This window comes from Dorea sp. Marseille-P4042 (genome assembly GCF_900290215.1).
In the GTDB taxonomy this organism is placed as follows: Bacteria; Bacillota; Clostridia; order Lachnospirales; family Lachnospiraceae; genus Dorea; species Dorea formicigenerans.
Window position 1 is genome coordinate 230,687 of record NZ_OLMI01000001.1, and the last position, 866,223, is coordinate 1,096,909.

The 866,223-nt window shown below is 40.4% G+C and carries 862 protein-coding genes, 9 tRNA genes, 3 other RNA genes, 17 pseudogenes, 5 riboswitches and 1 other annotated feature (1 of these 897 running past the window's edge); of the genes and pseudogenes, 149 read left to right on the forward strand and 742 right to left on the reverse strand.

Features of this window, described 5'->3' with window-relative positions; all coding sequences use genetic code 11:
• The 17 genes and pseudogenes from ruvB to C7E02_RS01195 all read left to right on the forward strand — a co-directional run.
• On the forward strand, window positions 1-58 hold the 3' portion of the coding sequence (gene ruvB, locus C7E02_RS01120) for a Holliday junction branch migration DNA helicase RuvB (RefSeq protein WP_105308581.1). It extends 950 nt beyond the left edge of the window; only the last 58 of its 1,008 coding nucleotides appear in the window; its start codon lies beyond the left edge, outside the window; its stop codon occupies window positions 56-58.
• Between the two features lie 72 nt (window positions 59-130).
• A complete protein-coding gene (zapA, locus tag C7E02_RS01125; RefSeq protein WP_005332876.1) occupies window positions 131-544 on the forward strand; it encodes a cell division protein ZapA in 414 nt (137 codons plus the stop codon).
• A 146-nt stretch (window positions 545-690) separates the two neighbouring features.
• Complete coding sequence (locus C7E02_RS01130) at window positions 691-2,853, forward strand: peptidase U32 family protein (protein ID WP_105308582.1); 2,163 nt, start codon at window positions 691-693, stop codon at window positions 2,851-2,853.
• A gap of 8 nt (window positions 2,854-2,861) precedes the next feature.
• Window positions 2,862-4,334 (forward strand): FtsW/RodA/SpoVE family cell cycle protein, encoded by a 1,473-nt coding sequence (locus C7E02_RS01135; RefSeq protein ID WP_005336261.1) that lies wholly within the window; start codon window positions 2,862-2,864, stop codon window positions 4,332-4,334.
• A 37-nt stretch (window positions 4,335-4,371) separates the two neighbouring features.
• The gene (locus C7E02_RS01140) at window positions 4,372-5,703 is read left to right on the forward strand and encodes a peptidoglycan D,D-transpeptidase FtsI family protein (RefSeq protein ID WP_242978752.1); all 1,332 of its coding nucleotides are present in this window, start codon (window positions 4,372-4,374) and stop codon (window positions 5,701-5,703) included.
• Between the two features lie 62 nt (window positions 5,704-5,765).
• Entirely contained in the window at window positions 5,766-6,089 is a 324-nt protein-coding gene (locus C7E02_RS01145) for a hypothetical protein (protein ID WP_005332872.1), read from the forward strand.
• A gap of 6 nt (window positions 6,090-6,095) precedes the next feature.
• Entirely contained in the window at window positions 6,096-7,157 is a 1,062-nt protein-coding gene (locus C7E02_RS01150) for a DUF2953 domain-containing protein (protein ID WP_105308583.1), read from the forward strand.
• Window positions 7,158-7,172: 15 nt separating this feature from the next.
• On the forward strand, window positions 7,173-7,565 hold the full coding sequence (locus C7E02_RS01155; RefSeq protein ID WP_005332870.1) for a GerW family sporulation protein: 393 nt from the start codon (window positions 7,173-7,175) through the stop codon (window positions 7,563-7,565).
• Window positions 7,566-7,639: 74 nt separating this feature from the next.
• On the forward strand, window positions 7,640-7,780 hold the full coding sequence (locus tag C7E02_RS19350; protein ID WP_005332869.1) for a hypothetical protein: 141 nt from the start codon (window positions 7,640-7,642) through the stop codon (window positions 7,778-7,780).
• A gap of 142 nt (window positions 7,781-7,922) precedes the next feature.
• The gene (gene rpmB / locus C7E02_RS01160; protein ID WP_005332867.1) at window positions 7,923-8,111 is read left to right on the forward strand and encodes a 50S ribosomal protein L28; all 189 of its coding nucleotides are present in this window, start codon (window positions 7,923-7,925) and stop codon (window positions 8,109-8,111) included.
• A 205-nt stretch (window positions 8,112-8,316) separates the two neighbouring features.
• Window positions 8,317-8,676: an Asp23/Gls24 family envelope stress response protein gene (locus C7E02_RS01165; protein WP_005336264.1), complete on the forward strand. Its 360-nt coding sequence runs from the start codon at window positions 8,317-8,319 to the stop codon at window positions 8,674-8,676.
• Window positions 8,677-8,694: 18 nt separating this feature from the next.
• On the forward strand, window positions 8,695-10,371 hold the full coding sequence (locus C7E02_RS01170) for a DAK2 domain-containing protein (protein WP_105308584.1): 1,677 nt from the start codon (window positions 8,695-8,697) through the stop codon (window positions 10,369-10,371).
• A 5-nt stretch (window positions 10,372-10,376) separates the two neighbouring features.
• A complete protein-coding gene (gene recG / locus C7E02_RS01175; protein ID WP_022278400.1) occupies window positions 10,377-12,407 on the forward strand; it encodes an ATP-dependent DNA helicase RecG in 2,031 nt (676 codons plus the stop codon).
• A 56-nt stretch (window positions 12,408-12,463) separates the two neighbouring features.
• Window positions 12,464-12,670, forward strand: a complete 207-nt coding sequence (locus C7E02_RS01180; protein WP_005332859.1) for an alpha/beta-type small acid-soluble spore protein — start codon at window positions 12,464-12,466, stop codon at window positions 12,668-12,670.
• Between the two features lie 231 nt (window positions 12,671-12,901).
• A pseudogene (rsmD, locus tag C7E02_RS01185) lies at window positions 12,902-13,456 on the forward strand (16S rRNA (guanine(966)-N(2))-methyltransferase RsmD); the annotation flags it as partial.
• 9 nt (window positions 13,457-13,465) lie between these two features.
• Window positions 13,466-13,960 (forward strand): pantetheine-phosphate adenylyltransferase, encoded by a 495-nt coding sequence (gene coaD, locus C7E02_RS01190; protein WP_005336268.1) that lies wholly within the window; start codon window positions 13,466-13,468, stop codon window positions 13,958-13,960.
• Window positions 13,960-14,598 carry a hypothetical protein gene (locus tag C7E02_RS01195; protein ID WP_005336269.1) on the forward strand — a complete coding sequence of 213 codons (639 nt, stop codon included), beginning with the start codon at window positions 13,960-13,962 and terminating at the stop codon, window positions 14,596-14,598. Before coaD ends, C7E02_RS01195 begins: the two co-directional genes overlap by 1 nt.
• Window positions 14,599-14,682: 84 nt before the next feature.
• Here C7E02_RS01195 and C7E02_RS01200 read toward each other — a convergent pair whose 3' ends face one another.
• Window positions 14,683-15,630, reverse strand: coding sequence for a nucleoside recognition domain-containing protein (locus C7E02_RS01200; protein WP_105308585.1), 948 nt, complete (start codon window positions 15,628-15,630; stop codon window positions 14,683-14,685).
• A 156-nt stretch (window positions 15,631-15,786) separates the two neighbouring features.
• Between C7E02_RS01200 and C7E02_RS01205 the strand changes: the two genes are divergently transcribed.
• The 28 genes from C7E02_RS01205 to obgE all read left to right on the forward strand — a co-directional run bounded on the left by C7E02_RS01205 (window position 15,787) and on the right by obgE (window position 45,687).
• Window positions 15,787-17,232, forward strand: coding sequence for an aminoacyl-histidine dipeptidase (locus C7E02_RS01205; RefSeq protein ID WP_005336271.1), 1,446 nt, complete (start codon window positions 15,787-15,789; stop codon window positions 17,230-17,232).
• 158 nt (window positions 17,233-17,390) lie between these two features.
• Window positions 17,391-18,137, forward strand: a complete 747-nt coding sequence (locus tag C7E02_RS01210; protein WP_105308586.1) for a M23 family metallopeptidase — start codon at window positions 17,391-17,393, stop codon at window positions 18,135-18,137.
• A gap of 63 nt (window positions 18,138-18,200) precedes the next feature.
• Window positions 18,201-19,586 (forward strand): RsmF rRNA methyltransferase first C-terminal domain-containing protein, encoded by a 1,386-nt coding sequence (locus C7E02_RS01215; RefSeq protein WP_105308587.1) that lies wholly within the window; start codon window positions 18,201-18,203, stop codon window positions 19,584-19,586.
• Complete coding sequence (locus tag C7E02_RS01220; RefSeq protein ID WP_005336274.1) at window positions 19,583-20,299, forward strand: pseudouridine synthase; 717 nt, start codon at window positions 19,583-19,585, stop codon at window positions 20,297-20,299. The genes C7E02_RS01215 and C7E02_RS01220 overlap by 4 nt, the downstream gene beginning before the upstream one ends.
• Window positions 20,300-20,322: 23 nt before the next feature.
• Window positions 20,323-22,224, forward strand: coding sequence for a YgiQ family radical SAM protein (locus C7E02_RS01225; protein ID WP_105308588.1), 1,902 nt, complete (start codon window positions 20,323-20,325; stop codon window positions 22,222-22,224).
• 47 nt (window positions 22,225-22,271) lie between these two features.
• Complete coding sequence (locus C7E02_RS01230) at window positions 22,272-23,033, forward strand: SDR family NAD(P)-dependent oxidoreductase (RefSeq protein WP_005336281.1); 762 nt, start codon at window positions 22,272-22,274, stop codon at window positions 23,031-23,033.
• Window positions 23,034-23,042: 9 nt separating this feature from the next.
• Complete coding sequence (locus C7E02_RS01235; RefSeq protein ID WP_005336283.1) at window positions 23,043-23,621, forward strand: hypothetical protein; 579 nt, start codon at window positions 23,043-23,045, stop codon at window positions 23,619-23,621.
• 4 nt (window positions 23,622-23,625) lie between these two features.
• A complete protein-coding gene (locus C7E02_RS01240; RefSeq protein WP_005336285.1) occupies window positions 23,626-24,633 on the forward strand; it encodes an RluA family pseudouridine synthase in 1,008 nt (335 codons plus the stop codon).
• Window positions 24,591-25,130: a Holliday junction resolvase RecU gene (locus C7E02_RS01245; protein ID WP_005336287.1), complete on the forward strand. Its 540-nt coding sequence runs from the start codon at window positions 24,591-24,593 to the stop codon at window positions 25,128-25,130. The genes C7E02_RS01240 and C7E02_RS01245 overlap by 43 nt, the downstream gene beginning before the upstream one ends.
• Before the next feature lie 75 nt (window positions 25,131-25,205).
• The gene (gene hisZ / locus C7E02_RS01250; protein WP_022278395.1) at window positions 25,206-26,453 is read left to right on the forward strand and encodes an ATP phosphoribosyltransferase regulatory subunit; all 1,248 of its coding nucleotides are present in this window, start codon (window positions 25,206-25,208) and stop codon (window positions 26,451-26,453) included.
• A 75-nt stretch (window positions 26,454-26,528) separates the two neighbouring features.
• Entirely contained in the window at window positions 26,529-27,164 is a 636-nt protein-coding gene (hisG, locus tag C7E02_RS01255) for an ATP phosphoribosyltransferase (protein ID WP_105308589.1), read from the forward strand.
• 84 nt (window positions 27,165-27,248) lie between these two features.
• A complete protein-coding gene (gene hisD, locus C7E02_RS01260; RefSeq protein WP_105308590.1) occupies window positions 27,249-28,541 on the forward strand; it encodes a histidinol dehydrogenase in 1,293 nt (430 codons plus the stop codon).
• Window positions 28,542-28,556: 15 nt separating this feature from the next.
• Window positions 28,557-29,144 (forward strand): imidazoleglycerol-phosphate dehydratase HisB, encoded by a 588-nt coding sequence (gene hisB, locus C7E02_RS01265; protein WP_005336294.1) that lies wholly within the window; start codon window positions 28,557-28,559, stop codon window positions 29,142-29,144.
• A 22-nt stretch (window positions 29,145-29,166) separates the two neighbouring features.
• Window positions 29,167-30,453, forward strand: coding sequence for a bifunctional phosphoribosyl-AMP cyclohydrolase/phosphoribosyl-ATP diphosphatase HisIE (hisIE, locus tag C7E02_RS01270; RefSeq protein WP_029731404.1), 1,287 nt, complete (start codon window positions 29,167-29,169; stop codon window positions 30,451-30,453).
• Window positions 30,454-30,538: 85 nt separating this feature from the next.
• Window positions 30,539-30,856 (forward strand): hypothetical protein, encoded by a 318-nt coding sequence (locus tag C7E02_RS01275; RefSeq protein WP_005336299.1) that lies wholly within the window; start codon window positions 30,539-30,541, stop codon window positions 30,854-30,856.
• A 123-nt stretch (window positions 30,857-30,979) separates the two neighbouring features.
• On the forward strand, window positions 30,980-32,923 hold the full coding sequence (locus tag C7E02_RS01280) for a polysaccharide deacetylase family protein (RefSeq protein ID WP_105308591.1): 1,944 nt from the start codon (window positions 30,980-30,982) through the stop codon (window positions 32,921-32,923).
• A 150-nt stretch (window positions 32,924-33,073) separates the two neighbouring features.
• Complete coding sequence (locus C7E02_RS01285; RefSeq protein WP_022278391.1) at window positions 33,074-35,320, forward strand: NlpC/P60 family protein; 2,247 nt, start codon at window positions 33,074-33,076, stop codon at window positions 35,318-35,320.
• A 138-nt stretch (window positions 35,321-35,458) separates the two neighbouring features.
• A complete protein-coding gene (locus C7E02_RS01290) occupies window positions 35,459-36,805 on the forward strand; it encodes an MATE family efflux transporter (protein ID WP_105308592.1) in 1,347 nt (448 codons plus the stop codon).
• Window positions 36,806-37,118: 313 nt separating this feature from the next.
• Window positions 37,119-38,984, forward strand: coding sequence for a TIGR03960 family B12-binding radical SAM protein (locus C7E02_RS01295; protein ID WP_022278389.1), 1,866 nt, complete (start codon window positions 37,119-37,121; stop codon window positions 38,982-38,984).
• Window positions 38,968-39,687, forward strand: coding sequence for a TIGR03936 family radical SAM-associated protein (locus C7E02_RS01300; protein WP_105308593.1), 720 nt, complete (start codon window positions 38,968-38,970; stop codon window positions 39,685-39,687). Before C7E02_RS01295 ends, C7E02_RS01300 begins: the two co-directional genes overlap by 17 nt.
• 84 nt (window positions 39,688-39,771) lie before the next feature.
• The gene (gene ybaK / locus C7E02_RS01305) at window positions 39,772-40,257 is read left to right on the forward strand and encodes a Cys-tRNA(Pro) deacylase (RefSeq protein WP_022278387.1); all 486 of its coding nucleotides are present in this window, start codon (window positions 39,772-39,774) and stop codon (window positions 40,255-40,257) included.
• A gap of 54 nt (window positions 40,258-40,311) precedes the next feature.
• On the forward strand, window positions 40,312-40,920 hold the full coding sequence (locus C7E02_RS01310; RefSeq protein WP_005336312.1) for an HAD family hydrolase: 609 nt from the start codon (window positions 40,312-40,314) through the stop codon (window positions 40,918-40,920).
• An 86-nt stretch (window positions 40,921-41,006) separates the two neighbouring features.
• Window positions 41,007-42,338, forward strand: a complete 1,332-nt coding sequence (locus C7E02_RS01315) for an aspartate kinase (protein ID WP_022278385.1) — start codon at window positions 41,007-41,009, stop codon at window positions 42,336-42,338.
• A gap of 10 nt (window positions 42,339-42,348) precedes the next feature.
• Window positions 42,349-43,140, forward strand: coding sequence for an amidohydrolase family protein (locus C7E02_RS01320; RefSeq protein ID WP_005336319.1), 792 nt, complete (start codon window positions 42,349-42,351; stop codon window positions 43,138-43,140).
• A gap of 196 nt (window positions 43,141-43,336) precedes the next feature.
• Window positions 43,337-43,645, forward strand: coding sequence for a 50S ribosomal protein L21 (gene rplU / locus C7E02_RS01325; protein ID WP_005332804.1), 309 nt, complete (start codon window positions 43,337-43,339; stop codon window positions 43,643-43,645).
• Window positions 43,646-43,665: 20 nt separating this feature from the next.
• Window positions 43,666-43,998: a ribosomal-processing cysteine protease Prp gene (locus tag C7E02_RS01330; protein WP_005332802.1), complete on the forward strand. Its 333-nt coding sequence runs from the start codon at window positions 43,666-43,668 to the stop codon at window positions 43,996-43,998.
• 5 nt (window positions 43,999-44,003) lie between these two features.
• Window positions 44,004-44,285, forward strand: coding sequence for a 50S ribosomal protein L27 (rpmA, locus tag C7E02_RS01335; RefSeq protein ID WP_005332800.1), 282 nt, complete (start codon window positions 44,004-44,006; stop codon window positions 44,283-44,285).
• Between the two features lie 112 nt (window positions 44,286-44,397).
• The gene (gene obgE / locus C7E02_RS01340; protein ID WP_005336321.1) at window positions 44,398-45,687 is read left to right on the forward strand and encodes a GTPase ObgE; all 1,290 of its coding nucleotides are present in this window, start codon (window positions 44,398-44,400) and stop codon (window positions 45,685-45,687) included.
• Window positions 45,688-45,811: 124 nt separating this feature from the next.
• Here obgE and C7E02_RS01345 read toward each other — a convergent pair whose 3' ends face one another.
• Window positions 45,812-47,158: an IS110 family transposase gene (locus C7E02_RS01345; protein WP_105308594.1), complete on the reverse strand. Its 1,347-nt coding sequence runs from the start codon at window positions 47,156-47,158 to the stop codon at window positions 45,812-45,814.
• Window positions 47,159-47,457: 299 nt separating this feature from the next.
• On the opposite strand from C7E02_RS01345, the gene yhbY reads away from it, so the two are divergent.
• From yhbY to rsfS, 4 genes are all read left to right on the forward strand, one after another.
• Window positions 47,458-47,748 (forward strand): ribosome assembly RNA-binding protein YhbY, encoded by a 291-nt coding sequence (gene yhbY, locus C7E02_RS01355; protein ID WP_005332792.1) that lies wholly within the window; start codon window positions 47,458-47,460, stop codon window positions 47,746-47,748.
• A gap of 56 nt (window positions 47,749-47,804) precedes the next feature.
• A complete protein-coding gene (gene nadD / locus C7E02_RS01360) occupies window positions 47,805-48,431 on the forward strand; it encodes a nicotinate-nucleotide adenylyltransferase (protein WP_005336326.1) in 627 nt (208 codons plus the stop codon).
• Window positions 48,403-48,984 (forward strand): bis(5'-nucleosyl)-tetraphosphatase (symmetrical) YqeK, encoded by a 582-nt coding sequence (gene yqeK, locus C7E02_RS01365; RefSeq protein WP_005332788.1) that lies wholly within the window; start codon window positions 48,403-48,405, stop codon window positions 48,982-48,984. The genes nadD and yqeK overlap by 29 nt, the downstream gene beginning before the upstream one ends.
• Window positions 48,985-49,086: 102 nt before the next feature.
• Complete coding sequence (rsfS, locus tag C7E02_RS01370) at window positions 49,087-49,440, forward strand: ribosome silencing factor (protein WP_005336327.1); 354 nt, start codon at window positions 49,087-49,089, stop codon at window positions 49,438-49,440.
• Between the two features lie 263 nt (window positions 49,441-49,703).
• Here rsfS and lexA read toward each other — a convergent pair whose 3' ends face one another.
• Complete coding sequence (gene lexA / locus C7E02_RS01375; RefSeq protein ID WP_005336329.1) at window positions 49,704-50,321, reverse strand: transcriptional repressor LexA; 618 nt, start codon at window positions 50,319-50,321, stop codon at window positions 49,704-49,706.
• 293 nt (window positions 50,322-50,614) lie between these two features.
• On the opposite strand from lexA, the gene C7E02_RS01380 reads away from it, so the two are divergent.
• From C7E02_RS01380 to C7E02_RS01395, 4 genes are all read left to right on the forward strand, one after another.
• Complete coding sequence (locus C7E02_RS01380) at window positions 50,615-51,004, forward strand: LysM peptidoglycan-binding domain-containing protein (protein WP_005336330.1); 390 nt, start codon at window positions 50,615-50,617, stop codon at window positions 51,002-51,004.
• Window positions 51,005-51,300: 296 nt separating this feature from the next.
• Window positions 51,301-52,299, forward strand: coding sequence for a DUF5688 family protein (locus tag C7E02_RS01385; RefSeq protein ID WP_105308595.1), 999 nt, complete (start codon window positions 51,301-51,303; stop codon window positions 52,297-52,299).
• Window positions 52,300-52,577: 278 nt separating this feature from the next.
• The gene (locus C7E02_RS01390) at window positions 52,578-53,123 is read left to right on the forward strand and encodes a Uma2 family endonuclease (protein ID WP_105308596.1); all 546 of its coding nucleotides are present in this window, start codon (window positions 52,578-52,580) and stop codon (window positions 53,121-53,123) included.
• 217 nt (window positions 53,124-53,340) lie between these two features.
• Entirely contained in the window at window positions 53,341-54,426 is a 1,086-nt protein-coding gene (locus tag C7E02_RS01395; RefSeq protein ID WP_105308597.1) for a tyrosine-type recombinase/integrase, read from the forward strand.
• A 193-nt stretch (window positions 54,427-54,619) separates the two neighbouring features.
• On the opposite strand, the gene C7E02_RS01400 is transcribed toward C7E02_RS01395, so the two are convergent.
• The 8 genes from C7E02_RS01400 to C7E02_RS01435 all read right to left on the reverse strand — a co-directional run bounded on the left by C7E02_RS01400 (window position 54,620) and on the right by C7E02_RS01435 (window position 61,258).
• The gene (locus C7E02_RS01400) at window positions 54,620-55,264 is read right to left on the reverse strand and encodes a cytidylate kinase-like family protein (RefSeq protein WP_005336339.1); all 645 of its coding nucleotides are present in this window, start codon (window positions 55,262-55,264) and stop codon (window positions 54,620-54,622) included.
• 64 nt (window positions 55,265-55,328) lie between these two features.
• Window positions 55,329-56,237, reverse strand: a complete 909-nt coding sequence (locus C7E02_RS01405) for an RluA family pseudouridine synthase (protein ID WP_105308598.1) — start codon at window positions 56,235-56,237, stop codon at window positions 55,329-55,331.
• Window positions 56,215-56,724, reverse strand: coding sequence for a signal peptidase II (gene lspA / locus C7E02_RS01410; protein ID WP_105308599.1), 510 nt, complete (start codon window positions 56,722-56,724; stop codon window positions 56,215-56,217). Before lspA ends, C7E02_RS01405 begins: the two co-directional genes overlap by 23 nt.
• A gap of 59 nt (window positions 56,725-56,783) precedes the next feature.
• Window positions 56,784-57,539, reverse strand: coding sequence for a YlmH family RNA-binding protein (locus tag C7E02_RS01415; protein ID WP_022278481.1), 756 nt, complete (start codon window positions 57,537-57,539; stop codon window positions 56,784-56,786).
• A 38-nt stretch (window positions 57,540-57,577) separates the two neighbouring features.
• Complete coding sequence (locus tag C7E02_RS01420; RefSeq protein ID WP_005332757.1) at window positions 57,578-58,126, reverse strand: cell division protein SepF; 549 nt, start codon at window positions 58,124-58,126, stop codon at window positions 57,578-57,580.
• Window positions 58,127-58,139: 13 nt separating this feature from the next.
• Window positions 58,140-58,844 carry a YggS family pyridoxal phosphate-dependent enzyme gene (locus C7E02_RS01425; RefSeq protein ID WP_005336373.1) on the reverse strand — a complete coding sequence of 235 codons (705 nt, stop codon included), beginning with the start codon at window positions 58,842-58,844 and terminating at the stop codon, window positions 58,140-58,142.
• 13 nt (window positions 58,845-58,857) lie between these two features.
• Complete coding sequence (locus tag C7E02_RS01430) at window positions 58,858-60,234, reverse strand: HlyD family efflux transporter periplasmic adaptor subunit (RefSeq protein ID WP_105308600.1); 1,377 nt, start codon at window positions 60,232-60,234, stop codon at window positions 58,858-58,860.
• 73 nt (window positions 60,235-60,307) lie between these two features.
• Window positions 60,308-61,258, reverse strand: a complete 951-nt coding sequence (locus C7E02_RS01435; RefSeq protein ID WP_029730488.1) for a TIGR01212 family radical SAM protein — start codon at window positions 61,256-61,258, stop codon at window positions 60,308-60,310.
• A gap of 72 nt (window positions 61,259-61,330) precedes the next feature.
• Here C7E02_RS01435 and C7E02_RS01440 point away from each other — a divergent pair, with 72 nt between their 5' ends.
• Window positions 61,331-61,543: a DUF378 domain-containing protein gene (locus C7E02_RS01440; protein WP_005332750.1), complete on the forward strand. Its 213-nt coding sequence runs from the start codon at window positions 61,331-61,333 to the stop codon at window positions 61,541-61,543.
• 69 nt (window positions 61,544-61,612) lie between these two features.
• Here the strand turns inward: C7E02_RS01440 and C7E02_RS01445 are convergent, their stop codons facing one another.
• The 80 genes and pseudogenes from C7E02_RS01445 to C7E02_RS01800 form a co-directional block, all read right to left on the reverse strand.
• A complete protein-coding gene (locus C7E02_RS01445; protein WP_022278484.1) occupies window positions 61,613-62,716 on the reverse strand; it encodes a D-alanyl-D-alanine carboxypeptidase family protein in 1,104 nt (367 codons plus the stop codon).
• On the reverse strand, window positions 62,700-63,095 hold the full coding sequence (locus tag C7E02_RS01450) for a methylglyoxal synthase (protein ID WP_005336385.1): 396 nt from the start codon (window positions 63,093-63,095) through the stop codon (window positions 62,700-62,702). Before C7E02_RS01450 ends, C7E02_RS01445 begins: the two co-directional genes overlap by 17 nt.
• A 13-nt stretch (window positions 63,096-63,108) precedes the next feature.
• Window positions 63,109-64,233 (reverse strand): FtsW/RodA/SpoVE family cell cycle protein, encoded by a 1,125-nt coding sequence (locus tag C7E02_RS01455; protein WP_029730486.1) that lies wholly within the window; start codon window positions 64,231-64,233, stop codon window positions 63,109-63,111.
• A complete protein-coding gene (locus C7E02_RS01460; protein WP_005336389.1) occupies window positions 64,230-64,442 on the reverse strand; it encodes a cell division topological specificity factor MinE in 213 nt (70 codons plus the stop codon). Before C7E02_RS01460 ends, C7E02_RS01455 begins: the two co-directional genes overlap by 4 nt.
• Window positions 64,443-64,457: 15 nt before the next feature.
• Window positions 64,458-65,249, reverse strand: coding sequence for a septum site-determining protein MinD (minD, locus tag C7E02_RS01465; RefSeq protein WP_029730485.1), 792 nt, complete (start codon window positions 65,247-65,249; stop codon window positions 64,458-64,460).
• A 100-nt stretch (window positions 65,250-65,349) separates the two neighbouring features.
• Window positions 65,350-68,292 (reverse strand): penicillin-binding transpeptidase domain-containing protein, encoded by a 2,943-nt coding sequence (locus C7E02_RS01470; protein WP_022278486.1) that lies wholly within the window; start codon window positions 68,290-68,292, stop codon window positions 65,350-65,352.
• Entirely contained in the window at window positions 68,285-68,803 is a 519-nt protein-coding gene (gene mreD / locus C7E02_RS01475; protein ID WP_005336394.1) for a rod shape-determining protein MreD, read from the reverse strand. Before mreD ends, C7E02_RS01470 begins: the two co-directional genes overlap by 8 nt.
• 6 nt (window positions 68,804-68,809) lie before the next feature.
• Window positions 68,810-69,703 (reverse strand): rod shape-determining protein MreC, encoded by an 894-nt coding sequence (gene mreC, locus C7E02_RS01480; protein WP_005336395.1) that lies wholly within the window; start codon window positions 69,701-69,703, stop codon window positions 68,810-68,812.
• Between the two features lies 1 nt (window position 69,704).
• Entirely contained in the window at window positions 69,705-70,727 is a 1,023-nt protein-coding gene (locus tag C7E02_RS01485; RefSeq protein ID WP_022278487.1) for a rod shape-determining protein, read from the reverse strand.
• 16 nt (window positions 70,728-70,743) lie between these two features.
• A complete protein-coding gene (radC, locus tag C7E02_RS01490; RefSeq protein ID WP_005332734.1) occupies window positions 70,744-71,436 on the reverse strand; it encodes a RadC family protein in 693 nt (230 codons plus the stop codon).
• A gap of 35 nt (window positions 71,437-71,471) precedes the next feature.
• The gene (locus tag C7E02_RS01495) at window positions 71,472-71,732 is read right to left on the reverse strand and encodes a DUF4321 domain-containing protein (RefSeq protein ID WP_005332732.1); all 261 of its coding nucleotides are present in this window, start codon (window positions 71,730-71,732) and stop codon (window positions 71,472-71,474) included.
• A gap of 93 nt (window positions 71,733-71,825) precedes the next feature.
• Window positions 71,826-73,472 (reverse strand): NAD(P)/FAD-dependent oxidoreductase, encoded by a 1,647-nt coding sequence (locus tag C7E02_RS01500; protein WP_105308601.1) that lies wholly within the window; start codon window positions 73,470-73,472, stop codon window positions 71,826-71,828.
• Between the two features lie 155 nt (window positions 73,473-73,627).
• On the reverse strand, window positions 73,628-75,880 hold the full coding sequence (locus C7E02_RS01505) for a glycogen/starch/alpha-glucan phosphorylase (protein WP_105308602.1): 2,253 nt from the start codon (window positions 75,878-75,880) through the stop codon (window positions 73,628-73,630).
• A gap of 2 nt (window positions 75,881-75,882) precedes the next feature.
• The gene (malQ, locus tag C7E02_RS01510) at window positions 75,883-77,391 is read right to left on the reverse strand and encodes a 4-alpha-glucanotransferase (protein WP_105308603.1); all 1,509 of its coding nucleotides are present in this window, start codon (window positions 77,389-77,391) and stop codon (window positions 75,883-75,885) included.
• Between the two features lie 29 nt (window positions 77,392-77,420).
• On the reverse strand, window positions 77,421-78,260 hold the full coding sequence (locus C7E02_RS01515) for a carbohydrate ABC transporter permease (RefSeq protein WP_005336400.1): 840 nt from the start codon (window positions 78,258-78,260) through the stop codon (window positions 77,421-77,423).
• A complete protein-coding gene (locus C7E02_RS01520) occupies window positions 78,261-79,103 on the reverse strand; it encodes a carbohydrate ABC transporter permease (protein WP_105308604.1) in 843 nt (280 codons plus the stop codon).
• 86 nt (window positions 79,104-79,189) lie between these two features.
• The gene (locus C7E02_RS01525) at window positions 79,190-80,488 is read right to left on the reverse strand and encodes an ABC transporter substrate-binding protein (RefSeq protein ID WP_105308605.1); all 1,299 of its coding nucleotides are present in this window, start codon (window positions 80,486-80,488) and stop codon (window positions 79,190-79,192) included.
• 122 nt (window positions 80,489-80,610) lie between these two features.
• On the reverse strand, window positions 80,611-81,906 hold the full coding sequence (locus tag C7E02_RS01530) for an ABC transporter substrate-binding protein (protein WP_105308606.1): 1,296 nt from the start codon (window positions 81,904-81,906) through the stop codon (window positions 80,611-80,613).
• Window positions 81,903-83,681, reverse strand: coding sequence for a sensor histidine kinase (locus tag C7E02_RS01535; RefSeq protein ID WP_105308607.1), 1,779 nt, complete (start codon window positions 83,679-83,681; stop codon window positions 81,903-81,905). Before C7E02_RS01535 ends, C7E02_RS01530 begins: the two co-directional genes overlap by 4 nt.
• Window positions 83,678-85,276 carry a response regulator gene (locus tag C7E02_RS01540; RefSeq protein ID WP_105308608.1) on the reverse strand — a complete coding sequence of 533 codons (1,599 nt, stop codon included), beginning with the start codon at window positions 85,274-85,276 and terminating at the stop codon, window positions 83,678-83,680. Before C7E02_RS01540 ends, C7E02_RS01535 begins: the two co-directional genes overlap by 4 nt.
• Before the next feature lie 222 nt (window positions 85,277-85,498).
• Window positions 85,499-86,737 carry an NAD(P)/FAD-dependent oxidoreductase gene (locus C7E02_RS01545; protein ID WP_022278495.1) on the reverse strand — a complete coding sequence of 413 codons (1,239 nt, stop codon included), beginning with the start codon at window positions 86,735-86,737 and terminating at the stop codon, window positions 85,499-85,501.
• 22 nt (window positions 86,738-86,759) lie between these two features.
• A complete protein-coding gene (locus tag C7E02_RS01550; protein WP_022278496.1) occupies window positions 86,760-88,046 on the reverse strand; it encodes a methionine gamma-lyase family protein in 1,287 nt (428 codons plus the stop codon).
• Window positions 88,040-88,999, reverse strand: coding sequence for a tRNA (adenosine(37)-N6)-dimethylallyltransferase MiaA (miaA, locus tag C7E02_RS01555; protein ID WP_105308609.1), 960 nt, complete (start codon window positions 88,997-88,999; stop codon window positions 88,040-88,042). Before miaA ends, C7E02_RS01550 begins: the two co-directional genes overlap by 7 nt.
• A gap of 34 nt (window positions 89,000-89,033) precedes the next feature.
• Window positions 89,034-91,133, reverse strand: a complete 2,100-nt coding sequence (mutL, locus tag C7E02_RS01560; RefSeq protein ID WP_105308610.1) for a DNA mismatch repair endonuclease MutL — start codon at window positions 91,131-91,133, stop codon at window positions 89,034-89,036.
• 3 nt (window positions 91,134-91,136) lie between these two features.
• Complete coding sequence (mutS, locus tag C7E02_RS01565) at window positions 91,137-93,779, reverse strand: DNA mismatch repair protein MutS (protein ID WP_330406715.1); 2,643 nt, start codon at window positions 93,777-93,779, stop codon at window positions 91,137-91,139.
• Window positions 93,780-93,966: 187 nt separating this feature from the next.
• Entirely contained in the window at window positions 93,967-94,416 is a 450-nt protein-coding gene (locus C7E02_RS01570) for a putative ABC transporter permease (protein WP_022278500.1), read from the reverse strand.
• Window positions 94,417-94,501: 85 nt separating this feature from the next.
• Window positions 94,502-95,947 (reverse strand): tRNA (N6-isopentenyl adenosine(37)-C2)-methylthiotransferase MiaB, encoded by a 1,446-nt coding sequence (gene miaB, locus C7E02_RS01575; protein ID WP_105308611.1) that lies wholly within the window; start codon window positions 95,945-95,947, stop codon window positions 94,502-94,504.
• An 89-nt stretch (window positions 95,948-96,036) separates the two neighbouring features.
• Window positions 96,037-96,246 (reverse strand): helix-turn-helix domain-containing protein, encoded by a 210-nt coding sequence (locus C7E02_RS01580; RefSeq protein WP_105308612.1) that lies wholly within the window; start codon window positions 96,244-96,246, stop codon window positions 96,037-96,039.
• Window positions 96,247-96,360: 114 nt separating this feature from the next.
• Window positions 96,361-96,702 carry a peptidoglycan-binding domain-containing protein gene (locus C7E02_RS20615; RefSeq protein WP_442873148.1) on the reverse strand — a complete coding sequence of 114 codons (342 nt, stop codon included), beginning with the start codon at window positions 96,700-96,702 and terminating at the stop codon, window positions 96,361-96,363.
• 54 nt (window positions 96,703-96,756) lie between these two features.
• Window positions 96,757-97,212, reverse strand: a pseudogene (locus C7E02_RS20620) (N-acetylmuramoyl-L-alanine amidase); the annotation flags it as partial.
• Window positions 97,213-97,359: 147 nt separating this feature from the next.
• Complete coding sequence (locus C7E02_RS19090; RefSeq protein ID WP_158682955.1) at window positions 97,360-97,524, reverse strand: hypothetical protein; 165 nt, start codon at window positions 97,522-97,524, stop codon at window positions 97,360-97,362.
• Between the two features lies 1 nt (window position 97,525).
• Window positions 97,526-97,795 carry a hypothetical protein gene (locus C7E02_RS01590; RefSeq protein WP_105308614.1) on the reverse strand — a complete coding sequence of 90 codons (270 nt, stop codon included), beginning with the start codon at window positions 97,793-97,795 and terminating at the stop codon, window positions 97,526-97,528.
• Window positions 97,796-97,811: 16 nt separating this feature from the next.
• The gene (locus tag C7E02_RS01595; RefSeq protein ID WP_105308615.1) at window positions 97,812-98,075 is read right to left on the reverse strand and encodes a PF13754 domain-containing protein; all 264 of its coding nucleotides are present in this window, start codon (window positions 98,073-98,075) and stop codon (window positions 97,812-97,814) included.
• Window positions 98,076-98,081: 6 nt separating this feature from the next.
• The gene (locus tag C7E02_RS01600) at window positions 98,082-98,972 is read right to left on the reverse strand and encodes an Ig-like domain-containing protein (RefSeq protein ID WP_105308616.1); all 891 of its coding nucleotides are present in this window, start codon (window positions 98,970-98,972) and stop codon (window positions 98,082-98,084) included.
• A 19-nt stretch (window positions 98,973-98,991) separates the two neighbouring features.
• Window positions 98,992-99,285 carry a phage holin family protein gene (locus C7E02_RS01605; protein ID WP_105308617.1) on the reverse strand — a complete coding sequence of 98 codons (294 nt, stop codon included), beginning with the start codon at window positions 99,283-99,285 and terminating at the stop codon, window positions 98,992-98,994.
• Window positions 99,286-99,648 carry a hypothetical protein gene (locus C7E02_RS01610; RefSeq protein ID WP_105308618.1) on the reverse strand — a complete coding sequence of 121 codons (363 nt, stop codon included), beginning with the start codon at window positions 99,646-99,648 and terminating at the stop codon, window positions 99,286-99,288.
• Between the two features lie 76 nt (window positions 99,649-99,724).
• The gene (locus C7E02_RS01615; RefSeq protein ID WP_105308619.1) at window positions 99,725-100,135 is read right to left on the reverse strand and encodes a putative ABC transporter permease; all 411 of its coding nucleotides are present in this window, start codon (window positions 100,133-100,135) and stop codon (window positions 99,725-99,727) included.
• Complete coding sequence (locus tag C7E02_RS01620; RefSeq protein ID WP_203226941.1) at window positions 100,132-100,812, reverse strand: DUF4376 domain-containing protein; 681 nt, start codon at window positions 100,810-100,812, stop codon at window positions 100,132-100,134. The genes C7E02_RS01615 and C7E02_RS01620 overlap by 4 nt, the downstream gene beginning before the upstream one ends.
• 435 nt (window positions 100,813-101,247) lie before the next feature.
• Window positions 101,248-101,877: a hypothetical protein gene (locus C7E02_RS19530; protein ID WP_242978715.1), complete on the reverse strand. Its 630-nt coding sequence runs from the start codon at window positions 101,875-101,877 to the stop codon at window positions 101,248-101,250.
• A gap of 12 nt (window positions 101,878-101,889) precedes the next feature.
• Window positions 101,890-102,297 (reverse strand): hypothetical protein, encoded by a 408-nt coding sequence (locus C7E02_RS01630; RefSeq protein WP_105308620.1) that lies wholly within the window; start codon window positions 102,295-102,297, stop codon window positions 101,890-101,892.
• Window positions 102,281-104,506 carry a hypothetical protein gene (locus C7E02_RS01635; RefSeq protein ID WP_105308621.1) on the reverse strand — a complete coding sequence of 742 codons (2,226 nt, stop codon included), beginning with the start codon at window positions 104,504-104,506 and terminating at the stop codon, window positions 102,281-102,283. Before C7E02_RS01635 ends, C7E02_RS01630 begins: the two co-directional genes overlap by 17 nt.
• A 2-nt stretch (window positions 104,507-104,508) precedes the next feature.
• Window positions 104,509-104,826 carry a hypothetical protein gene (locus tag C7E02_RS01640; RefSeq protein ID WP_242978716.1) on the reverse strand — a complete coding sequence of 106 codons (318 nt, stop codon included), beginning with the start codon at window positions 104,824-104,826 and terminating at the stop codon, window positions 104,509-104,511.
• An 87-nt stretch (window positions 104,827-104,913) separates the two neighbouring features.
• Window positions 104,914-109,176 (reverse strand): transglycosylase SLT domain-containing protein, encoded by a 4,263-nt coding sequence (locus C7E02_RS01645; RefSeq protein WP_158682956.1) that lies wholly within the window; start codon window positions 109,174-109,176, stop codon window positions 104,914-104,916.
• A gap of 29 nt (window positions 109,177-109,205) precedes the next feature.
• Entirely contained in the window at window positions 109,206-109,532 is a 327-nt protein-coding gene (locus C7E02_RS01650; protein WP_105308624.1) for a hypothetical protein, read from the reverse strand.
• Window positions 109,533-109,579: 47 nt separating this feature from the next.
• Window positions 109,580-109,936 carry a hypothetical protein gene (locus C7E02_RS01655; RefSeq protein WP_105308625.1) on the reverse strand — a complete coding sequence of 119 codons (357 nt, stop codon included), beginning with the start codon at window positions 109,934-109,936 and terminating at the stop codon, window positions 109,580-109,582.
• Between the two features lie 74 nt (window positions 109,937-110,010).
• Complete coding sequence (locus C7E02_RS19535; protein ID WP_242978717.1) at window positions 110,011-110,448, reverse strand: zinc ribbon domain-containing protein; 438 nt, start codon at window positions 110,446-110,448, stop codon at window positions 110,011-110,013.
• Window positions 110,449-110,540: 92 nt separating this feature from the next.
• Window positions 110,541-110,963 (reverse strand): phage tail protein, encoded by a 423-nt coding sequence (locus C7E02_RS01665; protein ID WP_105308626.1) that lies wholly within the window; start codon window positions 110,961-110,963, stop codon window positions 110,541-110,543.
• Window positions 110,964-111,042: 79 nt separating this feature from the next.
• Window positions 111,043-111,450, reverse strand: coding sequence for a hypothetical protein (locus C7E02_RS01670; RefSeq protein ID WP_105308627.1), 408 nt, complete (start codon window positions 111,448-111,450; stop codon window positions 111,043-111,045).
• Window positions 111,437-111,943 (reverse strand): hypothetical protein, encoded by a 507-nt coding sequence (locus C7E02_RS01675; protein ID WP_105308628.1) that lies wholly within the window; start codon window positions 111,941-111,943, stop codon window positions 111,437-111,439. The genes C7E02_RS01670 and C7E02_RS01675 overlap by 14 nt, the downstream gene beginning before the upstream one ends.
• Window positions 111,936-112,319, reverse strand: coding sequence for a hypothetical protein (locus C7E02_RS01680; RefSeq protein ID WP_105308629.1), 384 nt, complete (start codon window positions 112,317-112,319; stop codon window positions 111,936-111,938). The genes C7E02_RS01675 and C7E02_RS01680 overlap by 8 nt, the downstream gene beginning before the upstream one ends.
• Window positions 112,320-112,448: 129 nt before the next feature.
• Entirely contained in the window at window positions 112,449-112,703 is a 255-nt protein-coding gene (locus tag C7E02_RS01685) for a hypothetical protein (protein WP_105308630.1), read from the reverse strand.
• Between the two features lie 81 nt (window positions 112,704-112,784).
• Window positions 112,785-112,940, reverse strand: coding sequence for a hypothetical protein (locus C7E02_RS19095; RefSeq protein WP_158682957.1), 156 nt, complete (start codon window positions 112,938-112,940; stop codon window positions 112,785-112,787).
• A 12-nt stretch (window positions 112,941-112,952) separates the two neighbouring features.
• A complete protein-coding gene (locus tag C7E02_RS01690; protein ID WP_105308631.1) occupies window positions 112,953-113,786 on the reverse strand; it encodes a N4-gp56 family major capsid protein in 834 nt (277 codons plus the stop codon).
• Between the two features lie 76 nt (window positions 113,787-113,862).
• Window positions 113,863-114,387 (reverse strand): hypothetical protein, encoded by a 525-nt coding sequence (locus tag C7E02_RS01695; protein ID WP_105308632.1) that lies wholly within the window; start codon window positions 114,385-114,387, stop codon window positions 113,863-113,865.
• Between the two features lie 140 nt (window positions 114,388-114,527).
• Window positions 114,528-115,169 carry a phage minor head protein gene (locus C7E02_RS01700; protein ID WP_105308633.1) on the reverse strand — a complete coding sequence of 214 codons (642 nt, stop codon included), beginning with the start codon at window positions 115,167-115,169 and terminating at the stop codon, window positions 114,528-114,530.
• A complete protein-coding gene (locus C7E02_RS01705) occupies window positions 115,147-116,736 on the reverse strand; it encodes a phage portal protein (protein ID WP_105308634.1) in 1,590 nt (529 codons plus the stop codon). The genes C7E02_RS01700 and C7E02_RS01705 overlap by 23 nt, the downstream gene beginning before the upstream one ends.
• 138 nt (window positions 116,737-116,874) lie before the next feature.
• Window positions 116,875-117,309, reverse strand: a complete 435-nt coding sequence (locus C7E02_RS01710) for a sigma-70 family RNA polymerase sigma factor (protein ID WP_105308635.1) — start codon at window positions 117,307-117,309, stop codon at window positions 116,875-116,877.
• Between the two features lie 11 nt (window positions 117,310-117,320).
• Window positions 117,321-118,928 (reverse strand): hypothetical protein, encoded by a 1,608-nt coding sequence (locus C7E02_RS01715; RefSeq protein ID WP_105308636.1) that lies wholly within the window; start codon window positions 118,926-118,928, stop codon window positions 117,321-117,323.
• A 125-nt stretch (window positions 118,929-119,053) separates the two neighbouring features.
• Entirely contained in the window at window positions 119,054-119,239 is a 186-nt protein-coding gene (locus C7E02_RS01720; protein ID WP_105308637.1) for a hypothetical protein, read from the reverse strand.
• Window positions 119,211-119,387, reverse strand: coding sequence for a cysteine-rich KTR domain-containing protein (locus C7E02_RS19100; protein ID WP_158682958.1), 177 nt, complete (start codon window positions 119,385-119,387; stop codon window positions 119,211-119,213). The genes C7E02_RS01720 and C7E02_RS19100 overlap by 29 nt, the downstream gene beginning before the upstream one ends.
• Window positions 119,388-119,392: 5 nt before the next feature.
• A complete protein-coding gene (locus C7E02_RS01725; protein WP_105308638.1) occupies window positions 119,393-119,716 on the reverse strand; it encodes a DUF4406 domain-containing protein in 324 nt (107 codons plus the stop codon).
• Complete coding sequence (locus tag C7E02_RS01730) at window positions 119,670-119,957, reverse strand: hypothetical protein (protein WP_105308639.1); 288 nt, start codon at window positions 119,955-119,957, stop codon at window positions 119,670-119,672. The genes C7E02_RS01725 and C7E02_RS01730 overlap by 47 nt, the downstream gene beginning before the upstream one ends.
• 2 nt (window positions 119,958-119,959) lie before the next feature.
• Window positions 119,960-120,475, reverse strand: coding sequence for a DUF2829 domain-containing protein (locus tag C7E02_RS01735; protein ID WP_105308640.1), 516 nt, complete (start codon window positions 120,473-120,475; stop codon window positions 119,960-119,962).
• Between the two features lie 28 nt (window positions 120,476-120,503).
• Window positions 120,504-120,575: transfer RNA gene (locus tag C7E02_RS01740), tRNA-Asn, on the reverse strand.
• 4 nt (window positions 120,576-120,579) lie between these two features.
• Window positions 120,580-120,653 (reverse strand) — tRNA-Arg (locus tag C7E02_RS01745).
• 80 nt (window positions 120,654-120,733) lie between these two features.
• Window positions 120,734-120,805, reverse strand: a tRNA-Arg gene (locus tag C7E02_RS01750).
• Between the two features lie 339 nt (window positions 120,806-121,144).
• Window positions 121,145-121,227, reverse strand: a tRNA-Ser gene (locus C7E02_RS19105).
• A gap of 82 nt (window positions 121,228-121,309) precedes the next feature.
• Window positions 121,310-121,390: transfer RNA gene (locus C7E02_RS19110), tRNA-Tyr, on the reverse strand.
• Between the two features lie 229 nt (window positions 121,391-121,619).
• On the reverse strand, window positions 121,620-121,868 hold the full coding sequence (locus C7E02_RS01755; protein ID WP_105308641.1) for a hypothetical protein: 249 nt from the start codon (window positions 121,866-121,868) through the stop codon (window positions 121,620-121,622).
• Entirely contained in the window at window positions 121,855-122,007 is a 153-nt protein-coding gene (locus C7E02_RS19115) for a hypothetical protein (protein ID WP_158682959.1), read from the reverse strand. The genes C7E02_RS01755 and C7E02_RS19115 overlap by 14 nt, the downstream gene beginning before the upstream one ends.
• A complete protein-coding gene (locus C7E02_RS01760; RefSeq protein ID WP_105308642.1) occupies window positions 121,992-122,294 on the reverse strand; it encodes a hypothetical protein in 303 nt (100 codons plus the stop codon). The genes C7E02_RS19115 and C7E02_RS01760 overlap by 16 nt, the downstream gene beginning before the upstream one ends.
• A gap of 11 nt (window positions 122,295-122,305) precedes the next feature.
• Window positions 122,306-122,629 (reverse strand): hypothetical protein, encoded by a 324-nt coding sequence (locus C7E02_RS01765; protein ID WP_105308643.1) that lies wholly within the window; start codon window positions 122,627-122,629, stop codon window positions 122,306-122,308.
• Entirely contained in the window at window positions 122,622-122,852 is a 231-nt protein-coding gene (locus C7E02_RS01770) for a hypothetical protein (RefSeq protein WP_105308644.1), read from the reverse strand. Before C7E02_RS01770 ends, C7E02_RS01765 begins: the two co-directional genes overlap by 8 nt.
• Window positions 122,853-122,857: 5 nt before the next feature.
• The gene (locus C7E02_RS01775) at window positions 122,858-123,172 is read right to left on the reverse strand and encodes a hypothetical protein (RefSeq protein WP_105308645.1); all 315 of its coding nucleotides are present in this window, start codon (window positions 123,170-123,172) and stop codon (window positions 122,858-122,860) included.
• Between the two features lie 30 nt (window positions 123,173-123,202).
• Window positions 123,203-123,391 (reverse strand): hypothetical protein, encoded by a 189-nt coding sequence (locus tag C7E02_RS01780; RefSeq protein WP_105308646.1) that lies wholly within the window; start codon window positions 123,389-123,391, stop codon window positions 123,203-123,205.
• A gap of 237 nt (window positions 123,392-123,628) precedes the next feature.
• The gene (locus C7E02_RS01785; RefSeq protein ID WP_105308647.1) at window positions 123,629-124,234 is read right to left on the reverse strand and encodes a hypothetical protein; all 606 of its coding nucleotides are present in this window, start codon (window positions 124,232-124,234) and stop codon (window positions 123,629-123,631) included.
• 391 nt (window positions 124,235-124,625) lie between these two features.
• Entirely contained in the window at window positions 124,626-124,856 is a 231-nt protein-coding gene (locus tag C7E02_RS01790; RefSeq protein WP_105308648.1) for a type II toxin-antitoxin system MqsA family antitoxin, read from the reverse strand.
• 2 nt (window positions 124,857-124,858) lie between these two features.
• The gene (locus tag C7E02_RS01795) at window positions 124,859-125,173 is read right to left on the reverse strand and encodes a DUF4258 domain-containing protein (RefSeq protein WP_242978718.1); all 315 of its coding nucleotides are present in this window, start codon (window positions 125,171-125,173) and stop codon (window positions 124,859-124,861) included.
• Between the two features lie 111 nt (window positions 125,174-125,284).
• Window positions 125,285-125,431 carry a hypothetical protein gene (locus tag C7E02_RS19315; RefSeq protein ID WP_162496216.1) on the reverse strand — a complete coding sequence of 49 codons (147 nt, stop codon included), beginning with the start codon at window positions 125,429-125,431 and terminating at the stop codon, window positions 125,285-125,287.
• Between the two features lie 111 nt (window positions 125,432-125,542).
• Window positions 125,543-125,746, reverse strand: coding sequence for a hypothetical protein (locus tag C7E02_RS01800; RefSeq protein ID WP_105308649.1), 204 nt, complete (start codon window positions 125,744-125,746; stop codon window positions 125,543-125,545).
• Between the two features lie 202 nt (window positions 125,747-125,948).
• Between C7E02_RS01800 and C7E02_RS19120 the strand changes: the two genes are divergently transcribed.
• From C7E02_RS19120 to C7E02_RS01820, 6 genes are all read left to right on the forward strand, one after another.
• On the forward strand, window positions 125,949-126,116 hold the full coding sequence (locus tag C7E02_RS19120) for a hypothetical protein (RefSeq protein ID WP_158682960.1): 168 nt from the start codon (window positions 125,949-125,951) through the stop codon (window positions 126,114-126,116).
• Between the two features lie 13 nt (window positions 126,117-126,129).
• Window positions 126,130-126,267: a hypothetical protein gene (locus C7E02_RS19125; protein ID WP_158682961.1), complete on the forward strand. Its 138-nt coding sequence runs from the start codon at window positions 126,130-126,132 to the stop codon at window positions 126,265-126,267.
• Window positions 126,266-126,334: hammerhead ribozyme type II (locus tag C7E02_RS01805), an RNA gene on the forward strand. Before C7E02_RS19125 ends, C7E02_RS01805 begins: the two co-directional genes overlap by 2 nt.
• A 12-nt stretch (window positions 126,335-126,346) precedes the next feature.
• Window positions 126,347-126,592, forward strand: a complete 246-nt coding sequence (locus tag C7E02_RS01810) for a hypothetical protein (RefSeq protein ID WP_105308650.1) — start codon at window positions 126,347-126,349, stop codon at window positions 126,590-126,592.
• Window positions 126,593-126,676: 84 nt separating this feature from the next.
• Entirely contained in the window at window positions 126,677-126,997 is a 321-nt protein-coding gene (locus tag C7E02_RS01815; RefSeq protein ID WP_105308651.1) for a hypothetical protein, read from the forward strand.
• A gap of 92 nt (window positions 126,998-127,089) precedes the next feature.
• Complete coding sequence (locus C7E02_RS01820) at window positions 127,090-127,368, forward strand: hypothetical protein (RefSeq protein WP_105308652.1); 279 nt, start codon at window positions 127,090-127,092, stop codon at window positions 127,366-127,368.
• Window positions 127,369-127,738: 370 nt separating this feature from the next.
• Here C7E02_RS01820 and C7E02_RS01825 read toward each other — a convergent pair whose 3' ends face one another.
• From C7E02_RS01825 to C7E02_RS02050, 51 genes are all read right to left on the reverse strand, one after another.
• Window positions 127,739-128,812, reverse strand: coding sequence for a tyrosine-type recombinase/integrase (locus tag C7E02_RS01825; RefSeq protein WP_105308653.1), 1,074 nt, complete (start codon window positions 128,810-128,812; stop codon window positions 127,739-127,741).
• 315 nt (window positions 128,813-129,127) lie between these two features.
• The gene (locus tag C7E02_RS19130) at window positions 129,128-129,289 is read right to left on the reverse strand and encodes a hypothetical protein (RefSeq protein WP_158682962.1); all 162 of its coding nucleotides are present in this window, start codon (window positions 129,287-129,289) and stop codon (window positions 129,128-129,130) included.
• A complete protein-coding gene (locus C7E02_RS01830) occupies window positions 129,276-129,524 on the reverse strand; it encodes a hypothetical protein (RefSeq protein ID WP_105308654.1) in 249 nt (82 codons plus the stop codon). The genes C7E02_RS19130 and C7E02_RS01830 overlap by 14 nt, the downstream gene beginning before the upstream one ends.
• The gene (locus tag C7E02_RS01835) at window positions 129,514-129,744 is read right to left on the reverse strand and encodes a hypothetical protein (protein WP_105308655.1); all 231 of its coding nucleotides are present in this window, start codon (window positions 129,742-129,744) and stop codon (window positions 129,514-129,516) included. The genes C7E02_RS01830 and C7E02_RS01835 overlap by 11 nt, the downstream gene beginning before the upstream one ends.
• A complete protein-coding gene (locus C7E02_RS20145) occupies window positions 129,737-130,207 on the reverse strand; it encodes a DUF1653 domain-containing protein (protein ID WP_105308656.1) in 471 nt (156 codons plus the stop codon). The genes C7E02_RS01835 and C7E02_RS20145 overlap by 8 nt, the downstream gene beginning before the upstream one ends.
• A gap of 1 nt (window position 130,208) precedes the next feature.
• Window positions 130,209-130,640 (reverse strand): YopX family protein, encoded by a 432-nt coding sequence (locus C7E02_RS01845; protein WP_105308657.1) that lies wholly within the window; start codon window positions 130,638-130,640, stop codon window positions 130,209-130,211.
• Window positions 130,633-131,085 carry a hypothetical protein gene (locus C7E02_RS01850; RefSeq protein WP_105308658.1) on the reverse strand — a complete coding sequence of 151 codons (453 nt, stop codon included), beginning with the start codon at window positions 131,083-131,085 and terminating at the stop codon, window positions 130,633-130,635. The genes C7E02_RS01845 and C7E02_RS01850 overlap by 8 nt, the downstream gene beginning before the upstream one ends.
• Window positions 131,075-131,221 carry a hypothetical protein gene (locus C7E02_RS19135; RefSeq protein WP_158682963.1) on the reverse strand — a complete coding sequence of 49 codons (147 nt, stop codon included), beginning with the start codon at window positions 131,219-131,221 and terminating at the stop codon, window positions 131,075-131,077. The genes C7E02_RS01850 and C7E02_RS19135 overlap by 11 nt, the downstream gene beginning before the upstream one ends.
• Window positions 131,211-131,525 carry a hypothetical protein gene (locus C7E02_RS01855; RefSeq protein WP_105308659.1) on the reverse strand — a complete coding sequence of 105 codons (315 nt, stop codon included), beginning with the start codon at window positions 131,523-131,525 and terminating at the stop codon, window positions 131,211-131,213. Before C7E02_RS01855 ends, C7E02_RS19135 begins: the two co-directional genes overlap by 11 nt.
• A gap of 4 nt (window positions 131,526-131,529) precedes the next feature.
• A complete protein-coding gene (locus C7E02_RS01860; RefSeq protein ID WP_105308660.1) occupies window positions 131,530-131,805 on the reverse strand; it encodes a hypothetical protein in 276 nt (91 codons plus the stop codon).
• Window positions 131,806-131,807: 2 nt separating this feature from the next.
• On the reverse strand, window positions 131,808-132,164 hold the full coding sequence (locus C7E02_RS01865; RefSeq protein WP_105308661.1) for a DUF551 domain-containing protein: 357 nt from the start codon (window positions 132,162-132,164) through the stop codon (window positions 131,808-131,810).
• A 9-nt stretch (window positions 132,165-132,173) separates the two neighbouring features.
• Window positions 132,174-132,623 (reverse strand): hypothetical protein, encoded by a 450-nt coding sequence (locus C7E02_RS01870; protein WP_158682964.1) that lies wholly within the window; start codon window positions 132,621-132,623, stop codon window positions 132,174-132,176.
• Entirely contained in the window at window positions 132,604-132,924 is a 321-nt protein-coding gene (locus C7E02_RS01875; RefSeq protein WP_105308663.1) for a hypothetical protein, read from the reverse strand. The genes C7E02_RS01870 and C7E02_RS01875 overlap by 20 nt, the downstream gene beginning before the upstream one ends.
• A complete protein-coding gene (locus C7E02_RS01880; RefSeq protein ID WP_105308664.1) occupies window positions 132,911-133,093 on the reverse strand; it encodes a hypothetical protein in 183 nt (60 codons plus the stop codon). The genes C7E02_RS01875 and C7E02_RS01880 overlap by 14 nt, the downstream gene beginning before the upstream one ends.
• Complete coding sequence (locus tag C7E02_RS01885) at window positions 133,090-133,350, reverse strand: hypothetical protein (RefSeq protein ID WP_105308665.1); 261 nt, start codon at window positions 133,348-133,350, stop codon at window positions 133,090-133,092. Before C7E02_RS01885 ends, C7E02_RS01880 begins: the two co-directional genes overlap by 4 nt.
• Window positions 133,351-133,500: 150 nt before the next feature.
• Window positions 133,501-134,028, reverse strand: a complete 528-nt coding sequence (locus C7E02_RS01890) for a hypothetical protein (protein ID WP_105308666.1) — start codon at window positions 134,026-134,028, stop codon at window positions 133,501-133,503.
• A complete protein-coding gene (locus C7E02_RS01895; protein WP_105308667.1) occupies window positions 134,029-134,727 on the reverse strand; it encodes a hypothetical protein in 699 nt (232 codons plus the stop codon).
• A complete protein-coding gene (locus C7E02_RS01900; RefSeq protein ID WP_105308668.1) occupies window positions 134,724-135,293 on the reverse strand; it encodes a hypothetical protein in 570 nt (189 codons plus the stop codon). Before C7E02_RS01900 ends, C7E02_RS01895 begins: the two co-directional genes overlap by 4 nt.
• Before the next feature lie 17 nt (window positions 135,294-135,310).
• Window positions 135,311-135,664 carry a hypothetical protein gene (locus C7E02_RS01905; RefSeq protein ID WP_105308669.1) on the reverse strand — a complete coding sequence of 118 codons (354 nt, stop codon included), beginning with the start codon at window positions 135,662-135,664 and terminating at the stop codon, window positions 135,311-135,313.
• A gap of 7 nt (window positions 135,665-135,671) precedes the next feature.
• Complete coding sequence (locus C7E02_RS01910) at window positions 135,672-136,124, reverse strand: SAM-dependent methyltransferase (RefSeq protein ID WP_330406716.1); 453 nt, start codon at window positions 136,122-136,124, stop codon at window positions 135,672-135,674.
• A gap of 71 nt (window positions 136,125-136,195) precedes the next feature.
• A complete protein-coding gene (locus C7E02_RS01915) occupies window positions 136,196-136,417 on the reverse strand; it encodes a hypothetical protein (protein ID WP_105308670.1) in 222 nt (73 codons plus the stop codon).
• Between the two features lie 85 nt (window positions 136,418-136,502).
• Window positions 136,503-136,970, reverse strand: coding sequence for an XF1762 family protein (locus C7E02_RS01920; protein WP_242978719.1), 468 nt, complete (start codon window positions 136,968-136,970; stop codon window positions 136,503-136,505).
• A gap of 24 nt (window positions 136,971-136,994) precedes the next feature.
• Window positions 136,995-137,390 (reverse strand): hypothetical protein, encoded by a 396-nt coding sequence (locus C7E02_RS01925; protein ID WP_105308672.1) that lies wholly within the window; start codon window positions 137,388-137,390, stop codon window positions 136,995-136,997.
• Complete coding sequence (locus tag C7E02_RS01930; protein WP_105308673.1) at window positions 137,380-138,282, reverse strand: phosphoadenosine phosphosulfate reductase family protein; 903 nt, start codon at window positions 138,280-138,282, stop codon at window positions 137,380-137,382. Before C7E02_RS01930 ends, C7E02_RS01925 begins: the two co-directional genes overlap by 11 nt.
• A 10-nt stretch (window positions 138,283-138,292) precedes the next feature.
• Complete coding sequence (locus C7E02_RS01935; protein WP_105308674.1) at window positions 138,293-139,660, reverse strand: DNA cytosine methyltransferase; 1,368 nt, start codon at window positions 139,658-139,660, stop codon at window positions 138,293-138,295.
• Between the two features lie 59 nt (window positions 139,661-139,719).
• The gene (locus C7E02_RS01940; RefSeq protein WP_158682965.1) at window positions 139,720-139,992 is read right to left on the reverse strand and encodes a hypothetical protein; all 273 of its coding nucleotides are present in this window, start codon (window positions 139,990-139,992) and stop codon (window positions 139,720-139,722) included.
• Window positions 139,989-140,198 carry a hypothetical protein gene (locus tag C7E02_RS01945; RefSeq protein WP_105308676.1) on the reverse strand — a complete coding sequence of 70 codons (210 nt, stop codon included), beginning with the start codon at window positions 140,196-140,198 and terminating at the stop codon, window positions 139,989-139,991. The genes C7E02_RS01940 and C7E02_RS01945 overlap by 4 nt, the downstream gene beginning before the upstream one ends.
• A gap of 2 nt (window positions 140,199-140,200) precedes the next feature.
• Window positions 140,201-140,782, reverse strand: coding sequence for a hypothetical protein (locus C7E02_RS01950; protein ID WP_105308677.1), 582 nt, complete (start codon window positions 140,780-140,782; stop codon window positions 140,201-140,203).
• Entirely contained in the window at window positions 140,779-140,901 is a 123-nt protein-coding gene (locus tag C7E02_RS20025; protein WP_278336537.1) for a hypothetical protein, read from the reverse strand. Before C7E02_RS20025 ends, C7E02_RS01950 begins: the two co-directional genes overlap by 4 nt.
• Window positions 140,898-141,929: an RNA-directed DNA polymerase gene (locus C7E02_RS01955; RefSeq protein WP_105308678.1), complete on the reverse strand. Its 1,032-nt coding sequence runs from the start codon at window positions 141,927-141,929 to the stop codon at window positions 140,898-140,900. Before C7E02_RS01955 ends, C7E02_RS20025 begins: the two co-directional genes overlap by 4 nt.
• Window positions 141,930-142,126: 197 nt before the next feature.
• Window positions 142,127-142,498 carry a four helix bundle protein gene (locus C7E02_RS01960; protein WP_105308679.1) on the reverse strand — a complete coding sequence of 124 codons (372 nt, stop codon included), beginning with the start codon at window positions 142,496-142,498 and terminating at the stop codon, window positions 142,127-142,129.
• Between the two features lie 5 nt (window positions 142,499-142,503).
• The gene (locus tag C7E02_RS01965) at window positions 142,504-143,088 is read right to left on the reverse strand and encodes a hypothetical protein (protein ID WP_105308680.1); all 585 of its coding nucleotides are present in this window, start codon (window positions 143,086-143,088) and stop codon (window positions 142,504-142,506) included.
• A 4-nt stretch (window positions 143,089-143,092) separates the two neighbouring features.
• Complete coding sequence (locus C7E02_RS01970; protein WP_105308681.1) at window positions 143,093-143,698, reverse strand: hypothetical protein; 606 nt, start codon at window positions 143,696-143,698, stop codon at window positions 143,093-143,095.
• Window positions 143,691-143,924 (reverse strand): hypothetical protein, encoded by a 234-nt coding sequence (locus tag C7E02_RS01975; RefSeq protein WP_105308682.1) that lies wholly within the window; start codon window positions 143,922-143,924, stop codon window positions 143,691-143,693. The genes C7E02_RS01970 and C7E02_RS01975 overlap by 8 nt, the downstream gene beginning before the upstream one ends.
• Window positions 143,925-143,933: 9 nt before the next feature.
• Window positions 143,934-145,214 carry a replicative DNA helicase gene (locus C7E02_RS01980; protein ID WP_105308683.1) on the reverse strand — a complete coding sequence of 427 codons (1,281 nt, stop codon included), beginning with the start codon at window positions 145,212-145,214 and terminating at the stop codon, window positions 143,934-143,936.
• Complete coding sequence (locus C7E02_RS01985) at window positions 145,207-146,001, reverse strand: phage replisome organizer N-terminal domain-containing protein (RefSeq protein ID WP_105308684.1); 795 nt, start codon at window positions 145,999-146,001, stop codon at window positions 145,207-145,209. The genes C7E02_RS01980 and C7E02_RS01985 overlap by 8 nt, the downstream gene beginning before the upstream one ends.
• A complete protein-coding gene (locus C7E02_RS01990) occupies window positions 146,002-146,646 on the reverse strand; it encodes an ERCC4 domain-containing protein (protein WP_242978720.1) in 645 nt (214 codons plus the stop codon). It lies immediately after the preceding gene.
• Window positions 146,647-146,668: 22 nt separating this feature from the next.
• A complete protein-coding gene (locus C7E02_RS01995; protein WP_105308685.1) occupies window positions 146,669-147,094 on the reverse strand; it encodes a single-stranded DNA-binding protein in 426 nt (141 codons plus the stop codon).
• A gap of 166 nt (window positions 147,095-147,260) precedes the next feature.
• Window positions 147,261-147,998, reverse strand: a complete 738-nt coding sequence (locus C7E02_RS02000) for an MBL fold metallo-hydrolase (RefSeq protein ID WP_105308686.1) — start codon at window positions 147,996-147,998, stop codon at window positions 147,261-147,263.
• A gap of 29 nt (window positions 147,999-148,027) precedes the next feature.
• Complete coding sequence (locus C7E02_RS02005; RefSeq protein WP_105308687.1) at window positions 148,028-148,483, reverse strand: hypothetical protein; 456 nt, start codon at window positions 148,481-148,483, stop codon at window positions 148,028-148,030.
• A gap of 15 nt (window positions 148,484-148,498) precedes the next feature.
• On the reverse strand, window positions 148,499-148,888 hold the full coding sequence (locus C7E02_RS02010) for a YkgJ family cysteine cluster protein (protein ID WP_105308688.1): 390 nt from the start codon (window positions 148,886-148,888) through the stop codon (window positions 148,499-148,501).
• Between the two features lie 2 nt (window positions 148,889-148,890).
• Entirely contained in the window at window positions 148,891-149,922 is a 1,032-nt protein-coding gene (locus C7E02_RS02015; RefSeq protein ID WP_105308689.1) for a hypothetical protein, read from the reverse strand.
• Window positions 149,923-150,129 (reverse strand): hypothetical protein, encoded by a 207-nt coding sequence (locus tag C7E02_RS02020; protein WP_105308690.1) that lies wholly within the window; start codon window positions 150,127-150,129, stop codon window positions 149,923-149,925.
• A gap of 11 nt (window positions 150,130-150,140) precedes the next feature.
• Window positions 150,141-150,518 (reverse strand): hypothetical protein, encoded by a 378-nt coding sequence (locus tag C7E02_RS02025; RefSeq protein WP_105308691.1) that lies wholly within the window; start codon window positions 150,516-150,518, stop codon window positions 150,141-150,143.
• Between the two features lies 1 nt (window position 150,519).
• Window positions 150,520-152,535, reverse strand: a complete 2,016-nt coding sequence (locus tag C7E02_RS02030) for an AAA family ATPase (RefSeq protein WP_158682966.1) — start codon at window positions 152,533-152,535, stop codon at window positions 150,520-150,522.
• Window positions 152,522-152,707, reverse strand: coding sequence for a DUF6906 family protein (locus tag C7E02_RS19140; RefSeq protein WP_158682967.1), 186 nt, complete (start codon window positions 152,705-152,707; stop codon window positions 152,522-152,524). The genes C7E02_RS02030 and C7E02_RS19140 overlap by 14 nt, the downstream gene beginning before the upstream one ends.
• An 81-nt stretch (window positions 152,708-152,788) precedes the next feature.
• A complete protein-coding gene (locus C7E02_RS02035) occupies window positions 152,789-152,998 on the reverse strand; it encodes a hypothetical protein (RefSeq protein ID WP_105308693.1) in 210 nt (69 codons plus the stop codon).
• A gap of 15 nt (window positions 152,999-153,013) precedes the next feature.
• On the reverse strand, window positions 153,014-153,181 hold the full coding sequence (locus C7E02_RS19145; RefSeq protein ID WP_158682968.1) for a hypothetical protein: 168 nt from the start codon (window positions 153,179-153,181) through the stop codon (window positions 153,014-153,016).
• Window positions 153,182-153,298: 117 nt separating this feature from the next.
• A complete protein-coding gene (locus C7E02_RS19150; RefSeq protein ID WP_158682969.1) occupies window positions 153,299-153,451 on the reverse strand; it encodes a hypothetical protein in 153 nt (50 codons plus the stop codon).
• Between the two features lie 109 nt (window positions 153,452-153,560).
• Window positions 153,561-153,788: a hypothetical protein gene (locus C7E02_RS02045; protein ID WP_105308695.1), complete on the reverse strand. Its 228-nt coding sequence runs from the start codon at window positions 153,786-153,788 to the stop codon at window positions 153,561-153,563.
• The gene (locus tag C7E02_RS02050) at window positions 153,772-154,245 is read right to left on the reverse strand and encodes a helix-turn-helix domain-containing protein (RefSeq protein ID WP_105308696.1); all 474 of its coding nucleotides are present in this window, start codon (window positions 154,243-154,245) and stop codon (window positions 153,772-153,774) included. Before C7E02_RS02050 ends, C7E02_RS02045 begins: the two co-directional genes overlap by 17 nt.
• Window positions 154,246-154,334: 89 nt before the next feature.
• On the opposite strand from C7E02_RS02050, the gene C7E02_RS02055 reads away from it, so the two are divergent.
• Window positions 154,335-154,685, forward strand: a complete 351-nt coding sequence (locus C7E02_RS02055; RefSeq protein ID WP_105308697.1) for a DUF6173 family protein — start codon at window positions 154,335-154,337, stop codon at window positions 154,683-154,685.
• Between the two features lie 179 nt (window positions 154,686-154,864).
• On the opposite strand, the gene C7E02_RS02060 is transcribed toward C7E02_RS02055, so the two are convergent.
• From C7E02_RS02060 to C7E02_RS02075, 4 genes are read right to left on the reverse strand one after another with little or no spacing between them, the layout of a single operon-like run.
• Window positions 154,865-155,623 (reverse strand): phage antirepressor KilAC domain-containing protein, encoded by a 759-nt coding sequence (locus tag C7E02_RS02060; protein WP_105308698.1) that lies wholly within the window; start codon window positions 155,621-155,623, stop codon window positions 154,865-154,867.
• An 18-nt stretch (window positions 155,624-155,641) separates the two neighbouring features.
• Complete coding sequence (locus tag C7E02_RS02065) at window positions 155,642-156,298, reverse strand: Rha family transcriptional regulator (protein WP_105308699.1); 657 nt, start codon at window positions 156,296-156,298, stop codon at window positions 155,642-155,644.
• A 12-nt stretch (window positions 156,299-156,310) separates the two neighbouring features.
• Window positions 156,311-157,108: an antA/AntB antirepressor family protein gene (locus C7E02_RS02070; RefSeq protein ID WP_105308700.1), complete on the reverse strand. Its 798-nt coding sequence runs from the start codon at window positions 157,106-157,108 to the stop codon at window positions 156,311-156,313.
• A 24-nt stretch (window positions 157,109-157,132) separates the two neighbouring features.
• Window positions 157,133-157,351 carry a phage repressor protein gene (locus C7E02_RS02075; protein WP_105308701.1) on the reverse strand — a complete coding sequence of 73 codons (219 nt, stop codon included), beginning with the start codon at window positions 157,349-157,351 and terminating at the stop codon, window positions 157,133-157,135.
• A gap of 173 nt (window positions 157,352-157,524) precedes the next feature.
• Here C7E02_RS02075 and C7E02_RS02080 point away from each other — a divergent pair, with 173 nt between their 5' ends.
• From C7E02_RS02080 to C7E02_RS02095, 4 genes are all read left to right on the forward strand, one after another.
• Window positions 157,525-158,013 carry a helix-turn-helix domain-containing protein gene (locus C7E02_RS02080; RefSeq protein ID WP_105308702.1) on the forward strand — a complete coding sequence of 163 codons (489 nt, stop codon included), beginning with the start codon at window positions 157,525-157,527 and terminating at the stop codon, window positions 158,011-158,013.
• A gap of 21 nt (window positions 158,014-158,034) precedes the next feature.
• Complete coding sequence (locus C7E02_RS02085) at window positions 158,035-158,571, forward strand: hypothetical protein (protein ID WP_330406717.1); 537 nt, start codon at window positions 158,035-158,037, stop codon at window positions 158,569-158,571.
• A gap of 62 nt (window positions 158,572-158,633) precedes the next feature.
• Window positions 158,634-159,251: a DUF5067 domain-containing protein gene (locus C7E02_RS02090; RefSeq protein WP_105308703.1), complete on the forward strand. Its 618-nt coding sequence runs from the start codon at window positions 158,634-158,636 to the stop codon at window positions 159,249-159,251.
• A 167-nt stretch (window positions 159,252-159,418) separates the two neighbouring features.
• Window positions 159,419-161,128, forward strand: a complete 1,710-nt coding sequence (locus C7E02_RS02095; protein ID WP_158682970.1) for a recombinase family protein — start codon at window positions 159,419-159,421, stop codon at window positions 161,126-161,128.
• Window positions 161,129-161,338: 210 nt separating this feature from the next.
• Here C7E02_RS02095 and C7E02_RS02105 read toward each other — a convergent pair whose 3' ends face one another.
• The 22 genes from C7E02_RS02105 to nadA all read right to left on the reverse strand — a co-directional run bounded on the left by C7E02_RS02105 (window position 161,339) and on the right by nadA (window position 183,832).
• On the reverse strand, window positions 161,339-161,515 hold the full coding sequence (locus C7E02_RS02105) for a DUF4250 domain-containing protein (RefSeq protein WP_005332682.1): 177 nt from the start codon (window positions 161,513-161,515) through the stop codon (window positions 161,339-161,341).
• A gap of 8 nt (window positions 161,516-161,523) precedes the next feature.
• On the reverse strand, window positions 161,524-162,078 hold the full coding sequence (locus tag C7E02_RS02110; RefSeq protein ID WP_005336416.1) for a 5-formyltetrahydrofolate cyclo-ligase: 555 nt from the start codon (window positions 162,076-162,078) through the stop codon (window positions 161,524-161,526).
• Window positions 162,056-162,277: a DUF896 domain-containing protein gene (locus C7E02_RS02115; protein WP_005336417.1), complete on the reverse strand. Its 222-nt coding sequence runs from the start codon at window positions 162,275-162,277 to the stop codon at window positions 162,056-162,058. Before C7E02_RS02115 ends, C7E02_RS02110 begins: the two co-directional genes overlap by 23 nt.
• Window positions 162,278-162,407: 130 nt before the next feature.
• Complete coding sequence (locus tag C7E02_RS02120) at window positions 162,408-162,785, reverse strand: hypothetical protein (protein WP_005332679.1); 378 nt, start codon at window positions 162,783-162,785, stop codon at window positions 162,408-162,410.
• Window positions 162,786-162,868: 83 nt separating this feature from the next.
• Window positions 162,869-164,530 carry a putative polysaccharide biosynthesis protein gene (locus tag C7E02_RS02125; RefSeq protein ID WP_105308706.1) on the reverse strand — a complete coding sequence of 554 codons (1,662 nt, stop codon included), beginning with the start codon at window positions 164,528-164,530 and terminating at the stop codon, window positions 162,869-162,871.
• Window positions 164,531-164,543: 13 nt separating this feature from the next.
• Window positions 164,544-165,038: an rRNA maturation RNase YbeY gene (gene ybeY, locus C7E02_RS02130; RefSeq protein ID WP_005332677.1), complete on the reverse strand. Its 495-nt coding sequence runs from the start codon at window positions 165,036-165,038 to the stop codon at window positions 164,544-164,546.
• Entirely contained in the window at window positions 165,035-166,039 is a 1,005-nt protein-coding gene (locus C7E02_RS02135; RefSeq protein WP_105308707.1) for a PhoH family protein, read from the reverse strand. The genes ybeY and C7E02_RS02135 overlap by 4 nt, the downstream gene beginning before the upstream one ends.
• Window positions 166,040-166,044: 5 nt before the next feature.
• Window positions 166,045-167,319, reverse strand: a complete 1,275-nt coding sequence (locus C7E02_RS02140; RefSeq protein WP_105308708.1) for a sporulation protein YqfD — start codon at window positions 167,317-167,319, stop codon at window positions 166,045-166,047.
• A gap of 17 nt (window positions 167,320-167,336) precedes the next feature.
• Window positions 167,337-167,615, reverse strand: a complete 279-nt coding sequence (locus C7E02_RS02145; protein ID WP_005336429.1) for a YabP/YqfC family sporulation protein — start codon at window positions 167,613-167,615, stop codon at window positions 167,337-167,339.
• A gap of 149 nt (window positions 167,616-167,764) precedes the next feature.
• On the reverse strand, window positions 167,765-168,490 hold the full coding sequence (gene pflA / locus C7E02_RS02150; protein ID WP_005336431.1) for a pyruvate formate-lyase-activating protein: 726 nt from the start codon (window positions 168,488-168,490) through the stop codon (window positions 167,765-167,767).
• A 133-nt stretch (window positions 168,491-168,623) separates the two neighbouring features.
• The gene (gene pflB / locus C7E02_RS02155) at window positions 168,624-170,876 is read right to left on the reverse strand and encodes a formate C-acetyltransferase (protein ID WP_105308709.1); all 2,253 of its coding nucleotides are present in this window, start codon (window positions 170,874-170,876) and stop codon (window positions 168,624-168,626) included.
• Window positions 170,877-171,289: 413 nt separating this feature from the next.
• Window positions 171,290-171,502 carry a FeoA domain-containing protein gene (locus tag C7E02_RS02160; RefSeq protein ID WP_005332670.1) on the reverse strand — a complete coding sequence of 71 codons (213 nt, stop codon included), beginning with the start codon at window positions 171,500-171,502 and terminating at the stop codon, window positions 171,290-171,292.
• Window positions 171,503-171,575: 73 nt separating this feature from the next.
• Window positions 171,576-175,382, reverse strand: a complete 3,807-nt coding sequence (locus C7E02_RS02165; RefSeq protein WP_105308710.1) for a penicillin-binding Tp47 domain C-containing protein — start codon at window positions 175,380-175,382, stop codon at window positions 171,576-171,578.
• A 60-nt stretch (window positions 175,383-175,442) separates the two neighbouring features.
• Window positions 175,443-175,943, reverse strand: a complete 501-nt coding sequence (locus C7E02_RS02170; RefSeq protein WP_203226942.1) for a Gx transporter family protein — start codon at window positions 175,941-175,943, stop codon at window positions 175,443-175,445.
• Window positions 175,944-175,971: 28 nt separating this feature from the next.
• Window positions 175,972-176,361 (reverse strand): NusG domain II-containing protein, encoded by a 390-nt coding sequence (locus C7E02_RS02175; protein WP_105308712.1) that lies wholly within the window; start codon window positions 176,359-176,361, stop codon window positions 175,972-175,974.
• 55 nt (window positions 176,362-176,416) lie between these two features.
• The gene (locus tag C7E02_RS02180; protein WP_242978721.1) at window positions 176,417-177,343 is read right to left on the reverse strand and encodes a 4Fe-4S binding protein; all 927 of its coding nucleotides are present in this window, start codon (window positions 177,341-177,343) and stop codon (window positions 176,417-176,419) included.
• Window positions 177,318-177,746, reverse strand: coding sequence for an FMN-binding protein (locus C7E02_RS02185; protein WP_005336444.1), 429 nt, complete (start codon window positions 177,744-177,746; stop codon window positions 177,318-177,320). Before C7E02_RS02185 ends, C7E02_RS02180 begins: the two co-directional genes overlap by 26 nt.
• Window positions 177,746-179,470 carry an FMN-binding protein gene (locus C7E02_RS02190; protein WP_105308713.1) on the reverse strand — a complete coding sequence of 575 codons (1,725 nt, stop codon included), beginning with the start codon at window positions 179,468-179,470 and terminating at the stop codon, window positions 177,746-177,748. The genes C7E02_RS02185 and C7E02_RS02190 overlap by 1 nt, the downstream gene beginning before the upstream one ends.
• Before the next feature lie 11 nt (window positions 179,471-179,481).
• The gene (locus C7E02_RS02195) at window positions 179,482-180,576 is read right to left on the reverse strand and encodes an FAD:protein FMN transferase (protein WP_105308997.1); all 1,095 of its coding nucleotides are present in this window, start codon (window positions 180,574-180,576) and stop codon (window positions 179,482-179,484) included.
• Window positions 180,577-180,791: 215 nt separating this feature from the next.
• On the reverse strand, window positions 180,792-181,643 hold the full coding sequence (gene nadC / locus C7E02_RS02200) for a carboxylating nicotinate-nucleotide diphosphorylase (RefSeq protein WP_105308714.1): 852 nt from the start codon (window positions 181,641-181,643) through the stop codon (window positions 180,792-180,794).
• Between the two features lie 43 nt (window positions 181,644-181,686).
• Complete coding sequence (locus tag C7E02_RS02205; protein ID WP_005336452.1) at window positions 181,687-182,916, reverse strand: L-aspartate oxidase; 1,230 nt, start codon at window positions 182,914-182,916, stop codon at window positions 181,687-181,689.
• A 10-nt stretch (window positions 182,917-182,926) separates the two neighbouring features.
• Window positions 182,927-183,832 carry a quinolinate synthase NadA gene (nadA, locus tag C7E02_RS02210; protein ID WP_029730468.1) on the reverse strand — a complete coding sequence of 302 codons (906 nt, stop codon included), beginning with the start codon at window positions 183,830-183,832 and terminating at the stop codon, window positions 182,927-182,929.
• 207 nt (window positions 183,833-184,039) lie between these two features.
• On the opposite strand from nadA, the gene C7E02_RS02215 reads away from it, so the two are divergent.
• A complete protein-coding gene (locus tag C7E02_RS02215; protein ID WP_005336456.1) occupies window positions 184,040-185,395 on the forward strand; it encodes a threonine/serine ThrE exporter family protein in 1,356 nt (451 codons plus the stop codon).
• A gap of 134 nt (window positions 185,396-185,529) precedes the next feature.
• On the opposite strand, the gene C7E02_RS02220 is transcribed toward C7E02_RS02215, so the two are convergent.
• A complete protein-coding gene (locus tag C7E02_RS02220; protein WP_029730466.1) occupies window positions 185,530-186,288 on the reverse strand; it encodes a DUF4866 domain-containing protein in 759 nt (252 codons plus the stop codon).
• Between the two features lie 121 nt (window positions 186,289-186,409).
• On the opposite strand from C7E02_RS02220, the gene C7E02_RS02225 reads away from it, so the two are divergent.
• Complete coding sequence (locus tag C7E02_RS02225) at window positions 186,410-187,291, forward strand: LysR family transcriptional regulator (RefSeq protein ID WP_005336460.1); 882 nt, start codon at window positions 186,410-186,412, stop codon at window positions 187,289-187,291.
• Between the two features lie 3 nt (window positions 187,292-187,294).
• Here the strand turns inward: C7E02_RS02225 and C7E02_RS02230 are convergent, their stop codons facing one another.
• The 4 genes from C7E02_RS02230 to C7E02_RS02245 form a co-directional block, all read right to left on the reverse strand.
• Window positions 187,295-188,440: a glycerate kinase family protein gene (locus tag C7E02_RS02230; RefSeq protein WP_005336462.1), complete on the reverse strand. Its 1,146-nt coding sequence runs from the start codon at window positions 188,438-188,440 to the stop codon at window positions 187,295-187,297.
• A 50-nt stretch (window positions 188,441-188,490) separates the two neighbouring features.
• On the reverse strand, window positions 188,491-189,882 hold the full coding sequence (locus C7E02_RS02235; RefSeq protein WP_005336469.1) for a GntP family permease: 1,392 nt from the start codon (window positions 189,880-189,882) through the stop codon (window positions 188,491-188,493).
• A gap of 191 nt (window positions 189,883-190,073) precedes the next feature.
• Window positions 190,074-191,201: a CdaR family transcriptional regulator gene (locus C7E02_RS02240; RefSeq protein WP_022278916.1), complete on the reverse strand. Its 1,128-nt coding sequence runs from the start codon at window positions 191,199-191,201 to the stop codon at window positions 190,074-190,076.
• A gap of 28 nt (window positions 191,202-191,229) precedes the next feature.
• Complete coding sequence (locus tag C7E02_RS02245; protein ID WP_022278917.1) at window positions 191,230-191,574, reverse strand: cupin domain-containing protein; 345 nt, start codon at window positions 191,572-191,574, stop codon at window positions 191,230-191,232.
• Between the two features lie 109 nt (window positions 191,575-191,683).
• Here C7E02_RS02245 and C7E02_RS02250 point away from each other — a divergent pair, with 109 nt between their 5' ends.
• Complete coding sequence (locus C7E02_RS02250) at window positions 191,684-191,962, forward strand: type II toxin-antitoxin system HicB family antitoxin (RefSeq protein ID WP_022278918.1); 279 nt, start codon at window positions 191,684-191,686, stop codon at window positions 191,960-191,962.
• A gap of 112 nt (window positions 191,963-192,074) precedes the next feature.
• On the opposite strand, the gene rlmH is transcribed toward C7E02_RS02250, so the two are convergent.
• The 15 genes from rlmH to C7E02_RS02325 form a co-directional block, all read right to left on the reverse strand.
• The gene (gene rlmH / locus C7E02_RS02255; protein WP_105308715.1) at window positions 192,075-192,554 is read right to left on the reverse strand and encodes a 23S rRNA (pseudouridine(1915)-N(3))-methyltransferase RlmH; all 480 of its coding nucleotides are present in this window, start codon (window positions 192,552-192,554) and stop codon (window positions 192,075-192,077) included.
• A 14-nt stretch (window positions 192,555-192,568) separates the two neighbouring features.
• Entirely contained in the window at window positions 192,569-193,342 is a 774-nt protein-coding gene (locus C7E02_RS02260; RefSeq protein ID WP_022278919.1) for a ZIP family metal transporter, read from the reverse strand.
• 481 nt (window positions 193,343-193,823) lie between these two features.
• On the reverse strand, window positions 193,824-195,212 hold the full coding sequence (gene gltA, locus C7E02_RS02265; RefSeq protein WP_022278972.1) for an NADPH-dependent glutamate synthase: 1,389 nt from the start codon (window positions 195,210-195,212) through the stop codon (window positions 193,824-193,826).
• Window positions 195,212-196,099 carry a sulfide/dihydroorotate dehydrogenase-like FAD/NAD-binding protein gene (locus tag C7E02_RS02270; RefSeq protein WP_005336477.1) on the reverse strand — a complete coding sequence of 296 codons (888 nt, stop codon included), beginning with the start codon at window positions 196,097-196,099 and terminating at the stop codon, window positions 195,212-195,214. The genes gltA and C7E02_RS02270 overlap by 1 nt, the downstream gene beginning before the upstream one ends.
• Before the next feature lie 218 nt (window positions 196,100-196,317).
• Window positions 196,318-197,499, reverse strand: coding sequence for an iron-containing alcohol dehydrogenase (locus C7E02_RS02275; RefSeq protein WP_005336479.1), 1,182 nt, complete (start codon window positions 197,497-197,499; stop codon window positions 196,318-196,320).
• Window positions 197,500-197,622: 123 nt separating this feature from the next.
• On the reverse strand, window positions 197,623-198,918 hold the full coding sequence (locus tag C7E02_RS02280; RefSeq protein WP_029730462.1) for a chitobiase/beta-hexosaminidase C-terminal domain-containing protein: 1,296 nt from the start codon (window positions 198,916-198,918) through the stop codon (window positions 197,623-197,625).
• Window positions 198,919-198,940: 22 nt separating this feature from the next.
• Window positions 198,941-201,400, reverse strand: coding sequence for an FtsK/SpoIIIE family DNA translocase (locus tag C7E02_RS02285; protein WP_105308716.1), 2,460 nt, complete (start codon window positions 201,398-201,400; stop codon window positions 198,941-198,943).
• Between the two features lie 55 nt (window positions 201,401-201,455).
• Window positions 201,456-202,127 carry a ClpP family protease gene (locus C7E02_RS02290; protein ID WP_005336485.1) on the reverse strand — a complete coding sequence of 224 codons (672 nt, stop codon included), beginning with the start codon at window positions 202,125-202,127 and terminating at the stop codon, window positions 201,456-201,458.
• A gap of 49 nt (window positions 202,128-202,176) precedes the next feature.
• Complete coding sequence (locus tag C7E02_RS02295) at window positions 202,177-203,457, reverse strand: O-acetylhomoserine aminocarboxypropyltransferase/cysteine synthase family protein (protein ID WP_105308718.1); 1,281 nt, start codon at window positions 203,455-203,457, stop codon at window positions 202,177-202,179.
• Window positions 203,458-203,479: 22 nt separating this feature from the next.
• Window positions 203,480-204,211, reverse strand: coding sequence for a YebC/PmpR family DNA-binding transcriptional regulator (locus C7E02_RS02300; RefSeq protein ID WP_022278968.1), 732 nt, complete (start codon window positions 204,209-204,211; stop codon window positions 203,480-203,482).
• A 44-nt stretch (window positions 204,212-204,255) separates the two neighbouring features.
• Window positions 204,256-204,993, reverse strand: a complete 738-nt coding sequence (locus tag C7E02_RS02305) for a hemolysin family protein (protein WP_005336489.1) — start codon at window positions 204,991-204,993, stop codon at window positions 204,256-204,258.
• Window positions 204,994-205,019: 26 nt separating this feature from the next.
• Window positions 205,020-205,367: a type II toxin-antitoxin system PemK/MazF family toxin gene (locus C7E02_RS02310; protein ID WP_005336494.1), complete on the reverse strand. Its 348-nt coding sequence runs from the start codon at window positions 205,365-205,367 to the stop codon at window positions 205,020-205,022.
• Between the two features lie 151 nt (window positions 205,368-205,518).
• Window positions 205,519-206,688, reverse strand: a complete 1,170-nt coding sequence (alr, locus tag C7E02_RS02315) for an alanine racemase (protein WP_022278966.1) — start codon at window positions 206,686-206,688, stop codon at window positions 205,519-205,521.
• Window positions 206,689-206,691: 3 nt separating this feature from the next.
• On the reverse strand, window positions 206,692-208,206 hold the full coding sequence (locus C7E02_RS02320; RefSeq protein WP_105308719.1) for an NAD(P)H-hydrate dehydratase: 1,515 nt from the start codon (window positions 208,204-208,206) through the stop codon (window positions 206,692-206,694).
• An 80-nt stretch (window positions 208,207-208,286) separates the two neighbouring features.
• Entirely contained in the window at window positions 208,287-208,928 is a 642-nt protein-coding gene (locus C7E02_RS02325) for a redox-sensing transcriptional repressor Rex (protein ID WP_005336497.1), read from the reverse strand.
• Window positions 208,929-209,131: 203 nt separating this feature from the next.
• On the opposite strand from C7E02_RS02325, the gene C7E02_RS02330 reads away from it, so the two are divergent.
• A complete protein-coding gene (locus C7E02_RS02330; protein WP_105308720.1) occupies window positions 209,132-211,057 on the forward strand; it encodes an ABC-F family ATP-binding cassette domain-containing protein in 1,926 nt (641 codons plus the stop codon).
• 14 nt (window positions 211,058-211,071) lie between these two features.
• Here the strand turns inward: C7E02_RS02330 and C7E02_RS02335 are convergent, their stop codons facing one another.
• From C7E02_RS02335 to mgtE, 15 genes are all read right to left on the reverse strand, one after another.
• The gene (locus tag C7E02_RS02335; protein WP_105308721.1) at window positions 211,072-211,575 is read right to left on the reverse strand and encodes an NUDIX hydrolase; all 504 of its coding nucleotides are present in this window, start codon (window positions 211,573-211,575) and stop codon (window positions 211,072-211,074) included.
• A gap of 15 nt (window positions 211,576-211,590) precedes the next feature.
• A complete protein-coding gene (locus C7E02_RS02340; RefSeq protein ID WP_005336500.1) occupies window positions 211,591-212,790 on the reverse strand; it encodes an NADP-dependent isocitrate dehydrogenase in 1,200 nt (399 codons plus the stop codon).
• A gap of 59 nt (window positions 212,791-212,849) precedes the next feature.
• Window positions 212,850-213,506: a GntR family transcriptional regulator gene (locus tag C7E02_RS02345; protein ID WP_005336501.1), complete on the reverse strand. Its 657-nt coding sequence runs from the start codon at window positions 213,504-213,506 to the stop codon at window positions 212,850-212,852.
• A gap of 336 nt (window positions 213,507-213,842) precedes the next feature.
• Window positions 213,843-215,057, reverse strand: a complete 1,215-nt coding sequence (gene ilvA, locus C7E02_RS02355) for a threonine ammonia-lyase (RefSeq protein ID WP_105308723.1) — start codon at window positions 215,055-215,057, stop codon at window positions 213,843-213,845.
• The gene (gene ftsY, locus C7E02_RS02360) at window positions 215,051-215,998 is read right to left on the reverse strand and encodes a signal recognition particle-docking protein FtsY (protein ID WP_022278961.1); all 948 of its coding nucleotides are present in this window, start codon (window positions 215,996-215,998) and stop codon (window positions 215,051-215,053) included. Before ftsY ends, ilvA begins: the two co-directional genes overlap by 7 nt.
• Before the next feature lie 121 nt (window positions 215,999-216,119).
• Window positions 216,120-219,680 (reverse strand): chromosome segregation protein SMC, encoded by a 3,561-nt coding sequence (smc, locus tag C7E02_RS02365; RefSeq protein WP_105308724.1) that lies wholly within the window; start codon window positions 219,678-219,680, stop codon window positions 216,120-216,122.
• 7 nt (window positions 219,681-219,687) lie between these two features.
• Window positions 219,688-220,383 (reverse strand): ribonuclease III, encoded by a 696-nt coding sequence (gene rnc, locus C7E02_RS02370; RefSeq protein WP_005336505.1) that lies wholly within the window; start codon window positions 220,381-220,383, stop codon window positions 219,688-219,690.
• A 64-nt stretch (window positions 220,384-220,447) separates the two neighbouring features.
• A complete protein-coding gene (gene acpP / locus C7E02_RS02375) occupies window positions 220,448-220,684 on the reverse strand; it encodes an acyl carrier protein (protein ID WP_005336507.1) in 237 nt (78 codons plus the stop codon).
• Between the two features lie 34 nt (window positions 220,685-220,718).
• Window positions 220,719-221,741, reverse strand: a complete 1,023-nt coding sequence (gene plsX, locus C7E02_RS02380; RefSeq protein ID WP_029730455.1) for a phosphate acyltransferase PlsX — start codon at window positions 221,739-221,741, stop codon at window positions 220,719-220,721.
• A 66-nt stretch (window positions 221,742-221,807) separates the two neighbouring features.
• Entirely contained in the window at window positions 221,808-222,761 is a 954-nt protein-coding gene (locus tag C7E02_RS02385) for an AEC family transporter (RefSeq protein WP_105308725.1), read from the reverse strand.
• 488 nt (window positions 222,762-223,249) lie between these two features.
• A complete protein-coding gene (rpmF, locus tag C7E02_RS02390) occupies window positions 223,250-223,429 on the reverse strand; it encodes a 50S ribosomal protein L32 (protein WP_005332600.1) in 180 nt (59 codons plus the stop codon).
• Window positions 223,430-223,432: 3 nt separating this feature from the next.
• Entirely contained in the window at window positions 223,433-223,966 is a 534-nt protein-coding gene (locus tag C7E02_RS02395; RefSeq protein WP_005336517.1) for a YceD family protein, read from the reverse strand.
• A gap of 246 nt (window positions 223,967-224,212) precedes the next feature.
• On the reverse strand, window positions 224,213-225,403 hold the full coding sequence (locus tag C7E02_RS02400) for an acetate/propionate family kinase (protein WP_005332597.1): 1,191 nt from the start codon (window positions 225,401-225,403) through the stop codon (window positions 224,213-224,215).
• Between the two features lie 147 nt (window positions 225,404-225,550).
• Window positions 225,551-226,555 (reverse strand): phosphate acetyltransferase, encoded by a 1,005-nt coding sequence (pta, locus tag C7E02_RS02405; protein ID WP_105308726.1) that lies wholly within the window; start codon window positions 226,553-226,555, stop codon window positions 225,551-225,553.
• Between the two features lie 135 nt (window positions 226,556-226,690).
• The gene (gene mgtE, locus C7E02_RS02410; RefSeq protein ID WP_105308727.1) at window positions 226,691-228,043 is read right to left on the reverse strand and encodes a magnesium transporter; all 1,353 of its coding nucleotides are present in this window, start codon (window positions 228,041-228,043) and stop codon (window positions 226,691-226,693) included.
• Between the two features lie 89 nt (window positions 228,044-228,132).
• Between mgtE and C7E02_RS02415 the strand changes: the two genes are divergently transcribed.
• Window positions 228,133-229,410 carry a nucleotidyltransferase gene (locus tag C7E02_RS02415; protein ID WP_105308728.1) on the forward strand — a complete coding sequence of 426 codons (1,278 nt, stop codon included), beginning with the start codon at window positions 228,133-228,135 and terminating at the stop codon, window positions 229,408-229,410.
• Between the two features lie 12 nt (window positions 229,411-229,422).
• On the opposite strand, the gene C7E02_RS02420 is transcribed toward C7E02_RS02415, so the two are convergent.
• The 32 genes from C7E02_RS02420 to C7E02_RS02565 form a co-directional block, all read right to left on the reverse strand.
• Window positions 229,423-230,280, reverse strand: a complete 858-nt coding sequence (locus C7E02_RS02420) for a TPM domain-containing protein (RefSeq protein ID WP_105308729.1) — start codon at window positions 230,278-230,280, stop codon at window positions 229,423-229,425.
• 12 nt (window positions 230,281-230,292) lie between these two features.
• Window positions 230,293-231,405 (reverse strand): hypothetical protein, encoded by a 1,113-nt coding sequence (locus C7E02_RS02425; RefSeq protein WP_105308730.1) that lies wholly within the window; start codon window positions 231,403-231,405, stop codon window positions 230,293-230,295.
• 46 nt (window positions 231,406-231,451) lie between these two features.
• On the reverse strand, window positions 231,452-232,849 hold the full coding sequence (locus C7E02_RS02430; protein WP_105308731.1) for an SPFH domain-containing protein: 1,398 nt from the start codon (window positions 232,847-232,849) through the stop codon (window positions 231,452-231,454).
• A 146-nt stretch (window positions 232,850-232,995) separates the two neighbouring features.
• On the reverse strand, window positions 232,996-233,292 hold the full coding sequence (locus tag C7E02_RS19550; RefSeq protein WP_242978722.1) for a hypothetical protein: 297 nt from the start codon (window positions 233,290-233,292) through the stop codon (window positions 232,996-232,998).
• A complete protein-coding gene (locus tag C7E02_RS19555) occupies window positions 233,289-233,648 on the reverse strand; it encodes a hypothetical protein (RefSeq protein WP_242978723.1) in 360 nt (119 codons plus the stop codon). The genes C7E02_RS19550 and C7E02_RS19555 overlap by 4 nt, the downstream gene beginning before the upstream one ends.
• A complete protein-coding gene (locus tag C7E02_RS19560) occupies window positions 233,645-233,899 on the reverse strand; it encodes a hypothetical protein (RefSeq protein WP_005336530.1) in 255 nt (84 codons plus the stop codon). The genes C7E02_RS19555 and C7E02_RS19560 overlap by 4 nt, the downstream gene beginning before the upstream one ends.
• Window positions 233,900-233,951: 52 nt before the next feature.
• Complete coding sequence (locus tag C7E02_RS02440; protein WP_105308732.1) at window positions 233,952-234,701, reverse strand: YibE/F family protein; 750 nt, start codon at window positions 234,699-234,701, stop codon at window positions 233,952-233,954.
• Entirely contained in the window at window positions 234,695-235,831 is a 1,137-nt protein-coding gene (locus C7E02_RS02445) for a YibE/F family protein (protein ID WP_005336533.1), read from the reverse strand. Before C7E02_RS02445 ends, C7E02_RS02440 begins: the two co-directional genes overlap by 7 nt.
• A gap of 18 nt (window positions 235,832-235,849) precedes the next feature.
• Window positions 235,850-236,449, reverse strand: coding sequence for a hypothetical protein (locus tag C7E02_RS02450; RefSeq protein WP_022279055.1), 600 nt, complete (start codon window positions 236,447-236,449; stop codon window positions 235,850-235,852).
• A gap of 1 nt (window position 236,450) precedes the next feature.
• Window positions 236,451-237,290 (reverse strand): metal ABC transporter permease, encoded by an 840-nt coding sequence (locus tag C7E02_RS02455; RefSeq protein WP_022279054.1) that lies wholly within the window; start codon window positions 237,288-237,290, stop codon window positions 236,451-236,453.
• The gene (locus C7E02_RS02460; protein ID WP_005336537.1) at window positions 237,280-237,966 is read right to left on the reverse strand and encodes a metal ABC transporter ATP-binding protein; all 687 of its coding nucleotides are present in this window, start codon (window positions 237,964-237,966) and stop codon (window positions 237,280-237,282) included. Before C7E02_RS02460 ends, C7E02_RS02455 begins: the two co-directional genes overlap by 11 nt.
• Window positions 237,967-237,974: 8 nt before the next feature.
• Window positions 237,975-238,982: a metal ABC transporter substrate-binding protein gene (locus C7E02_RS02465; RefSeq protein ID WP_105308733.1), complete on the reverse strand. Its 1,008-nt coding sequence runs from the start codon at window positions 238,980-238,982 to the stop codon at window positions 237,975-237,977.
• A 106-nt stretch (window positions 238,983-239,088) separates the two neighbouring features.
• Window positions 239,089-239,388 carry a hypothetical protein gene (locus C7E02_RS02470; RefSeq protein WP_105308734.1) on the reverse strand — a complete coding sequence of 100 codons (300 nt, stop codon included), beginning with the start codon at window positions 239,386-239,388 and terminating at the stop codon, window positions 239,089-239,091.
• 24 nt (window positions 239,389-239,412) lie between these two features.
• Complete coding sequence (locus tag C7E02_RS02475) at window positions 239,413-239,832, reverse strand: Fur family transcriptional regulator (RefSeq protein WP_005336540.1); 420 nt, start codon at window positions 239,830-239,832, stop codon at window positions 239,413-239,415.
• An 81-nt stretch (window positions 239,833-239,913) separates the two neighbouring features.
• Window positions 239,914-240,609 carry a DNA alkylation repair protein gene (locus tag C7E02_RS02480; RefSeq protein ID WP_105308735.1) on the reverse strand — a complete coding sequence of 232 codons (696 nt, stop codon included), beginning with the start codon at window positions 240,607-240,609 and terminating at the stop codon, window positions 239,914-239,916.
• Window positions 240,610-240,776: 167 nt separating this feature from the next.
• Window positions 240,777-241,265, reverse strand: coding sequence for a GNAT family N-acetyltransferase (locus C7E02_RS02485; RefSeq protein WP_105308736.1), 489 nt, complete (start codon window positions 241,263-241,265; stop codon window positions 240,777-240,779).
• Window positions 241,266-241,314: 49 nt separating this feature from the next.
• The gene (locus tag C7E02_RS02490; protein WP_005336546.1) at window positions 241,315-242,172 is read right to left on the reverse strand and encodes a DegV family protein; all 858 of its coding nucleotides are present in this window, start codon (window positions 242,170-242,172) and stop codon (window positions 241,315-241,317) included.
• A 16-nt stretch (window positions 242,173-242,188) separates the two neighbouring features.
• Entirely contained in the window at window positions 242,189-243,553 is a 1,365-nt protein-coding gene (locus C7E02_RS02495) for a PFL family protein (RefSeq protein ID WP_005336547.1), read from the reverse strand.
• 25 nt (window positions 243,554-243,578) lie between these two features.
• Window positions 243,579-243,851, reverse strand: coding sequence for an ACT domain-containing protein (locus tag C7E02_RS02500; RefSeq protein WP_029730441.1), 273 nt, complete (start codon window positions 243,849-243,851; stop codon window positions 243,579-243,581).
• 107 nt (window positions 243,852-243,958) lie between these two features.
• The gene (locus tag C7E02_RS02505; RefSeq protein ID WP_005336549.1) at window positions 243,959-244,756 is read right to left on the reverse strand and encodes an MBL fold metallo-hydrolase; all 798 of its coding nucleotides are present in this window, start codon (window positions 244,754-244,756) and stop codon (window positions 243,959-243,961) included.
• A gap of 43 nt (window positions 244,757-244,799) precedes the next feature.
• Window positions 244,800-245,390: a dephospho-CoA kinase gene (gene coaE, locus C7E02_RS02510; protein WP_005332574.1), complete on the reverse strand. Its 591-nt coding sequence runs from the start codon at window positions 245,388-245,390 to the stop codon at window positions 244,800-244,802.
• A gap of 12 nt (window positions 245,391-245,402) precedes the next feature.
• On the reverse strand, window positions 245,403-248,030 hold the full coding sequence (polA, locus tag C7E02_RS02515) for a DNA polymerase I (RefSeq protein ID WP_105308737.1): 2,628 nt from the start codon (window positions 248,028-248,030) through the stop codon (window positions 245,403-245,405).
• Between the two features lie 240 nt (window positions 248,031-248,270).
• Window positions 248,271-249,254 carry an electron transfer flavoprotein subunit alpha/FixB family protein gene (locus C7E02_RS02520; protein WP_105308738.1) on the reverse strand — a complete coding sequence of 328 codons (984 nt, stop codon included), beginning with the start codon at window positions 249,252-249,254 and terminating at the stop codon, window positions 248,271-248,273.
• A 4-nt stretch (window positions 249,255-249,258) separates the two neighbouring features.
• Window positions 249,259-250,050, reverse strand: a complete 792-nt coding sequence (locus C7E02_RS02525) for an electron transfer flavoprotein subunit beta/FixA family protein (protein WP_022279049.1) — start codon at window positions 250,048-250,050, stop codon at window positions 249,259-249,261.
• 61 nt (window positions 250,051-250,111) lie between these two features.
• Complete coding sequence (locus C7E02_RS02530) at window positions 250,112-251,278, reverse strand: NAD(P)/FAD-dependent oxidoreductase (protein ID WP_005336552.1); 1,167 nt, start codon at window positions 251,276-251,278, stop codon at window positions 250,112-250,114.
• A gap of 61 nt (window positions 251,279-251,339) precedes the next feature.
• A complete protein-coding gene (locus C7E02_RS02535) occupies window positions 251,340-252,575 on the reverse strand; it encodes a Zn-dependent hydrolase (RefSeq protein ID WP_005336553.1) in 1,236 nt (411 codons plus the stop codon).
• Window positions 252,576-252,723: 148 nt separating this feature from the next.
• Complete coding sequence (locus C7E02_RS02540) at window positions 252,724-254,406, reverse strand: PucR family transcriptional regulator (RefSeq protein ID WP_005336554.1); 1,683 nt, start codon at window positions 254,404-254,406, stop codon at window positions 252,724-252,726.
• A 143-nt stretch (window positions 254,407-254,549) separates the two neighbouring features.
• A tRNA-Leu gene (locus C7E02_RS02545) sits at window positions 254,550-254,632 on the reverse strand.
• A gap of 60 nt (window positions 254,633-254,692) precedes the next feature.
• Window positions 254,693-255,964: a diaminopimelate decarboxylase gene (locus C7E02_RS02550; protein WP_005336555.1), complete on the reverse strand. Its 1,272-nt coding sequence runs from the start codon at window positions 255,962-255,964 to the stop codon at window positions 254,693-254,695.
• A complete protein-coding gene (locus C7E02_RS02555; protein WP_005336556.1) occupies window positions 255,961-256,692 on the reverse strand; it encodes a TrmB family transcriptional regulator in 732 nt (243 codons plus the stop codon). Before C7E02_RS02555 ends, C7E02_RS02550 begins: the two co-directional genes overlap by 4 nt.
• A gap of 142 nt (window positions 256,693-256,834) precedes the next feature.
• A complete protein-coding gene (gene pyk, locus C7E02_RS02560; protein WP_105308739.1) occupies window positions 256,835-258,271 on the reverse strand; it encodes a pyruvate kinase in 1,437 nt (478 codons plus the stop codon).
• A 27-nt stretch (window positions 258,272-258,298) separates the two neighbouring features.
• Window positions 258,299-259,165 carry a rhomboid family intramembrane serine protease gene (locus C7E02_RS02565; protein ID WP_005336558.1) on the reverse strand — a complete coding sequence of 289 codons (867 nt, stop codon included), beginning with the start codon at window positions 259,163-259,165 and terminating at the stop codon, window positions 258,299-258,301.
• A gap of 310 nt (window positions 259,166-259,475) precedes the next feature.
• On the opposite strand from C7E02_RS02565, the gene C7E02_RS02570 reads away from it, so the two are divergent.
• Window positions 259,476-263,720, forward strand: coding sequence for a 2-hydroxyacyl-CoA dehydratase (locus C7E02_RS02570; RefSeq protein ID WP_105308740.1), 4,245 nt, complete (start codon window positions 259,476-259,478; stop codon window positions 263,718-263,720).
• A 445-nt stretch (window positions 263,721-264,165) separates the two neighbouring features.
• Here the strand turns inward: C7E02_RS02570 and C7E02_RS02575 are convergent, their stop codons facing one another.
• The 12 genes from C7E02_RS02575 to C7E02_RS02630 form a co-directional block, all read right to left on the reverse strand.
• Entirely contained in the window at window positions 264,166-264,816 is a 651-nt protein-coding gene (locus C7E02_RS02575) for an HAD hydrolase-like protein (RefSeq protein WP_105308741.1), read from the reverse strand.
• A 29-nt stretch (window positions 264,817-264,845) separates the two neighbouring features.
• The gene (locus C7E02_RS02580; RefSeq protein ID WP_105308742.1) at window positions 264,846-265,550 is read right to left on the reverse strand and encodes a TraX family protein; all 705 of its coding nucleotides are present in this window, start codon (window positions 265,548-265,550) and stop codon (window positions 264,846-264,848) included.
• 27 nt (window positions 265,551-265,577) lie between these two features.
• On the reverse strand, window positions 265,578-267,116 hold the full coding sequence (gene gpmI / locus C7E02_RS02585) for a 2,3-bisphosphoglycerate-independent phosphoglycerate mutase (RefSeq protein WP_005336562.1): 1,539 nt from the start codon (window positions 267,114-267,116) through the stop codon (window positions 265,578-265,580).
• The gene (locus C7E02_RS02590; protein WP_029730431.1) at window positions 267,116-267,955 is read right to left on the reverse strand and encodes an alpha/beta hydrolase; all 840 of its coding nucleotides are present in this window, start codon (window positions 267,953-267,955) and stop codon (window positions 267,116-267,118) included. The genes gpmI and C7E02_RS02590 overlap by 1 nt, the downstream gene beginning before the upstream one ends.
• Window positions 267,956-268,068: 113 nt before the next feature.
• A complete protein-coding gene (gene tpiA, locus C7E02_RS02595; protein ID WP_005332546.1) occupies window positions 268,069-268,818 on the reverse strand; it encodes a triose-phosphate isomerase in 750 nt (249 codons plus the stop codon).
• A gap of 96 nt (window positions 268,819-268,914) precedes the next feature.
• Window positions 268,915-270,108 carry a phosphoglycerate kinase gene (locus C7E02_RS02600; protein WP_105308743.1) on the reverse strand — a complete coding sequence of 398 codons (1,194 nt, stop codon included), beginning with the start codon at window positions 270,106-270,108 and terminating at the stop codon, window positions 268,915-268,917.
• A 148-nt stretch (window positions 270,109-270,256) separates the two neighbouring features.
• The gene (gap, locus tag C7E02_RS02605; RefSeq protein WP_005332543.1) at window positions 270,257-271,270 is read right to left on the reverse strand and encodes a type I glyceraldehyde-3-phosphate dehydrogenase; all 1,014 of its coding nucleotides are present in this window, start codon (window positions 271,268-271,270) and stop codon (window positions 270,257-270,259) included.
• 136 nt (window positions 271,271-271,406) lie between these two features.
• On the reverse strand, window positions 271,407-272,213 hold the full coding sequence (locus tag C7E02_RS02610; RefSeq protein WP_105308744.1) for a histidinol-phosphatase HisJ family protein: 807 nt from the start codon (window positions 272,211-272,213) through the stop codon (window positions 271,407-271,409).
• Window positions 272,210-273,289 carry a tRNA 2-thiouridine(34) synthase MnmA gene (gene mnmA / locus C7E02_RS02615; protein WP_005332539.1) on the reverse strand — a complete coding sequence of 360 codons (1,080 nt, stop codon included), beginning with the start codon at window positions 273,287-273,289 and terminating at the stop codon, window positions 272,210-272,212. The genes C7E02_RS02610 and mnmA overlap by 4 nt, the downstream gene beginning before the upstream one ends.
• An 18-nt stretch (window positions 273,290-273,307) precedes the next feature.
• Window positions 273,308-273,751 (reverse strand): Fe-S cluster assembly scaffold protein NifU, encoded by a 444-nt coding sequence (nifU, locus tag C7E02_RS02620; RefSeq protein WP_005332537.1) that lies wholly within the window; start codon window positions 273,749-273,751, stop codon window positions 273,308-273,310.
• Window positions 273,752-273,784: 33 nt separating this feature from the next.
• Window positions 273,785-274,966, reverse strand: a complete 1,182-nt coding sequence (gene nifS, locus C7E02_RS02625; protein ID WP_105308745.1) for a cysteine desulfurase NifS — start codon at window positions 274,964-274,966, stop codon at window positions 273,785-273,787.
• A 20-nt stretch (window positions 274,967-274,986) separates the two neighbouring features.
• Complete coding sequence (locus C7E02_RS02630; protein ID WP_022279039.1) at window positions 274,987-275,445, reverse strand: RrF2 family transcriptional regulator; 459 nt, start codon at window positions 275,443-275,445, stop codon at window positions 274,987-274,989.
• Window positions 275,446-275,580: 135 nt separating this feature from the next.
• Between C7E02_RS02630 and C7E02_RS02635 the strand changes: the two genes are divergently transcribed.
• Complete coding sequence (locus tag C7E02_RS02635) at window positions 275,581-276,933, forward strand: polysaccharide biosynthesis protein (protein ID WP_105308746.1); 1,353 nt, start codon at window positions 275,581-275,583, stop codon at window positions 276,931-276,933.
• 14 nt (window positions 276,934-276,947) lie between these two features.
• Here the strand turns inward: C7E02_RS02635 and C7E02_RS02640 are convergent, their stop codons facing one another.
• The 11 genes from C7E02_RS02640 to C7E02_RS02690 all read right to left on the reverse strand — a co-directional run bounded on the left by C7E02_RS02640 (window position 276,948) and on the right by C7E02_RS02690 (window position 287,099).
• Entirely contained in the window at window positions 276,948-277,487 is a 540-nt protein-coding gene (locus tag C7E02_RS02640) for a hypothetical protein (RefSeq protein ID WP_005336570.1), read from the reverse strand.
• 151 nt (window positions 277,488-277,638) lie between these two features.
• Entirely contained in the window at window positions 277,639-278,178 is a 540-nt protein-coding gene (locus C7E02_RS02645; protein WP_005336571.1) for an NUDIX hydrolase, read from the reverse strand.
• Window positions 278,179-278,194: 16 nt separating this feature from the next.
• Window positions 278,195-278,494, reverse strand: a complete 300-nt coding sequence (locus C7E02_RS02650; protein WP_005336572.1) for a hypothetical protein — start codon at window positions 278,492-278,494, stop codon at window positions 278,195-278,197.
• A gap of 141 nt (window positions 278,495-278,635) precedes the next feature.
• On the reverse strand, window positions 278,636-280,189 hold the full coding sequence (rny, locus tag C7E02_RS02655; protein ID WP_005336573.1) for a ribonuclease Y: 1,554 nt from the start codon (window positions 280,187-280,189) through the stop codon (window positions 278,636-278,638).
• 122 nt (window positions 280,190-280,311) lie between these two features.
• Window positions 280,312-280,932 carry a regulatory protein RecX gene (locus C7E02_RS02660; protein ID WP_005332503.1) on the reverse strand — a complete coding sequence of 207 codons (621 nt, stop codon included), beginning with the start codon at window positions 280,930-280,932 and terminating at the stop codon, window positions 280,312-280,314.
• Between the two features lie 3 nt (window positions 280,933-280,935).
• The gene (gene recA / locus C7E02_RS02665) at window positions 280,936-282,027 is read right to left on the reverse strand and encodes a recombinase RecA (RefSeq protein ID WP_005332501.1); all 1,092 of its coding nucleotides are present in this window, start codon (window positions 282,025-282,027) and stop codon (window positions 280,936-280,938) included.
• A 154-nt stretch (window positions 282,028-282,181) separates the two neighbouring features.
• Window positions 282,182-283,474, reverse strand: coding sequence for a D-alanyl-D-alanine carboxypeptidase family protein (locus tag C7E02_RS02670; protein WP_105308747.1), 1,293 nt, complete (start codon window positions 283,472-283,474; stop codon window positions 282,182-282,184).
• Window positions 283,475-283,574: 100 nt separating this feature from the next.
• Window positions 283,575-284,156 (reverse strand): SMC-Scp complex subunit ScpB, encoded by a 582-nt coding sequence (gene scpB / locus C7E02_RS02675; protein WP_005332498.1) that lies wholly within the window; start codon window positions 284,154-284,156, stop codon window positions 283,575-283,577.
• Window positions 284,157-284,495: 339 nt separating this feature from the next.
• Window positions 284,496-285,239 carry a segregation and condensation protein A gene (locus C7E02_RS02680; protein WP_005330340.1) on the reverse strand — a complete coding sequence of 248 codons (744 nt, stop codon included), beginning with the start codon at window positions 285,237-285,239 and terminating at the stop codon, window positions 284,496-284,498.
• Between the two features lie 73 nt (window positions 285,240-285,312).
• Complete coding sequence (locus C7E02_RS02685; RefSeq protein ID WP_105308748.1) at window positions 285,313-286,176, reverse strand: metallophosphoesterase; 864 nt, start codon at window positions 286,174-286,176, stop codon at window positions 285,313-285,315.
• A 56-nt stretch (window positions 286,177-286,232) separates the two neighbouring features.
• Complete coding sequence (locus C7E02_RS02690; protein WP_105308749.1) at window positions 286,233-287,099, reverse strand: HAD-IIA family hydrolase; 867 nt, start codon at window positions 287,097-287,099, stop codon at window positions 286,233-286,235.
• 145 nt (window positions 287,100-287,244) lie between these two features.
• Here C7E02_RS02690 and C7E02_RS02695 point away from each other — a divergent pair, with 145 nt between their 5' ends.
• Window positions 287,245-289,050 carry an aminopeptidase P family protein gene (locus C7E02_RS02695; protein ID WP_105308750.1) on the forward strand — a complete coding sequence of 602 codons (1,806 nt, stop codon included), beginning with the start codon at window positions 287,245-287,247 and terminating at the stop codon, window positions 289,048-289,050.
• A gap of 134 nt (window positions 289,051-289,184) precedes the next feature.
• Here C7E02_RS02695 and C7E02_RS02700 read toward each other — a convergent pair whose 3' ends face one another.
• The 8 genes from C7E02_RS02700 to C7E02_RS02735 form a co-directional block, all read right to left on the reverse strand.
• Window positions 289,185-289,598 carry a DUF3592 domain-containing protein gene (locus C7E02_RS02700; RefSeq protein WP_022278360.1) on the reverse strand — a complete coding sequence of 138 codons (414 nt, stop codon included), beginning with the start codon at window positions 289,596-289,598 and terminating at the stop codon, window positions 289,185-289,187.
• Between the two features lie 126 nt (window positions 289,599-289,724).
• Entirely contained in the window at window positions 289,725-291,005 is a 1,281-nt protein-coding gene (locus tag C7E02_RS02705) for a D-alanyl-D-alanine carboxypeptidase family protein (RefSeq protein WP_022278361.1), read from the reverse strand.
• Window positions 291,006-291,072: 67 nt separating this feature from the next.
• Window positions 291,073-291,630 (reverse strand): Uma2 family endonuclease, encoded by a 558-nt coding sequence (locus tag C7E02_RS02710; RefSeq protein ID WP_105308751.1) that lies wholly within the window; start codon window positions 291,628-291,630, stop codon window positions 291,073-291,075.
• 57 nt (window positions 291,631-291,687) lie between these two features.
• Complete coding sequence (locus C7E02_RS02715; RefSeq protein WP_105308998.1) at window positions 291,688-294,234, reverse strand: heavy metal translocating P-type ATPase; 2,547 nt, start codon at window positions 294,232-294,234, stop codon at window positions 291,688-291,690.
• 22 nt (window positions 294,235-294,256) lie between these two features.
• On the reverse strand, window positions 294,257-294,562 hold the full coding sequence (locus tag C7E02_RS02720; RefSeq protein ID WP_005336590.1) for a metal-sensing transcriptional repressor: 306 nt from the start codon (window positions 294,560-294,562) through the stop codon (window positions 294,257-294,259).
• 182 nt (window positions 294,563-294,744) lie between these two features.
• The gene (tsaA, locus tag C7E02_RS02725) at window positions 294,745-295,515 is read right to left on the reverse strand and encodes a tRNA (N6-threonylcarbamoyladenosine(37)-N6)-methyltransferase TrmO (RefSeq protein WP_105308752.1); all 771 of its coding nucleotides are present in this window, start codon (window positions 295,513-295,515) and stop codon (window positions 294,745-294,747) included.
• Window positions 295,482-297,185 carry an ABC-ATPase domain-containing protein gene (locus C7E02_RS02730; RefSeq protein WP_105308753.1) on the reverse strand — a complete coding sequence of 568 codons (1,704 nt, stop codon included), beginning with the start codon at window positions 297,183-297,185 and terminating at the stop codon, window positions 295,482-295,484. The genes tsaA and C7E02_RS02730 overlap by 34 nt, the downstream gene beginning before the upstream one ends.
• Before the next feature lie 20 nt (window positions 297,186-297,205).
• Window positions 297,206-297,742: a prolyl-tRNA synthetase associated domain-containing protein gene (locus tag C7E02_RS02735; protein ID WP_105308754.1), complete on the reverse strand. Its 537-nt coding sequence runs from the start codon at window positions 297,740-297,742 to the stop codon at window positions 297,206-297,208.
• A 179-nt stretch (window positions 297,743-297,921) separates the two neighbouring features.
• Between C7E02_RS02735 and C7E02_RS02740 the strand changes: the two genes are divergently transcribed.
• Window positions 297,922-298,494, forward strand: coding sequence for a Maf family protein (locus C7E02_RS02740; RefSeq protein WP_195657762.1), 573 nt, complete (start codon window positions 297,922-297,924; stop codon window positions 298,492-298,494).
• Between the two features lie 123 nt (window positions 298,495-298,617).
• Here the strand turns inward: C7E02_RS02740 and rpsU are convergent, their stop codons facing one another.
• The 42 genes from rpsU to uraA all read right to left on the reverse strand — a co-directional run bounded on the left by rpsU (window position 298,618) and on the right by uraA (window position 340,848).
• Window positions 298,618-298,794, reverse strand: coding sequence for a 30S ribosomal protein S21 (rpsU, locus tag C7E02_RS02745; RefSeq protein WP_004054229.1), 177 nt, complete (start codon window positions 298,792-298,794; stop codon window positions 298,618-298,620).
• Between the two features lie 97 nt (window positions 298,795-298,891).
• A complete protein-coding gene (locus tag C7E02_RS02750) occupies window positions 298,892-300,241 on the reverse strand; it encodes an APC family permease (RefSeq protein ID WP_005336597.1) in 1,350 nt (449 codons plus the stop codon).
• Between the two features lie 30 nt (window positions 300,242-300,271).
• Entirely contained in the window at window positions 300,272-302,908 is a 2,637-nt protein-coding gene (alaS, locus tag C7E02_RS02755; RefSeq protein WP_005336602.1) for an alanine--tRNA ligase, read from the reverse strand.
• Between the two features lie 159 nt (window positions 302,909-303,067).
• Window positions 303,068-304,075, reverse strand: a complete 1,008-nt coding sequence (asnA, locus tag C7E02_RS02760; RefSeq protein ID WP_005336604.1) for an aspartate--ammonia ligase — start codon at window positions 304,073-304,075, stop codon at window positions 303,068-303,070.
• A gap of 2 nt (window positions 304,076-304,077) precedes the next feature.
• On the reverse strand, window positions 304,078-306,483 hold the full coding sequence (locus C7E02_RS02765) for a homocysteine S-methyltransferase family protein (protein WP_105308755.1): 2,406 nt from the start codon (window positions 306,481-306,483) through the stop codon (window positions 304,078-304,080).
• Window positions 306,484-306,486: 3 nt separating this feature from the next.
• A complete protein-coding gene (locus tag C7E02_RS02770) occupies window positions 306,487-307,131 on the reverse strand; it encodes a vitamin B12 dependent-methionine synthase activation domain-containing protein (RefSeq protein WP_005330265.1) in 645 nt (214 codons plus the stop codon).
• A gap of 15 nt (window positions 307,132-307,146) precedes the next feature.
• Window positions 307,147-308,028 (reverse strand): methylenetetrahydrofolate reductase [NAD(P)H], encoded by an 882-nt coding sequence (metF, locus tag C7E02_RS02775; RefSeq protein WP_022279359.1) that lies wholly within the window; start codon window positions 308,026-308,028, stop codon window positions 307,147-307,149.
• Window positions 308,018-309,454: a glycogen synthase GlgA gene (gene glgA / locus C7E02_RS02780; RefSeq protein WP_105308756.1), complete on the reverse strand. Its 1,437-nt coding sequence runs from the start codon at window positions 309,452-309,454 to the stop codon at window positions 308,018-308,020. Before glgA ends, metF begins: the two co-directional genes overlap by 11 nt.
• Window positions 309,455-309,522: 68 nt before the next feature.
• Window positions 309,523-310,314: a sporulation transcription factor Spo0A gene (gene spo0A, locus C7E02_RS02785; RefSeq protein ID WP_005330257.1), complete on the reverse strand. Its 792-nt coding sequence runs from the start codon at window positions 310,312-310,314 to the stop codon at window positions 309,523-309,525.
• A gap of 114 nt (window positions 310,315-310,428) precedes the next feature.
• Window positions 310,429-311,493: a SpoIVB peptidase gene (spoIVB, locus tag C7E02_RS02790; RefSeq protein ID WP_005336615.1), complete on the reverse strand. Its 1,065-nt coding sequence runs from the start codon at window positions 311,491-311,493 to the stop codon at window positions 310,429-310,431.
• Window positions 311,494-311,709: 216 nt separating this feature from the next.
• Window positions 311,710-313,386, reverse strand: coding sequence for a DNA repair protein RecN (gene recN, locus C7E02_RS02795; RefSeq protein ID WP_105308757.1), 1,677 nt, complete (start codon window positions 313,384-313,386; stop codon window positions 311,710-311,712).
• On the reverse strand, window positions 313,387-313,845 hold the full coding sequence (argR, locus tag C7E02_RS02800; RefSeq protein WP_005336619.1) for an arginine repressor: 459 nt from the start codon (window positions 313,843-313,845) through the stop codon (window positions 313,387-313,389).
• A gap of 4 nt (window positions 313,846-313,849) precedes the next feature.
• Entirely contained in the window at window positions 313,850-314,686 is an 837-nt protein-coding gene (locus tag C7E02_RS02805; protein ID WP_005336621.1) for an NAD(+)/NADH kinase, read from the reverse strand.
• Between the two features lie 4 nt (window positions 314,687-314,690).
• Window positions 314,691-315,503: a TlyA family RNA methyltransferase gene (locus tag C7E02_RS02810; protein WP_105308759.1), complete on the reverse strand. Its 813-nt coding sequence runs from the start codon at window positions 315,501-315,503 to the stop codon at window positions 314,691-314,693.
• A gap of 3 nt (window positions 315,504-315,506) precedes the next feature.
• On the reverse strand, window positions 315,507-317,369 hold the full coding sequence (gene dxs / locus C7E02_RS02815) for a 1-deoxy-D-xylulose-5-phosphate synthase (protein ID WP_105308760.1): 1,863 nt from the start codon (window positions 317,367-317,369) through the stop codon (window positions 315,507-315,509).
• A gap of 12 nt (window positions 317,370-317,381) precedes the next feature.
• Window positions 317,382-318,284 (reverse strand): polyprenyl synthetase family protein, encoded by a 903-nt coding sequence (locus tag C7E02_RS02820; protein WP_105308761.1) that lies wholly within the window; start codon window positions 318,282-318,284, stop codon window positions 317,382-317,384.
• Window positions 318,268-318,483 carry an exodeoxyribonuclease VII small subunit gene (gene xseB, locus C7E02_RS02825; protein WP_005330243.1) on the reverse strand — a complete coding sequence of 72 codons (216 nt, stop codon included), beginning with the start codon at window positions 318,481-318,483 and terminating at the stop codon, window positions 318,268-318,270. Before xseB ends, C7E02_RS02820 begins: the two co-directional genes overlap by 17 nt.
• Complete coding sequence (gene xseA, locus C7E02_RS02830) at window positions 318,476-319,687, reverse strand: exodeoxyribonuclease VII large subunit (protein ID WP_005336628.1); 1,212 nt, start codon at window positions 319,685-319,687, stop codon at window positions 318,476-318,478. Before xseA ends, xseB begins: the two co-directional genes overlap by 8 nt.
• A gap of 86 nt (window positions 319,688-319,773) precedes the next feature.
• Complete coding sequence (gene nusB, locus C7E02_RS02835) at window positions 319,774-320,172, reverse strand: transcription antitermination factor NusB (RefSeq protein WP_005336629.1); 399 nt, start codon at window positions 320,170-320,172, stop codon at window positions 319,774-319,776.
• Window positions 320,173-320,556 (reverse strand): Asp23/Gls24 family envelope stress response protein, encoded by a 384-nt coding sequence (locus tag C7E02_RS02840; protein WP_005330237.1) that lies wholly within the window; start codon window positions 320,554-320,556, stop codon window positions 320,173-320,175. It lies immediately after the preceding gene.
• 96 nt (window positions 320,557-320,652) lie between these two features.
• The gene (locus C7E02_RS02845; RefSeq protein ID WP_029730398.1) at window positions 320,653-322,257 is read right to left on the reverse strand and encodes a peptide chain release factor 3; all 1,605 of its coding nucleotides are present in this window, start codon (window positions 322,255-322,257) and stop codon (window positions 320,653-320,655) included.
• Between the two features lie 212 nt (window positions 322,258-322,469).
• Window positions 322,470-323,096: a SpoIIIAH-like family protein gene (locus C7E02_RS02850; RefSeq protein ID WP_105308762.1), complete on the reverse strand. Its 627-nt coding sequence runs from the start codon at window positions 323,094-323,096 to the stop codon at window positions 322,470-322,472.
• Window positions 323,097-323,741: a hypothetical protein gene (locus C7E02_RS02855; protein ID WP_005336638.1), complete on the reverse strand. Its 645-nt coding sequence runs from the start codon at window positions 323,739-323,741 to the stop codon at window positions 323,097-323,099.
• Window positions 323,689-324,072, reverse strand: a complete 384-nt coding sequence (locus C7E02_RS02860; RefSeq protein ID WP_105308763.1) for a stage III sporulation protein AF — start codon at window positions 324,070-324,072, stop codon at window positions 323,689-323,691. Before C7E02_RS02860 ends, C7E02_RS02855 begins: the two co-directional genes overlap by 53 nt.
• Window positions 324,073-324,133: 61 nt before the next feature.
• Window positions 324,134-325,267, reverse strand: coding sequence for a stage III sporulation protein AE (locus C7E02_RS02865; protein ID WP_044911667.1), 1,134 nt, complete (start codon window positions 325,265-325,267; stop codon window positions 324,134-324,136).
• A 110-nt stretch (window positions 325,268-325,377) separates the two neighbouring features.
• Entirely contained in the window at window positions 325,378-325,764 is a 387-nt protein-coding gene (locus C7E02_RS02870; protein ID WP_005336643.1) for a SpoIIIAC/SpoIIIAD family protein, read from the reverse strand.
• A 38-nt stretch (window positions 325,765-325,802) separates the two neighbouring features.
• Window positions 325,803-325,997 carry a stage III sporulation protein AC gene (spoIIIAC, locus tag C7E02_RS02875; protein WP_005336645.1) on the reverse strand — a complete coding sequence of 65 codons (195 nt, stop codon included), beginning with the start codon at window positions 325,995-325,997 and terminating at the stop codon, window positions 325,803-325,805.
• A gap of 62 nt (window positions 325,998-326,059) precedes the next feature.
• Window positions 326,060-326,578: a stage III sporulation protein AB gene (locus tag C7E02_RS02880; RefSeq protein ID WP_022279350.1), complete on the reverse strand. Its 519-nt coding sequence runs from the start codon at window positions 326,576-326,578 to the stop codon at window positions 326,060-326,062.
• Window positions 326,572-327,522: a stage III sporulation protein AA gene (gene spoIIIAA, locus C7E02_RS02885; protein ID WP_029730395.1), complete on the reverse strand. Its 951-nt coding sequence runs from the start codon at window positions 327,520-327,522 to the stop codon at window positions 326,572-326,574. The genes C7E02_RS02880 and spoIIIAA overlap by 7 nt, the downstream gene beginning before the upstream one ends.
• A 166-nt stretch (window positions 327,523-327,688) precedes the next feature.
• Window positions 327,689-328,042 (reverse strand): hypothetical protein, encoded by a 354-nt coding sequence (locus C7E02_RS02890; RefSeq protein ID WP_105308764.1) that lies wholly within the window; start codon window positions 328,040-328,042, stop codon window positions 327,689-327,691.
• Between the two features lie 141 nt (window positions 328,043-328,183).
• Window positions 328,184-330,271, reverse strand: a complete 2,088-nt coding sequence (locus tag C7E02_RS02895) for a polyribonucleotide nucleotidyltransferase (RefSeq protein ID WP_029730394.1) — start codon at window positions 330,269-330,271, stop codon at window positions 328,184-328,186.
• Window positions 330,272-330,627: 356 nt separating this feature from the next.
• A complete protein-coding gene (gene rpsO, locus C7E02_RS02900) occupies window positions 330,628-330,894 on the reverse strand; it encodes a 30S ribosomal protein S15 (RefSeq protein ID WP_005331040.1) in 267 nt (88 codons plus the stop codon).
• A 136-nt stretch (window positions 330,895-331,030) separates the two neighbouring features.
• The gene (locus tag C7E02_RS02905) at window positions 331,031-331,927 is read right to left on the reverse strand and encodes a bifunctional riboflavin kinase/FAD synthetase (protein ID WP_029730393.1); all 897 of its coding nucleotides are present in this window, start codon (window positions 331,925-331,927) and stop codon (window positions 331,031-331,033) included.
• Entirely contained in the window at window positions 331,928-332,842 is a 915-nt protein-coding gene (gene truB / locus C7E02_RS02910) for a tRNA pseudouridine(55) synthase TruB (protein ID WP_029730392.1), read from the reverse strand.
• Window positions 332,839-333,798 carry a DHH family phosphoesterase gene (locus tag C7E02_RS02915; RefSeq protein WP_005336655.1) on the reverse strand — a complete coding sequence of 320 codons (960 nt, stop codon included), beginning with the start codon at window positions 333,796-333,798 and terminating at the stop codon, window positions 332,839-332,841. The genes truB and C7E02_RS02915 overlap by 4 nt, the downstream gene beginning before the upstream one ends.
• A complete protein-coding gene (gene rbfA / locus C7E02_RS02920; RefSeq protein WP_105308765.1) occupies window positions 333,782-334,171 on the reverse strand; it encodes a 30S ribosome-binding factor RbfA in 390 nt (129 codons plus the stop codon). Before rbfA ends, C7E02_RS02915 begins: the two co-directional genes overlap by 17 nt.
• Window positions 334,172-334,212: 41 nt before the next feature.
• A complete protein-coding gene (gene infB / locus C7E02_RS02925; protein ID WP_105308766.1) occupies window positions 334,213-337,065 on the reverse strand; it encodes a translation initiation factor IF-2 in 2,853 nt (950 codons plus the stop codon).
• A 14-nt stretch (window positions 337,066-337,079) separates the two neighbouring features.
• Window positions 337,080-337,403 carry a L7Ae/L30e/S12e/Gadd45 family ribosomal protein gene (locus tag C7E02_RS02930; protein ID WP_005336658.1) on the reverse strand — a complete coding sequence of 108 codons (324 nt, stop codon included), beginning with the start codon at window positions 337,401-337,403 and terminating at the stop codon, window positions 337,080-337,082.
• Entirely contained in the window at window positions 337,390-337,644 is a 255-nt protein-coding gene (gene rnpM, locus C7E02_RS02935; RefSeq protein ID WP_005331053.1) for an RNase P modulator RnpM, read from the reverse strand. The genes C7E02_RS02930 and rnpM overlap by 14 nt, the downstream gene beginning before the upstream one ends.
• 32 nt (window positions 337,645-337,676) lie before the next feature.
• Entirely contained in the window at window positions 337,677-338,882 is a 1,206-nt protein-coding gene (nusA, locus tag C7E02_RS02940; protein WP_005336660.1) for a transcription termination factor NusA, read from the reverse strand.
• Between the two features lie 18 nt (window positions 338,883-338,900).
• Window positions 338,901-339,374 (reverse strand): ribosome maturation factor RimP, encoded by a 474-nt coding sequence (gene rimP / locus C7E02_RS02945; protein ID WP_005336661.1) that lies wholly within the window; start codon window positions 339,372-339,374, stop codon window positions 338,901-338,903.
• A 217-nt stretch (window positions 339,375-339,591) separates the two neighbouring features.
• Complete coding sequence (uraA, locus tag C7E02_RS02950) at window positions 339,592-340,848, reverse strand: uracil permease (protein ID WP_005331067.1); 1,257 nt, start codon at window positions 340,846-340,848, stop codon at window positions 339,592-339,594.
• A 91-nt stretch (window positions 340,849-340,939) separates the two neighbouring features.
• Between uraA and C7E02_RS02955 the strand changes: the two genes are divergently transcribed.
• On the forward strand, window positions 340,940-341,182 hold the full coding sequence (locus C7E02_RS02955) for a hypothetical protein (RefSeq protein ID WP_005336664.1): 243 nt from the start codon (window positions 340,940-340,942) through the stop codon (window positions 341,180-341,182).
• A gap of 19 nt (window positions 341,183-341,201) precedes the next feature.
• On the opposite strand, the gene nudC is transcribed toward C7E02_RS02955, so the two are convergent.
• The 5 genes from nudC to gpr form a co-directional block, all read right to left on the reverse strand.
• Window positions 341,202-342,074: an NAD(+) diphosphatase gene (gene nudC, locus C7E02_RS02960; RefSeq protein ID WP_105308767.1), complete on the reverse strand. Its 873-nt coding sequence runs from the start codon at window positions 342,072-342,074 to the stop codon at window positions 341,202-341,204.
• Window positions 342,075-342,149: 75 nt separating this feature from the next.
• Entirely contained in the window at window positions 342,150-344,390 is a 2,241-nt protein-coding gene (locus tag C7E02_RS02965) for a DNA gyrase/topoisomerase IV subunit A (protein WP_105308768.1), read from the reverse strand.
• A 17-nt stretch (window positions 344,391-344,407) separates the two neighbouring features.
• On the reverse strand, window positions 344,408-346,330 hold the full coding sequence (locus tag C7E02_RS02970; protein WP_022279339.1) for a DNA gyrase/topoisomerase IV subunit B: 1,923 nt from the start codon (window positions 346,328-346,330) through the stop codon (window positions 344,408-344,410).
• Between the two features lie 117 nt (window positions 346,331-346,447).
• Window positions 346,448-347,668 (reverse strand): stage II sporulation protein P, encoded by a 1,221-nt coding sequence (gene spoIIP, locus C7E02_RS02975; protein WP_029730386.1) that lies wholly within the window; start codon window positions 347,666-347,668, stop codon window positions 346,448-346,450.
• A 90-nt stretch (window positions 347,669-347,758) separates the two neighbouring features.
• Window positions 347,759-348,739, reverse strand: a complete 981-nt coding sequence (gene gpr / locus C7E02_RS02980) for a GPR endopeptidase (protein WP_029730385.1) — start codon at window positions 348,737-348,739, stop codon at window positions 347,759-347,761.
• Between the two features lie 186 nt (window positions 348,740-348,925).
• On the opposite strand from gpr, the gene rpsT reads away from it, so the two are divergent.
• The gene (gene rpsT, locus C7E02_RS02985; RefSeq protein WP_005336673.1) at window positions 348,926-349,189 is read left to right on the forward strand and encodes a 30S ribosomal protein S20; all 264 of its coding nucleotides are present in this window, start codon (window positions 348,926-348,928) and stop codon (window positions 349,187-349,189) included.
• Between the two features lie 188 nt (window positions 349,190-349,377).
• Here the strand turns inward: rpsT and C7E02_RS02990 are convergent, their stop codons facing one another.
• The 18 genes from C7E02_RS02990 to C7E02_RS03070 all read right to left on the reverse strand — a co-directional run bounded on the left by C7E02_RS02990 (window position 349,378) and on the right by C7E02_RS03070 (window position 363,126).
• Entirely contained in the window at window positions 349,378-350,019 is a 642-nt protein-coding gene (locus C7E02_RS02990) for a phosphoribosyltransferase (RefSeq protein WP_005336675.1), read from the reverse strand.
• Window positions 350,020-350,383: 364 nt separating this feature from the next.
• Window positions 350,384-351,403 (reverse strand): ketol-acid reductoisomerase, encoded by a 1,020-nt coding sequence (gene ilvC / locus C7E02_RS02995; protein WP_005336677.1) that lies wholly within the window; start codon window positions 351,401-351,403, stop codon window positions 350,384-350,386.
• A gap of 42 nt (window positions 351,404-351,445) precedes the next feature.
• Window positions 351,446-351,943, reverse strand: coding sequence for an acetolactate synthase small subunit (gene ilvN, locus C7E02_RS03000; RefSeq protein WP_005331079.1), 498 nt, complete (start codon window positions 351,941-351,943; stop codon window positions 351,446-351,448).
• A gap of 128 nt (window positions 351,944-352,071) precedes the next feature.
• Window positions 352,072-352,992, reverse strand: coding sequence for a ComEC/Rec2 family competence protein (locus C7E02_RS03005; protein WP_005336685.1), 921 nt, complete (start codon window positions 352,990-352,992; stop codon window positions 352,072-352,074).
• 74 nt (window positions 352,993-353,066) lie between these two features.
• On the reverse strand, window positions 353,067-353,336 hold the full coding sequence (locus C7E02_RS19565; protein WP_242978724.1) for a DUF1847 domain-containing protein: 270 nt from the start codon (window positions 353,334-353,336) through the stop codon (window positions 353,067-353,069).
• A gap of 25 nt (window positions 353,337-353,361) precedes the next feature.
• Window positions 353,362-353,499, reverse strand: a complete 138-nt coding sequence (locus C7E02_RS19570; protein WP_242978725.1) for a hypothetical protein — start codon at window positions 353,497-353,499, stop codon at window positions 353,362-353,364.
• 63 nt (window positions 353,500-353,562) lie between these two features.
• Complete coding sequence (locus tag C7E02_RS03015) at window positions 353,563-354,126, reverse strand: chromate transporter (protein WP_005336696.1); 564 nt, start codon at window positions 354,124-354,126, stop codon at window positions 353,563-353,565.
• Complete coding sequence (locus C7E02_RS03020; RefSeq protein ID WP_105308769.1) at window positions 354,123-354,701, reverse strand: chromate transporter; 579 nt, start codon at window positions 354,699-354,701, stop codon at window positions 354,123-354,125. Before C7E02_RS03020 ends, C7E02_RS03015 begins: the two co-directional genes overlap by 4 nt.
• A gap of 18 nt (window positions 354,702-354,719) precedes the next feature.
• Entirely contained in the window at window positions 354,720-355,655 is a 936-nt protein-coding gene (locus C7E02_RS03025) for an aldo/keto reductase (RefSeq protein WP_105308770.1), read from the reverse strand.
• A gap of 130 nt (window positions 355,656-355,785) precedes the next feature.
• On the reverse strand, window positions 355,786-356,742 hold the full coding sequence (locus C7E02_RS03030; protein ID WP_029730382.1) for a 3-hydroxyacyl-CoA dehydrogenase: 957 nt from the start codon (window positions 356,740-356,742) through the stop codon (window positions 355,786-355,788).
• 218 nt (window positions 356,743-356,960) lie between these two features.
• On the reverse strand, window positions 356,961-357,971 hold the full coding sequence (locus C7E02_RS03035; protein ID WP_005331087.1) for a GGGtGRT protein: 1,011 nt from the start codon (window positions 357,969-357,971) through the stop codon (window positions 356,961-356,963).
• Between the two features lie 14 nt (window positions 357,972-357,985).
• Window positions 357,986-358,678 (reverse strand): iron-sulfur cluster assembly scaffold protein, encoded by a 693-nt coding sequence (locus C7E02_RS03040; protein WP_005331089.1) that lies wholly within the window; start codon window positions 358,676-358,678, stop codon window positions 357,986-357,988.
• 152 nt (window positions 358,679-358,830) lie between these two features.
• Window positions 358,831-359,295, reverse strand: coding sequence for a GNAT family N-acetyltransferase (locus C7E02_RS03045; RefSeq protein ID WP_022279332.1), 465 nt, complete (start codon window positions 359,293-359,295; stop codon window positions 358,831-358,833).
• Window positions 359,295-359,837: a CDP-diacylglycerol--glycerol-3-phosphate 3-phosphatidyltransferase gene (gene pgsA / locus C7E02_RS03050; RefSeq protein ID WP_005336706.1), complete on the reverse strand. Its 543-nt coding sequence runs from the start codon at window positions 359,835-359,837 to the stop codon at window positions 359,295-359,297. Before pgsA ends, C7E02_RS03045 begins: the two co-directional genes overlap by 1 nt.
• Window positions 359,837-361,159, reverse strand: a complete 1,323-nt coding sequence (rimO, locus tag C7E02_RS03055; RefSeq protein WP_022279331.1) for a 30S ribosomal protein S12 methylthiotransferase RimO — start codon at window positions 361,157-361,159, stop codon at window positions 359,837-359,839. Before rimO ends, pgsA begins: the two co-directional genes overlap by 1 nt.
• 85 nt (window positions 361,160-361,244) lie before the next feature.
• Window positions 361,245-361,607 (reverse strand): DNA-directed RNA polymerase subunit omega, encoded by a 363-nt coding sequence (gene rpoZ, locus C7E02_RS03060; protein WP_005336709.1) that lies wholly within the window; start codon window positions 361,605-361,607, stop codon window positions 361,245-361,247.
• A gap of 5 nt (window positions 361,608-361,612) precedes the next feature.
• Window positions 361,613-362,233 (reverse strand): guanylate kinase, encoded by a 621-nt coding sequence (gmk, locus tag C7E02_RS03065; RefSeq protein WP_005336711.1) that lies wholly within the window; start codon window positions 362,231-362,233, stop codon window positions 361,613-361,615.
• Window positions 362,234-362,244: 11 nt separating this feature from the next.
• The gene (locus C7E02_RS03070; protein WP_005331095.1) at window positions 362,245-363,126 is read right to left on the reverse strand and encodes a YicC/YloC family endoribonuclease; all 882 of its coding nucleotides are present in this window, start codon (window positions 363,124-363,126) and stop codon (window positions 362,245-362,247) included.
• A 150-nt stretch (window positions 363,127-363,276) separates the two neighbouring features.
• Between C7E02_RS03070 and C7E02_RS03075 the strand changes: the two genes are divergently transcribed.
• Window positions 363,277-365,016: an Rqc2 family fibronectin-binding protein gene (locus C7E02_RS03075; protein WP_105308771.1), complete on the forward strand. Its 1,740-nt coding sequence runs from the start codon at window positions 363,277-363,279 to the stop codon at window positions 365,014-365,016.
• Window positions 365,017-365,072: 56 nt separating this feature from the next.
• Here C7E02_RS03075 and C7E02_RS03080 read toward each other — a convergent pair whose 3' ends face one another.
• The 4 genes from C7E02_RS03080 to pheA all read right to left on the reverse strand — a co-directional run bounded on the left by C7E02_RS03080 (window position 365,073) and on the right by pheA (window position 369,790).
• Window positions 365,073-366,008, reverse strand: a complete 936-nt coding sequence (locus C7E02_RS03080; protein ID WP_005331098.1) for a nucleotidyltransferase family protein — start codon at window positions 366,006-366,008, stop codon at window positions 365,073-365,075.
• A gap of 47 nt (window positions 366,009-366,055) precedes the next feature.
• On the reverse strand, window positions 366,056-367,270 hold the full coding sequence (locus C7E02_RS03085; RefSeq protein WP_105308772.1) for a DUF1015 domain-containing protein: 1,215 nt from the start codon (window positions 367,268-367,270) through the stop codon (window positions 366,056-366,058).
• A 2-nt stretch (window positions 367,271-367,272) separates the two neighbouring features.
• Window positions 367,273-368,565 (reverse strand): ATP-binding protein, encoded by a 1,293-nt coding sequence (locus tag C7E02_RS03090; RefSeq protein WP_105308773.1) that lies wholly within the window; start codon window positions 368,563-368,565, stop codon window positions 367,273-367,275.
• Between the two features lie 94 nt (window positions 368,566-368,659).
• Window positions 368,660-369,790, reverse strand: coding sequence for a prephenate dehydratase (gene pheA, locus C7E02_RS03095; protein ID WP_044911670.1), 1,131 nt, complete (start codon window positions 369,788-369,790; stop codon window positions 368,660-368,662).
• Window positions 369,791-370,032: 242 nt separating this feature from the next.
• On the opposite strand from pheA, the gene pyrB reads away from it, so the two are divergent.
• Entirely contained in the window at window positions 370,033-370,950 is a 918-nt protein-coding gene (pyrB, locus tag C7E02_RS03100) for an aspartate carbamoyltransferase (RefSeq protein ID WP_005336723.1), read from the forward strand.
• A 13-nt stretch (window positions 370,951-370,963) separates the two neighbouring features.
• A complete protein-coding gene (locus tag C7E02_RS03105) occupies window positions 370,964-371,419 on the forward strand; it encodes an aspartate carbamoyltransferase regulatory subunit (RefSeq protein ID WP_005331128.1) in 456 nt (151 codons plus the stop codon).
• A 141-nt stretch (window positions 371,420-371,560) separates the two neighbouring features.
• Here the strand turns inward: C7E02_RS03105 and rnpB are convergent.
• The 8 genes from rnpB to der form a co-directional block, all read right to left on the reverse strand.
• An RNA gene (rnpB, locus tag C7E02_RS03110) (RNase P RNA component class A) lies at window positions 371,561-371,924 on the reverse strand.
• Between the two features lie 45 nt (window positions 371,925-371,969).
• On the reverse strand, window positions 371,970-372,422 hold the full coding sequence (rnhA, locus tag C7E02_RS03115) for a ribonuclease HI (RefSeq protein ID WP_005331130.1): 453 nt from the start codon (window positions 372,420-372,422) through the stop codon (window positions 371,970-371,972).
• Window positions 372,423-373,121: an MBL fold metallo-hydrolase gene (locus C7E02_RS03120; RefSeq protein WP_005336724.1), complete on the reverse strand. Its 699-nt coding sequence runs from the start codon at window positions 373,119-373,121 to the stop codon at window positions 372,423-372,425.
• The gene (locus C7E02_RS03125) at window positions 373,121-373,591 is read right to left on the reverse strand and encodes a MogA/MoaB family molybdenum cofactor biosynthesis protein (RefSeq protein WP_005336726.1); all 471 of its coding nucleotides are present in this window, start codon (window positions 373,589-373,591) and stop codon (window positions 373,121-373,123) included. Before C7E02_RS03125 ends, C7E02_RS03120 begins: the two co-directional genes overlap by 1 nt.
• 117 nt (window positions 373,592-373,708) lie before the next feature.
• Window positions 373,709-375,181, reverse strand: a complete 1,473-nt coding sequence (gene spoIVA, locus C7E02_RS03130) for a stage IV sporulation protein A (RefSeq protein ID WP_022279328.1) — start codon at window positions 375,179-375,181, stop codon at window positions 373,709-373,711.
• Between the two features lie 368 nt (window positions 375,182-375,549).
• Window positions 375,550-376,563 carry an NAD(P)H-dependent glycerol-3-phosphate dehydrogenase gene (locus C7E02_RS03135; protein ID WP_105308774.1) on the reverse strand — a complete coding sequence of 338 codons (1,014 nt, stop codon included), beginning with the start codon at window positions 376,561-376,563 and terminating at the stop codon, window positions 375,550-375,552.
• 14 nt (window positions 376,564-376,577) lie between these two features.
• Entirely contained in the window at window positions 376,578-377,219 is a 642-nt protein-coding gene (gene plsY, locus C7E02_RS03140; protein WP_105308775.1) for a glycerol-3-phosphate 1-O-acyltransferase PlsY, read from the reverse strand.
• Between the two features lie 3 nt (window positions 377,220-377,222).
• The gene (gene der / locus C7E02_RS03145) at window positions 377,223-378,551 is read right to left on the reverse strand and encodes a ribosome biogenesis GTPase Der (RefSeq protein WP_105308776.1); all 1,329 of its coding nucleotides are present in this window, start codon (window positions 378,549-378,551) and stop codon (window positions 377,223-377,225) included.
• A 206-nt stretch (window positions 378,552-378,757) separates the two neighbouring features.
• Here der and C7E02_RS03150 point away from each other — a divergent pair, with 206 nt between their 5' ends.
• Window positions 378,758-379,975 carry a ribose-phosphate pyrophosphokinase gene (locus C7E02_RS03150; RefSeq protein WP_005336735.1) on the forward strand — a complete coding sequence of 406 codons (1,218 nt, stop codon included), beginning with the start codon at window positions 378,758-378,760 and terminating at the stop codon, window positions 379,973-379,975.
• Between the two features lie 191 nt (window positions 379,976-380,166).
• Here C7E02_RS03150 and C7E02_RS03155 read toward each other — a convergent pair whose 3' ends face one another.
• From C7E02_RS03155 to C7E02_RS03210, 12 genes are all read right to left on the reverse strand, one after another.
• The gene (locus tag C7E02_RS03155) at window positions 380,167-381,330 is read right to left on the reverse strand and encodes a phosphoglycerate dehydrogenase (RefSeq protein WP_022279325.1); all 1,164 of its coding nucleotides are present in this window, start codon (window positions 381,328-381,330) and stop codon (window positions 380,167-380,169) included.
• A gap of 1 nt (window position 381,331) precedes the next feature.
• Window positions 381,332-382,414 (reverse strand): 3-phosphoserine/phosphohydroxythreonine transaminase, encoded by a 1,083-nt coding sequence (gene serC / locus C7E02_RS03160; RefSeq protein ID WP_005331142.1) that lies wholly within the window; start codon window positions 382,412-382,414, stop codon window positions 381,332-381,334.
• A gap of 48 nt (window positions 382,415-382,462) precedes the next feature.
• A complete protein-coding gene (gene ilvB, locus C7E02_RS03165; protein ID WP_005336742.1) occupies window positions 382,463-384,139 on the reverse strand; it encodes a biosynthetic-type acetolactate synthase large subunit in 1,677 nt (558 codons plus the stop codon).
• A gap of 23 nt (window positions 384,140-384,162) precedes the next feature.
• Complete coding sequence (gene ilvD, locus C7E02_RS03170) at window positions 384,163-385,836, reverse strand: dihydroxy-acid dehydratase (RefSeq protein ID WP_005336746.1); 1,674 nt, start codon at window positions 385,834-385,836, stop codon at window positions 384,163-384,165.
• A gap of 116 nt (window positions 385,837-385,952) precedes the next feature.
• Window positions 385,953-387,035 carry a 3-isopropylmalate dehydrogenase gene (gene leuB, locus C7E02_RS03175; protein WP_105308777.1) on the reverse strand — a complete coding sequence of 361 codons (1,083 nt, stop codon included), beginning with the start codon at window positions 387,033-387,035 and terminating at the stop codon, window positions 385,953-385,955.
• Window positions 387,036-387,183: 148 nt separating this feature from the next.
• On the reverse strand, window positions 387,184-387,882 hold the full coding sequence (deoD, locus tag C7E02_RS03180) for a purine-nucleoside phosphorylase (RefSeq protein ID WP_105308778.1): 699 nt from the start codon (window positions 387,880-387,882) through the stop codon (window positions 387,184-387,186).
• 4 nt (window positions 387,883-387,886) lie between these two features.
• Window positions 387,887-388,663, reverse strand: coding sequence for a uridine phosphorylase (gene udp, locus C7E02_RS03185; protein WP_105308779.1), 777 nt, complete (start codon window positions 388,661-388,663; stop codon window positions 387,887-387,889).
• A 22-nt stretch (window positions 388,664-388,685) separates the two neighbouring features.
• The gene (locus C7E02_RS03190; protein ID WP_005336754.1) at window positions 388,686-390,506 is read right to left on the reverse strand and encodes a DUF6320 domain-containing protein; all 1,821 of its coding nucleotides are present in this window, start codon (window positions 390,504-390,506) and stop codon (window positions 388,686-388,688) included.
• Window positions 390,507-390,508: 2 nt separating this feature from the next.
• Window positions 390,509-391,429: an alpha/beta hydrolase gene (locus tag C7E02_RS03195; RefSeq protein ID WP_005336756.1), complete on the reverse strand. Its 921-nt coding sequence runs from the start codon at window positions 391,427-391,429 to the stop codon at window positions 390,509-390,511.
• A gap of 51 nt (window positions 391,430-391,480) precedes the next feature.
• Window positions 391,481-391,786, reverse strand: a complete 306-nt coding sequence (yajC, locus tag C7E02_RS03200; RefSeq protein ID WP_005336758.1) for a preprotein translocase subunit YajC — start codon at window positions 391,784-391,786, stop codon at window positions 391,481-391,483.
• Between the two features lie 185 nt (window positions 391,787-391,971).
• Complete coding sequence (gene tgt, locus C7E02_RS03205) at window positions 391,972-393,102, reverse strand: tRNA guanosine(34) transglycosylase Tgt (protein WP_005336760.1); 1,131 nt, start codon at window positions 393,100-393,102, stop codon at window positions 391,972-391,974.
• A gap of 15 nt (window positions 393,103-393,117) precedes the next feature.
• On the reverse strand, window positions 393,118-394,659 hold the full coding sequence (locus C7E02_RS03210) for a L,D-transpeptidase family protein (RefSeq protein WP_186279111.1): 1,542 nt from the start codon (window positions 394,657-394,659) through the stop codon (window positions 393,118-393,120).
• Between the two features lie 167 nt (window positions 394,660-394,826).
• On the opposite strand from C7E02_RS03210, the gene aroC reads away from it, so the two are divergent.
• Window positions 394,827-395,930, forward strand: coding sequence for a chorismate synthase (gene aroC, locus C7E02_RS03215; protein WP_022279319.1), 1,104 nt, complete (start codon window positions 394,827-394,829; stop codon window positions 395,928-395,930).
• A 77-nt stretch (window positions 395,931-396,007) separates the two neighbouring features.
• Here aroC and C7E02_RS03220 read toward each other — a convergent pair whose 3' ends face one another.
• The 5 genes from C7E02_RS03220 to C7E02_RS03240 form a co-directional block, all read right to left on the reverse strand.
• Window positions 396,008-398,314, reverse strand: a complete 2,307-nt coding sequence (locus C7E02_RS03220; RefSeq protein WP_022279318.1) for a xanthine dehydrogenase family protein molybdopterin-binding subunit — start codon at window positions 398,312-398,314, stop codon at window positions 396,008-396,010.
• The gene (locus C7E02_RS03225) at window positions 398,302-398,787 is read right to left on the reverse strand and encodes a (2Fe-2S)-binding protein (protein ID WP_005336782.1); all 486 of its coding nucleotides are present in this window, start codon (window positions 398,785-398,787) and stop codon (window positions 398,302-398,304) included. Before C7E02_RS03225 ends, C7E02_RS03220 begins: the two co-directional genes overlap by 13 nt.
• Window positions 398,777-399,589, reverse strand: a complete 813-nt coding sequence (locus tag C7E02_RS03230; RefSeq protein ID WP_105308781.1) for an FAD binding domain-containing protein — start codon at window positions 399,587-399,589, stop codon at window positions 398,777-398,779. Before C7E02_RS03230 ends, C7E02_RS03225 begins: the two co-directional genes overlap by 11 nt.
• A 115-nt stretch (window positions 399,590-399,704) precedes the next feature.
• Window positions 399,705-402,692 carry a response regulator gene (locus C7E02_RS03235; protein WP_105308782.1) on the reverse strand — a complete coding sequence of 996 codons (2,988 nt, stop codon included), beginning with the start codon at window positions 402,690-402,692 and terminating at the stop codon, window positions 399,705-399,707.
• Window positions 402,689-403,603 (reverse strand): substrate-binding periplasmic protein, encoded by a 915-nt coding sequence (locus tag C7E02_RS03240; protein ID WP_242978726.1) that lies wholly within the window; start codon window positions 403,601-403,603, stop codon window positions 402,689-402,691. The genes C7E02_RS03235 and C7E02_RS03240 overlap by 4 nt, the downstream gene beginning before the upstream one ends.
• A gap of 262 nt (window positions 403,604-403,865) precedes the next feature.
• Between C7E02_RS03240 and C7E02_RS03245 the strand changes: the two genes are divergently transcribed.
• The 4 genes from C7E02_RS03245 to C7E02_RS03260 all read left to right on the forward strand — a co-directional run bounded on the left by C7E02_RS03245 (window position 403,866) and on the right by C7E02_RS03260 (window position 408,278).
• The gene (locus C7E02_RS03245) at window positions 403,866-404,405 is read left to right on the forward strand and encodes a helix-turn-helix domain-containing protein (protein ID WP_005331176.1); all 540 of its coding nucleotides are present in this window, start codon (window positions 403,866-403,868) and stop codon (window positions 404,403-404,405) included.
• An 87-nt stretch (window positions 404,406-404,492) separates the two neighbouring features.
• A complete protein-coding gene (locus tag C7E02_RS03250) occupies window positions 404,493-405,566 on the forward strand; it encodes an ABC transporter ATP-binding protein (protein WP_105308783.1) in 1,074 nt (357 codons plus the stop codon).
• Window positions 405,538-406,383 (forward strand): ABC transporter permease, encoded by an 846-nt coding sequence (locus C7E02_RS03255; RefSeq protein WP_044911649.1) that lies wholly within the window; start codon window positions 405,538-405,540, stop codon window positions 406,381-406,383. Before C7E02_RS03250 ends, C7E02_RS03255 begins: the two co-directional genes overlap by 29 nt.
• Window positions 406,380-408,278 (forward strand): extracellular solute-binding protein, encoded by a 1,899-nt coding sequence (locus C7E02_RS03260; RefSeq protein WP_105308784.1) that lies wholly within the window; start codon window positions 406,380-406,382, stop codon window positions 408,276-408,278. The genes C7E02_RS03255 and C7E02_RS03260 overlap by 4 nt, the downstream gene beginning before the upstream one ends.
• A gap of 226 nt (window positions 408,279-408,504) precedes the next feature.
• Here C7E02_RS03260 and C7E02_RS03265 read toward each other — a convergent pair whose 3' ends face one another.
• The 8 genes from C7E02_RS03265 to C7E02_RS03300 form a co-directional block, all read right to left on the reverse strand.
• On the reverse strand, window positions 408,505-410,175 hold the full coding sequence (locus C7E02_RS03265) for a nucleoside kinase (protein WP_005336797.1): 1,671 nt from the start codon (window positions 410,173-410,175) through the stop codon (window positions 408,505-408,507).
• Between the two features lie 44 nt (window positions 410,176-410,219).
• Complete coding sequence (locus C7E02_RS03270) at window positions 410,220-411,032, reverse strand: Nif3-like dinuclear metal center hexameric protein (protein WP_005336799.1); 813 nt, start codon at window positions 411,030-411,032, stop codon at window positions 410,220-410,222.
• Window positions 411,033-411,093: 61 nt separating this feature from the next.
• Window positions 411,094-411,822 (reverse strand): tRNA (adenine(22)-N(1))-methyltransferase, encoded by a 729-nt coding sequence (locus C7E02_RS03275; protein WP_022279313.1) that lies wholly within the window; start codon window positions 411,820-411,822, stop codon window positions 411,094-411,096.
• Window positions 411,823-411,835: 13 nt separating this feature from the next.
• Window positions 411,836-412,966 carry an RNA polymerase sigma factor RpoD gene (gene rpoD, locus C7E02_RS03280; protein WP_005336805.1) on the reverse strand — a complete coding sequence of 377 codons (1,131 nt, stop codon included), beginning with the start codon at window positions 412,964-412,966 and terminating at the stop codon, window positions 411,836-411,838.
• Between the two features lie 38 nt (window positions 412,967-413,004).
• The gene (gene dnaG, locus C7E02_RS03285; protein WP_005336807.1) at window positions 413,005-414,780 is read right to left on the reverse strand and encodes a DNA primase; all 1,776 of its coding nucleotides are present in this window, start codon (window positions 414,778-414,780) and stop codon (window positions 413,005-413,007) included.
• Between the two features lie 93 nt (window positions 414,781-414,873).
• Window positions 414,874-415,878 (reverse strand): deoxyguanosinetriphosphate triphosphohydrolase, encoded by a 1,005-nt coding sequence (locus C7E02_RS03290; protein WP_105308785.1) that lies wholly within the window; start codon window positions 415,876-415,878, stop codon window positions 414,874-414,876.
• A 126-nt stretch (window positions 415,879-416,004) separates the two neighbouring features.
• Window positions 416,005-417,336, reverse strand: coding sequence for an MATE family efflux transporter (locus C7E02_RS03295; RefSeq protein WP_005336810.1), 1,332 nt, complete (start codon window positions 417,334-417,336; stop codon window positions 416,005-416,007).
• 155 nt (window positions 417,337-417,491) lie between these two features.
• Window positions 417,492-417,959 carry a MarR family winged helix-turn-helix transcriptional regulator gene (locus C7E02_RS03300; RefSeq protein WP_005336812.1) on the reverse strand — a complete coding sequence of 156 codons (468 nt, stop codon included), beginning with the start codon at window positions 417,957-417,959 and terminating at the stop codon, window positions 417,492-417,494.
• Window positions 417,960-418,185: 226 nt separating this feature from the next.
• Between C7E02_RS03300 and C7E02_RS03305 the strand changes: the two genes are divergently transcribed.
• The 3 genes from C7E02_RS03305 (at window position 418,186) to C7E02_RS03315 (ending at window position 418,542) form a co-directional block, all read left to right on the forward strand.
• Window positions 418,186-418,270 (forward strand) — tRNA-Leu (locus C7E02_RS03305).
• A 49-nt stretch (window positions 418,271-418,319) separates the two neighbouring features.
• Window positions 418,320-418,404: transfer RNA gene (locus tag C7E02_RS03310), tRNA-Leu, on the forward strand.
• A gap of 53 nt (window positions 418,405-418,457) precedes the next feature.
• Window positions 418,458-418,542: transfer RNA gene (locus tag C7E02_RS03315), tRNA-Leu, on the forward strand.
• Between the two features lie 98 nt (window positions 418,543-418,640).
• Here C7E02_RS03315 and C7E02_RS03320 read toward each other — a convergent pair.
• Genes C7E02_RS03320 through C7E02_RS03340 form a run of 5 tightly spaced genes read right to left on the reverse strand, consistent with a single transcriptional unit; the run spans window position 418,641 to window position 423,934 of the window.
• On the reverse strand, window positions 418,641-419,057 hold the full coding sequence (locus C7E02_RS03320) for a hypothetical protein (RefSeq protein WP_242978727.1): 417 nt from the start codon (window positions 419,055-419,057) through the stop codon (window positions 418,641-418,643).
• A 34-nt stretch (window positions 419,058-419,091) separates the two neighbouring features.
• Window positions 419,092-420,618, reverse strand: a complete 1,527-nt coding sequence (locus C7E02_RS03325; RefSeq protein ID WP_029730350.1) for a Y-family DNA polymerase — start codon at window positions 420,616-420,618, stop codon at window positions 419,092-419,094.
• 32 nt (window positions 420,619-420,650) lie between these two features.
• The gene (locus C7E02_RS03330; RefSeq protein WP_005331219.1) at window positions 420,651-421,193 is read right to left on the reverse strand and encodes a DUF5662 family protein; all 543 of its coding nucleotides are present in this window, start codon (window positions 421,191-421,193) and stop codon (window positions 420,651-420,653) included.
• Entirely contained in the window at window positions 421,190-422,905 is a 1,716-nt protein-coding gene (locus tag C7E02_RS03335; RefSeq protein WP_105308787.1) for an alpha-amylase family glycosyl hydrolase, read from the reverse strand. Before C7E02_RS03335 ends, C7E02_RS03330 begins: the two co-directional genes overlap by 4 nt.
• An 18-nt stretch (window positions 422,906-422,923) precedes the next feature.
• Entirely contained in the window at window positions 422,924-423,934 is a 1,011-nt protein-coding gene (locus C7E02_RS03340) for a sugar ABC transporter substrate-binding protein (protein WP_005336820.1), read from the reverse strand.
• 181 nt (window positions 423,935-424,115) lie between these two features.
• On the opposite strand from C7E02_RS03340, the gene C7E02_RS03345 reads away from it, so the two are divergent.
• Entirely contained in the window at window positions 424,116-424,412 is a 297-nt protein-coding gene (locus C7E02_RS03345) for a DUF1292 domain-containing protein (protein ID WP_005331225.1), read from the forward strand.
• Here the strand turns inward: C7E02_RS03345 and C7E02_RS03350 are convergent.
• The 24 genes from C7E02_RS03350 to C7E02_RS03465 form a co-directional block, all read right to left on the reverse strand.
• Window positions 424,395-426,245 (reverse strand): ATP-dependent helicase, encoded by a 1,851-nt coding sequence (locus C7E02_RS03350; RefSeq protein ID WP_105308788.1) that lies wholly within the window; start codon window positions 426,243-426,245, stop codon window positions 424,395-424,397. The genes C7E02_RS03345 and C7E02_RS03350 overlap by 18 nt on opposite strands.
• Window positions 426,246-426,254: 9 nt before the next feature.
• Complete coding sequence (gltX, locus tag C7E02_RS03355) at window positions 426,255-427,712, reverse strand: glutamate--tRNA ligase (protein WP_005336823.1); 1,458 nt, start codon at window positions 427,710-427,712, stop codon at window positions 426,255-426,257.
• A 4-nt stretch (window positions 427,713-427,716) separates the two neighbouring features.
• On the reverse strand, window positions 427,717-428,460 hold the full coding sequence (locus tag C7E02_RS03360) for an SIR2 family NAD-dependent protein deacylase (protein ID WP_105308789.1): 744 nt from the start codon (window positions 428,458-428,460) through the stop codon (window positions 427,717-427,719).
• Between the two features lie 38 nt (window positions 428,461-428,498).
• Window positions 428,499-428,981 carry a threonine/serine exporter family protein gene (locus tag C7E02_RS03365; protein WP_022279306.1) on the reverse strand — a complete coding sequence of 161 codons (483 nt, stop codon included), beginning with the start codon at window positions 428,979-428,981 and terminating at the stop codon, window positions 428,499-428,501.
• On the reverse strand, window positions 428,978-430,210 hold the full coding sequence (locus tag C7E02_RS03370; RefSeq protein WP_022279305.1) for a GNAT family N-acetyltransferase: 1,233 nt from the start codon (window positions 430,208-430,210) through the stop codon (window positions 428,978-428,980). Before C7E02_RS03370 ends, C7E02_RS03365 begins: the two co-directional genes overlap by 4 nt.
• A 253-nt stretch (window positions 430,211-430,463) precedes the next feature.
• Entirely contained in the window at window positions 430,464-431,327 is an 864-nt protein-coding gene (locus C7E02_RS03375; protein WP_105308790.1) for a hypothetical protein, read from the reverse strand.
• Between the two features lie 184 nt (window positions 431,328-431,511).
• On the reverse strand, window positions 431,512-432,663 hold the full coding sequence (grdD, locus tag C7E02_RS03380) for a glycine/sarcosine/betaine reductase complex component C subunit alpha (RefSeq protein ID WP_005331233.1): 1,152 nt from the start codon (window positions 432,661-432,663) through the stop codon (window positions 431,512-431,514).
• A 12-nt stretch (window positions 432,664-432,675) separates the two neighbouring features.
• Entirely contained in the window at window positions 432,676-434,214 is a 1,539-nt protein-coding gene (gene grdC, locus C7E02_RS03385) for a glycine/sarcosine/betaine reductase complex component C subunit beta (protein ID WP_105308791.1), read from the reverse strand.
• Between the two features lie 113 nt (window positions 434,215-434,327).
• A complete protein-coding gene (gene grdA / locus C7E02_RS03390) occupies window positions 434,328-434,801 on the reverse strand; it encodes a glycine/sarcosine/betaine reductase complex selenoprotein A (protein WP_081445653.1) in 474 nt (157 codons plus the stop codon).
• 74 nt (window positions 434,802-434,875) lie between these two features.
• Entirely contained in the window at window positions 434,876-435,193 is a 318-nt protein-coding gene (trxA, locus tag C7E02_RS03395) for a thioredoxin TrxA (RefSeq protein ID WP_005331244.1), read from the reverse strand.
• A gap of 48 nt (window positions 435,194-435,241) precedes the next feature.
• Window positions 435,242-436,180, reverse strand: coding sequence for a thioredoxin-disulfide reductase (trxB, locus tag C7E02_RS03400; RefSeq protein WP_005331246.1), 939 nt, complete (start codon window positions 436,178-436,180; stop codon window positions 435,242-435,244).
• Window positions 436,181-436,281: 101 nt separating this feature from the next.
• Window positions 436,282-437,592 carry a glycine reductase complex selenoprotein B gene (grdB, locus tag C7E02_RS03405; protein WP_081445654.1) on the reverse strand — a complete coding sequence of 437 codons (1,311 nt, stop codon included), beginning with the start codon at window positions 437,590-437,592 and terminating at the stop codon, window positions 436,282-436,284.
• A gap of 19 nt (window positions 437,593-437,611) precedes the next feature.
• Window positions 437,612-438,880, reverse strand: coding sequence for a glycine/sarcosine/betaine reductase component B subunit (locus C7E02_RS03410; RefSeq protein ID WP_105309002.1), 1,269 nt, complete (start codon window positions 438,878-438,880; stop codon window positions 437,612-437,614).
• An 89-nt stretch (window positions 438,881-438,969) separates the two neighbouring features.
• On the reverse strand, window positions 438,970-439,362 hold the full coding sequence (locus C7E02_RS03415) for a GrdX family protein (protein WP_005331254.1): 393 nt from the start codon (window positions 439,360-439,362) through the stop codon (window positions 438,970-438,972).
• A 188-nt stretch (window positions 439,363-439,550) separates the two neighbouring features.
• Window positions 439,551-439,665: riboswitch (glycine riboswitch) on the reverse strand.
• Between the two features lie 369 nt (window positions 439,666-440,034).
• Entirely contained in the window at window positions 440,035-441,405 is a 1,371-nt protein-coding gene (locus C7E02_RS03420) for an alanine/glycine:cation symporter family protein (RefSeq protein WP_105308792.1), read from the reverse strand.
• A 312-nt stretch (window positions 441,406-441,717) separates the two neighbouring features.
• The gene (locus C7E02_RS03425) at window positions 441,718-443,082 is read right to left on the reverse strand and encodes an alanine/glycine:cation symporter family protein (RefSeq protein ID WP_005342122.1); all 1,365 of its coding nucleotides are present in this window, start codon (window positions 443,080-443,082) and stop codon (window positions 441,718-441,720) included.
• 222 nt (window positions 443,083-443,304) lie between these two features.
• Window positions 443,305-444,738, reverse strand: a complete 1,434-nt coding sequence (gene purB / locus C7E02_RS03430) for an adenylosuccinate lyase (protein ID WP_105308793.1) — start codon at window positions 444,736-444,738, stop codon at window positions 443,305-443,307.
• Between the two features lie 121 nt (window positions 444,739-444,859).
• Window positions 444,860-446,287 carry an amidophosphoribosyltransferase gene (gene purF, locus C7E02_RS03435; protein WP_005342124.1) on the reverse strand — a complete coding sequence of 476 codons (1,428 nt, stop codon included), beginning with the start codon at window positions 446,285-446,287 and terminating at the stop codon, window positions 444,860-444,862.
• 156 nt (window positions 446,288-446,443) lie between these two features.
• Window positions 446,444-447,130: an amino acid ABC transporter ATP-binding protein gene (locus tag C7E02_RS03440; RefSeq protein ID WP_022279695.1), complete on the reverse strand. Its 687-nt coding sequence runs from the start codon at window positions 447,128-447,130 to the stop codon at window positions 446,444-446,446.
• Between the two features lie 11 nt (window positions 447,131-447,141).
• Window positions 447,142-447,792: an amino acid ABC transporter permease gene (locus C7E02_RS03445; RefSeq protein ID WP_005342126.1), complete on the reverse strand. Its 651-nt coding sequence runs from the start codon at window positions 447,790-447,792 to the stop codon at window positions 447,142-447,144.
• A gap of 97 nt (window positions 447,793-447,889) precedes the next feature.
• Window positions 447,890-448,717, reverse strand: a complete 828-nt coding sequence (locus C7E02_RS03450) for an amino acid ABC transporter substrate-binding protein (protein WP_005342127.1) — start codon at window positions 448,715-448,717, stop codon at window positions 447,890-447,892.
• Between the two features lie 175 nt (window positions 448,718-448,892).
• Complete coding sequence (locus C7E02_RS03455) at window positions 448,893-449,666, reverse strand: hypothetical protein (RefSeq protein ID WP_029732236.1); 774 nt, start codon at window positions 449,664-449,666, stop codon at window positions 448,893-448,895.
• The gene (locus C7E02_RS03460) at window positions 449,641-450,918 is read right to left on the reverse strand and encodes a DUF5716 family protein (protein WP_105308794.1); all 1,278 of its coding nucleotides are present in this window, start codon (window positions 450,916-450,918) and stop codon (window positions 449,641-449,643) included. Before C7E02_RS03460 ends, C7E02_RS03455 begins: the two co-directional genes overlap by 26 nt.
• 30 nt (window positions 450,919-450,948) lie before the next feature.
• The gene (locus C7E02_RS03465; protein ID WP_005342133.1) at window positions 450,949-454,239 is read right to left on the reverse strand and encodes a DUF5717 family protein; all 3,291 of its coding nucleotides are present in this window, start codon (window positions 454,237-454,239) and stop codon (window positions 450,949-450,951) included.
• 109 nt (window positions 454,240-454,348) lie between these two features.
• On the opposite strand from C7E02_RS03465, the gene C7E02_RS03470 reads away from it, so the two are divergent.
• On the forward strand, window positions 454,349-455,455 hold the full coding sequence (locus C7E02_RS03470) for a pyridoxal phosphate-dependent aminotransferase (RefSeq protein WP_022279698.1): 1,107 nt from the start codon (window positions 454,349-454,351) through the stop codon (window positions 455,453-455,455).
• Window positions 455,456-455,547: 92 nt separating this feature from the next.
• On the opposite strand, the gene C7E02_RS03475 is transcribed toward C7E02_RS03470, so the two are convergent.
• The 8 genes from C7E02_RS03475 to C7E02_RS03510 all read right to left on the reverse strand — a co-directional run bounded on the left by C7E02_RS03475 (window position 455,548) and on the right by C7E02_RS03510 (window position 467,253).
• Window positions 455,548-457,542 carry an ABC transporter permease gene (locus tag C7E02_RS03475; protein ID WP_105308795.1) on the reverse strand — a complete coding sequence of 665 codons (1,995 nt, stop codon included), beginning with the start codon at window positions 457,540-457,542 and terminating at the stop codon, window positions 455,548-455,550.
• On the reverse strand, window positions 457,535-458,302 hold the full coding sequence (locus C7E02_RS03480; protein WP_005331274.1) for an ABC transporter ATP-binding protein: 768 nt from the start codon (window positions 458,300-458,302) through the stop codon (window positions 457,535-457,537). The genes C7E02_RS03475 and C7E02_RS03480 overlap by 8 nt, the downstream gene beginning before the upstream one ends.
• 174 nt (window positions 458,303-458,476) lie before the next feature.
• Entirely contained in the window at window positions 458,477-459,463 is a 987-nt protein-coding gene (locus C7E02_RS03485; RefSeq protein ID WP_242827112.1) for a sensor histidine kinase, read from the reverse strand.
• A gap of 20 nt (window positions 459,464-459,483) precedes the next feature.
• Complete coding sequence (locus C7E02_RS03490) at window positions 459,484-460,155, reverse strand: response regulator transcription factor (protein ID WP_022279701.1); 672 nt, start codon at window positions 460,153-460,155, stop codon at window positions 459,484-459,486.
• A 141-nt stretch (window positions 460,156-460,296) separates the two neighbouring features.
• Window positions 460,297-461,172 carry a shikimate dehydrogenase gene (locus C7E02_RS03495; protein ID WP_105308796.1) on the reverse strand — a complete coding sequence of 292 codons (876 nt, stop codon included), beginning with the start codon at window positions 461,170-461,172 and terminating at the stop codon, window positions 460,297-460,299.
• 230 nt (window positions 461,173-461,402) lie between these two features.
• Window positions 461,403-464,636, reverse strand: a complete 3,234-nt coding sequence (gene carB / locus C7E02_RS03500; RefSeq protein WP_105308797.1) for a carbamoyl-phosphate synthase large subunit — start codon at window positions 464,634-464,636, stop codon at window positions 461,403-461,405.
• Window position 464,637: 1 nt separating this feature from the next.
• Entirely contained in the window at window positions 464,638-465,708 is a 1,071-nt protein-coding gene (locus tag C7E02_RS03505; RefSeq protein WP_022279704.1) for a carbamoyl phosphate synthase small subunit, read from the reverse strand.
• 297 nt (window positions 465,709-466,005) lie between these two features.
• Entirely contained in the window at window positions 466,006-467,253 is a 1,248-nt protein-coding gene (locus tag C7E02_RS03510) for a transglutaminase domain-containing protein (protein ID WP_105308798.1), read from the reverse strand.
• Between the two features lie 85 nt (window positions 467,254-467,338).
• Here C7E02_RS03510 and C7E02_RS03515 point away from each other — a divergent pair, with 85 nt between their 5' ends.
• The gene (locus C7E02_RS03515; RefSeq protein ID WP_242978729.1) at window positions 467,339-468,436 is read left to right on the forward strand and encodes a carboxypeptidase-like regulatory domain-containing protein; all 1,098 of its coding nucleotides are present in this window, start codon (window positions 467,339-467,341) and stop codon (window positions 468,434-468,436) included.
• Window positions 468,437-468,574: 138 nt separating this feature from the next.
• On the opposite strand, the pseudogene C7E02_RS20625 reads toward C7E02_RS03515, so the two are convergent.
• From C7E02_RS20625 to C7E02_RS03555, 9 genes and pseudogenes are all read right to left on the reverse strand, one after another.
• Window positions 468,575-469,072: pseudogene (locus C7E02_RS20625) on the reverse strand (hypothetical protein); the annotation flags it as partial.
• Window positions 469,073-469,100: 28 nt separating this feature from the next.
• Window positions 469,101-469,328, reverse strand: a complete 228-nt coding sequence (locus C7E02_RS03525) for a holin (protein ID WP_105309003.1) — start codon at window positions 469,326-469,328, stop codon at window positions 469,101-469,103.
• Window positions 469,329-469,330: 2 nt separating this feature from the next.
• Complete coding sequence (locus C7E02_RS03530; RefSeq protein WP_177970116.1) at window positions 469,331-469,630, reverse strand: hypothetical protein; 300 nt, start codon at window positions 469,628-469,630, stop codon at window positions 469,331-469,333.
• Between the two features lie 71 nt (window positions 469,631-469,701).
• Window positions 469,702-469,860, reverse strand: coding sequence for a hypothetical protein (locus tag C7E02_RS19355; protein ID WP_005331384.1), 159 nt, complete (start codon window positions 469,858-469,860; stop codon window positions 469,702-469,704).
• Window positions 469,860-470,126, reverse strand: coding sequence for a hypothetical protein (locus C7E02_RS03535; protein ID WP_005342159.1), 267 nt, complete (start codon window positions 470,124-470,126; stop codon window positions 469,860-469,862). The genes C7E02_RS19355 and C7E02_RS03535 overlap by 1 nt, the downstream gene beginning before the upstream one ends.
• Window positions 470,119-470,445 (reverse strand): PF13754 domain-containing protein, encoded by a 327-nt coding sequence (locus tag C7E02_RS03540; RefSeq protein ID WP_105308801.1) that lies wholly within the window; start codon window positions 470,443-470,445, stop codon window positions 470,119-470,121. Before C7E02_RS03540 ends, C7E02_RS03535 begins: the two co-directional genes overlap by 8 nt.
• Window positions 470,446-470,456: 11 nt before the next feature.
• On the reverse strand, window positions 470,457-471,347 hold the full coding sequence (locus C7E02_RS03545; protein WP_105308802.1) for an Ig-like domain-containing protein: 891 nt from the start codon (window positions 471,345-471,347) through the stop codon (window positions 470,457-470,459).
• 13 nt (window positions 471,348-471,360) lie between these two features.
• Window positions 471,361-471,501: a CD1375 family protein gene (locus C7E02_RS03550; protein ID WP_233420457.1), complete on the reverse strand. Its 141-nt coding sequence runs from the start codon at window positions 471,499-471,501 to the stop codon at window positions 471,361-471,363.
• Window positions 471,502-471,557: 56 nt separating this feature from the next.
• Entirely contained in the window at window positions 471,558-471,929 is a 372-nt protein-coding gene (locus C7E02_RS03555) for a hypothetical protein (RefSeq protein WP_105308803.1), read from the reverse strand.
• 42 nt (window positions 471,930-471,971) lie between these two features.
• Between C7E02_RS03555 and C7E02_RS03560 the strand changes: the two genes are divergently transcribed.
• The gene (locus C7E02_RS03560; RefSeq protein ID WP_105308804.1) at window positions 471,972-472,244 is read left to right on the forward strand and encodes a hypothetical protein; all 273 of its coding nucleotides are present in this window, start codon (window positions 471,972-471,974) and stop codon (window positions 472,242-472,244) included.
• A 1-nt stretch (window position 472,245) separates the two neighbouring features.
• On the opposite strand, the gene C7E02_RS03565 is transcribed toward C7E02_RS03560, so the two are convergent.
• The 39 genes from C7E02_RS03565 to C7E02_RS03750 all read right to left on the reverse strand — a co-directional run bounded on the left by C7E02_RS03565 (window position 472,246) and on the right by C7E02_RS03750 (window position 495,582).
• Complete coding sequence (locus tag C7E02_RS03565) at window positions 472,246-472,545, reverse strand: hypothetical protein (RefSeq protein WP_330406735.1); 300 nt, start codon at window positions 472,543-472,545, stop codon at window positions 472,246-472,248.
• Between the two features lie 157 nt (window positions 472,546-472,702).
• Window positions 472,703-473,692, reverse strand: coding sequence for a tyrosine-type recombinase/integrase (locus tag C7E02_RS03570; RefSeq protein WP_105308806.1), 990 nt, complete (start codon window positions 473,690-473,692; stop codon window positions 472,703-472,705).
• A gap of 1,435 nt (window positions 473,693-475,127) precedes the next feature.
• Window positions 475,128-476,135 carry a Gp37-like protein gene (locus C7E02_RS03580; protein ID WP_105308807.1) on the reverse strand — a complete coding sequence of 336 codons (1,008 nt, stop codon included), beginning with the start codon at window positions 476,133-476,135 and terminating at the stop codon, window positions 475,128-475,130.
• Window positions 476,072-476,965: a hypothetical protein gene (locus C7E02_RS03585; RefSeq protein WP_105308808.1), complete on the reverse strand. Its 894-nt coding sequence runs from the start codon at window positions 476,963-476,965 to the stop codon at window positions 476,072-476,074. Before C7E02_RS03585 ends, C7E02_RS03580 begins: the two co-directional genes overlap by 64 nt.
• The gene (locus tag C7E02_RS03590; protein ID WP_105308809.1) at window positions 476,962-478,842 is read right to left on the reverse strand and encodes a phage tail protein; all 1,881 of its coding nucleotides are present in this window, start codon (window positions 478,840-478,842) and stop codon (window positions 476,962-476,964) included. Before C7E02_RS03590 ends, C7E02_RS03585 begins: the two co-directional genes overlap by 4 nt.
• Window positions 478,842-479,213 (reverse strand): DUF5361 domain-containing protein, encoded by a 372-nt coding sequence (locus tag C7E02_RS03595; RefSeq protein ID WP_105308810.1) that lies wholly within the window; start codon window positions 479,211-479,213, stop codon window positions 478,842-478,844. Before C7E02_RS03595 ends, C7E02_RS03590 begins: the two co-directional genes overlap by 1 nt.
• 11 nt (window positions 479,214-479,224) lie before the next feature.
• Window positions 479,225-479,515, reverse strand: coding sequence for a hypothetical protein (locus C7E02_RS03600; RefSeq protein ID WP_105308811.1), 291 nt, complete (start codon window positions 479,513-479,515; stop codon window positions 479,225-479,227).
• Between the two features lies 1 nt (window position 479,516).
• Window positions 479,517-480,068, reverse strand: a complete 552-nt coding sequence (locus C7E02_RS03605) for a phage tail tube protein (RefSeq protein WP_105308812.1) — start codon at window positions 480,066-480,068, stop codon at window positions 479,517-479,519.
• Between the two features lie 10 nt (window positions 480,069-480,078).
• Window positions 480,079-480,414 carry a hypothetical protein gene (locus tag C7E02_RS03610; protein ID WP_105308813.1) on the reverse strand — a complete coding sequence of 112 codons (336 nt, stop codon included), beginning with the start codon at window positions 480,412-480,414 and terminating at the stop codon, window positions 480,079-480,081.
• Window positions 480,395-480,616 (reverse strand): hypothetical protein, encoded by a 222-nt coding sequence (locus tag C7E02_RS03615; RefSeq protein ID WP_105308814.1) that lies wholly within the window; start codon window positions 480,614-480,616, stop codon window positions 480,395-480,397. Before C7E02_RS03615 ends, C7E02_RS03610 begins: the two co-directional genes overlap by 20 nt.
• Window positions 480,609-480,950, reverse strand: a complete 342-nt coding sequence (locus C7E02_RS03620) for a hypothetical protein (protein ID WP_105308815.1) — start codon at window positions 480,948-480,950, stop codon at window positions 480,609-480,611. The genes C7E02_RS03615 and C7E02_RS03620 overlap by 8 nt, the downstream gene beginning before the upstream one ends.
• Window positions 480,910-481,332, reverse strand: a complete 423-nt coding sequence (locus C7E02_RS03625; protein WP_105308816.1) for a phage Gp19/Gp15/Gp42 family protein — start codon at window positions 481,330-481,332, stop codon at window positions 480,910-480,912. Before C7E02_RS03625 ends, C7E02_RS03620 begins: the two co-directional genes overlap by 41 nt.
• A complete protein-coding gene (locus C7E02_RS03630; protein WP_105308817.1) occupies window positions 481,332-481,511 on the reverse strand; it encodes a hypothetical protein in 180 nt (59 codons plus the stop codon). Before C7E02_RS03630 ends, C7E02_RS03625 begins: the two co-directional genes overlap by 1 nt.
• Window position 481,512: 1 nt before the next feature.
• A complete protein-coding gene (locus tag C7E02_RS03635) occupies window positions 481,513-482,391 on the reverse strand; it encodes a phage major capsid protein (protein WP_105308818.1) in 879 nt (292 codons plus the stop codon).
• A 5-nt stretch (window positions 482,392-482,396) separates the two neighbouring features.
• A complete protein-coding gene (locus tag C7E02_RS03640; protein WP_105308819.1) occupies window positions 482,397-482,882 on the reverse strand; it encodes a DUF4355 domain-containing protein in 486 nt (161 codons plus the stop codon).
• Window positions 482,883-482,949: 67 nt separating this feature from the next.
• Window positions 482,950-484,344 carry a terminase large subunit gene (locus C7E02_RS03645; RefSeq protein WP_105308820.1) on the reverse strand — a complete coding sequence of 465 codons (1,395 nt, stop codon included), beginning with the start codon at window positions 484,342-484,344 and terminating at the stop codon, window positions 482,950-482,952.
• 44 nt (window positions 484,345-484,388) lie between these two features.
• Complete coding sequence (locus C7E02_RS03650; protein ID WP_021840573.1) at window positions 484,389-484,592, reverse strand: hypothetical protein; 204 nt, start codon at window positions 484,590-484,592, stop codon at window positions 484,389-484,391.
• Window positions 484,593-484,619: 27 nt separating this feature from the next.
• Complete coding sequence (locus tag C7E02_RS03655; RefSeq protein ID WP_021840572.1) at window positions 484,620-484,898, reverse strand: hypothetical protein; 279 nt, start codon at window positions 484,896-484,898, stop codon at window positions 484,620-484,622.
• Window positions 484,891-485,931: a VG15 protein gene (locus tag C7E02_RS19575; protein WP_242978730.1), complete on the reverse strand. Its 1,041-nt coding sequence runs from the start codon at window positions 485,929-485,931 to the stop codon at window positions 484,891-484,893. The genes C7E02_RS03655 and C7E02_RS19575 overlap by 8 nt, the downstream gene beginning before the upstream one ends.
• A gap of 3 nt (window positions 485,932-485,934) precedes the next feature.
• Entirely contained in the window at window positions 485,935-487,182 is a 1,248-nt protein-coding gene (locus tag C7E02_RS03665) for a phage portal protein (RefSeq protein ID WP_105308821.1), read from the reverse strand.
• A 111-nt stretch (window positions 487,183-487,293) separates the two neighbouring features.
• Window positions 487,294-487,638 carry an HNH endonuclease gene (locus C7E02_RS03670; RefSeq protein WP_021840569.1) on the reverse strand — a complete coding sequence of 115 codons (345 nt, stop codon included), beginning with the start codon at window positions 487,636-487,638 and terminating at the stop codon, window positions 487,294-487,296.
• Window positions 487,639-487,874: 236 nt separating this feature from the next.
• The gene (locus C7E02_RS03675; RefSeq protein WP_105308822.1) at window positions 487,875-488,294 is read right to left on the reverse strand and encodes a sigma factor-like helix-turn-helix DNA-binding protein; all 420 of its coding nucleotides are present in this window, start codon (window positions 488,292-488,294) and stop codon (window positions 487,875-487,877) included.
• On the reverse strand, window positions 488,287-488,520 hold the full coding sequence (locus C7E02_RS03680) for a hypothetical protein (protein WP_158682971.1): 234 nt from the start codon (window positions 488,518-488,520) through the stop codon (window positions 488,287-488,289). The genes C7E02_RS03675 and C7E02_RS03680 overlap by 8 nt, the downstream gene beginning before the upstream one ends.
• A 20-nt stretch (window positions 488,521-488,540) precedes the next feature.
• Entirely contained in the window at window positions 488,541-488,789 is a 249-nt protein-coding gene (locus C7E02_RS03685; protein WP_021840565.1) for a hypothetical protein, read from the reverse strand.
• Window positions 488,786-489,064: a hypothetical protein gene (locus C7E02_RS03690; protein ID WP_105308824.1), complete on the reverse strand. Its 279-nt coding sequence runs from the start codon at window positions 489,062-489,064 to the stop codon at window positions 488,786-488,788. The genes C7E02_RS03685 and C7E02_RS03690 overlap by 4 nt, the downstream gene beginning before the upstream one ends.
• Complete coding sequence (locus C7E02_RS19155) at window positions 489,004-489,183, reverse strand: hypothetical protein (protein WP_158682972.1); 180 nt, start codon at window positions 489,181-489,183, stop codon at window positions 489,004-489,006. The genes C7E02_RS03690 and C7E02_RS19155 overlap by 61 nt, the downstream gene beginning before the upstream one ends.
• Window positions 489,184-489,208: 25 nt before the next feature.
• Window positions 489,209-489,457 carry a hypothetical protein gene (locus C7E02_RS03695; RefSeq protein ID WP_105308825.1) on the reverse strand — a complete coding sequence of 83 codons (249 nt, stop codon included), beginning with the start codon at window positions 489,455-489,457 and terminating at the stop codon, window positions 489,209-489,211.
• Entirely contained in the window at window positions 489,447-489,830 is a 384-nt protein-coding gene (locus C7E02_RS03700; protein ID WP_105308826.1) for a DUF551 domain-containing protein, read from the reverse strand. The genes C7E02_RS03695 and C7E02_RS03700 overlap by 11 nt, the downstream gene beginning before the upstream one ends.
• A 15-nt stretch (window positions 489,831-489,845) precedes the next feature.
• Window positions 489,846-490,151: an RNA polymerase sigma factor gene (locus C7E02_RS03705; protein ID WP_021840563.1), complete on the reverse strand. Its 306-nt coding sequence runs from the start codon at window positions 490,149-490,151 to the stop codon at window positions 489,846-489,848.
• Entirely contained in the window at window positions 490,152-491,888 is a 1,737-nt protein-coding gene (locus C7E02_RS03710) for a hypothetical protein (RefSeq protein ID WP_105308827.1), read from the reverse strand.
• Window positions 491,881-492,711, reverse strand: a complete 831-nt coding sequence (locus C7E02_RS03715) for a DUF4373 domain-containing protein (RefSeq protein WP_105308828.1) — start codon at window positions 492,709-492,711, stop codon at window positions 491,881-491,883. Before C7E02_RS03715 ends, C7E02_RS03710 begins: the two co-directional genes overlap by 8 nt.
• Before the next feature lie 78 nt (window positions 492,712-492,789).
• Entirely contained in the window at window positions 492,790-493,530 is a 741-nt protein-coding gene (locus tag C7E02_RS03720) for a hypothetical protein (protein ID WP_105308829.1), read from the reverse strand.
• 12 nt (window positions 493,531-493,542) lie between these two features.
• Window positions 493,543-493,938, reverse strand: a complete 396-nt coding sequence (locus C7E02_RS03725; RefSeq protein ID WP_105308830.1) for a hypothetical protein — start codon at window positions 493,936-493,938, stop codon at window positions 493,543-493,545.
• Between the two features lie 58 nt (window positions 493,939-493,996).
• Complete coding sequence (locus C7E02_RS03730) at window positions 493,997-494,293, reverse strand: phosphoenolpyruvate carboxykinase (RefSeq protein WP_105308831.1); 297 nt, start codon at window positions 494,291-494,293, stop codon at window positions 493,997-493,999.
• 135 nt (window positions 494,294-494,428) lie between these two features.
• Window positions 494,429-494,821: a hypothetical protein gene (locus C7E02_RS03735; protein ID WP_105308832.1), complete on the reverse strand. Its 393-nt coding sequence runs from the start codon at window positions 494,819-494,821 to the stop codon at window positions 494,429-494,431.
• A gap of 14 nt (window positions 494,822-494,835) precedes the next feature.
• A complete protein-coding gene (locus C7E02_RS03740) occupies window positions 494,836-495,018 on the reverse strand; it encodes a hypothetical protein (protein WP_105308833.1) in 183 nt (60 codons plus the stop codon).
• Window positions 495,019-495,039: 21 nt separating this feature from the next.
• On the reverse strand, window positions 495,040-495,183 hold the full coding sequence (locus C7E02_RS19160; protein ID WP_158682973.1) for a hypothetical protein: 144 nt from the start codon (window positions 495,181-495,183) through the stop codon (window positions 495,040-495,042).
• Between the two features lie 21 nt (window positions 495,184-495,204).
• Window positions 495,205-495,390, reverse strand: coding sequence for a hypothetical protein (locus C7E02_RS03745; protein ID WP_105308834.1), 186 nt, complete (start codon window positions 495,388-495,390; stop codon window positions 495,205-495,207).
• 12 nt (window positions 495,391-495,402) lie between these two features.
• Window positions 495,403-495,582 (reverse strand): hypothetical protein, encoded by a 180-nt coding sequence (locus tag C7E02_RS03750; protein WP_105308835.1) that lies wholly within the window; start codon window positions 495,580-495,582, stop codon window positions 495,403-495,405.
• Between the two features lie 97 nt (window positions 495,583-495,679).
• Between C7E02_RS03750 and C7E02_RS03755 the strand changes: the two genes are divergently transcribed.
• Window positions 495,680-496,108 (forward strand): hypothetical protein, encoded by a 429-nt coding sequence (locus tag C7E02_RS03755; RefSeq protein WP_105308836.1) that lies wholly within the window; start codon window positions 495,680-495,682, stop codon window positions 496,106-496,108.
• 312 nt (window positions 496,109-496,420) lie between these two features.
• Here the strand turns inward: C7E02_RS03755 and C7E02_RS03760 are convergent, their stop codons facing one another.
• Entirely contained in the window at window positions 496,421-496,624 is a 204-nt protein-coding gene (locus tag C7E02_RS03760; protein ID WP_021840551.1) for a helix-turn-helix domain-containing protein, read from the reverse strand.
• Window positions 496,625-496,766: 142 nt separating this feature from the next.
• Between C7E02_RS03760 and C7E02_RS03765 the strand changes: the two genes are divergently transcribed.
• The 4 genes and pseudogenes from C7E02_RS03765 to C7E02_RS03780 form a co-directional block, all read left to right on the forward strand.
• Window positions 496,767-497,393 (forward strand): helix-turn-helix domain-containing protein, encoded by a 627-nt coding sequence (locus tag C7E02_RS03765; protein WP_105308837.1) that lies wholly within the window; start codon window positions 496,767-496,769, stop codon window positions 497,391-497,393.
• 80 nt (window positions 497,394-497,473) lie between these two features.
• Window positions 497,474-498,808 carry a DUF4041 domain-containing protein gene (locus C7E02_RS03770; RefSeq protein WP_105308838.1) on the forward strand — a complete coding sequence of 445 codons (1,335 nt, stop codon included), beginning with the start codon at window positions 497,474-497,476 and terminating at the stop codon, window positions 498,806-498,808.
• A 187-nt stretch (window positions 498,809-498,995) separates the two neighbouring features.
• The gene (locus C7E02_RS03775; RefSeq protein WP_105308839.1) at window positions 498,996-500,483 is read left to right on the forward strand and encodes a recombinase family protein; all 1,488 of its coding nucleotides are present in this window, start codon (window positions 498,996-498,998) and stop codon (window positions 500,481-500,483) included.
• Window positions 500,484-500,545: 62 nt separating this feature from the next.
• Window positions 500,546-500,932: pseudogene (locus C7E02_RS03780) on the forward strand (peptidoglycan-binding protein); the annotation flags it as partial.
• Between the two features lie 130 nt (window positions 500,933-501,062).
• Here C7E02_RS03780 and C7E02_RS03785 read toward each other — a convergent pair.
• The 14 genes from C7E02_RS03785 to C7E02_RS03850 form a co-directional block, all read right to left on the reverse strand.
• Window positions 501,063-502,235 carry an ATP-binding protein gene (locus C7E02_RS03785; protein ID WP_105308840.1) on the reverse strand — a complete coding sequence of 391 codons (1,173 nt, stop codon included), beginning with the start codon at window positions 502,233-502,235 and terminating at the stop codon, window positions 501,063-501,065.
• Window positions 502,236-502,251: 16 nt separating this feature from the next.
• Window positions 502,252-502,713 (reverse strand): GNAT family N-acetyltransferase, encoded by a 462-nt coding sequence (locus C7E02_RS03790; protein WP_005331292.1) that lies wholly within the window; start codon window positions 502,711-502,713, stop codon window positions 502,252-502,254.
• 91 nt (window positions 502,714-502,804) lie between these two features.
• A complete protein-coding gene (rseP, locus tag C7E02_RS03795; RefSeq protein WP_005339776.1) occupies window positions 502,805-503,836 on the reverse strand; it encodes an RIP metalloprotease RseP in 1,032 nt (343 codons plus the stop codon).
• A 9-nt stretch (window positions 503,837-503,845) separates the two neighbouring features.
• Window positions 503,846-504,988 carry a 1-deoxy-D-xylulose-5-phosphate reductoisomerase gene (locus tag C7E02_RS03800; protein ID WP_005339775.1) on the reverse strand — a complete coding sequence of 381 codons (1,143 nt, stop codon included), beginning with the start codon at window positions 504,986-504,988 and terminating at the stop codon, window positions 503,846-503,848.
• A gap of 34 nt (window positions 504,989-505,022) precedes the next feature.
• On the reverse strand, window positions 505,023-505,829 hold the full coding sequence (locus tag C7E02_RS03805) for a phosphatidate cytidylyltransferase (RefSeq protein WP_005339774.1): 807 nt from the start codon (window positions 505,827-505,829) through the stop codon (window positions 505,023-505,025).
• A 1-nt stretch (window position 505,830) separates the two neighbouring features.
• Window positions 505,831-506,541, reverse strand: a complete 711-nt coding sequence (locus C7E02_RS03810) for an isoprenyl transferase (RefSeq protein ID WP_288165522.1) — start codon at window positions 506,539-506,541, stop codon at window positions 505,831-505,833.
• Window positions 506,542-506,731: 190 nt separating this feature from the next.
• Window positions 506,732-507,283: a ribosome recycling factor gene (gene frr, locus C7E02_RS03815; protein WP_005339772.1), complete on the reverse strand. Its 552-nt coding sequence runs from the start codon at window positions 507,281-507,283 to the stop codon at window positions 506,732-506,734.
• 18 nt (window positions 507,284-507,301) lie between these two features.
• Window positions 507,302-507,997, reverse strand: a complete 696-nt coding sequence (gene pyrH, locus C7E02_RS03820) for a UMP kinase (protein WP_005331308.1) — start codon at window positions 507,995-507,997, stop codon at window positions 507,302-507,304.
• Window positions 507,998-508,325: 328 nt separating this feature from the next.
• Window positions 508,326-508,916, reverse strand: coding sequence for a ribosome biogenesis GTP-binding protein YihA/YsxC (yihA, locus tag C7E02_RS03825; RefSeq protein WP_005339770.1), 591 nt, complete (start codon window positions 508,914-508,916; stop codon window positions 508,326-508,328).
• Between the two features lies 1 nt (window position 508,917).
• Window positions 508,918-511,263: an endopeptidase La gene (gene lon / locus C7E02_RS03830; protein ID WP_105308841.1), complete on the reverse strand. Its 2,346-nt coding sequence runs from the start codon at window positions 511,261-511,263 to the stop codon at window positions 508,918-508,920.
• Window positions 511,264-511,326: 63 nt separating this feature from the next.
• Window positions 511,327-512,598 carry an ATP-dependent Clp protease ATP-binding subunit ClpX gene (gene clpX / locus C7E02_RS03835; RefSeq protein ID WP_005331326.1) on the reverse strand — a complete coding sequence of 424 codons (1,272 nt, stop codon included), beginning with the start codon at window positions 512,596-512,598 and terminating at the stop codon, window positions 511,327-511,329.
• Between the two features lie 26 nt (window positions 512,599-512,624).
• Window positions 512,625-513,206 carry an ATP-dependent Clp endopeptidase proteolytic subunit ClpP gene (gene clpP / locus C7E02_RS03840; RefSeq protein WP_005331327.1) on the reverse strand — a complete coding sequence of 194 codons (582 nt, stop codon included), beginning with the start codon at window positions 513,204-513,206 and terminating at the stop codon, window positions 512,625-512,627.
• A gap of 33 nt (window positions 513,207-513,239) precedes the next feature.
• Entirely contained in the window at window positions 513,240-514,526 is a 1,287-nt protein-coding gene (tig, locus tag C7E02_RS03845; protein WP_105308842.1) for a trigger factor, read from the reverse strand.
• A gap of 152 nt (window positions 514,527-514,678) precedes the next feature.
• On the reverse strand, window positions 514,679-515,242 hold the full coding sequence (locus C7E02_RS03850; protein ID WP_005339760.1) for a DJ-1 family glyoxalase III: 564 nt from the start codon (window positions 515,240-515,242) through the stop codon (window positions 514,679-514,681).
• 106 nt (window positions 515,243-515,348) lie between these two features.
• Between C7E02_RS03850 and C7E02_RS03855 the strand changes: the two genes are divergently transcribed.
• A complete protein-coding gene (locus C7E02_RS03855; protein WP_005339758.1) occupies window positions 515,349-515,792 on the forward strand; it encodes a CYTH domain-containing protein in 444 nt (147 codons plus the stop codon).
• Window positions 515,793-515,933: 141 nt separating this feature from the next.
• Window positions 515,934-516,341, forward strand: a complete 408-nt coding sequence (locus tag C7E02_RS03860; protein WP_005339756.1) for a helix-turn-helix domain-containing protein — start codon at window positions 515,934-515,936, stop codon at window positions 516,339-516,341.
• Between the two features lie 24 nt (window positions 516,342-516,365).
• On the opposite strand, the gene C7E02_RS03865 is transcribed toward C7E02_RS03860, so the two are convergent.
• The 10 genes from C7E02_RS03865 to C7E02_RS03910 all read right to left on the reverse strand — a co-directional run bounded on the left by C7E02_RS03865 (window position 516,366) and on the right by C7E02_RS03910 (window position 528,669).
• Entirely contained in the window at window positions 516,366-517,574 is a 1,209-nt protein-coding gene (locus C7E02_RS03865; protein ID WP_005339755.1) for an aspartate kinase, read from the reverse strand.
• A 15-nt stretch (window positions 517,575-517,589) separates the two neighbouring features.
• Complete coding sequence (locus C7E02_RS03870) at window positions 517,590-518,810, reverse strand: homoserine dehydrogenase (RefSeq protein ID WP_022279713.1); 1,221 nt, start codon at window positions 518,808-518,810, stop codon at window positions 517,590-517,592.
• Window positions 518,807-519,932 (reverse strand): peptide chain release factor 2 gene (gene prfB, locus C7E02_RS03875; RefSeq protein WP_105308843.1). Its coding sequence is split into 2 segments (ribosomal slippage): window positions 518,807-519,856 and window positions 519,858-519,932, totalling 1,125 coding nucleotides; the frame shifts between segments, so codons are not numbered across the junction. Before prfB ends, C7E02_RS03870 begins: the two co-directional genes overlap by 4 nt.
• Before the next feature lie 103 nt (window positions 519,933-520,035).
• The gene (secA, locus tag C7E02_RS03880) at window positions 520,036-522,603 is read right to left on the reverse strand and encodes a preprotein translocase subunit SecA (protein ID WP_005339750.1); all 2,568 of its coding nucleotides are present in this window, start codon (window positions 522,601-522,603) and stop codon (window positions 520,036-520,038) included.
• A 174-nt stretch (window positions 522,604-522,777) separates the two neighbouring features.
• Window positions 522,778-523,545: a phosphoribosylformimino-5-aminoimidazole carboxamide ribotide isomerase gene (hisA, locus tag C7E02_RS03885; protein WP_022279715.1), complete on the reverse strand. Its 768-nt coding sequence runs from the start codon at window positions 523,543-523,545 to the stop codon at window positions 522,778-522,780.
• 106 nt (window positions 523,546-523,651) lie between these two features.
• Complete coding sequence (locus C7E02_RS03890; RefSeq protein WP_005339748.1) at window positions 523,652-523,978, reverse strand: hypothetical protein; 327 nt, start codon at window positions 523,976-523,978, stop codon at window positions 523,652-523,654.
• A 109-nt stretch (window positions 523,979-524,087) separates the two neighbouring features.
• Complete coding sequence (locus tag C7E02_RS03895; protein WP_005339747.1) at window positions 524,088-526,040, reverse strand: fructose-bisphosphatase class III; 1,953 nt, start codon at window positions 526,038-526,040, stop codon at window positions 524,088-524,090.
• A 102-nt stretch (window positions 526,041-526,142) separates the two neighbouring features.
• A complete protein-coding gene (gene dapB, locus C7E02_RS03900) occupies window positions 526,143-526,901 on the reverse strand; it encodes a 4-hydroxy-tetrahydrodipicolinate reductase (RefSeq protein WP_029731770.1) in 759 nt (252 codons plus the stop codon).
• A gap of 100 nt (window positions 526,902-527,001) precedes the next feature.
• A complete protein-coding gene (gene dapA, locus C7E02_RS03905; RefSeq protein WP_022279717.1) occupies window positions 527,002-527,898 on the reverse strand; it encodes a 4-hydroxy-tetrahydrodipicolinate synthase in 897 nt (298 codons plus the stop codon).
• A 141-nt stretch (window positions 527,899-528,039) separates the two neighbouring features.
• On the reverse strand, window positions 528,040-528,669 hold the full coding sequence (locus C7E02_RS03910) for a single-stranded DNA-binding protein (protein ID WP_005339739.1): 630 nt from the start codon (window positions 528,667-528,669) through the stop codon (window positions 528,040-528,042).
• A gap of 188 nt (window positions 528,670-528,857) precedes the next feature.
• On the opposite strand from C7E02_RS03910, the gene typA reads away from it, so the two are divergent.
• The 3 genes from typA to hpf all read left to right on the forward strand — a co-directional run bounded on the left by typA (window position 528,858) and on the right by hpf (window position 532,130).
• The gene (typA, locus tag C7E02_RS03915) at window positions 528,858-530,684 is read left to right on the forward strand and encodes a translational GTPase TypA (RefSeq protein ID WP_005331348.1); all 1,827 of its coding nucleotides are present in this window, start codon (window positions 528,858-528,860) and stop codon (window positions 530,682-530,684) included.
• Between the two features lie 198 nt (window positions 530,685-530,882).
• A complete protein-coding gene (locus C7E02_RS03920; RefSeq protein ID WP_005339738.1) occupies window positions 530,883-531,494 on the forward strand; it encodes a transporter associated domain-containing protein in 612 nt (203 codons plus the stop codon).
• Between the two features lie 102 nt (window positions 531,495-531,596).
• Entirely contained in the window at window positions 531,597-532,130 is a 534-nt protein-coding gene (gene hpf / locus C7E02_RS03925) for a ribosome hibernation-promoting factor, HPF/YfiA family (protein WP_005339737.1), read from the forward strand.
• 259 nt (window positions 532,131-532,389) lie between these two features.
• Here hpf and C7E02_RS03930 read toward each other — a convergent pair whose 3' ends face one another.
• Window positions 532,390-533,043 carry a YigZ family protein gene (locus tag C7E02_RS03930; RefSeq protein ID WP_005339736.1) on the reverse strand — a complete coding sequence of 218 codons (654 nt, stop codon included), beginning with the start codon at window positions 533,041-533,043 and terminating at the stop codon, window positions 532,390-532,392.
• A gap of 187 nt (window positions 533,044-533,230) precedes the next feature.
• Between C7E02_RS03930 and C7E02_RS03935 the strand changes: the two genes are divergently transcribed.
• Window positions 533,231-535,810, forward strand: coding sequence for a transglycosylase domain-containing protein (locus tag C7E02_RS03935; RefSeq protein WP_029731773.1), 2,580 nt, complete (start codon window positions 533,231-533,233; stop codon window positions 535,808-535,810).
• 101 nt (window positions 535,811-535,911) lie between these two features.
• Here C7E02_RS03935 and C7E02_RS03940 read toward each other — a convergent pair whose 3' ends face one another.
• The 4 genes from C7E02_RS03940 to ftsH form a co-directional block, all read right to left on the reverse strand.
• A complete protein-coding gene (locus tag C7E02_RS03940) occupies window positions 535,912-536,862 on the reverse strand; it encodes an ROK family glucokinase (RefSeq protein WP_005339733.1) in 951 nt (316 codons plus the stop codon).
• A 26-nt stretch (window positions 536,863-536,888) separates the two neighbouring features.
• Entirely contained in the window at window positions 536,889-537,821 is a 933-nt protein-coding gene (gene hprK, locus C7E02_RS03945) for an HPr(Ser) kinase/phosphatase (protein WP_005339731.1), read from the reverse strand.
• Between the two features lie 51 nt (window positions 537,822-537,872).
• Window positions 537,873-539,711, reverse strand: a complete 1,839-nt coding sequence (gene uvrC / locus C7E02_RS03950) for an excinuclease ABC subunit UvrC (RefSeq protein WP_029731774.1) — start codon at window positions 539,709-539,711, stop codon at window positions 537,873-537,875.
• Window positions 539,712-539,816: 105 nt separating this feature from the next.
• Window positions 539,817-541,667, reverse strand: coding sequence for an ATP-dependent zinc metalloprotease FtsH (ftsH, locus tag C7E02_RS03955; RefSeq protein WP_105308845.1), 1,851 nt, complete (start codon window positions 541,665-541,667; stop codon window positions 539,817-539,819).
• A gap of 213 nt (window positions 541,668-541,880) precedes the next feature.
• Here ftsH and C7E02_RS03960 point away from each other — a divergent pair, with 213 nt between their 5' ends.
• Together C7E02_RS03960 and C7E02_RS03965 are read left to right on the forward strand one after the other, a co-directional pair.
• Entirely contained in the window at window positions 541,881-543,350 is a 1,470-nt protein-coding gene (locus C7E02_RS03960) for a DUF1846 domain-containing protein (RefSeq protein WP_005339724.1), read from the forward strand.
• Window positions 543,351-543,458: 108 nt separating this feature from the next.
• Complete coding sequence (locus C7E02_RS03965; RefSeq protein ID WP_005342383.1) at window positions 543,459-545,072, forward strand: CTP synthase; 1,614 nt, start codon at window positions 543,459-543,461, stop codon at window positions 545,070-545,072.
• A 114-nt stretch (window positions 545,073-545,186) separates the two neighbouring features.
• Here C7E02_RS03965 and C7E02_RS03970 read toward each other — a convergent pair whose 3' ends face one another.
• Together C7E02_RS03970 and C7E02_RS03975 are read right to left on the reverse strand one after the other, a co-directional pair.
• On the reverse strand, window positions 545,187-546,830 hold the full coding sequence (locus C7E02_RS03970; RefSeq protein ID WP_005331377.1) for a class I adenylate-forming enzyme family protein: 1,644 nt from the start codon (window positions 546,828-546,830) through the stop codon (window positions 545,187-545,189).
• A 211-nt stretch (window positions 546,831-547,041) separates the two neighbouring features.
• A complete protein-coding gene (locus C7E02_RS03975) occupies window positions 547,042-547,932 on the reverse strand; it encodes an NAD(P)-dependent oxidoreductase (protein WP_105308846.1) in 891 nt (296 codons plus the stop codon).
• 293 nt (window positions 547,933-548,225) lie between these two features.
• Between C7E02_RS03975 and C7E02_RS03980 the strand changes: the two genes are divergently transcribed.
• Both C7E02_RS03980 and C7E02_RS03985 read left to right on the forward strand, forming a co-directional pair.
• Window positions 548,226-549,272 carry an ABC transporter substrate-binding protein gene (locus tag C7E02_RS03980; RefSeq protein WP_005342385.1) on the forward strand — a complete coding sequence of 349 codons (1,047 nt, stop codon included), beginning with the start codon at window positions 548,226-548,228 and terminating at the stop codon, window positions 549,270-549,272.
• Between the two features lie 234 nt (window positions 549,273-549,506).
• Window positions 549,507-550,190: a TetR/AcrR family transcriptional regulator gene (locus C7E02_RS03985; protein WP_005342386.1), complete on the forward strand. Its 684-nt coding sequence runs from the start codon at window positions 549,507-549,509 to the stop codon at window positions 550,188-550,190.
• Between the two features lie 172 nt (window positions 550,191-550,362).
• Here the strand turns inward: C7E02_RS03985 and C7E02_RS03990 are convergent, their stop codons facing one another.
• The 13 genes from C7E02_RS03990 to trxB (C7E02_RS04050) form a co-directional block, all read right to left on the reverse strand.
• A complete protein-coding gene (locus C7E02_RS03990) occupies window positions 550,363-551,859 on the reverse strand; it encodes a BCCT family transporter (protein ID WP_021840546.1) in 1,497 nt (498 codons plus the stop codon).
• Window positions 551,860-551,949: 90 nt separating this feature from the next.
• Window positions 551,950-553,254, reverse strand: a complete 1,305-nt coding sequence (gene grdH, locus C7E02_RS03995) for a betaine reductase selenoprotein B (protein ID WP_105308847.1) — start codon at window positions 553,252-553,254, stop codon at window positions 551,950-551,952.
• 14 nt (window positions 553,255-553,268) lie between these two features.
• Window positions 553,269-554,594, reverse strand: a complete 1,326-nt coding sequence (locus C7E02_RS04000; RefSeq protein ID WP_005342390.1) for a glycine/sarcosine/betaine reductase component B subunit — start codon at window positions 554,592-554,594, stop codon at window positions 553,269-553,271.
• Window positions 554,595-554,877: 283 nt separating this feature from the next.
• A complete protein-coding gene (locus tag C7E02_RS04005; protein ID WP_005342391.1) occupies window positions 554,878-556,023 on the reverse strand; it encodes a YkvI family membrane protein in 1,146 nt (381 codons plus the stop codon).
• A 91-nt stretch (window positions 556,024-556,114) separates the two neighbouring features.
• The gene (gene grdF, locus C7E02_RS04010; RefSeq protein ID WP_081646585.1) at window positions 556,115-557,434 is read right to left on the reverse strand and encodes a sarcosine reductase complex component B subunit beta; all 1,320 of its coding nucleotides are present in this window, start codon (window positions 557,432-557,434) and stop codon (window positions 556,115-556,117) included.
• A gap of 18 nt (window positions 557,435-557,452) precedes the next feature.
• Entirely contained in the window at window positions 557,453-558,739 is a 1,287-nt protein-coding gene (gene grdG, locus C7E02_RS04015) for a sarcosine reductase complex component B subunit alpha (RefSeq protein ID WP_005342393.1), read from the reverse strand.
• Window positions 558,740-559,059: 320 nt separating this feature from the next.
• Window positions 559,060-559,788 (reverse strand): TetR/AcrR family transcriptional regulator, encoded by a 729-nt coding sequence (locus C7E02_RS04020; RefSeq protein WP_021840542.1) that lies wholly within the window; start codon window positions 559,786-559,788, stop codon window positions 559,060-559,062.
• 36 nt (window positions 559,789-559,824) lie between these two features.
• The gene (locus C7E02_RS04025; RefSeq protein WP_105308848.1) at window positions 559,825-560,214 is read right to left on the reverse strand and encodes a GrdX family protein; all 390 of its coding nucleotides are present in this window, start codon (window positions 560,212-560,214) and stop codon (window positions 559,825-559,827) included.
• A 227-nt stretch (window positions 560,215-560,441) separates the two neighbouring features.
• Window positions 560,442-561,593, reverse strand: a complete 1,152-nt coding sequence (gene grdD, locus C7E02_RS04030) for a glycine/sarcosine/betaine reductase complex component C subunit alpha (RefSeq protein ID WP_105308849.1) — start codon at window positions 561,591-561,593, stop codon at window positions 560,442-560,444.
• 12 nt (window positions 561,594-561,605) lie between these two features.
• On the reverse strand, window positions 561,606-563,144 hold the full coding sequence (grdC, locus tag C7E02_RS04035; RefSeq protein ID WP_005343072.1) for a glycine/sarcosine/betaine reductase complex component C subunit beta: 1,539 nt from the start codon (window positions 563,142-563,144) through the stop codon (window positions 561,606-561,608).
• A gap of 128 nt (window positions 563,145-563,272) precedes the next feature.
• Window positions 563,273-563,746: a glycine/sarcosine/betaine reductase complex selenoprotein A gene (gene grdA, locus C7E02_RS04040; protein ID WP_081445653.1), complete on the reverse strand. Its 474-nt coding sequence runs from the start codon at window positions 563,744-563,746 to the stop codon at window positions 563,273-563,275.
• 71 nt (window positions 563,747-563,817) lie between these two features.
• On the reverse strand, window positions 563,818-564,135 hold the full coding sequence (gene trxA / locus C7E02_RS04045; RefSeq protein WP_005343166.1) for a thioredoxin TrxA: 318 nt from the start codon (window positions 564,133-564,135) through the stop codon (window positions 563,818-563,820).
• A 102-nt stretch (window positions 564,136-564,237) separates the two neighbouring features.
• Window positions 564,238-565,176 carry a thioredoxin-disulfide reductase gene (gene trxB, locus C7E02_RS04050; protein ID WP_005333855.1) on the reverse strand — a complete coding sequence of 313 codons (939 nt, stop codon included), beginning with the start codon at window positions 565,174-565,176 and terminating at the stop codon, window positions 564,238-564,240.
• Between the two features lie 255 nt (window positions 565,177-565,431).
• Between trxB (C7E02_RS04050) and C7E02_RS04055 the strand changes: the two genes are divergently transcribed.
• Window positions 565,432-566,082, forward strand: coding sequence for a TetR/AcrR family transcriptional regulator (locus C7E02_RS04055; RefSeq protein ID WP_005342690.1), 651 nt, complete (start codon window positions 565,432-565,434; stop codon window positions 566,080-566,082).
• Between the two features lie 130 nt (window positions 566,083-566,212).
• Here C7E02_RS04055 and C7E02_RS04060 read toward each other — a convergent pair whose 3' ends face one another.
• The 8 genes from C7E02_RS04060 to ptsP (C7E02_RS04095) form a co-directional block, all read right to left on the reverse strand.
• Window positions 566,213-566,944 carry a DUF975 family protein gene (locus C7E02_RS04060; protein ID WP_105308851.1) on the reverse strand — a complete coding sequence of 244 codons (732 nt, stop codon included), beginning with the start codon at window positions 566,942-566,944 and terminating at the stop codon, window positions 566,213-566,215.
• 13 nt (window positions 566,945-566,957) lie between these two features.
• Entirely contained in the window at window positions 566,958-568,814 is a 1,857-nt protein-coding gene (locus C7E02_RS04065; RefSeq protein WP_105308852.1) for an ABC-F family ATP-binding cassette domain-containing protein, read from the reverse strand.
• Window positions 568,815-568,986: 172 nt separating this feature from the next.
• Window positions 568,987-570,609, reverse strand: coding sequence for a phosphoenolpyruvate--protein phosphotransferase (ptsP, locus tag C7E02_RS04070; RefSeq protein WP_105309005.1), 1,623 nt, complete (start codon window positions 570,607-570,609; stop codon window positions 568,987-568,989).
• A 74-nt stretch (window positions 570,610-570,683) separates the two neighbouring features.
• Window positions 570,684-570,941 (reverse strand): HPr family phosphocarrier protein, encoded by a 258-nt coding sequence (locus tag C7E02_RS04075; RefSeq protein ID WP_105308853.1) that lies wholly within the window; start codon window positions 570,939-570,941, stop codon window positions 570,684-570,686.
• A 70-nt stretch (window positions 570,942-571,011) separates the two neighbouring features.
• Window positions 571,012-572,976 (reverse strand): PTS fructose transporter subunit IIABC, encoded by a 1,965-nt coding sequence (locus C7E02_RS04080; protein ID WP_105308854.1) that lies wholly within the window; start codon window positions 572,974-572,976, stop codon window positions 571,012-571,014.
• Between the two features lie 11 nt (window positions 572,977-572,987).
• Complete coding sequence (gene pfkB, locus C7E02_RS04085) at window positions 572,988-573,908, reverse strand: 1-phosphofructokinase (RefSeq protein WP_105308855.1); 921 nt, start codon at window positions 573,906-573,908, stop codon at window positions 572,988-572,990.
• Window positions 573,909-574,655 (reverse strand): DeoR/GlpR family DNA-binding transcription regulator, encoded by a 747-nt coding sequence (locus C7E02_RS04090; protein WP_005333863.1) that lies wholly within the window; start codon window positions 574,653-574,655, stop codon window positions 573,909-573,911.
• 331 nt (window positions 574,656-574,986) lie between these two features.
• Entirely contained in the window at window positions 574,987-576,612 is a 1,626-nt protein-coding gene (gene ptsP / locus C7E02_RS04095; RefSeq protein WP_105308856.1) for a phosphoenolpyruvate--protein phosphotransferase, read from the reverse strand.
• Between the two features lie 245 nt (window positions 576,613-576,857).
• Between ptsP (C7E02_RS04095) and C7E02_RS04100 the strand changes: the two genes are divergently transcribed.
• Window positions 576,858-577,055 carry a cold-shock protein gene (locus tag C7E02_RS04100; RefSeq protein ID WP_005333869.1) on the forward strand — a complete coding sequence of 66 codons (198 nt, stop codon included), beginning with the start codon at window positions 576,858-576,860 and terminating at the stop codon, window positions 577,053-577,055.
• A gap of 174 nt (window positions 577,056-577,229) precedes the next feature.
• On the opposite strand, the gene C7E02_RS04105 is transcribed toward C7E02_RS04100, so the two are convergent.
• From C7E02_RS04105 to C7E02_RS04195, 18 genes and pseudogenes are all read right to left on the reverse strand, one after another.
• Window positions 577,230-577,673 (reverse strand): ACT domain protein, encoded by a 444-nt coding sequence (locus C7E02_RS04105; protein WP_022279028.1) that lies wholly within the window; start codon window positions 577,671-577,673, stop codon window positions 577,230-577,232.
• Window positions 577,674-577,689: 16 nt separating this feature from the next.
• Entirely contained in the window at window positions 577,690-579,021 is a 1,332-nt protein-coding gene (locus tag C7E02_RS04110; RefSeq protein ID WP_105308857.1) for a phenylacetate--CoA ligase family protein, read from the reverse strand.
• Between the two features lie 32 nt (window positions 579,022-579,053).
• Window positions 579,054-579,623 carry an indolepyruvate oxidoreductase subunit beta gene (locus C7E02_RS04115; RefSeq protein WP_105308858.1) on the reverse strand — a complete coding sequence of 190 codons (570 nt, stop codon included), beginning with the start codon at window positions 579,621-579,623 and terminating at the stop codon, window positions 579,054-579,056.
• A complete protein-coding gene (iorA, locus tag C7E02_RS04120; RefSeq protein ID WP_105308859.1) occupies window positions 579,623-581,377 on the reverse strand; it encodes an indolepyruvate ferredoxin oxidoreductase subunit alpha in 1,755 nt (584 codons plus the stop codon). Before iorA (C7E02_RS04120) ends, C7E02_RS04115 begins: the two co-directional genes overlap by 1 nt.
• Before the next feature lie 116 nt (window positions 581,378-581,493).
• On the reverse strand, window positions 581,494-582,741 hold the full coding sequence (locus C7E02_RS04125; protein ID WP_105308860.1) for a DNA polymerase Y family protein: 1,248 nt from the start codon (window positions 582,739-582,741) through the stop codon (window positions 581,494-581,496).
• Window positions 582,742-582,744: 3 nt separating this feature from the next.
• Window positions 582,745-585,330 (reverse strand): ATP-dependent chaperone ClpB, encoded by a 2,586-nt coding sequence (clpB, locus tag C7E02_RS04130; RefSeq protein WP_105308861.1) that lies wholly within the window; start codon window positions 585,328-585,330, stop codon window positions 582,745-582,747.
• 205 nt (window positions 585,331-585,535) lie between these two features.
• Window positions 585,536-586,117, reverse strand: a pseudogene (locus tag C7E02_RS04135) (site-specific integrase); the annotation flags it as partial.
• A gap of 52 nt (window positions 586,118-586,169) precedes the next feature.
• Window positions 586,170-587,402 (reverse strand): acyl-CoA thioesterase/bile acid-CoA:amino acid N-acyltransferase family protein, encoded by a 1,233-nt coding sequence (locus C7E02_RS04140; RefSeq protein ID WP_105308863.1) that lies wholly within the window; start codon window positions 587,400-587,402, stop codon window positions 586,170-586,172.
• Window positions 587,392-587,826, reverse strand: a complete 435-nt coding sequence (locus C7E02_RS04145) for a MarR family transcriptional regulator (protein ID WP_105308864.1) — start codon at window positions 587,824-587,826, stop codon at window positions 587,392-587,394. Before C7E02_RS04145 ends, C7E02_RS04140 begins: the two co-directional genes overlap by 11 nt.
• Window positions 587,827-588,104: 278 nt before the next feature.
• Entirely contained in the window at window positions 588,105-589,388 is a 1,284-nt protein-coding gene (gene ltrA, locus C7E02_RS04150) for a group II intron reverse transcriptase/maturase (protein ID WP_105308865.1), read from the reverse strand.
• Between the two features lie 638 nt (window positions 589,389-590,026).
• Window positions 590,027-592,492, reverse strand: coding sequence for an ABC transporter permease (locus tag C7E02_RS04160; protein WP_105308866.1), 2,466 nt, complete (start codon window positions 592,490-592,492; stop codon window positions 590,027-590,029).
• Window positions 592,489-593,160 carry an ABC transporter ATP-binding protein gene (locus C7E02_RS04165; protein WP_005341592.1) on the reverse strand — a complete coding sequence of 224 codons (672 nt, stop codon included), beginning with the start codon at window positions 593,158-593,160 and terminating at the stop codon, window positions 592,489-592,491. Before C7E02_RS04165 ends, C7E02_RS04160 begins: the two co-directional genes overlap by 4 nt.
• Before the next feature lie 108 nt (window positions 593,161-593,268).
• A complete protein-coding gene (locus tag C7E02_RS04170) occupies window positions 593,269-594,405 on the reverse strand; it encodes a sensor histidine kinase (protein ID WP_105308867.1) in 1,137 nt (378 codons plus the stop codon).
• Window positions 594,378-595,067: a response regulator transcription factor gene (locus C7E02_RS04175; RefSeq protein WP_028088187.1), complete on the reverse strand. Its 690-nt coding sequence runs from the start codon at window positions 595,065-595,067 to the stop codon at window positions 594,378-594,380. The genes C7E02_RS04170 and C7E02_RS04175 overlap by 28 nt, the downstream gene beginning before the upstream one ends.
• Before the next feature lie 534 nt (window positions 595,068-595,601).
• Entirely contained in the window at window positions 595,602-595,781 is a 180-nt protein-coding gene (locus tag C7E02_RS04180; protein WP_242978731.1) for a hypothetical protein, read from the reverse strand.
• Window positions 595,782-595,891: 110 nt separating this feature from the next.
• Entirely contained in the window at window positions 595,892-596,656 is a 765-nt protein-coding gene (locus C7E02_RS04185) for an ABC transporter permease (RefSeq protein WP_105308869.1), read from the reverse strand.
• Window positions 596,657-596,669: 13 nt separating this feature from the next.
• The gene (locus tag C7E02_RS04190) at window positions 596,670-597,395 is read right to left on the reverse strand and encodes an ABC transporter permease (protein ID WP_105308870.1); all 726 of its coding nucleotides are present in this window, start codon (window positions 597,393-597,395) and stop codon (window positions 596,670-596,672) included.
• The gene (locus C7E02_RS04195) at window positions 597,392-598,156 is read right to left on the reverse strand and encodes an ABC transporter ATP-binding protein (RefSeq protein ID WP_105309006.1); all 765 of its coding nucleotides are present in this window, start codon (window positions 598,154-598,156) and stop codon (window positions 597,392-597,394) included. Before C7E02_RS04195 ends, C7E02_RS04190 begins: the two co-directional genes overlap by 4 nt.
• 160 nt (window positions 598,157-598,316) lie before the next feature.
• On the opposite strand from C7E02_RS04195, the gene C7E02_RS04200 reads away from it, so the two are divergent.
• Together C7E02_RS04200 and C7E02_RS04205 are read left to right on the forward strand one after the other, a co-directional pair.
• Window positions 598,317-599,024: a response regulator transcription factor gene (locus C7E02_RS04200; RefSeq protein ID WP_105308871.1), complete on the forward strand. Its 708-nt coding sequence runs from the start codon at window positions 598,317-598,319 to the stop codon at window positions 599,022-599,024.
• Between the two features lie 2 nt (window positions 599,025-599,026).
• Window positions 599,027-600,403, forward strand: a complete 1,377-nt coding sequence (locus C7E02_RS04205) for a sensor histidine kinase (RefSeq protein ID WP_105308872.1) — start codon at window positions 599,027-599,029, stop codon at window positions 600,401-600,403.
• A 66-nt stretch (window positions 600,404-600,469) separates the two neighbouring features.
• On the opposite strand, the pseudogene C7E02_RS04210 reads toward C7E02_RS04205, so the two are convergent.
• The 4 genes and pseudogenes from C7E02_RS04210 to C7E02_RS04225 all read right to left on the reverse strand — a co-directional run.
• Window positions 600,470-600,781, reverse strand: a pseudogene (locus C7E02_RS04210) (conjugal transfer protein); the annotation flags it as partial.
• Window positions 600,782-600,791: 10 nt separating this feature from the next.
• Window positions 600,792-601,079: pseudogene (locus C7E02_RS04215) on the reverse strand (type II toxin-antitoxin system RelE/ParE family toxin).
• 38 nt (window positions 601,080-601,117) lie between these two features.
• The gene (locus C7E02_RS04220) at window positions 601,118-601,426 is read right to left on the reverse strand and encodes a type II toxin-antitoxin system RelB/DinJ family antitoxin (RefSeq protein WP_028087852.1); all 309 of its coding nucleotides are present in this window, start codon (window positions 601,424-601,426) and stop codon (window positions 601,118-601,120) included.
• Window positions 601,427-601,505: 79 nt separating this feature from the next.
• Window positions 601,506-601,667, reverse strand: coding sequence for a hypothetical protein (locus C7E02_RS04225; protein ID WP_055158628.1), 162 nt, complete (start codon window positions 601,665-601,667; stop codon window positions 601,506-601,508).
• A 112-nt stretch (window positions 601,668-601,779) separates the two neighbouring features.
• Between C7E02_RS04225 and C7E02_RS20630 the strand changes: the two are divergent.
• Window positions 601,780-602,277, forward strand: a pseudogene (locus C7E02_RS20630) (transposase); the annotation flags it as partial.
• A 145-nt stretch (window positions 602,278-602,422) separates the two neighbouring features.
• Here C7E02_RS20630 and C7E02_RS04235 read toward each other — a convergent pair.
• Both C7E02_RS04235 and C7E02_RS04240 read right to left on the reverse strand, forming a co-directional pair.
• A complete protein-coding gene (locus C7E02_RS04235) occupies window positions 602,423-603,022 on the reverse strand; it encodes a hypothetical protein (RefSeq protein ID WP_105308873.1) in 600 nt (199 codons plus the stop codon).
• A 185-nt stretch (window positions 603,023-603,207) separates the two neighbouring features.
• Window positions 603,208-603,603 carry a hypothetical protein gene (locus tag C7E02_RS04240; RefSeq protein ID WP_105308874.1) on the reverse strand — a complete coding sequence of 132 codons (396 nt, stop codon included), beginning with the start codon at window positions 603,601-603,603 and terminating at the stop codon, window positions 603,208-603,210.
• Between the two features lie 465 nt (window positions 603,604-604,068).
• Between C7E02_RS04240 and C7E02_RS04245 the strand changes: the two genes are divergently transcribed.
• The 3 genes from C7E02_RS04245 to C7E02_RS04255 are packed head-to-tail and all read left to right on the forward strand — an operon-like array spanning window position 604,069 to window position 605,940.
• Window positions 604,069-604,443, forward strand: a complete 375-nt coding sequence (locus C7E02_RS04245; RefSeq protein ID WP_021908000.1) for a GntR family transcriptional regulator — start codon at window positions 604,069-604,071, stop codon at window positions 604,441-604,443.
• Between the two features lies 1 nt (window position 604,444).
• The gene (locus tag C7E02_RS04250) at window positions 604,445-605,302 is read left to right on the forward strand and encodes an ABC transporter ATP-binding protein (RefSeq protein WP_105308875.1); all 858 of its coding nucleotides are present in this window, start codon (window positions 604,445-604,447) and stop codon (window positions 605,300-605,302) included.
• A complete protein-coding gene (locus C7E02_RS04255; protein WP_105308876.1) occupies window positions 605,299-605,940 on the forward strand; it encodes an ABC-2 transporter permease in 642 nt (213 codons plus the stop codon). Before C7E02_RS04250 ends, C7E02_RS04255 begins: the two co-directional genes overlap by 4 nt.
• A 198-nt stretch (window positions 605,941-606,138) precedes the next feature.
• On the opposite strand, the gene tnpB (C7E02_RS04260) is transcribed toward C7E02_RS04255, so the two are convergent.
• The 3 genes and pseudogenes from tnpB (C7E02_RS04260) to C7E02_RS04275 all read right to left on the reverse strand — a co-directional run bounded on the left by tnpB (C7E02_RS04260) (window position 606,139) and on the right by C7E02_RS04275 (window position 608,845).
• Entirely contained in the window at window positions 606,139-607,242 is a 1,104-nt protein-coding gene (tnpB, locus tag C7E02_RS04260; protein ID WP_055282764.1) for an IS200/IS605 family element RNA-guided endonuclease TnpB, read from the reverse strand.
• Window positions 607,243-607,260: 18 nt separating this feature from the next.
• Window positions 607,261-607,561: pseudogene (locus C7E02_RS04265) on the reverse strand (transposase).
• A 417-nt stretch (window positions 607,562-607,978) separates the two neighbouring features.
• On the reverse strand, window positions 607,979-608,845 hold the full coding sequence (locus C7E02_RS04275) for a DUF4300 family protein (RefSeq protein WP_203226943.1): 867 nt from the start codon (window positions 608,843-608,845) through the stop codon (window positions 607,979-607,981).
• A gap of 362 nt (window positions 608,846-609,207) precedes the next feature.
• On the opposite strand from C7E02_RS04275, the gene C7E02_RS04285 reads away from it, so the two are divergent.
• Complete coding sequence (locus C7E02_RS04285; RefSeq protein WP_005341537.1) at window positions 609,208-610,416, forward strand: IS110 family transposase; 1,209 nt, start codon at window positions 609,208-609,210, stop codon at window positions 610,414-610,416.
• A gap of 415 nt (window positions 610,417-610,831) precedes the next feature.
• Here C7E02_RS04285 and C7E02_RS04290 read toward each other — a convergent pair whose 3' ends face one another.
• From C7E02_RS04290 to C7E02_RS04355, 14 genes and pseudogenes are all read right to left on the reverse strand, one after another.
• Window positions 610,832-611,146, reverse strand: coding sequence for a helix-turn-helix domain-containing protein (locus C7E02_RS04290; protein WP_005341535.1), 315 nt, complete (start codon window positions 611,144-611,146; stop codon window positions 610,832-610,834).
• Window positions 611,147-611,225: 79 nt separating this feature from the next.
• Window positions 611,226-612,182 carry an ORF6N domain-containing protein gene (locus C7E02_RS04295; RefSeq protein ID WP_005341533.1) on the reverse strand — a complete coding sequence of 319 codons (957 nt, stop codon included), beginning with the start codon at window positions 612,180-612,182 and terminating at the stop codon, window positions 611,226-611,228.
• Between the two features lie 176 nt (window positions 612,183-612,358).
• A pseudogene (locus C7E02_RS20400) lies at window positions 612,359-612,472 on the reverse strand (TnpV protein); the annotation flags it as partial.
• 89 nt (window positions 612,473-612,561) lie between these two features.
• A complete protein-coding gene (locus C7E02_RS04305) occupies window positions 612,562-613,710 on the reverse strand; it encodes a hypothetical protein (RefSeq protein WP_105308877.1) in 1,149 nt (382 codons plus the stop codon).
• The gene (gene wecB / locus C7E02_RS04310) at window positions 613,703-614,803 is read right to left on the reverse strand and encodes a non-hydrolyzing UDP-N-acetylglucosamine 2-epimerase (RefSeq protein ID WP_105308878.1); all 1,101 of its coding nucleotides are present in this window, start codon (window positions 614,801-614,803) and stop codon (window positions 613,703-613,705) included. Before wecB ends, C7E02_RS04305 begins: the two co-directional genes overlap by 8 nt.
• A gap of 2 nt (window positions 614,804-614,805) precedes the next feature.
• Window positions 614,806-616,224 (reverse strand): CotH kinase family protein, encoded by a 1,419-nt coding sequence (locus C7E02_RS04315; protein ID WP_105308879.1) that lies wholly within the window; start codon window positions 616,222-616,224, stop codon window positions 614,806-614,808.
• A 28-nt stretch (window positions 616,225-616,252) separates the two neighbouring features.
• Window positions 616,253-616,969 carry a DUF4956 domain-containing protein gene (locus C7E02_RS04320; protein WP_105308880.1) on the reverse strand — a complete coding sequence of 239 codons (717 nt, stop codon included), beginning with the start codon at window positions 616,967-616,969 and terminating at the stop codon, window positions 616,253-616,255.
• Window positions 616,970-616,993: 24 nt separating this feature from the next.
• The gene (locus tag C7E02_RS04325; protein WP_105308881.1) at window positions 616,994-617,674 is read right to left on the reverse strand and encodes a polyphosphate polymerase domain-containing protein; all 681 of its coding nucleotides are present in this window, start codon (window positions 617,672-617,674) and stop codon (window positions 616,994-616,996) included.
• Window positions 617,638-618,231: a hypothetical protein gene (locus tag C7E02_RS04330; RefSeq protein WP_105308882.1), complete on the reverse strand. Its 594-nt coding sequence runs from the start codon at window positions 618,229-618,231 to the stop codon at window positions 617,638-617,640. The genes C7E02_RS04325 and C7E02_RS04330 overlap by 37 nt, the downstream gene beginning before the upstream one ends.
• A complete protein-coding gene (locus C7E02_RS04335; protein WP_105308883.1) occupies window positions 618,212-619,351 on the reverse strand; it encodes a DHHW family protein in 1,140 nt (379 codons plus the stop codon). Before C7E02_RS04335 ends, C7E02_RS04330 begins: the two co-directional genes overlap by 20 nt.
• A complete protein-coding gene (locus C7E02_RS04340) occupies window positions 619,338-621,035 on the reverse strand; it encodes a leucine-rich repeat protein (protein ID WP_105308884.1) in 1,698 nt (565 codons plus the stop codon). The genes C7E02_RS04335 and C7E02_RS04340 overlap by 14 nt, the downstream gene beginning before the upstream one ends.
• Entirely contained in the window at window positions 621,032-622,306 is a 1,275-nt protein-coding gene (locus C7E02_RS04345; RefSeq protein WP_005341504.1) for a glycosyltransferase, read from the reverse strand. The genes C7E02_RS04340 and C7E02_RS04345 overlap by 4 nt, the downstream gene beginning before the upstream one ends.
• Window positions 622,297-623,082, reverse strand: a complete 786-nt coding sequence (locus tag C7E02_RS04350; protein ID WP_105308885.1) for a hypothetical protein — start codon at window positions 623,080-623,082, stop codon at window positions 622,297-622,299. The genes C7E02_RS04345 and C7E02_RS04350 overlap by 10 nt, the downstream gene beginning before the upstream one ends.
• Window positions 623,060-623,482, reverse strand: coding sequence for a response regulator (locus C7E02_RS04355; protein WP_242978732.1), 423 nt, complete (start codon window positions 623,480-623,482; stop codon window positions 623,060-623,062). Before C7E02_RS04355 ends, C7E02_RS04350 begins: the two co-directional genes overlap by 23 nt.
• 414 nt (window positions 623,483-623,896) lie before the next feature.
• On the opposite strand from C7E02_RS04355, the gene C7E02_RS04360 reads away from it, so the two are divergent.
• Window positions 623,897-624,613 (forward strand): LytR/AlgR family response regulator transcription factor, encoded by a 717-nt coding sequence (locus C7E02_RS04360; protein ID WP_105308887.1) that lies wholly within the window; start codon window positions 623,897-623,899, stop codon window positions 624,611-624,613.
• A 547-nt stretch (window positions 624,614-625,160) separates the two neighbouring features.
• On the forward strand, window positions 625,161-625,934 hold the full coding sequence (locus C7E02_RS19585) for an ATP-binding protein (RefSeq protein ID WP_242978733.1): 774 nt from the start codon (window positions 625,161-625,163) through the stop codon (window positions 625,932-625,934).
• Here the strand turns inward: C7E02_RS19585 and C7E02_RS04370 are convergent, their stop codons facing one another.
• The 5 genes from C7E02_RS04370 to C7E02_RS04390 are packed head-to-tail and all read right to left on the reverse strand — an operon-like array spanning window position 625,935 to window position 628,150.
• A complete protein-coding gene (locus C7E02_RS04370) occupies window positions 625,935-626,903 on the reverse strand; it encodes a carbohydrate kinase family protein (RefSeq protein ID WP_022279740.1) in 969 nt (322 codons plus the stop codon).
• Window positions 626,904-626,956: 53 nt separating this feature from the next.
• A complete protein-coding gene (locus C7E02_RS04375) occupies window positions 626,957-627,331 on the reverse strand; it encodes an ATP-binding cassette domain-containing protein (protein WP_242978734.1) in 375 nt (124 codons plus the stop codon).
• 26 nt (window positions 627,332-627,357) lie between these two features.
• Complete coding sequence (locus tag C7E02_RS04380; protein WP_105308889.1) at window positions 627,358-627,651, reverse strand: hypothetical protein; 294 nt, start codon at window positions 627,649-627,651, stop codon at window positions 627,358-627,360.
• A gap of 12 nt (window positions 627,652-627,663) precedes the next feature.
• Window positions 627,664-627,852, reverse strand: coding sequence for an AMP-binding protein (locus C7E02_RS20635; RefSeq protein WP_105308890.1), 189 nt, complete (start codon window positions 627,850-627,852; stop codon window positions 627,664-627,666).
• Complete coding sequence (locus C7E02_RS04390; protein WP_005341475.1) at window positions 627,833-628,150, reverse strand: PBECR4 domain-containing protein; 318 nt, start codon at window positions 628,148-628,150, stop codon at window positions 627,833-627,835. The genes C7E02_RS20635 and C7E02_RS04390 overlap by 20 nt, the downstream gene beginning before the upstream one ends.
• A 177-nt stretch (window positions 628,151-628,327) precedes the next feature.
• Here C7E02_RS04390 and C7E02_RS04395 point away from each other — a divergent pair, with 177 nt between their 5' ends.
• Window positions 628,328-628,612, forward strand: coding sequence for a transposase (locus tag C7E02_RS04395; RefSeq protein ID WP_181984745.1), 285 nt, complete (start codon window positions 628,328-628,330; stop codon window positions 628,610-628,612).
• On the forward strand, window positions 628,609-629,523 hold the full coding sequence (locus C7E02_RS04400; protein WP_105308891.1) for an IS3 family transposase: 915 nt from the start codon (window positions 628,609-628,611) through the stop codon (window positions 629,521-629,523). The genes C7E02_RS04395 and C7E02_RS04400 overlap by 4 nt, the downstream gene beginning before the upstream one ends.
• 273 nt (window positions 629,524-629,796) lie before the next feature.
• Here C7E02_RS04400 and C7E02_RS04405 read toward each other — a convergent pair.
• From C7E02_RS04405 to C7E02_RS04520, 22 genes and pseudogenes are all read right to left on the reverse strand, one after another.
• Window positions 629,797-630,220, reverse strand: a pseudogene (locus tag C7E02_RS04405) (ATP-binding response regulator); the annotation flags it as partial.
• A gap of 626 nt (window positions 630,221-630,846) precedes the next feature.
• Window positions 630,847-631,440: a hypothetical protein gene (locus tag C7E02_RS04410; protein WP_330406724.1), complete on the reverse strand. Its 594-nt coding sequence runs from the start codon at window positions 631,438-631,440 to the stop codon at window positions 630,847-630,849.
• Window positions 631,441-631,449: 9 nt separating this feature from the next.
• Entirely contained in the window at window positions 631,450-633,876 is a 2,427-nt protein-coding gene (locus C7E02_RS04415; RefSeq protein WP_105308892.1) for a glycoside hydrolase family 3 C-terminal domain-containing protein, read from the reverse strand.
• Window positions 633,877-633,959: 83 nt separating this feature from the next.
• On the reverse strand, window positions 633,960-636,764 hold the full coding sequence (locus C7E02_RS04420) for a glycoside hydrolase family 3 protein (protein ID WP_105308893.1): 2,805 nt from the start codon (window positions 636,762-636,764) through the stop codon (window positions 633,960-633,962).
• 106 nt (window positions 636,765-636,870) lie between these two features.
• Window positions 636,871-638,181 carry a sensor histidine kinase gene (locus C7E02_RS04425; protein WP_105308894.1) on the reverse strand — a complete coding sequence of 437 codons (1,311 nt, stop codon included), beginning with the start codon at window positions 638,179-638,181 and terminating at the stop codon, window positions 636,871-636,873.
• Window positions 638,181-638,888 (reverse strand): LytR/AlgR family response regulator transcription factor, encoded by a 708-nt coding sequence (locus C7E02_RS04430; protein WP_105308895.1) that lies wholly within the window; start codon window positions 638,886-638,888, stop codon window positions 638,181-638,183. The genes C7E02_RS04425 and C7E02_RS04430 overlap by 1 nt, the downstream gene beginning before the upstream one ends.
• 116 nt (window positions 638,889-639,004) lie before the next feature.
• A complete protein-coding gene (locus C7E02_RS04435) occupies window positions 639,005-641,998 on the reverse strand; it encodes a glycoside hydrolase family 3 protein (protein WP_105308896.1) in 2,994 nt (997 codons plus the stop codon).
• A 374-nt stretch (window positions 641,999-642,372) separates the two neighbouring features.
• Window positions 642,373-642,498, reverse strand: coding sequence for a hypothetical protein (locus tag C7E02_RS20035; RefSeq protein ID WP_278336538.1), 126 nt, complete (start codon window positions 642,496-642,498; stop codon window positions 642,373-642,375).
• Between the two features lie 245 nt (window positions 642,499-642,743).
• A pseudogene (locus C7E02_RS20405) lies at window positions 642,744-643,717 on the reverse strand (response regulator).
• Window positions 643,717-645,879 carry an ATP-binding response regulator gene (locus C7E02_RS04455; protein ID WP_105308897.1) on the reverse strand — a complete coding sequence of 721 codons (2,163 nt, stop codon included), beginning with the start codon at window positions 645,877-645,879 and terminating at the stop codon, window positions 643,717-643,719. Before C7E02_RS04455 ends, C7E02_RS20405 begins: the two are co-directional and overlap by 1 nt.
• Window positions 645,863-646,678 (reverse strand): substrate-binding periplasmic protein, encoded by an 816-nt coding sequence (locus C7E02_RS04460; RefSeq protein WP_105308898.1) that lies wholly within the window; start codon window positions 646,676-646,678, stop codon window positions 645,863-645,865. The genes C7E02_RS04455 and C7E02_RS04460 overlap by 17 nt, the downstream gene beginning before the upstream one ends.
• Window positions 646,679-646,691: 13 nt before the next feature.
• Window positions 646,692-649,017 (reverse strand): annotated as a pseudogene (locus C7E02_RS04465) (ATP-binding protein).
• Complete coding sequence (locus tag C7E02_RS04470) at window positions 649,014-650,756, reverse strand: extracellular solute-binding protein (protein WP_105308900.1); 1,743 nt, start codon at window positions 650,754-650,756, stop codon at window positions 649,014-649,016. Before C7E02_RS04470 ends, C7E02_RS04465 begins: the two are co-directional and overlap by 4 nt.
• Window positions 650,757-650,834: 78 nt before the next feature.
• Window positions 650,835-650,910, reverse strand: a riboswitch (cyclic di-GMP riboswitch).
• A 235-nt stretch (window positions 650,911-651,145) separates the two neighbouring features.
• Entirely contained in the window at window positions 651,146-651,430 is a 285-nt protein-coding gene (locus C7E02_RS04475) for a substrate-binding domain-containing protein (RefSeq protein ID WP_242978735.1), read from the reverse strand.
• Window positions 651,340-651,705: a hypothetical protein gene (locus tag C7E02_RS19590; protein ID WP_242978758.1), complete on the reverse strand. Its 366-nt coding sequence runs from the start codon at window positions 651,703-651,705 to the stop codon at window positions 651,340-651,342. Before C7E02_RS19590 ends, C7E02_RS04475 begins: the two co-directional genes overlap by 91 nt.
• A gap of 159 nt (window positions 651,706-651,864) precedes the next feature.
• Window positions 651,865-652,140 (reverse strand): hypothetical protein, encoded by a 276-nt coding sequence (locus C7E02_RS04485; RefSeq protein WP_242978736.1) that lies wholly within the window; start codon window positions 652,138-652,140, stop codon window positions 651,865-651,867.
• A gap of 175 nt (window positions 652,141-652,315) precedes the next feature.
• Window positions 652,316-653,419, reverse strand: a pseudogene (gene tnpB, locus C7E02_RS04490) (IS200/IS605 family element RNA-guided endonuclease TnpB).
• Between the two features lie 18 nt (window positions 653,420-653,437).
• The gene (tnpA, locus tag C7E02_RS04495) at window positions 653,438-653,842 is read right to left on the reverse strand and encodes an IS200/IS605 family transposase (protein ID WP_105308902.1); all 405 of its coding nucleotides are present in this window, start codon (window positions 653,840-653,842) and stop codon (window positions 653,438-653,440) included.
• A 75-nt stretch (window positions 653,843-653,917) separates the two neighbouring features.
• Window positions 653,918-654,199 carry a recombinase family protein gene (locus C7E02_RS04500; RefSeq protein WP_022278603.1) on the reverse strand — a complete coding sequence of 94 codons (282 nt, stop codon included), beginning with the start codon at window positions 654,197-654,199 and terminating at the stop codon, window positions 653,918-653,920.
• Between the two features lie 240 nt (window positions 654,200-654,439).
• Window positions 654,440-655,633, reverse strand: coding sequence for a tyrosine-type recombinase/integrase (locus C7E02_RS04510; RefSeq protein WP_002322217.1), 1,194 nt, complete (start codon window positions 655,631-655,633; stop codon window positions 654,440-654,442).
• A gap of 78 nt (window positions 655,634-655,711) precedes the next feature.
• Window positions 655,712-655,915 (reverse strand): excisionase, encoded by a 204-nt coding sequence (locus C7E02_RS04515; protein WP_002322216.1) that lies wholly within the window; start codon window positions 655,913-655,915, stop codon window positions 655,712-655,714.
• Window positions 655,915-656,976 (reverse strand): replication initiation factor domain-containing protein, encoded by a 1,062-nt coding sequence (locus C7E02_RS04520; protein ID WP_278279315.1) that lies wholly within the window; start codon window positions 656,974-656,976, stop codon window positions 655,915-655,917. The genes C7E02_RS04515 and C7E02_RS04520 overlap by 1 nt, the downstream gene beginning before the upstream one ends.
• 496 nt (window positions 656,977-657,472) lie before the next feature.
• Between C7E02_RS04520 and C7E02_RS04525 the strand changes: the two genes are divergently transcribed.
• From C7E02_RS04525 to C7E02_RS04545, 4 genes are all read left to right on the forward strand, one after another.
• Entirely contained in the window at window positions 657,473-658,144 is a 672-nt protein-coding gene (locus tag C7E02_RS04525; protein ID WP_008393244.1) for a helix-turn-helix domain-containing protein, read from the forward strand.
• 371 nt (window positions 658,145-658,515) lie between these two features.
• The gene (locus C7E02_RS19595; RefSeq protein WP_242978737.1) at window positions 658,516-658,914 is read left to right on the forward strand and encodes a helix-turn-helix domain-containing protein; all 399 of its coding nucleotides are present in this window, start codon (window positions 658,516-658,518) and stop codon (window positions 658,912-658,914) included.
• Window positions 658,915-659,570: 656 nt separating this feature from the next.
• Window positions 659,571-660,431: a trypsin-like serine peptidase gene (locus C7E02_RS04540; RefSeq protein ID WP_022278602.1), complete on the forward strand. Its 861-nt coding sequence runs from the start codon at window positions 659,571-659,573 to the stop codon at window positions 660,429-660,431.
• Window positions 660,432-660,438: 7 nt separating this feature from the next.
• A complete protein-coding gene (locus C7E02_RS04545; RefSeq protein WP_105308904.1) occupies window positions 660,439-660,777 on the forward strand; it encodes a hypothetical protein in 339 nt (112 codons plus the stop codon).
• Between the two features lie 682 nt (window positions 660,778-661,459).
• On the opposite strand, the gene C7E02_RS04555 is transcribed toward C7E02_RS04545, so the two are convergent.
• On the reverse strand, window positions 661,460-661,930 hold the full coding sequence (locus C7E02_RS04555) for a hypothetical protein (RefSeq protein WP_105308905.1): 471 nt from the start codon (window positions 661,928-661,930) through the stop codon (window positions 661,460-661,462).
• Window positions 661,931-662,100: 170 nt separating this feature from the next.
• On the opposite strand from C7E02_RS04555, the gene C7E02_RS04560 reads away from it, so the two are divergent.
• Window positions 662,101-662,385 (forward strand): transposase, encoded by a 285-nt coding sequence (locus C7E02_RS04560; RefSeq protein WP_181984745.1) that lies wholly within the window; start codon window positions 662,101-662,103, stop codon window positions 662,383-662,385.
• Window positions 662,382-663,296, forward strand: coding sequence for an IS3 family transposase (locus tag C7E02_RS04565; RefSeq protein ID WP_105308906.1), 915 nt, complete (start codon window positions 662,382-662,384; stop codon window positions 663,294-663,296). The genes C7E02_RS04560 and C7E02_RS04565 overlap by 4 nt, the downstream gene beginning before the upstream one ends.
• Before the next feature lie 73 nt (window positions 663,297-663,369).
• Here the strand turns inward: C7E02_RS04565 and C7E02_RS04570 are convergent, their stop codons facing one another.
• From C7E02_RS04570 to C7E02_RS04630, 13 genes are all read right to left on the reverse strand, one after another.
• Window positions 663,370-664,101: a hypothetical protein gene (locus C7E02_RS04570; RefSeq protein WP_105308907.1), complete on the reverse strand. Its 732-nt coding sequence runs from the start codon at window positions 664,099-664,101 to the stop codon at window positions 663,370-663,372.
• A 21-nt stretch (window positions 664,102-664,122) separates the two neighbouring features.
• Window positions 664,123-665,346, reverse strand: a complete 1,224-nt coding sequence (locus tag C7E02_RS04575) for a M56 family metallopeptidase (protein WP_105308908.1) — start codon at window positions 665,344-665,346, stop codon at window positions 664,123-664,125.
• Between the two features lie 13 nt (window positions 665,347-665,359).
• Entirely contained in the window at window positions 665,360-665,719 is a 360-nt protein-coding gene (locus C7E02_RS04580; RefSeq protein WP_105308909.1) for a BlaI/MecI/CopY family transcriptional regulator, read from the reverse strand.
• Between the two features lie 152 nt (window positions 665,720-665,871).
• Window positions 665,872-666,384, reverse strand: coding sequence for a hypothetical protein (locus C7E02_RS04585; protein ID WP_105308910.1), 513 nt, complete (start codon window positions 666,382-666,384; stop codon window positions 665,872-665,874).
• A gap of 140 nt (window positions 666,385-666,524) precedes the next feature.
• Entirely contained in the window at window positions 666,525-666,929 is a 405-nt protein-coding gene (locus C7E02_RS04590; RefSeq protein WP_105308911.1) for a hypothetical protein, read from the reverse strand.
• Between the two features lie 38 nt (window positions 666,930-666,967).
• Window positions 666,968-667,741, reverse strand: coding sequence for a hypothetical protein (locus C7E02_RS04595; protein ID WP_105308912.1), 774 nt, complete (start codon window positions 667,739-667,741; stop codon window positions 666,968-666,970).
• A 645-nt stretch (window positions 667,742-668,386) separates the two neighbouring features.
• Complete coding sequence (locus C7E02_RS04600) at window positions 668,387-668,962, reverse strand: SprT-like domain-containing protein (protein ID WP_105308913.1); 576 nt, start codon at window positions 668,960-668,962, stop codon at window positions 668,387-668,389.
• A 45-nt stretch (window positions 668,963-669,007) separates the two neighbouring features.
• Window positions 669,008-669,772: a hypothetical protein gene (locus C7E02_RS20040; protein ID WP_278336539.1), complete on the reverse strand. Its 765-nt coding sequence runs from the start codon at window positions 669,770-669,772 to the stop codon at window positions 669,008-669,010.
• Window positions 669,773-670,210: 438 nt separating this feature from the next.
• Window positions 670,211-670,831: a methylated-DNA--[protein]-cysteine S-methyltransferase gene (locus C7E02_RS04610; protein ID WP_005341445.1), complete on the reverse strand. Its 621-nt coding sequence runs from the start codon at window positions 670,829-670,831 to the stop codon at window positions 670,211-670,213.
• Window positions 670,832-670,896: 65 nt separating this feature from the next.
• The gene (gene thiH / locus C7E02_RS04615; RefSeq protein WP_105308914.1) at window positions 670,897-672,138 is read right to left on the reverse strand and encodes a 2-iminoacetate synthase ThiH; all 1,242 of its coding nucleotides are present in this window, start codon (window positions 672,136-672,138) and stop codon (window positions 670,897-670,899) included.
• 72 nt (window positions 672,139-672,210) lie between these two features.
• Complete coding sequence (locus C7E02_RS04620) at window positions 672,211-672,996, reverse strand: thiazole synthase (RefSeq protein WP_029732037.1); 786 nt, start codon at window positions 672,994-672,996, stop codon at window positions 672,211-672,213.
• A 65-nt stretch (window positions 672,997-673,061) separates the two neighbouring features.
• Entirely contained in the window at window positions 673,062-673,265 is a 204-nt protein-coding gene (thiS, locus tag C7E02_RS04625; RefSeq protein WP_005341442.1) for a sulfur carrier protein ThiS, read from the reverse strand.
• Between the two features lie 238 nt (window positions 673,266-673,503).
• Window positions 673,504-673,610, reverse strand: a riboswitch (TPP riboswitch).
• A gap of 69 nt (window positions 673,611-673,679) precedes the next feature.
• On the reverse strand, window positions 673,680-674,795 hold the full coding sequence (locus C7E02_RS04630; RefSeq protein ID WP_105308915.1) for a hypothetical protein: 1,116 nt from the start codon (window positions 674,793-674,795) through the stop codon (window positions 673,680-673,682).
• Window positions 674,796-675,143: 348 nt separating this feature from the next.
• Here C7E02_RS04630 and C7E02_RS04635 point away from each other — a divergent pair, with 348 nt between their 5' ends.
• Window positions 675,144-675,998, forward strand: coding sequence for a YitT family protein (locus tag C7E02_RS04635; protein WP_105308916.1), 855 nt, complete (start codon window positions 675,144-675,146; stop codon window positions 675,996-675,998).
• A gap of 86 nt (window positions 675,999-676,084) precedes the next feature.
• Here the strand turns inward: C7E02_RS04635 and C7E02_RS04640 are convergent, their stop codons facing one another.
• The 21 genes from C7E02_RS04640 to C7E02_RS04730 all read right to left on the reverse strand — a co-directional run bounded on the left by C7E02_RS04640 (window position 676,085) and on the right by C7E02_RS04730 (window position 696,170).
• Window positions 676,085-677,152, reverse strand: coding sequence for a coiled-coil domain-containing protein (locus C7E02_RS04640; protein ID WP_005341433.1), 1,068 nt, complete (start codon window positions 677,150-677,152; stop codon window positions 676,085-676,087).
• Between the two features lie 167 nt (window positions 677,153-677,319).
• Window positions 677,320-678,183, reverse strand: a complete 864-nt coding sequence (locus C7E02_RS04645) for a bifunctional 5,10-methylenetetrahydrofolate dehydrogenase/5,10-methenyltetrahydrofolate cyclohydrolase (RefSeq protein WP_022279743.1) — start codon at window positions 678,181-678,183, stop codon at window positions 677,320-677,322.
• A 30-nt stretch (window positions 678,184-678,213) separates the two neighbouring features.
• A complete protein-coding gene (locus C7E02_RS04650; protein ID WP_105308917.1) occupies window positions 678,214-678,864 on the reverse strand; it encodes a cyclodeaminase/cyclohydrolase family protein in 651 nt (216 codons plus the stop codon).
• Window positions 678,865-678,992: 128 nt separating this feature from the next.
• Window positions 678,993-680,717, reverse strand: a complete 1,725-nt coding sequence (locus tag C7E02_RS04655; RefSeq protein WP_005341429.1) for an ABC transporter ATP-binding protein — start codon at window positions 680,715-680,717, stop codon at window positions 678,993-678,995.
• Between the two features lie 148 nt (window positions 680,718-680,865).
• Window positions 680,866-681,927, reverse strand: coding sequence for a tryptophan--tRNA ligase (trpS, locus tag C7E02_RS04660; protein ID WP_005333967.1), 1,062 nt, complete (start codon window positions 681,925-681,927; stop codon window positions 680,866-680,868).
• A 476-nt stretch (window positions 681,928-682,403) separates the two neighbouring features.
• A complete protein-coding gene (locus C7E02_RS04665; protein ID WP_029731319.1) occupies window positions 682,404-683,489 on the reverse strand; it encodes a DnaJ C-terminal domain-containing protein in 1,086 nt (361 codons plus the stop codon).
• Window positions 683,490-683,720: 231 nt separating this feature from the next.
• Window positions 683,721-684,596 (reverse strand): phosphatidylserine decarboxylase, encoded by an 876-nt coding sequence (locus tag C7E02_RS04670; protein ID WP_105308918.1) that lies wholly within the window; start codon window positions 684,594-684,596, stop codon window positions 683,721-683,723.
• 72 nt (window positions 684,597-684,668) lie between these two features.
• Window positions 684,669-685,289, reverse strand: coding sequence for a CDP-alcohol phosphatidyltransferase family protein (locus C7E02_RS04675; protein WP_005341426.1), 621 nt, complete (start codon window positions 685,287-685,289; stop codon window positions 684,669-684,671).
• Between the two features lie 9 nt (window positions 685,290-685,298).
• Window positions 685,299-686,339 carry a lysylphosphatidylglycerol synthase transmembrane domain-containing protein gene (locus C7E02_RS04680; RefSeq protein WP_005341425.1) on the reverse strand — a complete coding sequence of 347 codons (1,041 nt, stop codon included), beginning with the start codon at window positions 686,337-686,339 and terminating at the stop codon, window positions 685,299-685,301.
• Window positions 686,329-687,084: a phosphatase PAP2 family protein gene (locus tag C7E02_RS04685; RefSeq protein ID WP_022279276.1), complete on the reverse strand. Its 756-nt coding sequence runs from the start codon at window positions 687,082-687,084 to the stop codon at window positions 686,329-686,331. Before C7E02_RS04685 ends, C7E02_RS04680 begins: the two co-directional genes overlap by 11 nt.
• A 275-nt stretch (window positions 687,085-687,359) precedes the next feature.
• Window positions 687,360-688,463: a 5-methyltetrahydropteroyltriglutamate--homocysteine S-methyltransferase gene (locus tag C7E02_RS04690; protein ID WP_105309010.1), complete on the reverse strand. Its 1,104-nt coding sequence runs from the start codon at window positions 688,461-688,463 to the stop codon at window positions 687,360-687,362.
• Window positions 688,464-688,562: 99 nt separating this feature from the next.
• Window positions 688,563-688,910, reverse strand: coding sequence for a hypothetical protein (locus C7E02_RS04695; protein WP_105308919.1), 348 nt, complete (start codon window positions 688,908-688,910; stop codon window positions 688,563-688,565).
• Window positions 688,911-689,147: 237 nt separating this feature from the next.
• The gene (locus tag C7E02_RS19605) at window positions 689,148-689,453 is read right to left on the reverse strand and encodes a hypothetical protein (RefSeq protein WP_242978738.1); all 306 of its coding nucleotides are present in this window, start codon (window positions 689,451-689,453) and stop codon (window positions 689,148-689,150) included.
• Window positions 689,447-689,773 carry an MATE family efflux transporter gene (locus tag C7E02_RS19610; protein WP_242978739.1) on the reverse strand — a complete coding sequence of 109 codons (327 nt, stop codon included), beginning with the start codon at window positions 689,771-689,773 and terminating at the stop codon, window positions 689,447-689,449. Before C7E02_RS19610 ends, C7E02_RS19605 begins: the two co-directional genes overlap by 7 nt.
• Window positions 689,764-690,054 (reverse strand): MATE family efflux transporter, encoded by a 291-nt coding sequence (locus C7E02_RS19615; RefSeq protein ID WP_242978740.1) that lies wholly within the window; start codon window positions 690,052-690,054, stop codon window positions 689,764-689,766. The genes C7E02_RS19610 and C7E02_RS19615 overlap by 10 nt, the downstream gene beginning before the upstream one ends.
• A gap of 93 nt (window positions 690,055-690,147) precedes the next feature.
• On the reverse strand, window positions 690,148-690,663 hold the full coding sequence (locus C7E02_RS04705; RefSeq protein WP_022279281.1) for a YcxB family protein: 516 nt from the start codon (window positions 690,661-690,663) through the stop codon (window positions 690,148-690,150).
• Window positions 690,664-690,754: 91 nt separating this feature from the next.
• Window positions 690,755-692,341 (reverse strand): ABC1 kinase family protein, encoded by a 1,587-nt coding sequence (locus C7E02_RS04710; protein ID WP_022279282.1) that lies wholly within the window; start codon window positions 692,339-692,341, stop codon window positions 690,755-690,757.
• A 1-nt stretch (window position 692,342) separates the two neighbouring features.
• Entirely contained in the window at window positions 692,343-692,729 is a 387-nt protein-coding gene (locus C7E02_RS04715; RefSeq protein ID WP_022279283.1) for a hypothetical protein, read from the reverse strand.
• 65 nt (window positions 692,730-692,794) lie between these two features.
• Window positions 692,795-693,169 (reverse strand): diacylglycerol kinase family protein, encoded by a 375-nt coding sequence (locus C7E02_RS04720; RefSeq protein ID WP_005341410.1) that lies wholly within the window; start codon window positions 693,167-693,169, stop codon window positions 692,795-692,797.
• A 192-nt stretch (window positions 693,170-693,361) separates the two neighbouring features.
• Entirely contained in the window at window positions 693,362-695,491 is a 2,130-nt protein-coding gene (locus C7E02_RS04725; protein WP_105308920.1) for a sensor histidine kinase, read from the reverse strand.
• Window positions 695,463-696,170 carry a response regulator transcription factor gene (locus C7E02_RS04730; protein ID WP_105308921.1) on the reverse strand — a complete coding sequence of 236 codons (708 nt, stop codon included), beginning with the start codon at window positions 696,168-696,170 and terminating at the stop codon, window positions 695,463-695,465. The genes C7E02_RS04725 and C7E02_RS04730 overlap by 29 nt, the downstream gene beginning before the upstream one ends.
• A 296-nt stretch (window positions 696,171-696,466) precedes the next feature.
• Between C7E02_RS04730 and iorA (C7E02_RS04735) the strand changes: the two genes are divergently transcribed.
• Genes iorA (C7E02_RS04735) through C7E02_RS04745 form a run of 3 tightly spaced genes read left to right on the forward strand, consistent with a single transcriptional unit; the run spans window position 696,467 to window position 700,177 of the window.
• The gene (gene iorA, locus C7E02_RS04735) at window positions 696,467-698,290 is read left to right on the forward strand and encodes an indolepyruvate ferredoxin oxidoreductase subunit alpha (protein WP_105308922.1); all 1,824 of its coding nucleotides are present in this window, start codon (window positions 696,467-696,469) and stop codon (window positions 698,288-698,290) included.
• Window positions 698,283-698,912 (forward strand): indolepyruvate oxidoreductase subunit beta, encoded by a 630-nt coding sequence (locus C7E02_RS04740; RefSeq protein ID WP_105308923.1) that lies wholly within the window; start codon window positions 698,283-698,285, stop codon window positions 698,910-698,912. The genes iorA (C7E02_RS04735) and C7E02_RS04740 overlap by 8 nt, the downstream gene beginning before the upstream one ends.
• Window positions 698,913-698,941: 29 nt before the next feature.
• On the forward strand, window positions 698,942-700,177 hold the full coding sequence (locus tag C7E02_RS04745; RefSeq protein ID WP_005334005.1) for a phenylacetate--CoA ligase family protein: 1,236 nt from the start codon (window positions 698,942-698,944) through the stop codon (window positions 700,175-700,177).
• Between the two features lie 267 nt (window positions 700,178-700,444).
• On the opposite strand, the gene cdd is transcribed toward C7E02_RS04745, so the two are convergent.
• The 3 genes from cdd to C7E02_RS04760 form a co-directional block, all read right to left on the reverse strand.
• Window positions 700,445-701,308: a cytidine deaminase gene (gene cdd / locus C7E02_RS20045; RefSeq protein WP_105308924.1), complete on the reverse strand. Its 864-nt coding sequence runs from the start codon at window positions 701,306-701,308 to the stop codon at window positions 700,445-700,447.
• 284 nt (window positions 701,309-701,592) lie between these two features.
• Complete coding sequence (locus C7E02_RS04755; protein ID WP_105308925.1) at window positions 701,593-703,026, reverse strand: MFS transporter; 1,434 nt, start codon at window positions 703,024-703,026, stop codon at window positions 701,593-701,595.
• 39 nt (window positions 703,027-703,065) lie between these two features.
• Window positions 703,066-704,241 carry a M20 family metallopeptidase gene (locus tag C7E02_RS04760; RefSeq protein ID WP_105308926.1) on the reverse strand — a complete coding sequence of 392 codons (1,176 nt, stop codon included), beginning with the start codon at window positions 704,239-704,241 and terminating at the stop codon, window positions 703,066-703,068.
• Between the two features lie 440 nt (window positions 704,242-704,681).
• On the opposite strand from C7E02_RS04760, the gene C7E02_RS04765 reads away from it, so the two are divergent.
• Entirely contained in the window at window positions 704,682-706,010 is a 1,329-nt protein-coding gene (locus C7E02_RS04765; RefSeq protein WP_242978741.1) for a hypothetical protein, read from the forward strand.
• 416 nt (window positions 706,011-706,426) lie between these two features.
• Here C7E02_RS04765 and C7E02_RS04770 read toward each other — a convergent pair whose 3' ends face one another.
• The 12 genes from C7E02_RS04770 to C7E02_RS04820 all read right to left on the reverse strand — a co-directional run bounded on the left by C7E02_RS04770 (window position 706,427) and on the right by C7E02_RS04820 (window position 714,794).
• Window positions 706,427-706,789: a VOC family protein gene (locus tag C7E02_RS04770; protein ID WP_105308928.1), complete on the reverse strand. Its 363-nt coding sequence runs from the start codon at window positions 706,787-706,789 to the stop codon at window positions 706,427-706,429.
• Between the two features lie 99 nt (window positions 706,790-706,888).
• The gene (locus C7E02_RS04775) at window positions 706,889-707,299 is read right to left on the reverse strand and encodes an SseB family protein (RefSeq protein WP_029731333.1); all 411 of its coding nucleotides are present in this window, start codon (window positions 707,297-707,299) and stop codon (window positions 706,889-706,891) included.
• Between the two features lie 157 nt (window positions 707,300-707,456).
• Window positions 707,457-708,386 carry a hypothetical protein gene (locus C7E02_RS04780; RefSeq protein WP_105308929.1) on the reverse strand — a complete coding sequence of 310 codons (930 nt, stop codon included), beginning with the start codon at window positions 708,384-708,386 and terminating at the stop codon, window positions 707,457-707,459.
• The gene (locus C7E02_RS04785; RefSeq protein ID WP_105308930.1) at window positions 708,379-708,903 is read right to left on the reverse strand and encodes a flavodoxin family protein; all 525 of its coding nucleotides are present in this window, start codon (window positions 708,901-708,903) and stop codon (window positions 708,379-708,381) included. The genes C7E02_RS04780 and C7E02_RS04785 overlap by 8 nt, the downstream gene beginning before the upstream one ends.
• 59 nt (window positions 708,904-708,962) lie before the next feature.
• A complete protein-coding gene (locus C7E02_RS04790; RefSeq protein WP_029731337.1) occupies window positions 708,963-709,712 on the reverse strand; it encodes an EFR1 family ferrodoxin in 750 nt (249 codons plus the stop codon).
• A gap of 50 nt (window positions 709,713-709,762) precedes the next feature.
• The gene (locus C7E02_RS04795; RefSeq protein ID WP_105308931.1) at window positions 709,763-710,341 is read right to left on the reverse strand and encodes a nitroreductase family protein; all 579 of its coding nucleotides are present in this window, start codon (window positions 710,339-710,341) and stop codon (window positions 709,763-709,765) included.
• Between the two features lie 45 nt (window positions 710,342-710,386).
• Entirely contained in the window at window positions 710,387-710,800 is a 414-nt protein-coding gene (locus C7E02_RS19630) for a topoisomerase DNA-binding C4 zinc finger domain-containing protein (protein WP_242978742.1), read from the reverse strand.
• The gene (locus C7E02_RS04800) at window positions 710,743-711,483 is read right to left on the reverse strand and encodes a nuclease-related domain-containing protein (RefSeq protein ID WP_242978743.1); all 741 of its coding nucleotides are present in this window, start codon (window positions 711,481-711,483) and stop codon (window positions 710,743-710,745) included. Before C7E02_RS04800 ends, C7E02_RS19630 begins: the two co-directional genes overlap by 58 nt.
• A gap of 344 nt (window positions 711,484-711,827) precedes the next feature.
• Entirely contained in the window at window positions 711,828-713,030 is a 1,203-nt protein-coding gene (locus C7E02_RS04805) for a tyrosine-type recombinase/integrase (protein ID WP_105308932.1), read from the reverse strand.
• An 82-nt stretch (window positions 713,031-713,112) separates the two neighbouring features.
• Window positions 713,113-713,292, reverse strand: coding sequence for an excisionase (locus tag C7E02_RS20410; protein ID WP_081445676.1), 180 nt, complete (start codon window positions 713,290-713,292; stop codon window positions 713,113-713,115).
• 4 nt (window positions 713,293-713,296) lie between these two features.
• Window positions 713,297-714,406 carry a replication initiation factor domain-containing protein gene (locus C7E02_RS04815; protein WP_203226944.1) on the reverse strand — a complete coding sequence of 370 codons (1,110 nt, stop codon included), beginning with the start codon at window positions 714,404-714,406 and terminating at the stop codon, window positions 713,297-713,299.
• Window positions 714,407-714,464: 58 nt separating this feature from the next.
• Window positions 714,465-714,794: a hypothetical protein gene (locus C7E02_RS04820; RefSeq protein ID WP_004613680.1), complete on the reverse strand. Its 330-nt coding sequence runs from the start codon at window positions 714,792-714,794 to the stop codon at window positions 714,465-714,467.
• A gap of 250 nt (window positions 714,795-715,044) precedes the next feature.
• Here C7E02_RS04820 and C7E02_RS04825 point away from each other — a divergent pair, with 250 nt between their 5' ends.
• Window positions 715,045-715,728, forward strand: a complete 684-nt coding sequence (locus C7E02_RS04825) for a helix-turn-helix domain-containing protein (protein ID WP_025482937.1) — start codon at window positions 715,045-715,047, stop codon at window positions 715,726-715,728.
• A 124-nt stretch (window positions 715,729-715,852) separates the two neighbouring features.
• Here C7E02_RS04825 and C7E02_RS04830 read toward each other — a convergent pair whose 3' ends face one another.
• From C7E02_RS04830 to leuS, 3 genes are all read right to left on the reverse strand, one after another.
• Window positions 715,853-716,308 carry a helix-turn-helix transcriptional regulator gene (locus C7E02_RS04830; RefSeq protein ID WP_105309012.1) on the reverse strand — a complete coding sequence of 152 codons (456 nt, stop codon included), beginning with the start codon at window positions 716,306-716,308 and terminating at the stop codon, window positions 715,853-715,855.
• Window positions 716,309-716,405: 97 nt separating this feature from the next.
• A complete protein-coding gene (locus C7E02_RS04835; protein ID WP_025482934.1) occupies window positions 716,406-716,609 on the reverse strand; it encodes a hypothetical protein in 204 nt (67 codons plus the stop codon).
• Between the two features lie 339 nt (window positions 716,610-716,948).
• Entirely contained in the window at window positions 716,949-719,378 is a 2,430-nt protein-coding gene (gene leuS, locus C7E02_RS04840) for a leucine--tRNA ligase (protein ID WP_105309013.1), read from the reverse strand.
• Window positions 719,379-719,437: 59 nt separating this feature from the next.
• Window positions 719,438-719,675: a binding site (T-box leader), on the reverse strand.
• Window positions 719,676-719,985: 310 nt separating this feature from the next.
• On the opposite strand from leuS, the gene C7E02_RS04845 reads away from it, so the two are divergent.
• Window positions 719,986-720,291, forward strand: a complete 306-nt coding sequence (locus C7E02_RS04845; RefSeq protein ID WP_242978744.1) for a DUF3343 domain-containing protein — start codon at window positions 719,986-719,988, stop codon at window positions 720,289-720,291.
• On the opposite strand, the gene saoD is transcribed toward C7E02_RS04845, so the two are convergent.
• From saoD to saoT, 6 genes are all read right to left on the reverse strand, one after another.
• Complete coding sequence (gene saoD, locus C7E02_RS04850) at window positions 720,292-720,624, reverse strand: DsrE-related protein SaoD (RefSeq protein ID WP_005334052.1); 333 nt, start codon at window positions 720,622-720,624, stop codon at window positions 720,292-720,294.
• Window positions 720,625-720,653: 29 nt separating this feature from the next.
• Window positions 720,654-721,337 (reverse strand): MerB-like organometallic lyase SaoL, encoded by a 684-nt coding sequence (gene saoL / locus C7E02_RS04855; RefSeq protein WP_242978745.1) that lies wholly within the window; start codon window positions 721,335-721,337, stop codon window positions 720,654-720,656.
• 141 nt (window positions 721,338-721,478) lie between these two features.
• The gene (gene saoA, locus C7E02_RS04860) at window positions 721,479-722,336 is read right to left on the reverse strand and encodes an ABC transporter ATP-binding protein SaoA (RefSeq protein WP_105308934.1); all 858 of its coding nucleotides are present in this window, start codon (window positions 722,334-722,336) and stop codon (window positions 721,479-721,481) included.
• An 18-nt stretch (window positions 722,337-722,354) separates the two neighbouring features.
• Window positions 722,355-723,143: an ABC transporter substrate-binding (seleno)protein SaoB gene (gene saoB, locus C7E02_RS04865; RefSeq protein ID WP_105308935.1), complete on the reverse strand. Its 789-nt coding sequence runs from the start codon at window positions 723,141-723,143 to the stop codon at window positions 722,355-722,357.
• A 13-nt stretch (window positions 723,144-723,156) separates the two neighbouring features.
• Window positions 723,157-724,299: an efflux transporter SaoE gene (gene saoE, locus C7E02_RS04870; protein ID WP_105308936.1), complete on the reverse strand. Its 1,143-nt coding sequence runs from the start codon at window positions 724,297-724,299 to the stop codon at window positions 723,157-723,159.
• On the reverse strand, window positions 724,293-724,550 hold the full coding sequence (gene saoT / locus C7E02_RS04875; RefSeq protein WP_278336540.1) for a thioredoxin-like (seleno)protein SaoT: 258 nt from the start codon (window positions 724,548-724,550) through the stop codon (window positions 724,293-724,295). The genes saoE and saoT overlap by 7 nt, the downstream gene beginning before the upstream one ends.
• Window positions 724,551-724,805: 255 nt before the next feature.
• Between saoT and saoP the strand changes: the two genes are divergently transcribed.
• Window positions 724,806-725,603: an ABC transporter permease subunit SaoP gene (gene saoP, locus C7E02_RS04880; RefSeq protein WP_242978756.1), complete on the forward strand. Its 798-nt coding sequence runs from the start codon at window positions 724,806-724,808 to the stop codon at window positions 725,601-725,603.
• A 235-nt stretch (window positions 725,604-725,838) separates the two neighbouring features.
• Here the strand turns inward: saoP and C7E02_RS04890 are convergent, their stop codons facing one another.
• Window positions 725,839-726,747 (reverse strand): selenium metabolism-associated LysR family transcriptional regulator, encoded by a 909-nt coding sequence (locus tag C7E02_RS04890; RefSeq protein ID WP_105309016.1) that lies wholly within the window; start codon window positions 726,745-726,747, stop codon window positions 725,839-725,841.
• 242 nt (window positions 726,748-726,989) lie between these two features.
• Here C7E02_RS04890 and saoX point away from each other — a divergent pair, with 242 nt between their 5' ends.
• Complete coding sequence (saoX, locus tag C7E02_RS04895; protein ID WP_105308938.1) at window positions 726,990-728,270, forward strand: ABC transporter substrate-binding subunit SaoX; 1,281 nt, start codon at window positions 726,990-726,992, stop codon at window positions 728,268-728,270.
• A 145-nt stretch (window positions 728,271-728,415) separates the two neighbouring features.
• Here saoX and C7E02_RS04900 read toward each other — a convergent pair whose 3' ends face one another.
• Complete coding sequence (locus C7E02_RS04900) at window positions 728,416-730,050, reverse strand: sensor histidine kinase (protein WP_105308939.1); 1,635 nt, start codon at window positions 730,048-730,050, stop codon at window positions 728,416-728,418.
• Between the two features lie 114 nt (window positions 730,051-730,164).
• On the opposite strand from C7E02_RS04900, the gene C7E02_RS04905 reads away from it, so the two are divergent.
• Window positions 730,165-730,860 carry a response regulator transcription factor gene (locus C7E02_RS04905; protein ID WP_105308940.1) on the forward strand — a complete coding sequence of 232 codons (696 nt, stop codon included), beginning with the start codon at window positions 730,165-730,167 and terminating at the stop codon, window positions 730,858-730,860.
• Here C7E02_RS04905 and saoC read toward each other — a convergent pair.
• The 3 genes from saoC to C7E02_RS04920 are packed head-to-tail and all read right to left on the reverse strand — an operon-like array spanning window position 730,857 to window position 733,986.
• The gene (saoC, locus tag C7E02_RS04910; RefSeq protein WP_105308941.1) at window positions 730,857-731,399 is read right to left on the reverse strand and encodes a Cys-Cys-COOH (seleno)protein SaoC; all 543 of its coding nucleotides are present in this window, start codon (window positions 731,397-731,399) and stop codon (window positions 730,857-730,859) included. The genes C7E02_RS04905 and saoC overlap by 4 nt on opposite strands.
• A 32-nt stretch (window positions 731,400-731,431) precedes the next feature.
• Complete coding sequence (locus C7E02_RS04915; RefSeq protein ID WP_105308942.1) at window positions 731,432-731,860, reverse strand: 4Fe-4S dicluster domain-containing protein; 429 nt, start codon at window positions 731,858-731,860, stop codon at window positions 731,432-731,434.
• 2 nt (window positions 731,861-731,862) lie between these two features.
• Window positions 731,863-733,986 carry a molybdopterin-containing oxidoreductase family protein gene (locus C7E02_RS04920; protein ID WP_105308943.1) on the reverse strand — a complete coding sequence of 708 codons (2,124 nt, stop codon included), beginning with the start codon at window positions 733,984-733,986 and terminating at the stop codon, window positions 731,863-731,865.
• A gap of 310 nt (window positions 733,987-734,296) precedes the next feature.
• Here C7E02_RS04920 and C7E02_RS04925 point away from each other — a divergent pair, with 310 nt between their 5' ends.
• Together C7E02_RS04925 and C7E02_RS04930 are read left to right on the forward strand one after the other, a co-directional pair.
• Window positions 734,297-734,719: a hypothetical protein gene (locus tag C7E02_RS04925; RefSeq protein WP_105308944.1), complete on the forward strand. Its 423-nt coding sequence runs from the start codon at window positions 734,297-734,299 to the stop codon at window positions 734,717-734,719.
• A gap of 98 nt (window positions 734,720-734,817) precedes the next feature.
• Window positions 734,818-736,071, forward strand: coding sequence for a CapA family protein (locus tag C7E02_RS04930; RefSeq protein WP_105308945.1), 1,254 nt, complete (start codon window positions 734,818-734,820; stop codon window positions 736,069-736,071).
• A 35-nt stretch (window positions 736,072-736,106) separates the two neighbouring features.
• On the opposite strand, the gene C7E02_RS04935 is transcribed toward C7E02_RS04930, so the two are convergent.
• The 4 genes from C7E02_RS04935 to C7E02_RS04950 form a co-directional block, all read right to left on the reverse strand.
• Entirely contained in the window at window positions 736,107-737,726 is a 1,620-nt protein-coding gene (locus C7E02_RS04935; protein ID WP_022279845.1) for a hypothetical protein, read from the reverse strand.
• 12 nt (window positions 737,727-737,738) lie between these two features.
• Window positions 737,739-739,187 carry a TrkH family potassium uptake protein gene (locus tag C7E02_RS04940; RefSeq protein WP_105308946.1) on the reverse strand — a complete coding sequence of 483 codons (1,449 nt, stop codon included), beginning with the start codon at window positions 739,185-739,187 and terminating at the stop codon, window positions 737,739-737,741.
• Between the two features lie 13 nt (window positions 739,188-739,200).
• Window positions 739,201-740,559 carry a Trk system potassium transporter TrkA gene (gene trkA, locus C7E02_RS04945; RefSeq protein ID WP_105308947.1) on the reverse strand — a complete coding sequence of 453 codons (1,359 nt, stop codon included), beginning with the start codon at window positions 740,557-740,559 and terminating at the stop codon, window positions 739,201-739,203.
• A gap of 171 nt (window positions 740,560-740,730) precedes the next feature.
• A complete protein-coding gene (locus C7E02_RS04950) occupies window positions 740,731-742,806 on the reverse strand; it encodes an elongation factor G (protein WP_105308948.1) in 2,076 nt (691 codons plus the stop codon).
• A gap of 297 nt (window positions 742,807-743,103) precedes the next feature.
• Between C7E02_RS04950 and C7E02_RS04955 the strand changes: the two genes are divergently transcribed.
• Both C7E02_RS04955 and aroA read left to right on the forward strand, forming a co-directional pair.
• Window positions 743,104-744,198: a prephenate dehydrogenase gene (locus C7E02_RS04955; RefSeq protein WP_022279849.1), complete on the forward strand. Its 1,095-nt coding sequence runs from the start codon at window positions 743,104-743,106 to the stop codon at window positions 744,196-744,198.
• On the forward strand, window positions 744,188-745,486 hold the full coding sequence (aroA, locus tag C7E02_RS04960) for a 3-phosphoshikimate 1-carboxyvinyltransferase (RefSeq protein ID WP_105308949.1): 1,299 nt from the start codon (window positions 744,188-744,190) through the stop codon (window positions 745,484-745,486). The genes C7E02_RS04955 and aroA overlap by 11 nt, the downstream gene beginning before the upstream one ends.
• Window positions 745,487-745,560: 74 nt before the next feature.
• Here the strand turns inward: aroA and C7E02_RS04965 are convergent, their stop codons facing one another.
• The 19 genes from C7E02_RS04965 to cbiD all read right to left on the reverse strand — a co-directional run bounded on the left by C7E02_RS04965 (window position 745,561) and on the right by cbiD (window position 766,079).
• Window positions 745,561-746,307 carry a LytR/AlgR family response regulator transcription factor gene (locus C7E02_RS04965; protein WP_105308950.1) on the reverse strand — a complete coding sequence of 249 codons (747 nt, stop codon included), beginning with the start codon at window positions 746,305-746,307 and terminating at the stop codon, window positions 745,561-745,563.
• Window positions 746,304-748,016 (reverse strand): histidine kinase, encoded by a 1,713-nt coding sequence (locus C7E02_RS04970; RefSeq protein WP_242978746.1) that lies wholly within the window; start codon window positions 748,014-748,016, stop codon window positions 746,304-746,306. The genes C7E02_RS04965 and C7E02_RS04970 overlap by 4 nt, the downstream gene beginning before the upstream one ends.
• A 277-nt stretch (window positions 748,017-748,293) precedes the next feature.
• Window positions 748,294-749,541 carry a dicarboxylate/amino acid:cation symporter gene (locus C7E02_RS04975; RefSeq protein WP_029731356.1) on the reverse strand — a complete coding sequence of 416 codons (1,248 nt, stop codon included), beginning with the start codon at window positions 749,539-749,541 and terminating at the stop codon, window positions 748,294-748,296.
• Between the two features lie 232 nt (window positions 749,542-749,773).
• Window positions 749,774-750,691 carry a ketopantoate reductase family protein gene (locus tag C7E02_RS04980; protein WP_022279853.1) on the reverse strand — a complete coding sequence of 306 codons (918 nt, stop codon included), beginning with the start codon at window positions 750,689-750,691 and terminating at the stop codon, window positions 749,774-749,776.
• A 231-nt stretch (window positions 750,692-750,922) separates the two neighbouring features.
• A complete protein-coding gene (locus tag C7E02_RS04985; RefSeq protein WP_105308952.1) occupies window positions 750,923-751,558 on the reverse strand; it encodes a precorrin-8X methylmutase in 636 nt (211 codons plus the stop codon).
• Entirely contained in the window at window positions 751,558-753,084 is a 1,527-nt protein-coding gene (locus C7E02_RS04990; protein ID WP_105308953.1) for a cobyric acid synthase, read from the reverse strand. The genes C7E02_RS04985 and C7E02_RS04990 overlap by 1 nt, the downstream gene beginning before the upstream one ends.
• Entirely contained in the window at window positions 753,066-754,112 is a 1,047-nt protein-coding gene (locus C7E02_RS04995; protein WP_105308954.1) for a pyridoxal phosphate-dependent aminotransferase, read from the reverse strand. The genes C7E02_RS04990 and C7E02_RS04995 overlap by 19 nt, the downstream gene beginning before the upstream one ends.
• An 87-nt stretch (window positions 754,113-754,199) precedes the next feature.
• Entirely contained in the window at window positions 754,200-755,135 is a 936-nt protein-coding gene (gene cbiB / locus C7E02_RS05000; protein WP_242978757.1) for an adenosylcobinamide-phosphate synthase CbiB, read from the reverse strand.
• A complete protein-coding gene (locus C7E02_RS05005; protein WP_227143053.1) occupies window positions 755,041-755,736 on the reverse strand; it encodes a histidine phosphatase family protein in 696 nt (231 codons plus the stop codon). The genes cbiB and C7E02_RS05005 overlap by 95 nt, the downstream gene beginning before the upstream one ends.
• 91 nt (window positions 755,737-755,827) lie before the next feature.
• Complete coding sequence (locus C7E02_RS05010; protein WP_105308956.1) at window positions 755,828-756,214, reverse strand: bifunctional adenosylcobinamide kinase/adenosylcobinamide-phosphate guanylyltransferase; 387 nt, start codon at window positions 756,212-756,214, stop codon at window positions 755,828-755,830.
• A 51-nt stretch (window positions 756,215-756,265) separates the two neighbouring features.
• Window positions 756,266-757,084 (reverse strand): adenosylcobinamide-GDP ribazoletransferase, encoded by an 819-nt coding sequence (locus tag C7E02_RS05015; RefSeq protein ID WP_105308957.1) that lies wholly within the window; start codon window positions 757,082-757,084, stop codon window positions 756,266-756,268.
• 76 nt (window positions 757,085-757,160) lie between these two features.
• Window positions 757,161-757,787: a bifunctional adenosylcobinamide kinase/adenosylcobinamide-phosphate guanylyltransferase gene (locus tag C7E02_RS05020; protein ID WP_049942197.1), complete on the reverse strand. Its 627-nt coding sequence runs from the start codon at window positions 757,785-757,787 to the stop codon at window positions 757,161-757,163.
• Between the two features lie 27 nt (window positions 757,788-757,814).
• Complete coding sequence (gene cobT, locus C7E02_RS05025; protein WP_105308958.1) at window positions 757,815-758,882, reverse strand: nicotinate-nucleotide--dimethylbenzimidazole phosphoribosyltransferase; 1,068 nt, start codon at window positions 758,880-758,882, stop codon at window positions 757,815-757,817.
• A gap of 62 nt (window positions 758,883-758,944) precedes the next feature.
• Window positions 758,945-760,363 carry a cobyrinate a,c-diamide synthase gene (locus C7E02_RS05030; RefSeq protein ID WP_105308959.1) on the reverse strand — a complete coding sequence of 473 codons (1,419 nt, stop codon included), beginning with the start codon at window positions 760,361-760,363 and terminating at the stop codon, window positions 758,945-758,947.
• Window positions 760,364-760,405: 42 nt separating this feature from the next.
• The gene (cobK, locus tag C7E02_RS05035; protein ID WP_105308960.1) at window positions 760,406-762,406 is read right to left on the reverse strand and encodes a precorrin-6A reductase; all 2,001 of its coding nucleotides are present in this window, start codon (window positions 762,404-762,406) and stop codon (window positions 760,406-760,408) included.
• Window positions 762,393-763,130: a precorrin-3B C(17)-methyltransferase gene (gene cobJ, locus C7E02_RS05040; protein ID WP_105309017.1), complete on the reverse strand. Its 738-nt coding sequence runs from the start codon at window positions 763,128-763,130 to the stop codon at window positions 762,393-762,395. The genes cobK and cobJ overlap by 14 nt, the downstream gene beginning before the upstream one ends.
• Complete coding sequence (locus tag C7E02_RS05045; RefSeq protein ID WP_029731369.1) at window positions 763,123-764,181, reverse strand: cobalt-precorrin 5A hydrolase; 1,059 nt, start codon at window positions 764,179-764,181, stop codon at window positions 763,123-763,125. The genes cobJ and C7E02_RS05045 overlap by 8 nt, the downstream gene beginning before the upstream one ends.
• Window positions 764,182-764,943 (reverse strand): precorrin-4 C(11)-methyltransferase, encoded by a 762-nt coding sequence (gene cobM / locus C7E02_RS05050; RefSeq protein WP_029731370.1) that lies wholly within the window; start codon window positions 764,941-764,943, stop codon window positions 764,182-764,184.
• Window positions 764,940-766,079 (reverse strand): cobalt-precorrin-5B (C(1))-methyltransferase CbiD, encoded by a 1,140-nt coding sequence (gene cbiD / locus C7E02_RS05055; RefSeq protein ID WP_105308961.1) that lies wholly within the window; start codon window positions 766,077-766,079, stop codon window positions 764,940-764,942. The genes cobM and cbiD overlap by 4 nt, the downstream gene beginning before the upstream one ends.
• Window positions 766,080-766,291: 212 nt before the next feature.
• Between cbiD and C7E02_RS05060 the strand changes: the two genes are divergently transcribed.
• Entirely contained in the window at window positions 766,292-766,783 is a 492-nt protein-coding gene (locus tag C7E02_RS05060; RefSeq protein ID WP_005338736.1) for a prolyl-tRNA synthetase associated domain-containing protein, read from the forward strand.
• Window positions 766,784-766,897: 114 nt separating this feature from the next.
• Here the strand turns inward: C7E02_RS05060 and queA are convergent, their stop codons facing one another.
• From queA to C7E02_RS05210, 31 genes are all read right to left on the reverse strand, one after another.
• Window positions 766,898-767,923 carry a tRNA preQ1(34) S-adenosylmethionine ribosyltransferase-isomerase QueA gene (gene queA / locus C7E02_RS05065; protein WP_005338735.1) on the reverse strand — a complete coding sequence of 342 codons (1,026 nt, stop codon included), beginning with the start codon at window positions 767,921-767,923 and terminating at the stop codon, window positions 766,898-766,900.
• A gap of 2 nt (window positions 767,924-767,925) precedes the next feature.
• Window positions 767,926-768,699: an RDD family protein gene (locus C7E02_RS05070; protein ID WP_022279867.1), complete on the reverse strand. Its 774-nt coding sequence runs from the start codon at window positions 768,697-768,699 to the stop codon at window positions 767,926-767,928.
• Window positions 768,680-769,657 carry a signal peptide peptidase SppA gene (gene sppA, locus C7E02_RS05075; RefSeq protein WP_022279868.1) on the reverse strand — a complete coding sequence of 326 codons (978 nt, stop codon included), beginning with the start codon at window positions 769,655-769,657 and terminating at the stop codon, window positions 768,680-768,682. The genes C7E02_RS05070 and sppA overlap by 20 nt, the downstream gene beginning before the upstream one ends.
• A 119-nt stretch (window positions 769,658-769,776) precedes the next feature.
• Window positions 769,777-770,853: an ABC transporter ATP-binding protein gene (locus C7E02_RS05080; protein WP_105308962.1), complete on the reverse strand. Its 1,077-nt coding sequence runs from the start codon at window positions 770,851-770,853 to the stop codon at window positions 769,777-769,779.
• Window position 770,854: 1 nt separating this feature from the next.
• Window positions 770,855-771,919: a FecCD family ABC transporter permease gene (locus tag C7E02_RS05085; protein ID WP_005338727.1), complete on the reverse strand. Its 1,065-nt coding sequence runs from the start codon at window positions 771,917-771,919 to the stop codon at window positions 770,855-770,857.
• A 33-nt stretch (window positions 771,920-771,952) separates the two neighbouring features.
• Window positions 771,953-773,155, reverse strand: a complete 1,203-nt coding sequence (locus C7E02_RS05090) for an ABC transporter substrate-binding protein (protein ID WP_105308963.1) — start codon at window positions 773,153-773,155, stop codon at window positions 771,953-771,955.
• A gap of 44 nt (window positions 773,156-773,199) precedes the next feature.
• Window positions 773,200-779,121: an immunoglobulin domain-containing protein gene (locus C7E02_RS05095; protein ID WP_105308964.1), complete on the reverse strand. Its 5,922-nt coding sequence runs from the start codon at window positions 779,119-779,121 to the stop codon at window positions 773,200-773,202.
• A gap of 162 nt (window positions 779,122-779,283) precedes the next feature.
• Window positions 779,284-779,494, reverse strand: a riboswitch (cobalamin riboswitch).
• A 192-nt stretch (window positions 779,495-779,686) separates the two neighbouring features.
• Window positions 779,687-780,454: an Rpn family recombination-promoting nuclease/putative transposase gene (locus tag C7E02_RS05100; RefSeq protein WP_105308965.1), complete on the reverse strand. Its 768-nt coding sequence runs from the start codon at window positions 780,452-780,454 to the stop codon at window positions 779,687-779,689.
• 253 nt (window positions 780,455-780,707) lie between these two features.
• Window positions 780,708-781,577, reverse strand: coding sequence for a uroporphyrinogen decarboxylase family protein (locus C7E02_RS05105; RefSeq protein WP_022278441.1), 870 nt, complete (start codon window positions 781,575-781,577; stop codon window positions 780,708-780,710).
• 86 nt (window positions 781,578-781,663) lie between these two features.
• Complete coding sequence (locus tag C7E02_RS05110) at window positions 781,664-783,469, reverse strand: ASKHA domain-containing protein (RefSeq protein ID WP_105308966.1); 1,806 nt, start codon at window positions 783,467-783,469, stop codon at window positions 781,664-781,666.
• Window positions 783,462-784,484, reverse strand: coding sequence for a uroporphyrinogen decarboxylase family protein (locus C7E02_RS05115; RefSeq protein WP_105308967.1), 1,023 nt, complete (start codon window positions 784,482-784,484; stop codon window positions 783,462-783,464). Before C7E02_RS05115 ends, C7E02_RS05110 begins: the two co-directional genes overlap by 8 nt.
• 102 nt (window positions 784,485-784,586) lie before the next feature.
• On the reverse strand, window positions 784,587-785,237 hold the full coding sequence (locus C7E02_RS05120) for a corrinoid protein (protein ID WP_022278438.1): 651 nt from the start codon (window positions 785,235-785,237) through the stop codon (window positions 784,587-784,589).
• 170 nt (window positions 785,238-785,407) lie between these two features.
• Entirely contained in the window at window positions 785,408-786,748 is a 1,341-nt protein-coding gene (locus tag C7E02_RS05125) for a vWA domain-containing protein (RefSeq protein ID WP_105308968.1), read from the reverse strand.
• A 5-nt stretch (window positions 786,749-786,753) separates the two neighbouring features.
• Complete coding sequence (locus C7E02_RS05130; RefSeq protein WP_105308969.1) at window positions 786,754-788,265, reverse strand: ATP-binding protein; 1,512 nt, start codon at window positions 788,263-788,265, stop codon at window positions 786,754-786,756.
• A gap of 5 nt (window positions 788,266-788,270) precedes the next feature.
• Window positions 788,271-790,007: a leucine-rich repeat protein gene (locus C7E02_RS05135; RefSeq protein WP_105308970.1), complete on the reverse strand. Its 1,737-nt coding sequence runs from the start codon at window positions 790,005-790,007 to the stop codon at window positions 788,271-788,273.
• Window positions 790,008-790,071: 64 nt separating this feature from the next.
• Window positions 790,072-790,551, reverse strand: a complete 480-nt coding sequence (locus C7E02_RS20170) for a uroporphyrinogen decarboxylase family protein (protein WP_330406729.1) — start codon at window positions 790,549-790,551, stop codon at window positions 790,072-790,074.
• Window positions 790,548-790,943, reverse strand: coding sequence for a uroporphyrinogen decarboxylase family protein (locus C7E02_RS20175; protein WP_330406730.1), 396 nt, complete (start codon window positions 790,941-790,943; stop codon window positions 790,548-790,550). Before C7E02_RS20175 ends, C7E02_RS20170 begins: the two co-directional genes overlap by 4 nt.
• Before the next feature lie 167 nt (window positions 790,944-791,110).
• A riboswitch (cobalamin riboswitch) is annotated at window positions 791,111-791,320 on the reverse strand.
• A gap of 178 nt (window positions 791,321-791,498) precedes the next feature.
• Window positions 791,499-792,722, reverse strand: coding sequence for a dicarboxylate/amino acid:cation symporter (locus tag C7E02_RS05145; RefSeq protein WP_029731385.1), 1,224 nt, complete (start codon window positions 792,720-792,722; stop codon window positions 791,499-791,501).
• A 281-nt stretch (window positions 792,723-793,003) separates the two neighbouring features.
• Window positions 793,004-793,216 carry a uroporphyrinogen decarboxylase family protein gene (locus C7E02_RS05150; RefSeq protein WP_005338706.1) on the reverse strand — a complete coding sequence of 71 codons (213 nt, stop codon included), beginning with the start codon at window positions 793,214-793,216 and terminating at the stop codon, window positions 793,004-793,006.
• Between the two features lie 210 nt (window positions 793,217-793,426).
• On the reverse strand, window positions 793,427-794,512 hold the full coding sequence (locus C7E02_RS05155; protein ID WP_105308971.1) for a uroporphyrinogen decarboxylase family protein: 1,086 nt from the start codon (window positions 794,510-794,512) through the stop codon (window positions 793,427-793,429).
• Window positions 794,503-794,814 (reverse strand): AEC family transporter, encoded by a 312-nt coding sequence (locus C7E02_RS19635; RefSeq protein WP_154104384.1) that lies wholly within the window; start codon window positions 794,812-794,814, stop codon window positions 794,503-794,505. Before C7E02_RS19635 ends, C7E02_RS05155 begins: the two co-directional genes overlap by 10 nt.
• A gap of 17 nt (window positions 794,815-794,831) precedes the next feature.
• The gene (locus tag C7E02_RS05165; RefSeq protein ID WP_005338703.1) at window positions 794,832-795,665 is read right to left on the reverse strand and encodes a MetQ/NlpA family ABC transporter substrate-binding protein; all 834 of its coding nucleotides are present in this window, start codon (window positions 795,663-795,665) and stop codon (window positions 794,832-794,834) included.
• Window positions 795,666-795,735: 70 nt separating this feature from the next.
• On the reverse strand, window positions 795,736-796,404 hold the full coding sequence (locus C7E02_RS05170) for a methionine ABC transporter permease (RefSeq protein WP_105308972.1): 669 nt from the start codon (window positions 796,402-796,404) through the stop codon (window positions 795,736-795,738).
• On the reverse strand, window positions 796,404-797,405 hold the full coding sequence (locus C7E02_RS05175) for a methionine ABC transporter ATP-binding protein (RefSeq protein ID WP_005338700.1): 1,002 nt from the start codon (window positions 797,403-797,405) through the stop codon (window positions 796,404-796,406). The genes C7E02_RS05170 and C7E02_RS05175 overlap by 1 nt, the downstream gene beginning before the upstream one ends.
• A gap of 264 nt (window positions 797,406-797,669) precedes the next feature.
• Complete coding sequence (locus C7E02_RS05180; protein ID WP_005338698.1) at window positions 797,670-798,827, reverse strand: double-cubane-cluster-containing anaerobic reductase; 1,158 nt, start codon at window positions 798,825-798,827, stop codon at window positions 797,670-797,672.
• Window positions 798,828-798,830: 3 nt separating this feature from the next.
• Window positions 798,831-800,054, reverse strand: a complete 1,224-nt coding sequence (locus C7E02_RS05185) for a helix-turn-helix domain-containing protein (RefSeq protein ID WP_022278473.1) — start codon at window positions 800,052-800,054, stop codon at window positions 798,831-798,833.
• A 137-nt stretch (window positions 800,055-800,191) separates the two neighbouring features.
• Window positions 800,192-801,028 (reverse strand): YihY/virulence factor BrkB family protein, encoded by an 837-nt coding sequence (locus C7E02_RS05190; protein WP_022278472.1) that lies wholly within the window; start codon window positions 801,026-801,028, stop codon window positions 800,192-800,194.
• A gap of 119 nt (window positions 801,029-801,147) precedes the next feature.
• Window positions 801,148-802,443, reverse strand: a complete 1,296-nt coding sequence (locus tag C7E02_RS05195) for a SpoIID/LytB domain-containing protein (RefSeq protein ID WP_105309018.1) — start codon at window positions 802,441-802,443, stop codon at window positions 801,148-801,150.
• A 173-nt stretch (window positions 802,444-802,616) separates the two neighbouring features.
• Window positions 802,617-802,798: non-coding RNA, 6S RNA (gene ssrS / locus C7E02_RS05200), on the reverse strand.
• Between the two features lie 97 nt (window positions 802,799-802,895).
• A complete protein-coding gene (locus C7E02_RS05205) occupies window positions 802,896-803,282 on the reverse strand; it encodes a hypothetical protein (protein WP_005334192.1) in 387 nt (128 codons plus the stop codon).
• Window positions 803,283-803,299: 17 nt separating this feature from the next.
• Complete coding sequence (locus C7E02_RS05210) at window positions 803,300-805,747, reverse strand: InlB B-repeat-containing protein (RefSeq protein ID WP_105308973.1); 2,448 nt, start codon at window positions 805,745-805,747, stop codon at window positions 803,300-803,302.
• Between the two features lie 184 nt (window positions 805,748-805,931).
• On the opposite strand from C7E02_RS05210, the gene C7E02_RS05215 reads away from it, so the two are divergent.
• On the forward strand, window positions 805,932-806,267 hold the full coding sequence (locus C7E02_RS05215) for a helix-turn-helix domain-containing protein (RefSeq protein ID WP_005338688.1): 336 nt from the start codon (window positions 805,932-805,934) through the stop codon (window positions 806,265-806,267).
• A gap of 43 nt (window positions 806,268-806,310) precedes the next feature.
• Here the strand turns inward: C7E02_RS05215 and C7E02_RS05220 are convergent, their stop codons facing one another.
• The 18 genes and pseudogenes from C7E02_RS05220 to cysK form a co-directional block, all read right to left on the reverse strand.
• Window positions 806,311-809,922, reverse strand: coding sequence for an ABC transporter ATP-binding protein/permease (locus C7E02_RS05220; RefSeq protein ID WP_105308974.1), 3,612 nt, complete (start codon window positions 809,920-809,922; stop codon window positions 806,311-806,313).
• Between the two features lie 159 nt (window positions 809,923-810,081).
• Window positions 810,082-810,273 carry a DUF6472 family protein gene (locus tag C7E02_RS05225; RefSeq protein ID WP_005334199.1) on the reverse strand — a complete coding sequence of 64 codons (192 nt, stop codon included), beginning with the start codon at window positions 810,271-810,273 and terminating at the stop codon, window positions 810,082-810,084.
• 240 nt (window positions 810,274-810,513) lie between these two features.
• Entirely contained in the window at window positions 810,514-811,809 is a 1,296-nt protein-coding gene (gene eno, locus C7E02_RS05230; RefSeq protein WP_022278463.1) for a phosphopyruvate hydratase, read from the reverse strand.
• Window positions 811,810-812,019: 210 nt separating this feature from the next.
• On the reverse strand, window positions 812,020-812,550 hold the full coding sequence (locus C7E02_RS19640) for a PH domain-containing protein (RefSeq protein ID WP_242978748.1): 531 nt from the start codon (window positions 812,548-812,550) through the stop codon (window positions 812,020-812,022).
• A gap of 13 nt (window positions 812,551-812,563) precedes the next feature.
• Window positions 812,564-813,448: a hypothetical protein gene (locus tag C7E02_RS19645; protein WP_242978749.1), complete on the reverse strand. Its 885-nt coding sequence runs from the start codon at window positions 813,446-813,448 to the stop codon at window positions 812,564-812,566.
• Entirely contained in the window at window positions 813,445-813,840 is a 396-nt protein-coding gene (locus C7E02_RS05240) for a GntR family transcriptional regulator (RefSeq protein WP_022278461.1), read from the reverse strand. Before C7E02_RS05240 ends, C7E02_RS19645 begins: the two co-directional genes overlap by 4 nt.
• Window positions 813,841-814,143: 303 nt before the next feature.
• Window positions 814,144-814,377: pseudogene (locus C7E02_RS05245) on the reverse strand (molecular chaperone Hsp90); the annotation flags it as partial.
• A complete protein-coding gene (locus C7E02_RS05250; protein WP_242978750.1) occupies window positions 814,317-815,384 on the reverse strand; it encodes a glycosyltransferase in 1,068 nt (355 codons plus the stop codon). The pseudogene C7E02_RS05245 and the gene C7E02_RS05250, both read right to left, overlap by 61 nt.
• Window positions 815,385-815,448: 64 nt before the next feature.
• Entirely contained in the window at window positions 815,449-816,048 is a 600-nt protein-coding gene (locus C7E02_RS05255) for a TVP38/TMEM64 family protein (protein WP_005338675.1), read from the reverse strand.
• Window positions 816,038-817,213, reverse strand: coding sequence for a glycosyltransferase family 4 protein (locus C7E02_RS05260; RefSeq protein WP_105308976.1), 1,176 nt, complete (start codon window positions 817,211-817,213; stop codon window positions 816,038-816,040). The genes C7E02_RS05255 and C7E02_RS05260 overlap by 11 nt, the downstream gene beginning before the upstream one ends.
• A gap of 267 nt (window positions 817,214-817,480) precedes the next feature.
• The gene (locus C7E02_RS05265; protein ID WP_022278458.1) at window positions 817,481-817,738 is read right to left on the reverse strand and encodes a heavy-metal-associated domain-containing protein; all 258 of its coding nucleotides are present in this window, start codon (window positions 817,736-817,738) and stop codon (window positions 817,481-817,483) included.
• Between the two features lie 595 nt (window positions 817,739-818,333).
• The gene (gene thrC / locus C7E02_RS05275; RefSeq protein ID WP_022278457.1) at window positions 818,334-819,821 is read right to left on the reverse strand and encodes a threonine synthase; all 1,488 of its coding nucleotides are present in this window, start codon (window positions 819,819-819,821) and stop codon (window positions 818,334-818,336) included.
• Between the two features lie 47 nt (window positions 819,822-819,868).
• A complete protein-coding gene (leuD, locus tag C7E02_RS05280; protein ID WP_005334218.1) occupies window positions 819,869-820,363 on the reverse strand; it encodes a 3-isopropylmalate dehydratase small subunit in 495 nt (164 codons plus the stop codon).
• Window positions 820,363-821,640, reverse strand: a complete 1,278-nt coding sequence (gene leuC / locus C7E02_RS05285) for a 3-isopropylmalate dehydratase large subunit (RefSeq protein ID WP_005338665.1) — start codon at window positions 821,638-821,640, stop codon at window positions 820,363-820,365. Before leuC ends, leuD begins: the two co-directional genes overlap by 1 nt.
• Window positions 821,641-821,664: 24 nt before the next feature.
• Window positions 821,665-823,236, reverse strand: a complete 1,572-nt coding sequence (locus C7E02_RS05290; protein WP_105308977.1) for an isopeptide-forming domain-containing fimbrial protein — start codon at window positions 823,234-823,236, stop codon at window positions 821,665-821,667.
• Window positions 823,237-823,444: 208 nt separating this feature from the next.
• Window positions 823,445-824,065, reverse strand: a complete 621-nt coding sequence (locus tag C7E02_RS05295; RefSeq protein WP_105308978.1) for a peptidase C39 — start codon at window positions 824,063-824,065, stop codon at window positions 823,445-823,447.
• Between the two features lie 86 nt (window positions 824,066-824,151).
• Window positions 824,152-824,598, reverse strand: coding sequence for an RrF2 family transcriptional regulator (locus tag C7E02_RS05300; RefSeq protein WP_005338662.1), 447 nt, complete (start codon window positions 824,596-824,598; stop codon window positions 824,152-824,154).
• Window positions 824,599-824,683: 85 nt separating this feature from the next.
• Window positions 824,684-825,616 carry a cysteine synthase A gene (gene cysK / locus C7E02_RS05305; protein WP_005338661.1) on the reverse strand — a complete coding sequence of 311 codons (933 nt, stop codon included), beginning with the start codon at window positions 825,614-825,616 and terminating at the stop codon, window positions 824,684-824,686.
• A gap of 370 nt (window positions 825,617-825,986) precedes the next feature.
• Between cysK and C7E02_RS19360 the strand changes: the two genes are divergently transcribed.
• Both C7E02_RS19360 and C7E02_RS19365 read left to right on the forward strand, forming a co-directional pair.
• Window positions 825,987-826,286 (forward strand): hypothetical protein, encoded by a 300-nt coding sequence (locus C7E02_RS19360; protein WP_203226945.1) that lies wholly within the window; start codon window positions 825,987-825,989, stop codon window positions 826,284-826,286.
• Window positions 826,287-826,330: 44 nt separating this feature from the next.
• Window positions 826,331-826,588, forward strand: a complete 258-nt coding sequence (locus tag C7E02_RS19365; RefSeq protein ID WP_186279142.1) for a hypothetical protein — start codon at window positions 826,331-826,333, stop codon at window positions 826,586-826,588.
• A gap of 274 nt (window positions 826,589-826,862) precedes the next feature.
• On the opposite strand, the gene pdxT is transcribed toward C7E02_RS19365, so the two are convergent.
• The 4 genes from pdxT to C7E02_RS05335 all read right to left on the reverse strand — a co-directional run bounded on the left by pdxT (window position 826,863) and on the right by C7E02_RS05335 (window position 829,845).
• On the reverse strand, window positions 826,863-827,417 hold the full coding sequence (pdxT, locus tag C7E02_RS05320) for a pyridoxal 5'-phosphate synthase glutaminase subunit PdxT (RefSeq protein ID WP_005338658.1): 555 nt from the start codon (window positions 827,415-827,417) through the stop codon (window positions 826,863-826,865).
• Between the two features lies 1 nt (window position 827,418).
• Window positions 827,419-828,294, reverse strand: a complete 876-nt coding sequence (pdxS, locus tag C7E02_RS05325) for a pyridoxal 5'-phosphate synthase lyase subunit PdxS (RefSeq protein WP_005338657.1) — start codon at window positions 828,292-828,294, stop codon at window positions 827,419-827,421.
• Between the two features lie 289 nt (window positions 828,295-828,583).
• Window positions 828,584-828,847 carry a RidA family protein gene (locus C7E02_RS05330; RefSeq protein WP_306418652.1) on the reverse strand — a complete coding sequence of 88 codons (264 nt, stop codon included), beginning with the start codon at window positions 828,845-828,847 and terminating at the stop codon, window positions 828,584-828,586.
• Window positions 828,817-829,845: a putative ABC transporter permease gene (locus C7E02_RS05335; protein WP_105308980.1), complete on the reverse strand. Its 1,029-nt coding sequence runs from the start codon at window positions 829,843-829,845 to the stop codon at window positions 828,817-828,819. Before C7E02_RS05335 ends, C7E02_RS05330 begins: the two co-directional genes overlap by 31 nt.
• A 125-nt stretch (window positions 829,846-829,970) precedes the next feature.
• On the opposite strand from C7E02_RS05335, the gene C7E02_RS05340 reads away from it, so the two are divergent.
• Both C7E02_RS05340 and feoB read left to right on the forward strand, forming a co-directional pair.
• Window positions 829,971-830,198, forward strand: coding sequence for a FeoA family protein (locus C7E02_RS05340; RefSeq protein ID WP_005334231.1), 228 nt, complete (start codon window positions 829,971-829,973; stop codon window positions 830,196-830,198).
• Entirely contained in the window at window positions 830,198-832,243 is a 2,046-nt protein-coding gene (gene feoB, locus C7E02_RS05345; protein WP_022278599.1) for a ferrous iron transport protein B, read from the forward strand. The genes C7E02_RS05340 and feoB overlap by 1 nt, the downstream gene beginning before the upstream one ends.
• A gap of 81 nt (window positions 832,244-832,324) precedes the next feature.
• Here the strand turns inward: feoB and C7E02_RS05350 are convergent, their stop codons facing one another.
• The 14 genes and pseudogenes from C7E02_RS05350 to allE form a co-directional block, all read right to left on the reverse strand.
• Window positions 832,325-833,140, reverse strand: a complete 816-nt coding sequence (locus tag C7E02_RS05350; protein ID WP_005338652.1) for a PHP domain-containing protein — start codon at window positions 833,138-833,140, stop codon at window positions 832,325-832,327.
• 4 nt (window positions 833,141-833,144) lie between these two features.
• On the reverse strand, window positions 833,145-834,020 hold the full coding sequence (locus tag C7E02_RS05355; RefSeq protein ID WP_105308981.1) for a hypothetical protein: 876 nt from the start codon (window positions 834,018-834,020) through the stop codon (window positions 833,145-833,147).
• A 98-nt stretch (window positions 834,021-834,118) separates the two neighbouring features.
• Window positions 834,119-834,862, reverse strand: a complete 744-nt coding sequence (locus tag C7E02_RS05360; protein ID WP_105308982.1) for a cytidylate kinase-like family protein — start codon at window positions 834,860-834,862, stop codon at window positions 834,119-834,121.
• Window positions 834,863-834,874: 12 nt separating this feature from the next.
• Window positions 834,875-835,754, reverse strand: a pseudogene (locus C7E02_RS20415) (sodium:proton antiporter).
• A 70-nt stretch (window positions 835,755-835,824) separates the two neighbouring features.
• Window positions 835,825-836,361, reverse strand: coding sequence for a DUF6465 family protein (locus tag C7E02_RS05370; RefSeq protein ID WP_105308983.1), 537 nt, complete (start codon window positions 836,359-836,361; stop codon window positions 835,825-835,827).
• 142 nt (window positions 836,362-836,503) lie between these two features.
• Window positions 836,504-837,355, reverse strand: coding sequence for a putative manganese transporter (locus C7E02_RS05375; RefSeq protein WP_005338647.1), 852 nt, complete (start codon window positions 837,353-837,355; stop codon window positions 836,504-836,506).
• Between the two features lie 272 nt (window positions 837,356-837,627).
• Window positions 837,628-838,626, reverse strand: a complete 999-nt coding sequence (locus tag C7E02_RS05380) for a FadR/GntR family transcriptional regulator (RefSeq protein WP_005338646.1) — start codon at window positions 838,624-838,626, stop codon at window positions 837,628-837,630.
• Between the two features lie 91 nt (window positions 838,627-838,717).
• Window positions 838,718-839,968: a M20 family metallo-hydrolase gene (locus C7E02_RS05385; protein WP_005338633.1), complete on the reverse strand. Its 1,251-nt coding sequence runs from the start codon at window positions 839,966-839,968 to the stop codon at window positions 838,718-838,720.
• A gap of 29 nt (window positions 839,969-839,997) precedes the next feature.
• Window positions 839,998-840,198 (reverse strand): hypothetical protein, encoded by a 201-nt coding sequence (locus C7E02_RS05390; protein WP_005338630.1) that lies wholly within the window; start codon window positions 840,196-840,198, stop codon window positions 839,998-840,000.
• A 34-nt stretch (window positions 840,199-840,232) separates the two neighbouring features.
• The gene (locus C7E02_RS05395; protein WP_005338628.1) at window positions 840,233-841,843 is read right to left on the reverse strand and encodes an L-lactate permease; all 1,611 of its coding nucleotides are present in this window, start codon (window positions 841,841-841,843) and stop codon (window positions 840,233-840,235) included.
• A gap of 69 nt (window positions 841,844-841,912) precedes the next feature.
• Window positions 841,913-842,848 (reverse strand): carbamate kinase, encoded by a 936-nt coding sequence (gene arcC / locus C7E02_RS05400; RefSeq protein ID WP_005338626.1) that lies wholly within the window; start codon window positions 842,846-842,848, stop codon window positions 841,913-841,915.
• Window positions 842,849-842,870: 22 nt separating this feature from the next.
• Window positions 842,871-845,882 carry a DUF1116 domain-containing protein gene (fdrA, locus tag C7E02_RS05405; protein WP_005338624.1) on the reverse strand — a complete coding sequence of 1,004 codons (3,012 nt, stop codon included), beginning with the start codon at window positions 845,880-845,882 and terminating at the stop codon, window positions 842,871-842,873.
• Between the two features lie 128 nt (window positions 845,883-846,010).
• Window positions 846,011-847,063 (reverse strand): ureidoglycolate dehydrogenase, encoded by a 1,053-nt coding sequence (allD, locus tag C7E02_RS05410; protein WP_005338623.1) that lies wholly within the window; start codon window positions 847,061-847,063, stop codon window positions 846,011-846,013.
• 344 nt (window positions 847,064-847,407) lie between these two features.
• Window positions 847,408-848,199 (reverse strand): (S)-ureidoglycine aminohydrolase, encoded by a 792-nt coding sequence (gene allE / locus C7E02_RS05415; RefSeq protein WP_005338621.1) that lies wholly within the window; start codon window positions 848,197-848,199, stop codon window positions 847,408-847,410.
• A gap of 337 nt (window positions 848,200-848,536) precedes the next feature.
• On the opposite strand from allE, the gene C7E02_RS05420 reads away from it, so the two are divergent.
• Entirely contained in the window at window positions 848,537-849,409 is an 873-nt protein-coding gene (locus tag C7E02_RS05420; protein ID WP_105308985.1) for an alpha/beta hydrolase, read from the forward strand.
• 81 nt (window positions 849,410-849,490) lie between these two features.
• Here C7E02_RS05420 and C7E02_RS05425 read toward each other — a convergent pair whose 3' ends face one another.
• From C7E02_RS05425 to allB (C7E02_RS05440), 4 genes are all read right to left on the reverse strand, one after another.
• The gene (locus C7E02_RS05425; protein WP_005338616.1) at window positions 849,491-850,852 is read right to left on the reverse strand and encodes an NCS1 family transporter; all 1,362 of its coding nucleotides are present in this window, start codon (window positions 850,850-850,852) and stop codon (window positions 849,491-849,493) included.
• 90 nt (window positions 850,853-850,942) lie between these two features.
• Window positions 850,943-852,316: an allantoinase AllB gene (gene allB, locus C7E02_RS05430; RefSeq protein ID WP_005338614.1), complete on the reverse strand. Its 1,374-nt coding sequence runs from the start codon at window positions 852,314-852,316 to the stop codon at window positions 850,943-850,945.
• A 323-nt stretch (window positions 852,317-852,639) separates the two neighbouring features.
• On the reverse strand, window positions 852,640-854,004 hold the full coding sequence (locus C7E02_RS05435; RefSeq protein ID WP_005342807.1) for an NCS1 family transporter: 1,365 nt from the start codon (window positions 854,002-854,004) through the stop codon (window positions 852,640-852,642).
• 36 nt (window positions 854,005-854,040) lie between these two features.
• Entirely contained in the window at window positions 854,041-855,444 is a 1,404-nt protein-coding gene (allB, locus tag C7E02_RS05440; RefSeq protein WP_005342809.1) for an allantoinase AllB, read from the reverse strand.
• Between the two features lie 635 nt (window positions 855,445-856,079).
• On the opposite strand from allB (C7E02_RS05440), the gene C7E02_RS05445 reads away from it, so the two are divergent.
• Window positions 856,080-857,084: a DUF2877 domain-containing protein gene (locus C7E02_RS05445; protein WP_005342810.1), complete on the forward strand. Its 1,005-nt coding sequence runs from the start codon at window positions 856,080-856,082 to the stop codon at window positions 857,082-857,084.
• 116 nt (window positions 857,085-857,200) lie between these two features.
• On the opposite strand, the gene C7E02_RS05450 is transcribed toward C7E02_RS05445, so the two are convergent.
• The 5 genes and pseudogenes from C7E02_RS05450 to C7E02_RS05480 form a co-directional block, all read right to left on the reverse strand.
• Complete coding sequence (locus tag C7E02_RS05450; protein WP_022278354.1) at window positions 857,201-857,710, reverse strand: transcription repressor NadR; 510 nt, start codon at window positions 857,708-857,710, stop codon at window positions 857,201-857,203.
• A gap of 198 nt (window positions 857,711-857,908) precedes the next feature.
• Window positions 857,909-858,250, reverse strand: coding sequence for a nucleotidyltransferase domain-containing protein (locus C7E02_RS05460; RefSeq protein ID WP_005342812.1), 342 nt, complete (start codon window positions 858,248-858,250; stop codon window positions 857,909-857,911).
• A gap of 233 nt (window positions 858,251-858,483) precedes the next feature.
• On the reverse strand, window positions 858,484-860,094 hold the full coding sequence (locus C7E02_RS05465; protein WP_005342813.1) for an amidohydrolase: 1,611 nt from the start codon (window positions 860,092-860,094) through the stop codon (window positions 858,484-858,486).
• Window positions 860,095-860,097: 3 nt separating this feature from the next.
• Window positions 860,098-861,549 (reverse strand): alanine/glycine:cation symporter family protein, encoded by a 1,452-nt coding sequence (locus tag C7E02_RS05470; protein WP_005342814.1) that lies wholly within the window; start codon window positions 861,547-861,549, stop codon window positions 860,098-860,100.
• 349 nt (window positions 861,550-861,898) lie between these two features.
• Window positions 861,899-862,267: pseudogene (locus C7E02_RS05480) on the reverse strand (EutP/PduV family microcompartment system protein); the annotation flags it as partial.
• 115 nt (window positions 862,268-862,382) lie between these two features.
• Here C7E02_RS05480 and C7E02_RS05485 point away from each other — a divergent pair.
• The gene (locus tag C7E02_RS05485; RefSeq protein WP_158682975.1) at window positions 862,383-863,357 is read left to right on the forward strand and encodes a GNAT family N-acetyltransferase; all 975 of its coding nucleotides are present in this window, start codon (window positions 862,383-862,385) and stop codon (window positions 863,355-863,357) included.
• A 140-nt stretch (window positions 863,358-863,497) separates the two neighbouring features.
• On the opposite strand, the gene C7E02_RS05490 is transcribed toward C7E02_RS05485, so the two are convergent.
• The 5 genes from C7E02_RS05490 to C7E02_RS05510 all read right to left on the reverse strand — a co-directional run bounded on the left by C7E02_RS05490 (window position 863,498) and on the right by C7E02_RS05510 (window position 866,046).
• A complete protein-coding gene (locus tag C7E02_RS05490; RefSeq protein WP_003864540.1) occupies window positions 863,498-863,875 on the reverse strand; it encodes an SdpI family protein in 378 nt (125 codons plus the stop codon).
• A gap of 174 nt (window positions 863,876-864,049) precedes the next feature.
• Window positions 864,050-864,247 (reverse strand): hypothetical protein, encoded by a 198-nt coding sequence (locus C7E02_RS05495; RefSeq protein ID WP_005342823.1) that lies wholly within the window; start codon window positions 864,245-864,247, stop codon window positions 864,050-864,052.
• 27 nt (window positions 864,248-864,274) lie between these two features.
• The gene (locus C7E02_RS05500; RefSeq protein WP_005342825.1) at window positions 864,275-864,607 is read right to left on the reverse strand and encodes a DUF3784 domain-containing protein; all 333 of its coding nucleotides are present in this window, start codon (window positions 864,605-864,607) and stop codon (window positions 864,275-864,277) included.
• A 90-nt stretch (window positions 864,608-864,697) separates the two neighbouring features.
• Window positions 864,698-865,708 carry a helix-turn-helix domain-containing protein gene (locus C7E02_RS05505; protein ID WP_005342826.1) on the reverse strand — a complete coding sequence of 337 codons (1,011 nt, stop codon included), beginning with the start codon at window positions 865,706-865,708 and terminating at the stop codon, window positions 864,698-864,700.
• Window positions 865,709-865,857: 149 nt separating this feature from the next.
• Window positions 865,858-866,046: a hypothetical protein gene (locus C7E02_RS05510; protein ID WP_005342828.1), complete on the reverse strand. Its 189-nt coding sequence runs from the start codon at window positions 866,044-866,046 to the stop codon at window positions 865,858-865,860.
• Between the last annotated feature and the right edge of the window lie 177 nt (window positions 866,047-866,223).

Sequence of the window (866,223 nt, forward strand, 5' to 3'; positions counted from 1 at the left end):
CGTGACAGATCTTGCGTATGCACATTTAGGGATTTTGAAGCAAAATCATGAAAAATAGTTGGTTTTTATGACAGTTTAGTTTATAATAAATTATATTCATAAGAAATAGCAGAGTTTGTGGGAGGCTTTTATGGCATCATCAAAGAATTTTACAGAAGTTTTAATTGGAGGAAAAGTATTCACTTTAAGTGGATTTGAAAGTGAAGAATATCTACAAAAGGTATCTACATATTTGAATCATAAGATTGACGAATGCAGCAGTAGTGAGGGATATCGTAAGCAGAGTGCAGAGACAAGAAGTGTTCTGCTGGCACTTAATATTGCGGATGATTATTTTAAAGCACGAAAACAGGGCGGTACACTGGAAAGTGATATTGAAGCGAAAGATAAAGAGATGTATGATCTGAAGCATGAACTGATATCTGTACAGATCAAATTAGAGAATGCGGATAAAGCATTGGACAAGTTAAAGGAAGAGAACAAGGAACTTCAGATGAAGATTGTTCAACTGGAGACAGAGATTAAGAATAATAAAGAGAATTAGAATATGAGAGGGGGCTGTCGGATTGACGGCCCTTTTTAAAGATAAAGATACCGGAATGACGGAAAAATCATAGAAAATGACAGAGAATTAAAAACTCCTGAATCCTGGTATTCTTGAATAATAATTAATTTAAGGACGAAATCAGAATGAAAAGAGAAGTTGAGATACTTGCGCCGGCGGGTTCATGGGAATGCCTGGAAGCAGCGGTCTGTGCCGGAGCAGATGCGATCTATATAGGGGGGAGCCGTTTCGGGGCAAGGGCGCATGCAGATAATCTGAATGAGGAACGCATGTTGGAAGCAATTGACTATGTGCATCTGCACGGACGTAAATTATATATGACAGTCAATACGTTATTGAAAGAGCAGGAACTGGGAGAACTCGTAGATTATCTCCGTCCATATTACGAACAAGGGCTGGATGCAGTGATTGTGCAGGATATCGGGGCTATGCGCCTGATTCGGGAAGCATTTCCGGATCTTCCGCTTCATGTAAGTACTCAGGCAACTGTGACACAAACACTGAGCGCACAACTTTTTCAGAGAATGGGAGCAGAGAGAATTGTGCCGGCAAGAGAGTTGTCTCTGGAAGAAATTAAGAATATGAAAAATGCAACTGGTCTGGAGATAGAATGTTTTGTGCATGGTGCTTTGTGTTACTGTTATTCCGGACAGTGCTTAATGAGCAGTATGATTGGCGGGCGGAGTGGAAACCGCGGGGAATGTGCGCAGCCATGCAGACTTCCATATCGAGTTGAAAATCAAAAATCTGCAGATCTAATGAGCCTGAAAGATCTTTGTACGATCGATATGATACCCGAACTTGTTGAGGCCGGAATTGATTCTTTTAAGATTGAAGGGCGCATGAAACAGCCGGATTATGTATATACGGTGGCGCAGATGTATCGGAAATATACAGATATTTATCTGCAAAAAGGGAAAAAAGGGTTTCATGTCACAAAGGAGGACAAAGAAAAGCTGGAAAATTGTTACCGCCGAAGAGGGTACTGTGATGGGTACTACAGAAAGCAGAACGGAAAGGAGATGCTTTCTTTGAAGCGTCCCGGAAAAGAGACGGAACCGAAGAAAGAAAAAATGGATTACATATTACAGGAAAGAATTGACGGAAGCCTAAATCTTGCAGAAGGCACTGTCTCAGAACTGACTGTATGGCTGCATGACAGACCGAAAATGACGGTAACTGTGACAGGAGATATGGTCCAGACTGCAAAAAATCAACCCCTTGCGGCAGAACGAATCGAAAAGCAGATACGGAAAACCGGAAATACTCCGTTTGCATTTGAAGAGGTGTATATCGATGTGTCTGGAAATCTGTTTCTGCCGATGCAGAGTCTGAATGAACTACGTAGAGCAGCGCTCTCGGATCTGGAAGTGCAGATTACAGGAGAATATCGCCGGCATATGATCTGGTCGGAGATTCGGGCAGAAGACATGTCTGATAATAAGTTTGAAAATAGCAGAAGAAATTATGAGTTTCAGATTTCAGTAGAGACAGTGGAACAGTTAAAGCTGGCTTTAGCCAGGGAATATGTTGATCGCATCTTTATATCTGATGCAATCGCATTTGATGAAACAGTTATCGCCATGTTAGAAGAATACCGCTTAAACATGAGAGATAAAAAGCATGAATCAAAGATCTGTCTGGCGATGCCATACATTTTCAGGGAAAGAGCAATGAATATCTACAAGGTATATTTTGAGAAGATCAGCCAGTATTATGAAGGCGTTCTTGTTCGGAACTGGGAAGCTTTAGAATGGATGAAATCAAAAGGATATAAAGGGGAGATTCTGTCAGATTATAATTTGTACGGATGGAATAACAGGGCAATAAAAGAATTGTCAGAACTTGGAATTGATCAGTATACGTCTTCCGTTGAATTGAATTTCCGGGAGCTTAGTGAACTGTCTACGGGAGGTAATCTGATTGTCTACGGGTATCAGCCTGTAATGATTACAGCAAACTGTATCAGAAGGACGACGGAGGGCTGTCTTGGAAAAGATAGTATGTTATATATTACAGATCGCCTTGGAAATAAATTTCCTGTTAAAAATTACTGTAAATACTGTTATAATATAATATATAATTCAGCTCCGATTGTTCTTTTGGATCAGAAAAATGAAATCAGGAGCCTGGAACCATCTGGAATCCGTCTGAATTTTACATTAGAAAAAGAACGGGAGATGGAACAAATCTTAGAAAGTTATAAAAATGTTTTTCTGGAGGATAAAGAGATACCGATGCCAGATATCAGTTTTACCAGAGGACATTTTAAGCGGGGAGTAAAGTAGGTGAAAAATTGGTAAACATTATTGTTGAATTGTCAAAATATCTGATGATCATATTGATGACCTCGTACACATTCTTGTGTTTCAGTATTTTTGGATATCAAGATCCGGATAAAAAGAAGAGTCTTTTAAGGCAGCAGAATGTGTTGATGTTCATGATACATATTATTGCATATCTGGTCATGTATTTGGAAAAGGAGGATATCAAGCTTCTTGCATTTTATCTGATGCAGGTAGTGCTGTTTGGAGCTACTATATTACTATATACGAATATTTATCCGAGAGTATCCAGGCTGGTCGTAAATAATATGTGTATGTTGTTGTGTATCGGTATGATCATGTTGACGAGACTAAGTTATTCCAATGCAGTAAAACAATTCGTTATTGCAGCAGGCGGTGTGGCAATCAGTCTGGTAGTACCAGTCGTGATCCGAAAGGTGAAAAAGCTTTCGGAATGGAGAAAGGTTTATGCAATTATTGGTATTGTATCTCTGGCTCTTGTCATTGTAATTGGTTCTGTGTCTTATGGAGCAAAGCTTGGTTTTCAGGTGGCAGGAATTAACGTTCAGCCGTCTGAGCTCGTGAAAATTGTATTTGTATTTTTTGTGGCTTCCAGTTTTAAACAGTCCATGGCATTTAAAGATATCGTTGTGACGACAGCACTAGCAGCGTTTCATGTATTGATTTTGGTTGCGTCAAAGGATCTTGGAGCTGCACTGATTATATTTGTAGTGTACTTGGTTATGCTGTATGTGGCAACCAGACAGCCCTTATATGTATTGGCAGGACTAGGAGCCGGAAGTGTAGCTTCAGTGGGGGCTTATTACTTGTTTAATCACGTTAGGAACCGCGTGGTCGCCTGGAAAGATCCGATTGCTTCATATAGCGGAAGCGGATATCAGGTAGCACAGTCTTTATTTGCAATTGGAACAGGAAGCTGGTTCGGTATGGGACTGTTTCAGGGACAGCCAGATACGATTCCTGTTGCATCGTCAGATTTTATCTTTTCTGCAATCTGCGAGGAGATGGGGCTGATTTTCGGATTATGCATGACGTTGGTATGTGTTAGTTGTTATGTAATGTTTTTAAACATTGCGATGCAGCTTCGCAATATGTTTTATAAACTGGTAGCACTGGGGCTTGGAACTTGTTACATTTTTCAGGTGTTCTTGAATATTGGAGGAGTAACAAAATTCATTCCATCTACTGGAGTGACACTTCCGCTTGTCAGTTACGGAGGAAGTTCTATACTCAGTACATTGATCATGTTTGCAATTATTCAGGGACTTTATATTTTAAGAGAAGACGAGGAAGAGAATCTTGAAAGAAAAAAGAAGGAAAGGTTACGAGCAGAGAGAGGCAGAGGAGAGGTTAAAAAGAGAGCGCGAAAAACGGCAGATGTCCCGCAGAGAGCGAAAAGAAGCAGACCGGCAGGACAAGCGCCGAGAAAAGAAAAAGCGCGCCCGCAACAAAGAGTTCGCTAGAGTCACATATATTTTTGTAGCACTGTTTATTGCTATGATGGGTTATATCTCTTATTTTAATGTTGTGAAAAGCAGAGATATCATCAGCAGCCCTTATAATAAGAGGCAGGATTCTTATGCGGACCGTGTGATCCGCGGAAAGATTCTGGACAGAAATGGAAATGTGCTGGCTCAGACAAATGTGGCAGAAGATGGGACAGAGACAAGAGAATATCCGTACAATAATATATTTGCTCATGTGGTCGGTTATACTGCTCAGGGAAAATCTGGTCTGGAGTCTGTTTCTAACTTTGAACTTCTGACTTCCAATGCATTTTTTGCAGACAAATTAAAAAATGAATTCCAGGATAAGAAAAACCAGGGAGATAATGTAGTAACGACACTGGATACAAATCTCCAGGAAGCAGCTTATGATGCACTTGGTTCTAATAAAGGTGCAGTAGTTGTTATGGATCCAAGTACAGGAAAGATTTTAGCTATGGTTTCAAAACCTGATTTTGATCCGAATACAGTCAGCCAAAACTGGAATGAACTCAGCACAAGTGAGGATAGTGTGCTTCTGAATCGTGCAACGCAGGGGCAGTACGCACCTGGTTCTACGTTTAAACTTGTAACAACACTGGAGTTCATGCGTGAAAATGCAGATTTTGATTCCTATTCCTATAACTGTACAGGTTCTATTGAAAGTGGTGATGTTACAATTCATTGCTATGGTGGACACGTACACGGACAGGTGACTTTGAGGGATAGTCTTGCGTATTCATGTAATACTTCATTTTCCAATATCGGAAGATCATTGAATGCAGACACTTACAAGGATACTGCGCAAGAGCTTCTGTTTAATAAGAAACTTCCGTCTGTCCTGCCGTACAGCAAGAGTCAGTTTACGTTGACTTCATCGGACACGGAGGCAGAGCGGATGATGACTGCCATGGGACAGGGAAAAACACAGGTAAGCCCATATCATATGGCTTTGATCACGTCAGCAATTGCCAATGGCGGAACATTGATGAAACCATATCTGGTAGATTCTGTTACCAACAATGCAGGAAATGTGATCGAGAAGACAAAACCGGAGAAATATAAAGATCTGATGACTTCCAAAGAGGCGGCGCAGCTCAAAGATTATATGACGGCTGTTACCGATTATGGAACGGCATCTGTACTTGGTGGACAAAACTACACGGCTGCAGGAAAGACCGGAACGGCAGAATATAGCTCAGATAAGGAAAAAGATCATTCCTGGTTCGTTGGAATTGCTAATGTTGACAACCCGGAACTTGTGATCAGTGTGATTATTGAGCAGGCTGACGGTTCTGCAAAAGCAGTTAATATTGCAAAAAAAGTGTTTGATGCATATTATCAATAAAGAAGATTCTGTGATATGTGCAGGTAATAATTGGTAAATAGTTGAGAAAATGGAAAGGTAACATGAGATATTATCGCAGACTTTACTGGGGTGAAGACCTGAAAAAGAAAAAAGAAAAGATTATAAGAAGACTGAATACGGGAAAACTTCAAAGAGATATCTATGTACTGGTATTGCCGGAACATGGGTCGAATCAGCTTGAAATTTATAATGCAGCGCTTTTTCTCCAGCCGGATTTTCCAAATGATGATTTCTTTGTTGTAGGAATTGTAAGAGGTTACGAGGCGGCTCTGGAGCTGGTAGAAGAGATCGCCGGGAAAGTGTATGAACAAACAGGAGCGGCGGATATCCGCACATATCTGTTAGAAAGAGAACAGGAAGGCTAAGATGCGATGCTACATATTTTGATTTTGATATTAAAAATAATCGGCATAATAATCGCTGTAATACTGGGAATCCTATTGCTATTGATTGCTATTTTTCTTTTTGTGCCGGTTCATTACGAGGTACAGGGAAGGTGTGATGGTGACCTGGATTCTCTGAAGGGAAAAGTGCAAGTTACCTGGCTTTTGCAGCTTGTTCGGGCGGACATCTTGTATAAGAATGGAAAAATGAAGTGGCGGCTTAGATTTGCATGGATAAAAAGAGGAAATACAGGAGCCGGAAAGAAACAAAAAGAGGTACAGACGCTGCAGAAACAAGCTGAGATTTCAGAAATAGAAGAAGAGGAGAAAACTGAGATTTCAGAAATAGAAGAAGAGGAGAAAACTGAGATTTCAGAAATAGAAGAAGAGGAGAAATCGAATCATGAGAAGAGTATTACAGAAACAGACAAGATTGAAAAGAATGAGCCTGAAAAATTTACAGAAAAATCTGAAGAGAATCTGGCGACGCCGCAGACGATACGCCAAAAGAGTGCGCATGCTCCGGAATCTGAAAAATGGAAAACTGAAAAAGAAATTCCTGAAAAAGAAAAATCCGTGGACCGTGAAAAGAATGGAAGCTTCTATCAGAGGATTCTTTCGTGGATTCAGAAGATAAAATGTACTTTTGGAAAATTGTGTGATAAAATAAAAGCATTGTCAGGAAAGAAAGAAAAGCTGGAAGAATTTCTTCGAGATGAGGTGCATAAAGGGGCATATCACAAATGTAAAAAAGAACTTTTCAGGCTTATGAAACATTTAAAGCCAAAAAAGGCAGATGTGAGGATTATTTATGGATTTGATGATCCGTATCATACCGGACAGGCTTTGGCAGTGTTTGGCGTGCTATATCCATTTGTTGGAGGATGTATAAGTGTGACACCTGATTTTGGACATCAGGTGCTGAAAGGTTCAGCATATTTAAAAGGAAAGATTTATCTGTGGCATTTTGTTCAGAGCGGCTGGAAACTGATCTGGAATAGAAATGTGCGTCAGACTTATCGAGATATTCGTAATTTTAAAATAAAATAACAGGAGGATTTTTATATGGCAGATAATAATTTTAAAGGGACTGTGGAGGCATTGTTCACAGGAATTGATGGAGTTGTTTCATCGAAGACAGTAGTAGGAGATGCAATCCATATCGGGGACACGATCATTCTTCCACTGGTGGATGTATCTTTTGCAATTGGAGCCGGAGCGTTTAATGCGGACAAGAAGGAAAAAGGAGCCGGAGGTGTTGGCGGCAAGATGACACCTTGCGCAGTTCTTGTGATCCAGAATGGACACACAAGACTGGTAAATATTAAGAACCAGGATACGATCACAAAGATTCTTGATATGGTGCCTGACATGGTCGACAAATTTACAGGAGGTAAAGATTCAAAACTTGACGAGAATGATGTGAAGGATATTCTTGATAGCGTAGATGTACAGTAGTTATCTGTAATGCCCGGTCTGTGTGAAGCATAGAATAGAGTAAGATACGTTATAAGAGAAGGGTTGATAAAAAAATGAAACGGGTAGTGGGATTTGCGCTGTTTGGAATAGCAATCGGACTTGTGATTGCCATGCTTTTGCCCAATACATTTGTAACTGTTCTGTGTGTCATACTATGCCTGCTGGCTGGATATAATTTGTTTTGCTGTAAATAACAAAAAAAGGCAAATATAAATCTTGATTGAAAAATGTCGGAAAAATCTTGAAAATAATACTTGCTTTTGTGAGAATTATCTGCTAGTATATTATTGTTGCGAGTCTGAAAAAGACTTATTATGAGCGTTAGGAGGTGCAGTCATGGCAAAATGTGCTATTTGTGAAAAGGGTGCTCACTTTGGAAACAACGTAAGCCACTCTCATAGAAAATCCCCAAAAATGTGGAAATCTAATGTAAAATCTGTTCGTGTTAAGACAGAGAACGGAGCTACAAAGAGAATGTATGTTTGTACTTCTTGTTTGAAATCTGGCAAAGTTGAGCGAGCATAATAGTATAAAAGCTCAGATTCCAGAAATGGAATCTGGGCTTTTTTTCGTTGCCAAGCATACGACAAAAAGGTCCGGTGGACCTTTTTTAGTTATGTGAAAATGATAATCAGGCAGAACAGTCGGGACATGCCTGTTTTGCCTTGTAATATATAATGAAACAGAGTATAATACATATGTTAAATATACGGATATGGAGGTATCGGATATGAAAGGTTGTATGAGCACGGATCTCGGAATTATTACGATTGATCCTGAAGTGATAGCAAAATATGCAGGAACTGTAGCGGTAGAGTGTTTTGGAATCGTTGGAATGGCTGCAGTGAATATGAAGGATGGTCTGGTTCATCTGTTAAAAAAAGAGAGCCTGACCCGTGGAATTAGGGTACGTATCTCTGAGGATAACCATGTAAGCTTGAGCTTTCATATCATTGTTGCGTATGGCGTAAGTATTTCAGCGGTTACGGATAACCTGATCAGCAATGTGAAGTATCGTGTGGAAGAGTTTTCCGGAATGCCGGTAGATAAGATTAATATCTATATCGAGGGCGTACGCGTCATTGATTAATCAAGGAGGACATAAGAAGTGGCTACAAAGACAATTGATGCAAATATGCTTGCGAAGATGTTTCTTGCAGGCGCGCAGAATATAGAAGCAAAGAAAGAATTTATCAACGAACTGAATGTATTCCCTGTTCCGGATGGAGATACGGGAACTAATATGACTTTGACAATCCTGTCAGCAGCTAAGGAAGTGACAGCGCTTGCAGATGTTGATATGAAGAACCTGGCAAAAGCAATTTCTTCCGGTTCCTTAAGAGGAGCCAGAGGTAACTCGGGAGTTATTCTTTCTCAGCTTTTAAGAGGGTTTACAAAGTCGATTCGTGATGAAAAAGAGATTGACACTGCAGCCCTTGCAGCAGCTTGCCAGAGAGCAAGAGACACAGCATACAAGGCGGTTATGAAGCCGAAGGAAGGAACAATCCTTACTGTTGCAAGTGGAATCGCAGATAAAGCAGCAGAGCTTGCTCTTGAGACAGAAGATCTTGAGGAGTTTATCCCGGCAGTTATTGAGCATGCGGATGCAGTTCTTCAGAAGACGCCGGAGATGCTCCCGGTTTTGAAAGAAGCAGGGGTAGTGGATTCTGGTGGACAGGGACTCTTAGAAGTTATCCGCGGAGCATATGATGCATTTCTTGGGAAAGAGATTGATTATAGCGCAATTGCACCGGCTGCTGGAAATAGTACAGCAGTAAAAGTCAGCGTCGAGGAAGAAAAAGAGATTAAATTTGGCTACTGTACAGAGTTTATCATTCTTCTCGAAAAGGAATTTACAGAGAACGACGAGCATGAGCTGAAAGCATACTTGTCATCAATTGGTGATTCTATCGTATGTGTAGCAGATGATGAAATCGTGAAGATCCACGTACACACGAATGATCCAGGACTTGCGATTCAGAAAGCACTGACTTATGGACAGTTATCACGCATGAAAATAGATAATATGCGTGAGGAGCATAGGGAAAAACTGATTCGTGATTCCGAGAAGCTTGCAAAAGAACAGGCAGAAGCCGAAGAAGCTAAAAAGACTGCAGAGCCGAAGAAGCCAATGGGATTTATTGCAGTATCTATCGGTGATGGAATGAACGAAATCTTCCGTGAACTTGGAGCAGATTATATCATTGAGGGTGGACAGACTATGAACCCAAGTACAGATGATATGTTAAAAGCCATTGATCAGGTCAATGCAGAGACAATTTTTATTCTTCCAAATAACAAGAATATTATTCTCGCAGCAAACCAGGCAAAAGACCTTGTAGAAGATAAAGAAATCATTGTAATCCCAACAAAGACTGTTCCACAGGGGATTACTGCAATTATTAACTTTGTTCCGGATGCAGATGCAAAGTCTAACGAAGAGACAATGCTTGATGAAATTAAGAATGTGAAAACCGGACAGGTTACTTATGCAGTCCGTGATACACACATTGATGACAAAGAGATTCATCAGGGAGACATTATGGGAATTGGTGATGCAGGAATCCTTTCTGTAGGACAGGATATTGCAGAGACTACACTGGAAATGTTAGAACAGCTTGTAGATGATGATTCGGAACTGATCAGTCTGTATTATGGACAGGATGTGACTGAGAAAGAGGCGGATGCCTTTACACAGGAAGTTGAAAAACTCTATCCAGATATAGATGTTGATGTGCACTGTGGTGGTCAGCCAATCTATTATTATGTATTAGCTGTAGAATAAGAGATATGATTGAACAGAGTAAGATTCATGAAATAAAAGGCGTCGGGGAGAAGACGGAGAAGCTGTTTGCAAAACTGGGAATTTATACAGTTGGTGACCTTCTCAGGTATTATCCGAGAAATTATGACGTGTATGAGGAGGCCGTCCCTATCGCAGAGGTAGAGGACGGTCGAACTGTTACTGTAACAGGAATGATTTTCGGGCGTGTGCAGGTGGGTGGAAGTCGGAACTTGCAGGTGACGACCATTCACGTAAAAGATCTGACGGGGACGATCAAAGCAGTCTGGTTTCGTATGCCGTTTCTTAAAAATACGCTGGCAGGTGGTAGTCAGGTTACCTTGCGCGGCCGAGCTGTGAATCGGCGGGACGGACTTGTACTGGAACATCCGGAAATCTTTTATCCAAGTGAAAAATATGAAGAAAAACTGCATACACTACAACCGATTTATAATCTGACAGCAGGCCTGACGAACAATGCGATTTCAAAAGCTGTTAAGCAGGTCATAGAAAGCCTTGATCTTACAAAAGAGCATTTGCCTGAAGAAATCCGTCTGCATTATCAGTTGGCAGAATATAATTATGCCATTCGTGGTATTCATTTTCCGGAAGATAAAGAAGTCTTTTATCATGCAAGAGAACGGCTTGTATTTGAAGAGTTTTTACAGTTTATACTTGCAATCCGGAAACTAAAAGACAGCAATAGCCGCATGGATAATGAATATGTGATTCCATTGGATTTACGGACAGAGGAGTTTCAAAAAGCGTTACCATTTGAACTGACCAGGGCACAGCAGAACGTATGGAGAGAAATCCAGCAGGACATGGCATCTGCGCATGCCATGTCAAGACTTGTGCAGGGAGATGTAGGGTCAGGTAAAACGATCGTTGCAGTATTAGCGCTTCTGAATACCGCATTAAAAGGCTATCAGGCGGCAATGATGGCACCGACAGAGGTGCTGGCAAGACAACATTATGAATCGATCACCAGTCTTTTTGAAGCATATAATATTCCGATAAAAGTAGTGCTTTTGACAGGTTCGATGACGGCAAAAGAAAAACGCAGAGCTTACGACCGGATCGAGTGCGGACTTGCGAAGATCATCGTGGGGACGCATGCACTTATTCAGGACGCAGTTTATTATGATAATCTGGCACTTGTAGTGACAGATGAACAGCATAGATTTGGGGTAAAACAAAGAGAGTCATTTGCAAAAAAAGGCGGTGTTCCGCATGTTCTTGTTATGAGTGCGACACCGATCCCGAGAACCCTTGCAATCATTTTATACGGAGATCTTGATATTTCTGTGATAGATGAACTTCCGGCGAACCGTCTGCCTATTAAGAATTGTGTGGTAGACACCAGTTACCGGCAGACGGCCTACACATTTATGAAAAAGCAGATTGCAGAAGGAAGACAGTGTTACATTATCTGCCCGATGGTAGAAGAAAGTGAAGCTATGGAGGCGGAAAATGTGACAGATTATTCCAGAATGCTGCAAGAAGAAATGGGGACTCAGATTGTAGTTGATCATCTTCATGGGAAAATGAAGCAGGCAGCAAAAGACGAGATTATGGAGCGTTTTGGACGTAATGAAATCCAGATCCTTGTGTCAACGACAGTGATTGAGGTTGGAATTGATGTGCCTAACGCAACCGTTATGATGATTGAAAATGCAGAGCGTTTCGGACTGGCGCAGCTTCATCAGCTCCGCGGTCGTGTTGGACGAGGAAAATATCAGTCTTATTGTATTTTTATGACCGGCTCAAAGGCAAAAGAAACAAAAAAACGTCTGGAAATTTTAAATAAAACGAACGATGGATTTAAAATCGCAAGCGAAGATTTAAAACTTCGCGGTCCGGGAGATTTGTTTGGAATCCGTCAAAGCGGACTTATGGATTTTGGACTGGGAGACATTTATCAGGACGCGGCAATTTTGCAGAAAGCGAACGAAGCTGCAGAATGGCTCTTAAAAAATAATCCTGAATATGTCCAGCAAATTCCAGATTATGAAGGAACTTCTAGTGTAATAATTTAAATCCTCCATATACTAACAACGTAACAAAAACAAAGTTACAAAAGGAGGAGTATAAAATGGCAAATCGTTCATCTAACAAAGCAGCAGTTCCAGAGGCAAAAGGAGCACTGGACAAATTCAAGTATGAGGTAGCAACAGAACTTGGAGTACCATTAACAGACGGTTACAATGGTGACCTGACTTCCAGACAGAATGGATCAGTTGGTGGTTATATGGTAAAAAAGATGATTGAACAGCAGGAAAAACAGATGGCCGGTAAATAATATTTAACGGTAACAGAACAAAGATGAAATGGGGATATGACAAGAAAAAGTTGTATCCCTAATTTCATGGAGTCAGTGTCAGAATTTTGCATAGAATACAGTACATCGGGGAATCGGATTGACATTTCCATGGGACAAATTTATAATGAACGAGAAACTAAGAAAAATTTACGAAAAATATAGATAAAAATAGATGAAATAGTATAAAAAAGAACTGATAAAGAGGAATGTGATATGAGAGTAATTGCAGGAACAGCCAGACGTCTGCAGCTTAAGACACTGGATGGAATGGATACAAGACCTACAACAGACCGGATAAAAGAAACATTGTTTAATATGATTTCGGCAGAACTCTATGATAGTAATTTCCTGGATCTCTTTTCCGGAAGCGGCGGGATTGGGATTGAGGCGCTGAGCCGCGGGGCGGCAAATGCGGTATTCGTAGAGAAGAATCCAAAAGCTATGAAGTGCATACAGGAGAATCTGGAATCTACAAAATTAAAAGACCGGGCAAAGACGATGCAGATGGATGTATTTGCGGCACTTTCGAGACTGAATGGTGAGTGGAAGTTTGAATATATATTTATGGATCCACCGTATAATCACGAATGGGAAAAGCAAGTGCTGGAATTTCTTGCTGATACGACTTTGCTGGCGGATGACGGAATTATTATTGTGGAAGCATCGAAGGAGACAGATCTGTCTTATGCAGAAGAACTGGGCTATTCCATAATAAAAGAAAAGATGTATAAGACAAATAAACACATTTTCCTGGAGAAAGAATAAGGAGCAGTTATGAAGAGAGCAATTTATCCCGGAAGTTTTGATCCGGTTACATATGGACATTTGGATATTATCAGAAGATCCGCACTGCTTGTGGACGAGCTGGTCATCGGAGTATTGAATAATAATGCAAAAACCCCGTTGTTTTCCGTAGAGGAACGTGCTAAAATGTTAAATGAGGTAACACGGGATATGACAAATGTAATCGTAGCCCCATTTGATGGGCTACTGGTAGAATTTGCAAAAAAGATGGATGCCTGTATGGTAGTTCGAGGACTCAGGGCAATCACAGATTTTGAATATGAGCTTCAGATGGCTCAGACGAACCATAAACTGGAGCCAAGTGTTGAGACAGTTTTTTTAACGACAAGCCTGGAGTATTCTTATCTGAGCTCTACCATAGTAAAAGAAGTAGCTTTCTATCATGGAGATATTTCAAAGTTTGTTCCCGATGTTGTGCGAGAAAGAATAAGGGAGAAAATGAATCAAAAAGGAGAGTGTAGATAATGAGCAGCCGTATTGAGCAGATCATTGAAGAAATCGAGGAATATATTGACAGTTGTAAGTTTCAGCCACTGTCTACATCAAAAATTATTGTAAATAAAGATCAGATGGACGAGCTCCTTCGTGAGCTTCGTATGAAGACACCAGATGAGATCAAGCGTTATCAGAAGATCATTGCAAATAAAGATGCAATCCTTGCTGATGCACAGGCAAAAGCGGACAGCATGCTGGAGGAAGCACAGATTCATACGAATGAACTGGTGAGCGAGCATGAAATTATGCAGCAGGCATACGCACAGGCGAATGAGATTGTAACTGCTGCCACAGAGCAGGCACAAGAGATTCTTGATAATGCAACAAGCGATGCGAATGAAATCCGTATCGGAGCTATGCGTTATGCAGATAATCTGATGGCAAATGCAGAAGGAATCATTGGACATACACTGGACAGTTATACAACCAAGTATGATAGTCTTGTGAATTCTCTTCAGGAGTGCTATGACATGGTTCGTAATAACCGTGCGGAGCTGGATATTCCGGATCAGCCGGCAGCAGCACAGAATGAAGATCAGGGATATGAGCAGGAAGAAGAACCAGCAGAGGATGCATTCCCGGATTTTGACCTGGACAATGAGGAGTAGATTCTTTATCCTGTACGAAGATTTGTTTACAGATTCTCAATTAAGAGTCAGGGATTGCTGCAGATGTGAGTGCAAACACAGTTTTTAGGTTGAACGTATATAAAGATAAGCAAACAGACTGGTCACCAGAGCGGTGACCAGTTTTTTTCTTGCATAGGAGTTGAGAGAAAGTCCGCTTCCATTTATCATGCTGCCTGTCTGAAAAAGTGCACACCAGCCGCCGAAAGCAGTGTGTCCCATACAGAGGCTATAATAGATAGGAAAAGACAGAGGGATGGTCTGGGAGGTTATTGTTTTGTTTAAGAGAGCGCAGCCGTTAGTTAGTTCTAAAGATGGCAGAAGAAATAACTGATAAAACGGGTGTGAAATCGGGAGCTTTTGGAGTAAATTTAAAATGACGGAAAAAAGGATAATATATCCGCCGATTTTAACGATAGCCTCAGAACTATCCATAAGACAGAAATCGAGAGAACATGAAGGAATTTTTGAAATAGTAAATGGAGATGTAATATCTGTAGTGTTCGATGATGCGAAATGTTTCTTTATGCGAAAGAAAAAAGTTAGTAGGATTGGCGTTCCGTATAAGATCAGCACAGATGGGAAAATGAGTCTGGGGTTCTGAAAATATCCGAGAACAATATAATGGATGAGGAATGCAGGGCTTGTATTATTGCAAAATGACAGTAGATAAGAAGCTTCTGCTTTTGAAATCTGCCTTGCATGAAAGAGATCGGCGGTAATCTTTGCCCCCATAGGATAACCACACAGGAATCCTACAATAAAAGCGAAGGAACCTTGGGCGGAAATGCCGAACAGACGGCTTATCGCAGGAGCAAGGAGTTTGTTTAAAAGTGAACAGGCACAGGAGTCAAGAAGCAGGCGCGAAATGAGAAGAAATGGAAAAAGCGTTGGCAAAACAGTAAGGAACCAAAGTAGAAGTCCGGATTTTGCGCCTTCAAATACTTCAGAAGGAAATAAAAGCATCACAAAAAAGCATAGGATCAGAAAAAACTGAAAAAAATGATTTTTCATGGAACAAGCCTCCTGCTGAGCAAAATCTTAAAACTTAATTAACCATATGGAAATATTTGATTTTTTATGACAAATGATACATAATAGAGAAAGAAATTCGTGGTTGCGCAGATATGGGGTGACCACAAAAATTATTTCAAAGAGAGGGTTATAAATATGGTATTAGAAAACTTAGAACCAAAAGAAGTATTTCGATTTTTCGAGGAAATCTGCCAGGTACCTCATGGTACATTCGATACAAAGCGAATCAGTGATTACTGCGTAGCATTTGCAAAAGAAAGAGGACTTGCATGCATCCAGGATGAGACGAATAACATTATCATTTCCAAACCGGGAACGGTGGGATATGAGAACAGTGAACCGGTCATTATTCAGGGACATATGGATATGGTATGTGAGAAACGTCCGGAATCAAATCATGATTTTAAGAAAGATCCGCTTGAACTGTATGTAGAAGACGGATATGTAAAAGCAAAAGACACTACACTTGGGGGTGATGACGGTATTGCAGTTGCTATGGCACTGGCGATTTTGGACAGCAAGGATATTCCGCATCCACCAATTGAGGCTGTGTTTACGGTAGATGAAGAGATTGGAATGGGTGGAGCAGAGAATATTGACTTGTCCGTACTTAAAGGAAAGAAGCTTATTAATATTGACTCTGAAGAAGAGGGAATCCTGACAGTTGGCTGTGCAGGCGGATTCGGATATAATACTGAGATTCCAGTCACACGCGAGAACGAAGAAGGAGAGAAAATCAGTATCCGTATCCACGGACTTCTTGGAGGACATTCCGGAGCAGAGATTCACAAACAGCGTGGAAATGGACATAAAATGATGGGAAGACTTCTGAATCACGTATCTTTGGAGACGGATATCCGCCTGATTAGCATTGCAGGAGGAACAAAGAACAATGTCATTTCAAGTGAGTGTAAGGCAGAGATCCTTGTGGCGAAAGAAGATGCTGATAAAGTAAAAGCTTCTGTTGCAGAGTTAAAAGCAACATGGGACAAGGAGTTTCTTGGAAAAGAACCGGGACTTACTGTGGATGTAGAAGAAGAAAGCGTATCTGGTGTGGCAGTTATGAACGCGGAGAGTACAAAACGTGTAATCACATATTTTATCATCTGCCCGAACGGAGTACAGTGCTATGACCGTGAACTGGAAGGATTGGTTGAAACTTCCCTGAATCTTGGTATTGTAGAGACAACTAAGGACACTGTAAAGCTTGAAAGTCTTGTAAGAAGTTCTATGGAGAGTAAGAAAGCAGATATGAAAGAAATCCTGGATACTTGTGCACAGGCTGTCGGAGCTAACGGAAAGGTGCAGGGTGGATATCCTGCATGGGAGTACAAAGTAGATTCCGAACTTCGCAAAGTAATGGTAGAGACATTCGTAGAGCAGTATGGAAAAGAACCGGTTGTATCTACCATTCACGCCGGACTGGAGTGTGGACTTTTCCTTGGAAAGAAACCGGATTTGGATTGTGTATCTATGGGACCGGATCTTTTGGATATTCATTCCTTTAATGAGAAGCTGGATATTGCCTCTACACAGAGAACATGGGAATATTTAAAAGGAATTCTTGCAAAATTAAAATAGGATAACGTGGTGTGTAGTATAAAAAATCTACAGACATCATGGCAGTTTGAAAAAATATAAAAGTAGAACATATGGAGAAAGAATCTGTATGTTCTATTTTTATTTGATATAGTCATATAGTAGAAGAAAAATGTGCGGAAAATGAGAATAAAACTGAAATGAAGAAAAACAGGAATCTTAGAAATAAACAAGTGTATACCTGGCAGGTAAGCTTGAGGCTGTTTGCAATTCTGCTTGTGATAGCGCTACTGGATGCTGTTGGAATATCAATTTCATATACGTCCGGAAAACACATGACAGATCGAATGCTGACGTTGGCTGCGCAGCAATTTCGAGATAATTTTTTTTCGGAAGAACTGCGTCAGAATAAATACCTGTCTTTAACATGCAGGCAGGCGATGCAAAATGTGGAAAAAGAGGCCTTGTATTTCCCGATTCCAGAGTCTGATTTGGATAAATCTTTGGAAGTAAGTTTTGTGGACACCTGGCATATGGAACGTAATTATGGCGGAAAGCGGGTGCATGAAGGAACAGATATTATGGCGGCTGAAAATAAACGGGGGCTGTATCCGGTGGTGAGCGTTAGTGACGGAACAGTGAAAAATAAGGGCTGGCTTGAAAAAGGGGGTTGGCGGATTGGTATCATAAGCGATAGTAGTACTTATTACTACTACGCACACCTGGACTCTTATACAAACCTGAAAATAGGAGATTATGTAAGAGCAGGAGAATTGCTTGGGTACATGGGAGACAGCGGTTATGGAACAGAAGGAACGGTGGGACAGTTTCCCGTACATTTACATTTTGGAATTTATTTTTATGAAAATGGGAAAGAAATCAGCGTTAATCCGTATGAAGTGCTTTTGTTTTTAGAAAATAAAAAATTAATCTATTCATATTTCTAGAGTTATACACCCAGATATGATATACTATATTATGTATGTTTATACGCTGGAGGAGAAAAATCAATGAGATTGCCAGAGAATTTTGAAAAAAAGATGCGAGATCTTCTGAAAGAAGATTTTGACGATTATATTGCATGTTATGAAGAGCCGCGTTATTATGGGCTTCGTGTAAATACGAATAAAATTTCCGTAGAAGAGTTTAAAAAGATCTGTCCGTTTGAAATCGAGCCGATTCCCTGGATTGAGAATGGATTCTATTATGACGGGGAGCATGTAACTCCGTCTAAACATCCATATTATTTTGCAGGGCTTTATTATCTGCAGGAGCCAAGTGCCATGACACCGGCAAACCGGCTTCCGGTGGAACCGGGAGACAAGGTGTTAGATGTATGTGCGGCACCGGGAGGAAAGGCTACGGAGCTTGGAGCAAAGCTTCAGGGGGAAGGAGTACTTGCGGCCAATGATATTAGTAATTCCAGAGCCAAGGGACTTCTGAAAAATATTGAGGTGTTCGGTATTGGCAATGTTCTTGTTTTAAGTGAAGAGCCTGGAAAAATGGAAAGCTATTTTACAGAGTATTTTAATAAGATTCTGATTGACGCACCGTGTTCCGGAGAAGGAATGTTCCGAAAAGATAAAAAAATGGTATCTGCATGGGAGGAGCATGGGCCGGACTTTTTCTGTAATATTCAGAAGAGCATTATCTTGCAGGCTGCTCGTATGTTAAAGCAAGGCGGAATGATGCTGTACTCCACCTGTACTTTTGATCCGAAAGAAAATGAGCAGGTCATCGAACATTTACTTAAGACCTATCCGGAATTTAGAATCTTGAAGATTGCGCCATATGAAGGCTTTGCTCAGGGGATGCCGGAAGTGACAGAATCACGGGATCCGTCGCTTGCGGATACTGTCCGCATATTCCCACATAAAATGAAAGGGGAAGGACACTATCTGGCACTTGTACAAAAGGGCGAACCGTGTGACCGTGTGAAAGGTGAACTGACCGGTGGAAAAGGAAAGAAGAAATTACCAGAGGAACTGGAAGAATTTTTAAATGATGTAAAGAAAGAAATCCGTACGGATCTTCTGGATATCCACGGCGAGCGTGTCTATGTAATGCCGGCAGGACTTCCTGATCTTAAGGGACTTCGGTTCCTGCGTACCGGACTTTTACTTGGAGAACTTAAGAAAAAACGGTTTGAGCCAAGCCAGGCCTTTGCCATGACCCTCAAAAAAGATGATTATGAGAAGATTGTTGATCTGCCACTAGAAGATGATCGTGTGAGCCGTTATCTGAAAGGGGAAACACTGGATGTTGATGATTTGGTAGAGACGAAAGCAAAAGGCTGGTATCTGGTCTGCGTGGATGGTTATCCACTGGGATGGGGAAAGCTTGCTAATGGAACTTTGAAGAATAAATATCTGCCGGGATGGAGGCTGAATTCATGATCCGGTTAGACAAGTTCCTGTCTGAGATGGGCGCAGGAACCAGGCAGGAAGTGAAGCAGTATATTCGAAAAGGCAAAGTAGAGGTAGATGGCGAGATTGAAAAGCGCCCGGAACTTAAAGTGGACGAGACAAAAGCAAATGTTACACTGGACGGTGAACGAATCGGATATGCCTCTTATGTATACTATATGTTGAATAAACCGTCGGGGGTGGTGTCTGCAACAGAAGATAAACGCGAGAAGACCGTGATTGATCTGATCAAGGGACAGAAGCGGAAAGATCTGTTCCCGGTGGGTCGTCTGGATAAGGATACGGTGGGACTCCTTTTAATTACAAATGATGGAAATCTGGCACACCGGTTACTTTCTCCGAAACATCATGTGGATAAATGCTATTTTGCGAAAGTGCAGGGGAACGTTACAAAAGACGATGCGGAAAAATTTGCAGAAGGTGTAAATATTGGCACAGAAGATGAACCGGAGATCACGATGCCGGGAAAACTCGACATTATAAAAAGTGATGATTTATCCGAAATACGTCTGACCATCCAGGAAGGAAAGTTTCATCAAGTAAAACGCATGTTCCAGGCAGTGGGAAAAGAGGTTGTTTATCTGAAACGGGAACGTATGGGCAGCTTGATTCTGGATGATAATCTGGCAGAGGGCGAATACCGCATGCTGACCGAAGAAGAATTAAAGAATTTATTATTTTGAACGCTACAAGTGAGGTATTATAGATGTCACAGGGATTTTTACCAATATGTAAAAAGGATATGGAAGAACGGGGCTGGGAACAGTTGGACTTTGTGTACATTTCAGGGGACGCTTATGTAGACCATCCATCATTTGGACCGGCAGTTATTACAAGGCTTCTGGAAGATTATGGATACAAGGTCGGAATCATCGCACAGCCGGATTGGAAAGATAAGAACAGCATCACCGTTCTTGGCGAGCCAAGACTTGCTTTTCTTGTATCGGCAGGTAATATGGATTCTATGGTAAATCATTACTCTGTATCAAAAAGGCGTAGAAGTACAGATGCCTATACTCCAGGCGGTGTTATGGGAAAACGTCCGGATTATGCGGTGACAGTCTATGGCAACCTGATCCGCCAGGTTTATAAAAAGACACCAATCATTCTCGGAGGAATCGAGGCGAGTCTTCGAAGACTGGCACATTATGATTATTGGTCCAATAAATTAAAACGCTCCGTGCTATTGGATTCCGGGGCGGATATTATTTCATATGGAATGGGTGAGCATTCGATCATTGAGATTGCAGAGGCGTTAGATAGTGGACTTAGTATTCAAGATATTACTTACATTCCGGGAACTGTGTGTAAGGTCAAGAGTCTGGACAGTGTCTATGAACCGACAATTCTTCCATCCTATGAGCAATTGAAAGAGGACAAGCTCAATTATGCAAGAAGTTTTTATGTGCAGTATTGTAATACAGATCCGTTTTCGGGGAAATGTCTCGTAGAGCCTTACAGCGATCATCTTTATGTTGTACAGAATCCACCTGCAAAACCGCTTTCTCAGGACGAGATGGATCTGGTGTATGGCCTTCCGTATATGAGGACTTACCATCCGAGTTATGAAAAAGACGGAGGGGTTCCGGCAATCAAAGAAATCAAGTTCAGTCTGATCAGTAACCGTGGCTGTTTTGGAGGGTGCAGCTTCTGTGCCCTGACCTTTCATCAAGGAAGGATTGTGCAGACGAGAAGTCATGAGTCCTTATTAAAAGAAGCGAATGAAATGGTGAAGGACAAGGATTTTAAAGGATATATTCATGATGTTGGAGGCCCAACGGCAAACTTCCGTGCACCGTCCTGTGAAAAGCAGTTAAAATACGGCGTCTGCAAGGAAAAGCAGTGTCTGTTCCCGAAACCGTGTAAAAATATGAAGGTCGATCACCGGGATTACGTGGCACTTCTTAGAAAATTGCGTAAAATACCTGGAGTCAGGAAAGTTTTTATCCGTTCCGGAATCCGGTTCGACTACGTTATGGCAGATAAGGATGACACATTTTTAAAGGAACTGTGCCAGTATCATATCAGCGGGCAGCTTAAGGTTGCACCGGAGCATGTATCAGACGCAGTCCTGGAAAAAATGGGAAAACCGGAGAATTCTGTCTATAAGGGGTTTGTAAAACGGTATAAAAAAATGAACGAGCATCTTGGTATGGATCAATATCTTGTGCCGTATCTAATGTCTTCTCACCCGGGGTCAACGTTAAAAGAAGCAGTCGAGCTTGCAGAACATTTACGGGATCTTGGATATATGCCGGAGCAAGTACAGGACTTCTATCCGACACCGTCCACCATATCTACCTGTATGTACTACACAGGCGTAGACCCAAGAAATATGAAACCAGTTTATGTACCGAAGAACCCGCATGAAAAAGCAATGCAGAGAGCATTGATCCAGTACCGGGATCCGAAGAATTATGATCTGGTCATGGAGGCACTTAGAAAATCCGGGCGCATGGATCTGGTGGGATTTGACCAGAAATGCTTGATCAAGCCAAGGAAAATCAAGTCAGACATGCCTGGAATAAAAAGAAAGCAGAACTGCAAGAATTCAAAAAATGTAAAAAATAACAGAGGCGGAAACAATAAACGCCGAAAGAGCAGATAATAACAGAGAAAGTGATAATTGTAAACACTGCAAGAGGTGATAGGAGTATGATGAAGATAGCATTGATTACAGGGGCATCTTCCGGACTTGGAAGAGAATTTGCAAGGCAGATTCCAAAGCTTTATCAGAATCTGGATGAAATCTGGGTCGTCGCAAGACGGGCAGAACGTCTGAACGAACTGGAGATGGAATTAAAAGTTCCGGTGCGTATTTTTGACGGAGATCTGAACCAGGATTATATTTATAAAAAACTGGGGATAGCACTGGGAAAATCCCACGCCAATGTACGGATGCTCGTAAATGCGGCTGGTTATGGAAAGATTGGAACATTCTGCGAGTATGGCTGGAAGGAAGAAACCGGCATGGTAGATCTCAACTGCCGGTCACTGACAAGAATGACAGCACTTTGTCTTCCGTATATGCATTGTGGCAGCAGAATTGTGAACCTTTCATCAGCTGCAGCATTTGGACCACAGCCTGGATTTGCAGTGTATGCAGCGACAAAATCTTACGTTTACAGCCTGTCCATGGCACTTGGCAGAGAACTTAAAGGAAGCGGTATTTATGTGACTGCCGTGTGTCCGGGACCGGTGGATACAGAATTCTTTGACCATACCGGAAAAGAAGTCGCAAGTGTGAAAAAGAAATTTCGTGCCGATGCGAAAGATGTGGTCAGAAAAGCTCTGATCGACAGCGCGAGAGGCAAAAAGATTTCCGTGTATGGCCTATCCATGAAAGCTGCGCAGGTGGCATCAAAAATTGTGCCGGACAGTGTGATCGTGGCAGTAATGGAGAAAATTGCAGAATAGGAGGTTCGCATGAAGAAAAAAGAAAAGGGACAGCCAGGTTATATTAAATGGAGAAAAGAAAAATACCTGATCGGAACGATTGCGGAGTTTGCAGTTGTCATAGCACTTGTCGTGCTTGGTTATGTGCAGACGAAGACCAAGCTGAATCTGCTCACGGTAGTTGCAGCCGTCGGGTGTCTTCCGGCATCAAAGATGCTGGTCGAATTTATTACCATTGCACCACATCAGAGTATAGAAAAAGATATTTATCAGGAAATCGAGGCGAAAGCGTCACTTTTAAAAAGAGTTTATGATCTTGTCATTACAAGTCCGGAGAAAGTGATGCCGGTTGACGCTATTGTGATTTCCGGGCATACAGTCATCGGTTATGCGTCGAATACAAAGACGGACGAGGTAACATGTGCCAGATATTTGAAGGACATGCTCAATGCAAATCATCACGAGAAAATGACGGTCAAGATATTCCACGATTACAAAGCATTTTTAAGCCGCGTGGAGGGCATGAATAATATTGTTGAGGTGGGACATACAGAGAACGTACGGGAAGACCGTGCAGTCCGGAAACTGATTTTGTCCACTTGTATGTAGAATTATGAAAGAGACGATTATCAAAGAAAATGAGTCCGGTCAGAGGCTGGACAAATATTTGAAAAAATATCTTCCCCAGGCGCCTGGAAGTTTCATTTATAAAATGCTCAGAAAGAAGAATATTACATTAAATGGGAAAAAGGCAGCAGGACAGGAGAAACTTAATACCGGAGATTCGATAAAGTTTTTTCTTGCAGAGGAGACAATCGATAAATTTACAGGAAATGCAGCAGTAAGTGAGTCTTATCCGGTAAAAAAGGATCTGGAGATTATTTATGAAGACGATAATATCCTGCTTATAAATAAACCGGCAGGCATGTTATCTCAGAAAGCGAAGAAAGAAGATGTGTCACTGGTGGAATATGTGATTGGATATCTTCTGTCAAATGGTTCTGTTACAAAAGAAGAACTTCTGACATTTCACCCTGGAATCTGCAACCGGCTGGACCGAAACACAAGCGGTATGGTCGTGGCAGGGAAGAGCCTGGCCGGGCTTCAGATTATGGGGGAAGCTTTTAAAGAAAGAACCCTTGCAAAATATTACCTCTGTCTGGTCAAAGGCTGTATTAAAGAAACTTCACATATTCGTGGATATCTGAAAAAAGATGAGAAAACGAATAAAGTTATGATTAGCCGGAAAATGTCGGAAGGGGCAGCAGCCATTGAGACAGAATATGAGCCAGTGGCTTATCAAAAAGAGCTTACGCTGTTAAAGGTTCATCTGATCACCGGTCGGACGCACCAGATCCGTGCACATCTGGCAAGTATCGGACACCCGTTAATGGGGGACTACAAATATGGAAATATATCCTGGAACCACCAGTATGAGACATATGGTGTAAAGGCACAAATGCTGCATTCTTATGAGCTGCATTTTCCGCAGATGTCAAAACCTTTGGAGAATCTTTCGGAAAATGTATTTCAGGCGCGTGTTCCGGGCAAATTTTATCGACTTATTAAGGAGACAGCATGGGAACATGGAACTCAAGAGGCCTTAGAGGTTCTACATTAGAAGAGATGGTCAATTGGACCAACGACCATTATCTGGAAAAGGGACTTGCCCTGCTTCAGAAGATACCGACCCCCATTACACCGGTGCGCATGGACGCAGATCACAAACAGATCACACTGGCGTATTTTGAAAAACGAAGTACGGTAGATTACATTGGAGCAGTCCAGGGAATTCCAGTGTGCTTTGATGCAAAAGAATGTGTAGCTGATACATTCCCATTACATAACATCCATGAGCATCAGATTACATTTATGACTCAGTTCGAGCATCAAGATGGAATTGCGTTTATCCTGATTTATTATTCTGAACGGAATGAACTTTATTATATGCGATTTGAAGAAATGATTCGTTTCTGGAACCGAGCATGTGATGGCGGGCGTAAAAGTATCCGCTACGAGGAATTAGATCCACGATTTTTTATGAAACCAAAAAACGGGTATTATATTCCTTATCTGGACTTCATAAATCTGGATTTGGAACTCCGTGAGGAAGCTTGACAAAGTGCCTGGAAATGCGTATAATGCAATAAGGTTTTAATATGGTAGCACGCTAAAGTGCGGGAGGAATGATCTATGGAAAAACTACTTCATACGCCGGAGGGAGTCCGGGATATTTATAATGTTGAGTGCGGAAAGAAGCTGGCACTGGAAAATCGACTAAAAAAAACACTGCATTTATTTGGATATCATGATATTCAGACTCCGACCTTTGAATATTTTGATGTGTTCCGGAAGGAAATCGGAACAATACCGTCCAAAGATCTGTACAAATTTTTTGATAAAGAAGGCAACACGTTGGTTTTGCGACCAGATATCACACCGTCCATCGCACGTGTGGCTGCTACATTATTTGGAGAGGAAGATTTGCCGATACGGCTTTGTTACACAGGTAATACATTTATTAACCATTCCAACAATCAGGGACGATTAAGAGAAGTGACCCAGATGGGAGCTGAGCTGATTGGGGATGATTCCGTGGAGGCAGATGCAGAGATGCTTGCTATGGTCATGGAATCTATGCAGGCGATCGGACTTAAGGAATTTCAATTAAGCGTTGGACATCTTGGCTTTTTCCAAAGTCTTATTGAAGACGCTGCATTGGACGAAGAAGCACGGGAGCGGGTTGTTGAACTGATCAACAACCGCAATTACTTCGGAGTTGAGGAATATCTGGACAGTATTATGGTAAAGAGAAGCTCAAAAGAGGCATTTGCAGCTCTTGGAAATCTGGTCGGAGGCGTGGAAGTTCTTGCAAAAGCAAAGAACATTGCACCCAATTCCAGTGGAATCATGGCTGTGAAGCGGCTGGAGAAGATTTATGATATCCTCGCACTTTACGGAGTCGAGAAGTTTGTGACTTTTGATCTGAGTATGACAGGAAATTATGGATATTATACGGGAATCATCTTCCGTGGTTATACATTTGGAACCGGAGATGCGGTAGTCAAAGGCGGCCGTTATGATCATTTGCTGGAGAAGTTTGGAAAGACATCAGCATCTATCGGCTTTGCCATTGTCATTGATGAGTTGATGAATGCTCTGATCCGCCAGAAAATCCGCATTGTTTATACAAGAAAGAATGCAATTATTCTTTATGATGAGAGCCGTGCAAGAGATGCAATCCGGCTTGCAAAAGATTTCCGGGCGAAGGCAAAGAACACAGAACTGATTAAGAAATCACCGGAGAAGGGACTGGAAGACTATATCCGGTTCGGCAAGGAATATTACGCCGGAAGTCTTGTATATATTAAGAAAAGCGGTGAAATTACCATGGTAAATCTGGTGACCGGAGAACAAAAGGAAGTTAATAATAACAAATAAAATGTCTGCTTTGGCAGACTCGGATTCGAAAACCCCTGAAAATGGGTTATGAATTTGACGATAGGAGTTTTTTATATGAGATATCTGACATTTGCCCTCGGAAAAGGGCGTCTTGCCAATCAGACCCTGGAATTGTTTGAAAAGATTGGTATTACTTGCGAAGAGATGAAGGACAAGAATTCCAGAAAGCTGATTTTTACCAATGAAGAATTGAAGCTTCGTTTCTTTCTGGCAAAGGGGCCAGATGTACCGACCTATGTAGAGTATGGTGCAGCTGATATTGGAGTTGTAGGAAAGGACACCATTTTGGAGGAAGGGCGTAAAGTCCACGAGGTTCTGGATCTTGGCTATGGAAAATGTAAAATGTGTGTCTGCGGATATAAGGATGCATCGCCGCTTTTACAGCATCATGAGTTGATCCGTGTGGCAACAAAATATCCGAATATTGCAAAGGATTATTTTTATAATAAAAAGCATCAGACTGTGGAGATCATTAAACTGAATGGTTCCATTGAACTGGCACCAATTGTTGGACTTTCTGAGGTCATTGTTGATATTGTGGAGACCGGTTCCACACTTCGTGAAAATGGACTGGAAGTTCTGGAGGAAGTATGTCCTCTTTCCGCAAGAATGATTGTGAATCCAGTCAGCATGCGTATGGAAAGCGAGCGGATCAAGAAGCTGTTGATGAAGCTTCGCACACAGATTTAAAATCATAAATGGTTTCTGGACAGAAAAAGCGGAAAGACATGTAAGAGGATAACAGGAGCCTTGAATATAGGAGGAAGAACGGCAATGAGAATACAGAAATTAGATGAAAACAGCAGAAAAAATCTTTTAGAAGATCTGTTAAAGAGAAGCCCGAACAATTATGGACAGTATGAGCAGGGAGTGACAGAAATTCTCGCAAATGTAAAGGCAAACGGAGATCAGGCTCTGTTTGAGTACACAAAAAAATTTGATCAGGCAGACTTAAATGCAGGAAACATCAAAGTTACAGATGCTGAGATTGAAGAGGCTTATGCACTGGTAGATCGAAAGCTTGTTGAGATTATCCGTAAATCACTTGCAAATATACGTACTTATCATGAAAAACAGCGTCAGACAAGCTGGTTTGACAGCAAACCGGACGGAACGATCCTTGGACAGAAAGTGACAGCACTTCACAGAGTAGGTGTGTATGTACCAGGTGGAAAGGCAGCGTATCCATCTTCTGTATTGATGAACATTGTACCGGCAAAGGTAGCTGGAGTTGATGAGATTATTATGGTGACACCTCCGGGAAAAGACGGAAAGGTAACACCGACTACACTGGTGGCAGCAAAAGAGGCCGGAGCAGATGCAATCTATAAAGTCGGCGGAGCACAGGCAATCGGAGCACTTGCTTATGGAACTGAGAGCATACCAAAAGTTGACAAAATCGTAGGACCTGGTAATATTTATGTGGCACTTGCAAAGAAAGCAGTTTATGGTTATGTAAGTATTGATGCCATTGCCGGACCAAGTGAGATTCTTGTTATTGCAGACGAGACTGCAAACCCAAGATTCGTGGCAGCAGACCTTCTGTCACAGGCAGAACATGATGAACTCGCCTCAGCAATCCTTGTAACAACAAGCGAAGAACTTGCCAAGAAAGTTTCTGATGAGACTGACAAGTTCATAAAAGAATTATCCCGTGGTGAGATTATTCAGAAATCTCTCGATAACTATGGATACATACTGGTTACAGATACGATGGATGAGGCAATTGAGACAGCAAATGAGATTGCATCCGAGCATCTTGAAATCCAGACAAAGAATCCATTTGATGTCATGACAAAAATCCGTAATGCCGGAGCTATTTTCATCGGAGAGTACGCAAGTGAGCCACTGGGAGATTATTTTGCCGGACCGAACCATGTTCTTCCGACAAATGGAACTGCAAAATTCTTCTCACCACTTTCCGTAGATGATTTTATTAAGAAATCAAGTATAATATCTTATTCTGAAAATGCACTTCGTGCGATCCACGAGGATATTGAAGCATTTGCTACAGCTGAACACTTAACTGCACATGCAAATTCAATTAAAGTCCGTTTTGAGAAATAAGGAGGCTTGAAAGATATGGAAAGAATAGCAACAAAGAAACGTACAACAAAAGAAACTGACATTGAAGTAACACTGAATCTTGATGGAACCGGGAACAACCAGATCGATACTGGAATTGGATTTTTTGATCATATGTTGGACGGAATGGCAAGACATGGGTTGTTCGATCTTACCGTAAAGGTCAATGGAGATCTGGATGTGGATTGTCATCATACCATAGAAGATACCGGAATCGTAATCGGACAGGCAATTTTGGAAGCGGTAGGAGATAAAGCCGGAATCAAACGGTTCGGGCATATGATTCTTCCGATGGACGAGACACTGGCACTGTGTGCAGTAGATCTTTCTGGACGTCCATATTTGAAATATGATGCAGAATTTACGGTAGAGAATATCGGTGAGCTGGATACCGAAATGATCAAAGAATTCTTCTATGCCATATCTTACAGTGCAATGATGAATATTCATCTGAAAATTATGGACGGAGAGAATAATCACCATATGGCAGAAGCCCTGTTCAAGAGCTTTGGTAAGGCTCTTGACATGGCGACAATGAGAGAACCGCGTATTGATGAGGCGTGGACAACGAAAGGAAGCCTGTAAAAGGAGAGAATAAAACTTGATTATGATAAGTTACAGAAAATTAATCCCATGTATTTATATTGCAGGAGGGAAAGCGATAAAATGGTTTGATGACCGGGAAGTACTGGCAGATAATGTAGTAGAGCTCGCGAAGCACTACAGCGACCGCGGGGCGGATGAACTTCTGATTTTTGATTTATCAGATTCTGATGATGATCACGAGGCATCTTTAAATCTTCTCAGACAGATTCATAATGTGATCAGTATTCCAATGGTAGCAGGAGGCAACATCAAACGTATGGAAGATGTACAGAGAATCCTGTATTCTGGAGCTAAACGAGTGATTTTGAATTTTTCAAAACCGGACAGTGCTGAGATGATGGCAAAAGCGGCTGAACGTTTCGGAAAAGAGAAGGTTGCAGTTTCGCTAGATGATTTTGACGGATTGTTCAAGCATCAGCATTTGATTGAAGATAATTGCAGCGAACTGATTTTTATGCACAGACTGGATCTGAACTCTGTTGTGGCAGTTACAGACATTCCATGTGTCATTGTGACTGATACGATGGAAGAACTGGAATTATTTAAAATTTTAAAATCCGAAGGAGTCAAAGGTCTGTCTGGACGATATATCAGTCAACCGGAAATGAATTTTAATGATTTTAAAGAACTCTGCGAAAAAGAAGATATTCAGATGACTTCATTTGAAAGTATTATGGAGTTCTCACAGTTTAAGAAAAATCCACAGGGGCTTCTTCCGGTCATCGTACAGCATTACCAGACAGGAGAAGTGCTGATGCTGGCGTATATGAATGAAGAAGCATTTAACCAGACGGTTAAGACCGGGCGCATGACTTATTACAGCAGAAGCAGACAGAAGCTTTGGCTGAAAGGAGAGACAAGCGGACATTTTCAGTATGTGAAGTCACTGACAATAGATTGCGATCTGGACACGCTCCTTGCAAAAGTCGATCAGGTGGGAGCAGCTTGTCACACAGGAAATCCAACTTGTTTCTTCCAGCCTATTGTTGGAAGTGATAATAATGAGAAGAGCCCGGTACAGGTGTTCGAACATGTTTACCAGACAATTATTGACAGAAAAAATAATCCAAAGGAGGGGTCTTATACAAATTATCTCTTTGAACAGGGACAAGATAAGATCCTGAAGAAGATTGGAGAAGAAGCAACCGGCATTGTGATTGCCTCCAAAAATCCAAATCCGGAAGAATTGAAAACGGAAATGGCAGATTTCCTTTATCATGCTATGGTACTGATGGTGGAAAAAGGAATTACATGGGAAGATATTACAAATCAGTTATTGCAGAAATAGATCCCTTGCAGGTATAGGTGCATAAGTAAGTTCATAGATTTAAGAAAGCGATAAATGTTCAATAATGAATAAGGTGGAGGAAGCTATGAATGATGCAGAAAGACGCAGGCAGGAGCTTTTGGAGCAGACAAGGGCTCTGTATAATGATAGAAGGACGATACCTGCAGTACACCCAAGATATGCAAATGCATATCATTACCTGTATGGAAAGTCACAAGAGGATATAAATGAAGATACAAAAGGCGGAACATTTGGAATCCGCCTTTTTTTGTGTGCATTGATGTTTGCTGCATTTTTAACAATAGATAAACAAAAACAGGAAGTATTTCATATGAGCAGCAGTGATATAGCCAATGAAATTACAAAAGATACGGATATTCAGGAAATTTGGAAATCATTGTAACAGGTTGTAATAAGTTGTAACAAAACCTTAAGAAATTCCTAATAACTATCCCGTTGAGAAAAATGTCGAACTGAGCTATACTTAACTGAGAATAAGAAAAGGAAAAGTGGAGAAAGAATACCTATGAGAAAATTTCGAGATGAAGATGAATTTAATATAGATGAAGATCAGAGATATGATTTTGGTGAAGACTATGATCTGGACGATGAAGGCAGCGGATTAGATGACGATGAAGACTATGAAGACTATGATCTGGATGAAGATTATAATCTGGACGAAGATTATATAGATTACGGAACAGAAGCAGAAGATTCGGAGATGTATTCTGACTATGACGAAGACGATGATTGGATCTCTCATGAGAATAGAAGAATCCATGGAAACCATTCGAAGAAAAAATCGGATGATCTGAAAGGGTATGATAGCAGAAGTGAAAGACATGGAAGCCTTAAAAACCACCGAAAGAGAAAGAAGAGGAATCAACTCCTGATTTTGGCAGCCTGTTTAGTACTTGCGTGTCTGGTCTTGACCGGAATATTAAAGTTTGCCGGAGTGATTGGTGTTAAGACTGAAGTTACGCTCAAAGCAGACAAGATTGAAATACAACAGAACAGTCAGGATCCGGTAAATCTTACAGCTACGGCAACATCAGAGGACGAGAAAAAAGCTGCCAAAGTATGGTTGGATAAGAAAAAGGGTTACAGTGTTGCAGATTTCATCAATGAACTGAGAGCTGGAAAGAATTATGAGATTTCCACAGATGCCAAGACTGATACAGAAGGAAAATACAAGATCACGATTAAGATGAATTCCGATATCCAGAAAAAGCTGGAGAATGAATGGAAACATAAAGTCAGACTGACAGTTGAAGGCGGTACATTTGTTGTGACAAATCCAACAGGAACATGGGATGGAGACAAGTTTAAGAAGTACGATGGTACATATGTAATGAATGATTTTGTGGTTTCCAAAGGTAAGACTTATTATTTTGATGCAGATGGTAATAAAGTAACCGGAAAGCAGACCATCAATAATGCAACATATTTCTTCAATAAAGACGGTGTTATGCAGACCGGATGGAAGAAAACTGATGACGGAACATATTATCTAGGGGATAATGGTGCGGCAGTCATTGGCTGGCAGACCATTGAAGATGATGATTATTATTTTGACAATAGTGGAATTATGGCGACCGGAGAAGTTCAGGTAGGTCTTGTAAAATGTACATTTTCCAAAAAAGGTAAACTGAAATCAAAAGGAGATGTCAATATTGATGCGAGTAAACCGATGGTGGCGCTTACATTTGATGACGGACCGGGAGAACGAACCGGAGAGCTTCTGGATCAGTTAGAGAAGTATAATGCACATGCAACATTTTTTATGCAGGGAAAGAATATTCCAGGAAAAGAAGATTTTGTAAAGAAGATGAAAGAAACTGGTTGTGAATTAGGAAACCATTCTTATGACCATCCGCAGCTTACGAAGCTCAGTGCAGATAAGATCGCAAATCAGATTGGTACAACGAACGATCTGATCCAACAGGCAGCAGGATCCACGGCAACCGTCATGAGACCACCTTATGGTGCAATCAATGATACGGTAAGATCTTCTGTAGGACTGCCAATGATTTTATGGAGTATTGACACCCTGGATTGGAAGACAAGAAATGCGCAGTCAAGCATTGATACGGTTATGAATGATGTACAGGATGGAGATGTTATTCTGATGCATGATATCCATACAGAATCTATTGATGCGGCACTTGTCTTGATCCCAAAACTTGAAGAAGCAGGCTATCAGCTCGTGACAGTTTCAGAGATGGCAAAGGCAAAAGGCGTTGCATTACAGAACGGTGAGAAGTATGTTGATTTCTGGGCAAAAGATGTAGAAAAGTATAAGAGCAGCGGCTCAGCCCTGACAGATACAAGCAGCAGTTCAACATCTGATGCGAAGAGTGAAGCAACATCTGATGCAGACAGCTCAAAGAAAAGTGACAGCAGTTCTTCAAAAGACAGCAGTTCTTCAAAAAACAGCAGTCCCAAAAAGAGTGGCAAGAAGAGTAATTGAAATCATAAGGTGTTAAAGAAAGAATCTGTAGAGTGTAGACTTGCAGAGGTGCGCAGTAGAAGTATGTCATACAATTGCATGACGCGCACCTCGCAGCAAGAATGCCGAGGCATTCTTGAATATTATTCAATAGTTAAGAAAGGACAACTTGTGAAAGCTAAAAGGACAAACATTATAAAAAAGCAAGGAACAAAGACATTGGCAGGGATTCTGGCAGTTGGCATGACATTTGGCACACCGATTTCAGTACTTGCAGATGATAATATATCTGACAGTACGATGGAACAACAGGCAGGGGTACAAAATGTACTGGCTAAAAAAGTCGATGGTTCAGAAACTTTGGTAAAAGTATCTGAAGTAGTACTTGGAATGATTCAGCGCAATGAGGTGAAGCTGGATACCGATAAGTTTCTGAAAGATGTGACGACTGGACAGAAGGTAGATCCGACAACCGGAGAACGAGTAACAGAACTGGGAACACCCGTAGAACCGAGCGAACCGGAAATACCGACAACACCGACAGAACCGAGTGAACCGAGTAAACCGGAAACACCGGAAGAGCCGACAACACCGAGTGAGCCGGAAGCGCCGACAACACCGAGTGAGCCAGATGAACCGGAAACTCCTGCTGACAATATAGAAAATACAGAGACAGATCAGAATGGGCAAGCTAATCAGGAGGAAGCGGTTCAAACTGAGAATACAGAAACAGCGAGTAATGAGGATTTAATTTCCAGGCAGCAGATTGTAAAACTTCCACAGATTATTGATGATTTCAGATTTTGGACAGTTGCGAGAACTTATGCATTTGCAAAGGATGATCTGTATGTCAGAGAATCCATTCCAGAAGGAATAGATGGAACCGCCGACACATCAGATGAGTCTTTGAAAGCAGATAAAAAGGCTGCGAAAAAAGAAGCAAAAAAGTTAAATGCCATTTACGAAAAGACAGAGCAGAATAAAAAAGCAGCAATTCACGCAGAGCTTATTACCGAACAGCAACAGACAGAAGACGATGTGACGCTAAATGAGAATGTAACAGATCAGAATGCTGAGCAGGTCCGTTACATTGGTAAACTTGATAAGAATGGTCTTCTTTACATTTTAAAAGAAGAAGAAAATGGCTGGCTTTACGTAGAGTCCGGTAATGTCAGAGGATTTGTGAAAGCATCAGAAGTTTATACCAGCAATGCAGCGCAGAAACTTTTGGAAGTTTATCAAAAAGAAGCAAAGAAAACTGCAGCAGAGAATGGGACGGAATATACTGGAATTGAAGGAACGGCAGCAATTGCCCAGACATTAGTTTCACCACTGGAAAATCAGGCATATACGTATCTGCGTGCAACGGTAAATCAAACTGTTGCAGATAAGAATTATGCGACGGTAAATGCGACGATGCTGAATGTACGTGAGGGCAAAGGTACAGAATCCAGAATCGTGGGAACGATGAATCAGGGAGCGCTTTGTTATGTGCTTGCAGATGCGGATTCTGACTGGGTATATGTGGAGTCCGCAGATGTGCGTGGATTTGTGGCAAGACAATATCTGAATACTGGAGATGAAGTAACCACACAGGTGGAGATTACAGGTGAGGATCACTATCAGACTGCAGAAGAAATTATATCGCCAGAAGAGAATCAGGCACTTTACTATACACTTACGTCTACAAAAGAAGGAACTCCGAATGGAGCAGTTCGAGAATCTATTTTGGAATATGCTTCTCAGTTTATAGGTAATCCATATGTCTGGGGAGGAACCAGTCTGACAGAAGGGGCAGACTGTTCTGGATTTGTGCAGCAGATTTATAAGGCATACGGATATGAACTTCCAAGAGTTGCACAAGATCAGAGTCAGTATGGGACACAGATTCCTGTGGAAGATGCCCAGCCGGGAGATCTGATTTTCTACGCAAAAGCAGGACATGTTTACCATGTAGTCATGTATGCTGGCGATGGAAAAACGATTGAGGCAGCCAACACGAAAGCCGGAATTATCAGTGGCACTGTCAATACGGAAAATGCAGTGTGGGCAACTCGTATATTAGAGGATAATGAGGCAGTTGTTGATGGAGGCATTGGAGAAGTCAATGCAACGACAGATATGTATGGAGCTTGTCTTGGGAATTTTAAGATTACATACTACTGTGCATGCGAAAAGTGTTGTAATAAAGCAGATGGAATTACAGCAACAGGAAGCCGTGTGGCAGAAGGAAGAACCATTGCAGTTGATCCAAGTGTCATTCCATACGGAACAAAAGTTATCATCGGAGGACATATATTTACAGCAGAAGACTGTGGTGGAGCGATTAAGCAGAATCACATTGATATCTATGTGAACAGCCATGAAGAGGCAGAGGCGCTTGGCGTGGCAAATGCCTCTGTATATCTGGTTAAGTAAGGATTTTTTTGAAGATTTATTATGAATTGTAAAATGAGAGACAGTAAAGCAATGAAAGCATGCTTTGCTGTCTTTTCTGAGCTAAAAACACAGGCGTTTATTTTCATATAATAGAGGATAATAAAAAGGAAGAAAATTATGAGCAGGGAAAACAAATACGAGATTGATATGTGTAATGGATCAATCATGGACAAGTTAATATCATTTGCATTGCCGTTGATGTTATCCGGTATGCTGCAGTTAATGTTCAATGCGGTTGATATTGTAGTCGTAGGAAGATTCAGTGGAAGCCAGTCTCTTGCGGCAGTAGGAGCAACGACAGCACTTATTTATCTTTTTACAAACTTATTTATTGGTATTTCTCTTGGTGCAAATGTATTAGCTGCCCGATACTATGCGGCGGGAAGGCATGAAGAAATGTCCGAGACCGTTCATACAGCGATGATGTTTGCTTTGATCAGTGGAATTATTATGATTTTTGTGGGATTATTTTTTTCAAGACTTGCGCTTGAGATTATGGGTACCCCTTCTGATGTTATTGATCAGGCAACGCTGTATATGAGAATTTATTTCCTGGGTATGCCTTTTTTTATGCTTTATAATTACGGCGCAGCCATATTAAGAGCTGTCGGAGATACGAAACGGCCGCTGATATTCCTGATTATTTCCGGAGTGGTCAATGCATGCTTAAATATGTTGCTTGTTATTGTATTCCATCTGGACGTGGCAGGAGTTGCAATTGCAACGGTGACTTCACAATTTATTTCCTGTGTACTGGTAATTGGTTGTTTATACAGAACTAAAAGCAGCTACCAGTTACGATTTTCCCGCTTGAAGATACGGAAGGAATATCTGAAACCAATCTGCCAGGTCGGAATCCCGGCTGGTATTCAAAGTACTGTAATTAATTTTTCAAATGCATTGCTTCAATCTTCGGTGAATTCATTTGGTTCAACAACTATGGCCGGATATACAGCAGCAAATAATATTTTTGGATTCTTATATGTCTCTGTCAATGCAATCACACAGGCATGTATGAGCTTTACCAGTCAGAACTATGGACTGCGAAAACTGAAACGTATGGATAAAATATTGATGGATTGCCTGATTCTGACGGTTGTCGTATCGCTTGTATTAGGAGGCGGAGTTTATTTATTTGGAGCAGAGATTCTGAGATTATATACAGAAGAGGCGGAAGTAATCCGTTGTGGTATAGAAATTTTTGCATATACCACCGTGACATATTTCCTGTGCGGAATTATGGATCTTTTTCCAGGGGCACTCCGTGGTATGGATCGTTCAACAGTACCAATGATCTTATCCGTTATTGGTACAGTGGGAACAAGAATTGTATGGGTGTTCTGGTTGTTCCCGGCTCACCGTTCGCTGGCATTTCTGTTTATTTCATATCCGGCATCATGGCTCATTACAATTGCGATGCAAGTTATTTGCTTTTATTTTGTGAGGAGAAAAGTGCATGGGTAACAGTAGGTTATGCTAAGATTTGACAGGAAATCCTGGATGTAACCGATAGTGAATAATATGTGGAAAAATATGCAATCGAATTTAATTGACTATTATCTGATTACCATATATTATTATATATTGTTAACCATTACTAAACGTCAGTCAGTGTTCAGGATTCTGGAAGTTTTGTAGTAATTTACAATTTTCACCCTAGAATAGACTAAAATACAGCAAAAAAAACAGTTACAAAAAACAACGAAAATTTACGATTTTACAAAAAAAACAGTAAGAATTTCTTTGTGTATATTGCACAAAGAATCAAGGAGATTTAATGAGAAAACTTGCTTTAAACGATGAAATATTACTAAAAATCGAGAAACCTGCCCGTTATATCGGAGGCGAGTATAATTCGGTCATGAAAGACCCGGAAAAGGTAGATGTCAGGTTCGCTATGTGTTTCCCGGACGTCTACGAAATTGGAATGTCCCATCTTGGCATCCAGATTCTTTATGACATGTTCAACCGCCGTGAGGATGTGTGGTGTGAGCGTGTCTATTCTCCGTGGGTAGATCTGGACAAGGTGATGCGCGAGGAACATATTCCTCTTTTTGCATTGGAATCTCAGGATCCAGTGAAAGAGTTTGATTTTCTCGGTATTACAATCCAGTACGAAATGTGCTATACGAATATTTTGCAGATTCTGGATCTGAGCGGAATTCCGCTTCACGCAAAAGAAAGGACGGAGGATGATCCGATTGTAATCGGCGGCGGTCCTTGCACCTATAATCCGGAACCAATTGCAGAATTTTTTGATATGTTTTATATCGGTGAAGGGGAAACGGTTTATGACCAGCTCTTAGATATTTACAAAGAAAATAAGAAAAATGGTGGAAGCAGATGGGATTATCTGGCAAAAGCTGCAGAGGTAGAAGGTATCTATGTTCCGGCGTTTTATGATGTAACATATAAAGAAGATGGCACGATTGATTCATTTGTACCGAATCATCCAAATGCAAAAGAAAAGATCAAGAAGCAGCTTGTTATGGATATGAGCGAGGCTGTCTACCCGGAGAATCCGGTCGTTCCATTTATTCGTGCGACACAGGATCGTGTTGTACTTGAGATCCAGCGTGGCTGTATCCGAGGCTGCCGCTTCTGCCAGGCAGGAATGTTGTATCGTCCGACCAGAGAAAAAGATGTAGAGGTTTTGAAACAGTATGCTTATAAGATGTTAAAGAGCACCGGGCATGAAGAGATTTCACTTAGTTCCTTAAGTTCCAGTGATTACAGTCAGCTAAAGGAGCTTGTAAACTTCCTGATCGACGAATTCAAAGGAAAAGGGATCAATATTTCTCTGCCGTCTCTTCGAATTGATGCCTTTTCTCTGGATGTTATGGAACGTGTCCAGGATATTAAGAAAAGTAGTGTGACATTTGCACCGGAGGCTGGTTCCCAGAGAATGAGGAATGTGATTAATAAAGGACTTACGGAAGAGGATATTCTCGGTGGTGCAGGACAGGCATTTGACGGGGGCTGGAACAAGGTAAAACTTTACTTTATGCTTGGACTTCCGACGGAAACCGAAGAAGATATGAAAGAGATTGCGGTTCTGGCAGATAAAATTGCGAGACGCTACTATGAGATTCCAAAGGATCAGCGCAATGGAAAATGTCAGATCACAGCCAGTAGTTCTTTCTTTATTCCGAAACCGTTCACTCCATTCCAGTGGGCGCCGATGTATGAAAATACAGAATATATTGCAAGAGCTGCCATTGTGAAACATGCATTTCAAGATCAGCTTAACCGTAAGAGTCTGAAGTACAACTGGCATGATGCAGAAGTGACTGTTCTGGAAGGTATCCTTGCCAGAGGCGACCGAAAGGTCGGAAAACTGATTGAGGAAGTATATCGTCTGGGAGCTATTTACGATTCCTGGAGTGATCAGTTCGACAATGATAAATGGATGCAGGCATTTGAAAATACTGGAATTGATATTGGATTTTACAATTTACGAGAACGCTATGAAGATGAAGTGTTCCCGTGGGATTTCATTGATATTGGTGTTACGAAAAAATTCTTGAGAAAAGAATGGGACAAAGCTATGAAAGGAGAAGTAACACCGAACTGCAGAATGCAGTGTTCCGGCTGTGGTGCCGCAAGATGGGGAGGAGGTGTCTGTGTTGAAGGCAAGAATTAAATTTCGAAAATACGGATGTATGAAATTTATCGGACATTTGGATGTTATGCGTTTCTTTCAAAAAGTGATGCGGCGGGCAGACATACCGATCGCGTTCAGCGGCGGATACAGTCCGCATATGATCATGTCATTTGCTCAGCCGCTAGGAATCGGCCTTACCAGTGACGGAGAATATCTGGATATTGAATTGACAGAGCCGATTGATTCAAAAGAAGCGGTGGCCCGAATGAATGCAGTCAGCGTAGAAGGAATTGAGATGGTAAGTATGGTGCAGATTTCCGAGGAGAAAAAGGCCAGTGGTATGACGATTACGGCAGCCTCCGATTATCAGGTGTTTTTACTGGAATCAGGAAAGAGTTCGGATGTTCGAAGAAAGATTCCGTCTGAATGGAAAGAATCCTGGGAGAAGTTCTTAAGTCAGGAGCAGATTTTGGTTTGGAAGAAGACAAAGAAGAGCGAAAAAGAAGTTGATATTAAGCCGATGATTTACGGGTCAGAAATAAAGGAAGAATATCTATATCTATATCTGGCAACCGGTAGCGAACAGAACTTGAAACCAGATCTTGTAATGGAAACATTTCTGAAATATATTGGGCAGGAAGATGCACCGTTGTTCTATAATCGCCTCGATGTATATGCAAGGGACGAGGCTGGAAAATTGGTGCCCCTTGAGGCACTTGGAACACCGATGGTCTGTTCTTAGTTAGAAAGAGTAGTTTGACGTGTTTTTTACAGCGAGAATGTGCCGAGGCGCATTCTTTGTTCACTAAGACAAGGAGTGATTAACTTGAGTAAAAAAGAAGTAAAGACAAATGCCATGCGTATGTTGGATCGTATGAAGATTCCATATGAATATGAAGAATATGAATGTGATGAATTTTCAGACGGTATTGAGACTGCGGACAAGTTAGGGTATGATCATAAATATGTATACAAGACACTGGTAACAACAGGAAAAAGCGGAGGGCATTATGTCTTTGTTATTCCTATCGAGGAAGAAATCGATTTTAAGAAGGCTGCAAAAGTTGTAGGTGAAAAATCACTGGAGATGCTTCATCTGAAAGAATTGACAAAGGTGACTGGATATGTGCGGGGAGGCTGTACATCAATCGGAATGAAGAAACAGTTCCCGACAGTGATCCAGGAAGATGCAAAAGAACTGGATCATATGCATGTCAGCGGTGGAAAGCTGGGCATGCAATTGACTTTGTTGCCTGAAGATCTTGCAAAAGCCGCAAACGCACAGTTTGCTGATGTTATTCATAAAGATTAACAGAGGATTTTTTGCGAGAATGCCGAGGCATTCCTGAAAGAAGGAGAGACAATTATGGATAATTACCTGACAGAAAATATGGATACCGTAATTTTTGATATTGGAAATGTATTGATACATTTTGCGTGGGAGGACTATCTTCATGATCTTGGTTATGAAGGTGCGATGTTTGACCGTGTGGCAGATGCAGTATTTCGCAGTGATGACTGGGATAAAGGTGATTCCGGACTTTACACGACACAGGAGTGGCTTGACTCGTTTATTGAAAATGATCCGGAGATTGAGGGAGATATCCGCAAAGTGTTCGAAGGATTTGGCGCGTCCATTGTCCCGTATCCGGTAACAGAACGTTGGCTTTCGTATATTCATGAAAAAGGAATGAAAATGTACTATCTGTCCAATTATTCTGACGAAATGTACTGTCAGTCAGAGGAGCAATTAAGCTTTTTGAAAACATTTGACGGAGGGGTATTTTCCTGGAAGGAGAAATGTATGAAGCCGGATCCAAAGATTTATGAGATACTTCTTAAGCGTTATAAAATCGTTCCGGAACAGGCACTGTTCTTTGATGACAGACCTGAAAATGTGGAAGGTGCACGAAAGGTGGGCATAAATGGAGTCGTATTTAATACAGATATTCCATTGCAGATGCTTGAAAAATAATGTAATATATCAGAAGATAGTTTTTTCATAGGATGATAAATTATTCAGCATTACTAGATTATGTTATGTGGAGGAATACAAAAAAGATGATAAAGGTCGTAAAATTCGGAGGAAGTTCACTGGCCAGTGCTGCTCAGTTCAAAAAAGTAGGAGCTATTATCCGAAAAGAAGAGACAAGACGTTATGTGGTTCCGTCAGCGCCTGGGAAGCGTCATTCTGGTGACACAAAAGTGACAGACCTTTTGTATAAATGTTACGGACAGGCAATTTTAGATGATGACAGAGAAGAGGATTTTGAAGAAATCCTGAAAGTTATCAAAGATCGATATGATTCTATTATTAATGGATTGGAGCTTACGATTTCTCTGGACGATGAATTTAAGACGATCCAGGAGAACTTCAGTAAAAAGATCGGGAGAGATTACGCTGCTTCCAGAGGAGAATATCTGAATGGTATTATCATGGCAGCTTATCTGGGATATGAATTTATTGATGCAGCTGAAGTCATTTTCTTTGATGAAGAAGGAGAATTTGACGCTGAGAAGACAAACGAAGTATTGTCCGAGAGACTGGCGCATACAGAGCGGGCAGTCATTCCTGGATTCTATGGATCTAATCCGGACGGAACAATCCATACATTTTCCAGAGGAGGATCTGATATTACTGGTTCTATCGTAGCAAGAGCAGTACATGCAGATATGTATGAGAACTGGACAGACGTATCAGGGTTCCTGATTGCAGATCCGCGTATTATCAAGAATCCAAAGGCAATCGACGTGATTACTTACAGAGAGCTTCGTGAGTTGTCTTACATGGGTGCAACAGTTCTTCATGAAGACGCAATTTTCCCTGTAAGAAGAGAAGGAATTCCAATCAACATCCGGAATACTAATGCTCCGGAAGACAAGGGAACTCTGATTGTTGAAGCAACATGCCAGAAACCGAGATTTACGATCACTGGTGTGGCTGGTAAGAAGGATTTTGCCTCCATTACAGTTGAAAAAGCCATGATGAACTCAGAGGTAGGGTTCTGTCGTAAAGTTCTGACAGTATTTGAAGATAATGGAATTTCTATTGAACATATGCCATCTGGAATTGACACTATGACAATCTTCGTTCATCAGGACGAATTTGCTGAGAGAGAGCAGAAAGTGATTGCGGGAATCCATCGTGCAGTTGAACCGGATTTCCTGGAACTGGAATCAGATCTTGCGCTGATCGCGGTTGTGGGACGCGGTATGCGTGCCACGAGAGGAACTTCCGGAAGAATATTCTCAGCACTGGCACATGCAAATGTTAACGTAAAGATGATCGATCAGGGTTCCAGTGAGCTGAATATTATCATTGGTGTGAGAAATCACGATTTTGATGCAGCAATTAAAGCAATTTATGACATTTTTGTAAATACAAGAATTTAAAGGAGAAACTATGATCATAGATTTTCACACGCATATGTTTCCAGATAAAATTGCTGCAAGAACGATTGATTTCCTGTCAAAGACAGGCGGTGACATGAATCCGTTTACCGATGGAACATGGAAAGGGCTAAAAGAATCTACAAAACAGGCAGGTATTGATCATTCTATCGTGCTTCCGATTGCAACCAGACCAGGTCAGTTTCATACAATCAATGAATTTGCAACACATTTTCAGGAAGGGACACTCATTTCTTTTGGAAGTCTGCATCCGGAAAGTGAGAATTATAAAGAAGAACTGAAACAGATCCAGGATATGGGCATGAAAGGAATCAAACTTCATCCGGATTATCAGGATACTTATTTTAACGATATCCGTTATAAGAGAATTATTTCCTATGCTACTGAGCTTGGACTGATAATCAGCGTGCATGCAGGTCGAGATCCGAAGTGTCCGGATAATATACACTGCACGCCGGCCATGGCAGAAGAAGTATTGAATGAAGTGGAACCAGAGAAACTGGTGCTTGCACACATGGGTGGTAATGAGCTCTGGAGTGAGGTGGAAGAGCGGCTGGTTGGAAGAAATGTTTATTTTGATACAGGTGTGATTCTTGACCGTATGCCGCAAGAACAGTTTCTTCGTATGGTACGCGAACACGGTGCAGACAGGATTGTGTTTGGAACTGATTCTCCGTGGGCAGATCAGAAAAAGTTTGTAGAGATTTTGAAGGAAATGCCTTTGGAAGAGGAAGAACGAAATCAGATTTTTGCTGGGACAGCAGTAAAATTACTGGGATTATAATTACACATTAATTGTGAGCGGTTCTGCAGTTTTTGATAAGCGTTGAAAATTATTTTTGAATTTTTGGAAAAAGACTTGATTTTTAAAAAACCATATGCTAATATATACAGGTATGCCGCACAATGAGGTTTAAAAGTCTTGCAAAATTATTTTGCAGACACCGTAATTGGCGAGTAATGATAATAGGAGGTGCCATATGTACGCAATTATAGCAACAGGTGGTAAACAGTACAAAGTAGCTGAAGGCGATATCATTAAAGTAGAGAAGCTTGGTGTTGAGGCTGGAGAGACTTATACTTTCGACCAGGTGCTCGCAGTAAGCAACGACGGATTAAAGGTTGGTAATCCGACTGTTGAAGGTGCAACAGTTGAAGCTTCTGTAGTTGAGAACGGTAAAGCAAGAAAAGTTATCGTTTACAAGTATAAGAGAAAAACTGGATACCATAAGAAAAACGGTCACAGACAGCAGTACACTGCAGTTAAGATCGAGAAGATTAATGCATAATTAATTTTTGGAGATTATCCATGATTCATGTAGTCATTTATCAAAATGAGAAGGAAGAATGTACAGGATTTCAGACAGAGGGACATGCTGAATATGCAGATCCAGGACAGGATATTGTGTGTGCAGCAGCATCGGTATTGATTATCAATACGATGAATGCAATTGAACTTTATACAGAAGATGCATTTTCTGTATTTTCTGATGAAGAGACAGGCATGATTTCCTGGCATCTGGAAGGTAATCCTTCTAAAGAAGCCGGACTTCTTCTGAACACGATGATTCTCGGACTCAAAGGAATGGCTGATGACGAGAACTACGAAGAATATATTGATTTAACTTTCGAGGAGGTGTAACAACCATGATGAACTTAAATCTTCAGTTTTTTGCTCATAAAAAAGGAGTTGGTTCTACAAAGAACGGTAGAGATTCCGAGTCTAAGAGACTTGGTGCTAAGAGAGCTGACGGACAGTTTGTAAAAGCTGGTAATATCCTTTACAGACAGCGTGGAACAAAGATTCACCCAGGTCTTAACGTAGGACGTGGCGGAGATGATACATTATTCGCTCTCGTTGATGGCGTTGTAAGATTTGAAAGAAAAGGAAGAGATAAGAAACAGGTTTCTATCTATCCAGTAGCATAATTAAGAATGAGCAAAAGATGCTGCAATATAACTGATGCTAGTTGTTAGTTATGTGCAGCATCTTTTTTCTTTATCATAAAACAGCATTTTATTATAAAAAAGGAGAAAGAACATGTTTGCAGACAGAGCGACAATATCGATCAGATCCGGAAAAGGTGGCGATGGACACGTCAGTTTCCGAAGAGAATTATATGTTCCCAACGGCGGACCGGACGGCGGTGACGGTGGTCGTGGCGGAGATGTAATCTTTGAAGTGGACGAAGGATTGAATACTCTTCAGGATTACAGACACCGCAGAAAATATGCAGCGAAAGACGGTGAACCAGGCGGAAAGAAGAGATGCCATGGCAAAGACGCTGATGATATCGTATTGAAAGTTCCTGAAGGGACTGTCATCAAAGAGGCTGAGTCAGGCAAGGTCATTGCCGATATGTCTGGAGACAACAGACGTCAGGTCATCTTAAAAGGTGGAAAAGGAGGCCTTGGAAATCAGCATTTTGCGACAGCGACTATGCAGATTCCGAAGTATGCACAGCCTGGACAGCCGGCAAAAGAGCTGATGGTAAAACTTGAGCTTAAGGTAATCGCTGACGTTGGACTGGTAGGTTTCCCGAATGTCGGAAAATCTACACTTCTTTCCAGAGTAACCAATGCACAGCCGAAAATTGCAAATTATCACTTTACAACACTCAATCCGAACCTTGGAGTTGTTGATCTTGAAGGCGCCAATGGATTTGTTATCGCAGATATTCCGGGACTTATTGAGGGAGCATCTGAAGGTATCGGACTTGGACATGAGTTTTTGAGACATATTGAGCGTACAAAGATGATGATTCATGTTGTAGATGCAGCAGGAAGTGAAGGGCGTGATCCAGTGGATGATATTCATAAGATCAATGCAGAACTACATGCATACAATGCAGAGATCGCAAGCCGTCCACAAGTCATTGCAGCGAATAAAATAGACCTGATTTACGATGATGGTGAGTCAGAAAATCCGGTAGAACGTTTGAAAAAAGAATTTGAACCACAGGGAATCAAAGTATTTCCAATTTCTGGTGTTACAGGAGCAGGAATCAAAGAGCTTCTTTATTATGTTTCTACTGAGATCGAGAAGCTGGATGTTGCGCCAATTATCTTCGAGCCTGAGTATTTCCCAGATGAAGAACTTATTAATCTGGATCTTCCATATACAGTTGAGAAAGAAGACGGTATGTATATAGTAGAAGGACCAAAGATTGAGAAGATGCTTGGTTACACGAACCTGGATTCGGAAAAAGGATTTGCGTTCTTCCAGAAGTTCTTAAAGGATACAGGAATCCTGGAGCAGCTTGAAGAACTTGGAATAGAAGAAGGAGATACTGTGAAAATGTATGGCCTTCAGTTCGATTATTACAAATAAAATAGCCTGCAAATAAAAAGTCAAGGCTAAATTGAAAGAACATTGAAAATTTTATACAGGTTGAAAATTGGGTATCAAAATAAGACCACCACACCAGTGCTGGTCTGAAAATATTAGTGGATAATTAGGATTCTGAAAGAGATGAAAGATATTCTTTCACTCGTCCGTAGTAGATTCTTAGAAACTTGTTGGCACCTGCAGTCATATAGACATAGTAAGGCTTGCCTTGAGTCCGTTTCTTATCTAAGAACTGATAAACAGGATCATCTTGAGGATGCGTTTTAATTAGGACATCCATTACCTGAAATAAAGCCTTTCTTAGATCAGCGGAACCTCGTTTTGAGGTAGGAACACTTTTTCGTTCATAGGTTCCAGATTCATTAACACCGGGATCTACACCGGCAAATGCAGTAATAGCACTTTTGTGAGTGAAACGGGAAACATCTCCGATCTCAGCCATCAACTGAGGACCAAGAGAAGTTCCAACACCTTTCATAGCCATAACGACAGGATATTCCGGGAGTTTGGATGCAGTTTCATTCATGAGAGTGCGTAGTGACTCAACAGTTGTAGAGGCACTATTAAGCTGGTCTACAGCTTGCTTGATAATAAGCTTTGTAAGGGCATCCTTTGGAAGTACAGGAACAAGTTCCTTTGCTTTTCCATAGATTTCTTCAGCTTTTGACTGACTGAAGTTGTACTTCTTGCGTTTGCACCAGTTTTGATAATGGTCAATAAAGGCATTCAGGGACATTTTACGGACACAGTCCACATGCCAGTATGTAGATGCAAAATCAACCCATTTCTGGCTGCCGTCACTGCGTGCAGGACTGTCAAAGTAAGTATTAACACCAGGATAGGTTTGGTCAAGNATAAAGGCATTCAGGGACATTTTACGGACACAGTCCACATGCCAGTATGTAGATGCAAAATCAACCCATTTCTGGCTGCCGTCACTGCGTGCAGGACTGTCAAAGTAAGTATTAACACCAGGATAGGTTTGGTCAAGGATGCCGATAAGATTATTTTTCATAGCCGTCTTGTGTTTCATGTAAAAGCCGAACTGACGGTTCATGGTTTTGAGCTGATTGCGTAATTCATCCATAACATTATACTGTTTAAGATTTTGCCATTTGTCAAGAACATATCGGGCGATCTTAACAGCATCCGCTTTATCAGATTTCACTTTACGAAGAGAATCATTATCAAAGTCTTTGATAAGTTTTGGGTTAATGGCACTGACGAAAAGATTTGCCTCTGAAAGCTGATGAGCGAGGACTTCATAATAACGTCCTGTATGTTCCATCACGATTCGTGACTCACCTTCAACAGAGTTGATGAGTTCTACAAGTGAATTAATGTCACTGGCCGTGTGTTTGATTTCAAAAGGTGTGGAAACAATTTCACCGAATGGTCGCATGATAGCAACCATACTTTTACCTTTTGAAACATCGATACCTACTGCGTTCATAAATTGTCACTCCTTAAGATTATTGCAATGGATAAATACCAGTTTTACTCATTGCCCATTCAATCTACTGTGGTGTGACGCGAATGCACCTATGGCGATTCAACCTGCATAAAACGAACGCTGCGAATGAGGAACTGGTTATCAGTCTATTTTACGGACGCGAAGTCCAAGAAAGGAAGCCGATATACCAATTGCTCCACCATTATACAGCTTAAGCAACAAGATGGATAATTCCTTACTGGCTGTAAGGGATATTAACCATAAATATATTGTAGTAGAAAGGAAATTAAAATCACGTTATGACAACGAAGCAGAGAGCATATTTAAAGGGTCTGGCTATGACTATGGATCCAATCTTTCAGATTGGAAAAAGCAGTATGACACCAGAATTTACAAAAGCAATCGCTGAGGCACTGGAAGCAAGAGAACTGATTAAGATTAGTGTTCTGAAGAACTGTGCAGACGATCCAAAAGAATTGGCAAGTATGCTGGCAGAGCGTACACATTCTCAGGTTGTTCAGGTGATCGGCAAAAAAATTGTTCTTTATAAAGAAGGAAAAGATAAGAATAAGAAGATTGTCCTTCCGTAAATGATATCAGAAGAAGCAGTAACAAAAAAATGTATGGTATCAGTGAGGTGGTATCTATGAAGATAGGAATGATGGGAGGTACATTTGATCCGATCCACAATGGACATTTACATCTTGCCCAGACTGCACTTACGCAGTTCGATCTGGATCAGATCTGGTTTATGCCAAATGGAATGCCTCCGCATAAAAAACAGTCTTCTATTGAGTCAGATATTCATGAAAGAATTGCCATGACCCAGATTGCAATAAAAGCTAATAAGCAGTTTTATCTGCAGGAATATGAAGCGAAGCGGGAAAAAGTATCTTACTCTTATAAAACGATGGAACATTTTCGGAAAATGTATCCGGACGATGAATTTTATTTTATCATAGGAGCAGATTCCCTTTTTTCAATCGAAACATGGAAACACCCGGAAAGGCTTTTTAAGGCATGTATTATTCTTGCAGCATGCAGAGATGAGGCGGCGACCAAAGAGTCCTTAAATGGACAGATACAGATGCTTAAAGGAAAATATGGAGCACATATAAAGTTCCTTGCAATGCCTTTAGAACACGTATCGTCTCATGAAATCAGAAAACTTATAGAATCAGGAGAACCTGTGTCAGAATACATTCCGGCAGAAGTTGAAGCTTACATCAGAAAGGAAGGACTGTATGGATCAGGAAATCGAAAAAATCAGTAAAAAATTAATGAAAGAACTGGATGAAGACCGCTATCGCCATACACAGGGGGTAATGTATACTTCAGCAGCACTGGCAATGCGTTATGGCGCAGATTTGAAAAAGGCCTTACTTGCTGGACTTTTACATGATTGCGCAAAATGCATTCCAGGACATACAAAGATAAAAATGTGCGAAAAATACAATCTGGAGATTTCAGAAATCGAACGAAAGAATCCAAGTCTCTTGCATGCAAAATTAGGTGCTTATCTGGCGAAAGATAAGTATGATATAGAAGATGAAGAGATTCTTATGGCAATTCGCTCTCATACGACAGGACGTCCGGGAATGAGTCTTTTAGAAAAGATTGTATATATTGCAGATTATATGGAGCCGGGGCGCAAAGAGCTGCCAAATATGATGGATGTGAGACATTTGGCATTTGAAGATATTGATAAGTGTCTGTATCGTATTTTGCGAGATTCCCTGGTGTATCTGAAAGCGCAGGACATGCCAATTGATCAGACAACCGAAGAGACTTATCAATATTACAATGAACTTTATTCCAAACATTAATAATTAATAGCAGATATGCGATGGGCGATGGCGTCCACGATAGGTGACGGGCAACAAAATCACTCGCATTCCTGCGAATTCAAAATAACAGGAGGAGACAGAATGAATCAGGCACTGGAAATGGCACGCGTAGCATATCAGGCACTGGATGAGAAAAAGGGTGAAGATATTCGTGTGATCGATATATCTGGGATATCTGTCATTGGAGATTATTTTGTTATAACAAATGGAACCAGTGACAGTCAGGTACGTGCACTTGTTGACAATGTAGAAGAGAAGATGCATAAAGCCGGATATGAGTTGAAAGAGCAGGAAGGTAATAACAGCGGTACATGGGTACTTCTGGATTACGGTGATATCATCATTCATATTTTTGACAGAGAAAACCGTCCATTCTATAATCTAGAGAGAATCTGGAGTGATGGAAAAGACGTTGAGATGAACGAATTATCTTAATAAATGAATTTAGATACAACAGAAGAGTGGAATATAAAAAACGGTATGGCGCAGGTCATACCGTTTTTATAATTAATGTGTTCCTGAAGTCGGGTTTTCAGTATAATAAATCTCGATTATCTAATTTTTCTATTCGAAGAGCAGTGATTGAAGGTGGATTTGATTCTTCAATTTCGCCATCATATTCTATATTAATCAAGTCTCCAGTAGATAAAGATTTATTGGTATGATTTGTTCCAACAATTTCTGGGATGCTCCCCAAATTATTTAAAAAATCTAAATACACCAATCACTTTGCCGAGAATCTGACAGTCTCTTACGATGATCGGATCCATAAAGTCATTCTCCGGTTGAAGTCTGATAAATCCTTCTTCTTTATAAAAAGTCTTTACAGTTGCACCATCATCGATCAATGCAACAACCATATCTCCGTTATATGCTGTCTGCTGTTGCTCTACCAGTACCATATCCCCGTTAAGAATTCCTGCATTAATCATACTCTCGCCGCAAACAGTCAGCATGAAGGTCTGATTGTTCGGCATGAATTCCATCGGAATAGGAAAGTAGTTCTCGATATTCTGCTGTGCCAGAAGAGGTTCTCCGGCTGCTACACGACCAATTAATGGAACATTGACCATCTCACGTCTGTTAAAATTAAAAGACTCATCTAAAATCTCAATTGCCCTCGGTTTTGTTGAGTCACGCTTAATATATCCATTCTTCTCCAATGTCTCAAGATGAGAATGGACAGAAGAAGTAGATTTTAGATGAACAGCTTCACATATGTCACGTACTGCAGGTGGAAATCCACGTTCCAGTATCTGTGATTTGATATAATCTAAAATCTCTTGTTGTTTTGGAGTAATCTTACCCTGTGCCATAATTATAATAATCCTCCCGTATATTCATATCAGCCCTTCTATATACTTATAGTTTAGTGATATAGCGTCTCTAATTTGATGGTTATATTTTATCACAGGGCATATTAAAAAGCAAACAAATGTTTAGAAAATATGTTCGGATTTTTATAAAAAGATATTGACATCCAAACAACTGTTCGATATAATATAATCACGAACAAAAGTTCGAGAACATTCATTCGATACTACAAAAAGATATAGTTACAATTTAGAATTTCATGTTAGGGAATCAAAAAAAGAGGAGTGTAAAAGTTATGAGAATGGGTAACGAATATGCAGTAGAAAGAACAATGGGAAGAACAGAATCAGGAAAGTGTCAATCGAAAACGCATAAGACATGCAGAGACACATTAACACTTTGGATTGTAGCATTTATTATGATTGCTGGATTAAGTATTGCACTTGGAAGCAATCTGGTATCCGCCCACGATAAGAGTGAACAGCCAGAACAGAAATTTTACAAGAGCATTGAGATCAAAGAAGGTGATACGTTATGGGGAATCGCTAAAGAATACAGAGGTGATGACTACGATTCTATTTATGACTATATTGATGAAGTAATGTCTATTAATGGACTTACATCAGATCAGATCCACGCAGGACAATACCTTACAGTAGCTTATTATGACACACAGGCAAGATAATTAGTCTGTTGTGTAAATAATATAGCGTTTAAGATATATTTTATTACTCAGATATATAAGAATGTTATTCTCTTATATATAAACACTCACCCATGGACAGGGCATAAGATTAGAGATAGTTTTATGCCCTGTCTTTATACTAAGAAGAGAATTGACAATAAAATTACAAGAAGTTATCATAAATATATTAGACGTAAATAAAAAAAGTTAAAAAGTAGATTGTCATAATTAATTTTAACTTTAGAATTTTGACAAATATAACATACATATATGAATATGAAAAAAGGAGGAATCAAATGGAATATTTAACATTTGTGGAAGAATTAAAAAAACATATACTAAAGAATGAAAAATGGAACATTTCCGAAGAAAATTATAAATTTTATCCCGACGGATATAACGCTGAAAGTGATATCGAAAAAGAGTTTATACGGAATACAAATGTAAAATATAATCATGTAGAATCGGATACGCTAATCGGTGACTTTCTTAATTTAACTGTAACATTAGAGGGCAGAACAGATACTTATTGCCGATTTTCTGTCAAAGAACTGTACAATGAATATCAGGAATTTGGCTGGGAGAGAGTTGATTTTATTATCAGTGAAAATATCAAGCTGGCATCATTTTACAGTCCGGATGAGATTATGAAGAATATTACAGATTATGAGTTTATTCGTAATCGTCTGATTGTCCGGCCAATAAATTTTACCGATAATAAATACGAATTAAAGGATTGTGTATACAAGAAGATTGGTGATATTGCACTTGTATTATATGTATTGCTTTATGACGATGAGAAAATGGGATTAGGTACTGTGAAAGCCCAAAAAGCATTTATTGATAAATGGGAGAAGGATTATGGGGAGATATGGGAAGATGCATTACGGAATACGAATGTCTGGGCACCGCCGCGTATGTACATGCGTGCAGAAGATTTGATGGATCCTCCATATACTCAGGGAGCGTTTATGGCATTTGGATATAAGCTTGAAAAGATAAATCCATTATTTGCACCGACAATTACGACAGTGAAAAAGAAAAATGGAGCAATTGCAATGTTTTATCCTGGAGTATTAGAGAAACTGGCAGAAATTTGTGGCGGAAGTTATTATGTATCGTTTACAAGTATTCACGATGTACGAATTCACCCTGTATCAACAGTACAGCCGAGACGGATTCTTCGTTCTTTAAAAGATGTAAATAAAATGTTTAATCAAGCGAGTGATGTTCTGAGCCGTCAAATATTTGTTTACGATAACGAGAAGAAAGAATTAAAACCTATGGAAATGTAATTTTGAAACACTTTCAGTGGGCAATCTGCCTGGAAATATTCCAATATCAAATTAATTGACTTAAATTCAGAGACTGAGTAAAATAATGGTAGTAGGTAAATAATGTCAATGTAATGAATAAGTAAGTTGTTCTAATTGATTTGATTTTGTACCGAAACCTGTATTGAATATACGAGAGAAATTTGGATAACAAAAGTTGATTACTCGATAGAAAAGGATCTTTTTAATTGTTGATATTAGCGGTGTAGAGATTAAATAATGTAAGGGAGGTTTTAGTTATGCCATTACCAAAAGAACGATATAAATATACAGTTGATGATATTTTGGCTTTACCAGAGGGTGAACGTGCTGAACTTTTAGATGGGAAAATTTATGATATGGCTCCGCCAACTGCAACGCACCAGTTTATACTATTTGAATTATCTTTAACGATAGGTACTTTTATTAAAAACAATAAAGGTTCTTGTCAGGTAGCGTTAGCACCATTTGCAGTATTCTTGAATGACGATAATCAAAATTATGTCGAACCGGATTTGTCTGTAATATGCAATCCATCAATTCTTGACGAAAAAGGCTGCCATGGAGCACCGGATTGGATAATTGAAATTGTATCGCCAAGTAGTGAACGGATGGATTATGTTGTAAAAACATTCAAATATCGGACTGCTGGAGTTCGAGAGTATTGGGTTATAGACAAAACCTTGCAAAAAGTAACAGTTTTTGATTTTGAAAATGACAATATGTTTGAATATGATTTTACACAGAAAATTCCCGTTTTGATTTATGATGGCGAATTGGAAATTGATTTATCCAGATTTATTTAGCTATGATTTAGGAGGCTAAAGTTCATTCTAATGTTATTTATATATATGTTCACATTAGTAAAATCAATCTATACGACAAACACCGATTTTTCCAAAAGATGTAGATATGAAGATGAAGTTATGGTATAATTTACGTAGATTTTTATATGAAATAAAGGATATTCCAATATTCAAAAGATCATATAGACACATAACGTAATTACGAGGGGAAACTATTATGGCAGACAAAATAATAACTAAATCATCAACTATGACCAGCGATTATTACAAGCAGACACAGATAGACCAGACACTGAGACTTAGAGAAGTCTTAAAGACTTTGCCGCCATTCGCGAAGGATTATTTCCGGGCCATGGAGCCCAAATCGTCTGCAAAGACGAGAATCAATTATGCATATGATATCCGGGTGTTCTTTCATTTTTTATTAGAAAATAATCCGATTTACAAGAATTATACGATGGATCAGTTCCGGGTTCAGGATCTGGAGCGTATTGAGCCTGTTGATATTGAAGAATATATGGAATATCTGAAGGTTTATAAGCGTGAGGACAACGAAATGATTACCAACAGTAAACGTGGGTTAAAACGTAAAATGTCAGCGCTTAGAAGCTTTTATTCGTATTACTTTAAGCATCAGTACATTGCCACGAATCCGACGCTTTTAGTAGATATGCCAAAGCTTCATGACAAGGCAATTATACGTTTGGATATTGATGAGGTGGCAATGCTTTTGGATTATGTGGAATCTGCAGGTGAACATCTGACTGGACAGGCACTTGCATATTATCAGAAAACAAAGAATCGTGATCTGGCGATTCTTACACTTCTTCTCGGTACTGGAATCCGTGTTTCAGAGTGTGTAGGTTTAAATCTTACAGATGTAGATTTTAAGAATAATGGAATTACGGTTACGCGAAAAGGCGGAAGCCAGATGGTTGTTTATTTTGGTGATGAGGTTGCGGATGCACTTGAGAATTACATTGAAGCTGACAGGAAAGTCATTACTCCCCTCTCCGGCCATGAAGAAGCCTTATTTTTGTCAACGCAAAGAAAGCGTATGGGGGTTCAGGCAATTGAGAATATGGTGAAGAAATATGCTCGTCAGGTAACTCCGAATAAAAAAATCACACCTCATAAGCTTCGTAGTACCTATGGCACGTCGCTATATAAGGAAACAGGTGATATTTATCTTGTGGCAGATGTCCTGGGGCATAAAGATGTTAATACGACCAAAAAACATTATGCAGCTATTGATGAAGACAGACGCCGTATGGCGGCTTCGGCAGTGAAATTAAGAGAATAAATTTTAAAAATTAAAATTTTTTTGATTTTTGATGTAAGAAAATAGTATTCAAACAAAAAACTAAAACAGTTGAATAAAAAATAAGAAAGCAGAATCTATTTCTGATTGAGAAAATGTTCCGCTTTCTTATTTTTTATTGTTATATAAGACTGAAGTTAAAAGGTCTCAACTATGATCCCCGGGATTTTTTCATTTAGTATATCTTTTTATTAATTTTCTGATCATCTTTGATTTCAATCAGTTTAAGAATAGCGTCAACAGTACCTTCAATGCCGAGTTTGGAACTATCCAGACAGAACTGATAGCTGTTTGCATCTCCCCAGCGTTTGTTTGTATAATAATTATAATAGCTGCTACGCTGTTTATCTGTCTTACGGATCATATCTTTTGCCTTTGCATCTGTCAGATCAAAATCACGTGCGATACGGCGGATACGGGCATCCATATCTGCATGAATAAATACGCTTAAAAGCTCAGGATTATCTTCTAATGCATAATCTGCACATCTTCCGACAAGAACACAAGATCCAGCTTTTGCAATCTTTTTTATCGCATCAAATTGTGCAAGAAAAACCTTATGATTTAATGGCATATCCGTATAACTTCCGGATGAATAACCAAAGGAATATGTATCCATTACCAGAGAATACAGAAAGCTGTTTGTTGGTTTTTCATCATGGCTTTCAAAAATCTCCTGGCATATTCCGCTTTCTTTTGCTGCAAGATCCAGCATATCTTTGTCGTAACATTTAATACCTAATTTTTCAGCTAATTTATGACCTATCTCGCATCCTCCACTACCAAATTCACGTCCGATTGTAATAATTGTATTTGTCATATTTATCACGCTCCTTTAAATATATAGACATTATACTATAAATTGCGCGAAATGTATAGAAAATTTAATTTAATTTCTCTAATAAATTCAAAAAATAATCAGGTAAAGGAGCATTTACTTCAATATATTCATTAGTACGTGGGTGGATAAATCCAAGTGTTCTAGCATGCAGGGTCTGCCCTACGAGCTTGGAAAATGGACATTTTTTGGGGCCATATACCTGATCACCGAGAAGTGGGTGTCCAATACTTGCCATGTGTACGCGAATTTGATGTGTACGCCCGGTTTCAAGCTTACATTGGATATAAGTGTAGTCGCCAAAGCGTTTCAGCACTTTGTAATGGGTAATGGCATTTCTTGCATTTTTAGCATGGATGCTCATTTTCTTACGATCTGTTGGATGACGTCCGATAGGTGCATTTACAGTTCCTTCTTCTTCTTTGATATTTCCATGTACAATGGCTTCGTAAATTCGATTAATAGAGTGTTCTTTTAATTGCACAGCAAGGCTCTGGTGAGCCATGTCATTTTTACAGATGATCAGAGAACCGGTTGTATCCATATCGATGCGGTGTACGATTCCGGGACGGGAAGTGCCGTTGATACCGGAGAGCTCATTACCACAATGATACATTAAAGCATTGACCAATGTTCCACTGTAATGCCCAGGGGCAGGATGGACTACCATTTGTTTTGGCTTATTGACGACAATTACATCTTCATCTTCATATAAAATGTCCAGAGGAATGTTTTCTGGCTCGATATCGGGTTCTTTTGCCTCTGGGATACATACTTCTACCCTGTCACCTAAAACAAGCCTGTAATTGGCTTTTACAGGCTTGTTGTTGACTTTAATATATTGTTCTTTAATTAATTTTTGAAGATATGATCTAGATCGTTCCGGCATCTCCTCAGCAAGATAACGGTCAATACGGTCTCCTTCTTCATTTTCAACTGTGAAATATTCTGTCAAGGTCTTCCTCCTTATAATAAAACAACAATAAAAAAGCAAGTATAAATGTTCCGACTGTTACATAGATGTCAGCTACATTGAAAACTGGAAAGTCGATCAGTTTAAAATAAAAGAAATCCACGACATATCCTAGTTTTAACCGATCAATAAAATTACCAATTGCACCAGAGAAAATAGATATGGCACAAATTCGTAATGGCAGTAGTTTTTTTGTCATTGGGACATGCAGATAGAACCAGATAATAAATACTGAAATGATCAGTACAATGATAAAAAAGAAAATCTGTTTATTCTGCAGAATGCCAAATGCTGCTCCGTGATTCTCTAGGTATTCAAACTGAAACACATTTTTGAACAGAATAAAAGGATCCTGCCCTTTTAGATGATTCACAGCTAAAGTTTTTGTGAACTGATCGAACCATACACCAACTAATACAAGTAATATCGCTGAAATATAATGTCTGCCGCGTGATTTTATTGAATCCATAATTTATAAAAGTCCTTTCTGATTCGAAGTTTCAAAAATACTGTCATATTCCGGATATTTTAAATATATTTTCTAAGAGAAATCATGTAACGTCCTTTTTTTGTCTCGGACAGAATTCCTGCATAAGCGATTCGTCCAAGTCCACGGACGGAAATCAAATCGCCTTCATTCAGATGATAGCCATTATTCGTGATCAGTTTACCGTTTACAAACACTTTTGCAGCTTCGATATATGTGGTCAGCTTACTCCGGGAAAGTGGGTATGCGACCGAAAGCACAGTGTCGAGGCGTACGGAAGGAACTGTTCCTTTCAATTCCTCAAAATGAGGTTCATAGGAAATATCTGAAAGTTCTCTGCGTTCCACGGTGATAGTTGTATGCCTGATCCGTGTGAGATTTTTCATAATATAGTCTGAAATCTCCTCTTTTACAAAAACAATAGCACCATCGTCTGTTTGAATAATATCACCGATCTTGGTACGACTGGTTCCAAGATTCATAATAGCCCCCAGATAATCACGATGTGTCAGATCTTCCGCAAAACGCTTGTTCACCGGACAGATCTTAAGAGCCTGCATTGGGTAACCGTAGTCATAATAAAGAGCATCAGGTAGAAATGCAACCATCTGACGCTCTGCTAACTCATAACCTCCATACGTTTCGAACCTCGCTTTAAACTGATCTTTCGGGGTCCTGTGCAGGATATTCAATTCATTCAAATTCAGAAAATCTGAAAATGTAACAATATCACGGCTGAATGCAAGATTAGATAATTCAATCAGCCGTTTTTCCAATAATTGTTCCTCTTTATTCATAAACACTCACTATTAGAAATACTCTGAAAAACTTTTAATTAAAATCTTGTACGCATTGAAGATGTGTCAAGAGAAGTGTTCAGTAAATCCTGTAAATCTCCGGAAATGTCAACATTAGTAGGTGTGACAAGGAAGATGTAATTGGATATCTTCTGAAGATTTCCACTGATTGCATATGTAGCACCAGATGTAAAATCAATGATTCTCTGAGCAACCTCAAGATCCAGTCCTTCCAGATTCAGAATAACAGTACGTCCGCTTAATAATGTTTCGGTGATCTCTCTGGCATCTTCTACAGATGTCGGTTTAATAACACAGACTTCCATGCTTACACCTGTGCGACGTGCTGGCTGACGCATCGGAGTTACTTTATTATTAGAACGGGCCGGACGCTGCTGAGACTTGGCAGGAAGCTCGTAATCGTCTTCGTCGCTTTCATCATGAGTCTTTTCTCTGCGGAAGATACTCTTTTTTGGCTTTTCTTCGTATTCATCATCATATTCGTCATCATCAAAGAAGTCATCTTCATCATACTCATCATCATCGCTTAACTTCATGATGTCCAAAAACTTATCTAATACTCCCATTTTGTAATATCTCCTATCTTACGTTTGTTTGAGCATAATTACGGGCACCAAAAATGGCTGTTCCCACACGAACCATTGTTGCACCTTCTTCAATTGCAACTTCATAATCATTGGTCATACCCATGGAAAGTATACTCATAGACATATTATGGGCGTTTTTACGCGCTATGTCAACAGATAATTTCCTTAATTCTGCGAAAATTGGTCTATTTTCTTCTGGATTATCAACAAATGGAGCGCTTGTCATGAGTCCCATAAACTGAATATGTGAAAAATCAGAAGCTTTTTCAACAAAATCATCTAATTCTTCCGGAAGAAATCCGAATTTGCTCTCTTCTCTTCCTACATTTACTTCAATCAGGACTTTTGCAATTAGATGTTTCTTAGCTGCTTCTTTTTCAATCGCTTCGGCAAGTCTCAAACTGTCAACAGAATGAATCAAATCCACTTTATCAATGATATATTTGATCTTGTTGCGCTGAAGATGGCCGATCATATGCCAGTGAATATCAGCAGGAAGTACCTCCGACTTATCCATGATTTCCTGAACTTTATTTTCACCGAAAAGACGGATTCCAAGATCATAAGCTTCCTGGACCATTTCTGCCGGTTTGGTTTTACTGACTGCGATCAGAGTAACTTCTGAGCGGTCACGCCCACTTCTTTCGCACGCAGCCTGAATTTTCTGTTCTACATTTTCCAGATTTTCTTTTAACATTTTTATCAGCTCCTTAATAAACAATATCATTTTCTCTTACATCTTTGCCAACAAGTGCAATATGGTCATAATTAGCCAGACCATAGGAATTTCCAGATTCAACGATATAGTATTCATCACTTTCACACAGTATATGGATTTGTTTAAATACAGCATATCCTTTATTGATATTATAGACTCCCTGTAAAGATTTTGTTTTCTTAAGCTTGTATGTTTCAGTTGAATCAGGTTTTATTAAAGTTGTATTTTTATCAAATGCATTTGGATCCAGATAAACCATGCCAGTTTCTGTATCTCGATAATAGACATCAACTTTTTTAAACTGGGCATCGTCAGAATCGTTATGGATTAAAACACCAGTTTCTTTACTGTTGCCGCCTTGTGTCAGATAATTTTCCGGTACAAGATAAAAGTCTTTTTTTGTCACAGAGGACTTTGGAATTTTAAGTCCGGATTCATCTTCTAAAATTAATTCAATATCCAGATAACGGTCTTTCGCATAGCGGACCATGGAAGTATGAAATGTAAGGATACCAAGGTTTGTGTTTTTGGCACTGTATACTTGAAAAGAGGCACGTTCTTTCACCTGATCTTTTGTGAACTGAACCTTTACGCTTTTCGTATCAGCCAGATTTTTAGCTGTTTTATCATCCAGTGGAATGACCAGTGACCAGTCATCATCTTTCACAAGTTTATAGATAGCTTCTCCGGAATTTACCTTTGAATTGTTTTTTATGCTTACGGAATTATAGTTCTTTTTTGAAAGCATATCAGCAGTGACATCACTGACGGTCAGATTCTCATATCCATCTGTAGAATAAAGAATCACACCGTCGGACTGAGCATTGAATACCTGAAGCCCGTCAGTACCTGCCTGTACCATCTCATCTAATTGTGCCTGACGACTTTGATTAGATTTGCTTTCCAGAACAGAGGAAATTTCATCTCTTAAAGAATAAACCTCGTTGAAACTGCTGCCATTGTAATTTTCACTAAAGGACTGGGTCTTTAAATAGATGGAATCTCGTTCTTCGGCAGTCAGTTCCTGTGAATCTGTAGAAACTGTGTCATTAAATTCTAATTGTTTTGGAGAAAGAGAATATACTTTTGTTTTTGCACCAACTTTGCTGGCTTCTGACACAAAATAGTTAATATAACCTGACTGCTCGGCAGTCACGACCTCTTCATTGCGGATTGCCAGTCCGGTATAGGCATTATCTTTTAAAATGCTGCCCTCTCTGACTTCATATGCCGAAATATGCTTACTTGTCAGGTACATAAGAACCGTGACAAGCAGATATATGAATACCACTCCAAAGATGACAATTCCGATATTAATATTCCATTTTTTCCGAAATGCAGTAATGTTTGTAGTATGATTTTCTGCCAACGTCGGCCTCCTTTTAATGATTCAAGATTCTTAGACAAATCGTAATATTTAAATCTGCAAAGCAGACAAAGTACTATAAATTATCAGAGCCATCTAAAGACCTTAAAGCTGCTCCATGTAAATAATGATACATTTTTCCCTGGTAGCTGTCTGTTTTCTGCATCGTGCTAAGTAGTTCATCTTTTAGTTTCCACCAGCTTGTGCCCCAGTTACAAAAAACGGCATCATTTTCGGGAATACGGCTGAAAAGCCGTTCCACGGCAATTTCTGGATTAAGGTATTCCAAAAATGTAATTGCACGTGTGATATATTCTTCTTTTGAACACAGAGTTATTGTACCATTTTCATAAGCTTCACACAACCTTGTGTTTTTAGCAATATAGAGAGAATGGAGTTTGACTGTGCTGACCTGAAGTGCAGACAGTATCTTTGCAGATTCAATAGCATCCATCAGATCATCACCTGGCAAGTTGAGAATAACATGTGCACAGGTGTCAAAGTGATAATCTCGAATCATCCACATAGCATCCATAAATTCGGCTAATGTATGTCCGCGATGTATATTTCTTAATGTATGGTAATTTACAGTCTGAAGTCCAAGTTCCAAAGTAATCTCTACTTGAAATGCTGAACGGATTTTTTCAAGAATTTCCAAATAATCAGAGCGGATACAGTCCGGTCTGGTCGAAATGGAAATTTCTACAACATCCGGAAAGCTTGCACCTTCCCGCATATATTTTTCAAATCTGTCAATGGGCAAAAATGTATTCGTATAGTTTTGAAAATAAGCAATAAATTTATGTGCATGATATTTTTTTTCAATCTTTTCTCGAGTCAGAGTTAATTGTTCTGTCACAGATAATTGATGATTTAAAGCTTCAAATCCTGTTCCCTGTTCCGCACAGAAATCGCAGCCACATGCTCCGTTTAAACGGTTTGGGCAGGTAACAGGAAGATTGACAGGAAGTTTATAAACCTTTTCATGATATTTATTTTTCAAATAATCTGAATAAGTGTAATACATAAATATGGTCCTTTTGCATAATTTCTTGAACTTTGTACATAATATAGGTAGTACAAAAAAGGAGGAATCTATATGAAATGGTTTGACAATACAGCTCTTACAATTGTAATTATCGGGGCTGTCAACTGGTTGCTCGTTGGGATATTCCGGTTTGATCTGGTAGCTTTCTTATTTGGAAATCTGTCCTGGTTATCCAGGATTATCTATACAATCGTAGGTATCTGTGGACTTTACCTGATCAGCTTGTACGGTCGCATGAAAGATATGACAGATGTCTGCTCATAAAGCAGGCTAAGAACAAACCAAGGGGTATCCCTATGAGGACGCCCCTTTTGATATACCTTTTTAGTGCAACTAAATTTTACTGAGCATAGATGTCATATCCTGATAAAGAAGAGGCTTTGATCCGGCTCCCATAATAATGGAAATGTAGGGATTTCCAGAACTGTCCTTTGTAAGGAGAATTAGGCAGTTTCCGGCTCCTTTTGTTGTACCGGTCTTGCCGCCGATGATCGTGACATTATCAGGAGGAGTCGCTTCTCCTTTTGCATAATAGTTGGTAGGCTCCCATTTCACATCTCGCTTTGTTCCATCTGCACCGGTAATATGTGCAGTATAGGAACTGCTGTTAATAATCTTTACAAAATCATCATGTTTGATACATTCATTAAAAATCAGATACAGATCATAAGCAGTCGTATAATGGTTATCGTCATGAAGACCACTTGGATTCACAAAATGACTGTTTGTTGCCATGAGTTTTTTTGCTTCAGCATTCATCATCTCTGCAAATTTTTCTGTACTGCCTGCAATGTGGTCAGCAATGGCAACAGCGTTGTCGTTGCCGGAATATAAAAGCAGACCGTTCAACAGATCTTCCAGTGTGAGCTGATCTCCTGCTTTGATGCCACATGTCTGTTCATCTGCTGCAAATTTACCAGAATCAGCTTCATCAGCCACTGTGACCGTATCAGATAAATTTCCATTCTCCAAAGCAACCAGGGCTGTCAGAATCTTCGTTGTACTTGCAGGATAGATTTTCTTATGAATATTATAAGCACAATCTGTTTCGGCGTTATTCACGTCAAAAAGCCCTACTGCATGTACGGACTCCGGTTCAAAACCAAGTGGATTACCAGCAGCAGAAGCATTTTGGGAAACTGAGTTAGAACCAGTATCGGAAGATTTAACAGATAACGGAATATCCTCAGATGCTGTACACAGATTCTCGGCAAATAGCTGCCCCCGATACAAAGTTTTTGTATAATTGGAAGTTTCATATTCCTGTACCAGAGCTTCTGTTTTGTTGCTGCCTTTATAGATATTGACAGCTGCAATACACTGTATCATAAGAATAACAGACAGGCATGCGACCCATCTGTTTCTTATTTGTTTTTTTCTTTTATTTCGTTTATTTCTTGCTCTTCTGCTTTTGGAAGAGTTATCTGTACATTTCACGCCAGTCTAAATCTCCTCTGTCAATTGCTAAAATAATCAGTTCAGCTGTTGCAAGATTTGTTGCCATTGGGATATTATAGGTATCGCAAAGGCGGAATAAATCATTGACCTCCGGCTCATGAGGTTTTGGGTTCATCGGTTCTCTTAAAAAAATTAATGCATCAATATCATTCTGAGCAATCTGAGCTCCGAGCTGTTCCTTTCCACCAAGTGGACCAGCTAGATATTTGTGAACATTCAGATTCGTTACCTCTTCGATGAGTCTTCCAGTTGTACCGGTAGCATAAAGTTCGTGTTTACTCAGAATTCCACGGTAAGCAATACAGAAATTCTGCATCAGTGTTTTCTTTGAATCATGAGCGACAAGACCTATATTCATTGCGTTCACTCCTTTATTGATATTTTTTTTGTTGCAGTCCGACATTTAAGACAAATCCAATACCGATATATAAACTTACAAGTGATGTCAGGCCATAACTGATAAATGGCAACGGTACTCCGGTATTCGGAAGCATATTCGTTGCTACACTTATATTAATAAAACTTTGGAATCCAATCAGACCTCCAACGCCACTACATATGATCTTTCCAGCGAGATCCCGCGATCGCATTCCAATTAATATACATTGTATCACAACAAGTAGTAATAACGCAATAATAATACAACATCCAACGAACCCAAGTTCCTCGCCAATAATGGCGAAGATAAAATCCGTCTGTGGCTCTGAGATATAGTTACCATTTTTTACAGAGGTAGTAGTATTGTTATTCAGACCTTTTCCGGTAAGCTGACCAGATCCGATTGCCATCTCAGAGTTATTCTGCTGATATGCTTCATCACTGGCATACTTTTCAGGCTCCAGGAAAGCAAGAATACGCTTTTGCTGATAGTCTTTCAAAAATGGCTGGTTTGGCTGGACGGCGATACTTAAAAAGATAATAGCCACTGGAACTAATATAAGAAGTACAGTTCCGATAAATTTGTAACTCAGTCCTCCAACATAGATCAACAGGCAGATGACAAGTGCAGTGCAGATCGTAGTAGAAAGGTTCGGCTCTACCAGAATTAAAGCAAGTGGAATTCCGGCAAGCACTGCATATTTAATCAATGTGACTGCATCGTTAATATCATCTTTGTGATCCATAAGAAATCTTGCAAAAAACAAAATTAAAAGAATTTTTGCTAGTTCTGATGGCTGAAAAGTTGTAAATCCCAAGTCAATCCAACGCTTTGCGCCGTTGGCTGTGTGTCCGAAGACAAGTACAGATAACAAACTTAATATTGCGGCTGCGTATATAATCCAGTAAAAATTAAGAATCCATATATAATCGATCAAAGATACAATAATCATAAGAACGAATCCTACACAAACACCAAAAAGCTGTTTGTTCTGAACAGATGCCTTCGCACTGCCTACAACCATAACGCCAATCACAGATAATGCAAATATAAGCAGAACAAGGCTGAACTTGTAATCTCTGAGTTTATAAGGTTTTGTTAATCTTGGTAATCTCACGTTTCTTCTCCTACATATGAAATGAAAATATGTGTTCTGTATATTTCAACATGAAAGTTATCTTCTGTAAGTTCCAGATATTTGGATAATGTCTGGAATAAATCTCTGGAAATGTTCTCATATTCTGCCGGAGAACAGCTTAAGCGGTCTGACACGATCAGCAGTTTCAATCTGCTTTTCGCAACGGACACAGAAGATTTTTTTAACATGCTGTATGTACCCTCCTATTTTTTATGAAAGACACCGGACAGTTTTGAAAATAGTCCTTGATGTCCGGAAAGATTCAAGAAAGGTACTTCAAGGCCGAGAATACGCTTGCATATATTTGTATAGGCTTTTCCGGCCAGGGAATCCAGGCTGATGACCGGTTCACCCTGATTCGTGGCAACAACAACCTGCTCATCATCTGGAATGGCTCCGATCAGTGGAATGGAGAGAATTTCAGTCACATCATCAATGGACATCATATCTCCTCGTCTTACCATATCCATTCGGATGCGATTAACGATTAGCGAACTATTGTGAATCTGATTTTTTTCTAACAGTCCAATGATGCGGTCAGCATCACGGATTGCGGAAACCTCCGGTGTTGTGACAACAAGAGCACGATCAGCTCCGGCTATTGCATTTTGGAATCCCTGTTCGATTCCGGCCGGGCAGTCTAAAAGTACATAATCAAATTCTTCTTTCAATTCTGAAGCCAGCTTTTTCATCTGTTCCGGTGAAATTGCTGATTTATCTTTTGTCTGGGCAGATGGAAGCAGATAGAGATTTTCATATCTGCGATCCCGGATTGCTGCCTGTTTCAATCGACAGGTTCCTTCAATCACATCGACCAGATTATAGACGATCTGATTTTCCAGTCCCATAACTACGTCAAGGTTGCGAAGACCAAGATCGGTATCAATGACAATGACTTTCTTTCCTAACCAAGAGAGTCCCGCACCAATATTTGCTGTTGTAGTGGTCTTACCTACACCGCCTTTTCCTGATGTAATAACAATTACTTCGCCCATGAATAACTTCCTCCTGTCAATGGCTTTGTTTCATGCTTTTGAATTTTCTTGTCGCTATGTGTTTCATGAACCATTTTGTCTTTTGAAGGGCAAGCTGCTCCTATCCTTCATTTGAAGCATTTGAACCAATGCTTGAAGCTGTTCCGGTTATCAATTCATTTTCCGGAGTGAGCTGGTAATAATATTTCATAACGTCTCTGGCTACTTCTGCTGCATAAGTAGAACTATAACCATTGGCGATACGAGTTGCAAAAGCAACTTCCGGTGAATCGCTTGGCGCAAATCCTATGAAAAGCGCATGGTCCGGATGTGTTTTACTCTGCTGAGCTGTTCCGGTCTTACCGGATAACTGGAATCCGCTCCTGTTAATATCCGAAAATGTACTACTATGAGATACAAGTACTACATTACGCATTCCTTCGTGTACAGCATCCCATGTGCTCGCAGAAATATCTGACAGAGTATTATCGATTTTTGGCTGTGATTCTTCAATGACATTGCCTTTGACATCAGTGGTCTTGTTCAGGAGTGTCAGATCAAAAAGTGTTCCTTTATTTGCAATCGTAGTAACATAGCGGGCAAGCTGACTTGTCGTGTAGTTGTTGGTACCCTGTCCAATTGCAGATGGTACAGAAGAATCATCGGAAATTTGTGGATCAGCCTCTGGAATTTCCATTCCGGAAGTGGTTCCAAGTCCAAACATCTGAGCATATTTTGAAAGCTTCTGGAGTCCAAGTTCACTGGAATAGTAAGCATTCGTTGCATCACCTTGGTTATTATCCTGGCTGATGGAATTGATTCCGTTGTCTTTCAGACTTAATCTGTAACCGACTTCATAAAAGAAACTGTTACAAGAGTTTTCAATTGCACCTGACACATCCAGGCTGCCATGCGCATATGGGTAAATCCAGCATTTTGGATTTGGTTCAATCTTTTCATAAATACCATGGCACGGAAGACGGGAATCTGTACTGATAACACCTTCGGTAAGTCCGGCTATAGCAGACAAAGGTTTGTAAGTAGATCCCGGTGCGGTCTTTTCCTGTGTCGCATTATTGTAGAATGGACGGGAACTTGCTGTTACAAGCTGATTGTAATAAGTTGAGTCCATATTGTTTGCAAGTCGGTTATTGTCATATCCCGGATAAGATACACATGCCAGAACCTGACCTGTGGAAGTATCTGTCATGACAAAAGAACCCGTACATGGTTCCAGACCGAGCTGTCCAGGTGTAATCTCCAGTGTCTGGATCTTTCCACGCATAAAGTCATAAGCTGTTGTTGCACCACTTGCGAGTGCATTATATTGAGATTCATCATAGTTAAGTATGTTCTGCTCGTAGAGAATCATACAAAGTTCACGACCAGTAATGGATCCGGCTTTGATCATGTATTTGTAGATCAGCTTGTCAAAACTGTTATCGGATTTTAAATGTTCATTTAAGTATGAAATAATTGCCTGGAAAGTTTCCGAGGAATCCGAATATTTACCACCATTGCTTGTATAATTTTGAAGCTTTGAGGTATCAATCCAGTTCTGAGAAACAGCATAGTTTAAAAATGTGTAAACATTGATGGTCTCATCTGTTTTCCATGCTTTATAGGTTTCATCATTTTTGTTGATGACACTGGAATTTAAAATGCCGGTAGTATTTGTCAATATATCTGTAACAATATAACTCAGATATGCCTGCATTTCCTTAGAATCATCTTTGTATGCAGCTGCATTAGGATCTGCAAGTGTACTGGAAAGACTTGCCAGAACCTGCTCTTTGTATCCGGAAAATGTATTATAAACTTCTTGTTCGGTTGATTTTGCATCATTCTCACTGAAATGAGTCATATTTACAACATCATTAGCAATGAGTGCGTTATAAACATCGCCAATTGGAATCATAACGTCACTTCCGTCACTGACAGAATTCCGATCAAAATCCAAAGTGTTCTGGATCTTGGAAAGAAGAATTCCGGCAAGCTCCTGTTCCAGAATATTATAGGCTGCTTTTTGCAGATTAGCATCCAAAGACAGATACACATCATTGCCAGCTTTTGGTTCTGTAGACTGAACGGTGTCCAGAACTTTACCAACGTTATTTACATATAATTTCACTTCACCTTTTTTGCCGCGAAGTGTGGAATCCAGGACTTTTTCAAGTCCGGATTTTCCGACCGTATCCGTTTTGGAATAAGTTTCCTGATCCTTTTTACTAAGTGCATCATATTCGTCTGTTGAAATCTGTCCGGTATAGCCAATTACATTTGCAAAACATTTACTGTCTGTATATCGGCGTAAGGATTCTTCTTCAATGTTAACACCCTGCAGAGAATCACTGTTTTCCATAATATCAGCCACAGTCTGATCACTGACATCGGATGCAATCGTAGTAGAGATATATTTCTGATAACTGTTCAGAGACATTGCATAACGTACATTGACCAGTTTCAAAATCATAGTCTTGTCCAGCTTTTTCTCGTTGATACCATAACCGTATGTTTTATCGGTACATAAGTAATGCATGATGTCGGCAGCAGACTGGGACTTTTGCTTGTCCGATAATTCATCAATGGTTTTTTTGCCATATACATCTGCGATGAAACGCAGGCGCTGGGTATCACTTTCTGATACAAAAGAGTATTCACTATTGGCATCCAGAATAATACCAAAATCATTGATGACGGAATCACCATTACTTTCCACAATATTAATAACTTTCGTTACAATTTGATTTAAAGCTTTATTTTTTTCGGATTTTTTATCATAGTCTCCATTATCCTGAATGGTAACAGAATAAGCCAGTTCATTGTAGGCAAGCAGAACACCGTTGCGGTCATAAATATTGCCGCGGGTTCCTTCGACCTCTTTTGTTTTTTGAATCTGAAGTTCATATTTGTCGGTATAGTTCTGTCCTTTCACAATCTGCAGATAAAATACTCGTTGAAGTAATACTGCTGACAAGACGCAGAACATGATAATTGCAATAAATGTTCTTGATTTTACGATATCACTTATGCCGGATTTGATCCGGTTCCACAAATTATACAAATCGGCTTGCACTCCTTTGCTCTTCTGCTTCTAGTTTTTTGTTAATGTGTAAGATGATCTGATATACGATCAAAGTTGCTAAAATAGTGTATACAAGTTCTGGCAGGATAATATGAATCAGATAGGTTCCGAAACTAAAGTCACCTTTCAGGATATATCCGCAAAAGCAGATAATGCCACCGTAAATTAGTTCACTGCCACTGATAAGTACTAAAGGCAGTTTAATATCTTCATCATAAAACAAACGTTCAAATGTTCCGTTTAAATATCCAATCACAGTATATAAAAGTATATAAAATCCAATTGTGTTTCCCCAGAAAACGTCTGTCAAAAGTCCACAGATCACACCAACAGCCATACCTTCTTTACGTCCTCGCATAAATCCAAAAGATGCTGTTACGATTATAAAAAGATTTGGCTGCACGCAGGCAAAAGCCAGTGATGGGAAAATGGTACTTTGCAAGAGAAAACACAGGATAATGATTGCCAGTGTTATGAGCTTTCGTTTCATAGATCACTACTCTCCCTTTGCTGTGTCGGAAGCAGACTCATTGTCTGCCCCGTTCGTCATATCTTCTTTTGTCTTTGTGAGAACAAGGACTTCCTGAATTTTGCTAAAATCTACCGCAGGTGTGATATAACCGGAACGAGTCAGGTTATTGGAATCCACATTGATCTCACTGATATATCCGATAAAGAGACCTTGAACAAAGCGGTCACTTACATAGGAAGTAACAACCTGTTCACCGACCTTTATGTCATTGTCATTATTAGCCAGCTTTTCAAAACGAAGACGTCCATCGTCCATTAATTTCAAATCTCCACGCACGATGCAGGTATCTGAAGTAGAGAGGATCATAGCACTTACGTTGCTGGAATTGTCAATGATTGAACGTACTCTTGCATAGTGGGGACCGACTTCTGTGACAAGTCCTACCAGCCCGCTCCCGGCCAGTACGTTACAGTTCACTTTGATGCCGTCTGCACTTCCTTTGTCTATAGTAAAATCACTGAACCAGTTCGTCCCGTTGTTCGCAATGACATGTGCACCGATTTTTTCGTAATCAGAGTAGTTCTGATCCAGTTTGTACAGATCGCGCAGACGTTCTAATTCGTATTCGTCCTGGCGAAGTCTTGTATTATCAATAGTCAGTTCATCTACTTTGGACTGCAAAGTTTCATTTTGCTTTTTCATATCCTGAAGGGTCTCAAAGTTATCAGAAAGATCACTTAACCATCTTCCAACATAGCTGATACCTTTCTGCATTGGAACAACTGTATAATCACCGATAAATCGAAGCGGCCCCCCGCCGTCTGTCACCTGATCGATTCCCAAAAGAATCACACAGATAACTGCAATGATTGCCAGCCAGTATTTACTTGGAATTGAGGATTGGTTTTTTATCTTCATATTATCTCATCCACCTATAACTTTCGTCTAACATTGAGTATGCTAATTTACTGAGATCCTTGGAAAGCATGATTTTCTTTAACCCATTCACTGCACAAATGCCCGGCTTTTGGGCAGCAGTTGTGTGGATTTTAGTCATACTTTCTACATAAGCATCCAGACCGCTCATATTCGCAATTCCACCAGTCAGATAAATCCCATTCTGGTAAATAGCTTTCCGAATCTCCGGCGGTGTACGGTCCAGCATAGAGCGGACGGCTTTCATACATTCCAGAAGAGTATCTTTAAATGCGGCTCTTACAAGTGTGATGGAAATGGTCTTTCGCATAGGGAGTCCGGTGATCAAATCCCTTCCTGCTACAGAGAAAGCGGTCTCAGAATCGCCGTTAAAAACATCGAACTGTTGTCTTAATATTTCTGCCGTTCTGCTTCCAATTAAAAAATCATGACTGTTCCGTACAAGATTCACAATTTCCTGATCCAGTGTTGTACCGCCAAGCTTTAACAGGCGGTTAAAGACGATACCACCTTCGGTGAGGACGGATAATTCGGTTGTCTCACCACCGAAATTAATAATCATAACACCCGTTGTATTTTGTACATCAATACCAAGACCGACTGCATCGGCAATGGAACGTTCTACGATATTAACTTCTCGTGCCTTTGCATTTGAGTGGATCACAAGGTCAAAAAAGGCTTTTTTCTGTACCTCAGTTACATCAGTTGGTACCGCAATCACATATTCTGCACCCCGGCTGAAATGTCGGTTCTTTTTTAGAATATTCTGAAGCAGGTTCTGCATATCATTGAAATGGGAAATAACGCCGTCACGCATTGGAAATGCAACTTCAATATCCGGTGGAGTCTTTTCATACATCTGATAAGCATCTTCACCGATTGCAATAATTTCTTTTTTATCCTGAACTGCAAGTACATTCTTTTCTTTCCAGATGGTATCTTGCTTTTTGTCATAGACTTTGATTTCGTAGGATCCCAGATCCAGTCCATAGGTGTTCCTTGCCATATGATTCAAATCCTTTCTACAGCATTCCTTCTTCGCGAAAACTCACATAACAATTATTCCCAATGATGATGTGATCTAAAAGCTCGATCCCGATTAGAGCTCCCGCATCCTGAATGCGCCTTGTAATGAGCCGGTCTTCTCTGCTTGGTGTCGGCTCACCACTTGGATGATTATGTAAAATAATAACAAATACAGCATTCTTTTGTAATGCTTCAATAAATAATTCTCTTGGCGTAATTAAGGAAGCATTCACTGTTCCTTTTGATATATTCGTTTCGCCAATGAGTTTTGATTTGGAATTCAGCATGAGCAGTTTCATGATCTCCTGCTTTTCATGCCGGAGATCTTCCATGTAGTACCTTGCAATCGAATCCGGATTTTCAAAACTTAATAATTCCCCGGCAGAGGCTTTGGAAAGTCTCTTCGCAAGCTCTGAGATACAGGATAGCTGGACTGCTTTCACGCGTCCGACACCGTGAATTTTCTTCAATCGCTCAATACTGAACTGATGAATACCGAGAATTCCACTTTCGCCGTTGTGATAAAGAATACGGCTGGCAAGCTCGAGAGCATTCTCCCCTCTCGTACCGGTCCGAAGCAGCACAGCTAAAAGTTCTGTGTCACTCAGAGCACCGGCGCCGAGCTTTTCGCATTTTTCATAAGGCCTGTCGGCACTCGGTATCTCTTTCATGGTAACTTTTTGATTCATACATTCCTTTAGATTCGATGATTCTCTTCGGTAGACTATAAGAAGCGGTAAATGATAATTGCAATCACAACGCCTATAATGCTGGCAATTGTAATCTTGATCGTAAGACCAAATGTAATGACCAGAAGTCCCAGATTGACTACAATCGGCGTATCAAGCCCGAACGTCTGCCCATAGCCAAGCCAGCTAAGTGCCGGCACCCCTTCTGCCAGCATGCCAATAAAGCCTCCAAGGACGATTCCTGTTAATAACAACAGAAAAAGTGCCCAGGAGTTCTTTCCGCCTGCTCCTTTCATATGTACCCCTCCTCATGTTTCTTCTATCTGAAAACTCCATACATTTTAGCACATTTCTGAAAATGTGTATAGACTTATACCCTTAAAAAATTCTTAAACATTCTTAGGATTGTCGAAAGCCATGTATTTTTGACTGACAGCTTCTGCCACTTTCAGTCCATCCATGGCGGCTGATGTAATACCGCCTGCATATCCTGCACCTTCCCCGCATGGATAAAGTCCTTTTACAGAACTTTGCAAGGTCTCGTCACGCAGAATACGGACGGGTGAAGAGGTACGGCTTTCTACACCGGAGAGGACTGCATCATCGCGGTCGTAGCCTGGGATTTTCTTTCCAAATTCCGTAATTCCCTCTTCCAGGCATCTCGCAATAAACTCAGGGAAAATGCTCCTTACATTGCCCCAACTATAAGCACCTTTCATCTGTGGGGCTATAGCACCTGCACTGGAAGATGGCACATTTTTCTTAAAGTCACCAAAAAGCTGGATCGGAATCTTCCCTTGCCCTTCAGCAAATGCAGCCTCTTCTAATTGGCGCTGAAAAGCCAGACCTCCGAGGATGCCTTTTTCTGGGAAATCTTCCGGTGAGACGGTTACGATTACTGCACTATTGGCATTTTTGCCATTTCGTCCGCTATAGCTCATGCCGTTTACTGCAAGTCGGGTCTCTTCAGATGAAGCATTTACTACATAACCGCCTGGACACATGCAGAAAGTATAGACACCTCTGCCCTCTTTTGTCTTAGCTGTTAATTTATATGCAGCAGCAGGAAGGCTCTCGGGTGCATTTTTACCATATTGAGATTCGTCAATCATATCTTGTGGATGTTCTACGCGTACGCCTACAGCGAATGGTTTTGGCTCCATTTTTATATCTGAGAGATTTAAAAGCCCAAAAGTGTCTCTGGCGCTGTGACCAATGGCAAGTACTGCAACGTCCGTCAGTAAATCTTCTCCGATGTTTGTTCTGGTATCTTCCAGATGAAGCATCGCAAGTGCCGGCTCATCTGAAAAATCAATGCTGCGTTTTGTACGGATTCCTGTCACTTTTGTATGAAAACGAACTTCACCACCCATAGAGATGATTGCCTCACGTATATTTTTAACGACCTTTGCCAGAATATCAGTTCCGATATGTGGCTTTGCATCATAAAGAATGGATTCCGGTGCCCCGTATTTCACAAAAAGACGCAGGACTTCCTTTCCTCTGTTATGGGTATCGTGCACAAGCGTATTTAACTTTCCATCAGAAAATGTACCTGCACCGCCTTCGCCGAACTGGACATTAGACTCAGGATTTAGTTTGCCTGTTTTCCAGAAATCTTGTACGTCTTTCTGGCGCTCTTCCATAGAAGCACCACGTTCTAAAAGAATTGGACGGTATCCCATGCGTGCAAGCGCATAACCACAGAACAGACCGGCCGGTCCGGTCCCGATTACAACAGGCCTGTAAGTCAGTACATGTGTTCCAGTCGGAGTGCAATGATAGCTATCATTTTCTTCTTTTATTGTAATATTTTTATTCCGGTTCTTTTTAATGATCCGCTTTTCATTCTGAACGTTTGCTGCAATCGTGTAAACATAAAAAAGATTTGGTTTCTTTCTGGCATCCAGAGATTTTTTTTCAATATGCCAGGTCAGAAGATCTGAGCTGGAAATTTTTAATGTTGTATATATTTTCTTTTCAAGGTCACTTTTTTTATGAGTAACCGGAAGCTTTAACTGACTGATTCTGATCATGTTTTCCTCCTTGTACATGTAATCGATAACGAAAAAAGGTCCACCGGACCTTTTTGTCGTATGCTTGGCAACGAAAAAACCAAAGCCATTTTAGCTTTCGCGAAAAATGCTTTGGTTTAGTATAGCTCATATTTATGTTTCAGACAAGTATACGATTAAAGTTTCCAGATATCCCGGTTATATTCGGCAATGGTCCGGTCAGAAGAAAAATATCCGGCTTTTGCAGTATTTATTAACATTTTTCCAGCCCAGTTCATACGATCCTCGTAGTCAGCCATTACGTTCTCTTTCACAGCAATGTATTCTTTTAAATCGAGCAAAGTCATAAACCAGTCTTTACTGATCAAATCTTTGTATAACCGGCACAGGTTTTCCGGGTCACCGATACGTATCATTTCTTTGCTGATAATAAAATCAACGAGATTTTGTATCAGTGGATCATTGTCGTAATATTGGTCAGAATGATATCCGGACGTCTCATATAATTGAATCACTTCCTGACTGGATTTACCAAAAATATAAATGTTATCTTTTCCGACCAGATTACAGATTTCAACATTGGCGCCATCCATAGTTCCCAGTGTCACAGCTCCGTTCAGCATGAATTTCATATTGCCGGTTCCACTTGCTTCTTTTGATGCAAGCGAAATCTGTTCAGAAATATCACAGGCAGGAATTAGATGAGATGCCTCTGTAACATTATAATTTTCAACCATAATCACTTTTAAATAAGGTGATACCTCAGGATCTGATAACGTAAGCTTTTGGAGGCAGAGGATCAGATGGATGATATCTTTTGCAAGTGTATAAGCAGGTGCAGCTTTTGCCCCAAAGATCATGGTAATCGGCCTCTGTGGAAGCTGGCCGGATTTGATCTGTTTATATTTATAAATGGCATAAAGCGCATTTAACTGCTGTCTTTTGTATTCGTGCAGTCTTTTGATCTGAATATCAAAAATGGAATTCGGATCAATGTCCAAATCTTGCTTTTCTTTTAAATGCATACATAGTTTTTGCTTATTCTTCTGCTTGATCTTAAGAAAATGATTCAATACCTTAGTATCGTTCTGATACTCAAGAAGTTTTTCAAGTTTAGAAGAATCTTTCTTCCAGGAATCACCGATTAGACTGCTGATATATTCCGAAAGTTCCAAATTACAGTGCATCAACCAGCGGCGGAATGTAATACCATTTGTTTTATTATTAAATTTTTCCGGATAGATCTGATAAAAAGCTTTTAATTCGGAGTTTTTTAAAATCTCTGTGTGGAGGGCTGCAACTCCGTTTACACTAAAGCCATAGTGAATGTCCATGTGAGCCATATGCACACGGTCTTGCGAATCAATGATCGCAACAGACTCATCTTTATATTTTTCTTTTGCTTTAGCGTCTAATTTTTCAATAATCGGAACCAGTTGCGGCACGACCTCATTCAGATAATCGAGCGGCCATTTTTCCAAAGCTTCTGCCAGAATCGTGTGATTTGTATAGGCACATGTTCTGGATACGAGATCAGTTGCAGTATCAAAGTCAATGCCTTGCTCCATAAGAAGCCGGATAAGTTCCGGGATGATCATAGATGGATGGGTATCATTGATCTGAATGACAACATGTTCAGGAAGCGAAGTAAGTTCAAAATTCTGTTCTTTTAGTTCTTTTAAAATAAGCTTTGCACCACAGCAGACCATAAAATACTGCTGATAAATACGGAGCAGATGTCCGGCTTTATCACTGTCATCCGGGTATAAGAATAAAGTCAGGTTTTTGGCAATATTTTCTTTGTTAAAATGAATGCCATCTGTCACAAGTGATTCATCAATGGAGTCTGCATCAAAAAGATGTAGTTTGTTGATTCCGTTACCATATCCGGGAATGTCAATATCATACATGGACGCCTGTAAAGTAAAAGAACCAAACTGAACCGGAAAATGAACATCTGTTTTTATAAGCCAGTTTTCTTTTTCAATCCATGGATTTTTCAACTCTTTTTGCTTTTTGTTTTCAAAAACCTGTCGGAAGAGACCGTAATGATAATTCAGACCAATTCCCGCTCCAGGAAGTCCAAGTGTTGCTATAGAATCAAGAAAACAAGCAGCCAGGCGGCCGAGTCCGCCATTTCCAAGTGATGGTTCCGGTTCGAATTCTTCAATTTCCTCCAGAGATTTTCCGTTTTCATGTAAAAGCTTCTTTATATCATCGTAGATTCCAAGATTGATCAAATTGTTGGAAAGAAGTTTTCCAATCAAAAATTCTGCCGAGATGTAGTAAATCTTTTTTGTCCTTTGATTTGCTGTTTTCTCTTTGCATAATTCTTTTGTCAAATGAAGCAGCGCATAATAAACACTTTTATGATCAGCCGCTTCAATAGATGTCTGAAGCTGGTCTTCCAAATATTTTTTGTAATTCATTGTTACTCTCCTTTTTGTTGTAAACTGCGCGCGCATAATTGAGTAATTTTTTTAATTTTTGCTGCCAGATTATCCGTGAAGCTGTCTGCGTCTGAACGCCAGACCCAGTTTCCGCCTAATGTAGAAGGGGTATTTATGCGTGCTTCGCAGCTAAGACCTAAGTAGTCCTGAACAGGAATAATACATGTATCTGCCACACTTCTCATAGCGAGCCGAATATAATCCCAATGAATGTCTGCTTCCGGAGTAAATCGATTTCCAATATATTCCAAAGCCATTTCTTTATCTTCTTCTTTTAAAGCTTGATACCATCCTTGAAGCGTATCATTATCATGGGTACCGGTGTATACAACACAGTTTGGATGATAATTGTGTGGAAGATAATCACTGTCTTCCCTGGAATCAAAAGCAAATTGAAGAACTTTCATACCTGGGTACCCACTATCTTTTAAAAGTTGTTTTACGGAATCTGTCAAAAATCCAAGATCCTCAGCAATAATTGGAAGATCACCAAGTTCTTGTTTTATTTTGTGAAATAAATCCATACCAGGCCCCTTTTCCCAGTGCCCGTTTTCAGCAGTTGGATCACCATAAGGAATGCTGTAATATTCATCAAAGCCCCGGAAATGGTCAATTCGCATAATATCATATAGTCTAAAACAACCTCGGATCCGGTTTACCCACCAGGAAAATCCGGTTTCTTTGTGATAATCCCACCGATATAAAGGATTCCCCCAAAGCTGTCCGGTAGCAGAAAAACCATCCGGAGGACATCCGGCTACTGCTGTTGGCTGTCCACTTTCATCTAATTGGAACAACTCTGGGTGTGCCCACACATCTGCACTGTCATAAGCAACATAAATTGGGATATCTCCAATAATCTGAATCCCTTTTTGATTTGCATATTCTTTTAACATGTTCCATTGTTTGTAGAATTCGTATTGTAGAAACTGATAAAAATGAATTTCATCTGTAAGTAAGTCCTGATAATGCGAAATTGCATCTGGTCTGCGAAGACGGATATTTTTCTCCCATAGATTCCAGCCAGCTCCATGAAAATAATCTTTTACAGACATATAAAGAGCATAGTCTGAAATCCATTCATTTTGTTCGTTCAGAAAATCCACGTAATCAGAAGAATTCATGATCTGCTGTTCTTTTGCATGTTCATAAGCTACCTTTAAGATATGAAATCGGTTCTGATAAAGCATGCCATAATCTATCTGATTCGGATTATTACCAAAATCTGCCTGCCTGCATATGTCGTCTTCAAGCAGTCCTTCCCGGGTCAGTGTTTCAAGATCAATAAAATAAGGATTTCCGGCAAAAGTCGAAAATGACTGGTAAGGAGAATCCCCATAACTGGTCGGGCCAAGTGGCAGAATCTGCCACAGTGACTGGCCGCTTTTTTGCAGCCAGTCGACAAATTTATAAGCTTCCTTTGAAAATGATCCGATTCCGTATGCACCAGGAAGTGCAGATACCGGCATTAAAATTCCACTTTGTCTCATGATATAAACTCCTTTTTTCAGGTATGTACCTACCCTTTAACGGCTCCTGCTGCCACACCCTTGATAATATGTTTCTGACAGGACAGATAAAAGATGATGACAGGGATAACTGCAAGAATCAAAGCAGCCATAACAGCACCCATATCAACACGGCCGTAGCTTCCCTTCATATACTGGATTGCGATAGAAATTGTCTTATATTTGTTCAGATCCAGTACCAGATAAGGAAGTAGGAAGTCATTCCAGATCCACATTGTCTCAAGAATACCAACAGAGATGTAGGTCGGTTTCATGATCGGAAGTACTACACTGAAAAATGTACGGATCGGTGTGCAGCCGTCTATCATTGCTGCTTCCTCTATCTCGACTGGAATTGATTTGACAAATCCACAGAACATAAATACTGCAAGACCTGCACCAAAGCCCAGATAAATAATAATGATACCCCAAGGAGTACGAAGTCCGGTACGGTCAGCAACCAGTGACAGGGTGAACATAACCATCTGGAAAGGTACGACCATTGAAAATACGCATAAAAGGTAAAGCATTTTTGTAAATTTAGATTTGACTCTTGTAATGTACCATGCACACATAGAAGTACATACAAGAATTACAAGAACAGATCCAACAGTAATAAATACTGTCCAGCCAACTGCACTTAGAAGATTATATTTATCAATTGCAGTCATGTAGTTTTCAAGTCCGGCCATCGTTTTTCCATCCGGAAGCTGGAATGGCTGTTTATTAATATAAACCTTCTTTTTAAAAGAATTCATAAGTACGATTAAAATAGGCAGTATATAGACAATTCCTAAGATTGTAAATATACCGGTTCCGGCTGCGCTAAGAGCACTTCTTTCCTTTTTCATTTATTGCTGCACCTCCTTGGAACGAGTCATATGTAACTGAATCATACTAATTGCAACGACAAGAACAAAGAACAGGACGGCTTTTGCCTGTCCGACACCTTCCCATCCAGTACGTCCGTAAAACGTGTTAAAGATGTTCAGTGCCATCATCTCAGACATCTTGGAAGGTTCACCGGCTGTCAGTGATAAGTTCTGGTCAAATAATTTAAATCCGTTTGTCAGTGATAAGAACATACAAATGGTAATGGATGGCATCATCATTGGAATCGTGACTTTGAATAATTTTGTCCATTTTCCGGCACCATCGATCTGTGCCGCTTCCATAACATCCCCCGGAATAGATTGTAGACCTGCAATATAGATGATCATCATATAACCAATCTGCTGCCAGCTTACAAGAATGATCAGTCCCCAGAATCCGTACCATTCGTTTAATGCAAGTGCAGTTCCATATTTTTCAAGAATACCATTAAAAATTAACTGCCAGATATAACCAAGAACAATTCCACCAATCAGGTTCGGCATAAAGAAAATAGTACGGAAAATATTAGTACCACGCATATTCTTGGTAAGTGCACTTGCCAGAGCGAAAGCAACGGCATTAACAATAATTAAAGATGCAACTGCAAACAATGCAGTGTACCAGAAAGAATGACGGAATACCGTGTCTTCAAAAGCCTTTTTGTAGTTGGAAAATCCGATGAATTTCGCATCTGTTACCGTTGTGAATTTACAGAATGAAAGCCAGATTCCCATGATAAAAGGAATGATAAAGCCCAAGATAAACGCACAGAATGTAGGAAGTACGAATATGGGCATATAGCGTTTTACAGCCTTTTGCATAAAAGGCGCCCCCCTTTCCTTAAAAGCGGCGGGAGAATTGACCCTGCCCGCCGCATGAACATATTACGATTCATATTTGATATTTCTTATTTGGAAGCTGCTGCTTCAGTTGCCCAGCCGTCTACAAAAGCACTTACAACTTTTGCCCAGTTCGCATCTGTCTGATCTGCTGCATATGCAGTTAATGCAGAACCAACACCATTCTTCCACTCCTCAGAAGGCATTGTTGAGAAGTTCCATGAAACAGGAGTTTTGCCATCTTCCAGATATTTGTTTGCTTCATTTACAAGTACGTTATCAGAATCAAGATTTGCTTTGAATGGAATCGTGAATCCCATTTCTTTGCAAAGACCATTAACGCCTGCATCAGATGTTACACACCAGTTCATGAAGTCTAAAGTAGCCTGAATGTCATCTTCTGAAGCTTTGGAGTTTACACACCAGTAGTTCTCTGTACCAGTACAGATTCCCTGATTCTCCTCTCCGTCTACACCAATGTAGATAGGAAGAATTCCAAGATTATCATCACCAATATCTTTGATGTTGTTGTATTCCCATGTACCGTTCTGATAGAATACAGCCTCTTCTGTTACGAAATCTGCAGTTGCATCATCAGCTGTCTTTGTAGAAAGAGCAGTTGGATCGCAAGTTGCGTTGTTGATGTACAGATCCCAGATCTGACGATAGTTGTCAAGGTATGTACCTTTGATTGCATCTGTATTATCAATACCGTCTTCTTTATACTCATAGTAGATTGGAAGGTTTGCCAGGTGAGTTTTAAATCTCCAGTCAGAAGAACCGTCCATACCTGCTGATGTAAATGCAGAGAATCCAAGTTTGTCTTTATTTGCTGTAATGTCTTCCACAACTTTCTTGAAGCTGTCAAAGTTTGTGATATCTGATGCGGAGTAACCTGCTTTTTTAAGAAGCTCTTTGTTGTAAATGATACCGTAACTCTCAACAACGTAAGCAATACCTGCCATCTTATCTCCGTCCATCAGAGTAAAGTCATCATCTGTCAGCTCTTTTGCTATATCAGAATCTTTCAGGTCATAGCAATAATCTTTCCAGCTTGCAAGTCCTACAGGACCATTTACCTGGAATAATGTAGGAGCATCTGTCTTTGCCATCTCGGATTTTAATGTTTTTTCATATTCACCGGATGCAGCAGTGAGTACAGTTACCGGAACTCCTGTTTCATCTGTGTATTGCTCTGCAAGCTCCTGCCACTGCTCATCAGCTTCAGGCTTGAAGTTCAGGTAATACACTTTTCCTTTTGCATCGGACTTTGCAGTTTTTTTGTCCGATGAGCTGCTGCAGCCAGTTACCATTCCGATAGTCATTGCTGCAACAAGTAAAATTGATACAACTTTACGCATTTTCATAATTGTTCCCTCGCCTTTCTGAGAATCTTTTTTGTTCTCTTGATTTACTCATATTTTAGCAGGAAATTTGCGTAAAACTGTATCAATAAAAAAACCTCTAATATAAAAAATTAAACTTTCCGTTATTGTTCTTCTTCAAATTGTCGTATGCTGTCATCTGCATAATTTAGAAAATCTTCCGGGGAAATACGTCCTTCCGCAAGCTGAGGCAGGTATTTGGAGAGAGTATTTTCCTGGAAAACGGAATTCCATTTGACCTGGTAATTCGGAACAAATGTCGGGGAATTCGAAAATGCCTTCAGGTAGTCGCGTTCCACCTGGCTTATATATTTTTCCTCCATTGAAAACATCGTTTCTTTTTCCAGAAGATTAAATTCTGTCCGGAATTTAAAAAATGCAAGTGCTCCTTCTTTTACTTCTTCACTGCATCCAGACGTCAGTGCCCAGCCAAATGTTTCCGGAGAAGAAACCAGTGTATTTCCAGGGAAAGAAGAAAAACGAACACACTGTTCCCATCCGTCAGGGATCTGGTCGATCATCCAATATCCATTTGGAACCATAGCTGCTTTCCCGGTAAAAAAGTTATTGTATGACGTGTCAAAATCATTATACAGAGCATTCGATGTTGTATAGGAAAACAGTCGCTTTAAAGTATTTGCCAATTCCAGCCCGGAAGCATTCTGGTAGGTGTCCGGATAGATCAGACTCATAAATTCAGCACCTTCTTCCGATGAAGAAGCGACTGCTGCACTTGCCAGTAACATAGGTGCCCATCCCGTTCCATCTGTATGTAGTGCCAGTGGCGTGATACCTGCGTTTGTAAGTTTGTCACAACACGCCCAGAACTCATCCCATGTTGTTGGAAAGGAATCAATGCCGGCTTTGTTAAACAATTCCTGATTCCAGAATATGCCGCAGCAGGAAAAAGCCGCAGTTGAAATTGGTGCAAGATAAATATTTCCGTCTGCGTAAGTGCAGCCTTCCTGTACAACAGGTTCGATCATGGAAGACCACTCTTCGTCTGCATCAATATATGGAGTCAGATCCACAATTCGGTTTTCTACAATCATTTTCTGATAAAAAGAAGGAAGCATTCGAAGATCTGTAAGAATATCCGGAAGTTCATCGGTTGCATTCAATCGTTTCAGGTTTTGACGATAGTCATCTTCTGTCTCTACGATCCAGTCAACATCCAGTTCATAGGTTCCTTTGTATTTTTTATTAAATGCTTCTACTACTTTCTGCTCATTTTTCGTTCCGGTAGATGGATCCACGGTCAGAATAATGGATATTTTTACTGGTTCTTTGGATTCTTCTGCCAGTTTTTTTTCAGATGTTTTACAGCCGGTCAGCAGGCAGATCATAAGTAGAAGTATAAACATACTTCGGATTGTGTTTTTGATATGTTGCTTTTTCATGATTCCTGCTCACCTCCTTTTGGCACTTTTATCGTACAGGTTGTACTTGCATCGGTTGTTTCGTAGTAATATGTAATCTTATCACCGTATTTTAACCGCAGTCTAGTCAGTATATTAAATACACCGTATCCATGTTTTTTGTCAGGAAATGCCTCTTTGATCTGAGAAATAGGTAAATGCGTAAGTCCGTTGATCTTTTCTACTATATCTTTATTCATTGGCATGCCGGTATTATAGACAGATAGCACCAGAACATCCTTTTCTTCTGTAATCCGTATCCGTATATAGCCCCCTTCATAGATTTCACTGAATCCATATTTTACTGCATTTTCTACTAATGGCTGAAGAATCAGCTTCAGGATTTTATTTTCTTTTGCATTGACCTGACAGTCAATTTCATATTCAAACAGATCTGCGTTTCGGATCTGCTGGATTTCCATGTAGCTTTTCACATTTTCCAGCTCATCTTCTACGGATACAATATCACTTCCTTTACTGAGGCAGAGGCGCAGGTACTTTGAAAGAGCCTGAATCATACGCATGGTCGTTTCCTCTTTGTTCATACGCGCAAGCATATAGATGGTATCCAGTGTATTATACAGAAAATGTGGGTTGATCTGACTGATCAGCATATTTAATTCACTGGTGCGCAGTTCTTTTTCCTGTAATTTAATTTCGTTGACAAGTTGTTCAATATTGCCAAGCATTTCATTGTAAGAATGTCCAATCTGATCTAATTCCGTGTTTGTGTGAAGTGCCGGCATATGTGTATAATCTCCACCGTCAAATCCAGTCATATATGTGGTGATTTCCTGGATCGGTCTGGTGAACCGATTAGAGAACAAGATACTGAGTAATAGGGCTAATACCACAATAATCAGGTAAATCAGAACCAATACAATTAAAATCTGGGTGGTCTGACTTGTAACAACTTCATTTGGCACATACGTAAAGATGGAAAACGAACAGTCCTTTTGATAGTAAGCAGACAGATAACCACCCGTTACAGCCTCTCCATTGAGAATAATTCCCGTATCAGAGGATTTTTTACATGCGCTTATCAAAGTTTTCGTCACATTGTCCGGCAAGACAGTGTTTTTCTGATTCAGAGCATAAATATTTCCATTCTGATCCATTATTCCGGTTAGAATGGAAGAATCTGCCTTTTCGGAATCCATCGTTACGATATGATTCAAAAAGGAAGGATTCATTTTCAGAATAATAATTCCCGGTTCACTTGGATAGTCCAGAGAATGAACATATCGGGTGATGAACAAGGAATCTTCTTTTCCGTTAAAGAGTGTATCTTTTGCAATGAACCAGACTGTTTTTGCGTACTCTGTACCAAGCTTCTTCTGAAACACAGTGTTTTTAATGTCAAAAGCATCTACATAACCATAGGATCTGGTATATACGTTTCCTTTATTATCCATATAACAATAATCTTGAATAGAATCCAGATCCAGATATGAGAAATATTTGCCAACGGCATTCTTTTCATTATCAGTCAGTTCTTCTGCGTTCAGACTTTTTTGGATCGTTTCATTAAGAATAGCTTCTGCAGTCACTTCTTTCGATTTCGTATAAAGATTATCCAGTAAAATTCCCATCTTCTCGTCTGCAAACTCGTATTTTTCTATAATATTATTTTTTAAAGTATGGTGCATATAACTCCATACTCCGATCATAGATAATAAAAGTGCAAGAAGAAGTAATATAAGCGTAGATTTTAAATATTTTTTCTGGATACCTGAACTTAAATGTTTTTGCTTCATACTTCGTATTCCTTTTTATACTCACTTGGCAGTTTTCCGGTATATTGCTTGAATAATTGTGAAAAATAAGAAGGATTGCTGATACCAACTTCTTCACAGATTGTTCGGACACTGGTATTTCCTTCTTCCAGCATTCTTTTTGCTTTGTCCATACGTTTTTTGACCAGGTACTGTTTAAAAGTCATATGGAAGGTGCTTTTAAAGATACGTCCAAAGTAAACCGGGTTTAAATATACATGAGCTGCTGTTGCAATGATTGACAAGTCTTCCTCTTGAAGATGTTCTTCGATATAAGCGACAGCTTCTGCCATATATTCTTTAAAATAACTCGTTTCATTTTTCCCGGCTTCTTCCTGACGCAGTTCTATTGCACGGCATAAAATTTTGTAGCAGACATCTACTGCTTTTACAGCCGGCAGATGATTCAGGTTAGAATAATAATTTGCAAATTGATTTTTCATATCCTCGTTCATACCATAAGTATCTTGAAGCATGAACTGTACTCGGAGCATAACTTTATGAAGGTACTGGCATTGACGTGCTTCTTCTTTTGGAAGATGGTAAATAAAATCAATAAATGTTTCTTTTAGTTCCACAAAATCATTTTTCCGTATGCTGTTCATAATCCGGATTTCCCTGTCTTCAGAGAACTGCTTCGAATCGTCTTCCTGTTCTTCTAAATCTTCTGGAATTGTAAACGCACTGGCACCGGAAGCACTGGCAATTCCAAATAATTTTTGTGCTTCTTCATAGCTTTTCCTGATTCCGGATATCCCTTTATATGGCTTGGAAATAGAAGCGATGACCGGACATTTTTCTTCATTCTTTGCCTGTTCCAATAAAGTTTTGATCTGCCTTACTGCATTTTTTTGCTGAGTCTTTATAATGAAAACATAATTGCCGTCTTCCCCTTCAAATTTCCAGCACGAAAAATGTTCAAAAACATGTGCTTCTATTTCCTGAATTACTGCATATCTGGATGCTTCATAATCTAAAGAATTTGTAATTTTATAAATTAAATCAATATCGGCGCACACTGTGATAAAAAAATCATGATTATCCGGCAAATCATGAAGTACAGAGAATACTTCTGTAATCTTTTCCTCCGGGATCAGATTCTGAACATATTTTTGTATTACGACCTGCAGAAAACTGTCACCGTCTTTTAAAAGGAGTTGTTCCCAGCTTTCGTATTTTTCTTCACTGCGTAGCTGTTTGATACATGTGTTATAGGCTCCGGTCATTGTGGAGCGAAACTGTTCATCATCAATTGGTTTTAAAAGATATGCGTAGGCGCCAAGATCACAGGCATGTTTTGCATATTCAAAATCACGGTATGCGCTAAGTACTACAAAAAGACATGAGATCTGTTCTTTTTGAATTTCTTCCATAACCATAAGTCCTGTCATTTGCTTCATTCGAATATCGGTTAGAACGACATGTGGCTGTTCACGCCTGATGACTTCCAGTGCCTGAACTCCACTTTTGGCAGATCCGACAACCTCAAATCCCATGCTCTCCCAGTCATAGGTATCTAAAAGTCCCTGTAATAAAATTGGTTCATCGTCCACAATTACCAGTTTTAGTAATTCCATTCTTTTTCCTCACTTTTTTATGAATCGGCCGAATTTATCTGATTGTGCATCAGGTTGAATCTATCCGACAGATACATTAAGACAATCATAACATATTACCATTTCATTTTAGACTTTAAATACAGAAAAGTTTATCAAAAAAAATACATGTTATATAAAAAATTATACTTCAAAAAATACTTTTTATATAACATGTTTTATTTATGCATCTTAAAGCAATTGTTATAGATCAGATGCTGCATGTTTTCCTGCCAGATAACCGGTAGCCCATGCCCACTGTAGATTATAACCGCCACAAATTCCATCAACGTCAAGAAGTTCTCCGGCAAGATAGAGATCTTTTGTAATACAGGACTGCATCGTCTCCATATCTACTTCTTTTAAGCTGACACCGCCTGCGCTAACTTGAGCATTGTCAAACCCGTTGGTATCAGAAATGTTTAACCTGCAAGACTTTATGACCTTACACAGTCTTGTAAGTTCTGCTCCTTTGATCATATTTAGTTTCGCAGAAAAACGGATGCCTGAGATTCGGAGTATCTCCGGAATTAGTTTTGTGTGAAGAATTCCGGTCAGAAGGTCTTCCGGTTTTGCCTTTTGGTTCTCGCTCAGGTGCTGAAGCTTTTTGCTAAATAGTTCTCTAAGTGAAGCTTCCTCTAATTCCGGCAGAAAGTCAATCATAACCTGCGCATTTTGCTTTTCATATAAAGCCCTGGAAATATAGCGGCTGACTTGGAATACAGGAATTCCGGATATGCCATAATTGGTAATCTGAAGTTCACCGGTATCTGAGGCAGCCATACGCCCATGGATCAAGGCTGTTACTTTTGCATCTGTCCTGACTCCTGAAGCTTTTTGAAAGGCAAAATCCTTTACTTTTAACTGCACCAGTGCCGGAACAACCGGCACAACAGAATGCCCCAGTGATTTGACAAGGGTATAACCGCTGCCATCAGAGCCGAGTTTTGAAGAAGCCTTTCCGCCGGTTGATAAAATGATGCGGTCAGCTTGAATTTTTTCGCTGCCGGTCTCAATCTGGAATCCTTTTTTTGTTCGGCATATGGATGTCACTGCGTTCTCACGTCTGATGTCTGCGCCCAGCTCTTTTAAACGATTATCCAGAACAGAACGGACGACAGATGCCTGATCACATCTTGGATAAATGTATCCATTTCTGGATTTCATCAGAAGTCCCAGATTTTCGAAAAAACGAATGGTATCCGAATATCCAAAGGCTTTTAGAACAGAAGAAATCAATTGCGGCTCATCACTTCGGAAATAATCCAAAGACATGTTTTTATTTGTCAGATTACAGCGCCCATTTCCAGTAGACAAAATTTTCTTTCCAAGAATATCCTTCTGATCAAAGATAATGACCTGAATGTCTGGATTTGTCTCAAGGGCGGTGATGCCCGCCAACATACCGGAAGCACCGCCTCCGATAATTGCAAGTGTTCTCATATCTGTACTCCTTAACTTTATATTATAACTCTGTTACAAGGTATTCTCTTACCAGATACTCTAAAGACATTAATATTCCAAGCTTTGCATGCTGCCATGTAAGTCCGCCCTGGAAATACACTGCATATGGCTCTTTGATCGGTCCATCGGCACTCAGCTCGATAGAGGATCCCTGAACAAATGCTCCGGCTGCCATAATAACATCACTGTCATATCCTGGCATCGGCCATGGTTCTGGTGTGACATAGGAATCAACCGGGGCAGCAGCCTGGATTCCCTTACAGAATGCGATGACACCTTCCGGTGTTCCAAGTTCTACTGCCTGAATAATATCGTGGCGGCTCTCCGTACCATTTGGAATGACACTGTAACCTAATTTTTCATAGATGTTTGCTGCAAAGATGGCTCCTTTTAAAGCACCTGCTGTCACGGTCGGTGCCAGGAAAAGTCCCTGGAAGAAGGACTGCATGACACCGAGAGATGCACCAACTTCCTTTCCAAGTCCTGGAGAAGTCAGGCGGTATCCACAATTATCAATCAGATCTTTTCGTCCTGCGATATATCCGCCAATTGGCGCAAGTCCACCGCCCGGGTTCTTGATCAGGGAACCAACGACCATATCTGCACCCACATCACTTGGCTCAATCGTCTCTACAAATTCACCGTAACAGTTATCGACCATACAGATAACGTCTGGTTTGATACTCTTTACAAATGCAATCAGTTCTCCAATCTGTGAGACGGAAAAGCTTGGTCTTGTCTGATATCCTTTGGAACGCTGGATTGTTACAAGCTTTGTCTTTTCGTTGATTGCTTTTTTGATATTGTCATAGTCAAATGCACCGCCTTCCAGAAGATCTACCTGGCGATAGGAAATTCCGTACTCCGCAAGAGAACCATTCGATGGGCGGATTCCAATGACTTCTTCCAATGTGTCATAAGGTTTTCCGACTGGAGATAGAAGCTCATCGCCCGGGCGCAGATTTGCAGCCAGTGCCAGTGCCAGTGCATGAGTTCCGCATGTGATCTGCGGTCTTACAAGAGCACTTTCTGTATGAAAAATCTCTGCGTACACTTCTTCCAGTGTGTCACGTCCCGGGTCGTCATAACCGTATCCGCTGGCGTATTTGAAACAGCCGGCATTGACTTTACATTTCTGCATTGCATGCACGACTTTCAACTGATTGTACTCTGCCACTTTGTCGATGGCATCAAAACGTTCTTTTAAAGTTCCTTCAATCTGGCTTCCGAAATCGTAAACCTCTCTGCGGATTCCCATTTCCAGATACATATCTTCTATATTTAACATGATTGTTCCTCCAAAATATCTTTTTTAATAGATTCGAGCATCACTTCCAGAATCTTATCTTCATCATAATTGTAATCTTTTTTATTAATCCATGTCACATGCTTCTCACGCTTGAACCATGTAATCTGACGTTTTGCAAAATGTCTTGTGTCTCGTTTGATTTTGTAAATGGCATCTTCTAATGTGCATGCTCCATCCAGATAGTCCAGAATTTCTTTATATCCAAGTCCCTGCATAGAAACCATGCTGCGGTCATAGCCACGCGCTTTTAAAGCCTTAACTTCCGCGACAAGCCCCTCTTCTATCATCTGGTCGACTCGCAGATCTATACGGCGGTACAGGTTCTTGCGGTCATCATTTAAGATAAAATATACAAATTGATAGGGCGACTCTTTTTGCCGCTCTGTTTCATTGTGTTCAGAAATTTTCATTCCGGTTTTCTGATAAAATTCCAATGCCCGAATGACCCGCTTTATATTATTTGCATGGATAGTATCTGCCGATTTTGGGTCCACTTCGCGAAGTTTTTCATGAAGTGCCTCTGCGCCATGTCCTTCTGCAAATGTTTCTAATTCTGCGCGGAGCGAGGTGTCATTATCATTATCTGTAAAATCAATATCATAAAGTAGTGCCTGAATATAAAATCCGGTTCCGCCTACTACGATTGGAATATGCCCGGCAGCATAGATCTTTTTCATAGCTTCTTTTGCCATCTGTTGAAAACGGACAACATGAAATTCATCGTCTGGTTCCAGTTCATCTACTAAGTAATGTGGAACATGCTGCATTTCTTCCGGACGGATTTTTGCGGAACCAATATCCATATATTTGTAGACCTGCATGGAATCTGCAGAAATAATCTCACCACCGATTGCTTTTGCAAGACCAATGGAAGCCTTTGTTTTACCGACTGCAGTAGGTCCGGTGAGAATGATTAAAGGTTGTTTTTGCATGATATATCATCCCTTACATTTTTCATATTCGATATTAAACAATACGTTTGAATTTCTTTTCCAGTTCGCGCCTTGACATGGCGATAATGGTGGGTCTCCCATGTGGACAGTGATAAGGATTGTCCAGTGACAGAAGTTCCGTGATCAATGTGTCTACTTCTGCAGCGCTCAATCGCATATTTCCTTTGACAGCTGCCTTACAGGACATAGATGCAATCTTTTCGTCAATCAGATTAGATGGCGCATTTCGGTTGATTTCATCAGACAGACTGTCAATCATCTCCATGAGCAGTTCTTTTTTTGCAATACTGAACAGATTGTCCGGTACAGCGCGGACTGCATAGGAATCCTGTCCGAATTCTTCTATCTCAAAACCAATCCGCGTGAACTGATCCATATAAAGCCTGAGAAGTTCTGCCTCCTGCATAGACAGATTCAGTACGATTGGCGGACTAATAAGCTGAGAAGTAAACTCCCGTGTCTTCATGCCCTTCAATGTCTGTTCATACAGAACTCTCTCATGAGCTGCATGCTGGTCGATAATATATAAGTTATCATGAAATTCTACCAGCCAGTAAGTATCAAAGACCTGGCCGATAATCTTATGTTCAGCTTTTGCCTGTGGCTCCAGAAGTTTTTCTTCAAAGAAATTGAGCTGCTGTGGTTTTCCCGCAGGAACTTGTCTTGCAGTATAATTTGGCATCTCTGCAATCTGAGAGCCTTGTGCCTGCATATTTTGTTGTGGTTCATATGAGCTTTGTGCCTGCATATTTTGTTGTGGTTCATATGAGCTTTGTGCCTGCACATTTTTCTGTGGCTTACAGGAGTCAGGAGCTGGTATATTTTTCTGTGGTTTATAGGAGTCCTGCACTGATACATTTTTCTGCGGTTTACAGGAGTCTGTATAGGATGAAGCATGTGTTGTTTCTTGCTTGTTTTCGTGCAGCGCTTCATGGTAAGAATATACTCTCTTCTTCATCTCATTCATAAAGTATTGCAGCTTTTCATCTTCATTTTGTGGTGACTGCAAAGAAGTTCGCAGCTTTTCGGTATGTTCTGCCTCACTTTTTTTCGGCAGATCCTTCTTCGACTCTTTCGGTTCTTCTGGAATTTTTATATCATCCAATGTCACTTCGGGAATCAGCTCCCGTTCATGTAGTCCGTCATCGACAGCCGCAAACAGGGTATTATAAATCTCCTGCTGATTATTAAAACGGACATCCATTTTGGTCGGATGCACATTAACATCTACATGTTCTGTGTCTACGTCCAGGTAAAGTACGACAAATGGGTATTTGTGCTGCATAGTAAAATCTTTATATCCGTCTTCAATTGCCTTGGAGATGATACTGCTCTTAATGTATCTTCCATCTACGAAATAATTTTCAAAATTACGGTTGCCGCGGGAAATCAAGGGCTTTCCAAGATATCCGGTAATGTGGATTCCTTTTCTTTCAAAATCTACTTCAATCAGATTCGATGCAATCTCCCGTCCGTATATATGATAGATGACATCCTTCAAATTTCCATTGCCGGAAGTATGAAGTTTAACCTGACCGTTGTTGATAAAACGAAAGGAAACTTCCGGATGAGACAACGCCAGTCTTGTAACCAGGTCTCCGACGTGACTTGCCTCTGTCATAGCAGTTTTTAAAAACTTTCTTCTGGCAGGTATGTTGTAGAAAAGCTGTCGGATCAAGAATGTCGTGCCATCCGGGGCACCGGCATCTTCAAGTGATTCTTCCTTTCCACCGGCAATCTTATATCGCACGCCAAATTCTGCTTCCTTTGTCTTGGTCAGAAGCTCTACCTGTGAGACCGCTGCAATACTGGAAAGTGCTTCACCACGGAAACCAAGAGATGAAATGTGTGCAAGATCCTCTGCACTTCGGATCTTACTTGTAGAATGGCGTAAAAATGCAGCACGGACATCTTCTTTATCAATTCCGATTCCGTTGTCAGCGATTCGCATAAATGTAATGCCACCTTCCTTGATCTCGACAGTTACAGCAGTCGCACCGGCATCAATTGCATTCTCAGCAAGCTCTTTGACTACGGATGCCGGACGTTCTATGACTTCCCCGGCGGCAATTTTATCAATTGTAATCTGGTCTAATACCTGTATCTTACTCATGGTCTACCACCTGTTTTTTAATTTGTTCTGAAGCTGATAAAGGGTATTGAGTGCTTCAATTGGTGTCAGGTTTCCAAGATCAAGCTCTTTTAACTCTTTTAATACGTCATCATCTTTCACTGTATCGAACAATGACATCTGAGCCAGATCCACGTCATCATATTTTTTCGCCTTAGGTTTTGGGGCACCCAGAACAGCAATATCTTTGATCCGGCTTGTAATATCCGTCTGAACCAGTTCTTCTACAATTTCCTTTGCCCGGTCAGTAACAGACTCCGGCACCCCTGCAAGCTTCGCTACCTGGATACCATAACTTTTGTCCGCACCACCTTTGACAATTTTTCTAAGGAAAATGATATCGTCGCCGTTCTCTTTAACCGCAATGCAATAGTTATTCACGTTATCTATTTTGCCTTCCAGCTCGGTCAGCTCATGGTAATGTGTGGCAAATAAAGTTTTAGCACCAAGAAGTTTGCTGTTACTGATATGTTCGATGACTGCCCAGGCAATGCTGAGCCCATCAAATGTACTCGTTCCACGACCAATCTCGTCAAGTATTAAAAGACTCTTGCTAGTGGCATTTCTTAAAATATTTGCGACTTCCGTCATCTCAACCATAAATGTACTCTGACCACTTGCCAGATCATCAGAAGCTCCTACACGGGTAAAAATACGGTCTACCAGACCGATGTCGGCTTTGGCGGCAGGAACAAAAGAGCCAATCTGAGCCATCAGGACAATCAGGGCTGTCTGGCGCATGTAGGTAGACTTTCCGGCCATGTTCGGTCCGGTTATAATGGCAATCCGGTCTTTTTTATCGTTCAGATATGTATCATTGGAAATGAACATATCATTTGGAATCATTTTCTCAACTACCGGGTGACGGCCCTCTTTGATGTCAATGACACCTTTTTCATTTATCTTCGGACGCACATAATTATTTTGCTCTGCAACAAGAGCCAGAGAAGCCAATGTATCAATCTGGGCGATCACTTTGGCAGTTTTCTGGACACGGACAACATCTTTGGCTACACGGCTCCGGATATCACTGTAAAGCTCATACTCCAGAGAATAAAGCTTATCTTCCGCACCGAGAATCGTATCCTCCAGTTCTTTTAATTCCGGAATAATATAACGCTCTGCATTGGCAAGGGTCTGCTTTCTTGTATAATAATCCGGAACCAGATCTTTAAAAGAATTGGTTACTTCCAGATAGTAGCCGAATACTTTATTGTATTTAATCTTTAGATTTTTGATGCCGGTTTTCTCACGCTCGTCACTTTCCAGTTTTGCAAGCCAGTCTTTCCCGTCAGACTTAGCCGAGCGGAGCTTATCGACTTCCGGATTATACCCGTCGCGGATAATACCGCCTTCCTTCATGGCAAGCGGCGGATCTTCTTTGATTGCATCTTTGATCAGTGTGCACAGATCTTCCAGCGTATCTAAATCTTCATAAAGTTCTTTCAAAAGCGGACTTGTCATCTCACTTAAAATATATTTGATATGAGGCAGCATAGAAAGAGAACTTTCAAATGCAATCATATCTCTCGGGTTCGCAGACTGATATGTAATCTTGCTGACCAGACGCTCAAGATCGTAGATTGGCGACAGATATTCCCGGATCTCTTCTCTTGAAATCGCGTTATCTAAAAGCTCATTGAGAGCATCCAGACGTTTCTCAATATCATATTTCTGAACCAGTGGCTGTTCAATATACTTTCGGAGATTTCTGGCACCCATGGCGGTTTTCGTCTTATCCAGTACCCAGAGAAGGCTCCCTCTCTTCTGCTTCTCTCTTAAAGTCTCACAAAGTTCAAGATTCCGTCTTGTAGCACTGTCGAGAAGCATATATTTTCCGGCAGCATATGGAATCAGACGTGACATATGGGAAAGAGATGTCTTCTGAGTCTCTTTCAGATAGATCAAAAGGGCTCCGGAAGCAATGATCCCACAGTCATAATCTGCAAGGCCAAGACCAGTCAATGATCCGACTTTGAAATGTTCTTTTAATGTATCCTGACAGATCGCATCATCAAAATACCATGGATCCAGTGAATAAATGGTAATTCCAAGGCGGTTCTTCAAATCTTCGATGTTCATGCCACTCATGAAAAATGCTTCATTACAGATAAGCTCCGACGGCATAAGTTTATAGATTTCGTCAAACAGTTTTTCTTCTGTATTAATCTCCGTAACAAAATAATCGCCGGTCGTAACATCAGCGACAGACAACCCAAAACGATCTTCCATGTAAACAATACACATAATGTAGTTGTTCTTTGTCTCGTCTAATGCCTGCATATCCAGGTTCGTTCCAGGTGTGGCAATCCGGACAACCTCACGTTTGACGATTCCTTTTGCAGTTGCCGGATCTTCCATCTGTTCGCAGATGGCGACCTTGTAACCTTTAGATACGAGCCGATTCAGATAACCGTCTACTGCATGGAACGGGACACCGCACATCGGTGCACGTTCTTCCAGTCCACAGTTTTTTCCGGTAAGGGTGATGTCCAGTTCTTTTGATGCTACCAGCGCATCATCAAAGAACATCTCATAGAAATCTCCCAGTCTATAAAATAAAATGCAGTCTTTGTATTCTTCTTTTGTTTTCATATACTGCTGCATCATAGGTGTTAATTCAGCCACTTTTTTATCTCCTCTTGTGTAATACTTGTGAATTCAGGAATGCCATTGGCAATCTCGAAACTTCGGCATCTTTATATTATAACATCTCATCCTGTTTCATGAAAGTCGAAATTTTAGACAAACAGGAAAAAATTAGTTATCACTACCTGCCACATGTTTATCAAATATCAAAACGGATGATGTAATACTACCAAATGCGGTAATGTGGCATTGGTTCTTTATAGAACCAATGAAGCAGATATCCGGACAGAAGAATACCCATAGTACATAAAAAAGAAAAAATAAGCGCAAAGGGAAGGCAAATCTGCCCCCATAACTGCAATGGCATATCCGAATAATCCCAAACTGCCAGGTGATACCATTTGTTAACAACAATTCCAGTGATAAATTCCATACTCACAACAAAGATCGTACAACGTGTAATTTGTCTTGGCAGAGTGTCCTGCCAATTTGTCAGCCGCCCCTGCCATGTAAAAAACTGCATGCACAGTCCGCCAAGTATAAACATACTTGTATGCGAAAAACCTCGAAACAAGACTTCGATTCCATAATAAATACATCCTCCGACAGCCCATAGTACAAGGTATTCGCTTACATTTTTTAAATAAATATTTTTCTTTGATAAGCTATTCTTCATGTAAAAACGCCCTCACTATCTGTTCTTACAAAATAGTGTGAGCGTTTTCTACTCGTTTTATCAATAGCATCACTGGTATATTTTTCTATACCTGTTCTCCAATATAATAGAAGCCTTTACATTGATCCAGCTTCACATTGACATAATCGCCGATCATAGATGCATCTCCCTGGAAATGAACAAGAATGTTATTGCTGAGTCGTCCAGTCACCATATGGTCATCATGGTCACTGACAGATTCAACCAGCACTTCCTGAACGGTTCCTTCGTGTACAGCACATACCTCTGCTGCAATTGTCTGAACCTCTTTCAGGAGACGGTCAAAACGATCTTTTACAACATCCTCCGGAACCTGATCTTCCATTGTGGCAGCAGGCGTTCCGGTTCTCTTGGAGTAGATAAATGTAAACGCACTGTCGTATCGCACTTTTCTTACGATATCTAAAGTTTCCAGGAAGTCCTCTTCTGTCTCACCAGGAAATCCGACAATAATATCTGTTGTCAGAGAGATATCCGGCACAGCGGCACGGATTTTATCTACCAGTTCCAGATACTGTTCTTTTGTATAATGGCGGTTCATCTTCTTTAAAATACGACTGCTTCCGGATTGTACGGGAAGATGAAGGTGTTTACAGATTTTTTCACTCTTGCCCATCACTTCAATCAATTCATCAGAAAGATCTTTTGGGTGGGAAGTCATAAAGCGGATTCGATGAAGTCCCTCAATTTGCTCGATTTTTTGTAGTAGTTCTGCAAAGGACAACGGTTCTTCCAAGTTCTTTCCGTAAGAATTTACATTTTGTCCAAGAAGCATAACTTCTGTGACACCATCAGCTACAAGACGTTCGATTTCCCGCACAATTGCTTCTGGTTTGCGGCTTCTCTCACGTCCTCTTACATATGGCACGATACAGTAACTACAGAAATTATTGCAGCCAAACATAATGTTGACTCCGGATTTAAAGGAATATTTCCTGTCGTTTGGAAGATCTTCGACAATCTTATCAGTATCTTTCCAGATATCAATGACCATGCGGCCACTTTCGTAAACTGCAGTAATTAGTTCCGCAAATTTATAAATGTTATGGGTGCCGAAAATAAGATCTACGAAGCGATAGCTTGTACGAAGCTTTTCTACAACTTCAGGTTCCTGCATCATACAGCCGCACAAGGCAATCTTCATATGTGGATTTTTCTTTTTATGTGACTTTAACTGACCAAGGCGTCCGTAAACTCTTGTATTCGCATTTTCCCGGACGGTACATGTATTAAAGATTACAAAATCTGCCTCTTCTTCCGCCGCTTCTTCGTAGCCTATTTCAAGTAGAATTCCACGTAATTTTTCCGAATCGCGCGCATTCATCTGACACCCAAAGGTTACGGTAGCAAAGGTCAATGGTCTACCAGCCTTTTCTGATTCTCTTCTGACATATTCTTTCGCTTTTTTTATAAAATAATACTGTCTCTCAGGCTCAGTTGTTGGCGCTTCTTGAGTTATATCAATATCGTCTACGTCTCTATATGTATTCATTTTAAAAGTCCCTTTCGTAAATAAACATAATTAACTCAGATTATTATACTTTAGGAAATTTGATTTTTCAATGACAATTCATTATTTAATTAATGTTCATCAGTTCTACCAACCAAATAATCCAAGCTTACATTAAAATAGTCAGCAATATTAATAAGCATATCAATGTCTGGTTGTCTACCTTTTGCCTCATACCCGGCAATTGTTGACCTTGACACACCGAGTTCAAGTCCTAATCCAAATTGAGATAGATCATTCTCTTTTCTTAGCATTATTAATCTTTTTGAAAATTTTTCCATACTAATCACCTAATTTTACAATACAGAAAAATGTGTAAAAAGTGAAGTGGTAATATTTTACAATACTTCTCGGAGATTTTACCCTCCAAGAAGTAAAAATTATAAATACGACATCTACATTCCGAGCAAAGCTCTCCATGTATTCTTGCCGACAATACCGTCAGCACTGAGTCCATGTGCTCTCTGGAATGCGATTACTGCTGCGCGTGTTCCAGTGCCAAAGATTCCATCTACTTTACCACAATTGTACCCGAGACTATTCAATCTCTCTTGAATCAATCTCGTGATATTTCCCCGAGCTCCTTTTCTACAGGTCGGGCAACCTGCGAGAGTGTTCTTTCCTGGAATGCCATCAACTTTCTGATTAGAAAACCCTTGAGTATTACACGCTGTCTGCAATCTGCGTACCCAGTCATTTCCAGTAGATGTCGCTGGTTTTGCCACTGGTGTTGCCACAGGTGCACTTCCACTTGAAGTCGTGCCAGCTACCGTTTTTCCAGCAATAGCAGACGCAATCGCATCTCCACACTTATCAGCATCCCAGTGTGATGCATCGTTCTGACTGTCCACAAAACAACATTCTATAAGAATTGCTGGAGAATGTGTTTTTCTCAGAACATACAGATTGTGCGTGTATTTTACTCCCCTGTTCGGGATTCCGAGCGTTGCAGAGATATTTGCGCAAATAGCTGCTGCAATATCCTTGGTTTTTTCATCATAACACCATACTTCAACGCCAGTTCCACCACCAGCATTTAAATGGATGGATACATCAAGATCTACGGCGTGTGCATTGCATTTTGCGACAATGCTGGCAAGGTTGCGTCCCTGAGTCTTTCCGGCATCGTCCGTACAATCATAGACCATATGTCCTGCTGACTGCAATGCAGAAATAACTCTGTTCTTAACCTTTCTGTCCTCGTTTACTTCATCAAGATAACCGGACGCTCCACGGCATACCAAAGAGTGTCCACCATGTACATTATATGTTGACCTATTTTTTTACCTCCTGCTCTGCTTCTTTAATCTCTTCTTCTGTAGGTTCTACATTTTCATCAAGTTCTGTTCCTTTGATTTCTGGATCCATAATATTCTCCTTTCTGAAATACAGTCCTATACTTTCGGACCAGACGATGCATTGCGTCCAAGTCTGTAAGGAAGTCTGATACTATCTTCTGTAAGTTCAATTATTTTTACGGCAATCTTAAAAGATTCGCCCGTCTTAACTGGGTTTGGACTTATTTTCACATTTGTAATGGCGATCATTGGCTGAGCCATATCACATCACCACCACTTTCACTGCATCAATCAGCGTCTCGTCTGCAATTTTGTAAGTCACTATCAACTGATATTCGCCTTTTTCTTTCGGTTCGATCACGGTATCAATTAAATGCTCTATTATATTGCAACTTCCAGCTGTTTCGTTTTCTCCAGTCTGTTCGTTTCGTAGTACATATGAAGCTGAGGAGATAACAAATTCATCATTTTTAATTGAAACAACCTCCAGCATTATATGTCTCGTTTCGCCAAAATCAATTATGACTTGCATGTTACTCCTCCCATTATTACTTCAATCTCGCAAAATACCGTCCTACTCTTACTTTTGCACTATATGGATAGCGCTGTAATTTTACTCTTAGGGCTGTAATGTCTATGGTCAGTATATATTTCGCTGTATAAGCTATATTGCCTGCCTCATCTGTAGCGGTAAGTTCTACAACATACACCCCGTTAAGGGTTTTGGGGACAGTGGTTTCCCACCAATCCCCGTCTCTCCTTGTAAAAACTACAGGTACGCTATCAACAACTCCCTCCAGCTTAATAACCACGTTAGGCTAGTCAGTTACCTTAACAGAGATAACGAATGTCTTACCGCAATCAACTGGGTTAGGAGTAAGAGTAACTTTCTCGAATACCGGTGCGCCAGTATCAAGAGTAACCTTACGTGTTACAGTTGTAGTCTTGCCAGCCTTATCCGTTGCAACAACAGTAATTGTATTGGAACCACTAACAAGAGTAATTTCCTTGCTGAATGAACCATCAGAATTAACTGTAACGGATGCGCCATTGACTGTAACTGTGACAGGTTTAGATGTAACATCGTCTGTTTTACCAGATACAACCAGAGCTGTCTTATTTGTGATAAGTTCATCTGCTGGATTTGTAAGAGTAAGTGTCGGTGGAATTGTATCAACAGTGAATGAAACCGTCTTAGCGCTTGCTGCATTTCCATCATAGTCGGATGCTTCAATAGATACGGTGTGAGCGCCATCTGCCAGTGCTGTTCCCGGCGTGTAGGAGCATTCGTAACCATCTGTGACTAGTGTTTTTGTGAATGCAGTTGTAACTTTTGCGCCATCAACTTTGATAACGATTGTATCTGGATTAACCCCAGAGTCATCATCTGTCACCTTAAACCTAATAGCTGGAGTTGCGTTTATAATATACGCGCCCGCGGTCGGGTATGTGAATTCCAATGTCGGTGCAACTTTTTCAAGAACGCGAAGTAACAGATTTGCTCCTAAAGTAGCATCACTTTGATTTATTGTAGTTGAGTTTCCGGCATCATCTGTAGCTATTACAGAGCCCCCATATTTATGACCATCTTGTGAGTAACTGGATTTGCTAGGCGCCGGGACTGTTGCTTTATACTCTCCTGTAGATGCATCAAACGTCAGATCATATGTCTGACCATTAAATACATACTGTACTGCTTTTACTGCCATGCGTTAAATCCTCCTAATATTAATCTTCTTTTCCAATCTGCTTCATAATCTGGTCTGCATATGTGCTTAATCCTGCGACCAGAATTCCTTGCACGATCGCTGTAAATGTTGCGAGCGCAATCTCCTGACTATTGCCAATTGATGTATTGGCAAATACCCAAATCGCACAAAGGACAATTCCAATTCCACCTAAAATCATAGGAATGTATTTATCCTTAATCGTATCAGCCCTTTTCAGCCATGTGCCAATAAAATAAAGAACCAGAGCAACGACAACAAGCTCTGGCTTCACGTAGTTCATGATTTGTTCCATTTAGTCTTTATCTCCTTTGTTCTTTAAATGAAGAGCCTTAATTTCTTCATACAATTTCGTGCCAGTTCCATTCCCACCAAGTGCATGATATGCTTCGTACATGTCACAAAAATTCTCATATGCATAAGATGGTATGTATCCAAGCTCTACATATTTGTCATGGTATTCATACAATCCTATTTTTAATAACGCTTTTGTTCCATCGCAATTAGCATCTCTTTTTTTGTACTCTTCTTGAATACGTTCATCACGCGCCTTTGCATCATTAATTTGCTTTTGCTTCTGCTCTTTTAGAAGCCAAATGATATAACCGAGAATGATTGGGAGCACGATTAAATACGTTTGATACAGTAAGTTAATCATTGCATTATCCTCTCTTTAAATAATTATTAAGGATGCTACGGTCTGTCTCGAATAGCCCTGTCAATCAACCTCCAATCTAAAACAATTTATAATGTGGAATCTTCTCGCCCCACAAGAGGTGTCGAATATAATCATCAAGCACAACTGCGACAGCTGATAAGAAAAACCATATTGCAGTAAATGGCAAGCATATCTGCCCCAGTAAATTGAAAGGCATATTGCTGTAATCCCATACATGCCAACCAAGCCATAGATTCACAATGCAACCACATGTAAACTCCAATGCAGTGATCGCAAGCGCTCCTATCAACATCTGCTTTGCCAATGGCATTTTCTTGTATTTCTCATTGATGAACCCAATCAAAAAGAACGCCAGCCCACCAACAATAAACATTGACCAGTGAGTGCGTCCTCTTACGGTTAATTCGATTAATACATATAGCAGACCACCAATCCCAAATAGAATCAATGGTCTTAATTGTTTCATGACTTCTGAGCCAACATAGCTTTTAGTGGCTCAGACTGATAGGCTTCCGGAATACCTGTGCCGTAGGTAACCCGTCCAACCTCTTCCTTGCTTTCCAGTGAGCGGATGTAAATTCTGAGATCGCGAAAATACGTGATATGCCACGTAACAAATGCCATTGCTGTAGCTGTGATTTTTGCCATATCTGCATTACTGTAAAACTTGCAATGCTTTGTTTCATCAGAAGTATGCCACGGGATATTCTCTTCACCGGAAGTGACCTGTGTCTGCAACCCAACAAGGCTCGTCTGGTCATGGTCGGTTAATGAAAAATGCTCCACAGAGCCATTAGACAGAGTGACATCAACGCCACTTTGAATAGCATCTTGCTGAGCTTTATTCATCTCTGCAACTTTAGCTTCTTTCACTTCATCAAGTGTCGGTTCAGGCACAGGCATTGGTTCAGGTTCAACAGGCTCAACATACACACTACCATCGTTGGAAAGAATGTAGCTATCCTCATTCTCTTTGTACAAGGTCTTGAATCCATCATACTTTCCAAAGACGATTCCAGCATCATTCAACAGGTGAAAACCGGACAAGTTCACCTCTGCACCGGAAATCTGAATCAGATGCTCTCCTAGTTTTTTCACAGACGCTTCTACCATGTCTGTATTATCAAGAAATAACACATGCATAGGTTATTCCTCCTTTCAATAAAATAAGAGCCACAAGGCTCAAATAAATGGTTTACAGTTACTTAACTAAATAGCAAAACAATACAAATTATAAAAAATGATGATTCTCAGCAAATATACGATCTATGTGGCGGGAAAATAAGAGTCGTATCTGGTTCTGCTGTTAAAAATGTATCTGGAACAGATTATACATGTCTAATAAACAAAGATGAACTGAATGAAATTTTGGGTCAGTCATACAGTATAACCCGTCTCAGCATAGCTACATGTAACGGTGACAATGAAGCTACGAATACACGCTTTTTAGGGGCAGAAATCTGGCAAGGTAGTATCTATCAGTATTTTGCTCAAAAGTTAAGCTGTAGTGTTCGCATTAATTACAGAATAATTTACATATATCCATAAGCATTTTAGTCAGAAACAGCGATAAGCAAATCATTTCCATGTTCCAAAGCAACGCCAAAAAATCGTAATTGTTTCGCTTGCAGATTTGTTTGAAGAATATATCCATGCTTGAAATAAATCTGTTCCCAATCCATTTTGTGGAATTGAAATCCAAGGAGCACATGATCCGGCTGCTGTTGCTGTAACTAAAACCCAGGTTTTGGATTCCCTTGGGAGGGGAACATCAACTCTTCCACCAGAATAATAATTCCAATTATCTGGAGTTTGCATATTTATATTCTCAAAACGCTTACTTCCCCACATTTCAAGTGTGCCATCAGCGTATTTGCGATAATATCCATTATCATTATGACCAGATTTAATTATGCTATTGCTATTTAGTTCTTTAACTACCTGCGCGTCAACAAAAAATCCAGGCTCTGTTACAAGGTCGATTTCATCCAAAGTTACCAGCTTATTTGCATAGATGTTATTGATCGCTTCACGTTCTTCAATAATCTCTTTTGCCCCGTATGAACTTCCGACTTGGCTATATGCTGTTGAATCCTGGAAAGAAACAGTACCGTCAGAGTTATTCACCTGCGTGTACTTTCGCTTGCTATTTTGGCTCGCCAGAATATCGTCTTTAAAATCTGTGCTTAATGGTTTATATGTTGCCATTTCTACTCCTCCTTATATTCTAATACAGGACATCTGCCCCAATCTGAAACTTAATCTATGCTTCATAGCTTCTTGCCGACTAAAGCCGTTATATAGCTTCAAACATGCGCTTTCTAAACGGTTGAAATCCTCAAAAGTCGGGGTTCTGTTATTTGCATACCAATTTTTATGCTCGCCATCGTAAAATGCATAAGTGTTATTCTTGAGAGATTCAAGATTATCTTCCATAGCATTAAATTCTTCTGCATATGGGAAATCTGAATACCCCTCTTTGTCTGAACCCATTTCAGTGAACGGGAAATTGATATACAGCTTAAGCGCCTGTTCCCGGAGGTAAGCTATGTTGTTTTTGATTCGGTTGTAATCTGTGTAATTGAAATAATCATTTACAGTCCAATCAGTTTTAGGTTCTTGCCACACACTCTTTCCTCCTTGTAATTAATCCACCACCAAGTAATCCGGCATTGAATGTAATCTGCGATTCCTCAACGATTGTTTTCAAATCAGGGTCATACTTATTTTCCTGTCCAATCGTGTCACCACAATCAATTGCTGGCTCTCCACGGTAATCAAGCTCGTATTGGATTCCAGAAGCAAAGTAATCAGCCAGCCACGCTGTTACAAGCTTACCGTGTTCAGCATTGGATATTAATGGATTCTGCCATTCTTTATCCGTTCCACGGTTATTTATCGTCTGAACTGTATATGCAGTAGATACGTTGTATTTATAACCTTTCACAGCTATCTTAATTTCTTCACCTACCGATACACCGGAGATTGCAAGTTCAACGTAGTATGCGCCAGAAGATTTGATTTCTATGGATTGTCCACTCTTAGCTTCTTCAATAATTGCCCTGTAGCCATAACATGCATCTGTCATGTAGTAGATGGCGTTATTACCATCGTACACGAGTGTTTCTGACGTAAGGTCATCTTCCACATTTGATTTTGAATAAAGATATCTTGCAACCTTAACATTCTTGATTTTATCAAGCTGTGTTCCGACCGGCGTGGAGTATAAATCATCGTATTCAAGCTTATATGCTGTCTCAGAACCAAGTGAAATATAATTCACATGAATACGGTTATGTGGCTCTGTTTCCACAAACTCAATCTCGATTTTGTCATACTCAGCAAAATCGTATTGAAGCTCAAAGTTTTCAGCAATTCCAGACTGAATTGTGACCGTATTATGCAGTACATTATCTGAGTAGGTCCGTATCACGAATTTCTTCGGAAGATTCTTTCCAAACTCAATATAGATTCCGTATGCTTTATACTTCGCTTCTAGCGTTCGTGTGATGATTGGATTTTTAGCAAATAATCCATTCTCGTCACTCACGGCCAAACTAACATATCCAGCATTTTGTATACCGGACTTTGGAAGAAATATCATTTTCCCGTCAGCAAGCCACCGGTTATTTTCATATGTTGTATAATCTGTTTTTGCTGTTTGAGTATCAACACTTGATACATCGGAATAATCCGTTGTTCCGTTAGAAGTTGTCTCGCACTCCGGCCGGAATAACGAATGAATACGAATGCGTCCGTATCGGTCGTAGTCGAGTACGCATCTTCCGGCATTTGCAATAATCTGTAACGCCTCTTTGTGTCGGACATTTGGAAGTGGATTGTAAACAGTAATTTTTTTCAAATATGTGTCCAAATAATAATCTTCCTGTGCGACTCCTGCATCTTCCAGTACAAGAATCGCTAAATCATACAAGGTAATTCCAGTTTCGTAATACTGCCCTTTGTAGTAATCATCACTGAGGAATTTTAGTACATCGACAGCCTTAATCGTTGCTTTTTCATCGGATGCGCTCCATTCATACACATAGAGTGAGTGCATCTGTAACCATTCCACTTTGCCATCATCTAGCATATAACCCATTACAACGTTCATTCGCTGTCCGCTTTCTAAGAAGTTAATCTCAGATGCCGGATTATCAACGTTGAATATCTGTTTATCATTATTAAGTGTTATGCTAAATTCCGATTCTGGTAAATCATCATTGATTGCAGATAAGCTTGTCTTGCTATTTGCTTCTAAAATCCATTCATCGTCATATTCAAGTCCAAGTCCGAACTGAATATAATCAATTCTGACGCGATTATTTGGGATGCTCATTTCTGTAACAACCAATTCGATAGATGCCGTATTGCTGAATACAGTGTCCGTTTTAAACACCTGAGCATTATTTTCAAATTCAACCGATGTTCCGTCATCAGTCATTACAGAAAACTTAGTTGGATAATTCTCACCAAATTGAATAGTCAATCCTTTAATATCGGATTTTCCATATCCAAATACGAACTTTATATGCAATTCATTGTTGAATAAGCTCGTACATGTGTATCCATCTTTCCAGTAGGAAGCGTTATCTTTTGACAGGAAATACATGGTGCCGTCTGCTCGAAACATATTCTGTTCATAAGTTGCATATCGTTTGACTGTATGCTGATTGAATAATGTACTCGGGTCTGAGAAACTGTTATAATCCGTATTTTCCAATGATGCAGATTGCTGTGCTTCTTGATTAATCAATCCAAGTTGCACTTTCATGAAAGACCGTTCACGGATTGGACGCTTCATGGAATCTTTATACTCTTGAGATGTCTGATACATGTCTACCACCCCGAATCAATAATATTGACTTTGCAATTAATGTATGCAATCGGAATACCGTTTTTATCGTATTTGAACACGTCTGCCGACCTATCACCTGGATACATCGTGAGTGTTCTCCAACAGTTGTTTACCATATCCCAAAATTGCACGCTGGAAAAGAAATGCTTATCAAATTCCTGTAGCATACTTGACCATGTTTCGGCATCAAGATACGGCCATTCAAGGTTGTTGATTTTATAATTGTCTCTGCCAATCTTCTGTCCCACAACCTTGTTGTTCGCATTCCTAGCAGCATCAACAGCCGTTGTTACTATCATATTGGGATAGCGTTTCGGTGCTGGAAAAGGCTTTCCATTCACCCTTATAAAATTGGATATATGTCTTGCTGCCCTTTCCTACACCTCCTAAGCTGGACTAAAAGAAAAGCCCGTATTGCTACGTGCTCTTGAAATCTGTTTGTCTACTCGCTTACTATCCATATTTACGCTGACTTCTTTCTTGAGAAGCGCTTTCTGATTTGCAATCACTTCTCTTAGAAGCATATTTGTTTCATCGTTTGCATGTTCAACACCAGCACTGATTCCAGAAATAATCTGATTATTATTGGCTACTACATGCTGATTTCCGATGTTTCCAATGTACTCAGAACCGAATCCGTTTTCATTGGCTACATATATTTCACCACTCTTCGGAATTCCACCATTTTCGTACCCCTTGTATCCTCTAGCTGTCCAGCCGTTATACAAGCTTCCATATCTCTTTACCGTGTAATTGATTGCAGCAATCATATTAGATAACGGGTCGTAGATATTGGTATTGTATCCAGCCATCGCATTCGCATGGAATGTTGGGTCAATGACCTGCATCAGTCCTTTTGATGGAGTTCCACGCTTCGCATTGATATCCCAGTTATTAATCGCATTCGGATTTCCACCAGACTCATGTTGCATCTGAGTGAGCAATGCATTCAAATTTGATTCACTGAACTGATTTGTAAGCTCAAGAGCTTTCTTTGCCAGCTCTCGCCACTGTTCTACGCCAGCGCTTGCCTTGTAATCAACCTTTGGAATTAGGACACTGAATACGCTTTTGATTTTATTCAAAATCGCATCGAACGTCTTATCAATCATTCCCTTACCAATTCTTGACCAAGGTTCAAACATGCCGGAAACGTCGGTGAATTTATCAATCGCAATCTTTACAATTGATTCAGGGTCTTGAATGTAATCCATGACATTTCCAGTGAATTTCTTAACTGCGCTCCAAGCGTCTCCAAAGAAATCACCAATTCCCCTTGCAAAATGTGGCTTATTACCCATTAATGCTTTTGTCTGCTCTGCCGGCATAATCTTTGTTCCCTTTTGTAATGGTAGCATTACATTTCTACCCTCAGGGATAAATGCTCTTCCAGTTGGAGGCATAATCAGTTCTTTGTAAACAGAACCCGGCTGATCGTTGACGATACCTAATGTATTCTTCGCAAGTCCATCTGTACCATTAGCAAAGTGGACTCCTGCCCACTCGCTTAAATTTCCAGTAGAACCAACTTTATCAAGCACCCAGTTAACACCCTTGATTACGCCGTTTACCAATGACTTGATAGGTTTGAACGCGTTCTCAGCAATCCCTTTGAAGAATTGACCAAGTCCACTCCAAATGCTTTTTACTGAGTCATAAGCTTTTTGGAAACCGTCTTTGAACCAATCACGAACATTAGAAAATGGACGCTTTATGTCAGCCCACTTTTCATTAGCCCATGAACCGATAAACTTGAACGCGGAAACAATAGCGTTTTTAGCAGATGTAAATTTGTCTGAGAACCAAGTTGTTACTGGTGAAAAAACTTCCTGGATTCCAGTCCAAACATTCTCAAACGCTTGAATAGCTGTTTCAATTGTATCCAATACACCATTTGCCAATCCCAAAATCAAGTAATTGCCCATTTCAGCCATTACGGTTGAAGGAGAATGAATTCCGAATATACTCTTAAATCCATCAATAAATGGATCAAAAACGTTACTCTTTATCCATGAACCTATATTGGAGAATACGTTTAGGATTCCATTTAAAAGCCCTTCCATAGTGAATTGCCCATCTTCGTAAGCAACATCTTTCCACCATTTTACAACGGAGTCCCAAGCATCTTCTATCATTCCCCATAGTAGCGCTGCAAGACCACCTATTGCTGCGCCAAGACCTTCTGCTAATTTGGCAACAATGCCAGTCCAGTCAATGGATTCTATAAATTTTGCAATTCCATTTCCAAGCTCTTTCCAATCAGTATTTTCCAAAAACTGAATAATGGTATCAAGCATGCCTTTAGCCAAATCACCAAGTCTTGCACCGTTTCCAGACCAATCAAAATCAGAAATCCATGTATTAACGCTACTTGCTAAGTCTTTACCGAATTCAGCCCATTTAAAAGTTCTCGCAGCTTCTCCAATAGTGGAAAAAATTGCATTCCATTTCTGAGCAAACAAATGTCCAAGGTCTTCCCATTTTACAGAATCAACAATTCCATTTAAGCCATTGCCAATAAAAGTTCCTACTTCGTCCCATTTTGTATAATCAAGAAACGCATTGATATTTACAATTCCAGTATTAATTGCCTGCCCAATTGTTTGTCCAATTGTTTCACCTAGCCCATCAACTTCGACAAATCCATTGATTAAAGTTGCAAATGACTTTCCAACCTTAAAAGCTACTTCCTGTATGGAATCCCACGGGATACTACTTAAAGCATTCTTTAGTTTTTTGCCAATTACGGTTCCTATTTCTGTAAAATCTGCATCTCTCCATGCTTTCTTAAGCTTTTCCGCAAAATCAGAAACCGCTCCATCAATCGATGTTGTTTCAAACATGTCAGTTGCTGATGGGTCTGAAATACCGGAACCACCAGCAGAACTACTACCGCCAGAACCTGAATCGGTGTTTGGCTGAATCACATTCAGTTCATCAATACCAAGTGTGTAGTTTGCTAAATCCTTAACGGCTTTTCCAGCATCTTTCGCATTCTTTTTAGTCGTATCAAGACCAGAGGCGTAATCTTTCCATACCTTTTTAGCTTGGACAGCGTAACTCTTTCCAGTCAAAGCAGACATGAGCTGTCCAACCTTATTCATAGCTCCAGCCAACATATCAATAAATGCTGATATATACGGTCCGACTACATTAATAATCGGTGCAAAGGCAGCCGCCCAAGCATTCTTCAGATAAAGTAAAGAAGAAACCATTCCAGAGATGCTTTTGTTGTATGAAGCACTATACTGAACCAGATTATCAGAGCCAGCTTTAATAGCTTCTTTTATTTGGCTAATAGCCCCAAAGACAGTTGAAAATAAAATGGAAGAACCTATCATTCTCCCCCAAGACATGCCCTTGTTAGATTGTTTTCTTAAAGCTCCAATTGCTTTTCCGACTTTTGAAATAGCTCCTTTAGCCGTGTCAAATGGTTTGGTTAATCCGTGAACGGTTTTATAGATGCCTTTTAAACCGTTCATTGAAATTTTTCCAATAGCTTTTTTGAATTTTCCAGCACCTGTGGCAGCCTTTGAAAAAGCCGAAGCAAGCTTGCTTATATTGGAAACCTGTTCTTTTGATACAATATCTTTCGCCTGCTGTTTTAACGACTTATTGTATTCATTTCTTCTAGCTGTGACAATAGCTAATTGTTTTGCAACCTTGTCGTATTCCTTATTGCCTTGCCCCAATCCTTTTTTCTCAAGATCAGAAAGCGCTTGCTTCAACCTCTTTATCTCAGCTTCAAAGGTTTGAGCTGCGTTAGTCGCACTTCCAAATGAATCAACATAGCTTTGAATTGCTTCGGTATCATAAGTACCATCATCTCTAATGGTAGGCACTTCGTTTTGTTTAGAACCAAGTTCAGAAGCATCTGGCATTTTTAGCATGTCGAGAAAATTCTTTGTGTAATTTCCAAAACCACCTCGTGTCAATGATTTTTTAATTTCTAACGCTTTGTTTTTTAACAAATCAAAGCTACTTAACGTTTTACTAAAATCGTTATTTGAGTTTACAGTTGTAATTTCATCTTCTAAATCCTTAACAGCATCAGATGCTTTTTCGGCATTTTCTTCAACTTCTTTAAAAGGTTCTCCCTCAATCGTAGGACTAGATTTTCCAGCATTTGATTGAATTTGATTCAACGCATTCTTGGCATCCTTTATGGCATTTTCATACTGGTTCATTTGCATGATAGATTTATACCATGCCTTACCACCAACAACATCGGAACCGCCTAAGTTAACAGTATCTGCAATCTGTTGTTTGATTCGTCCATATCCACGTTCAAATTCCGAAATAGACTTTGTTAATGCCGTTTTGTCTAAACCATTAAAGTCCATTTCAAGTTTTGCGTTCTTAAATTGCGATTGAAGCTCTTTTAGTTCTTTTGCCGGATATTTTAAATCAGAGCGATTTGTACGAAAACGAAGTTCACTATTGCCTATAGCTTTTTGTTCTTTGAGAATATCCTTGAACGTATTTTTTACATCAATCAACTCAGAGAGCCCGGCAATTCCCGTAAAATCAAGCCCATGTGCAGATTTAGCGCATTTATCAAGGGCGTCAGCCACTTTAAGCGCCTTTTTCTCAACAGAAGTCAATGTTCGACTAGCCCTATTTGCTTCGGTCTCAACAACTATTTCCAAGCTATCTACTTCATTCTCTGCCCTTGATATCACCTGCCTCTCTGATTATTAAATGCTTTCGCCCAAGCACCGAATTCAATCGATGCTATTTCTGTATTCTCAGCAATTATTTCTTCTTCACTCCGTTCGTCAACAATATCATCCTTAAAGAATATGTGTTTTTCCGGATATGAACTATTTTTATTCACTACTTGTCCAATGGCTCTTAATACATATGCACCAGTCATCCAAGACGTAAAATCAGCCATTTGCAATTGCTTCTTTTCCTGCTTTTCTTTTTCATCACGGTATACAAGCAACGCCTTTGGAGACATCTTCAAAAATTCTGAATACCCGATACCGCAATAAGCAGCCATTGGAAGCCAATAATCGTATGCGAATTGAGTAAAACTCTTGCATTCGATTACTCTTCCAACGCTTCTTCCGTTGCCTTTTTCGCTTTCGCTGTCTTCTTCTCCTCCTCTGCCGGTTTGATTCCCAGCATTTTTTGGAAAAAATCGGATTCATCTACAACCTCGTTAAATGAATCCACAATGTCAAGAAGACTTCCACCACCGTATATATGTTGCTGAATCAGCTCTTCTGCACGTGGACGTTCACATTCTGCTACAACACAAACAAACCCCATTGCTACAAGAAAAAACTGCTTTTTGTGGAAAGCTTCCACCAAGGAAAAGCCCTGTTCTTCCATTTTGGTATAATCAGAAATTGTAAGTTCGCCTACATTGTATGTTTTGTTATTAATTTTGACCTTAACCATTATAATTCTCCTTTTTTGTACGACAAAAAGAGCCGTGACTATTCACGACTCTTTGCTTTCAATTTAAATAAGTTTTAGTATATTACAGGATAACCATTGGCGTCTTTAAACGTTCCAGTAACTTTTAAATGAACCAAATCCATAACAGCTCCAACCAAGAATCCACCACAAGTTAGTGTGTACAATAAGCCTTTCTTAAAATTGCCTACATAAAAATTGCATGCTCCAGAGCATATTGCAAGCAATCCACAAATTGCAATCAGTGCATCATTGTTTAAATTCCCTCCGATTATTCCCATAACAATTGCTACAAATGGAATAATAGATAATTTAACACAAACAGATTTTTTCTTTGGGCTGGCTGTTGTGTTCAATCCTTTCATCCCCTCTTTAATTCCTTGTCCCATCTTCTTTAAATTTTTCTGATTACCAGCCGTATAACCACAATTAGGACATGAAATAGCTGAGTCTGAATATTCTTTTCCACATTCAGGACATTTAATTAAAGCCATATTAATTCCCTCTCTTCCATAAGATATCTGTATTATATCAAATACAAATGTTTTATGAAAGAGGATGTATGGAATTATTTACAGCTATCTGTCTACGCAAACTGTGTAGCAGCATCTTTGTTGTAAACCTCTGTTGATGGCATGATTGAAATAGTCATCTCTCTCAAGCCATTTACAGCACCCTCGTTAATAAATACGCTGTGCTGACCTTTCCAGCAATACTTTCCATCTGCTCCGTCTTTACCGAAGTCAAGCTCATAAATCTGTTCTTTATCAGAACTTGCTTTGATCTCATCGAATTTCTCTTTGTCATAGTTCGCTGTGAACTGCATAGCACTCATAGACTGAACGCCTGGAGTAAATGTCTGCATTTTATCTTCCATATCCGTTGTCTCAATGCTTTCCGGCTCACCGCCCAACTGAGGGTAGCTCTTAATTTTGCATAACTGAGTTAATGCTGAGGCTGTAGTACCTGCCTTAAGTACGGTATTAATTGTACTCATTCCTGCTGACATGTTTACCATCCTTTCTACCGCTAACTAATGCGGTTAGCGAATACCTCTGTCGGTATCCGGTGCAAAATAATAGGAAGCCTTAAGCTCCCCTTGTTTCAAATTTCTCTATTTCACCGACTGATGTTACGATTCGATTGAATCTTGCCACCATTCGATATAGGCTTGTGTCCGCTGCGTTTGTAATGGATTGCGGTCCGTATGCGCGAACGTACCCCATTTTTCTCATTGCATCGCAACACATATTAGCAATCTTTTTTGCTTCTGTAATGCTATCACTTGAATAGCACTGAATCTCAATCACGGATTTTACGGCATTTTCCGAATTTTCCAAATCAATAGATGAATCTGCATCATCAATCTGAATGACTGATACGGCCGGAAACTTGGCTTTGGATTTATCCTCACCGCTGGAGACATTCTTGCAAACATCATTGATATATGTTTTTACATTGGTAAATACTCTGTTCGATACATCAATCCTCGCCAAATACCCTCCTAGCAATGCGTGTAATTGTTTCCGTGTTCCTTAAAGCTGATGCAGTATTGTACATGAATGGTCTGGACGGCATACCTTTTGTCCAATGCCATTTGCCATTCTTGAAATAGAACCAACCTTTTTCGCCGTGGTTGTTTACGTCATACTTCCAACCGATAATTGAAGTATCTGGATGCGAGTTTTCTTTTCCCTCAATTCCAGTACCAAACTCAACGAATTTCGCCCACGGACATGCTGTATAGATATGATATGAAGCACCATTAACAATAACGTCTCCGGGCTTTATATTCATGCTATTAAGCAATTCTCCGGTATAAATAGCATCTTCACTGAGGATATTTGCTTTCGCAATTGCAACGCCCTCCTCGGCAAGCTGACGCGTAAATTCATCACATTTTTTTTGTAATTCCAGCCGATACTTGCGAATATCATCAGCCAACTGTCGGAATCCTCTAGCCGATAAGTTCGTTGTGTACTTAGGCATTTTTCTTCCTCGCTTTCAAGGCAACTACCAACTGATTCGGTCCATCTGCAATACCGGCAACCGTGTAATCGGCTGTTTTCCAGTCAAACGAATTGTCTGAGCTGATAATCGGCATTGAGCCACACCAAATCAATGATTCTTCCGTGATAGGAAGCTTCTGAGTTGTGGAAATCGAACGTGTATAGTCCAAATTCGTTCCAAACACATCAGCATAAGCATTTCCCTTTCCGGGACTTACACTTGCCTTAAACGGAATTGGAATGCCATAAACAGGCTTTGTATCACCCGTTTCATCTCCATTTTCGTCAAGAACCGGCTCATTTCCAAGCAAATTGGAATACCATAATTTCCGTGAATTTTTCTTACAGTCTCTCATTTATACGCCACCCTCCACCATTAATGCGTATCCCTGCGACCATCACGGTAAAAACACCGATTTGGTCACGCACAATCTTCTTTCCACTTAACCCAGTGAACGGGAGATAATTGGATCACCTGACCTCTCTTAAACCAGTGTGCATATAGCAACAACTCCTTCAAGATACTTATTTCTGTCAACCCATGTACGGCTTGTACCGTTTTCACCATGAGCGCTTTGACCCTCAACACCAATCTGATTGTAGTCATATAATGCGAGATTCTTAATATTGCTATAATATCTTTCCATATCACTACAAATAAAATCATCCGTGTAATCCATTGGATAACTTCGAGCGCCTTTTATTTCTCTGTAGGCACTCCGTACTTTTGATAAAAGCATAGAACCCTCCTCGTCCTGAATATTTAATTCTATTGAAAGGTCCTTAAATATTTCATTTATCAACTTATCCATGCGATCACCTTATTTCTTTACTGTTCTTGTAGTCTTTGGCTTCGGTTCTGTTGGAGTAGCTTTTTCAGCAACCTCAACTCGCTTCCAGCCACTCAGCGCGAATGCGGAAGCCTGAATCTCAGACTCCACATTCATTCTGACTCCATCTCTTTCAAATGTAATCATTATTCACCACTCCTATCCTGCCGGATTCTGGCATACACCGATAGCATCTTTCTTCTGGTCGAGCACGAATGCATCGTAACGAATACGTCCCTCTACAAGATGTCCAGAGATACCAGGCGCATCATCATGAATCTTGTATTCTGTCAGCTTAATCGGTGCCGGCATAACAATTGGGTTTGAGATAAGGAAGTTTACGTTCTCCGGGAAGTAAGACTTCGGAGCTTTGATGATATAAACACCGTCAACCTCACCAACAAGTCCGTTGATTGCGATTTTTGTTGCCATATCACCCTTTTTAGTAAACGCCTCATCCAGTTTCAGCATGTTGTAGTAACCTGGTGTACACATGCAGATTCTTCCACCAGTAGGAATTTTCTTGTTGTCAAGAATTTCCTGCACTGAAAGGAACTTCTCATAAGCGTTTGATTTTGTTACTGCAATATCCTTAATAACATTTGCTGTTGGGGCACCTGCTACCAGTTTAGAGATACGGTATGTATCAATCTCTGGAATGGCAACCTCATCAATCTGACGGGCAAGAGCTGCGCCAGCTGCCATAACTCCCATTGTGTCATCTTCACTCTTCTTGTCGATTGTGAATGTGAAAGAACGATCTTTCGCAAGTGTCATTTCCTGTACTTCATTGTTAAGCTCTGCCGGTGTACCATAACGGTTAGAACCTGTCAGAGTGTAGTCGTTCATTTCTGCTGTTGGTACGGAATATACCTTTACAGTAGCAACACCGAGCCAATCATAGGCGTTGTTTACAAGTGCTGTTGTCAGTGATCCAAGTTTAAATCTTTCATCCACCTGTGGTGAATATTTCTCAGCGTAATTAATAGCCATTTTAAATCTCTCCTCTTACTAACTTTTTGTAATCAGCGAACGCGTTCTTTTTTGCGTCCGGTTATTGCATGGAAGATTAACCGTTAAAACCTTTTAGGAATAAATCAGTCTCTTCTCCTTCGCCCTGTCCAGCATTTACTGGAGGTCTGCTCTTAAGCCATTCAGATTCAGCTGCTTTGATAGAAGCATCTTTGAACTTGCTCATGTTCTCAGTGACTTTCTCCATGTCATTTTCAAGCTCAGCCTTTGCAGTATCTTTCGCCATTTCAGCTGACATTCCAATAGCGAGATAACGATTTGTGGCATTGGTCATCCTAATCGTATCTTCCAGCCCTTTGACATACTTCTTATGCTCTTCCTCAGCTTCTTTTTTAGCTTCCTCTTCCTGTTCTTCAGCAGACTGCTTTTCTCTCAACTGCTTCTTTGTGTTAGCAAGTTCAGATGATGTCTTGTCAAAACTGTTTTTTAGTTTTGCATTGTTGGCTCTTTCCTGTGCTAACTGTGCCATAAGCTCTTCTATAGTAGGCTCTTTCTCTTCCGGCTTATTATCCGGCTCCTGGTTCTGCTGTGCCTGTCCTTCAAGGTTTTTGTTGTCATCCATAATTTACACGTTCCTTTCTTCGCGTTTAGAGTTCTCTCTCATAGTTACATTTCGCGATTATAGACTTCTCTGTCTTTCGCGTTTGATAAGGCACTTCTCTGTGCCAAAATAAAACAGCCACATTTCTGTGACTGCAATTTCTATAAATAAATTGTTACGCATCTACAATTCACGATTTGATTTGCAGATGCCCCCAACGAGGTATCTTTGGCATGCATCATCCACGAATCACCAACACGGAAAGCCTGTCCAATCGGAATATACTTTCCATTTACCTCGATGTGGTCTTTTCTAGTGACTTCATCAATGATTGATTCCCACCGCTTCATTGTCTTTCCGGCATTCACAGCTTCCATATATCTAGCATGGTTTATTGTCGTGTTTACTTCGTTTTCAGCCATGAATCGTGCTCTATCCAATGAATAGTAATAAGGCTCATTCTTGTGGCTTTTCGTGCTGTCTATGACATCATAGGAAAAGCTCTTGATGTATGTTTCTAAGTACTTATCCACGCTCGTATACTTTCTAAGCGTTTCCAAATAAGAATCTTCAATCTGCTTTCTGATAAGCTCATAATTAATTTTATTCGCTTGAGTCATTGTAAACAGAAGCGTCATTGTGACAATGAAATTTTCTTCCAGTTCTTCTGCCATCTGCATCCTTTTAGACTTTTCTTCTTCCGGAAGATTCATTTCTCCAAAATACTTCTTGAATGGCATACTGCGCTCATTTTTCACAAGTGCATTCAATTCATCAAAACTAAGATTCGTGAACATCATCATCACCCGTCTTCATTCCATCAAGAATCGGCGAGTTTCCTGTCTGATCAGATAAGTCAGACATTTCTCTCTTTGATTCTGTTTGCGGAACACTCTTCTGAATTAACGATTTCTGAAACTCTTCAATCGTTTTCTTACTGTCAGCCCACGCCTGAGCTACATCAGGGAACAAATCAACCTGTTCCATAGCAACTCGACCATTTACACCAGCTTTAATCATTGCAACCATCGAATTAACCTTTGTAGCAAGGTCATAGGTCTTATTACGAATAAATTTCGGCTTGATATCCGAAAATTCCAGTGAACGAAGTGGACTATCGAATGGAATGTCATTTGTGCTCTTAATGGCAATCATCTCAAGCTCAACGATCTCTGCTTTTCCACGGCGTAAAATCTGTTCTTCCTTGCAAGCACTATTTTCAGCAGCACTCCAACCGGAAGACATATTCATAGCTGAGCCAGTCGAACCACCACCCGGATCCGTCTGAATCGGCACATAAGCTTTCTGCAATATCGTGTTTCGCTTGCTTACAATATTTTCCTGCACTCCTTGATAATCAAATGTACTGGAAATTGCTTTCAATGTTGGAGTTCCACCATTGCCAGCCTGCTTTGCTACAATCCATTGTCCACCTACAGGAGATTGCGTCTTTCCGCTACCATCTTTTGGTAACTCAAATCCAGTTCCAAAGAAAACTTCTTGCGTGGTCTGCGCCACACTATTTGCAAAATCAGAAACTTCAACGTTTAGCGCATTCATATCCGAAATCTGACGCTCAAAACATCCCGTTCTGTCCGTAGCGCGATTAAATTCTACGATTGGAATTTTCTTGAATGGATTCTTTTCACCGCTTCTCTGCATGAATGACCAAGGCTCTTTCACCTTGTCACCATTGATTACTTCGCGCATATCGCGGATTTCATATCTCCTGTCCGGAGTGAACACGGTATAATAAGTTGTTCCATCTTCCGTTCTCCGGAAAGTGACACCTGCCAGCTTCTCTTGAAGCGCTGAGTTTCTGTAGATGCAGAATGTAAACAAAGGATTCAGCGTCACAAGGTCAAACGGTGCAAGTCCGTCATATGACTTTTTAATATCAACGAATTGATAACCGATACCGTTAATTTCAACGTATCTTCCAAGCTCTTGGTCTTTGGAAAATGCGTATTCAGAATCATTCAGTTCATTCAGCATGGAAATACCATCGTCCTGCAAGTTATTCTGATTATCCGTAGATTTTCTAAAATCTTTATTTCCACGTTGGACATATGTAATCGGCTGTCCCCAAACATACCCAAGCTTAAATTCCGTAATTTGACTCGCAAGGTTATCTTGCACTCTAATATCAACTTCCTTACGAATCGTTTTCTTTCTTACAAGTGGCTGAATACCTTTCTCATATCTCATAAGAAAAACCATTTCATTGGAATTCTGCATATGAACAATCATTGCTTTTTGCAAAACTTCAAAAATGTTTTCTTCTGTTATCTTATCAACGTCTGAATAAATCCGGCGCCTGCCAGTTAGTTCCGGATATACAAATTCTTCATTGCTGTTGCTCTCAGACACCGAATTCACCTACCTTTACACAAAAATAAAAAGCGCTACATGAATTAACACATAGCGCCCTTTAAGGAGACTTTTGAAACGAATTACAAGTTCTTCGATTATAATTATAGCACTCTAAAATGTGAATTGTGTGAAACCTCACTGTGACACATATTTTGAAAGCCTTTTCGATATCGTGGAGCGTTCCATGCATAAGATATCTGCAATTTCATACTGTGACAACCCGTCTTTCGTATATTCCAGGATTGCTTTGTCCTCAACATCTTTCGCGTTCGCAATCATTGTGTCAATAGCCAGTTCCAACTCGTTCAATCTGCGAATGTCGTCTTGAATCTTAACTTCCATCTCACGGCATTTCTGCTCCCAGTCTTTCAATTGCGCTATTTCAAAATCTGAGCATCCGGTAACTGTAAATCCTCTCGGTTGATATGGAAATCCTGGATTAGAACCATATACCTTTCCAGAATATGCCGATGGTTGATTCGCCACATACCTTTCAAGTTTCTTCTGGTCCTTTTCAAGAAGGACTTTTAACAATTTATAGTTTGCAATATCTTTTCTTGTAATCTTCATTTCATTCCTCCTTAAACTGGACTTGAATAAATTTCTGCCGGTCTTACAAAACCAGTAGTTACAAACAGCGCAAAACTCGCTAATCCATCAGGAACGTCATCATGTGGATTTTTTCCACGGACTGAATAACTTAGTAAAAATCCCATCATCTTTCCGTAGTCTTCTTTTGGTTTATATTGCTCACGATCCTTGAAAAGTACATGTTTCTTTACCCAATCTGCATTGACAATAATTTTCGTCTCTTTATTCGATTCAGTATATTTCGTAGTGATATTGCACCGTCCACCTTTTTCTTCAACTAACTTACTTACTTCCAACGCAACACGATCGCCACCGTTATTACTCTCAAATTGGCACTGTTGCATTCCGGTATTTACAATCAAATCAGAAGTTCGTTCATATTGGATTCCATAATTGGAATTATCATCACATACACATTCCGTAAGGTAAAAATCATTTCCGTACTGTAGCAAACATGGCAAGAACAAAAAGTCAGTACCTTTATTTTTCGTATCGCAAATTCCCCATACAGCATCTGGTTCAGTAATCGGCAACGTAATGAATCTCCTGAGTTCTTCATCCGTATACAGAAGTCCTTCACGCTCAATAGGTTCATTCTTATACAGACATCTATAAGAGATTTCATCCATTGTAAGCTCTTGGTCGTGGAAAAACTCAACACTGAATCCATTGTATTTGTAATCAAAATTCGATTCTCCGGTAACCGGGTCGATATCTGGGATAGCAATAAATCTTGCCTTGTTATTCCCCTCATAAATATCAATCAAACGCCCGATTACATCATGCACGGACCATCTGGTAGCAATATGAATCTCCTTGCAGCCATCCATTTTACGCTGCTTAGCATCGGTACCATAGATTCTCCACAGCTTGTCCAGGATATTTTTATTCAGAGCTTCTTCAATACCACCTATCAAGTCATCACAATACAGGTATCTGTTCGCACGGACCTTACCTGCATTCTTACTTCCAACGGATGTGCACTGAATATTTGAGAAGGGTTTGTATTTATTGAAGTTAATGGTTTCTCTCTTTGCATTAGTGCTATGGAATTTTACATCAGGGAAAATCTCAGACCAGCAATACTCATCAGAGTTCGTTGTTATATCCAGAACCCCATCGTAGAACATTCGAGTAATATCACTGCTATGCGAGAAAAACAAACTGAAATCATCTGGATGCCTTCCAGCAATCCATGATGCAAAGAATTTCTCAAGCGTGGTTTTTTGAGTTCCTGGAGGCATTGAAATTGATAAAATATCAAGTTTATCATCTTCCAGATCTTGCATAGACTGTATTAATCCATGCTTATTCAATTGTTTCCTTTTTGGAGAATAAAAGCGATCCTGTTCCAATCGCTTTCGCTCAAGATAGAGCAGATAGCTGTCAAATAAATGCGGAGCTTCAAATTTCAATGCTTGCCAGTACAAATCCTCAAACCGCACGTCTTGATTCTGAATAAGCAACCTTTGAGCTGATTTCTTAACTGCCTTCGAGAGCTTAAGGCAATATTTTAGATAATCATGGTTATCCTCATACATATTCAAGCACAGTTGCATGATATTATCCCATGTACTGTATTCATTTGATGGCTGCATCTTTAATGCATTTGCTATTTTCTTATATTCTGTAAAATCCCTTTGCTCACCTCGTAATAATCAAAAGAGCCAATATCTGTGATTTCTCACAAATATCAGCTCTGGCTCTTAGGCTCTGGCACTAATTATAAAACATCTCTTTCGATTCCTATGCACAATAAGCTATAGTTTCCTTTGTCAAAATATAGTTCCGCTCCCGGAGCGCATCTTGTTCTTAATTCCTTTATCTGTCCTTCCAAAATCCTGTTTTTTCGCTTTTCTTCTTCCAGTTCATTTTCAAGCTCAATTATGTGTTTTCTTATGAAATCCATTTAAAATCTTTCCATCCTTAATCAACGGATAATACGCTTTCTTACAGTGCTTACACCAAATCGGCGTATTTTCAATATTGGAATTCTTTTCTACCCTCTGACCAGTCTTATGACCAGCCGGGCAGTAATACCAACCATTAACAATCATGGTATTTATTCCTCGTAAATAATTTCCAGTCCGTAAGCAACCGCAGCATCATGTTCAATCTTACATCCTCTTGCATTCTCCCAGCCTTTACAGAAATATACTACATGGCATAAACTCATATTTTCTAAAGATTTAGCCAAGAAACACAGCGGAATCTGTACTACACCGCGCTTTTCCATATTCTCATGACTGTACCATTCATCTGTGAAAAGAGTATTTACGACTTCATACCCTTTTGCCTCAAGCACCTGGATCGCTCTTTCTCTTGTTTCTACGATTTCTTCATCTGTCTTTCCACCCATCGGCTGACTTAACATTGCTTTCATCATTCATCTCTCCTATCTGCATCGGTTCTTTACCTATAATCGAATACGCACCACAGTAACCAGTAAAACTAATATTATCAACTTCTATTTTTGAATAATAATCAAAAGGTATTAGTGTTTCAACCACATAGAATCTTGGAATAAATCCAAGGCTCTTATTGTCAGCAAATACCTCATTAAATTCAATCCATCCTTTAACAGATTGTCCAGTTTTCTCAATATAAGCAGTTTGTATTGTTTTCATAATTACTCCACAAACACCCAGTCTTCTGCAAGCATATCTGCCTGAGAAGCGAGCCATCCCATCTGCACACCGGAAGTACCAACAAAAGCAATAGCCATATTCCCGATAGCGTTATGTTCACAATTTACAATCTCACCATCTGCTGTCTTGTAAGAAATTCCAGTTGCAAGCTGAATGTACTGTTTCTTTCCGTTCCAACCTTTACGAGCCACCTTAAGTCCTCTTTTTAGATAACGGATAGCATCGCCAAATCCAAATGTTGACTGACCGCCAAGAACACCACAATTCTCTTCATCAGCAATCATCCAATCATCTCTCTGCGTATGCATGAAAGTATATTCCACTCTCTGTGTTTCACGGATATCAAGAACATCTCCCTGTCCTTTGTCGGAATCTTTTGGTCTGCAATGAATTATAATCGTCTGTTTATCATTGTCCCAACACCAGTAACCGTTCCAACCAGGAAGTTTCACTTTTGCCCCCTGTTTCATTAATTCAAACGCTTCTTTAAAAATCATAATTCATTCTCCTTTCAATTAAAAAAAACTGACATAGCCGGACTTGAACCGGCAACCCTCCGGTTAACGGCCGGATGCTCTGCCATTGAGCTACATGCCAATAAAGCTACCGCCCGGATTCGAACCGGGAATCTGTTGATTCGTAATCAACTGCTCTATCCAATTGAGCTATGATAGCATGTGTGCGGGAAGGAACCAACAAACCCGCACAAACGAAAGGGGATTCCATATCGCACGTACCTGCGCAAACGTGCGAATAGCAGATACAGGAGTCGAACCTGTTATTTCTTGCTTAGGAGGCAAGCGTGGTTATCCGTTCCACTCATCTGCAATTGCTGTGTGTAGGATTTGCACCCACAAGCCCAAGCTCAAGGCTTACTATTGGTTGCAATCCGTTCCAAAGTCAATTGATACACAGCATACCTCGCGCCTTAAAACTACCTCAGACCGCTCAGCAGTCATTCCTTATTACTTCCAGCACGACAATTTGTTGTATCCAGGCTACTGCAATCACTGAATTTGCTCTTATCTCCAACAAATAAGTTTTTACCGGTTTTATACTTGCAGACCTCAGCCGGCCGTAATCGGTAGAAATTTCAGCCACGGGAGTCGAACCCGTTATTCTATGGATATGAGCCATATGTGGTTATCCGTTCCACTCGGCTGAAGCGCCGTATGAAGGATTCGAACCTCCAAGTCGTTTCCGACCGAATGCCTAGCAAACATCTCCAATACCATTATGGGAATACGGCATGTGGTGGCGCAATTCTTAGATACTCAGCTCACAAATTCAACCCTGCGCCTGCCTGAAGGTGTGGTTCCGAGTAAATGAAGTTGGTGGAGTGAGATACGAACTCACGAACCCGAAGGAACTGATTTACAGTCAGCTTGCTTTGACCACTTGCATATCCACCAATGCGATGGCGTTTTACCCAAGTTACCGTCGTCCATATGCTTGGAACCTACTAAAGCAAGGTAAACTCTCAATGCCAAAGAATGGAATCGAACCATTTCCTGTCAGTCTTTTTATCGCGCGCTCCTGACCGCTCTTTCCAATGAGCTACATTGACTTAACCGCCATCTGACGGTTAGCAACAATATTTATCGTGCCGTGCGTTGCACTAGATTTTATAGTCTTTACTGACTAATCATATTCGCTGATAATGGCAAACAACATAAGTCCGATGAACGCCAAACCACAAATAATAACCGGCGAGCACAAACAGCTAATTACCGTCTTTGCAATTATCGTTGCGCTTAAGACACCGGCATCATAAAGCATGCAAGCGTTTATAATCGCAAGATACAGCATTTTGTAGACACCGTTATATAATCCCATAACCGATGCGCTAATCAAGCAAATCCATGCAAGCAAATTTCTAAGTTGTCTCATTCCCAATCACCTTTCCACATTTCTTACATCTCCATTTGTGAACTGTTTTCCAAGAACCATCATCTTGACGGACCAGGTCTGTTCTGTAATGAACCACTTTTCTATGGTCACAGAACAGTTGTTTTATTTTCTTAACCATTTCTTCCTCCGCATTCGCATTCCGTGAAGCTTGCGCCAGTTATTTGAACCAATCGTGTAACATGGCAAAGTGTTTACATTAAATGTTCCAAACGTTCCATAGAAAACCGTAGATGCGTCCAATAAGTTGTCTATGTTTCTCATTTTCTGTTTTAGCATTGAAGTTGGTATTGTTGCCAATTCTTCGACCAGATCATCACAGATTAAATCCGAATCCGATTGGATACAAAGATTTCCAGCAGGAGGTAAGCCACCATATGCATATCTTCTCTTATCTTTCTCATCCATCGCAAATTCTCCTAAAGTGCATTCACGCTCTCAAAAGCTTTTATCATCTTCGGAAACTGGATTGCGAACCAGTCAACAAGCGTTTCATCATGCCCGAACTGCCTATAGTGCTCATAATTCGCTTGCAGTCCACTTTCAGCAAGAAAAGCATGTATAATTTCATGCCGTAGCTGTTTTCGCATCAGTTCATCAAAATCTCCAACTTCATTCACATTATCGTCTCTGATTCTGATTTCTCTTGATGTATAATCACAATAACCATCAATGTCTTTATCTGCAAATGGTTCTCTAATCACCTTGTATTCCGTTCCAAGAATATTTACTGTCCTAACCATTTTTTTCGCCTTTCTGCTTCTTCAAGAATTCATTCAACAGTATTGGAGTTGCCGATGAAAGAAGTTCGCTCATACATTTCGTGCAAAGCCTAAATCGTCTATGTGAGATTCCCATTTCAGAACTCTCGTAGTATTCTTTGTTGCCACAATTCTCACAACAAGAAACCTTACCCCATTCAATTGTTTTTGGCTCTGTTTTTGGTTGGCTCATCTTTTTCTTCATAGCATCTAACCTCGCAACAATCTAATCAATTCATCAATCTCAGTGAACAGGAAATAATTACAGTGGATTCTTTGCTCTATAAAGCTATTTACAGCTTCACTGCATTTTCCATCGGTCAAATCCAAGATGCAGTTCGCAAAAAACTCAGCATCTGAATAAATGCCAACCGGATTTATAAAGAGGATTTCGTAGATATCATTAATGACCAGTCGATTCCCTTTAAAGCTTCCAGTCATATTGATGCCAGAATTCCGTAAATGATGTTTTATGTAACCTTGATGCCACACTGGCGTTTCAGTAAGGACGATAATTGTATTCATATGCCACTCCTACAGATATTCAAAAATCAATTAAATCACCCTCCAAAAAGAATCTATATTTTCAAGCTGAAACATTGCTTGTACTGAATCATTTTTGTAAAACAATATAACTCCATGTTCTGTATCAACTGTACATCTACTTGCTTCTACGCAATAAACACAATCGTTTGTTATTTGAACGAGATAGGTCGGAATAATTGGTTTGATTCCTGTATACATTGCTATGCTCCTTTTTGTTTTTGGCGGATATTTCTGGGGGTAAGGTTACGACCCTGGGGTGTTTCACACAGACCCCCACTCCGGGGTTCACTGGCTATCGAACATATGTATCTATACGTAAAACAAATGTTTGACACATACACACGATACTATATCTAGTGTTTTGCGTTCAGCTCATACAATATATTGATTTACGCTAAATTTATTTTTGTATTGTCTGACATTTTGTTGAATTGCTTAAAAATCAAATACATCTGCCTCGTCATCTTGTGCCCCTGTATTTGGTAGTTCATTTGCTCCGATGTCTTGCGCTATCTGTTCAACCGTCTTTCTAGCTCCGGTGATCTGTTCTTGCTCCACTGCTTTCGTTTCTGCCATGCCGTAAGCAGCTTTTGCAATGAATATCTTATTTGCATCCGTACCCCTGGAATTACCGAGATTATTCACCAAAAAGCCCTTGCAAGTGTTCATCCATTTTTTGACCGTGCAAGAGTGTTCAGCGGTCCGATAACTGCCATTGCTCCAAGTAGTAAAGGTATTTCTATCAATATTCACCAGGAAACTAAATGCTTCTAGTGTAGGATTAACACCATACTTACTGCATAATCTTACATACACATTGAATATATAATCTAATGCTTTTATATCTGCATTATCTGGCTTTTCTATATGGTCACAGATATAAAATAACATATCAACAAAGTTATCTTTCACTATCTGTTTACTGTCTGTATCTACATGGTCTATTTCTAATTCATTGCGTATATACTCATCAGCATAGTAATTAATATTATGCTTATATACTTCTATGCCATCTGTTGTTGTTATTGCATTATCTTTCATCCTAATCACCTCCAGCCAATTGATAATAAAAAAAAGACCGCGCCCGTTGCAGTTTCGCAATTCTGCTATACGGGTCACGGTCACTAAGGACTACCAAGAAAGTATATATTAAAGGTTGGCTATATACTGCCTATTTACTTGTTTGATTAATATTTTAGTGCAATTTATTGTGATTGTCAATAATCATTTGCACATCTTTTTTGTGCGCATTCTTGTGCATTCCGACAGGAAAATGCACGTATATATTATATATATTCTTTTTCTTATTCTCTTTCTTATTCTATCGCGTTACGTAACGTTATTGTAACGTTACACGGATTTTATTAAGTCTAGGCACAGAAAAAAGACAGCCGTTTGACTGTCTTAATTCTAATTTTTTTAGTTCTGGAATTTATGCCACATTTGCATAATCGCAAATAAAAATCTTACTTGCTACGGTTTGCACGTGTTCAATGATTTCCTCCAATCGCTCAGCTACTGAAGCAGTATAGAATACCTCTCCGCACTTTTCACACTTATAGCACGGCACATTTTCGATAATAACATAGCACGCCCCTAGATCGGCAAAATATGCACTTTTGTCTTTCTTCATTTCGCTTTCTTTACAGCTAACACATTTCATGATCAACGCCCCTTTCTAGTCTTCAAATCATTTTCGAATTTGTCTAAGCTTGGAAAATAAGCCGTAATAATCCGGCTTGCTGTTCCTTCGTCACTTGCCACAACATGAAGTATTTTCCCACTTACACACGCCCCAAATATCAAACAGCTAGGGAACGGGAAATCATCCGGATACTGTTCTATTATCTCCCCTGACATTATACATGATTCGATATCTTTTATTTTTATTCCTCTTTGTCGAATTCGTTCGAGTGCATGATTCGAAAATAATAGCATATCATTTTTGCAATATTCTTGAATATTTTTAATATCTATCACGTTGTTATATCTTGCCTCCTTTTCGGAAATCTGCTATAATAATTTTACTTGAGAGCGGTGGCAAGTTCCGCCCTCTCTTGTGTTCCTGAGCTGTTGTTATACGGCTCTTTTTTAATCTTCCAGAGTGCTCTGGAGGTTTTCCAGTATCTTCTGGATCCTTGCGTTTTTCTTTTCGGTGTCTTCCTCTTCCTTGGCTTCTTTCAGGTCGTCAATTAGAAATCTTATGAATCCGTTGAATTGTTTATCTGTCATTCCCATTTGTTCCATGTTTTCTCCTTTCTCCAGCTTGCCACTGGTAACTTGTAAGCTTGTTCCTTACAAGTATTATTATAGTATATGTGCGTAATAATGTCAATGATTATATGTGCGTTATTTCAATATTTTTTCTAGTTCGTCAAGTTTAGCTAATACCGTATCGCGAATAAACGCACTATTACTCTTATTCAGTCCTAGTCGTTCTATTCTCTCCTTAGTATTTTTCGGAAATACTATATTCAATCTATAGTTATTTTTTTCGTAATTTCTGACTGCTTTTTGTCGTGCCGCTTTCTGTTCTTCTGTATACTCTGCCATTTTTACACCTCCATATTTTTATTACATTATAACATGCGTGCGTAATTAAATCAATAAATATGTGCGTAATAAATAGTGTACAACTTTATATCATATATATGTGCGTAATATTGTTAATTATGTCAATTGTATATGTGCGTAATATCGTGTATTATATAACCATAGAAACGAGATAACAAATCACTCACAGGAGGATATAGAAATGAAAGAAGCAGAAAGAAAGTTATATGAAAAAGGTTACTACTTATCAAACCAGTTTGATGGATTCGGAACTGTTCCAAACGAGTACGAACTGACAGACAGAAACGGGAACACAGTGATTGACCACTTGTCAGAAGCTCAGGTCATTTCACTGGCGGAAATGTTATAAGGAGGGTGCGAACATGAAGAAAATAATAATTATAATCCTGTTCACGGCAGAGCTTAGCAGTTGGGCTACTCGCTCTTACATGATTCACACAGCTGAGCCGGATACATCTTGCAGAATCACATGGCAAGGTGAGACACACGAATATAAATAGTCGAAACGCTCCAAGCGTGGAGCGTCCACAACGATTCGCCCCGTTGTGCTGATGATGGCAGGCGAGAGAGGAAAATAATATGATTATTGGAACATTAGAAAACGGAAATAAATGTGTATATGACTTGCCAAAAGGCGTAAAAACAGCGGAGCAGTTCACAGCGTTAATTGTCGGATATAACAACAAACCTTGGCAACGTGAAGAGTTGCAGAATCAGCCGATTTTAATAGGCTTAAATGGTCCAATGTACAACGGAACCGCATATTTGAAAAGTACTGGCGAAGAAGTAACTATTATACGATATGAGCAACCATCAAAATACTAGTCGAAACGCCCACGGGCGTCTGTAGGAACTGCCCTACCTGCACTGATGATGACAGGGCGCGACAAAGAAAGAGAGGTTTTAAACATGAGAACATACGAACAGGACTTGAAAGAGCTTAATATTTCAGCTGAAGAATTTGACAACATAATTTCACATATTTACGACAAAACAAACGTGGAGATGATAACGCTGGCAAAAGCAATAAAAGGCGGTGCCCGTGTTCTGCCTACAGTCAAAAGAGCATTCGAGCGAGTTCTTGCAATGAGACAGGAAGAAAGGCAGGACGCATATAATATTTATTACAGCGATTTAAATACAATGTGTTTCGACTGCAAAAAGTGCGGAACAACTTGCAATGGAACAACTTGCAAAGTATGGACCGGATGCATATTTAGAGAATCATAAAAAATAATCACCGCTGACAGCGTACCGGGGAGCATTGCCCCGGAGCGGTTTTATATCCTAGCTCCCAGGGACAAGGGAAGAAAGAAAACAGCATGGAGAAATTAGAAAAAGTCATGGAAGCACTAGATAAGGTGATTAGATTGTCGAGGAAGACAGGCAGACCGGAACCACCAAAAAAGATTCCGAGAACATACGAAGACATAGACGAGCGCGAGTTAAAAATAATAGACAGGCTTGCAGTTATGACAGTAGATGAGCGTCTAAGATTTAATAAGTATCAATGTGACATTATGGGGGATATGACAATGGAAGAGGTTAAGGAGCATGCCGCAGAATTAGACGAGAAAATTGATGCATATTTAGGCATCTAGCCGGATAACTTCCGGCTTTTAGTGCTTCAATAATAAGCTATTTACAGACAGAAATATTAGTGTTATGATACAAACGTATATATTCGATTTTTAGACGTTTTTACGCGTACTCAATAGAATTATGCTTTGCGCTATTACAAGCCAATACGGACAGGAATAGACGTGTACAGAGCTATTCTATACACCATACACCCGAACAGAATTGTCAGAAAAAGGACGCTAGAATGAACAATTTTTCCAGCGTCCAGATTTTTGACCTTTTTTATTTTGGGGTGACATCTTTTTTTGACGAAAAATTTCGGCTCAAAAATTTGTCCTAAAAACGCGCCCTAAAAACGCGCCGATTCTAGAATTTTTTTCAGAAATTTTTTTATGCAACAGCTCCATATTTCCGAAATGCTTGAATGACCTGTGCTGGATCCGTAGCTGCGTAATGCGTATTAAGTGTCTTTGTGTTCCCGTTTTTATGTCCAAGATAAAATGCGACCAAGTCACGCGGACAACCACGGCGGACCATATTCGTTGCCGTAGTTTTACGGAATAGATGCGGATAGATTCGCCTGTCAAGGATTGACTTCTCTCCGATTGTACGAATCACATATTCTAGTCCACTCTTAGCAAGTCTGTTATGTTCTCCTTTTGTTGCCACGAATAATGCTGGATTATTGTCTTTTCTACTATCCAAATATTTTTTCAAATGATACTTTGCTACATCGTCCAAACATACGGTTCTGTATGTGCGTGTTTTCTGCCCGTAAATGAGGATTTCTCCCTTTTGCCAGTCAATGTCTTGTCTATTGATTGGAACACACTCAGAAACACGAATAGCAGTGCTACGGAAGAATTCTAATACAGCTCTATCTCTCAAATGCTCACGGTATTCCTTGAAATTAGTTACTCCGTTCACCTCTGTCCGGCATGCATCACGCAAAGCCTCCATTTCCCAATCGGCAAGAAATTCAATTGGCTTTTCAATTTCAGCAAATGGTTCTACTCCGTCTACTGGATTTTCATTTATCATCTTCTGCTTTCGCATCCAGGTGAAGAATGCTGACAGGTTACGTCTTTCGTTATTCACGGTTGATGCAATGTTTCCGGCTCCACGAAAACCGGTCGCATGATACCACTGTAAGTATAATTCCACGTCCATGTCTGTTACATCCAACAAAGATTTATTCGTGAACTGAATAAAATGTCTGATAGTCTCCAGATAGTATTTTGCTGTCTGCCTGCTCAACTTTGGAACTTTCTTTGTCATATAAACATTTAATATATAATCATTCGTATTCTCATTTGTTGCCGGTAACGTCTCTGTCTCCACAACATCAACATGAGCCATTGCGCTTACAATCGCTTGATTCAGAATATCCATAGTGACTGCATTCAGATATGGTCTCATAGTTGCTAATACGCTATCTCTTACAATTTCTTTCTGTGTCTGCATAATTTATCCTCCTAGCAATTGCCTAAGAAGATGAACTATGCTATACTCTTCTTAGGTGAATGGGTACCGGAGATCTCGCCAAAGATTCTTGTCCGGTACCTGTTTTTATTTTGTTATCAAAGCTCACTCACCCATTGTCTTATATTTTCTTTTTTACATCATGATTGCGCTTTCGCAAATATTCTTCCACGCTAACACTCTGATACGCTTTGCGCTTGAATTTCTCATATGCATGTTGGTTAGGTGGATTTTCTGCCATTTCCGCATGGTGGTCTTCCATTCCGTTACGTTGCTCTTTACTGAGATTCAAGTTGTTCAGTCCTCTCTTTGCACCTTTTTCTTTTTTGCCAGATATTCCAAAAACCCATAGCATACTGGCATTCTAAACCGTCTGCTTGCTTCTTCCGTTGGTGGCTTCTCAGCCATCTGATCACGGTCTGATATGGCATCGAGGCGCTGGCATTTACTGTCGCTCATTATCCTCACTCCAATCTCCTCTGTGTAATATCAATGTTCCTCTCACGTATTCTACCTCTGTGTCTGGACTGAATTGTACTAACTGCTTTTTGCTAAGATCATAAGAATTGCTAAAATCATCAGTATAAGCCTCAGATACTTTTATAAATACCCGGTCATTGAATTTGAATATTGCCGACGGTGCAAGCTGATTATGCGGTAACATTATCGGCTTACTGAAATCTTTAATTTGCATCGTTTTCAACTCCTTCGTCGTTTTGTAATTCTCCTCTCAAAATATTCCTCACATCAACCAGAGCCTGACTATATCCGTTTGATTCCCATGTTTTCTTAAGCTCGTAATCTGCAAGCTCTTGCTTTTGTTTCTCCTCAAATGCTTTTACATCAACATCTCTTTTTTTAACCATTGAGCGTTCCAGTTCCACCAAACGCTCTATAAGCTCTGTATTATTCATTTATCTCAGCTCCTCCCACTAACTCAAATCTATACTTCTGTTTCACGTTTGGATATTTCACATGGTCAACCTCACTCACAAACATTCCGTAAGGTCTGCTCCAAATAGCTCCGTCCTCACATTCATAAACCACATAAAACTGTCCCGGTGCTTCTGTATCCTGGCTGATATGCAAAACCTTAACTGTATGTCCCTTAAAATGTCTGTAGACTTGTCCTGCCGTAACATTGCTGTCGTTATCTACTGGAACTTTTCTCTTGAAGTATTTCTCACAATCTGCAAGGTCGCAGTTGTCGTAATTCAAAGGGCTTTCGTCGTTCCACTTTCCAATGTCAGCTTCTTCCACATGAAGATGATGCGAAAATAAATCTTCAAGCGATTCCAATTTGCCCTCAAATTTTTCTTTATCAACCACTCCATTTGCATCCACAAAATATCCACTTACTTTAAATATCTTTGCCATATTAATTCCCCTCCTCTTCTAACAGTTCGGGATTATCAAATATGTTGCCTACAACTTCTGCATCAACCAACTTGATCCAATATCCCAAGTCTTTTCTAATATCACGGTTTTCGTCCCAGTCCACATAGAATCCGACATGGATCGTTGGTGCGCTATCAAAACAACTCTGATATTCCCCGAATTTTACCGGCGCATAAACTTCTCCAAAATGGTATTTAATTATATCCCCTTCCCATATTTTCTTTCCACTCTTGTCAGTCAATCCTGTGTACTGGCAAATCGTATTTTCATCAACCAGGAATTCACCCTCGAGACTTTTATCGTAGATATAATTCTTGTCACTAAGATAGCCATGCACCCATGTTCCATTAAGATGCTCGTTACTATCCATTGCATGGATATGTTTCGCTCTAAAAAAGCATTCTCTATTCATAATTCTCAACTACCTCCAACTTCTTCAAGTCCTCGATAAGCCACGGTTCGGAATCTTCCCATTTGACCATTGGGAAATCCAACTTAAAGAATTTTAAGCTTTTGTCTGATTCACACCCACTACTTTCCCAACAGTCAATAAGTTTATGTGGTTTGCTGATATAAATGAACAAACCTCCATCCATATCCCTAGTTATATAATTTATTCCTGTACCAATATACTCCAAAAACACTCTATCTCTCTTACTTACAACTGGCCTTTCGATGTACTCAGATTCAGCCCATTCTCTCGTTTTCTCTTCACAATCATAACCACGAAACAAACATAGACTGCATATAGCGCCATTACACGGAACGATACGCCCACTTTTCTTTATTATGGAAATGCTACCTCCACTACACGCAATCTCCACAATCTCTTTTTCATACTTCTCTTTATTCTTCATCTCTTCCACCTCGTCTCTTTTTAAAAAGCGTATACTTTTCTCTGAAATCCATAATTGCATTGCCAATTTTTACAGTTGGCAGCAAGTACGAATATAACTGTATTCGTCTTAACACATCATCCAGTTTATTCTTCATCTCTTCCACCTCGCTTTACAATCTCTATAGTTCTGATTAATCCTCGATAAAACCAATCTTCATAGTCATTGTCTATTCCATGTTCTTCTGCATAACTTTTAAAATTCACAAAAGACTGCTCACTTTCTTCTTCAAGCTGCTCAATGACATTTTTCACATCAAACGCTGTTGGCTGTTCTTCTATTTCCATAAGCATGGATACCGCAATATCTGCCAACGAAACCATTTCATCTTCGTCTGGTGCTTTCGGTTTTAACCATTTCTCGCATTTTCTCATCAGTAAATCCGCATCAATTAGTCTCATCTTCTCACTCCCATTCACTTTTCAACATATCTGCCTTGATTAATTCATATATAACATCCAATGCCGTTCTTTTATCCCTGTACCGACAGTTTGCATCCTTATGTATCCGTGGATCGTTTTTATCCCAATCATTTACACCAAAATATGAATCACTGACAAACAGCATCTTGCATCCTCTTGCGATGCAGAGATAATAACATTCTGATTCTTTTGGAATACCTTTACATCTTTTGAATCCAAATTTCTTGAATTCACTAGCTCTCACTTTTGGTTTCAGCATAATCATTCTCCTTTGTACGGCTCTGGTAGTGGCATCCATGCTATTACTCCGTCCAATACATCATCATCGTCTGTCCACTCTCTGCCATCCCAATAAGCGGAAAATGGCTGTATAACATGTCTACTCTGCACAATATAGCCATCGAAAGAATAGACCTCTGGTTTTTCCGGAAGTCTCTCACTACACGGAATCCACTTCTGACTTTGTAGCGCAATAGCAATTTTCGCAAGTTCGATAGCATCAAGCCATTCTCCACATTTTTCTTTTTCCTCAAACTCCGCCAACTTCTCCATAGCTTCTGCCAGCTTATTCTTGTCCTTAATCACTGCTTTTCCAGCATGATATTCTGTATATCGCATTTTCCACACCTACTTTCCGAAATATAGCCACCATTTCAAAACTTTTAAATCTATCTTCTTTTCTTTCATTTTCCTTATTTCTTTATTATTTGATTCATACACATCAATTTGCTTCTTTACCAGCTCATCTGATTTTAGATCTGGATACAACGATACAAGTGTGATAGAACTTTCATTTTTCAATTCTCCGTATGTATCCGTCTCAAATTTCATATACTGCGATACAAGCACATCCATTTGATTTTCTATTTTTGTATTTTCTTTTTGGTACATTGCAATTTTTTTGTCTATAACCGACCCGTCCGTTACGCTTACGCACAAGACAATACCTACAATCAAACACACAAATGCTCCAAAAAGCGGGAAACATGCTAAACCTACTTCATCTACTAATATACCTAAAACCGTCAAACCTAAAAAATTAAAAATAATAAAATAATCATATTTGCACCTCTTCATCTTTTGGAAACTGAAATACCTTAGGCAATACCCAGTAATTAGGTTGCACGTAGCAACCGTTTACAACGTCATACCCACCATTCAGCTCCATTCTTGAAAGATACTTTTCTCTGCACATCTCCATAGCTTTGATTGCTTTTTCTTCGGTGGAATATTCAGCTAAAATATAAACTCTATCTCCTTTGCCGAGGTCATTCCCCGGAAATGTTCCAACGATTGTTGCCATATTTCCTGAATATGGTGAAATTGCAATCAATTCATAAGGCACATCCAGTAATCCGTTCTGACTAATGATTCTCATAACTAACCCCACCTTTCACATCCCATGCGCAAATGTCGCAATCCCCAGGACATACATTTGCCTTTATTGCTCTTTTGCACATCTCCATTTTTATTTTCCTATCGTCCTCAATGTCTTTGATAAATCCGAGTTTCCTCAAGATTTTATGAATCAGTGATTCTTTTCTCATTTTCCTCTTCCTCTGTGATACTTCACTTTATTGTTTTTGATTGCATCCCATACAGTTCTTTTTAAGTTTTCATCTGTAATAGCTATCACTTTACAATGTTCCAATCTTCTTTCTTCAACAAGATATAAACTATTGCTCACCTTGTCCAGATCAAGTATTGCAATATCTTCCGGATGCATAAACAAAATGCGTTTATTTGATAGCTCTATTTTTAACATGGCTTCTTTAAGCTCTCTTATAAAGTCTTCAGACGTCATCTTCATTCTCCTTTACATAATCCGGACAATTCTCTACAAATTCATATTCATCCAAAAACTCACATTGAACAGGGCAATCATCAAAATCTGGGCATTCCAAGCAACACATATGATTGTCTTCGCTTTCTGCACACTTAATCCTGCACCCCACTATGCCACCTTCTTTTCCAAGAATTGCGCTGCATCTTCAAATCCTCCAGCTCTCAATTCCTCAAGAACCTTGTCCAACTTTACAGTTCGAAACTTTGCGTCCGTCTCATCATAACTGCCTTGACAATTTCTCACACGGCTTACATCGATTCCCATGTCAAATTGTTCATTCAGCTCATTTGCATAGTCCTCAAGCGTCACATAATGACTTCCAAGGTAATCGAGATCCAGCGCACTTTTGATCATATTCTGGAATTCGTTTCTGAACTTAAGAAGTCTTTGCTTTCCGAACCCGAAATGCTCTCGCAACACCATTCCAGCAACTGTGGTCATTGTGGCATATAGGTTCGTTGATAATTCATCCCACCAACCATCAATCTGACCTTTGCTGTATACCAACGGCGCTTGCATAAAACCACGCATCTTAATTTCTTTATCCAGTCCCTCAAGACCGTCTTTTGACACAACTTCTCTGGCGTGAAGGATACCTTGCATACGCCATTGAAATTCTTTGTTGATTTTTCCCATTTACTTATCATCTCCATATTTGAATTCACATTTAACCTGTCTAGCTGAAACAATCATATTCACGAAATCATCTGCATGGTTAATCTCGATATTTGCAGGAATTCCATAATCATCAAACATCTTAATTTCGTAATGGTCATCCATTAATTCCAGCACATCAGCAAAATTGTTATCCTCGTCCGGGAAACCATCCAAAATATCTCTGATTTCATCTTCGATGTTCGACAGCAATGAAATCATCGGAACATTGACTGTTCTTTGTGGAATTACAAGTCTTCTGGTTGCCTCTCCGCAAGTCAGAAGTAACTCGTATTCACACTCATAATAACCTTCTGTCAGATAGCCACTCTCCGGAAATTCATCAGTCACTGTCGGTCTATTCTTACTGCTCTCCTGGATATCATACGGAACATAATAGTCAATCACATTCGTCTCTTCTCGCGTTTCAAGACTTAAGACAGTATGCTCTTTTTCCAGTAATGTGACGTTCTCCCGGAATCTATCAAATTCCACTGTATTACCATTTTTATTGTCCACATTAAAGAATGATTCGAATTCTCCGGTATCAACATTCTTTCTGCCGATTCCACCCGCATAGATGTCTGGAATTGCCGTTACCATACATTCAAATTCAAGTTTGTTTGGTAACACCAAACCTTTCGCTTCTAAATCTTCTCTTGCTATTCCTGTTAATTTCATAATTCGTTCCTTTCTCTCAATTGCTTCATCGCCAGTTTAAATGCCAGCATATACAAATCTAAGATGCCTGTGCTCATTTTTCCAAAATCAGACACCTCTTCCCAAACGTCCGGATAATAATCGCTTAATACATCATACCCGGCTTTGCTGATTCCCGATTCATCATCGAAATCTTCTAAGGAATCGTCTAAAAATTCATCTACTTGGCATTCATCACCGTTAAAACCATGCTCCATCATGTATTCATAGATATCTTTCCGAGCCTGTTCTTCATCAAAGTAATATCTGTCTCTGTCCATGCAGTCAATTTTTCCATTAAAATATCCAACGTTACCTGTGAAATGCTCCTCAAATGTCCCGAATCGCATATTACAGTAATTGCTTGCTGTAAGATGTCCAAGATCACCAGATATATGTAATCGGCAATAATCTTCCTCGAAAAGAAATCTGATACGGTATTCATTACTATCTGGTCTTTTAAAATCCAGAATCTTGATGTTTTCATAATCTGTAAATGTTGCTACATGATTCTGGAAATTTTTCTTTTCTTTCTCCAAATTAATCATAATTCGTCCCTTTCTCTCTATCTAATTTCCGATATAAACCTGTCCGCAAGTTCTCCGTTCACATATTTGTTCGTTAATCGAACTCTTACTGAATCACCCTCTTGACTGTCTGCAAAACTTGGTCCATTCATTGCTCCACTAGCAGAACCATCTTCTTCATAAGTCAGCCCGTCATATTCAACCGATATTTCCCACTGCCAGCGAGGACAAATGGCAAACCATTTCCGCATATCTATGTAAGTGATGGTTGCGTCCACGTCTTCGTGAGTATATGTGATTTCTTCTTGTGGCTCACTGCTTTTGTCCGAAACATCATTGGAGCAACCAACTAAGAATATGCAAATCAGAATTAAGCATAATATTTTCTTCATATTTCTCCTATTTCATAAACAAAATCCAACGTGTCTTACCTCTCTGATCTCCGAGAAGTGGCTTCCTTCCAAACTCTTTCAACACGTCATTCAGTTTTATTTGTTCCTCGTTCCACTTAAAAACCAGTATTCCGTCCGGCTCTAACACTCTCATACATTCATTAAATCCAGCTTTCAAATATGGTTTCCAATCTTTCGGCAGAACCCCGTATTTCTTAGCAAGCCATGATTCACTGCCGGCTTGTTTTAAATGGGGCGGGTCAAACACCACAATCTTAAATGTATTGTCCGGAAATGGCATCTCCCGGAAGTCCATTTTTATATCTGGCTTAATTAGAAGTGCTCGCCCATCACTCAATGTTGTCTCAAGCTCTCTATTGTCTGCGAATATGACATCTGAATTCTCTCTGTCAAACCAAAACATACGACTTCCACAACATGCATCAAGTATTTTCTTCAATTTTTCACCTCTTCTGCTTAAAAAAGCGTATAAAAATACCAACCACCGAATACTGATGGTTGGTAGATGAATTATATTGTTTTGATATATTTGTTTTTAACTCCGCATCTAGGGCAAATGCACACAACTTCTATTTTTACTTTATCGTCTTCTTTCCTAATTGCGGTTATGTCTGCTTTTACATCTGGTACCATATAGGTAATAATTTGACCATTTCTCGGACTTGGTATGTATTCCCAATCCAAAGTAGTGTCACACATAAAACATTTGTCAGTTCCTTTAACTTCATTCATTGGCATTTCCTCCCGTACATTTAATTTATACGGAAATTATACCATTCCAACCATCAATATTCAATTGTCAAGGTGCTGTTATTTGTTACTTCAATTGCTTACTCCATCTTTGTTTCTTTTCATTAATCGGATATTTTTGTTTTTCTGGAAATAAACTCATTTGATTTGCTGCTATCTCTCTAGGTCTACTCGGCGTATTCCAATTAAATCCGCCAACTCCGTCAGCTTCACAAGTCCATCCAGATGCTTTAAGGCTTGCGCCATTTTCGGATTCAAGAATATATGTTATAATTTTTGAATATCCCATTTCTTTTGCGATTCGTGCGGATCTGCTATATAGAAAACTACATATATCCTTTTCTCCAGTTGTACATAATCTAAGCACTTCTAATGTATTTCCATCGTCCAATACTCTTGATATAGGTCTGCCAACTTGAACCACTCCAACAACTTTTCCATCTATTGTGGCTGCAATTCTAAATTTATCTCTATGAGCTGCTTTGTGATGTCGATGATATTTATTTATATAATTTTGTGCTTCTTTCAACTCCATAGGCCTTGCTTCTATATGCATTCGTTATTCCTTTCTGTACTTCTCCGTAATTTCCATAATTGCTTTCATGTGCTTTGATGCTTCCAGGATATCTTCATCACTCATCGCTTCAAGCCGACCATTTCTTCTCAGCTCTACAAGTTTGTATATTCCATCTTGTAATATCTTAAAAGCTTCTGCCAGTATCGTTTCTTGTGCAGCGTCCTCGTTCAGCTCATAAAATTTTTCGTATTTATCATGTTCTCCAAATTTATCAGATACAATCTTCGTCCTCTTCGGAGTGATCTTTATAATTTTCGCCGAAATAATCATTCTATGCCGGAATGTTGAAATCCGGCCGTGTTCAACTTTTCTTGCTACTCCAACTACATCTCCGACTTTCAATGTGTCTTTGTCTATCTCTTTTAATTTAATATTCATTTTTCATCTCCATAAAATCCGATAACTGCATCTGTCCAAAAACATTTGTGTCCTGCATCCACCAGTGGTAAACCTCTTCTCCGCAAGTCCACTGTACTGGCTTTCCTTTTGCTTTTCGCATCGCTATCATACGGTCAAAAGCATGAACATATGCTTGTTTGAATTTGGGATACTCATGCATTTCACGCTCTCTCTGAGTCCTTCTAGCAAGAGGGCAGCCCAAACAGCCGAGCCTTTGATATCCGCATCCATATAAACTGCATACCGGTATTTTTTCTGTATGGATAAAATCCCATATATCAGTATCTTTCCAGTCAATAATGGGATTAACAACCGTTTTAGCTTTCATATGACAGCTTTCATATAACTTTCTGGTATCATCATTGTCTGTGATGAGCATTTTTTCATCGGATACATCAATTCTTTTTGCTGCACTATTTTTCAATACCTCAAATGGACTTCTGTGGCTTCTCTTCGTGCTTTCGGCCCATCTGACACCTGTAGAGATCATTCGATTCTTATTGCCGCCTTCTTTTAACGCGGAGCAACAATACCGGACGATTCTAGTCGGAGGTATCAGCTTTCTAGGAATCAGATTCCACATGGTCAAATTTTGACCGTTCGCTTGTCTGTGATAATCAATCGTGCACTTGATTCCTTTCAGTTCTTGTTGTCGGAACACATCTCTAATGTGATATACCGTCTCAGGAGCATCTACTGTTGTGTGGCTGTTATGTACCTCATAAGGTATTTTCGCCATCTCAAACAATCGCAATTGCACATCGGAATCTTTACCGCCTGAGTATTCGCATACAAGTGGCTTACCGTAGTGGTATAAGCTCATTTCTGATGCAGCCTGAATTCTTTTTATTGCTTTTTGTTCTAAATCCATCTCTTCTCACCTACGCAAATCTTAATTGTTCTTGTGTATCATCAATGCTCATGTTCAGCATTCTCTCGCCGACTTTCAGATACGGACAGTTTGCTTCTACAAGCTTTTCTGCCATAATTGGAACCACACTGTTCCCGATTCTTGCGACTTGCTTTGCAATCGGATATTTCTTCCAGTTGTAATCCCTGTCGATAATGTAATCTTTCGGGAACCCTTGCATTACTTTTAGTTCTTCCGGCTTCAGCATCCGAAGAAAAATGTCTGATATGATATATTGCTCTCCGTCAATGTCCAATACCACATTTACAAGTCCGAATCTGTCTTTTGTAGTAATCGTTCCCAGTGGCTTATCAAGTTGTTGACCACATCCGGCACCGTAATATTTGATAAGAAAAGCAGATACTAAACCGAAATGGCCAGGCGAAGTTGTAATTGTGTGAAGTGGTTCATCACACCCCTGTCCAATCCCGGTCTTGTAATATTTCGTTATGAAAGCTGTCACAAGTCCGTATCGGTTCGATGTATCAATCGTCTTAATTGGTTCTGTTAAAAGCTGTCCTCTTGAATCACCGGCTCTCGTCTCTCCGTGATACTGGATGATGTATGCCAGTGCTTCTCCATTCCTCACGATATAAGGAGATTCTGCATCGATAATATATTTCTTAATACCGTTTGCGATTCTCTTCTGTGTAGCTTCTGCAAGTGGTTTCTTTCGCTCAAATATCGAACTTCCAAGGTCTGACCAGTCAATGTAATCTCCACAAGGTTTCCACTTCTCAAATCCGATGCCGTCTGCACTGTGAGTCTGCTTTGGGAATCTGATTTCCAGTCCATCTCTACGGAATACTGCATACCATCTCTTTCTTGTGGTCGGTGCTCCGTAGTCAGCAGCTACCAACTCTCTACTCCCGAAACGATACCCGAGGTTCTTCATTGCCGTAATAAATTTCTTGTAATCCTCGCCTTTTCTCTCCGGTATTGGATAACCTTTTTCGTCTAACGGACCCCACTGTTGTATTTCTTCTACGTTCTCCATAAGAATTACATCCGGCAGAATAGCTTTTGCGTGTTTGTATACCGCCCACGGAAGAATCCGAAGTCCTTTTTCTCTTGGCTTGCCACCTTTTGCTTTTGAATGGCTTGTACAATCTGGGCTCGCCCACATAAGAGCCACGTGTTGTCCTTTTACATATTTCTTCAAGTTGACCTTAAAAATATCTTCTGTAAGATGCAACGTATCCGGGTGGTTGGTCTTATGCATCAATATGGCGTCTGGATCATGATTAATGGCAATGTCTACTGGTCTGCCGAGTGCCATTTCAATTCCTACGGATGCACCCCCGCCACCAGCAAAGGCGTCTATAATTAAATCTTTCATATCTTCGAAAGGAGCCGATATATCTTTGCCCGGCCGGAGCTCCGTCTCCTTTCTGTAATTTATTTAATTTCTAACAATACCGTTGTAAGTTCCAACGTGCCATCCGCTTCTATCCATGCAATAGCCAGAAAATCATTGTCGTAGGCACACGAAGAAAAACCATCTTCAAATCTAATCTCGAACTGTATTCCTTTTTCTTCCAATGCAGATTTAATTTCTTCGTCCATTTCAAAATCGTTTCCGCTTTCATCTTCACGATCTCTTGAATAGTATTCACCGTCTTCCCGATAATACTTTTCAATAATTTCTTCTATCAATTTTCTAATCATCATTTCACCTCATTCGCAAGCTGGAATCCCATTCTTGCCACATTTCTAAGGTTGTCCTTAATTAATGCTTTGTTTGGCGCTCTGTGCATAGATAACCATCTCATATCGGTTTCCCAGTTTTTAGAATCGTATTCGTCCAAAAACATGGCTTCTCCTTTTGCTACATGTAAACACTGAATCATGTAATCTATCTTTTCTCCTGTGTCCATAGTTACTCCTTTACCCGGCAGATGCCACATATTGTAGATATGTATTTGCCCTCGTGGTTTTCACAATATTCTTTCAGCACTCTTTCTTGCGCTCGCTCCCATGTTTCACCGGATGGAACCTCTTCTTCATGTACGCATTTTCCGTTACAGTCATTTCCAACAAGCACACGAACCATTATGGCGCGCTCTGTCTCAACCTCTTTCTTCTCATGGTCTTTCTTCCACTGTTTGATGATTTCAAGTACTTTGTCGGGATTCTTTGAACGATATTCAGCACATTCGCAATGTGGGTCACATCTAAGCCTGTCAATCGCACAGTCTTTACACATGATGCTTTTACACATTTCAGCTTGAATTTTAATTGCTTCTTCCGCACTCATCTCTTCTACAGGTTCAAGCATTTCATCTGTGAAATTATATATTACTTCAAGTACTTCATAATATCCACCATTATTAACTCTTGTGATTGTAAATTCCATTCCTTTAAATCTATTCATTTCAGAAGCGAATAGAACACCGCCATAATACTCCTCGCATTTCAAGTCACTTCTTACTTTTACCTTATCTCCAACCTTATATTTCACTTTCTATCCCTCCTAAACCAAAACTTCCGTTTCTTCTTTTCTCGCTTCTCTTTCTGCTTTTTAGACCACTCCGCAAGATATTGTTCCTGCTCCTGATTCTCCTGTTCCTGTCGTGTCACTCTGTCACCTCTTTCATCAATTCCTCTATATACAGATCCATACTGTGAACCAACTTGATACAATTTCCATGCAATGCATGGTTCTTCCATGAATTATATTTCTCATAGAATTTTTCTTCCGTGAGTTTCCCGGCTTTCACATCTTTTACCAGTTTTCGAAATTTCTTCTTATTCTTCCGCTTGTTCTCTCCGGTCAGTTTCCGAATATATTTCCCATCGGCCGTCATATAATGATGAAATCCTAAATATCGCATTCCTTTCCTAAACGGTATGATCTGTGTCTTCCCATTCAATTCAAGTCCAAGTGTTTTTAGCATTTCTCTGATACATTCCAAACACCATTTCAAATATTCATTGTCCTGATGAATCAAGTAAAAATCGTCCGCGTATCGACCATATTCAGTAATTCCAAGCTCACCAGTTATCATACAATCGACTGGGTGAACCATAAGGAGCGCATACACCTGTCCAGCCTGATTACCAAGTGGCAAACCTGGATTTTCTCTGCTGTCAATTAATGTATGATTAATCCATGCTGTGTACGGATCAGGGAAGAAATAATCTACAATGTCTTTCAATATTTCATGGTCGATTTCGTAAAAGAAATGTCTAATATCACATTTCAATATCCAGCCATTTGTACCATGTCTACTGTAGAATGATTCCATGTGACTCTTTAATCCGTCTAATGCATATAATGTCCCTTTTCCAACCTGTCCGGCGGAATTGTATTTGATAAATGCATTTTTTAATTTCGGATGCAGAATATTGTCACAGAGTGTATGTTGCACTACTTTATCCTTAAAGGTACATGATTCAATTAATCTACGTTTGGGCTCGCATATTTCAAACTCGTTATACGGATCAACTGTATACGCCTGTCCTTCTAATTGCTTTTTTAATGTATTAATACCATCTAAAGCTATATTAGAAAATCTTGCAGTGCTGCCATGAAATTTTTTACCAGATCTCGCTTTTTTATAAGCGTGATACATATTCCCATAATCTGTAACAATATCCTTATCCATTGGTACTCCTTTATATTTACCTCTGAGAGGAAGGTCCGTCTCCTTTTTGTATCTATTTCTCTGATTTCGGCTTGATGCCTACTCTGACTGTCTGTAATACAGAATGGGCGAACCCCGTTACTGTTGTTGTAGTTATTGTTGTTGATGTCACCGGACGGGGAAACAACCGCTTAACGGAAACGAACCTAAAAATGTATTTATCTTTTTCTATCCTTGGTTCTCCATGCAATAGCCATATATTTTACATCAGAAACCATCCTTGACCAGTTTCCCATACTAGCAGAATTTATAATCCCGAGAGCATACGACATTTCTATATAAAAATTGAGCTCATCGCAATATGTAATTGCTTTTGTTTGCAGTTCAAGACGATCTCTTTTGTAATATTTAATATCGGTTCTATTGGCTTCAAATAACATTTCATAGATTTCCAACGATTTATTTTGCATCTTATCCACTAATGAAAATCTGAATTTCTTTGGATACCTATTAGCATTGCTTGTTACTTTTAAAGTATGCTTAGCAAGTTCTTTCGCTTTTTCAATTACCAATAAATCTTCATCTGACATTTGTACTATTCCTCAGATTCAAAGATTGAAGAGGAGAAGATACAAACCGGGCGAACCCCGTTACTGCGGTTGTAGCTATTGATGTTGACGTCACCGGACGGGGAAACAACCCGAAGCCATTTACCATCATTATTACAAGGTGTGCTGTCCGGTGTAAGTGTCCACCACCATCTCTCTGTATTTGGAAGAAGCTTTCTATATTTTCGGTATTCGTCCACAGAAATGAGTGAAACGAAATCTCTACAAGTGCCGTATTCAGTCTGACCATCTAATGAAAGTAAATTGCGCTCAAATTCAACAAGTGAATCCACTCCCAACTCATTCTCAATCTTTTTGCGAAGATCTGTGTTAAGCTCATTTCTCAAATCACTGCTTTCCCAGTCGTTGCAATCACTGTCAAATTTTCTGCTACATCCATAAAACTCATTGGAAATTACAAGATATCCTTTCTCGAGCTTGTCCAGCACCAGCCACTTAATCCCGGAAACATCAATTGTCTTTCCGATTTCCGGTTTCTGATATTTCTTTCTTAACTGTTCATATGCTTCATTTAGCTTTTCAAGATTTTCTCCAAATTCTTTTAATGTCATCGTATTAATCCTCCTCTACGCGAGATACAAAGATATTAGATTTTAAGATACAAAGTGGGCGAACCCCGATACTGAGGTTGTAGTTATTGTAGTTGAAGTCACCGGACGGGGAAACAACCGCTACTGAATATGCCCAACCTCTTTCCTCTGTACTCCAAGAGGTGCATGTCCAGTACCAATCCGGCAGTTCCTTGTTGACTAATAATTCATTGTATTTACGTCCCTCATCGAATGTTACTGGTCTTACCTTTGTCAGAAGCTTTCCAAAAACTTCCTGACCATCAACTGTTACTAATCCTGCTTCATTTTCACAGATATTATCTTCTCCGAACTCAGCGACAAATTCATTGAGAATTTCGCCATCGCACAGTTCTCTCAAAGAAGATTTTTTGTAATCAGTACAATCATCGTCAAATTCTTCATTTTTACGATATAATCCTTCTGTGATAATTACCGTGCAATCCGCCTTCTGCTCCAGAACAATGAATCTTCCGATGCCTGTCTCAAACTTTCCACCAGCCGGGATATCTTTCAGCATCACCTTGTTTTTCTGCCTCTCTTCTTCGATTGCTGCCACCAGTCCTTTTGCTAACTTCAATACTTTATCCATGTTTCTTTTCCTCCATCATCTTTCTATCTATTTCATTTACGAACGCTACAGCCAGTTCCTTTGCAAATGGCGAACCATACTTTTTGTAAAAATTATCAGCATCAGAAATAATCTTATTGATATACTCATCTGCATCTTCAACGGTTGCATTGTCTTTGTACATATTCCAGAAGTCTTTGAAAAGCTCAAATTCTTCCGTACCACTCTGTATATTCTTTCTAGCCATTCATATCACCTAATCGAACGGAGTGGCGTCTTGAACTTCTCGAAAGCCTTTGGCAATATCTTTTAATGATTCATCTGTTTCCTTGAACATCATGTTATTGCCCTCAAAAATAATAACCTCTTTTATCAATGTTCCCTGTCGGTTCTTCTCAACCTTTAAGCCTTTCTTCTTGTCGTAGATATTCCATAGCATGATAATGATACTTGCGTCCTGCTCAATATCTCCTGCCTCTCTCAGTTCTCCCATTGTAGGTTCCTTATCTGTTCTCATTTCGCTTGCCCTGTTCAGCTGCGACAATGCTATGATTGGTATGTTTAACTCCATAGCAAGTGCTTTTATAGCTTTTGAAATTGCGCCAACCTCGCTTGCCCTGTTCTGATATCGGAAATCTGGTTGTAAGAGCTGAATATAATCAATGATGATGCAATCGAAATCCATGTGTTTACATTCATTTCTGATTTCCCCAACCGATACAGAACCACTTCTAAGAAATACAGGTGATTCTCTCAATTCTTCATTTGCCTTACTAAATTTCTCTTTCTCATCTCCAAGGAAGTTTCTGGCTCTTCGAAGTCTCGTAAGATCAATACCGCCTGTTCTGGACACCAAACGTTCATAGACCTGTTTATCGGACATCTCAAGGTTGTAGTACGCAACCCTTTTGTTCTGCTTAGCCAACTTCATTGAAATTTGAGTAACAAGCGCTGATTTACCAACTGCTGGACGCGCTGCAACAACAATCATGTCTCCGCCTTCCAGTCCGCCAAGAGCATCGTCCAGTCTGTTAAATCCTGTATATAACGGCTCAACTTCCGGTTCCTTGAAATACTTGCCCTGTTCTTCATCGACCACATCTTTGAGCGGTCGAATCTTTACAGTGTCGTTCGCTTTTAGGGCTTCCAGTTCTTGCATCAATTCGCCGATTTGATTATCAATCGTTCCAGCATTTAATACTGTCTGCGATAATGTTTTATTCAAACGCCTAGTCTTGTAATCAGCCACCAGTGCATTCGCGTAATTGCGAATCTTGTAAGCGTGAACATCTGGCATGATACCCTTAAGTTCTTCCACGATGTATTCCAGTGGCAGATTATCACTCTGCACTTTTTGAGCAATCTCAATCATGGAAATCTGCTGATCAGTATCATATGCTCGTAAAATTTCAACATACATGCTTTGGCAAAATGGATTGGCAAACATTTCCGGCTTCACCTGTTCGTATATTGTGCTCAAGGAATCAGGATCCACTAAAATCGCACATACAACTGACTTTTCAACCATATCACTCATCTGTCTGACGCTCCTCTTCTAAGTAATCAAGGAGTGATTGCCCCATGAGCGTGTCAAAATTTTTCCAATACTGTTGATCGGGTTGCTCTTGTTCCTGTTGCCTGACATAATTTCTTACACCGATGTACATTTGCCGATTGGTCAACTTAACTCTTTCGCCGTTAATCATTCTTCCTTTTAACCATTGGCAATATAATTGATACGCTCTGGACTTTCCTCGTTTTTTCGGATAGATTGCGTAAATCTTTTCAAAATCCTCTTTTCGAGTGTCTGTTTGCACATGTTCCTCGCTTGTCGATGAACATATATTATTATCTATATCTTCTTCTATATCTATTGCGTTATCATGCGTTACAGTAACGTTACTGTCACAATCTGTTGGATTTTCCTGCAACAACTCTTGTTTTTTACGGCTTCGATAGTTAGCTACTCTCTTCCTGGTCTGCTCTCGAATCTTATCCATTCCATCTACATTCTGATACTCTTCCCAATTGCTTATAAACAGCTGGTCTCCGTCTCTGCAAATCATTCCAAAACTTTCAAGTGCTGCCAGCGCAACTTTAATTACGCTCTCTTCAAATCCGAGTTCATCACCCAACATCTTTTCTGTGTACGGGATATTTTCAGTCAGAAAAATCATTCCAGAAGCATTGCATTTACCAGCAAGGCTCAGAAGCATCACCCAAATGAGGATAATATTATTACCTTCCGGTAATTTCCGAATATGTTTAATCTTCCGATTATCAAACATATCGGTTGTGATTTTTACCCATTTTACGTCTGCCACCTAACTCACCTCTTTCTGGAGTAATTCAATTACCTTTTCGCCCTGTTCGGAATTATGACAAAATAAGAATTCAACTCCATACTTCCTCTGCATGGTCATACATGCTTTCATAAGTGTTTCACCTTTAGTTGCATTTGGATTCTTTTGAACACGCTTATACTTAGGTCTGCCACTGCTGTAATATCCGATAATCTCATTACTATTCTTCATTTCAAACAATCTTGGATTTTTCCACTTATGCAAATCTTCCAAGCGAGTAATTGTCGGATTGTATATGTCTTTCGTTCTGGTAAGATATCCACCAACATTCTGCACCAGCACATATAACTTAATTTCGTTATTTCGAGCCAAAATACATTCATCACGGAATCTTGCATGTTGCTTTCCACAAACATCTCCTACGAGTTCCTGGATGTCTTTCTTAGTGTCAACAGTCACATTGTATGTCCCAAGAAAATCCATCTTTTTAACTGGAATGCCACGCTCTTTCTTTCGATTGATTACATCCATAACCTTATCATCGGCGATTATGTAATCTCCACAGGGAAGAGGCATATACAATACCTCTATCCCGTGATTTCTCCAGTAACGCTCTTTATCAAGATGCTTTCCTTTCTGCTGCCCCTTATCACTAATCAATATCAAATCACATCACCTACCTTAAGGCTTAACTAAATGGCAATTCTTCATCAATACCGTCTGGAATATTCATGAAGCCATCTGAGTTATCCGGAGCCGGTCCGCTTGGTTTCTGCTGATTCTGCTGACTCGTAGCTTTACTTTCCGCAAATTCCTGTTCTTCCACTACAACGTCTGTTGTATATACCTTTTGTCCATCTTTGTTCGTATAGTTTCCTGTCTGGATACGTCCGGTCACAACAACCTTTAAACCCTGTCGAAAATACTTTTCAGTAAACTCAGCAGCTTTTCCGAATGCAACGCAATTTATAAAATCTGCTGTCGGTTCTCCATCTCTTTTAAATCGTCTATCTACGGCCAGTGTGTATCTCGCAATTGCCATAGAATTTCCACCCTGTGTGTATTTGATTTCTGGATCGCGTGTGAGGCGCCCCATAAGAATTACTTTATTAATAAGTCATTCCACCTTTCTCTATATCAAGCGCAAAATCGCTGATAATGCAAATAAAATTGAAGCTGTTAAAAACAAGCCTTTAGATACTTTGTCGCTTGCCATTCTAAAGCAAGCAAATTCCATTACTGCACATGCAGCATTTAAAATACGTAAATCATCTTGCCTCCTAAAACGGTGTTAGCCGAAATTCTTTCTCAGTGCCTTTTTCAGCAATCCAAATGTCCACATCTGAGTCAACCAGTTCACTTATCTCGTTTCTGAAACGCCGTGGATTGCCATTTCCAGCGCTTAAATGTATCAAGCCTATGCTTCTTAGGCTATTACTGTTAATGCTCTGTACGAGCCTTTTACACGTTTGTAACTCTAAGTGTCCAGTTAATACGTGGTGGTTTTTAGAACCACTATCATCTGTACTAAGATAATCCTCAGAATAGTTGCATTCGATTAGTCCATAATTGATGTTCATTTTCGAGAAATCATACGGGCAATACTCTGCATCGGTAATAAATAAAACACGTCCTTCTGCCGTATCAATCAGCCATCCGTCGCACTCCGTATCTCCATGTGGTACACGGAATGGGACAACTGAAAAGCAACCAAGAAAATTCTTTCGTCTCATGCGCTGCAATCCGATTGTCTTTTCACCCATAATTGTTTCAATATCTGACTGCACTTCATCTGATGTGTAAACTTTGATGCCGTACTGCATATACTGTTTGATAAAGCCAACGTGATCAGAATGGACATGGCTTGCAATGCATCCGACTACTTTGGAAGTCTGATAATCAATAGCTTTCAGCATTTCCTTAGCTGGCACACCGCATTCCAGGAGAAGAACATCTTCCCCTGAAATCAGAGCATAACCATTTCCTCTTGAACCGGAGTTAATTGTTTTTACTACCACTAAAAACACCTTCCTTTTCTGATGTCATATCAACCGCCCATATTTGGACAGATGCAATCCCATTGATAATTTTCGAAGTGAAGTTCTTCGTCTTTAAGAATTTTCCCATCAACAATTTCAATGTCCTGATTGAATTCCATCCCCATTTCAAAACCATGAATTTTCATATCAACATGATATTTTTCACATGTTTTCAGAAGTTCATCTGCTGAAATTCCCCATGCAAACTTGGAATCAAAGACTTCAACAAAGGTTTCATCATCTTCATATTCAGAAAGATAAACTTCTACACCTTTGACAAATCCCCTTCTTGTGTTTTCAATCCAACATGTTTCATTTGAATTAATATCGCCATATTCATCCAGCTTCAGCTTTTCTTTTTCTTCACCAAGGAATCCAACTGGACGTAAGCCTTCAAGAATAAATCTCGTCATATTTTCTTTTGTTCCACGAACTTTCAAACTTCCTTCACACCAATTTGGCATTTTATATGCACCTCCCTATTCACCGAAAAATTCCTTCCTAACATCTACCACTTCATACCTTATGGCTTTCATCTTGAATGGCTTTTTATCAGCCTTACAAGTAAACTGTCTGCATATCTCTGGCCTTACTGGATAGATTCTGCATTTCTCTTTCAGCTTTGAATCGTCCATGAACGGACATGTCATATCAACAACTTCTTTTGCTACTGGGAATAAATGCTGATATTCCCTTACATTGTTGTCTTTGATATACTTATGGATTCTCGCAACTTCACGTTTAGTCATTGGTAAATAATTTGAACAGCAAGCGCCACATTGAATACATTCACCGTCTTTTGTAAAGTCGTATTTACCATTCTTCATGTCAGAAATGGCATCTTCTAAGTTTTTCATTTGAACTACCATGGCTACTCCTTTGCAAATTCCGGTGTTTCCACTTCAACAGCTTCAGATTCAGCTACTACAGCTTCATCTTCAACTGCAAATTCCTGCGAGTTTTCGTTCTGCGCAATCTCTTCCTGTGATGCTTTGTATGTTTCATCCAGCTGTAATAATGAGTTTGATGCCATACTGTTGAGGTCTTTTGGAAATTTTTTGATAGCATTATTCCGCATTTTGCGGACAATCATTGATTCTGGTGTATCAAGCCAAGCTGCACTCACATATGGCGTTACTGCATATTCGCATTTCAGCATATCATCTACCGTTTCACACGCTCTGAAAACTGAAAGAATTTCTTCTTTCTTAGCTTTGATTTCCGCTTTCTGCTTATCAGTAGCTTTATAGCGATTCTCACAAATACCAAAAGTCTCATTCATAAGATTGTTTCTGATGTGAGCGATCAAATTTGTTCTTACTGGTTCTCTTTCGGCAATCAGATAATCAATAGTTCCGTCTTTCAGCTTTACTGGGTACACAACTCTTACTGTCTTGTCCGACAATCCTTTTGGAGTCCACTCAGCAGGCTCAATATCAATTCCTCTTCTGCGAGGATATGTGAAATCATCACCCTCTTTTACAAGCCACACTGGATAAACCGTATCGACATTATTTCCAAACTGTCTCAACATGGCGTCATTTCCATCACCTTCAACGCCCATCTCAACCATTTTTACCCACTGACCGCCAACTTGCTTGCTTCTGAGCTGGAAGAAAACCTCTCTCGGCATCGCATTGGCATTAAGTTTAAGGCTTGCACACTGAGCAACAACCTCTCTCAGATTGGAATTATTAAGGTTATTCATATCTACCTTGTCTGTATTCTGAACTAACTGGAATATAGCTCCCATAGCGTTCATAGCGCACTGTTTGGAATATTCATCATACTGAACGCCATTCTGCTCGAAATCTCTTGAAACAAGTCCGGTGATTGTGTTTGTCCACTGGCTCAAACCAGTGGTAAATTCTTGCTTTTTAGCAACTTCATTTTTCTCTGCCATCTACGCTTCCTCCACTTTTTCGTCAATTTCTTTGATTTTGTTCCGGTATGAGGCAACTTCCTCATCCGGCACATTAATCTCTGTTACAACTGCTGCGGTTCCACGGACAGACACTTCATCTCCAGCTCTTATATTGTCAGAGCTTTCATATGTATACTCTCTTCCGGCTGGAGAACCATCTTTCAGAAATTTCACTTTAATAAACATCTACACGCCTCCTAAAACTTCAAAAAATCATTAAGGAAATTAGCAAATGCGCTCTTTCCAGTTGGCTCTTCTGGTTTAAATTCTGGTACTAATTTCTCTTCCCGCTTTGGCTCTGACTCAACTTTTTCATCTTCTTCGCTGAGTTTCTTAGCTAATTCCTTAAAAAGATTATCAAGTCCTGCTGAAAAGTTTTCTTTTACAAGTTTTAGTCTCTCTTCTTCTGCCATTTTGGAATTTGCAATAAGTTCATCGAACTTTGCGTTTGCTTCATCTTCTCCAAGGCGCTCTACTAACATCTCTCTAAAGCATCTGCAAAGAACCTCAAATTCTACGTTTAATTTAAAGAGATCACCTTTTGCATTGAATTTTCCCTCATCAATTTTAATCATCTTACTTGTCCTCGCTTTCTACTTTTAATTCCTTATCATCGGTTACCGTCAAATGAATCATCTGTGCATCCATCTTCGGCACATTGAAGTCATTAATGCTTTCTGCATTATCTACAAAAATCGGGCAACTAACTTCATACAGATTTGACAATGAATGGATAATATCAAGTCCTGCAACGATTCTATGGCCGTTATTCAGACTGGACAGTGGCACGCCATTTACAGTGCATTCGCAAGTTTCCTTGATGCCACCGTTGATTTGTACGTCAAAGAGCTTGAACGAAACAATCTTGAACATTTCATTGATTTTCTGTGAAATCATATTCATTTTCGATCTGATAAAATCTTCCACAAGGTCAATCATCTGTTCCTGTTCTGCGAGTTTCTGTCCGACTACTTTCTGTTCAGCTTCAAGTTCTGCGATACGCTCTTTCACTTTAGTGTTGTCTGCTGCCATAATCTTTCCAGCAATCTCAGCAATTTCATCTTTCAAAACTGCTTTTTTCGCTTCGAGTTCAGTCTTTCCAGTAGATTCTGCACTCATTTCTTCAATTTCTTTTTCAAGTGCCGAGATTTTCTCGTTAGTTGCTTTGTATTCTGCGTTTTCAGAAATATCAGCCTTAGTTGGATATTTGTCCAGCTCAGCTTTAGCATCATCATATTTCTTCTGAGTATCAGCTAACTGAATATTCAACTTGTCCATTTTCTTGTGAAGTTCAGCTTCATTTGCCTTGAGCTTATCCCTGGAAGCTGCTGCCTCTTTTCCGTCTTTCTCAATCTGCTCTAATTTCTTTGCCCTAGCCTCTTCGAATTTAGCCTTGTCCTCACTGTACTTGTTCTGATGCGCCTCAACTCTAGCCTCATAATCATCCAATATCTTTTTCTTCACATCTTCAGCAAGCTCACGACCACATGTCGGACAAATAGTTGCTCTTTCCGGCAACGGGTCTAACGGAACAAACTCAGGAAATGTCTTTGCTTTTTCAGAGCGCCACTCCACAAGCAATCGGTCTTTTTCACGCTCCTGTGCTTCATACTTGTTATGAACTGCCTTAATTTCATCAGAAAGATTTCCAATTTCACGCTTTACATTCGACAGCTCTCGATCTCTCGCATTCAGATTATCTCGAACGATTTTTGACTTATCAAAGAGCTTCTGATTCTCTTCATTCTGAATTTCAGAAATATGAAATTTAAGATTAAGAATCTCTTCACGCTTCTTATTGATTTCTTCAAGCTTTCCGGCACCACCAAAAATTTCATCTTCGACTTTCTGTAATGCAACTTCTTTCGCTGTCTTTTCAACTTCCAGTGCTGGAAGATCTGCAATCACAAGTTGTTTAGACACTTCATCAATACGTGCCGGAATTTCAATCATATCTTTATTGAAAATAATTTTTGCTTTGGTATATTTCTTTAAAATATCCTCTGTGCTTGCAATTTTCAGCTCCGGGATAAGTTTTGCGTACTTCTCATCTAATCCCTCTGCAATTTCCACGTCAGAGAAGCTTCCAACAAATTTCATAAGGATTTCACGCTGTTTCTTCCAGGCTAATGCATTGAAAGCATTTGGATTTGTAATCATGTTGAATACGTCCTCATCAACGATTCCAGAAATGAAGTCTTTAAAATCCTTTTGACTTTTCGGGTATCCGTTAATTTCAAATTCATTTACGTTGCCCTGGAACTCTCTTGTGTCTGTCCCTCTTTTTTTTACCCATTTCTGCTTCTGGACCTTTTTCAGCTCGTATTCATCGTTATCTACAGAAATTCTTGCCTTAACGGAAATCTCAATGTTATCAATCATCTTTCCATCTGCATCCAACGGTCTTATATCAAAGTCTGTATTTCCAAGTGAATCCCTATTAAACAACAGGAATGTGAATGCATCGAAAATGGTTGTCTTTCCAGTAGCGTTTGCCCCGGAAATTCTGGTCTTATCTTCAAACTCTATTGTTCTGTCCTTACACCCCTTGAAATTCTGAATGCGCATAGACAGTAGCTTAATCTTCTTCATGTCTTGTAATCGTCCTCCTTGTTTTATCAATGATTTTTCTATCTGAACTGTCCTTTTTGACAATATGTAAGTACAAATCATCTTCGAACAGATTCATCCACTCATTCGGATTCAATCCGAGTTCACCAAGCAACTTTTTATTTGCCAGTGTTAATTTTTTTGGTTGCTTCATAAGTCCTCCTGTGTTAATATGAAATTGGTAATTTTTTGATTTTGCGCGTTTTGGGAAACTCCTTTTTCCGAGCGCGCGTTTTTAATCTGCAAGAGCAAATATCTTTCCCAGTTGTTCCGGTGTATGTATTGGAGCTGTTTCACCAGTAGTCCAGCCGATCAAGTAAGATATTCTCATACCCCAGTCATGCCCTTTCTGTTTTTCATCTTCCATCTTGATTTTGAGAGTGTTATACTCCAAGTCAAAATCCTTATCGGTCATTAATACGGGAATTTCTTTCATTACACCCATGCTTAGTTCTCCTTTCTACATAATTGATATTCGACACATAATCACAAAGGCTGTAGCCAGTGCCAGTATTCCAATGACAAGTATCATACTTTTATATGTAAGGACCTCATGCTCTCTTTCAAGCTGATGTACTCTGCGCCGTTTCTCCAGTGGCGTATCTTGTCTCAGTTCTACGTACTCCATCCCGTCTCCTTTCCTGTTCCTTTGTCTGCGGTTTATAATCAATACATGGATATTCACGGCTACGCTCCATGCAGTGATTCTTGAATTCGCATGTGCTACAACTTATCTCCGCTTCAATCATCCTGCAATCCTCTTTTTCTCCGGAAGTTGTGAAACCATAAGAGATAAGTCTAGCTTTTCTTGATTTTTGATGTCCCTATTCAAATCATCAACAGTATTAATTCCGAGTTTTTTTAATTCGGCTTCTATTCTTTTGAGTTTTTCGTCCATAAAGCTTCCCCTTTCTGCTACATATCTTATAGAGCTGTTACAATGCGTAAAATAAGCATTGTTCCTATCCAGCCAATTAAGTAGAATATCCAAAAGTCACTATCTTTCTTCATTCTTTTTCCTCTTCCAATCTGGAACAAATCCTTTTATCGCATCTCAATTCTGAAATGTTGGTTACTCTAAGCGCGATCGTCTTTGTTGCATTACATAATGCGTTCAACGCCATAATCTCAACACCAAGTCTCTTCTCTACATCATAGTTACCAGATTCTCTAAGACTCTGAATGTCCTCATAAACCTGACCGCTTAATGTTTTGATTTTATCTTGCATCAACATCTTTATTCTCCTGTTCCTCCTGTGCTTCATTAGTTCTAACAACTTTCGGAGCATATCCTCGGTAAAACTCATTTATGAACGCTTTCTTCACAATCATCTCCGGTGGCTTACCAAGTTTTGCTTCAAACTGAAATCCTTTGAGATTTTCAATTTTTTCTCCGTCAATGTATACTCTTACCGGGGCAGCATTACCATGCCTTTCCTTTTCCCCAATATGAATAATGATTTCCCTTTCCGGGATATATCCGTATTTATTTGTATTCTCATCTTCATATCCAAAGAAATATCCAATACTTACACCGAAATAATTAGCAATTCGTTCTAACTTTTCAGTTTTTGGATTACTTCTTCCTGCTTTCCAGTCACAGAAAGTTGTTTGGGGTATTCCTGTGTCTTTTGCCACGCGATAAGCAGTAATTCCTCTTTCCTCTAGTAGTTGTTTGAATTTTTCGTACATTCCACATCTCCTTTCTTGAAAATACTAATGATTTCCGATATAATGGTTTTATTAGCAATGCAGTTTTATCTAAGAAAGGAAGTATTATTATGTTTGATATACCAACTGTTACTCTTCCAGACATTCCACCTGCGCCGATAGCCTACTCGTATTCAGACACTCAATTTGATATATTGAAGAAATATATCGTAAATTTTGAGAATTCTCTTGATTCCGAACATGAAGTTGGGATTATGCTTACCAATTTCGGTCAATCAGTCACAATGCAAGTTACTCAAATAAGTTATGAGGAATCCGTCCTTATGGTATTCAAAGGATATGTAAACGGCAAATTCTCAACCCTTATTCAGCATGTGAGTCAATTAAACTTTCTGCTTACATCTATCGAAAAAGAACCTGACAGACCCAAACGAACTATCGGTTTTGTTGCTCCGAAATAGTTTTCTCTATGGACTCCATTGATTTTCTGATTCGATGGAGTTCATTTAATTGCAACAGCATAGCATCATATAACGCATATCCGAGCGACATATTCATTCCTGTATAAACATTTGCGGGATCCTGTATTTTTTCTTGTATCTTTTTTCTTTCTGATTCCGAATACATACGCTAATCCTTTCTATGCCACCTGTTCAATCACCGGAATATAGTCATGTTTCTTTAACTCCTCATACAGAAACAATCTGCCTTTCTGCGTCCATTCTGTCTGCATCGTCACATCTGGTCTGCCACCAGCTCTTGTAATATCAATTGTCCTGCTGTGAACATATCCATTATTCTGATATTTGGAATACAGAACCCATTGACCACCAACCTTGTACTGAATTTTTAATTCCTTAAGAATTTGATTGAACTTTCTTCCGCTCATGCCATAGTCTTTTGCAATCTGTGTGATAGTTACCAATGACTTAGACTGCAAAATCTTATCCACATAATTCGCTTTCGGTTGTAGCTCTGTGATAATCTGCTGTTGTTCAACGACCTGATCTCCAAGGAATTTACATCTGTCTTTCAGAGACTCGATTGATTGACTTGCCATCTTGAGCGCCCTTGCCATGATTTGTTCCGGTGTGTTCCAGGCTTTTTCCAGGTCAATGAAGTATTGACGCATCTCTTTCCCTTTTTCAGTTTTAGTCATCATGGAAATATGTTTTGCCATGTCTGTTGATAATAAGTAGTCATCAATCGTGCGTTTTGCACCGTTGTTTACAACCGTAGGTTTGCCTACACTCTGATAATCTACTTCATTCTCAAATACATCTGAGTATCTTGAGAACCATAAGCTAAATCTTTCTCTAATTCCAAGAGCTTCATGCAAATCTCTTGCCGAGACTGTTGGAGTCTCTGTGTCATAATTGATTTTTAGTAATTCGTTCATTTTTCTCCTTTCTAACTTTTACGCGCTTTGTTCCAGATATGCTAAATCTTTTACTGTCTCTAAACGCTTCTTGCAATCTTGGTAAATCTCTTTGTAATGTTTCCCATCAATAATTCCAGCATCGATCACACATAAAATTATGTGTTCCATAAGAGACAGATTATTAAGTTGCATCACCGTAGCTTCATCTCTCTTGGAAACTCCTGCCATTTTGTTTGCCAACTTTGAATAGGTCATATACAACTTATCTGCATGTTGGCTACCTTGCGTTTTTGCATATTTAACAAGATTCTTGATGGTGTCTGTCTCAGCCTTACGTGTCAGCTTGCCAGCTTTTCTAGTTTCAATCCATGTCTGAGTCTGTTTTTCTCTGATAAATTTCTCCATCTGATTGAAAGCTTTTATGTATTGCAATTTCCAGTCCAGCGCTTTCTTTCCAGTGAATCCCATTACTAAAAGTGAGAAGCCATCTCTGTTCATATAAAACTGTCTATAACTTTGACCATTATCAGCTTTATATGAAGAAAGCTTGAACATGCTTTTCACTGCTAGATTTTCAGCAATGAGATTATCAACGTTCTGCAATACATTTCGATGTTCTTTTCCAAACTTTTCAGCTACTTGCAAGCTACTACATACTGGTTCATCATTTTTCAGATAGACTAAGTTGTTCATTATTTGTCACTCCTATACCACACCATAACAAATAGCCATTTCTTTCACGATTGCTGTATATACCTCAATTAACCTCACGTCATCTGCGATAATATCAACATAAGTCAGTCTCTCTCGCTTGCTCTTGCTGACTCCCTCCTCCGCCATTGCTCTTTTCCGGTTAACAAGCCTACGATTAAGGTCAGCATGTGCTCGTTTTTCGAGCAACTCATAGCTTTCATTTCTTACTTGACTGTACATCTGTCCACCGCCTAGCGATGTTCCGATCTTTTTAAGAATCTTTCCTGTATCATCTCTCCATGAAGTCGTATTCAGCGAAACCACTTCTCTTATGGAATCTACTCTGTTCTCGACTTCCGCAATTTTCTCGGCTTGTCGTTTCTGCTCTAACTGCTGTTCCGCTACTGACTGGAAAATTTTATTAAACATTTGCAATTCCGGCGATAGCTGTGTTAAGTCGATTGCTTTCTGTTTCACACGTTCTTCTACTGTTGCGAAATACTCTCTCGCCTGTTCCGCTTTTTCACTGTTTCCTTTTACGGAAAGTTTCTTTGCAAAGTGAGCGGTTAATTTGTAATCTGTCGTAGCCTGTCCGCCCCATTCGTCATTAAGTACGAATGCCCAATAATCAACGTTTTCTTCCGCAAAACTATTTTCTACGATGTTTGTTCTGCACCATTTTGAATAATTACTAGGACTCAGCTCTAAGAAATTATAAAGTTTCTTAGCTGTTGTCATTCCGTTTTCGTCTACACCAAGTTCAACTTCTATCGGCGTGAGAAAATCTGTGTTTCGTTGTAATCCATTCATTGCTTGCCTTTCGTTTGTTGCATATCATGCGACAAATTGACTAAAAAAAATTTCATTGGTTTCGTCTTTTGTTAAATTAAGTTCTCGAACAATAGCATCAGCTTCTTTGATAAGAAATGTCTGTCCATTTGTTGACAGCCTGCGATAAAACGTTGCTCTATCCATGCCAACTTTTTCTGAAAGCTCATCTACATTAGTACCTAATTCAACCATTTTAGCTTTTAGTTTATTCACGTTTACCATTATGTCACCTCCTAACTATCGCATGCCGTGCGACTAATTGTATGTTACATCACGTTATCGCACATGTCAATACTTTTTTTGCATGGTATGCGATTTTTCTTTGCGTTTCGGTATTTGTAGTTGCATATTTGCGAATAATCAATTATAATAAAATGCAGAAAGGGGTGAACTTAATGACAATAGGTGAAAGGATAAAGAATAGAAGACTTGAATTAAATTTAAGCGTAGATGAAGTTGCTACAAAGCTCGGCAAAAATAGGGCGACCGTATATAGATATGAAAATGATGATATTAAAGAACTTCCTATAACTGTATTGGAACCTCTTGCAAAAGTGCTAGAGACAACGCCAGCTGACTTAATGGGATGGAAAAATCCAGCTGATTTATTTACTGGTGTAGATACAATCAAAGCTCAAGCTCAAGAAACATATGTGATATCAGAACCTAATAAGGAAGAAATTGATTTAGTATGTAAGTTTCGTCTGCTGTCTCCTACTAATAGATCTAAAGTTATTCAGTATATGAAGTCAATTCTTTACACTCAGGAAATGGAAGAAGAACTTATGACAGTCGCAGCGCATGACCGTACTGACATTGAGCCAACAGATGAAATGAAAAAACATGATGATGATATCATGGATAATGACGACAACTGGAGCTAATTTTTTCCGGGAGGTGACGCAATGAATCCATATGAAGAATTAGTAGAGAAAGCTCGTAAAGAGGGATTGATTGTAAAGGAATTCCCACTAAAGTCCAGTGATGGAAGAATAAAAGGAAATCGGATTGCTATCAGAAACGATATTTCAACCATACAAAAAGCGGATGCTCTCGCCGAAGAGTTGGGGCATCATCATACTACTGTTGGAAATATTATAGATCAGGAAGATTCCAATAGTAGAAAGCAAGAACGGCAGGCTAGATTTTGGGGCTATAATGCAAGGATTGGTCTCGGAGGTTTAATTAAAGCATACGAACATGGATGCAAGAATAGCTATGAAATTGCAGAGTATTTGCAAGTAACTGAGGGGCAGCTTGTTGAATGTATCCAGTGCTATCGTGATAAATACGGCGTGTTTAAGAGATACTGCGGATATTATATCTATTTCATTCCACATTTAACTGTTATAAAAACAGACTACTCTTGTGAATTTGTCGAAGAACTTGCTGTTGTGGAAATGCCACAGATTTCAATCAATAAATGTGAATTAGTAATATGACCGTAGCTGTTTGTCAGAATTGCGGACATACATGGAAAGTTAAATAAAGGGGGGACAAACCTATGAAAAGAAAAATTGTAGCAATGATGTTAATTGCAGTGATGGCAGTCAATGTAACTGCTTGTGGCGAATCTACTGATAAATCCGTGAAAACGAACAAATCTGCTACAGATTCAAATAAAGATACATCAAAAGAAGAAAAATCGGATGATGAATTATCGCAAGCTGAATGGATGGAGAAATATGGTGATGAAGAGGGAAAAGAGCTTGGATATACTATTGTAGATAAAATTAATATGACTTACGAAGATAAGACTATCGCATATGATCACATTGAAAAATACACAAAAGATACTGGAGAACAGATTTTACTTGTTTATTTTGATTTCACCAATAATTCATCAGAAGAATGTTCAGTATCATCTTTCTTCAATTTTATCGCGCTTCAAAACGATGAAGTAATTAATTTATATTCTTACAATATTTACAACGACGAAATTGACGAATGTATAGATAACATTGTTAATCAGATTCCTAGTGGTAGCACCGTAAAAGTAGCTCAGATATTAGAATTAACCGATTGGACATCACCGGTAAAAATAAGAGTTAATGATGCCAATGCTTTTAATCAAGATATGACAAAACAGCAAATGCAACAACAAGAAATTAATATCCAATAATTAAAAAGCCCCGATGCTACCAACACCGGAGCCAATTGGCACTATCTGGAAGATAATACCAAATCCCGCAAATTTAGTTTATCATCTTCCAGGCAGTCACGCAAGCAGAACGAATGTTCTTTGCTGGCTGTTATTTTTATACTCATTTTTAAGGAGGAATGATGTTTATGGCAGAACAAAATGAGAAAATCGTAGCGCTCTACGTCCGTGTATCAACAGGATACCAAGTAGATAAAGACTCTCTCCCATTCCAGAAGAAAGAACTGAAAGCCTATTGCGAACATGTACTGCACATTGACAAGAATCGCATAGAAATATTCGAAGATGCAGGAAAGTCCGGTAAGAATACAAAGCGTCCGGCATTTGAACGAATGATGGGAAAAGTAAAGTCAGGACAAGTCTCTCATGTGATCGTGTACAAGATTGACCGAATCTCACGAAACCTTGTGGACTTCTCTCTCATGTATGATGATTTCAAATACAATAACGTAACCTTTATTTCGCTGAACGAGCAATTTGATACCTCTAGCGCAATTGGCGAAGCTATCCTTAAGATTATCCTAGTATTTGCAGAACTTGAGCGAAAACTGACATCAGAGCGTGTGACAGACGTTATGATAGGACGGGCACAGAACAGACAATGGAATGGCGCGCGTGTTCCGTATGGCTGGGATTGGGATGAAGAAAAACAATGTCCAGTGCATTCCAAGAAAGAAGCTCAATATGCCATTGATATGTATGAAATGTATCTAAACGGAGGCTCAACGGTTTCAATTCGAGATTACAATAACGCACATAACATTCCAACCAAGCGTGGTGGCGAATGGACGTCCAAAACTGTTGCTGACTTCTTGAGAAATCCAATAAATAAAGGTGCATACCGGTATAATTACAGAGAAAGCGCTAGGGGACGCAAAAAATCAAATGAAGAAGTTGTTTTCATTGAAAATGCATTTCCACCATTGGTAGAACCTAGAATATGGGAACTAGTTAACAAACGCATGGATGAAAATACTTTAAAACTAAATACATCCTCTATGCATACAATTCGTAAAAACTGCAACGTGTTTGCCGGATTAATTGTCTGTGGAAAATGTGGAGTCAACTACCAAGTAACAGCAAAAGACCGCCGTAAAGGAAGTGGGTTCAGACCATCCTCTTACGCATGTACTGGAAAGTATCAAAAGAACCATTGCGACAACTTAAACGTCAGTGATGTGAAGATAGGTCCGTTCATGATTAATTATATCGCTGCTATGGTTGATGCATCTAAAAATCGAAAATTCATAAAAGATACTGAATCATTAGAACAAGTACTGCTCTCCCATATCAGCTTCTCAAATATAGCCGGGATTTCGACTGACAGTTTACAAGAGACATTAGAGTTGATATCCGGTTATAGCATGTCTAAGAGCGCTCTATGGTCTGCCGAAACGTTATCCAAAGAACAACAGACCAGTGCCGATTCCAAGCAATCTGAGTTAAATGAAAAGTTGCAGAAAGTAAATCGCGCTTTGGAGCGGTTGAAAAAAGTATATCTCTTTAGTGATGATGGAATGGACGAAAAGGAATTTCTTGAAATGAAATCGTCATTAGAAGCTGACAGAGTAAAGATTGAAAATGAAATTAAAGGCTTAAGCGCTCCGATAGCAACCAATGTGGATCAAGTTGCATTCATCAAATCTGCATCTGAATTTCTGTTGATGCATAAAATAAACAGTGGAGAATTTGTTGACTACAAAGAACTTGCCACGCTTGATGAGGAATCCTTAAAACAATTCATGAATTCTGTAATTGACCATATCGTAGTCAGAGAACGCAAGATTGTAGAAATTGTATTCGTCAATGGACTTTCTCACACATTGCTCTACAAATAAAAACACCCCCGTAATCACGAGTTTACGGGGGGGGGTCTTGATTATGACGCCATACAGATTAAATTCTTTATTACCGAGTGCATCTGACACCCAAAGGTTGTGACGCAGAAAGTCATCGGCCTTCCTGCTTCTTCTGCTTCTTTTCTTACGTATTCTTTCGCTTTTTCTATGAAATAATATTGTCTTTCCGGTTCCTTATGCGGTGCAGGATCAGACAAATTGATTCCTGATGTTATCGTATTCATAATCAATCCCTTTCAACGTATCTGTAATAGATGTTTTCGTGATTTCGCGGTCTTCGCATAGTGCGTCCAGCGATGGATATTTATCTCTGAGTTCTGTATTGATCACGCTAAGAAGCATGACTGGATCTTTTGGTAATTCCATATATAATATTATCCTTCCTGATAAATGTTTGTTTCTGTCACAAGAAGCTGTGGCTTAATATCTTGTTCCTCTGCCGGGACTTCAAATAAGACTTGCATATCAAAAGCCAGTGCCAGTGTATGAAGCTGAGGATGTGACTCCAGATATCGGTCATAATAACCGCCTCCATAGCCGACACGATTGCGGTTTGTATCAAAGGCAACTCCTGGCATGATCATAAGTCCGTCGTCTGCCGATGCAGGTATTCCGGCATCGGGCTCGAGAATACCATAAGCACCAGGTTTTAATTCATCAAAAGAAGTAATTTCATAAAAATCCATTGTTTCTCCGTGAACTTTCGGAACCCAGACAGTTTTTCCGAGTTTCCAGGCTTCCAGCATAAGTGGCCGAGTCCCCACTTCCCCTCCAAAATCTATATAACAATAAATATCTGTTGCTTCCCGGAATATATCCAGTTCGCATGTCTTGCGACAGATTTCAGCCGTCTGTGACTGCCAGATCATAGGATCCAGTTCTTTGCGTTGCTTACGGATAATCTGCCTAATGGACTTTTTTGTTTCCATATTTTTCACCTAGATTCGTAATACTTCCATCTGCCTCTTTGACAGAAATGTTGTCAAGCTGTCCCCTAAGATTACGGCGGACGCTGTCAATATATTCTTTTCTTAAGATAAGCTGTTCTTTTAATTCTGCATCGCTTAATCCGACCTCTTTGGATTTGTGATAGAGTTCATTAATACGGGCAATTTTGCTTTCGTCCATGTGCTTTCGTTCCTTTCTTAATAAAGACGTCATCTATTTATCTTACACTATCCGGAACAAGAAGTCTACAGAAAAATCAACGATACATTTGTACATTCGTTGTATATTTACGATATTTCTGTTGTATACATTAACTGGAATAATTTTCGAGAAAGCCATAAAGCTCAGCGGTACTTTCAATGTACTTTCCATTTCTGATTTCCTGTCTTAAAAGTTCTGGAAGTTCATCATAATGAATGTCTGTATACTCATAAGGTGTTTTCTTATCGCTGAAATACACAACAATGTATCCGTTCACTTCCATCAGATAATAGCAGTCATTTTTGGAAGCCTTGCTGCCGGTCGTGACAGAAGATGAATCTTCATTTTCCATGGTCTGCTGCTCTTCTATTTTTAGTTTTTCAGCTCTCGCCTTTGCTTTTTGATAACTGAACTGATATGCAAATGTCATGGCAATGATCAGGCATGCACAACAACTTAAAAAGCCAATACTGTACTTACTTTTCATGGAAATATCTCCTTTTTAAGTACAGTATTGACTTTATTATTTACTTCTATTCATGATCCGTGTCATGCAGCATTAAGAACAGCCTAGGAACGGAATAAATGAGCTTTCTTGCATATTTTGACTAACATTGGTCCCTTTGGCATGGAAGATAGCTCTTTTTCTGTTACACCTCCAAGAAGTACAAGCGCAACGCCGTAAACTGCAACAGCAACACACAATGCAATGATAGTTGCAATTCTTGTTCCTACGAACAATTCAAATAACAAATGTACAACAAGTGTAACAATCCCCATAATGATCGATGCAATTGCCGGTATGACAAATGTTTTCTTCTGCTCCTGAACATATCCGATTCGTTCTCTCAATGCGTGTGCATTTAAAATACAGGTAGAAAGAGAAAAAACAATCTTGCTCAAAACAACTGCATAAATGCCCCATTTGAAAACAACCATCATAAGGAACAGGGAGATGATATGTATAACAAGAGAGATGGCGGCACTCTTTACCGGTACCATCATATTATCGAGTCCCTGAAGCACTGCATTCGTTACAGTAGAAAGATTGTAAAATACAACAGAGATTGCTCCCATCTGTAATAATACACCGCCAAGAGTATTATTCTCTGTAAAGAATAATAAATCTAGAAGTGGTTTTGCCAGTACGATAAATCCGGCTGCACATGGAATCGCAATAATCATATTAAAACGCGTAAAAATATCAATCTTTTCATGAACCTGTCTGCGGTTTCCAGTCTTTGCAGTAAGAACAATGCTTGGAATCAAGGAAGATCCAAAGGCACTGGAAATCGCAAGAGGCACATTCATCAGTGTATCGTATTTTCCGGTTACAATACCAAGAAGGGCGGCATATTCGCTTTCTTTATGCCCCTGAATAGACATAATTGTCCCAAACATAGCATTATCTACAACACCACAAAGATTGTAGACCGTTGCACTTAAAATAACAGGTGCAATCGTTAACAGAAGCACTTTAAAAACTCTCTTATAACTTTCAGTTTTATTTCTACGATCACGCTCCATCTGACGGCGGAATTTCTTCCGGAAAGCTAAAAATAAGAAAAATAAAAATAATAACGCAGCAAGTGCTCCCATTACTGTACCTAGTGTACCGCCAGATGCTGCATAAGCCGCACCATAAGAATCATTATTTTTCTGGGCAGCAACTTCTTTACCAACCGTAAGGAGCATGTAAGCACCGACTACGCTGACAACTGCATTGACAATCTGTTCGATGATCTGGGAAACAGCCGTCGGAACCATGGATCCATTTCCCTGGAAAAATCCACGGAATACACCAAGAATTGCCACGATCAGAATGCACGGAGCCAGTACTCGCAAAGCTAACGCACTCATTTTCATTGCCATCAGATTCGATGCGATAAAATCAGCGCCAAAGAATATGATGGCACCGACGATACCGCCTGCTGCAATTGCAAATGTCATGGCACCCCGAAAGACGCGATATGCATTTTTATATTGTCCTGTTGCAAGTCTTGCAGAGACAAGCTTGGATACTGCAAGGGGCAGACTGTAAGAAGTCAGTGTAAGTGCGATCGCGTAAATCTGAAATGCGACTCCGTAGTAGCCCATACCTTTATCACCCAGTATATTTACGAGGGGAATTCGGTACACTGCTCCGATAATTTTAGTTATGACTCCGGCTATAGCCAGAATGGAACCCTGAACGAGAAAGTTCTTCCCGGTTTCACTTTTGTTTTTACTCATAATTTACTCCATGTTAACGTAATATATTTAGCTCATTTAAAATTTCACGCTGAAGAGTCTCCATTTCAATACGTTCCTCTTCTTCCATATGATCATAACCGGAAAGATGAAGGACCGAGTGTGCAATCAGGAAAGCGTATTCACGTTTGACGGAATGACCGTATTCTTCAGCCTGTGCGATAACTTTTTCTTTGGAAATCACAATATCTCCAAGCAGAAGCTCACCTGTCTCCGGATCGAAGCAGTCTTCTTCGCTTTCAAAATGAGAGAAGTCTCCCGGAGTTTCATATTCCAGCATCGGGAAAGAAAGTACATCTGTTGCACGATCAATGTTACGGAAATCCCGGTTCATCTCATGAATCTCATCGTTCATAGTGAGTAAGAGATTGACCTGAACTTCATATGGACAATGAATATATTCCAATGCGCCATTTATGACTTCACGGGCAAGCGCCTGGCAATCAAAAGGGAGCTTTAATGCTCCTTCTTCTTCATAAAATAATGTCATGATTTTCTCCTTTTCTCTCGGCTGCGATTTCTTGATTTGTTCTGTGTCTTTGTCTCGTACTCTTCGTAAGCTTTTACAATTTTCTGGACAAGCGGATGGCGGACAACATCTTTGCTTGTAAGACGGCATACTCCAATGTCATTGATCTTGCCGACAACACGGACAGCTACATCAAGTCCGGAAGTCTGACCACCTGGCAAATCCTTTTGTGTCTCATCACCGGTAATTACAACTTTTGAGCCAAATCCAATTCTTGTTAAAAACATCTTCATCTGCGCCGGAGTTGTATTCTGAGCCTCGTCCAGAATGATAAATGCATTGTCTAATGTACGTCCACGCATGTATGCAAGTGGTGCAACTTCAATCAGCCCTTTTTCAGAATTTTTTAAAAAGCTTTCTGCTCCCATAATCTGATAAAGAGCATCATAAAGCGGACGCAGATAAGGATCGATCTTGCTTTGCAGATCTCCCGGAAGAAATCCAAGCTTTTCTCCCGCCTCAATGGCAGGCCTTGTCAGAATGATTCTTCCAACTTCATTATTTTTAAATGCAGTGATTGCCATAGCCATGGCCAGGTATGTCTTTCCTGTCCCGGCAGGACCTAGTCCAAAGACAATCATTTTTTCCCGAATTTCATCTACATACTGTTTTTGCCCAAGTGTCTTTGGTTTTATCGGCTTCCCCTGTAAGGTGTGACAGATAATATCTTTATCAATTTCCAAGACATTATCTTCACTGTCTTCCATGACAAGTGCCAGCGTATAATTCACATTTTGTTCTGAAATCGTGTTACCTCGACGGGATAATTCAAGAAGCTGTGAGAGTACATTTCTTGCGCGCTCTACAGCATTGCTGTCCCCCATGATCTTGACAATACCATCTCTGGAAATCAGTGTCACATGAAGGGAGCGCTCAATCTTTTTTGCAAAAGCATCAAATTGACCGAATACATTTGCTTCATGCTCAGCCGGGATTTCAAGAACAGTTTCCATAATTCCCATATATCTTATTCTCCTAATTGTTCAATTTGTTCTTCCGGATCATTCGGAAGCTGCGGAATCTCAGATTGTCGGGACTGTCCGGTATTGCAGATGATGGTCAGTGTACCAGATATAGCTCCCTCTTTTGACCCTGTGTCTATTTTAACATCATTCTGAATAATTTCTACCCCCTTTTTATCTAAATCTTCACAATATCTTAAGAAATATCTGTTCAATTTGTCTTGAAGCTGTTGATCTGTATATTTTTTCATAACAGGTTTATAAGGGGTCAGACCTACAACGCCGATATATACCGGCAGATAAAAATGATCTAGAAGTTTCAGCCGTGACTCCATTGTGCTTTTTGAATAATGTTCATACGGAGACCAGATGAAAAATGGTGACAGACGATATTTACCAATGCGAAAATACAGATAGAACAAACGGGGGAACTTTACACTTGTTTTTTTTACGTATTTTCTGGGCAAAGTATTCTCGTAATGAATCTGAGTCTGGATGAAAATATCAGCATCTGAATGACAGGACTCATATCCTGTGATCTCTTTTGCATCATTAAGAATAGGAATCTGACCGGAAACAAGAATATCACCGGGATTTACAGATGTTCCCTCCCGCACCATAGGAATACCTTTTCGAGTGATAATGCGTACAATAGTCCCTGTGCAATCTGAAACAAGGTCCGTCCCAGCATCAGAATTTGGATATATATCCTCTTTTATATCTGTTTTATTATCTATTTTAGCATCTTCGTTTTCTTTGATTTGAATGATCAGTCTGGTTCCCTCTATAGATGCAGATACCCAGATGATGTCGTCAAATCCTTTCCGAATATCTTTTACAATACGGTCGCAATCAATGTTTCCGCGCCGTATGCCGGTATTCACATGATTCTCCTTTAGAAATGTTCTTATGACTTCTTCGGTCTGTGTATGTGTGCCAAGGATTTCAATATCCCAGATATAACCAGACATTATCAATAGCAAAACGGTGGCAGCAAATATGCCAGCAAAGAAAAGCTTGCGTCTTCGATGGTCAAACAGATAAAAAGGAAGTCCATATTTTTTTACAATCGTAATTTTTGTGGAAGTTTTATGAGAAATGTGACGCAGCTTTTTGAAATCTTTTACCCATAGATCCATTTCGTAAGAGCCATCGCTGGCTGATAAATCCCAGATTTTTATTTTTCGGTAATTGCATGCGTTAATAAAACGTTCCATACGATGACCGGTAATCCGGATTCTTACATATCCGCGAATATATTGATATATTTTTAAAAGCAATGAATGAATCCTCCACCTTATGTCTGATATTCAATATTCTGAATTTTCCCCGTAATTTTCATATCATCATTTGTATAAGAATCAACTTGAAGGTGATTTCCGGTAATTCGTATCTGACCGATTTTTGTCTGAACTCTAACGAGTTGATCTGTATATTCAATCAGTCCCCGATAATTTTCAATTCGCATTTCAGAATGTCCCAGAATTTCAACATTAGGCATTCCAAGAACAACATCTTCTGGAAATTTGGATGCTTTGGCAGCTTTTCTTTTGCTATTTTCCAAATCTATACTCATAAAACTCCATTTTTCAGTTTATGAAAATATCGTTTGTAATAATGTATGAATGAAGGTATGTCTTTCATTACTGAAGTAAAAAAGAAACACACAGCTTTAAAATATCATAAGCTATATGTTTCTTTTATCAAATTATAAATTGGTATTATTTAAAATGCTCCAAGACGTTTTCTGGCATTCTCTACACGCTCAGCAGTCGGAGGATCAATTCCTTCTAATGGATACTCCATACCAAGTTCTTTCCATTTGTATGCACCAAGTGTATGATATGGTAGAACTTCTACGCGTTCTACATTATGAAGAGTCAGAATGAATTCATGCAGTCTGTCCAGATATTCATCTTTGTCGCTGCGCTTAGGAACAAGAACATGTCTGATCCAGACAGGCTTCTTCATATCAGACAGATAAGTTGCCAGATCTAAGATGTTTTTATTCGTATGCCCTGTCAGACGTATATGCTCCTTTTCATCAATGTGTTTGATGTCAAGCAAAATGAGATCTGTATATTGCATTAATTCATTAAATTTGCTAAAGAAAGGTTCTTCTCTTGTGAAAGGATTACCACTTGTATCTAGTGTTGTATGAATTCCATTTTCCTTTGCTTTTTTAAAAAGTTCAGTCAGAAAATCAATTTGAAGAAGCGGTTCACCACCACTGACAGTAATGCCACCTTCATCCCCCCAGTAAGAACGATATCTGAGGGCTTTTTTGATCAGGTCATCCGTAGAAGTCAGTGTACCCGCTTTCATATTCCATGTATCCGGGTTATGACAGAACTGACAACGCATGGGACATCCTGCAGTAAAAATGACAAAGCGAACTCCTGGTCCATCTACAGAACCAAAACTTTCTGTAGAATGAATGTATCCTTCCATAATAACAATCTCCTATCTATATATTTTTAAAAATGTATTTTCAATAATGGTTTATTATTTTGAAAATTTACATAATTAATTATAAGACCCCGCGAAGAGCATTGTCAAACACGAGGTCTTATATGTGTGAAAATTACATTTCTTTATGGCATGTTCTGGAAATTACATCTAACTGCTGCTCGCGAGTCAGGTCGATAAATTTTACAGCGTATCCAGATACACGGATTGTAAAGTTTGCGTACTCTGGTTTCTCTGGATGCTCCATAGCATCGATCAGTTTCTCTGTGCCAAATACATTGACATTCAGATGATGAGCTCCCTGATCAAAGTATCCATCTAATACGTGTGCAAGATTTACACTTCTCTCTTCATCATTGTGTCCAAGTGCTCCTGGGCTGATTGTCTGTGTATTAGAAATTCCATCTAATGCAAGTTCATATGGAAGCTTAGCAACAGAGTTCAAGGAAGCAAGGAGTCCTGCTTTTTCTGCACCGTATGATGGGTTAGCTCCTGGAGATAATGGCTCTCCTGCTTTTCTTCCATCTGGAAGAGATCCTGTAGCCTTACCATATACAACGTTTGATGTAATTGTAAGGATAGATGTTGTCGGTGTAGACTCTCTGTAAGTATGGCATTTGCTTAATTTGTGCATAAATTTCTTCAGAAGCCAGATTGCAATGTCATCTGCACGGTCATCATCATTACCATATCTTGGGAAGTCTCCCTCAATTTCAAAGTCAACGGCAATTCCGTCCTCGTCACGGATTGGTTTAACCTTTGCGTATTTGATAGCGCTTAAGGAATCTACTACATGTGAGAATCCTGCGATACCTGTAGCGAATGAACGTTTTACATCTGTATCGATGAGGGACATCTGCGCTGCTTCATAGTAATATTTATCATGCATGTAGTGGATCATGTTCAGTGTATCAACATACAACTTGGACAACCACTCCATCATCTCGTCATATTTAGCAAGTACTTCATCGATGTCAAGGTACTCAGATGTGATTGGCTGATAGTTTGGTCCAACCTGTGCTTTTGTCTTCTCATCAACACCACCGTTGATTGCGTACATTAAGCATTTTGCAAGATTTGCACGAGCTCCGAAGAACTGCATCTCTTTACCAGTCTCTGTGGCAGATACGCAGCAGCAAATGCTGTAGTCATCACCCCATACCGGACGCATAACATCGTCATTTTCATACTGGATAGAACTTGTCTCAACAGAAATGCGAGCAGCAAATTTCTTGAAGTTCTCTGGCAGTCTTGAAGAATAAAGAACTGTTAAGTTCGGCTCTGGAGAAGGACCCATGTTCTTTAATGTATGGAGGAAACGATAATCATTCTTTGTTACCATAGAACGTCCATCTTGTCCAAGTCCGGCTACTTCCAGAGTTGCCCATGTCGGATCTCCTGAGAACAGTTCGTTGTAAGAAGGAATCCTTGCGAATTTAACCATACGGAACTTCATTACAAGATGATCAATCAATTCCTGAGCATCTTTCTCTGTAAGCTTACCGTTTTTAATATCACGATCAATATATATATCAAGGAAAGTAGACACACGTCCAACACTCATAGCAGCACCGTTCTGAGTCTTGATTGCCGCAAGATAACCAAAGTATAACCACTGTACAGCCTCTTTTGCATCTTTTGCAGGCTGTGAAATGTCATAACCGTAAGCAGCAGCCATTTCTTTCATATCACGAAGTGCTCTCATCTGATCAGCAAGCTCTTCACGAAGACGGAAGTCTGTACCTTTCATGCCGTGTCTTGCGTAACGCTCAAAATCATACTGTTTTTTCTCAAGGAGAAAATCAATTCCATACAGAGCTACACGACGATAATCACCAACGATACGTCCACGTCCGTAAGTATCTGGAAGTCCTGTAATGATTTTGTTATGACGAGCTTTTTTCATCTCTGGTGTATAGATATCGAAAACTCCCTGATTGTGTGTTTTATGATATTTAGTAAAGATTTCATGAAGTTTTGGATTTGGCTCATATCCATAAGTTGTACAAGCCTGCTCTGCCATCTTAATTCCACCGTAAGGCATGAATGCTCTCTTAAGAGGCTTGTCTGTCTGAAGACCTACAACCTGCTCAAGGTCTTTCATACTCTCATCGATATACCCTGGGCCATATGCTGTCAGTCCGGATACTACATCTGTTTCCATATCAAGAACGCCGCCTTTTGCACGCTCTTCTTTCTGAAGCTCCTGAAGTCTTCCCCACAATTTGTTGGTTGCTTCAGTTGGTCCTTCCAGGAAAGAGTCATCTCCTTCATATGGAGTGTAGTTATCCTGGATAAAACTTCTAACATCTACAGAATGTGTCCAGTTTCTTCCTTTAAATCCTGCCCACTGTTCGTACTGTGCCATATCTTTACATCTCCTTTTCCTAAATATGTATTTCTTTTTACGGGCACAGTATAGCATCGGTTTTTTTCGATTGCAAGTATTTAAATGAGTACAATTAATCAAAAAGCGCTTGTACTTGATTTTGTGCAATTTCACTGAGAAATTGCATTTTAGAGAGTACAATTCATGTGTTTTGTATGTAATTTTATACAAGAAATAATTGTTAAACTATTGACAAATTCAAATAAAAGTAATACGGCTATCCTCAAAATATATGATATCATAATTTAGATTTTTCCCTGATATCTGCATATGTAAATGATAAAAATGCTGTTCAGATATAAGAAAAAGAAGTATGAAACACCTTAAATGGATTCTCATACTTCTTTTTTCTTACGACAAATACTTTTTTAAGAGTATCATAAAATACAACTTTAAACCTGTATTCTTGCCGCTGCATCATCGCTAATTGCGATTCTTTTGTGTTTGTTCCCGATAATCAGACCACCATTGAACTTTTCAAAGACTCGGATTTCACTGCCCTCCTCAATCTGACAGTTACGGATGATATCCAGAACCTCGGGGAGGCCGAACATCCATTTGATGGTATATACTTTACCGGGTGCTGCTGTTGACAAAGCCTGCATACTCGCACCTTCTTTGCTTTTTTCTTATTGTAGATTGAGAAATAAATGTTAGTCAACAGCAACACTATGCATACTATTTATCATCTCTTCTTTTTCTTCTCTTCAGTGCAAATCCACCTGCTCCAAGTGAAGATACTGCCAGTGTCAGCCAGCCAAATACAGATGCCGGATCTCCTGTCTTAACTTTTCCACTTGTTTTTTTCGTATCAGTTCCAGAAGTATTCTTCAGTTCAGATGTCTGTGCTGCCGGAGTCTTTTTCTCCTTAGCAGAACCTGCTTTTACAAGTGCACTGATAGCTTTGTTCAGATTTTCTGTTGCAGCATCTACAGTTGCCTGATCCTTCTTCTCATTTAATGCAGCTTTTGCAGCGCTAAGTGCATTCTGAAGTTCTTTCCAACTGTCTGCTGTATAGTCAGCTTTTTTTAAGTCTTCTGCTGCTTTGATTGCTTTTTCAAGTGAAGTTGTAGAAACTACATTCGGGTCAACAGGTGTTTCAGCTTTCGTAAGATTACTGATAGCTTTGTTCAGATTATCCATAGCAGCATCTACATCGGACTGAAGAAGTGTATTTTCACTTGTTGTTAATGCTTTTGCAGCTGCTAATGCATCTGTGTAAGCTTTCCAGCTGTCAGCTGTATAATCTGCTTCATTGTAATTGGAACCTTCTGCTCTTCCGATTGCTTCATTTAATTTTGTAAGATCAGCCTCTTTTTGTACAAGTCTGTCAAGTGCATCTGTCATATGCTGGAGCTGGGTTTTAACTTCCGCACTTAATAAAGAATCTTTTTTCAACAATTCTTCCGATTCTGTCAGCTCCGTCTCCATAGAACTCCAGCTGTCAGCTGTATAATTTACTTTATTCAATCCTTTCGCTTCGTCTACTTTTGCCTGTAATGCATCAATATCTTTCTGATCAGCCGCTTTTGGCTGTGCGATATTTTCTTCTCTTACCTGGAATGTATAAGTGTAGTCTTCATATCCAAGTGCGTATATAGTCAGACTCCAGTAACCGGTCCCATCTGTTCCTGACGGGAGCTGGCAGCGGACGGAATCTGTCAGACCAAGCTGGATTCCCATGGATTTATGCATCCAGTTATCAGCAGCAAATTTAGTACCATAGCTTGCTTTAGCATTAGTGTAAGTTGCATCATCTCCATAATAAGTCCATTTTACTGCCTGCATATTAGCGCCAAGGTCACCATAATCTCCATTGAAATCAACACGAAGAAATTCTCCGAAGCTTCCATCTCCTTCTTTTACTGTCGGCTCAAGGTCTGTTGCAGTTTTTAACTGGATGTCCTTTAATCCGGAATAGGTTCCATTTGCTCTTTCGCTGAATGAGAATGTTCCATCCGCATTTTTTGTAGCAGTTTTCAAACCATTTGTATTTTCTGTCACATCAGCGGCTGCTGTATAAGACTTAAGATTTACTTCACCATATCCACCGGCTAATGTGCCATCTTTTTCTACAATAATATATTTTTCTTTGAAAGCTTCATAATCAGAAGTCTTTACTTTTACAGGAACATATTTTAGCCCTGTAACTTTGTAATCTTTTATGTTTGCTTTCACATTTGCAAATGCAACTTCCTGCCCGTCTGTTGTTACAAAGGTGTCTTTATCCTTCCAGTATGCCAGATTATATGTAGTTCCATCTTTTGTCTCAATCACAGCTGTACACTGGAAACTTCCTCTATGCAGTCCGTGATTTGTAGTTGCTCTTGTTACAACGTCAAAAGCTCCCTTATCTGCTTCTCCACGGGAATCCAGCTCTTCGGAAGATTCAGTACTTCCGGCAGCTAGTACGCCTTCGGATGCCCAGTATTCAGACCAGCTAAGACCTGCATACACATAAGTATAGTCACTGCCTGTAACTGGTACCTGATATGTAAATGTATACGCTTTATATCCATCTTCTACGACGGTGATTGCAAAAGCATCTCCTGGTTTTTTATCTTTGAAAGCATCTTTTGTAAGGTCTAAGGAACCATCTTCATTGATTAGTTTCACAGCTCTTCTTCCACTTGCTGCATAGGACGTTCCATTCACAGTTACAGACTTAATTGATTTCAGATAAGTCTTAAAATCTTCATCGGATGCAGCATCTGTTTTCTCTAATGCCGGTGCATCGTTCTTTTCATTATACTGAACCGGAACAGCTTCTGTATACATATTAAATGTAGTAGAGATATCGGCATATTTTCCGGATTTATCTTTTAATGTAAGTGTATATCTTCCCTTTTTAGGCTTACTGTTAAAAACAAGTGTTCTTGTAACATTTCCTTTTGCATCAGTTGTCACATTTACAGTATAAGAATCTTTAGCAACAACCGTTTTGTCTGAATCTGTTAATTCATATTCCTCCTGAAAATCCTCTGGAAGATTCGTAACTGTAACAGAACTTTGAATATTTTCCACATCTATAGAAGCATCAGCAGCTGAAACTTCACCATCAAATTTTACTGGCACTTTCTGATCCATTGGAAGTTCATAGATACCGGCATCTGTATAATAAGTAACTTTGTTAATGGTCTGTCCCATCATAGCTTTGTACGGCTCATAGGAAAGTGTGCATCCATGTGTTGTTGTCACAAAGCCAGTACTCCATGCAAGTTCAGAGTTTCTCCAGATATTTTCTACCTGGCGAAGGCCATAGTTTCCACCTTCTTTTGTGCTGATCACAACACCAAAAACTGTTTTCATAGAATCTGGCAGATTATCGAAATTCAATTGATAATCTCCATACTTTGTATTTGTAGTGAATTCAGACTTTACATCATTCAGTGTTGTCTTAGAAGCACCTTTCACTTCACTAAATGACAATGTTCCATCTGCATTTACGGTTGCCTCTTTGTAATAAGATGGGGCTTCAGATAAAATATAATAAGAATAGGAGGCACTTTCAAACAAAGCATCTTTTCCTTTATACTCTGTTGTACTTGTCTTTCCTTTATTCGTTACAGTAATAGAAACAGAGCTTTTATCGGTAATCTGAGTATAATTTTTCAGAGCCTCCAGATTACTGATTTTAACCGGGAATGTAATACCTGTAATGTCGCTTCCATTCGGATCAACGTGATAAGAACCAGCTGCAAGATTTGAATTTCTTGTTTTGTTTAATGTTGCGGAAGATACACTATCAACGCTTGTTACTCCGTCTGACTCATAAAATGCAGCATAGGGAATGTTCATAAGAACATAACTTTCTGTTGTAACTTCAGCTTTTTTCAGTCCCTGAATCGCAGTATTCAAATCAGAAGCAGCTTTATCCACAGCATCCTGGGATTTCTTTTCAGAAAGTGCTGTTTTTGCAGATGCAAGTGCTGTTTTTAATGCACTCCAGGAATCTGCTGTATAGTCACTTTCAGTTAATGCCTCGGCACTTTTAATAAATGCTTCCAGGGATGTTGTGTCCACAGTCACTGCTACGCTCGCCTCAGGAGCTGACTGGATGGCTTCTAACGCAGCTTCTTTAATTGCCTTAGAAGTTCTGGTTGCACCAGATACAGTATCCCAGCTGTTAATGGAATCTTCTGTTGCGTCTGTGCCTGCTAATTTTGTTTTAATTCCTTTCGACTTGTTATAAGCCTTGTTGAAATATGAATCATTTCCAGAATCATATCCGTTTTTCGGTGATACAGAAATATCTTTCAGCTTACCATCTTCTACAGATAAAGTGACCTCAACATCATATTCATTCCAATTATCATCGACATCCTCTTCTGTTTTTGTAACGTGTGCTGTTTTTGTGTAGGTTCCGTCTGCAGCCACTTGATTCTTTGTAACAGCAAGTGCAGGTACTGCAGGGCAGATACTTGCTGCCATGGAAGCAGCCATCATAATAGTAATTACTTTGGTCTCGACATTTTTCTTCTTCATTGTCTCCTCCTTAAAATTAGTTATTGATAAAATTTATTAATAGTTAGAAACATCTAACCATTAATCAAAAAAATTAGGCTTCAGGATTTTCAATATTCGTTCAGATACAATTCCAATCAATAAGCCTGTAATGGTTCCGGCAATCAGAAGTGCCGGGAAGTAATAAAAGATATGGAAATTACTTACTACAAGTGAAGCCGCTATTAACTGGCCGATATTGTGTGTAATTCCACCACTGATACTTATCACTAATACAGATAAGTTTGTTTTCTCTTTCATTAATATCATAATCAGATAGCTGAGCATTCCACCGGTAAGACTGTAGATTAAGGACATGCCATTTCCAAATAACAGCCCCATCAGTAAAATACGGGTCACGGAAATAATTAATACATCTTTTTCATTCAGATAATATAATCCCGCTACGATCACCAGATTCGCAAGTCCCAGTTTCATTCCGGGCACTCCGAAATTAATCGGCAAACTCGCTTCAACATAGCTGAATATCATCGCAAGTGCTGTAAAGACTGCACAGTAAGATATTTTTTGACTTCTTGTCATTCTCTTTTCACCCCATTTCGTTGAAAGATTAATTTGATACAATATCGATTTCCTCAGATGTCTCATTTTCAGAATCATTCGATATTTCTACGACCAGTTTGTGTGGCAGGCAGACCAGAGTCTGGTGACTATGGCTGATATGTCCCTGCTCCATACAGTAGCCGTCCGGACAGTCAGCCTCTTCCATCCAGACTTCATGATTCTGAATCCGGACTATATTCATTCCGTATTCATTTTTAATCTGTATGGTCTTGTCCTGATCGAGGCTAAAGGTGCCATATATTTTATGATTCACCGTGACCGTTACTGTATTCCCACTGTTTCCATATGCTTTCTGGATTCCCAAAAGCGCTACGGCAAGAAGTAATACACTGATAATGAGTATAAAATCTTTTTTTCTGTTTACAGTTATTTTCATTTTTCTTCTCCAGATGGATTCTTCATAGTGTCAGAATAAATCATCAAATAATTCTCTAGATTCCAAGCAAGATAAATATGCCGAGTAACAATAATGCCCTGAGTACAGTAAATATAATTTCGTTTCCGCGTAGAGTTATCTTTCTGAAGTGGTCATTTACAGCACAATGTACATTACTTTTCGGGCAGACATCCATACATTTCTGACATTGAAAACAATCAGCGCTGATTTCCCAGGAGTCATTATCCGGGAGCTGTATATCTGAAGGACATTTCCGTGTACATCCACTGCATTTTGGAATGCAAGAACTGCGATCTCTTCTAAGTGAAAAAATCGGCAGTACCGGAAGCAGGGAAAAGATTGCTCCCATTGGGCATAAAAATCTGCAAAAAAAGCGTTCTTGTACACACATGCCAACTAAGATCAGTAATAAAATAATCAGTCCCGGTATATAGTTTGCGAGTTTCAGATTACCTGCATGGATCATGGAAAATACATCCCACGGGCTTGTTCCCTGTGCTTTGGAATAAATTCCGGCATAGCACATCAACACAATCATGAGCAATATCAAATATTTGCATACAGATAAGCGAGTACTTATCATCTGACTGAGAACAACCGGTTTTTTCTTAAGCTTTTTGCAGCACCAGACATACCCTGCGTGTACTGCATCTCCCAATGTGCCAAATGCACAGGCAAAGCCACAGAAGAATCTTCCGAAAATAATCGTATAACCACAGAGGACGATCAGAACTGTAACAAAGGATGATACTGAAACCATTTCCCCCGCACCAATCTGGGTAAAAATATACTTAATTCCTGCAAAGGCCGCAGTATATGCAGAAGGAAACAATAAAAAGAAGAAAAGTTGTATTCCTGTCCGTAACCATATATGTATTTTTTTTACTTGTTTTATTGTAAATCTATCTGTCAGATATTTTTCTAATATATTCACATTAATTTCCTGCCTTTTGTAATGCATCTGCGACTGCATCCTTGATTCCTGTTGAGCTGAATGTTGCACCACTCATTACGTCAACTTCCGGTGTCTGGGCATCCAGAATTTTTGAGATGACACCTTTTGCAGTTTCCAGATAGGTTCCGTCTTCATTTTCAGCACTGATAATTTCTATATTTTTCAACTGACCATCTTCAATAGTTACTTTTACATCGATTGATCCACCAAATCCGGCTCCTTCTCCTTCATAAGTACCATCTGTATAAGAATTCTGTGACTGTCCAGTATTCGCTGTGTCTTCATCCAGTGATGCCTGAAGCTTTGCAATCTGTTCATCCTTTGCACGGACATTTAACACTTCATTGTAGCCGAATAGCATCAGTACAATCACTGCAAGTGAACTAGCTCGTATAATAAAATTTTTCATTATTTTTTTGCCCCTTCCAACGCATTTTTGCAAGCTTCCATAATTGCATTCGAAGAACAGGTCGCGCGAGATACTACGTCAATGTTGTCCGCAACACCAGAATTCAAAATCTGGTCTACTACACCGGTCGTTCCGTTTTTACCATAAGCAGCTTTCTGAATATAAGACTGATTATCACTGGCACCATCACCTTGAATATCTGTGATTGCGACAATTTTATCGTTTCGTACAGTAATCTTTAGTGTAAGATTATATGGTTCAAAATCCGCATCATCATCCGGCACACAAAGAGAACGTCCTTCGTAAATACCATTGTTATAAACAATGCCTTCGTCTTCTTTCCCATCTTTCTTCTCCAGAAGACGTATAGCCTGTTTCAGATTTTGAAATGCCTGATCAACTGTTGTCTGATCCGGCTCAGATGCCAGCACTGCTTTAGCATCCTGGATACGAACCGTAAGGACAGCCCATGTACTTTCTGTATATTGCTCTTCCTGAAGTGCTTCTGCTTCCTCCAGTGCTTTTTCTAATGCAGTAGTATCCGGTTTTGTATCTGCGGTTTCACCGTTTGTGACTTTTTCTGCCTCTTTCAGGGCATTTTTCACGGCACCGATCAAGCCGTTGGAACTGTAAGTTGCACCAGATACAATGTCTACATCTGTGCTCTGCTGCTTCATAATATTTTTAACAACTGTCATTGCACGGTTAAAGAAATCTGCATCATCATTTTTCTCCGTTACAAGAATCGCCTTTATAGTGTGATTCTGTATTACAACTGCAACCTTCACATCGCCATTGTAGCCTTCGGCAGATCCATAATAAATCCCTTCGTTATACGGAATCGTACCTGTGATTCCTTCGGTATTGTTATCCGTCGTGCTGTCGGTATCTAAGTTTGATGATGTATCTGCCAGGTCGATTGCAGCCTGCTTTAGCGCATCTCTCACTGCTTGAATCAATCCGGATGAGCTGTAGGTCGCGCCAGATACTGTGTCAACATTGGTTGTCTGCCCGGCTATGATCTTATCCAGAAGCACGGCAGCTTTTTTTATGTACTCACTGCCGTCTTTTGTTTCTACGATTTCAATTGCATTAATCTTTCCACCGGAAATGGTCACTTTTACTTTCAGTGTTCCACCAAATCCGGTTCCAGTTCCGTAATAAGCTCCGTCCTTATATGCGGCCGCATCCGTTACTGCTTCTACTGTTTTCGAACTTCCTTCTGCTGCCTGATTGCCGGATTGAGATTGCCCGGTTTCACCGCTGTCTTCTTCTCCGGTCAGCGCATTTTTTACAGCACTTATAATTCCATTCGAGCTATATGTGGCGCCCGAAACAACATCCACATCCAGAGATTGCTTTTCAATAATCCGGTCAATCACAGCTTTCGCTCGGTTAAAAAATGCTGCATCATCAGAGAAACTCAATATGTCAATGGACACGATTTCTTTATTCTGAATCTGAACTGCGACTGTAATCTCTCCTGCGTAACCGGTTCCGGTTCCTTTGTATACGCCGTCCGGTAGATTAAAAGAGCCTTTTACTGTCTCAGCTTCATCATTTGTCTGACCAGCCTGTTCTTCATTTACTGTTTCCTTCGCCTGAACTTCATAAGTCGGAGGTGAGTAGTTTCCAAGTGTAGTTCCAACACAGGCAGCTACCAGTACAATAGAAGCAGCCGGAGCATATTCTTTTATTTTCTTCAGGATTTTTTCTTTTTCCATAATCATTCCCTTTACTTTTCAGATAATTTTTTGACAATATTCGTAGTCAGATCAGAACTGAATACATCTGCAATTCCCTCTGACACGTATAACTCGTTGTCATCTGTCATAAGAATCATATCGAATTTATCGCTGTGTTCTTTCCAGAAATCACAGGCTTTGTCTTTTCCCATTATGAATAATGATGTTGATAATCCATCTGCAAGGGTTCCGTCATCACTTACAATCGTCACAGACTTCAATCCATTTTCAGCCGGATAACCCGTTGCAGGATCAATAATGTGATGATAAATCTTTCCATTTTCTTCAAAATACCTCTCGTATCCGCCAGAAGTGATAACAGCCTTATCTTCCGCCTCAAGAACTCCCAGATAGTCATTGGTATCATCCGGGCTCTGTACTGCAACACGCCAGAATGAGCCGTCAGGCTTCGCTCCCAGCAACTGCACATTTCCTCCAAGGCTTACCATGCCGCTTGTAACGCCACATTTTTTGTAGATACCCATAATTCTTGAGGATGTATATCCTTTTGCAATCCCACCAAAATCAATCTTCACACCGGCTGGCAAAGCGACTTTCTTTGAAGCTTTGTCATATTGAATTTTAGAAGCATTCACATTTTCAAGAAGTCCTTTTAACTCTTCATCAGACGGGATTCTGTAATTCTGCGTTGTAAATCCCCATGCATCCATAACTGGATAAATTGTAATGTCAAACACGCCGTCAGTATCTGTATACAATTTTTCTGATTCATCTAACAATATTTCTGTATCTTCTGAAATCGTTCCTGTACCGTTCTGATTCAGTGCATAGATTTCACTATTTCCATCACCTGTAGACAACAAATTATCTAGACGTTCAATCTCTGCTTCGGCTTTATCAAGCGCATTTTCTGCATTGTCACCATATGCAGTCAGTGTCATATAAGTATCCATCGCAAAGACATCTCTGCTTTGTGGTTCATCAGTACTTGAAGCCTGCGTCTCTGAAGAGGCGTTCTTGTCTGTGACAGATTGATCCACTATTGTATCAGAAGTTTTTGAATTGCATGAAGTTATCATAAAACAGACAATGGTAAATAAAATAATTTCTTTAATTCGTTTCATATAGTTCATATTCCATTCTTCTTTAATCATTTTCAAAAAAAGTTAGTATTATCTAACCATTAGACACTATAGCATATACTTAAAAAGGACGTCAAGAAAATACGCGCTAATTGAAAACATTTCTCAATTAGCGCGTATTTTTCATTTACACTTATTAAAAATATTTATGGCTTGTGTAAGAATTTCTGATTTGTGCAGATAAACAGACTTCTTTATTAAAGTACATGAAGTCCTTTTAAGGAAATATCAAGAATCGGTGCAGAATGGGTCAGTGCTCCACTGGAAATATAATCCACACCAAGTCCGGTCAGTTTTTCAATATTTTCCTTTGTAACATTTCCGGAACATTCTGTCTCGGCATGTCCATCAATGATTAATAAAGCTTCTTTCATCTCGTCATAAGACATGTTGTCTAACATAATGATGTCTGCACCTGCTTCTACCGCTTCCTTTACCATGTCAAGATTTTCTACTTCCACCTCGATTTTCCGAACAAACGGTGCATAATCCTTTGCCATCTGTATTGCTTTTGTGACGCTTCCGGCTGCACCAATATGATTATCCTTCAAAAGGACGCCATCAGATAGATTATAGCGGTGATTATATCCGCCTCCGACGCGAACTGCATATTTTTCGAAAATACGCATATTCGGAGTTGTTTTTCTTGTATCCAAAAGTTTCGTTTTAGTTCCGACAAGCAATTTTGCAACAGTATTCGTGTATGTGGCAATTCCACTCATGCGTTGCAGATAATTTAAAGCTACCCTTTCTCCAGACAACAGAACTCGAATATCTCCGGTCACTACAGCAAGAAGCTCTCCCACTTTTACTTCATCACCGTCTTTTTTATAAAATTGTACCTTTATTTTTTCGTCTAAAAGTTCAAAAACACGCTGGAACACATCCAGACCGGCTATGATTCCATCTTGTTTGCAGATCAGGTTAACTTCTCCTTGAACAGCTTCTTTCATGACTGAATTTGTGGTTACATCTTCGCTTGATATATCTTCTCTTAAGGCTTCTTTGATGAGATGGTCAGCCTGTAGTTTCATCGTAATTGTATTCATGACTCTCTGAAAATCTCCTTTTTTATAGCATTTTATTACTGTTTTATGCGGTTACCTTATTCATCTGTTTTTCAGACATGATTTCCCTGGCAGCTCTTTTAGCAAATACAAGACTCTCCAAAAGAGAATTGCTTGCAAGTCGGTTCTTTCCATGAACACCGTTGCAACTTGTCTCTCCTACTGCATATAAATTTGGCATAGATGTATGACTATCGGAGTCAACCCAGATTCCCCCCATAAAGTAATGCTGAGCCGGCACGACTGGAATCCACTCTTTTGTCGCATCATAACCTTCTTCCAGGCAATGCAGGTAGATATTCGGAAAATGACTTAGGATTATTTCCTTTGGAATCTTTTCTAATGACAGCCACACATGATCTGTCCCATCCTTCTTCATCTGTTCCTGAATGGCTTTTGTGACAACATCTCTTGGGAGCAGTTCATCTATAAATCGATTTCCGTTTTTATCATACAGAAGAGCGCCTTCACCACGCACAGATTCGGAAATCAAAAATCTACGTCCCGGTTTTTTAGAATAAAGTGTTGTTGGATGGACCTGTACATAATCTAAATGTTCCAGTCTGATGCCATGCTTTTTTGCAATATCAATGGCATCTCCAGTTAAATGTGGAAAGTTTGTAGAATGCTTATAACGACCTCCGATACCGCCGCTTGCAAAAATAGTCTGATCAGCGTGGATATAAATCTTTTTATGATCAGATGTTTCAGCCTCAATCCCGGCACATGCCCCTTTGGAAATGAGGATGTCAGTCATCGTCGTATATTCCATAATCTGGATATTTTTACGTGTCTTTATCTGTGCAAGAAGCTTACTTGTGATTTCTTTACCAGTAATATCTTCATGAAACAGAATTCGAGGTCTGGAATGGGCGCCTTCTCTTGTGTACAGAAGTTTACCATCTTCCTTTGCAAAATCCACACCATACCCAATCAGATCATGAATTACATCCTGTGAACCGCGGATCATAATATCTACAGACTCTTTCCTGTTTTCATAATGACCAGCCCGCATTGTGTCTTCGAAATAACTGTCATAATCATCGTCATCATGTAACACACAGATTCCTCCTTGTGCGAGAAATGAATCGCTGCTTTCAAGATCTGATTTTGTAATCATAATAATGGATAAATCTTCGGACAGATTCAGGGCTGAAAAGCAGCCGCCTACGCCTGTGCCGACAATGACCACATCGGCTTGCAAATTATTTTCCTTACTTTTACTTACATTTTTCATATTATCTGTTTGATTCATATTCAAATGCCTACTTTCCAAGCTCTAACATACGTTCCAGAGGTTTTTTTGAATTTTCACGAAGGCTGTCACTGACATGAACTTCGTTCTTGCCGGTCTTCAATACATGAAGCACTTTTTCCAAAGTATTCTTTTTCATGTTCGGACATACTGGAACAGTCTTCGGATAGTAAAAATGTTTATCCGGATTATTCTGAACGAGTTTATAGTGTACACCCTCTTCTGTACAGATGATAAATTCATTACATGGACTTTCCGTTGCATATTTAATAATTCCTGAAGTACTTCCTATATAATCGGATAATTTTAATACTTCTGTATTACATTCCGGGTGAGATAACACCAGTGCATCCGGGTGTTCTTCTTTTGCTTCGCGGACTTCATCAGCTTCCATACGCTCATGTGTCGGACAGAATCCTTCATTATAGATAAAATGTTTCTCCGGAACTTGATCTGCTACAAAATGAGCCAGATTCCGGTCCGGAATAAAGTAGATATTCTTATTCGGTAACGCTTTTACTATCTTGACAGCATTTGCTGACGTCACACATACATCGGAATATTCTTTTAAAGCTGCTGTAGAATTAATATAGCAGACCACTGCTACATCTTCATACTCTTCGCGGACTTTTTTAATAGATTCTACATCTGCCATATGTGCCATCGGGCAGTCAGCAGCCGGATCCGGCATCAGAACAGTTTTGTCCGGATTTAAGATCTTTGCGCTCTCGCCCATAAAAGAAACGCCGCAAAATACAATCGTACTCTCAGAAAGCTCTGTTGCAACACGGCTTAGATAGAAAGAATCTCCTATGTAATCTGCAATATCCTGAACTTCAGGTCTGACATAATAATGAGCCAGGATCACTGCATTTTTTTCTTGTTTTAGTTTTTGTATTTCTTCTACAATTGTCATATGTTTTTCCTCCCATATGATCTGAAATTTCATTGCAGACAATTATAACACATGTTTTTACATGTGACAAGACAGTAAGTAATTATTGACAAACAAGAAATAAAGACTATACTAAAGCTGAACATAATATGCTATATATGTATAATTAAAATATCAAACATACATAATTTATATGGCTGAAGAAAATATTTATACTAAACTGACGATATGGTCAGTTCAATGAAGAAAGAAGTGATTTATATGCAAGTGATCCACAAAAATCACATGGAAATTTTATGGCATGATTATGCAGAAGCAATTGATGATATCCCGATTACAAGTGCTGGAATTATTGAAAAATCTTCTGTGATCGGACGGACAGGTCTTATGCTTCTGTCATGTGGAACCGGAGCCTGGCGTGTCAGACAATCTATGAATACACTCGCAGAACAGTTAGGGTTGACTTGTACTGCAGACATCGGATTAATGTCCATTGAATACACCTGTTTCGATGGAGAGGAATGTTACTCGCAGTCCTTATGTCTTACAAATACAGGAGTAAACACATCAAAACTGAATCGTCTGGAACAGTTTATTAATAAATTTTCATCCGAAGGTGTATACATGACTGGTGAGGAATTACATTCTCATTTGGATCAGATTGAAAAAATACATGGTCTCTACTCTCCGACCGCACTTGGTTTTGCAGCCGCACTTGCCTGTGGCGCATTTACCTTTTTACTTGGAGGCGGACCGGTAGAAATGTTTTGTGCATTTGCAGGTGCCGGTATCGGGAATTTTGTCCGATGCAAACTGGGAAAGCATCATTTTACACTATTTTTATGTATCTTCGTTTCCGTAACATCAGCCTGTCTGGTCTATGCAGGATTATTTGAAGTGATGAAACTGATACTTGGGGTGTCAGAACAACATGAAGCAGGATATATTTGTTCTATGTTATTTATCATTCCAGGATTTCCATTCATTACCAGCGGTATTGACCTTGCAAAATTGGATATGAGATCAGGTCTGGAACGATTAACTTATGCAATCATTATTATCACTGTTGCAACAATGACTGCCTGGATTATGGCACTTATCTTAAAATTGCAGCCGGTGGATTTTCTAACATTAAATTTGCAAGTCCCGGTACAAATTCTCTTCCGACTGGCAGCAAGCTTTTGTGGAGTTTTCGGATTCTCTGTTATGTTTAACAGTCCAAGAAAACTGGCAGCTACAGCCGGATGTATCGGAGCAGTTGCCAATACTCTTCGTCTGGAAATGGTGGACCTTGCAAATATGCCCCCAGCTGCTGCTGCATTTATCGGCGCGCTTGTCGCAGGAATTCTTGCTTCTATGATTAAAAATGTTGCGGGATTTCCAAGAATATCTGTAACGGTACCTTCTATAGTAATTATGGTACCTGGCCTTTATTTGTACCGTGCTATTTATAATCTGGGAATCATGTCTCTGCACACATCAGCAGAGTGGTTCGCTGCCGCATTTATGATCATACTTGCATTGCCGCTTGGATTGATTTTTGCAAGGATTTTGACAGATAAAACATTTCGTTATTGCACGTAAATTCAAAGATTCGACTCTCAATTATATAAGTTCACTTGTCACTTATATAATTGGGAGTCTTCTCAACTGAACTAAAAGAGGAACCGTTCATTTTCAAGTGAATAGTTCCTCTTTCTTATAGATTATATGACAAATTATTCTTTATATTGATAAACAATCTTCTTCGCTGTCTCAATATGTTTTTCCAGTCGTTCTGAAAAATGTGTAAATGGAAGAAAAATTCCAAGTTCATCAAAATGCTCACCTTTTTCTTCAAGACGTTCTTGTCCATAATAAACAATGGATTTTGGCAATTCTTCCTGCAATTGCATAACCAGATCCATAACGGCGACATAAGACTGAGCTTCAGTCTCTTTCATTTTGATAGTATCCGGCAGTTCATATACAAGCAAAACACCTAACTGCTCTCCCATTCGATAATCTTTTACTTCCATAGTCACTTCATCATAACAATGCCTTTTTCGATATCCTTCTGCCAGATACATTTTCACATCATCATTTTGTGCGTAGACTTTTTGGAATTTATGATACATTTTGTCAGGTACAGCTTTCTTGCAATCATTTAACAAATTGCCGGATCCATCCGTTAAAATATAAGGATTGGTATGTCCGTCAGCGTTAAAACGAAACGGAACAAGGTATGCATTTCTAAGAAGATCGAACATGCTGTGCTGACAGATTGCCAGAAGGAAAGCGGTCAGATCTTTATTCTTATAAGCGTCAAATAAAGCTTTTGCAAATTTCTCCGGCGGCAATACTTCTCCTGAATATTCGCCGTCAGATTCTACTGATTCATAAAATGTTTCCATCAACCGTTCGCATGCCTGCGAATTTTCCAGAATTTTGTCAAATAAGTATTCTGCTTTTTCTTCTCTTGGAAATATGGTTGCCATTTTTATTCATCTCTTTTCTTATTGATTTTTTATCTGCTATATATTATAGTTGTCTTACGTCAAAATGTAAAAGATATATTTAGTATCATGGATATATCAATTTGGAATGAGAGGACTAGATATGATTACTTACGATTATTACCGCATATTTTATTTTGTAGCACGTTATAAGAGCTTTACAAAAGCAGCAAAAATGCTTGGCAACAATCAGCCCAATATTACACGCTGCATGAATATCCTGGAGCAAGAATTAAAATGCACTCTTTTCCTACGGTCTAACCGTGGTATTTCGTTAACACCAGAGGGAAAGAAATTATATGAGCATGTAGCAATTGCATATGAACAGTTACAGATTGGCGAAGAAGAAATCCGTCAGAATGGTGAACTGGAGAATGGATTAGTATCCATCGGTGCCAGCGAAAACGCGCTGAGACTGGTACTACTTTCAAGACTTGAAAAATTTCATGAACAATATCCGCATGTCAGACTTCGTATTTCGAATCATTCGACGCCACAGGCAATCCAGGCATTGAAAAGTGATATTGTGGATTTTGCGGCGGTAACGACACCACTTGATATTAAAGGTCCACTTGAAAAAATCCCATTAGCTTCTTATCGTGAAATATTAATTGGTGGAAAAAAATATAAAAAATTGGCAGAACAGACGCAAAAACTGAAAGATATTGCTTCTCTTCCATTTGTCAGTCTGGATGAAAATAGTGGAACCAGAGAATTATACAATAGTTTCTTTTTAGAACATGGACTTTCTTTTGCACCAGATATGGAAACTGCAACTACCGATCAGATGTTGCCGCTCATCGTACATAATCTTGGCATTGGGTTTTATCCAAAAAAGATGGCAGAACTTGCTCTTGCAAAAGGCGATGTCTACCAGATACCGTTGGAAGAAAAGCTGCCACTTAGAAGAATCTATTTAGTTACAAACGGCAGTGCCGCCAAGAGTACCGCCGTTCGTAAAATGATTGAATTTATTCAACATTAATAATTAAGCTTTTGAAATCTGCATCCCGGCTTTCAAAAGCTTAAATAGCCTTCTGGCAGCCCCTAGATACAAATCTTCTGCATGTTCCAATGCATCCGAAAGGGGCATAATACCATTTACAGTAGTGATGATAGATTCGATTCCATACGCATAGATATCTTCCGCACCTTTTCCCATGCTTCCGACGATTGCAACAGCTGGTATATGGTGATCTTTGCAATGAACACCAACACCCTGCATGACTTTACCAAATACAGACTGCCAGTCTGTAGCGCCTTCTCCAGTTACCACGATATCTACATCTTTCAGATGTTCATCGAAATCTACAAGATCAAGTACAGTTTCTATTCCAGATTTCAATGTTCCGTTTAAAAATACCATAAGAGCAGTCCCGAGACCACCAGCTGCACCTGCACCTGCAATTTGATCCATATCCAGTCCAAATTGCTCTTTAATAATGTCCCGGTAATTACACATACCAGCTTCCAGATCATTTTGAATCTCGGGGGGTGCACCTTTCTGTCTTCCAAATGTATAAGTAGCTCCGTCTTTTCCGCAAAGCGGATTTGTGACATCACACATTACCGTGAATTTACATTCTTTTATCAATGGATTCAGTCCAGAAAGATCTATTTTTCTAATTTTCATCAAATCCTCGCCGCAACCCATTAATTCCTGGTTATTCTCATCTAAAAATTTTCCACCAAGGGCGCGTATACAACCGATTCCACCATCGTTTGTAGCAGAGCCGCCGATGGCTATGGATATATCCCGGAATCCTCTTCTAAGAGCATCTGCGATCATTTCTCCAGTTCCATAAGAGGTAGTATAGCGTGGATCCCTTTTCTCTTCTGGAACGAGAGGCAGTCCGGAAGCTACAGCCATTTCCATTACTGCACGAGTTTCATCCAGCATACCGTAATTACTTGTAATATTTTCCCAGAGAGGTCCATGAACTTGCACAGATATTTTTTTCCCATTTGTAGCCGCAAGTACTGCGTCTGTCGTACCTTCGCCACCGTCAGCAACCGTAATACTGTCACACTGACAGTCCGGGAAAGTCTCCCGGGCTGACTGTGTTAAAAGTTCTGCAGTTTTTTGTGAGGATAATGTTCCTTTAAATGAATCTGAAGCAAATAAAAATTTCATAAGCTTCCTCCTGTAATTTTATAAATGTCTTTCGAATTCTAACTGCATTTTTATAAAAATAATGATAAAATAAAAATTTCTACCATAGAACTGATTCCAAGAATCAATGTAGCCACTGTCTGAGTTTTATATCCTTTTTCAGGTGTCATTGCACCAAAATTGGTAACTACCCAAAAATAAGAATCATTCGCATGGGATACAGTCATTGCACCAGCACCAATTGCCATTACAGCAAGAACTGTTCGAACCGGACTTCCAAGACCAAGAACCGGAAGAAGTGGTGCCACGATTCCTGCAGTTGTTGTAATTGCAACAGTAGATGAACCCTGTGCAGTTTTCAAAATAGCTGCTAATAAGAATGGGAAGAAAATTCCAATCTTTTCAAGTAACGTAGCATTTTGTGTAATATAATTAATCATATCTGTAGAGGAAATGACTTTACCAAGTACTCCACCAGCCGCTGTAACAAAAAGAATAGGTCCTACAGTTTTTAATGTCTCATTTGTCAGTTCGTAGAACTCATTCATTTTTCCGGCTCCTGACAACTGAATGATGCCAAAAATAGTTCCAACAGCAAGAGCAATAATCGGTGTTCCAAGGAACTGCAGAATGCTGTTTATTGTACCAGTAAGACCTGCCATACTTGCAATAGAACCAATTGCCATCAGAATAATCGGAACTATAATTGGTGCAAGTGCATTGAAACCATTTGGAAGTTTTCCATACTCAGCAACAAGTTCTTCATAAGTTTTATGAACTTCATTTTGGTTGGCTTCATCATTTGCTGTTACTTTTGTTCCAATATGTTTTGCAAAGAAATAACCTGCTATTAATGGAAAAACAGAACAAAGAGCACCCATTCCCATTACAAGTAAAAGATTATTTCCTACTCCCATCGTTGATGCAGCTGCAATTGGTCCGGGTGTAGGTGGAATAAATACGTGTGCAATATAAAGTCCAGATGAAAGCCCAATTGACATTGCTACGGAAGATGCACCTGTTCGGTTAACAAGTGCTTTACGAATTGGATTCAAAATAACAAATCCAGAATCACAGAATACCGGAATTGATACTACCCAGCCCATTAATTCCATAGCTAATTCCGGATGGCTCTTACCGACAAGGTGTATTACCATGTCTGCAAGCTTCAATGCTGCACCAGTTTTTTCGAGAATTGTTCCAATCAATGCTCCAAGAATAATTACAATACCAATGCTTGTAAATGTTCCTGAAAAACCTTGTCCAATTACATTCGCAAGACCCAGCGTTTTTACAGTTCCATCTGCTTCGGTTACATTTGTAAGCGGAATTCCCGCAACCAGACCAAGTATTAATGAAATAGCCATAATTGCAAGAAATGGATGAATCTTGAATTTTGAAATTGCCAAAATCATAAGAACTATCGCAATAATAAATGCGATGATAAGTGGTAAACCTGTCATATAAATCCCCCTTTTCTATTTGATATTTCCTATCATGTTTCTTAAGAAAGAGTTTAACAAAAAAAGATTCGAACAACAAAAGCTCTTACCACAAATCAAAGCATAAAAATTGTTACCATATCACAAAACATTTGTTCTTGATTTGACATTACATAAAGACTCAAGTTCATACGATTACATATATCGAATACTTATCTTCGTGATAGATATATATATAAGAATATTAAAAACCATTTATCTTTTGCTGAATTTTGAGGATTAACATCTAGCATATCTCGAAGTTTATTATATTGATATGCAAATGTATTTTTGTGCATAAAAAGCTCTTCGGAAGCTTTAGCTGTATTGAAGTTTGTATCTATCAACGTATCAACAAGTTCCAGACAGTGTTTTTGTATATCGATCGGCAAAAAGTTCCCAAAAACATTGAATATCTGATTCATTTCATTAATCGGAACAATTGCCTGAATATATTCAGAAATATAATCATAAAAATATATACTATTATGCTCAGTCTTGATATTATTTTCCAACCACTTGCAATGCCGATAAGCATAATAATACTGAGGAAAATTATTTTGAAATGTTCCTATGTAAAATTTGCAGGAAATCTCTTTTTTCTTAATCCATTGTAAGGTTGGCTGCAAATATTCTGCCAGCATATATTTGTATTCAGCAAAAAAACGTTTATTTTTTGAATCAATTGTTTTAAAAATTAATATATATTGATCTTCCAAAGGAAAACTGATGTCTTCGCTTTTATGCAGAATTCCTTGCTTTATGGATTCTAAAAGTACTTTTTGATATTTAGGATCTTCAAGATAACAAAGAATAGGTATACGTATAAGTTCTTCTTTGTAACTCAATTCTTCTGCAAGTCTTCGAAGACCATTCGGATCAGCATTTTGCTCACCTGTAATCATCTCTATAAAACGTTCTTTTTTTGTTTGTCTTCTGATAGATTGTAGCTTCTGGGTTTCATACTTTAATAATGTTTCAATTGCAAGTTTCGTGATATTGGCAACTGGACGAATTTCATCTGGCTTCCCAGTTACGCCTACTACTCCTTCACGTTTGTCATCTATTTCAATGACCATGTTAATCCCCTTTAAAGTACCTTGATAATCCAAGTCATTTTCAACCGTAATTATATTTTCAGAGGTGTGAAGAATCTGATATGCTGCTTCGTGAAAAGAACCAACACGTTTGGGGTCACAACTGGCAATTATAATTCCTTTTTCATTCATAATATTAACATTATAAGTTGTATATTTTGTCACATGTTCTATCAGTTTTCGTGCGAGTGTTTCTTCTAACATGGTGTCTCCTGCTTAGTTGATATAATGACTATTTTTTTAACACAAGGGCGATGAATATAATTGGTTCTGTTCCATGATTTTTAATTCCATGACCATCCCCATCTTTACAAAATGTTACATCTCCTGCTTTGATTTCATATTCTTTATCATTATCGATATATGTTGCACTACCAGAAAGCACATAATAAGTTTCTGTCTCTCCATGATGTTCATGATATCCTAATTCACACCCTGGATGAATCGTTACCTGTGAAAAGATTCGGCAGTGCTCTGCTCGTTCTTCTTCATTCAAAAGAGCTTCCATAAGTACATAACCTGCTCCACCATTTACATTTTCCTTTTTGGCAATTTCACGTTCTCCGGTTTTAGTCATGATGATATCCTCCTGTTATCTAAAAAATTATGATCATTTCTTTTATCATAGCACAAATCATGCTATAATGGAAAAAGACTTGTAATAATATATAGAAAGGACATTAGATATGAAATTTATATATCCGGCAGTATTTCGAAAAACTGAAGAAGGAAGATACAAAAGCTATTTCCCGGATCTGGAATGTTGTTACGGCGAAGGCGACACTTTAGATGATGCAATTGATGATTCCAATGAGGCAGCCAGAAATTGGCTGAGTCTGGAACTTACAGAAGAAGATCCTTTCATTCCATATGTTTCCGACGAAGAAGATATCGAATTAAAAGATGGCGAGTTCATTCGTAATATTTCTGTTAATATTCGATTTTACGAAGGATGGGATGAATAAAAAATGGGGCTTTCAGTTAATACCGATTTTTAGGCTATAAACCTTAAAATACGAATCTTCCGTAGAAATCAGTATTTTTTATACTTCAACTTCTTCGAAAGATTCGTATTTCTTATTTGTGATATGGTTCTCCGTTTATAATTCTGTAACTGCGATAAATCTGTTCTAGCAAAATTACACGCATCAATTGATGTGGAAAAGTCATTTTCGAAAAGCTAAGTGCATAATCAGAATGTTTCAGAACTGCATTCCCAAGTCCTATAGAACCACCAATTATGAAAATAATATGACTTGTGCCCTGTACACCTAGTGTATCAATTTTTTCAGAAAGCTCTTCTGAGGTCAACATCTTACCGTTAATCTCCAGTGTGATTACATAAGCATCATCTTTTACGTATTTTAAAATTCGTTCGCCTTCCTTATCTCTGATTCCGGCTTCTACAATTTCACTGGCGTTATCTGGTGTTTTTTCATCTGCAACTTCTATAATTTCCAGTTTGCAATAGCGGCTTAATCTTTTTGAATATTCCGCAATTGCATCTTTTAAGTATTTTTCTTTTATTTTTCCGACGGTAATTAGTGTAATTTTCATATAAACTCCTTTATTTAACCAAATGCCACATCAAGCATCATCATCAGTACAAAGCCAAGTGCAAAACCAATGGTCCCGATGTTACTGTGAGTGCCTTCGGCAGATTCTGGAATTAATTCTTCTACTACTACATATATCATAGCTCCCGCTGCAAATGCAAGAAGATACGGTAATAATGGTGTAATTTTAGATGCAAGCAGAATTGTTATTCCACCGCCAATTGGTTCCACAATCCCAGAAAACATACCATATAAAAAAGCTTTTATCCGCCCTTTTTCACTTCTGACAGGCAGTGAAACAATAAAGCCCTCTGGTATATTTTGAATTGCTATGCCGATAGACAGTGCAAATGCTCCGGCAAGTGTCACTTTTGAATTATTCATAAGAAGTCCTGCAAATACTGCGCCACCAGATATTCCTTCCGGAATATTGTGAATTGTAACTGCCAAGATCAGCATCGTCGATTTCTTTAATGAAGCTTTAGGACCTTCTGATTCTTCACTCCCAAGATGCAGATGTGGAATGAGGCGGTCCAATGCAAGAAGAAATACAATGCCGACAAGAAAGCCAACAGCAGCCGGTAAAAATGCCAGTTGTCCAAGATAATCAGACATTTCCATAGCTGGAATTAAAAGTGACCATACAGAGGCTGCAACCATAACTCCCGCTGCAAAACCAAGTAAAGACTTTTGAATCACAGGTTTTAATTCATTTTTTATAAATAATACGCATAATGCCCCAAGAGTTGTTCCGATGAACGGTATCATTAGTCCCCAGAAAATTGTCATGTATCAAACACTCCTTTTTATTATCTATTAGTATTATATTCAGAATCTCGATATCCTAGAATAACAGTATTAAATTAATCTACAGAGGTTAGGCTAAACTAATTCTGATATTATTTTATACAAAAGACTTAGAAGTGTCAATAAAAAAGTCAACTTCATAAATTAAGGGCACCCCTTTTATGAAAAAAGGGACACCCTTCATCAATGATGGGGACGTAGTATTTTAAAGTTTTACTACGTCCCCATTCAAGAATGCCTCGGCATTCTTGCTGCGAGGTGCGCGTCATGCAATTGCATGACATACTTCTACTGCGCACCTCTGCAAGTCTATACTCCGTTTCGGTCGGCACAAAACCATTGTCCACCGGACAATGTGCGCCCTGCCGGAGGCTATATCAGCTGGGGGATTGACTCCCACCACTGATACCAGCTTGTTTCTCACCACCTATAGTGGTGGGAGTCATCTCCCGGCTGATATAATTTATTTGTTGCTTAATAATTCATGAATTCCCTTTGCTCCGGCTTTTCCGGCACCCATAGCAAGGATTACTGTTGCTGCTCCTGTTACAGCATCTCCGCCAGCGAATACGCATGCTTTTGATGTCTGTCCATTTTCTTCTTCTGCAACGATACATTTTCTCTTGTTTGTCTCAAGACCTTTTGTTGTAGAAGCAATCAATGGGTTTGGAGATGTTCCAAGAGACATGATAACTGTATCAAGTTCAATCTCGTACTCTGATCCTGGAATTTCTTCCGGACGTCGTCTTCCTGATGAATCAGGCTCTCCAAGCTGCATCTTAACAACCTTCATTCCTTTTACCCAGTCATTCTCATCTGCAAGAATTTCTTTTGGATTTGTAAGAAGATCAAAGATAACGCCCTCTTCTTTTGCATGATGTACTTCTTCAACTCTGGCTGGAAGTTCTTCCTCACCACGACGGTAGATTATATGTACTTCTGCTCCAAGACGAAGTGCTGTTCTGGCAGCATCCATTGCTACGTTACCGCCACCGACAACTGCAACTTTCTTACCTGCTGCAATCGGTGTATCATAAGAATCATCGAAAGCTTTCATCAGGTTGCTTCTTGTCAGATACTCGTTTGCAGAGAATACTCCGTTTGATGCCTCTCCCGGAATTCCCATGAACATCGGAAGACCTGCTCCGGAACCGATGAATACAGCTTCAAAGTTTTCCTCTTCCATCAACTGATCGATTGTTGTTGATTTACCGATTACTACGTTTGGCTCAAAATGTACACCTAATTCTTTTACTTTTTCGATTTCTTTCTTTACGACTTTCTCTTTTGGAAGACGGAACTCTGGAATACCATATACAAGTACTCCGCCAAGCTCATGAAGTGCCTCAAATACTGTTACTTCATAACCAAGCTTTGCAAGGTCTCCGGCGCATGTAAGTCCGGACGGACCAGAACCGATAACTGCAACTTTATGTCCATTTGTCTTCTCAGGTTTTGCAGGTTTAATGTCATGCTCAAGAGCGTAATCAGCAACGAATCTTTCAAGTTTACCGATCGAAATCGGGTCACCTTTGATTCCACGGATACATTTGCTCTCGCACTGGGACTCCTGTGGACATACACGGCCACAGATAGCAGGAAGTGCTGAGGACTCTCCGATTACTTTATAAGCTTCCTCAATATTACCTTCTTTTACATGACTAATAAATCCTGGAATATTGATAGATACAGGACAGCCCTGGATACATCTTGCATTCTTACAGTTGATACAGCGCTGTGCCTCTTCCATTGCTTCTTCTTTGTTATATCCATAACATACTTCTTCGAAGTTTGTTGCTCTTACTTTTGGATCCTGTTCTCTTACAGGAACTCTCTCTAATACATTTGCCATTATTTGTCACCTCCGCAGTTTCCGCATCCACCATGATGAGTGTCACCTTCCTGTAATTTCAGCATTGCACGACCTTCTTCTGTCTTGTAAAGCTGCTGTCTCTTCATAGCGTTATCAAAATCAACGAGATGTCCGTCAAACTCTGGTCCGTCTACGCATGCGAATTTCACTTCGTCTCCAACGATCAGACGGCAGGCACCACACATTCCTGTACCATCAACCATGATCGGGTTCATGCTGACAACTGTCGGGATCTCCAGTTTCTTTGTAAGGAGACAGACAAATTTCATCATGATCATTGGACCGATTGCAATACATACATCATATTTGTTTCCATTATTTACAAGTTCTTCGACCATTGTTGTAACCATTCCGGCATGTCCGTAGGAACCATCATCTGTACATGGGTAATAGTTACCAGATACAGCTTCCATAGCATCTTCAAGGATCAGCATATCTTTTGTCTTTGCTCCGACAATAACATCTGCTGCTACGCCGTGTTCATGTAACCATTTTACCTGTGGATATACAGGAGCAGCTCCAACTCCACCTGCTACGAATAAGATTTTTTTCTTTTTCAAGTCTTCTATGTCTTCTCCAACGAGCTCTGAAGCACAACCAAGAGGTCCAGTGAAATCACGGAATGAATCCCCGGCCTTTAAGTCAGCCATCTTTACAGTAGATACTCCGACTTCCTGGAATACGATTGTAATAGTACCTGCTTCTCTGTCATAGTCACAGATTGTAAGTGGGATACGTTCTCCCTTATCGTCCATCTTAACGATAACGAACTGTCCAGGCTGGCAGTGTCTTGCAACACGTGGTGCCTCAACATCCATAAGATAAATCTTGTCAGCTAATTTTTCAGCTTTTAATATCTTATACATCTTGCTTCCTCCTAATTCTAACCCCCATTGAAATACCGGGAATAATAATAATCATCTATTTAATGATACAACATTGTTATGAAAATATCAAGTAACTTGCTGTGAATTTAATTTCTAAAATAAATTCAGAAAAACGCACCAAAAACGGCAAATATTATTACAATACCTGCCGTTTCATCATTATTTTATTAAAATTATTTTTTTAACATTATCGTTAATTAAAAATCAACTTCTGTTCCATAATAAATGCATGTAAACAGTCTTTCCATTGTAGCTGGATCAATTGTTCTTGGATTAGAACCTGTACAGGCATCACCCACAGCATTTTCAGAGATTGTAGCAATTTTTTCTTTAAATTCATCTTCTTTGATCCCGAAATCCTTTAATGTAGCCGGAATATTTAAGATAACATTGAATTCATTGATCTTCTCACAAAGACTGTTGATGAGTGCTTTTTCAGATGCTCCACCAAGTCCTACAAACCTTGCAATTTCAGCATATCTCTTAGCTGCTACAGGATCTTTTGCATTATATTTGATTACATATGGAAGATACATTGCATTTGCAAGTCCATGTGTAATATGTCCTGTAGAGAATGCAGCTCCTGTTTTATGAGCCATAGAATGTACGATTCCAAGTAATGCATTAGAGAATGCCATTCCAGCCAGGCACTGTGCATCGTGCATTTTTGCTCTTGCTTCCATATTGCATCTGTAGGATGCCGGAAGATAATCAAATACCATCTCGATTGCTTTGAGTGCAAGCGGATCTGTATATGGACAGTTCAATGTAGATACATATGCCTCAATCGCATGTGTCAAGGCGTCCATACCTGTGTAAGCAACCTGATTTACAGGAAGTTCAGCTACAAGAGCCGGGTCAACAATTGCCACATCCGGTGTGATGTTAAAATCTGCCAGTGGGTACTTGATTCCTTTTGCATAATCTGTGATAACAGAAAATGCTGTTACTTCAGTTGCAGTTCCGGAGGTTGAAGGGATTGCTGCAAATTTTGCTTTCTGTCTTAATTCCGGGAAACTGAATGGTGTAATCAGATCTTCAAATGTTATTTCCGGATATTCATAGAAAGCCCACATAGCTTTTGCTGCATCAATCGGTGATCCACCACCCATAGCTACGATCCAGTCAGGCTCGAATTCCTGCATAGCCTTTGCACCTTTCATTACAGTTTCAACAGACGGGTCTGGTTCTACACCTTCGAAAAGAGCAACTTTCATTCCAGCTTCTTTCAAGTAGTCTTCAACTTTTGCAAGGAATCCCTGGCGTTTCATTGCGCCGCCACCGACAACAACGATTGCCTTTTTACCTTTTAAGTTCTTCAGCTCTTCTAAAGCGCCTTCTCCATGATAAATGTCTCTTGGTAATGTAAATCTTGCCATGATTTTTCTCCTCCATAAAATAATTGCGTTAAAAAATTATCACAGTTGCATTATAGCATTGATAATAATTTAACGCAATATTTTTCTGGTAATTTTTTCTTTTTTTACATAATAAGATTACAATTATTGGTTATCATACATATAATTTCTAGTGGTAATACCACTCATACGCCCCTTTCCATTGACAAGTACGACTTTAAAAAGAGTTTCTCCCTTTGGCATGTCGATTGGCCCGGTATATTTTGTAGATGCTGTTGTCGGGTCTGTACCGTCTGTCGTGTAATATGCAGTATATCCCTCCGGTACTTTTACTTCAATCTGAACTGCTTCATCGTACTGGCCTGTTGACGGGGAGACCGCCGGTGCATCTTCTACAGGGAATTCTACCGTATAAGTCTTCTTACCGATTGCACTCGGCACCCCTTTTTTGTTGACAGCAATTGCTTTTATGGTTGTCTCACCCTCGCTGATCTGTATGCCTTCACTAGTGTACTTCGTACTTGTCAGATCAGGATCTGTACCATCCGTTGTATAGTAGATTATATCTTTATCTGCAGTCAAAAGTAATTTTTGGACATCATCATAAGTCGTAGAATCCTCCAGACTGAACTTTGGTTCATCTACAACATAATCGCTTAATTTCTCCAACATGGAGTCACTGACAGAATCCAAAAGTTCTGGAATTTTCATGTTCTGATCTGATTTCAAATAAAAATCCATACAAGCTTTATAAAGTTCAACATTACCAGATTGCTTGCTAACTGCTTCTTCAAATAATGTTGTACCTTCATCGGCCTTATCCTGTAACAGATAGACATCTGCAAGACCTGTGTAAGCATCTGCTTTTTTAGTATTTTTGGAAATTGCCTGTTTATAATAAGCTTCTGCAGTGGTATAATCTTTTGACTGCGCGGCTTTTTGTGCTTTTTTCATAATCCCGTTATAGGAATTCTGATATACAACATAGAATCCGGCACCTGCCAATACTACGATTGCAGCCATAATAAGCAGGACGATCCGTCTTTTTCTGCGCAAAGCTTTCTTTCTTGCTGCTTTTGCGCTCTGCCGTTTTCTTCTTTCTTTTTCAGTTAGCATCTGCCCCGTAGTATTCCCGGTCATTCTTCTTCCAGTCATAGCCGCTGTTGTTCGTGATGCACTTCTTCCTGTATTTCTTCCTGCACCACGTCCAGTTGAACCTGTATTTCTGCCAGCAGATTGTCCTGTCCTGTTATTATTTCTGCGTTTTTGATTTATATATTGATCGAACTCCGATTCCTGCTCATTGCCATCTAATTGGATCTGAGCCGTTAGCATTTCTTCAAGTGGATTGTAATCTGGTACAATCTGTACCTCTCGCCCACATTTTTTACAATATAATTCCCCTTCTGGTATTTCTGCCTTACAATACCTGCATTTCATTGTCTATACTGACCTCCTCTGATTATTCAGTAGTATTTATATTTTGTATGTATTGTTCAAATTCTTCTAGTGTCATGAGGATTTTGCGCGGTTTTGTTCCCTCTTCGCCACCGACAATCCCCGCTTCACACAATTGATCCATAATACGTGCTGCACGGTTAAAGCCAATCTTGAACGCTCTCTGCAGCATCCCTATGGAAGCCTTGTCCTTATCAATGATAAGACGACCTGCGTCTATAAAATAGGCATCTCGCCCATTACTTTCATCGGCACCTGGTCCGTTTGAAGATACCATGCCAATATTGGATGTATTTACATGATTGACAACTTCTTCATCGTAATTGGCATTTCCATTTTTGTCAATTAAATAATCAACAACTTTCTGCACCTCTTTATCCGATACAAAAGCTCCCTGGACTCGTACCGGTTTCTGATAACCGGATGGATAAAAGAGCATATCTCCTTTTCCAAGTAATTTTTCAGCGCCATTCATATCAATGATGGTTCTGGAATCAACTCCAGAAGTTACAGAAAACGCGATTCTTGACGGCATGTTTGCTTTAATCAATCCTGTGATAACATTGACAGACGGACGCTGTGTTGCAATGACCAGATGAATCCCTGCTGCTCTTGCAAGCTGTGCCAGCCGGCAAATTGCTTCTTCAACTTCGCCAGGAGCAACCATCATAAGATCTGCAAGCTCGTCTACAATAATGACAATCTGCGACATCTTATGTCCTTTTGCTTCATCTGCATGATCCGGCATAGATTCAATCTTCGCATTATATCCTTTGATATCACGTACATTCAATGACGCAAATGCCTGATAACGCCTTGTCATCTCAGCTACTGCCCAGTTCAGAGCACCAGCTGCCTTTTTCGGGTCTGTCACCACGTCGATCATCAGATGTGGAATGCCTTTGTAAACACTTAATTCTACAACTTTAGGATCGATCATAATTAATTTGACTTCATCCGGAGTTGCTTTATAAAGGATGCTCATGATCAATGTATTAATACAGACAGACTTACCGGAACCTGTAGCACCTGCGATCAGCACATGTGGCATCTTTGCTATATCTGTAACGACAACCTTACCTCCGATATCTTTTCCAACTGCAAACGATATTTTAGAGGTACTGTCTTTAAATTCTTTGGACGCTAGAAGATTCCCAAGCATGACTGTAGAATTTTCCTTATTTGGAACTTCAATTCCTACAGCTGCTTTTCCCGGAATCGGTGCCTCGATTCGAATATCTGCGGCGGCCAGGTTCAGCTTGATATCGTCTGCCAGTCCGACAATCTTACTTACTTTCACACCCATTTCCGGCTGAAGCTCATAACGCGTGACAGCAGGTCCACAGCTTACATTTGTAACTGTTACATTTACTCCAAAATTCGCCAGAATCTCCTGAAGCTTCATAGCAGTTTCCCGAAGCTTTGCATCCGATTCCTGACGTCCTTCACTACCACGATTCAGAAGTGATACCGGTGGCATTTTATATGCTTTTGTTCTTACGGCCGCTGTTGTCTTCGCAGCTTCTGCTGCAACACGCGCAACTTCATCGGCAACCGGAGCTGCCCCCATCTTACTTTTACGCACAGAACTTCCCGAAGAAGAGTCTGTCGGATTCTTGTCTGCCTGTGTAAAATCAAAAGCTTCCTCCGTCACATCTGATTCTTCCGGAATATCTTCTATTGGAATATCGGGAGCCCTGTTGATCACAAAATCCGGATGTTGTTTTTTATCTTCTGCCGACATCATTTCCGGATTACTCTTTATTTCCTTCATCTCCGGTGACTGGAACTTATCAGAAAGTCTGGTTGCCAGAGAAACTCCCGTTACGCGGTGATCCGATCGTTTTTCGTTAGAGTTTGTGTTTTTGGCAGCTTTTTGTTCCTGCTCACGCATCTTAGCACGCTTGGCTTTACGTTCTTCTGAAATTTTACGTCTTCTTTTGGCATCTTCTCTTGCGCGGCCATAGGCCTGATCACCTTTTGCTTTTACTCCCTTTAAAGCAGATTTCCCTGTAATGATCACTCCACAGATAATCATACAGATTATTACAATTACATATGTACCTGCCACTCCGACTGCGGGTATAAGAAGGTTTGCAATAAAGCTGCCAAGTCTTCCGCCCATCTCATGGATCAGGTCTAAAAGTGTACAGGTAAGGATCATAAAAACCAGCGCAAGCGCAGATTTTATATATGCGATTCTATTTTCTTTATTTGATATTAAAAATGATACGATTCCAAACAGTAAAAATGGGACAAAATAGGCAACGATCCCAAAGCCGTGCTTTAGAGCCCCGGATACATGATCGCCAATGTTTCCGCCAAATCCAAAATTACTGATCAATAGCAAAATACTGACTGCCAGAGTAACCCAGACAAAGATTTCCTCCCCTAAAAAACTTTGTTCGGTCTTTTTTTTCTTTGTCTGCTTTCTGCCAGTTTTCTTTTTTGACTTTGCAGCCATATTTTTTACTCCCCCTTATGCGCAAAACATATCACATTATAGTATACATGAATGATTATTTTTCGTCAATCATCTGGTGAAGTTTCCTTAATGCATGGCTCATTCCTCCAACTTCATCAATCAGACCTTCCCTGACCGCATCTTCTCCTTCCAGAAGTGTTCCGACATCTTTGACAAGTTCCGTCGGATTAAGCATCAGTTCTTCGATACGTTCTTCGTTCATATGGGAATGAGCTGCAAGAAACCCTGTAATGCGTTTTTGAGTCCGGATCATATTTTGGAGACTTTGCTGTACTCCAATAAACATGCCATTTGATCTGACCGGATGTATGATCATAGTTCCGCTCGGGACGATAAACGAGTAATCCGCCGCCACTGCCAGCGGTCCTCCGATAGAATGGCTGCCTCCAAGGACTAGAGAAACTGTCGGTTTACTAATAGAAGCAATCATCTCTGCAATAGATAGTCCTGCTTCTACATCCCCGCCCATTGTATTTAAAAGGATCAGAAGTCCATCAATCTCTTCGCTGTCTTCTACTTCAGCCAGCATCGGCAAAAGGTGTTCGTATTTTGTCGCTTTTGTATTCCCGGATACTGCTTCATGACCTTCAATCTCTCCAATAATTGTCAGAAGACGTACATTATGTTTCCGGTTATTAGAGTCAAGTTTCATGCTGCCGGTTTCTTTCATTTCATTTCTTTTTTCCTCAGTTGTTTCTTTTTCCATAAAAAATACCTCCATACTTTTTTCTTAGTATGGAGGTATTTGAATACTTTTATACCTGTTCAAGTGCCTGACTTAAATCAGCAATAATATCATCAATATTTTCAATTCCAACACTGAAACGGATCAGATCCGGCTGTACTCCAGCTTCTTTTAACTCCTGATCATTCATCTGACGGTGTGTGTGACTTGCCGGATGGAGAACACAGCTTCTTGCATCTGCAACATGGGTCACGATTGCAATCATCTTCAGGCTGTCCATCATGCGGACTGCTTCCTCTCTTCCACCCTTCAGACCAAAAGTAATCACTCCACAAGTTCCGTTTAGCATATATTTCTTAGCAAGTGCATAATGTTTATCACCTTCTAGCATCGGACAACTTACCCACGCTACTTTTTCATGTGCCTGCAGATATTTTGCAGCTGCCAGAGCATTTTCACAATGACGCTCCACACGTAATGGAAGCGTTTCAAGCCCAAGATTCAGAATAAATGAATTCTGAGGTGATGGAATGGAACCTAAATCTCTCATTAACTGAGAAGTCGCCTTTGTAATATACGCAGCTTTTCCAAATTTCTCTGTGTATACGATTCCGTGATATGTCTCATCCGGAGTTGTAAGTCCCGGAAATTTATCTGCATGGGCAGCCCAGTCAAAGTTACCACTGTCAACGATAGCTCCTCCGACACATGTGGCATGTCCATCCATGTATTTTGTAGTAGAATGTGTTACGATATCTGCACCCCACTCGAACGGACGGCAGTTGACCGGTGTTGCAAATGTATTATCCACAATAAACGGTACGCCATGTGCATGAGCAGCCGCTGCAAATTTCTCGAGATCTAATACTACAAGAGCCGGATTGGCAATGGTTTCACCAAATACAGCTTTTGTATTCTCTTTGAATACGGCATTTAACTCTTCTGTCGTACATTCCGGATCAACAAATGTTGCATCAATACCCATCTTTTTGATTGTATGGGCATACAAGTTATAGGTACCGCCATATAATGCAGAAGCACATACAATATGATCTCCTTCTTCACAGATATTCATAATGGCATAGAAGTTCGCTGCCTGACCAGAAGATGTCAGCATTGCTGCAACTCCGCCTTCCAAATCGCAGATTTTTGCTGCCACTGCATCATTGGTTGGATTCTGCAGTCTTGTATAAAAATATCCGGATTCCTCCAATGCGAACAGACGACCCATCTGATCGCTGCTATTGTATTTAAATGTTGTACTCTGATAAATCGGAAGTACACGCGGCTCTCCATTGCCCGGCTCATAACCGGACTGGATGCATTTTGTTTCAATCTTGTAATTACTCATAACCTTATCCCCTTTTTATGTTTTACTCGTCCCAGTTATGATAAACATCCTGAACATCATCATCATCATCAAGCATATCCAGAGTCTTCTGAATATTTGCGATGTCTTTCTCATCTGTCAGTTCGACATATGTCTGAGGGATCATTGTAACCTCTGCACCTGCCATTGGAATTCCAGCTTCTTCAAGAGCCTGACGTACAGCACTGAAATCTTCCGGTGTTGTAAAGATCTCGAAGCTGTCTTCTTCCTCTGAGAAGTCCTCTGCTCCGGCATCAAGTGCGGTCATCATGAGTTCATCAGAATCCCCGTTGAACTCTTCCTTATCTACAATGATCTGACCTTTTTTATCAAACATAAAGGATACACATCCAGGTGTTCCTACATTTCCCTTACCTTTTGTAAATGCATTCTTTACATTCGTAGCTGTACGGTTTCTGTTATCTGTCAGAGCCTCTACGATGATAGCAGTTCCGTTCGGACCATATCCTTCATATGTAATGTGCTCGTAGTTTGCTGCATTGGCATCCCCTTCGGCTTTTTTGATATTTCTGTCGATGGTATCATTCGGCATATTGTTAGCTTTTGCTTTTGCAATAACATCACGCAGACGGCTGTTGTTAGCCGGATCAGCGCTTCCACCTTCTTTTACGGCAACTGCAAGTTCTTTTCCGATTTTCGTAAAGATCTTACCCTTTGCTGCATCATTTTTCTCTTTCTTATGTTTAATATTGGCAAATTTTGAATGTCCTGACATTTCTATTCCTCTTTTCTATCTGTTTTCACACGTTCTTTATTCTATCACGCCATCAGAAGTTTTTCAATCTTTACTCTTTGAATTGTGTTATCATTCACTTCCAGAACGGTAAATCGGTAGTTCTTATATACTACAATACACTCTTCGCCTTCATTCGGGATACGTTCCAGCTTGTCGATCATAAAGCCATTGAGTGTTCCGTACTCCTCCGTGTCAAATGTAACATGCAAAAGGTCTCCCAGTTTTTCCAGCTCCAGCATACCGCTCGCGATATAGGAACTGGCAGAAAGTACAATGATCAATTCTTCTTCCACATCATGCTCATCCATAATATTTCCGACAATTTCTTCCAGTATATCTTCCAGTGTCACAAGACCGGAAGTCTGCCCATATTCATCCATAACAATTACGATGTGGTTTTTCTTTGCCTGCATCTCCTTAAAAAGGCGGTCAATATTCTTAGACTCCGGTATAAAATCTACAGGTCTTATGTAAGAATGTAATTCTTTGACCGGAACATTTCTGTAATTGTTTTTCAAATAGCATGTCATGGCCTCACGTAAATGCATAAAACCGATGATCTCATCAATACTTTCTCTGTAAATCGGAAATCTTGAATAATTTGTCTCCAGCATAAAATGCAGTGCATCTTCCAGAGATTCCTCCTCATCTATCGCCACAATATTCTTCCTGTGAGTCATGATATCCCGGGCATTCTTATCCATGTATCGGAACACATTACGGATCAGCTTATCCGTGGTCCCCTGTCTGGCCTCGTCCATAATTCTACTTTCTTTCACTCCTTTGATTATGTATGAAGCTCAAAACTGACTTTGATTGCTTCATCTACTTTGTACATCATTTCTTTATCCAGGTGACAAACCATGTCCTTTAAGCGCTGTTTGTCTATGGTTCGGATCTGTTCTAATAATACCACAGAATTCTTTACAATCTGATATTTTCTTGCATCTATCTCTACATGAGTCGGCAGCTTCGCCTTATTCATACGGGAAGTAATCGCCGCACATATGACAGTCGGGCTGTGACGGTTTCCTACGTCATTCTGAATGATCAGCACCGGACGAATCCCTCCCTGTTCTGAGCCGACCACCGGACTCAAATCTGCATAATAGATATCACCACGTCTTACCTGCACAATGTCCACACTCCGATTTTACTATGATACTACAAGTATTTCCAGCTTTTTCGGAAGTATTCTTATATTTCATGCAAGAATAAAGCAAAATCCATTCGCAGGCATCCCAGTCTGGGCTTTTACCCTTTCTTACTATTACACATCTACACATCTACACATCAAAATAATCGACCTGTTCTGTGACCTGCCCATTCTGAATGTATTCTCTTGGAATTCTCTTTCCTAGATCACAGACAAATTCATAGTTAAATCTTCCAGACAGATCACTTAAAGTCTCCACCGGAAGAAATTCTTCACCATCTTTACCGACCAGTGTTACTTTATCACCAAATTTTACATCTGGAATATCTGTCACATCGACCATAAACTGGTCCATACAAACTCTTCCGCGGATTGGTGCTTTTTTGCCATGGATCAGTACATAACCTTTGTTAGAAAGACTTCTGGGATATCCATCTCCGTAGCCGACCGGAATGGTCGCAAGAGAAGTCTCTTTTTCTGTCACATAGGTTCCGCCATAGCTGACCGGAGTTCCTTCCGGAACTGTCTTTACATAAGAGACATGACTGATCAGTTCCATGGCCGGTCTTAACGGAACATTCTTTTTTTCTACCTCCTCGGAAGGATACAATCCATAAATGGATATTCCGGCACGTACCAGATCCATGTTCGCTTTCTTAATATCAATGATACCGGCACTATTTGAGCAGTGGTAAATCGGAAATGTGACACCTCGCTTTTTAAGTTCATCACGCATATAGTTGTATTTTCCAATCTGAACATCTGTATATGCCTTGTCTGTTTCATCTGCTTTTGCAAAATGTGTGAACATTCCTTCTAATTTAAGTCCCGGCATTTTTGAAATTTCTTCAATTGCATCTACACTGTCTTCATGAATCTGGAAACCAAGTCTTGACATTCCGGTATCCAGCTTAATATGAATATATGCATCTTTTCCCATTTTGACCGCAAGATTCGAAACTCCTTTCGCCATTTCTACTGTGTAAGTGGTCATCCGGACTTCATTTTCAATCATTGCTTCCCACTGATCCGGGAAAATGCATCCAAGCACAAGAATTGGTTTTTTTATTTCATTTTTTCTCAAGACGACAGCTTCATCCAGTGTTGCAACCGCGTAGCCCCAGATATAGTCTACCGGTTCCAGTAACCGGGCAATCTGGACTGCACCATGTCCGTATCCATCTGTTTTGATAACTGCAATCATCTGTACCCCATCTTTGATATTTGCTTTCATCATCTGGAAATTATAAAAAATTGCATCCAGATCCACTCGTTCACATACTCTGCTGTATTGTTTCATAATCTAGTTTTCCTCCTGTATCGTCATGGCTGTTCCTGCCTTTTGTGCAAGTTCCCTTGCGAGAAGACTGTATGCGCCTTGTTCCTTCTCTATAATCTCACCAGCTCTTCCGTGAATATAAACACCGAGAAGCGCTGCTTCCCATTCAGAAAGTCCCTGTGCGAGATACGATGCGATAATGCCTGCCAGCACATCCCCGGATCCGGCTTTTGCCATAGCCGCACAGCCGGATAGATTTACCGCTACCCGCTCTCTCGGCTTTACAATGGTTGTTCTGGAATCCTTCAGTACACAGGTAACGTCATATTCTTTAACAAATGTACGAAGTGCTGCAATACGATCTTTTTTTACTTCAGCAATCTTCAAACCGCTGATCCGTTCAAATTCTTTCATGTGCGGTGTAAAGATAAAATGTTCACAATCTGCACCACACAGATAATCCATATGTTCAGACAAAATATTGAGTCCGTCTGCATCTATGACACAAGGTTTCTTTGTATATGCAATCGTTTCTTTTAAAATCTTCCTTGCAGTCTTCTTTGTTCCAAGTCCGGAACCTATAGCTACGACATCTGCCCAGTCAATCAAGCGATGTAGTTCATTGACATCATATTTTTCATAAGTTGTAATGATCGCTTCCGGAATCTGACTCTGTAAGATCACGCGATTCTCTTTAGCAGTATAGATCTGCACCAGCCCGGTACCTGTCCTGTAAGCTGCAAGTGCGCCAAGATATGCAGCACCTGACATACCTTTGCTTCCGGTGATCATAAGAAGCTTTCCGTAAGTTCCTTTATTAGAGTCCGCATTTCGTTTCGGAAGAAGTGCTGCATAATCACTTCCCTCCAGTGTACAAACTGTTTCCTCATCTCTTTCCAGTGGAAGTGATACAATTCCGATATCCTCGGATACACAGATTCCTGCATAACTTCTTCCCGGATCAAGTACAAGACCAACTTTCGTCTCCTGAATTGTCACAGTATAGTCTGCACGCACTGCAGTTCCTAATACATTTCCTGTAGTTGCGCAAATTCCGGAAGGAATATCCACGGACATACGGACTGCATCAGACTGATTCACACACTCTATAATCTGCACATATCTGCCTCCAACCTCCCGGCAAAGTCCAACTCCAAAAATTGCATCGATAATTAAAGTATACGGTTCACTTTCAAATGCTTCTTGCTCAAACTGCTCCTTAAACTGTGCTCCTGTATTTTTCAACTGTTCTATCTGATAGGCAGTCTCTGGTGTGCAGTGATCTCTGTTTCCGACCAGAACTGCTGTTACGTCACACCCTTCCCATGCAAACATTCTGGCAATCGCAAAGCCGTCCCCGCCATTATTTCCAGAACCACAGAGGACACATATTTTATTTAAATTAATTTTCCAGTCTTTAATGTGATCTACACATGCTCTGGCAGCCCGTTCCATAAGTTCCAGGGACGGGATTTTAAGTTCATTTATCGTAAATGAATCTGCCGTTTTCATCTGTTTAGCATCTGGCAAATATCTCATAGTTTTGATTCCTCCTGATAGAAAGAAACGTGCAAAGCCAGGATGCTATCTGAACAAACCTGTCTTTACACGTTATCTCCTTAATTATGTTCTTCCTTGTAGCGGCATATATTATATGACAGCCTCATCAGACTCTCGGATAAATGTACATTCTCAACAATCACACTTTCCGGGAGATTCAGATCTGTATGTGCAAAATTCCATATTCCGTGAACATTGTGATCTGCCAGAAATTTTGCGACTTTGATTGACTCATCCTTTGGAATCGTCAATGCTGCAATATCGATACTGTTCTCATCTACAAATTTCGGAAGCTCGTCCATCATATGAATTGGAACACCACGAACTTCCTGCCCGTCAAGCTCCGGATTGATATCAAACAATCCTTTTAAGATAAATCCCCGCTTTTCAAATGATGCATAGTTCGCAAGTGCACGCCCCAAATTACCAGCACCAATAATAATAATATTATGATCCTGTTCCAATCCAAGAATTTTTCCGATTTCTGAGTACAGATATTTTACATTATAGCCATACCCCTGTTGCCCGAATCCACCAAAATTATTAAGATCCTGACGAATCTGGGAAGCTGTTACTTTCATTCTTTTACTAAGCTCATTGGAAGAGATTCGTTCTACTCCCTGCTCGATCAGCTCCCCAAGGTATCTATAATATCTGGGTAATCTACGGATAACTGCCTGTGAAATTCCCCTGTTTTGCATGATCCGCACCTCCTTCCTTCAAAAATTTCTACTCATTATTATAGGCAATCGTTAGTATAATGTCAAACTTTTTAGTTGTTTTTTGTAGTATTTTCGTTATAATAGTATAAGATGATGCCAAAATTATGCGGTCGCAGCGCCGGTCGCAGCCCTGCGGCATCTTTATTTCTCAAAGTCACAGGATTTTTATCAAGGAGGATAGGATGATACTTGCATGTCACAATATCAAAAAAGCCTTTGGAGAAGAAGTAATTGTCTCCGGCGGCTCCTTTCATATAGAAGACCACGAAAAAGCAGCTCTCGTAGGACCGAACGGTGCTGGAAAGACAACACTTCTTAAGATGATCGTTGGTGAGATACAGGCGGACGGCGGCAATGTTGTTCTGACACGCGGCAAGACGATGGGATATCTGGCACAGCATCAGGATATGAATAATGACCATACGATCTATCAAGAGGTACGCACTGCAAAAGCCGATATTCTCGACATGGAGCGGCAGATTCGTGAGATTGAACAGGAAATGAAGCATTTAAGCGGCGAACGTCTGGAAGAACGTATGAATACATACCAGCGGCTCACAGCAGCATTCGAACGTGAAAATGGATACGCCTGCGAAAGTGAGATTACTGGTGTTTTAAAAGGACTTGGATTTACAGAAGAAGAATTCGCAAAACCGGTCGCGACTTTATCCGGAGGTCAGAAAACCCGTGTCTCTCTCGGAAAACTGCTCCTCACAAAGCCGGATATTCTGCTTTTGGACGAGCCCACCAACCATTTGGATTTAAATTCCATCTCATGGCTGGAAACTTATCTTCTGAATTATCCTGGTGCAGTACTGATTGTCTCTCATGACCGGTATTTTCTGAACCGGGTTGTAACAAAAGTCGTCGAGATCGAACTGGGCAAGCTTACCACTTTCATGGGCAATTATACAGATTACGCCAAGAAAAAGGAAATGCTCCGCGAAGCCAGAATGAAAGAGTATCTGAATCAGCAGCAGGAAATTAAGCATCAGGAAGCGGTCATTGAAAAGCTTCGCTCCTTCAACCGTGAAAAATCCATTAAGCGTGCAGAAAGCCGTGAAAAGATGCTGGATAAGATGACCCCGGTTGAAAAACCGATGGAACTGCATACAGATATGCACTTAACACTGGAACCTTCCTGTGTCAGCGGTAATGATGTCTTAATTGTCGAGCATTTAAGCAAAGCATTTCCACCACAGATTTTATTTGAAAATATCAGCTTCGAAATCAAGCGAGGGGAACATGTCGCGATCATTGGAGACAATGGAACCGGAAAAACAACAATCCTTAAGATTTTAAATCAGGTACTCAAAGCTGATTCTGGAAGTTTCCGTCTCGGTTCTAATGTAAAGATTGGTTACTACGATCAGGAACATCACGTTCTGCATATGGAAAAAACTATTTTCCAGGAGATTTCCGATGACTATCCTAATCTTAATAACACGCAGATCCGTAAAGTGCTGGCAGCATTTTTATTTACCGGAGATGATGTATTTAAACTTATTGGTGACTTAAGCGGTGGCGAACGTGGACGCGTGTCCCTTGCAAAGCTGATGCTTTCTGAAGCGAACTTCCTGATTCTCGATGAGCCGACCAACCATTTGGATATTACATCAAAAGAGATTCTGGAACATGCACTGAATAAATACACAGGAACGGTTCTTTATGTTTCACACGACCGTTACTTTATCAATCAGACTGCAACACGTATCATGGATCTTGTTAATCATACGTTTGTAAATTATATTGGAAATTATGATTATTATCTTGAGAAAAAAGAAGAACTGACAGCCGCATACTCCAATACGTCTCGCTTAGAAAATAATTCCTCTTCTGCAGCTTTTGACTTGGCCTCTGATTCAAAGTTAAGCTGGCAGGAACAAAAAGAAGCTCAGGCAAAAGAACGGAAACGCGCTAATGAATTCAAAAAGACAGAAGAACGAATCGGTGTTCTGGAAGATAGAAGTGCTGAAATTGATATTCTGATGTCGCAGGAGGAAGTTTATACGAATTCAGTAAAATGTCAGGAACTTGCGAAAGAACGTGCAGAAATTGACACTGAACTTGAAACTTTATATGAAAAATGGGAAGAGCTGGCCGAATAAGCCAGCTCATTTTTCTACTCTTCAAAAACACGTTTGATACTATCATAATGCAGGAAGATTCCTTTGTCAGCCAGAGCCTTGATCTCATCAGCTGTTGCAATCTTATATCCTGCAGTCTCTTCTGTCTGAAGATGCAGGTCTTCTTCTTTAAAATCCTTTTCAAAACGATAAACATCTACAAAATAATTGTCGCCTTCTCCAGGATTTTCTCTGTGATAGGTAAACATATAACCGCCCACACAGCCATTTACATCCAATCCTGTTTCTTCCAGTACCTCACGACGTACCGCTTCCTCGGAGCTTTCGCCTGCCTGTGCAGCGCCTCCGGAAACTTCCCACCAGCCTGGTGCCCATGCCTTTGTCAGAACGCGGCGGGTAATCAGATATTTTCCATCTGGACGGCGGATCACACCTAACACTGTCAAGTGATACTCACCCTCTTTCAGGCACCAGTCATTGCGCTTCATTTTTCGCCCGGTCAGCTGTTTGTTTTTATCATAAATATCCCAGTATTCCATGCATTTCAACTCTTTCTATACTAACTTTTCAGCAATCGCTTTAATAAAGTCTTCACTGTTTAACACTGTTGGATTCGGAAGTGTTGTGATAAGAGCCAGATCTTTTGTCATCTTTCCTTCCTCAATTGTATCAATCGTTGCCTTCTCTAATTTATCTGCAAAATCCATCAGCTCCTGATTTTGATCCAGTTCACCACGTTTACGAAGAGCTCCGCTCCATGCAAAGATTGTTGCAACAGAGTTCGTAGAAGTTTCTTCACCTTTTAAATGCTTGTAATAATGACGCTGTACTGTACCGTGAGCAGCTTCATACTCGTAATATCCTTCCGGTGATACAAGCACGGATGTCATCATGGCAAGAGAACCAAATGCAGAAGAAATCATATCGCTCATAACATCTCCATCATAGTTCTTGCATGCCCAGATGTAGCCTCCTTCAGATTTCATAACACGCGCTACAGCATCATCAATCAATGTGTAGAAATATTCGATACCGGCTTCATCGAATTTTTCTTTATATTCTGCATCAAAGATTTCCTGGAAAATGTCTTTGAATGTGTGGTCATATTTCTTAGAAATTGTATCTTTTGTTGCGAACCAGAGATCCTGCTTTGTGTCTAATGCGTAATTGAAGCAGCTTCTGGCAAAGCTCTCGATAGAACCACAGAGGTTATGGATTCCCTGAGCAATCCCTGGTCCGTCATATTTGTGGACAAGTTCTTTGATCTGTGTTCCATCATCTCCTGTATACACAAGCTCTACCTTTCCAGGTCCAGGAACCTTGATTTCTGTATTTTTATATACATCACCATAAGCATGTCTTGCAATGGTAATTGGCTTTTTCCAATTTTTAACGCATGGCTCGATTCCTTTTACAACGATCGGTGCACGGAATACAGTTCCATCCAAAATTGCACGGATGGTACCATTCGGGCTTTTCCACATTTCCTTCAGATTATACTCTGGCATACGCGCAGCATTCGGTGTAATTGTTGCACATTTTACTGCTACTTTGTACTTCTTTGTTGCTTCTGCGGAATCAAATGTAACCTGATCATTCGTCTCATTACGATGTTCAAGTCCAAGATCATAATAATCTGTATTTAGCTCAATAAATGGATTCAGAAGATGTTCTTTGATCATCTTCCAGAGAATCCTTGTCATCTCATCTCCGTCCATCTCTACAATTGGTGTTGTCATTTTAATTTTCGCCATGTTTTTGTCCTCCTGCCACTATATAAACTTTACTTATATGATTCTTTTAATTTGAAACATTAATCTTCAATTTCGATATGAAGATTTTCCATTACATGCATGATGTGCAGATTTGCAAGTCTTTCCGCTTCATCAGCATCTCCTTTTTTGATTGCTTCCAAAATTGCCTTGTGCTCCTCGATGGACTTCTCAGCCCGGTTTTTTGCGCCTACAGACAACATACGTGCCATCTTTACATATTTGTGAAAATCCGATAACGTATGTTCCATAATCCGGCTGTTGGATGCTTCATATAGAACATGATGGAATTTACCGTCAAGATCTGACACCTGAACAACTTTGTCCTTATCCTTTTTCAAATGAAACTCAGATAAAAGAACAATTTCTTCCAGCTGCTCAATCTGTTCTGGAGTGATGTGCTCTGTCGCCCATCTGGCGCACATACCTTCCAACATAGAACGAATCATGTAAATATCCTGAACGTCTTTCGGCGTAATACCTGTTACATAGGCTCCTTTATTAGGAATAATCTTTACAAGTCCTTCCAGTTCCAATTGCCTAAGTGCCTCACGGACCGGAGTCCTGCTGACTCCCATCTCCTCACCGATTGTAATCTCCCTAAGTTCATCACAATCCTTATAGACACCAGATAAAATATCCTCCCTCAATTTTTCAAATACCCTTCCTCTAAGAGAACGGTCCTGATACTCTTCCATAATTTTAACCTTCTTCGTGACCTCCTGGAATCTTTCTGACACTAAAAAGTCACCTTTCTTTTTATATAATGCACTTCGTGTATAATTGTATACAATCCAATCTCATATGTCAAGAGACAAAACAAAAATCCTTCAAAAATCCCATAGCAAAAAGAGAAAACCCGAAACTTTTTTTGAATCTTGCTCTTTCTGGTTTTCTCTTCTATGCTATTTTTATTCAAGAATGCCTCGGCATTCTTGCTGCAAGGTGCGCGTCATGCAATTGCATGACATACTTCTACTGCGCACCTCTGCAATCCTGCCGGAGGCTATATCAGCTGGGGGATTAACTCCCAGCTAATACAATTTTGCACCGATCTCTCTTGGCCGGAATCCTTTTTCTTCCAGAGCTTTCATAATCTGGTTCTTATGCTCTGTACCGTAAGCTTCCATTGTAATACGAAGCTCCACGGCAGCATTACGGTTGGTGCTAACGAACTGGTTATGTTCCAGTTTAATAACATTTCCCTGGGCATCAGCAATCGTCTGAGCAACAAGCGCAAGCTGTCCCGGTTTATCCGGAAGTAATACAGATGCCGAAAAGATACGGTCTCTCTGAATCAGTCCATGCTGTACAATGGAAGACATTGTGATAACATCCATGTTGCCTCCACTTAAAATTGCAACCGCCTTCTTTCCTTTCAAATCTAACTGCTTGAGTGCTGCAACTGTCAGCAGTCCGGAATTCTCAACAATCATTTTATGATTTTCGACCATATCGAGGAAAGCTCCGACAAGCTCATCATCTTCTACAGTCAGCATCTGATCGATGTTCTTCTTTGCATACTCGAAAATGTGGTCTCCGACACGTTTTACTGCAGTACCGTCTGCTATGGTATTTGCACTGTCCAATGTGGCCGGCTCGCCAGAAGCAAGTGCCATTGTCATACTTGGCGCAGCAGCAGGCTCAACACCGATCACTTTAATCTTTGGATTCAACATTTTTGCAAGTGTAGATACACCTGTAATCAATCCGCCGCCGCCAACTGGCGCAAGAATATAATCGACGGTCGGAAGCTCCTGCACAATTTCCATTGCAATACTCCCCTGACCTGCTACGATGTCCAGATCATCAAACGGATGCACAAATGTACTTCCGCGCTCCTGGGCCAGTTTTTCGGCATACGCACAGGAATCATCATAGACATCTCCGTAAAGAATCACCTCTGCGCCGTAGCTTTTTGTACGATTTACTTTGATCAAGGGTGTTACTGTTGGCATAACGATTGTAGCCTTGCATCCAAATTTCTGTGCTGCGTATGCAACACCCTGTGCATGGTTTCCGGCTGATGCAGCCACCAGTCCTTTTGCTCTTGCCTCTTCAGACATTGTGCTGATCTTATAATATGCGCCACGCACTTTATAAGCTCCTGTATACTGCATATTTTCCGGCTTCAGATAAACCTTACCGCCCGTCTGCTGGCTTAAGTTTTCACTGTATACCAGTTTCGTCGGAAGAGTTACGTTTTTTACAATTTCGCTTGCCTCTTCAAATTTTTCTAATGTTAACATACTTCATTCTCTCCTTTTACATCAAACAATGCATTTACAAATGTATCAGAATTAAATTTCTGCAGATCGTCAATCGTCTCGCCGACACCGATATATTTTACCGGAATACCAAGCTCCGCCTGGATTGCAACTGCAATACCACCTTTTGCAGTTCCATCCATTTTTGTCAGGATAACACCGGTAATATCAGCAACTTCATTAAATTCCTTTGCCTGAGCAAGTGCATTCTGACCTGTTGTGGCATCTAGCACTACCAGTGTCTCACGATATGCGTCCGGAAATTCACGGTCAATGATTTTATTCATTTTACGAAGCTCTTCCATCAGATTCTTCTTATTGTGAAGCCGTCCGGCAGTATCAATCAAAAGTACATCGGCATGTCTTGCCTTGGCAGCTGCAACTGCGTCATAGACAACGGCTGCAGGATCAGAACCTTCCTGGCCTCCGATCAATTCTGCTTGTGCACGGTTCGCCCACTCTTTCAACTGCTCTCCCGCTGCAGCACGAAATGTATCTGCGGCAGCCAGCACAACTTTTTTATTCTGACTGCGGAGTTTTCCAGCTAATTTACCAATCGTAGTTGTCTTTCCGACACCATTCACTCCAATGACCATGACCACCGAAGTTCTCTCTTCAAATTCATAAGCAGCTTCTCCGACGTCCATCTGCTCTTTGATGCTGTCAATCAGGATTTGTCTGCATTCAACAGGTTCTTTGATATGCTGGGTTTTTACCTTTTCTCTTAATTTGTCCAGAATATCATACGTTGCCTGAACTCCGAGATCGCCCATGATGAGGACTTCCTCCAGTTCTTCATAAAAGTCCTCATCAATATGTGTAAATCCGTTAAAAATACTGTCCATACTGGACACAATATTATCTCTTGTCTTTGTGAGACCATCGACAAGTCGTCTGAAAAAACCTTTCTTTTCTTCTGCCATACTTTTACTCCTTTCAAGGCCGCCCCCCTGCCATTCAAGAATGCCGAGGCATTCTTGCTGCGAGGTGCGCGTCATGCAATTGCATGACATACTTCTACGTTCTATCTTACCTGCGCTTTCTCTAATCGTCCAGTTCATCTTCCAGAAGACTGACGGACACAAGTGTCGAAATTCCTTTTTCCTGCATGGTGATTCCGTACAGACGGTCTGCCGCAGTCATTGTACCTCGTCTGTGCGTAATGACAATGAACTGTGTATTCTTTGTAAGCTTATGCAGATACTGTGCAAAACGGTCAACATTGCTATCGTCCAGTGCTGCCTCAATCTCGTCAAGCAGACAGAACGGGGACGGCTTGAGATTCTGAATTGCAAATAATAATGAGATTGCTGTCAGAGCCTTCTCTCCACCAGATAACTGCATCATATTCTGCAGTTTCTTTCCAGGCGGCTGAGCAATAATACGAATTCCTGCTTCCAGAACATCTTCATCGTCCATCAGTTCCAATGTACCTTTTCCACCTCCGAACAATTGCTTAAATACGTGGTCGAATTCCTGACAAATGTGTGCGAACTGCTCTGTGAACTGCTTTCGCATCGCTTCATCCAATTCTGCGATAATTTTTTCCAGTGTTGCTTCTGCTTCCACGAGATCATCATGCTGCGTCTTTAAGAACTCATATCGCTCCGATACATTTTTATAGTCCTCAATGGCATTGACATTAACATTTCCTAAAGCGCGTATTTCTCCTTTTAATTCCTGAATACGCTTTTTCATCTTTGCAACATCCGTTAAATTTTCATTCCTAAGCTCCATCGCACGATTATAAGTGAGTTCATACTCTTCCCACATATAATTGATCTGCTTCTCGGCAGCTTCTTCATAACTGTTTTTCTGACTCTCCAGACGGAAGATTTCTTTATCCAGATCAGAAATCTGCCTGGAGAGGTCTTCACGCTTCTGTAAGAAATCTTTATGGCGCTGGTTTAGATTTTCACGTGTCTTCTTCGCCTTTTCAATCTCATCCTGAATTTCCACAAATAATTCTCCGGAATTCTCAATCGTCTGGCGCAGTTCCTGAATCTGAGATTCTTTTTCCTCGATTTCTTTGCTCGTACCGCCTTTACTTGCTTCCAGCCCCTTCAACTCTTCGCGGAATTTTTGCATCTCTTCCTGAATACGTTCTGCATTTTCCATTACGAACAGAACCTTTTGTTCTGTAGCAGCACAGGATAAATGTGCATTTTCCGAAGCCTGCTGCTGTAATATTTCCTGATGTTTCAAATCATCTAACTTTGTCTGCCCTTCTTCAATCTGTTTATTCAGGTCACGTTCTAACTGTTCAGACGTATCCAGCTCTACATTGATGGACTGCTGATTATCCATGATATCACTGATCTCCTGATCCAGTTGCTGTGTCTCTTCCTGAATTTCCAGCGCAGTCTGATTCGCTGCTTCGATCTTGCTCTTTGCCTGATCGGCATTCATCTTCGCTGTATTTTGGCGGACATATGCTTTCTGTAGTAAATCTTTGATCTGTTCGATTTTATCATAGTAACTGGAACGATTGTTTTTCAGCTCCGCGATCTCCTGCTCTGTCTTTGCTACATCAGCGCGGAGTTTTTGGACAGCCTGCTCCAGCTCTTCTATCTCACGGCGTCTGCTTAAAAGGTTGCTGGAATTCTTGAATGCTCCACCAGTCATAGAACCGCCCGGATTGATGAGATCACCTTCCAGCGTTACAATTCGAATAGACTGTCTGTATTTTCTTGCAATGGCAAGTCCGTGGTCAATATGATCGACAACCAGTGTTCTGCCAAGCAGAGAGCCTGCCAGTTCCAGATACTTGTCTTCCACCATAACAAGAGTGTCTGCAAGACCGATAACTCCTTCTTCATTCAATGCCTGTGGCTGAGCGATTCCTCCATAGGAACGGATCTGCGTCAGTGGGAGGAATGTTGCACGACCGAATTTATTCTTTTTCAAAAATTCAATCATACGTTTTGCTGTCTGTTCGTTATCTGTAACAATATTCTGGATACTGCCGCCAAGAGCCGTCTCAATGGCTGTCTCATATTTTTTCTCTACTTTAATAATATCTGCAACAACACCTAACAGCCCTTTTTCATGACTGCGGTTATCCATAACACGCTTAATACTGTTACCGTATCCGTCGTAGCGTTCAGTCATATTTCTAAGAGACTCCAGGCGTGAATGCTCTCTGTGGTAAGCACTCTGACTTGCACGGATCCGCTCATTTTTTTCATTTAGAGACTTTTGAAGTTCCTGAATCTGTGATTCATAGTTCTTCTTCTCTTCTGCAAAGGAAATAATCTGATCTGATACTTCTTTTAATTCCGCATAAAATGTCTCATATTGTTCTTTCTGAAAACCGGCTTCACTTTGCGCACCAAAATATCTCTGGTTCAGTCCGGATTTCCGCACCTGGATCTGTTCCATCATAGTATCGAACTTCTGGATCTGAGCTTTTGTGGATGCACGGTTTCCGAGAATTTCCCGAATATCATTCTGGTTCTTTTCAATATCAGAACTAAGACTTGCAATACGGATCTGAAGCTTGTTCAGATTCTCTTTTTCAAGTGTTTCTGCTTTTCGACCGGAATCTAATTCTGCCTGGAGTCTTGTCTGATCCGAAATCAGAGTACCAAGCTGTTCCTCACGCTCAGAAAGTTCCCGTTCAATGGACTGGGCCCGATTCGCGTAATGCTCATCATTCATTCTGGCACTGTGGATCTGCTCCTTCAAAAGAGCAATCTGATTCTCCAACTGTTGTTTTAACATGCTTGTCTCAGTAAGCTTGCGATTATAAGTCTCAATAGACGCGTCCATCGTATCGACTTGTTCTTCAATACTTTCATATTCCTGCTTTGTATCTTCATACAAGCGGTTTGCTTCTCCCATCTGAGCCTTTGTCAGATTATCTTTTGCTTCCACATCCCGGATTTGCTCTTTCAGGCGGTCTGCCTCTAACAGAAACATATTGATATCATAAGTCTTCAGTTCTTCTTTTTTCTTCAGATATTCTCGTGCTTTCTCAGACTGCCGTTCCAATGGGCCGACCTGCTTCTCAAGCTCTGAAAGAATATCATTGACACGGATCAGATTCTGCTGTTCCTCTTCCAGCTTCTTCACAGACATACTCTTACGTCTTTTGAATTTTACAATGCCGGCAGCCTCATCAAACAACTCTCGCCGCTCTTCCGGTTTACCACTTAAGATCTTGTCAATCTGTCCCTGTCCGATAATGGAGTATCCTTCTTTGCCGATACCTGTATCATAAAATAATTCATTAATATCTTTCAGCCGGCATGCACTGCCATTGATCAGATATTCACTTTCACCAGAACGGTATAACTTTCTTGTTACCGTAACTTCTTCGAAATCAATCGCAAGTTTATGATCTGAATTATCCAATGTGATTGCTACAGACGCATAGCTTAACGGTTTACGGTTCTCTGTACCGGAAAAGATAACATCTTGCATTGTGCCGCCTCGAAGCTGCTTGACACGCTGTTCACCAAGTACCCACCGCACCGCATCGGCTACATTACTCTTACCACTTCCGTTTGGTCCGACAATGCCTGTAATACCGTTGTGAAAATCGAATTTTATCTTATTTGCAAAGGACTTAAACCCCTGCACTTCTATGCTTTTTAAATACATACAACACCTACTTTATATTCTTTTTGTGGAGCTTCAGAATGGTCTTGTAGGCAGCTTCCTGTTCTGCGCTCTTTTTTGTACGTCCTTTTCCGATTCCATAGACCTGTTCTCCGATTTGAAGTTCGACCTGGAAAGTTTTATCGTGATCCGGCCCCTCTTCCCCAACCAGATGGTAAGAAAGTTCTTCTTTAAAATGTGCCTGCACAATTTCCTGCAGGATAGTCTTGCTATCATAAAAGAGCTTTTTATTCTCCAGGTCTTTTAAAATGAATCGGTTGATAAACTCTTTTGCATTAGCAAAACCACCGTCTACATAGATTGCACCAATCAGTGCCTCCATAGCATCAGAAGTAACAGATTCTCTCTTCCTTCCTCCTGTTGCATCCTCTCCTTTTCCAAGAAGCAGATATTCTCCAAGTTCAATCTCCCGTGCACAAAATGCGAGTGCCGGTTCGCAAACCATGCTGGCGCGGGTCTTTGTTAATTCTCCTTCCGGAGTTGTCGGATGTTCAAAAAATAAAAATTCACTGGACACAAGTTCCAGTACTGCATCACCCAGGAATTCCAGGCGCTCATTACATTCATACTTCGGAAGATGCTCTTCATTCACATAGGAGCTGTGACTCATCGCCTTCTTAAGAAGCGCAAAATCCTGAAATGTATATCCGATTCTATGTTCTAGTTCTTTTAAATTTCTCTTCATGCTCATTCTCCTATAGTCAGAAAGAGAGAAAGCCCTTTTTCCGGACTTTCTCACTTATTATATCTTAGTTGTTTCCAGTTGCATTCTGGATCTGCTCAACAGCATCTCCTACCGTCACGATCTTCTCAGCATCTTCATCACTGATCTCAAGTTCAAACTCATCCTCTATAGCTGTAACAATCTGGAATACATCCAAGGAATCTGCGTCCAGGTCATCCTTGAATGTAGAATCCATTGTAATTTTGTCCTCGTCAACATCACAGACCTCTGCAATAATTTTTTTCAGTTTTTCAAACTCCATAATTACGTCTCCTTTTGCTTGTTTGTTCATTCTTTTATTCAGTGGCAGCTTCTTCCGCCTGAATACTTGCTTTGATTTTCTCACTGATATTCTGTTGTTTAAATGTGACACACTGAATGATCGTATTCGTCACTTCTTTTGCTTTCGCACTTCCGTGGGTCTTAACTACAAGACCGTTCAGTCCCAGAAGCGGAGCTCCACCGTACTCTGTAGCATCGAATGTCTTCAAAGTCGTCTTAAGCGCCGGTTTTACAAGAAGCGCGCCAATCTTGCTTCGAAGAGTGGACATCATACCGCCTTTGATCTTATCGACAAGAACAGCCCCCAGTCCTTCATAAAGCTTTAAGATCACATTTCCCACAAATGCTTCACAGACAATTACATCTGCCTGGCCATGTGGAATCTCTCTCGCCTCCACACTTCCGATAAAATTAATTCCCGGAAGTTCTTTTAACTGTGGAAATGTGTCTTTGACCAGTGCATTGCCCTTCTCTTCTTCCGCACCGATATTCACGATACCTACCTTCGGATCCTTTATACCAAGAACATTCTCCATATAGATGGAACCCATCTTGGCAAACTGAAGAAGATGTGCCGGTCTGGCGTCTACATTCGCACCACAGTCAATCAAAAGAGAAACTCCTTTTTCCGTTGGAATAAGCGGAGCTAATGGCGCACGGTCAACACCTTTGATTCTGCCAACGATCACCTGTCCGCCCACAAGAATCGCGCCTGAACTTCCGGCTGACACAAAAGCATCTGCTTTTCCCTCTTTTACAAGCTTCATCCCGACTACGATGGAAGAATCTTTCTTCCTGCGTATAGCATGTACCGGCGGCTCTGCTGTCTCGATCACTTCTGTCGCATTCACGATCTCGATCTGCTCTGGATTGTAGGTCTTGCCTTCCAGACCTTTTCTTATGACGTCTTCAATACCGACCAGAATGACTTTTACATTCTTTTCCTTGGAAATGGCATCAATTGCGCCGTCAATCATTGCAGCCGGAGCATTATCTCCACCCATAGCATCCAGTACTACTGTTGTAATTTCTGACATGATATTTCCTCCTGTCTCTACTGGTAATATTCTACTAAACATCACCGGAAAAATCAACACGTATCTTTACAACATGACAATCAATGCAGCTGTGATCAGTCCGATACTGATCAGCATCGAAATGGAATTAATTGTACTGGAAAGCTCATAATCTTCTCCCAGAGCATCTGTATAAGCCGGACAAGCGCTGGCAATCGGGCTTAAAAATGCAAGAACAAGCGCTTGTCTGATCTGCAGTGGGAATGGCAGACAGAAAAAAGCAATCGCAGCAAATGATATGGTCACTGCATAACGCGTGAACAAAATCCGGATCACATGACTGATTCCATCTTTTTTAATATTCAGTTTGAATCCGACCCCGATCATCAGCATCGCCGTAAATGCATTGGCATTGGAGCCAATCTGTGTAACCGACAATACTAGTCTGGGAATCGGAATCCCAAGAATCAAAACGATCAACATCCCAAAATAAACAAGAAACGGTGTGGATCTACTCAATGCCCGCCCCATAGTCTTCAGCGAATTTTTTAACTGCATTTTGGTACCGGTCTCTGTTCCCGGCACTCTATGTATAGAATTTTTAAATACTTCCGCAACTGCCTTTGCCCCACCGTTACAATAAAAAGCATTTCCCATATCAAATAGTGTGATGCCAAGAAGACTGAGCGGCTCTAAAAAGCTCTGTGCAAACGGCAGGCAGAAATTTCCGATATTGTATCCTGACAAATTCAAAATATCAAACGGAATATTCTCTTTTTTTCCTGTTATTCTCGATGTAAAAAACGCAATAAACATCATAAGAATTCCAACAAAAAGACTAAATCCTGTCACTGTTAAAAGCGAAATCTGAAAATCTACTTTTGAAAATGAATAGATAATTGCACATGGCAACGTGATATTTAACAAAATTTTTGCAAGTGTACGGAAATCCTGTTCATGAAAAAATCCGACTTTCTTCAGAAAAACTCCAAGTGCAATAATAAGCAGATACGCTGCTGCGCGGTATAAAATGTCATTCATAATCTGTCCCTCTACTTCTATTTTACTCAGGTTTTACTATACCACAGAATTTCATTTTTTCAATCCTTAACTTCCAATCGTCTCTCCATCATAGTCATCCCAGCACTCATCCTCATAGACTTCTGTTTGCTCAATTTCCTTTTCCTTTGAAAGCTTACAGGCTGTAATTGCTTCTAACATTTCTTTTCCGGAACAAATGGCAGGCGCCTGTAGTCTTTTCCATCGTACGTGCGATTCCCAAATCGCCCAGCTTGAAGTTTCCAAACTCGGACATCATAATGTTGTTTAATTGATTCATATGACTAAAACGATGGTAAAAATAACTATTTTAAATATACCTTAATTGTTCCTTTCTGTCCACTATTTGCCAAAAACCCAATAAAAAAGTAAGAACCATACGTCTTTTGAATAAAATAAAAAAACTGTATTTCATAAGCTGATTAACTCTCAACTCTTGAAATACAGTTTTTCTGTTCATTTCTTGCTCATTAGTCCTGAGCAATGATTTCTTTTTTGTTGTAGCTTCCGCAAGCCTTGCAGACTCTATGAGGCATCATTAATTCGCCGCACTTGCTGCATTTTACCAGGTTCGGAGCACTCATCTTCCAATTAGCTCTTCTCTTATCTCTTCTAGCTTTTGAAGATTTGTTCTTTGGACAAATTGACATAGGTTACACCTCCTTAAAATTCTTAAAAACATCGCGGATAACTGACATTCTAGGGTCAAGACTCGTATCTTCACAGTTACAAGTTCCCTGATTCAGGTTTTGACCACATACGTTGCAAATCCCTTTACAGTCTTCGCTACACAGAATCTTCGTCGGCCACCCTATTAGAATCTCGCTGCCGACCAGTTGATCAACATCGAGTGTATATCCGTCAATATAATTTGCTTCGTCTAAATCCTCTGATTCCACTTCACTCTCATCTGTGACATTTCCCTTTGTAATGCGTGAAATATTCAGATCAAACACTGTTACCACCGGTTCTAGACATCTGTCACACGGAATCTCTACAGTCAGCTTGCAAGTTCCTTCTATCTGAAGTTTTCCGTTCTCCATATAATTAATCTTTACATGAATATCAGAACTTTCAGTGACCGGATACTCACCAAGCCCATTCCGAAATATTTTAAGTTCACATGGAACTGTCTCATCAACAGATCTGTGTGGTTCGGATAAGACATTGGATAGGTCAATCAACATATTAATCACCCCTATTCATACCTGTCTATTATATCATGGAAAAGCTGTTTGTCAACTACATTTTAGAAATTATTATTTGATTATTCCAAATATTTTTATACACATCTTCTTTTCGAACTATACATCATACTTTGTTCTGTCCGGAAAATATTCTACATCTTGTAATTATTACAGACATACACCCTTCCGTATTCGTACGGAAGGGTGTAAATAATCAAATCAATAACTTTTTACAATAGTTTCAGATTAAACTAATGCTACTGTCTCACGCGCGATTGCAAGCTCTTCGTTAGTAGGAATAACCATAACAAGAACTTTTGAATCTGGTGTAGAAATTGTGATCTCTTCTCCGTGAGTATCATTTGCTTTCTCATCTACTGTAATTCCAAGGTATCCAAGATATTTCAGAACAGCGCTTCTAACTGTACCTGAGTTCTCTCCGATTCCTGCTGTAAATGCAATTACATCAACACCATTCATAGCTGCCACGTAGCTTCCAACGTATTTTGCAACACGGTAAGCAAATACTTCAAGAGCTACTTTAGCCTGAGCATTTCCTTCGTTAGCTGCGTTCTCAAGGTCACGGAAGTCGCTTGAAAGGTTGTTGGAAAGTCCATATACACCTGACTTCTTGTTGAGCATTGTCATAAGCTCAGAAATATCAAGTCCCTCTTTCTTAGCTACGAACTCAAGGATAGCCGGATCAATATCTCCAGAACGTGTTCCCATTACAAGTCCCTCAAGCGGTGTAAGACCCATAGATGTATCTACGGATTTTCCATTCTCTACTGCACAGATACTTGCACCGTTACCAAGGTGGCAGACAACTGTCTTAAGATCATCGTAAGATTTTCCTGCAAGCTCAGCAGCTCTCTTAGATACAAAGCTGTGGCTTGTACCATGGAAACCATATCTTCTTACTTTGTATTTGTCATAATACTCATATGGAAGACCATACATGTAAGCTTTCTCCGGCATTGTCTGATGGAATGCAGTATCGAATACAGCTACCATCGGTGTTCCAGGCATTAACTTCTGGCATGCATTGATACCGATTAAGTTTGCCGGGTTGTGAAGTGGTGCAAGATCATTACACTCTTCAATTGCAGCTTTTACCTCATCAGTAATTACAACAGAGCTTGCAAACTTCTCTCCACCATGTACGACACGATGTCCGACTGCCCCAATCTCATCCAGACTCTTAACAACACCTGTCTCGGCATCTGTTAATGCGTCGATTACAAACTGAATAGCCTCTGTATGTGTAGGCATAGCTTTGTCAGATTTAACCTTCTCACCGCCTGCTGGCTGGTATGTAAGGCTTCCATCAATTCCGATTCTCTCGCAAAGTCCTTTTGCAAGTACTTTCTCTGACTCAGAGTTGATGAGCTGGAACTTCAGTGAAGAACTTCCACAGTTGATTACTAATACATTCATTTCATTTACCTCTCTTTTAGATTAGAATTCTTAATTTATATAATAAGGACTTTCGTCCCTAATGTCTATCCCTAATTTGAAAAAATTTCAGCCATATGCATATTTTTTGTGCAAAATGCATATGACTGATCATTAAAGATATGAAATTTATTTATCTTCTGCCATTGCCTGAACTGCTGTAATTGCGATTACACCCTCAATATCCTTAGCGCTGCAACCACGGGAGAGATCATTGACAGGCGCTGCGATTCCCTGTGTAAGAGGACCGTAAGCTTCTGCTTTTGCAAGTCTCTGAACTAATTTGTATCCGATGTTTCCAGCATCAAGGTCTGGGAAGATCAGTACATTCGCTTTTCCCGCAACCGGGCTTCCCGGTGCTTTAGATGCTCCAACTGATAGAACAATTGCTGCATCAAGCTGGAATTCTCCGTCAATGAGAAGTCCTTCCGGAGCATTCTCTTTTGCAATCTTTGTAGCCTCTACAACTTTATCTACGTCAGCGTGTTTTGCGCTTCCCTTTGTTGAATGTGAAAGAAGTGCTACAACTGGCTCTTTTTCTGTCAGAAGTCTAAAGGAGTCTGCGGATGAAAGTGCGATTGCTGCAAGTTTCTCCGGATCCGGATTCTGCTCAAGTCCGGAATCACCAAACAGGAATGTTCCGTTGGCACCCATCTCACAATCTGGTACTACCATAATAAAGAATGCGCTTACGAGCTTTGTTCCCGGTTTTGTCTTCAGGATCTGAAGGCTTGGTCTTAATGTATCTGCCGTTGAGTGGCATGCTCCGGATACCATTCCATCAGCATCTTTCATCTTAACCATCATAACACCATAGTAGAGATAATTAGTCAGAAGAAGTTCTCTTGCTTTTTCCTCTGTCATTCCCTTTTTTTCACGTAATTCTACAAGTTTTGCGATGTAGGCGTCTGTCTTCTCGCTCTTTGCAGGATCTACGATTGTTGCTCCGCTGATATCAAAAGAACCTTTGTTCTTCGCAATCTCTTCTTCGCTGCCGACAAGAATCAGGTTTGCTGTTCCTTCTTTCAGAACTGCTTCTGCTGCTTCATATGTTCTGATATCCTCTGTCTCCGGAAGTACAATTGTCTTTTTACTTGTTTTTGCTCTCGCTTTAATATCATCAATAAATCCCATGACTTAAAGACTCCTTTCGTTTGTATTCAGTTATTTCAACGTTTTCATTATAATACAAAGAATTGGCATGGACAAGTTGTATCTGCGTACTAAATTCAGTACATTAGAATTGTTTACGTTAAATACAAAACGTCTTTACAAATGAAATACTTGGCTGACGATCATGAAGTATACGGTTACTGTACTGATATCTACAAGGGTAGAAATAAGCGGAGTAGCCATGATTGCAGGATCGAGTCCAATCTTGGAAGCAAGCATCGGAAGGGTACAGCCTACGACTTTTGCAATCAGGACGGTACAGATCATGGTTCCACCAATGGATAATGCAATGAGCGCATCTCCTTGTCCCATAACGATGATCCTGATTCCATTCACAACTGCCAGTATCACGCTGACCACTGCTGCCACCCGGACTTCTTTAAATATAACTTTGAATAAATCCCGAAATTCTATTTCTCCTACAGACAATCCACGAATAACCAACGTAGAACTCTGTGAACCGCAGTTTCCACCGGTTCCTGTCAGCATTGGAATAAAACCGGCAAGCTGTGGCATAACTACAAGTGCGTTTTCATAGCTGTTCATGATCATCTGTGTCACTGTCGCAGAAAGCATCAGAAATAACAGCCATGGAAGTCTGCTTTTTACATGTTCCACAACAGATGTTCCAAAATAAGTCTCTTCACTTGGAGACATACCGGCCATGATACTGATATCTTCTGTTGTCTCTTCCTGCATTACAAGCATGGCATCGTCAACAGTTACGATACCGACCATGCACATTTCATGATCCACGATTGGAAGGGCAATAAGACCATATTTATTAATCATCATAGCTACATCTTCCTGATCGTCTGTTGTATGCGCGTAAAGCACATTCGTATCCATAATCTCTTCGATTATTCTAGATTCACCGGTTGTCAGAAGTTCTTTGACATCGACCCGTCCGATCAGTTTTCGTTTTTCCGTAACATAACAAGTGTAGATAGTCTCACGGTTCAGACCAACCTGACGGATTTTTAAAATAGACTCTTCGACCGTCATCTCTTTGCGGAGTGCAATGTACTCCACATTCATAATACTTCCGGCACTGTCTTCCGGATATTGCAAAAGCTGATTGATCTGGGCTCTTGTCTCTTCATCGGTAGCCATCAAAAGACGATCCACAACATTCGCAGGCATCTCTTCCAGGACATCGACCGTATCGTCCAGATACATCTCTTCCATGACCTCTTCCAACTCGGAATCGGTAAGTGCTCCGATCAGTACCTCACGCATGTCACTGTTCATATAAGTAAATGTTTCTGCAGCCTCTTCTTTTGCCAGGAGACGGAACACCATAACGAGCGGTTTCTGCTCAAAATCTTCCAGTGTCTCGGCAATATCGACGGGGTACATATTTCCCAGTTCTTCTTTTAATTCTTTGTACTGACCTGCATCAAGCATATCAAGAATCTGTTCTTTTGTCAGCATCTGTTCCTCTTCCATACATACCCTCCTGCCTGTTGTCATTCATTTGCAAGCAAAACATAGTTATAGTATAATAAATTTTATTAACAGTGACAAGGAGAAAGTGTATGAAAATTGTTGGAATTATCGCGGAATACAATCCATTTCACAAAGGGCACGAATTCCATCTAGAAAAAGCAAAGAAAATCACAGGAGCTGATGCTGCAATTATTATTATGAGCGGCGACTATGTTCAGCGTGGAATTCCTTCCATCATGCCAAAGCATCTGCGTACCCAGATGGCACTTGCATGTGGTGCCGACGTAGTTTTAGAACTACCAGTCTGTTACGCAACCGGAAGTGCAGAATACTTTGCCACCGGTGCGGTCAGCCTCCTTGAAACTCTCGGCTGTGTAGATTATCTGTGCTTTGGAAGTGAGTGCGGCGAAATAAAAATATTGCAACAGATTGCCGATGTTCTTTGTAAGGAACCCGAGCTTTACAAAGTTCTCCTTCAGAAACATTTAAAAAATGGAAATGCATTTCCTGCCGCAAGAAAACTGGCTTTTATAGAATATTTAGGCAAAAACAAATCCTTATCCTGTATTCCCGAACAGATCAGCGCGATTCTGGATTCGCCAAATAACATCCTGGCTATTGAATATCTAAAAGCGCTTTCCTGTCTGAACAGTTCTATCGAACCAGTAACAATTACGCGCGAAGGAGCCGGATATCATGATCAGACACTCGGTGGCCTTTTCAGCTCTGCCTCTGCACTCCGGCAGGGATTACAGGATTGTGAACTTACAAAAAATGCGAATCACACTCCTGCTATTAATCATATACTTCAGGAACTGCCACAAAACTGTCACAAGATTTTTAAAGAAAACTATCACAAATGCTTTCCTGTGTTTGCAGATGATTTTTCCTTGCTTTTAAAAGCAAAGCTTTTGACCGAAACAAAAGATATACTGACGCGATATCTGGATATTACACCGGAGATTGCAAACCGGATCATCACATTTAGAAATGATTTTTTGACTTTCACTCAATTCTGCGACCTGATAAAAACAAAAAATGTAACTTACTCCCGCATCAGCAGATGTCTGATCCACATTTTACTCGGCATCAGCAAATGTGATGTACCGGATCAGGCAGCAGATTCCAGGTGTGGATACGCCAGACTTCTTGGTTTCCGCCAAGAATCCTCATGGGTACTTACTTCTATCAAAAAAAATACCGGCATTCCTGTTATCTCGAAATTATCACAGCCTGCCGGTATAGATATCCATATGCTGGAGCAGAATATTTTTGCATCAGATCTGTACGAAAGTGTTGTGACAGACAAGTATCATACCCCTTATAAAAATGAATACCAAAAACAGATCATTCGACTTACGCTTTAAGTAAAATGATTTTTAAAAACCACCACTTCGTCCACCGTGTGACCGGCCGGAAGAACTGACATGTGTTGTACTTCCGCCACTGTGGCCGTGATCCTCATCATCTCTTGGAATCAGGCGTTTTGTCACAATACTATTGATATATCGATCCTCTTTTGCTGTCACTTTCATACTGCCTTGTTTCTTATACGCATTGGCAGCAACTTGATTTTTGACAGATTTTAATTTGCTTTTCTTCACCTGCGCCATTATGAATGCAACAACAAATCCTATGAGCAGATCCACAACGCCCCAGAAGATCATAGTGAAAACACCTGGCTTATCATCATCGCTGTCTACATCATATGGATGCCCATCTCTCGCCTGGGTAAGAAGATCATCGCAAAGTGTGGCATATTTTGAAAATGCTTCCAAATATTCACCATCACTTAAATAAGACAAGAACTCATCTTCCATATATTCCAGTCCATAATCCGTAAATGCAGTGATACCATAGCCGTATGTAGTAATTACCCATTTCCGTTCGTCCATCCCAATAAGAAACAGAACAGCGCTGTCTTCATCACCGTATCCATATCCATTATAATCAAAGAAATCATCCGCATAATCCTGCGCGCTTTTTCCATCTAATGAATTTTCCGTCACTACAACGACGTCACATTGCTGTTTTTCACTGATTTCGTCCAGTTCTGTGTTAAGCTCCTGCTCTTCACTGTCCGTCAGAAGATCTGCATCGTCTACCAGTCTGGGAAGTTGACGATCCTGTGGAATTTCTTCAGCACATACCGGGATGTTCAAAATGCTAAGCCCGACTATCAATGTCAGTACACATAGCAGGGTGAAAATTTTTCTTGTTATTTTATTTTCTCTCATATTCCCACCCTCCTACAAAAACATGACAACCATCATGATGATATAAAGGATCACACTGATAAGAATCCCTCTTGTTCCTACATATTTCCAGAATGCACCTTCGTCCGCCGGCAAATCTCCTACAATCTTTCCACTCTGTCCGTTCATGGCAAATGTGTACTTCTGTCCTTTCCACGTAGTATTCAGAAGCCATACTGGATACATGGCATAACTGGTCTTGGAATCCCGGATATTTACTGTACTGCTCTGCGTAGAAAGTGCATAATATCCGTTGACAGTCTCCCGAAAAGAATCTTCCGTACTCCGTCTGATTCTCTTTTTCGCCCGTTTCATGCATTCATCTTGGTCTACATCGTATCGGTCAGCAACATAACCTGCCAGGTACGCAGATTTAAATGATACAGCATCTTTAAAGTCATAAGGCTCCAGTGATTCCATCAATGCATCATCCATTTTTACAGAACCGTCTTCCGGCACATGTTCAAAATAGATTGTGCCTCCCCGGCGGATTTTATAATATTTGTGTTCTGTATATTCGGTATCCCCGGACTTCCAGACACGGATTTTTTCTGCGTCATAGGATATATCAGCTTCTGATTCGATATTGAATACCCAGAACGGAACATATAAACCTACAATCTCATCTATATGATTCTCCTGTCTGAACACAGACGGGATAAATGCTTTTCCTGTCAGATGCTTATAATAAGCTTCTTTTGCAGCTTTTTTATCTAATTTGAATGGAATGACATAATCCGTTTTTAACGCTCCTTCAAACTGTCCTTTTAAAACAACACGATTTCCGCAGAACGGACAAGTTGTAGCGCCTGTATTTTTATCTGCCGTGATTTCACCGCCACAAGACTGACAGATATAGACAACCATATTATCAATCTCATCCTGATTCCAGTCATGTGCAGTATAGTTTTCGGCCTTCTTCTGTTCTGTCTCGACATCTGATGCTGCATCCGCGGCAACTACCTGATCTGCCTTTGCGATCAACGATTCATATTCGTCCACGGAGATTTCTGTATCACAGTACGGACACTTCATTTTCTGGCTTTTGCTGTCAAATTCCATGGCACCGCCACATGCCGGACATTTGTATTCTTTTATCTCTGACATTCATGCTTCTCCTTACAAAGTCTCTTTTTATGCGATCCTGTTGGAGTTAACTTCTGTCGTCATCTGTAAACGGATCTCCGCACTCCGGACAGAATTTCGGAGGGTTTGCAGGATCTTCCGGTTCCCAGCCACATTTATCGCAGCGATAGTGTAATTTCTGCGGTTTCGGTTTTCCACACTCCATGCAGAATTTTCCTTTGTTGAGCGTTCCACAGCTGCAAGTCCAGCTATCGTCATCCTGTGGTTTTGGCTTACCACACTCGATACAGAATCTGCCATTGTTGACCTGACCACAGGAACAAGTCCAGGACGCTATCTCTCCACCTGCTGCCGGGGCTGCTGCTTTGTTTTTCAGATTTTGGGGTTCACCCGCCTGTGGATTCTGTCCATTTGCCTGATTCTGCTCTTTTTGTACCTGCTGCTCTTGCTGCGCCTGCTTCTGAGCGGCTCCCTGGTCATAGAGTCCCTGGATATTCATGCCGCCACTCGCCATATTCATTCCCATAAATCCCATCATAGCACCATTCGGATTGCTGGCCGCATTCTTCATTGCCTCTGCCTGTGCCATACCAAGTGTGGCTGCCATCATGCTTGGATCTGTATACATAGATGTATTTTGTGCCTGACGGATTGCCTCAGCATCTTCTTCTTTAAGTGTGACTGGATTAAATGCAACAGACACAATAGAAAGTCCACGGATCTCAGACCATTTTTTCGTCAAAATCTCGTTCATGGCGTCACCAATCTCGGTGGCATGTGCCGGAATCTGGCTTGGGCGTATCTCCATCTCTGCAATCTTAGCAAATGCCGGCTGCAGCGCATCAACGAATTCTGTCTTAAGCTGTGGCATAATTTCATTTTTCTCATAACAATCTGCTACATTACCGCTAAGACTTGTATAAAACAAAAGCGGATTTGTAATTTTAAAAGAGTAAACTCCATTGCAGCGGATCTCGATATCTTTATCCAGATTAATGCGTTTATCTACCACACGGAACCAGACCGGATTCGCCGTTCCGAATTTATTATCTGTAATTTCTTTTGTATTCACATAATATACGCGCTGATCTTTCCCCGTATCACCGCCATAACTGAATCTCTTTCCGATTGTCAAAAATGTATTCTTGATACTGTCACTTAAATTCCCCGCAAAAATACTTGGTTCTGATGAAGTATCATATGTATACTCGCCCGGTTCCGCACACACTTCCGCAATTTTACCCTGATCAACGATCAGCATACACTGACCATCTGCCACTGCGATTCCAGAGCCATTGGAAATAATATTATCATTGCCCTTTGTATTTGAGGAACGGCTTCCTGTGCGCTTTTTTCCTCTTACAAGCAGTGTATCGTTATCAAGAGAATCACAATAGAAGAATTCCTTCCACTGATCTGCCATGACCGTCCCTGTTGCGGCTTGAGCTGCTTTTATTAATCCCATAATATTCCTCCTATTTACCCCCTGCAATCTGGCGTCTCGTCTCAGCCAGATTACAGTATATTTTTATCAATTAAAACATATTTTGATTATAACATTTCAGTGACATTTTGTGTTTTTTTCTTTTTATTGCCTGAAAAAATATTTTATTATCCCTGCAATAGATTCAACTGTCTGCCATACACTTCTTTATTCCCAAGTATAATCAAAGCCAGACTTTCTTTTGCCTGATTCAAGTCATGAAAAAGTTTTCGAACATCAGACATTTCTTTTCTTGCCTGTGTGCTTGATCTCAGATAGCCTTCTTCGTCATAATAATACCGGTCGTTAAGCACCACTGCCAGATACTCTGCATTGGTCCGGATTCGGTTTGTCAGGCGAAAGATCTGTACTTCCGGCAAATGTACTTCATCTACAAGAATAGCGCTGTAATCTTCTAAGTTCATTGTATTTTTTTCTGATTATCCGGCCAAAAGTCAATCCGACGTAATCGTTCATGTAGAATCTCCCATTTTTTTCCGGCCTCTCCACAGTGAATCATACATACTTTATGCTTCTGCGATAATTTCATGGCAATATCATAAAGCAACAGCGTTTTTCCTGTTCCCGCACAACTGCTGCCAGTCCAGTCAGCCTCCACAATATGATCGTGGTTCGTCAGCCTTACAAGCCGGTTCTGACTGCTGATGTAAGTGTAAGAATAAATCGGGCGCCCCAGCACAGACAGATAATAACGGTTCTGAGTCAACTGCTTCCGGATCGTCTCATCGGATACTGCGCCACTTTTCAGTTCAATATTCACAATTTGCTCGTCCTTGATCTGAAGCAGATCAAATTCCTTTCCAAGTCTCGGAATCTGGAAGGAATAAAAAAACGAAGGGCGTATACTTCATCCATATGCGCTTCCAGTTCACGGACAAGAGATCTCATACTCTCCAGTTCCCATGTACGCATTTTCAGAAAATACTCCCTTCCTGATAGTTGCCGTTCCAGTTTTTGTAACTGTTCTATGTTCTGATTTCTTGTCACTGCATAAATAGAAATTGATTTCATTTCCTATCTCCTACATTTAAAATAGAATCTTTTCTTCAGTATAGTTGAATTTCTATTTTACAGCAAGCATTTTTGCCATTAGCACTGCCGCAATCGGCATCACCATTACACAGGCAATTGCACCGAAAATCATAGAAGCAAAATTTTGAAACAATATTTTTGAATTCAGCAAAAGTTCCAACGAATAATTTTGCATTTTCAAATAGGTAAATAACAATAGTGATTCTCCAAGATATGCAAACAGCAATGTATTTACCGTTGTTCCTATCACTTCTCTTCCGATTTTCATTCCACTTTCTACAAGCTCTGTAAATTTCATCTCGGATTTATGATTTTTCACCTCATATACAGAAGTCGTAACTGTCAGAGCCATGTCGAGAATTGCCCCCAGTGTACTGAGCAAAATAACTGAAACCATCACATTTCGCATACTGATATTCAAATCCATATTGTAATATAAAATGTCATCTCCAACAGATTGGATTTCATTCAATCCACCAGCCTCAGTACTCCATATTACAACATAAATGGCAAAAAATAAAACCAGCATTGTAATAGCCACAGAAATAAATGCGCTCCAGGTCTTTACATTCGTTCCATTTTGATAAAATAATGTAATGCAGGATATCACGATTCCCGCTCCAACCGTAACAAATAGAACCGGTACTCCTGTTGCCATAAGCCAGATTGCAAAGCTAAGCAGAAGTAAATTCCCGACCAGAGCAATTAAAGATACAACTCCTCTGTCTCCTCCGACAATTACAATCAAGCTAATCAAAATCAATCCAAGTATTATCAGCATATCTTTTTCACCTTCTTTACAGACATTTTCATCATAACAGATGTTACAATAATCGATACCGGTATTGCCAATACAATACCAATACTCTCAACAAAAAATCGACATAATTCACACGGAATATGAAGTTTAATAATTGTAACGAACCGCACACTGTTATTCATCCGAATCAGACACATTGGAATCAGTCCACAGCCAAATACAAATAACAGTACATTAATCATCGTCCCCATAATATCATATCCAATTTCTCTTCCTGATTTAAACAATTCAAAAAATGTTACATCTGGTTTTTTCCGGACAATTTCACTCAAAGCGGCAGAAATTGCAACGGATACATCCATAATAGCTCCCAACCCGGACAATAATATTTCTGCATGAAACATTTCATCCGGATTATCAATGCTTCCAAGATACTCCATTGTGGAGTAATCCAGTTCTTCCATATGTCTCATTACCAGATCAAAAATCCCCATAATCATTGCGAGCACACACAATGTGGACAACAATGCTGCCCATGTTTTTCTATTAATTCCATTTAGCCCAATCAAAGTAGCTGCTGCAAAAAGTATTACCAATTTGTTACAAAGCGATAATACATTCGAACTGTCTCCACATTTCCAGAATCCCACGAAAAATATAATTAGATTTATTATGACTGTCCCGACAGTCAATGCTCCATGTCTTCCGGTTACAATAAGAAGAAGCAGAAGTAAAAATCCAAGCAGTATGACAATCTCAGTATCCCTTTTTACACCTCGTATTCCCGATCCAACATCATCTTTGGAACCATTCAGGAAAACTTTTTCCCCTTTATGGTATCCTTGCTTCAACATACCTGTATAAGTATATTCATGAGAAAACGAAACTTTTTTTCCTTTATTTTTCCCGTTTAGAACAACTCCTTGAATATTCTGCTCGTATTTTTTCTCCTTCGTTCCACGAGTGCTTTTCCCTTCTCCGGTCATCCGCGTCTCAACCTTCGTAAGTTTCGCAATTGGCGTCTGATATAGCCAGGCATCATTCATAACAAATACAACTGCCAGAAAGTAGACCAGACCCAAAACACAATATACTTTTCTTTTTTTACTTTTCATAACATATTTGATTATTTTCTGACTTAGATTTTTCATTTTCTTACTTCTTTTCGTTTATTCAATAATTTTCATATCTGCATTTGCAAGTCTGCAATATGTGGTATCATCATTCTTTTCCTTATAAGCTTCAAGCGTACCCTGGACTTCAATTTCTGCATCTTCTGCCGGATATTCATCTGGGTATGCATGCGAGCCATCTCCCCATACAAATTCAAGTCCCTGAGCACAACACGCCATTGCATCTTTAATAATGCAGCAATGATAATATTCTTCGTTATTTGGATTTTCAGCTGCATAATAAGTACCTTTTATACGAAATGTTTTACCGATATAATCGTCTGGATCCACCATAAGTTGATAAATCGTTGCATATACCATATCACTGTCCATCTGCGTAAGATCATAATCTACATCTGAATCTGAATCTGAAGAATCATCTTCATTTGATTTTTCTACTTCATTCTGCACATTTTCTGTATTCTTTGCATCTTTCTGATCATTGCCTTTTTCAGAATTTATCTGTTCATCCATGACCTGTTCAACTGATCTTGCTGTGTTACTCTGGTCTTCCTGCTTTTTGCCACAATGAGTGGCTCCTATCACACATATACAGATACATAAAAATGTAATACTCCGTTTTTTTAACAATTTCACACTATTCTCCTCCTGCAAATTTTCCAATTACACAACAAATAAAAAAAGCTGCGATATCTGTTGCCACAACAGTAGAGCCAACCGGTGTTCCAACAAGAATCGATAACAACATTCCGACAATTGCACAAAAAACAGACAGCACTGCCGAACATACTGTCACTTTAAAAAATGTTTTAAAAATACGCATGGCAGATAATGCCGGAAATATTACAAGTGCCGAAATCAAAAGTGAACCGACCAGATTCATTGCAAGAACTATAATCACTGCTGTAATCACTGCAATCAGAAGATTATACTTATCCGTCTGTATTCCTGTAGCTTTTGCAAATGTTTCGTCAAATGTTACACAGAAAATCTTGTGATAAAATACCACAAAAACTATGACTACTACAATAGCCATAACTACACATAACCAGACTTGTTCTATTTTTAATGTTAAAATAGATGTTGAACCAAACAACGTACTGCACACATCCCCAGACAAATTCGGACCCGTTGCAAAAATATTCATAAGCAGATAACCAATTGCTAATGCTCCAACAGATATCATAGCAATTGCAGCATCGCCTTTTATTTTTGTATTCTGCCCTGTCCGCAATAATAAAATTGCACAGATAACCGTGACAGGCAGTATAAACAACATATTATTCGTAAGATTTAAAACAGATGCTACTGCCATAGCTCCGAAAGCAACATGGGACAAGCCATCTCCTATAAAGGAGAATCTTTTCAAGACAAGCGTAACCCCAAGCAGTGAAGAACATAATGCAATCAGTACTCCAACAATTAAAGCATATCTTACGAACGGATATTGAAAATAATAAGCCAATTTAGACACCATTGTCCGCTCCTCCCCTTCTATACTCTTCACTGGTTCCATAAAAAATATTCGGACCAATTTTCATGACATGACTGGCATAGTTTACCGCAATCTGTATATCATGTGAAATCATAATAACTGTAATATTTTCTTCCCGATTGATTTTTTGAATCAAATAATACATTTCTTTCGCGGCTTTTGGATCAAGTCCTGCCACTGGTTCATCCAACAATAACATCTTTTTTGTTGCACATAAGGCTCTGGCAAGTAAAACTCTTTGCTTCTGTCCTCCGGACAATTCCCTGTAACATTGCTCAGCCAAATCTGTAATCTGTAACTTATTCAAAATCGCTTCTGCATAACTTTTTTCTTTTCTATTATAAAATGGACGCAATCCAAGTTGGTTTTGGCATCCGGAGAGAACAATTTCTCTCACGGATGCCGGAAAATCTTTCTGCACTTCTGTCTGTTGTGGCAAATAACCAATCTCATTTTGTTTTAAATTATCGCCAAACAAAATTTCTCCCTGTATTGGCGGCTGAAGACCGAGCAGAGTTTTCATAAATGTAGACTTACCAGCTCCATTTTCACCAATTACACAAAGATACTCACCTGTATTTACAGAAAAATTCATATTCTGCACAATTGCCTTACCATCATACCCGATTGCTAAATTCCGACAAATAATTTGTGCCATATTTCCTCCTACTGTAAAGCCTCTTTTAATACTTCAAGATTTTTTTCCATAACTGATAAATAAGTCGTTCCATTCTTTACATCATCTGATAGTGTAGACTGCATAGAATCTAAGGTTAAAATATTCTGATTTTTGTCTTTTGTATTTTCAACGATTGTTTTTGCAATTTTCTGATCTGATTTTTCAATTGTTATAACATTTTTTAATCCAAGTTCATCCACTTTTTCTGATAAAAATTTAACCGTCTCAAAGCTTGCTTCTGTCTCTGCCGAGCATCCGACAAATGCTGCATAATAATCCAGCCCGTAATCATCTACAAGGTAACGGAACGGAAAACGATCTCCAAAAAGTAGTGTCTTCTGAGATGCAGCATCGACAGTACTCTGATATTCCTTGTCAAGAGTATCCAGTTTTTCTTCATATGCTTTTTCATTTCGCATGTATATGTCCTTGTGTTCCTCATCAATCTCACAGAGATCTTCAGCGATTGCTTTTGTTAAAGTCTTTGCATTTTTTAATGAAAGCCATACATGTTCATCATACTCCGGCTCTTCTTCCTCTTCACCTGACTCTTCCTCTTCTTCTGCTTCCATTCCTTCCTTTACTTCTTCCTCTTTTACTGTATTACCCAATACATCCAGTAAATTAATTACTTTCATATTCTTGTTGACCGCTTCTTTTAATGCATCATCGACCCACGCATCGGATTCTCCTCCAACATATATAAATAAATCACAATCTGAAATTTTCATAATGTCCGATGCCGTCGGCTGATAACTATGAAGATCCACCCCATTATCGAGAAGCATTGTCAGATCCATATTGGATATTTCATCGCCTGCAATTTCTTTTACCCAATCATACTCTGGAAAAATAGTTGTTACGACTTTAATCTTTGCCCCTCTATTTTGCACGGTATGATTATCTTCTTTTGTACTGGAATTTTTCTGTCCGCAAGCCGATATGCACAGAATCACCATAACTGTAATTAATAGAATTGATATAATTTTTTTCATAAAAATAAAACCTCCACTGTCTTATATACTATCTTACATAAAAAAGAGTACAATAACAGAAAGGTACGGTTTTTCCACACCCTTTCTGACTACTGAAGGTTTTATTTTAATCATTTAATCTCACTTTTTGGCTAACAAGAGATGTGTTAAGAATCATGCACACATACTGCATAAAAACACATAGTGTAAATAATATTGTAAAAATTGTACCCGACCAGATAATCGTTCCTGTCCCTAGATTTTTCAATGTCTGGTGTGCCTGATGCACACAGGCACAAATAGGACAATTTTCACCTGTACATTCGTGGTCTGCTTCTTTTACAATATAGAAAAGAGAAGCAAATGTCACAAACACAAAAAGTATACATATAATTGCTGCAATACATTTTTTCTTTTTCCCTGTCATTTCCTTCTCCTTTCTCAAATTCTATTATGGTTGATTTCTACATTCACTACAAATTCCGTAAAAAACTGTACGAATTGGATCCATTTGAAAATCATGATATTCTATCATATGTTTTCTAAGACTCTCAACTTCGTCACACTGAAGATGAATCAGCTTCCCGCATTTTTCACATTTGCAATGATAAGAAATAAGATTCTCATCCTGATTATATTCTCCAACGTATTCAAAACATGCACTGCTTGTTCCGTCAACTACATATTTTGCAACACTGCCTTCTTTCACCATTTTTTCCAAATGTCGGTAAATTGTTGTTGTTCCAACAGATATGCCTTTGTCTTTAAAATAATCGCAAATCTCATTTACTGTTACATGTCTGCCTTTTGTAGATTTTAAAAAAATATGTAATTCCGTCATTTGTTTTGTTTTATATGGGGCTTTTACCATTTTGTCACTCCCTCTCAATTTGGAAACCATTTTCATTTTACCATAAGTAATCGATATGTCAAGATAATTTGAAAATGATTTTCATATTTTGAGTGTTTTCAGATATACTTTCTGTTCCGAAGTAATCCGATAGCTTTCAATAGCTTTTTGAATGGACTTATTGTGTGTCCACACATCAAGTTTGCGTTCTTCAATAAATGGGAGTATCTGATCATACTGCTTTGCGAGCGCGGTTGCAAAATACCATGCCCGCATCATATTCACATAATATTCGTCTGACTGAACCAAAGCTACTTTCCTGGGATATTCGATCCGGAATTCGTCTCCCAGATAATAACGCATCAGCATACCGATACCAAATCGAATTGTATAAGTGCGGTCTGATTTCATCCAGCGGCAGACCTCTTCTATAAATGTATCCAGATGATTTTTCATTACTTTGACTGCCAGCATATCACAGGTTGCCCAGTTATCGATGTATGGTAAAAATCGTTCCAGCTCTGCCAGACATCTGTCATAATCCTTAATCTGTTCAATCAAAAGCCCGTGCAGATTATTTTCATCATAATACTGATGTGGAAGAATTTTCAAGAATTCTTTTGCTTCTTCTGTTTTTCCATATCCTTTTGCAAATTTGCGAAGCACAGGCATTCGCACACCAATAACCGTTTCTTTCTCTATTGTCGGCAAGAGTTTTGCCTGAAAATCCCGATATTGTAAATCCTGTAATTCAAACAACTGTTTTTGTACACGCTCTGTTACTTTAACCTGATTCATAACTACCCTTCCTTCGTTAATTCATTTTGAGATTTCGTCCCAGATATGGAAGAAGCACAGCAAATCACCATATTTCTCGTACTTCGTGATGATCTTTCTGTGCTTCCGCAAAAAAATACAATTTAAAATTAAATGATATCGTGATCATTCGCAAGCCAGATGCTTCATTATAGTTCTTTGTAATGTACAATAATATCTTCGTACACACCATCTTTGTTCAGGAATCCACCTGGAATTGTCCCGAGCTGTGTAAATCCAAGTTTTTTGTAAAGTGCCAGTGCAGTTGTATTACTCTTTACAACTGCATTGAACTGTATAACGCGAAATCCAATTTCCTTCGCTTTTCCCAGACAATCAGTCACAAGCTCTCTTCCAACGCCTTGCCCTCTTACGGTACTTTTTACCGCATAGCTGGCATTACAGATGTGTCCGCATCTGCCAATATTATTCGGGTGAAGAATATAAAGTCCGACGATCTCATCATTTTCGTTAACCGCAATACCTGTATAAGACTGCTCTTTAAAAAAAGCTTCTCCATCTTCCATTCCCAGACCTTCCATCTGCGGAAATGCTTTTCCCTGCTCTACAACCTCATTCCAGATTGCAATCGCTTCTTTCGTATCCTCACTTCGAAATTCTCTTACAGTAATCTCCATAGTTTTCCTTCCCGTATGAGTCCATACATTAAAATTGTAATTTCATTTATTACAATTTAATTTTACGACTGCAGGCAATTGCCCTTGCCCCTGGTCCAATATGACATGATACGCTCAGTGACAGCGGATTCATCACCACATCATATCCCGGGAATCTTGCCTCTATCTCTGTTTTCCATTCCTGTGCTTCTTCAGCAGAACATGTATAGGCAGCCTCGAGATGTACTTCTTCTCCGGCAAACCGTTCTTTCAAATCTTTTTCCATTGCATCAAGCATCGTCTTCTTTGCAGATTTCCATCCACGCGCTTTCGAAAAGGCATCCAGCTTATCGCCTTGAATCTGAAGAACCGGTTTTAAATTCAATACAGTACCGATAGCTGCCGCTGCAGGTGTGATACGTCCACCTTTTTTCAAGTACTTTAGTGTATCTACTGTAATATAAATACTGGACTCTAGTTTTTCACGCATCAGAACTTCTTCGATTTCCTGTACAGACATCCCTTTTTCTGCCATTTCAATCGCATCAAGAACTGACTGTCTCTGAGTAACAGAAATTCTCTGATTATTTACCACACGGACTTTTCCTTCAAATTCCATAGCAAGTCCCATGGCTGTATCACAGGAACTGCTAAGTCCGCTTGACATCGGAATATAAAGGATTTCATCATATTTTTTCAAAAGCTCTTCCCACAAATCCATCACATCTCCAGGAGATGGCTGTGAGGTAGATATCTCTGCATCCTCTGCCAGTTTTTTATAAAATTCTTCCTGGGACAATGTGATATCTTCATAGAATAATTCTCCGTTAATATAGAATGGCATCGGAAGAATATGGATTCCTAATTTCTTACTTTCCTCCTGTGTAATTCCACTGTTGCTGTCTGTAACAATTGCTACCTTTCCCATTCTTGTCAATTTCCTCCTAATTCTTAAAGCTGTGCACCGGAGCCGGAATCCTTCCTTTTCTGCTCACAAATGCGCTACAATCATATTCATTCACTGGTATGATCGGTGCATATCCTAACAATCCGCCAAATTCAGCGGTATCTCCAACGTCTTTTCCTATAACAGGAATCAGACGTACTGCTGTTGTTTTCTGATTGATCATTCCAATCGCCATCTCATCGGCAATAATTCCTGAAATCGTAGATGCTTTCGTCTTTCCCGGAATAGCGATCATGTCCAGACCTACAGAGCATACACAAGTCATAGCCTCTAATTTTTCCATTGTCAGCGCGCCTATCGTTACCGCATCGATCATTCCCTGATCTTCACTGACCGGAATAAATGCACCGCTAAGTCCACCTACATAAGAGGATGCCATAACACCGCCTTTTTTCACCTGATCATTCAGCATTGCAAGCGCTGCTGTTGTTCCAGGTGCACCGACACGTTCCAGACCGATTTCTTCCAGAATCTCAGCGACACTGTCTCCAATCGCCGGAGTAGGTGCCAGTGACAGATCGACAATTCCAAACGGAACACCGAGACGTTTTGACGCTTCTCCTGCTACAAGCTGACCGACACGAGTTACCTTAAATGCAGTCTTCTTGATTGTCTCACATAATTCTTCAAACCCCTGTCCACGTACCTGCTCTATGGCATGCTTTACAACCCCCGGTCCGCTGACTCCTACATTGATTACCGCATCGCCTTCTGTCACGCCAAGAAATGCCCCCGCCATAAATGGGTTGTCATCTGGTGCATTACAGAATATAACAAGCTTTGCACATCCAAGAGAATCGTTGTCTTTCGTTGCTTCTGCAGTCTCTTTTACAATCTCTCCGCAGAGACGGACTGCGTCCATGTTGATACCTGTCTTTGTAGATCCTACATTAATAGAACTGCACACCCGATCCGTACAGGCAAGCGCCTGTGGAACAGAATGGATTAAAAGCTCATCACTTTTTGTCATAGCCTTTGACACTAATGCAGAATAACCACCGATAAAATTCACACCGACTTCTTTCGCTGCCCTATCCAATGTCCTTGCAATTTCCACAAAGTCTTCCGGTTTCTTGCATGCTGAACCACCGATCAATGAAATCGGAGTTACAGAAATACGTTTATTGACAATCGGAATTCCGTACTCCTGTTCAATCTGATTACCTGTCACAACCAGATCCTTTGCAACTGTTGTAATCTTTTCATATACTTTCTGATTCAACTTATCCAGATTAGAATCAATACAGTCCAAAAGACTGATTCCAAGTGTGATTGTTCTCACATCCAGGTTCTCATGTTCAATCATCTGCTGGGTTTCATTTACTTCGTAAAAATTAATCATGTCCAATCCTCCGCTTTATTCAAGATTACAAACGATGCATTTTTTCAAAGATATCTTCCCGCTGGCAGTGGATATCTACGCCAATTGTTTTTCCAAGTTCTTCCATCTCATTAACAACTACTGCAATTTCTTTTGTACAATTTGTGACATCTACAATCATCATCATATTAAAATACCCCTCTACGATTGTCTGGGAAATATTTAATATGTTTACAGAAATATCAGAAAGATACTGACATACTCCCGCAATAATTCCAACCTTGTCTTTTCCAACTACAGTAATGATACATTTCTTCATGGTGTTCCTCCTCGTAATCTCCGTGTCAGTAAAATTTCTGACACTATGCTTTTTTGTAAGGCAGTTACAGATCAATCATTTTTGACTAGTATTTTTTTACAAAACAGTTACAGATCAATAATCTCTGACACACTGCTTCTCTTTGCAACAGTGATTGGAAAATCGTCCCCTTTATATGGATTATCTCCCAAAGTAACCTCTAACTTCACCGTCTCATAGGCAAGCTCTTCATAATTGTTCTCTTTACTGAGATGTCCAAGAACAACATGTTTCAGGTTATCATGTAATATATCACATAACAGCCTTCCTGACAATTCATTTGATAAATGTCCTTTGTCTCCTGCCACTCTTCGTTTGAGCGGATATGGATATGGACCGACCTCCAGCATCTTTAAGTCATGGTTTGCCTCCAGCACGATTGCGTCCAGATTTTTCAAATGTTCCACGGTATAATCGTCATACTTTCCAAGATCTGTTGCGACTGCAACGGATTTTTTCCCGTCACCGATCCGGTATCCGGACGGTTCATTTGCATCGTGAGAGATTTTGAATGGTTCTACTTTCAGCTCACCCAGTGTAAATGTTTCATCCGTCTGGATTTCATGGAATAATCCCTCCGGCATCTTTCCAATACTGGAAATCTTTTTGATTCCTTCTATTGTACCTTTTGTCGCATAGATCGGCACTTCATACTTTCTGCTGAACACGCCAAGACCCTGCACATGGTCAATATGTTCATGAGTGATCAGAATCCCGCTAAGCTCCTCTCCCTTGATATCCAGAGCTTTCAGACCTTCCTCTACTCTTTTTTTGCTGATTCCTGTATCTACAAGAAGATGTGTATGCTCTCCTCCCGTATAGATACAATTGCCACTGCTTCCGCTGGCAATACTGCATAGTCTCATATATATGTAAATTCCTTCCGTATATCTTAGGTATGAGATCTGTCTATAATTCCTTTACAATCTGATCGATCTGGATCATTGTCTCTGCAAAGATTCCACTATTATCAATTACACGGTCACAGGCTTTCAGGAACATCTCCTTTGGCAGCTGTGCTGCAATAATCTCATCAATCTTCTTATTATCATATCCCCTGGAATAGTAAAGACGGTTTCTGCGCACTGCATCCTCCACATATATATACCAGAGCTCATCACAGATCTCATTATAATGATCTTCTACAAGAACAGCCGATTCTACAATCAGAAGATTCGTGTTCTTGCGTTCTTCTTTTTTGATTTTTTTATTTACTTCCTCTTTTACCGCCGGGTGTACAATCTCATTGAGTACATTTAACTCTTTGGGATCACCGAACACGATATCTGAAAGCTTCTTTCTGTCAAGCTCCCCTTTTTCGTCCAGTATTTCTGTACCAAAATGTTCTACGATCGGATCGTAACAGATTCCGCCTTTTTTCTGCAATTTCTTTGCCACCTTATCAGTCTGACAAACGGAAGCTCCGTATTTGTCACTTAAATATTCCAGTATCTGTGTCTTTCCTGCTCCTACTCCGCCAGTAATACCTATAATTTTCATAATCTCCACCCCTTACTTTGCTTCGTACCAGTTTTCTCCTGTATGCATATCTATCTCCAGCGGTACATCTAAGGATGCCGCCTGCTCCATCTCCTCCCGGAGGATTTTTTCTACTTCCGGAAGTTCTGGTCTGTAAGCTTCTATGAGAAGTTCATCATGTACCTGAAGTACAAGTCTGGACTTCAGATTCTGCTCTTTCAGTCTACGGTTCACACCGATCATGGCAATTTTCATAATATCTGCTGCGGTTCCCTGGATTGGTGCATTCATTGCCACTCTCTCTCCGAAGGAACGCTGCATAAAATTGCTGGAAGAAAGTTCCGGAACCGGACGTCTTCTTCCGAACAATGTCACAACATACCCCATCTCTTTTGCATGTGCCACAGTATCATCCAGAAATGTCTTGATTCCCGGATATGTCTTAAAGTAATCTTCAATATATTTTGCAGCTTCTTTTCTGCCAATACTCAAGTCCTCAGACAATCCAAAAGAACTGATCCCATATACAATACCGAAATTGACCGCTTTCGCATTTCTTCTTTGAAGTGGAGTTACCTCTTCAAAAGGAATGTGAAATACCTGAGAAGCTGTAATTCTATGAATATCCTTTTCTTCCCGGTAAGCCTCAATCAGATTTGCGTCACCGGAACAATGTGCCAGCACACGAAGTTCAATCTGAGAATAATCGGCATCCACAAAAATGTATCCGTCCTCCGGCACAAATACCTTCCGGATCAGCCGTCCCAGTTCTACCCGGACCGGAATATTCTGAAGATTCGGCTCCGTACTGCTGATCCGTCCGGTCGCTGTAATTGTCTGATTGAACTTGCTGTGGATTCGTCCATCTTCTTCAATATAATTGACCAGACCATCTGCATACGTAGATTTTAGCTTTGTAAGCTGTCTGTATTCCAGCACTTTACTTACAATCGGATAATCCGGTGCAAGCTTGTCCAGCACACTTGCCGCAGTGGAATAACCACTTTTCGTCTTTTTACTTCCCGGAAGTAAAAGCTTTTCAAAAAGGATCACGCCAAGCTGCTTTGGTGAATTAATATTGAACGATTCCCCTGCCATTTCGTAAATTTCTTTTTCCAGTTCACTGATCCGTCCGCCAAGCTGGCTGCTATAAACTTTCAATGCTTCGCCTTCAGCACGGATCCCATTTCTTTCCATATCATAAAGAGTAAATACAAGCGGCATCTCAATATCTTCAAATAGATGCAGCATCTGTGTTCCTTCTAACTTCTTGTATAACAAGTCACTGCCCTTAAACGCTGTATATGCTTCATAGCAAACCTTCACATAAGCTTCTGACTTTTCTTCAATTACAATATTAAGCTGCTCTCTTGCCACATCTTCGTATGTGTAATCATTCTTCAACGGATTCAAAAGGTAAGCCGCAACCGTTGCATCAAAGCAATGCTTCTGATTTTTGATTGTCAGCCACTTCATAGCTTCTTTGATATCGAACATGACAAAACGTCCGCAACTTTCATTCAGCTTACTCAGCTTTTCAAGAAGGAATTCCTTTGTAATCTGCTCAGTCACTTCAATACAGTATGCATGCTCTTCATCAAAGCAAAGACCGATACCGCCAATTGCCGCTTCATTTGCAAAAAGCGGAAGTACATTTTCCGTATTCTGGAAGATCACCGCTCCAACACATGTGGATTCTTTTGCCTGATTCAGAACCTTTTCTGCCTTCTTATAATCTGTAATCTGTTCAAATCCGTCTTCCACCTGATTTGCCGGTGCAGTAACATCGAATTTGGACAAAAGATTCTTAAACTGTAGTTTCTGGAAAAATGCATATGCTTCTTCTGTAAATATATTACCAAGCTTCGCCTCAGACAGTTCATACGGAAAATCCGCATGCACTTCAATCGTGGCAAGTGTCTTGCTCATAACTGCCATATCCCAGTGCTCAGCAAGTGCCTTGGACGCTCGTGGCGGCTTCAGTTCACTCACATGTTCATATGCATTCTCGATTGAATGATATTCTGTGATAATCTTGGTCGCTGTCTTTTCTCCGATGCTTGGAACTCCTGGAATGTTATCGGCCGTGTCGCCCATCAGCGCTTTCAGATCAATGAACTCCTTCGGTGTCACCTGATAACGTTCTTTCACATCTGCCGCATAATAATCTTCCACTTCAGTACGACCCTGCTTTGTCTTTGGAATGCGGATCTTAACATGTTGCGTTGCAAGCTGCAGAAGATCTCTGTCTCCGGAAATAACGGACACTTCCATTCCTTTTTCTTCACATCGTCTGGACAGTGTTCCAAGAAGATCGTCAGCCTCCAATCCCGCACACTCTATAGTCTTAATCCCCATAGAGCAAAGGACTTCCTTAATAACCGGAACCTGCTGCCTCAGTTCGTCTGCCATCGGCTTTCTTGTTCCTTTGTAAGCGTCATACATCTTATGACGGAATGTCGGCGCATGCACGTCAAATGCGACCGTCAGATAATCCGGCTTTTCTTCATCCAGAATCTTGAACATGATCGTCAGAAATCCATAGATTGCATTCGTATGAAGTCCTTCGGAATTCGTCAGATCCGGAAGTCCGAAAAATGCCCTGTTTAATATGCTGTGCCCATCGATGAGCACAATTTTTTTATTTGTATTCTCGCTCATATAGTCTCCTTGTTAATAAACAAACTACCTTATTACTATACACCAAATCCGTTTTTTTTAAAAGCTATATATTATCAAAACAAATAAAATAACGCCAAATTTGATACATTTCTATCAAATTGTTCCATTCAAGACTCTCATGGCAAAAAAAGAAAGCCCGGCGATGAGCTTTCTTTTCTGTCATGCCTTTTAAAGCATGCGTATATTCTAAAATTGAGGTAAGTAATGTCTGTCTTTACATTACAGTGTCAGGTAGTTCTCCAGAATTTCTTTTAAATCTGCCCGGATTCCGTAATCTGCAACTCCAAAAATCGCAGCATTTTCGTCTGTATTGACTGCAACATATAAATTTGTATCCTTGATTCCTTCTGTATGCTGAATTGCTCCGGATACACCAAAGGAGATACAGATCTTCGGACGGATTGTCAGTCCTGTCTGTCCAATCTGGTGATTGAACGGAATCATCTCTGAATCAACCATTGGTCTTGTTCCTCCGATTGCTCCTCCGACTTTCTCAGCAAATTTCTCGAGAAGTTCAAAGTTATCATCTTCCAGAACTCCACGCCCTCCGACAACAACAACTTCTGCTCCGAGAATACTGTCTGTTGTATTTTCTGCCGGAAGTTCTTCCAGAATCTCAACTCCAGATTTTTCAATTTTGATATCATCAAAAAATGTTACATTTGCATTTCCGCTTTCTTTTGCCTCACAGGCTGCATAGACACCAGGTCTTACTGTCATCATCTGCGGATAAATACCTTCTTTTGTAAGAATTGTAACAAATACATTTTCTCCGTAGGACGGTTTGTTCTGTTTAATATAGAAAGAACCGTCTTCTCTCTGAGCAGCCAGAACCTCTGTACAGTCCGCAGTCATACCACAACCAAGACGCATCGCTACTCTTGAGAAAATAGAGCGTCCCTGTGGTGTTGCCGGAACAAGCACTGCGGATGGCTCGATTTTCTTTAACATTTCAGCAATTGCAGCACTGACTGCATCATCCTGAAGTGTGATATCATGATCTGCTTTTACTGCATAGATTTCATCTACACCAAGCTTATCTAATTCTTTTACAAGTTCTTCTGCATGGTCGGAAAGAACGATTGCCTGAACTTTTTCTTTTGTTGTCTCAGCCAGACCTTTTGCCGCTGAAACCAGTTCTGCAGCTACCGTCTCTAATTCACCATTATAACTTTCTGCATAAACACAAATTCCATTAGCCATAGGTCTACTTTCCTTTCTCCTCTTCAATCAGGTCATAAAGCTGTTTTGCAAGTTCTGCCGGTGTACCTGTAAGCATCTTAGCACTTCTCTTTGTCTCCGGCTGGAAGGAATCAACAGTAACTGTCGGTGATCCCTTGATTCCAACTTCCTCTGCTGCAAATCCAAGTTCAGCATTTGTATAGGTAACAAGTGGTTTTGTTTTTGCCGCACGTTTACTTCTAAGTGTTGCAAGTCTTGGCTCATTGCAGCCAAAGTTTACAGATAATACTGCCGGTGTAGCGCAGGCAATCCTGAAACTTGTATCGTGCATTTTCTTTACAACTTCAACTTTTCCTGCCTGATCTTCCTTATATTTTACAGACTGGATTTCTACAACATGTGGAAGATTTAATTCTTCTGCAACCATTGCTGCCACCTGTCCGGTTGCCCCGTCTGCTGACAGGGCACCTCCTAAGATCAGGTCAAATTCACCATATAACTGAATTGCTTTTGCTAATACTTTTGCTGTTGCTACGGTATCTCCTCCTGCAACTGCTCTATCTGTGATCAGGCAGCTTTCGTCACATCCGAGTGCCATCGCATCACGCAATGCTTTTTCTGCATCCGGTGGTCCCATCGTAAATACTACAACTTTTCCGTCTGTCTGCTCTTTTAACTGCATTGCTTCTTCAATGGCATTCAGATCTGCCGGATTGATCATTCCTTCAGAGCTTGCACGTACAAGTGCATGTGTTTCCGGGTCTACAGATACATCGTTAGATACCGGAACCTGCTTAATAAGAACTGCTATATTCATAGTTTCCTCCTATTATTTTTACTTTCATCTGTTACTTTCAATAGTAACTTTCATTTGCTTATTAGTCTTCAAGAAGTCTCTCGAATGCCCAGTTCTCAAGAAGTGGTGTGCTCTCGTCACGCATGATCAGTTTTGCAAGATCACGTGTTGCTGCCGGAACCTCGATGACTCCATTTCCACCAAATCCTGTTGAAAGCATGTATCCTTCTACTGGTGTCTTACCAAGTACCGGCCAGAAATCCTTTGGCTCTGCACGGTAGGATAACCAGGAAGATACAAGTCCGCTGTCTACGATTCCCGGAACCTTAGCATCCAACTGATCCAGAAGGAAGTCGATGAAGTAATCGTCTGTTCCACCTGTTGCAGGTAATTTGTCTGGATCCCACTGTCCTGCATGCATCGGATTGTTCAGATCCATAGATAAGTGAGATTTGCAGATAAAAATGTTGTCTCCTGCTCTCAGTGCATAGAACTCTGGGTATTTCAGTACTGGGAATGTGTAGTCTAATTTCTTTCCTGGAGGGCATAAGAAGAATGCTTCCGCTTTTGTATGCCAGATTGGTACGTTCAGTCCAACCATTTCTCCTGTAATTTTGCTCCATGGACCTGTACAGTCAACAACTACATCAAACTCATACTCTGCTCCATCGTCAGTTGTAAGACCTTTTACTTTGTTATCTACGATCTTAACATCTGTAACTTTCACGCCTGTCTTTACAGTTACGCCATTTTTCTGAGCTTTTTTCATATATGTATTGGAAATCATTGTTCCATCAAAATATCCGTCATCCTCTGTATATCCTGCTCCAAGAATATTTTCTGTAGAAATATCTGGAAGGATTTCTTTGATACGGTCTTTATCTGTAATATACTCTCCTGTATATCCTGCTGCTTTTGCAAGAGCGATTCCTGTCTTAATGACCTTCTCTACTTCTTCATTTGTTGCTACTACAAGAGTTCCTGTCTTATCAAATCCTGCTGAACCTTTCTCTTCCGCTTCCATTTTCAGGTAGGACTCGAAACCATAAAGTCTAACGTCCCAGTATCTGTTCTTGAGGGAATCATCAAAAAGACATACTGTTCCGGCTGATTTTGCTGTAGAAGCTCCACCGATTGTGTCCTTTTCAAATACTGTCACATCAGCTTCTCCTTCGTAGAGGCTTAAGTGATAAGCCAGTCCTGCTCCTGAGATTCCGCCACCGATAATACCAATTTTTTTCTTTGCCATAGTTTTTTTACCTGCCTTTCTTTTTTTAGGTTTCCTTAAAATGCATCATGTCTTTCGACTTTTATTTTTCATCCAGTTTTAAAACTGTATTTAACAAAACATTGCAGCCATTCTCAATGTCTTCCGGTGCTGTGTATTCATATCTGGAATGACTGATTCCGTCTTTGCTAGGCACGAAAATCATTCCTGTCGGGAATACGCTTGTCATGATCAGGGAGTCATGAAATGCACCGCTTGGGATGACTGTATAATCAATTCCAAGCTCTTTTACCGCTTCCTCTATCGTTCCTCTTACTAATTCCGACATTGGTGCCGGATCATGATAAGATGTCGGAACAAATGTAGACGTAACTCCATATTTTTTGCAGATGTCCTCAAGAAGCCGTCTGAGATGATTTTCAATCAGTTTCATAACTTCTGCGCTCTGGTCACGAATCTCCAGGCTGAAAGTGCAAGTTCCTGGAATTACATTAACGGAATGTGGTGTAACTTTAATGGTTCCGACTGTTGCAACAGTAAATTCATTTCCATACTCTTTTACAATTTCCGGAACCTTGTTGATGAATCCAGCCGCAGCAACGAGTGCATCTTTTCTGTCAGCCATCGCAGTACTTCCTGCATGATTTGCCTCGCCTGCTACAGTCACATCATATCGATTCACACCTGCAATCGATGATACAACGCCGACCGGTGTATGTGCTTTATAAAGTCTGGATCCCTGTTCTACATGAAGTTCGATAAAACTGTGTACCGTCTTTGGATCTCTTTTGGCTTTCATCACATTTGCACTTGTGATTCCATATGATTTCATCACTTCGCCTCGTGGCTCACCGTAAATATCCAGCTCATCATCACTGACATCAGGGTCCTGTCCACAAAGTGAACTGCTTCCCAGAAGTCCTTTTCCAAAACGGAATCCTTCTTCATCGGTAAACACAATCACCTCGATCGGGTGTTTCGGAACTTTTCCATGTTCCTTTAACACTTCACATACTTCCAATCCTCCAACGCAGCCAGTCACTCCATCGTATCGACCTCCGTCCGGAACTGTGTCAAGATGTGAACCCATCATAATTGCCGGAAGATCATTATCCTGCCCATCCATATGAGCAATCAGGTTACCAGCTTCGTCCACATGGCATGTCATGCCAAGGCGCTTTGCCCAAGATGCAAAAAGTTCTCTTCCTTTTACATCTTCTTCGGAGAATGCCATTCTCGTGTACGTTCCATCTTCTTTTTTACCACACTGATAAATGTCTTCTAATCTGGAAACCACACGATTTATATTTGCTTTCATCCGAATTCCTCCTCCCTTGTGAATCTTTGTTTTTCTATGTCTCATATTATAGATATTTTTTTAACAATACGCATCTGCATAATTGGACAAAAAAGTAACAGAGATTTATCAACAACTGATAAATCTCTGTTACTTTCTCAAAAAACTGCTATTTTTTTAAATTTTCCATCATTTTACATACAACTAAGCCAATTCGGACAGATAGTACTTCATTAGGGTTATCAAAATCTATGCCTGTGATCTGCGAAATCCGCTCAATACGATAGGCCGCCGTCTTATAATGTATATACAAGTCCTGAGCTGTCTTTGTCAGATTCTGGTTGTGTTCCAGATAAGTCTTAAGTGTCAGGATCAGATCCTGACGCTGCTGTTTTTTGTAATGATATAATTTTTGAAGAGATTCTGGTACATATTCCATCATTTCTTTCTCATCACTGAGCTGACAAAGCAGTTTGAAAATTCCCATGTCGGAGAAAATCATAATTTTGGACTGACTGTCTTCATTTTCATCTCCAAGAATATCAATAAACATCAATGAATCCGTTGCCTCTTTAAAACTGCTCGGAATATGTTCAATCCCCTCTATCATTCGTCCGACTCCGGCACGGACTTTCAAATCTTTTTTCGCACTTGCCACACGCTTCTGAATCTTCATGACGATTTCTTTCAATTCGTGACGATATTCTTCCTGTTTTCTCGCCGGATCTACTTCCTGTATCACAATGACTCTGTCCATATCATTCTGAATCTTCACATTCGGAAATTCAATAGCGATCGCATTGTTCAATATATTCGTGTATTTCACCGTGTCATTCAGATCGACCCGATTTGAGCCATATCCGAGATTGAACGCAATAATACGGTAGAACGCATCCATAGAAATTCCAAGCAGGGAACTGTCCCTTCGAAGTTCCTGAATTGAGTGAACCTTTCCATTCAAAATATTGTTCATAATATCACTCTGGAACTTTTTCTCAAGATCTGCCAGTGAACTTTGACGGAACAATTCCTGCTTCAACGCTGTTACTGCATTCTCAACTGCAATAAAATCCATACCGTTGACCGGATGTTCTGTTTCAGTAACAACCAGATACATTCTCGCATTATACATAACATTCAATCGCACAAGATACTGCCCGATCTTTTCTTCCGGTTTTTCCTCCAATGTAATTTCCTGTCTCCGGTATTTATAATTTGAATAAAAGTCCAAAGAATACTCTTTTGCGTCCGGCTGAATTTCAAATTCACGGATTCTTGTATCTGTTGTCGCCTGGCATTCCAGATTCTGATCAAACAATGCCACCGGGTTTCCAATCAGTTTTGACAAAATGTCTACAATACGCTGCACTCCATTTTCCATGGAATGAAAAGAAAGTGACAGCGCCGTAAAATTATCATGAGTTGTCTTAAAATACTTAAGTCTGATAACTTCCTCACTGAAAATATGCTCCATGATCGTATTAAGAATTTCTCGAAATGGCATTTCAAACGGAATCTCAACGACAGGAGTTTCTGTCTTTTGAGCATACTCCTGTATGACCGCCATCTTTTCCTCCATGAAGTCTACGGTTCTTCCTTGCTTAATCACAAGTGCACTTACTTTTTTCTTTGCAAGCTCCGCGATATAACTGCGGAACTCTTCCGGGGAACAACTCTGAAATGCATTCAATCCTGTCAGAAGGACCTCTCCACCACTGATAAAACGAACAATATCTGGAGATTCAATAATCGTAACACCACGGATTTCCTGGCCAATACCACCCTTGCCCCAGAGCAGATTCGCTTTCTGAAATAATTTCATATCAAGCATATCCTGTACTGTAAATCCCATAATCTTCTTCCTTTCGTCATTTCATTCTTTCTTCTTTTGTTCCTCTAAAAACATCGGTTTTATTATAATGAATATCTAATAAATGTGCAAGGGCAAAAAAGCACCGAAAACTTTAAGTCTTCGATGCTCTTTCATAAATCAACTGCGGATGACGGGACTTGAACCCGTACATAGTCACCTACGTCAGATTTTGAGTCTGATGCGTCTGCCATTCCGCCACATCCGCATATCCCAGCTTTTTCAAGCCGAGATTAATTGTAACACACAACTGCGTGAAATACAACATTTATTTTATTAATTTTTTTCCAATATCAAAACAATCAAAGGTTGCGAAATAATCTGCTGGTGTTTCAGCTCTTCGGATAAGCTGTGTGCTTCCATCTTCTTTTAAGAGCACCTCTGCGGATTTTAATTTCCCATTATAATTGTATCCCATAGAAAATCCATGTGCTCCTGTATCATGAATCACAAGAACATCTCCCATATCAATCTTCGGAAGCATACGGTCAATTGCAAATTTGTCATTATTCTCACAAAGGGAACCGGTTACATCATATTTGTGATCACACGGCGCATCTTCTTTTCCCATGACTGTAATATGATGATATGCACCATACATAGCCGGACGCATCAAATTCACTGCACATGCATCTACCCCAATATATTCCTTATGGGTGTGTTTCTCATGAATTGCTTTTGTTACAAGACAGCCATAAGGTCCCAACATAAATCTTCCAAGTTCTGTATAAAGAGCTACATCTCCCATGCCTGCAGGCACAAGAACCTCATTATAAACTTCCCGCACACCTTCTCCAATCGCACGGATATCATTTGGCTCCTGATCTGGTGTATACGGAATTCCGATACCGCCTGACAAATTAATAAATTTGATATGAATGCCTACCTCTTTCTGAAGCTTTACAGCCACTTCAAATAATACTTTTGCAAGCATCGGATAATATTCATTTGTTACAGTATTACTTGCAAGGAAGGCATGAATTCCAAATTCCTTCGCACCTTTGCTTTTTAAAATCTTAAATGCTTCAAAAAGCTGCTCAGTTGTCATACCAAACTTGGCATCTCCCGGGTTATCCATAATATCATTACTAATCTTGAACAGTCCGCCCGGATTATACCGGCAACTGATCGTTTCTGGAATCTCGCCAATTGTCTCTTCAAGGAAATCGATATGCGTAATATCATCCAGATTAATAATTGCTCCTAACTTGTGTGCAAGTTCATATTCTTCTCTCGGTGTGTCATTGGAAGAAAACATAATGTCCTCTCCCTTTACTCCCATTGCATCTGAAAGGAGAAGTTCTGTATAAGAAGAACAGTCACATCCGCATCCATACTCTCTCAAAATATCAATCAGAAACGGATTCGGCGTTGCTTTAACTGCAAAATACTCTTTATACCCCGGATTCCATGCAAATGCTTCTTTTAGTGCCTGCATATTCTTGCGGATTCCCTTCTCATCATAAAGATGAAATGGAGTTGGATATTTTTTCATGATTTCATCCAGTTGTTCTTTTGTTACAAATGGTTTTTTCTTCATTGCATGTTCTCCTCTCGTATTGCCAGAAGTTTTATTTCATTACTAAGAGCACTTTTATATAACTCTACAAAATTTTTCTGTCCGGAATAAAGGCATGTATTAATGCTTCCTTCTCCATACTCTCCGGTCAGCACATATCTGGAATCTGTAATCACACCAATCTGCATTCCACGATTGTTTCCAATATAGACTCTGGCATTTCTAAAATTCACAGGTTGATCTGTCACAATTACGACTTTCTTTTTAGCCCGGATCAGACTTTCCAGCTCATCCACGAACAATAACAGGTAATTTCTTGTACAGGAAATGTATACTCTCTCTTCGGCTTTTGCCAGAAGATTACGAATCTTATCCAAAATATTAGAAGAACCTTCTATTGTAATGTACCCTTCTACATGATCTTTTTCAGATGGCATATGCTTCTTTAGCCATCTTTGAGACTCTTCCAGCCTCCGGATTCTATTCCGGCAAAATTCGTCCAATGGCACAGACACATATTTTTTTGTTGTTCCTTCTTCCACCAGATAAGCCGCGCCTTTTTCAGTCATACTTGCAAGCGAATTATACGCATTGGATCTAGATATTCCAAGCTGCTTTGCAACTTCATAGCCTGTCGTCTTTCCTTCACTGATCAGGCAGCCGTAAATTCCTGCTTCCTGCCTTGTAAGCCCAAATTCCATCAGGCGTTCGATATATGATTTATCTTCCATTTTTTCACCTGTTCTCATTTTTGTCCTTTTGTAGTAGTTCTCTCACGGAACACTATAGTATATTTCTTGCTATCAGTCAAGTACTTAAATGAGAAATATATTCAAAAAACGAACAACAGATGAAAGAACTCTCTCATCTGTTGTTCGTTTTCAATAATTCTTAATCTATCACTGCTATTTTCATAATATTGCTGACTCCGGCAACATTTCCGGAAATATTCGGGGAAGGGATTCCTGCTGTCAGGACTACAGTGTCCCCAGTCTCTGCAATCTGTTTTGCTCTTACAAGATCTAACGCGCTGCTACAGATTTCATCTGTAGAATTTGCATTAATAGAGCAATACGGACGTACTCCCCAGTAAATCTGCATTCTGCGAAGTGTTTCTTCGTTTGGTGATATACCGATAATCTCTGTCTTCGGTTTAAATTTGGATACAACTCTTGCAGTTGCTCCTGATACAGTTGGTGTAATAATACACGCTGCTTTCAGATTTCTTGCAGTTGTTACAGTTGCATATGCCAGAGCACTGGAAGCATTTCTCATTCTGTGCGCACCTGCTTTTTCCAGCATCTCCTTATAATCCAGATGCTGCTCCGTATTTTCTACAATGTGTACCATCATCTTCAGTGCTTCAACCGGATATTTTCCCTGTGCAGTCTCACCTGAAAGCATGACAGCGTCTGTTCCGTCGTAAACTGCGTTTGCCACATCTCCAACCTCTGCTCTTGTCGGACGTGGATTACGGATCATAGAATCCAGCATCTGAGTTGCTGTAATGACCGGCTTGTAATTATCATTACATTTCTGAATGATCAATTTCTGGAGATATGGAACTTCTTCTGCCGGGATTTCTACACCGAGATCTCCTCTGGCAACCATGATACCGTCTGCACAGCGGATAATCTCATCAATATTATCAATTCCCTCCGAATTCTCAATCTTTGCAATGATCGGAATATATGGTGCTCCGCATTTATTTAAGTAAGAACGGATTTCCAAAATACACTCAGCATTTCTTACAAATGATGCTGCAATAAAGTCAATTTTCTGCTCAACACCGAATTTCAGGTCTTCTTTATCCTTTTCTGTAATTGCCGGAAGTCTGACTGGAACATTCGGGACATTGACTCCCTTTCTCTCGCCAAGTTCACCACCATTAACGATTGTACAGATAATATCTGTCTCCGTCTTTTCTTTTACTTTAAGTCCGATCAGACCATCATCGATCAGAATCATGTTCCCGATCTGCACATCATCGACCAGACCTTTGTATGTCAGAGAAACTTTTGTTTCATCTCCTTCGATTTCTTCATTCGTCAGAGTGATTGTCTCGCCTTCTTTTAACAATACCTTCTTTCCGTCTTTCAAAACACCTGTACGGATTTCCGGTCCCTTTGTATCCAGAAGGATTGCCACTGGTTTCTTCTCTTCTTCGCGAATCTTCTTCAACATATCCATACGGCCTTTTTGTTCTTCATGTGAGCCATGTGAAAAGTTAAATCTTGCGATATCCATGCCTTCTTTTACAAGCCGTCTCATGATATTCTCATCGTTTGAATTCGGTCCCATTGTGCAGACAATCTTTGTTTTCTTCATTCCTGTTCTCCTTTTGTTGTTCAATTTCTAAATTACATGTTTATGAGTAAATAAATGCTCCTGGCAATATTCATAATTTCCATTGCACTTGGAACAATATCTAAACTCCAGTTTTGGGTCATCCAGTTCGGTTCTTCCGCAGACTGCGCATCTATGTCTTGCACCGTCTTTATAGTAATTGACCGGGCGTGCCTTATGAACCTGTCTGTGAAAATCATTTTTGCGCTTCACCTGTGAAGGACGGTATGGTCTTACATTTCTTGAATTCAGGAAAAATATCAGGAAATTCAAGATTGAGACAACTGCCGCCAGTGCATTTGCTTTATAGTATATTCCATAGGCACTTCCTCCATACGCCGGGAGAAATGCCTGGATAACTGCCCAGATAAAATACGCTCCGTCCAGCCACGCCAGCCATTTGGCTTTCACCGGAATGATGAAATATAGCATGAACTGTGCATTCGGATTCATAGCTGCGTATACAAGGAATAACGACATGTTCAGATATCCTGTTCCAAGCGGCAATACAAGCCCTGTCAGTACATAGACCAAAATGGCAGCGATCACATGAAACAGAACTCCGGCAAAGAAGTAGAGGTTAAAACGGAAAGTCCCCCATGCCCGTTCCAGTTCTTTCCCGATAAAATAATAAAGAGATAATGCCACCAGCATCCAGATCAGACTGTATGACGGAGGCTGAATGATAAATGTAATGATCCTCCAGACCTGTCCGTGCAGAATTGCCTGTGCATTCAGGCAGAGATACTGTGCATAAAATGCCGGATTTATCAAGTAGAGCACATATCCGGCTCCATACATGATGATAATGTACAACATCAGATTCGGAACTGCATATCTTCCGATCTTTCGTTCCAGTTTGTCCATCCAATTCATATTGTCCTAACTCCTGTTAAAATTATTTTCACACATAGCCATTCTATCGTCTTGCTATTATTTTGTCAATCATACGCTCCCCAGCTTTCTGTAATTTTACATTTTTTACAATTTTTTATTCACATTTCATATTTCTTTTATGTTTCTTTTATGTTAAGAACACGATTTCTTAATTGTAATTTGGCGCAAACTGTCGTATAATATTTTAGTTATATTGGCAGATTACATTATAATAGGAAGAGAAATCTGCCAAATGAATTTTAATCATATCTTTTTTAATAATAAACATTGAATAAGGAGTACATAAATTATGGTTCAAAACGACATTTACACTCTCGGTATTGACATCGGTTCTACTACAGTTAAGATTGCTGTATTAGATCAGGACAATGAAGTACTGTTCTCCGATTATGAAAGACATTTTGCCAATATCCAGGAGACTTTATCTGATCTTCTTGGTCGTGCCATTCATAAACTTGGTGCCATTCACGTCTCTCCGGTCATCACCGGATCTGGCGGACTGACACTTGCCAAGCATCTGGGGGTACCTTTCGTTCAGGAAGTCATAGCCGTATCCACGGCTCTTCAGGACTACGCTCCTCAGACCGATGTAGCTATTGAGCTCGGCGGTGAAGATGCTAAAATCATTTATTTTGAAGGCGGGAATATTGAACAACGTATGAATGGTGTCTGTGCCGGTGGTACAGGTTCTTTTATTGACCAGATGGCATCTCTTCTTCAGACAGACGCTTCCGGTCTTAACGAATACGCAAAGAATTACAAAGCACTTTACACTATTGCTGCAAGATGTGGTGTATTTGCAAAGACGGATATCCAGCCACTCATCAATGACGGTGCTGCAAGAGAAGATCTGGCCGCCTCCATTTTCCAGGCAGTTGTCAACCAGACTATCAGTGGTCTTGCATGCGGGAAACCTATTCGCGGACACGTTGCATTCCTTGGCGGACCTCTGCATTTTCTCTCCGAACTGCGTAAGGCATTTATCCGTACATTGAATCTGGATGATGAGCATATCATTGCCCCGAATCATTCCCATCTGTTTGCAGCCATTGGTTCTGCCCTGAACTCAAAAAAGGATCTGGACGTACCAATCCAGGAGATGCAAAAGCGCCTGGAAGGCAAGATTAAGATGGAATTTGAAGTTGACCGTATGGAACCTTTGTTTGCAAGTGAAGCTGACTTTCAAGAGTTTAAAAAGCGGCACGACAAGGATCAGGTTCCCATCAGAGATCTGGCTACCTATAAAGGAAAGGCTTTCCTTGGTATCGATGCCGGATCTACCACTACAAAGGCAGCTCTTGTCGGCGAAGACGGAACACTTTTATATTCCTTCTATCACAACAATGATGGAGATCCGCTTGGTACAACAATTACTGCGATTAAAGATATTTACAGCAAATTACCAGAGGATGTACAGATTGTACACTCCTGCTCTACCGGATATGGAGAAGCTCTGATCAAAGCAGCCCTTCTCCTTGACGAAGGTGAAGTAGAAACTGTCTCTCATTACTATGCTGCTTCTTTCTTTGAGCCGGATGTTGACTGTATTCTGGACATCGGCGGTCAGGATATGAAGTGTATCAAAATCAAGAATCAGACCGTTGACAGTGTACAGCTCAATGAGGCCTGTTCCTCCGGCTGTGGTTCATTTATTGAGACATTTGCAAAATCACTGAATTATTCTGTTGAAGATTTTGCCCACGAAGCTTTATTTGCAAGAAATCCAATCGACCTTGGAACACGTTGTACTGTATTTATGAACTCCAAGGTTAAACAGGCACAAAAAGAAGGTGCTGAGGTTGCTGATATCTCCGCAGGACTTGCATATTCTGTTATTAAGAATGCGTTATTCAAGGTCATTAAAGTTTCTGATGCATCGGAACTTGGAAAACATATCGTAGTTCAAGGTGGAACATTCTACAACAATGCTGTCCTTCGAAGTTTTGAGAAAATCGCAGGATGTGAGGCTATCCGTCCGGATATTGCCGGAATTATGGGCGCATTTGGTGCAGCTCTCATTGCACGTGAACGTTATGTAGAATGCGAAGGCACGACTATGCTCTCTATTGAGGACATTGAGGCCATGGAATATTCTACAACTATGACAAAATGTAAAGGATGTACAAATAACTGTCGTCTGACGATTAATCATTTCAGCGGCGGACGTAAGTTCATTACCGGAAATCGATGCGAACGCGGACTCGGAAAAGCAAAATCCGAGAATAAGCTGCCAAATTTATTTGAATACAAATTAAAACGTTATTTTGATTATGAACCATTGCCGGAAGGATCTGCAAAACGCGGTGTAATCGGAATCCCCCGTGTATTAAATATATACGAAAACTATCCGTTCTGGTTCACATTTTTCAATCAGCTTGGATTCTCTGTCAAACTCTCTCCTGCTTCTACAAGAAGCATTTATGAACTCGGTATTGAGTCCATTCCAAGCGAATCTGAATGCTACCCGGCAAAACTGGCTCACGGACATGTACAATGGCTGATCAACAAAGGTGTGAAACACATTTTCTACCCAAGCATTCCTTACGAGCGCAATGAATTTGCAGACTCTGACAACCATTACAACTGCCCGATTGTTACTTCTTATCCCGAAAATATCAAGAATAACATTGATGCCATTGTAAATGGAGAAGTTGATTTTATGCACCCATTCCTCTCTTTTGCCAGCGAGGATACGATCTCCTATCGCCTGGTGGAAGAACTTGGAAAGAAATTTGATATTTCCGATCAGGAGATCCAGTCTGCCGTCCATGCAGCATGGGAAGAACTTGCAGCATGCCGTGAAGATATGCGTCGAAAAGGGGAGGAAGTTATCAAATTCCTGGATGAGACCGGAAACAGAGGTATTGTACTGGCAGGACGTCCATATCACATTGACCCGGAGGTTAACCATGGCATTCCAGAACTGATTAATTCTTATAATATTGCTGTGCTGACTGAGGATTCCATCTCCCACTTAAATCCAGCTGAGCACCCACTCAACGTGATGGATCAGTGGATGTACCATTCCCGTCTGTATGCAGCGGCAAACTATGTAAAGACAAAAGACAATCTGGATCTGATTCAGCTCAACTCTTTCGGTTGCGGACTGGATGCAGTCACAACCGATCAGGTTGCGGATATTTTAAATCATTCAGATAAGATCTATACATCTCTGAAGATTGATGAAGTCAACAACTTAGGTGCTGCAAGGATCCGTGTCCGCTCTCTTCTGGCTGCTATCCGCGTCAGAGAACAGCGAAATGACAAACGTACGATTCATTCCGCAGCTATTGAAAAAGTATCTTTCACAAAGGAAATGCGCGAGAATTACACGATTCTCTGCCCACAGATGTCACCGATCCACTTCGAACTGATGGAGTCTGCATTTAAAGCTTCCGGATACAACATCGAAGTCCTTCCAAATGACAACAAACAGGCAGTAGATGTGGGGCTTAAATACGTTAACAATGATGCATGTTACCCGTCCCTTATGGTTGTCGGACAGATCATGGAGGCCATCCTTTCCGGCAAATATGATACACACAAGATTGCTGTCATCATCAGCCAGACCGGTGGTGGCTGCCGTGCTTCCAATTATATCGGATTTATCCGCCGTGCCCTAAAAAAAGCCGGTTACGAATATATTCCGGTTATTTCCATCAACTTAAGCGGGCTGGAAGAAAATCCTGGATTTAAGATCACACCCGCTCTCGTACTTCGTGGTATTTACAGCGTAGTATTTGGTGATATCTTTATGAAATGTGTGTATCGTTTAAGACCATACGAAGCTGTTGTGGGATCTGTAAATGCAATGCACAGAAAATGGGCGGAAGTATGTAAAGAGTTTGTCTCTTCCGGCTATCCTTCCAGACGAAAATTCAAGAAGTTATGCTGTCAGATCATCGAAGACTTTGACAATAATATCGAACTTTTAGATGTTAAAAAACCACGTGTCGGCGTTGTCGGTGAGATTCTTGTCAAATTCCTTCCGGCAGCTAATAATCATCTGGTTGATCTGCTGGAAAGTGAAGGAGCTGAAGCTGTTGTCCCAGATCTTCTGGACTTCCTGCAGTACTGCTTCTACAATCAGAACTTCAAAGTAGAAAAGCTTGGATTTGCAAAATCAAAAGCAACTATTGCAAACTGGGGCATCAAGGTCATAGACTGGTTCCGCGCTCCGGCTACCGAAGCATTTAAGAAGAGCAAACATTTTAACCCGCCGGCAGATATCCGTGATCTCGGAAAGATGGCTTCTGACATTGTATCTCTTGGAAATCAGACTGGTGAAGGCTGGTTCCTGACCGGCGAAATGTTAGAGCTGATCCACAGCGGTGCACCAAATATCGTGTGTACGCAGCCATTTGCCTGCCTGCCAAACCATGTAGTGGGCAAGGGTGTTATTAAAGAGTTACGAAGACGCTACCCACAGTCAAATATCGTAGCGATCGACTTTGATCCGGGCGCAAGTGAAGTAAATCAGTTGAATCGAATTAAACTGATGCTTTCCACAGCAAACAAGAATTTAGAGGCGTAATTTATAATTTGTAGTGATACATAAAAAAGAATCCAGCTAGATGTGTTCCTGACACGAATGATTTCTGACATCTGCTGCGTCGTTTATTTCTCATATATTTTACAAACTCGTCCGTATGGACTCAGACAATGTAAAATATATGAGACTATACTCGCAGATGTATCAGAAATCACTCTACCGTCAGATAACATCACCTTGCCGGATTCTTTTTATTCACTAATATCACTACACTTTATAATTCCTTCGAAAAGCGAAAATCACCTTATAATTTTGTTCAAAATATAGAAAATCCAGGAAAATTATTATTTGGAGAAAGGTACTCTGGAGCGGTCGGTACTTAGGCGGTGTTTTTTAGCGCCTTATGTACCGCTACCAGCGGAAGGTAGCGCGAGCGTGCCTTTGACAAATAATAATTTTCTCTGGATTAATATTGGCGAATAAATTTTTATACGAATTGTAAAATGTCTTCTACATTTCCACGAATATAATTGGCTCCGGCTTCTTCAAATTCTTTGCGGCTTCCAAATCCATAGAGAATGCCGAGACAGTCAAGTCCATTTTCATGGGCGCCGACGACATCGTGTTCGCGGTCACCGATCATAAGTACTTTAGACTTGTCTGTAATATCATTTTTCTCAAGAGCATAGGTAATGACCTGAGCTTTTGTTCCTCTTCCACCGTCCATCTCCATACCTGCAACGCATGCAAAGTATTTAGTCAGATGAAAATGATCAATAATAATCTTTGCATATTTCTCCGGTTTTGATGTTGCAACAATTGCCTGCTTTCCGGCTTCATTTATCTTCTTTAAAACTTCTTCTAATCCATCATAAACACGATTCTCATAGATGCCTTTATCATGATAATATTCCCGGTAATACTTTACTCCATCCAGACTCTGCTCTTTTGTAAAACCGTAAAATTTCTCAAAGGACTCTGTAAGCGGCGGACCGATAAATTTATATAATTTTGTCCGGTCTGTCTCTTCGATGCCGAACTTTTTCAATGCATACATGACTGAATTGGTGATTCCAAGAGCAGAATCTGTGATAGTTCCGTCCAGATCAAATAAAAATATCTCATATTTTTTGCTCATATTCCTGTACTCCTGTTATTTATACTTCTCTACAACATGAAAAGCTGATGTACTGCCCACAAGAAAAGAAGATGCGTCGGATAGTATATGTAAAAAAACCATTTTGACGCTTTCCCTGCATGATTAGATTTCTTTCCATTGTAGCAGAATAAAATGATGATTCCTGCCACAACCGGTCCGATACCTGAACACAATGCATGAATCAGCGCATTGCCCGTATTCATACTCTCTAAATTTGACAAATAATTAAATCCTGCAAATAAACAGGCTCCGATTCCAAATGATATTGCTGTTTTTATTCGATTTCCTTTACTTTTTGCAAATAAAATTGTAAAAACAGGAGCCAGTAATGCCCAGTCTGAATACAGGGATACAAAGATTAAAATTAATATTACAATCCATTTTTCCCATTTTAAAGTGGACATTTCCATAACCTTAAGAATCAGGAAACACAAAAATAAGGTACACAGCATATTCATCTGGACCATGCCAAATGCCAGACAAAATGGTATGAATGATATCACACCGAACAGCAGCAGCCGCTCCTCATATTTTTTCTTATCATGGGTATAACCGTAACCTTCCACCAGAAAATAGCACATCGTAATTGCAGTAAAATACCCAATGTCGATCATAACCTCAAATAGTAACGTTCCCGGTGTCAGAAATATATTTGCAATATGGTTGCATGTCATGGTAATGATTGCAAGAAATTTAATTTGATCTCGATTCATGTTCTGCCCCTTACAATTTTTCACCGACTATTTCACTAAAAGGCTCTTTCCGGTCATCTCTGCCGGCTGTTTCATTCCCATTAATTCAATCAATGTCGGAGCAATATCTGCAAGGCATCCGCCTTCTCTTAATTTATATGCAGGATCTGCATTTACAAGAATAAATGGAACCGGATTTGTTGTATGAGCAGTGAATGGTTCGCCTGACTCATAGTCGATCAACTGTTCTGCATTTCCATGGTCTGCACAGATAAACATCTGTCCATCTACCTTCTTAATTGCTTCAACTGTTTTTCCTACACACTCATCAACCGCCTCAATAGCCTTGATTGCCGCTCCTTCTACGCCAGTATGTCCGACCATATCCGGGTTTGCAAAGTTGATGATAATCACATCATATTTATCAGATTCAATTGCTTCAACTAATTTGTCACATACTTCATAAGCACTCATTTCCGGTTTCAGATCATAAGTTGCCACCTTCGGAGATTTCACAAGGATTCTATCCTCGCCCTCATTCGGCTCCTCAACTCCACCGTTAAAGAAGAATGTCACATGTGCATATTTCTCTGTCTCGGCGATACGTGCCTGTTTAAGTCCATTCTTTGCAAGGAATTCACCAAATGTATTGGTAATCTTTTCTTTTACAAATGCCACAAGTTTATTTTCAATTGTCACATCGTACTCTGTAAAGCATACGAATGTTGTCTTAATTCTAACGCCTCTGTCAAAGCTTTCAAATTTATCATCGCAAAATGTTCTTGTAATTTCTCTCGCACGGTCTGGACGGAAATTAAAGAAGATGATGGAATCATTTTCTTTGACTGTTGCAAGCGCAGCTCCATCTTTTTCAACAACTGTTGGCAGAACAAACTCATCTGTTGTATCTTTATCATAAGATGCCTGGATTCCGGCTGGTCCGCTTGTTGCCTTTTCGCCTTCTCCGTATGCAATTGCACGGTATGCCTTTTCTACACGATCCCAGCGATTATCACGATCCATCGCATAATACCGTCCCATAACAGACGCTACTTCACCAACACCTATTTCTTTCATCTTAGCTTCTAACTGCTCTACATACTCTTTTCCTGATGCCGGTGGTGTATCACGTCCATCCAGGAAGCAGTGTACATAAACTTTCTTAAGTCCCTGTCTTTTTGCCAACTCAAGAAGTCCGAAAATGTGCTCAATATGGCTGTGTACTCCTCCATCTGATACAAGTCCCATCAAATGAAGTGCAGAATCATTTTTCTTTACATTTTCACACGCAGCAAGCAGTGCTTTGTTCTCAAAGAAATCTCCATCCTGAATAGATTTTGTGATTTTTGTCAATTCCTGGTACACAATACGTCCGGCCCCCATATTCAGATGTCCGACTTCAGAGTTTCCCATCTGTCCATCCGGAAGTCCGACAGCTAGTCCGCTTGCATATCCTTTTACAAATGGATACTCTGCCATTAACTTATCCACAACCGGAGTCTTTGCTTCAGCTACAGCATTTCCTTTCTGATTATTATTTAAACCGTAACCATCTAAAATCATAAGAACTGTTGGTCTCTTGCTCATTATTCTTCTCCTTCTTTCTTCATAAGTCTGTCAAGCCATGTATCAACAAGTGAAATCCAGCTTGTACATTCCTCCTGTACACCCCTGCCATCCAGACATTCTACCAGTTCATTGGCAAGGCTGAGTCCATGAATCCCTTCCGGATACACATGCAGCTCCACCGAAATGCCTGCTTTCCATAATGCCATGGCAAGCAGCAGAGAATTCGGCAGCGGTACTGTCTGATCTGTTGCTGTATGCCAGATAAAACAAGGCGGCATGGAATCTGTAATCTGATGATCCAAAGATAAGTTCCAAGCCTCTTCCTCTACTGTATCTCCAAGAAGATTCTGGAAGCTTGGCGTATGCGCATATTTCGGATCCGATGTGATAACCGGATAACAGAGGATCAGGCCTCTTGGCTTTAACATCTCTCTTTGCATACCACTTTTCTCCACCAAAAACTCGCGTTTCCAAAATGCACAGTAATTAGCCGCCAGATGTCCTCCTGCTGAAGCTCCCGCCAGTACAATTTTCTTTGTGTCAATATACCATTCTTTTGCATGTTCATGAATCTGTCTGACACTCTCTGTCACTTCCAAAAGCTGTGTCGGATAAAATGCCTCCTGTGACACAGAATACTGTAACACACATGCATGATAGCCCAGACTCAAAAAATGCATGGCAAGAGGTTCTCCTTCCCGGTAACTGACTTTGTGGTATCCGCCACCCGGACAAATCAGAATGATCGGCCGTTTCTGGATCTTCATCTCGTCCGGAAGTGTATCCAGTATATAAAACTGTGCTCGACTCGTCTTATCAGAACCTTCCACTTGAATTGGTATTTCTTTATATATCATAATACTATCCTCTAGCGCTGTTTATTTTCGTAAACTGATCATACCTTAAGACTCTTTGACGAGTCAGGGTAAAAATCGCAGGAAGTGTCTGCCGCCCCCTGCGATTCAAAATCTTACTTGTAATTTACAATTTTCCCGAAATCTGCTTTCAGAGATGCTCCACCTACAAGTCCTCCATCGATATCAGCCTGTGCGAACAATTCTGCTGCATTTCCAGCATTTACAGATCCGCCATACTGAATACGGATAGCTTCTGCTGTTGCCTCATCATAGATTTCAGCGATACATGCACGAATACCTGCGCATACTTCTTCAGCCTGCTCGGTTGTTGCTGTCTTACCTGTTCCAATTGCCCAGATTGGCTCGTAAGCGATAACTGCTGTTTTTGCCTGATCTGCTGTCACATTCTGGAATCCGACTTTCACCTGCTGGCGGATGAAATCCATTGTCACACCCTGCTCTCTCTGCTCCAGTGTCTCACCACAGCACATAATTGGTGTAATACCATGCTCAAATGCTTTCAGGATTTTCTTATTGACATCAGCATTTGTTTCACCAAAATACTCTCTTCTCTCAGAATGTCCAAGAACAACATATTTGACACCTGCATCTACTAACATAGCTGGTGAAATCTCGCCTGTGTAAGCCCCGCTCTCTTCAAAATACATATTCTCAGCGCCAACCTGAATGTTGGTCCCTTTTACTGCCTCAGCAACTGGAATAATATCAATTGCCGGTACACAGAACACTACATCTACTTCGTCATTTGCAACTAAAGGTTTTAACTCATTTACAAGAGCAACTGCCTCGCTTGGAGTTTTATTCATCTTCCAGTTACCTGCAACAATTTTTCTTCTTGCCATGATTTTATCTCCTAATTTGAAATTTATTGTTCAGTATTTTTCTGAAATTAATCAAAGAAAAACATTGGATACGAGTGTATACTTGGTTTTCGTCACTTATTTATCGTTAGCAGCTACAACACCCGGTAATTCTTTTCCTTCCAGGAATTCCAGAGAAGCTCCGCCACCTGTGGAAATGTGTGTCATCTTGTCGCCATATCCAAGCTGGTTCACTGCTGCTGCGGAATCTCCACCACCGATGATTGTAACTGCATCTGTATCAGCAAGTGCTTTTGCAACTGCCTCTGTTCCATGTGCGAAGTTCGGCATCTCGAAGCAGCCCATTGGTCCGTTCCATACAACTGTCTTAGCATCTTTTACTGCGTCACAGAAAATTTTCTCTGTCTCAGGTCCAATATCAAGTCCCTGCCATCCGTCCGGAATCTCACCGCTTTTTACAACTTTTTTATTTGCTCCATTGGAGAAATCATCTGCAATGACTGTATCTACAGGAAGAAGAAGTTTTACACCTTTCTCCTGTGCTTTCTTTAACATGTCAAGTGCATACTGGCAGTAGTCAGCCTCAAGAAGTGAATTTCCAACTGTACCGCCCTGAGCTTTACTGAATGTGTAAGACATACCACCACCAATGATCAGTGTGTCAACTTTATCGATCAAGTTCTCAATTACAGAAATCTTGCTGGATACCTTTGCTCCACCGAGAATTGCTACAAACGGTCTCTTTGGATTGTTTACTGCATTTCCGAGAAAATCAATCTCTTTCTGCATTAAATATCCTACAACTGCTGTGTCCACATATTTTGTAATACCTACGTTAGAGCAGTGCGCACGGTGTGCTGTGCCAAATGCATCATTTACAAATACTTCGCAAAGAGAAGCAAGGTCTTTGCTGAAAGCATCTTCATTCTTTGTCTCTTCTGCTCTGTAACGTGTATTCTCAAGTAAGATGACATCTCCGTCTTTCATATTGGCTACTGCTGCTTTTGCGTTAGCTCCTACAACCTCAGGATCTGCTGCAAATTTTACTTCCTGTCCAAGAAGCTCTGAGAGTCGTACTGCAACTGGTGCAAGAGATAACTCCGGTACTGGCTGTCCCTTAGGTTTTCCAAGGTGTGAGCAAAGGATGATCTTTCCTCCGTCAGCAATCAGCTTTTTAATTGTAGGAAGTGCTGCAACAAGACGGTTCTCGTCTGTAATTTTTCCATCAATAAGTGGTACGTTAAAATCGCATCTTACAAGAACCTTTTTCCCTTTTACATTGATATCATCTACTGATTTTTTATTTAACATAACATTCTCTCCATTCTCAAAATGAATATACTCTGGCTTGTTCTGCCAAATGCTTTTTAAGCAATAAAATTATATTTCTATTACTTAAAAAGGATCCGGTCCATATTAGACCGGACCCTTTGTGAGTCTTTATGAAATACTCGAAATCTTATGCAAGCTCTGAGAAGTATTTGATTGTTCTTACCATCTGGCTTGTGTAAGAATTCTCGTTGTCATACCAGGAAACAACCTGAACCTGTGTTGTTCCGTTGTCAAGCGGCATAACCATTGTCTGTGTTGCATCGAACAGTGAACCATATCTCATTCCAACGATATCACTGGATACGATCTCATCTGTGTTGTATCCGAATGACTCATTAGAAGCTGCTTTCATAGCCTCATTGATCTGCTCTACTGTTACGTTACCCTCTACAACTGCTGTCAGGATTGTTGTTGATCCTGTAGGTGTTGGTACACGCTGTGCAGAACCGATGAGTTTTCCATTCAGCTCTGGAATAACAAGACCGATTGCTTTTGCAGCACCTGTGCTGTTTGGTACGATATTAACTGCTGCTGCACGAGATCTTCTTAAATCACCTTTTCTCTGTGGTCCATCAAGAGTCATCTGATCTCCTGTGTAAGCATGGATTGTGCTCATGATACCAGATTTGATCGGTGCAAGATCATTCAGTGCCTTAGCCATAGGTGCAAGACAGTTTGTTGTACAAGAAGCTGCAGAAATAACTGTATCCTCTGGTTTTAACTCATTGTGGTTTACATTATATACGATTGTTGGCAGGTCTTTTCCAGCTGGTGCGGAAATAACAACTTTTCTAGCTCCTGCTTTGATATGTGCCATGGATTTTTCTTTAGATGTATAGAATCCTGTACACTCCAGAACAACGTCTACACCGATTTCTCCCCATGGAAGTTCCTCAGCATTAGCTTTTGCGTAGATTTTGATCTCTTTTCCGTCAACAATGATAGAATCCTCTGTAGCCTCTACCTTATCAGCTAAAGCATATCTTCCCTGAGAAGAATCATACTTTAACAGGTGTGCAAGCATCTTAGGAGATGTCAGGTCGTTGATTGCAACTACCTCATATCCCTCTGCTCCAAACATCTGTCTGAAAGCTAAACGTCCAATACGTCCAAAACCATTAATCGCTACTTTTACTGCCATGATTAATTCCTCCTAAAGTTTTAAATTTAGTTCTTTGCATTTTATGCTGATCTCTTCAACAAAAGTTTGTTAAAGATTCATCAACCTCTTTCATTGTACTAAATAAAGTACAAAAATTCAAGTCTCTTTTCGAATTCTATCGAAGTGTCAAAAAAATCGGCTTTCTTTCCTTAAATTCTGTATAATATTTAAAATTACACCCTTTTAAAATATCACACGCCTTGTCAAATTCCCATGCAATATGCTCTGGCCGGTGCCCATCTGCACCAACTGTAACAATTTCGCCTCCAAGCTCTCTGTAATGCTTCAAAATATCCGGATGCGGATGTGCGAAGGGCAGTCCATATTTGAGTCCTGCCATATTAAGCTCAAGTCCTTTGCCATGTTCGATCAGTTCTCTTAAAAGAGCGTCTATCTCATCTGCAAACATCTTATACGAATATTCTTTTTCTTTGTTCTTACCATATCTTACCACATAATCCAGATGTCCCATAACATCAAAATCATGAAAATGTCTGATATCCTCCAGACTCTCCTCAAAGGTCATCCTGTATACTTGCGCATCAGTCTTTCCTTCAAACAGCTTTTCGGACGCCGGGTCTACGCCGTGAACCGAGTGGACCGATCCAATCACCATATCAAATGGATACTTTGGAACGAACCTGCTGTAATATTCTGCAAGATGCGGTCCGAGACCAAGTTCAACCCCTATCCGGACCTCTATCTGATCCCGATATTGTTCCCTTAGCCTTGTCATAGTTGTAAAATATTCATCTACATCAAAAATCTGCTCTCCCTCGCCCCACTGATCGTCATCTTTGTCATAATGATCTGTAAAGCAGATGGCTTTTAAACCCTTCTGGATGGAAGCTTCTATCATTTTCTTTGGACAGACCTCTGCATCATAAGAAAAGCTGCTGTGCATATGTGCATCTGTTTTCATAGAATCGTTCCTCCTCCAAGAACATATTCTCCATCATAAAGCACCAGTGCCTGTCCCGGTGTGATCGCACGTACCGGTTCATCGAATGTACATAAAATTTCGTCTTCTCCTGTACGTTCGACTGTACACCATGCACCTTTATGATTATAGCGGATCTTTCCCCACGCACGCTTCTTCCCATCAATGTCAGCAACCGACATGAAATTCACATGATTAGCACGTACATATCTGGACATGGATTCTTCATTGGTTCCCACAACTACTTCATTTGTCTCTGGACGGATCTCCAGTACAAATGCCGGATGTCCCAGAGATAATCCAAGGCCCTTTCTCTGCCCCACTGTATAATGTATGATTCCTTTATGCTGTCCTACAATCGTTCCATCGGAAGTCACGAAGTTCCCCGGTCGAATTGAACCTGCCGCAGTGTTTTCTTCTATATATGTGGCATAGTCTCCATCCGGAACAAAACATATATCCTGACTGTCTGGTTTATGAGCAACCAGAAGTCCGATATTCTCAGCCATCTTACGTACTTCGTCTTTGCTGTACTTTCCGACTGGCATCAGTGTTTTACTAAGCTGATCCTGTGTCAGATTATATAGCGCATAAGTCTGATCCTTCATGCTCGTCACGGAAGTCTTAATAGAATACCTTCCACTAGGAAGCTGTTCTACCTGTGCATAATGACCGGTCGCAATATAGTCTGCGCCAATCTCCATCGCTCTTGTAAGCAGAGACTCCCATTTTACATAACGGTTACAGGCAATACATGGATTCGGTGTCCTTCCATGCAAATAGTCATCGATAAAATAATCGATGACATATTTTTTAAATTCATTTTTAAAATTCATAACATAATAAGGAATGCCCAGACGGGCAGCTACCCGTCTGGCATCTTCCACAGCAGAAAGTCCACAGCATCCGCCTTCTTCCTGCTGCTTGAATTCATCTTCATCCTGCCAGATCTGCATGGTCACACCGATCACATCATATCCCTGCTCCTTTAAAAGCCAGGCAGCCACCGATGAATCCACACCACCGGACATTCCTACTACTACTTTTTTCTTCTCCATCACATCTACCTTTGCGATTTAATACTCTTCTGCCTCATCCTCTTCACCTTCGTGAATATCTGATTTTGGTTTCTGGAGTCCTTCAATTGTAATACCGTTCTTCTGTGCATAGTCCCACAGTGCTGCATGGATTGCTTCCTCTGCAAGAAGGGAACAGTGTACCTTTACCGGCGGAAGTCCGTCAAGTGCTTCCATAACCGCTTTATTCGTAACCTCCATCGCTTCCTGAACCGTCTTTCCTTTTACCATCTCAGTTGCCATACTGCTTGTTGCAACTGCAGCTCCGCATCCAAATGTCTTGAATTTTACATCTTTAATGATCTGGTTCTCGTCGATGTCCAGATAAATTCTCATAATATCTCCACATTTTGCATTTCCAACAGTTCCTACTCCACTGGCATCCTCAATCTCTCCTACATTTCTTGGATGTTCAAAGTGATCCATTACTTTTGCTGAATACATTTATATTTCCTCCTGACGTTTGTGATTTATTATCTATTTTTGTTTTTTTAAGAAGTCCTCATAAAGTGGTGACATCTGACGGATATAAGCCACGATTTCTTTCAGACTGTCTACCACGTAGTCGATATCTTCTTTTGTGATTTCCTCATTCAAAGTCAGTCTGAGTGATCCGTGTGCGATCTCGTGAGGCAGTCCGATTGCCAGAAGTACATGGGACGGATCTAAAGATCCTGATGTACATGCAGATCCGCTGGAACCACAGATTCCTTTCATATCCAATCTGATCAGAAGTGACTCTCCTTCGATGAACTGGAAGCTGAAGTTTGCGTTGTTCGGAAGTCTCTTTGTCGGATGTCCGTTCAGTCTTGTATACGGTATCTCATCCAAAACACGTTTAATCAGATAATCACGTACTTCTGTTTCTTTCTTTGTACGTTCTTGCATCGTGCGGATCGCACGCTCAGTTGCTGTTCCGATTCCCACGATTCCCGGTACATTTTCTGTTCCGGCACGACGTTTTCTCTCCTGAGCTCCGCCATGAACGAATGAGCGGAGCTTAACCCCTTTACGGATGTAAAGAAATCCAATTCCCTTAGGTCCGTTTAATTTGTGACCACTGGCACTCAACATATCAATATGACATTCGTCAACATTGATTGGAACCTGTCCAAATGCCTGTACTGCATCTGTGTGGAATAGTATACCATGCTCATGAGCAATCTCACCAATCTCTTTGATTGGCTGGATCGTACCAATCTCGTTATTTGCAAACATCACAGAAATCAGGATTGTGTCCGGACGTATTGCTGCTTTCAGGTCATCTAATTTCACTATACCATATTCATCTACATCCAGATAAGTTACTTCGTATCCTCTCTTTTCAAGATACTCGGCACTATGAAGAATTGCATGGTGTTCAATCTTTGTTGTGATGATGTGTTTTCCTTTATTTCCATAAGCCTCTGCAGTTGCTTTCAATGCCCAGTTATCAGACTCTGAGCCACCTGCTGTAAAGTAAATTTCTTCTGTTTTGGCACCGAGCGCATTTGCAATGATTTCTCTCTGCTGTGTGATCACTTCTTTATTCTGTGCTGCAAAGCTATATACGCTGGAAGGATTTCCATAGTATTCTGTAAAATAAGGAAGCATAGCCTCTACAACCTCTGGAGCTGTCTTTGTTGTTGCCGCATTATCAAGATAAATTAATTTAGACATCTTACATTACCCTTCTTTCTCTATTGTTGACTGCATTCTCCGTGGATAACGCCCTCCGGATTCAGTTCTTTGCTTTCTTTTACAAGCTCATCCAGCTTGATTTCATTTACGGTTTTATTAATACTGTCGTTGATTTTCTGCCATACATACTTTGTGACGCATTCATCTGAAGCCATACACCCTTCTTCTGAATAAAATGCTGCGCATCTTACTGGTTCCAGATTGCCTTCCAGGGCACGCAGTACATCACCTACCGATATTTCTGACGCATCACGGGCAAGCACATATCCTCCGGACGCTCCCCGGATACTTTTTACAAGCCCTGCTTTTTTCAGTAATGCAAAAAGCTGTTCCAGATATCGCTCAGACAATTTTTGTCTCGTGGCTATGCAGCCGATGGATACCGGTTCTTTCTCGCTAAATCTCGCCAAATCGATAATGGCTCGCAGACCATACTTTCCTTTTGTCGACAGTTTCAATATTTTCACCTTCTTTTCCAATCCCTAGCAAAATACTGGGGATTTACTTTAAGTAGAATATCACTCATTTTCCGTTCTGTCAAGCTTTTCCTACGTATATAATAAAGAAATAAAGGCATCTTTGGAGGTACTTTCATGGAGTTACACAATCCACTTATCAAAGGGACATTTATTTTAACCGTTACAGGGCTGCTCACCAGATTTATGGGGTTTTTTTATCGCATTTTCCTAAGCCATACATTTGGAGCGGTTCAGGTCGGACTTTACCAGCTTATTTTCCCCATTTATGCTCTTGGCTATTCCGCAACTTGTGCCGGAATCCAGACGATTCTCTCCCGCAGTGTTGCCAGCCGTCTTGTTCAGGGCAGAAAAAAAGAAGCCCGCCAGCTTCTCTATACCGGACTTCTCATCACGTTGTCCGTCTCCTGCTGTTTTACAATTTTTCTGCAAAAATTCGCGCCATTTTTAGCTGGCTCTGTACTTGGTGACCGAAGATGTGAACATCTTCTGATTCTGCTTTCTTACGTTTTTCCTTTCAGTGCTATACATAGCTGTATTACCGGATACTGCCTCGGCCTAAAAGACACCAAAATTCCTTCATCCTCTCAATTATTAGAACAAACTGTACGTATTTTCAGTGTTCTCGTTATTTGTCAGTTTTTAAACCACACAGAAGGATTTTCCGGCATCTGGATTGCTGTTCTGGGGTTGATATTCGGTGAAATAGCTTCTGCCCTTTATAGTTTAAAATGCGTTCGTAATAAACCTGGGCTTTATTTTCTTATTCCGTCTTCCCTTTCCTTACAGCAAATATTTTCCGATGCAAAAGAGCTTATAAAACTTTCTCTTCCACTTACCGGTAATCGTATACTTTTAAATATACTGCAAAGTATCGAAGCAGTCTCTATCCCTGCTTCTTTACTAATTTATGGGCTTTCCACCTCAGATGCCCTGAGTACTTATGGTGTCCTGACAGGCATGGCTCTTCCTTGTATCCTGTTTCCATCCGCTCTTACTAATTCTGCTTCCACAATGCTCTTACCTGCTATCACAGAAGCCCAGACTCAAAAAAACGTACAACGTATAAAGAAAATGATCCGAAGTTCCATCTGTGGTTGCATTTTTCTTGGAACTGGATGCCTGGCCGGATTCTTTCTACTTGGTCCCGCATTAGGAAGACTGCTCTTCCATAGCTCTCTTGCCGGAGAGTTCATACGTACCCTTTCCTGGATGTGTCCATTTTTATACGCCAACAGTGCACTCATCAGCATTATCCATGGTCTCGGAAAAACCGGCATTTCTTTCTTGCTAAATACGCTAAGTCTTTTCATTCGGATCATTGGTGTCTTATATTTTACAGCATATTGGGGAATCCCGGGATACCTGCATTGCCTTCTGGCAAGCCAGATATTCCTTTTCGTAACCGGGATTTTGTATATAAGCCATCATTTACGCCAGATGCTTTTGAGTTCTCATTACAACACATAAAAGAATGCTAGTTTTTATAATGTTCTCAAAAACATTTTCAACAATACCGGATTGACCAGACACTCTAATGCAATTCCCATAGTAAGAAATAATACAAAACTTAACGTCTTCGTAGAATTCCATTCGCTCACCGGATATCGGAATAAATATAGTAAAAGCATTGCATAAGCCGGTATATAGCACAAAAAATGCGGAAGCATACTTATAACGCATAATATCAATCCTTTGACTCCCAGCATAAGAAGTGCCGATGTCAGAATCATGCCACTTGCCAGTCCAGCCCATAAAAGGAACAGATAAGCTGCTATTTTCCGGAACTTTGTCCCACCAAGTATTGCAAGTCCGCCTGCCGGAAGCAGGCGTATCTGCGCTACATACCACATATAATCAAAAGATTTCAAATCATAGCCAAGATACTGGCTTCTGAACCACTCGCTCCAGATTCCCACATCCACAACATACCTGGTCGAAGCAACATTCAAATATATGATTCCAAGAAAAAAGCCCAGCATATAAATCAGAATAGGATACCTTTGCCTTCTTTGTATCTTCACACACGTAACCTCCTGTTCAGATACTTTTGCATGTAGTCTCCCTCTATTTATATGCCTGGACTTTCTAGATATTCTTATTTACTTGTTGTGACTCTTCTTTGTTCAAAAATCTGCTTTTCCATCTCATGCAAACACTGATGTCTGCAGATTGCTATTTTCCATATTTGTCCGCATATGCGAGAAGTGCTGCCACCGTCTTGGAATCTTCAATCTCACCGGAATAAATCTTTTTTCTTAATTCAGCAATGGTGTAAGCTCCCACATTGATAAATTCATCCTCGTCCAGATGCTGGTGTGACGGAATCAGATTTTTCGCAACGTAAATATCGATCTTCTCATCGCAAAATGCCACTGTTGTCCGAAGTGTAATCAACCATTCAAGATGCTCTGAACGATATCCCGTCTCCTCCTCCAGTTCTCTGGAAGCGCATTCAATTCCAGGCTCTCCCGGCGCATCCAGTTTCCCTGCCGGGATTTCAAGCGTATCTCGCTCCAACGCATTACGATACTGGGTAACCATGAGAATTTTTCCATCATCCATGACCGGAACAACTGCGGCTGCCCCGTCATGATGGATAAAATCCCATTCTGCCGTGTTACCATTTGCAAATTTCATATGGTCTTTATAAACTTTTATGACTGTTCCCTCATATGCCAGATCTCTTCCGATACGTTTCACTTCTTCGCTCATAATTCAGCCACCTTTCTTATATAGATGATACAAATGCTTCCATCATATTCATTTTCTTCTTGAGATTTTTTTCTGTCATACCTTCATAAGTGAACCACAGCAGCTGATCTTTTTCTGCGTCCGGTGTCACAGCCGTCATATATTCCTCTGTCAGAATCTTCGCAGCATTTGCCGTATTTCCAATCAGAACTCCATTGTACATCTTCTCATCCACTTTTGTAAAATCGATGCAGACTGCCCCATCTTTTTCCTCCGTTGCCAGCGTCACAAGCGGCATCTCTTCGATTCTCTGTACGATATATTCTTTGAAATCCATCACATACATCTCCTTTTATTTACTATCAACCATAATTGTAGCATTTTAGGACTATTATAGCAATTTCTTATTATACAAAAAAAGAAACCATCACCATAAGCTTTTATGCTTTATATGTGATGATTCCTTATCATTTATCTTCTACTTGGCATAATCTGTAACTCTTGATTCACGAATTACATTTACCTTAATCTGACCTGGATATTCAAGTTCAAATTCAACCTGTTTCGCAATATCTCTGGCCAGCAATACCATGTCTGCATCAGATACTTGTTCTGGAACTACCATGATACGAATCTCTCTACCTGCTTGAATTGCAAAAGATTTCTCAACGCCTTTAAACTGATTGGCGATATCTTCTAATTGTTTTAACCTGTTTGTGTATGTTTCTAATGTTTCTCTTCTTGCACCCGGTCTTGCTGCAGAAATCGTATCAGCAGCCTGTACAACACATGCAATCAGGGATTCCGGCTCTACATCGCCGTGATGGGCTTCAACCGCATTGATAACGGTTGCGGACTCTTTGTATTTTCTGCAAAGGTCAACACCGATCTGGATATGTGATCCTTCCACATCATGATCGATTGATTTACCGATATCATGTAAAAGTCCGGCTCTCTTAGCCACTCTGACATCGAGACCGATTTCTCCAGCAAGAAGTCCGGATAACTGTGCCACTTCAATAGAATGCTTCAACGCATTCTGTCCATAGCTTGTTCTGAACTTCATTCTACCAAGAAGCTTGATAAGCTCTGGATGAATTCCATGAACACCAACTTCAAGTGCAGCTGACTCTCCTTCCTCACGAATCATAGAATCGACTTCTTTCTGCGCTTTTTCTACCATCTCTTCGATTCTTGCCGGATGTATACGTCCGTCAACGATCAGCTTCTCAAGCGCAATTCTCGCAACTTCACGTCTGATTGGATCAAAGCCTGATAATACAACAGCTTCCGGGGTATCATCGATAATCAGTTCCACACCTGTCAGTGTCTCCAAAGTACGGATATTACGTCCTTCTCTACCAATAATTCTTCCCTTCATCTCATCATTCGGAAGCTGAACTACAGAAATCGTAGTCTCAGCTACATGATCTGCTGCACATCTCTGGATAGCAGTGACAACACATTCCTTTGCCTTCTTATCTGCTTCTTCCTTTGCCTGCGCTTCCATCTCTTTGATCATCTTCGCAGTATCATGTTTCACATCTTCTTCAACAGTTTTTAACAAATATTCTTTTGCCTGTTCGGAGGTAAGTCCTGAGATTCTTTCTAGTTCCTGTACACGTTGTTGACTCAGCTCGTCAACTTTCTTCTCACGCTGCTTCAACTGTTCTTCTTTTGCTGTAAAGCTTGCTTCGCGCTTCTCAATTGCCTCAGACCGTTTATCCAAAGCTTCTTCCTTGGAAAGTACACGCTTCTCATATCTCTGTAATTCAGATCTGCGTTCCTTTGACTCTCTCTCAAGTTCATTCTTATTCTTGATTGATTCCTCTTTAATTTCCAAGAGAGACTCCTTCTTCTTAGCCTCGGCTGTCTTCACTGCATCATCGATAATCTCACGCGCTTTGTTCTCCGCATTACCAATCTTAGATTCCGCATTCTTCTTCAGATTAGAAACGGTTACAAAGTGACTGATGACTGCTGACACAATGACAAGCACTACTGCAACAGCAATTACTATTCCTATCGGCACAGGAGCACCTCCTTATTTAGTTTTCATTGTACAAATACAACAGTTAAATTCTATACTGTTTTGTGAAAGATGTCAAGCTTAACCATTGAAAACTTCTATAATTTAAATATGTTTTCTTTATATCAACTGTACATCTCACACTCATATATCTGCATGGTTCTTCTGATATCATCATAGCCAAAACCCTTTCTGACAAGGTAAGCCATTATTTTTTTCTTTTCCTCCGGCGTCGTATTCTCCCGATCATAATGCTTTTTCTCTAGCAGTCTGCGAATTGCCTCCGTAGAATCTTCACGCTCATAGCTCTCTTCAAATGCTTCATCAATTAGTTCTCTGGACACTCCTTTTCCCACAAGCTGCATATAAATCTCCCGCCTGCTTTTTCGTTCTTTCCTTGATTCAATAAAACTTCTTGCATATTCATAATCATTGATATAGCCAAAAGATTTTACATAACTGATTGCAGCCTCCACGATATCTGCCGGATATTCATTACGCGTAAGTTTCTCCCTAAGCTGCGCCTCTGTACGCCACATATCATTCAAAAGATGCATTGCCCGAAGCTTTGCTCTTTTTAATATAACCTCTGTTCGAATCTTCTCATAGCTTTCCTGCGACAATTCCTGATCTTCGGCTATATGAAAACGGGACAGTTCACCCTTATACAATATAAAAGCAAACTGTCCATCTACATATACCTTATACTTTGTCTTTGTCACAGCTTCAACTCTTGTGACAACCATCTGTTAGTCCTCTTTTTCTGCCTCTGCTGCTACTTTGACCGCACTGTCAGCTTTACTGCTTTTTCCTTCCTTTGTATCCGCTTCCTCTGATGCTGATCCGTCAAAATTATAGTGTGCACGAATCTGCTTATCCAAAGACTCCATAAGTTCCGGATGCTCTGTGAGATAAATCTTAGCATTCTCACGTCCCTGGCCGATCTTATCTCCATTACAGGAGAACCATGCACCACTCTTGTTGACAAGTCCAAGATTTACTGCAAGATCCAGAATATCTCCTTCTTTTGAAATACCTTTTCCGAACATAATATCAAATTCTGCCTCTTTGAACGGAGGTGCGATCTTATTCTTCACAATCTTCACACGGGTTCTGTTACCAATCATCTCTCCGCCCTGCTTGAGCGTCTCGATTCTTCTGACGTCCATGCGGACAGATGCATAGAACTTCAATGCACGTCCACCGGTCGTAGTCTCCGGATTACCGAACATAATACCAACCTTCTCACGAAGCTGGTTGATAAAGATTACCACACAGTTAGACTTGCTGATAACAGGGGTCAGCTTACGTAGTGCCTGGGACATCAGTCTTGCCTGAAGTCCTACATGGGAATCTCCCATATCTCCTTCAATCTCCTGCTTCGGTACAAGTGCTGCAACAGAGTCAATGACAATAATATCCATCGCGCCGGAACGCGCCATTGTCTCAGCAATCTCAAGCGCCTGATCTCCACTGTCAGGCTGTGAAATGTAAAGTTCATCAATATCTACTCCAATGTTACGCGCATAAACCGGATCAAGGGCATGTTCAGCATCAATAAACCCTGCAATCCCGCCTCTTTTCTGAACTTCCGAAATCATATGCAGTGCAACTGTTGTCTTACCACTGGACTCTGGTCCGTAAATCTCAACCACACGTCCTCTTGGAACACCTCCGAGTCCCAGTGCAATATCCAGACTTAAAGATCCTGTCGGAATTGTCTCCACTGATACCTGGGCTGCCGGGTCTCCAAGCTTCATGACCGTACCTTTACCAAAATCCTTCTCTAACTTTGCAATAGCCGCATCTAAGGCTTTCTTCTTATCTTCATTATTCGCCATAATTAAATCTCCTTGATGTTCTCCGAACGAATGTTCGGTATCTGATTAATATAGTATTATAACCGCCGCAAATTGTCAATAGAAAAAACAAGAAAAAGTGTGTAAGAATTGTTTCCCCTGACAATGTTAACTGTATCATGGTTTTCAATCTCCGTCAACGCAAATCCACGAAGAATGTATTCCATCTTGTATAGCAGAAAAAGCGCTCCATACATCTTTTCAGGCACCAGGAAAATGTCCGTTTTTTAAGCCCGCTTCTTGTCAAAACATCGTATTTTCCAATAATATTTTTATCTAATATATACCGCACTTCTCCCACTTTCTGCCCTTTTTCTACCGGTGCAGACAAAGCTTTTTCCATCTGCACGGAAATCTCTACATTTTCATCAGTTCTTAATAATACTTTTAATATTTCCGGCTTCTGTTGAATTTCAACCTCAGCCACGCTGTTTTTCTGATAAATGTTCTGGTCGTTACCACTATCTTTTACAACAATCTCCTGCTTTGGAAGCTCCTGCCATACGTTCCGGTACTCATAATTCGAAAGTCCATATTCCATAAGTTTCTTCGTGTCACTCCATTTATATCCTTTATGATTCGGCCAGCCACAGGCAAGTAATGCCACGATAAACGTCCGTTCATCACGTCTGAGTGCACCGACATAGCAATATCCTGCATCTGCCGTAAAACCGGTCTTGCCAGAAATCGCCCCGTCCATCATAGTCAGAAAAGCATTGTGATTCGCGCATGTATAAGAAGAAGTTCCTTTAAGATCCCGGAAATGGTATTCTTTCGTTCCGGTAATATCCAGAAACATTTCCTTTTCCGGAGAATCCATAATACAATATTTCATAATTTCCGCCAGTTCTATGGCTGTTGTGGCGTGCACGCCACCTTCATCCTCTCCGTCCAGTCCGTTTGGCGTTACAAAATGTGTCTTAGTAAGCCCCAGTTCTTCTGCTTTTTCATTCATCATTTTTACAAATGCTTCCACGCTTCCGGCGATCTCTTCTGCAACCATAACTGCGCTGTCATTATGCGATTCCAGCATAAGAGAGAATAAAATATCTCTCAGATAGAACTGCTGCCCTTCCCGGACACCCAGATGAACTTTCGGCTGACTGGCAGCATATGCAGACGCTGTGACTATCTCATTATCTGTCATATGCTCCAGTGCTATGATGCAGGTCATAATCTTTGTGGTGCTTGCCATAGGCCTTATGGCTTCCTCTTCTTTTCCAAATAAAACACGCCCACTGTCAGCATCCATAAGGACTGCCGATTGGGCGTATAGATTTTGTGGCTCGTCTGTATTTTGTTTCATTTTGTCAGCCATCTGACCCGATAGATTCTGACCCGATTCCTGAATTTCATATCTTGCCAGCCAGGCGGCAGATATACATAGCAAAAGTAAGACTGCGATAATTTTTATTTTGATCTGATTCATATCCAGTACCCTGAAGCACCGTTATCTTTACAGATTATGATACTCTGCACACAAATATGTATCTCTTCTTTACTTTATCTGTTTCATTTACTATATCTGTTTATACATTTAATTTAAGCTGTACTTCTTCCTCTGCCTCTTCTTTAAATGTTTCTACCTGTTCCGGCTGCATGCTCGGAAGATCTTCGATAGACTGAATACTGAATCTTCGCAAGAATTCTTCTGTTGTACCAAATAAAATCGGCCGTCCCGGTGCATCCAGTCTTCCCACTTCACAGGCAAGATTATATTCTACCAGTTTATTTACCGCGTGATCTGATTTGACTCCACGAATCTTTTCGATTTCAAGCTTTGTCACCGGCTGACGATATGCAATGATTGATAATGTCTCCAGCAGAACATCTGTCAGAACACATTTCTTCGGCTGTTTTGCAATACGAATGAGATAGTCATACATCTCCCGCTTCGTGCACAACTGAAAGGAGTCTTCCAGCTCAATAATACGAAGACCTCTGTCCTCTGCTTCATATTTGTCCTGCAACCGATGAATGATCTTTCTTGTAGTCGCTTCATCGTGCTCAATCGCCGCCGCAATCTTCTTAAGTTCCACTGATTCGCCCATTGTAAATAAAATGGCCTCTATCACAGCCTCCATCTTACCTATCTCCGTTTTTTTACCCATATAATTTCTTAGTCACTCCATCTTTCAAGAATGCCTCGGCATTCTTGCTGCGAGGTGCGCGTCCTGCAATTGCATGACATACTTCTACTGCGCACCTGTGCAAGTCTACACTCCGTTTCGGTCGGCGCAAAACCATTGTCCACCGGACAATGTGCGCCCTGCCAGAGGCTATATCAGCTGGGGGATTGACTCCCACCACTGATACCAGCTTGTTTCTCACCACCTATAGAGGTGGAAGTCATCTCCCAGCTGATATAAATCTGACGACTTTTCTTAAGGGAACCACTTTTACTTCTGTCAAAACCATCCAGACGGTTCCCCAACTAATACTACACTTCGTTAAAGATTTGCAGTAATCATAATATCATCAAATGCATGTTCCTGCTGTACGATCAGGATTCCTTCCTTGATCAACTGCAACACTGCCAGAAATGTTACGACAGTCTGCATCTTGGACTTCTGGCTGCCCAAAAGTGTGCGGAAACTGAAATGCTTGTGTTCCCTCGCATAATCTGTCACAGTCTCCAGCTTTTCCTCAACCGTAACTTCTTCTTTCTCTAATTTACCAAATTTGCTTCTTACCGGATCGATCTTGTCTTCCTGACGCCTGATCACGTCCTGAAAAACACGGTTCAGTGTTGCCAATGTCAGATCCCCTAAAAGTTCGTCCAAATCTACCGGCTCCACATAATCCATGACTTCCTCCGGGATAGTCGGATCTTTGTACATCGTCCTGCCGCCATCCAGCTCTCGGTCACGAAGCTCATAGGACATATACTTGTACATCTTATATTGAAGAAGTTGTTCTACCAGTTCCTGTCTTGGGTCTTCCTCTTCCCCATCTTCTGTTACTTCCTTTGGAAGCAGCATCTTACACTTGATATCCAAAAGCGTCGCTGCCATGACAAGAAATTCACTCATCACATTGAGATCTTCCCGTTCCATGGCTTTGATATAATCCATATACTGGTTTGTAATCTCCACAATAGGAATATCGTAAATATCTATTTTGTTTTTATCAATCAAATGTAACAGCAGGTCAAGAGGTCCTTCGAACACCTGCAATTTTACCGGGATTCCCATGTCTCATTACTCTCCATAAATTTCCATGACTTTTAGGTCTGACAATCTATTATACTTGATTCTCTCACATTTCTCAACAATTATTTAAACTCAGAACAACAACCTCTGCCGGATTAAAGAGCCTGATATGAATGGTGTGGGTTCCAAGCCCTTTACTTACAATGACAGTCTGGTCTCCCACGCACCGCATTTCTCCTGAATACTTCGGAAATAATACAAAATCCGGTCCGATCACACCTCCGATTCCCGGAATTCTCACCATACCTCCATGCAGATGCCCACTTAGGATCAGATCTGCTCCCCAGGCAAGGTATTCTTTCATATAGGAAGGATTATGTGCGAGAAGAACCTGAAATGCTTCCGGATCCCGATTTCCGATCCGCTCTTTTATTGCTCCCTCTGGCATCTCTCTTCGTTTCAAATGCGTGTAACACTCCAGTGGAATCTCAAGCCCTGTCAGGCGGACTTTTGATTCATCACTTAAAACTATCGATTCATTTTCCAAAAGATGTACTCCCAGATTCAGCAACTTTTCCCGATATAAAGCATAAGACTGGTCATACTTCTGTGGTTTTAATTTCATACGCTCTTCATGATTTCCATTTGCATAGTAGACTGGTGCAATTTTCACAAGCTCTTTCACACAGGCAAGGGCCGGTTCATAGGAATGTCCGTTCTTTCCAACTAACATATCCCCACCAATTAGAATCAGATCCGGTGACTCTTTTTTCACTGCATCAATTAATCTGCAATTATTCACTCCATAGACCTGATTGTGCAGGTCACTTAAAAAGACCCATGTTTTCTCCCCTGCAAGCTTCGGTGACGCCACCTGGTAACGAGTCACCCGAAATGTATGAAGTTCCCGATACATTTCTGCAAATCCAAGAAGTACTGCTGCCACCAGTATTCCGATTATGATTCCTGTTGTCGACATAGATATTCTCCTGATTTATTCTTCCATTTATTTACGTTTGTTTATCACACGTTTATTTATATCTGTTTTGAACACATCTGTATGTCTGGATTTTTTCCTTCCGTCACCGCTTCCCGGCTTTTCCGAAATGCCTCATACAGCTTTCGGATATTTTCAAATGCATAATCCGGCATAAATTCTGTCGCCACCAGATCCTCTGGCTTTGCCTCTCCTGTATACACAAGAGCCGTTTCCACTCCCGCGTTAATTCCACATGCAATGTCCGTGTAAAGGCGATCGCCAACTACAAGCACTTCCTCTGGTTTCGCACCTACCTGCTCCATACACATTTTTACAATCTGTGCATTCGGCTTACCTGCATAGTAAGGTGTCCGATCTGTTGTCACTTTCAACATCTCGCAGATCCCTCCGCAGTCAGGGACAAAGCCAAATGCAGTTGGACACCGGTAATCTGGGTTTGTTCCGACAAAATCCACTTCCGGACGAAATAATGCCTTACATGCTTCTTCGACTTTTTCGTAGACAAGTGTTCTGTCAAATCCCACAACTACGCATGCTACATCTTCCTCTGCCTCGTGGGTCAGCTTTAGTCCAAAGCTTTTTAACTCCTCTTCAAAAGACGGCGTTCCTACTACAAGCAGTTTCTTATCTTCATAGTGCTCCTTCAGATACTTACATGTTGCATAAGATGCAGTCACAAACTGATTTTCTACTGCGGAAATATTCCATTTCTTAAATTTCTCAATATAATCTTTTCGGCTTTTGACCGAATTGTTCGTAATATAAAAAGCTCGTCCACCAATGCTTTCAATATAATCAAGCAACTCCTGGCTGCCGTTATAAATCGTGTCATCTATGGCAAATGTCCCGTCTATATCAAACAAAAAATATTTTTTACTCTCTAAATCATTTCCTTTTAACATTAAAAAAAGCTCCTTGCTGGAATTTTGTCCATTTATACTATATAATGATGATGGTGTCGGGATTAAAAGGCCCAACTATGATGCATCTTTACACCCTTGCATTATTATATACTGATTTAGAAATCATGTCGAGGAGGTTTTTATCATGACGGTTTCAGAACATATTGACGCGCTGAGAAAACTTATGAAGGAGCGCGGATACGATATCTATATTGTTCCGACTGATGATTTTCATCAAAGTGAAAATGTCGGGGCATATTTTCAGGCCAGAACATTTATTACAGGCTTTGATGGTTCCGCCGGAACCGCGATTATTACTTTAGATCACGCCGGACTTTGGACAGACGGACGTTATTTCTTACAGGCCGAGCAACAGCTTTCAGGCACTCCGGTTACTCTCTATCGCATGCTGGAACCAGGTGTCCCGAGTATCAACGAGTTCTTGGAAAAACATTTACCGGAACATGGTACAATCGGTTTTGACGGACGTGTCATCTCTATGAAAAACGGAAAGGCATATCAGGAAATTGCCGAGAAAAAGCATGGTCATATTGTTACTTCCGAAGATTTGATCGACCTGATCTGGAAAGACCGACCGGCACTGTCAACAAAACCGGCATTTGCCTTGGAATTAAAATACACCGGTGCTTCTACAACGGAAAAACTTGCCCGCGTCCGTGAAGCTATCAAGCAACACGGGGCTACTACTCATGTCGTTGCTGCCCTGGATGACATTTGCTGGATTACCAATCTGCGTGGACGGGACATTGACTATTTTCCCCTTCTTCTCTCCTACGCCATCATCACCATGGATGAGATGAAATTATACGTTGATAAGCAGAAGCTGACCGAAGAAATGTATAATAACCTGACTGCTGCCGGAATTACATTTCACCCATACAATGATATTTACGAAGATTTAAAGCATCTGGATTCAGAAGAGACTGTCCTTTTAGACCCGTCCCGTATTAACTATGCGCTTCGTAACTGCATTCCAGAAGGAGTCTCTGTTGTCGAAAGCGAAAATCCTTCCGTATTGATGAAATCTGTAAAAAATGAAACAGAACTTCACAATATCGAACAGGCTCACATCAAAGATGGGGTTGCTGTGACTCGTTTTATGCATTGGCTAAAGACACACGTTGGTATCTCTTCTGAATCTCCTGTCACGGAACTTAGTGCAGCCGACAAGCTGGAAGAATTTCGGAAAGAACAGGACGAATATCTCTGGCAGAGCTTCGAGCCAATCTGTGCCTCTGCCGAACACGCAGCAATTGTTCACTACAGCGCAACCAAAGATAGCAATGTACCAGTCACGGAAAATGGTCTCTTCCTTACAGACACCGGCGGCGGTTATCTGGAAGGCTCCACAGACATTACAAGAACCTTTGCATTTGGAAATGTTCCACAGAATATGAAAGAAGACTTTACTTCCGTTCTTTTATGTAACTTGCATCTGGCAAATGTAGTGTTTCCGTACGGTACTACTGGTGGAAGCTTAGATGTTATCGGACGTCTTCCACTTTGGAAACGTGGATTAGACTTCAATCACGGAACCGGACACGGCGTTGGCTATCTTATGAACATTCACGAAGAACCGGCAAGATTCCGCCGTTATCTCGGAAATAAGGCTCCAATTCAGGACATTGCCCTGGAGCCGGGAATGATCATCACTGACGAACCAGGTGTCTACATTGCCGGTTCTCACGGAATTCGTACGGAGAATGAACTGATGATCTGCGAAGGTGAGACAACCACATATGGAAGATTCTTATACTTTAAACCAATTACACTTGTACCGATAGATCTGGACGCAGTCGTACCTGAAATGATGACCATCGAAGACAAAGAACTTCTAAACGCTTACCACAAGCGCGTATACGAGACACTTGCACCACATATGAAAGAAGATGAACGCAAGTGGCTGGCTGAATATACAAGAGCGATTTAGACCGATTTACACGTTTATAAACCTGATATTTTAACACCAAATTTGATTTTCAAAATATATTTTCAAGTATAGGAAAGCCTCTCTCATTCATTTTCCGAGAGAGGCTTCTTCGTTTCCTTTTATTTTCAAATCTGTTATATGCCTGTAAAAAACAAAATTCCAGTACAGACAAGAATCGGTATGCACCCAATAATTCCAAATACAATCGCAAGAATCTTATAGACCTTATTATCATATCCCGGAATGTAAGACTGCTTTGGCTTTGCCGGATTGTACATGACCGGAACTTTTGCACCAACTTGTGGAACACAGTGCTTGATGGACGCACCTTCATTCGTATATTTCATTCCATTTGCATAATATTCATATACCGGATAAAAGCTCAAACTTCCATCACCCGATGATTTGCTGTTGATTCTTATGACCAGTCCGACCGTATTCATCGTACAGTTTTTCTTTTTTCCATGTGAAATCAAGCCTATAATAATCGCCGGAAGCCAGAACGCTGCTCCCAGACCACATAGTGTTAATACAAGACCCAGTTCCATATGTTTCTCTCCTCGTTTGTTCTCTCATTTCTAGTAATTTAAAAATATCCTATTGCTTTAAGGTGCCCGGATATTTTCGCTGTCAATATAATATAATCACAATTATTTTCATTTAGCAATGACTAATTATAATGTCCACCCACGCACGGCTTCTTTCATGGCACTTCCGTAACTGATTTCTTCTACATCTTCTGTTGCAAGAATGTCTACTTTGCCAATCTCTTTTCCATTCAGCGAATAAATTACTTCGCCTATTTTATCCCCCTGTCTGACCGGTGCTGTCGCATTCTCTTTTAATTTTACTATTTTCTTTATCGTAGATAAATCTGCACCTGTCACATCTACATAAGAAAATAATTCCATCTGCGCGGCGCCGACTTTCTTTTCAACTCCATGTTTTACCGGCACATTCGGTATTTTGTTTACTTTATCTTCCTGATACTTCTGACATTTTCCAAATCCATAATTCAGCAGTGCAATCGCGTCCCGCATTCTTGCTTTGCTGTCATCTGCCGCCATAATGACAGCAATCATATCCGTGTTATCTTTCCTTGCTGTTGCAGAAATACAGAACTTTGCCTGACTGGTCGACCCCGTCTTAAGCCCAGTCGCATATTCGTATTGCCGGATCATTTTGTTCGTATTTGTAAGTCCAAACTGTGTAGAGCCCTTTTTCGTCGTGTGCGTGATATCCTCCATCCAGATATTGCAGTAATCAAAAATCTGTGGATATGTATGGATCAGCTCTCTGGACATTAACGCAATGTCCCTTGCCGTCGTCACATGTCCCTCTGCGTCAAGTCCGTTACAGTTGACAAAATGTGTATTCTCCATGCCAAGGCCTTTCGCCCGCTCATTCATCTGATTTACAAATTCCTGTTCATTTCCACAAATGTACTCTGCCATGCACACACAGGCGTCGTTTGCACTGGCTACGGAAATACATTTTATCAGTGTCTCTACTGTCTGCACTTCACCAGGTTCTAAGAATACCTGGGAGCCACCCATAGAAGCCGCATATTCTGACGTTGTCACCTCGTCCTCTAAATGTATCTTTCCTTCTTGCAGCGCATCAAAAATCAGCAGCAATGTCATGACCTTTGTGACACTTGCCGGCGGTCTCTTGGAATCTGCATCTTTTTCATAAATTACCTGTCCCGTAGATGCTTCCATTAAAAGAGCAGACGGTGCGGAGATGTCCACATTTCCCGTCTGCTGCGTATTTACATTATCTGTATTTTCTGTTGTATCCGATGAATTCTGCTCTCCTGCTCCAGCGTTCTGGCCAGTGTCTGCGTCTGTATTCTGTCCCGTATTCGTATTCAGAATAATCAGTTTTTCAGACTGCGCCAAAACCGGTTGTGTCAGTAGAATCAAGCAGATTAACCACACCAGAAATTTTTTCATAATCCGTGCTCCAACACATACTTTTGTAGTAAATATATGATGGAGGGATTGTTTTATAACTTCATTTTTAATCTACCTTATCAAAAATCTCTTCCAATGTCATGGCTATATGCGGAAACTCCCGCAAGGTAATAATCGTATCGGCATTATAATCTTTTTCGTCCTTATCCTCCTGAAGAATATAACTGTACACTAATTTATATTTTCCTTCTTCAAGATAATATATCTCTACTGCATGCTCCCTTGGTGAGACAATCCAATACTCGCTTACTCCTGCCTGCTCATAAATCTCTTTCTTCTCCGTCTTGTCTCTGAGTGCTGTCGCCGGACTCAATGTCTCTACAATAAACTTTGGTGTTCCATGATATGCACTGTGTTTCAGACCTTTTCGATCACAGACAAGCATAATATCGGGTACAACATAGTCATCGTTTACCTCCGGGTGATATTTATAATCCAGGTTTTCCATAAATACCAGACATAAACTATCCTTCAGCCCTTCTCTCACTTTTCCATAAATGTTTCCATTTACAATTCCATGTCTGAAATTGGCTGCCGGAGACATATTATAAATTACACCGTTAATCTTTTCTGTCTTCTGGTAATCATCTTTCAACATTGGCATAACAAAATCTCACCATCCTTTTACATTTATATTCACACATATATACAAAAATATCTTCTACTCAATTCCTTTTACCGGATAGTCCTGTGCCTCTACTGCATTTTTAAGCACTTCATCAGCAACCTCTTTTTCCAGTGTCACTACGGCTGTTCCTGCTTCGTGGCTTACAACTGCCTCTTTGACACCGTCAATTGATTCCAGAGTTTTCTTTACTCTTGCCTCACAGTGTCCGCACATCATTCCTTCGATTTTCATTGTCTTTGTCATGGTTGATTCCTCCTGTTTCTTTTTACTTTCTTTTTTATGTTTTATTTTTTTATCTTTGCTTGCGTCATACATTTTGAAGAGATTCAGTCTCAGTGCATTTGTAACAACACAGAAGCTGGATAAGCTCATGGCTGCCGCACCGAACATCGGATTCAGTTTCAGTCCGAATAATGGATACCAGATACCTGCTGCCAATGGGATTCCAATGACATTGTAGAAGAATGCCCAGAACAGATTTTCATGAATGTTCCGAAGTGTTGCACGGCTCATGCGGATAGCTGCCGGTACATCGCTTAAACGGCTCTTCATCAATACAACGTCTGCTGCATCAATGGCAATATCTGTTCCGGCTCCGATTGCGATTCCCATATCTGCTCTTGTAAGTGCCGGTGCATCGTTGATACCGTCACCGGCCATGGCAACCTTTCCTTTTGTCTTAAGTCTTCGGATCACGCTTTCTTTTCCTTCCGGAAGTACGCCTGCGATCACCTCGTCAACACCTGCCTGCACGCCGATTGCTTTTGCAGTACGCTCATTGTCACCTGTGAGCATAACAACGTGTATTCCCATGTTCTGAAGTTCTTTTACCGCTCTCGGACTGTCTTCTTTGATAACATCAGCCACTGCAATAATTCCCATAAATGTTCCGTTCTGGCTGAAGAATAGTGGGGTTTTCCCCTGTTCGGACAAATGTTCTGCCTGACGCTTCATTTCTTCAGATACTTCGGAATACTGTCCGATATAGTTCAAGTTTCCACCAAGAACTTCTGCGCCACCTATTTTACCGGAAAGTCCATTTCCCGGAACTGCCTGAAAGTCAGATACTTCTGTCAATTTTTCGCGCTCAGACTGCTCTACTTCTGATTCTACACGTCCTGTGATTGCTTTTGCAAGTGGGTGTTCACTCTTCTTCTCCAAAATGTATGCAAGAACCAGTAATTCAGATTCACTTACTCCATTTGCAGGGAGAATATCTGTGACCTGAGGTTCGCCACTTGTTATAGTTCCGGTTTTATCAAGAGCAACAATTTCCATTTTTCCTGTCTCTTCCAGAGAAACGGCTGTCTTGAACATAATTCCATTTTTCGCGCCTATACCATTTCCAACCATAATTGCGACCGGAGTGGCAAGTCCAAGGGCACATGGGCAACTGATAACAAGTACGGAAATTCCTCTAGCAAGAGCAAATCCGACGCTCTGACCAGCTAAAAGCCACACAACAATCGTAATCACTGCGATTGTAATAACCGTTGGTACAAATACACCTGATACCCGGTCTGCAATCTTTGCAATCGGTGCTTTTGTTGCCGCCGCATCGCTGACCATCTGAATAATCTGGGACAGTGTTGTGTCCTCTCCGACTCTTGAAGCCTCACATTTTAAGAAACCGGACTGATTGACTGTCGCAGCAGATACTGTATCATTTGGCGCCTTATCTACCGGAATGCTCTCACCGGTCAGAGCTGCCTCATTGACCGCACTGTTTCCTTCCAGAACAATACCATCTACTGGTATATTTTCACCAGGTCTTACTATGAAAATGTCTCCTTTTTTCACCTGCTCAATGGAAACTGTTTCTTCTTTTCCATCGCGGAGCAGTACTGCCGTCTTCGGAGCCAGTTTCATCAGACTCTTAAGAGCATCTGTCGTCTTACCTTTGGAATGTGCCTCCAGCATCTTTCCAACCGTAATAAGAGTCAGGATCATAGCTGCAGACTCAAAATAGAATTCATGCATATATGACATCACGGCATCCATATCCATGCGCATCTGCGCATCTGTCATAGCAAACAGCGCATAAACACTGTATCCATAAGAAGCTGTAGAACCAAGGGCAACCAGTGTGTCCATATTCGGCGCTTTATGAATCAGTCCTTTAAATCCGCTGATAAAGAACTTCTGGTTGATGACCATAACAATCGTAGTCAAAAGCAACTGAGCCAGTCCCATTGCCACATGATTGTCCGCCATAAATCCTGGCAATGGCCAGTTCCACATCATATGTCCCATGGACAGATACATAAGTGGTATAAGGAAACATAAAGAAGCAATCAGCCTCCGCTTCAATACTGGTGTATCTCTGTCTTTCAAAAAATCATCATTGTTTCCGGCAGCACTGCCTGTCTTTTCATTTGCTGCACCTTTCAGCGATGCACCATATCCGGCATTTTCCACTGCTTCTATAATTTGAGCTGACGTTGCTGTTCCTTCGACTCCCATGGAGTTCGTCAGAAGACTGACCGAGCAGGATGTAACACCCGGCACCTTTGACACAGCCTTCTCTACTCTGGAACTGCAGGCCGCACAGCTCATTCCTGTCACTGTATATTGTTCCATCATTAAAACACCTGCCTAACTATTACTTCATAAGTTTTTGGAGCGTGGCAACCAGTTCATCGATTGTCTCTTCTTTCCCTGCACGGATATCTTCCGCTACGCAAGTGCGGATATGATTAGCAAGAAGCACCTTGTTAAAGCTATTCAGCGCCGCATTGACCGCTGAAACCTGAATCAGAATATCCGTACAGTATGCGTCCTCTTCCACCATACGCTTAATTCCTCGTACCTGGCCTTCAATCCGGCTTAAGCGGTTCAGAAGATCCTTGTATTCCTTTTCTGTCCGCTCCTTTTTCTTATGACAACAACATTCTTTCTTTTCTTCCATAGTATGCACACCTTTCTTGATTACAGTGACAGTATATACCCCTTAAGGGTATATTGCAAGTTCTTTTTTCATAAATTTTTCTCAGTAAAGAAATCAAGATATACTTCTTTCATAAAATGCACTTAAAAGACCATCTACACTTTTTCGTAAATGATCTTTTTAATGTGAATATTTATCTTATTTCATTCCTTTTCCTTTTTCGTCACACTTACCACGTAAAGTGTGCTTCCCTCTACACGAAATTTCACCTCAAACCCAGCAAATTCCATGCCATATACTCTCTCCGGGTCATTCTGATAAGAAGGTCTTGGATCCTGACTCAGTATCTGCATCACGACTTTTCTCTTTTCTTCCGGAATCTTTTTCATACCCTCATCAGGTATATGCACTTCCAGATGATAGGTCTGTTTTTTATGCGCAAATCCACCACTTGCCTCCGGGTGTGCATCCACATACGGCAGATACGGCTTGATATCGTAAATTGGTGTTTGGTCCATCATATCTACTCCTGATACAAGCAGGCACATTCCGTACTTTTCATGAGAAATGATTCGTTCCAGTTTTACACAAGACAGTCCGATTGGATTCGGGCGGTAAGGAGAACGACAGGCGAATACTCCGACTCGTTCATTTCCTCCAAGTCTCGGAGGCCGTACGGTCGCTTTCCATGTACCGGATTCTTGTCTTACTTCCGAAAATCCCCACAGAATCCACAGGTGTGTGTATTCTTCGATTCCTCTCAAAGCATCCGGCTGGCGAAACTCCGGCTCAAATACAACAAGTCCAGTCGCATCGGAAAGCCCACTCTGTCTTGGAATCCCGAATTTAGTCGGAAAATCTGTGTGAATTCTTGCGATTACTTTTACCTTTTCTAAACCCGCAGTTTCTTTTTCCAGATTATTGCAGTCTCTCTTTTTCTTTACAACTTCATGCCCCGATATCGGTTCACGCATGCATATACCTCCTGTTTTCTCGGCATTGCCAGATTGCCCGGAACATTTCCACTCTCACAGACCGCTGCAAATCCTTCCGCTTCCAGCTTCTTCACCAGTCGTTTGATAATCTGTCCGGCTTCTTTTCTGCCGTCAAATTCCTGTTCTTCCATATAACGGAGAAGATACCCCAGGCAGGTAAGTTGTTCGGGATCTGCAAGCTGTTCCACATATCGAAGATCAATGTTTTCATGGTTCAGGACTACACCGTCTCTTCCCATGTTCTTAATCTTGATACGTCCTTTATGAACTAACCCTGCATTTTTCTTCGGGCATCGTCTGGACTCTGGTAGTTTCACATTTCCTTCTGGCAATTCCAGTGCCGGATACTGGCTGGCAGCCTCTTTTGCAAGGGCTGTAATTTCTTTCGGGACATACCGATCCATCTGAATCACCACATCTGCTACCTGAAAATATGCCCCGGAGCTTCCCGCAACTAGAATTGTGGAAATGCCCTGATTTTCATATAAATCACGCATTCTTTCAATAAATGGTGTAATCGGCTCCATATCCCGGTGAATCACTCTTTGCATCAGTTCATCTCGCACCATAAAGTTGGTCGCCGACGTATCCTCATCGATGAGAAGCGCTGCAGCGCCAGCCTCCATGGCCTCCACTACATTTGCCGCCTGGGATGTACTTCCACTGGCATCCTCCGTGGAAAATGTTTTCGTGTCTTTCCCATTTGGCAGGTCATTGATGAACATAGAAATGTCTGTGTCCTTGATACTTCTGCCGTCCTCAGCGCGGATTTTCACTGCATCTGACTCTGTAATGACATATTCCCTGCCATCACCTGCAATGTGCGGATATACGCCTATTTCCAGCGCTTTTAGAAGGGTAGATTTTCCGTGATAGCCACCACCAACAATCAAGGTGATTCCTTTTTTGATGCCCATACCTGTGATTTTGCCTGCGTATGGTAAATCCATGGTCACTTTCATCGATTCCGGCGAAGCAAATGGCACAGCTCCTTTCATCGGCTTTGCTGAGACACCCGACTCACGCGGAAGAACGGCTTTATCTGCCACAAACGCTACAAGTCCCTGTTCTTTTAACTGCTCACGGATATATTGCTGGTCTACGGATAGCTCCATGACACGCTCCACTTTTTTCTTATCTTGTCTTGCATAGAAAAGAGAACTCTCCACGCACTCCGGGAGATAATCGAATAAAATTTTTGAAAGCTCTCTTGCATTGATGGTTCTTCCATTTGCCGGAAATCCAGCCTCAAATCGCATGCGAATGTTTCCATTTGCCGGATTGATCTCACAGGCGCTCCGCTTTAGAATTTCCTGACCACATCTAGTCACAGAAATAATTCCACTCTTTCCGGATCCTTTCGCCTGAAATGAATATTTTCCGATTGCTGTGCCAAACTGACGGATTAGATAATCCTCAAGTGCGATCTGTTTCCATTTTTCGTCATAAAGATATTCTGGAAATGCAGCCACTTTTCCCGAAACTTCAATATGAAGGCTGGACGGTGCCGCAAACGGATCTCCCTGTACATGATCGATTCCCAATGCATATTTGCCAAATCGATATACTCCTTTCGTACCCTTATAAGCCGGATAACTTTTTCTATCAATATTTTGTAATAACTGTCTCAAATCGTCTGCTGATTTCATGTTACTTCTTCTTTCTTCTGTTATAAATCTACAATCCTTGCTCTGTGGTGAATCTTTGGCAAAAACTTCTGTAATAAATCCTGTGTCTTAAATTTCAAATGACTTGTATTAATTCCCGGATTGCAACCGAACCATTCACTCTCTGCCACTTCTTTATCTACAATTACCTGCACATAGTCGTCTTCGTCCACGAGAAGTCCTGCCACACTGGCTGATCCCGGTGTCGTTCCAAGATGCTTAAGCATTTTCTCCGGCGGTGCAAATGACATATGGGATACACCCAGTTTCTTACTGAAAGCTGCTGTGTCAAAGGATTTATTTGCCGGCATGACAAGCAGGAAAAATGTTGTCTTTTTCTGGTTACATAAGAACACATTTTTCCGGATTTCAGTTCCAAGAACTTTGTCCACCTCTGCACACTCCTCCATGCTCGCTGCCGGGTCATTGTCCACACGCTCATATGAGATCCTCAATTTATCTAAAGTCTCGTACATACGGCGTTCCAGCGGGCATCTTACGTCTGTCGGCGCACCGGTCTTAATCTCACTGATATACATAATCTTCCTCCATAAGTTTTCTCTTGCATCTTTCCTCTTTTCAGTTTACCATAAATATCAAAGTGAGTACTATAAAATATTTATTTAACGCAAATCTTAATTGCAGATATTTGTGGTATTTATCAGGTATACTGCAAATAGTATCCTGATATTTGAAATCAGAAAGAAATGAGGTATTTATTATGCGATATATTCTTGCATCACAGTCACCGAGAAGGCGGGAACTGCTTGCACGCACGGGTCTTGAATTTGATGTGATTCCGTCTGACGTGAACGAAAAGATTACAAAAGAAGTGCCGTCCGATGTTGTTATGGAACTGGCTCACCAAAAAGCGGAAAATGTCTACGCTAAAATTACAGATTCTGACGATTATACTGTCATTGGATCCGATACGATTGTTGTTTATCGTGATGAGATTCTTGGAAAACCTGCTGATAAACAGGAAGCCTACGATATGCTGTCCATGCTTGCAGACCGCACACATCAGGTCTACACAGGTGTTTCACTGATTCAGAAAAAGCAAGGGGAAAAGACTATTAAGACATTTTACTGCCAGACCGATGTCACGCTCTATCCGATTGATAAAGAAGACCTTCACCGCTATGTAGAATCCGGTGATCCGTTAGATAAAGCCGGAGCTTACGGTATACAGGGTGTTTTTTCTATTCATGTAAAAGGAATAAAAGGTGATTACAATAATGTGGTAGGGCTTCCGATTGGACGGGTATATCAGGAACTGAAATCTTTATAATTACACCCACGAACTGATCCGTGCTTTGCACTCTGCAATCCTGCCGGAGGCTATATCAGCTGGGAGATAACTCCCAGCTGATATAAAACGGAGTGTCAAAAGACACTCCGTTTTTTGCACATATTAGTTATACTTACGTTTTCTAGCAGCTTCAGATTTCTTTTTACGTCTTACGCTTGGTTTCTCGTAATGCTCTCTTTTACGAATCTCCTGCTGAATTCCAGCCTTTGCACAGTTTCTTTTGAATCTGCGTAAAGCGCTGTCTAACGTCTCGTTTTCTTTTACGATTACATTTGACATAGTCTCACACCTAACCTCCCCTCCAGTCCTATATTGTGCATTATACGACTGTTCGGGTATATTTTTTGCACACATACGATTATATCATAAATTTACGTTACGTCAATATGTTTTTACAATCTTTTTTTATTATCATATATGCCGGCAGTCCAAGCAGCATAACAATTATGCTGGCAATGGAAATTATGGTCGATCTGTGCCCTGCCAGAAAAATCTGATTGATAATAACAAAGATTCCGCTGGCAATCGCAATGAGCGGAACAATAGGATATAACGGCACTTTATAGGTTCTCACTGCATTTGGACGGTCTTTTCTGAGTTTGATCACACCGAGAAATGTCAGTGTGTAGAATGTCCAGCTTGAAAATACCGCCAGGTCTGTCAGCAGATTAAACTGACCACTTAATGCATAAAATGCACCGATGCCTCCGACAAGCATAATTGCATTTGCCGGAACCTGTGCTCCATTCAATTTTGCAAATGTCTTGTGGAATGGAAATTTTCCTTCTGCCGCAAGAGAATATGCCACACGGGAACCGGAAAGTATAAATCCGTTACAGCTTCCGAATACGGAAACAATGATTCCGATTGATACAATCTGTCCTCCAAGTTTTCCTAAAATCTTCACTGCTACAGCTGATGCCGGTGCAGTCAGTGTTGCAAGTTCGGATGCCGGAAGTACCCACAGATATGCAAGATTAATGATAAAATAAACTGCCATGATCAGTGATACTCCGCCAACGATGGCAACAGGAAGATCCTTTCCCGGATTCTTCATCTCTCCCGCAATTGCTCCTACATTGGTCCAGCCTTCGAATGCAAATAAAATCGCGATCATAAGCTGACCGAGAACGACCATCGGACTTAGTCCTTCGCCTACCATCGGAGTAAAGACTGGATTCGTTCCTGCCCCGCGCACAAACCCGAAAATCATCAAAAGGATTAACGGAATCATCTTGCAGACTGTAAAAATGACTTGTACACTGCCACCTATCTTGGATCCCATAGAATTCAGAAAGATGATAATGATAATCATGGCAACTGCTACCGGAGCAATATAACCGTCCCCGATAAAAAACGCCATCTGCTGACCTCCTGCCACTGCAAGGGCAGATATCATGGCCGGATAAAATAATAAAATCTGTACCCAGCCTGCCAAAAATCCAATCATCGGATTATAAATTTCTTCCAGATAGGCTACGATTCCACCTGTTTTCGGAATCATGATTGCAACTTCTGAAAATGTCAATGCTGCCGCGATACTTACAATTCCGGTAATCAGCCAGGCATGCATTCCAAGTCCAGGAGCGCCGCCTGTCGCTGTATAAATAGCCTGGGGTTTAAAGAAAACCCCAGACCCGATAACGCTTCCAACAACGGTTGCCATCGCTGTCACTGCGCCCAAATTCTTTTTTAACTCTTGTTTCTGTTCTTGTTTTTGCTCCATAAACTACCCCTGAAAAGTCTGATCAAATGTCTATAACTGGCTCTCCAGGACTTCACTTACTTTTGCAATTGCAGCGTCAATTCCGTCTGGATTCTTTCCTCCAGCCTGTGCCATATTCGGACGTCCACCGCCGCCACCTCCAACAAGGCCGGCAATGCCTTTGATCAGATTTCCGGCATGGGCACCTTTCTTCACAGCCTCATCTGTTGCCATTGCAACAAGGCTTACCTTTCCACCTGCCGCGGATGCAAGAACGATCACACCTTCACCAAGTTTTTCTTTCAACTGATCTCCAAGATCACGAAGTCCATTCATATCTACATCCTCTACTTTTGCAGCAATAAGTTTTACACCTTTTACTTCTGTAACCTGATCAGATACATCTCCCATTGCCTCTTTTGCCATCTTACTCTTCACGCTCTCAAGCTCGCTGTGAAGATCTTTATTCTCAGCCTGAAGATGACGGATCTTATCTGATAACTGGTTCGGAGTTGCTTTCACAAGAGCTGCTGCCTCTTGAAGTTTCTTTTCCATATCATCATAATATTTCAGAAGTCCCTTTGAAGTCAGAGCCTCAATACGTCTGACTCCTGCTGCAACACCTGTCTCAGAAATAATCTTAAGTGCACTGATAACTCCTGTATTCGATACGTGAGTACCTCCACAGAACTCTACTGAAAAATCTCCCATGCTTACGACACGGACAACATCACCATATTTCTCACCGAAAAGGGCTGCTGCTCCAGTCTTTCTTGCTTCCTCGATTGGCATATTCTTAGCTACGACCGGTAAGCATTCTGCAATCTTTTCATTTACAATATTTTCTACTTGCTTTAACTCTTCTTTTGACAATGCTGAGAAATGTGTAAAGTCAAAACGAAGTCTCTCAGCATCTACATAAGAACCTGCCTGCTCAACATGTGTTCCAAGTACCTGGCGGAGAGCTGCCTGAAGAAGATGTGTTGCACTGTGGTTTCTTGCTGACAGATTACGGTTCTCTTTATCTACTTCCATAGATACTGGATCACCGACTTTGATCATTCCATGGCTTACATATCCCACATGTCCAATCTTTGTTCCGGCAAGGTGAATTGTATTCTCTACTACGAACTCTCCACCAGCAGTCTTAATGGTACCGATGTCACCTTCCTGACCACCCATTGTTCCATAAAATGTAGTCTTATCAACAATAATTGTACCTTTCTCGCCATCGGATAATGCGTCTACAATCTCCTCTTCACTTGTAAGTGCTGTCACTTTTGCATCACATACAAGATTCTCGTATCCTACGAATTCTGTTGCAAGCTCTGCATCCAGTTCATCATAAACTGTAGCGTCTTTTCCAGTGTAGCTGTGAGTACCAAATGTTCCCTCTGATTTCGCACGCTGCTCTTTCTGAGCTTTTTCAAACCCTTCCTTATCATAAGTCAGGCCCTTCTCATCCAGAATCTCGCTTGTCAGATCAATTGGGAATCCATAAGTATCATAAAGTTTAAATGCATTTTCTCCGGAAAGAACTGTCTCACCATTTTTCTTCATCTCTTCTTCCATGTCTGCAAGAATAGAAAGTCCCTGATCAATTGTCTTATTGAACTGAGCCTCTTCTTTTGCAATCACGTTGAAGATAAAGTCTTTCTTCTCTTCAAGCTCCGGATATCCATCTTTTGAACCATCAATAACAGTCTGTGCAAGCTCTACAAGGAAAGCTCTCTCGATACCGAGAAGTCTTCCGTGACGGCAAGCACGGCGGAGCAGACGGCGGAGTACATAACCACGGCCACTGTTAGATGGCATAATTCCGTCTGAAATCATAAATGTAACAGAACGGATATGATCTGTTACGACACGAAGAGAAACATCTGTCTCGTGGTCGATGCCATAATGCTTTCCTGACATAGCGCATACATGGTCACGCAATGCTTTCATTGTATCAATATCAAACATGGAGTCTACATCCTGTACGACACATGCGAGACGCTCCAGTCCCATACCTGTATCAATGTTCTTCTGAGCCAGGTCAGAATAGTTCCCATGTCCGTCATTGTTGAACTGTGAAAATACATCATTCCAGATTTCCATATAACGGTCACATTCGCAGCCTACTGTACAGCCTGGTTTTCCACAACCATATTTTTCACCACGGTCATAATAAACTTCTGAGCATGGACCACAAGGACCTGAACCATGCTCCCAGAAGTTATCTTCTTTTCCGAAACGGAAGATACGCTCTGCAGGGACACCGATTTCTTTATTCCAGATTTCCCATGCTTCATCGTCATTCTCATATACAGAAGGATATAATCTCTCCGGATCAAGTCCTACAACCTCTGTAAGGAACTCCCATGTCCAGTGGATTGCCTCTGTCTTAAAATAATCTCCAAAAGAAAAGTTACCAAGCATCTCGAAAAATGTACCATGACGAGCTGTCTTACCTACATTCTCGATATCTCCTGTACGGATACACTTCTGACAGGTTGTCACTCTTCTTCTCGGTGGGATCTCCTGTCCTGTAAAGTATGGCTTCATTGGTGCCATACCGGAATTGATCAACAATAAACTTTTATCGTTATGTGGCACCAGTGAAAAACTTTTAAGTACCAGGTGATCCTTGCTTTCAAAGAATTCAAGGAACATTCTTCTTAATTCGTTAACTCCGTATTTCTGCATAATTTCCTCCTCAAAAATTCACTAACTTATAATTATAAGTAGTCATCTTTCGTTTGTCAACGTCCGTTGAATTTATTTCAATTCAATTTCTTCCAGTTCTTTTGGTGGAATCTCCTTTTCTCCTGGCAAACGAAATTTATCCGTTTACATTTTTATAATCTATAAAAGGATAATGTCATGCTCTCTGCATGTCTGTCTCATCTCTTCCGGCCAGAGACTTGCCTGCACCTCGCCTACATGCGCCCGGTCGAGAAGGAGCATACACAGTCTGGACTGTCCAATACCTCCTCCGATTGTGTATGGAAGTTCTCCGTGAAGAAGCATTTTGTGGTATGGAAGCTCTCGTCTGTCCTCGCAGCCTGCTTTCTTAAGCTGGGAAGCAAGAGATTTCTCATCTACTCGGATACCCATGCTGGAGATTTCAAGTGCACAATCTAATGTATCATGCCAGAACAGAATATCTCCGTTCAACTGCCAGTCGTCATAATCCGGTGCACGTCCGTCATGTGGTTCACCGCTTGCAAGCTTATCTCCAATCTTCATCAGAAATACACAGCCATATTCTTTTGTAATCAGGTTCTCTCTCTCCTTTGGAGTTTTGTCCGGATATCTGTCTTCCAGTTCCTGAGTCGTGATAAATGTTACATCATCCGGTAAATGTTTCACTGCCTGCGGGTATTTGTACCACACCTCATGTTCCATATGTTTGATAATTTTAAAGATATGACGTACGGTTGTCTTTAATGTCTCTTCTGTTCTGTCCACCTTACGGATAACTTTTTCCCAGTCCCACTGGTCAACATAGCAGGAATGAAGGTTATCAAGTTCCTCATCGCGCCGGATAGCGTTCATGTTTGTGTAGAGTCCTTCGCCTGGCTCAAAGTCATATTTTTTGAGAGCCATACGTTTCCATTTTGCAAGAGAATGTACAACTTCTACGGTCTCTCCCGGAATTCCGGCAACATCAAACTGTACCGGTCTTTCAACTCCATTCAGGTTATCATTAAGACCACTGCTCTTCTCAACAAAAAGCGGTGCTGAGATACGCTCCAGATTCATTTCTTTTCCGAATTCTCTCTGGAATGTATCACGGATATACTTAATTGCCTTCTGTGTCTCGCGCACGGTCATGTGTGGATCATAATTTTCTGGTAATATTAAACTCATGTCTATTTCTCTCCTCCAAATAATTGTTGTGCATAATAAACGGACTGCATCGCATCTTTTCCGTAGAAATCTGCTCCGATCATATCCGAATAATCCTGATTCAGTACCGCTCCGCCGACCATTACCTTGCATTCTGGTTTTTTCTTGCGAAGCTGTCTGATTGTCTCTTCCATGCTGACTACAGTTGTAGTCATCAGAGCGCTTAATCCCACCAGTCTGACATCTTCCTTTATTGCTGTCTCGACAATCTCCTCCGGCGGAACATCTTTTCCAAGATCGATCACATCAAAGCTGTAATTTTCAAGAAGAACTTTTACAATATTCTTGCCAATATCATGAATATCTCCTTTTACGGTAGCAAGAATGACTTTATCTTTAGCCTGCTCGCTCTCACCGCTCCTGGCAAGTTCATCCTTCAAAACTGCAAATGCTATCTTTGCTGCATCAGCACTCATCAGAAGCTGTGGTAAAAATACGGTTCCTTTTTCAAATCCTTTTCCGACCTGGTCAAGTGCCGGGATCAATTCCTCGTTAATGATATCCAGTGGAGCTTTATCTTTCACAAGCTCTGCTGTTATGTGATGTGCTTCTTCCTTCAGGCCTTTCTCAATGGCAGTCTTAAGCGTCATCTCCGCCTTTGTGGCAGGTGTCACAGCCTGCACTTTCTGACTTCCATACTGTTCAATATATTTCTCACAATTTTCATCATAATTCATCAGCGCACAGAAAGAATAATAAGAACGCATCATATCCTCTGAAAGCGGATTAATGATTCCTGCGCTTAAGCCTGACTGCATTGCCATAGTATAGAAATTGGAGTTCACTGCCGGTCTGTATGGAAGCCCAAAGGAAATGTTTGATACACCAAGTACCGCACAAACTCCATATTTTTCTCGTACCTGCCTCAGAGCTTCCAGCGTAGTGATTGCTCCTGTCGGCTCAGAACTGATCGTCATACAAAGAACATCAATTACAATATCTTTCTTATCGATACCATATTTCTTTGCCTCTTCGATAATTTTGCCTGCAACCTTTACACGCCCTTCGGCTGTTGCCGGAATTCCATCTTCATCGAGAGTAAGACCGACAACCACCCCGCCATATTTCTGAATCAGTGGAAATACTGCATCCATGGAACTTTTTTTCCCATTGACAGAGTTGACCATTGGCTTTCCGTTGTAAATTCGCATAGCTGCTTCCAGAGCACTTATATCTACCGTATCAATTTGAAGCGGAAGACTCGTTACGCTTTGAAGCTCCTGCACCACCTCACGCATCAAAGCCGGTTCATCTATATCTGGAAGCCCTACATTGACGTCCAGGATATGTGCTCCTGCATCCTGCTGTGAAATAGCTTCTCTTAATATATAATCAATATCATGGTCTTTGAGTGCCTGTTTGAATTTCTTCTTACCTGTTGGATTGATTCTCTCTCCGATGATCATCGGTTTCCCGCCAAGTTCCACAGCTCGCCCATAGGAGGATACGATTGTCCGGTTCATAAATTCTTTTCCAGGCCGGTCTGTAATGTCCCTCTGATCTTTCGTTGCTTCCACCATGGCACGGATGTGCGCCGGAGTTGTTCCGCAACAGCCGCCGATCAGACTGGCACCACGTTTCAGGATTTCAGCCATGAATCTCCCGAATTCTTCAGGTTCTACGTCGTAATACACCTCTCCGTCTTTTTGTTTTGGGAGCCCGGCATTCGGCTTAACAATGACGGGAACAGAAGCATATTGTAAAATTTCATCCAGAATCGGCATCATCTGCTCCGGTCCCATGCCGCAGTTGATTCCAAGTGCGTCTACGCGGAGCCCTTCCAGCATTGCTACAACCGATGGAACATCTCCTCCGGTCAGTAGTTTTCCTTTGTCATCAAAGATCATAGTTGCAAATACCGGAAGTGAAGTATTCTCCTTTGCAGCAAGTACTGCTGTCTTCACTTCATAAGTATCACTCATCGTCTCTATATGGATCAGATCAGCACCTGCTTCTTCGCCAAGTCTTGCCACCTCTGCAAACGCCTGATATGCATCTTCAAAATCCAGATCTCCCATTGGCTTTAAGAGTTTTCCTGTCGGCCCGATATCAAGTCCTACATAAGTCTCTCTGCCATCTTTGACACCTAGTTTAGCTCCTTTTCTCACATTTTCAATTGCTGCTTTTACGATTTCATCTAATTTATGTCTGGAATTATGAAATTTTAGTGCATTTGCGCCAAATGTGTTACTTAGCACAATATCACTTCCAGCCTCATAATACTGTCTTGCAATATCAATCATATCATCTGCACGTTCCAGGCTCCATGTTTCTGGCAATTCTCCCGGTTTTAATCCCCGCTCCTGCAGAAGAGTTCCGGTCCCCCCGTCAAAATATATGAGTTCTTTCCCTAATCTGTCTAATATCATTCGTTAATTCCTCCGGTAAATACAATCTTTTTTACTGCAGGATTCGCATCCTTCTTCATGACAGTGAACCTCTTCCCTGCCAAGTCCTATAACTGCTGTTACTGATTTCGTCGGTGTCAGCATACTGCTTTCAGTCATAGTAAGTCCGATCTTCTTTGCACAATCCAGCATTCCGAGAATATCCTTTTGGTGTAAAATGCTGAAATCACCGTATCCCGGGCTAAATCTCGGACGCAGGAAATATCCCTGTGAGGTCATCTCTTCTTTCAGACTTTTCTGCCAGTTATTTAAATATTCCTCCAGCATTGCTGCTGCACAGGCCTGTAAAACAACTGTTCTGGACATTTCTGTCAGAGAATAACGCTTCATCAGCATATCAACTTCTACTCCAAGCGTTGCACCAAGCATCACGACCTGGGTACAACCTTTCATATTCTTTGCCAGATTCCTGCTTGTAATTTCAAGTCCTTCAATATTCAAGTGTTCTTCGTCCGATACCTTTAACTCAAAGATGCGATAGACGATTCTCCTCTTAGCGACCCGTTCCAGGTCTTCAAATGAATCCCGGATCAAGGCTAACGTCTGATCGTCTACCGCATGTTTTCCATATCCAAGATAACGGACCGCTTCTAATGTCCTTTTATCCATGTTCCAACATCCAATCTAATCTTCTACTTTTAATATTGCTGACAGGTTATTCATGATTGCTGCTGCTACATCCGGTTTATTCATAGAATACACATGAATGTGATTGATACCATTGGCAATCAGGTCAATAATCTGATCTGTTGCATACGCAATTCCCGCCTGCTTCATTGCCTCAGGATCATCTCCAAACCGATCGATAATTGCCAGGAATCTCTGCGGAACTGCTGTCCCGGATAATTCCATAGAACGTCTTAACTGCTTTTTATTCGTAATCGGCATGATTCCCGGAAGTACCGGAACTAAAATTCCTTTTTCACGTATACGATACAGGAAATTATAAAAAATATTATTATCAAAAAACATCTGTGTTGTCAGGAAATCAACTCCACAGTCTACTTTCGTCTTCAGATTGCTGATATCGTCTTTCTTATGCTCCGTCTCCACATGGCCTTCCGGATAACATGCCGCCCCGATGCAGAAATCTCCCTGCTGTTTGATATCTTCAATCAGTTCACATGCATAACGATATTGGTTCGGAAGTGGAAATGCATTATCTTTCGGAATATCTCCGCGAAGCGCTAATATATTATCAATGTTCTTTTCTTTTAACTTATCAATGACCCGATGTACTTCTTCTCTTGTAGACGATACGCACGTCAGGTGCGCAAGACTTGTTACTCCAAAATCATCTTTGATATGAGATGCAATACTTACAGTGTTCTTACTTGTTCCACCGCCTGCTCCATAAGTTACACTAATAAACGACGGCTTTAATGCCGCAATCTTCTCAGCAGCGGAAAGCACACTGTCATATCCTGCATCTGTCTTCGGTGGAAAGATTTCAAATGAAACCTGTGGTGTCTGATCTTTTAAAATGTCCCTTATCTTACATGTCATCGTATAATTCCTCATACTGTTTTGCAGAACTCTTCCATGAAAAATCCTTACTCATTCCACGTTCTACAATCTTATTCCAGTCTCTCTTCTTGTCGTAATATATTTTTTCTGCATAACGCACAGTTGCCATCATCTCATGTGCATTATAATTTGCAAAGCTGAATCCTGTTCCAGTCTTCTCATATTCATTATATGGCTCTACCGTATCCTTAAGTCCTCCAGTCTCTCTGACAATCGGAACCGTTCCATATCTAAGGCTCATAAGCTGACTCAGACCACAAGGCTCAAACAGTGACGGCATCAGAAATGCATCACATGCCGCATAGACCTTGTGAGACATTGCCTCTGAATAATAAATATTCGCAGATACTTTATCCGGATATTTCCATGCATAGTGGCGGAACATATTCTCATACTGCTCCTCACCTGTTCCAAGCGCAACAATCTGAATTGCATCCTGACACAGTTCATCCATCACACAAGCGATCAGATCAAATCCCTTCTGATCTGTCAGTCTGGATACGATACCGATCATCAGCTCCTTATGGTCCTGTGCAAGTCCAAGCTCTTTTTGAAGTTCAATTTTATTCTTAATCTTCTCTTTCCGGAAATTCTCTACACTGTAATTCCTGTAAATATCCTTGTCTGTCTGCGGATTATATATATCATAGTCGATTCCATTCACAATACCGGAAAGGCTTGCCGACCTGGCCTGCATCAGCCCTTCCAGCTTTTCTCCGTAAAACGGAGTCTTAATTTCCTCTGCATAGGAGCTGCTGACAGTTGTCACTTTATCTGCATAGACGATACCGCCCTTTAACATGTTGGCATCATCATAAGATGTCAGCTTGTCCGGTACAAAATAATACTCCGGAAGTCCGGTAATGTCACGCACTTTTTTTGCATCCCACATCCCCTGGAACTTCAGATTATGTATCGTCATCACAGTCTTGATTCCGCGGTAATATTCACCGGAATACCGAAAATTATCCAGAAATATCGGGATCAGTCCCGTCTGCCAGTCATGGCAGTGAATGATGTCCGGTCTGAAATCAATGACCGGAAGAGCACTCAATACTGCCTTTGAGAAAAATGAAAACTTCTCAACATCTGTATACATCTCTCCATATGGTGCAAAACCATTAAAATAAAATTCATTATCGATAAAATAAAAGGTGACTCCTTCATACTCTGTCTCCAGAACCCCGACATACTGTGTCCGCCAGCCAAGATCCATATAAAAATGCGTCTTATACTGAAGCTTTTCCTTCCAGGATTCTTTCATACACATATACTTTGGAAGCATGACTCTTACATCATATTTTTCTTTATCAAAGAATTTCGGTAAAGAACCTGCCACATCTGCCAGACCTCCGGTCTTAATAAATGGCACTGCTTCTGAAGTGGCAAAGAGTATTTTTTTCATAGTGATTTCCTCCCGATTCCACGATATATGAATCATTATACAGTATTTTTTTTCAGAAGAAAAGCCTTTTATCTATGTTTATATTCTAAACGTATCGTATCTGCGATAAGTGCGATGAATTCAGAATTGGTCGGTTTCCCCTTTCCTCCATTCACAGTATATCCAAACAGCTCGTCCAAAGTATCTAATTTTCCTCTGCTCCACGCCACTTCAATTGCGTGACGGATTGCACGTTCCACACGGCTTGCCGTCGTCTGATGCATCTTTGCAACAGTCGGATATAATACTTTTGTCACTGCATTTAATACATCCATATCTTCAATTGCCATAAGAATCGCATCTCTCAGATAATGATATCCTTTGATATGCGCTGGAATCCCTATCTCATGTATCATATCCGTTACACGATTTTCCAGATTTATCTTCGGCTCCGAAGCTTCTGCATTTCCAACCGGTGCAAATGATTTTGCTTCCGGCACATGATATTTTCCAGCTTCACGGATCTTGTCCAGCACCATCTGATTACTGAACGGTTTCAGAATATAGTAAGAAGCACCTTTACGAAATGCATCTTCTGTAATCCGCTCCTGTCCCACTGCAGTGATAATAATAAAACTTGGATGTTTTCTGATATCATGATCCCGATTGACAGTATCCATAACACTTAACCCGTCCATTTTCGGCATAATCAGATCTAATAGTACAACATCTGGCTGTTTTTCCTTAATCAGTGTATATACATCTTCTCCATTATTGGCTTTCCCAACCAGCTTCATCTCTTTGTTATTTTCAATCATTTCGCCAAGCAGATCCAGAATTCTCTCATTATCGTCTGCGATTGCAACAGCTATTTCTCCCATATTCCAAAATCCTCCTCGATTTTATTTCTCGTTGGATTTTATTATAATTTTCTCCTTTTTTCGAATCAAGAAATTGCTGTCGGAAAGTTCTATCACTTCTCGACACGGTATTTTTTATTCCGACTCATTTATCATAGATTCTGCAAAAATGCCATAACCCTTTGTCGGATTGTTGACAAAAACGTGAGTTACTGCGCCGATTAGTTTTCCGTTCTGGAGGATTGGACTGCCGCTCATTCCCTGGATGATCCCGCCCGTCTCATCCAAAAGCGACGGATCTGTCACTTCGATTGTCATGCTTTTATTTACTTCGCCCGACCACAGATTGACTTGTGTGATTAAAATATCATATTCTTTTATTTCTCCATCCACAGCACAGCGAATGATAGCAGGCCCTTCTTCTACCTCTTCTTTTTTTGCCAGTTGTACTGGAGTCTGATTTGCGAACAGGACATCAACCCGGTCAATAGTTCCAAAAATTCCTGCCTCTGTATTCTTCTTTATTTTTCCAAGCACGTTATAATTATTATAAACAATGATTCCTTCCATACCACCAGGTGTCCCGTTCACACCTTTTTGGATTTCCTTAACACTTGTCAGATATAGTGTTCCATCGGAAATATTAAGAAGCTCCCCTGTATCGATATCATGGATTCCATGTCCCAGCGCGCCAAAATGACTGTCCGAGTCCAGATAAGTAATGGTCCCAAGTCCTTGTGCATTATCCCGCACCCAGATTCCGAGTTTTTTCGTCCCATCTTCACACTGAATCATATCCATTTTTACATGAATCGTCTCCCCCTTCCTGCAAATATCTAATTTTGCTTTTTGTTCCGAAAAGGAACTTACTGCTTCGACCAGTTCATTTTTAGTATTGATATCTTTGCCGTTAAATCCAGTGATGTAATCTCCGGCTTTTACAATATGAAGCGCCGGTTCATATTCTGCACCGTCTTCCCCTTTGATTTTCTGTGTATCCAATACCATAACACCTTTTGTTTTCATATAAATCCCTACCGGCATGCCACCTGGAATTACCAGGTCTTCTTCAGAGGTCTGAGCACTCACCTCTCGCCTCATGGCATCTTTTTTCTGCTCGATCAAAAGATAGCTTCCACCTACCGATACAAAAAACACCAATGCCATAATTAAAATCCGCCGATACCAATACTTTTTCATACACTCTGATCCTCCCATGTTTTTTACAAAAAAATCTCAATCAGCATCCTGCCGGAGGCTATATCAGATGAGTATGGATTTTCTGCCACTGATACTGATTTTTTTGCTTTACATCTACAACGGCGGAAAGCATCTCACATCTGATATAAATAAAGACAAGTGTTCCTCAATCAGAACACCTGTCTTAGTATGTGTATTATTTGAATTTCAATTCTTTTATTTTTTGATCTGCGCTGCCAGTTCCTGCATTTCTTTTGCATTCTGTCTGACCGTGTCCGTAATCTTAGCACCGCCAAGAATTCTCGCCAGTTCATCGGTAGATTCTTCCGCCTTAAGTTCCCTGATAGATGTCTTTGTCTGACCATCTGACACATTTTTTTCGATCATAAAATGATGATCTGCCATAGCCGCAATCTGTGCCAGATGTGTGATACAGATGACCTGATGCTTTCTGCCGATCAACGCCATCTTCTCAGACACTTTCTGTGCTGTTCTTCCACTTATCCCCACATCAATCTCATCAAAAATCAGCGTCGGAATCTCATCCCTGTCAGCCATAACACTTTTGATCACAAGCATAATTCTGGACAGCTCTCCACCGGAGGCTACTTCCACAAGCGGACGCACCGGCTGTCCGGGATTCAAAGAAATCATAAACTCTACGTCATCAGAACCATTTGCAGAATAAGAACCAGACTTTTCAAATGCAATAGAAAATTTCACATCTTCAAAATTCAGATCTGCAAGACCTTCTGTAATCGCCTGTTCCATAATCTGCGCCTGCTCTTTTCGGATCTTCGTCAGCTTCTTTGTCACTTTCTCAAGCTTCTGCTCTTTTTGTTCCAGATCTCGCTTTAAATCTGCAATATAATTCTCATAATCTTCCAGTTTTTGTATCTTTTTCTGTTGTTTTATTCCATAATCCAGAATCCCTGCAATATCCGTGCCATATTTCGTCTTCAAACGGTTGATTTCATTAAGGCGCTCAGTAATTGTCATATAATCTTCTTCTGAGAACTCCAGACTATCCTGATAATCGGAAAGATCATGATTAAAATCATTTAACAGACTGTCTATCTCCATCAGCTGGCTGTACAGACTTCCTGCTCTCTCATCAAGATTACTGACTGGTGCCAGCTCCCGGATCGCGCGGCTCAGGCATTCGCTTGCGCTTCCGGCTTCCCCACTCGTATAAGCATACGAAGCCGCAGTACTCTCAGCAATCTTTCGTCCATTTTCCATGCGTTTGAAGGTTGTCTCCAGTTCTTCATCTTCTCCTTCTTTTAACATGGCATCTTCAATCTCAGATACTTCAAATTTTAAGAAATCCAATTCTTTTGCACGGCTTGATTCGTCCATATCAGCCTCATCCAGAGTCTTTTTACATGTACGATATTCCTGATAAGCCGAAGCTGCCTGTTTTTTTATATCTGCAAGATAATCCCACGCAAATGCATCGACAAACCCGAGATGGTTCTTTTTATATAACAGAGACTGATGTTCATGCTGCCCGTGAATATCGATCAGAATAGCAGCTACTTCCTTTAAAACAGCAATTGTTACCGTCTCACCGTTGATCCGGCTTACACTTCTGCCATCCATTAATTTCCGGCTCAAGATCAAAAGGCCATCCTCCGGATAAATACAAAGTTTCTCCAAAGCTTTCAGACGGCTTTTTTCCGTCACAGTAAAGACCAGCTCCACCAGTGCATAATTCTCCCCCTGACGGATCAGATCTTTTGTGTATCTTCCACCCAGTGCCAGATTTACAGAACCCAAAATAATAGATTTTCCTGCTCCCGTCTCACCGGTCAGAATATTTAACCCTTCTGCAAATTCTACTTCTATCTCATCAATCAATGCCAGATTCTTTACGTGTAAACTCTGTAACATCTATTCCTCCTGCCGAACAATTTTACGAATCTTATCCATCACCTTCGGAGTATCCTCTGTCGTGCGGATTGCACACATAATTGTGTCGTCTCCGGCAATACTTCCCACGACCTCGCTCCAGTTCATAGCATCAATAGCCAGGCATACAGCCATCGCCATTCCAGCCACCGTCTTGATGACCAGAATATTCTGTGCCATATCCATCGACACATATCCATCTCTTAAAACACGGATATATTTTTCACTCATGCCATTGCCACTTTCCTGATGCAGCGCATATTTCTGTTTGCCGTTCTCAGCTGGAATCTTGGTAAGTTTCAGATCCCGGATATCTCGGGACACCGTTGCCTGAGTCACTTTAAATCCTTCCCGGTTCAGATAATCTGCCAATTCCTCCTGGGTCTCAATATGATATTTGCCAATCAGTTCAATGATCTTAGCATGTCTGTTTACTTTCATATCTCTAATTTCCTTTCATCTTCCTTCGAAGCGTTTCCAGAAAACTATCCTGGTTCAATTTTATAATTCTTGTCTGGGCTTCTGCCTTGCGGATCTCTACCATATCACCGGAAGTCAGCTCCACTTCATCCACACCGTCAAATGCCACGTATGCCTCATCTGGGATTCCATGTTTTCCTTCTCCGATCTGTATCACGATCTCATCTTCTGCTGACAATACAATACTGCTTGTATTTAACGCATGCGGACAGATTGGTGTGATCACGATCATGGATGCCGTCGGCTCTACGATCGGACCTCCCGCTGCAAGGTTATACGCCGTAGATCCTGTCGGGGTAGATATGATCACTCCATCTGCTTCATAGGAGTTCAACAATTCTCCATTTACAAAAAGTCGGAAATGAATGACTCGAACAGCCCCTTTTCTTGCAACTACAATATCATTCAAAGCCAGATCCATTCGCTCTCCGTCAAAGCTGCCTTCTAACATCATTCGTTTTTCTACCGTATATCTGCCTTTCACAACACGTTCCAGAGCTCCCTCAATATTCGTTAACTCTACTTCTGTCAGATATCCTAATGTTCCCATATTGACTCCCAGAATCGGGACATCTCTGCCACGCAGAGCACGCGCCACCTCAATAAAACTTCCGTCACCCCCAATAACGATCGCATAATCAAGATCCGGTGGTATCTGCTCGGAAACAATGGCATTATTCTCATCTTTTGGACACTGCAGACATATCTTTCCTGCCTGTGTCATATACTCTTTGACCTGATTCGTTATTGCATAGTCTGCATCTTTGCCATCATTTGTTACAATCAACACTCTCTCTGCCATATCTTTATTCCTTTTTTGCGAGGTTTCCAAATGCCTCATCTACAATTTTTTCAATCTGAATTTTTTCATTTATATCGCCCGGCTCTTCACATTTTTCTAACTGGACAAGATATTCAATATTTCCTTCCGGTCCTTTGATTGGTGAAAATGTAAGATCCATCACATGAAATCCATGGGTAGACGCATAGTCCAAGATCATGGTCACAACCTCAATATGTGTACTCTTTTCGCGCACAACTCCTTTTTTACCGACTTTCTCTCTTCCCGCTTCAAACTGTGGTTTGATCAGTGCTACAATCTGTCCTTTGTCTGTCAGATAATCACGAATCGGCTTCAGCACTTTTGTCAGGGAAATAAAGGATACATCAATTGATGAAAAATCAACCGGCTCACCGATATCTTCCGGTGTCACATAACGGATATTCGTCTTCTCCATACAAACTACACGCTCGTCCTGGCGAAGTTTCCAGTCTAATTGTCCATGACCTACATCAATGGCAAACACCTTGACCGCGCCATTTTGCAACATACAATCTGTAAATCCACCTGTAGAAGAACCTACATCTGTGCAGACTTTTCCTTCTACAGATACCTGGAATTCTTTCATTGCTTTTTCTAACTTAAGTCCGCCGCGGCTGACATAAGGCAGTGTATGGCCACGCACTTCAATCTTAGATTCTTCTGGGAATGTTGTTCCTGGTTTATCTTCTTTCTGGTTGTCCACATAAACATTTCCAGACATGATAATGGCTTTTGCTTTTTCTCTGGACGCGGCAAGATTTCTCTTCACCAGCAACACATCCAAACGTTCTTTCATCTTCTATAACTCCTTATACGTCTCTATAATTTTTTCAGACATACTCTCACTGTCAATTCCTGTCATCTTGCGGAGCACATCAACACTTCCATGTTCAATGTAATCATCCGGGAGTGCCAGTGTCAGGACGTGTGACGGAAGCATTTTTCGCATCACGTATTCTGATACACGCTCTCCGCATGCTCCGGTCTGGACATTTTCTTCAATCACTGCAATCAGTTTGTGTGTCTGACAGACTTTTTCGATCATTGCCTCATCGATCGGTTTAATGAAACGCATATTGATAAGTGTCGGCTCATATCCTTGTTCAATCAGTTTATCTCTTGTCTTCACAGCCTCCTCGAACATATGACCGACGCTTAAAATTGCAATTTCTTTTCCTTCAAAGATCCATTCGCTCTTTCCGTAACTGATTCTTTCCCGGCATCCTTCATATCCGTCGTAAGCCTTTCCTCTCGGATAGCGGATTGCCACTGGCGAATTCATCTGAAGCGCAAACCGTAACATATCGGCTAATTCCCATTTATTCTTCGGTGACATAACGGTCATATTGGGAATATTGGATAAAAATGACAGATCAAATATCCCCTGATGAGTCTCTCCATCGCTTCCGACAAGACCCGCACGATCTACCCCGAATACCACCGGCAGATTCTGCAGTGCCACATCGTGGATTAACTGATCATATCCTCTCTGCAAAAATGAAGAGTAAACTGCAAATACAGGCTTTAATCCTCCTGCTGCCAGTCCCGCAGCAAATGTTACACCGTGTTCTTCCGCAATTCCAACATCAAAAAAACGATTCGGATAATGCTTCTTAAATCTGGCAAGTCCGGTTCCATCTGCCATGGCAGCTGTGATTGCCACAATATCTGGATTTCTGGATGCCTCGTCACAAAGCACTTTACCAAACACATCTGTATAAGTATCTCCTTCTTTTTTTGCAAGTACCTTACCGCTTTCTATGTCAAAAGGTCCGATCCCGTGAAATTTATCCGGTGCTGTCTCTGCAGGTTCATAGCCCTTTCCTTTTGTTGTCATAACATGAAGGAGTACCGGGCCTTCCACTTTCTTCGCTTCCTTAAGAGCTTTGCAGAGCATTGGTAAATTGTGCCCCGGAATCGGCCCCAGATAAGTAATTCCCATATCCTCAAAGAACATGCCCGGTACCACGAGCTGCTTGATACTGCTCTTCGTCTTCCGGATATGGTCAATCATACGGTCTCCCATGACCGGCAACTGCTGCAAAGCATTTGTCACACCTTTTTTCAGTCCGGTATAGATATCTGCCGTCCGGAGATTTGCCAGATATCTGGACATTCCGCCTACATTTTCTGAAATGGACATATGATTGTCATTGAGTACCACAATAAAATTCGTCTTCAAATTCGATGCATTGTTCAGCGCCTCATATGCCATACCTCCGGTCAGAGAACCATCGCCGATCACAGAGATAACGGTATAATCTTCATGTTTTAAATCTCTTGCTCTCACATAACCAAGTCCTGCAGAAATCGAAGTAGAGCTGTGCCCTGTATCAAATGCATCACACCGACTTTCTTTTCTCTTCGGGAATCCGCTCATACCGCCGTAACTTCTTAAATCTTCAAATCCTTCTTTTCGTCCGGTCAGTAATTTATGTGTATAGGACTGGTGTCCAACGTCCCAGATAATCTTATCCTTTGGCAGATTACAGATCAGATGCAATGCCATCGTAAGCTCTACAACGCCAAGATTGGAAGCCAGATGTCCTCCTGTCTTACTGACCTTCTCTACAAGGAATTCACGGACCTCTCCTGCAAGGCACTCCAATTCCTCACTGTTTAGTTTTTTTATGTCATTTTCCTTTTGTATTCGTTCCAGCATACTGGTCCCCCTCTATTTTTTCCTGTGAATCAGCTCCATAAGCAATTCTTCCAGATATGGATTCTCATTCGGAAGTGTCCGAAGCAGGCTGATCGCCTCTTCGGATTTTTCTTCGACCACTTTCTTTGCATCGTCAATGCCAAGTAATGTTACATAAGTAGTCTTCTCATTCTTTTCATCACTATGTATCGGTTTGCCAAGTTCTTCCTGGGTGCTTGTCACATCGAGAATATCATCTTGCACCTGGAATGCCAGTCCAACAAGACTTGCAATACGCTCTGCCGTCTTTACCTCTTCCTTGCTTGCTCCACCAAGAATTGCTCCAATCATCATAGCAGCTTCGATAAGTGCTCCGGTCTTCAATTCGTAGATCGTATCTAACACATCTTTTGAAACAGCATGACCGGTCTCTTTTACATCGATGACCTGACCTCCAAGCATTCCGTAAATTCCGGCTTTCTCACCAAGTACGCGGATTGCATTTCCGATTGTCAGACTATCTTCCGGTTCCAGAACAAATGCTTTGACTGCTGTCTCAAATGCATAATTCAACAAAGCGTCTCCCGCCAGAATCGCCATGTCTTCTCCGTATACAACATGCGTCGTCTTACGCCCTCTTCGATATTCATCATTATCCATTGCCGGAAGGTCATCATGTACAAGAGAATATGTATGAACCATCTCAATCGCTGCCATAAATGGCTCAATTACTTTTGAGTGACCGCCGAACAAAGTATAAGTCTCCTTCATCAACATCGGACGAAGTCTCTTTCCTCCGGCCAGAAGACTATATTCCATAGCTTCCATAATAATTTTCTGGTATCCCTTTTGCTTTGGCAGGTAATTCTGCAGAGAATCTTCAATCTCCCTGACTTTCTGCTCTTTTTGTACTTTAAAATCAAGATTCAAACTCATGTGTCTCTCCTTCACTATCCAATACAAGCATCTGCTTTTCGATTTTATCCATCTTGTCATTGCATGCCTTTAACATATCAATGCCTTGATGATACATCTGAAAAGAATCTTCCAGAGATACTTCCGGCTCCTCCATAGCCTGGATCAGTTTATCCAGTTCCTGAAACATCTCATCCAGTGTTTTTTCTTCCTTAGCCATGGCGCTCCTCCTTTACACTCTCTACTGTCATCTGAATGGATCCATCTGTCACATATGCCGACAGATGATCACCACATCTGACCTGCTCGATACTTCGGACTGCTTTTTTGTCCACATCTTCAATATATGCATATCCCTGATTCAGTTTCTGAAGTGGAGATAATCCTTTCATCTGTTCCATATAAACTGCAAACCGGTGTCTGTACTGCTCTACTTTGCGATGCAGCAGCATATGCAGCTTTTCTTCTGTATCCGCCAGTCTCTGCCTGTCTTCTTGAAGCTTATGCTCAGGGTGCAGATACTTTAACTTCGTCTCATACTTCTCGATTCGAAGTCTAGATACCTCCATTTTTCTTCGCAGATAGCCCTGTAACTGACTTCTTCTTACATCTACCTGTTCCTGTGTCTTCCAGTAATCATACACTGCCAGTTCTGCTGCTGCAGAAGGAGTCGGTGCTCGAAGATCTGCCACATAATCTGCAATAGTCGTATCCGTCTCATGCCCTACTGCAGAAATCACCGGTGTCCGGCAGTAAAAAATTGCTCTTGCAACTTCTTCTTCGTTGAACGCCCACAAATCTTCAATGGATCCGCCGCCTCGTCCGACAATGATCACATCTATGTCATCCTGATCCAACATACGTATACCTTTTACAATGCTCTCTTTCGCGCCTTCTCCCTGCACAAGTGCCGGGTACAAAATAAGTTGTACAAAAGGATTCCTTCGTCTGGAAATGTTCATAATATCCCGGATCGCAGCTCCGGTCGGTGCTGTCACAATACCGATTCTTCGTGCATATGCAGGAATCGGCATCTTATATTCCGAAGCAAACATTCCCATCTCTTCCAACTCACGCTTAAGAGCCTGAAAACGCTCATAAAGAACACCTTCTCCATCCAAACGGATCTCCCTTGCATATAACTGATAAGAACCTCCTCTTTCATAGACATTGACCTGTCCGAACACTACGATCTGCTGTCCCTCACACATACGAAAAGAGAGCCCGCCGCGCTGCCCGGCAAACATTACGCAGGCAATCGTTCCAGACTCATCTTTCAGTGAAAAATATATATGTCCTGAAGTATGGTATTTACAATTAGATACCTCGCCCTTCACATAGATACGGTTCAACATGTAATCCTGTGTAAACATGTTCTTGATGTAAGCATTCACCTGGCCTACCGTATATACATTCCGTGTCATTACACACCTCTATATTCAAGATTCGCCCGCGGGGCAACATGTAATGTTCTACTCAATCCCCCGTCAGGCGTATATCAGTCTGTTATTTATGACAGCCGGGCCAGCACACCATTGATAAATGCCGGGCCTTCATCACCACTGTATTTTTTTGCGAGCTCTACCGCTTCGTTGATTGCAACTCCTACCGGTACGTCCTCGTCATATTTCATCTCATAGACCGCAAGTCTTAAGATACTTAGATCTACCTTGTTCATGCGGCTTGTCTTCCAGCCTGTCACATGTTCATTGAGCATCTCATCAATCTCTTCAGATTTCAAGATGATGTTCAGAGCCTTGTCTCTGATATATGCCATGTCTTCCTCTTTTGGTTCCTGGTCAAGCTGTTCAAAATAAAGCTGCATCTGCTGCGGCATCTCCTGATCACTGTTAAATTCATAGCTGAACACCATTCTGAAAATGTGTTCCCTCATCTCTGTTCTCTTCACTTATGCTTCCTCCGGCACATCAACTCCGGCTACACGGATATTCACGTCCGCAACCTCAAGTCCTGTCATATTTTCAATTGCAGCTTTTACCTTCTCCTGCACTTTTGCTGTAATATCTTTAATACTGTATCCATAGCTCATATTAAGAGCCAGTGTCACAGTCACGATGCCGTCCAGGACATCTACTTTTACACCTTTGGATAAAGATTTCATTCCAAGCTTTGCGATCAGCTCTCTTGTCGCATTCCCTGCCATAGAAGAAACACCTTCTACTTCCATAGCTGCAAGTCCTGCGATAATTGCTACAACTTCATCGGCAATCTTTACTTCGCCCAGATTCTCATCTGACTTTATTGTATAAGTTTTCTTTTCTTCTTTACTCATATCTACCAATCCTTTCGGTTTTTCTATACGTCCTTTTTAAGCATTTTACCACATTCGCATACATTTGCAAAGGCTCACGGTAAATATTTACAAACCTTATCGGGCAAATTCAGTCAGAACCAGTCCATCGTTACGCTCCTGGGTCATGCGGATACTCCACTCATTGACAAAAAGAAGAAGCGGACGGTCTTTTAAATCCTTTACTTTCTTCATATCAGAAGTACCTGAAAGTTTTGCAAGATCGAAGTCCTGCGGATTATCAATCCAGCGGATATACTCATATGGCAGATTCTCCAGTCTGATATCTACGTTATATTCATTCTCCAGACGATATTTTAAAACATCAAACTGCAAAACTCCTACAACTCCTACAACGATCTCTTCCATACCTGTATTAAACTCCTGGAATATCTGGATCGCACCTTCCTGCGCAATCTGATTAATTCCTTTGATGAACTGTTTACGTTTCATCGTATCGACCTGACGCACTCTTGCAAAATGTTCCGGTGCAAAAGTCGGGATTCCTTCATAGCTGAACTTGTCAGAGGAGGTTGTCAATGTATCTCCGATAGAGAAAATCCCCGGATCAAAGACACCGATAATATCTCCACCGTAAGCTTTATCCACCATGTGGCGCTCACTGGCCATCATCTGCTGTGGCTGGGAAAGTCGTACTTTCTTGCCTCCCTGCATATGGAATACATCCATACCTGCCTCGAATTCTCCGGAACAGATACGCATAAATGCGATACGGTCACGGTGTGCTTTATTCATATTTGCCTGAATCTTAAATACAAATGCAGAAAAATCGCCTTCTTCCATCGGGTCGATCTCACCTTTATCAGACTTTCTTGGAAGCGGTGATGTAGTCATCTTAAGGAAATGCTTCAAGAATGTCTCTACTCCAAAGTTCGTCAGAGCAGATCCGAAGAATACCGGTGAAAGTTCTCCTTTACTTACCATCTCCTGATCCAGTTCTGCTCCGGCTCCATCCTGAAGTTCAATCTCTTCCTCCAGCTTTGCTTTCTGCTCTTCACTGATGAGTCCATTCAGGGAAGGATCGTCGATCGGCACAATCTGCACTTCTCCCTGTGTTGTACCCTTTCTTGTATCTGAGAATAATTCCACACTCTTTGTAGCACGGTCATAGACACCACGGAACTCCTTACCGGAGCCGATTGGCCAGTTGACCGGACAGGTCGCGATTCCCAGTTCATTTTCAATATCATCTAATAGTTCAAATGTATCCATCGCCTCACGGTCCATCTTATTGATAAATGTAAAAATCGGAATATGGCGCATCGTACATACTTTGAACAGCTTTCTTGTCTGTGCCTCAACACCCTTGGATGCATCAATGACCATGACCGCAGAATCTGCTGCCATCAGAGTACGGTATGTATCCTCTGAGAAGTCCTGATGTCCCGGTGTGTCCAGAATGTTGATACAATATCCTCCATAATTGAACTGCAATACAGAAGAAGTAACTGAAATACCTCTTTCTTTCTCAATTTCCATCCAGTCAGAAACTGCATGTTTTGATGTTGCTTTTCCCTTTACACTTCCCGCCTGATTGATTGCCCCTCCATATAGCAGAAACTTCTCAGTCAGAGTCGTCTTACCGGCATCCGGATGGGAAATGATCGCAAATGTCCGTCTTTTCTCAATCTGTTTCTTAACATCGTCCTTTATCTTTGACATATATTTGAATTCTCCTATCTAAACTGTCCCATCTTCACACTTCATATCTGCATCATATTTTTTACATTTATTAAAGTTATGAACAAATGTGGACTTATCTCATATTTCAATCAGCGACATACATTATAGCATAAGGAGACATTTTCCTCAACGAAAATTTGGCGGCTGTAGATAGCCGCCTTATCGCAAAGTAACAAGTCTGCGTAAATCGATTATTTCCCTTCTGCATATACTGGAGTGATTACAATATTCTGCGCTGCCACGCCTGTTTTCCTTGTTACAATGTCTTCAATCTGAGCCCGGTTTGCTTCCGTCAGTTCTGATGCATTGACAACAACGTCTGTAGAGTCCTCTGAAATACTGACTACAGAATCAAGAAAGCCTTTTGACGCCAGCATTGTCTCTGCTGCCGTTTCTTTTTCTGCAATCTCTGTCATGGCTACCATCTGCGCCACAGCGTCCTGCTTCTGGGCATCACTTAAAGAGTCACTGTCAATGATGCTCTGAAGCGTCTCCTTGTTCTTGGCACGCACCTGTTCTCTTGTGACCTTCGCCTGTGCAGCCACTGCCTGAGCATCCCCTGAAGTTAAGACCGCTTCGCCTGGATTGCCATCTACTTCGCCTTCATCGCCGTCCTGGCTTTTGATATCCCCGGAAGCACTGGCAACATCTTCATCAGAAATATCCAGAAGTTCTTTATTCGCAAGGTCACTGCCTGCCTCCTTCGTATTCTGAGATCCCGGTAATAATCTTCCGGAATAATTCAGATATCCTGCTGCTGCGATCATCACTGCAAGAGCCGCAATGATCAATTGATTCTTTTTTAAGATTCGTTTCACTTACTTCACCCTCCCGCCTTTCATTATTCTAATCTTATGCGTGTCTATCTCAAATAATGCCTGCACAGCTTCCGTAATATTTTTTACGACTACTGCATCGTCTCCGCCCGGCGCAATCACAATCACACCTTGTGCTTGAGGGGAAAGCTCCTTGCTGACATAAGGCTCCTGTACACCGGAAGTACTGCTTCCACTATTATAGACTGTCGTCTCCTGCGTGTCATGGCTGCTCGTTGTCCTGCTGCCTCCCTGACTGTCCTGCTCGGACACATTTTCCTCATTGGACTTTCTGTCCTTTTCAACCACCTTTTCACCATCAGACTTCCAGGTAATCATCACCTGCACCTGTCCCGCCCCGTCAATCTGGGAGAGAATCCGTTCCAGTCGTTCTTCCATATAAGCTGTATACTCACTCTGCTTTGTCGTTCCGACACTGCTTTTTGACGAATTGGCCAGTGTTTTCTTAGTTCCAGTATTGCTGTCTTTCTTAGTTCCGGCAGGAATTGAAATCACGAGTAAAAGAATTCCCACCAAAAACACGATAAGAAGCTGGTCTTTTTTTACCTTTCCATGCTTTAAATGTTCAAACACCTTACGGATTTTCACTGCCGTGTCCGACTCGGATCTCCTCCACCTGGATTTCACCGGGCTCTCCCCCTTCCACGTTTTCACTTAGCTCATCTTCTGCGTTTCTATTATCCTGAAATTTCATCACAGATTCCAATCCGGAGGTATTCTTTAACATCTCCTCTACCTGTGTCTCCATTGCATCATACTGATCCTGAAACTGAACAAATAGATCATCTGAAGTAAAGAATTTTATCACAGGCGATGCTATCAGAATGATCAGCACCAGTCCTGTAAAAAAATGAATGTACTTGCGGTCTTTCTCTCCTGGGACAAGCTGTAATACTGCCGTCATAAAAATCAGATATCCAGCCAGTTTCCACACCCAGTCATAACATTCCTGAACCACTTGTTTCTCCTTCCTGTTTCTGTCTTATGTCTTTTCACAGTTTCATTTTGCTGTAAAGCTTTTATGTTGTCCCAGTAGATGCCGCCACCAGTATAATTGTAATAAGGAACAACATTCCTACTGTAAACACTGCCCGGATCAAAAGCCTCATACCTTCTCCTACAGTTTCCATACATCCAATAATCCGGACATCTGATACCGGCTGCATCAGAGCTGCCGCCAGTTTATAAAGAAGTGCGATTGCCCCTATCTGTACAATCGGCATCAGGCAAAGAGCAAAACAGATAATCGCTCCCACTACACCTATTCCATTTTTCACAAGCACTGCCGAAGCAAAAATCACCTCTGTCACACCGCCAATCGCATCTCCGATCCCAGGTATTGCCTCAGTGCCCCTCGTCAACGCACTTCTCTTGACTGTATCCATAGCAGGACTTAAAAGGCTCTGCACCAGATTCAGCCCCACTACACCCGCCAGAATTGTCTTCATAATCCACACAAGTACAGTCTTTATCAACTCTGCCAGTTTGCTCAGATACGATTCCTTCGTCAAATAATTCAGCATACTTACTAAAATATAAATATGAATTGCCGGGAGCACCACATACTTCAGAAACATCTCTACCAGATATACAAGAAAAAGCGTCAGGCTGTAAAAAGAAATTGCAGTCACACTCCCTTTTGCGACTGCCACCGCTGGAAAATAAATAGGACCAAATACTGTCATGAACTGTATCAGATTGCTGATTCCTGCCTCCACCCAGTCCATGATGATCTGGCAGGAATTCAGACAAAGTGCCACAATCATAAGATACATCACGTAAAAGCCCGTGTCTGCCGCCTGACCATTTCCAAATGCCCGGGCAAAATTCGTAAATACTGCCGTCATAATCGCCAGCATGAGAATATGTATCAGGTTCTGCCTGCTGCTCGCAAATGCATAGGAGAACTGTTCTTTAACAAGCTGCTTCAATAATTGAGCTGAAAATGTAATATCACCGGACAGAACTCCTATAAGTATTTCTTTAAAATCCAGCCTTTCCTTGGGGAAAAGTTCTTTTAATGTCTCATCAATTTCGCCGTAGTCGTACTGATCTGCAAACTGCCAGACAACACTTGAAGTCAGTGCAGTTTCATCGTTTATGCCTGATTGCAGCTGTGATGCATAAACATTTCTCCCAATAAGTAACTCCATACAGAAGCACAAAAAAAGCATCCCTAATCCCATAAATCTCCGACACATAAATCTCCGGGAATTTTTCGCGAATTTTTCCACGTCCGATATTTTTCTTATCAACATACGCTCTACCCCAGAAACCCTCGTACAACCTCCAGAAGTGTCATAAGAATCGGAATACACAAAACCATGATCCCAAGCCTTGCAAATATTTCAATCTGAAGTGCAACTGACTGATATCCTGCATCTTTACAGATTGCAGACACAAGTTCCGACACATAAGTAATTCCAAGCATTTTCAATAAAATTGCGACATATGCATAATCTAAATCCAAATCCTCTTCCAACTTATCAAATGCATGGATCAATATTTCCAGATATCCCAAAATTCCGCCAAAAATTAAAATTCCCAATACAACACTTATATAAGTGCTATATTCTGTTTTCCCATTTTTAAACTGAACTGCCAGAAGAACTCCGGCAACTGCGAGAACCCCTACTTTCAAAATACTCATGTAAGATGCCGCCTTTCCTTTTCGCGCTCACTGCTCTTTTACAATGTAAACAATCTTTGGATCGATTCAAAAAGTTCATATATGTAAGGTACAATCCAAAATAATACAAGAATCAGGCCTGCAAGGCTTGTCAGAAATGCCTGTTCCTCTCTCCCACTGTGTTTGAGCACCTGACTTATAACAGACACAAGAATTCCAACTGCTGCAATTTTGAAGATTAAATTGACACTCATAGTTACCTCCTGATTCACATTCGCAGCTCATGGTTTTTCATTTACAACTAAATATTCCTTTGTTATATCAAGAATATGGTAATCAATATGCCTGCACTTGCTCCTAGACAGATTCGCACTTTCATTCGCATTTGAATATCTTTTCTCATCTCGTCCATCTGTAATTCTATTTGTTTCAAATAACGTTCCATGGACCAGATCTGCATCTGCCGATCGGCTCCTCCAAGATTTCTGCCCAGCATTTTTAAATGGTTTAAAGCTTCCATACCAAGTCCGCTTTCCTTCAAAAAACCATTGACATTATCCTCCCATATTTCAGAAAATGTCTTTCCATCTCTTCTTTCCATCTGTATTTTCATTCCAAGCAGCCAATTTCGATATGGTGCATCTACTTTTTTCGAAAGACATTCGAACATTTCTCCAAATTCCGAGCCCGCATAACTTAATTCATTTTTCATCATTCCAATCAAATGATATATTTTTCCTAACGCCTGATAGGAGTGTTTCACTTCTTCTGCTTTCCAGATTCCAATCCCGGTCATAGAACTTACTATAAAAAGACTTCCAAGAAACTTTAACATATAGCAGTTTTTTCCTCCTGATCCTGATACAGAAGCGAACCTCTCTCATCATAAATTTCCTGAATCGTTCCTATCTGTGGCTCATTTCCAAGTAATACATAACGTTCAAATCTTTTTTCCCGTATCAGCCGATCAAATACTGGTTTCTTTTGTAGTTCCTCCATAGAATCAGCGTGAGCTGTTGCAAGCATACGGCAGCCGCAATGCATTGCATATTCAATAGCATGTACATCTTCACTCCCTCCAATTTCATCAACTGCAATGACTTCGGGACGCATCGAACGAATCAGCATGATCATTCCCTCAGCCTTTGGACACCCATCCAGTACATCTGTACGGATTCCCAGATGATTCTGTGCCACACCTCTGTAACAGCCGGCAATCTCTGAACGTTCATCGACAACACCGACAGACATTCCCTTAATAAACTCATTGCCTTCTGAAATTTGTCGTATCAGATCCCGAAGTAGTGTCGTCTTTCCACAACCTGGAGGCGAGACAAGAAGTGTATGATATAATCGCCTGTGGAAAGTAATATAAGGCAATAGTCCATCTGCACATCCAAGTATTTCATGTGACATTCTCACATTGATCGATGAAATGTATTTTAAATTTTTCACCCTTCCGTTTTCCATTATAGCCTGTCCTGACAGTCCCACTCTATGCCCTCCTTCAATTGTAATATATCCCTGACTCATCTCACGTTCATAAGAGTACAGTGAATATCCACTGATGTAATCTAACATTTCCCGTATTTCATCTTTTGTGATGTAATACGGCCTGCCGTCCGCCTCAGGAATCACTTCATTTCCTCTGTACAGCAAAATCAAAGGTTTTCCGACCCGAAGCCTGATTTCCTGAATACTCTGGAAATCAATATTCTCTCTCTTAAGAACCTCCCTGAGCTGATGCGGCAAAATGGTTAAAATAACTTCTTCTTTCATGATTTCTCACCTCTTACTCTCAATATATGTAAATGGACAGGATTTATGACTTGTTTTTTTCACTAAAAAAGGTCCACCGGACCTTTTTGTCGTATGCTTGGCAACTAAGAAAGGATACCCTTTCCTCCAGAGTACCCTTAACTGTTGCCCGACATGAAGTATCATCTTAATAAGAATAAAACCATTCTGTACTTGCATCTGTAAATGGAAATATTACATCTCCACTTGGTAAAAAATCAAATTTTATCGTCCTTACTGCCATCAAAAATAACATCAAAGCAGCGACTCCACTTAAAAATTTACATTCCTCATTCTGCAAAAGTCTGCGTTTCACCTGACTGATCCAAATAAATAAAGCTGATGTATAAAGCAAAAAAATAATAATATTACGGGAATATCCCGGAATTACATTGAACAAAACACGAACCGGTCCACTCATAATAATCAAAAATATACATACCCAGTCCAAGAAAATTGTCTTTTTATTTTCCTCAAATACCTCTCCTCCACCTGCAGACATAACCTCTTTTCTTTCATTGTATCGAAGATAGTATGAATTTGCAATGCAAAAGGGCACCCCTTTCTTCAAAAAGGGACACCCTTAATCCATGATGGGGACGTAGCATTTTAACACTTTACTACGTCCCCAATTTACATTTTTTTATTCTGCTACGTCTTTCATGCTGAATGAGAATCTTCCCATCTTATCTTTTCCAAGGCATACAACTTTCACTGTATCGCCAAGTGTCAGGACATCTTCTACATGATTCACTCTTTCTTTTGAAATTTTAGAAATGTGTACCATTCCTTCTTTACCTGGTGCAAACTCAACGAATGCTCCAAACTCTTTGATGCTGATGACTTTTCCTTCCAGAACCTGTCCGGCCTCAAAGTCCGTAACGATTGTATAAATGAGCTTTCTTGCCTGCTCCATTCCTGTTGCGTCTGTTCCGCAGATAGATACTGCACCATCGTCTGTAATATCAATCTTCACACCTGTCTGCTCAATGATCGCATTGATTGTCTTTCCTCTCTGACCGACAACATCACCGATCTTCTGAGGATCGATCTGCATCTGGATAATCTTAGGTGCGTATTCTCCGACCTCAGCTCTTGGCTCATTGATTGCTTTGGACATAACCTCATCCATGATGTAAAGTCTTGCTTTTCTTGTCTTTGCAATTGCCTCTTCAATGATGGCTCTTGTCAATCCGTGAATCTTGATATCCATCTGGATAGCTGTGATACCTTCATGTGTTCCGGCTACCTTGAAGTCCATATCCCCGAAGAAGTCTTCCAGTCCCTGGATATCTGTCAGTACAAGGTAATCATCATCAGTATCACCTGTTACAAGTCCACAGGAGATTCCTGCTACTGCAGATTTGATTGGTACACCTGCTGCCATCAGAGCCATAGAAGATGCACATACACTTGCCTGTGATGTGGATCCATTGGACTCAAATGTCTCAGATACTGTACGGATCGCATATGGGAAATCTGCCTCACTTGGAAGTACTGGTACAAGTGCACGCTCAGCCAGCGCTCCATGTCCGATCTCACGGCGTCCCGGTCCTCTGGAAGGTCTTGTCTCGCCTACAGAGTATGATGGGAAATTATAGTGGTGCATATATCTCTTTGTTGTCTCTGCCTCGTCAAGTCCGTCTAATCTCTGTGCCTCAGATAACGGAGCCAGTGTACAGATATTACAGATTTGTGTCTGTCCACGGGTAAACATTGCAGAACCATGAACTCTAGGAATCAGGTCTACCTCTGCTGCCAGTGGTCTGATCTGATCGATCTGTCTTCCATCTGGACGCTTGTGGTCTTTTAAGATCATCTTACGAACAGTCTTCTTCTGGTACTGATATACAGCATCCGGAAGAATTGCAAGCCACTCTTCCTTGTCTGCAAATGCTTCTTCTAACTTTTCTGTGACAACACGAATATTTTCTTCTCTAGTCTGCTTGTCATCCGTAAATACAGCTTCTTCCATCTCTTCTGGAGTTACCACTTCTTTCATAGCTGCAAATAACTCTTCCGGTACAGCAAAGCTCTCATATGAGTGCTTTGGCTTTCCACACTCAGCTACGATTGTATCAATGAATTTGATCACTTCCTGGTTCACTTCGTGAGCCTTGAAGATTGCATCGATCATCTGCTGCTCCGGCACTTCATTGGCACCGGCCTCGATCATGATAACTTTCTCTCTTGTAGATGCAACAGTCAGGGCAAGATCTGATACAGCCTTCTGCTCTGCAGTCGGGTTGATTACAAACTCGCCATCAACAAGTCCAACCTGTGTTGTAGAGATCGGACCATCAAATGGAATATCTGAAATAGTTGTTGCAATTGCAGCACCAAGCATAGCTGTAAGCTCCGGTGAGCAGTCCTGATCTACAGATAATACCAGATTCTCCAGTGTTACATCGTTACGATAATCTTTCGGGAACAGCGGACGCATCGGACGGTCAATAACACGATCTGTCAGAACTGCATTTTCAGATGCCTTTCCCTCTCGTTTATTAAATCCTCCCGGAATCTTTCCTACAGCGTACATTCTCTCATTGTACTCTACACTTAATGGGAAGAAATCAATTCCTTCTCTCGGCTTTTCAGATGCAGTTGCCGTACACAGAACAGTCGTATCACCGTAATGCATCAGAACAGCACCATTTGCCTGTTTTGCAACTCTGTCTACATCTACGCGAAGAGTTCTTCCAGCCAGTTCCATCTCAAACTTTTTGTACATAGTGTTCTCCTTTTTCTCTATTACTCTTGAACTCACGGGATACCATATGAAAATCCCACGCTCTCGTATTCTCTCACTTTTGGTATCTCATGTATTATTCATCGGCCGGGGAACACCGAAACTACTGAAAAATGTACTTTTCATCGAAGCAAATACCCTTTTCAGTGGTCTCGGAGTGTTATCCCCGTCCATAATCTTTAATATTATAACATACATATATAAAATGTGCCATATAAAAATTCATATTACATGGCGTCGGCTTTTTTGGCTTTTTGGCTTTTTTATATTAGAAAATGCGATTTCCTGCTATAGAAAAAGAGACGTCCATAAAATGAACGTCTCTAAACATAACTGAATTATTTTCTCAGTCCAAGCTTCTCGATCAGCGCACGATATCTCTCGATATCTGTCTTCTTAAGATATGCAAGAAGTCCTCTTCTCTGTCCTACCATCTTAAGAAGTCCTCTTCTTGAGTGGTGATCTTTCGGGTTAGCTTTGAAGTGATCTGTAAGATCGTTGATTCTAGCTGTCAGGATAGCAATCTGTACTTCCGGTGATCCTGTATCCCCTGCTGTTCTACCATACTCTGCAATAATCTGTTCTTTCTGCTCTTTTGTTACCATGTTGTGGTTCCTCCTTAAATTCTTATATATCGCCTGGTATTAAGTAACGGTTGGAGAATCCAATTACCGAACACCGGCTAACTCACTTGACTAATATATCATATATGCCTTATCTTGTAAAGCACTAATTGTATGCTTAAATTTTAAAATACTGTCTGCCGCTGGCGATATCTTTATCCACACGCGCTTTCAGTTCTTCTTTATTTTCAAATTTCTGCTCCGGTCTGACGAACTCAATCAGTTCCACCATGACTTCTTTGCCGTAAGCATCTGCATCATAATCAAATAAAAATGTCTCAAGCCACACTTTTTCTTCGTTGGATACGGTCGGTCTGACGCCTACATTTGCAATGCCATTGTATCCAAATCCGTCCATATACGCACGGCACAGATACACGCCTCTCGGAGGTATAATCTTGCGCTTCGGCCATGCAATATTCATCGTTGGAAATCCAAGTGTTCTTCCAAGTTTATGTCCATGCTCTACCGTGCCGCAGATTCCATAAGAATAGCCCAGAAGTCTGCCGACCAGATCCATGTTTCCGGTTCCCAGTATCTTCTTTGTGTAGGTACTGCTGATAATATGATTCTCATACCGTATCTTTTCCAGAACGATCAGGCGGTATCCATATCTCTCCTGGAACTTGTCCAGCATATAGATATCTCCTTCCTTATTATATCCAAACTGGAAATCTGTACCTACGACCACATAAGCTGCGTGAAAGGTTCCGATAATAATATTCCGGATAAAATCCTCGGCTCTCATCTGACGGATTTCATCTGTAAACGGACACTCGACCAGATAATCCACCTCATCCTCCAGATGAATCTGCCGTTCCTGCGGAAGCATCAATAGCGCCGGTGAATCCATATCGAACGCACATACTACACTATCTACATCATCTTTGTCCTGCAGTTTTTTCACTGTGTCAACGAGCGTCATATGCCCTTTATGAAGTCCGTCAAACTTTCCAAATGTCACTGCTGTCTTTCTGGCATTGTCATAATGCTCAAGACCTTTGATATACTGCATCTATTTTTCCTCTTTTATATAAAACATTTTCCGTATCCGGTATTCACGTTCTTTCTCGTGATACTGATACACCCCGATAAAATCTTCTACATCATCATATACCCTGACATACGCTTCGTCCAGAATATTTTCATCTTTCCGGACATCTCTGTCTTTGATTCCATTGCCATTATACGCAAGTCTCGCCGCTTCTCCCGACACAATAATGCGCGGATAATCTGCGAACATTTGATCCATTGGAACCAATATTTCTGACAGTCTGTCTTCTTTTTTTAATATCTCGATCTGTGCAAGTGTCAGACTGTCCTTTATCTCAAATCTGCTTACCTTTGTTCTTGTAAGCTTTTCCATACATGCACCACATTCAAGCTTCTGCCCGATATCATGGCACAATGTACGGATATATGTTCCTTTTGAGCAATGGACCTTCATTGTCACCCGTGGCAATGCTATACTTAGGATTTCAATATCGAAAATCTGTACCCGTCTTGCCGCACGCTCTACAGTCTTGCCTTCTCTGGCAAGCTCATAAAGCTTCTTTCCGTTGATTTTAAGCGCGGAATACATAGGTGGAACCTGATCGTAATCCCCCATAAAATCTAAAACTGCAGCCCGGACCTGTTCTTCTGTAATCTCGTCTGTCTCACTGCTTTTTAGTACCTGCCCGGTTGTATCCTGGGTATCTGTCTCCACACCCAGAAGCATCACAGCCTCATAGACTTTGTCTTTATCTGTCAGCATATCGCACAATTTTGTTGCACGTCCCAGACATACAGGCAGCACACCGACCGCATCCGGATCCAATGTGCCTGTGTGACCGATTTTCTTCTGTCCCACGATTCCACGAAGCTTTGCAACCACGTCGTGAGAAGTAAATCCCTGCTCTTTATATACATTTATAACTCCGTGTATCATGCCTGTCCTTTCAACTGCTCATCAATGCGCTCTGCCAGATTATTCAGAATATCCTGCGGCGTACCTGTCATAGTAACTCCAGAAGCTTTTTCATGTCCACCGCCGCCAAAATATCCTGCAATCTTACTTACATCAACTTCATTCCCAGAACGAAGGCTGACTTTAAATACATTCTGATCCAGCTCATACATAAAAATAGCAACTTCCACGCCTCTGGTATTACGGAGCTGGCTTACGATCCCGTCAAGATCTTTTGGCTTTACACCATAGAAATCCATGACTTTCTTACGAATATAGGAGACGATACATTTTCCTTCCATGAACAAAAAGCTCTCCACCAGTGCACGTCCGAAAATCTGCATTCTCGCATAAGATTTTTCGTAAAATGTATCCATAATAAGATCTGCCGCATCAATTCCAGTCTCCAGAAGTTCTGCCGCCGCACGAAATGTAGATGGTCCGGCACAGGAATACTGAAATACTCCTGTATCATGTACGATTCCTAGATACAGTGCTTCTGCGATCTCTTTTGTAATCTTATCTTTATCAATCAGATTGTAAACAAGCTCTGAAGTGGAGCTTGCATCTGGTACAACATAATTATCCTGTGCAAAACAGATATTGCTGACATGATGATCAATACAAAGTGTATGTCCTGCACTTACGAACAGTGGCACAGAAAACTCCAGTCTTCCGGTATCTCCACAGTCCAGTACAATGAACAGATCATAATGTTTACTCTCGTCAATCTCATGTAAAATCTCATCCGTCCCTTTGATTCTGTAAAATGTAGATGGAATTTCCTCCAGAAAAACGTCCACTTCTTTGTCTGGATAATTATTCTGGATATACTGATACATTGCCATACAGGATCCGACACAGTCGCCATCCGGACGCACATGTCCTCCGATGGCGATTGTTTTTGCCGGTTCCAGAATCTTATTCAGATTCAACATCTTCATCACCTTCTGTGTTCAGATCTTTTGTTACTTCATCAATCTTCTTGGACATATTAACACCATACTCAATAGACTGATCCAGAATGAACTGAATCTCCGGAGTGTTTCGCATATTCAGAGTTCTTGCCAGTTCGCGGCGGATAAATCCTTCTGCACTTTTCAGCCCTTTGATCGTATCCTCCTGCGCCTTTACGTCGCCGAGAACACTGATATATGCTTTACATGTCTTAAGATCTGGTGCCACCTCGACTGCTACAACAGACGTCCACGGAGCTACCCGCGGGTCCTTTAAGCCCCGGCGGATAATCTCACTGAGTTCACGCTGTACTTCGGTGTTCACTCTTGTATTCTTAATACTTCTTTTTCTCAATTTCTATTCCTCCTAAGAGAAGGCTTTTCACATGATTTTCCTTATCTTGGAACCTCTACCATCTTGAAGGCTTCTACAAGGTCACCCTCTTTGATGTCATTGAAGTTTGCAAATACGAAACCACACTCATAGCCTGCTTTTACTTCTTTTACATCATCTTTGAAACGTTTCAGAGATGCAAGCGGTCCCTCAAAGATCACAATTCCATCTCTTGTCAGACGAACTGAGCAGTCACGCTCAAACAAACCATCCAGTACATAAGAACCTGCAATAGTTCCGACACCGGAAGCCTTGAATGTCTGACGCACTTCTGCATGACCAAGTACTTTTTCTTCGAATACCGGATCAAGCATTCCTTTCATAGCTGCCTCTACATCCTCAATCGCATTATAGATGACACGATACAGACGTACATCTACGCCCTCTCGCTCTGCTGTTTCTTTTGCAGTTGCATCCGGACGTACGTTAAATCCAATGATGATCGCATTAGATGCAGATGCAAGGCTGACATCAGACTCATTGATTGCACCAACACCACCATGGATCACTTTTACAATAACTTCGTCGTTAGACAGCTTCAGAAGGCTCTGTTTTACAGCCTCTACAGATCCCTGTACATCAGCCTTAACGATCAGATCAAGTTCTTTTAAATTACCTTCCTGAATCTGTGTAAACAGATCATCCAGGGAAAGTTTTGACTTTGTATCTTCAAGAAGTTTCACTTTATTCTGAGCAATAAATGTCTCAGCAAAGCTTCTTGCCTCTTTTTCATTCTTACAGCATACTACAACTTCTCCTGCATTCGGTACATCATCAAGTCCAAGAATCTCTACTGGAACAGATGGACCTGCCTCTTTCACACGTCTTCCCTTGTCATCCATCATAGCTCTTACTTTACCATGTGCAGAGCCTGCTGCAATCGCATCTCCGACACGGAGTGTGCCTTTCTGCACAAGTACAGTTGCGACCGGACCTCTTCCTTTATCAAGCTGTGCTTCCAATACAAGACCTCTTGCACGGCGGTTCGGATTTGCTTTTAATTCCATAACCTCTGCAGTCAGAAGGATCATTTCCATCAGTTCTTCCAGGCCTTCTCCTGTCTTAGCAGATACCGGAACAAAAATAGTACTTCCACCCCAGTCCTCTGCAATCAATTCATACTCTGTCAGTTCCTGTTTTACACGATCAACATTAGCACTCGGTTTATCAATCTTGTTGACAGCTACAATAATCTCAACACCTGCAGCTTTTGCATGGTTGATAGCCTCAACAGTCTGTGGCATGACACCGTCATCTGCTGCGACAACAAGGATTGCGATATCTGTAGAACTTGCTCCACGCATACGCATTGCTGTAAACGCCTCATGTCCCGGTGTGTCCAGGAATGTGATTTTTTCTCCATTTACCTCTACAACAGAAGCACCAATGTGCTGTGTGATACCACCCGCCTCTCGGTCGATGACATTTGTCTGACGGATAGCGTCCAAAAGGGAAGTCTTACCGTGGTCAACGTGACCCATGACACAGACTACAGGTGGACGTTTTTTCATCTTGCTTTCATCCTCTTCGTCCTCTTTAAGAAGTTCTTCAATCACATCAACAACTTCCTCTTTTTCACAGAGGACATCAAACTCCAATGCGATTTCTTCAGCTGTCTCGTAATCAATTTCCTGATTGACTGTTACGATTTTACCCTGCATGAAGAGTTTCTTTACAATAACCGAAGGAACAATCTTCATCTTATCTGCAAGTTCCTGAATCGTCAGAACCTCTGGAATCGTGATAGATTTGATCTGCTCTTCCTGTTTCTGCTCTTTCTTCTCCGGTTTCTGAAGCTGAGTCTTTGGCTCATTCTTGCCCTTCTTACCTTTTCCTACGCGGTCTTCGTCATGGCGGAAGTCTTTATCTTTCTTCTTAAAGTCATCCTTACCTTTTCCTTTGTTTCTCTGTGGCTTCTGACCTTCCACGATTGGCTCTGGAATTGCCGGACTGTTCTTGCGGTTGTCACGTCTGTCATCACGTCCACGACTATCACGTCTGTCGTCACGTCCGCCCTGATTACGATTGTCGCGTCTGTCATCTCTTCTGTCATCACGTCCACGATTATCACGTCTGTCATCACGTCCGCCCTGATTACGATTGTCGCGTCTGTCATCTCTTCTGTCATCGCGTCCGCCCTGATTACGGTTATCACGTCTGTCATCGCGTCCGCCCTGATTACGATTATCGCGGTTGTCTCTTCTGTCATCACGTCCGCCCTGATTACGGTTATCGCGTCTGTCATCTCTTCTGTCATCACGTCCACGGTTATCTCTTCTTTCGTCGCGGTTATCACGATTTCCCTGAGAACGGTTTTCTTTTCTTTCCTGCTCTTTTTTCTCCTGTTCCAGTCTCTTCTTCTGCGCGGCTGCAGCTGCTTCTGCCTCATGCATCTGCTGAACCTGTTGACGGATTCTGTCCGGACGTGGACGAATTGGCTGGGATGGTCTTTCATCTCTTACTTCTTTGCGTCCAGTCTGAGATTTTCCATTTTTATTTCCACCGTTTGAACGGTTATCTCTTTTATCATCACGTCCAGTCTGAGAACGGTTATCGCGTCTGTCGTCACGTCCCTGACCCTGACGCTTTCCGCCCTGTCTTCCACCACTCTGGGTGTTCTGCGGGCGGAATACCTGGACGATTTTTTTCTTCTTTGGTGCGTCAGATTTTTCCTCTTCTGCTTTTTCGGCATCTGCCTTTGGTGCAAATGCTTTTCTTACCATATCTGCTTCTGCCTCGTCGATGGTACTCATATGTGTCTTAGCTTCCACATCCTTTTTATTCAGGAACTCAACAAGCTCTTTGCTCGGCTTATCAAGTTCTTTCGCTAACTCATATATTTTGATTTTTGACATATACACTACCTCCTCTATGCAACCGTATTATCTTCTGTCTTCATCTGCTTCGTAATTTCCTTCGCAAAACCTTCGTCCAGTATTGCAAGAGATGCCCGGAATTCCTTTCCCATTGCATGCCCCAAGGTATCTTTATCTTTATAAAAATAGATTGGCACTTCATAAAATTCACACATATCCCGGAACTTTTTCTTTGTATTTTCGGAAGCATCTCCTGCCACAATAACAAGCGCTGCTCTTCCTGTCTTTACTTCCTTTTCTGTACAGAACTCTCCGCTGGCTGTCTTACCTGCCCGCGTTGCAAGCCCGACGAGTGATAAGATCTTATCTGGTTTCAAGCTCTGTCATCTCCTTTTCCAAAGACTCATACACTTCCTGCGGAATTGCCTGCTTAAAAGATCTCTCAAGGCCCTTACTTTTCACTGCCTTTTTCAGACATTCCTGATTTGGACAAATGTATGCGCCCCGTCCATTTTTGCGTCCGGTCGCATCTAACAGAAATTCTCCTTCACTGGTACGGATCACACGGATCATTTCTTTTTTATTCTTCATTTCCTGACATCCCACACACTGACGCATAGGAATCTTTTTATTTGCTCCCAATGAGATTCTTACGCCTCCTCACCGTCTTCTTCCGGCTGAACATTAGCTTCTGTTTCATTTTTCGCTTCTGTATCTACTTCTACATCTGCGTCCTCTGGATATTCTTCATTCTCATCATAAACATCTTCTTCGTACACACCTTCGCCCAGTTCCATATAGTTCTCTGGAAGCTCACCGGACTCAATTGCCTGTGTCTCGCTCTTGATATCGATCTTATATCCAGTCAGTCTTGCTGCCAGTCTTGCATTCTGTCCTTCTTTACCGATTGCAAGGGAAAGCTGATAATCCGGTACAATAACGCTTGCTTTCTTCTCATCCGGATCAGCCATAACAGAAATAACTTTTGCAGGGCTTAACGCATTCTCGATCAGGATTGCCGGATTATCGCTCCAGTTGATGATATCAATCTTCTCGCCGCGAAGTTCATTCACGATCGCATTGACTCTGGCTCCGTTCATACCAACGCATGCTCCGACCGGATCTACATCCGGATCATTAGACCATACTGCAATCTTTGTTCTGCTTCCGGCCTCTCTTGCAATACTCTTAATCTCTACGATTCCGTCTCTTACCTCTGTAACCTCAGACTCGAACAGTCTCTTTACAAGTTCCGGATGTGTACGTGATACAAGAATCTTCGGTCCTTTTGTTGTATTCTTTACTTCTACAACATAGAGCTTGATGCGCTCTGTTGGTTTGAACACTTCACCTTTGACCTGCTCATTCTCTGTCAGCATAGCATCTGCTTTTCCAAGGTTGATACTTACATTCTTACCTACATAACGCTGAACGATACCTGTCACGATATCCTTCTCTTTCTCAAAATACTGATCATATACAACTTTCCGCTCTTCCTCGCGGATTTTCTGAAGGATCAGGTTCTTTGCATTCTGTGTTGCAATACGTCCAAATGATTTGGATTCGATTGGAACACGAACGATATCGCCGAGGTCATAATGTCCATCTAACTGGCTTGCCTCGTCAAGACTGATCTGCTCAAGCGGATCTTCTACAGTCTCAACAACTGTCTTCTCTGCAAAAAGCTGGTAATCACAAGTATCATGATCCATAATAACTTTGATGTTATCTGCTTTACCAAAATGGTTCTTACATGCATTTAACAGGGAATTCTCAATTGCATCTAACAGAGTCTCTTTGCTAATTTCTTTTTCTTTTTCCAAAATATTCAACGCTTCTAATAATTCTGTGTTCATAGTAATTCTCCTCCTAATCTAAAAATCGAACGCCAGGCGAATAAGCGCAATATCGCCTTTTTCAAATGTCTTCCTAGTTCCATCTTCCAGTTCTATCGTAACTGTTCCTGCCTCATAGTTATAGCTGTCAAGAAGTCCTGTGAATTCTTTCTTCTTGTCAACCATACGGTAGGTACGTATCTCAACTTCTTTTCCAAGATTACGCTTATAATCTTTCTCCTTCTTCAGAGGTCTTCCAAGTCCAGGAGAGCTGACCTCCAGAACATAAGAATCTTCAATAAAATCTTTTTCATCTAAAATATCTGATAATCTTCGGCTTACAGCTTCGCAGTCATTCACTGTAATTCCGCCCGGTTTGTCAATGTAAGCCCGCAGATACCACATGCTGCCTTCTTTTACATACTCTACATCTACCAGTTCAAATTCCAGTTCCTCCATGATCGGATTCAGGATTTCTTCCGTCTTCTGCTCATAAATTTCTCTTTTTGACAATGTTCTAATTTCCTCCTTACTGTGTCAAAGACTTCTTGTCTTTTTACACACCCATGCAACAAAGAAGAGTGAACTTGCGTCCACTCTTCTGCCGATTCCTATGTTACTATTTCAAAGTATAGCACCACAAACCCTAAAAATCAAGGCTTTTTTTATATTTACATCAATCTTTTCCAAAGACTTTTCCAGCGGCTGCGCTGCGATTCCCCTTAAGTCTTTAATCACGATCGTTCGTAAGTTTTAACTTATCCAGTATATAAAAGATCAGACTCAGGATCATGGCAACTACACACGCCAGTACCATTCCCGTAAGCTGTACATCCCCAAAATTTACTGCAATACCGGAAAGTCCTGTTACAAACACAACACTTGTCAGTGTCAGGTTTCTAGATTTACCATAGTCTACCTGCGCGTCTACAAGGATTCGGATTCCGGAAGCGCCTATCATTCCATACAAAAGGAAGGAGATTCCTCCGATGACCGGTCCTGGAATCGTCTGGATCAGCATAGACAACTTCCCGACAAAGGAACAGATAATAGAAAGCACTGCTGCCCCTGCAATAACGCGCACACTATATACCTTTGTCACTGCCATAACTCCGATATTCTCACCGTAAGTCGTTGTCGGGACGGAACCGATCAGACCGGAAAGCATCGTTGAAAAGTTATCTCCAAACAGAGATCTGTGAAGCCCCGGATCCTTTAACAGATCCCGTCCGATAATCTTGCCGGTCACAACCTGATGTCCGATATGCTCTGAGGTAATAACAAGTAATACCGGAAGGATCATAAGAATTGCTCCCATATCAAACTTTGCAGGTTGGAAGTTTGGCAGGGCGAACCAGGAAGCTGCTGCTACCTGTGAGAAATCTAAGATTCCAAGACAGAATGCTGCCACATATCCTGCAATAACTGCGATCAGGATTGGGATTACAGATAAAAAGCCACGGAATAAAATATTTCCAAATATCGCAACACCAAGTGTCACTAAAAATACAATTACATTTTTCATATCCGGCTTGTCGCAAAGAAGTCCCGCATTGCTTGCTGCAGAGCCGGATAACTCCAGTCCAATCAAAGCAACGACCGGTCCCATAGCTGCAGGCGGCAGAACCACGTCAATCCATTCTGTTCCACATTTATAAATAATAAAAGAAAGAATACAGCCGCAGAAACCGACTGCCACGAATCCTCCCAGGGCATAGGAATAACCCATTTTACTAATAACGATTCCTGCCGGTGCAAGAAATGCAAAGCTGGAACCTAAGTATGCCGGCGCCTTCCCCTTTGTCACTGTCATAAAAATCAAAGTTCCCACACCGTTCATAAATAACACAATTGCCGGATTGATCCCGAAAATGAACGGTACAAGCACAGATGCGCCGAACATGGCAAACATGTGCTGAATGCTGAGCGGCAAGAGCAGCTTAAATGGCACCTTGTCCTCAACCTGAATGATTTTCCTCTCACTCATCTTAAGTCCTCCTCATAGTTTGGTATTGAAACCACATTTTTTCTATTGTATAATGAAACATCATAAAAACAAAGGAGATTTTAAAATATTTATGAATTTTAATCAGATTGCAATGCTCCAGAAGTTAAAAAGCAGCATGAATCGTTTCCGCAACAATCATCCGAAGTTTCCACTTTTCTTAAAAGCCGTCGTTGGAAATGCACTGGAAGAAGGAACCCTTGTGGAAATCAATGTCACAACTCCTGAAGGCAAGAAATACTGTACGAATTTAAAATTAAAACAGGAAGATCTGGAATTTTTCCAGACATTGAGTGAAATGGGAAGCCAACATTAATGTCAGCTTCCCATTTTCTTTATATCGTATATCCGTCACGAAACACCATCATCATCTCGTTAGTCAGACTGATGTCGTCCGGCTCTACCGGAATCTGATTCCGTTCGAACCATTCAGCAAGTGCCAGTTCATTTTCATCTAATTTCACCTGATCTGATCCGTCAAGCTCGCAGAAGAATCCCATCAGTAATGTATCTGAAAATGCCCACGGCTGATTCTTATAATAAGTAATATTCTTTACTTTTAAACCAACCTCTTCCATAACCTCCCGGCTCACAGTCTCTTCCAGTGTTTCCCCAATCTCTGTAAATCCCGCAAGAAGTGCATATTTCTTATATTCCCGTCCTGCATACTTGGACATCAAGATTCGGTCACCGTCAATAACTCCAATAATCACAGCCGGACAGATCTTCGGAAATTCCATCAGTCCACACTTCGGACATTGCATCATCCGTTCCACATGATCTGGCTTCATCACATTTCCACATCGCCCACAGAACTTGTGTTGCTGATACCATCTGGCAAGCTGCCAGCCTGTGATTCCTGCAAAGGCCTCATACTTTGGAGATACACATCTAAACTCTTGATGATCGATCCACTCGTATCCCATCTGTTCAGATAATATACCGACATTCTCTTTTTTTCCAAGATAATAGCTTTTATCGTCTACTGCAAATAAATATGTATATTCTGTATCTTCTGCCGCCTCTTTAGGCATACACTTTTTCAGTTCTTCATAAGTCGGATATGCGATTTGATTCTCGTTCCCGCCAATTCCTTTTCTCACCAGAACCTTTCTGCCATCATAATATAAAAATCTGCTGCCTGCATCCGGTGCTTTTTTCTGTCCATACTGATTATTCAGTTTATGTGGTGCAATATCCTGAATCATTTCTGCTGCCTTCTTTCCTGCTGTATCTTACTCTCTCATAAATGCCCGGCATGATTGATGCCTGGATTTTCACTCTTAACTCCTAGCCTTCGTTCCGGTTCCGTCACGTTTTGCAACCTTCAGCCGGTTCAACGTCAGTTCCCGGTCACCGTATGAAATCTTGTGTTCCGTTCCTTCGTAAAAGAGATAAATCTGTTCCAGCTCATCATTCTTACGAAGCTTTATGCCCCGGACTCCCACAGCCGCTTTCTTCTTCTCGGCAACTTCCTGAGCTGAAAAACGCAGAAAATATCCATCTTTTGTCTGAAGGACTACATGCTGGTCATCAGTAATGACTTGAACACTGATCAGCTCATCATCCTCCTGAAGCTTTGTTGCTGCAATGGTACGTTTTGCCACCTGGAACTCATTTCCCTTTACTTTCTTAATCATTCCCTGCTTCGTTGCAAATAATAATTTCGCATAACGAAGCTGTAATTCGTCGCACATATATACGACCATTTCCTGTGTACTGTCATAATTACTTACATTGTCGATTGGCTGCCCCTTATCACGGAACTTTCCATATGGAAGATCGAGCACTTTAATCTGATGCATCTTGCCGGTATTGGTAAATACACACAGTTTTCCGGTATTAATGCAGTTTACGATCCATTTATTCTCTGCATCTGCCGCCTCTTTATTTCGCTCGTAAGTTGCCACATCCACTGTCTTGGCATAGCCAAAACGATCCATCAGGAATACTACTTCCTGTTCTTCTACTTTCTTTTCTTCATAGACAGCCTCCTGGCCATTCTCTACAACAGTGCGGCGTTTGCGTGCATATTCCTTTTTGAAATGCTCCAGATCTTCAATGATAACTTCTGCCATAGAATCATAATGATTCAAAATATCTTCATATCTTGCAATATTTTTCAGAGTCTCCTCATGTTCTTTCATCAGCGCTTCAATTTCCAGACCAATGAGTTTATAGAGACGCATTTCCAGGATTGCATTTGCCTGGCGCTCAGTAAAACGGAGCATCGCAGCCATTTTCCTGGAAATCCCGGATTTAAATTTGATATTTTCGGTGATTCCCTGTGTCAGGCAGGCTCTTGCATCAGCCACAGACTGACTTCCCCGCAGGATTTCAATGATCAGGTCAATGACATCACACGCTTTGATAAGACCTTCCTGAATTTCTTTTCTGTCCCGCTCTTTTGCAAGCAATGTCTTATATTTTCTTGTTGCCAGTTCGAACTGGAAATCTACATGGTGCTCGATAATCTTCTTAAGCCCCATAGTCTCCGGACGTCCGTCTGCAACTGCCAGCATATTTACCCCGAAAGTATCTTCCAATCTTGTCTTTTTATAGAGCATATTGGTCAGATTTTCAACATCTGCTCCTTTTTTCAGCTCAATAACAATGCGGATTCCTTCCTTTGAAGACATATTGGAAATGTCTACGATATCGTTTGTCTTCTTTGTCTCTACAAGCGCACAAACATCATTTAAAAACTTGCCGATTCCGGCTCCGATCATCGTGTAAGGAATCTCAGTGATGACAAGACGCTTCTTGCCACCTTTCATCTCCTCTACTTCCACTTTACCACGGACTTTAATCTTACCTGCACCAGATTCATAGATTTCAAGAAGGTCATCTTTATTGACAATAATTCCTCCGGTTGGAAAATCCGGTCCTTTGATATATTTCATCAATTGCTTTGTGGAAATGTCTTCCTGTTTCATATACGCTTCTACCGCATCAATGACTTCTGACAGATTATGTGGTGGAATACTGGTCGCCATACCAACTGCAATACCATCCGCTCCGTTGATCAGAAGATTCGGTACACGCACCGGAAGAACTTCCGGTTCTTTCTCCGTCTCATCAAAGTTCGGCATAAAGTCTACAATATTCTTATCCAGGTCAGCAAGATAAGCTTCCTGCGTGATCTTTGCAAGTCTTGCCTCTGTGTAACGCATTGCGGCTGCTCCGTCCCCTTCAATGGATCCGAAGTTACCATGTCCGTCCACCAGTGCCATTCCTTTTTTAAACTCCTGTGCCATGACAACTAATGCATCATAGATGGAACTGTCACCGTGCGGGTGATATTTTCCCATCGTATCCCCAACGATACGGGCACATTTTCTATATGGTTTATCATAACGGATACCAAGCTCGTACATATCATAAAGCGTACGGCGCTGTACTGGTTTTAGTCCATCCCGCACATCAGGAAGTGCCCTGGCAATGATAACACTCATGGCATAGTCAATGTAAGACTTCTTCATCAACTCACTGTATTCCGTTCTGATAATCTGTGAATCCTGCATATTTTCTCTCCTAAATTTTATATGTCAAGCTCCGCTTCTGTCGCATTTTCATAGATAAATGCACGTCTTGGCGGTACTTCTGTTCCCATCAGCATCTCAGTCACACTGGATGCCATTCTTCCATCCTCAATCTCTACTAATTTTAAAAGTCTTGTCTTAGGATTCAGTGTTGTCTCCCAAAGCTGGTCTGCGTCCATCTCTCCAAGACCTTTATAGCGCTGCAGAGTAAATGGGCCATCATGGGTTTTCCTGTATTTTTCCAAGGCCTTGTCATCGTACAGATACTCTTCCTCGCCTTTCTTCGGCATAGCCTTATAAAGCGGCGGCATGGCAATATAGACATGTCCCTCCTGAATAAGCTCCGGCATAAAGCGGTAGAACAACGTCAGAAGCAATGTGGAAATGTGTGCGCCGTCCACGTCAGCATCAGCCATAATAATAATCTTGTCATAGCGCAGTTTTGTAATATCAAAATCATTGCCGTAGCCCTCGGAAAATCCACAGCCAAAAGCATTGATCATAGTCTTGATTTCCGCATTCGCAAGGACTTTGTCGATGCTTGCTTTCTCCACGTTCAGAATCTTACCCCTGATCGGCAGGATTGCCTGATACATACGGTCTCTTGCTGTCTTTGCAGATCCTCCGGCAGAATCTCCCTCCACAATAAATATCTCGCATTTTGATGCGTCGCGGCTCTCGCAGTTGGCAAGCTTTCCGTTGCTGTCAAAAGAATATTTCTGCTTCGTCAGAAGATTCGTCTTCGCTTTTTCTTCTGTTTTACGGATTTTTGCAGCTTTCTCCGCACAACCGATGACATTTTTCAGTGTCTCCAGATTGCGGTCAAAAAAACGAACAATTTCCTCACCGACCACCTTGCCAGTCGCCTTGGATGCATCCGGGTTGTCCAGCTTCGTCTTCGTCTGACCTTCGAATCGCGGATCCGGGTGTTTGATGGACACGATCGCTGTCATTCCATTTCGCACATCCGCTCCTGTAAAATTAGGATCCTTATCTTTAAGAATTCCAAGTTCTCTTGCATACTGATTAATGACTGTTGTAAATGTTGTCTTAAATCCGGTCAGATGTGTACCGCCCTCACTGTTATAAATGTTGTTACAGAATCCAAGAATATTTTCATGGAACTCATTTACATACTGGAATGCAACTTCCACTTCTATTCCGTCTGCCTCACCTTTAAAATAAACCGGCTCATGGACAGATTCTTTGTTTGCATTTAGTTCACGGATAAATCCAAGAATTCCGTCTGGCTCATGATAAACGATATGCTCTGGTTCTGCGCCTCTTAAATCTTCAAATATAATCGTCAGGTTCGGATTAAGGTAGGTCGTCTCATGCATACGGCTTTTGACTTCCTCTGCTTTGAACTTCGTTTTTTCAAATATCGTATCATCTGGCAGAAAGTTAACCTTCGTTCCGGTCTTTCTTGTCTTCCCGATTGTCGGAAGAAGTCCATCTTCCAGTTCAACTACAGGAATACCTCTCTCATACCGGTCATGATGAATATATCCATCACGACTGACCTGCACATCCATATAAGCAGACAATGCATTTACAACTGAAGAACCAACTCCATGAAGACCACCACTTGTCTTATAAGCAGAGTCATCAAATTTACCACCTGCATGCAGTGTCGTATATACAATTCGCTCCGCTGAAACGCCTTTTGCATGCATACCGACCGGAACTCCTCGGCCATTGTCCGAAATTGTCGCAGAGCCATCTTTTTCCAGAGTTACATGAATCTCCGTACAAAATCCGGCCAGATGTTCATCAACTGCATTGTCTACAATCTCATAGATCAGATGGTTCAATCCTTTCGTCGATACACTTCCGATATACATTCCCGGTCTCTTCCGGACTGCCTCAAGTCCTTCCAGGACGGTAATACTATCTGCATCATAAGTGTTGTTCTTTGCCATTTTGTCAGTTCCTTTCCATTTTTAAACATACTATTTAAAATATAGCACAAAACAAAAAGACAGGCAAATAAATTTTCAAGACGTCAGCGCAACCTTTTTCAAGCTTTTTCAAGTTCTTCAGGGTGTCAGCACCCGGCTCAGCACATCTGCCAGTACTTCCATAGCATTTCTCATCTCTTCTACTGTATTCGTCTGTGCTCCTGCCTCAATAAGCATTGCCTTCGGTGCCAGATCCAGATTATACCGGTAACTTTTCAGATAAATATGCCTCGTAAAACCAGGATAGTATCTTGCTGCCATAAGCTGCATCTGAAAAGACGTTGCCAGATTATCCTCACGGTATGGATTATTCAAATATGCGATCTCTCCATTTTTCCTTGTCCGGCTAAGACCATTAAAAAACATGATCTGAGCGGTTGGTTTCCCATTAATTTCCGTCACCAGATGTGTGCCCTGCGCCACGCCATCTCGATGCAGATCAATCACCACTTCAATGCTTGGATTATCTTTTAAAATCTGCCGGACATCCGGCTCTGCAAGCTGATAGGCCCGGCTGCGATCCAATTTCCCATCAATCAGATCATAAATGCCCTCATGATGAAGCGTCTCAATTGCCCTTGCATTCAAAAGCTCTGTCAAATATGTACCTATCCCCATAATTGTCGTAGAAGTGTCTCCATCAACAGAATCAGCAAATGCCTCCTGGGAATGTGTGTGATAAATCAGTACTTTTGGTCCTCCTGTTGTCCTATCAAGCGCCAGATTCTTCTCCAGAAACTTCCCTGCATTCAGTTCCTCCGGATCGGTCATAGTTGTCCCGTCAACGGTGTAAAATGTTCCCACCAGATATTCATAATCATTTAACTGATTCATATCAATGTCCTGAACCGGTGTACTGGCTAATACTGCTGCATTTTCTTCTGGCACCCCAGCCCCAACTGATTCTTGCATACTCCCAGCCGGAATCAGATTGCCGTTCTCATCGATAGCATTTTCATCATTTGCCTGATTTTCCAGAATCATAGTTCGTGTCAATGTATCTTCCACGGTTGTTTCCGGTTCTTCATGATTTCGAACATATTCACTGATTGGAACGAAGCTTAAAACACTTTTTTCAATTCTTCCCGTCAATGTGTCTTTCCGCCCCTCTTTTACATATGTAAGTCCCGGAAGCAGCCAGTTTGCCGCCTGCTTCAGGACATTTTGACTTGTTGAGCTAAAAAAATTTTTTCTCTCCCTGCTTATTTTTACATTTTCTATATCTGTAAATGCATAAATCAGCAGCATCCCTACGATCAATAGCATCCGTATTCGATTTCTTTTCTTTTTTTCTTGCATTACACCGCCCCATGTGCGTCTTAGTTCTAATAATATATGATGCAATTGGGGTTCTTATGTGCATGTCCTTTCAGAAATCCAAAATATCTTCTATTCAAAGCTTTGCCCTGAAAACGCAAGATTCAGCCCCTCCGAGATGGTGTAACTCAGACGTTTTACTGTCTCATCTATATCTTTCGGTGTCATAAACATACTGTTCAGGTTTGGTGCGATCAGTTCTTTGATCAGCTCATACTTCTCTGCTTCGCTGTATCCTCCTAGGACAAGTCCGACTCCTTTTAACGATTCTGATGTCTCCAGTGCTGACAATAGATTTTCCATCGTATCACTTACAATTGTCACAGCATCAACAACTGTCGGAACTCCGATTGCAATTACCGGAACTCCAATTGTTTCTTTTGTAATCGCATTCCGGTAATTACCGACACCGGAGCCTGGATTGATTCCGGTATCAGCAATCTGAATCGTCCGGTTCAGTCTTCTGGAATTTCTCGCAGCAAGGGCGTCAATTACAATTAAAAGATCTGGCTTGGTCTCCCTCACCACACCCTTTATAATCTCCGCTGTTTCCATTCCGGTCTGTGCCATCACTCCTGGAACTATGGCACTGACCACACAATTCATCTCTTCTAGTGCTGCATATTTCCCATATTCTTTCACAATATGTCTGGTAACGTTCAGATTATCTGCCACATAAGGGCCAAGAGCATCGGGTGTCGCCTGACGATTTCCAAGCCCTATGACCAGAACTTCCTTATCATGTTCACTTTCCGGTATGATTTTTTTCATAACTTCTATCAAATATTTTGCCAGTTCTTCTGAAACCTCCCGGTGGATTCCCTCATCCGGTGAAGATAAATTCGGGGCTTCAATCGTCAGATATGTTCCGACTGGTTTCCCCATAGTCTTCGCACCATTTTCGGTTTCAATCCGTACAGTCGTCACCCTAATTTCCCGCTCCTTATCATATTCTTCCTCCAACACAACTCCTTGTACCTCCACCTGGTCAGACTCAAAACGTTCCTTCTCTTCCAATGCCAGATCTGTCCGTATGTTATATTTTTCAACCATGATTTTCTCCCCTTTTCACCTGCAAGCACTATTTTTATACTAGTTTTTACAATATTTCCATAATTATGTATTGACAGAATAAGTCAGCTGGTCTAAAATGAATGAGTGTGTTCGAGAGAACGTCCGTGTCCGGATCTGTCGAACTGATCATTATAATCGAAATTATAGATATTGGAGGTGGACAAATTGGCTAATATCAAATCCGCAAAGAAGAGAATTTTAGTAAACGAGACAAAGGCTGCTAGAAATAAAGCAATCAAGTCTAAAGTTAAAACTTACGTAAAAAAAGTTGAGACAGCTGTAGAGAAGAAAGATGCAGCAACTGCTGCAGCAGCTCTTAAAGAGGCGATCGCTGAAATCAACAAAGCTGGAAGCAAGGGTGTATACCACAAAAACACATGCTCTAGAAAGATTTCCCGTCTGACAAAAGCTGTTAACGGAATTGCTTAATTCATAGAGAAACATGGAAAGACAACCATACCGTCATGTGGTTGTCTTTTTATATAATAGGAAATTGCATTTCCTATTATATAAAAAATCTCCAGCAGGATGTGCACGAAAAAGAGCCGGGAATAAATGCTCGCATTTTTCTCTCCGACTCCTCATCTTATTATTTAACAGATACTCCTGTTCTATTTCTATAATTTTGAATATCCAAAACTGTTGACAATTGCTTCTACTCTGTCACCTGCTTCACACATTGGGCACTTATTCGGCTCATATGCATGATATGCCGGAAGATCTTTGCTTGTAAAAATTGTCTTTACTTCCATGCCTGCTACTTTTGTTACAGCACTGAAGATAGAACATACTCCACAAATCGTTCCTCCATAATATAATACAGAATCAATAGCACGCTTGATCGTCTTTCCAGTCGTAATGGATGCTGCCAGCACAAGTACCTGCTGATCTTTGATCATTCTCTGTTGATTATCACGGAACATAATCTGCCCCAATCCGTTATATTCCGGTGTGATCACAGAAATATTATTCTTATGGCTCAATGCCATATGTGTGCTGTCTGCCAGCTGTTCAGCCAGAAATGCTCCAATCACACATGTCTCATCCAGGCATACAATCGTATCTACATATGTACTTGTCACGTACTCCTGCGCCAGTACTTTCGCTGCCTCTCTCGCATTGTTATGACGAATCTTTACTGTTGACATATCAATATAAGTATCCAGATGTGAGTTGCTTGTAGCAAAATGTCCTTTCATAATCTTGATACGCGCTTTTGGATTTTTCGTCGACCGCAGATTCTCTAATCTTTCATCCATGTCTCATACCTCCCTTGATGCTTGCTGTTTCCAGTCGTTCGTAATCATTCGATTCATTCTGCCGCATTTAAAATTGGTATCGAACTTTTTACTTTATGTTTTATTCTATCATATATGTATGTAATTGAAAACTAAAATTATAATTTTTTGTGTATTTTTCACATACAAAGGCATCATTCAAAATTACCCACATAATCCTTATTCACACGTATGACTTTCTGTGGGAGTTCTTTATATAATCGGAACTGCTTTTTCCGATTATACAAAAAAGAAGCTCTGCGTTCCTGTTACGGTTCGTAAAGCTTCTTTTATCTCTTATGTCAAATATGTAAGATCAAGTCTGATTCTATGCTGCAAATCTCGATTAGTTGTTGATCAGTTTGTCTTCTCCATTCCAGCTGTACAGCTTTCTAACTTCAGCTCCAACTTTCTCTGATGGGTGCTCAGCTGCAAGCTTTCTCATAGCCTGGAAGTGTACCTGACGTCCTGCCGGAGACATATCAAGTAAGAACTCTTTTGCAAATGTTCCGTCCTGGATATCAGAAAGAATCTTCTTCATAGCTTTCTTTGTATCCTCTGTAACAATCTTAGGTCCTGTTACATAGTCACCATACTCTGCAGTGTTAGAAATAGAATATCTCATTCCAGCGAATCCTGACTGATAAATTAAGTCTACAATCAGTTTCATCTCATGGATACATTCAAAGTAAGCATTTCTCGGATCATATCCTGCTTCGCAAAGTGTCTCAAATCCTGCCTGCATAAGTGCACAAACACCACCGCAAAGGACTGCCTGTTCACCGAAGAGGTCTGTCTCTGTCTCTGTTCTGTATGTTGTCTCAAGAAGTCCTGCTCTTGCTCCACCAATTGCAAGACCATAAGCTAATGTTCTGTCCCAAGCTTTCCCTGTAGCATCCTGCTCTACAGCGATAAGGCAAGGAGTTCCTTTTCCTGCAATATACTCGCTGCGAACTGTGTGTCCTGGTGCCTTAGGAGCGATCATTGTTACATCTACGTTCTTAGGTGGTTTGATGCATCCGAAGTGAATGTTGAAACCATGAGCGAACATTAACATGTTTCCTTCCTCAAGGTTTGGCTCGATGTCTTTCTTGTACATATCAGCCTGTAACTCATCATTGATAAGAATCATGATAATGTCTGCCTGCTTTGCTGCCTCTGCTGCTGTGTATACTTTCAATCCCTGCTCTTCAGCTTTCTTCCAGGATTTACTTCCCTCATAAAGACCTACGATTACGTCACATCCGGACTCTTTCAGGTTCAGAGCATGAGCATGTCCCTGACTACCATATCCGATGATAGCAATCTTCTGTCCTTCCAGTGCTGATAAATTACAATCTTCCTGATAAAAAATTCTTGCTGCCATTTTGACATTCCTCCTAATAAATATGTAAATTTAAATTGGTAACTACTCGATAAATGTGACATCCTTGATTCCTCTTGACAGTCCGGCAATTCCGGTTCTGGCAAGTTCCAGGATCTCATAACCATCCAGGAGCTGTAAGAACGCTTCCAGCTTCGACTGGGTTCCTGTAAGCTCAATCACGAGAGACTCTCTCTCTGCATCAACAATCTTTGCACGAAAGATATCAGCAATTGAAACAATCTCTGACCGCTGCTGTGCATTGGCACGGATCTTAACCAATATCAGTTCACGATATACGGATTCTTCCGGCTTTAAGACCTTCACTACGATCACGTCTTCCAGCTTGGCAATCTGCTTTTCAATCTGAGATAAAATAATCTCATCTCCACTGGATACAATCGTGATTCTCGTAAATCTTGGATCTGCCGTCACACCGGCTGTAATACTGTCGATGTTGTATCCTCTTCTTGTGAATAGTCCGGATATTCTACTTAATACTCCGGAATTGTTGTCAACTAATAATGAATAAACTCTCTGCATAATGCACCTCTTTCTTGTATCTTTTCAAAAACAGAGTGCGTTCTGTTTTTAAATAATAGCAATATCTCATGTATTTGTCAAGTATCTATCTTATCTTTTCTAAGAACTTTTTTATCTTTTTTTGATTTTTACTCTTTCTCACTGAACCAGGAAATATTCGTTCCGTCACTCGTTGCAATAATTGTTCCAAGCAGATCTGTGCGGTAAACCTGCACATCATCGTTATTCAGGCGCTCCAGCGTCTCCTGATGCGGATGTCCGTAAGAATTATCCACGCCACAGCTGATAACAGCCCATGTTGGATTCGTTGCTTTTAAAAACACTTCACTTGTAGAAGTTCTGCTTCCGTGGTGTCCGCATTTTAACACATCACATTCCAACGCACTTCCAAATCTCTTCACCATTGCGCTCTCAGATTCCTCACTGGCATCTCCACACATGACAAAAGAATTCTCCCCGTGCACCAGTTTAATTCCTACTGAAGCATCATTGGTATCATCTGAACTGACCAGATCCGTTTCCGGACAAAGCACAGTAAATGTCGCATCTCCAAATCCGAACTCTTCGCCGACTTTTGGATGCTCTACCGGAACATTTTCTTTCTCAATATCATCCATAACTTCTTCATAAGTCATTGTATCATTCGCCACATCCGGCATAATAACCTGTTCTACCTCAATCTTCTCCAAAACATCATCGCCGCCACCTATGTGATCGGCATCCGGGTGTGTCAGGATCAGATAGTCAAGCTTGTCTATGCCCTGTTGATTCAGATAATCCACCACATCTTTTCCTTCATGGTTATTCCCAGCATCGATCATTGCATTATGGCCTTCTGTCTGAATAATTGTACAGTCACCCTGTCCTACATTGAGATAGGTCACTTTCATCTGACCAGTCGCAACCGTATCTGCAATGTTTTGTACAGGATCACCAGACATTCGTTCCATCAAATTCCCACGCTCCGCAAATCCGCCGATCAATGCAAGAATCAGCATGATTGCCGCAGGAATTCCTTTTAGATTCTTATTCTTTTTTCTTCTAGCCATACTTACTTTCGCTCCCCTTATGTAATTTTCGCTCCCCTTTCATTCAGGTCTTGAAATCCATTTTTCGCTTCAAATTATCGTTCTTTTTCTCCTGACGTCGGATCAGCCATCCGTTTCTTGTAATACGCTTTTGTCTGATACAATGCTCCAGCCTTACAAAGTGCTGCATATGGTTCAAAACCGTTCTTTCTCATAATCTGAGCAAATATACGACTTTCTTCAATCAATCCAATACATGTCGCAATTCCAATTTTATGAAAGCCCATCCGCTTTGAAAATTCGATAATTTCCTCCACTCTCGTATAACGGCAATAAAATTCAGCTTCAATCTCTGCTGAAATCACAGAAACTTTATTGTTCTCTTCATCTTCAAGATATAGTTTTTTTAATCTCCTCCAGCTCTTTTACATCAAAATTTGTAGTCAGACAGAACTCCGGATATTCCTTATCCCTCTTAGCACAGTTCAATACGCCACAGTTAACACATGATTTTTCAAATTCTCCCATTGTACATTCTCCTTCCACCTATACACCTTTTTTTATATTATTTATTTTGGTATAAATATTATCCTACAAGCGTTGAGCACAACTCACGCCAACTTTCATCACCCCTGCCAGCAGCATCACCCACACAGGATTCATTTTCACTTTCTGTATCAGAAAAATACAGATTACAAATATTGTAACCAGACCCCAGTTAGTTCCTGCAAAAGTAATCATATCATTTCCCCAAAATGCCGTAATGAGAATTGATATTCCTGCCGATGCTATCAATGCAACAACCGCTGGGCGCAAAGAGCCTAACACCCTCTGAAATAACTCCATATTCCGCCATTTTAGATAAATCTTTGCAATTACCGTTACAATAATACAAGACGGCAATATGTACCCGGCTGTTGCACAGAGTGCTCCTGGTATACCTGCAATCTTTTCACCTACAAATGTTGCTGAATTCACGGCTATTGGTCCCGGTGTCATCTGAGATATGGTAATCAGATCTGTAAATTCTGACATGCTAAGCCAGCTATGCGCTTTTACGACCTGACCCTGAATCAGAGGAAGCGCTGCATATCCACCTCCGAAACTGAACATGCCAACTTGGAGGAAACTTAAGAACAACTGCAAATAGATCATGCTTCTTTTCTCCTTTTTAAAAGAGCCCTTACCACACCAAATATAATACATGTCAGAATAATATATATTACATTCACATTCATGAAACATGCCGCAACAAATGCTCCAGCCATTATCAGAAGTGACATTTTGTCACCGCCTTTTGCTATACCATTTCCCATTTCGTAAGTCACACAGGCAATGACTGCAGCCACACCTGCCTGCATGCCTTCCAGCATCTGACTGATCAGCCAGTTATCACGAAATGCCTGATAACACATTGCAAGAATTGTGATAATCACGAATGGCGGAATAATTGCTCCTATAACCGCTACAAATGCTCCTATAAGCCCCGCCAGTTTATATCCCACCACAATCGCTCCATTAACTGCGATTGCTCCCGGTGCCGATTGTGCAATTGCCACAAGATCTAACATCTCATCATTTTCAATCCAGTGATATTCGTCCACGAATTTTTTCTTTAACAGGGAAACAATCACATATCCTCCACCGAAAGTAAATGTGCTCAGATATAAAGTTGAAATAAATAAATGAAATAGCATCTTTTTCTTATCTTCCACTATTTTCCCTTTCATAAATCAGTTATCCGACTGTTATAATATTCTTACAGACTCCAGTCTTCGAATCTCATTATCCGTCAGTTCCCATTGAAGATTTCTGCAGTTTTCTTCTACTCTGGCACGGCTCTGCGCCCCAATGATGCAACTGGATACAAATCTCTTCTGAATCACCCATTTCTCTGCGATCTGAGCCAAGGAAACATTTCTCTCTTCTGCAATCTGATCCATGATTGTTAACAGTTCCATTGCTTTTGAAAACAATGGTTCTTTAAAATATGGGTAAAATCGATTTCTGCTGTCAGTCTGCTCAAAGGTTCTAAGTTTTCGGTAATTTCCAGTCAGAATTCCGCCACCTAAAGTTCCATAAGTCATAATTCCAAGCCCTTGTTCATAAGCCCAGCGAATCAACTTCTCGTCTTTTCGGTCTGCCAGTGAATACTGTGGCTGAAAAGCTTCGATTTTGCAATATTTCTGGACCTCTTCAATCTGTTCTTTTGAAAAATTAGAAACTCCTGCATGCAGAATTTTTCCTTCTTTTTTCAACGTACTCACCGCATCTATTGTCTCTTCCAGTTCAACATCCGGATCCGGCCAGTGTACCAGATAAATATCAATATAGTCTGTCTTTAGATTTTTCAGCGACTCGTCGCACTGCTTTAAAATACTCTCTTTTGAACCACAGCGAAGATATTTTCCATCTACGAATTTATTTCCACATTTTGTAGAAATGACCACCTCCCTGCGCTTTTTAAGCTTATTCAAAGTCTCACCAACATAACATTCTGCTTTTCCTGCATTGTAAGCCGGTGCCGTATCTATAAAATTAATACCACACTCCAGCGCTGCCTTAATTGCGTCCATTCGCGACTCATCCGAATAACTGTCCCAGCCGGCACCTCCGATACCCCATGTTCCAAGACATAGCTTCGAAACCCTCAAGCCTGTTTTTCCAAACTCCTGATACTGCATATCTGTCACATTCCTTTCTGTCTGCTACGTTATCATTTATCATCTGTTTTGTTACTGCCTTTTATTATTCTACCAAATTACTTTCCATACGTCAAAACCGTCAGGAAACATATCCTGACGGTCATACTTTTTACTTTGTGTATTTATAAAATCCTTCTCCTGTGCAGACGCCTTTCTTGCCTGCATCGATTTTTTCTTTCAAGCGTTTTGCAATCTTTCCCGGTGTTGTCTCCGGATCTTTTGCCACCGGATCCATACAAACGATATTGTACGCAGTCTCCAGTCCCACAATATCAAGAATACGGAATGGACCAAGTGGAGCTCCGGTAGCAAGACTCCATGTCAGATCAATTGTCTCCGGATCAGCCACATCATTTGCATAAAGTGCTTCTCCGGCATTTAAAAACGGAACTAACAGAGAGTTCAGAATATATCCCGGCTGTTCTTTATGTAATTTCAATGGAATCATACCAATCTGTCCGGCAAACTCTACAACCTCATCGTAATATTTTCCTTCTGTACCGGCATGCCCCATAATCTCAGCCGTGTTATTTTTCCAGATTTCATTTGCAAAATGCAGTGCAAGATATTTTTCCGGTCTTCCTGTGTACTGAGCAAATGCACTCGGTACCATAGTTGATGAATTTGTCACAATAACTGTCTTTTCCGGAAGAAGCGGCGCCATCTGCTGATAGAATGCAATCTTTGCTTTCGGATCTTCTGATAAAGATTCAATCACAAGGTCTGCATCTGCCATTGCTTTCGCCATATCAAGTTCATATATAAGACTTTCAAATGCCTGGTCAGCCTGCGCTTTTAATTCCTCTACTTTTTCTACTGTCAGATTCTCAAAATCATCAACCAGACCTCTCGGATACAGCTTTGTTCCTGTTCCGATCAAAGCTTTTGTCGCCTCCAGATCTTTTAAATATGTCTCATGCCATCTTGCAAATTTCGGCTTTGCACGTTCAATGGAGCCTTCACTTCGAAGCCATACCGTCACATCAAATCCTTTGTATGCAACCTGGTAAGCGATCTGGCTCCCCAGCACACCACCGCCTACAACTACAACCTTTTTAAACGCCATAATTTTGTCCTCCTTGTTATAAAATTGACCAACTGTCATCTAATATTTGAGCAATTATATAATAGTAAGGTAAATATTTCAATATCTTTCGACAACTCAAAATACTACAAAATCAAAAAATTGTATTAAAGTTCACACTTATAAACGTAAAGAGAAGCCTAGCATACGCTAAGCTCCTCTCATTATTCCATTATTATTTCTGCTTTTCTGGCGGTTTCTTAGAATTTACCAGCCTTTGCTGCTTCCTCTACGGAAACTGCTACTGCAACAGTCATACCAACCATCGGGTTGTTACCTGCTCCGATGAGACCCATCATCTCTACGTGAGCCGGTACAGAAGATGATCCTGCAAACTGCGCATCTGAGTGCATACGTCCAAGTGTATCTGTCATACCATAAGATGCTGGACCTGCAGCCATGTTATCTGGATGAAGTGTACGTCCTGTACCACCACCAGATGCTACTGAGAAGTATTTTTTACCTTTCTCAACACACTCTTTTTTGTACGTTCCTGCTACTGGATGCTGGAAACGTGTCGGGTTTGTAGAGTTACCTGTGATAGATACATCTACACCCTCTTTCCACATGATTGCAACACCTTCACGCACATCATTTGCTCCATAGCAGTTTACTTTGGAACGAAGTCCGTCAGAATAAGAGATTCTCTGAACCTCTTTCAGCTCTCCTGTATAGTAGTCATATTCTGTCTGAACATATGTAAATCCATTGATACGGGAGATAATCTTAGCTGCGTCTTTTCCAAGTCCGTTCAAGATAACACGAAGTGGTTTTTTACGAACTTTGTTTGCTTTTTCAGCGATACCGATCGCACCCTCTGCTGCTGCAAATGATTCATGTCCTGCGAGGAAACAGAAGCAGTCTGTATCCTCTTCCAAAAGCATCTTTCCAAGGTTACCATGTCCAAGACCAACTTTTCTCTGATCTGCTACAGATCCTGGAATACAGAAAGACTGAAGTCCTTCACCGATTGCTGCTGCTGCTTCTGCTGCTGTCTTACAGCCTTTTTTGATTGCAATTGCAGCACCTACTGTGTAAGCCCAGCATGCATTCTCAAAACAGATTGGCTGAATGCTCTTAATCTGATTGTATACATCAAGTCCGGCATCTTTTGTAATCTTCTGTGCTTCCTCGATTGAAGCGATTCCATATCCTGCCAGCACTTCATTGATTTTATCAATTCTTCTTTCATATGATTCAAATAAAGCCATTTTAAAAAGTCCTCCTACTCTTTTCTTGGGTCAATAATCTTTGCTGCGTCTTCAACACGACCATACTGTCCTTTTGCCTTTTCCCATGCATCATTCGGTGTATCGCCTTTTTTGATGAAGTCTGTAAGTTTTCCAAGATTTACGAACTGGTATCCGATGATCTCGCCTGCTTCATCGAGTGCGATACCTGTTACATAACCCTCTGCCATCTCAAGATAACGAGGTCCTTTTGCTAATGTTCCGTACATTGTTCCTACCTGAGAGCGGAGTCCTTTTCCAAGGTCCTCAAGTCCTGCTCCGATAGCAAGTCCGTCTTCAGAAAATGCGCTCTGAGTTCTTCCATATACAATCTGTAAGAATAACTCACGCATTGCTGTATTGATTGCATCACAGACAAGGTCTGTATTCAATGCCTCTAAAATAGTTTTTCCTGGAAGGATTTCTGAAGCCATAGCAGCTGAATGTGTCATTCCGGAGCAGCCGATTGTCTCAACCAATGCCTCCTGGATAATTCCATCTTTCACATTCAGTGTCAGCTTACAAGCACCCTGCTGAGGAGCACACCAGCCAATGCCGTGTGTAAAACCGGAAATATCTTTGATCTCCTTAGCCTGAACCCATTTTGCCTCTTCCGGAATCGGAGCTGGTCCGTGATTAGCGCCCTGCGCTACCGGACACATCATTTCTACTTCTTGTGAATAAATCATTTTAAAACTCCTTTCAACTATGTGTGTTTTATAAATAGTGTTTGTTATAAGTTTAACACCATATCCTTTTTTATTCTCTCATAAATAACATTTTTCGTCAATTGGCACTACGCTACATTTTTAAATTGTTTGGACCGCTTTTTATAGTCATTCTACTTAAGAATTTCCATTGCCATAGGCACATAACATTTTCCATGTATCATCTGCATCTCATCGATTGGTTTCATGCCCATGTGGATATATTTTTTCACCGCCTCTGGAGCAGCATCAACGGTCATAATAGTCTTATGCAGTTCTTCCTTACAATACCTTTTCGCATAGTCAAAAAGTAACCTTCCAGCACCTTTTCCCTGGCAGGATCTGCGCACATAATAATTACAAATGTGTCCCCGCCTCTGAAGGGATATAGTTCCTTCCAGTTCTTCTTGTTCAAATACACCGAACATCAGAAGTTCGCCGCTATCACAGAGCTGGTCGATATTCTCCTGTTTTAAATATTCGCGAAATGTATCAATCCCTTCCTGCTCATACACCTCGGCCACATCCATGCAAAAAACGCTCCAGATAATATCCAGAGCGTATTTCCTTTCCTGTTTTTCCAGTTCACGTACGATCATTACATACCTCCATGTGTCAGCACCTGCACATTCTTTGCAATATAGTCGATCAGTGATACAACTGTCAGGATCAGTGAAAGCCAGATCAGAACTGTGCCAACGATATCGAACGCACCTCCAAGATCTGCAATCAATACAATGATCATGAACATCTGGGATACTGTCTTAAATTTGCCCCAGTAACTTGCTGCGATGACAATTCCATTATCTGCAGCCACAAGGCGGAATCCGCTAATAATAAACTCACGGGCAATGATGATGATGACGAACCATGCCTGTAATTTTCCTAACGGAATCATACAGATCATAGCAGAACACACAAGCAGCTTATCTGCTAAAGGATCCATGAACTTTCCAAAGTTTGTCACAAGATTTCTTGCGCGGGCGATCTTACCATCCAGCATATCTGTCAGACTGGCAACACAGAACAAAACTAACGCGATCCATTTATTTGCCGGTCCTCCCACATCCGTCAACATAAAAAATACAAAAAACGGAACCATGATAACTCGTAATACTGTCAGTTTATTTGGTAAATTCATTATATCAGCTCTCCTATCAAATCATATTCCAGTGCACCTGTCACGCGGACTCTTGCAAAATCTCCACTCATCAATTCTTCGTCTGTATTGATAAAGATCAAGCCATCCACATTCGGTGCATCTTTATAAGTTCTTCCTACATATGCATTTTCATCTGCAACTTTTCCTTCAATCATAACGAGAACTTCACGTCCGACCATATCTTCTGCCAGATCAAATGCGATTTCCTGCTGAAGTTCCATCAATTCTGCCTGACGGTCTTCCTTGACTTCTTCCGGAATCTGCTCTGTCATAGTTGCAGCTGGGGTATCTTCCTCCGGTGAGTAAGTAAAAACTCCAAGTCTGTCAAATTCCATCTCATCTACGAAATCCTTCAGCTCTTCATGCTGTTCTTGTGTCTCACCCGGAAATCCTGTGATCAATGTGGTACGAAGAGAAATATCCGGGATCTCTTTTCGAAGCTTTTCAATAATCTCTACAAGCTGAGCTTTTGAAGTTCTTCTTCCCATTCTTTTTAGCACTGCATCACTTGCATGTTGAATCGGAAGATCCAGATAGTGACAGACTTTATTTTCTTCTTTAATCGTCTGAATCAGTTCATCGTAAATCTCCTCCGGATAACAATAAAGAATTCGGATCCACTGGATTTTGGATATTTTACAAAGCTCGCGGAGCAATTTATGCAAAGATTTCTCTCCATATAAATCCTTTCCGTATACGGTCGTTTCCTGTGCAACAAGAATCAATTCTTTTACTCCCTGATCAGCCAGGTCTTTCGCTTCTGCCAGCAGCTTCTCCATCGGAACACTGCGGTAATTACCACGAAGTTTTGGGATGATACAGTAAGTACAATGCTTGTCGCAGCCTTCGGCAATTTTCATGTATGCATAATGCCCGCCTGTTGTTACAAGTCTCTTTTCTTTTACATCTGGAAGTGCATCCACATCTTCCAGAACAACATGTCCATTTCCCGCAAGAGCCTCTTCCACCGCTTCTACGATATGATCATAAGAAGTAGTGCCAAGTACTGCATCAACTTCCGGTATCTCGTCAATAATCTCCTGCTGATAGCGCTGTGCCAGGCACCCGGTCACGATCAGAGCTTTCAGCTTCCCTTCTTTTTTGTACTCTGCCATCTCAAGAATGGTCTGAATGCTTTCCTCCTTTGCATCATGAATAAAACAGCAGGTATTAACAACAATAATATCTGCGTCTTCTTCTGAATCTACGATCTGATATCCCTTTTTATCCAAAAGCCCAAGCATGACCTCTGAATCCACCAGGTTCTTATCGCAGCCGAGGGATATAAATAAAATATTCATATAGTTCTCCTTGTATGTCTTATTTAAAAAGCAGATACCAGACGGTATCTGCCTCAGGCACACGGCACACCGTGTAGTAATCTCTCTATTCGTTATCTTCAGACTCTTCTACTGCTTCTGCGTCTTCCTCTGAATCCTCTTCCTGAATATTCAAGAAATCTTCCTCTGCATTCTCCTCTGCCTGCTTTGCTTCCAGTTCCACAAGTTTTGCAGCCTCTTCTTCAGCAAGTATAGTGATCTTTCCCTGATTCATCTCGCTGATTGCAATAGAAAGCGGCTTCTCACCCGGTTTTGTATCTACTAATGGCATAGAACCATCAATAATCTCTCGTGCTCTTTTAGCTGTAGCCATAACGATAGAATAACGGCTGTTAACAACCTTTGTCTCGCCTTCCTCAACGTCTTTATTAACGACCTTCATTAAGTCTGTGTAAGATGGATGTAACATGTACACTATTCTCCTTTCAACTCTCTCTTCATATGCTCTATAAATGTCTGATTACGGAAACATCTCTCATGTTCTCCCTGAATCAGATGATGCATCTCTTCCACGCACACATCTAATTCATCGTTCACGACCAGATAATCATACTGATCCATATATTCTGCCTCTTCAATAGCGCGCTTCATACGCCCATCGATGACTTCCCGTGTCTCAGTCCCCCGTCCTTCCAGACGCTTTCTGAGTTCTTCTGCGCTCGGAGGTGTTACGAACAGTAATAATGTATTCGGAAATTTTTCTTTGACTTTCAATGCGCCCTGGATTTCAATCTCCAGGATTACATCTTTCCCTGCACAAAGTTGCTCTTCTACATATGCTTTCGGTGTTCCGTAATAATTTCCCACGTACATAGCATACTCTATCAAATCATCTTTCGCAATCATTTTTTCAAATTCTTCAGTTGTTTTGAAAAAATAAGCCTTTCCTTCTTCTTCTCCCGGTCTTGGGTTTCTTGTTGTTGCAGAGATGGATAATGCATAATTATCATATCTCTCCAGAAGTGCTTTCATAATCGTACCTTTGCCGGCACCGGAAAACCCGGATACTACAATAAGAATTCCCTCTTTATTCATAGCTATACCTCTTATTCAATATTCTGGATCTGTTCTCTGACCTTCTCAATCTCTGTCTTTAACCCAATTCCTGTATTGGAAACTTCCAAGTCATTTGCCTTTGACAAGATTGTATTTGCTTCACGGTTCATCTCCTGTGCAATAAAATCAAGCTTGCGTCCGATTCCTGCCTCATCTGACTGGAGCGTCTCTTTCATATGTACGACATGACTCTTCAGTCGTACGACCTCTTCATCTGTACAGATCTTATCTGCATAAATCACAACTTCTGCTGCAATACGATTCTCCTCAATCTGCGTATCTTCAAGAAGTTCTTTAACTTTGGCTTCCAGCTTTTCTCTATACTCGGCAACGATCTTCGGAGAACGCTCCTCGATAAATGCTACCATCTCAAGAATTCCATCAAGCTTTGCAAGAATATCTTCTCTCAGATGTTCTCCCTCTGCAGTCCTTGTAGTTACAAATCCGTCAACGGCTCCATCCAGTGCTTTTTTCAGTCCTTTCCAAAGTTCATCGGTATCCTCACTGCCCTCTTCCATTGTAAATATCTCAGGATATCTGGAAAGTGCAGACACACGGACATCATTCTCAATGCCAAACTTTTCTTCCATCTGCTTGAAATATTCAAGATATTCTGCTGCCAGACTTTCATTATACTTTAATGAAACCTGTCCGTCAGATAAATCCTCATAGCTGATAAAGATGTCTACTTTTCCTCTCTGGATTCTTTTCTTGATTTCTGTCCGGATTGCCGTCTCGAAGAAATTCAGTTTCTTCGGCATACGGATACTCATATCCAGATAGCGGTGATTCACGCCTTTCATCTCTACGGTAAACTTGCGGTCTCCCTCTGATATTTCACATCTTCCGAAACCGGTCATACTCTTGATCATGTGTATTACCTCTTCTTTTCAGTAATAAATACGGTTTTAACCGTACGTTTTATTATACTTCATTTGGATTTTTGAGTCAACTATGGTATGATATGAAAAGTAAACATTTATCATACATTTATAACATTATTTTAAAGGAGTGCTTATATTATGGCATTTGACGGAACAACAATCGCAGCAGTTCGAAAAGAACTTTCCGATTCTATCCTTGGCGGACGCATCTACAAAATTGCACAGCCGGAACCGGACGAACTGTTGATCACAATAAAAACACCCGAAGGGCAACGCAAACTATATATTTCTGCAAGTGCATCTCTTCCATTGATTTATCTCACTGATGAGAATAAACCGAGTCCTATGACTGCACCTGGTTTTTGTATGCTTCTTCGCAAATATGTTGGGAATGGGCGTATCACAGCTATCTCACAGCCTGGTCTGGAACGTATTTTATTCTTTGATATTGAGCATTTAAATGAACTGGGGGACCTTTGCCGTAAGCGTCTGATCGTAGAAATCATGGGCAAGCACAGCAATATCATCTTCTGCGATGATAAAGATAAGATTCTGGACAGCATTAAGCATGTTTCCGCACAAATGAGTTCTGTCCGGGAAGTCCTTCCTGGAAGAACCTATTTCATCCCGGACACGATGTCTAAACTGGACCCGCTCACAGTTTCTTTTAAAAACTTTGTCCTGGCACTGAGAGAAAAACCTGCTGCCCTTGGAAAAGCAATCTACACAAGCTTTACCGGTATCAGTCCTGTAGTAGCGGAACATATCGTCTCGGGGTCCGGACTGGATACGGATATTCCGGCTTCCGGCATTTCCGAAGATATGCTCATTCACCTGTACCGCCAGTTTTCCTACTATATCGAAGACCTGAAGGAAGGAAATTTCCACCCAGTGATTTACTATAGCAACGAAGTGCCAAAAGAATTCACCGCCATTCCATTTTCTCATTATGGAAATTACCGGGCAGAATGCTTCGATTCCATCTCACGGGTGCTTCGCACTTATTATGCGACTCGCAACACCGTAACACGAATACGTCAGAAAAGTGCAGACCTGCGCCATGTTGTGCAGACGAATCTGGAACGTGCAAGAAAAAAATATGACTTACAATCCAAACAACTACAAGGAACCGAAGACCGTGAAAAATACAAAGTTTACGGAGAACTGATCAACACTTATGGTTACAACCTGAATCCGGAAGCAAAGTCATTGACCTGCCTGAATTACTATACGAACGAAGATATTACGATTCCATTGGATCCACAGAAAACTCCTCAGGAAAATGCACAAAAATATTTTGCAAAATACAATAAGCAGAAGCGTACCTTTGAGGCGCTGTCCGAACTGATCCAAGAGACAGCTGATGAGATCAGCTATCTGGAATCCGTCAGCAACTCTCTGAACATTGCGCTAAGCGAAGCGGATCTGGGACAGATCAAAGAAGAATTGACTGCCAGCGGCTATGTGCGCAGAAAATTCACAAAGAAAAAAGTAAAACTGACTAACAAACCAATGCACTACATCTCCAGTGACGGATATGACATTTACGTTGGTAAAAATAATATCCAGAACGATGAACTGACTTTCTCTTTTGCAAATGGCGGTGACTGGTGGTTTCACGCAAAAGGTGCTCCCGGATCCCACGTCATTGTCAAGACAAATGGCGATGAACTTCCGGACCGTACTTTTGAAGAAGCCGGACGGCTGGCTGCTTATTATTCTAAGAACCGCGGCAGTGATAAAGTCGAGATTGACTACATTGAAAAGAAGCATGTCAAGAAACCAAACGGAGCAAAACCCGGGTTTGTGGTTTATTATACAAACTACTCTCTCGTTATTGACTCTGACATCAGCAACATAAAAGTCGTGCAGGATTAATTCCCGCACGACCTTTTTCGTATTGTACTTACGATTTTCACTTATTCTATCATTTATTACAGAATATCATCAAACAGCTTTTCTTTATAAACGCCCTCTTCAATCAACTTCTTGAAAGATTCTACAACTGAGTCCTTATCTTCTTTGTAAGTAACTCCGAACCATTTATCCTGTGTTTCAAGGACTTTAACCGTCACTTCGCCTTTCTGAAGTAACTCATCAATGTAAATCGGAAGCAGATACTCTCCCTTTAGCACATCCACATCTGGTTTTTCAAAAAATTCCTTGAATCCTTTTTCCAGTGTCTCTACGAACTCCGGTGTCAGTCCCCACATATTCATCGATACATGGGAATTCTCATCAATTGGCTCCTGTCCGTCTTCTTTCTGGACTGCTGCCTTATTCCCCACTTTTACAATGTTCTTTGTCTCGTCAATTCCGGTCAGGTATCCATTCTCATTGACCTGGCATACACCTCTTGTAACGCCGCCGTTTTCACTGAGTGTATTCTTCAGAATAAACCCTGCCGCACAAAAATCTGTTGGTTTCTCCGGTGTGTACTCCTCCAGAAAATCATGCAGTTTAAAAAATGATTCTTTTCCATAATAGTCATCTGCATTAATTACCGCAAATGGCTCTTTTATAAGACCCTTACATGCCAGAACTGCCTGACCTGTTCCCCATGGCTTTGTACGGTCTTTTGGAAGTTTTACTCCTTTTGGAAGATCGTCGATTGCCTGGAATGCATAGTCAATCTCTACGTTTAATTGTTTACAGATAGCTTCGATTCTCTCTCCGATAACCTCCCGGAAGGCTTCCTCTATGTCCTTGCGGATAATAAATATAATCTTGTTAAATCCAGCTTCGATTGCATCATGAATGGAATAGTCCATAATGATCTCTCCATGCATTCCAACCGGCTCTAACTGCTTAATTCCTCCACCAAATCTGGAACCGATCCCGGCAGCCATAATAACTAATGATGTTTTCATCCTTTTACCTCCATATCATTATTATGATTTTATCTTTTCTAGTCATATCAGCGAATCTGTCTTGCTTCCAAATAATATCTTTTCTCCGTCGCATGTCCCATGGAAAATGTCTTTCTTGGAAGTGTTCCACTTTCAGTCACGTAAGGAAACAACTCTCTTTTCTCCATTGCAGGCAATAAAAAGCCAACCGCATTTTCCTTCTCTGCCAGGTTCTTTAATGCCTCTTCTCCATGTATATAATCCATCTGTCCTCTATGGTTTTTCAGATATTCGTCTAAAAAATTCTGTAAAATTGCGACTGCAAGCCTACTTTTATTCGGATTTAAATAAAGAACACCTTGGCGCTCTTTCGTATACCATTGTACTGGATATCCTTCCGGGGCGCAACATGTTTTTTGAAGCTCATCCAATAATGCCTCTGCATCTGTCTCTGTAACAATTCGATAAATCGGAGAAAATTCCAACGCTTTGTCGTGAATATTTTCCAGCTCCACCATCGCATATCTTGCCGGAGCATTTGCATTTTCTGTATCGGAATGTGTTTTTTTATAATTTTCATAACACACTTTTGCTGTAGCCAGCGAATGATTCCCGTCGCCAACCGCATAGGGCATCTCTGCACTTATATTCTCATAAGATGTGATCTGCTTTTCAAAATCTTTTGCAAGTTTTCCAGACACCAGCCATCCACTGATATGTCCGCCTTCTTTCATAAGATTAAAATTATAAATCTTACGCATTTCTTCCTTTTTCCCGCTCAGCCATTTCATCAACCCATCACTTCTATCATCACACAAAAGTAATACATGTGGCAATTCGACAGGCGCATCCTCACGGATTCTGACTCTTGGCGGAATTCTACAGGTCACTGTCTTTTCCGTCGCACGGATTCTGGAAGAACTATTTTCCGAATAATCATATGCTTCCAGATCAATCATCCCGATCAGCCCTCTTCGAATACTGCCATTTTTAAGGGTCCTCTCTACATAAACATAGGATTTTTCATATTTCTGAAAAATTCCCTGTTCAAGATATGATTGCATATTCCAATGGATTGTCTTTATCTTTTCATTCTCGTCCACTTCTTCCAATTCTGCTTCCGGAAAAATCAAATGAAAGGAAGATGGAGCATCTCCTACCGTCTCCTTTACATCTTTCCAGTATTCTGGCTGCGAAGAGAACTGGTCGCATGCAATCACCGACCACTTCTCCATGCTTTCTACATCTGGAATCAGAATATCTGCCGGCAAAAATACATTCATGATTACGCCTCTTTTCCTGCCAGATAATCAATAAACTGCTGTGCAGTTCGTCCTGACATTCCTCCGTGACTTAACTCCCATTTATTTGCCTCTGCCAGGAGTTCCTCCTCCGTTATATTAAGATTATTTCTCTTGGCAAGCTGGCACACGATTTCCTGAAACTCTCGTTTCTGTGGTCTTCCAAAGTAGATCGTCACACCAAATCTTGCTACCAGTGACAGCTTTTCCTGTACGGTATCATTTGTATGTAATTCTTCATCTCTATCTTCTTTATCCTTAAATGTCTCACGGATCAGATGTCTTCGGTTAGATGTTGCATAAATAAGCACATTATCTGGTTTTTTCTCAAGTCCTCCCTCGATGACTGCTTTCAGATATTTATATTCAATCTCAAATTCCTCGAATGACAGATCATCCATGTATATGATGAACTTGTAATTACGGTTCTTGATCTGCGCAATTACATCATTGAGATCCTGGAATTGATGCTTATAGACTTCGATCATACGAAGGCCCTGATCATAATACTGATTCAGGATTGCCTTGATAGAAGAAGATTTCCCGGTTCCGGCATCTCCAAATAACAGACAGTTATTGGATTTTCTTCCCATAACAAATGCTTCTGTATTGTCGATCAGTTTTTTCTTTGCCATCTCGTATCCCACCAGATCATCCAGGTGCACGTGAGCAATCTTTGTGATCGGCACGATTCTTGCCCCTTCTTCGGTATGCTCAATACGAAATGCTTTGTGAAGCCCCAGTTTGCCAACGCCAAATTCCTTGTAGAACTGTGTTACTTTCTCTTTAAATTCTTCTGCACATTTCGTTCCATCAAGTGCCTTTGCAAGGTCACAGATACGGTCACGGATTCTCTCATTGAAGACCTGTCCATGTCCATTGACCCCCTTGTAATCCCGGATCATGGCAAGTCCATCTTCTCCAAGTACCTCTCCAAGATTCTGGAAATCATAGTCAAACAGTTCTTTAAAAATCTTAAAATCATGCAGTGCTGCAATATTAATACTTCCTTCGACCGGTCCGACAATCTCACAGGAAGTGCTGTATGCATTCTCATGACTGACCATAAGGTAAGTCAGATAAGTATGCCACAGATTTCCTTCAAATCCGTGACTGACTGATAACTCTGTCAGATCACCAATCGTAGAATACAGAAGGCTCTTCATATCGTCCTCATTGTAATATTCATTATTATAGTTCTCCATAAGAAATGTCATGTCCTGGAGAAGTTCCCCGTCTTCCATATCTTTATATAAAATCAATTCATTCATTCTCATTTCCTCGATGTCTCCTTTTTTATGTCATTTTATGTTTTTCTATTATACAAATCCTCTAACGGATTACTCTATGTCCGGCACTCCCACACTGGTATTAGTAATTTCCAAGTATCTTCAGGCTTCTGCTCTCTTCCCGCAAGCCCCTAAGTGCATTCTTCACACCTGGTTCTTCCAGATTGCCTTCAAAATCTACAAAGAAACGGTACTCCCAGCTTCTTCCCTCAATTGGTCTGGACTCGATTTTTGACATATTCAGATCATTATAAATAAAATGTGACAGTAAATGATACAGCGATCCACTCTCATGTGGAACCTCAAAGCAAATACTGATCTTCTTTGCCCCTTTCAAGAACACCTTCTGGTTCGTCACAATAATAAATCTTGTACAGTTTCCGGATTCATCATTAATGTTGTCTTCTAACACTTCCAGTCCGTAGACTTTTGCCGCATAGGCACTGCAGACTGCCGCCTGAGTCCGGTCCTGGTCATCCAGGATTTTCTTTGCTGCAATAGCTGTATTTGCCACGCTGATCTGCTGCCAGCCACTGTGTTCTTCCAAAAACCTGGTCGTCTGCATCAGCGCTTCTGCTTTAGAATACACTCGCTTCAGTTCAGAAAGCTGTGTCCCTGGAAGTCCTGCCAGTGTATGCGTGATTGGAATTATGACTTCTCCTACAATATAATTTTCAAATTCTACCAGAAGGTCATAGACTTCGTTTACCGCACCTGCTGTAGAATTTTCGATTGGAAGCACTGCATAATCTGCGGCGCCCTCCTCGATTGCTTCCATTGCATCCCGGAATGTACGGACGGAATAACTGTTGCAGTCCTCTCCGAAATAGGTCTTCATAGCTGCCTGTCCATAAGCACCTTCCATGCCCTGAAATACGACTCTCGCTTTCTCCACGCCAAGTGAATCAATCTCTATAAAAGGAAGTCTTCCAAGAGCTCCTGCCTTCACAAGCTGCTGATACTGTAACTTGCGGCTCAGGGACATAAGCTGCTGATACAGTTCCTGAACTCCTTTTTTATCAAAATCAGAAGAAACTTTTGATGCCACATTCTGAAGCTTTTCTTTCTCCCTTACACGGTCAAATACTTTTCTTCCTGCTTCGACCTTATATTCTCCAACCTGTTCACATATTTTCATTCGCTCTTCATATAACTTCACGATCTGATCATCTACGACATCTAACTGTCCTCTTAATTCTTCTAATGTAGCCATCCATCTTGTCTCCTTTACAAATACCATAGTCAGTATCACTTGCATCCTTCGCCTCTCTATACTGACACCATTGCATTATAATACATTTCATATCTAAAATCTACCTTCCATTCTTATCCTGATTACAGATTCAAAAAAATTATTTTTTACATTCAAAAAAAATTATTTTTACATTGAAAATCTGACAGGTTTGTTATATTATGTACAGAGACTTTTAAGTAAACGTCGCGAAGGAGGATTTTATGAGACACTTGATGAGTCCACTTGATTTCACAGTGGAAGAATTAGACAATCTTATGGATTTAGCCCAGGACATCGAAAAGGACCCTAAGAAATATGCTCATGCATGTGATGGAAAGAAATTAGCAACTTTATTTTTTGAACCAAGTACACGTACTAGACTCAGTCATGAAGCAGCAATGCTTAATCTCGGAGGCAGTGTTCTTGGTTTTTCTTCTGCCGATTCCAGCTCTGCAACAAAAGGGGAAACTGTTGCAGATACGATTCGTATGATTTCCTGTTATGCGGATATCTGTGCAATGAGACATCCGAAAGAAGGAGCTGCGCTGGTAGCCAGCGAGCATTCCAGAATCCCTGTCATCAATGCAGGAGACGGCGGACATCAGCATCCGACACAGACCCTGACCGATCTGCTTACAATCCGTTCTTTAAAAGGTCATCTTGATAATATCACGATCGGTCTTTGCGGAGATTTAAAATTTGGCCGTACCGTTCACTCTCTGATTCACGCTCTGGTGCGTTACAAAAATGTAAAATTCATTCTGATCTCACCAGAAGAACTTCGTGTTCCAAGTTATATCCGCAATGATGTTCTCGACAAAGAACATGCACAGTATGAAGAGGTCGTTCGTCTGGAAGATGCTCTTCCAAAGCTCGATATTCTCTACATGACCCGTGTACAGAAAGAACGTTTCTTCAATGAAGAAGACTATATCCGTATGAAAGATTTTTATGTACTGGATGCTCAGAAGATGGAGCTTGCGCCAAAGGATATGTATGTACTTCACCCACTTCCTAGAGTAAATGAAATTGCTGTTGAAGTTGATGATGACCCAAGAGCTGCTTATTTCGCTCAGGCTCAGTACGGAGTATACATTCGAATGGCTCTGATTCTGACATTACTGGAAATCGAAGTCTAAGGAGGAATATACTATGGTTAAGAATACACTGAATGTAGGTCAGATCTCAGAAGGATTTGTACTGGATCACATCCAGGCAGGAAGAAGTATGGATATTTACAAATATCTTCACTTAGATCAACTGGACTGCTGTGTTGCAATTATCAAAAATGCAAAAAGTAACTGTATGGGCAAAAAGGATATCATGAAAATCGAATGTCCGATCGATTTTATGGATCTTGACATCCTTGGTTTCATTGATCACAACATTACCGTCAACATTATCCAGAATGAGAAGGTTGTTGCGAAAAAATGTCTTCACCTTCCTCACGAAATCCGCAATGTGATCCGCTGTAAAAATCCTCGTTGTATCACTTCTATTGAGCAGGGACTGGATCATGTTTTCGTACTGACCGATCCGGACGAAGAAGTATACCGCTGCAAATACTGCGAAGAAAAATATCAGGGAAGACTTGGTAAACGCAAATAAAACTTCCTGTTTTAACTATGCAGACAGTTATCTTTTATTTATGAATTGATGATAAACATTGAATTAAATGTATAAAAAAAGATTTTCAGTTTCAATTTTCGAAGCTGAAAATCTTTTTTATTACCATATTGGAATAAAGCAAAAGCAAGCAAGACGATAAGCCGGGTTATGTCGTTGAGCGATCATCTATCTAGACCTGATGTTGCCATCAGGTTCCAGCGACCTACCTGAGACTTGACGGGCCGCCAAATTGTCTCTGCACGGTCTTGCTTCGAGTGGGGTTTACATGTGCCCCGGTCGTTACCGGCCGGGCGGTAGTCTCTTACACTGCCCTTCCACCCTTACCTGTCCATTCTCATAAGAGTCTGTCAGGCGGTACATTTCTGTTGCACTGGCCTTGGAGTCGCCTCCACCGGACGTTATCCGGCACCCTGCCCTGCGAAGCCCGGACTTTCCTCACCTGCTGCCTTTCGGCAATTACAGCCGCGATCACCTGTCTTACTTGCAAGTATTTATTATATCATATTTTTTCTAAAAAGAAAGAACTTTTTTACCTCATTGCATCTGCCGCAGAAGTTGCGAGTTCATCGCATCGCTCATTCTGAGGATGTCCATCATGTCCTTTCACCCAGATAAATGTCACATTGTGTGGCTCTTTCGCTTCCAGAAGCCGTTTCCAGAGATCCACATTTTTTACAGGCTCATTCTTTCCACGTTTCCAGCCTTTCTTCAGCCACCCGCCGATCCAGTTCTGATTGAATGCATCTACCACATACTTTGAATCGGAATACAACTTCACATCACACGGACGGTTCAATGCTTCCAGTCCAGCTATGACTGCCATCAACTCCATGCGGTTATTCGTTGTCTTCTCATATCCCTTTGACAATTCCTTTATATGAAGTTCGCCTTTTGAATCTACGTACTCTAAAATAGTTCCGTATCCTCCCGGTCCATCCGGGTTTCCTCTGGCTGCTCCATCGGTGTATATACTGACCAGCATCTATCTTTCCTCCTCGAAATAAAAGCTCTGACCCGGTTCTTTCACCTTCATGATCCGCTCTCTATACGGCTCCGACACTGAATTTTTCAAAAACTTATCTAAAATGTCATACCCCCACATATGCATTGGGAATACAATCTTTGTATTCGTATGCTGCATAAAATAATTGATACCAAGTACAGACTCTTCTCCCTGTCTGGAATCAAGCGGGAAAAATGCATAATCAATTTCTTCACCCTCGATTTTTGCAATCTCTTTCTGATATGCCTGTCTCATCGGTTCATTCCAGGTCTCATCATCCTCTTCTTCCCAGTACCACCAGTTCAGATCTCCTGCATGAAAAAATGTTTTCTCTTTCACCCTTACAAGAAATGCCACACCTTCATCGGTGGATTTCAGTGTATGAATCCTTAAATCCCAAATATTAAAATCTGCATCTGCACCTATATGCTCCGTCTGATCTTTTGGCCCTGCCGCCTCAATGTCATCAGATAAAATATAGTGGATATTCTCATATTCTTCTGCCCACGTAAATATTTTCTTTTTAAAATGATCGTAGTGCACATGACTTGCAAATACACAGATTTTTTTATCTTTATCAAACTGTGGCAGATTTCCTTTATAATAATCAAAAATCAATACATAATCGTCACACTCAACAGTAAATCCGCTATGTTCCAGGTAAGTAATTTTAATCATTATTTTATTCCCTGTGCCACTTCAACTGCATGCATGACCTCTGGCAAGATGTATCCAAGACATTCCTTTACAGCTCCTGCTTTTCCAGGAAGATTTACAATCACAACATTTCCACGGATTCCTGCCGCTGCACGGTTCAACATAGCTCTTTTTGTCAGTGTAAGCATGTGTGCACGCATACCTTCCGGAATTCCAAGAAGTGGTCTGTCTACAACTTCCATAGTTGCCTCCGGTGTGCAGTCTTCCGGTCCGCAGCCTGCTCCGCCTGTTGTCAGGATCAGGTCTGCAAGATTTCCGTCTGCCATTCTCTGAAAAACAGTAGATAATACAGTTTTGTCTGTCGGGAGATCCTTCATGAACACAACGTCAAGCCCTGCTTCCTCCACCATCTTGCGGATTACTTTTCCACTTGCATCCTCCTGCTCTCCTTTATAAACTGCTGTACTTGCAGTAATAATCGCTACTTTCATCAAATTGTACCTCCATACATTTTTTCTATCTCATTCAAAGTCTTATCTTTTTTCTTAAGTTCCTTTTTGACATCCATAAAATAGTATAGCACAAATTATGCAGGGGGTAAATCATTTTTATATGATGATGCACACCAGTCCTCCATTACTGTCATTGACAATCTTCTGCATTGTATCCTGAAGCTTTGTCTGGCTTTCATCCCCGATCATGGCAATCTTACCCCGGATACCATCCATCACTAATTCTTCCACAGATTTTCCGAAAATGTTCGTCTCCCAGATTCCATGTTCGGTTTCTGCTTCCTGCTTAATGAATGTAAGAAGATCTTTCGCCTGATCTTCTGTTCCGACAATCGGTGCAATCTCTGTCTCGATATTCGCCCGGATCAGATGGATAGACGGGGCCTTTGAATGTATCTTCACGCCATATTTATTTCCCTGTTTGATAAGCTCCGGCTCCAAAAGTGTAATTTCATCTCTTACCGGACTGACCACCCCATATCCTTTCATTCGAACAGTTGTAAATGCGTCCCGGACTCCTTCATATTCTTCCTTTAATTTCGCAAGTTCCTGAATTGTTGCAACCAGCTCATATTGTCCTGCAATCTTCGTTCCCGTCATCTCGCTTAACATTTCGTAATAATATCTTTCTGGTATAGAAATGTTGATATTCACACAGCCCTGACCCATTCCAATCTGATCCACTTTGCAGGAATCTATGTACTCACTCTCAGAAACATCTATACTTCCAAGAGCATCCCGGATTTTGGTAAGTCGTTCCAGAATCACTCTCACATGTTCAATCAGATCTTGTTTGATCTTGTGGTCTCTTGGAAGCATCTCCACCCATTTCGGAACAAAAAACTGAATTTCAGATATCGGAAACTCAAAAAGGACTTCCGATAAAATCTGACAGATATCCTCTCTGGTAAGTTTTTCACAGTTGACCGGCAGCGCCCGTACTCCATATTCCTGTTCCAGATTCTTCGCGGTGTTCTGCGCCCGTTCTCCCTGTGGCTCTTTTGAATTCACAAGTACAATGAACGGCTTTCCGATTCCATTTAATTCCTGTATCGTCATACGCTCCGCATCTTTGTAATTCTCTCTTGGAATGTCTGTGATGGTACCGTCTGTCGTAATCACAATTCCAATGGTTGAATGATCATGAATTACTTTTCTAGTTCCAATCCCGGCAGCCTTTGCAAATGGGATCTCATAAGCAAACCACGGTGTTTTCACCTGTCTCTGGGAATCCCCGTCCATATAACCAGCAGCACCTTCTACCATATAACCGACGCAGTCAATCAGACGTACCTTCACATCCACGTCATCAGAAAGCCGGATTTTTGCCGCTTCCTTCGGCACGAACTTTGGTTCCGTTGTCATAATCGTGCGTCCCGAAGCAGATTGCGGCAGCTCATCCTGCGTACGCATTCTGGCATGTTCATCTTCCATTTCCGGAAGCACCAGCACATCCATGAATCTTTTAATAAATGTAGACTTTCCCGTTCGGACCGGTCCCACAACACCAATGTAGATTTCTCCATTCGTCCTCGCTTCGATATCTTTGTATACCTGAAATCTATCCATCAAAATACCCCCATGCATGAACTTGTTTTACTGTTAACAGATTATGCAGAAAACATTCCGAGTATGTATAGAATTCTGCTTACTATGTATGAATTTTCTGCTTATGGATTTAAAAAGAACATAAACTTACACATACGCCTTATACACATCGAAAACAATTCATGAAACTTACTCTTAAAAATACAGAACACCTGATATATCAAATAACACGCGCGACTTATGTACGATGGAAATGAGACTCTGTCAATCTTAACTGCTCTTGCAGATAAGATTGACTGCCTTAGAGGCTCATTGGAATGTTTCGTACATGAAGCAAGTGTATTCGATATACCAGGTGTTCGTCCTGTTTCAAACAATTTTTATTATAATTATCCTTCCCACGGAAGTGCTGTATGCTCCGCCTTATTATCTCTGAGCATGAGTTCATTAACTGCTTCTTTCGGGTCTTTTCCATCAAACAATACTTCGCTGACTTTATTGATGATCGGAAGTGATACTCCATATTTTTCGCCAAGTTTTACTGCCGCTTTTGCAGAATACACTCCTTCTACTACCATCTGAACCTCATCCATTGCTTCCTGCATGGATTTTCCCTGCCCCATGAGATAACCTGCTTTGCGGTTACGGCTGTGGACACTGGCACACGTTACAATCAGATCACCGATTCCTGTAAGTCCGGAAAATGTCTCAACTGCGCCGCCCATTTTCACACCTAGTCTTGCAATCTCTGCAATTCCTCTTGTGATGAGTGCAGCCTTTGTATTATCTCCATATCCCATTCCGTCAGCAATACCTGCTGCCAGAGCGATGACATTTTTCAAAGAACCGCCAAGTTCCATGCCAAGCATATCCGGGCTTGTATATACACGGAACACTTCACTTGCGAACATCTGCTGCAGATACTCGGCTGTCTTTTCCGTCTTTGCTCCCACAACAACAGTAGTCGGAAGTCCTCTTCCTACTTCCTCAGCGTGGCTTGGTCCGGACAGGACTGCTACATCAGCCTGTGGAATTTCATCCTCGATCTGCTGAGATAGTGTCATCAGAGTTGACTCTTCGATTCCTTTCGCAACATCAACAATGATCTGACCTTCCGCTACATATGGGCACATATTTTTCGCTGTTCCCCTTGTAAATGTAGACGGAACTGCAAGCACAAGGAAATCTTTTCCTTCTACAGCTTTCTTAAGATTTGTTGTAAATTTCATTGTATCCGGAAGCTTCACGCCCGGAAGCTTTGATTTGTGCTCACGCTCTTTATCCAGCATCCGGATTTCATCTTCCAGAATTGACCACATAGTCACATCATGACCGTTTTTACTCAGAAGAAGCGCCAGTGCAGTCCCCCAGCTTCCTGCCCCTATCACACTTACCTTTGCCATAATCTTCCTCCTTATTATTTCTTTCCGATACTGATCTTATTCTCCGTACCGTTCATGAGTCTTACAATATTTGCCTTATGTTTATAAAATGCGGATAACATCAGAAATGCCGCAATTCCATACATTTCATAAAGATACGGCGGTTTTACACCAAATCCGCCCATCTGGCCATACACAACCACTTCGATCAGATAAATGATCACAACTGCCAGGGAGCCAAGAGACACATAACGTGTCACTGCCACGATTCCGAGAAATGCAAATAAACAGATTAAAACCATCCATACATTTGTCGTACTTAAGATCAGTCCGGCTGTCGCTGCGATTCCTTTTCCGCCTTTAAAGTTCAGATAAAATGGATAATTGTGCCCAAGTACCGCACCCATCCCTGCATCCATGGCAAGGAGTGGGAAAATGTCTGCGTAAGTCTTTCCGTAAATCAGGTAAACCGTCACAACTGCAAAGACACATTTAAAGCAGTCTCCAAGAAGTGTGACAAGTCCCGCTTTGATTCCCATCGTGCGAAGAGCGTTAGTGCTTCCTGCATTGCCGCTTCCCTCTTTTCGGATATCGACTCCTTTCATCTTACCATAGATGTATCCTGTCTGGATCAGTCCAAATGCATACCCGATCAGTAGACATATAAAACGTTCCATTTTCTAATTATCCCTTTCTTTTCTTTCTCTCACAAAGAATTTTAGTGATGTTCCCTTGAAGCCAAAGGACTCTCTGATCTTATTCTCCAGATATCTCTGATAGGAGAAATGCATCAGTTCTTTATCATTGACAAAAATTACAAATGAAGGCGGCTTTACCGCTACCTGCGTCATGTAATAGATTTTCAGACGCTTTCCTTTGTCTGAAGGCGGCTGCTGCATTGCTGTTGCTTCCATCAGAATCTCATTAAGTACCCCTGTTGCAACACGCAGTGTCTGATTCTCAATGACCATATCAATCATATCGAACATTTTTGGAAGACGCTGACCTGTCACTGCAGACACGTACATAATCTCTGCGTATGGCATAAATGAAAGGACACGGCGCACTTCATTCTCATACTCACGCATGGTCTTATCATTTTTCTCAATAGCATCCCACTTATTTACCACGATGATAACACCTTTTCCACGCTCATGCGCAATTCCTGCCACCTTGGCATCCTGTTCTGTCACACCCTGAGTCGCATCAATTACGACAAGAACCACATCTGCACGCTCCACCGCTGTTACGGTACGGATAATACTGTATCGCTCCAGTTCCTCTTTAATCTTATTCTTTCTGCGAAGCCCTGCTGTATCAATAAAGACATATTCTTTTCCATTGTGCACGATCTCCGTATCAATGGCATCCCTTGTTGTTCCTGCAATGTCACTGACGATCACACGCTGCTCTCCAAGAAGCTTGTTAATAATAGAAGACTTACCTACGTTCGGTTTTCCTACAATTGCCACACGCGGACGAGAGTCCTCTTCCTCTTCTCCTTCATGCTCTGGGAAATGTTCGATCACCTTATCAAGCATATCTCCAAGTCCGAGTCTTGATGATGCAGAGATTGGCACCGGATCACCGATTCCAAGATTATAGAACTCATAAGTATCTGCCATATATTTATCAAAATTATCTACTTTGTTTACAACAAGAATGACCGGCTTTCCGCTTCTTCTTAACATATCTGCAACTTTAGAATCGGAATCCACAAGCCCCTGCTTTACATCTGTAATAAAAATAATAACATCTGATGTATCAATAGCAATCTGAGCCTGTTCACGCATCTGCGACAGAATAATGTCCTTGCTCTCCGGTTCAATACCACCGGTGTCGATCAATGTAAAATCTTTATCAAGCCAGCTGACATCTGCGTAGATTCGATCACGGGTAACTCCCGGTGTGTCTTTTACAATTGAAATCTTCTCTCCTGCCAGCGCATTAAAAAGTGTGGACTTACCCACATTCGGTCTACCCACAATCGCTACTACTGGTTTACTCATATATTTATCTCCATTTCTGTAAATATTCGATTTTTCATCTTATCCACTTGATTTTACAATATCTGCTTCAACTTGTAAAGTTTATAAAATAGAAAACATACCATTGACCTTACATAGGTAAAAATGATATAACTGTAATGTGAGTTATGTTAGAACAAAATATCATTAAAAAGAAATGAAATATTTATATGTAACAGGAGAGCGTTATGAACAACATTACGATTAACAGTAACAGTAATGATATCAAGGAGATGGAAAAGCTTTTCCCAAGAGCCCCTCTGAAGATCATTGCTATGGAAGGCTGCAAGGAACTGGGACAGAAAGTGAATGACTATATTGTCAACTTCAGGCAGTCCTCTTACCGTGAAGAATTAAAATCACCAATGTATGCAACTTATCTTCAGGACAATTATCTGGTAGATGCACATTGCCCACGTTTTGGAAGCGGTGAAGCAAAAGGTGTCCTGAACGAATCTGTCCGTGGAAAAGACCTGTTTATTATGACAGATGTATGTAATTACAGCCTGACATATTCCGTCAACGGATATGTGAACCACATGTCACCGGACGATCACTATCAGGATCTGAAACGTCTGATTTCCGCTGCTAATGGTAAGGAACACCGCCTTAACATTATTATGCCGTTTTTGTATGAGAGCCGTCAGCACAAACGTACAAAACGTGAGTCTCTGGACTGCGCTTTGGCACTTCAGGAACTGATTGACATGGGCGTAGACAATATCTTCACATTTGATGCTCACGATCCGCGTGTACAGAATTCAATCCCGCTTTACGGATTCGACAGTTTCAACCCGCCATATCAGTTCATGAAAGCACTGCTTCGCGCAGAACCAAACCTTTCTGTTGACCCGGATCACCTGATGATCATCAGTCCGGATGAAGGTGCAATGTCCCGTGCCGTATACTTCTCCAACGTTATCGGAGTTGACATGGGTATGTTCTACAAGAGACGTGATTATTCAACAGTCATAAATGGAAAGAACCCAATTGTAGCACATGAGTTCTTAGGTTCTGATATCAAAGGAAAATCTGTCATCATCATCGATGATATGATTTCTTCCGGCGAAAGTATGTTGGACGTAGCTAAACAGATGAAAGACCGTGGTGCAAAACAGGTATTTGTATGTACAACATTTGGTCTTTTCACAGATGGATTTGAGAAATTTGACGAATTCCATGAGAAAGGTTACATCGATCGCGTGATCACTACGGACCTGACTTACCTCCCACCTGCATTCTATGAGAGAGAATACTTCACAGTTGCAGATATGAGTAAATTCATCGCGCTGATCATCGATTCCATGAACCACGATGTATCTATCAGTTCTGTATTAAGTCCGACTGACAGATTACACGCTCTTCTTGAAAGACACAGAAAAGATTTAGCAGAGAAAAATTTATAGGATTTTTCTCATAATCAGATATATATGCATTTTTATAGACCGCCAGTTAATAGCTGGCGGTTCTATTTTTCATGATTGGAAATAAGACTATGAACTTTTGAACGTCAAAAAAGGAATAGTTACAAGAATCTCTTCCATCACTATTCCTCTTTATATTTTGATTATGTTTGATCAACCTGCAGTTGTACCAATTAACGAATCACACGTACTCTTAACACATCATTAACTTTTGTTAGATCCTCGATAACACTGTCTGTCACATCAGAATCTATGTCAATCATCGTATATGCATACTCACCTTTGCTTTTATTCGTCATATCTGCGATATTCATATTATCATCTGCAAGAATCTTCGTGAATTGTCCGATCATATTCGGTACATTATGGTGAAGTAATGTAATTCTTGTATTTTCACCTTTGACTCCCATGTCGCAGTCCGGATAGTTTACAGAATGCTGGATATTACCATTTTCCAGATAATTTCTTACTTCTGCAACTGCCATCTTCGCACAGTTATCTTCAGACTCTTCTGTAGAAGCTCCAAGGTGTGGTGTGATAATTGCACCTTTGACTCCTGCCACGATTGGTGTCGGGAAATCTGTCACATAGTTCTTAACATGTCCGGAAACAAGTGCATCTACTACTGCCTCTTCATCAACTAGGACATTTCTTGCATAATTCAGAATGACAACGCCATCTTTCATAAGACCAATCGCATTCTTGTCAATCATACCTTTTGTACTATCCATAGCCGGCACATGGATCGTAATATAATCACAATCTTTATAAAGCTCATCAACGGTCTTTGCATGATGAATATTTCTGGACAGTCTCCATGCTGCATCCACAGACAGATATGGATCATATCCGTAAACTTCCATTCCAAGATGTACGGCTGCATTGGCAACAAGAACACCAATGGCTCCAAGTCCAATGACTCCCAGCTTCTTACCTTCGATTTCGCAGCCGGCAAACTGTTTCTTTGCCTTTTCGGCATCTTTTAAGATATTGCCGTCTTCTTCATTCTCCTGGACCCAGTTGATTCCTCCTATGATATCACGAGACGCAAGAAGCATACCTGCAATCACAAGCTCTTTTACACCATTTGCATTTGCTCCCGGTGTGTTGAATACAACGATTCCCTGCTCCGCACATGTATCCAGAGGAATGTTATTAACTCCAGCTCCTGCTCTTCCAATAGCCTTTAAGTTTTTGTCAAACTCCATGTCATGCATAACTGCACTTCTTACGAGAAGCGCATCTGCACCTTCTGCAGTATCAATCTTTGTATAATCTTCTGTAAAGTTATTCAATCCAATATCTGCGATTGGATTTAAGCAATGATATTTATACATATTAAGCGTTCTCCTTTTCAAATTTCTTCATGAATTCGACTAATGCTTCCACGCCTTCGATTGGCATCGCGTTGTAAATACTAGCACGCATACCTCCGACAGTACGGTGCCCTTTTAAGTTTACAAATCCGGCTGCATCTGCTTCTTTGACGAATTTAGCCTCCAGATCTTTGTCACCAATTACGAATGGAACATTCATAAGAGAACGGTCTTTTGGTACAACAGTTCCTTTGAACATCTTGCTCTGATCCAGGTAATCATACAGAATCTTTGCTTTTTTCTCATTGTGTTCTTTCATTGCAGCAAGTCCGCCCTGTTTTTTCAACCATTTGAAGACTTTGCCGCAAATATAAATTCCATAACACGGAGGTGTGTTATAAAGAGAACCTTTGTCCGCCTGTGTTTTATATTTTAACATAGTCGGTGTGCCTGGAAGTACGTCATCACGGATCAAATCTTCACGGATAATTGCAATCACAACTCCGGCAGGTCCGATATTTTTCTGTACTCCACCATAGAGAACACCGTATTTTTCTACATCGTGAGGCTCTGACAGGAAACAGGAAGATACATCTGCAACCAGCGTCTTGCCTTTCGTATTCGGAAGTTCTTTGTACTTCGTTCCATAGATTGTATTATTCTCACAGATATATACGTAATCTGCATCGTCATCAATCGGAAGATCGGAACAATCCGGAATATAAGAAAATGTCTTATCTGCGGAAGATGCAATGACATTCACCTTGCCGTATTTTTCTGCCTCTTGTGCTGCTTTTTTCGCCCACTGGCCTGTCACAATATAATCTGCGACACCATTTTTCATCAGGTTCATAGGAACTGCAGCGAACTGCTGGGATGCGCCTCCCTGCAAGAACAGTACCTTATAATTGTCCGGAATATTCAGTAAGTCTCTAAGATCTGCTTCTGCCTCATCGATAATATTCTGGAATACCTGAGAGCGGTGACTCATTTCCATCACGGACATTCCTGAACCCTGATAATCCAGCATCTCTGATGCTGCTTCTTTAAGGACCTCCACCGGTAACATTGCCGGACCTGCTGAAAAATTGTACACTCTACTCATAGTATTGCCTCCATTTCCCTTGCTCTTTTTGAGCTGTTAATTTGTTTATTATTTATTCTTCAAATCTGCTTCATCAAACGCTTCACTGATTGCCGCTCCAGGAGCAACCATTGGCCATACCTTATCATCACTGTCAATCTGACAATCGATGACAACTGGTCTTCCAAGATTCATTGCCTTTTCAAAAGCTGATTTAAATTCTTCCTGTGTTGTTGCGCGGATGCCTTCTGCACCCATTGCTTCTGCAAGTTTTACAAAATCTACTGCATCATTCAGTACTGTCGCAGAGTATCTCTGTCCGTAAAACAGATTCTGCCACTGTCGTACCATACCAAGAACGTGGTTGTTGATGACTACCTGAATCACTGGAATATTGTGGCGGACTGCAGTTGCGATCTCATTCATATTCATTCTAAAGCAACCGTCTCCTGCAATATTGACAACCACTTTGTCTTCTCTTCCACTCTTCGCTCCAAGAGCTGCGCCAAGACCATATCCCATGGTTCCAAGTCCTCCTGATGTCAGGAATGTTCTTGGTTTTGTATATTTATAAAACTGTGCTGCCCACATCTGATGCTGTCCGACCTCTGTAGAAATAATAGCCTCGCCCTTTGTCTGGCGATAAATCTCTTCTACTACGAACGGACCACTCAATACATCTTTATGATAAACTAGTGGATATTTTTCTTTGTATTCCTGAATTTTAGTCACCCATTCTGCATGATCCTGCTGTTCCAGGCGCTCATTCAATCTGTCAAGAACGACTTTTATGTCTCCTACAACACCTGCAGAAATCATCACATTTTTGTTCATCTCGGCAACATCTACATCAATCTGGATAATCTTTGCATTCTGTGCAAATTTCTGTGCATTTCCGGTTACACGGTCACTGAATCTTGCTCCGATCACAATCAGAAGATCACACTCACTGACACCGTAATTGGAAGTTTTTGTTCCATGCATTCCAAGCATTCCTGTATATAACGGGTCTGTTCCAGGAAATGCTCCCTTTCCCATAAGAGAATCTGTCACCGGTGCATCCACTTTTTTTGCAAATGTATAAAGTTCTTCGCTGGCTCCGGATAAAATTGCTCCTCCGCCAACGAAGATATAAGGCTTCTTTGCCCCCTTTATCATCTCTACTGCTGTGTCAAGCTGTGTTTCACAGATATTCTGTGATGGCTCTACAGTTACAGGCTTTTCTTTTACATACTCTGCCTTATTTGCAGTGACGTCTTTCGGAATATCAATCAGAACCGGACCCGGACGACCTTTTTTCGCAATGGCAAATGCCTTACGGATCGTCGCTGCCAGATTATTTACATCCTTTACAATAAAGTTATGCTTTGTAATTGGTAACGTAATTCCTGTAATATCAATCTCCTGGAAACTGTCTTTTCCAAGGAGGGAAACTCCTACATTACATGTGATTGCAACAATCGGAATGGAATCCATATATGCCGTAGCAATCCCTGTTACAAGGTTCGTAGCTCCCGGTCCACTCGTTGCAAGACACACGCCAACTTTACCTGTTGCTCTCGCATATCCGTCTGCTGCATGCGCTGCTCCCTGTTCGTGGGAAGTCAGGATATGCTTGATTTCATTCTGATGTTTATATAATTCATCGTACACATTTAAAATTGCTCCGCCAGGATACCCAAATACAGTATCCACGCCTTGCTCTTTCAAACATTCGATTACGATTTCTGATCCTGTCAACTGCATACTTTCTAACTCCTGTTCTATCATTATTTAGCTTTCGGTACTTCCAGGATCGCTCCCCGGTTTCCGGATGTAACCATAGCTGCATATCTTGCAAGGTATCCGGTTGTAACCTTCGGCTCTCTTGGCTGCCATTTTTCTTTTCTCTTAGCCAGTTCTTCATCAGATACATCTAACTCAAGCTTCATGTTCGGGATATCGATCTTGATGATATCTCCTTCTTCTACAAGTGCGATTGGTCCGCCAACTGCAGCCTCTGGTGAAACATGCCCAATAGATGCTCCTCTGGAAGCTCCACTGAAACGTCCGTCTGTGATCAGAGCAACGCTGGAACCAAGTCCCATTCCTGCGATTGCAGAAGTCGGGTTCAACATCTCTCTCATACCAGGACCACCCTTTGGTCCTTCATAACGGATAACAACAACATCACCGTGGTTGATCTTGCCGCCTTTGATTGCTGTGATTGCATCTTCCTCACATTCGAAGACTCTTGCCGGTCCTTCATGTACAAGCATTTCATCTACTACTGCAGAACGCTTTACAACACTTCCGTCCGGTGCAAGATTTCCTTTTAATACTGCAAGTCCGCCTGTCTGGCTGTACGGATTGTCGATTGGACGGATAACCTCTGGATCTTTGTTCTGCACTCCTTCAATGTTCTCGCCTACTGTCTTACCTGTAACTGTCATGCAGTCTGTATGAAGCAATCCTTTTTTGTTCAGTTCAGCCATAACCGCATAGACACCACCCGCCTCATTGAGATCCTCCATATAAGTCGGACCTGCCGGCGCAAGGTGGCAAAGGTTTGGAGTCTTTTCACTGATTCCATTTGCGAAATCAATCTCAAAATCCATACCAATCTCATGTGCGATTGCCGGAAGGTGAAGCATACTGTTTGTAGAACATCCAAGTGCCATATCAACCGTCAATGCATTCAGGATTGCATCCTCTGTCATAATATCTCTTGGACGGATATTTTTCTCCAATAATTCCATAACCTTCATACCTGCATGTTTTGCAAGACGGATTCTCTCAGAATATACAGCCGGGATTGTTCCGTTTCCACGAAGTCCCATTCCAAGCACTTCAGTCAGACAGTTCATACTGTTGGCTGTATACATACCAGAACAAGATCCGCATGTTGGACATACTTTGTTCTCAAATTCGCACAGATCTTCATCAGAAAGCGTTCCTGCTGCATTCGCTCCAACAGCCTCGAACATGCTGGAAAGACTTCTCTTCTGGCCTTTTACATGCCCTGCGAGCATCGGTCCTCCACTGACAAAGATTGTCGGAATATTAATTCTGGCTGCTGCCATCAGAAGTCCCGGTACGTTCTTATCGCAGTTCGGAACCATAACAAGTGCATCGAACTGATGCGCCATTGCCATAGCCTCTGTAGAGTCTGCGATCAGATCTCTTGTTACAAGAGAATACTTCATTCCAATATGTCCCATCGCAATTCCATCACAGACTGCGATTGCCGGAAATACAACTGGTGTTCCGCCAGCCATTGCAACACCCTGTTTTACTGCATTTACGATCTTATCCAAATTCATATGTCCTGGAACGATTTCATTATAAGAACTTACGATACCAACTAATGGTCTGTCCATCTCTTCCTGTGTCATTCCCAGTGCATGAAAAAGGGAACGATGTGGTGCCTGCTGTTTTCCTTTTGTTACTGTATCACTTCTCATGTTTTTGTTCTCCTTTTTGTATTATTCTTTCATACCACACGGATTGTTCCGCATTTCACGCTCTTACAATCCCACGCAATATTCGAATATCGTGTAGTATACACCACACTGGTATTCTATATATTTGCTGCGATTTCATCACCCATCCGGGCTGTTCCGATCTGAGTCTTTCCTTCAGACATGATATCAATGGTACGATATCCGTCTTTTAATACTTTTGCCACAGATGCCTCAATTGCGTCTGCTTCTTTGTCAAGGTCAAAACTAAATCTTAACATCATTGCTGCAGAAAGAATTGTTGCAATTGGGTTTGCGATTCCCTGTCCTGCAATATCCGGTGCAGATCCGCCGCTTGGCTCATAAAGGCCAAATTTTGTCTCGTTCAGGCTTGCGCTTGCAAGCATTCCGATGGATCCTGTGATCATACTTGCCTCGTCAGAAAGAATATCTCCGAACATGTTCTCTGTCAGGATTACATCGAACTGTTTCGGGTCTTTTACCAACTGCATTGCACTGTTATCTACAAGCATGTGCTCCAAAGTTACTTCCGGGTAATCCTTTGCAACTTCTTCCACTACTTTTCTCCAGAGTCTGGAAGAATCCAGAACATTTGCTTTATCTACACTTGTAACTTTCTTTCTGCGCTTCATTGCAATGTCAAATGCTCTCTTTGCAATTCTGCGGATTTCATTCTCGTTATATGTAAGACTGTCAAATGCAGTCATCACTCCGTCGACTTCTTCTGTCTTTCTCTCTCCAAAGTAAAGTCCACCGGTAAGCTCTCTCATGATCATCAGATCAAATCCGCCTTCTGTGATCTCTTCTTTTAACGGACATGCTCCTTTCAATTCATCGTAAAGAATTGCCGGTCTTAAGTTTGCAAAAAGATTCAACTCTTTACGGATACGGAGAAGTCCTGCCTCCGGTCTTTTAGATGGCTCTAATTTGTACCATGGCGATGTACTTGTGTTTCCACCGATAGATCCCATCAGAACTGCATCGCAGGATTTTGCCTCTGCTACTGTCTCATCGGTAAGAGGAACACCATGCACATCGATGGAAGCTCCACCCATCAGTAACTGTCTGTACTCTATATTATGACTGTAACGCTTGGCTACTTTATCTAATACTTTCATCGCCTCTGTTACGATTTCCGGGCCAATTCCGTCCCCTTTGATCACGCCAATTTCTAAATTCATATGTATCTTCCTTCCTAAACTAGTGCTGCAAAAAAATCTATGTTTTTTATATTAGCCTATTTTTTAACAGATTTCAATACTTTAATACGCTAAACCTATCAAAAAAACTGCTCCGGCACCTAGAAAATAAGCAAATACTCCATCAAAATCACATATCTAATGCAATTTGTATCATATTATCAAATCCCAGTTGTCGCTCCCTGGCAGATAATTTTTCATCTTTGTATAAATGATCGGAAATTGTAAGCATGCAGAGTGCCTTTTTTCCTGCTCTTGCTGCATTCATATAAAGTGCTGCTGCTTCCATTTCCACTGCAAGTACTCCCATCTTGCGCCAACGGTCATTGACTGTCGGATCATCATTATAAAATACATCGGAAGTAAGTACATTTCCGGCACGGACTGTCAGACCTTTCTCTCTTACCGTGTTTACGGCACTTTCCAGTAATTCATAATCCGCAATCGGTGCAAATGTTCCCGGAAGATTATACTGTGCGGCATAATTCGAATCTGTACAGGCACCTACAGCAATGACCACATCCCGAAGATCCACATCATCCTGAAGGGCTCCTGCCGAGCCGATGCGGATAACTTCTTCCACTTCATATTCATGGTACAGTTCATAAGTATAGATTCCGACCGATGGGACTCCCATACCGCCTCCCATAACAGAAATCTTCTCTCCTTTATAAGTTCCCGTGTATCCGAGCATATTTCTCACAGTATTAAAACATACTGCATCTTTCAAAAAATGTTCCGCAATATATTTTGCACGAAGCGGATCTCCCGGCATCAGAACTCGTTTTGCAATCTCTCCTTTTTCTGCTTCATTGTGTGGTGTTCCCATAGCATTATCTCCTCTCTTTTCTAATCCGTATACGAAGTGCTTCTACTGCTGTACGAATCGGTGCCTCTGTATCATGCACGACTGGATTATCCAGTCCTTTCTTTGCACGCTCCTGGTTCGCCATTGTAAGAAGAACCGTTCCAATCCGTACTTTCCTGTAACTTGCCACAACGAATAGTGCTGCTGATTCCATCTCTGAGGCCAGGCAGCCACACTGAACCCATGCATTCCATTTATTTAACAGTTCATATCCAACAGGCTTCGTCTGTGGTGCATGCTGCCCATAAAAAGAATCTTTACATTCCACCACACCCACATGATAAGGAATTTTCAGATTTTCTGCTGCCTCTACAAGCGCATTCGTGATATGAAAATCCGATACTGCCGGAAACTCAACTGGCGCATATTCTTTGCTTGTTCCTTCCATGCGGACTGCTCCTGTAGCAATGACAAGATCACCACTTTTTACCTCTAACTGCATACCTCCACTTGTTCCCACCCGGATAAATGTATCGGCTCCTACATTTGCCAGTTCTTCCAGTGCGATTGCCGCAGACGGTCCTCCAATCCCGGTCGACGTTACACTGACTTTCTCCCCTTCCAGATAGCCGGTATAAGTTGTAAATTCACGACTGTCTGCTACAGGCAGAGCATCTTCAAAATGTTCTGCAATCTTCTGACAGCGCTTTGGATCTCCGGTCAGGATCACATATCTCCCAACATCCCCTTCTTCCAGTTGTACGTGATACTGTCTGTCTTTGTCTTCTGAATAATTAATCATATGACATACCTCCTTCGCATCATTACACATGAAACTTTTTATACATTTCTTCTTTAAATTCTTTTTTTCTAAATAGAAGTAGTCTTATAAAGAATAAAAAGCTTAAGCCCACACAGATAACTGCAAATGCACGGTACAAGATCACACCTGTCGCCATCAGAATCAGAGGCAGTACCATGCTGTAGACCGATGCCATTACATAATAAATCATATATTCTTTTGGCGGATGTGACTGGATCCTTGCAATCAACTCCATCAATATCTCCACAATCAGGCAGACTAGCGGCAATACCAGATCTACCGACCACCTGTGCCACCCTGTGAAAATATCCCACAAAATACTTCCTATGCTCACAATAAGCAGCTGCCACATCGCATTCTTAAGTAAATTATAACGCTTCAGGTATCCGGTTGCAAATGCAAGCCACATACTAAATCCTCCTGCTACCGCAAATATCCACCAGTGTAAATCTGGTGTCAGGATCAGATTTAACATGATACACAGAACAACTGCTGCAATACAGCAGAAATTAAAAATCTGAAATACTTTCTTTCCTTCATAATTGGGTTTAACCTCTTTCGGGTAATCTGCTTCCACTTTTTTTACGAAGATTCCCTGTTCCTTCAATATGCGATAAAAATTACGCTGAATATTCGTGCTGTCATATCTGGAAGTAAACGCAAATGACAATGTATCTCCAAAAGAGCATACACAAAGCTCTGTACGCATGGTGCTTGTGTAAACTCCGAAACGTTCAATATATTTTGCATATTCCGGCGGCATCTTCACCACACTCATATTGGACAATACTGCTGTCACTTCCCGCTCTGCAAGCTTCGCTCCCATCTTGATACAACGGTTCTTCAGTTCCAGTGGCGCCCATTTTAAAATTTTATGTTTCTCATAGGCAATCAGATTGTTCATACGTTCCGCAATTTTTTCTTTTGACAGATTTTCTTCAAAATACTGCTTTGTTGCTTCCAGCACATCATCAAAAGAATCTTTGCCTTCCCCGAAACGATATCCCGGTTCAATATAACTAAAAAAATTCAGCATAGAATCAGATGGAAAAATTTTTCTCAAATTCACTGGAACCATTAAAATTACAGGCTTCTTTTCCTGAATCTTACTTTGTTCTTCATGAATCGCACAGATCATCGCTGCCGTCAAAAATACAGACATGGATACGCCATGTTTTCTTGATACTTCCAGAAGTTCTTTTACTGAGGCAGTCGTCTCGCCAATCTGAAGTTCTTCATATTCCTTACTCTCCCGGCGAATCTGATAAGCATGATTCTTTTTCTTTCTCGTGCCACGCTCATCTGGATTGTAGTAACGGCCAAAACCATCCTCCTCCTGATCTTTTACTGTCAGATCTTGCTCCGTAAGGATCACATTTTCCAGACCATCCTTTTCATGCATCAGATAAAGATAGTTCTTCACAAGCTCACGCAAAAATTCAGTTGCTCCCGTCCCATCTGTCAGTGCATGAAACACTTCAAAATTAATCCGGTTCTTATAATAGGTGACTTCAAATAATAATTCTTTTTTATCTCTTATATAAAGATGGCTGCACGGTTCCTTGTACTCTTCCCTTACGACCGGCCACAGATCACTTTTCTCAAGATAATGCCAGAAAAGTCCTTTTCGCATGACTGACAGAAAGACCGGATACTTCTGGATTGTCTGATCCAATGCCATCTTAAGAACACTTCCATCAATCTTTTCTTTTAATACGCAGTAAAAGCGAAATACCCTTGTATCCTTCGGGCTGCTGGCAGCGGAAAACATTTTTGCCGCATTGTCCAGATTCCGCCAATACGCTCTTCTTTGCTGGAACACTTTTATTCCCTCCTACTTAAGAACTGATTGATCAGTTCAAAACTTTCCTGCACATGGAAATACCGGATCCCAAGCGCAAAATATCCGTGAAGCGCATCTTTGATTCGATGAACCTCCACGTAATTACCGGCTTCCTTTAGCCGTTTTCCATATTCTTCCCCTTCATCTCGAAGTGGATCGAACTCTGCTGTCAGAATTAATGTATCCGGTTGATTTCTGTAATCCGTCTCCATCAGTGGTGCAAAATATTTATTCTTCTTATCCTCTTCTCTGGCCGCATAAAAATCAATATAATCACGCATCTTTCCCGCTGTCAGAAGATAATCACTCCCACAGTCTTTTACTGACTGGAACCTGGATGTTTCACTGTAGTCATGATTCACTGCCGGATAGATCAAAATCTGTCTTTGAGGATTAAAAATCCCATCATCTCTTGCTTTCAGTGAAACTGCTGCCGCAAGATTTCCGCCGGCACTGTCACCAATCAATGTAATGCGTTGAGGATTCACATTTAAAATAAACCGATTTGTATAAATGGCTTTGGCCACTGCATAACAGTCCATAAAACCTGTTGGAAATGGGTGTTCCGGCGCCAGTCTGTATTCTACCGACACCACAATATGTTCTGTCGCGGATGCCAGTCTTGCACAGATTCTTTCATAATTATCAATACAATCCGTTACCCAGCCGCCACCGTGGAAGAACAAAAAGACCGGAAGATCTTCCGTCACCTTTTCTCTCGGCAGATAAATACGCACCGGCACTTCGTAATCTCCGTTATATATCTTGTAATCGATTGTTTTGTGAAAGATTTTCATTGGGTCTATCGCTTTGAGGCTGGCAAGATGTCTGGCTGCCTCCACCTCAATCCCGTCAAACGACAGTGCCTTTAAAATCTTCTTCATAGAATGATTGATCGCCATATAGAAAAAGAAGAACCCCGGTCCCGGGATTCTTCTTCACTCCTCATCTTCCTATTCAGCAGATGCTTTCTCAACCTGTGCGATTGCTGCTTTCTGCATCGGGATTCTACAGTTCTTATTATTACCAAACTCTACGATAAGATCATCATCTGTAATGTCGATGATTACTCCGTAGAAACCGCTTGTTGTAAGTACGGTATCACCGACTTCCATCTCTGCGATCATCTCCTGGACTCTCTTCTGCTCTTTTTTCTGTGGGCGCATGAATAACATATAAAATCCACCGAATATTACTACATATACTAAAATCAGTACTACCCAGTTTGTTCCTGCACTCTGTGCTGCCAATGCGTACATAATATTTCCTCCTAAATTTCATTAAACACTGTTTCTACTATACAGGAATTTGACATTTTCATCAAGATATTTTCATCATTTCTACGTGATTTTATAAATATTTTCTCTTTTCATGATCATCACCTGAAAATCCTGCCCGTTCCTGCACCAAATATCAGCTGCGATTTTTCTGATCTGTCTGCAATCTACTCGCCCTCTGCCATTCTACGAAGCTTCTCTTCTTTATATTCTTTGTATCTTCCTGCCTCAATTGCCTCACGGACCTCTTCCATCATCTTATTATAGAAATATAGATTATGAAGTACACAAAATCTCATGCCGAGCATCTCCTTTGCTTTCAGAAGATGTCTCACATAAGCTCTGGAATACGTTCTGCATACCGGGCAGTTACAACCTTCCTCAATTGGTCTTGTATCTAACTCATACTTGGCATTGAACAGATTCATCTTTCCATGATTCGTATACACATGCCCATGGCGTCCGTTTCTGCTTGGATATACACAGTCAAAGAAGTCAACACCACGTTCTACAGCTTCCAGAATATTCGCCGGTGTTCCGACTCCCATCAGATATGTCGGTTTATTTTGTGGCAGATGCGGCACAACTGCATCCAGAATCCGGTACATCTCCTCATGACTCTCTCCAACTGCAAGTCCGCCAACTGCATAGCCATCCAGATTCAGTTCTGAAATCTCCTGTGCATGGCGCACACGGATATCCTCATACACGCCGCCCTGATTGATGCCGAATAACATCTGATGCTTGTTAATTGTATCCGGCAGACTGTTCAGTCTGTCCATCTCTGCTTTACATCTCTTAAGCCATCTGGTCGTACGGTTCACAGAATTTTCCATATAATCCCGGTCTGCAACGCTGGACGGACACTCGTCAAATGCCATCGCAATGGTGGAGGCCAGATTGGACTGGATCTGCATGCTCTGCTCCGGTCCCATAAAAATCTTTCTTCCATCGATATGAGAGTTAAAGTATACTCCCTCTTCTTTTATTCTTCTGAGCCCTGCCAGCGAAAACACCTGAAATCCACCGGAATCAGTAAGAATCGGCTTGTCCCACACCATAAACTTATGAAGACCGCCAAGTTTCTTTACGACTTCATCTCCCGGTCTTACATGAAGATGATATGTGTTGGATAATTCAACCTGTGTCCCAATCTCCTGCAGATCTGTTGTTGACACCGCGCCCTTGATTGCCGCAATAGTTCCTACATTCATAAATACAGGGGTCTCAATGACCCCATGTACTGTATGTAATCTTCCTCTTTTGGCAAGACCATCTGTCTTTAATAATTCATACACAATCTTTCCCTCTCTTTAATAATGACATACTACCGGGCATCCATCCGGAATCAGGTCATAAAGTGCCGCCGCTTTATCTTTCGGCATATTAATACAGCCATGTGAACCATGACTTAAATATCTGTTGCCTCCAAATGAAGACTGCCATGTTGCATCGTGGAATCCGATACCTCCATTAAATGGCATCCAGTAAGCAACCGGTGTCTCGTACTCGTAAGTTCCATCTGGTTTCTTTGTTCCGCGAAGTGTCTTATTTCTTGACTTGTATGTCAAAGAATAGGTTCCCTGCGGTGTCGCATTTCCCTTGTTCGGATTACCTGTTACAATATCTGTCTCCAGCGCAATCTGTCCGTCTTTAATAAACCACATATGCTGCGTGGTAAGATCGACTTCTGCATATGTATTTCCCATATCCATTGCAGTATGGTTGACTGCACGACTGGAATATTCCGGCTCTCTTGTTACAGTCTCAGCATTCTGGATATTGGCGATCAATGCATCATACTCTGCATCCTGATCGATTTTCCAGCCATAACCGCCACCTTCAACCGTGACAGTATTGCCTGTTGCAGTTGTAAACTGACGCGGTTTTCCTTTCGTATTATATTTTGTTGCAAGAGCAGCAATATACTCTTTTACTGCTTCCTGATTAAATGTAACGTTCATATCTGCATCCACAATCACCCACTGTGAAATGACAGATGCATCTACCACTTCTGTATTCGGATTAAAGTCATATGTAATATTCGCTCCAAGATAGCTGTTCATGGTATCCTTTGCTGCCACTACTTCCTGGGAATCTGATAAAAATCTCGGTTTGATATAGCAGTTCGTATCTGTCAGATTCAAAGTATCCTGGAATCCTTCTATCGACTCTCTGATATCTTTATTAAATGTCTCTGTATCAATCTGCGTACCAATGACCTCTGGCACGATCACAAACTCTGTATTCTGGAATTCTGGATGCGCATCTACAGAAGCCACCTGATTCTCTTCTTTCAGGCAATTCAAACTCTCAATACGCCTTGCAAGTGCATTCTCATCATACTTCACTCCAATCTTTGCCTCAATCACCGGCTTCTCCCACAGAGATGTAATCCAAAGAAACTTGTTCTGCTTCTTTGCCAGCTCTTTAACTTCATCTCCCGGCACATATTCCAAAGAAATCTCGCTTCCTGTAATCTGTTCACTGTCGCCGTCAGATTCCTGAAGTGTCAAAGTATAATCCGCAACCTGTTGTTCCATATATTTTTCCACCTGTGCAACACTCTTCAATGCAAAATTATTACCATTGATCGTTGTGTTGAACATAAAATGACTGTCAAAGTAAACCGCCATGCCAATATAAGCAACTACCAGAACTGCTAAGATCACACCAAACGTGATACCTACCTTCTTGCCAATGCCGCCTCTCTTTGGTTTCTCATCTTCATCTTCGTCCAGAGATACAAAGTCTGTCTCGAAATCTTCATCGTCATTATAATCTACGTCAAACTCGTCTCTGCCTTCTTCTACTACTTCTTCTTCGTACTCGTTTTTCTTCTTTTTTCCAAACATGTTCGTCAAACTCCCCTTTTCTAGTTCACACGCTATCATTATAATATGCACTCTTCTAAAAGTACAGAGCTAATTCACGAAAAATTCTTGAAGAATTTATTAAGATTGTTTTATAATAAAAAGGAATCTATAACAAAACCTATGACATCAAAGGAGAAATTGACATTATGGCTGGATCAACTTATGGAACATTGTTCCGTATCACCACATGGGGAGAATCTCACGGACCTGCAATCGGTGTTGTGATCGACGGGTGTCCTTCAGGACTTTCCTTAAGTGAAGAAGATATACAAAAACAGCTCGACCGAAGAAAACCTGGCCAGAGTAAATTTACAACGAAGAGAAATGAAAGCGACACTGCCCAGATTCTCTCCGGTGTTTTCGAGGGTAAGACAACCGGCACACCAATCTCTGTCATTGTCTACAATCAGGACCAGCGTTCCAGAGATTACGGTAAAATTAAAGACTGTTACCGTCCCGGACATGCTGATTATACATTTGATGCAAAATATGGCATCCGCGATTACCGCGGTGGCGGACGTTCTTCTGCCCGTGAAACAATTGGCCGGGTCGCAGCCGGTGCAATTGCAAAAAAAATCCTGGAACAATTAGGAATCGACCTGATTGCCTTTACCCGTTCTATTGGAGATATCTGTATTCCTGAAACGGAATATCGTTATGAAGATATTGCCGAAAATATGTTATATATGCCAAATAATGCTTATGCAAAAAAAGCTTCCGATTATCTGGAATCCTGCATGAAAAATCAGGATTCTTCCGGTGGAATTGTTGAATGCCGCGTAAAAGGCATGCCGGCCGGAATCGGTGAGACAGTCTTTGATAAACTTGACGCTTCTCTCGCAAAAGCTGTCGTTTCCATTGGCGCTGTCAAAGGTGTGGAAATCGGTGACGGATTTGAAGCTTCAAAAAGCCACGGCAGCAGCAACAATGATGCATTTATATGTCAGAATGGTGCCGTTATAAAAAAGACGAACCACGCCGGCGGAATCCTCGGAGGTATGAGTGATGGTTCTGAGCTGATTTTGCGGGCTGCATTTAAACCGACTCCTTCCATCAGTAAGGAACAGCAGACCATCAATACGGCTTTCGAAGATACGACGATTGCCATTACCGGACGTCACGATCCGGTTGTTGTACCAAGGGCTGTTGTTGTTGTAGAATCTATGGCCGCAATCACAATTTTAGACCAGATGATGATAAATATGTCCGCAAAGATGGATGCCTTAGAAGCATTTTACTGTAAAGAATAATAACGTCAAAAAAAGAGAAGTCCTAAGCTTTTACCCTTACGACTTCTCTTTTCAACTCATTTATCTGTACTATAACCCTACTTTTCCCACATCGGATTTTCTTCACACATAGCAATTTGTTCCGGCATGATTGGGAGTTCCCTGAATCGGTGTCCGGTTGCATTATAAATTGCATGAGCAATTGCCGAAAGTGGTGTATTGATCACGACCTCACCGATAGATTTTGCGCCAAATGGACCAGACTTTTCATAGCTGCTCTCAAACTCTACATGAATATGACCGATATCTTCTCTTGTCGGAATCTTATATTGCATGAGAGAATTTTCATAAAGTCTTCCCTTTGCATCATAAGTGATATTCTCCGTCAGTGCCATTCCGATTCCCTGAAGGATTCCGCCCTCAGCCTGAACTCTTGCCAGGTTTGGGTTCACCGGAGTCCCACAGTCAACAGCAGTATAATAATCTATCACTTTTGCCTGTCCGGTCAGAAGATCCACTTCCACATCTGCCACGCCTGCCATAAATGGCGGTGGTGAAGTTGGCTGGCTCATGGTCACAGTCTCTTCCAGAGCAATACTGTTGCCCGCCATAGACGCTGTTGCAATATCAAACAGGGAAACTTCTGTTTTTTCCAGAGTCTTTTCGCCTCTATAGATGACTTTATCACCGTCAAATTCTACTTCTTTCTCGTCACATCCAAGCATCTTAGCTCCGACAAGACGAATCTTATCTCTAAGCTTTCTCGCACACAGCTCAGTTGCCTTTCCGGTTACATAAGTCGTACTGGATGCATAAGATCCTGAATCATATGGTGATGCATCCGTATCTGCTCCAAATACAATTACTTTATCAAGCGGACACTCCAATACTTCTGCTGCAATCTGTGCAAGAATCGTATCACAACCTGTTCCCATGTCTGCTGCTGCAATTCGCATAATGTAGAAACCTTCATCATTCAGTTTTAGCGCTGCACTGCCTACATCTAATCCACTGATACAAGATCCCTGCATGGCAAGTCCCATACCAAGAGCACGGACTTTTCCATGTCCTAGTTCGCGGACCGGATAATTCTCATCCCAGTGACTCATCTCTTTCACCTTTGCAATACAACGGTCCAAGGCACAGCTTGTATTTGTCTCACCGTAAAATGCAGGCATGACCTGTCCTTCTTTTACTATGTTCATCTCACGAAGTTTCATCGGATCCATATGGAGTTTTTCTGCCAGTTCATTAACTGCCGTCTCAATGGCAAAAAGTCCCTGTGTTGCACCATATCCACGATAAGCTCCAGAAGACATAACATTCGTATAAACCACGTCGTAAACAAAGCGGAATGCCTCTGCTTTTCCGTAAAGCGGAATCGATTTATGCCCGGACAGTCCGACTGTTGTCGGCCCATGTTCCCCATAGGCACCTGTGTTAGAAATGGTGTACAGATCAATTCCACGGATAGTTCCATCTTTCATAGCTCCAAGTTTCACATGCATTTCCATCTCATGTCGCGGAGAAGAAGCTGTCATACATTCCTCACGGGTGAAAATAATCTTGCTCGGCTTCTTTGTCATCCAGGTCACATATGCCGGATAGACCTCACAGACCGCTGTCTGTTTTGTTCCAAAACCTCCTCCGATACGCGGCTTGCTGACACGTACCTGTGATTTTGGAATATGAAGTGCATTTGCAATGATCCTTCTGCAATGAAACACAATCTGGGTAGAGCTAAATACATTCAGACGTCCATATGTATCAATGGAACAATATGTACGCATTGTTTCCATCATCGTCTGCTGGCACGCTTTTGTATGATATACCTGGTCGATGATAATGTCACAGTCTGACAGTACTTGATCAATATCTCCATGTTCACTCGCCTCATGTGCGCACAGATTTCTTTTATTATCTGCTCCTACCGGACAAAGTGCCTCCCAGTTATCTTCCGGGTGCACCAGAATTGGATTATCCAAAGCTTTATGATAATCAAGGATCGGTTCCAACACCTCGTACTGTACCTTGATCATGGAAATGGCTCTGTCCACCGCTTTTTCTGTCTCTCCTGCCACAATCGCAACCGGATCTCCTACAAATCTGACATGACGATCCAGAATCAGACGGTCATATGGACTGGGTTCTGGATAAGTCTGTCCTGCACATGTAAATCTTCGTCCGTTCTGGTCGATATCCTTCCATGTATAGATGGCCTCAATTCCAGGAACTTTCATTGCCTTATCTGTCTGAATCTCCTGCACCACCGCATTTGCATGAGGGGATCTGAGCAGTTTTACGATCAGACAATCTTCCGGGATCATATCATCCATATATACTGGCTGACCGGTCACAAGCTGCATGGCATCTTTTTTTCTGACTGGCTGATTTACAATTTGCATGATACTTTCTCCCCTCTTTTTTCTTTCCTCCAGACAAGGAAATTCTGGATTCCACGAAGCTGTCCCTCATATCCGGAACAGCGGCACAGATTCCCTGCCAGATACTCTTTTATCTCTTCCTCATTCGGAAATTCATTTTCACGGAATAATGCCAGTGCATTCATAATCATGCCCGGATTACAGAAACCACACTGCTCTGCTCCCTGGTCTGCAATGAATGCGCCAAACTCTTCCGCTTCTTCCTTAAGCCCTTCAAGCGTTGTGACTTTATGTCTATCTACTCTGGCTGCCAGAATAGAACAGGATAGTACCGGCTTGTCATCTAAAAATACTGTGCAAAGTCCACAACCTGAAGTCTCACATCCACGTTTTACACTTTTACATCCATGCTTTCTTACAAAATCTATAAGAAGCAAGTCCGGTTCGATCTCTTCCTGAATTTTCTTTCCATTAAGTACGATACTAATCTGCATGTCTGTCACCTCCCAGTATACGAAGTGCGCGAACGGTCATAACCTCTGCCAGATGGCTTCGATACTCAGCAGTTCCTCGCATATTACTTCCAGTCGGAAGCTTTTCTTTTATCTCTTTGGCAAATGTGTGCATCACTTCTTCTGTAACACTTCCATCTGTCAGCCCCTTCAACAATCCAGCCGTGTCTTCGAACAACATAGCTTTTCCCGGTCTGGCACCGATACTAATACGCATCTTATCAGCAAAGATTGCTGCTGTCAGGTTAAGTGTCGGGAAATCTGTCACTGTATTTCTCACAGACTGATAACAAATATGAACTGGCGTCTTCTTTATTATAATGTGAACCAGAATGTCATTGTCTCTTTTAAGTTTCGCAAATTCCTGAATGGACATGATTCCTCCTTTGTAAAGCTCCACATCACAATCTAATACAAGCAGAAGTGTCAACACATCTGAGAATCCAAATCTGCCGAACAGACTTCCTCCGACTGTTGCAAGATTACGGAACTGTACTCCTACAATATGTCGAAATGCGTCTTTCACTGCGCCTTCTGTATAATGAGACAATCCTTCATGCAATTCCATCTGACGAAGCGTGACCATGCAGCCGATCCTGAACTCCTCTTCTGTCTCTTCGATCTGATTCAGCCCAAGTCCGGACAGGTCGATTGCAGTCTGCACATTAGCATCACTCATCTTTACCCAGAGCATACCTCCAATAATCCGGTTCATGCGCTTCTGGTTCAGCTCCCAGGCTTCTTCCAGGTTTTCTACCTTTTTATAATTCTTGATCTTAATCATAATCTCTCTTCATTCTCCCTGATTTTTCAGAAATTTTACAATCCATTTTGCATAAATAACCAATTATATTTTACGGAAATATAGGTGATTTGTCAAAACCTGTTTTTGTTCTTCTTTATCCTTCAAAAATCTGATCCAGATGTTCCAGAATTACATCTGCACTGATTGGTTTGGCAATGTGACCATTCATACCAGCCTTGACCGCCTTTTTACGGTCTTCCTCAAAAGCATTTGCAGTCATCGCAATGATTGGGATATTCGCACATTTGTGATTGTTCAGCGTACGTATCTCCCGGGTTGCAGTATAGCCATCCATCTTCGGCATCTGAATATCCATAAAAATCAGATCATATTTCCTGCCTTCTGCTGATGACATGATATTCACAGCATCTGTGCCATCCTCTGCTGTATCCACTTCCAGACCAATTTCTTTCATGATTGCTGTTGCAATCTCGCGATTCAACTCATTATCCTCTACAAGAAGGACTTTTTTACCTGCATAACTCTTTCGGTTTTTCGCCTGATCCTTCTGTTTTTCATTCTTAAGGAGTTCTCTTTGCGCCTGACTCATCAGAACTTCCCGCAGCTCTGAAAGAAACAACGGTTTTGACACAAATGCGGTTACTCCCGCCTCTCTTGCCTCCTGTTCAACATCTGACCAGTCATAGGCAGTCAGGATAATAATCGGATACTCCTTTCCAACCACCATACGAATCCTGCGTACTGTCTCGATTCCGTTCATATCCGGCATCAGCCAGTCAATGATATACACTTTAAATTCCTGATTCTGTTCATACGCTTCTTTTGCCCGAAGTACCGCTTCTTTTCCAGAAGTTGTCCAGTCTGCCGTCATTTCAATCTCACGCAGCATTCTGCTCACACTCATACAAGTTTGTGCATCATCATCCACCACAAGCGCTCTGGCACCTTTTAGCTCTGGAACAGGTTCCCGTTTCACTGTCTCTCCTGATGTTTCGCATTCAAGCATAATTGTAAATTCTGTTCCTTTTCCGGTTTCACTTTCAACCTGAATTGTACCGCCCATCATGTCCACAATGTTTTTGGTGATCGCCATTCCAAGACCGGTTCCTCCAATCCCATTCTCCGTAACAGTATGCTCTCTTGAAAAAGAATCAAACACATGCTTTCTAAACTCCCTAGACATTCCGATTCCATTATCCTTCACACTGAAAACGACCGTTATGTATCCATCTCTTCTACATGGCTTCTCCGAAACACGAATGTTAATCATACCGCCGACCGGTGTGAATTTTACAGCATTACTGCAAATATTGAGAAGGACCTGTGTCAGACGCAGCTTGTCGGTAATGATATCTTCATGAATTACATCCTGTGTATCAATATAAAGATCCTGCTGTTTGGAATGTACAGATCCCTGAATGATCGTTCTTAAATCATGCAAAATATCCGGCAGGTGTACCGTTGTATATTCAATTCGAACAGAACCGCTCTCGATTCTGCTCATATCCAACACATCATTGATCAGGCTAAGCAAATGCTGACTGGATGTATGGATTTTATTCAAATAATCCAGAACAAGCTCCGTGTTGCCAATATGCGTTGTCGCAAGTGCTGTAAATCCGACAATCGCATTCATCGGCGTACGGATATCATGGGACATATTATTCAGGAACGCTGTTTTCGCCCTGTTTGCATGTTCCGCAACTGCGAGTGCATTTCTCAGATTCTTATCCCGCTCTATCTCTCGTTCTTTTTCCTCTGTTACATCACGGTTCGCAACCAGAACTGTACTTAGTTCCCCAGTTTTATCATATCCCTGCGGCACAATGATTATTGTCAGCCACCTTCCTTCTACTGTCTGAGCTGTAAAGCTCAACGTCTCACGTTCTTCCAGACGCTGTGTCACCGTACTCATATTGATAAATTCACGATATTTCTCCTGAAATGGATCTGTAATAACCTGCTGTATCAGTTCCTCCAGGTGCGCTTTGGAAAGAATATCCCCTTTCTGATCCGGCTTCATATTCCTTGAAGATTTTACAATTTCGATTTTCCCTGTTTTTATATTCACAAGAGAAATAGAAGAATATGCATGGCCAAGTGCATTGATCACACGAAGTCTCTTCTGATCTTGAAGGATACTTCTCTTTTCTGTTCTGTTCCTGCTCACCCAATAAAGAGAGAAAAGAAGTAAGGCAAGTAACACATAAATCACACATACAATATTTCGTGTGATGTAAACCTGGCTTTCCGGGAAAAAGATATATGCATCATAGTCTTTAATCTTCTCCTTGCGTCCATACCAGTTTCCGGCCTTTGAATGAAGGCAGACAATTTCATTCCCCCCTGCCTTAAATTCATTTTTATACAATGACTTTGATTCTTCTACAGAACTCGAAAGAAGCTCCTGTTTATTGGTACTGACAACCTTGTCATCATCACAGATCACTATGCTTCCATTCATTTCAAAAGGAAAATCCGCAAATAACGATTTCATCGTCAGGTCTCCGTTTAACTCACTTACTTCCTCTTTCTGCATATATGTGATCACTATCCCTGCTGCATCCTGTCTTGCCACTGCCGCAAAATCATAGAGCTTTCCTTCATTTCTCAGACGGGTCGTATAAGTCTTTTGGGGGTACTTGGCAATATCACACACATAATCACTTTCAATCAGCTTTTGCCACAATAGCATAGCATCTCCATCTTTTGCAGCCTGTTCTGTCACTTTCTGGTTCTGATCCAACACAAGGATTCCTGTCAGACGCTGTTCGTTTGCATATTCATCCAGCATCTCCTCACTGAGATTATCTTCCTGTGCTATGACCCGGCTTAATTCTGTTGTTTTGTCCATCAGGCGTACCAGACTTTTCACCTGGTCATTCGTATTATAGATCTCATACCTTTCAATCCTGGTTTTTGCAAAGTCAAATGTCTCATTCAACGTACTATTCAGTTTTTTATTATCACTCGCTGTCAACAGAAGAAAAATCAGGATTCCGGAAAAAATCAGAACAAACACCAATAAGCATGCATTTTTGTCAAATTTCTTTCCTTTGCTTTTACTCCTCTTATCTTTTTTCTGCGTCTGCGGCATCTGCGTTCTTACCTGTCTGCTCATTTGCTTTTTCCTCCCGGCAGGATTTCATCCGCATCCAATCCGTACTTTTTGACTATTTCTTCTGTAATGCCCTCATTTCGCATCTCTTCGAGAGTTTCTGTAAGCTCTTGTGCTACTTCTTTGTGGGTTCCTTTTTTAAAAGCAATTCCAAGTTCCGAAGTATAGATACTCTCGTCCAGCATACGGTATGCATCCTCTCCATCTCTCACCAGGCTGCTCAGCATTGCCTCATGACCTGCAATCGCATCTACATAATTTTTTCTAAGTGCAGCATAAAGTTCATTCGTCGTAGAAAAGCAGTTTACCTGCTCCATTTGTGGAAGATCTGACGCAATCTTATGAAGGAAAAGCTCCTCTGCCTTTGTGGTCGCCTGAACCGCAATCTTCTTTCCTTCCAGATCCTGAATCGTATTGATTTCACTCTCTTTTCTTACAGCCACCATCTGACGACTGTACAGATACGGACCTGCCCACTGATATTTATCTTCTCTTCCATTCATGGAATAACAGCTCCACAGACAGTCGATTGTTCCTTCTGCCAGAAGTTCGTCTTTATCTTCCCAGACTATATTCTCAAACTTAGGCTGGTATCCCAGCCTCTGAAATGCTTCCTTGGCAAGTTCCACATCAATACCTTTATATTCACCATTACTCACCTGATAACTGTAAGGTTCAAAATAATCCATTCCAATGACAATCTCCGGCAATTCGTTGTCTGCCGCATTCTCTTTCTTTACTCCACACCCTCCCAGCATAAGACTGCCAGCCAGAAGAACTGCCATAATACAAATTCTTTTCCGATAGGTATGGGAGTTATTCTTTCGATTTTTTCTCATATCCAGTTCCTTTTCGTTCTTATCTTTATGTCCATAAATAAATGTATTGTCAAACTGATTTATTATAGCATTCATGATTTATCATGTCCATAAAAAACTTCCTTCATCTGCATGTTTGCTCATTTTTACATTCTGAAATTTTACATTCATTTTTCAATTATTTTCATTTAAACTGTTGATTTTTAGTATTTTTCCTGTATAATGATTTTCAGGTCGTTTGTTAACAAATACTAAACTTTGTGTTTAATTTTATTTTTGTTGGCGACGGCTTTTATCATGTTTACTTTAAATCAACACAAGGAATCCATAATGATTCTTTCAGAAAGGTGGATTTTTGATGGATATCGGCAAAAAGATTAAGGAACTCCGCGTCGCCAAGGGGCTCACCCAGGAAGAGCTGGCAGACCGCAGTGAACTGTCCAAGGGATTTATTTCCCAGCTGGAACGGGATCTCACCTCCCCGTCCATTGCGACATTGATGGACATTTTGCAGTGTCTGGGCACAACCGTCTCAGAATTTTTTCAGGAAGAGCCGGAAGATCAGATTGTATTTCAAAATGAAGACTATTTTGAGAAAATTGATTCTGAACTTGGCAGCAAGACCGAATGGATTATACCGAACGCTCAGAAAAATATGATGGAACCGATCCGTCTGACTCTAAAGCCTGGCGGATTAACTTACCGGGATCTCCCACACGAAGGTGAAGAATTTGGTTATGTATTAAAAGGAAGTATCAAGATTCATATCGGACATAAAAGTTACACTGCAAAAAAAGGAGAATCTTTTTATTTCACACCTCACTCTGAACATTATATAGAAGCTTTTGGCACATCCGGTGCCGTTATTTTATGGGTCAGCACCCCTCCGAACTTTTAGGCTGAGCAGACTTCTTATCTATCAGGACTTCCTTGATAGCCGGCCTTAAGTTCTAAATTATAATTACATTTTTGGAGGACAATGAACATGTCTAATAAATTAATCGATATTGTAAATATATCCAAAGCATTTGATGAAAATGTCGTACTAGACGAACTGAATCTTTATATCCGGGAAAATGAATTTTTAACTCTTCTGGGACCAAGCGGTTGCGGAAAAACAACACTGCTTCGTATTCTTGGTGGATTCGAGACTCCTGACTCTGGAAAAATCATCTTCGATGGTCAGGATATCACGAACCTGGCTCCAAACAAACGACAGTTAAATACCGTATTCCAGAAATATGCACTTTTTACCCATATGACCATTGCAGAAAATATTGCATTCGGGCTAAAGATTAAAGGAAAATCTCAGAATTACATCAATGATAAGATTCGTTATGCGTTAAAACTTGTTAATCTTGAAGGCTTCGAAAACCGTACTCCTGCTTCCTTAAGCGGCGGACAACAGCAGCGTATCGCTATTGCAAGAGCCATTGTAAATGAACCGAAAGTCCTGCTTCTTGACGAACCTCTTGGTGCTCTTGACTTAAAGCTTCGTCAGGATATGCAGTACGAACTGATCCGCTTAAAAAATGAGCTTGGCATTACATTTATTTACGTCACTCATGATCAGGAGGAAGCCCTGACTATGTCCGATACGATCGTCGTTATGAACCAGGGATATATCCAGCAGGTAGGAACACCGGAAGATATTTATAATGAACCGAAGAATGCGTTCGTTGCAGACTTTATCGGTGACAGTAACATTCTTTCTGCCACGATGGTACATGACCGGCTCGTCAATATCCTCGGTGCCAACTTTCCGTGTGTCGATGAAGGATTCGGTCAGAAGAAGCCTGTTGATGCAGTGATCCGTCCGGAAGATATCGACCTTGTAAAACCAGAAGACGGAATGATCCGAGGCGTTGTTACACATGTTATTTTCAAAGGCGTTCACTATGAGATGGAAGTCATGGCAAATAATTACGAATGGCTCGTGCACAGCACCGATATGTTCCCAGTCGGAGCAGAAGTCGGACTGTGCGTAGACCCATTTGATATTCAGATCATGAAAAAACCAGAATCTGAAGATGAGGAGGCGGTACCAATTGAAGAATAGTAAATTATTAAAACAGATGCTTGCTGGTCCGTATCTTCTCTGGTCAGCAGCATTTATCATCATTCCTCTTATCATGGTCTTCTACTATGGTCTGACGAATAATGACGGTGGATTCACCCTGATGAATCTTGCCAGGATCACAGAACCTGAGAATTTAAAGGCATTGGGACTGGCACTTTTGTTATCCCTTGTCAGTACGATTATCTGCCTGATTCTCGCATACCCTCTGGCTATGATCCTGACTGGACTTGGCGTCAATCAGTCCAGCTTTATCGTACTGATTTTCATCCTGCCAATGTGGATGAATTCTTTGCTTCGGATCATTGCATGGCAGAACCTGTTGGAAAAGAACGGAGTTATCAACAGTCTCCTTCATTTTTTCCATTTACCGGCACTGGAAATCATCAACACTCCATATGCCATCGTACTTGGTATGGTCTATGATTTTCTGCCATTTATGATCTTACCAATTTACAATGTACTGTCCAAAATTGACACAAATGTAATCGAAGCAGCCAGAGATCTTGGTGCAAACAGTGTGCAGACATTTACAAAAATCCTGCTGCCACTGAGCGTTCCAGGGATCATCAGCGGAATTACCATGGTCTTTGTACCGTCACTGACAACTTTTGTCATCTCCGACCTCTTAGGTGGAAGTAAGATTCTCCTGATCGGTAATGTTATTGAGCAGGAATTTAAACAAGGAAGTAACTGGCGCTCTGGCAGCGGTATGTCCCTTGTACTGATGATCTTCATTTTGATCAGTATGGCATTGATTGCAAAATACGATAAAGACGGGGAGGGAACTACATTTTGATCAAGAATTTTTTTAAACGGTTTTATCTGGTGCTGATATGCGTCATTTTGTACGCGCCGATCATCACCCTTATGGTATTATCCTTTAACTCCTCAAAATCCCGTTCCAAATGGGGAGGTTTTACAACAAAATGGTATGTGGAATTATTTAAAAATAATTCCATTATGAACGCACTTTATACGACACTGATCATCGCATTGTTATCTGCACTGATTGCTACGATTCTCGGTACTGCTGCCGCTATCGGTATTCAGGCAATGCGAAAGAAAATGCGTACTGTCGTGACTGGTGTAACCAATATTCCTATGTTAAATGCCGATATTGTGACAGGAATCTCTCTTATGCTGTTATTCATCGCATGTAGATTTTCCCTTGGATTTAAGACAATCTTGATTGCACATATTACCTTTAACATTCCCTATGTAATCCTGAGTGTTCTGCCAAAGCTGCGGCAAACGAACGTCAGCACTTATGAGGCCGCCCTGGATCTTGGTGCTTCTCCGTTATACGCTTTTTTCAAAGTCATATTCCCGGACATTCTGCCAGGTGTGTCCTCCGGTTTCCTACTGGCATTTACTATGTCCTTAGATGACTTTATCATCACGCATTTTACAAAAGGACCTGGTGTCGACACTCTGTCCACCAAGATTTACAGTGAGGTGCGAAAAGGAATCAATCCTTCCATGTATGCACTGTCCACATTGATGTTCCTGGTTGTCATGATTCTTTTGTTATTGATCAACATGAAACCAGATGAAAAAGCTGCCGGTGCAAAAAATGCTAAAATTTCCAAAGTTGCCAGTCAGCATCCAAAGCTTCGCAAATTCCGCAAAGTTATGATGTCGAGAGTGGTTCCGGTCTGTATGGTCGTTCTCATTCTGGCAGGTGGAATTTTCTATGGTATCCGCTCAAAAAGTTCCAGTGACAAACAGGTCATTGTGTATAACTGGGGAGAATATATCGATCCGGAAACTTTAGATATGTTCGAAGAAGAAACTGGTATTAATGTCGTTTACGAAGAATATGAAACAAACGAGATCATGTATCCAAAAATACAGTCAGGCGCCATTGCCTACGATGTCGTATGTCCGTCCGACTACATGATCCAGCGTATGATTGAAAATGATCTGCTGGCTGAACTGAATTTTGACAATATTCCGAACATCAAGAATATTGGAAGCACTTATATGGAGCATTCCAAAGAGTTTGACCCGGAGAATAAATACTCTGTTCCTCACCTTTGGGGAACTGTAGGAATCCTTTACAATAAAACTATGGTCGACGATCCTGTAGATAGTTGGGGAATTCTGTGGAACGAAAAATACAAAGATAGTATCCTCATGCAGGATAGTGTCCGTGATGCATTTGGCATCACATTAAAATACCTTGGCTACTCACTGAACTCAACCGATCTGGATGAACTGACTGAAGCTAAGAATAAACTGATCGAACAAAAGCCACTTGTCCAGGCCTATGTTGTCGATCAGGCCCGTGATAAAATGATTGGAAATGAGGCTGCTCTCGCTGTCATCTACTCTGGAGAAGCTATCACCTGTCAGCTTGAAAATCCGGACCTGGAATATGTCATTCCAAAAGAAGGAAGTAACATGTGGATTGACTCCTGGGTCATCCCGAAAAACGCAAAGAATAAAGAAAACGCAGAAGCTTTTATCAATTTCATGTGCCGTCCGGACATTGCTAAGATGAACTTCGACTATATCACCTATTCCATCCCGAATGAGGAAGGAAGAAAACTCCTCGATCCGGAATACCGTAATAATCCAATTGTATTTCCAGATGATAAAGCACTGGAAAATTGCGAAACATTCAAATTCCTGGGAGATGAAAATGATGCCATATACAATGAATTATGGCGTCAGGTAAAATCCAAATAAAAAAAATCTCGCCTGCGAGATTCTCCGCCTGCGGCGGGTCGCAATATGCGACATGTTTCTTATCCGCCGCAGTGCGATCCTCGCGGAGCGTTTTTTTATGTAATGGAAACGAAGTTTCCTATTACATAAAAAAATAAATCCAAACGATATCTTGAATCGTTTGGATTTATTTTTATAGAACAGGAAATTGCATTTCCTGTTCTACGGCGTATTCCGGCACCATTTATTAAACCCGGAAGCATCCACCACCAATGAATTCTCGAAGCAATGAGTTCGTCGGCACTTTTTCGCTTCCGATTCCAACAAAGTAATCCAGGAATTTAAGCAGTCTCTTTGCCTCGATATATTCCGGGCACTCTCTTTCAACTCCGAATAACTGAGCTTCTACATATGGTTTCAATACTGCCAGTTCATAGATCAGAGCAGAATTGAACATGACATCTGCTTCCTCCTGGAATGGGAAAATATTCTCTTCCTCGCCTTTTCGTACAGAAGGCCACATCTGAATTGTCTTTTTTGCAGAAGCACCTCTTGTTCTTGCATCTCGCACAATTCTTCGAAGAAGCCGGCCATCTGTGGTTGGAATCCGGTTATGCTCATCAATGTTAAGCTGTGTCAGTGCACTGATATAAATTTTAAACTTATTCTCATCTGCCAATGCTTTTGTCAGCTTTGGATTCAGGCAGTGAATGCCTTCAATAACCAGAATATCGTGTTCTCCAAGTTTCAATGGACTTCCTACAAATTCTTTATGTCCCTTCGCAAAATCAAAATTTGGAATTATCACTTCTTTTCCATCCAGCAGTTCCTGCATTTGTTTCTCGAACAGATCAATATCCACTGCACAAAGTCCTTCAAAATTATAATTTCCCTTCTCGTCTTTCGGAGTCTCTTCTCTTTCTTTAAAGTAATTATCTACTGCGATCGGATGAGGACGCATTCCATTTGCACGAAGCTGTACAGACAGTCTGTGTGAAAATGTAGTCTTTCCGGAAGACGACGGTCCCGCAATCAATACGAATCTGATTTCCGGTCTGGAAGCAATCATCTGTGCAATTTCTGCAATTCTTCTTTCCTGCATTGCTTCCTGCACAAGCACAGTCTCCTGAACATCTCCACTGGTAATATTGCGATTCAATCCGCCAACCGTCTCAATCTCCTGAATATCTCCCCATTTCACAGATTCTTTCATGACCTGAAAGAACTTTGTTCTCGCCTGAAAATGTGGCACGATCTCCGGCTTATCAATCTCTGGCATCTGAAGTACAAATCCTTCATCATATCGATATAATTTAAAATATTTCAGATACCCTGTACTGTAAAGCATATATCCATAATAATAATCTTCAAACTCATTGATGCTGTAAAGGTTTACTTTGGATACACGGCGGTAACGAAACAATTCTTCTTTATCATACATTCCATACTGTCCAAAAAGTCCGATTGCCTCATCTGTATGAACCGTTCTTTTCTTGATTGATAGATCTGCCTCCACAAGTTCGTGCATCCTCGACTCGACGCGCTCAAGAAAATCATCATCGGCTCTTGTTTCGCCGGTAATCGTGCAATAATATCCCGGTCCTATTGCAAAATGCATCCGAACCTTGTCAATATTCTTATGTCCTGCCACGTCATAAACTGCTTTTACAAGAAGGAAACTCATGCTTCGTTTGTATGCCTCATGTCCAATGGGATCCGCTGTTGTAACAAAACTGATTTCACAATCTTTTTTCAGACGCTTGTGCAGTTCCTGAAGTTTTCCATCTACAAATACCAGGACAATCTCATGCTCATAATCTTTCTGGTATTCTTTCGCAATGTCGTGATATGTGATACCAGCTTCATATTCTTTCACTTCATTTTTAATTTTTACATGATACATTCTTTTCTCTTCCATCTTCCGCTCCTCCCTATATCATGACTGCTTCTATAAAGCTTTCCCTATATTACTGTAAACGGATGACTCACTGGGGCTTCTATGACCTCGACTCCCAAAAGGTGTGCTCGTAAATAATTCCCCATATCGCCGATAAATATGTGCTCCACCCCATAATGTCCTGCATCGATGATATTAAGTCCTCTTGCAAGTGCGTCAATCCCCTCATGATGACCGATATCTCCAGTCACATAGACATCAGCCCCTGCTGCAATCGCCTGATCAATATCACTTTTACCAGACCCCGGACAAATTGCTACTCGGTGAACATTTTGCTTCAGATTACCGAATACTTTCACTGTATCAAGGGCAAATGCTTTCTTGACTTCTTCACAATAATCTGCCAGTGAAATTTCATTTCTCTGTTCATCATTATCAGAAGCAGATGGTATCTCTCCGACACGGCCAATACCTTCCGGTTCTCCCGATTCATTTTCTCCGGTGACATCCAGTATCTGACAATTCTCAAGTTTCAGATAATCTGCTGCCAGATCTGCCATACCTTTGACATCATAATTCGTGTGCATAGCATAATAAGAAATGTCATGCTGAATCAGTTTTACTAATCTTCTGCCGATGAAATTCTGATTATTCACTTGTTTCATACCGCTAAAAATCAAAGGATGATGTGTCACCAGCATATCTGCACCTGCCAAAATTGCCTCATCTACCACTTCATCTGTAGCATCCAGTGCCACATATATATTTGCAACTTCTTTATCATCTCTTCCTGCCAGCAGTCCGACATTATCCCAGGAAAGAGCATATCTTGGTGAATAGTCCTGTTCTATTATTTTGATAATATCTTTACATTGCATACAATCATTCCTCTCTAATATTCACATAGTATTCAACAATGTTTTTCTTACAATGCTTTTCTTACTCTTCATAGTAAGACATTGCTTTTTTTGCTACTTCCAGTTCATGTTCAATTTCTGTCATACGCTCTTTTATCCGCTCACCATCTTTTCCGGCAAGACCGAGAAGTATATCTTCACGAATACGGATTTCACGCTTCAGATATTCATATAATATCAGATTTTTGTTTTTTAAAAGTAGTGGTCCATAAAGGTACTTCCATTCCTCTTTTTTACAATCTTCCTGCCGGTCGGCCGTCTTATGTTCACAATATTCTGGTGGTACCACCCGCATCATAGGATAATATTTCCCGTCTTCCTCTACCATATCTTCTGCTTCGAACCGAAACCCATGTTCTACAAGATATTCCCGTACTTTCTGTATCTCAGACTGAGGCTGTAAGATGCAGCCTTTTAATGTGCTGACGATTTGTTTTCCTTCTTCCAGAATGTGAATCACAAGACCGCCGCCCATTCCGGCAACGATTATCTCCTCCACTTCTTTCGGCTTTACTGCTGCCAGTCCATCCGACAGCCTTGTCTCAATCCGGTCACTCATTCCATAGCCTGCTATGTGAATTCTCGCACGTTCTAGCGGTCCCTTATTGATATCCATCGCTATCACTTTCGGTGATAAGTTCTGTTCTATCAAATGAATCGGTATATATCCGTGATCTGTTCCTATATCTGCGACAGAGGCGCCCTCTGTCACAAGACCTGCTACTGCAGTAAGTCTCTTTGATAGTTCCATAGGCGCCTCTTTCTTAATCCAGATAATCTCTTAATTTTCTACTGCGGCTCGGATGACGAAGCTTTCTAAGTGCTTTTGCCTCGATCTGACGAATACGCTCACGCGTTACATCAAACTCCTTACCAACCTCTTCCAGTGTACGTGCACGTCCATCATCCATACCAAAACGAAGTCTTAAAACTTTCTGCTCTCTCTCTGTCAGAGTATCTAACACTTCATCTAACTGCTCTTTTAAAAGTGTCTGAGCTGCGGCTTCAGCAGGTACCGGAACATTGTCGTCCTGAATAAAATCTCCCAGGTGACTGTCTTCCTCTTCACCGATTGGTGTCTCCAGTGATACCGGTTCCTGAGAAATCTTTAAGATTTCACGGACACGTTCCACTGGCATATCTAATTCTGCTGCAATTTCCTCCGGCGTAGGTTCACGTCCTAACTCCTGCAGTAATTGTCTGGAAACACGAATCAGTTTATTGATTGTCTCTACCATATGCACCGGAATACGGATAGTTCTGGCCTGATCAGCAATTGCTCTTGTAATTGCCTGGCGGATCCACCATGTTGCATAAGTACTGAATTTGAATCCTTTATGATAGTCAAACTTCTCAACCGCTTTAATTAGACCCAAATTGCCTTCCTGAATCAGATCCAGAAACAGCATTCCACGTCCCACATATCTCTTAGCAATACTGACAACAAGACGAAGGTTTGCTTCTGCCAGACGCTTCTTAGCATCCTCGTCTCCCTCTGCCATACGCTTTGCAAGCTCTACTTCTTCATCTGCTGAAAGAAGCGGTACCTTTCCAATCTCTTTCAGATACATACGGACCGGATCCTCTATACTGATCCCATCTGGCACAGACAAGTCGATTTTCTCCATATCAACATCGTCTTCATCTGTCAGAACAATATCGGAATCATCAACATCATCTAATTCCTCAATTCCATCCCCATCTCCGCTTACACGAAGCACATCAATATGATTGGCCTCCAGATACTCATAAACTTTCTCCATCTGTTCTGCATCAAGCTCCATATCTGAGAAAAAATCATTGATTTCCTGAAGTTCCAGGATACTCTTATTCTTCTTTCCATGAGCAACCAGTTGTTTTAACTTTTCCCCAAATTTCGCTATGTTTTCTTCCATGTGGTGTCCATCCTCCATTATATGTTTTTATTTTATCCTTAATTAATAGAAATATGCAATTTTTCAAGGTCCTGCAACGCCCGTTTTGCTTCCATCAGCTTCTGCAATCCCTGTATATCGGTCGGATCAAGCTTTGCTGAGTGTTCTTCAATACTATTCTTCTTTACCCGGATAATTGTCTCTTTTAATGCCTTTTCCTGTTCATGTGCTGTTTTAATTTCCCGGATTCTTGTATTAAAAAGCGCTGCCACCTCACGATGTTCCTCTTCATCTGTAAAATGATTCATGATCTGCGCCGGATTGAGCTTTCCCTGTTCGTGCTGCGCATATAAAAGCTCAGCTACAGTCCGATATATCCCTTCCGGAAAATCTTCCGGATGAATATACTTCTGAATCTGTGCAAATACATTCTCATCCGATGCCATCCATGTCAGCAGAATCTTCTGTGACTTTCGTGTACCATCTTCCTTATCCAGGTTCTGACTCCTTGTAGATCTCGGTCTTTCCACCGGCTTTGCAAGTCCGGTCTGAACTGCCATTCGTCCGACCAGTTTTTTCAGATCTTCACTGCCGACATGATAAGTCCCTGCAACTGCATCAATGTAGTTATTGCGCTCTATCTCTTCATCAAACTCTGTAAGCTTTCTCGCAGCTTCCTTCATAAAGTCCGTTCTGCCTTCCGGCGACGTCATATCATAATCCCGTTCCAGAATTTCAAGACTGAACATAAATCCATTCCTTGCCTTCTGGATCCGTTCTTCAAAGGCTTCTGCACCGAGATTTTTAATAAATTCATCTGGATCTTTATACGGTTCCATCCGAATGATTTTTGCCGTAATCCCAACTTCACGCAGAATCGGTCCTGCCCTCAGAGCTGCTTTCGTTCCTGCCTCGTCACTGTCATACGTCAGGTAGACTTCATTGACATACCTTTTGATAAGCGCTGCATGTCCCGGTGTCAGGGCTGTTCCAAGTGACGCTACTGCATTGGTAAATCCAGCCTGATGCAGGGAAATCACATCCATATAGCCCTCACAAAGCAGAAAATAAGGCTTTCTCGACTTTCTTGCTCGATTCAGTCCATACAGGTTCCGGCTTTTGTCAAAAATGATCGTCTCCGGTGAGTTCAGATATTTTGGCTTTGCATCACCCATGACACGGCCGCCAAATCCAATAACACGGCTGTTTACATCCATAATCGGAAACATGACCCTGTTCCAGAACTTATCGTGAACTCCGTATTTTTCATCAATACTGATCAGACCTGCCTGTGAGATCATATCGTCTTTGTAGCCTTTTGATTTCAGATACTTGTACAGATCATCACTGTACTTGTTCGAATATCCCAGACCAAATGCTTTGATCGTATCGTCACTTAGCTTTCGATCTTTTAAGTATGTAAGGGCATGTCCCCCTTGCGGCCTTAGAAGCTGTACATAAAAGTACTGTGCTGCTGCCTTATTAATTTCCAGTAATATAGCTTTTGTATCTGCGCGCTTTTTCGCCTCCCCAGAATACTCCGGTTCCGGAAGCTCTACGCCTGCACGATCCGCCAGATATTTCAGTGCCTCTACAAAAGAATAATTTTCATATTCCATCAAAAATGTGAATACATTTCCTCCGGCACCACAGCCAAAGCAATAATACATCTGCTTCTGTCTGCTGACTGAAAATGACGGGGATTTTTCATTATGAAATGGACATAATCCAAAGTAGGAGCTTCCTTTTTTCTGAAGTCTCACATAACTGGAAATTACATCTACGATATCATTTTTTGACCGGATTTCTTCCACTAATTCCTCTGGATAATACATATCTGCGTCCTTTCATTTTTCATCATCTCTTCCTCAAATCCAGAAGAAGAAACGTCCCTACTATTAATATTCGACACAAACTTTATATTTCCTTTAATTTTTCCAAGATTCTGGGATAAAAAATTCCGTAAATTTCTTCACTGCATAAGTATCCGTCATTCCTGCGATATAATCGCACACGACCTGTGACAGCTCTTCTCCCTTTTTTAACATATTCTGTGATTGTTCCGGAAGAAACTCCGGATTCTTTATATAGAATTCATATAGATTGGTAATCATATGGATTGCTTTGTCCTCTTCCTTCTTGGCAACCGGGTTACGGTAAACATTTTCAAACATAAATATACGAAGACCCTGCATAGCCTCATGAACTTCCTCAGACATCTGAATCACCGGACGATCCACACTGTTGATAATAACATTATGTACGAGTGTGTTCAGGCGTCCTTTCACCGAAGTTCCCAAAACATCCGTATATTTCTTCGGAATATCTTCTTCTCTTAAAATACCGCCACGGATTGCATCATCAATATCATGATTAATATAGGCGATCTTATCTGACAGGCGCACAATCTGTCCTTCCAGTGTTGACGGGCATCCGCTTGTTTTGTGATTCCTGATCCCGTCAATGACTTCCCATGTAAGATTCAGTCCCCGTCCTTCCTTTTCTATAGATTCCACCACTCGCACACTCTGCTCATTGTGTTTGAAACCTCCCGGGCAAAGTTCATTGAGCGCACGCTCCCCTGCATGCCCGAAAGGTGTATGTCCCAGATCATGCCCCAGGGCAATTGCTTCTACCAGTTCCTCATTAAGCCGGAGTGCTTTCGCAATTGTTCTTGCATTTTGTGACACCTCCAGTGTATGTGTCAGCCTTGTACGGTAATGATCTCCTTTCGGAAGAAGAAACACCTGGGTCTTCTGCTTCAGTCTGCGGAACGCCTTGCAGTGTACGATTCGGTCACGATCACGCTGAAAGACCGGACGAATATCACATTCCTCTTCCTTAATCTTCCGGCCTTTTGAATTCTTACTCAATGTCGCATAAGGACTTAAATACTCCAATTCTCTTTCTTCCATCTGCTCCCGAATCGTCATAGAATCACGCTCCCTCTTCACACTTGTATAATCATACTTTCATTATACAATACAATTCCGTCTGCTGGTACTGTTTTTCACATTATATTTTCTTACAGAATATCCTTATCCCTGATTGATGTATTTTTACATATAATGATATTTCTTTCGCTGTCTGCCAAAAAATGCAACTGTCATAAAAAGTGTAAAAAGTTCTGCCACTGTAACGGCACTCCAGATTCCGTTCACTCCAAAGAATACAGGCAGTATCAGAACTGCCGCCATCTGGAATAATAATGTTCGAAGAAATGAAATCGCAGCCGAAATCATTCCATTGTTCAATGCTGTAAAGAATGCTGATCCATAAATATTGAATCCATTGATCAGAAAACTGATAAAATATATCCTGAATCCGTGTCTTGTCATCTCAAATAATTCTGCGTCATATCCCACAAACAATTTTGCAAGCGGTGTTGTAATCACCTGAGAGAACACGAAAAGTCCAATCCCCCATGTTCCAATCAGACTCAAGCTCTTTTTGAATATATTTTTCAGCTCACTGTGATTGCCGGCACCATAATGATAGCTGACGATTGGCGCACTTCCAATAGAATATCCGATAAAAACAGCAATAAATATAAAGTTCGCATACATAATAGATCCATAAGCCGCTACTCCATTTTCACCGGCCACTTTCATAAGCTGCAGATTATAAAGAGAATTTACCACTGAACTGGACAAATTCGTCATAAACTCGGATGCACCATTGCTGCATGTCTTTAATAAAATTCTGCTGTCAAAACTTGGTCTTCCAAGTCTCAGAAAACTTGAATTTTTTCGTGCAAAATAAAAAATCGGGAACAATCCGCCGATAAATTCTCCGCATACTGTCGCAACTGCTGCCCCTGCAATTCCAAATCCAAGATGGCCCACAAACAAATAATCCAGAACCATGTTGGTCACACCTGCCACAATGATAACTTTTAGCCCAAGTTTTGGTTTCTGTGCTGCTACAAAAAAGCTCTGAAACATATTCTGCAGCATAAAAGCCGGAAAAGAAATAAATGTGATGCGCCCGTACAACACACAGTCTGAAAGCAGTTCACCGTCTGCGCCAAGCATCACTGATATCGGACGAATCAAAATCATTCCAAGAAGACTGACTGCTATGCCACCAATGATCGTAGCATAGACTAACATGGAAAAATATTCATTTGCCTTTTCTTTTTTCCCTTCTCCAAGAGTTGTTGCTACAATCGCGCTGCCTCCGGTACCAATCATAAATCCAAGAGCTGAAAGTCCCATCAGAATTGGCATAATTAAATTGATTGCTGCAAATGCAGTCTTTCCGACAAAATTCGACACAAACAGACCGTCTACAACACCGTAGATCGATGTAAAGATCATCATCACAATAGACGGTAATACAAATTTTATTAATTTTTTATAAGTAAAATGATCTGATAATTGAATCTCCATAAAAAATCTACTCCTCTTTTTCAAGAATGCCTCGGCATTCTTGCTGCGAGGTGCGCGTCATGCAATTGCATGACATACTTCTACTGCGCACCTCTGCAATCCTGCCGGATGCTATATCAGAAGTGCAATAACTTCTGCTTCCATAAAATCCTCAACTATACTTGAGATATTTGAAGCTTCTGGATATTCGCTTTTAATTCCATATTATATTTTTCGTAAAGTTCCAGCATCTTCTTGCATTCTTCCTTACTCATACCAGAAAACGCCTGATTCTCTGCCTCTATTACCGGATAAATCTTCTCTTCCATAAGTTTCTGCCCCTGTTCCGTCAGATAAATATGCATATCACGACCTTTTCCTTTTTTCAGTATCAGATATCTGTCCTGTTCCAGCTTACGGATCGATGAATTCACTGTCTGCTTTGGAATACAGCACATCTGACTGATATCGCGCTGCAAACATCCATCCCCCATCTCACAAATGGCATATAGAATATCAAATCCGCTTAATGACAGTCCTACCTTTGTCGCAGCCTCACGGTATACATCATTAAACTCTTTATAAATGTGATTAAACTCTATGAGTTGACGACTCATGTATAGTGTTTTCTGTTTTGACTCCATTGTTTTCCTCCTTAAGTCCGATTTCATACTTATTACATTATAGTCCGATTTCGTACTCATGTCAAGTGTTTTGCTCGCTATTGCCAATCCAACTGAAAGAAGGAAAGAACGAAATCAAAACAATTCGCAAAAGAACAAAAAAGATGAAAAAAAGCAAAAATTGTTGTTGCTTTTTCCCTGAAAGTGTAGTAATATAATTTTCGGGCAATCGAGAAAAGCCTTTTATGCGGAAGTGTCGGAACTGGCAGACGAGCAAGACTAAGGATCTTGTAAGCATTGCGCTTGTGTGGGTTCAAGTCCCATCTTCCGCATTAACTTTTCAACAATATATTGCCTGCAATCGTGAAAATGATTCAAAATGCGGAAGTGTCGGAACTGGCAGACGAGCAAGACTAAGGATCTTGTGACTATTGCAGTCGTGTGGGTTCAAGTCCCATCTTCCGCATTAACTTTTCAAATTTTATATTGTTTGTAATCATATAAATGATTTTCATAAATGCGGAAGTGTCGGAACTGGCAGACGAGCAAGACTAAGGATCTTGTAAGCATTGCGCTTGTGTGGGTTCAAGTCCCATCTTCCGCATTAAAAAACTCAGGTAAAAGTACCTGAGTTTTTTTCTTAAGAATCACAGCGTTTCCTGCCTCTAGACTTCAAAATCATTGCTTTGGTCTGCTTCTAACTTATTCTATTTCGCTGATATCTTCAAGTGGTATCCTGCATCCATCTTCCAGCACAAGAATTTTTTGATATTCATCGATTTTTTTCACGATTCCTATTTTTGTCTTATAACTGCCACCACTTTTTCTTCCATCCGGAACATAATATACAAGTTGGATTCTCTGCCCCGGCTCCGACACAATTTTTTGAAGCTTCACATTCAATTGTTCTTTCATCTCTTCATCCAATTCCATACGCATATCTGTAACTCTTGCCGCCTCCTCGATTGCTGCCTGGTGTCCGGTCAGTGCTGCAAATGGCGCAAACTGTGCTGCCCGGTCTTCCACCGGCATAGGTTTATGCCTTTTCGAAACAGGATGTGGCAGATTGATAATATCTTCATAATTTAAATTTGTATTCTTCCTATCATATCCAGTCATTTTCCACCTCAATTTATTCGCCATTACTACGTTTCTATGCTTTGTGCCCGCCAATCTGACTATTCCTCTCAACAGCCGTGGCACCTTCTTCCAGATTCATACCTTTGAGGAGAGCATTTTTTCCAAATTTCTTTTTGATATCCAGTGCTGCATGCTGCAGTTTCTTTTCCCGTTCCAGCTTATCTTTGCGTTTCTGCTGTTCCTCTTCCTGGTGACTATAATCGGTAAATAAATCTAACTGTTCAAAAGAAGCCTTCTCTTCCGCCAGCGATTCATCGACAACATGATTTGCCGTAATATATACACGGCGTATGAAAAGGTCAGGATTCACGATTTTGTCATACAATTCCAGAATCATCTCGATCATCTCTATTGAAGAGGAAGTTCGGTTTTTCAGATTTGCTGTTCCATGTGCATGCTTGGGTACTTTTCTTCCATAACGGTCCTCCGTAATTTCCCCTTGATACTGTTTCTTTTTGTTTCCACTTTCCAGATTACCAATATCATAACCTACTGTCAGAACAAGCTGATCTGTCACAAGATGCTTATCCACCAGATCAAGTGCCAGAAGGTCTGTCATTTCCTTAATGATCAGTCTGGTCTTTTGAAAATCATATGGGCAATGCAGTACCTGTCCGGAACCAATGCTGTTACTCTCTGATTTATAGGCTTTGACCTGAGCAATCGTACAAGGTTCCCACCCCCATGCATGATCAATGAGAAGCTCTGCATTTACCCCAAACAGCCGATACAGCAATTCTTCATTATAATAATCTGTTTCTTTTCCAATGGAACATCTCGCCACATCTCCCATGTTATAAATGCCATGAGACAAAAGTTTTTTTGCGTATCCCTGTCCGACCCTCCAAAAATCCGTAATTGGCTGATGTGTCCAAAGCAAACGTCTGTAACTAATCTCATTGAGTTCTGCAATTCTGACCCCATTGTGATCTGGTTCCACATGTTTTGCCAGAATGTCCATGGCAACTTTACAAAGATACAGGTTCGTTCCAATTCCTGCAGTCGCAGTCATTCCCATTGTATCGTAAATGTCCCGGATTATTTTTGATACCAGTTCTTTCGCCGTCATTCCATATGTGTTCAGATAATCCGTTACATCACACATAATCTCATCGATAGAATATACATGGATATCTTCCGGTGCCAGATATTTTAAATAAATCTGATAAACCCGTGTACTATATTCCATGTAATGCGCCATTCTCGGGGTTGCTACAACATAATCTACAGCCAGATGCGAATTCTTTTCCAGTTCTTTCTTATCAAAAGAAGAACCGGAAAAACAATGTTCCGGTATCTGTCTTAATCTCTGATCATTCACTTCTTTTATACGTTGTACAACTTCAAACAATCTGGCTCTTCCAGGAATCCCATAGGTTTTGAGCGATGGTGACACTGCAAGACAAATTGTTTTCTCTGTACGGCTTGCATCTGCCACAACCAAATGCGTACCCAGCGGATCTAAGCCACGCTCTATACACTCCACAGACGCATAAAAAGATTTCAAGTCAATTGCTGCATAGATTCGGTTCTTTTCCACCGGTCACACCTCCTTATCTTATACAATCCATTTTACTTCTTATTCTTCAATACATATTTTCTAATATAAGAACAAGTCTTCTCTTCTCCCTCTTCTGCCAGCATCTTAAGCAATTGATGCAGAAGCTCTGCTGTCTCCGGATGAATCATCTTGCCAAGCCTTGCAGCACCTTTTTCATAGTATTCCAAAGGTGCCTGATTCGTATACTTCTCTTTCATATAATTCTTCGACGCTGCCACACGGTCGATAAACATTTCCACCACATATCTGACCGGCATCTTCATACCGATAATTCCTTCATTCAGATCAGTACTATAATCCAGCCAGTATTCATAGTGATGCCTGTTGCGCCCTTTGTGGTGCAGCCATGCCGCAGAATAACCTTTCACTTCCCGTTCTGCATTGTTAGGGCTTCTTGTTCCCTGATAGAACTTGCAGCCCACCAGAAATTCAGTTGGTGAATACTTGGACAGATCATGCAGAAGGCCCTGTTTATATAATCCAACTTTAAAACAACCTTGGCAGACAAGCCATTTATGGTGATTGATCGTCTTCAAATGTTGCAGTGCCTTCATACAGTTTCTCCTTTCCCAGATACAAGAACAACTATCTCTCGCTCATCCAATTCTATATTTCTCTGATTTTCCAACACAACCAGATCTTTTAAAATGCCTTCTTTCGTTGATGCTGCTCTGTACCATTTCCGGCCTTTCTTTAATGCCGGCAACGCAAATTCGTGTTCCAGCCAGTGCATATTATAAGCCACAAAGCAATCTGCTTCTTCCTTATCCTGACTACTGTAATATATGCCGATCTGTCTGCTCGCCACTTCAGTTGGCGCTCTCCATGCCATCTCTCCGTGATAGGATACGTCCGGCATTCCACAACCGCTTTGGTCTACTCCAAGCAGCTCTTTCTCCTGATGAAACAGCCTATATTTCTTCCGAAATTTGATCAACTGCTTCACAAACTGATACATCTCCTGTTCTTTTAACAGATTCCTCCAGTTTAACCAGCCAATCGGATTATCCTGGCAATAAACATTATTATTACCTTTCTGGGAATTTGCAAATTCATCCCCGGCAAGAATACACGGAACTCCCTGGGAGAGCAATAGCAAAAACAATGCATTTCTCATCTGGTTCTTCCGAAGCTCCAACACAGCTTTCTTTCTGGTCAGCCCTTCTGCGCCACAGTTCCAGCTATAATTATAATCCGGTCCATCCTGATTATTTTCTCCATTCGCCTCATTATGCTTGCCATCATAGGACACAAGATCTTTCAGTGTAAATCCAGTGTGAGTTGTAATACAATTATAAATACCTTCCAGATCCCATCGTTTTCTTGTCTGATACATCACATCCGTTACAACCCCTTCGTCACCTTTTAAGAAACGACGCATCACATTCTGATATTCTTCTGCGTGTTTTAAAATCCGGACTCCCGTAAGAATTGGATCTTTTAAAATGATATCCATCGGTACATTGTATGGATTCAGTATAAATCCATCCACATGATATTCCATCACATAATTTCTCAGACAGTCTGTCACCATCAGCCCGGAAATACCTTCTGCAAATGGCATCTCAAGCACAACTTCAATACCAGCCTTATGACAATACTTCACAAGATCTTTTAATCCTTTTACTCCATCACCATCCTTGGCATAAGCACTTTTCGGTGCGAAATAATATCCCGGACCATACCCCCAATAATTTACCCGCACTCCTGCTTCTTCAAACTCATAGACGGGCATGCACTGAATCTGGTTAATTCCCAGATCTTTGAGATAAGGAATTTTTTCAATTACACCTTGAAATGTTCCTTTGTTCTTCACTTTTGAATGAGTATCTTTTGTAAATCCACGGACATGTATTGCATAGGCAATCAGTTCTTCTTCCTGTATCCGCGGCGACTGATCTGCCTCCCAGTCGTAATAATCTTCGTAAAATATACCACGCACATTTTCTTTACTTTTTTCCGATATTCCTATGTTTTTAAGCCATATTTCCTTTCCGGAAAATGCCTTTGCATAAGAATCCGTCATACACTCGCCATCTATGTCATAATTATACTCATATGCCTCTTCCTTAAGTCCGTCAACCGCCATATAACACACCGAACCAATCCGGTCAGAAAAAACATAAGAAGCCAGCAAGCTGGCTTCTCCTTTCCGATAGAGCAGAAGCTTACATGTTTTCCCTTCCGGGACCTCCATGGCAAAATTCGCCCTTCCATTTTTATATGTCACACCCAAAGGCAATGGGCTGCCCGAAACTTTCTTCATGCTCTGTCCTTTCCGCTGTTACTGCCAGCCATCTACTCCGTACATGTCAACATTCTCCTGATTGATCATGAACACATTTTCTTTGATTTCCTTTTCATAATCTTTTCCATTTAAAATGTTAAGAACTGTATTTGCAGCATCTTTTCCCATACTGATTGGAGACTGTGCCACTGTTCCTGCGATTTGATTCTCTGTCTTTTTCAGTTCCTTCTTAATATCCGGAGAACCATCTACTCCATAAATGAGGATCTGACCCTGCTCTGCTACATTCATAGCTGTTTTGGCACCGACTGCCATCTGATCATTTCCACACATAATTGCTACAATATCGGAATTCTCGCTTAAGATCTTCTGGGCTGCTTCCAGGGATTTTTGAAATTCTCCGCTTGTATCCTCTCTAGCCACAATTTCAAAACCATTTTCCGCTTTTGCCAGGGTCTCCTCGAACCCTGTGATTCTCTCATTCACAGAATTTTGTGTCGGGCATTCCAAAATTGCTACTTTACCTCCATCCGGACATCTCTTGATCAGATCTTCGCCACACAATACACCGGCATTATAATTATCAGATCCAATATATGCATCCACATAGTCCATCTCTTTTACCTGAGTATCTACATTGACAATCTTCACATCAGCTTCTTTTAAAGCTTCCAGAGAAGGGGTGATCTTCTCCCAGTCCACCGGACTTAAAATAATTGCATTGATTCCTTCGTCAATCATCTCCTGGATCTGCGAAGCCTGCATATCTGGGTCAGTCTTCGGATCCTTTACGATCAATTCACAATTCTTCCCATCCAATTCTTCTTTGATTGCACTTTCCAGTGTGAGAAAATATGGATTCTCCATATCAATCCCAGAAAATCCTATTTTCCAGCTTTCCTGTTCGTCCTTATCCTTTTCTTCTGTATTTTCATCTTTAGAAGCAGCATTATCTTCCGGTGTTCCTACATTCTTTTTACATGCAGTAAATGTAAGAGCACACAGCAGTATCAATGATAATATCCGCAATGCTCGTTTCTTTTTCATCTCTATTTTATCCTCCTTGTGTAGCATAATGCTATACTTTGATTATTCATTACAATTCACCAAAGCCTGTGAACTGTAACTATTTTACAACATTTTTATGAATTTGGCTACTATCACTTGCCTTTTACATGCTCCTTTGTTACATTAGATATATACAATTTTAACAAAAAGGAGAATTCATATGTGTGAACATTGTCATGAGGAAGAATATAACGCCGTTATTCTGAATCTGGAAGACCAAGACCTGGAGTGCGGCGTTATCACCATTTTTGAGATGGACGGACAGGATTACATTGCTCTCTTCCCAATGGATGAGAACGGTGAGCCTGCTTCTGATGACGTCTATCTGTACCGCTATCACGATGACGGTGATGAACCGGAAATCGAATACATCGATGATGAAGATGAATTGAATGCCGCATCAGACTGCTTCGATGAATGGCTGGATGAGCAGGAGTTTTTAGACAGTGACGAGTAATTCATCAATAAAACGGGACGGGGTTTTGCTCTTCCCGTTTTTTTCTTTTACATAAGTGATAAAAAGCTTTTTCTTCGCCCGTGTCATAGCCACATAAAAAAGTCTTCGCTCTTCTTCTAATTCTTCTGGTGTCCCCGCTTTTTTATATGGTGTCACTCCTTCATTACTTTCAATCACAAAAACAACTTCATATTCCAGACCCTTTGCTCCATGCATCGTCAAACACGTTACTCCGTCACCGGTGCCATTGCCATTGCCTCGCTGTTGCCGCTGCATTTGCAAGGTATGCTTATATTCTTCTACATGCGCAAGCCACTCTGGCAGAGTCTGAAATTCCTTCGTCCGCTCCTGAAGTTCATCCATGATTTCTTTTAATTCTGAATACTCCATCTGATGTCCAAGAGCATATTCCTTTAGAAATTCATCATACCCGATACTCTTACGAATATATTGAATTGCAGCATAAGGCGTCTTTGTGCGAATCATCTTCATATCCCACTCTAACTGATCAATTCGATCCTGCATCCACTCTTTATCACAGTAGAAACGTCTCAACGATTCATAAGTAACCGGTGTTTCTTCCATACAGCCACGGCTCAAGTAACGCTTCGGCCGATTAGCGATCTCCAGGAAATCTCCCCGGTCGTAAGTTCCAACTGCCAGCCGGAAATAGCAGTTCATATCCGTACACACAAAATGTTCATACAGATGATGAATCCTCTCCTTCATGGAAAATGGAATCTGATACTGGGTAAATGTCTCCGCCAGCACCCGTGCATCTTCGCCTGTCCGGTACAATACAGCCATCTTCTTAAGATCGACTCCTTTTTTCATATACTTTTGAATCTCTTTTAAAATATATTTACTTTCATCAAGCGGATCCAGTGTCTCCTGCACATGCACAGTCTCCTGCGCTTCCCGAAATGGCTGGATTTTCTTCTCATACCGATCTTTATTATGCCCGATCACACGAAGCGCACCTTTCACAATATGTGCGTTAGAACGATAATTAATATCCAGCAAAATACGCTTTGCCTCCGGATAATCCTGCATAAAATCTTTCATGATTCCTGGTTTTGCACCGCGGAATCCATAGATAGACTGGTCATCATCCCCAACAATGAACAGATTATTCTCCGGCGCTGCCAGCATACGGATGACATCATACTGCACCTGATTAATATCCTGGAACTCATCTACCAGCACATAGTGATATTTTTCCTGCCACTTTGCAAGAAGATCCGGTCTTTCAAGGAATAATTTTCGGCACCAGATCAACATGTCTTCAAAATCAAGTTTTCGGTATTTTTTCTTTTCTGTCTCATAAATCCGGTAAAGCTCCCGGAATTTATCTTTCGGAAATCTTCTGGATTCATAAAACTCAATATCGACTGCATTATTTCCTACATTTCCAATCTCTTCCGATAGCTCCTGAAGAAAATCTGCTTCCTGGGATTTTTCGGTCTGTTCCCAGTCCATTTGTTTTAATATTTCCTTTAAAAGTTGATTTTTTTCTTCTTCGGACAGAATATTACTCCGATCCAATTTATACGCCCATTTCAAAATTCCGTAAAAAATGCCATGAAATGTTCCAAATGTGACGGGAAGCTTTCTCCCTTCCATGACATATTGAAAACGATCCCGCATTTCTCCTGCCGCATATTTCGTAAAGGTAATGACCAGAATTTCTTCTGGTCTTACCTTATATACTTTAATCAGATATTCAATTCTTTTTGCAATCGTAAGAGTTTTTCCCGAACCGGGACCAGCAAGAACCAGACACGGTCCTTCCTTATGAGAAACTGCCTCTTTTTGGGCTTTATTAAGACTCATAGACTCCCCTTATCTTTCCAGTAATTCAATACCTTTCTGAATTCTCTTAAGAGACTCTTCTTTTCCGAGAATCTCCATGATCTCCGTTGCTCCACCCGGTGTACTCTGCTTACCAGACACAGCAGTACGGATTGGCCACATAACATAACCTGTTTTGAAACCTTTTTCGTCTACATAAGATTTCAGGACTTCAAACAAAGCATCATTGCTGAAATCATCCTGTTTCTCAAGAAGTGGATATATCTCTTTTAACACTTCCAAAGCCTTTTCTTCATTTGTCTTCATTTTCTTATGGCAATACATTGCTGTATCATATTCTGGGAGCTCTTCAAAGAAGTCAATCTGCTCTTTGATATCCGGGAAGATTTCAATTCTTGTCTTAACAAGTGCTGCAATCTTCTTAAGATCATAATCTTTTGTAACAACTTCTTTGATATATTTTTCAGCTCTCTCAAAAAACTTATCAAAATCCATAGCTTTCAAATACTCGCCATTCATCCATTTTAATTTCTGAATGTCAAATACTGCCGGTGATTTGCTCATATTATGGTAATCAAACTCTTTTACAAGTTCTTCCAGAGAAAATATCTCCTGGTTTCCTTCCGGACACCATCCAAGAAGTGCAACATAGTTAATAACTGCCTCTGTCACAAACCCCTGCTCAATCAGGTCTTCATAAGATGAATGACCACTTCTCTTACTTAACTTCTTATGATTCTCGTCTGTAATCAGCGGACAATGTACATAAATCGGTACTTTCCAGCCAAATGCTTCGTAAATCTTATTATACTTTGGTGAAGAGGAAAGATACTCGTTACCACGCACGACATGTGTAATCTCCATCAGATGATCATCTACGACATTTGCAAAATTGTATGTCGGATATCCATCGGATTTGATAAGGATCAAATCTTCCAATTCTTTATTCTCTACAGTAATATCTCCATAAATCTCATCATGAAATGTTGTGGTTCCCTCTGTCGGCATATTGAAGCGGATAACATAAGGTTTTCCTGCTGCAAGATTTGCCTCAACTTCTTCTTTGCTAAGGCCAAGACAGTGTTTATCGTATGCTACAATTTCTGTCCCTTCTTCTGATACTTTGCTCTTTAAGGAATCCAGTCTTTCTTTGTCACAGAAACAATAGTAAGCTGCTCCTTTGTCAATCAGCTGTTTTGCATATTCCAGATATAAGCCGGAAGCATTACGCTCACTCTGAACATACGGACCATGTCCCATATCTTTATCTGGTCCTTCATCGTGAATCAGGCCTGTCTCCTGCATCGTACGATAAATAATATCAACTGCTCCTTCCACATAACGTTCCTGGTCTGTGTCCTCAATACGAAGCATAAAATCCCCGTCTTCATGCTTTGCGATCAGATATGCATACAGTGCTGTACGCAAATTCCCCACATGCATTCTTCCTGTAGGACTTGGTGCAAATCTTGTTCTTACTTTACTCATTTCTCTATACTTCTCCTAATTCTTTTAATATTTTCTCTAATGTAATATCCACCCGCTCTGAAACGAGAATATCTGCATATTTATCTGAAAAATGTGCTTCCGGATTGACCACGATCAGCTTATCTCCTTCATAATAATTGATAAGCTGTGTACACAGATATGTCTTCAGGTTCGTTCCAAGAACAAGCAGAACATCCGCTTTTTGGACTTCATCGGCTGCTTTTGTGATCACTTTGTTGTCTACCTTCTCCCCCATCAGACACACACCTGGACGAATCGGTGCATTACATTCCGTACAAAGAGGAACTCTCTTTGCCTCACGGATATATTCCACCGGATATTTTTTTCCACAGTGCGGACAGTAATTCTCATAAACACTGCCATGCAGATTAATCACATTCTTACATCCTGCCCTCTCCGGCAGACCAAAAATACGTCTTGTGATAATTGTCTGAAAAAGTCCTTTTTCCTCCAGCTCTGCCATCTCCAGATATCCTTTTCCTGGCGGTATATCAAGGGCGCTTAACAGTTCATTACGATAAAATTCAAAAAACTGTGGTTTTCTGGTCGAATAAAATGCACTGGTGAACATCTCATCTACTGAGTAGCCATACTTTTGTTCAATGTCATAGGATTCTTCTCCATCGCGGATAGCCGGATATCCATTCTCCTGTAACATCTCAAATCCACTGAGTACAGTTGTATATTTACTTTCCTTTAGAATCTTCAAAAGATCTTTTCCAACCATAAAAATACCTCCTATTCTCAAGTCCTCGAACTATTTTATCACATATTCCCATGGTTCTTCAACCTTTTCCGCTTTCTCTTTGCTCTCCAGTAACGAATCTGGAATGCATCTCTTGGAATTGATACAACAAAAATAATTCCCAGTACAATGGCAAATGCAATTTTCACTGCCTCTAATCCCTTCACAGCTGCCAGTGACATCTGACCTGTCACAAGGTAATATGCTGTATAATATATTCCGGCTCCCGGAACAAGTGGAATAATTCCGGAAACCAAAAATATCGTAATCGGGCATTTTTTCCGTACCGTGAAAATCCTGGAAATCAATACTACTGCCAATGTTCCTACAAAGGACGCCAATGCCACAGTTGTCACCTGACACATTGCCAGATACAAAAGCCACCCTGCCATACCGGTAATTCCACATGCTGTATAATATTGCTTCGGTACATTGAAAAGAACTGCATATGCCAATGTCGCCAAAAATGATTCTACGATTGCAAGAATTGTTGTTGTGATCATCGTAAAATTCCTCCCATCATCGTATTATAAATGCTAAGAGTCACTCCGACTCCAATGGCAATATATACGAATACAAGCAGTGCATCGATCATCCGTACAAGCCCTGACAGAAAGTCTGTATCTGCAATATCACGGATTGCATTGACAAATGCCACTCCCGGGATCATCGGCATAATTGCTCCAACCATCATACCATCCAATTTCAATATCGGCAGAAACGGTATATGCATAAATGCAAGTGCCAGCACCGTCATGATCACGCCTCCGACAATATTTACAATAATTTTTGAAAGGTTGTGCTTTCCGGCAAACAGCACCCACACATATGATAAAAAACCAATTAAAAATGCAGCCACGGCTTCCGGAACACTTGACCCTAACATCAACGCAAATGTTCCACTGGCAAGCCCCGCCGCCATACATTGAAACCACCGTTTCTTCGGTGGAATCTTCTCAATCTTTTTCAGTCTCTCTTCTGCTTCTTCCAGTTTCACACGTCCCGCTGAGATTTCTCTGGAAAGCTCATTGACCTCTGCTACAATTCCCAGATGAGAAGAAGAAAGTGGTACATGATTCACTTTTGTATAAGCTTCGCCATTCTCATTCTCTGCACTTACAAAAATACCATGGCTCATAGAAAAAATATCAACATGATTCACATGAAAACGTCCACATATTCTCTTAATCGTCTCTTCTACACGAAAGATTTCACCTCCGTTTTTCAAAAGTATCCTTCCCGCATGCATAGCCATATCAACGACACGTTTCACATCTAATACCACATCCAGATTCTTTTTTAGATAAATCATATCGGTCAATTGTATTCCATTTTCATAAATCGGTTTCTCATAATGATCTACAAAAAAATTTGCAACGATATGTGAATTAACAAACCCACATTGTTTATAAAAATCAAGCGTATTCGAATTGTTCCCTGTACCGACATACATAACATCACAGGTCACACTGTAATATTCAGAAAGATAATTGACCATATAAGTCCCATATCCCTGTCTTCGATATTCCTGTGCAGTGACCAGATTCTTCAATTCACATCGTTTGTTTTTCATATGTTCCACAACACCGATTGTCAGCACTTCACCGGCATCTTCCAGCACAAACATATCACTTTTATCCAGATAGCGCCGGATCATATTCTCCTGCGGATCTGCAATCAGGAGCATTTCAAGATAATTATCTTTATCTTCCGTAATCTGTCTGATCTCCATAGGCCTTCTCTCCTTAATATTCTTTATAGTTCCTGTTTGTTTTACAAATTCCCTATTATATCTGTCAGAGAATCCGTCAGTTACAATAATCTGTTATAAGTAAACAGCGCCAATATACTCTTCCAAAAATGTTCTGTATACTGACGCTATTATATCACTGGATTAATAAAATAGATAGTTGTTTTTTCTATATACAATTTTATATCATGTATTTTTTCACGAACAACCTGGCATATCAACATATGCTTTCCGGTTATTTACAAATTCTTGCCTGTGGCATACATGCAAGGCTTCCATCTGCATGATATAAAATGCCAAACTCACTATAATATGCCGGATTTCCATTTGCAACTTGTATGAAATCCACATTTTCCAAACAGTCAAAAAGTCCGTCATCCATATGCACAATATTTGCTGGAATATAGACTTCTTCTGTCTCACTCTTCAGAGAACTGTCTGAACGCTCAAATGCATCTGAACGGATTCCTTTACATCTTATATCTGTTGGAAATGCTAATACTCCATCTGGTGCACCACTTAAGATTTCTGTCACATACCCTTCTGAGTCGATCTTCATTCCGGAAATTTCTATATAGACCGGTTCTTCTAGGACATTCTCATTATCTGTAATCGGATAGACAATTGGCTGTTCTATGATTCCCGATACCAGATCAGAATCATCCCCTTTATCCGGAATCGGAACTGATATATTCTGATTAGCAACCGTTATATCCGAATAATCCATCATGGTTTCTCTGCTAACTGATTTTCCTGTACATGCTATATTCTTTGCCACAACAGTATGCTTTATTTCTCTGTTTTTCATTCCACATAAATCCGCATAATTTCTTCTTACACTTAAACTCCCAAGAATATTCTTTTCCATTGTCAACATCGAAATCTTTTGTCTCAATTCACTTGAACACACATTTCCATATGGTAATGTTTTTGTATCCATATTCACGACTTTTCCCATTCCACTGATTTCCTGAGCAGTGTTAAAATCTGTAACATAAGTCAACGGATTAAGTACTCCAAACACCATCACAACCACGATTGCATATGCCAACACAAATCTCTCCGCCCTTCCGGAACTTTTCTTTAGAATATTTTCCATATTCTATTCCTCTCTTTCTCATCCTGTTTCTGATAGAACTGTCCCCAAACATGTCTTTATTTTGTCCATTATAAAACAAATTTATAAATTTGTACACAAAAAGAAAGTGGCAACTCGCCACATTTTACATGTTGACAAATCACCACTTTCTTTTATTTCATATACACCTTAAAATTAACTGTAATTAGTTAATGTATCCGGCTTTCTTAAGCTCTTCATGAGCTTTCTCAAGGTTTGCATCTGATACACGAATGATCGGTCCTGTACAACCCATTCCGCTCTCTGCATAAATATTGATCTTCCATAATGCTTTTACGGCATCCTCAAGATCCATTACTTCGATTCCTGCGATCTGTGCTGTTACGATCTCCTTCGGCGGCTCTTTTACATCCTCCTCTGCTGCAGCCGGTTTTGCTGCTGCTTTTCTTGCATCCAGGATCTCTTTTAAGCCTGCTTTCTTTGCTGCTGCAAATTCTGCTTTTGCTACCTCAAATACTTTGTTTCTTACAAGCTGTGCTGCATAACGGATCGCTCCTGCAATAACAGGTGCTCCGCTGGCTCTTGATACGATCATGACTAACTGCTCATATCCTTCGCCGATTCCTGGTCCGTATCCGTATCCAGTTGCTTCAAAGCTTCCGCCTGTTGCTGCGGATGAAAGCATTTTTACCATGATGTTTCCTGTCAGGGAATCTGTTACCATGATATCCGGTGTTCCCTGAAGTACGTCATTTCCTCTCATGACGCATCCGCCGTCTGCTCTTGCAGACTCTGCGAATGTGATATCATATCCGTTCTCCTGAAGCTCTTTGAGAGCTTTCTCTGTCTGACGTGCTCCGTCTACATTCAGGATTCCGACTGTCGGATTAGCAATTCCACATGTTTTTGCTGCAATGATTCCGTAGATTGTGTTCTTGATCATACCTTCGATACGATCTGCACTGGATGTTCCTGTTGTATTTGCTACGAACATCTCTCTTCCCTTTGCCGGTGTCACTACTCGTCCTACTGTAGATACTCCGATCGGGAATGGGAAGTGCATGGTAACTGCTCCGTCTACTTCTCCATTTGCAAGCATCTCTTCCATCTTCTTGTGGCCTTCTTCGTCATCTGCAACTTTTACAGTTGTAACTCCCTCTGCCTCAAGTGATCCGATATAATATACATCAACGCCATCTTTTGCTGCCATCAGGGCTGCTTCCATGGCATTCTCTTCTCCATGTTCGCTTCCCATTCCGGTTAATGCGATCTTTGGTCTCTTTCCATAGCTTCCGCTCTCAAGACCCTGTGCCATCTCCAGGAATGTTTCTGCGATCATCTTTTCTACATTTGCCATCTTTACCACCCCTTACTCTGCTATCAGAGTAGCAGCGAATTCTTTCATTGCCTTAGCGATGAGTCCCTTTACTTCGTCCTCAGATACTCCGGCTGCAGCTTCTTCCTGTGCCTTTGTATTTCCATGGATCACGAAAGATACTCCATCGAACAGGTTTGTCATTCTTCCAAGGAACAGACTTCCTTTTCCGATGATCATTGCATTTTTGATCTTTCCTTCCAGAATGTCCTCTCTTGCGAATCCTACATATGGTACTCCTGATGGGATATGTCCCTGTGTCGGTGCCCATCCTGTAAGTCCGTGTTTTGCCGGGAACTCTCCGATCTCTTTACGGTCGAGCTCTCCTCTCTTAACTGCAAGGGCTGCGATCATCTTGTAGTTAGCAAGCGGTACATCTCCTGCTCCTGCCGGTTTTGTGATATCCGGATTCTGCATCTCTGGTGAGAATTTATCGATGTCTGTGATCTTCATTCCTGCTCTGTCAAGCGGATCTGCTACCAGACTTCCGATTACGTTCTGTGGTGCGGAACCTGTTCCTACACTGTGGCGTCCAAGCATGCTAAGGTCGATCTCCGGATTTACTCCATCGTTCTCTGCAAGGATTACACAGAAGCCGCCAAGGCAGTCCTCAAGGATTGGAAGACCTTTCTTGATGTGGTCTTTTCCGTTCATTCCAAGTTTTGCTGTACAACCTCCGGCTGTTACTGCTACACACTTGTATGCTCCGGATTTTACTAATGCTGCTGCCTCGATCAGTGCATGGGTCGGTGCTGCACAGAATCCTCTTGCGTCTGATCCTGATGCGCTTACAAGTCCTGCAACCTCTGCTGCAGCTTTTGCAAAGTTACCGCCGCCTCTCTGGTTCATGTCTCCACATGCTTCCTCTGCACAGTCAATAACATACTCTACATCTGCTTTTTCGCTTCCTGCGTTACGTACTGCATAAAGAAGAGCAAGTACACTTGTTGCTTTACTCATTAAGTTCTCGTGCATTACGTGTGCGCTTAAGTTCTGATCGATATCATGTGCACGTTTTACACATCCAACCAGCTCGTGGTTGAAGTAAAGTGCCTCTGCGTGCTCATCATTTACATATCCCTCGATTTCAGAAAGCTCTACACCGTCTTCAATCTGGGATGAAATATCTTCTGTAATGATTGGGTTTGCTGCAAACTGGCCTTTGTACTTCTCTACGAAGTTCTTCTCCAGTTTTACAACTTCAAACTGGTCACTGATCTGTACCAGGAATAAGAACTCTTCCTCAGGCATGATCTCACCGTATTTTCCATAACGGCTTGCATTCTCCATCTTCTTGTCATACCATGGAGCCTCTACCTGTGCCAGCTCATCCGGATGTACATTTCCGATGTATGTCTGGTTTGGCCAGTAAGCTACACAATCCTCATATGTACGAAGATGCTCTGGTACCTCTTTTAAGTACTCTGAATCTGGATTTACGATTCTCTCTGTTGTCTGAGTTGTTCCATTATATAAAACCATGTCAGGAGTATGTGCTAAGACATAACTTGCTCCTTTAATTACACTATTCATTACAGTTTTCCACCTTTCCTAAGTTTGCTTCTCTATTTCCCCATAAATAGAAGAATAGAAAAAGAGGGTCGGACCCTTTCGGGCTTACCCGGGGTCTGACCCTCTGACATATCTTACAGATATTTGCAGTATTCGTCACGGATAGCGCTCATCTCGCTAACGATATCGTCAACGTCGAGTACCATCTCCATCATGCTTACCTGCTCATCATAAACAGCTTCGTCAAACTCTGCCTTCATTTCAGGCTCGCAAACGTGATATACTGTGAGTCCAAGCTGGACCCCTGTCAATGGACCTGCGAATGTCGGATCTCCTGCTGTTACAGTCTCAGCTGCAAGACCTGCAGCTTCACCTTCTGCAGCACCAAGAACTACTACTAAGTTCTCTGCGCCGTATTCATCAGCGAAATCCTTTACTCTTTTCTGATTCTCTAAGTCCATTGCGCCTGCGCTCGTTCAGACGAAACACTCCGTAGATGAAAATACTACTTCAGCACCAGCAGTTTTTACGCACTCAGCGATAGCTGGTCCCGGAATTCCATCACGGTCTCCGATAATTATTGCTTTTTTTCCCTCTAAAATAGCCATAATTATGCTTTCTCCTTTCTTTTGGTAAAAAACATGTTTATTTAAATATATATGACAAAGAACTCACCTAATTATTAGATGTATTTCTTGATCATCGCTTCGATTGTCTCCGGTGTACAATCATCTTTTACAAGCTCATCTACTTTTTCTCCATCTTTGTAGATTGCCATAACCGGAAGGCCAAGAATCTTCTGGCCGATTGCCAGACGACGAGCCTTTGTTGTATTCAGAGATGTAAACTTAAGTTTATCTCCATATGTGTCAGCGAACTCATGTACCTTTGGCATAAGTGCTGCACAAGGAACACATCCGTCACCGAAAAAGTCAACGAATACATATCCTTCAGCTTCCAGAACCTCTGTCTGGAACGTATTCTTATCTACTTCTATCATTGGTCTGATCCTCCTTTTAAGTCTTATTTATGAAATAGAATATATACTCTACGCCATGCTTCTCTCTACCATAACTGCAGCGATCGCTCCGTCAGCTGCAGCAGTAACAACCTGTCTCAGGCTCTTCACGCGTACATCACCAGCAGCGTATACGCCTGGGATATTTGTATGCATGTCCGCATCAGTTGGAATATATCCTCTTTCATCCATCTCAACACTTCCTTTGAAGATGTCAGAATTAGGAATAGTACCGATGAATCCGAATACTCCGAACATTCCGTCGTCTTCGTCAGCTTCAATCTTAGTAACTTCTCCAGTTTTCACATTCTTAACTGTCATCCAGGAAAGGATTCCATCTCCTCCAACTTCCTCAACAACTGTATCCCACATAAAGTGAAGTTTGTCGTTTTTGAAAGCTTTCTCCTGAATGGATTTTGCTGCACGCAGCTCATCACGTCTGTGAATGATTGTAACTTTTCTAGCGAATTTTGTAAGGTACATAGCTTCTTCAACAGCGGAATCTCCACCACCTACTACATATACCTCAAAATCCTCGAAGAAGTTAGCGTCACAAGTAGCGCAGTAAGAAACTCCTCTTCCAAGGAACTCTGCCTCACCCTTGCAGCCGATTGGTCTTGCATGAGCACCTGTAGCAATGATAATATTCTTTGCCTGATACTCACCTTTTTCACCTTTGAGGACTTTTACATCTCCCTCAAGTGAAACTTCTTTGATTGTGTCGGATACACGCTCAGCCCCAAACTTCTTAGCCTGCTCTGTCATACGTGCAATCAGAGACGGACCTGACTCCGGCTGATCTACAATCTGTCCAGGATAGTTTTCAATCTCATCTGTGATTGAAATCTGTCCGCCATCCTGTCCTTTCTCAACGATAAGAACTGACAAGCGACTTCTTCCTGCGTACAGTCCTGCTGCTAATCCAGCAGGACCTGCACCCAGGACAATTACGTCATAAATTTTGCTCATAACGAAATTCTCCTTTTTTCATTTTTATTCTATAACGCTACATACAATATAGCACATAGTTTTCAAAAATGAAACGCATATTTTTTATAAAATGCACAATTTTACTCAAAAATTGTCTGTTTATCAACCTCTGTTGTAAGAGCTTCAAGAGCTTTCTTAACTAAGGATTTACGAAGTGCGTACTCCTCATCTTTATCCAGCTCCGGATTTCCAAGTGGATGTGGAATAGCGATTGTAGGAACGATTCTGTTAGCTCCAACTGTCATAGAAATTGGAGTTACAGTACACATATGAACTACTGGAAGTCCTGCAGCTTCAATAGCTTTTACCATCGTTGCACCGCAACGTGTACAGGTACCTCAAGTGGAGGTCATGATAACTGCATCAACACCATCAGCGATCAGCTTCTGAGCATACTCATCAGCGAATGCTTTAGCTGATAATACGGCTGTTCCGTTACCAACTGTTGTATAGAATTTATTGTGAAGTTTTCCAATAACACCCTCACGCTCGAACTCACGCATAACATCTACTGGAAGTACACGGTCAGCATCCTCGTTAGCGTATACCGGATCGTATCCACCATGAGCTGTCTCGTATGTCTCCTCTGTCAGATCGTTAACACCTGTAATGTCATACTCACCATATCTTGTAGCATTAGATGACTCGATGTGATCTGGATTACCCTTCGGAACAATACCACCGGATGTACACAGAGCGATTGTAGCTTTGCTAAGATCTTTGATAGCCGGCTGTGGAGCAACCTTGTCGAATGTCGGCATTGGGAACTCTGTTACGAATGGCTTACCAGCAATCTTCTTAAGAAGCATCTCAACAGCACGTTTTGATCCACGTTTCTCCTCGAATAAGTTTACACGGATACCGTTTGGCATGTAGTTGTCTTCGCAAGAAGCACCAATCTTCTCACCTTTAGCAAGTTTCATAGCAAGTGGAGCTAATTTTCCAATTGCATCTCTCATACCAGCTGCACTGTTCTTTGTAGGAACAATGTATACTTTGTCTTTGAACATATCAGCACCTGGATTCTCAACGTACATTCCTGTAACTACCGGGATTCCAAGCTCCTCTTTGATCATATCGCAAACTGTTCCGCAAGCAACTCCGTAACGTCCTGCGTTGAATGCAGGTCCAGCGATGAACAGATCAGCATTCTGTCCTTTAACCATCTCAAGAATCTCAGCTTTAGCTTTTTCAAGATTCTCGTTGAAGTAAGAGTCACCACATACGATTGTAGCAACGATCTCAGCTTCATCTCCAAATTTCTGAGCAAGAGCGAGTCCTGGTCCTACGACCTCTCCTACGCGAAGCTCTGCAGGGTAATCTGCTTTTTCTTCTCCACCGATATTAGCGAAGAACTGGTTGATATAATGTACAACTCTAATTTTACTCATTATGATTCGTCCTCCCTTTCTATCGTGCACTCAGTACGTTGAATCCTGTCTCGTTTGTTGCGCCAGTCATAACCTGAATCTCAACTTCAAGAGATCCGTCCTCCTGAAGAGTCTTGTCGCTGGCACCAGCGATAACATTAACATAGTCTAAAGTTCCGATAACTTTATCAAGTTTTGGAAGGTGAATCAGCTCATTAGCATTTCCGCCTGTTACTACAGCATCTGCAGCCGGATCAGAGTCAGCAAGTGACTGAGATTTTCCATCACGTCCAGCATACTCATCTGTAATGATAACAGTCTTAACGCCTTCAGCCTCAATTTTCTTTGTATTCATGATAAGGTCTGTATCTGGGTTACCGAATCCCTCCTGAGATACGATTACAGCATCCAGGTCTAAGAAACGGCAAAGTTTTGCTGTCCAGTCAGAAGAACGCATCTTGTCTGCAAGGTAAACGTTCTCATTTGTAAGGATGTGGCAAACAAAGTTAATAGTTTTACCATGCTCCTCGAATAAATCGTGAATAACCGGGTTATTCTCGTGAACATATGTTGGGTTTTTATCACAAGCAGATACACAGTTACCAGATACGATAGCTCCGTCCATGATCTCTGTTGGTGTCATCAGAGTAGAAAGTGTCTTCTTAGCATCTACTCCGTATACATATGTGTCATGAAGAAGTCCCTGGCTCTGTAACATCTGTACATAAGCAACTCTCGGAAGATCTGGGAATTTTTCTTTTCCTTCCATAACCCCGTATGTCTCATAAACCTTTGTCTCATCTGGTGTAAGATTACGTGCTAATTCCCCAAGATATACAGCAACTCTGAATCCAGCGAAACGAACAGCTTTCTCATAATCATGCTGTTTGATGTTATCAACTGGCTCACATACCATAACAAGATTTAATGTTTTTGAGAACGGTGTATACTGTGCTCCAACACCTGTCATATCGATGATACCTTCCTGGAATCCAACGATCTTACCAGCCGTAACAACAGCCATTCCTTTTAATGCATAAGTTTTTCCTTCACCAACTGTATCTACTTTGTTGATTACTCCCGGGAAGACTCCTCCTCTTCCTTCAACCTTTACACGTGGCTCGATAACGTCTTTAACCGGTGTGATTCTCACTGACTCACCTGGTCTAGCAATATCAAATGATACGCTCTTAATGTGCTCATCCTCAAGAGCAACAGCCTCTACAGCTTCTTTGTTTACATAAAGAATTCCATCTTCGATCTTAGACTCTGCTGCGAACTGGATATCCTTAATGTAAATGTGTCCCATTTCCAATCTTCTCACTTATGGTTCCCTCCTTCAAGAATTTTGATATTATTGTGTAAGCTAAATGCTTTAACAACCTCTCGCTACTCGACCTACCACACATCTGCGGATGAAATAGCGCTTTGTAACAGGGTCCAGTCAATTAACTGGAAGTCTTTGAACGTCTCTGGCATGAATTCTCTGTACTTTTCTGACTTGAACTCAAACTTTGCACAGGATCTTATGGCTCCTTCTATAATTGACAGTGACCTCTCATCCAGTTTTCCGGCTTTACGTGAGATCATAACCGACTTATATGGTGTTTCATTCGGCTTCACGCTTCCAGATAATGGATGTGATAAAAGCAAATGTCCTTCGTGTATCCTGTCTCTAACTTTCCCCAATACATCCTCATAAGAAATCTCACTATAATCCACTTCGTGCTCTTCATCAAGCATCTGTGGAACTAATGGATTGTTCGTTATTATAATGTAATCTTTCTTCATTTTTTATCCACCTTCCATTTTTGATTTCTTACATAGATGAAATAAGTATTGTGTCATTCTTCCCAGCTATCCGGTAGGATTAAAAAAGGCGATGCAACACCAATATTGTGTGCGCATCGCCTTTCTGTCTTTTGTCTTGACCGTCCTTCTTAGATAGCTTTTCTTTTCAACACAAGATTCAGAACGCAGTCCCTTTCTCAGTCCTTTTGCCTGAAAGTTTCACCCCTGGTATGTCCACCAACATACCTTGGCTTGCCTCTTCGGCGGTCTTCTTTAGTAAAGACTCTCTCTTAAGAAAGATCATCCCGCTATTCACTTTTATTTTTTATAGAGACAATGAATATCTCCCATTGCCTGTATCTATAATAACGTATTGTTAATTTATTTGCAACCCTTTTGCCATAACTTTCTTTTTTTAGTCAGTATGCACATTTCGCAATGTCCCTTTTTGGTCACAATTGCCATTGCATTTGTTTTGTCTATAAATAATATATTCAATTTTTCACAATATTCTATTAGTTCACAAACAATTTTACCTTTTTATTATAAGATGTTCTACTTTTATTTATTAGCATCCCTTAATTCAACGCTTTATCACAGTAAACTCCAGTTTATTTGCAACTGGAGTTTACTGATTCTACTATCAATTATTCAATTATTTATTGACGCCATCTATGAATTATTTTTCTTTTTAAAGTTTTTAAAGTAATCTTCATGCACCTGGCTGATTACTTTACTCAGCGCAAATAATGCAAGAATATTTGGTACTACCATCAAAGAATTGAAACAATCTGCCATATTCCATACAAGATCAACTTCTGCAAGTGATCCAAGGAACACGCAAGCCGCTGCAACTACAGAATAGATTTTCACTGCTTTTGGTCCAAACAAATATTTGATATTGGCCTGACCAAAGAAATACCATCCTATAATAGTAGAAAATGCGAAGAAGAACATACAGATGGCTACGAAGATATCTCCACCTTTTCCGTATAATGTAGAGAATGCATACTGGCTTAATTCAGCTCCCGTTTTTCCAGTTGGAATAGATTTTGTTGTCAATATTACAAGTGCTGTTAGGTTCAATACTATAAATGTATCAATAAATACACCTGTCATAGCTACAAATCCCTGCTCTACCGGATGATTCACTTTCGCTACAGCATGTGCATGTGGTGTAGATCCCATACCAGCTTCGTTAGAGAACAATCCTCTCGCAACACCTTTTGTAAGAGCAAGTTTTACAGTTGCACCGGCTGCACCACCAACTACAGAACTTGGTGAAAATGCTCCGATAAAAATAGATGCAAATGCATAAGGAATGTTTTTATAGTTGTAAATAATTACGATTAACGAACCGACAATATATAATGCTGCCATAAACGGAACAATTGTCTCCGTAACTTTTGCAATTCGTTTCATACCACCCATGAATACAAAAATTGCGATTACTGCTACTACAAGACCCATAATCCACTGTGGAATACCAAACGCTGTATGGAAAGATGCTGCAATAGAGTTAGATTGTACGGCATTACCCATAAACCCAAGTGCCAGTGTAATCAGTACTGCAAAAATTCCAGCAAGGACTTTTCCAAATGTTCCCTTAAATGCTGCTCTTATGTAGTAAACCGGTCCTCCTGTGACCTGACCGTCTGCTCCGACTGTCTTATACTTCTGTGCCATAATCGCTTCTGCATAGATAGTTGCCATTCCAAGGAATGCCGCGATCCACATCCAGAAGATTGCTCCAGGTCCTCCAATTGCAAGTGCTGTTGCTGCTCCGGCAATATTACCGGTTCCTACCTGTGCTGCAATTGCTGTTGCCAATGCCTGGAATGATGACATTCCATCCGCTCCGGCTTCTCCTTTCTTACTGAACAGACCGCCAAAAGTTCTTTTCATTCCTTCGCCAAATCCTCTTACCTGGATAAACCCAAGTCTGAACGAGAACCAAAGGCCCGCACCTAACAGTGCAATAATCAGTACGTAGTTTGACATGTAATTCTGAATCGTCAATACAATGTTATTTAATGTCTCCATAAAACGACCCCCTTTTCCTTTTCGAAAGACATTTGTAATAATGTATTCGTGCTTCTCGAGTTTTAGTATAACCGAAACAAATCTTTTTTTCAACAGAATTTTCTGTAAACAATGATTATTTTTTGTTTATTTTAGTATTTTCTTATATATATGCTTTTATTGTAATGCATTAATTGCTATTTTCTGAATATATATGCATTATTTTTTTAATTAGCCAACCAGTTTTTAACGCTAAAGAAGCCCGGCAGTTTTAATTCTGCCGGGCTTCTTTTCTTAACACTATCTTAGCTTATGTTTTTTCTATTAATTAGTTTATTTTGCTTTGTTAAAGTTGGTGAAGTAATCTTTATGTACCTGACTGATCACCTTACTCAATGCAAACAATGCAAGGATATTCGGGATTACCATCAAGGAGTTGAAGCAATCTGCCATATTCCAAACAAGATCAACTTCTGCAAGTGATCCAAGGAATACGCAGCACGCTGCTAATACAGAGTAAATCTTCACTGCTTTTGGGCCAAACAGATATTTTATATTTGCCTGACCAAAGAAGTACCATCCGATAATGGTTGAAAACGCGAAGAAGAACATGCAAATTGCAATGAATACATTTCCGCCTTTTCCATATAATGTAGAGAACGCATACTGGCTAAGTTCTGCTCCTGTCTTTCCACTTGGAATAGACTTCGTTGTCAGGATAACTAATGCTGTCAGGTTCAATACGATAAATGTATCAATAAATACACCTGCCATAGCTACATATCCCTGTTCTACCGGATGATTAACTTTTGCCACTGCATGAGCATGCGGCGTAGATCCCATACCAGCTTCATTAGAGAACAATCCTCTTGCTACACCTTTTGTAAGAGCTAACTTAACAGTTGCACCGGCTGCTCCACCGACTACAGACTGTGGTGCAAATGCTCCTACAAAGATAGATGCAAATGCATAAGGAATATTCTTGTAATTGTAAATAATAACGATCAATGCACCTACGATATAAAGTGCTGCCATAAGCGGTACGATTGTTTCTGTAACTTTCGCGATACGCTCAATACCACCTGCAAATACAAAGAGTGCAATTACTGCTACAACAACTCCCATAATCCACTGTGGAATACCAAATGCTGTATGGAAAGCTGCTGCGATAGAGTTAGACTGAACTGCGTTACCCATAAATCCAAGTGCTAATGTGATTAAGATTGCAAAAAGTGCTGCAAGTACTTTTCCGAATGTTCCTTTGAACGCTGCTCTGATGTAGTATACCGGTCCTCCTGTTACCTGACCATCTGCACCAACTGTCTTGTACTTCTGTGCCATAAGTGCTTCTGCATAAATGGTTGCCATTCCAAGGAATGCTGCGATCCACATCCAGAAAATCGCTCCGGCACCACCGATTGCAAGTGCGGTAGCTGCTCCGGCGATATTACCAGTTCCTACCTGAGCCGCAATAGCTGTTGCCAATGCCTGGAATGATGACATTCCATCTTTTCCAGCTGCGCCTTTTTTACTAAACAGACCACCAAAGGTTCTTCTCATACTTTCGCCAAATCCCCGAACCTGGATAAAACCAAGTCTGATTGAGAACCAAAGTCCTGCTCCAAGAAGTGCAATTACCAAAATGTAATTTGACATGTAATTCTGAATTGTCAATACAATGTTATTTAATGTCTCCATATAGTTTCCCCCTTTTCACTTTAGATAGACATCATTCGTTACATTTTGAAGTTTTGCGAAGTTGTTTGTAACTTGCTAACTTTCTTTACTAAGAATTATAATTTATTAACATAAAATTTGCAACCAATTTTAATATAAACAGTGATTAATTTTGACAATTCGCAAAAATGGGCTAAAAAAAGAAGCGAGTTTCCTCGCTTCTTAATACATTTTTTTGTATATTTATACATTAATTTCTGCTGTCATGCCAAGCACATCTTTGTTAGCTTCCAGAACTGGATCCACAACTTTTTTCAGGAAATTTTCCACCTGAAGCGGCGCGCGTCCAACATATTTTGCCGGATCCATCGTCTTCTTTAACTCTTCCTCATTCAGACCAAATGCCGGATCTGCTGCAATCAGGTCAAGCAAGTTGTTATCCAGACCTTTTTCCTTCACATTACGTCCGGCCTCCATAGAAAGCTCACGGATTCTCTCATGGAGTTCCTGTCTGTCTCCGCCTGCTTTTACTGCATCCATCATAATATTCTCAGTTGCCATGAACGGAAGCTCAGACATTAGCCGTTTCTCAATAACCTTCGGATATACAACCAGTCCATCTACAACATTCAGACAAAGATCCAGGATACCGTCAATTGCAAGGAATCCTTCTGGAACGCTGAGTCTCTTATTTGCAGAATCATCAAGTGTTCTCTCGAACCACTGTGTTGCAGATGTGATCGCAGGATTAAGTGCATCAATCATCACATATCTGGAAAGAGATGCAATACGCTCACTTCTCATCGGATTTCTCTTGTATGCCATAGCAGATGATCCTATCTGTGTCTTCTCAAACGGTTCCTCTACTTCTTTCAAATGCTGGAGCAGGCGAATATCATTGGAAAATTTGTGTGCACTGGCTGCAATTCCCGCCAGTACATTCAGTACTCTTGTATCAACTTTTCTGGAATAAGTCTGTCCTGATACCGGATAACACGCTTCGAACCCAAGCTTCTTTGCGATCATCGGATCAATCTGATCGATTTTTTCCTGATCTCCATCAAAAAGTTCCAAAAAGCTTGCCTGAGTTCCGGTCGTTCCCTTAGATCCAAGAAGCTTTAATGTACTTTTTACATATTCCAGATCCTGAAGATCCATCAGAAATTCCTGCATCCAAAGTGTTGCACGCTTTCCAACCGTTGTTGGCTGTGCCGGCTGAAAATGTGTAAAGGCAAGTGTCGGCTGACTTTTATAAGTATTCGCGAATTTTGCAAGTTCTGCAATAACATTTATCAGTTTTTTTCTTACAATTTCAAGTGCCTCAGACATTACAATAATATCTGTATTATCTCCTACATAGCATGAAGTTGCTCCCAGATGAATAATTCCTTTCGCCTTCGGACACTGCTGTCCATATGCATACACATGAGACATTACATCGTGGCGCACAACTTTCTCACGTTCTTTTGCCACCTCATAATTGATATCTTCTGCGTGAGCTTTCAGTTCATCGATCTGCTCCTGCGTAATGGACAGTCCCAGTGCTTTTTCTGTCTCTGCCAGAGCGATCCAGAGCCTTCTCCACGTCTTAAACTTTTTATCCGGTGAAAATACATACTGCATCTCCTTACTTGCGTAGCGCTCTGAAAGCGGGCTTACATATCTATCGTAGCTCATTTTTCTTCCTCCCTGATATACCACATTTAAGTGATTTCTTCACATATTATTTCTACATTATCATTATACAGGATACTTTCTCCTGCTATCAACACATTTAATAAAAAATCACATTTCACAATTAATCAAATGCATGAGAAATGTCCTCTGTCGGAACTTTCATCGGATAATTTCCAGTAAAGCATGCATCACAATACGCCAGTTCTCCGACCATATCTTTCAACTTATCGATTTCCATATACCCCAGTGAGTCAGCACCGATCATCTCGCGGATTTCCTCCGTCGTATGAGAATGTGCAATAAGCTGATCATTGGACGGTACATCCGTTCCAAAATAACAAGGATGTAAAAACGGTGGAGAACTAATTCTTACATGAACTTCTGTTGCTCCTGCCTTTTTCAGCATTTTTATAATATTCGCACAGGTTGTACCACGTACGATAGAATCATCGACCATGACAATTCTCTTTCCTTTTACTACTTCCTCGATAACATTTAGTTTAATCTTAACACTGCTCTCCCTCTGACTCTGCTTTGGTTTGATAAATGTTCTTCCCACATAACTATTCTTATGAAAAGCCATACCATAAGGTATTCCCGACTCTTCTGAATATCCTTTTGCAGCTACCAGACCGGAATCCGGCACACCAACTACAAGATCTGCCTCCACCGGATAAGACTGTGCCAATGCTTTTCCTGCCGTAATTCTAGAATGGTAAACATTAACTTTATCAATTGTACTGTCCGTTCTAGCGAAATAAATATACTCAAAAATACATCTCGCCTGCTTCTTAGGAGAGATTGCCATAGATTTATCTGATGTAATGCCATTCTTTGTAAAGCTTACAATCTCACCCGGTTCTACATCTCTTACAAATTCGCCGCCTACTGCTGCGATTGCACAGCTCTCTGATGCAAGAAAATATGTATTGTCTCTTTTTCCGATACAAAGCGGACGTAGTCCGAACGGATCTCTCGCTCCAATCATTTTTCTTGGAGAAATCACAACCAGTGCGTAAGCACCTTCTATCTTTTGCATGGCATTACGGACAGCTTCCTCTGCTTTTTCCGTCTTCAGTCGTTCTCTTGCAATATGATACGCGATTACTTCTGAGTCAATGGTCGTCTGGAAAATCGCTCCTGTATATTCCAGTTCATGACGAAGCTCCACAGCATTTGTCAGATTACCATTATGGGCAATTGCCAGAGTACCTTTCACATAGTTCAGAACAAGTGGCATAGCATTTTCTACCTTCGTTGCCCCTGCAGTTGAATAACGGACATGTCCGACACCAAGATTACCTTTCAACCCTTCTAAGGCTTCCTCATCAAACACTTCGTTTACAAGACCAAGCCCCTTCTTCGAATGAACTTTGCGCTCTCCGTAAGTGTCTGTCACTGCAATTCCACAGCTTTCCTGTCCTCTGTGCTGCAAAGCAAATAAACCATAATATACAGATGGTGCTACATCTCCTCCATCCATATCATATGCTCCGAATACACCACATTCTTCACCCATACCTGTTGTTATCTTCTCATAGTTGCTCATGAATGTAACTCCTTCTTCCTATCAGTCATCAGATGTTTTTAAGTATAATACAAGGCAGATGGAAATGCAATTGCCCCACCTGCCCTTAAGTCTTACTCAGTCATTATTTTTATTTTGGTTTATTTATTAGCATTATTAATATTAAGACCACATTTATTAGTTTTCGCTAAATTTTCCAAGGAATTCTTTCATTCTTTCGTTAGAAGAACCAAATACTTCCTCCGGCGTTCCTTCCACAGCAATATAACCGTTATCCATGAAAATTACATGATCTGAAACATTTTTTGCAAAATTCATTTCATGTGTAACGATCACCATTGTCATGTGCTCTGCAGCCAGATCTTTGATGACTTTCAGAATCTCGCCGGTAAGCTCCGGATCCAATGCTGAGGTCGGTTCATCAAAAAACAGAATATCCGGATTCATAGCAAGTGCACGGGCGATCGATACTCTCTGCTGCTGCCCACCCGAAAGCTGATACGGATAAGCGTTTTCCTTATCAGAAAGTCCCATCTTCGCAAGCAGCTCTCTCGCCTCTTTGTACACTTCCTCTTTCTTTCTCTTTTGCACACGAAGCGGTGCATCTGTGATATTCTTCATAACCGAATAATGTGGAAACAAATTGAAATTCTGAAACACAAGTCCAAATGTTCCATCATAATTGATTTCTCCATCATCCGGTGTCTCAAGTCCTGTTGCGCAACGAAGAAGTGTAGATTTTCCAGAACCGGATGGCCCGATAATTCCAAGCACTTCTCCTTTATCTACTTTTAGAGAAATGTCTTTTAATACTTCCACTCCTCCAAAATTTTTCTTCACATTTTTTATTTCCAGAAGACTCATGACTTTTCCTCCTACCGATAATAATTCATTTTCTTCTCAATCCGTTCCATAATAAATGCAACCACAAGATTCAGTATGTAATAGAACAGAGCCGCAAATGCATATGGGAGCATAGATACCTGGCCGGAAGCAAGTGCTTTTGCCATCGTAAACATCTCTGTCACACCGATTGTAAATGCAAGAGATGTATCCTTTACAAGTGTAATGGTCTCATTTGTAATTGCCGGAAGGATTCGTTTGATGACCTGCGGAAGAATAATTCTTATGAACGTCTGAGCCTTTGTGTATCCAAGTATCTTGGCAGCTTCATACTGTCCTTGCGGCATAGACTCAATTCCCCCGCGATAAATTTCTGCAAAATATGCTGCATAGTTCAGTACAAATCCAATTGCCACAGCCATATTCTTCCAGGACTGGGAAATCTGTACACCCAAAATATAAAACGGTCCAAAATAGATCACCATAAGCTGAAGCATCAGCGGAGTTCCTCTCATCACTGATATATAAAGTTTAAAAATTGTACTGATAATCTTATTCTTTGACATTCTGCCAAAAGAGATCAAAAGTCCTAACGGCAGAGAAAATATCAATGTCACTGCAAATATCCACAGTGACGTAACCATTCCTTCTCCTAATTTTTGTAACATGACTGATGTTGCCATACCAAAATTCCTCCTCGCGAATCATTGTCATCGCTTTTCAAGAAAAACGGGCCACCCGTTTTCAGGACGACCCGGTCTTTCCAGTTAGTCTGTTTATTTATTTTCCAATTGTTGTGATATCTTCACCAAACCATTTTGTAGAAATCTTTGCAAGTGTTCCGTCTGCCGCCATCTCTTCCAGCGTCTTCTGAACCTGATCTTTTACAGCATCATTTCCTTTTGCAAATCCAACTCCGTACTGCTCAGAAGCAATTTCATAATCGAGAATCTTAAATTCTGCAGAACGTGATTCAATCTGATACTTTGCTACTACAATATCCATTGCGACAGCATCAACAGCTCCTGATTCCAGATTCATAAATCCTGTATTGTAATCCGGAATGATCTCTGTTGAAAATGTAGAGCTAAGTTCTGTATTATCTTTTAATGCTGCCTCTGCGGAAGAATCTGTCTGTACATCAACAGTCTTTCCTGCAAGATCCTTTTCGGAATTGATTCCAGAATCTGCTCTTACGACAAATACCTGCTGATTATCAAGATAAGGCTCTGACCATGTATATTCATCTTCTCTTCCATTCATGGTAAATCCGTTCCAGATACAGTCAATCTCTCCGGATTTCAAAAGTGCATCTTTAGAATCCCAGGCAATCGGTTCCGGATGGAATTCCCAGCCATTGCGGTCACATACTTCCTTGGCCAGTTCTAAATCAAATCCTGTATACTCACCGTCGTCTCCTACAAAACCCATCGGTGGAAAATCCTGATCGAATCCTACCGTAAATGTATCTCCTTCTTTTTTTTCTTCAAATGTAGTTGCAGAATCTTTTGAATCTGCCGATTTACTACTGTCCTTTCCACCACAGCCGGCAAGAACCGTAACAACTGCCAGTGAAAGTGCAACTAAAAGTGCAGCTCTCTTTTTCATCTTTTTATTATCCTCCTGAACTCAAAGCTTTTTTCGCAAATCCCGATTCGAATTTAACCTCGAGAAATACCTTTTTCTTTCGAATCTCCTATTGCTTTGCGATGCGGTATAATCTTTTATCAATTTACCAATTGATTACTTTACCACGCTAAATCGCTTTGTTATAGTAACATATTCAGGACTTCTTGTCAATCCTGCGGTTCTCGCTTTTCCACGTAATCAGCTTCTCATCAGAAAAATCCAGATCATTTTCCTTCTTTGCTTCCTCCATCTCTGCTTTAATCTTTGCAGACATTGAAAGAAACATCGAATTCCCGGATAACATTTTTACATAATCTTTTTCCGAAAGTCCCCGATAGCAGCAATAAATATATGCTTTCAGCATATCTTCTTTCTCACAGATGCTATAAGCCTCCTTAAACATCAGCGCTGCTTCTTTATAAAGAAACAGGTATCCATAAGCGCTACCGAGACAGCCGTATATTTTTCCATAGAATTTTTTATTCACGGACTCATCCCAGTCCTGACTTAAAATGGATTGATATACCAAAATCGCAGACTCATATTCTCCTGATTTCATTAAACTGTCCGCCTTATACTTCGCACGTTCTACATCTCTTTGGTTTTTCAGCTGTTCCAAAAGGTTCTGAATCTTCACGATCTCTGATGGTGCATAAATCACAGATCCTTTCAATATTGTAAGTACGAACTCTTCTAATGTCGCATTCTGATCCAGATCACGGCGCAGATCCTCTGCCATTTTTGCAAGACCAAGTTCGTCTTCCAACCAGTCACACAGTCTCCGGTTCATAATTGTATAATCAATTAAATACAAATTATTACACAGATAATAACATAATTCTTCAATTGTATAAATTCGCATATGCACCCGGGAAATCTCGTACGGGCGCTTTGCACGTTTACTATGACATAGAATTAAACTGCCCATTGATTCCTCCTAACTGAATTGTCTTCTCCACCCGGAAATCTGTCGGGGTGAAGAATTCACCAAATCCCACATCGCGAAATGTCAATTTACAGGTACGTTCATCTAAAAACATAGCCTCTACTTGAAGTCTTAAAGAATAATCTGTTCTCTTCGGAAGACCTTCCAGTGATACTTTCTCCACCTGCACTTCTTCGTCTACCAGACTTTCCACTAAAATTTCAATATCAGAAGCGTCCTCCAGGAGCACTTCCCACTGTCCATCTGCTTCATACCAATGCGTTCCCCATGTCACAAGCGGATACCACCCCTCCTGACCATCCACACGCATACGCAGACAAATCCTCTCTGTCAGTTTTGTCTCATCTAAATAAATCGGTCCGTCATCATTTGGCTCGCATTTCCGGATAGATTTATAGCAGGCTCCCTTGCTGTAAAGATTATTTCCCATAAAGGCACGTCTGCCGTTACAAAGCACCCGGAGAGAATTCGGGTACCAGTTCTTCTCAAATCCTTCTCCTGTTAAATATACCGAAGAAATAACCTTTTTTTCGAACACATTTTCAATCATAGACTTGAAACTTTCGTCCGGGCTCTTTTCCTTATTCATAATCGGATAAAGCGCTTCCAGTTCCTTTCTCTGGGCATTTGCCACTTCATCAACTGTCACAAATGAATTCATGCCGTGGCTTGCATCCACTCGGAGCCTTCGAAGCATATATGCCTTGATTCGATCTTCATCACAATAGAACAGTGCAGATTCATACTGCCATAGTTCTTTTGGCTGAAAAATCATATACTGGCAAAAGCTTTCTTTATAATCCTGAACATTGATGATTTCCTTGTCTACGCCAATATGTTGGCCGATCCCTTTGAGCATCTTCGCCATATCCACGTCCGTCTCCGGAGTTGTAAATGTCAGATACTGAATATTTTCAAAATCCTGAAGTGTCAGACTGATGTATTTTGCAAGGAGCCACACTGCATCATAAGTCTTGCCGGCAAGGCTTACTTTCTCGCGGCGCTGTGCCTTTCCATAAAGGTCCGTCTCCGTGCAGTCTTCCCCTACGACCGCCAGTCTTTTTGCCTCTTTTCCAAATACCCAGCGGTCTTTAAAATATCCCAATACAAGAGGAATCAGGTAATTATTGGACGAAGCCATCATTGTATCCGGCTCTTCCATAGAGTCGTCATAATAGCTGATCTGGCAGCCCTTCTCATTGATGTCATAGCCAATCACACAACCTCTTTTCATTACCATTCCTCCTTTCTCTTTTTGTTGTATTTATTCGTAAAGTTTGAACATTTTTTTTGCAAGTATATCCTCTTCTTCATACTCCATCATAGCCTTGTTACGGTTTGCCGGTGTCATCTGGACCATGGCGTTGATTCTTCCGAAACGCCCAGCTGAAATTGCATGATCATTTCTGATAATCTGCTTTTCTGTATTTGTGTTCTCTTTTCCATCAGACTCCTGGATATAATAATCCAGTTCCTCATCTGCATAGAGTACAAACTGTTTCACATACAGATTCTCAAATACCGGAACAAGCATCTCTGAATGATAACCAAGTGTTTTCTTACCGGAACCCTTGATTTTATAGAACAATTTTACTTTACTTCCTTCTTTTGCCTGATAAGAAACTATAGTCTTATCATAAAGCTGCACTTCACGAAGCCACTCTTCCTTGTATTTCATGTACGCTGGAAAAATAATCTGTTTTTCACACATTTCCCGTAAGAGCTGATGCAGGACGGCTTCTATGTCTGCCGGGTAATCACTGCCCGCATAATAACATAAAAGTGCCACTTTGCAGACATCCGGAAGTTCTTCTTTCTGGTCACATTCTCTGGCAATAATACGAAATACGCATGTTTCAAGTTCTCTTCCATAGAGAATATACTCTCTGGAAACAAATGCAAGATATGCCTGTTTCAGCCGGAAATATGCTGTGTCAGACAGATAATAATCTTCGAAAATTTTCTCTTCATCAAAAATATTTTCCGAGAACAGCATCTGCGTAATAATACGCTCTGCTACTTTATAGGACGGAATCTCATATTCCCGCATAACTTTCCAAAGACGTTTCATATCTCTTGTTGAACCACAGAAATATTCACCCAGATATGTCAGCGTCGCCTTATCATATTGCTGTTTCTTGAACATTTCAAATGTCAGATAAAGGAGAAATGCATCTTCTCCCGAATCTTCCTCGCGGATTTTTTCGCTGCAAAGGCGAAAGACCTTTCTCTCATCTGCACCGGTCAGTCCACTTTCCCGTAACGTGTCAAAAGTCACTTCCACGACCTCGCCAGTCTTCTTCCACATACCGGCCTCGTCCTCATATTTCTTACACATTTCCATGAATCTCGGTTCGTAAAATAACCGTTTTGTCTCGTAAGCAATAGAATCTGTGTAATATCTGCCATCCATGGACTCCCACACAATTCGGGATTCTTTATCGTAGAGCTGAATGATTGCACCGGTCTCTTCGTCATACGGGATACGTTGCCTGACGGCACCATCTTTTTCAACGACAAGAACACAGCGCATATGTGGCACTTTCGTGGAAACCTCATAAGAATAGCAAATATCTCTCATAGCTTTCATTCGTTTCTCGTCCATTTCCTCTGGCAGGCAGAAACGTTTATAAAGAATCTTCAATGCCTCTGTAATATGGCGTTTCATGAGCTGCTCCCATGTAAATGTCACAATCTGCTCACGGTAATTTAAGAACATTGCCTGATCATCACTGTAAGTCAGAAGATTTGCATATAAAAATGCTTCTTTCCGGTAATCCAGTGTATTACCATGCATAAAATACAAATAAATTTTCCGTGGAAGCGGTCCGCGCATACGTGTCTCGTCCATGGCAATCATATAATACTCATAAAGTCTGGCAATCCGAAAATCTTCCTCCACTGCTTTCTGATACCATAGAAAATATTCCGATGATGTCTTATTTCCTTTGATCAGAAGAGTGCAGATTGTATTCAGAATCATCGGCTCTTCGTACATGTTATAGAGGCGCTTTAAAATCCGATAAACCCGCTCATTAAATGTCTTCTGCTGGCTGGCAAAATTCGCTACATAAAGGGCCAGTTCCTTCGTCATAAGACGGTATTTTGATGCAAATGTCAGTACCAGAAGTTCAAATTCTCCAAGTTTTCGAAGAAGAATCGGCTTCTCCTGGTAGCACAGATATGCCTCCAGATAAAATAACACGTCCTCTGTCCCATACTCATACTGCTGTTCCAGAACTTCCAGCTTCTTATATGGATTCTTGTACTTTGGATCCATCTGGATGATCATATAGAGCAGAAGCCATGAATCCTGATGCCGGATATACGTCTTCTCCAATTCATCCAGCACACGGTCTGTATGCGCTTTATTATCCCGGATCTGAGCTGTCAGAAAGAGATAATAACAATTCGTGATCGGGTCTTTACCAATGGCAAAACGATTATAATTGTAATTTTCAAGAATCCATTTTGCTTCTTCGATACGGTCACCAAGCATGTAAATATGTGCCTGCACAAGTTGATATAATTCGCTCTGCGTCTCAATTCTTCGAACCGCAATCATTTTTTCCACTGCGCTGTCCACCCATGTCTTCAAGTCAATTCGTCCGGCCACAAATCCGATATATTCTTTCAATATCTGAGCAATCAAAAGCTCCGGCACATGGTGATTCTCATCATATTCCTGATTCTGCAGCACTTCTACTTCATAGCTTAACGTCTCATATGGAGTCTGGAAACGGATTACGCCGTAATTACGTCCTACATGAAGGAATTCCGGGCGTACAAAGTATTCAACTTCATAGTTATTACCTACAAAATCTTCTGTAGAAATCTCCTGTCTGGACACCTTTAAGAAACGCCCTTCCGTCTCAATGTGGATTGGCACATAACCCCATGTATTTTTCATCAGAGTCACAACACCTTTTGTAGACTCCAAAATATCCTCAAAGAGCATTCCTTCTCCAGGAAGTGTCAGGAAAATACATTCCTTCTGCTTAATTCCTACAAGAAATTCTTCCATTGCCTGCTCTTCCAGTGACCATTTGCGCATATTATCATAGAGATAAAAGATACGTTCATTCTCATATTTTAAAATGGCATAAAAATCTCTGGAGCGGAATAGTCTTGCCGCCTCAGAATAATCTTTTACTGCCAGCTTTCTGAAATCATCTGTACTCTGTACCTTGCCATAGGTGGTCATCACGTAAGGTTTCTCTATGATTGCCGTAAATGACAGTTCATATTCTCCACCGGTACATACAACTGTGAATTTACCTTCTTCTACGTGTCCTGGTTTTAAACCACGCCCATCATATGTGAATTCCACTCTTGCCGGATTTCCTTCAAATCCGGAATCCTTGAGCTTAACACGAAAAGAAGACGGGTAAACTAAGCCCCGTATCACATGTTCATTCTCACTTTTAATTATGAAACTCCCCCGGTATACTTCCCCTTCACCGATTATCAGAACCAGATTCGTTTCTTCAAATATAACTTCTGGACGACCGGTCCGGAAGTTCCCTTTCGAAAATTTCTGGATTTTGTTTTTCAAGTCCTACACCTGCTTCTTTCGTTGCATTTTTCTGAAAACATACTATAATGAATTATAGCATTGTTTTGTCCTGAATGGCAATACCATGAAAGGAGTATTTAGAGTATTTATGGATAAAAAGAATCAAAGACCTGAATTTCACGGCAGTGATCTGGAAAAAATCGCTGCATATTACCACATTCCGGCATCCGAAATTCCCGGCATCATTAAATTCGGTGCCAACGTGAACCCTCTTGGACTGTCCGAATCTGTAAAAAATGATCTGGCAGGGCATCTGGATATTATTTCCTCCTACCCGGATCGGAACTACACTTCACTTAAGAAAACTATCGGAGAATACTGTCACATTTCCCCTGAACATATTGTTGTAGGAAATGGATCAACAGAGTTAATTTCTCTGCTCATTAGTCAGCGGCAGGCAAAAAAAGCTCTTGTTGTAGGACCAACTTATTCCGAGTATGAACGCGAGCTTGCCCTCACTGGAGGCACAATCACCGAATATAACTTGAAAGAAGATTTAAATTTCCAGTTAGATTTGGAAGACTTCTTCGCGTCTATGGCAGAGGATGTTGACCTGCTGATTCTGTGCAATCCGAACAACCCGACATCATCCGCAATTAAGAATCGTGATATGAAACATATTTTAACCTTCTGTAACGAACATAATATCTTCGTCATGATTGACGAAACTTATGTTGAATTTGCTCCAGACATAGCGGAAATTACTGCCATTTCACTGACTGATGAATTCGATAATGTAATGGTGATCCGCGGTGTATCCAAATTCTACGCAGCACCGGGACTGCGCTTCGGCTACGGTATCACAAGCAATCATGAATTTTTAGAAGCACTGCTTATTCACCAGAACCCGTGGAGCTTAAACAGCGTCGCAGCCTATGCCGGTGAGCGCATGTTCAAAGACAACACCTACCAACAAACAACAAGACAGCTTATCTGCTCCGAACGCGACCGCATGTACATGGCTATACAAAACATGCCGGCTTTCAAAGCATATAAGCCTTATGCCAACTTCATACTTGTACGCATCTTAAAAGAAAGTTTAACTTCATTTGATATTTTCGAGGCAGCCATAAAAGAAAGAATGATGATCCGTGACTGCTCATCATTCAAAAGTTTAGATGGCGAATATATCCGGTTCTGCATAATGAATCCAGAAGATAATACACATCTATTAAAATTGTTGGAACAATTCTAATACAATTCAATTGGGGACGGGGTTTTTTTGAAAAACCCCCGTCCCCAATTGAACTTTAACCTGTCCCTTTTTGAATTGTTTCTTTTTCTAAACTATTTTACTATTCTATAATATTCTCGTTCTGTCAACATAAATACAATACAATAAATCACTGCAAAGACTATAATTGTTGCTATTGTGCATTCAATAAATAATGTGATGTTTGTCATGTAACAAATTGCCAGTAGTTTTGTAATGACTTTGAAGGCTGCTGCCACATGAATGATTGCCATAACAAGTGGCAGGAAGAAGATCATTAGCACCTGGCTTCGAATGGATTTTTTTACTTCTTGTTTATCCATGCCAACTTGCTGCATAATCTTGTAACGGCCTTTGTCGTCGTAACCTTCGGAAATCTGTTTGTAGTAAATAATGAGTACTGTTACCATGAGGAACATGAAGCCGAGATACATGCCCATGAAGAAGAGGCTGCCATACAATTCGTAAAAGGAGTCTTTGTTAATTTGTCTTCCGCTACAGGAGCAGAAAGTTTCTGGAACTTGCTCACTCAGTGCTGTTCTGATTTGTTGTTCTACGTTCTTTTTTAATTCGCTGGAACCTTTCATATCGAAAGTCTCATAATAAGTCATTGTCATCAGGCTTGCTTTTGTTTCATCATTCTGTGTACTTTTTTCACAAGTCTGTTTTAAAATATTCAGAATCTGTTCTTCGTCTTTCATAATCATGTAAGTAATTGGAATATCTTTATCGTTATTTTTCTCATCTAATTTTGATTTGTCCAATTCTTTTTTTACATGAAATTTTGTATCATCTAAATAAATTTCATTCTGTCCGTAACTTTTTGTCTGAGTAGAGAAAAGAAGTACTTCTCCATCATTTAATGTCTCATTTTTTTCTTCCAGACGGTTATAGTCTGCAAGTGGAATCAGCTCAACTGAACTTGACGTTTTGTCTGAATAATATTTATCAGGATCCAGAATCATCTTATTTCCATCCAGATAACCGGTCAGTGCTCCCGAATGATAAATACGTTCATTTTCAGCCTTCGTATTATTTTTTCTTATAATTTCCTCAATGATCGTATGCACTTTTTCTTCTGTCTGTGCATTTGTTCTGTAAATGGTCACCTCGCACTCTCGTGGATATCTGGCGCTGACAATGTCATTCATACCCGCATAAAGGCAAACGGTAGTGGACACCATAATCAGTACCATCGTACTTAAGATGCAAATGTTTGCAAGCCCCACTGCGTTTTGTTTCATGCGGTAAACCATGCCGGATACTGCCGTAAAATGTTTTGCCTGGTAATAATATTTTTTGTTTTTCTTTAACATTTTCAGGACTGCGATACTTCCTGCAATAAACAGACCATAAGTTCCGAGCACGACGCAGACAACTGCGAAGAAAAATTTTGTCATCGCATCCAGTGGATTTCCGGTCGTTTGTGCAATGTAATATCCGGTTCCAAGCAAAATCGCTCCCACGATCGCCAGAAGCCACTTTGTCTTTGGCTCACGCTCTCCTTGATTGCTCCCATGCAGAAGCTCTACCGGACTGACGATGCGGATCTGAAGCAAATTATAAAGAAGAATCAATACGAAAATTGCCATAAAAAATGCAAATGTCTTCTCCAGCACTGGAATCTCTACCGTAAATTTCACACTGATATCATAATGTAAAAGTTTTCCAAGTACAAGATACATCAGCTTTCCAAATACAATACCTAAGAGTATACCACCGAAAATACTGATAAATGCAGTAATCACCGCCTCAATCGCAAGCATTTTTGCAATATGTCCTTTTCCCATACCAAGAATATTGTAAATCCCGATTTCCCGCTTTCTTCGCTTAATCAGGAAACTGTTCGTATAGAATAGAAAAATTACAGAAAAGATCATCAGCAGTCTATTCGTATAGCCCATAATCATTTTCACATCTTTACTTAGCCCGTTATTTCCCTGTGCCATACCACCAACAATGTAGTACATCATAACAGAAAGTACTGCCATTAAAATGTATGGAACATACGTCTTACGATTGTTTTTCAGATTGGTGATTGCAAGTTTTCCATAGATTTTGCTACTCAACGCGCTCACCTCCTGCTTCGAGAACAGTCAGTGTGTCGGAAATTTTCTGATACATCTGTTCATCAGTCAGATTGCCACGGTACAACTGATGGAATACCTCACCATCTTTAATGAACATCACGCGATTTGCACTACTGGCAGCTTTCACACTGTGAGTGACCATGAGAATTGTCTGTCCATCATGGTTCACAGAAGAAAACAAGCGAAGAAGTTCCTGCGCTGCCTTGGAATCCAGTGCTCCGGTCGGCTCATCTGCCAGAACGATCTGCGGCTTGATAATCAGCGCTCTTGCCACTGCCACACGTTGCTTCTGTCCACCAGACACTTCGTACGGGTATTTTTCCAGAATTTTTTCAATACCAAGATGCCTCGCGATTGGCGCAAGGCGCTGTTCCATTTCTTCATATCTTCTTCCGGACAGAACCAGTGGCAGAAAAATGTTATCTTTCAGTGTAAATGTATCTAACAAATGAAAATCCTGAAATACAAATCCAAGATTCTGACGACGAAATGCAGACATTTCCTTTTCCTTAATCGTACTTAAATCTCTTCCCTTTAAAATGACCTTGCCACTTGTCGGGCAGTCAAGCTGTGCCAGAATATTTAACAGGGTACTTTTACCAGAACCAGACTCTCCCATGATTGCCACATATTCTCCCGGCTCTACTGAAAAATTCACATCACGAAGTGCCTCTACTTTATTGCCCCCAAAACGAGTCGTATATATTTTCTTTACATTTTTCACTTCCAATAACGCCATATCAATTTCTCCTTCTTTTTTCATTGTATAAAAACTGCTTTCAAAATCCTGCGGACATGTCTTTCACACGATTTTTTTAACTTCTTTACACAATCAATTATAAAAAAAGAGGAAATGCATTTCCATTGATTTTGGTTACATTTCCCCTTGCTAATCTTACAATCTTGTCACAATTTACTCTACAGGCAATTTTTCTTTCATCAAATGCAGTAATACCCGAGTTCCTTTCCCCAGCTTAGATTCTACTCGGATCTGGCAACGGAGCTTCTCTATAATCTGCTTACATAAGTAAAGACCGATGCCTGTAGATTTCTTATCACTTCTTCCATTATACCCGGTGAATCCCTTTTCGAAAATACGCGGCAAGTCTTCTGAGCATATACCGATGCCTGTGTCCTCAATTACAAGCCAATCATCTTCCATATAAATAGAAATGCTTCCTTCGACTGTGTATTTCAATGCATTGGACAAAATCTGCTCCAGTACAAAAACGAGCCATTTTTCATCTGTCGTAACAGTTACCCGAAGTGCTTCATAATGTAATGCCAATTTCTGCATGGCAAACATACGGGAATACTTCTTAAGTGCCTGCTTTACCAGATTGTCCAAAGCATATTCCTTCAGCATAAGATCTCCCGACATGTCCTCCATACGCACATAAGTCAGAACCATTTCCACATACTGTTCTGTCTTAAAAAGTTCTGTCTGCATATCCTGCAAAAGCTCATAAGTTCTGGCATCTTCCGTGTCGCCGGCTGCCTGCGCAAGCACTTTCATGGCAGCAATCGGTGTCTTGATCTGATGCGCCCACATACTGTAATAATCTTTCATTTCCTGGCGCCCAATCCGCTCCGCTGATTGCAGATCAGACATTTTCTTATACATATTTTGAATAATTGCCTGATACTCTAACTCGATATATGACCTTGTCGCCGGAAGATTTTCCGTCACCTCTTCCAAACGCTGCTTTGCCTCAATGACTGCCACACCCTTCTTATAATATTGGTTAAATTTGAAAATTCCATATCCAAGCAGCCAGATTGCGGAAAGAAAAAATGCATAGTTCACCGCATCAACTGGCAAGTTGCTCAGGCTGAAAATGACATAAAACACACCAATGAATCCAATATACAGGCAGATATCGCCTCTTTTTTCTTTCAAAAAACTCCCCAGCAGCTTTATCATTCCACAATATACCCAATTCCTTTCTTCGTTTGAATCCAATTTTCTGCTCCGATTTCTTCCAATTTCTTTCTAAGCCTCGCCACATTCACTGTCAATGTATTATCGTCAATGAACTCATCACTCTCCCACAACCTCGTAATCAGATTTTCCCTTGAAACAATCCGTCCTGAATTCTCCATCAGAAGCTTCAGAATCCGGAATTCATTTTTCGTAAGCTCCACCGACTGACTCCCACAGATCACTGTCGCATCATTAACATTTAGCATCACTCCTGCATGCTCAAGTACGTCCATCGTCCCACGGAATGCATAAGCTCTCCGAAGCACCGCCTGCACCTTCGCCGTCACTACGCTAAGGTCGAATGGTTTCTCCACAAATTCATCTCCGCCCATATTCATGGCCATAACAATATTCATATTATCATTTGCCGATGATAAGAAGATAATCGGTACTTTTGAAATCTTGCGGATCTCCTGGCACCAGTGGAACCCATTAAACAATGGCAATACAATATCCAGGAGCACAAGCTGCGGCTCATACTCCCGGAAATCTTCCATCACATTCTTAAAATTCGTCACACAATACACCTCATAATCCCATGTTCTTAAATGCTCCGCCAGCACATTTGCAATCGTCCGGTCGTCTTCTATAATTAAGATTTTATACATACATCCTCCTAAGTCACCCGTTTGGCAATAGTGTAACTGATTTTTTTCGATTTGTGTATAGTTCTCCTCAAATCTTACAAAAATTTAAGGTTCCGTGTTAAGTCCAAATCTCCCAGCTGATATAAATCTTTCTTTTATTCTCTACTCCGCAAAAAATTTTACTTTCACGTCTTCCACCGGCATTTCCTGGCCTGTAAACAAATGAAACGCCTCTGCCCCCTGCCACAGGAGCATACCTTTTCCACCGACCACGCATTTCACACCGGCTTCTTTCGCCTCGCGCATCATACGTGTCTCCTTCGGATTATAAATAATCTCCGCAACGACCAAATCTTCCCTATATACAGAAGTGTCCTGGATCATCGTCCCTTTCTCATTCGGTTTCATGCCCACATTTGTTGCATTTACAAGAATATCACTCTCTCCAATACTCTTATACAATGCTTTTTTATCTGCCATATCACAGACCTGTATCTTGCACTCTGGTGCAAATTCTAATATTTTCTTCGCAATCTTCTCAAGCTTTTCGAAGTTTGCTCCCTTTCGGTTAAACACACGAATCTCGGAAGCTCCGTCCAGTGCAAGCTGTACAAAAATTGCAGTTCCGGCTCCACCACCGCCCATAAGTGTAATTGTCTTATCTTTTACAGAAACGCCGTGTTCTGCAAGATTTTTCACAAATCCGACTCCGTCTGTATTGTGCCCAATTAGTTTTCCATTTTCATTCACTACCGTATTGGAAGCGCCCATGATCTGCGCTGCCGGAGACAACTCATCGACCTGTCTTGCAACTTCCATCTTACATGGCATCGTCACATTAAAACCGCGGATTTTAAGAAGTCTTGCCGCATCCAGAAATTCTCCTACCTGGTCTTCTTTTATCTCAAATGCCATGTAGGCATAGTCAAGTCCTAATTTTTCAAAGCTGTAATTGTGCATTGCCGGAGAACTGGAATGTCCCACCGGAGAACCAATCAGTGCTAATAATGTCGTTGTTCCGCTAATTCTTTTTTCCATGTCATGTACCTCTTCCAGTCATTATATAATATTATCAATTATGTTCTAAAACAACTGATTTTCTGATTCCAATTATAACACACCGCTAAACTGACCGCACTCTTTAATTATCTTACATTCTCAGAGATTGCTTTACTTTATAAAAAGACAGCCACGACACATTTTGTGCGCCATGGCTGCCTTTTTCAATACCACCCTCATCTCATGATATTTTCTACTTTCAAGAATGCCTATACTGCCTGAATCTTTGCAATGTCCACCAGTGTCAGTTTCTGAATATCTGTATTCTCCAGACTGGTGATCAGTGCTTTTGCTGTATCGATAGCTGTCAGGACATTGACACCCGTCTCAATTGCACTTCTTCGAATTACGAAACCGTCTTTGGAGTGTTCTGCTCCCTGTGGCGGAGTATCAATAACAAGATCTATCTTATGTCCAAGGATCAGATCCATGAGGTTCGGTGTGCTCTGTTCAATCTTGTTGACTGCAATTGCTTTCACACCTGCTTCTGTAAGTGCTTCTGCTGTTCCTTTTGTCGCAAAAATCTTGTATCCGATCTTTTCAAAACGTTTACCGATTTCTACAGCCTCATCCTTATCCTCATCACGGACAGTCATAATCATATTGCTAAATTTCGGAAGTTTGATTCCTGCACCTAAGAATGCTTTATATAGCGCCTCGTCAAATGTCTTGGCAATTCCAAGGCACTCTCCTGTAGACTTCATTTCTGGTCCAAGGCTGATATCTGCATCACGGATCTTCTCGAAAGAGAATACCGGCATTTTAACTGCATAGTAATCTGCCTCCGGCTGGAGTCCCGGTGTATATCCAAGTTCTTTGATCTTGTGACCGATAATCACTTTTGTTGCCAGTGGAACAATTGGAATTCCAGTTACTTTACTAATGTATGGTACCGTACGGCTGGATCTTGGGTTTACCTCGATAACATAGACCTCTTCACCACACACAATGAACTGAATATTAATCAGTCCGATGACATGCAGGGATTTTGCAAGTCGTCTTGTATATTCTTCAATAGTACGTTTTGTCTTATCAGAAATACTCTTTGCAGGATATACAGAGATACTATCTCCGGAATGGATACCCGCACGCTCAATATGCTCCATGATACCTGGAATCAGGATATCTTCTCCGTCACATACGGCATCGACCTCAATCTCTTTTCCTTGTAAATATTTGTCTACCAGAATCGGGTGATCCTGCGCAATCTGATTGATGATTCCGATAAATTCCTCGATATCATTATCGTTAATAGCAATCTGCATACCTTGTCCGCCAAGCACATAGGACGGTCTTACCAGTACCGGATAGCCGAGTCTGTTCGCAACAGTCTTTGCCTCCTCAGCTGTAAATACAGTTCCACCAGTCGGTCTTGGAATCTGACATTTTTCCAGAATTTCATCAAATAATTCGCGATCTTCGGCTGCATCTACATCTTCTGCCTTTGTACCAAGAATTGGCACTCCCATTTTCATCAATGCTTCTGTCAATTTAATTGCTGTCTGACCACCGAACTGAACAACTGCTCCGTCCGGCTTCTCCAGGTCTACAATGCTCTCTACATCTTCCGGTGTCAGCGGCTCGAAATAAAGCTTATCGGCAATATCGAAGTCCGTGCTGACTGTCTCCGGGTTATTATTGATAATAATTGTCTCGTATCCCTCTTTTGCAAATGCCCATGTACAGTGTACGGAACAGAAATCGAACTCGATTCCCTGTCCGATACGGATTGGGCCAGAACCAAGGACAAGAACCTTTTTCTTACCGGAAGTCTCTTCTACTTCATTTTCATTTCCAAATACAGAGTAATAATACGGTGTTTCTGCCGCAAACTCAGCGGCACAGGTATCTACCATTTTGTAAGATGCGGTAATACCGTACACCATTCTAAGATCATGCACCTGTCTTTCTGTAAGACCTGTCAGTCTTGCGATAACCTCGTCCGGGAACTCCAGGCGTTTTGCTTCTTTTAATAATTCCTTTCCAATTCCACCACGTCCGGACGCTACTCTTGGCGCGCATGCACGCAGAGACTGCTCCATCTCTACCAGGTTTGCAATCTTATCGATAAACCAAATATCAATCTTTGTAATCTTATGTATTTCTGTATAAGGAATTCCTCTTCTAACTGCTTCTGCAATCTTCCAGATTCTCTGATCGTCTACTACGTCCAATGCGTTCATCAGTTCTTCTCTGGAAAGATGACTGAAATCATAGGACATAAGACTGTCCACATGCTGTTCCAGAGATCGGATTGCTTTCATAAGCGCTCCCTCAAAATTATCACAAATACTCATGACCTCTCCGGTCGCCTTCATCTGTGTAGTCAGTGTCCGTTTTGCACTGATAAATTTATCAAATGGAAGTCTCGGGATCTTAACAACACAATAATCAAGCATCGGTTCAAAACTTGCATATGTCTTCTTTGTAACTGCATTTTTAATCTCGTCAAGTGTATATCCAAGCGCAATCTTTGCTGCTACCTTTGCGATTGGATAACCCGTAGCTTTCGATGCAAGCGCAGAAGAACGGCTGACACGTGGATTTACTTCAATAACACAATATTCAAATGATTCCGGATTCAGGGCATACTGTACGTTGCAGCCTCCTGTAATATTAAGCTCACTAATGATATTGAGGGCTGATGTACGGAGCATCTGATATTCTTTATCGCCCAGCGTCTGAGACGGTGCTACAACAATACTGTCTCCGGTATGTACACCAACCGGATCAATATTTTCCATATTACAAACCGTGATACAATTTCCTGCTGCATCACGCATTACCTCATATTCAATCTCTTTCCATCCTGCGATACAACGTTCAACAAGTACCTGACCCACACGGGAAAGACGAAGCCCATTTTCAAGAATCTCTACAAGCTGACGTCTGTCATGTGCAATTCCACCACCGCTTCCGCCAAGAGTGTATGCCGGACGAAGAACGACCGGATATCCAATCTTTTCTGCAAATTCGATTCCGTCCTCTACGCTCTCAACTACAAGTGATGCTGCACATGGTTCGCCAATTTTTTCCATTGTTGATTTAAATTCCAGACGATCCTCTGCCTTCTTAATTGTCTGAGCTGTTGTTCCGATCAAGCGGACATTATGTTCTTTGAAAAACCCCCGCTCTTCCAATTCCATAGCAAGATTCAGCGCTGCCTGTCCTCCCAGAGTCGGCAGGACACTGTCTGGCTTCTCTTTCATAATAAGCTGTTCAACAACTTCTACCGTCAATGGCTCTATGTATACTTTATCAGCAATATCCTTGTCCGTCATAATAGTCGCAGGATTTGAATTCAACAGCACAACTTCCAGTCCTTCTTCTTTCAAAGAACGACATGCCTGTGTACCCGCATAGTCAAACTCTGCTGCCTGACCAATGACGATAGGACCAGATCCAATTACAAGCACTTTCTTAATTTCTTTATTTCTTGGCATCTTATTTGTCCCCCTTCATCATCTCAATAAATCTGTCAAACAGGAATGTAGAATCCTGTGGCCCCGGGCATGCTTCCGGGTGGAACTGTACAGTGTATATCTTCTTGCCTATGTAATTCAATCCTTCGTTTGTTCCATCATTGACATTGATAAATGCTTCTTCTGCAACATTCTTATCCATAGTATTATAATCAACCGCATATCCGTGATTCTGCGAGGAAATATAAACGCGTCCCGTAGACAGATCTTTTACAGGGTGATTGCCACCTCTGTGACCATATTTTAATTTATATGTCTTTGCACCATATGCAAGAGCCATCAACTGATGTCCCAGACAAATTGCAAATATTGGAATGTCTGTCTCTGATAATTTTCGGATCTCTTCTATAATAGAAACACAAGTTTCCGGATCTCCAGGACCATTGGATAACATGATTCCGTCCGGATTAGATTTTATGATTTCTTCTGCTTTTGTGTCTGCCGGATAGACAGTCACTTCACAGCCTCTTTGAATTAAAGATTTTGAAATATTATTCTTTGCTCCAAAATCCATAAGTGCCACTTTAAATTTTTCTCCTGGAAGAACATGTTTCTCGTCGCAGGTCACCTTTGATACAACATCTCCAACAGTGTACGCCTTAAGTTTTGGAATGATTTCATCTAAATTATAATTCTCATTTGTAGTAATCATACCATTCATGGTTCCCTTTTCCCTGAGAATCTTCGTCAATGCTCTTGTATCCACGCCTTCAATTCCTGGAATGTCCTGTGCAGCAAGGAAATCCTGAATTGTACCGTTGCATCTAAAATTACTTGGCATTCTGGATAATTCTCTTACAATATATCCGTCCGGCCATGCTTTCTTTGACTCCATATCTGGTGTGATTCCATAGTTTCCTATCAGTGGATAAGTCATCACAACGGCCTGTCCGGCATATGAAGGGTCTGTCAGCACCTCCAGATAACCGGTCATTGACGTATTAAAAACAATCTCACTGATCATATCCCTCGTCGTCCCGATACTTTTTCCCTCAAAGACTGTCCCGTCTTCTAGAATTAGAAATGCTTTCATATATTCACCCTTATCCTTTCTGTTACTTCTAGTCTGCTCTAAAGCTTCCCAAATTGTTAAAAGTATACTATACTTATTCTCCTTTTTCAACCCAAAAAAAAGTATTTTTTAACAGTTTTTTATCTACTTTCGATAAAAACCATTAAAATAGTCGCTAATTTTAATGGTTTTTATTTTACGTCAAAAAATTGTTTTTTTCGTCAATATGCCTGTTATATTGGTTTTATCTATACTTTTTCGTTTAAAATCCGGTTGATATTTTTAGCATTTAGGATGGGATATATTTCAATTCTTTTTTTAAGAATATTTCCAGAAAATTGTAATTTTATTCATTTTTTTGTCATCTATGTAACTGTAGGAGACTTCTGTCAAATGATACCACTGCGCCAGATTCTGTGCAGCACGCTTCACCTCGTTATTTAAAATGTCTTCTTTTGCAGTTTTATAAACTGATTCATCGGAATATTTCAGTACAACTTTCGTCTCTCTCGCCGAAATCACCTGGTTCATTGCTTTAAGCGCCGTCTGACCATCATATTCTGTATAATACATTCCATTAACTACATAATAATTCAAATCCATCTTCGTACAATCTGGAAGTTCTACTTCCAAATCCGGCGTATGAGTCCGAAACAACTCATCATCATCACAAAGCATATAATCGTAGCTGATATTGTCACGAATTTCGTCATCCATTACATTTTCAGCCTCCTCTTCCGACTCCTGGAAAATTGGATCTCCCCACGTCACATCCACATAATAATAATCGCCGTCACATTTCACCAAATTCCATGCATGAGGGATCTTATGACCATCACCATCACTGAAAGATTCTGTCACCTCCCCAGTAACATAAGTGCAGAATAGCCCCTGCTTCTCCATGAGATACTGCATTGCTTTAGAATAACCGGCACACACTGACTTTTTTCCAATAAATACACTGCAAATATTTTGGTTATCTTCTGCTGCATCATCATAATCCACCTGATTCACAATATACTCATAATCATAAAGAATCTTCTCATAATCCGAAGCATTTTCACTGATACCGGACAGACACTCCGACACCTCCATGTCAAGCTGTGTCTTCTTTTTCTCACATTCTTCTTTCGTATACAAATATCCCGGCATCACAGACGTATAATTCTGAAGTCCAGAATAGGCTGTGGAAGAAGCTGTCCCATCGCTCCAGAAAATCTCTGGATAATCATTCAACACATAAACAAGAAGTTCATTAACACGTTCCGGCTTCTGGCTGTGCACATGAATTTGCTCTACATGTTCCAAAAGCCCCTGCAAAAGCTCCTGATACACTGTCTGCTCTTCTTCACTTAGTTGCTGATAATAAAATTTACCGTCCATTTCTCCGATTTCTTCTGAAACATGCTGATATATCACCGGATCCTGACCAATTAATTTCAGCATGACATCTTTTATATTGCCATATTCCCTGTATTGATATACTCCACAGACAATCAAAACTCCCATTATTAAAATCAGGAATCCCAAACCTCTATGGCGTCTTTTTTTCTTCTTTTTTTCCATCTATAATCCTTTCTTCACATCTCACACACTTTCTTTCTCTATCATACAATAAAAGTAATCTAGTTTCTATGAGGTATTTTTTATTATGAGCATTTTTCATATAACCGACACGCCGGATTGGGGGCAGTTGAAAATAAATCTGACTTCCAGGATTCATGCACATCCTATTGAAAATGCACGTATTTCAATTTCATACACTGGAGTCCCTGATGAGACATTGGAAGAGTTGACTACAGATTCTTCCGGTCAGACCGACACCATTAATCTTCCTGCACCTCCAATTGAATACAGCTTAGATGAAACAAACGAATTGCAGCCCTATTCTGAATATACAATTTCTGTGGAAGCAGCAGGTTATGAATCTATCCAGATTGCAGGTGCTGAGATTCTATCCTCAGTCACAGCTATCCAGAATATTTCCATGCGTCCGCTCATTCCTGATACAAATCAAAATTCTATTTATGTGATACCTGCACATACATTATATGGAAATTACCCGGCGAAAATACCGGAGGAAGAAATCAAACCATTAACCGAAAGCGGTGAAATTGTCTTAAGCCGGGTCGTTATTCCCGAATACATCGTTGTTCATGATGGAAGTCCGAGAGACTCCACCGCTAAAAATTATTATGTCCATTACAAAGATTACATCAAAAATGTGGCATCCAGTGAAATCTATGCAACCTGGCCCACCAATACGATTCGCGCAAATGTACTGGCAATTATGTCCTTTACATTAAATCGGGTCTATACAGAATGGTACCGGAACCAGGGCTATGATTTTACTATTACATCTTCCACTGCATTTGACCACAAATGGATTCCTGAACGGAATATTTACGATTCTATTTCAATCATCGTAGATGAATTATTTGCCGACTATCTTGCAAGACCAAATGTAAGACAGCCGATACTTACACAGTATTGCGATGGAAGACAGGTTCAATGTCCAAACTGGATGACCATTTTGCCAGGACGTATAAAGAAGTTTCTACCTATTATATATATGTCAGATTATACACTATCCTACATACTTCTTTCCACCATAATATGCAGCAATCCAACCGCTTGGAATCTTGATCCAGATGTCACTGCCAACCTTGCGGACATCCTTGCAGGTTACACGAGTACCTTTCTTGAGTCTCCCATTATCGTGCGCGTGTTGCTGTGCATTACTGGATAACTCCGCATAAGATTTTTCCGGATTATTGGTTCCCGGACCGGTTCGGACGCTCAGGTCGTCCACCTGTGTTGCATAGACTTGTCCGACGACATAAGCTCTGGTGCTCTTTGAAACGGAAGTCACTCCAGATCCATTGTCCAGGACTACAACTGTATGTCCCTTGGTGTGTGTAGCAAGAATATCCCCTCGTTTCAGATATGTACTTTCCTTGCAGCGCTTATCATCTTTCAGGATTTCGAACGCTCCTGTCTTTCGCAAGGTTTCCAGCTCTGACGCTGTGTTGAAATCTCCAACCTGTATTCCAGCATATAAGCAACATACTCTGACCAGTGCAGAGCAATCTACCTCCACATCAACATTGACCTTGCTGAGATTATAGCAATACTTAATCGCAATCTTTCTAAGGCTGTCTCTGTGTGCCTGGCAATAACCGATGTGATTATTGTTGCACGCTGCTTCCATTGCCTGTGCAATCTTCTCTGCTACAGTTGGATCTTTCGGTCTTGCTACGTACCAACCTTTTCTGTGCAGATAGTAATTCTGTATAGACACTTCTCCACCGGTCTGATCTCCGGCTTTTCCTCCGGTGGTGGTGCCCTTCTCATTAATACGTGCGCTTCCAATTCTTACTGCCATAATATCACTCCTATCAATAAGAGGACGATTACTCGCCCTCAACCTCTGGTAATCCTGCTACAGATGTTGCCACCGAAAGCACACCTGCTAATACGGATGCTGACACAACCAGCTTCCAATCGACAGCTCCTAAGTAGGATGCTGTTCCGATCGTAGCAATAAATGTCTGCGCTACCGTCTTCACTGCTCTGATTCCAGCTTTTTTGATCCACTTCTTTGTATCTACCGATACTTTAAATACACAATTTTTAAACATCATTAATCCTCTCCTTCATGGGGTGGCTCTGTAGGCAGCTCCATAAGCGCATGATATATTTGCGTGCCTACACCATTCCCTTTTAATGTGTGATATTGTTTATATTCGTCTTCCAGTGACTGCTTAACATACAAAGGACAATAGCCATAATCGTCGTGATACTTGTTATAGAGGCGTATCAAATCCGCCCTAAGTAGTGCACGTATTCCTTTACGCATAGCAATCACCTGATAATATATGTATGCAATTGCTGATATCACGAACGATAATAATGCCCAATTTTCTGATAAAAACTTAATCATGTGCAACTTTTCCTTATTTTAATGTATAAAAATAAGACCTTACGGTCTTGCTCTGATTTCCATGCGTTCACCTATTTTTTAGGCTCTGCTTTTCTTGTGCACGATACAGGAAAGTCATAAGGATAGTCGTAAGGATAATCTATTATCTCATTAATATCCACGGAAATAACATATTTTTCTCCAGTATTCACCGTGTTCTTGCTTAACTTCACATTTGTAATTTCAAGCATCAGATTACCTCCACTTCTATCCTTGCCTTTCTCGTCGAATCACCAACCACGTATGTGATTTCCAACACATAGCATGCCTTGTTCTGTGGCGAGATTTTCACGTCAAGATAATGACCATCTATCTCGCACTCTCCGCTCGCTTCCGCTTCCCCGTACCTGAGTAGACTGTAATGGGCGCTTAATATCGTGAATGGTTCATCGTTGGGACTTCTGATCAGAAGTTTTACATGCTTATCTTCTCCTAGAATGAATTTTACCTTATTCACAGCAACACCCCCTTCCATGATGACACGGATACACTGCTTCTACTTGAAAATCATCATTTTGTATGATGGCATCATACTCTTCCGGAACGACTTCGGCAAAATAATCAAACGCGACAAGCTGAGCGCATAGCGTAGCTGGATCCACAATCAACAGCATCTTTGTACAATACGCTACGTTTTCCGCATCGTCATAAGCTGTGACTTCAACCACATACATTCCATCTAAATCAAGAGGGACTGTGGTATTCCACAAGTCCCCCTCTGCACGCTCAAAGATAACTTCTTTTCCATCGACCTTACCGATTACTTTCGTAATCATACGGTACCTCCTTAGTCTGTCACCTTAACAGAGATAATGAATGTCTTACCGCAGTCAACTGGATTCGGTGTAAGAGTAATACCCTTGAATACAGGTGCACCGATATCAAGTGTTACCTTACGTGTAACAGTTGTAGTCTTGCCGGCTTTGTCTTTTGCAACAACGGTAATTGTGTTAGAACCATTGACAAGCGTAATCTCTTTTGAGAATGTACCATCCGAGTTAACTGCAACCGCCGTTCCATTGACTGTAACTGTTACAGGTTTAGATGTTACATCGTCTGTTTTACCAGATACAACCAGAGTGGATTTATTTGTGATAAGCCCATCTGCTGGATTTGTAAGTGTAAGTGTCGGTGGAATTGTATCAATCGTAAATGTGACTGTCTTAGCTGTTGCAGCGTTTCCATCAAAATCAGATGCTTCGATTGAAATAGTATGCGCACCATCCGCCAATGCTGTTCCTGGAGTGTAGGAACACTCGTAACCACCTGTGACTGCTGTTTTTGTAAATGAGGTTGTTACCTTTGCGCCATCAACTTTGATAACGATTGTATCTGGATTTACCCCAGAGTCATTATCTGTCACCTTAAACCTAATAGCTGGAGTTGCGTTTGTAATATACGCGCCAGCGGTCGGGTATGTGAAAGCAAGTGTTGGTGCGACTTTTTCAAGGACGCGAAGTAACAGATTTGCTCCTAAAGTAGCATCACTTTGATTTATTGTAGTTGAGTTTCCGGCATCATCTGTAGCTATTACAGAGCCCCCATATTTATGACCATCTTGTGAGTAACTGGATTTGCTAGGCGCCGGGACTGTTGCTTTATACTCCCCCGTAGATGCATCAAATGTCAGATTATATGTCTGACCATTAAATATATATTGTACTGTTTTTACTGCCATCTACGTTGCCCTCCTACTCTGTCGCTTCTGTAACAAGTTCACCCATTCCAGAATCTTCCAGAATCTCTTTTACCTTATCCTTTAAAAGTCTCGGTACCTGCTTATAAGTTTTCTTTCCTAACATAATCTGCTGTGCCCATAACATTGCCATCATTTCTTTACCTCCATTGTTTTGTAATAATATGAATAAATTTGTTAATAGAGTTACCATTATTGATATACCAACTCTGACATTTCAAGAATGCATTCCTGGAGCATATCAACAGTCTTTTTCAGTCCAGCATTCTCTGATGCTAAAGCCTCCATTTTTTCTGCTGGTGTCTCGCCAACTTTGTAGAGAATCACACCGATAATTCCAGCCGTATACTTCACGATAGCGTCCATATTGGTGTAATTCTCATACTCCCCCAATGTGGACTCCCGTTCTGTCACGGTCATCTTCTTGGTTTTCGTCTGATCCTGGAACATGTTTTTCAAATTCGCTTCTGTATCAGAAATCGTTTTGATTAGTAGTCCTCCGTCTCCGCGAATTGTTGCAGACTGGACAACCAGTTCCGTTGCGTCATTGAAAATAATCTTCAATTGTTACTCCTTTCCAGGAGGAATACTTAATAAAATAGCAATATGAAAGTAAAGTGCTTTCGTAAAACCGTACCATCAGAGACGAATATCCTTGTTGATTTTTCAAATGAAATCGCTGCTTTGATGACACAAGGTAATAAAATTGTAGACTGCATCTGTGGAGCAACAGCTAATTCTAATAATGCCTTGGTCTACGGAAAAACCGCTATTCAAGCCACTTCGGATTGGACATATGTCTATGCTAGAGTCAATCAGAATTACTATGACGGACTTGGAGGCACTACGACCGTCACTTTGTTAGCTATTTACGAGTAAATCAAATCGGCAGGCACACCACAGACCACTGACGGTTCCAGCTCATGCCAAAGGAACTATATAAGTTTTGCCTTGAAAAACTGTATGAGCTACCTTTTTTTAACCCAGAAAAACCGCTCTTTGCATTTAATGGGATGTATACATTGTTGTTTCCAGAGCAAGCGCCAGTATGAACGAACATTTCTTGTAATATGCCTTGATCGTTTTTGATTTTAAACTCAAGAAATTCTCCATTCATGCCCCAACCTGCGCACGAAAAAGAAACGATTGCAATACAGTCAAACGGAGCTACGAATGATATAAAGTCACTATCAGAGGATTTAAAAACCTTTGGACTTTTGCTATTTTATTAAGTACTCCTCCTTTCAATCTTGTTTTCGGGTTACTATATAAAAGCGCATAACAAAAGCACCCGACCATTGCCGAGTGTGAAGTGAGTGTGAATTGTGGTAAAAAAGCTATGCGCTTAAATATTTCTTGTGGTGATATTTCACCGATTCCTGATCAACGCTGCAGTAGAGCATTGTCGTCTCAGTTTTGGCGTGTCCTGCCATGATAGAAGCTTCCTGTAACGGCATGCCTCTGTTAATGGCATTAGTAATGGACGTACCTCGAAATCTGTGTGGATGAGCCTTTTCGACTCTTGCACGTTCTCCGGTACGTCTTATCATATCTTCTATTCCAGCCTTCGATAACCGATTGTGTGGACTCTTAAGTCCTACAAATAATGCTGGATTATTATCGGTTCTGCTCTGCAGGTATTCCTGCAGATACATGTTCGTGCGTTCATTCAGGTACACCGTCCTTTCTTTTCCACCCTTACCGTATACAATTAAATCCTTGGTGCTCCACCGGATATCATCAATATCAAGACTGGCAAGCTCCGACACTCTGACTGCTGTCGAATACAGAAATTCCATCATAGCCTTGTCCCGGATAGTGGCACAACTCCGGAGTAATTTCTCCCGTTCTGTGTCTGTGAACGGGCGCTTGACGCGTTTCTCTACCTTGATTGATTCCACCAATATCATTGGGTTGCGCCTTACCCGATCTCTGTCTCTGAGCCACACGAAAAAGCTACTGTACACTGCACGTACTCCCTTGAGTGTGCTGTTCTTGACTTCCCGGATATTCTTGTAGGCTCGCATATATCTGGATATATCTCCGTCTGTAATATCTGCTACTGCCTTATTGATGTATGATAACAATCTTGTCAGCTCATATCGATACCGATTAACCGTATCAGTACTCTTGCCCTCCAATGCCTTAGACATTAAGTAATCTTCCAGGTCAATCCTCCAGGAATCATCCACGCATTGTACCTCTGTCTTTTGTGCGACGTCGCACCCAGCGAATACCATGTGCAGCACATTCTTAAGCTCCCGGAGCAATCCTTCCTCCAGAACCGGTTGCATCCGCCTTAGTACCTCCATAATCTTCTGCTCCATACAAATCTCCTTTTTGCTTTCATGGTAGCACGAAAAAGGAAAATACATTGCCACGATTCGTTGCTTAATTAAATAGCAAAACAATACAAATTATAAAAAATGATGATTCTCAGCAAATATACGATCTATGTGGCGGGAAAATAAGAGTCGTATCTGGTTCTGCTGTTAAAAATGTATCTGGAACAGATTATACATGTCTAATAAACAAAGATGAACTGAATGAAATTTTGGGTCAGTCATACAGTATAACCCGTCTCAGCATAGCTACATGTAACGGTGACAATGAAGCTACGAATACACGCTTTTTAGGGGCAGAAATCTGGCAAGGTAGTATCTATCAGTATTTTGCTCAAAAGTTAAGCTGTAGTGTTCGCATTAATTACAGAATAATTTACATATATCCATAAGCATTTTAGTCAGAAACAGCGATAAGCAAATCATTTCCATGTTCCAAAGCAACGCCAAAAAATCGTAATTGTTTCGCTTGCAGATTTGTTTGAAGAATATATCCATGCTTGAAATAAATCTGTTCCCAATCCATTTTGTGGAATTGAAATCCAAGGAGCACATGATCCGGCTGCTGTTGCTGTAACTAAAACCCAGGTTTTGGATTCCCTTGGGAGGGGAACATCAACTCTTCCACCAGAATAATAATTCCAATTATCTGGAGTTTGCATATTTATATTCTCAAAACGCTTACTTCCCCACATTTCAAGTGTGCCATCAGCGTATTTGCGATAATATCCATTATCATTATGACCAGATTTAATTATGCTATTGCTATTTANATAATTCCAATTATCTGGAGTTTGCATATTTATATTCTCAAAACGCTTACTTCCCCACATTTCAAGTGTGCCATCAGCGTATTTGCGATAATATCCATTATCATTATGACCAGATTTAATTATGCTATTGCTATTTAATTCAGCAATCTCTTTCTTCAGAGCATCAATACATGGGGCGACTTCAAACACTTTTTTGACTTCTGTAATATTAAGTCCATCAATAATAACTTGGTACATTGGCATGTCTGCCACATAATCACCAGCCTGAATATCTCCCTCTGTATATTCGGGAACTACCGGGTTTGATTCCGCCGGTGTTCCCTGGATAACTTTCAAGTCAAGACCTTCTGTTCTATTGTCTTGGTTCTTTTCGTATCTAGCAACAATCAAGTCAATACGCTTCATTCCCTGACTACCATTGATGATAGTAAGAGAGTCATATGTATTTTTCTTGATTGATGCTGTGCACCCTTGATGCATCAACACACCGTCTCTGATTTTAATTTCATTGTTGGAAGATACCTCTGCTGCCAACTGCATTCCAGTCTGCAGTACATAAGATTCTTCTCCCACAACTCCAATATTTACATCTCTATCCTGTTCTGATGTTACATGGGGCTTTCCTGTATATCCTGTAATTATTTCCATTATCTCTCTCCTTCCAGTTTATACACTACTTTTTCTTTCCCGGAGGATATTGTCCATATCTTTCGACCAATCGGTTTCTTCATGCTAATTCCGGTCAAATAATCTTTTCCTCCAACAATATCTCCTAGATCGATATTTCCTTCCAACTTAGTCATGGTCATGTTGTAAGACATACTTGACTTCTTGCTTTCCAGTTCCTTAATTCCATTCTTAATCAGGTCATCTCTTTCTGATCCGCTGCTATCATATATAGCCGCAATTTCCTCTGCTCCCTTAAAATATTGCTGAGTCTCCGAAATTGTACCGTTCTGATCAGTGTATAGATGTATAACCAACCTGTCCTTTAAATCCCCTTTTCCAAGACAAATCAGATGGTTGATTCCGCGCCGGTTATCGTCAGTTATGAAATTCATGTTATTATCATTGGTCAGCTCATACTCTGATGACAGATCGTTGATTGGAACAGCACTCACTTTCACATATCCGGCCATACCAACATCACCTTCTTGGTATCTGATATCCAGTCGATATCCTACTGATTTCAACATCTTAACCAGTCCAGCATGCAAGGTACAATACCGGTCAAATTGATAATTGTTCACTGTAACACCCGTATCTGCAGTAACGCCATAAAAGAGTCCAGGGAACTCAGCTTCAATCTTGGATTTTATGATTGAATTAAGTTCCCCAGATGCTGTTGCGTAATCTTGGCCACTTAATGGCTGTATAATCTTTTTGGTCATCATTCCACGCCAGGTATCTCCTTTTGCACGGATTACATTGGTGCTTGTATCGGTGCTGATTTCTCGGACAATTCCGCCATACTCAGTATCCGGTGAAAATACTCTAGTTCCATATCTAATAGACCCATCCCAATTCCAACGCTTAAGCTCAATCTCAAAATCATTAATACTGTCGGCTTCATCAGCTCCGACTTCGAAATCTATATTTGCACCCTGGACATAGCCGATCTGCCTTCCGTATTGATCTGTTTTGATGAGATCCATTCCGGTACACTCCTTTCTTTGTACACCACAATGTCAAAACCGAATTCTCCGCTCCAACTTATTAAGATATCTCCTGCCGGAATTTCTGCAAATATAGAATTACCGGTTGCTTTCTTGTAGAAAATGTTCTGCTCTGTACCATTAGCAAGTCTTTTTATGATTGTTTTTTTACGCGAATCAATAACAATATACTCATGTGCTTCAAGCGTATCGTATACTTGATAGACCCGCCAGGCAATGGTAATTCTTGGATTCGCACACGGGCCATAGATAGTCATCTGAAAATTGCTACTTCTGTAATGATCTACATACCAATGCTCTGTTCCGGATAATGGTTTTGAATAGTCGTATTGATAATCATATGGATAATCTAAAAAGTTATAAATTCCCCCCTTGTCCGCACTATCCGGATAGAAGCTCTTAGATTCTTCCTCTGCCCACATAGGATATGGACAGTAGATACCGAGTTCCATGTCTGTCCAGCAGTTCCGGGTAGATGACACTTTGCTGGACATATCCTTAATATAACAATCAATATAATAGTTTCCAAACCATATGCGCCCTGGAGTAAGATTTACAACGTCATACTCAAAGCAGTTTGTCAACTCGTCCATCTTGGCTTTGCGTTCTTCCAGTGGTCCACGGAATGTTAATGTGATTTGATATGTTTTTGGTTCTTTTTCAAACCCGTATACATCTGCTCCAATTTCCTGATTTGTAGTCATTGGTTTCCATTCATAATCGTGGAAGTAACCGGACGTTGGTCTCATCCGGTCACCCACAAGATTGTATTCTTTTCCATTAGAACATACATATTTGATTTCTATCATTCGAATACAACCCCCATATCTCTTAATGCTCGAATCAGTTCTCGTTCGCTTACATCTCCACTTGGTTTTCCATCTATAATCGCAATAATTGCTCTTAATAATGCAATTAAAGTATCAAGTCGACTTGCCGTCTCATTTCCTGATGTTCTGGAGCTGTTTGCTGTTCCCTGTAAATCATAATTCAGATTTGTATTTGTAAATGGGCTTGTAGCAATGTCCTGTAATTTAGAGACTGCTGAAGTAATAGAAGGAAGCTCTCCTATAATTCCTTTTGCAAAACCAGTGTCAATCATCTCTCCGACATATATACCCCAACGAGAAGGAGAATGGATTCCGAAGAACGACAGTACATTATCCTTAAAACTTCCAAGCACTCCCTTGACAGCTTCCCACAACATATGTCCTGCATTTCTAAGTCCATTCGCAATTCCCTGGATAATATTGTGACCAATAGTCCCCCAATCAACATTTGAAAACGCGCTTCGAATTCCAGAAATAATTTGAGGAATCTGAGCTATAAGGCTTGGGATTGCTCGAATTAATCCAGCCGCCAACTTTCCAATAATCTCAATACCAGACTGCAGAACCTGCGGTAGATTCTGTCCGATTGTTGCCGTCATTTTTGCCACTGCTTGAGCTGCAGCTGTTGCAATCTGTGGAAGATTATTAATAATTCCATTAACTAGATTGAGGATTAGTTTTCCTCCTGCTGCTAATACAAGTGGTAACGCCGACCATATCGCATTTTCAAAATTAGCCATCAGTGTTGCTGCCATCGAAATTAATTGAGGAATATTCTGCAATATTCCATTTGCAATATTAGTTACGATTTCAACACCTTGTTGTAATAGCCCTGGAAGATTTGTTTGGATTGCAGTTGTAATCTGTAGCAGCATTCCGTTTGCCATTTCGTATAGCTGTGGCAATGCGGTTTGGACTTGTGTTGCAATCTCTGGCACAAATTGCATTAATGCAGTTGCCAACTGTGGTGTAGCAGTCTGTATAAATGTTACTAACGCCCCCGGAAGTGCAGAAATTACATTCCATACTGCAGGAAGTAAATTCCCAACAAGAAAAGTTGTCATCGTCTCTGCCAGTGCTGACAAAGCTGGTTTTATGTCCATTCCAAGAGCAATCTGACCCATTACATTTTGCGCTGCGGCCTTCATGGAGGCGAAAGAACCGGATATGGTTGTTGCCGCTTCCTGAGCCGTTGTTCCTGTAATATCCAGCTGCCCTTGAATTACATGAATAGCTGAATATACATCCGACAGATTGTTGATGTCATACTTTACACCCGTTATTTTTTGAGCATCAGCAAGCAGGCGCTCCATTTCTGTCTTAGTACCACCGTAACCTAATTTTAAATTGTCCAACATGGTATAATTTTGTTTTGCAAATCCTTGATAGGCGTTCTTAATGTCTTCCATGTTGGTTCCCATTTTATTGGCATTATCAGACATATCGGTCATAGCCATATCTGCTACATCTGCCGCCTTAGATGTATCATTGCTTAAGCTTGATAAGAGGCTTGCGGAGAAACTTGTGGTCAATTCCATGTAATCGTTCGCGCTCATACCGGCTGTCCTATAGGCTTCCGCAGCATTCGCCTTAACCTTGTCAGCACTATCCTTGAATAGTGTCTTAATTCCACCAAGACTTTGCTCAAGATTTGCGCCCTCGCTGATTGCTGATCCTAATGCCTTTCCAATTGCTGCAGTAGCAATAATCCCTTTTAACTTTCCGACTAATTTACCTCCAAACGAAGCCCCCGCCGGTTCTGCCTCTGGGTCTATTGCCTGCTGAATTTTTCCACTGATTCCCTGTGCAGACGGAATAATCTGCACATATGCTTTTGCAAGTTCTGCACCTGCCACTACTTCTCACCTCCTGTCAGTCGTCTCCACTCATCGTCAAAATCCTGTCCCGTTTCGAACGTTTCGATTGCACTTTCTATGGTTTTCTTTTCTCCAATCAGTGCCTCTACCAATGATTTTGGACGATTAATCCCTTTTGCACCGTCTGAGCTATTTAACCAAGCGATTGCCCGCGTATTATCAGCAACCAGTGCTAATAATGTTTGATCTGTTGTAAGTTTTGAATCAGATATTCTCATTCCGATTCTTGAATCCGGCCTCAACCCACACGCAAAAATCCCCACCGTTCGTAGCGGTAGAGATTTGTAATCATAAATGTGATACGTTTCTGCGAAATCACAAATCAATGCTTCTTCATCTATGTTTATCATGTGAGCGAGGACTAAGAGTTTTTTACTTGCGATCCCTTGAATATCTGTGTAATCTCCTCAACCATTTTTGTGGCTGGAACTCTGCCGTTTTCCTTTCTTACGTGATTCTTGAGAGCTTCCAGTTGTGCGTCTCCAAGAAGTCGTCTGGCAGCTACTGGAATTTTAGAGGCATCTCCATTATCAACACTGCTCAAGTCTTCCAGTAATTCATAATCGTCTATCGCATCTGGTGGTAACGTGTATTGAAATCCACTTTCCGTTGTCCCTGTAATTGCTGCCACTTCATTTTTTTCTGTATTCATCTTACTTCCCTTTCTTTATGATATACTCATAGTGAGTCTGCCCGCTTGAATCTGGTGTAGCCTTGAGTGTTGTCTCATATCCAATAGCTTCGCTGTCTTTATAGACAATATCTGCTACCTCTGTAACTGCTGCCGAGGGAATCACAATTCGTTTTAGCGCTTTCTTCAAAATCATGTCGATTACCCAGGCGCACGCTTCCGCCTCGCTGTTATTAGCTTTTACTGTGATCCCTTCTTCTAATGTTCCTGTTACATTCTCATCGCCATATACCGCTTTTAAAACCTCGATATTGGTGATTTCAAGTAGCTTATATTTGAAGCTGTCCTCTTTGCTTGTCTGTAAATCAAGAACAGTATCACCACCCCAAGCCTTCACGTTATCTGTCTCGGGGCTATTGGAATTTGTGATTCCATCTTCCGAACAGTATCCCAGCTCCTTAAATGCTGCATCAAGTTCTGTTTTGGCATCAGTCGGAAGCGTGGTTCCTAATGGTGCTCGATAGATTGCTCCACCGATTTTCGGTTTTCCTGCGCTTACATGTTCTGTATTCATCTTATCCCTCCTAATAATGGACGATATCATATACTGCCTGATACCGATATTTTTTCCTTGCCGTATCAGTGTAGTTATAATCCGTATTAAGCTCACATCTACTGATATCGTCCAATTCGATTATTTTTTCCATTGCTTCTTTTACCCGCTCATTGAGCGATGCCGCCCTGTACAGGGACGTAGAATAAGACTGGACTGCCAGAGTTGCCCGTTTTATATGGTCTTCTACGCCAGATCCAGTCTTTTCAATCAATACATATTCATTTCCAAGATCATCCTCTTCTTCCAATCTAACCGGTATTCCAAGACTGGACTGCAGATAATCCTTAACGATTTTTTCCACCATGTTTTCCAACCGCCTTCAATAATCCGTTATTACCGTCATCTCCGCAGACTTTCACAACTGCACGTGTCTGTGCTACATACGCTTCGGTTTCTGATGCACTGGCTATCTTATTCGCATGCTCTACAAGGATTGCCTGCATTTCCGGTGACTGCATTAACTCTCTAACACCTGCACGGTTCAAAACAATCTTCGTCTTACCCATATAACGCTACCTGCCATTTTTGATTCCATTCTAACGGGATATTCTCTTCAATTCCCTGTTGTGGAAACCCAATCACTTGCCAAGACATTCCGAAGAAATCTACCCGGCAATCCTGCCAAGTGTGATTGTCTCCTTTCGGAATTGCGATATTGTATACCGCTTTCTTTCCAGTCAGATTCAATGCGTTCAGAATTTCCGTGGTCGATGCCGGAGCTACAAGCACATTCTCAATTGTCACTGGTATTTCTTGGTGTAGCGGGCGATCAAATTCATCTTTTCCAATTACTGTCTTCTCATACAGTGTTACTGGAATTCCCTTGATCATCGATGCCATAAATATCCATCACCCCAACTTTCTGTCTTCTAAGACCTAGTCTGGATAACTCGGATTTCTTAATGAATAAACCGCCTCCAGGAATCAGATATGTTCCTGTCACCGAATAGCCCAGCGCTGATTGAGACATCTGTGTCATTGGCTCTGTGTCTGTCGATGTCATAAGTGTACGCGCTACCACGTCAACAGTCACAGATTTCGCAACATTCCGCAACGCCTCATTCTGTTCAATCATATTATCCAAATCTTTTCCAACCTTGTTGGCTTCATATCTTAGAGAATCCGAGACAACTGTCAGAAGCTTCTCCGCCTTGCTGTACTCGGATTCCTTAAGTTCACGCCACAGGATAGATATATCTTCTAGTGTAGCGAATGAATCCATTATTCTGTGCCCTCTTGTGCATCGTCTTTGGAATCGCCTTCCGCTTTGTTAGCCTTCTGCTTTTTAGATGGCGTTTTTTTCTCCTCGGATTCTTTGCCGGTAAAAGGTTCCCAGTTTTCGCCGGAAACCTTTGTACTTGTCTCAATAATTGCGCCCGTTTTTGTATTTTTATACTTCATACTATGCCTCCTTAATTCTTGCAAACCATTCTGGCACCAAGATTCCCCATCCCAGATATACTTCTGCACGGATATAGATCTGACCATATCCTTTTAAGTCTTTTCCTGAGTTGTCCGGATCACCATACTGAATAATTTCCATAGGAATTTCCTTTGAATATCCCCATTTAACCGCTCCCTGGAAGTCTCCAATAATACCGTGGTCTTTCGTTGTTCCGCTAGATACAGTTTTGTTGACGCTTGTCGGTATTCCATTAAACGTTGCAGGTGATGCTCCAAATGCAAATTCCGGATACTGCTTGATTCCATTCGCTTTGACTTTTGCCATCGCTGATCCGAACGTCTTCGAAAGCGCGAGTCCTGTTACATCTCCTTCAGAACCATCTACTACCGCAATCGCATCTTCCAGATTTGTATCCGGTGCTGCTGACGCATAATCTATAGTTTGCGTAACTTTCGCATCAAAATGATTGTCTCCAATTACAGCAGATGCTGTTCCCGTTCTTGGGTTAATACCATGCATAGCTGCAAGGTCAAGTCCTTTCGCTACTTTCTTCGCAAATCCATCATTAAATGCTGTTAAAATATCCAACTGCTCTTCTTCTGTAGCAATCATAAATTCATCAGAAATTCTTGCACCATATTCAAACTTAACCGGTACAATTTTAACTGGTGCGATAGCAATACCGCCTTCGGTTTTCTTTCCATTCTCTGCGACAATATCAATTTCATTGTCCATAGAAAAAATCATTTCTTTCAATCCATTAAATGGAATCGGTGTCTGACCACATAATGCAGCCAGTGCTGACTTCCCTTTTACTTTTGTAATAAGATCTTTGACCAGTGTAGGGTCAAACATTGTTCCTTTTGATGTTGCCATATTTTTTATTCTCCTTTCAAACTAGCCAGCATGCCTTTCATTGCTGTCTTTTTGTCATCAATTTTTTGTGGATCTCCTCCTGCAAGTGGAGGAACATCTTTTTTTCTCAAGAATTTTGCCATTGTCTCAGCATCTTTCTTGATTTCCTCTTCATCAGATCCACTTAATCTACCTGCAAGTTCATATGGGATTCCATTTTCATGTGCAATTCTCATCTTGAGAGAACTGGTCTCGTATCCCTTGATCTTGCCCTGTGCCTCTTCAAGCTGTTTCTTGTATCCGAGGTTCTTTTCTCCATCACCGTTAATTTCCTTGTTCAACGCTGCAATCTGCTGTTCAAAACCATCGGATTTTGCTTTTAGAACATCATAATCTTCTGCTTTTTTCTTGTAACCATCAAAGCCTTCATATTTTGCTTTCACTCCCGCAATGCGCTCTCCGATTACTTTATCAAGCTGCTCCTGTGTTGTAATTGGTGTAAATTCTGCCATTTTGTTACTCCTTTCTCCATTAACCGCTGGGTTGCGTAATATGTAAAAAGACACCCTAAGGTGTCTCTTAACAACTAACTCTTTGTTTTCTTTTCTTCGTTTTCGTCTCACTGCACGCCCAGTATGCAAGTATGATACTGTCAAGCAACGCAATCTCCATCTCTTCTTTCATTGCCTTGTAGCCAAATCCACCATTAGTTCCTATTGTTCTTTTTTCACAGTTGCTTACTACCTGTACTAATGATGGCTGCCCGAAATGGATAATATTTTTTTGATATAGCCCTTGTTCAAACGAGGCATTCGCGGCAATGATTTCCTTCACTGTCGGAAGGTGTGAATTTTTTATACCACAATCTTTCATTTCATTTTCCATTAACTGCTGTCCTGATGCTCCATCTATAATCACCTTTCTCGCTTTCCAGTTTTTCAAATATGCTAGTATCCATGTATCACCTGCACGTACTTCACGACAATCGATACACTCTAAAAATATCTTGCCATCTCTCGTTTTAGACGCAACTCCCATTGCCACATTCCCATCTTTGCTGTATTTGATCCCTACAAAAAGATCTCCTGTAAGCTCCGGTGGGGCATCAGCTTTCAGTTCATTCCATTCTGTTGCGCTGATAGCTGATTTCTGATTATAGCGAATCCATAATCCTAATCGCTGGATATTAAAATCAATCGGATCTGAACCAATCTCATCCGTTACAGACCTTTCCGTGAATACAGTTCCAAGAGATGGATTTGTCTCGTACCAGGCATCTATATCTCTTATATCTGTCTGCTCCGGCACGGACCATTCCGCCCACCCGGAGTTAACCGTTTGCCCTTCCAAGGTTGCCTTACGGAATTTTGTGAAAACCGTTCCGGAGCTTACAGGAGTTGGTGGTGTTCCACAAAAAATTGTCTGTGGATTCTTGCTATCTGTAACGACATATTTTAATGCACTCTCCTGATCATCTTGGTACTCTTGTGCCTCATCGATAACCAATAAATCAAATCCTTCTCCCAGACCACCTTTTGATGTTCTGGTTCGGAATTCGATAATTCCACCGCCAGCAACTTCCAAATGTTCTTTTCCAAATGCCTTATATGAAGAAACGACCTCGATATTTGCTTTCTTTAGCAAATTCGAAAGTCGTTCCCATGCGCTGTGTGTAGTTGTGGTTCTATGTGCTGTATGTAGGATTCTTTCGCCTTTCTTTAATCCATACATCTCCCTTATTGCAACAATTTCATTCTTTCCATTACGCCTTGGGACTGAATACCCGAATTTGGTATGTACCCATAACCCCTCTTCGTTTACGGCCAAAATGTCTGACAGTAGAAGCTCCTGCCACTCCTGTGCAGTTCTTCCTGTCGAATTGTAAATGTCTATTGCTTCAGCTCCATATGTTGAAGAATAAGGCAGCACGACAGATTGTGTCGGGGTCTGCCGCCCCTTCCTTACTTCTCCCATGTAGCCTCCTCAAAAAATATAAGCCACCAGAATAATCTGGCAGCTTATTTAATCTCTATTATATCTTTTATTTCATCTAGCGGAATTCCATAAAATACTTTTCCGGCATCTAGTTCTATTTCTTCTTTTCCAGACGATGTGTCGTATTCTGACACTGTATTGGTGAATATCCCTTTTATACGATTTCCGTCTATATCTGTCACAATAATTTTTTTGTGCAAAAATCTTTTTACTTCATCATATGTCATGTTTTTATCCTCTTTTTGCTCGGGTAATCATATTTCATTCTCAATTTCTTTTATCATTTCATTGAACATCTCTTCAAGTGTATAATCATCGAGATAATATGATTGTCCATCATCAGCCATGTGTGTTTTGGCTTTTTCCTCATTATCTGCGAATTCAATTACGAGACGTTTTTTTTCTATAATATCAATATGTATGGCTACTTGATTCGGTAAAATAAACCAATCTTCATTATTGATTTTACGTTCTTCATATATTTTTCTCAATCTGTTTTCAATATATTCAACGCTTTCTCTCGTCTTAGTCATTTTTCTCATCTCCATTCAGATTATAGCGCTTTGTCCCTGTTCTTCCGCTTGATGTTTTATAATAGGCTTCTCCATGATGGCTATTGGTTTCAGGATGATATTGTAAATATCCGTCCCCATCATAAGAGACTCGAAATCCACCGCCTTCTTCAAATGGTATGCCTTTTAAGCTCCCTCTTCCTAATGGTTTAACTTCATATCCGGCTTTCTCCAATGCTTTTTTCAATCCTTCCGGTGTATATGCCTGAAACATCTTTGGGTGTTCAGCTATCCTGATTGCTAATTCATTTTTTTCTCTTGCTTTTCTTTCCTCTATTTTATCAGATTCTTTTTCGTATTTCCATTCTTTTGTCCATACATTTTGCTTTTTACCGTCTCCCGGATAATACTCAACAATGCAATCACAATTATCATGTCTCCGAAACACATCTTTAGGAACATCTGGATATACATATGTTCCAGCTACCTGATTACACCATTCGCAACAATGTCCGGAGGATCTCCGTATAATCTTTGGTCTCAATCCAGCTTTTGCATGAAAATCTGCATTTTTTTGAACAGTATCGTCCATTGCTTTCTGAACCAAATTCCGTACAGGTGCATCGAGAATCCATTTCACATCATCAAAATATTCCTCACTTGAAATCCGATTTACAATACCATTTATATTATCCTGTTGGATTTGTGCTCTTATTGTTTTAATTCCAATGCCTGCTGCTTCGTTCATGATCTGCTGTACAATAGCTGCATTATCTGCCGCCATCTCATAAGCTTCCTTCAACGTCGGATCCAATACTCGGGAAGCAATGTTATAATACATCTTTCCATCTGGCAATATATCAGATGATAAGTTGTCCGAATATGATTGCGCTAAGATTTTCCCAATCTCTTGTGCCACCTCGTTTGCTTGGCTGTATGAAGTCTTACCTCTCTGCGCCTGTTTTTTGAAGTTTTTAATGATGCTGCTCTTTTCAATATCATGATAGAATTGTTTCTGTATCTTCTCCAAAAGTCCTGGTGTGATGTCCTCCATAGGCTACACCTCCGAAGTTACTGGCAGATTACTCATGTTAATTCCAGTTAAATCTCTTAAGTTATCTGCATTGAAATATCCTGGCACTGCCTGGTTAATCTTAATTGCTCCATCTCCAATATTGGACAGCATTGCTGCATCTGGTTCAAACACTGGTTCCCAGATTGGCGTCGTCATATATACCTGATTACGGTAATATTGATAATCATCACGTAGACATGCAGCCAGATAGCCAGCATTCAGAAATCCACTACCAAATGCTCGCTGTGCTTTTCTTGCTGTCAGTCTCAGATTCTCGTGTGATGCCTTGATTGCTTCCTGGCTAGCCGGATTCTCCGTTGCAAATCCTAAGTCATCAAGGGTCAATCCGGTCTCTCCGGCAAACAACGCGGCAAACATTTTAAGTTGATCTAAATGTGGTGCCATAGACTGCTGCTGGAATTGTCCTAAAGTCGGCGAATCTCCCTCCTCATCTTTATCAAATTGTAATAAGCTCGATACAGTAGCTTTCCACTTATCCATCTGTTCTGCGTCCGGATCCAGACCAACTACATATTTTTGCGGAAATGAATAAAACTCTGCAGTTATCTCAGATCGCTTCAAAGTTCTCATTGCTGATTCTGTAATTGACATACATGCCCGGCTGATTCTAGAATGACCAAATGCTCTCTTAGCATCCGGTCGGAATATGATTGGCACCAGTAGCGGTGCTGGTGCGTTATCATCAAAAAGCTGAACAAGTACTCCGTTTCTGTAGATTACTGTCCACCCTTCTACAAAATAAGCCTCTACGGTCACTTTTCCATTGTCATCGCGTTCCAGTACTGCATAGCCTTCCGTGAGCAGATTTGTAATTGGATTGATAATTCCAGTCGCATTTGCTCCATCAATTACCTGTAATCTCGGGAAGTCATCTTCACCTTTCGAGATGTAGATGAAACAGCAGGAAGAAATCAATGCCGACAGTACCGCGGAATCATATAATATATCCGGATTATTCATTCGAAATATCCCTGTCATGTCAAAATTGTCATCGCGAAACCCACGGAACACTAGCCTGTCCGCAATCGAATCTACGGCCTTTGCATTCCATCCAAGTACTGCTTGTAACCATTGCAGGCTAGGTGGTGTGGCAATTCCCATGTCCCGCGCTATATTTTTCATTTCATAGAATTTATACCGTCTTAATACTCGGCTTCTCTTTCGATTCAGCTTTTTCCTTAGGTAATCTATGCCCCTGTAATCTGCCATTTATTTCTCCTTTCCACGCCATTTTCTCTCAGCGTGTGTTTTTTTTCGCAGTGACGGTGTGAAGTCCGCGCGCACCCGAGGTGGGGGAGGTATGCCCCCTATCCGTCAAGATTATTTAGGTCTATAATTACTCCAATCAAATGTATGAGGAAGTACCCTGTTTCCAATTGATTCTTCTTGTTTTCCTCCGCCTCTACTGTCTATCAGCTTGTCGCTCTTCTGTCTGTTACAGGTCCAATGTGCAAGCTGCATATTATCCAAGTCAGATGGATGTCCACCTTTCGCGATTGGAATAATATGATCTATGCATGGCGACAACGGATGTGGATACTTGAGTGAAAAGTCCACAGGCTTTCCACATATTCCACACACAGTCTGGGTTGCATAAATCTTTTTCTTATTCTTTTCAAAAGCTCCACGGTGGGTACCGTCTTTATCTGGTCTATTCCTCTTCAATATTTACTTTCTCCTTGCATGCAAATGGCAGCAATCAATTGACTGCTGCCATCATCGTCTTCTCTTTATTATAAATATCTACTACTTCTTTTTTATCCTGCACAACAAAAGAACAGCCTGTTGCCAAGCCGTTCCTTCTAGGACTGTATATACCTTGTAAGGGGATTGTGAAACCATAATGAAATCTGTTTTTCCACTAAGTTCATTATAACAATAACACATCTAAAATATGAATGTTATGAATCTTTTATGTCTGCATTTATTACCTTGGATACCATTGATTGGGTATATCCTAAACTCTCACCAGCTTCTTTCTGTGTCATTCCGTCCAGATACACCATTTCAAATATCTCTTTTTTCATGCCTACAGGTAACTGTGATATATACCTTTCTACTTCTTCGTTCTCCTGCTCCAATCTGCTGAGATCTTGCTGCTTCTCTCTGATGCGTTCTTTTAACCTGGTCGCTTCCTTTGGTTCTTCCATTACTACCTTTACATGCTGCTCAATATATGGAAATTCATCACCTGACTTTGTGACCTTGCCCGGTACTACCGGAACATTATCCAACTGCTCCACTAATCTGTCTATTGTCTTCTTGATTCCGGCTATTCTTCTTTTGTTGGATTTATACTTTTTCAACTGCTTTCTATCCATCGTTATATCCCACCTGTTCCTGAATAGCTTTCATAATCTTTTCTTCGTCCAGATTACAATATGTTCCAATATCATTCCGGAAGAATCGTTCGCAATCAGCTTTACTCCATAATGCCTGCTGGTCATTCGAATGTCTTTTCAATCGTTTTAATGCACTGCGATAATCTTCTACAGCTAACTTCACGATTGCAAATACCAGCTGCTCATAACTTTCCATGTACGCCAACGGCTTTCACCTCCTCCGCTTTATGCTGCTGTCTCCATTTTATATTTCTGGAACAACTCTGCTTTTTCTGTGTGATACCGAATCAGCTCATTGACTGCTGCCCGCTGCGCCTCTTCTACCTGGTGCGAATTATAGACCTTCAGACCAACACACCACTCTTCGCCACCTTCAAATAATTTCCATTCCCAGTTAATATAGGCAATGTATGCTATCTTTTTTCCTTCCTCTACCAGGTTTATCTGATTCATGTTTTCCCGGATCCATTTCACATCATCGCCTCCATATCCTCTGCACGTCCTTCCCAAAGGTTTGCCTTTTCCTTGCAGTAGTCTATAATGGTCTCGACTGCTGCCATCTCTACTGGTTCAATATCAAGCTTTCCAAATCCTTCCATGGAATCCAGATAGGCATATCCACTCCCTCCTGTATACCTATAATACAATTTCCAGTTCAAGAATCTCTCGTCCCAGAGTAATATTGCAATTACTTCGTCCTCTTCTTCATCATATAATTCAAGACGTTCGTCCGATTTAATGGTCCACATTTCTTTCTAAGCCTCCTTGCTTCAATCATCTTATTCCGGTCATCTCTGTAATAATCTGCATGAGCCTTCCGGCAGTTGTTCTTGTATTTGTTCTTATTTTCTGGAATATTGTTATTCATTACCACCATCTCCTTCGTCGTTTTTTTATTCATCAACTTCCTGTTCAAGCCAATGTGCTTTACAAGCTACGCATACCTCTCTACTTAGTACAAGACTACCTTCTTTTCGGCAATATGCTCTTTTATCACCTGCATAATATGGACAATTTATGTTGTAATAAATCATAGCTTCTTCGCTTGAACCGGCATCATCAATGCTTACTCGATTCAAACATCTTCCGCTAGATTCCAAACCGTCCAGCAATAGATTTATCATATACTCCCTATTTGTCATTCTGTTTTTCCTCTTTATATGGTTCCGGCAACGGCATCCAGGCTATCACTTCCCCGTCATCTCCTATAATGCAATCACATCTCCATTTACCATCCGTTGTATAAGCCGGTGCCACTGTCCTTTTGCCATTGCTATACTCTATAGTCGCAATCACAGTATCGGACCTCTTTTCAAACATTGCTTCCGTCCATTTGTCAGTGCCTTTCCATCTTGCAAACATGCTGTCGCGTTCTTTTGGCATTCTCTCACTACATGGAATCCACTGAGTTTCTTTCAGTGCATGTATCCCCCTTTCAATAGCATCTACTGTTTTCTTAGACCAGCCCCATTCCAAATGCTTCGTCAATCTGTCTATTGCTCGTTGATTATTCATTTATCTCAGCTCCTCCTATTTCTTCGTCAATCTTTCTCCTACCACTGCCTTATCACATACTTCCACGTCACAACCACGTTCCCTACCGGTATGGATACAGTAATCACAACCGCCTGCATCACTATGGCGATACTGACATGTCCTGCATTTATGACGGTCAGAGTTATCTCCAGTCATATCTGCCTCATCATGCTCTCGCTTCCGTTTTGCATGCATATATACTGTTCCATAAGGAATGCCTGTTCTTTCTGCAATCTCTTTCTTTGTAAGTCCTTGGTCTAGAAACATCCAGATTACTTCCTGTTTTTCTGCCGGAGTCATCTACTTCTCTCCCTTCTGCAAATTCTTAAGAAATTCCACCAAATACGTTTCACTGTCTGCATATTGTATATACTGATGATCATAAATTTCATCTGTGGTACCTGCTTTTCTTCTCCCTTTTTCCAATAGGTGATAATAATGCTCATCACGAGGTACACATTTCCAAGCTTGTTCTCTCTGAGGATACTCTGCTACCACCAGCCTGCTGCCATCATCGAAATCATACTTGTAATAATTCACATCTATATTTTCATCCCGGTACCATAATCCCCATTCTTTATAGTTATTTAGCCATTCTTTCCGCTGGTCGTTATTCTTGAGTTTTGGAAGTTCCGGCTGTTCTGGTTCTTCCGGAGGATTCAATACCATATCCAGATCATGGATATATCCTGCCAGTGCTGCAACTAATATCTTCTGCTTCCGGACTCTGATATCATTTTGACTGAATTCTTTTTCAGCCATCTCCAGATACATCCGGGCTTTCTGATTCTCTTCCCTTGCAATATCGATATCGGTCTTCTCAGATACTTCTTCGTACAACTCTGGCTCTGATGGAGCATCAACAATTGCAATACCTTCCGGCTGTTCCACAATGACCGGTTCATTTTCTTCCGAAATCTCCTGATAATCCTCCACAGGCTCTGTTACTTCTTCCATTATGTCCTGAGGAATTTCAATTCCCACATTTTCCTCTTTGGGAATCTCTTCATCATGCTCATGCAATTTCTTGTAATGATTCCAGCAAGCTGCGCATTCTCTCCATCCTTGTAACTGGTCCTCGTCTGAAGTTCCCCAGTTCTCTCTCGGACAACTTGTCTGTCCTGGAGGACAGCTTGACTGTTCTGGTTTGCAATCTGTATTTTCCGATTGTGCGACGTCGCACACTTCCTCACTCGGCTGTTCTTCAATCTTCTGCTGTGCCTCTTCTATTGCGACTACATTCCACATGGACTGTATGGCTGCTGCCAGGTAGAACCAGTCGTAGTCACCCAGATAGTCACAATTTACCGAAAAAACCTGGATATAATCATCAAAGAGATTAATAAATGCTGATTTTTCTCTAATTTCAAAATAATGAGTTCTGCTTCTCCCTTCACAGAATTCCTGTCTGATCAGTATAGGACTTGTAGTCACATCCATAACTCTGTTCTGATAGTTCTCCAGGAACCAATTCTTGCGAAGTTTTATAAATCCTCTTGCAAATGCATTTAAGTATTCCCATACTTCTTCTGTCGGCTTCTGCAGTTCTACTTTTGTCTTTTCTTCCTGCTCCGGCAGAACTTCCGGAAAATCTTCCACGCTCATCTGACCGGGAAGCTGCTCTTCGGGTTCCGGATCCGGTGTTCGAATCTCTCTGATTTCCCGGACTGTCATTTCTGGCTTTACTTCCTCCAACTGCTCACTGTCCAGATATAACATTTCCTGGAGCTGGCTCTTACCGAAATCCTTATAACCGCTATCCAGGAATGGGCTATATCCTCCTTGGGAGAACTTCTCATTCATCTGCATCCAGCGGATTGCTGTAGATCTCTTGATGCCATATTGGTCTTCAGCAAATTCGTAAACACTTGCATATCCGTCTTTCCGGAAGCCTTCTGATTCCTTGATCTGTCTGAGATAAAATCCGATTCCGATAAAGTTCTGTGTCATGCCCTGCAGCTTATTCCGGATAATCTCTTTTGCTTCCCGATAATCAATATTCAGATACCACTCTTCCTTTTTCTCAATCTCACTCATTGTTTCCTCCTAGCATCTGTAGCTCCAATGCGTTCATGTCATAATCACGACCGGTATAATTGTTGAATCTTGACTTCTGAGGTTTCCGGCTCTTCGTTTTCTTCTCAGTATCCTCAAAACCTTTCGTTCCCCATGAAGTTGCTTTCTTTACAATGGTTAATTGCTTTCCCGGATCGCTCGTTAATGACACAAGTTCTTCCCTTAGAGCCTCCACCTGTTCCGGAATGATGGATCCATAATTATTTTCACGGACAAGCAGGTACAACTGAAAAGCCTGTTCCACTTCCGGCTGAAACGCTATATATATTTTTTTATTTACTTTACTTTCCTTTATAGGGGGCGAATCATTATCTGTACCCTGCAAATGGTCATTTGTCGGTTGCACATTTGAAAAAAGGTTGACTTTAACTAAGCCTTTGCATTCTTCGGGTTTCAAAAGCCAATATTCACTATATACAGTTTTATTCCGTCGTTCTGACAATACTGTCCAGAAACGCCGTTGGATACCTCTACTGGTAAGCACTCCCCACTCGTCAAATAACCTCTTATCAAAGAGATCCACCTGCAAGCAGTAGTCCACAGTTTCTTTCACTGTACCGGAACTGATGCCGCCGCCCATCTTCCTTGCAGTCGTTGCACAGTCGTCATAGCCCCATTCATAGAAATATCCATTTACCCTGTACGCTCTCTGACATAAAAAGAAATATATCCCGAAGCCTTTCCAGCCTTTTGCGTCCAAGAGCTTGTCTATCTTCTTGTCTCCGTCAAATATATCAACCGACCAACCAGCGTAATCTATCCCCTGTTTTGGTCGTCCTGACACTTCTTATTCTCCTTTTCTCCCTGCACTGCCCGTACAGGGAGTTATTCGTGATACAATAAAAACCTAAGGTGCTGTTACCTACGCAATCACAGTAATGTGATACTCCTTTAATTCCTCGGAAAGTTCATATTCCAGATATTCCTTGATTTTCTTCATGGTCACATTCTTCCACAGTCCGCCGTCAGCTTCGACCAGTTTGAACTGTGGTCCTCTCTCGCTGTCCTTAATGCGGAATACATAGGAACTCTCCGGTTGCTCAATCTCTGCAAATGTACGATACGGTCTGAGCCTGACCGGATTCGGCACGATCACATCTGCCAGTTCCACACCTGATTTGATGGTTGTCTTCTGAGATACACCATCATCGGAATAATTAGCCGTTGTTCCGGATTTGATATTGCCGGCTACCTGCATGATTGTAGTCAAGTCTATATTATCTACAAAGTTCGCCTGCAGCTCAATCAGGAAGCGCTCCTGGTCATAATAATCATCAAACCGGAACTCATTCACAATTGCGCTTGCTGTCATCAATGTCTCTCTGTTCCTCTCATCAATAAGTCCTGAGAATAAAAGAACCCTTGTTGGACTCACTACATGAAGAATGGAAGATTCTCTTAACTCTTCCGGCTTTCCTTTGATATAATCCACCAGTGCTGTTAATGTATTTACAGACAAATCTCTTGCCATTGGAAAGTTATGATATCTGGTAAGGTCCTTGGTACAATACGTCTCACCATTAATCTCCAATAACTTCGGCTCCATGCTCTCTGCCTTCAGACCTGTAATATACTGTAATGCTTCTTTTAATCCTTCCATCATCTTAAGTCCTCCTTATGCTTCTCTCTTTCTAAGATCTACTACTTTGCTGCCTTTTTCCATGATTTCGCCTGTCTCTGTATCCACGGTCTTACCCTCGACCTTTACAGTTGCTTCAGGCATTTTACTTCCGATTTCTGCCGCATCAATTGCTCCGCTCGTCAAATCCTGCTGAACGCCCAGCGCTGTAACAGCTCCAAGCGCCGGTGCGAGTGTTGGCTTCGAATTCACATTAGTCGTGATAAAGTTCCTCTGCTCATTTGGCTTGAACTCAATCGTGACAGTGATCTTTCGCTTGGCTTTCACATCTGTGTTCGGATCAACAACATTTCTCATGACCGCCTCAATATCTCGGTTGATCTGTCTGCTGAGTTCACCGCCCGCAAATGTTTCCAGGTTAAAGTGTCTCATTGCTTAACATACCTCCTGTGTAATTTATTAAAAACTCTGACTTTATATCAGATGTTCTTTACAATCTGTTCTTTCCGAAAGTCTGAATGAACTCTTCTCTGGTTCCATAATGTTCCTCCCAGTACCGCTGTGCCATCTGCTTGAGCTGCAGATCCAACCCGTGATTGGGATTCTCATGAACGCTGTCTTTTTCGTGCTCATGTAGATAGTATGCTATGGGAATTATGAAACCATATTGTTCAGACTTCTTTCTGTATGGTCCGTAAAATATATGGTGCCTGTGACAGCTCGGTGTCCCCGTGAAATAACAATGCGTCATGTCTTTCGTGAACACGCTCCACAGCTTTTTAGCCATTTACGATCACCTCAATGCGGACTGCTGCCATAGAATTTCTTATAATCATTGACTGACCGCCTTTCTGTTCCTATAATAAAATTGGTTGTTTTACCGAGTGCTCCAGCCTTGCCGGGCTTTTGTGAGCACTCATTTTTAATTTGCCAGAGCAAATATCTGGTTCAACTGATCTGGCGTATGAATTGTCGGTCCAGCAGTGATCCAACCGATCAAATAATATATTTTGGAAGACTGTGAGCTGAAATTATGTTCTTCCAATACCTTTTTAATGTTCTCCAGCTCGGACTCAAATTCTTCTTTCGTCAACAACTTCGGGATTTCACGTATTTCCTCCCATTTTATGTATCCGTTAGCTTTTCTCCACTCCTGGTACTCGTCCTCAAGATCTGCATCTTCGATCTCCCTGTGAAGTCTTTGAAACTCCTCAAATTCAGTCTGATACCCGACCATATCTCTTGACATCATTTCGGTCGTATCACACTGATCTGCACATCTTCGAAACAACGCCTCTTTCGCGATATCATTCATGATTTACACCTCCTCTACCCAATCGAAATACGGCACATAATGACAAAGACTGCTGCCAGTGCCAGCATTACATCTGGAATAATTAAACTTTTGATGCAAAGAACATATCGCTCTCTTTCCAACTGGTGAATCCTACGCCTGACTTCCCATGGTGCATCATCTCTCAGTACCATATTTGTTGATTTTCTTTTTCTCAAGCTTGTCCTCCTTCCTACCGCTTAAGCGGTTTTCTCTCGCTTATATCCAAGTTGCTCCAGCGCCCGCCGGTTCCATTCGTCTACCAACCTCTGCCGTTCTTCCTTGGAAAGAGAAGAAATTTCTTTTTCTTCTCCGTTAATTACTACAATGTTAAAATGTTTCAATTCCACCACCTCTTCTATAAGTTATGTGGTACGGTTTGTACTTGTTGCTATGAGATGCAATCCTTTTCGCACAATTGTGAATACGCCAAGAAATAATAAAAAAATTAATATCATCATTCCAATGGCATTAGGCAAAATACTTATAGCTTCTATTAATGCCGATGGCGTAAAAACTAGTATCCAGCCAATTATCTTTCTCAGTTTCATCTACTCACCTTCCTATTTCTTCATGCCAATGCGAATCGCACAATCCTTTATTTCAACTACTGTTGTTATCGGCGCTTCTCCTATATACTGACTAATCTGCTCCACGGCATCTCTCATGCATTTTCCGCATATCGGACAGTAATTTGCTTGTGCGGGTAATTCCGCAAAACATACTGGACATAACCGCTTCATTTCGTCCACCTCTCTTCTATTGCATCTTTCCTCAATCTCTCCTATACTTTAGATACAGGCACTACCATGCCGAGTATTTATAAAAGGAGTCTTTTTTATGGAACATCAAATTGATTGGAGTGCTACCGCTGCATGGATTGCTTTGGCTATTTCTATCATCAGTCCTGCGATTACAACAATTCTTTCTAATCGTCATCAACTTAAACTGCGTGAACTTGATATTCAGGAAAAACACTCTGATGCTTACAACAATGCTCTTGTTTCAACAATCGAAGAGTTTATCACCAAAGTTGGTAGATGTGTTTCCCGCCCGAGCGCTCCGGCACGTAAGGAATGTGCAGAAAGTTTTTTCCGCATATATGCTTATACTCCACAATCTTTATGGCCATTTCTTGACGATTTGAATAATAAAATTGATTGCGACGATTGGGACGGTGCTCTCAAACTTTTTAATAGCATAGCTAAATCATTAGCCTGTTTATTAAAAGGAGAACAGCTAATACTTCCATCAGAGCAATCCATGTAACTTGAAGCTTCCAATGCGGAGGCTTCATTTTAATTTCAACGCTTCCACATACTATTGCTATAATCATTACAGCTATAAAACATATAATATTAATGTCCACACTCTACTCACCTCCCACATTCATCATTCCGAAGTAATTGATTTTGTTAAGTCAATCTTGGGAGTATAACATGGCAAAATAACTGAAAAAGTAATAAAAATATTGAAAGTGCTATTCCTACGTCTGAAGCCGTTATCTTTGGCAGTTTCTTTTTATCGTCTCTCACCTTACTCACCTCTCTTTCTCTATTTAAGTTGCATTTTATTCAACTTTTATTTTAAAAAAATATCATCTCGTTCTGTTTGAGATAAATTCAAAACATTTGACAACGATACTATTTCCGAAGCCGTGAATTCGCCCACTCCCTTAAGTCGATTGTATAATGTTTCTCTCAAAATACCTGATTTTTCAGCAACTGCTTTTACTGTCATTCCACTATCTGTTATTTTATCCTTTAGCATCTTTATATCCGGCATTTTATCCACTCCTTTCTAGTTGCATTTAATTCAACTACCTCTTTTATATCACTCTGTTGCATTTCTGTCAACCTATTTACACAAAAATGTTGAATTATTTTCAATCATATGCTATTGTAGGATTATGAAATGAGGTGAATGAATGTTACAACTGTATAAAAATATAAAATCAAGAAGAATTGAATTAAATATGACTCAATCCGATTTGGCTTCTAAAATGGGTTATGCCGATAAAAGTATGATTGCTAAAATCGAGAAAGGCGTCATAGATCTTCCTCAATCTAAAATTATTGCATTTGCAAAAGTTTTAAATACCGCTCCTGGTATATTAATGGGACTTGATGGAACCTCAGTTGATCAATCAAGTTTATCTGAAGGTATCAAAATTAAAATATATGGTCGAGTTGCTGCAGGCATTCCACTGGAGGCAATTGAAGATGTTATCGACGAAGAAGAAATTCCCGAGGAACTGGCACGGACCGGTGAGTTCTTCGGACTTCGAATCAGCGGTGATTCGATGGAGCCGGATATTCATAATGGAGATACTGTAATTGTAAAAAGACAGGATGATGCGGAATCCGACGAGATTGTAATTGCTCTTGTGAACGGGAATGATGGTGTGTGTAAGAGACTAAAGAAGTATGCAGACAGTATTGCTCTTATCTCATTAAATCCTAATTATGAACCGATGTATTTTAGCCGGGAAGAGATTGACGAAAAACCGGTGAAGATTATTGGTAAAGTCGTAGAGCTTCGTCGAAAATTTTAAACATATATAATCGCTTTGGTGTTTATATAAAAACTTATTTAAACTTACTTATTTTCACTCTACTAAAGAAGGAGAAAAATATGGGAATTGGTGATATTTTTAAAACTGGACAATTTAAAAATGAAATTGAAGAACTAAAACAAGAAAATGCACGTTTACAGGGAGAGTTAAATCATGCGCAATCTTTACTCACACCAGAAATGCAAGATGCGCAAAAACTTCACGGACTTATAGACAAGCTCAACTCTCAAAAATCATCTTTGGAAAGCAACATAAAAGATATTGAAGCTGACATTTCGCGCCGTGTATCTAATATTGAGAATCTGGATAACGAGATAAGGAACCGCGAAAAGCAGATTATAGATTTGGACGATGAAATTCTTGTTCAAGAGTTTGGATTGTACCGTCCACATTATAGCTTTGCAAATGCTCTTGACTATAAAGATAAATTGGCTGAGATACGTGCAAAGCAAAAGACTCTTATAAAAAATAAAGATGCTGTAACTGGAAATACAAATTGGCGGGTAAATGATAGCCTCTCTAAAGGACGGAAAATGGTTAATGACACGCAAAAGCTTTTACTTCGGGCATTTAACACCGAATGCGATGATCTTATATCTAACGTAAAATATACTAACTATGATGCATCGTTGAACCGAATTTACAAATCCGCAGAGTCTATTTCGAAGCTTGGAACAATTATGGATATTTCCATAAAATCTGCATATTTGAATTTAAAAGTTGAAGAACTTCGATTAGCATTTGAATATCAGCAAAAGAAACAGGAAGAAAAAGAAGCTCAAAAAGCTGCCCGTGCAGAACTTCGCGAAGCTGCCAGACTTCAAAAAGAAATCGAAGCTCAGAGGAAAAAGATTGAAAAAGAACAAACTCACTATCAAACAGCTTATGACCATATCCTGAAACAGTTAGAGCAATCTCCAGAAGACTCTGCTCTTTTAGCTAAGAAGTCTGAACTCGAAAATCAATTGCAGGATATCGATAAAGCAATGAAAGATATTGATTACAGAGAAGCAAACCAAAGAGCTGGATATGTATACGTAATATCCAACATCGGAGCATTTGGTCCAGATATTTACAAGATCGGCATGACAAGACGATTGGACCCACAAGATCGCGTTGATGAACTTGGCGATGCATCTGTGCCATTTAACTTTGATGTACATGCTATGATTTTCTCTGATGATGCGCCAGCGTTGGAAACAGCACTGCATAAAGCTTTTGAGGACAGAAAACTCAATATGGTTAATACGCGTAGAGAATTCTTCCACGTAACTCTTGATGAAATAAAAGATGTTGTAAAGAAAAACTTTGATAAAACAGTGGAATTTATTGATGTTCCAGATGCAGAACAGTATAGAATAAGTTTGAAGATGCAACAAGAAATGTATAAATAAAATAGAAATCGCCACCCCGTTGGCTCAGGGTGGCTCGCATATCCGAAGATATACTATATCTGATTGTTCAAGTCATATTGTATCATTTTCGGAGCAGTCTTGCAAGCGGAACTGTTGTTCTGTGCTTGGCTGTTATTTTTATACGCAAATTTGTGCGACGTCGCACATATATACTAAGGAAGGTGATATGATGAGTAAATTAAGATATGCCTATGGCTATATCCGCGTATCTACACACGATCAGGAAGAAATCTCTCCGGATTCTCAGGAGAATCTTCTCCGGGAGTATGCTACCAGGAACAATATTGTAATCCTTAAGATTTTCTCTGACCTTGGAATCTCCGGCCGGAAAGCTGAAAAGCGTCCAGGCTTCCAGGAGATGGTCGGACTTGCAAAGGGTTCTGATCACCCGGTAGATCTGATCCTGGTATGGAAGTTCTCACGATTTGCCCGGAACCAGGAAGAATCCATTGTCTACAAGTCTCTTCTCAAGAAGCAACACAACGTAGAAGTCGTGAGCATCTCCGAACCTCTTTCAGATAATCCTTTCGGCTCTCTGATTGAGCGTATTATTGAGTGGATGGACGAATACTACTCTATCCGTCTTTCCGGTGAGGTATTCCGGGGCATGAAAGAAAATGCGACCCGTGGAGCATACCAGGCCCGTCCGCCACTCGGATACAAGGTCGTGGAGCATGGCAAGCCTCCGGTAATTATCCCGGAAGAAGCAGAAATCGTGCGCATGATATTTAACTGGTATGCGAATGAAGGAATCGGATTTTTTGATATTGCAAGACGCCTGAACAATCTTGGGCTTAAGACCTCACAAGGCAAACCATTTGAGCGGAGATCTATTGAGTACATCATTCAGAATCCTTCCTACTGCGGTATGATTCGGTGGAACCGGACAGAAAACAGTACGAACAGAATCAAGGATAAAGATGAATGGATCGTCACAAAAGGACAACAGCCGGCAATTATTACAAAGGAATTATTTGATGCAGCACAGAAACGATTCGAAACAACCTACAGACCTTCCGGGAAACGCCCCTCTTCTACATATAAACACTGGCTATCCGGATTACTGAAATGTCCTACATGTGGACGCACATTGACTGCTGCCACCATGAAACGTGCGAACGGCGAGAAATACTCCTACTTCTCTTGCTATGGATATCATAAAGGAAAATGTGAGAAACCACATGGAATCAGTTCCCTTGTCCTGGAGAAAGAGGTCCTTGCCTGCGTCAAGGAATCTCTAAGCTCCGGCAACATTTCTTACACCTTAAAAGAACGTCAGCCGATAGAAGTCTCCAATGAGAAAAATATATTAACCAGTCGTCTGGAAAGTCTTTCCGGAAAAGAAGAACGAATCAAAGCTTCTTACCGTGAGGGAATTGATACTCTGGAGGAATATAAAGCGAATAAAGCACTGCTTCAGAAAGAACGCATACACTTGGAAGAACAATTAAAAGAACTGGAAGACAATGCTCCAAAAGATACGCCGAATCCTGCTGCCAACATGCTGTTGAGGGTGCAGGGCGTCTATGATATCCTAGTCTCAGATTCTTTTACTGCAGCACAAAAGAACGAAGCATTAAAACAGATCGTGGACAAAATTGTCTACAACCGAGAACAAGATTCTCTGAAAATCTATTATTTCTTATATCTGTAAAATACCCGCAAACCACTGTAAAATAAGGGCTTGCGGGTTCTTTATACGTTGTAGCAAAAAGGTTGACACAGTGGGGCTCAAAGACCTTAGGTGATCAAGGCTATACTCCTATCCAAATTCTGCGTTACTACTACGGTGATGACATGTATATTAACACTGCCAGTGCAATTTCCGGTATTCCATCGTCCTGGCCGGGTTACGACTTAAGTATCGGTTCCACCGGTGACAAGGTACGCCAGATGCAGGAGCAACTCCTTGTTATATCTGATGCCTATCCAGCAATTCCTAAGATTGATGCAGATGGAATCTTCGGTCCTGCCACTGAAGCTGCTGTACGAAAATTCCAGTTAATCTTCGGTCTTCCAGTGACTGGAATTGTTGATTATAAAACATGGTATAAAATCTCAGAAATATATGTTGGAGTATCTAGAATTGCAGAATTAAATTAGCTTAGATGGCTAAATACATCACCAAAGAATAAAATATATTGAGATGACTTAGGAACTATATTATCTAAATTTTCATGTGATACAGGTATGTTCTCCTGTATCACATGAAACCCTCAAACTGACAGAATAATTACATTTTTTCATGTTTCTTTTTTCCACGTTCATCGTAGTCATCAAGAAAATTGTAAATATCATCATCTTTGTGATATCCAATGATTGTTCTTAAATTTACATTATGAACACTTCGGAAAATATTCTTTTCAATCAGATTGCTTTCTTCTCTGAACTGCGCGATTAGTTCTTTCATTTCATCACGTTTGGAACCACGTCCTCCGCCACAGGTTGCACAATTTTCTGTAAACCTGCATGCACACTGGATAAAATTTAATTGATTATAATCTCGCCATCCAATAATATCCGCCTCTTTAATCAGATACATTGGTCGAATCAACTCCATACCTTCAAAGTTCGTACTATGAAGTTTAGGCATCATTGTCTCAATCTTCCCACTGTATAACATTCCCATCAGAATCGTCTCAATCACATCATCATAATGGTGTCCTAATGCAATCTTATTACATCCAAGCTCCTTCGCATGTGAATAAAGATAACCTCTGCGCATTCTTGCACAGAGATAACACGGATTTTTGTCAATGTCTGCTACAGTATCAAAAATATTGCTTTCAAATACTGTTAACGGAATTCCAAGGACTTTTGCATTATCCTGAATAATCTTCCAGTTATCTGCATTATATCCTGGATTCATTACAAGAAAGACGAGCTCAAAATTTGCTTTTCCATGTTTTCTAAGCTCTTGAAAAAGTTTCGCCATAAGCATAGAATCTTTTCCACCAGAAATACAGACAGCAATCTTATCTCCGTCTTTTACAAGTTCATACTCCCGAATTGCCTTCGTAAATTTGCACCAGACAGATTTACGGAACTTTTTAATAATACTTTTTTCAATATCCTTCTGTTTTTCAGCCATGACTGTCTCATTTTCCACAAAACGTCCAAGCATCATACGTAGAAAAGAACGATATCCACCTTCAATATTGTACGCCTCATATCCTGCTTCTTCCAGCATATTTACTATATAAGCACTCCACTCCCCAGTGTGGCAAAGTACATATACTGGTTTATCTCTCGGAATCTCATCTCTTCGATTGTCCACTTCCCGCATCGGAATATTGATTGCACCTTCAACGGTTCCTCTACAGTAAGCATCCTCCGGACGGATATCCAAAATTGTGACCTGATTTATATCTTTCTTCTCTACATCTTCTATAGTAATCGTCTTCATTTTCCCTTATGTCCTCTTATCTACGCAATATTTTCTCCATCACAGGATACACAAGCACTGCCCCATTTCTCACAGTCCACTTTTCATGGCGGATTGTACGGTACCCTCTCTTTTCAAACATAATTACTGCAGGCAACGTAGCCTCCAGACGTACCGACTCATATTCTCTGGCAATCACATCTTCCAACCGCTGCATAATCAGACTGCCAACGCCATGTCTCTGATAATCTTTCCTCACAAAGACCCGAGTAATATGGTTGCCCTCAAAACTGCCGGCACCAATCACACACTCCCCATCCTGAAGGATATAAATGCGTTCCTCTTCAAGATCACGTTCCAAATTCTCCCAGCAATGCTGCTGGCTAAAGAACCTTACCACTTCCTCCGGATAGTACTTTGGATAAACTTCTTGAATCGTATTTTGAACAAGATCATAGAATTCCTCCATATCATCAATTGTCGCTTTTGTATACTCCAATTCAACACCTCATACACAATTTCAATTTGGGACAAGTTATTTTTCAGTTGGGGACGGGGGTTTTTCAAAAAAACCCCGTCCCCAACTACAATTAAAAGAAAATTCTGGCAATATCGTTATACATCACTACTACCATCAAAATCATTAGAAGTGCCATGCCTGCCAGATGCACGTAGCCTTCTTTCTCCGGTGGAATCCGTTTCCTACGGATCGCCTCTATGAGTAAAAATACCAGTCGTCCTCCGTCCAATGCCGGTAATGGTAATAAATTCATGACCCCTAAGTTTGCCGATAGCAGAATTCCAATATTAAGGAATTGTGCTATTACAATAAATACACCATATGACTTGCTTTCATTATAAGTTGTATCTACCATATTTACGATTCCCACTGGACCGGATAATTGTTTGACGCCTACGTTTCCTGTCACCAGTTGTTTTAGACTTTCAAATGTAGTACATACCCAGAATTTAACTTCGTACGCACCATATTGAACAGATGTCCATGCATTTGCTTTTGTATTTCCACCTCCACTGATTCCGATACGATAATATCCAAGTTCGTCATCCATCTTCGGTACTAATGTCGCTGTATGTTTTTCTCCATCATGGAGATACGTTACTTTCACAGTCTCTCCTTGATGGAATTGATTATAATAAGTAATCTCACGGAAAATATTAATCTTCTTTCCACCCATCCGAACAATGGTGTCTCCCTCTTGTATGCCGGCCTCTGCCGCAGAATATCCTTCTTCTACACTCGAGATAACTGGTTTATCATATCCGACCATTGCTGTCAAAATTACAGCGAGAACAAATGCCATAATAAAGTTAAAAATCGGTCCCGCTGCAATGACTGAAATTCTTGCCCATACAGATTTTTTATTGAAGTTTCCAGGTGACTCTGTCTCTTCATCGTCTTCGCCCATTGCACAAAATCCACCGATTGGCAACAAATGTACAGCGTAAACTGTCCCTTTGTATTCTTTTGAAAATAATGTCGGACCCATGCCAATAGCAAATTCCTGTACATCAATGCCGTTTAACTTTGCAAGTGTAAAATGTCCAAGTTCATGAAAGAACACAATAAAACTAAAAATTAAGATTGCAAATATAATACCCAAATCTAACGATTACCTCCTGCTTTTGATTCGTACGTAAGTTTCAGCTTCTGTCTCCAGAATCTGGTCAAGTGTCGGGTTCTCAATATTCTTATGTGCTCTCATACAATCCTCTATAATCTCTATAATCTCCAGATATTTAATCTCCCTGTTCAAAAATTGTCCGACTGCCATTTCATTTGCCGCATTGAATACAGTTGGAAGCGATCCCCCTGTTCTTCCCGCTTCATAAGCCAGTGCCAGTCCGTAAAATGTATCCATATCCGGCTTTTCAAAATCCAGTTTTCCCATGCGCCAGAAATCCAGCCTGTCTCCCGGCAAATACCTGCGCTTAGGATAATAAAGTGCATATTGAATTGGAAGTTTCATATCTGGTGTACCAAGTTGTGCAATAATTGCGCCATCTTCATATTCCACCATAGAATGAATGACACTCTGCGGTTGTACAACGACTTGTACTTTATCCACCTCCACTCCAAAAAGCCATTTTGCTTCAATGACTTCCAGACCTTTATTGACCATAGTTGAAGAATCAATCGTAATTTTCCGTCCCATTGCCCAATTCGGATGCTTTAGCGCATCTTCTACCTGAATATTCAAAAGGTCTTCCTGTTTTTTCCCGCGGAACGGTCCACCAGAAGCTGTCAATAAAATCTTATGGATCGAATTCATCTTATTGCCTTGAAGTGACTGGAAAATGGCACTGTGCTCACTATCCACCGGAAGAATGGAAACCCCCATTTCTTTTGCCAGTGGCATAATGATATGTCCCGCAGTTACCAATGTCTCTTTATTTGCGAGAGCGATATCTTTTCCTGCTTTAATTGCCTCAACCGTCGGGCGGATTCCAATCATACCAACAACAGCTGTCAACAGTATCTCCACTTCTTCCATAACTGATACTTCAATCAGTCCGTCCATACCAGTTACGATTTTTACATCCAGATCCTGTACTTTTATTTTTAATTCTGCTGCTTTTTTCTCATCCCAGACAGCTACAAGTTTTGGCTGAAATTCCCTTATCTGCTCTTCCAGAAGCGAAATATTACTTCCTGCTGCCAGACCAAGTACCTCGATATCTCCATTTTCTCTTACGACTTCCAGTGTCTGTGTTCCAATGGAACCTGTAGAACCCAGAATTGCTATTTTCTTCATATTACCACCTTTTAATATATCATATGATTTCTCGTTACAAATTCCCCGCCAGCGCCATGGTCAGATAATAAATAATCGGAGCTGTAAATATTACACTGTCGAACCGGTCCAGAATTCCACCATGTCCCGGGATCAATTTTCCGTAATCCTTAATCTCATGATTTCTTTTAATTGCAGAAGCAGCCAGATCTCCAACCTGTGAAATCATTCCACCGACTCCGCAAATGATTGCGTATTCCAGAACTCCTGCCTGTGCTCCTGCCCACTGATTCACAGCTAATGCAAATAACACTCCTAGAAGCGCAGCCCCCAGTACGCCACCAATACCACCTTCTACAGATTTCTTTGGGCTGAGTTTTGGTGCCATCTTGTGCTTTCCAAGAAGCATACCGGCACAATACGCACAAGTGTCACAGCCCCAGGAACTTAAGAAAATCAACCATACAACTATGTCCCCATCTTCCAGCATGCGTGTCTGATAAATGTAGGACAACATTACTGCTACATAAAACACTCCAAAAAATACAGTCATCACCTGTTCAGATCTGTAATTTGGAAATGTAAATACATATACCGCCATAACTAATACTAAAAACACAATCGTAAAAAGTGTCATATACTGAAGATTCCCAGTATAGAGCAGTACATAATAGGCCACTGTTGCCAGATATCCTGCAAATCCTAAAAGTTTATTCTGAACTTCTATCACTTTATATAATTCTGTCAATCCAATCAGGCTGACAACCGCAAGCAGACCAAAAAGAACATTTCCTCCAGTTCCGACTGTCGCGATCAGCACAATCACCAGTATAATTCCACTTATGAGCCTTGTCTTAAACATCTTATTCCTCCTTCACGCCGCCATAGCGTCTGTCCCTGCGATTATACTGTTCAATTGCCTTCTCCAATTCCTGCTTGGAAAAATCCGGCCATGGAACATCGGTAAAATAAAACTCTGTATAAGCAAGCTGCCACAAAAGATAATTGGACAATCTCTGCTCTCCACTTGTGCGAATCAGAAGGTCAGGATCTGGAATATCGTGTGTATCCAGATACCTTTCTATACATGCCTCATTCACTTCTTCCGGCATAAGTTTTCCTTCTTTTACATCTTCAGCCAACGTGCGTACCGCTCTTGTGATTTCATCACGGCTTCCATAATTGATTGCAATCTGAAAATTCAATCCACCATTATTTTTCGTTGCCTCTTCAAGCTCCAGAATTCTCTTCTGAATATCTTCATCCAATTTTGTAATATCTCCGATTACACGGACTTTCATATCATTTTTCGCTGCTGTCTTAAGACAGGTTTTCATGTAATTGCGAAGCAGCTTCATCAGAGCATTTACTTCTTCTTTTGGACGATTCCAGTTCTCAGTAGAAAAAGCATATACGGTCAGATATTTTATTCCCATGCACCATGCTTCTTCACAAATCTTCTCTACATTCTTACTTCCCTGTGCATGCCCATAATTACGCGGCATTCCTTTTGCCTTTGCCCAGCGTCCGTTACCATCCAGAATAATCGCAACATGCTGTGGTATATTCATAATATTATCCTCCTGCTGACTAAAATTATCTCACACATTTCAAATCTGACACAAATATATTTCAACATTCAAGAATGCCTCGGCATTCTTCTGTGAAAATTTTTTCTTATCAACATTAAATCTTATCAACATTAAATGAGGACAGACCCCTCCTGCATATCTGCCGGGGCTGCCCTCTTCTTTTCATTCCAGACTATACAGTCATAACTTCTTTTGATTTTACTTCAACAGCACGGTCAATCTCTTTAACATACTTATCCGTCATCTTCTGAAGTTCATCTTCCAGATTCTTGATCTCGTCTTCAGAAACATCAGAACCTTTCAGCTTCTTAAATGCATCATTTCCATCACGACGGATGTTACGAATTGCAACTTTCGCCGCCTCGCCTTTTTTCTTAACATCTTTTACAAGCTCTTTACGTCGTTCTTCTGTAAGTTCCGGAAAGATCAGTCTTACAGCAGTTCCGTCATTTGTCGGATTGATACCAAGATCAGAAACCATGATTGCTTTCTCGATAACTTTGAGCATGCTCTTCTCCCATGGCTGAATCTGAATCATTCTCGGTTCCGGAACAGATACGTTCGCTACCTGTTGGATTGGTGTTGGTGTTCCATAATAATCTACCATAATTCTGTTCAGCACATTCGGATTGGCACGTCCTGCACGAATCGTTCCCATCTCACTGTCCAGACTATCCATTGTCTTCTGCATCTTTGTATCATATACTTTTAATTTCTCATTCATATTGCTATATCCTCCTTATTATACCGTCACTTTTGTTCCTGTAAATGTTCCACTCATTGTCTCTACAATGCTGTTCGGCTCATTCAGTCCGAATACAAGCATCGGCATCTTATTCTCAAGGCACATAATAGAAGCCGTCAGATCTACCGCCATCAGCTTTTTGTCAATAATCTCCTGAATACTAATTTCGTTATATTTCTTTGCCTGTGGATTTACCTTTGGATCACTGTCATAGATTCCATCGATTGCCTTTGCCAGAAGCATTGCATCTGCTTCAATCTCAATAGCACGAAGTACAGCACCTGTATCTGTAGAAAAATACGGGTGCCCGGTTCCTCCTGCAAAAAAAACAACCTTTCCCTGATTCAATGCTTCCACAGCTTTATCTTTTGAAAATAATGTAGTAAATGCACCGCATACGAACGGGGTAAATACTTCTGTCTCCATTCCTGCAAAACGGAAAATATCAGATACGTAAATACAGTTCATAACTGTTGCAAGCATTCCAATCTGATCTGCCTTTACACGGTCAATTGTCTCGCTGGTTCTTCCTCTCCAGAAATTACCTCCACCTGTTACAATTGCTACCTGAACACCGTCGTCAACAAGCTGTTTTACCTGCTTTGCAACTCCAATACATGTTGCCTCGTCAAATCCTGTCTTTTTCTCCCCGGCGAGAGCTTCCCCGCTGAGCTTTAACAATACTCTTTTCATAGTTCATTACTCCTTGCGCTACATTTCATACAGTTCATTTTTATATCAGCCGGGAGATGACTCCCACCTCTATAGGGTGAGAAACAAGCTGGTATCAGTGGTAGGAGTCAATCCCCCAGCTGATATAGCCTCCGGCAGGATTGCGGAGGTGCGCAGTAGAAGTATGTCATGCAAGCGCATGACGCGCACCTCGCAGCAAGAATGCCGAGGCATTCTTGAGCTGTATGATCTGTTTCGATCATTTCTGTCATCTGGCACTTTACTCACAGGCAGACAACATCTTTGTATATTATATCATAAGCATCTGTAAAAAGGAATATCCTAGTGATTATTGATTTAGAAATTGATTTTCTACCATATCCCAGATTTCATCTCTTCCTTGCTTAGTCTGAGAAGAAAATGGAATGATCGTTGTCCCTGGAATCAATTTCAGCCCTTCTCTTAGCACTTTCATCTGCTTCTGCACCTGACTTCTTTTAATCTTGTCGAGTTTCGTTGCTATAATGATTGGATGAAATCCCTGATCAACAATCCACTGATACATTATTCTGTCATTTTCAGATGGTGCATGCCTGATATCAATCAGCAGGAATACTGCTTTCAATTGTGCAGAACTATGAAGATAACGTTCAATCAACTGTCCCCATTTAATTTTTTCCTGTTCAGACACTTTTGCGTATCCATAACCCGGAAGGTCAACAAGATACATTTCATCATTAATACTATAATAATTAATCGTCTGTGTCTTACCCGGAGTCGCTGAAATTCTTGCATAAGATTTCCGGTTCATCAACGCATTAATCAGCGATGATTTTCCTACATTTGATTTTCCCGCAAATGCGATCTCCGGTTTTGTATTCTTTGGCAGAACACTTGTAATTCCACATACTGTTTCAAGATTTACATTTTTAATGACCATCTTATCCCTCCTGTTCTTTAGAAAGTGCATAATCAAGCACTTCATCCATATGAGATACACTGACTATCTTAAGACCCTTTGTGATCTCTGAAGACATTTCTTCAATATCCCCCTCATTTTCTTTAGGAATCAGAATCATCCGGATCCCGGCATTTTTTGCTGCCAAAAGTTTTTCTTTTAATCCACCGATTGGAAGCACCCTTCCTCTTAGTGTAATCTCACCGGTCATAGCCACATCCGCACGTACCTTTCTTCCTGTCGCAGCTGAGAATATCGCCGTTGCCATTGTAATACCTGCAGACGGTCCATCTTTTGGTACTGCTCCTTCCGGAATATGGATATGTATATCATGTTCTTTAAAAAATTTCTCATCAATACCATGTTCTTTGCTGACAGAACGTATATAACTGATCCCGGCTCTTGCGGATTCTTTCATTACATCGCCAAGCTGACCAGTCAGAAGTATCTCACCCTCCCCCGGCATCACATTAACCTCAATCTGAAGTGTATCCCCTCCGACACTGGTCCATGCAAGTCCTCGGACAATTCCGACTTCATCCTGTTCATTTGCCTTCTGGAACTGGTAAATCTCTTTGCCTAGATAATGCTCCAGATTACGTTCTGTAACTTTAATACATTTCTTATTATCTTCCAGAATCTCTCTGGCTGACTTTCTGCAGATGCCTCCAATTTTCCTTTCCAATTGACGAACTCCCGCTTCCCTTGTATACACGGTCGCAATTTTTTGAAGTGCTTTCTTACTGATTGAAAGTTGTTCCTCTGAAAGTCCATGACTTTTTAACTGCTTTGGAATCAGATGTCTCTGGGCAATATGAATTTTCTCATTTTCTGTATAACTGTTGATCTCGATTACTTCCATACGGTCAAGAAGTGGTCTTGGAATTGTTTGTAATGTATTAGCTGTCGTAACAAACAGTACTTCCGACAAATCGATTGGAACTTCCAGATAATGATCACGGAACTTGTCATTCTGTTCACTGTCCAGTACTTCCAGAAGTGCAGAAAATGTATCTCCTTTATAGTCATTACTAACTTTATCAATTTCGTCTAAAAGCATCAGTGGATTCTTTACTTTTGCATTTCGAAGTGCTGTCGCAATTCTTCCAGGCATTGCGCCTACGTAAGTCTTGCGATGTCCCCGGATCTCAGCCTCATCACGCACACCACCAAGAGAAATGCGGACATAAGGTCTTCCAAGCGCTTCTGCAAGTGATCTTGCAATAGAGGTCTTACCGGTTCCCGGGGGACCTGCAAGGCAAAGAATCGGAGTCTGTCCTTTACTTGTGAGGATTCTAACTGCCAGAAATTCCAGTATACGATCTTTTACCTTTTCCAGACCATAATGTTCTTCATCAAGCTTTTCTTTCGCAGCTTTGATATCAAGATTCTCCTCACATCTCTTATTCCACGGCATCTCAAGCATCGTTTCAATATAAGTTCTTACAACACCAGACTCTGCCGGGCTTGCCATCTGGCTTTTAAATCTTTTGATTTCTTTTGCTAATTTTTCTTTCACTTCACAAGATGCATCTAAATCTTTCACTGCCTGTTCGAATTCCTCCGCATCTGTCTGAAGTGTATCTTCTCCTAGTTCCTCACGAATCAGTTTCATCTCTTCTCTTAAGATATATTCTCTCTGATTCTTATCTACACGCTCTTTTACCTTTTTCTGAAGTTCCTCTTTCACACTGAGTACGCGCATCTCATTGACCACACGAAGAGAAATGTCTTCATATCTCTGAAGAATATCCTGCTCTTCCAGAACTTTTTGGGTATCTTCATAATCCATTGGAAGATTGGCAGCAATTGTATCGACCATGACGCGCAGCGATTTTATCTCTTCGATCATCATGGCGAGTTCTTTTGCAAGCTTTGGATTTTTTGACATATAATCCCTGAACAATTCACGAAGTCCACGTACCATTCCTTCTTCATTGATTGGATTTTCCAACAGTTCCCTGTCTTCCGGTTTGCAGAAATCCGGCAATATTTTTACCGCGGCCTGAACATAAGGTTCTTCAGATTCAATCCAGGAAAGACCTGCACGCTGCTCTCCCGATACTAGAACACGTTTCATATTTCCCGGAAGCTTTACAATCTGTTTTACAGTTGCAACACAGCCAATTCTGTAAAGATCTGACTCCTTTGGCTCTTCCACTTCAACTTCCTTCTGCATTACAAGAAATACTTTCTGATCTTTTTTCATGGCCTGTGTGATTGCCTGCACAGATTTTTCACGGCTCACATCAAAATGTGTCACCTGCTCTGGCAGCACTGCAAGTCCACGAAGTGCCACCATCGGCAGACTCATCAACTCATTTTCCATACTGTTTACTCCTATAATTCAAAAATGAGACGGGAACAATTTTACTCGTACCCGTCTCTTTCATTATGCGCTTTGTGTATTCACAGAAGTGTGTTCACACTCTGGTTTTGCTTTTCCTGTCACCACGTCACCGGTGATCCGGCACGTTTTCAGTGTCTCATCGGACGGTGCGCGATACATAATATCCATCATTGTATTTTCCATGATTGCCCGAAGTCCTCTGGCTCCGGTCTTTCTTTTCAATGATATATCTGCAATCTCGTTTAATGCAGAATCGTCAAATACTAATTTCACTCCATCTAGTTCCAAAAGTTTTTGATACTGCTTTACGATTGCATTCTTTGGCTCTGTCAAGATACGGATCAAAGCATCATGATCCAGCATCTCAAGAGATACTGTAACTGGTACACGCCCTACCAGTTCCGGAATCAATCCAAATTTCACAAGATCCTGTGGCAGCACCTGAGCTAACAATTTATCTACATCATCTTCATGCTTCTCTGCAATTTCTGCATTAAATCCGATAGATTTCTGATCAATACGTTTCTCAATAATCTTATCAATTCCTTCAAATGCACCGCCACAGATAAATAAAATATTCGTTGTATCTATCTGTATCAATTCCTGATGTGGATGCTTTCTTCCACCCTGTGGAGGAACATTTGCAACCGTGCCTTCTACAATCTTAAGAAGTGCCTGCTGAACACCTTCTCCAGATACATCTCTTGTAATTGACGGGTTCTCAGATTTTCTTGTAATCTTATCGATCTCATCAAGATAGATAATACCATACTCTGCACGTTCAATATCATAATCTGCAGCCTGAATCAGTTTTAGAAGAATATTTTCCACATCTTCTCCTACATATCCTGCCTCAGTAAGAGCTGTTGCATCAGCTATTGCAAATGGAACATTCAGAATTTTTGCAAGTGACTGGGCAAGAAGTGTCTTACCACACCCTGTCGGACCCAGCATCAGTATATTACTCTTATTCAATTCGACGCCGAGATCTCTCTGTGCCATAATACGCTTGTAGTGATTATATACAGCAACAGAAAGAACCTTTTTTGCCTCATCCTGTCCAATCACATAATCATCAAGAAATTCCTTGATCTCTTCCGGTTTCAAAAGATTGATATCTGAAAACGGAGTCCAGGAATCATTCTCATCATATGCCATCTCTTCTTCTATAATCTCAGAGCATACTTCCACACATTCATCACAGATATAAGTATCATTCGGTCCTGCAATCAATTTTTTCACCTGAGCCTGTGACTTATTACAAAATGAACACCTTATCTGATCATCATTTCTTCCCAATATTCTACACCTCATTAAAGAATAGGGAACATATCTGTTCCCTATCGTCTTGTAATTACTTCATCGATTAATCCAAATGCTTTGGCTTCCTCAGCGGACATAAAATTATCCCTGTCAGTCTCTCTGCTAATGACCTCCAGCGGCTGTCCTGTATTCTCTGCAAGAATCCGGTTCAATCTCTCACGAGTCTTCAGGATATGCTCTGCTGCAATCTGAATTTCAGTTGCCTGACCTTGAGCTCCTCCAGATGGCTGATGAATCATAATTTCGGAATTTGGAAGGGCAAGTCTCTTTCCTTTTGTACCTCCGGCCAGAAGGAATGATCCCATGCTTGCTGCCATACCGATACAGATTGTCTCAATATCACATTTGATATACTGCATAGTATCATAAATTGCCAGACCTGCAGATACAGATCCGCCCGGACTGTTAATGTACAGATGAATATCCTTTTCCGGATCCTCTGCTTCCAGGAAAAGAAGCTGCGCGATTGCTACACTCGCTGATGCATCTGTAACTTCTTCTCCAAAAAATATAATTCTGTCCTTTAATAATCTTGAATAGATATCATAGGAACGCTCTCCTCTGCTTGTCTGTTCAATGACATAAGGTACTAAACTCATACATATGCCTCCCTGTTATATTTCAGTGACTTATTATTTCTCTACAGCGTTCTCAACAAGGAAATCAATTGCTTCCTGAACAGCCATATCGTCTTTCATCTGCTGTTTCTCAGCCTCTCCTACAAGATCTTTAAGTTTTTCAACTTCCATATCGTAAGACTTAGCCATCTCAGCTAACTTCTCATCAATCTTCTCGTCAGAAATCTCAATATTCTCAGCTTTTGCAATTGCCTCGAGAACAAGACGTGTCTTAATGTTCTTCTCTGCTGATGGAAGCATCTGCTCCATCATCTTGTCTGCTGTCATTCCTGTGAACTGTGCATACTGCTCCATTGTCAGTCCCTGTGACATCAGATTCTGAGCAAAATTATCCATCTGCTGGCGCGCCTGTGTCTTGATCATAAGTTCAGGAATCTCCATTGTTGCATTCTCGATAGCTTTTGCGATTACCTGATCTTCTTTTTTTGCTTTTCCTTCTTTAGCTTTTTCTTCTTTAATCTTAGCTTTTACATCAGCCTTGTACTCATCTAATGTATCAAACTCAGATACTTCTGCTGCGAATTCATCATCAATCTCTGGAAGCTCTTTCTCTTTGATCTCATGTACTGTACATTTGAATACAGCATCTTTTCCCTGAAGGTTCTCTGCATGATACTCCTCCGGGAATGTAACTTTAATTTCTACTTCTTTCTCTGCCTCTACTCCGATAAGCTGATCCTCGAATCCTGGAATAAATGTTCCGGAACCAATTGTAAGAGAATAGTTCTCTCCTTTTCCGCCCTCGAATGCTTCTCCGTCAACAAATCCTTCAAAATCAAGAACAACTTCATCTCCGTCTTTAACCGGACGTCCTTCTACTGCAACTGTTCTTGCGTTCTTTCCTGCCTCTTCCTGGATCTTAGCGTCAACTTCTTTCTGTGTTACGCGTGTAGATACTTTATCTACCTCAAGTCCTTTGTACTCTCCAAGAGTAACCTCCGGTCTTGTAGCAACAAGTGCTGTGAAGATGAACGGTTTTCCTTTCTCGATCTGTGTAATATCAATCTCCGGCTGAGATACGATCTGAAGATCACACTCATCGTAAGCCTCTGAGTAAGCCTGTGGAATCAGAGCATTCGCTGCATCTTCATAGAATACATCTGCTCCATACATCTTCTCAACCATCTGACGCGGAACTTTTCCTTTACGGAATCCTGGCATACTGATTTTATTTTTCTGTTTCTTGTATGCGTTCTGAAGTGCTTTTTCTAATTCATCAGCAGAAACTTCGATTGTGAGTTTCGCCATATTTTTTTCTAATTTTTCTACCTGTAAACTCATCTACCCTTTTCCTCCTATTTCTATCCCCCTTGCATGGGCAATCCGCAAAAGGGCATATTACATTGCATTCACTCAAGAAGTATATCACAAACATTTCCAAATATCCAGTTCGATTTTACGGATATTGCGTTTTTTTATAAGGTTTTCATAAATTATCTCTGATATACAATAGAATCTGCAATTTCTACTGCTTTTTCCTCGCTGATAAGCACTTCGATCAGTTTCAGTGCAAAATCAATTGCAGTTCCAACTCCCTGACTTGTAATGATATTTTCGTCAGTTGCTACTGGTGCTCCGGTCAGATATGCATCTTCAATCTCACTTTCCATGCCTGGATAGCAAGTCGCTCTCTTTCCTTTTAAAAGTCCCATATCTGCGAGAATTGTCGGTGCCGCACAAATTGCTGCCACATATCTTCCGTCGTCATATGCTTCTTGAACTGCCTTTCTGACATTCTCATCTTCTTTTAGATTTGTTGTTCCCGGCATTCCACCCGGAAGCACGATCATATCGGATTCTTTAAAATCAATCTCTGTAATCAGATCCTCTGTCTGCACAGGTATTCCATGTGCTCCGCGCACTGTATAATCATCTGTAATTGATACTGTATCCACATACACTTTTGCTCTTCGAAGCAGATCTACTACCGTCAGAGCCTCAATCTCTTCAAATCCATCTGCTAATAATACAGTTACTTTTTTCATACTAAATTTCATAACGGATCTCTCCTTTTCTTATTTTTCTTGACTCATTTTCTTAATAGTAACACTGTTTACTTTTTGTGTAAACTGAATTATGATTATGCCATGGAGGTATTATAATATGGAAATAGAACGCAAATATCTTATTGATACTCTTCCGGAAGATTATCAGGATTATCCCTGTCGTCACATCGAACAGGCTTATCTGAACACGGATCCGGTTATTCGCATCCGGAAGGACAATAATAAACATGAACTCACTTATAAATCAAAAGGTCTCATGGCAAGAGAAGAATATAATCTGCCACTTGATGAAGCTTCATATCAGCATCTGCTCACAAAGATTGACGGACGTCTCATCAGAAAAAAACGTTATATGATTCCACTCAATGATTCTCTAACTATTGAATTAGATGTCTTTGAAGACGATCTGGCTCCACTGCTTCTGGCTGAAGTAGAATTTCCAGATGAAGCTTCGGCACTCTCTTTCACACCACCAGAATGGTTTGGAACAGATGTTACATTCTCCAGCGAATATCACAACAGTACTCTTAGTTTAAAATAGTCTGATTATATTGTTAATTTTATTTAAAAGCAACATATTGTTGCTTTTTCTTATTTTGCCACATTTCGGCGCATATTCTTTTATTTATTGAACAAATTGTTATGATGTAAACATATTTTTGATTCAATGGAGGAAACATCAATGGCCAATATCCAATTGACCGAGAATCTTCGTATTCTGCGTGAGCGAAGTAATCTTAAGCAGGATGAATTTAGCAGATATCTGAATATTTCTCGTCAGACATATTCCAATTACGAGCGTGGCACACGCACCCCTGATCTGGAATTACTCAAATCAATTGCTGACTTTTATCATATTACCATTGATGAACTTTTATTCTGTAACGGCTACAAGATTCCTCTGTATTCCATGCAGCCCGATAGAATTTCCGAGGGCGAAATTCCGTATATTAAATGCAAAAAATCCGATAATATCATCTATCTCTCCGATGAAGAGCTAAAGCTTTTACTTCTTTTTCGTGCTGCTTCTGACGAAGTGAGACAGATTATTACCGGCTTTCTTGCAAATTCAAATAATCAGGAAGAATAACAGATTGGGAAGAGATCCCATCTGTTATTCTTCCATGACAAATTCATCATGTACTGCATTCATAGCTTTATCAATATCTTTCTCAGCTACGAGTACTGTAATACGAATTTCTGATGTTGAAATCATGTTGATATTGACTCTGGAATTGTACAGCGCCTCGAACATTCTGGATGCAACTCCCGGATTGCTCATCATTCCTGCTCCTACAACAGATAATTTTGCCACATCTTTGTTGTATGTAATATCCTTAATCGTAAGTCTTTCTTTATTCTTATCCAGAACTTCTAACGCATGTTCAAGATCGTCCGAAGCAACAGTAAAGGAAATATCTTTTGTCCCCTCGCGTCCTACAGACTGTAAAATAATATCTACATTAATGTTATTGGCTGCCAATGTATCAAATACACTAAAAGCTGTCCCTGGTTTGTCTTCCACTCCGATTACAGAGATTCTTGCTGTATTTTTATCTGCTGCAACTCCTGTTACTAACAGTTTTTCCATTCCTGTTCCCTCCCCTACTACGGTTCCTTCTGTCTGATTGAGACTAGATCTGACTACCAGCTCTACATTGTATTTTTTTGCCATCTCGACTGAACGGTTGTGAAGTACTTTCGCTCCAAGGCTCGCCAGCTCCAGCATCTCATCATAAGTAATAAAATCTAATTTTTTTGCATTCTTTACAATTCTCGGATCAGCTGTAAAGACTCCATCAACATCTGTATAAATCTCACATTTGTCTGCATGAAGTACCGCAGCAAGCGCAACTGCAGTTGTGTCTGAACCACCTCGTCCAAGTGTTGTAATATCGTCATACTTATTCACACCCTGGAATCCTGTTACGATCACAATCTTTCTGGAATCCAGTTCATGTCTGATACGCTTAGTATCTACACGTTTAAATCTTGCATTTCCATAACGTGATGTTGCATGCATCGCAACCTGGAATGCATTTAGAGATACCGCTGGCACATCCAGTGCCTGCATAGCCATAGCCATCAATGATACTGACACTTGTTCTCCTGTTGTCAAAAGCATATCCAACTCACGCTTCTTTGCATCTGGGTTGATGGAATTTGCAAGTTCAATCAGCTCATCTGTTGTATCTCCCATCGCAGAAAGCACGACTACCACATCATGCCCTGCTTTATAGTCTTCAATGCAGCGTCTTGCCACATTAAATATTCGTTCTTTATTGGCAACAGAAGTCCCGCCAAATTTTTTAACGATCAGCATAGTTTCTCCCTTTCCCTAATCTTCAATACGGATCATATGAAGAATCTGGTCTTCATAACTCTTCGCTCTTGTATCATAATCACCTTCCATCATGATCGGAGTCACAAATCCAAACTCTCCGTCCAGACCGTCAACCTTCACGATTTCAACATCCCCAAAGGAATAACGGATATCTTCAATCTTCTCCTCCACGTTCCCTTTCATACGGATAAAGAATCGTCTCTTCATGGAAGATTTATCTTCCAGACGGAGTTTCTCTTCTTTCCACATAGTCATCACATTGCGGTTCAGGTTCTTGGCTGCTTCCACAACATCGGATACAACAGCACTTGCCGTTGGAAGTTTTCCTGCCCCGCTTCCATAGAACATCGCATCTCCCAAGACATTTCCATGAACGAAAATTGCATTGAAAACACCATTTACATTGTAAAGCGGGTGATCCGGATAAAGCATGCAAGGTGCGACCATCGCGCCAAGTCTTCCGGCATGTGTCTTGCTGGAAGCCAAAAGCTTGATTGTAGTTCCCATAGCCTTTGCATATCTCATATCTTCTACTGTAATCTTTGTAATTCCTTCACAGTAAATATCTTCAAAATCTACCTGCTGACCGGAAATCAGAGATGACAAAATTGCAATCTTTCTGCAGGCATCGTATCCTTCTACATCTGCCTCCGGATTTCGCTCTGCATATCCGTTATCCTGTGCTTCCTTTAATACAGAAGCATAATCTGCTCCTTCATAGAACATCTTCGTCAACATATAATTCGTCGTGCCATTGAGGATTCCGGTAATTTCTTCAATCTCATCTGCTGTCAGTGAAGAATTAAGCGGACGGATAATCGGAATACCACCGCCTACACTCGCCTCAAACAGAAAATTTATGTTCTTTTCTTTTGCAATAGAAAGCAATTCTGCACCGTGCTTTGCCACAAGTGCCTTATTGGAAGTTACGACACATTTTCCGGCAAGAAGGCTTCTTTTCACAAAGGTATACGCTGGCTCGATTCCTCCCATGACTTCCACAACGATCTGAATCTCATCATCAGAGATAATTGTCTCAAAATCATGAATTACTTTTTCCTGTATCGGGTCTTCTGGAAAATCTCTGATGTCCAACACATATTTTACATTCAGTGCATCCCCGATTCTCTGGGCAATGCGCTCACCATTGGTATCAATAACTTCCACGACACCTGAACCAACTGTACCATACCCCATCACTGCTATATTTATCATACCGTTCCTCCCTTTTCACCGCCTGATACATATTTTAAATAGGCGTTTATAAACATATCAAGATCTCCGTCAAGAACCGCCGTAACATTGCCATTTTCCACATTCGTTCTGTGGTCTTTTACCAACGTGTATGGCTGCATAACATAGGACCTTATCTGATTACCGAATCCGATGTCTTTTACTTCTCCCCGGATATCTGATACTTTTTCTGCCTGTTCCTGCTCCTGCAGCAGCTTTAATTTTGCCTTCAACATCTGCATAGCTTTTTCTTTATTATGATGCTGTGATCTTTCATTCTGGCATTGAACTACAATTCCTGTCGGCAAATGCGTGATTCGGATTGCAGAAGATGTCTTATTGACATGTTGTCCGCCAGCCCCGCTTGCACGATAGGTATCAATTTTCAGATCATCATCCAAAATATCAATATCAATGTCTTCTTCAATATCCGGCACCACATCGCAGGAAGCAAAAGAAGTCTGTCTCTTTCCCGCTGAATTAAATGGCGAAATTCTTACAAGCCGATGTACACCTTTTTCTGATTTCAGATAGCCATAGGCATTGTCTCCAACTACTTCAAATGTAATATTTTTTATTCCGGTAATATCTCCATCCAGATAGTCCAGTACCTGAACCGAAAATCCTTTTGTCTGAAACCACCTGGTATACATACGGTACAGCATGTTCACCCAGTCACATGCCTCCGTTCCGCCTGTTCCGGCATGTAATGTCATAATCGCATTGCAGGAATCATATTCTCCTGATAACAATGTCTCAATTCTGAGTTTTTCAAAATCTTCCTCAAAATGAGCAATATCCTTTTCAATTTCCTTCACCATCGAGCGGTCTTCCTCTTCATCAACCATCTCAATCAGTGTACAAATATCATCATACTCCGAATATAATGCATGGATCACTTTCAAATGTTCCTGAAGATCTTTTAATTCTTTCATGATTTTTTGTGATTCTTCCGGCGCATCCCAGAATCCCGGTTCTTCTATCTTACGTTCCAGTTCCTCAACCCTGTTCTCTTTGCCGGAAATGTCAAAGTGAATCCCTCATTTCGGCAAGAGGTTCTTCATAGGAGTTCATAATTCCCTTATACTGTTCTAATTCAATCACACTGCCTCACCTCTTTCTTTTTTATGTTTTTAACTTACTGCATAACGACATCTCTCCCGTCACTTTTCGCAACGGGAGATTCATCCCTTTTTCGATTTGTCTGTTATTTATTTCTTCCACAGCACTGTTTGTACTTCTTACCACTTCCACATGGGCAAGGGTCATTTGGATAGATTTTCTTGCTTTCCCGCTTCTTCGGCTCACGAAGAGCTGTGTCATCTTTATTGGTTCCAGTTACTTTTGCGACCTGCTCGCGCTCAGCTTTCTGCTCGATTCTTACATGCATCAAAGTTCTGACTGTTGTCTCTGTAATTGCCTGAGTCATCTCGCCGAACATATCATATCCAAGCATCTTATACTCAATCTTCGGGTCACGGTTACCGTAAGCCTGAAGACCGATTCCCTGACGGAGCTGATCCATATCGTCAATATGATCCATCCATTTTGCATCAATAACTTTTAAAAGCACGACACGTTCCAGCTCACGGATATGCTCTGGCTCCGGAAACTCTGCTTCTTTTGCTTCATATGCTTTTGCTGCGCGCTCTTTTAACAGATGCTTCAGCTCTTTCTGTCCCATGCCTTTGACATCATCCGGTGTCACCGGTGCCATCGGAATGACCGCTCCTATTACACGGTTCAATTCAATCAGATCCCAGTCCTCATAGTCCTGATCTACTGAAACTTCAGCATCTACAGTATTCTCAATGTAATCGTTAATCATATGGAAGATGGAATCACGCATATTCTCGCCATCCAGCACACGTCTTCTCTCTTCGTAGATGATTTCTCTCTGCTCATTCATAACCTGGTCGTACTCTAACAGATTCTTACGAATTGCAAAGTTATTGCTCTCAATCTTCTGCTGAGCTTTCTCAATCGCACTGGAAAGCATCTTATGCTCGATCTGCTCGCCTTCTTCTACTCCAAGCGTCTCAAACACCTGCATCAGTCTCTCAGAACCGAACAGTCTCATCAGGTCATCTTCCAGAGAAATGTAGAATCTAGATTCTCCCGGATCTCCCTGACGTCCGGAACGGCCACGTAACTGGTTATCAATACGTCTGGATTCGTGACGCTCAGTACCGATAATCTTTAATCCACCGGCTTCTCTTGACTCATCATCCAGCTTGATATCTGTACCACGACCGGCCATATTCGTTGCGATTGTGACAGCATCGTGAATACCTGCCTGCGCCACGATCTCAGCCTCCAGTTCATGATACTTAGCATTCAATACATTATGCTTAATTCCTCTTCGTTTGAGCATGCCGCTTAAAAGTTCAGAAGTCTCAATTGTAATTGTACCAACAAGCACTGGCTGATGATTTGAATGTGCTTTCTCAATTTCATCACATACTGCTTTGAATTTTTCCTTCTTTGTCTTGTATACGGCATCTTCCAAGTCTTTTCTCGCAACCGGACGATTGGTTGGAATCTCAATTACATCCATTCCATAAATCTCACGGAACTCCTTCTCCTCAGTAAGAGCCGTACCTGTCATACCGGCTTTCTTCTCAAATTTGTTAAACAAGTTCTGGAAAGTAATGGTTGCCAGTGTCTTACTTTCTCTCTTAACCTTCACATGCTCTTTTGCTTCGATTGCCTGATGAAGTCCGTCAGAATAACGGCGTCCCGGCATAATACGTCCGGTAAACTCGTCAACGATGAGTACTTCATCGTCTTTTACAACATAATCCTGGTCACGGAACATCAGATTATGTGCACGCAGTGCAAGGATAATATTATGCTGGATTTCCAGGTTTTCCGGATCAGCCAGGTTCTCAATATGAAAGAACTTTTCAACTTTCTTTACACCATCTTCTGTCAGGTTGATATTCTTCTCTTTTTCATTGACGATAAAATCACCAGTCTCTTCAATATCCTCGCCCATAATGGCATTCATCTTACTGAATTCACCACTCGCCTCGCCTTTTTCCAACTGACGCGCAAGAATATCGCATGCTTCATATAGCTTGGTAGATTTATCACTCTGACCGGAAATGATCAGTGGTGTTCTCGCCTCATCAATCAATACGGAATCGACCTCATCGATGATAGCATATTTCAGTCCACGCTGAACGAGCTGCTCTTTATAAATAACCATGTTATCTCTCAGATAATCAAATCCGAGTTCGTTGTTCGTTACATAAGTAATATCGCAATTGTATGCAGCACGTCTCTCATCATTATCCATGCTATTCAATACAACTCCGACAGTCAGTCCCAGGAACTCATGAACCTGTCCCATCCACTCAGCATCACGCTTTGCCAGATAGTCGTTGACTGTTACAATATGCACCCCCTCACCGGTCAATGCATTCAAATAAGCCGGAAGTGTAGAAACCAGTGTCTTACCTTCACCAGTCTTCATCTCAGAAATACGTCCCTGATGAAGAATAATTCCTCCGATCAACTGTACTCTGTAATGCTTCATGCCAAGTGTACGTCCTGCCGCCTCACGCACAACTGCAAATGCCTCTGGCAGAATATCATCCAGTGTCTCTGTGTCTTTCAGACGGCTCTTAAATTCCTGTGTCTTATTCTTAAGCTCCTCGTCGGAAAGCTGCTCCATCTGCGGCCCCAACGCTTCAATCTCATCTACAATGGGATAGATACGCTTTAACTCATTTTCACTATGTGTTCCAAAAATTTTTTGCAATAAGCCCATATCTATACATTACTCCTTGTCCGTAAATTTACTCAGTATCCATTTTATCACTATCAAGAATGCAATTCAACCAATTTACAAAGTGTTTTCAAACTGTTCACACTTGAAATATTTTCTCATCATTCAAGAATTCTCTCGCATTCTTGTTGCGAACTAAGCTGCATAAATTCTATACTAATATTTTTTAATCTGCTCATATGGAAGATGTCCTCCAAAAAGATCCAGCGCACTTCCTATTGTAAAATCCACTTTTCCACCCGTCTTTTTTCTAAAATGTTCAATGTCCTCAAGACTTGCGATTCCTCCTGCATAAGTCACTGGTATCATATCGAACTCTCCAAGAATTTTTGCCAGCTCTTCATCAATTCCGGCTGATTTTCCTTCTACATCTACACCATGCACCAGATATTCATCGCAATATCCGGCAATTTCCCTTAAAACTTCCTGTGTCAGTTTTACATCCGTAAACTTCTGCCAGCGGTCTGTCACTATATAATAACCGTCTTCTTTTTTCCTGCAGCTCAAATCAATAACAACATTTTCTTTTCCCACTGCATGTTTAAGTTTTTCCATATTTTCCCAATTTATCTTCCCGTCGCGGAACACATAAGATGTTACGATCACATGGCTTGCCCCCGCCTCCAGAAACTCTTCTGCATTTTCGGCATGGATTCCACCGCCCACCTGAAGTCCTTTTGGATATGCACCAAGTGCCAGCATTGCCTGTGCTTTCGTTTCTCTATAATATTCTGAAGATACCGGATTTAAAAGTATCACATGTCCCCCTATAAGTCCGTCTTTCTGATACATTTTTGCATAATAATCCGCATTTTCAGAGGCCGTGAAATTTTCCTTTGCCTGATTGCCCTGATCAGTAAGACTTGCGCCTACAATTTGTTTGACTTTTCCATTATGTATGTCTATACAAGGTCTGAAATGCATGAAAAAACTCCTTTCCTTATCTAAAAGAAAAGCCACACTCTCACAGGGACAAATCCATTTATCCCCGAAAAAATGTGACCTTGTCTTCTTATCTTACATTCTTTTCTTATCTGTCGTTCACATTGTCATTACCAGTCGTCGCATCATTCACTGTGTTATTGTTTGTGTTTTTCCGGTTATCCGACCGTCCATCACCATCCAGATCATCGACTACATCGCCTACGCCTTTTCCGACATCGTCAATTCCATCTTCCAGGCCGTCACCGATTTTGTCCATGGCACTATCACCAGTCTGTGTGTCATTCGCGCCATTGTCATTCACCACATCATTCTGCCCTGCTCCATTATCATTTGAATTTCCTGCACAGGCAGTAACTGAAACCAAAATACCAACACACATCATAATCAACAATAACTTTTTTAACCGTTTCATAATTTTCGTCTCCTTTTCCGTATAGAATGCTACATGCAAATACTTCACTTGCTGATAGTAATATCTGCATTTTACAGTTTTCTATACCTTTTTAGAGATTGACATTATTTTACAGTCGTTCTGCAATGCGTCCGCTTCTGTATGCCTCCAGGAGAAATTCCAGATCATGGATCTGTTCTACCAGTTCTTTTCCCACATCCGTGTCTAAAACAGACTGGCGCTTTGATACAATTTCTGTCACAATGGTATCAGAATGAATATCTGTTTCATTTTCAATTGCTGATTCTTTCGATTCAAACGGCTCATGGGCACTTAAAATCATACCATAAGAATTATAGATCAGCGTATAGCCTGCAATTCCGGTCTGTTTCTGATATGCTCTTGAAAATCCTCCGTCGATAACAAATACTTTGCCTCCACATTTCATCGGATTTTCTCCATTCTTGGATTTTACCGGCATATGACCATTGATGATATGACTAAAGGAATGCTCTAGTCCGAATTCTTTCAAAATACGGTCGACCACCTTATCATTTTCCAAAAAATCATAATAAGGATTCTTTTTCTCCTTATGTGTCTCTTTTTCTGCCAGGAAATATCGCTCAAACGTTGCCATCTTGTCCTTACCGAACAGCGGTGAATTCTCACTGAGCCAGATATACCACATCATATCCTTCCCACGCTTTCGTTCCTTCTCGTCAATGGCATAAAATCCCTTTCTCACATAGCTTTCCAGCACCTCATAAAGTGCCTTTCCTTTGTAAGAACGCCCGTATATTTTTACTGACTTAAAACTTCCATCTTCATTCAGCGGAATACACCCGTGATACAACAAGTTGTTATTGTATACTTTGTATAATCCACCTTTACTTAAAAGAAAATGCATATGGCTCTGTAATTTTTCGCAGTTGACAAATGCCTGTGTCAGACGATCCAGCACCTCTTCTTCGGCTTCTGTCAATGCATATGGCCGTTTTGGATCGATCGTCGGGAAGTTTTTATCCAGAAGTTCATATGTTTTTCCATCCAACTCGATCAAACCATTTTCATAATCAATCAGATGCAAAAGATTTCGGTGTTCCAGCTTAAATCCAGGATTTTTTTTGATAATCTGTCCTTCTATCTTAAACTGGATAATAGAAATCGCCTTATGCATCTTCATGTTCAGCATTGTTTCACTGGGGTCATAGTCCGGATCATCCTTCAGTTCAAAGCAGCTGCATGGATCATCCCGATATGTGTTCAGTGCAAATGTAGCAAGCGGCAGGAGGTTAATTCCATAGCCATCCTCCAAAATCTCCAGATTTGCATATCTTGCACAGATGCGGACAACATTTGCAACACAGCCCTGTTGTCCTGCTGCCGCCCCCATCCAGAGTACGTCATGATTTCCCCATTGGATATCCATAGAATGATAACCCATCAGCTTGTCCATAATAATATGTGGTCCTGGCCCACGATCATAAATATCTCCTACAATATGCAGATGATCTACAGTAAGTCTCTGGATCAATTCACTCAAAGCCACAATAAACTCTTCGGAACGTTTGATCCGGATGATCGTATCTACAATAGAATTATAATAGGACTCCTTATCCAGAACATCTGCTTTCTCTGTAATCAATTCCTCAATGACATAAGCAAATTCCGGAGGCAGGGCTTTTCTGACTTTAGATCTGGAATACTTACTTGAAGTCCGCTTGCAGATTTCAATCAGACGATACAACGTAATCTTATACCAGTCCTCCATATTTTCTTCTTTTTTCTTAATGAGCTCCATCTTCTCTCTTGGATAATAAATAAGAGTAGCAAGGGTCTTCTTATCCTTACTACTCATAGTATTTCCGAAGACTTCGTCAATTTTTCTACGAACTGCTCCCGATCCATTCTTAAGAACATGGGAAAATGCTTCATATTCCCCATGGATATCCGTAAGAAAATGTTCCGTACCTTTTGGCAAATTTAAAATTGCCTGTAAGTTAATAATCTCTGTTGATGCCTTAGCAATAGTCGGATACAGTTGAGAAAGTCTCTCCAAATAACGTGCTTCTAAATCTTTCATAACCTCTCCTTTATATAATATGGTTGTTTTTTCCAACTATAATATTTACGGATTACTTTGTGCTTTGCACTCCTGCAATCTGCCCCAAGATTCCTCGTAATATTATTTTAATACTACGTCTGACATATCGTATTTTCCTGCCTCTTTTCCAGCAAGGAATTTTGCAGCCTCTACAGCACCTTTTCCAAATACAGTTCTGGAGTATGCTGTATGTTTGAACTCAATCACTTCATCTATTCCTGCAAAGAGTACTTCATGTTCCCCAACAATTGTACCTCCACGCACGGCTGATATTCCAAGTTCTTTTTTATCACGTTTCTTTCTGACCTGACTTCTGTCATAGACATACTCGTACTGTCCATCTGCCGCCTCATTGATAGAATCTGCAAGAGCGATTGCAGTTCCACTTGGAGCATCCAATTTCTGGTTGTGATGCTTCTCAACAATTTCAATATCATAACCTGCCGGAGACAGTACTTTTGTCGCCTCTTTCAAAAGCTGCATCAAAAGATTGATTCCAAGTGACATATTGGCAGAACGAAGAACTGCTACCTTCTTGGATGCTTCTTCTACCTCCTGAAGCTGTTCCTCTGAAAGTCCTGTTGTGCAAAGAACAACAGGAATCTGTTTTTCTACGCAATAATCCAAAAGTCCGTCTACTGCCTTTGCATTTGAAAAATCAATCACAACATCTGCTTCTACATCACACTTTTCGATACTTTCGAACACTGGATATTCATTTACAACTTCCGTATATACATCCACTCCTGCCACAATCTCTACCTCTGCATCTTCTTTTGCAAGTGTAGTGATCGCACGTCCCATCTTGCCATTGCAGCCATGCATAATCGCACGTACCATAATATTTTTCCTCCTTGTCTTTTTACATGACAGAAAAGGATATCACCCGGGATATCCTTTTATCTGTAATTATCATTCCTGCTGCCATTCTTAAAAATCTCTATGCCAGTTCAATTCCAAAACCCTTCATGGCCTGTGCCAGTGCTTTTGTGTGTTCTGGTGAAAGTTCAGTTAATGGCATGCGAAGCGGTCCGCAGTCTTTTCCCATAAGTCCCATTGCTTTCTTAACAGGAATCGGATTTACTTCACAGAAAAGCTTTTCAATAAGCGGAATTGCTTTTAACTGAAGGTCCAGACTTCCTTTCATATCTCCCTCAAAAAACTTCGCACAGATATCATGCGTCTCCTTTGGAGCTACATTAGAAAGAACCGAGATCACTCCCTTTGCTCCCAGAGAAAGTAATGGTACGATTTGATCATCATTTCCTGAGTACAGATCAATGTTACCATCTGTCAGAGACATGATCTTTGCAACCTGGGAAATATTTCCAGATGCCTCTTTTACACCTACAATATTGTCAACATTCTTTACAAGTTCTGCCACAGTAGCCGGCTCAATATTACAACCTGTTCTGCTTGCAACACTATACATAATAATTGGTGCCTTCGCTTCTTTTGCTACAGCTCCATAATGTGCGATCAGTCCTGCCTGTGTGGCCTTATTATAATAAGGTGTAACAAGAAGTAATCCGTCTGCACCATAATCTGCTGCCTCCTTAGACATATCAATTGCTGTACGTGTACAATTAGAACCTGTACCTGCAATAACTGGGATTCTGCCTTTCACTCTGTCAATTGCAAACTTTACGCACTGCATATGTTCTTCTTCTGTCATTGTTGCAGACTCGCCAGTTGTTCCACAGATTACAATACAATCTGTTCCATTATTGCAGTGGTAATCAAGCAGTGCATCTAACTTATCATAATTAATACTTCTTTCTCCATCATCATTAAATGGTGTGACAATTGCCACTCCAGCTCCAGTAAATATAGCCATCGTACTCCTCCTGACTTTTCATGCGTTTTAAATTTTCTGTCATGATTCATTATTAATTGAAATTCTAGCATCATTATCAAGGGATGTCAATGAAAGACTATACTTCTAAACAAGTTGCGAACATTTTGACCTACCCATTTTTTATATTTCCACACATTCCAGTTTACTTACAGATACCTCATACGCGGTTCTCTCTTCCGTCAGCGTATCCGATAACTTCTTTATATATGTACGACTCTGTATTCTGCCTATGATCTGCACATGCTCTCCTACTTCAAATGCAGAAGCATATCTCGCATTTCTTCCCCAGCAGATACATGGTATGTAATCTGATTTTCCATATGGTCTGTTCACCGCCAGCAAAAGGTCAGCGATTTCTCTCCCAAGTGGAGTTTTCCGATAGACCGGAAGTTTACAGATATAGCCGTCCAGGAAAATGCTATTCGTCTTCGCTCCATCCAGTTCTTCATCAATAAACTCCAACTCTCTTACAAATACAGATAATACAAGCCGATTTTTTTGCTCTTCATGTCTGTTATAAGACCGGAACTGACCATTCACCATAATATACTCACCTGTATAATCTCTTGTCACATCAATCAAACGCTCCGAAATCATCAGTGGAATCCGGTCTTCCGAGTTGCTCAGACGCTTCACCTTTACCTCTACCATATAAAATCCTTCCCCGAATACCTCATGGCTGAAAGTAAAATCTGAAGCAATCTCTCCCATAATCGTCACCTGGTTATTTTCAATAATCTTATCTGACATAATTTTAAGTTCTCCTTCCTCTAAAACGTATTTCCTATGGTCTTTAATAATCTATGCCTAAAGTACAGAATTTAGAACAACTTTTTTAAACTCTTGTAAAATTTCAAAAATGTGGTAGACTAATAAAGTTGTATATATTAAATTAGAAGTGTTTACAAGTGAAGATTCAAAGAAAAGGATGTTATAAAATGAAGACAAAACGCGAAGATGTAAGAAATATCGCAATTATCGCCCATGTTGACCACGGTAAAACGACACTGGTAGATGAATTATTAAAGCAAAGCGGCGTATTCCGTGAAAATCAGGCCGTTGAGGAACGTGTCATGGATTCCAACGATATTGAAAGAGAACGTGGAATCACTATTCTTTCTAAAAATACTGCCGTTACTTATAACGGGGTGAAGATTAATATCATTGACACACCTGGACATGCTGATTTCGGCGGCGAAGTAGAACGTGTCCTTAAAATGGTAAACGGAGTTATCCTCGTAGTTGATGCATTTGAAGGTGCTATGCCACAGACAAAGTTCGTTCTCAGAAAAGCAATGGAATTAAAACTTCCTGTTATTGTATGCATCAACAAAATCGATCGGCCAGAAGCAAGAGCTGAGTCTGTTATCGATGAAGTTCTGGAACTTCTCATTGATCTTGGTGCATCGGATGAACAGCTTGACTGTCCGTTCGTATATGCTTCTGCAAAAGCTGGTGTTGCTGCTTTAGAGCTGACAGATGACATGAAAGATATGAAACCACTGTTTGATACAATCTTAGACTATATTCCTGCACCGGAAGGCGACCCGGAAGCTCCGACTCAGGTTCTTATCAGTACAATTGATTACAATGAGTATGTAGGACGTATCGGTGTTGGTAAAGTAGATAACGGTACGATCGCAGTGAACCAGGATATGGTTGTTGTCAACCATCATGATCCGGACAAACAGCAGAAAGTTAAAATCAGTAAGCTCTACGAATTCGATGGTCTGAAAAAAGTAGAAGTAAAAGAAGCAACCATCGGTTCCATTGTAGCAATTTCTGGTATTTCCGACATTTCCATCGGAGATACACTCTGCTCTCCTGAAAATCCGGTAGCCATTCCGTTCCAGAAGATTTCAGAGCCTACGATTTCCATGGACTTCATGGTAAACGACAGCCCATTTGCCGGACAGGAAGGAAAATTTGTGACTTCCCGTCACCTGCGTGACCGTCTGATGCGTGAGCTGAATACAGATGTCAGCCTTCGTGTCGAAGATACAGAGAACATGGATTCTTTCAAAGTTTCTGGTCGTGGCGAACTTCACCTTTCTGTTCTTATTGAGAATATGAGACGTGAAGGATACGAATTTGCTGTCAGCAAGGCAGAAGTTCTTTATAAGAAAGATGAAAATGGTAAGCTCTTAGAGCCTATGGAGATTGCATACATCGATGTACCAGACGAATTTACTGGTGTTGTCATCGAGAAACTGAGCCAGAGAAAAGGCGAACTTCAGACGATGGGTGCCGGAAATGGCGGATATACCCGTCTTGAGTTCCGTATTCCTTCCCGTGGACTCATTGGATACCGTGGGGATTTCATGACTGATACAAAGGGAAATGGAATCATGAACACAGCATTTGACGGCTACGCACCATACAAAGGTGATATTCAGTATCGAAAACAGGGATCTCTGATCGCATTTGAGACTGGAGAATCTGTAACTTACGGACTTTATATTGCCCAGGAGCGTGGGCAGTTATTCATTGGAGCAGGTGAAAAAGTTTACTCCGGTATGGTCATCGGACAGAATGCAAAGACAGATGATATCGAGATTAATGTCTGCAAGACAAAACATCTTACAAACACTCGTTCTTCCAGTGCAGATGAGGCTCTCCGCCTGACACCTCCGAGAGTATTAAGTCTGGAGCAGGCAATCGATTTTATCGACACTGACGAGCTTCTGGAAGTTACACCAGACAATTTGAGAATCCGCAAGAAAATTCTGGATCCTAAGATGAGAAAAAGAAGCAACCTGAAATAATAAAATACTATTCAAGACTTGAAGCTGTCCGTATACATTTTTGTTGCGGACAGTTTTTTGAATCTTTTGACCGTGTTCTTCATATTTTCTACATCCTTTCCAAATTCTATATTGGCAAGACTACTCCGATACTTTATACTCTATATTGTAGATTTTTACTACTTACTTATTACTAATTCCCAAGGAGACAAAAAACATATGAAAGAATCTATATCTGTGTTTTTAAAACGGCTGTCTGATATTTTGGAATTTGTTATTTCATTTATATTGACCGCCGGTATTATCTTATTGTGTCTGCGTGTAGCCGGTGCGATTTACAAAATTCCAGATTTAAATGTCTGGCCTAACTACGAAGATCTTCTGGAAACTTGCTTCAATCTGATCATCGGTGTCGAGCTTATTAAAATGATGTACTCTCACTCCCCACAGACAGTTTTCGAAGTTCTCTTATTTGCAATTGCAAGACAAATCATCATCGATCATTCTTCCATCTGGAGCAGTCTTGTCGGTGTCTGCGCAATCGCTGTATTATTTGCCACACGTAAATTCTTATTCTGTAATTTTGATGATGCTGACAAATACATCTTCCACGCATCTGCAAAAGCAAAAAATATTGCCAGGCTTCTTTCCATTGACCTTCCGTATTCAGAAAACGATACACTGGAAGAGGTGATGCTTGATCAATTAAAAAAAGAAAATATAAATAACGAGATCGGAGCCTGTGTTTTCTTCAAAAGCTTCGGTCTACGCATCGCAAAAAAATCTGATGGAAAAATTTCAAGAATTGAAGTAATACGTGCTATACATTAACAACAAAACGTGCTATACTATATCTATCAGATAGATTACCGTTCTGGCCACCAACTGTCAGATATTAACGTCTGAAAAAACGTAGCAAAGGAGTTGGACAATATGAAATTCATTATTATTGGAAAGAACATTGACGTAACACCAGGATTAAAAGATGCTGTAGAGAGCAAATTAGGAAAATTACAGCGTTACTTCACACCTGACACAGAGATTCATGTAACACTCAGCGTTCAGAAAGAACATCAGAAGATTGAGGTTACAATCCCTGTAAAAGGCAACATCATTCGTTCCGAGCAGGAAAGCGACGATATGTATGTATCCATCGACCTGGTAGAAGAAGTCATCGAGCGTCAGCTCAGAAAATATAAAAACAAACTGGTAGCAAAGAATCAGGAAGGTAACAACTTCAGCAAGACTCTTTTTGAGACAGAAGAGTCAATTGAAGACGGTGAAGTAAAAATTGTCCGCACAAAAAGATTCGGAATCAAACCAATGTATCCTGAAGACGCATGCGTACAGATGGAATTACTTGGACATAACTTCTTTGTATTCTTCAATGCTGAGAATGAAGAAGTTAACGTAGTATATAAGAGAAAAGATGGATCTTTCGGATTAATCGAACCAGAATTCTCATAAAGCAACAAGCAAGACATAAAAATAACAAGAACGACCGGAGAGTGTTTACATTCTCCGGTCGTTCTTGTTATTTTTATGTATGGCGACTGCCATGGCCGAGAGGCAGCGTCGCGGCATCGAGGCTCTTGCTTGTTGCTTTTTTCTATATGCCGACTGCCATGGCCGAGAGGTAGCGTCGCGGCATCGAGGCTCTTGCTTGTTGCTTTTTTCTATATGCCGACTGCCATGGCCGAGAGGCAGCGTCGCAGAAGCTTTGCTCTTACGCCACTATCTGCGGCTCCCCATCAATCTGTGCGAACCAGCACTCATCGCCTTCTTCCATTTTTACTCTTCCATTCGTTCCTTCTGTAATCTCTGCTTCCACAGTCTTTACCTCTCCCAAAGGCAATAAAACACTTAATTCCACATTTTCCGTATAAATACGATCAATCAGCTTGATTCCACGTTGTCCCAAAATATACTGCACTTTTCCAAGACCATTATAATCTGTCTTAATATTCAGTTTAAGTCCCCGGATTCTGGTTATAATTACAGATGCACGGATTCCCGCCTGTGCAGAAGAAGAATAAGCTCTTACAAGCCCTCCGGTTCCAAGAAGTGTTCCTCCAAAGTAGCGGGTCACAACAACTACTATATTGCGGATTTCTTCCCCAAGAAGAACATCCAGCATAGGTTTTCCGGCAGTGCCGCCAGGTTCTCCGTCATCACTGCATCTTGCAAGCTGTCCTCTCTCTCCGATGACATACGCAAAACAGTTATGTCTCGCATCCCAATATTTTTTCTTCATTGCTTCTATAAAAGCAAGTGCTTTTTCTTCGCTTTCTACCGGAGCAACTGTCGCAATAAATCTGGACTTTTTTTCTATAATTTCATCCTGTCCACCTTTATACACAACTTTATATTTTTCCAACATATTTACATAACTCCCTTGATTTTTCATTCATACATATTACGCTTAAGAAGTCTTTTTTTTACTTCCTACCACATTACTATATCAAACTTCTTAAGATTTTCCATAGAAAATATGAAGTTTTCATTTTTTTCTTTATTTCAAATAGCTAATTTGCTATAATAACCTGGTATAAAGGAGGCATATACGCATGAATTATGGTAAGAAAAAAGCCGCAAAGCGCCAGAAGCAGATTACGTCAAAGTCTGCTATGCAGGCAAAGCGTGTAGGAGTCCGATTATTTAAGGCACTCCTTCTTTGCATCATCGTGGTTGCAATCGCCGGTGTTGCCGGTGGCGGACTATTTGTGAAAAAGATTATTGACAATTCTCCGGATATTACACCTGATGATGTAAAACCACAGGGATTTACAACTTTAGTGTACGCTGACGACGGAACAACTGAAATTGAACGTTTTGTTGCCGCAGGTTCTAACCGTGTATATAAAACAATCGATGAGATTCCGGCAGATCTTCAGCATGCATTTGTTGCTATCGAGGATGAACGTTTTTATGAGCATAACGGAATTGATATCAAAGGTATTGTCCGTGCCGGTGTTTCTCTTATTTCCGGGGGATCCCAGGGAGCCAGTACACTGACACAGCAGCTCATAAAAAATAATGTCTTTCCGAACTTTGTAAATGAAAAGACATTCTACGATAAGCTACAGCGAAAACTCCAGGAACAGTTCCTTGCCGTTTCCATCGAAAAGCAGATGAGTAAAGATGAGATTATGGAAGCTTATCTGAACACCATCAACTTAGGACAGAACTGTCTCGGTGTTCAATCTGCTGCGAAAAGATATTTCAACAAAGATGTTTCAGAACTGACTCTTTCTGAAAGTGCTGTTATTGCAGGTATTACACAGAGTCCTGGTAACCTGAATCCAATCACGAACCCTCAAAAGAACCAGAAGCGTCGTGATAAGGTTCTTAAGAATATGCTGAAACAGGGATATATCGATCAGGCTGCTTATGATGAAGCAATGGCAGATGATGTATATGCAAGAATCCAGTCTGTTAACGAAACCCAGACAGATTCTTCCAACGCATACAGTTATTTTGTAGATGCACTTGCAGATCAAGTCATGAATGACCTGCAGAATCAATGTGGTTTTTCAGAAACACAGGCTTACAATGCTGTTTACAGTGGAGGTCTTAGTATTTACTCCACTCAGAATCAGTCTCTTCAGCAGATTTGTGACGAAGAATCCAACGATGATTCCAATTATCCATCAAATATCGAATATGGTCTCGACTATGCACTGACTGTCACGCGTGCAGATGGAAGTACTGAGAATTACTCTTCCGGCCACATCAAAAAATATGTAAAAGAAACCTATAACAAAGATCAAGGACTTTTATATAAAAGTGAAGATGCCGCCCGTGCCATGGTAGAAGAATGGAAATCTACCATCGCTCAGGAAGGTGATACTTACAATGAAGTTATAAACATCTCACCACAGCCACAAGCTTCCATTACTTTGATGGATCAGTATACCGGTCAGATCAAAGCCATGGTCGGTGGCCGAGGTGCCAAATCAACCAGTCTGGGACTGAATCGTGCATACAAAGGTTCCAAGAGACAACCTGGATCTACTTTTAAAATCCTGGCTGCTTATGCACCGGCTCTGGATCTGGGCGAGATGACACTTGCTTCTGTCATTGATGATAAAAATTATGATGTTGGCGGTGGAAAAACTATTAAAGGAAGTAAAGGCGATGTATCCATGCGTACCGCTATCGCACTTTCTCTCAACTCCTGTGCTGTACAGACCAGTGATCTTGTTACTCAAGATGTGGGTATGGAATATTGTGAGAAACTTGGCATCAGCACACTGGTAACTAACAAAGTAGTAAATGGAAAAACTTATTCTGATAACGCAAAAACCCTTGCCCTTGGTGGTCTGACAGATGGTGTTTATAATTACGAACTCTGTAGTGCCTATGCTGCAATTGCCAACAACGGCGTTTACAATAAACCAACTCTTTACACGAAAGTTTTAGATCATGATGGCAATGTTCTTCTTGACGGAACTGGCGAGAGTCACCAGGCAATCAAAGACAGTACAGCCGGACTTCTTACGAGTGCTCTTCAGACCGTAGTAGAGGAAGGTACCGGTAAAGCCTGCCAGTTAGATAATATGCCGGTTGCCGGTAAAACAGGTACAACAACATCCAACAAGGACTTATGGTTTGTCGGATATACACCATATTACACATGTGCTGTATGGGGCGGTTATGATGATAACAAAGAATGTAATTCCGATACAAAATTCCGTTTCCGCATCTGGAAAGGAATCATGAGCAGAGTACATGAGAATCTTGAAACAAAAGATTTTGTAATGCCAAGTTCTGTAGAGAAAAAATCCGTCTGCACAATTAGCGGATATCTGGCAACTTCCAGTTGTCCAAGTGTAACAGAATACTTTGCAACAGACAGCCTTCCAAATCAGAGTTGTCCGGGACATAAAAACTATTCTGAAGACTATGATTCTAAAGAAAATGACAGTAAGTCCAATGACACAAATAGCGATAATACTGGTAACAATACCGGTACTAATACCGGAGATAATACTGGAGGCAATACCGGTGGCGGTGATGCTGGCGGGGGTAACACTGGTGGTGATACCGGCGGCAATACCGGTGGTGGTGATACCGGCGGCAATACCGGTGGCGGTGATACCGGCGGCAATACCGGTGGCGGTGATGCTGGCGGTAACACACAATAATCATTTTGGCTTACCCCAGTATTGATAATTTAAAAATCAAAAGCAGGAGAGTGGATATCCACTCTCCTTTCCTATATTCCTATATTCGAAACATCTGCCTTCTACACTTGACTATCCAGGATCAATTTTGCAGCTCCACAGATTCCTGCATCATTTCCAAGGCTTGCAATAGCAAACTGAGTATCTTTATTTGCAAAAAAGGCTCGCTTGCGATAATATTTTTCTATATATGTAAGGAGAATTTCTCCTGCTTTTGACACTCCTCCTCCAATTACAAAAAGGCTTGGATCTACTACGACTGCTACGTCTGCTAATCCTTTCGCCAGGTATTCTCCGAATTCTTCTACAACATCTACTGCAAGCAGATCACCTTCTTTTAAGGCATCAAATACGATTTTTGCATCTATCTTATCCCAATCATAAGTTCGCAATATTGAATCTTTCTTATCAGCTGCGAGATGTTCTCTGGCAATTCTTGCAATTCCTGTTGCAGACGCATACTGTTCAAGACAGCCTTTCTTTCCACAGCCACAACACTTTTCTTCAAAGTAATTTACACAGATATGTCCGATTTCTCCGCCAGCTCCATTGGCACCGATCAAAGGCCTTCCTCCCATGATCACTCCTCCGCCAACTCCAGTTCCAAGTGTGACCATGACCATATTCTTCTCACCATGTCCAGCACCTTTCCACATCTCACCGAGTGCCGCTACATTGGCATCATTGCCAACAACAACCTGCCAACCTGTCAGATTCTCTAATTCTTTCTTAACCTCTTTATATCCCCATCCAAGATTCGCTGTCTTTCTCACAATACCTTCCGAATTTACCGGTGCCGGAATTCCCATTCCAATTCCTATCACTTCTTCTGCCGGAATTGCTTTTTCCTGAATCTTTTCCTTTAAAGCCGTTGCTATATCTTGAAGAATGGATTCACCTTCATTTTCAGTTCTTGTAATAATCTCCCATTTATCAAGAATTTCTCCATCCACTGTAAACAATCCCAGTTTTATAGTGGTTCCCCCAACATCTGCTCCAAAACAGTATTTCATAGTTATTTTCTCCTCGTGTATATATTTTAATCTTTTTTTGTAAGACTACGTTGTACTCTCTGATATAGCTCCTGTGCAGCATTATAACCCATAGACTTCTGTCTGTGATTAATAGCAGCCGTCTCTACAATAATAGCCAGATTACGTCCTGGACGGATTGGGAGATTGTGGCAGACTACCTTATTCCCAAGAAATTCTGTATACTGATCTTCCAGTCCCAGACGATCATACTCACGCTCTTTATTCCACTCCTCCAGTGTAATAACAAGGTCAATATTCTTGGTCTCTCTGACGCTTTGAACACCGAACAAAGTCTTAACGTCCACAATTCCAATACCTCTGAGTTCAATAAAATGCCTTGTAATATCCGGCGCTGTTCCTACCAGTGTCTCATCACTGACCTTGCGGATCTCCACAACATCGTCACTGACAAGCCGGTGCCCTCTCTTAATCAGTTCCAGAGCCGCCTCACTTTTTCCAATACCACTCTCTCCCATAATCAGTACACCGACACCGTAGACATCTACCAGTACTCCATGGATGGAAATACATGGTGCTAACTGAACATTTAACCACCGAATGATTTCTGCCATAAATGCAGATGTATGTGAATCTGTTGAAAATACCGGAATATTCGCTTCTGTTGCCTTTTGCAAGAGCATATCATCTGGTTTTAAAGCACGGCAAAATACCAGGCATGGAATCTTGTAAGAAAGAAGCGTGTCATAAATTTCCGCTTTTTTCTTTTCTTCCAATGTTGTCAGGTAGCTATATTCTACATAACCGATGACCTGCACCCGTTCCGAATCAAATCTTTCAAAAAATCCTGTCAATTGTAATGCAGGACGGTTAATATCCGGAACCTCCACAGCCTTATCCGACAACTCTACATCCGGTGTCAGATTTTTCAGATTCATCTTCTCGACAACCTGCTTCATTTGAACTACATTTTTTCGCATATATGTCTCTCCTTCCAGGCATCCTATTACTAATATTAAAATTATAGCACATCAGTGAAAAAAATCATACACATCCTTAGCGGATTTTTCATTCATAGAAGGAAGACTCTTTAGTTCCTCTACAGTGGCATTCTTGATTGCCTCAATGTTGGCAAAATGCTTCATTAAATCTTTTCTTCTTGCTGGTCCAACACCTGGAATATCATCCAAAATCGAATGAACTTGTCCTTGACTGCGAAGCTGCCTGTGAAATGTAATTGCAAACCGGTGAGCTTCATCCTGAATGCGCGTGATCAGTCTGAATGCTTCCGAATTCCGGTCAATAGGAATCTCTTCATTGTGATAATAAAGCCCTCTGGTTCTGTGGTGATCATCCTTTACCATACCGCAGACCGGAATATCCAAATTCAGCTTATCCAGCACTTCCAGTGCAATATTTACCTGCCCTTTACCTCCGTCCATCAGAATCAGATCTGGAAATGCTGTAAAACTGCCAAGTTCTCGACCTTCTTCCTTTTCTCTTAAGCCGTGCCCGAACCGCCTTGTAAGCACTTCATTCATACTGGCATAATCGTTCGCCCCTTTTACCCCTTTAATCTTGAATTTACGGTAGTCATTTCTCTTCGGTTTTCCTTTTTCATAGACAACCATAGAGCCAACTGATTCAAATCCATTTGTATTGGAAATATCATACGCCTCCATACGATTCAGTCCGGTTAAGCCCAAAAGATTTTGAAGTTCTTTGACTGCACCAATCGTTCTTCCCTCTTCTCTCTTAATCCGCTCTTTATCCTTCGTCAGAACCATTCGGGCATTTTTTTCTGCCAGCTCTACCAGTTTTTCCTTTGTTCCTTTTTTCGGAATGACCAGATGTACTTTATGCTCTTTTTTCCTTGTCAGCCATTCCTCAATAATCTCATGATCTGGTATTTCCTCTGGCAACATAATCTGTCCCGGAATATATGGTGTCCCTGCATAAAATTGCTTGATAAAACTGGAAAGTATCTCTGCCTTTGTCTCCTTATCCACTAGCTTCAGATAAAAATGATCCCGCCCGATCAATCTTCCATTTCGAATAAAAAACACTTGCACAACCGCATCTTCCAAATCTTTTGATACTGCCACAATATCCCTGTCATCTCCCGCAGTATCTGTAATTTTCTGCTTCTGTGCAATTTTCTGTACACTGTTTATCAACTCCCGATATTCAATTGCCCGCTCAAACTCCAATGCCTCTGACGCTTCTTCCATCTGTGCCTTCAACTTTTCCAGAATCGGATCATAATTGCCATTCAGAAAATGTAAGACTTCCTCTACAGACTTGCGGTATTCCTCCTTCGAAATGTATCCCTGACACGGAGCTTTGCACTGATGAATATGATAGTTCAGACATGGCCGCTCTTTTCCAATATCCTTTGGCAGTCTCCGGTTACAGCTTCGGATAAAATATAACTTTCGAATCAGTTCTATTGTGTCTTTCACTGCCCCGGCACTCGTATAGGGGCCAAAATACTTTGCCTTATCTTTCTGCACTCTTCTTGCCAACATCACTCTTGGAAATGGCTCCTGCACAGTAACTTTTATAAATGGATAAGCCTTGTCGTCCATCAACATTGTGTTATATTTTGGTCTGTGCTCTTTGATGAGATTACACTCCAGCACCAGCGCTTCCAGTTCCGAATCTGTTACGATATACTCGAACCTGGAAATGTGAGTCACCATCTGTTCTATCTTAGCCCCTTTGTTACGACTGCTTTGAAAATACTGTCGTACACGGTTTTTCAGACTGATTGCTTTTCCCACATAGATGATTTTATCTGTCTCATCATGCATCAGATAAACTCCCGGCTTGCCCGGCAGTTTTTTTAATTCTTCCTGAATATCAAACATAATTTACTCCCTGTTTTTTCAACTCAATGTAACAGAAAATACCGCCTCCCTGACAAAAATCTGATTTGCCCGGGAAACGGTATTCAAATACATTAACTTTCTGTATTATTCTTCTGCAATTCCTTCTACTTCATGGAAAATCTTCATGAATTCTTTTCCTGTGATTGTCTCTTTCTCAATCAGAAATGCTGCAATCTTATCCAGTGATTCTCTGTGTTCTGAAAGAAGTTTCTTTGCTTCCTCATAAGCTTCTTTCAGCATCTTCATAACTTCATGATCAATCTCAGAAGCTGTCTCCTGACCACAGTTCATAACCGGACGTCCGTCCAAATATCTGTTCTGGACCGATTCCAGCCCGATCAGCCCGAACTTCTCACTCATACCATATTGGGTAATCATAGCTCTTGCCACACTGGTTGCTTTCTCAATATCATTAGAAGCCCCTGTTGTCACTGTATCAAATACAATCTCTTCTGCAGCACGTCCTCCGAGCATTCCAACTAACATAGCCTGCAGTTCTTTCTTTGTATTCAGGAACTTTTCTTCTTCCGGAGTCTGCATAACATATCCAAGTGCTCCCATCGTACGCGGTACGATCGTAATCTTCTGAACTGGCTCAGAATCCTTCTGCAACGCACTGACAAGCGCATGTCCGACTTCATGGTAAGACACAATCTTGCGCTCTTCCTGATTCATCACACGGTCTTTCTTTTCTTTACCTACCAGCACAACTTCCACTGCTTCAAAAAGATCCGCCTGTGATACGGCATTTCTTCCATTCTTAACTGCGTTGATTGCGGCTTCATTGATCATATTTGCAAGATCTGAGCCAACTGCTCCGGAAGTTGCAAGTGCGATTGCTTCCAGATCAACCGTCTCATCCATCTTCACATCTTTAGAGTGCACTTTCAGTACTTCCACACGTCCTTTAAGATCCGGTCGTTCCACAATAATACGACGGTCAAAACGTCCCGGTCTTAACAATGCCGGATCCAGAATCTCCGGACGGTTCGTGGCTGCCAGAAGAACAAGACCTTTGTTACTTTCAAATCCATCCATCTCAGCCAGAAGCTGGTTCAATGTCTGTTCACGCTCATCGTTACCGCCCATCTGTGTATCACGGCTCTTACCAATTGCATCAATCTCGTCAATGAAAATAATACAAGGTGCCATCTGCTGTGCCTGCTTAAACAAGTCTCGGACTCTGGATGCTCCGACACCGACATACATCTCTACAAATGCAGATCCACTCAATGAAAAAAACGGTACTTTTGCCTCTCCTGCAACTGCTTTTGCCAAAAGTGTCTTACCTGTTCCCGGAGGTCCTACAAGCAGTGCTCCTTTTGGAAGCTTTGCTCCTACGCTTGTATATTTTCCCGGATTGTGCAGGAAATCTACAACTTCCTGCAAAGAGTCCTTCGCTTCATCCTGCCCTGCTACATCCTTAAATGTGACGCCGGTCTGTTTTTCCACATACATCTTGGCATTACTCTTGCCAATTCCCATCATGCCTCCGCCTTTCGACATCTTACGGGTCGTCCATACGATCAGTGCAATAAATATGACAAGCGGAATGATATTCATAGCATACTGGGCAACAATTGCAGAAGTTGTATCCGGTACCTCCTGATTGAAATCAATCTTTGCTTTTTCCAGTTTTTCCACCAATTGATCATCATTCATCCGGCCTGTGTAATATTCCCTGTTGACCTTATCTCCACTTTCCTTCTTTGCCGTGATCAGAATCCTGTCACTCTTAATTTCAACTTTCTCGACCTTCTTCTCATCAATCATCTTCAGGAACTTGTTATAAGTAATTTCCTGGTCACTTTCCACTCCCTGAAACTGATACATGGCAAATACCAGAAGTGCCGTCAGCATCGTAATCAGTATGACAAAAGAAAAGCCTTGTTTGTTATTTTTATTATTATTCTTGTTTCCATTCTGGTTGTCCATTTTTCTCCTCCTGTGTCACTCTCCATTATACGGACAGCCTTGTTAGAAATCAATAAAAACATTATGAAAAGATTGTAAACTAACCATAATATGTAGTATACTTTTTCTGTGGTTTTTCATGCCTGAATTTTTCTGTATATTTCAGAACAGTTCCGGCATATGAACGATAGAACTCATAATATAATACAGAGGACAAGAGAGGATTTATTCATTATGAAAATTGGTTTTGACAATGACAAGTATCTGCAGATGCAGTCTGCCCACATTAAAGAGCGAATCAGTCAGTTTGACAATAAGCTCTATCTGGAATTTGGAGGCAAATTATTTGACGATTATCACGCTTCCCGTGTACTGCCTGGATTTCAACCTGACAGTAAGCTCCGTATGCTGGACAAGCTTTCCGATCAGGCAGAAATTATCATCGTGATCAGCGCCGAAGACATCGAGCGCAACAAAATCCGTGGAGATCTTGGAATCACTTATGATTCTGATGTCCTCCGCCTGATGAACATTTACCGTGATCGCGGACTCTATGTCGGCAGTGTTGTTATTACAAAATACAGTAACCAGGAAAGTGCTTCCTTATTTAAAGCCCGCCTGGAGAAAATGGGCATCCGTGTATACTGCCACTACTTGATTGCAGGATATCCGACCAACATTCCGGTCATTGTAAGTGAAAACGGTTATGGAAAAAATGATTACATTGAAACTTCCAGACCACTGGTCGTTGTGACTGCTCCCGGACCAGGAAGTGGAAAAATGGCTGTCTGCCTCTCCCAGCTCTATCACGAACTGGAACGCGGAATCCGTGCCGGTTATGCCAAGTTTGAGACATTTCCTATCTGGAATATCCCGCTGAAGCATCCGGTCAACTTAGCTTATGAAGCAGCCACTGCAGATCTGAACGATGTAAATATGATCGATCCATTCCATCTTGAAGCTTATGGCGAGACAACCGTTAACTATAACCGTGATGTAGAGATTTTTCCTGTATTAAATGCAATTTTCCAACGCATTTACGGAGAAAGCCCTTACAAATCACCAACAGACATGGGAGTGAACATGGCCGGAAACTGTATCTGTGATGATGAAGCATGCCGCGAAGCTTCCAAACAGGAAATTTTACGCAGATATTACGAATCCCTGCGCCGTCTTCTTCTTGGTCAGTGCTCCGACAATGAAGTCTATACCATCGAAATGTTGATGAACCAGGCTGGTGTTACTATCCATGACCGCAAAGTTGTTGACGCTGCCCTTGAATACGAGAAAATAACGAATGGTCCTGCTGCTGCTATCGAACTTCATGACGGACGCATTATAAAAGGAAAGACTTCCAAACTGCTCGGAGCAACTGCTGCCATGCTGCTTAATGCCCTGAAAGATCTGGCTGGCATCGAACATTCCTGCCATGTCATTTCACCGGAAGCCATCGAACCAATCCAAACATTAAAGACAAAGTATCTTGGAAACAAGAATCCACGCCTTCATACTGATGAAGTTCTTATTGCTCTTTCTGTAAGCGCAGCCTCTAATCCACTTGCAAAGAAAGCACTAGAACAGCTTCCGAATCTTGCAGGATGCCAGGCACATACTTCCGTCATGGTAAGCTCTGTAGACATCAAACAGTTAAAGCGCCTTTCTATTCAGGCAACTTATGAAGCAAAATATGAAAAAAGAGACTAAAATCTCTGTATTTTTTAATAAAAAAGGTGTATACTTTTAAAGTATTTTTTGAGATATGTTTTTTGGGGGACATGCTTGAACATATTTTTTCATTCTAAGGAGGACATTATGGCAGTAAAATATGTATTTGTTACAGGTGGTGTCGTATCAGGACTTGGAAAAGGAATCACTGCTGCATCTTTAGGTCGTCTTCTGAAAGCTCGTGGTTATACCGTGACTATGCAGAAATTTGACCCTTATATCAACATTGATCCAGGTACTATGAACCCGGTACAACATGGCGAAGTATTTGTAACTGATGACGGAACTGAGACAGATCTTGATCTTGGTCATTATGAGCGTTTTATCGATGAAAGTCTCGGTAAAAATTCCAACGTTACGACTGGTAAAGTCTACTGGTCCGTACTTCAAAAAGAAAGACGCGGAGATTTCGGTGGAGGAACTGTACAGGTTATTCCTCATATTACTAACGAAATAAAATCTCGCTTTTATCGCAATCCTGCTGCTGAGAATACAGAAGTAGCAATCATTGAAGTCGGAGGAACTGTAGGCGATATCGAAAGTCAGCCATTTTTGGAAGCCATCCGTCAGTTCCAGCATGAAAAAGGACATGACAATGTAATTCTCATTCATGTTACATTAATTCCATACCTGAAAGCATCTCAAGAGATGAAAACTAAACCAACACAAGCTAGTGTAAAAGAACTGCAGGGCATGGGAATTCAGCCAGATATCCTTGTGTGTCGTTCTGAATATCCACTTGGAACAGGAATTAAAGATAAACTTGCTCTGTTTTGTAATGTTCCTGCAAATCATGTATTGCAGAATCTGGACGTTGAATATTTGTATGAAGCTCCACTTGCAATGGAAGAAGAACATCTGGCTCAGGTAGTATGCGAATGCTTGCACTTAAATTGTCCGGAACCAGATTTAAAAGACTGGAAAGAAATGGTGAACTATCTGCGAAATCCAAACACAGAAGTAACCGTCGCACTTGTCGGAAAATACACACAGCTTCATGATGCTTATATCAGTGTTGTAGAAGCACTCAAACATGGTGGAATTTTCAGCCGCGCTACTGTCAATATCAAGTGGGTAGATTCTGAACTGGTAACTGCAGATAATGTTGATGAAATTCTTGGCGATGTCAGTGGTATTCTTGTTCCAGGTGGTTTTGGCAATCGTGGAATTGACGGTATGCTTGAAGCGATCAAATATGCTCGCACACACAATATTCCATTCCTGGGGCTCTGCCTTGGAATGCAGTTATCCATCGTTGAATTTGCAAGAGACGTCATTGGATACAATGATGCTCACAGCGCTGAATTAAATCCAGATACTACACATCCGGTCATTCATATCATGCCAGAACAAATTGATGTAGAAAATATCGGTGGAACATTAAGACTTGGCTCTTACCCATGTATTTTAAATAAAGACTCCAAAGCATATAAGCTGTACGGATCTGAAGAAATTCAAGAACGCCACCGTCATCGTTATGAGGTAAATAATGATTACCGCGATGTACTGACTCAAAATGGTATGCTATTATCCGGACTTTCTCCGGATGGACGTATTGTAGAGATGGTAGAGATTCCAGATCATCCTTGGTTCATCGCGACCCAGGCTCATCCAGAATTAAAATCCCGTCCAAACAGACCACACCCATTGTTCCGTGGATTTATTGAAGCATCTCTGGAATATCAAAAAGAGCATAAATAAATCACTTGCAGTATATAACTGCTGGAAAATAGACAATTCCAAAATAGGGAGGGTTTGACTTGTACCGAGTCAAACCCTCCCTGAACTTTTATATTTCTAGTAAATCACTCTTTATTATTTAATCTCTACCTGATTCTGCGCTGCGACCAGATGTGCTGCACCATACTTCTCACGAAGCTTTGGCTTTTCAATCTTTCCAGTAGGATTTCTAGGAACCTTTGCAAAAATCAGCTTACGAGGTCTCTTGTATCTTGGAAGTTTCTTGCAGAATTCATCAATTTCTTCCTCTGTGCACTCTACACCAGGTTTTAACTCAATAATTGCTGCTGAAATTTCTCCCAGTCTATGATCTGGAAGTCCGATAACTGCCACATCCAGAATTTTATTATTAGTACGAAGAAAATCTTCAATCTGTACCGGATAAATATTCTCTCCGCCACTGATAATGACGTCTTTCTTACGGTCAACCAGATAGATAAATCCATCTTCATCTTCCATTGCCATATCTCCAGTATACAACCAGCCATCATGAAGTACTTCAGCCGTTGCTTTTTCATCTTTATAATAGCAAGTCATGACTCCCGGACCTTTGACTGCCAGCTCTCCAGTTTCGCCCTGTGCGACCAGATTTCCATTCTCATCGATAATCTTTGTCTCCCAGCCAAATCCTGCTTTACCGATCGCACCGACTTTATCAATATGATCCAATCCAAGATGCACACATCCAGGTCCAATAGATTCACTCAATCCATAGTTTGTATCATATTTATGATTTGGAAAATATTCCTTCCAGTGACGAATCAGACTTGGCGGTACCGGCTGCGCACCGATATGCATAAGTCTCCACTGCTCCAGATCATAATCCTTCAAATCTACATCTTTGTTATCAATTGCAAGAAGTAAATCCTGTGCCCACGGTACGAGCAGCCATACGATAGTACATTTTTCCTCTGAAACTGCACGAAGAATTGTCTTCGGATTCGTTCCTTTCAAAAGGACTGCCTTTCCACCTGTCAAAAGACTTCCAAACCAATGCATCTTAGCCCCTGTATGGTAAAGTGGCGGAATACATAAAAATACATCGTCCTTTGTCTGTCCATGATGATTCTGCTCTACTCGTGCAGCATGCATCAGAGATTCATGATTATGCAAAATTGCTTTTGGAAATCCTGTTGTTCCAGAAGAAAAATAAATTGCTGCATCATCTTCATCTACAATGTCAATCTTTGGTGACTGACTGGAACAGTTTGCTGTATGCGAAGTATAATCTTCTGCAAATCCCGGACAGCCATCGCCTACAAAATACAGAAGTCTTCCTCTTCCAATATCGTCCGCAATCTCCTCCACACGTCCGATAAATTCCGGTCCGAACACTAAAATATCTACATCCGCCAGTTCTACACAATATTTAATCTCATCGGCTGAATAACGGAAGTTCAGCGGTACTGCCAAAGCTCCCGTTTTCAGAATACCAAAATAAATCGGCAGCCACTCCAGACAATTCATCAAAAGGATTCCGACCTTGTCCCCTTTTTGGACTCCGCGTTCCAGAAGCAGATTTGCAAATCGATTTGCTTTCTCATTGAATACATTCCATGTAATTTCGCGTCTGTAATATGGTGCACGGGATGGTTCAATCAAATCATACTCCTTCCACGTGCTCCTTTTTGTCTCTGGCATCTCTGGATTAATCTCGACCAGACAGACGTCATCGCCGTACAGGCGACAATTTTTCTCCAAAATATCCGTAATAGGCATTGCTAATTATTCCCCTTTCTGGCACAAAGCTTCAAATGATTTCAATTATCCTCTTTCCATACTGAAATTTCAAAATCCTTTATAGCTTTGACGCTTTAGCGCTTTTACTCGATAAAGTATATGATATCGGATTTCAAGGAAAATGTCAACGTTTCCACAGAATCTTTCCATCTTAGTTTCCGCATTCTAATTTCTGTTGAATCTTTCCATCTTAGTCTTCAATGATTTCTTCATTGTAACCTTCTTCATAATATTTAATCAACGCTTGTGTTCCAAGATCACCATACCCTTCTGCTTCCAAAACTTCATAATTTGCAAGTGTCTGACTAAGCACATCCAAATCCAGCTCACACTGATTTGCCTCAATCAAAGCAATCTTCATATCCTTAATAAAATGTTTCATAAAAAATCCAGGAGTATAATCTCCGTGTAGTATCTTCTCTCCAAAGAAATCTAGCTGCTTACTTCCGGCTGCTCCTGTCGCAACAGATTTTAATACAGTCTCACAATCCAAATCTTTTGCTTTTGCATAGCTAAGTGCCTCACAAAGTCCTGACATGGTTCCGGCAATCATGATCTGATTCACCATCTTGGCATGCTGTCCACATCCAGCTTCTCCCTGATAATTGATATTCGTTCCCATAGCTTCAAATAACGGCATACAAGCCTCATAATCTTCCTTGTTGCCACCGACCAGAATAGAAAGTGTTCCTGCCTTTGCTCCTGTATCACCTCCGGTCACCGGTGCATCTACAACATGAACTCCTTTCTTTTTACCTTCTTCATATATTTTCTTGGAAATCATCGGACTGGTCGTTGTCATATCAATCAGATACATTCCTTTCTCTGCCTGATCCATAATATTTCCTTCATCAAAATAAACTTCTTCCACATCCTGAGGAAATCCTACCATCGTAATCACAGCTTCACTTGCTCTTACACATTCTCCAATCGTCTCATGAAAGATAGCACCTTCCTCTATCACATCATCCACTTTACTCTTTGTTCTTGCATATATATGTAGTTCAAATCCCGCTTTCATAAGATTTTTGACCATGGACTTCCCCATGATTCCAACACCGATAAATCCGATTTTCTTCATAGTCTCTCTCCTGTTTCTTCTATTTATATGTATTCAAGAATGCTTTCAAAGTTCTTTCTGTGCCTCTGAATTGTATTCTGTGGGGGAGCATACAAATACTCCCCATTTCATTCAGAATACGCCATATGTTTTATAATGTCAATTATATGTTTCTCTATTATGCCCCACCATTTGTCAAACAAACTACTGCTTAAGGTTCTGTTACAATTTATAAATACACTTCATTAAAGCAGCACCTGTTTTACAACACTGAATATACTATATAACATAAAAAATTATTAACGGAGGACTGTATGATAAAACGTATTTCTGTACTTCTTTTACTTCTTGCATTGTCGATGACAGCTCTCTTTGGCTGTTCCCAGACAAAAGAGACAAAACATGCTTCAGCCATTATAAACACTGATAAAACAAACAAAGAAGAAAACCTTACGCCAGTAACACTTAATGAAGTAGCTCATTCTATCTTTTATGCACCTATGTATGTTGCTATTGAAAAAGGTTATTTTGAAGAAGAAGGTATTAATCTCAACCTGGTCACAGGATTTGGGGCTGATAAGACCATGACTGCAGTCATATCCGGAACCGCCGATATTGGATTTATGGGGTCTGAAGCTTCAATTTATGCTTACAATGAAGGAGCCAATGATTATGTCGTGAACTTTGCACAACTTACACAACGCGCAGGAAATTTTCTGGTAGCAAGAGAAGAAATCCCCGACTTTCATTGGACTGATTTGAAAGATAAAAAAGTACTTGGTGGACGAAAAGGTGGCATGCCAGAAATGGTATTTGAGTATATTTTAAGGCAAAATGGGATTGATCCTTCGAAAGATCTGATTATAGATCAGAGCATTGATTTTGGCTCTACAGCAGCAGCATTTGCAGAAGGAAATGCTGATTTTACAGTTGAGTTCGAACCAGGAGCCACAAATTTGGAAAAAGAGGAAAAGGGATATGTAGTTGCTTCTCTCGGTACAGACAGCGGCTATGTACCTTATACTGCATTTTCAGCAAAGAAAAGTTATATCGAGAAGAATGCATCTGTAATTCAAGGATTTACAGATGCATTGCAGAAAGGTATGGATTATGTACAGAAACATACACCAAAGGAAATTGCAGAAGCAATTGCACCTCAGTTTAAAGAAACAAATCTTAATACAATAGAAACAATTGTGAGCCGTTATTATGAACAGGACACATGGAAAGATAACCTCATATTTGAGAAAAAAAGTTTTGAACTTTTACAGGACATTCTGGAAAGCGCAGAAGAACTTGACACACGTGCACCGTACGATAAACTGGTAACGACTACATTTGCCGAAAAAGCAGCCAAATAATTTCAATACTATCTGAATCACTATTACTCTTTAATTAAGCAAAGGAAACGACAAACCATGGCAGAGTTCGTCGTTTTCTTTGTTAACATATCTACTATATCTCATCTACTATATCTCATCTACTATTTTCCACTAATTCAAACAATTTTACTCGCTTTTTTCGTGTATTTCATATATAATAAATACCATGACTAGGGCAGACTTGTCTTAGTACTTTTTATTGGGGGATTTTTTATGCAACAAAAAGATCGTAAACAAATGTACAGACAGCAAACTATGGGCTACTTCATCAATGCTGCATTGGAGATCATTGAAGAAGAAGGTATCGACAGCTTGTCTATTCGGAAAACTGCAGAAAAAGCCGGCTATAACAGTGCGACTCTTTATCATTATTTTTCAGATTTTGAAGAACTGAGAATTTTTTCAGCTATGAAATATCTGGATCAATATGCTAAGGATCTGCCAGCCTACTTAGAACCGGTTACAAGGCCACTTGAAAGATATCTGAAAATTTGGGAATGCTTCTGTCTCCACTCCTTCTCACATCCAGACATTTTCTGGCTGCTATTCTTTAAGCATGCAGATACGAACTGGGATTTTTCCTACTATTTTCACGCTTATTATGATATTTTTCCTGAAAGTTGGAGTGAAGATGCTGCAAATTACAAAAATATGCTTTCATCTGCTAATTTCTCAGAACGTGAATTTTTATCATTGACTGATTCTTTGAATAAAGAGAATATTTTTCTCCCGGAATCAGACATTCACAATCTGGCAACAATGAATATTATGCTTTATCGTGGTATGTTAGAGACATTACGGGAAGACTCTGAATATTTGACAATTGAAGAAGCGACTGCGACAACTGTTTCGTTTATCCGCAGAGCGCTTACATCCTATAATATTGATTTAGATTAAAAACACTTATTAAAACCTATATACAAACATTGTCGTTTTACAGAATTGTTTAATCAAAAGAGCTGAAGGATTCGAATTCTTCAGCTCTTTTTCTCACCTGATATATCCAAGAATGCTCCACACATTCCTTCTTCAGCTTTTTGTATTTAATTATTTTGAAAAAACATTTTCACTATGCCTTTTCTTCCTTCAACACTTTAATAAATGCTGCAATCGTTCCAAGCATTACAAAAATAAATAAGAACGCTGCTACAAGTGAGATTGTCTGAAGCGGTTTCAATCCACCAGCCATCAGAAGTCCGATCGCCATAACTGACTGGATAACTCCCCAGAGAATCTTTCTGCCATTTGGAGGATTGATTGCACCGTCCGTTGACAGCATAGACAGTACATAAACTCCTGAATTTGCAGATGTTACAAAGAATGCACACAAGGATACCAAGGCTACCAGTGATAAAATAAATCCAAGCGGATATTGTCCAAGCACTACGAAAAGTCCAACCTCCGGTGTTGCTACCGCTTCCTGGAGCTTTTCAATCGCCATAAGACCTTTTTCTCCAAGGTTGATACCAAGGTTACCAAATACTGCACCCCAAATACAGGAAGCAATTGTTGGTACAAGTACTACACCAAGTACAAATTCTCGAATAGTCCGTCCTTTAGAGATACGTGCTACAAATACTCCAACGAACGGTGCCCATGCAATGAACCATGCCCAGTAAAACAGTCTCCAGCTTCCGAACCAACTGTTGTCACTATAAGAATTAATCTTAAGTGCAGTTGGAATAAAATTACCGATATACTGACCCATACCATTTACAAATGCATTCAAAGTCTCTACTTTTGGTCCCACTATAAAGCATACTGCCAAAAGTCCGATTGCAACATAAAGGTTTGTATCAGAAATAATCTTAATTCCTTTATCCAGCCCGGATACTGCGGATCCAATATAAAGAAATGATACAATTATAATAATAATAATTTCTACTACTAAATTGATTGGGACACCAAATAAATAATTAAATCCGGCATTAATCTGCAATGTTCCAAGTCCAAGAGATGTTACAACTCCTGCAACTGTCGCAAATACACCAAGAATATCAACAACCTTGCCAAGCCATCCATTTGCAAGCTTCTCACCAATTAACGGTTCAAGCATCACACTTAACAGACCTTTTTTGTTCTTACGGAACATAAAGTATGCAAGTGCAAGACCGATAACTGCATAGTTTGCCCATGGAAGAATTCCCCAGTGCATAAAGAAATTCTCAAATGCAAAGTTTGCAGATGCCTGAGATGCTGCTTCAATTCCATCTGGCGGATTCAGATAATAAGTAAGCGGCTCAGCTACTCCCCAGAATACAAGACCAACTCCCATTCCACATCCAAATAGAAGTCCGAACCATGTTATATTACTGTATTCCGGTCTGGAATCATCGCTTCCTAAACGAATTTTTCCATATTTTCCAAATGCAAAATATACAATAAAGCCAAAGAATATAATCATAGAAATCAGATATAACCATCCAAAATCTGTGGTCAAAACTTTAAATGCCGCATTAGCTACTACCGTAAAACTATCATTAAATGCAACTGACCAGACTGCTATAATGCCGACGATAATCAGTGATACATAAAAAACTGTATTCTTACCTTTCTTTTCTCCCATATTCAATTCTCCTTCATCAAACTAAGCCAGATATAGTAGTGGGCAGATGCATAACCATCTGCCCGTTCACTCTAAATCATCGAACAGTTATCATACTTTAAATACTGTCTGCTCTTTAATATCTGTTGCCAGAGCCTCCAGAGCAACCTTTGTTCTGTGATAACGTAATTTCCACTGCTCTTCCTTCGGAGTATCAGGGTCTCCAAGTGGATAAGGAATAGAAATTGTAGGTACGATTCTATTAGCTCCTACTGTCTTAGCTACAGGCACCAGATTACACATCTGTACGATTGGGAATCCAGCCTTCTCAACCTCTTTTACCATCGTTGCACCGCAACGTGTACAGGTACCTCAAGTACTAACCATGATAACACCATCAACATGATCTTCCTGAAGATATGGAATGATTTCTTTTGCCATTCTGGCAGCCTCTGCCTCAGTTGTTCCTGTTCCGACTGTTGTATAGAAATATGGATGGAGGCTTCCATAAACTCCCTCTTTTTCTAATACCTTCAGTGCATCAATCGGAGTAATAACATTTGGATCTGCGTCTGCTGCTGCAGGGTCAAATCCAGCATGAATTGTCTTGAACTCTCCACCTTTTAACCGTTCCATATTTGACACATCATAACGTCCCCAACGTGTTGCAGATGCTGACTGAATATGATCCGGATTATCTACAGGTACAATACCTCCTGTATTCAGAAGTGCGATTCTTGCTTTTGACAAATCCTTGATAGCAGGAGCAATTGGTACTCGATCAAGTTTCGGAATCGGAAGCTCTGTCTCAAATGGCTGTCCATTTAATTTTTTAACAAGCATATCTACCATACGCTCATATGCCGGTTTTCCATCTGAAAGCCATACCTGATGACGGATGCCTCTCGGGAAATATCCTTCTTCATCCGCGGAGCCAACCGGCTCACCAGCAAGAAGCTTGTTGGCAACTTTTGCCATTGCTTTTACATCCTGTCTCATCTTTGAAGCAATATTACCGCCTTTTAAGATATACATATCTTTTTTAAACATATCTACACCTGGCGTCTCCTCGTTCATAGATGTTACAACAGGTACACCAAATTTTTCTTTTACTGCCTTGCAGATTGTTCCACATGCAACGGTATAACGTCCTGCCTGAAATGCTGGCCCTGCAAGGAAAATATCAAACTCTTTATCTTCAAGCATTCCGAGAATTGTTGCAACTGCAGCGTCAGTATTGGTACCAATATAGTTGTCACCACAGATAATTGTATGGGTAACTTCTGCATTTAACTCTTTTTCAAGCTGCATTGCTGGTCCAATCTGACCTTCGTGAATCTCTGGTTCGATACCAGCTTTTTCTTCTCCACCAATCTGACCAAAAAACTGATTAATATATAAGATTGCTTTTTTCATCGCTATTGCCCTCCTTAGAATTCTTTCATTGTCTTCGGGGACCATCCAACTACCTGATCACCACAGAACATTGAGTTATTCTCCATAATAACGGATCCATCTTCTCTTACTGAAGGTCCTAAGATCTCATCTCCAGCCCAGCCACCGGACAGACCGTCTCTTGCTAACGACTGAAGTTCTCCAAGTACTGTTTCCATTGGAGGCAATTCAATTAATTCAGATACATTTCCACAGGATACAATTGCATCACACTTCTCATCCAGTGTTACAAGTGGCTGAGATGTACCATTACGTCCTGTACATTCATTGGTAACTCCAATTGTCTTAACACCGGCATCCTCAAGCGCAACAAGACATCCTACAAAGTCGGCATCCGGGTTGCCATAACCTTCTTCTGCGACGACCGCACCATCTGCTCCGAGTGTCTTTGCAATCTGTGCTACATAAAGTGCAGCACGTTCTTTCTGATCCAAAGCTACATTCAGGTTTGACATAATTACTCCGAGGAAATTAATTGTCTTACCATGCTCTCTGTAAAGAGCCTTGATATTCGGTGTGTTCTGGAAGTCGTATGTTGACCATTTTGATGATACAGGCATGAAACTTCCAGATACGATAGCGCCATCCAGTACCTCATTTGGATGCATTACTGTTGGAAGCATACGGTTCATATCCCAGCCATATGCCAGATCATTGTATCCCAGATTTTCCATCTGAGACTGTGGCTGCATAACATATACAACAGATGGAAGCTTTTCAATCTCCGGACTACGTTTGATCATCGCCTCAAGATCATAAACTTCTGTGTCTTCCGGTGTCAGTTCTTTTACACACTGTCCGATGAACTCTGCAAGTTTATGTCCTGCTCTTCTAAGTGCATCATTCTTCTTCTGTTGCTCATGCTTCTCAAAATCCTCATTCGTATCTGCTACGAGTACAATATTGTTCAAATAACCGAAGTATGTATATTTCTGCCCTTCACCACTCATGTCGATCAATCCATCCTGGAAACCTCCCCAGTGTTTTCCGACTACGAGTACGCTGCAGTTCTTTAATGCATGTAAAACTCCATCTCCTGCCTTTGCAAGTTCACTTGTATATCCAGGGAAAAGTCCTCTTCCATCCAATCTTACTCTAGGCTCGATTGCTTCCTTTACCGGACACATACGGATCTTATCTCCAGGTTTTGCAATATAAAGATCTGCCTCCGTGATTCTCTCATCTTCACGGATAAAATCAAGTGCTTTTTCTTTATTAATTGTAAGCACTCCGTCATCAAAGGATAACTTGTCGCCAAACTTGATATCCTTAACATAGAAATTGCCAATCTCCAGTCTCATGTGATTGTCCTCCTTTTCTGATTCATAGATAGGCTCTATGAATGGCATTGATACATTTTTGATAAGCGCGCTTATTTATTGGTTATGTTAAGATTATAACAGTAAGCGTGCTTATTGTCAATCGTTTTGTTAGATTTTTTCTATAATTCACAGTTAATTATTGACTTATTCTATTCATTTTCTCTAAATATTCTTTAATCTCTCTGTGGTCAATCACTTTTTAATTCCAGGCAACAAAGGGGGCGCTGATTTCTCAGCGCCCCTATTATCGACAATTCCTATATTAATTTGCTTTCTTTTTATTCATCAGATCTTTGATGTTCTTGTAAATCATAAAGAGAATTAAAACTGCTCCAACATATCCATTTAATACATAGATAATATTAACCAAGACTCTGAATGGAAGGAATAATCCTACAATTAAACCGAGAACTCCAAGAACAATAGTGAGAATCTTGAACTGTGATGTTCCCTCTTTTGCAAATCTAGAAGCTGGATTATAAAGGAGTGGAACCGCTGTTGTATAAATACCTGCAAATACAATAATTGCAAAGATAGCGGAGAATGGCTTCCAGATCTTAGCTGCAAGAATCAGATTTGGGATATCTGCATTCCATACAAATGTATCACTACTTCCAATCATCGGAGTATTAATGTTTGAAACCTGTGCGAACATTACTACTGCAATTGCCACACAAACTGCAACTGTTCCGCCGATAATACCATAATTTAATTCTTTTTTCTTATTATTAGAACCAAGTGCTGCTGTAAAGCTTGCGAACCACAGGAGCACGAAACCGGCATATGATAAACCAGAAACAAGCCAGTTGGATCCTGCACTCTTAATTGTTTCCCCATTCGCTGCGCCTTCGTAAGCTGCATTTTTAATAATATCCAATCCAGCTCCAACATCACCGCCATCACGAATTAATGTAAGAACTCCAATGGCAATACAAAGCACTACGATTACCGGTCCTACAGCACCGATGGCATCAACCATGGAGTTCAGTCCACCTACAACTGTAAGCACTGCCAGTGCTGTCAGAACGACTCCTCCTACCCATGCCGGAAGTCCATATTCCTGATGAAGTGTAGAGGATGCTCCTCCTACCATAACGAAGAAGGACATGTAACAGAATAATGTGGAGTAATAATCACAGAAAGTTCCTACATACTTTCCACAAAAATGTTTGTATACATCATTTCCTTTTTCAAACTTCTGCTCTGCACCTGCTTTTGCAAAGTTAAAATTGTAATAAAGGAAAGCTACCAGGAATACCAAAATTACAAGTAATCCTTTTACTCCATATGCTGTATAATATTGAATGATTTCCTGACCTGTTGCAAAACCGGATCCAATTGTAAATGCAATGATTGCTCCCGCAAGTATCAGTACTCGTTTCCAACTCACCTTTTCCGCACTACCCATAATGTGCCCCCTTTTCATTCATTTCTTTTCTTATGAGCAATTTACCGGCATATAAGCCGGTAATTGCTCAATGTATACTTATGTCAATGACTTACCACTCATCTTTTTCAAAAACAGTCTGCTCTGTTATCGGAGTCTGAAGAGCCTTGAATGCTCTTCTTACAAGTTTCTCACGAATCTTGTAGGACTCTTCCTCACCCTCAGTTGGATCTCCAAGTGGATAAGGAATACCAACAGCCGGGATAATTCTATTCGCACCGATTGTTCTGGAAATCGGAACAACTGTACACAGATGAACTACTGGGATACCGTATTTTTCAATACCTTTAACCATCGTTGCACCGCAACGTGTACAGGTACCTCAAGTGCTGACAAGAAGAACTGCATCTACATGCTCTTCAACTAATTTTTTACCAATTTCATCACCGAATTTAGCTGCAGAATTCGTAGCTGTTCCAGTTCCGGTTGTACTTGCAAAATAAGGATATAATTCTCCAAATACGCCTTCTTTCTGTAATTTACGAAGTGCATCAAGTGGGATTACAAGGTTCGGATCTTCCAGTACGAACTGTCTGTCATAACCACCATGGATTGTCATATAGTCATCTTTAGACATTCTGTCCATGCCTTCCATTGTATACCATCCAAATTTTGTTGCATTGGAGGACTCGATATGATCCGGATTACCAACTGGTACAATACCACCAGATGTAACGATTGCAATCTTCGCTTTACTAAGATCTTCAATTGCTTTTCCTGGCTCTACACGATCGAATTTCGGCATTGGAAGATCTGTCTCAAATGGCTCTCCTGCCATCTTCTTAAGCAGCATCTTAAGACCACGAGTTGCTCCTCTTTCTTCTGCGAAATAGTTCACACGGATACCACGCTCAAGATATCCTTCGATTGATGGTCCAAGAATCTCCTCACCTGTAGCCAGTTTCTTAATCAATGTTACAAACTGCGGAACTGCTTTTTTCATAGTTGCAGCAGAGTTACCTGTCTTTACAAGGATTACATCCTGTTTAAACATATCAGCTCCAGGGTTCTCTTCATACATACCAGAGAGTACCGGAATACCGAGTCGCTCTTCAACCGCTTTACAAATTGTACCGCAAGCAACACCATAACGTCCAGCATTAAATGCAGGTCCTGCAACAAAGATATCTGGCTCGTATTTCTTTACCATCTCAATGATGGTATCTGTTGCTTTATCAAGATTTTCTCCAAAATAGTTGTCACCACAGATAACTGTTGCAACAATCTCATAATCATCGCCCAGTCCGTCATTCAGTGCCATACCAGGTCCTATAATTTCTTCTCTTACTTCCGGCTGGAAGTCTGCTTTATCTTCTCCACCAATTCCACCGAAGAACTGATTAAGATAATGAACGATTTTATATTTTGCCATAACTCTGAATCCCCCTTCTTAGTATCCTCTTGCAGCCAGTTTGTTAAATCCATTTGCGATTGTAGATGCGATGATAATCTGAAGCTCTGCCTCGAAAGATCCGTCTTCGTTGATACATCCAGCCCATCCACCAATCTGACTTTCAATAAATTCCTGAGTTCCAATTACTCTATCCATAGCTGGGAACATCAGTGTTGCATTTCCCTGTCCACATGATGCAAGTGCTGTTGCCTCTTCACATGTATCTGCCAGAGATGCTGATTTACCATCTTTTCCTGGGAACTCATCTGTGATCAGGCAAACCTTTGTACCTGCTCTCTCAACCTTTTTACAGTTCATCATAAGGTCTGTATCCGGGTTACCATAGCCTTCCTCTGTAATCAGAACTCCGTCTAACTGCAACCATTCACAGAATTTTGCAACCATATCGGAATGTCTCTCTTTATCAGCAAGGAATACATTCTCATTTGTAAGGATAACTCCCATAAAGTTAATGTCTTTTCCATGATGTTTGTAGCATTCATCAATAACCGGATTGTGGAAATGATGATATGTTGTAACTTTATCACATGGAGCCACACAGTTACCAGATACGATTGCTCCATCCATAATCTCTGTTGGATACATGAATGTCGGAACGATCTGTTTTGCATCTACACCATAATAATATGTGTCATGCAGAAGTCCCTGTGACTGAAGCATATGTATGTATCCTACCTTTGGCAGATCCGGATACTGTGCTGCCTGCTCAAATACTGGTTTTGTCTCATATGTCTCAATTACATCTGGCTCAAGATTTCTTACAAGCTCTCCAAGATATGTAGCTACTTTCAATCCTGCCATACGTCCTGCTTTCTCATATACATGAGTTTCTAATCCATCCTGTGGTTCAATGACTACGCACAGGTTATATGTTTTTGAAAATGGGCAATAATCTGCAGCCGGTCCGCTCATATCAATAACACCTTCCTGGAATCCAACGATTCTTCCGACTGTAACTACACAGCAGCCATCTAAAGCATGTGTTCTTCCAGATCCAACCTGTGGTGATACCTTTCCGATAATTCCTGGGAAAATCTCTCCGCCGCTCACTTTCACACGTGGTTCAATGACATCCTTAACAGGTGTGATTCTTGTTGCCTCACCAGGTTTTGCAATTTCCAAATGGCATCCGATCAGCTTGTCGTCCTCCAATACAAGTGCTTCCACCTCTTCTTTGTTTACATACAATACGTGATTTTCCACATATGATTTGTCTGCAAACTGGATGTCCTTGATCTCAAATTTGCCGAGTTCTAGTTTCATACAAATTCCCTCCTTATGATTTGTAATCGCGATAACTTAACACTTAAAATATAATCACGTTTTTCATCTCCGAAAGCTGGCAATTTTTCTTTTACAAATTCCTCAAGCGCGCGGAATGTAATCATGATAACATATAAGTAAAAAAATATCTTTTTTGCTTTTTATGTTTACTTTCAAAAAATGTAATCGTGATAACTTTTTTCATGTAAGTAATTGCTTTTGATAGTTCTAATTATACACACATTTTTTAAATGCGCAACCCCCTTTTATAAATATCGTCATTAATACAAAATATCTATAAATATTTTTGTGCAGATTGCCTATTTTTTATCATTCTTTTCACGTTTTTGTTTAAAATATCCGTCATATCCCTGCAATTCTGACGCAAGTGACTTAACGATTATATCGAGATCATCTATAAATAAACGAACTCTTTCTTCGATTTCATCTTCTTCAATTCCGTCATCCATCACTCCTTTAAAATATCCTTTATACAAAATACAGGACATGCGATTTAAAATAAGCGCATTCTCCTCAGAAATTGCCCCTGCTTTCATGCATTTTTTACACATTTCAAAATCACGTCCCCAGAAATCTGCTGTTCCAAGCATCTCTGAAAAGAATTGGTTTGCCTCATTAATGTTTTGAGGAAACATCTGATAGAATTCTTTCATAGCTCCACCCAGATATTCATTCGTATGTTCAAAAAACAGTCTATTATAATCTTTTGGATGTCGGAAAGCCTCCTGACTGTAGCAGTACCATACACCCACATAGATATCCCATACTCCTCTCCAGGTTTTTTCCGCCTGATTCAAGCGGATAATATATCCCTCCAGCGTATTCAGGCTGACATAATACATCAGTTCCGACTTGCTGTTAAAATAACGGTATAATGCAGCTGACGAACAGCCCAGCTCCTTCGCGATTCTACGAATAGAAAGATCTTCAGCCCCATCTTTCTCCATAATTTTACATACTCTTTCAATATAATCTTTTCTCGTTAAACCTTTGAAGTAATTCTGTGTTGTTTCTTTATTATCCAGCATCGCTCCACCGCCTATTCTTTTTCTTACCTGCTTTTTCTAACTAATTCTTGGAATAATATTGTCAATCACCGATAAATCGATTGTCTTAAAATCATTCGCCACCTTTTCCTGATAGCTCTTTGGACTTGGTGCAATATCCTGCCACTCCTGATAAACCTGAATGCATTTATCAATCAGCATGATATCTTTTATATTGTCCTCTTTGCCTTTCGGATATACAACTACTGATCGATATGGTGTCTGATTCGGTTTCAGGCTGGATGCCTGCGGATGTGTCAGAAGCACATGCTTATCATAGACAAGATCTCTCACCTTAATCAGAACGTCTTCATACCCATCAAGAAGAATCACTTTCATCTGATCCTTATACTTCTCATACACTCTGTCGTTATTCGTTACCAATATTGCTTTTTCCAGCTCCCACATGATTGCCGTCTCCCTTCTTAACATCTCATTTCACTCAGATGCGTTTTAATATAGTATGGTTTACCATAAGTTTATCATGTTTTATCTTTTTTCGCAAATATTCTGTCATTAATTCATTTTGTAAATACGATTCAGCTACTATCTTTATAGTAAAGAGAAAGCTCGGATTTCTCCAAGCTTTCTCCCTGTTTTCAAGTTGCTGCCAACTATATGACCTCTCACTATAATTAGTTAATGTATCCGGCTTTCTTAAGCTCTTCATGAGCTTTCTCAAGGTTTGCATCTGATACACGAATGATCGGTCCTGTACAACCCATTCCGCTCTCTGCATAAATATTGATCTTCCATAATGCTTTTACGGCATCCTCAAGATCCATTACTTCGATTCCTGCGATCTGTGCTGTTACGATCTCCTTCGGCGGCTCTTTTACATCCTCCTCTGCTGCAGCCGGTTTTGCTGCTGCTTTTCTTGCATCCAGGATCTCTTTTAAGCCTGCTTTCTTTGCTGCTGCAAATTCTGCTTTTGCTACCTCAAATACTTTGTTTCTTACAAGCTGTGCCGCATAGCGGATCGCTCCTGCAATAACAGGTGCTCCACTGGCTCTTGATACGATCATGACTAACTGCTCATATCCTTCGCCGATTCCTGGTCCGTATCCGTATCCAGTTGCTTCAAAGCTTCCGCCTGTTGCTGCGGATGAAAGCATTTTTACCATGATGTTTCCTGTCAGGGAATCTGTTACCATGATATCCGGTGTTCCCTGAAGTACGTCATTTCCTCTCATGACGCATCCACCGTCTGCTCTTGCAGACTCTGCGAATGTGATATCATATCCGTTCTCATGAAGCTCTTTGAGAGCGTTCTCTGTCTGACGTGCTCCGTCTACATTCAGGATTCCGACTGTCGGATTAGCAATTCCACATGTTTTTGCTGCAATGATTCCGTAGATTGTGTTCTTGATCATACCTTCGATACGATCTGCACTGGATGTTCCTGTTGTATTTGCTACGAACATCTCTCTTCCCTTTGCCGGTGTCACTACTCGTCCTACTGTAGATACTCCGATCGGGAATGGGAAGTGCATGGTAACTGCTCCGTCTACTTCTCCATTTGCAAGCATCTCTTCCATCTTCTTGTGGCCTTCTTCGTCATCTGCAACTTTTACAGTTGTAACTCCCTCTGCCTCAAGTGATCCGATATAATATACATCAACGCCATCTTTTGCTGCCATCAGGGCTGCTTCCATGGCATTCTCTTCTCCATGTTCGCTTCCCATTCCGGTTAATGCGATCTTTGGTCTCTTTCCATAGCTTCCGCTCTCAAGACCCTGTGCCATCTCCAGGAATGTTTCTGCGATCATCTTTTCTACATTTGCCATCTTTACCACCCCTTACTCTGCTATCAGAGTAGCAGCGAATTCTTTCATTGCCTTAGCGATGAGTCCCTTTACTTCGTCCTCAGATACTCCGGCTGCAGCTTCTTCCTGTGCCTTTGTATTTCCATGGATCACGAAAGATACTCCATCGAACAGGTTTGTCATTCTTCCAAGGAACAGACTTCCTTTTCCGATGATCATTGCATTTTTGATCTTTCCTTCCAGAATGTCCTCTCTTGCGAATCCTACATATGGTACTCCTGATGGGATATGTCCCTGTGTCGGTGCCCATCCTGTAAGTCCGTGTTTTGCCGGGAACTCTCCGATCTCTTTACGGTCGAGCTCTCCTCTCTTAACTGCAAGGGCTGCGATCATCTTGTAGTTAGCAAGCGGTACATCTCCTGCTCCTGCCGGTTTTGTGATATCCGGATTCTGCATCTCTGGTGAGAATTTATCGATGTCTGTGATCTTCATTCCTGCTCTGTCAAGCGGATCTGCTACCAGACTTCCGATTACGTTCTGTGGTGCGGAACCTGTTCCTACACTGTGGCGTCCAAGCATGCTAAGGTCGATCTCCGGATTTACTCCATCGTTCTCTGCAAGGATTACACAGAAGCCGCCAAGGCAGTCCTCAAGGATTGGAAGACCTTTCTTGATGTGGTCTTTTCCGTTCATTCCAAGTTTTGCTGTACAACCTCCGGCTGTTACTGCTACACACTTGTATGCTCCGGATTTTACTAATGCTGCTGCCTCGATCAGTGCATGGGTCGGTGCTGCACAGAATCCTCTTGCGTCTGATCCTGATGCGCTTACAAGTCCTGCAACCTCTGCTGCAGCTTTTGCAAAGTTACCGCCGCCTCTCTGGTTCATGTCTCCACATGCTTCCTCTGCACAGTCAATAACATACTCTACATCTGCTTTTTCGATTCCTGCGTTACGTACTGCATAAAGAAGAGCAAGTACACTTGTTGCTTTACTCATTAAGTTCTCGTGCATTACGTGTGCGCTTAAGTTCTGATCGATATCATGTGCACGTTTTACACATCCAACCAGTTCGTGGTTGAAGTAAAGTGCCTCTGCGTGCTCATCATTTACATATCCCTCGATCTCGGAAAGCTCTACACCGTCTTCGATCTGGGATGAAATATCTTCTGTAATGATTGGGTTTGCTGCGAACTGGCCTTTGTACTTCTCTACGAAGTTCTTCTCCAGTTTTACAACTTCAAACTGGTCACTGATCTGTACCAGGAATAAGAACTCTTCCTCAGGCATGATCTCACCGTATTTTCCATAACGGCTTGCATTCTCCATCTTCTTGTCATACCATGGAGCCTCTACCTGTGCCAGCTCATCCGGATGTACATTTCCGATGTATGTCTGGTTTGGCCAGTAAGCTACACAATCCTCATATGTACGAAGATGCTCTGGTACCTCTTTTAAGTACTCTGAATCTGGATTTACGATTCTCTCTGTTGTCTGAGTTGTTCCATTATATAAAACCATATCAGGAGTATGTGCTAAGACATAACTTGCTCCTTTAATTACGCTATTCATTGTTTTCCACCTTCACCTTTCTTTAACAAAAGGACGGAGGGGTGAACTCCGCCCTTTACGACAACATATTTTCACATAATATGCGTCTTGTCAAATTATTTAATATTTAATACTTACGATCAATAATCTTACAGATATTTACAGTATTCGTCACGGATAGCGCTCATCTCACTAACGATATCGTCAACGTCGAGTACCATCTCCATCATGCTAACCTGCTCATCGTAAACTGCCTCATCGAACTCTGCCTTCATTTCAGGCTCGCAAACGTGATATACTGTGAGTCCAAGCTGGACCCCTGTCAATGGACCTGCGAATGTCGGATCTCCTGCTGTTACAGTCTCAGCTGCAAGACCTGCAGCTTCACCTTCTGCAGCACCAAGAACTACTACTAAGTTCTCTGCGCCGTATTCATCAGCGAAATCCTTTACTCTTTTCTGATTCTCTAAGTCCATTGCGCCTGCGCTCGTTCAGACGAAACACTCCGTAGATGAAAATACTACTTCAGCACCAGCAGTTTTTACGCACTCTGCGATAGCTGGTCCCGGAATTCCATCACGGTCTCCGATAATTATTGCTTTTTTCCCTTCAAGAATAGCCATAATTATTCTTCTCCTTTCTACTTTATTAAATATTATTAAGGTGTATATGATAAAGAATTACCTCTAAAATCTTAGATGTATTTCTTAATCATCGCTTCGATTGTCTCCGGTGTACAATCATCCTTCACAAGCTCATCTACTTTCTCTCCATCTTTGTAGATAGCCATAACCGGAAGGCCAAGAATCTTCTGACCAATTGCCAGACGACGTGCTTTTGTTGTGTTAAGAGATGTAAATTTTAATTTGTCACCATATGTATCAGCGAACTCGTGTACCTTTGGCATAAGTGCTGCACACGGAACACATCCATCTCCAAAAAAGTCTACAAATACATAACCATCTGCCTCCAGAACCTCTGTCTGGAATGTATTCTTATCTACTTCTAACATTTTAAAAATCCTCCTGAATCGAACCATACTTTGCTTTGAACATTCTTCTATGGTTCTTTTATTACAAATAATTTCATTCAAGTAAGCCGACGGAATGCCTGATTAAGCCATGCTTCTTTCTACCTGAACTGCTGCGATTGCTCCGTCAGCGGCTGCTGTAACAACCTGTCTTAAGCTCTTCACACGCACATCACCGGCTGCGTATACACCCGGGATATTGGTGTGCATATCTGCATCTGTTGGGATGTATCCTCTCTCATCCATCTCGACGCTGCCTTTGAAGATGTCTGAATTAGGAATTGTGCCGATAAATCCGAATACTCCGAACATTCCATCGTCTTCATCTGCTTCAATCTTAGTAACTTCACCGGTTTTTACGTTCTTAACTGTCATCCAGGAAAGGATTCCATCTCCTCCAACTTCCTCAACAACTGTATCCCACATAAAGTGAAGTTTGTCGTTCTTAAAAGCTTTCTCCTGAATGGATTTCGCTGCACGTAACTCATCACGTCTGTGAATGATTGTAACTTTTCTTGCAAATTTTGTAAGATACATAGCTTCCTCAACTGCGGAATCTCCACCACCAACTACATATACTTCAAAATCTTCAAAGAAGTTCGCATCACAAGTTGCACAGTAAGAAACTCCTCTTCCAAGGAACTCTGCCTCGCCTTTGCAGCCGATTGGTCTTGCATGAGCACCTGTAGCAATGATGATATTCTTTGCCTGGTACTCACCTTTCTCACCTTTGAGCACCTTTACCTCTCCCTCAAGTGATACTTCTTTAATTGTGTCAGATACTCGCTCAGCTCCGAACTTCTTAGCCTGCTCTGTCATACGTGCGATCAGAGACGGACCAGATTCTGGCTGATCCACAACCTGTCCTGGATAATTCTCAATCTCGTCTGTGATTGAAATCTGTCCACCGTCCTGTCCTTTCTCAACAATCAAAACAGACAGGCGGCTTCTGCCTGCATAGAGACCTGCTGCCAATCCTGCAGGACCTGCACCCAGAACAATTACGTCATAAATCTTGCTCATCTTTTTTATTCCTCTTTTCTCTTTTTACATGGTTCCCCTATAATAAGCGCGCTTGTACTTATTGCCATGCATTTATAGTAACAACACATTTTTCGCTTGTCAATATCTTTCAAATATTTTTCAATATGAATTTTTATTGGAAATTTTATTTATATAAATTTTTTTATTTCAATTTTTATTTTTCACTTATCATCAAAATATGCTATGATAAAGACATCGTTTAAAAAGATTTTTCAGGAAAAGGATTATATAATTATGGGCGGAAATAATAAAGAAGCATTACAACGTGAGAATACGATTCGTTTCATCGAGGCCGCAGAAGAACTTATTGATGAACATGGCATTGATAACGTATCTGTTCGTAAGATTGCCGAGAAAGCCGGCTTTCATAATTCCACTATTTATCTCTATTTTAAAGATGTAAACGAATTGATTCTTCTCGCTTCCATGAAGCATTTTAATGAATATAGCAAAGCGCTTGCAAGGCTGAGCAGTAAGAACTGGGATTCAACTGAGAATTTTTACTTTGTATGGAGATTCTTCGTAGAATCTATGTTAAAGAATCCGAAGATTTATTATAATTTTTTCTTCGGGAAACATGGACAGGATTTTGGCAGTCTGTTTAAGCGGTATTATGAATTATTTCCGGAGGAAGCTGACAAACTCTCACCGGACCTCATGGACATGTATTATGGAAAGAATATCCAGGAACGCTGCATGAAGCTTCTTCTCACGATCAAAGATAAGGATAACCAAATTACTTCTAAGAATATCAATATGATCAACACTATCATTGTAGCCAGTGTCAAATATATACTGGAACAAAAATGTATGGAACCTGAGCTGGATTCCGATATTCTGACCCGTGATCTGATGAATATAATCGAATATACAATTTCCAAATAGTCACATCGGAAATACAATTTTCTATTATAAGAAAAAGGGGCTGTAAATTCATGGCCTATGATATGCCATGAATTTACAGCCCCTTTTATTTTGTCTTCATTTTCACTACGGATTCTTTTTCTGACCGCTGCTATCGAATGTATCCTTCATTATACGCCTGAACTTTATTAAATGCATATAATTCTGTATTTGTTGCATTTACATATGGTGCCACATAGAATACACCTGCGATTCCACACGTAATACCTGCCACGAGCGCCCAGCCAATAAATGAAAGGTCTAATATAAACGTCTCCATCTTCTGTCCATTCATCATTCGCTTGCTGATTTCAAATACCTGTTTAGAATCCATGCCCGGATTTTCAGCCAATATATATGGAACCATCCGATATTCATAGGATTTGATAATTCCAGGCACCACCAATAACAATGACCACAATGCTATATACAAATCATAAAAAAACATGGTCTTTACAACATTTCCGTAATGTCCGGACTTGAATCCATCTAATATATTTCCAAATGTTCCTGTCATGGTACGATTTTTAATAAAGAAACTGCATCCGCCAATTTTAAATACATTTCCTGCAAAAATTGTAAATGCAACAGCTGCAAGTGCTACGATCAGCGTAACTGCCACCACGGCCATAGAAATCATAAAACCTCTGGCAGAATCTCCATAGTAATAATCACTTCCATAATGATGATAAGAAACACTGGTGTTGTTTCCTCCGATTCTTCCGATAACAGAACTTCCGCCTCCGGTCAGCGCTGCAAGTACAAGTGACACACCAACACAAGTCCAGTAATTTCTTTTAAATATTTCTTTTGCATTACGTTTCAATAGTTCCCTTGTCCACATATCTATTCCTCCTTTATTCACCATTCAAGATTCGTTCATTCAGATCATTCAGATAAACCCATCGGTCCATCTTCTCTTCCAACGCTTTTTCTGTCTCGTCTTTCTTCACCATAAGCTCACCAAGTTTCACAGAATTCGTTGCACTTTTCATCATCTCACTATCTAGATCTGCAATCTTTTGTTCCAGTACTTCAATTTCTTCATCAATTGTATCAAACTCGCGCTGTTCTTTAAAGGAAAACTTCAGCTTTTTCTCTCTACGTTTCCATGCGTCCTGCGAATTTGCAGAATTATTGTCATTTTCATCTGATTCTGAATTATCTTTTCCACTTGAAGCGTTCTGTGCTTTCAGACTGGCAGAAACATTCCCGCTTTCCGGACTTTCCAGTTCTTTGCGAATCAGGTAATCTGAATATCCTCCTTCAAACTGACGGATCACTCCATTTCCTTCGAAAGAAAAAATGCGGTTCACAGTACGATCCAGGAAATAACGGTCATGGGATACGATGATAATGATTCCATCAAATCGATCCAGATAATCTTCCAGAATGGTCAGTGTCTGAATATCCAGGTCATTGGTCGGCTCATCCAGGATCAAAACATTCGGCGAACTCATCAACACACGCAGAAGAAACAGTCTTCTCCGCTCACCACCAGATAATTTTTCAATAGGTGACCACTGCATTGCCCCATCAAACAAGAAATTTTCAAGCATCTGGGAAGCTGTGATCCTGCCATCTGAAGTCTGGATATACTCTCCTACTTCCTTAACATAATCGATGACACGCATCTTACCATCCATCTCTTCATTTTCCTGCGAGAAATACCCCATGCGGATCGTCTGGCCAATTTCTATCGTGCCGGCATCCGGTTCCACATTTCCATAAATCATTTTCAAAAGTGTGGACTTTCCACAACCATTCGGTCCGATAATTCCAATCCTGTCATTTTTCAGGAAAATATACTCATAATTATCAATCAGTTTTTTATCCCCATAGGATTTGCACAGTCCGGACACTTCAATCGTCTTATTTCCCATTCGGGATGCCACCGAATCCATAGCAACACGGCGTTCTTCCTGGATATCTTTCATCTCCTGCATGGCTTTGATCCTGTCAATGTGCGCTTTCTGCTTTGTACTTCTCGCTCTCGCACCGCGGCTCAGCCACTCAAGCTCTGTACGCAACAGACTCTTTCGTTTTCTCTGAGTAGCAAGTGCCATATTCTGGCGTTCCTCTTTGAGTTTTACAAACTCCGAATAACTTCCCGGGTAATTATAAAGATTTCCATGATCTACCTCCACGATCCGATTTGCAACGCGGTCCAGAAAATAACGGTCATGCGTCACCATGAGAATTGCTCCCCTAAACCTGATCAGATACTCCTCCAGCCACTCAGACATCGCGTTGTCCAAATGGTTCGTCGGCTCGTCCAGTACCAAAATATCTGCCGGTGTCAAAAGAGCGTTCACAAGTGCTACTCTTTTCTTCTGTCCTCCGGACATATGCGACATCTTTTCTTCATAGTCTGAAAATCCAAGCTGATTCAGCATAGATTTTGCCTCTGCTTCCATCGTCCACTGATCTGTATCACTGATGATTCCTCGCACTGCTGCCTGAAGTACCGTCTCTTCCTCTCCAAACACCGGTGTCTGTGGCAGATAACATATCTTTACTGTATTTCCCATACTGAGCTTTCCGGAATCGTATTCCTCCACACCAGCCACAATTTTCAAAAGTGTAGATTTTCCCATACCATTGATTCCGATGACTCCGATTTTTTCATTCTCATTTATTCCAAAAGCCACATCATCTAAAAGCACACGGTCTGTATATGCTTTTGTGACGTGTTCCATCGTCAGTAAATTCATATTGTTTCATACTCCTTCGCTTTCTTCGCGTTTTATCATTATACTACAGAAATATAAAAGATACCAGTAGCAAAAGGCAGAAGTACACTGCATAAAAAGGCGAAAAAAAGACTACTATTTTACGAATTGGGGGTTCGTAAAATAGCAGTCTTTCATTTTACATATCCTATTTCTACTCTGCTTCCCGGATTTTCTGTCTGACTTTCAAAACCATTCCCGGAGCTACTGATAATTCATCAATACCCATTTTCAAAAATGTCTCTGTCAGAGTCACATCTGCTCCGAGTTCTCCGCAGATACCGATCCATTTTCCTTCTGCATGAGCGCTCTCTGCTGCCATACGGATCATAGCAAGTACTGCCGGGTGATGAGAATCATAAAAATCCTCCAGCTTCTGATTCTGCCTGTCAATAGCCAGTGTATACTGTGTCAGATCATTGGTTCCGACACTGAAGAAATCAACTTCTTTCGCCAGTTCACGGCTTACCATAACTGCTGCCGGTGTCTCAATCATAATTCCAAGTTCTACATCTTCCCGAAAAGCTGCTCCTTCTGTGCGAAGTTCTGCTTTGACTTCCTCGACGATTTCTTTGATTTTCTTTACTTCTGCTACCGAAATAATCATCGGGAACATAATAGATATCTGTCCATAAGCGGATGCACGATAGAGCGCACGAAGCTGTGTTTTAAAAATCTCAGGTCTTGTCAGGCAAATTCGGATTGCACGATATCCAAGTGCCGGATTATCCTCTTTATCAAGTTTAAAATAATCTACCTGCTTGTCAGCTCCGATATCTAAAGTACGGATAATGACCTTTTTCCCGGCCATCGTCTCAGCAACCTTTTTGTATACTGCAAACTGCTGCTCTTCTGTTGGATAAGTATCACTTTCCAGATACAAAAATTCACTTCGGAATAATCCGATACCGCCGGCATCATTCTTAAGGACTGCTCCTACATCTGCCAGGTTTCCAATATTTGCGTAGACATTCACTTTCTGGCCACTCTTTGTCACATTCTCTTTGCCTTTGAGCTGATTCAGAAGTTCTTTCTCTTCCTGATCTTTCTTCTGCTTTTTCTGCATGGAAGCCATAGTCTCTTCATCCGGATCAATATAGACTTTTCCATCTACTCCATCTACAATTGCGACCTTACCATCATATTCTTCTTTCAACGCTTCACCAAGACCGATCACTGCCGGAATATTCATGGTTCTTGCAAGAATCGCCGTATGAGAATTAGCAGAGCCATACATGGTCACAAAAGATAATACTTTCTCTTTATCAAGCTGGACCGTCTCACTTGGCACCAGATCATCTGCTGCAATGATCACAGGTTCATCCATCACCATAACAGTTTCATTCTGACTGGATAATGCCTGAAGGAGCCGCTCTGAGACATCTCTGACATCTGCTGCTCTTCCCTGCATATAAGCATCGTCCATAGCTTCAAAAATTGCTGCAAAGTTGTCCGCTGTCGCACCGATTGCATATTCTGCATTCACATCCTGGGTGCGAATAATATTTTCAATTGACTCTACATAGTCCGGATCCTCCAGCATTAACTGATGCGCCTCAAAAATCATGGCATTTGCCTCTCCCACATCTTCCAATGCTTTCTCATATAATCCTTTTAACAGTTCTAACGTCTTTGCTTTTGCATTCTGAAAGCGTTCTACTTCCGCCTCCACATCTTCCACACGGGTTCTCTTTATAGTAATCTCATTTCTCTTATAGAACTGGATTTTGCCAATTGCAACCCCGCCAAATACACTTTTACCTTCTAAAGTAATCATCATGATCCGACTCTCCTGTTTTCAAGATTCTCTTAATAATCCATTCCTCTGTGTTTTTCAAAAAGAAATGCTTCTTACAGGTTCTCTTTTAAAAATGTTTCAAGCTCTGCTGCTGCGATTTCTTCATCTTCACCATCTACAGTTACTGTAATCTCTGCTCCCTTTTTAGCGCCGAGTCCCATAACACCAAGAACTCCTTTTGCATTCACTTTTTTTCCTTCTGCCTCAATGTTAATATCGGACTTAAATCCTGCCGCTTTCTTTACGAACATAGTTGCTGGTCTTGCATGGATTCCTTCTGCGTCTGTAATTACATATTTAAATTCTTTCATCGTTTTAATCTCCTTTTCTCATTTTTGACTCAATTATATTTAATATCTTTTTTTACTAACAACAATTCATTTATTTTTCTGTATTTAATGGCTTTTTCAGAAGTACGATTCCTGCCATTGTGATGACTGCTCCGATAACAAGTGCCACAAGGAACATCGGTGCATTTTCAATAATACCGATTACAAACAGTCCACCATGAGGTGCTCTGGATCCACAGCCAAATGCCATGGATAATGCTCCTGCTACTGCTGAGCCAACGACACAAGGTGGAATGATGCGGAGTGGATCAGATGCCGCAAACGGAATCGCTCCCTCTGTAATAAATGACATTCCCATAATGAAGTTCGTGACCGTTGTCTGCTGTTCGCTCTTTGTAAAACGATTCTTAAAAAGCAGTGTTGAAAGTGCAATTCCGATTGGAGGTGTCATACCGCCGATCATAACTGCTGCCATAATATCTATCTGTCCGCTGGCGATTGCCGCTGTACCAAATACATAAGCTGCTTTGTTAAATGGACCTCCGAAGTCGATAGACATCATACCTCCAAGTACTGCACCAAGAAGGATTTTACTGGACTCTCCCATACTTGCAAGGCAGTTATTCAGCCATGTGTTAAATGCTCCAATCGGTGGATTTACGAGGAAGATCATAATCACACCCATCAGTAAAATTCCAAAGAATGGATATAACAGTACCGGTTTTGTTCCTTCTAATGATTTTGGAAGTTTCTCAAGCAACTTCTTTAACAGTAACATCAGATATCCAGCTACAAATCCGGCAATCAGTGCTCCAAAGAATCCTGATGAAACCCACTGTTCTTCCGGAAGGAAAATGGAAGTTCCTGCTTTTGCAAGAAGTCCACCGACGATACCAGGCATGAGTGCCGGTCTGTCTCCGATTGCCATGGCAATGTATCCTGCCAGAATCGGGAACATCATACCAAATGCTGTATTACCTACTGTGTTAAAGAATGCTGCCAATGGTGTTCCACTACCAAAGCTTGAAGTTCCTGCATTCGCTCCATCTACAAGGAAGGACAATGCAATCAAAATTCCTCCACCAATGACAAATGGAAGCATGTGGGATACTCCGTTCATCAGACTCTTATAAATCTTACGGCCCAGGCTCTCATCTGCTACTTGGCCCTCTTCATCTTCACCGCCTGCGTGGTGGTATATCTTTACATTTCCACTGGTGGCTTCATTAAGAAGTTCCTCAGCCTTGCTGATTCCATTTGCCACCTTTGTCATGATGACTGGTTTGCCATCGAATCTTGCCATCTTTACATCTTTATCTGCTGCAATAATAATACAATCACAAGCTTCTATTTCCTGAGCTGTCAGCACATTTTTCGCACCACCGGAACCATTGGTCTCAACTTTAATCGTGATGCCCATTTCTTTCGCTTTATTTTCCAGACTTTCTGCCGCCATGTAAGTATGTGCGATTCCTGTCGGGCATGCGGTAACTGCCAGCACCCGATATCCTGACTTTTCCGGCACTGTATGCATTACCTGTGTTTCATCTGATGTATTTTCTGAACTTTTTTCTTCCGTCTCATACTCTTCCGGGAATCTCTTTCTCTCTGCCTCATCAATACATTTGAAAAATGCGTCTACATTTTCCGCTTCCATAAGTCCGGTTCTGAAATCCGGATCCATAAGAAGCATGGACAGACGGCTTAACACTTCCAGATGCACATTGTCTTCTGTATCCGGTGCCGCAATCAGGAAAATGAGCTTCGCCGGCTCTCCATCCAGTGAATCATAATCTACCCCGTCTTTTACAACCATAGCTGCAAGTCCCGGTGCTTTTACTGCCGCTGTCTTGGCATGTGGAATCGCGATTCCTTCTCCAATTCCTGTTGTACTTTCCTCTTCTCTTGCAAATACGCCTTTCTTATAGGCTTCCACGTCTGCCAGGTTCCCTCCGGCAGCCATAAGTGCGACCATCTTCTCGATTGCCTCCGGCTTTGATGTAACTTTGCCGTTCAGTTCTACGCTTTCCCGCTTTAACAGATCTACAATCTTCATTCCCTTTCCTCCTACAATCCGTATAATTCAGGTTCTTTCTTCAACAGTTTCACTACATCTTCTTTTTCTGCCAGCCAATACTCAAATGCGCTGGCACTTCCAGTTGCAATTCCAAGTTCAAATGCTTTCTCGTAATCTCCGGTATTGAGATAACCGGTGACAAATCCTGCTACCATGGAATCTCCCGCTCCGACGGAATTAAGAACCTCTCCCTTCGGTGGTCTACCCTGGTAAACTTTTCCATGTTCATCTAAAAGAATGGCTCCATCGCCTGCCATGGAAATCAATACATTTTTTGCACCCATTTCTTTTAATTTTCCTGCATATTCGATGATTTCTTCATCTGTTTCAAGCTGAACTCCGAACATATCTCCCAACTCATGGTTGTTCGGCTTAATAAGAAATGGATGGTATTTCAGGACGTTCATCAAGAGATCTTTTGTTGCGTCTACCACGATCCTGATCCCACGTCCATCAAGTCTTGCCATGATGCGTTCGTAAATATCTTCCGGCAAGGTATTCGGAATACTTCCCGCAAGAACAAGTACATCTCCTTTGGTCAGTACATCAAGTTTTTCGTAAAGCTTTCCGATGGCCTCTTCACTGATCTTTGGTCCCTGACCGTTGATTTCCGTCTCTTCACCGGCGTTGATTTTTACATTGATTCTGGTAAATCCGTTATCCAACTGGATAAAATCGGTATAACAGCCAAAATCGTCCAACATCTTCTCCAATGCCTCTCCAGTAAATCCTGATACAAATCCGAGTGCTTTACTCTTATGTCCCAGATTTGAAAGTACCACGGAAACATTATTCCCCTTACCTCCAGGGTAAATGTTTTCTCTCGTTGTCCGGTTGATTTTTCCAGGTTCCAATTTTTCCGCCCCGATGACATAATCCAGAGACGGGTTAAATGTCACTGTGTAAATCATCTACTTAACCTCCACGATATTTTTATATTTTTTATAAGAAGAATCTTTAAGCTCTGTTGTAAGAATCTCAGATTCTTTCATATCAGAAAATGTAATTGATGTTACCTGACCGATTTTGCTTGAATCTGCCAGTACAAAGCACTGTGCACACCGCTCCATCGCTTTTTTCTTGACCAGCGCTTCCTCACTGTCTGGTGTGGTAAGCCCCCTCTGTGGGTGAACTCCATTCGTTCCAAAAAATCCTTTTGTGAAATTGTACCGGTTCAGACTCTCCAATGCTTCCGCACCGACGATTGCCTCCGTCACACCTTTTAATTTTCCACCGATCAAAAGAACTTCATACCCCTTTTTCAAAAGCTTCTGCGCATGCCCGATCGCATTCGTCACAAAAACAGCTGACTCTTCATTCAATTCGTCAATCAGAAGATCTACACTACTTCCAGCGTCCAGATATACAAAATCATCTGCCTCTATCAGTTCAGCCGCATATGCTGCGATTTTATGTTTTTCTTCTGTATTCCGGTCTCGTCTGACCGACAATTCTTCATCTCTTGTCCTCACGGAAGTTCCAACAGTTGTCGCTCCACCGTGAACCTTGATAAGAGTTCCACGCTTGTGAAGTTCTGTCAGATCTCTCCGCACCGTAGATTCTGACGTATTCAAAAGATCTGTCAGCTCTTGTACTGTCACAGTACCATGGCTTTCCACATATTTCTGAATTTCCCGGAATCTTTCTTCCGCCAGCATCAAATCACCTCTCAGTCATTTTCAATCAACTTCGTTCATCTTCAATCACATAATATAATCATTTTCGGTCAGAGTCAATCATTTTCAGTCAAAATAATAGCCAAAAATTCATGTAGATTTTTTTGCAGATTGCACAATTAGGAATTAGTAGGATTGTATGATAAATAACGCAAAATCCTCACAGTGATATGACTTAAGCACGATGGAGTCGAGACGATTATCATCAAGAAGGGCTCTCCCGAACTTGATGATAGTTTATGGCTCGACGCAATGTTTCGTGCGCGAATATCAATGTGAGGATTTTGCGTTTTGTTATTATATTCAAGTCGAACTACTGTATCTCTCGGATCTTCTTTCTAAGTCCAAGTACCTGGTGTGGCGCTACGGACAGTTCGTCAATTCCAATCTGTACGAAGAATTCTGTCATGCTCAGATCTGCTGCCAGATCTCCACAGATGCTGATTCTTTTTCCTTCCAGATGTACATTGTTGGCTACGATTCGGATCATCTTCATCAAAGCCGGGTGGTATGGGTTATAATACTTGTCCAGTTTTGGATTTTCACGATCCATGCCAAGTGTAAGCTGCAACAGATCATTCGTTCCGATACTGAAGAAATCTACTTCTCTTGCCAGTTCTCCACTGATCATGACTGCTGCCGGAGTCTCGATCATGACTCCAATTTCAATATTCTCATTATAAGCAGTCTTTTCATCTTTCAATTGCTTCTTTGCCTTTTCAAGCAGGGCTTTTGCCGCTGCCACTTCCTCCATGGATGTAACCATCGGAAACATAATAGATACATTTCCAAGTGCAGAAGCTCTGAGAATCGCGCGAAACTGTGGAAGGAACAATTCTTCTTTTTCCATCATAATACGTATTCCACGCAGCCCAATCGCCGGATTTGCCTGTTCTCCAAGATCTACACTTTCTACCATCTTGTCACCGCCAAAATCTGCGATTCGGACAACAACACGGTTGGCTCCCATAGACTCTGCTGCCAGTTTATAAACTTGAAAGAGCTGCTCTTCGGAAGGCAGTTTGCTTCCCATTTCCATATACAGAAATTCGCTCCGGAATAATCCAATTCCACCGGCATCACTTCTTAAAACATTTTCAATATCTTCTCTTGTGCCTACATTGGCACAGATATCAATTCTCTGACCACTCTGGGTAATGTTCTCCTTACCTTTCAGACGTTCCAGATTCCTGACATGTCTCAGATTCGCATCCTTACGTTCCCGCATCTTCGTTAGAGTTGCATAGTCAGGCTCAATATAAATCTTTCCTTCATAACCATCTATAATAATTGTCTTTCCGTCATATTCTTCTTTCAGAGATTCTCCAAGACCGATGACCGCCGGAATTCCTTTCGTTCTAGCCAGAACGGCAGTATGTGAATTAATTGTTCCGTACATAGTCACAAACCCCAGTACCTTTGCCTTATCGAACTGAAGCGCTTCACTTGGATATATATCTCTCGCAGCCATGACAAATGGCTCATCTGTCAGCATACGATCCTTCCAGCTTCGGGACAAGATGCGGATCACACGAATTGCCACGTCTCTGACATCTTCTTCTTTTCCCTGAATTGGATTATTCTGCTGATGACTACTGATTCGAATTAACTGTTCTACAGACGTCTGAACAATATACTCTGCGTTAAGTTTTTCTTCCAGAATCCTCTTTATAATATGATCTGTATATTCCTGGTCCTCCAGGAGTTCCTTTTGCATCTCGAAGATTGCGGCATTTGCCTCACCGACTTCACGCACAGAAAGATCGTAGACAAGTTCCAGTTCAGCAATTGCTTTTTCTCTTGCTTTCTTATAACGCTGAATCTCCTTCTCTACATCTTTTACATAGATTCTTTTAATCTCTTTGATGTCTCTTTTATAAAATGTTAATTTCCCGATTGCAATGCCTTCGGATATCTTTTTTCCTGTCAGTGTAATCATTCTTCTACAAAACCCCTGCTCATTATTATAAAGTAAAAATCATTTTAATACTCTATTCTACTTTACACGTCCGTGAACCATTCGTCAAGCAAATGGTTTCCGTATCTGACGAATTCCTTACATTTTTATGTTCTTTTTTGGTAAAAACATTACAAATATTCCATATTTTATTGACTTTTTTATTGATACATGCTAATGTGATAAAGCATTCTTAGTTATTTTTAATTTTTAGGGAGGTACTATCAATGAAAGGTACAGTTAAATGGTTTAACAACCAAAAAGGTTACGGTTTTATTTCTGATGAGTCCGGAAACGATGTTTTCGTACACTACTCAGGACTGAACATGGAAGGATTCAAGTCTCTTGAGGAAGGACAGGAAGTAGAATTCGACGTTACTGAGGGAGCTAAAGGACCTCAGGCTGTTAACGTAACTAAGCTTTAATCATGAATGATTTAATCATATTTTAGATGATGTACCTTTTATAATATATAAAAAGCAGCTTTTATAGCATTTTGATATTTAAAAGACATACACATGAAATGAGATTAAGACAGCAATGACGAGAAAAATACCAGGCCTTAGGCCTGGTATTTTTATTAAATCATAAAACATATATCAGCGATTTGCCTGGTATGCCTCATCGGCTGTATATACATCAAATCCGCTTCCTTTTAAGATATCAATCACTCTCGCAGGATCATCACTCTTTAAAACTGCTGCAGCGTCTGCACCATTTGCAAATGCGTACATATATTCCACGTTGATCTCACCTTCCACGATCTGATGCATCGCTTTGCTCAGTGAACCAGTCGCATGAGGTACGCGAAGAGCCACAACATCTGTCAGCATAGCTGTGATTCCAGCGTCCTTAAGTGCAGCTTTTCCCTTGTGTGGGTCTGATACGATCATACGGAGCATTCCATAATCAGAAGTATCTGCCAGGCTTAATGCCACGATATTTACATCATTTTCAGCCAGTATCTTAAGCACGGTGTCCAAACGTCCCTCTCTGTTTTCCAAAAATACAGATAACTGCTGAATTGTATTACTGATTCCCATAATCCAATCCTCCTTCCTACATGTCACGATTGTCGATGACACGTTTTGCTTTACCTTCACTTCTTTGAATTGTCTTAGGCTCTACCAGTTTTACATTAACTGCTACACCAAGTGCCTGCTTCAAAGTTGCTGCTACACGGTTACGGAGTCCGTCCAGCTTACGGATCTCATCTGAGAAGTACTTCTCATCAACCTCTACCTCTACAGTCAATACGTCCAGATTGTTCTCACGGTCAACGATCATCATATAGTGTGGTGCAACTCCGCCACCCATTGACAGAAGTGCAGTCTCGACCTGGGTTGGGAATACATTCACACCACGGATGACTTTCATATCATCTGTACGTCCTGTAAATTTATGGATTCTCGGAAGTGTTCTTCCACACTCACATTTTGAATGATCAATACTTGTCAGGTCTTTTGTTCTGTAACGCAAAAGCGGCATACCTTCTTTTACAAGCGTTGTAAATACAAGCTCACCCGTCTCTCCATCTTTACATGGTGTATGATCTGTAGGATTTAAGACTTCCGGATAGAAATAATCCTCTTGCACATGCATACCTTTGTGATGAATGCAGTCAAGTGCAACACCCGGTCCTGTAATCTCACAAAGTCCATAAATATCAAAACTGTTGACATTAAGAAGTTCCTCAATCTTACGGCGCATCTCATCTGTCCAAGGCTCTGCTCCATTGATACCAGCCTTTAACTGCAGACGATCAACCACTCCTGCCTCTTTTGCAGCCTCACCAAGATAAAGGGCATAAGATGGCGTACATGCAAATGCTGTGGCTCCAAAATCTTCCATACACATGAGCTGTCTCTTTGTATTACCTGCAGACATCGGGATTGCCATTGCGCCAAGCTTTCTGGCTCCGAAGTCAAGCCCGAGTCCACCTGTGAAAAGTCCATATCCGTAACAGATATGGATACGGTCTGCTGCATTAAGTCCTGCCATTGTAAGTCCTCTGGCAACACACTCTCCCCATACATCTACATCTTTTTCTGTATAAGAGGCCAGGGTCAGTTTCCCGGTCGTTCCTGATGTTCCCTGTACACGGACGATTTTCTCCTGCGGAACTGCCAGAAGTCCGAATGGATAATTGGCTCTTAAGTCTTCTTTTGTTGTAAATGGAAGCTTACCGATATCTTCGATTCCTTTGATATCTCCCGGCTCCACTCCCATATCATCCATTTTCTTGCGGTAAAATGCTACATTTTCATAAACATTCTTTACCTGGCGTACCAGACGCTCACTCTGAAGGGCAGTCATCTCATCGCGGCTCATACACTCAATCTTCGGGTCACGGATCTGTTCCTGCCAATCTTCCAATGCTACTCTTGCCATTGCTTTCTTGCCTCTCTTTTCTGATAGTATTATTATAATTGATATCCTACATCAAATGCTTTTTTATTGATGTCGATCGTCTTTGGAGGTACTGTTTTTTCAATTACTTCATACCACTGCTCTTTTGTAAAATCCATATGCTGTGCTGCGATTCCAAGCACGATTAAGTTAAATACCCTGGAATTTCCAAGCTTTTTCGCTTCTTCCGTTGCATTTACCGTATAGACTTTGTGATCTTTTTTCAGATTCTCCAAAATATTCTCCGGATATTCAGCCGCTCCGATCACAACCGGCATCGGGTCAATTCTCCAGTCATTGACGATCAATGCACCGTCTTTTTTGAGGAAATGTGCATATCTTAAGGCTTCCAGCTTCTCAAATGCGATGATAACGTCTGCCTGTCCTTCCTCTACGATTGGCTCTGCTACATTTTCACCGTAACGCACATATGTAACAACGCTTCCACCTCTCTGAGCCATTCCGTGTACCTCAGAAAGCTTAACATCATATCCTCCGGCAAGTGCCAGTCCTCCGAGAATACGGCTTGTAAGGAGTGTTCCCTGGCCGCCTACACCTACGATCATAATATTCTTAGTAGCCATTATTTGTCACCCTCCCTTACTAATTTGATCGCGTCAAATTTACACAGACTCTTGCAAAGTCCGCATCCGGTACACATGGTATCATCAATATGGATCGTCTTATCTGCATTTCTTGTCATAGCCGGACAGCCCGGTTTCATACATATACCACATTTCTTACATTTATCTGGTTCTTCTGCGTAAAGCGGTTTTTTCTTTTTACTCAAAAGTACACATGGTGTTTTTGTAATAATGACAGAAACTTCATCTTTTGCCACTTCTTCTTTGATGACTTTCTCCAGACGCTCAATGTCAAATGCGTTGACCTCGATGACATTTTTCACACCGATTGCGCGGCATAATGCCGGAATATCAATGGCATAAGTCGGATCTCCCTGCAGTGTCTTACCAGTTGCAGCGTGATCCTGATGTCCTGTCATACCTGTCGTAGAGTTATCAAGTATCATCACTGTTCCGGTTGCCTTATTGTACATCATATTCATAAGAGAGTTCACACCTGTATGAAGGAATGTGGAATCTCCGATTACTGCTACCCAGTTCTTAATATATTCTTTGCCTTTTGCTTTCTCCATTCCATGAAGACTGGAAATACTTGCACCCATACAGATCGTTGTATCGACAACACTAAGCGGTGCCACTGCACCAAGTGTATAACAGCCGATGTCTCCTGCCGCATGCATTTTTAACTTGTTCAGTACATAATACACGCTTCTGTGTGGACAGCCTGGACATAAAATCGGAGGTCTTCCAGGTGCGGCTGCCGGTGCATCAAGCTTTAATTCCTCCCCAAGAATTGCTTCTCTTAGCATATTCGCACTGTACTCGCCCTGAACCGTGAAGATTTCTTTTCCAGTTGCCTTGATTCCCCAGGATTTCACCTGTTCTTCAATAACCGGATCCAATTCTTCTACAATATAAAGCTTCTCTACTTTAGAAGCAAAATCTTCAATCAATTTTCTTGGAAGCGGATTCACCATTCCAAGCTTCAGTACAGAAGCATTCGGAAGTGCCTCTTTTACATACTGATATGGAATACCACTTGTGATCACACCAATCTTTGTATCGTTCATCTCTACACGGTTGATTGGGAGTGTATTGGCTGCCTCCGCAAGCTCCAGGTTGCGTTTCTCAATCTCCACATGGCGGAGTTTTGCATTTCCAGGCATCATAACTGTCTTGCGGATATTTTTTTCATATGGCTTATCCGGAATCTCTTCACGGTCACATAACTCTACCAGTCCCTGTGAATGTGCCAGTCTTGTCGTTGTGCGAAATACAAATGGACGATCATACTTTTCACTCAGATCAAATGCAATCTTCATAAATTCTTTTGCCTCAGAACTGTCGGAAGGTTCCAGTACCGGAAGCTGTGCAGCTCTTGCGACCATTCTTGTATCCTGCTCATTCTGAGAGCTGTAAAGTCCCGGATCATCTGCTACGACAATGACAAGTCCTCTATTGACTCCCATATAAGATACGGTATAAGCCGGGTCTGCTGCCACGTTAAATCCTACATGTTTCATACAGGACATAGCCCGGACACCTGCGACAGATGCGCCAATCGCAACTTCTGTTGCGACCTTCTCATTCGGAGACCATTCACAGTAAAGATCGTCTTTGTATTTGACCAGATTCTCGCTGATCTCAGTACTCGGTGTTCCAGGATATGCGGCAGATACTTTCACGCCTGCCTCATATGCTCCTCGGGCAATCGCCTCATTACCGAGCATAATCACTTTTTTTACTTCTGACATTTTCCTAATTCCTCCTTCGAATATCGGGACACTTTTAGAGTGCGCTCTATAAACGTAATCTTGTTTACTATTCTAGCGTTTTTATATAGGAATGTCAATTTTACTAATCAGCTTTTTCACATCTTTTCCTCTTTTTCCGGCTTTTTTAAAAAGCTGGCACGGACAACTGCATCTTTCCCGAATTTTTTTCGGATTTCATCCAGTGCCTGATCTAATTTTTCATGTTTCTGGCTGTTTTCAAAACTTTTGACTTCTTTAGAAATATTATCGCTGCTGTGAAAATTCAGATCAAAGAGACTCAATTGTTGTGGTTCACCCTCCTGCGACAGCTTGGAAGTCCGGATTCCGAGCAGGCGGATTGGTTTTCCATTCCACATTTCACAAAATAATTCCACTGCAGTCTGATAAATGACCTGATCACTTGCCGTCATTCTTTCAAGCTGTTTTTGATGTGAATTCACGGTAAAATCTGCATACTTGATTTCCACATTGACCACACCTGCATGATATCCGTGTTTTCTCAAACGTCCTCCCACACTTTGGGCTAGAGAAAGTAAGACTTTCTGCGCGTCTTCTTTTGTTGACACATCTTTGGATAAAGTAGTCGAATTTCCGACTCCTTTTGCCTCAGCTTTTTCCGATTCTACAATAGAGTCATCCATTCCATTGGCAAACTCCCACAGACGCCTTCCATGGCTTTTCAAATGCAATTCTATCAGCTTTGGGTCAGCCTTTGCCAGATCACCAATCGTCTGAATCTCCAGTTTTCTCAATGTCTCCACACTGGAATGCCCTGCCATAAAAAGATCTGAAATTGGAAGCGGCCACATTTTTTCCTGAATTTCTTTCCTGAAAAGTGTATGAACACGATCCGGCTTTTCAAAGTCCGATGCCATCTTCGCCAACACTTTCACGTCTGAGATTCCGATATTAACTGTGAATCCAAACTGTTTTTTTACTTCGTCTTTGATCTCAAATGCAGCTTCCACAGGTGATGCAAATCGTCCTGAAATTCCCGTAAAATTCATGTAACATTCATCGACACTGACCTGCTCGATATCAGGAGTATAAGAATGCAAAAAAGCCATAAGCTCCCTGCTGTGCTTATGGTACATTTCATGATCCGGTGCTTCCATGTGAAGATTCGGACACTTACGAAAGGCATTCGCAACCGGTTCCCCAGTACGAATGCCATACTTCTTCGCCGGGACAGACTTTGCCAGCACAATACCGTGGCGGGATTTTTGATCCCCGCCAATAATGGCCGGTATTGTACGGATATCTGTCCTGGCTCCATTCTTTAGTTGTTCTACTGCTGTCCAGCTAAGATAAGCTGAATTTACATCTATATGAAAGATTATCACCGTTTATGACCTGCTCCTTGCGACCAGCTTGCCATTCTCCACATCAATCACAATTGTATCTCCGGTGCCGATATCTCCCTGAAGCATCAGTTTTGCAGCTAATGTCTCTACATTTTTCTGCAGATAACGTTTCAAAGGTCTTGCACCATAATTCGGATCATATCCTCCATCCACAATCATTTTCTTTGCTTCTTCTGTAAGCTTAATCTGAATTTCCCGATCAGCCAGACGTTTATTCACATCTGCCACCAGTAAATCAATAATGTCATAAATATTGTCTTTCGTCAATGGTTTGAACATAATCGTCTCGTCCAAACGGTTTAGGAACTCTGGGCGGAAATGTGCACGAAGATCGTTCATAACCATAGTCTGGCTCTCCTCACTGATGTTGCCATGGTCATCCATGCCATCAAGCAGATACTGAGAACCAATATTGGAAGTCATAATAAGAATCGTGTTCTTAAAGTCTACCGTACGTCCCTGTGAATCCGTGATACGTCCATCATCCAATACTTGTAACAGGACATTGAACACATCCGGGTGGGCTTTCTCAATCTCATCAAAAAGTACAACGGAGTAAGGTTTTCTTCTGACTGCCTCAGTAAGCTGACCGCCTTCGTCATATCCTACATATCCCGGAGGAGCTCCGATCAGTCTGGATACGGAGTATTTCTCCATGTACTCACTCATATCGATACGCACCATATTATTCTCATCATCAAACAGACTTGCTGCCAGTGCTTTTGCAAGCTCGGTCTTACCAACTCCGGTAGGTCCAAGGAAAAGGAATGAACCAATCGGTTTTGTCGGATCTTTGATTCCGGCTTTAGAACGAATAATTGCTTCTGTCACAAGCTCCACACCTTCATCCTGACCAATGACTCTCTTGTGAAGTTCATCTGCCAGATGCAATGTCTTATTACGTTCGCTCTCATTCAGCTTTGCAACCGGAATTCCAGTCCACCGTGACACAATACGGGCAATCTCCTCATCTGTAACACTTTCATGTACCAGTGAGAGATCTTCATCTTTGACTTTTTCTTCCTCCTGCTCTAACTGCTTCTGCAATTGTGGCAATTTACCATATTGCAATTCAGCTGCTTTGTCAAGATCATAAGAATGCTGTGCTTTTTCAATGTCTTTATTTACCTGCTCGATCTCTTCACGAAGTCTCTGAACTCTCTCAACTCCTACTTTTTCATTATCCCACTGAGCTTTCTTGCCTGCAAATTCTGCACGCAGTTCTGCCAGTTCTTGTTGCAGATGCTCCAAACGTTCTTTACTAAGTCGGTCTTCTTCTTTCTTTAGAGCAGTCTCTTCAATCTCTAACTGCATAATCTTACGGTTCAACTCATCCAGCTCCGTCGGCATAGAGTCCAGCTCTGTCTTAATCAGTGCACATGCCTCGTCAACCAGATCGATTGCTTTATCCGGAAGGAAACGGTCGGAAATGTAACGGTCTGACAGCGTTGCTGCCGCTACCAATGCGCCGTCTGTAATCTTAACACCATGGAATACTTCATACCGCTCTTTCAGTCCACGAAGGATAGAAATTGCATCTTCTACAGTTGGTTCTTCTACCATAACCGGCTGGAAACGACGTTCCAGTGCCGCATCTTTTTCAATGTACTGTCGATACTCATCCAGTGTTGTTGCACCGATACAGTGAAGTTCTCCTCTTGCAAGCATGGGCTTTAACATATTGCCTGCATCCATAGCACCATCTGTCTTACCGGCGCCGACAATCGTATGCAACTCATCAATAAAGAGGATAATCTTACCGTCACTGTTCTTCACTTCCTCAAGCACTGCTTTCAGACGTTCCTCAAATTCACCACGATACTTGGCTCCTGCTACCAGTGCTCCCATATCCAGTGAAAATATCGTCTTATCTTTCAGTCCTTCCGGCACATCACCACGCACAATACGCTGTGCAAGTCCTTCTACAACTGCTGTCTTACCAACACCAGGTTCACCGATCAGAACCGGATTGTTCTTCGTCTTACGGGACAAGATACGGATAACATTCCGAATTTCAGAATCACGTCCAATAACTGGATCCAATTTCTGCTCTCTTGCACGCTCCACAAGATCTGATCCATATTTGTTCAAGGTATCATAAGTAGCTTCCGGATTATCACTGGTCACTCGCTGATTCCCCCTGACACTGGAAAGTGCCTGTAAAAATCCATCTCGACTGATTCCAAGCTCCCTTAGGGTACTCTTCATCTCTTTACCAGCATACTTTATCATAGCAAGAAACAGATGCTCTACTGATACATACTCATCGCCCATCTGCTTTGCTTCATCTTCCGCATGTACAAGAACATTGTTCAGTGCCTGTCCGACATACTGCTGACCTCCCTGTACTTTCGGAAGTTTTCTTAAGGACTCTTCCACACGGTTAATGACCATGTTCTTATCCAGTCCCATCTTTTCCATTAACTTTGCGATCAGGCTGTCATCCTGTGTAAGAAGTGCATATAACAAATGTTCCTGCGCAAGCTCCTGATTACCATAATCCATAGCGATCTTCTCACAATTCTGAACTGCCTGTAATGAATTCTGTGTAAATTTATTTATGTTCATAGAGACAACCTCCTTTGTTTATCTGTTCTATTTACGATATAACAATATCACAGGTTGTTAGCACTGTCAAGAGGTGAGTGCTAATTATTTGAGATTTTTTTTGCAAACCTTGATTTTACGAGGTTTGCAACACTTTTTCTTCCTTATAATCATCACTTTTTCTTGATTTGACACCATTTTGACACCAATTTTTTTATTTTTGGTGTCAACTAATTGCTACGCTTTCCAGCCTTGTGATTTCACTCTCAATTCTGGACATCTCACTTACATGGTTATACACTTCCATTGTTACATCTATATGAGCGTGTCCCATAATATATTGAAGAACTTTTACGTCCATATGGCACTCTGCCATTCTGGTACAAGCCGTATGTCGCATAATGTGAGCGGATACCGTTGGTAACAATTCAGCATTTCTATGTTCAGTCTTTGCAATTTGAACTTCTTTTTTGTTATATGCGTCTACAATATTATATAAGATATTGTTTATTGCACTAGGCATGAGCGGTCTGCCGGACTTTGCCATGAAAATGAATCCTTTATAACCGTCTATCTCAACATCTTTTCCTTTTTGAAGCATAAAGTTTAATTTCTTTTGTTCTGCAAATGCTCTTTGTACATCTGATGTCATAGGGATAGTTCGGATTCCAGAATCCGTCTTTGGCGTGGAAATATGGAATTTATAGCCATCTCCTAAATCTTTATAAATCAACTGATGGTCAATACTTACCGCTTTCGTTCTGACATCTACATCTTCCCAAGTCAATCCAATCAGTTCCAACGATCTAAGCCTTGTTTGTGTTACTCCGTATTCCTCACGCTTTTATAAACTAATCTTTTCATATGTTTTTTAAATAATTAATAAACCAAGATAGAGTATTTTCCCACGACAGTATAGCCTCATAATATATTTTGTCTGTTTTATACTTTTTATAGCGTGGATTTGGAAGATAGGAAATGGTGTTCATATGCCCTAACTCTGTTGTTAATACAATACTCTTTTCATATGATTTTGCTTTTTTCATAATGTTAATTGATGCACTATAAGAATCCCATATTTCATCTTTTATTGAAGTAATTAGTAAAAGGGGACATGTAACATTTTCTATGTCCATAACTCCAGAATCATCAATACTTGATTTCTTCGTCAGCATATTCATAATAAATTCCCTTATTTTAAATGGTTTATAAGATATCTCTTTTCCACCATATGTCCAAGAAGAATGTTTAGAATTTCTCTTTCCTTTTAACCCTTCATAAACTCTATCACTTGGAGAATTTAAAACTGCACATTTAATACCATCATATTTAGTTAGAAACATTAGACTATATTCTGCTCCCTTTGATCTACCATAAATTCCAATCTTTGCAGGATCAACAAATGTCAACTTTTGTATATACTTTAATGCTTCTTCAATGTTTTCAAGTGGTATTCTATCTAAACTTGATTTTTGGTTATTCATTCCGAAATAACTAATAGCTAGTGTCACAAAACCATGATTTGATAACATCATTGCAATATTTTGTGCTTTTTCAATTCCTCCATCACTACCAGATAATACTATAATAGCTGGTTTTTTATTTTTATCCTCCTCATAAAACAATCTCCCTTGCCAACTATCCCTTAGTATATCATAGTAATTTATATTATAATTTTTATAGAATCTATTAAAAGTTGTTTTAGCAAGTAACTTTCCATCCGATAAAACTGAAATTTTATAACTTACAACATCATTTAAAGGTAAATTTTTAAGGTCTCTAATATGTTTTTTATTAACTATAGATACAGCCTTAAGAGATTCAAACAGCCCCATATCTCTAATGCCTATATAATCTCCCCCTTTAGATGGTGAGTTTTTAAGGGATACTATTCCATTTGAATCACTAAGAAAAATAGCTTCAGATTGCCAAAATGTATTCTCTGACCAATTCATAGGAGCATTTATATTATAAAAACAGTTTGTTTCTAAAATAATTTTAATTTCTTCAAACTTTTTTAATCCCTGGATGCATATATTCATCTTTGAATCCATCATTTTATTAGTATCTTCAATTATAATTTTACATCCCATCGTATTCCTCCCAAGTGCTTATGATATCAGACATTAATTCGCTCAATTGTTCAAAAAAAATACAATCATATTTTTCAAAAATTCTTCTTAAATCATTTTCTATTTTTTTATGCTCTTCATCATGTTTATTACATACTATTTCTCCTTTAGATGTTAACTCAAGCACAAAACTTTTCATGTTAGCCTTTTTCTTTTTGACACAATCTTTTTTTTCTAACAAATTAACTAATTGCGTAATGGCACTTCGACTTACATTCAGCTTTTCAGCATATTCAATAAGAGTGTAATTTGGGTTTTGTTCAGCTACTTTCAATAAATGTACCTCTGATAAATTCAAGTCAAGAATTCTATGTTGTTTGTGTTCTAAACTGAGATATGCTTTTATGAAGTTTTGAAATTCGCATAAAATTTTTTCGTAGTTCATTTCACCGCTCCTTTTTGTTAATGTACTTAACAAAATATCATATTCATAAAAAAATGTCAACTATATACTATTAGGCTATGATTTGTAAAGGATAAGAGAAATTTCTTCCGGTCGTTTTTCCAGCATATAGCCGCCATTAGCCGCCGTATTTTTACAGTGTTCGGGTCGTCGTAGACTTGCCGATAGGCAAATCGAGTAGGAGGAATTTCTCTTAAATGAGAAATTCCGACCTCTCACACCACCGTACGTACGGTTCCGTATACGGCGGTTCAATCAACTTAACAAGTAACACACTTTTCGGTGTAGTAATCTAACATTGTGATTAGTCCAAATGAGGCTAATCTTTTGTTACTTATAGCAACATTTACTGCGCCTTTGTTACATACATAAGCTATTCTTTTACCTGTGTATGCAACTCGTCTAGCTGTGTTTCTGTCTATTCCAAGTTTTACAAGGTTCTTCTCTCGATTCTGTGGTGTTTTCCATTGTTTCCAAATGCACATGCGAAGCCGATAACGGATTCTTGAATCTAATTCCTTGCATAGTGTTTTCATACTGCCTATCTTGAAGTAGTTAATCCAACCTCTTATGAGCTGATTGAGCTTCTCCACTTTACAGCTGTTGCTAACACCCCAACTACGGCATGTGAGTTCTTTCATTCTCTTCTTAAACTTCGCTACTGATTTTGCATGTGGTTTTGCCTTAAACTGATGCGCTCTTGAATCAAAGTAGAACCCAAATCCAAGGTATTTAAGTCCGCTTGGTCTGTCTACTTTACTCTTAGTCATGTTGACCTTGAGCCCTAGCTTTTCTTCGATGAATCGTGAGATATTTCTCATAACTCTATTCGCAGACATTTCACTTCCGACCATGATAATACAGTCATCTGCATATCGTACAAAGTTAAGCCCTCTCTTTTCCATTTCCTTATCAAGTTCATTGAGCATGATGTTTGCCAGCAATGGAGAAAGGTTTCCGCCTTGTGGAGTTCCCACAATGGAATCCTCATACTCATCGTCTATCATAATTCCGCTCACTAGATTCTTACTTACAATATAGATGACATCTCCGTTCTTAAATGATCTTCCAATTAAAGTCATTAGCTTATCATGGTTTACTGTGTCAAAGAACTTTTCCAAGTCGATGTCTACAATCCAGTCATTTCCGTCATTCATTATATCAAGTGCCGTTAGAATTGCCTGCTGTGCACATCTATTAGGTCTGAATCCGTAACTGTGGTCATGGAACTGTTCCTCATAGATTGGTGTTAACGCCTGTGCGATGGCTTGTTGTATGAATCTGTCTGTTACTGTTGGTACTCCCAGGTTTCTGACACCGCCATCAGGCTTTGGTATCTCCACTCTTCGTACTGGCTGAGGCTTATATTTTCTTGTCCTCAACTGTCCCTTGATGGTTTCGCCGTTCTTTGCAAGGTGTTCCTTCAGTTCTGTGTACTTCATTCCGTCCACTCCCTCAGCACCTTTGTTTCGTACGACTTGCAGATATGCTCTGTTGAGATTATCACTAGATAATATCTGCTCCATTAGATTACTTGTGTCCATGCGTTCTTTCCTTTCCGTCTCGCTTGATTTGACCACCTTTTACCCGATTGGTTACGGCAGATGTTGTCATTTCTGCAATACGAGACATACTCAAACTGATTGATTGTTCGCCCCTTCGCTCCATCCCCATTACAGAGACTTCTTCACTACTATGGGCTCGGCTGACTTCTCACAGTTCGTTGTTACTAGGCTAATGAAACCTCTGTGAGACCTCCACGCTTAAGGTGCACGCTCTTTCTCTCCATATATCCGCCGCATTTACTCTGCTTCTACAAACGTGGTAGTTATTAGACTTCGCTGTTCTTTGCCAGCTTATCACTCGAAGCCTAGCCTTATATGCGATTTCTGTCCGTCGGACCAGAGATTTGCTTACAGCTTCCTTCAGATTCCACCTCACGGTAGACACCCTTGCTGTTCGGCTATACATTTCCCACTACCTGGGCATGTTCGGGACTTACACCCGTTAGAGCGCGCCCATGGCGCGCAAACAAAGAAAGCGGCGGCTCTGAAAATCAAAGCCGCCGTAATTTAGAAATGACGCGTGAAGATACTTTATGGCACGGTGGTCCTTTTAATCATATTGGGCAATTCTGTTTTTTTATAGCGTTTCCCTTTGTATATATGATGTTTTTAATATATTACTCTGCATATCGTATCCGATCAATCAAACTCAATTTTCGGAAATTTGCAGATACTCCATATGTGAGCAGTACCTGTAAAAAGGCAACCACACAAATCAAAAGCACTGCTGGGACCACTGGAAAATGATACTCACTGATCTGAAACATGTGTTTGGTTTTTGCATAAAGAAATGCACCATATCCTACAAGACTTCCAATGCCCACAGAAACTGCCAATGTTCCCAAAGTATAGATGATTCCTTCCAGTTGCAGCATACGGATCAACTGTTTTTCAGACATTCCTATCGCCTGTATCATTCCAAGCTCCCGCCTTCTTGTGTAAATACTGTTCATCATAGTGTTCACAAGATTCATGATTCCAATTCCACCCAGAATAATCAGAAATGCATAACACAAAACGCTCATCAACCGCATATTCTTTTCCCACTCCTGAAGTTGCTCTTCATAACTTCCTGTCACCAGGTATTCACTGTTGTCGGCAAGTGCCTGAAGTTCCTGATATGCACTGTTCTTTTTCTGATCATTCACTGTGATTTCCAGTGTGTAGTTCAGATTATTGGGATTCATTTTTTCCAACACTGATTGGGGCAGATAAAATGAACTTCCGCCAAGGCTTGCATAGTAATCTCCGATGGCTCCTATCTCAAAAGTCTTTTCTACCTGGTCATCTCCCATATTCAAAACCATCTTCAAGGAATCTCCCACTTTCAGTTCCGGGAACCAGTATAGCATATTAGCAGACATGAGGATTTTATCTCCTTTTTCCAATTCTTCATATGTCACATGTCCTTGTATCTCTCCTTTTTCCAGCGTTTCTGCATAAGATGCATCCAGTCCAATAATATCCGCGTCCCAAATTTCACCATCCATAGATAGTTTCGGAATTTTGCCATTCATAAATGTTTTTACCTTTACCTCTTCCACACCGTCTACATCACGAACCTGATTAATAAACGCTTTCGTCAAGGGGTTATTCTGCTGAACCTGTCTCCAGTCTCTGTCCGGATTCATTTTGTCCCCACCCCATGTTTCCAATTCAATTTTATAATCAGATTCAATATCCTTTCTTGCAATTTCTTTCGGTGCCGCGCAAGATAAAATAGTTGCCACAACCATGAACAGAATACCAGTTGCTCCTAATGTAACAATCGTAATCCCAGTCCTCTTTTTATTTCTTGCCATATTTGCTTTTGTCAAACGAAAAATCGTGAGATTCTGATAGCCTTTCCGTACTTTTTTCCCACGTTTTTCTAACCCCTGATAACGCATAGCCTCAATGGGCGAAACTTTGGCAGCAATTCGCATCGGTTTTGCCAAAGAAACTGCGGAAGTAAAGAGCACCGCCATAATGGTAATCGCATAAATCCACCAGTGCAACAAAGATACCTCACCATTTTTTACAAGTTCTGCTGCTACCTTCATTAGAGGGTCTTCGCCTGCCATAAAAGTAATCATCTGTTTCATAATCCATCTGGACAGGAAGCTACTGATAAGCAATCCTACAGGGAGGGCAAGCGCCGTAACCAGCATTCCTTCACGGAATACCATCTGCCGAATCTGTCTTTTGGTGGAGCCTATGGCTTTTAATTTTCCATATTCCTGTACTTTTGGTATCATAGACACATAATAAATACTGTAAATAGTCAGGATTCCTGCTAAAACAACCATAACGATTACCACGATCATTCCTTTTACAAATGACGGATCCGTATAATTTGCAGCCAAATACTCTCTGTTTTCTACCACATTTCCCTCAGGTACACCAAAATCCTCTCCGATTTCTTTTCCCCTCTCTACGATTTCATCTGTTGTCATATGCTCTGCATCTGCCAGACGGAACATCACACGATATTCTCTGTCTGCTTCCGGTATCATCTGTTTCGCATATTCCATGGAATTCATCACAAAATACATTTTCTTTTCTTTATTCAAATCAGAAGATTTCATAAAGCCACAGATGCGGAAAGTGTCTTCTTTCGCATATCCCATACCGTCTTTTTCGTAAATTTGGTATGGAATCGTGATTTCATCACCCAATTTCCCCTGAATTCCCAGTTCCTCTAAAACTCCCTTGGAAACAACAATATCTTTTTCATTTTTTGGGAAAGTTCCTTCTTCTAACTCCGCTTTGTTCAACCGAATCCCATTATTATCCATAGCGGTCATAATGATTGTGGCATCATCATCTATAATCTGTCCCAAATCCATTCTCAGACCGATTTCTTCTATATCATTATGCACCTGAAGTGCTTTGGTGTTTTTCTCGGAAACTTGGCGGAACATAATATGGTAAGTTGGATAATAAGCATCCACCGATGCAAGCCGTACGCGGATCATTCCATATCCCACCGTTAAAACAACAAATATCAGAAACGTAGTCAGTGCAATGGCGCATCCACATAAAAAATTTCTTCCTTTGTTCTGTTTTACATTGGCAAGCGCTGTTTTTGTTACTGTTTTCATGCTCTCACCACCTTACCGTCTTCAATGACAATCATACGGTCAGCCATCTGCGCAATGGTCTCATCATGCGTGATCATAACCAGTGTCTGCCCATATTCTGAAACACAGGATTTCAACATAGAAATCACTTCTAACTCCGTCTTGGAATCCAAATTTCCTGTTGGTTCATCTGCTAAAATAATCGCCGGGCGGGATGCCAACGCTCTTGCAATAGCAACCCGCTGCTGTTGCCCACCAGAAAGAGTATTCGGTAAGGATTTCAATTTATCCTCCATTCCAATTCTACAGATAATATCCATAACATACTCTGTATCCACTTTCTTTCCATCCAATCCAATGGGTAGCACAATATTTTCCCAAACATTTAAGGATGGTACTAAATTATAACTTTGGAAAATAAACCCAATCTTTCTTCTGCGGAACACTGCAAGTTTTTCATCTTTCAGTTGAAAAATATCTCTTCCTTCTATCAAAACCTTTCCGGAATCAGGACGGTCCAATCCTCCCAGCATATGAAGAAGAGTACTTTTTCCCGATCCAGAACGTCCTACAATTGCTGTAAATTCACCTGGTTCGATTATTAAATCTGTATGGTCAATAGCTTTCACCAAATTATCGCCTTTTCCATAATATTTCACAAGATCTCTTGTTTCTAATATTGCTTTCATAAACTTTGAAGCCTCCTTTTTCTTTGCTAATGTCATTCTATCAATCCAGTCTTACAGCAGGCTTACAAAAAGCATAACAATTTTGTAAGAAATCTTTTTTTCAGAAATCTACCTCTTTGGTAATGTCACCACAAAATTATTACCGCCTTCAGGTGCTACTTTTACACAAATCGTGCCTTTCTGCTCCTCCAAAATTTTTCTGGCAAGATAAAGTCCAACCCCAGAGCCCTCCTGTTTTTTTACATACTCTTGGTTTCCTCTGTAAAAACGCTGAAATACCCGATGCGCCTCTTCTGCCGGAATACCTGTTCCCTGGTCGATAAATTCCAGCATCATGCAGGTAGCAAGCTCTGTTACCCGAATTCGGATTTCTGTATGCTCCGGCGAATACTTTACTGCGTTGTCTAAAATATTTACGAACACTTCTCCTGTCCATTTCGAGTCGTGTACAATTTGCACATCCTGAAATTCATCCAGAGAAATATCTATGGATTTTTCATACGCTTTCATATATACACTGTTTACAGCCTGTACCAATGTATTTTTCAGACTGCCCATCTCTGGCTGAATCTGAATCATCCCAGATTCCAATCTGGACACATGAATCAGTGAATCCAAAAGATTTTCCAGTCTTTGAATTTCATCCCATTCCTTTTTATAAAATTCTTCCCGTTCCTCCCAGGTTAAATCGGCAGACCCCGCCAGTTCACAACTCATCTTCAATGAAGCAATCGGTGTTTTCAATTGGTGGGAAATATCTGTAATTAAAGATTTTATATTGTTTTCTTCTCTGGAAAGTTTTTCTCTTACTTTTTCAAAATGATTCTGCAGTTCTATATATTTTTCCCGAAGTTCTTCCTGGTTATTTTCATCTTGCTGCCGGTCTCTTTTATTTCGCAAAAACAAACCCCATGAAACTCCAAGTCCTGCCACAAAAACCATCGCCATTCCTATTCCATATGCAGCAAAAGTTTTCACGCTTCTCCCATCAAAAGGAGTATACCCGTAACGCTCCTCCAGCTCTTTCCCCGCTTCCTCTTCCTGACGATTTCTTTGCTTTCCTCTGTCAAATAACTCTATATACTCCGTCTCCTGTTCCGGATGGGACAGCACTAACGCCCCTAATTTCCCCTGCTCTTCCTTGTATAAACTATTTCCTGCCAGAAACAGCAACAATATCTCTGTCATAAACAGAAAAAGCAGCCCTGCTGCCAGAGCTACTCCTGTACGCTTTCTTCGGTCCATATATATCCCATCCCCCTTACATTTTGTATATAATCATTCCCGATTTTTCCTTTCAATCGGCTGATATTTACAGGAACTGTATTATCGTCTACAAACTGCCCGTCAACATCCCAGACATACTCTAAAATCTGTTCTTTTGATAAAATCTGCCTTGCGTTTTCCATAAAGTAAATCATTATCTGAAGTTCCTTTTTACTTAATGTCAAAGGAGTCACTCCATCAGCATTTCGTTTTAACGCTCTCATTTCTCCATAATTTACTTCGATATTTCCCGATAAGATTCTGTTGTGTCCGCAGACTCCTTCCATTCTTCTCATAAATGCCTGAACTTTTGAAACCAGTACCATCAGGCTGAATGGCTTTGTAATATAATCATCCGCCCCTGCATCATAGCCGTTTACCATATCAATTTCCGAATCCATTGCCGTGAGAAACAGTACAAAGACTTTGCTCTTATTTCGAATCTTCCTGCAAAACTCCAGTCCGTTTCCGTCCGGCAGAGTAATATCACTGATTACCAGATCTATTCTATTTTCATCAAACAATTTTTCTGCCTCTGAAATCTGAAAAGCGGAAAAAACCTGATACCCTTCTTTCTGCAGTTTTAGCGCGATTCCACGGTTCAGATTCTCATCATCTTCCAATAACAAAATTGTCCTCATTTCATCTACCTTCCTAATCTCCTAACATGATACACAATCACATTTTACCACACTCCTCCAAAACTGCATAGTATCCACCTGCTCTCCAGAAAAGAAAAAGTCTGCTCTACGACGGCTTTTTTTCTTTTGCCGTCGTCCGGCAGATTATAGTTCTATTCTTTACCTATATGCTATATGGAAAATTTGTAGAATTTATAAAGATTATTCTAAATAATGAGCGATACCGCAGTATCGCCCTCTAATTTCTTAATATGGAATTTTGATAGTAACCTGTGCGCCGCCAGTCTTTTTAGAATTGCTTAAAACAAGCTTTATCAAAACACTCAACAGCACCTAAGGACTTTGCCATATTAAATATGTGTCTATCAACAGAAGTTGTCATTATACAGATGGGTATGTTTTTTGTGAATTCATGTTGAAGTAATGCCGTACCTGTATCTTTACTTTATATCCTTTACCTTTGAGAACTTTACATAATAATTCTCTATAAGTAGCTGAATCTTCTACAATCAATATATTTTTCATAAGCACCTCTTACATAAAAGTGAGTATTAAGCCAAAAATTAAAATGCCAACCATAAGTAGCCCCAAAAAGCCACAAATACATAAAGCAATAATTGAAAATACATCTCTACGTTTTGGGTTTTTTACTACTGAAATTGAAAGACCTAAACTCAATAATATTGAAATTACATTTAATGCTGTTAATCCCATTTGAAGCCCACCTATAATTTTTCCTGAAAAAAGGGAAATCAATAATGTGATAAATGGTAACAGCGAAATGACCAATGCAACAACGCTTAATTTACTTTTTTCATTTTATATTACCTCATTTCTTTTCTTCCAAAGTATTTAACAGAAACACGTATCGCAAAGGCTGATATAATTACAGCACACGGTACAAACGGAAATAATGATAGTGTACTTCCTGTATCTGTCGTTGTTACTGTATGTAATGCGTTTGACACAACATAACCACTATAACAATAAGGATATACTATCCATAAAGGTGTATTAGCAACCAAAACCCCCGGAATTATCAAAAGTAAGTTTAATCCCATAGATAATAGTGGTTTTTCAAACAGTATGGTAATTGCCCACATACAAGAAATAGCTGGAATCATAGTCATAAATAATTTTAATGTCCACGTTAATAAATAAAGGACAGGAATAGATTCTGTTATATTCATTATTTTAGTAGCGATAATGCCTGCAATGACGAATGAGATAAAAAAGATAAGTAACTGGATTGCTAAAAAACTCAATAACACAAAGAATTTTGTTAAGGCAAGTTTTCCTTTACTGATGGGTAAAGCAAGCATTTTTAATATACCATTATTCTTTGTTTCTCTGTTAGCAATCATAACGCATACAACTACCATTGAAAACGGAAGTAAATAATAACCAAAAAGTAATGCACTTTGAATGAACATTGCCGACCAAGCGTCTGTATATTCTGGCGTCATATACATACTGATACTGAAAACACCAGAAACCACAACTAAAATAGGTGGAATTAAAAGCAAAGGTAAAATCATAGACCTTTCCACTTTCATAAATTCTATTTTTAACAATTCAATAATTGACATACGATTGTCTCCTTTATTCATAATGCTTTATTTTGCCTAAATACCAGCCAACCATGAAGAATATGATTGTTTCAACAAAGCCTAAAATTAAAACTTTCATATCAATACTAGCCGTAGAAGCTACCGCTGGTTTCATCATTAGTACAAATGGGTTAATAAGAAATATAGCTATATCTGAAAGCGACATTGCCATACCGCTAAAAAATCCTGCCACGCCAATACCTAATGTAAACCATATATTTTCACATCGTGATGATACCAAGAGCATAAATGCTAATACTGGTAAAGTTGAAACAAAGCAATATCCTGTATATTTAACAAGTGTTAATAATTCAAAAGTTCCACTGGGCAAAAATATATTTCCAATAATACACAAAGCTCCGTTCTGCAAGACGATACAAACAGCGAGCAAAACAAACAATATATAAAATTTATTTTTGAAAATAGATGATGTCTTGAAAGGGAGCATATACATCTTTTTAATTGCACTTCCTTGAAATTCGATATTATATGTTAAAGTTGTCGCTACGATAATGCCAAACATATTAAGAACCATAATCATTCCGTAAAGCTGTGTCAGCAAAACATCCATAGGTGGAAGCGGTAAGTTTAACAAAACATCTTTGCGAACTATAAAATTTGCAAAAGCGTATAAGGCACCAAGAAGTCCAATAATCGGTAAAACCTCCAATATTCCGGTGCGTTTACATTTTTTCAATTCTATGGTCAAATTTCTCATAATTTTAACCTCTGCTTTCTGTTTGTGTTATCCTCATCAATCATGGATAAAAACATTTCTTCTAAATTCTCATTTTCAAATCCTGCTTCATGTGCCGTAAATTTCAAATCTTCAAGACTTCCCTCAAATAGCAATCTTCCATGATTCAAAATACCAATGTCGTCAGCTAGTAACTCAATTTCTGATAACATATGTGATGAAATCAGAACCGTACAGTCATATCTTTTTGGAAGTGATTTAATAAGGTTGCGAATTTCGTGAATACCTGCTGGGTCTAATCCATTAGTTGGTTCATCTAAAATTAAAATGGGTGGTTCTCCAAGCAAAGCGGAAGCAAGCCCTAAACGTTGTTTCATTCCTAAAGAATATTTTTTCGCCAAGCGATTACCAAATTCGGATAATCCTACTAATTCTAACGCTTCATCAACACTTGACGCAGGAAGACCTAAAATTCTACGAATAATATCAAGATTTTCTTTACCTGTTAAGTTTGGATAAAATGACGGGGATTCAATAAAAGAACCGATTTTTTTCAAAATTTGAACACGATCATTCGGAAAAGTCAAGTTATCTATTTGGAACTCTCCATCGGTAGGTGCAGTTAATCCCAAAAGCATTTTCATAGTTGTAGATTTTCCAGCACCATTTGGACCGAGAAATCCGTAAATACTGCCTTTCTTAATGTGTAAAGACACATGGTCTACGGCGGTAAACGCTTTGTATGTTTTTGTTAAATTTTTAGTTTCAATCATGTTTTTCATAATTTTTGCTCCTTTCTTCATACTCACAATATAAAACACCTGCATTACAGCCACATTCTCTCTACCTTACATTTACCTTACAAATGAGAAAATGACTGTTTAACTTTTTTTAAAATGTTATAATGTGATAAAGAAACTGCAAAAAGGGCGTGACAAATAAATGAATGATACATACTTAAAATCAAAAAAAATATTGATCGTTGATGATGAAGAATGTTTAAGAAGTATGCTTATAACCATATTAGAAGATGAAAATTTTTTAAATATTATTACCGCTGATTGTGTAAAAACAGCTTTGGAAATCTGTCAACAGGAAAAACCAGATATAGCTATATTAGATGTCATGCTTCCAGATGGAAACGGTTTTGAACTTATGGAAACACTAAGAAGTTTCACTAATATTCCAGTGATATTTTTGACCGCAAAAGATGATATACAGGATAAATATTCTGGATTTGGGTTGGGAGCTGACGATTATATAACAAAACCCTTTATGCCAAAAGAACTTATATTTCGCCTAAATGCTGTATTACGCAGATGTTATAAGGAAGATAGCCCACTTATAGAATTACGTGATTGTAAAATTGATTTAGCTAATGCACAGGTTATATGGGAAGATAAGATTTTACCTCTTACTGCAAAAGAACATGATATTTTAGAAGCACTTGTACGAAATGCTAACCATATCGTAACAATAGACGCTCTTTGTGAAGCTGTATGGGGCGACAATCCATTTGGATATGGAAATTCGCTACTTGCTCATATTCGACGCATAAGAGAAAAAATTGAAATTACCCCCTCAAAACCAAAATCACTAATAACTGTTAAAGGATTGGGATATAAAATAAATGTGGAGAGCAGGTTATAATAATGCGGAATTTCGGAAAATTTATTAGTAAACATTTATTCATATACTTGTCAGTAATAATCCTTATAGTGGGTTTTGATTTACTGCTTTTCTTCCTAACTTTTAATGGTACTGTCAACGGTATAAGCGAAAATAATCCTGTACAAACATTAGAAAAAGTATCTAATAATCTTACTATCCAAGATGGAAAATATATATTAAATAATAGGTGTCAAAAAGATTTAATTACAAACAATATCTGGGGAATTGTAATAGATAATAGCGGTAATGTAATCTGGCAATACAATCTACCAGAAGAAATACCACTTAAATATTCATTACAAGACGTTGCCGCCTTTTCTAAGGGGTATATCAAAAATTATCCCGTATTCACATGGAAGCAAGAAAATGATTTATTGGTATTAGGTTATCCAAAGAACAGTTATTCAAAATTTGTGACTAACTATCTTCCTTTATCAGCAATGCAGAAAACTCCCATTATTCTGTTTATTATGTTGGTATCAAATGTAACTATTCTGTTTATTGTATATTATTTATCAAAACGAAATGTAATGCTGAAAGTTGCTCCTATTCTCAATGGATTAGATAAGCTATCTCATGGCGAAACGGTTGTTCTTAATATAAATGGGGAATTGGAAGATGTTGGAAAACGTATTAACGAAACATCCTTGCAATTAGGCAAACAAAATAAAGCGAGAGCAAACTGGATAAGTGGCGTTTCACATGATATACGAACACCTCTTTCCATGATTATGGGGTATGCAGATAGAATAACTTCTTCATTAGATGTTGGGGAAAACACCAGAAAACAAGCAAATATTATCAAAATCCAAAGTGTTAAAATTAAGAATTTGGTTCAGGATTTGAACCTTGTGAGTCAATTAAATTATAATGTTCAGCCAGTTAAACAAACGCCTGTTCATTTATGTAAAATGATACGAGAAATTGTCGTTGAGTATCTAAATAACAATCTAAATAATAAATTTGATTTTGAATTAAATTTAGACTGTAATACAGAACAAATCTCTATTATAGGAGATGAAAGATTGTTATATCGAGCAATACAAAATATTATTTCTAACAGTATCAATCATAATGAAAATGGTTGTACAATCTCAGTTAGTTTAGCTGTAAACGGAAACAATTTAATATTGGTAATCAGTGATAACGGAAAAGGAATATCAGAAGAAAAATTACAAAAAATACAGTCAACACCTCATTATCTGCAAAGTACAGATGAAAGGTTAGATTTACGGCATGGTTTAGGGCTTCTTCTTGTGAAAGAAATTGTTTCTATTCATAATGGAACTGTATCTATTTCAAGTGCATTAAATAACGGATTTTCCACGACTATTTCCTTACCCATAAAAAATCAATGATAAAACCGTAGCTTGTATTTTACATTAGAATGTTATCTTACAGGCTACGGTCTTTTGTGGTATCATTTATTCTACAATCTTCCAGTTATCGTCCTTATGAAGCACCAGCTCATACTGTGAGATTTGCGTCATTTTCGACTTGTTATCCAGATACTTTACAGACACACTGACCTTGAGGTTGTCGCCGTCTATGGTAAAAACTGGGTTTACCAATTCCGAAAATACATAGTCGCCGGATACAGGAGCAAGGGTAGGATTCTGGGTAATGACCATTGCACCGTCCTTATCCACATGAACGGTCACGGTGTAGTTTTCTGTGACTGCCTGTGTCTGTTCTCCCTCTTTTACCTGCTGATCTACTTCGTAGGCAACGGTAAAATCATATCCTTTATTGCTTTGTGTGGAGATTTAACTGATTGTCTATGTCCCGTCCGGCATACATTACTCTAAGTATTGTTACAACCTTTTTATCGCTGTCTGGAATATAAAGTACCACATAATTGTCTACTGGTAATACACGAAGTCCACGGCTTTTCCACGGTTCTTTTTCATATTTTCGATAACGCTCCGGCATCGTATCCAGACTTAATATCTGTTCTTCCAGACGTTCAAGCTATCCGCTTGCATTTTCCGGCGATTGTAATTCAAAAGCAATATATTCAAAAATCCCTCTCAAATCACTGTCAGCCTATTCGGATACTTCTACTTCATATATCATAAGCCATAATCCTTGCGAATGTCAGCAAATGCTTTCTTCGCATTTTTTGTCCGTCCAGCCTGCATATCCGCATATCCTTTCTCCAATTCTTCATTGAACTCTGCTTCTGATAATGTGCTGATATCAACAGGTCTGGCAGATGGTATTTTTACTTCAAACGGAAGTCCTCTCTGTAAGATAATCTGTTTATAAAACATATTGATAGCACTGGAAGCAGGGATACCAAGTGTAGACAGGATACTTTCTGCTTTTTCTTTGACATCTGGTTCAATCCTTGCATATAAATTTGCTGATTTTGTAGCCATATAAAGCATCTCCTTTCGTGAGTAGTATTTCCATCTATCTTTATTATATGCAAATGTCCGCACAATAGCAATACTAATTTTATGCTCCAATAATCTTATTGAATAACTGTAACAATACATCTTTTACGCCGGACGCATTGAATACAAGACCAACGGCTACTAAGGCAACTACCAAGAATCCGATAAGTTTGGAAAACTCACGCTTGAATCCCAAGTAGATACCGATAACAACAATCGCCATCAACACAAGGCTCTGTGCGTTGCTTAAAAACCAGTTATAAAGGTTCTGTCAAAATTCATGCTTTCTTTTCTCCTTTCAGTTCCATCATTTTTCGGTCAGACTGTCTGCCAGTGTCTATGCCAAACCGAATCTTTCTGATTCCAAAACAGTCATCAAATACATTGGGCGTTATCTTGGTCGCCCTGTAATTGCTACATCCAGAATAGACAGCTATGATGGTAATACTGTTCCCTTCCATTACAATCGGCATGAAGATAATAAATATATTGTAGAAACTCTCCCGGCAATTGATTTTATCAAACGATTAATTCGTCATATCCCTGAGAAGTACTTCAAAATGATTCGATATGGTGGCTTATATGCCAGACATCGAAAAACAGACGAAAAACTTTATCGTGCGATCTCGAAAAGCAAACATCGTATTTGCCGGAGTTTCAACCAATGGCGCACTGCCATTCTTTCTTCTTTTGGTTATGATCCTTTAGAGTGTCCGAATTGCAAACACAAAATGGAGCTTTTGGAACTCTATTATAATCATAAGCGCGTATCCCTCGAAGAACTCTATGAGAGAGCAATGTCCAAATCTTTTGGAAAGCGTTCTTCTGCATGATTTCTTTTTTCATGTTCTATGATATAATCCTCTAATAAGAAAAAAGCAGTCAATCCTAAGATTAACTGCTTTTCGAATGTTACAACACATAACACAAAGTATCCACAAATTTTCAATTATCCTCAATAATTTCTAGGCGATTTCTTTATTTGTAAATAAATTGATATAAGCCATCAGGCTCACCATCTGCTGTTTTCTTTACAGAATATCCAGTAACTGATTTTGAGGAAATCAGCCCGTCCCAGTTAGAATATACTTGCAATGAACCGGATATTTTATTATAGTAAGGCGTAAAAGCTAAATATCCTTTCTCGCCAGAATTTAAGTGAGCAGTATATGTGGTGTTTGAAGAAGCTGATTTTACCCAAGTAAATCCACAACCTGCCTGTACTTTTCGTCGTGTACCACTCCATTGCACTCTTGAACCACTTGGAACAAATTTATACCACTCGCGGTAATCAAATGGGACAATCTCATCAGAAGAAGTATCTTCTATAGGGACATTTTCTGTCATAATAGACAACTGAACTGCTTCGTTTTTTGTTAAATAATTGATTGTATCATCTGAGTTACAAGTAAATGCAATAACATACGCATCTAGTTCAGAATCGTAATAAGAATATTCTCGCAAAAGCTCTGTTGTATTATCAGTTGCTGTCGTTTCCGCAGCCATAACTGGAGAATACAACGCTAGAAATAACACCAGTGACAAAATAGTAGAACATAAAATTTTCATTTTTTTCATACTGTTTTCTCCTTTTAACTTTGGTACAATCAACAGGTACAAAAAGCTAAAATAATAATACTGCTCTAATTATATGAATACCTCTCTTTCTCTAAACAACGAAGTTACAAAGTTACATTTTAATCGCCTTTAACCATGAGATTCATAAACATATTCTTTTAATTATAGCATTTACAGTAAAAAAATTATTCTTTATATATTTTGAAATCTTCTATATAAAAATACATTTCTTGTGGCTCATTAACATTAGAATAATTTGCCATATCAAAATAGCACGGCTCTATTTCCTTCCCATCAGATGTTCCTTTTAAGAAAAAATATGTGTCTGGGGAGTAATTTATATTGAAATGAAACATATCATTGCCCATACTATTCCCCCGTACAGTATTGATTATTTCTTTATTACCATCTGGAAGAATAATTCCCATTTGAATATAATCAATATTTATTTTTTCTTCATTTTTAATCATAATATCAATCAAATATTCTGCGGGCTTTTCAGATAATCTATTTTCTTTAAAAAATACAATTCCTATAAAAACACAAACTATAAAAATAATTATGCCTACTTTTTTTTTCATAAATTTTCACCTCACATAAAATAAGCTAAACTTATAAATGTTAAGTGCAAAACGTTCATATATATTCTTATATGCATAATATCACGCCATAATATCATTAGCAATTATAATTTCATTTATATAGAAACTTTTAAAAAACACATTTTATAAAACCAAAACCACATATGTTCTGTTAACAATAGAGTGTCAGAATTAAAAGTCCATATAGAGTTGACGCGCTTTGTTCAACCAGAAAAAATCGAAATTGATGCAAACGAAAGGGCAGTTAATGAAAAGTCTCCATACTGCTTTTTCGTTTGCACCACCTTCGATTCTTTCCTTAACGATTTGCCAAAAGAGAGTAAAGAAAAATCCTGTAATTCCTCTCTATCTGTTTGTTTTCAGTATTATATTGACAATAATGTGCTTGTTGTTTATAATGTGTATATAGTTACATCACACTAAAAGAAAGGGGCGAGAGGCTTTGTGAAAATACTAATCTCAAATACTTCTGACACTCCCTTATACCAACAAATAAAAGACCAGATTAAGGACGCCATATTAAAAGAAGAATTGGTTGAAGGGGACGCACTTCCCTCTATTCGGGCTTTTGCTAATGATTTGAAAGTGAGCGTCTTAACAATTCGACGGGTATATGAGGAGTTAGAACAGGAGGGATTTATTGTAAGTCAAGTAGGAATTGGGACATTTGTATCTACAAGCAATCTTGAATTACTCCGCGACTCCAAACGACGGCTTGTAGAACAAAAAATGGCGGATATGATACAAACAGCAAAATCACTGAAAATCAGTAAGGAAGAACTTAATTCCATGATGGATATTCTTTACGAGGAGGATTGAAATGAACGATATTTTGACAGTCAGCGGTTTAAATAAGTCGTATGGCGATTTTTCTTTGAAAGATGTGACATTCTCTTTGCCAGAGGGGTGTATCACAGGTTTTATTGGTGTCAATGGAGCAGGTAAAACAACAACGCTGCGGACGCTTTTAGGTCTGACGAACAAGCTATCCGGCAAAATTCAGTTTTTCGGTCTTGACATGGATAAGAATGAAAGAGAAATCAAAGACCGTATTGGTATAGTTTTAGACGGTGGGGGATTTTACGAAGAACTTTCGCTGGGTGAAATGAAAGTAATTATTTCATCTGCGTACACTTCATGGTCTGAACAGGATTTTAAGCGGTACATGGATATGTTTTCGCTTGACCCGAAGCAGAAAATCAATAGCCTTTCCAAAGGTATGAGAATGAAGTATGCTCTTGCTTTAGCTCTTTCTCATAATGCAGAACTTTTGATTATGGATGAGCCGACAAGCGGACTTGATCCTTTAGTTAGGGGGCAGCTTTTGAAAATCTTAACTGAGTACATGGAAAATGGCGGAAAAGGTGTTTTCTTTTCGACACATATCACCTCTGACCTTGATAAGATTGCCGATATGCTCATTATGATTGATAACGGGCGTATCGTCTTTCGAGACGAAAAGGATACCTTGCTTGACACATATCGGATTGTCAAAGGTGATAGTGGAGCTTTAACAACTAATACTCGCAAGCTCTTTTTATCTATATCGGAAACTGATTTTGGATTTACAGGAATTACAAAGCAACTATCCGAAGTACGGTCTTATATTCCCAACATTATGGTTGAGCGTCCGACGATTGAAGATATTATGCTTGGAAATATTGGAGGTGAAAAATGATGTTGTTCGCCCTACTAAAAAAGGATTTTCTGATTGTAAAAAAATATGTGCTGATTATGCTTGTAGTTATTGCGCTTATCCCACCTGTCATGCGTTGGCGGACACCGGAGTTTACGGGAGTTTTTGGATTTATTCTTTCTGTCATTTTTGGCGTTTTCATGCTGTTGCAATATGTATCCCTAAAAGAGTATCAATTTCCAAAAGCTGCGACATTACTATGTGCCACACCATTTTCACGGAAAGCGATAGTTTCATCAAAATACATTTTTTGCATGGCTATATATGCAATCTGTTGTATCGTTTTTGAACTTGAAACCTTGTTTATGCCCGGATTAGGAACATCAGATATCAAGCTGTTTGCATTTATGTTTCTTATAGTATCTGTTTTTATTGGTATTTATTTGCCAATACAGTATAAGTTTGGATATGAAAAAACAAAGTTTGCCTTTGGAGTGATTATTATGGCTTCGCCATTTATTCTGCCACTGCTTATGAGAGCGGGAAATCTAAACTTGAACTTCCTCTCTATGTTTTCACCATACCTTGTTTATGGCGGTATTGTCCTTATTGGTTTTGCGATTTTAGCAATATCAGCATCTTTGTCTATAAAGATTTACGATAAAGCAGACTTGGCGTGATAAAGAAAGAAGGTGAGACTATGGATAGAGATACTATTTTTCTTTATGTCATTGCTGTGATAGCATCGTGTTTTGGATTGATAAACTGTAGTGAACTACCCATTGTCTAAAGCCAATGGGCTTCCTGCTTCGCAGACCTCGTAACCTACTATCTCCACAGGCGTTAATTCGGGCAGTCCCTGCCCTATATTGTTATTTTTATGCTATTTGTCTTAATCCTTCTTCCAGTATATTTTTTGCTGCGTTGATATCCCTGTCATGATTTGTTCCACAGACAGGACATGTCCATTCCCTTACTGATAGATTTTTTGTCTCTGTATTTTGGTATCCACAGACTGAACACAGCTGACTACTGGCATAGAATGTGTCTATTTTGACATATTTCCTGCCATTCCACTTTGCCTTATATTCTAACTGTCTTGTCAGCTCATACCATGATACATCACTTATAGACTTTGCCAAACGGTGATTTTTTACCATGTTTTTTATCTGCAAATCTTCCGAAACTATCACTTGGTTTTCGCTGATAATCTCATGGGACATCTTGTGCAGATAATCTTTTCTGGTATTTGTTATTTTTTCATGGCATATTGCTATCTTTTTCTTTGTTTTGTAGTAATTTTGACTTCTTTTCTCTTTATGGGCTAACTGCCTTTGCAGTTTCACCAGTTTCTTTTCGTATTTTCTGATGATTTTTGGATTTTCGTATTTCTTTCCAGCAGAAGTAATACATAACTCCTTAATACCTAAATCTATTCCTGTATTTTGTTTTATATGTGGCAGTTCCACGTGTTCTGTTTCCACTAAAATTGATACATAATACTTTCCACTCGGAACTTGTGATATCGTTGCCGATTTTATCTGTCCGATAAAATTTCTATGCAGTTTTGCTTTTATTCCTTTTAATTTAGGCAGTTTTACTCTATTGCACCCGAAATCTACTGTTATATTGCCATTCGTAAAATTTGTTGTATATGACTTATGATTATTGTGTTTACTCTTAAACTTCGGATAACCTGCGTGTTCCTTGAAAAACTTCTGGTATGCAGCATCCATGTTGTAAATCGCATTTGTCAGAGCAAATTTATCCACTTCTTTCAGCCATTCATACTCTTTCTTTAATTGTCTATTGCAGTAATTGTTACAGTCGGTTTTACTAACTGTTTTTTTCTCTTTCTCATATACTTCTTTCCGGTATGCCAGTGTCTGATTATATACAAAACGGCAACAGCCAAATGTTTTTGCAATCTGTATTTTCTGCTCATTATTTGGATATATTCTATATTTATATGCCTTTAACATCCACTGTCACCTTCTTTCTCAACCTTGATTTTCTATATATCTCTTCAGCATTTCTTCCGATACATTTCCTACACTACAGGCAAAATATCCATCTGTCCAAAAGGTATGTTCTTTCCAGAATTGTTTTCGTAAATATTGGGGATATCTTTTCCATATATCTTATTATCACACTGTGTCTCTGACATATCTCATACGAAAACTGTTTTATATCATCTGATATCTGCCTCGAAACCAGTAATTTCTTCCTATATTTACAGACAAAAATAATGTGATATTGTAATAGGTATTTGTGTCTGTTTTTAGATTTCCATGTTCCCATGCCATGAGTATACGATAATTTCTGATTTTTGGCTACCTTAACCCACCGTCTAAAGCCAGTGGGATTGCGGTAGCCTATTTCAATATCTACATAATTTGAACAACCACCATTATATTTTTGAAAAGCATGGTCATTAAAATAGATAGTTTTCTTTGTCTTTGAAGTTTTCACATATCCAATCCATGCCGGGCCATCATCAGAATATCCTGCTTTCAGTTCGATGTACATTAAATCTTTAATCATTTCTCCATTTTTCAATTACACAAGTTGGGCTTTATTGAATTATAATCATTGCTCCTACTGCATTATAAATTATATGTAGTATGATTGCTCCCCACAGACAGTTAACCCCCGCCACAAGAAGCTCCTTTGACAGTGTGTTTTTCCAATAGGCGCTAATCATACTCTTATGGTCTGCTAATTATTATTTTTTAATGTTCCAATATATTCACCATTATTATATACAAATGGTCCTGCTTCTCCCTCTTCTCCGAAATACTCTGGGCTACTCGAAAGGATATCGAACAACTCCTCCATATTATACACTTTTGTCGCTTGATACGGCTGTTCAAATGCAATCTTTTCTACAAACAAAAAATAATCGCTGTACTTTATCAGTAGACCTGTGTGTCCTATAAAAATAGCATCGGTATCTGGATCGTATATTGCTATACTTAAAATGGATATCCTATCACTATCTATTTGAAATCCATAATGTTTCCAGCTATCAGAAAATGTTGTTTCTGGATGTTTATCATCTATAATACTCTTCTCTCCGTATAGTGTAGTAAACATGTCTTTATTCTGTCTTATTATTTCATATCTGTCTACATTATCTATTGCTTCCATATCAAACATTAAATACGTGCCGTCGTAATTATCTTCTGTTGATTCTGCGTGAAGCAGTCCATCTAGCAGAAGAAAGGCTGTCATTCTGCAGTCGGTGTCTGAATAATTGTGATTTTTTTCCCAACCATCCATACATTTACCAGTATCTACTTTCATTTTCTCCGGATCTGACCAAGTATCCTTTATATTTGCATTCTTCCCCGCAGAATCCGCGAAATCAGTCACCCATTCCTGAAATACATCTACATGCGAAGCACCTACTGCATTAAGCTCTTTGCAAATCTCTGTAATAGTATTGTTTCCTCCCATATAAGTTGCGATTGGCAGCTTCTGCTTCTTTTCTAATTTTGCACATCCATCCAACATCATGCATAAAAGAATAATAAATGTAGCTACTTTAATTACTTTTTTTGTTTTATTTTGACTTTTCAACATATATACCTTCCTCAAATTGATCAACTTCAAAAAATGCTCCTATGTCTTTTACCGTCACAATAATTCCATATTATTATGCCTTTTTCTACTACAATATATTTATGGTTAATATCCCTTACAGCCAGTAAGGAATTATCCATCTTGTTGCTTAAGCTGTATAATGATGGAGAAATTGGTATATCGTCCCTTTTCTTGGACCTCGCGTCCGCAATTAAGACTGATAACCAGTTCCTCATTCGCAGCGTTCGTTTTATGCAGGTTGAATCGCCATAGGTGCATTCGCGTCACACCACAGTAGATTGAATGGGCAATGAGTAAAACTGGTATTTATCCATTGCAATAATCTTAAGGAGTGACAATTTATGAACGCAGTAGGTATCGATGTTTCAAAAGGTAAAAGTATGGTTGCTATCATGCGACCATTCGGTGAAATTGTTTCCACACCTTTTGAAATCAAACACACGGCCAGTGACATCCGTTCACTTGTAGAACTAATCAATTCTGTTGAAGGTGAGTCCCGAATCGTGATGGAGCACACAGGACGTTATTATGAAGTCCTCGCTCATCAGCTTTCAGAGGCAAATCTTTTCGTCAGTGCCATTAACCCAAAACTTATCAAAGACTTTGATAATGATTCTCTTCGTAAAGTGAAATCTGATAAAGCGGATGCTGTTAAGATCGCCCGATATGTTCTTGACAAATGGCAAAATCTTAAACAGTATAATGTTATGGATGAATTACGCAATCAGCTCAAAACCATGAACCGTCAGTTCGGCTTTTACATGAAACACAAGACGGCTATGAAAAATAATCTTATCGGCATCCTTGACCAAACCTATCCTGGTGTTAATACTTACTTTGACAGTCCTGCACGCAGTGACGGCAGCCAGAAATGGGTTGATTTTGCATCTACATACTGGCATGTGGACTGTGTCCGTAAAATGTCCCTGAATGCCTTTATCGACCATTATCAAAACTGGTGCAAACGCAAGAAGTACAACTTCAGTCAGTCAAAAGCTGAAGAAATCTATGGAAAAGCAAAGGAACTTGTTCCTGTACTTCCAAAGGATGCCATTACAAAGCTTATTATCAGGCAGGCTGTAGACCAGCTTAATAGTGCCTCTACAACTGTTGAATCGCTACGCACTCTCATGAATGAAACTGCATCCAAACTCCCGGAATATCCTGTCGTTATGGCTATGAAAGGGGTTGGAACTTCACTTGGTCCTCAGTTGATGGCTGAGATCGGAGATGTTTCCCGTTTCACTCACAAAAGTGCTATTACTGCATTTGCCGGTGTAGATCCTGGTGTTAATGAATCCGGAACCTATGAACAAAAAAGTGTTCCTACCTCAAAACGAGGTTCCTCTGATCTTAGAAAGACTTTATTTCAGGTAATGGATGTCCTGTTTAAAACGCATCCTCAAGATGATCCTGTTTATCAGTTCTTAGATAAGAAACGTGCTCAAAACAAGCCTTACTATGTCTATATGACTGCAGGTGCTAACAAGTTTCTAAGAATCTACTACGGACGAGTGAAAGAATATCTTTCATCTCTTCCAGAATCTTAATTATCCACTAATATTTTCAGACCAGCACTGGTGTGGTGGTCTTATTTTGATACCCAATTTTCAACCTGTATAAAATTTTCAATGTTCTTTCAATTTAGCCTTGACTTTTTATTTGCAGGCTTAATTAATTATTTGTATTCTCTTGCAATTTTTTAGAATACATTACTATTTATTCGCTGTAAATAGCATATTAACAAAATTAGAAAAATATTTATTTTTTTAAGATCTCTCTGTTTGAAATAAACTCCCCACTATAAATTTAAACATGGAAAATTGCATAAAATAGCAACGGTTTGTCCAGTATGGGATTTACCATATCTGGTTTTCCTATTTTCTGATGTCCGGAGATAGAAATTTCCTATGACCTGATTGTCCAAAATTGGACTATCTACCCTTAGGCACTTCTCTTCTCCACTTAATCATTTTCTTCTCCTAATGGAACTTCCCGGATAATATATTCGGTATCGCCATAAGAGCCATACTCATTACGCAATCTATGACGTTCCACATATCCATGATGCTCTAATTCCTTAATTGCAGAACGAACAGAATCAATCCCATCTCTGCTCAATGTTGCCAGTCCTTGCATATTGTAATTCCAGTCATCTGGCAAACTTAACATCAGCGATAATAGACCTTTCGCTTTCAATGTCAGATTCTTATTCTTGAAATGGTGATTACTCATTACCGTAAAATTCTTAGTTCTCTCTACACGAAAAATCTGTGCCATGCTCCCCACTTCCTTTCCAGACAGAAAAAGACGCAAGCCATATTCTTATGACTCACGCCTTTCTGCATAACTTACTTTTCTATTCTTCTGTTTCCAATTCCAATCTCTGTAAAATATCTCTTACAATACCTGCATCTTCAATCAGATTAATTCCAAAACATTTTTTACCTGCATCCTTCAAAGACGCACCCACATGATATGCTTTCGTTTTATCAAGAATTAAAAAACGATCATGAAATGCTCTTGTGTACTTCACATCCAGTTTAGGATACTGTGCATTAAAGTTATCTACATCTGTTTGAGATAATTTTGTCCGTTGCTGTGTATAAACTGTCACCGCCACATTTTCTTTCTTTTTGGACAACATATTTAATGTTCCTACATCCACATAGCCATCTACCAGAACAATTTCCATTTCTGCTTTCTGAATCAGTCCTATCAATAAGCTGAATGCATCATATATCTGACCATCAAAAAATATCTTTTGATTAGACTCCTCATGATCTGATATGTACTCAAAAATCTGCTCCAGTTTTTCATCTGTCTTTTTCTGATATTCCAGTTGTTTTAGCTCAACGTTACTAATCCTTTCAAACAAAAGTGCATTGTTGGCTATAAACCGTCGCATTTCTACAAATGCACGCATAATACCTATACTTACATTAATTGCCACCTCGCTATGCAATACACTTGCAAGCATGGATATTCCCTGCTCTGTAAATACATACGGTAATGTACGTCTGCCACCATAACCATTTTCTGTTCCACTGCCATTTGAGGTGCCAAATTGGCATTTCAAGTTTTCATATTCATCTTTTGTAAGCTGAAATCGAAAATCTTCTGGAAATCTGGCAATATTTCTTTTAACGGCTCTGTTTAACGCTCCCGTTTCTACCTGATAAAGCATTGCCAAATCACTATCCACCATGACTTGTTTGTTTCTTACTACATAAATCAGATTTTCAACGTCCGGTGGCATGATTTCAACTATTTGTGTTTCCACTGGTTCCATTTCTCTTACTTTCTGATCCGCCATTCCATTTCCTCTATAACTTGAAATGCCAAACTGGCATTTCAAGTTACTTTACCGCACAATCATTTCTTATGAGTTCCCAAAATCCATGTTCCCATTTTACCCTATTTTTCTCATTCTGCCTACTGCTATTTTTCATACAATAATGAGGTCGCATTCCACGACCTCATCACCTTCATTTAAACATAAATCAATTCCTTGAGAATAATTTCTTCCGCAATCGCTCTGTGCTGATTAGCATCTCTTACCCATGCCATTTGATCTGCTTCTTTATCCGGCAGTGGTTCTTTTTCTTACCACATTTTACGACAACGACTTCTGGTTTATCTCACAGCAGTCACAGTTTCTGACAGGTTCATTTTAGACATCCGCGCCCCCGCAATCATGCACACAGTATAAATCCTGTTTTTATTTTTCTTTCATATAATCTATACAATTTCTCACATTCCATGCATATCCATCCCGCTTCGCCTGTGTAAAGCGGATATTTTCGATTCTCACAGTATTCTGTTTCATAATTTCCTATTAATTCCACAAGGTTATTGATATCTCCAATCTGCGCGGCAGCCATTCCTGTCATTGCCCACAAAAAGCCCTTTCTTTTTTTATTCAATTTCTGCCACTGAAACTTTTCCGTAAACTGATCATATAATATCTTTTGCTTTTTCTTCTCTTTTACCGGAAATTCATAGATCAGCGGATAAATCTGAGCAACACCATCCGGATAAAATTCTGTCTGATCATACAGATTACTGTTTCCAATAATTCTCCATCTTTGATTCGCATCATCCCAGAATATATTTTCTATCTGCGCCTGTATCTTTTTACGCATTTCACTGATTTCCTGTGTATCTTCCAGTCCTGCAAGTTCCAATTCGTGCAGCCCTTTCCATACTTCCAGATTATCCATCAGATAAGCGGTTGTATTTTCTTCTGAGACCTGTGTGATTCCATCCCGCATCAGGCTTTGAATCTTTTTTAATGCAAGGCTGATTCCTTTTTTCCAGTATTCCGGCAAATCTGTATTTTCTGTCTTTTCCAGGTATTTTCCCATAAGGAAAAGATACATACCTAGATATCCGTCTTCGGAATCAGCCTTTTCTTTATAAATAAGTTTTCCACTCTCTTTCCTGTAGATTCCCATTTTCCCATCTGTTTCCAGCAAAATCCCGGTATGCCAGTCCAGATACCTGCCGACAGCTTTTTTCTCTATTTCCGTGATGGGACAATTCTTTGTTTCTGCCAAAAGCCCCAGTGCAGCCATACATGCAAAGTATGGATTAACATCTCCGGCTTCACTTCCATTCATATAGATTTCGCCCTCAGATCCCTGGTTCTCAAGAATCCACCTTTTTTCTCCAATCAGGACTGTTTCCAGCCATTTCTGACGGGCATCTATTTCTTTTCTCAGATTCTGATAATAAGCATACAAAAATACAATCCCCACAGTTATGCAAAATATAATAAGTCCCACCACGTTCTTTCGATTTTTCACTTTTCTTTTGCATTGGTTTTGTTTATACTCATGCATTTATATCCTCCAGAATTTTTCTGATCTTGATACTTGCCGTCCCATCACCATAAGGATTTCTGGCCTTGCTCATCCTTCTGTAAATCTCTGGTTCTGTAAGGAGCTGCCTGCATTCTCTGTATATATCATCCATCTTCGTGCCTGCAAGCTTTAAGGTTCCTGCTTCCACTCCTTCCGGACGTTCTGTTGTATCCCGCATGACCAGTACCGGTTTTCCCAACGCAGGCGCTTCTTCCTGAATTCCTCCACTGTCTGTCATGATCAGATAACTGGCTTTCATCAGGTTATGGAATTCTACCACATCCAGTGGTTCGATCAGGTGTATTCTCTTACATCCACCGAATTCTTCATCTGCGATTTTTCTGACCTGCGGATTTAAATGTACAGGATAAATAACCTTCACATCTGTGAATTCCTCCACGATCCTACGTATAGCCCGGAACATATCACGCATAGGTTCTCCCAGATTCTCTCTTCTGTGTGCCGTCACAGCAATCAGCCTGCTGTCCTTTGCCCATTCTATCTCCGGGTGATAAAAATCATTTCGCACCGTATAGTGCAGAGCATCAATTCCTGTATTTCCTGTGACAAAAACCTGCTCTGGATCCTTGCCCTCTTTCAGCAGTGCATCCGCTGCTTTCTGAGTCGGTGCAAAATGCAGACTGGCAGTAAGTCCGATGGCCTGCCTGTTAAATTCTTCCGGATAGGGAGATTTCATATTATAAGTTCGAAGTCCCGCTTCCACATGTCCCACCGGAATCTGCTGATAAAATGCAGCCAGCGATGCGGCAAATGCAGTCGATGTATCTCCATGGACCAGTACCATATCCGGTTTTTCCTTTTTCAGGATTTCCCTCATTCCTGTAAGAATAGCCGTTGTCACATCCGTAAGGTCCTGCCCTTTTTTCATGATCGCCATATCATAATCCGGAACCACTTTAAAAATATCCAGAACCTGTTGCAACATTTCCCTGTGCTGTCCTGTGACACACACCAGAGTTTCCAGTTTTTCACTTTTTTTCAGTTCAAGAACAAGAGGACACATTTTAATTGCTTCCGGTCTTGTTCCAAAAATCACCAGTACCTTTTTCATTCTCAATTTCCTCCCAGTTCTTTATCCAGATACGCCAGTCTTTCGCGGATAGTATCTGTCAGCTGTTTCATAGCTGCCTCATAACTTCCGATATCCCTCGACCTTCCCTCCTTATCAGTTCCGACTAACAAGTTCTCATCAAAAGAATATCCCCACACTTTAAAGTTTCTGTCTACGGCAGCTCCCAGTTCCGCCTGATAAGATGCTATTTTCTCAGCGATATGTTCATCGGACAGTGTGGTTTTACGGAGCTGCCCATATCTTTCACAGACATGTTCTTTGAAAGATTCGTCCTGCCACAGCCTGTCAAACCATGAATTTTCCACAGTATAAAGACGATCTGTTTCTGTATGAAACCACTGATAATTATCAAATCCATTGTTAAAATCCCATGCAGCAAGCTGTAGCTTTCCTCCCAGTTCTTTATACACATAAGTAGAAAGATTACCAGCATCATAATTCATGGCAAATTCATTGATAATACAATAATCCACCCAGTTATCCATGTCTATATATGCCTGATAGCCGATTCTTTTGTCACTGAAATTTTTTCCATATAGAACCTGTTCAAATTCAGAGATATCATTTTTTATATATTCTTTTTGTTTTTCTGTTATTTTATTTTTTGATGGATATCTTATATACAGAGCGTTATAGGTATGGCCTTCCGTCTTTCCCCATGTTTCTATTTCTTCTGTTCCCGTATCGATCCTATCTCTGTTTACCACATATGCAGTTTCTCCAGACAACAGACCAAATTCTGCAAGACGCAATCTGCTTTCTCCGTTTGTTACAGGTTCTACCGCCAGATAAACTCCCTGATACTTTCCATCGACAAACAATTCCACAAACCGGGTGTCCGGAGCCCATCCATTTAATTCTCCTGCCAGATCATATACCAATTTATTTCTGATCAGTGTCTTATCAAGATAAGGACCATTCAGCACCCATTCACTGTTTGCTCCCATTCCTGCAAGTGACACTTTTTTGGTACTGTCTTTATTATTTTTGTAAAACTCAATGCGATACTGTTTTTTATCAAATTTACTATACGAAGAGGCTCCTCTGTATTTGATCGTAGCACGATATATGGAATTAGGAACTGAGAAGATAGATTGTGCCTCTTCGTTTCCATCTAACAGTGCAATATTTCCCCAGATCGCATTTTCCTTCAGGATCTGCTGGCCCTTTGTATTCATATAGATTACCGGAAGTGTAGTAGAGAACTTTCCCAGATCATAATATTTCAGCGTCTCTTCGTCCGGTGCAGCCCACTCCTTCATTTCTTCTTTCGTGATAGCAGTTCTCTTTTTTTCCTTTGACTTATTTTCTGACTTTACAACAAAATTTCCCATAATGGATATTCCAAAGAGAACTGTTATCATCAGAATACATAAAAGGATACGTCCTATCCTTTTCATAGCATCACCTCTCTGTCAAGCAGCCTTTTTACTGCGAAAGTTCATCCTTCTGGTCAACTATATTTACCCTTTTCACACCATCAATTTTAATCAGTTTCTCTGAAATATCCATCTGATTTTGTTTTGCAGCATGATCCAGAATTCCCTCTCCAATAGAATAAACCAGTTCAAAGCTGTTTTCTGTAACATTTCTCATAGAAATATGTACTTTTCCAGAAAAAAAGCTGTCTACTGCTGCCTCTGTTTTATGTAAGCAGTCAGGTGTTCCCTGAACAACCATCAGCTTATTACAAGATGTGAACCCTTTCCTTGTAACAATAAGGAAAAGAAGTAAAAAAGCAGAACCAATAACAATCAGTACATATTGGGATACCCCGCAGCCAATACCTGCTGCGATTGCCCAGAAAATATATGTAGCATCTCTTACATCTTTTACAGCAGTACGAAATCTTATGATAGAAAGAGCACCAACCATACCAAGGGATAATGCGATATTATTACTAATGATACTCATGATCATAGCCGTAATCATTGTAATCGTTCCGATTGAAATGTTAAATTTCCTGCTATATGCAGATCCCACATAAGAAATTTTATAAGTAAACATAATAAAAAAGGAAACAATCAGTGCGATTATATTATTCATTAAAATCACAGTCACGCTCAGCGCTTCTGTATTTGTCAAATTTTCTACAATAAATTCTCTCATCTCTTTCTCCAATCCCGGCATCCGGTTTACCAACATTTTCCAGTCTGCCGTATACAAAACTTACAGCCATCTCATTCTGGCTCTGGAATATTTACTGTGGCTGCTGGACAGTTCATCTGTTTTTTTCAAAATCTCTGCAATCATGTCTGGCAGGAATCCTGTATATTTTACTTCCATCAGTACCTGTTCTGTACTGCCCAGCGCATCTGTTCCAATCTCCTCGAACAGACCATATGGATATAAAGCCCCTCTGATATCCGTATCAAAAGTGATTCTTACATCACCTGCAGGATAAGCAAATGCCAGCCTCTGATAATCTATGATCGTCTTTGGACGATAACAGCCCTGTGTGATCCGCAAATACAGTCTCATAGCCAGCTCTGTTTCATATTCCAGAAGAAATGACGCATCTCCCTGTTCCATCCGAAGTGCCTGTTCACGGCTGACAGGTATGGAATATTTCACTCCGTCAGATCCGTTTTTGCATTTAAACTCCAGCTTTGCAGATAAATCATTCAGTGAATAAATTCTTAAACGGATCTTCCTTTTTTCATACATTCCATCCAGATTATCCCATAAATCCTGATCGTCTATGGAATCATAGTACTGAGATCTGATAAAATATCTGCCATTTGCTCCATGGATATCTCTTTCCATAATGCCATCCAGCTTCTGTTGAAGAATCATGGCCTCTCTGCGGCTGATCAGGTATTTGATTTCTTTACGAAAAATCGTTTCCAAATCTTACGCCCCCTCTCTGATTTTCGTTCAAACAGAACTATCTGGAACAGGAGTCCACATACTACCAGGAAAACCACGTATCTGACTCCCGTTTCATAAAGAAGACACATTCCCACTGCAGCAGAAGAAAGGATTGCTCCCTCCAGAGGAAAAAAAGCCGCTGCAACTGCAGCTCCTGCAGCGAAAATAACTGTAACCCACCAGAATGGATAACACATCCATACAACTGCCGCAACAGTCATAGCAGACAGGATCATGGAATCTGCTGTTTTCCACTTAAATGCCATATATCCCATCAGACACCCAAGTATCGTAAATGCTGTTACAATCGTCCCCCATCCGGTTTTTCCATTCATAACAGTACATAGGGCAATCGTCACTCCCCAGAACATTATGAAGGAAACAATCAGACGGTATACCTTAGCTCCTGCAAAAACAAGCAGAATCCCAATGATCAAAAATAGCATTCTTTCTGTATTTCCGCTTATATGAAGCTTGTCAGCACTTCCTGTTTTTTTCATAAACAGGTCCGTTCCCTTAAGGATCAGTTCCGACATCAGACATTCCTCCTTCCTTTAAAAGTGGATTCAATGCTCTCATATAGGATATATTTCCTGTTTCAGTAACATCCTGTGCCCATACAATATATTCTATATTATATTTTTCCAGTATTTCATCCAGATTCTGTATCAGATCTGTATCCTCATAAATATTAGACACATAAACCTTTTCAAAAACCTCTGAAAGATAAGAGATCATCATCTTTCCTCTTGCATCTGCAATAAGAAGAAGATTTCCTTTTCTCTGTCCTTTTCCTCTTCCTTCCACTATACTATGCTCATAATCTGGGCCAATAACTGCATGACTTCCACTACTATTAAACTGTATCATCTGTCTTTTTACTGTCTTTAGCTGCCCTTCTTTGTTTTCAAGGGTTAATTCTTCGCGATTGAGACTTGAACCATTGATATAAATATAGAATGGTTCCTGTTCCATGTTTCCTATATCTTTCTTTATTTCGTCTGTCGTATACTTTTTTAACGCCTCCAAAAGAAGATTTCCCTCAAAAGTCCCAAAAACATATTCCCGGTAAGCATCCAGGTTTTCCTTATCATATCCAAGTTCTCCAAAAATCACCTGCGCCCCGTAAAATGCCCCACGCATTGTCCAGCTATTTTCAGTTCTGAAATAAAGATATTCAGACTGATGTTTTTCCAGTTCAGATAACGGATTTAAAACTACAGAAGAATCTGTAAAAGAGGCTTCCAGTTTCTCTGTAAAATTATTGTATTTTTCCTTTTCATTTTCATATCCGCCTTCAAATACTGCTCTTTCCGGTATCGGCATAATATAAGCATCTTTTCCACTCTTTTCCTGCAATGCCTTCATAATATCTGCCGCATATGAAATCTGATCCTCAGAAATCTGATTTATATTAAAGATGCGATCCGTATAAATCACTTGATCCTGTGTTTCCAGAATTTTGGTTTTTGAAAGAGACTGGTCATTTTTTAAGCCATAATTATTATACAAATCTCTTGTTTCCGGAACATATACGCTTTGCTGCTTAACATTCTGCAATTTTTCCATTCCATTCTGGAGGCTAAAAACTCCTACAGACATTACGGTCAAAATGAGTAAAACAAGAAACAGTTCTGCGGTTTTATTCTTTTTCAACTGAATTCACCTCCCTGAACCTGATCCTGGCGTTTGGACAATTTTTCTCTAATTCTGCAATACCCGGCTGGTTTTTTATTTTCTCTGATACCGAAATCTGTTCAAGAGAACTACAATCTCTGAATGCACTGACTCCCACATATTCCACACTGTCCGGCAGATATACCTCTTTCAGATTCCTACACCCGCGAAATGCATGATCACCTATTTTCTTTAACAGTGAGGTGTCTGAAAATATCAGTTTATTAACAGACACGCATTCCGCAAATGCAGCTCCTCCAATCACAGTCAGGGAATCCGGAAGACTTACAAATTCCAATGCATAACAGTTTTCGAAAGCTGATATCCCTACAGATTTCAGCGAAAGCTTTTCTATGCTTTCCTGTACTTTCAGCACATGACAGTCAGCAAATGCATAGTCCTCAATAACAGAAACGCTCTCCGGCAGATACACCTTCTCAAGACTTCTGCATTCAAAAAACTGACTCTTCGAAATGACTGATGCACCTTCAGGAATAATCGCTTCTTTTACATATATATCTCCTCGAAATCCCTGAAAATCAACATTTTCATATTCCGACAGATCCCGGAAAGTAATCTTTTCTTCATGAACAGGTTTTCTTGGAAAACAATACTCTCCAGATATCTCTCTGTCCGATTTCAGAATTTTTCCACCACCCTCTGAAACCACATATCCATGAACATAATTACCGCCATAAAATGTTATTGTTCCGCGGGCAACAACTGAAATAATCTTATCCGGCTGACCTGCACTGGCACCTTCTTCAAATATAATGTTGCCCTGTGTAAAAATGTTTCCAAGCACTGTTGCATTTTTTTCCAGAAGTATATCATTCTCTGCGAAAATATTTCCAAGCACCGATGCATTTTCCATAATCCTCACAGCTCCATCACTGTGGATATCTCCCTGCAGGATAATGTCCTCTATCACCTTTATATCCCCACGGGAAATAATCGTATAAGGAACTGTTCCACTTTCTGTAACCATATCATCATCTATGTAATGCCTGTTATATTCATACCTGTTCATTACCGGCATACGAAATATCCTGGGATCACGTTCTTCCATAAACCGGTCCGGTTCCTCCGGACGCTGTCCCAGACGGATCACTGGTGCATACAGACTATGAAAAACATTCTCAAAGCCTATCACAAGCTGTTCTCCACTTGATACCCTTTCACCCAGATCACATTCATCATAAACTGCAACTGCATGTTCTGCGTCCGCCCATCTGAGAAGCCGGATCTTATTTCCGAAAAGCAGTCTTTTTTTGCTGTATACAGCCCGGAGTCGTATGTTCTCTTTCACAAACAACGCATCCTTTTCACTGTAGATTTCTTTTTGGAAATGTAAATCCTCTTGCTGCGGACAGAAGATGGTATTTCTGGCAATGATCAGATCTTCAATCTCAGGCTGCACGAACTCCTGACTTCCATCTGTTTCCCACACCTTTTCCTGTTTTGAAAGCATGATCATACCATTCTTCATTTCCGGAAGGGCTTTTTCCACCAGAGCAGAAAAGCTTTTTCCAAAATATCTGGCATTTTTCACATAATCCTGCCTTATTTTCAGAATCTGCCCTTTTCTCATCCTGAAATGCAATACTGCAACCAACAGAGGCATAGAGAACATACAGACAAAAATCAAAATCCATACTTTCATTTTTCAGCCTCCTTTTCCGTTTTCTGCACAGTAAACCGCACTGTTTTATCCCATTTCACACCTCTTCCGGTAACAGTATCTACCACTGCATCCCAAAATCCCAAAGAAATATTCCACATATAGAAGAAAAAGTTAAACATCATAAGAGGCAGAAGCAATGCCTCTCCTGGAAGTCCGTCTATGATAAGCGAGGTACCTATCTCAAAAAATGGTGCAAAATTTCCAAGGGAATTATAAATTCCCAAAAACAATATAACCCACCAGCCACTGAATATCTGCATTTCACCCAGGAAAAATAATCCAAGGGAAACTACCCATCCCACCAGCAGAAATACCGGTACCGCATAGATAAAAAGCAGAAACAAGCCATCTATTTTCTGAAACAGTCCCATATAGGGAGTTGTGATCGTAGGAATCAGATAGCGGAACAATACTTCATTATGACCTCTTGACCAGCGTCTGATCTGTCTGCCTCTCACATTCCAGCTTTCTGGAGACTCTTCATAACATTCCGCCGAATTAGCGTAAACAACCTTCCAGCCATTGGTAAAAAGCCGATATGTAAGTTCCGTATCTTCTGCCAGAACCTTTGGATTAAAGCCACCTGTTTCTAACAGAAAATCTTTGCGAAATCCCCCTACTGTCCCGCCATACTGCGGAATTGTTTTCAGGTTATATCGTGCCTGCTGATCTACCTGGTATCCTCCGGACCGTTCCAGATTAATAAGTCTGGTCAACATATTTGTGTTGGTATTGTACGGTATCACCCGCCCCATAACTGCACCTACCTGCGGATCCTCAAATCCCAGTGCAATCTGTTTCAGCATGTTTCTGGCAGGTCTGTAATCCGCATCAAATACAATGATGATCTCCCCTTTTGCCAGCTTCATTGCATCATTCAGACCCACCGGTTTCCCTCTGTCCGGACAGTCTCTGTGAAGGGGACGTATAAACTCATACTTTCTGTGATATTCATCCAACATTTCCCTTGTGCGGTCTGTAGAATTATCATTGATCGGAATAATTTCAAGTCTGTCCCTGTCATACTCACATTGCAGCAGAGAATCCAGAACGTTGGAAAGCACCTGCTCCTCATTATGCATAGGGATCAGTACGGAAATACTTTTCATCCTGTCTGTAAGAATATCATTGTAATAGAGACGCTGTCTGCCCAGAAGTCTTACAATTGTAAAATAAAAATGTCTGGCTGTGTACAGAAGCATCAGAATAATAACAAAAATAATATAACCTTTCATAATAGCTACGACCATTTCCATACCTCCTTTCCCTTCCTTGAATCGTAAACACCGATCATGCGGTTGACAAACACTGCATAAATCATAACCAGATATAAAAAGTCAAACATAGGACCTATCATAAAGTAGAAAAATGCCATATAGATCACAGAAAATCTGTACAGCAGCCAGATAAAGATCGCATAGCGAACGGTCCCAAATACAATGGAATACAACATGATCGCAAGAAGCGTCAAAAGCTTATAGATCACTCCCCTGTCTCCTATTATTCCGGTGACCATAACTGTCATGACAAAAAACATCACCCATATGCCAATTTCCTGAAGCATATATAATTTTGAATAAACGGTTAAAGTATAAGGAAAATATTTTTCCCCAAACACAAACCACAGACTGTTTATCAGATGAATCGCACTGCACAGAATCAGATATATAGCAAGAGGCCGACCCTTCCATGGAAGTCCCGCCAGCAGAATGATCATTCCAAGAGAAATTCCTGTATTTATAAGGCTTATCTTTATTCCCGGATATACGGTTCCTGCACTGAGATAGCTGATTTTCCCAAACAGAGGATACGTTTCTGAACGGATTCCAACATACATATGCGGTTCATATTTCTTTAAAACACCGGCACATATCTTACAGATCATCCTGGTCAGATCATCGATCTGAGTCCACATAAGCAGAAAACCAAGCAGGATCAGTATGACAATATACAGAATACATTTCTTTTTATCTGCTTCAATTCTTCGATAGGTTCTGGTGTAATCAATTACTTTCTTTTCTTTCATAACTCCCTCCTTTTTTACATTCAAACCAGATGGAAAGACCTTCTTTTATTTTCTGCTCTTCCACAGGTTTCATGAAAAAATATTCTATCCGCAGCCTGAACGCATGAAGCGAAAAATCAAGGTCACTGCACCAGATAATTCCACATTTCGGATACAGAGAACGAAGTTGTTCTGCTGCATTCAGGCCGGACACACCCGGTAATGCGAGAAACACCACTGTCGGTACTGTTTTCAATGTCTGTGCAAAAAATTGTTCCTGATTCTGATAAATTTCAATCAGTGGAAAGACATGCTTCTCTGTACAGTAATTCCTGATATATTCCGCACTTTTTTGTCCTTCCTGTTCCTGGTTAGTCAATATGGCAATACAATACACGACACCACTCCCCTCCCTTTCCATTTAAGGTAGTTTCATTTGTTATTCTCATTATAAGAAAGGCAGAAATCATTTCAACAATCCTGGCACGAAACGACAGAAAATGGCACGAATTGCAACTCCGTGGTATTGTTTTGTGATATACTGTTACCAGAGCGTTTTTGAAATAACTACTCCACTTGCCTGTCTGCGGCTATAGATTACACAGATGAAAAAGTCTCAGCAAGCGGAATTTTATAAATATATATCAGCTGGGAGATGACTCCCACCGCTATAGGTAATGAGAAACAAGCTGGTATCAGTGGTGGGAGTCAATCCCCCCAGCTGATATAGCCTCCGGCAGGATTGCAGAGGTGCGCAGTAGAAGTATGTCATGCAATTGCATGACGCGCACCTCGCAGCAAGAATGCCGAGGCATTCTTGAAAGGAAGATCTACTATGAAAATTGCAATTGTTGATGATATTTCAGACGAACGGACACTGCTGCGAAACAGACTGGAATCTCAGTTTTCCGGGCGCAATGTCCATACAGATATATTTGAATATGAAAATGGAGAAACTTTCCTCACTTCAGCGAAAGAATGTCCTTTCACTGTAGTGTTTCTGGATATTTATATGAATGGATCCAATGGAATTGATATCGCAAAAGAACTTCGCAGATCAGACACAGACTGTCTGCTGATCTTCACAACAACTTCCACTGACCATGCTTTAGAGGGATTTCAGGTCCGGGCTCTGCACTATCTTGTAAAGCCCTACAGTGAAAATGATATTTCCGCACTGGCAGATGAAATCCTTTCCCGCATCCCGGATTTCGGAAAATACATAGATGTTAAGGTAAACGGCAGTAATATTCAGATTCCCTTCCAGAAAATAATCTACGCAGAGCATTTTTCTCACATGATTCACATACACACTGCCGGTGAAAGGGAACTGGTCACCCGCCTGTCCTTTGATTCCTTCATAACCTCCCTGAAAATGGACGCACGTTTCTATCAGTGTAACCGGGGTGTTGTGATCAATCTGGAGCATGCCGTTGATTTTGACGGATCAGGTTTTTGCCTTGATAACGGAAGCAATGTCACGGTCAGCCGGAAGCTGCTCAAAAACGCCAGACAGACATTTATGGATTTTCTGTTCCAAAGGAGGTCTTGAAATGACTGACATACTTCGCCCTGTACTTGAATTTTCCATAATCATTCCCGGCATACTGCTGGCATATCTGCCTGTAAAAAGCTATCTGAGACAGACACCGCTTAAGCTGACAGCGTGGCTTTTTCCTCTTCTCCTGGGAATCTGTATTTTCGGAGGAGCAGTTTGCTGTACCTTCCACTTTCCCACCAGATGGGTCCTGTTTCCTCTGCTGCCTGTTATTATGCTTATTTATCATAAAACGTTAAAAATCTCTGTCTGGAAATCCGTCAGTATTTTTCTGGCAGTTTTTGCCGTTTTTGCATGTGTCAACAGTCTTTCCCGGGCAGTCGATGCACTTATAACTGCTGACCTGCATATTACAGAAAATGAGCTGTGGTTTTGTACCGGTGCCGGAATTTTCTATAACGTCATCTGCCTGCTGTTTGTTCTGGCAGCCTGGTATCCTGCCCGCCACTGTGTTCAGACAATGATCACAGACGAAAACTTTGCCCAGACCTGGTATGTATTCTGGATTCTTCCGGTAATCTTCATCGGAGTGAATCTTTTTATGATTCCTAAATACCGCAGCACTTTATATACCGGGCGGGTCCTGCAGTGTTATATTGTTTTAAGCCTTGTACTGCTCATAATCCTGCTCCTGTTTTATGTCATGTTTCTCATGATGGCGGTCAGCCTGAACAGAAATGCCCGACTTCAGCAGGAGAACCATTTTCTTTCCCTTCAGCAGGAAAGATACGAGAATCTCTGCATGGCCATTGAAGAAGCAAGACAGGCGCGTCACGACATCCGCCATCATTTTGTCCAACTGTCCTCTCTGGCAGAGCAGGGTGACATGGAAAAGATTAAAAAATATCTATCCGCTACAACCGAAAAAATCTCTGACTATAGCCTCCATTTCTGTGAAAATCAGGCTGTTGACAGTGTTTTCGGATATTATTCCACACTTGCCAAAAGAGAAAATATTCCTTTTCATGCACTGGTTTCCCTGCCCACTGATCTTTCCATAGATGAGATTAATCTGTGCCTTGTATTTTCCAATCTGCTGGAAAATGCCATCCAGGCAAGTGTGAAAACAGAGCCCGCCCGCAGAAAGATTAATGTGGAGGTTTATCCCCACCATAATCACCTGCTTCTGATTCATGTGGAGAATACCTTCGATGGTAAAATACAGCAAGAAAACAATGTTTTCCAATCCTCCAAACGCTCCGGAAACGGCATAGGAATCGAATCTGTCCGCCACATTACCGACAAAAACGGCGGTGCCTGTGACTTTACCTATGAAGATGGTATTTTTTCTGCCAAAATAATGCTCCGGGTATAATCAGTTAATGATTATACCCAGCAGATTCTGAATTTCATCTCTGGTTGGCATTACACGCAGTGCCCCTTTTCTTGTTGTAATCACAGATGCTGCCGCATTTGCAAAAGTCAGCATTTCCTTCAGATTTCCTTCCTCTAAACCTTCCATTCCGTGTTCGCAGATATAATGTAATACACAACCACAGAATGTATCTCCTGCTCCTGTCGTCTCAATTGTATTTTTCTGAAGGAACGGTTTTGCTTCTATCATCATTCCGTTATAGTATGCACGACTTCCTTCTTTACCCATAGATACAAGAATCAGCGGAATCTGATATCTTTCTCTGATCCAGTTTACCCCCGCAGTATAGTCTTCTTCTCCTGTCAACCACTGAATTTCGTTATCTGAGATTTTCAGGATATGACAATGCTTAAGGCCATATAATACCTGTTCCTTCGCCTCATCCAAAGAATTCCAAAGTGGTGGTCGTAAATTCGGATCGAAAGAAATAACTGCACCGGATTCTTCTGCAATACGGATTGCTTCTTTTGTTGCTTCGCGCACTTCTTCATGAGTCATAGACAATGTTCCGAAATGGAAGATTTTCGTTTCTTTAATAATGTCTTCACAAATTTCTTCTTTGTTCAGCATCATATCCGCTCCCGGGTTACGATAAAACGAAAAATCTCTGTCTCCATCCGGATAAGTATGTACCATAGCAAGTGTCGTATGGATTTCCTTATCTGTACATAATCCATCTGCATCAATCCCTACTTCTGTTATCGCATCTCTCAGCTGTTCTCCGAAAAAATCTTCCCCTACTTTTCCGATAAATGCCGTCTTATGTCCGAGTTTCGTCAGCATTGCAAGTACATTGCATGGTGCTCCTCCCGGATTTGCCTCAAAAAGCGGATTCCCCTGATTACTTTTTCCGTTTTCTGTGAAATCAATTAACAATTCTCCAAGTGCCACTACATCATATTTTTTCATTTTCTTCTCCATTCTGCCCATATTCTGAAAAATTAGCCAGACAGATTAATTCTTCATTTCCTGCTGTTCTTCTGATTGCAAAGTGTTGATTTTCCTCCACCGGATGGTCCAACGATTGCTGTCGTCGTTTTCTGCGGAATAGAGAGCGATACATCATCAATGATTTTCCGTTTGTCATAAGAAAACGAAACATTAGAAAGTCTGATATCGTAATTTTCCGGCTGGATCTCTTTGCCGTCGATATCCATGGTATCCAGTTCCAGTATTGCATTTGCTTTATCTACACATACGCTTACCACATGTAAAAGAGATGAATAATTTCCTGCACATTCCAGACTGGCATAAAGCATAAATGCTGAAATTGTCATACCGATCGCATAGACCGCACTTATAGTTCCATTAATATAAAAATATGCACTGCAAGCCACGATCACAGCACCTGTAATTTTGGTTATCACACTTTGCAGAAAATGATAGGGCACAAACAGCATTTCCATCTTTGTATTGGTCTTTTCAAACCTGACTGATTACACCGATTCATATTGGTACAAACTGTTGCTCCTAATTCTGTCATTCCATATCCTACTGTATACTCCACTGTAGCATGACACTTGGCAAGAATCTCATTCAGCTTTTTTTCTTCTTCATCAGAAATTGCGCCACCGCCACCAGCTAATGTTTTTAACCATCTCATATTGCCTTTACATGATTTCATAATCGCAAAAATAAAAGCTGGTCCTGTAATCATATGTTCTGGCTTCTATTTCATCATAGCTTTAGCAACAGCATCTGCATTTAAGCTATCATTCGTATGCAATACCCCTTTCGGTTCGCCTGTAGTGCCACTTGTATCCACAATAACTGCAGGCATATTCGGCTGATATCTTTCTTTTTTAAGAACTATTTCCTTTGACCCTTTTTTTATTATCTTAATGGGGATTCCTGTCAATCATTTGTTCAAGCAATGGCAAAAAATGAACTCTTTGTTCTATCTTATTATAAAAATCTGATGACTCTATTTTTTCAATTGTAATTGTTCCATCTGATATCTCATCAAATACTTTGCCTCTGTCCCGGCTCAATTCAAGTCTGTCCGCGAGATACTGTAGTCCCATAAGATGAAAACAATCTTTTTTATCAAATGAGATTTTTAATGTAACTGAAACACCTTTTCTCCCTAGCACAAGCTCATATTCGGTCGATAATAGCGGAATAAATGCATTTATGCAATCTAAAACATTCCTCATTACAGTTCTCCACTACCTCCTTAGATTAAGAAAGGCCCTGCATAAGCAGAACCCTTCTAACATTTTCTTTCGAGGATTAACCTGGTGCTAGAATATAAATAGTACAAGTCAAAATGAGAATTCCTTATACAGTATTTCATGGTATGATGTATGTATGCACTGAAGGAGGATCTCATTATGGCAAAGCACTATGATAAACAATTTAAAATTGATGCGGTTCAATATTACCATGACCACAAGGAGTTGGGATTGATAGGTTGTGCTTCAAATCTTGGTATCAGTCACCAATCTCTGTCTCGTTGGCAGAAAGAACTTCGAGAAACAGGCGATATTGAAAGCCGTGGCTCTGGTAATTATGCTTCTGATGAGGCAAAAGAAATCGCACGGTTAAAACGCGAATTACGGGATGCACAAGATGCACTTGATATATTAAAAAAAGCCATCAACATTCTGGGAAAATGACAGAAGCCATTTATCTCGAAGTTGCTGAGAAGGCAGAAAACGCCCACAAGGCTCGACGCCAGGTTTCTGTCTCCGGAATGTTGAAATATCTTGGCGTTTCCCGTTCTGGCTATCATGCGTGGATGAAACGTGTTCCTTCGAACACAGCCAAACGTCGTGAAGCTGTGAAAGCTCGCATTAAGGATATTTATGATGAATCCAAACAGAATTATGGTGCTCCGAAAATCACCAGGAAGTTACGTGAATCAGGAGAAATCATTTCTGAGCGAACAGTTGGTAAATATATGAAACAACTGGGTATTAAAGCCCAGTGGATCAAACCATGGACAATCACCACAAAAGATTCTGACTTCAGTAGTAAATTACAAAATATCCTTGATGAGCAATTCAATCCAGAACGTCCGAACGCCGTTTGGTGTTCTGATATTACCTATATTTGGACAATAGACGGATTTGTCTATTTGACCAGCATTATGGATTTATATTCCAGGAAAATCATTGCGTGGACACTTTCAAAAAGTTTGGAAGTATCCTGCGTGATTGAAACTATAAATAAAGCAAAAGCAAGACGCAACATTGAAGAGCCTTTAATTTTGCATTCAGACCGTGGCAGCCAATATGTATCCAAAGAATACAGACGTGTTACCGCCGATATGCAATGCAGCTATTCTAAAAAGGCTTATCCATGGGATAATGCATGTATTGAATCGTTCCATTCTTTGATTAAGCGCGAATGGTTGAATCGTTTTAAAATTCGTGATTACGATCATGCATATCGACTGGTATTCGAATATTTGGAAGCATTTTATAATACAAAGCGAATTCATAGTCATTGCGATTACATGTCGCCGAATGAATACGAAGAACTGTATTATAAGTTCCAGCGGGACGAATTAACCTTAGTAAGTTAAGATGAGGAAAACCTCATTTTAACTTGTACTAAATCTTGACATAGGACCANTCATAGTCATTGCGATTACATGTCGCCGAATGAATACGAAGAACTGTATTATAAGTTCCAGCGGGACGAATTAACCTTAGTAAGTTAAGATGAGGAAAACCTCATTTTAACTTGTACTAAATCTTGACATAGGACCAACCTCTAGCCAGATTGTGGTAAATGTCAAACCCTTATAAAGCTCATAAGGCACTGCTCTAAGAATTAACATTTTTCAACAAACGAGTCATCGTTCTATATTTTTCGTAATGACAGATATTAAAATACTCATATCAACCGGCTTCGCCACATGGTCATCCATTCCGGCATTCAAAGCAGCCTGTACATCCTCTGCAAATGCATTTGCCGTCATTGCAATAATAGGTATTTTCTTTCCATCCGGACGGTCCGACAGATTTCTGATAGCTTTTGTCGTTTCATATCCATTCATTTCCGGCATCATAATATCCATCAAAATCAGATCAAAAGTCCCCGGATCTGTATTGCAAAACTGTGCCAGGGCTGATTTTCCATCGGCAGCTCTGGTTACAATCATCAATTGCCATTCCCAGTCCGGTTCCTTTATAACTGGTTCTTGCTCCATCATTTTCCTGACTGAACTCATCAAATATTCTGTCCAGGAACTCCTCGCTCATACCAATTCCGGTATCCAGTTCCTCTGCATCCAGTTTTTCTATCATTTCATCATAGCCTTTACAGACAACAACCTCTGCCTGAATCTGATTGCTGTCCAGCCATTTTTCCAGAAGTTCTTTCTGATAGCTTCCATCCGCAGCACCGATACGACAGCCATTCATCTGCTTTAAATCACCACCCGTAAGATCTGTATGATCTTCCCGGGTATAGATTCAATATCTTTCTGTTCCCTCGGCATAGGTCGAAAAATCGATGGATTCTGCTTTTTTCTTATCCGTTTTTCTATCTTTCTGTTCATTCTTTCCCTCTTATGATCCATGAAAGCGGACATTCGCAATCTGCTTACGCTACTTGCTCATGCTGTTGTTTCTCTCCGTCTGTAAGCTTTCCTGTTTTTTCAATGCAGAAAGAATGACCGCTCCCAGTTTCTCAATATCAATGGGTTTTACAATGTGTCCATTCATTCCGGCATCAAATGCTCTTTTCCTGTCAGCATCTCTTTTTGTACTTTGTCTGGTATTATTAACTGGATATTTTTTCTTACTCGGGGGGTATATCAAAGGTATTTATTGTTACATAGTAAAACACCGCAAGGATTTTTCTCCCTGCAGTGTTTATTATTATCAATACATTTTTATATTTACTTTCCCTCTCCCTCCGGGAAAATTATTTTAAAAACAAAGAAAAAGATGACCATCGATACTCCTCCGGTAATAAAGGTTACCAGAAGGTTATAGATTGCCGGCGCCACATATTGCTGTGCGATCGGCATCCACAGATTATTAAAACCATTACAGATCAGCGAGATGATGATCCATGCAATAAAGTACCAGACTGCCTGATATACCGGATTTCCTTTACTCTTAAATGTTATATTTCTTTGAAGTGGAAAGTTGATGCATTGTGCAAGAAACGATCCGGTTTCATAACTGATAAAATATCCTAAGCCCCCGCCTATCATAACCGTTCCTTTTGCATCTCGCAGCACATCATATCCAAGCAGACTCCACTTAAATTTTACACCAAGAATTTTCATCTCGACCTGCGGCCACATAAATTCTGTACCTGCAAGATTTTTCCCGAGTAAATGTGGCATAAACGTAAATACAAGATACTGAAAGATCGTCACGCCCATGCTAAACACAAAAAAGTAAAACAATTGGTAAACCCACTTTGACAACTTCGGATATTTTTCTTCAAATTCTTTCCATACTTTCATCCATTTTTCTTTCACCGCTTCCTTTTACTCCTTTTCAATTTCCAGCATATATTTTTTACGAACCGAACGATTCTTGAAACATCCTCTGATAACGGTATGCATTCCCCTAATAAAGTGGCCGTTAACGATTTTTACAATTCCTTCTGCCATCTCCATATTTAGTCTTCCTCCTGTCATCTTCGCAAGTGCGCGGAAAGGCATATTGTAGATAAACAGAATATTCAAGTCCGGCTTTCCTTTACGTTCGCTCTTCTTTTTCATTTTTTTCAAAATATGATATACCGCTCTTGCCAAAAAGCTTCTTGCATAGTACATCTGACATATTGCATCATTGATGGTCAATTCGCCTTCCCAGTTCTCTTCCGGAATCAATGTTCCGAGCAGCTGTTCGAATTCACCGTCAGGAACGTGGCTAATATCTGCATTGTAATACGACTTCATCCATTCCGGCTTATAAGGAATGATTTCTGTTGTTCCGCTGACGGCTATCTTTCCGTACAAACAGATTTCTTCCACATTCGTACCGATCATAATACTATAGATACCGCTCTCGACTTCCCATTTTGAAGTTTTCGTATTCCAGAACCGGAATGTCTTATCATCAAATTCTATTCTTACATGTTTGGTTTGTCCTGATTTTAAGAAAACTTTCTTGAATCCTTTTAGTTCTTTGGAAGGACGGAAAATTCCGGAATCATGAAGTCCTATATATAACTGTGCGATTTCAGCACCGTCTACCTTACCCGTATTAGTGATATCAAATTCAACTCCGTTTTTTTCTACTGCTAAATTGCTGTACTGAAATTCCGTATAGCTCATTCCAAAACCAAACGGATACCTTACCATTTTATTAGCCGTATCGTAATATCTGTATCCGACATAAACACTTTCCCTGTACTCCGAGGTTTTTTCTTTTGCCGGAAAATAATGGTAAGCAGGCGTATCTTCATATTTGACCGGATAAGTTTCGCAGATCTTGCCCGAAGGATTGACTTTGCCGACAATGATATCCAGTATCGCTCCGGCTCCTGCCTGTCCGCAAAGATATCCATGAAGGATCCCTTTTAAATGCTTTTCCCATGGCATTTCAATCGGAGCGCCGGCACCGAGGATTCCAATGATATTTGTGTTTACTTTTACCAGCTTTTCTAATAGAGCGATCTGATTTTTTTTGATCCGCATATGCGTACGATCCACTCCTTCCGACTCGCTCATCTCATCAAGTCCAAAGCTGTAAAGGATTACATCCGCATGTTTTGCAAGATTAACCGCTGCATTTTCAAGCTCTTCATCTTCTTTTCCGTGACGTACATAGCCGCGTACATAACCTGCAAGTTCCAGATCATATTCTGAAATAAGTTCAACCATGTTATCGACTTGTGTCGGATTTACCAAAGAAGAGCCGGCACCTTGGTATCTCGGATCAAATGCAAAATCACCAATCAGTGCAACTTTTGTCCCTGCTTTTAGTGGCAGGATCGCTTCTTCATTTTTCAGAAGAACCGTACTTTGTTCCGCCGCTTTTTTTGCCAGCTGATGATGTGCTTTCAGGTCAACTTCTTTGCTCTTATTACTTTCGTTATTTTGCGGAAGCGTAAGTGAGAGCTCAAGAATTCGATCGACACATTCATCGATTGCTTCTTCCTTAAGCACTCCTTTTTGCACGGCTTCTACAAGCGCATGTGGGGAATCAAATCCTGCAGCCGGCATTTCCAGATCAGAACCCGCCTTCACTCCTTCTACATGATCATTGGATCCGCCCCAGTCGGTAATAACGATTCCGTTAAATCCCCATTCGTCTCTGAGAATTTCACGAAGAAGATGTGTATTTTCATTTGCATACACTCCGTTGATCTGATTATAGCTGCTCATGATTGCCTTGGCTTTCCCTTCTTTTACGGCGATTTCAAAAGCAGTCAGATAGATTTCACGCAAAGTACGTTCATCAATAACAGAGTTCATGACCATTCTTCTTGTTTCCTGACTGTTTACTGCAAAATGTTTTGGGCATGCAGCCGCCCCTTGACTTTGAATCCCGCGTATATATGCAGCAGCCATTTTACCGGCCAGATAAGGATCTTCGGAAAAATATTCAAAATTTCTTCCGCAGAGTGGACTTCTCTTGATATTAAGTCCCGGTGCGAGAACGATATCCACACCCAATGCACGAGCTTCTCCACCAAGTGCAATACCTATTTCTTCGCCCAGCTTTTCATCCCAACTGTTTGCCACTGTCGCTGCTGTAGGAAAGCAGGTTGCCGGAAGGGATGGATTTAATCCCAAGTGATCTCCTTCGCCTGCCTGTTTACGTATACCGTGAGGTCCATCTGAGCAGAAAAGTGATGGGATATTATGCTTGTCCAAATTCCACGTCTGCCATTCATTTTTTCCACTCAGGAGTAAAGCTTTTTCTTCTAACGTCATTTTTTCTATAATATCTCTGTGTTTCATCTTTTCTTCCCTCTTAGTCATATTCTTTCTGTCAAAAGGAGAGGTCTATTGTTGTCCCCTCTCCTTTGACTGTTTCCTTTGATTTATTTCTTTTTCGCTGTGATTTTAAGGATAATTGCAAGTCCGGCAGCAAAGATAATTACGTCTGCTCCGATTAGCAGAAATGTCCATGTAGGGAAGTCTGCTTTGGAAATCTCCTGCGCATTGCTGTTTGCAACTGTATAAAGAATATTATGTGTCGCTCTTCTCATTGCCTGTCTTCCATCAATTGAATCTGCTGATTTGCTTAAATTCTGTCCTGTTGTGGTAAGCATCAGATCACATCCGTTCTGAATCGCATTATCTGCATTCTTATAATTGTCTGTTACATAGTCTGTGATTACCATTCCATCGAATCCCCACTCATCACGGAGTACGTTATTCAAAAGCTCACTGCTTTCTCCGCACCAGGTTGTTCCGAGACGGCTGTCTGAAGCCATAACTGCTGTAACATTGCCTTCCTTTACGCTAATCTCGAAAGGCTTCAGATAGATTTCACGCATAGCCTGTTCTGTGCCCCATACGCATAAACCAAGTCGGTTCGACTCCTGATCGTCAAGTGCGAAATGCTTCATGTAGCAATATACACCAGCATCACCGGCTCCTCTGATAAATGCAGCCGCTGTCTTTCCTGCAAGGACTCCGTCTTCTGAATAGTATTCAAAATTTCTTCCGGAGAACGGAGAACGATGGTTGTTCATAGCCGGGGCGTAAAGACCTGAAACACCATATACAGATGCTTCATTTCCTAACACTTTTCCGTACTTTTCAGCCAGATCCTGATTCCATGTAGAAGCAATCACTACTTCACTCGGATACTGGATTCCTTTTACATTACCGGATACAAGACTGTTGATACCTGCAGGTCCGTCCTGATCACTTGTCTGTGTTTTATCGATAGAATCAATTTCCTGTGTTGCATATCCACCGAATGAGATCAGATTTTCCATCTCATCAACTGATATCTGCTCTAACAGTTCATCCCATTTCGGATCATCATAGTCAAGACCCTTCATATCATCCAGTGTAAGGCCGTGATCTTTCACAACAATATCCTCTGTCTCACCTGCGCTGTCTACTTCCCTGCTTTCCACTGCTTCGATGATCTCATCTGTAGCCTCTTTGTTCTGTGCTCTTTCTGTCGGAATTGTTCCTTCCCAATCTGCACGTGATACATACTTCACATCGTTTCCGGTGGATACATCATCAAAGTGATTTACAGCAGTCGTCTCATCAGATGATCTTGCTCCTGCATTATCTTCGTTATAAATCACATCTTCGTTTACTGTTACAGACCGGCTGTCAATCACGTCATGCGAATTGTTCATCAGCTTGATCTCATATTTCCCGTGTTCCAGAACGTAACTGCATTTTTCTTCATAATCGTATGAAGCCATATCTTCGTATTTGAAAGAGATCTCAATCGTATCAGATTCGCCCGGCTGAAGCAGCTCGGTCTTACCGTAATTAATAAGATTTACATGTGATTTTTCAATTCCGCCGACATAATACGGTGCTGTATAATAAACCTGTACTACATCTTTTCCTGCAGTGTCTCCTGTATTTGTCACCTTAACTTTCATTGTGATGTTTTCGCCGTCATCTTCAAAGTCTTCAATCTCCTGAGTAAAATCTGTATAGGACAGTCCATATCCAAACGGGTACTGTACGGCAGCATGATAAGCTTCTTCATCACATTCGCCTGTTTCATTATCCACCCAGCGGGTCTCATAATAACGATAACCGATATAGATTCCTTCAGCATAATCCACATACATGTAATGATCTTCATCAAATACTGCCGGATTTGAAAAGATCAGGCTATACTTGTTATCTGTATTTTCATAAACAAAATCTCCGAAATTGTTATAAGATGGAGCACTCGTTGCATCATAGGCATATGTATCTGCAAGTCTTCCCGACGGATTTACTTCTCCTGTCAGAACTTTTCCGATACTGTTGCAGCCTGTACTTCCCGGTCCGCCTACCCAGATTGCTGCATCTACAGCATCGTCATCGACAAATCCGAGCTCCATTGCGTTGCTGGAATTAATGATGATAACCACATTGGAGAAATTCTTTTCAACAACAGCCAGCATATCCTTCTCATTTTGATTCAGTTCCAGATAATGCTGTCCTGCGGCACCGCCTTCATAATCTGCTGTATCGAGCGGAAGGTCGCTTCCTTCTCCACCGTTTCTTGTAAGAACTACAAGTGCGGTGTCTGAGAATTCTTTTGCACTGTCAATGATTTCATCGGTGTAAATATCGGCTGAAGGTTCATAGTTGTTGTAATCCCCTCCTGTCATAGCCATTACATTTACATCTTCCTTACTGTGATAATTATCTTCATACAGTGTTTCAAGTTCACTATTTGTTTCGATCCCTGCATTTTTCAGACCTTGATAAAGAGAAATATTGGTTGTATCCTTTGCTCCGCCGGAGCCGGTTCCTCCAAAATTGATATCAATAGATGTGTATCCAAAGACATTGACCTTTTTCTCTGACAGAGGAAGTGTATCGTTCTCATTTTTCAGAAGGACAATACCCTCATCTTCAATCTCCTCTGTCAGTTCCAATCCCGCATTTCTTACTTCCTGTACATCGGGATCATCCAGATCAATAGTAGAAAAATACTGGTTGATTACATTACTGAATCGATAAACGACAAAGTTACATACAACCATTGCGGTAAGAAACAGACTTAAAAATACTGTCCCTATCTTCACCGCCAGTTTTTTGCCACGGTATGTACCGTTTCTTTTCGCCCGCACAACAAGCAGGACGATGATTGCTACAAAACAAACAATTGATGCTATTGCAGCTGACATAACAATCGTTTTTTCCATTTGTCATGTTACCTCCTTTGTTTTCTTAAATAAATTGTAACATGACAAATGGTTCTCTTCATTTTTTGACACCAAATGACGCTGAAACGACATAAAGTGACAGCGCCTATGGTCGGGGAATGATAATATTCATCACAAACCAGTTGCCTTCGGTTTTAATACTCAGATTACCATGATATTTTTCTGCACAGTAGCGGATGCTTTTAATTCCATATCCGTGATAATCTTTATTGGCTTTTGTCGTCTCCAGGTGCTCTGCGGAAATCTTCTCCGGATGACTGATATAATTTTCCAGTGTGATGCAGACCATTTTCCGCTTTGCCGCAACCGTAAGATGAATGATCCTCTTCTCTTCATCCTGCTCCATGATTTCCGCCTCTATGGCATTATCAAGTCCGTTTCCGAAAATACTGCATATGTCTGTCACATGCATAAAATCCAACAGACTGCCATTGACTACATAGGTAAATTCAATATTATATTTCCTGATGATCAGCATCTTATCTTCGATCATGGCATCAAGGATGCTGTTCCCGGTAGCTGTACTCATCTTGTAACTATCGATTTCATTTTCGATACTATCCAGCCATTCCTCTCTTTTTATCTGATCATTCTCTTTCCGAAGCGCTACAATCTGATGCTTTAAATCATGATATTTAATGCTGGCCAGCTCATTACTCTTCTGTTGGTACAGATATTTTTCGTACTGACTTCGAAGAACCTGTCTGATCGAGTTCATCTCAATCATCTCGAGCTTTTCCCGAATTTGCAGTTGATAAAAAAAGAGTACGAGAAGACCTGCAATATCAATATATGCACGGATTCGGAAAACCTCATAAAAGAGACGGCTGGAAAATGGCGTATCCGGGAATGCATAACTCAGATTACTGGTCAAAAAGACACAAAGCACGATCACAATCGTTACAAGAATTTCCTTTCTTGTAATATAGAACCCATTCACCCGATTCAAAAGTCTTTTCTCTGCCATCCCGACAATCGTCAAAAAAGCACCGTCGATCAAAAATAACAGGATGATTCCGACTACAGATGCATCCACCTTTCGGATATATACCACATAATAGTGGATCAGCCATTCCAGTGCTGCTGCTGTCTCAGCCGTTAAAAATGCGCAAAGTGCCACATAAGTACACTCCTTTCTTCCAATGCAGCATAAAGATTTCAACATCAGCCACATAAGAAGGATTGCAACTATAAGAACCGGAAACCACCAAAACAGGCTCAGATTCTTAGTCGTTAACAGGAATACACACTGTATAAACAGAAATGGCAGGGAAAGAAGCAGTGTTTTTATTTTCCCAAGTCTATTTTTCAATATCATTACATAAACCATGCAGGCCCCCCACTGCGCAATCGCTGTAAAAGCTCTTGGGATATCATTATAGATCCATTCGTTCATTATATTTCACCTCGTATGTACTCTGTTAGTTCATCCATAAAAGACTTTTTCCTGTTTCTTGCTATCGGAAGTGCTCCTCCATTTACATAACATTCGCCATTCATGACCATATCCACATATTTCATATTCACGATACAGCCTTTGTTAATGCGGGAAAAACCATGCATACGAAGTTCTGTTTCCATTTCCGAAAGATTTGCTCTGACTGAAATCACTTCTTTTTGTGTATGATAATTCAAGGTATGTCCCTGGCTTTCTATATATAACAACTCTTCCACCGAGATCCTATACATTCCGCCTTTCACAGCAATAGACATAAAGATTTCCCGGCGCTGTTTGATCCTGCTTAGCGCTCTTTCCAGTTTCTGGGAAAAGGTAAAATATTTCACCGGTTTTAAAATATAATCCATCGCATCGACTTCATATCCTTTTACCGCATACTGCGTCATGTTCGTTATAAAAATAATCACAACCTTGGAATCCACTGCCCGGATTTCTTCAGCCGCACTCATTCCGTCCATAAACTTCATCTGAATATCCATCAAAATCAGATCAAACTGACTTTGATACTCCTGCACGAGATCATCTCCGTCTTTATAATAGGTCACACAGAATCGTTCTCCGGATTCTTCTTCGAAACGACCAAAGTAATTCCTTAGCTCTTCCGCAAATATATCTTCATCTTCCGCAACTGCTATTTTGAACATTTGTATTCTCCCATTCTTTTTTCTTTTATTATAAGCCACAAAAACATTTGTGTACATTATAAAAAAGTTTCCCAAAAAAGAGGATCAGCTAATCCGATCCCCTTTTCCTAAATCTCTTATTTCTGCACTGTGACTTTTACTTTCTTTTTGTTTTTTATGTATTTACGGATTAAGATAATCTCTACGGCTGCAAGAAGGATTCCGGCAAAAATATCCGCTCCCAAAAGGATCTGACGCCATAATGTCATATGGTATCCGGCATTTTCTTCATTGTAGGCTCTGCTGTTTACAACCGTATATAAAATATTGTGACATGATTTACGCATTGCCTTCACCGATGTTGCACTTTTGGTATCCGTTAATGTCGCATCCGGATGATTCATCGGATTGAGCATACTGTCAACTCCCGAACGGATTGCCATATCTGCATCATAATATCCGTATCCGGCAAACATATCTGTTGAAACAAAACCTTCGAATCCCCATTCATCTCTGAGTACCGTTGCGCAAAGTTCAGAGCTGGCACCAACCCATTTATCTCCGATATAGTTATGAGAAGCCATAACTGCACCTGTATTTCCGTCTTTTACGGCAATTTCGAACGGGCGAAGATATACTTCACGGATTGCCTGTTCATTGATCCATGTACATAACTGATAAATACGATTTGTTTCCTGGTCATTAAATGCAAAGTGCTTGACATAACTGTATACACCGTATTCGGCTGCACCCTGGATTTCTGATGTCGCGATCATTCCCGATAAAATACTGTCTTCAGAATAGTATTCAAAATTACGGCCGCCAAATGCTGTTCTGTGAATGTTCATAGCCGGCGCATACCATCCGGAAACATCCATCTCATCGGCCTGTTTTCCGATGCTTTCTCCCATCTTACGGGCAAGGTCTTTACTCCAGGTATTGGCAAGCATAACTTCTGATGGATATGCACTTCCGGTTGCACCTGTATAGTTGTTATAAATCGTTGCCGGACCATCATTATCTGTAGTCTCTGTTTTTTCAATTGATTCAACGGCAGCTGTCTGATACCCTCCTCCGCTGATAAGTGACATCATATCCTCGATCGTCATCTCGTCAAGAAGATCATCCCATTTCTCATCGTCATAGGATTTTCCTCTCAGATCAGCAAGAACCAGTCCATTATCGGCTCCGGTTACCGGCATTTCATCGCTATCATCATTTCGTGCTTCCAGATCATAATTCGCTGCATTCTGGTAATTTGCCTTTTTCTCCTCGCTCATTGTAAAATTCGAAGGTGCAGCAGTCGCCTTGTCGTAGTTAGCAAAACCATTTTCCCGGCTCAGGTATTCTACATCGTCTCCCTCGGCAAATTCAAACTGTGTGGTTGCTGCTGTTTCATCAGAAGATCTTGGATTGGATTCATTATACACAATCGTATCATCCACGTTGTATTCTGTCTGATCAATAACTGTATGTGCATCTGAACGAATACTGATTTCATAATCACCTTTTTCCAGTACATAAGAACCTGTACCGTCAGTATCAAAGGATGCCATATCTTCTGCATCAATTTCAAATTCAATTTTCTGTGTTTCACCCGGCTCCAATGCGTCGGTCTTTTCAAAGTCGATCAGGTTGACTGCAGATTTTTCTACACCACCGTTTGTGTAAGGTGGATTATAATAAAGCTCTACTACATCTTTTCCCTTCACGTCTCCGGTATTTGTTACTTCAACCGTAACTCTAAATCCATCTTCCGTTGTTTCGAAATCTGAAATTTTCTGGTCGAATGTCGTATAAGACAGACCATATCCAAACGGGTACTGCACTGTTGTATCATAATCAAAATCCATATTTCCCTGCTTGGCTTCTTCGTAGGCAGTTTCATAGAATTTGTATCCGACATAAATACCTTCGGTATAGTTTACAAAATTGACATCCTGAGCCGTTCCGTTTTCATCCCATTTGAATTCGTCCATATTCTCATAAGTAAAATCACCGAAATTATTATAAGATGGTGTCTCTGTCAGATCGTATACATAGGTATCTGCCAATTTACCGGATGGATTTACATCTCCGTTCAGAATGCTTCCCAGGGCTTTGAATCCGCTTTCTCCTGCACCCGGACAGCAAAGTACCGCATCGATCTGTTCATAGTCTTCTACCCATCCAAGTTCCATTGCGTTCGCACCGTTATAAACAATAACGACATTTTCAAAATTATCACACACCAGCTCGACTATGTTACGTTCGGTCTGACTTAATTCAAGATAATGCTGTCCATCCGCAAAATCCTTGTACTCTGTACTATTATCCGCATAAGTATATTTGTCGGATCCGTCCTCATTCTTTGCTCCAAAATCTGTCGGAAGATCTGTTCCTTCTCCTCCGATTCTTGCGATAACTACAACCGCTGTATCGGAAAACTCTTTTGCCTCTTCCAGGATTGAATCTGTGTAATAGTCTGTCGTCGGTTCCGGCAATGTCCAATCTACGCTCGACATGCCTGCTTCCGGTCGATCCTTTGCGTAATCCGTATACATATCGATCAATGTCTGGTTCAGTGTATAACCGCCGGATTTCAGTCCTTCGAGTAGAGAAACACAGTCTGATGTATCAACAGAACCTGATCCTGTTCCACCATAGCATGGGTTTATAGAGGCCCAGCCAAATACATTTAGATTCTTCGTATCTTCTTTTAGTGGAAGCGTTCCGTTATTTTTAGTTAATACAATTCCTTCCTCTGCTATTTCGCTGATCAGGTTCTCTGCTTCTTTTTCAGTATCCTCTTCCACTTCACCTTTTTCCTGTACAACAACATCCAAAAGTGTACTAACCGGTCCCAGGCATATCTGATTAAGCATCACAACGCATACAAGCAGTGTTACAACTACAGTCTGCCCTCTTAACATCACCTTTTTCCCGGATTCAAATTTCCGGCATACAATTCCAAAAATGATAGCTGCAACTAAAACAACTGCAAATGCTGCAAAATAAGGACTGCAATTTTTCAGAACTGTAATCACATCACTTTTCTGCACTTCCAGACCGGCAGCGCTTACCGGAGTTACATACAATGCCAACAATGCACCGATACTGATCAGGCTGCTTACTCCAACTTTTCTTTTCATCGTTTTTCTTTTTTTCTCCCTGTCATTTTTTAGATAGATTTGCTTCTCTATTGGATAAAATCATAGCATAACTTTTCTTTTTTCATCAAAAATGACACGAAAGGAACTTTTACAGCCACAAACGGTTATTGGGCGTAACATCTCTTCTGCATATTTTCTGTCTTTTATTTTTATTTCCTTTTCATCACTGATCCAGGAAACCTGGTCACTAAAAGAAGAGAATTTTTTCGGTGTCTGTATATCATTTCTCCTTAAAACAAACGAGAGCGACCCGCACTTTGCACTATTCTCTTAAATTCATCTGAAAATCCATAAAAAAGCGACAGTCTGATTTACATTTTGTATTTCAGGAAACTGCCGCTTCTTTTTCTTCTTTATATATTCCAACCGTAGTTTGTGTTCCGTTTGTTCATCCTTAAAAATGCAGAAAACGCCTGTTCATACTCATAGCCACTCCGGCTTCCATATTGCCGTATTCTGCTCTTATTTTTGTTACTCATCATTTTTCTTCCTTTTCTGCCTTAAAACCAATTGCAAAGTATCCTCTATTTTTTTACTGTCAATGGGTTTTACAATATGTCCATTCATACCGGCATCAAATGCAGTCCCTGATATCATCCTGAAATGCATTCGCTGTCATCGCAATGATTGGTATCTCTTTTGTATCTTTACGGATATATCTGTGATGAAAAGTACTCATGGAAGCTCCGCCTTCAAAGCTAATACCATACTCCTTTGCATTTTTCTATTTTACAGGGTCAAAATATCCAATGATTCCAATGTATCCATCCTTCTTTAAAGGCGACCACAATGTATGCAATTTCATTCTGTACATCTGACTGTTATTTTCCACCGTCGCTTTTATCGTGGCAGATATTTCTTTATTTTGTATAGATGTCTGATGTAATAAAACACGAATATATTGAACATCTTCTTCATTTACTCCAAATTCTTTAAACAAATTGAAATTCGGATTATCTCTCTGACATAATATCTGATGTTCTCCATTTAATATAGTTAATTGACCTGAAATTGCATTGTAATCAATCGAATTCATGCCACTGTTCGATTTGAAGAAATCGATTTTTTCCTGCATGACCTTGACAACACTCTGTGAATAATTTTGATTCGGTAAAGCTCTGTCGCTGAGTATTTCATTCGAAAGTCTCTGTATTTCATGGTAATATTTATTATCATCCATCTCTTTATCAAGCATTTTTGAAAACTGACGACTCAGTTCTTTCAGACACTTAAGGAGGATTGGATTAAATTGCCCACATTGCCCATCCAGGATCATTTGAATCGCTGTGTCATGATCAAATGCTTTTGGTTCGCATAGAGCCCTAAAGTGTTTTGGACTCTTTTCTTTACAATCACAGAATCAAACGGTCGTGTGATATAATCCGTGATTCCCAGCTCATATGCCTTACGCATAGTATCAACGGCATCTTCTGAAGATATCATAATCACAGGAGTTTCATCCAGACACTGACTTTGTTTCATCAGTTTCAGAACTTCAAAACCATTCATCTGTGGCATATTGATATCTAAAAGCATCAGATCAATCCCCGGATTATCTGCTGTCATCTGAATCGCCTGATTTCCATTTTCAGCTTCCAGATAATTATAAGTTTCCCCCAGAATCTCCTTCAATATATCCCTGTTGAGCTTTGCATCATCAACAATCAGTATTCTTTGCCTTTTATCCGTATTTTTCATCATCCAACTAGTTTATAAATTATTTTTATCAGTAATTCCACATCAACAGGCTTAGCAACATGTTCATCCATCCCTGCTTCTTTTGCTCTTATTCTGTCCTCCGTGAACGCGTTTGCTGTCATTGCAATGATCGGTACCTCCTTTGCATCCTCTCTGTCCAGAGACCTGATCATCTTTGCGGCTTCATAACCATTCATGACCGGCATCATAATGTCCATAAGAATGACATCAAATTCACCAGGTTCACTTTTTTTGAATACTTCAACAGCTTCCTGTCCATTCCATGCTTTTGACACGTCAGCGCCTTCATTCTGGAGCACAAATTCGGCGATTTCCATATTCAGCTCATTATCTTCCACCAGAAGAATATGCAGTCCCTTTATAGATTTTTCGGATACATCTTTCTGTTCTTCACGTTTATCCGCATCCGGATCTAGTTTAAATGGAACCCGGATCACAAATGTCGTCCCTACGCTTTTTTCACTTTCAAAAGTAATCGTTCCCCCCATTTTCTCGACCAGTTTCTTTGTAATCGGCATTCCCAGACCTGTTCCTGCAAATTTTGTGCGGCTTCCGGTATGCTCCTGTGCAAATGGTTCAAAAATATGCTTCTGAAACTCATCTGTCATTCCGATTCCAGTATCCCGGCAGACAAATTCTATTATCGGCATTTCCGGCTGTTCGGATGGAATTTCCCTGCAGCTGATATAAATCTGCCCGTTTGCTCTGTTATATTTCACCGCATTCGACAGGATATTCATCATCACACGTTTCACATACCTCGGGCTTCCAATAAGAGCACGGTGTTTGATTTCTTTTTTCTCCCATACAATTCGGATATTCTGTTCTGCAGCAATCTGTTCAATCACAACAAGCACTTCCTCAAAAATTTTGCTCAGATTAAATGGACTCTCTTCCAGAACAACTTCACCAGACTCCAGCTTACTCATATCCAGAACATCATTTACCAGTTCCAGCAACAGATTGGATGCCTCTTTGATCTTTGCTCTGTATTCTGTCTGTTTCTCCATGTCGTCTGCATAATGCTCTGCCATATCAATCATACCGCAGATTCCATTGATCGGAGTCCGGATATCATGGCTCATCCGCTGTAGAAACTCTGTCTTTGCCTCATTGGCTGCTTCTGCCTTTTTTGCTGCTATCAGAAGTTCTGCTTTGTATTTTTCATCTTTTTCCATCTCCTGTTTCTGATGTGCCTGATTAGTTCTGTATCCCCAGAATAAGAACATACCGAATATCAGTAAATAAAGAAAAATAACGCTTATCACACTTAATGGAAGGTTATGAAATACTTCCGTATCCGGAAGATACGCATAAATATAATAATCCCGCTGCTTCAGCATGATTCCGTAACATCCGGTCCCTTTATTCTTCAAATGGAAAATGTGCTGACTGTCTGTATGCTTTTTCATTGCCTGAACCACCTCATTGCCGGCGGTGTTCTGCCACAGAAGTTTCTCATCATTGCTGGCAACAACGATTCCCTCATCTGCAACAATAATCGTTCCATCTTTCTGGATACTATAACCATTTAAAAGTCCCTGTATCGTCAACGTATAGTTTCTGGCAAATTCAGGAGATGTGTAATAATAGGTCGCAACGATACCTGGTGCATCTTTTCTGGCGCAGGCTGCAATGTCAATATGTGATCCGTCTTTCCTGTTAAACCGTTCTGAATAAGTTCTTTCTTCATATCCGGCAAAATCCATGATAATGTCTTTTTGCAGATACGCCGTAATCTCACCTGTCAGAGACTCATCCGTACTGTATTCGCAATCCGTCTTTCCCTCAGCATCCAGTACAATGACACCATCCACCCAGAGAGTCTGCAGATTTTCTTTCAGAAAATCCCGGCTTAGCTGACCGCCGTTTTCTATTTCCGTATCGATATTCGTGCTCATCTGTCTGGCACTTTCAATGGCACGGAGAAGACTTTTGGATTCCGAAGATTCATTATAATGGGTGTAGGTGGAACACTGCACTTTCACATAGTTTACAATCTCCACCATTCTTTTCTCTGCTTCTGCTTTTTCTGCGTGGAAGAAATAAAGCAGAGAGACTACTGCCACACAGATTCCAATCAGACAGCCGAACAGCCGGATTCGTTTTTCTTTTTTCTTTCTCTTAATATCCAAGATCATCCACCTCCAGATACTTCTGGGGATCGTCCAGATATTTTTCAATGATTTTCAGGGATGTGCCATCCTGACGCATCTCCTCCAGTGTCTGATCCATCTGCTCACAGATTCCTCTGTCATCATCTTTTGCAAAAGCGACACCGATTCCGGTGATCATCAGAGGTTCTTCCAGAATACGGAAGCTTGCATCATAATCCTTCATATACTGAACGATAGATTCCTCGTGTGCTGCAACTGCATCTACATATCCTTTCCCCAGAAACGTATAGATCAGCTCCCTGTGTCCCAGACTGATCAGATTGCCCAGCTTTGGAATTCTCTCATCCGTCCGGTTCAGAAAGATTCCTTCCGGTTTGGTTGTGGACTGAACAGCCAGGTTCTTACCCTCCAGGTCACTCAGTTTATAAATATCACTGTTCGCATTTACAGCGACCACCTGACGGCTTGCTATGTACGGTCCCGCCCAGCGGTAATCATCAAGACGCCCTTCCATGGAAAAACAGCCCATGATACAGTCAATCTCTCCGCTCTCCAGCAGTTCTTTTTTCTTCTCCCAGTTGATCTGGACAACCTCCAACTGATATCCCATTCTTTTAAAAGCTTCCGCAGCCAGTTCTACATCGATTCCCGTCGGTACACCATCCTCATTCAGATAATTGTATGGTGGATAGCTGTCGCTGCCGAGGGTAATCACAGGCTTTTTGTTTTCTTCTTTCGTGTTATCTGTGTTTTTACACCCTGCCAGGGTGACCGCTAAAATTCCCGCAAGCAGAATGCCTGCAATCATTCTTTTTCCTTTCATTTTCTATCTATCCCTAACTATCCTTTTCGATTCTTTTATGTACGGTTACTTTCCATTTGTCATTGTTCAGTGACCTGCGGTTCGGTACCCCCCCCGGATTTTATACTTCTGATTGTCTTTTCCAGTACTTTCATCTCAACCGGTTTTGAAACATGTGCATTCATACCGGCTGCCAGAGAATGCTGAATGTCCTCTGAGAATGCATTGGCAGTCATGGCAATGATCGGAATCGTCCTTGCCAGTTCATGGGAACTTCTGCGGATTGCCTTCGTTGCCTCATAACCATTCATAACAGGCATCTGCACATCCATCAGGATCATGTCGTAATCACCTGGAACAGACTGTTCAAATGCTTTCAAAATCTCTTCACCATTTTCACAGATGGTACATTTTGCACCTTCAATCTTTAACAGTTCCGTCAGAATTTCTGCGTTCAGCTCATTATCCTCTGCGCACAGGAACCTCATTCCCTGCAGGATATTACCATCCTGCTCATCTGTTTCTTCTTGTGCTGCCAGAGCAACGGTTCTATCCTCTGCAATTTTCAGATCTATGAGAACCTCAAAACAGCTTCCCTGTCCCAGTTCACTCTCCACATCAATGGTGCCTCCCATTGCCTCAACCAGGTTCTTAGTAATCGCCATTCCCAGTCCGGTTCCCTGTATTTTATTTGTAAGGGAACTTTCCGCACGGGTAAACGCATCAAAAATTGTATCCTTGAAATCAGCCGACATTCCCATACCATTGTCACTGACTAAAAAGCGGTACCTTGCATACGCCCTGGATTTTGTTTCATATTCTTCTACAAGGAACTGAATTTCCCCGCCTTCCTGGGTATACTTCACAGCATTGGAAAGCAGGTTGCTGAAAATCTGCATCAGGTGAACCTGATCCCCATTCACCCACTCATGTTTGATATTGTCATGATTCATTATCATCTTCTGATGTTTGCCCTCTGCCTGTGGCCGGAACATCATCTGGATTTCCTGCATAAATTCCAAAATAGAAAAATCAGAATACTTAAAAACCGTTTTTCCTGCCTCGATCTTACTCATATCCAGAACGTCATTGATAATCCCCAGCAGATGCCGTGCAGAAACATCTATTTTTCTAGCATATTCTCTTACTTTTTCTTCATTTCCTGCATCATGTTCAAGCAATGATGTAATACCGGTAATTGCATTCATTGGTGTACGGATATCATGGGACATATTTGCCAGAAAATCACTTTTGGACTGGCTGGCATAACTGGCTACTTCAAATGCCTGTTCAGCTGCCTGTTTTGCCTGTGTAAGTTCTGTATTGATTGTTTCCAGTTTTGCGTTATTTTCTCTTTCAACCTCAATTGCTTCACTCTGTTTTTTTCTAAGCACTGTTACGATAGCTGTAATTACACAAACTGCTGCAACTACTGCAAACAGAATGATAAACCACATGATCAGGTTCACAAGCCTTACCGTATTCGTTGCTACATATTTTGCCGGCACCAGAAAGATCAGGGTCCATGCTGAACTATCCATTCTTTTTAAAACATAGAAATACTCTGTCCCATCAAGTATCGCATTGGAATAACTTACACCTTTCCCATTTAATTCTTTTTCCGTTTTGTCAAAGGAAGAATCATGAAGATATTCCATCTTCTTTAATACAGAGAACACGTTATGTCCTTTGATCAGTTCTACTTTATTGGTGTTAAACTGTTTAAAGCCATTATCATCAAGAATATAGACGCTGTTATTTTTATCATAGGCATCACAGCCAAAATATTCGTTCAGCTCCTGCATATCCTGATATAAACCATAGTAATTAATAATCTGACCACCTTGAAGCCTGATTGGATGCTCTAATTTCTGTAAGAAAACCATACGGGAATCATTTGTTGTCATAAAATTCGACACGTAGCTGATTTTTTCAGGGCTGTTCTCGAAATGATATGCGTCTCTCACTATTCCCTGGTTTCCTTCTTCTGTATAGTACTTTCCACTGTCATCCACTGCCAACAATGTTATCCTGGAATCTTCAAATTCATATAAATCTGTTATTGTTTTCATATACCGGCTCATATCATCCACAGTCTGTATATCAGCAGATTCTATGAGGTTACATTGTACCTGGACATAATTCCATTTTGTGCCCATAACATCTTCCAGATTCAAAAACATCTGATGGGTAATTTCATCCATCTGGTTCAATCGTTCTTCATAAATAAACTTTTGAATATATGACTGATTCAGGAAAACAAATAAACCGAGCATCACCAAGATCGTAACAATACATCCCAATATAACTTTTTTATATTTATTTATCTTCTCCAATGTACTGTTCTTGCTTAGTTTCATTTCACATCTGCCTCACTCAGTGTTTTAAATTTTGAAAAGTAATCTTTCGCTGCATCCATTCCCACAATACCGCTGTCATTTAATGCAACATCTTCATTTGCTCCGCAAATAACAACCTGATAAGTTTCATCATCTTCAAGTTCTTTATCCTTCACCAGCACATATGGATAGGTGTTGCCTGTACCTGCGGCATCATAACCATCTTCACATAACTTTTTGATATCTTTCCCTGTAATTTTCGCTGTCTGTATTGTGCCATACCAGCTTGTTGGAAGAATCGTACAAATATCAGCTTCTGTAATATCCTGTGCATAAAGCTTTCCATTCACACCCGCTGTATTCTGATCTTTTCCATTACCATGTATCCATTCCCCTAAAGAAATCAGTGCCGCATCACTTTTTGTTGCTTCCATAAAGCTTTTTCCAATCAGTTTTGCACAGCTCTCCTGAGAGATAGTTTCAGTTGTAGTCGTGATAACTTCCGGTTTATTGTTTACCACAGAATCCTGATCCGTATCCAGCTGATCCACAACATCTTCAAGCGTTGCCTGATCCTGAAGGTATTCCAGCATACGATTTCCTGTATTTACCAATGCATTTTCCCACCCTGCATAAATAAGCAGTGCCGTATTTCCAGCATTGATCTCATCAGCAATATCTCCATAATAGGTATCGTCTGCATTCCAGTCTTTAAATGGAAGTAAACTCGATTTCAATTTTGATTCGTCATATACCGCAGTCGTTCCTTCCACGGAAGAAAGAATCTCCATAACTTTTAATGCATCTTCCAGTTTTTGTGGATTCTCCTCTAATTTTTTGCTCAATCCATGATAGCGTGTCACATTCAAAATATATACATTCTGGCTTCCGTCTTCAGAAAGATATGGCATTAATCCAAACCGATCCTTTGTATCATCTGTTTCCCCGATACCATTTTTGCTTCCAAGCAGGAATAACGTATTGCCTTCCATAAATTCATTTCTGGTTTCATCATCGCTCTGGGGATTCTTTTTATTCGTAGTAAACATGCCCAGGTCTTTCCATTTCTGAATATATTCCATGCAATCCATCATGCCCTGTGTATCACGCACATTGGCCTTTCCTGTCAGATAATCCTTTTGCCACTGTTTGCCCTGAAAAGTTCCCAGAAATCCCGTATCCGCAATATTGCACATATATTGAAATCCGTAACCCGGAAATTCGATCTGTGCCAGGCAAAGCTGTACCCCTGCCGCCTTTGCTTCCTCTGCCAGGTTTTCCAGATCAGCAAAGGATTTTGGGAGCTTCCATCCATGTTCTTCTAATAAAGTCTTGTTATAGGTAATGCCTAAACAGCTGTAAGCTGACGGAAGCATGTAAATGGCTCCATCATCTGAGACATCCTGCAGTCTGGATTCTACATAGTTGTCTGTAAAATCATAACTTGAAAGGTCGATCATCTTATCACTCATGTCATTGATGTCTGGATCATAAACTGTCTGTGTACAAATATCGGGAAGATCATCTGCTGCTAACATATTCTGTAAATATTGTGTGGTGTTTGCACCTGAATAGGAAAGAATCTCCAGATTTACTTCCGGATACTTCTCATGTACCAGATCAGCTAATCGATCACACTCTATATAAGGTGCCAGAATAGTGACTGCTTCATGTTCACTCGTCGCATTCTTATTCGTACAGCCCGTAAGACATAACAGCACAGTTACAACAGATACACCTAATATTTTTTTCAATTTCATAACTTTCCTTTTCCTTTCATCTTCTGTGGATAAGTCATTCCTTAAAAAAGCACTGTCAGACAGACAGTGCACCTCATTTTATGCAACTGGCTGCCATTTTACAGGCCCTGTAGCTTTGCGTCCCAGACTTTCATCTGGTTTGCCGATTTCCTTATTATAGCTTTTAAATTTATGCAAAAAACTGGTTTTATTATACTATAGCGTATCTACTGTACGCAAGAAAAACATTACCGTTTTAACGCCCGAAAACAACACATCTTATTATAAGACATGAAAATGCCAGTATCATGGATTCGTTATCTGTAACCCAAATACTGGCATTCAATTAGGAGTATTCAAATATTCTTCTTTCTCTACCGGAATTACTCCATATTTTCTGAACTATTTAATCATTGTATTTTTTCAATCAGTTCTGACAACATTTTAACCGCATTCTCGGCAATTTCCCCCATTGGGGCGTGATAAGTTGTCAGCGGAGGAATCATATGCTTTGTCACAAATATGTCATCAAAGCCAACCACCGATATATCCTGCGGAATCTGCATACCACACTGATTAATTTCACTGTATATGCCAATTGTCATCATATCGATCGTAGCAAAAAAGGCAGTCGGCCGTTCTTGCTTCTCCAAGGCTTCAACGGTACGCTGACATGCTTCGTCAATTGTATCCACATCATAGATAAAGTACCGTTTATAATCCGTGATTCTAAATTCTTCCAGTGCTCTTTTACCATTCCTTCATGAGCAAACCGGTCAACGCCTCCTCCCTGTTTATCTCCCACTCCTGCACTATGACAAAGAGTGAGTTCACAGGGATGTCCGGTATTCAGATAACGTTCCTCCAGCTTCTTCAGAAAAAATGAAGGTTCATTAATTCCTCCACCTCCCGCTGTCAGCCACACGCAAGAACCATCTTCAATTAATTCTGCAGCAGTTTCTGCCGTCATATTTTTATTTTTCCAGCATAATGTATCAAAAATTGCAATGCTAAAATAAGAAACTGTATATAGAACCAGCCACAGATATATGTTTTTTATATGCATAAAATATGCAATGACCAACAGTGCCGCACCAACAAAAGATAGGTTGCAAACATCCACACGATTTTAAAGGACATTACAGGATATTGTGCCTCCTGTATTTGTATACCTTATTGCATTGCTTATAATATTAAGACAGACTTCTGACAGATGCGGTGCATCCATATATACATACGGATACAGAATCTGTTCTGTCAGAGAGAGCGTCTGATTTTTACTTTCTGCCTGTTGTTGGAACATAGTGACACAATTTTCAAAGCTTTCATGGACATTCAAAACAGTGTATTCCATTTCGACCTTATTATTTTCAATTCTTGCAAGATCCAGAACATTACCAAGCATCGACAAAGGTTCTTTTCCGCATATTTGAATTTTTTCAAGGTATCCGCCAAGTTTTTCTGTTTCCGTGAACTACCCATTGTCTAAAGCCAATGGGCTTCCTGCTTCGCAGACCTCGTAACCTACTATCTCCACAGGCGTTAATTCGGACAGTCCCTGTCCTATATTGTTATTCCTTTTATGCTATTTGTCTTAATCCTTCTTCCAGTATATTCTTTGCCGCATTGATATCTCTGTCATGGTTTGTTCCACAGACAGGACATATCCATTCCCTTACTGATAGATTTTTCGTCTCTGTATTTTGGTATCCACAGGCTGAACACAGCTGACTACTAGCATAAAATGTATTTATCTTGATATATTTTCTGCCATTCCACTTTGCCTTATATTCTAACTGTCTTGTAAGCTCATACCATGATACATCACTTATAGACTTTGCCAAATGATGATTTTTTACCATGTTTTTTATCTGCAAATCTTCTGAAACTATCACTTGGTTTTCGCTGATAATCTCAAGGGACATCTTGTGCAGATAATCTTTTCTGGTATTTGTTATTTTTTCATGGCATAATGCTATCTTTTTCTTTGTTTTGTAGTAATTTTGACTTCTTTTCTCTTTATGGGCTAACTGCCTTTGCAGTTTTATCAGTTTCTTTTCGTATTTTCTGATGATTTTTGGATTTTCGTATTTCTTTCCAGCTGAAGTAATACATAACTCCTTAATACCTAAATCTATTCCTGTATTTTGATTTACATGTGGCAGTTCCACATGTTCTGTTTCCACTAAAATTGATACATAATATTTTCCACTCGGAATTTGTGATATCGTTGCCGATTTTATCTGCCCGCTAAAATTTCTATGCAGTTTTGCTTTTACATTTTTTAATTTAGGCAGTTTTACTCTATTTTCCTCGAAATCTACGGCTATATTGCCATTCGTAAATTTTGTTGTATATTACTTATGATTATCGTGTTTTCTCTTAAATTTCGGCTATCCTGCATTTTCCTTAAAAAATTTCTGATATGCAGCATCCATGTTGTAAATCGCATTTGTCAGAGCAAATTTATCCACTTCTTTCAACCATTCATATTCTTTCTTTAATTGTCTGTTGCAGTAATTGTTACAGTCAGTTTTACTAACTGACTTTTTCTCTTTCTCATATACTTCTTTCCGGCATGCCAGTGTCTGATTATATACAAAACGGCAACAGCCAAATGTTTTTGCAATTTGTATTTTCTGCTCATTATTAGGATATATTCTGTATTTATATGCCTTTAACATCCACTGTCACTCTCTTTCTCAACCTTGATTTTCTATATATCTTTTCAGCATTTCTTCCGATACCTTTCCTACACTACATGCAAAATATCCATCTGTCCAAAAGGTATGTTCTTTCCAAAATTGTTTTCGTAAATATTGGGGATATCTTTTCCATATATGGTATGTTGTATAGCTCTTCATCAGGTTTACAATCTTACTAATAGACATTGTTGGTCCTGTCTCTATCATGTAATGAATATGGTCTTTATCCGTTTCCATATATCTGATAATAACACTGTTTCTTTGACATATCTCATATGAATACTGCTTTATATCATCTGATATCTGTCTCGAAACCAGTAATTTCTTCCTATATTTGCAGACGAAAATAATGTGATATTGTAATAGGTATTTGTGTCTGTTTTTAGATTTCCATGTTCCCATGCCATGAGTATACAATAATTTCTGATTTTTTGCTACCTTAACCCACCGTCTAAAGCCAGTGGGATTGCGGTAGCCTTATTTCAAAAATACAAGTTCTATTCCTGTATTATATAAATGCTCATATAATTGGCACCCTTCATCAGCGTTTCTAGCCATTCTGGATACAGAATCAAAAATAATTCTGTCGTTTTTTACAACTAATCTCAATAACCGGTTTAACTCTTTTCGCTCTTGAAATTTCGTTCCTGTAAAAACTTCTTGTACAATTACTGCCTTTGGAGAGTACTCTAAAATATTTCTTATCTGCCTTTCTATATGCTGTTTTTTGGTAGAAATTCTACAATATCCGTAATCCATCTTTCTCCTCCCTTTGCATTTATAGTACTATATTTAACGTTCGTTCTTTTTAATACTATATTATTTTATCACAAATTATATATGTCTTTTTGACTATCTTTTTATATCTTCTTAAATGTCCGCAAAGCCTTATTTTATAGGCTCTACGGGCATTTTGCTTTTGTGGTAAACCTCACATATCTAGGTCTATCTTCTTATATTTTCGCTATCAATCGTGGTTAAAATCGTGGTAACTACTTCTTATGCGATTAGACGCTGAACCTCTGATTTTGCGGTATCTATGGACGCATGAGCGTACCAGTTCATTGTGATACTGATGTTTGAATGTCCCATGATATACTGTAAATCTTTTGGGTTCATGTTCTTGCTAGCCAGCCTTGTGCAGAATGTATGGCGTAGCGTATGCGGTGTGATATGTGGCAAGGGATTATCCTTGTGGTGCTTGTTGTATTTCTTTATCATACGAACAAATAAGGCGTTATAATCAATCGCAACTTTGGGCTTCCCTTTATGATTGACAAACAGAAAATTGCTCCGTCCGTCTATCACAAATGGTTCTGCTTTTGGGTGTTTCTTCATAACCCGTTGAAATGCCTGTATTGTTTCTCTGCTTAATGGCACTTGCCTTATTCCGCTCTTTGTTTTAGGCGTTTCAATATAATAGCCCTGTTCCTTGCTCTTTAATAACTGGTGGTCGATAATCACAACTTCATTCTTGAAATCAATATCGGCTACTGTCAGTCCGCACAGTTCCGAGATACGAAGTCCTGTTTTTAACAGTATCAGCACATCATCATAATGCTTGTGATACACATTGTCCGTCTTAATAAATGACAATAAGGCTTGTTCCTGTTCCTCTGTCAATGCGACTTTCTCTTTGGTATCATTTTCTAGGACTTCATTTAACTTGAAATCAAAAGGGTTCTTCCTTACGCAATCGTCTTGTATGGCGATATAGAATGACGCTTTTAACGAGCGTTTATGGTTGTTAATGGTATTGTAGGAAAAGCCTTTGTCTTTCATGCGTAACGCCCATTCCTTAGCGTCAGAGGGCTTGATTGTATCAATGCTCCTAGCACCTAACTTATCCTCTTTCAATAACCGCATGAGTTGTTCCCGTTGTTTCATTGTGCTTTTCTTCACGTTTGCCCTCTGTGCGTTCTGTTTGGCATAGAGTTGGCAAAGCGTCATTTTCTTGCCTGTGCTGTCGATACCGTCCTCAATATCCCGTCTTATCTGCTGTTCCAGTTCTCGAAGTGAGGGTTTTTCCCGTTTTCCCTTTGGTGTTGGGTCTGTGGGTGTCAATCTCCAAGCATACACATATTTTGTGTTTCCAAATGCGTCTACATATTTATATAAGTATTTCCCGTCTGTTCGTTGGCTCTCTCCAGTATGCAGGATACGTCCTTTACTATCCCGTCTTTTTTCTTTCATGGTGTCTGCTCCTTTCCTTGTTGGAAAGAGCCTTGATATGACTTGTGTTCATCATAACACATACAAGGCTCATTTGCATTAGATTGCGTCCAATTTGTCAATGACCTGTTCAAACTGTCGGCGTTTAATCTGTATGCGGTTGCCATTCATAATGAGCCAGCCAGCGTCCTTGTTTTCCTCTGCCAATCGTCTTAACTTGTTTTCTCCGATACGGAAATACTTTGACGCTTCTTCAATGGTAAGGGTGTATTTTTTCCATACAGGAATATCGTTGTTATTCATCAGATACCCCCTTTCCCATGTTTCGTGTCATACTGGATATAGGGGATAAGGTCGGTGCGGTCTATCCTCTGTAAGTGGGCGGTTAGTTTACTGGAAAGGGAATTGCTGTATCTTGCTTTATCAAGCATAGTTCCCACTTTTTCCAATCCACCTAATGCGTCATGTTCTTCTAAAAAGTAAAAACTTTTGACAGCGGAAATCACGCCACCCTCTGTGAGCCATTGCTGTGTTTCTTCAAGAGAATTATGTAGTTTCGGTACTTGCAGTTTTAAGACTTTCACAGCCCCTAAAAAGCGTTCCCAAAACCGACACGTTTTCCATCTGCTCTTATTACTTTCATTTCTGTTTGGCACGACAAAGCGTAGGTTGCTTGCCAGCAGTCCGAAAGCCAGTTCCCCAAGTTCCAGCGGTCTGTCTTTGAATGTCATGGCAAAAGCATGAGCCTTATCATCACGTAGTTGCATTTCTGTCCGTTTCCAACTGCCGACTTCATCAAGTGTCTTATTATGTTTTGAACAGACTTCCTTATCTTTATCATAAAAGCGGTAGGACAATCCTGATTTACCAGCACCGATATAAACGGTCTTTGCGGTGTCGAAATCATCAAACTTGCTTTCGTCAAAGTGGTAGCCCTCACTATTCGAGATAAATTCCTCTTTTTTGCATTTCTTCTTTATCTGCTCTATGGTAAAGAATGGCTTTTCGTTCTTATCATCAATGGCAATATCCAGTCTTGTGAAATGGAAATTATCCAGTCCGTATCTTCGCTCACAGCGTCGGAACATATCCCCAAAAGTATAATTCCTACTGTCGAGAATACGGAAAATATCATCACAACCTCTGCCAGTCATAACAAGATAACAGCCTAGCCCCTGTGGGTTGTCCTCTGTCTTTCTTGCGTCCCCCGATACATAAATATCTCCAATCTGCCAGCGTGCTTGATACGTCTTGAATTTAACGCTTGCCGGATAGACATTAAAAATATCAGTTGGTAAACCTAAAATGTGCATGATTACATCTTCAGCGGTTACAGTATCAAATACAATGCTGATGTAATCAATCTTAACGGATAAATTTTTGTGTGTAGTTATAGTGCATTTCTCCTTTCGTATGCCCCGTTTTTTTGCGGGGTAAAAATTGTGTTTTTTCCTTTATTTATCACAGTTTCTAGGTACTATGACATGTATACGCAGGGCGGTGTTACATATACGCCCTTTATGAACGCCTAAAGGCGTTCCCTTTCTTCCTGTGTCTGATCCGTTCTTAACGCTCACGAGCCTTGTAAGACTCGTGGCTAAACGGAACAGCCCCAGTCAGAAACCTTATTTTCGGTCTGATAGTCCATGCTTATTCATGCTATCAAAATGAAAATACATCTTTTCTATGCTTACTCAAGCGTGTGATTGACCCTAGCGTGCTTAATCACCCTATCTAATACGATAATAACGCCATTAGAATTACTTGTCAAGAAGTTTTGATTGACTTTTTAATAAATATTAAGTATGATATGCTTATAAACACCGAGAAAAGCAACGAAAGGAGCGGTTATACTAAGTTATGGAACATTACGAAAAGAAAATCAGTTTCTTAGGAGAGAATATACAGACCATAAGAAAACACAGAGGAATGAAACAACAGGAACTTGCGGATAAAATCGGTATCAATATGCAGAGCCTTTCCAAGATTGAACGGGGTGTGAATTATCCTACCTTTGACACATTAGAAAAGATAATGGACGTGCTGGGAGTAACGCCCAATGAATTATTATCAGGAGAATGGAAGTATATTGACCACACCGAACCATATATCATGGATATTATCAAACGGGAACAGGACTTCAATGTTTCCTTAGATTATCTGTCTGAAAATGAATTTTTCAATGATGAAAAAGAATGCAGATTTTACATGGAAACCAAACTCATACAGTATATCCATAACTACATTACCAATGAGGTTACGGAGTTAGAAGAACTTATGGAAATCAAGCAGTTGATACAACGTCAAAAAATAGAACGCATGATGAAAGTACATAAGGAAATGCGAGGGTTAGACCGATACAGAGAACAGCCCAAAGAGTATAAATACCATGACCCTTATGATGACTGGATATTCCGTCAACTTGCGGACATAGACAGCAGAAATAACATTCCCGACACTTCGCCACAGTTAGATTTTGATGAAACGGACTATGAAGATTATCTGAAAGAGAAATGGAACAGAGGTCTTTAATTTTCCTCTTGAATGAAAGATACAGCAAACAAAAAGCCCAGTAAAGAGTGCAAAGCACCACCAATGGTGGCATGGCTCTTGACAGGGCTTTTTCTTTTCTGTGGTTGGTAATCAAGAGGAAGAAAGAAAAAGTGTGTATTTTTCAAGACAGAAAAATGTCAAGGGGGGGGTGTGCTGATTTTTGTTGTGGCGGATATATGGAACTGTTATAATATGGATATGTTTAAATTACGTTATAAGCAAGAATATTCTGCTGATTTGTCAAAAAACATCATTGCAACTGCCAGTTGACATATTTCCATATCTAAATGGTGGCTATGCAACTGATAATATTGCTAAAATTACACCATGAAAGAAAGGAGTGTTAGCTAATGAATATGGCAGACAGAATACAATATTTAAGGAAATCAAAAGGAATATCACAAGAGGAACTTGCGGATAAAGTTGGAGTTTCAAGGCAGGCTGTTTCTAAATGGGAAAGTGAACAAAGTACGCCTGACTTAGAAAAAATAATTATAATGAGTGATTTTTTTGGAGTAACAACTGACTATATACTAAAGGGAATTGAACCAGTAGCAGACAAAGAACAAAAAAATAAAGAGCTTACGAGTAAGGTACTTTATATATCATCAACAGCTTTTGTTGCTATTGGGCTGTTTTGTGCATTTGGTAATTGGTATGCAGAACAAACAATGGAAGCAGTTTGGGGTTCAATGATTATTCAAGCTATAGGGATTGTTGGATATTTTATAGCGAGAATACTATCGTAAGAAAAATCCACCTTTTATGTAAATTGGCTTAATATAATCGGAGTTGCTTTTATGCCTATTTCTATGATTACAGGATATATTTCAGGATTGGTTTTCAAACTAGAAGGGTGGATTGCACCTTATCCGATAGGAATATTTCATACTTTAGTTTTCGTGTTAGTATTCTTTGTAGTTGTGATTGCAAGCTATATTATTCTAAAGAAACAAACAAAATAGTGATTACCTTTATTTTGCAAAAGCAGTTAGTCTTAGGATTGACTGCTTATTAATAAAAGACACCACTTCAATGTGTCAATGGTGTCTTTTTAGTGCTATTTTATCGTCATATCAAGGCTCGTTCAATCGTGGTATATTCGTGGTAAAATGAGTGTTTTTCTATACTTCGAAATGCTTGAAAGTGTAATATTTATAGGGATAATCAAAAATCAGATATAAAGTTATTTTAAATATTATAGTTTCTACAATTTTGGTACTTTTTTTTTACAGATTCTTTTTGGTACTATATATAAGACACATGAGCCACAAAAAACTGACGCATATTTATAGCATTAATTCTAGCAAAATCAATAGTAATTACTTTGACGCAAACTTGTATATATGGTAACATTTAATTGTAAATGTTTAATTATATGTCGATTCAGAAAGGAAGGACGCCTATGAGAAAAGTATTATTGACTTTAGCAACTTTAACACTTTCAGTTTTAATAGGAGGAGACCTAACAATTTATGCTTCTGATATTGAGTCTGAAAATAATGTTATCCAGATTTATGAAAAAAATCTGGAAACAGGAGAAGAAACTAGAGAAAATATCCCCGTTTCAACAGATGAAAATATTTTAAATGCTGAATCATATCAGACAGAAACTATATCACCAAATATAATCATTGGTGAAGATGAATCGGTACAAGTACCTGACATTCTATTATCTACAATGCCTTATTCAGCTATCGGTCGCGTAAGGGCTACTTATTATGACGGTACATCAGCAACTGGAACCGGATTTCTATTTGGTCCAAATGACGTAGCAACTGCTGCTCATGTATTGTATAATAGAAATGGTTCTATAGCAGAAACGGTTTCATTTTGGCTACCTGGAACTGGTGGTCCTGTTGCAACCTATACGGGTACACAATTGGCTATACCAAGCGAATTTATGGACAATAGAGATATTAATTATGATTGGGGTATGTTCCATATTAATTCTAATATCGGAAATACAAATGGATTTTTAGGGTGGACTACTGATATTTCTGTCGACACAACCGTACAAGTAATAGGTTATCCTTCTGACCAAATGATGATGGCAGGAAAACAAGTAAAATCTGTCACATCAACATTAATTAAATATGATGTTGATACTCGACCTGGAAACAGTGGTTCTCCTGTTTTAAATCGATCACTAGATGATCAGATAGTTGCAATACATACTGGTGGAATTGATTCTGAACAATTAAACAGAGGGACGCGTGTAACATCAAGAATGGCCAGTGTTCTCAGTACATATAGAAATGAATAGGTAAAATATGTTCAAACAAATTTCTTCAAAAAAATGGGGATGGTTATTACTTTTTGTGATTATATTTTTTGTGATTATTTTTTATGATAATAATTCCCCCAAAAATAAAGTTATAGAAAATCCAAATTTCGATGCAAAGGTGATTGAAATAAAAGATACTATTATATTAGTTGAGGCATTAAATACCCAAAAAGAAATAATTGTTGGAACAAATCATACCAATAAATCTTTATCTACTGGAGACTTGATTAATATAGAATATGATGGCGAAATTGAAGAATCAAATCCACCTTCAATCACTGCTCTTCGAATAGAAAAATTAGATAATCGAGATTTATTATACTGAAAACCCGACTTCAGGAACACATTAATTATAATACAATCAAGGACAGAATCTTAAAATCAGGATCCGTTCTCGATAACTAATGACATGTCTTATATCAAGTTTTCTGTTTACACAAAACTTGAAACAGTCTCGAGAAAAATTTTTTATAACTTACTACAACTAATACACTCATATTTTTGATTGACACGAGTATATTTTTTAATATGATACTTATGCAATTAATTGTGCAAAAAGCAATCGTCTACCTTTTATCATACATTATTCCGACGATTACTTTTATTAAAAGTATTAAAAGGTTTTAGTTAAGAAACACATATTGAAAAAGCAAACAACATATGCTATAATGCCAGTAGGCAAGAAAGATGAAAGTGCTCATTGTGGCACGCAAAAAGTCCCAGAGTCGTAACCTCCGGGACTTTTTTATTCCGTTATGACAAGGTTGCTTATACCTTAGGCTGACTACCGCCTATTTGTCTCCGTCCAGCCATTTGCAGATGTAGTAGGCGACTACACTTGCCAAGACAGAGAGTAAGAAAGACGAAAATAAACTCATAGTGGCACACCCCCTTCCTCTACCTGTCTAGGGGTGGTAGCATTGTAGATTATAGAACAATACTAATACTGTCACAATACGACTTTTTGTCTAATCTTAAAACAAAAAATTTTCATTATCACGATATGTTCATTTCAGTTGTATAAAATTTACCATGCAGTATCCACATATCACATTGCTTCCCGGTGCTGCATATATCTTTTTCTTACAAATTGGACAATAATATTGTACGGCTTTGTAATCCGGTTTTTCATAGTCTACACACTTTTTTATATTATGCAAAATTTCACCTATGCTTGAATTATTTAATATATCTTTCCATATTATCGTACTGATATCTATTACTTGATATCCACTGCTTTTATTATAATTAACAATCAATCCTTTTTCATTTGCTATCTCTCTGAAAATTTTATTATGATACTGACCTCCTCGGCTAGTATCTTTTTTATTTTGCTTCCAACAATATATATGCACCATTTGATGCATCATTTCTAATACAATATTCTTATCGTTATCTAAACTTTTCTGATTTATATCTATTTGGCATACCTTTTCTTGTTTTGGGTTAGAATAGATTATATTATTATTTTTTATCACAAATTAATTATAACAGAAAGAAGGACCTCAAGGTTTTATAATAAACCCTAGGTCCCTTTTTTTCGGGACTATTCTTGGTGCTAGAATATAAATAGTACAAGTCAAAATGAGAATTCCTTATACAGTATTTCATGGTATGATGTATGTATGCACTGAAGGAGGATCTCATTATGGCAAAGCACTATGATAAACAATTTAAAATTGATGCGGTTCAATATTACCATGACCACAAGGAGTTGGGATTGATAGGTTGTGCTTCAAATCTTGGTATCAGTCACCAATCTCTGTCTCGTTGGCAGAAAGAACTTCGAGAAACAGGCGATATTGAAAGCCGTGGCTCTGGTAATTATGCTTCTGATGAGGCAAAAGAAATCGCACGGTTAAAACGCGAATTACGGGATGCACAAGATGCACTTGATATATTAAAAAAAGCCATCAACATTCTGGGAAAATGACAGAAGCCATTTATCTCGAAGTTGCTGAGAAGGCAGAAAACGCCCACAAGGCTCGACGCCAGGTTTCTGTCTCCGGAATGTTGAAATATCTTGGCGTTTCCCGTTCTGGCTATCATGCGTGGATGAAACGTGTTCCTTCGAACACAGCCAAACGTCGTGAAGCTGTGAAAGCTCGCATTAAGGATATTTATGATGAATCCAAACAGAATTATGGTGCTCCGAAAATCACCAGGAAGTTACGTGAATCAGGAGAAATCATTTCTGAGCGAACAGTTGGTAAATATATGAAACAACTGGGTATTAAAGCCCAGTGGATCAAACCATGGACAATCACCACAAAAGATTCTGACTTCAGTAGTAAATTACAAAATATCCTTGATGAGCAATTCAATCCAGAACGTCCGAACGCCGTTTGGTGTTCTGATATTACCTATATTTGGACAATAGACGGCTTTGTCTATTTGACCAGCATTATGGATTTATATTCCAGGAAAATCATTGCGTGGACACTTTCAAAAAGTTTGGAAGTATCCTGCGTGATTGAAACTATAAATAAAGCAAAAACAAGACGCAACATTGAAGAGCCTTTAATTTTGCATTCAGACCGTGGCAGCCAATATGTATCCAAAGAATACAGACGTGTTACCGCCGATATGCAATGCAGCTATTCTAAAAAGGCTTATCCATGGGATAATGCATGTATTGAATCGTTCCATTCTTTGATTAAGCGCGAATGGTTGAATCGTTTTAAAATTCGTGATTACGATCATGCATATCGACTGGTATTCGAATATTTGGAAGCATTTTATAATACAAAGCGAATTCATAGTCATTGCGATTACATGTCGCCGAATGAATACGAAGAACTGTATTATAAGTTCCAGCGGGACGAATTAACCTTAGTAAGTTAAGATGAGGAAAACCTCATTTTAACTTGTACTAAATCTTGACATAGGACCATCTTTATTCACAGCCCCTTTCATTTTAATAAACAACATCTTCTATTACATTATTCGTAATTTCAAATTCATCAATTACTGTCATTCCATTTTCATCATATACAGGAATACTATATGTTTTATTCTGAGTTTTAATGTAATCTTTTACTTCGCTTAAATTAGTTGGCTCATTATATAAATCATATGCATATACATATCCTTCTACTCCATTCTTTCCAAGTACTCGAACAAGATCTGGAGCTTCGTCTTCAGATTGTGCGTAAAAATCACTTCCATATGTCGTCCCCTGTGCATTGATTCTTTCTTTCATATTCATCTGGTTTCTTGATATCATAGGAGACGAATTAGATGTATAAGTATTATACCCATTTCCATTATAAAATTTCATTTGCGATTTCGCATAAAATGTTCCATTTCTATAATACTGACCTGATCCATAGGTCGTACCACCAGCAGAGTTGTCATTATAATGCCACCCACTCGATTTCACGAGAGTTCCACTTGAATTATACAATCTTGCATTTATTCCATAATATCCCGTTGGAAAATTTACTTTATTAGGAGATCCAACAATTCCAAGTCCCTCCACATATGAGGTCTGCGACACTACGCTTGACCGATAAGAATAGTAATATCCCCCAACAGTAACATACTTTTTTGTTCCAGATGCCACAGCTGCATGGGTCTTTATCGGAATAAAAGCTACAACCATACACACCAATAATGCACTACAAATCACTTTATTTATTTTTTTCATATTTTTCCCTTTCGTATATTACTAATCCCCAGATAATTTAAAAATTCCAACAATAGTTTTTCCATCTTGCAAATACATATTAATTTCCTGTTGATTTAATTTATTTGCATTTAACGCAGCTTCTATTGTGTTTACATTATTTCCATTTATTTCTTTCTTCCGAATATAGCCTTTAACTCCTTCTTCGTTTTGCGCAAGCATAAGATCTGGTTCATAGTCTAAGTCTCTTATTTCTGGTCCATAGGTTTCTCCAAAAGAATTTTTTGGAAATCCTTTTTCTTTAATTTCTTCTTCAGATGGTATTATCATATTTGATGATGTTCCAAATGAAGAATTTGCAAAAACAACTGAAGAAGAAACCATAAAAAGGCTGACAAAAATTGCGATTACCACATAAAAAATAAATTTATTATTCTTTCTTTTCTTATATTTCATAATCTCAACTATCCTCTCCTCCAAATTGTTATCACCAAAATTATTCACTAACATAAACTGATTCGACACTTTTTCTGTCATAGATACCAATGAATACGCATAATTTTTTCTTTCATTATATCCTAACCTATTCAGCACCGTCTCATCACATGCCAATTCTAAATCATGATTTACAACGCAGAACATAACCCATATTAATGGGTTAAACCAATGTAAAATTGTTGCTAATACCACAAACAATTTTGTTATTATATCCCCATATTTTATATGTCCATATTCATGTTCTAATATATAACACAATTCTTCTGATGTATAAACTTCTTCTGGTAAAAGGATTACTGGCCGTAATACCCCATAAGTCAACGGGACTTCTATATTCTTTGATTTTTTGATAGATATTTTTCTCTTTGACTCATGCTTTTCCAACCACCGATCTACCACTTCATTGGAAATAACTTTAGCATATCTATATCTGCTCAATCCTTTTACATATAAGAATAAAAAGAAAAGGAAAAGGCAACTGCTACCAACCAACCATACTATTTGAAAAAAATTTATGTTATTGCAACTATAATTTTTCGCAAAGCTACTATTACCAATTACTTTCGTTACTCCTTTGTATAATGCAGTTGTTCTTATAGAAGACCGATAGCACTGAATTCCTCGATATGGTACTAAAAGCCTTACCAAAATGACATACCATAATACAATCACTTTTCGTTTCGGAATATATTTTATTAAATATTTATGAAATAATAACATAATACTTATTAATATACTTCCTAAAAAACTCATTTGAAAAATATTCATACATTGTATTTCCTTAATCCCATTTTTCTATAATATCTTTTAATTTTGCAATTTCCTTTTCTTCTACTTTGTGCTTTTTTAATAATGCCGCAAATAATTTTGATTCTGACCCATCATATATCTTATCTATGAACTCTTTCGTTTCTACTTTCTGAACCTCTTCCTGAGGAACAAGTGCATGACAGATATAATTAGGTTCTTTTTTTAAAATCCCACCTTTCTTTATACATCTTTTAATCAAAGTATATGTTGTATTAAGATTCCACCCATTTTCTTCTTCCAATATTCCGGCAATATCTCTAGCTTTCATATCTCCATTTTTCCATAATACTGCCATGACTTTTAATTCTGAATCTTGAAATTTCGGTACCATAATTGCTCCTTTTTTTATTTACTGCAGTTTTCTAATATCATACTACCACAGTAGTATATATCTGTCAATCTGTATTATGCTACCAAATATATGATCCCAAATATATGATTAATTTTTTTGACCAACTTGTTTCATTTAATACCAAAATTCTCTTATAAATTAAAACCTTTTTTCTCTATCATTTCGTCAATTATTATTTTATAATCCTCATACATATGCACTTTATACAGATTACTTTTTAACGACCACATTACATATTTTGTAAATATCCAAAGTGCGAGCAATATAATTACTAATGCCATCAACGAAAATAATACTACTTCGCATAATTTCATTTTCAGAATTTCCAATAACTTTGAAATAAACAATGTATTAAATATTATAGGAACCAAAATTGCATACATTTGTGTGAGAAAATGTCCGAATGCTATATTACCAGGTTCTAATTTTCTAATTTCATTATTTAAAAACTTCGAGAAATTTATCAAATACTCTATACTATGTTCTTGATAATTTTTATAAATATCATTTTCCCATTCTGCATAAGTACCAACTTTATTACACTCTTTTCTCAAATATTTTTTTCTCAATAGTTTTATATTACATACCTCCTTATAGCGTTTCCATTCTAGATTTTTATCAAATCCATATAATAGTTTTTTCATAAAATACCCTCTTTTCTTTTTCTTTACTAATAATATGACAAATCGTTCACTTATTTTGTTAATTGTTTAAATAAAAACTTCTCCCATGATGAAAACTCACAGGAGAAGTCTACTTAAAATTTTTAGTTTATATATTAATATTATTTTTTCTGAATTCTATAAGCATAAAACCTATATAAAAATGCAATCAATAACATCGCTCCGAACGGTATACAATAAACAGAATTCGTAAATACCCATATAAACGGATTAATCATTATTACACTTGCAAAAAGAAAAACACTTGCTGGAAATACAAAAAATATTATTTCTAAACCACACTTAAACTCTTTTTCTGCACACAGAAGAATCATGATAATACATATAATTAGATAGTATACAACATCAACTCCATTCCTTAAATATCCCAGCCATGCGGCTTTAGGATTAAAGCATTCCCATAGCTTTGCCTCATATAACTGTATTATCCTTGTTATAAGATAACGAAATATGAAGATAACTATTGTTGACAAATAGAGTCCCCAAAATCTAATTTTATTCTTCATGCTATTCCTCCTCATACATATCATTCCATTTTTCTAAATTAATTTCCTAAACTAATCTGTGCTCTTGCTGTATAAGATTTTCCTCCACTTGTATATGTTACCGATGAACCATACAGAATTTTTGCTGCATTAGTTGCATAAAAATATTGTATTCCTGTCGTGAGTCGATAATTTGTATTCAATTGCGGACTCGCAATTGTTTTAGAGTTACTTTCATTTTTAGCACCTCCGCTGCTTCCACCTTGACTCAGAACATTGAGAACCAAATTACGTAAGTTACTCTTCACAAATCTTGTAATTGTTGTTGTTCCTTTTGTAACTTTTAACATCTTAATTCCACTATTATCATAATAGCTATAATAAGCAACATTTTTTATCGTTATATCACTCTGCTTAGACTGATCAGTAGTACTTCCCGAACTGTTTGCTAATGGAACAACATACGTATAGTTAGTAACATTATATAATTCCTCTGTATTTCCAGAATTATATGTTCTTTCCATAATTGGCTCTTCTGAAAATATATTATATGATACCTGCATATACTCGTCGTCTAACTGTTCAACTTCCTTAGACACCTCTGCTACTTCACTTAACTCTGCTAGAACTTCCTCCGGCATATTCTTTGTCATATCATACTTGTCTTCTAAAGCAGCCAACTCTTCTGTTATAACATCATCATATACTTTCTGCGAAACAACTATGTCTTCAGAATTATCTTCTGGCACTAAAAAATCAGTTCCAGCATAAGTTGGAATACTACTTACTAGTGTCAAAACAATTGCACTTACTAATGCGACTCTTCTTTTCATTGATTTTCCTCCGTAATTTTCTTTATAGATTGTCTTCTAAATTTTAACTACATACCACGAATTAAACATTACACTGTGTTTCTCTTGACTTTACAGTACTAATTTTCTCTTTCTCGTGTGTATTATAAGATTCCTAAATTTAAAGATTTGAAACTTCCAAATAATTTTATTCCTCTCGCTCTTAAATTGTACCTCCTACAAAAATAATTGTTTTTTGTTTCCTTAATTTGTACAAATGTATTTAACTGCAGTTTTCTTGTTTTTACACTACACCAGTAGTATAAAAAAGTCAAAGTATTTTTTTTAATATTATACAGTATTTATTTATATAATTTATAAGGGGATGTGAAAAAGAATAGTCCCGAAAAAAAGGGACCTAGGGTTTATTACAAAACCTTGAGATCCTTCTTTCTGTTATAATTAATTTGTGACAAAAATATTAACATAATCTATTCTAACCCAAAACAAGAAGTTTTTCCACTGCTGATTCAAGATTATCTGGATTATCTTGATCTCTGTGATTCAGTGCTGACATTTGACAGATTTATGTCGAATAGCTATATATCATTACGTGAACTGGAGGAACAGTGTAAAGTTAATCTCCGCTTCATGTATCTTATATTTTCCCTTTCCGTTTTAATTTTCTCACTTATTGCAAGACATTTGTATAAAATTGACCATACAGTATCCACAAATAATATTACTTCCTGGAGCTGCATATATTTTCTTTTTACATATTGGACAATAATATTGTACAGATTTATAATCTAGTTGCTCATAATCTACGCATTTTTTTATATTATCTAAAATTTTTTCTATGCTCATTTCGCTTAAAATTTCTTCCATTAAGCTCGTACTTATATCTATTACTTGATATCCACTATTTTTATTATAATCAACAACCAATCCTTTTTCATTTGCTATATCTCTGAAAATCTTATTATGATACTGACCTCCTCGGCTAGTATCTTTTTTATTTTGCTTCCAACAATATATATGCACCATTTGATGCAGCATTTCTAATACAATATTCTTATCGTTATCTAAACTTTTCTGATTTATATCTATTTGGCATACCTTGTTTTGCTTATATTGGATATTCCACCCTTTTTTTCTGTATCTTGCATTATGCATACGAAAATATGGAACTGGAAGATCATTATTATACAATCTTTTATTTATGATTTTATACAATTGTTCCATTTCCTCTTCCAAATACATAATGTCTTCTGCACCCTCCACTTTATAAATTTAATTCAAATAATTTTATCTGCTTGCAACAATAATCCAACAATGCTTGAAAATACAAATCTGATGCTGTACATTTTTTTCTTTAGCTATTCTTTGAAATTCTGCTTTTATATCAGCCTCAATATATGCCTGTTCTATTTTATCTCTTCTTACATATCCAGGATCTGATTTCTTTTTAATTAATAATCTTGGCTGCACGTATCTCTCACCTTTTAAAAATTCTGCAAAAGCTTTATTATGCAATAGTGTCCTTGGAATTCCAGTCTTATCCAATACATTTTGTTCTAATAGTTGCAAGGATTCATTCACAACAAATGATGTTTTTTCTTTCATATTCTCACCCATTATTCTATTCAAATGTCTGGACTCCAGATCTGCATAGCCAATGATTGCATTCATAGGAGTTCTGATGTCATAAGACATATTGAACAGAAATGTCGATTTTGCTTTATTTGCACATTCTGCTTTTAATTTTGCTTCCCGCAATTCCTCCTCTTGTTTTAATTCCCGCGGTTTTTCATCTGTCACATCTCGATTTGCGATCAGCACTGATGTAACATTTCCATTTATGTCATAACTCTGAGGAACGACCATGGAAAGAAACCATGATCCATTCTTCTTTTTGAATTCGGAAGACATAGATTCTTTATTATGAAGCCGTGCTGCCATGGTTTGTATATCAAAAAAATCTATATACTTCTGTACAAATGGCTTTTCTATAATATCTTTAATAATATCGAACTGAGGATCCCAATCTACTCTATTTTCTTCAAAATCCATATCCATCTTCCTGGATCTTTTGACGAGTTCAACCTTCTTTGTTTTTAAATTCAATCTGGAGATATGGTAATAGGCAGTGCCTAATGCATGAAGTGACTGCCGGGTTTTTTCCACCTGCTTTCCCAATGTAACAGGGAACTCTTCACCGTTCATCTGTTCCAGATCTGGTGTTGACTGATGCAGATTTCTTACTTCAATCCTGATTTTACCTCTTCGTTTTACATCAAATTTAAATGATTCTAATTTGCTGCCATTTCACAGGCCCTGTAGCTTTGCGCCGCGGACTTTCGTCTGTTTTGCCACAAATGTTATTTTTATAATATCATGCCATGTTTTTTCTTGTCTGTTCTTTTCTGCTTTAAAGCGAAAAAAATAAAAGAGCCCAACGCATTCCACATCTTAAACGGCACGTTGGGTTCTTTTACTTTTTATTTTTTGTTATATCCCATATTTTTTTAAATCTACTTTTCCATCGATTACCTCAATCCCGTCTGCTTCCAGCAATTGTGCCTGCACACTTTCTCCTCCAAAGGCAAATGCACCGGCTAATTCTCCTTTCGCATTGACCACACGAAAGCAAGGAATATGTTCCGGATCCGGATTCTTATGAAGCGCATTTCCAACTGCTCTTGCCATCTTTGCATCTCCTGCCAGCTCTGCAACTTTACCATAAGTCGCAACATGACCTTTTGGAATCTTTTTCACTGCCTCATAGATTCTTTTCGTCGGGCTGTCCGTAATCAGATCATAGCTCTCGGAAATCATTCTTTGAATTTCATTTTCAGGAATAGAACCATCTAAAATGATGGTATTCCAATGTTCCTTATTCTGATGATACCCTGCAATAACAGAGGCATAAGTACTGCGCCAGAAATCTCTCCACTGCGGATCAACTTTAACATTTAAATTAACATATCCATTTCTTTCATAAATCCATAAAAATGTTTTCTTACTTCCTTTTACTCTTACCAGTTGCCAGCCCTGATCGCGAAATGGTCTTTCTTCATACACATTCGGGAAAGATCGCGCATACTGCAAAACTTCTTCTCGCGTTCTCATACTAAAAACCTCCGTTCCCTGCAATCATTAAAAAAAATAATTATTTGTAGTCTGACATTTCACATCTACAAATATATATAATCATTCATAACTGGCTGTAAACCATTCTTTTTCAGCGCATCGAACACTTCATCCACCGTTCTTCCGTCTGAAATCTCAAACTGGTCGTCACCTTTATCTTCGATATCTTCCACATGACTTCCAATTCCTGTGCTGACTCCTGCGGATATCTTGGTCGCTGCAATATTTACCAGATTATCACGAACACGGGCACATTCTCTTGTAGACACCGTAATACTTGCAAATGGCATGAACAGACGATATGCACAAACTACCTGAAGTAACTGCGGCTCATGAACATCCATCGGGTTAATGCGATCATTATTAATGATCGGACATAATCTTGGACAAGAAAATGCAATCTCTGCATGCGGATATTTTCTTTGAAGCAAATATGCATGATAACCTGTCGCGAAAGCATCTTTGCGAAAATCATCCAGTCCTAAAAGCGCTGCAAAGCCAACACCTCGCATGCCACCCTTAAGTGCACGTTCTTGTGTGTTCAATCTATATGGAAAAATCCTTTTATGTCCTGCTAGATGTAATGTTTCATACTTATCTGAATTGTAAGTCTCCTGGAAGACTGTCACATAATCTGCTCCGCATTTATGAAGGTATGCATACTCATCCGAATTCATCGGATATACTTCAAGACCTACCACTTTAAAATATTTTCGTGCAATCTCGCATGCCTTTCCAATATACTCCACATTAGATTTTGTCTTACTCTCACCTGTAAGAATCAATATTTCCTGAAGTCCGGTCTTGGCAATAGCAGCCATCTCTTTTTCAATCTCTTCTTCATTAAGCTGTGCACGGCGAATCTGATTATGACAGTTGAATCCACAGTAAATACAGTAATTTTCACAGTAGTTTGCAATATAAATTGGCGTGAACATATACACACTGTTTCCAAAATGCTTTCTTGTTTCAATCTGTGCTTGCTGCGCAATCTCTTCTAAAAGCGGAAGTGCTGCCGGCGAAAGCAGTGCCTGAAAATCCTCTGGCGTCCGGTTATCATGCGCCAGTGCTCTTCTTACATCTGCCTCTGTATATTTATCATAATCATATGCTTTCATTGCAGAAATAACCTGATCCATCACATCAGATTCTTCCAACTGCTCCATATCCGGAAGATACTTCATATGATCGATACGATTCTTTTTCATATCTTCCAGTATTTCTTCATTTACAATACTTTCATTAAAATGACCATCTTTTTTACTGGTCTGCATTGTTTCTACCATCGCTGTTACATTGATCCTCTCGTATATCTTTTCTTGTATATCTTTATACTTGTATTCTGTTATCAGTGCAATTTACTCATGCAAAAATCCTGTTAATGGTGAAGACGCACTTGCTCCTTTATCCAGTATTCTTCCTAATCCGGAAAGATAAGCACTTCTTCCTGCCTCAATTGCCTTTTTAAACGCTTCAGCCATAACCTGGACATCTCCTGCTGTCGCAATAGCAGTATTGGCCATCACTGCTGACGCACCCATTTCCATAGCTTCACATGCCTGTGACGGACGACCGATTCCTGCATCAACGATAATTGGAAGATCAATCTCATCAATAAGAATCTGGATAAACTCTTTTGTACAGATTCCCTTATTTGAACCGATTGGAGAACCAAGAGGCATCACACAGGCTGCCCCTGCATTTACCAAATCTCTGGCTGCATTCAAATCCGGATACATGTATGGCATAACAACAAACCCTTCTTTTGCAAGGATCTCTGTTGCCTTGATTGTCTCGTAATTATCCGGAAGAAGGTATTTCGAATCGTGAATAACTTCAAGCTTTACGAAATCTCCACAACCCAGCTCTCTGGAAAGTCTTGCAATACGAACTGCTTCCTGCGCATTTCTGGCACCGGATGTATTCGGAAGAAGTGTTACGTCCTTCGGCACATAATCCAGAATATTATCAAGTCCGCCTTCATTAGCACGGCGCAAAGCAAGTGTTACGATTTGTGCTCCTGCTTTTTCAATACATGCTTTCATAAGCTCCAATGAAAATTTTCCAGATCCCATAATAAAACGGGAAGTAAATTCATGTCCTCCCAGGATTAATTTGTCTTCGTTTGTGTTTGTTGTTGTCATTTTTTTATCCACCTTTCTTTGTTTACTCATAAATTATGATATCTGCTATTCGCATATCGTGAAGCTTAGAAGCTTCCGCCGCCCATAAAATGCAGAATCTCTACAACATCTCCATCTTTCAGTACAGTTGTATCGTAATTTTCTCTTTTGATGATCTCCTCATTCAATTCTACTACTACCTGCACCGGAATATAATTACATGCTTTCAAGTATTCCGTTACCGACACTGGATGTTCCAGCGTTCTGTTCTCTCCATTGACTGTAATCATGGCTGCTCCTTTCCGGAAATGCGAGTGCGCATCCTGTCGGAGGCTTTTTATATAAAAAGAAATGTAATTTCCTATTATATAAAACAGAGTTCACAAAGAAATACACCCGCGGTGGTGCACCCCTTCATGAACTCTGTTCACTCTCAAAATTTCCTATATTCTATGATTCGCACCTGGCTTAGAAGAAAAGACGTGGTTTTCTATGCATAATAAAGGAGATACACCAATGTATCTCCCGTAACATTATCTTATACGTTCCTACGTTGGCATTATCCAAATCAGGTTCTGGGTCGAAGTTGAAGACTTCCTCTCAGCCTGCTATCACAAGCTCCCCTTTTATTTACAATGCCTAGTATAAATCGATTTTTATTTTGTGTCAAGAGCACTCGGTAATTTCTTCATTGCTTTCTTCACCTACTTATCTATAAACACGGATATTTTTATCTCCGTCTCGTCTCTTGTATAGACGATGCCATGAATATACTTGCCATCATCAGTCACTTTGCTGATGATATTGTCATAGCATGTTTCTCCTTTGTACTGATACTGCTTGACTAACTGAGCTTCTTTCACTTCTTTCGTGTCCAGTTTTTCCACCGGAAAATACACATATACTTTTTCAGAATTTGTATCAAATGCATAGGCACTGGCTACCTGCTTCGCATCAATAAATCCATTCCCATTCCAATTCTCCTGTGAATCCAGACTGGTTTTTTCAAGTATGATCTGATCCTTTGGATTTTCTGTAATCAGGATAATATCATCCTGAATTTTTTTCTCACATTTTACATAGGTATCTTCACCCGCACCCACAACACGATATCCATTCATCAGATACAGTTGATTCTCTATTCCATTTTCAATCGGCCAGCCAGCCAGATTATAATATGGACACCGAACCGTCTGATATGCTTCCCGGCTCTCGTAATCCGTAAGCAATATTGTATCAACGCCTGTCTTCTGGCTTATCTGCGATACAGGAATCTGTTCTACGTCCTGATTGGCATAAGATACAACAGCTCTTGCAGATTCCTTCTGTAAGACTTCTGCCAGATTTTCCCCATCATAAAATGTGTGGATCATTCCATTTTTTTCGTCTTTTACCGTTCCATACTCACCATAACATACATAGTCACTCTCTGCGTGAAGTCCTGTGATGTTATACATTTCTTGTGCAAATGCTGTGGCAATCTCCTGAAACTGATAATTATCAAGCCCGTCCGTATTCTTTTTCTGCCCTGATATCGCAACTAAAAAATCTGCCCCCTTGTACTTCATTTTCACGAATACATTTCCGGTGGGAGAAGGGAAAAAATCCGGCACCGGACTGGAACTGTATTTCTCACAGTTTATCTCTGTAATCTTTGCATCGATTCCATATTTTTCTCTTATATAATTTTTCGCATTTCCCCGTCCTTGCTTTTCATAACGCTTCATTTCTCTCTTTTCTTCCAGCGTATAGCCACAACCTGTCACTGTAACCATTATCAAAGCAACAAGGATCCAATAAACGGCTTTTCTTTTTCCCATACATCTCCTCCCAATCCATCCCCTCATTTGCTATTACTTTTTTAATTATACTGCTCTTTATAAATCTCTGTCAATTTTATACAACAGACACCTTGTTATTCCACACAGAACCAGTTAAAATATACTTTGCAAATGAATGTTGCAAATATTATCTCAGTCGAGAAGACTCCCACCTCTTCAGGTGGTGAGTAATAGCAAATTTGTCTCAGTGGGAGTTAGGTCTCCGACTGAGATAAACGCTCCGCGAGGATGCGCAGTGATTCTGATAGGAATATGTCAGCTTCTCTGACCAGAATCACGCGCCAAGTCTCACGGACGTTCGACTTGAATTATGGGGGATTGTTACATATGAATAAGAAAAATCAATACGCAGACTCTGTAAAGGAAATGTTGATTCTGACGCTTGCTGTGGCAATTATTGCCGCTGCAGTCTACTTCTTCCTTGTACCAAGCCACGCTTCTGTCAGCAGTATCTCTGGTCTTGGAATCATTCTGTCAAACTTTGTACCGCTTCCATTGTCAGCAATCACTATGATCTTAAATATAGTGCTTCTGATTATCGGATTCTTTACATGCGGTCGGGAATTCGGAGCAAAAACTGTTTATACAAGCATTATGCTTCCACTGTTTCTGGGGCTTTTCGAAAAGATTTTCCCGGATTTTTACTCCATGACCGACAGCCAGGAACTGGATGTACTCTGTTATATACTGGTCGTAAGCGTCGGACTTGCAATTTTGTTCAATCGAAATGCCTCTTCTGGCGGACTGGATATTGTTGCCAAAATCATGAACAAATATCTGCATATGGATCTCGGAAAAGCTATGTCACTGTCCGGTATGTGTGTGGCTCTGTCCGCAGCACTTGTGTACGATAAGAAAACTGTAGTTTTAAGTGTCCTCGGTACTTATTTTAACGGAATCATACTGGATCACTTTATCTTCAATCAAGATATGAAACGGCGCGTCTGCATCATCACCCGGAAAGAAGAAGAGCTGCGCCACTTCATTTTATATGAACTTCACAGCGGGGCTACTATCTATGAAGCCATCGGTGCTTACACAATGGAAAAGCATAACGAAATTATCACCATTGTGGATAAAACAGAATACCAGAAACTGATGAAATACATCAATCAGGTGGATCCTAAGGCGTTTATCACAATCTACAACGTTTCCAATATGCGGTATCAGCCAAAAATTTAGTACACATTCTATATGACAAAAAATTGCTCAGACCTTACACGGTCTGAGCAATTTTTCTGTCATATGAGTTCTCACTCTTTCTTTTCCTACCAGTCGGTATACAAATCAATATTACCTTTTCCACTTCCACTATCATAGACTTTTCCAGCTCCAAGAGATGTCTCGACCACGGTTCCTTTTGGATAGTCATCACTGGCAAGTACAATATAACCATCTTTGTCACGGATTGTTCCGTCACTCGCAATATGACGTCCCGGAATGTTAAGTCCTGCTCCCGGAAGTACCTTCTGTGAATAATAGGTTTCAGTATGTCCGTTAAACCAGATTCTCCCTTTGGATGGTGTCAGACCACCGGAAGGAATATTATACTTTCCATGACTGGAACTGCTCCCGGAGTTATTATTACTTCCGGAATTAGAAGGTTTGGAAGAGCTGTTATTATTGGAACTGCTTCCGGAAGTATTATTTCCAGTGGAAGCTGATGCCTGCTTTGCCGCTTCTTCCTGTGCTTTTTTCTGCGCTTCTTCCTCCTGCTTTGCCTCTGCCTCACGCGCTGCCTGAAGCTGCGCATTCACAGTCGCAAGATCTGTGGAAGTTGCTGCTGCTTTCGCCTGAAGATTCTGCTGCTCAGTATTTAACTGACTCTGTAAATCTGTCAGTTCCTGCTGCTGGCTCTTAAGATCCTCTTCCTGCGTCTCGATACCTTGACGTATCTCCATCATGTTCTCCAACATTTCCTTATCATAATCGGTAATGTTCTGAATGAACTCGGCTTTGTTGAGGAAGTCTCCCATACTGTCTGCAGTAAACAGCATAGTAATCATTGTCTCTGAACCATTTTCATACATGTACTTAATACGAGTCTTCATCGTTTCATACTGCTTTTCCTCGTTATTACGAGAAATCTGAAGTGATGCCTCCAGGCGGTATACTTCATTGTTCGACTCTTCAATTTCCGCTTCTGTCTCAGCAATCTTATTGCTGATCGTAACCAAATCCTGATTAATCCCTTCCAGTTGACTTTGAAGATTACTGGTCTTATCTTCAAGGCTTTTGACCTCCGCTGCATGCACCGGCATTGCTGACAGTGCGACACCGAACGCACAGACAAAGGCTGCCCCACGTCTTGCGATCCGTTTCTTATGCATGTTCATAAATGTAATCCTTTCTTGTTTGTTTTGGGGTTAACACTAAGATATTATATACTATTTTTTCAAAAAGAACAACCTTTCTTTGCACAGCACGTTTTTTATCAGAAAGTTCAAGAAATAATTTTAACCTTTTCCTTGATGTTTTTTAACCTTTTCACATATTTGTTATACTATTTCTCACTGGCTTTCATTTTCAAAAGTGCTGCATTTACCACATGCTCCACCAAAATTGAAGTCGTGACTCCGCCAACTCCTCCTGGAACCGGTGTAATTGCATCTACAATCGGTTCTGCCTCATCAAATGCTACGTCTCCGCACAGATTGCCTTCTTCGTTCACATTGATTCCCACGTCAATAACAACCTGCCCCGTTCTTAAATGTTCTTTCTTTATAAATCCTGCACTTCCTGCTGCCGCAACTACGATATCTGCAGCCTGTACTTCCTGCTTTATATTCTTAGTCTTTGTATGACAGACTGTAATTGTTGCATTTTTCTTCAGAAGCATCATAGATACCGGCTTTCCGACTACAAGGCTTCGTCCTACGATCACTGCTTTTTTCCCGGTACAGTCAATTCCATAATGGTCCAGGAGCCTGATACATGCACTTGCGGTACACGGCGCATAGCCCATCTCCTTTCCGGCAAATATACCTGCCATGGAAAGATTGGTAATTCCATCTACGTCCTTTTCTACATCCAATGTATTTAAGATTTTCTCTTCGTCCAGATGAGATGGCAACGGGCGGAAAACCAATACTCCGTGAATATCTTCCGCCTTGTTTAGTTTCTGGATCGTATCAATCACCATTTCTTCCGTTACATCTTCCGGAAGCAGAAACTTTTCATATGCCACAGATAATTTTTCGCAACGCTTTACAGCATTGCGCTCGTATGCAATATCATCCTGTTTTTCACCAATTCGGATAATTCCAAGTTTCGGCATCACTTGATGCTCTTTTAATGTTTTTACTTTTTCTTCAATCTCCTCATTCAATGAAGCAGTTACTTCTTTACCTAACAGTATCTGTGCCATTTTACGATTCTCCTTTTTCATTACCGTGACTTAACGAATCTCATTGCATACGTTTTCAAATATTTCATCCGCCTTCTTCTCATAAGTTTTTCTGAGACTGTCTGTCTCATCATTCAACTGTTGAGCTAATACACGATCTTTCATAGATTTTGTGTTAATATAAATGTTCAATGACGCGCCCTGCAGTGCAGACTTCAAAAGTGTTGCTCCGACTCCTGCATCACTAAGTGCAATCCGGCTTCCTTTTTCAGCAAACTCTTTCATCAGGTCTAATCCTCTTGCACAGGTTTTCATAATTTCAAGCGGTACTTCACATGCATCTTTTAACACAACTGCCATAACTTCTTCCTTTTTTGCAAGTTCTTCCGGCGTACTCTTTGGCAGACTGTACGCTTTGCTTAATGGTTCAAAGACCTCGGCATCTTTTGCCACAAGTTCAAGAAGCCGCTTTGTAATTTCGTCTGCTTCTTTTTTACAACGGATAATATCTTCTTCTACATCTGCATAACGCTTCTTACCGACAGTAAGACTTCCCACCATATTGCCGAGTGCCACTCCGATTGCTCCAACTAAAGCAGACGCTCCGCCGCCTCCCGGAATCGGGGCACTGCTTGCAAGGACATCAATAAAATCCTTGCATGAGTTTTCTGTAAAATCTATCTGTTTATCTAATGAACTCATAGTACGTACCTCATTCTCTAAATACTTTAAATCGTAAAGATTGTTATTATAATAACATTTTCTAAGTGACACATCAATTTCCATATTATCTAAATCTATGTGCCAATTTTATCTACATTTTGTAAAAACTATGACATTTCATAATAATGTGCATAAATACCACCACGTGCGATTAACTCATCGTGTGTTCCACGCTCTGCTATTCCATTGTCAGCAACGACCAGAATCTCATCTGCATTACGGATTGTGGACAAACGATGTGCAATTGTAATGGTTGTACGATTCTTTGCCAACTCTTCAAGACTCTGCTGGATCCAACGTTCACTTTCATTGTCCAATGCACTAGTCGCCTCATCCAGAATCAGGATTGGCGGATTCTTAAGGAAAACTCTGGCAATAGAAATTCTCTGCTTCTGTCCACCGGAAAGCCGGGTTCCTCTTTCTCCGACAAATGTTTCATATCCATCCGGAAGTTCCATAATAAAGTCATGGATATTGGCTTTCTTTGCCGCATCTTCAATCTCTTCCATCGTAGCGTCAGGCTTACCATATGCAATATTTTCACGGATACTTCCACAGAAAAGATAAACATCCTGCTGCACAAGACCAATCTGATTACGCAGACTCTCAAGGGTCAGCTTTCTCACATCTTTTCCGTCAACCGTAATCTTTCCACCTGTTACATCGTAAAATCTTGGAAGCAGGGAACAAATTGTTGTCTTGCCACTTCCAGAAGGACCAACCAACGCAATTGATTTTCCAGCCGGAATATGGAACGATACATTTTCCAGAACCGGCGTGTCATCATCACTATAATGAAAGAAAACATTTTCATAATTCACATCTCCCTTCACGTCATCAAGCAGCTCTGCATCCGGTGCATTCGTAATCTCAGGCTCTGTCTCGACCACGTCCAGAAATCTCCGAAATCCGGACAGACCTTTCTGCATCATCTCAGTCAGCTCCACAAGAATCTGAATCGGACTGATAAAGATTCCGATATAAAGCGCATACATAGCAAGATCAGCTACTTCCATCTGACCATGGGCTATGAGCCAGCCTCCAAATACAAGCGTAATCAGATACATCATGCCCTGAAAGAACAGATTTCCACTCATAAAGCTTCCCATACACTGATAGTTCGCTTTCTTAGATAAAAGAAATCCATGATTGCTCTCCATGAACTTCTCCCGCTCAATCTCTTCATTTGCAAAAGACTGTACGACACGGATTCCGGCAAGCGTATCCTGCAAACTGGAATTCACGTTCCCGATTTTCTGCCTGTTATCCATAAATGTTGTCTGCATCTTCCGGTTCTGGCTGCCCGAAAAGAAAATCATAAATACAACCATTACAAGAAGCGGGATTGCAAGCTTCCAGTTGATCAGGAATAAAAATACAAAAGAGCCGATAATTTTAATCAGCGAGATAAATAAATTCTCCGGTCCGTGATGCGCAAACTCCGCAATATCAAACAGATCCGATACCAGTTTACTCATCATCTGTCCGGAATTGTTCTGATCATAATAAGAAAACGATAATTTTTCATAATGATCAAATAATTGTTGGCGCATATCGCGCTCCATGTGCGCTCCCATCATATGCCCCTGATAGCTGACATAATATTTACAACATGCCTGAAGAACATAAATCAAGAACAACACAATCCCAATCGGTACAAGATTACGCATAATTGAAGACGCATTTTCCACAAACAACGTCCTCGTAAGTGTCCGTAAAATCTGAGGAAAAGCCAGATCCACCAGGCTGATTATCGCTGCACAGGCAAGATCTAAGAAAAAAACAGCTTTGTATGGCGCATAATATTGAATAAATCTCTTTAACGTATGCATTTAAAAACCTCTTTCTACTCAAAATCGCTAGTAATATTATATATACAATTTTGAAAATATATCATTGGGGACGGGGTTTTTTCAAAAAAACCCCGTCCCCAATTAAACTTTAACCTGTCCCTTTTTGTAATCGTCAAAACAATTCCAATTATTTCAAAAAGTCTGGATCTTCAAAATAGTTTATCTTCATAGAATTTTTTACATCTCGAAGTGTTTCTGCAGCTTTTGCCTCTGCAACCTTGCTTCCTTCTTTGAGAATGTCGTATACATCCGGAAGTCTCTTCTCCCATGATTTTCTTCTCTCGCGGATTGGTGCAAGTTCTGCCTGCATTACATTGTTCAGGAATTTTTTTACTTTTACATCTCCAAGTCCACCGCGTTTGTAATGTTCTTTCAGTTCCTCCAGGTTTGCATAATCTGGAAGAAATTCGTCTACATAATCCTGCTTGCAGAATGCATCAAGATAAATGAATACCGGGTTGCCTTCTACCTGCCCTGGATCTTCGACTCTTAAGTGATTCGGATCTGTGAACATGGACATAACTTTTTTCTTAATGTCTTCTGCTTCATCTGACAGATAAATACAATTTCCAAGTGATTTACTCATCTTTGCCTTACCGTCGATTCCCGGCAGTCTCAGGCATGCTTTGTTAGATGGAAGAATAATATCTGGCTCTGTCAGTGTCTCACCATACACGCTGTTGAATTTGTGTACGATTTCTTTACACTGCTCCAGCATCGGCAGCTGATCCTCTCCTACCGGTACAGTTGTTGCACGAAACGCCGTAATATCTGCTGCCTGACTAATCGGATAGCAGAAAAATCCGACCGGAATGCTTGCCTCAAAATTCCTCTGCTGAATCTCGGCTTTTACTGTAGGGTTCCTCTGTACCCTGGACACTGTAACCAGATTCATATAATAAAATGTAAGCTCTGTCAGTTCCGGAACCATAGACTGAATGAAAATATTAGATTTTGCCGGGTCGATTCCGCAAGCAAGATAATCCAGTGCCACATTCATAATATTCTGTCTTACTTTCTCTGGATGTTCCGCATTGTCTGTCAATGCCTGAGCATCTGCAATCATAATATAGATTTCATCATAATCACCGGAATTCTGCAATTTCACACGCTCCTGCAGTGATCCTACATAATGTCCCACATGAAGACGTCCTGTTGGTCTGTCACCGGTTAAGATAATTTTCTTCATTTTTTGTTCTCCTTAGCATATATTTTACATAATCTGTATCCATATACAATTACATGTCTTTATAATCTGCCTGCTTTCCTTATATTATCTATGCTTAAAGCGTAGATTCAAAGCAAGCAATATCTAAGCAGGCAATATCTAAGCAGGCAATATCTAAGCAGGCAATATCCTTGTTCATTATAAGCTTTTCTTAAGAAAGCGTCAATACACGAACACAGTAATTCGTTAAACTGTAGGTTTAGGAGGTTTATCCTGTAAATCTATATTACAAATCTATACTGTAATTCAAGAATGCCTCGGCATTCTTGCTGCGAGGTGCGCGTCATGCAATTGCATGACATACTTCTACTGCGCACCTCTGCAATTCTGCCGGAGGCTATATCAGCTGGGGGATGGGCTCCCACCACTGATACCAGCTTGTTTCTCACCACCTATGGAGATGGGAGTCATCTCCCAGCTGATCTATTCTTTTATTATTATGCTACACCTTGTTGTCCTTTCTTACATGCTACTTCGAATTCTCTTAATTTTCTTTTTGCTTCTTCACTCAGATTTCCCGGCACATCAATCTGGACCGTCACATATTGATCTCCATGCTGATTCTTATCTTTCATAGAAACAATTCCTTTGCCTCTCAAACGAATCTTTGTTCCGGACTGAGTTCCCGGATTAATCTTACACAATACATTTCCGTGAAGCGTCTCAACCTTCGCCTCACCGCCAAGTACTGCTGTTGTGAATGGAACTCTGACTGTTGTGTAAACATCCATGCCCTTCCGTTCATATCCTGGTTTTGATGCGACTTTCACTTTCAGAAGAAGATCTCCTGCTTTTCCGCCATTGATTCCCGGATTTCCTTTTCCGCGAAGCCGAATACTCTTACCCGTATCAATGCCGGCCGGAATCTTTACCTCCAATGCTTTGCCTACTGCTTTTCCATTATTTTCCGTCAAATGTATGACTTTCTCACAACCAAAGGCAGCTTCGTCAAATCCTACTGTAATTTCTGCTGTAACATCTGCTCCGTCCTGGCTGTAATTTCCATACGATCCACTTTCGCCAAAGCCACTTCCACTAAAACCAGTGCCGCCAAAGCCACTTCTTCCAAAGCCACTTCCACTAAAGCCACTCCTTGATCCTTTCGAAGAACTTCTTGTAGCGCCGCCAAAGCCACCAAAGCTTCCTCCAAAAATGTTCTTCAGGAAATCGTCCATATCGCCATTTCCTTCAAAATGATATTCATGGAATGTACCGTCCGGTCCTGCATACTGGTAAGTACCGCCTCCATTTCTGCTATAAGCGCCACCATAAGCACCACCTGCTGCACCGCTTCCATCGAATGCAGCATGACCAAACTGGTCATACATTTTTTTCTTTTCCGGGTCACTTAATATATTGTAGGCTTCTGTTGCTTCCTTGAAGCGCTCTGCCGCCTGTGCATTTCCCTGATTTGTATCCGGGTGGTATTTTTTTGCCAGTTTCCGATATGCCTTTTTTATTGTGTTCTTGTCTGCATCCCGGCTAATTCCTAGGACTTCATAATAATCTCTTTTTGCTGACATAATCTGTTCCTCCCTTAGTTTGCTGTTTTTCATATTCAAGAATGTCTGCAGATTGTATTCTGATACCCTCTGATATCTTAAATCACCCCACAGGAATTTACCTGTGGGGTAATCATATCTGCCATAAAACATAATTTCTCGATTACTTCAGAACTCTTTTTGTTCTACTTGTAATATAACACTCATTTTTTATAATGTCAACATAAGATTATATTTTTTTAACGCCCGGAATTATTCATATTTACAACCAATAGGCTCGCCCATTTTTACCAATGTCTCTGCCTGTGCTTTTGTATTGTGGATAATATCCTTGTCCGGTTCTGCCATGCCAGGCTCTGTCATCACCACAATCGTAGAACCACCGAATTCGAACATTCCTTTTTCGTCACCACGTTTTACCTGAGCAGAATCTTCTTCATGATTATTGATTTTTCCAACCATCAAAGCTCCTACTTCCATAAGAAGGATTGTTCCTAGCTCCTTTGTCTTTAGAAGACAGTATTCCCTCGAATTCATTTTGTAAATTGGATAATAATCATTTGCCACTGGGTTCACTGTATGAAGTACGCCGCGAATCTTCCGCTGTCTTGACTTTCTTCCATCTGCCACATAGCAGTACCGGTGATAATCATCCACGGTCAGACGGATCACATAAATCCAGCCGCCCATATAACGTTCTGCCAAACGCTCATCTTTTAAAAGCTGCGCTGCCGAGTACTGTGTGTGTTTGATCCAGAATCTCCCTTTCCGCGTGATTGGATACGCAGTGACTTTTCCATCGCTTGGGCTGATCAGAATATTTTTCTGTTCATTGATCGGTCTTTGCTCCGCCTTGATCTTCCTTGTAAAAAATGCATTATAGGAATTAAATTCCTGCTTTTCATAAATGCCAAGATCAATGTGATTCTTTTTTACAAAGGAAGGGATTATCCTCCTGGAAAGTCTTGTACTTAAAAACTTTCCACAAATATCAGAAACTGCCGGAGACAAAAATGGGCGGAGCAGCATTCTGGTCAGCGCATGACCATAAATAACTTCTAACAGGTGATCCTGTCCAGTCGTTCCGTCTATTTTCATTCCATCACGAGTGATATATGTCACAGCCATGTCTTTTCCCTCACTTAATGTTCAATCTCTCATATATTCTTTCATGATTCCACCTGGCTTTGCAGGAATTCTCTACCAGATATGCAGTCCATGCAGCACTGCCAGTGCGACAATGACAACCATGACAGTCTGTCCCAGCTTCTTCGGCTTGCGGAGTCTGAAATTTGTGATAAATAAAAGTCCGATGATCAGTACAAGTGCATGCAAGGCAATGATAAAATCTTTGCCAAGTATCGGACGGAACACATATAAAATAGGAAGTGCAACTGCCATAGAAGTAATCGGAAGTCCTTGATAACATTCCCTGTTTTCCGTGGTCTCTTCCTGACGGATTTCTTCAGACACATTATACCATGCCAGACGGATCAGTCCTGCCAGCACATAGAACATCAGAATCGTAACTCCGATACCATGGTTCATTCCCATACGATATGCGATCAATGTCGGACCCACACCAAAACAGATAATATCTGCCAACGAATCAATCTGAATTCCAAACTTTTTCTCCACTTCAGTACGATTTTTTTTCGTCCGGGCAATCTTGCCGTCAAACATATCACAAAATCCTGACAGTGCCAGACAGACAATCGCCATTCTCGGATAACCATTCATAGAAAACAGCATTCCTCCCATCGAAATCAATACACTTACATAAGTCAGCACTACTGTGTAATCATATACACCTAACATCATTCATTTTCCTCAACTTTCTTGTCCCTTTTTAACATTTCTTCCTATTGTAAAATTCGCAAAAATTGTAAGCAGTGCACTTAAGAGCAGCTCGGTGTAATATCCCAGGCCACGGCTTAAGAGCATTCCCGGAAGCAATAACTTACTTCCAAATATTGGTAAAAATATTCTTAAAAATAACTGTTCGCTGATTCCCATTCCTCCTGGCAGTGGCAACATATCCACAGCCACAGAGATGGTTCCCTGCAATATAATGATGACAAATGCAGAACTTCCGGAGAGTCCAAATGCTTTATATACAAACCAGGTTACCGCGAACAATGCAAATCTCTGGAATACTGTAATTGCAAACACTTTCACAAGCACCCATACATGCTCCCGCAGATACACCGCCGTCGCACGGTACTGATCCATAGAAGCATTCACCTTTTCAAGTCTTGAACTCTTTTTCTTCATCAAATGCATTTTTTCCAGAAGGTCAAGTCCTTTTACAAGAATTGATCTTGCAAGCATCGGATGAAATACAAGTACCAGCATTCCTGACACACAGAATACATTGAGTGCCGTCCCCAGATAAAAAATATGACGAACCCGGTAAAGGTGTGCCTTAATAAAGCCCTGACCAAAAATTGTCAGTGTAACTCCGATTACCACAAGTACCAGCTTATATGTAATAGTCACGATCATAAGAACAAGCGTAGACACCGGAATCGGAATCTTCTCTTTTTTCATATAGTATATCTGAGCCGGCTGTCCGCCTGTCGCTGACGGAGTAATACAGCTAAAGAAAAAACCGACCGACGAAAATAAAAAACAGGTCCATTTTTTCAGTTTGATTCCAAGCGTATGCATCATATAAAAAATGATGATGGATTCACCCCAGATAAAAATCACGACACAGATCACACCCGGAATCAGCCAAAGCGGATTCACTGTCTTCACAATGTGGACGATTTTTCCCAGATCCTCCCCATGAAAGACGCCATACAGTGTTCCGGCAAATACAAGGATCAGGAATACTATATTAAATATCATTTTTTTCTTATCTGCCATTCTTCCTTCCCCCTGTCGGCTGTTTCCTTTTAGCCCGAAAAAACGAATCCTTCCATACATGTTTCAGCCGGTTAATGATATGTTGCAGCCAATCTGACATATTTTCAATGATTCTCTGATAAATCCGATATCCATTCGTACGTCTGCTTATCTGCCATGTTACTTCTGCCACCAAAATTCCACTAAATACATCAACCAGTACATGCTGTCTGAGTGCAAGGGTAGAAATAAATACCAGAGCTGCGATAATCTCAGACAAATTCTGGTACCATTTTGGAATATTTTTACATTTTCTAAGTCCTATACAGCAAAACCAGCTCGCCATACAGTGAATGGACGGAAACAAATTTATCGGCTTGTCAATCTGGTACAGAAAACGAACTGCACCAGTAAAGATGTCACTGCCTGTAAGTTCCGGTCTTGTATTTGTAGTTGGGAAAAATACAAAACAGACAAAACAGATCAACCGCGCATAAAAGTCAGCAGTAAAAAATTGATACCTGTGTTCCTCTTTCTGCGCCGCAATGAGTAGATAATTCACAACCCAGAATATATAGCATCCAAAATAAATTATGATGAATTGCGGCATAAATGGAACAATCCTGTCAACAGAACTCGACAGATTGCGTGCTGCAATTCCTGTTTTAATTAAGGGTGCACCCCAGTATACCACAGAATTCAACAAAAATGTAAATATCGGTGGCAATAAAATTCTTAAGATTTCTTTTTTCTCTTTTTTACACATTTTCTCTCTGCTTAATTTGTTCATAGTACCTATTTTATACGCAGAAAATAAAATAGCAACATATTTTAGAATATCTTAATAAAATTTATGAGTTTCCTTAAGAAACTGTGGAGTTTCGGCACTCTGCTAAGCTTTCCAGACCCTTTTGTCATATGCACACACGCTAAAAAGCCGACTAAATAAGTGATTTTCTCATTTAGTCGGCTGATCTATATTTTCAAGACTCATTCATAATCCTCAATGTGAATTTCCAGTCTGCCTGGCAAACAGATTTTTTATAAGAAGTCCTTGCAGGATACAAGAAGGTCTATCTTCTTCCACTGCGTCTCTTCGTCAATACAGTTTCCTTCTTCCACGGAAGCAAATCCACACTGCGGGGAAAGTGCAATCTGCTCTCCCACTACCGCTTTTGCTTCCTCATAACGTTTCTTAATTTCATCATGGTCTTCCAGAACAGGATTCTTTGTGGAGATCAGCCCTGCCACAAAGAGAGCGTCCTTATCTTTTAACACTTTCCAAGGTTCAAAAGAACCTGATCGCGCATCGTCATACTCTACAAAGAATGCATCATACGGAATGTCTGCAATGACTGGTGCCACTGCATCATAAAATCCAGAAAATAACGGATTCCCTTTGAAATTTCCTTTGCAGAAATGTGTTGCAACAACCATATCAACAGGCTTCTTTTCCAGTGCTTTTGTGGACACATTCCAAAACCAGTTCAACACCTCTTTCTGCGTATAGCCAAGTGCTTCTACTTTCTGTAAAAACTTCTTATCGATCAGGTAGGTCCATGAAGTATCGTCAATCTGCAGATAACGGCATCCATGATCATAAAAATCCAAAATTGCCTCCTGATAGGCCTTTGCAATATCATCAATCAAAGCTTTTAAATCTCTTCCATAATACGGAGTTTCTTTGTTGCCAAGCTGAAGGAAGTGATCGATCAGAATCATATTCGGACCGGAAATACATTTCTTCGCAGTCACACCTTCATACTGGGATGCCAGCCTGTGAAGATAATCCCATGCTTCCACCTCCGGGTGAACCTTATTCTTGTCATAGAAAATCTTTCCTGTCACTGTTCCAAGCTCGATTTCATTACTCGTTCCATTGATTTCCTTCGTAAAATGAATTGTATCAAATCCATCGAACTCTTTCAGCCAGTCCAGATGCCACCAGCGGCGGCGGAACTCTCCATCTGTGATAAATGAAAGACCATGCTCCACTTCTTTTTTAACCAGCTTTGCAATCTCCTCGTCCTCAACCTTTTTCAAATCTTCTCTTGTGATTGCACCACTTTTAAACTCTGCTCTCGCTTTTTTAATTGCCTCCGGGCGGAGGAAAGAACCTACAATATCATACTTTATCTGAATCATATCAAAATCTCCTTTTCCCATGTTTTTTGTTATCCTCTTCATGCATTACACTATACAAGAGAAAAGAAGATTTGAAAAATACATAAAAAGCGCAGTTTGTCATAACTTTAAGTTATGGCAAGGTGCATTTCTTAAGAAATTATTTTTCCATTGTGTCTGTTGGTCAGTATCGTTTAAATCTTCCTGATCTTGTGAAATATAATTGTCTCGAACAATATCTGCACTTTCTTCATATAAATGTTCCAGCGCCTCGAATTTTTCTTCAAACTGCCCGGAAAATTTGTTCCAGATCTGTGCATGATATTTCTGAAACCCGAAAAGATCTGTCAGATAACTAAACCGCTCCAAATCCTCAAATGTCATTTTTCTATTTTCAAGTAAAATATCTCTGTCCTTCTCTCCACAAAAATACAAAAATGCATATTTTTCAATATCTGCCTGATTCATATTCCGCCTCCTCTTTTTTGTTCCGTTTTGCCTCACTTTTACAACCGATTTTATCTTGATTCAACTGCAAAATCAATAGAAAAGGTGCAAAAAACGAGACGAAATTTGAGACCAATAAACGATACATTACAGATGTCGAAATCAATGCATTTACTTTCAAGAATGCCTCGGCATTCTTGCTGCGAGGTTCGCGTCATGCAATTACATGACATACTTCTACTGCGCACCTCTGCAAGTCTACACTCCGTTTCGGTCGGCGCAAAACCATTGTCCACCTGATATATTTTGATACTTATCCTCGTGGTGCTCCAGCCAGATAAAGACGCCAACACAAATCACTACAGAAATGAGTGAGCCTGCCGGAGCTGCACATTCCATTGGGAACAGCGTATCCTTAAAATGCACTGACGCATAGCTGCGAAGATATCCGGCTCCACTTACTGCAACTGCACCATCATTTGTAAATAATCCTACCAGCGGAACTGACACAAACTGTACGATAATCGTCATAATTAATCCATATGTCACCGTAATCATCAGCACATATTTAATGTCAGCTTTGCACGGTCGTGTTTTCCCACTCCGATATTCTGCGCCACAAGTGCTGAGATTGTAGACATCATAGACGATGGAACAAGGAATAAAATACTGATGATCTTCTCCACAATTCCAACTGCTGCCGCATCTGTCAGTCCTCGCTGGTTTGCAAAAATCGTGATTACAACAAAAGATACCTGGATGAAACCGTCCTGCAGGCACACCGGAACTCCGACCTTTAAAATATTTTTCATGGTCATGCGTTTCGGTCTGAAATCCGATTTTTCCAAACGAATTCCACCCTTTCTTTTCAAAATCACAACCATCGATACAACTCCTGTGCGCTCGTCGTTCCAAGGGCAGCACCGGCTGCATCCAACCCCAGCAATCCAATAAACAGATACTCCAGTCCGATATTGGCCGCACATGCCACCGCAATAAAATACATCGGACTCTTAGAATCCCCCATCCCCCGGAAAATGGAGCTGATAATATTATAAGCTGTGATAAAAGGAATCCCTATAAAACAAATAGTCAGATAACGAACTGTCCCTTCTACTGCCTCCGCCGGAATAGACATAATCCCAACAATTGGTCGGACAAGCACAAGAAGGACTGCCGCTCGTCAGATCTCTCTCCATAATAAAAATTACCTTTAAATTCTACTTCTGTATTTTCTCCATTTTACATATATTCTGGATTATTTCTTTCCATATTTTCTCTTTAAGCCCGGCATCTTTCCTTCCATCATTTTCAAGAACCTGTCTTTTTCTCCTGAATCCATTCCATCTTTCTCAATGATTGTGATCTGCCACTCCTTTGTAAAGAGAAGGAAATAATGCTCTGTCTCAATTAATGTATCCATAACTTCATATCTGACTGCATTTTTCCCACCGGAAAGCGGATTCTGGATCAGAATATCTGCATCACGAAATACAATTGGTGCGATCACTTCTTTTTTTCCATAAAGCTCATCCAATTTTTTCAGGAATCCTTTAATCTGTCTGCTCTCGATCATTTTTAATTCCCCATAAAAAATGACAATTGCAAATACTGCCAGCAACATCGTAGACGGTCTTCCTGCCAACATACAATATGCTGCCAGCAGCACAAATGCTGCACTGGCAATTGCACTGATCTTACGGATTCCCGGCTTGATCAGATATTTTCTCGCCTCTTTTAATGCTGACTCATTAATAACCGACTGTACTTCCATTTTAACCTCTCCTCATATTTTATTCCTTATCACTTTTCAGATATTACAGCATATTTTTCCAAGCCTCAGGCTGGCTCTGCCTCAGACTCGATTATTTCCTTGAAAAAATGTGTTTTATAAACACATAGAGTACAATTACAGATGCGCCTAAGTATCCAATTGCACCAAGTGCCGGGATGCCCAGAATCTTCGGCTTCATATCTGTCGTGCAGATAATGCTGGAACTAATAAGCAGCGCCATGACCCAAAGACCCATGACCACATTTCTCGTGACGCGGCGCAACAAATTCGCCAGGTCTTCTCCTGCATGCAGATCCAGATTGATCCTCGTCTGACCTTTCATGTAACCGTCTAAAAGATCTGCCACAAGAGCCGGAATATCCACTGCTTTTCTCATAGACAGATAAATGCTCTTCGCCCCGGATTTTGCTTCTTTTTTCCAGTCATGATTCTGGATAAACTGACTTTTCAGCCGGGATGCTGCAATCTCTACCATATTAATCTGCGGACTGATATCCGCAAGTACCCCCTCTACATGAGCAAGTCCTCTCACCAGCATAGTCAGTCCGTGGGGCATGGTGATTTTATTTTCCTTCATGACATCCATGAGATTCTGAAGGACTTCTGCCACGTCAATACTTCCCATATCTGCCGTTCCATACTTTGCCATCAAACCTCGAATGTCCTTATAAAGCTGGCTTGGATCTGGCTCTCCGCGAAATTCTCCAAGCGCCAGCACAGCATCCTGAATCATGCCGATATCATTAAGGGCAACACCTTCCACTGCCTTGGCAATCTGTTCCCGGTCGCGTTCTGTAAGTCGTCCCATCATACCCATGTCGATCCAGACAATCTTACCATCCCGGATTCGTACATTTCCCGGGTGCGGATCCGCATGAAAAAAACCGTCGTCCATGACCTGTTTGATGAAATTGTCCACATATTTGCTTCCTATTTCATTCATATCATAGCCATCTTCCAGCAAATGTTCCTTATCATCAATGGCGTAACCATCAATGTACTCCATCACAATAACCGAAGACGTGGTGTATTCTTTAAAAAGAACCGGCGTATCCACAAATGCAACGTCCCTGTTCTTCTCTTTGAACTCTTCCATATTCCCGGCTTCAATGATGAAATTCATTTCCTCTTGAGTGACCTTCCACAGCTCATTCAATACCATTTTAAAATCCACCATGTCAGTGATACTGATTGGTGGAACAAGGGATACCAGCTTGTGCATGAGTCCGATATCTCGCGCCATGGTCTCATAAATACCTTTTCGCTGTACCTTAATGACCACTTCTTCTCCAGTTTTTAACCGTGCCCGATGCACCTGCGCAATAGACGCTGAACCAAGCGGTGTCTCATCGATCCACTCAAATTCTTCCTGCCACTCATATCCAAAAGAGTCCCGAAGCACCTCCTCCACCTCATAAAAAGGCATCGGAGGTACATCGGAACACAACTTCTGCAATTCATCACAATAATTCTTCGGTAAAATATCTGATCTCAGAGACATCAACTGACCGACCTTAACAAAAGTCGGTCCCAAGTCTTCCAAAATCAACCTCAACTTTTCCGGAGTGATTCCTTTTGAAATTTCATGCTTGTGAAGAACCGCCGCTATTTCTCGAAATCTTCCTTTGTATCCATTTTCATTTTTCTTTTCGGACACGTTATTCTTCCTCTGTCTCAGTTTCTTCTACAGTTTCCATCTTACTGTCCGTTTCAGCTTCGGCTTCTTCTGTCTCCGTTTTCTCATGGTCATCGACATCTTCCACCTCAGCTGCTGAACCTGGAATATCATCGTCCTCTACGACCTCCGCTTCCACAACCTCTGCCTCATGTACCGTATGCATCTTTCCATTGGAAGCTTTGTAATCTTTGATCGTAGACTTCACATTATGCTTTAACTCTTTGTTGAGCACCTTTCCCTGCTCAACTGTCTCCTCACCTTTTTTTGCAAGAGTATCCAGAATATCTGCAGATTTCTCCACTGCATACGCTGCTGTTCCGATTCCTGCAAGTGCCAGTTTCTTTAATCCTTCTCCTAATCTTTCCATAAGTCATATCTCCTTTACGTCTATTCTAAAACTTCTATATCACGGAAGTTTTGTTCTAAATTGGATTACTGCAATATCTGCGCTATCTTCGGCAAAAATATAATGCCCCCTGCGATTGCTGCCATAATTGCCGCAATGAGCACTGCTCCTGCTGCGGTATCTTTTGCAACTTTCGCCAACGGGTGATATTCTTCTGTCACCATATCCACCACCGCTTCCACTGCCGTATTCACATGTTCCAGCGCCATGACCAGTCCGAACAGCACCATACAGATGCACCACTCAATCGCTGAAATCTTCAAAATCACACCCGCAATCACAACAAGCACTGCCGCCACACAATGAATCTTCATATTCCGTTCTTTCCGGACACAAGTAAAAATTCCCTGAAAGGCATAGCCGAAACTTCGATATAGCGGATCTTTCTTTTCCATCTTCATTCGAATCACCTGCTTTTATATATGTCACTATTATAACAAATTTCATTGATAATATCCAGTATGCCCGCAAGTTTTCCCTTTTCAAACTGTATACCAAAATTGTACAATTCAAAAAGGGACAGGTTAAACTTCAATTGGGGACGGGGTTTTTTTCAAAAAACCCCGTCCCCAATTGAAATTGTATTAATTGTCTTATTTATTTTTCCACGGCCACCGTATCTCTGCCTTGAACAGGTCTGCCTCTGTCTCAACATGGAAGTGTCCACCTTGCAGTTCTGTAAAGCTTCTTACGATTGCAAGTCCCAGACCGGAGCCCTCTGAATTTCTGGATCCATCACCGCGTACAAAACGCTCGGTAATCTCCTGTGGATTGAATGTCAATTCATCTTTCGAAACATTTTTCATCTGTACTACGATTTCATTTTCTTCTCTGAAAATATCCACAAATACCCTTGTATGTGGCATTGCGTATTTGGTAACGTTCACGATCAGGTTTTCAAAGATCCGGTATGTCTTTTGTCCATCCAGAACAGCCGTCATCTTTTCTTCCGGATAATTGCATTTGAATTCCAGATCTGTTTTTTCGATTTTTTCATCCAGCTCCAGTTTCACCTGTTTAAACAGGTTCACAACATCAACGTCCGTCAGATTCAATGTTACATTTTTGCTGCTTGCCTTACTGATATCGAACAAATCTTCAATCAATACCTTCAGGCGCATGGATTTTCGTTCCAGCACATCGACATACTCTTTCTTTTTCTCTTCGTCTTTTTCATCTTTCAGAAGATTAACATAAGTAATGATTGCTGTCAGTGGTGTTTTCAGATCGTGGGACACATTTGTAATGAGTTCTGTCTTCATACGCTGGCTTTTTATTTCCTCTTCCACTGCTTTTTTGTAGCCTTCCTGAATCTTTTCAATCTCTGGTTTAAATGGATTGAACATGCCAAGATCTTCCTTGATTTCCACATTCATGTTGCCTTTTGCCAATTCTCCGGTTGCTTCTAAAAGTCTGGCGTATTTTCGCTTTATGTCTTTGTAATATTTCCGCAAAATGAAGAATAATATAATGGAATATATGACAAGTGCCTGCATGCGATAGTCCCAGAAAAGACATACTAAAAATAATACGGCAAAGTTGCAAATAACGATTCTGAGTAAAATTTTGTTGCTCTTATCCGTCAAATCTACTTCCTGCAGCGATTTCCATACTTTTGCAACAAATGCTTTAAATCTTTTTCCAAGGGATTTTGCAGTATCTTCTCCGTTGCTCCCTATCGTTTTGATTTTCTTCCAATGGCGTCCGACCATGGTCTGCTGTTTCAAGTATCCTTTTATTCCCAGCGGTATGACTCTTCTAAGGCTCGCTGCGATCCAGTATGTGGCTGCAAATGTTCCGAGCCACACCATCCAGTCTAAGAAATCCGGATACCCTTTCTTCCGGCTTAACAATGCTCCGCTTTGATCCATCAAGACTTCAATCAGCACAAAAGCTGCAATCACAGTCACCTCCAACGGAGCATGGAAGATTTTTTCATTTCCTGTCTGAAAAGTCTTGAAGCAAGGATATAGCCATGCCGCAGCCGCTACGACCAGCATCCACAACAAAATTGTATGATTCATTTCATCTGGTGCGTAATACGAATCTGGATTTCCGATTTTATAATCATTGATGTACTCCTTCAGATTCTCCGTTGACATTGCAAACAAGTATGTTCGGTTCTTCGGTGTCTGCAAGGCTACTTCCTCATAATCCTCATCCGTATCAGGATAAATCGTCACTTCACAATGAGACAGCCAGCTGTCCTGAAAATAATTCCCGATAAGCTTTCTCATGGTTACCGTCTGTTCTTTTGCATAATCACTTTTCTTAATGTTGACACTTGGTTTCCCATTTGCATCATACGAAATAATCATTCCAAGGGCATAATTTTTTAGATTGCTTTCTGTCAGATTCTTCCCTGAACTGACCGTACTTTTTTCAACATCACCGCCATTTTCATCAAGCACCCGATAGTCCAGGTAAGAATTCAAATGTGAATACTCTGACATTTCTGCATTGTAAGAATCATACAGAGATTTTTCAACATCATCTGCGTACTTTCTTCCACTTTCTGTATTATAGAGCAGATACGTACTCTCCAGAAAATGTCCCAGAAAATCTGACGATTTCTCTGCATTTTTAAATGCTTTTGTCTTCGTCTCAGTTTTCATCTGATACCAGCCAAAATACCCGGTCATCATTGCCAATGATGGAATCAATATTGTAATCATGATAAAAAATATAGCTAATTTATGCCTGTTTTTCAATTTTGTATCCAACTCCCCACACCACCTTCAAATATTTTGGTTCCTTCGGGTTAATCTCAATTTTCTCACGAATATTCCGCACATGCACCATGATCGTGTCTGTGTTGACTGCACGTTCATTCCACACACGTTCATAAATCTCGTCTGCAGAGAACACCCTTCCAGGATTCTTCATTAACAATAATAAAATTTTATATTCCATCGGAGTTACTTTTACAAGCTCCCCATCCACACGAACTTCCACTCGTTCTTCATCTAGTTCAAGACCTCCGATCACGTGAATGTTCTGCGTCTTTTCTTTGTCTCCTAATTTTTCCATAAATCTCCGGTATCTGCGAAGCTGTGAATTTACTCTTGCAAGCAGCTCCAATGGAGTAAATGGTTTTGTTACATAATCATCAGCTCCCATATTAAGCCCCATGATTTTATCCACTTCTTCTGATTTTGCAGACAGAAAAATCACCGGAAAATCGTATTTTTCCCGAAGCTTTACCGTCATCTGGATCCCGTCCATTCTTGGCATCATCACATCCACAATTGCCAGATGGATTTCTTCCTTCTCAATTACTTCCAGTCCCTTAACTCCGTCTGCCGCCTGGAATACTACATATCCCTGGCTTTTCAAATATATCTCAACACCCTCCCGGATTTCCTTATCGTCTTCAACAATCAGCACATGATTCATTTCCATATTTTTATATTCCTCTCACTTTCCAACACCTTAATTGCTTTACCAAGTATATCATATCTGACTCCTCCTTTTTCACTTTTCTTCAAGATATATATAATTTCTCTTGTTTTAAATATCATAAAAATGAATATTAAAAAACAGCATGCAGAAATTCGAAAGATTTTCTAAAGATTCTACAATTGAATTTCTCGCTTTAACGTACTATACTGTTTTTATATATTTCGATTGCTATGAGGTTCGTCTGTTTTCATAATCTCATTGCTATCATACCTATAAAAATAATATGAGGTGAATTTATGCATAAAGAATTCTTAATGGGTAATGCCGCCATCGCGCTCGGCGCTGTAGCTGCCGGTGTAAATGTGGTCGCAGGTTACCCTGGAACACCTTCTACCGAGGTTCTTGAGACAGTCGCAAAATACCGCCCGGATGATGTCTATGTAGAATGGTCTGTCAATGAAAAAGCCGCTATGGAACTGGCTGCCGGCGCTGCTTACGCCGGAGCGCGTTCTCTCGTCACTATGAAGCAGGTCGGTTTAAATGTTGCATCTGATCCACTTATGAGTTTGGAATATGTTGGAGTCAAAGGTGGCATGGTCATTCTCGTTGCCGATGATCCGGGACCGATTTCTTCCCAGACCGAGCAGGATACAAGACATTTTTCCAGATTTTCCAAGCTCCCTTGTTTCGACCCTTCTTCCGCCCAGGAAGCTTATGAGATGATTCAAGAAGCATTTGAATACTCCGAAAAATATAAAACACCGGTATTCCTTCGTCCGACCACAAGAGTCTGTCATGGCTATGCAACCATCGATATCAAGGATAAATCCGAATACTACCACAACAAACCGGAAGGCTTTATCAAGGATTCCAAGCGCTGGGTCATTTTCCCGAAACTGTCTTTTATGAATCATCAGAAAATTGAAGCCAGGAACAAAAAGCTTTCCGATGTTTTTTCTTCTTATGAAAAGAACAAACTGATTCCGGCTTGTGACAAATATGCCGACTCAAAAAAAGGGATTGCTTCCGGAGGAATCAACTATACATACGCTATGGAGACATTAAAAGAGACTGGTATGGTACGCCATCTGAAAGTCTCTACACCGCACCCGTTTCCTGAGAAACTGGCAGTCGAGTTCTTAACCGGACTGGACGAAGTGCTCTGTCTGGAAGAATTAGATCCAGTCATCGAACGTGAATTAATTTATATTTGCGGGAAATATCATTTAAATACGAAGATCATTGGCAAGCTGAGCGGTGATACTGCCTGTGCCGGAGAAAATACACGAGACAGCATCTCTAATTATATCCATACATTTCTTGGATTAGACACGTCAAAAGCACAGGAACTTCCAGATCCTCCGGCTCTGCCTGTACGTCCTCCGGTTCTGTGTGCCGGCTGTCCGCACCGGGCTTCTTTCTACGCAGTCAAAACTGCCATGAAAGGTAAGAAAACGATTTTCTGCGGTGACATCGGCTGTTATACACTTGGAAATGCCATGCCTCTTGACATGGTTGATACTTGTCTGTGCATGGGTGCCGGACTCAATATTGCACAGGGCGTAGAAAAAGTAGAACCCGATACCACCTGCTTTGCATTCGTGGGTGATTCTACATTTTTCGCCTCCGCGATCACCGGCGTAGTAAATGCAGTCTACAATCAGGCAAATATGGTACTCGTTGTTCTCGACAACTCTACAACTGCCATGACCGGCCACCAGCCACACCCTGGCACCGGACGGACCGTCATGGGAGAAATCGTCCAGAAAATCAATATTGAACAGGTACTGCGAGGAATTGGTGTCACCGAGATCGAGACCATCAATCCTCTGGAACTGGAAGCTTCTGTTTCTTGTGTTAAACGCATGGCAGAAAAATCCGGCGTAAGAGCAATCATTTTCAAAGCTCCTTGTATTGCCGTTACCAAGCCAAAAGCTCCGCTTCATGTCGATCAGGATTCCTGTATCGGCTGTAAAAAATGTATCCGTGATCTGGGCTGTCCGGCGATTGTGATGAATGATGAAAAAATCTGCATTGACGCTTCTATGTGTACCGGCTGTCATCTTTGCAGCCAGGTGTGCCCGGTCTGTGCAATTGCAGGAGGTGACGATCATGAATAATATCGTAAATAATACAACTACAGCAAATGTTATAAACACTTCCGATATCGCAACAAACAGAAATATTGTTCTGTGTGGTGTCGGCGGTCAGGGAACTGTCCTCGCCTCCAAGCTCCTTGCAGCAGCAGCTATGAGCAAAGACATTCCTGTCATGAGTGCTGAAACCATCGGTATGGCACAACGTGGCGGCAGCGTTTTCAGTCATTTGCGTATGGGAAAAAATCTATATTCCCCAATGATCAAAACCGGAACTGCCGATCTTATTATTGGCTTTGAACCTGGAGAGACGGTACGAATGCTGCCTTACCTGAAAGAACATGGGCAGGTTGTCGTCAGTACCCACGCGATCAAACCAGTTACCGCAACACTAAGCGGCTCTTCCTACGACGCGCCTCCGATGATCGATTATCTGAAGAAACATGTGGAAAATCTGACTCTTATCGATGCAGATACTATCTGCCGGCAAATCGGTTCTCAGAAAGTATTGAACATGGTACTTTTAGGTGCAGCTATCCGCACCGGAGTTTTAGATTTTTCCCTTGAGGAAATAGAAGAAGTAATGAAAAAGACCTTGCCGGAGAAATTTCATGAAATGAATTTAAAAGCACTACGTTACGCATAAATTATATAACATAGAAAGGATTTATCACTATGCAGATTTCATCAAATCAAATTGCACAAGTTAACCAGCAGATTCAGGCTTTATTAAATGCCAATAATTTCTATGGAAAAAAATTAAAAGAAGCTGGCGTATCCAGCATTCAGTCCGCAGAAGATTTCGAAAATCTTCCATTTTCTGAAAAGAATGATTTAAGAAACGCTTACCCACTTGGACTTATGACTGCTCCTGAAGAAAAAATTGTTCGAATCCACTCTTCTTCCGGAACAACCGGGCTTCCGGTCATTATTCCATATACAGCAAAAGATGTGGATGACTGGGCAATCATGTTCAAGCGCTGCTACGAAATGGCAGGCATGACGAACATGGATCGTATTCAGATCACACCGGGATATGGACTGTGGACTGCCGGAATCGGTTTTCAGGCCGGCGCTGAAAAACTTGGCGCCATGGTCGTTCCTATGGGACCCGGAAACACAGACAAACAGCTTCAGATGATGATGGATATGAAGACAACTGTTCTTGGTTCCACTTCTTCCTATGCACTTCTTCTGGCAGAGGAAATCGAGAAACGTGGAATTAAAGATAAGATTCACTTAAAAAAGGGAATCATTGGCTCCGAGCGTTGGGGCGAAAAAATGAGAAACCGCATCAAGAGAGAGCTTGGAATTGAGATTTACGATATCTACGGTCTAACTGAGATTTACGGTCCAGGAATCGGAATCAGCTGCTCACATGACTGTGGTATGCATTACTGGGACGATTACATTTACATTGAAATCATTGATCCGGTAACTGGAAAAGTCCTGCCGGACGGAGAACTTGGCGAAATCGTCATCACGACTCTTGTAAAAGAAGGTGCACCTCTGATCCGTTACCGCACTCATGACCTGTCACGTATCATTCCGGGAGAATGCCCTTGTGGAAGCAAATTCCCACGTCTTGATACAATCATGGGACGTACTGATGACATGATGAAGATTAAAGGTGTCAATGTATTCCCAAGTCAGATTGAGGAGATTCTGAAAGAATTCTCTGAAGTTTCCAGCGAATATCAGATTCGCATCTCACATCTGGACGGAAAAGATACCATGCGTATCTATGTTGAGACAAATGGAACAGTAGACTTCCAGGATCTGAGCAAACGAATTGCTTCCGTAGTTAAGAGCCGCATCGGATTCACACCACTTGTAAAAGTCGTTGAGATCGGACTGCTTCCGAGAAGTGAGAAGAAGACGAAACGTGTGATTGATGAGAGATATGAGTAAATTCAAGAATGTCACGTCATAATATATAAGCCGTCTGCCATCGCTATGCTCCGAGTATATAACATTTCGATAAGCCACTTAAAACTGTAATCATGTTCAGCATTAGCTTCCATGATTACATGTGTCTTATCTCCATTATACTCAAGTCGCATAGCGATGGCAGACGGCTTTTTTATTATCCACTACGTTAAATTATATTTTACTCATTGAAAAGCAAGATGTAATTCGATATAATTCTGAATCCAGAAAGGAAAATCAAGTTATTAATTATTTCTTCAGGTCGTCTTCACCGAAGCTGTATGGCAAGAGTTCACGCATGGTGAGGATCTTTTCTTCTTTGTCGTTGGCGATGAGGATTGGTGTGTCTGGCAGGAGAAGTTCACTTAGTACCTGGCGGCAGGCTCCGCAAGGCATGGTGAGTTTTTCTGCATGGGTAGTAATTGCCATGGCTTTGATATCTTCTTTCCGATAGCCTCTGGAATATGCTGCAAATATGGCGCTTCGTTCTGCGCAATTTGAAAGTCCGTATGATGCATTTTCGACATTGGAACCGGTTATATATTGCCCGTCAGTTAATTCAACGCATGCTCCGACTTTAAAATCAGAATATGGTGCATAGGCATTATCGATAGCATTCATGGCATATATTTTCAATTTATTGCTCTTCTTCGCCCTTCTTTTTCCGGTCATGGATTCTACCCTGAGGCGGAATACCGCTGTCATTGGGATCACTTTTTCATTGAACGGAAAATCTTCTCTCCGGTACTGCTTCATTAATATCCTTAATGCCTCGTACTTTTCTTCTTCGTTAAGCATCTCGATATATCCCTGACCAATTACACTTTCATACTCCATGGCGCAGTTTCCCTGAGCTTTATCCAAAATCAACTGATGTCCACAGTCCATTTCGAAAGATGCCCGGTTGTCTTTTTCTATTAACTCGTATTTTTTTCCTTCCAGTGCCCCGTGAAAATAAAGTACCGGCATATCATTTTCTACCTGAAGCCCAAAGTTGAGCGGAACGATGTATGGATAATCTCCATCATGAAGTGCTATCCTGCACACATCACATTTTCTCATTACTTCTAATATCTCCTGTTTATCTGTAATCTCTCTGTCTCTTCGTCTCATAAAATCATACCTTTCAATTATTTTTGTGCATAATTCAAGAATGCCTCAATTTTAATATAATCATAGTAACATATATAAAAAGTATCTTCCAGTTTCATAATATTAGACTTTCCACATCCGGTAAATATAATGATACTTCATGCCATCCTGCCGGAGGCTTTTTAGCATAATAGGAAATACGATTTCCTATTATACAAAAAAAATACGGCAGGATCACCCCGCCGTATTTTTACGTGTCTTTATTTGTTTTGATCCTAAAATCTTACGATTCTATTTTATGATTTTTACTCAGCTTTTTTTGCTGTCATCTTAGGTCTTACTACGAAGATTACAAGTACAAGACCGATTACTGCTACGATTGCTGCAAGACGGAATACTGAATTCACACCATTCTGAATATATGCAACATTTGTAGGATCTGCTGCTGTACTTAAGTTGTAAGCAGCCCCGAATACTGCTGCTGCAATTGTGTTTGCAAGTGAGTTTACGAAGTTTACAAGTGATGTACCTACACCCATGTCAGCCGGCTGTAATGTTGCCTGTGCACTTGGTGTGATAGATACGGAACGATAACTCTCAGCAATACCTGTGATTGCCAGTGCTACGAAGTAAATGATGATTGATGTACTTGGTGTTGTGAATCCCATAACTGCCATTGGCACTGCTACGAATAATGTTCCAACTACCATAGCTTTCCAAGCATTAGCTGCTTTCTTACCAACCCATACACCTGCCATTGTTGGCAGGAAGATTGTGATGATTGTACGTGGCATCTGAAGAGCTCCTGCTGCACTTGTGGAAGTTCCCATAACTTTCATAGCTCCGATTGGTGCGTATACGTTCATAGCACTCTGATAGAAGTAGCAGATAAATCCAATAATCAGAAGTACTGTGTACTGTGAGTTTTTGAACAGTTTCAGAGGAATCAGCGGCTCTGCTGATTTTCCTTCAATTTTTACAAGTACAACTAATGCTACGATACCGATTACGAAACCTGCGATAATCATCGGATTTCCCCATCCCATAGATGAACCGAAGTTCAAGGCAAGAAGAATACCTGCAAGTGCTACTACAAGTGCGATGATACCAGGAACATCAATTACAACTTTTCCTTCTCTCTTAACATTCGGCATATTCATACCAATCAGTACAACTCCAAGAATAAGTGGTACTGCCGGCATAAGGATAGCAACTTTTAAAAGTCCCATATCTGTCAGGATCCCTGCGATAATACTTCCACCGAATCCTCCGACAGCGATTGCTGTTGCCAGCATACCCATTGCCTTTGGAACATCTTTTCTCTCATTGATCAGACCAGCAATGATGTATGGAGCTGCTGTAAATGCACCCTGTGCAAGTCCGATTAAGAGACGAAGAATCATAAGTGGTACTAAGGATCGTACAAATGTAAATGCAATACCGCATACTGCGCAGATGATTCCAGGAATCACTACAATATTTCTACGTCCGATTAAGTCTCCAAGTTTTCCACCAATAGGAGTCATAATAGACACTCCCATTCCGCCCAAAATAGAGAACAGGGCTACATATCCCATTGCGTTAACGCTCTCCAGGATTGGAGATGTCAGAGTTGCAAATACAAGTCCATTCATTGCTACGGAAAGCATCATACAGATACATCCAATCTGAACTGCATTCTTTTTGCCCTTCGGAAGCGGAATTGCTACCTGTGGCTGTGTTTGTTGTTCGTTTGCCATGATAATTACTCCTTTTCTCTCATTTTTCTTTAGATTTATTTATTTGTTATTTTTTAACCACTGAGTTGCACAGTATGCCAGACAGCTTGGTCCGATCGGGCATACACCCTCATTAAACTGAACCTTTGGATTGTGAGCTCCGTACTGGCCTCTCTCATCCGGATATCCTGCTGACAGATACATAAATGTTGATGGAACCTTTTCTGCGATAGATGCAAAATCCTCTGAAGCACTTGCAGAAGCTCCCGGATAAGGCATCATTCCCGGAATATTCATCTCCTTCATATATCCTACAAATTCATCTGTAAGTTTTGGATCACAAATAAGCGGCGGTACTTCTGAAAGCATTGTAATCTCAGCAGTTCCTCCATAACTTTCTGCTGTCTTTGTTGCAACCTCTTTCATTCTGCGGACCATAAGCTCTCTTGCCTGCTTATCATTACTTCTGATTGTTCCTTTCAGTGTTGCAATATCCGGAATAATATTCTCAGCTGTTCCACCCTGGAACTGACCTACTGTCATAACGCATGCTTTGGTAGGATCAATCTCTCTTGCCATGATAGCTTCTAATGCAAGATATACATGAACTCCAATGTTGATCGGATCGATAGAATTCTGTGGATAAGCTCCGTGAGAACCTTTTCCTTTGATATCAATCTGGAATCCATCTACAGAATACATCATAGTTCCGTTGTCATTATACATATAGATTCCTACCGGCATTTTCCCTGCTGCCACATGATAAGCAAGGGCTGCATCTACCTTCGGATTCTCTAAAATACCATTTTCAATCATATTCTTGCTTCCCAGGAAGTTCTCCTCAGCCGGCTGGAACATAAATTTAACTGTTCCTTCCAGTTCAGACTCATTCTCTTTAAGCATCTTAGCTGCTGTAAGAAGCATAGCTGCATGGAAGTCATGTCCACATGCGTGAGCTTCTTTTCCTGTTGGACATGCAAATGGTTCTCCACTTTCTTCCGGCATCGGAAGAGCATCCATGTCTGCACGAAGCATAATACATTTTCCGCCGTGACCTAATGTCGCGGTAACTCCATAACCACACTCCTTAGGTTCAAGCCCATACTCAGTAAGCTTTTTCATAACATATGCCTTTGCTTTTGGCATATCAAGACCAACCTCTGCATTTGTGTGGAAGTAGCGGCGATTTGCAATCGTTTCTTCGTTGAGCTCCTGAGCTCTTTCATAATAGTTCATATTGGTTCCTCCTTTTTATATGGACACGTAAATATACATTTACGCAAAACAAGGGGCAGACTCATGCCTTACATGTTCTTACCCCTTTGTAACCTGATTCAGCTGTGTGAAATTACTCCCATTTATTTTATTCACAACAGTCACCTTTTCCCTTCAAACCAATCTTAATTTCTGTAAATGTCATTTATGGAACATATCCAGCATATTTCCGGAACACTTCAAGAACATTTGCAGAATACTTATGGAATATTTATGGCATAATTATAGCAATGCCTAATAAAATCGTCAATCATTTTTACACTATATTTGATAATTTTAATCAGTGATTAACGTTTTGTGCAATTATTCCATATTTAAATCAAAAAAACTGTGCAATATTTCATTTAGTCACTTGAATTATGCACACATTTCAATTAGAATATACAAGGGAGGCGAGTACTATGAAACAAAAAATCGTGATTATCACAAGTAAATACCTTCATCCTTTTGTTGAAAAGGCATTTGAAGATTTTAAAGAAGACTGTACTGTGACCATTGCAGATTATACGAATTTTGATCACATTACAGATATTTATAGAAAATATGAAAAAACTGCTGATGGATTTATGATAAGCGGAACGACTGCCATGGCAGCAATCGAACATCATATTGGGGAATTCCAGAAACCAGTCATCTCCTTTCATGCTGACCTGATTTCTTTTTACCATGCCCTGGTCAAGCTTTTTCTTGAGCGGAGAGACCTGGATCCGACAAGATGTATTTTCGACTTTATGCTTCCAATCGTAAAAGATCCTGAGCACCCGGTTGAAGCCACTGCCGATTATCTGATTCATGAAATGGATCTTAATAATCTTGCTTTAACAATGGATAAATGGGCTAGCCAAAGTACAATCGGTGATTTTTCAATGGTGGAGATGAACATTGCACTTCGGACAATCGAACTTTGGGAAGCCGGCAAGATTGATATGGTATTGTGCGCTTACAGCAGCACCATGCCGCTTTTGGACGTGAAAGGCGTTCCGAACTACTTCCTATATCCGGTAAAAAACCAGCTGGAGTCCCAGATCAAAGAACTTCTTGCACAGATTAAACTGGAAAAATACAGAAAAAATCTTCCGGTTGCAATTGCAATTGCTGACCGCAATAAAACTTCCGGCGAAAAATCTGATGACAGTGTTCAGGATGCTGTCCAGAAAGTTGCAAAAGCCCTTCTGATCGATGCAGTATTTCAGGCTGAATCTGAAATTTATTATATTTATACTACTCATCGTGTCGCAGCTATGCTGACAAAAAATTTTGAAGTAGAATATCTGGATTCTGCATTAAAAGATGACTATGGCATTTCAACAGCAATTGGGTATGGTATTGGAAACAGTATTACTGAAGCAAAGAAGCATGCTGAAAATGCATTGCGTGAATCCTGGAGTTCAACCGGAAGCTTCGTCATGAATGAGTCAAACCAGATTATCGGACCGCTTGGTTCTTCCCAGCTTCCGAGTTTCCAGCAGAATCTTCCAGACGATATCTTTCAGATTGCCGAGAAATGTAAGTTATCTACACTTACAATCCAGAAGCTGATATCAATTGTTAAGATGAATGGATCTTATGAAATAACTACAAATGAACTGGCAAATCACCTTGGTGTTACTGTCCGTAATGCCAACCGTATCCTGCGCAATCTTGAAAATGGCGGCGCTGCCACGATTGCACATACCCGTTCCACTGCTTCAAAAGGTCGTCCAGTTAAAGTATATCGCTTAAACTTATAAAAAGTATAGGAGCAAAACTGTCAAAATTACAGATTGCTCCTTTTTATTTATGTGAAACAGACATAGTAAAAGCGGATACCAACCATTTTATTGATATCCGCCCCTACTGTGTTGGTTCAATCATCTTCAATTGTTCCTTTCTCTTTTTCATTCTTTAATCTTCTGTGTTCGGTGGTCCGTACCTTCCTTTCATAATCTAGGGGGGGGAGTATCAGTACTAAACTTATCTGCTTTTTCTTTCCCGATACACTTCAAATAACTTTATGAATATTTACAACTCGCGTTTGTCTTATATTTCATATCTGTTATTTGATGGTTTTATATTAACACGCGCGAGTTATTTTGTCAATATATTTGATTATTTTATTTGTATTTTTTATCTATTCGTTTTTATCTTTACTATTTTCAGAATTCTCTTATATTAAAGTCCTTACTTCAATCAGATTTCCGTCCAGATCATAAAAACGCACAACCTTCTGTCCCCAACTATAAGTCATCAGTTGGTTTACATATTTGATGTCCGGATATAACTTTTCCAACTTTTCTACAAATGCTTCTATATCTGATTCTTCAAAATAAAGTTCACAGGCATTATTTTCCGGAATGACTTCTTTTTCCAGAAAGCTTTTCCAGATTTTTTCGTCCTGAAGGACGAGCCCTTCTGTCAGAATCACATTTCCATCATTGTCCAGTATCGTATCCAGACCAAATAAATCATGATAAAATTTTTTAGATTTTTCGATATCCTTTACAACAATCAACACATTTCTCAGCTTCATACACTTCTCCCCTGTTCTGTCATACGGATTTTCTTCACACTGTTATAAAATGAATCCTTCTTCTTTTGAACGTTTATATTTTTTAAAAGAAAATTTTCTTTACTCCGGTTTGATAATTCGAATCAGTCCCTTATCCAACATAAGCGTCCTATTCCATGGATTCAAAATCACCCCTTTAATCTCCGGTACAGTAAGCGCTGCATCAAATAGTTTATCTATATCTACAAGAAATGTCGATTTTACACTGTCTGCACCTTTCATTTCTTCATTAAAACTTGTAAACGCATACCACCAGTTTGCACCGTCGGAAGTCTGAATCATCTTCAGATTCATTTGCGTAGTTCCAATAGATGGCTCAACCGCTACGATTACCTGCCCTGAGTCCTTCATACGTCTTCGAATCACAGTCAGCGTATGTGCAAGCTGCTCCTGAGTCGCTTCCTTTTGCAAAGCTTGTATTGCCACCTCTATCTTTTCATTTCCTTGCAATGTTTCATCCTGTCTATCCATAAATATTTCTCCGCTTATTCTAGTTTCCCTTTTCTTTTAATTTCAATAGTTTTTCAACATCTTCCAAAATTCTTCAAAGTTCTCTGCAATCCAGTAGACATTTCCTTCATCATTTGATTCTTCTTTAACTTTTCCAAATGATTCCATTTTTCTTCTCCTAAAATAAATCCAGCATATTATCCAGATATATTTCTTCCCTGACATGTAATTGGTACTCCGGCTTTGTCATATAATAAAGCAAAAATTCCAAAATCAAAGCACTTCCAAGGCTCCGACCTTCGATTTTGAAATTCGAAAATCCCATTGGCAGATAGATATTTTGAATAGCATCAATTCCGATAAACCCCGGATTAGTCATTGCCTTTGAAAAACGGTAACCATGATTTATATCCGGCGCAGTACAGTGATGCTCCAAACTGTTCTCTCCAAGATTCTTGCGGCTGACTGCTTCGTAACAGCGTTTCCTGTCCTTACAGCCAAACCAGCAGCATTCATTACACAAAAATTCCACTTTATCTTTTTGCATCTGGGACAACGTATTTAACTTGTCGAAAGATTTATTCAACCTAAAATCCGGTACAACATACTGAAAATCTTTTCGATTCATTTCATTCAAGAACTGTTCAAAATCTGTCAACACTTTCGTTGTTGACGAGACAAAATACAGCCCAGGATAATTCTTTTTCAAATATTCCAGCAACAAATCTGAATAAACAATTACCCCGTTTTTCTTTACTTTAGTCTCTTTATTTTCCACATTCTTTTCAAATAATGCACAAAGTTCATTACACCTTTTATCCGACAAATGTTCCTCTCTAAGTAATGAATTGCTAAATGTCAGACGGGATGAAATCCCATATTCCTGCATCAATTCCAGAACCTCTTCCGGCTCCTGTTCTCCAAATCCGGCACGGCCGCCACCCCAGATACAGTCCGCCGGGGCTCCGTAAATCGAGCCAATCTCACACCAGTCATAAAAATATTCTCGATGTTTGCGAAATAAAGGCAAAAATTCACGGTACAATTCATAAAATTCGAACAGCCCCGGAAGATGGTAGTATGCTATACTTTTCTTTGTATTATACATTTTTTCCCAGATTCTCCAGCTTCTGAATTGCATCTACATCTTTTGCAAGTTCATCTCTTGCATTTGCATAATAACATTTCTGGAACAGCATATCCCATGACAAATAACTTGCCATGCAATCAAACTGCTTACAAATCAATTCGTATTGTATATTATCTAACGGTGAGCCGCCTACTACAATCAACCCAATCTTTTTTTCTTTTAGCTGCAGTCCGCGGCAATAACATTTATCGATGACCTGTTTCAACTGTGCTGTCATTCCCCACCAGTACACAGGTGTTGCAAAAAGAATCATATCTGCTTCCACCAGTTTATCAATCGTTGGATTCGTATCGTCCTGATCCACACAGCCTTTATGACATTGACAGGCACCACAGCCTTTACACGGACTGATATGTAACTTATCCGGAGCAATCACCTCAATTTCATTCTTTTCATCCGCTCCTTTTATAAATGCATTGATTGCTGTCAATGTATTTCCTTTTCTGGCACTTCCATTAATAATCACGATTTTCATAATAGCTCTTCCTCCCTCTTAATAATTGCATTTTAATTAATAGTGCTTTTTAATTTTTCTTACAAAGCTTCAAAATGATATCTTGGTTTTCCGACGCTCTTCTTTCCATATTCAATCGCCTCAGTCGGGCAATAACAGATGCATGCCATGCAATGCGTACAATTTTTACTCCAGACAGGTTTCTCCTGTTCCAGGTGAATATTATTAAGCGGACACTTTTTTACACATTGTCCGCAACCGATACAAGAATCATTTGCCTGAAATGCGTTGGCTTTCACAAAAAATTTATAGAAAATAGGATTTACCGGTCCACTCATAAAACGGTCATATAGATTATTACGTGGTGGGCAAAACTCTTTTCCGGCTTTGATATATGCAATGATTTTTTTAATGACAGGTTCTGCTTTTGTTACGATTTTCCATGCTTCTTCTGCTTTTGGCGCATCAAACATGGCAATATAATTCTCCGGCATGAGAATCTGTGCCGTTCCCATATATTGAAATTTCTTTTGTTCTGAAAGCTCCCGATTGTAGTTTGCTGCATTTCCTATCTCACTGCCACAATTCATAACAAACCAGATACGTTTTCCACCAATGAATTCCGTTTTATCAATCCACTCTGATACAATTCTTGGAATACGCCAGGCATAAGTCGGTGTCACAATAATCACATCTCTGCCAGTCTGCAATGGTGATGTATCATTTTCTTTTATTTTCATGTTTAAATCTACTGCATTTTCCTGTATTGCCTCGGCAATCCGTTTTGCAATATATTTACTGTTTCCTGTTCCTGAAAAATAAAGAACCAAAATATAGCTCCTCCAAATCCTGATATTTTGTAACTATTCTGCGTCAGCTCCTACAAATATTTCACGATATCTTCCAGTTTCCGCTTCGGTACTACATAATCTTTATTCTCATCGAGATAATATTTGATATTTCCGTCTTTTGCGTCTTCCATTTTGCTTGTATGACTCGGATAACCAAATGCTACAACTGTATGAAGCTTCTGTTCTTCTTTAAGTCCAAACATATTGGAAAGTTCTGCTTTATCACAAGCCCCAATGATACAGCTTCCTACTCCATGGTTCCATGCCGCCAGTGTCATATTGCTGATTGCCAGTCCGGCATCTGTATCACAATATTGCCCCCGGTTAATATTCTCATTTTCTATAATTCCTATGAATAAGACCGGCTCTTCCCCGGCTTTTGGCTGCCCTTCCTCTTTCGGAAGATAACCTGCCCATTTCGTATGTTCAAATACTTCTTTTACCTTCTCCTGCGACTTCACAACAACATAGCTTAATGGCTGTAAATTTGCCGCACTTGACGCATAGCGGGCTGCAGTCAGCATTTCATCAATGATCTCATCCGATATTGGTTCCTGCTTAAATCTCCGGTAAGTTCTTCTTAGCTTTAATAATTCCATCAATTCCATATTTTTCACCTTCCGCTTTCTTTTTAATTCCGTTCATATATTTTCTTACTTCTTCGAATGACTGGTATCTGATTTTTCTAAGTTTTCAGCAATATTTAATATGTATCTGCACCTCGGGAAACTGGAACAGCCATAAAATTGTTTTCCTGTATTTGCTCCGCGGCGTGCCGTTCGAAGCACAAGTTCTCCGCCACATACCGGACATATAATCTTCCCTGTTGTTGCCGGTATCTCCATTTGCACTTCTTCTAGTATTGTAGGATTCATCATTGCTGGCTCTTCTTCTATTTGCGTCATGGCCTTTTGCTCTCCAGCCGCTGATTCTGCAACAACGGTTTTAGCATCTACAGCCGCCTCTTCTTTTTCAGTTACTTCCAGCTCTTCCGCTTCGACTAAATCAATTAACTCTTCATATCTGGCAGCGTAATCTTTTCTTTCGCCCGTATCTCTCTCCAACATTTTTCACCAAATCCAAGCATTTCCTTTTTTGTTGACTTTGGAAGTTTTGACTCAGCATTCATTCTCCGAATGGTCGCAATTAATTGATCTGCCCTTATTACTTGTTCTTTCACTTCTTTTTTCGCATACCTGTCATTTAAGTACGTCTTTTCATTTGCCAACACAACTAATGATTTATGAAATGATGAAAAACTCATTCTAACCATTGCACCCATGACAGCATTCCACTCTTCGGATTTACATTCTTTCAACACTTCCATATGACGCTCGTTCTGAGTAATCGGAGAATAAATACCTTCTTTCCAGTAACGTTTTCCGTATTGTATTGTCCGGATAAAATTTCCTTTCGAATCAATTTCTATATTTCCCACAAGGTTCTTGCATTCCAGCAAAATCATCAGCTTGCTTGTTACAATCACGAAATCAATCTGTGCTTCCCTGCCATCTTTTGCCCGGATACAGATATCCTGCAATACAACCAAATCCATATTACTATTTTTTAATTCATAAAGAACTTTCTTCTCTCCATCAATTCCTGCTTTTGTGAGAATTATTTCTTTCTGAATATTCTCTTTTACTTTCCCAGTCGCTCTTGGAAGTAACTCTTCCAGTTTTGCCAAATGCTCCTCTGCACTGTTTGACTCCTTTAAAATTATAATTTCCGGCTTTGAAAAAATCCCCATAACTCTTTCCTTTATCTAATGTTTACTTCATAATAAATAATTTTATCATTTTCCCATATGATTTACAATCCATATATACTGTATTAAGTTTTTATTGTCTATCAGGAGATATTAGTACATATGAAGAATTTATGATTATATTAACAGCTTGCAGTTTACTCATCGCAATTCTGAATTGTGCATATAGAAAATAGCACCTTAAACTCCTGCAAAGCTTAAGATGCTATTTCTAATTAATCATTACTTAACTTATTTCATTACAATATTTATATCTACTCGAAAATGTTGATTTTACGCTGTTTTTCGCTATCTAGCTTCTGATTTACTCCATTTTTACTCCAATTTTAAGGCAATATTTTCAGTTCGGCTACTTCTTCTTTTTTCTTTTCTTCTGAAACGTGCGTGTATAAATCGGTTGTCATTGCCAACGTGGAGTGACCTAAGAGTTTCTGCACTACCTGTTGGTCTACTCCATTTTCATAGCACCTTGTAGCGTATGTATGTCGTAGAGTGTGACAGGTAAATAGTTCAAATATCTTCGGCTCTCTCTTTTCTTCCTTTGCCAGTTCAATCTCTATTACATTGATTTTTGCCACATAGTCTTTGATTGCACTATTGACGTTGTAATAGTAAACTGGCGAACCGTCTGAACAAGTAAATACTAAATTTTGAAATTCTTTGTGTTGTTTCCATATTGAGCGTTTCCACATCTTCTGTTCTGTCTGCTTTATCTTCTGATTTTGCAAAATCTCATATACTTCATCTGTCATAGGAATAACACGATTGCTTGATATGGTTTTGGCAGTTGTATAGAAAAACTTTGAACCCTCGACGGGACTAGAAGCCTTTGAATAATGAATTGTCTTATTGATTGTAATTTCTCTTTTTCCAAAGTCACAATCTTCCCATTTCAGTCCAAGCACTTCTCCAATCCGACAACCTGTTGTCACAGCAAATTTCAGCACATTGATGTGTATATAGGAAGAAGCAAATGTAAAAAATTTCTCCTGTTCCTCTTTTGTTAATACACGCCTTTCCTTTTTCACTTCTTTTGGCATTTCCACACCGATACAGGGATTTTTTCTAATGTATTCGCTCAATACCGCCTTATCAAGCATATCACTTAACATAAATCTGATATTCGATACCGTTCCATGTGCAAGACCGCTGTCTATCAAATCATTTAAAAATTTCTGTACATGATATGTTTTAATGTCCTGCAAATACATCTTTCCGATAGAGTTCTTCACTCTTGAATTGTAGTAACTGTGGTTTTTGTATATCGTAGTCATTTTGACTGTTTTCTTCTTATACAACTCCGTCCACGTTACATACCATGCGTTTAAAGTGATACTTTCGCCATTGCCATTCAAACCATGTTCATCTTCATAAACCGCTTCTCGCAACTTCCGTTTCAATTCATTCAATTTGAAATCATAAAGCGTTTTACGTTTTCCTGTTTTACTTGTAAATCTTGCAATATAGCGTCCGTCTGCTCTCTGTGAAATTCCCTTACCGAGTTCTTTACCCTTTAAATCTTTACCCATACCAACTTTCCTTTCTTCTACTGAAAGAAATATGGTAAAGCAAATATTTCAATTTTCATTATATCGACACCCCATTTTCTTTTCAAGCCCTTTTACATTGATATTCCAACCATTCATCAAGTAATTTTTTATTTGCATACAGTCGATTACCAATGCGTACCGTAAATCTATTTTTAGGATTATTCAACAGTTCTCTTGCCTTTGTCTTTCCAATCCCCATATACTCACAAAATTCATTTATATTTAGTAACGCTTTCTCGATACGATTACCTCCTTTCCTCTAATTTTCTTGCTTTTATGTAATCATCATACAACTGCTTCTGTGTGATATTCATTTCTCCATTTTTCACAAGATTACCGATATAATCTCTCTGCTCTATCTTCCCAACCTCTGCAAACAGTTTCAAAGACGGGGCAACATACTTTTCTAACCACTCCCACACCTTTTGCAAACTTTTCTTCTGTGGCTGTATGGTAAGTTTCACCTTGCCTATATCTTTCATCAGTTCCGCCCACGCTTGATAGGTTAGATAAAGCCTTTTTCGTGTTGTCGTGCTGTCTGTCGGCTTTTCTAAAAATCGTATTTTGCTGTTTAATACTTCCATTGCCAGTCCTGCCACATCTCTATATCTCAATAATTCCTGTACTGCACTTACCGCCATTTCCTGCCGAAATCTCAACTCATATCTATTCCAATTTTCGTCTAATTCTGTTCCATACTTTTTATTCTGTTCATATCCCTTTTCATAAAATACCAATCTCAAATTACTGGCTGAACTGCCGAGATAAAGACTACCACCTTTACTCTGAAACACTTCTTCTTTCAGTTCTCCCGAGTCGTGAAAATCTATCTCCCGTAACTTTGAAGAAAGTAATCCCTCTTTTGTCCGTACAATCAAATCGGGAATACTCAAATACGGTTTTCTATCATCTATCGCCAAATCAATCCGAGGAACATTGATATGATACTGACAAACTCTGTTTAAGAAATCAAACCATGTTTCCTCATTGAGTTGTAAAAAATTCTCATAGTTGCGACAGCCTTTCCCACTCATCAAAATCTGAAAGCCTTGATACTGTGCATTTCCTGTCGGCTTTAGCACCTTGATATTATCGAAGATTGCCACAACCTCATGCCCTGCAATCCCTTTTTCATAGCCTGTTACCGTCATAAGTTCCAAAGGTATTCTCAGCACATCTTCTATAACTGCTTCTAACGGAACTTCCTTAATGGTTATCTGACACCAGTCTATCAAGGCACTTAATTCTTCTTTCTGCCGTATTACTCCCCTGTTAGTGTAGGGGAGTTTTGGAAGAAAACTTCCGCTTCTTTCTTCCAAATTTATCAAACCTCCAATCTGCAACGGCGTTGCCATTGCCCTGCCCTCAACCTGACGTTTGGTACGTCAGAACGAGGACAGGAACTTTGACCGCCTACATATTTTTGTTTGGAACAGGGCGGATACCCTTACAGGTAATCTTCTCCACTAATACAGGGAAATTTCCTCTCTGCACATAAGGGGCATAAACTGGTTCTTCCAGTTCCACCACAGCATAAGGCTCAATCTTCGGAAGTTCCGTTGCTTCCAAGCGAATATCCACGCTGTTTCCAAGTTTCATGCTTCCAAGATGAAGTTTTAAGGCTTCCACTTCCTCTGTTTTCTTCTTACTGTCTTTATCATAGCGGTAACAGTTATCCGCACCCATAAAGCGAAGTTCTCCAAATGCTTCTTTTACCTGTTCTTTTGTCAATGTAATCTGCATACACATTCCTTTCTCCCCGTTGAACCGATAGGTCAGTTTCTCATATTTTCATTTTCCTATTACGACGCCGTTCATTGTTCAGTTTTTTCTGAACTTAATTGTATATTAGCACAGGCATATTCGTTTTGCAATAGAAAGTTTAGTTTTTTATAAACTTTTTGTTTTCTTTTTTCTGAACTTGTGGTATAGTGTCCTTAGACGATAAAATATGAGAAGTTATAACGAGATATGGAAAGAGAGGGTTTTTCAGATGAATACAATCGCAGAACGGATTAAATTTGCCATGAGAGCAAAAAATAAAAAACAGGTGGACATAGTCAAAGATACAGGTATCAGCAAAGGGGCGTTCAGTTCCTATCTTTCGGGACAATACAATCCAAAAGCCGATAAAATGGAATTGATTGCCGACTCCTTAGATGTAGACTTGCGGTGGCTTTACGGAGAAAATGTACCTATGGAACATACAAGTAAGAATAACAATGCCCTGCAATATGTCTTTTATAACAACTCCTGCTCCGAGTATCTTCTTGATAATTTAGACGATATCTATATTGCCATGATGACCCAATATGCCGCCCTTATTCCACGCTTTTATGTTCTTGTCAATCGTGCTGGAAATGCAATGCACCTATTACCTTTATTTTTGAAAGAAGACAGTTCCGAGTTCTACGAATGTCCGTCTGATTTCTTCTATTCCGACAGGCATACTATTTTTACAAGAGATTTTGAAAGTATTCACATGGTATTAACAACCGCCACGATTTACTATTACGGAATTGATACAAAAACTTATGAACCGAAAGTTACCAAACTTGCCTACTCACAGACTGACGATTGCTTTTATATTGACAATGAAGTACATGATTGTCATATCAAAGCATTTGAAAAAGAAGTGGTAAAAGAAGCACTTTACTTAAAACACAACGCCCAGTAACAGACAAGAGGACTTGCAAGGTTTCTGACCTTTCAAGTCCTCTGCTGTATCATGGTTCTGTTGGCTGTGTCCGTTCCGTCAAGGACTGCCCTACGGCGTATCGGCTACGCCTTGTTCCTTGACCTCACCACATTTCTCTCAACTTTTTAGAAATCAGTAAATTGACTGTAATCAATGGAATTACTATACAAAAGAAACTAACGGTAAACCATAGTGGTATATCCCTCTCTAATTGAACACGAAAAAGCAGAATAATTGCCATAAATATGGTTCCCAAAATCTCCATAAAATTCAACAATTTTTTGCGGAATTCTTGTAGACGCATCCGATTTTGTATCCTTTCAGATTTCCCTATTACATAATTTACTTGCATATCATTTACATCTTCATCTGATATAAGTTCATCCATACTTACATCTAGTTCTAATGCCAGTTTTTTTGCCGTAATCAAATCTGGACATCTTGAACCATTTTCCCAACGACAAACTGTCTGCCTTGAAACATATAACTTATCTGCCAGTTGTTGCTGAGTGAGATTTTTTTCTTCTCTGAATTTTTTGATGTTATCATTTAATGCCATACTCCATACCTCTCTTTCATTCACATCATATAACGATAGAACCCAAAATAAAAGTACCAGTATGTATTTCCTTTGTTTCCATTTTGGTAACATCTGTTTATTCCAAGTTTTCTACACCATAATACCGATATATCGCTGAACCAATGTATTTTGTAACCCCTTTTCCGTACTGTTTATCTGTGGCTTCTTCCAACTGAGAATGATTCAAATAATCTTTAGCCATTTCTAATAATAATACTCTTGCATTATCCATTTTAAAAAGATTTTTACAACTTTTCCCCAATCTTTTTACTGCTTTCATTGACATATCTTTCATCGTAAACCGTTACGCTACTAAAGAGTCAAGATGTTTTTTCTATTTTATCACAAATTCAATAAAACTGCCCCTAATTTTACAAATAAGAAATGACGCAGATAATGTTTCCACTACCTACGCCATTTCTCATTACATCTTTGAAATATTTACTCCATTTTCTTTCAATCTTTACTCCAATTTTACTCCATTTTAAAAATCTGTTACGATATTTTACGGTATTCTATGATACCTTTCCCTTGAAGAAAAATGTCTGCAAGCCTTGATTTTAAGCGAACTTTTCAATATTCCCAAGCACTTTATTCTGTTGTGAGATTTTCTCTCAAATTATTTCATAACAATATTGATAATCTTCTTCGGAACGTAGATTTCTTTTACGATATTTCCTGTCAGTTTATCTGCGATTGCTTCTTTTCCTGCTGCAATTACATCGTCTTTGGAAATGTCTGTTGGTACTGAGATGACAGCTTTTGTCTTACCGTTGATCTGTACAGGTACCTGGATTTCGTCATCTTTCATCTCATTCTCATCGTATGTCGGCCATCCGGCTTTGAATACGCTGCCTTCGTGTCCTAACTGCTCCCAAAGTTCCTCTGCTACATGAGGTGCAAATGGGGAAAGCAGTACTGCAACTGTTGACAGTGTCTCTTTGTCAATTCCGCCTTCTTTCTTAGCAATCTCGATGAGCTTATTGTTGTGTTCCATGAATGCAGAGATGACTGTATTCAAGCTGAAGCTCTCCAGACGTGTTGTTACATCATAGACAAGTTTATGACGCTCTTTGATCATCTCTTTCGAAGCTTTTACATCTGAATCTTTGCTGTCCATAACAAGATTCCACAGACGTTTCAGGAAACGGTTTACTCCATCGATTCCACGGTCATCCCACTCTGCGTCTAACTCCGGTGGTCCTACGAAAAGCTCATACATTCTCAGGGAATCGCATCCATAATCTCTTACAAGATCATCCGGTGATACAACATTTCCCTTAGATTTACTCATCTTGATTCCGTTCTTTCCTGTAATCATTCCCTGGTTGAACAGTTTGTGGAATGGCTCGTCAAAGTCAATGACTCCGATGTCGTTCAGGAATTTTGTATAGAATCTGGAATACAGAAGGTGAAGAACGGCATGCTCTACTCCACCAATGTACATATCTACCGGAAGCATCTCATCCGCTTTTTCTCTGGAAACCAGTTCTTTGTCATTATGATTATCCACATAACGCAGGAAATACCATGATGATCCTGCCCACTGTGGCATTGTATTTGTCTCTCTCTTAGCGTCAGCGCCACACTGTGGACACTTGCAGTTTACCCACTCATCGATTGCAGCAAGCGGTGACTCACCAGTTCCTGTCGGCTCATAGGATTCTACCTCTGGCAGACGAAGTGGCAGTTCTTCCTCCGGTACCGGAACATTTCCACACTTCGGACAATGAACGATCGGAATTGGCTCTCCCCAGTATCTCTGACGTGAGAATACCCAGTCACGCAGCTTGTAGTTTACAGTTGCATGTCCGATTCCTCTCTCCTCGATGATATGTGGTGCCTCTTTTTTCAGTACGGCAGACTCCATACCATTCCACTCACCGGAATTGATCATTGTTCCGACAGCGTCTGTGTAAGCCTCTGTCATATTCTCAATCTCTTTACCATCTTTTGCAATTACCTGGATGATCGGAATATTGAACTTTGTAGCAAATTCAAAGTCACGGTCATCATGAGCCGGTACACACATAATTGCTCCTGTACCATAGTCAGCAAGTACATAATCAGACAGCCAGATTGGAACTTTCGCCCCGTTGATTGGATTGATTGCATAGCTACCTGTGAATACACCTGTCTTTTCCTTATCCTGCATACGATCTACATTCGACTTCATAGAAGCATCATAAATGTACTGTTCTACTGCTTCTCTTGTCTCGTCATTTGCAAGGCTCTTAGCAAGTTCATGCTCCGGAGCCAGTACCATAAATGTTGCTCCGTGAAGTGTATCTGGTCTTGTTGTATAAACTGTGATTTTCTCATCTCTTCCTTCTACTGGGAAATCTACCTCTGCACCGTATGATTTTCCAATCCAGTCAGCCTGCATCTTCTTAACTTTCTCAGGCCAGTCAAGCTTGTCCAGATCATTTAGAAGTCTGTCTGCATATTTTGTGATACGAAGCATCCACTGACGAAGATTCTTCTTTGTAACTTCAGCTCCACAGCGCTCACATTTTCCGCCTACAACCTCTTCATTGGCAAGACCTGTCTTACAGGATGGGCACCAGTTGATTGGGAATTCTTTCTCGTATGCAAGTCCTTCTTTGAACATCTTAACGAAGATCCACTGTGTCCATTTGTAGAAGTTCGGATCTGTTGTGTTGACTTCTCTGTCCCAGTCATAAAGAGCCGCAATTTCATTAATCTGACGCTTAATATTTTTAATATTAGCTGCTGTTGAAATCTCCGGGTGAACTCCCATCTTAATTGCGTAGTTCTCTGCCGGAAGTCCGAATGCATCCCAGCCCATTGGATGAATGATATAATAACCCTGCTGTAATTTATATCTGCTCCATACGTCAGAAATTACATATCCTCTCCAATGACCTACATGAAGTCCGTTACCTGAAGGATATGGGAACATATCCAGGCAGTAATATTTTTCTTTTTTCTTTCCATTCTCATCAAACTGGACATTGACCGGATTCTCTTCCCATTTATCACGCCACTTTTTTTCGATTGCCTTATGATTGTAAGGTATCTTAGACATATTGATTTCCTCTCTTTCTGCAATACTGCATCTAAAATAAATGAAAGCCTTCTCATCTCCAAAGAGACGAAAAGGCTTGATTCCGTGGTACCACTCTTCTTCATATGAATTCTCATATGCACTCATTGCTTCTGTAACGGGAAGTCCCGCTCCTGCCTATGTTGTCCTTACGATAAATGTCTGACCTGTTCAGCAGAAGAACTCCGAGGCGAGTTGGGAGATTACGTCATTGCCTTGCACCTGCCGGCAACTCTCTGAAAACGATAGGCTCTTAATACTCCTCTTCCATGTCTCTTTCATATTCTTCATTATTATAAGGAGAATGATAATATAAGTCAAGACTCAATCCGAAGTTTTCAATCATATTTTCCATCTTCATTTATCATCCCTTCATTTATCACTCTTTATAATTTTTCCCTTTTTTATTTATAGGATTTTCTAATAAGGTTTGCCCTTTCGCGATGAAAGTTCTACAATTCTTACTAAGATATAGTCTTTGGCAGTGTGTACATGATACAGCAAACAACAACTTTACTCCAGCTAAAAAGGATTATGGATGTGCCGGGACATTCTTGAAATTTTACATATGAAAATGAGGTTTTTGACAATGACTACTCATAAAGAGTTTTATTATATCCTGACTTTCAATACAACTACAGATGCTATGTGCGCAGACAAATGCGCGAAAGAAAACACAAACGACATTCGTGCTGCACTGATGCCGCTTCCTCAGGAATTTAAAAGTGGCTGTGGCTTCGTGCTTCGTTTCCTGGACGATAATTTGGAGGCGATTATAAAGTTCTGTAAGTCCTCCCCATTTAATGGAAAACTTTTTAAAATGCATACAAAAAGGATCAACGGTCATCATCCCATTGATCCTGTTTCTCTTACCTCTTTTGACTTTTCCGAATAATTACAGTGTAATTACCTGATCAACTCCAGCCGGTGCCAGTGCTGCATATACATTCGGGAAGCATCCGATTCCTGCAGGTGCGATCAGCTTGTCAGCGATATCTCTCTGATAGCAGCATCTGTCGCATGCCATAAGGAGCATTCCTGTCTTCTCGCTTAATGCCTGAAGTCTTGCAGCAATATCTGATCCCTCAACAAGCATATATGCATTATCGAAGAAGAACATCATTCCTGCAACCTCTACTCCGTGACGATCCTCCTCAAGCTGCGGAATGATCATATTCTCCAAAATCTCCCTCGCGTGCTCTGACTCAAATAAATAAGCTACTTTCATGTCTTTTTTCCTCCTTGGAATATAAATTTTTATACTTCAAATGTTGCTTTTGCCTCAATCAGTGCCCGGTCAATATCCGCCTTGATCACATCATTCGTATCCAGCTCCATTTCTGTAACATACTCATCGAATTCTGCAGAACTGCAGAAGAAATTCATAACGTTTCAGCATGATCCTGCCCAGTTTACAAGTTCCCCTAATGGAAATGTAAGGGCATGCAGAGTCTTCGGTGCATAATCTGCTACCTTCCCATCTACAATCTTTACATAGACTGGTTCTTCACACATTGCACATACTGAATGCACTTCTGTGTCCTGATGAAATGTAAATGCTGCTCCCATAGCGTCAATCGCACACATCGCTGTAAATTCACGGCCATCCGCCAAAGTTACACGGTGATTCGTCTCCAGTGATGATACCGGATAAATAAAGTTTACATTTTTTTCTTCCTCATCAACGACCATTCCATCTTTATCAATCAGGCACTGAATAATCTCTTCATATTCCTGCTCATCCATCTGAAGTACCTGAAGTGTAACTTCTTTATCGCTCTCCAGATTATATGGACGTTTATTATCAATGGTAAAATTAATGATATATAATCTTAACTCATTCTGTCTTGCAGTAAATTTCTGATGTACATTCTGTATTCCGTTCTGAACTACCTTTTCATTCTCGTTCTGTGTATTATTCTGTATATTATTATCTAACATTTCCCTAATTTCTTACTTATTTATTAATATTTTTTATTATCTTTTTCACATAACCATTCATCTTACATCCGACTCTTTTCACACATGCGCTCATCTCTGTATGTTCTTTAAAAAGTCAGTGCTAATGTCTTTATGATTTATTTAAGCTGTCGCTCCTGCCGTATCTCCTGCCGGCTTCTTCGCACTCTCAACTCCCTGGATAAACTCCATAATATCTTTGTCTTCCTGAGTATAGACACCACCGCTCAGTGCAGACTTCAGAATCTCTGTTAATTGATCCACATATGCGTGATACTGTGGATTCGTGCGGTCTCTTGGTCTTGGAAGATCAATCTTTAAATCCTCAAGGATTTTACCATGGTCTCTGGACATTACGATGACACGGTCACTTAAATATACGGACTCGTCTACATCATGGGTTACCATCAGTGATGTTGTCTTTTTCTGTCCAAGAATATCCTCAAGCTGTCTCTGAAGAAGCTGACGCATCTGGAAGTCAACCGCTCCAAGCGGTTCGTCCATGAGAAGTACCTTCGGATCACATGCAAGGGCACGAAGAAGTGCAACTCTCTGTTTCATACCTCCTGAAATCTCATGAATATAATAGTTCTCATATTTTGTAAGCTGTGCCATCTCCAGAAGCTCTTTTAACTTCTTCTTTCTCTCTTCTTTTGGCACTTTCATCTTCTTCATCGGATATTCGATATTCTCACCGACTTTTAACCATGGGAATAATGCATAATTCTGAAACATAAATGCACGATCCGGTCCCGGTTTTGTAACTACATTCCCATTCACTTCAATAATTCCTTCCGTCGGTTTCTGGAATCCTGCAACAATTGTAAGTGTTGTTGTCTTGCCACAGCCAGACGGTCCCAACAGACATACAAACTGTCCTTCTTCTATCTCAAAAGAAACATCTTTTAACACCTGATTGTCAGACTCACCTTTCCTTCTTCCTTTAAAGCTTTTTGATATTCCCTGTACTAAAATTGACATTTTTCTTTGACTCCTTCTCTAGTTCTTTGTTTCCAGTGGCAAAAATTTGATCTGTTTCTCTTCGACCCATTCTTTACTTACTTTTAATTTTTTAGCCAGATAGCACGGGTCATTCAATTTTTCAACTGCTTTATTATAGCTTTCTATAAAATTACGAAATGCTTCCGTCTGTTCAAATTCCTTATCTACGAGCAATACATAAGAAATGTAGTCGTTATCTGAAATAGGCATCGTCGGAATATCGCTGACTTCTGCCGCCTTTGTAATATCCAGAATTGCTGCATCTACCTGCTCATCTTCCATGGCATACAGAATACCTTTCTGTGTAATCTCATCAAATCCTTCAATCTGAGGGTATGCAGCCTTTGCAAGTGCTTTTTCCTGCTGTCTGCCCTGCGTAATTCCTACATTTTTTACATCTGTCCAGTCTTTTTTATAAACAATAGTCTCTCCATTCATGAGAACCGGACCGTAGATTTCCACATCTTCATTATTTTCAATGGTATGTTTTGCAATGTGTGGACAATAAAATCCCACATTAATTTCTTTGGCATTGAGCGCCCACTGAGCAGTATTGCTGCAACAGTCCTGAAAAGATGAACTCTCCGTGGAAGTGGAAACTTTATATTTTTCATTTATTTCCTGTAATGTCTCCTCCATGATCACACCGGATATATCCGCTCCGGATCCCACACGGATATCTGCATCTTTATCCCATTTCTTCTCTCCTGGAAGAAACAGCATAGCACCAATACCTGCCAGTATAAATATTCCGCCAATGATACCTATCGCTTTATCAATCCTCATCTATGCCGCTGCCTTATTTTGTAGTCTTTCCTTTGATATATTTGTACAGTGCAAATATTGCATAGCAGATCAGAATCACACTACTGATATGCTGTGCCCAGTCCGGGAAACCAATAATCATCTTATTTGCATAAGAAATTGTGTGTTGTGTCTGGTTATAATCCAACACTGGTGTAAACCCCGGCATCAAAAGGCGGTTCGTCAAATATCCAACCACATTAGAAATTATGACAACCATTGTAAAGTACAGGATCATAGCATGCTTCCCAATCATTCTGCTAATTGTCAGAAGTTCCGGAATATTCGTTCCTGCACCTGCCATTAAAAATGTAATGGCAACTCCAGGTGCTGCTCCACTGGCAACAAGGGCTGCTATAAACGGAATATGTCCAACTGCACATACATACATAAGTGCAGCGATGACGGTAATTCCAAACAACGAAACAAATCCAGTCTGTCCAAGATAATCCTGAATAAATGACTGTGGTACAACATTGAATATCAACCCCGCGATCAGCATTCCAGACACGGTATATTTACAGATTGTTACACTTAATTCCGTAAATGACCAACGCATTCCGGATTTAATCTTGTCCCAGAAGCCCGGCTCTTCAAATTCAAGCTGAATCAGCGGTTCCGTACTTACAGAGTCTTCTTCCTTATCTTCATCAGTCTCTAATTGGGTCTGTTTTATTTCCTTATTTCTCAGACCAATATGTAATTCATTTCCGGCAAACTTATTGGCTATCATACCGATAACCATCGGTGCTACGAATCCTGTAATCAGATAAATCGTTGCAATCTCTTTTCCAAGAAGACCATAAGCCAGAAGTAATGCAATCGGATTAATCATTGGCGTACTAGTCATAAATGCCAGCGTTGGTCCAAGATAGGCTCCGCTGTAATACATACTGATTCCAAGCGGAATCGTTCCACAGCTGCAGATTGGAATAAACATTCCTGATATAGTTGTCCAGAATACGCCGCTGATCTTTCCAGATCCAATTGCTGTCTTCTGAATCTTTTCCGGTTTCAGAAATTCGTGTAATAATCCAGCAACCAGAAAACTAAAAATAATCCAAGGAGATGAACTGTTCAGCATATTCCATGTAGATGCTATAATCTTCTCCAAAAATTCCCCAAATTCGGCTAACATGTCTTTAATGCCTCCTCAAATGCTTTTCGTATCGCTGGTTTCGTCAGCTTTGTGACTGCTTTCTTTTCATTAATTACAACCATGCTTTTGGTAACTGCACCGTATTTCGGAATATAATCAAAGTCTTTCCCCGCTTTGTAAACCTTTACATGGACTTTGCCTTCATACTCCTTCTCCAAGGCTTGAACCAAGCCTTCAAATACTTCGCATCAAGCACAGGCACTAATGTACTCAATTGATGGCTTTTTCATAACTTACCTCCCATTTTTGCCAAGTATACATTGGTATTATATATGTAAATTTAATTTGATTGTTTGTTTATTTAAAATATAAATATTAACAAATTATAATATTCTATTCTTTAATAAATATATCTTTATATTCTGGATTTTTGATATGATTCGAACGTATATATGAACAAATGTTAATAACTAAACAAAGAAAGGAGGCAATAGATTTTGGGGAATAATAAAAATAATGATGATGTAAATCAACAAGTCAACCGAATGCAGGCCGCTACCAACAATGGTGACCGTAATCGCTGGCGAAAGATGGGAGGAAAAAACCGCAATTTTGCTGCATTGATTGCTCTGATCATCATTTGTGGAATTTGGACTTTAGCCGCACATGCTGTAGCAAAGCCTTTTCTCTTTCCATATTTTGAAGATGTAGTAAAAGAAGTTGTCTATTCTTTATCAGATATGTATGTACTTCGTAATCTCGGAATTACGATGCGTCGTGTATTGACCGGTGCGTTCTATGCATTTATCATCGGACTTCCGCTTGGAATGATCATGGGATACTCGCCTAAAATCTTAAGAACTTTGTCACCATTTATGAACTCTTTAAGACAGGTACCGATCATGGCATGGGTTCCTCTTGCAATTGTATGGTTCGGAATTGGAGACGGTCCTACAATCTTCCTGATTGCATTCAGTGGTGTATTTACGATTATTCTGAATACAATTTCAGGAGTGCAGGATATCAGCAAAGACTTTTACAACGCAGCTCGTTCGATGGGGGCAAATACACTGAGCATCATAAAAGACATCGTCCTTCCGGGATCTCTTCCGGGTGTTATGACTGGTGTGAGACTTGCAATCGGACTCGGCTGGATGTCCGTTATATGAGCGGAGTTCATTGCGACCAGTGCCGGATTCGGCTACTGTATGGTGGAAGCTCAGGGGAAGATGCAGACTGAAAAGGTCATCGCTTACATGATCATCGCAGGTCTTATCGGATTCCTGATCGATACAATCATGGTTCTTGCTGAGAAAGTACTTCTCAGATGGAGAGCTCAATAGGTAACATCAAAAGGCATGGACACCAGATTGCCTGTTATCTATCTGATGCCAGAATTTCAAATGTGGAATAAACTACAGGCATCGAATTCTTGAATGTTTTTTACACTTGTTATTGGAAGAAAGAAGCGTATTTCTATCAACTGAAACACGCTTCTTTCTTTTTTTGCACATTCTTAATTATGGTAAACCCTGCAGGGGGAGCAGGATTTCTATAGGAAATAATACTGTTCAAGTATTAACCAGAAATCTTCTGACATTGCTGCCTGATAGACTTAATCGTACTTGTAATAGGAAGGGTCATAATCCGGTCTTTATGATACAAAAGATAAATCTGTCTCTCTGTATTCACATTCGGGAATTCAAACTTCAATAATTTCCCCAATGCCAGAGAATCCTGAATTGCCAGACTACTTACAAATGCAACTCCCATTCCTTCTTCTACACTTCTCCGGACCAGATCGGAAGATTCTGCCTGCATGGCTATCTTCAACGGCTTTGCATGCAGATTCAGTGCTTTCTCAATACTTTCATATGCAATCTTTGTTCCACTGCCTGATTCCCGTATAACAAATGTCTCTTTCTTCAGCTTATCAAGCGGAAATACCCCATTCAGACTCCGATATTCTTCTGTATTCGGTGTCGCAAGTACAATCTGATCTTTTAGAAGCGGCATACACATACATTTCTCATGATTGGTACGGATACTCCCTATTCCAAGATCTGCTTCAAATCTTAAGACCGACTGGATCACCTGACTGCTGTCTCCTTCCAGCATACGATAATCAATCTCAGGATATTTAAGTCTGGTCTGTTTCATAATCCTCGGAAGAATATAATTCCCCGGAACTGATGAAGCAGCAATCGTTACAGTTCCTTTTACTTTTGCTTCCGTCTTATTCAAATGTGCCAGTGCCTCATTTTCCGTCTCCAGAAGCCTGACTGCATATGGATAAAACAGAACTCCCTCTTCTGACAATATCACATCTTTTGTTGATCTAACCAAAAGCTGGACTCCCAATTCCGCTTCCAATTGCTTGATATGAGTACTGATTGTCGGCTGTGAGACAAATGCTTTTTTTGCAGCAACAGAAAAGCTCTTACAGTTGACAACATTAATAAAACTTCTTATGTAATCCAATCTCATTATTTTTCTTTTTCCTCTTTTCCCCATTCTTTATATATATTTTAAATCTCTTCGTACCAAATGTCGAATTGATAGTTCTCATAGTTTTATTGAATTTGTCTATACTTTATTAATATTTCCTATAGATTCTATTTCCTTTATCAAAATTATTAATATTCATTTATATACCTTTCTATTTTATTTTGTATCTGCTATTATAATCACATATTTATTAACAATTATTAATATTTGGAGGAAGAACTATGAAAAAAAGAATTGTATCTATACTTCTTGTTATGGCACTCCTTGTCCCTACCGTAACTGCATGTCACGATAGTAGTAAAGACAATCAGGCTACAAAAGACGTAGAAGCAACAGGATATAATCCAGAAGAAGCTGCCAAAAAATTTGATTTTGGCGAATTATCTGAGGAGGATAAGAATTATACCATCGAAATGGGATATTTCAACTGTGACCACATGGTTGGAGCAATCATCGGAGAAAAGGCCGGAATCTACAAAGCCTTAGGACTGAATGTAAATGTAACCAAATCTGGCGAGACATTAAAAGCCCTTACAAGTGGTGCTATGGACGTTGGATACACCGGAATTGAAGGTGCGATCCGTGCAGTAAACCAAGGAGCTCCTTTCTCAATGGCTGCTGCAAACCACATGGGTGGATCACGTTACCTTGTAGTAAGTAATGATATTACAGAACCTTCTCAGTTAGTCGGCAAAACGATTTCCATGACTGCAGAACCTGAAATTGATCCTGAATTTTTAACATGGTCCAAAAAGCTCGGAATCCCAGCTGATGCTTCCAGTTACAACATCGTAGACATGGGATCTCAGGATGCTATGTTCGCACTGAAAGCCGGACAGATTGATGCCTTCACATGCTGTGATCCTTACGCTTCCATTGCTGAATTCGAAGGCTTTGGACATATTTTAGGAATTGGCTGGGGCGCAGCTAATGTTGACTCCGATGCTACTGCTGATACATGGGGACTTTGTTGTATCTACGCTATGTCCAATGACTTCAAAGAGAAGCACCCAGAGCTTGCAAGACGTCTTGTATATGCTCATGAGATGGCTATCGAATACATGTACACACATCCATACAATGCAGCTATGATGTTCGCAGATGGATTTGACGTTGATCCTTACGTAGCTCTTCGTACTATCTACATGAAGACAGTTGCTGAGGGACGTACAATCACATGGCACTTCTCTGAAAAGAACATTGAAAATTTTGAGAACTACTACACACAGTATCCACAGATTCCGGAAGAGGAGATTCCTCGTGTCAGTGATGTAAGTAAATTCATGACAACAGATATTTCAAAAGATGCAGGTGTTGATGATTTTGATGAATTTATCAAGAAGAATGTTGATGACAAGTTCCCGCTTGGTATGACATTCGAAGACTGGTACAACGAAGCTAAGAAGATTGATGATATCTCCGATGATGAAGCAGTAGATATCTCCAAGACAGCTACATCTTACTTAAATAAAGACCTGAAAGATCGTCAGTCATATGAATAAAATATTCTTTTAAACAAGTATTTACGAAAGAGCAGCCGCAATTGTGGCTGCTCCTTTTAAGTATTCAAGTCGAACGTCCGTGAGACAAATTTGATATTACTCACCACCAAAAAGAGGTGGGAGTCTTCTCGACTGAGATAAACTATTATTCAAAATCGTCTACTCTTGGAAAATTCATAATAAACGTTGTTCCTTTTTCCTCTTCACTCTGCACCTGTATCCAGCCCCCGTGTTCTTCTACCATACGTTTCACTACAGTCAGACCAATTCCGGTTCCTTTTCCATCTTTTTTCGTTGTAAAAAACGGTTCAAACACATGCTTTCGAAGGTCTTTTGGAATACCACAGCCATTATCTTCTACCACAAGCCTTACCATCTGGTCATCATCTACACTTAATCCAAACTGAAGTTTTATGCGTCCTTTTTTATCTCCGATCGCATGGATAGCATTCGTTACCAGATTCAGTATAATCTGATTCAGCGCTCCCACCTGACCTTTTATATAATAAGATGTACTGCATACAGATGTCTCTAATTTAATATTCTCCGGAATCAGCCTGCTTACAATACTAATACTGCTCTCCACGGCAAATGTGGCATTATACTCTGATAATACTCTCTCTGCTCTTCCTTGCCTACTGTAATCCAAAAGCTGTTTTGCCAGTTCTTCGCATCTTTTTGCTGACATGTTTAATTCATAGACCTCTTCCGGCATCTCTTGCATGACCGTGTCATTATCTGATAATAGTTCACTATATAGCACAATCGGAGTCATAAGATTATTAAACTCATGTGCCAGCGCTCCTGTTAGAAATGTCATCGTTTTCGAATGATTATATTTCTGCATCAGACTTTCCTGATTCTTCATTGCTTCATTTGCCTCATTGAGTTCTTTTTCATGTGCCAGCGCTATCTTCAGCTTCTCTTCTTCTTTTTGCTGCTTTAAAATCCGATATCCGAAAAATCCAACCCAGATCAAAATCAGCACACCAAATAATGATAAATAAAGAGCAATCTTCACAATCGGTGCAGTAATATCCCTGTAATCTTCCACCACGCAAAGTACGAATTGAACCCCATTGAAATCAACGGTATTGTATGCCACAAGTTTCTGAGTCTTCTTTGGCGAGCCGCCTTCTACTTCATAAGACCATACAACTTCACAGCCGGATACATCTTTACTTGAAAATGAAATTTCTTCTTTTTCATTTCTTGCATCTGCCATGACTGTTGTACCATCAATATCTTTTACAATACAGTATCCCTGATTCCCCACATTTAGATTGGAAAGATCCTGTTCTCCTTCATAAATCTCATCCAGATTCAGTTCAATCTGAACATAACCCGCAATGCTGCGGTTCATATAGACTGCTTTTGTCAGATAAAGTACATATCCTCCGCTATATGTTTTCCTTATTGGTCCTGCAATAACGTGTCCTGGATTTTTTCCTGCCTCCTCGCAGGAATCTGCTTCCCAGTCTTGCAATTGACTGACTTGATCCAGACGGATATATTTTCCCTTTTCTCCAATCTTCAATAAACTTGCTTCTATACTCTCTTCGTTTGCCATATCCCCAGATAATGCAGCATATACGAGGTTACTTTTCCCTTGAAGAGTCGCTTTTAAGCTATGCGAACTGACTTCTGCAATATTCTGAATACTTTCTTTTTCATTATTAATGATTGCATCTCGTACAGTTTGATAACAGAATACTGCGCTTAACAGCAAAAGCAACACTCCGGTCACTGAAATAATCAATTCTTTTCTTTTCTTATTCATTATTTCTTCTTCTCATTTCCTTATAGTTGACTTTAAATTTTTTCATAGATATAATAGCTTTATGTTAATATGTTTTTTCATAATTACAATAACAGAAAGGCAGGTATTTACAAAATGCCCGATATCTCGGTTCTTATTATAGATGATGAACCTTCCATTTTAAAAGCAGTCAGTATGACCCTTAAGCAGGAACATATTGCTGTCACCTGTGCAGATAACGGCACACTTGCACTTGATATCCTGAAAGCCAATACCTTTGACTTAATCTTACTGGATATCATTATGCCGGATCAGGACGGGTTTTCCATTTTAAAGGTGATCCGCAGCAGTCAGAACTATACTCCGGTCATCCTCTTAAGTGGACGTGGTGAGGACTCGGCTCAGGTCAAAGGTCTGGAACTTGGTGCCGATGATTACATTACAAAACCGTTCAGCAAAACTGTACTGGTGTCTAAGATCCGTGCCATGGTTCGGCGCACGAATCAGTATGTTTCAAGCTCCGATGAGGTGATTACCGAAGTAAAAAAAGGTTCTTTCGCACTACGGATGGATTCTCAGACTGTACTGAAAAACGGAAAGGAGATATCCCTTACTTCTAAGGAATTCTCCCTTCTCTATCTCTTTATTGAAAATCCAGAGTACATCTTTTCCAAACAGGAGCTGTTCTCCAAGGTCTGGAGAAGTGATAATTGCGACGACAGTACCATCCTCGTATACATCAAAAAGCTAAGGGATAAGCTGGAAGATGATCCTTCTCATCCAACTCATATCTGTACTGTCTGGGGAAAAGGTTACAAGTTCTGCATTTAGCAGCAATCCTCCATTCCCTCTCCAAAAAGATCCACCGGTTGGCCGTCTATCATACGATAGATGGCATAACCTACGGCTCCTTTTTTTTCTCCAGTAATAATAATCTCGATTTCTCCTTCTTTATCAATATTCTTAAACTGAATTTTCTGATTCTCTACCGGTGCAGGTATCGGATCTGAAAAATCATAATTCGTACTATCTCCCTTATCTGTTACAACAATTGTCCGGTTACCTTCTTCCATTTTACAGATTACAACAAGATCATCCAGCCCATCATCTGTCACATCTTCTCTGCAGGCAAGTAATACTTCTGCTGTCGGATAAGCATTTTTAAACACATTCAGGATAGGATCATCTTCCGGAACTGTCTCTGCATAACTCGTCTCACGTATTGTCTTTCCTGCTGTCTGCTTGTCAATCTTGCTCTCCTCATGCTTGTTCTCAAGGATGGATCTGGCTGCAAATGCAATGACTACTACAACTACCGCAAGAATCACTTTTGTCCAAATGCTGTCTTCTAATTTCTTTATTATACTCATCTCTCTACCTTTTATATTATTCCCTTCATCTATTATACAAGCTTTAACGCCCCTGTGTTACAAGCCCTTACACACGCAGGTTCCAGTCCCATTGCTACCCTCACAGAACAACCGTCACATTTGACAATTTTATGTTCAGAATCAAATCTTGGCACATCATAAGGACAGGCTTTCAGACACATCTTACACCCTTTACAATTCTCTCTGACAGGTATTACAAAACCTCTTTCGTCTCTTTTTAGAGCTCCATAACGACAGACTTTTAAACAGGCTGCCTCTTCACAATGCAGACAGCTCCTTGTCACATATATTTCGAGATCACTGTCCCCGCTTTTTTTCATCTCATATATTCTCGCTGGAACTGCGTATCCATAAGCCTCATCATAATGTTGGTCCAGGCAGGCAACTATACAGGCCAGACACCCGGAACACCGTGCTTTATCACATTCTACTCTGCTCATTATTATGCCCCCTTTTTCACAATTCTGCAACAATAAGATTTGAATCCCGGAAATCCTGATATCGGATCAATGTACTGGTCATCGATCAAAAGATTAATGTCGTAATTCCCGGCACCATGATATACATTTACAGCACCTTGGAGGCAAGAAGAATTCACCACTGCCTCCATATCCATCTGTCCGACCGGAGTCTCAAGTGTGACCATCTCTCCTGTCTTCACGCTGTAGTTTTCGGCATCTTCCGGATGTAATTCTACAATCGGGCAATCCTCCAGATTTACCAGCCATGGCAGCCGATAGGTTCTGGAATGAAATAACTGCGGCTTTCTGCTTCCGGTACTTAATATAAGCGGATACTCTTTCATCGGCAATGTTTCCCGGAAATCATGATATGCCGGAACTCCTTCATGCCACTCTTTCTTACAGACATTAAGGATCGTAGATACGAACTCAATCTTTCCGGTAGGCGTCTGGACCTTCATAATATCCTCTGTTGTCCGGGCTGGCATAATATGTTTTGCCGGCATCATACCATGTTCTTTTAACTCGTCCAATGTAAGTCCTGTCGGGCTTAACCGATCTTCCAGATATTCTTCATAAGTACGATACGTTGGATTGCCAAGTGTAAATCCAAGCCGCTTTGCAAGCTCTAAAAGAATTTCCATATCATTCTTTGTTTCTCCCTGGTTCTTTACAACTTTTGGCTGATAATAGACCATCTGTGGTCCCAGCAGTTCAACCTGCTCCCGTTCCTGTGTAACAGCAGCCGGAAGCAGGATATCTGCATATTTACATGTATCATTCATATATAAATCTGCACAGGAGAAAAATTCCACCTGTTTCATTCCCTCTTCGATCCGGTCCGGTCTTGGCCACATATGATGGTTCATTCCAAAGGAAATGAGATTACGGATTGGATATTTGCCATTTCCGAGGAGAAAATCTGCAATATGTTCTACCTGCAGCTCTCTGGAAGTTAATTTGTCCCACGCTGGAAACTCTCCATAATTCACTCCTTTTTCCGGATGCTCACGATCTTTTTTTGTACCCATGAAAGAATCTTTCAGCATAGCTCTTGCAGATCCCGGACCTGCAAAACCTCCCGGAATCCCAAAATTACCAGTAAGCGCCATCAATAGTCCGATCGCCCGTCCATTTTGCACACCATTTATATTATGTACGACTGGTGATGCCGATAACATAATGGAAGTCGGTCCCTCTGCTGCAATCATTCTGGCAGCCCTTATCATATTGCTTTTCGGAACTCCTGTAATCTCTTCAACTTTTTCAGGAGTAAAATCCATAACATAGTCTTTATATTCTTCATATCCATAAGTATACTTTTTAATATATTCACAATCATGCAGATTTTCTGTGATGATCACTCTTGCCATGCCCAGTGCCAGTGCGCCATCTGTTCCTGGAATCGGACGAAGATGTAACTGTGCATATTCTGTAGTCGGTGTACACTTTGGATCAACAACAATCACTTTCGCACCCCGGTCAACTGCATGTAAAAATCCGGCACCGCCTTTGACAGAATTACTGTATAAAGGATTCACGCCCCATACGACCAGAGTCCGGCACCGTCCAAAATCTGGTGGCATCAGCATAATATTTTGTCCAAAATTGCATTGATTGGCCATCATAAGTGCATAAGCACATGTACTGGACTCGGTTCCATAATTTGGTGTTCCATATTTATTTACAAATTCTGTTATCTGTGGTCTGAACCACTTCGGATGTCCTACATAGACCATCGTCTGTTCCGGACCATAAGTCTCTTTTACTGACTGCATCTTTTCTGCAATCGTATCAAGTGCTTCTTTCCAGCTAATTCGTTCAAACTTTCCTTCTCCACGTTTTCCGACGCGTTTCATCGGATATAGGATCCGTTCTGGATTGTAAAGTGCCTGTTTTATCGCAGCACCTTTCACACACACACGTCCATTTGCTCCCGGAAGTGTACAATTGCCTTCTGTTTTTATGATTTTTCCGTCTTTTATATAAAAATCTAAAAGGCAGTCTCCACCACAAAATCCACAGAATCCTGTCTTCACTTGAATTCCCGTCTCTTCTCCCGGAATCTTCGCTTTTAATAGCTCTTCTCTTGTTATTTTTTCCATAAATTTCTCCAATAGTTATAAATCCCCCCATCTTTCTATCTTTATATTATCCTACGCTTATAAGCGCTTCGTCAAATTGGATTTATCTATATATCTATATAAAAACCATATATCTCTGGCAGTTTTACATTTTTCCTATGCTATCTTTAACTGTCATGATTATTCTAAGATTATTCAAAAATTCTCATGGAATCGTCTAAAAACTTCTTTTTTCAGGTTGTTACTGTCTGTACTTTAGTGTATAATATAAACATCAACTATTCGATACTGGATATGCCGGTATAATATTATACATAAAGGAGAGTTTGCCATGGTAAATTTATTAACTGGCCCTAAAGGCAGCGGAAAAACACAACAAATGATCGAGCAGGCTAATAAGCAGGCGAAAGAATGTAAAGGTAATGTCGTTTTTATCAAAAAGACGCATCGCGATACCGCAAGTGTTGCATTTGATATCCGTACAATTTGTATGGATGATTTTCCATCTATTACGAATACCGATGAGTACATTGGTTTCTTATATGGAATGTATAGCTCCAACCACGATATTGAGTGCATTTTTATCGATGGTATTTTAAAGCACGCAGATATTTCCATTGAAAATATTCCAGGATTTATTGACCGTCTGAAAAAACTCTCCGAGGAATGCGGTATCAATTTTTATGTAAGTATCAGCGCAGAAAAAGCAGAATTAAAGAACATTAATTTGGATGGCTGCACTCTTTTAAATTAAATGGATCAAATAATGAAACAAGCGGACAGTCTATCTTAAGATGGACTGTCTGTTTTTATGCATATTTTCTACAACAAATGAAAAGGTAACAAAATACTATGAGCAATAACAATTCCGGAATCAAAGCATCAAAAAGACGCCAGATGGAAGCCAGGCGCAGACGCCTCAGACGCAGAAAAAGAAAACGCGCCATGCTGCTTGGAGGCATGTTATGTACAGCCTGTCTGATTCTATTTAGCACAATATATGGCATCCGTCATCTGTTGCATAAACATACTGACACAAAAGAAGCCGTTAAGACTTCCCCGAAGCAGACAGCCAAAAGTAAGGACACTTCCTCTTCCAAAAAAAAAATTGACACTTCTGCTGTAAAAACGCAAGAACTTGTCATTAACACAGATACTAACTCTGACAAGGGGAAAAAAGGCAGCTCCTCAAAGGGACCTACCACCATCACTATAAGTTCTATGGGGGACTGCACACTTGGAACTGATGAAAGTTTTGATCAGTCCACCAGCTTTAATGCTTACTACAACGAATATGGCGCAGACTATTTCTTTAAAAATGTCCGTTCTATCTTAGAAGCTGATGATTTGTCTGTTGTAAACTTTGAAGGAACACTGACCGAAGAGACGAGCCGGGCTGATAAAACCTTTGCATTTAAAGGGCCTGCCAAATATACTGACATTTTAACCGGAAGTTCCGTGGAAGCCGCCAATATTGCAAACAACCACAGCAAAGACTACGGCACAAAAAGCCAGGAAGATACCATCGAAAATCTGTCAAACGCAGGCATTGCTACATTTGGCTATGAAAATGTCATTGTGGTGGATGTAAAAGGTATCAAAGTCGGACTTACCGGTATCTATGAACTTGCCGAGCATGAGCAGAAAGCAACGCAAGTCAAAGAAAATATCCAGGCATTAAAAGATGCAGGGGCACAGATTATTATCGTTAATTTCCACTGGGGAATTGAAAAAGAATACACACCAAATGCTACCCAGAAAAAACTTGCACATCTGGCCATCGATGAAGGAGCCGACCTTGTCATTGGTCATCACCCACATGTACTGGAAGGCATTGAAAAGTATAATGGAAAATATATTGCCTACAGTCTGGGAAACTTCTGTTTTGGGGGAAATAAAAATCCTTCTGATAAGGATACGATGATCTTCCAACAGACTTTTACCATCGACACAGACGGTAAAGTTGCCGATGACGATAACATTAACATCATTCCTTGTTCTCTGTCTTCTTCCAGTAATAAAAACGATTACTGTCCGACACCTCTTGAAGGTGATGAAGCAGAACGCGTCAGACAAAAGATAGAAAAATACAGCGAAGGGCTCTAAGCCTTCCGCTGTATTTTTCATTTTATTCACAAATGTTACTTAATTTTAAGGCTTACAACTGTATCTGCCTTCTCGCCTTTCTTATATTCCATCGTCACAGTCTGTCCTGCTTCACACCGGACTACATCAATGTAATCAACTACAGACACATCGAAAATATCCTCTGAACCATCAATCATCAGATAATAATGAGAAGTTCCATCAATGACCGCCTGTGCAATCTTTGTAATCTCTCCGGTGATTGTCTCAATCTCTCTGCCGTCCTTCGCTTCTTCTTTCACACCATTGCTTAAGAGCAGATTCAGATAATTGTCCTCACACTGACTCACACTGTCTCCGATAGCAACGATCTGATATTTCTGCACGTTTACCATGGCATATTTCTTAACCAGTCCCGCATCATCCTTTAATGCGATAAAATAAGTCGGCTCTCCGGATATATTAAGAAGCAGTGGAAATGTTGCGGTATACTTCAGATTCTGCACCTGCCCTTCTGCTGAAGACATAGCGGAAGCTTCTGTTGCTCCCTCACATTCATAATACTTTGTTTCCATTGTTCTCTGATTGGATAATACAAATCCAACATTAGACTGATCTCCGTTGACCGAAGTCACGCCTGTGTACATCCATACGTCATCGTCCAGTGCAAGATAATTGTAACCATCTGTTGTCTTCAGGCAATCTTTCTGGCTCAGCACACTGTTGAAAAATCCATGTTTCAGTGTTCCATAATAGTCAAACAGATTGACAAGAAGATCTGCAGAATAGACTCTGTCTACCCACTCCGGAACATCTGTTGTCTTATAAGTCGTTGTTTCACCAGTAATAGCATTACAGATCACAACTTTACCGATCGTCTCACCGCCAAACAGACCGATGTTATATTTTTTCACCGGCGCGATCCAGTATGGCACACCATCATCATCAATTTCAAAGCTCAAATCCCCGTAAATGTATGTCGGATGTGCAAATCGCAGATGCCGGTAAATGTTCCGGTTAAAGTACTCACTGTTCACATATTTCATGCCTTTATCCAGCTTTACAAGCTCTGTATTCTGATTTGCCATATTAATACGAATATATGCCGGTATTCCTTCTGAACGGTTCGTAAACCACTTAATAATACTGGCATATCGAAGTGGCGTTACACGCACCGGATTATCCTTATAATTAATCTGGGAATAGATGTCATCTGCCTCAAACTGTGAAACCATATCTACCATACTTCCCATCTTACGGTCTCCCAAAAGTGCGGCAGTATCTCTGTCCAGAAGCGGAATCTTATCAAAGGAAAGCTCTTCTACATCTTCTGTAAAATTTCCCTGCTCTATCTTCATCAGCTTCTGATATTTCTTCGCATTAACAATCGGGGAAGATAAAATACTTCCAATGAAATAAACTGCACCAAGCACAAGCAAAAGTATCACGCCTGCCCGGAGTATTTTGCTCTCTTTCAAATCGCTGATACGAATTTTCGCAGGATTTCTGAATCCATAAAAAAAGAGTTTCACAATTAAAGCTATTACGATTAGAAATAATACTGCTCCCCACGTATCTGTAGAGTGAATGTTGATTGCCGGTATAGTCACATAATAATAAATTGCTGCAACGATTACCACAATCAGGGCTATTAAACCTTTTGTCTTTGTTTTCATAACTTTCTCCTTTTAAAACTTTCTCTTCCATGCAAACATAGTAAGGAAAGTAAGGAACGGGAAGATTTCCAGACGTCCTGCAAGCATATCTATACAGAATACAATCTTTGACAAGATTGAAAAATCTGCAAAATTTCCAGTCGGTCCGACTGCCGAAAGTCCCGGTCCGATATTATTAAGTGTTGCCATTACAGATGTAAATGTCGTAGTAAAGTCCTGATTATCCAAAGAAATGATCAACACAGATACAATTGCCAGCAGTGCATATGCCATCAGATATACATAGACCCCTCGTAAAGTCTCATCGCTGATCTTCTTTCTATTGATCCGGATCAGATTCACAGATTTCGGATGCACAAGCTGCTTGATTTCTCGTTTTACTCCTTTGAATACAATCATGAGACGTGACACTTTAATCCCGCCTCCGGTGGAAGATGCACAGGCTCCAATGATCATCAGCAACACTACAATACACTGGGAGAATGTCGGCCAAAGATTGAAATCTGTCGTCGCATAACCCGTTGTCGTAATGATCGTTGATACCTGGAACAAGGCGTACCGGAATGCTTTCATGATACTGCCATACATCTGATTTGTATTCAAAGTGATCAGAATTGTTGCTGTCGCAATAATTCCAAGATACACTCGAAGTTCTTCATTTTTCCAGAATGCTTTAAAGTCTCCCAGGAGCATAAAATAATACAGGTTAAAGTTGATTCCAAACAGAATCATAAAAATTGAAATAACGTAGTCAATATATGCACTGTCAAAATGTCCTACACTGTCTGCATAATTGGAAAATCCTCCGGTTCCTGCAGAGCCAAACGCATGGATCAGACTGTCAAACAGATTCATTCCTCCAAACATAAGAAAAATGACCAGGATCAGTGTCAGTCCAAAATAAATTCCATACAGAATTCTTGCTGTCGTTTTAGTCTTTGGAACAAGCTTATCTTTCTCTGGTCCCGGAACTTCTGCACGCATCAGATACATGGAATTCTTCTTGTCCAGATTCGTCAACATCAGAACAAAGACAAGCACTCCCATACCTCCGATCCAGTGAGTGAAACTTCGCCAGAACAGCATGCACTGTGGTAATGCTTCTACGTCTCTTAAAACGGAAGATCCAGTTGTTGTAAATCCAGATACCGTCTCAAAAAATGCATCTGCAAAATTCGGAATACTTCCAGACAATGTAAATGGAAGTGCTCCGAATAAGGACCATGTGATCCAGGCACTGGCAACAACAACCATCCCTTCCTTTCCATAAATCACCTGTCCCTCCGGTCTCTTTCTTCCGGCTATTACAAAAATGCATGTCAGAATCACTGCCGGTATCACAAATGACAGGGCTTCTTTTTCTTCCCCATATAATATTCCTACAAATGCCGGAAGAAGCAAGAGCAATGCTTCCACCCCCAGCATTCTGCCAAGGATATAACGTACCATTTTTCCATTCATATCTTATGACTCCCTACGCAAGTATATCCTTGAAATCATTGATCGTGTGCTCTTTCGCGATCACAATGACACTGTCACCGGCTTCCAGATGATCGTCACCATTCGGAATGATAATTTTTCTGTGGCGTCCGATACATGCAATCAGGTTATTCGGCTTAGTAGGCAGATCTTTTAACGGAATATTGGTAAAATCACATTCTTTTTTAATGATGTATTCCTGTGCTACAATCTTACCATTCAGCAGGCGATACATCGTCTCAATATTGGCACTGCTGTAAGAATTCATTCTTGCCTTAACGTAAGCAAGGATCGCATCTGCTGTCGCGCTCTTGGCAGAAACCGTACTCTCAATTCCAAGGCTCTCTACCATCTGTGCTCTTGTATCTGCATTGACTTTCGCGACAATCTTCTTGATCCCTCTTGTCTTTGCAAAAAGTGCCATCATAATATTCTCTTCATCCATGCCGGTCAGAGCAACAATGGCATTGGCATTCTCAAGACCCTCTTCAATCAAAAGCTCCTGATCCGTCGCATCTCCATGAATAATCGTTGCCTTCGGAAGTAATTCACACAATTCCTCACATCTTGCCTGATTCTGCTCGATGATCTTCACCTGCATGCCAGCCTGCTGCAACTGAACTGCAAGATAAAAACATACATGACCGCCGCCACAGATTATAACCTTCTTCACTTTCTCTTCCTTATGTCCAAGTGCACGGAAGAACGATTTCAGATTCTGATGTGATGCGACCACATGCATACGGTCTCCCTTTTCAATTACAAAATTACCATCCGGAATATAGACCTGCTCACCACGCTTGATGGCGCATACAAGAATCTGGAATTCATATTTCTTGTTGATCTCTGCCAGTGATAATCCCACGATCGGGCTTATCTCAGAAATCGGGAACTCTACCAGTTCCACTCTTCCTTTCATGAATGATTCGACTTTATTCGCCTCTGGGAAAAGCAACATTCTTGATATCTCATTAGCTGCTGCCAGCTCTGGATTGACCGCCATACTAAGATGCAGGTCTTCCTTCAACAATTCCATCTGGCGATAATAAAGAGGATTTCTCACCCTTGCAATGGTATGCTTGGCACCAAGTCGCTTTGCCAGAAGACAACTGATCATATTCATCTCATCTGTAGATGTACATGCAATCACAATGTCTGCATGCGGCACATCCGCCTGTTTTAAAACTTCTGCATCCGCACCATTTCCATTAATACAGAAAATGTCCAGATTGTTCAAAGCTGCTTTCAGCTTCCCGGCATTTTGGTCAATCAGGGTAATGTCATAATCTTCTTCTGACAACTGTGTTGTCAGCTTATGACCTACCTTTCCATCGCCGATAATCACTATTTTCATTTCTTATCCCTCGTTATATTCTTCTTTATATTTTCACTGAATGCCTGAAAATTACTATTTTTCAAGTCGAACGTATATAGGCATAGAGATTATAGCACTTTTAATCACAGAAAAAAAGCCCTAAACGGGCTTTTCTCCTGTTAAAACTTTAATTAACTTTTTCTTATCTTTCTATTCTTCAGCGGCCCTTTTTGCGATCTCTGTTTCTTGTACTTCTGAAGGTGCCTGTTCATAACGTGCAAATGTATATTCATAAGTTCCTCGTCCACCTGTCATAGAGCGTAATGTCGTGCAGTATCCGAATAATCCTGTCATCGGGACATCTGCTTCTACGATCTGATTTCCTGCGCCAACCGGCGTCATACCAAGCACACGGCCACGTCTCTTGTTAAGATCTCCCATTACATCTCCGGTGTACTCATCCGGAACTGTTACTTTCACAGATACGATTGGCTCAAGAAGTACTGGAGATGCCTCCATAAATCCTTTCTTAAATGCCTGGATCGTAGCAGTCTTAAATGCCATCTCAGAAGAGTCTACCGGGTGGTAAGATCCATCGTAAAGTGTAGCTTTGACACCAACAACCGGGTATCCTGCAAGAGGACCTTTCACTACAGATTCCTGAAGTCCTTTTTCTACTGCCGGGAAATAATTCTTCGGAACTGCTCCTCCTACAACTTCTTCATCAAATTCATAAGGTATTTCCAGGTCTCCTGACGGAGCAAAGCGCATCTTCACATGTCCGTACTGTCCATGTCCACCGGATTGTTTTTTATATTTGCTGTCTACATCAGACTGTTTGCGGATTGTCTCACGGAATGCAACCTTCGGAGTCTCCAGTGTTACTTCGCATTTGTAACGGTCTAATAACTTGCTGACTGCAATCTCCAGATGCTGATCTCCAATACCATAAAGAAGTGCCTGACGATTCTCGCTGTCATTGACTACCTTAAGTGTTACATCTTCTGCCATCATTTTCTGAAGTGCCTGAGATACTTTATCTTCATCGCCTTTATTCTTTGTTACATATTTCATATATGTATAAGGTTTTGAATATTCTGTCTTACCATAAAGAACCGGTGTTGTCTTTGTGGACAATGTATCCCCTGTTCTTGTTGCGGTCAGTTTTGCGATGGCACCGATATCTCCTGCAAACAGCTCACTGACTTCCACAGGTTTGTTACCGAACATCGTGTAAATCTTACCAAGCTTCTCATCTGTATCTGTATCTGCATTATAAAGTGTATCGTCACCTTTTAATACACCGGAGCAAACTTTTATAAATGAATATTTTCCAATAAACGGATCAACCATTGTCTTAAATACATAAGCTGATTTGGCTCTTGCGAAATCATAATTTGCTTCATAAATCTCATTCGTCTTGCGATTGATACCTGCACATTCTCTCCAGTCCGGACTTGGGAAGAATCTTACAATATCGGACAGAAGATTGGCGACGCCCTGTGCCTGGATATTAGATCCCATAGCCACTGGGACAATACTTCCTTCCACAACCTCTGTTCTCATGGCAGAACGGATTTCTTCTACCGAGAACTCGTCTCCTGCAAAATAGCGCTCCATATATTCGTCACTAATCTCTGCGACTGCTTCCAGAAGCTTCTCACGGTACATCTCCAGGTTCGGTTTACAGTAATCTGGAATCTCACATTCCTCTCTCTGTCCAAGACCTGTATAACGGCGTCCTGCATTCTTGATGACATTGACATATCCGACCAGTTTCTCATTCTCACGGATTGGCTGGAAATGTGGTGCAATGACTTTACCAAACTTATCTGTCAGATCCTGAACGACCTGTCTGAAGCTGGCATCATCCACATCCATCTCTGTTACATATACCATTCTTGGAAGATTGTACTTGTCACAAAGCGCCCAGGCTTTTTCTGTTCCGACCTCTACACCTGCTTTACCGGATACGACAATAACTGCCGCATCTGCTGCACTGACTGCCTCTTCCACTTCTCCTACAAAATCAAAATATCCCGGAGTATCTAACACATTGATCTTTGCCTTTTCCCATTCGATTGGTGTCAGGGTAGTGCTAAGAGAAAATCCACGTTTCTGTTCTTCCTTATCAAAATCACTGATCGTATTCTTGTCCGCTACTTTTCCCATACGATTCGTTGCGCCTGATACATACGCCATGGCCTCAACAAGACTTGTCTTACCACTGCCCCCGTGCCCTAACAGGACAACATTTCTGATCTCGTCCGTTCTGTAAACTTTCATATTGGTTGCCTCCTTATATTATGTAGTAATTCTCAAGAATTCTTTATAATAATTCTTCCTGATATCCCATGTGTATATTGTACTAAACAAATCGAATTATTACAACTATTTTGTGCAAATATTATATGAAATGTTGATTAATTTTCTAACTTTTGCGATGTACAAACATTTTTGCCTTAAAATTCAGTTTTTGCTTTGTTGCTTTAAAGTAACAAAGCATTGACAAATCATAAGTAAGCAAGTTACAATAATTGACAGACATATTTTTTGTCTTATGAAACACCAGGAGGTTTTACTATGAAAGAAAAGGTCGGCTTTATCGGTCTCGGACTCATCGGTGGTTCTCTTGCAAAAGCAATTCGAACCTACTTTCCGGATTACGAAATCGTAGCCTTTGATAAAAATAAAGAAGCTCTGGCACTCGCTACCCAGGAATCCGTCATTGATGTTGCGGCAACTACTATTGATGATAATTTTCGCAACTGTTCCTACATATTTTTATGCGCGCCGGTTGCTTTTAATGTAGCATATCTGAAGCAGTTGACAGAATATCTGAACGACGCTTGTATTCTGACCGATGTAGGCAGTGTAAAAACGAATATCCATGAGGAAGTTATTAAGCTTGGCATTGAGAAATATTTCATCGGAGGACACCCGATGGCTGGCTCTGAAAAAAGCGGTTATGCCAATTCCAAAGCAATGATTCTGGAAAATGCTTATTTTGTTCTGACTCCTTCAAAAGAAGTATCTCAGAAAAAAATAGATAAATATGAGCAGCTTGTCTCTACGATCCATGCACTTCCAATTATTCTGGACTACAAAGAACATGACTATATTACAGGCACTATCAGTCATCTGCCGCATATCATTGCTGCAACGCTGGTCAATTACGTAAAGGACAGCGATACAAAAAGCGAGTTGATGAAACGTCTGGCTGCCGGAGGATTTAAAGATATCACACGTATTGCCTCCTCCTCACCGACCATGTGGCAACACATTTGTCTAAAGAATAAAGACAACATTTCACAGATTCTTGCTTCTTATATTAAATATCTGGAAGAAGTAAAGAGCATGATTGATTCCGGAGATGGGCAGGCAATCTATGACTGGTTTGATTCCTCCAGAATATACCGGAATTCACTTCCGGGAGCATCGTCTGGTCCGATTAAAAAGGCATTTGAAGTATACTGTGATATTATTGATGAAGCTGGTGGAATCGCAGCCATTGCAACAATCCTCGCTTCGAATGGTCTCAGTATCAAGAATATAGGAATTGTGCACAACAGAGAATTTGAAGAAGGGGTTCTGCGTATAGAATTCTACGACGAGTCTTCCTCTAAGAAGGCCGCAGAGTTACTGCAGAAATTCAGGTATATTGTATATGAGCGATAGAATTATCTGCCCATGCAAAGGATTGCATGGCGAAATTATGATTCCGGGAGACAAGTCCATCTCCCACCGTTCCATTATGTTAGGTGCACTTGCACTTGGCACAACAGAAATCACTAACTTTTTAGAAGGTGCTGATTGCCTGTCTACTATCGGCTGTTTCCAGTCTATGGGGATTCAAATTGACCGTACTCCAGAGAAAATCATTGTTCACGGAAAAGGCATGCACGGTCTGGCCGCACCAAAAGATATTTTAAATGTAGGGAACAGTGGCACAACAACTCGCCTGATGTCTGGTATTTTGTCTGCCCAGGACTTTACAAGCGTGATGTCCGGTGATGCATCTTTGAACTCCCGGCCAATGGGTCGTGTTATTACACCTCTCACTCAGATGGGAGCACATATCACAAGTGTAAACGGTAATCTGTGTGCTCCGTTAAAAATAGAGCCAGGCACGCTGCATGGAATCGATTACACTTCACCGGTAGCTTCCGCACAGGTCAAATCTGCCATACTCCTTGCAGGACTTTATGCAGATGGCGAGACTTCTGTTACAGAACCGGCTTTGTCCAGAAATCACACAGAACTGATGCTGAAAAGCTTTGGTGCTGATGTCACTTCCACAGTCAACCCTGACGGTACTGCCACAGCACATGTAAAACCATGTCAGGAACTATACGGTCAGTCTATCTGCGTACCGGGAGACATCTCCTCCGCTGCTTACTTTATTGCAGCCGGACTTTTAACTTTGGATTCTGAGCTGCTTGTAAAAAATGTAGGAATTAACAAAACCCGCGCAGGCTTTTTGGAAGTGTGCAGAAATATGGGCGCTGACATTACTCTGGTCAACGAATCACTTGAGGGAGGTGAACCTCGCGCGGATATTCTTGTCCGTACAAGTAAACTGCATGGCACAACGATAGAAGGTGCATTGATTCCGACGCTCATTGACGAAATTCCAATGATTGCCGTCATGGCAGCCTGCGCCGAAGGTACCACTATCATCAAAGATGCAGCCGAATTAAAAGTGAAAGAAACAAATCGAATCGACACGACAACAGAGGCTTTAAGATCCATGGACGCTGACATAACCCCGACTGACGATGGAATGATCATTCAAGGTGGACGTGCTCTTCACGGTGCAAAGATCAACAGTTATCTGGATCACCGGATTGCCATGGCCTTTGCAATTGCAGCACTTAGTGCCGATGGAGATACCATCATACACGACAGCCAGTGCGTTGATGTATCTTACCCTGAATTTTTCGAGATTCTGGACGGATGCCGATAAAAGCGGCATCGTAAAACGCAATTTGACACGTAGTGCTTTTGCATTTCACTACGTGTCAAATTAATTCATCTGATCTACAGACCCATTAAATGCTGTTTTAATATCCTGGTCTTATCTCTGGCAATTGGCAGGATCTGATCTTCATATCCCCGCATGCGCAAACTGAAGCTGTTACTTCCCCATGGGAATACTTCCCGCACTTTATCGAGATTTATTATAATACTTTTGTGAATCCTGAAAAACTGTTCCGGATCCAGCTTCTTTTCATATTCTCCGATAGATTTGTTTTCGCAGTATTCCCCTTCTGTTGTGTAAATCTTGCAGCCTCGGTTATATGTCTCAATGTAAATAATATCTTCCACATTTTCAATAATAGTTCTTCCGTCACTGTTGATTGCCAGGCGGCGGATGGGTGCCTGTTTTCCCTGGCTTTGTGAATCTGCATGCTGCACATTTTCTTCTTTCCCGCCAACTTCACACCTATCCAACACTTTTTGAATTCGCTTCTGGTCAAAGGGCTTCATTACATAATCCTCTACCCCCAATTCAAATGCCTCAACTGCATATTCGGAATAAGCTGTCACAAATATGATTTTTGCCTGTGGCTGCATATTGTGAATTGCATTTACAAGTACGGTGCCTGATATATCTCCCAGGTTAATATCGAGAAAGAACAGTTCATACTTTCCGTCTCCTGCAAGCTGTAATGCTGCTGCACCGCTGTCTCCTTCTACTATTTCTGCCTCTTTCAGTAATTCCTGAATCTGATGCCTCAGTTCACTTCTTGCTGGTCTTTCGTCATCTACGATTGCTATTCTCATGCTTCCTTCACCCCTTTATAAAAGTATAACTTCACAGTACTTCCCTTAGGCGTACTCTGAATCTGAAGTCCACGTTCCTCTCCATATACACTCTTCATACGCTTATGTACATTCTGAAGCCCGATGCTGCTTCCTACCGGTTCATCTTTTGCTATTTTTTCCAGTACTTCTTCTGGAAATCCTTTCCCATGATCTGAAATTTCTACCCGGTATGCATCTGCTTCCTCAGTAATTCCAATATAGACATAACGGCATCCGGTCCAGTCAATTCCATATCGCACTGCATTTTCTACAAGCGGCTGTAAGATCAACGTTGGAACCAGAATTTCCATTTTCTCTGGCACATCATAAGTCACCTGGAGCTTCTCCTCAAATCTTGCCTTCTCAATCTGAAGGTAATCTTTGACATGTTCCAATTCTTCTCTTAGCGGAACCATATATGCATCATAATTTAGATTATAACGAAAATAATCTGCCAGTGTAAGCAGAAGTTCCCTCGCTTCCTCCGGATTTTCCCTGCATACCCACGATATTGTATTCAATGCATTAAATAAAAAATGTGGATTCACCTGAAACTGCAATGCCTTAAATTCGGCTTGTGCAAGCAAATTCTTCTGCTGTTCCAGTTCTAATACCGCAAGCTGTGAAGATCCAAGCGTCATCAAATGCTGTAACAACTCTATTTCACTTTTTCTGTCCATCCACTGGCGTTTCATCCATACCGTCAGACTTCCGACCGGCTGATTCTTCACCTGAAATGGCACCGAACTGATCGAGTAATCCTGCGCTGTATGGATCCATTTTTTCTCTCCGGTCTGCGCTTCGTATTTGACAAGTTTTCCTTCTTCCATTGCCTGTCTGCAGATTTCCGGAATTGGATCTCCATACTTTGCCTGATAGAAAATTGCCTGTTCATCTTTCGCTCTGCACTGCCACTGTATAACCTTTTCCCGATCTGTAAACAAAATGCCGGACCACTGTGTCTCCTTCAAGATGATATCGGATAGTTTCTTCATATTTTCTGCTTTATTCAACCCGCCATCTTGCAAAAGCGGAAGACATTTTTGGGAAAGTACAGACATCTTCTGAATCTGCCTGGAGCTTTCCAGATCCTGAAAAATAAATACCCCGTTAAAATTGGAAATAAATACAATCATCCCGATCGCATTCATAATAATCATTGGAAGTGCAGCATCTACAATTGTATCTACTGCTACTTCCAGTGATACTGTCATGCGAAGCAGAGATGCCATGTCACAGATTTCCGCAAAACATGCTAACAGGAACAGATCCGTATATTTCCACTTGCCTCTTTGAAAATAAGGATAGAATCCTGCTCCCAAAAGTCCGAACAAAATTGTAGCAAATGCAGACCCTCTTGCAAATACTCTCGGTGTCGAGAAGATAAGTACATATATTGCTCCAATGGCCGAAGAATATAATCCCACTAACGGTCCTCCAAGAAGTCCTGCAGACATTGCTCCAATGACTCTTGTATTCAAACTGTAAGATGTAATCTTCACTCCGATGCAGGTCGATAAAATAATCAGGCCTGCGAAAATCATTGATAATATCAGATCTCCTTTCAACCCTCTTTTTTCCTGCAGAATCAATTTTTGCACTGTCTGGATTCTGGATAAAAGATTCGCTATGATCGCAAGCAATGCGATATTTACAATCAATGCATATACGATATCTTTGATTGACACGTATCCTTCCTCCTGTCTGTCCTTTACAATACTTTTCACAATTCAAGAATGCCTCGGCATTCTTGCTGCGAGGTGCGCGTCATGCAATTGCATGACATACTTCTACTGCGCACCTCTGCAATCCTGCCGGAGGCTATATCAGCTAGGGGATTGACTCCCAGCTGATTATATCATGAAACTTTAGAAACAAAAACCCCCGGCATATCGAAGTATGCCGGAGGTCTTTGTTATTTATGAATGATGTTTTTAGCGAAACGGCTAATTATATGACTGCGTCTTAGTAAGTAACAGTCTTCTTTTCATTGTATACGTCGCGGTCAAGCTCACCAAGCTTGCTTGCTACAAGCAGACCGATCAAAACGTCTACATCTACGTTCATTAATGTACGGAACATTCCTGCGAACCAATCAATACCGATCAATACTGCAATACTTTCAAGCGGCAGACCAAGTGATGTTGCAAGGAATGTATATACGATAACAGATCCTCCTGGTACTGAAATTGTACCAAGGCACATCAGGCAGGAAAGAAGAATTGCCATTCCCATCTGATATGGCGTCATCTGAATTCCCGTAGACTGAGCCATGAAGAAGATTGCTGCTACATAACACTGAGCTGCACCGCAACTGTTCATGGACATCGTAATCGGTCCTGTGAAATCAGCGACTTTACGGCTGATACCGAATTTTGTAACTTCATCTTCCATCTTAGTTGGAAGGCAGATAGCTCCGGAAGTTGTTGTAACTGCCATCATAGACATTTTAGCAAACTTCTTAGGCATCTTGAAAAGATTTACTTTTGTTACTGCTGCTGTAAATGGTCCAAATAACAGGAACTGGATAGCATCACCAATCAAAAGTACAAGTAAGAACTTGAGCATCGGAATGATTACCTTAAATCCTGTAGTTCCGGCAACATTAGCTAACAGACAGAAGATACCGATCGGGGCAACGTTCATAACAATTTTGATGATGTTTGTAATAACACCGTTAATTCCCTGTACCCACTCGATAACATTACGGTTACCACTCTCTTTTGCGTAAGCGCCCATAGCTACTCCAAAGAAAAGAGAGAATACGATACATGGAACCATGGATCCTTCAGCCATGGAATTAATGATGTTTGTTGGAACAAATCCAAGGATCGTATCCTGAATAGATCCCGTCTCAACAGATGAATTTGCTACATCTGCTGCACTTGCGATCTCAACTCCGATGCCTGGCTGTAACAACATAGACAATGCTACACCTAAACCAGCAGAAATAACTGTGAAGATAATGATCCATTTGAATGTATGAAATCCCATCTTACCAACATCTTGTCCATCGCCGCCACCAACTGCAGAAGCAACAGCAGACATAACAAGCAGTACTACTGACATCTGAATCAGTCTGATAAAGATATCTCCGATAAACTTCAGGTTAGAAGCCCACTCGCCGACCAGTGATCCGAACACGATACCACCTGCAGTAGCGATCAGTATCTGAGTTGTCAGAGATATTGAAAAACGCTTTTTATTTTCCATTTGTGAAACCCACTTTCTCATTCTTAGATTATCCGGTGCTTCTTAAATTTCATCTGCACTGAATATACCTTTTTCTCTGTTAATTATTAAAATGTGACTTTATTCAATGGGACGGCCGTGCCATATGTTTGACTATATTCTACATTTTTCACAGAGCAAGTCAATAGATTCTGTTTCAAGTGTGGTTTATTATGCTTAAACGGTTGTTTTTTTGTTTTATCAGTAGCAAATTTTAATAGTTAAATTTCCCGTCATTTTTTTCTTCTAAGGCTTTGATCATATGATAAGTATATTCACAATATGGAACAGGAATTTCATACTCTTTTCCCATACGCATCATCTCACCTGCGAAAATATCAATCTCTGTGTGTCTTCCTGCATCCAGATCCTGCAAAGTTGAGAACCTCGCCTCTTTCACGGTTCCGTGAAAGAGAAGTAAACGTTCCGGAAGCCGCACACCTTTTTTTGCTGCCACCTGAACCACTTCCTGCCATAGTCCAGTTGCAACAGCCCGCACGTGTTCGCTATCTTTATATGCGCCAAAACCTACGCCAAGAATTGCCTGTGGAAGATTCTGGGAAACGTTACTTACATATTTCAGCCACAGATCTGTCATAATATCCGACACAAAATTGGCTCTCACTGAAGTTCCTTCAAAAAGATCTAACACTGCCTGTACACGTTCTGTCGGCTCCGTATGATCCTTCTCTCCAAAGAATACCCCGGCAATCCGGTCAAAATGGAGTTCCATATGATTGCCGTCACGGACAGCATCAATCCTCATCAGAGAATATAACATATGCTCCATACCAATTTCATTTCCAATAATCTCCTCGCTGGTCACGCCATTTAAAAGACTTAAGACAATCGTATTCTCACCCACAAGTGCGCAGATATCATCCATAATCTCAGGAAGTGCAGTCTGCTTCGTCGCAACCAATACCAGATCTACTTTTCCCGCTTCCTGCGCTGTTTTCAGATTCAGTGGACATCTCGCACCGTTAATATAGATTCCTTCTTTTTCCAGACGTTCTTTCCGCTTTCCAGAAGCAATTACACAAAAGCGGTCTCCTAACTTAGCTGGAAGCCCATACGCAAAATATGAGCCTACCGCACCAACACCAATCAAAGCCGCTGATTTAATTTCCATATCACACACTCCTTGCACACTATACTAATTTTATACTTTCTTCCAATACTACTTAAAAATCTATTTTAAACTTTGCAACAAATCCTAATTCAGAATTTAGTTCTACAAAATAGATACTTTTTCACTTCACCTTTACAATTTGTAAAATACCTTTAAATGGCTCATTGAAATGTTCAGAGCGCGGAATGCAGATGTTGGCCGGGAGACTTTCGGTGCAATTATGACAGTATTTTACAAACTGTACAGCAATGCATTGCAGATACATGCTGCAATATTACTTCCACCTTTTCTTCCCCGCGCTACGATATAAGGTGTATCCGACAATTCCAAAATCAATTCTTTTGACTGAATGACATTAACAAATCCTACCGGCACTCCGATTACCAGCTCTGGTCGGATTTTTCCGGCACGTATCAGCTCATACAGATGAATGAGTGCTGTCGGCGCATTTCCAATTGCAAAAATTAATTTTTCGTCTAATTCACAAGCTTTTTCCATGCTTGCTACCGCACGAGTTGTACCGTCGCGCTTTGCCTTTTCTGCCACATCTTCATCAGACATAAAGCAGTACACCTGTCCCCCGTACTGAGCCAGTCTTTTTTTATTAATTCCGGAACGTCCCATCTGGGTATCTGTTACAATGGATGCTCCATTACGGATTGCTTCTTTTGCACGTGCAATTGCATTTTCCGAAAATACAAGGTTCTGCGCATAATCAAAATCTGCACTAGTATGGATACAGCGCTTGATAACCGGTGCTTTTTCCGGATTCAATACAATCCCACTCTGTGTAAGTTCTTCGGTTATAATCTCAAAACTCCTCTTCTCAATCTCAGAAGGAAGTACATTTTCTAATTCAATCGCCATTACTTTTCCTCCACATGTTCCTTCATAATCTCATAAATCCGCTCCATGTCCAGATGTGAACGAATACCATCAGCAAGTTTATCATATTGTTCTTCCTTAAATGACTTCAGATCCATACCGGATGCTTTTTCCAGTGTAATCCCTTTTTTCCTTGCCAGTGCTTTAACAATTACATCGGTAACACCTTCCATATCAAAAATGCCATGGATATAAGTACCATATACATTTCCATCTGAGATACCATCCTCACTGATCTTACCGCTGACTGTATCCTGAATCCGGCTCATATGCTCCTTGGAAATAACTTCTTCCACGTATGTTGTCTCACCCATATGAATTTCATATCCTTCAAATGCTGCATTAGAAAGCTCCGAAAAGATTCCTTCTACATGTGCAAATGTTCCATTTACTCTTGTCCGTGTTTTCTGTCCGGTAAATACAGTCTCCGAAGGCAGCAGTCCCATGCCCTGCATCGTTCCGCCGTCCTCAACCTGATCCGGGTCACATAAAACTTCTCCCAGCATCTGGTATCCACCACAGATTCCCCAAACCGGAGTTCCGCTCGCTGATGCTTTTAAAATACATGCTTCCAAGCCACTTTCACGGATCCATTTTAAATCGCCCATTGTATTTTTAGTTCCCGGAAGAATAATCATATCCGGGGTTCCGAATTCAGGCACATTTTTCACATAGCGAAGGGATACTTCCGGAATATTTTCCAATGCCATAAAATCCGTAAAATTAGAAATTCTTGGCGTACGTATGACTGCGATATCCAATAATCCGCCACTTTTCTTTGAAGTGAAACGCTCTGTCAGACTGTCCTCATCTTCAATCTCCACATGAAGATACGGCGTTACTCCTATAACCGGAACATTCCCTTTTTCCTCCAGCATCTCAATTCCGGGATCCAGAATCGTCTTATCCCCGCGAAATTTATTGATGATCAGCCCTTTTACACGTTCTTTTTCATCCTCCTCTAATAAAAGCAATGTGCCAAGAAGCTGTGCAAATACTCCTCCCCGGTCAATATCTCCGACAAGGAGAACCGGAGCATCTACCATCTTTGCAAGCCCCATATTGACAATATCATTTTCTTTCAAATTAATCTCCGCCGGACTTCCCGCACCTTCAATTACAATGATGTCATAATTTTCTTCAAGTTTATGAAAAGCCTTCATCACATCTGGAATCAATTCTTTTTTGTATTTAAAATAATCACGGGCACTCATATTTCCCAAAACTTCACCATTTACAATTACCTGAGATCCAACATCGTTGGTCGGCTTAAGTAAGATTGGATTCATGGATACTTCCGGCTCGATTCCTGCCGCTTCTGCCTGTACAACCTGGGCGCGTCCCATTTCCAGACCTTTGTCTGTGATAAATGAATTCAATGCCATATTCTGCGATTTAAACGGTGCAACTTTGTAGCCATCCTGCTTAAATATCCTACATAGTCCCGCACAGAGAAGACTCTTTCCTGCATTGGACATTGTTCCCTGTATCATAATCTTCCAAGCCATGTGATCAACCTCTCATTTTCTTCTTTTGTCCGCACTGCGATTCGGTAAAAACCTTCTGACAACCCTTCATAATTCTGACAATCGCGGATCAGAAATCCTGCTTCCAGTGCCTCTTTTTCAAGTCCTGGTCTTCCTTTGAAAAACAGATAATTGGCTTTTGATGCAAATACCACATATCCCATCATCTTCATGATATTTCTCATATACTCCCGCTGACCAGATACATATTCTCTTGTCTGTCTGATATATTCTTTTGGCTTTTCAAGTGCTGCCACTCCCGCCATCTGTGCCGGAACGGACACATTCCACTGTTGAAGCTTCCAGGACATTTCTTCCAGAATATCCTGATTACTGCTGATTGCATAACCAAGACGCAGTCCCGGCATACTGAATATTTTTGTAAATGCTTTGATGATTAGTAAGTTTGGATATTCTCCCCTTAGATCTGACATCTCATATCTGTTTGGTTCATCCAGGAATTCTAAGAAACACTCATCCAATATGACAACTATATTCTGCTTTTTACAACGATCCAGAATCTTAATCAACCTATCCCGGTCAATGGTCTGTCCGGTTGGATTATTCGGATTACACAAAAATATCATATCTATTTCTTCCGAAAGCTTATCCACATAATCTTCCCGAATCTGAAAGTTATCTTCCTCACACAGATAATAATATTCTACTTCTGCACCAACACTTCTTAGAGCTTCTTCGTATTCTGAAAATGAAGGCGCTATCACCAGCGCTTTTTGTGGCCAAACTGCCTGCACTGCCGCGAAAAAAAGCTCTGCCGCACCATTTCCACAGAGGATTTCTTCCATATTCACTTGTTCAAATCTGCTGATTGCTTCTCTGAGGGCTTCGCATCTTACGTCCGGATAATGCTCAATCTTTGCTACGCTCTCCTGTACCGCACATTTCACCGATTCCGGTGTTCCTAACGGATTCGTATTGACCGAAAAATCAATCACGTCCGGGTGACGGTAAACATCTCCGCCATGGAGTTTCCTTGGTTTCTTTTGCACTTGATTCTCTCCTTGATTCTCAATTCATTCTTGCCTTATTATGCGGCTACAATTACATTGACAATTCCATGCATTGTGCCTGTTCTTTTATACTTGTACAGTAAAATACCACAAACATACCAGCACTTTCACAACTTCAAATACCACTAATGCAAGTACTGCTGTCATATACAGTAATGTGTGAGATCTGCGGATATCCTCCGGTTCAATCTCCCGGATCGCATCTCCGATCGCAGGCTTCTTGCAAAGCTTTCCAAAATACCAGGCGTCTCCGGCAAGCTGCACATCTAATGCTCCTGCCATAACGGATTCTGTCTGTGCAGAGTTGGGACTTTTATGATTATATCGATCCCTCAGGAATACTTTCTTTGCATTTTTCCAGTCCATGTGCGTAATTGCAGATGCCAGGATCATAAGGCAGGCAGATAATCTTGCCGGGATATAATTCACTACGTCATCAAATTTTGCTGCTGCCGAGCCAAAATACTGATATTTTTCATTCTTATATCCTACCATGGAATCCATGGTATTCACTGCTTTATAACCAAATCCAAGCAAAGCTCCGCCGATTACCATATAAAAAAGAGGTGCAATAACACCATCTGACGTATTTTCTGCAACAGTTTCTACCGCAGCCTTTGTCACTCCTTCGATCGTCAGATTCTGTGTATCCCGTCCCACGATCATGGAAACTGCTTTTCTTGCCCTCGCAATATCTCCTGTCTGAATTTCCTGATAGACACGGTCACTCTCCACCTTCAGTGACTTTGTTGCAAGGATCTGATAACACATAAAGCTTTCCACTGCCAGTCCAAGATAAAAGGAAATGTGGTATGCAAGATACAGAATTCCTCCTGGAACTGCCATACTGACTGCCACCACGATTACGACTAATAATCCTCCGCCGATCCGCTCCCCCGTTTTTCCACTAGGGAATAAGCTTCTTATAATTCTTTCCACCCCTGAGATCAAATGACCGATCATTCTCACCGGATGATACAGCCACACCGGATCTCCAAACATCAGATCCAGCACAAATCCCGCCATCACCGGAAGAAACATCTGCAATAATAAGTTCATATCCTTCTCCGTTCTTCACTTGATAATCATAATAACTGCCGTCCGGCTGACCATTCTCATCTCTGGCATATCGATCCATGATACTCATGATCGTTCCACCATGCGCCACAACTGCGACGCTCTTAATCTGATCATGTCTGCACTCCTTTATGACCTTTTCAAAACCGCGCACACATCTTTTTCTGAATTCTTCCGGATCCTCTCCTCCCGGAAATGTCATGGTTCCCCCACTGTCAATCCATGCCTGATATTCTGGGCAATCCGACAATTCTTTATAATTCTTATTTTCAAATATACCAAAATCACATTCCCTGAGTTCTTCTACTTCATAAAAGTTTTCTTTGAAAATCAATTTTGCTGTTTCCATGCAGCGCTTCATGGGACTTACATATACCCTCTGAACTTCCGGATATATATTTTTCTGAATATAACTTTCCAGTAATACAATTCCCTCTGGGCAAAGTGATTCATCCGTCCGTCCAATATATCGTTTTTTCAAATTGCCTGCCGTCATAGAATGACGAATTAAATATAGTTGTATCATTCCATTTATTTCCTCATATAAATCTGCTTCCATTTATCATAATTGGGGCTTTTGCTCCTAACATCATCATACTTCTAGTATCAAAGATAAACTATTTGACCTGCGCCTTAATTACCGTCGGAATTCCACAGACAACTCTTATCACACTCTTTGCATCTTTCGCCAGTTCTGTACAGATGCGCCCTGTAGTTTCCCGTACTTCTCTGAGAAATGGGTCCATCGGCACGATTCCATATCCAATCTCGTCCGTCACTAAAATCAAATCTGGATTTTTCTCCTTCAACTGCTTCGCCAGTTCGGAAATATCTTCTCCTTCCGAGAGCAATCGTTCTATATATTTATGAAAATGAAAAATTCCCCTGTACTGAAAGATTGCTTCTTTTTTGCACTGCTCTCCGTCTGTCCAGCGCACATCCGGAAACGTCTCCTTTGCATAGGCAAGTTTTCCCTGATATGCTCCTCCTATAATCATGATCATCTCTTTTCACATGCCTCGTCTTTCTCTGCGTATATCCTATTGACCTCGCAGCTACTTTAATAACAATAAAATCTGTTCCATCACTACAACTGCCAACGCCATCAGAATTTCACACATTTGTAGGAAATACCCTGCCAGATCTCCAGTGACCCCGCCGAATTTGCTGATACACATGTGATGATAATACCAGAATACAAAAAGTGCCATAATCACCGCTGCTGCTCCGGACCATTTTCCCACCACAATCATGAGTGAGCTAAGTACGATCAAATATATCATGAGCGTTCTTCGATTCACTCTTTTTTCCGCACTTTCTGAAAATGTTGCCACAAGCCCCTGTCCTTTTTTTCTCGCCTGTGGAAAACAGATAACCGAAAGTCCACTCAATGTACGCGACAGCATAAAGCTAATGGCGATTACTTTCGCTGCATGAGCTGTAAGCATAGAATAAATCCCCGTGTACGCGAAAAAATATACGCTGCAGGAAATAATTGCAAATGCTCCGGCATGAGAATCTTTTAAAATCTCCAGTCTGCGTTCCATCGGCTGATAGGAACTTAAAGCATCCTGTGTATCCAAAAACCCATCCAGATGAATTCCGCCAGTAATAAAGATGGGAATCAGCACTAATAACATCGTCAAAAAAAGATTACTACTGCCTGGTATTCCAGAAGATAAAGTTTCCTGCCTGTCAGCCAGCCAGCCTCCTGCCTGATAGACAACCCATGACGCCAGACCGATAACAGCACCCACCCACGGAAAAAAACACATCGCAAGCGACATATTTTCATCTGTCCATTCACTTTGTGGCATGGGAATCTTGCTGTACATAGAAAATGCAATTTTAAAACTATTCCACATTTTTTTCATACTACTTTGTAACCTTCCTATTTCTATATCCCATCATAGTTGGGGCTTTTGACTCCAACATCATTTTACTATTTGCTCATTTTATCTTAATCGGGATTCCATAGACAACTTCTGTTACCTGATCTGCCATTTTTCCAAGCTCCTGATTGATCTTTCCGAGAAGTCCGATATATTTTTTTGTTTCTTCTGAATAATCCTGCAGATCACTATGCACTTCGTTCGTCACAATCGCCAATCGCTCCGTCTGTGTGTTCAAATAACGGATTCCTTCTACAATCGTCTCCAGAACCACTTCATCCTCTGCAAGACTTCCATCTTCCTGATATAGCACATCCGCCAGTAAATTGGAAACGCACTCTAACAGAATTCCTCCTGTTTTAGCATTCTCCTGATTTTTTTCGTTCCTACAAGTTTTATTGATATCTAAGATACTTTTACTTCTCTTCCACCTTTGGATAGAATCATCAAGCGTCCTCAAATCTCCATAACACTCCAGCGTCTGAAATCCTTTTCCGGCGCGCATCTGCCTGTGGCGTTCAATCTTCTTTTGTGTCTCTGCACCAAATGGACGCATGGTCGCAATATACAGATATGGGCATATCGCTTTTTTTTCTTCGCTTTTCTCCGGTTTTCCGGTCAGCCACATTTCCGCATAGGCAGATTTTCCACTTCCACTGCCCCCGGTTATTACATGCATCATCATTTTATCCCCAGACTTTCTTTGAATATTCTATTTATCTCCTAATTCTTCATAATCGTCAATGTGAATATCGGAAAATGTACTCATTTTCTCATATACAGCCAACGCCATATCCAGTACCGGGAGAAATGCAACAGCTCCTGTCCCTTCTCCAAGACACATATCACAAGTCATAGATGCTTCCCTCCCAAGTGCCTTAAGAAGAATATGCATTCCCGGCTCTTTGGACACATGAGACACAATGATATATTCTCTGACGTTATTGCACATTTGCACTGCTGCAAGTGCCGCTACCGCTGAGATGAAACCATCCATAATTACCGGAACGTGGTAATACGCTCCGCCCAGATAAATTCCAACAAGTCCGGCAAGATCAAATCCTCCTACCTTTGAAAGTACATCTACCGGATCATCTGCATTCGGCTCATTTTTTGCAATGGCTGTTTTGATAGCATGTATCTTTCTTCTAAGACCAGCACTGTCAAGTCCGGCTCCTCTCCCGGTCATTGTCTCCACTGATTCATCTAAAAGGACACTCGCCACTGCACTGCTGGTCGTTGTATTACCGATTCCCATCTCTCCGGTCACAAGTATCTGATATCCTGCTTCTTTTTTCTCTTTCACAAGATGCACTCCTGTCAGGATTGCCTGAAGCGCCTCTTCTCTTGTCATTGCAGGCTCTTTCACCATATTCTTTGTTCCATAAGCAACTTTATAATTCGGTACTCTTGTATCACGAACCATACCAATGTCTATCGGAAACAGATCTACCTCTGCACTCTGACACATAATCGCGGCGCTGGTAGCTCCTTCCAGAAAATTCTCTGCTACAATTGCAGTTACTTCCTGTCCGGTCTGTGTCACACCTTCTTCCACGACACCATTATCTGCACACATAGCTATCAGTGCACGATTCTTAAGTTCTACCTCGGCATTTCCAGTAATTCCGGCAATCCGGATAATATGCTCTTCCAGCTTTCCAAGGCTATGTAATGGCTTTGCGATAGAATTCCATTTCTTCCGGGCAGTTTCCATAGCCACATTGTCCAGATTTTCGATTCCATCTATAATAATTCCAAGTTCCTCTTCCCTTGTCATCTATTAATAACCTCCTGCTTCTTAGCTTCTTATCCCTCTTGTCTATCCTGACATCATGCCTGTTAATCTTTTTCTTTATATCTTCTGCACGCACCCGCAAATGCTTCTGCAACTTGTGGATTTCCCATATAATGAATATGTGGATATCCTGCCAATATTGTATCTGTACTGATCATACACTCCCATCCCCTCGTGGACATCGGTTTTTTCGCTGTAAATGCATGACCACATTCTTCTGATTCGTAATAATGAAATTCATGTGCTGTAATGTTTCCAACATTATGGCCAAAAACTGTCCCTTTGGATAATATAATATATCCAAACCTTCTCAGTTTTTCTGTCTTATAGCTTTTTCCAAAAAGTGCTCCGGCCATATCATATATTTTCCCGTCAGAACCTTCCAGCCGTTCCTGCAGATACATAAATCCTCCACATTCAGCAATACATGGTACTCCCAACGTTACTGCATGGCAGATACTTTCACGCATAGAATCATTTTCACTTAATTCTTTCGCATACAGCTCCGGATACCCTCCATAAAGAACCATTCCCTGTATATTCTCAGGCAGACTCCTGTCGTGTATTGGTGAAAATGTGACAATTTCTGCTCCCAATTTTTTTAAAATCTCCAGATTATCCGGATAGATAAAACAAAATGCTTCATCATGTGCAACTGCAATTCGAATCCCTTTTTGCAAAGTGTCTGATAAGTTCAAAAGATGCTCTTTGACTTGTGTATCTTCCTGCATTGCTGATACATTCCGGGCAAGTTCTAATATTCCGTCCAAATCTACGGTATCTTCCATCACCCTTGCCAGATGTTCCAGCTTTTCATTGATTTTCTCTACTTCTTCCGGAATCTGCAAACCCAGATATCTGCTTTCCAGAACACATTCTGATACAACCGGAACATATCCATATACGCGGACTTTTAACTGTTCTTCTATCATCTGCTTCATCCTTGCATACATCATCGGGGAGATCCGGTTTAAAATCACGCCCTTGATATGATGTTCTGTTTCATATTCCAAAAATCCTTTTACAACTGCAACTGCAGAGACAGAGACTCCTTTGCAATCTAAAATCAATATAGCTGGTGTATCTGTTGTATCTGCCACATCCCATGCGCTGGCTTCTTTTGAAATTCCGGCAATTCCATCATAATATCCCATCACACCTTCCAGAACACAGATATCTCTGTTCTTTCCATGAGAAAGAAGTGATTGTCTCACTCCTGTTCTTTTGCACATAAAGGTATCCAGGTTGTAACTGTCGATTCCAAGCACTTTCCGGTGGAACATCGGGTCGATATAATCTGGTCCACATTTAAATGCAGCACAATTAAGACCACGATTTTTCAGAGCCTTTAATATTCCACATGTAATCAACGTTTTTCCGCTTCCACTGGATGCGGCTGTCAATAATAATCTTGGAATTGCATGACTATTTCTGTTATTGTCTTTATCATTTATTGGCTGCATATTTTTTCTGTTTAACTCCTTGTTCAAAGTCCGGCCGTATCATTAATCTAATTCAAAACTTACAACATAAATCGGATTCTGTCCTGTCATCATATGATAACTTCCAACTACTTTAGATTTTGCAATATTGACCTGCACGATTTCATCATTTTTAATCGGATATTTTCTGCAATATTCCAGAGTCTGCGCCAATGTCTCCAGTGAAATAGCATTTAATACCACTCTTGCCTGTGGATTCTTTTTCCTGATAAGCTCCAGAATCTCTTCCAGTCGTCCTTTACTTCCTCCGATAAATACACCGTCTGGTGCCGGAAGATCTTTTAATATTTCCGGCGCACTGCCTTCAATAACTTTTATGTTGCTCACTGCAAATTTTCTGGCATTTTCCTCAATAAGACCAGCTGCCTCCGGATTGATTTCCACTGCATAAACCTGTCCGTCTTCTGCCTGAATTGCAGATTCCACAGATACAGATCCGGTTCCCGCCCCGATATCATATATAATATCCGACTTTCTGATCTTCATTTTTGAAAGACTGATGGATCGCACTTCCTCTTTTGTCATTGGAACATCTCCACGGATAAATTCTTCATCATTCATTCCATGAGTCACCGCATTTTCTCCACCATATGGATTGGCAATGAGCACCGCTGCAAGATTGTCTCCATCATAATCCAGGAATTCTGACACATTTCCTTTTAAAATCTGCTCTCCCTCATAAGTAAGCTCTGCCCCGACTGCCATGTTACAATCTCCAAGTCTGGCATCGATCAAAGTTTTTGCAAGCTTACGGACATCTGCTGCAGAACCTGTCAGTGTAAACGTATACTTATTATTTTTCACAGCTGCAAGAAGATTTTCCTCTCGTCCATGGAGGCTGACAAGTTTTATGTCTTCCCATGGAATCTGAAGTTTTGCACACAAACTGGAAACTGTAGAAATTCCCGGTAAAATCTCTGTCTTTACACGATCAGGCTCACCACTTTTTTTCATCCTGTCACGGATCGTTAAAATCAATTTCTTTGCACCACTGTAAAAGCCAGGATCTCCTGACAGTACAACTACTATATTTTCATCTTGTGGATGACTGAAAATATAATCCGTAATTTCCTCCGGTTTGTAAGCTGCAAATGTCTGCTGTCCTTCTTTTACAACAGATTTTAACATACGTGATGCACCAATCAGTACATCGGCTTCCTCACATGCCTTTTTAACTTCCACAGTCATTGAACCTTCTGTTCCCATTCCGATTCCTGCAAGCGTCACTTTTTGCATTGTTTTGAAATGATACTCTTCTTTTAACAGATCAATGATTTCTTCGTAAGTATATCCGGACTCTTCTTTCTGACGGCCCAGAACGATGATTTTCACACCAGCCTTTTTCGCTGCATTATATTTTTGCAGGAACCCGCCAATATTTCCCGAATCCTTTGTCACCATATAAGAAATGTCATAGCTCTTCATAATTGCATAATTCATTTCCACCGAAAATGGTCCCTGCATGCAGAGCAGATTCTTTCCGGTAAAACCAAGCTGTTCACACTTATGTGCCACTTTCGCTGTTGAAAGCACTCTCGCATAAACACGTTTTTTGTAATCTGTGAGATTCTGAAAAGCTGCCAGTTCTTTACTTCCTGTCGTTGCCAGAATATTCCCTGTCGTCTGCTCCAGATATTCAATTGCCTCTTCCATGCTATCCACATAGATGCAATCTGACTTTTCAGCTCCTGTATCCCTTAAAATCCTCAAATATGGAACTCCGGCTTTTTCACATGCATTTTGCAGGTTTTCTGTCACTTCTATCGCATAAGGGTGCGTCGCATCCACTACATATGAAGGATGATATTCATTGATAAATTCTATCATCTGCTTTTCATCCATCCGTTCATGTGTTGTTGTAATATTACTTCCCTCTGGCAGCAGACTCTCTCCATATTCTGTTGCCACGCAGACATGAACACTGACTTCCCTTTTTACTAAAAATTCTGCCAGCCGTCTTCCTTCTGTTGTTCCTGCATATATTAAAATTTTATTTTCTGTCATATCGATATCCCCTTGGTGTAACCATTTTATGTTTAATTATTTTTGTCATTTTATTCCCTATATAAACGGTAGAAAACATATCTACCTCGGTATTTCGTAGCTCTTTCAGTGTCAGTATGTTCATACTTTCTTCTTCTCTTGCAATATTTCTCACAATACCGCATATAATGCTTTCTTCTTTGTACTCAAGCAAAATATCACAAGCCCTTGCAAGATAATCTTTTCTCTTTTTGCTGGAAGGATTATATAAAGCAATCAGAAAATCCGCCTGTGCTGCCGCCCGAAGTCTCCTTTCAATCAGTTCCCACGGCGTCAGAAGATCACTTAAACTGATCAGACAGCAATCGTGTCCAAGCGGTGCACCAAGCACTGCTGCTCCCCCCATTGCTGCTGTCACACCCGGAAGAACCTCGATCTCGACTTCCGGATATTCTTCTCCGATTTCATACATGAGTCCTGCCATTCCGTAAATCCCGGAATCACCACTGCACACCATAGCTGTCACACGCCCTTTTTTTGCCTCTTCAAATGCCAGCCGGCATCGCTCCGGCTCCTTTCTCATCGGCGTTGTCATAAATTCCTTTTCCGGAAAATATTTTTTCATAAGATCTACATATACTGTATACCCGACAATCACATCACAGCCCTTTAGCGCTTCCACCGCTGCAACCGTCATCTGCTCATAAGCACCAGGTCCCATTCCAATCACATATACTTTATTCAAAATCCACACTCCATTTCTCCACTGCCACAGCAACTGTCACTCCTTCGTGCGCTGTCTTGTGTACCAGAATTTTCTTCCCTCCGGCACACATAGCACTTCTTTCACACACATTATCAACACCTGTGGTCTGTTTTACAAATTCAGATCCTGTAAATGTCCCTTCTGCCTGTTCCAGCTCTTCTTTCGAAAATGTCTGAAACGGTATGTCATATTTTTCACAGTATGTACATAGTCCAGGTTCTTCCTTCTTTAAATCAATGCTTGCTGCAAGTTTCACTGATTCCGGAAAAATTCCATACTCTTCAAGCACCTGTGTTACATGCTTTTCAATCTTTTCAGCAGCAGTTCCCTTCTTACAGCCAATCCCTAAAACCACAGCTTTAGGAATCAAATACAACACCTGTGTTCCGCTTCCTGCAGGTACATCGTTTTTACAGATTCCTATGTGGATCTTTAAAGCCCTTGAATCACATCTGTCTGACTCATGTATGAATTTTAATTCTTTTGGAATCTGTCCTCTGACAGAGCATTCTGGTTCTGTCTCTGCTAAAACTTGTTTGCCAGCCAAAATATCTGCAGATACGAGTTTTGCCAGTTTCATATCTTCTATATATAATCTATTTTTCTTTGCAAATATATCAACCGCCCACTTCTGATTCAAATCTGTTGCTGTTGTGATCACGGCCTCCATGGAAAGCATTTGACTGAGTTTTTCTGCAAGTTCATTGGCACCTCCAATGTGTCCGGACAAGATTGGAATACAGTATTTTCCAAGCTCGTCTATAACCAGTACAGCCGGGTCTTCTTTTTTGGACACTACAAATGATGCAACTGCCCGAACTGCAATTCCTGCTGCACCTACATAGATCAAAACATCAGATACTTTCCAATGTTCTCCGGTCCATTCTTTCAGGCTTCCCTCATAAGAATCTGCCTCTTCTTTACATTTGACATTCTCTGCTACAAGCCAGTCTTCTGCCGACAAAGCTTTCCTGACTTTTCCAGCCGTCTTTCTTCCGTTTGCAGTAAAGCTCAGAATTGCAGCTTTCATCTAAGAATCCCTTCCTTTCCGGAATTCAGTTGTGAATCCCGGATCATACAACTTTGACCGTTCATAATGGCTGTGAGTCACTACATTTCCCACAAGGATCAATGCAGTCTTTGTAATCTGATGTTTCCTTGCTGTCTCCACAAGTGTATCTATCGTACATACATATGCCTCTTCCTCCGGCCATGTTGCTTTGTACACAATTGCTGCCGGCGTATCTGATGCATATCCTCCGGCAAGCAGTTCTTTTACCAGCTTTTCCAAAAGTCCTGTACTTAAGAAAAGAACCATCGTTGCACCATGTGCAGCAAAACTCATGATCTTTTCCCGCTCAGGAACCGGAGTTCTTCCTTCCGTTCGTGTAATAATAACACTCTGTGACACCTCCGGAAGAGTATATTCCAGATTCAGTGCTGCCGCCGCTCCACAAAATGAGCTGACTCCAGGGCAGGAATCATAATCAATTCCTTTTTCATCAAGAATGTCCATCTGCTCACGAATTGCACCGTAAAGACAAGGATCACCCGTATGAAGTCGTACGGTCATCTTATCTTCTTTTTCTGACTTTATCATAACCTCTATGACTTCTTCCAGTGTCATATAGGCACTATTATAAACTTCGCAGCCTTCCTTTGCATATTCCAGCAGTCCTTTATTGACCAGTGATCCAGCATAAATGATTACATCTGCTTCTTTAAGATATCGTTGTCCTCTTACCGTAATCAGATCGACCGCTCCCGGTCCTGCTCCTACAAAATGTATCATTGATTTTCTTCCTCCCACAAATGCATCAAAGTATCTACCTTACTTGTTTTTCCCAAAATTCCATACACATTTGAATATAAAATTGCCCCAACAGGCATCTGATCTGCCATGCGATATTCCATATATTTTTCAATGGATCTCATGATTTGCCCGATTGTAGCTTCTCGCTCTTCTTCACTTAAAAGTGCAAGCGCATCATCGGTCGTCACGCAATCCAGAACCGCTCTGGCACGATCTGCGGAAAATCCAGCCCGTAGCATTGCCGTTGCAAAAAGATCCATACGGCAGTCTGCCCATCTGGAATGCGTATTCATCACTCCACCTGATACTTTGATCAGCTTTCCGATATGTCCGGCAAGTACAAGCCCTTGAAACTTACAATCTGCTGCCATATCCATGCTCTGCCCTATATAATTACTGCATTTTACTACATCTTTATCCTGAATTCCATATGCTTCCCGCAGAAAATCCAGACCATAATTCCCTGGCGCCATAATGAGATAGTTCTTTCCCCCTGCACGCCTGACCTTCATCTCTAATTCAATCGTATCAAGCAGAGCCTGTTCACTCATCGGCTCCACGATTCCACTTGTTCCCAAAACAGAAATACCGCCTTCAATTCCAAGTCTCGGATTAAATGTTTTCTTTGCCAGTTCTACTCCCTGCGGAATGGATATCTCTATTTTAATTCCGCCGTCGTACCCATACATTTCACACGCCTCTTCGACTTCTCTTAAAATCATCTGTCTCGGCACTCGATTAATTGCGGCATTTCCTACAGGCTGATCCAATCCGGGCTTCGTCACCCTGCCGACTCCAATGCCTCCGTCCAGGACTATGCCAGATTTTATTCTGCTTACTTTACTGTATACTAAAATTCCATTTGTAATATCCGGATCATCTCCACTGTCTTTTCGTACTGCGCAGGAAACAGATTCTATCTCCGGATTACTTTTATTATATTTATTAAATTCTTTTTGAGCCTCAGCGATCTTCAGTGTCAACACTTCTTTTCCTGGTAAAGACACTGTGACCTGATCTACGCTGACATTTCCAAGAAGCATTGTGACCGCGGCCTTTGTTGCTGCCTGTGCACACGTTCCTGTGGTATATCCTCTTCGGAGTTTTTTCGTCATAGTTTTTACCTTTCCAGTCTGAAATTTTCGAATTCAACATTGTTCGCTCTCTTCATTCTACCTATCTGTGTGAAGGTTGTCAAATCATTTGCCACTTCCATCTATTGTCTTTTTCTTTCAAGATTTTATTGATGCCAGACTTTTCAATATCTGCGTGCCGAAATCTACATTCTGTGATACAATAAAGCAAGCAAAGAAAGGAGCCATTTTTTATGTCAGAACAAAAACAGCGCGTCTATGACGCCTTAAACAAGCTCGGAATTAAATATGAAGTCGTAGAACACGAACCCGTACACACCATGGAAGACATGGACCGCCTCGGTCTTCCTGAGAAAGGAACTCTGTGCAAGAACCTGTTTCTCAGAGATGCAAAAGGAAAACGTCATTTTCTCATTACCTGTGATGAAAATGCTAAAGTAGACTTAAAGTCTCTTGGCAGACAGCTCGGTGCCGGAAACTTAAGCTTTGCCTCAGAAGAACGTCTCGAAAAATATCTCGGGCTCAAACAGGGAAGCGTATCTCCATTCGGTCTCATGAATGATACCGACCATGCAGTCGAATTTTTTATTGATAAAAACTTAAGCAAATGCAAAAGTCTGGGAATTCATCCGCTTGAGAACACAGCAACTGTATTCCTCTCCTTTAAAGATCTGGATAAGTTCCTGTGGAATCTTGATGTGGATGTGATGAAAATACGGTTATAACAGGCAAAGAGAAGCAATGTATCCATGTGGACACGGAGCAAAAACCCCGGAGCGGCAACTCCGGGGTTTTCTATTCCTACTTTTGGCATGGGAAGGCTTAACCCCATAGGCTGATTATATAATCAGCATTGCATCTCCAAAGGAAAAGAAACGATATCTTTCCTGTACTGCTTCTTCATATGCCGCCAATACGTGTTCTCTTCCTGCCAGTGCTGATACTAACATAATCAATGTTGACTCCGGCAGATGGAAGTTCGTGATCAATCCATCTAAAATCTTAAATTTATATCCCGGATAGATAAATATCTCAGTCCAGCCACTTGTCGGTTTCAAATGTCCTGTTTCATCTGCTGCTGACTCGATAGTTCTGCAGCTTGTTGTTCCAACACAGATAACTCTGTGACCGGAATCTTTTGCGCGGTTGATCTTCTTGGCTGCTTCTTCGTCAACCTGATAGAACTCAGAATGCATATGATGATCTGTAATCTCATCTACCTTTACAGGACGGAATGTTCCAAGTCCTACATGAAGTGTCACTCTCGCAATGTCAATGCCTTTTTCTTCTATCTCTTTTAATAATTCCGGTGTAAAATGAAGTCCCGCTGTCGGTGCCGCTGCGGATCCGGTATGCTTTGCATAAACAGTCTGATAACGATTCTTATCTTCCAACTGATGTGTAATATACGGAGGCAGCGGCATCTGTCCGAGCTGGTCTAAAATCTCTTCAAAAATTCCTTCATATTCAAACTTCACCAGACGATTTCCTTCTTCTACGATTCCAACGACCTCTCCAACAAGAAGACCTTCTCCAAATACGATTCTTGTTCCAACTTTTGCCTTCTTACCAGGTTTTACTAATGTCTCCCAAATATTATTCTCTTTCCTTTTTAATAATAAAACTTCAATCTTTGCTCCGGTTCCTTCCTTCGCTCCAATCAGTCTTGCCGGAATAACCTTGGTATCATTGATGACCAGGCAATCTCCTTCTTTCAGATATCCTGTAATTTCTTTAAATATATGATGTGAAGTAGCTCCCGTCTCCTTGTCAAGGACAAGAAGTCTGGAACTGGAACGATCCTCAAGCGGATCCTGTGCGATTAATTCCTCTGGCAGGTCATAATAAAAGTCCTGACGTTTCATGATTATAAATCCCCTTCCTGTATGTTTTCTTCTATACTATCTTCTACTTCTTCTCTGTTTTCTTTTATTTTTGTTACATTTTCACCTGTTGACCCGGTTGCTTTTTCAGATTCAGCTTGTGTAAACTCCTTTTTCACTTGCCCGGCATCACTCACGAAACTATATCCTCCATCTGGCACAGCCCTATACGGTTGTCCTGGCTGTGACTGACTCTGCACTTGCACATTTTTCTGTACATAATTCTGTGTCTGCACTGGTTCTCGCGGCTGTACAGACATCTGCGGTCCTGCCGCACTCAAATACTCTGGATACATTTTCACTTTTTTCTCATAGACAACTCTTGTGTCGCAGAGCATATCGTGAAAGCCCCGTTTTTCCTTATCAATTCCCACAATAATATATCCAATCCAGATAGATATTCCACATAAGAATCTTCCGACAGTCTCCCGGTATAACACATCCACAAATGAAAGCTTTTCATTTCTGTCAGCAGGTACTACTCTAAGATTCATCAGTCGTTTTCCAATCGTCGTTCCAGTACACCATGTCAATAAAGCAAAATACATGATTTTGAAAATATACAACACAATATCTTTTAATGAATAATGAAACAATACATTTTCATCCAATATTGTACCACTGATCAGCGCTCCGATTCCGATCCATGCAAGACGCACAAAGAGAAGTCCAATTGCCACAATGACGCTGTCTATCACATATGCTGCTAAACGCACCCAGAACCCGGCATAATTCTCATTACTGTAACTGTTCTGCATAATACATCAGCACCCCGCTTTCCTTCTCTTCGGCAGTTTCCTTTAATATCTGTGCCTCAGATTTTGGAACAAGCTTTTCTGCTTTACTAAATATTGCTGCCAATATGCTTTCCTCACTGCTCGGTGTATAGAACTCGTCTGCTCCAAGCTCCGAAGCCATCTGATTCATTACATCCTGGTAAGTTGCGATCTCATCAATAAGCCCATTCGCTTTTGCCTGTTTTGCGGTGTAAGTACGTCCGTCTGCCAGTGCTTTTACCTGGTCTGCCGACATATCTCTTCCGTCCGCAACAATATTTACGAACTCCTGATAACACTCATCGACCTGTGACTGGTAAATTGCGACCTGCTCGTCTGTCAGCTTGGAACTGTCCTTGTTCACACCACTCGTAATACTGACATAACGAATTCCAAGTTTCTCATAAAGTCCGCTCATATCATACCCTGACATAATGACGCCGATAGATCCTGTAACCGTATTCTTATTCGCATAAATCTTATCTCCGGTTACAGACGTCATGTACCCGCCAGAAGCTGCATAATGTGCCATATAAGTCCAGATCGGACGGCCAGTCGTCTCTTTATATTCTATCAGCTTGTCATGAAGTTCTTCCGACTCATAGACCGCTCCACCTGGAGAATCCACATACAGCAGAATCCCTTTATTATCTGAATCATCCATAAGATTGTCAATATAATCCATTGTTGTATTGTGCTGATATCCAGACGATGTATCCAATACACTGCTCTGCGTCTGCTCCTGAATCGTCCCCACTACATTCACAACTCCAATATAATCATCTGCCGGCGGATCAAATTCCAGTTCTCCAGCCAGCATCGTTGTCACATCTTCTGCCATTGTATTTGCAGATAAAGTATTCGTCAATACGCTTGTAACACCTGTCACAATAAATACAGCCCCAGCCACAACCAGACCGATTATCTGTTTGTTCTTCATCTTTTTTCTCCTTTAAGTTCTAAATCTCCATAGCTTTTTTATTGTAACATATGAAGGATTGTTTTTCAAAAAATAATACATTTAACGCGTAGTAAACCTCGAATTTACTACGCGTCCTGCTATTTTGCTAACTTTATTAATTCTTCGACTCTTTTATTACATTCTCCCACCGGCACATCTGTTACAATGACTCTCTTACACTTTTTCATCACTTCAACTGCTCTTACAAATGTCTCATCACTAATCTGCCGGAATGGTTCTTCTGTAATCACTTCCACTGCCAGAAGTCTTGCAAGCTGATAGTCAATATCATTCTTGTAGAGGATTCCTGCTGCAAATGGAATGTGTTCTTTCTGTAACTGTCGATAAATTGGGATTCCGCTTCCTCCGGACGAAATTACAAATACCTCTGGTTCTCCTTCTATCTTCGGAAGCTCTATGCTTCCAAATGCCGGATCAAAAGAACCATTGTCAATTTCATAAAGACTGCGGATTGTATCTTCCTTAAATACCTCTTCTGGCTTTCCATAATGTGCAATGGTATCTCCCTTCACACAGATAATCTTATCCGACACTTTCTGTGCAAGATCAATCTCATGCAGCGACATAATGACTGTAATATGCTTTTTTCTTGCCATACGTTCCAATATTGCAAGTAATTCTAATTTATATCGTACATCTAAAAAAGATGTCGGCTCATCCAGCACAATAATCTCCGGCTCCTGACAGATTGCTCTTGCAAGAAGAACTCTCTGTTTTTGTCCATCACTAATAGCGTTAAAATCGCGGTTTCCCAGATCTTCTGCATGAACTGCCTTCATTGCCTCATCTACAATTTGTTCATCTTCCGGCGTCAGTATTCCAAGCCGCCCTGTATATGGGTAACGTCCTGTTGCCACAATTTCATGACAGGTCATAAGCTCCGTTTTGATACGTTCTGTCAAAACAACAGCCATATTGGAAGAAAGTTCTTTGTAAGACATTTCCTGAAGCGACGTGTCATCGAAGAACACCTTTCCTCCAATTAATTTCAATTGTTTTGTAATGCTCTTTAAAATTGTAGATTTACCGGATCCATTTGGTCCAATGAGCGTTACAATTTCACCTTTATCAATACCAATATTAATGTCATGGATCAGTGTCTTTCCCTGGTATCCAACAGCCATATCATCCATTTTAAAATAATAATCTGCCATGTTACATTCTTCCTTTCTCGCGCTTCACCATCATATAGATGACAATCGGTGCACCAAGTATCGATGTGACTGTACTGATATTCAGCTCCACCGGTGCCAGTGCCATACGAGCGATCAGATCACAGATCATACAGAATACAGCCCCTATAAAAAATGTACCTGGTATCACCACAATCGGTTTTGATGTTCCGAACGCTTTTCTCGTAAGAAATGGAACTGCAATTCCCACAAAAGAAATTGGTCCGGCAAATGCAGTCACACACGCGGAAAGAATACTTGACAGTAATATAATAACAACTCGGAATACTTTAATATTCACTCCCATACTCTGTGCATATGCTTCTCCAAGCTGATATGCACTGATTGGTTTTGACAGTAAAAATGTACACACTGCCGCAATTCCAACTACAACTACAGCTACTTTTATATTTCCCCAGCTCATACCGGAAAAACTTCCCTGTGACCAGCCATGAAGATTTACAATATCAGAATCATCTGCAAATGTCACCACAAAATCTGTAATTGCGGAACAGATATATCCAATCATGATTCCTCCTACCAAAAGGGATGCCATATGATGAATCTTCTTTGACATCAAAAGAATGAATCCCGTCGATATCAACGAACCAATGAATGCTGCCACTACTAATGTGTAAGATGAAAAATGTCCTACATATTTTAAAAATACAATCATAGTCAGTGCGACAGCCATCTTCGCTCCGGAAGAAATTCCAAGTACAAACGGTCCTGCGATCGGATTTGAGAAAAATGTCTGTAATAAGAAACCGGACAGAGACAATGCTCCGCCCAGTAATGCTGCCATGAGGATACGCGGCAGACGTATCTTCCATATGATACTGTACTCTACCGCCTCTCCATCATGTAAAAATAATATTCTCAAAATCTTCGGCACAGAAATATGTACATTTCCCGTATTAATATTTAGCACTGTAATGACAAAAAATGCTGCGATCATACACACAAATACAAATGTATATCTGGATCTTTTTCTGAAATTTTCAGTATGAAAACTTAACTGTTCCTGCTTTGTTTCCTTATTTTGCATATTTCTCCACCAGTTTCTTTTATTTTTTGATCTTTATTTCATCTTTTCAAGAAATGTCATCTGACTGGCATCACCCTCTGTCAGCATCAGATGAATATCTGAAATCAGTTCTCCAACTGTGTCTGTCGCCTGATATAAGTTTTTACCAGTATACCATACATTTCCATCTTTGACAGCTTTAAACTCTGCGAACAGATTGCTCTTAGCTTCCAGATCACCAAGACTACTCACCTGTCCGTCAATGGTTCCGTTGTAAATAAGATAATCTGCATCTACTGCCGTTGCATAAAATTCTTCCATCGTCAGTTTTACAGATGGCGCATTCCCCTCAGAATTCTTCAGATCCTTGAACACATATCTTCCACCGGCAATCTCAATCATAGTCGGAATGTAGTCATCGGATTTGCGGACAACCACAGAACCGTCTGTATTGATGTAAAAATATGCCACTGTCTTCTCTGTATTCTTAAAATCCTTCAGATCTTCGATTACCTTTGCCTGGTCATCAAAAAATGCTTCTGCCTCTTTTTCTTTATTCAACATTGCTCCATAGACTTTGATCCACTCTGTTCTTCCAAGTGGATGAGACTCATAACTGGAATAATCTACAAATACTGGGATATCAAGGTCTTCAATCATCTCCTGCACCTTCGGTGAGTGAAGGATCATCGTAGATTCTACTGCCAGTTTGCAATCTCCATCTACAATCTTCTCATAATCCGGTTCACTGTATTTTCCTGCAAATGTCATGGCTCCGGATTCCATTGCTTTCTTCGCACTTTCTATATACCAGCCGGAAGCCTCTAAACCAGAAAATTTCACAGTATCCATTGCATCTAATGCATCAAATAATGACATGATTGCTGTAGCAGCCATATAAATATTCTGAACCGGCTGATGGATGACAACAATATCACTGTCCAGTCCCTCCGGAGCCTCTTTGCCTTCCGGAACGATCAGATACTGCCGTCCCTCATGAACATCAATCAGCTTATATCCGTCTTTGTAATAAAATACATCGAATTCCTGCGCATATGTCAGATCCATCGCAGACTCATACGTCAGCCCGTCAATCTCCGGTGCTTCTGCGGTCTTGGAGGTATCATCACTCTTCTCAGAGGTTGTCTGCGTTGTCGCGCTCGCACTGTCCTGGCTGCTCTTTGCAGAACCACAGCCCCCTAAAAAGAGAGCCATAGTCAACAATATTGCAGTTATCTTATATATTCTTTTCTTCATTTTACATTTCCTCATATAATACTTTTAGATACTTTGATATATATCTATTTTTCTGTCTGAACTTTTGCCTGAGACACTGCATCATCTCCTGCATCTTTCACTGCCTGGTCAAATAAGTTGTTCATCTGATCTTCACATCCAAAAAGTACTCCGTATACCTTAATCCACTCATATTTAGCCAGATCTGTCTGCTCATCTTCAGAACGGTCAACAATTACTGGTATTCCAAGTAATGCAAACTTTTCTGTCATTTGCTGATAGCGCTCTGTCTGTTCTTCCACTGTCAATTTTTCTTGATCTTCTGATTTCTTCTCAGCCTTTTCATCTGATTTCTTAGCAGATTTTTTCTTGGACTTATCGTCTGATTTTTTAGTAGATTTTTTCTCGGTCTTCTCTTCTTTATCTGTGTCTTCAGATACATCCTGTTTTTCCTGAATATCTGTGATATCCGCTTCTTTTGGAAGAATATTGGATGAAAGTACTGCAAGGTTTGTTTCCTGTTTTACAAGCGTCTTATAATCTGGTTCTTCTTCAGCGCCACCATATACAACCTGTGTGTGGTCTTCTCCATCCTTTTTCTCCATCTTTTCTGCAATAGAATCAATCTTGCAGTCTTTTTTCTTATCTCCAATTGCAACAATATTATCTGTAAGTCCAAGTTCATCCATTTTTTCCAGAATAGCCTCTGTAGATGTGTAGGCTTTGTCTGCTGGTAATTGTACTACAATCATGTCCTGATCTAAGCCAACCGGAACTTCTACTCCTTCCGGCACAAGGAGATATTTGACAATATTTCCTTTATAAAGCTCTGCTGCAAGTTCCGCTTCACTGACACCGTTCAGATTTTCTTCTCCATCTTCAGCAGTCGTAACTGCAGATGTCTCTTCCTCATCTACGCTTGATTTTGCATTTTTAGACTCTGTAGCCTGCTGTTTGTCTTGATCAGTCTGTGCTTCACCAGAAGTATCTGCTGTTTCAGCATCTATATTTTCTGCATTAATCGCTTCTGCAGCAAGCTTTTCCGGATCATTCGCAGTTCCTTTTGTCATGTCAATTTCAAGAAGGGTAATTCCCTGATCATAATGATAAATCTTAAAGTATTCCGCATAATCCAGTTGTGTCTCAGACTGATATTGCAATCCCATAATTTCAGGAGCTTTCTCATCTAGCTTCTTATTCGCATTTGCTCCTCCTAGTGTAGTTCCGTTTCCTGCTGCTGCCAGATAAACAAATATTGTATATTCTATCTCATGAGCGACTGACATCTTATCTGTCATACCAAGAATTTTATTATTCTGATTTAATGCAACTGGGATTGTAACTGTCGCTGTTCCGCCGCTTTTTGACGTATAATAAGTATTTCCATTTGCTTTTACATACTGATAATGGTCACTGTCAAACACCAGTGTTGCATATGCCTGACCATTTTTTATCGTAATCTTGTTACAATATATCTTAACCTTACCAGTTCCTCCGGACCATGTAAATCTGTCTGGTGTATACACTCCATCAGCTAAAGTCGTAGAACTGTTGACACGACCTGTAGCGCCTGATGTATCTGCCTCATATTTTGATTCATTTTCAGCTTTACCATCGTTTGGTTTTAAAACAGAACCCGAACCGCCAGTTCCTCCTGAAGGATTGGTGTTGCCGCCAGTAGTTCCACTATTGCCACCAGTTCCACCATTACCAGAATCTATGTCACTAATTTTTTTCACTGTCTCAGATTTGAATGTAAGTATTCTGTCATACCAGATTTTATTTTTTGTAGAGTATGCTGCTACATTAATTCCTTTATCTAATGCTTCTACCGGAACGGTATATGTATATTTCCCATTATTATCTGTTACAAACGGAATCCAGGATGATGAATCAGCTTTTGCTGCCTCTTCCTTTGTTCCCATATACAGATAGCCATATCCTGTACCGCTTAATGTCAACACTGCACTCATCTTACCATTTTTAGAAGTCAGTTTACAATCTACTACTCGGAACATAGATGCGCTGGAGTCTACATCAATGCTATAAATACCATTCTCTAAAGCAGGTAAATCACCTGTCTTTTCCAGACTGTCTGAATGAAATGTAAGTACTCTGTCATACCAGATTTTATTTTTTGTAGAGTATGCTGCTACATTAATTCCTTTATCTAATGTTTCTACCGGAACGGTATATGTATATTTTCCATTATTATCTGTTACAAACGGAATCCAGGATGATGAATCAGCTTTTGCTGCCTCTTCCTTTGTTCCCATATACAGATAGCCATATCCTGTACCACTTAATGTCAACACTGCACTCATCTTACCATTTTTAGAAGTCAGTTTACAATCTACCACATTAAACATGGAAGAACTTGATGTTACATTATTTACTTTATATATTCCATTTTCCGGAACTACCACACCTGGATTCGGATCTGGTGTCGGGTCTGGATCCGGTGTCGGAAGTTCTCCTGTTTTCTCCAAAATACCATTGATATATGCTCTGGCATCACTAGTTGTCCATGTACCATCTTTTATATCTCGCACAGAATAGCTAAATTCTTTTCCAAGTTCTGTTACTGGAAGGGTAAATGTAAAACTTTTATATCCACTGGCAATATCAGAACGATCTTTTGCTTCAATAGCATTTGCCTCTTTTACTTCATTCGAATCCTGTGGATTTCCTATATAAAGTTTATCATATCTTGCTGCCTGTGTAACCCACGTAATCGTTGCCTGATCTCCATTAATTGAGACACTACTTTCTCTTTCAAAATTCAAGCCAATCATGTTTGTAGTCGGATAGGCAGAACCATATAAATTATATACTCCATTTTCTGTCGTATTTGCTTTATTTTCCAGATTTGGAATATTAATAAACAAGTCTCTTGCATAAGAGAACCATGTGTCATTTCCTGGTGTAACCACAATATTCATTCCTTGTTTCTCTGCTGATACATCAAATGAAAATGTTGTCACATTTTTTTCTGAATTGTACGTTCCTTTATAAACAGGAGTTTTGTTAGTGTCAGCCTGTACACCAAGATAAAGCCTTGTCCACTTGCTTCCTTTCACATCTAAGGTCATATTAACCTTATCTCCTCGCAGTACAGCTTTGGATGATACAATTTCAAAATCACTATATGCAACACCAGTTCCTCCAACAATTGTTTTTACCTCATCGGAAACTGTTGGAAGACTCTCTATTCCTTCATTTGGAATATAAATCCAAAGATCCTGTCCATTATACCAAGTGCCATCTGATTTTCCTAATGAAATTGGAAGAACTTTTCCTTTGTCTGATGCCGGTACTTGAAATGTAAATGTATATCCACCATTCTCTAATACTGTTCCATCAGTCACAGGAGTCTTAATTACATCTTCTTTTTCACCCAAATAAATCTTATCGAATGATACATTCTGAGTTGAAATTGTAACTTTTAAATTTTCTCCATCCTCCTGAACTTTTGACTCTTTTACCGTAAACATTTTGAATGTGCTGCCATCACTTTTTACAACCTGTACCTGACTACTGGTCACTGCCGGTGCCGATGGATTTTCCACCTTTGCAATATTAGATGTTGCAGTTGTTCCATTAGAATCAGTAATTACACAACGATACTGTCCAACCTTGTCTGATGCCATCTCAAATGTATAAGTGGCATTCTTGGCACTGATGCCCTCGCAATCTATCCAACTTGTTCCATCCGCACTGTACTGCCACTGATAACTCAACTTTGCACTTTCTTCTCCATTGGCAATAACAGAAAGAGAAACCTGTGTATCATTCTTCGCAGCTACATCTTTCGGTTGTGACTGGATTACAATTTCTGTCTGCTTTTTAAAAGCATCTAAAGAAGGAATTGTTAATGCTAGTGCACTACTTGTACTAAATTTCTGCGTTCTTCCATTTCTTGGTACATAATGCACTTCTTTTCCTGCCAATGAAAGTGGTACCTCGAAAGTAAATCTTTCTAACTTTTTCCCCTCAATCTTTTTTGTATCTTCTTCTCCGATAATTAGTGGTTCTTTTTCCTTATCATTTCCATTACCAATATAAATTGCATCATATGAAAAATTTCCACTGCTTGCTGGTTCTACCCAAATGGATACCTGTATTTTATCTCCTACAACTTTTGCCTCAGATGCTCCAATTTTAAACATCTTATATGGCTGTCCTGGTTTCTTCGTATCATCACTGGCGTAGATAGCAATAATCCCATTACTTGCGACATATCCTTCTTTTTCACTTACCTTTTGGAAAGTTATCTCTGATATGTCTGAAATTATTTCGGTACCAGTATTATCCTTTACGATGCAACGATATTTTCCGGCGAGTTTTTCTTCCATTGTAAATGTATAGTTATCTGTACCAGCACTTAATTCTTTACAATTTGTCCAACTTTCTCCATCATCACTATACTGCCATTGGTATGACAACGTAGTCCCTTCTTCACCAAGTGCATCTATAAATAAAGAAATCTTGTCTCCTGCCTTTGCAACCGTCTTTGCTATTGGCTGTGACTGAATTGTTATAACCGTCTGTTTCTTAAAATCAGACAATGCTGGAAGTTTTAACGCAAGAGAACTAGTTGTGCTAAATTTTTGCGTTCTTCCATTTCTCGGTACATAATGCACTTCTTTTCCTGCCATTGAAAGTGGTACCTCGAAAGTAAATCTTTCTAACTTTTTCCCCTCAATCTTTTTTGTATCTTCTTCTCCGATAATTAGTGGTTCTTTTTCCTTATCATTTCCATTACCAATATAAATTGCATCATATGAAAAGTTTCCACTGCTTGCTGGTTCTACCCAAATGGATACCTGTATTTTATCTCCTACAACTTTTGCCTCAGATGCTCCAATTTTAAACATCTTATATGGCTGTCCTGGTTTCTTCGTATCATCACTGGCATAGATAGAAGTAATCCCATCACTTGCTACATAACCTTCCTGTGCAGTTGTGCCGCTTCCAGTATTATCTCCAGAATTGTCACTGTCTGTTTTTCCATCGTCCTTCTTATCATCATCTACAAATGTAATTGTTGCAGTATTAGAGGTTTCCTTTATATATGACTTATTGACAATGCAACGATACTTTCCTTCTGAGCTTTTTTTCATTGTAAAGCTATAATTAGCTGTTGTTGCATTTTCACCATCACAGTCTGTCCAGTTTGTTCCATCTGCGCTATACTGCCATTGATATGAAACATCTTCTTCAGAAGCACTTACAGATAATTTAACATTTTCTCCTTCTTTTGCTTTCACATCGTTCGGCTGTCCCGTAATAACTTCTACGTTTGGAACACTCATCCACAGATAATTTTCTGACCATGTTCCTTTATCAGAACGTCCTGCGGCTACCGGAATCCAACTATTCTGTTTTGACAACGGAACAGTAATAGAAAACTTGCATGTACCATTTGCTTTTTCACCTTTTGTATAACCTGTTTTTTCGCTATCTGTTACAGGTCCCAGATATAACCAATCAAATACAGATTTTTCACCTGTATTAAAATCAATCGTTACCTGATTATCTTTCACTTCCATCTTTTCAACAACGATTGGAAACATCCCGTACTCGTTTCCATCGTTTTTTAACACCTTGACACCAGAAATCGCCTCTGTAGGCTGCACAGGCACTATAGAGTCCTGTGGCGCTGCTTCCTGCGTTACAGACTCATTTTTTTGCTCTGTCTGCACCGGTTCATTTTCCACATTTGATTTATCTACAGATTCTGCATTCTTATTTTCTTGTTGTGCCGGTATTGCACTTTCTGATTTTTCTGTATTTTCTTTTTCACTAACATTTTCTGACACATTATCTGTATTATCAGAAACTACGTCAGATTCTGACTCTGTTTGTGCCGCATCGGCTTCTACTACATCTTGTTCTTGTGCATATACATTCGTATACGACAAAGGTGTAGCCACCATCGATGCAACAAGCACACCTGCTAAAAAGCTTGCACTTTTTCTTTTCATCCTTTTCTTCTCCTTTATTATGTTTTACCTTGTTGTCTGGGAATTATCATGAAAATAATCGTACGAAAAAAAAAAGAAAAAACTTTTACTGACATAAGTAAAAATATTTTCGTTTTATAAAACTTTCGGTACAATCAATTACTCGTGACCTGGAATTCTCATTCCATGTACCAACGACCGGCAGGTTTCCTGACTTATAGAGTTCACATAAAATCTCCTTCCCAGTTTCCCAGTGGATGAGCTGCCTTGTCAGATTATCCGCAGCCTATGATTCTACATATCTATTTACAGTGACGAGTTCGTACAGGCTTCTCACCTGTTTCCCTTTTACCTGTTCTCACAATGAAACAGCACCGAACGTTCTTCATAATTTTCCATAACAAATATAACATTTAGACTTGAGAAAGTCAATGAAACTGAAGCTTTGTTACAATTCATTATACTTCAGTGACATGCTTAAAAAGCTTCCACAGGATTTCTCCCATAGAAGCTTCTTTTTTCAATTTATACGCCAAATTCCTCATACAATTTCTTACGATATTCCAAATCCTCCAACGCCTTAATACTATCTTCCTTCCTCTCTTCCTCGTATTCTCCCTTCTCTTAAACCTCGCTCTGTTGCCTCTTCTTTTACCAGTCTTTCTCTTTCTTCCATCTTCATATACTCGACCTCCACACTTGTACTTGTTTTTATTTCCTGTATACTCTCATGCAGACGGCGAAGTCTTTCATCACATTCTTCTGGAAGTCCATGTTCATTGCTCTCAGTAATATAATGAAGGAAATCCACTAATTCTTTCGATACTTCATCTTCATTTTCCCCTTTTGTACTGAGAAATAATTTTGTAACCTCATCTCCAAGTAATAAATCTGGCTGTTCCTTGCAGCGACTTTCAAACGTATAGCAATACTTCTTCATTCCATATGGATCATAGTCACAAATTACAATAATAAACAGCGGTTTTAGCTTATCAAAACCTTTTTCACCGCTTTTCAACATTGGTGCGTCCATCAATGCCTGATAGAATCTGGTTCGTTTTGGAATATTTCCTTCCTTCCGATTCTGCATCTCTACATCAAAAACGCGACCATCTTCAGATTCTGCGACAAAATCCATTCGAATTCCACGTTTTCCCGGAATATTGTGAATAACCTTCTGACCTTCTTTCCACTTGAGGCTTTTTAATCGCAAACCAGTAGATAATTCGATAATTGTCTTGCAATTTTCCAGTTCCGCGGTTGCCACATCAAATAGAAAATCGTCCGTGAGATTCATCTCCTTTAATGGCTTCCATCTGTCTTCCTGCATGATTAAGTTTTCGGTTCTCTCCATACACTTTTCTCCTTGTATTATACCATTTATAGTTATTTTTTCAAACATGGAATATCGGACGAATCTGTCCGTATGATCAGAGCAGAACTGCTCTTAAATTAACTTGATCTTTTTCGAATGTTTGAAGTGGGTATACAGACGTAAGTAGCTTTATAAATTCGTCTGATTTGCCAAGAAAGGACAGCCATGTGTTTTTTCACATCGGCTGTCCTTTTGACATTTCATAAATATGCTGTTAAACAAAATCCACTAACTACAATAACTTTACTTCTTTAAAAATCCCATGATTCAGCTGATAGCCAACATTCTTAATACACATCTGTCCGGCAAAATGTGCTTTTCCGATCATATGAATGCAGGCCTGTGCATATCCGATTGGCTCTTCTAACTGATGGTCCACAAACTTCGCTTTTTCTGTTCCAATAAGAGCAAGCGTCGTTTTCGGGCAGAGCAGAATCATAGTCTTATCATCGGCAAGCTGCTCTACTTTCTTCAAGAATGGGTACGTAAAATTCACCGTAACAGCTTCCATCATCTTCGGTCCCAGAATATTCACTCCGCCAGAAGAATCTGCATAGCTGATCAAATCTCCCCCGTACTCTTTCACCAGTTCCATATATTTCAAAATTTGATCTCCCAGTTTCCAGAAGACCTTTTCCATCACTTCCGGTTTTTTTCGCATTCCCTTGAACACATATCTTGCATCGATCAGCACATTGAGAATTGTAAATGGTCCTGCCACTTCGAATACAACATGTTCTCCTTCTTCACGAAGTTTTTTACATGCAAGAAGAGTCTCTTGAATTCGTCCTTTCGTGAAATCCATGTCCGGCAGATTTAATATTTCTTCTACATCTGTACAGACATATCCTCCAGCTCTCGGACCTGCAATTTCATTTCCAAGATTTATAATTCCTCCCATAGCCTCTGCCTCTAATGTATGGCAAAATGGAAGTTCACATATAACTGCTTTATCTTTCTCTTTCAACACTTTTGAAAGAGTCACCATTGTATCACAGTGTGTATATGCATCTGGAAATGTTAGTCCCAGTCCTTCTGTCACTTCTGAACGAATTCCTGCTGAATTATCATATGTACAATTAAAATCTTTTATATCTCCCATATTTTTAACATTACCTCTTCGCATAACCAAGATTGAATTTTCTCGCTTTATTCGGGTACTTCCTATCTCATTCGTTTCTTCAATTTTTAGTGAACTTCCGGAAACATAAGGCAATCGGCAAATAATCTCTCATAGCCTTCTGTTGCACCAAGTTCCATATAATCCATATGATGAGCCAGTTCTTCCATCTCGCGCTTCACCTGACCGGATAAGAGCGCCATATAAGCCCCGGTCTTGGATGAGTTACCGACATAGACAAGTTTATCTTTCACTTCTGCCGGAAGAATTCCTGTTCCAATGAGGCTGTCTGCCGGAAGATGTGCTCCAAATTGTCCTGCGATCATAACCTTGTCAAGCTCACTCATCTCTTTTCCTGCTTTCTTAAGAAGTGCATAGAAGCCAGACAGAATGGCTCCTTTTGCAAGCTGTACCTGTCGGACATCTCCCTGAGTGATCTTAAGGTCTTCCGTCATCTTAAACTGACGTTTCATACCATCCATCTCAATCATTGGGTAACGATAATCTGTCTCTTCCAGATTCTTCAACTTGATAAATGCGCCGTCTTTTCTTACAAGTCCGGTTCTTACCAATTCTTTTACCACTGCCAGAATACCGCTTCCACAGACACCGATTGGATCGGCATTGCCGATAATTTTCAGCTTCACGCCATCTTCCTTAATTTCAACATCTTCAATAGCTCCCTCTGCTGCACGCATACCTGAGCTGATATTCATACCTTCCAGTGCCGGACCTGCGGCACAGGAACAGGAAAGTAATCTTCCATGATCTGAAAATACAATCTCTCCATTCGTTCCGATATCAATAAACAGAACATTTTCATCTGCCTTATGAAGCTCACAGACATAAGCTCCTGCCACAATATCTGCTCCGATATAAGATGATACTGACGGCAGACAATAAAGTCTTGCCCCTCTGGATGCATGAATACCAATCTCCTCTGCTTCAATATCCTTTGCCTTTACAAACATTGGTGCATACGGTGATTTTCCAATGGACAGTGCATCTACACCAAGAAGCATATGCATCATCGTACAGTTCGCTCCTACACAGACCTCGTAAATCTGTTCTTTCTTCACTCCGGTCTGTCCACAGACATCTGCGATCATCTCATTGATGGAAGCAACGATTGCTTCCTTAAGTGCCTGTACCCCCTTCTTGGGATGCTCCATCTCATAAGTAATACGAGTCAGGACATCCAGCCCAAAATGCTTCTGTGCATTGATCATAGAGGAATCTGCCAGTTCTTTTCCGGTCAGCATATCAATCAGTGCTGTAACAACGGTTGTTGTTCCGATATCTATTGCGATTCCATACATAGAATCTGTAGTATCTCCCTCTTCCAGATCCATCAGCACTTTTTTGCCATCTTTTTCACGATGGATAACTGCCGTGTAACCTCCTTCTTTGAAACAGAATCCACGCAATACAGAAAATGGAAATTCCACATCCGAAAGTTGTTCTTTAATCTGATCTTCAAATGGTGTCTGGTCTGTCAAAAGTGGCTTATGTATATTCACGACCTGTTTGACAATATCCAGGTCTTTTTCGAATTTTGGCACATATCCTTTTGATAGAACTTCATGCTTGCGCTCTTTCTGCATCAGCTCTACTTCCAGATCACACTGTGGATGAACCATACAGGAAAGACGCACATCACTTTTTACTTCTTCCGGTTTTAAGAAACGTAATTCTGTAGAAGATACTTCCCCTGCTTCTCCTGATACGATGCGTACTTTACACTTTCCGCATACTCCTTTCCCATTACACGGATTATCAATAAATATGTTCTGCGCCAGCAAGATTTCCAGAAGGCTTGCTCCCGGTTCATAATCGTATTGCTTGCCAGACTGAACGACACGTAATTTATACATTAGCTGCTTCCTCCATAATTCCATGACGGATTGCCTGAATATTGGTCAGTGGTGACTTCGTTCCAAGTCCGCATGCCGGAGAAATGATATTAGAACCGTCTCTCCAACATTTTACTGCAAGCTGCTCTACCTTCTCAGGCTGTCCAAACTCCAGCGTCCATGTACTGACATTTCCCATCAGAGCGTGCTTTTTTAAATGTTCGCGTGCCTCACGCATAGATACGCAGGAATCGAAACTAAGTACGTCAGAATGTATCAGTTCTGCCTGCGGATATACATTTTTCATCTGTCCGCAAATATGCATGATTTTTCCCATGGTTTCTTTCTGAAGAGCATCCCAGATCATATTATTATATTTGACCGTATACTCCTCAAAAAGCTTCGGTCCCAAAATTTCTCCTGTTCCACTTGGATCGGAAATTGCAATGATATCTGCGCCGGCATCAATCTGTGCTCTTGCAAACTTTATGATCTCATCAGTCACAAACTGCATGTAACGGTGTGCTTCTTCTTTTTTCTTACGAAGCTCTTTATAAAAAATAACCGGCTCCATAACGGAACTTGCTGTGCTGACCGGTCCCGTAATATTTCCGATAATCGGTACATCTAAGTTTTTGGATTTCAGAATACGGATTGCATCCAGCACAACCTTTGCTCTTCCTTCCTCCATACTCATCGGTGTAATGGTCTCCCACTCTGTGACCGAATTGATCGCATATCCCGTTACATGCGGCTCATAAATCTTACTGCCCATAGTCACCTGAGCCCCCATAGCTTCTGCCTCAATCGTCATGCAGAATGGAACACCTACATTTTCAAAGCAGCCTTTTTCATAATTAGCTTCTGCCAGATTTGCCATCATTCTGGCATTCAGATGTGCCTCCGGCCAACTTACATTTGCCTCATCCATCAGATCTGTCGTTATCATATTCATCATTCCACCGGGACAGATACATGGCGGTCTGTCTGTCGGCTCCTGATGCATGGCTTTCCTAATTCGTTCTTTTGCATCCATAAATCCCCAGCTCCTTTTTCGAATTCTTATTCGGATTCTTTTATATTTAGCCTGGCCTATACCTTTTCAGACCGTTTCCAGTACAGCTTTTGTCTTTTCTATCTAGGCAATTCCTGTCAGCTCTTTCGCAACTTTTACAGCTTCAACCGCATTCACAGAATATCCCTCTGCTCCGATATCGTCCGCAAATTTTTTGGAAATCGGGCTTCCTCCGACCATAACTTTGAACTGGTCTCGGATTCCCTGGTCTTTTAATTTCTCTATAACTGTCTGCATTCCACCCATAGTTGTCGTCATCAATGTGGACATACAGATCAAATCTGCATCTACCTCTTTTGCCTTCTCAATAAACTGGTCAAGCGGAACATCTCGTCCAAGATCATACATCTCGAATCCTGCTGTCTCCATCATAATCTTTACCAGGTTTTTACCGATGTCATGAGTATCTCCTTCCACAACACCAATAACTGCTTTTTTCTTTGTCTGATCATCTGTATTTTCCAGATGCGGACGAAGTACATCCAGTCCCGCATACATCGCATCAGAGCAAAGAAGTACATCTGTTACAAAATACTCTTCTGCATCGTAAAGCTCACTGGCCTTGTTCATACCATCTACAAGACCTTCCATGATTCCATCAAACGCCGGATATCCGGACTCAATATATTCTTTCGCAACGTCTACGACTTCCTCATCTTCCATCTCTACTACACACTCTGATAATTTTGCTAATAATTCTTCTTTAGATGCCATACTATAAATCCTCCATAATCTATATTTTAGAAAATACCTCATAGCCCGCAAGCTTTTTTTCTCCTGACATTCCCATCTGTTGACGTATTTTATCTTGATACATTTTAACATTAATTACACGTATCTTCAAATTGAGTACTTCCATATATTCGTACAGACATTTATCCTTTCTATATGTCATCCATCAGATAACGAATCGCCCAGGCCGGCACTTCCGGAATCTTATCCAAAACTTCACTATCATATATAAATGCCACTGGATACTCTGGTTTTTTTCTCGGATAAACACCCATTCCATCTGTAAAATACAGCATTCCATTCAAGTTCGTAAGTTCTCCGTTTTTTCGAAGTTCTTCTATATACTCAAATGCCGGTCTGAAATCAGTTCCTCCCCGGCCATAAAGTGTCAAGTTTTCCATCACCTGCTCCAGTTCTTTCTCTGATGTAATCTTCACATCCTTCTGAACCAACGCATCACACTGGATCAGATGGAAATTCACTCTGTCTTCGCTTTTCTGCCCACTTTTCAATATCTGGTATGTTTTTTCCAGAAATCTCCGAAGTTTTTCTTCCTCCACTGACCCTGAAGTATCAATCACAGTCACAAATGTTTTCACTACCCGGACATCCTTGTACTCCAACGGCTCGATCAGCGGCATATTTCCATACAGTTGCATTCCATAAGTATAGAAATTATAATCAAATTCCTCTTCATTGATCTTCATACGTTCCCCAAGCCTGTTGAACTTTCTTAAGAATGCACTATAGTCCTGCTTCTTTCTGTTCGCAAGCTTTAAATTCACCAAAAAATCACCGGTTTCACCACTCCGGCTTCTCATAAATGTCTCAAGTTCCACCTGAATCTTTTTCGCAGCCTGCTTCCACAGCTCTTCCAATTTTTGATTCGAGAACATGACTTCCCGGTTCTGACTCACCTGCCCCGATTTCACCGGGATTACATCTTTCCTGTTTTTTGTTTCAGGATACCAGAAGCTGTGGTCATCCCGACGGAAAATTTTCTCCAGCCGGTCTATCTCTGACTCTTTCGTCTTTTTCAGATATCCATAAATCTTTTCCGCATTCATAAGTCCCACATTTTTCCGGATGCGGTCAAGTTCCCGCTTTTCATCTGCCCCGGCACTAATGTCTGCAAAGTCCAGTTTCCAGCTTTCGATGATATATTCTGTTGCCATATCGCATGCAAGATCCCATTTTCTTTGCTCGATCTGTGGATTTACAAAGAAATGTCTGAATATTCCATGCACAACTAAATGCAAATACATTCTGCTGACGAAACCTTTCTCTTTTTGATATGCTCTCAGTACGTATTCTGGATTATAGTAAAGATTTTTTCCATCTGTTCCCATACCATATGAACGATTACGCATACATTTAGATGGACTCTCCGTCAGCATCCGAATTGCCGGTTCCAGAAACCTCATATTGACCAACGTTCTCTGTCTGCTAAAGTTCAGAACTTCTGAAGCCACTTTTATTATTTCCACACACATAAATATTACACCTGATCAAGCCCCAGATTTTGAATCTGATCCATAAGATTTTTCTGTCTCTCGTAGAACATCAAATTCTTATTATGTTTAAAATACTCCCGACATCCATACTGACTGATAAATCTGGCCGTATATTCATTTTCCGTAAGTTCTGTCACAAATACAAGAATCTCCTGTCCTTCTTCAAACACATCTTCGCAAAAGTAAAATGAGTTGGACAGACACCCCGATGATTTTCTTGTCTGCTCTTGAAAGCTTTCTGTCAACTGGGCAAAATAATCTCTGAGAATTACAAAATCTCTTTCATCCGGAGTCCGTATGCCTGCTTTTTCCCGGCATTCTTCCAGATAAACAAGCACACGGTCATCTTCCCACACCTGGGCACGGGATAAATTACCGGCACGTTTTTTCTGTTTTTCTTGTTCCATTAAACATTCTTTTTGTTGTTCGATACAAGAAACAAGGTCTCGGCCTTTTTCCACATCTGCTTTTATCTTTTTCAGGCAATCCCCAAATACAAACAATGCATTTTGCATCTCCATTGTCTCTTTAACAGTATCCGTAATTCCATCCATCAAAAGACCAAGGAAAGAAATCCTCTCATCAAAAGATGCTTTCATCGCCCTCTGTCTTACTTGCTCTGATGGAATGCCAAATAAGATACGGTCCACCTGATAATCATTTTTATATTTTTTGAACAAATCATAATAAATTGTAAAGTCACGGGCAATCTGCTCATCCTGCACGTACTGGCTGATCAGATTCAGATCCACAGGCAGATTCTTCTTTTCACTCAGACACATGATCTGACTTAAATCTTCCCAGCCTCTTGCTGTCACAAAATGCTTTCCATCCACTGTATTTTCCACGGAATAAAAGGCATCTTTCTTCAGATCCAGATAAGTCAGGATTGCCGGGTGCATCCCCTGCTCATAAGCATATGTTTTCCAGACACTATAATCAGGCTCTACATCCATTCTCTTTACGCGGTCCCAGGACGCAATATCGAATTCCCTCACCGAATGATTGTATTCTGGCGGATTCCCTGCTGTTACGATAATCCAGCCCTCAGGCACTTTGTGCTGTCCAAATGTCTTGTACTGTAAGAACTGAAGCATCGCCGGCGCCAAAGTCTCAGATACACAATTGATCTCATCTAGAAAAAGAATTCCTTCACATATTCCCGTGTCCTCCATCACTTCATAAACCGCTGCAATAATCTCACTCATCGTATACTCAGATACCTGAAATTTTTCTCCACCATACTCCTTTTCTACAATGTATGGAAGTCCCAGTGCACTCTGCCTTGTGTGATGTGTCATCGTGTAAGACACAAGTGCTACTCCAAGTTCCTGCGCAACCTGCTCCATAATTGCAGTTTTACCGATTCCCGGCGCTCCCATCAAAAATACCGGACGCTGCTTTTCTGTCGGAATTATATATCTGCCTTTTTCATCCTTTTCCAGATACAATTTTACCGCATGTTCAATCTGCTCTTTTGCTTCCCTAATATTCATAAATATTATGACAACGCTGCCAGAAGCTGATCAAGCTGGCTGCCCGTCTCCTCCTTCTTATCCTCATTTTGGATTTCATTCTGATAATTCAACAGCATGCTACGGATCTCCATGTCAGATTTTTGCAGTGACTGATCCAGAAGTCTGTTCACTGCCTGTTCCGCCAATAAATTGTAATGAATGAAAAACTGTAATAACTTTTTATTTTCTAATAAAAGGACTTCATAGGAACTCCGGTTTTCTTTCAGATCCTTCACATAAGAATCAAGGATTTCACTTCTTACATCTCCATGTTCTACCAGGTAATCTGCAAGTCCTGCTGCCGCCCACATTCTCCATTCTTTTGCAAATCTCGTAATCCTCATATTCGGTGCAATGATTTCTTCCATATCATAGCAAGTTGTCCACATATCCCAGTCCTGAAACACTTCTTCATCCACCGGGTTTCCTTCTATATACACTCGTTTTAATGCAGAACATTGCGAAAAGATGCCTTTGCCAAACTCTGTCACCCGTTTTGGGAAATGAAGTTCTTTTAAATTCGTACACCGGTAAAACACCTTGCGTTCTACCACCTCCAGTCCTTTTGGCAAATGTACTTTCTCCAGACTGACACAAGTCACAAAAGCACCTTCTTCCATTCGCTTCACACTCTCCGGTAAATCCACCTGTTCCAGTGCCGCGCACCCGGAAAATGCATGAGCCTCAATCACTTCTGTATCATGCGGCAGTATTACTTCCCGCAGTTTTCCACAATCATTAAATGTATCATGCGGAATCTCCACCAGATGTTCTGGAAACTTCACTTTTTTTAACATCCTGCAATAGCGGAATGCACTGTGCCCAAGTTTCTGCAAATTCTCCGGTAATTCTATATATTCCAGAGGTGTTCCGCTGAAAGCATAAATGTCGATTGTTTTTATGCTTTCCGGTAAATGTATCTTTTTGATTCCACTCCCCTGAAAGGCATGCTTTCCAATTCGTTCCACTGAATCTGGCAAATGCACTTCCTGCACTTCCATGCAATACTCAAAAGCACTGTCTGCGATGATCCGGATACCATCCGGCACTTCTACAAATGCATCAGCTCCAAGATATTTTATAAGCGTATCTCCTTCTATCTGAAGATTTTGATCTACGTTTCCGGATTCCATTACACTTTTTAATACTTCCCGTGCATCTTCACTTTTCAACGCTTTCGTATTCAGTCGTTCCAGCGCTTTCCAGCCTTCTTCTATTTCCTCCGATTCTACATCGTCTGAATCAATATTATTGACCAGAATCACATCTGCATGTTCAATCTGGTCTACATAAAATTCTCCCAGTCCGGAGGCATATGCCTCCACCATGCCAATGTCTACAACTGTAACATTCGGTCCAATCATCATCTCAAGATGTTCCTTCTCTTTTAGCTGCGTACATACTTTCACGACATCGGACAGTTTTCCAAATCCAGATGCTTCTATAAAAATTCTGTCCGGGCAATCTTCCATGGCAATCCGGCGCATCTTTTCTTCAAACTCAAGTGCCATCCCACAGCAAATACAGCCCTCACCGATTTCTTCATAGATCAAGCTGCCTTCTGCATTTTCCCGGTCAACTGCCTGTGCACCAAAATCATTTTGAATTACCGCAGTCTTTCCCTTTACCTGTTCTATCCATTGATTTAAGAATGTTGTTTTTCCGGATCCCCGAAATCCAGATATGATCTGAACAACCATGTCCTTTTTATCTACCTCCATCAGATTAGTTTTCTGATTTTATATCTTTTTATTCAAATTTGGCAGATTATCTTTCCGACACATTTTACTCAAAGTTCTTAGGATCTAATGGCCATTTCCCATACTTTCTTGCTGCATTCATAAACGCTTCAATATTCTCCAATTTTACCTGACCGGAAAGATCACATCCAGAGGCAAGAATATAACCATTCGGTGAATCCCATGCTTTCTGCAAACACCTCTTTACAGCTGCATCCATTTCTTCCTTTGTTCCCTGAATAAAATAGTCGACCGGTGCCACATTTCCAAGAATCGGCATCTTCTGCCCTGCTGTATTTTTTACATGCTCCAAATCAACGACATTGTCCACACTGATCATATCACTTCCTGCATCTGCCATGTCATCAATTGTTTTGGTCGTATCCCCACATATATGATAGCAGACCATTCCTCCTGCATTATGAATTGCCTGATTTACTTTTTTTGCATACGGAAGCACAAACTCCTGATACTGACTCTTTCTCAAGATTGTGCCAGAAGCGAGTGGATCACATTGTAGGATCAATACCCCTTCTTGAATGAACTCTTTATAAATATCGATAAGACAATCTTCAGACGTTCCGGATCCAGCTTGTCAATATCATCCAAACTTTCAAGCGGATACGTTGCGATTGCAGGTGTCTGAATCTCCGGATCATTGGTCGTTCCCCCAAGCCCAACTCCTACCATGTGAAGCCCGTATTCAATGACTGCAAGGTCATTACCAAATCTTTTGTACGCTTCAATCTGACACTTTGCCTCATTCTCCGGTGAGCTTCTTTTCTCGCGATGAGTCATCCCACATACATCGCCTGACATAGATACTATGACCGGCATTGCAAGCATTCGATCCATCGATTGTCCTGTCATAAAAGCATTCAGTCTTTGATTCGGTGTCATCTGGTCTAATTCGTGCATAAATCTCCTCCTCGTATTATACATGCAAACAATAAGTTTCTCAATATTCTCCCTGGATTTTATACACTATAACTTCTATCACTGTCATGAACGATCAGTATGAAATATTTTTCCACTAAAAAAGGCAGGGAAAATAAAACGAAGTGTCTGTTCTTTTCCCTACCGAAAATCCCAATTCCTATATAGCAGGTTTCCTGGCTTGATTTCATCCTCTGCTTTCCTCTTCCCGGCTTATATTACTGCTGTTCTGTTGCAGATATAAATACCAGTGACTCCGTTGAAGCTTCGTCCATCTTACAGTAGAATAGGCTGCCCTGGATTCTCACCAGATTCCCTTTTAAATGTCAAATCCATCACTAATATAGTCTTCTGCATCCAGTATAATTATTAAGCACGCTTATTTCAAATAAATAATATTGATATATCTACCCAATTATCGTTTTTCCAAATAAAATACACTCAGTCTTCATGGAATTCCTAAAAAGAATAAACTCATAAAAACCAAGTGTACATCATTAAGAATGGCTCTACATTCCTACTTGCGAAACTACATACTTATTTTTTTCTTAATGCTTTCTTTTTCTCAAGATTTGTGACAACCATGCAGCAGCTTGCATCACCTGTGATGTTTACTGTTGTACGTCCCATATCAAAGATACGATCCACTCCGGCTACAAGAGCGATTCCATCTACTGGAAGTCCTACAGATGTAAGTACCATTGCCAGCATAACCATTCCAGATCCCGGCACACCTGCTGTTCCGATAGATGCCAGTGTTGCTGTCAGAATAATCGTCAGCATCTGTGGAAGTGTCAGGTTGATTCCATAACAGGACGCGATAAAGATTGCACATACTCCCTGATAAATTGCAGTTCCATCCATGTTAATTGTTGCTCCAAGCGGAAGCACAAATGAAGTCACTTCTTTTGATGCTCCCATGTTCTCTACACACTCCATATTGATTGGAAGTGTTCCTACGGAAGAAGCACTGGAAAATGCAAACATCATTGCCGGAAGCATTCCTTTAAAGAATGCGATCGGACTCATACCGCCCATTGTCTTTACTGCTAATGAATATACAACAACTGCATGTATAATGTAGCAGACATACGCTGCTAAGAGCACCATTGCCAGTGAACCGATGATCATCGGACCATTTACTGCAATAACCGGGCACAACAGACAGAATACTCCGATTGGAGATAATCTTAAGATCATCTCCATACATTTCATAAACATATCATTCAGATCATTACACCCCTGGATCAAACGTGGATTTTTCTCCGGTCCAATCAGAATAATCGCAAATCCGAACAATACTGACATCACAATTACCTGAAGCATATTGGACTCAGACATCGGTGCAATAAAATTGGATGGGAAAATATTCACAATTGTATCCATAAATGATACCGACTCTGTTGCTTCATAAGTCAAGTCTGTTGTTGCAACGACCGGGAACATTCCTTTGAACAGATTTCCTCCAATCAATCCAAATGTGATTGCAAATGCGGTTGTACACATATAGTATACAACGGTCTTTAAACCAATTGCTCCCACTTTTTTAATATCCTGCATGGAGATAATCCCACACATAATGGAGAATAATACGATTGGAACTACGATGAACTTTACAAGGTTCAGAAAAATTGTTCCAAACGGCTTAATGTAACTCTCTGCAAATTCTGCATGACTCTGCATCAGAAGTCCTACTACAATTGCAAGAACCAATGCGATAAAAATCTGCATTGCCAAAGACATTTTTTTCTTTTGTTTCATGATTTTAACCTCTCTTTACTTGATTTCATTTCCCCGTTATATTTTACCCCAAAAAAGCACTGTCATAAGACAATGCCTTTTCTCTGATATAAAATTATATCATACCTTATTCTGATTCATCAACCAGTTTTTTGCAAGTTCATGTGGAAAATTATGCATTTTTTGATTAGTTGGGGACGTAGCAAACTTTCAAAATACTACGTCCCCAACTGCGAAACACGGTGTCCCTTTTTTGCCTCAAAATATCATTTTTGTCGCTTCATTTGCACAAATTACATATTTTAATCTTCCAGAATACCTTTCGGAAGCTTTCCTAACTGCGCACCACGACCGTATTTTCTTGCCGCATAGATAAATGCCTCTACATTTCTTTTCGGTGTACCAATCGGGAGCTGACATCCTGTATTCAAAATGTAACCTTTTGGATTATCTCCACATTTTCTCAGGCAGTCTTTACATGCCTCAATGACATCATCAATCGATCCATCTTTCATCACTTCGATTGGCGGAACATTTCCGGATTCTTTCTCGTATGGCGAAGAACCTTTTCAACTGGCCTGACTGCTATAGCTGTTGAAATCGGACCTGCCACACTCGTTCTCATACTTTTCGTACCTCTTCTACTTATTATCACATATATGATAGTTGAGTGTTTCCGGCTACAACATTATCTTACTGTACAAAATAATATTCAACACGACTGCTTATAACTCTGTAATACCTCTTGGCATATAACCTTTTCTTGCACCACGTCCATACTTTGCAGCTGCATTCATAAATGCAATCATGTTTTCCTTCGTCGTATCTACCGGAGTGGTACATCCAGGACAGAGATTATATCCTCTCGGATTGTCTCCAGCTTCAATAATACATTTCTTAATTGCCTGGTCAATTTCTTCAAATGTTCCATTTTTCAATACATCTACAGGTGGCACATTTCCACTGATTGCAACCTTATCGCCATAGCATTCCTTCAATTCCTGAATACTCTCACAGTTATCTACCCAAAATCCACTGACTCCTGTGCCAATAACTTCTTCCCAGCGATCCCTGGTATGTCCACAGATATGAATTCCAGTTGAACCCTGAAATTTGTTCATACGCTCTACTGCCTGTTTTATATAAGGGACAAAAAATTCTTTAAACTGTCGTTTACTAAGTAAATCTCTGGAGCCCATTGGTTCAGAAAGTGTAAACCCAATTCCTAGTTTACGATGAAGATCTTCACAACATTTTACAACACAGTCTGTACTATACTGCAATAATTTGTGGGCCTGTTCTTTATGTTTGACCGTACCCTTTAAGAATGTTTCAGTTCCAATCAAACTTGCAGCTGTTGTAAATGGTCCTGCAAGTCCACTACCAATTCCGCGTTCTTTTCCATATTTTTCCTGAAGTCTTTCAAATGCTTCTATTATGATAGGAAATCTTCCATCTTTTTCAACATTAATAAGCTCCATATGATCCAGGTCATCAAAGGTTTCCAGTGCCGGCTTTTCAATATAAGAAACGCTGTGCTCCGGATACTCGAGCTTTGTTCCGAGTGCTTCTACCAGCGTCCGAAGTCCCAGTCCCATCCCCATATTATCCGCCTGAAAATCTTCTGCCAGACGGCTTTCTACTTCCACCATGGCATCTGCTGAAAAATAATAATCACGAATGGAAATCCCATATAACGGAGGAGCTGTCTCTCCTGCACTTAAAGACGTCGGAATACGGTCCACCTCTTCTCCTCTTGCGTAAGCTATCTTCCTCTCTTTTGGCGTCATCTCAAGTTTTACTAATTCCATCTTTTCTTACCTCTTTCTTCTAACAGAACAACATAGAAAATGGTACTGTTATCTACATAGGCAGTCATATAAAAAACTCCTTGTGCCTCAAAAATCCCCTGTGCCATCGGTATTCCGATAAATCCACAATTAGAATACATCAATGCAACTAATTCCACAACTGCATAATCTTTATCCAATTTTCGGACGACCCATTTGCAGATACACCAGATCAGGAAAAAAGCAATAGCTGATAACAGAATCCCCCGACAATCGCAAGTATCGTCATCACAAGAGTTTTGTACATCGTCATTCCGGCTAATTCCATAGAACTATCTTCTTACTCCCAGCAAGGAATCTGTGTTCCCTGTTTCTCTGTCTTAAAGTACTCTGCAAGTTCATCACACTGAACAGCTTCTGCAATGTCTTTGATCCACTGTGCATCTTTGTCCTCTGCACGAACTGCAAATCCTACAGCATATGTGTCATTGTCATCAGACTGGCAAAGATATCCATCTGCAGAAAGTCCTGCATTTACCATATGTCCTGCTGCAAGGCAAATTGCATCAACGTCTTTGATAGACTGTGGTAATACAGACATCTCAGCTTCGATGAATTTGAAGTTATGTGGATTCTCTTTTACGTCATACATTGTCGGACTCTCTACAGAATCATCTAATGTGATCAGTCCCTGAGACTCTAACAGATGCAGTCCTCTTGCCTGGTTTGTTGCATCGTTGCAAAGTCCGATTGTAGCTCCATCTGGAAGCTCATCTACTGAATCCCATTTATCAGAATACATTGCGAATAATGGATAAAATGTCTTTGGCTCTACCATAACCAGATTGGTTCCATTCTTTTCGTTGTAACTCTTAAGGTATGGCTCATGCTGATACCAGTTGCAGTCAATGCTTCCTTCTGCTAATGCTACATCTGGCTGTACACTGTCATCAAATACTTTTGACTGAACATTGTATCCAAGTTCTTTCAGTTTATCCTCTACTGCAGCATACTGATTTACCATATCAGCACGAACTCCGATTGTGATATCTTTTTTCTCTGTGCTGCTGTCAGCCTCACTCTTTGTGTCATCTGCTTTTGAGCTTCCACAGCCAGCTAACATTGTTCCAGCTACTGCTAATGTAAGTAATACACTAATTAACTTTTTCTTCATTTTTCTTTTTCTCCTTAATAATTCTCCTGTTTGTTTGTTAGTTTTTTCTTAAAAACAGGCGTCCCCGTTTTTATTTTAATTTCTTATAAATCCAGTCACCAAAGTACTGAATAATCGCAACAAGAATAATCAGAACAACACAAATCGTGTACATAATCTGCTTATTAAAGTTCTGGTAACCATATGTAAGAGCTACTGCTCCAAGACCCCCCGCTCCAACTGCTCCTGCCATTGCTGTACAGCCAAGCAGATTAATAATCGCAAGACAAAGTCCTGAAATAATAGATGGAACTGCTTCTTTTAACATGACCTTGAATACAATCTGACTTTTTGATGCTCCAAAAGACTGTGCAGCTTCAATTAAAGCTGGATCTACTTCTTTAAAACTGTTCTGGAAAATTCTCGCCATAAACGGAGTACATGCTACAGTCAGCGGTACGAGCGCTGCTGTTTCTCCGATTGATGTTCCAACAATTAATCTTGTAAATGGAATGATGGAAATCATCAAAATAATAAATGGAAATGAACGTATCGTATTTACAAGAAAATCCAGAATACGATTAATCACAACATTCTGACAAAGCCCGCCTTTTTCAGTCAGAATCAAAATAACTCCAAACACAAATCCGAAAATCGTAGATAAAACTCCTGAAATCAACAGCATTTTAAGTGTTGCAAAAAACGCCGGAACTACTAACATCTGACAAATCTGTGTAAAAGTATAATTAGTGAAAGCCATTATTCATTCACCTCCGTCTCTCCCTGCTCACCTGAAAGTTCGCGCCATTTAATTCCTTTTTGATTCAGGTAATCTGTAACTACACCTAAATGTTCATCATCAATATTGATTACAAATATTCCCATCTGATCTCCCTGATAATCCTGAATCAAACCATTCACAATCGGAAATACATACTGAAGTTCTGATGTCATCGTACTGAACAATTCTCCATCTTTCATGTCCTTTACCAGATATGAAATCTGAATATTGTGTCCTGTATCCGGAAGTTTTTCTTCTTCTTCGCCCAATAACCTTCTCAGGGACTGTGGCTGTTTAATAAAGATTTCTTTTACAGTACCTTCATCTGCAATCTTGCCATTTTCCAGAATGCATGCTTTATTACACGCTTTTCTTACAACTTCCATCTGATGTGTTACAATGATAACTGTGATTCCAAGTTTCTGATTAATTTCCATCAACAGATCCAGAATTGAATTCGTCGTCTTCGGATCCAGTGCTGAAGTAGCCTCATCACAAAGCAAAATCTTCGGATCCATAGTCAATGCTCTTGCAACTGCAACACGTTGCTTTTGTCCACCACTTAAATTTCTCGGTTTTGCATTCATCTTATCTCCAAGACCAACCAGTTCCAGAAGTTCTCTTACTTTTTTATCAATCTGGTCTTTCGGATATTTCCAGCACTGCATTGGAAGAGCGACATTCTTATATACCGTCTCTCGTTCAAGTAGTGAAAACTGCTGAAAAATCATTCCAACATGCCGTCTGAATTCTCGTAATTCTTTATCTTTCAAATCTTTGATCTCACATCCGTCAACCTTCAGGCTTCCTTCCTGATAAGATGTCAGACCGTTGATGCAGCGAAGAAGTGTAGATTTTCCTGCGCCACTTCGACCTACTAACGCATAAATATCTCCGTCTTCAATTGTCAGGTTGATACCTTCCAGAACGGAGCTTCCATCGTCTTCCCATAACTTTTTCAGATTTTTTATCTCAATCAACGTTTTTTCCTCCTTCTAAATTACTTTTCCTATTTTATACAATTTCCTCAATAATTTCTTCATTTATAATTCCAATCTTTCTTGTTTTAATTGTGCATCGTGCACAATTTATCCCATGCGTTTTTGTATATTTTATTGATTGTATCTATATAATCGTTCTTTTATTGTTTATATCTATATTTATCTTTATAGACATATGTTATATCTGCACAAAAACAGGGTGCATCTATCTATATTTGATAAATGCACCCTTGTCAATTGTAATTATTTACGAATCATTTCTACAAATGCTGCCAGTCGTGTATTTAATTGTCCTACATCACCTTTCGAATAGTCTGTCACTACGGCCAGATATGGCAAGTGCTTTTCTTCATTCACGAAATTCTTCACACTGATGGATTCCATTTCCACAGAATGACAGCCCGATAATATCATCTCAACTACCCCATCTACATGATAGTCATCAATCATTTCTCCAAGAAGATGGATACGATTATTGTTCGGTGTCATAATTGCACAGCCTATGCTAAAATACTTTCTTGCAATTGCACCATAAACATCCGGATCATCTTCATCTACCATACGCTCTACTGCTTTCGCTCCAGTACAGTTTTCAAAACCGACTACAACTCCGCCGTTATTCTCAATTGCCTCTACGATTTTATTTGTATCTTCGCCCATAGGGCAGCCGGTAATCAGGATTCTCGGTCTCTTTTCTAGCTGACGACCTTTCTCATATTCTTCCAGAATACGATCTGACAATTCATTTAACTCCTTTGTCATCTCTTCCTGACCAAATTGATATTTCGAACCATAAAGCACCTTACCAAGTTCCAGTCCTGACATTGGAACTGGTTCCAGCTTCATCAGTCCATAAAATCTCTTCAATGCTTCTCTTCGCTTATTCTGCGATACAATTGCACGTCGAATATCATTCTCTGTAATTACTACCTGAAAATATTCTTCCAGAAATTCTTTAAACCGGATAATCTCTTCCCGCCAGAATCTAAGTCCGCCTTCTGACTGTGTATTCGGCAATTCCATAACATAAACTTCTTTAAACTCAGACATCAATTCGTACATTTTTTTCTTGCCGTCACATGTTGTTTCTCCCACAACCAAATCCGCAAAATGAAAATAAGGACACCGATCAGATATGGCATAACCATAGCTAGATTTGATTAATGGACATACATTCTTTGGCAATACCGTTTCAGCGAGCTCTACTGTTTCATTCGCTGAAGAACATAGCCCCACAGGAATTGCTCCCATGGCAACTGCAATTTCTCTTGGAAAAAACGAACAATATGCACCGATTATCGGAATCTGCTTTTCTTTATATTCTTTTACCTTCAAAAATGACTGTTTTTTCTTGTCTTCAAACTCATCGAAGATTTCCGGCAAATCCTTGATAATCTCCATTCTCTACTTCTCCTCTTTCTCCTGTTCCCGCAGGAGTATACTAATTAAAATCTTATGAGCAATTCCCGGCTCATTAATATCCACTCCCAAAATCTCATTAATTTTGGAAAGTCTATAAATCATTGTATTCCTATGTATAAACATTTTCTTTGCTGCCATACTTACATTATTACCCACAAGCAAGTATTGCTTTAATGTCTCATAGAATTTTGTTTCCTTTGCCTCATCTTCGCTGGCTAGTTCAGTAAGTTCACGCTCCAGATATCTCGCATGTCCAATATAAGGCAATGCACAAGAACAGACTATCTGGACATAATAATCTTCTTCACGAAAACTTCTTTTATCCGGTTCCTGTTCATGCGCAATCTCCAGTGCTTTCTGACACATAAATCGTTTCTTATCAATCAATTCAATCTCATTAAAGCTCCCGCTTAGACAACATAACAGCTTATATTTTTCACACATGTTATCCATAACTTTACAAATCTTGTCTCTGCATTCTTCTGTATGTATATCTGTGAAAAGAAGACAAGCATACTGCTCCTCTATATAAACAAACACATTTTCATATACATCACTTACATAATTAGCCGCCTTTTGAAGTTGCAGACTATTATAAACTTCTGTACGTACAACTGCTACTCGAAATGGGGCAACAACATATTCGTTATATATATCATTCGTTCCATTCAGAAGCTGCTTCCCCTCGCCTTCAAATAATAACCGGGCAATCACACGACGTATTGTCGATATATGAGAATGAGAATGTTGTTCCTGACGCTCCATTAACATTCCAAGTCCCTGACAGACAATATCATTCATCTGAATCCATGTTTCCTCTGCATCTTTTGCATTATAAATTCCTGCATCCAGAATAGATATAACGAAACCTTCTGCATCTCCTTTAACTACAATTTCATTCACAGCATAATATTCTTCCGATACATGAATGAGCATGGATTTGCCCCTTGACTCTTTCGAGCGATATTCGATCATCTGTGAAATCAATTCTACTCTTCGTTTGCTGTCCATACCTTCCGGCAACAGTGTTTCATTATATTCTCCTTTATGAGACATTGCAAGTATCTTGCCTCCAATGTCCAGAACAATCAAAACAACCGGCGCATATTCTGTAATATAATCTGTAAATTTCTGCACAGAACCAGTACTCCCTAATGCTTCAAATGCTTTTCTGTAACAGACATTCAGATTTATTTTTTCTTCCATCTCTTCTCCCTCCCGGCATCTACTATCTCCTTTTATGATACCACCAGGAAAATTTTGCGTAAAATCAGTTCTTTTCATATATCTATAGGTTTTTTCTATAGGATTAATTTTTTTACGCCTTTCGTTATACTATCCTGTTATCTTTCCTCACTCTCATCAATCTTTTCCCCGAACCAAATGTTCAACTCTCCGCCGATCAAAATGCAATACATGCAGAAATACATCCACATCATGATCAACATGATCGTTGTCAGACTTCCGTACATACTGGAAAATCCCTGGAACACATCCACATATACAGAAAACACCCAGGAAATGACCATCCACCCCAGCGTAGAAAATACTGCTCCCGGAAGTTGCCTTTTATATGTGTCTCTTCTATTAGGAAGGAATTTATATATCAACAGTAAAAATACAATCATTACAATCGGTGTAATAATATTCCTTGCCCGGATCAGCCAGTCGGCCATATTTCTTAAAAATGGTACATGCTCAGCAATAAAAATATTCAGGCTGTTACCAAATACCGACAACACAAGTAAAAATATAATAACGAGTATAAACATTACTGTATAAACAGTTGCTCTTATCCTAAGGAAAAAATAGTTACGTGTCTCACGGCAATTATACACACAGTTCAGTCCTGAACTCATGGCAAGTACACCTTTTCCTGCCGACCAAAGTGCTACCACGATCGTAATCGGGATAATACCAGATGACTGATTATAGACCTGATTGACAATGGATGTAATCAATGAATCTACCGATGATGGAAATACCTGAATCACAGCCGTCATGACATCAGCCTTTGTGACGGGCGTATATTGCACCATAGTCAGTAACAACAATATAATCGGGATCATGCAGAGCATAAAGAAAAATGCTGTCTGTGCAGCGTATGCCCCAACATGGTCTTTCGTTATCTCTCCAGTCAGCTCCATGATGTCATCATATAATTCTTTTATCTTTTTCATCACTTTTACCTAGCTTTGTTTATGTTCCGGCGTTCCACTTTTCCCAGTGATACCGCCTGTTCTGAACAGTTACATAATTTTATATTTTATCCGATTTTATACATTTTGTCTACGAACAATTATCCAATGGTGACGCCTTGATAAAAAAAAGTCAATATTTCCTGATAGTTTTTTCCACATTTTGCCATTTCATTCGCACCGGTCTGACTCATGCCAATCCCATGTCCGAACCCGCCGCCCTTTATGACAAATGTATCTCCGGACTTGTTGATTGTGAAAAATGCACTTGGAAGAAGCTTGCTGCTTTTGACTTTTGTACCGTCCTGCTTTATAATTGTGTATCCTTTTCCTCCAAGAGCACGCCGGATTTTATTTTCCGTTGAGACTCTTACACTACCTTTGTCACCGACAGCCTCTATTGTTAATACTACACCACCCGGTCCATTTTCCAAAATATTGATATTCTGCAACGTTCCAATATCTTTGCCGGTATTTAGTCCAATCAAATTTGATAAAGTCTTTGCCTGAATCTTCGCCTCCCAGCGATACCATGGCAGATTTCTCTCATAATCACCGTTCTCATCTTTTACTTCTACAGACTGAAGATATCGGTTTCCGTCATTCTCCTCATTCCCCCATGCTTTCATACTGGTCGTCTTTCCGCAAGAAGTGGAATAATAATAAGTCGTCACAATCTCTCCGTCCAGACGCACGACTTGTCCTGCCGTCTCCTGAACAGCCAGATCTGCGCTGTCTGCCGGTGCACTGTTGCCGTAGACCTGATAATTCGTACTGTCATCCACATGAGCTTCATATTCCGGATATCCATATTCTGCCATCTGCCTGTAGGCGTAACTTCTGGCACAGACTGCCTGCGCTTTCAGCGCTTCTATTTCATAACCGGACGGCATTTCGCTGGGCACGACCCGGCACAGATAATTCTCAACAGGGAGTTCATTGATAATCGCAATTCCTTCCGCTGTTGTCCGAAGCTCCAGTATGCCTTGGTAAGAAGGAATCCCGTATCCACGCTTCAGGCTATTTACCGTAATCTCCCCTTCTTTTGCCTGGATCCGGATGTTCCCACTTTGAAAACGGCTGTCATCTGGCATAAATGTCACTTCCATCCCCGCTTCGCATTCTTCTACTGTCTCCCCATACGTAATAGAAAGTCCAGATGTTGAGCTGACTGTCACAGACGGATGAATGGTATTCTTATATCCATCCGTCATAAGAAGAACCCGGATATTCGGATTAGACACTACCTGCGTCTCTTCTCCCTGATTTTCCTGTTCCGTTTGTACTTCTTCCGGCTTCTGGTCAAATGCTTCTTTTTCCTGGCGGTTTCCACGGACTCCGCCTTCGAGATTACTTGTTAGTCCTGCAATAATAAACACCAGAACCAGCACTGTCATACCATAATAAAATCTCTTTTCTCCTCGTAAATGTTTCAAACTCTATTCTCTCCCTAATCATTATGTCCTATGATTGATTCAACACCCACTCAAGTAGAAGGGGAATTAAATAAATGTCCCCCCCTCACATTAGAAAAAGACAGCCGCGCAAACGACTGTCCTTTATCTTTTGTATGTTCCCCAAAATGCCGGTTCCTGTATTTTGACTCCTAGCTGTCTGCTAGGTGGGTGTCCGCATTCGCTTTTCTGCCATCCTCTGCATAATGAAGGCTCGACATATTACGAAGATATAAGAGTCCCGTTTAAAGTGATGTAGGTTCAAAATAACAGGAGTTATCGTGCATCCCAGGTTCTTACTTCTTGAATTATTATAACTCATTTACCCGTTTTTTACAACAGGTAGATTTATCTAGTTTCCATTTTATAAAATCTAAACATTACATTAAATATCATTATTTTTTCTGCAGTGACTGAATTGCATTTACCAGATTCAAATATGAATCTTCTACCTCTTCCTGATTTGGCTTTCCCTGAATCGTTTCTTCGGCCTCTTCTTTTGCCTGATTTAAAGTATTTACTGTTTCATCTGTATAAACACTCTGATTAATCTTTCCGGCACTTTCAATCAAATCTTTCAGTTTGCTTTCGTCTACTTTTTCAGCATTAATAACAAGCGCTTTTACTTCTGTCTGATTTTTTGATGTCTGCTCTTTACCAGCCATGCGGCTGATAGCAAAAACTGCTACCGCCGCAATGACTATGCATAAGATCAGGGCTGCCAGGATATAGGCTTTTTTCTTTTTATTCCGATATCTTCGATACCGTCTTTTGTGTTTCATGTGATTATTCACAGTTTCTAGATTGTTCTTTTTCTCTTAATCAGAACAATAATAGCTGCCACTGCTGCTCCTACAAGTGTAAGCATGTAAGCGATTGGCATACTCTCATCACCTGTTTTTGGAGCTTTTTTATTTTCGTTCTTTGTTTCTGCTTTCTTAGCTGCTGTCTTCTCTACCTTCTTATTGTCAGTAGTTTTGTTTGCTGTATTGTTTGCTGTATTGCCTGTAGAAGGTGTAGCTGGCTGAGTTGGCTGAGTTGGCTGTGCTGGCTCTGTTGGGTCTACCGGATCAACTGGATCAACTGGAGTCTCATCTTTTGTAAATGTAGCTGTTACTGTGTAGTCATCTTCTACTCCTTTTGGGAACACAATAGAGCTTGTGTTTGTGTCTAATGTATATACTACTTCACCTGCTTTATTTGTTACTTCCCAGCCTGTCCATGTATATCCTTCTTTTGCTGTTACAGTTGGAAGGAATCCAAGTGTATCATCAGCTTCCTGAAGGTTATTATTCTCAAGCTTTGTTGCTCCGTCATATCCTTCAAACTCACCCTTTTCAGGATCTACAACTACATTTGCATTAACTACTGCTGTTGTCTTATTCTCTGTAAATGTAGCTGTTACTGTGTAGTCATCTTCTACTCCTTTTGGGAACGCAATAGAGCTTGTGTTTGTGTCTAATGTGTATACTACTTCACCTGCTTTATTTGTTACTTCCCAGCCTGTCCATGTATATCCTTCTTTTGCTGTTACAGTTGGAAGGAATCCAAGTGTATCATCAGCTTCCTGAAGATTATTGTTCTCAAGCTTTGTTGCTCCGTCATATCCTTCAAACTCACCCTTTTCAGGATCTACAACTACATTTGCATTAACTACTGCTGCTTTTTCTTCTTTCACTTCTTCGAAAACTGGCTCTACAGAAATGTATCCAACATTTTCTCCATCGTTAAAGTGAGCAAGGCCTGCAAATCCTAAACTTGTTGCATTTGCATCAAGTTTGATTGACTCTTTTCCTTCTACTGTCCATCCTGCAAGTCTGTATCCATCATTAGCCTTTACTTCTGGTAAAAGAATTGGTGCCTCAGCAAACTCATCAAGATCTGTATAAGTGATTGTAGCATACTTATCATCTCTTCCTACAAATTCGCCTTTTTCAGGATCGATTGCAACATTAATTGTCACGCTTCTCTTAGCTGCCTCAGCTTTTTTGAACTGAGCTGTTACAACAATGTATCCTGTGTCAGATCCTTCTGGGAAGTGAGCAAGGCCTGTAATTCCAAATGTCTTTGCATCTGCACTCCAGAAACCTTCTTCTTTTCCGTTTACTAACCAACCTGTAAACTCGTAACCTTCTTTAGCCTTTACTGTAGGTACAAGGAACTGATCTGCTGAATCTTCTTTAATTGTATATGTAACAACTTTAGCCCCTGCCGGATCTGTAAACTGTCCCTCTTCTGGAGCGACATTGAAGTTTACAATTACATCTCTTGCTTCTTTTTCTTCTTTAATAGCTTTTACTTTTACATTAACATCTTTGTCTTTTCCATATGCTACTTCCACGTCAGTTATGTCACCACCAACTAATTCATAGCCTTCTGGAGCTGTAAAGGATGTTGCAGCAAATGTTGCTTTTTCACCTACTGTTCCATTCTTTGTTAATGAAACAATATACTGTGATCCATCTAATGGTGTACCGTTCTCATCTACATAATGAACACGTAAAACAGCATCAGCTTTCTTAGCTTCTTTCTTAAACTGAGCTTCCAATGTAGCATATCCGTCATTACTTCCTTTGGCATAATGAGCAAGTCCTGTAACTCCAAATGTCTTTGCATCTGCATCCCAGTTACCATCTGTTGCTCCGGATAATTTCCAGCCAGTGAATGTATATCCATTGATTCCTTCTACTTTTGGAACATCATACTGTGTCTCTGAATACTCATCATCATCAAATTTTACATACTCAGCGTTCGCTGGATTTGTAAATTTACCCTTTTCCGGATCAACATTAAATGTGATATGAGCTGTTTTTTTCTTCTCTACCTTCTGTACTTCTGCTGTAACTGTAGTATAGCCTTCTGTCGCTGTAGCTGGGTAAAAGTTTGCATTTGCATCTTCGAAAGTAAAACTTTCTTTACTTGCTTTCCAAGTTGTGTTACTTTTTCCTGATACTGTCCAACCTAAGAACTCATATCCGTCATCTACAGTAACTTTCGGTAAATCCTGCTCATCTCCTGCTTGCAGCTGATACTGTGCATGGTTTGTGCCATTATCAAATTTACCATTTTCAATGTTGAAATTAACTACCGCAACTTTTTTAGCGGTTGCATCTGTTGCTGCTTGCGTATTTGCACTTGACTCTGTTCCGTTAGTTGGCTCAGCAGCAAAAGTTGCTACTGAATTCCCCCCTACAAGAGCGACAGCCAGAGAAAACGCAAGCATTTGTTTAAGAACTTTGTTCTTCATACTTGTTTTTTCCTCACTTTCGTTTATTTAATTTCTGCCTTATCCCATTGCATGCCTATCCTAGCATTCCCATTATATGTCTTATATTCTAAGACGTCAACATTTTTGTCGTTATTTTTAAGACTTTTTGGTGTTTAAGAATTCCTTTACCTTAATATAATGATAAAAAGGAGTTTTTTGGCATATGAAGGATATTGGCGCTGTCTTAAAAAATGCACGAGAAAACAAAGAATTCACTCAGAAACAAGTGATGGAACTAACCGGTATCAATAAAAAATCCCTTTCCGGTTATGAAAATAATGTTGCTGAACCAGATCTTCAAACATTTGCAACACTGATTAATTTGTATGGACTTTCAGCAGATGAAGTCTTAGAAATTAGCACTTCTACTCCTTCTCTTTTACTTTCCAAAAAAGAAAGTTCTCTTCTTTCTACGTTTAACAAACTTGATTTTCAACATCAAGAAGAAATATTATTACTACTACGGACTTTAACAAGATACCTTACACAAAAAAGATAAAAAACAGCCCATACGCTCTTTTCAGATTGTATGGACTGTTTTTTTATTCCGTTCGAAGTGCGGTCACCGGATCACTCTTGGCAGCTTTCCTGGAAGGAATCAATCCGCCAAGTAAGGTAAGCACCACACTTAAAAGAATCAGTACGATCGCCGGTACGATTGGAAGGATTGCACTGACCCGGTCATTATCTGCAAGTGCATGTATCAGCATATTTCCCGGGATCAATATCAAAAGCGTCAGTCCGATACCGATAAGTCCGGCGCAAAGTCCGATGATAAATGTCTCTGCATTAAATACTTGTGATATATTTCCTTTGGATGCTCCAATGGCTCTTAAAATACCAATCTCTTTCTTTCGCTCCAGCACACTAATATAGGTAATAACTCCAATCATAATCGATGATACGATCAGGGAAATTGCCACAAATGCAATTAATACATAACTGATCGTATTGATAATAGTGGTCACGGATGACATCATTGTTCCTACTATATCTGTATAAGAAATCACCTGTTCTTCTTTTCCCTCGTCTTCCATTTGCTGATTATAATGATCCAGAACCTCTACCACTTTTTCTTTGTTATCAAAGTCTTTTGGATAAATGGAAATGGAACTCGGATGACTGAAATCTGCATATCCGAGCTGCTGCAGATTATTATCATAGGAAGCGCTCTGTGTCCCAGACATGGACATCATAAGTTCCGTCAGATCATCTTCCGTCATATTGAACTGGAATGCATTTGAAAATGCATCGGCATTAAAGTTCATAGAGCCTCCCAGTGCTTTTTGCAGATTTTCTCCAATCCGGCTCATGGCAGATGTCATAACCGTTTCAAGTCCACCGGCAAGCTGCGTGGTCACCTGACTCATAGCGGATGTCATCTGTGTACTGATTGCCTGAGAAATAGCACCGGTATATGCACTCATGGTCTGACCCATGTAGCTACTCATGGCCGTGCTGATCTGCTTTTGGAGACTGTCCATATTGATTGCCTCAGAAAGTCCCTGATTCAGGCGCCTCTTTCCATCATCCGTCTTTATATAATTCACAAAATTCTCTGCCATCTTTGTCGGATCTGCATAATTCTTTTCCTTTGCATATGCAGTATACCCATCTGCCAGTTCCTTTGCCATAGCTTGCAGTGTGTCACTGGAAATGTTGAAATCTATATTTCCAAATATTTCATTGGCCCATTTATTTACAATTGCATTGGCACGCCCGGTCTGTAGATACTGCTGGAAGTACGTTCCAAATTCCTCTGCGCCCGGATTAGCGTTCTGCTCTACAAGCCAGCTTTGAAAATCACTCATCACGCTGGTCAACAGTTCCTGAATCTGCTCTGGTGTAATCGTAACTTCCCCGTTAGTTTTCAGAATGTCTTTCAAATATTTCTGAATAATGGCCTTTGCCTGATCGGAAGTCAGATATTCTGCAATCTGATTTCCAAGATTGGAATAATCTGCTTCCGGATGACTCTTTACATATTCCTGATAACCTTCCGAAAGGCTAATTAACATTTTCTGCATGCCATCCGCATTGACCTGTACATCCAGATTCGTAAGAATATCCCCCAGATTCATCTGTGGCATATTGCCCATGTTGATTTCTACCTGATCCAGATTCACCATACCGGACAAATCCATAGAATTTCCGTCCATCTGAAATGCCTTGGAAAGATCAAGTCCCGACAGATCCATGGAACTTCCAAGATTGTTCATGGCACTGCTGTCAAAACCAAATGCGTTTTTCATGGCATCCTCATCTATACTGAACAGAGAATTCATGTCAAATCCATTGTTCCCATCTGTATTGCCAAATTCTTCCCCGGTAAATACATTTATATTCGGATTCGCAAGCTGCTGTTTTACAATCTCGCTGCCTTTTGCCTGTTCTGCCACATGATTTACAAGGTCTGCGGTATAGTTAATTCCCGGTGTCAGTGATGAAGCCTTCGCATCTTCGGCTGACTGCACGATTCCCACAATTTTTACATTCTCACCGTCTTCGACCAGTTTTTTCATGTAATCCGCATTGTCAGTTTTGTCTTTCCACACCTGATATTGGTCGTCGTATTCATAATAATCTGAAGCATTTACCAGTTTAAATGTCTTTCCTATAATATCATCATAGGTATAACTTCCGATATCTTTGGGAGTTTTTATCGTCTCTTCGTTGATGAACTGCTTAATCATATCATCGAGTTCAACCTGGTCTCTGAGTCCCAATGTATATAATAAGAAGTCGCTCATAGAACCATCCGGCGTCAGCACAAGAACGCATTCGTTATATTTTTTCGGCCATCTTCCGGCTTTCACATCATACTGATCTTCATATAGATCCGTATTTTCCGGCATCTCAAAGAACACATTAGTACTCATCATGGAGGACATCAGGCTGTTCGAACCTTCTGATGCACCAAGTCCCAATGAGGAAAATGACTGATCCGGATTGACCTGGCGAACATTGTCACCGTCCTGTCGGAACAACTGCGGCATCACATTGTAAGAATATTCTATTGCTTTTGTATAGTCATGAATCTTAGATTCTCCGCTGTCCAGATATCTTTTCAAAGCTCCAAGATCATTGGAATCCATCTTTGAAAACATATTGGTGACTACCTGCATGACCTTTACCTTGTCTTTATCTTTTCCACTTTTCTTATCATCACTGCTTTCAGGATCCCCATTCATACCCACCATCATGGAAGTGAGATCAAATCCGGTACTTTGTATCTGCAGCGGATATTCAGACAATGTCTCCTCCTCAATGGACCGGATATAAGCGTTGACGCCATTTGAAAGAGCCAGAATCAGTGCAATTCCGATAATTCCAATAGATCCTGCAAAAGAAGTCAGAAGGGTTCTTGCTTTCTTTGTCCTTAAGTTATTAAAACTCAGTGACAGTGCAGTCAGAAAAGACATGGAAGATTTCCCCATATTCTTATGCTCCGGCGGTGCCAGATTTTCCTCTTCCACAATATATTCATCTGTGTCCGAACGGATCTTTCCATCTTTCAGATTGACGATCCTGGTCGCATACTGCTCTGCCAGTTCCGGGTTATGTGTGACCATAACGACCAGACGGTCTTTCGCCACCTCTCTAAGAAGATCCATGACCTGCACACTGGTGTCACTGTCCAGTGCTCCTGTCGGCTCATCTGCAAGCAGGATCTCCGGATCATTGACCAGCGCTCTTGCAATTGCAACTCTCTGCATCTGGCCTCCCGACATCTGGTTCGGCTTCTTATGAAGCTGCTGCCCAAGACCCACCTTCTCCAGTGCATCCACTGCACGCTTTCTTCGCTCTTCCTTCCCGACTCCCGAAATTGTCAGTGCCAGCTCAACATTTGCAAGCACCGTCTGATGTGGAATCAGATTGTAGCTTTGGAATACAAAACCAATCGTATGATTACGGTACGAATCCCAGTCTCTGTCCTTATATTTTTTCGTGGAAATGCCGTTGATGATAAGATCTCCGCTGTCATAGCGGTCCAGTCCTCCGATAATATTCAGAAGCGTGGTTTTACCGGAACCACTGGGACCTAAGATTGCTACGAATTCATTATCTCTCAGATTCAGACTCACATCGTCCAGAGCCTTCTGTACCAGACTTCCCGTCCGGTACTCTTTTTTGATGTGTTGTATTTGAAGCATTCAAATTCTCCTATAGTTATATTTTGACTGTAATTTTTAGTTCATCTAATTATAGCGTAAATTTGTATACTTTTTCACACTGAGAAATGTTTTTAATAAAAGTTTTAGATATGTACTTTAAATGTATATTCCATACAATTTTATAAGATTTTCAAATGATTACATCTGGTGTCTTACAATGCGATAGTCATCACCATTTCTATAATATGGACATTGATAGTGCTGGTCAGAGATCAGACGCATATATTCGTCCTCGTCCATATTGACATCACACATATAGCTTTCGTATTCTTCATCATATGTATAATACGTACAAGTCTCACAACTACCTCTCTGAGTGGTCTTTGCCATTTTTTCTTTTCCTTCCATGTAATTCTGTATTTTCTCTTTTTTCACAAACGTTCTTACTTATCATAGCACAAAAAGAGCATCACAGGAACTTTTTTATTGACAGCAAAAAACGCCTGAAACAAGTATGAATTTCTTCTACAAGTTCCAGACGTCTTTTTATAGGTTTCGCATTCTGTTATTTTAGGAAAAGAACATTTTTATGGAAAGTGCTCTTAACGTTCTTCATCTTCTTACATTTTCCTACTTTACGTTAAATGCTCCGATTCCAGGATATACAGCTGTATCTCCAAGCTGCTCTTCAATGCGAAGAAGCTGATTGTATTTTGCGACACGCTCAGATCTTGACGGTGCTCCTGTTTTAATCTGGCATGTGTTAAGCGCAACTGCCAGGTCAGCGATTGTAGTATCCGCAGTCTCGCCAGAACGATGTGAAGCAATTGCCGTGTATCCGGCTTTGTGTGCCATCTTAATAGCCTCCAGTGTCTCGGATACAGAACCAATCTGATTCAGCTTGATCAGAATGGAGTTTGCGCATCCCATCTTGATTCCTTTTTCCAGTCTCTCTGTATTTGTAACAAATAAATCGTCACCAACCAGCTGAACTTTATCTCCAAGTTCGGCTGTCAGTTTCTTCCAGCCTTCCCAGTCTTCCTCGTCCAATGCATCTTCGATGGAAATGATTGGATATTTCTCAACCAGTTTCTTCCAGTGCTCAATTAACTGCTCTGACGTATAAACAGTTCCTGCTTTTGGGAGCTTATATTCTCCGACTGTTCCTGTCTTCCACTCAGAAGAAGCTGCATCCATGGCAATTCTGAAATCACGTCCAGGCTCATAGCCGGCTTTCTTCACTGCTTCCAGAATCGTCTCAATCGCTTCCTCATCAGATTTCAATGCAGGAGCAAATCCTCCTTCATCACCGACAGATGTCGCAAGTCCTCTTTCTTTTAAGATTGATGCAAGTGCGTGGAACACTTCTGCACACCAGCGCAGACACTCTTTAAAACTCGGTGCCCCGACTGGCATAATCATGAACTCCTGTACATCAAGTCCGGAAGACAATGCATGGCAGCCTCCGTTGATGATATTCATCATCGGTACCGGAAGACGGTTTCCTGAAATACCACCCAAAAATCTATAAAGCGGAATATCTAAGGAAATAGATGCTGCACGGCAGCAGGCAATGGATACAGCAAGAATTGCATTTGCACCAAGGTTTGTCTTTCCTTTTGTTCCATCTGCTTTGATCATAGCACCATCAATCGCATAGATATCAGATGCATCCATACCTGTAATTGTATCATTAATGACTGTATTTATATTTTCAACTGCTTTCTGAACACCCTTTCCGCCATAACGGTTCGGATCAGCGTCTCGAAGTTCCAATGCCTCAAATTCTCCTGTGGAAGCTCCACTCGGTGCTGTGCCTCTGGCAATCGTTCCATCTACCAGATGTACCTCAGCTTCTACTGTCGGATTTCCTCTGGAATCCAGTATTTCTCTTCCGATGACTTTTTCAATTTCCAAGTAGTCCATGTTCGTATCCCCTTTCATCGTTTCATTTTACAGAACTCCGCCGGAAGCTGGATCCACTTCCGGTATCTGGGAGTTCAAATGATTTATTCACACAATGATTAGAAGTATCTAACCACAATTAGCATATGCTAACCATGATCAAATTGCAAGAACTTTTTTTCTCATTTACATACTATTTTTCTCATTTATATACTATCTGAATTTCTATATTCACTTCAGCAATTCTTGATACCATGTATTCATCTCATCTGTATCTTTACTATTAATAAACACGGTATAATCTGTCGCCTTAATTTCAATCACATTTTCCTGGTCCAGCCACACATACATCCGGCATTTTCCAGTCTTCTTTCCTTCAAATTTTCCCAGCAGCTGTTTCTCGTCTGAAGATCCATTTGTCCGGTTGTAATAATCCTCCGGCAGTCCGTTCTCTAATAATTTTACACTCCGAATCTCTTTTTTCTTCATAGTTGTATTCGTATATCCGGAAGTAATTCTGACTTCCGTTCCATCTGCTACAAGACGAATCGGTGTAAAATCCATTCTTAAAAAGACAATACACATCCAGAACAAAAGTACTACAACTACAATACAAATGCCACCGAACATATACCTTCCTGCCGGCTTTCCAACGTTTGTTGTATAATTCATACTGTTGAATCTGTCCTGCACAAATAATCTTGGGTCACCCGGATTATCATACCAGCCATTTCTCCAATAGTAATCATCATCCATATACATTGGCGTTTCATCTTCACTTTGTAGTACATTTTTTTTGTTTCTTAATCCACATAGAAGTTGCTATAGCAATTATTACAGGTACACACGTCACTGCGACATATATAATAATATCCAGATTATAAATCCATTCTTCTTTTGTCATTCTATACGCAAGATAGAGCCAGGCAATCGCATTACAAATATTTGCCACAAGAAAGCAGATACTCCAGCTCCTCTTTTCCAGATAATTAATTCTGAAATTCAGCTCCGAATTCTCACTGTAAATCCGGTTCGCTCCTCTTTTGAATATCCATGCAATCCACAGAAATACAACGCCGACAATTACAGAGGTTAAAAATAAAATCCAGCCCTGTGAATTCTCGGAAAACGTTCCAAGATAAATTCGAAAGCCTTTAAAAGCAAATGGAACTGCCAGTATTAGAATCAAGACAATATGATACCATAATGGCAGACTCATTCTCTCACTATGCATCATAGTCTTAGTATCGACCCCTGCCATTGTCGTGCTGTCTTCTGTATCTTCTCCCAACGTTCCCCATCTATATTGGATTTTCAAATCATAAAGTTTCCTGTGATTTCTGAACATGACACCGACTGCGCCCACAATATAACACAGAAACCATACACACCACACACACATAAATATCGATGTATACCAGAAACACAATCCACAAATAACAACTCCGGATATACCAAGTCCCAGATAAACCTTCCGCACATCTTTTTTATAATTTTTCATAAATTCTACAAGCACTGGATCTTCCTGCTTCTCACGTCGTATATGTACTCCAAGAACCATTCCATCACTGTAACCTGCTATTGCTGTTCTTCCATACACTGCATAGGCAATTCCCACCATAAAAAGATCTGTTATTAAGAATATGATTGCTAAAATCATGAAAATGCAACCTCCATTCCCTGAAATGCCTTACGGCATAATTCTATAAAATCATTTTGATCCATGCCTCGAATCGTTGCCTCTGCGCTCAGAAGTTCCAGTTCATCCTTGAGTTTCTCCTGAAATTCTCCATCTGAACTTCTTCTAGAATCCCGTAAATTACAGACAACAGTTCCCTTTCTCCGGTCAGTCTCGATAAAACCTTCTGCCTTTAATAACTGATATGCTTTACTGACGGTCATTGTATTTACCCCAAGTTCCATAGCCATCTGACGAACCGTTGGCAACGATTCTCCCCTCTCGAATTCACCTTTTCCGATTCCCTTCACAATCTCATTGCGCAGCTGCAGGTAAATCGATGTCTCTGATTTTGTATTGATCTTAATAATCATGATTGTCTCCTTCTGAATCCATTATCTTATCTTGCAACAAGGATTTTATATCTTCGCTTTTATTGTATTATAACACATAATACACATAATACAATAATTTTGTATCATTTCTTGCAATACAATCATTCATCTCTTCATTTAACGCATATTCTTTTTAACGCTCATGCAAAATAAAAAAGATATAAACATTGCAAATTCGGTTTTCAAATCCACGACATCTATATCTTTCTTTTTAGCATATTCCCTTTTTGACGCATTCCTTATACTCGTAGTATGTGTTCGAGAATGCCCTCTATATTATTTCTATCCCAACAACTCCTCTTTCTTACTGAGGATTGCTTCTACTGCTGCGCATGCCGGGCAGTCACAATACTTTGCTCCTGCTGCTTTAATCTCTCTTCCGTGCTCTGCTACACCTTTGGCTTTTTCCGGTCCGCCAAATACTTTTGCTCCTGCATCGGACTCTGCAAATGCGATCAGTCCATCAATTGGAATAATATCTTCTTCCATCTCAGCGATGAATTTCTTTGTCTCTTCTCCTCATTCACCCCAGACAGTCGATAGACAACTTTTAATCTTTCACCAGCACTTCGAATGCTTCTTTGTTCTGCAAGTTCTCTTGCATTCCTCTTTAATTCTTCTTGCTCTTTCTTGAAAATATGCATCAAATTATGCTTATATTCTTCCAGATTATGTACTTTATATGCCTGCATTTGATCTTGAATCCATCCTTTATATACAGGGATATCCCGCAGGACTACCGGCACTTCACAGGCAAGTGCCTCCAGCACTACTATCCCTTCCGTCTCTTCATAGCTGAAGAATGCAAATGCGTCGGCTCCGCAGTAGGCGTTCCGAAGTTCTTCTGCTTCCACATATCCGGCAAAGATTACATTTTCACTTTTCTTTTTTACTGCTTCTTTTACTTCTTGTGTCACCAGGCTGTCATTTCCGCCTCCAAACCAGATAAAGGTTGTTTCCGGCATCATCTTTGCCAGCTTTAGGAAATCCAGAATACCTTTTCTCTGAATCAGATGCCCTGCTGATACAACCACTTTACGATTCATTGGAATTTTATATTTCTCATGAATCTCCTGCTTTTCTTTCTCTTTATTTCTGGATTGGAAAAATTCCGTATCTACTCCATTGGAAACAGCATAGATTTTCTTTTGGATTCCATAGCTTTTCAAAAGACCTTTGGAATACTCTGTCGGTGTAATGACAATATCTCCAAGACCGTAGCAGAAACAGATCCATTTCTTAAAAAGAGGTGCGAAACGGTTGGAACCGATAAAAGAGTTCCGGAAGTCCTCCATCGTTGAATGTCCATAATAGACGACTTTCTTACCTTGCATTTTTGCCAGACAGGCTGCCAGCACGGAATCCGGAAATACCGTATTAATGTGTACAATATCCGCCTCTTTCCAGCTTTTTGCTTCTTCAATATCTGCCTGCTTCAACATATTCTTCTGGTGTTTGATTGCACTGCCCACACCACTTTTTGCAACAATTCCAAAACCACCTTCGTATATATATGTCTTCATAATTTCATCCCCCATTCTTAATCTTTCTTCAAGGTGTAACATTTTACCTTCTACCGATAACACATTAGACTGAGAATATCATCCGAAATGCTGTCGTAAGTCCCAGACTGTAAAGTGCAATGGAACATGGTTTTCCAAGCAAAATGACAAGCGAGAACTGCTTCCATGTCATCTTCGTCGTTCCTGCCAGATAACATAAGAAGTCATCTGGTGCTACCGGAAAAAAGATTGCCAGTGTAAATAATTTTAAGAACCGGCTGTCTTTTTCTGTCCAGGAATCATATTTCTGAACCAATTTTTCCGAGAACATCTTATATAAAACCGGACGTCCCATCATTCTGGATATTCCAAATGCTGCCAGTGAACCAATACAGATTCCTATATAATTATATACGAATCCAAGCCATGGCCCGAAGAAAATCACTCCTCCCAGGCAGCTGATTCCTCCTGGAAGAATCGGAATGACTACCTGGACAATCTGAATCAGTACAAAAATTGCCATTCCTCCATATCCGAACTTAGCAATAAATGCCTGTAATGTATCCACAGAATCCAGAATGCCATTTTTATATGCCCAAAATGCAAGTGCTACACAGATCAATAACCCGGCAAGTGAGACCAGATTCCATATTTTCGCCATTTGATTTCTATCATTAAGCTGCATAGACATTCCGTCTTTTTCTTTCTTCCAGCGCTGCCAGGTAAACCCTCTCCACCCGCTTCGCAAAGCTCTCTTTTGAAAACTGATCTGCTGTCCGAACTGCTGTATTGCGCATTCTCCTCTTTTCATCTTCACTGAACTCCTTCCATTTCTGTATACACTCAAGGTACATAGACTCATTTTCATACTGCCAGCCATTCTTTCCTTCCGTAACTACCTCTTTCAGGCAGTCATCTTTTCTACATAAAAGCGGTACTCCACCAGCCAGTGCCTCATCATATGTCATACCCTGTGTTTCGCTTGTTGATGCGCTGACGAAAAGATCTCCAATCTGATAATATCTGGCGACTTCATCTGGCGACACCATTCCTGTAAAGATTACACTATCTGTTACTTGATATTCTTTTGCCTTTTCTTCCAGTGTAGTTCTATATGGCCCGTCTCCTACTAAGACAAGTTTTATATTGTTTTGTATACTTTTTTGATACCAAAGCAACTCTTCAATGTTCTTTTCTTTTGCCATTCTCCCAACATAAACGAAAACAATCTCTTCTTCCTTTATGCCATATCGTTCCCGAAGCGCCTCTCTGCTTCCATCATCAATTCGTCTTCTGTATTTTTCTGTATCAATTCCAGACGGTACAACACTGACCGGACAACTTACCCGGTAGCCTTCCAGAATCCGCTCTATCTTTCCACTTGGTGCAATCATGGCATCCACCTGATCTGATAATTTTCTTGTCATCATCTGTACCAGGCTCCTGCCCCATGCTTTCTGTGGTGAGAAATAATGTGTGTAATCCTCATATACAGTATGGTATGTGTGAATGATTGGAATATCTAGTTCTCCTGCAATTCTCTTTGCCAGAAAAAATGTAGAGAATTCGCACTGGGAATGAATCAGATCCGGCTTCCATGCAAGCAGCTCTTCCATATATTCTCCCGCCACAACCGGAATCTTCACCCTTGCCTGTGGATATATCTTTCCCATACCTACCGATCCTGCATAGATCACATTTTCCTCTTTATATGAATGACAGTTTCTGGAAAGCGTCAGAACCTTTACTTCATGACCACGTTTTTCCAATTGCTCTGTCAGATTTAACACGGAAGTCACAACTCCATTTATCACAGGTCTGTACCAGTCTGTTGTAATCAGTATTTTCATTGTTCATTACCTCCTCTTCCTTACAGTAACAAGCTTATCACCCGGTTCTTAAAATAAACGCAGTCAATTCTAAATATTTCTTAAAGATTCCCACAAGATTTTCTTACTACAAGTACGATTTCTGCATGACGACTTTTTTCATAATAGGAAATGTAATTTTCTATTATAAAAAAGCCCTGCGAAGTTATCCATTCAAACTTCACAGGGACATGTGTTCCCAACCTTTTATTCCGAGATACTCTATTCTCTTGTTTTTATTTCTTACGATTATTTCTTTCCAAAATGAAAGAATCCTTTTTTCTCATATGGCTCTGTATGGACGTCTACCAGTTCATAGCCAATCTCTTTGATTTCCTTTTTCAGGAACGGGATATCCAAGTTTTCCTCACTGATCACAACTGTCTCACCATCTTTTACTGAAGAAGTAACTTTTTTTACCTGAAAATTCTTACGCACCAGATCATTCATATGCGCTTCACACATGCCACACATCATACCATTTACTTTTAATACCGTCTTTATCATAATCTGCCTCCTGCTTCTATATCTGTCTTTGAATTAAATTAATATGGAACTCTTTCTTACACATTCACCTTATACCCCTATATGGTATAAGTCAAGTATGTGGTTTGCAATTTCTGACTGCTGAAACTTTTTTATCAATAACGCAAATAACCTCTCCAAGCTTTCATGTCAGCTTCGGAGAGGTTTTATACTGAGTAACTATTTTTTTACTAAGAAGCTACTTGGCAGGCATACCATTCTCCTGCGTCTCTCGGGTTTCCCCTGTCAAGCTCTCGGCGTGTGGACGGGTACGAATTCCTCCACCTCAAGTAACTTCTTATTTATTGTATTCTTATCATAGCATTTTTATTCTCTTTTGTAAAGAATTGTCTTATTTTTTAATAAACGTTTCCACTATTTCTTTCATTGCATCATAATAGCATTCGTAATCATTAGGATGCCTTTCCCTTATATGCTGTATTCTTTCATCTGTGATAATTGCTTCATCCGTTACAATATCTTTCGTTATACAGCTATATATTTTTCTATCTATTTTACCTATAGTTCTAATATTTATCTTCCTTTAGCTCCATCCTCTTACAAAATTTATTTTCTTCTATACGTTCAGAATCCCTTTTACGGTCTCTTTCATCTTATCTGCATCACATTCCAGATCATGAAGTATTTTTGCATCCAGAATATCTTTAATTGCCTGTGGCATCGGAACACCGGATACTTCCTGCAGTTTTGGGAGAAGATCAAATTCATCTGCATTTGCATTCTCCGCATCGATAGCGCTCATCACACTCTTTACGAATTTGTATGGGCTTGCTGTAGATGCAATGACACATTTTGTCTGATCACCGCTCTTAGCGCGATACTGTCCGCATACATGAGCTGCAACTGCTGTATGTGTATCCATGACATATCCTGTCTTCTGATAGGTATCATGAATACTTTCTGCCGTCTCTTCTTCTGTAGAATATCCGGCAGCAAAATCAGCTAGTTTTTCTTTCATTTCCGGTGTAATTGTATACTTTCCGGTTGTCTTAAGCTCTTCCATCAGCTCTTTTGTCTTCTCGGAATCTTCACCACAGATGAGATAGATCAGACGCTCCAGGTTGCTGGAAATCAAGATATCCATGGAAGGTGATGTCGTTAATACAAACTCACGGTTCTTATCATACGTTCCTGTCTGGAAGAAATCATACAATACCTTATTATCATTAGAAGCGCAGATTAATTTTGCGATTGGTACACCTAGATTCTTTGCATAGTATGCTGCCAGAATATTTCCAAAGTTACCAGTCGGTACGACTACATTAATCTTCTCGCCGTCTTTAATCTCTCCATTTGCAAGCAGTTTTGTATATGCATATACATAATAAGCGACCTGTGGTACAAGACGTCCGATATTGATGGAGTTTGCTGATGAGAACTGGTATCCCTTATCAGCCAGTTCTTTTGCAAGTTCCTGATCTTCGAACATCTGCTTTACTCCACTCTGGGCATTATCAAAGTTTCCATGAATTGCAACTACATCTACATTTGCCCCTTTCTGGGTTCTCATCTGGAGTTCCTGTACTTTGCTGACACCATTCTTTGGATAAAATACGATAATCCTTGTTCCTTCTACATCCGCGAATCCTGCCATGGCAGCTTTTCCTGTATCTCCGGATGTGGCAGTCAGAATTACAATCTCATTCTTCACCTGATTCTTCTTTGCAGATGTTGTCATCAGATGTGGCAGGATAGAAAGTGCCATATCTTTAAATGCAATCGTTGCTCCATGGAACAGTTCCAGATAATAAGTATCTTCTACTTTTACAAGTGGAGCAATTGCCTCATCATCAAACTTGCTGTCATATGCTTTTTCAATACAATTCCTTAACTCTTCTTCTGTAAAATCTGTAAGGAAACACTTCATAACTTCATAAGCAGTATCCTGATAGTTCAGATTCTTCAGTTCTTCCATAGACTTTCCAAGTACCGGAAGCTTCTCCGGCACAAAAAGCCCTCCGTCCGGAGCAAGTCCTTTTAAAATTGCTTCCGATGCAGTCACTTTCAAATTAGAATTTCTTGTACTTTTATAATATAAATCCATCTGTTCCACCCTTCTATGATCCTGTAATTCTCTGCCTGGCATCACTTTTATTTTACTTTTTTACTATTTGTATATTTTACAAGTCCGCCTGCTGCAATCAGTTTCTGCATGAATTCCGGGAATGGCTGTCCCTTAAATTCCGTTCCTTTTGTACGATTATAGATCATACCATTATCAAAATCAACTTCCACTTCGTCTCCGGCTTCAATTCCTTTCGCAGCCTCTGGACATTCGATGATCGGAAGTCCGATATTAATTGCATTTCTATAGAAGATTCTGGCAAATGTCTCTGCTATAACACAGCTTACTCCTGCTGTTTTCAGACACAGTGGCGCATGCTCTCTGGAGGATCCACATCCAAAGTTCTTATTTGCCACAATCAGATCTCCCGGCTGTACCTTATTTACAAATTCCGGATCAATATCTGCCATTGCATGGCTTGCAAGTTCCTGTGCATCAAAAGAATTCAGGTATCTTGCCGGAATGATTACGTCTGTATCTACGTTGTCTCCATATTTAAATACATGTCCTTTTGCTTTCATTATTCAACGACCTCCACTTTCTCAGGATTTGCGATGCATCCTGCAATTGCACTTGCTGCTGCTACTTCCGGTGATGCAAGATAAATCAGGGAATCTACATGTCCCATTCTTCCTACAAAGTTACGGTTCGTTGTCGATACACACTTTTCTCCTGCTGCCATAACACCCATATGTCCACCCATACATGGTCCGCAGCTCGGTGTATTCACTGCACATCCTGCATCTACGAAAATATCCATCAGTCCTTCGTGGATACACTGTTTGTAAATCTTCTGAGTAGCCGGAATTACCATAACACGTACATCTTCGTGTACTTTATGACCTTTGAGAATTGCTGCTGCCTTTCTCATGTCTTCCATACGTCCATTCGTACAGGATCCAATAACAACCTGATCGATCTTGATCGGCTCCATAGCCTCGATCTCATCGATCGTTTTTGCGTTTCCAGGAAGATGTGGGAATGCAACGGTTGGACGGACTTCTGCAAGATCGATCTCAACGACCTGCTCATATTCAGCGTCCTCATCGGCTTCATAGACTGTATATTCTTTCTTTGTATGCTCATTCAGATACTGGATTGTCTTGTCGTCTACCGGGAAGATTCCGTTCTTTGCACCTGCCTCGATTGCCATGTTCGCCATTGTAAAACGATCGTCCATAGACAGATTGGCAATTCCGTCTCCGGTAAATTCCATAGATTTGTAAAGGGCACCGTCTACGCCAATCTTTCCAATGATGTGAATGATAATATCTTTACCACTTACATACTTGCCCGGTTTTCCAGTTAATACGAATTTGATTGCAGCCGGCACTTTAAACCACAGCTCTCCCATAGCCATTCCTGTTGCGATATCTGTGGTACCCACACCTGTTGAAAATGCTCCAAGTGCTCCATATGTACAGGTATGTGAGTCTGCTCCGATAATCAGTTCACCGGCTGCAACAACTCCTGCCTCCGGAAGAATCGCATGCTCTACTCCGGATTTTCCCTGTTCAAAATACCAGTGCAGTCCCTGTGCTTTTGCAAACTCACGGATTGCTTTTGAATTCTCTGCGGATTTGATATCTTTGTTCGGTGTAAAATGATCTGGTACAAATACTACTTTATTCTTATCGAATACAGTGTCGGACATCTGCTTTAAAATCGGCAGTGCCATCGGTCCTGTAATATCATTTGCCATTACTACGTCTAATTTTGCTTCTATTAACTGTCCGGCTTCTACATGATCCATTCCAGCATGCGCAGCTAATATTTTCTGCGTCATTGTCATTCCCATCACGACAACCTCCTGTTCTTTCCATTAGTGCTTTTTATGATGTTTCTTAGCTTTTCGCCATGCGTTCATTGTACCACACAGCACAATCACGGTGCAAGAAAGAATCAGTATTAGGATAATTCCTGTTATATTTGCTGCATCTCCCGTTTTCACAGTTGATGCTTTTAATGATTTCGCCGATGTAACTGCCGGTGTAACAGGTATCTGCGGTTCTTCTACTTTCGGTTCTTCCACTTTCGGCTCCTCCGGTGTCGGTTCTTTCACTTTCGGCTCTCCCGGCTCAGGTTTTGGTTCTTCTTCTACTTTCACAGTCTCTCTGTCTTTAACTTCTTCTGCATTTTCAGAACACACAACTACTTCATTTTCAATCTCTTTTCCTATTACGCTCTCGTCAGTAATTGCAACCTGATATTCTACCGTGTACTTCTGACCGCTTTCCGGTCCCTCCAGGAATTCCCCTGCATGGATTGTGTAAGAATTCCCCTGCACTGTAATCTTTGCGTCAGGAATTTTCTCACCGTTTTCATTTAACAATATCACTGAATTTTTCTGAAGTTTTACTCCTTCTGTAAGAATCGTATCCGTGATCACCACATTTTTTGCAATGGCTTTTTCAATCTGCTGAGTCACATCCAGCGTGTATGTAATAATATCCCCTAATTTATAAGTTTTACCGGACTTATCTGCATTTTTTTCTACCTGAAGCTCCGGCCTATCCAGCCATTTTACCTGCAATTCGATTGGTGATGATATAATCTGCTGCATAGAAGCTGTCCCAATATCCTGACTTCCATTTCCGGTCTTGACCAGAAGAATTTTCCATGATTTTGCAATTTCTCCTCTGATTTCACCACTGCTCCAAGTCGTTCCATTTCCATATGCAACATCTGCCCTTAAATAAAATGTGTCTCCTCCCGATACTTTCACATTTCCACCTTCGCTCGTGCCCCTCGTCTCATTAACAAGCATGACTCCATCAGGAAGCGGAACGGTGATACTATTTGCCGTATCCCCTACAAGACGAATACTTTGGGTTCTCTGACATTTCTGTTCCCGGTCATAATAGGCCGTCAGCCCATTTTCAGAAAATGCCAGCTCTGCATCTGGTATATCCGGAAGATTTTTTACATAATCTGCATACATGACTACCGCACTGGCAATGTCTGCATTCAGGCCTTTAAACGCCGCACTGTTCTGATCGCAGCCGTCATAAATGTATGATAATACACAATGGGTCAGACAATAAGCATTGGCATCTTCACCCCAGCCTCCGGTCAGTGAACTTTTGATATATTGCTCATATCCCGGTCCACCGTACATGTAATACATTGCTTTACTAAGATGTGACTTCGGATCCAATTCTGATGCGCTATATGCACCATTCCCCGGTGATTTCATATCTGGCTCCAGACAAAATGCCAGATTACCATCCACGTAATAATAATGGGTCGAATATCCCATATACCTGATTGCATCCCCTTTTACAAGGGATACTTCCTTTGCTTCTGCATTCACTGCCAGCAAAATGAGTAACAAAAAGAACACCCCTACTGCCAAAATGAACTTACGGGCAAAATAAACTCCTTTTTTCTCCATATGCAATTCTCCTCTTAATGATCAATGAATCTGTTGTTTATGGGTTACAAAAAAGACCTCCCTTCACCTGTTTTCTCGTTTTGGAAATCTGGGAAGAAATAAATTCCCTTCGTTGGGGATACACCCCATGATGTGTTACTGAAAATTAGAATTTCTTAGACGAGTGCTATTATCATAGCCAGAATGCTATGATTTGTCAATAGCACTTTTAAATAAAATATTCGATGGTTTTCTCAGACGTAAGCTCTGTGTTCTTATTAAAAAGGATGATTGCCTCCCGCCCCTGATAAGGCCCCAGAGAATAGGCCTTTAACGCAATTTTATTAAAATATTTCCACGGCACAATGCGATTATAGCGCGTCGGACAATTTTCGACAATCTGTATGTCATCAAGACCATATCCTTCCTGATCATAATACGGATCAAACATGTAGACATGTTCCCCCTCTTCGCCTGTAAGAAGAACATAGTGCCACTCATCAGAAAACAGACGCAGCACAACAGCGCCTCCTCTTCTGAGAGCGTCATTAACATAGCTTTCATTTCCAAGATACACTTCTTTTCCGGACAGATAACGGCTTTTTACAGGGAGAATCCCAAGATTCCCCATGCTGTTCAGCCAGTTCGACAGAAACATCATGGCAGCGCAGGACGTTCCACTTTTTCCGGGAACTCCTTCACTGCTATAGCAGTCCAGACAATATAGCATAATGTTGCGCAAGACTTCCGGTGGAATTTCCTCTCGTTCGAATAAAAAACTGATGGCATTCTGCATAGATGTCGGTCCGCAGTCATATTCTGAAAACTGATAATGTAATGGATTTTTCATGCCTGTCTCCTTTAGAAAAACTGACGGATATCGCATCCACCATGAATAAAAAACTAATCTGTTGCATAAGAAACAAATTTCAATCTTTAGATATAATACATATCCTGTCCATAGTCTACATATGTCTGGTACTCTTTTTCCAGATCATAAAGTGTAATGCCTGTCAATATCTTCTCCAGTTCGTAATTCACCTTGTCTATGACCAGTTTTTGTATTGCCTCCGGTGCTGCTTTATAGTCACAGTCTTCCGGCACATCTTCAGCCTCGATTCTATAATCACCTTCCAGGGCTTCGATCACCTCTGAAATTGTAATCTGTTCTGCAGGTTTATTTAAAAAATATCCGCCCTGAGATCCTTTTATACTCTTAACAATTCCTGCTTTTCTAAGGCTCGCAAATACCTGTTCCAGATACTGTGGAGAGATATTATTTCTCTCCGCGATGCCCCCCAATGCTACCTGCTCATTTTTAGAATTTACTGAAAGATCAATTAATGCCCGCAGGCCATATCTGCTCTTCATCGAAAGTTTCATAATCTTCTCCTCTAGTTTAACGTATCAGACAGCCGGCTTTTGCCCGCTGTCCTACGTCAATATCTATTCACTCTCTTTTTTAATCTTACTCAGCGAACAGAGGGGTTGAATAATATCTGTCTCCGTTATCCGGAAGTAATGCTACAATAGTTTTACCTTTATTTTCCGGACGTTTTGCATAATCAATTGCTGCCCAGAGAGCTGCTCCTGATGAAATACCTACCAGAACTCCTTCGTGTTTTGCAAGAAGTTTTCCTGTAGCAAATGCATCGTCATTCTCAACTGTAATTATCTCATCATATACTTTTGTATTCAGTACATCTGGAACGAATCCTGCTCCGATTCCCTGGATCTTGTGTGCTCCGCTCTTACCTTCTGAAAGTACTGGTGATGTTGCAGGCTCAAGTGCTACAATTTTAATATCTGGTTTCTTTTCTTTCAGATACTCTCCAACTCCAGTCAGTGTTCCACCTGTACCAACTCCTGCGATAAAGATATCCACATCTCCGTCTGTATCATTCCAGATCTCCGGTCCTGTTGTTGCTCTGTGTGCTGCCGGGTTTGCCGGGTTCACAAACTGTCCCGGAATAAAACTGTTCGGAATTTCTTTTGCAAGTTCATCTGCTTTTGCAATGGCACCTTTCATTCCTTTTGCCCCTTCTGTCAGCACAATCTCTGCTCCGTATGCTTTCAGGATATTTCTTCTCTCAACACTCATAGTCTCAGGCATTGTCAGGATAATTCTGTATCCCTTAGCTGCTGCGATTGCCGCAAGACCGATTCCGGTATTACCAGATGTAGGCTCGATGATCACAGATCCTTCCTTCAAAAGTCCTTTTTCCTCCGCGTCTTCAATCATGCCTTTTGCAATTCTGTCCTTCACACTTCCGGCCGGATTAAAATACTCAAGCTTTACGAGTACTCTTGCTTCCAGTCCTAATTCTTTTTCAATATTCTTAACCTCAACCAGTGGTGTATTTCCAATTAAGTCAATTGTTCCGTTGTAAATCTTTGCCATGATATCTTCCTACCTTTCCTATCAATGTAGTGTGTATTCGTCGTTGGTATTAATATAGCACCACATTTCAAACTTGTCAACTATGTTTTGTATGTTTTATATTTTTTCCACCTTTCCATCATCCATTTATAAATACTTTAAGTTTTTATAAATTCTATAAAATTAATTGATTGTCCGCACATTTCGTGATAATCTATAACCACTTTAAGAGAAGCAATCTGCAACTCTTTCAAAGTTCTAAGTCGTAAGACATCTCATTTCGGTGTTTCATGTTCGAAACTGCTATCCGATATGAAGAGAAATGTAACTGTAGGCATAGATATTCTATTGCAAAGATGAAGCAGATAAAATAATATTTGAGTCGGAACATTTGTTATCAAAGAAACCCATGCAGATTGATGAACTTGTAATAAAAGTTCATGACAATGAGAAAATCCAGAAAAATATAGGGAGAATATTTCGAAAGCATAATATTGTGGAATATAAAAGTCCGGAGGATTATCTGACAATTAATGATTTTTATAAAGTATATGGGTATTGTTGCTTTTATCAGTCGGATACTGAACATGTATGTGAGATTCCACCGGAAGAACTGACTATAACATTTATATGTAACCATTATATGAAGAAAAAAAGAATTCAAAGTTGTATCAGGCAGCGATGGAAGTAATAACAAGAGCTAACTGGGAGGCAATAAAGGAGGCGAAACCTAGTATGTGTGAGGCACTAAAAGAATTAATGGCAGAAGAATTTCAGGAACTGGAAGAGCAAGTGACGGAACGAGTAACAGAACAGGTGACAGAGCAAGTAACAGAACGGGTAACGGAACGGGTGACGGAACAGGTAACGGAGCAAGTAACAGAGCGGGTAACGGAACAGTTGGTAAAAAATTTATACGAAAATGTAGGCAATGCTGAAAAAGTTGCAGAAATGTTAAAATTGCCCATTGAAACCGTACGCAGAATACTCTAAATAATATGTGTTGCAGCGATTTTATCAAGCAAATATATGAGGCATTCTTGCTGCGAGGTGCGCATCATGCAATTGCAATGACATACTTCTACTGCGCACCTCTGCAAGTCTACACTCCGTTTCGGTCGGCGCAAAACCATTGTCCACCGGACAATGTGCGCCCTGCCGGAGGCTATATCAGCTGGGGGATTGACTCCCACCACTGATACCAGCTTGTTTCTCACCACCTATAGAGGTGGGAGTCAGCTTCCAGCTGATATAGCATCACATTTTCTTACATATTCAAAAAATATTCATGTATTCTCGTATCCCCGTCCAGTTCCGGGTGAAATGCTGTCACGAGCTGTCTTCCCTGTCTGGCAGCCACAATTTTACCATCTACCTCAGCCAGTATCTTGACATCTTCCCCTGCTTCTGCGATATACGGTGCACGGATAAATGTCATCGGCACCTGACCAAGTCCATCAAACTCTGCATCTGTATGAAAGCTTCCAAGCTGTCTTCCATATGCATTACGCTTTGCCGTAATATTCATAGTACCAAAACACGGAACTCCTGCTTCCACTTCATCTGCCAGAAGGATCAGTCCCGCACAGGTTCCAAAGACTGGCAGACCTGACAGGATTTTCTCTTTTAAAGCATCGTAAATGTCAAGTTCCAGTAACAGTTTTCTCATCACGGTACTCTCACCGCCCGGAAGAATCAGAGCGTCAAATGATCTGTCCAGATCTTTTTTCTGACGGATTTCAAAATAATTTGCTCCAAGTTTCTTAAGCATCTGTTCATGTTCCAGAAATGCTCCCTGAAGTGCCAGTACTGCTACGGTCATCTTATTTGCCCCTCTCTGCCATCAGAAGTTCAATCTCCTGCTCATTGATTCCGACCATTGCCTCACCAAGATCTGTGGAAAGTTCTGCGATCAGTTTTGCATCTGTATAATTAGTTACTGCTTTTACAATTGCTGCGGCACGTTTTGCAGGATCACCAGATTTGAAAATTCCAGATCCTACGAACACTCCTTCTGCTCCAAGCTGCATCATCAGTGCTGCGTCTGCCGGAGTTGCAACTCCTCCTGCAGCAAAGTTTACAACCGGAAGCTTTCCATTCTCATGAACATATTCTACCAGTTCAACCGGAACCTGAAGCTGCTTTGCCGCCTCAAAGAGCTCGTCCTCTCTTAAGCTCTGAATTCTGCGGATTTCAGCATTCATCACACGCATATGGCGGACAGCCTGTACAACGTCTCCTGTTCCCGGCTCACCCTTTGTACGGATCATAGAAGCTCCCTCAGCAATTCTTCGAAGTGCCTCTCCAAGGTCTCTTGCTCCACATACGAATGGCACTTTAAAGTCTCTCTTGTTGATGTGATATACATCATCTGCAGGTGAAAGAACTTCACTCTCATCGATATAGTCAATCTCAATTGCTTCCAGAATCTGTGCCTCCACAAAATGTCCGATCCTGCATTTTGCCATGACCGGAATTGATACGGCCTCCTGGATTCCGCGGATCATCTTCGGATCACTCATACGGGATACCCCGCCTGCTGCACGGATATCTGCAGGAATTCTCTCCAGCGCCATAACTGCACAAGCACCTGCTGCCTCTGCGATTTTTGCCTGCTCCGGTGTTGTTACGTCCATGATAACTCCGCCTTTTAACATCTGTGCTAACTGCTTGTTTAATTCATATCTATTCTCTGCCATAATTCTTCACCTTTCTCTTCATCCGATTTTTTCTTATTTTCCTAATATTTTTTCTCTGTGTTACGTAACTATGATACATATCATACTGCAAACTGGTATTTATTAAATAGCCAGTATTTACATTTTACAGCAAGCCAGTTTTAAACTTATCACAACACAATCATAAAAAGATCCAAAAGATACCTTCTGAGATTGCTTACAATTACCAAGGTCGGAAGACTACTCGGACTTTGACTCGCCACTAACGAAAAAAAGAACAGATCCATCGACCTGTTCTTCCTCAACCTGATTATTTCTTCGCTATCAACTCAATTTCTATCAATGCATCTCCGCAAAGTCCTGTCACACCAACTGTTGTCCTAGTTGGATATGGTGCTGAAAACTGTTGTTCATACACTACATTCATTGCATCAAAATTCTTCATATCTGTCAAATATACATTTACCTTCTGTACATCTTCTTCTGACATCCCCATCTCATCAAGAATACTCAGAAGATTCTTAAAAAAGTCTCCTTGTACTACTATTTTTTTCTCTTCATCTTTTCTTTCAATCTCAGCTTCTCACGTAACTCGTTAAATGTCTCCTTATACTGTCTGGATTCCATACATGGGAATGCCTTCATCAGACGTCTGGACACGGCTCCGCCCTGACCTGACAACTCTTCATACTTCTTACGAAGCTCTTCACTTCTTGCCTGAAGCTGCTGCCTTGCTTCATCTGCGGTTCCGCCAATCCTTGTACGCCCCTCACTAAGCTTACGGCGGCTGCCTTCCGTTGCAGCTTCCAGTTTCCTGCGGCCTTCCTCTGTCGCACTTTCCAGTTTACGACGGCTTTCTTCCGTAACATTTTCCAGTTTCCTGCGGCCTTCTTCTGTCGCAGCTTCTAGCTTCTTGCGTCTCTCTGCTGTTGCTGCTTCCAGTTTCTTGCGTCTTTCTTCTGTTGCCTCCATCGTATCCATCATACCTTCATGGATATTTTCACCAAGCTTATCCGAAATCTCATGCAGCTCTGCGGCAATCTTCGCCATAGCTTCCAACTGATGATTCAGTTTCAGGATTCCGGCCGCAGTCACATACAGATCAACAAAAATACAGATTTCCAGTACTGCGAGCATTACAAGCCCTAATGTATGTGGAATAAATGTCAATATTTTATGAATGACCGGATGAATCACACGGACGATCAGTACACATGCTACTCCCCACACAAGGGAAAATATCAGGCAAACATATCCACCGATATTCAGCGGCTGATTTGTATAGTCCCACCATTTATGATGAAAAATCTTATCCATCAGATATCCGGTAAGCCCTTCCAGAACTGTCACCAACACTGTGGACAACGCATACAACAAAATCAAATTGTCCTTATACGGTGTCAGGAAATAGACGACTACCGTCACACCGACTCCATAAATCGGACAAATCGGACCATTCAGGAAACCTCTGTTCACGAACTTTCTCTGCTTTGTTGTCGCATATGCAACTTCTGTGCACCAGCCCAGAAAACCATACACAAAAAAGTATAACATCAAGTAATAAATCTGCATAAAATCCCCCTTTTATGTTTATGAAATCCAGTATACTTCACATTGAAGTTTTCGTCAATTGATGATATAGTTAGTGGAGTAACCGATAAATAATTCTCATTTACAATTTATAAAAAGGACAAAAGATGACTTTAAAGCAAGGCAAAAATAACAAAACTTATCAGGTTCTTTCTATCAACATTGAGCTTCTTCTTGAGAGACGTCTAGAAGCGCTTGGATTGACAGAAGGCGCCAAAATCACAATATTGAACAACAATAAAAAAGGTGCTCTTACCGCCAGATTTCGTGGCACACGATTTGCACTTGGCAAAAGAATCGCAGACCACATCGAAGTGAAGGAGGTCACAGAATAATGGAAAAAATCATTAATGTAGGCTTCATCGGTAATCCAAATTGCGGCAAGACAACCCTCTTTAACGCTTACACCGGTGCAAATCTAAAGGTAGCTAACTGGCCCGGCGTCACAGTGGAAAAGAAAGAAGGCTTCACGACCTATGAAGATCAGAAGTTCCGTCTCATTGACCTTCCGGGAATCTACAGTCTGACTTCTTATACAATGGAAGAGACTGTATCTCGAGAATGTATCATGAGTGATGAAGTTGATGTCATTGTAGATGTCATTGACGCTTCCAGTCTGGAACGTAATCTCTATCTGGCCCTTCAACTGATCGAACTTGGGAAACCCGTTGTACTGGCTCTGAACATGATGGATATTGTAGAGAGCCGCGGCATGGAAATTGACTTGCACCGCCTCCCGGAAATGCTTGGAATTCCAGCAATCCCTGTATCAGCACGAAAAAAGACAGGACTTTCCATTCTGCTGCATGCCGTTTCCCATCACAGTGAATATGCCAGCCAGGGACCTTTTATTCATCATCACAAAGGCATGCATTCTGAACACCGGCATAATCATCACTCAGAATATGCCATGGTCTATTCCGACCTTATAGAAGATAAAATCGACGCACTGATTACTTTGATCACCGCAACTTATCCGGAAATGGATAATATGCGTTGGCACGCCATCAAATATCTGGAAATGGATAAAAATATTCTGGATCAATATCCACTTTCCGGAATGGAACAAATTGTAGACAGAAGCTATGAAAAGGATATTATCAATCAAAAATATGACTTTATTGAAGAAATTATTGATGAAGTACTTGTCAATAAAGCCCAAAAGGCAGCCTCTACAGAAAGAATTGATAAGTACCTGACCGGAAAATGGCTTGGTCTTCCGATTTTCCTTCTGATCATGGCATTTGTATTCTTCCTCACCTTTACTGTAGGAGACTGGCTGAAAGGATATTTTGAGATTGCTCTTGAAGTATTCTCAAATCTCGTATCAAATGGTCTTGCTACTGTCCACACAAGTCCGATGTTGACTTCGTTGATCGTAGACGGCATCATTTCAGGAGTTGGCGGAATTCTGACATTTCTACCAAACATTTTCATTCTCTTCCTGGCTCTTGCGCTTTTGGAAGACAGTGGATACATGTCACGAGTCGCATTTGTCATGGACGATATTATGAGCAGTCTCGGATTATCCGGAAGAGCATTTCTTCCATTGTTGCTCGGATTTGGCTGTACCGTACCTGCAGTCATGGCTTCCCGGGCACTTGAAAATAAAAGAGACCGTTTTAAGACTATCCTGATCACACCATTTATGTCGTGCAGTGCAAGACTTCCGATCTATGTCTTATTTTCCTCTATGTTCTTTGGAAAATATGCCATGATCGTCTGCTATTCCATGTATCTGCTCGGCATCATTATCGCAATTACAACAGCATTTATCCTGTCCAAAATCGACGGAAGCAAAGCGACACATGCCCTGTTGATCGAATTGCCGGAATATAAAACTCCAAGTGCCCATACGATTGCGATTTATGTATGGCAGAAGATAAAAGATTATCTTACCAAAGCCGGAACTGTTATATTTATCGCATCCATCTTAATGTGGGCAATCTTAAACTTTGGTCCTCATGGATATGTAACAGATATTTCTGAAAGCTTTGGTTCTGTCATTGGACGCCTGATCGTACCGGTCTTTCAACCGGTCGGACTCGGATATTGGCAGATTATTGTAGCTTTGATCGCTGGTATTGCCGCAAAAGAAGTTGTTGTCTCCAGCTGCAGCGTACTCTTCGGAATTCAAAATATTACGACTGCCCACGGAATGACCGCAATGGCGGCTTCTCTTGGTGCCATTGGTTTTGGCCCGGCAAATGCTTATGCACTTATGACATTTTGTCTGTTATATGTACCATGCACAGCAACCATTGCAACGATTCATCGTGAGTTGCAAAGCTGGAAATCCACTGGTTTTATCCTGCTCTATCAGCTGTGTACTGCCTGGATCATAAGTTTTGTAGTTTATCATATCGCAAGTTTGTTCTAAGCTCTTATAAGGGCGCACTAAAAAAGAAGTATTCTGACTTTGAGTAAAATCTCATTTATCAGAATACTTCTTTTTTATTTATTACATATATTTCAACTCAATCGGATCGATCGGATCGACAGGATTCTCAATCTTTCCATTCAGCATACGTTTTCTCTTACGCATGATTGTACCAGCCTTATTATAAAACCAGAAAGAATATGTCAGAATCTTATCCGCCTTTCCCATCTTGTCTTTTGTCGTCTTTCCATACAGACTGCCACCTGTCTCAATCACTGCAGATTTTGACCTGATCAGTGCGATCAGCTCTGTCTCACATGTCACTCGCTCTGGCAGAATGGTATACCCCATACCTACACAATTAGGTCGGTGTGCGTCACTGCCACCGATTCCCGGTTTCTTATACTTCTGTGCAAGCTTAAGGGCTCTCGCATTAGACTCTGCTGATTCACATGCATTAAATGCTTCAATAAAGTCAAACCGCTTAAATAACTCTGGTGATTTGTAATAACGCTTTGTGTTCGTAAAGCTTAAATATTTGCCCCCGCATGGATGTGCCGGCCCCAGAATTCCTCCGTGCTTATGCACAAAATCAATCAATACTGCAACCGGAAGACCTCGGAGTTCCAAAAGTCTCATCTTCACGCCTTCTGGCATAATGCATAAAATATGTCCCCCGTCACAAGTATCATACTCAATTCCTTTTAAAACTACAAAATCATCATGTACTTTTCCCTTCATCTGGTATTTCCAGTGTCGGTATCCTTTATACGTATCATGATCTGTAATCAGCATTCCGTCAAATCCACGTTCTTTTAAAAGTGTAATGTACTCGTCCAGGCTCACCTTGCTGTCAATGGACCCTTCCTTTACATGACAATGCATGTCCAGTTTCATAAGCCTATTCCTCGCTCTCCTCGTCAGATGGAATATCGTCTAAATCCAAATCCCTGATCTCGATATCCTCTGACTCATCATCTGAAAAATCCTCATCTTCATCCAGATATCCTTCCGGCTTTTCTGCCTCTTCCTCATCCAGATATCCTTCCGGCTCTTCTGCTTCTTCTGGCTTCGCTTCGTCCTCATCCAGAATCATTCGGGCTTTCTCTACTTCATTCTCCATAGAGACCTGTTCCTTGATATGTTCAGATTTGATTCTCTCTTTCTTTCCAATCTTACTTGACTGCATCATGAACTGAATCATAAGTCCTACAAATGCAAGAACCGCACCTGCTGCATATTTTAACCATGACGGATCTGTAATTCCAGCAAGGTCGAGAATCGCCGGACCTGCAAGAAATCCACCTGCTATACCGGTAATTACAATGATCATCGGCTCTGCAAATATTGCAGCAAGAATCGCAAGCACAAGTGCCACTGCCAGTTCCACAATAGTAATGACTGAACTTTGTGCCGGTATCACTGCTGCCAGCACTCCCATAGAGCAGATGAATATCATCACAAATACACCCAGCCTGTATACAAGAAAAGACACTACTGCCAGCAATATCGCGCAGACTAATATAACCGCTACGGATGCAATACCTTCAATTCCCGCTAATGCACAGATTCCAGCTCCCACTCCAGCTCCAATCAGAAATCCCAGGAATGCCGCAACCACTTTCACCAGCTTCAAGCCGAAAAATCCAATTAAAATACCGATTGCTATCACGGCCGCAAACACTCCCACGCTTAATTTTCCGGCAAGGAACACTGAAGTCGGTCCATCCATGGAGCCTATCGCACTTATGCCTTTCACCAATGTTGTCTCATTCATTCTATTATCTCCTTTACGTATTAATTATTTTCTCCCGTCTCATTCGTCTTTATTATATCAGTATCTGAAACACACGTAAAGTCTCTTTCTTGTACCCCTTATGCTTTCTTCCTGTTGATGATCAGACGTTCAATGATTTCTATCGTCTCTTTGATTCCGTAGTTAGCACTATTAATGCACAGGTCATAATTCTCAGGAGTTCCCCATTTTTCACTTGTATAAAATTCGTAATATTTTTTATGCTGGCGATCCATTTTTTTCAAAAACTTCACCGCTGTCTTTTGATCCATCTCACGCACGTTCATCATATAATGCAATCTCATTTCAAATGGTGCGCTGATGAACAGACTGATATGTGGAATATAATTATTGCGCAGAATAATATCCGCACATCTTCCAACTATAATACAATCTTCTGTTCGTGCCAGATTGCAGATCAGATTGCTCATATGAAAGAAGATGGCATCTTCTCTGTTAAGTCCATGATAACGATACGTATTCCGCAGCTTTGATTTCAATGTTTCTCGTTTTTTTCCATATTTATCAAACTCTGTAAAGCACTCTTTCTCTTTAATATGAAATTTTTCTTCTTCCTGACGTTTTAGTACCTGCTCGAAAATCTCTGAATCATAATAATTGATATGCAGCTTATCTGCCAGCTCACTTCGCAAGAGATGTCCGTCAGGCTTCGTATACATCAACATACTAAGTGCACGGATCGTATTCTCTCTGCTTCCTGTAAATGTTCTTCCAAGGGAAGATCCTACACATTTATATACTTCACCATCCAGATCATAGATCCGATTCGCAAGTTCTATATACATATCTTTATTATTTGCCATATCCGTAACCTCCTACAAAAAGAACACAAGCATATCCAGTATAAATACCGGAACTAAGAATGCAAGCGACCATAAGATATATCCAAAGAACGATGGCATATTGACACCATTTTCATCAGAAATCGCTTTTACCATAAAGTTCGGTGCATTTCCTATATATGTGTTTGCTCCCATAAATACAGCTCCACAGGAAATAGCCTCTAGAAGATTCACCGGAATTTGTCCAAGAGCCGTTGTAATACCTCCTGTTAATCCAAGTGTTCCCGCAGTTGTCAGGAATACAAGATAGGTCGGTGTATTGTCAAGGAAGCTGGACAGCGCTCCTGTTGCCCAGAACATCTGGTACGGCTCGCTAATTCCAAGGGTTGGTCCAACAGATTTTAACAGCATCAGTGCCGGCTGAAGTCAATATTGGCAATAAATGCATGCTCCAGAAAAATGGTACTCCACGCATAAATCCCATTAGAAGCGGCGGATCTCCGATTGGCGTAAGACAGCCACCCATATTGGAAATCAGAAAAATGAAAAATACCATAATATGTCTTTTTCTTTTTCTCCATGAATTCATCTTAATGACCGGACGAACCATGAGCATACTGGCTCCCGTTGTTCCAATACAGCCGGAAAGCAGTGTACCCAATGCCAGCAGACATGCATTTACTCTCGGTGATCCTGCAAAATCTCCTCCAACTGTAATGTTACCAGATACACAGAATAATCCAAATAACAGAACAATAAATGTCAGATAATCATTCACGATACATTCCAATACTGTTTCAAATGTATCGCCTGCACCATAAACGATTGCAAATGGCACTACAAGTAATATGATCCACATAAACACCACAAGTGGCTGGTGTGCTTCCCACCACTCAGCACGTAACAGCGGCATGACCGCTATACATAACAAAAAGAAACAGATAGTAAAAGCCAGCTTTTACTATCTGTTTCTTTTTATCTTCCTACTCGAATTCTACAGCTCCTGTTTCTGTTCCATTGATCACATAGTAGACCGCATTCTCTTCCGGTTTTATGTAAAGATCCATCTCTTTAATGTCTCCGACTTTTTTACCAGATCTCGTCCATGCTTTTTTCACACGGGCAATGATGTCTTTCTCTTCTACCTGCTTACCATAATACTCAACAAATGCTTTTATTATAATGTCTTTCTTAGCAGCTTTCTTTACAGTCTTTGTCGCAGTCTTTGTTACAGCTTTTGCTACAGTCTTTGCCGCACCTGCACCTTTCACTGCTTTTCTCGTAATCTTTTCTACTGTATCTGCAGCAGCCTTCTCAACTTTAGCTTCTACTTTCTCTTTTGTCTGTGGCTTTATCTCGGTCTTAGCTTCTGCCTCTACTTTCTCTTTTGTCTGTGGCTTTATCTCGGTCTTAGCTTCTGCCTTTGCTTTCTCTTCTGTCTTTATCGAATCAGCCATAACATTTGCAGCTATTTTTACATCTTTTGTCTTTTTTACAGGTGTCCCTTTTTTTGTTACCATAATAAATCCTCCTCACAAAAAGGTATATCTCAAGTGTGAACATATTTATTATAGCACATCAAAATAGAAAATCAATTTCGAATATGTTAACTTTTTGTCAATTCGTGTCGCTTATCGACAGCATTTTTCACAATTTGACAACTTAAAATCCGAAGATCTGTAAAACCATTCCTGCAATCACTGAAAGTGCATATAAAGTGAGTACAATCTTTATGTTCTCACGTTTATCCCGATTGACCTTAAAAAGTACAACCAATCCAATTCCTGCTCCGGTACAGAGACCGGAAATGGCAGATGCGAATGAAATTGCACCGCTGATATAAAGCTGCGTAATCACAACAGAAGCCGCACAGTTAGGTATCAATCCAATAAGTGCTGCAATCACTGGCTGGAAAATACTATCTGCCAGAAGATATTCAGATAATGTCTGAATCCCAATTACTTCTATAATAAAATTCAAAATTGCTGTAAATACAAAAAGATAGAGAAATATCTTAATTGTATGGCGAAGTGCTGGTTTTAAAAGTCCGGCGTGGTGATCATGACATCCACAGTGATCACAGAGATTTCCACACTCTTTTGGAGTTGCAATTTGTTTCTGCAGGAAAAGATCAATGATGTATCCTGCTACGACCGCAATCACAACTTTTACCGCAAGGAGTGTCAGAACTGTCTTTCCCTGATCCGGATTGCCAAGCAAGATCAATACTGCTTCATCTGATGTTGCAAGAAATACAGAAAGCAATGTTCCTACCGATATAATCCCTCCTGCGTAGAGGTTAGAAGCCATGACTGAAAATCCGCATTGTGGTACACAGCCCACAAGTGCCCCCACAACCGGACCTGCTTTATCTACATCTTCCAGTGCCTTTCTTGTCAATTTTGTCGAATAATGCTCCAATCCTTCAATTAATAAAAATGCTGCAAAAAGAAATGGAAGCATCTTTAAACAATCTGCCAACGCATCTGCAAGTACATCTATTATCATTTCCATATTATCACCTCTAATTCTATTATCTAGTTACTTATTATGTTCTATTCTTAGTAACACAATCCGCAATATTATATCTTATTCTTTTCAAAATTACAAGAACTCCTCTGCAAATTTACAGGAAATTCGAGGCAATACTGTGAGGTACGGTACAAATCAAATACCACTTCATCATTCTGTAAATTTGCAGGGGAGTCCCTTTTCGATATTATATTCGAAACTTTTTTATTTCTTTTTCAACATGTTAATGACTATATAAACAGTTTTATGTAATCTTATCTGTAATTATAACGGGCTTTTGATCTCTTCATGTGCTCTTCCATAGCTTCTGCAGCACCCTCTCCGTCTTTTGCGAGTATAAGACCATAAATTCTCTGATGCTCTTCATAAATTTCCTGAAGCTGCCGTCCGTCAATCATTCCCGTCTCACTGACATGACGCATCAGATTACTGATTGTCTGAAGCATACTGTAAATTACAGTATTCCCGGAACACTCTGCAATACTGCTGTGGAACTCCAAATCTGCATCCAGAAACTTCTTATAATTCTGTTCTACATATGCCTGATGGATTTTATGTGATACATCATACAGACGATTCAGAGCGCGATCATCTACGCAGTCAGCTGCCAGATAAGCGGCTTTCACTTCCAGAAGATCTCTCACTTCCAAAATAGACTCTGTCTGATTGCCATTCATAAATAAAGACCAGGAAAGTGGAATGACGAAAAAATTTGCTTCATTTCCACTAATATAAGTTCCCTGCCCCGGCCGGATATCAATCATGCCAAGCACATCCAGAACTTTCAATGCCTCACGTACGGCCGAACGTCCAACTCCAAGTTTTGCCGCAAGTACACGATCTGACTCTATCTTATCCCCTTTTTTCAGACTCTTATCAAACATCTGCTCTGCAAAATACATAGTCAGGCGATTCAAAAGTTGATTAATGCTGCCTTTTTTAGACTGAAGCTTTCCAAGCGCTTCCGGGCTTACATCATCCGGTAACAGAATATGTATCTTCTCGGCAAATTCTTCTGATGGCATAGAAAAATGCATAGAATCAATTCCAACCTGTTCTGAAACACTGATAATGACATCATTCATTCTGGGACCGTCTTTTGCCTCCAGGTTAGACAATGTCGCGATGCTCATAGTTGGCTTTCCTTCTTCATCCGACAGGAATCTGTCAATGAATTCTTTTTGAGTCAGCCTTAAAGCTCTTCTTAACAATCGTAAGTTTTCTCTTTTGTACATCGGATTTAATTCGCCCATATCTTTTTCCCCGTTTCTTTCTCGAAAGGCCGCAGGATATCTCTTCCTCCGGCCTTTCGAATCACCATTCATAAATAATTATTTTTTCGGATTACTCAGCAAGAAGCTTTTTAGCAAGACCTGTCATAACAACAGAAGCTTTTGCAAATTCACTATACTTTGTAAACTCTACCGGGCAGTGACTTCTTCCGTCTTTACTTGGAACGAAAATCATAACTGTCGGAAGTACCTGACCAATCTCAAGTGCATCATGTCCTGCTCCACTAGGAAGTCTCATATAAGAATATCCTCTTGCTTTGCAGTCTTCTTCCATGATGTCAAGCATACCTTCGTCCAGCATAACTGGCTCGATTACAAGCTTTGTATCGATGTCATAGGATCCACCCATAGCCTTCACTTCACGGTCTAATGCTGCACGAATTCTGTTTGCGATATCATTAATATTGTCGTTGCTCTTAGAACGAATGTCAACTGTAAATTCACATTTTTCAGCTACAATGTTCATTCCACCAGGTATCGTGTTAATGTATCCGATTGTTGCAACTGTTCCGTCAGCTTTCTCTCTTGCCCAATCTGGGATTTTAGAAATAACCTTTGTTGCTGCATCAACAGCATCAAGACGCATGTCCATTGGAGTTGTTCCGGCATGGTCAGCTCTTCCGTTTACTGTTACCATATATCTCTGGATTCCAACGATACAATCTACAAGACCGATCTCAATATTCTTTGCATCCAGAACCGGTCCCTGCTCAATATGAAGCTCAAGGAATTTTCCGATAGAACCTTCCGGCCATTTTGCATCTTCAATCTTCTCTGGATCAAGTCCATATCCCTTCATGGCATCATAGATAGAAATTCCGTCTGTATCTTTGTAATGTTTGCAATACTCGACATCTCTGTGTCCAAGCATAGCTCCGGATCCAAAATATCCTGTTCCGAAACGCATACCCTCTTCATCGCAGAAACCAACGATTGCAAAGTTTCTCTTTGGTGTAAATCCTTCATCTTTTAACTGTCTTGCAGCTTCGATTGCACATACAACTCCGGCGATTCCATCAAAGTCTCCACCGTTTACTACTGAATCATAGTGAGATCCCATCATAACACATGGAAGATCTGGATTCTCTCCTTTTAAGATACCGATTATATTTCCGGCCTCATCCTCATGTACTTCAAGACCAGCCTCTGTCATAACCTCTCTCAGGTAATTTACGGCATCTCTAGCCTCTTTCGTAAATGGAAGTCTTGTACATCCATCTCCTGGTGTTGCTGTAAAACGTTTTAAATACTCTAAGTTTTCAGCAATTCTTCCTGTTACTTCTTCAATTGCTACTGTTCCCATAGTCTTTTTTTCCTTTCTGGTTACAATAATTACTTATGTTTTGGTGTTAAGATAAACACTTTCACCGGTGAATAAAACATAGCTGCCATCACGATCACAAATCCAACTGCACAGGCTGCGGTTGTCCCGGTATATAAACCGAAAAGCATAATAGCAAATGCAATCATAATTACGATAAATGCTAATGTCAGTCCACCTTCTTTAGTTTTAAAAAAGCTATTCTTCTCCATTGTCAGCACTCCTTTTTCCAGATTCAAGACTTTCTTATAAAGCTGTCATAACAAACAATACTGCTCCTATCAAGATTGTAGCCGGTATTGTAATCGCCATAAGCTTTTTCATAACTTCGCCTTCGCTTCCGAGGATACTTGCTGTTGTCGTACCAAGAATAATCTTGCTCGGGCTGATTGCAGCTCCGATGGCACCACCGGCTGACTGCGCTCCAAGAATTGCAGCTGTATTAGCCCCAAGAAGTTTTGCGGTTGTCATCTGGAAACTTCCAAATAAAATATTGGAACTCATGTTACTTCCTGTCATAAATGTTCCAAGAAGTCCTACAAATGGTGCAAAGATAATGTAAACTTTTCCCAGCACATTCGCGATTCCGTTTGCAAGCACGACTGTCTGTCCTGTACCATCCATAATCTTTGACATAATAACAAGTCCGATTACGGCAATACCAGACGGCATTGTCATAGATACAGATTTCACAAACACTCTCTTCGTACCACCCTCACCGATCCAGCCATGCTTTTTGTAATAAACAAGACCAATGATCGCTGATACAAACAAGAACATACTTGCATGAGTAAATGGAGCTAATGGTGAAAAGCAATCTACTGCTTTATTTACATAACCATAACCCGTAGATGTCTCTGGAAAAGCAAATCCAAATTTAAACTGTCCAAGCACTGTGTTCAGTGGTTTTACAAGTAATACCACCAGTGTGATAATAGATAACGCAAAATACGGTACAAATGCCTGAACAAGTGTCATATCCGGAATTTCTTCTTCTCCATCGGCTGCAGCAAAATCACGATTCATGATCGGGCTGTCCTCAATGCACCACTCGTCCTTATACATTTTTGTTCTTCCAAGAAGAAGAATGACTACCAATGAAATAACTGCAGGGATGAAACAAGCCAATGTTGTGCTTACTTGTGTCAGCAGAAGTTCTCCGCCTCCCTGAATGACTGCCATAATTGCTACGGCTACAAATCCTTTTTTCAGTGCTTTTCCTTTACCGTAGAACCAGCATGTGGCAAAACCACCGATTGCTGTCCAGATAAATAAGAAAAATGCTGTCCACATAGCTGTTGTAAGATACTCACTGCTTCCTACAGCAAGTCCGGCTGACATAGCCAGAGAATCCCACGCAGCTCCAAGTGTACCGAATGTATTTCCCCACGCCTGACCGATAAGAGGGATAATAACTGCCCACAGCGGTTTCACACCAATACCGATCAAAAGAGGTGCTCCTACTGCAACCGGTACGCCGAATCCTGTGATTCCCTGAAGGAAACTCTCAAAAATCCAGCCCATTGCAAGTACAAGAAGCAATTCATTTGGCAAAAGTTTACGCATACCATTACGGATTACCAAAAATGCTTTTGCCTCATCTCCAACCTGATACATCAGAATTGCAGTCCATACAATGATCAATATGATCAGTGCATTCCACACACCTTTCGCACTTTCGGAAGCAAGAAGCGTAATGTCTGCTTTATAAAAAGCAACTCCAGTAACTACCGTTATCAGTAATCCTACCGGTGCCGCCTCGGTCGCTCCCCAGCCACACTTGATCATTAAGATCAGAAGTGCCGCAATTGGAAGGAACGCCATAATCCACATAAATAGATTTACTGGTATATTCATCTTGTTCCATCTCCTATTTTCTTCTCATTACTTACAGATGTGGGATAACTCCCACATCTGATATAACTATTATTGATGGATCACAGTTCCTGTCTTTCCGGCAATTCCTTCTGCCGCTTTGTCAAGAAGTGTAATCAATGTTCTTCTTCCTTCTCCTGACTCAGCAAAACGAATTGCTGCTTCAATCTTCGGAAGCATAGAACCTTTTGCAAACTGTTCCTCGGCGATATACTCTTTTGCCTGTTCTACAGTCAGATCTGAGAGCCATTCCTGATTCTCTTTGCCAAAGTTGATCGCAACTTTTTCTACGGCTGTCAAGATAACCAGATAGTCTGCTCCAAGCTGAGCTGCCAGAAGGCTGCTCGCATTATCTTTGTCAATAACTGCGTTGACTCCGACCAGTTTTCCGTTCTCACTGATTACCGGAATTCCACCGCCACCGCATGTAATCACGATGTGTCCTGCATTTACCAGTGTCTTGATTGTCTCAAGCTCACGGATTCTCTGTGGCATCGGAGAAGCTACAACTACACGGTAGCCTCTTCCTGCATCTTCCATACAACGCACGCCATTTGCTTCATTTTCTTCCGCCTCTTCCTTAGTAAGGAACCTTCCGATTGGTTTTGTCGGATTTTCGAATGCCGGATCATTCTTATCTACTTCTACTTGTGAAAGGATTGTAGATACTTTTCCTTCAATGTTACGGCTGTAAAGCTCGTACTTAATTGCATTCTGAAGATCGATTCCGATATATCCCTGGCTCATTGCCACGCTTGTCGGAAGCGGAACCTGTTTATAATTCTCATGCATAACAACCAAGTTGTCCATAGCATTCTGGATCATTCCGACCTGTGGACCATTTCCGTGTGTTACAATGATATCTAATCCCTGCTGTGCAAGGTCAACAATTACTTTTGCAGTCTTAGCCACTGCCTCTTTCTGCTCTTCTACATCTTTACCAAGTGCATTTCCGCCAAGAGCAATGACAACTTTTTTCTTTTCCATGGCTGCCTCCTATCTTCCGGACTTATGCCTCGAATCCAAGCTTCTTAGCGTATGCTACGATAGCTTTTTCGAAACACTCGATTGGCGGGTGAACTGTACCTGCTCCAATCTGTCCTTTTCCTGCTACTTTGTTAGCAATACCTGTGTTGATTACTGGTGTGATACCTTTCTCAACTACAAGTCTTGCATCGATTCCAAGACAAATTCCCTGGAAATTCCATGTAGGAACTGTGAAGTTCGGGTTTCTGTCTGTAACGATTTCCATCATCTCGTTACTTGTACGAAGAGCATCCTCGTATCCGCCAGCACCTACGAATCTTGTTACAGCCGGTGCTGCAATCATTGCCATACCACCGACACCAAATGTCTCTGTAATAGCACTGTCTCCCATATCCGGGCAAGCATCATCTGCATCATATCCTGTAAAGTACAGTCCCTGTGGTGTATTAACCGGACCTGTGAACCACTCGTCACCCATACCAGCAATACGGATACCGAACTCATATCCGTTACGGCACATTGCTGTAACGATTGTTCCGTCTGTTCCTTTACGTGCATCATCCATAACAGCCTTACCTGTAGCCATCATGATGTTCAGGAAGAACTGATCTGTATCAGCAAGGAATTTGATAACATCATAGCGGTCTTTCTCGCTGATGTCTTTCATCTCTGTAATAAGCGGAGCCATCTCTTTTAAGAATACAAGAGAAGCTGCAATATTTCTCTGGTGGAACTCGTCACCCATTGCGATTGCTTTTGCGATCAGTGGGTTAATTGCAAGTCCGTTCTCCATAGAACGAAGAGCTTTTCCAAGTGTTGGACCAAGAACATCTCTCATCCAACGAAGTCTGTTAACAACTTCCTCATCATAAGCTCCGAAACGAAGAACTTTACCAATACCCTCGTTCATTGTACAGTAAGCTCTGTTAGCTCCTGTCTCGTTCTCAACTACAAATACTGCCATGTTAGGAGATGTGATTCCACCCATAGGTCCTACTGCGTTGCAGTGGTGGCAAGGGATGAATTTGATTTCTCCATTCTCAAGCATCTTTCTTGCTTCTTCTTCTGTCTCTGCCCACTCCTCGAACATTACAGCACCTACGCAAGATCCCTGCATCGGGTCTGGCATATTCTTGTAATCTACCGGAGGACCTGCATGAAGAATTACTTTTCCATTATTTTCAGCAAACTCTGGAATTACTTCTTTTGCACGAACGTTGTCTTTTAATACTGGCTGGCTGGCTACAACCTTAGCAATCACTTCACGGTTCTTCTCTTCGATTCCTTCGTAATTTCTTAAGAAGTTCAGAGTCTTGATAAGTTTTACATTTCCGCCTGCCGGTGGAGCCCAGTCATACTGTACAACTTCGCATCCAAACTCTTCTACAACTTCTGCGAAGCTCTTCAGTCCGATGTTGATGATACGTGGTTTCTCAGAAAGAAGCTCTTTTAATGTCTCAGCTGGTGTATGTTTCTCACATGCAACAACCTCTTTTGCGCGAATCTCTTTCTCTGGCTCCTGGAAATCTCTTCCGATAGCGTGGATAGCTGTCTGACATGCAAGCTTGTTGTTCTCACATACGATAACTCCAGCCTCTTTTAATTTGTTAACTGCCTCATCATATCCCTGATAATCTCTTCTTGTTCCACATACTGTAGCGATGAAGAATACTTTTCTTCCTGCTGCATCTGCTTTTGCCTGAAGTTCTTTGATTGTCGGGATCAATGATCCTGCCATATCTGCGTGTGAACCATATCCAAGCATGATGTCAAGAAGGACAACTCCTGTAGACGGATCATCTACTGCTTCCTGCATACACTCAATACGTTTTGCAGGATCGATCATCGGATGTGGTTTACCCTGTGTATAAGCATCATCTCCAAGGTCAACTACTACGTTGCCATCTAACTGGAGCATATATCCTTCAACGTCCTCTGGTGGAACTTTGCAGTTCATTGCATCTTTGATCAGCATAGCTGCCTCATTTGCAAGTGTACCACCTGAGTAGTAAGCTTTGATCGTCTTTCCGTCTTCTGCTTTGTAGAATTCAGACTCATCTACATCAACAGTAGCTTCCGGAACCTTTGTTCCTCTTACAAGACCTACAGCAAGACGAGCTGCCTCATCCAGTGTGTATGCATGATAGAAGTTCTCCTCATGATACTCTGGCTTCTCTCCAACGAACAGAGTAACAACTGGTTTGCTGAAGTTAGAAAGTCTTGCAGAGATTTTATCTCTTACTTCTTTTGCAGGCGGTTTGGAAACAATTACAAGTACTTTCACTGTATCGTCGTCTTCCATTGCATCGATCATATCCATCATTGTGATTCCACCGACCTCAGCCTTCAGGTCACGTCCACCGATACCGATAGCATTTGTAACGCCCTCACCAAGTCTGTCGATAATTGTTGTAAGCTCCTGGATACCTGTTCCTGAAGCTCCGATGATTCCGATAGAACCTTTCGCTACATTATTTGTAAATGCGATCGGAACTCCCTGAATGATTCCTGTACCACAGTCAGGGCCCATAACTGCAAGTCCTTTTGAATGAGCTTTCTCTTTCAGAGCTTTCTCATCCTCAATTGTTACATTGTCACTGAACATGAATACGCTCAGTCCCTCATCCAGTGCACGGTCAGCCTCTAATGCTGCATAAGCTCCCGGAATAGAGATAACTGCCAGGTTTGCATTGGACATTTTCTTCAGTGCCCCGTCCCATGATTTTACACTTTCAGAACCTTTCTTTCCTTCTGCTGCTGTAGACTGTTTCTTTAAGAACTCCTCAACTTTGTCCATTACAGCATCAAGTACTGCTTCATCATTAACATCAGCTACAACTACCATATCATTTGCTGTAGCGTCAATTAACTCATCTGTTGTAAGTCCACTCTCCTTAAAAATATCTTTGTTCGCCGGTGTAGCCATCATAACCTGAATCTTGTTGACTCCATCCAGTGAAGAAAGCTCATTTGTCAGAAGCATCAGAACTACTGAATCCTGGTAACTGCCTTTTTTTACGACTGTCTTTAACATGTCATTTCTCCCTTCTTATCTAGTTCATTGTTTTTATAGTTTGATATCATCTATTTTTGAGATGGAACCTGGGAAGCAGAGGAATGCTCCACTTCCTGGTCCATTGGAAATTGCACGAAACAAATGAATTAGTCAGCGAATCTGTTTTTGTGATCGTATCTGTCAAAGTGAATTGCGTCACTCTTGAGATAATCAACAAGCTCATCTACGACTTCGATTCCACCTTCAGCATAAGCTTTGTCTCTTCTCATAAGAGCTCTCTGTCCTGGGTAGTATACTTTGTCAAATCCCGGAGCTGGTCTCATAGCATTTAACTCATCGCATGTCTGAGACATATTCTTCTTGAACTGCTCAGCACCGCAGAATCTCTCTGGATCGATAACGATAATTGTCTGTCCAAGCTCACGTCCTTTAGAGCAGTCATGATACATGGAGCTTACATGTTTACCAAACGGTACTCCAAGAAGTACTCCTGAGAAGATGTCTACCATCATCATAAGTCCATATCCCTTAGCACCGGCAATCGGTACAAGAGCATTTACTTTATGTGGATCTGTTACAGGAGCTCCGTCCTCATCTACAGCCCAGTCTGCAGGAATCTCAGCACCCTGTGATCTCTTGTCCAGGATTTTTCCCCAAGCCTGAACTGTTGTAGCCATATCAAATACAACATTACGATCGTCTGCTGTCGGGCAAGCAAATGAAATCGGGTTTGTTCCATAATAAGGCTCTGTTCCGCCGTATGGTACTGCCATCGGATCTGACTGGCAGAATGTAATAGCTGCAAGTCCTTCTTTTGCACACATCTCTGTATAATATCCGATTGCTCCTGTATGAGATACATTCGCCATACCTACAATAGCAACTCCGTTCTCTTTTGCCATCTCAATAGCTTTCTCAGTAGCTTTTGTTGCTACCCAGTAACCGATACCATTGTCTCCATCCATGATTCCTGAGCAAGGACCCGTCTGATTCCATGTGATGTTTGGCTCATGTGTGATTCCGCCTTTGAAGATTCTCTCACAGTAATACTCAACACGAACAGCACCATGTGAAGCAAATCCTCTCTCATGTGCCCATGTCAGAATTTCTGCTGTCTGATCAGCGTGATCCTCACGAAGTCCCGCCTGGATCAACTTGTTTTTCATTAAGCCCTTAAGCTCTTCTCTTGAAAGTCTCATTCTTTCATACCATCCTTTTCTTTATTTTCTCTCTTTATATACCATATAGTTACCTATATAATTATCTACGTGTTTTCTTTACATGCAGTATTTTTCTAATTTATGCATCTTCCAATTCACACTTTTTCAATTCATCTTTTCTATTTTGTCACATTATTGACAAACTCTTATATAGCATATACGCCGGTACATACAGTTTCTTTATTGCTCCCAGCAATGCCGCTCGCTTTTTTTACTGTATATACCGGCATATGATGTCAATCGTATATAATTTATATTCGATTTTATTATGTGCTAAATATCATTTTCAGTGTAAGAACATCCTTCAGGCTATGTACTATATATTACAGAGCAACGTCTCTGTTGCAGTCTTTAGAGTAGATGTAAACTAGCTCTTCCTCACGTCCCTCATCACCTATAGCGTAGCAAGCTTGTGGAATATAAGCGTCCATGAAGCAGTAATCACCTTTCTGAAGCGGTACCCAGTCATCTCCAAGTCTGTACATAGATTTTCCAGACAGGAAATACATACCATGCTGCTGAACATGTGTCTCGATATATCCATGAGAAGCTCCGATGTGGAATTTCAGGATATGCATGTTCATGTCAAATCCGATGTCATGAGCTGATGGAAGGAAATCCTGTACATAGCAGTTCTCCATTCCTTCATAGGACATCCACTCAAGATCATTAGCATTTCCAACTACTGTGTGAGCACTGTGCCCTGCAACTGGCTCATAACGGCGTCTGTATACATATAATGTAGCCTCGCCTTTAGCTTCAAAAGTAATGTTGTTACTTGCTGGTGAGTAAATGTATCCACCTTTTGTAAGTTCTGCGGACTGATCATCATTCTTTACTGAAAGTTCACCATCAACTACATATAAGAAGGACTCGATTCCCTCTCCACCGATTCCTGTATTCTTTCCACCTTCGTGAACATGTACAAGATAGTCAGCAAATGTTGCACCCATAGCCGGTGAGCCAAGAATTGTAACATCACAGTTCTCATATCCCGGAACTACATTCTTTACAAGTCCATCTGGATCAAGAACGATGTAATCTCCTTTTTTAATAATGGAACGTGTGTCCAAAAGTGCATCACGATATCCTAATTGATTGTTTAAGTAACTCATTACCAAATACCTCTCTTTCTTAATGCGGAACACAAAATCAAATTCAGGTTTTGTTGTTACCATGTTTTATGGTCTTATTATGTCATTAAAGCTTAAAATTTGCAATCGGAATTTTAGATAAAAGGTTCAACCACTTTTTATCTACTTTATGGTAAGTTTTGTCTAATGACTTCTCTTGAAAATGACATTTTTTGTGATATACTGTTAATTATTGGATAAGAGCCTATATATTTTAGCTATAATCGATTTAATAAATATAAAAATAAAATAGTCGGAATTTGACCGGATTTTAATTCATTTTCAAATTTTTTGACAATTTATACCAAGGAGGATTTTTATGTTAGAAAAGAAAGAATTTGAGATTCCAAGTGAAAAATTCAAAAAAGGAGCAACCGTGTATACTGATTCAGACACACCGGTAAAAGCTGCTATCATCTATTTTCACGGAGGCGGTCTTTTATATGGAAGAAGAAAAGATCTTCCACGCCCTCACTTGAACACTCTGACTCAGGCCGGATATGCAATCATTGCTTTTGACTATCCTCTGGCTCCTGCCGCAAAGTTAGAAATGATCATGAACGATGTAGAAAGTTCCATTCAATATTATATCGATCACAGTGACGAACTAATTAAAAACCCTAAATCTTCCGAAGGATCTCTTCCATATTTTTTGTGGGGACGTTCTGCCGGCGCTTACCTTTGCCTGATTGCAGCAGCAAAAGGAACTTACACACAGGCACCTGCCGGAATTCTTTCCTATTATGGATATGGATTTTTATGCGACAACTGGTTCAAGGAACCAAGCAGACATTACTGCACACTTCCGAAAGTTCCAGAAAGTGCTCTTTGTGTTATTCCAGAAGGTATCCACGCAGATGGCGATCTTGACACACACTACAGTGTCTATGTCTATGCAAGACAGCAAGGAAACTGGATAGATCTTTTTTACGAGGGACGCGAAAAGTTTTTCTATCTGGATTATACACTTCGCGCCTGTGATAAACTTCCTTGCCCACTGTTCTGTGCCCACAGCACCGGAGACACCGACGTACCATTTAGTGAATTCACAGAACTAAGTAACAAATATCACGCAAAAAGATTCATCGTGTCCGGAACAGAACACGACTTTGACAGAGACACAGAAAATCCATTCACACAGAAAGTGCTGGACGAGACAGTGGCATTTATTGAGAAGTGTTCAAATAAGTAGTTTTTAGCTTTCTTTCAGGGAAAAAATCCCCCGCAAATTGCTTTGATATACAATTTGCGGGGTTTTTATTTGTTCAATATGTTAGTCTTCAAAAATAGTTCCTTTTCGGAATCCTTTGCTTGACTTCATAGTCTTCATCAGGAAGTAGTATACAACTCCTGTCGGAATCAGGCTGACATACCATGATAACTGCATTACGAATACGGAGCAGACAGATCCTACGATAATTGCAATAACTGCTGCCCAGTTAACTCCTTTGAAGCAGCCTCCTTTGTCATACATATCATTCAAATCCAGTTTCTTCTTACGCAGTATGAAGAAGTCGACTGCCATTACTGCGAAGATAGGTCCTAAAAATGCTGAGTAGAACTGTGTAAATAATGACAATCCTGCTGCAGAGTCAGCTGTAACAAGTTTCCATGGCATTACGCATGCTGACAGCACACCAACAAGAATTGTTGCATGTGTCCATTTAACTTTGAAAGACTCCATCAGAACGTATGCAGGTGGAACAATATTGTTCAGTACGTTTGTTGTTACCTGAGCAAATGCGATAAAGAGCAATGTCAGGATTGTAAGGAATTTGCTTCCCATTGTAGTAGAGAATACTTCTACAGGATCACTATTTCCTGTTGCTGCTGTTACAAGAAGTCCGATAAGACCCATGAACAATGTTACAGGAAGAATAGCAACAGTGTAAATGCTTGCAGCTTTTACAGGTTTGATGTCATCTGTTGCATTTCTGGAATAGTCAGATGCATTGATGATCATTGTGGAATAAATTCCAAGGAATGATGTTGTAGCTGCCCAGAATGGCATACCCCATGTTCCTTTAATTCCAGAGAATACATTTCCAATCTCTGATGAGAATTTTGTGTTTACTACATATAACATGTAAATCAGAATACCAATGATAAAGATACAGGAAATATTCTCCATCCATTTGATTCCTTCAAATCCTTTGATTGCAAGTGCAACCTGAAGAATTGTGAACAGTGCATAGATAATTGGAAGATTATCAAATCCAAATAAAATCTTCAGACAGCTGTTGATAGCTCCTGCTCCGACCCAACTCTGATAACCAAACCATACGATAGCTGGAAGTCCACGGAGAACTCCTGGAATCTTTACACCTGTTGTACCAAAACTACTTCTTAACTGTACTGTAAATGGAATACCATACTCATGTCCACACTCGCCGATAATTGCAAGTGCTACTGCAATAACAAGGCATCCGATACACATCGCAATAATCGCCTGCGCTACAGTCAATGTTCCAATGAGGGCTGCTCCCATGGAAAATGTTCCGATAGATACACATCCTCCCATGAAGCTGGCTGCATAGGATACGCTTCCCATGATACGTTTCTTTGTTGGTTGGAGATCCGCATCTACATTGGCAACGAGCTTTGGATCCAGTACTTTGTTGTCTACAATACTCATCTTCTCTCTCCTTTTTCTTAAGTCTAATTAAAATCAGGTGATCCTGCCTTCATTAGGCAAGGCCACCTGATCCGTCACCTAAATTGGTCATTATTTGATTTTCTTAATAAATGTTCCAACGCCTTTTTCTGCAACAATCTTTCCGTCTTCTGCAACAACATTTCCACGAATCATTGTCATGATTGGCAGTCCTTTTCCTTTCATTCCGACAAATGCAGAAATCTTATTTACATATAATAAGGAATCACTTGTAATCTCCCATTCTTTTTCTGGATCTACAATCAGAAGGTCAGCATCAAATCCCGGTTTGATATCTCCTTTTCTTCCATAGATACCAAATGCTTTTGCAGGCTGTACAGACATTGCATTCGCAAGAACCGTCGGACATACATTACGTTTTACACATCCTTCGTTAAACGTTACCTGGAAACCGCTCTGAATTCCGCTGCATCCGCCCCATACATCAAATACATTTTCAATCTTGTTTCCAAGAATCTCATTAAATTTCTCATCATATGAGCATGGTGAATGGTCACTTGCAATACCACTGAATGTTCCATCTTCTACATAAGACCACAGTCTGTCAACCTCTTCCTGTGAACGAAGCGGAGGTGCACATTTGAATAACGGTCCGTTCTCTAATACATCCTGATCTGTCAGACTTAAGTAGTGAGAACATGTCTCTGCTGTGATGTCATAGCCTTCCTGCTGAGCTTCTTTTATCTTCTGAGCTACATCCGGGCTGCTGACATGACAGATATGTGCTTTACATCCTGTTGCTTTTGCAATCTCGATAATATCAACAGTTGCTACCATCTCTGCTGCAACCGGTCTGGAATCCAGGAAACACTGCCATGAATTCGGATCTTTTGCTTTCTCGATCTTCTCAAGATTTTTGATCATTGAGAAATCTTCGCAATGGAATCCTGCACGTCCATCAAATTCCTTAATGATTTCCATTGCTTCATAAGCCTGTCCATAATTTAATGAACTGTAGTCTGGTGACACTGGTCCGATAAATGATTTGAATGCTACGCATCCTTTCTCATCCAGATCTTTGAGATCTCCAAAATTATCTGGAATCAGTCCGCCCCAAAAACAGTAATCACAGTATGCATTCGGATCAACTTTTTTCAGTTTAAAATCAAATGCTTCTGCATTGACCATTGCAGGCTCATTCTGAAGTGGCATATCAACAATTGTTGTATATCCACCAAGAGCTGCTGCTGCTGTACCATGCTCATAATCTTCACGCCATTCATATCCCGGATCGTTCAGATGTGCATGTGTATCGATTGCACCCGGAAATACATAATTTCCTTTTGCATCGATAACCTTTGCTGCTTCTGGCTCTTCTCCAGCATTCAGTACTGCTGCAATCTTTCCATCTCTGATTGCGATGTTTCCTTCTGAAACTCTGTCTGCAGTTACAATTCTGCCGTTTTTCACTAAAACATCATACATATTTATTTTCCTCCTAAAAAAAAAGATGTATTAAAATAAGCGATTGACCAATTTCAAAATCTTTTTTTAATTGTACGAGCTAATATTACTTAATTTTTTCTTAAATTACAACTACATTTTTACGGAAAAACATTTTTATTTTTATCCATTATGTATAAAATTCTATATTTTTGTTTTTTCTTTTTTATCTATTATTGACATAGTTGTGTAAAATGTTCGAAAAATATATATAATTTAATGTTAGGACAAATTTTTCACAAATCAATTTATCATAAAAAAGAGACCAGGCATTTTCATGTCCAGTCTCCTTTGACTTTTTAGATCTATTTTTCTAATGTTGTTCCTTTTCTGAAATTCTCACAACTCTTCATATGTTTCATTCCGAAATAGTAAACAAGTCCTGTAGGAATTGTTGCTGTAAAGAATGAAATATTTACATTCAGAAGTCCGATTACAGCTCCGATTGCAATTGCAAGAATTGCTGCCCAGTTGATACCTGCATGATTTCCATTATCATCATAGAGATCATCCAGATACTCTGGTGTGATTTTTCTCTTATGAAGAATGAAGAAATCTGTAATCAATACTGCAAAGATCGGTCCGAAGAATGCAGTGTAAATCTTACTGAATAATGCAAGTCCTGCTGCTGAGCTGTCACTTGTCAGGATCCATGGGCAAGTACATACTGCCAGGATACCAATCAAGATTACGGCTGTCTTATGTTTCATCTTAAACGCATCCATAAATGCATATGCCGGTGGAATTACGTTACTTGCAAGGTTTGTTGTAAGCTGTGCAAAGATGATAAATCCAAGCGTTACGATCATTACGACTTTGTTGTCTACCATATCAGCAAAAGCATTGATCGGGTTTGCTTTTCCAGTTGCTGTAGATGCCATAGCACCGATTACTCCAAGAAGTACTGTAGCCGGTACCATAGATAAGAAGTAAGAACTTCCACGTTTCAGTGTAGAATATCCACCTTTCATCTCACGGGAATAGTCACCCGCATTCAGCATAACTGTAGTACTGTTACCAAAGAATGCAATGATTGCTGCGATAAATGGCATTCCCCATGTTCCAGACTTATTGATCAGTTTCTCACTTACAACATCGCCATACTGTGTAATGCAAAGGAATAAGAGGTAAATCATAGCCAGAGAAATAACAACTCCTCCGATATTTCCAACCCATTTTGCACCCTGGAATCCTTTGATTGATAACAGGATCTGGATAATCTGGAATAAAATGAAGAATAACCAGATATTATCATATCCAAATAATGCTTTTGAAATATTGTTGATTGCTGCTCCTCCAAGCCATGTCTGATAACCGTACCATACGATAGCCGGAAGTCCTCGAATCAAACTTGGAATTTTGTTACCTTTTGTTCCAAATGCACTTCTAAGCTGAACTGCATACGGTGCACCAGTCTTGTAACTAAACTGGTCATTCATTGCGATACCTACAACGAGGATCATAGAGCCAATTGCTACTGCGAGGAATAACTGCAACAGGTTCAGTCCTGCTTCCATCTGTGCAGATCCCATTGCCAATGTTCCGATAGAAATACATCCACCGAGCCAGAGCATTGTGTTGGATCCCCAGCCCATGATTCGCTCTTTCTCAGGAATTGGCGCAAGGGAGTTTATTTCTTCTTTTTTCACTTCTTTGTTTACATCACTCATGTTCTCTCTCCTATTCGTGTTCCTATGTGTATTCGTTTATTTTACCGGTGTTACATATTCGCCGTATCCGATTGCTTCATCTTTGTACATGCCATCCTGAGCAACTACTTTACCTCTGATCATTGTACATACTGGAGTTCCTTTTCCTTCCAGTCCATTGAAGCAGGAAACATGTCCTTTTGTAAGCAGTTTCTCCTGCTCACATTTCCATGCCTTTTCTGGATCAACGATTACGATATCACCGTCAAAACCTAATTCAAATGCTCCTTTACGTCCATAGAGTCCGAATACTTTCGCCGGATTATAATCCATAACCTTTGCAATCAGACTTGGGCTTAAACCTTTTTTATGAACAACCATATCGAACATCATTGGTAAGAAGAACTGGATTGCGTTAAGTCCTCCCCATGCATGCCAGATATCTTTTGTTGCATTATCTTTTTCTTCATCTGCTGCTGGAGAATGGTCGCTTCCCACGCAGGAAAGTGTTCCATCTAAAACGTAATCCCACAGCTTCTCCATATCTTCTTTCTTACGCATCGGAGGTGTACATTTTGCCGGTGCACCTTTTTCAAATACAAAATCTTCTGTAAATCCAAGGTAATGTGGACATGTCTCTGCAGTAATCGGAAGTCCCTCATGGATCGCATCCTTAACAACCTGAGCTACCATCGGGTGGCTGACATGGCAAATGTGTACGCGTCCGCCAGTTGCTCTAGCCATATCAATAACATTCTTTGTAGCAACATATTCTGTCCATACGTCATGAGAATCCAGGAAGTCACGAATCTTCTCTTCATTTGTTCTTCCTTCTTTTGCTTTTGCTTCTTTTTCTCTCTCAAGAACCTGTCCATATTCCTCACAATGGAATCCGCAAAGTGCTCCATACGGTTTTAAAATTTCAAGAGCTTTACGAACATTTCCCATGTTAACTGTCGGGAACAAATCACCGTTTGGACATGTAAATCCTTTAAACGCTGCAACTCCACAATTGTGAAGATCTACAAGATCATTCATATTATTCTTTACTGAGTCCGGTTTGTCATCATAATCTCCTACGATTCCTCCCCAAAGTGCATAATCAACTAATGAGTGTTTGCTAATTTTTCCAAGCTTCAGGTCAAAAATCTCTTTATTCATAAGAGATGGATCATTATTAAGCGGCATATCAATCAGTGTTGTACAACCTGCAACAACTGCTGCTCTTGAACCTGTCTCAAAATCCTCACGATACTCAAATCCTGGCTCATTCAGATGTGCATGACAGTCGATGATACCTGGAAATACATAATTTCCTTTTGCATCAATCACTTCTTTTGCATCTACCGGTGCTCCCTTTGCAAAAAATCCTGCATACTTTCCGTCCTGGATTGCAATGTCTGCCTCGTAGATACGATCTGGTGTTACAAGTTTTCCGTTCTTCACTAAAACATCATACATATTCATGTTCCTCCTTAAAAATTGAATCAAATCAGCCGTAACCAGCTCAATTTCTTTCTATAGTCGATATATTACTGGATTCCCCCCAAAAATACAATCACCATTTTCTTACATTTTTCTCCATCTTTTTATCTATTTTAGATAATTTTATCGTATTTCGTATTATTTTTTTATCCAATATGTATAAAAATACGCAAAGTAACGCCACCGTCTTGGCTAGGCTCCTTTGCGAAAATTTCAACCACTTTTTAATTTTTGTTGATTTATATCAAAAATGATTGGTCAACCGTTTTTCAGTCTCTTTTACATATATTTTATCCTAATTTGATAATTTTCACAATGACCTATCCTCCAAAATATGACACATTTTTTTGTATAATATGCACAGTCATGTATTTTATTTTTATATAAACAATACAGTTTTATTGGTTAATTTTAAAATTTTTCATGATTTTCGTTATATTATTAACATTTTCTTCGGTTTTTATCCATTTTTTCTCATTTAAAATTTGTGCAATTTTATTTAAAATTTCAAGAACCGCATTTTATATTGTGTACATTGTGATTTTTCGGCAAATCTGTTATGATAGTACCTGCCAGACAGGCAAAAGAAACATACACAGGAGTGCATAATTATGACATTATTTTCCATTACAGATACATCTGACTATTTAAATGAACTGCTTTCGGGAGAAACAAGCGGGACAGTCCACTCTGTATATAGAAAAACTATCAACTTATCTATTGGTGGAACACTGGCAGCCTTACAGGCAAAGGGTTCACCCATCTCGCCAATCAGTCTGATTACAACATTGACTTCCGAAAAAATGGAGAGTCTTGAAATATCTGCCGGAGATTTTGTTACTTTAAAAGAGAATATCATTACTATTTACAGAAGTAACCGCACTCTTCAGGCTTCCACAGATATGAACTCTCTTGATAATAAAAAGGAAATTGGATTTTCTTTTGAAGAAGCAACGATTCACAACTTACATTTGTTACATTCATTAAAATGTACAAACTCTCTGTCAGATACCTTGTTTCACCAGCTTCATAACAATATCAGAACATGTCTTTCTAATATATCCACCGGAGGCTTTGAAGTGATCTTCAACCAACGTGTAAATGATGATACTTCTATGATGCTTGTTGCTGCAAAGAAAAAAATCGAACAATGCACCAGACTATATAGAAATAAAGAATATACAGAGACCGGAATCGAACTTGCCCGACTGATCGGGCTTGGCATCGGGCTGACTCCAAGCGGTGATGATTTCCTGTGCGGTGTGCTTGCCGGATTAATTCTTACAGGGCAAACAGAATCCACATTTGCCAAGAGCCTTCGCAAAACAATTGCAGAACATCTGAATGATACCGTCGATGTAAGTGCTGCATTTCTCCACTGTGCATTAAAAGGACAATTTAGCCTGGCTGTGAATCATTTACTCGTAAATACAGGTTGTGAATCTCCACAAGATACTTCTTATGTTAAATGCAACCCTCAAATTACTCCTGGAATTGCAAATGTCCCGGCAATTACTGAAAATTTTCTGGCAATCGGGCATTCTTCCGGGACAGATACTTTGTGCGGAATTCTATACGCACTGGAATTATTTCTTTTTCAGAAATGTAACCTATAAAAAAAAATTTGTTCATAATAAAAAAAACATTCTTTCCATGTACACCCGGCTCTGAAAAGTCGGATTATAAACCTTACTTTTTCAGAGCCAGCATGACATTCCGAATGTTTTAATAACTAATTTTCAACCAAAAATCCTAATTTTCTCAGTTCCTCTTCTATCATCCCCAGCGTTTCTTCTCTGTCCGCTGTCACAGTATGATAGTGATAATCGGAGGTAATATTCTTAAGCGGTGTTGACTTGCCACTTTCGATATCTGCCAGAAATTCTTTTACTTTTCTTCTGGAAGTAATTCCAAGTTCCGCCTCAATATGCCCATAAACTTTATGGTTTACCATAACATTTTTCACTTGACCGCCAAGATCGACAATAGTACAAAGTTCCGTCTCAAGCTGCTCGTCTGTATGACGTACTTTAAAAACTCTCTCGGCGCAAGTCTGCCCTTCCAGCACATATCCCCGGTTTGTTGATATGATATCATACCCCGAAGCCCGTAACAGGGCAATATCCTGAACAATAACCTGACGGCTCACATCATAATCCTTCGCGAGTTTCGAACCCGAAACCGGTCTGTCACTTTCTTTTATATTCTTCAATATCTCCTGTCTTCTATCAGAACCTGTCATACTGCTTTCGTAATCTCCTTCATCATCAATCACAAAATCTATCATTTAAAAACTGTTTTTAGAAGCATTTCCACTTACTGTCTTAATCATTATAATGCACATTTATAGTGTGTGCAAGAATGCTCTTGCTGATTTCAGATCATTTCGGGCTGTTTCCCGACGATATAACACCAGATCCCGCCTAGTACCGATTCCTGATTATGCTGCTCCATACAAAGCTACCCCTTCTTTATGAATATTGGAATAAAATGGATAGTTCACAATCCACTTGTTAAAATGTGCTTCACTTTTTGCAATAGGCTTTATGTCCGTGTCATGATCCATATTAAAGTCATAGGTCATGTACGAGAGCTGTTGTGCATATGCCTTTAATTCCAGATCTGATATATCCACCAGGATCATAATGTCTACATCAGAATCCAGGCGGAAGTCCCCCCTTGCATAAGAACCATAAAGGATTATCTGGCGTACATGGGAACCATAAATCTTCTTGACCGCTTCCACATACTGTTTAATTAAATCCTGCATAATCTTTGGCATACATCATCACCTCATTTTCTGCTGATAATACTATAAATTTCTTGATTTTATTATAACCAGTTTACCCTCGTTTCTCAATCAATATTTTCCATGTAACAATGTTACTGCTTTCTTCGACGAATTTTGTTCACCGTTATGGTATACATCTTGTTCTATATTTTTACTGAAATCAAAAAAAGCAGAGCCTGCTCCACTCAGACTCTGCCTCTCACTTTTTTCTTTTTATACTGCCGCTATTCTTCTACTTCTCTCTCATAAACGATCTCACCGCCAAGAACTGTCATATCCACTTTCGTGGCCTTGATCTCATCCGGGTCGATCTCATAGATATTCTTCTCGAGAACTACGAAGTCCGCATTTTTTCCCACTTCGATGGTTCCGTTCTCGTCTTCTGTATAGGAAGCGTAAGCTGCGTTTTTTGTAAAAAGCTTCACCGCTTCGTCTACGGATATTTTTTCAGATGGGATCCAGCCTTCCTGTGGCTGACCGCTGATATTTTTGCGGGTAACTGCAAAATAAATATTCTCCATTGCATCAAAGCTTACCACAGGAGCATCCGAGCCGCCGGACGTATGGATTCCCATATCCAGCATACTCTTCCATGCATACACCTTATCCATACGTTGTGCGCCGATGGCAGGTTCCACTGTGTTCATATCCAGATCGATAAATACCGGCTGGATATATGCCAGCAGATCCTGGTCTTTCATCCCCTGCAAAATACGCGGATTGGTGATCTGGCAATGCACGATACCATGTCTGCCCTTTTTGTTATCCTTCCGATAAGGAGATTTCGCAGCTGCCTCAATGACCATATCCATGGCACGATCGCCTATACAGTGTACCGCCGCCTGCATCTGATGCCGGTCAAAAAAAGCAAACAGATCGTCAAGTTCATCCTGACTGAATGTGATGATCCCGGTATTTTCCGGCGAATCCTCGTAAGGCTCATTCATGGCCGCTGTTCTTGCACCAAGGGAACCATCCTGGATCAGCTTCATCGGTCCAACAGTAAAGTGATCTCCCCTCTGCCCGGTACGATATCCTTCCTCGATAAAAGCCTTCGCATCCTCCGCCCGCTCAAAAAGGCACTGCTCATAATGGCGGATACTCAGCTCTCCTCTGGCATCCAGTGCCTTGTAGGAGGCCATGATCCGACGCCAGTTTTTTCCCGGAAGGGAGGCAAGATCATCGGACTGTACACCTGTAAATCCACATTCATTCAGCTTCTTCGCACTGTATCTGATGTAGTCTTCCACTTCTTCCTGGGATGGTGCTTCCAATACGGAGGAATAAAACTGTACTGCATTCTCCTTCAGAAGTCCGGTATCCAGATCAACCTCCTTCTCAATCTCCGGAAACTCCGGGATTTTTTTCAGAAGCTCCAGACCACAGCTGTTGCACACAGCCACATGCCCGCAGACACGCACCATAATGATGGGGATTTCCGTTGAGAGTGCATCCAGCTCATCCTTATGCGGATAGCGCGGCTTATCAAAATGCTCCTCATTCCAGCCTCTGCAGTAGAGCCAGGTCAGCTTCTGACCTTTACTCTCCTCCAGTCTTTTTTTTGCTGCAGCAAGCATTTCCTCAACACTTGTGCAGTCAAACAGTTTCACAGATCTTTCCACAAATGCATAATGCAGCATATGCATATGTGTATCCACAAAACCGGGCAGCATCAGCCTTCCCTTAAGGTCAATCCGTTTTTTGCAGGAAAAAGCTTCCGCTTCTTTATCAGTTCCCACAAAAACGATCCGGCCATTTTCGATTCCCACAGCCTCTGCCACTTTTTCACTGTTATCCAGTGTTCTTATACATCCGTTAAAAAAAATCGTATCCACTGTTTATTTTTCCTCTTTTTCTTTTTTATCCTCGTAGAAAAGTGCCATATCCTTGTCTACTTTTCCGATTCCCATGTAACGCGCCTTATAATCCTTCAGCAGCTTAAAGAAGGTACCACTTAAGATAAATAATGTGGCAACATTTACAAATGTAGGGAATACGGTTGTAAAGTCTGCAATTACCCACAGCTGTGCCGGTGTTCCGTTTCCGTAAAGAGTAAGCACTGTGACCAGAAGACCCCATAATGGCGTTCCAAGGATAAAAACCTTCTCTGCGATCTTCAGAACCTTCTGATTGTTTTTCAGCCAGTGCTTCAGGATCACGCTGTAATAGGTGAACCATCCGGTTGATGTTGTCAGTCCGAAAAGGAAAATACTGATCGCGATCAGTGCTCTCGCAACAGAGCCCATTCCGGACTCAAATGCTGTCAGTGTCAGCTCTGATCCTTGAAGTCCTGAATTCCAGTAGCCTGTGGTGATAACAACAAGACCTGTCATGGAGCAGACTACGATGGTGTCTGCAAATACCTCAAATGCTCCCATCAGTCCCTGTTTTACAGGATGGTCTGTTTTTGCGGAAGCATGGATCATAGGTGAGGTTCCCCAGCCTGCCTCGTTGCTGTATACAGAACGGGCAAATCCAAGACGCATAGCTGTTGCAACACCGGCTCCCATAAATCCGCCGACTGCTGCCTGTGTTGTAAATGCACCCTTGAAGATCAGTCCAAAGGTTTCCGGCAGCTTGTCAAAATTCACTACCAGTATTGCAAGAGATCCTACAATGTAAATCATGCACATGATCGGTGTCATATAGGAAGAGATCACACCGACTTTCTTTACACCGCCAATGATGATCAGGTAGATCGCTGCCACATACAGAAGTGACGGCACGATGTACGGCAGGTGGAAGGTACTTCCGACAGCCTCTGATACTGTATAATTCTGTAAGGTGATGAACCATGTCATAAAAATACAGCCGCCGAACAGTACTGCAAAAAGTTTCCAGAAGGGAAGCTTTTTCTCTCCGCCAAGACCCTTCTGCATGTAGTAGGTCGGGCCTCCCTGGTACTCACCGTTTGGCTGTTTTTCTCTGTAGTACACAGCAAGTGTTACCTCTGCCATCTTGATGACCATAGCAAGAAGCGCCGCGATCCAGAGCCAGAATAATGCACCAGGTCCTCCTGTTGCAATGGCTGTTGCAACACCGGACATGTTGGATACTCCAACGGTACCGCCGATCGCAATGGAAATAGCCTGGAACGGTGTCAGGCTCTTTCCGTCGTCTCCGCCTTCCTGACGGCGTTCTTTACTGAACATGTTTTTCACAATGTAACCAAAATGGCGGAACTGGAAGAAACCGGAACGTACTGTCAGATATACGCCTGTAGCGAGAATCGTGATCAGCAGCGGCAGTCCCCAGAGCCAGTTGGTCAGATTTTCAAATAATTCAAACATCTTTTCCTCTCCTATCCTTTTTATTGTTTTTCTTTTGCATACATTCGGAAAATCCGCGTACAGAATATAAAAAATCCCCAGAACGTGAAGTCAGATACGGATACCTGGTGTTCTCGACATACAGCTCTTCTGCCATATATCTGCGAGCCCCGTTTCTGCCCTCTTTATACTTCATGCTCTGGGGATCTTACATTTCAGTCCACTAATTTTCCAAACGATCACAGTATATCACAGTTCCGGAGGAATTGCTACTTTTTCCGTTTGAACTTTGTATTTTTATTCATTTTTCGTGAATATTACTATTTTACCGTATCGACTCCGGATACTCCACCCCTTCCGGCATGGGATCTCATTCGTTAAGTCCAATGCTCTGCTTGAATTTCGCCTGTTCAAGCGTAAGCTTCGGGAGATCATTCTGCAGATAATCCATCAGCTCGCTGATACCTTCCCTTGTCTTGTTATTTACCATAAAGATCCTCTCACAGCCCATGTTCTCCATCCACTGTCTGACCATTGGAATATTGGCATGTGGGGAATCTACCTTGGTGATGATCCCGATCAGCGGCCGCAGGAGAAAATTTCTGCTGCCGTCACTGAACAGGTTAAATGGCTCATTGGCTGCCTGTACGATAGCGATCACATCCGCCTCAAAGGAAAAGCAGACCAGTCCTACGCTGAAATGCTTGGATTCCGCATATTCTCCCGGTGAATCAATGGTACAGTAAAAATGTAATTCCACGATTTAAATTTTCATCATCTCGCCATTTAAATTTTCATACAAATGGCTCTTTTCCTATTACATCAAAAAACCTGTGGATTTTTATTTTGTACTCATGACAAAAAAACCTTACGAAATCTCTCCTACTGATAAAAAACGTCCGCATAAAAGCCACCGATATGACGAATCATTTTTTTCCTCTTTAATCAGATTATCGGATTTTTCTATTCCAAGTAAACCATTTAGCGATTACACTATCGTTTTTTTAGTCAGAGAAGGAAATTTCAAGCAAGAATTTAATAAGTATTCTGATGATTTGTGGACTTGCCCCAATTATTCCCTGATTACTTTTCGTAACATAGAAACTATTATCAAAACGTTAAAAAAACTAGAAAACAACTTAAAAAAAATTACATCCGAAAATAAAGATTCTGCAAATAAGTATAATAAGGAATATAATGTCGTGAACGAAATAAGAAGGAATATAACAGCCGTAAACGATAACCTTCCATTTTTATCAAACCTTCCCTTAGAAACAAGAAATGATATAGCTGAATACAATTTAAAGAAAAAGAAAGCCCTTCGTTTAATCATAAATGATCAAAATAAGATTTTGGAAGAAAAAGAGATAACAATTCGATTTGCAACTTCTTATGATCTTAAATTTTATATAGAAAATTACGAAAAATTATCTAAATCCAACGAAGTTTTTTACCCATCAATCACTAACAATGATGACGAACCCAAACAATTTAAACCTCTGTCAAATAAGTATTGGAAAAATCTGATTAATAAGATAAACGGATTTATTTTAATTGGTTTATATTATCAGAAAAAAAGAGGATTTATTGTTATCAAAGGAATCAGTAAACATGAATGTCGTTTAATTTATTTATATGTAGACGAATATTACCGGCAAAAGGGCATCGGAAAACACCTATTATCCGAAGCTAAAAATACTGCTAAGCAATTAGGTTATACCAAAATCTCTTTATATGTATTATCTAATAACGAAATTGCACAGTCACTATATAAAAATTCAAATTTTGAAACCACAAAATTACGTATGGAATGTAGTTTGAACGAATAATATTTTCCATAAAAAATTATTCAATTTTTGTATAAACTTTCTTATCTTTCCATCAAAAAAAATCTGTATCCCCTTACGCTCTTGGGTGGCGTAAGGGGTTTACAGATTTTTATTACTACTTATTCTCTACATACTGGAATTTATCGTCTTGTTCCATTCTTATCAAAATTCTTTTTTAATGCTATTTCTGTTGGGAGAATAGACCCAATTAAAGGAATAAGTTGAACACCACAGATAATTCCTCCTATACTTCCAACACAATCTTCATTTTTTCCAATCACTAAAAGCATGAATATTACTGTTATCGGCAACATAACCATTCCACAGACATACCAGACTTTACCACAATATTTATGAGCAAATTCCCATGTGTCTTTGTTCTTCATAGACATCGAAGTCCGATATCCAAATACTGAATTTATTTCCTTTGGAGCCTTTTTCATAAAATATCTTCCAAAACCAATCATCGTAAATGGAAGAAGCAAATCCATAATCAACATAAAAATCCAAAACCCCATTGTAAACCTCCTTTACTACAACTCCCGATTTATCTTTATCATCATACTACCACACCCAAGAACTTTTGTACATTTTTCACGTAAAAAACCCCTCACACCATAATTGATGTAAGGGGTTTTCTATATAAGCTAATTAACGTTCTATGTTAGTCACCTACAGTGTACTATTTCTGGTTAAGCCCAATCGTCATTATCCTTATTGAATGAAAATGTGCCAACTAATTCAATAGACCATTTATTATCTGTATCTTCATATAAATTAAAGATAATCGCTTTTATTTCACTACTCAATTCATTCTTTAAAAGTAAATCTAACCATTCAAAGAAATCTTTGTTGTTTTTATTCGATTTTAACCTATCAAGCAATCCCATACTTCGACCTCTGAAAACTGGAAATGATTACTTTCTGCATAGTGTGTTTCCTAAAATGATAATTACCACGACATCAACCAAAATAATCCCCAATGCAATATATACAAAAAATGCAGGCAAAATATTTCCAAACAAGCTCATAGTTAATGCAAGAATTGCTATAATAGACATTCCAATTCCCATTGTTCTGCATAACTTCTTTTCATCATATTTTTCCTTTTCTTCTCTTGAAGCTGTATTATATCCAGAAATGAACCAACTTCCATGTCCAGAAAGTAAAATAATAGAAAGTACAGCAAATATCACAAAGACAATCCACACTATCCAATCAGAGCCTGTTGCTAAATCTGCTAATTTCATTTACATACTCCTCCTTACATTTCATTTTCTTAATTCTATAAACTGGAATTTCTGGATGCGTATAATATGCGAAAAAAACTTAACTTCATCTTAAATATAGTGCTGAGTTTCACTGCCATTCTTTAACACCATTTTCACCACACCGAGCAATGCTGCAAACAAAACACCAGCAACCGGCCATACAATCCATGTAATATCCCAGCTCATCGTCCAGAAGCTCCATGCAAGGTAAATCGCTGTAGTCAAGCACCAATATACACCAGAAAACGTGTCAGTCTTTTTCTTAAACAGTTTTTCTTCTTTTGTATATTCGCCTTCCTGAAGAAGGGTATCGTAACTGCTTTTTACCATCCCAACACGAACCAACAGATTCACTCCTATTGCAAGTATGAATAGCAGTAATCCAACGGAAAGACCACAGTAATAGTCGGACGCTTCCATAGATCCGGCAATAATTGTCGGAATCACTGCCAGTATACAAAGCACTACCCCAACAGCTGTTCCTCTGATAAAAATTGGTTCATAGGAATCTTTTTTTTCTCGTACCATTCCAGATACACCATACTCTGTTTCAAAGCATTCTTTTTCAAAATGTTCCATATGTGATTCACTCATTCCATATGTAATAAACAAAAAGACGGCTGCCGCAACCATTCCAAGCAAAAAAACACATCCAAATACTGTTGCCAGAGATTCCGAAACATGAAATACGCTATCTTCTGCCATTGTCACAAGAACAATCAATAATATTGGACTTAAGATACACATACTTGTTGCGTTTGCCACTACTTTGGATCCATTTCTTTTCATGTCAAGAAATTTATTTGCATTCTCCATAGTTACTTTTTTCAACGGTTCTGCATAGCTTTCAGTACTTTCGTGATAGGTGATATTTTCTGCTTTCATTTCATCTTTTAATAGGTAATCTGTACTAACACCAAAAAGCTCCGACATCTGTAAAATTCTTTGCAAATCTGGAACAGCTCCTGCACTTTCCCACTTAGATACTGCCTGTCTGGATACGCCCAACTGATTGGCTAGTTCTTCCTGTGACCATCCATTCTTTTTTCTTTCCTCTGTAATCTTATCAGCTAAAATCATTTTTTTCTCCTTTTGCAGATTTTATGAGCTCAATATAACAGTTTTGCTGTTTGCATTCCACCATTTCAGGCTGTAAATCTGTCAACCAGCAGTTGCAAATCACAAAAGAACTCTATGCATTCCGATTTTCCAACAATACAAGCAGGAAATTATTTATCATCTGTATTGTTTTCCTTTTTCTTATGAGTCGAACCCAAGCAAAGAAATGAAGAACCAAGACATAACCATACTATAGCCATAGAACTTTCATTTCCACTCGTAAAGCCAATAGCTGACGCTATGAAAAACAGAACTGATGCAATGTAAAATAAGATTGATTTGTTTATCCCTTTTTTCATAAATAAGAATCTCCTCCAAATTCCTGTTTATCTTTATCATCATACTACCACACCCAAGAACTTTTGTACATTTTTCACGTAAAAAACCCCTCACACCATAATTGATGTAAGGGGTTTTCTATATAAGCTAATTAACGTTCTATGTTAGTCACCTACAGTGTACTATTTCTGGTTAAT

What these genes read in the sequence shown, in the direction of transcription:
- zapA (WP_005332876.1), top strand. Translation starts at nt 131, where the DNA reads ATGGCATCATCAAAGAATTTTACAGAAGTTTTAATTGGAGGAAAAGTA.
- C7E02_RS01130 (WP_105308582.1), top strand. Translation starts at nt 691, where the DNA reads ATGAAAAGAGAAGTTGAGATACTTGCGCCGGCGGGTTCATGGGAATGC.
- C7E02_RS01140 (WP_242978752.1), top strand. Translation starts at nt 4,372, where the DNA reads ATGGGTTATATCTCTTATTTTAATGTTGTGAAAAGCAGAGATATCATC.
- C7E02_RS01145 (WP_005332872.1), top strand. Translation starts at nt 5,766, where the DNA reads ATGAGATATTATCGCAGACTTTACTGGGGTGAAGACCTGAAAAAGAAA.
- C7E02_RS01150 (WP_105308583.1), top strand. Translation starts at nt 6,096, where the DNA reads ATGCTACATATTTTGATTTTGATATTAAAAATAATCGGCATAATAATC.
- C7E02_RS01155 (WP_005332870.1), top strand. Translation starts at nt 7,173, where the DNA reads ATGGCAGATAATAATTTTAAAGGGACTGTGGAGGCATTGTTCACAGGA.
- C7E02_RS19350 (WP_005332869.1), top strand. Translation starts at nt 7,640, where the DNA reads ATGAAACGGGTAGTGGGATTTGCGCTGTTTGGAATAGCAATCGGACTT.
- rpmB (WP_005332867.1), top strand. Translation starts at nt 7,923, where the DNA reads ATGGCAAAATGTGCTATTTGTGAAAAGGGTGCTCACTTTGGAAACAAC.
- C7E02_RS01165 (WP_005336264.1), top strand. Translation starts at nt 8,317, where the DNA reads ATGAAAGGTTGTATGAGCACGGATCTCGGAATTATTACGATTGATCCT.
- recG (WP_022278400.1), top strand. Translation starts at nt 10,377, where the DNA reads ATGATTGAACAGAGTAAGATTCATGAAATAAAAGGCGTCGGGGAGAAG.
- C7E02_RS01180 (WP_005332859.1), top strand. Translation starts at nt 12,464, where the DNA reads ATGGCAAATCGTTCATCTAACAAAGCAGCAGTTCCAGAGGCAAAAGGA.
- coaD (WP_005336268.1), top strand. Translation starts at nt 13,466, where the DNA reads ATGAAGAGAGCAATTTATCCCGGAAGTTTTGATCCGGTTACATATGGA.
- C7E02_RS01195 (WP_005336269.1), top strand. Translation starts at nt 13,960, where the DNA reads ATGAGCAGCCGTATTGAGCAGATCATTGAAGAAATCGAGGAATATATT.
- C7E02_RS01200 (WP_105308585.1), bottom strand. Translation starts at nt 15,630, where the DNA reads ATGAAAAATCATTTTTTTCAGTTTTTTCTGATCCTATGCTTTTTTGTG.
- C7E02_RS01205 (WP_005336271.1), top strand. Translation starts at nt 15,787, where the DNA reads ATGGTATTAGAAAACTTAGAACCAAAAGAAGTATTTCGATTTTTCGAG.
- C7E02_RS01210 (WP_105308586.1), top strand. Translation starts at nt 17,391, where the DNA reads ATGAAGAAAAACAGGAATCTTAGAAATAAACAAGTGTATACCTGGCAG.
- C7E02_RS01215 (WP_105308587.1), top strand. Translation starts at nt 18,201, where the DNA reads ATGAGATTGCCAGAGAATTTTGAAAAAAAGATGCGAGATCTTCTGAAA.
- C7E02_RS01220 (WP_005336274.1), top strand. Translation starts at nt 19,583, where the DNA reads ATGATCCGGTTAGACAAGTTCCTGTCTGAGATGGGCGCAGGAACCAGG.
- C7E02_RS01225 (WP_105308588.1), top strand. Translation starts at nt 20,323, where the DNA reads ATGTCACAGGGATTTTTACCAATATGTAAAAAGGATATGGAAGAACGG.
- C7E02_RS01230 (WP_005336281.1), top strand. Translation starts at nt 22,272, where the DNA reads ATGATGAAGATAGCATTGATTACAGGGGCATCTTCCGGACTTGGAAGA.
- C7E02_RS01235 (WP_005336283.1), top strand. Translation starts at nt 23,043, where the DNA reads ATGAAGAAAAAAGAAAAGGGACAGCCAGGTTATATTAAATGGAGAAAA.
- C7E02_RS01240 (WP_005336285.1), top strand. Translation starts at nt 23,626, where the DNA reads ATGAAAGAGACGATTATCAAAGAAAATGAGTCCGGTCAGAGGCTGGAC.
- C7E02_RS01245 (WP_005336287.1), top strand. Translation starts at nt 24,591, where the DNA reads ATGGGAACATGGAACTCAAGAGGCCTTAGAGGTTCTACATTAGAAGAG.
- hisZ (WP_022278395.1), top strand. Translation starts at nt 25,206, where the DNA reads ATGGAAAAACTACTTCATACGCCGGAGGGAGTCCGGGATATTTATAAT.
- hisG (WP_105308589.1), top strand. Translation starts at nt 26,529, where the DNA reads ATGAGATATCTGACATTTGCCCTCGGAAAAGGGCGTCTTGCCAATCAG.
- hisD (WP_105308590.1), top strand. Translation starts at nt 27,249, where the DNA reads ATGAGAATACAGAAATTAGATGAAAACAGCAGAAAAAATCTTTTAGAA.
- hisB (WP_005336294.1), top strand. Translation starts at nt 28,557, where the DNA reads ATGGAAAGAATAGCAACAAAGAAACGTACAACAAAAGAAACTGACATT.
- hisIE (WP_029731404.1), top strand. Translation starts at nt 29,167, where the DNA reads ATGATAAGTTACAGAAAATTAATCCCATGTATTTATATTGCAGGAGGG.
- C7E02_RS01275 (WP_005336299.1), top strand. Translation starts at nt 30,539, where the DNA reads ATGAATGATGCAGAAAGACGCAGGCAGGAGCTTTTGGAGCAGACAAGG.
- C7E02_RS01280 (WP_105308591.1), top strand. Translation starts at nt 30,980, where the DNA reads ATGAGAAAATTTCGAGATGAAGATGAATTTAATATAGATGAAGATCAG.
- C7E02_RS01290 (WP_105308592.1), top strand. Translation starts at nt 35,459, where the DNA reads ATGAGCAGGGAAAACAAATACGAGATTGATATGTGTAATGGATCAATC.
- C7E02_RS01295 (WP_022278389.1), top strand. Translation starts at nt 37,119, where the DNA reads ATGAGAAAACTTGCTTTAAACGATGAAATATTACTAAAAATCGAGAAA.
- C7E02_RS01310 (WP_005336312.1), top strand. Translation starts at nt 40,312, where the DNA reads ATGGATAATTACCTGACAGAAAATATGGATACCGTAATTTTTGATATT.
- C7E02_RS01315 (WP_022278385.1), top strand. Translation starts at nt 41,007, where the DNA reads ATGATAAAGGTCGTAAAATTCGGAGGAAGTTCACTGGCCAGTGCTGCT.
- C7E02_RS01320 (WP_005336319.1), top strand. Translation starts at nt 42,349, where the DNA reads ATGATCATAGATTTTCACACGCATATGTTTCCAGATAAAATTGCTGCA.
- rplU (WP_005332804.1), top strand. Translation starts at nt 43,337, where the DNA reads ATGTACGCAATTATAGCAACAGGTGGTAAACAGTACAAAGTAGCTGAA.
- C7E02_RS01330 (WP_005332802.1), top strand. Translation starts at nt 43,666, where the DNA reads ATGATTCATGTAGTCATTTATCAAAATGAGAAGGAAGAATGTACAGGA.
- rpmA (WP_005332800.1), top strand. Translation starts at nt 44,004, where the DNA reads ATGATGAACTTAAATCTTCAGTTTTTTGCTCATAAAAAAGGAGTTGGT.
- obgE (WP_005336321.1), top strand. Translation starts at nt 44,398, where the DNA reads ATGTTTGCAGACAGAGCGACAATATCGATCAGATCCGGAAAAGGTGGC.
- yhbY (WP_005332792.1), top strand. Translation starts at nt 47,458, where the DNA reads ATGACAACGAAGCAGAGAGCATATTTAAAGGGTCTGGCTATGACTATG.
- nadD (WP_005336326.1), top strand. Translation starts at nt 47,805, where the DNA reads ATGAAGATAGGAATGATGGGAGGTACATTTGATCCGATCCACAATGGA.
- yqeK (WP_005332788.1), top strand. Translation starts at nt 48,403, where the DNA reads ATGGATCAGGAAATCGAAAAAATCAGTAAAAAATTAATGAAAGAACTG.
- rsfS (WP_005336327.1), top strand. Translation starts at nt 49,087, where the DNA reads ATGAATCAGGCACTGGAAATGGCACGCGTAGCATATCAGGCACTGGAT.
- lexA (WP_005336329.1), bottom strand. Translation starts at nt 50,321, where the DNA reads ATGGCACAGGGTAAGATTACTCCAAAACAACAAGAGATTTTAGATTAT.
- C7E02_RS01380 (WP_005336330.1), top strand. Translation starts at nt 50,615, where the DNA reads ATGAGAATGGGTAACGAATATGCAGTAGAAAGAACAATGGGAAGAACA.
- C7E02_RS01385 (WP_105308595.1), top strand. Translation starts at nt 51,301, where the DNA reads ATGGAATATTTAACATTTGTGGAAGAATTAAAAAAACATATACTAAAG.
- C7E02_RS01390 (WP_105308596.1), top strand. Translation starts at nt 52,578, where the DNA reads ATGCCATTACCAAAAGAACGATATAAATATACAGTTGATGATATTTTG.
- C7E02_RS01395 (WP_105308597.1), top strand. Translation starts at nt 53,341, where the DNA reads ATGGCAGACAAAATAATAACTAAATCATCAACTATGACCAGCGATTAT.
- C7E02_RS01400 (WP_005336339.1), bottom strand. Translation starts at nt 55,264, where the DNA reads ATGACAAATACAATTATTACAATCGGACGTGAATTTGGTAGTGGAGGA.
- lspA (WP_105308599.1), bottom strand. Translation starts at nt 56,724, where the DNA reads ATGGATTCAATAAAATCACGCGGCAGACATTATATTTCAGCGATATTA.
- C7E02_RS01415 (WP_022278481.1), bottom strand. Translation starts at nt 57,539, where the DNA reads ATGAATAAAGAGGAACAATTATTGGAAAAACGGCTGATTGAATTATCT.
- C7E02_RS01420 (WP_005332757.1), bottom strand. Translation starts at nt 58,126, where the DNA reads ATGGGAGTATTAGATAAGTTTTTGGACATCATGAAGTTAAGCGATGAT.
- C7E02_RS01425 (WP_005336373.1), bottom strand. Translation starts at nt 58,844, where the DNA reads ATGTTAAAAGAAAATCTGGAAAATGTAGAACAGAAAATTCAGGCTGCG.
- C7E02_RS01435 (WP_029730488.1), bottom strand. Translation starts at nt 61,258, where the DNA reads ATGTATTACACTTATTCAGATTATTTGAAAAATAAATATCATGAAAAG.
- C7E02_RS01440 (WP_005332750.1), top strand. Translation starts at nt 61,331, where the DNA reads ATGAAATGGTTTGACAATACAGCTCTTACAATTGTAATTATCGGGGCT.
- C7E02_RS01450 (WP_005336385.1), bottom strand. Translation starts at nt 63,095, where the DNA reads ATGAATATAGGTCTTGTCGCTCATGATTCAAAGAAAACACTGATGCAG.
- C7E02_RS01460 (WP_005336389.1), bottom strand. Translation starts at nt 64,442, where the DNA reads ATGTTAAAAAAATCTTCTGTGTCCGTTGCGAAAAGCAGATTGAAACTG.
- minD (WP_029730485.1), bottom strand. Translation starts at nt 65,249, where the DNA reads ATGGGCGAAGTAATTGTTATTACATCAGGAAAAGGCGGTGTAGGTAAG.
- mreD (WP_005336394.1), bottom strand. Translation starts at nt 68,803, where the DNA reads ATGAAACGAAAGCTCATAACACTGGCAATCATTATCCTGTGTTTTCTC.
- mreC (WP_005336395.1), bottom strand. Translation starts at nt 69,703, where the DNA reads ATGAAGATAAAAAACCAATCCTCAATTCCAAGTAAATACTGGCTGGCA.
- C7E02_RS01485 (WP_022278487.1), bottom strand. Translation starts at nt 70,727, where the DNA reads ATGGCAAGGAACACCTATGGACTGGATCTGGGATCCTACGAAATCAAA.
- radC (WP_005332734.1), bottom strand. Translation starts at nt 71,436, where the DNA reads ATGAATCAAAAAGTTACCATGAAAGAGATACCGAGTGCCGACAGGCCT.
- C7E02_RS01495 (WP_005332732.1), bottom strand. Translation starts at nt 71,732, where the DNA reads ATGAAAGGAGCAGGCGGAAAGAACTCCTGGGCACTTTTTCTGTTGTTA.
- C7E02_RS01500 (WP_105308601.1), bottom strand. Translation starts at nt 73,472, where the DNA reads ATGATCAGAATCAGTCAGTTAAAGCTTCCGGTTACTCATAAAAAAAGT.
- C7E02_RS01505 (WP_105308602.1), bottom strand. Translation starts at nt 75,880, where the DNA reads ATGAATTACAAAAAATATTTGGAAGACCAGCTTCAGACATCTATTGAA.
- malQ (WP_105308603.1), bottom strand. Translation starts at nt 77,391, where the DNA reads ATGAGACAAAGTGGAATTTTAATGCCGGTATCTGCACTTCCTGGTGCA.
- C7E02_RS01515 (WP_005336400.1), bottom strand. Translation starts at nt 78,260, where the DNA reads ATGAAAAAGGAAAGAAGTGCTCTTAGCGCAGCCGGAACCGGTATATTT.
- C7E02_RS01520 (WP_105308604.1), bottom strand. Translation starts at nt 79,103, where the DNA reads ATGCAAAAGGCTGTAAAACGCTATATGCCCATATTCGTACTTCCTACA.
- C7E02_RS01525 (WP_105308605.1), bottom strand. Translation starts at nt 80,488, where the DNA reads ATGAAAATGCGTAAAGTTGTATCAATTTTACTTGTTGCAGCAATGACT.
- C7E02_RS01530 (WP_105308606.1), bottom strand. Translation starts at nt 81,906, where the DNA reads ATGAAAAAGCAACATATCAAAAACACAATCCGAAGTATGTTTATACTT.
- C7E02_RS01535 (WP_105308607.1), bottom strand. Translation starts at nt 83,681, where the DNA reads ATGAAGCAAAAACATTTAAGTTCAGGTATCCAGAAAAAATATTTAAAA.
- C7E02_RS01540 (WP_105308608.1), bottom strand. Translation starts at nt 85,276, where the DNA reads ATGGAATTACTAAAACTGGTAATTGTGGACGATGAACCAATTTTATTA.
- C7E02_RS01545 (WP_022278495.1), bottom strand. Translation starts at nt 86,737, where the DNA reads ATGAGAACACTTGCAATTATCGGAGGCGGTGCTTCCGGTATGTTGGCG.
- C7E02_RS01550 (WP_022278496.1), bottom strand. Translation starts at nt 88,046, where the DNA reads ATGTTAAATATAGAAGATATGTATCTGGAAATGGGAATCCGCAGAGAG.
- miaA (WP_105308609.1), bottom strand. Translation starts at nt 88,999, where the DNA reads ATGCAAAAACAACCTTTAATCATTCTCACCGGACCTACTGCAGTCGGT.
- mutL (WP_105308610.1), bottom strand. Translation starts at nt 91,133, where the DNA reads ATGAGTAAGATACAGGTATTAGACCAGATTACAATTGATAAAATTGCC.
- C7E02_RS01570 (WP_022278500.1), bottom strand. Translation starts at nt 94,416, where the DNA reads ATGAAGAATAGCTTATCAAAGAAAAATATTTATTTAAAAAATGTAAGC.
- miaB (WP_105308611.1), bottom strand. Translation starts at nt 95,947, where the DNA reads ATGAATACATATAGAGACGTAGACGATATTGATATAACTCAAGAAGCG.
- C7E02_RS01580 (WP_105308612.1), bottom strand. Translation starts at nt 96,246, where the DNA reads ATGGAAAAATTTTCAAAAAGATTAATAATGCTAAGAAAAGAGAATGAT.
- C7E02_RS19090 (WP_158682955.1), bottom strand. Translation starts at nt 97,524, where the DNA reads ATGGCTCAGCCAATGATCGCCATTACAAATGTGAAAATAAGTCCAAAC.
- C7E02_RS01590 (WP_105308614.1), bottom strand. Translation starts at nt 97,795, where the DNA reads ATGCAAGTCATAATTGATTTTGGCGAAACGAGACATATAATGCTGGAG.
- C7E02_RS01600 (WP_105308616.1), bottom strand. Translation starts at nt 98,972, where the DNA reads ATGGCAGTAAAAGCAGTACAGTATGTATTTAATGGTCAGACATATGAT.
- C7E02_RS01605 (WP_105308617.1), bottom strand. Translation starts at nt 99,285, where the DNA reads ATGGAACAAATCATGAACTACGTGAAGCCAGAGCTTGTTGTCGTTGCT.
- C7E02_RS01610 (WP_105308618.1), bottom strand. Translation starts at nt 99,648, where the DNA reads ATGATTAACTTACTGTATCAAACGTATTTAATCGTGCTCCCAATCATT.
- C7E02_RS01615 (WP_105308619.1), bottom strand. Translation starts at nt 100,135, where the DNA reads ATGAAACAATTAAGACCATTGATTCTATTTGGGATTGGTGGTCTGCTA.
- C7E02_RS01620 (WP_203226941.1), bottom strand. Translation starts at nt 100,812, where the DNA reads ATGCATGTGTTATTTCTTGATAATACAGACATGGTAGAAGCGTCTGTG.
- C7E02_RS19530 (WP_242978715.1), bottom strand. Translation starts at nt 101,877, where the DNA reads ATGGCAACATATAAACCATTAAGCACAGATTTTAAAGACGATATTCTG.
- C7E02_RS01635 (WP_105308621.1), bottom strand. Translation starts at nt 104,506, where the DNA reads ATGTATCAGACATCTCAAGAGTATAAAGATTCCATGAAGCGTCCAATC.
- C7E02_RS01640 (WP_242978716.1), bottom strand. Translation starts at nt 104,826, where the DNA reads ATGATAGTAACAACGGCTGTTGATGCTGCTAGGAATGCGAACAACAAG.
- C7E02_RS01650 (WP_105308624.1), bottom strand. Translation starts at nt 109,532, where the DNA reads ATGGCTGCTTATTGCGGTATCGGGTATTCAGAATTTTTGAAGATGTCT.
- C7E02_RS01655 (WP_105308625.1), bottom strand. Translation starts at nt 109,936, where the DNA reads ATGGTTAAGGTCAAAATTAATAACAAAACATACAATGTAGGCGAACTT.
- C7E02_RS19535 (WP_242978717.1), bottom strand. Translation starts at nt 110,448, where the DNA reads ATGGCTTTAATTAAATGTCCTGAATGTGGAAAAGAATATTCAGACTCA.
- C7E02_RS01665 (WP_105308626.1), bottom strand. Translation starts at nt 110,963, where the DNA reads ATGTCAGCAGGAATGAGTACAATTAATACCGTACTTAAGGCAGGTACT.
- C7E02_RS01675 (WP_105308628.1), bottom strand. Translation starts at nt 111,943, where the DNA reads ATGCCTAAGTACACAACGAACTTATCGGCTAGAGGATTCCGACAGTTG.
- C7E02_RS01680 (WP_105308629.1), bottom strand. Translation starts at nt 112,319, where the DNA reads ATGAGAGACTGTAAGAAAAATTCACGGAAATTATGGTATTCCAATTTG.
- C7E02_RS01685 (WP_105308630.1), bottom strand. Translation starts at nt 112,703, where the DNA reads ATGCTTTTATCAAAAGTACGGAGTGCCTACAGAGAAATAAAAGGCGCT.
- C7E02_RS19095 (WP_158682957.1), bottom strand. Translation starts at nt 112,940, where the DNA reads ATGATTACATTTGAAAGAGATGGAGTCAGAATGAATGTGGAGTCTGAG.
- C7E02_RS01690 (WP_105308631.1), bottom strand. Translation starts at nt 113,786, where the DNA reads ATGGCTATTAATTACGCTGAGAAATATTCACCACAGGTGGATGAAAGA.
- C7E02_RS01695 (WP_105308632.1), bottom strand. Translation starts at nt 114,387, where the DNA reads ATGGATGACAACAAAAACCTTGAAGGACAGGCACAGCAGAACCAGGAG.
- C7E02_RS01700 (WP_105308633.1), bottom strand. Translation starts at nt 115,169, where the DNA reads ATGATGATGTTCACGAATCTTAGTTTTGATGAATTGAATGCACTTGTG.
- C7E02_RS01710 (WP_105308635.1), bottom strand. Translation starts at nt 117,309, where the DNA reads ATGAAGATTACAAGAAAAGATATTGCAAACTATAAATTGTTAAAAGTC.
- C7E02_RS01715 (WP_105308636.1), bottom strand. Translation starts at nt 118,928, where the DNA reads ATGCAGCCATCAAATGAATACAGTACATGGGATAATATCATGCAACTG.
- C7E02_RS01720 (WP_105308637.1), bottom strand. Translation starts at nt 119,239, where the DNA reads ATGGATTTCATAAGAAAACACATAATTGAGCTTGAAAATGAACTGGAA.
- C7E02_RS19100 (WP_158682958.1), bottom strand. Translation starts at nt 119,387, where the DNA reads ATGATTGTTAATGGTTGGTATTACTGCCCGGCTGGTCATAAGACTGGT.
- C7E02_RS01725 (WP_105308638.1), bottom strand. Translation starts at nt 119,716, where the DNA reads ATGATGAAAGCAATGTTAAGTCAGCCGATGGGTGGAAAGACAGATGAA.
- C7E02_RS01730 (WP_105308639.1), bottom strand. Translation starts at nt 119,957, where the DNA reads ATGAAAACAATACAAACTGCTTATATTGAGAAAACTGGACAATCTGTT.
- C7E02_RS01735 (WP_105308640.1), bottom strand. Translation starts at nt 120,475, where the DNA reads ATGATTTTTAAAGAAGCGTTTGAATTAATGAAACAGGGGGCAAAAGTG.
- C7E02_RS01755 (WP_105308641.1), bottom strand. Translation starts at nt 121,868, where the DNA reads ATGAGACAACTTAGAAATTTGCTTGCATGGATTTGCTTGATTAGCGCA.
- C7E02_RS19115 (WP_158682959.1), bottom strand. Translation starts at nt 122,007, where the DNA reads ATGGTTAAGAAAATAAAACAACTGTTCTGTGACCATAGAAAAGTGGTT.
- C7E02_RS01760 (WP_105308642.1), bottom strand. Translation starts at nt 122,294, where the DNA reads ATGGATGAGAAAGATAAGAGAAGATATGCATATGGTGGCTTACCTCCT.
- C7E02_RS01765 (WP_105308643.1), bottom strand. Translation starts at nt 122,629, where the DNA reads ATGGTTAGGACAGTAAATATTCTTGGAACGGAATACAAGGTGATTAGA.
- C7E02_RS01770 (WP_105308644.1), bottom strand. Translation starts at nt 122,852, where the DNA reads ATGAAGAAAAAGATGAGCCAACCAAAAACAGAGCCAAAAACAATTGAA.
- C7E02_RS01775 (WP_105308645.1), bottom strand. Translation starts at nt 123,172, where the DNA reads ATGAATACAATTATCGTCCTTACTGAAACGCCAGTGTGGCATCAAGGT.
- C7E02_RS01780 (WP_105308646.1), bottom strand. Translation starts at nt 123,391, where the DNA reads ATGTATACAGGAATCAAACCAATTATTCCGACCTATCTCGTTCAAATA.
- C7E02_RS01785 (WP_105308647.1), bottom strand. Translation starts at nt 124,234, where the DNA reads ATGAAAGATAATGCAATAACAACAACAGATGGCATAGAAGTATATAAG.
- C7E02_RS01790 (WP_105308648.1), bottom strand. Translation starts at nt 124,856, where the DNA reads ATGAAATGTGTTAGCTGTAAAGAAAGCGAAATGAAGAAAGACAAAAGT.
- C7E02_RS19315 (WP_162496216.1), bottom strand. Translation starts at nt 125,431, where the DNA reads ATGGGAATGACAGATAAACAATTCAACGGATTCATAAGATTTCTAATT.
- C7E02_RS01800 (WP_105308649.1), bottom strand. Translation starts at nt 125,746, where the DNA reads ATGGCAGAGTATACAGAAGAACAGAAAGCGGCACGACAAAAAGCAGTC.
- C7E02_RS19120 (WP_158682960.1), top strand. Translation starts at nt 125,949, where the DNA reads ATGAAAGAAGCAGAAAGAAAGTTATATGAAAAAGGTTACTACTTATCA.
- C7E02_RS19125 (WP_158682961.1), top strand. Translation starts at nt 126,130, where the DNA reads ATGAAGAAAATAATAATTATAATCCTGTTCACGGCAGAGCTTAGCAGT.
- C7E02_RS01810 (WP_105308650.1), top strand. Translation starts at nt 126,347, where the DNA reads ATGATTATTGGAACATTAGAAAACGGAAATAAATGTGTATATGACTTG.
- C7E02_RS01815 (WP_105308651.1), top strand. Translation starts at nt 126,677, where the DNA reads ATGAGAACATACGAACAGGACTTGAAAGAGCTTAATATTTCAGCTGAA.
- C7E02_RS01820 (WP_105308652.1), top strand. Translation starts at nt 127,090, where the DNA reads ATGGAGAAATTAGAAAAAGTCATGGAAGCACTAGATAAGGTGATTAGA.
- C7E02_RS01825 (WP_105308653.1), bottom strand. Translation starts at nt 128,812, where the DNA reads ATGCAGACACAGAAAGAAATTGTAAGAGATAGCGTATTAGCAACTATG.
- C7E02_RS19130 (WP_158682962.1), bottom strand. Translation starts at nt 129,289, where the DNA reads ATGAGCGACAGTAAATGCCAGCGCCTCGATGCCATATCAGACCGTGAT.
- C7E02_RS01830 (WP_105308654.1), bottom strand. Translation starts at nt 129,524, where the DNA reads ATGCAAATTAAAGATTTCAGTAAGCCGATAATGTTACCGCATAATCAG.
- C7E02_RS01835 (WP_105308655.1), bottom strand. Translation starts at nt 129,744, where the DNA reads ATGAATAATACAGAGCTTATAGAGCGTTTGGTGGAACTGGAACGCTCA.
- C7E02_RS20145 (WP_105308656.1), bottom strand. Translation starts at nt 130,207, where the DNA reads ATGGCAAAGATATTTAAAGTAAGTGGATATTTTGTGGATGCAAATGGA.
- C7E02_RS01845 (WP_105308657.1), bottom strand. Translation starts at nt 130,640, where the DNA reads ATGAATAGAGAATGCTTTTTTAGAGCGAAACATATCCATGCAATGGAT.
- C7E02_RS01850 (WP_105308658.1), bottom strand. Translation starts at nt 131,085, where the DNA reads ATGAAGAATAAAGAGAAGTATGAAAAAGAGATTGTGGAGATTGCGTGT.
- C7E02_RS19135 (WP_158682963.1), bottom strand. Translation starts at nt 131,221, where the DNA reads ATGAAGAATAAACTGGATGATGTGTTAAGACGAATACAGTTATATTCG.
- C7E02_RS01855 (WP_105308659.1), bottom strand. Translation starts at nt 131,525, where the DNA reads ATGAGACTAATTGATGCGGATTTACTGATGAGAAAATGCGAGAAATGG.
- C7E02_RS01860 (WP_105308660.1), bottom strand. Translation starts at nt 131,805, where the DNA reads ATGCTGAAACCAAAAGTGAGAGCTAGTGAATTCAAGAAATTTGGATTC.
- C7E02_RS01865 (WP_105308661.1), bottom strand. Translation starts at nt 132,164, where the DNA reads ATGCGATATACAGAATATCATGCTGGAAAAGCAGTGATTAAGGACAAG.
- C7E02_RS01870 (WP_158682964.1), bottom strand. Translation starts at nt 132,623, where the DNA reads ATGAAGAGGTGCAAATATGATTATTTTATTATTTTTAATTTTTTAGGT.
- C7E02_RS01875 (WP_105308663.1), bottom strand. Translation starts at nt 132,924, where the DNA reads ATGAGAATCATTAGTCAGAACGGATTACTGGATGTGCCTTATGAATTG.
- C7E02_RS01880 (WP_105308664.1), bottom strand. Translation starts at nt 133,093, where the DNA reads ATGAGAAAAGAATCACTGATTCATAAAATCTTGAGGAAACTCGGATTT.
- C7E02_RS01885 (WP_105308665.1), bottom strand. Translation starts at nt 133,350, where the DNA reads ATGACGTCTGAAGACTTTATAAGAGAGCTTAAAGAAGCCATGTTAAAA.
- C7E02_RS01890 (WP_105308666.1), bottom strand. Translation starts at nt 134,028, where the DNA reads ATGGGAAAAATCAACAAAGAATTTCAATGGCGTATGCAAGGTATCCTT.
- C7E02_RS01895 (WP_105308667.1), bottom strand. Translation starts at nt 134,727, where the DNA reads ATGAAATTAACAGGAATAGCAAGAGAAGATTTAGAAGCGAAAGGTTTG.
- C7E02_RS01900 (WP_105308668.1), bottom strand. Translation starts at nt 135,293, where the DNA reads ATGATTAATTTGGAGAAAGAAAAGAAAAATTTCCAGAATCATGTAGCA.
- C7E02_RS01905 (WP_105308669.1), bottom strand. Translation starts at nt 135,664, where the DNA reads ATGAAGAAAATATTATGCTTAATTCTGATTTGCATATTCTTAGTTGGT.
- C7E02_RS01915 (WP_105308670.1), bottom strand. Translation starts at nt 136,417, where the DNA reads ATGAATGAAGTTAAAGGAACTGACAAATGTTTTATGTGTGACACTACT.
- C7E02_RS01920 (WP_242978719.1), bottom strand. Translation starts at nt 136,970, where the DNA reads ATGGAGTTGAAAGAAGCACAAAATTATATAAATAAATATCATCGACAT.
- C7E02_RS01925 (WP_105308672.1), bottom strand. Translation starts at nt 137,390, where the DNA reads ATGAATATTAAATTAAAAGAGATAGACAAAGACACATTGAAAGTCGGA.
- C7E02_RS01930 (WP_105308673.1), bottom strand. Translation starts at nt 138,282, where the DNA reads ATGGATTTAGAACAAAAAGCAATAAAAAGAATTCAGGCTGCATCAGAA.
- C7E02_RS01935 (WP_105308674.1), bottom strand. Translation starts at nt 139,660, where the DNA reads ATGAAAGATTTAATTATAGACGCCTTTGCTGGTGGCGGGGGTGCATCC.
- C7E02_RS01940 (WP_158682965.1), bottom strand. Translation starts at nt 139,992, where the DNA reads ATGATGATTAGAAAATTGATAGAAGAAATTATTGAAAAGTATTATCGG.
- C7E02_RS01945 (WP_105308676.1), bottom strand. Translation starts at nt 140,198, where the DNA reads ATGGACACAGGAGAAAAGATAGATTACATGATTCAGTGTTTACATGTA.
- C7E02_RS01955 (WP_105308678.1), bottom strand. Translation starts at nt 141,929, where the DNA reads ATGGATAAGGATATTGTTACAGATTATGGGAATATGTATCACGCTTAT.
- C7E02_RS01960 (WP_105308679.1), bottom strand. Translation starts at nt 142,498, where the DNA reads ATGTCAGATGAAGATTTATTGGTAATTGAAAAAGCGAAAGAACTTGCT.
- C7E02_RS01965 (WP_105308680.1), bottom strand. Translation starts at nt 143,088, where the DNA reads ATGACATTAAAAGAATTTGGAGAAAATCTTGAAAAGCTAAATGAAGCA.
- C7E02_RS01970 (WP_105308681.1), bottom strand. Translation starts at nt 143,698, where the DNA reads ATGGATAAAGTATTGAAGTTAGCAAAAGGACTGGTGGCAGCAATCGAA.
- C7E02_RS01975 (WP_105308682.1), bottom strand. Translation starts at nt 143,924, where the DNA reads ATGGCTAGAAAGAATATACAGAGTGGTACGGAAGAATTTGAGCTTTTC.
- C7E02_RS01980 (WP_105308683.1), bottom strand. Translation starts at nt 145,214, where the DNA reads ATGAGTGATATGGTTGAAAAGTCAGTTGTATGTGCGATTTTAGTGGAT.
- C7E02_RS02005 (WP_105308687.1), bottom strand. Translation starts at nt 148,483, where the DNA reads ATGCCAAATTGGTGTGAAGGAAGTTTGAAAGTTCGTGGAACAAAAGAA.
- C7E02_RS02010 (WP_105308688.1), bottom strand. Translation starts at nt 148,888, where the DNA reads ATGGTAGTTCAAATGAAAAACTTAGAAGATGCCATTTCTGACATGAAG.
- C7E02_RS02015 (WP_105308689.1), bottom strand. Translation starts at nt 149,922, where the DNA reads ATGGCAGAGAAAAATGAAGTTGCTAAAAAGCAAGAATTTACCACTGGT.
- C7E02_RS02020 (WP_105308690.1), bottom strand. Translation starts at nt 150,129, where the DNA reads ATGTTTATTAAAGTGAAATTTCTGAAAGATGGTTCTCCAGCCGGAAGA.
- C7E02_RS02025 (WP_105308691.1), bottom strand. Translation starts at nt 150,518, where the DNA reads ATGATTAAAATTGATGAGGGAAAATTCAATGCAAAAGGTGATCTCTTT.
- C7E02_RS02030 (WP_158682966.1), bottom strand. Translation starts at nt 152,535, where the DNA reads ATGAAGAAGATTAAGCTACTGTCTATGCGCATTCAGAATTTCAAGGGG.
- C7E02_RS19140 (WP_158682967.1), bottom strand. Translation starts at nt 152,707, where the DNA reads ATGAAGCAACCAAAAAAATTAACACTGGCAAATAAAAAGTTGCTTGGT.
- C7E02_RS02035 (WP_105308693.1), bottom strand. Translation starts at nt 152,998, where the DNA reads ATGGGTGTAATGAAAGAAATTCCCGTATTAATGACCGATAAGGATTTT.
- C7E02_RS19145 (WP_158682968.1), bottom strand. Translation starts at nt 153,181, where the DNA reads ATGGAGTACGTAGAACTGAGACAAGATACGCCACTGGAGAAACGGCGC.
- C7E02_RS19150 (WP_158682969.1), bottom strand. Translation starts at nt 153,451, where the DNA reads ATGGACGAAAAACTCAAAAGAATAGAAGCCGAATTAAAAAAACTCGGA.
- C7E02_RS02045 (WP_105308695.1), bottom strand. Translation starts at nt 153,788, where the DNA reads ATGTTGATGCAAGATAAAATCAAAACATTAAGCGGTCAGGTTTATGAG.
- C7E02_RS02050 (WP_105308696.1), bottom strand. Translation starts at nt 154,245, where the DNA reads ATGTACGAAAAATTCAAACAACTACTAGAGGAAAGAGGAATTACTGCT.
- C7E02_RS02055 (WP_105308697.1), top strand. Translation starts at nt 154,335, where the DNA reads ATGTTTGATATACCAACTGTTACTCTTCCAGACATTCCACCTGCGCCG.
- C7E02_RS02060 (WP_105308698.1), bottom strand. Translation starts at nt 155,623, where the DNA reads ATGAACGAATTACTAAAAATCAATTATGACACAGAGACTCCAACAGTC.
- C7E02_RS02065 (WP_105308699.1), bottom strand. Translation starts at nt 156,298, where the DNA reads ATGAACAACTTAGTCTATCTGAAAAATGATGAACCAGTATGTAGTAGC.
- C7E02_RS02070 (WP_105308700.1), bottom strand. Translation starts at nt 157,108, where the DNA reads ATGAATGGATTACAACGAAACACAGATTTTCTCACGCCGATAGAAGTT.
- C7E02_RS02075 (WP_105308701.1), bottom strand. Translation starts at nt 157,351, where the DNA reads ATGGTAAACGTGAATAAACTAAAAGCTAAAATGGTTGAATTAGGTACT.
- C7E02_RS02080 (WP_105308702.1), top strand. Translation starts at nt 157,525, where the DNA reads ATGACAATAGGTGAAAGGATAAAGAATAGAAGACTTGAATTAAATTTA.
- C7E02_RS02085 (WP_330406717.1), top strand. Translation starts at nt 158,035, where the DNA reads ATGAATCCATATGAAGAATTAGTAGAGAAAGCTCGTAAAGAGGGATTG.
- C7E02_RS02090 (WP_105308703.1), top strand. Translation starts at nt 158,634, where the DNA reads ATGAAAAGAAAAATTGTAGCAATGATGTTAATTGCAGTGATGGCAGTC.
- C7E02_RS02095 (WP_158682970.1), top strand. Translation starts at nt 159,419, where the DNA reads ATGGCAGAACAAAATGAGAAAATCGTAGCGCTCTACGTCCGTGTATCA.
- C7E02_RS02105 (WP_005332682.1), bottom strand. Translation starts at nt 161,515, where the DNA reads ATGGAATTACCAAAAGATCCAGTCATGCTTCTTAGCGTGATCAATACA.
- C7E02_RS02110 (WP_005336416.1), bottom strand. Translation starts at nt 162,078, where the DNA reads ATGGAAACAAAAAAGTCCATTAGGCAGATTATCCGTAAGCAACGCAAA.
- C7E02_RS02115 (WP_005336417.1), bottom strand. Translation starts at nt 162,277, where the DNA reads ATGGACGAAAGCAAAATTGCCCGTATTAATGAACTCTATCACAAATCC.
- C7E02_RS02120 (WP_005332679.1), bottom strand. Translation starts at nt 162,785, where the DNA reads ATGAAAAGTAAGTACAGTATTGGCTTTTTAAGTTGTTGTGCATGCCTG.
- C7E02_RS02125 (WP_105308706.1), bottom strand. Translation starts at nt 164,530, where the DNA reads ATGAGTAAAAACAAAAGTGAAACCGGGAAGAACTTTCTCGTTCAGGGT.
- ybeY (WP_005332677.1), bottom strand. Translation starts at nt 165,038, where the DNA reads ATGACATTATTTTATGAAGAAGAAGGAGCATTAAAGCTCCCTTTTGAT.
- C7E02_RS02135 (WP_105308707.1), bottom strand. Translation starts at nt 166,039, where the DNA reads ATGGGAATTATGGAAACTGTTCTTGAAATCCCGGCTGAGCATGAAGCA.
- C7E02_RS02145 (WP_005336429.1), bottom strand. Translation starts at nt 167,615, where the DNA reads ATGAGTATAGATTTGGAAAATAGCAAAAGAAAAGCTGCCAAAGCATCC.
- pflA (WP_005336431.1), bottom strand. Translation starts at nt 168,490, where the DNA reads ATGGAAGGATACATTCATTCTACAGAAAGTTTTGGTTCTGTAGATGGA.
- pflB (WP_105308709.1), bottom strand. Translation starts at nt 170,876, where the DNA reads ATGGCACAGTACGAACAGTGGGCAGGATTTAAAGGAAGAAACTGGACA.
- C7E02_RS02160 (WP_005332670.1), bottom strand. Translation starts at nt 171,502, where the DNA reads ATGCAGGCTTTGTCAACAGCAGCACCCGGTAAAGTATATACCATCAAA.
- C7E02_RS02165 (WP_105308710.1), bottom strand. Translation starts at nt 175,382, where the DNA reads ATGAAGAAGAAAAATGTCGAGACCAAAGTAATTACTATTATGATGGCT.
- C7E02_RS02170 (WP_203226942.1), bottom strand. Translation starts at nt 175,943, where the DNA reads ATGACAAGAAGTCAAAAAATATCTTACTGTGCAGTCTTTACAGCACTT.
- C7E02_RS02175 (WP_105308712.1), bottom strand. Translation starts at nt 176,361, where the DNA reads ATGAAAATAACTGTAAACAGAAAAAAAGATTTTATACTCATTATCAGT.
- C7E02_RS02180 (WP_242978721.1), bottom strand. Translation starts at nt 177,343, where the DNA reads ATGCATTACAAAAGGCAGGAAATTAATGTGAATATATTAGAAAAATAT.
- C7E02_RS02185 (WP_005336444.1), bottom strand. Translation starts at nt 177,746, where the DNA reads ATGAAAAATTTTATTATACGAGCTAGTTCACTTGCAGTGATTGTACTG.
- C7E02_RS02190 (WP_105308713.1), bottom strand. Translation starts at nt 179,470, where the DNA reads ATGGAAAAAGAAAAAATCCTGAAGAAAATAAAAGAATATGCTCCGGCT.
- C7E02_RS02195 (WP_105308997.1), bottom strand. Translation starts at nt 180,576, where the DNA reads ATGAAACGAATTAAAGAAATTATTTTATTTACCATTGTCTGTTTTATG.
- nadC (WP_105308714.1), bottom strand. Translation starts at nt 181,643, where the DNA reads ATGAATACAATTACGATGAAACTACAGGCTGACCATCTCATCAAAGAA.
- C7E02_RS02205 (WP_005336452.1), bottom strand. Translation starts at nt 182,916, where the DNA reads ATGAATCAAACAGATAATATGAAAAATGTAAGTAAAAGTAAGGAAAAT.
- nadA (WP_029730468.1), bottom strand. Translation starts at nt 183,832, where the DNA reads ATGACAATTGTAGAAGAAATACAAAAACTAAAACAAGAAAAAAATGCA.
- C7E02_RS02215 (WP_005336456.1), top strand. Translation starts at nt 184,040, where the DNA reads ATGGTCAGTTCAATGAAGAAAGAAGTGATTTATATGCAAGTGATCCAC.
- C7E02_RS02220 (WP_029730466.1), bottom strand. Translation starts at nt 186,288, where the DNA reads ATGGCAACCATATTTCCAAGAGAAGAAAAAGCAGAATACTTATTTGAC.
- C7E02_RS02225 (WP_005336460.1), top strand. Translation starts at nt 186,410, where the DNA reads ATGATTACTTACGATTATTACCGCATATTTTATTTTGTAGCACGTTAT.
- C7E02_RS02230 (WP_005336462.1), bottom strand. Translation starts at nt 188,440, where the DNA reads ATGAAATTTTTATTTGCTTCAGATTCATTTAAAGGAACATTATCCTCA.
- C7E02_RS02235 (WP_005336469.1), bottom strand. Translation starts at nt 189,882, where the DNA reads ATGACAGGTTTACCACTTATCATCGCATTTATTATTGCGATAGTTCTT.
- C7E02_RS02240 (WP_022278916.1), bottom strand. Translation starts at nt 191,201, where the DNA reads ATGTTAGAAGAAACACTCGCACGAAAACTGATAGAACATGTGACAAAA.
- C7E02_RS02245 (WP_022278917.1), bottom strand. Translation starts at nt 191,574, where the DNA reads ATGACTAAAACCGGAGAACGTGAAATTGCCAAAAAGGAAAATGTAAAT.
- C7E02_RS02250 (WP_022278918.1), top strand. Translation starts at nt 191,684, where the DNA reads ATGAAATTTATATATCCGGCAGTATTTCGAAAAACTGAAGAAGGAAGA.
- rlmH (WP_105308715.1), bottom strand. Translation starts at nt 192,554, where the DNA reads ATGAAAATTACACTAATTACCGTCGGAAAAATAAAAGAAAAATACTTA.
- C7E02_RS02260 (WP_022278919.1), bottom strand. Translation starts at nt 193,342, where the DNA reads ATGACAATTTTCTGGGGACTAATGATACCGTTCATCGGAACAACTCTT.
- gltA (WP_022278972.1), bottom strand. Translation starts at nt 195,212, where the DNA reads ATGGCAAATGTATTAGAGAGAGTTCCTGTAAGAGAACAGGATCCAAAA.
- C7E02_RS02270 (WP_005336477.1), bottom strand. Translation starts at nt 196,099, where the DNA reads ATGTATAAGATATTAAAAGCTGAAAAATTAGCTGACAAGATTTATCTT.
- C7E02_RS02275 (WP_005336479.1), bottom strand. Translation starts at nt 197,499, where the DNA reads ATGGCAAGATTTACATTACCAAGAGACATTTATCATGGAGAAGGCGCT.
- C7E02_RS02280 (WP_029730462.1), bottom strand. Translation starts at nt 198,918, where the DNA reads ATGAAATGCAGGTATTGTAAGGCAGAAATACCAGAAGGGGAATTATAT.
- C7E02_RS02285 (WP_105308716.1), bottom strand. Translation starts at nt 201,400, where the DNA reads ATGGCTGCAAAGTCAAAAAAGAAAACTGGCAGAAAGCAGACAAAGAAA.
- C7E02_RS02290 (WP_005336485.1), bottom strand. Translation starts at nt 202,127, where the DNA reads ATGGAAAAAGAAACAACTGAGGAAAAAAGAAATGAAATGAAAGAAACC.
- C7E02_RS02295 (WP_105308718.1), bottom strand. Translation starts at nt 203,457, where the DNA reads ATGAGTAATTACAAGATTGAAACAAAATGCATCCAGTCCGGTTATGAG.
- C7E02_RS02300 (WP_022278968.1), bottom strand. Translation starts at nt 204,211, where the DNA reads ATGTCAGGACATTCAAAATTTGCCAATATTAAACATAAGAAAGAGAAA.
- C7E02_RS02305 (WP_005336489.1), bottom strand. Translation starts at nt 204,993, where the DNA reads ATGGACGAGGCCAGACAGGGGACCACGGATAAGCTGATCCGTAATGTG.
- alr (WP_022278966.1), bottom strand. Translation starts at nt 206,688, where the DNA reads ATGAAACAATACAGCAGAGTATGTGAACGAGTGGATCTGGATGCAATT.
- C7E02_RS02320 (WP_105308719.1), bottom strand. Translation starts at nt 208,206, where the DNA reads ATGAGATATTTGCCAGATGCTAAACAGATGAAAACGGCAGATTCATTT.
- C7E02_RS02325 (WP_005336497.1), bottom strand. Translation starts at nt 208,928, where the DNA reads ATGCAAAACAGGGGAATTTCACAGGCAGTTATCCGTAGATTACCCAGA.
- C7E02_RS02330 (WP_105308720.1), top strand. Translation starts at nt 209,132, where the DNA reads ATGATACTTGCATGTCACAATATCAAAAAAGCCTTTGGAGAAGAAGTA.
- C7E02_RS02335 (WP_105308721.1), bottom strand. Translation starts at nt 211,575, where the DNA reads ATGGAATACTGGGATATTTATGATAAAAACAAACAGCTGACCGGGCGA.
- C7E02_RS02340 (WP_005336500.1), bottom strand. Translation starts at nt 212,790, where the DNA reads ATGGCGAAAATTAAAATGACAACACCAATTGTAGAGATGGACGGAGAT.
- C7E02_RS02345 (WP_005336501.1), bottom strand. Translation starts at nt 213,506, where the DNA reads ATGGAAGAGTATCAGGACCGTTCTCTTAGAGGAAGGGTATTTGAAAAA.
- ilvA (WP_105308723.1), bottom strand. Translation starts at nt 215,057, where the DNA reads ATGTTAACATTAGAAAAATTTGAAGAGGCAAGCGAAATTGTAAAAAAC.
- ftsY (WP_022278961.1), bottom strand. Translation starts at nt 215,998, where the DNA reads ATGGCAGAAGAAAAGAAAGGTTTTTTCAGACGACTTGTCGATGGTCTC.
- smc (WP_105308724.1), bottom strand. Translation starts at nt 219,680, where the DNA reads ATGTATTTAAAAAGCATAGAAGTGCAGGGGTTTAAGTCCTTTGCAAAT.
- rnc (WP_005336505.1), bottom strand. Translation starts at nt 220,383, where the DNA reads ATGAAGAGAAATTTAAAAGAACTAGAACATAGAATCGGATATACATTT.
- acpP (WP_005336507.1), bottom strand. Translation starts at nt 220,684, where the DNA reads ATGGAGTTTGAAAAACTGAAAAAAATTATTGCAGAGGTCTGTGATGTT.
- plsX (WP_029730455.1), bottom strand. Translation starts at nt 221,741, where the DNA reads ATGTCAGAAATTACAACAGTAGTACTGGATGCTATGGGTGGAGATAAT.
- C7E02_RS02385 (WP_105308725.1), bottom strand. Translation starts at nt 222,761, where the DNA reads ATGAATGACATTTTATACCGCGCAGCAGCGTATCTGCTTATTATTGCA.
- rpmF (WP_005332600.1), bottom strand. Translation starts at nt 223,429, where the DNA reads ATGTCAATTTGTCCAAAGAACAAATCTTCAAAAGCTAGAAGAGATAAG.
- C7E02_RS02395 (WP_005336517.1), bottom strand. Translation starts at nt 223,966, where the DNA reads ATGTTGATTGACCTATCCAATGTCTTATCCGAACCACACAGATCTGTT.
- C7E02_RS02400 (WP_005332597.1), bottom strand. Translation starts at nt 225,403, where the DNA reads ATGAATGTATTAGTAATCAACTGTGGAAGTTCTTCACTGAAGTTCCAG.
- pta (WP_105308726.1), bottom strand. Translation starts at nt 226,555, where the DNA reads ATGGGATTTATTGATGATATTAAAGCGAGAGCAAAAACAAGTAAAAAG.
- mgtE (WP_105308727.1), bottom strand. Translation starts at nt 228,043, where the DNA reads ATGGAAGAGGAACAGATGCTGACAAAAGAACAGATTCTTGATATGCTT.
- C7E02_RS02415 (WP_105308728.1), top strand. Translation starts at nt 228,133, where the DNA reads ATGAAAATTGTTGGAATTATCGCGGAATACAATCCATTTCACAAAGGG.
- C7E02_RS02420 (WP_105308729.1), bottom strand. Translation starts at nt 230,280, where the DNA reads ATGAGAGAAAATAAAATAACAAGAAAAATTTTCACCCTGCTATGTGTA.
- C7E02_RS02425 (WP_105308730.1), bottom strand. Translation starts at nt 231,405, where the DNA reads ATGTCAGAGATAAAAGAATACAAATGTCCGGCATGTGGCGGTGCCATG.
- C7E02_RS02430 (WP_105308731.1), bottom strand. Translation starts at nt 232,849, where the DNA reads ATGGGATTAATAAAAGCAGCTCAAGCCGCAACAGGGACGGTCATGGCA.
- C7E02_RS19550 (WP_242978722.1), bottom strand. Translation starts at nt 233,292, where the DNA reads ATGAACTTAGAAGATTACAGCGCTATTCTTGTAGATGAAGTACATTTG.
- C7E02_RS19560 (WP_005336530.1), bottom strand. Translation starts at nt 233,899, where the DNA reads ATGAAATCAATTTCTATTTATGCAGTGACAAGAAATCAGAACATAGAA.
- C7E02_RS02440 (WP_105308732.1), bottom strand. Translation starts at nt 234,701, where the DNA reads ATGCTGATAATACTTGGATTGATTTTGATTAGCTTGATTGTAATTGTC.
- C7E02_RS02445 (WP_005336533.1), bottom strand. Translation starts at nt 235,831, where the DNA reads ATGAAAAATCTAAGTCAGAAAATAATCAAATATGTTATGAAAAGTAAA.
- C7E02_RS02455 (WP_022279054.1), bottom strand. Translation starts at nt 237,290, where the DNA reads ATGGTGTCTAAATTGGCTTATTATTTTCAATATCCGTTCGTAAGATAT.
- C7E02_RS02460 (WP_005336537.1), bottom strand. Translation starts at nt 237,966, where the DNA reads ATGGCACAAATTATTTGTCGGAATTTAGCAATCGGGTATGATGGTAAG.
- C7E02_RS02465 (WP_105308733.1), bottom strand. Translation starts at nt 238,982, where the DNA reads ATGAAAAAAATTATATCAATTCTATTAATTACAGTTATGGTGATTCTG.
- C7E02_RS02470 (WP_105308734.1), bottom strand. Translation starts at nt 239,388, where the DNA reads ATGACAGGGAAAAAGAAAAAATGTATTGCAGCAATTATATGTATACTT.
- C7E02_RS02475 (WP_005336540.1), bottom strand. Translation starts at nt 239,832, where the DNA reads ATGGTAAAAGCCCCATATAAAACAAAACAAATGACGGAATTACATATT.
- C7E02_RS02480 (WP_105308735.1), bottom strand. Translation starts at nt 240,609, where the DNA reads ATGAATCAGGTTAAAGTAACAGAGCGTGTACAAAAACAGTTGTTTGAA.
- C7E02_RS02485 (WP_105308736.1), bottom strand. Translation starts at nt 241,265, where the DNA reads ATGGAGATTACTGTAAGAGAATTTCGAAGTGAGGATACGAAAGAAGCG.
- C7E02_RS02490 (WP_005336546.1), bottom strand. Translation starts at nt 242,172, where the DNA reads ATGGGAAAGGTAGCAATTGTTACAGACAGCAACAGTGGAATTACACAG.
- C7E02_RS02495 (WP_005336547.1), bottom strand. Translation starts at nt 243,553, where the DNA reads ATGATTAATTTTTACGAAGTAAATGAAACCCAGCAGATGATTGAACAT.
- C7E02_RS02500 (WP_029730441.1), bottom strand. Translation starts at nt 243,851, where the DNA reads ATGAAGAAATGTATCATTACTGTAGTTGGAAAAGACAAGGTTGGAATT.
- C7E02_RS02505 (WP_005336549.1), bottom strand. Translation starts at nt 244,756, where the DNA reads ATGAGACTATGCAGTATTGCCAGCGGAAGCAGTGGCAATTGTATCTAT.
- coaE (WP_005332574.1), bottom strand. Translation starts at nt 245,390, where the DNA reads ATGAAAATTATAGGTATTACTGGCGGAGTAGGAGCAGGAAAGACACAG.
- polA (WP_105308737.1), bottom strand. Translation starts at nt 248,030, where the DNA reads ATGAGCGAGAATACAAATAAAAAAATTGTGCTCATCGATGGGCACAGC.
- C7E02_RS02520 (WP_105308738.1), bottom strand. Translation starts at nt 249,254, where the DNA reads ATGGCTAATGGAATTTGTGTTTATGCAGAAAGTTATAATGGTGAATTA.
- C7E02_RS02525 (WP_022279049.1), bottom strand. Translation starts at nt 250,050, where the DNA reads ATGAATATAGCAGTTCTTATTAAGCAGGTTCCGGTATCTAACGATGTA.
- C7E02_RS02530 (WP_005336552.1), bottom strand. Translation starts at nt 251,278, where the DNA reads ATGGCAAAGAAAAAAATTGGTATTATCGGTGGCGGAATCTCAGGAGCA.
- C7E02_RS02535 (WP_005336553.1), bottom strand. Translation starts at nt 252,575, where the DNA reads ATGAAAGCAAATATAAATCGTGTGGTTTCCAGATTAGAAGACATTTAT.
- C7E02_RS02540 (WP_005336554.1), bottom strand. Translation starts at nt 254,406, where the DNA reads ATGGGATTTACAGTACAGGATATGCTTGATATGAAATTATTTCAGAAA.
- C7E02_RS02550 (WP_005336555.1), bottom strand. Translation starts at nt 255,964, where the DNA reads ATGAAGAAAAAACCATTTGTAACAAAAGAACAACTGGATGAAATCATG.
- C7E02_RS02555 (WP_005336556.1), bottom strand. Translation starts at nt 256,692, where the DNA reads ATGAGAACAGGTGAAAAAATGGAAGATAAATCATATATCGAACGCCTG.
- pyk (WP_105308739.1), bottom strand. Translation starts at nt 258,271, where the DNA reads ATGAAGAAAACAAAGATTGTCTGCACAATGGGACCGAATTCAAACGAT.
- C7E02_RS02565 (WP_005336558.1), bottom strand. Translation starts at nt 259,165, where the DNA reads ATGAATTGGATGGACAAACTGGAACGAAAGATCGGAAGATATGCAGTT.
- C7E02_RS02570 (WP_105308740.1), top strand. Translation starts at nt 259,476, where the DNA reads ATGGTTCAAAACGACATTTACACTCTCGGTATTGACATCGGTTCTACT.
- C7E02_RS02575 (WP_105308741.1), bottom strand. Translation starts at nt 264,816, where the DNA reads ATGAGCAAAAAATATGAGATATTTTTATTTGATCTGGACGGAACTATC.
- C7E02_RS02580 (WP_105308742.1), bottom strand. Translation starts at nt 265,550, where the DNA reads ATGAATCGAGATCAAATTAAATTTCTTGCAATCATTACCATGACATGC.
- gpmI (WP_005336562.1), bottom strand. Translation starts at nt 267,116, where the DNA reads ATGAGCAAGAGACCAACAGTTCTTATGATTTTAGATGGTTACGGTTTA.
- C7E02_RS02590 (WP_029730431.1), bottom strand. Translation starts at nt 267,955, where the DNA reads ATGATATATAAAGAAATACCAATTCAAGTGGAAGGTTCTGATAAGACG.
- tpiA (WP_005332546.1), bottom strand. Translation starts at nt 268,818, where the DNA reads ATGGCAAGAAGAAAAATTGTTGCAGGTAACTGGAAGATGAATAAAACT.
- C7E02_RS02600 (WP_105308743.1), bottom strand. Translation starts at nt 270,108, where the DNA reads ATGTTAAATAAAAAATCAGTAGATGATATCAATGTAAAAGGGAAAAAG.
- gap (WP_005332543.1), bottom strand. Translation starts at nt 271,270, where the DNA reads ATGGCAGTAAAAGTAGCGATTAATGGTTTTGGACGTATTGGACGTTTA.
- C7E02_RS02610 (WP_105308744.1), bottom strand. Translation starts at nt 272,213, where the DNA reads ATGAAAACAGATGCACATATGCACAGCAGCTTTTCTTATGATGCAGAG.
- mnmA (WP_005332539.1), bottom strand. Translation starts at nt 273,289, where the DNA reads ATGGAGAAGAAAAAAGTAGTAGTAGGAATGTCCGGTGGTGTGGATTCA.
- nifU (WP_005332537.1), bottom strand. Translation starts at nt 273,751, where the DNA reads ATGTATTCAGCAAAAGTAATGGATCACTTTGAACATCCAAGAAATGTA.
- nifS (WP_105308745.1), bottom strand. Translation starts at nt 274,966, where the DNA reads ATGTCTAAATTAATTTATCTTGATAATGCGGCAACAACAAAGACAGCT.
- C7E02_RS02635 (WP_105308746.1), top strand. Translation starts at nt 275,581, where the DNA reads ATGGAGTTACACAATCCACTTATCAAAGGGACATTTATTTTAACCGTT.
- C7E02_RS02645 (WP_005336571.1), bottom strand. Translation starts at nt 278,178, where the DNA reads ATGAGCGAAGAAGTGAAACGTATCGGAAGAGATCTGGCATATGAGGGA.
- C7E02_RS02650 (WP_005336572.1), bottom strand. Translation starts at nt 278,494, where the DNA reads ATGGATTTCAAAGAATATATCGTACAGAGAATCGAAGAGATGCCGCTT.
- C7E02_RS02660 (WP_005332503.1), bottom strand. Translation starts at nt 280,932, where the DNA reads ATGGTTGTCACAAGAGTTGAAGCTGTGACAAAGACAAAGTATAAGGTA.
- recA (WP_005332501.1), bottom strand. Translation starts at nt 282,027, where the DNA reads ATGGCGAATAATGAAGATAAGAAGAAAGCCTTAGATGCGGCTATTGCA.
- C7E02_RS02670 (WP_105308747.1), bottom strand. Translation starts at nt 283,474, where the DNA reads ATGAATCAGATCAAAATAAAAATTATCGCAGTCTTACTTTTGCTATGT.
- scpB (WP_005332498.1), bottom strand. Translation starts at nt 284,156, where the DNA reads ATGGGTAAAAAAACGGAGATAGGTAAGATGGAGGCTGTGATAGAGGCC.
- C7E02_RS02680 (WP_005330340.1), bottom strand. Translation starts at nt 285,239, where the DNA reads ATGGGAATCCCGGTAAAATTGCAGGTGTTCGAAGGACCTCTTGACCTG.
- C7E02_RS02685 (WP_105308748.1), bottom strand. Translation starts at nt 286,176, where the DNA reads ATGTCGACAACAGGAATCATAATCGGAATACTGGTGGCAGCAGTACTT.
- C7E02_RS02690 (WP_105308749.1), bottom strand. Translation starts at nt 287,099, where the DNA reads ATGTTAAAAGGAAATGATTTAGAGAGTAAAAAATATTTTTTGTTTGAT.
- C7E02_RS02695 (WP_105308750.1), top strand. Translation starts at nt 287,245, where the DNA reads ATGACGGTTTCAGAACATATTGACGCGCTGAGAAAACTTATGAAGGAG.
- C7E02_RS02700 (WP_022278360.1), bottom strand. Translation starts at nt 289,598, where the DNA reads ATGGAACTGGGTCTTGTATTAACACTATGTGGTCTGGGAGCAGCGTTC.
- C7E02_RS02705 (WP_022278361.1), bottom strand. Translation starts at nt 291,005, where the DNA reads ATGAAAAAATTTCTGGTGTGGTTAATCTGCTTGATTCTACTGACACAA.
- C7E02_RS02710 (WP_105308751.1), bottom strand. Translation starts at nt 291,630, where the DNA reads ATGCCAATGTTGAAAGATGATTACCAGAAGACAGAAAAGATTAACGGT.
- C7E02_RS02715 (WP_105308998.1), bottom strand. Translation starts at nt 294,234, where the DNA reads ATGGAACAATATACAGTGACAGGAATGAGCTGTGCGGCCTGCAGTTCC.
- C7E02_RS02720 (WP_005336590.1), bottom strand. Translation starts at nt 294,562, where the DNA reads ATGGAAGAAAAGAAAGAATGTTGTTGTCATAAGAAAAAGGAGCGGACA.
- tsaA (WP_105308752.1), bottom strand. Translation starts at nt 295,515, where the DNA reads ATGCGTGAACCGATATCGGGGCATGAAGTTGTAAAGAAAAAGAGAGAC.
- C7E02_RS02730 (WP_105308753.1), bottom strand. Translation starts at nt 297,185, where the DNA reads ATGAAATCAGCAGACGATTTGAGACAGTTATTACAAAATATTGATAGA.
- C7E02_RS02735 (WP_105308754.1), bottom strand. Translation starts at nt 297,742, where the DNA reads ATGTATATCAGTGAGATTAAGACCGGTGCGCCGACAGACGTAAGATGC.
- rpsU (WP_004054229.1), bottom strand. Translation starts at nt 298,794, where the DNA reads ATGTCAAATGTAATCGTAAAAGAAAACGAGACGTTAGACAGCGCTTTA.
- C7E02_RS02750 (WP_005336597.1), bottom strand. Translation starts at nt 300,241, where the DNA reads ATGGAGCAAAAACAAGAACAGAAACAAGAGTTAAAAAAGAATTTGGGC.
- alaS (WP_005336602.1), bottom strand. Translation starts at nt 302,908, where the DNA reads ATGCAGAAATACGGAGTTAACGAATTAAGAAGAATGTTCCTTGAATTC.
- asnA (WP_005336604.1), bottom strand. Translation starts at nt 304,075, where the DNA reads ATGAGTTTAATATTACCAGAAAATTATGATCCACACATGACCGTGCGC.
- C7E02_RS02765 (WP_105308755.1), bottom strand. Translation starts at nt 306,483, where the DNA reads ATGATATTAGACAGATTAGGGAAAGAACTCATATATTTTGACGGGGGG.
- C7E02_RS02770 (WP_005330265.1), bottom strand. Translation starts at nt 307,131, where the DNA reads ATGGATAAAAGGACATTAGAAGCGGTCCGTTATCTTGGATATGGAAAA.
- metF (WP_022279359.1), bottom strand. Translation starts at nt 308,028, where the DNA reads ATGACATGTAAGATAAGGGACATTTTAAAAGATCAGACACCACAGGTT.
- glgA (WP_105308756.1), bottom strand. Translation starts at nt 309,454, where the DNA reads ATGAAAAAAATACTCTTTGCCACTTCAGAAGCAGTGCCATTTATTAAG.
- spo0A (WP_005330257.1), bottom strand. Translation starts at nt 310,314, where the DNA reads ATGGGAGAAATAGCTGTTGCAATCGCAGACGATAATGAGAGAATTCTG.
- spoIVB (WP_005336615.1), bottom strand. Translation starts at nt 311,493, where the DNA reads ATGAAAAAGTATTGGTATCGGCGGATTTTAATTATGGCATTGGTGTTT.
- recN (WP_105308757.1), bottom strand. Translation starts at nt 313,386, where the DNA reads ATGTTACAGAGTTTACACGTAAAGAATCTGGCATTGATTGATGAGATA.
- argR (WP_005336619.1), bottom strand. Translation starts at nt 313,845, where the DNA reads ATGAAAGTAAACAGACATGCTAAGATCATTGAACTGATTGGCAAATAT.
- C7E02_RS02805 (WP_005336621.1), bottom strand. Translation starts at nt 314,686, where the DNA reads ATGGCAGAGAGAGTGTTGATTGTAACAAATGATGGCAAAGATGCAGAC.
- C7E02_RS02810 (WP_105308759.1), bottom strand. Translation starts at nt 315,503, where the DNA reads ATGAAAGAACGTTTGGATGTGTTGCTGGTGAAGAGAAATCTTGCCGCG.
- dxs (WP_105308760.1), bottom strand. Translation starts at nt 317,369, where the DNA reads ATGCTGGAACGAATACAAAAGGAAAATGACATAAAAAAACTAAACAGT.
- C7E02_RS02820 (WP_105308761.1), bottom strand. Translation starts at nt 318,284, where the DNA reads ATGAGTTTGAATCTTGATTTTAAAGTACAAAAAGAGCAGAAAGTCAGG.
- xseB (WP_005330243.1), bottom strand. Translation starts at nt 318,483, where the DNA reads ATGGCTAAGGAAGAAAAAACACTGGATGAGATGTTTCAGGAACTGGAT.
- xseA (WP_005336628.1), bottom strand. Translation starts at nt 319,687, where the DNA reads ATGACACGGAATGTATATACGGTAGGCCAGGTGAATGCTTACATCAAG.
- C7E02_RS02840 (WP_005330237.1), bottom strand. Translation starts at nt 320,556, where the DNA reads ATGAGTAAAGAAGAAAAGAAAACTTATACAATAAAGTCAGATGAGAAT.
- C7E02_RS02845 (WP_029730398.1), bottom strand. Translation starts at nt 322,257, where the DNA reads ATGTCAAAGATAAAGGACGATGTTAAGAAACAGATTGAGAAAAGACGG.
- C7E02_RS02865 (WP_044911667.1), bottom strand. Translation starts at nt 325,267, where the DNA reads ATGGAGTTACTTATTGGGAGAAATGTTTATGCATCACAGCTGCAATCA.
- C7E02_RS02870 (WP_005336643.1), bottom strand. Translation starts at nt 325,764, where the DNA reads ATGAGTATTTTGAAAGTAGGGGTTCTCGCAGTTGCCGGAGTTCTTCTG.
- spoIIIAC (WP_005336645.1), bottom strand. Translation starts at nt 325,997, where the DNA reads ATGAGTGTCAATTTAATCTTCAAAATTGCAGCAGTTGGAATTCTTGTG.
- C7E02_RS02880 (WP_022279350.1), bottom strand. Translation starts at nt 326,578, where the DNA reads ATGTTAAAGTTTCTTGGAAGTCTTTTTATAGTAAGTTCTATGACCGGG.
- spoIIIAA (WP_029730395.1), bottom strand. Translation starts at nt 327,522, where the DNA reads ATGAAAGAAGAAGTTATTTTAACCATTTTGCCGCATCAGCTCAGGGAG.
- C7E02_RS02890 (WP_105308764.1), bottom strand. Translation starts at nt 328,042, where the DNA reads ATGTCTGCAGGTGGAGGAGAGGTATTTGAGGAAAATAAAAAGACAATT.
- C7E02_RS02895 (WP_029730394.1), bottom strand. Translation starts at nt 330,271, where the DNA reads ATGTACAAAAAGTTTGAGATGGAACTGGCTGGAAGAACTCTTCGCGTA.
- rpsO (WP_005331040.1), bottom strand. Translation starts at nt 330,894, where the DNA reads ATGGTAACAAAAGAGCAGAAAGAACAGATTATTGCAGAGTATGGTAGA.
- C7E02_RS02905 (WP_029730393.1), bottom strand. Translation starts at nt 331,927, where the DNA reads ATGCAGTATATCAAAGGTCTTGAGCATTATGACAATGCCAGAAAGACA.
- truB (WP_029730392.1), bottom strand. Translation starts at nt 332,842, where the DNA reads ATGATACACGGAGTTATAAATGTATATAAAGAGCAGGGATTTACTTCT.
- C7E02_RS02915 (WP_005336655.1), bottom strand. Translation starts at nt 333,798, where the DNA reads ATGTTGAATCTGAATAAGATTCTGGAACCGGCAAAAACAATCGCCATC.
- infB (WP_105308766.1), bottom strand. Translation starts at nt 337,065, where the DNA reads ATGTCAAAAATCAAAATATATGAGTTAGCGAAAGAACTTGATAAGCCG.
- rnpM (WP_005331053.1), bottom strand. Translation starts at nt 337,644, where the DNA reads ATGCGTCAGTGTGTGGGATGTCAGGAAATGAAGAATAAAAAAGAAATG.
- nusA (WP_005336660.1), bottom strand. Translation starts at nt 338,882, where the DNA reads ATGAACACAGAATTATTAGAAGCGTTGAATATTTTGGAAAAAGAAAAA.
- uraA (WP_005331067.1), bottom strand. Translation starts at nt 340,848, where the DNA reads ATGAGTGAGAGGAAAATCATTCAGGTTGAGGACAAGGTGCCATTTAAG.
- C7E02_RS02955 (WP_005336664.1), top strand. Translation starts at nt 340,940, where the DNA reads ATGAATTTTAATCAGATTGCAATGCTCCAGAAGTTAAAAAGCAGCATG.
- nudC (WP_105308767.1), bottom strand. Translation starts at nt 342,074, where the DNA reads ATGATTCAGGATATTGCACCACATAAACTGAATAATCAGTATGGACAG.
- C7E02_RS02965 (WP_105308768.1), bottom strand. Translation starts at nt 344,390, where the DNA reads ATGCAGGATTCACAGATTATCAGAACGGAATACAGTGAGTTGATGAAG.
- C7E02_RS02970 (WP_022279339.1), bottom strand. Translation starts at nt 346,330, where the DNA reads ATGGCAAAGAACAACACTTATGATGCAGATAGTATTACCGTCCTGGAA.
- spoIIP (WP_029730386.1), bottom strand. Translation starts at nt 347,668, where the DNA reads ATGCAAGAAAAAAAGAAAAGAAATCGAATACGGATGCTATTGATCGTA.
- gpr (WP_029730385.1), bottom strand. Translation starts at nt 348,739, where the DNA reads ATGGTTGAAAAATATAACATACGGACAGATCTGGCATTGGAAGAGAAG.
- C7E02_RS02990 (WP_005336675.1), bottom strand. Translation starts at nt 350,019, where the DNA reads ATGGATGAAAGATTAGAGAATCTGCGGTCGACGAAAAATCCAAAAGCG.
- ilvC (WP_005336677.1), bottom strand. Translation starts at nt 351,403, where the DNA reads ATGGCAGCAAGAATTTTTTATCAGGAAGATTGTAATTTATCAGCACTG.
- ilvN (WP_005331079.1), bottom strand. Translation starts at nt 351,943, where the DNA reads ATGCAGAGAGTTTATTCATTATTAGTTGACAACAATTCCGGAGTATTA.
- C7E02_RS03005 (WP_005336685.1), bottom strand. Translation starts at nt 352,992, where the DNA reads ATGGCTAGAAGAAAAAAGAATAAGAATCTAAAAGGAATTCCTGCGGCA.
- C7E02_RS19570 (WP_242978725.1), bottom strand. Translation starts at nt 353,499, where the DNA reads ATGGGAGAATTTGAAAAATCATGTGTTAACTGTGGCGTATTGAACTGT.
- C7E02_RS03015 (WP_005336696.1), bottom strand. Translation starts at nt 354,126, where the DNA reads ATGATCTATTTGCAGTTGTTCTTAAGTTTCCTCCAAGTTGGCATGTTC.
- C7E02_RS03020 (WP_105308769.1), bottom strand. Translation starts at nt 354,701, where the DNA reads ATGAAAGGGAAAATAGTGGAAGATAAGAAAAAGATGCTATTTCATTTA.
- C7E02_RS03025 (WP_105308770.1), bottom strand. Translation starts at nt 355,655, where the DNA reads ATGCAGTATCAGGAGTTTGGAAAAACAGGCTTGAGGGTTTCGAAGCTA.
- C7E02_RS03030 (WP_029730382.1), bottom strand. Translation starts at nt 356,742, where the DNA reads ATGGCGTTTAAAAAGGTTGTAGTTGTAGGCGGTGGTGTGCTGGGGAGC.
- C7E02_RS03035 (WP_005331087.1), bottom strand. Translation starts at nt 357,971, where the DNA reads ATGGCTTTATTTGAATCATATGAAAGAAGAATTGATAAAATCAATGAA.
- C7E02_RS03040 (WP_005331089.1), bottom strand. Translation starts at nt 358,678, where the DNA reads ATGATTTATTCACAAGAAGTAGAAATGATGTGTCCGGTAGCGCAGGGC.
- C7E02_RS03045 (WP_022279332.1), bottom strand. Translation starts at nt 359,295, where the DNA reads ATGATCGTACGTGAACTGGAAAAACAGGAAAGGAAATACGCTCTGGAT.
- pgsA (WP_005336706.1), bottom strand. Translation starts at nt 359,837, where the DNA reads ATGAATTTACCAAATAAACTGACAGTATTACGAGTTATCATGGTTCCG.
- rimO (WP_022279331.1), bottom strand. Translation starts at nt 361,159, where the DNA reads ATGAATATTTTATTTATATCCCTCGGCTGCGATAAGAACCTGGTGGAT.
- rpoZ (WP_005336709.1), bottom strand. Translation starts at nt 361,607, where the DNA reads ATGTTACATCCATCTTACACAGACTTAATGAAGGTCGTTAATAAAGAC.
- gmk (WP_005336711.1), bottom strand. Translation starts at nt 362,233, where the DNA reads ATGAATAAAGAGGGAATTCTTATTGTAGTATCCGGGTTTTCCGGTGCC.
- C7E02_RS03070 (WP_005331095.1), bottom strand. Translation starts at nt 363,126, where the DNA reads ATGATCAAGAGTATGACCGGTTTCGGAAGATGTGAAATATCAGAGGGA.
- C7E02_RS03075 (WP_105308771.1), top strand. Translation starts at nt 363,277, where the DNA reads ATGGCATTTGACGGAACAACAATCGCAGCAGTTCGAAAAGAACTTTCC.
- C7E02_RS03080 (WP_005331098.1), bottom strand. Translation starts at nt 366,008, where the DNA reads ATGAAAACATCATTAGTTATTATGGCTGCCGGGATCGGTTCCAGATTT.
- C7E02_RS03085 (WP_105308772.1), bottom strand. Translation starts at nt 367,270, where the DNA reads ATGAATGTATTTTTGCCGGCAGATATTCTGATTCCAGATGTAGAAAGC.
- C7E02_RS03090 (WP_105308773.1), bottom strand. Translation starts at nt 368,565, where the DNA reads ATGAGAATGAATGAATTGATTTTATATAAAGATATGGAAGACGGGGAA.
- pheA (WP_044911670.1), bottom strand. Translation starts at nt 369,790, where the DNA reads ATGGCTACATTAGAAGAATTAAGAGGACAGTTAGATGTCGTAGATGAT.
- pyrB (WP_005336723.1), top strand. Translation starts at nt 370,033, where the DNA reads ATGAGACACTTGATGAGTCCACTTGATTTCACAGTGGAAGAATTAGAC.
- C7E02_RS03105 (WP_005331128.1), top strand. Translation starts at nt 370,964, where the DNA reads ATGGTTAAGAATACACTGAATGTAGGTCAGATCTCAGAAGGATTTGTA.
- rnhA (WP_005331130.1), bottom strand. Translation starts at nt 372,422, where the DNA reads ATGCTGGTCAGTATATACACCGATGGAGCAGCCAGAGGAAACCCGGAT.
- C7E02_RS03120 (WP_005336724.1), bottom strand. Translation starts at nt 373,121, where the DNA reads ATGATTAAAATTACTTACCTGGAACATAGCGGATTTACTGTTGAGTGT.
- C7E02_RS03125 (WP_005336726.1), bottom strand. Translation starts at nt 373,591, where the DNA reads ATGAAAGTAGCGATTATTACTGCAAGTACAGCAGTTTATAAAGGAGAG.
- spoIVA (WP_022279328.1), bottom strand. Translation starts at nt 375,181, where the DNA reads ATGGATAGATTTCAGGTATACAAAGATATCGAAGCGAGGACGAATGGA.
- C7E02_RS03135 (WP_105308774.1), bottom strand. Translation starts at nt 376,563, where the DNA reads ATGGCAAAGGTAAGTGTGATAGGGGCAGGAAGCTGGGGGACTGCACTG.
- plsY (WP_105308775.1), bottom strand. Translation starts at nt 377,219, where the DNA reads ATGGAACGTTTTATATGTCTACTGATCGGGTATGCATTTGGACTGATC.
- der (WP_105308776.1), bottom strand. Translation starts at nt 378,551, where the DNA reads ATGAGTAAACCAGTAGTAGCGATTGTGGGTAGACCGAATGTGGGTAAG.
- C7E02_RS03150 (WP_005336735.1), top strand. Translation starts at nt 378,758, where the DNA reads ATGAACAACATTACGATTAACAGTAACAGTAATGATATCAAGGAGATG.
- C7E02_RS03155 (WP_022279325.1), bottom strand. Translation starts at nt 381,330, where the DNA reads ATGTATAAATATCATTGCTTAAATCCAATCGCAGATATTGGATTGAAT.
- serC (WP_005331142.1), bottom strand. Translation starts at nt 382,414, where the DNA reads ATGAGTAGAGTGTACAATTTTTCAGCAGGTCCGGCAATGTTACCGGTG.
- ilvB (WP_005336742.1), bottom strand. Translation starts at nt 384,139, where the DNA reads ATGCAGTTGACAGGATCAGAAATCGTAATCGAATGTTTGAAAGAGCAA.
- ilvD (WP_005336746.1), bottom strand. Translation starts at nt 385,836, where the DNA reads ATGAGAAGTGATACAGTAACAAAAGGAAAACAGCAGGCACCACATCGT.
- leuB (WP_105308777.1), bottom strand. Translation starts at nt 387,035, where the DNA reads ATGAATTTAGAAATTGGCGTGATCAAAGGGGACGGAATTGGCCCGGAA.
- deoD (WP_105308778.1), bottom strand. Translation starts at nt 387,882, where the DNA reads ATGGGAACACCACACAATGAAGCAGAAAAAGGAGAGATTGCAAAACGA.
- udp (WP_105308779.1), bottom strand. Translation starts at nt 388,663, where the DNA reads ATGATTAATTATTCAGAAGACAAAGACAGACAGTATCACGTACAACTG.
- C7E02_RS03195 (WP_005336756.1), bottom strand. Translation starts at nt 391,429, where the DNA reads ATGGCGATCAATCATTCTATGAAGAAGATTTTAAAGGCACTGTCGTTT.
- yajC (WP_005336758.1), bottom strand. Translation starts at nt 391,786, where the DNA reads ATGTACGCATTGGCAGCACAGAGTGCAGGAACAAACTGGGTAGTACTG.
- C7E02_RS03210 (WP_186279111.1), bottom strand. Translation starts at nt 394,659, where the DNA reads ATGTTTGGAAAAAAGAAGAAAAACGAGTACGAAGAAGAAGTAGTAGAA.
- aroC (WP_022279319.1), top strand. Translation starts at nt 394,827, where the DNA reads ATGGCTGGATCAACTTATGGAACATTGTTCCGTATCACCACATGGGGA.
- C7E02_RS03220 (WP_022279318.1), bottom strand. Translation starts at nt 398,314, where the DNA reads ATGCAAATTGTAAATCAGCCAGTCAGAAAAAAAGATGCCATGCAGCTT.
- C7E02_RS03225 (WP_005336782.1), bottom strand. Translation starts at nt 398,787, where the DNA reads ATGCAGATTAGTATCGTACTTAATGGAAAGAAAATTCAGGAAGAGATC.
- C7E02_RS03230 (WP_105308781.1), bottom strand. Translation starts at nt 399,589, where the DNA reads ATGATTAAGATCAAGAATTATAAAAAGGTAGAAAACCTGGAAGAAGCC.
- C7E02_RS03235 (WP_105308782.1), bottom strand. Translation starts at nt 402,692, where the DNA reads ATGAGCAGACAGGTAAGAACGCAGATGCCGCAGACGCAGAAAAAAGAT.
- C7E02_RS03240 (WP_242978726.1), bottom strand. Translation starts at nt 403,603, where the DNA reads ATGAATGCTATAATAAATCAGTTTGACAATACATTTATTTATGGACAT.
- C7E02_RS03245 (WP_005331176.1), top strand. Translation starts at nt 403,866, where the DNA reads ATGGATATCGGCAAAAAGATTAAGGAACTCCGCGTCGCCAAGGGGCTC.
- C7E02_RS03250 (WP_105308783.1), top strand. Translation starts at nt 404,493, where the DNA reads ATGTCTAATAAATTAATCGATATTGTAAATATATCCAAAGCATTTGAT.
- C7E02_RS03255 (WP_044911649.1), top strand. Translation starts at nt 405,538, where the DNA reads ATGAGGAGGCGGTACCAATTGAAGAATAGTAAATTATTAAAACAGATG.
- C7E02_RS03265 (WP_005336797.1), bottom strand. Translation starts at nt 410,175, where the DNA reads ATGGAAGAGAAAAGAATGTATCATGTAAAAATTAAAAATGAAGTGAAA.
- C7E02_RS03270 (WP_005336799.1), bottom strand. Translation starts at nt 411,032, where the DNA reads ATGCAATGTAAAGATATTATCAAAATAATAGAACAGGACTATTCACCA.
- C7E02_RS03275 (WP_022279313.1), bottom strand. Translation starts at nt 411,822, where the DNA reads ATGGAACTATCAAAGAGACTTACTGCAGTAGCAGGTCTTGTGACAGAG.
- rpoD (WP_005336805.1), bottom strand. Translation starts at nt 412,966, where the DNA reads ATGGAAGAAAACATAGCGAAATTTGGGGAAAAGTTAAAACAACTGGTT.
- dnaG (WP_005336807.1), bottom strand. Translation starts at nt 414,780, where the DNA reads ATGTATTATCCAGAGGAATTAGTGGAAGAAATCCGGTCAAAAAATGAT.
- C7E02_RS03290 (WP_105308785.1), bottom strand. Translation starts at nt 415,878, where the DNA reads ATGACGATTCGGGAGCAGATGGAAGAAAGAGAATTGGAGTATTTAAGT.
- C7E02_RS03295 (WP_005336810.1), bottom strand. Translation starts at nt 417,336, where the DNA reads ATGGAGATTCAATTATCAGATCATTTTACTTATAAAAAATTAATAAAA.
- C7E02_RS03300 (WP_005336812.1), bottom strand. Translation starts at nt 417,959, where the DNA reads ATGGAGTCAAAACAGAAAACACTATACATGAGTCGTCAACTCATAGAG.
- C7E02_RS03320 (WP_242978727.1), bottom strand. Translation starts at nt 419,057, where the DNA reads ATGACTGGATATGATAGGAAGAATACAAATTTAAATTATGAAGATATT.
- C7E02_RS03330 (WP_005331219.1), bottom strand. Translation starts at nt 421,193, where the DNA reads ATGAAGGCACTGCAACATTTGAAGACGATCAATCACCATAAATGGCTT.
- C7E02_RS03335 (WP_105308787.1), bottom strand. Translation starts at nt 422,905, where the DNA reads ATGAAGAAAGTTTCGGGCAGCCCATTGCCTTTGGGTGTGACATATAAA.
- C7E02_RS03340 (WP_005336820.1), bottom strand. Translation starts at nt 423,934, where the DNA reads ATGAAAAAGAAACGAGCATTGCGGATATTATCATTGATACTGCTGTGT.
- C7E02_RS03345 (WP_005331225.1), top strand. Translation starts at nt 424,116, where the DNA reads ATGTGTGAACATTGTCATGAGGAAGAATATAACGCCGTTATTCTGAAT.
- C7E02_RS03350 (WP_105308788.1), bottom strand. Translation starts at nt 426,245, where the DNA reads ATGAGTCTTAATAAAGCCCAAAAAGAGGCAGTTTCTCATAAGGAAGGA.
- gltX (WP_005336823.1), bottom strand. Translation starts at nt 427,712, where the DNA reads ATGAGTAAAGTAAGAACAAGATTTGCACCAAGTCCTACAGGAAGAATG.
- C7E02_RS03360 (WP_105308789.1), bottom strand. Translation starts at nt 428,460, where the DNA reads ATGGTTGGAAAAGATCTTTTGAAGATTCTAAAGGAAAGTAAATATACA.
- C7E02_RS03365 (WP_022279306.1), bottom strand. Translation starts at nt 428,981, where the DNA reads ATGATCACAACAACAATTCTTGCAATCGTAGAATCATTTTTGGCGACA.
- C7E02_RS03370 (WP_022279305.1), bottom strand. Translation starts at nt 430,210, where the DNA reads ATGGAGATCAGACAGATTACGGAAGATAAAGATAATTATCTTGAAATG.
- C7E02_RS03375 (WP_105308790.1), bottom strand. Translation starts at nt 431,327, where the DNA reads ATGGAAAATATTCTAAAGAAAAGTTCCGGAAGGGCGGAGAGATTTGTG.
- grdD (WP_005331233.1), bottom strand. Translation starts at nt 432,663, where the DNA reads ATGGCAAATGTAGAAAAGATGATCGCAGAAACATTCCTGGAGATGGCA.
- grdC (WP_105308791.1), bottom strand. Translation starts at nt 434,214, where the DNA reads ATGAATAGTGTAATTAAAGGAGCAAGTTATGTCTTAGCACATACTCCT.
- trxA (WP_005331244.1), bottom strand. Translation starts at nt 435,193, where the DNA reads ATGATAGAAGTAGATAAGAATACGTTCCAGACAGAGGTTCTGGAAGCT.
- trxB (WP_005331246.1), bottom strand. Translation starts at nt 436,180, where the DNA reads ATGAGCAAAATTTATGACGTAATTGTCCTGGGTGCAGGTCCTGCTGGA.
- C7E02_RS03410 (WP_105309002.1), bottom strand. Translation starts at nt 438,880, where the DNA reads ATGGGACACATTTACATTAAGGATATCCAGTTCGCAGCAGAGTCTAAG.
- C7E02_RS03415 (WP_005331254.1), bottom strand. Translation starts at nt 439,362, where the DNA reads ATGAAGAAAGATTACATTATAATAACGAACAATCCATTAGTTCCACAG.
- C7E02_RS03420 (WP_105308792.1), bottom strand. Translation starts at nt 441,405, where the DNA reads ATGGAGACATTAAATAACATTGTATTGACGATTCAGAATTACATGTCA.
- C7E02_RS03425 (WP_005342122.1), bottom strand. Translation starts at nt 443,082, where the DNA reads ATGGAGACATTAAATAACATTGTATTGACAATTCAGAATTACATGTCA.
- purB (WP_105308793.1), bottom strand. Translation starts at nt 444,738, where the DNA reads ATGAGCTACGATAGATATGTAAGCCCGCTTTCAGAGCGCTACGCAAGT.
- purF (WP_005342124.1), bottom strand. Translation starts at nt 446,287, where the DNA reads ATGAGCAACTATGAGAAGATAACAACAGGTATGGGTGAAGAATGTGGT.
- C7E02_RS03440 (WP_022279695.1), bottom strand. Translation starts at nt 447,130, where the DNA reads ATGAGTCTTCTGGAAATAAAAAATGTGAAGAAAAATTTTGGAGGAGTG.
- C7E02_RS03445 (WP_005342126.1), bottom strand. Translation starts at nt 447,792, where the DNA reads ATGGCAACATCAGTCATGTTACAAAAATTAGGAGAAGGAATGGTTACG.
- C7E02_RS03450 (WP_005342127.1), bottom strand. Translation starts at nt 448,717, where the DNA reads ATGAAAAAGAGAGCTGCACTTTTAGTTGCACTTTCACTGGCAGTTGTT.
- C7E02_RS03455 (WP_029732236.1), bottom strand. Translation starts at nt 449,666, where the DNA reads ATGGGCAGTTTAATTCTATGTCATAGTAAACGTGCAAAGCGCCCGTAC.
- C7E02_RS03460 (WP_105308794.1), bottom strand. Translation starts at nt 450,918, where the DNA reads ATGAAAAGAGGTTGTGTGATTGGCTATGACATCAATGAGAAGGGCTGC.
- C7E02_RS03470 (WP_022279698.1), top strand. Translation starts at nt 454,349, where the DNA reads ATGGATAAAAAGAATCAAAGACCTGAATTTCACGGCAGTGATCTGGAA.
- C7E02_RS03480 (WP_005331274.1), bottom strand. Translation starts at nt 458,302, where the DNA reads ATGGCGTTATTGGAAGTGAAAAATGTAAAGAAAATATATACGACTCGT.
- C7E02_RS03490 (WP_022279701.1), bottom strand. Translation starts at nt 460,155, where the DNA reads ATGTATAAAATCTTAATTATAGAAGACGACCGGACGATTGCAAATGTG.
- C7E02_RS03495 (WP_105308796.1), bottom strand. Translation starts at nt 461,172, where the DNA reads ATGGAAAAAAGAATTAGCGGAACAACGACATTATTAGCACTGATTGGT.
- carB (WP_105308797.1), bottom strand. Translation starts at nt 464,636, where the DNA reads ATGCCAAGAAATAAAGAAATTAAGAAAGTGCTTGTAATTGGATCTGGT.
- C7E02_RS03505 (WP_022279704.1), bottom strand. Translation starts at nt 465,708, where the DNA reads ATGAAAGCATTTCTAATTCTAGAAGACGGGACAGTCTTTGAGGGAAAA.
- C7E02_RS03510 (WP_105308798.1), bottom strand. Translation starts at nt 467,253, where the DNA reads ATGGAAAAAAAGAAGAAAAAAAGACGCCATAGAGGTTTGGGATTCCTG.
- C7E02_RS03515 (WP_242978729.1), top strand. Translation starts at nt 467,339, where the DNA reads ATGAGCATTTTTCATATAACCGACACGCCGGATTGGGGGCAGTTGAAA.
- C7E02_RS03525 (WP_105309003.1), bottom strand. Translation starts at nt 469,328, where the DNA reads ATGTTTAAAAATTGTGTATTTAAAGTATCGGTAGATACAAAGAAGTGG.
- C7E02_RS03530 (WP_177970116.1), bottom strand. Translation starts at nt 469,630, where the DNA reads ATGATTAAGTTTTTATCAGAAAATTGGGCATTATTATCGTTCGTGATA.
- C7E02_RS19355 (WP_005331384.1), bottom strand. Translation starts at nt 469,860, where the DNA reads ATGCTTGAAATTACAAATGTGAAGTTAAGCAAGAACACGGTGAATACT.
- C7E02_RS03540 (WP_105308801.1), bottom strand. Translation starts at nt 470,445, where the DNA reads ATGATTACGAAAGTAATCGGTAAGGTCGATGGAAAAGAAGTTATCTTT.
- C7E02_RS03545 (WP_105308802.1), bottom strand. Translation starts at nt 471,347, where the DNA reads ATGGCAGTAAAAACAGTACAATATATATTTAATGGTCAGACATATAAT.
- C7E02_RS03550 (WP_233420457.1), bottom strand. Translation starts at nt 471,501, where the DNA reads ATGATGGCAATGTTATGGGCACAGCAGATTATGTTAGGAAAGAAAACT.
- C7E02_RS03560 (WP_105308804.1), top strand. Translation starts at nt 471,972, where the DNA reads ATGAAAGTAAAGTGCTTTCGTAAAACCGTACCATCAGAGACGAATATC.
- C7E02_RS03570 (WP_105308806.1), bottom strand. Translation starts at nt 473,692, where the DNA reads ATGGAGCAGAAGATTATGGAGGTACTAAGGCGGATGCAACCGGTTCTG.
- C7E02_RS03580 (WP_105308807.1), bottom strand. Translation starts at nt 476,135, where the DNA reads ATGGATCTCATCAAAACAGATCAATACGGAAGGCAGATCGGCTATGTC.
- C7E02_RS03585 (WP_105308808.1), bottom strand. Translation starts at nt 476,965, where the DNA reads ATGATAGAAATCAAATATGTATGTTCTAATGGAAAAGAATACAATCTT.
- C7E02_RS03595 (WP_105308810.1), bottom strand. Translation starts at nt 479,213, where the DNA reads ATGATAAACATAGATGAAGAAGCATTGATTTGTGATTTCGCAGAAACG.
- C7E02_RS03600 (WP_105308811.1), bottom strand. Translation starts at nt 479,515, where the DNA reads ATGAATACAGAAAAAAATGAAGTGGCAGCAATTACAGGGACAACGGAA.
- C7E02_RS03605 (WP_105308812.1), bottom strand. Translation starts at nt 480,068, where the DNA reads ATGAATACAGAACATGTAAGCGCAGGAAAACCGAAAATCGGTGGAGCA.
- C7E02_RS03610 (WP_105308813.1), bottom strand. Translation starts at nt 480,414, where the DNA reads ATGGTGGAAAAAATCGTTAAGGATTATCTGCAGTCCAGTCTTGGAATA.
- C7E02_RS03615 (WP_105308814.1), bottom strand. Translation starts at nt 480,616, where the DNA reads ATGGGTAAGACGAAGATTGTTTTGAACCGTGCAGGTGTTAGAGAGTTA.
- C7E02_RS03620 (WP_105308815.1), bottom strand. Translation starts at nt 480,950, where the DNA reads ATGGCATCGATGATCAAGGGAATTCCAGTAACACTGTATGAGAAGACA.
- C7E02_RS03625 (WP_105308816.1), bottom strand. Translation starts at nt 481,332, where the DNA reads ATGGATTCATTCGCTACACTAGAAGATATATCTATCCTGTGGCGTGAA.
- C7E02_RS03630 (WP_105308817.1), bottom strand. Translation starts at nt 481,511, where the DNA reads ATGAAGTATAAAAATACAAAAACGGGCGCAATTATTGAGACAAGTACA.
- C7E02_RS03635 (WP_105308818.1), bottom strand. Translation starts at nt 482,391, where the DNA reads ATGGCAACATCAAAAGGAACAATGTTTGACCCTACACTGGTCAAAGAT.
- C7E02_RS03640 (WP_105308819.1), bottom strand. Translation starts at nt 482,882, where the DNA reads ATGGCAGAATTTACACCAATTACAACACAGGAGCAGCTTGATAAAGTA.
- C7E02_RS03645 (WP_105308820.1), bottom strand. Translation starts at nt 484,344, where the DNA reads ATGGGAGAAGTAAGGAAGGGGCGGCAGACCCCGACACAATCTGTCGTG.
- C7E02_RS03650 (WP_021840573.1), bottom strand. Translation starts at nt 484,592, where the DNA reads ATGACATATGATGAAGTAAAAAGATTTTTGCACAAAAAAATTATTGTG.
- C7E02_RS03655 (WP_021840572.1), bottom strand. Translation starts at nt 484,898, where the DNA reads ATGACTAAGACGAGAGAAAGCGTTGAATATATTGAAAACAGATTGAGA.
- C7E02_RS19575 (WP_242978730.1), bottom strand. Translation starts at nt 485,931, where the DNA reads ATGGAGGACATCACACCAGGACTTTTGGAGAAGATACAGAAACAATTC.
- C7E02_RS03665 (WP_105308821.1), bottom strand. Translation starts at nt 487,182, where the DNA reads ATGGCAGATTACAGGGGCATAGATTACCTAAGGAAAAAGCTGAATCGA.
- C7E02_RS03675 (WP_105308822.1), bottom strand. Translation starts at nt 488,294, where the DNA reads ATGGATAGAAAGCAGTTGAAAAAGTATAAATCCAACAAAAGAAGAATA.
- C7E02_RS03690 (WP_105308824.1), bottom strand. Translation starts at nt 489,064, where the DNA reads ATGTGGACCATTAAATCGGACGAACGTCTTGAATTATATGATGAAGAA.
- C7E02_RS19155 (WP_158682972.1), bottom strand. Translation starts at nt 489,183, where the DNA reads ATGAATAACAATATTCCAGAAAATAAGAACAAATACAAGAACAACTGC.
- C7E02_RS03695 (WP_105308825.1), bottom strand. Translation starts at nt 489,457, where the DNA reads ATGACAAATAGGGAGTATATGATAAATCTATTGCTGGACGGTTTGGAA.
- C7E02_RS03700 (WP_105308826.1), bottom strand. Translation starts at nt 489,830, where the DNA reads ATGAATAATCAACGAGCAATAGACAGATTGACGAAGCATTTGGAATGG.
- C7E02_RS03705 (WP_021840563.1), bottom strand. Translation starts at nt 490,151, where the DNA reads ATGACTCCGGCAGAAAAACAGGAAGTAATCTGGATGTTTCTAGACCAA.
- C7E02_RS03710 (WP_105308827.1), bottom strand. Translation starts at nt 491,888, where the DNA reads ATGAGTGAGATTGAGAAAAAGGAAGAGTGGTATCTGAATATTGATTAT.
- C7E02_RS03720 (WP_105308829.1), bottom strand. Translation starts at nt 493,530, where the DNA reads ATGATGGAAGGATTAAAAGAAGCATTACAGTATATTACAGGTCTGAAG.
- C7E02_RS03725 (WP_105308830.1), bottom strand. Translation starts at nt 493,938, where the DNA reads ATGAGACACTTTAACCTGGAAACATTTGCGGGCGGTGAACTCAGCAGA.
- C7E02_RS03730 (WP_105308831.1), bottom strand. Translation starts at nt 494,293, where the DNA reads ATGGCTAAAAAGCTGTGGAGCGTGTTCACGAAAGACATGACGCATTGT.
- C7E02_RS03735 (WP_105308832.1), bottom strand. Translation starts at nt 494,821, where the DNA reads ATGAATGATATCGCGAAAGAGGCGTTGTTTCGAAGATGTGCAGATCAG.
- C7E02_RS03745 (WP_105308834.1), bottom strand. Translation starts at nt 495,390, where the DNA reads ATGAAACTGAGAAAGATAATTGGCTGGATACTAGTTTTTACGCCATCG.
- C7E02_RS03750 (WP_105308835.1), bottom strand. Translation starts at nt 495,582, where the DNA reads ATGAAGCGGTTATGTCCAGTATGTTTTGCGGAATTACCCGCACAAGCA.
- C7E02_RS03755 (WP_105308836.1), top strand. Translation starts at nt 495,680, where the DNA reads ATGGAACATCAAATTGATTGGAGTGCTACCGCTGCATGGATTGCTTTG.
- C7E02_RS03760 (WP_021840551.1), bottom strand. Translation starts at nt 496,624, where the DNA reads ATGCCGGATATAAAGATGCTAAAGGATAAAATAACAGATAGTGGAATG.
- C7E02_RS03765 (WP_105308837.1), top strand. Translation starts at nt 496,767, where the DNA reads ATGTTACAACTGTATAAAAATATAAAATCAAGAAGAATTGAATTAAAT.
- C7E02_RS03770 (WP_105308838.1), top strand. Translation starts at nt 497,474, where the DNA reads ATGGGAATTGGTGATATTTTTAAAACTGGACAATTTAAAAATGAAATT.
- C7E02_RS03775 (WP_105308839.1), top strand. Translation starts at nt 498,996, where the DNA reads ATGATGAGTAAATTAAGATATGCCTATGGCTATATCCGCGTATCTACA.
- C7E02_RS03785 (WP_105308840.1), bottom strand. Translation starts at nt 502,235, where the DNA reads ATGAAGACGATTACTATAGAAGATGTAGAGAAGAAAGATATAAATCAG.
- C7E02_RS03800 (WP_005339775.1), bottom strand. Translation starts at nt 504,988, where the DNA reads ATGAAGAAAATAGCAATTCTGGGTTCTACAGGTTCCATTGGAACACAG.
- C7E02_RS03805 (WP_005339774.1), bottom strand. Translation starts at nt 505,829, where the DNA reads ATGTTTAAGACAAGGCTCATAAGTGGAATTATACTGGTGATTGTGCTG.
- frr (WP_005339772.1), bottom strand. Translation starts at nt 507,283, where the DNA reads ATGAATGAGAAATTAAAAGTATATGATACAAAGATGCAGAAGACAATG.
- pyrH (WP_005331308.1), bottom strand. Translation starts at nt 507,997, where the DNA reads ATGAAAAGAGTATTGTTAAAGCTCAGCGGGGAAGCTCTCGCCGGGGAG.
- yihA (WP_005339770.1), bottom strand. Translation starts at nt 508,916, where the DNA reads ATGGTCATTAAAAATGTAAATCTTGAAACAGTATGTGGAATTACAAGT.
- lon (WP_105308841.1), bottom strand. Translation starts at nt 511,263, where the DNA reads ATGGAAAATGAGTTGATGAGTCTGCCGATGGTGGCACTTCGTGGACTT.
- clpX (WP_005331326.1), bottom strand. Translation starts at nt 512,598, where the DNA reads ATGAGGTGTAGAATATTGGGAAGAAATGATGATCAGATAAGGTGTTCA.
- clpP (WP_005331327.1), bottom strand. Translation starts at nt 513,206, where the DNA reads ATGAGTTTAGTACCTTATGTCATTGAACAGACAAGCAGAGGAGAGCGT.
- tig (WP_105308842.1), bottom strand. Translation starts at nt 514,526, where the DNA reads ATGAGTTTACAGGTAGAAAAATTAGAAAAAAATATGGCGAAACTCACA.
- C7E02_RS03850 (WP_005339760.1), bottom strand. Translation starts at nt 515,242, where the DNA reads ATGAAATTTAGTATGAAAAAAGTAACTGTATTATTAGCAGATGGATTT.
- C7E02_RS03855 (WP_005339758.1), top strand. Translation starts at nt 515,349, where the DNA reads ATGGAAATAGAACGCAAATATCTTATTGATACTCTTCCGGAAGATTAT.
- C7E02_RS03860 (WP_005339756.1), top strand. Translation starts at nt 515,934, where the DNA reads ATGGCCAATATCCAATTGACCGAGAATCTTCGTATTCTGCGTGAGCGA.
- C7E02_RS03865 (WP_005339755.1), bottom strand. Translation starts at nt 517,574, where the DNA reads ATGCTGATCGTTAAAAAATTTGGCGGGACTTCTGTTGCCAATAAAGAA.
- C7E02_RS03870 (WP_022279713.1), bottom strand. Translation starts at nt 518,810, where the DNA reads ATGATAAATATAGCAGTGATGGGGTATGGTACAGTTGGTTCAGGTGTC.
- secA (WP_005339750.1), bottom strand. Translation starts at nt 522,603, where the DNA reads ATGGGCTTATTGCAAAAAATTTTTGGAACACATAGTGAAAATGAGTTA.
- hisA (WP_022279715.1), bottom strand. Translation starts at nt 523,545, where the DNA reads ATGCATTTCAGACCTTGTATAGACATACATAATGGAAAAGTCAAACAA.
- C7E02_RS03890 (WP_005339748.1), bottom strand. Translation starts at nt 523,978, where the DNA reads ATGAAACGGTTAAAAAAGTTATTGTTGATTATGATGTGTGTTGGTATT.
- C7E02_RS03895 (WP_005339747.1), bottom strand. Translation starts at nt 526,040, where the DNA reads ATGAAAGATTTAGAAGCACGTTATTTGGAGAGACTTTCTCAACTGTAT.
- dapB (WP_029731770.1), bottom strand. Translation starts at nt 526,901, where the DNA reads ATGGTACGTGCGATTATGCATGGCTGCAATGGCAAGATGGGACGTGCG.
- dapA (WP_022279717.1), bottom strand. Translation starts at nt 527,898, where the DNA reads ATGGCTATATTTACTGGAGCTGGAGTGGCAATTGTCACACCATTTAAT.
- C7E02_RS03910 (WP_005339739.1), bottom strand. Translation starts at nt 528,669, where the DNA reads ATGTCAGATAAGATTATTGAAAATAACCAGGTGACGATTATGGGAGAG.
- typA (WP_005331348.1), top strand. Translation starts at nt 528,858, where the DNA reads ATGAAGACAAAACGCGAAGATGTAAGAAATATCGCAATTATCGCCCAT.
- C7E02_RS03920 (WP_005339738.1), top strand. Translation starts at nt 530,883, where the DNA reads ATGAAAGAATCTATATCTGTGTTTTTAAAACGGCTGTCTGATATTTTG.
- hpf (WP_005339737.1), top strand. Translation starts at nt 531,597, where the DNA reads ATGAAATTCATTATTATTGGAAAGAACATTGACGTAACACCAGGATTA.
- C7E02_RS03930 (WP_005339736.1), bottom strand. Translation starts at nt 533,043, where the DNA reads ATGTTGGAAAAATATAAAGTTGTGTATAAAGGTGGACAGGATGAAATT.
- C7E02_RS03935 (WP_029731773.1), top strand. Translation starts at nt 533,231, where the DNA reads ATGAATTATGGTAAGAAAAAAGCCGCAAAGCGCCAGAAGCAGATTACG.
- C7E02_RS03940 (WP_005339733.1), bottom strand. Translation starts at nt 536,862, where the DNA reads ATGAAATACTGTTTTGGAGCAGATGTTGGGGGAACCACTATAAAACTG.
- hprK (WP_005339731.1), bottom strand. Translation starts at nt 537,821, where the DNA reads ATGCGAAAAAATGTAGTTCAAATGAAGCAGGTTGTCGAGAAGATGAAT.
- uvrC (WP_029731774.1), bottom strand. Translation starts at nt 539,711, where the DNA reads ATGTTTGATATTCAGGAAGAATTAAAAAAACTGCCGGGCAAGCCGGGA.
- ftsH (WP_105308845.1), bottom strand. Translation starts at nt 541,667, where the DNA reads ATGGACAACCAGAATGGAAACAAGAATAATAATAAAAATAACAAACAA.
- C7E02_RS03960 (WP_005339724.1), top strand. Translation starts at nt 541,881, where the DNA reads ATGAAAATTGGTTTTGACAATGACAAGTATCTGCAGATGCAGTCTGCC.
- C7E02_RS03965 (WP_005342383.1), top strand. Translation starts at nt 543,459, where the DNA reads ATGGCAGTAAAATATGTATTTGTTACAGGTGGTGTCGTATCAGGACTT.
- C7E02_RS03970 (WP_005331377.1), bottom strand. Translation starts at nt 546,830, where the DNA reads ATGCCTATTACGGATATTTTGGAGAAAAATTGTCGCCTGTACGGCGAT.
- C7E02_RS03975 (WP_105308846.1), bottom strand. Translation starts at nt 547,932, where the DNA reads ATGAAGAAAATCGGATTTATCGGTGTTGGAATCATGGGGAAGTCCATG.
- C7E02_RS03980 (WP_005342385.1), top strand. Translation starts at nt 548,226, where the DNA reads ATGATAAAACGTATTTCTGTACTTCTTTTACTTCTTGCATTGTCGATG.
- C7E02_RS03985 (WP_005342386.1), top strand. Translation starts at nt 549,507, where the DNA reads ATGCAACAAAAAGATCGTAAACAAATGTACAGACAGCAAACTATGGGC.
- C7E02_RS03990 (WP_021840546.1), bottom strand. Translation starts at nt 551,859, where the DNA reads ATGGGAGAAAAGAAAGGTAAGAATACAGTTTTTTATGTATCACTGATT.
- C7E02_RS04000 (WP_005342390.1), bottom strand. Translation starts at nt 554,594, where the DNA reads ATGAGACTGGAGATTGGCAATTTCTATGTTAAGGATATCAAGTTTGGC.
- C7E02_RS04005 (WP_005342391.1), bottom strand. Translation starts at nt 556,023, where the DNA reads ATGGGTAGTGCGGAAAAGGTGAGTTGGAAACGAGTACTGATACTTGCG.
- grdG (WP_005342393.1), bottom strand. Translation starts at nt 558,739, where the DNA reads ATGAAACTAGAACTCGGCAAATTTGAGATCAAGGACATCCAGTTTGCA.
- C7E02_RS04020 (WP_021840542.1), bottom strand. Translation starts at nt 559,788, where the DNA reads ATGCTGGATAATAAAGAAACAACACAGAATTACTTCAAAGGTTTAACG.
- C7E02_RS04025 (WP_105308848.1), bottom strand. Translation starts at nt 560,214, where the DNA reads ATGTGGGAGCTGGAAAAAGCAATATTGGTAACGAATAACGACAGAGTG.
- grdD (WP_105308849.1), bottom strand. Translation starts at nt 561,593, where the DNA reads ATGGCAAATGTAGAAAAGATGATCGCAGAAACATTCCTGGAGATGGCA.
- grdC (WP_005343072.1), bottom strand. Translation starts at nt 563,144, where the DNA reads ATGAATAGCGTAATTAAAGGAGCAAGTTATGTCTTAGCACATACTCCT.
- trxA (WP_005343166.1), bottom strand. Translation starts at nt 564,135, where the DNA reads ATGTTAGAAGTAGATAAGAATACATTCCAGACAGAGGTTCTGGAGGCA.
- trxB (WP_005333855.1), bottom strand. Translation starts at nt 565,176, where the DNA reads ATGAGCAAGATTTATGACGTAATTGTTCTGGGTGCAGGTCCTGCAGGA.
- C7E02_RS04055 (WP_005342690.1), top strand. Translation starts at nt 565,432, where the DNA reads ATGGGCGGAAATAATAAAGAAGCATTACAACGTGAGAATACGATTCGT.
- C7E02_RS04060 (WP_105308851.1), bottom strand. Translation starts at nt 566,944, where the DNA reads ATGTGGACAAGGGAACTATTGAAACGTAATGCAAAAGAAATATTTAAA.
- C7E02_RS04065 (WP_105308852.1), bottom strand. Translation starts at nt 568,814, where the DNA reads ATGAATTTACTGACGATGGAACACGTCACAAAAGCATATACAGACCGT.
- ptsP (WP_105309005.1), bottom strand. Translation starts at nt 570,609, where the DNA reads ATGATTACTTTAGAAGGTAAAAGTGTATTTGGCGGGGTTGCAATTGGC.
- C7E02_RS04075 (WP_105308853.1), bottom strand. Translation starts at nt 570,941, where the DNA reads ATGAAAGAATTTAAATATGTAATTACAGACGCAGAAGGAATCCATGCA.
- C7E02_RS04080 (WP_105308854.1), bottom strand. Translation starts at nt 572,976, where the DNA reads ATGAAGATTGTAGATCTGTTAAAGCGGGAAAGCGTAGAACTGAACGGC.
- pfkB (WP_105308855.1), bottom strand. Translation starts at nt 573,908, where the DNA reads ATGATTTACACAGTGACATTTAACCCGTCTCTGGATTATGTCATCGGG.
- C7E02_RS04090 (WP_005333863.1), bottom strand. Translation starts at nt 574,655, where the DNA reads ATGCTGGCGGAAGAAAGATTCCGGGAAATTCAGAAATATGTGGAAAGC.
- ptsP (WP_105308856.1), bottom strand. Translation starts at nt 576,612, where the DNA reads ATGATTACACTGACAGGAAAAAAGATATCCGAAGGCATTGCAATCGGG.
- C7E02_RS04100 (WP_005333869.1), top strand. Translation starts at nt 576,858, where the DNA reads ATGAAAGGTACAGTTAAATGGTTTAACAACCAAAAAGGTTACGGTTTT.
- C7E02_RS04105 (WP_022279028.1), bottom strand. Translation starts at nt 577,673, where the DNA reads ATGGGAATCAGTAATACAATTCAGCAGTTATCTGTATTTTTGGAAAAC.
- C7E02_RS04110 (WP_105308857.1), bottom strand. Translation starts at nt 579,021, where the DNA reads ATGGCAAGAGTAGCATTGGAAGATTGGCAGGAACAGATCCGTGACCCG.
- C7E02_RS04115 (WP_105308858.1), bottom strand. Translation starts at nt 579,623, where the DNA reads ATGGCTACTAAGAATATTATGATCGTAGGTGTAGGCGGCCAGGGAACA.
- iorA (WP_105308859.1), bottom strand. Translation starts at nt 581,377, where the DNA reads ATGTCAGAAGTAAAAAAAGTGATTATGCTCGGTAATGAGGCGATTGCC.
- clpB (WP_105308861.1), bottom strand. Translation starts at nt 585,330, where the DNA reads ATGAACATAAATAAATTTACACAGAATTCATTACAGGCAGTTCAGAAT.
- C7E02_RS04140 (WP_105308863.1), bottom strand. Translation starts at nt 587,402, where the DNA reads ATGGGATGTAAAATTATAATTGAAGATACTAATAAAATGATGGATTCA.
- C7E02_RS04145 (WP_105308864.1), bottom strand. Translation starts at nt 587,826, where the DNA reads ATGAACTACGAAAAAATTTTATGCGAATTTCAAAACTTCATAAAAGCA.
- ltrA (WP_105308865.1), bottom strand. Translation starts at nt 589,388, where the DNA reads ATGGACACAAGTAATCTAATGGAGCAGATATTATCTAGTGATAATCTC.
- C7E02_RS04160 (WP_105308866.1), bottom strand. Translation starts at nt 592,492, where the DNA reads ATGAAAACAGTAACAAAAACAGCGCTTGCCAATGTAAAACAGAACAAA.
- C7E02_RS04165 (WP_005341592.1), bottom strand. Translation starts at nt 593,160, where the DNA reads ATGAAAGCAATATTAGAAACAAGAGATCTTGTGAAATATTATGGAAAA.
- C7E02_RS04170 (WP_105308867.1), bottom strand. Translation starts at nt 594,405, where the DNA reads ATGGACCGAAGAAAGCGTACAGGAGTAGCTCTGGCAGCAGGGCTGCTT.
- C7E02_RS04175 (WP_028088187.1), bottom strand. Translation starts at nt 595,067, where the DNA reads ATGAGGACAATTTTGTTATTGGAAGATGATGAGAATCTGAACCGTGGA.
- C7E02_RS04180 (WP_242978731.1), bottom strand. Translation starts at nt 595,781, where the DNA reads ATGGGATTAACAGCATTAAATGTAATTTCAATATTATTGAGTTTAGGT.
- C7E02_RS04185 (WP_105308869.1), bottom strand. Translation starts at nt 596,656, where the DNA reads ATGTCAATTATTGAATTGTTAAAAATAGAATTTATGAAAGTGGAAAGG.
- C7E02_RS04190 (WP_105308870.1), bottom strand. Translation starts at nt 597,395, where the DNA reads ATGAGAAATTTGACCATAGAATTGAAAAAATGTAAACGCACCGGAATA.
- C7E02_RS04195 (WP_105309006.1), bottom strand. Translation starts at nt 598,156, where the DNA reads ATGAAAAACATGATTGAAACTAAAAATTTAACAAAAACATACAAAGCG.
- C7E02_RS04200 (WP_105308871.1), top strand. Translation starts at nt 598,317, where the DNA reads ATGAATGATACATACTTAAAATCAAAAAAAATATTGATCGTTGATGAT.
- C7E02_RS04205 (WP_105308872.1), top strand. Translation starts at nt 599,027, where the DNA reads ATGCGGAATTTCGGAAAATTTATTAGTAAACATTTATTCATATACTTG.
- C7E02_RS04220 (WP_028087852.1), bottom strand. Translation starts at nt 601,426, where the DNA reads ATGGCTACAAAATCAGCAAATTTATATGCAAGGATTGAACCAGATGTC.
- C7E02_RS04225 (WP_055158628.1), bottom strand. Translation starts at nt 601,667, where the DNA reads ATGGCGATTGTTGTTATCGGTATCTACTTGGGATTCAAGCGTGAGTTT.
- C7E02_RS04235 (WP_105308873.1), bottom strand. Translation starts at nt 603,022, where the DNA reads ATGAAAAAAATGAAAATTTTATGTTCTACTATTTTGTCACTGGTGTTA.
- C7E02_RS04240 (WP_105308874.1), bottom strand. Translation starts at nt 603,603, where the DNA reads ATGAAAAAAAAAGTAGGCATAATTATTTTTATAGTTTGTGTTTTTATA.
- C7E02_RS04250 (WP_105308875.1), top strand. Translation starts at nt 604,445, where the DNA reads ATGAACGATATTTTGACAGTCAGCGGTTTAAATAAGTCGTATGGCGAT.
- C7E02_RS04255 (WP_105308876.1), top strand. Translation starts at nt 605,299, where the DNA reads ATGATGTTGTTCGCCCTACTAAAAAAGGATTTTCTGATTGTAAAAAAA.
- tnpB (WP_055282764.1), bottom strand. Translation starts at nt 607,242, where the DNA reads ATGTTAAAGGCATATAAATATAGAATATATCCAAATAATGAGCAGAAA.
- C7E02_RS04275 (WP_203226943.1), bottom strand. Translation starts at nt 608,845, where the DNA reads ATGTTGAAAAGTCAAAATAAAACAAAAAAAGTAATTAAAGTAGCTACA.
- C7E02_RS04285 (WP_005341537.1), top strand. Translation starts at nt 609,208, where the DNA reads ATGAACGCAGTAGGTATCGATGTTTCAAAAGGTAAAAGTATGGTTGCT.
- C7E02_RS04290 (WP_005341535.1), bottom strand. Translation starts at nt 611,146, where the DNA reads ATGGCACAGATTTTTCGTGTAGAGAGAACTAAGAATTTTACGGTAATG.
- C7E02_RS04295 (WP_005341533.1), bottom strand. Translation starts at nt 612,182, where the DNA reads ATGGCGGATCAGAAAGTAAGAGAAATGGAACCAGTGGAAACACAAATA.
- C7E02_RS04305 (WP_105308877.1), bottom strand. Translation starts at nt 613,710, where the DNA reads ATGCATGAGTATAAACAAAACCAATGCAAAAGAAAAGTGAAAAATCGA.
- wecB (WP_105308878.1), bottom strand. Translation starts at nt 614,803, where the DNA reads ATGAAAAAGGTACTGGTGATTTTTGGAACAAGACCGGAAGCAATTAAA.
- C7E02_RS04315 (WP_105308879.1), bottom strand. Translation starts at nt 616,224, where the DNA reads ATGAAAAGGATAGGACGTATCCTTTTATGTATTCTGATGATAACAGTT.
- C7E02_RS04320 (WP_105308880.1), bottom strand. Translation starts at nt 616,969, where the DNA reads ATGTTGGTAAACCGGATGCCGGGATTGGAGAAAGAGATGAGAGAATTT.
- C7E02_RS04330 (WP_105308882.1), bottom strand. Translation starts at nt 618,231, where the DNA reads ATGTCGGAACTGATCCTTAAGGGAACGGACCTGTTTATGAAAAAAACA.
- C7E02_RS04340 (WP_105308884.1), bottom strand. Translation starts at nt 621,035, where the DNA reads ATGAAAGTATGGATTTTGATTTTTGTCTGTATGTTCTCTATGCCTCTG.
- C7E02_RS04345 (WP_005341504.1), bottom strand. Translation starts at nt 622,306, where the DNA reads ATGGTCGTAGCTATTATGAAAGGTTATATTATTTTTGTTATTATTCTG.
- C7E02_RS04350 (WP_105308885.1), bottom strand. Translation starts at nt 623,082, where the DNA reads ATGAAAGAAAAGAAAGTAATTGATTACACCAGAACCTATCGAAGAATT.
- C7E02_RS04355 (WP_242978732.1), bottom strand. Translation starts at nt 623,482, where the DNA reads ATGGAAAGGGAGGGGAGTGGTGTCGTGTATTGTATTGCCATATTGACT.
- C7E02_RS04360 (WP_105308887.1), top strand. Translation starts at nt 623,897, where the DNA reads ATGAAAATTGCAATTGTTGATGATATTTCAGACGAACGGACACTGCTG.
- C7E02_RS19585 (WP_242978733.1), top strand. Translation starts at nt 625,161, where the DNA reads ATGATTCCTAAATACCGCAGCACTTTATATACCGGGCGGGTCCTGCAG.
- C7E02_RS04370 (WP_022279740.1), bottom strand. Translation starts at nt 626,903, where the DNA reads ATGAAAAAATATGATGTAGTGGCACTTGGAGAATTGTTAATTGATTTC.
- C7E02_RS04380 (WP_105308889.1), bottom strand. Translation starts at nt 627,651, where the DNA reads ATGATTACAGGACCAGCTTTTATTTTTGCGATTATGAAATCATGTAAA.
- C7E02_RS04390 (WP_005341475.1), bottom strand. Translation starts at nt 628,150, where the DNA reads ATGAGGAATGTTTTAGATTGCATAAATGCATTTATTCCGCTATTATCG.
- C7E02_RS04395 (WP_181984745.1), top strand. Translation starts at nt 628,328, where the DNA reads ATGGCAAAGCACTATGATAAACAATTTAAAATTGATGCGGTTCAATAT.
- C7E02_RS04400 (WP_105308891.1), top strand. Translation starts at nt 628,609, where the DNA reads ATGACAGAAGCCATTTATCTCGAAGTTGCTGAGAAGGCAGAAAACGCC.
- C7E02_RS04415 (WP_105308892.1), bottom strand. Translation starts at nt 633,876, where the DNA reads ATGAAACACAGAGATATTATAGAAAAAATGACGTTAGAAGAAAAAGCT.
- C7E02_RS04420 (WP_105308893.1), bottom strand. Translation starts at nt 636,764, where the DNA reads ATGGAAAAAACGATTGTTATGTCAGCTGCAATAGCATCAATTGTTTGT.
- C7E02_RS04425 (WP_105308894.1), bottom strand. Translation starts at nt 638,181, where the DNA reads ATGAACGAATGGATCTATAATGATATCCCAAGAGCTTTTACAGCGATT.
- C7E02_RS04430 (WP_105308895.1), bottom strand. Translation starts at nt 638,888, where the DNA reads ATGTTCAAAATAGCAGTTGCGGAAGATGAAGATATATTTGCGGAAGAG.
- C7E02_RS04435 (WP_105308896.1), bottom strand. Translation starts at nt 641,998, where the DNA reads ATGAAAAGAAAAGTTGGAGTAAGCAGCCTGATCAGTATCGGTGCATTG.
- C7E02_RS20035 (WP_278336538.1), bottom strand. Translation starts at nt 642,498, where the DNA reads ATGAGTAACAAAAATAAGAGCAGAATACGGCAATATGGAAGCCGGAGT.
- C7E02_RS04455 (WP_105308897.1), bottom strand. Translation starts at nt 645,879, where the DNA reads ATGATCTTGGATATTAAGAGAAAGAAAAAAGAAAAACGAATCCGGCTG.
- C7E02_RS04460 (WP_105308898.1), bottom strand. Translation starts at nt 646,678, where the DNA reads ATGAAAGGAAAAAGAATGATTGCAGGCATTCTGCTTGCGGGAATTTTA.
- C7E02_RS04470 (WP_105308900.1), bottom strand. Translation starts at nt 650,756, where the DNA reads ATGAAATTGAAAAAAATATTAGGTGTATCTGTTGTAACTGTGCTGTTA.
- C7E02_RS19590 (WP_242978758.1), bottom strand. Translation starts at nt 651,705, where the DNA reads ATGACGGCAGAAACTGCTGCAGAATTAATTGAAGATGGTTCTTGCGTG.
- C7E02_RS04485 (WP_242978736.1), bottom strand. Translation starts at nt 652,140, where the DNA reads ATGCTTGGTAATGTTCTGGATCTTGCAAGAATTGAAAATAATAAGGTC.
- tnpA (WP_105308902.1), bottom strand. Translation starts at nt 653,842, where the DNA reads ATGGGAACATGGAAATCTAAAAACAGACACAAATACCTATTACAATAT.
- C7E02_RS04500 (WP_022278603.1), bottom strand. Translation starts at nt 654,199, where the DNA reads ATGGATTACGGATATTGTAGAATTTCTACCAAAAAACAGCATATAGAA.
- C7E02_RS04510 (WP_002322217.1), bottom strand. Translation starts at nt 655,633, where the DNA reads ATGAAAGAAAAAAGACGGGATAGTAAAGGACGTATCCTGCATACTGGA.
- C7E02_RS04515 (WP_002322216.1), bottom strand. Translation starts at nt 655,915, where the DNA reads ATGAATAACAACGATATTCCTGTATGGAAAAAATACACCCTTACCATT.
- C7E02_RS04525 (WP_008393244.1), top strand. Translation starts at nt 657,473, where the DNA reads ATGGAACATTACGAAAAGAAAATCAGTTTCTTAGGAGAGAATATACAG.
- C7E02_RS19595 (WP_242978737.1), top strand. Translation starts at nt 658,516, where the DNA reads ATGAATATGGCAGACAGAATACAATATTTAAGGAAATCAAAAGGAATA.
- C7E02_RS04540 (WP_022278602.1), top strand. Translation starts at nt 659,571, where the DNA reads ATGAGAAAAGTATTATTGACTTTAGCAACTTTAACACTTTCAGTTTTA.
- C7E02_RS04545 (WP_105308904.1), top strand. Translation starts at nt 660,439, where the DNA reads ATGTTCAAACAAATTTCTTCAAAAAAATGGGGATGGTTATTACTTTTT.
- C7E02_RS04560 (WP_181984745.1), top strand. Translation starts at nt 662,101, where the DNA reads ATGGCAAAGCACTATGATAAACAATTTAAAATTGATGCGGTTCAATAT.
- C7E02_RS04565 (WP_105308906.1), top strand. Translation starts at nt 662,382, where the DNA reads ATGACAGAAGCCATTTATCTCGAAGTTGCTGAGAAGGCAGAAAACGCC.
- C7E02_RS04570 (WP_105308907.1), bottom strand. Translation starts at nt 664,101, where the DNA reads ATGAAAAAAATAAATAAAGTGATTTGTAGTGCATTATTGGTGTGTATG.
- C7E02_RS04575 (WP_105308908.1), bottom strand. Translation starts at nt 665,346, where the DNA reads ATGAATATTTTTCAAATGAGTTTTTTAGGAAGTATATTAATAAGTATT.
- C7E02_RS04580 (WP_105308909.1), bottom strand. Translation starts at nt 665,719, where the DNA reads ATGGTACCGAAATTTCAAGATTCAGAATTAAAAGTCATGGCAGTATTA.
- C7E02_RS04585 (WP_105308910.1), bottom strand. Translation starts at nt 666,384, where the DNA reads ATGAAAAAACTATTATATGGATTTGATAAAAATCTAGAATGGAAACGC.
- C7E02_RS04590 (WP_105308911.1), bottom strand. Translation starts at nt 666,929, where the DNA reads ATGAAGAATAAAATTAGATTTTGGGGACTCTATTTGTCAACAATAGTT.
- C7E02_RS04595 (WP_105308912.1), bottom strand. Translation starts at nt 667,741, where the DNA reads ATGAAAAGAAGAGTCGCATTAGTAAGTGCAATTGTTTTGACACTAGTA.
- C7E02_RS04600 (WP_105308913.1), bottom strand. Translation starts at nt 668,962, where the DNA reads ATGTATTTGGAAGAGGAAATGGAACAATTGTATAAAATCATAAATAAA.
- C7E02_RS20040 (WP_278336539.1), bottom strand. Translation starts at nt 669,772, where the DNA reads ATGGATTTTGAAGAAAATAGAGTAGATTGGGATCCTCAGTTCGATATT.
- C7E02_RS04610 (WP_005341445.1), bottom strand. Translation starts at nt 670,831, where the DNA reads ATGAGAACGCGAGAAGAAGTTTTGCAGTATGCGCGATCTTTCCCGAAT.
- thiH (WP_105308914.1), bottom strand. Translation starts at nt 672,138, where the DNA reads ATGGTAGAAACAATGCAGACCAGTAAAAAAGATGGTCATTTTAATGAA.
- C7E02_RS04620 (WP_029732037.1), bottom strand. Translation starts at nt 672,996, where the DNA reads ATGACAACAACAAACACAAACGAAGACAAATTAATCCTGGGAGGACAT.
- thiS (WP_005341442.1), bottom strand. Translation starts at nt 673,265, where the DNA reads ATGATTACAGTCAATGGAGAGAACAGAACGCTGGAACATCCAGTGTCG.
- C7E02_RS04630 (WP_105308915.1), bottom strand. Translation starts at nt 674,795, where the DNA reads ATGGGAAAAAGAAAAGCCGTTTATTGGATCCTTGTTGCTTTGATAATG.
- C7E02_RS04635 (WP_105308916.1), top strand. Translation starts at nt 675,144, where the DNA reads ATGAATAAGAAAAATCAATACGCAGACTCTGTAAAGGAAATGTTGATT.
- C7E02_RS04640 (WP_005341433.1), bottom strand. Translation starts at nt 677,152, where the DNA reads ATGAACATGCATAAGAAACGGATCGCAAGACGTGGGGCAGCCTTTGTC.
- C7E02_RS04645 (WP_022279743.1), bottom strand. Translation starts at nt 678,183, where the DNA reads ATGGCACAGATACTGTTAGGTAAAGAAGTAACTGCTTCATTGAATGAG.
- C7E02_RS04650 (WP_105308917.1), bottom strand. Translation starts at nt 678,864, where the DNA reads ATGAGTTCATTAGATAAACAGATAGATTTTACAGAAAACTCATGCAAG.
- C7E02_RS04655 (WP_005341429.1), bottom strand. Translation starts at nt 680,717, where the DNA reads ATGCATACGTTAAAGAGATTTATTCAATATTATGCGCCATACAAAGCT.
- trpS (WP_005333967.1), bottom strand. Translation starts at nt 681,927, where the DNA reads ATGAAGAAAATTATCTTAACCGGTGACAGACCAACAGGACGTCTTCAT.
- C7E02_RS04665 (WP_029731319.1), bottom strand. Translation starts at nt 683,489, where the DNA reads ATGTCAGCAAAAAGAGATTATTATGAAGTCCTAGGAATTAGCCGGGAT.
- C7E02_RS04670 (WP_105308918.1), bottom strand. Translation starts at nt 684,596, where the DNA reads ATGGCTGTGACATATATCACTCGTGATGGAATGAAAATAGACGGAACG.
- C7E02_RS04675 (WP_005341426.1), bottom strand. Translation starts at nt 685,289, where the DNA reads ATGATGTTAGGTGTATATGATTACACAGTAGTGCTGACTTATGTAAGT.
- C7E02_RS04680 (WP_005341425.1), bottom strand. Translation starts at nt 686,339, where the DNA reads ATGGCAGATAAGAAAAAAATGATATTTAATATAGTATTCCTGATCCTT.
- C7E02_RS04685 (WP_022279276.1), bottom strand. Translation starts at nt 687,084, where the DNA reads ATGTGTAAAAAAGAGAAAAAAGAAATCTTAAGAATTTTATTGCCACCG.
- C7E02_RS04690 (WP_105309010.1), bottom strand. Translation starts at nt 688,463, where the DNA reads ATGATTCAGATAAAGTATGATATTGTAGGTTCTTTCCTCCGCCCGGAG.
- C7E02_RS04695 (WP_105308919.1), bottom strand. Translation starts at nt 688,910, where the DNA reads ATGAATCAGGCAGATATTGAAAAATATGCATTTTTGTATTTTTGTGGA.
- C7E02_RS19610 (WP_242978739.1), bottom strand. Translation starts at nt 689,773, where the DNA reads ATGGTTGTGATTTTGAAAAGAAAGGGTGGAATTCGTTTGGAAAAATCG.
- C7E02_RS04705 (WP_022279281.1), bottom strand. Translation starts at nt 690,663, where the DNA reads ATGGAAGTACAGTCGGTTATTAATGAGTCAGCATTAAAAGAGGCGAGA.
- C7E02_RS04715 (WP_022279283.1), bottom strand. Translation starts at nt 692,729, where the DNA reads ATGGAAAGATTAGGAGAAGGATTAAAGAAACTGGCACTTGCAGGAATC.
- C7E02_RS04720 (WP_005341410.1), bottom strand. Translation starts at nt 693,169, where the DNA reads ATGAAGATGGAAAAGAAAGATCCGCTATATCGAAGTTTCGGCTATGCC.
- C7E02_RS04730 (WP_105308921.1), bottom strand. Translation starts at nt 696,170, where the DNA reads ATGGAAATGAATCATGTGCTGATTGTTGAAGACGATAAGGAAATCCGG.
- iorA (WP_105308922.1), top strand. Translation starts at nt 696,467, where the DNA reads ATGCATAAAGAATTCTTAATGGGTAATGCCGCCATCGCGCTCGGCGCT.
- C7E02_RS04740 (WP_105308923.1), top strand. Translation starts at nt 698,283, where the DNA reads ATGAATAATATCGTAAATAATACAACTACAGCAAATGTTATAAACACT.
- C7E02_RS04745 (WP_005334005.1), top strand. Translation starts at nt 698,942, where the DNA reads ATGCAGATTTCATCAAATCAAATTGCACAAGTTAACCAGCAGATTCAG.
- cdd (WP_105308924.1), bottom strand. Translation starts at nt 701,308, where the DNA reads ATGAGACGAAGAGACAGAGAGATTACAGATAAACAGGAGATATTAGAA.
- C7E02_RS04755 (WP_105308925.1), bottom strand. Translation starts at nt 703,026, where the DNA reads ATGGCAAACGAACAACAAACACAGCCACAGGTAGCAATTCCGCTTCCG.
- C7E02_RS04760 (WP_105308926.1), bottom strand. Translation starts at nt 704,241, where the DNA reads ATGAACTATTATGAAAGAGCTCAGGAGCTCAACGAAGAAACGATTGCA.
- C7E02_RS04765 (WP_242978741.1), top strand. Translation starts at nt 704,682, where the DNA reads ATGAAACAAAAAATCGTGATTATCACAAGTAAATACCTTCATCCTTTT.
- C7E02_RS04770 (WP_105308928.1), bottom strand. Translation starts at nt 706,789, where the DNA reads ATGAAGCTGAGAAATGTGTTGATTGTTGTAAAGGATATCGAAAAATCT.
- C7E02_RS04775 (WP_029731333.1), bottom strand. Translation starts at nt 707,299, where the DNA reads ATGGATAGACAGGATGAAACATTGCAAGGAAATGAAAAGATAGAGGTG.
- C7E02_RS04780 (WP_105308929.1), bottom strand. Translation starts at nt 708,386, where the DNA reads ATGTATAATACAAAGAAAAGTATAGCATACTACCATCTTCCGGGGCTG.
- C7E02_RS04785 (WP_105308930.1), bottom strand. Translation starts at nt 708,903, where the DNA reads ATGAAAATCGTGATTATTAATGGAAGTGCCAGAAAAGGAAATACATTG.
- C7E02_RS04795 (WP_105308931.1), bottom strand. Translation starts at nt 710,341, where the DNA reads ATGGAATTGATGGAATTATTAAAGCTAAGAAGAACTTACCGGAGATTT.
- C7E02_RS19630 (WP_242978742.1), bottom strand. Translation starts at nt 710,800, where the DNA reads ATGTTGGAGAGAGATACGGGCGAAAGAAAAGATTACGCTGCCAGATAT.
- C7E02_RS04800 (WP_242978743.1), bottom strand. Translation starts at nt 711,483, where the DNA reads ATGGGGATTTTTTCAAAGCCGGAAATTATAATTTTAAAGGAGTCAAAC.
- C7E02_RS04805 (WP_105308932.1), bottom strand. Translation starts at nt 713,030, where the DNA reads ATGGGTAAAGATTTAAAGGGTAAAGAACTCGGTAAGGGAATTTCACAG.
- C7E02_RS04815 (WP_203226944.1), bottom strand. Translation starts at nt 714,406, where the DNA reads ATGGCAACGCCGTTGCAGATTGGAGGTTTGATAAATTTGGAAGAAAGA.
- C7E02_RS04820 (WP_004613680.1), bottom strand. Translation starts at nt 714,794, where the DNA reads ATGCAGATTACATTGACAAAAGAACAGGTAAAAGAAGCATTTGGAGAA.
- C7E02_RS04825 (WP_025482937.1), top strand. Translation starts at nt 715,045, where the DNA reads ATGAATACAATCGCAGAACGGATTAAATTTGCCATGAGAGCAAAAAAT.
- C7E02_RS04830 (WP_105309012.1), bottom strand. Translation starts at nt 716,308, where the DNA reads ATGGCATTAAATGATAACATCAAAAAATTCAGAGAAGAAAAAAATCTC.
- C7E02_RS04835 (WP_025482934.1), bottom strand. Translation starts at nt 716,609, where the DNA reads ATGAAAGCAGTAAAAAGATTGGGGAAAAGTTGTAAAAATCTTTTTAAA.
- leuS (WP_105309013.1), bottom strand. Translation starts at nt 719,378, where the DNA reads ATGTCTAAGATACCTTACAATCATAAGGCAATCGAAAAAAAGTGGCGT.
- C7E02_RS04845 (WP_242978744.1), top strand. Translation starts at nt 719,986, where the DNA reads ATGACTACTCATAAAGAGTTTTATTATATCCTGACTTTCAATACAACT.
- saoD (WP_005334052.1), bottom strand. Translation starts at nt 720,624, where the DNA reads ATGAAAGTAGCTTATTTATTTGAGTCAGAGCACGCGAGGGAGATTTTG.
- saoA (WP_105308934.1), bottom strand. Translation starts at nt 722,336, where the DNA reads ATGTCAATTTTAGTACAGGGAATATCAAAAAGCTTTAAAGGAAGAAGG.
- saoB (WP_105308935.1), bottom strand. Translation starts at nt 723,143, where the DNA reads ATGAGGATTGATAAAGCGATAGGTATCATTGGCGGAATATTTATACTG.
- saoE (WP_105308936.1), bottom strand. Translation starts at nt 724,299, where the DNA reads ATGTTAGCCGAATTTGGGGAATTTTTGGAGAAGATTATAGCATCTACA.
- C7E02_RS04890 (WP_105309016.1), bottom strand. Translation starts at nt 726,747, where the DNA reads ATGAGATTGGATTACATAAGAAGTTTTATTAATGTTGTCAACTGTAAG.
- saoX (WP_105308938.1), top strand. Translation starts at nt 726,990, where the DNA reads ATGAAAAAAAGAATTGTATCTATACTTCTTGTTATGGCACTCCTTGTC.
- C7E02_RS04900 (WP_105308939.1), bottom strand. Translation starts at nt 730,050, where the DNA reads ATGAATAAGAAAAGAAAAGAATTGATTATTTCAGTGACCGGAGTGTTG.
- C7E02_RS04905 (WP_105308940.1), top strand. Translation starts at nt 730,165, where the DNA reads ATGCCCGATATCTCGGTTCTTATTATAGATGATGAACCTTCCATTTTA.
- saoC (WP_105308941.1), bottom strand. Translation starts at nt 731,399, where the DNA reads ATGAGTATAATAAAGAAATTAGAAGACAGCATTTGGACAAAAGTGATT.
- C7E02_RS04915 (WP_105308942.1), bottom strand. Translation starts at nt 731,860, where the DNA reads ATGAGCAGAGTAGAATGTGATAAAGCACGGTGTTCCGGGTGTCTGGCC.
- C7E02_RS04920 (WP_105308943.1), bottom strand. Translation starts at nt 733,986, where the DNA reads ATGGAAAAAATAACAAGAGAAGAGCTATTAAAAGCGAAGATTCCGGGA.
- C7E02_RS04925 (WP_105308944.1), top strand. Translation starts at nt 734,297, where the DNA reads ATGGTAAATTTATTAACTGGCCCTAAAGGCAGCGGAAAAACACAACAA.
- C7E02_RS04930 (WP_105308945.1), top strand. Translation starts at nt 734,818, where the DNA reads ATGAGCAATAACAATTCCGGAATCAAAGCATCAAAAAGACGCCAGATG.
- C7E02_RS04935 (WP_022279845.1), bottom strand. Translation starts at nt 737,726, where the DNA reads ATGAAAACAAAGACAAAAGGTTTAATAGCCCTGATTGTGGTAATCGTT.
- C7E02_RS04940 (WP_105308946.1), bottom strand. Translation starts at nt 739,187, where the DNA reads ATGAATGGAAAAATGGTACGTTATATCCTTGGCAGAATGCTGGGGGTG.
- trkA (WP_105308947.1), bottom strand. Translation starts at nt 740,559, where the DNA reads ATGAAAATAGTGATTATCGGCGATGGAAAGGTAGGTCATAAGCTGACA.
- C7E02_RS04950 (WP_105308948.1), bottom strand. Translation starts at nt 742,806, where the DNA reads ATGAAAGTTTACAGAACGGACGAGATCAGAAATGTTGTCCTGTTAGGG.
- C7E02_RS04955 (WP_022279849.1), top strand. Translation starts at nt 743,104, where the DNA reads ATGAAAGAAAAGGTCGGCTTTATCGGTCTCGGACTCATCGGTGGTTCT.
- aroA (WP_105308949.1), top strand. Translation starts at nt 744,188, where the DNA reads ATGAGCGATAGAATTATCTGCCCATGCAAAGGATTGCATGGCGAAATT.
- C7E02_RS04965 (WP_105308950.1), bottom strand. Translation starts at nt 746,307, where the DNA reads ATGAGAATAGCAATCGTAGATGACGAAAGACCAGCAAGAAGTGAACTG.
- C7E02_RS04975 (WP_029731356.1), bottom strand. Translation starts at nt 749,541, where the DNA reads ATGGAAAATAAAAAGCGTTTTTCAATATCTCTGACAACTCAGATACTG.
- C7E02_RS04980 (WP_022279853.1), bottom strand. Translation starts at nt 750,691, where the DNA reads ATGGAAATTAAATCAGCGGCTTTGATTGGTGTTGGTGCGGTAGGCTCA.
- C7E02_RS04985 (WP_105308952.1), bottom strand. Translation starts at nt 751,558, where the DNA reads ATGGCGATTGAATTAGAAAATGTACTTCCTTCTGAGATTGAGAAGAGG.
- C7E02_RS04990 (WP_105308953.1), bottom strand. Translation starts at nt 753,084, where the DNA reads ATGGCTTGGAAGATTATGATACAGGGAACAATGTCCAATGCAGGAAAG.
- cbiB (WP_242978757.1), bottom strand. Translation starts at nt 755,135, where the DNA reads ATGTTTGGAGATCCGGTGTGGCTGTATCATCCGGTGAGAATGATCGGT.
- C7E02_RS05005 (WP_227143053.1), bottom strand. Translation starts at nt 755,736, where the DNA reads ATGATACAACTATATTTAATTCGTCATTCTATGACGGCAGGCAATTTG.
- C7E02_RS05010 (WP_105308956.1), bottom strand. Translation starts at nt 756,214, where the DNA reads ATGATCATGATTATAGGAGGAGCATATCAGGGAAAACTTGCCTATGCA.
- C7E02_RS05015 (WP_105308957.1), bottom strand. Translation starts at nt 757,084, where the DNA reads ATGAAAAAAATGTGGAATAGTTTTAAAATTGCATTTTCTATGTACAGC.
- C7E02_RS05020 (WP_049942197.1), bottom strand. Translation starts at nt 757,787, where the DNA reads ATGATGATGCATGTAATAACCGGGGGCAGTGGAAGTGGAAAATCTGCC.
- cobT (WP_105308958.1), bottom strand. Translation starts at nt 758,882, where the DNA reads ATGACAAGGGAAGAGGAACTTGGAATTATTATAGATGGAATCGAAAAT.
- C7E02_RS05030 (WP_105308959.1), bottom strand. Translation starts at nt 760,363, where the DNA reads ATGCAGCCAATAAATGATAAAGACAATAACAGAAATAGTCATGCAATT.
- cobK (WP_105308960.1), bottom strand. Translation starts at nt 762,406, where the DNA reads ATGACAGAAAATAAAATTTTAATATATGCAGGAACAACAGAAGGAAGA.
- C7E02_RS05045 (WP_029731369.1), bottom strand. Translation starts at nt 764,181, where the DNA reads ATGAAAGCTGCAATTCTGAGCTTTACTGCAAACGGAAGAAAGACGGCT.
- cobM (WP_029731370.1), bottom strand. Translation starts at nt 764,943, where the DNA reads ATGATACATTTTGTAGGAGCAGGACCGGGAGCGGTCGATCTGATTACG.
- cbiD (WP_105308961.1), bottom strand. Translation starts at nt 766,079, where the DNA reads ATGACGAAAAAACTCCGAAGAGGATATACCACAGGAACGTGTGCACAG.
- C7E02_RS05060 (WP_005338736.1), top strand. Translation starts at nt 766,292, where the DNA reads ATGTCAGAACAAAAACAGCGCGTCTATGACGCCTTAAACAAGCTCGGA.
- queA (WP_005338735.1), bottom strand. Translation starts at nt 767,923, where the DNA reads ATGAAACGTCAGGACTTTTATTATGACCTGCCAGAGGAATTAATCGCA.
- C7E02_RS05070 (WP_022279867.1), bottom strand. Translation starts at nt 768,699, where the DNA reads ATGCAGAACAGTTACAGTAATGAGAATTATGCCGGGTTCTGGGTGCGT.
- sppA (WP_022279868.1), bottom strand. Translation starts at nt 769,657, where the DNA reads ATGAAGAACAAACAGATAATCGGTCTGGTTGTGGCTGGGGCTGTATTT.
- C7E02_RS05080 (WP_105308962.1), bottom strand. Translation starts at nt 770,853, where the DNA reads ATGGCAGATTATTATTTTAAAATGGATGATATGGCTGTTGGATACCAG.
- C7E02_RS05085 (WP_005338727.1), bottom strand. Translation starts at nt 771,919, where the DNA reads ATGCAAAATAAGGAAACAAAGCAGGAACAGTTAAGTTTTCATACTGAA.
- C7E02_RS05090 (WP_105308963.1), bottom strand. Translation starts at nt 773,155, where the DNA reads ATGAAGAAAAGAATATATAAGATAACTGCAATATTGTTGACTATGGCT.
- C7E02_RS05095 (WP_105308964.1), bottom strand. Translation starts at nt 779,121, where the DNA reads ATGAAAAGAAAAAGTGCAAGCTTTTTAGCAGGTGTGCTTGTTGCATCG.
- C7E02_RS05100 (WP_105308965.1), bottom strand. Translation starts at nt 780,454, where the DNA reads ATGGAGAGAACCGAAAACTTAATCATGCAGGAAGACAGATGGAAGCCA.
- C7E02_RS05105 (WP_022278441.1), bottom strand. Translation starts at nt 781,577, where the DNA reads ATGGGAGATATAAAAGATTTTAATTGTACATATGATAATTCAGCAGGA.
- C7E02_RS05110 (WP_105308966.1), bottom strand. Translation starts at nt 783,469, where the DNA reads ATGTATAAATTACGTGTCGTTCAGTCTGGCAAGCAATACGATTATGAA.
- C7E02_RS05115 (WP_105308967.1), bottom strand. Translation starts at nt 784,484, where the DNA reads ATGGATGCAAAAGAACGAATTAGGAAAGCCATGCATCAGGAGCCGACA.
- C7E02_RS05120 (WP_022278438.1), bottom strand. Translation starts at nt 785,237, where the DNA reads ATGGCATCTAAAGAAGAATTATTAGCAAAATTATCAGAGTGTGTAGTA.
- C7E02_RS05125 (WP_105308968.1), bottom strand. Translation starts at nt 786,748, where the DNA reads ATGTGTGTGGAAATAATAAAAGTGGCTTCAGAAGTTCTGAACTTTAGC.
- C7E02_RS05130 (WP_105308969.1), bottom strand. Translation starts at nt 788,265, where the DNA reads ATGAATATTAGGGAAGCAAAAGAGCAGATTGAACATGCGGTAAAATTG.
- C7E02_RS05135 (WP_105308970.1), bottom strand. Translation starts at nt 790,007, where the DNA reads ATGGAGGTAGATAAAAAGGACATGGTTGTTCAGATCATATCTGGATTT.
- C7E02_RS20175 (WP_330406730.1), bottom strand. Translation starts at nt 790,943, where the DNA reads ATGCACGAATTAGACCAGATGACACCGAATCAAAGACTGAATGCTTTT.
- C7E02_RS05145 (WP_029731385.1), bottom strand. Translation starts at nt 792,722, where the DNA reads ATGAAACAAAAGAAAAAAATGTCTTTGGCAATGCAGATTTTTATCGCA.
- C7E02_RS05150 (WP_005338706.1), bottom strand. Translation starts at nt 793,216, where the DNA reads ATGAAAGATGGATCGATTGATGATGTCATTGAGGCATGTAAAGACTGC.
- C7E02_RS05155 (WP_105308971.1), bottom strand. Translation starts at nt 794,512, where the DNA reads ATGGAATTAGTAAAACTTGAGATGACGCCAAAAGAGAGGAAGATAGCT.
- C7E02_RS05165 (WP_005338703.1), bottom strand. Translation starts at nt 795,665, where the DNA reads ATGAAGAAAAAGTTAATTAGTGTATTACTTACATTAGCAGTAGCTGGA.
- C7E02_RS05170 (WP_105308972.1), bottom strand. Translation starts at nt 796,404, where the DNA reads ATGGCTTTCACTAATTATACTTTTACACAGATTTGTCAGATGTTAGTA.
- C7E02_RS05180 (WP_005338698.1), bottom strand. Translation starts at nt 798,827, where the DNA reads ATGGAGATTATCAAGGATTTGCCGGAAATCTTCGATGAGTTTGAAGAC.
- C7E02_RS05185 (WP_022278473.1), bottom strand. Translation starts at nt 800,054, where the DNA reads ATGGAAGAAAAAATAAATCTGAATGTCTGTTACAGAAAAGCATTTGAA.
- C7E02_RS05190 (WP_022278472.1), bottom strand. Translation starts at nt 801,028, where the DNA reads ATGAAAAAGATAAAAGAATTATATGATGACATCATGGAGCTGACTGGA.
- C7E02_RS05195 (WP_105309018.1), bottom strand. Translation starts at nt 802,443, where the DNA reads ATGACAGTGCTGGTTCTGGTGTTTATTATTGCAGGACTAACAAGTAAT.
- C7E02_RS05205 (WP_005334192.1), bottom strand. Translation starts at nt 803,282, where the DNA reads ATGAAACACAAAAGACGGTATCGAAGATATCGGAATAAAAAGAAAAAA.
- C7E02_RS05210 (WP_105308973.1), bottom strand. Translation starts at nt 805,747, where the DNA reads ATGAAGAACAAAGTTCTTAAACAAATGCTTGCGTTTTCTCTGGCTGTC.
- C7E02_RS05215 (WP_005338688.1), top strand. Translation starts at nt 805,932, where the DNA reads ATGAAGGATATTGGCGCTGTCTTAAAAAATGCACGAGAAAACAAAGAA.
- C7E02_RS05220 (WP_105308974.1), bottom strand. Translation starts at nt 809,922, where the DNA reads ATGCTTCAAATACAACACATCAAAAAAGAGTACCGGACGGGAAGTCTG.
- C7E02_RS05225 (WP_005334199.1), bottom strand. Translation starts at nt 810,273, where the DNA reads ATGGCAAAGACCACTCAGAGAGGTAGTTGTGAGACTTGTACGTATTAT.
- eno (WP_022278463.1), bottom strand. Translation starts at nt 811,809, where the DNA reads ATGGACTACTTGGAAATTGAAAAAGTCATCGGAAGAGAAATACTGGAT.
- C7E02_RS19640 (WP_242978748.1), bottom strand. Translation starts at nt 812,550, where the DNA reads ATGTATATGGATGATGATTACTATTGGAGAAATGGCTGGTATGATAAT.
- C7E02_RS19645 (WP_242978749.1), bottom strand. Translation starts at nt 813,448, where the DNA reads ATGATTTTAGCAATCATATTCTTAATAACAGATCTTTTTATGGTGGGA.
- C7E02_RS05240 (WP_022278461.1), bottom strand. Translation starts at nt 813,840, where the DNA reads ATGATTATTAAGATCAATACAAAATCAGAGACATCGATTTACCTGCAG.
- C7E02_RS05250 (WP_242978750.1), bottom strand. Translation starts at nt 815,384, where the DNA reads ATGAAGACATATATATACGAAGGTGGTTTTGGAATTGTTGCAAAAAGT.
- C7E02_RS05255 (WP_005338675.1), bottom strand. Translation starts at nt 816,048, where the DNA reads ATGCAGCTTAATGATAGAAATCAAATGGCGAAAATATGGAATCTGGTC.
- C7E02_RS05260 (WP_105308976.1), bottom strand. Translation starts at nt 817,213, where the DNA reads ATGAAAATACTGATTACAACAGACTGGTACAGACCTGTGATAAATGGA.
- C7E02_RS05265 (WP_022278458.1), bottom strand. Translation starts at nt 817,738, where the DNA reads ATGATAAAGACGGTATTAAAAGTAAATGGTATGATGTGTGGCATGTGT.
- thrC (WP_022278457.1), bottom strand. Translation starts at nt 819,821, where the DNA reads ATGGATTTATATTATAAAAGTACAAGAAATTCTAATTTGAAAGTGACT.
- leuD (WP_005334218.1), bottom strand. Translation starts at nt 820,363, where the DNA reads ATGAAAGCAAAAGGACATGTATTTAAATATGGAGACAACGTAGATACA.
- leuC (WP_005338665.1), bottom strand. Translation starts at nt 821,640, where the DNA reads ATGGGAATGACAATGACGCAGAAAATATTAGCTGCGCATGCTGGAATG.
- C7E02_RS05290 (WP_105308977.1), bottom strand. Translation starts at nt 823,236, where the DNA reads ATGGAGAAAAAAGGAGTTTATTTTGCCCGTAAGTTCATTTTGGCAGTA.
- C7E02_RS05295 (WP_105308978.1), bottom strand. Translation starts at nt 824,065, where the DNA reads ATGAAAAATCCATTACATTATCAGTTTTCAGAATATGACTGCGGACCG.
- C7E02_RS05300 (WP_005338662.1), bottom strand. Translation starts at nt 824,598, where the DNA reads ATGAAACTTTCGATGAAGAGCAGATATGGCCTGCGGGCATTAATTGAT.
- cysK (WP_005338661.1), bottom strand. Translation starts at nt 825,616, where the DNA reads ATGGCAAAGATTTACAACGGAACAATTGACTTAATTGGAAATACACCA.
- C7E02_RS19365 (WP_186279142.1), top strand. Translation starts at nt 826,331, where the DNA reads ATGTGTGAGGCACTAAAAGAATTAATGGCAGAAGAATTTCAGGAACTG.
- pdxT (WP_005338658.1), bottom strand. Translation starts at nt 827,417, where the DNA reads ATGACCGTAGCAGTACTGGCACTTCAGGGAGCATTTCTGGAACATGAA.
- pdxS (WP_005338657.1), bottom strand. Translation starts at nt 828,294, where the DNA reads ATGGCAGAGAATAGATATGAATTAAACAAGCAGTTAGCACAGATGTTA.
- C7E02_RS05335 (WP_105308980.1), bottom strand. Translation starts at nt 829,845, where the DNA reads ATGCAGATTTATTACTTGATGTTATACTTTTTTGTGTATGGTTTTCTG.
- C7E02_RS05340 (WP_005334231.1), top strand. Translation starts at nt 829,971, where the DNA reads ATGACTTTAAAGCAAGGCAAAAATAACAAAACTTATCAGGTTCTTTCT.
- feoB (WP_022278599.1), top strand. Translation starts at nt 830,198, where the DNA reads ATGGAAAAAATCATTAATGTAGGCTTCATCGGTAATCCAAATTGCGGC.
- C7E02_RS05350 (WP_005338652.1), bottom strand. Translation starts at nt 833,140, where the DNA reads ATGAAACTGGACATGCATTGTCATGTAAAGGAAGGGTCCATTGACAGC.
- C7E02_RS05355 (WP_105308981.1), bottom strand. Translation starts at nt 834,020, where the DNA reads ATGAATGAGACAACATTGGTGAAAGGCATAAGTGCGATAGGCTCCATG.
- C7E02_RS05360 (WP_105308982.1), bottom strand. Translation starts at nt 834,862, where the DNA reads ATGGCAAATAATAAAGATATGTATATAGAACTTGCGAATCGGATCTAT.
- C7E02_RS05370 (WP_105308983.1), bottom strand. Translation starts at nt 836,361, where the DNA reads ATGGTAACAAAAAAAGGGACACCTGTAAAAAAGACAAAAGATGTAAAA.
- C7E02_RS05375 (WP_005338647.1), bottom strand. Translation starts at nt 837,355, where the DNA reads ATGGAAATGATAATAGATGTACTTGCAGATGCGTTGGCAGATTGTTTA.
- C7E02_RS05380 (WP_005338646.1), bottom strand. Translation starts at nt 838,626, where the DNA reads ATGGGCGAATTAAATCCGATGTACAAAAGAGAAAACTTACGATTGTTA.
- C7E02_RS05385 (WP_005338633.1), bottom strand. Translation starts at nt 839,968, where the DNA reads ATGGGAACAGTAGCAATTGAAGAAGTAACAGGAAGAATTGCTGAAAAC.
- C7E02_RS05390 (WP_005338630.1), bottom strand. Translation starts at nt 840,198, where the DNA reads ATGGAGAAGAATAGCTTTTTTAAAACTAAAGAAGGTGGACTGACATTA.
- C7E02_RS05395 (WP_005338628.1), bottom strand. Translation starts at nt 841,843, where the DNA reads ATGAATATACCAGTAAATCTATTTATGTGGATTATGGCGTTCCTTCCA.
- arcC (WP_005338626.1), bottom strand. Translation starts at nt 842,848, where the DNA reads ATGGAAAAGAAAAAAGTTGTCATTGCTCTTGGCGGAAATGCACTTGGT.
- fdrA (WP_005338624.1), bottom strand. Translation starts at nt 845,882, where the DNA reads ATGTTAAAGACAGTCGTAAAAAAAGGCAGTTACCAGGATTCAGTAGTT.
- allD (WP_005338623.1), bottom strand. Translation starts at nt 847,063, where the DNA reads ATGAGACTTTCAAGAGAAGAGCTTAAGGGCTTAATGAAAAACAAGTTG.
- allE (WP_005338621.1), bottom strand. Translation starts at nt 848,199, where the DNA reads ATGAGTTACTTAAACAATCAATTAGGATATCGTGATGCACTTTTGGAC.
- C7E02_RS05420 (WP_105308985.1), top strand. Translation starts at nt 848,537, where the DNA reads ATGTTAGAAAAGAAAGAATTTGAGATTCCAAGTGAAAAATTCAAAAAA.
- C7E02_RS05425 (WP_005338616.1), bottom strand. Translation starts at nt 850,852, where the DNA reads ATGAGTATTGTAGACAACAAAGTACTGGATCCAAAGCTCGTTGCCAAT.
- allB (WP_005338614.1), bottom strand. Translation starts at nt 852,316, where the DNA reads ATGTATGATGTTTTAGTGAAAAACGGCAGAATTGTAACTGCAGACAGA.
- C7E02_RS05435 (WP_005342807.1), bottom strand. Translation starts at nt 854,004, where the DNA reads ATGAGTGATGTAAACAAAGAAGTGAAAAAAGAAGAAATAAACTCCCTT.
- allB (WP_005342809.1), bottom strand. Translation starts at nt 855,444, where the DNA reads ATGTATGATGTTTTAGTGAAGAACGGAAAACTTGTAACACCAGATCGT.
- C7E02_RS05445 (WP_005342810.1), top strand. Translation starts at nt 856,080, where the DNA reads ATGACATTATTTTCCATTACAGATACATCTGACTATTTAAATGAACTG.
- C7E02_RS05450 (WP_022278354.1), bottom strand. Translation starts at nt 857,710, where the DNA reads ATGACAGGTTCTGATAGAAGACAGGAGATATTGAAGAATATAAAAGAA.
- C7E02_RS05460 (WP_005342812.1), bottom strand. Translation starts at nt 858,250, where the DNA reads ATGCCAAAGATTATGCAGGATTTAATTAAACAGTATGTGGAAGCGGTC.
- C7E02_RS05470 (WP_005342814.1), bottom strand. Translation starts at nt 861,549, where the DNA reads ATGTTTGAATTATTTGAAAATCTGACCAACTGGCTCTGGGGACTGCCG.
- C7E02_RS05485 (WP_158682975.1), top strand. Translation starts at nt 862,383, where the DNA reads ATGACAAAAAAACCTTACGAAATCTCTCCTACTGATAAAAAACGTCCG.
- C7E02_RS05490 (WP_003864540.1), bottom strand. Translation starts at nt 863,875, where the DNA reads ATGGGGTTTTGGATTTTTATGTTGATTATGGATTTGCTTCTTCCATTT.
- C7E02_RS05495 (WP_005342823.1), bottom strand. Translation starts at nt 864,247, where the DNA reads ATGGGATTGCTTGATAGGTTAAAATCGAATAAAAACAACAAAGATTTC.
- C7E02_RS05500 (WP_005342825.1), bottom strand. Translation starts at nt 864,607, where the DNA reads ATGAAATTAGCAGATTTAGCAACAGGCTCTGATTGGATAGTGTGGATT.
- C7E02_RS05505 (WP_005342826.1), bottom strand. Translation starts at nt 865,708, where the DNA reads ATGATTTTAGCTGATAAGATTACAGAGGAAAGAAAAAAGAATGGATGG.
- C7E02_RS05510 (WP_005342828.1), bottom strand. Translation starts at nt 866,046, where the DNA reads ATGAAAAAAGGGATAAACAAATCAATCTTATTTTACATTGCATCAGTT.